Genomic DNA, 790,430 nt, shown 5'->3' with positions numbered 1-790,430 from the left:
CCCCAACCCACCATTGGTTTTTGGTTAACTTGGTGGCACCCCCCTTTATCGTGCCGGGGGGGGGCGGGCGCGCGGGGTGGTGCCCCGCGGGCCCCCCGTCCGCCCGCGCGCCGGATGTCAGCCGCTGAACCCGGCCACGTTCTCCTTCGTGACCACCTTCACCGGCACCTTCACGGTCTTCTCGACCTTCTTGCCCTGAAGCGCCTTGAGCGCGTTGTCCACCGCGATCCTGCCCAGCTGGGACGGCTGCTGCGCCACGGACGCGTACAGCGTGCCGTTCTTGACGGCGGCCAGTCCGTCCGGGGTGCCGTCGAAGCCGACGACCTGCACCGACTTGCCTGCCTTGGAGCCCAGCGCCTTGATCGCGCCGAGCGCCATCTCGTCGTTGGCGGCGATGACCCCCTGGACGTCCGGGTGCGCCTGGAGCAGGTTCGACATCACGTCGAGGCCCTTGGTGCGGTCGAAGTCGGCGGGCTGCTGGGCCAGCACCTGGATGCCGGGGTAGGCCTTCAGACCCTTGGCGAAACCTTCCGCCCGCTCCCGCGCCGCGGAGGTGCCCGCCTGGCCCTGGAGGATCACGATCTTGCCGGTGCCGCCCAGCTTCTCGGCGACCGTTTTGGCCGCCAGCTCACCGCCGGCCACGTTGTCGGAGGCGACCAGCGCGTCCACCGTGGCCTTGTTGACGCCCCGGTCGACCGCGATCACCGGGATCTTCGCCTTGTCGGCGGCCTTCACCGAGTTGCTCGCCGCGTCCGAGTCGACCGGGTTGACGATGATCGAGTCGAGTCCGGAACTGGTGAAGTTCTGGAGCTGGTTGGCCTGCTGCGAGGCGTCGTTCTGCGCGTCGGTGACCGTCAGGTCCACGCCCAGCTTCTTCGCCTCGGCCTTCGCGCCCGACTGGATCTGCACGAAGAACGGGTTGTTGAGCGTGGACAGCGCCAGGCCGACCTTCGGATTCGCGCTCGACGGGTTGCCGCCGTGCAGGAAGGAGGTCGCGCCCACGATCGCCACGGTGACCACGGCCGCGAGACCGTACGTCGCCGCCTGCCGGCCCTTGCCGCCGCCGCTGCCCGTCCCGGCCACCGTCGGGGTCGCCCCCGCCTTGCGGCGCACCGTGTCGAGGAGCACCGCCAGCGCGATGACGACACCGATGACGACCTGCTGCCAGAACGCGGAGACGGACAGCAGGTTCAGACCGTTGCGCAGCACCGCCAGGATCAGTGCGCCGATCAGCGTGCCCGAGGCCTTGCCCGTGCCGCCGGCGAGGGAGGCGCCGCCGATGACGACCGCGGCGATCGCGTCCAGCTCGTAGCCGTCGGCGGCCTGCGGCTGCGCCGAGGACAGCCGGGAGGCGAGCACGACGCCCGCCGCGGCCGCGAACACACCGGACAGCGCGTAGATCGCCAGCTTCTGCTTCTTCACCCGCAGACCGGAGAGGCGCGCCGCCTCCTCGTTGCCGCCGATGGCGTACATCGAACGGCCGATGTACGTCCGGCCGAGCACGAACGCGGCGATCAGCCCCATCACGACCATCACGAGCACCGGCACCGGCAGCCAGCCGCCGAGCGTGTCGCCGAGGTGCGAGACCGAGTCGGGGAAGGCGATCGGCGAGCCCTCGGAGATGACCAGCGACAGACCGCGCGCCACCGACAGCATCGCGAGCGTCGCGATGAACGGCGGCAGCTTGCCGTAGGCGATGAGGAAACCGTTCACCAGACCGGCCGCGATGCCGGTCGCGACGGCCAGGACCACCGCGAGCACCACCGGCACACCGTGCTGTGTGGCGCTCCAGGCCAGCACGGTGGCCGACAGGGCGGCCACCGAGCCGACCGACAGGTCGATGCCCGCCGAGACGATCACGAAGGTCACGCCGAAGGCGAGAATGGCGGTCACGGCCGCCTGGACACCCACGTTGAGCAGGTTGTCCGTGGTCAGGAAGTCACCCGACAGCGCCGACATGGCGATGACGAGGACGATCAGCGCGGTCAGCGCGCCGTTGTCGAGGAGCAGACGGCGGACCGCCGCGGCGCCACCGGCGCCCGCCCCGCTCTTGAGCGTCTCAGCGGCCACGGCCGGCCTCCAGTTCTTCGGTTTCGTCGTTTTCGTCGATGTCGTCATGTGCGGGGGTGGTGCCGACGGCGAGCGCCATGACGGAGTCCTGGGTCGCCTGGTCGGCGGACAGCTCGCCGGCGATCCGGCCCTGGGCCATCACCAGCACCCGGTCGCTCATGCCGAGCACCTCGGGCAGATCGCTGGAGATCATCAGGACGGCGGCGCCGGCGGCCGTCAGCTCGTTGACGAGCTGGTAGATCTCGACCTTCGCGCCGACGTCGATCCCGCGCGTCGGCTCGTCGAGGATCAGCACCTTGGTGTCGGCCAGCAGCCACTTGCCGATGACGACCTTCTGCTGGTTGCCGCCGGAGAGCGTGCGCACCTGCTGGCCGAGGCCCGCCATCCGCACGCCCAGCTGACGGGCGATCCGCTCCGCCGACGCGTGCTGGCTCTTCAGATCCACCAGCCCGCCCCGGGTCGCGGCCCGCATGGTCACGAGCCCGAGGTTCTCCTCGACCGACTGGTCGAGCACCAGCCCCTGGCCCTTGCGGTCCTCCGGCACCAGCCCGATACCGGCCGCCATCGCGGCGTTCACGTCGTACCGGGGGAGCGGCGCGCCGCCGACCCGCACGGCTCCGCGGTCGTACGGGTCGGCCCCGAAGACCGCCCGGACGACCTCGGTACGACCGGCGCCCACGAGCCCGGCGACACCGACGACCTCACCGGCGCGGACCTCGAAGCTGACGTCGTGGAAGACGCCGTCCCGCGTGAGGCCCTCGACGGACAGCAGCGCGGCGCCCGTCTCGGCGCGCTCCCTGGGGTACTGCTGCTCGATGGAGCGGCCCACCATGAGCCGCACCAGCTCGTCCTCGGGCGTGTCGGCCGGGACCTGCCCGACGCTCCTGCCGTCCCTGATGACCGTGACCCGGTCGCCGAGGGCGGCGATCTCCTCCAGGTGGTGCGTGATGAAGACGATGCCGACGCCGTCCTCGCGCAGCCTGCGCACGATGGCGAAGAGCTTCTCGACCTCCTCGGAGGTCAGCACGGCGGTCGGCTCGTCCATGATCAGCACACGCGCGTCCAGGCTGAGCGCCTTGGCGATCTCGACCATCTGAAGGCGGGCGATGCCGAGTTCACGCACGCGCGTGCGGGGCGAGACGTTGACTCCCACCCGTTCCAGCAGGGCGGCCGCCTCGGTCTCCATCCGCTTCCGGTCGATCATCCCGAAGCGGCGTGGCTGCCGCCCCAGGAAGATGTTCTCGGCGACGCTGAGATCGGGAACGAGGTTGAACTCCTGGTAGATGGTGGCGATCCCGAGGCGCTCGGAGTCCTGCGCGCCGTGGATGCGCACCTCCTCGCCGCCGGCCAGGATCCGCCCGGCGTCGGGCCGGTAGGCGCCGGAGAGCATCTTGATGAGGGTGCTCTTGCCCGCGCCGTTCTCACCGAGCAGCACATGCACCTCGCCCCGGCGCAGGTCGAAGTCGACGCTGTCGAGCGCGACCACCCCGGGGAAGGTCTTGCGTATGCCTTCGATGCGCAGCAACTCGTCCGCGTTGCTCACGTCTGGCTCCTGTTCATTGCGGGGGACGGCTCCGGAGAGGCGGGGAACTCCTCGGGAGCGGGCGGCTCCGGGTGGGCGGGCTCGCCGCACGAACGGCGGACGACGAGCCGGGCCGGGAGGGTGACGGACTGCGGGGGCCGTCCCTCGATGCGGTCGACCAGCGCCCGCACGGCGGCCCGTCCCAGTTCGCCCGTGGGCTGGGCGATCGCGGTGATCGGCGGATCGGTGTGCACGAACCAGCGGATGTCGTCGAACGCGGCCAGCGCGATGTCCCGCGGAACCCGCAGGCCGCGCGCGCGTACGGCGTCCAGGGCGCCCAGTGCCATGAGGTTGTCGGCGGCGAACACGACCTCGGGCGGCTCGGGCAGGTCGAGGAAGCCCTCGGTGACCCGGCGGCCGCTCTCGGCCTGGAAGTCGCCCTGCCCTATGTAGGCGTCCGGGAGGGGGAGCCCGTACTCGGCCATGGCGGCCCGGAAGGCCTCGACGCGCTCGCTGCCGGTGGTGGTGGCGGCGGGGCCCGCGATGATGGCGAGCCTGCGGTGCCCCAGCCCGTGCAGATGCGCGACGAGGTCCCGCACGGCCGCGCGTCCGTCCGACCGGACCACCGGCACGTCGACGCCCGGGATCCACCGGTCGACGAACACCATCGGCGTCCCCGCGCGCGCGGCGTCGAGGATCAGCGGCGAGCCGCCGTCGGTCGGGGAGACGAGCAGGCCGTCGATCCGGCGGTCCAGCAGGGTCCGCACATGGTGGTCCTGGAGGTCGGGCCGCTCGTCGGCGTTGCCGATGATGACGCTGTAGCCGAGCGCGCGGGCCTCCTCCTCGACGGAGCGGGCCAGCTCGGTGAAGTACGGGTTGAGCACGTCGCTGATGACCAGGCCGAGGGTGCGGGTCTGGTCGGTGCGCAGCGAACGGGCGACGGCGTTCGGGCGGTAGCCCAGCGCCTCGACGGCGGCCAGCACGCGGGTGCGTGCGTCCTCGCTGACCGACGGATGGTCGTTCAGGACGCGCGAGACCGTGGCGACGGAGACCCCCGCCTCGGCCGCGACGTCCTTGATGCTCGCCATCGCCGCGCCACCTCCTTGTGGACTCGGTTCATGAGACGTCGAGGTCGTGGAATCGATTACATCGACGTGTAGGAAGGATTGGAATCGATTACACGGGGGTTAATCAAGCCCTCGGCCGCATCCCGAGACCGGATCGTGATGAACGGCGCGACAGCCGCCCCGGCGGACGGCTCGGCGGACGGCACGGCCCCCGGCCGGCGGCACGGCCCCCGGCGGGCGGCCGGGATCGTCCCGCGGGGTCTGTCGGTGCCGGGCGGTAACGTCGGATCATGACCGATCAGGCGGGGGCCGCCCAGGCGGGAGAGCGGCGCACGGCGACGCTGGAAGGCGTGCTCGAGCGCATCACGTACGCGAACGAGGAGAACGGCTACACGGTCGCCCGTGTCGACACCGGCAGAGGCGGCGGCGACCTCCTCACGGTCGTCGGCGCGCTGCTCGGCGCCCAGGTCGGCGAGTCCCTGCGCATGGAGGGCCGCTGGGGCTCCCACCCGCAGTACGGCAAGCAGTTCACGGTCGAGAACTACACCACCGTGCTGCCCGCCACCGTCCAGGGCATCCGCCGCTACCTCGGCTCCGGGCTGGTCAAGGGCATCGGCCCGGTCTTCGCCGACCGCATCACCCGGCACTTCGGCATGGACACCCTGAAGATCATCGAGGAGGAGCCGAAGCGGCTCGTCGAAGTGCCCGGTCTCGGCCCGAAACGCACGAAGAAGATCGCCGACGCCTGGGAGGAGCAGAAGGCGATCAAGGAGGTCATGCTCTTCCTGCAGACCGTCGAGGTGTCCACCTCCATCGCGGTCCGCATCTACAAGAAGTACGGCGACGCCTCCATCTCCGTCGTGAAGAACCAGCCCTACCGGCTCGCGTCCGACGTCTGGGGCATCGGCTTCCTCACCGCCGACAAGATCGCCCGGTCCGTCGGCATCCCGCACGACAGCCCGGAGCGCGTCAAGGCGGGCCTCCAGTACGCGCTGTCCCAGGCCACCGACCAGGGCCACTGCTACCTCCCCGAGGAACGGCTGATCGCCGACGCGGTGAAGCTGCTCCAGGTCGACACCGGCCTGGTCATCGAGTGCCTCGCCGAACTCGCGGCGCCGCCTCGGGAGGGCGAGGAGCCCGGGGTCGTCCGCGAGAAGGTCCCGGCGGCCGACGGCGGGGAGCCCGTCACCGCCGTCTACCTGGTCCCCTTCCACCGCGCCGAACTCTCCCTCTCCGCGCAGCTGTTGCGCCTGCTGCGCACCGAGGACGACCGGATGCCGGCCTTCCGTGACGTGGCCTGGGACAAGGCGCTGGCCTGGCTGCGGACCCGCACCGGGGCGGAACTCGCGCCCGAGCAGGAGGCGGCCGTCCGGCTCGCGCTGACCGAGAAGGTCGCGGTGCTCACCGGCGGCCCCGGCTGCGGCAAGTCCTTCACCGTCCGCTCGATCGTGGAACTGGCCCGCGCCAGAAAGGCGAAGGTCGTGCTGGCCGCCCCCACCGGCCGCGCCGCCAAGCGCCTGGCCGAGCTGACCGGCGCCGAGGCGTCCACCGTCCACCGGCTGCTGGAGCTCAAGCCCGGCGGTGACGCGGCCTACGACCGGGACCGCCCGCTGGAGGCCGACCTGGTGGTGGTCGACGAGGCGTCGATGCTGGACCTGCTCCTCGCCAACAAGCTGGTCAAGGCCGTGCCCCCGGGCGCCCACCTGCTCTTCGTGGGCGATGTCGACCAGTTGCCCAGCGTCGGCGCGGGCGAGGTGCTGCGCGACCTGCTGGCCGACGGCGGCCCGGTGCCCGCCGTGCGCCTCACGCGCGTGTTCCGCCAGGCCCAGCAGTCCGGCGTGGTGACCAACGCGCACCGGATCAACGCCGGACAGCACCCGGTCACCGACGGCATGAAGGACTTCTTCCTCTTCGTCGAGGACGACACGGAGGAGGCCGGCCGCCTCACGGTGGACGTGGCCGCCCGGCGCATCCCGGCGAAGTTCGGCCTGGACCCGCGCCGGGACGTGCAGGTGCTCGCCCCCATGCACCGCGGTCCGGCCGGCGCCGGCGCCCTCAACGGCCTGCTCCAGCAGGCCGTCACCCCCGGCCGCCCCGACGTGCCCGAGAAGCGCTTCGGCGGCCGGGTCTTCCGTGTCGGCGACAAGGTCACCCAGATCCGCAACAATTACGACAAGGGGAAGAACGGTGTCTTCAACGGCACCGTGGGCGTGGTGACCTCGCTCGATCCGGTCGACCAGCGCCTCACGGTGCTGACCGACGAGGACGAGGAGGTTCCGTACGAGTTCGACGAACTGGACGAACTGGCCCACGCGTACGCGGTCACCATTCACCGCTCGCAGGGGAGTGAATATCCCGCAGTGGTGATCCCCGTCACCACGGGGGCATGGATGATGCTGCAGCGGAACCTCTTGTATACGGCCGTGACGCGCGCCAAGAAGCTGGTCGTCCTCGTCGGCTCCCGCAAGGCGATCGGTCAGGCGGTGCGCACGGTCTCCGCGGGCCGCCGCTGCACGGCCCTGGACTTCCGGCTGGCAGGCCGCTGACGGCCCGTTCGTGCGAGATCATCGGGCCGTCGGAAAAAATGATCGATCAAATGAGTCGTGAAGGTCACAGAGCACTTCCCCCAGCGTGACGAAGGCGGCAGGATGAGCTGGTTGGCGGCACTGAGTGCCGCCGATAAGCCCAATGGTCGACCCCGAGTGCACTCTCGTGCGCCAAATGGGGGATGGTTAGAGACAGTCAGGGCAACCTCGAAGAAGAGGCACAACGTCGGTGAGGGATGACGTGAGCGAGCACACCAACAACGCTGTAGTACTGCGGTTCGGCGATGGCGAGTACACCTACCCGGTGATCGACAGCACCGTCGGCGACAAGGGCTTCGACATCGGGAAGCTCCGCGCCCAGACCGGTCTGGTGACCCTGGACAGCGGCTACGGCAACACCGCCGCCTATAAATCCGCCATCACCTACCTTGACGGCGAGCAGGGCATCCTCCGGTACCGCGGCTACCCGATCGAGCAGCTGGCCGAGCGGTCGACCTTCCTCGAGGTCGCCTACCTGTTGATCAACGGTGAGCTGCCGACCGTCGACGAGCTGTCCGTCTTCAAGAGCGACATCACCCAGCACACGCTGCTGCACGAGGACGTCAAGAACTTCTACCGCGGCTTCCCGCGTGACGCCCACCCGATGGCCATGCTGTCCTCGGTGGTCTCCGCGCTGTCCACGTTCTACCAGGACAGCCACAACCCGTTCGACGAGAAGCAGCGCAACCTCTCCACGATCCGGCTGCTCGCCAAGCTCCCGACGATCGCGGCGTACGCCTACAAGAAGTCGATCGGTCACCCGTTCGTCTACCCGCGCAACGACCTCGGCTACGTCGAGAACTTCCTGCGCATGACGTTCTCGGTGCCGGCGCAGGAGTACGAGCTCGACCCGGTCGTCGTCTCCGCCCTCGACAAGCTGCTGATCCTGCACGCGGATCACGAGCAGAACTGTTCGACGTCCACGGTCCGCCTGGTCGGCTCCTCGCAGGCGAACATGTTCGCCTCCATCTCGGCCGGCATCTCCGCCCTGTGGGGCCCGCTGCACGGCGGCGCCAACCAGTCCGTGCTGGAGATGCTCGAGGGCATCCAGGCCAACGGCGGCGACGTCGACTCCTTCATCCGCAAGGTGAAGAACAAGGAGGACGGCGTCCGCCTGATGGGCTTCGGCCACCGGGTGTATAAGTCCTTCGACCCGCGCGCGAAGATCATCAAGGCCGCGGCGCACGACGTCCTCTCGGCCCTCGGCAAGTCCGACGAGCTGTTGGACATCGCGCTGAAGCTGGAGGAGCACGCGCTCTCGGACGACTACTTCGTCTCGCGCAACCTCTACCCGAACGTCGACTTCTACACCGGCCTGATCTACCGGGCCATGGGCTTCCCGACCGAGATGTTCACGGTCCTGTTCGCCCTGGGCCGCCTCCCGGGCTGGATCGCCCAGTGGCACGAGATGATCAAGGAGCCCGGCTCCCGCATCGGCCGCCCGCGCCAGATCTACACGGGTGTCGTCGAGCGCGACTTCGTCCCCGTCGAGGAGCGCTGACACCTGCCGGTGGGGGCGCCGCTCGATCGGGCGCCCCGTCGCTGGTGAATGTTCCTGACTGCCCGGGACCGATGTCGGTGTCCCGGGCAGTGGTGTGTGCGTCGTCCCGGGCGGCGGTGTGTGCGGAGTCCCTCGCGTCCTTGTGCGCCGGGCATGCGGAAGGCGCCCCGGCGCCGGTCCCCCCACGGGCCGACGACCAGGGCGCCTTCCCATGTCCCGGTGCGGATTCCCCCCACGGGATCCGGCCGGGCGTTGTGAGAACAGCGCCTGAATTCGCTGTTTCGTAACCATCTTCGGTTGTTGAACCCGCGGTTGAGCAGAACGAGCAGAACTCGCCCCACCTCACCGTGTGCGATCTGCCGGGACAGCGCACGCTGGGAGGGCCGCTCAAAGCTTCCCGGTGTACGTGCCCCGGCAACGCATCTCTGAGGAAGTCCCCCAAGACATCCCCAGACGTCAGGTCACGCCCCCCAAGACGCTTCCTGACATCGTCAACTTAGACCTTCGAAGCCCTTCGATGGTTACGTTCACATCACTGTGATCTGTGTCTCTTGCATATGTCCGTTAGATGCGCAAGAGACCGGATACAGCGATCGGGGCCCATGCGTAAGGATGATGCGCGAGCCTTGTGAAGAGCTTATGTGAGGCTCGGGCAGGACTCCAGGGGTCTCGCTGATCGGCGACGACCTACTCGGCGGTATTACTTGAAAGCCCGCAACCTCAGGCTGTTCGTCACGACGAACACCGACGAGAACGCCATCGCGGCCCCCGCGATCATCGGGTTCAGCAGCCCGGCGGCGGCCAGCGGCAGCGCGGCGACGTTGTAGCCGAAGGCCCACACGAGGTTGCCCTTGATCGTCGTCAGGGTCCGCCGGGACAGCCGGATGGCGTCCGCGGCCACCCGCAGATCGCCCCGCACCAGCGTCAGGTCGCTCGCCTCGATCGCCGCGTCCGTGCCGGTCCCCATGGCCAGCCCCAGATCGGCGGTGGCGAGGGCGGCGGCGTCGTTCACGCCGTCCCCGACCATGGCGACGACCCGTCCCTCGGCCTGCAGTCGCCGGACGACGTCGACCTTGTCCTCGGGCAGCACCTCGGCGATCACCCGGTCGATCCCGACCGCTTCCGCCACCGCCTCCGCGACCGGCCGGTTGTCCCCGGTCAGCAGCACCGGGGTGAGCCCCAGGGCCCGCAGGTCCCGCACGGCCTCGGCGCTGGTCTCCTTGACCGCGTCCGCGACCGCGAGCACCCCGCGCGCCACGCCGTCCCACCCCACGACGACGGCCGTGCGGCCGCCCCGCTCGGCGTCCTCCTTCGCGCGGGCCACCTCGTCCGGAACCGTGTCGAAGAGGCGCCCCACGGCCACCTCACGGCCCTCCACCCGTCCGCGCACCCCGCGCCCGGGCACGTTCTCGAACCGCTCGGCCGCCGGCAGCTCCCCGACCCGCTCCTCGGCGCCCGCCGCCACCGCCCGGGCGACCGGGTGCTCGGAGGCGTGCTCCAGGGCGCCCGCGAGCCGCAGCAGCTGCCGCTCGTCGGTGCCGTCGGCGACGTACACGTCCTGCAGGCTCATCCGGCCGGTGGTGACGGTCCCGGTCTTGTCGAGCACGACGGTGTCGACGCGCCGCGTGGACTCCAGGACCTCGGGGCCTTTGATCAGGATGCCGAGCTGGGCGCCGCGCCCGGTGCCGACCATGAGCGCGGTCGGCGTGGCGAGCCCGAGCGCGCACGGGCAGGCGATGATCAGGACCGCGACGGCCGCCGTGAACGCGGCGACCGTGTCGCCCGTCGCGCCGAGCCAGCCGCCGAAGGTGGCGACCGCGATCAGCAGCACCGCCGGCACGAAGACCCCGGAGATCCGGTCGGCCAGCCGCTGCACCTCGGCCTTGCCGGTCTGCGCGGCCTCGACCAGCTGCGCCATCCGCGCGAGCCGGGTGTCCGCGCCGATCCGGGTGGCCTCGACGACGAGACGGCCGCCGGCGTTCACGGTCGCGCCGGTGACGGCGTCGCCGGGTCCGACGTCCACCGGGACCGACTCGCCGGTCAGCATCGAGGCGTCCACGGCGGACGTGCCCTCCACGACCGTCCCGTCGGTGGCGACCTTCTCCCCGGGCCGTACGACGAACCGGTCCCCGACGGCCAGCAGATCGACCGGGATCCGCACCTCCCGGCCGTCCCGCAGCACGGCCACGTCCTTCGCGCCGAGCTCCATGAGCGCCCGCAGCGCCGCCCCCGCGCGCCGCTTGGAGCGCGCCTCCAGGTAGCGGCCGAGCAGGATGAACGCGGTGACTCCGGCGGCGACCTCCAGATAGATCGTGGAGGCGCCGTCCGTACGGGACACGGTGAGCTCGAAGGGGTGCCGCATGCCGGGCATGCCCGCGTCACCGAAGAACAGCGCCCACAGCGACCAGCCGAGCGCGGCCAGCGTGCCGACCGAGACCAGCGTGTCCATGGTGGCCGCGCCGTGCCGCAGGTTCGTCCAGGCCGCCCGGTGCAGCGGATCGCCGCCCCAGACGACCACCGGCGCGGCGAGCGTCAGCGAGAGCCACTGCCAGTTGTCGAACTGCAGCGACGGGATCATCGCGAGCAGGACGACGGGGGCGGCGAGCAGCACCGAGACGAGGAGCCGGTGACGCAGGCTCGCGAGCTCGGGGTCCCCGGGGGCGTCCTGGGGGACCGGCTCCGGCACGGGCGCCGGTTCCTCGGCGGTGTACCCGGTCTTCACCACGGTCGCGATCAGGTCGGCGACGTCGGTCCCGGCCGGATAGCTGACCTTCGCCTTCTCGGTCGCGTAGTTGACGGTCGCGACGACCCCGTCCATGCGGTTGAGCTTCTTCTCGACGCGGGCCGCGCAGGAGGCGCAGGTCATCCCGCCGATCAGCAGTTCGACCTCGGCGGTCGGCGCGTGCGGTTCGGTTATCGGCGTTTCCGCGGTGGTGCTGGTCATGTCCGTGCTCCAGGAAGCGGACCGGGCCGTACGGAACCAGTATCAGCTGGTCGGCACGGCCCGGTGGGTGGAGGAGGGGTGTCGAGGGGAGGTGACCGGGTGCGCGGGCCTCAGACCCGGCCGACCAGCTCGAAGCCCGCCTCGTCGACGGCGGCCCGGACGGCCTCCTCGTCGAGCGCGGCGGCGGAGACGACCGTGACCTCACCGGTCGAGGCGACGGCCTTCACGGAGGTGACGCCGGCGAGCTCGGAGAGTTCGCCGGAGACGGCTCCCTCGCAGTGGCCGCAGCTCATGCCGCTCACCTTGTAGACGGTCGTGACGGAGCCCGGGGTGTCGGTTTGCGCGGTCATGTCGTTCTCCTCGTGGAGGCAGGTGGGGCGGTGGGGGCCGTGAGAGGTCTCCCGTCACCGCACACTATACCCCTAGGGGGTATGAATCAAAGAAAAGGCGGCCCGCCGCGCGCACGGCCGTGCGGTGATGTGCCGGAGGGGTGCGGCTCGCCGGAAGGGCGGGACTACCCGGCCGTGACGGTGCCGGTGACGGTGCCGGTGCCGGTGCCGGTGTCGCGGCGGCCCGGTCGATCGCCCACCAGCGGCTCCAGGTAGCGGATCAGCACGTGCTTCAGCTCCCGCACGTACGCGTCGCGCTCGGCGCCTTCATGGCCCAGGACCAGCTCCAGGCCCGCCTTGTACAGCCCCAGGCACATGTGTGCGGTACGGGTGAGGTCGGCGGGGGGAGTCTCCGGCAGCAGGGAGGAGAGCAGGCCCTCGATGCGGGCGAGCAGGGTGGCGTGCAGCGCGTCGTGCTCCTCGGCCATGCGGCCGGGGATGTCGGGGCCGTGCATCAGGGCGAAGAACACCGGGTGGTCGCAGTTGAAGGCGATGAACCGGTCCACGGCCGCGCCGACGGCCTCCTCCAGCGGGGTCGCGGGGTCGACCGGGGCGAGCGCCTCGCCGAAGGTGTCGCGCATCTCGTGCATGAGGCGGTCGCCCAGCTCGATCGCGATCGCTTCCTTGTTCGGGAAGAACTGGTAGAGCGTGCCCGGCGAGACACCCGCCTCGCGGGCGATGGCGTTGGTGCTCGCCGCCGTGTAGCCGCTCGTGCAGAAGACGCTGGCCGCGGCCTCGAGCAGCTGCGCGATACGCCGCTCGCCGCGCGCCTGGCGGCGGCGCGGCTGTTCCTTCTCCTGGCTCTCGGCCACGCGTTTTCCCCAGCTTTCCCGGACCTGATTGACAAACGCGAGTGGTCGCTCGCATTCTGGAGACCAGAAACGCGAGCGCTCTCTCGTGTTTGCCATTTTACGGTTCTCACGACTGCTTGCAGGGTGAAGGGGACACCGCACGATGACCGAAGTCAACAGCCCACCCCGTCCCGGAGGCTGGACCCGCTTCGTGACCGCCCGGCCCGGGCTTTCGCTGCTCGCGGCCCTGGTGCTCACCGTGCTCGCCGTGCTGGCCGGCAGCGGGGTCGCCGAGCGCCTGGGCAGCGGCGGCTGGGAGGATCCGGCCGCGCAGTCCACCTACGCGACCAAGGCCCTGGAGCGTGAGTTCCCCGGCTCCCAGCCCAATCTGCTGCTGCTGGTCGACGCGGGAGAGGCCTCCGTCGACGAACCGGCGGTCGTCGCCGAGGCGAACCGGCTCACCGCGAGCCTGGCCGCGGAGAAGGGCGTCGTCGGCGTCGGCTCCTACTGGCGGGCCGGTGCGCCGGAAGCGGCCTCCGCCCTGCGCGCGCAGGACGGCCACGAGGCGCTGATAGCCGCCCGCATCACGGGCGACGAGAAGGCGATGGGGGAGACCCTCGACCGCATCGCCCCCGTCCTGCGCGGCACGCACGGGCCGGTCGAGGTGAGGATCGGCGGCGGCGTCGCCGTGCGGCACGAGATGCAGACCGTCATCCAGGAGGACCTCACCCGCGCCGAGGTGATCGCCCTGCCGATCACCCTGGTGCTGCTGGTGATGGTCTTCGGCAGCGCGGTCGCCGCCCTGCTGCCGCTCGGCATCGGCATCGTCGCGATCCTCGGCACCAACGCCGTGCTCAGCGGTCTGACGCGGTTCACCGACGTCTCCGTCTTCGCGATGAACCTCACCACGGCACTGGGCCTCGGCCTCGCCATCGACTACGCCCTGTTCATCGTCCGCCGCTTCCGCGAGGAACTCGCGGCCGGCGCCGACCCGTCGACGGCCATCGGCACCACCCTGCGCACCGCCGGCCGGACGGTCCTGTTCTCCGCGCTCACGGTCGCGGTGTCGCTGGCGGCGATGCTCCTCTTCCCGCAGTACTTCCTGCGCTCCTTCGCCTACGCCGGCATGGCCGTGGTCCTGCTGGCCGCCGCGGCCGCCCTGATCCTGCTCCCGGCGGCGCTGATCCTGCTGGGCGACCGGGTCAACTCCTGGGATCTGCGCCGTCTGTTCCGCCGGGGCCGGCCCGCGGCGGCCTCCGTCGAGGAGGGCGGCCGGGTCTGGGGCCGCACGGCGAACCTGGTGATGCGCCGCGCCCCCTTCTTCGCCCTGGCCACCACGGCCGTCCTCGTCCTGCTCGGACTGCCCTTCCTGGGCGTGAAGTTCGGCACGGCGGACGACCGCCAGCTGCCCTCCTCGGCCGAGTCCCACGTCGTGCAGCAGCACCTCAGGGACGGCTTCCCGGGCAGTCCCGGCGGCGGCCTCGAGGTCCTCGCCGAGGGCAGGGCGACCCCGGCCCAGTACGCCGCCTACAAGGAGCGGGTGGCCGCCCTGCCGGAAGTGGCCCGGGTGGACGGCCCGGCGGTGCACGGCGACTCGGCGTACTTCACGGTGCAGCCCGAGGGCGAGGCCGTCGGCGACGCGGCCCAGGACCTGGTGGGCGACCTGCGCGCCACCGCCGCCCCCTTCGAGACCAGCGTGACCGGCACGGCGGCCGTCCTGGTCGACTCCCAGCACGCGATCGGCGACCGGCTGCCCTGGGCGGCGGCCTTCATAGCCGTCGTCACCCTGCTCCTGGTCTTCCTGCTGACCGGCAGTGTGCTGATCCCGCTCCAGGCGGTGCTGCTCAACGCGCTCAGCCTGACGGCGATGTTCGGCGCGGTGGTGTGGGTCTTCCAGGACGGCCATCTCTCCGGCCTGCTCGGCTTCACCAGCCCCGGATCCATCGAGACCACCCTCCCGGTCCTGATGTTCTGCGTGGCCTTCGGCCTCTCGATGGACTACGGCGTGTTCCTGCTCTCCCGCATCAAGGAGGAGTACGACCGCACCGGCGACCACGAAGGTGCGGTCGCTCTGGGCGTGCGGCGCACCGGAGGCCTGATCACCGCGGCGGCGGTCATCCTGGCGGTGGTCATGGTCGCGATCGGCACCTCGCGTGTCACCAACACCAAGATGCTCGGCCTGGGCATCGCCCTGGCGGTCCTGATGGACGCGATGGTGGTGCGCAGCCTCCTGGTCCCGGCCGTCATGCGCCTCACCGGCAGGGCCACCTGGTGGGCGCCGGCGCCGCTGCGCGGGTTCCACCGGCGGTTCGGCCTGAGCGAGGGTGAATCCACGGTGCGGGCACCGGCCCCCGTGCCCGACGGACCGGCGCCCGACGGCCCCGCGTCCCACCAGCCCGTGTCCGACGGACCCGGCCGGGACAAGGTCGACGCGCGCGGTTAGCGTTCGCGCAGGCCCACGGCGGACAGAGCGCCGTGGGTCTGCGCGGGCCACCATGGGTCTGCGCAGGGCGAGGGCGAGGGTGAGGGCACATGCGGGCTGTGGTGTTCGAGCGGTACGGGGGACCGGCCGAGGTACGGGAACTGCCCGACCCGCGACCGGCCCCCCACGGCGTGACCGTGCGCGTCGAGGCCACCGGTCTGTGCCGCAGCGACTGGCACGGCTGGATGGGCCACGACCCGGACATCACCCTGCCCCACGTGCCCGGCCATGAACTCGCCGGCGTCGTGCGGGAGGTCGGCGCCCGGGTCACCAGGTGGAAGGAGGGCGACCGGGTCACCGTCCCCTTCGTGTGCGGCTGCGGCAGCTGCCCGTCCTGCGCGGCCGGCGACCACCAGGTGTGCGAGCGGCAGACGCAGCCAGGATTCACGCACTGGGGCTCCTTCGCCCAGTTCGTGGCCCTGGACCACGCCGACGTGAACCTGGTCGCGATCCCTGGTGACCTGTCGTACGCCACCGCCGCCTCCCTCGGCTGCCGGTTCGCCACGGCGTTCCGGGCCGTGGTGCAGCAGGGCCGGGTCGCGGCGGGGGAGTGGGTGGCGGTGCACGGCTGCGGAGGCGTGGGCCTCTCGGCCGTGATGATCGCGGCGGCGAGCGGGGCCCGGGTGGTGGCGGTGGACGTCTCCCCGAAGGCCCTGGCCCTGGCGCGGAGGTTCGGCGCGGCCGCGTGCGTCGACGGACGGGAGGCGCCGGACACCGCGGCGGCGGTGCGCGAGCTGACCGGGGGAGGCGCCCACCTCTCTCTCGACGCGCTCGGTTCTCCCGGCACCTGCGCCGCCTCGGTGAACGGGCTGCGCCGTCGCGGCCGGCACGTCCAGGTCGGTCTGCTCCCCTCGGCGGACGGCACGACGCCTGTCCCGCTGGCCCGCGCCATCGCCCTGGAGCTGGAGATCCTGGGCAGTCACGGCATGGCCGCGCACACCTACCCGGCGATGCTGGAGCTGGTCCGGACGGGGGTGCTGCGTCCCGACCTGCTGGTGACGTCGACGATCACGCTGGACGAGACCCCGGCCGCCCTGTCCGCGCTGGGCACCGCGCCGGGCGCGGGGGTGACGGTCATCGATCCGTGGGCCCGAGCGCGGCCCACTCCCGGTCCAGCATCGCCATGAGCACCTCGTCCACCCACACCCCGTTCCGCAGCGCGGCCTCCCGCCGCACCCCCTCGACCACGAACCCGACCTTCTCGTAGACGCGGCGGGCCCGCTCGTTGTCGCCGTACAGCTCCAGCTGGACGCGGTGCAGGCCCAGTTGTCCGAAGCCGTGGCCGACGATGAGCCGGGTCGCCTCGGTGCCGAGCCCGCGGTCGCGGCCCCGGGGGCCGATCAGCGTGCGGAAGGTGCAGCTGCGGGAGTCCGGATCCCACTCGTGCAGGACCACCTCTCCCACCAGTTCGCCGGTGTCCCGGTCGGTGACGGCGAGGTCCAGCCGGTCGGGCTGCCCGGCACGGGAGCCGTACCACGCGCGCACCCGCTCCCGGGTGAGGTCGCTGTTCGGCGGGAAGGTGAAGCGGACGACCTCGGGGTCGCCGATGATCTCCCACATGGTGTCGGCGTCGGCCTCGGTGAAGGGCCGCAGCACGGTCTTCGCGCCCCGGAGCAGGGGCTTGTCGGTGAAGTTCACCCGGAGCACTGTGCCCCACGCGTCCGTGAGGGCACAGCCGGTTTTTCCCGCCGGGGTCAGTCCAGTGCGCGTCCCCGGTTGCCCGGCCGGGAGGCCGCCCAGGCGCGCACGGTGTCGGCGTACCAGAAGGGTTTGCCGCCCTCGACGTGGTCGGGCGGGGGCAGCAGCCCGTGTTTGCGGTAGGACCGCACGGTGTCCGGCTGCACCTTGATGTGCGCCGCGATCTCCTTGTAGGACCAGAGCCTTCGGTCGGTCATGAGCTGCACCTCCCTGCGCGCGCGGGGGTCGGCGGCCGGGAGGCCGCCCGGGGGGAGCCCGGCGCTGCGCTGGCGATCACCAAGCCTGTGCCCCGCCAACGGCCCTCGGTGACTTTCCGGATGCGGCTGTCGACGTCGTGTGACGCGAAACCCGCGTACACGCGACATGTGTGACAGAAAAGGGGAGTTTGTGACACAGGTGAAGCAAAGAAACGCACGAGGCCCATGAGAGAGGCGCGTTGACAAATGCCCCGAGGTCACCGACGGGCCGCCGACAGGAGACGGGCCGGGCCCGCTGCGACAGGCCCGACCCGTTCCCGCTCCCCGTCATCCCCCCGGCCGACCGGAAACGACCGAAGGGCCCGGAACACTCGAAGCATCCGGAACGGTCGGAAATCCGCCGGATCAACCGGCGGACCCCCAGCCTGTATTCAGCCAATGCGGTGGGTCTTGGAAAAATGCGCACCCGGTCCGGGCCGGTCGTCCCCGCGGGCCGGAAGGACCAGGCTCGTCACCTCCCCGCTCAGCCGGTCCGCCGCCGGCGACACCTGCGCCGGAAGACGCCTGGCCTGGGTGAACTCCCTCGGTGTGCACCCCGTCATCGCCTTGAACTCGCCGCTGAGATGCGCCTGGTCGTAGTAGCCGCACAGGGCCGCGGTCTCGGCCGCGCTCCGTCCCTCCGCCAGCAGCCGACGGGCCCGTTGCAGCCGCAGTACACGGGCCGCCGCCTTGGGGCCGAGCCCGATCTGCTCCCGGAACCGGTTCTCCAGGTGCCGTACGCTCCAGCCGACCTCCTCGGCCAGCCGGGGCACCGGTATCGCGCCGCCCGTGCGCACGAGCAGCGACCAGGCTCGCGCGACCCGCTCCGAACCCGGCGTGCCGGTCTCCCGCCACCGGGTGAGGACCTCGTCGAGCAGCGCGAAGCGCTCCGTCCAGCCGGGGGACGCGGCCAGCGCGGCGGCGAGTTCACCGAGCGGTGACCCCAGGGAGTGCGGCAGCTCGTCGGGATCGACCGTGCGGTTCACGAGCTCGTGCTGGGGCGTGCCGAAGAGGCCGAACGCGGCCCAGGGCGCCATGAGCACCTCGATGCCCGAAAACCGCCCGCCGTGCTCCCCGACGGCGGGCGTGGTGGTGGGCCCGCAGTACACGGACACCAGGACGTCCGGCGTCCGTCCCGCCCGGGAGATCCGTACGGGCTGCTCGAACCCCAGCAGCAGGGTCGAGGCTCCGATGGGCGCTTCGAGCCGCCGCCGGGGCCGGTGCATGGCGAGCCGGATCCCGCGGTAGCCCAGCACTCCCGGCCGCAGCCGCGGATGGGGTGCGGCGACGGCGAACTCCCATGCCCCGCCGGGCCCTTCGCCGGATCGGGTGCGTACGGCGCTGCCAGCCATGGGCACTCATGGTGCTACGACCGCGGCGACGCCGTTAAGGGGGCGGGGGGCTTTATCGCCGTGCGGCTCCGCCGCGGGGGCGAGACGGGCGCACGCGACCCGCACCCGCGCGGACCTGTGCGGACCCCTGCGGTCCGCACCCGGTGCGCGGCCCGCCGCGTTCCCGACCGGCTACGCCCCGCAGGAGCGAAGGAACGCCCGCGTGCGCTGTGCGATGGGCAGCGGCGCGTCCGGATCGCACGGGTACATGTCCTGCTCGACGATCGCGAACAGGTCGACGTCCAGCTTCTGCGCGGCCTCCAGCACCGGCCCCAGCGCGGGCACGCCGGTGGGCGGCTCGCACATCACGCCCCGTGCGACGGCCGGCCCGAACGGCACCTGGTCGGCCCGCACGTCCGCCAGGATCTCCGGGTCGACCTGCTTGAGGTGCAGGTACCCGATCCGCTCGCCGTAGGTCTCGATCAGCTTGACGCTGTCGCCGCCGCAGTACGCGTAGTGCCCGGTGTCCAGGCACAGCGACACCAGGTCGGAGTCGGTGCCGTCCAGGAAGCGGACCACGTTCTCCTCGCTGTCGATGTGGGTGTCGGCGTGCGGGTGGACGACGATCTGCAGGCCGTACCGCTCCCGCACCTCCTTGCCGAGCCGCTCGGTCAGCGAGGTGAGGTTGCGCCACTGCTCGGGAGTGAGGGTGTCCGGCTCCAGTACGACGCCGGTCTTGTCGTCCCGCCAGAAGGACGGGATGACGACCAGGTGCCTGGCGCCCATCGCCTGGGCGAGCACCGCGTTGTCCGCGACATGCGCCCAGGTCTTCTCCCAGACGGCCTCGCCGTGGTGCAGGCCGGTGAAGACCGTGCCCGCCGACACCTTCAGGCCGCGCCGGGCCGTCTCCTCGGTGAGGACGGCGGGATCGGTCGGCAGATAGCCGTAGGGGCCGAGCTCGATCCATTCGTAGCCGGACTGCGCGACCTCGTCGAGGAAGCGCTGCCAGGGGACCTGGGCGGGATCGTCCGGGAACCAGACGCCCCAGCTGTCGGGGGCGGATCCGACACGGATGCGGGAAACACCGGAAACTGGTGACTGAGGTGACAACGACGTCATGGGCGTCAGCGTGCTGTCTCGCCGAAGGGGGTGTCAAGGGCTGGTCCGAATGTCTGGACAAAACATTGACAGGGCCCGCCGCGCGGGGCTACAAAGCCGTGAGAGCCGATACGGGGACGTGCCGGGGACGTGCCACGAGCGGTCTCACGGGGACGAGCCGATACGAAGGGAACTCGATGGCGTACGACCTGATCACCATGGGGCGGATAGGGGTGGACCTCTATCCGCTACAGACGGGCGTCCCCCTCCCGCAGGTCACGTCCTTCGGGAAGTTCCTCGGGGGATCGGCGACCAACGTCGCGGTCGCCGCCGCCCGCCTCGGCCGCGCGACGGCGGTGATCTCCCGCACCGGTGACGACCCCTTCGGCACGTATCTGCACGAGGCCCTGCGCGGCTTCGGCGTCGACGACCGCTGGGTCACCGCCGTCCCCGGGCGGCCGACGCCCGTCACCTTCTGCGAGGTCTTCCCGCCGGACGACTTCCCGCTGTACTTCTACCGGCAGCCCAAGGCGCCGGACCTGGAGATCGACGCCCACGAGCTCGACCTCGACGCCGTCCGCGAGACCCGGATTTTCTGGGTCACCGGGACCGGCCTGAGCGAGGAGCCCAGCCGCACGGCGACCCTCGCCGCCCTGTCGCACCGGGCCAGGGCCGGCACCACGGTCTTCGACCTCGACTGGCGCCCGATGTTCTGGAGCCACCCCGACACCGCCCGCCCCTTCTACGCCGAGGCCCTGAAGCACACCACCGTCGCCGTGGGCAACCTCGACGAGGTGGAGGTCGCCACCGGAGTGCGCGAACCCCGGGCGGCGGCACAGGCGCTGCTGGACGCCGGCGTCGAACTCGCGGTGGTCAAGCAGGGCCCCAAGGGCGTCCTCGCCGTCAACAGCAAGGGCGAGTCCGCCGAGGTCCCGCCGCTGCCGGTGAACGTCCTGAACGGCCTCGGCGCCGGAGACGCCTTCGGCGGCTCCCTCTGCCACGGTCTGCTCGCGGGCTGGGACCTGGAGAAGATCATGCGTCACGCCAACGCCGCGGGCGCCATCGTGGCCTCCCGGCTGGAGTGCTCCTCCGCGATGCCGACACCGGACGAAGTGGAAGCGGCGCTCGAGGCGGGGGCCGTCCTGTGACGACCGTCGACATCTCCGAACTCGTGCGCCTGCGCGCGCGGCACCCCGAGGCGATCGCCGAGGCGGCCGCCCGCCGCCGGCGCCGGCCGCTGCTGGGCGACTCCGGCCGTCTGATGATCGTCGCCGCCGACCACCCGGCCCGCGGCGCGCTCGGCGTCGGCGCCGACCGGCTGGCCATGGCCAACCGGGCCGGACTGCTCGAGCGGCTGTGCCTGGCCCTCTCCCGGCCCGGCGTCGACGGCGTCCTCGCGACCGCCGACATCCTGGACGACCTGCTCCTCCTCGGCGCCCTCGACGGCAAGGTCGTCATGGGCTCGCTGAACCGCGGCGGCCTCCAGGGGTCCGTCTTCGAGCTCGACGACCGTTTCACCGGTCACCGTCCCGAGGACATCGAGCGGCTGGACTTCGACGCGGGCAAGCTGCTCGTGCGCATCGACTACGACGACCCGGGCTCGCTCATCACCCTGGAGTCCACGGCCCGCGCCGTCGACGACATGGCCGCCCGCAGACTCCCCCTCTTCGTCGAGCCGTTCATCAGCCGCCGCACCCCGGACGGCAAGGTGCGCAACGACCTCTCCGCCGAGGCCGTCACCAAGTCGATCGCCATCGCCTCGGGCCTCGGCGGCACCTCGGCCTACACCTGGCTGAAGCTCCCCGTCACCGACAATCCCGACGACATGGCCGAGGTCATGCAGACGTCCACGCTGCCGGCCGTCCTGCTGGGCGGCGAGGTCGGCGATGACCAGGACGGCGCGTACGAGAAATGGCGCGGTGCGCTCCAGCTCCCCACCGTCCGGGGCCTGGTGGTCGGCCGTTCGCTGCTCTATCCGGCGGACGGGGACGTCGCCGCCGCCGTGGACACCGCCGTAGGACTGCTGTGAGGGCCGCATGACACACACCGAGCCGCACCACGACCTGTACCTCCCGCACGGCACCACGGCCGGCGCCGACTACACCCTCGACATCGACCCCGAGCGAGCCGGCTGGGGGTACTGCGCCCTGCGGATCGTCGAGCTGGAGCCGGGCGCCACGCACGTGTTCACCACGGGTGACAGCGAGTGGATCGTGCTTCCGCTGGAAGGCGGAGGTACCGTGCAAACAGCCGATGAAGAGTTCCAACTCCTGGGCAGGGAGAGCGTGTTCGCGTCGGTCACCGACTTCGCGTACGTTCCCCGTGACGCCCGGGTCCAGATCGCCTCCGGCGCGGGAGGCCGCTTCGCCCTGGCAGGAGCGAAGTGCGAGCGACAACTCCCCGCCCGCTACGGCCCCGCGCCGGAGGTCCCCGTCGAGGAACGCGGCAGCGGCAACTGCGCCCGTCTGGTGCGCAACTTCGCCTCCGCCGACGCCTTCGACTGCGACAGGCTGATCGCCGTCGAGGTGATCACCCCCGGCGGCAACTGGTCCTCGTACCCGCCGCACAAGCACGACGAGCACCGGCCGGGCGAGGAGGCCGAACTCGAGGAGATCTACTACTTCGAGATCGACGGCCCGAACGGGTTCGGCTATCAGCGCGTATCCCCTTCGCGCGAAGGCGGATCCGACGTCCTCGCGGAGGTCCGCTCCGGCGACGCCGTGCTCGTCCCCGACGGCTGGCACGGCCCGGCCGTCGCCCAGCCCGGCCACGCCATGTACTACCTGAACGTCATGGCGGGCCCGGGCGAGACCCGGGAGTGGCGGATCTGCTTCCACCCGGACCACGTAGACAGCACAGGGGGTTACCGATGACGGCGCAGACCTCGACGACGAGGCTGACGGTCGCCCAGGCACTCGTCCGCTTCCTCGCCGCCCAGTACACCGAGCGTGACGGCGTACGGCAGCGGCTGATCGGCGCGACCTGGGGCATCTTCGGCCACGGCAACGTCGCGGGCCTCGGCCAGGCGCTGGTCGAGTACGGCGACGACATGCCGTTCCACCAGGGCCGCAACGAGCAGTCCATGGTCCACGCGGCCGTCGGCTACGCCCGCCAGTCGAACCGCCTGTCCACCCACGCGGTGACGACGTCGATCGGCCCCGGCGCGACCAACCTGGTCACCGGCGCCGCCCTGGCGACCGTCAACCACCTGCCGGTCCTTCTGCTGCCCGGCGACATCTTCGCGACCCGCGTCGCCGACCCGGTGCTCCAGCAGCTCGAAGTCCCGTACGCCGGTGATGTGTCGGTCAACGACAGCCTGCGCCCGGTGTCGCGGTACTTCGACCGCGTCACCCGCCCCGAGGCCCTGATCCCGGCGGCCCTCCAGGCGATGCGCGTGCTCACCGACCCGGTGGAGACGGGCGCGGTCACCCTCGCGCTGCCCCAGGACGTCCAGGCCGAGGCGTACGACTGGCCCGACGCGTTCTTCGCCGAGCGCACCTGGGTCGTCCGCCGTCCGGGCGCCGACCCGACCGAACTCGCCGAGGCGGTCCGCGCGATCCGTGCCGCCCGCCGTCCGCTGATCGTCGCCGGCGGCGGCGTCCACCACAGCCGCGCCGAGGAGGCGCTCGCCGAGTTCGCCGCGAGCACCGGCATTCCCGTCGCCTCCACCCAGGCCGGCAAGGGCTCGCTGCGCTACGACCACCCCCAGGACGTGGGTGGCGTGGGCCACACCGGCACGGCGACGGCGGACGAACTCGCCCGCACCGCCGACCTGGTGATCGGCGTCGGCACCCGCTACACCGACTTCACCACCGCCTCGAACACGCTGTTCGCGGCCGACGGCGTCCGCTTCCTCAACCTCAACATCGCGCCCTACGACGGCCACAAGCTCGCCGGTCTGCCGCTCGTGGCGGACGCCCGCAGCGGCCTCGGCGAGCTGACCGCGGCCCTCCAGACGCACGACCACCGGGTGACGGACGCCTATGTCACCGAGTACGCGGAGGACAAGGAGCGCTGGGAGCAGCGCGTCGACGCCTGCTACGAGGCCGAGGAGCCGGACGTACGGCCGACGCAGCCGCAGGTGCTGGGCGCGCTGGACGCCCTCGCGGACGAGTCGGACGTGATCATCAACGCGGCCGGTTCGCTCCCCGGTGACCTGCACAAACTCTGGCGGGCACGCTCCCGGGACCAGTACCACCTGGAGTACGGCTACTCCTGCATGGGGTACGAGATCCCGGCCGCGATCGGCGTGAAGCTGGCCGCCCCCGAGCGCAACGTCTGGGCCCTGGTCGGCGACGGCACCTATCTGATGATGCCGACGGAGATCGTGACGGCCGTGCAGGAGGGGATCGCGATCAAGATCCTCCTCGTGCAGAACCACGGCTACGCCTCGATCGGCGGTCTGTCGGAGTCGGTGGGCGGCGAGCGGTTCGGCACCGCGTACCGCTACACCGCGGACGACGGCACCTTCACCGGCGCCCCGCTGCCCGTCGACCTGGCCGCCAACGTGGCCAGCCTCGGCATGCGCGTGCTGCGCGCGAAGACCGTGCGCGAGCTGCGCGAGGCCCTCGCCGAGGCGCGGCGCGCCGACACTCCCACATGTGTCTACGTCGAGACGGAAACGGCCGACACTGTGTCGGGCCCGCCGCCCGCGCAGGCCTGGTGGGATGTACCTGTGGCCGAGACCGCGACCCGACCGTCCGCGGTGAAGGCACGTGAGCTGTACGAACGGCACGTCTCTACCCGACGCCGCCATCTGTGAAGGAGCACTCGGTCATGACGAAGATCGTCAACCACTGGATCGGCGGCAAGACCGTCGAAGGCGCGTCGGGTACGTACGGGCCGGTCACCGACCCGGCGACCGGCGCCGTCACCACGAAGGTCGCGTTCGCGACCGTCGACGAGGTCGACGCCGCGGTGGCCGCCGCGAAGGACGCCTACGCCACCTGGGGCGCGTCCTCGCTGGCCAAGCGGACCACGATCCTGTTCAAGTTCCGGGCGCTGCTGGACGCGCACCGGGACGAGATCGCGGAGCTGATCACCGCCGAGCACGGCAAGGTGCACAGCGACGCGCTGGGCGAGGTCGCGCGCGGCCTGGAGATCGTGGACCTGGCGTGCGGGATCACCGTGCAGCTGAAGGGCGAGCTGTCGACCGAGGTGGCCTCCCGCGTCGACGTGTCGTCGATCCGGCAGCCGCTGGGCGTCGTCGCGGGCATCACGCCGTTCAACTTCCCGGCGATGGTCCCGATGTGGATGTTCCCGATCGCCATCGCGACCGGCAACACCTTCGTGCTGAAGCCGTCCGAGAAGGACCCGTCGGCGGCCCTGAAGCTGGCCGAGCTGCTGGCGGAGGCCGGGCTGCCGGACGGCGTGTTCAACGTCGTGCACGGCGACAAGGTCGCGGTGGACCGCCTGCTGGAGCACCCGGACGTCAAGGCCGTGTCCTTCGTGGGCTCGACCCCGATCGCCCGCTACATCCACACCACGGCCTCGGCGAACGGCAAGCGCGTCCAGGCCCTGGGCGGCGCCAAGAACCACATGCTGGTGCTGCCGGACGCCGACCTCGACGCGGCGGCGGACGCGGCCGTCTCGGCGGCCTACGGCTCGGCGGGCGAGCGCTGCATGGCGATCTCCGCGGTCGTGGCCGTCGGCGCGATCGGCGACGAGCTGGTGCAGAAGATCCGCGAGCGCGCCGAGAAGATCAAGATCGGTCCCGGCAACGACCCCGCCTCCGAGATGGGCCCGCTCATCACGAAGGTCCACCGCGACAAGGTGGCGTCGTACGTGACGGGCGCGGCGGCCGAGGGCGCGGAGGTCGTCCTGGACGGCTCCGGCTACACGGTCGAGGGCTTCGAGGACGGTCACTGGATCGGCATCTCGCTGCTCGACAAGGTCCCGACGACCGCGAAGGCCTACCAGGACGAGATCTTCGGCCCGGTGCTGTGCGTGCTCCGCGTGGACACCTACGACGAGGGCGTGGCCCTCATCAACGGCTCGCCGTTCGGCAACGGCACGGCGATCTTCACCCGGGACGGCGGCGCGGCCCGTCGCTTCCAGCTGGAGATCGAGGCCGGCATGGTCGGCGTGAACGTCCCGATCCCGGTCCCCGTGGGCTACCACAGCTTCGGCGGCTGGAAGGACTCGCTCTTCGGCGACCACCACATCTACGGCAACGACGGCACCCACTTCTACACCCGCGGCAAGGTCGTCACGACCCGCTGGCCGGACCCGGCCGACGGCCCGGGCGGCGTGGACCTGGGCTTCCCGCGCAACCACTGATCACCGAGGTCCGGCCGCGCCCTGTCCCGCGCGCGAGGGGACAGGGCGCGGCCGGGTCACAGCGCCGCGCCGGCTTCCGCGATCGCCTCGGTGAGGTCGCCGGTCTGCGCGGCCGGCGGGGCCTTGACCTCGGCCGTCCGGCCGAACTTCTCGAAGTCCATGGTGACCTTCATGACGCCGATCTCCTGGATCATGCGGACCGGCAGGTCCTTGTCTCCCACCCAGACATCCATGGTGATCGAGGTCGCGCCGCCGGTCAGCGAGCCGAAGAGGTTGTCCTCGTTGCCGTAGGCCTCCTTGTACCTGCCCATGCCCTTCCGGTCGACGACGGCCCGGTAATGGGTCGTGGCCTCGCCGTTCACCGACTCCGGACCGAGGTCCTCCACGTCGTCGGCGTACTTCAGGCCCTTCATCGACGCCGACGGGCTGCCGGCGCTGCCGCTGAGGGCCTGCGCGCCCTTCCGGCCGAAGACGGCCGAGCCGTCGATCTTCATCCACTCCTTGCCCTCGAGCGGGCCCGTGGACTGCGGGTCGACGTCGTAGTAGTAGGCGCCGTCCACGAAGAGCATGCGCATCTTCGGGTCGTCCTGCAGCTGCTGCATCTGCGCGGCCGCGGTGTCCATCAGGACGTCGAACGCGAACCCGTCGCCCCAGGAGTAGGTGCCGTCCATGGCGACCGGGGCGCCGGCGCCCATGGAGGTGGTCATCCGCACCTCCGCCGAGCCGACCTGCTCGGTCCGGTCGGTCGCCCTGCCGAGCGCCGCCATGATCGCGTCGGCGCCGTCCACGGCCTCGGCCGTCCCCTCGGCCGCCCGGGTGCCGCACCCGGCCGTCGCGATCAGCGCCACCGCCGTGACCGCCGTCCAGACGGCCGTGTACTTCAGCTGCATCGAGTCCCCACCCTGTGCCTCGTCTGTGATCCCCGACCTGACGGGACACCCTGACACGTCCGCATGCCGAACGTCGCCTCACTTTTTTGCCGCCCGCCCTGCGGTTCCCGCACACCCCAAGCGGGCCGAACAGGCCCACCGGAACTGTCATATCCGTGATTCGGAGCCGCGCCGTGCAACGGATTCCGTAGGTGAACACCTATTGACGCACCGGTTTCCGTCGGGATTCCATGCAGCCGCCGGGAGCGGACGAACGACGTACGCCCAAAGCCGCCGGAGGCGATAGCGCTCCCGCCTCACCCCCGCCGCACGAGTCGATCGGAACCGCCGCATGACCGACACGCTCCCTCCCGTCGAGACCGCCCTCCCCCAGGCGCCCGACGGTCCCCAGCAGCTCAAGCGCTCCATCGGAGTCGTCGGCGGCACTCTGCTCACCCTCTCCTGCGTCACCCCCGCCTCCACCCTCTTCGTCGTCGTCCCGGACCTGTTCGGCTCGCTCGGCACCGCGACCGCCCTCACGATCGCGATCGGCTCGCTGCTCTGTATCGCCGTGGCGTTCTGCTACTCGGAGCTGGGCACCCTCATCCCCAGCGCGGGCGGCGAGTACGCCATGGTGTCGACGCTGGCCGGGCGGCTCGCCGGCTGGCTGGTCTTCGTCCTCTCCCTGCTCGTCGTCATGATCGTCCCGCCGGTGATCGCGATGGGCACCGCCGACTACCTGGCCCCGGTCGTCCATCTCGACCCCTCGTTCGCGGGCGCCGCCGTCATGATCCTGGCCACCCTCGCCGGACTGCTCGACCTGCGCGCCAACGCCTGGATCACCGGCGTCTTCCTGGTCCTGGAGGTCATCGCCGCGGCCGTCGTCGCGGTGCTGGGCTTCGCCCACGGCCACCGCGGCGCGGGCAGCCTCGTCTCGATGCAGGTCGCCGGCGCCGACGGCCACACCGACACCGTCACCGCCATGCTGGTCGTCTCCGGCCTCGCCATCGCCCTCTTCGTCACCCAGGGCTTCTCGACCGCGGTCTACCTCTCCGAGGAGCTGGAGCACCCGCGCCGCAACGTCGCCCGCACGGTCCTCGCCACCCTCGCCATCTCCTCCGTGATCATCCTGGTCCCGGTCGTCGCCATCACCTTCGGCGCCTCCGACCTCACCGAACTCAGCGGCGGCGACATCGGCGCCATGGTCACCGCCTGGTCCAACTCGGCCGTCGGCACCTTCGTCAGCCTCTGCGTGGCGCTCGCGATCATCAACGCCGGCATCGTGATGGTCATCCAGAACTCCCGCGTCCTGTTCGCCTCCGCCCGCGACAAGGCCTGGCCCCGGCCGGTCAACGACGTCTTCGCCAAGCTCGGCCGGTTCGGGTCCCCCTGGGTCGCCACCCTCGCCGTCGGCATCCCGGGCGCGCTGCTCTGCTTCGTGAACCTGGACACCCTGTACGGCGTCACCGGCGTCTCCGTGACCGGCATGTACCTGCTCGTCGCGGTCGCCGCGCTGCTCTCCCGCCGCGGCCGGCACAAGCACACCCACGCCTGGCGCATGCCCCTGTGGCCGGTGCTGCCGGTCCTGCTGATCGTCGTCCTCGGCTACATCCTCACCCAGCAGGAGACGGCCTACCTCGTGTGGACCGGCGGCATCACCGCCGCCGCCACCCTCTACTGGGCCCTCTACCTGCGCCCCCGCCGCGACACCCGCTGGCTGGTGTCGATCCCGGACGACGCGCAGGCCTGACGTGTACCGCGGCCGGTGTACGCCGGTCCCGCCCCGTACGCCCCCAGGAGGGCGGCCACATCGGTCCACGGTCGACAACTCCCCGACAGGTCGACCCCGTACCGTTGAAGCATGGATCTTCGACTGCCCGGTCTGCGAGGACCACGGCGGCCGCGACGGATCGTCTCCGCCGTGGCCGCCGTGGTCGTACTCGCCGGTGCCGGTACCTGGACGGCCGTCGCCTCCGACGACGACACGCCCGCGGTGCACCACGCCGACCGGGTCATGGCGGTGGACGGCGTACGCCTGGACACCTCCTACTTCACCTCCGGCGCGGCCGGCCGCCGCCCCGCCGTGCTCCTCGGACACGGCTTCGGCGGCAGCAAGGACGACATGCGCGGGCAGGCCGAGGAACTGGCCCGCGACGGATACGCGGTGCTCACCTGGTCCGCGCGCGGCTTCGGCAAGTCGACCGGCAAGATCGGGCTGAACGACCCGAAGGGCGAGGTCGCCGACGTCTCCCGGCTGATCGACTGGCTCGCGCAACAGCCGCAGGTGCAGCTCGACAGGGCCGGCGACCCCCGGGTCGGCGTGGCCGGCGCCTCCTACGGCGGCGCGATCTCCCTCCTCGCCGCGGGCCACGACGACCGTGTCGACGCCATCGCCCCCGCGATCACCTACTGGAACCTCGCGGACGCCCTCTTCCCCGACGGCGTGTTCAAGAAGTTGTGGGCCGGCATCTTCTTCAACACGGGCGGCGGCTCCGCCCGCTTCGAACCCGCGCTGGCCGCGATGTACGACCGCGTCGCCGAGTCCGGCGCCCCCGACACCGCCGCCCGCGAGCTCCTGGAGCAGCGCTCGCCGTCCGCCGTCGCCGACCGCATCAAGGTCCCCACCCTCCTCGTTCAGGGTCAGACCGACTCCCTCTTCACCCTCGCCCAGTCCGACGCGGCCGAGAAGGCGATCCGCGCCAACGGCGCCCCCGTGGACGTCGACTGGATCGCGGGCGGCCACGACGGCGGCGACATGGAGGGCGCCCGGGTCCGGGCTCGCGTCCATTCCTGGTTCGACCGCTATCTCAAGGACGACAAGGCGGCCGACACCGGGCCCGCCTTCCGCGTCACCCGCACCGGAGGGGTCGACTCCACCGACGGCGCCGCCCGGCTCAGGGGCGCGAGCGCGGACGGCTACCCGGGCCTGGAGAACGCCGAGCGGGCGTTTCCCCTCACCGGCCGCCGCGCGGAGCAGTCCTTCGCCAACCCGCCCGGCGCCAGCCCGCCCGCCGTCTCGGCCCTGCCCGGCCTCGGCGGCGGAGGCCTCTCCCAGCTCTCCTCCCTCGGCGTCGGCGTCTCCCTCGACTTCCCCGGCCAGCACGCCGCCTTCGACTCCGCCCCGGTCACCGGCGACCTGCGCGTCACCGGCTCCCCGACGGTCACCGTCCGGGTGAAGTCGACCTCCGGCACCGCCGTCCTCTTCGCCAAGGTCTACGACGTCAGCGGCGGCGGCAGCCAGGTGCTGCCCTCCCAGCTCGTCACCCCGGTCCGCGTCGAGGGCGCCAAGGCCGGCAAGGACGTCACGATCACGCTCCCGGCGATCGACCACAAGGTCGAGGAGGGCCACCGGCTGCGCCTGGTCCTCGCCTCCACCGACCTCGGTTACGCCTCCCCGATGGCCCCGGCGACGTACACGGTCTCCCTGAAGGGCGACCTGAAGGTCCCGACCGCCCCCGCGGTGACGACGGCGGCCGCCCCGCTCCCGTCCTGGGTCTGGTGGCTGCCCCTGGCGGGCGCGGCGATCGCGCTGGCCCTGCTGCTGACGGCCCGCCGCCGCACCGCGGGCCCCGCCCCCGACCCCGCGCTCGCCGAGGTCCCGCTCCAGATCACCGACCTGAGCAAGAAGTACGCCAACGGCGACCGCTACAGCGTCCGCGACCTGTCCTTCCGCGTCGAGAAGGGCCAGGTCCTCGGACTCCTCGGCCCGAACGGCGCGGGCAAGACGACGACTCTGCGCATGCTGATGGGCCTGATCAGCCCCGACGGCGGCGAGATCCGGGTCTTCGGCCACGCCATCCGCCCCGGCGCGCCCGTCCTCTCCCGCGTCGGTTCCTTCGTCGAGGGCGCCGGCTTCCTCCCGCACCTGTCCGGCCGGGAGAACCTGGAGCTGTACTGGCGGGCCACCGGCCGCCCCGCCGGGGACGCCCACCTGGAGGAGGCCCTGGAGATCGCCGGCCTCGGCGACGCCCTCGCCCGCGCGGTGCGCACGTACTCGCAGGGCATGCGCCAGCGCCTGGCCATCGCCCAGGCCATGCTCGGCCTCCCGGACCTGCTCATCCTCGACGAGCCGACCAATGGCCTCGACCCGCCGCAGATCCGCGAGATGCGCGAGGTGATGATCCGGTACGCGGCCGCCGGCCGCACGGTCATCGTCTCCAGCCACCTCCTGTCCGAGGTCGAGCAGTCCTGCACGCACCTCGTGGTCATGGACCGGGGCAGGCTGGTCCAGGCGGGGCCGGTCGCCGAGATCGTCGGCTCCGGCGACACCCTCCTCGTGGGCACCGCCACCCCCGTGGAGGAGCCGGTCGTGGAGAAGATCGCCGCCCTGCCGGGGGTGGCCTCCGCGGTCCCGACGGCCGAGGGCCTGCTGGTCCGCCTGGACGCCGACGGCAGCGCCCGGCGCCTGGTCGCCGAACTCGTCCGGCTCGACGTGCCCGTCCAGGCGATCGGCCCGCACCGCCGCCTGGAGGACGCCTTCCTCACCCTGATCGGAGGTTCCGCATGAGCACGCTCACCGAGGTCGCCTCCGGCTACCAGGCGGGCCGGACCCTGCCGCTGCGCGTCGAGCTGGTCCGCCAGCTCAAGCGCCGCCGCACGCTGGTCATGGGCGGCATCCTCGCCGTCCTGCCGTTCGTGCTGCTCATCGCCTTCGCGATCGGCGGCGAGCCCGGCGGCCGCAACGAACAGGTCACCCTGATGGACACGGCGACGGCGTCCGGCGCCAACTTCGCCGCCGTCAACCTGTTCGTGTCCGCGGGCTTCCTCCTGGTCATCCCGGTCGCCCTGTTCTGCGGGGACACCGTCGCCTCCGAGGCCGGCTGGTCCTCGCTGCGCTACCTCCTGGCCGCCCCCGTGCCCCGGGCCCGCCTGCTGTGGTCCAAGCTCGTCGTCGGCCTCGGCCTCAGCCTGGCCGCGATGGTCCTGCTGCCGGTCGTCGCCCTGGCCGTAGGCTCCGCGGCCTACGGCTGGGGCCCCCTGGAGCTGCCCACGGGCGGCGCGCTCGACCCGGGCACCGCGGCCCAGCGCCTGGTGATCGTGGTCGGGTACGTCTTCGTCTCCCAACTGGTGACCGCGGGGCTCGCGTTCTGGCTCTCGACGAAGACCGACGCCCCGCTCGGCGCGGTCGGCGGCGCGGTCGGCCTGACCATCGTCGGCAACGTCCTGGACGCCGTGACCGCCCTCGGCGACTGGCGCGACTTCCTGCCCGCGCACTGGCAGTTCGCCTGGGCCGACGCCGTCCAGCCCACCCCGGAGTGGTCCGGCATGATCCAGGGCACCGCCGTCTCCGTGACCTACGCGCTGGTCCTGTTCGCCCTGGCCTTCCGCGGTTTCGCGCGCAAGGACGTCGTGTCCTAGGGCGCCGGAGGATGACGTCGCCGACGCCTGTGTTCCCCCCTGAGCAGCCCGGGGGCGCCCGCTGCCGGGCGCTCCCGGCCTGGGCGAACTCCGGGAATCCGGCGGGACGTCGGCCGACGGGACCGGGGACGAGGACGTCCGCGACCCGGTCGGCGCGATCAGCGACACGAGCCGACTCGACCTCTGGCGCAGAACCTTACGCGTGAGTAAGTTGCTCACCCGGCACGTGCAGCCGCACCGCGACCGGGGAGCCGTCATGGGCGTACGCAAGGATCTGAAGCGGGCGAGGAAACGCGCCGACCTGGCCTCCCGCACCCGGGTCGACGTGCTCAGGGACGACACCGGCGCCGTACGGGAGGCCCGCACCGCGCCCCTGGTGGCGCCGCCCGCCACGGGCAGCACGGCCGACCTGCCCTTCACCAACGCGGCCGAGGCCCCCGAGGCCGTGGTGCTGCGCCGCCGGAGGTCCGACGGCTGGCACCCGGTCACCGCGGCCGCGTTCGCCGCCGAGGTCACCGCGACCGCCAAGGGCCTGATCGCGCACGGCCTCGCACCGGGCGGCCGGGTCGCCGTCATGTCCCGCACCCGGTACGAGTGGACCCTCCTGGACTTCGCGATCTGGGCGGCCGGCGGCCTGACCGTCCCGATCTACGCCACCTCCTCGGCCGAGCAGGTCGACTGGATCGTCCGGGACTCGGGCGCCACCCTGATCGTCGTCGAGAACGCCGACAACGCCCGCACGGCGACGACCGGCACGGCACACCACCCGCTGCCCCCGCGCGTCCTCGCACTCGACGCGGGCGCGGTCGCCGCACTGGACGCCCTCGGCCGCGACCTCCCCGACGAGGAGGTGACCAAGCGCCGGGCCGCCCTCACCCCCGACACCACCGCGACCCTCTGCTACACCTCCGGCACCACCGGCCGCCCCAAGGGCTGCGTCCTCACCCATGCCAACCTGCACGCCGAGGCGGCCAACACCCTCGAACTGCTGCACCCGATCTTCAAGGAGGTCACCGGCCAGACCGCCTCCACCCTCCTCTTCCTCCCGCTCGCCCACATCATGGGCCGCACCCTGGCGATCGCCTGTCTGATGGCCCGCATCGAGACCGGCCACTTCCCGAGCGTCAAGCCCGACGAACTCCGCCCGGCCCTCAAGGAGTTCCGGCCCACCTTCCTGGTCGGCGTCCCCTATCTCTTCGAGCGCATCCACGACACCGGCCGCGCCACCGCCGAGAAGATCGGCCGCGCCGCCTCCTTCGACCGCGCCGAACGCATCGCCGTCCGCTTCGCGCAGGCGTACCTCGACAAGTTCCTCGACGAAGGCACAGGCACAGGCGCAGACACAGGCGCAGACACAGGCGCGGGTGGGGGCGGGGGTGGCGACGAAGGCGAAGGCGGGGTCAGGCGGAAGGCCAAGGGCCCCGGACCCGGCCTGTACGCCGCCTGGGCCCTCTACGACCTGCTGGTCTACCGCCGCATCCGCCGGGAGCTCGGCGGCCGCCTGCGCTACGCCATCAGCGGCGGTTCCCCCCTCGACCGCACCCTCGGCCTCTTCTTCTACGCGGCCGGCATCATCGTCTACGAGGGCTACGGCCTGACCGAGACCACCGCCGCCGCCACCCTCGTCCCGCCCCTGAGGCCCCGGCCCGGCACCGTCGGTCAGCCCGTCCCCGGCACGGCCGTCCGGATCGCCGACGACGGCGAGGTCCTGATCGCGGGCGCGGTGGTCTTCGACTCCTACTGGAACGACCCGGCGGCCACCGCCGAGGTCCGCACCGACGGCTGGTTCGCCACCGGCGACCTCGGCGCCCTCGACGACGACGGCTACCTCACCATCACCGGCCGCAAGAAGGACATCCTCGTCACCTCCGGCGGCAAGAACGTCTCCCCGGCGGTCCTGGAGGACCGGCTGCGCAGCCGCACCCCGGTCGGCCAGTGCCTGGTCGTCGGCGACAACCGCCCCTTCGTCGCCGCCCTCGTCACCCTCGACCCCGACGCGCTCGCCCACTGGCGGACCGTACGCGGGCTCCCCGCGGACACCCCGCTCACCGAGACACTGCGCGACCCCCGCCTGCGCGCGGACGTCCAAGGGGCCGTCGACTACGCCAACGAGGCCGTCTCCCGCGCCGAGTCGATCCGCGCCTTCACCCTGGTCGAGGGCGAGTTCACCGAGGCCAACGGGCTGCTCACGCCCTCCCTGAAGGTCAGACGGCACGCGGCCACGGCACGGTACGCCGAGGAGATCGAGGCCCTGTACGGCGCGTGACACCGCGGGCGCCGCCGCCGGGGCACACGAAGCGGCGGGCCACCGGAGAACCGGTGACCCGCCGTCGCGGTACGTCGGGCTGCGGCTCAGCCGTTGCCCGCGCCGTTGCCGGCCAGGACCGAGATGTCGTCCAGGATGTGCGACAGCGGCTCGTCGCCCTTGGCCTGGGTGCTGTTCTCGACGCACTGCTGGTTCTGCGGGGCGGACAGGATCGGGATGTCCTGGACGCCGATGTTCAGAGCCGCGATGAGCGACTGGGCGTTGATCTTCGCCGGCAGGCCGATGCAGGGCTTGTTCAGCGAACCCTGGACCAGCGAGAGCTGCGGGCTCTGGTGGCCGAAGGTGGCCGAGTTGCCGAACTCCGACGAGGCGCCGTTGCCGCTGGCGGAGGTGGTGCCGCTGTCGTCACCGATGGCGAGGGCCTGCGGGGCGCTCATCGCCGCAAGACCGGCGACGGAGGCGGCCAGGGCCGCGGTCGCCCACAGCTTCTTCATGTTCGTTCCCTTCGAAAACGCGGGCTCCGGGGGAGGAGCTGCGTGATCAACAACGGCATGGAACCGTCCGGGGTTGCGCCCTGTGCCCCGATCGGCGCAGCGCATCGGGCATGAGGGCCGTGCGCCCCTCAGTGGCACGCGTACGCGCTCCCCCGCACCGGAACCGTCTTGCCGAGGATGTCCGGCGGGTCCTTCGGCTTCGGCTGCGCGCCCCGCTCGATCAGCGGCCGGTCGTCGCGCACCTTCGCGAAGAGCGCGTCGCTCTCCTCCGGGTCCCACGCCAGGGCCGCGCCGATGCCCAGCCGGGCCGGGGCGAAGCCCGCGATCGGCACGGTCGTGAACTCCGTCGCCGCGTCCGGCAGCCGGTGCAGGGCGGCGGCCAGTTCGACGAGTTCGCCGGGCTGGAACCCCTGACGGCCGGACCCGAGCAGCATCTCCGCCAGGTGCGTCATGCGCCGCGGACGGGTGAGCAGCTTGCGTTCCCGCATCTCGCGCCAGGCCTGGACGAGGAAGCGCTGCTGACGCTGGATGCGGCCGAGGTCGGCGCTGCCGTCGACATGGCGTGAACGGACGTACTGCAGCGCCTGCCCGCCACCGAGCCGGTGCTTGCCGGGCTTGAGGTCGAGTCTGGTCGCGGAGTCCTTGAGCCGCCGCGGCGTGCACACCTCGACGCCGCCGACCTCGTCCACGCTGTTCATGAAGCGCCGGAAGTCCACCTGGAGGAACCGGTCGATGTTCACCTTGGCCATCGACTCCACGGTCCGGATCATGAGCTCCGGACCGCCCTCCTGGTAGGCGGCGTTGAGCTTCGCCGGATGCGGCGGGCGTTCCCTGGCGCCGGGCTTCTCCCGGTACGGCGGGATCTCCGCGGCGGAGTCACGGGGCATGCCGATCACGCTGACCCGGTCCCGCTGCGCCGAGACGTGGATCAGCATCAGGACGTCCGAGCAGCCGCAGGGCTTTCCACCGGCGTGGAACGTCTGCTTCTGGGCAGCGGTGAGGGTGTCCCGTTCGTCGGTGCCCATCAGCAGGATGTTCAGCCCGCGCGGGGCGTGTTCCCGGGCGGGGAGGCCCGGGAATCCGGGCATGGAGGGCAGGGCGGAACTGCCGAGCAGCGCGCCCGTGGCGGCCAGGACGATTCCGGGAATCGCCAGGCGGCGTGGCCGAAGGTTTCTCTTCATCGTCACGTGCCGCACGCTAGAACAGCGGGCCGCCGATGATCCGACGGCCCGCTGTCCTGGTGGAGAAACCACTCCGGGGCTCAGGAAAAGAACCCGTTCAGCGTGGGCTCAGTGGTTGGCCGCGCCGTTGCCCGAGAGGGCCGAGATGTCGTCCAGGATGTGCGACAGCGGCTCGTCGCCCTTCGCCTGGGTGGAGTTCTCGACGCACTGCTGGTTCTGCGGGGCGGACAGGATCGGGATGTCCTGGACGCCGACGTTCACCAGGGCGAGGATCGACTGGGCGTTGAGCTTCGCCGGCAGGCCGATGCAGGGCTTGTTGAAGGAGCCCTGGATGAGCGCCATCTGGGGGCTCATGTTGCCGAACGTGGCCGAGTTGCCGAACGACTGGCTGGCGCCGTTGCCGCTGGCGGAGGTGGTGCCGCTGTCGTTGCCGATGGCGAGAGCCGGGGCAGCCGCGGCGGCGGAGACGCCGACCACGGAAGCGGCGACCGCGGCGGTGGCGAGTACCTTCTTGATCACTTGTGAGTCCCTTCGGTGAGAAGCCCCGTCCACCGGAGCGTTCGGATTAACTTCACCTGACCTGTTTGGTTGCTCGGATTCACTCCGATGGCCTATCGGGCCGAACTCCGGACGCCGGGACGTGAAAAACCGATCGGGTGACTGACCGCAACCAAATCCGGCGCTTCCTGTTGGATCGGTGGCAGGCACATGGTCCTGACCACGAGTCAGGGCACGGAAAGGAATCGCGAAATGCTCAAGAAGGCAATGGCCGCGGCGGCGGTCGCCGCTTCCGTCGTCGGTATGTCCGCGGCGGTCGCCCCTCAGGCGCTTGCCATCGGGGACGACGCCGGCACCACCTCCGCCAGCGGCAACGGCGCGCACGAGGCGTTCGGCAACTCGGTGACCAAGGGCGACATGAGCCCCCAGGCCAGCCTGGTCCAGGGCACCGCCAACAAGCTCTGCGTGGGCCTGCCGGTCAAGGCCGACGTGCAGTCCGTCCTCGCCGTCATCGCCAACGTCGGCGTCCAGGACATCCCCGTCCTGTCGGCCCCGCAGAACCAGCAGTGCGCCGAGAACTCCACCCAGGCGAAGGGCGACGAGCCGCTGTCGCACATCCTGGACGACATCTCGGCCCTCTCGGGCAACGGCGCGGCCAACCACTGACGTCCCCGGCACCGCCCGCCGGGCGGCCCGTTCCGTTCGCGGCGGGCCGCCCGGCTCCGGCATTTTTTTCCGGCTGATTGCCCGTCATTCCTTTCGCGTCTTTGGTGAATCGTTTCCTCTCCGGTGGGCCGTTCGTGCTAATTACCCGAGGGTGTTCGAGTGAATTCCTGTGCGACGCGCGTTTCTTGGTTTCCTCGACCGTCTATCTCTCGTTTGCAGCTTGCGGGTCATGGTGCGAGCCGTTCCAGTTGCGCTCGCTCGGTTTCGACCGTCATCTGGGCATGACCGCAGAGAAGGGAAAGTCATGAAGAAGAGCGCTGCTGTTGTCGCGGGTCTGATCCTGGCCCTCGGCGGGGCCGCCCCCGCGTTCGCCGACGCCGGTGCCAACGGTGCGGCCATCGGCTCGCCGGGCGTCCTGTCGGGCAACGTCGTCCAGGTCCCGATCCACATCCCGATCAACCTGTGCGGCAACTCGGTCAACGTCATCGCCGCGCTGAACCCGACCGGCGGCAACGTCTGCGTCAACGACTGACGCGACCCCAGCCGTACCGCTGGATCGAGGCCGGCTTTGGACGCACTCCTGTGGTCCAGGGCCGGCTTTTCCCACTTCTACCAGCAGGAAGACCACGAGATTGCGACAGACCCTGAGCAGGGGAATGGTCGCGGCCGCCGCCGCGACGGGCCTTCTGTCCCTGTGCGCGGGCGCCACCGCCTTCGCCGACTCGACAGCCCAAGGAGCGGCCAAGGGTTCGCCCGGGGTCCTGTCGGGCAACGCCGTCCAGGCCCCGTTGCACGTACCGGTGAACGCCTGCGGCAACTCGATCGACGTCGTCGCCGCGCTCGACCCGGCGTTCGGCAACGCCTGTGCCGGCCTCTCGGACACGCACGGGGACCGCTCCCACGCCGCACCGCGCGATGCCGCCGACACCCGCGACACCGATTCCGGTCACGGGGACTCGGGCTACGGGGACGCCGGTCACGGCGATTCCGGCCATGAAGACTCCGGTTACGGGGACTCCGGTTACGGAGACTCCGCCGGTCACGGTGTTTCCGGCTACGGGGACTCGGGCTACGGGGACTCCGGTTACGGCGATTCCGGCTACGGAGGCTCCGGCCACGAGGACCACGGCCCCGGGGACGACTGCGGGGGCTACGGCGACACCTGCGGCGGAGGCGGTCACACGACCCCGCCCCCCGGAGGGGGTCACACCACTCCACCGGGCGGTGGTCACACCTCTCCGCCTCCGCACGGGGGTGGGAGCACCCCGCCTGGCGGGGGTCACACCTCTCCGCCTCCGCACGGGGGTGGAAGTACTCCGCCTGGCGGGGGTCACACCTCTCCGCCTCCGCACGGGGGTGGGAGCACTCCGCCTGGCGGGGGTCACACGACTCCGCCTCCGCACGGGGGTGGGAGCACTCCGCCCGGTGGGGGTCACACCTCTCCGCCTCCGCACGGGGGTGGGAGCACCCCGCCTGGCGGTGGTCACACCTCTCCGCCTCCGCACGGGGGTGGGAGCACTCCGCCCGGTGGGGGTCACACCTCTCCGCCTCCGCACGGGGGTCACTCCACCCCGCCTCCGCAGGGCGGCGGTGGCGGTGGCGGTGGTCAGCCTCCGCACGGCGGGCACACCACGCCTCCGGAGGGCGGCGGTGAGCACAGCTCGCCCCCGGAGCTGTCGCACACCGGCAGCGACCACGCAGCCCTGCTGGCCGCCTCCGGCGTCAGCGCGGCGCTCATCGCGGGCGGCGCCGTCCTGTACCGGCGAGGCCGGACCGCGTCCCGCAGGTGACGCACCGGGTGCCGGACGTCCTCGCGTCCGGCACCCGCGCCCTGCCTGTCCCGGCCTGGCTGTCCCGGCCCCGTCTGCCCGGGCCCGTCCGGCTCAGCGCCCCACGGTCTCCGGCGCTCCGTACCGGTCCGGCGCCGGGATCGACCCGCTCGGCCCGCCCAGGTGCAGCCGCCGCCGTACACCTCGTACGAGGGTCCCCGCCGTGAAGGTCGCGCCGTACACGAAGCGCATGGCCGGGCCGAAGCCGGCCGCCGTCACCAGACCGGCCAGGAACAGGCCGGGGTGGGACGACTCGAAGTCCCGGCCCACCCCGGGGGAGCCGCCGGGCACGGTGGCCAGCGCCCCGCGCAGTTCGCCGGAGAGCAGCCCGAGCCGGTCACGGGTCGCCTTGAAGCCGGTGGCCGCGATCACGTGCTCGGTCTCGAAGGGCTCCGCTCCGGCCACCTCCAGCCGCACCCCGCCCGGCACCGCTCGTGCCGCGGTCACCTCGTGGTCGAGGCGCACCCGCACGGAACCCTCCACCCGGTCGCGCACCCACCACGCGCCGGCCGGCCCGAGCGCCGTCGCCGCGATGCGCGCCCTGGTCGGTTCCGGGAGCCGTCGGTAGAGGCCGGGGCGTTCGGCGTAGAACCAGTTGCGCCAGCCGCAGCCGAGCCCGCTCTGCGGGGAGCGCAGCGACTGCCACCACGGGCGCTCCCAGGGCGGCGGCACATCGTTCCAGCGCAGCCGTTCGGCGCGGGCCAACACCCTTACCCGGGAACCCTGTTCGGCGAGCAGGGCGGCCGTCTCCAGGGCCGCCTGGCCGCCGCCGATCACCGTGACGTCCCGGCCGCGGAAGCGGTCCAGGTCACCGTGGTGGCTGCTGTGCGAGACCAGGTCGGGGGAGAGCCCGCGCAGGGCGGCCGGGATCTCGACGAACGGCATGACGCCCACGGCGAGGGCGACCGTCCGGGCCCGCACGGTCTCGCCGTCCGCGGTGACCGCCTCGAAGCCGCCCGGCCGGGACATGATCCGGGTCACCGTGCGCTCGTCGACCTCGGGGACGGCGTTGTGCGCGAACCACAGCCCGTACCGCGCGAACATCTCGACCGGGATCGGCTCCCCGTGCCGGGCCGTGACGCCCTCGGTCGCGCAGTACGCGTCGAGCCGCCAGCGGCCCGCCGGGTCGGAGAGGTTGGAGGCCCACGGCTCGGATTTCAGGAACATCCCGCCCGGCATGTTGTCGCGCCAGGAGGCCATCGGCCGGCCGAAGACGCGCAGCTTCAGCCCGGCGGCCGCGGCGTGCGCCGCGATGGACAGGCCGTACGGGCCCGCCCCCACCACCAGCAGGTCGTCCATCAGCAGCTGCTCGCTTTCTCGTCGTCGATCGGTGCGGCGGGGGCGGACGCACCCGGCGGCGGCTCGGTCAGGTCCGTCCGGGACGGCGTCGGCGGTGTCGCCTGGCGGACCACGCGGGGCCGGACCCCGGCCGCGCCCGAGGCGCCGGCCCGGCGCAGCCGGCCGAGCAGCCGACGGGCGACATGGGTGCCCCACAAGCCCCACATGGCCCGGCCGGGAGCGGTGTCGTCGCCCGCGTGCCAGGCCAGCTCGCGGCCGCGGCGGGCCGGTCGCAGCGCGGCCAGCGGCGCGTAGTTCTCCACGACGAACGCCCGGCCCGGCAGCGGCACGCCGGCCGGCAGCGGGCGGTGGGTCAGATCGAGGTGCTGGGCGCGGACGACGTCGAGTCCGGCGCCGTCGGCGAAGAGCCGGAACTGGGCGCCGGGGCGCGGGTTGAAGTCGAGCAGGTGGTAGTCGCCGGTCGTGCCGCAGCGGCGGAAGTCGAGGTCGAAGATGCCCCGGTAGCCGAGTTCGTCGGTGAGCCGCTGGGCCAGCGTCCGCACCTGCGGGTTCTCGGTCCACTCGCCCACCGCAGTGAGCCCCGCGCCGCGTGGCCAGGCGCACAGCTTGCGGCCCGGGCCGCCGCCGCCGACCGCGCCGGAGCGGTCGGCGTACCCGTGGAAGAACCAGTCGCGGTCCGGGCCCGCCGGCAGGAAGGCCTGGAGCAGGAGTTGGCTGCCGGCCTCGGGGGTGCGCAGGTACAGGTCGCGCGCCTCCTGGGTGGAGCGCACCACGACCGTGCTGCGCAGTCCCGAGTCGGCGGGCAGCAGCCAGGGGCGGCTCCACTTGGCCACGACCGGCAGGCCGAGCCGCCAGGCGGCGGAGGCGGCCTGCGCCGCGCTGTCCGGGATCACGGTGAGCGGGTGCGGCACGTCCGCCGCCGCGCACAGCCTGGTCAGTTCCGCCTTGTCGGCGACCTGTTCGGGCACCGGGCCGGGCTGTTGCGGGAGCAGGTAGGCGGGCGCCAGTTCCTCGCGCAGGCGGCTCACCGCGACCGCGCCCGCGTCGTCCATCGGGATGAGCACGGCGGGCCGTTCGACCCGGGCCGCCACTCTCAGCAGGGTGGCGGCGATGTCGGCGTGGGTCGCGCCGGGCGGCGGCGGCGGATGCAACTGGCGTACGAAACGGGACTTGCGTACGGGACTTCCCGCGGAGTCGGCGACCACGTGCACGTCGATTCCGGCTCTGCCGAGCGAGCGCACGGCTCCCAGCGTTCCGTGATGAAAGGGATTCCGGTCGATCCGCAGAAGGACGGCGGGGACGCGGGTGTCGAGCAGCGACTCGGGCATTTTTTCCGGGTCCTTCCGTTCAGTTCACCGGTATGGGCGATCGAGACACTCGAAAGCCGTAACGGCGGTGGCGTCATTCCTTTTCGTGTGACTTTCATATGACTGAGTGTCAGTAACACGCGGTCCGTGCGCGTTACGTGAGAGTGGAGAAAGGAGCAGGCATGGCCCCACAGCAGCGGCGTGCGCGGTCCCGGCGGCTTGCCGTCGTCGCGGCGGCGGTCGCGGCGTCGGCCGCCCTGGCGTCCGGACCTGGATTCGCCGCGGGTGCGGGGGTGGTGCGGGTAGCCGATCCTCCCGCTCCCACCCCCACCGTCCCGACGGCCGCGGCGACCCTTCCCGCACCCGCCGAGCCCGACCCGGCCGTCCCCGCCCCGAGCGCGACACCGGCGGCGCCGGCGACCCCGGGGGTCCCGGTGCCCGCCGTGCCGCAGGTGATCCCGTCGGAGACCGCCACCCCGTCCGCCCCGCCCGTGAAGAGCACGCCCGCCTTCGGCGCCTACCTCGACTACGGCGCCCGGGGAGTGGCCCGGATCGCCGAGCTCAGCGAGTGGCTGGGGGGCGCGGAGCTGCGCGTGGGCCACACCTACCTGCCGGGCGACCGGTGGCAGAACATCGAGGGCCCGCCCGGCTTCCTCGACGTGTGGGCGGACTGGAGGCTGGAGAAGGACGACCGCATGCTCGTCCTCAACGTGCCCATGATGGAACGCAACGAGGAGGGGGTGTCCGACGAGGAGGTGCGCGGGCTGCTGCGGCAGGGTGCGGCAGGGGAGTTCGATCACCACTTCAGGGCTCTCGCCGAGCGGCTGGTCGCGCTGAAGGTGCCGGACACGGTGATCGTGCTCGGCTGGGAGATGAACGGCATCACGTACACCCATCGGTGCGGGCCGGACCCGGAGGCCTGGAAGAAGTACTGGAACAGGATCGTCTCCACCATGCGCTCGGTGCCGGGCCAGGAATTCAGGTTCGACTTCACGCCGACCCGCGGCAAGGACGCCGTTCCGTGGACCGAGTGCTATCCGGGGGACGACACGGTCGACATCATCGGAATGGACTCCTACGATCAGCCGACCGGCCTGTCCTTCGACGAGCAGGTGAAAGAACCCTACGGGCTCCAGGCGCACGTGGACTTCGCCAAAAGCCATGGCAAGCCCATTTCCTATCCCGAATGGGGACTCTTCCGCAACGGTGACAACGCCGAATACATGCGGCGCATGCTCGCCTGGATGGACGAGCACGAACCGCTGTACAACACGGTGACCGACTACTGCCCGCACGGTGTCTGGCAGTGCGGGCAGAACCCGCAGTCGTCCGCCGTCTACCGCTCGTTGCTGTCCGGCCGCACCGACGAGCCGAGCACGGCCCCGACGACTCCGGCGCCCTCCGTCGAACCGTCCGCGGAGCCGTCGTCGCCGGCACCGTCGACGGATCCCACCACCGAGCCGCCCGCCGAACCCACGGTGAACTGCACTCCGATGGACCTGGGCGACTGGGTCGAGTACTGGATCGGCGGCAAGCTGTGCTTCCGGCTGGACTGGTGGTCGGACGACGACTGATCCGCGGTGCGGTGGCGGCAGGCCCGCGTCAGGACCTGCCGCCACCGTCACGCTCCCTCCGCTGCTCCAGCCGGAGCAGCAACTCCTTGCCCCGCCGTCGCGCGGCCACGTCGCACACGACCGCCGACAGCAGCGGCGCGGTGCGCCGACGGGCCAGCAGCAGCCGCTGGTTGACGACGGGTTCGGGCCGCCAGTGGTGCTTGTAGGGCTCGTTGCCGCGCAGCAGACTGAGCGCGGCACGGCCGCCGTTGCGGGAGTGCTCGGCGCACGCGTCGAGCAGCATCACCGCCACGTCCGCCTTGCGTTCGCGCAGCCGCGGATGGGCGCCGTAGAGATAGCCACCGGCCAGCCGCCGCGACAGCAGGGTCAGATCGACGGCCACCACGTCGTCGTCCAGCCGGAACTCGGTCACCACCGCGTCCCCGGAGCGCACCATCGGGCCGACCGACCGCACCAGGTGCTCGCAGAACCGCTCCCGCAGGTGCTCGCCCGTCACCTTCCGCCCCTGCCACTGCAACTGGTGCAGTTCCAGCAGCCGGTGCAGCGCCGAGTCGACCTCCTCCGGGCACACGACCTGACGCTCGACGCCCAGCGCGGTCAGCTTGCGCAGCTTGGCGCGCACCCGCTGGGCCTTCGCCGACGGCAGCCGGGCCACCAGCTCGTCCATGGGAACGGCCGGCAGCTCCAGGCACACCGAGTCGCCCACCCGCCGCCGGGGGCCGCGCCAGCGCTCGTAGACCTGCTCCACGGCGCTGCCGGGACGCACCTCGCGGAAATCGATCAGCGCGGTGCGGGCGGCCGCCGCGAGCCCCTCGGTGAGCGCGGCGACGGCGTCTTCGCCGCGTTCGTCGTCGACGAGGACGTCCCCGTAGTCGGAGATCGCCCCACCGAGCGGCACGAGCGCCGGCAGCGGTCGGCGTACGGCCATCAGCGGTGCCGCGGCGACGAGTTCGGCGCCGTCGCGGACCAGCAGCAGACGCAGCCGGCCGCGCCTGCCGTACGAGAGCCACCACGAGTGGAGCCAGGCGTGGCTCTGGAACGGGGTGGCGCTCGCGCACCGCTGGTACAGCCGGCCCCAGGCCGGGGCGAGCGCGGCGAAGGCCTGCTCGTCGGTGACGAGTTCGGTCGTGAACGTCGGTTTCACAGCGCTCCGTGGGCGTCGGCGGCGAAGGCCGGGCCGGGGACGGCGGCGGGGCGCGCGGCCTCGTCCTCCCGGCCCCGCTTCGGCCGCACCAGCAGCAGCAGACCGCCGAGCAGACCGCCCGCGCTCGCCCCCACCAGGCCCGTCACCACCGGGGACACCGAGGAGGGGCCGGTCGGCCGGACCGCGCGGGCGAACTGCTGGAGTTCGACGTTGGTGGCCGCCCGGGAGCTCTTGGCGTGCTGGGTCAGCGAGCGGGAGACCGCGTTGGCCATGTCGGCGGCCAGGTCCGGCCGGGAGGAGGTCGCGGTGATCGAGACCATCGGCGCGTCCGGCGAGGTCGCCGTCTGCACGCTCTGCTGGAGCGTCCTCACCGGCACGCCGGCCCACACCTGGGCGTCCCCGAGCACCGCCAGCTGCGTGGCGACCCTGCCGTAGGCCTGCGCGAAGCCGAGCGCGGACGCCGGGTCGGACTTCTCGGTGGGGACGGCGACGACATAGGCGGTGGCCGTGTACGCGGGCGGCTTGAGGGCGCCGTACGTGCCGCCGAGCAGTCCGCCGGCGACGGCGCCGACCGCGAGCAGGGACCAGGGCGGGAGCGCCTTGGCGCGGCGCAGGGCGGCGGGGCGGCGGGGGTTCTCGGTCATGGGGAACTGACTCCCTGGGGTGTCGGGGTGGCGGGGGAGAGCAGGGCTGGTCCGGAAACGGTGGCCGCGTACACGTCCATGAGCTGGGCGGCGCTGCGGGTGATGTCGTAGTGGAGGGCGGCCTCGGCGGCGGTGCGCGGGCCGGGGGGCCGGGCGCGGGCCTCGGCCACCGCGCGGACGAACGCCTCGGCGCCGCCGCTCACCCTGCGGGCCCCCGCCGCCCCGGCGGGCAGCTGCTCGATCGCGGGGCAGGAGGCGTAGAGCACGGGCAGGCCGCAGGCCAGCGCCTCGACCACGGCCAGACCGAACGTCTCCTCGGGGGAGGGGGAGACGAACAGGTCCATGGCGCTGGTGAGGGACGGCAGGTCGGGGCCGGGGGTGCCGTCGGGGACACAGGGGCGTTCGCCGGTGAACAGGACCCGGTCGGCGACCCCCGCCTCGTGCGCCGTGCGCCGCAGCACGTTCTCCTCGGGGCCGCCGCCCACCAGCAGCAGCCAGTGGTCGGCGGGGAGCCGGGCGAGGGCGTGGAGGAGGACGTCGAAGCGTTTGCCCGCCGCGAGCCGCCCGACGCCGCCGAGGACATAGGCGTGGTCGGGCAGGCCGAGGCGGCGGCGGGTGTGCCGGCGGGCGTCCGGGTCGAAGCGGAAGCGGGCCAGGTCGATGCCGTTGGGGACGACCTCGATCCGGGGGGCGGGGACCCCCCAGCCGCGCAGCCGTTCGGCGACCGCGGGGGAGACGGCGACCGTCGTGCGGCCCAGCCGCTCGCTGGCCAGGTAGAGCGCGCGGACCCCGGAGGTCAGTCTCCGCCCCTCCATCTGCGAGTCGCCCAGGGAGTGTTCGGTGGCGACGACCGCGCGGACCCCGGCGAGCCGCGCGGCCGGCCGGCCGTAGACGCAGGCCCGGTAGAGGTGGGTGTGGACGAGGTCGTAGCCGCCGGAGCGGATGATCCGGACCAGGCGGGGCAGCGCCGCCAGGTCACGGTTGCCGGCCATGCCGAGGTGGACGACCCGGACCCCGTCGCTCACCAGTCCGTCGGCCACCGTCCCCGGGTTCGTCAGCGTCACCACCTCGCACTCGACCGGCAGGTGCCGCAGCAGCAGCCGCAGCTGCTGCTCGGCGCCGCCGACGCCGAGCCCCGTGATGATGTGCAGCGCTTTCACCGCAGCCCCTCGACGGGTCGCCGGCGCAGCCGGTGCAGCCGGTACTTCAGATGCATGCGGACGAAGTTGTCGCCCTGCCCGATGTGCAGGCGCGGCAGGGCGTGCAGTCCGTTCAACGGACCGGGGTCGATCGCGCAGGCGTAGGAGTAACCGGCTTCGCGCACGGCATCCATGGCCCGCCGGTCGATCGTCCCGTACGGGTAGCAGAAGCCCTCGACCTCGGTGCCGAGCAAGGCGCTGAGGACCGCGCGGCTCTCGGCGGTCTCCGTCTTGAGGGTGAGGTCGTCGGCCTTGGTCAGGTCGACGTGGGTGAGGCCGTGCGAGCCGATCTCGACGCCCTCGTAGGCCGCCCGGCAGATGCCGTCGGCGGTCAGCAGCGGCTTGCGCGGGCCCAGCGGGTCCCAGGCGTTGTCGCCGCCGAACCGCCCGGGCAGCACGAACAGGGTGGCCGTGCAGCGGTGGCGGCGCAGCACGGGCAGCGCCTCGGTGAGGAAGTCGGCGTACCCGTCGTCGAAGGTGAGACCGACCAGGTTGCGGCCCTCGCCGCGGGCCCGGGCGGCGAGCAGTTTCGCCATGGAGACACCGCGCAGCCCCTGCCGGCGCAGCCACATCAGCTGCTTCTCCAGCCGCTCGGGGGTGACGGTGATGCGGTACGGATCCTCGGAGCAGTCCCCCACGGAGTGGTACATCGCCACCCACGGGACGGGAGTGCGTCTGCTGTGGTCAGGAGCGGACATGGGAGAACCTTCGGGTCGCGGAACGTACGGAACGGAGCGCTGAGGCGATGCCCCGGGAGCCCAGGGCACGGCCGAGCAGCAGGAAGACGACGGTCACGGTGAGCCCCCCGGCGGCCAGGCCGGACAGGGGGTCGGCGAACCGGCCGGCGGCGAAGGAGCCCGCCAGGGTGGCCACGAGGGCCGCCCGCACCGGCCGGCTCAGCTCGCGCAGCACGCCCCGGACCTCGACCGGAACACTGCGCGGCCCCATCCCGGCCAGCAGGACGAGGGCGGTGACGGTGATGCCGATCGCGTTGGCGGCGGCGATCCCGTACACGCCCCAGGCACCGACGCTCAGCGCGCCGATCCAGGAGGTCACGACGATCCCGGAGGCCATCGCGCCGACCGGGTACCAGGAGCCGCGGCCGGCCGAGAAGTACGAGCGGACCAGCACGCCCACCAGGGTCTGGCCGAGCAGCCCGAGCGCGTACACCCGCATCACGCCCGCGGTCGCCGCCGTGTCCTGAGCGGTGAACGCGCCCCGCTGGAACAGGACTTCGATGATCTGCGGCGCGCAGGCCAGCACGGCGGCGGTGCCCAGCAGCACGACGCAGGCGGCCAGCGCCAGATCCCGCTCCACCCGGGTGCGGGCCCGCTCGGTGTCGCCCTCGGCCAGCGCCCGCGCGACCACCGGGAAGGTGACCGTGCACACCATCACCGACAGGATCATCGGCATCTGCGCGACCTTCTGCGCGTAGTTCAGGTGCGAGATCGCCCCGGCCGGCAGCTGCGAGGCGAGGAAGCGCTCGATGAGGACCTGGGACTGCCGGCACAGCGCGAACAGGAGCACGGTCGTCAGGAGCAGGGTGTCGAGCGGCCGGGGCACCTCCTGCGCGGCGGACTCCTCGGCCGCCCCGCGTTTCCGCAGCTGTCCGAGCAGGGACGGCAGCTGGACGAGGACCATCAGCAGCCCGCCGACCGCGACCCCGGCCGCCGCCGAGCGCACCCCCCAGCGCCCCCCGAGCACGAACATCCCGGTGATGATGCCGACGTTGTAGGCCACGTAGATCGCCGCGGGCGCCGCGTACCGCCGGTGCGCGCGCAGGGCGGCGCTGCAGTACCCGGCGAGCCCGAAGCTCACCGCGCAGGTGGCGGTGAGCCGGGTGCAGTCGACGGCGAGCGCGGGATCGGGCAGGCCCGGGGCGAGGACCGCGACCAGCTGCGGGGCCAGGCCGATAAACAGCGCGCCGACCGCGACGAAGGCCAGCGACAGACGGGGCAGCGTGCCGGCGACCAGGGCGCGGACGGGGTCGCCGGGGGCGCCCTGGGAGCGGCGGGCCAGCGCCATGCTGAACGCCGGGATCAGGGCGAACGCGAGCCCGTCCTCGATGAGGAGCGTCGCCGCGAACTCGGGCACCGTCCACGCGACCAGGAAGGCGTCGGTGTCGCTGCCCGCGCCGAACAGCCGGGCCAGCGCCTGGTCCCGCACCAGCCCGAGCAGAGCCCCGGCGACGGAGAGGACGGCGGTGACGAGCGTCGCCCTGGCGAGGAACCGACCGGAGGCCGGGGGGAGTTCGCCGCCCTCCCGGCCGCCGTCCGCCCTCCCGCCGGCGGCGGTCGCCGGGGCGGTCGCCTCGGCGGCCTCGTCGGCCGTCTCCCCGGACCGGGCGGCGGACCGCGCCGGCGGCACGGAAGCGGGGCCGTCCGTGCGCGGCGTCCGGGGAGGGGTGACCGTCATCGGGCGAGCGCCTCCTCGCGGCCACCGGCGCCGACCAGCGCCCACCAGGCCACGGCCCCGAAGACGACGGCGGTCAGCACGGTCGACGGACCGCCGATGTCGGCGTACGCGAAGTCGACCAGCTGCCAGATCAGCAGGCCGCAGGCGACGAGCGCGCAGTCGAGGCCGGGTCCGGAGCACCGGACCCGGAACCAGCCGCGCAGCCCGCACGCCAGCATCGCCAGCCAGCCGCCCGCGAGGGCGAGCAGCCCGATCAGGCCCTGCTCGCTGAGGATCAGCAGGTACATGTTGTGCGGGGAGAGCAGCGGCTGCTTGACGAATCCGCCGCCCGCGCCGTCGGTGTCGCTGCCGGAGGACAGCGCGAGCGAGGCGTGGCCGTCGCGGTGCTCGGGGAAGCCTTTCAGCCCGACACCGGTCAGCGGCTGGTCGCGCCACATGCCGACGGCGGCCGCCCACATCGTGTACCGGTCGGTGACCGACTGGTCGGGCGCGTCCCTGACCTGCGTGATGCTGTTGACCCGCTCCTGGAGCATCGCCGAGCCGAATCCGAAGCCGCCCACCAGGATCACCCCGGCCGCGGCCGCCACCGCGCCCACCTTCAGCGCCCGCCGCGGCCCGGCGAGCGCCAGCTGGACCGCGCAGGTCAGCACGGTCGCGATCCAGGCGCCCCGGCTGAAGGAGAGCGCCAGCGGCACCAGCAGCGCGAGCGCCGAGCAGGCGGCGATCACCCGCTGCCGTACCGGCGTCCGGCCCAGCGCCAGCCCGACGGCGCAGATCAGACCGAACGCCACGACGGTCGCCATGCCCATCACGTCCTGCGGCCCGAAGGTGCCGACCGCCCGGATGTTCTCGCCCTGGTAGGAGGCGCCGGTCCCGGTGACGAACTGGTGGACGCCGACCGCCCCCTGCCACCCCGCGAGCCCCACGAACGACCAGGCCAGCACCCGGAAGTCGGCCCGGTCGCGGACGAGGAGGACGACGGCCGCCGGGACGAGCACGAAGATCTGGAGGTAGCGGCCCAGACCGGACAGCCCCGCCCCCGGCGACGACGCGCCCATCGCGGCGAGCGAGAGCCCGACCACCGGCAGCCCGAGGACCAGGGCGGCCGTGCGCGACAGCGGGCGCCGCCGCTGCCGCAGCAGCCTGACCGCGCAGAACAGCACGACCAGCGCGGACAGCGCGTCGGCCGGTCCGGCGCCGCCCTCGCCGCCGGGGCCGACCGGCAGGCCGAGCAGGGCGACCACGGCGACCACGGGCAGGACCGGCGACAGCGTCCGGGCGCGGGGCAGGGGCAGGGCGAGGGTCATCGGCGGTTCAGCTCCCGGTCGGTCGCACGAGGGCGGCCGCGGTGCGCAGCAGGATGCACACGTCCTGCCACAGCGACCAGTTGTCGATGTACGCGTTGTCGAAGCGGGCCCGGTCCTCGATCGAGGTGTCGCCGCGCAGCCCCTGCACCTGGGCGAGACCGGTGATGCCGGTCTGCATCCGGTGGCGGGCCGCGTAGCCGGGATAGGTCTGACTGAACTGACCGACGAAATAGGGGCGTTCCGGGCGAGGTCCGACCAGGCTCATGTCGCCGCACAGGACGTTCCACAGCTGGAGCAGCTCGTCCAGCGAGGTCTGGCGCAGGAAGCGGCAGAAGCGGCTCATCTCCCGCTCGCCCGCCACGCTCCACCGGGTCGCGGCCTCGTGCTCGTCGACCGGGCGGTGGGTGCGGAACTTCAGCAGCGTGAAGGGCCGGCCGTCCTTGCCGATGCGCTCCTGCCGGAACACGACGCCGGGCCCGTCGGTCAGTCGCAGCACCGCCGCGCACACCAGCAGCAACGGGCTCAGCAGCAGGAGCAGGGCCCCGGAGACCGCGATGTCCAGCAGCCGCTTGCCGAGGCTGCCCCGGCGCCGGGCGGCCATGTCGAGCCGCCGGCAGGAGAACCCGGCGAGCTGTTCGCGGCTCGCGTACGACGGGGTGTCGGCGTCGACCTCCCACACCGTGCAGCCCGACTCGGCGAGCGCCCGCAGCAGCGGGCCCTGCACGGTACGCACGGCGGGGTGGACGCACAGCACGTCCCGGACGCCGTTCTGGATGAGGGCCCGCTGCACCTCCTGACCCGTGGTCAGCACCGGCAGCCCGTCGGCGCCGTCCGGCCGCTCCGCCACGATGCCCACCGGCTGCACCCCGGACCTGGGGTGCCGCAGCACGGCGGCGGCCACCCGCTGCGCGGTCGCGGCGGGGCCGATGACGAGCGCGGCGTGCGGGTGGCGCAGCAGGGCCCGGCGGTGCCGCAGATGCACCAGGGCGCGGCCCGCGCAGCAGGCCGCGGCCTGCGCCGCGCACCCGAGGACCAGGGTGCGGACCGACAGCGCGTGGGCCGGGTTCCAGGCCGCCACGAGCGTGCCGAGCGCCAGCCAGGCCACCGCGATCCGGCCGCAGACGGAGGGCAGTTCGTCCAGCACCCCCACCACCGGGCGCGGCCGCTGCGGACGCAGCACTATGGTCGCCGCCACCAGCAGGGCGAACAGCAGGGGGCGTCGCTGCGCCCCGGTCAGCGCCAGCGCGCCCACGAGTGTGGCGAGGCCGTCGGTGAGCAGCAGCGGCAGCGGCGACGCGGGGCGCGCGGGGGGCCGCCGGGTGGGGAACCGGAATCCCGCTCCGCTCTCCCGTCGCGGAATGACCGAGACGGGCGAGTACCCGGGCTGCGCGCCGGGAGAGGGGACGGTGCTTTCCGCAGTCACGAGTGGATGGACTCCCTGCACTCGGTGGGCGCGACGCGCGCCCGTGGGGTGGTCGTGAGCAGTTCGCGGTACACGTCCGCGACCGCCCCGGCCGTGCGCCACACGTCGTGCGTGGTCAGGACGTGTCGGCGTCCCTGGTGGCCGAGCGACTCGCGCAGCAGCGGGTCGAGCAGCAGTCCGGCGACGGCGTCGGCCAGCGCCGCCGGGTTCTCGGCGGGCACCAGACAGCGGGACGTGAGCGCGGTCGGCAGGCTCTCCCGGGCGCCGTCCACGTCGGTCACCACCACGGGCCGCCCGCAGGCCAGCGCCTCCAGCGGGGCCAGGGCCATGCCCTCCCAGCGCGAGGGCAGCACGACCAGGTCGGCGGCCTGGTACCAGGGCGCGGCATCGGTGACGGCCCCGGCGAACAGCACCGACTCCGGCGCCCGGGCCCGCAGCCGCTCCCCGTCCGGGCCGTCGCCGACCAGGACCAGCCGGGCGCCGGGCGCCGCGCGCGCGATGTCCGGCCACGCCGACAGCAGGACGTCCTGCCCCTTCTGCCGGCACAGCCGCCCCACGCACACCACCAGCGGGGCGGCCGGGTCGAGTCCGGGCAGGAGTGAGGCCCGCACGGTGTCGACGGAGGCCGGGTGGAAGCGTTCGGGATCGATGCCGTTGGGGATGACGCTGACCCGCCCGCCGATCCGGGCGCGCAGACCGGTGGCGCGTTCCGCCTCGCTGACGCACACCAGCCGGTCCGCCCAACGGGCGGCGAACCGCTCCCACTTGAGCGCCATCGCCGCGGTGGTGCCGCCGACCGCCTCGAAGGACCAGGCGTGCGGCTGGAACACGGTCGGGATCCGCCCGCGCACCGCGAGCCGCCCGGCCAGCCCGGCCTTCGCGCTGTGCGCGTGCACCAGATCGGGGCGTACCTCGTCGAGCAGGCGTACGAGCCGTCGTACCTCACCGGGGAGCGAGGGTCCCGGCGACCGGCCGGCCGCCCAGTGCCGCACATCCGCACCCAGGGACCGCAGGTCCCCGGCGAGCCGGCCGGCCGGGCAGGCCACGGTGACGTGGAGGCCGTCCGCGAGCTGGGCCCGCGTCAGATCCGTCACGACCCGGGCGACCCCGCCGTCCACGGGCTGGGTGAGATGCAGGACCCGCGGTCTGGCGTCGGGTTCTGGCTGGTGCATTGCGCGGTTTCCTCGCTCACGGTGGCGCTCGGGACGGGCGGGAACGCGCCTACTGCTTCTTCCGTGTGTCGACGGCGACGAAGAGCGCCCCGGCCCACGCCGCGTCCCGGTGGGAAACGAGCCGGACGGCCAGCTGGTCACCGCCGTCCCGCAAACCGCCGCTCAGATCGAACACGTCGGAGTCGTAACCGAGGGTGTTGACGTACGCCGGTACACGCGCCGCCGGAGCCTCCCCCGGCTCGCTGATCGTGGAATTCAACACATCGTCAGATGGGTTGACCGGGTCCGTGAGCGGGGTGGCGGGCCGGCCACCGGTGGAGAACATGAGCGAATCACCCGTTCGGCCGCGGTCGCCGTCGTACGCGACGAGTCCGGCCCGGCCGCCCGCGCCCCGCGGAACGGCGAGCCCGCGCAGCCGGATCTCCTTGCCCGCGGGGGAGTTCATGGTGTCGAAGCCGTCCCACAAGGACAGGTGGCGCAGCGGCTCCTTCGGGTTCTCGTACGCCACGACCATCGTCCAGCCGCCCCACGCGCCGGCCGCCGAACGGCCCATGGCCACATTGATCTGGGCGACCGTGTACAGGCCCCGGCCGCTCGAGCGCACCAAGTCGGTGACGTCCGCGGAGGCCTGGAAGGCGTCGGCGCCCTGGGCCACCCGGTGGCCCACGACCGTGTCCGCGAGCACCGCCTTGTACGCGCCGCCGGGCTCGGCGATCAGCACCCGCCCGTTGTCCTTCGGCGGCTTCTGCTCGCCGACGCGCAGGTTGCCGCCCCAGTACAGCCGCGCGTAGGACACCCGTGCGCCCTGCGGGAGCCGGACTTCGGCGCGGGAGGAGTTGTAGGTGTTCGGGTCGCGGTCCACGTCGACGTAGAACATGTCGAAGGCGTTGTTGACGGCCGCCCCGCCCCGCCGCACCGCGGGACAGGCGGGCGCCGCCTTGCCGGTGGGCGTGGTGGTGGTGCGGCAGCTGATGGCCGCGTTGGCCGCGCGGACGAACCCGCCGTGCTGTGTCGCGTGGTAGCGCTGCCCGAAGGCGAGTCGCTCCGCCTCCGCGGCGGGCGGCGCGCCGGCCGCCCGGGCGGCGCCGGGTGCCCAGAGGGCGGTGAGGGCGAGTACGCCGACTGTCGCGCGGCGTAGCAGCGGACCCAGGGAATTGCGCATGACCGGCGGTGCCCTTTCGTGCGATTTGCTTGCTATAGGCGTGCGTCGGATGGGGCGCAACTCTAGCCGCTGTACGGATTAATCCGTCGAAACCGGACAAGTGTGTCGGAATGGTGAAGTCCAGCTCCGGTGACATCACTCATTTGGCGGCACAACCCCGGCGGATCCCGCGCGTTGACTTCAGCGCCGGGCATCCCCGCCCGGGTGTTTGTGTCAAAACCCCAAGGAGCACCTCTCCATGTCGCGTATCGCGAAGGGCCTGGTCCTGACCTCCGTTGCCGCCGCGGCCGTCGCCGGCGCCTCCGGCATCGCCGCCGCCGACAGTGGCGCGAACGGCGTCGCCGAGCACTCCCCGGGCGTGCTGTCGGGCAACGTCGTGCAGGTTCCCGTGCACATCCCGGTCAACGTCTGCGGCAACACGATCAACGTGATCGGCCTGCTGAACCCGGCGTTCGGCAACACCTGCATCAACGACTGACGTCTTCTCCCTTCCGGGGTCACGACGCGTCATTCGCCGAACGGCCGCCCTCCCGCCAGGAGGGCGGCCGTTCGCGTTGCCGCAGGCCTCGCGGGGGCTTGCCCCGAATGGGGGGACGCCGCCCCGACACGCTCGGTGAGGCTTGACATGCCCTCTCACCAGGGGTGATGCGGATGAGCTGGGCGAACGATCGTCACACACTGCGATCGATCGGTTGCGGAGGGCGACGGGCGTTCGCACGGTGGGGACGAGACCCGACGCAATCGAAAGGAATTCCCATGCGTGGTCTGCCCGTACGGCGTATCGCTTCCACCGCACTGTGCGCCTCCCTCGCCCTCGGCATCGCCGCCCCCGCCGCCATGGCGGCCGACGGAGCCGCTGCCCGTGAGCGCAACGTCGCGGCGTCGAAGACGCCCGTCGCCGGCACCGACGCGCTGCTCGTCCAGGCCCAGGGCCTCGGCGAGCTCGGCACTGTCCTCACCCCGGTAGCCAATCTGCTCAACACCGTCCTCAAGGCCGACAACGGTCAACTCACCGCTGAACAGGCGACCGCGCTCGGTGACGCGGTCAAGGCCGCCGTCGCCAAGATCACGGCGGCGGCCCCGGCGGCCCCGGCCACTCCGGCGACTCCGGCCACTCCGGCCGACCCCGAGGCGGAGACGCCGGCCAAGCCGGCCGACCCGGCCGCCGAGGTCCCGGCGAAGCCCGCCGTGCCGGCCGCTCCGGCCGCCGAGGTTCCGGCGAAGCCCGCCGTGCCGGCCGCTCCGGCCGCCGAGGTTCCGGCGAAGCCCGCGGTTCCCGCCGACCCGGCCGCCGAGGTTCCGGCGAAGCCCGCCGTGCCCGCCGACCCGGCCGTCGTGCTGCCCGCGAAGCCCGCCGACCCGGCCGCCGCGCTGCCGGCCAAGCCCGTGCTCAGCAAGGGCGGTGACGACGCCAAGGCCAAGGCCGCCGCCGACCCGGTCTCCGACGCCGTCGCCGCGCTGGACAAGGCGGTCGCCGCCCTGCTCGCGGCCGCGACGTCCCTCGACGTCAGCCAGGTCGTCCCGGCGGTGAACGGCGTGGTGTCCGGCCTGCTCGACCTGCTCAGCGCGACGCTGGCCGGGGCCGGTCTGACCCTGCCCGCCCTGCCCGCCGAGGCGCCGGCGGCGGCGGTGCCCGCCCAGCCCGCCGACTGACGGCCGCTTCCCGTTTCCGCACCCCGGCGTTGCGCCGGGGTGCGGAAATTTCTGCGCACAGGGTTTCCGCCCCCGACGGGGCTCGTTAGGCACGACGTCAGAATTTCGCTGGTGACCCGGGTCGCCGATTTGCCGCGCGGCCGATGCGTCGCGTGGGCCGAGTCGCCGAGTCGTCGAGTCGCCGAAGAAAGGAATCCGATGAAGTCCCTGAAGGCTGCCGCTGTCGTTGCCGGATCCCTGGTCCTCGCCGGTGCCGCCGCGCCCGCGTTCGCGACCCCCGCCGACCTCACGCCCACCAGCCTCAACGGAGCCGTGGACACCCTCACCAGGGGGCCCATCACCCTGGAGGACGCGATGCCGGTCCAGCACCAGTCGGACGCGCTCGACACCGAGAACAAGGACTCCGTGCTCAGCACCGTCAAGGGCGCGACGGCTGCCCTCAACACCCACAACCCGCTCCTCGGCGGGCTGCCGCTCCAGGGCTGAGCGGCCGTCGCCGAAAGGGCCGGTGCCGTCGCCGACGGGACCGGCCCTCGGCGCTGTTCGAGCCGGGTCGAGCGGCGCGTCCCTCGTTCGTGTGGAGCAGGGAACCGGCGTCATCCGGTCGGGTGAGAACACGTCAGACCGTCCCCGACCCGCCGATATGGTCGCGCGGTGACCTCAACCCCAAGCGCAACCCGCCCCTTCCGCGTGGCCGACCTGGGCACCCTCGTCGTGATGCCGTGGAGCGGCGAGGCCCCCGACGGCAGCGACATGCCCTACCTCCTGGCCTACTCCCTCGGTGACACCGAGGAGGGCCCCGAGGGGACCGCCGCCGCCGTCGCGCGTCTGCTCACCGACAACGGCATGCCGGTCGGCGGGGACGTCGTCGACGGCACCGAGCGGCCCAGCCTGCTGTTCACCCTGCTCGTCGAGTCCGGTGCCGCCGTCCTGAACATGCCGAGCCTGAACGCCCAGTGCCTGCCGCCGCCGGAGTGGCTCGCGGCCGTCGAGCAGCGCGGCTACGCGTACCTCGTCCTCACCACCCGCGCCTGGCCCGAGGCCATCCCCGGCCGGGCCGTCACGCCCGAGGAACTCGCCGCCTTCGCGGGTGCCCCCGAGACCCTGACGGCCGCGGCGCACATCGTCCTGCCCGCTCGCCGGCTGCGCGGCTGATGCGACGGCCGCACCCGGCGCCCGCGGGCGGCGGCCGCGCGTACGCCCTGCTCCTCGTCCTCACGGGTGCGGCCGGACTGCTGGCCGCCTGGGTCATCACCCTCGACAAGTTCAAGCTGCTGGAGGACCCCGGCTTCACCCCCGGCTGCAGCCTGAACCCGGTCGTCTCCTGCGGCAGCGTCATGACGAGCGACCAGGCCTCGGCGTTCGGATTCCCCAACCCGATGCTGGGCCTGGTCGCCTACGGGATCGTCGTGTGCGTCGGAGTCAGCCTGCTGGCCGGTGCCGTCTTCCCGCGCTGGTACTGGCTGACCTTCACCGGCGGCTGTCTCTTCGGCGTCGGGTTCGTGTCCTGGCTGCAGTTCGAGTCCCTGTACCGGATCAACGCGCTCTGTCTGTGGTGCTGTCTGGCCTGGGTCGCCACGATCCTCATGTTCTGGTACGCCGTCTCGTTCGACGTACGCCACGCGTTCCTGCCCGCTCCGGCCGGAGTGCGGGACTTCCTCGCCGAATTCGCCTGGGTGCCGCCGCTGCTGCACATCGGGGTGATCGGCATGCTGATCCTGACCCGGTGGTGGGACTTCTGGACGAGCTGACCGTCCGTCCGCCGCGCCGACGCGCTCCTCCGGTCATCGGGCATTAGCACTATTACGGCAGTCGGGGGAATTGTGAACTGATGCCGTTTTCCGGCTCGTTACCCGGTACGGACGCAACGCCCCCGAACTCCTCCGAAAGGTCCCGTACCCCAGATGAAGTCGACCACCCGAGGAACCCTCGCCGCAGTCATCACGTGCGTGGCGGCCGCCGCCGGCGCCGCCGCCTCCGTGACCCCCGCCGCCGCGATCGGCACGGTGCCCGTTCCCGTACCGCTCGACGGCGTCGAGAAGTCCCTCAACGTGGAACTGCCCACGATCGGCGGCGAGATCCCCCTGCCGACGCCGGGCGCCCCCGAGGGGCCGCGTTTCGTCGAGGGCCGGCTCATCCCGGAGCGGGTCGTTCCGCAGCTGCCCGTCGCCGCGGGCCTGCCCGGTGTGGGGCTGCGCGCGCCCCTGCCGGAGGTCCTGGGCAAGGACTTCAACCACCTCGGCCTCGACGCCCCCGCCTCCGACCTGCGCACGCTGAGCCCGGGCCTGGCCCTGGACGCCCCGCTGACCGCGCCCAACCCCGACCGCTTCGGCCTGCCGGACCTGCAGCTGCCCCAGGCGGGAGTGCTCACCCCGGTGCTCCAGGCGGTGCCCGGCGCGGACCTCGGCGTCGGCGAGGGCCTCTAGCCTCCGACGGGCGAACCCCACGCGCACCACGGGCCCGGACACCGTCGTCCGGGCCCGTCGGCGTGCCCGTCACCGTGTCCGGATCCGGTGCTCCGGCGGACCGTTCGGGCGGCGGGCGGTGACCAGGAGGGCCGCCGGTCGGTTACCCCCGTGGGAACCGCTACGGAAGGCCGCCGCAGAGACCGGCCGACCCGCCGCGGCGACCCGCCACAGAAACCCGCTACGGACAGCCGCACCGGATCAGCGAGCCGGGGCCGGCGCACCGGACGAGGAGCACATCATGGTCGTCAGCGTCGACGGAGTACCCGTGACCGCGGTGCCGGTGGGCACGGGCAGACCCGGCACGGCGCACGGCGCACGACGACGGGACCTGCTGCGCGGGCTGCTGGGCGCCGCCGCGGCCCTGGCGACCGTCCCGGTCGTCTCCGCCTCCCGGCCCTCGCGCCCGGCGGACGGCGGCCTCGCGGACTCCTTCGACGAGACCTACCGGGGCCGGCGCCTGCACGGCGTCCTCGCCTCGACGGGACGCACGGCCGCGTCGGACGTCCGCTGGGACATCACGGTCGACGGCCGCCCCCTGCACCTCATGCGCCGCGCCGACGGCACCTGGCTGAGCATGGTCGACCACTACAGCTCGTACGCGACCCCGCTCGAGGCGGCCCGTGCCGCCGTCGACGGACTCGGCCCGGGGGAACGGCTGCGCGCGGCGGATCCAGCACACCATCACCCGCACATGGGGGGACACCATGGCCTACATCCGTAAGGACGTCAGCACACTCACCGGTGCCGAACGGCGGCGCTTCGTGAAGGCGCTGCTAGAGATCAAACGGAGGGGCGAGTACGACGAGTTCGTCCGCAGGCACATCGACTACTACGTCTCCGACGGCGACGGCGGTCTGCGGACGGCCCACATGGCGCCCTCGTTCCTGCCCTGGCACCGCCGGTTCCTGCTGGACCTCGAACAGGCACTGCGCCGGGTCGACTCCTCGGTGACGGTGCCCTACTGGGACTGGACGCGCGACCGCACCACGACCGCCGCGCCCTGGACCGCCGACCTCCTCGGCGGCAACGGACGGCGCTCCGACCGCCGGGTGACGACCGGGCCGTTCGCCTACGCCACCGGCGACTGGACCATCAAGGAGAACGTGACCGACGGGGAGTTCCTCACCCGGGACCTCGGCCGGGCCGCCGACCCGATCGGCCTGCCCACCCGCACCGACGTGGAGGCGGCGCTCCAGGACCCCGTCTACGACACCGAGCCTTGGGACTCGACGGTCACCCGGGGCTTCCGCAACAGGCTGGAGGGGTGGGGCAGGGGTTCGGGCAGCGTCGCCTGGCGCAACCACAACCGGGTGCACCGGTGGGTCGGCGGGGTCATGCTCGGCGGCGCCTCGGTCAACGACCCCGTCTTCTGGCTGCACCACGCCTTCGTCGACCTGCTGTGGACCCGCTGGCAGAACAGGCACCGCGACCACCGGTACCTGCCCGCCGAACCGCCGGGGCCGACCAGCCGTCAGTACCGCCGGGTCGTCGCGCGGCACGAGAAGCTGCCCCCGTGGGACGTGACCCCGGACCAGCTGGAGGACGCGTCCCGGATCTACCGGTACGCGTGAGCGGCTCCACCGGTGCGCGTGGGCGGCTCGCTGTGAGTCCGGCGAGGTGAGCACGGCACGGCGAGCCCGGCGCGGTCGGCCGCCCGCGGACAGGGGGAGAGCCCCGGCGCTCGAGGTGCCGGGGCTCTCCTGGTGGTACGTACGCGGGGTACGACCGGGGGTACGTCCAGAACGTCCAGGACGTGCGGGGTGAAGCTCAGCCGCCGTAGCCGCCGTGCTTGTCACCGTGCTTGTTGTCGTGGTGCTTGTCGCCACCCTTGTCGTGGTCGCTGACGTTGGCGCACGTGTTGCCGAACGCCGGGTTCAGCAGACCGATGACGCTGATGCTGTTGCCGCAGACGTTGACCGGGATGTGGACCGGAACCTGGACGACGTTGCCCGACAGGACACCCGGCGAACCCACGGCCGCGCCCTGCGCACCCGCGTCCGCCATGGCCAGGCCGGCTCCGCTGACCACCACGGCGCTGGTGCCGAGGGCAACAGCGGCCACCTTCGCGATGCGAGACATCACGTTCTCCTTAGGGAATCGGTTCGTGCGGTGGCAGGGGGCGCCGCCGCACTCCCCGTTCAACGCCGCCACCGTGGGCGGGTCACGGTGCGTTCGGACGGATCACCCTTTTTGAACAGGAGGGTCGTACAGTCGGGTGGCTAGTGCGACTGGAGATGTGCCGCCACGAAGTCGGTCAGGGTGGCGATGGACTGGAGGCTGTCCAGACTCAGGTCCAGCGCGGCCACATCGACGCCGTACCGCTGGTCGACCCTGCCCAGCAGGGTCACGCCGGCCAGTGAGGTGAGGCCGATCTCCGGGCCGAACAGGTCGGTGTCGGCGGGGAGTTCCGCGACCGCCGCCTCGTCCAGGCGGGCCGCCTCGGCGATCAGTGAACGCAGTTCCCGTTCCACCGCGGCCCGCTCTTGGATGTCCGTCACGCTTCGGCGTCCTCTCGGTCGATCACATGCAGCCACGCGGGTGCCGAGGGCAGGTCGCCCTCGAGCGTCCTGCCCAGGACCGCCGAATCGGCGGCGGTGGCGGGACCGGCGCCCGTGCCGGTGGCGGGGTCGGTGTCGGTGGCGGGGTCGGTGTCGGTGTCGGTGTCGTCCGTGCGGCGCAGGCCCGCCTGGCGGAGCAGGATGCGCATCTCCAGGTTGGCGTCCGTGGGGCGCAGGGTCACCCGGAACTCCTCGGCGCCGGCCGCGCGGGCCCCCTCCATCAGCCGGAACAGGAAGGCCGCCGCCGCGCCGCGGCCCGCCACCCGGCAGGACAGGGCGAGCAGCGGGACGGACCAGGTGGCGGGGGCGCCCCGGCCGGTGTCCGCGCGGTCCACGAGGGCGGCGCCGATGATGCCGTACTCGCCGAAACGGTCCGTCATGCGGGCGGTGTACAGCTCGTACCCGTCCGAGGAGGCCAGCTCGCGCAGGCGGTCGGGGGTGAGCCCGGAGGAGTTCAGCCGGTGGGTGCGGGCGGCGAGCTCCAGCGCGCGCGGGACCTCGTCGGCCGTGGCCGCGCCGACGGTGAGCCGCATGTCGCACCAGCGCAGGAACTCCTCGCGCGAGCCCTCGAAGCGTTCGCCCTCGGCCCTGCGGGTCTCCTCCGTGCGGTAGCGGCGCACGCGTTCGCGGGACTCGGCGGTGACCTCCCGGCCCTCGAACGCGGCCAGCAGCGTGGGCACGTCCTCGGGCGCGAGGGTGCGGACCCCGGGCAGGAGCGCCTCGACCTCGGCGCGCTCGTACGGGGAGTCGTCGACCAGGACCAGGGCGTCCACCGCGATGCCGAGGTCCTTCGCGATCCTGCGCAGCGACTCGCTCTTGTCCTGCCAGGACACCTGCGGGGCCAGGAAACGCGCCCGCACCTCCGGAACCGCGTCCAGCCGGTCGAGCACCGAGGGCGCGCTGCGGCTCGCGATGCTGCTGAGCACCCCGCGGGCCGCCAGCGCGTCGATCGCGGCGAGCGCCTCGGGGCGGGGCGTGGGCAGGTCGTCGGTGGCCGACTCGACGGCGATCTCGTCCCACAGGGTGCCGTCGAGATCCCATACGACGCACTTCACGCCGTCGGGATCGAAGCCGTCCGCGCCGCTCATCGGGAGCCCTCGCCCTCCGGGAGGAACAGCTTCATCGACAGGCTGGTGGGGTCGAAGCCGAACTTGCGGTACACCGTGCGCATCGGGACGTTGCCCACGTGCACGCGGCCGACGACCTCGGTGATGCCCTGGGCCAGGCAGAACTCCAGGCCCGCGGTGAGGAGCAGTTCGGCGACGTCGCTGCGCTGGTCCACCGGGGACACCGCCAGGGAACGGAAGTTGGCGTACCGGTCGCCGGTCATGGCGTTCTGGTTGATGCTCACCCAGCACCAGCCGACGGGCTCCTCGCCGGGGGCGTCGGCGACGATCATGCCCGCCTTCGACTTCTCCATGGCACGGCCGAGGCGGGACGCCCACCGCGCGGGATCGTCGATGGCGTCCTCGCCGAAGGAGACCCGGGCGATCTCGGCCTCGAACCTTCCGATGGCCGGCAGATCGCGCTCGTCCGCCTGGCGGGTGACGTACGGCCGGGCCCGTTCGACGAGGGCGGCACGGTCCTGCTCGGTCGGCGGGCGCCAGCCGTGGGCCCGCCCGACGGGAGCGGCAGAAGCCGGTGCCGACGCCGGTGCCGGGGTCTCGGCGGGCGCCGGAGCCTGCTGGGGAGGCGCCGCCTGCTGGGCCGGAACCGGGGGCTGCTGGACCTGGGCCGGGGCCTGCTCGGCCGGGGTCGCCGCATCGTCCGCGGGGACCAGCCGGCCGGGGCGGAAGGGGCCCTTGCCGCACTGGGGGCAGCCTTGCTCGCGCAGCGCGGCGACGGCGGTCCAGCGGGCGCCGGGCCCGACGCGGAGCCGGGCGTCGCACGCCACGCACGTGTACTCGCGCTGCCGGGTCCGCTTGTCGCCGGTGTAGAGCGGACCGCTGAACTCGCCCGCGTGGGACGGGGCCGTCGAGGTGGTCGTCAGCAGGTGCTGGAAGAAGCCGACACCGCCGAGGATGCCGCTGCCCTCGTACTCGTTGAAGTTGCGGACGAAGCCGTGGGTGACCAGGCCGAGCCCCATGATCTCCCGCTGCACCTCCAGCATCTCGTCCGGGCTCTTGCCGCCGAAGGAGAAGAAGACACTGTGCGCGGGGCCGGGCCGCAACCCCTCCACGGCACGGGAGAGGAACAGGCGGGCGCCCTCGGGGGTGTACGGCGGGTCCGTCATGGCCACGTCGTGCTGCTCGTGGAGCTCGGCGGGCAGCGGCAGGCGCAGGTCGTGCCGGACGGTCTCGATGCGGGTGCCGAGGCCCGCCGACACCTTCTGGATGTAGTCGAGGATCTCCGGGGAGATGTCGACGACGGTCACCTTCTCGACGATCGGACCGCCGAGCACGTCGCCCACCACGGCGACGGCGAGGGACACCAGGTCGTCGTCGCCGATCAGCAGCAGGGAGCCGCCGGGCAGCGCGCCCGCCGTGAGCAGCGCGAGCACCCGGCGCACCTTGGTCTCGGCCGTGCAGTGCGACTGGTCGATCGCCATGTCGGCGGCCGGACCCGACTCCATGAGGGCACGCAGCCGCCCCACGGCCTCGTCCAGCACGTCGGGGATCACGAGCTCGCGCCCGTCGCACGTGGTGCAGGTGGCGTCGAGCGACAGGTCCATGCCGAGCTGGGCGACGAGGTCCAGCCCGGCCTCGGTCAGCCGGGACGGACGCTGGGTGGTGACGAATCCCCGGCGGCGCAGTTCGTTCCCCAGGGCGGCCACGATCGGGACGGGCAGCCCGGTCGCACGGCTGAGGTCCTTCGTGGAGGCGGGCGCCAGACGGCGCAGCGCACGCAGGACGGACCGAACTCCGGGCGGGCCCTCCTGGAGCCGGACGGCTTCCGCGACTTCCGTGAGCACGGAATCCGCGGTGGTGCTCCGAGGGTGCCGACGAGCGTTCGTCACAATGCTGCTCCAGGCAAGCTGATTGATGGATTCCGGGACCTATCGAGTATACGGGCTGGTACGCAGGCCCCCGGACCCGCACGGACCATGGGGAAACAGCGGGGAAATGATGAGGAATTTGCGCGGGCGAGAGGAAACCCCGCGCCGACGGCGCAATTGCGCGCAGGGGTCTCCGCAGGAGTCTCCGCGGAGACCTCGCGAAGGTCGCCGAGCAGATCTCCGCACGCCCCTCGGCGCGAGTCCCTGCGCGGATTTCCTCACGGGTTTGTGTGCAGATTTCCGCAGGGAATTATCGCCACTTTTCTCCCGCCCCCCTGCCCGCTGTTCCCTCCGGCATTCACGGGAAGGTTAGAAAACGGTTCACGGAAGGGGGGTGCCGGGTTTTCGGGTGAATCGCCCGGGGTCCCGCCGCTCCCCTTGACGCGGTGCACGCGCGAGCCCCGGAGCGCCCCGGATGCTACGCTGGGCACCATCGAGTGCCGCTTACCGGCCTCGCAACCTTCCCCTTTGGCCGCGCGGACCAGCGCAGATCTATGTGAAAGGAGACGGGGGCAGCGGTTCGTCACCCCCGGTTCCCCATGACCAACTCCGCCAACCTCGCCACCGAGGGTATAAACGTCGACGATCTGTGCTCTTATGCCGTCGATGTATGGGTGAGCGACCACAGCATCCTGACCGACGAGGAGCGCCTCCTCCAGGTGCTGCGCACGGCCGCCGAAAAGGGAAACGCCACGGTTCTCGGTGAGGCGTCGCACGTTTTCCCGAACGGTGCCGTCACCGCGATTCTCCTGCTTTCCGCGTCGCACCTCAGTATTCACACCTGGCCCGAATTCAGCCTGGCCAACGTCGACCTGCTCGCTTATGGCCGACTGAACGGCGAGCGGATGATGCAGAGCGTCGAGGTCGGCCTTTCGCCGACGCGGATCAACGTGACGCGCATGCTGCGCGCGGTCCACTGACCCGGTTCGACCGCTTCCAGCAGTTCGTGCCGGACTGCTTTCCGGACCTGCCCGCGGCAGGTCTCACAACCACCCCGACAGGGACTCGACGAAAGCGTCGAACCGGTCCCGGTGGATCGCGTGCGGTGCGTCGGGCACCGTACGCACCTCGAAACCGCGCCGCACCAGTTCCGCCCGCATCTCCGCGCTGACGAGCATGCTCGGGTCCGAGGCCTGGACGAGAGAAGGCACCAGCGCCTTCTCCGGCGTGTGGTCGAGGTGCCGGTGGGAGGACAGCGCGAGCGCCGTCTTCTCGTCCCACCGGTCGAGGGCCTCCCGCTCGGCCGCGGCGCGCCTCTCGATCCGCTCGTCCGGGTCCCCTTCCCGCGGTGGGCGGGAGAGGGCGGCGAGAGCCCGGGACGAGCGCTTGAAGAGCGTGAAGAGGGCCGGGTCGAGGGATCCGTGGGCGCCGGAGAGCTGCCAGGCCGGTTCCGAGTAGACGGCGCGGGCGGGTTGCAGCTCCGCCACCGCGAGAGCCAGGGCCAGCGCGCCCAGCGAGTGGCCCAGCGCCACTTCCGGGGCGTGCGGCAGCGTGTCGAGCAGATCCTCGGCGAAGTACCGGGGCTCGTACTCCCCGCGCGCGCTGACCCCGTGCCCGCGCAGGTCCACGGCGAGGACGCGATAGTCCCGCCCGGTCAGGACCGGGACCAGCTCGTGCCACGTGCGGTGGTCGGACATGATGCCGTGGACGAGGACGGCGACGCGCTCGCCCGTTCCCCACTCCTGTGTGTGCAGTCGCATGCGGCTGCCCCTCGTGTGGTGTGGTGTGAGCAGGAGTGTAGTGGCGTGAGCTGATCATGGAACCAGGACGAGGCGCTGTGACAGGACCCCGGGCGCAGGTGTGGTGGGCCCGTCTGGACGACGCCCGGACGGGTCTGCGGACCCTCCTCGACCCCGTGGAACGCGTCCGGTACGAGGCGACCGTCGACCCCGCGGGCAGGGGGCGGTTCCTGGTCGGCTGCGCCCTGAGCCGCCTGGTCCTCGGCGAACTGCTCGGCCTGCCCCCGGCGGACGTCCCCCTGCGCCGCGTGTGCCCCCGCTGCGGCGGGCCGCACGGCAAGGTCCACCTCGCACTGCCGCCGGACGGCCCGTCGGGCGCCCCGGCGGCCTACGACTTCTCCGTCACCCACAGCGGCGCGCTCGTCGGCGTGGCCGTCTGCCGGGGCGGGCAGGTGGGCCTCGACGTCGAGGAGTCCCACGCCGACCTGGACGTCGACTCCGCCGCCCGTGTCGCCCTGTCGGACCCCGAACTCACCGCCCTCCAGGCCCGCCCGCCGGCCGAACGGCAGCCCGCCTTCCTCCGCACCTGGACGCGCAAGGAAGCGGTACTCAAAGCGCTCGGCGTGGGTCTCGCGGTGCCGCTGCGCGAGTTGGAGGTGTCCGGACCGGAACACCCTCCGACCGTGCTCACCTGGCCCGCCCGACTCCCCGCCCGACCCCGCGTGAACATGGCGGACCTGGCCGTCGACGGCACACACCCCGCAGCGGTGGCGGTGACGATCCCCGGGGCGGGGGAGGCGGCGGGGGCTGAGGCGACGGCGGGGGCGAGAGCGGGGACGGTGGCGGGAGCGGGGACGGTGGCGGGAGAGTCCGGCGGGCTGCGGGTCGCCGTGCACGACGGCTCGGAGAGACTGGCGGCGTACGACCGCTGACCGCGGGACCGCTGACCATGGGGCCGCTGACCACGGCCGCTGACCGCGGGGCCGCTGCCCGTGCGGCCGCTGCCCGTGCGCCGCCGGACCCCTCCCGATCCGGCGGCTTTCTACCGCGACCTCTGCGCCATGCACGCCATCCGCGCCTGCCACCTGCGTCCCTCTGCGTTCTCGGCATGGCCGAGGAACAGGCCAGAAGGCCAGAAGGCCAGAAGGCCAGAAAGCCAGAAGGCCAGAAAGCCAGAAAGCCAGAAGGCCGGACGTCCCGGGCGGAGCCATTGGAGCGGAACCTCAACGGAAGAGCCCTCCCACGGGGGCGGCGGAGACTCGCGCCTCCGACACGCATGCGGCAGAAGGGCGGACGACGCGTGTCGGCTGAAGCCACCCGCCTGGGGTATCCGCCTGAACATGCTTGCTCTGATCGCCTACCGCTCGTACCACGGCGCAACGACCGTGTGGGCCTTCGTCGTTGCCATCCTCATCGTGCTGGTGGCCGGTTGGTACATCCGACGCCGAAGGTAGTCGCGGATGTACGACAACCGGCACACGCGCCTCACGACCCGGCTCGACGACGGATCCCACACGCCCAGGTGGCCGAAGGTCCCGGGAACAGCGTGCCGGTGCTGCAGGCCGCCTACGGACGGTGTGTCGAAGGACAGCCGCCTGACTTGAATGAGCGCTTGGCGGCCGTGGGGGATCTTCCCGAGCCGACCGACGCGGGCTGAGGCCTCTCGCCGAAAACTTCGACACGTATGCGACACGACCACCCGCGAAACCCCGGTGACAGCCGGACAGCCCCGGCACTTCCCCATGATCATCGGGGGAGTGTCCGGGGCTTCGCCGTGTTGCATGAAACGTGCTCTGAACAGCAAAAATGCCCTCCCGAAGGGAGGGCGGAGACTTGCGCCCCCGGCAGGACTCGAACCTGCGGCCAAGCGCTTAGAAGGCGCCTGCTCTATCCACTGAGCTACGGGGGCCGGGTGTGGTGGCCTCGTACGTGCTGCCCGGGTGTGGGCTGATCCGTGACGTTGCCGGGGACAAGGATAGGGCTCCCGGTTCCTTGTCCCGGTTGCTTCGCCTCCGTGGCTCAATGTGGAGGTTCAGTGAAGCGGTCCTGATAATCGCAGGCAGGTGCGAATCGTGCATCGCTTTTCGCGTCCCGGGCCACGGGTGTTGTGCACTCGTTATGCCTGCGCTGTGCCTCTGTCCCAGTCGTACCTTCCGTCCCTTGTGTCCTATCGGCGCGCAGACATGCCTATATGCTTCATAAATCCCCTAAAATTGGGCATTCTTCGCATGTGGTGACCTTGGACGTACGGCCTCAGCTGCTCGACGCACTTTCCGCCCTGCGCGACCGTGTCGCCGCCGCACGCTTCCCGCTTCCCCTGGCGGGGGCGCCACGCGCGCGTGCCAATCGCGACGAACTGCTCGCCCAGCTCGACGATTATCTGGTGCCCCGGCTCAAGCAGCCCGACGCGCCGATGCTGGTCGTCGTGGGCGGCTCCACCGGCGCCGGGAAGTCGACCCTCGTCAACTCCCTGGTGGGCCGGCGCGTCAGCGAGGCGGGCGTGTTGCGGCCGACGACACGGACCCCGGTGCTCGTGTGCCATCCGGAGGACCATCACTGGTTCAGCGGCATGCGGGTGTTGCCGCGGCTCACGCGCGTGTGGGCGCCCCACCGGGAGCCCACGGACGACCTGTTGCTGCCCGGCGAGGACGGCAGACACGTGCTGCGGATCGAGACCGCCGACACCCTCCCGCCGGGCCTCGCCCTGCTGGACGCGCCCGACATCGACTCCCTCGTGGCCGACAACCGCGTGCTCGCCGCCGAACTGATCTGCGCCGCCGACGTCTGGGTGATGGTCACGACCGCCGCCCGCTACGCCGACGCCGTGCCCTGGCATCTGCTCCGCACGGCCAAGGAGTACAACGCCATGCTCGTGACGGTCCTGGACCGCGTACCCCACCAGGTCGTCTCCGAGGTGTCCCGGCAGTACGGCGCGCTGCTCACCAAGGCCGGGCTGGGCGACGTACCGCGCTTCACGGTGCCCGAACTGCCCGAGTCCGCCTGGGGCGGTGGGCTGCTCCCCGCCACCGCCGTGGCCCCGTTGCGGAACTGGCTCGTCCACCACGTCCAGGACCCCGGCTCCCGCAGGTACGCGCTGGCCCGCACCGCCCAGGGTGTCCTCGACTCCCTCAAGTCCCGGATGCCCGAACTGGCGGGCGCCGCCGCCTCGCAGTACGCCGCCGCCCTGCGCCTCACCTCGGCCGTCGACGCGGCGTACGACAGCGAGTACACGCGTGTGCGGGGCCGTCTGCAGAGCGGCGCCGTGCTCGCCGGCGACGCGCTCAAGCGCTGGCGGGCCTTCCCGCTGGACTGCACCGCCGGTGAACTGCTCGACGCGCTGGTGGAAAGCCTGGGCGCGCTCCTGCTGTGCGCCGTCACCGCCGCCGACGAGCGTGTCGACGACGCCTGGCGGCGCGAACCGGCCTCGGACGCGCCCGAACTGACGGACCAGGAGGCCGCGCCGGAGAGCACCGAGCACCGGATCGGGCTGGCCGTACGACGCTGGCGGCGCGAGCTGGAGGAGTACGCCGAGGACGAGGTGCGCGGCCTCGAACGCGGTGTCGCGCCCGATCCCGAGTCGGTCGCCGCCCTCGTCGCCACCGCCCTGCTGGGCGGCCGCAGGGCGCGCTCGGCCGGCGAGGGGCTCGCCGAGCGGATCGGCGCCCACGGGGCGCTGCGGCTGCGCGACCGCGCCGGACGGCTGCTCACCGAACACCTCGACCGTGTGCTGCACACCGAACGCGAGCGGCGTCTCGCGCCCCTCGACGGGCTCGAAGTCCACCCCGAACCCCAGGCCGAACTCATCGCCGCGCTGTCCGTACTTCAGAAGGAGAGGTGACCGGTGACCGCCGTCACTGACCAGGACCACACGGACAACGACCAGACCGACAACGATCACAGCAACGGCAGCAACAACAACAGCAGCAACAGCAGCAACGACAGTAACGGCAGCAGCAACAGCAGTAGCGGCAAGAGCGGTGACAGCAGCGGGGGCGGCGGTGCTCCGGAGCGGACGGAGCACGGCAGCACGCGGGCGGGGGAGAACCCGGAAGCCGGGGAGCAGGCACAGAGCCGGGCGCAGGCACGGAGCCGGGCCCAGGCACAGAGCCAGTCGCAGGCCCGGGACCGCGGGGACGCGGAGGACGGCGGTACGGCTGAGAAGTCCGCGACGGTCCCGACGAAGGAGGCGGCCGGTGGGCAGAAGGCGGCCGTCCACACGCGTGTGCCCGACGCCGACGGGATCACCGGTCCCCGCACGGAACACGGCACGGACCCGGGTTCGACCTCAGGGACGGGACCGGGGGCCGAAGCAGGCGGGGACGCGGGCGCGGACCCGGGCGCGGACTCCGCCGGGGCCTGGGACGACGGGCTCATCGCGCGGCGCGTGAGTGAGGCCTCCGCCGCCGAGCAGGCGGCCCTCATGGAGACCCGGATCGGCGGGGGCGGTGGGAACGCCCTGCCCTCGACCCCGCTCACCTACGACGGGCCCCTGAGGTCCCGGCTCGAGGCGCTGCGTGAACTCGTGGGGCTCTCCCGCACCCGGCTCGACAGCCGGACGCTCGCCGAGGCGGGCCGGGTGCTCGACGAGGCGGCGGCCCGGCGCAGGCTCTCCGGCCAGCACACGGTCGTCGCCATCGCGGGCGCCACCGGAAGTGGCAAGTCGCAGCTGTTCAACGCCCTCGCCGGAGTGAACATCTCCGAGACGGGCGTACGCCGCCCGACCACCTCCGCGCCCATCGCGTGCAGTTGGAGCGACGGCGCGTCGACCCTCATCGACCGGCTGGGCATCCCGGGCCGGCTGCGCAGGCGGCCGGTGCAGAGCCAGGACGCGGAGGCGCAGTTGCGCGGGCTCGTCCTGATCGACCTGCCCGACCACGACTCGGCGGCCGTGCAGCACCGCGAGCAGGTCGACCGCGTTCTCGCGCTCGTCGACGCCGTCATCTGGGTCGTCGACCCCGAGAAGTACGCCGACGCCATCCTCCACGAGCGCTACCTGCGGCCCATGGCGGGCCACGCGGAGATCATGTTCATCGTCCTCAACCAGGTCGACCGGCTGCCCGGCGAGGCCGCCGAGCTGGTCCTGGACGACCTGCGACGCCTGCTGGACGAGGACGGCGTCGCCCTCGGCGAGTACGGCGAACCGGGCGCCACCGTGCTCGCCCTGTCCGCGCTCACCGGCGACGGCATCGGGGAACTGCGCGAAGTGCTGGGCCAGTTCGTCACGGAGCGCGGCGCCGCCGCCCGGCGGATCGCCGCCGATGTGGACGCCGCCGCGTGGCGGCTGCGGCCCGTCTACGCGACGGGGCGGCGCACCGGGCTCAGCGAGGAGGCGCGGGACGAATTCGCGGACCGCCTGGCGGACGCCGTGGGCGCCACCGCCGCGGGCGAGGCCGCCGAACGCGCCTGGCTGCGCAACGCGGGCCGGGCCTGCGGGACGCCGTGGCTGCGGCTGTGGCGGTGGCAGCAGGACCGGCGCGACCCTCCCACCGGACGGCTGCCGGTCCGTGCCCAGGCCGACGAGGAGGCCACCGCACGGCAACGCGTCGAGCAGGCGGTGCGCACGGTCTCCGAGCGGGCCTCGGCGGGCCTGCCCCTGCCGTGGGCGCAGGCCGTGCGGGAGGCGGCCGTCCGCGGCGCCCAGGGGCTGCCCGAGGCGCTGGACGAGCTGGCGGCGCGGGCCGGGCTGCCGCCGGGGCGGCCGCCGCGGCCGGGCTGGTGGCCGGTGGCCGTGCTGGCGCAGGCGTGCATGACCCTGCTCCAGGTGGTCGGCGGGCTGTGGCTGCTCGGTCAGATCGTCGGGGTGATGGCGCCGAACCTGGGCGTTCCGGTGCTGCTGATGGTCACGGGCATCATCGGCGGTCCGCTCGTCGAGTGGAGCTGCCGACTGGCGGCACGGGGACCGGCCAGGCGGTACGGGCAGGACGCCGAACGCCGCTTGCGGGAGGCGGCGGCCGGGTGCGGCCGGGCCCGCGTGCTGGATCCCGTCGCCGCGGAACTGCTGCGGTATCGGGAGGTCAGGGAGCAGTACGGGCGGGTGACGGGGGTGGGGGCGCCCGCGAGGTAGGCGCGGTGGTGGGTGATCGACGAGAGGAAGGGCGTGGATCACTCGTCCGGGTGGTGGAGTTTTCCACAGGCGGTGGGTCGTCCACAGCGCTCGGCGGGCCCGGTCCGACGGAGGCAGTCTGGCTTCACGGTGATCGCGACGGATGCGGTCGCCGGGAGGACGGTGACGGGACGCGGTGAAGGCCCGCGGCCGTCACGGCGGACGCAGCCGTGCGGGACGGGCCCGTACGTGTATCCGGGCGGGGCGACCGTCCGGTGAGGAGGGGTTCACGATGAACGAGACGATGGTCTGCGCGGTCGGCAACGTGGCGACGCAGCCGGTCTACCGGGACCTGGCGGGGGGCGCGTCGGCGAGGTTCCGGCTGGCGGTGACCTCGCGCTACTGGGACCGCGAGAAGGGTGCCTGGACCGACGGGCACACCAACTTCTTCACCGTGTGGGCCAACCGGCAACTGGCCGCCAACGCCGCGGCCTCGCTGAACCTCGGCGATCCGGTGATCGTGCACGGCAGGCTGAGGGTGCGTACGGAGTCGCGCGAGGGACAGCAGAGCCGGACGTCGGCGGATCTCGACGCCGTGGCGATCGGGCACGACATCTCGCGGGGCACCTCCGCCTTCCGGCGGTCGGGCCGGCCCGAGCCGATCGCCGTCGGCGCGCAGGCCCGGCCCGAGCCAGACTGGGAGACACCGGCCACCGATGCCACCGAGCCGGAACCCGACACCCCGCAGAACCGGCACCGCGAGCCGGTGGCGGTGACGTGATCCGGTGACGACGACGGTGACGTGACCGGTGGACGGTGACGCGAGCGGTGGACGGTGACCTGATCTGAAGGCCGGGGCAGGGCGGCGGGGTGCGCGCGGCGGGGAGCGGGGTGCGGTGGCGTGCGACCAGGTGGTGACGGACCGTCAACATCCCGCCGCGACGGCGTCCACCGGGCCGTGGCTCGCGGGCGCCCGCAGCGCAGGCAATCAAGGGGATTTGTCGACAAGCCGGACTTCGGGACGATCTTGGGGATAACGATTACGAGTCGGATCGGCCATCCGATGAGATGACCGGGAAGCCTGGTGCGCGACCTCTCTAGGATGCCGGACGTGGCTCAAGGGGCTTCTGATTCTGCTGGTGGGACCCGTACCCCCCACATCAACGGGTCCTGCTCGAAGGGGAATTGCGTGATTTGTTCGTTCTCCGCGCCGGTCGTGCGCGGTCGGGGGGCGGTCCGCCTCGCCGCGGCGGCGTTGGCGTCCGGCCTCTTCGCCGTCGGCGTGATCGCCGGTGCGGGCACGGCCGCGGCCGCCGAGGTGACGCACAGTCAGGGCGGAGCCACCGCGACGATAGGCGGCCTCAAGACCTTCGGCACCGCGGTGATCCACGCCGACGGCGGCGACCAAGAAGTCTCGGCCGGGCTGTTCGAGATGTCCGTCGAGGGCGGCGGCACCCTGCAGACCTACTGCGTCGACCTCTACAACCCCACGCAGAGAGACGCCAAGTACCAGGAGACACCCTGGAGCGGCACCTCGCTGGGCGCCAACAAGGACGCGGGCCGGATCAGTTGGATCCTTCAGCACTCCTACCCGCAGGTGAACGACCTGGCCTCGCTCGCGGACAAGGCCGGCATCGACGGCGGTCTCACCGAGCAGGACGCGGCCACCGGTACCCAGGTGGCCATCTGGCGCTACTCGGACGGCGCGGACGTCGACGCCGTCGACCCGCAGGCCGAGCGGCTCGCTGACTACCTCCAGAAGGCCGCCCGCACCGTGGCGGAGCCCGAGGCCTCGCTCACCCTCGAGGCGCCCGCCGTCTCCGGTCACCCCGGCGAACTCCTCGGTCCGGTGACCGTGCGGACCAACGCGAGCGGCGTGACGGTGACGCCTCCGCTGGACGCCGCCACCAGTGGCGTACGCATCGTCGGCAAGGACGGCAAGGTGGTCACGTCCGTGACGGACGGCAGCGAGCTGTTCTTCGACGTGCCCGCCGACGCGGCCGACGGCTCGGCCGAGCTGACCGTCCAGGGCTCGACCACCGTCCCGGTGGGCCGTGCCTTCACCTCCGAGAGCCGCAGCCAGACCCAGATCCTGGCCGGCTCCAGCGAGTCGACGGTGTCGGCGACGGCGAGCGCGACCTGGGCGAAGCTGGGCGCCGTTCCGGCACTGTCCGCGGCCAAGAACTGCGCGAAGACCGGAGTGGACATCACGGCCGCCAACCAGGGCGACCAGGACTTCACCTTCGAGCTGATGGGCACCGAGTACAGCATCCCGGCCGGTGCGTCCCGGACGGTGACGATCCCGCTCCAGGAGGACCAGGCCTACGCCTTCACGATCAACGGCCCGCAAGGCGTCGAGAGCCGCTTCACCGGCGTCCTGGACTGCCGGACCCAGGCCGACGAGGCCGCCGGCCTGACCACCCAGACCCTCAGTGAACCGAGCCCGGCCACCGTGGGCGGCACCTCCGGCGCCGACGACACCAACCTCGCCGCGACGGGCGGCACCAGCGCCACGCCCCTCATCGCCGGAACCGCCATCGGCCTGGTGGTCATCGGCGGCGCTGCCCTCCTGCTCGTGGGCCGCAAGGAGAACGCATCCCGTCACTGACCCGAGAGCAGCGGCGGTACACCGAGGTGCCGGCAGGCGGGGATCGCCTGCCGGGAACCTCCCGCCGACGTGGAGGGCCGCTGGGTTCCCCGGTGGCGTGCCGGACCGTAGGCCGTGGTCGCCGTGGTCGCCGTGGTCGCCGTGGTCGCCGTGGCCCGGTGTCAGGGAGTGCCGTATGACCGGCGATCCCCCGGCCTGCCCCGAGTGCGGGCAGATCATGCGGTCCGGCGGTCTGGTGCTCTCGAAGCGGGAGGAAGACGACCGGCGGGTCTGCCGTGCGCTGTGGAGGTGCGCCGGTCGGCACGTCTGGTGGAAGTGGGCCGACCTGCCGGACGCACCGCTGGAGGCCTGCCCCGTGCCGACGCTGTTCCGCTGAGATCGACGGGTGCGAACGGCAGCAGCCGACGGCGGAGGACGGCTCCGGACGACTCCCGCCTCCGCGTCCACCGGCTCGCGAACAGGCTGCTCATCTCGGCATCTCGTCGTCTCGGCGTGACGGCGTGACGGTGCCGAGCCATTCGGTGATCGCGGAGAAGTCCGCGTCGGTGAGACCCCGGGCCGGGTCCACGCGCTGGAGCAGGGACGGCCCGGGATGCTGGGCGGCCACCCAGAGCCGGTCCATGGAACTGATCTCGTCGTCGACCCAGATGAAGGGCCGGCGGCCGGCGTACCCGACGAGGTGGCGGGTCTTCCAGTGCAGACCGCGCGGACCCGGCTCGGTGTCCCCGGTGGCGTCCTGCCGATCCGCCACCGGCAGGTTCGGGAGCCCGATCCGTGGGGCGACCACCTCGTTCGCCTTCTCCATCCAGGTCGTGGCCCATACGAGGTCGCAGCCCAGGGCCAGGAGGCGCGCCCCGATCCCGGGGTCGAGCCGCTCCAGCAGCGGGTTTCCCTCACCGGCGGGCGCCGGGGCGTGGGCGGCGGCCTGCGGGTGGTCGGGCAGCGTCCCGAACGGGATGAGTGGACCGTCGACGTCGAGGAAGAGGAGCGGGCGCTGCGCTGCGTTTGCCACAGCCGCACGGTAGCTCGCCGGCGACAGGTAAGTGGAGCGGCGTCCCGGGCCGCGTCGTCCCGGCGCTGTCCGGGGGTCCCCACGCGGTTGCTCGGCGGCGACCGACAGCGATCGGGCGACCACGGTCGTCCTGGCGAAAGCCCAGCTCACAGGTCCCCGGCCGAATGGGTTAACACCCAGGGCTGGACCTCAGGCAAGATGGGGTGTATCTGCCCACCTGCCCACTGCCAGATCTCAAGCTGCCGGACGGTTTCTCTTGGCTGAGTACATCTACACCATGCGCAAGACGCGCAAGGCACACGGCGACAAAGTCATCCTCGACGACGTCACCCTGAGCTTCCTGCCCGGCGCGAAGATCGGTGTGGTCGGGCCGAACGGTGCCGGTAAGTCCACCGTTCTCAAGATCATGGCGGGGCTCGAGCAGCCCTCCAACGGTGACGCGTTCCTGTCGCCCGGATACAGCGTCGGGATGCTGCTCCAGGAGCCGCCGCTCGACGAGTCCAAGACCGTTCTGGAGAACGTGCAGGACGGCGCGGCCGAGATCATGGGCAAGCTCAAGCGCTTCAACGAGGTCGCCGAGCTGATGGCGACCGATTACTCCGACGCGCTGCTGGACGAGATGGGCAAGCTCCAGGAGGACCTGGACCACGCCAACGCATGGGACCTGGACACCCAGCTCGAGCAGGCCATGGACGCCCTGGGCTGCCCGCCCGGCGACTGGCCCGTCACCAACCTCTCCGGTGGTGAGCGCCGCCGCGTCGCGCTGTGCAAGCTGCTGCTCGAGGCCCCCGACCTGCTGCTGCTCGACGAGCCCACCAACCACCTGGACGCCGAGTCCGTCCAGTGGCTGGAGCAGCACCTCGCGAAGTACCCCGGCACCGTCGTCGCCGTCACCCACGACCGGTACTTCCTGGACAACGTCGCCGAGTGGATCCTGGAGCTCGACCGCGGTCGCGCCCACCCCTACGAGGGCAACTACTCCACCTACCTCGACACCAAGGCGAGCCGCCTCAAGGTCGAGGGCCAGAAGGACGCCAAGCGTGCGAAGCGTCTGAAGGAAGAGCTCGAGTGGGTGCGGTCCAACGCCAAGGGGCGTCAGGCCAAGTCCAAGGCGCGTCTCGCCCGGTACGAGGAGATGGCGGCCGAGGCCGACAAGATGCGGAAGCTGGACTTCGAGGAGATCCAGATCCCGCCGGGCCCGCGCCTGGGCTCCATCGTCGTCGAGGTCAACAACCTCTCCAAGGCCTTCGGCGAGAAGGTGCTCATCGACGACCTCAGCTTCACGCTGCCGCGCAACGGCATCGTCGGCATCATCGGCCCGAACGGCGCCGGCAAGACCACCCTCTTCAAGATGATCCAGGGTCTCGAGGAGCCGGACTCCGGGTCCATCAAGGTCGGCGAGACCGTCAAGATCTCGTACGTCGACCAGAGCCGCGAGAACATCGACCCGAAGAAGTCGCTGTGGGCCGTGGTCTCCGACGAGCTCGACTACATCAACGTCGGGCAGGTGGAGATGCCGTCCCGCGCGTACGTCTCCGCGTTCGGCTTCAAGGGCCCCGACCAGCAGAAGCCGGCCGGTGTGCTCTCCGGTGGTGAGCGCAACCGCCTCAACCTCGCGCTCACCCTCAAGCAGGGCGGCAACCTGCTCCTCCTCGACGAGCCGACCAACGACCTCGACGTCGAGACGCTGTCCTCCCTGGAGAACGCGCTGCTGGAGTTCCCGGGTGCGGCCGTGGTCGTCTCCCACGACCGGTGGTTCCTCGACCGGGTCGCCACGCACATCCTCGCCTACGAGGGCGAGTCCAAGTGGTTCTGGTTCGAGGGCAACTTCGAGTCGTACGAGAAGAACAAGATCGAGCGTCTGGGCGCGGACGCCGCGCGTCCGCACCGTGCCACCTACAAGAAGCTGACCCGGGGCTGATCGATCTTGCGGCACATCTACCGCTGCCCACTGCGCTGGGCGGACATGGACGCGTACGGCCACGTCAACAACGTGGTCTTCCTCCGCTATCTGGAGGAAGCCCGTATCGACTTCCTGTTCCGCCCGGAGAAGGACTTCAAGCAGGGGTCCGTGGTGGCGCGCCACGAGATCGACTACAAGCGGCAGCTCGTCCACCGGCACTCCCCGGTCGACATCGAACTGTGGATCACTCAGATCAGGGCCGCTTCCTTCACCATCGCCTACGAGGTGAAGGACGGTGACCAGGTCTATGTCACCGCCTCCACGGTGATCGTGCCGTTCGACTTCGAGGCGCAGCGGCCGCGCCGGCTCACCGCCGAGGAGCGTGAGTTCCTCGCCGAGTACCGGGACGACGACGAGGAGGCCGTCGCCGCATGACGGTGCTCCACCTCGCCGACGAGGGGGAGGCGGCGGACGTCGCGGCCTTCCTCTCCCGGCTGCTCCACTACGACCGTGGAGCGGCCGTGCGGCTCCAGGCGGCCGGCACCGCGCTGGCCGTCTTCGGCCGGCCGCCCTCCTTCGAGGTGCTCGCGATCCGCGCGGTGCGGCTGGCCAAGCCGTACGAGAACGGCCTCGACGTCACGCTGGACGTGACCGTGTCGGCGGGGGAGTTGCTGGAGTCCGTCGACGAGAGCGCCGCGACGGCCGGCGTGCCCGCGGCCGTGACCGGCCCGCCGTGGGCCGGTGTGCTGCCGCCGCGCGGTGGCTGGCGGCCGGAGGCGGGGCTGCCCGCCGCGGACGCGCTGCGCGCGATGGTCGGCGCGGCCGTCGCCGAATTCCGTTCCCGCACCGAGGAGTTGTCGGCCGAGCTGCGGACGCGGGCCGAACTCGACCGGATCGGCCGGGAGATCTGGTCCCGTACGGTCGGGGACACCGGACTTCCCGTGCGCGCCGTGCACGCGGCGCAGTCGCTCGGATTCCTGCGGCCCTCGACGGGTTCGGAGGAGCTGAAACTGGTCTCCTTCGGCGCGTGGCTGCGGCTGCGCACCCCGTACGGGTCGATCGCCGTACGGCGGGCCGGGCGGCTGGGGATGCTCGACGTCAGCGTGCGCTGACGCTCGTCCGTCCGCCCCGACGCCGGGTCGCGTCCCGCCCGCGTCGGGCGGTTCCCGGCGCACCCGCGCTCCGGACCCCCGCCGGATACCGGCACGTTCCCGCTCCGCACCCGCCTGGCCCCCGGTGTGCTCCGCGTGTGCCTCCGTCAGGCCGCCGACGGTCCGCGTCCTCCCGCCCGCCGTGCCCCTGAGGTGGAGGCCCTCACGGCCCCGCCGTGCCCCTCGGGGTCGGGCCCCGTTGTGCCCCTGACGGTCCATGTCCTCGGACCCCGCCATGCCCCTGAGGGCCGGGGCCCTCACGCCCCGCCGTGCCCGCGGCTGTCCATGTCCTCAGCCCCGCCGTGCCCTCGGACGCCCCAGCTCGTACCGGATGCCTCCAGCTCGTACCCGGGATGCCTCCGGCTCGTACCCGGACGCAACGGCTCGCCTTCGTCGGGGCTCCTGCCGGCCGCCGTCCGGCCTCGGCCGGTGGGCATCGGTTCCCCGCTTCCCGGGGCCCGTCCCTGAGAGCCGCCTGCCGCCGCCTGCCGTCGTCCGCCCTCCGCCGTGACTACTCCGGGGTGTTCACCATCGACGCCGCCGCGTACGTCAGGTAGTTCCACAGGGTGTGCTCGTGTTCCTCGGACAGGCCGAGCTCGTCGACCGCGACCCGCATGTGCTTCAGCCAGGCGTCGTGCGCCGCCCGGTCCACGACGAACGGGGCGTGCCGCATGCGCAGACGCGGGTGGCCGCGGTGCTCGCTGTAGGTCGTGGGGCCGCCCCAGTACTGCATGAGGAACAGCGCGAAACGCTCCTCGGCCGGACCCAGGTCCTCCTCCGGGTACATGGGCCGCAGGATCGGGTCCTCGGCGACTCCCTCGTAGAAACGGTGGACCAGCCGGCGGAAGGTCTCCTCCCCACCGACCTGCTCGTAGAAGGTCTGCTCCTGAAGCGTGCCGCGCCGAATCTCTTTCACGCCTCCCATGGTCTCAGACCGGGAGACGGAGGACTCGAGGCTTAGGACCGCCCCCGTTCGGCCCCTCCCAGCGGCTCGCTTCCCGGGGCCGCGCACCGCACAGTGGAGTCATGAGCGCGGACGCACTCGACAAAGAGCTGACAGGCTTGGCCGCATCGGCGCGGGCCGCGCTGCTGCGCGAGATCGAGGCGAGCGGGGCCTTCGGCGCGGATCCGCGCTGGGCGGCGGCCTTCGCTGCGGTCCCGCGCCACCTCTTCGTGCCGTACTACTACGTCGGCGGGCCCGGCGGCTACGAACGGCGCTGGGGCGGGAGCCCCGACCCGCGGACCCGGGAGCGCTGGGTGCGGGGCGCGTACGAGGACGTCCCGCTGGCCACCAGGCTGCGCGACGGCGTGCTGATCTCCTCCAGCAGCCAGCCCTCGCTGATGGCGCTGATGCTGGCCGAGCTGCGGGTCGAGGACGGCGACCGGGTGCTGGAGATCGGCGCGGGCACCGGGTACAACGCGGCGCTGCTGTCGTACCGGCTGGGCGACGGGAACGTCACCACCGTCGACCTGGATCCGGAGATCACCGAGTCCGCCCGCAGGCATCTCGAGGAGGCCGGGTACCGGCCGACGGTCGTCACCGGCGACGGGGCGCGCGGGGTGCCGGAACGCGCCCCCTTCGACCGGATCGTCGCGACCTGCACGCTGGCGTCGATCCCGCGCGCCTGGCTCGCCCAGTGCGCTCCCGGAGCCCTGATCCTGGCGCCGCTGGCCACCGGGCTGATCGCGCTGACCGTGCGGGACGCCGGACACGCCGAGGGACGTTTCCTGGAGACCCCGGCCTACTTCGTGCCGCTGCGCGGGTCGGACCGGCCCGAGCCGGAACAGGCGGCACTCGCCGGGGTGCCGCACCGGGCCAGGGAGAGCGACCTGTTCCGCTTTCTGCTGGCGCTGACCCGGGGCACCCTCGACCCGCAGGAGGCCGCCGCCCTGTGGGAGCGCGAGGGCATGCCGGGGCGGGAGCGGTACGGCATCACGGTCGGCGCCGAGCACGCGTGGGCGTGGCTCGACGAACCGGAGGGGCCTTACGCGTGGCCCCTGCCGGGTTCGTCGGGCCAGGGTCTCGTCGAGGTCTAGCCGCGGCGGATCGTGAGCGTCGTCCAGGCGCCGACGTGCACCTGGTCGCCGTCCTGGAGCGGCACCGGGACGAACGGCTGGATCGGTTCTTCCGAGCCGTTGACCGTGGTGCCGTTCGTCGAGTTCTGGTCGACGACCGCCCAGCTGCCGTCGGGCTGCTGCACCAGCACCGCGTGCTGGTGCGAGACGCCCGGGTCCTCCGGCGGCACCGACAGGTCCAGGTCGGGGGTCTCGCCGGTGGAGTGGCGCCGACGGCCGATGGTGAACTGGTTGCCGGTGAGCGTGCGCTGCTGCTCGGGCGAGTACGCGGGCAGGTTGAGCCCCGCGGCCTCCGGGCCCGAGCGGTGCATCATCGCCATGAAGTACGCGCGGTCCGGGCCGATGGTCACCGACCAGGTGGCGGGCTGCTGCTGGTAGCCGGGGTTGGGCGGGGGCGGGGCCTGGGTGGCGCCGGGCTGCGGGTAGCCGTAGCCACCGCCCTGAGCCTGGCCCGGGCCGCCGGGACCGCCGGGGCCACCGGGTGCGCCCTGGCCGGGGCCGCCGGTGTTCGACGGCGGGGAGATCACCCAGTCGTCGTCGGCGCCGCCGAAGGGCCCGCCGCCGGGCTGACCCTGGGGACGGCCCGTCTCCTGCGGGTAGCCGGGCGGAGCCGTCGGACCGGGCTGCTGGAAGGCCTGCGGAGCCCCGGGGCCGCCCTGGTTCCTGGGGTCGCCCTGGTTCCTGGGGTCGTTCTGGTTGCCGCCGAAGCCGCCCTGGCCCGGTATGCCGGGACCAGCCGTGGGCGTGGGCCCGGGCGGCGGCGGAACCGGTCGCGAGGGGTCGGCGCCGAAGGCGGACGGGCCGCCGGGGCCGGGCTGACCCGGGGGACGGCCGCCGGGACCGGACGGCTCGCGCCCGAAGGGGGCACCGCCGGGACCGCCCGGACCGCCGGGTTCGCGGCCGAAGGGGTCGGAGGCCTGTCCGGTCTGCTCACGTCGGTAGGGGTCCGCGGGCGGACCCGCCGGGTCGCGCCGGAAGGGATCGCCGGGGGGACGGCCGCCGGGGCCGGACGGCTCGCGCCCGAAGGGGTCGCCGCCCTGGCCGGAGGGATCCCGTCCGAAGGCGCCCGGAGGCGGACCACCGGCAGGACCGCCCGGACCGCCCTGTCCGCCGGGCCTGCCCTGACCGCCGGGACCCGACGGTTCGCCGCCGAACGGCGGGATCGGCTCGGCGGGGCGGTTCACCTGGGACGGACGGGAGCTCTGGTAGTCGAACGCGTCGCTGCCCCCGTAGGAGGGGGGCGGCGGCTGGAAACGCCCGCCGGGGCCACCAGGACCGCCGGGACCCCCCGGGCCGCCCGGACCCGCGCCGGGGCCCGGCGCCGGGGGGCGCGGGGCGGCCGGGGTGTACGAGGTGGCCGTGTTGGTCAGGAAGTTCCACCGGCACTCCTCGCAGAACGGCGCGCCGCCCTCACGGGGCGTGCGGCACTGCGGGCAGAGCTCGGGCTCGTGGTCCGGCACGGCGGACGGGTGCCGTCCGCCGGGACCGGCGCCCTGGCCGGGCGGGGGCGGCGGGAAGCCGTAGCCGCCGCCGGGCGGCGGGGGAGGGGGAGGTACGGCACCGGCCATGCGGTGACCGCAGACCTCGCACCAGTCGTCGGAACCCGACTGGTGTCCGTTCGGGCAGGTCGGCATGTCGGCGCGTCCCCCTCTCTCCTTCGGTGTCCCAAAAAGCGCGTTCAGGTCACTTCTTTACACGAACAGTCTTTGTGGACCGGGTCTCGAGCGTCATCTCGTCGGCGTCCGTGACCTTCGCCTTCAGTCGCACAGTACCTGTCGTGGCATCGACCACGTCCACCACCTTCGCAAGCAGTTTCGCAGTATCACCGTTCCCCGAGGCGCTCGCGAGCTGAACGGCCCGGCCCAGTTTGGCCGTTGCTCCATCCATATCGCCCGCTTTGCGAAGGTCCAGCCCTTGTTGGATGACCTGGGCCAGTTCGGCCTGGCCGGTGTAGTGCGCGACCTGAGGGTTGATCGAGGTGGAGGCGGACATGTCGTCGGTCCACACGGCCCGGACGAGACCCTGCGCGCCGAGGTTCTGGACCGTTCCTCCCCCGCTCACGGCTCCGCTCGCGCCGGGGGCGCCCCCGGGCTGCGGGATCACCAGGGAGACCCGGGCGGCGAGCATCTCCTGGCCGATGTTCGCGGCCGGGACCTCGACGCACACGTGGTAGTCGCGGGACTCGTCGCCCCAGGACCCGGTGGGGTAGTCGCCCGCGCGGGGGCCCGCCTCGGTGCGGCGTCCGGTCAGTTCCTCGACCGTCGGCGCGACCTGCTTGACGAACTTGATGGCGGTGCCGACCGGGGTCCACAGCCGCAGCGAGACGTCCGCGACCTCCTTGCCCATCGCCGTCTCCATCATCTGCGTGAAGTCGGCGGCGAGACCGGCCGGATCGGCGACGATGTCGGCGGTGCCGAGCAGGGCGGAGGCGATCCCTGTGACTTCTTTCACTTCCCAGTCGGTGCCCACGCCGCGGGCGTCACAGGTGAAACGTCCGGCGCAGTCGTCGAGGGCGGCTCTGAGCTCCTGGGGCGACTCGTGCTCGTTGCGGCCGTCGGTGAGCAGGATGCCGTGCCGGATGGCGACGTCGGCCGTCGACAGCAGCCGGTCGGCCAGCCGCAGCCAGGTGCCGATCGCCGTGCCGCCGCCCGCGCTCAGCCGGCGCAGCGCCTGCTTGGCCTGCTCGCGGGTGGTCGCGTCGGCGACCGCGAGCCGGCCCCCGCCCGGGTAGACCTCCTTGGCGACGTGGGTGCCGCCGATCACCGAGAAGTGCACGCCGTCGCACAGGGTGTCGATGGCCGCGGCGGTGGCGTCGCGGGCGTTGCGCATCTTGGTCGGCGGGTAGTCCATCGAGCCGGAACAGTCCACCATGATCGCCACGGCGGCGGACGGGCCCTGGCTCGGCGAGTACAGGTGCGGCGCGGCCGCGGCGCTGCCCACCGTGCCGCCGCCGGTCGCGGTCACCGTGACGATCGCGTTGACCTCGCGGCCGCCCTCCGGCAGGTACTCGTTCTGATAGACGTCCACCGAGAACTGCGGCACGTTCGACTTCGAGAAATTGGCCATGCCTACTCAAATCCCCCTCGGAAACCCCACGTTCGCGGGGCGATGTCTGAACACGGACCGGTCCCCACCGGTCCGTACAAGTGCTTCCCCGTGCTTCCGTGCTTCCCCGTGCTTCCCGTGTTCTCCGGTGTTCTCCGGTTTCTTCCTGTTGTGCGGCCTCCTCAGGCCGATCCTGCCCCCTGCGCGGGGGCGGGGAACGGCACGACGGCCACTGTTACGTTGTCGTGGCCCCCGCCGTCCAGGGCGTGGCCGACCAGGACGCGCGCGCTGTGCAGCGGCCGGGCGCAGGCGTCCGGCGGGAGGACCTCGGCCATCTCCTCGGCCGCCTCGGCGTAGTTCCACAGGCCGTCCGTGCACACCACCACGACACCGGGCCGGTCCGGCTTGAAGGAGGCGGTGTGCGGCTCCAGTTCGTAGGCGTCGGCGCCGAGCCAGCCGGTGATCGCGTGGGCGCGCTCGTCGGCGTAGGCCTCGGCCTCGCTCATCAGGCCCGCGGCGACCATCTGCGCGGCCCACGAGTCGTCCTCGGTGAGCCGGGCCGGGGGTGAACTGCGGTCGGCCGGGACCCAGTAGGCGCGGCTGTCGCCGACCCAGCCGACGACGAGCAGCCCCGGTGTGACGACCGACCCGACGAGGGTGCAGGCCGGAGCGTTCTGGTGCGGGGCCTGTTCACGGGCCGTGGCGGGCTCGTCGGCCAGCGCGTCGACCGCGTGCGAGGCGGCGACGATCGCCTCGTGCATGGCCTGCTGCGGGTGAACGCCCTGCGGGAGGGCGGCCAGCAGTGACTCGGTGGCCGTCCGGGACGCGGCGAGGGAGGCGTCGTCGGGGCGGGTCGCGGAGGACACGCCGTCGCAGACGATCGCCACCAGCGCGGGCGAGCCGTCGGGCAGGGCGGTGCGGCCGAGGCCGAAGGCGTCCTCGTTGCGGTGGTGGCGCAGACCGCGGTCGCTGACGGCGGCCAGGGGGCCCGACTCCAGCTCCATGTGGTCGCGTTCGCGCGGCTGGGCGTGGCCGCAGTTCTCGCAGTACCCGTCGTCGTCGACCCGGCCCGCCCGGCAGGCCACGCACACCTTGGCGGTCTCGGCCACCACGGCGGCCTCGGCGGCCACCCGGGGATCCGGCGCCTGGAGGGCGTACTCGTCGGGCTCCGAGGGCCGGTCGAACCGGACCCCGGACACACCGGCGCCCGGGGCGCCCCCGGGATCCCCGGCAGCGGGGGAGGCGGCGGGACCCGAGGGGGGCGGCGCGCCGGGAGCCGGCGGCTGCGGCGCTCCGGGACCGGGCGGCTGCGGGGCGGCGGGCGCGTGCGGTGCAGGTGCCGGTGCCGCGGAACCCGGCGGCACCGGTGCGCCCGCATGCGGCGGCACCGGTGCACCCTGGGCCGACCGGGGCGGCGGTGCCGCGGCGGCGACACCGTGGAAACCGGCATCGCCGGAACCGGCACCGCTCACACCTGCACCGCTCACACCGGCGCCGTTCGGGGCGACGCCGCTCCTTCCGGCACCCGGCACGGCCGTACCGCTCACCGTCGGGCCCGCGGGCCCGGCCGCGGCCGGCGCGGGAGCCGGCTGGGCCGAGCCGTTCATCGTGAGCGTCGGATGGTCCTCCGGACGCGGCGGCACGGCGGACAGGTCGTATCCGCACGCACCGCAGAAACGGTCACCCGCGTCGAGCGGCTCCGCGCAGCTCGGACACGTCGGCAGGGCGGCCTGCCGGGGCATCTGGGACATCAACTACACCCACGTCCGGGGGCGGTAACGATTGGCACGTTCCACCAGGTCGATCCTTTCCTCGCCGCCGGTCGCCAGCCGGGCCAGCGTGCGGTACGAGCGCTCCAGGCCGAAGCGCAGCCCCCGCTCGTCCAGTTCGCTGCCGAGCAGCACCCGGGCGGCCGAGCCCGCGCCCTGGCCACCGGAGAGTATCCAGTCGAGGGCGCAGCCGAGGACTTCCGTGGACAACTGCTCGCGCCGCGTCGGATCCAGACCGTACGCGTCCAGCGCCTCGACCTGGGCCGCGGCGGCGGTGAGGTCCTCCAGGAAGGGTACGTCGGAGGCGAGGGCGGTCCGCTCCCGGAGCCGGGCCCGCACGGCCGCCACCCGGGCCGCCGTGTAGTGGATGGAGGACTCCGGCACCGATTCCAGCGTCCGCACGGCACTTCGGCGGTCCCCGGCCGCGAGCTGCACACGGGCCAGGCCGAACGCGGAACTCACGTAGCTCGGGTCGGTCGACCACACCAGGCGGTAGTACTCGGCGGCGTTGTCCAGCTGCCCCAGCACCTCCGCGCACAGGCCGAGCGCCAGCTTGGGCGAGGGTTCGCCCGGGAAGGCGTCGTAGATCGCGTCGAAGGCGAGCGCGGCGCCCTCGTGGTCGCCGGTGACCAGCGAGGTCACGCCCCGGTACCAGACCACCCGCCAGTCGTCGGGCCGTTCGCCCTCGAGTTTGTGCAGGGACGAGAGGGCGGCCTGGTGGTCGCCGTTCTCCAGCCAGGCGCGGATCTGCCGCAGCCGGGTCTCGACCGACGGCGCCGGCGCGGCCGCGAGAGCCGTGATCAGCTCGCCGGGCGCGGACGCCAGCAGGCCCGCGAGGAAACCGGCGTTGGGGTCCGTGGCGTCGACGTGCGGGACGGGCAGCGCGAGCGCGGCGGCGGGCGCGGGGACGGTCCTCACGAGGCCGGCGGCGACAGGGCCCGGGGCCACCGTGCTGCCGGCGCCTCCGGCGACGAGCGGCGCGACACCCCCGGCGCCCGGCGGCCCGGATCCGCCGGCGAAGGCGGGAGCGGGGCCGGACAGCGCGGGGGCCGCGCCGGCGAAGGCGGGAGCGGGGCTCGGCAGGGCGGGCGCGGTGCCGCCGGATGCCGCGGAACCGCGGGTGAGGGCCGGAGCGGCGCCCGAACCGCCGAACAGGCGCGACGACTTGACGGCGACCCGCGCCCCCAGCCGTGACACCTCGCCGGTCGGCTTCGGGAACAGCTCGGTGTCCGTGACCTTGACCTCGGGCCCGAACAGGGTCGACAGCGCGGGCCGGGCCCGGCCGCTCTGCAGCGAGACGACCTCGCGCAGCACACCCGTCAGCTGCTCGGCCATCTCCTGCGCGGAGGCGAACCTGCGGGCCGGGTCGGGGTCGGTGGCGCGGACCAGCAGCCGGTAGAACGACTCGTACTGGCGGAAGACCTCGATGTTGTCGGGATCGGGCAGCGAGTCGACGAAGACCGTCGTGTAGCCCTGGAAGTCGAAGGTCAGGACGGCGAGCGTACGGCCCACCGTGTACAGGTCGGACGCGACCGACGGCCCGACCTCGGCGACCTCCGGACCCTGGTAGCCGACCGTGCCGTAGATGGCCGACTCGTCGTCGTCCATGCGACGGACCGCGCCCATGTCGATCAGCTTGAGCTGGTCCTCGGTCTGGATCGCGTTGTCGACCTTGAAGTCGCAGTACAGCAGGTTGCGGCTGTGCAGATGGCCGAGCGCCTCGAGCGCCTCGATGCCGTACGCGCACGCCTGCTCCACCGGGAGCGGGTCCCGCTTGCCCTGCGGGGTGCGGCGGTCGTTGGCGATCTCCTTGAGGGACTTGCCGCCGACGTACTCCATGACGATGTAGCCGTCGAGCGAACCGGTCCGCTGGTCGAGGTGTTCGACGAAGTTGTAGATCCGCACGATGTTGGCGTGCTCGATCTCGGCGAGGAAGCGCCGCTCGGAGATCGCCGCGGCCATCGCGTCCTGGTCACCGGTGTCCAGGAGGCCCTTGAGCACCACCCACCGGTCGGAGACCGCGCGGTCGACCGCCAGGTAGACCCAGCCGAGCCCGCCGTGCGCCAGACAGCCCACGACCTCGTACTGGCCGTGCACGACGTCGCCGGCCTTCAGCTTCGGCACGAAGGAGTACGGATGGCCGCACTTGGTGCAGAAGCCCTCCGTGCGGCCCTCCCGCTCGCCGCGCGAACGCCCCACCGGCGCGCCGCAGTCGGAGCGCGAGCAGAACCGCTTGCGCTCGGGTACCTCGGGGTTCTCCTGCACCATCCCGCGCGGGTCGGGTCTCGGCACCTGCGGCACCGTGACCAGGCCGGCGCCGAGCCGGGCCCGCCCGGAGGAGCCCGCGGTCGAGCCGGAGCTGCGCACGGACACCGAACGGCCCGTCGAGCTGCCCGAGAGCGACCGGGACAGCCGCCCGGACACCGAGCGGCGCGACTTCGACGACTGCGACGACGTCCGCGTACTGCGCGCGCTGCGCCCGCTGGAGCGCGAACCGGAGCTGCCCGCCGAGCCCTTGCCGCCCCCGGTCACCCCGGTCGGCGGGGAGACCACCAGGCCTCCCCCGGAGCCGGTGCCCCCGGCCGAGACGACCGGCGCCAGACCGCAGGTGTCGCAGTACAGCTCGCCGCCGCCCACGTCCTCGTACGACCCCTCGCAGCCCGGCCGCTGACACGCCTGCCCTGCCTGACTCATGGCTACTGCTCCCCCCTACGGTCCTGAGGTCCGCCCTGCTCCGGCACGCGCGGCGCCGTGAGCAGTTCGGCGGCCGCCTGCTGATAGCGCAGGACGGCCTGTCCGGCGACGCGCAGATCACAGGGCGCGCTCCAGAGCATGCGGCGCGCCGCGTCGTAGCGCTCGATGAGGAACGGGTCCTCGGCTAGCCCGTGCCGGGCGACCTTGGCCTTGTACGCGTCGAGACGGCCGCGCAGCTCCGCGCGGACCGCCAGCGGCTGGGTGACCGCGGTCAACGACTCGCGGGCCCGCAGCAGTTCGTCCTCGGCCTTCTGCTCCAGGGACTCCAGGAGCGGGGACAGGCGGTGCCACTGGGCGTGCCTGCGGTACTCGGCGGCCGTCGCGAGCTGCTCCTGGAGGGCGGTCGGCGGACCGCTGACCACCGGCACCTCGGTCGCGGCGATCTTCGCGAGCACCTCGCCGCGCGCGGTGCGCGCCTCGGCGAGCGTCCGGTCGGCCCGGCTGAGGATGTCCCGCAGCTTCACCAGCCGCTGCTCGGCGTCCTGGCGGACCGTCAGCACGGCGTCGATCTCCCGGCGCACGTCCTCCAGGGCGCGCGCCTCACGGTCGTACACCGTGGTGTCCGGACGGCCGCCGCCGGGCGCCGAACTGCCCTGCGCGCGGACCCAGAAGGCCAGCGGGTCCGACACCACCTGCTCGCGCAGCGAGGTCAGGGTGCGGGTGATGCGCTCCAGGTCGTCGCCCGCCGGGTGCTCGCCCGGGCGGACGCCGACGGAGTGGGCGAGACGGCGGGTGCGCTGGAGCTCGGCGGCCAGTAAATCTATCCGGGCGGGCAGCGCCGACCACACCGCGTCGGCGGTCACGACCACGTCGAGCGAGGACGCGTACAGCTCGTTCATCCGGTCGACGAGGGTGGTGAGCGAGAAGCTGTGGCTGAGCCTGCCCGCGCCGTGCAGCGTGGGCGCCTCGGCGGCGGCGGCCGCGGTGCCGGCGGCGGAGCCCGCCACCGTGACCGACTCGCCGCGCAGCAGCTCCGTCAGCTCCGCCAGGTCCTCACGGCTGGACCAGCGGCGGCGCGAGCGGATGTCGCGGGCGCCGCGCAGCGCGTCCGTGTACGCGTCGAAGTAGGTCCACAGCAGCGTGATCGACGCCTCCGCGGACGCCCAGCGCTCCTGGGTGACGCCGGTGAGTTCGGCGCCTTCGAGGAGTCGGCGGCCCGCGTGGTCCTGGAGGGCGAGGAGGGAGGTCTCGATCGCCTCGTGCTCCGCGCCGAGCCGCGCCAGCGCACGGTCGACCTCGTCCCGGTCCATCACCGGCCCGGGGGGTCCCGTGACGCCCATCGATCACCTCTCGCTGCTGTGTCGGTCTCTCGGTTCTGTCCGCCGCCTGCCCTGCCGCCCTGCGCCCGTCCCGCCGTCCTGCCCGCCGGTCCGTCAGCTCGTGCTCAGGTACTGCGGGGCGGGCGGCCTCGACTTCGTCGCGTCACTGCCCAGTGTCGCCGACAGCCACGTGTCGTACGACGCCTGCCAGCCGTTCGCGCGGTACTCCACCAGGATCTGGTTGACCCGGCGTACCAGATCGGTGGCCTTCTTCTCCATGGCCACGCCGTAGTACTCGGTCGTGAACGGAGCGCCCTTCAGTTCGACCGTGGGGTCCTGGGCGGCCTGACTGGCCGCGAGCGCGCCGTCGGTGACCACCGCGTCGACCTCGCCGAGCTGCAACCGCACCAGGCAGTCGAGCTGGTTGGGAACGGGGGCGGCGATCACGACGCTGGCGGGGATCCGGCCGGCCTTCTTGTCGTCGACCAGCTGGGCGTTGGCCGTCGAGCCGGTCGCGGTGCAGACCTTCTGCCGCGCGAGCGTGTCGTCGTAGCCCTTGATCGTCGAGGACTTGGGCGCGAGGACCTGCTGTCCCGTCTTGAAGTAGGGCGCGGAGAACGCGACGTCGTCGAGGCGGGTACAGGAGATCGTCATGGTGCGCACGACCATGTCGACCCGGCCCTCCTGGATGGCCGGGATGCGCTGATTGGTCGGGATGGCCTTGAACTGGACCGCGTTCGGGTCGCCGAGGATGTCCTGGGCGATCCGGTGGACCAGGTCGATGTCGAAGCCCTCCAGTTCCGCGCCCGTGTTGTTGGGGTCGCGGTAGCCCCAGCGGTAGCTGTTCTGGTCGACGCCGACGATCAGCTTGCGCTTCTCGCCCTGCCGGGCCTTGATGGCGGCGATCGTCGGACCGTCCGCGCTCGACGGCGTCGGCGTCCGCTTCTCCGGGTCGGTGCAGTCGGCGTCGGCCGCCTGGGCGCCCGCGGCGACGCCCTGCCCGGCCCGGCCGGCGCTTCCGTCGCCGGGCGACCGGGTCGTCCACGGCAGCAGCATGACGCAGGCCAGCGCGAGAGCGCACAGGGCCGCCATGGCCCCCACCCCGCCCCAGCCCTTCAGGCCGGCCCGCACCCGTCGCACACGCATGGTCACGCCCCCTTCCACCGGAACGCCTCCTTCAGCCGGTTCGCCCCCGCCCACCCACACGCTCCTGCCCCTCGGCAGACGCCTGTTCACCGATCCGCCCCTGTTCACCGGCACACGCCTGTTCACCGGTACTCCGACAGCCTGCGGCCGATGCCGACGACCGCGCCCGCGGCGCCCAGCACGGCGAGCACGGCGGCGCCGATCGGCAGGCCGGTCATCGCGCCGAGGCCGTCCCCGGCCGCCTGCCGGAACTCGGCCTGCTCGTGCGTGAGCGCGTCCGCGAGGTTCTTGTCGACGTTGTCGAAGCACGCGCCGGTCGCGTCCTCGCCGCCGATCACCAGGGCCAGCGCCTGCTCGTAGTTGCCGTTGTCGTCCTGCGCGCGGGCCGCGGTGTGGCGCTTCTTCCACTCCGCCATGTTGCTCTCGGCCGACGTGACCGGCTTCTCGCCCGCCTGGTCGTCGGCGAGCTTCGCCGCCAGGGCGAGGCCCTTGCCGAGGGTGTCGATCTCGGTGCTGAAGTCGTGGTCGTACTTGTCGAGCGTGACCTCTTCGCCGTCGGCGGCCACCTTCACCGTCTCGGCGCCGCGCGCGACCAGCGTCAGGTTCTCGTTGCCGCGCGCCTTGAGGGAGGCGATCCGGGCGTCGTGCAGGACGTTCAGCGAGCGGACGCCGTGGTCGTAGGAGTCGTCGAGACCCGCGCGGGCCACGCTGTGGCCGACGACGAGCCAGAGCAGGACGACCGTGGTGGTGGCCGTCGCCGCGACCAGGCCGTGGTTCAGGACCCGGTTCGTACGGCGGTAGTTGCGGTGCTGGGCCCAGGCGAGACCGGCCAGCGCGAGGACGCCCAGGGCGATCGCCGCCCAGGGGTAGGGGGTGGCGTCGCCGTAGTCGTCCCGGAGGCGCTGGTTCTCCTTCGTGTAGAGATCCTGGGCCGCGGGGAGCATCTCGCCCTGCATCTTCTGGTTGGCGTACCGCAGATAGGCGCCGCCGACCGGGAAGCCCTGCCGGTTGTACGTCCGCGCGCGCTCGACCAGGCCCTTGTACTCGGGCAGCAGCTTGTTCAGCTCGGTGATGAACGCCGTCGAGGGCGAGTCGGGGTCGGCGTTGTTGGCCGCCGTGACGAGCTTGGAGGCGGCCTCGTCGATGTCCTTCTCGTAGCGCGACCGGGACTCCGCCGTCTCCTGGCCCCCCGCCAGGAACCCGCTGGAGGCGGCCGTGTTGGCGTCGGCCAGCGCGCGGTAGATGTCGGCCGCGGCCGTGCTGAGCGGCTGGCTCTTGTGCAGCACGTCGTCGGCGGCGGCCGCCCGGTCGGTCGTCTGCCAGGCCGTCACGGCGCCGAAGGCGAGCACGAGAAGGGCGAGGAAGGCGCCGATGATGCGGAGCCGGCCCGGTTCCGTGGTCGCGGCGGCGCGCGCCTTGTCGACGCCCTCGGCGAAGGCCGTACGGCGCCTCGGCGGTGGCGCCGCGGCCGAAGCGGGTGGTGCCATGGTGCTGCTCGGTGCCGGGTCTGCCACGTTGTTGACCTCCCCCATGGTCATCTGCCGCCGCCAGTATCGCTGGCGGGACCGGCCTTGCGCACCGGCCTTCACTGGATCTTGATCAGATCGCAGTCACCCCTGTCCATGAATACGCGTCGGGTGGGTGTTCGGTTCCTTCGTGGCGACCCGTGTTGTGTCCGGCCGCGTCCAGGGACGTCCGCGGCCGCTCACCCCGCGTCGAAGTGCGCACGCACCCTTCGCTGCACGTCGGCGTCCGCCCCCAGCCGGTCCAGGCCCAGCAGCGCGGCCCCCAGCACCGGGCGCTCCCGGACGACGCTCGCCACCGCCTTCGGCGCCCGCGCGGCCAGCAGCTCCCGTATCCCGTCGTCCAGCAACTCTTGGCCGGCGGTGAGAACGCCTCCCCCCAGAAGCACCGGTGTCTCCTCCTCCAGAAGGTCCAGCCGGGTCAGGGCCACCGTCGCCATGGCCACCACCTCCCGTGCCAGCCGGTCGACGATCGTGCGCGCCACCGGGTCCCCGTCCCGCGCCGTCCCGAAGAGGACCGGGGTCAGTTCGTGGCGGCGGGACGGGGCGATGTGCTCCAGGTGCAGGGCCTCGATGAGGGCGTACATGGACGGCAGACCGAAGTGGGACGGCAGCGCCTCGGCGAGGGCCGTCGGTCCTCCCCGGCCGTCCTCGGCCCTCGCCGCGTGCCACATCGCCTCCTCGGCCAGGCCCCAGCCGCCGCCCCAGTCGCCGGAGAGACGGCCGAGCGCGGGGAAGCGGGCGGTCCGGCCGTCGGGGCGCATGCCGACGCAGTTGATGCCCGCGCCGCAGACGACGGCCACCCCCCGGGGCTCGGCCACGCCCGCCCGGAGGATGGCGAACGTGTCGTTGCGGACGTCCACGGAGGCCCCCCACGCGCGCGTGTCCAGGGCCGCCGCCAGCTGCTCCTCCTCGACCGGCAGGTCGGCGTTGGCCAGACAGGCCGAGACATGGACCGCCGAGCCGACGCCGGCCGCCGTGTACGCGCGCGTGACGGTGTCGGCCAGGGCGTCCACCGCCGCCGTCACGCCCACGGCCGGCGGGCGGAAGCCGTCGCCGCGGGCCGTGGCGAGGACCGTCCCGTCCGCCGCCACGACCGCCACGTCCGTCTTGCTGTTGCCCGCGTCGATGGCGAGCACGCTTGCCGTCAGGCCCACGCGAGATGCTCCCGGTTGTGTGCGATCAGCTGGTCGGTCAGCTGCTCGGCGTACTCGTACTGGCCGACCAGGGGGTGGGACAGCAGGGCCTTGAAGACCCGGTCGCGGCCGCCGTGCAGGGCCGCCTGGAGGGCCAGGTCCTCGTACGCCGTCACGCTCGCCGTCAGGCCCGCGTGGAGCGGGTCGAGGGGCGGCACCGGGAGCGGGGACGGACCCTTGGGGCCCACCGCCGCCTGCACCTCGACGACCGCGTCGTCCGGCAGGAAGGGCAGCGTGCCGTTGTTGAGGGTGTTCACCACCTGGTAGGGGCTGCCGGAGCCGGCCAGCAGCGCTGCCGCCAGGTCCACCGCGGCCTCCGAGTAGTAGGCGCCGCCGCGCTTCGCCAGCAGCTCCGGCTTCTCGTCCAGGGCCGGGTCCGCGTACAGCGACAGCAACCGGCGTTCCATCGCCGCCACTTCCGCCGCCCTCGACGGTTTCGTGCGCAGTTCCCGTACGACCTCGTCGTGGGCGTAGTAGTAGCGCAGGTAGTAGGAGGGGATCGTGCCCAGCCGGTCCAGGAGTACGCGCGGCAGGCGCAGATCGGCGGCGATCGTGTCGGCGTGGGCGGCCAGCAGGCCCGGCAGCACGTCCTCGCCCTCGGGGCCGCCCAGCCGTACCCCGGTCTCCCAGGTGAGGTGGTTGAGGCCCACGTGGTCCAGGTGGACGTCGGCCGGGGCGACGTCGAGCAGGGCGGCGAACTTCCGCTGGAGGCCGATCGCCACGTTGCACAGGCCCACCGCCTTGTGGCCGGCCCGGAGCAGGGCGCGGGTGACGATGCCGACCGGGTTGGTGAAGTCGATGATCCAGGCCCGCGGGTTGGTCCGGCGGACCCGTTCGGCGATGTCCAGGACCACGGGGACGGTCCGCAGGGCCTTCGCGAGGCCGCCCGCCCCCGTCGTCTCCTGTCCGACGCAGCCGCACTCCAGCGGCCAGGTCTCGTCCTGCTCGCGGGCCGCCTGGCCGCCGACGCGGAGCTGGAGCAGCACGGCGTCGGCGCCCTCGACGGCCGCGTCCAGGTCGGACGTCGTCACGATGCGGCCCGGGTGGTCCTGCCGGGCGAAGATGCGTTGCGCCAGGCCGCCGACGAGCTCCAGGCGGTCGGCCGCCGGGTCGACGAGGACCAGTTCCTCCACGGGGAGGGTGTCCCGCAGCCGGGCGAAGCCGTCGACGAGTTCGGGTGTGTAGGTCGAGCCGCCGCCGACCACGGTGAGTTTCATGGCGTGTTAACCCTTTACTCCGGTGAGGGTGACCCCTTCGACGAACGCCTTCTGGGCGAAGAAGAACACGAGGATCACGGGGGCCATGACCAGCACGGTGGCCGCCATGGTGAGGTTCCAGTCGGTGTGGTGCGCGCCCTTGAAGGACTCCAGGGCGTAGGAGAGGGTCCACGCGTCCGGATTTTCGGAGGCGTAGATCTGCGGTCCGAAGTAGTCGTTCCAGGCGGCGAAGAACTGGAAGAGGGCGACGGCGGCGATGCCGGGCTTCGCCATCGGCAGGACGACCTTCAGCAGGGTGCGCAGATCGCCGCAGCCGTCCACCTTCGCCGCGTCCAGGTACTCGTTCGGGATGGTCAGCAGGAACTGGCGCAGCAGGAAGATCGAGAACGCGTCGCCGAACGCCAGCGGGATGATCAACGGCCACAGGGTGCCCGACAGGTCCAGCTGCTTCGCCCAGAACAGGTACATCGGGATGACGACCACCTGCGGGGGCAGCATCATCATCGAGATCACCAGCATGAGCGTCAGATTGCGGCCCCGGAAGCGGAACTTGGCCAGCGCGTAGGCCACGGGGACGGAGGAGACGACGGTGAGGACCGTGCCCAGTCCGGCGTAGATCAGGGTGTTCCGCCACCACGTGAGGAAGCCCGGGGTGTCGAAGACCCGCTGGTAGTTGGCCCATTCCCAGGTGTGCGGGATCAGGTCCCGGCTGAGTGCCTGCGAGTCGCTCATCAGGGACGTCAGGAACACGAACACGAAGGGGAGGGTGAAGAAGAGGGCCGCGGCCACGCCGAGGGAGTGGATCGCGATCCACTCCAGCAGTGCCTTGCGGCGGGCGGTGCGCTCGGCGGGGGAGGAGGGGGTCCGCAACTCCGCCGGGCGGTCCAGTACTTGGGTCATACGGTCAGTCACCTGCCTGGATGAGACCGCCCCGGCGCCGCATCAACAGCGCGGTGAACGCCATCGACAGGGCGAACAGGACCAGGGCCACGACACAGGCGGAGCCGTAGTCGAAGCGCTGGAAGCCGAGGTTGTAGACGAGTTGGGGAAGGGTGAGCGTGGAGTGCTCCGGATAGCCGGGCTCGAACATGGTGCCCGCGCCCTGGATCACACCCGAGGCGACCTTTCCGGCGACCAGGGGCTGTGTGTAGTACTGCATCGCCCCGATGACGCCCGTGACGGCGGCGAACATGATGATCGGCGAGATGTTCGGCAGCGTGACGTACCGGAACCGCTGCCACGGCGTCGCGCCGTCCAGTTCGGCCGCCTCGTACTGCTCCTTCGGCACGTCGAGCAGCGCGGCCATGAAGATGACCATCAGGTCGCCGATGCCCCACAGGGCCAGCACGGTGAGGGCCGGCTTGGACCAGTCCGGGTCGTTGAACCAGGCCGGCGCCGGGATGCCGACCGTCTCCAGGATCGAGTTGACCGGGCCGGTGCCGGGGTTGAGGAGGAAGGCGAAGGCCATGGTGGCCGCCACCGGCGGGGCCAGGTAGGGCAGGTAGAAGAGGGTGCGGAAGACGCCGGTACCGGTCTTGATCTTCGTGATGAGCATGCCGATCCCGAGTCCGGACAGGACGCGCAGCGACACCATGATCACGACGAGCCAGAGCGTGTTGCGCAGGGCCGGCCAGAAGAACGGGTAGTGCGCGAAGACGTACGTCCAGTTCTTCGTGCCGCTCCACGTCGGCGGCCTGAAGCCGTCGTAGTGCATGAACGAGAAGTAGACCGTCGAGATCATCGGGTACGCGAAGAAGACCGCGAAGCCGATCAGCCAGGGGGAGAGGAAGGCGAGGGTGCGCAGCGCCGAGCGCCGGTGCTTCGCCCTCAACGTGTGGGTGTTCATGGCTACTTCGCCTGCGCGATGTCCGTGTCGATCTGCGCCGCCGCCTTCTCCAGTCCGGCCTTCAGGTCGGTGACCTTGCCGCTCTCGTAGTCGTAGCCGAGCTGCTGCACGGTGGTGAGGTAGACGCCGCCGTTGACCGACGCGGGGGAGGTGGTCGAGTTCGGGTTCGCGGCGATGTCGAGGAATGTCTTGAAACGAGCGTCGTACTTCAGGTCAGGGGACTTCAGGGCCGCCAGGGTGGACGGCACGTTGTGGATGGCGTTGGAGAAGGCGACGACCGCGTCCGTGTCGGTGGTCATGTACTTCACCAGCTCCCAGGCCGCGTTCTGCTTCTTGCTGGTGGCGGCGATGCCGGCGATGGTGCCGGTGATGTAGCCCTTGCCGTACTGGGCCGCCTGGTCGTCCGGGACGGGCAGCGGGGCGACGCCGATCTCGAAGTCCGGCTCGGCCTCCAGGGCCATGCCGAGGCGCCACTCGCCGTCCAGCTGCATGGCGACCTGGCCGGTCTGGAAGGGGTGCTTGGGGCCCCATTCGTCGCCGAGCGTGGAGCGGAAGGTCTCCAGCTTCTTGAAGCCGCCGAGCTCGTCGACGAGCTTCTTCTGGAGCGTGAAGGCGGAGGCGACGGCCGGGTCCGTGGCGATGGTCGACTTGCCGGCCGTGTCGAAGTACGTCGGGGAGAACTGGCCGAGGTAGTGCTCGGTGGTCGTCTCCCAGCCGTGGTAGTTCGGCATGAAGCCGAGCTGCTTGAACGTGTTCCCCTGGGCGATCGTCAGCTTCTTGGCGTCGGCCTCGAACTCGGACCAGGTCTTCGGGGGAGCGGTGATGCCCGCCTTCCGGAACGCCGTCTTGTTGTAGTAGAGGCCGTACGCGTCGCCCAGCAGCGGGACGGCGCAGCGGTTGCCGTCGAACTGGGTGTACTCGTTCATGGCCTTCGGGAAGGTCGTGGACGGGTCGATGTCCGCCTTCTCGAAGAAGGGGTTGAGGTCGACGAGGGCGCCCGACGAGCAGAACTTGCCGACGTTGTTGGTGGTGAACGACGAGATCACGTCCGGCGCCTTGGAGCCGCCCGCGCGCAGCGCCTGGTTGATCTTGTCGTCGGTCATGTTGCCGACGACGTTCACATGGATGTGGGGGTGCGTCTTCTCGAAACCCGCGATCAGCGATTTCACGGCCTTCACCTCGTTGGGCGCGCTCCACGCGTGCCAGAAGGTGAGGGTCGTCTCCTTGGACGCGTCGTCGTCGGAACCGGCGGCGGACTGGCCGGTACAGGCGGTGCTGCTCAGCAGGAGGGCCGTGGAGGCGGTGAGGGCGAAAGCCGCCTTTCGGACGACTACGGGTATGCGTGTGGGCATGGCGGAGCCTTCCAGGGACAGGGCAGGGTGAAGGGACTGCGATGAGGTGAGGTGAGGTGCAGGGGGGTGGAGCGGGACGGAACGGGTGAGGTGAGGACCTGGGGGAGGGGTGGAGGTGCGGCTAGCGCGAGGTGTCGAAGACCTCGTCGCGGGTGGCCGACAGTGCGCTCTCCAACGCGCCGCGCAGCACGGGCTGTTCGGTGACGTCGCCCATGACCAGCTTCGGCCGGGACGCGGCCAGCTCCTCCAGCTCGTCCTGGACGAGGGCGCGCAGCACCTCGCCGCCGGCGGTCAGGGAGGCGCCGCTGAGGACGACGAGTTCGGGGTCGAGCACGGAGACCAGCGAGGCGAGACCGGTCGCGAGCCGGGTCGCGTACGTCTGGAGCAGCTGCCGGTGCGGGGCGGTGTCCTCGGCGGCGGCCCGCTCGACGAGCACGGCGGCGACGCCGGCGTACGGCCCGGACGGGATGTCGCCGATGCCGAGTTCCCGGGCCAGCCGGGGGACGGCCTGTGAGCCCGCCAGCTCCTGGAAGCCGCCGCTGTTGGCCTTGGTCACCTGCCGGACCAGGGGCGCGCCCGGAACCGGCAGGAAGCCGACCTCCCCGGCGCCGCCGGTCCAGCCGCGGTGCAGCCGGCCGCCGAGGACGAGGGCGGCGCCGAGACCGCCCTCGTTCCACAGCAGGACGAAGTCCTCGTGGCCGCGCGCCGCGCCGAGGCGCTGCTCGGCGACGGCGGCGAGGTTGACGTCGTTCTCGTACTCGACCGGCATGGGCAGGGCCGCGGCGAGATCGTCGAGCAGCGCGGGGGAGTGCCAGCCGGGCAGATGGGAGGCGTAGCGCAGACGGCCGGTGGTGGGGTCGAAGGCGCCCGGGGTGGCGACGACCAGCCGTCGCACCTCGTCCCGGGTGAGGCCCGCGGCCTTGACCGCGCCGTCGAGCGCGTCGGTGACCTGGCGCACGACGGCGTCGGTGGTCTTCCGGCCGGGCGTGGGCACCTCGAACGTGCCCACGGTCCGGCCGGTGGCGTCGGCGACGGCGGCCAGGACGCGCTCCGGGGTGACGTCGAGCCCCGCTGCGTACGCGGCGGCCGGGTTGACCTCGTACAGCTGGGCGTTGGGGCCGGGTCGCCCCTCGGTGGTGCCGGTCGCGAGCACCAGCCCCGCCGCCTCCAGGCGGGCCAGCAGTTGGGAGGCGGTGGGCTTCGACAGGCCGGTGAGCTTGCCGATGCGCGTCCGGGACAGGGGGCCGTGCGCCAGCAGGAGGTCGAGGGCGGCGCGGTCGTTCATGGCGCGCAGGACGCGCGGGGTGCCCGGCGTACCGGCGGTTCCTGCCATGGGTGCGACACCTGCCTTTCTGGACTGCCCAGCTTCTCAAGTCCGCCGGACGCACGTCCACATCCGGTCACTGTTAGGAAAGTTTCCTATCGGCTGGCAGGAACGTAGACCCGTCACGAAGGGGACGTCAAGGAGTGAATGGGGAAACGCCCCCGAGGCAACAGAGTCGTTATGTCGGGGGCGGAAAGGGCGGCGGGCCCGTGAGACGCCGGAAGGCCGTGCCCGGGGCCGCGGGCCGGCCGTGCACGGAAACACGGGAAAAGGCCGTGCCCGGAAACGCGGGGAGGCCGCACCCGGAGCCTTCCGGGTGCGGCCTCCCCGCGTACGGGCTACTTCGCCGGGGTCGTCGGCCGGGGCTGCGCGATCGGCGTCGCCGCCGCCGACTGGGGCGAGTCCGCGTTGGCGAACACCGAAGGAGCCGCGACCGTGGCCGTCGGGTCTGCCGGGTCCTCCGTGACGGGGGCGGTCGCGCCGCCCACGATGCGGATGTCGGCCGCGTCGAAGGCCCGCTTGACACGCCAGCGCAGCTCCCGCTCGACGGCCAGGGCCTTGCCGGGCATCGTCTTCGCGGAGACGCGGACGACCATCGAGTCCAGCAGGACGCTGTCCAGGCCGAGCACCTCGATCGGGCTCCACAGGAGCTCGTTCCAGGGCTCTTCCTTGCTCATCTTCTCGGCGACCTCGTCCAGGGTGGCCTTGACCAGGTCGAGGTCCTCGGAAGCCTTGACGGTCACGTCGACGCCGGCCGTCGCCCAGCCCTGCGAGAGGTTGCCGATCCGCTTCACCTCGCCGTTGCGGACGTACCAGATCTCACCGTTGGCGCCGCGCAGCTTCGTCACGCGCAGTCCCACCTCGATGACCTCGCCGGTGGCCACGCCCGCGTCGATCTGGTCGCCGACGCCGTACTGGTCCTCCAGGATCATGAACACGCCGGAGAGGAAGTCCGTCACCAGGTTGCGCGCGCCGAAACCGATCGCCACACCCGCGACACCGGCGGAGGCCAGCAGCGGGGCCAGGTTGATCTCGAAGGTGCCCAGCACCATCAGGGCCGCGGTGCCGAGGATCAGGAAACTCGCCACCGAACGCAGCACCGAGCCGATCGCCTGCGAGCGCTGGCGCCGCCGCTCGTTGTTGACCAGCAGCCCGCCCAGCGCCGTGCCGTCCACCGACGAGACGGTGCGGTTCATCCGGTCGATCAGCTTGGTGATCGCCCGCTGCACCACCACTCTCAGCACCACCGCGATCACCAGGATCAGCAGCACGCGCAGACCGATCGCCAGCCAGGTCGACCAGTTCTGCTCGACCCAGCTGGCCGCGTTCGTCGCGCTCTCCTGGGCGTCCTGGAGGGACGGGACGGTCACCGCGGTCGGCGACTCCGAGGGAGTCGGCGACGGTGACACGTCGGCGGCCAGTAGGACGGCGGGCAAGGACACGGCAGGTACCTCCAGGTGCTGCACTGCTCCATTCGGTGCGGCGGTCGAGGGCGACACGCGCTGCGAGGTCACGGAAAGGTCACCGGACGGGCAGAACCACCACACTAACGGGGCATTGTGTGTGGTCCGGCGGGTTCCGTGAAGGAGAGACCGTCCTCACCTGCGCGTGAACCGGCCATGATCCGGGGGAGACAACAGGGTGTGGTCGAAAACACTCCCAGCCCGTTACCGGGACATGGTGGCGCGTCCACCAGCCAAGAGGGGAGACTGACCACAGATCGTCCCGGCGCGAGCCACGCGCCGCCGACGCCCAAGGAGGCATCCGTGCCGCATGTCCTGGTCCTCAACGCGTCGTACGAGCCGCTCGGCGTCGTACCGCTCCGCCGCGCGCTCGTCCTCGTCCTGGAGAACAAGGCGATCTCCCTCGAGGAATCCGGCGCCTTCCTGCACAGCGCGACTGTCACTGTCCCCGCACCCAGCGTGGTCCGGCTCAAGCGATTCGTCCGGGTTCCCTATCGGGGGCCCGTTCCTCTGACCCGTCGGGCGCTCTTCGCCCGCGACGGGGGCCGGTGCATGTACTGCGGTGGCGTCGCAACCAGCGTCGACCACGTCATCCCGCGCAGTCGCGGAGGCAAACACGTGTGGGACAACGTCGTGGCGTCCTGCCGTCGCTGCAACCACGTCAAGGCCGACCGGCACCTCGTCGAGATCGGCTGGCGGCTGCGCCACAAACCCGCTCCCCCTTCCGGACTCGCCTGGCGCATCATCGGCACCGGGCACAGGGACCCGCGCTGGCTGCCGTACTTGCAGCCGTACGGCGCGGACGACGCTCTGGCCCGGATCGACGGCATCTCCGCCTGACGGTCCGGGTCTTCGTAGGGCGAGACCGCGCCCCCGCACCGCGTCACAACGGCCTCCGAGCCGGGCGCGACCGGCTCCGGAGGCCCCTGCACCCGGAGCCGTATCGCCGTGCCTGACGGGACAGGCGTGACGTGCCCGGCGGGACAGGCGTGACGTGCGTGGCGTGAGGCGATGCGCGTGGCGTGCGGCGACGTGCGGGGGTCCGGCACCGGGCCCGAGCGGTGCCGGACCGGTGGAGGGCGGTCCGGTGGAGGGCGGTCCGGGCGCGGCCGGTCTGGTGGGCGGGGTGCGGGCCGCGGCAGGATGACGCCGTGCCCACGAAGTCGGACAAGATCGAGCTGAGCGACCAGGAACTCCGGGAGATCGCGGGTTACGCGGCCGAGTGCGCCCGCAGAACGCTGCCGATCTTCGAACGGAGCCTTCCCGCGGACCCGCGCCCCCGCGAGGCCGTCGCGGCGGCGGACGCCTTCGCCGGGGGTGGCCGGCGCACCGGCGCCCTGCGGCAGAGCGCGTGGGCCGCCTTCCGGGCGGCCCGGGAAGCCGAGGCCGTCCTGCCCGCCGCGGCCGACGCGGCGCGGGCGGCGAGCCACGCGGCCGCCGCCGCGTATCTGCATCCCCTGGCGGACGCGCACCAGGTCAAGCACATTCTCGGCGCGGCGGCCCACGCGGCCCGAGCGGAGGAGCTGGCGGCGCAGGAGCCGGCAGCGCAGGGCCCCCTGCCCGGCGCTGCGGGAACGCCCGCCGCCGTGGGGCCGCCGGCCACGGGCTCCGCGGGCCCGCCCGGCACCGAGGCGGTCCCCCTCACCGGGGGGAGCGCTGTCGCCGCGCGGGCTCTGGAGCGGGCTTGCCGGGACGCGCCGGCGGCGGTGGCCGCGGTGCTCGGCCGGCTGCCGGCCGCGCCTCCCGGCGGTGGACGCGTGGGAGAGCTCATGCGCGATCTCGACGCCGCTCTGCGCGCTGCGGACGGTCGAGACGACTGACGACGGCCCCGGGTGGCCGGAGGGCGGCTGCGGGCGGTCCTGGGCGTGCCGGAGGGCGGCGCGGGGCGGCTCGGGGCGGCGCAGTGCGGTGCGGGGTGGCCGCGTGGTCGAAGGTGCTGGCGGAGGGTGCCCGGTGGCGGTGCGGGGTGGGCGGCTGCGGGCGGTCCTGGGTGGGCGTGGCCGGGAGGGGCGGAGGGTGCCCGGTGGCGGAGGGCTGGTGAGGGTGGTGCGGGGTGGCCGAGGCGCGGTCGATGGTTTCGGCGCGCCGGTCCGTCGTGTCGGCGCGGGGTTCGGGAGGGGGTGGCGGCGTGTAATGACGTGAGGACGTCTGTCCCCGCGTCCGCTGGGTAGGGCTGGGGTATCCGATGCCGTACTGACGAGGAGGCCACCGTGATCGCACCGGCCCGCTCCAAACGCCTGGCGGAGCCCTCCGCCGCCACCCCCGCCGAGCTCGCGGACCCCTACCTCTGCGCCTTCAGCGCCGAGGGCGCCTGCGCCGAAGCTCCGCTGACCAGCGAACCTCCGTTGCCCGACGCCGAGCCCCTGACCAGCGAGCCGCCGCTCGCCGCCGTCGCGGACTCCGACTCCACGAGGCCCTAGATGACCGTGCCCCCCGGAGAGGAGCTCGCCCGGCTCGCCGCCCTGCACGGCGTCGCCACCTCCTACCAACCCTCCCCGGACCGCACGGTCACGGCCTCGGCCGGCGCCGTCACCCGCGCCCTGGCCGCCCTCGGCGTCGACGCGGGCACCCCCGAGGCCGTACGCGCCGCGCTCGCCGCCCGGGAACGGGAGCTGCGCGAGCGGCTGCTGCCGCCGACGGTGGTGTGCTGGCGCGGAAGCCCCTGCGAGGCGCTCGCCGCCCTCCCCGAGGGCACCGTTCTGCGGGTGGAGACCGAGCAGGGCGAGCGCCGCGACTCCGTCGATCGGCTCCCGCTCGGGGTGCATCAGCTGACGGTCACCGCCCCCGACGGGCGGACCGGCCGCGCCCATCTCGTCGTCGCCCCGCCCCGTCTGCCCACGCCCGCCGAACGCTCGTACGGACTCCTCGTCCAGCTGTACTCCCTCCTCTCCCGGCGTTCCTGGGGCATGGGCGACCTCGGTGACCTCGGCGAGCTGACCTCCTGGGCGGGGCGAGCGCTCGGCGCCGGGTTCGTGCAGGTCAACCCCTTGCACGCGGCCGTGCCCGGCACCCCGACGGACCCCTCCCCGTACCGGCCCTCCTCGCGCCGCTTCCCGGACCCGGTGCACCTGCGGGTCGAGGACGTTCCCGAGTTCGCGTACCTCCGGGACGACGGGGCCCCACGCTCCGCGCTGCTGGACCGCGCCGGGCGACTGCGCGAAGCCGTCCTGGACAAGGGGGAGTTGATCGACCGGGACGCCGTGTGGGAGCTGAAGCGGGAGGCGCTCGAGCTGGTCGCCCGGGTACCGCTCGGACCCGGCCGACGCGCCGCCTACTGCGACTTCCTCGCCGAGCAGGGCCAGGCGCTGGAGGACCACGCCACCTGGTGCGCCCTCGCCGAGGTGCACGGGTCGCAGTGGCGGCAGTGGCCGGCCGGGCTCCAAGACCCGCGCTCCGCCGAGACCACCCGGGCCCGCGGCGAGCTGATGGACCGCGTCGACTTCCACTCCCGCCTCGCCTGGCTCACCGATGCCCAGCTCAGAGCCGCCCAGCGCGCCGCGCGCGAGGCGGGCATGCCGGTGGGGATCGTGCACGACCTGGCGGTCGGCGTGCATCCCGAGGGCGCCGACGCGTGGGCGCAGCAGGAGTACTTCGCCGCCGGCATGTCGGTGGGCGCGCCGCCGGACGCCTTCAACGCGCGGGGCCAGGACTGGGGCCTGCCGCCCTGGCGCCCGGACCGGCTGGCCGCCTCCGGCTACGCCCCCTACCGACGGCTCCTCAAGGCCCTCTTCCGGTACGCGGGCGCCCTGCGCATCGACCACGTCATGGGCCTGTTCCGCCTCTGGTGGGTACCGCAGGGCGAGCCGCCGACCGAGGGCGCCTACGTCCGCTACGACGCCGAGGCCATGCTCGCCGTCCTGGTGCTGGAGGCCTCCCGGGCCGGTTCGGTGGTGATCGGCGAGGACCTCGGCACCGTCGAGCCGGGCGTGCGCGAGACGCTGCGCGAACGGGGGGTGCTCGGCACGTCCGTGCTGTGGTTCGAACGGGACTGGGAAGGCGACGGGCGTCCCCTGCTTCCCGACCGCTGGCGTGACGACTGTCTGGCCACCGCCACCACGCACGACCTGCCGTCCACGGCCGCCCGGCTCACCGGCGAGCACGTCGAACTCCGGGACCGGCTGGGCCTGTCGACCCGTCCGGTGGAGGAGGAACGGGCGGAGGCGGCCCACGACACGGGGGAGTGGCTGGCCCTGCTCAACCGGCTCGGCCTCCTGGCCGGCACCGGCGGCGGCAGCGACCTCTCCTCGGAGGAGGCCGAGGTCCAGGCCGTCCACCGCTTCCTGCTGCGCACCCCCGCCCGCATGATCGGCGTCTGGCTCCCGGACGGCGTCGGCGACCGCCGCCCGCAGAACCTCCCCGGCACCTGGGACCAGTACCCGAACTGGCGGCTGCCGATCGCGGACGCGACGGGCCGCCCGGTGACCCTGGAGGAACTGGCGGCCTCACCGAGGCTGCGGGCGCTGACCGAGGTACTGCGCGAGGACGACGGCCCGACCGGGGCGGCCCCGGCCACAGTGGCCCCGGTCGGAGTGGCCCCGGTCGGGGAGTCCGAGCGGAGGTTCGAGGGCGGGTTCGAGTCAGAAGACGGGCCGAAGCCCGAGCCGGGCCCTTGAGCCGGAGCTTGAGCGGGAGTCCGGGCCGGAGCTGCACGGAAGGCCGAGCCGGAATCTTGAGCGGGAGTCCGGGCCGGAGCTGCACGGAAGGCCGAGCCGGAATCTTGAGCGGGAGTCCGGGCCGGAGCCGCGCGGAAGGCCGAGCCGGGAGCCGGAGCGGAAGTCCGAACGGGGCCTGAGTGGGGGCAGCGTGGGGAGCGTCGGCCGGGGCTCGGGGACTTCCGGCCGGAGCTCGGGGCTCGGGGCTCGGTGCTTCGGGCCAGAGCTGGGGCCGGAGTCCGAGCAGGAGTCCGGCGGTGAGGGCGGCGGGGCGGGCCGGGCCGCACGGAGTCCGACGCGAGGTGGGGGACGTGTGGGACGCGAGCGCCTAGAGGGGTGTGGCGGAGCCGCGACGGGGTGCGGACGGGGGTGCGGCGGCGGCAGCCCCGGGACGGTCGCCCGCCCGCCCCGCGCCTCATACGGCACCCCGGGCGCGCGCTCTCCGACACCGTTCGCTAACTTGGGCACCGTGGACAAGAAGAACGCCCTGCGCGCCGGCGCCCTGGCTGCCGGTACGACGCTGATGATGCTGCTCATGTCGTCCCCCGCGCTCGCGCTGACCCGCGACGACGGTGACGACCCCGGCTCGGGTCTGAGCGTCGGCGAGACGCTGGGCCTCTACGTGGTGGCCCCGATCGCTATCTTCGCGCTGATCGCCGGCCTGGTGTGGGTCCTGGACAAGTCGAAGGACAGGGGCGACACCACCAGCTCCAACATCACCGTCAGGGGCCAGGCGAAGGCCAAGGCCTAGCTCGTCGGCCCCCTCTGACTCCCGGCCCGGATGCGGGCCCGAGGGCGTCGGTTCCCGTCACGTACGCGCATGCCGTACGCGGAAGGAACCGACGCCCTCGACGCGTTTCCGACCCCGCCCTGCCTCGCCTCGCCCTGCCTCGCCCCGCCCGGCCGAACGCTCCCGACTCAGCTCCTCGGTGTCTCCGTCGTCAGCAGCAAATCCCTCAGCAGGTCGGCCAGTTGGTCGGCCCGCTCGGCGTCCAGGGCGGCGGTCAGAGCCTCCGTCTGGGCGGCGAGACCCGCGCCGACCGCCCGGTCGACCAGGTCGAGGCCCTTCTCGGTCAGCGTCACCTGCAGGCCCCGTCGGTCGTGCGGGTCGGGGGCGCGGCGCAGCAGCGCGGCCCGTTCGAGTTTGTCGAGGCGGCCGGTCATGCCGCCGGTGGTGAGCATGAGCGTCGCCGACAGCTCGCGGGGCGAGAGGGTGTAGGGCTCGCCGGAGCGCCGCAGGGTGGCGAGCACGTCGAATTCACCCCGTCCGATGCCGAGTGCCGCGTACGCCTTCTCCAGCCGGTCGCCCATCGCGCGCGCGAGCCGGGAGATCCGGCCGAAGACCTCCATGGCGCCGGTGTCGAGGTCGGGCCGGACCGCCGCCCACTGCTCGATGATCGCGTCGACGGGGTCTTTGCGCGGGGGCTGCGGGCTGCTCATGGGACGAGTATCCCCCGGTTCCGGTCACCCGCGAGAAAGTGGCTCAACACTAAGCCGCTCGATGCCAAGTTGATGAACGCAAAGCTACTTGACGCTAAGTCGCTTAGCGCTAAGCTAGTTGCATGAAGAGGCCCACGACCGTCCTGATCACCGCCCTCGCCCCGGTCTCCTGGGGCACCACCTACGCCGTCACCACGGAGTTCCTCCCGGCCGACCGGCCGCTGTTCACCGGTCTGATGCGGGCCCTGCCCGCCGGGCTGCTGTTGCTCGCCCTCGGCCGGGTCCTGCCGCGCGGTGTCTGGTGGGGGAAGGCCGCGATACTCGGCGCCCTGAACATCGGCGCCTTCTTCCCGCTCCTCTTCCTGTCCGCCTACCGGCTCCCGGGCGGCATGGCGGCGGTCGTCGGCTCGGTCGGACCGCTGTTCGTCGTCGGTCTCTCGGCGCTGCTGCTGGGGCAGCGGCCGACCGTCCGGACCGTGGTGGCCGGGATCGTGGCCGCGTTCGGCGTCAGTCTGGTGGTGCTGAAGGCGGCCGGGGCGCTGGACCCGCTCGGCGTCCTCGCGGCGCTCGCCTCCACCGCCTCGATGTCGGCCGGCACGGTCCTCACCAAGCGGTGGGGCCGCCCGGACGGCGTAGGCCCGCTCGCCCTGGCCGGCTGGCAGCTCACCGCGGGCGGCCTGCTCATCGCCCCGCTCGCCTTCCTCGTCGAGGGCGCCCCGCCGGCCCTGGACGGCCGCGCGGTCGGCGGCTACCTCTACCTCGCCCTGGCGAACACGGCGGTCTCGTACTGGCTCTGGTTCCGCGGCATCGGCCGGCTCACCGCCACCCAGGTCACCTTCCTGGGCCCGCTCTCCCCGCTGACCGCGGCCGTCGTCGGCTGGGCCGCCCTCGGCCAGGCGCTGACGCCGCTCCAGCTGGCGGGCATGGCGCTGGCGTTCGGCGCGACGGTGGCGGGCCAGCTGAGGGCCGGCGGGACGGTCGTACGCACGTTCGGGCCCGCCGTCGGGGGGAAGACTCGCGAGGACCGGGACCGGGACCGGGACCGAGACCGGGACGGGGACGGCGGCCGGGAGACGGACCGGGACCGGGACCGGCCGGACGCGAGGGGGCCGGCGCTCCGGGGGTGAGCGCCGCGCGGCCCGGTTATAGCGCCGCGCGGCCCGGGCATGGCGGAGGGCGCCCGACGAGACATCGGGCGCCCTCCGTCGCGTAGGGGCTGCCAGGCAGGCAGGGACTACTGTGCGTCGGCCGCCTGGGCCTTCAGCGCGCGCTCGACGCCCGCGCGGGCCTCGGAGACCAGGCGGCGCAGGGCCGCGTTCGGCTCGGCCGAGGCCAGCCAGGCGTCCGTCTTGTCCAGGGTCTCCCGGGAGACCTGGACCGCCGGGTAGAGGCCGACCGCGATCTGCTGGGCGATCTCGTGCGAACGGGAGTCCCAGATGCCCTTGACGACCTCGAAGTACCGGTCCGTGTACGGCGCGAGCAGCTCACGCTGGTCGGTCTGGACGAAGCCGCCGATGACCGCCTCCTGCACGGCGTTCGGGAGCTCGTCGGAGTCCACGACCGACGCCCACGCCTCCTCCTTGGCCTCCGCGGTCGGCCGGGCGGCCCGCGCGGTCGCCGCGTGCCGCTCACCCGCGGCCGTCTTGTCCCGCTCGTACTCGGCGGCGATGTCCGCCTCGTCGAAGGTCCCCACGGCCACCAGCCGCTGCACGAACGCCCAGCGCAGCTCGGTGTCCACGGCCAGGCCCTCGATGGTCTGGCCCCCGTCGAGCAGCGACTCCAGGAGGTCGATCTGCTCCGGCGTGCGGGCGGTCGCCGCGAACGCGCGCGCCCACGCCAGCTGGTGGTCGCTGCCCGCGGCCGAGGACCGCAGATGCGCCAGCGTGGCGTCCGTCCAGCGGGTCAGCAGGGCCTCGCGGGCGGCCGGGGCGGCGTACAGGTCGATGGCCAGCTTGACCTGGCGGTGCAGCGACTGGACCACCCCGATGTCGGACTCCTTGCCGATGCCGGACAGCACCAGGGACAGGTAGTCGCGGGTGGGCAGCTCGCCGTCCCGGGTCATGTCCCAGGCGGACGCCCAGCACAGGGCGCGCGGCAGGGACGACTCGAAGTCGCCGAGGTGCTCGGTGACGAAGGCGAGCGACTGCTCGTCGAGGCGGACCTTGGCGTACGACAGGTCGTCGTCGTTGAGCAGGACGACGTTCGGACGGCGCTTGCCCACCAGCTGCGGCACGGCCGTCAGCTCGCCGTCGATGTCCAGCTCCACGCGCTCGTCCCGCACCAGCTTGCCGCTGTCGTCGTCGAGTTCGTACAGGCCGACGGCGATGCGGTGCGGGCGCAGGGTCGGCTCGCCCTTGGCGCCGGCCGGGAGCGCCGGGGCCTCCTGGCGGATCGCGAAGGACGTGATGACCCCGTCGGCGTCCGTCTCGATCTCGGGACGGAGGATGTTGATGCCGGCGGTCTGGAGCCACTTCTGCGACCAGGTGCCGAGGTCGCGGCCGGAGGTCTCCTCCAGCGCGCCGAGCAGGTCGGACAGGCGCGTGTTGCCGAACGCGTGCCGCTTGAAGTAGGCCTGCACGCCCGCGAAGAACTCGTCCATGCCGACGTACGCCACGAGCTGCTTCAGGACGGACGCGCCCTTGGCGTAGGTGATGCCGTCGAAGTTGACGAGGACGTCGTCCAGGTCGCGGATCTCGGCCATGATCGGGTGCGTGGACGGCAGCTGGTCCTGCCGGTACGCCCAGGTCTTCATGGAGTTGGCGAACGTGGTCCACGAGTGCGGCCAGCGCGACTGCGGGTAGTACGCCTGGCACGCGATGGAGGTGTACGTGGCGAACGACTCGTTCAGCCACAGGTCGTTCCACCACTCCATGGTGACCAGGTCGCCGAACCACATGTGGGCCAGCTCGTGCAGGATCGTCTCCGCCCGCAGCTCGTAGGCCGCGTCGGTGACCTTCGAGCGGAACACGTACTGGTCCCGGATGGTGACCGCGCCCGCGTTCTCCATCGCGCCCGCGTTGAACTCCGGCACGAACAGCTGGTCGTACTTCTTGAACGGGTACGCGTAGTCGAACTTCTCCTGGAACCAGTCGAAGCCCTGCCGCGTGACCTCGAAGATCGCGTCCGAGTCGAGGTACTCGGCGAGGGAGGGCCGGCAGTAGATGCCGAGGGGCACCGACTGGCCGTCCTTCTCGTACACGCTGTGGACGCTGTGGTACGGCCCGACGATGAGCGCGGTGATGTAGCTGGAGATGCGCGGGGTCGGCTCGAAGGCCCAGACGTCGTCCTTGGGCTCGGGCGTCGGGGAGTTGGAGATGACCGTCCAGCCGGTCGGCGCCTTCACGGTGAACCGGAAGGTGGCCTTGAGGTCCGGCTGCTCGAAGGACGCGAAGACGCGGCGGGCGTCCGGCACCTCGAACTGCGTGTACAGGTAGGCCTGCTCGTCCACCGGGTCGACGAACCGGTGCAGACCCTCGCCGGTGTTGGTGTACGCGCAGTCCGCGACGACCCGCAGGACGTTGCGGCCCTCCAGCAGGCCCGGCAGCGCGATCCTGGAGTCCTTGAAGAGAGCGGCCGGGTCGAGCGTGTCCCCGTTCAGCGTGATCTCGTGGACGGCCGGGGCCACCAGGTCGATGAAGGACTCCGCGTCCCTCTCCGCGACGTCGAAGCGCACCGTCGTGACGGACCGGTAGGTCCCTCCCTCTTGCGCGCCGGAGAGGTCCAGATCGATCTCGTACGAGTCAACGGTGAGCAGCTTCGCCCGCTGCTGCGCCTCTTCGCGAGTCAGGTTTGTGCCAGGCACGCGGTCATCTCCTCGGATATGTGTCGGTTGCGCCATCCTTCCACGGGACACCTGCCCGAGGCGACGACCTTATGGGCGGTCAGGCGCCACCCGGGACGACCAGGACCCGCGCCGGTCGCGCGGCGAGGGTTCCGGTGGCCGGGCCGGGCGTCCGTGCGACGCCCGGCGTCCGCGGACCGCCGGGATCGCTCCCGAGCGTGACGTCCGGAAGTCGCCAGCCCGGGCGGGCGGGTGCCCTCAGGGTGGACGTATGACCTTCACAGCGAACGATGTGACCTACGTGCCCCGGGCCATCCCGTCCGGCACGCTCGACGGGCTCCGGGTCGTCGACGACGCCGGACGCGGGACGGAGCCGTTCACCGACGAGGAGGGCGGGGCGATCCTGCGGTGCTGTCTGCGGCGCAGTGCCGCGGGGGAGCGGATCGCGCTCGTCTCGTACGCGCCGCTGCGCCGCTGGGCGGCCGGGGCGGGGGTCGACCCCGGGGCCTACGACGAGCAGGGGCCCGTGTTCGTCCACGCCGGCGGCTGCGCGGGGTTCGCCGGGGACGGGCTGCCCTTCGCCCGGGCGCACCGCGCCGTGCGGCGGTACTCCGCCGATGGCCGCATCCTGGGCGGCGCGCTCGCCGGTGTCGGCGGGCTCGACGCCGCCTTCCGTGACGCGTTCGACGACCCGGACGTGGCGTTCGTGCACGTCCGGGCCGTCGAGTACGGCTGCTTCCTCTACGAGGTCAGGCGGACCTGAGCTCGGCCGCCACCAGCTCCGCGATCTGCACCGCGTTCAGCGCCGCGCCCTTGCGGAGGTTGTCGTTGGAGATGAACAGGGCGAGACCGTGCTCCACGGTCTCGTCCTCGCGGATGCGGCCCACGAACGACGGGTCCTTGCCGGCCGCCTGGAGCGGGGTCGGGATGTCGCTGAGGGCCACGCCCGGGGCGCCGCCCAGCAGCTCCGTCGCGCGCTCGGCGCTGATCGGGCGGGCGAAACGGGCGTTGACCTGGAGAGAATGGCCGGAGAAGACCGGGACGCGCACACAGGTGCCGGAGACCTTCAGCCCGGGGATCTCCAGGATCTTGCGGGACTCGTTGCGGAGCTTCTGCTCCTCGTCGGTCTCGTTCAGGCCGTCCTCGACGATCGAGCCCGCGAGCGGGATCACGTTGAAGGCGATGGGGCGCTTGTAGACCTGCGGCTCCGGGTAGTCGACCGCGTCGCCGTCGTGGGTCAGCCGGTCCGCGTCGGGCCCGACCTTCTGCGCCTGCCCGTGCAGCTCCGCCACGCCCGCGAGGCCCGAACCGGACACCGCCTGGTACGTCGCGACGACCAGCGCCTCCAGCCCCGCCTCCGCGTGCAGCGGCTTCAGGACCGGCATCGCGGCCATCGTCGTGCAGTTCGGGTTGGCGATGATGCCCTTGGGGCGGTCCACGATCGCGTGCGGATTCACCTCGGAGACGACCAGCGGCACCTCGGGGTCCTTGCGCCACGCCGACGAGTTGTCGATCACGACCGGGCCCTGCGCGGCGACCTTCTCGGCCAGCGCCCGCGAGGTCGCGCCACCGGCGGAGAACAGGACGATGTCGAGGCCCGCGTAGTCGGCCGTCGCCGCGTCCTCCACCGTCACGCCGTCCAGGACCGTCCCCGCCGAACGGGCCGAGGCGAACAGGCGCAGCTCCGTGACCGGGAAGTCACGCTCCTTGAGGATCCTGCGCATGACCGTGCCGACCTGACCGGTGGCTCCGACGATTCCGACCCTCACGGCGACTCCTTGCTCTGTTCACGGCTCTTTACGGACTTTTCCATCATGCGGCCGACCCCGGCCCACCTGTCCAATTCTTTGCCCACCATGCCCGAGGACTGGGACGCCCGCCGGTGTGACGTACGCCTCGCGAGGATTGCGCACGCGCGTGCCGAACGTTTTCGCGCGCCACGGCGTCGTAGAGGAAACGCGGTAGGGAGGGGTGGCTGTGCTGCGCAGAAAGGCCCGGCGCGCCCAGGGGGACGGGGCCGGACAGGGCGACGACCCGCTGGACGCGGCGCAGGAGCGCCGGGTGCGGGCGGTGCTCGCGCTGGGCGGGGTGCCGCAGGCGGACCTGCCGGACGGGGTGCAGCAGGTCCGCCTGCGGCTCCTGGAGCGCGCGGCGAAGGGGTACGAGACGCCGCGTGACGTCTCGGCGTGGGCGGCGGTCGTCGCCTCCAACCTCGCCATGGACTGGCACCGCGCCAAGCGCCGCCAGGAGCGGCTGGGGGAGCGGCTGGCCTCGCTGCGCCAGCATGAGCACCCGTCGGGCGAGGACACCAGCGTGCTCTCCCTCGCCGTCGCGCAGGGGCTGGACGACCTGCCCGACGCCCAGCGCCAGGTTCTCGTCCTGCGTTTCTACGCCGACCTGCCGGTGCGTTCGATAGCCCAGGAGCTGGGCGTCCCGGAGGGCACGGTCAAGAGCCGCCTGCACACGGCGGTCCGGGCCCTGCGCGCCCGCCTGCACGAAGACGAGGTGGTGTGACGTGCCCGCCCGGCCCGCTCACGGAAACGAACCGCACGACGACGACCGGAACGATCAGCACAGCCGGAACGATCACGAGGGCCGCGACGATCATGAGGGCCGGGACGCGCAGGAAGGCTACGACGGTATGGACGCCTTGATGGCCGCCGTTCTCGACGTGCCCCTCTCCGGCCTCTCCGAGGAAGCCCGCGCAGATCCCGCCTACCGGGCCGCCCACCGCTCGGCGACCGCCGACGTGGCGCTCCTGCGCGAGCAGCTCGGCGTGCTCGCGGACGTCCTGACGGAATCGGGAGCGGAGCCGAAGGGGGCGTCGGAGGAGGCGTCGGAGCCGGTGGGCGCGCGGGCCCGGGTTCCGGCCGTCGTCCCGGTGCGGCGGCCGCGTCCGGCGCGCGGGGTGCGGCCCCTCGCCCTGCGGTTCGCCGGCGTGGCCGCCGCCGGCGCGCTGGTGCTCGGCGGCGGATGGGTGGCCCTCCAGGTCGGCCAGGTGGCCGGCATCGAGTCGAGCAAGAGCGCGGACAGCGGGGCCGCGTCCGACGAGAAGGCCGGCGCGTCGGCCGGCGGCGCGTCCGGCCTCCTCGGCGACCCCGGTTATCTGGCCTGCGCCCGGCTCGTCGTCGAGGGGGACGTCACCGCCGTCGGCCGGGCGGCGGGCAGCACCCGGGAGCGGGTCACCCTGCACGTCACCCGCGCCTACCGGCCGGCCGGGAGCGGGCCCGAGGTCGACTTCCTGATGGAGGCGGACATGGATCCGCTGCTGCGCGAGGGCGACCACGTCCTGGTCGCCCTGTCGAAGGGATCCGACACCCCGGACGTCTGGGCGGTCGGCGAGCCCGACATCGCCCCCGAGCGCGAGGCGCTCGCCCGGGCCCTGCCCGAGGCGGAGGGCGCCGCCTGCGAGTAGGCGGGGCACGCCGTGACACGGCGAAGGGCGGGCGCCCGGATGGACGCCCGCCCCTGTCGACCGCTGCCGGTCGGCTGTCACCGCCTGACCGCTGCCGGTCGGCTGTCACTGCCCGACCGCCGCCGGTCGCCCGCTGCCGGACGACCGGTGCGACCGGTTCCTGTTACGGCGTGACCTTCTCGATGGCCACGTTGCCGGTGCCCGCGACGGTGCCCCGCGCGTTCACCAGCTGGACCTGGCCGAAGAAGGCCCGGCCCTCGGGCGCGGCGGCCGCGGCGGTGACGGTCGCGGAGACCGACGCCGAGGCGCCCGTGCCGAGCTTCACCGGCGTCGACTCGTCGACGGTGACGGTGCCGAGCGAGGACGAGAAGAACACGTCCAGGTAGTCGTACGCCGTGGTGCCGGCCGGGACCGAGTAGCCCGCGACCTCGATGGTGTACGTGCCGGCGGCGGGCGACGGGATGGAGACCGCCTCCTCCGAGTCGCCGTCGGCCTGCTGGGCGACCTGGTTGCCGGCCGCGTCGAAGACCGTCAGGTCCAGGTCGGCGGAGGCGTCGGAGACGTTGCCGATGGAGACGTCCAGCGACTTGGCGCCCGCCGGGACCTCGACCGTGGTGGTCTCGGTCGCGCCGTTCGCGATGGTCGGGCGGGCCGACTTGGACGAGCCGAGCGGGCCGCCGGCCAGCTTGCCGTCGATGGCGGCGAAGTTGTTCGTGACCTTCCAGGAGACGGGGGCCGGGGTACCGACCTTCGCCTCGGGGACGGTCACGGTCGCCGGGTCGAAGACCGCGCCGTAGACGGTGGCGTCCAGCTTGTACGGGTTGTCGAGCAGCGGCGACGTGCGGCGCGACTCGACCTCGATCTCCCAGACCCCGGGCTGCGGGTCCTGGTACGAACGGGCGTCGGGCTTGCAGCCGTTGCCGTCGAGGTAGTTGTTGTAGCAGTAGATCGTGGAGCTGTCCTCGACCGCGACGCCGTACGGGTGGATCGAGATGAAGCGGGTCTGGCTCTTGTCCTTCAGTCCGCCGATCGCGACCTCGAACGCCTTGGCGCCCTCCGGCACGGTCAGGAAGTAGGACTGCGAGCTGTTGCGCTGCACGGAGTTCGACGCGTGGAAGGTGTACTTCACCGGCGTCGAGACCACGACCGTATTGAGGATCTGCTTGTCGACGCCCTCGGTCCTCGGGTCGTCGACCTCCAGGATCGCGCTGGCGATGCCCGCGGCCCTCGGCTGCGCCTGGATCTTGACGGTCACCGGCTTGTTCAGCGGCAGCTTCACCTCGTCCGAGCCGAGGATCCGGAAGGTGCCGGCCGCGTTGTTGGCGAGGTGCAGCTCGTGGCGGATCGCCTTGTCGGCGCCGGACGTACGGGTGACGGTGACGTCGTACGTCTTCTTCTGACCGGCCTTCAGGCCGCCCTCGCGGTCGTAGATGCCGGTGCCGAAGCCCGGCGTCTTCAGCGCGGAGTCGAGCGCGGTGTCGACCGGCGCCTTCACGGCGTAGTCGTGGGCGGTGGCGCCCTTCCTGATGGACTTCCAGGCGTCCACGATGTTGATGGCGCCCGCGCCCTCCTCGTACGCCTGCAGACCCTTGATGTGGTCGGCGGTCGAGGTCAGCGCCGTGCGCAGGATCGCCGGGGTGAGCGCGACCTTCTGCTGCTTGGCGGCCGAGATCAGCAGCGCCGAGGCGCCCGCGGCCTGCGGGGAGGCCATCGAGGTGCCCTGGAGCATGGAGTAGCCGGCCGGCAGCGGGTAGCCCGCCTCGGCGACCGGGGAACCCTCGAGCCAGGTCTGCGTGGTGTTGATCGCGGCGCCCGGGGCGACGAGCGTCGGCGTGAAGCCGCCGTCCTCACGCGGTCCGCGCGAGGAGAAGGGCAGCAGCGCGTACTTCTTCGTCACCTGCGAGCCGTAGTTGGCGGCCCAGGTCTCCTTGGAGATGGCCGCGCCGACCGAGATCACCTTGTCGGCCAGACCGGGGTCGCCGATGGTGTTGGCGCCGGGGCCCTCGTTGCCGGCCGAGATGACCAGCTGGACGCCGTAGGTGTCGATGAGGCGCGTGTACAGCTCGGCGCGCGCGTTGTTGCCGTCGTTCAGGCCCGGCAGACCGCCGATCGACATGTTGACGATGTCGACGCCGCGGTTGGCGACCAGGTCGATCATGCCCTCGGTGAGGGCGACGTTGGTGCAGCCCGGGCCGAAGACGCAGGCGCGGGAGGAGACGATCTTCGCGCCGGGCGCGGCGCCGTTCATCTTGCCGCCGAACAGCCCGTTCGCGGCGGTGATGCCGGCGACGTGCGTGCCGTGCTCGCTGGCGATGAGACCGATGTTGGCGAAGTCGGCCTTCTTGCCGACCCAGTCGCCGCCGTACGGGTCCATCGGCACGTCCTTGCGGATCTGCACGACGAACGGCTGCCGCTCGGCGACGTCGGTCGCCGGGTTGTCGGTGCCGAAGTACCCGATCTGGTAGCCGTCCTTGTACGGCTTCATCGCGGTGTCGTCGGTGAAGTCGCCGTTGTTGTTCACGTCGACGGTGACCGTGCCGGCCGCCGCGTCGTACAGGACGCCCCACACGTCGGTGGTGTCGCCGTCGCGGTTGACGTCGCCCTTGGCGTCACCGCCCGCGGTGGCGGACTCCCGGAAGAGGTTGACCTGGTACGAGCCGGCCTTCGACGTCCAGGTCCGGCCGCCGAAGGTGAAGCTGGGCCCGGACACGGAGGTCGTCATCGCCCGCCAGGAGGCGTCGCCGTCGATGATCGGGTCGGTCGCCGTCACCCAGTCGACGATCTTGCGCTCGCCGGTGGTGGTCTTCTGCAGCGCGGGGTGCGCCAGGTCCACGCCGGAGTCGAGGACGCCGATGGTGACTCCGCGGCCGTCCGCCTTCGGGTTCTTCTTCACGAAGTCGACGGCGCCCGTCTCGAAGGACGGGTTGTACGGGTTCGTGGCGGGGGTGTTCTTGTTCGGCGCGGCGTAGGTCTTCGTCTTCGCGGCGGACGCGGCGCCCTTCGCGGTGTCCGCGCTCGGCGTCGGGTCGTCGAGGACGATGTCCTGCCGCAGGTCGATGGCGTGCACCGAGGACAGCTTGACCGCGGCGGCGATCGCCGAGTCGGCCTTGCCCGTCGGGACGGTGGCGCGGACGTAGCCGACCTTGTCGTAGGACTGGCCCACGGAGCCGCCCTTGACCGCGTCCAGCTCCTTGGCGACCTGCTCGGTCTGGCCGGGGGCGGTCGCGACCATCAGCGTGACGTTCTTGTCGCCGGCGGCCTTGGCCTCGGCGAGGAGGTCGGCGTCGTCGGAGCCGAGCTTGTCGTGGGCGGACTTCGCGCCCGGGTCGGCCGTGGCCGGGGTCTGGCCGGCGTCGGCCGAGAAGGCCATGGGTATCGGCCCGGCCGCGGACAGCGCGGCCACCAGGCCCGCGGCCACGGCTATCCGGGCCGCACGTCTTGCGCCGGATATCGGTTCACGCTGGGGGGTGAGGGTCATCGGCATCCCTTGTAGGTAAAGGAACGAGCACCACGTGACCAGGCCGTTCCTGCCTGATCACGGTCGTCCGGAATGCGGTCCCGGATGACCGCAAAGCTTTACCTAAGGGACAGCTGTTTGGGGAGAGTTGACCGAATCGATATGGATGTATGGGGAAAACCCTCTACGAGCCCCCTGTGTGTCGCCTGTCCGCCGATTGTGCGGATCCCGGTCAGGCGTCCTTGGCGCGGGCGTAGTGCCGGGAGGCCTTCGCGCGGTTGCCGCAGGCCGCCATGGAGCACCAGCGGCGGGTGCCGTTGCGCGAGGTGTCGAAGAAGTGCAGTACGCAGGCCTCGTGCGCACAGGAGCGGATCCGGTCGGGGGCGGTGGAGAGCAACTCCAGGTAGTTCCGGGCGGCCAGCCAGCCGGGCCCCCAGGCCTCGTCCCTGAACTCGGGCCGCTCGCCCGGCCCTTCGGCGGTGAGCGTGGGCCGGATCCGTCCGTGTCCGAGCACGGTGTCGACGCCGAGGGTGTCCGCGGGGCTGTCCACCGCGGCCCCGAGCGCGTCGCGCGCCCGGAGCGTGTGGCGCAGGGTCGCCGCGTCGGCCGCGAACCGCTCGTCCAGCCCGTTCGCGGCGAGCCACACGGCGAGCCCGTCCGTGTCGCGCAGCAGATCCTGTACGGCGCCCTCCCGCACCCACCGTGTGTTGAGCAGGTCGAGCGCGAGGGGCTCGCCGGTGAGGGGGCGGGGGTCGGGCGAGGCGGCGGGCATCGGGGCTCCTTCGGTGCTAACCACTCAAGAGTACGTGACCGGTTGACCTGGCCGAGTTTAACCTCTAAATTAAGTGTGAGAGGTTAGATTCGCGGGCCCGTCCGAGGGGACCGCGGGAGCCGAGGAGGCCGAGCGACCCATGGACGTCTACCACTCCGGCTCGCGTGCGGTGCAGGACCGCGTCGGGGTCCGCGATCTCGCCGACCACATGGGCCGGGCGGTGGGTGAGGGCGTCAGGCCGGTCGTCGCCGCCTTCCTGGAACTCCAGCCGCTGCTGGTGCTGGGCGCCGCGGACCCGGTCGGCGGCCGGGTGTGGGCGTCGGCGGTCACGGGCGTCCCGGGCTTCGTCCGGGCCACCGGGCCCCGCCGGATCTCGGTCGCCACCGGCGCCTCGCACGCGCCCGGCGGCGCGGGCGGGCTCCCGTCGGCCGACCCCCTCGCGGCGGCGACGGCCACCCCGGGCACCCCCGTCGGCACCCTCGCCCTCGACCCGCGCACCCGCCGCCGCGTGCGACTGAACGGTCGGCTGCTGCCCACCCCGCGCGGCTTCGCCGTCGAGACCGACCGGGTGTTCGCCAACTGCCCCAAGTACATCCAGCGCAGGGAGTCCTTCGAGACGGTCGACCGCACGCCCGGGGACCCGCTCCGGGGCGCCGAACTCGACCCGGAACAGCGGGCGTTCGTCGCATGCGCCGACACCTTCTTCCTCGCCACCGTCCGGCCCGGAGGCACCGGCGCCGAAGCCGGGCACCGCGGCGGCGGCCCCGGCTTCGTGCACGTCACCTCGCCGCGCACGCTCACCTGGCGCGACCACCCCGGCAACTCCATGTTCCTCAGCCTGGGCAACCTCGCCGCCGACCCCCGCGCCGGCCTGCTCCTCCTCGACTGGACGACGGGCCGCACCCTGCAGCTCACGGGGGAGGCGCGCACCCGGTTCGCCCCCGACGGGGAACGCACGGTCCTCTTCACCGTCGCGGAGACGGTCGACACCCCCGCCGCTCTCCCGCTGCGCTGGTCCGCGCCGGAATACTCCCCTGCGAACCCGGACCCGACCGGCTAACGTCCCCCCATGCGCCAGAAGTTGAGGGTGGCGGCCTATGCCGTCTGCGTCCGTGACGGACAGCTCCTGCTCGCCCGCTCGCCGGCCGCCGACGGCACCCCCGAGTGGGTGCTGCCCGGCGGTGGCATGGAGCACGGCGAGGACCCCCTCGACACCGTCGTGCGCGAACTGGACGAGGAGACCGGCTACCGCGTCGAGGTGACCGGCCTGCTCGGCATCGACTCCTTCCGCCACACCTTCCGGCGTGGCGTCCTGCGCCGCCCCGTGGACCACCACGGCGTCCGGATCGTCTACGAGGGCCGGGTCGTCGGAGGCGAACTGCGCAACGAGGTCGACGGCTCCACCGACCTGGCCGCCTGGCACGACCTGACCGCGGTGCCCGGCCTCGCCCGGGTCCGGCTGGTCGACGTCGCGCTGAAGCTGTGGCAGGAACGTCCGCTGGACGGCAGGGCGTCCGTGCCCCCGCCGGCCGTCCCCGGGGCGTGATCCGGCGCCGCGCGCGTCCCGTGCGCCCGCCGTGACGCGCACGCCGTCGTCCTCCGCCGCGCCACCCGCACGAGCGGCTCCGCCGCCCGCCCCGGCCTGCGCGCGCGGGGCCCCGATCGTCCGGGCGCTCGCGCGGACCGGCCGGAGTGTCACCTCTTCGCAGAGCGTCCGAGGGCCGCGTCGCGGGCGGGAGCGGGGGCGGGACGCCCTCCCGTGCGGCGTCGCGTCGCCGCCCGCAGCCACGGAGCCGACTGCGCGACGCCCCAGGCGGCTTCCACGCCGAGGAACGGCCACAGCGCCCCCGGCACGCCCTGCGCCAGCGCGTACGCCATCCAGGCCGTGAACAGGGCACGGGCCACGCCGTCGAGCAGCCCGTGCACCGCCAGCGGCCCGGTCAGGCGCAGAACGGCCCAGACGATCACGACCGACCCCATCAGGTGGGCGAACAGGGTCTGGACCGGTTCGGTCTGCGGGAACGCGCCCAGCCCCCACGCCCGGCTCCACGCCGACAGCACGCCGCGCAGACCCTGGGCTTCACGCTCGCGGAGATCGCCCGGCACGGCGAGGAACTGCGCGCGGCCCCCGACTCCGCCGCCGCCCTCTCCGCCCTCTTCGAGGAGAAGATCCAGGTCGTCGACGCCCGCATGGCCGAACTCGCCGCCCTGCGCGCCGAGCTCGCCGACCGCGTCGGCACCGGCTGTCCGCTGCGCAGGGCGTGACGGCATGAGGAGGGGCCGCCGGATGCGACCCGGCGGCCCCTCCTCTCCCCTCCTGGCTCCGCCCCGTCGCGTCCCTAACGGGGCAGCACCACGACATACGCGGCCGGGTCCCGGTCGCCCGACGCCATCAGCGCCGTGCGGACCACCGCGGCCTGCTGCTCCATCGCGTTCCTCAGCTTCTTCGGGGTGATGTGGACGACCGTGATGCCGAGCCGCTCCAGATGCTCCCGCTTGCGGGCGTACTCCGACCAGAGGGCGTCCTCGTCCTGCCGGGGCGCCCGGGTGTCCAGTTCGACCGCCACCGCCTGCTCCGGCCAGTACGCGTCCAGGCCTCCCAGGTGGGGACCGCCCGGCAGGCGCAGGTCCACGTTCCACACCGGGTCGGGCAGGCCGTGGTCGCGCACCATCGCGTACAGCCGCTCCTCCGCGATCGCGCGTCCCTCCGCGAGCAGCGAGTCCACCGCGTCCACCACGTGCGGCCGGCTCAGCAACTTGGCGTGGTTCAACTCCCTCACCACCGCCGCCGGTTCGCAGTGCCCCCCGCGCACCGCCTCCGACAGCAGCCGCCGTACCACCCTCGCGTCCGTCAGCTGGGCCACGGCGTCGGCGAGCGCGCGGGGCACCGGCGCCACCGGGACTCCCGTGGCCTGCTCGGGAGCCGGCAGACTGCCCGTGCGGACGACGTGGGCGCAGCCCGTCGAGCGCAGCCGGCGCAGCCGCGGGACCAGGACGTCGATGTGCTCCAGGGACATGAGCGGGGGAGCGGACGAGATCCCGTGCAGGGTCAGGGCCGCCAGCCCGGTGATCATCGCCTCCTTGTACACCGGTCGGTGCGGGTCGCCGGCGTCCGGCTGGGCCGGTACCGCGGGCGGCGGCGTCGCGGTGTCCCGGCCCGCGTACATCAGCACCGCGTGCAGCCGCTCCTCGCTGGTCGGCGGGCCCGGGTGGAGCAGGTACACGCCGGGGAGGAGCTGCTGCCAGGGGCCGCCGGGCCGGCACTGCTCGTTCGCGTCGGCCACCGCGACGCCTTGCGAGCGGAGCCGGCCCGCCGTCGTGACACGGCGCTGTACGTCCGACAGGTGACGGACGGGGCGGGGGGACGCCGAGGGGGTTTGGGGGAGGGGGGTGTTGTGGTGGTTCATGCAACGGGGATTCCGCGCCCGCGCTGTCTCCTAACCGCTGTTACACGCCCGTCGACAAATCCGGACAAGCTCGTCCTAAAGGACGGGTGTTCGGATGCCGATGGGGCGCCGAAAACCCCTGGTCCCGCAGGGGGGCTCCAGGGGTTACGGGTCGGATTGCCTGAATTCCGTAACGGTGACCCTCAGCGGAATTCATGGCCAAAGCTCAGGCCGAAGCCCGTGGTCGAAGCTCCGTCGTCGAGCGCATGTCCGGAGCGCGCGTGACCGAAGCGCGTGACCGGAGCGCTCAGTCGGTTCCGGCCGCCGAGCCGGCCTCCTGCGCCCGCAGCGACCGGGCCAGGTCGTCGCGCGCCTCCAGCACCAGCCGGCGCAGCGCCGGCGCCGCCGACTCGTGCGCCGCGAGCCACGCGTCGGTCGCCTCCAGCGTCCGGGGGGAGTCCTGGAGCGACGGGAACAGCCCCTTGACGACGGTCATGGCGATCTGGATCGACCGCTCGGCCCAGATCCGCTCGATCGACGTGAAGTACTTCTCCGCGTACGGCACGAGCAGCTCCCGCTGCGAGGGCTGGGCGAAGCCCGCGATCGTCGCCTCCACCAGCGCGTTGGACAGCGCGTCCGACTCCACCAGCTGGGCCCACGCCTGCGCCTTGACCGCCTCCGACGGGCGGGCCGCGAGGCAGCGGACCTGGTGCCGCTTGCCGGACGCCGTGTCGTCACGGGCCAGTTCGGCCGTCAGCGCCTTCTCGTCGGCGTGTCCGTGCGCGACCAGCGGCTCCACGAAGGCCCAGCGCAGCTCCTGGTCCACCTCCAGGCCGTCGATCTCCGCCGTGCCGTCCAGCAGGCCCTGGAGCAGCTCGAAGTCGGAGCCGGAGGAGGCCACCGCCGCGAAGAAGCGCGCCCAGGCCAGCTGGTGCTCGCTGCCCGGCTCGGCCGCCCGCAGATTCCGCAGCGCGGTGCCGGCCAGCAGTTCCTCGCCCGTCCGTCGCCAGGACCGCGGCGCGTAGTGGACCAGTGCCGACTCCGCCCACGCGTGCAGCATCTGCAGGACGCCGATGTCGGACTCGTGATGCCCGAACCGCGTCACCAGGCCCACGAAGTCGGCCGCGGGCAGCAGGGCGTCCCGGGTCAGGTTCCACAGTGCCGACCAGCACAGGGCACGGGCCAGCGGGTCGGTCATCGAGCCCAGGTGCTCGCGCAGCGTGGCCAGCGAGGTCTCGTCGAAGCGGATCTTGCAGTACGTCAGGTCGTCGTCGTTGACGAGCACCAGCTCCGGGGCCTCGGCGCCCGCCAGCTCCGTCACGACCGTACGCGGACCGTCGACGTCCGTCTCGGCGCGCGCGTACCGCACGAGACGGCCGTCCTCGCGGCGGTACAGGCCGATCGCCACCCGGTGCGGCCGCAGTTCGGGGTACGCCTCGGCGGCCTCCTGGACCACCGCCAGCTCGTCGATCCGCCCCTGTGGGTCCAGCAGCACCTGGGGGGTCAGCGCGTTCACGCCCGCCGTCTGGAGCCAGGACCGGGCCCAGCCGCCCATGTCGCGGCCGCTGGTCTCGGCGAGCACCGACAGCAGGTCCCCGAGGCGCGTGTTGCCGTACGCGTGCCGCTTGAAGTAGCGCCGTGCGCCCTCGAGGAACGCGTCCTGGCCGACGTACGCCACCAGTTGCTTCAGGACGGAGGCGCCCTTGGCGTACGTGATGCCGTCGAAGTTCAGCTTCGCGTCCTGGAGGTCGCGGATGTCGGCCGTGATCGGGTGGGTGGAGGGGAGCTGGTCCGCCCGGTAGGCCCACGCCTTGCGGCGGTTGGCGAAGGTGATCCAGGCGTCGGTGAAGCGTGTCGCGCCGACGTTCGCGAACGTGCCCATGAAGTCGGCGAAGGACTCCTTCAGCCACAGGTCGTCCCACCACACCATGGTGACCAGGTCGCCGAACCACATGTGCGCCATCTCGTGCAGGATGACGTTCGCCCGCGCCTCGTACGACGCCTGCGTCACCTTGCCCCGGAAGATGTACTCCTCGCGGAAGGTCACCAGACCCGGGTTCTCCATCGCGCCGAGGTTGTACTCGGGCACGAACGCCTGGTCGTACTTGCCGAACGGGTACGGGTAGTCGAAGTGGTCGTGGAAGAAGTCCAGGCCCTGCTTGGTGACGAGGAAGACGTCCGCGGAGTCGAAGTGGGGCGCCAGGCCCTTGCGGCACATCGCGCCGAGGGGGATCTCCAGCGTCGTACCGTCACCCAGGTCGCGCGTGTACGTGTCCGTCACGTAGTGGTACGGGCCCGCCACGACGCAGGTGATGTACGTCGAGATCGGCTTCGTCTCCGCGAAGCGCCACACCCCGTCGACGCGCTCGCCGGCGCCGTTGCTCCACACCACCCACTCCTCGGGCGCCCGCACCTCGAAGCGGAACGGCGCCTTGAGGTCGGGCTGCTCGAAGCCCGCGAAGACCCGGCGTGCGTCGGCCGGCTCGTACTGGGTGTACAGGTACACCTCGCCGTCCTCCGGGTCGACGAAGCGGTGCAGGCCTTCGCCGGTGCGCGAGTAGGCGCACCGGGCGTCGACGACCAGCTCGTTCTCCGCGGCCAGGTCCTCCAGCAGGATCCGGGCGCCGTCGAAGACCTCGCCGGGGTCGAGGTCGCGGCCGTTGAGGGAGACGGACGTCACACTCGGCGCGATCAGGTCGACGAAGGTCGACGCGCCGGGCTCGCTGCTGCGGAAGCGGATCGTGGTGACCGAGCGGAAGGTGCGCGGCTCGTCCCCGGTCCGGTCGCCGGTCGCCGACCGGATGTCGAGGGACACGTCGTACCCGTCGACGGACAGCAGGGCGGCCCGCTCCCGGGCCTCGTCGCGGGACAGGTTCTCACCGGGCACGGCGGTACTCCCTCAGTGCGTTGGACAGGGGCTTTCGGACAGGAGTGATCCTGCCATGCGCCCCTGACGCGGGGCAGCAGGGAATGTGCGGCACGGACGGCGGGTTGAGGGACGGAAAGGCTTATCCCATGAGGATCTCTTGAGGAGAGACATGTCGGAGAAGACCCCCGTCGACTTCTGGTTCGACCCGTCGTGCCCGTGGGCCTGGATGACGTCGCGCTGGGTGCTGGAAGTGGAGAAGGTCCGTGACATCGAGGTCCGCTGGCATCTGATGAGCCTCGCCGTCCTCAACGAGGACAGGCTGGAGGAGCTGCCCGAGCAGTACCGGGAGTTCCTCGAGACGAAGGCGTGGCGGCCGGTCCGCGTGGTGGCCGCCGCCGAGCAGAAGCACGGCGCGGACGTCCTCGGCCCGCTCTACACGGCGCTCGGCACCCGGTTCCACAACAACGGCGAGGGCCCCACCGCGGAGGCCATCGCGGCCGCGCTCGCCGACGTCGGCCTGCCCGCCGACCTCATCGACTACGCCGATCAGAAGGACTTCGAGTTCGACGCCGAACTGCGCGCCTCCCACAAGGAGGGCATCGAGAAGGTCGGCCAGGACGTCGGCACTCCGGTCATCGCGGTGCCCGGCCCCGACGGCGAGCAGATCGCCTTCTTCGGTCCCGTGGTCACCCCCGCGCCCAAGGGCGAGGAAGCCGCCCGTCTGTGGGACGGCACCCTCGCCGTCGCCTCGGTCCCCGGCTTCTACGAGCTCAAGCGCTCCCGGACCAAGGGCCCGGACTTCAGCAACCTGTGACGGCGGTGGCGCCCCCGCGCGTCGCTCACGGGGCTGCCATGGATCCCATGACGCAGAGCGGTGCCTCGGTACCGCACTCGGCCCGCACACCGGGAACGCAAGCAGGGGCGGCGCTCAGGCGGCCGTCTGCGGGGGTGTGCGGAACTCGTCCGGCAGATCGAAGCCGGACCTCCAGTTGAAGTAGGACTGCACCCGCACACAGCCCTCGCGGGTGCAGCGCCGGTACTTGTCGAGCTCCGCCCGGTGCACCGGCACCAGCGTCTGCGCCAGGGCGAAGGCCCGCTCGGCGCCGCGCAGGTGCCGGAAGTGCTGTTCGGTGTCCCCGCAGTTGGGGCAACGCCTCTTCGGAAGACCCATGCGGGCCACTGTCGCCCGGAACACCGTCCCTGCGGAAGCCCCCGGCCAGGGGGTACGGGAACGGCCCCGCGAGTCAGGTCCTCGCGGGGCCGTTCCTTCCTTCCGCCCGCCGCCGTGAAGGGTGAGAAGACGATCACGAGGCAGGACGCTTCACCGCTGCCTCAGGGGGCGAGCAGCAGCACATCCGCGCGGGACTTCGCGGCTTCGAGGCGCCGGGCCACGTCCTGCCAGTTCACGACGGCCCACATCGCCTCGATGAAGTCGACCTTCTGGTTCCGGTACTGGAGGTAGAAGGCGTGCTCCCAGGCGTCGAAGACGAGGATCGGCACGGACCCCTGGCCGACGTTGCCCTGGTGGTCGTAGACCTGCTCGACGATCAGCCGGCCGCTGAGCGGCTCGTACGCGAGGACGCCCCAGCCCGAGCCCTGCGTCGTCGCGGACGCCTTGGTCAGCTGCGCCTTGAAGGCGGCGAACGAGCCGAAGGACTCGGTGATCGCGTCCGCGAGGTCGCCGACACCGTCCGCCGCGAGGGGCTCACCGCCGCCGTCGCCGGTCATGTTGGCCCAGTAGATGCTGTGCAGGATGTGGCCGGAGAGATGGAAGGCGAGGTTCTTCTCCAGGCCGCCCAGCGCCGCCCACTGCTCCTTGTCCCGCGCCTCCGCCAGCTGCTCCAGGGTGTCGTTGGCGCCCTTCACATAGGCCGCGTGGTGCTTGTCGTGGTGCAGCTCGATGATCTCCGGGCTGATCACGGGGGCGAGCGCGGAGTAGTCGTAGGGCAGTTCGGGCAGCGTGTAGACGGGCATGGCGGGATCCCCTCGAACCTCTTATTGCAAGTGACTTGCAAGTGCAGGCTAGCAACAAGAGGGGGGTTCCGGGCAAGAACGACGGCGTGGCGGCAACGAGAAGGCCCCCACGTGCCGTGCACGTGGGGGCCTGCGGGCCACCGTCGGACGGGCGCCGGGGGCGCCGGCGGAAGGCGGGTCAGCCCGTGGCCCGCCGCCGCTGCCAGGCGTACCCGACGGCCGCCAGGAACGCCGTCATCCCGCCCGACCAGTACAGTTGCATCCGCGTGTCCGGCTCCCGCGCCATCAGGACGAGGATCGCCGCCATCCCCGCCAGCGCGACCCAGGTGAGCACCGGGAACGCCCACATCCGGACGACCAGCCGCTCGGGCGCCTCGCGCTCCAGACGGCCGCGCAGCCGCAGCTGGGAGAGGGTGATGAAGATCCAGACGACCAGGATCACCGCGCCGATCATGTTCAGCAGCCAGGGGAACACGTCGTCCGGCCGCCAGTAGCTGAGCAGCACGCAGCCGAAGCCGAAGACACAGGAGACGAGCACCGCGACCCGGGGCGCGCCGCCCGACACCCGGCCCAGCGCCCGCGGGCCGTGGCCCCGCTCCACCAGCGAGTACGCGATGCGCGAGGAGCCGTAGACGTTGGCGTTCATGGCGCTGAGCAGCGCGGCCAGCACCACCATGTTCATGACCTGGCCGGCCCCGGGGATGCCGAGGTGGTCGAGAGCGGCGACGTAGGGGCCCTTCTCGACGACCGCCTTCGCGTCCCAGGGGACGAGGGTGACGATGACGGCCATGGAGCCGACGTAGAACAGCGCGATGCGCCACATCGCCGTACGGACCGCGCTCGCCACGCCCCGGACCGGGTTCTCCGACTCGGCGGCGGCGATCGTGACCGTCTCCAGGCCGCCGTACGCGAAGACGGAGGCGAGCAGACCGACGACCAGGCCCTCGCTCCCGTGCGGGAAGAGCTCGCCCAGATGGGCGGTCCCCGGGGAGTCCGTGCCCGGCAGCACACCGGCCACGGCCAGCACGCCCAGCACCAGGAACAGGGTGATCGCGCCGACCTTCAGGGCCGCGAACCAGAACTCGAACTCGCCGAAGTTCTTCACGGCGGCCAGGTTCGCCCCGCAGAACAGGAGCATGAACAGCGCCACCCAGGCCCACTCGGGCGTGCCCGGCAGCCAGCCCGTGACGATCTTCGCGGCGCCGATGCCCTCCAGGCCGACGGCCGTGCACAGCAGGACCCAGAAGGCCCACCCCACGGTGAAGCCCGCCCAGGGGCCGAAGGCCCGTTCGGCGTGCGCCGAGAACGAGCCCGAGGAGGGGTGGGCGGCCGACATCTCGCCCAGCATCCGCATCACCAGCATCACGAGCAGGCCGGAGAGGGCGTAGGCGAGGACGATCGACGGGCCGGCGGCGGCGATCCCCGCGCCCGAGCCGACGAAGAGACCGGCGCCGATGACGCCGCCGAGGGCGATCATCGACAGATGGCGCTGTTTGAGGCCGTGGGACAGGGTGACGTCCGGCTCCGGCGGAGTCCCGACGGTGGTGCTGCTGGGCATGGGCGCGGTTCGTCCAATGCGTGAGATGGGCAAAAACGCCCACAGTCTGGGCAGCCCCGCCGCGCCGGCGGAGGGGCTGCCCAGCATCCGGACGGACCGGATACGCGCTGTCGCTAGGCCGCTACGGACGTGTAGTGCGCTGCGTCGCCCTCGATCGAGTAGCTCTCCTTGCCGTCGATGCCGACCGGGATGTCACCCGCGACCGTCACCCGGTGCAGGCGGCGGGGCCGGCCGTCGTAGTTGTCGACCGCGTAGTGCTGGGTGATGCGGTTGTCGAACAGGACCAGCTGGTTCTCCGACCAGCGGTGGCGCAGGATGTTCTCCGGCCGGGTGACGTACGACTGGAGCAGGTCGAGGATCTTGCGGGACTCGGCCGGCGACAGGCCCACGATGCGCCGGGCGAACCCGCCGATGAACAGGCCGCGCTCGCCGGTCAGCGGGTGCACGCGGACCACCGGGTGGACCGTGCGGTACTTGATCGAGGTGAACTGGGCGCGCGCGGCCGCCTGTTCCTCGTCGACCGTCTCCTCCGGCACCGCGTAGTCGTAGTCGTTGGTGTGCTCGGCCCACAGGGTGTCGGCGAGCTGCCTCAGCGGCTCCGGCAGCTGGCGGTAGGCCGCAGCCGAGCTGGTGATCAGGGTCTCGCCGCCGTACGGCGGGAGGACCAGGCTGCGCAGGGTGCTGGCCTGCGGCGGGTTCAGGACGAACGTGACGTCCGTGTGCCAGTGGTTGGCGGCGCGGCCGCGCTCGCTGTCGACCGGCAGCACGTTCGGGGCCCCGTCGACGGCCGGCACGGTCGGGTGGGCGGTGGTGAGGTCGCCGAAGTGGCGGACGAACGCCTGCTGGCCCGCGTCGTCCAGGTCCACGTCGTCGAAGACCAGGGCCTTGTGGACGTTGAGCGCCTCGCGCAGGGCCGCGTAGGTCTCCTCGTCGAGGGGCTTCGCGAGGTCGACGCCCGAGACCTGGGCGCCGATGTGCGCGGTGACCTTGCGGATCTCGATGCTCATGGGAGGTTCCTTTCGGACGGGGTCAGACGAGGGCGGGTGCGGGCGGGCTCACGTGCTGGTTGGCGGGGCGCGGGAGGCCGTACCTCTCGCGCAGGGTCGTGCGCGGGCCGTACTCGGTGCGCAGCAGGCCGCGGGCGCGCAGGATCGGCACGACGTGGTCGACGAAGGCGTCCAGGCCGGAGGGCAGGACCGCGGGCATGATGTTGAACCCGTCGGCGGCGCCCTGGGTGAACCAGCTCTCGATCGCGTCGGCGACCTGCTCGGGCGTGCCCGCGAAGGTGAGGTGCCCGCGCCCGCCGCCCAGCCGCCCGATCAGCTGCCGCACGGTGAGGCGCTCGCGCCGGGCCAGCTCCACCACGAGGGTGTAGCGGCTCCTGGCGCCCTCGATCGCGCTCTCCGGCGGCAGATCGGCGGGCAGTTCCGCGTCCAGGTCCAGGGCGCCCGGCTCCAGCTGGAGCAGCTGTTCCAGCCGCTGGACCCCGTGCGTGTGCACGATGTGGTCCTCCAGGACCTGTTCGTTCGCGCGCGCCTCGGCCTCCGTCGAGCCGATCACCGGGACGATGCCGGGCAGCACCTTGAGGTGCTCGGGGTCCCGGCCCGCCGCCCGGGTACGGGACTTGAGGTCGGCGTAGAAGGCCTGGGCGTCGGCCAGCGTCTGCTGCGCGGTGAACACCGCCTCCGCGTAGCGGGCCGCGAACGCCTTGCCGTCCTCGCTCGACCCGGCCTGCACCAGCAGCGGGTAACCCTGGGGCGAACGCGGGACGTTGAGGGCGCCCTCGACGCTGAAGTACGTTCCCCGGTGCCGGGGCGGGTGGACCTTGGCGTCGTCGCCCCAGACGCCGGCCGCCTTGTCGGCGACGATCGCGTCGTCCTCCCAGCTGTCCCAGAGCTTCAGGGCCACGTCGAGGAACTCGCCGGCGCGGGCGTAGCGCTCGGCGTGCGCGGGCTCGGCGTCCAGCCCGAAGTTGCGGGCGGCCTCGGCCCCGGCGGTGGTGACGATGTTCCAGCCCGCCCGGCCGCCGCTGATGATGTCGAGCGAGGCGAACTTACGGGCCAGGTTGTACGGGGAGTTGTAGGAGGTGGACGCGGTGGCGATGAGGCCGATGTGCCGGGTGGCCGTCGCCAGCGCGGTGAGCAGCGTGAGCGGCTCCAGGGCGCCGGCCGGGCGCTGGGCGATGGTGCCCCACAGCTGCGGGCCGTCGGCGAGGAACAGGGAGTCGAAGGTGCCGCGTTCGGCGATCCGGGCCAGGTGGACGTAGTGGTCCAGCTCCACGTGGGCGTACGGGTCGCTCTCCGGGAGCCGCCAGGACGCCTCGTGGTGTCCGGTGTTCATCAGGAACGCGTTCAGGTGGAGCTGTCGTCCGGGGTCGGCCGTGGTCACTTGTGGTCCTCCGTGACGCCCAGGGCCGCGAGCAGCCGTTCGCGGTACTCGCCGAGCAGCGGGTCCCGGTACGAGCGCGGGTGCGGGCGGTCGATGGTCAGGTCGAGGCCGATACGGCCGTGGTCGAGGACGAGGACCCGGTCGGCGAGCACGATCGCCTCGTCCACGTCGTGGGTGACGAGCAGCACGGAAGGCCGGTGGCGCTCCCAGAGCTCGCGCAGCAGGGTGTGCATCTTGATCCGCGTGAGGGCGTCCAGCGCCCCGAACGGCTCGTCTGCGAGGAGGAGTTCGGGCTCGCGGACCAGTGAGCGGGCCAGGGCGGCGCGCTGCGCCTCACCGCCGGACAGCTCGTTGGGCCAGGCCCGCTCGCGGCCTTTCAGCCCCACCTCGGCGAGGGCCGCGCGGCCCTTCCGCTCGGCCTCCTTGCCGTCGAGCCCCAGCAGCACGTTGTCCAGCACCCGCCGCCAGGGCAGCAGCCGGGAGTCCTGGAAGACCACCGACACCCGCTCCGGAGCGGTGAGCCGTCCGCTGCCGACGACCTCGTGGTCGAGGTGGGCGACCGCCCGCAGCAGGGTGCTCTTGCCGGACCCGCTGTGTCCGAGCAGCGCCACGAACTGGCCGGCGGGGATGTCCAGGTCGATGCCGTCGAGAACGGTGCGGTCCTCGAACGACCGTGTCAGGCCGCGCAGTCGGACTGCGGCGGCACGGGTCAGCTGCTCAGTGTGCGGCGCCACGACAGCACCCTCCGTTCGATGAGACGGACCGCGGCGTCGGAGAGGAGACCGAAGACGCCGTAGATGAGGAGGCCGACGAGGATGACGTCCGACTGGCCGTAGTTCTGGGCCTGGAACATCATGTAGCCGAGACCGCTGGTGGCGTTGATCTGCTCCAGGACCACCAGTCCCAGCCAGGAGCCGGTCACCCCGAGCCGGAGTCCCACGAAGAATCCGGGCAGGGCGCCGGGGATCACGATCTGCCGGATGAACTGGACCTTCGACAGGCCCTGCACCTCGGCGAGTTCGACGAACCGGTGGTCGATGCCGGACAGCGCGGCATGCGTGTTGAGGTAGATCGGGATGTAGACGACGATGGCGATGATCGCGATCTTGAAGGTCTCGCCGATGCCCAGCCACAGGATGAACAGCGGGATCAGGCCGAGGGTCGGGATCGCGCGGTTGAGCTGCACGGTCCCGTCGATCAGGGCCTCGCCGGTCCGGGTCAGTCCCGAGGCCAGCGCGAGCGTCACCCCGGCGGTCAGGCCGATCGCGAAGCCGTAGGCGGCGCGCTCCAGCGAGGTGAGGACGTCGGTGGTCAGCGTCCCGTCGGTCCACAGGTTCACGCCGGTCTCCAGCACCGTCCAGGGTGCGGGGACGGCCCCGGTGTCCAGCCGCCCGGCGGCCGAGGCGGCGGCCCACAGGACGATGAGCAGCAGGGGCCCGACGAGCCGGGAGGCGGGCCACGGTCTGCCGGGGGAGAGCCCACGGCGCCGTGGGCGGCGGCGGCCCTGGCCGGCGTCGTCGGCGGCGACGGCGACGGCGCGGGCTTCGGCCGCGGTCGCGCCGGTGACTCCGGTCGCGCCGGCGGGTGTGCCGGGGGCGGTGGGCGTGTTCGTGCCGGGGCCGGTCTTCGTGCCGGTGTTCGTGCCGGCGCTGGTGGTCATGGCGGTCACCTCCGGTACTGGGCTGCCACGGACTTGGCGGCGATGCCCTCGAAGCGGTGGTCGAACAGCGAGGAGACGTCGAACTTCTTCACGAAGCCGCCCTCCGCGAGGAGGTCCGCGGTCTCCTGCTCCCACGCGACGGCCTCGTCCCAGCTCGGCGGGAAGAGCGGCTTGTTGGCGAGCGCCGTGATCGACCTGGCCTGGTCGAGGGTGAGGTTCTGCGTCTTGACGTAGAACTCCTCGTTCCAGACGTCCGGGTTCTCGTAGCTCCACACCAGGCCCTGCGCCCACTGCGGGATGAACGCGGCGACGGCCGCGGCCTTCGCCTTGTCGTTCAGCACGGACACCGGCGCCCACAGCAGGCTGAGCAGGTCGACGACGTCCGTGGTGATGACGCGGGCGCCCTTGGACTCGTACTGCTTGAGGTAGGCGGGCGACTGGGAGTTGCCGAGCGGGGCGATGTCCACCTGGCCCGACTGCAGGGCGGTGAGGAACTGGTTGCTGGTCAGCGGGACCAGGTTCACGTCGTCGTACTTCAGACCGGCCTTCTTCAGCGCCCGCAGCAGGACGACGCCCTGCGCCTGCCCCTGGGAGAACGCCAGCTTCTTTCCCCGGAAGTCGTCGACGGACTCGATGTCGCTGCCCGGCTTGGTGGCGAAGACGTAGTTCGGCTTGCGTGTGATGTTGATCGCGACGATTTTCGCGTCGAATCCCTGGTAATGCGCCTGGATCGGCGGAATACCCGCGTTGTTGGCGACGTCCAGCGACTTCGCGCGGAACGCGTTGATGACATCGGGACCCGCCCCGATGTTCAGCCAGCTCGACACCGTGAAGGGCAGTTCGGGCAGCTTCGCCAGCTTCAGCTGCAACTGCTGCGCACCCTGGAAGGAGGCGATCTTCAGGCTCGTGCCGGCGGGCACCTTGTCGGCGAGCGGGGCCGTGGAGGCGCCCTCACCGCGGGTGGCGGCACTGCTCTCGGCGCAGCCGCTGAGCCCGGCGACACCGGCGGCGGCGCCCAGCAGCGAGGCGAGGAAGAGACGCCGGTCGACACCGGACGTACGGGAAACAGGCACGGGAGAACCCCCAGGGAAAACGGAGACAAGGCAGGCGTGAGCCGGCGGAGGAAAGCGGGCGTGGCAGCGGCCGTAAGGGGACTGTGGAAATCAAGCGAATGCGCAGGAAGTCCGCAAGAAGCCCGCAAGGAATCTGCAACAAGACCGAAACGAATCCTGCGACTGAAGGCAGGAGAAGGACGCGCTCCCGGCGCGCCGGGGCGTCAGCAACAGAAAGTGCGACAGCTCATGAGAAAGATGTTCCTGTCCACGCGTGGGGCCTGTCAACATTCGGAGTTTCTGAATTAACTCGGCTCGGGCGGGACGCCCGGAGCACGCCAGGACGAGGCCAGCGGATCCCGGTAGAGCACGTCCAGCGCCACCGCCCCGCCCGCCACGGCCAGCACCGAGTCGGGAAAGCTGCTCGGCGAGACGGCGGCGGAGCGCCCCGCCCCGACCTCGTCCCGCAGCGCGGCGAGGCAGTCCTCCCGGAACAGCACGCCCACCTCGGTGACGACGACCCGCTCCGGATTGAGCACGTCCAGCAGCAGTCCGGCCGCCCGGCCCACCATCCGCGCCCGCTCCCGCAACAGCCGTACGGCCACCGGGTTCCCGGCGTCGGCCGCGGCGACCACGTGCATCGGGTTCACCCCGTCGACGACCCCGGCCCGCCGGGCCCGCCGGCACAACGTCCGCTCGCTCAGCTCCACCTGGAGGCAGCCGACCCGGCCGCACGCACAGGGCTCGGTGCCGCCGGCCAGCGGCAGGTGCGCGATGGAGCCCGCCTGCGAACGCGGCCCGTGGTGCACCTCGTCGTTCGTGGCGAACGCCGCGTCGACCACGTTCCCGACGAACAGGTGCAGCACGCTCCGGCTGCCGCGCGCCTGTCCGAACAGCCGCTCCGCGTTGACCAGCGCCCGTGCGTGTCCGTCCACCTGGACCGGCAGCCCGGTGTGCGCGCGGACCGTGTCCCGCACCGGCACGTCCCGCCAGTCCAGCAGCGGATGCTCGACGACGGTCCCCGAATCGCGGTCCACCCAGCCGCCCACGGCGACCCCCACCCCGAGGACCCGGCAGCCCGGGGCCTCCTCCAGCAGCGCGCCGAGTCCGTCGGCGGCCCGCGCCAGCACCTCGGCCGGTTCCGGGCGGCCACGATGCTTCAACTCCCGCCGCGCCACCACCCGGCCGCGCAGATCCAGCAGCGAGACGGTCGTGTACGGGACCGCCACATGCACCCCGCCCACGACGAACCGCGAGTCGTCCAGATCCACGGGAACGTGCGGGCGGCCCACCCCGTTGCTGCGCCGGGGCGCAGCCGCCTCCCGGATCAGCCCGAGCCCGGTGAGCCGGGCACAGTGGTCGGTGACGGAGGCGGGGGACAGCCCGGTGAGCCGGGCGATGGTGGAGCGCGCGACCGGCCCGTGCTCCAGCACGGACCGCAGGATCACACTGGCGCTGGTACGCCGCCGGTCGCTGTCGGCGACCCGGGTGACGGGAGAGACGGCGGCGGGAGGAGCCGCGGTACGGGGCATGGGGAACTTCCTCGGAAGTCGGGAGCCGGTCCGACACTGCGCCGTCTGTGGAGCGCGGCGCGCCGGATGATCGGCTCCGCCCGCCTCACACCGGAGGGCGACAGGCGGCCGCGCCCACGCGTCGCAGGTCGACATGGCGACGCGACGAGAAGTTCAGGGCCTGGGCCTGGGCAACCATGGCTCGAAGCTAGCAAAGGGGGCCGGCCCTGCCCAGATGGCGACCGACGGGCGAGACGGCCGCCGTTCGATTGGCGAAACCCTACAGAGACCGCCCGGTCGCCCGCGTATCCCGAACCACTCCACCTCCGTGACCAGGGTCACCTCGTACCGCGTGTAACCCCCACTCTTTGTCAGGAGCCCACCAACCTGCCGTTCGACCGTTTGTCGACCGCTGACGGTGATCGCCTCGCCCCCCCTGGGATAGCGTCGCCGTGTCCCGTCCGTCCCGATCTCGCGGAGTCCCCATGAGCACCGCCGCCGTCACCCCCGCTCGTCCCGGAAAGGTCCTCGCCGACCTTCTTCCCGCCTCCCGTGTCCGGGACATCGCGCTCGTGCTCGGCGGTGCCGCGCTCACCGGCCTCGCGGCCCAGATCGCGGTTCCCGTCCCCGGCTCCCCGGTCCCGGTGACCGGCCAGACCTTCGCCGCGCTGCTCGTCGGCACCACCCTCGGCGCCCGCCGCGGAGTGTCCTCCCTCGCCGTCTACGCGCTGGCCGGCCTCGCCGGTGTGCCGTGGTTCGCGGGCGGCGCCTCCGGCATCTCCGTCTCCTTCGGCTACATCCTCGGCATGATCCTCGCGACCGCCGCCGTGGGGGCCCTGGCCCGCCGGGGAGCCGACCGCTCCGTGCTGCGCACGGCGGGCACGATGCTGCTGGGCGAGGCGATCATCTACCTCGTCGGCGTCCCGTACCTGGCCTACGCGGCCGACATGTCCGCCTCCGCCGCGCTGGCGGCCGGCTTCACGCCGTTCCTGATCGGCGACGCCGTCAAGGCGGCTCTGGCGATGGGCCTGCTCCCGACGGCCTGGAAGCTCGTCAAGGAGTGACCGCGCTCGACCGCTGACGAAGGGGTCCGCCGGGTGTGTCGCGTGCTGCGACCCGACCCGGCGGACCCCTTTCGCGTGGGCCTGCTCAGCTCGCCCGCCGCTCCGGCCGCCGCTGGGACCACCACAGCCCGGCCGCGCCCGCCGCCAGCAGGGCACCGCCGGCCGCGCCGAGCGGCAACACGTCCCGTCCGACGCCGGTCTTGGGCAGCTCCTCGCCGCCGGGACCCACGGGCGTGTTGTCGGTGCCGAGCAGCAGCGGGGTGGCGGGCGCGTTCGGCGACGGGTTCGTCGTGCCGAAGGGCACCGGGCCCTGCTGCCAGAACGTCTTCTTCCCGTCGGCGGTCTGGACGGGCAGACAGATCTTCCCGGTCTTGCTCAGGTCGAAGGTCGCGTCGACGGCGTACGACTTCGACGCCCCCGCCGCGAGATTGTCGATGGGGCAGGAGAAACCGCTGTTCGATCCTTCCGGGAGATCCTTCTTCGCGATGGCGTCACAGCCCTGGACGCCCTTGACCGCGAGGCCGTCGAAACCGACGACCAAAAGCCTTATCCGTCCGCTGTCCTTGGTCCCCTCGTTCTTCACGGTGGCGGTGATCGCCGTTTTCCTGGAACTGTTGTCGACCGAGATCCGCTCCGGCAGTGTCGTCGTCGTCCTCACGCCCGCGGGCGCTTCGTCCACGGGCTTTCCCCCCTTGCTGCTTCCGGGACCCTGATCGTCCGCCCCGGCGGGGAAGGAAAGGATCAACACCGCCGAGAAAGATGCCACGACCAGCGATCCGGCGACGGTCGTCGCACGACGAGAACTCATGTTCGCCCCCCTTGGCTGCGCCTGAATTCGCAGTACTGGAAGAGGTACCACAAGATTTCTCCACACTATGCTGGTAAGGCAGTAAGTGTGACTATTGTGTTCCGGGGCCGGGCAATGGAGGGGGTGCGGCGGATTGCCGGGAAATGCGGGAAACCCAGAGAATCCGGGGAACGCAGAGAATCCGGGGAATGCAGGTAATTCGGGGAGTGGCGGTTTCTCCGGGTTGCTGGTGACGGGGCGCTACCGGCTGGTCGAGAGTATCGGCCAGGGGGGAATGGGGCGCGTGTGGCGAGCCACCGACGAGGTGCTCGACCGGCAGGTCGCGGTGAAGGAGATGCGCATCGACGGCCTCGACACGGAGGACACCCGCACCCGCCGCGAACGCACCCTGCGCGAGGCCAGGGCCACCGCCCGCATCGACCACCCCAACGTCGTGCGCGTCTACGACGTCGTCGACGAGGGCGAACGCCTCTGGATCGTCATGGAGTTGGTGTCCGGCCGCTCGCTGGAACGGATCATGGCCGAGGAAGGCCCACTGGGCCCGCGCGAGACCGCCCGGATCGGCCTGGGCCTGGTCACGGCACTGCGCCAGGTCCACGCGAGGGGGGTGCTGCACCGCGACATCAAGCCGGGCAACGTCCTGGTGGAAGACGCGGGGAGGACGGAGGGCGCGGGGAATGCGGGCGTCCGGGGGCGTGCGGGGGCCCGGGGGAGTACAGAGGACTGGGGGAGCGCGCGGGGCCGGGGACGCGTGGGCGACGGGGAGAGGGGAGTCCGGCGGATCGTCCTCACCGACTTCGGCATCGCCGCGATCCAGGACACGAAGGCGCTGACCATGGTCGGCATGCTGGTCGGCTCCCCCGACTACATGGCCCCCGAGCGCATCTCGGGCCACCCGCAGGGCCCGCCCTCCGATGTGTGGTCCCTGGGCGCGACGCTCTGTGCCGCCCTGGCCGGCCACTCCCCGTTCTCCCGGGACACCACCCTGGCGACCCTGCACGCGGTCCTCTACGAGGAGCCCCGACTTCCCCCCGACGCGGGCCCGTTGTACGACGTCCTCGCCGCCCTCCTGGCGAAGGAACCGTCAGCCCGCCCCACCCTCACCGACCTGGAATCCGCCCTGGAGGACATAGCCTTCCCGCCGCCCACGCCCACGCCCACGCCCACGCCCACGCTGATGGTGACCAGGGGAGAGGGGAGTACGAGGGCCGAGACGGCCGGCGCGACCGACGGAATCGGATCGACGGACGGGACAGACGGGACAGACGGGACGGGCGGGACCGGCGGAGCCGAGGAGCCGGCAGGGGAGGCGCCGGACGCTGACGAGGTCGGCGGTGTGGAGGGGATCGGGCGGACCGAGGGGTTCGGCCACGTCGAGGGCGTCGAGGGCGTCGAGGGCATCGAGGTTGTCGAGGGGGCCAGGGACGCGACAGGCGACCGGGGTTCCGGACCGCTCCCTGCCACGGGGGCGTCGCCGCTCCTGGAATCGCCGACCCGGGTACTCCTGAACCCCGTCGAGGCGCCCCATCCGCCCGGCCCTCCGGATCCCGCCGGCGCTGCGGCCGCTGCCTCGGCCGGCACTCCTGTCGCCGCGGATGCCGACGCCGCTGCCGCCGCGGATGCCGCCGCTGCCGACGTGCCTGCCGCCGCCTCCGCACACGTCTCGGCCGAGACCTCCGCCGCCCCCTCCACCGCGGCCTCCAGCGAAGCGGCCTCGGAGATGCGCTCGGAGTCGGGATCCGAGCCTCCGTCCCCCGTCCCGCCGGGAACCCCGGCCCCGCGCTCCGGAGTCTCGCTGGCCCGGTCCCGCGCGGTGACCGAGCGCACCCCGGCCCCGCCTCCGCACCGGTCGCAGACCCGTCGGGCGGGTCTGCCCCTCGGCGGTGAGCTGCCCGGTCCCGTCGTCCCGGCCACTTCCGCCGACGGCGGGCCCCGGTCACGCGGGGACGCCGGACGCCGTCCGGGGAGCGCGGGGCGCGCGGGCGGGCGGACGGGTCGGCGTACCGGCGTGGTCGCCGCCGTCGGTGTCGTCGTCGTGGCCACGGTGCTCGCGATCGTGCTCGCGTCGGCCTCCGGCTCGCACGACGGCGGCGACCAGGCGGGCGGCTCCTCGCCACGGCCGTCCCCGGTCACCGGCTCCGCCTCCGGCCCGAGCCCCTCGGTGTCGTCCACCGTCGAAGGGACGTTCAGGCCCCAGAGTCTGCCCCCGGGCGCGCACCAGGAGGCCGGAGGCTTCGCGTGGGCGACGCCCGCAGGCTGGCGCCGGGACGTGAAGACGGGAGCGGAGGTGCACTACACCTCACCGGACGGCAGCCAGGAGCTCGTCGCCAAGTCCTCCCTGGCCCGCGGCGACCTGATGGACACCTGGCGGACCTCGGAACGGAACGCCCACCAGGGGCGGGACTACAGCAAGATCCGCCTGGAGGAGACGACGTTCCGAGGGAGGCCCGCGGTCGTGTGGGAGTACACCTTCACGCTCCAGGGCACCGCGTGGCACGCCCGGCTGCTGGGCTTCGACGACAGCGGGAAGTCGTACCAGATCAACACCTGGTACCGGCCCGGGGTCGAGGCGGCGGCCCTGAAGACGTACGAGAAGGTCAAGGACAGCTTCACCGTGATGTGACGGCGAGGTGCGGGAGGAGACCCGGGACAGGGGCGGACCGGGAAAGGGGGAGCCCAGGAAGAGGAGGAGACCCGGAAAAGGGGGCCCGCCGGAGCGGACCCCCTTCAGCTGCCTTCGGCTGCCCGCGGGCGGAGCTACTCCACTTCGCGGCCGGGCGTGGCCGAGTCGGTGACGGTGGCCGTCGAAGCCTCGGCCGCACCGGCCTTGGCCCGGGCCCTGTTCTTGACGCCCTCCTTCAGGAAGGCGACGGCGACCACGAGGGCGGCGACGAGCAGCGACAGCAGCACGGTCGTCCGCCCGCTGCTCTCCCCCTCGGTGTCGGTCAGCATGTAGCCGAGCACGAAGACGATGAGCGCGGCCGTCGCCCAGGTCAGATACGGGTACAGCCACATCCTCACGACCAGCTTCTCCGGCGACTCGGCCTGGATGATCTTCCGCATCCGCAGCTGCGAGAAGCAGATCACCAGCCAGACGAACAGGGCCACGGCGCCGCTGGAGTTCACGAGGAAGAGGAACACGGAGTCCGGGAACTTGTAGTTGAAGAAGACGGCGACGAACCCGAACGTCACCGAGGCGACGATCGCCGCGAGCGGAACACCGCGACCGGTCGTCCGGGCGAAGGCCTTCGGCGCGTCACCCCGCTCGCCGAGCGAGAAGGCCATGCGGGAGGCCGTGTAGAGCCCGGAGTTGAGACAGGACAGCACCGACGTCAGCACGATGAAGTTCATGATCTGACCGGCGTGCGCGATCCCGAGGGAGTCGAGGGCGGCCACGTACGAGCCCTGCTCCTTGATGGACGCGTCGTCCCAGGGCAGGAGCGTGACGACGACGAAGATCGAGCCGAGGTAGAAGACGCCGATCCGCCAGATGATGCTGTTCGTGGACTTCGTCACGGCGCGCTGCGGGTTCTCGGACTCGCCGGCCGCGAGGGTGGCGATCTCACTGCCCATGAAGGAGAACACGACGAGCAGCACACCGGTGAGGATGGCGCCGGGGCCGTTGGGCAGGAAGCCGCCGTGGCCGGTGAGGTTGCCGAGGCCCGCCTTGTCGCTGTCGACGCCGGGCAGCACGCCGAAGACGGCGAGCCCGCCGACGATGATGAAGGCGCCGATCGCGACGACCTTGATGCCGGCGAACCAGAACTCGAACTCGCCGTAGGAGCCGACGGAGACGAGGTTGGTGGCGGTCAGCACCACCATCACGATGAGCGCCCACCCCCACTGCGGTACGCCGGGCATCCACCCTTCGAGGATCTTGGCCCCGGCGGTGGCCTCCACCGCGAGCACGACGACCCAGAAGAACCAGTACAGCCAGCCGATGGAGAAGCCGGCCCAGCGGCCGAGCGCCCGGTCGGCGTGGGCGGAGAACGAACCGGAGGTCGGATTGGCCGCGGACATCTCGCCGAGCATCCGCATCACCAGCACCACGAGCGTGCCGACGAGGGCGTAGGACAGCAGAATGCCCGGCCCCGCGGTGGCGATACCGGAACTGGAACCGACGAACAATCCGGCTCCGATGACGCCGCCGATGGCGATCATCGAGAGATGCCGGTTCTTGAGCCCTGCCTGAAGTCCGGATCCGGATCCGCTTCCGGGATCTCCGGAACCTCCGGGGCCGCGGTCGGCCTTGGTGAGGGTCGGCTGCGAAGTCATGAGGATGGTTTTCCTTTGCGCCGCGTGAGGGGAATCAGCTGCTTCGTGCGTGGGGGCGTACGAGCCGGTCCAGTGAATCCGAGGTGAATGAATTCGGGAACCTTTGATTCCAGATCGTTACTTGAGGTTCTCCTGAGCTTCTATGGGATTGCCCAGGGATTTCGGACGCGGCACCCGGCGCTGCTACCCCGCAACACCCATGTCACACTCATCCCATGCGCGTGTATCTCGGCTCGGACCATGCCGGCTTCGAACTCAAGAACCACCTCGTCGAATGGCTCAAGGCGGCGGGTCACGACCCGGTCGACTGCGGACCCCACATCTACGACGCCCAGGACGACTACCCGCCCTTCTGCCTCCGCGCCGCGGAGCGGACCGCCGCGGACCCCGGGTCCCTCGGCGTCGTGATCGGCGGCTCCGGCAACGGCGAGCAGATCGCGGCGAACAAGGTGAAGGGCGTCCGTGCCGCCCTGGCCTGGAGCGAGGAGACCGCGTCCCTCGGCCGCCAGCACAACAACGCCAACGTCGTCGCCGTCGGCTCCCGCATGCACACCCAGGACGAGGCGACGAAGTTCGTCGAGACCTTCCTCGCCACCCCGTTCTCCGAGGACGAGCGTCACATCCGCCGCATCGACATGCTCACGGCGTACGAGACCACGGGCGACCTCCCGGCGATCCCGGCACACCACCCGCAGCAGTAGCCGGCGGGCGGAGCCCCCGTGGGGTGTGGCCTCTCACCCGGCCGGGTCGGGTGAGAGGGCGGGAAAGAGAAGGAGACACCGGTGCCGGAAGGGCACACGATCCACCGACTGGCGCAGGACTACGCCCGGTTCGCCGGCGGTCCCGTCCGAGTGACCAGCCCCCAGGGCAAGTTCACCGACGCCGCCGACCTCCTCACCGGCACCTGCCTCACCCGCACCGAGGCCCACGGCAAACACCTCTTCCTCGGCTTCACCGGCGACCGGTGGATCCACATCCACCTGGGCCTGTTCGGCAAGGTCGGCTTCGGCCCGGCCCCGGCGCCCCCGGCCACGGACACCGTCCGTCTCCGCCTCGCCGACGCCACCTCCTACGTGGACCTGCGCGGTCCCACCACCTGCGCCCTGATCACGGGCGAGGAGAAGCGGGCGATACACGCCCGGCTCGGCGCCGATCCGCTCCGCGCGGACGCCGATCCCCGGGCCGCGTACGCCCGCGTCTCCCGCAGCCGTACGACGATCGCCGCCCTGCTCATGGACCAGAAGATCATCGCCGGTGTCGGCAACGTCTACCGGGCCGAGGTCCTCTTCCGGCACGGCATCGACCCGTACCGCGCGGGCAGGGACATCACCCCGGCCGAGTGGGACGCGATCTGGGCCGACCTGGTCGCCCTGATGCGCGAGGGCGTCCGCAACAACCGCATCGACACCGTCCGCCCGCAGCACACTCCCGAGGCGATGGGCCGCCCGCCGCGCGTCGACGACCACGGCGGCGAGGTGTACGTCTACCGCCGTACCCACCAGCCCTGCCACCTCTGCGGCGACGCCGTCCGCACCGCCGACCTCGCCGCCCGCAACCTGTTCTGGTGCCCGACCTGCCAGAAGAACTGACCGCGCGGACCCGTCAGAACCCGTGCGGCAGCCAAGGGGCGGTGGCCGCCCCGAATCCCACCGCGGCCTCCGTCAGCGCCCCCTGCCGCAGCTCGCGCACCCGTCCGGCCCCGGCCAGCGAGGCCAGGCTTACGCCTCCGAGATACGCCGCTCCCAACTCCCTTACGGACAGGGCGAGATCGGCGGCGTCGGAGGTACGCGCGCACACCGCGCCCTTGGCGTCCCCCGACAGCCGCCAACGCCCCGAGTTCCAGGGGCAGAAGGCGTCCTCGACCTCCAGCACCACGTCCACCGGCGCCTGGTAGGTCCGCGCCTCGAGCGCCGCGCCCACGTCCACCGGGCGCACGTACAACGAGTCCCGCACCCGCAGCTCGCACCGCCGGATGTCGGAGACGAGGTGCTGCCACGCCTCGTCCGTCGGCCGCCCCCGCACCTTCAGCGAGGTCGTCAGGTCGATCCCGAACAGGAACCGCCACAGCGCCGCCTCCGACACCGGATCGACCCCCGCCAGATCCTGGAGCAGCACCTGCCCGTTGTGCCCGCTGTCCCGCCACTCGGGCCGGACCCGGAAGCGGACGTACCCGGTGACCTCCCCGTCCCGCTCGGCGAGCACGCACTGCAGCGGCGACGCCCCGCCCCGCTCGCTCGCCGGGTCGAGCAGCCCCAGCCGCTCCCAACCCGGCCGGCGCGCCAGCATCCCGGCCCGGGCGGGCACGGTCCGCTCGTACACCGCCTCGCACACCTCGAGCTGCGCGCCGGCGTCGGCGTACCGCAGCCGTACGTCGTCCGTGCCGTCCGGGACGGACAGCCGTACCCGGGTGGTGTCGATCTCGGCGTGCAGCCCGAAGGTCGCCGCGGCGTACCCGAATCGTCCGTAGATGGCCGGTTCGGAGGCGGTGAGGATCGCCAGCGGCTCGCCCCACGCCCGCACATCGTCCAGCTGCCGCCGCATCATCGACGTCAGCACACCGCGCCGCCGGTGGGTCGCGCTCACGCCGACCATCGTCACGCCCGCCGCCGGAACCGAGGCCCCGCCCGGCACGGTCAGCCGGAAGTCGTACGCCCCCGCCGTGGCCACGCACCGGCCGTCGTCCCACACGCCCAGGGAGCGTTCGTACGTGGTGAGCGCCCTGAAAAGCTCCCGTTCCTCGGTCGACTCCCCGATTCCGCCGAAGGCACGGAGCAGGGTGTCGTACCACTCGTCCCATTCGTCCTGGCGGAGCACTCGTGGTTCCTGCGACTCCCGCATCTCCCGCACCTTCCGCTTTTCCCGGCGCCCGGCCGCGGAAGAGGTCGCACGGCCCGTCGCCTCTCTCGTCATGCACTCATCCCTAGCAGTCCGATGCGGGACGAGCCAGCCAATTTCTCCCTCCTCGGGGCGCGAGCGCTTTCCGTGAAGTTCACTGTGAAGTTGAGCCTCTGAGGGGGGACAAGTGGGACCTCCCGTGCCAAGCGGCGGGTTCGATGGATAGGGTCCCGAACTAATGGCAGCAGGACGACAGCGGCGCGCGGAAGCCGAGACGTTGACGGCCCGGTTGAAGCACTTGATGCACCGGGTCCGCACCGGCGTGCGCAGAAGCGCCGTGGACTACTTCCGGGGCGACGGTTCGGACTGGATCGCACTGGCTTTCCTGCTGCTCACCGTCCCGCTGATCGCCGTCACCACACTCGCCAACTCGGTGTGGTGCTCACCGGCCGCCCTCGTCCTGCCGATCGTCGCCGGCGGCCTGCTGCTGCGCCCGTCGAGCCTGCTCGGCCTGTACGCGGCGGCGGCCACCGCCCTCATCGTGGAGTCGGTGCAACTGGGCCCGTACACGGAGGGCCCGTCCAGAGTCACCCCGGGCGTGGTCCTGGTCGTCGCAGCATGCGGTTTCTTCGGACTGCTCATCGCCCAGTTCCGCAGCCGGGTCGGCGTGCCCTGGCGGCGCGGTGGCACCATGCTCTTCGACCTGCGCGAACGCATCCGGGTGCAGAGCAAGCTGCCCAGCCTGCCGCACGGCTGGCACCGCGAGATGGCGCTGCGCCCCGCGGGGGGCCAGTCGTTCTCCGGCGACTTCGTCGTCGCGGCCCGGACGAACGGCGGCCGCACCATGGAGGTCGTCCTCACGGACGTCTCCGGCAAGGGCATGGACGCCGGTTCGCGAGCGCTGCTCCTGTCGGGCGCGTTCGGCGGCCTGCTCGGCTCGCTGCCGCCGCACGCCTTCCTCCCGGCCGCCAACGGCTATCTGCTCCGCCAGGACTGGGACGAGGGCTTCGCGACCTCGATCCACCTGGTGCTCGACCTCGACTCCGGCGACTACGAGCTCTACTCGGCCGGCCATCCGCCGGGCCTCCAGCTCAGCGCGGGCAGCGGCCGCTGGGAGGAGAAGGCCGCCGAAGGCCCCCTCCTCGGGGTGTACGACGGCGCCCAGTTCGACCCGGTGAAAGGCTCGCTGCGCCCCGGCGACGTGCTGATGCTCTTCACCGACGGCCTGGTGGAGACCTCCGACCGGGACATCGTCGAGGGCATCGACCGGCTCACCGGCGAAGCCGACCGGTACGTGGCCGGCGGCTTCCAGGGCGCCGCCTGGCACCTGATCGAGGCGGTGGCGAAGGACGTCAACGACGACCGCGCCCTGCTGCTGGTCTGCCGCGAGGGCCCCACGTCCCAGACGGCTCCCCTGGCCTGAGCCCTCGCCACGGCGCTGCCGCACAGCTCTCCCGAACCGTCCCGAGCCACGCCGGGGCGCCCGGCACTCCCGAGGGGGGACCACCCACGATGCTCACCCTGTCCGAGGTCGAGAGCCTCGCCCGCGCCGCCCACCAGGGGCAGACCGACAAGGCGGGACGGCCCTACGCCGAGCACCTCCAGGCGGTCGCCGAGGGCGTACGCGCGCGGGGCGGCGACGACGAGCAGATCGCGGCCGCCTGGCTGCACGACGCCGTCGAGGACGACGCCCTGTCCGCGACCTGGCTGGACGGGGCGGCGCTGAGCGACCGTACGAAGGCCGTGGTCCTGGCGGTGACCAAACGGGCGGGGGAGACGCCGGAGGCCTACGCGGGGCGCATCCTGGCCACGCCCGGCGCGCTGCTGGTGAAGGAGGCGGACCTGGCGCACAACGCGGACCCGGCGCGGCTCGCGGTCCTGGACGCGCCCACCCGGACGCGACTGACCGAGAAGTACGCGCGGATGCGCGCACTCCTCGGCCTCACCGAACGGCCGGACGAGGGCGTCTAGCCCGCGGCGTCCGCCCGCCGCTCCCGCACGTCGGACTGCGGTCCCCGCGCGGCCTGCCGGCCCTTCTCGTGCTTCTCCCGCTCGCGGGCCAGCTCGGCGGCGTCCCGCTTGAAGGCCCAGTCCATCCTCGGCTCCACGACGAACCGCAGCGCCCTCCGGACGGGTCCGGTGCACAGCAGGGTGACGGCCGCGGCCGCGGCGACGGTGGCGGCGATCTCCCCGAGCGGGCGGTGCAGCGCCGGGTGGTCGAACCAGCCGCGGTAGTCGGCGGTCTTGAGCAGCAGGCCGTGTGTCAGATAGCCGTAGAGCGTGCCCGCGCCGAGCGCCGTGAACCACATCGTGCGCCCCGGCACCCAGGACAGGAAGCAGGCGGTCAGCAGCAGGGAGCAGCCGAACAGGGCGAGTTGCATGACGGGGCCGACCCACCACGGGACGCCCAGCTCCTGCGCGGAGTTGCGGTGGTAGAGCCAACCGCTGTTCATCCGTGGCACCGCCCACCAGGCGAAGGCCAGCGCGAAGGCGAACACCGGCACCGCCGCGATCCGGACCGAGCGCCGGCGCACCAGCGCGAAGTGCTCCTGCTTCAGGTTCAGCCCCAGCACGAAGAACGGCAGGAACTGCAGGACGCGCGGGAGGTCCAGATCACCACCGATGCCGGGGGTGGCGGACGCCAGCATGGCGATGCCCAGCGCGACCGGCACCGGATGACGGACCAGCTTCCAGACGGGGGTGGTCAGCCGCCAGATGAACAGGGCGCACAGGAACCAGGTCAGGTAGTAGGGGTCGAGCAGGCTGATGTCCTGGGGAGCGCCGTCGACGTAGGTCTTGAGGAGCGGGTAGGCGGTCTCGAAGACGACGTACGGCACGACGATGCCCGTCACCAGCCGCTTGATCTTGCCGGGGCTCGCGTCGAAACTGCGGGAGAAGAAGCCGGAGATGAGGATGAACGCCGGCATGTGGAACGTGTAGACCACCACGTAGGCCGCCGTGAGCACCCGGCTGTCGCCCTTCAGCGGCTCCCAGGCGTGCCCCATGGCCACCAGCACGATCGCCAGGTACTTCGCGTTGTCGAAGAACGCGTCACGCTTCGCGGCGGGCCGCGGGGACGGCCGGCCGTCGGATCTGTCCCTGGACGGGTCGTGCTGATCGTTCTGGTTCTGGGCCGAGCGGGGACTCGGAACGAGAGACGAGGCGGCGGGGAACATTTGAGGCACCCTACGTCGCGCGCGCGTATTCGTAAAACGCCCCAGGTCATTCCTTGTTATTGCCCTGGGGATTGCCCACCGCATTGGCCCGTGGGGTGATGGCCGCCGTTCACATACGACCTCGATGTCACGATTCATCCCGACTAAAAGGTGCATAACGCCGGTTGTGTATCCGTGGTTGACGTGGTCGTGGCCATAATTCGAATTCCCTGCGCGGGCGTTGTGTGGACTCGGCAACGAACTGTCCCAATTCCCGTACGGGCACCCGCTCGAATTGCTGTGCGGCCACCTCCCGGGCGGACCGGTCCGGGCGATGATGTGTCACGGGCCGCATAGGGAGGCCCTGTTGGTGGCACGATGGTGTCGGGAGTGCGGACCGACCAAGGGTGTGTGATCAGTTGTGGCCATCTCACTGTCAGTGGTGCTGCTGTTGGCGATCATCCTGGTGGTGCTCATCCGGGGAGGGTCGATCAAGGCGGGGCCGGCGATAGTCGCGATCCTGTTCGGCTTCTTCCTCGCCTCGACCGGCATGGCCCCGTCGATCAACCGCTTCCTCGACTCCCTCGCGGACACCATCAACTCGATCAGCTTCTGAGGCCCGCCCCCGCGTGTCCGGGCGCCGGCCCGAACACCCCGAACACGACGAGGGCCGGGTCGGAGAAGTGATCTCCGACCCGGCCCGGGCCGTACAGAGCGGGCGACGGGAATCGAACCCGCGTAGCTAGTTTGGAAGACTAGTGCTCTACCATTGAGCTACGCCCGCACGCAAGGCGCCGCAGGTCAGCGACCGCGGCACTTCAGGCATCGTAGCGGGTCGACGCCCTGCCGCGCACACCCCGTTTCCCGGGTCCGTCGCGGCGCGCCCCGAGGGTCGGCAAAAGCGGCGGTCAGGCGGCCTGCGGGCATGTACCCTACGTGACGCACCAGACGGGGTGTGGCGCAGCTTGGTAGCGCGTCCGCTTTGGGAGCGGAAGGCCGTGGGTTCAAATCCCGCCACCCCGACCAATGATCGACCGACGACCGGCCGTGTGCCGCCGTGCGGGCCACCGAACCGGCCGGTACGGCCGTCACCGGCCACCGACCCGGCCATCGGTGACCACCGAACGGCCATCACCGGCCGTCACCGGCCATCTGCGCGGTCACCTCGCTTGATCGCCTTTGGGGCGTGTCGTCGCTGCCGTTACTATGCAAGCTGCACGCCCGTATGCCTCATCCTCTGGTTGGTCCTCCGGGCGGCGAATCCGCGGGAGCCGGTCTGGCTCCTGCAGAAACCAAGAAGTCAGCCCCCAAGGAGACCGAACCGTGAAGAGCGCCGTGGAGACCCTGAACCCGACTCGGGTTCGGCTCAGCATCGAGGTGCCCTTCGAGGAGCTCAAGGACAGCCTCGACGCGGCGTACAAGAAGATCAACCAGCAGGTCACGGTGAAGGGCTTCCGCAAGGGCAAGATCCCCGCCCGGGTGATCGACCAGCGCTTCGGCCGTGGCGCCGTGCTGGAGGAGGCCGTCAACGACGCGCTGCCGAAGTTCTACACGGAGGCGGTCAACGAGGCCGAGATCGACGTCCTCGGCCAGCCCGAGGTCGACATCACGGAGCTGAAGGACGGCGAGACGCTGAACTTCACCGCCGAGGTCGACATCCGTCCCTCCCTCGAGCTCCCCGAGGACTTCTCCTCCATCGAGGTCGAGGTCGACGCCGTGGAGGTGTCCGAGGAGGACATCGACAAGGCGGTCGAGCAGCTCCGTGAGCGCTTCGCCTCGACCTCCCCGGTCGAGCGCGCCGCCGAGGACGGCGACGTCGTGACCGTCGACCTGGAGGCCAAGGTCGACGGCGAGGTCCTCGAGGACGGCGTCGCCAGCGGCGTCTCCTACACCATCGGCTCGGGTGAGCTGCTGGAAGGCATCGACGACGCCGTGAAGGGCCTGGAGGCCGGTGGCGAGGCCACCTTCACCTCCGAGCTCAAGGGCGGCTCGGCGGCCGGCAAGGAGGCCGAGGTCACCGTCAAGGTCACCCAGGTCGCCGCCCGCGAGCTCCCCGAGCTGGACGACGAGTTCGCGCAGCTCGCCTCCGAGTTCGACACCCTCGAGGAGCTCAAGGCGGACAGCCGCAAGCGCCTCGAGAACACCAAGCAGTACGACCAGGCCACGCAGGCCCAGGAGCGCGTCCTGGAGAAGCTGCTGGAGCTCGTCGAGGTGCCCGTCCCCGAGAAGCTGCTCGAGGACGAGGTCAACACCCGCAAGCACAACCTGGAGCACCACCAGCTCGGCCAGATGGGCCTCGACCTCGACAAGTACCTGGAGATCCAGGGCAAGACCGCCGAGGAGTTCGACACCGAGACCCGTGAGGCCGCGGTCAAGGGCATCAAGACCCAGTTCGTGCTCGACGAGCTCGTCAAGCGCGAGAAGCTGAACGTCAACCAGGAGGAGCTCACCGAGCACCTCATGCGCCGTGCCGCCTCCTCCGGCATGTCCCCCGACCAGTTCGCCCAGGCGGTCGTCGAGGGCGGCCAGGTTCCGCTCCTGGTCGGCGAGGTCGCCCGCGGCAAGGCTCTGGCCACGGTCGTCGAGTCCGCCACGGTGAAGGACACCAACGGCGAGGTCATCGACCTGGACGACGAGGAAGAGGCCAAGGAAGGCGCCGCCGAGGCGGCCGCCTCCGAGGAGAACACCGAGGCCTGAGCTGCCTCGCGTCACCTCTGACGCAGACATGAGGGGCCCCGGGGCGGTATGCGCTCCGGGGCCCCTTCTGTCGTGAGCCGTGGAAGCAGCGGGAGCGGCGGTGGCCGCAGGCTTCGCAGGATTCACGGAAGCCGCATGATGCGCGGGATTCGCGGGAGCCGCAGGGCCGCCGCCCGGGGGGAGGGGCCGGTGTGCGGACCGGGACGCGGGCGGGTTGCGGGCCGCCCGCTCCGCGCGGCGGCCCGGGGCGCGCGGGCGCGGTCGTCGCGGTGCGGAGGGGACGATCCCGTCACAGGGCGGGAGCGCCCGCGGACGGTCCGCTGCCGCCCGCGGACGGGACCCCCGCGTCTACGCCCCCGGCGAACACTCTCCTCTCCGGGATTCCCCGAAGGGACCCGCGCGTTAGGGTCCATGAGTACGAGGGCAGGGGAGTCTCCGTTGCCCCCGGCAGTACACGTGAGACGGCCCGGCGCCGTCGTAAGACGAGCAGGTGGATACGTGACGAATCTGATGCCCTCCGCCGCCGGCGAGCCTTCCATCGGTGGTGGCCTCGGCGACCAGGTCTACAACCGGCTGCTCGGCGAGCGGATCATCTTCCTCGGCCAGCCGGTCGACGACGACATTGCCAACAAGATCACCGCACAGCTGCTGCTCCTTGCCGCCGATCCGGACAAGGACATCTACCTCTACATCAACAGCCCCGGCGGTTCGATCACGGCCGGCATGGCGATCTACGACACGATGCAGTTCATCAAGAACGACGTGGTGACCATCGCCATGGGTCTCGCGGCCTCCATGGGCCAGTTCCTGCTCAGCGCGGGCACACCCGGCAAGCGCTTCGCGCTGCCGAACGCCGAGATCCTGATCCACCAGCCCTCCGCGGGTCTGGCGGGTTCGGCCTCCGACATCAAGATCCACGCCGAGCGGCTGCTGCACACCAAGAAGCGCATGGCCGAGCTGACCTCCCAGCACACCGGTCAGACGGTCGAGCAGGTCACCCGCGACTCGGACCGCGACCGCTGGTTCGACGCCTTCGAGGCCAAGGAGTACGGCCTCATCGACGACGTCATCCCGACCGCGGCCGGCATGCCGGGCGGCGGCGGTACCGGGGCGGCCTAGGACCACTGACGGCACCAGGGCCGCGCAGGGCGCTCCGCGGAGCCCCTGCCCCCTGGGCCCCTGAGCCCCTCCGGAGTCCTCGGGAGTCCCCGGACCTCCGCGGAGTCCCGAAAGCCCTCGAAGGCCCGAGGAGTTCCGAAGGCCCCGGGAGCACCTGAGGCCCCGGAGTCCCGGAGTCTCTCGGAGCGTCCGGGACGTTCGAGGGGCTCGTCGGACTCCCGGACCTCCGGGGAAGCCGCCTCGGCGGCCCCCGAAGCTCCAGGAGTTCCGAGGAGGCCCCTGGGGAGCCCTCCGAGCCCCTCGGGATCCCGCGAGGCCTCCCGGGTCACAGCGGGCCCCGGAAGCCGTCAGTGCCCCACCCAGCCCCTTCAGCTCACCGCCTCAGTCCTCTTTCCAGGAGACACCGTGAACGACTTCCCCGGCAGCGGCATCTACGCCCGCACCGAGGCCGAATACACCGGCCCTCGTGCCGAATCCCGCTACGTCATCCCGCGCTTCGTCGAGCGCACCTCGCAGGGCGTCCGTGAGTACGACCCGTACGCGAAGCTCTTCGAGGAGCGCGTGATCTTCCTCGGCGTGCAGATCGACGACGCCTCCGCCAACGACGTCATGGCGCAGCTGCTGTGCCTGGAGTCGATGGACCCGGACCGCGACATCTCGGTCTACATCAACAGCCCGGGCGGCTCCTTCACGGCGCTGACCGCGATCTACGACACGATGCAGTTCGTGAAGCCCGACATCCAGACGGTCTGCATGGGTCAGGCGGCCTCCGCCGCGGCGATCCTGCTGGCCGCCGGTACGCCGGGCAAGCGCATGGCGCTGCCGAACGCGCGCGTGCTGATCCACCAGCCGTACAGCGAGACGGGCCGCGGTCAGGTCTCCGACCTGGAGATCGCCGCCAACGAGATCCTCCGGATGCGCGGGCAGCTCGAGGACATGCTGGCCAAGCACTCGACCACGCCGATCGAGAAGATCCGCGAGGACATCGAGCGCGACAAGATCCTCACGGCCGAGGACGCGCTGGCGTACGGACTGATCGACCAGATCATCTCCACTCGCAAGCTGAACAACAACTCGCTCGTTTGACGCACGGGGTCGTCCCGTTCGGGCCCCCCTCGGGGCGGTGTGACAGGGTCCACGTCACAGTGAACCGTGCCAAGGGGGGCCCGAACGGGGGGCCAGGCAAGGTACCGTCGGAATAAGGCAGCACCAGGAGCCGCTGGATTCGTAAGCGTCCAGTCGTCTCCCAGGCGAAGGGGAAGCACACCGTGGCACGCATCGGTGACGGCGGCGATCTGCTCAAGTGCTCGTTCTGCGGCAAGAGCCAGAAGCAGGTCAAGAAGCTCATCGCAGGGCCCGGTGTGTACATCTGCGACGAGTGCATCGATCTCTGCAACGAGATCATCGAGGAAGAACTCGCGGAGACGAGCGAGGTCCGCTGGGAGGAACTCCCGAAGCCGCGCGAGATCTACGAGTTCCTCGAGGGCTACGTGGTGGGCCAGGAGCCCGCCAAGAAGGCCCTCTCGGTAGCGGTGTACAACCACTACAAGCGCGTCCAGGCCGGTGAGAACGGCGGCGGCCAAAGCCGCGAGGACGCCATCGAGTTGGCCAAGTCCAACATCCTCCTGCTCGGCCCCACCGGCTCGGGCAAGACGCTCCTGGCTCAGACCCTGGCGCGCATGCTGAACGTCCCGTTCGCGATCGCCGACGCCACGGCGCTGACCGAGGCGGGGTACGTCGGCGAGGACGTCGAGAACATCCTCCTGAAGCTGATCCAGGCCGCGGACTACGACGTCAAGAAGGCCGAGACCGGGATCATCTACATCGATGAGATCGACAAGGTCGCCCGCAAGAGCGAGAACCCGTCGATCACCCGTGACGTGTCGGGCGAGGGCGTGCAGCAGGCCCTGCTGAAGATCCTGGAGGGCACCACCGCCTCGGTCCCCCCGCAGGGCGGCCGCAAGCACCCGCACCAGGAGTTCATCCAGATCGACACGACGAACGTGCTGTTCATCGTGGGCGGCGCCTTCTCGGGCCTGGAGAAGATCATCGAGACCCGGGCCGGCGCCAAGGGCATCGGCTTCGGCGCGACGATCCGCTCCAAGCGCGAGCTGGAGTCGAAGGACCAGTTCGAGGCCGTCATGCCGGAGGACCTGGTCAAGTTCGGCATGATCCCGGAGTTCATCGGCCGTCTCCCGGTCATCACCTCGGTCCACAACCTGGACCGCGAGGCGCTCCTGCAGATCCTGATCGAGCCGCGCAACGCGTTGGTGAAGCAGTACCAGCGCCTCTTCGAACTCGACGGTGTGGAGCTGGACTTCGAGCGGGAGGCCCTGGAGGCCATCGCCGACCAGGCCATCCTCCGCCAGACCGGCGCCCGCGGCCTGCGCGCCATCATGGAGGAAGTCCTCCAGGCGGTCATGTACGAGGTCCCGTCCCGCAAGGACGTGGCCCGCGTGGTCATCACGGCGGACGTGGTCCTCTCCAACGTCAACCCGACCCTGATCCCCCGCGACGCGCGCGGCGGCCGGGGCCCGGGCGAGCAGAAGACGGCGTAGGCGCGGCACAGACCGAAGCGGGCGCCCGGTGGATCTCCACCGGGCGCCCGCTCGTCTTTTCCTGCCGCGCCGACTACCAGTGCTGGTTGGTTCCCACAGGCGTCACGCAGAGCTGGAGCACGGCGTCGCCTTCGAACACGGCCACTTGCGTCCAGGCTTGCCTGACACCTGCCGAGTCTGTGAGGTTCGTTCCCCAGCTCTGCGAGTTGCCGGCACCGGCGGAAAGACGGTGCCACGCCCAGTAGGCGTTCGAGCCGTCGCTCCGCCGGGTGACGAGCCGGACCCCCACGCTGTGCCCGTCCGACTTCCTGTCAGTGACGAACAGGGTCATCGGGTCCAACTTCGTCCGGCTTGCGTAGTTCCACCGGCCTCCGCCACTCGCCCCGGCAATGGCGACGTTGGCGCTGAAGCAGGAGTTCTCGTAGGTGGCGGCCGCCGCAGGAGTGGCCGCGACGGGTATCGCCAGCGATGCCACGGATGCCGCGACCACTAAGGAGTAAAGGTTACGCACAGCGCCCTCTTTTCACCCGTTGAATGACATGGTCACGTTAGTAACCCGCCGTGATGCTCGGGTGATCCTGCGTGGACTGTGGTGCGCGTCACCTCGGTGCGCGGTGATGCGGCACCTTGACCGCGGCGGGCGCGCTGCCCCCGAGGCGGATCTCCCCCAGGGGTGTGCCGTCCTCAGATCTTGACGCGGGCTTCCTTGCGGACGCCTGCCGCGATCGTTGCCGATTCATCCAGGGAGTACGTCTTGGCGCCGGCGGTCGGCTCGACCACACCCATGGTGCTGTAGTCCGCCCAGATGCACATGTAGGTCTTCTGGGTCTTCTTGGTGACCTCGTTCGTGCTTTCGGCCTGCTGGCACTTCATCACGGCGCCGTCGAGTCCGTCGGGAGTCACCGACTCGGCGTCGCCGATCAGCTTCACTTCGTCGTCCGACCCCGACTTCATCTGGGCGAGGGTGATGTCGAGGGCCTGCTCGGGGTCCTTGACCGTGCCGTAGACGCCGAAGAACGTGACGTTCTCGGCGGTCTCCGTCTTCGCGAGCTCGCTCGGGTCGGTGGTGTCGATGGACGTCAGGTCGATGGTGGAGTAGATGGCGCCGATGGAAGTGGCGTTGCTGACTCCCGCCTTGGCGAGGTCCTTCTCGTCGCTCGCGCTCGCCTTCTCCTCCTTGGAGTCGCCCATCCGCTTGTACTTGCTCGACAGCAGCGAGGCCGGAGCCGTGAGCTTGTGGGCGCCGTCGTCCTCCAGGCCCGCGCCGCCGCCTCCGCCGATCACGAAGTACGCGCCCACGCCGATCGCCGCGACGACCGCGACCGCGCCGAGGATGATGCCCGCCTTCTTGCCGCCGCCGCTCGGCGCCGGGGGCTGGGGCACGCCGTACTGCGGCTGCTGGCCGTAAGGAGGCTGGCCGTAGGGCGCCTGCTGGCCGTAGGGCGGGGTCGGGGGCTGACCGCCCTGCGGGGGCTGGCCCGGGTAGCCGTAGCCGGGCTGGGGGGCCGGGGGCTGCTGGGGGTAGCCGTAGCCGGGCTGCGGGGCCTGCGGCGGCTGGCCGTACGGGCCGGGCTGGCCGTACGGTCCGGGCTGCTGGGGCTGGCCGCCGTACGGGCCCGGCTGGTTGTGACTCATTTCTGGGTTCCCCTCCAGATGCTTATGTGATTTTCACATCCTGGCCCAGAGCCCACGCCGGTACGGCGGCGGGGGCCCCACCGTTACAGAGGAAACACGTTTCGGGACGGTGCCGTGACACCCCTAAACTGGGCCCGTGACCGACAACGCTCAGCAGCAGCCATCAGCGCCCCACACCGAACTGCCGACCCAGTACGCGCCGGCCGACGTAGAGGGGCCGCTGTACGAGCGCTGGGTAGAGCGGGGCTACTTCGAGGCCGACGCGAAGAGCGAGAAGCCTCCGTACACCGTCGTCATCCCGCCGCCGAACGTCACGGGCAGCCTGCACCTCGGGCACGCCTTCGAGCACACCCTCATCGACGCCCTCACCCGCCGCAAGCGCATGCAGGGTCACGAGACGCTGTGGCAGCCCGGCATGGACCACGCCGGCATCGCCACGCAGAACGTCGTCGAGCGGGAGCTGGGCAAGGAGGGCAAGTCCCGGCACGACCTCGGCCGTGAGGCGTTCGTCGAGCGCGTCTGGCAGTGGAAGGGCGAGTCCGGCGGCCAGATCAGCGGCCAGATGCGCCGCCTCGGGGACGGCGTCGCGTGGTCGCGTGAGCGCTTCACCATGGACGAGGGCCTGTCCCAGGCCGTCCAGACCATCTTCAAGCGGCTCTACGACGACGAGCTCATCTACCGCGCCGAGCGGATCATCAACTGGTGTCCCCGCTGCCTGACCGCGATCTCCGACATCGAGGTCGAGTACCAGGACGACGACGGCGAGCTCGTCTCCATGAAGTACGGCGAGGGGGACGAGACCATCGTCGTCGCCACCACCCGCGCCGAGACGATGCTCGGCGACACCGCGGTCGCCGTCCACCCCGACGACGAGCGCTACAAGCACCTGGTCGGCAAGCAGATCCGCCTGCCGCTGACCGACCGCTCCATCCCGGTCGTCGCCGACACGCACGTCGACCCGGAGTTCGGCACGGGCGCGGTCAAGGTGACCCCGGCCCACGACCCGAACGACTTCGAGATCGGCCAGCGCCACGACCTGCCGTCCCTCACCGTCATGGACGAGCACGCCGTCATCACCGCCCACGGCCCCTTCCAGGGCCTGGACCGGCTCGAGGCCCGCTCCGCCATCGTCGCCGCGCTGCGCGCCGAGGGCCGGATCGTCGCCGAGAAGCGGCCGTACGCCCACTCCGTCGGCCACTGCTCGCGCTGCAAGACCACCATCGAGCCGCGCCTGTCCATGCAGTGGTGGGTCAAGGTCGGCCCGCTGGCCAAGGCGGCCGGCGACGCCGTCCGGGACGGCCGGGTCAAGATCCACCCCCAGGAGATGGAGAAGCGCTACTTCGACTGGGTCGACAACCTCCACGACTGGTGCATCTCGCGGCAGTTGTGGTGGGGGCACCGCATCCCGGTCTGGTACGGGCCGAACGGCGAGGTCGTCTGCGTCGGACCCGACGACGAGGCGCCGACCGGCGAGGGCTGGCGTCAGGACACCGACGTCCTCGACACCTGGTTCTCCTCCGGCCTGTGGCCGTTCTCCACGCTCGGCTGGCCCGAACAGACCGAGTCGCTCGCGAAGTTCTATCCGAACTCCGTCCTGGTCACCGGCTACGACATCCTCTTCTTCTGGGTCGCCCGGATGATGATGTTCGGCCTGTACGCGATGGACGGCACCCCGCCGTTCCACACCATCGCCCTGCACGGCATGGTCCGCGACCAGTTCGGCAAGAAGATGTCGAAGTCCTTCGGGAACGCGGTCAACCCGCTGGACTGGATGGACAAGTACGGCTCCGACGCGCTCCGGTTCACCCTGGCCCGCGGCGCCAACCCCGGCGTCGACGTCCCGATCGGCGAGGACTGGGTCCAGGGCTCCCGCAACTTCGCCAACAAGATCTGGAACGCGACGCGCTTCGCGCTGATGAACGGCGCCACGGTCGACGGCCCGCTGCCGGACGCCGCGCAGATGTCGGCGACCGACCGCTGGATCCTCTCCCGTCTCAACTCCGTCGTCGCCGAAGTGGACGCGCTCTACGAGGACTTCCAGTTCGCGAAGCTCTCCGACGCGCTGTTCCACTTCGCCTGGGACGAGGTCTTCGACTGGTACGTCGAGCTGTCCAAGACGACGTTCATGGCCGGCGGCGAGCCCGCGAAGGTCTCCGGCCGTGTCCTCGGCGAGGTCCTCGACGTCACCCTCAGGCTGCTGCACCCGGTCGTCCCGTTCGTCACCGAGACGCTGTGGACCACGCTCACCGGCGGCGAGTCCGTCGTCATCGCCGAGTGGCCCACGGACAGCGGCTTCCGGGACGCGGCGGCCGAGAAGGAGATCGAGAGCCTCCAGTCGGTGATCACCGAGGTCCGCCGCTTCCGTGCCGACCAGGGACTCCAGCCCGGCCAGCGGGTCCCCGCCCGGCTGACGCTCGACGGCACGGCGCTCGCGCCCCACGAGAGCGCCATCCGCCAGCTCCTCCGCCTCCAGCCGGAGGGCGACGCCTTCTCGGCGACGGCGACCCTGCCGGTCGCGGGCGCCACGGTCGCGCTGGACCTGTCCGGCACGATCGACCTGGTCGCGGAGCGCAAGCGCCTGGCGAAGGACCTAGCGGCCGCCGAGAAGGAGAAGGCCCAGGCCGAGGCCAAGCTCGGCAACGAGGCGTTCCTGGCGAAGGCCCCGGACAACGTGGTGGACAAGATCCGCGGCCGCCTCGCCAAGGCGGACGAGGACATCGCCCGCATCCGGACCCAGCTGGAGCGCCTGCCGCAGGCCTAGGCCTCGCAGGCTTGGACACCGCAGGGCGCCATGACGACGAAGGCCCCCGGGACCGAAACGGTTCCCGGGGGCCTTCGCCCACGTCTGTCACCGGCCGTCCGTAGACTGGCCCCGTGAGCGAGCTCCCCCCGAACGGCAACCAAGACGACCTGCCCGACCCCCTCGATCCCTTCGACGAGATCATCGCGGAGGAGACCGACCGCGACCCCGATCTCGCGGTCATCGAAGCCGGCAGCCGCACCCTGCGCACCCAGGGCGGCGCCCCGCAGGCCGACGTGCCCACGCGTCCCGAGGACCCCGAGGTCGACAAGGCCCTGCGCGAGGTCGAGGCGGAGCTGGCCACCCGCTGGGGCGAGACCAAGCTGGAGCCGTCGGTGGACCGCATCGCCGCGCTGATGGACGTGCTGGGGGACCCGCAGCGGTCGTATCCCTCGATCCACATCACCGGGACCAACGGCAAGACGTCCACCGCCCGCATGGTCGAGGCCCTGCTCGGCGCCTTCGACCTGCGCACCGGCCGGTACACCTCCCCGCACGTGCAGTCGATCACCGAGCGGATCAGCCTGGACGGCGCGCCCATCTCCGCCGAGCGGTTCATCGAGACGTACGAGGACGTCAAGCCGTACATCGAGATGGTCGACGGCATGCAGGAGTACCGGCTGTCCTTCTTCGAGGTGCTCACCGGCATGGCGTACGCCGCCTTCTCGGACGCGCCGGTCGACGTCGCCGTCGTCGAGGTGGGGATGGGCGGCTCGTGGGACGCGACCAACGTGATCGACGGTGACGTCGCCGTGGTGACGCCCATCGACCTGGACCACACGGACCGGCTCGGGGAGACGACCGCCGAGATCGCCGCCGAGAAGGGCGGGATCATCAAGCAGGACGCCACCGTCATCCTGGCCCAGCAGCCCGTCGACGCGGCCCAGGTGCTGCTGAAGAAGGCCGTCGAGGTCGACGCCACCGTGGCCCGGGAGGGCCTGGAGTTCGGCGTCGTCGCCCGCCAGGTCGCCGTCGGCGGACAGATGGTCACCCTGCGCGGCCTGGGCGGCGAGTACCCCGAGGTGTACCTGCCCCTGCACGGCCCCTACCAGGCGCACAACGCGGCGGTCGCGCTCGCCGCCGTCGAGGCGTTCTTCGGCGTCGGCTCCCAGCGCCCCGAGCCGCTCGACATCGACACGGTCCGCAAGGCCTTCGCGGCCGTCTCCTCGCCGGGCCGCCTCGAAGTCGTACGGCGCTCTCCGACCGTGGTCCTCGACGCCGCCCACAACCCGGCCGGCGCGCGCGCCACCGCCGAGGCCGTCGGCGAGGCCTTCGACTTCAGCCGGCTGATCGGCGTGGTCGGGGCCAGCGGCGACAAGAACGTACGGGGGCTGCTGGAGGCCTTCGAGCCGATCTTCGCGGAGGTCGTCGTCACCCAGAACTCCACCCACCGCGCGATGGACGCCGACGAGCTGGCCGCGATCGCCGTCGAGGTGTTCGGGGACGACCGCGTCCAGGTCGAGCCGAGGCTGCCCGACGCTCTGGAGGCGGCGGTCACACTCGCCGAGGAGGAGGGCGAGTTCGCGGGCGGCGCGGTGCTGGTCACCGGTTCCGTCATCACGGTCGGCGAGGCCCGGCTGCTCCTCGGAAAGGGCTGAGGTCCCCACCATGCGTACGCTCTGCTCCTCGACCCTGATCGGCGAGTTCTTCGTCATCGGCTTCGCCGGTCTGGTCGCCATGAAGGACGCCGACCTGTCCACCGCCACGGTGTGGACGGTGTGCGGCATCGCCATGTTCCTCAGCGTCCTGCTGTGCGGCATGGTCACCCGGCCCGGGGGCGTCGCCCTCGGCTGGGCGCTCCAGATCGCCCTCGTCGCGTCCGGCTTCTTCGTCCCGATCATGTTCTTCCTGGGGGTGCTCTTCGGGGCCCTGTGGTGGGCGTCCGTGCACTTCGGGCGCAAGGTCGACGAGGCGAAGGCGCGCTTCGCCGCACAGGCCGAGGCGGCCTCCGCGGATACCGCTGACGCTGCGTGACAGGCGCCCGGACACGCCCTGTAACCTCATCCCACCGCACACACCGGCAGTAGAAGGAGTCACCTCGTGAGCCAGCGCACCCTCGTCCTGCTCAAGCCCGACGCCGTCCGTCGTGGCCTGACCGGCGAGATCATCAGCCGTATCGAGCGCAAGGCCGGCTGGCAGATCACCGCGCTGGAACTGCGGACCCTGGACCAGGACACGCTGGAGCAGCACTACGGCGAGCACAAGGGCAAGCCCTTCTACGAGCCGCTGGTGGAGTTCATGGCCTCCGGTCCGGTCGTGGCGCTGATCGTCGAGGGCGACCGGGTCATCGAGGGTGTGCGCGCGCTCGCCGGTCCGACCGACCCGATCGCCGCGGCACCCGGCTCCATCCGCGGCGACTACGGTGTGATCGTCCGGGAGAACCTGATCCACGCCTCCGACTCCGAGGAGTCCGCCGAGCGCGAGGTGAAGATCTTCTTCCCCGGCCGCGCCTGATCCGGCGTCCGGCGGAGCGGCTGAAGGCGGCGATCGAGGGAACGTGAGCCCCCGAACGCCCGTCTCCGGAAGCGAACCCTCACAGCATCTGCAAACAATGGCGGAGACCGCTCCGCAGTGTTCGTGCAGGCGCGTTTACGATGGAAGCCTTCACGTCACAGCACCCACCTCGCCGACCTGAAAAGCCCTCAAAGCTCATGGAAGGCCAGTCGAATCCTGATGGGGAACTCAATGTCGTTCATCGGCCGTGACATGGCTGTCGACCTCGGGACCGCCAACACGCTGGTGTACGTCAGGGGTCGCGGGATCGTACTCAACGAGCCGTCCGTCGTCGCGATCAACACCAACACCGGTGGCATCCTCGCGGTCGGCGCCGAAGCGAAGAAGATGATCGGGCGCACGCCCGGCAACATCGTTGCCGTGCGTCCGCTGAAGGACGGCGTGATCGCCGACTTCGAGATCACCGAGCGGATGCTCCGCTACTTCATCCTGAAGATCCACAAGCGGCGGTATCTGGCTCGTCCGCGGGTCGTCGTCTGTGTGCCCTCGGGCATCACGGGCGTCGAGCGCCGCGCCGTCATCGAGGCGTCGACCCAGGCCGGCGCCCGTCAGGTGCACATCATCGAGGAGCCCATGGCCGCGGCCATCGGCTCCGGCCTGCCGGTCCACGAGGCCACGGGCAACATGGTGGTGGACATCGGCGGCGGCACCACGGAGGTCGCGGTCATCTCGCTCGGCGGCATCGTCACGGCCCAGTCCATCCGCGTCGCGGGCGATGAACTGGACAACGCGATCATCCAGCACATCAAGAAGGAGTACAGCCTCCTCCTCGGTGAGCGGACGGCCGAACAGATCAAGATCACGATCGGTTCCGCCTACGACCTCGACGACGACCAGCACACCGAAATCCGCGGCCGGGACCTCGTGTCCGGGCTGCCCAAGACCGTCGTCATCTCGGCCGCCGAGGTGCGCAAGGCGATCGAGGAACCGGTCAACGCGATCGTCGACGCGGTGAAGACCACCCTGGACAAGTGCCCGCCGGAGCTGTCCGGCGACATCATGGACCGAGGAATCGTTCTGACCGGCGGCGGAGCCCTGCTGCGCGGTCTGGACGAGCGGCTGCGCCGGGAGACCGGCATGCCCATCCACATCGCCGAGGACCCGCTGGACAGCGTGGCGCTCGGCTCCGGGAAGTGCGTCGAGGAGTTCGAGGCGCTCCAGCAGGTCCTGGACGCCGCGCCCCGCAGATGACGTAACGCTTCGATTCCGCCGTACGGGATGATCTCCTCTCGTGCGGCGGATCGTTGATATTCAGGCATAAGCTCCCACAAAGCGCCCTTGGTCATCTTGGCCCGGGGCTACCCCAATTCCAGATCCTGCTTCCTGATTCCTGTTCTTGGTTTTTTCTCGAGGAAGGGCACGGCCGCCGCACGTGAGGGACACACGAGAGAGCCGGCTGCTCCTGGTGCTGCTGATCGCCGTAGCGTTCGCGCTGATCACGGTGGACATCCGGGGTGGGGAGGATTCCCCGGTCGACGGCGCCCGGCAGGCCGCGGCCGCGGCCTTCGGTCCGATCGAGAACGGCGTGTCGTCGGCGGTGGACCCCGTCGGCAACGCCGTCTCCGCCGTCCGGGACTCCGGTGAGCGCCATGACCGGCTCACCGACCTGGAGAAGGAGAACGCGGCCCTCAAGGCGAAGCTCGGCAGCGACGACCGCAACCGCAGCCGGCTGGCGCAGCTCGACAAGATGCTGAAGATCGCCGGCACGGGCCAGTACGGCATCAAGGGCGCCGAGGTCATCGCGATAGGAGCGGCCCAGGGCTTCTCCTGGACCATCACCATCGACGTCGGCGCGAACGACGGCGTCAGGCGCGACATGACGGTCCTCAACGGCGACGGCCTGGTGGGCCGGGTCACCACCGTCGGCCCCGACACCGCGACCGTGCTCCTGGCCAGCGACCCCGACTTCACCGTCGGCACCCGGATGGAGGCGTCCGACGAGCTCGGCTTCGCCTCCGGACAGGGCGACCGGCCGCTGCGCGTGGAACTGCTCAACGGCAAGGCCGAGGTGAAGAAGGGCGACCGGCTGGTCACCTTCGGCTCGCAGGCCGACAAGCCCTTCGTACCCGGCGTCCCCGTCGGCGTCGTCTCCCGCGTCGACCCCTCCGGCGGCGACCTCACCCGCACCCTCTACGTCACGCCGTACGTCAGCTTCACCAAGCTCGACATCGTGGGTGTGGTCGTCGAGGCTCCGAAGAAGGATCCGCGCGACACCGTGCTCCCCTCGAAGCCCAAACCGGTCCCCACGCCGACGGTGACCGTGACGGTCACTCCGAACGCGAACGCACCCGTAGACGGCCAGCAGCAGTAGGAGCTGACAACCCCCATGCGCGTCAACCGGATCCTGCTCTCCGTCCCGCTGATCGTCGTCGCCCTGGTGATCCAGGTGAGCGTCCTCGCCCGCCTCCACCTCCCCGGCGCCGTCCCGGACCTCCTCCTGCTCACCGTGCTGGGCCTCGCCATGGTCTACGGCCATGTCGGCGGCGCCCTCATCGGCTTCGGCGCCGGTCTGCTCGCCGACCTCGCGCCGCCCGCCGACCACGCCGCCGGGCGCTACGCCCTGGTGCTGTGCGTGATCGGCTACCTCGCCGGGCTCATCAAGCCCGAGAGCGGGCAGATCAAGTCGGCCACCGGCCCGATGGTCGTGGTCGTCGGCGCCGCGATCGGCTCCACCCTGCTGTACGCCGGGGTGGGCGCCCTCGTCGGTGACACCGCCGCCCGTCATGTCGGCCTCACCGGACTGCTGTTCACGGCCGGCCTGTACGACCTGCTGCTGGCCCCGTTCGTCGTCCCCGCGGTCATGTTCCTGGCGCGCCGCGCCGACAACGACCCCCTCGCGGAGACCAATTCCGCCGCGAAGAGCCCGGACATCTCGTCCGGCTGGCTGTCCTCCGGGACGGGGCTGCGGATCGGCGGACAGCGCAACGGGCTGAAGCTCAAGGCGGCCCGCTCGCGCGGGGCGCGCGCCGGCCGTATCAAGGGGGTCAAGCGGCTGTGAGCGCGGGCGCCCGGGCGCGGATCGCGCCAGTCGAAGGATCACCCGAACGGGGAGCTTCCGGCGGAACGAGCCCTCACCGGCTGATCGTTCATCATTCGTCAGCGCGCACCTGTTCGCGCGCCGACTCCGCGTGCGGAGAGGGGGAGGCACCGCAGTGACCAACATTCCCGAGACCGGTCGGACCCCACGGGTCCAGATCAGGCTCGTCGTGATCCAGATCCTCGTCCTCTCCCTGCTCGGCACCCTCGGCGGCCGGCTGTGGTACCTCCAGATCCGGGAGGGCGCGGAGTACGCCAAGGAGGCCTCCGGCAACCACGTCCAGCAGGTCGTCGAACCCGCCGTGCGCGGCTCGATCCTGGACGCGCGCGGAGTGGCCCTCGCCGACAACGAGACACGGCTCGTGGTCTCCGCCTCCCGCACCGACCTGCTGAAGCAGAAGGACGACGGCAAGGCGGTCCTGGCCAAGCTCGCGGGCGTCCTCGGCATGAGCGCCGAGGAGGTGGCGCAGAAGGTCCGGCTGTGCGACGCGAAGACGCCCCAGCCCTGCTGGAACGGCTCGCCCTACCAGCCGATCCCGATCACCGACGAGGCCACCCCCAAGCAGGCCCTCCAGATCCGCGAGCGGGCCGAGGACTTCCCCGGCATCACCGCCGAGCCCGAGGCCATGCGCCGCTACGCGGCCCCCGGGAACGCCAACACCGCCCAGGTCCTCGGCTACCTCTCCCCGGTCACGGACGCCGAGATCACCAAGGCCCAGGACACCGACTCGCCCTACCTGCGCTCCGACCAGGTCGGCCGCAGCGGCCTGGAGCGCCAGTACGACAAGGAACTGCGCGGCAAGGCCGGCGTCACCCGCTACGAGGTGGACAACCTCGGCCGTGTCATCGGCCAGGCCGAGGCCGACGCGGCCCAGCCCGGCTCCAACCTCGTCACCAGCATCGACGCCCGCGTGCAGCGGGTCGCCGAGTACGAGCTGAACAACGCGATGAAGATCGCCCGCACCCAGTTCGACAAGATCACCGGCGAGAACTACAAGGCCGACTCCGGAGCGGTCGTGGTGATGGAGGCCAAGACCGGCCGGGTCGTCGCCATGGCGTCGGCCCCGGCCTACGACCCCAACGTCTGGGTCGGCGGCATCTCCGCCAAGGACTACAAGAAGCTCACCGGGAAGAACTCGGACTACCCGCTGCTCAACCGGGCCATACAGGGTCAGTCCGCGCCCGGTTCGACCTTCAAGGTGGTCTCGACGGCCGCCGCGGTCGAGGCGGGCTACGAGTGGGACGGCGGCTACCCCTGCACCAGCTCGTACTCGGTGGGCGGCCAGGTCTTCAAGAACTTCGAGGGGGAGAGCTTCGGCCCCATCTCGCTCGGCCGGGCCCTGGAGGTCTCCTGCGACACCGTCTTCTACGGTCTCGCGGACCGGGAGTGGAAGAAGGACGGCGGCATCAACCCGGCGAAGGGCCAGCCGAAGGACTACTTCTACAAGGCGGCCCACCAGTTCGGTCTCGGCAAGGAGACCGGCATCGACCTGCCCAACGAGGTCACCGGCCGCGTCCCGGACCGTCAGTGGAAGGAGTCCTACTGGAAGGCCAACAAGGACTCCTGGTGCAAGTACGGCAAGAAGGACGGCAGTTACGTCGAGAAGATCGCGTACGAGAACTGCCTCGAAGGCAACAAGATGCGCGAGGGTGACTCGATCAACTACTCCATCGGTCAGGGTGACACCCTCGTCACCCCGATCCAGGAGGCCGTGATCTACGGGGCGCTGGCCAACGGCGGCACGATGTACACCCCGACCATCGGCAAGGCGATCGTCAGCGCCGACGGCAAGACGGTCGAGGAGATCAAGCCCAAGGTCCAGGGCAAGCTGCCGGTCGACAAGGCGACGATCAAGGGCATGGACGCCGCGCTGGAGGGCGTGGTCACGCGGGGTACCGCCGCCTGGAAGTTCGGCGGCTGGCCGCAGGAGGAGATCCCGCTGCACGCCAAGACCGGTACCGCGGAGGTCTACGGCAAGCAGACGACGTCCTGGCTCGCCACGTACAGCAAGGACTACACGGTCGTCATGACGATCGCTCAGGCCGGTACCGGTTCGGGCGCCTCGGGTGAGGCCGTGCGGCACATCTACAACGCGATGTACGGCGTCGCCGACGACGGCAAGATCGACAAGAAGAACGCCCTGCTGCCCACTCCGCAGACCACCCTTCCGAAGATCCAGGTGGACGGCACGATCAAGGCCCCGAAGGTCTCCAAGGACCCGGCGAAGGAGCAGCGCGCCAGCCAGGAGGGCGCGCCGAAGCCGGGCGAGACGCAGCCGGCGGCCACCGCGCAGCAGAACACCAGCACCAACCGCGACACCCGCAGGCGACGGCGGAAGAGGGGAAGCCGGAGGATGTGCACATGACCGGCGCGAACGGTTTCTCCGTCTCCGGATACGGGCCCGAGCGGGCCGGCTGGACCCGGGTCTTCGCCCGGGACTCGCTGGCCCGGCGGCTGGACTGGCCGATACTGATGTCGGCCATCGCCCTGTCGCTGATCGGCTCGCTCCTCGTCTACTCGGCGACCCGCAACCGCACCGAGATCAACCAGGGCGACCCGTACTACTTCTTCGTCCGGCACCTGATGAACACCGGCATCGGGATCTGCCTGATGATCGGCACGATCTGGCTGGGCCACCGCACGCTGCGCAACGCGGTACCGGTCCTCTACGGGCTCTCGCTCATGGGGATCCTGGCGGTGCTGACGCCGCTGGGCTCGACGGTCAACGGCGCGCACTCCTGGATCGTGGTCGGCGGCGGCTTCTCGCTCCAGCCGTCGGAGTTCGTGAAGATCACGATCATCCTGGGCATGGCGATGCTGCTCGCGGCCCGGGTCGACGCGGGCGACAAGCTCTACCCCGACCACCGCACGGTGCTGCAGTCCCTCGGGCTCGCGGCCGTCCCCATGCTGATCGTGATGCTGATGCCCGACCTCGGGTCGGTCATGGTCATGGTGATGATCGTGCTGGGTGTGCTGCTGGCCTCCGGCGCCTCCAACCGCTGGGTCTTCGGGCTGATCGGGGCGGGTGCGGCCGGCGCGATCGCTGTCTGGCAGCTGCACATCCTGGACGACTACCAGATCGCCCGTTTCGCCGCCTTCGCCAACCCCAGCCTCGATCCCGCGGGCGTCGGCTACAACACCAACCAGGCGCGCATCGCCATCGGCTCCGGCGGCCTCACCGGCGCGGGGCTGTTCCACGGCTCGCAGACGACGGGGCAGTTCGTCCCGGAGCAGCAGACGGACTTCGTCTTCACCGTCGCGGGCGAGGAACTGGGCTTCATGGGCGCGGGCCTGATCATCGTCCTGCTCGGGGTCATCCTCTGGCGTGCCAGCCGCATAGCGCGTGAGACCACGGAGTTGTACGGCACGATCGTCGCCGCGGGCATCGTCGCCTGGTTCGCCTTCCAGTCCTTCGAGAACATCGGGATGACCCTGGGGATCATGCCGGTGACGGGTCTGCCGCTGCCGTTCGTCTCCTACGGCGGCACGTCGATGTTCGCCGTCTGGGTGGCGCTGGGCCTGCTGCAGTCCATCCGGGTGCAGCGGCCCATGTCGGCGTGAGCGGCACGAGAGGGCGTCAGACCTTCTGTTTTGCCCTGGTCGGGTCGTGATTCGGGTCCTGCGTGCACTGCCGCTCGGGCCCGACTCCGACTAGGTTCGATTCATGACGGAGACGAAACGCGAGATCGAGCGCAAGTACGAATCCGATGAGAGCGGGCTGCCCGACCTGACCGGTGTCGCCGGGGTCGCGTCCGTCCTCGACAAGGGCGTCACCGAGCTGGACGCGACCTACTACGACACCTCCGACCTGCGTCTGGCCTCGGCCTCGATCACCCTGCGCCGGCGCACCGGGGGATCCGACGCCGGCTGGCACCTGAAACTGCCGGTGGCGCCCGGCATCCGGGACGAGATCAGGGCCCCTCTCTCCGACACCGTGCCCGACGAACTCGCCGGGCTGGTCCGCTCCCGCGTCCGTGAGGGACAGCTGGTGCCCGTGGTGCGGCTGCGCTCCAGCCGGGACGTCCGCGAACTCGTCGACGCCCGGGGCCGGCTGCTCGCCGAGGCGAGTGTGGACGCCGTACGCGCGGACCGGCAGTTCGGCGGCGAGGGCAGCGCGCAGTGGACCGAGATCGAGGTGGAGCTGGCCGACGGCGGCGATCCGGTGCTGCTCGACAAGGTCGAGAAGCGGCTGCGCAAGGCGGGCGTACGGCCGTCGAAGTCCGCGTCCAAGCTGGAGCGGGCGCTGGCGGAGACGCAGGGCGGGCATCCGCGGCCGCGGGACGAGGGCCCCGCCGAGCCCGTCACCGCCGGCGATCACGTCCTGGCGTACATCCGGGCCCAGCGGGACGCCGTCGTCGAGCTGGACCCGGCCGTGCGCCGGGACGTCGAGGAGTCGATCCACGACATGCGGGTCGCCACCCGCCGGCTGCGCAGCACGTTCCGTTCCTTCCACAAGGTCCTCGACCGGCAGGTCACCGACCCGATCGGCGCCGAACTGAAGTGGCTGGCCGGGGAACTGGGCGTGGGCCGCGACCACGAGGTGCTGGCCGAACGGCTGGAAGCGGCCCTCGGCGACCTGCCGTCCGCTCTCGTCTCCGGGCCGATCCACGACCGGTTGAGCACCTGGGCCAAGGCCGGGGAGCACGGCTCCCGCCGCCGGCTGCTCGGCGTGCTCGACTCCCCGCGCTACCTGACGCTCCTCGACAGCCTGGACGCCGTGGTCAGCGACCCGCCGACCCTCCGGGCGGCCGGCAAGAAGCCGGACAAGGTGCTCGCCAAGGCCGTGCGCAAGGACTTCGAGAAGGTGTCCGCGCTGGTCGACAAGGCCATGGCACAGGAGCCGGGTGTCGACCGCGACCTCGCGCTGCACGAGGCCCGCAAGAAGGCCAAGCGGACGCGCTACGCGGCCGAGACGGCCGGTCCGGCCCTGGGCGGCACGGCCAAGTCCCTGGTCAAGTCCATGAAGTCGCTCCAGAGCCTGCTCGGCGACCACCAGGACAGCGTGATGGCCCGCACCACCCTGCGGGAGCTGTCCGCGGTGGCGCACGCGGCGGGGGAGAGCTCCTTCACGTACGGCGTGCTGTACGCCCGCGAGGAGCGGCGCGCGGAGCGGGTGGAGGAGGCCCTGCCGGCGGAGTGGAAGAAGACCAGGGCCTCGATGGAGGTCTAGCACCGGGGGCCGCGGGGACGGGGGAGTCCTCCGAGCGGGTTACGCTTGATGGTCACCCCTGTCCCCCGTCAGCTCACGAAGGTAATGCCGCGATGTCTGTCGAGTCGGTCTTCCCGCAGCTAGAAGCCTTGCTCCCGCATGTGCAGAAGCCGATCCAGTACGTGGGCGGCGAGCTCAACTCCACCGTCAAGCCCTGGGAGTCCTGCGACGTCCGCTGGGCGCTCATGTACCCGGACGCGTACGAGGTCGGGCTGCCCAACCAGGGCGTCATGATCCTCTACGAGGTGCTGAACGAGCAGGAGGGGGTCCTGGCCGAGCGCACGTACAGCGTGTGGCCGGACCTGGAGGCGCTGATGCGGGAGCACGCGGTGCCGCAGTTCACCGTGGACGGCCACCGTCCGGTGAAGGCCTTCGACGTGTTCGGACTGTCCTTCTCCACGGAGCTGGGCTACACGAACATGCTCACGGCGCTGGACCTCGCCGGGATCCCGCTGGAGTCCAAGGACCGCGGTCTCGACGACCCGATCGTGCTGGCGGGCGGCCACGCGGCCTTCAACCCCGAGCCGATCGCCGACTTCATCGACGCGGCGGTCATCGGTGACGGCGAGCAGGCCGTGCTGGACATGACGAAGATCATCCGCGAGTGGAAGGCGGAGGGCCGGCCGGGTGGCCGCGACGAGGTCCTCTTCCGGCTCGCGAAGACGGGCGCGGTGTACATCCCGCGCTTCTACGACGTGGAGTACCTGCCGGACGGCCGGATCGCGCGTGTGGTGCCGAACAGGTCGGGCGTTCCGTGGCGCGTGTCCAAGCACACGGTCATGGACCTCGACGAGTGGCCCTACCCCAAGCAGCCGCTGGTCCCGCTCGCGGAGACGGTGCACGAGCGCATGTCGGTCGAGATCTTCCGCGGCTGCACCCGCGGCTGCCGCTTCTGCCAGGCCGGCATGATCACCCGCCCGGTGCGCGAGCGGTCGATCACCGGTATCGGCGACATGGTCGAGAAGGGCCTGAAGGCGACCGGCTTCGAGGAGGTCGGCCTGCTGTCGCTGTCGAGCGCCGACCACAGCGAGATCGGCGAGGTCGCGAAGGGCCTCGCGGACCGCTACGAAGAGGACAAGATCGGCCTGTCCCTTCCCTCCACCCGCGTGGACGCCTTCAACGTGGACCTGGCGAACGAGCTGACCCGCAACGGCCGCCGGTCCGGCCTGACCTTCGCCCCCGAGGGCGGCTCGGAGCGCATGCGCAAGGTCATCAACAAGATGGTCTCCGAAGAGGACCTGATCCGGACGGTCTCCACCGCGTACGGCAACGGCTGGCGCCAGGTGAAGCTGTACTTCATGTGCGGTCTGCCGACGGAGACGGACGAGGACGTCCTGCAGATCGCCGACATGGCGATGAAGGTGATCGCCGAGGGCCGCAAGGTCTCCGGCCAGAACGACATCCGCTGCACGGTGTCGATCGGCGGGTTCGTGCCGAAGCCGCACACGCCGTTCCAGTGGGCGCCGCAGCTCTCCGCCGAGGAGACCGACGCGCGCCTGACGAAGCTCCGCGACAAGATCCGGGGCGACAAGAAGTACGGCCGCTCCATCGGCTTCCGCTACCACGACGGCAAGCCGGGCATCGTCGAGGGCCTCCTCTCGCGCGGCGACCGCCGTATCGGTGCCGTCATCCGGGCCGTCTACGAGGACGGCGGCCGCTTCGACGGCTGGCGCGAGCACTTCTCCTACGACCGCTGGATGGCCTGCGCCGACAAGACGCTGCCCGCCTTCGGCGTCGACGTCGACTGGTACACGACACGGGAGAAGTCCTACGAGGAGGTCCTGCCCTGGGACCACCTGGACTCGGGCCTCGACAAGGACTGGCTCTGGGAGGACTGGCAGGACGCCCTCGACGAGACCGAGGTCGAGGACTGCCGCTGGACGCCCTGCTTCGACTGCGGGGTCTGCCCGGCGATGGACACCCACATCCAGATCGGCCCGACCGGCAAGAAGCTGCTGCCGTTGACCGTGAAGCAGCCGGCGGGGACCGCACACACGCACTGAGCCCGTCACCGAGTGGGTCCCCCTCCCGACGGGAAGGGGGACCGGGGCTGCGTGCCGCGCTGCCGCCGTCGGCTTCCGAGGCGACGGTTGTTGTTGCAGGTCCTGGGTGTACCGGTGGGGCCTGCTGTTCGTGCAGGTCCTGGATCTACCGGTGGGGCCTGCTGTTCGAGTTCTGCATCTGCGCCTACTGAGCCGGCGACCGTCCGGCCGCCGTCCGGGCTTGCGACGCGCTGCCGGCGATGCCGGACCTGCCCGACGCCGTCCGCGGCCAGACCCGGACCCACCGCGAGTTCCCCGCACCCCACGTCCGGGCCGTTCCCCGGCCTGCCCGGCACGCCGTCCGAAGGCCACCCGGGCAGGCAAGACGGCGCGACCGCGGAAGAAGCGGTCCTGACGCACCCTCAACAACGCATCCACCGCGGTGGTTGTAGCGTCTACGTCGATATGGACCTGGAGAAACCGCCCGCAGGGCCGCCCGCGACACCGTCGGCGCAGCCGCCCGCGCGGGCGCCCGAGGGGTGCCTCGTCGTGGCGGTCCGGCTGCCCGTACGCATCGTCGTGCTCGTCCTCGTCGTGCCGGTCCGGATGGTGTGGGACGCGCTCGTCGTCGTGGGGCGCTTCCTCCGGGACGCGGTCCTGCGGCCGCTGGGGCGCGCCCTGCTGTGGCTCGGGAACGCCCTGTTCGTCCTGCCGCTGATCGGGTTGTGGCGGTACATCGTCGTCCCGGTGGTCAAGGCGCTCGGCCGGCTCGTCGAGATGCTGCTCGTGGTGCCGGTGGTGTGGGCCTACCGGCACGTCCTGACGCCGCTCGGGCACGGCGTCGCGTGGCTCGCGCGCGGGATCGGGACCGGGCTGGCGTGGGTGTACGCGCGCGTGCTGACGCCGGTCGGCCACGCGGTCGGCCGGCTGTTCAAGGGGATCGGGGCGGTGCTCGCCGCCGTCGGCGTCGGCGCGTACACCGCCGTGGCCTGGCTGGTGCGCCACCTCGTCGTCCTGCCGGCCGGCTGGGTCCACCGGTGGATCCTCGCGCCGGCCGGCCGGGCGATCGCCTGGTGCGCACAAGGGGTGTGGCGGCTTCTGACGTTGCTCGCCACCGGGACCGGCCTCGTCCTGTACTGGACCGCCCGGATCCTGGTCGTGCTGCCCGCGCTCGCGCTCCGGCGCTGGGTGCTCGCCCCCGTCGGCCGGTTCCTGGCGGTCGTGGCGCGTGAGGTGGGGGAGGCACTCGGGCACGCCTGGCGGATCGCCGGACGGATCTCGCGGGCCGTCGGACGGTTTCTCGGCACCCTCTTCCGGTGGATCTTCGTGGAGCCCGTGCGCTGGGTCTACCGGACCGTCCTCACGCCGGTCGGACATGTCGTCCGGGACGCCGTGCTGCGTCCCGCCGCCCGCGCGGCGCGCAGCGTGGGCCGGACCGCCCGGCAGACCCTGGCCGCCGCCCGGGAGACCGCCCGCCAGGCCCGCGCGGACGTGCGCCGGATGCTTTTCGGGGAGTCGCGCGAGCCGGAGGCGGTCCACCGGCGGGAACCATCCGGGGCGGAGGCACGTACTCTTGGTAGGAGTACGACCGCTCTCACGAAGGACTGAACGACACTGGGCAAGCGACAGCCCGAAGGCCCGCCGCCCGCACCCGCGGTGCAGCGCATCCGACTGCGCTACACCAAGCGCGGCCGCCTCCGGTTCACCAGCCACCGTGACTTCCAGCGCGCCTTCGAGCGTGCTCTGCGCCGTGCCGAGGTGCCGATGGCGTACTCGGCGGGGTTCACGCCGCATCCGAAGGTGTCGTACGCCAATGCCGCACCCACCGGCACGGGCAGTGAGGCGGAGTATCTGGAGATCGCGCTCACCGCGGCGCGTGACCCGGAGAAGCTGAGAATCCTCCTCGACGAGTCGCTGCCCACCGGGCTCGACATCGTCGACGCGGTAGAGGCCCGGACCTCGGGGCTCGCCGACCGGCTGACGGCCTCCGTGTGGGAGCTGCGGCTGGACGGAGTGGACCCGGCCGACGCCGAACGTGCGGTGGCGGCCTTCAACAAGGCCGATGCCGTCGAGGTCCAGCGCATGGCCAAGAACGGCGTCCGGACCTTCGACGCCCGTGCCGCCGTCGTACAACTCGAGACCCACAGTGAAACTGCTGATAGGCCGACGGACCAGGCCTGTGCGATACTGCGCCTGGTTGTTCGGCACGTGACGCCTGCCGTACGACCCGACGACGTCCTGTCCGGTCTTCGCGCCGTGGCCGACCTGGCGCCGCCGGTCCCCGCTGCGGTGACCAGGCTGGCGCAGGGGCTGTTCGATGAAGAGACCGGCACGGTGACCGACCCGCTCGCGCCCGACCGCGAGGCAGCTCAGGCCCCCACAACGGCCGAACCCGCTGCCGCCGCGAAGGCGCCCGCGTAGGGAAGGTTCCGCGAAGGGACGGACGTCGTAGCGCCGCCCTCGTACTCGGGAGCCACCTGGGTCGGGCGGCAACCGACCAGAAGACTTTCGCCAGGCCGTACGCATTCGGCGTACGGAACCGGCGAGACAGGACACAGAGAGCTCCCGTGCGGCGCCCGCGCCCCGGACGGCGGCACCGCGCATCGCGCGAGCCGCGGACGTCAACGGCGATCGATCCCTCGAGATCGACGCCGGACCAGGCGCGGCGCCCGGGAGCCTGACGGGAGAAACGCCCGCATGCTCGAGCCAACCGAATCCGCAGAGTCCGCACCGGACTCCGAAGCGAACACCCCCAGCGACACCCTGCCGCCGCGTCGTCGGCGCCGTGCCGCGTCCCGACCGGCGGGCCCGCCGGCCGCCGGCGCCGACACCTCGGCCGAGATCACCACGCCGGCCATACCGGCCGTGGAGTCCGCCGAGCAGTTGGCGGAGGAGGACCTCGAGGACGAGGTCACCGAGGTCACCGAGGCCGTTCAGGCCGACGCCAGGGCCGACGAGCCCGCCGAGGCCGCCCCGCGCACCCGGCGCCGGGCCACCCGCCGCGCCTCCGCGCCCGCCGGGGCTCCGGCCGCCGCCGAGGCCGCCGAGACCGTGCTGCCCGTGGCCGCCGAGGTGAGCGCCCCCGCCGTGCAGGAAGCCGCTGCCGAGGAGGCCGCCGCCGAGGACGCCGCTCCTCGTCGCCGCCGCCGGGCCACGCGTCGCGTGTCCACGCCGTCCGAGGCTCCGGCCGAGGTCGTCGAGGCCGCCGTCGAGCCCGAGCCCGTCGCGCCGCCGGTCGAGGAGGCGCCCGCCGAGGCCGCGCCCCGCACGCGGCGCCGGGCCACCCGTCGGGCGACCGCGCCCGCCGGTGCGCCGGAGGCCGAGGCGCCCGCCGTCGCCGGGACCGAGACGCCCGCCGCCGAGGCCGCGGCTCCGGAGGCCGCCGAAGAGACGCCCGCCGAGCCCGCTCCCCGGACGCGCCGTCGCGCCACCCGCCGGGTGACCGCGCCCGCCGAGGCCGAGGCTCCCGAGCCGGCCGTCGCCGCCGCCCCCGCCGAGGAGGCAGAGGCTCCCGAGGCGCCCGCCGCTCCCGCCGAGGCCGCGCCCGCCGCCGAGACCGCCCAGGCTTCCCCGGCCCCCCAGGCCGACGAGGACGCCGGTCCCCGTCGTGGTGGCCGTCGTCGTGTGGTCCGTCGGGCCGCCGGCGGCTTCTCCGCGCCCTCGCAGGAGAGCACCGACTCCGACGCGCCGCGTCGTCCGGCCCGCCCCGCGGTCGCCGTCTTCCAGGCGCCCGTGTTCGCCGAGCCGCAGTTCCAGACCCCGCAGCGGGCCGCGGCCGAGGCCGCCGCCGCCGGGGCCGAGGTCCCGGAGGCCGAGGAGCCCGAGGAGACCGAGGTCGCTCAGGAGGCTCCGGAGGAGCCGACCGGGTCGCGCCGTCGCCGTCGTCGCCGGGCCACCGGTCTCGGCGACGAGGCCGAGGCCGTCCGGACCGCCGCTCCCGCCGCTCCCGCAGCGCCCGCCGCGACCCCGGTCGCGGAAGAGCCGGAGACCGAGCCGGACGAGGCCGACGAGGCCGAGGACGCCGCCGACAGCGACGACGAGACCGAGGAGACCGGGTCGCGCCGCCGTCGCCGTCGTGGCGGCCGTCGCCGTCGTCGTGGCGATGCCGCCGACGGCGAGGGTGACTCCGGCGAGGCCGAGTCCGACGAGTTCGCCGCCGAGCAGGCCGCGCAGGACGCCGAGGACACCGCCGAGCAGGAGGACGAGGACGCGGAGGACGCCGAGGAGGAGGCCGGTGGTTCCACCGCGGGCAGCCGCCGTCGCCGTCGCCGGCGACGGCGTGCCGGTGACTCCTCTCCTGACGCCGAGCAGAGCGACGGGGACCCGGAGCGCACGGTCGTCAAGGTCCGTGAGCCGCGCAAGCCTTCCGAGCCGTCCGACGAGGTGCAGTCCATCAAGGGCTCGACCCGTCTCGAGGCCAAGAAGCAGCGCCGCCGGGAAGGCCGTGAGCAGGGCCGCCGGCGGGTGCCGATCATCACCGAGGCCGAGTTCCTGGCCCGCCGCGAGGCCGTCGAGCGCGTGATGGTCGTCCGCCAGAGCGGCGAGCGCACCCAGATCGGCGTCCTGGAAGACAACGTGCTCGTCGAGCACTACGTCAACAAGGAGCAGGCCACCTCCTACGTCGGCAACGTGTACCTGGGCAAGGTGCAGAACGTGCTGCCGTCGATGGAGGCCGCCTTCATCGACATCGGCAAGGGCCGCAACGCCGTCCTGTACGCCGGAGAGGTGAACTTCGAGGCGCTCGGCATGGCCAACGGGCCGCGCCGCATCGAGGCCGCCCTCAAGTCGGGCCAGTCGGTCCTCGTCCAGGTGACGAAGGACCCGATCGGTCACAAGGGCGCCCGCCTGACCAGCCAGGTCTCGCTCCCCGGCCGCTACCTGGTGTACGTGCCCGAGGGCTCGATGACCGGCATCAGCCGCAAGCTGCCCGACACCGAGCGGGCCCGGCTGAAGACCATCCTCAAGAAGATCGTCCCCGAGGACGCGGGCGTCATCGTGCGCACCGCCGCCGAGGGCGCGAGCGAGGACGAGCTGCGCCGCGACGTCGAGCGACTGCAGGGCCAGTGGGAGGACATCCAGAAGAAGGCGAAGAACGGCGGCAACGCCCCGACGCTGCTGTACGGCGAGCCGGACATGACCGTCCGGGTCGTGCGCGACATCTTCAACGAGGACTTCTCCAAGGTCATCGTCAGCGGTGACGAGGCCTGGTCGACCATCCACGGGTACGTCTCGCACGTCGCGCCCGACCTGGCCGACCGCCTGTCCCGGTGGACCTCCGAGGTCGACGTCTTCGCCACGTACCGGATCGACGAGCAGCTCGCCAAGGCGCTGGACCGCAAGGTCTGGCTGCCCAGCGGCGGTTCGCTGGTGATCGACCGGACCGAGGCGATGGTCGTCGTCGACGTCAACACCGGCAAGTTCACCGGTCAGGGCGGCAACCTCGAGGAGACGGTCACCAGGAACAACCTGGAGGCGGCCGAGGAGATCGTGCGCCAGCTGCGGCTGCGCGACCTCGGCGGCATCATCGTGATCGACTTCATCGACATGGTGCTGGAGTCCAACCGGGACCTGGTGCTGCGGCGCCTGCTGGAGTGCCTGGGCCGCGACCGCACGAAGCACCAGGTCGCTGAGGTGACCTCGCTGGGGCTCGTGCAGATGACCCGCAAGCGGGTCGGCCAGGGGCTGCTGGAGTCGTTCTCCGAGACCTGTGTGCACTGCAACGGGCGCGGCGTCATCGTCCACATGGAGCAGCCGGCCGCGGCCGGTGGCGGCGGCAAGCGCAAGAAGCGCGGCCGCGGTGGCGACGGGCAGGGCCACGACCACGAGCACGACACGGTGACGGCCGACGTCGCCGAGTCGCTCGCGGGCGCCGGGCAGGAGACGGAGAGCGAGGCCGAGGTCGCCGCCGAGGTGGCCGAGCCGGTCGCGCTCGCGGCCCCCGAGTTCGCGCCGGACGAGGAGCTGTACAGCAGCATCGCAGAGGCGGAGGCCTCCGCCTCGCGTGGCCGCGGCCGTCGTCGGGCGAGCCGTCGGGCGTCCGCTCCGGCGGGTGCGCCGAGGGGCGGCGCGTCGCGCAGGTCGGGCGACTACGAGCCGAGTGCCGTCCAGGCGCCGGCCGAGGAGATCGCCGAGGCGCCCACCGCGCAGGAGGTCACCGCCGAGGCGGAGGCCGAGCGCCCGGTGCAGCCGGCCGAGGCGGTCACCGCGGGCGCCGAGCCGGTCGCCGTCGAGGACCCGGTCGTCGAGGCTCCCGTGGTCGAGGCCCCGGTGGCCGAGGCCCCGGCCGTCGAGGCTCCGGTCGTCGACGAGGCCGCGCCCAAGGGCCGCACCCGTCGTCGCGCCACCCGCAAGGTGTCCGCGCCGGCCGGTTCGCCCGCCGGGGCGGAGGCCGCCGTGCTGACGGTCGCCGAGCCGTCGGTCGCACCGGCCCCGGCCGCCGAGGTCGCTCCGGTGGAGCAGCCCGAGGCGGAGCAGGTCGCCGAGCCCGTCGCCGAGAGCGCGGCCCCGGCCCGCCCGCGGCGCCGTGCCGTGCGCAAGGCCACCGCGCCGACCGCGTCCGAGGAGACGGCCGTCGTGGTCGTGCCGTCGGTCGTGGAGAGCGTCGCCGAGGAGACCGAGGCGCCCGCCGAGGAGGCGGAGGCCGCTCCGGCGAAGAAGGCGGCCGCGCGCAAGACGGCGAAGAAGGCCACGGCGAAGAAGGCCGCCACCAAGAAGACGGCGGCGGTGAAGAAGACGGCCGCGAAGAAGACCGTCGCCAAGAAGACGACGGCGAAGAAGGCCGCGAAGACGGCGTCGAAGACGACGGCGGCGGCCCAGCAGGGTCAGCCGACCGTCTCGGCCTCCACGGAGGAGTGACTCCGGCTTCTGCCGAGGGCACCCGGATCCGGCTGATCCCGGCGGATCGGGCCTGATGTCGGCCGAGCCTGTCCGACCGCCACGCGGGCACCCGGTATCCTCCGGGTGCCCGCGTCGCATTGTGTTCGGCAGCGAGTTACTCTGTGTCCCGCTTGTGATGGAGCGCACGCTCTGCGTGAGTTTCACTGTGGTAACCCTGGGGAAAATCGCTGTCCGCGTGCTGGTAACGTGCACTGTGGTCCCGGTGGCCAAAGACATGCACACCGTGACCCCGGCCGATGAGCACATCCGGTCTTCCAACCGGACACGGCTGACTTCCCGCAAGGAGCCCTCAGGGGGGCGGGGTCCTGTGTACAACCCGTCCGCCCGCTCACAGGCATCGGCGGACAACCAGGGATGCGGCCGTGCTGAGCATCGACACGGTCTCTTCCCGACCATGCAAGACGTGGTGCGGCTTAGAGGTCGCCGTAGAGGAGGGGATGTCGATGACCGACGCCCGTGAGTTCATACCGGCCGCCAAACCCGTGATCGGCGAGGAGGAGATCGAGGCCGCGGTGCGCGTGCTGCGCAGCGGCATGGTCGTCCAGGGGCCCGAGGTGGCCGCCTTCGAGGAGGAGTTCTCGGAGCTCGTCGACGGGCGTCACTGCGTCGCGGTCAACTCCGGTACCTCCGCGCTGCACCTTTCGCTCCTCGCCCTCGGTCTCGGTCCGGGCGACGAGGTCATCGTGCCGTCGTTCTCCTTCGCCGCGTCCGCCAACGCGGTACGGCTGGTCGGCGCCGACGTGGTCTTCGCCGACATCGACCCGGACACGTACTGCCTGGACCCGGCCGCGGTCGAGGCCGCGCTGTCGCCCCGCACCGCCGCGATCATGCCGGTCCACCTGTACGGGCACCCGGCCGCCATGGACAAGATCATGGCGATCGCCGAGCAGCACGGGCTCGCCGTGATCGAGGACGCCTGCCAGGCCCACGCGGCCGCACTGCACGGCACCCCGGTCGGAGCCTTCGGCGCCGCGGGCACCTTCAGCTTCTACCCGACGAAGAACATGCACAGCCTCGAGGGCGGCATGATCTCCACCGGTGACGCGGAGACCGCCCGCACCCTGCGCCTGCTGCGCAACCAGGGCATGGAGAAGCGCTACGCCAACGAGATCGTCGGCGCCAACGTGCGCATGACGGACGTGTCCGCCGCCATCGGCCGCGTCCAGCGCGGCAAGCTGACCGGCTGGACCGAGCAGCGCATCGCCAACGCCGCGTACCTCACCGAGCACATCACCGCGCCGAACGTGGTCACGCCGAAGGTCGCCGAGGGCGCCCGGCACATCTACCACCAGTACACGGTGCGCGTCCTGGGTGACCGCGACGCCGCCATGGCCAGGCTGACCGAGGCCGGCATCGGCAACGCGGTGTACTACCCGACTCCCATCCACCGGCTGAAGCCGTACTGGGAGCCGGACCAGAAGGCGGGCCGCGACTGGGACCTGCCCGAGACGGACCGCGCGGCCGCCCAGGTCGTGTCGCTGCCCGTGCACCCGGCCCTGTCCGCCCAGGATCTTGAGCGCATCGTCACCGCCGTCAATGCTCTGGGGGAGCAACTGTGAGTACCGGGAAGTCGCTGCGAGCGGGACTCGTCGGCCTCGGTTCCATGGGGCGTCACCACGCCCGCGTCCTGTCGGGTCTGGAGGGCGTCGACCTCGTCGGCGTCGTCGACCCGATGGGCGACAAGTTCGGCGCCGCCCAGGGCGTGCCGATCCTGAACACCGTCGAGGAGCTCATCGCGCTCGGCGTGGACTACGCCGTCGTGGCCTGCCCCACCGCCCTGCACGAGCCGGTCGGCCTGGCGCTCGCCGAGGCCGGCGTGTGCGCGCTGGTCGAGAAGCCGGTCGCCGACACCGTCGAGGGCGCCCGTCGTCTCGTCGAGGCGTTCGAGTCGCGCGGTCTGGTGGCCGGCGTCGGTCACATCGAGCGCTGCAACCCGGCGCTCATGTCGCTGCGCGCCCGGCTGGAGGCCGGTGAGCTCGGTGACGTCTACCAGGTCGTCACCCGCCGCCAGGGCCCCTTCCCGCACCGCATCGCGGACGTCGGCGTCGTCAAGGACCTCGCCACGCACGACATCGACCTCACCGGCTGGGTGACCGGACGCCAGTACGTGTCCATCGCCGCGCACACCGTCTCCAAGAGCGGCCGTGAGCACGAGGACATGGTCTCCGCGGTGGGGCGTCTGGACGACGGCACCATGGTCAACCACCTGGTGAACTGGCTGAGCCCGCTCAAGGAGCGGTTCACCTCGGTCACCGGTGAGCGCGGCTGCTTCATCGCCGACACCCTCACCGCCGACCTGACGTTCCACTCCAACGCCGCCGTGACCACCGAGTGGGAGGCCCTGCGGGCGTTCCGCGGGGTGTCCGAGGGCGACATGATCCGGTACGCCATCCCGAAGCGCGAGCCGCTGCTCGTCGAGCACGAGCTGTTCCGGGACGCGGTGCTCGGCAAGCAGGCCGACATCTGCACCCTGCGCCAGGGCATGCGCACCGTCGAGGTGGCGGCCGCGGTCCTCGAGTCGGCGACCAGCAACCGCAGTGTGTCCCTTCAGCCGGAGGACCTGGCCGCAGATGGCAGCTGAGCATCACACATCGGGGGAACGGTGCGTGCTCGGCAGGACTCCTATGTTCTGTGAGACTTTCCCCGCAGGACCCAGCCGGCCATCGGCTGTCGGAGACCAGGAGCCGGAGAATGAGTGCTGCGCCTGACGTCAGCGTCGTCGTTGCCGTCTACAACACGATGCCGTACCTGACGGAGTGCCTGAACTCGCTCGTCGGGCAGAGCATCGGCCGCGAGCGCCTGGAGATCATCGCTGTCGACGACGGTTCGACCGACGACAGCGGCACCGAGCTGGACCGGTTCGCGGCGCTGTACCCGGACACCGTCAAGGTGCTCCACCAGCCGAACTCCGGTGGCCCCGCCGCGCCCAGCAACCGGGCGCTGGAGGTGGCCACCGGCCGGTACGTGTACTTCATCGGCTCCGACGACTACCTCGGCGAGGAAGCGCTGGAGCGGATGGTGGCCTGCGCCGACAAGCACGGCTCCGACGTCGTGGTGGGCAAGATGGTCGGCACCAACGGCCGTTACGTGCACCAGGCGCTGTACAAGGAGAGCGACCCGGACGTCAGCCTGTACCACTCCGCGCTGCCCTTCACGCTGGCCAACACCAAGCTGTTCCGCCGGGACCTGGTCGAGAAGTACAAGCTGCGCTTCCCCGAGCACCTGCCCGTGGGCAGCGACCAGCCGTTCACCATCGAGGCGTGCGTGCGCGCCAAGAAGATCTCGGTGGTGGCCGACTACACCTGCTACTACGCGGTCAAGCGCGGTGACGCCAGCAACATCACCTACCGTGCCGACCACCTGGCGCGGCTGCGGGCCGCCGCCGAGATCATGGACTTCACGGCCGGTCTGGTCGAGGCGGGACCGGAGCGGGACGCGCTGCTGCGCCGGCACTTCACCTGGGAGCTCGCCAAGCTCGTCCAGGACGACTTCCCCGGCCTCGACCGCGAGCTCCGGCGGCAGATCTGCGCGGGCATCGCGCGGCTCGCCGACGTCTACTTCACCGACGGCATCCGCGACGCGATGGACGTCAAGCGCCGGGTGCGCATAGCCCTGGCCCGGGCGGGCGCGATCGACGAGCTGGCCGAGGCGATCAGCTCGGAGAAGAAGCACGGGGCGCCGCCGTTCGTCGTCGAGGGCGAGCGCGCCTACGCCCGGTACGCCGGTTTCCGCGACCCGCGCATCGGCCTGGCCGACCGGGTCTACGAGCTGGTCGGGGAGTCGGTGCCGGGCCGCCTCGCGCAGGGCACCGAACTGCTGGCCTCCGCCTGGGAGCAGCAGGGCGAGGCGCTCACGTACACGCTGTCCGTGCGGGTGCCGGTGCTCGGCGACGTCGACGGCGCGGTGGTGCGGCTCGCCGACAAGGCCATGCCCAAGTCGGCGGACAAGCCCGGCGCGCGCCGGCTGAAGGCGGGCCACGTCCTGCCGGCACCGGTGGGCGAGTTCACGTTCGAGCCGTCCGAGGACGGCGCGGCCACCGTGCTGCACGCCCGGATCCCGCTGACGTACGTCACCGCGAAGCGGGGCGTGCGGGTATACCTGGACGTGGCCGGTTCGACGTACGAGATCCCCGTTCGGGGCAAGGATCTGCCCATGCCGCTGGCGCGCCAGTGGGGCCGGGAGGGGGACCCCTACCGGGCGTCGGCCGTGGTGAACGACAAGGGGCGTGTCGTGATCGACACGGCCCGGATGTACCCGCCGAAGACCGCGGTGCTCCGCCAGGGGCTGGGGCGGCTCGTGCGGAAACTGAAGTCCGGGGCCGGCCGTCTGAAGCGGGCCGTCGGCACCAAGAAGTCCAAGCCGACCGGCTCCAAGAAGCCGACCGGTTCCAAAAGGAAGTAGCGACCCTCCATGAACATCTGTGTAGTAGCACTCGGCAAGATCGGCCTGCCGCTGGCCGTGCAGTTCGCCTCCAAGGGCCACCGGGTCATCGGCGCGGACGTCAACGAGAAGGTCGTCGAGCTGGTCAACGCCGGCGTCGAGCCGTTCCCCGGCGAGCACGACCTCGATGTCAAGATGAAGCAGGCCGTCGACGCCGGGCTGCTGACCGCGACCACGGACACCGCGTCCGCCGTCGCCGCGTCCGAGGCCGTGGTCGTCGTCGTCCCGCTGTTCGTGGACGCCGAGGGCACCCCGGACTTCGGCTGGATGGACTCGGCGACCAAGGCGATCGCCCAGGGCCTCAAGCCCGGCACGCTCGTCAGCTACGAGACCACGCTGCCGGTCGGCACCACCCGCACCCGCTGGGCGCCGATGCTGGCCGAGGGCTCGGGGCTGACCGCGGGCGAGGACTTCCACCTGGTGTTCTCGCCGGAGCGGGTGCTGACCGGCCGGGTCTTCGCCGACCTGCGCCGCTACCCCAAGCTGGTCGGTGGCATCGACGAGGCGTCGAGCGCCCGTGGTGTGGAGTTCTACGAGCAGGTCCTGGACTTCGACGAGCGCGCCGACCTGCCCCGCCCGAACGGCGTGTGGGACCTGGGCACCGCCGAGGCCTCCGAGCTGGCCAAGCTCGCCGAGACGACCTACCGGGACGTCAACATCGGCCTGGCGAACCAGTTCGCGCGCTTCGCCGACAGCAACGGCATCGACGTCAAGAAGGTCATCGAGGCCTGCAACTCGCAGCCCTACAGCCACATCCACCAGCCGGGCATCGCCGTCGGCGGTCACTGCATCCCGATCTACCCGCGGATGTACCTGTGGAACGACCCGGCCGCGACCGTCGTGCGCTCCGCCCGTGAGGCGAACGCCGCGATGCCCGAGTACGCCGTCGACCTGCTGGCCGCCGCCTACGGAGACCTGACCGGCGTGAACGTGCTGGTGCTGGGCGCCGCCTACCGCGGTGGCGTGAAGGAGACCGCCTTCTCCGGCGTCTTCCCGACCGTCGAGGCCCTCAAGGCGCGGGGCGCGGTGCCCTTCGTCTCGGACCCGATGTACACGGACGAGGAGCTCGCCGCCCACGGCCTCACCCCGCACGCGGGCGAGAAGGTCACCGCGGCGATCCTCCAGGCCGACCACGCCGAGTACCGCACGCTGACCCCGGCCGATCTGCCGGACGTCACCGTCCTGGTCGACGGTCGCCGCACGACGGACCCGGAGGCCTGGAAGGGCGTCCGCCGCGTGGTCATCGGCGGCTGACGCTCGTACGCGAACAACCTCGTGGCCCCGTCCCGTATCCGGGGCGGGGCCCTGGTGCAGGAAGGTTTTACCATGTCCTGGCTGATCACGGGCGGCGCCGGTTTCATCGGCTCGCATGTCGTGAAGGCGATGACGGACGCCGGTGAGCGGGTCGTCGTCCTCGACGACCTGAGCACGGGCCGGGCCGAGCGGCTCCCGGACGGTGTGGTGCTGGAGGTCGGCACGGTGCTCGACGGCGACGTCGTCGAGCGGGTGCTGCGCGAGCACGGCATCACCGGCATCGTGCACATCGCGGGCAAGAAGCAGGTGGGCGAGTCCGTGGACCGGCCGCTGTACTACTACCGCGAGAACGTCGAGGGCATGCGGGTCCTGCTGGACGCGGCGGTCGCCGCGGGAGTCGGCCGGTTCCTGTTCTCCTCGTCCGCCGCCGTGTACGGCATGCCCGACGTCGACCTCGTCACCGAGAAGACGCCCTGCGCGCCGATCAACCCCTACGGCGAGACCAAGCTCGCCGGCGAGTGGCTGGTCGGGGCGGTCGGCGCACGGCACCGGATGGCGACCGCCTCGCTGCGCTACTTCAACGTGGCGGGCGCGGCCACGCCCGAGCTGGGCGACGACGGCGTCTACAACCTCGTCCCGATGGTCTTCGAGCGGCTCGAGGCGGGTGAGGCGCCGCGGATCTTCGGCGACGACTATCCGACGCCCGACGGCACCTGCGTCCGTGACTACATCCACGTCGAGGACATCGCCGCCGCGCATGTCGCGGCCGCCCGCCGGCTGGCCGCCGATCCCGAGGCCCGGCTGGTCCTCAACATCGGCCGCGGCGAGGGCGTCTCGGTCGCCGAGATGATCGGCGTCATCCAGGACGTGACCGGTCGCGCGGAGATCGGGCCCGACGTGTCCGCCCGCCGCCCGGGCGACCCGGCCCGGGTCGTGGCCTCCGCCGACCTCATCCACCAGGAGCTCGGCTGGAGCGCGCAGCGCGGCGTGCGGGAGATGGTGGAGTCGGCGTGGGCGGGGTGGCGTCTGCGGCACCCGTAGCGCGCAGGACTCCGGCGCTCGAGCGAGCGCCGGAGTCTGCGACGCCGCGTGCGGAGTCCGCGACACGACATGGGCGCTGAAGCCCGCGTCACGAGCGCTGGAGTCCGCGACCCGCGTGCCGGAACCTGCGGCACGAGCGGTGCGGAAGCCCGCGGCACGAGCGCTGGAGTCCGCGACCCGCGTGCCGGAACCTGCGGCACGAGCGGTGCGGAAGCCCGCGGCACGCGTGCGCGGGGCCGCGACATGGGTGAGGGCCCCCGGGGACATTCCCGGGGGCCCTCACCCATGCGGCGCCCTCGCTCCTGGGACCGGGGCGCCGGCCGCGTTCTCAGCCGGCCCGGTCCGCTTCGAGGATCAGCTTCTCGAAGTGCTTCTGCACCACGGGCCAGTCCCACACGGTCAGCGCGTGCTCGGTGGCGAGCTCGCCCGCCGCGCGCCAGGACTCCTCCGTGGCCGTGATCTTCAGGATCCGCTCGGCCGCCTCGGCGGGGGAGGCCACGACCCAGCCCTCGGGATAAAGGGTGCGGGCGCTGTTGGGCTTGCCCGCGTAGAACGGCCAGTCACGGGCTACGGGGACGGCGCCGCTGGCCGCGCCCTCCATCAGGCCGACGTGGCAGCCCTCCCGCACGGAGGAGCTGATGATCGTGCCGATCTCGACGAGCTTGGACGGGACGTCGTCCGTCGGGCCGAGCCGGACCACCGCGCCGGACTCCTCCAGCGGGGCCAGGAGCTCCTCGAACTCGGCCAGGTAGTCCTTGGTGGCCTGGCTGGTCTTCGGGTCCATGTCGCCGCCGACCAGGAGCAGCCGGTAGCGCTCGTCGTGCCTGCGGACCCGCTCCAGGACGTCCAGGGCCCACTTCGGGTCCTTGGCGACCTGGCTGATGCCGACCAGACCGAGGTTGAAGCGGGCCTCGGCCGGCTTCGCGCGGTTGAAGCCCGACAGGTCCATCGCGTTGTCGATGAGGTGGAACCGCGGGGCCTGCTCGCCGCGCAGCGTCGGCACGAGCGAGGCGGTCAGGTCCTTCACGTGCGGGGCGACGAAGACGAGGTCGTCGACCCGGGAGAAGTCCGTCATGTGCGGCCAGCGCGTGAACGCCTCGTAGCTGTGCAGGCGCACGATGATCCGGGTGTCGCCCGGGTCGATCGTGGTGAGCATGGCGGCCGGACCGGCCGCCCACTCCAGGAACACGGTGTCGGCCCAGTCGAGGTGCGGGCGCATCAGGCGCTCCACCTCTTCCTGATAGTCGCTCGTGTCGCCCGCCAGCCGGTCCTTGAGCATGCGCGGGGCCGCCCAGGAGATCCGCTTCAGGTGCTTGTTCGACGCCAGGTCGAGGAAGCGCAGCTCGACGCCGGGGTGGTCGGCGAAGTGCTCCTTGATCAGATGCAGGAAGTTGTCGTTGGCGCTCGTCGTCACCAGCAGCCGCAGCGGGCGGTCGGTGGGTGCGGGCGCGGCGGGCACCTTGCGGCCGCGGGGGCGGCTCAGTGCCTGGAACGCCTTGGAGCGGTGCAGCGGGGCGACGAAGCCCTCGGCGTCCTTCGCCAGCGGCGACGACAACTGGTCGATGTGCAGCACCCGGTGGAAGTGCAGGAACAGGGTGCGGTTGAGCGCCTCGGCGGCGTCGTCGGTCCGGCCCTCGGCGAAGAGCGCGTCGGCGTTCGCGAGCTGGGCCGCGACCGCCTTGCCGAGGAAGCGGGGGCTGATGCCCTTCTTCAGCTCCTGCATGACGCCCTCGTTGTAGAGGTCCGCGCGCAGCTGGAGGTCCGGGATCTTCGAGGCCGCGTCCGCGAGGGTGAGCGCGGCGCCGCTGGTGCGGCCCGCCCACTGCATGCCCTCGGCGACGTACCGCGAGGTCGCGGCGCGCACCTTTATGGGCATGCCGGGCGCGGTCACGGCCGAGCGCCACAGCCGGGCGCCGACGCCGGAACGCATCACGGGCCGCGGGGTCACGGTGCGCACGAGCTGCGCGGGCAGCCGGTCGACCGAGCGCTTCACATCACGGGCGACGGCGCTCAGCGGCGGCAGGACCGTGGAGTGACGGGCCGGCGCGCCGCCCTGTGCCTTCAGTTCCTCGACGGCCTTCAGCGCGGGCGCCAGCCCGAACTTGGCCGCCGCGGTGCGGTTGTACTCGGCGAGCCGCCAGACCGTGTACACGGCGGCCACGTCCAGGGCGACGAGCACGTCGGCCTGGCGGGCGTGGGAGCGCAGCCACGAGTCGCCGCGCACCTGCGTCCAGTTGCGCAGGCCGCGCGGGGCCTTGCCGAGGCGGCGGCGCACGGCCTGGCTGCGGTGCTTGAGGGTGCGCGGCAGCTGGTGGGCGCCGGCCAGCTCGACCTGGGCGAGTTCCTCCGGGACGCCCTCGGCCTCCAGGTGGAACATGCCCGCCAGGTGCACGCGGGCGCCCTGGGCGTTGAACTTGCGCACCGTGTCGGCGAGCACGCCGAAATTCGGCCTGACGGACGCCACGAGCAGGACTTCGGTCACTTGGCGAGCTCCTCGACAAGGTTCTTGACGGCGACGGACATCAGCGCCTCACGAGTGAACTGGTCGGCGTGGGCCATCGCGTCGGCATGCTCCTCGTCGGTGGTCTCCACCGCCATGTGCGCGGCCTTGATGAAGGACTCGGTCAGGCCGGCCTCGTCGATACCGGGGGCGCCGGTCCACAGCGGGTGGCCCCGCAGCACGTTCGAGGCGTCGTGCTCGACGGCGTGCGCCGACACGATCGGCAGGCCGGTCGCCATGTACTCGTACACCTTGCCCGAGGTGACGAACCGGCCGCCGATGAGAATCAGCACCATGGCGTCCCAGCCGGCGTAGATCGAGGAGACCTCGGCCTTGGCGGCGGGACCGCCGAAGACGACGCCGTCGGCCTCCGCCTCCTTGAACACCTCGGCGTGCCGGTTGGCACCGCGGGTGGCGCCGTTGCCGAGGTGGCCGCGCAGCTCGAAGCGCGCGTTCGCCAGCAGTGGCTCCTTGGCGCGGGCGGCGCGCCAGGCGTTGAGCACCGTCTCCAGGTGCGGGACGGTGAAGTTGACCGTGCCGAGGTAGCCGAAGACGAGACCCGCCTCGGCGTCGGGGTTGTGCGCCCGGCCCGGCGAGCTGTCCGCGTCGTAGCCGTTGCGGACGACGTGCACCCGGTCGGCGAAGTCGGGGTAGCGCCGCCGGTAGTGCTCGGCGATGGGGTCGTTGACGACCCACAGCGACACCGCGTGGTCCAGGATCTTCTGCTCCCAGCGGCCCTCGGCGGAGTCGCGGGCGAAGGCCTCGACACCGTCGATGACGTCGATGGACCAGCCGTCGCGGAAGTCCACCGCGTACGGGACCTTGGAGTCCTCCCACAGCTTCCAGGCCGCGGCGAGGTTCACGTACGGCACGCAGCTGGCGAGCAGCAGGTCCGCCGGGTGCTCCCGGTGGATGCGCAGCACGGCCTGCTCGAGGTCCTCGCGCCACTCGCCGAAGTTCGGCTCGGGGAAGTTCTCGGTCTGGCGCTTGCGGAGCTTGGCGACCCAGCCGTTGGGGTCGAGGGCGCGCGCCTCGTCGAAGCGGCGGATGTCGGTCTCGAGATCCTCGCGCGACAGGGGCAGCTCGACGATCTTCACCCGGGGGTCGACCTGGTCCAGCAGGGAGAGGTCGATGCCCGAGTCGAGTTCCCAGGACTCCCGGGCGATGTTGACGACCGTGACGTCCCAGCCGGCCTTGACGAACTGGTTGGCCGTCTCGCGCATCCGGTACGTGGAGCTCTTGGCGGCCGGGGGGAACCCGATGGCGAGATAGATGACGTGCGGTCGCTTGCCTTCCGCAGGCGGCCCGGACGGGGGAGACGATGACATAGCGGTTGACGCTAGCACGCTGACATGCGCGGACTGTGGGTCACATGTGGCCGTCCGCAGGCGGACGGCCACGTTCCCCCGTTCCGATCCACATGTCAGGCGGGCCGGCTGCCCCCCTTCCATTCCTCCATGAGACGGACGACGTTGTGCGCCGCGCGGCCGTCGCCGTACGGGATGCCGGGGTCGGCGGTCGGCACGGCACGGGTCACGGTCTCGGCCCATTCCTGGGGCGACAGCGTGTGCGGGTCGGGAACAAGGACGTTCCAGCCTGTGTCGACGGTTTCCACCCACTCGGTCTCCGGGCGGATCGTGGTGCAGATGCGCTCCAGCAGGAACGCCTCCTTCTGCAGACCGCCGGAGTCCGTCACCACACCGACGGAGGCCAGCACGGCGGCGACCAGGCTCGCGTACGGCAGCGGGCGGCCGACGTGCAGGTTGCCCTGAGCCAGCTCGATGCCGTGCTCGTGGGCGCGGGAGACGAGCCGCGGGTGGGCGGCGAGCGCGACCGGCACCGGCAGCTTGGCGAGCGAGTCGACGATCGCGGCGAGCCGCTCGGGGTCGTCGGTGTTGTCCGGGCGGTGCAGGGTCGCCAGCAGGAAGGGCTGCGTCGGGTCGATGCCCTCGGGCAGCTCCGGCGCCGGGAACTCACCGGCGCGGACCTGGTCGCGGATGCGCAGGCAGATGTCGACCATCACGTCGCCGGCCAGCCGGGCGCGGTCGGCGAGGCCCTCGTTCGCGAGGTGGCGCATGGCCTCCTCGGTGGGCGCGAGGAGCAGGTCTGCGCTGTGGTCGGTGAGGACGCGGTTGTGCTCCTCCGGCATCCGCCGGTTGAAGGAGCGCAGGCCCGCCTCCAGGTGCGCCACGGGCAGGTGCATCTTCACGGCCGACAGCGCGCCGGCGATGGTGGAGTTGGTGTCGCCGTAGACGAGGACCCAGTCCGGCTGCTCACGGTCGAGGACCGGGTCGAGCGCGGAGAGGACGGCGCCGGTCTGCACGCCGTGGCTGCCGGAGCCGACCCCGAGGTGGACGTCGGGGTCCGGGATGCCGAGTCCGGAGAAGAAGACGTCCGAGAGGTCGGCGTCGTAGTGCTGCCCGGTGTGCACGATGACGTGCTCGTGCTCGGTTTCCGCGAAGGCGGCCGCGATGGGGGCGAGCTTCACCAACTGGGGACGGGCGCCGACGATGCTGATGACTTTCACAGAGCACTCTTCTTCTGGGGGCGGGCATGTGGGGAGGGCGAGCAAAGGAAATGGTAGGCAAAGGGTTGGACGCGCCGGATCCGCAGTGGGTTGCCCTGCCGGGCGCGCGTGTCCAACCGTGTCCTGTCCGTGTCCGTCCAAGCCGTGGTCAGAACACGGCTTCACCACTTCGGTTCACTCGCATAACGATTCCGTGAACCTTGCGTCTACGGGTGCGTAAATCGGGTCAACGCGGACGGCTGTCACGCGGTGCGCTCGACCAGCGTCCCGTCTTTCTCGTCGTAGCGGGCGCCCGTCTGCGGGCACTCCCAGATTCCCGGCTCCCCGTCCCGCTCCACCAGCCGGACGCCGGCCCGGCCGACCCAGCCGACCTGACGGGCGGGGACGCCCACGACCAGCGCGAAGTCCGGCACGTCCTTGGTGACGACGGCGCCCGCGGCGACCATCGCCCAGCGGCCGATGGTGAGCGGTGCGACACAGACCGCGCGCGCCCCGATGGACGCCCCGTCGGCGATGCGCACGCCGACGGCCTCCCAGTCGCCGCCGCGCTTCTGCTTGCCCTCGGGGTCCACGGAACGCGGGTTGTGGTCGTTGGTGAGGACGACCGCGGGGCCGATGAAGACGCCGTCGCCGAGCTCGGCCGGCTCGTAGACCAGCGCGTAGTTCTGGAGCTTGCAGTTGTCGCCCATGCGGACACCGGAACCGACGTACGCCCCGCGGCCGACCACGCAGCCCTCGCCGAGCCGCGCGCCCTCCCGGATCTGGGCGAGGTCCCACACGCTGCTCCCGGCGCCGATCTCGGCACCCGCGTCGACCTGGGCGCTGGGCTGGACCCTGTAGTTCACTTCTCCGCCTTCCGGTGTCTGGCTACGCGTGGCGAGCATACGGGCAGGGGCCGCACCTCCGACGAGGGCGGCCCCTGCCCGCACGAGCGCGTCCGCTCAGTGTCCGTCGGTGGTGACCTGGTTGGCCGGAATCCAGTACCCGGCGAGTTCCTCCGAGGTGATCCGCACCATCGACCGTCCGTTCACGATCGCCCTGCGGTCGAACTGGAGGGTGTGCGGCGAGGAGTACTTCAGCGTCTTGAGCGTGCCGGCCACGCCGTTGGTGCCGAAGTCGATCGCCTCGGCGGTGGCGTTCGCGGCGATCGTGAGTGTGCGGGGCACCTTGTAGGTGACGGTGATGTGCTCACCGCGCAGGAACGCCTTCGGGTAGGCCTCCCCGATCCAGTAGCCCTTGTACGCTCCGGCGCTGATCCGGTACCAGACGCCCGCGCCCTGGATACGTCGGCGCATGTCGATCGGCGCCTGGGTGGCCCGGGCGAACACGACCTTCTTCGAGCTGAGGATCTTGTCCGCCTTGGCCTTGACCCAGCTGCCGTCGGCCTTGGTGTCCAGCTTGTAGAGGGTGTGCGTGCCGGCGGCGATGGCGATCACCGAGCCGGTCTTCACGCCCGGCGGGACGTCCTCGATCAGCATGTCCAGCTGGTGGGCGAAGACCGAGCTGTTCGTCTGCCAGTTCAGCTGCTGCCAGAGCGTGATGTGGTGGTGGTGATAGGTGTTCGCCGGGATCCGGTGCGTCTGGCAGTAGTACGAGAACCAGCGCGGGTTGCGCAGCAGGGTGAAGTACCGGGCCATCGTGGTGCACGCGCCGTCGTACAGCTGGGCGGCGAGCTCGTTCCCGGTCAGCCGGTAGTAGTCCCACACGCCGAACATGGCGAAGATCATGCCGTTGTACGTGTAGTCGCCCGTGCCGGCCGTCTTGAACGGGTACTCCTGGATCCAGAGGTAGCCCGCCTTGTCCTTGTTCACCACCCACGGGTTCGTGTTGTCGGCGCGCAGCAGTGAGGCGAAGGCGCCGTCGGCGGCCGTCCGGTACAGGGCCCGCTCGTCCGCGCTGAGCCCGTCCTCCAGGGCGGCGAGCTGGGCGAAGAGGCTGATCGCCTCGCCCTGGGCCATGCCGGAGTACCAGGGAGCCTTGTAGACGACGCCGCTGTGCTCGGCGTGGGTGAAGTCGAAGGGGTAGGGGAAGTACCAGGCGCCGCGGGTCTCGACCCGCTTGGCGATGAGCCGGTCGGCCTGGGCCTTGGCGCGCTGGAGGAACACGGCCTTGCGGGTGGGGTCGGTCTCGACGCGGTAGCTGGTGATGCAGCCGAGGCCGAACTGGATCTGCCCCACGGGGTGGTCGTAGGACTTCCCGTCGGACGTGTACTTCATGTACACACCATCGGCGTTCAGGTGGTAGTCGCCCGAGGAGAGGTTGACGTTGGCCCAGGTGGTGGCCCGGTTGCGCCACGGCCGCATGGCCTCCGGCAGGTCGGGGGCGATCTGGTAGCCGGCCTTCTGGAACTCGAACGGCAGGGTGGTCGGGACGTCCGTCTCGGTCGGCGTGCCGCCCGTGTACGGGATGCGCGTGCCGGCGCTCGGCTCGCTGACGCTGCCGCCCTCCAGCGGGTCCGGCAGCTCGGGCACGGGCAGGGGCTCCCCGCCTGTTCCGGACGGCAGGCTCAGCGCGATCGACCGCGGCATGTTGGCGAACGGGTCGGGCGGCGTGGGCGACTCGAAGACGCCGGTGGCCATCGCCGTGACGGCCCCGCCTCCCACGACCGCCACTCCCGCGGCACCGCCCCCGGCCAGCCGTATGAACCGTCTCCGGCCGATTTCGGCACGCCTCTTTCCAGCCATAACTCTGGTCCCCCCCAAGGGCGTTGATCGGCGGCGATCAACGGATGATCTTGTTTTGACAAGTGAGTGTGGATCGTATGTGAAAGCTGTGGGATTTCGTGATGGTCGGGAGAAGTTCAGTCGAAGGGGGTGCAGGGGGGGTCCGGGCATACCGGCGCGTTGCGGTACTTATGGCAACCTGCGAGGGGAGCCTGTGACGAAACCGTGATCCGTCCGGAGGGTTGAAGCCGGGTGCCGTCCCGGTTTGACCCCTCAAGCCGGGCCCCGTAGCCTTGACCCTCGGCGTGTCGGCTGACATGCCACATCCCCGTAAACCCTCTTCCTCCCGGGTGCCGGTTACCTCGGTGGTCGGGAGAGGCCGTCCGTGTTCGTTCCCGGGTGGCTGGACTGCGGGGATGCCGTCCCAGAGCGAGAGAGTGAGATCCGCGTGTACGCCATCGTGCGCAGCGGTGGTCGCCAGCACAAGGTTGCTGTCGGCGACATCGTTGAGGTTGACAAGATTTCCACTGCCAAGGTTGGCGACACGGTCGAGCTCTCGACCCTGCTCGTTGTCGACGGCGACGCTGTGACCAGCGACCCGTGGGTGCTGGCCGGCATCAAGGTCCAGGCCGAGGTCGTGGACCACCACAAGGGCGTCAAGATCGACATCCTTCGCTACAAGAACAAGACCGGCTACCGCCGTCGTCAGGGCCACCGCCAGCAGTACACGGCGATCAAGGTCACTGAGATCCCCGCGGCTGCGAAGTAAGGGACTGAGGAGACATGGCACACAAGAAGGGCGCATCGTCCACCCGGAACGGTCGCGACTCCAATGCCCAGCGGCTCGGCGTGAAGCGCTTCGGCGGTCAGGTCGTCAACGCGGGTGAGATCCTGGTCCGCCAGCGCGGCACGCACTTCCACCCCGGTGCGGGCGTCGGCCGTGGCGGCGACGACACGCTGTTCGCGCTGAACGCCGGTGCGGTGGAGTTCGGTACCCACCGTGGCCGCAAGGTCGTGAACATCGTTCCGGTCGCCTGATCGGAAACTTTCGCGAGGCGGACCTCACTTCCCGTGTGGGAAGGCGGGTCCGCCTTTCGCGTGTTAGGCAGTAAGAAACCCGAACGTTTTCGCAGTGCTGGAGGCACCTACCATGACCACCTTCGTGGACCGCGTCGAACTCCATGTCGCCGCGGGTAACGGAGGCCACGGCTGTGCCTCCGTCCACCGTGAGAAGTTCAAGCCGCTCGGTGGCCCCGACGGCGGCAACGGCGGCCGTGGCGGCGATGTGATCCTGGTCGTCGACCAGTCGGTCACCACGCTCCTCGACTATCACCACAAGCCCCACCGCAGCGCCACCAACGGCAAGCCCGGCGAGGGCGGCAACCGCTCCGGCAAGGACGGCCAGGACCTGATCCTGCCGGTCCCGGACGGCACCGTGATCCAGGACAAGGCCGGCAACGTGCTGGCGGACCTCGTGGGCCACGGCACCTCGTTCGTCGCCGCCCAGGGCGGCCGCGGCGGCCTCGGCAACGCGGCGCTGGCCTCGGCCCGCCGCAAGGCCCCCGGCTTCGCGCTGCTCGGCGAGCCCGGCGACCTCCAGGACATCGTCCTGGAGCTGAAGACGGTCGCGGACGTGGCCCTCGTCGGCTACCCGAGCGCGGGCAAGTCGTCGCTGATCTCCGTCCTGTCGGCCGCCAAGCCGAAGATCGCGGACTACCCGTTCACGACCCTGGTCCCGAACCTGGGCGTGGTGACGGCCGGCTCCACGGTCTACACGATCGCCGACGTGCCGGGCCTGATCCCGGGCGCCAGTCAGGGCAAGGGCCTGGGCCTGGAGTTCCTGCGCCACGTCGAGCGGTGCAGCGTCCTGGTGCACGTGCTGGACACCGCGACCCTGGAGTCCGAGCGCGACCCGCTCTCCGACCTCGACATCATCGAGGAGGAGCTCAAGCAGTACGGCGGGCTCGGCAACCGGCCGCGGCTCGTGGTGCTGAACAAGATCGACGTACCGGACGGCAAGGACCTCGCCGAGATGGTCCGCCCGGACCTGGAGGCGCGCGGCTACCGCGTCTTCGAGGTGTCCGCGGTCGCCCACATGGGCCTCAAGGAGCTGTCCTTCGCCATCGCCGAGATGGTGGCCGCCGCGCGCGCGGCCAAGCCCAAGGAGGAGGCGACCCGTATCGTCATCCGTCCGAAGGCGGTCGACGACACCGGCTTCACCGTCACGCTGGAGGAGGACGGCCTCTTCCGCGTCCGCGGCGAGAAGCCCGAACGCTGGGTGCGGCAGACCGACTTCAACAACGACGAGGCCGTCGGCTACCTCGCCGACCGGCTCAACCGCCTCGGCGTGGAGGCCGCGCTGATGAAGGCGGGCGCCCGCGGCGGCGACGGCGTCGCCATCGGCCCCGAGGACAACGCGGTCGTCTTCGACTGGGAGCCGTCGGTGACGGCCGGCGCCGAGATGCTCGGCCGACGGGGCGAGGACCACCGCTTCGAGGAACCGCGTCCCGCGACCCAGCGCCGCCGGGACAAGCAGGCCGAACGCGACGAGGCGACCCAGGAGTTCGAGGGCTTCGAACCCTTCTAGCCGCTCCGGGCCCTCCGGCCCGTCCGAGAGACCCGTGGTGACCGGCCTTCCGCCGGCCGCCACGGGTCTCTCGCTGTCTCCCTGGCGGAGATCGATCTGCCGGCGGGTCCAGGGACGCAGGGGTACTACGACGCCCGGGACGGACACCAGGCCGAACGCAACGCCCCCTGGAGGAGTTCGCCCCGGTCCGCGACCCGGTGGTGCTCAGCGGCGACCGGCCCCTGACCATGATCAGCGACCTGAGGAAGGACGGCGCCGACCCCGGCTCCGCCGTCGTCGGCGCCGAGTTCGTCGGCACCTCGATCTCCGGCAACGGCGACCAGGACCTGGCCGCCTTCCATGCCCGGTGGACCGGCTGAAGGCCGGCAACCCGCACGGGAGGCAGATCGTGGGTGTGCGAAGCCGGCCGGGAAAGGCGCTGAGCGCAGCCCGGGACTCATCCGCGGCCCAGGGTCCTCTCACCGTCCCCTAAGGAACCTCTCTTACCGTCCCTTGACCATGGAGACGGACTGTACGCACCCCACGGACTGTACGAGTGACGGCGCCTCGGCGGGACCCGTCCCGCTGCCCGCCGGCACCCGGCTGCTGCACATAGGGCCGCACAAGACCGGGACCACCTCGATCCAGGGCGCCCTCTTCGCGGCGAAGGAGAAGCTGCCGGCGTACGGCGTCGCGTACCCGGCGCAGAGCAGACACCCCATGCAGGCCGTGCTCGCGGCCTGCTCCCGCACCGGGATGATCGGCGACACCGCGCCCACCGAACGGCACTGGACGCGGCTCGTGGACCAGGTGCACGCCACCGGCCGCAGCACCGCCGTCATCAGCAGCGAGTTCTTCGCCGACGCCCCGGACGACGCGACCGCCGGCCGGATCGTCGAGCAGCTCGGCGGGGAGCCGGTGCGGGTGCTGGTCACCCTGCGTCCGCTGGTGCGGATCATGCCCTCGCAGTGGCAGCAGTACGTGCAGAACGGCCTGCGCATGGGCTACGAGGACTGGCTGGAGCACATGCTCCGCAAGGCCCCCTACGAGAAGCCCAACCCCAGCTTCTGGCGCCGGCACCGGCACGACCGGCTGGTCGAGCGGTGGGTACGGGTGGTCGGGGCCGACCGGGTCACCGTCGTCGTGGTGGACGACCGGGACCGGGGCGGGCTCATGCGCGCCTTCGAGGGACTGCTCGGGCTGCCCGCGAATCTCCTGCAGCCCGTTCCGGACACGGCGAATCGCTCTCTCACCCTCGCCGAGACCGAAATGCTGCGCAGTCTCAACAAGGAATTCCGCGGTAATGGCCTCCCCGACGAGCTCTATTCCCTGCTGGTTCGTAACGGCGCGGTCATGCATATGAAGAACACGTGCAGTCCCACCTCACAGGACGTGAGGATCTCCACACCCGACTGGGCCGTCCGGGCGGCCGCCGGGATCGGCGCCGAGATGGCCGGCCGGATCGCGGCGACGGGCGTGCGGGTGATCGGCGACCCGGCCCTGTTGTCCGCCCTGCCCGAGCCCGCCGGACAGGAGCCGGGGGAGGCCCGGATCGCTCCCGAGGTGGCCGCTCAGGCCTTGTACGGGGCGCTCGCCGCGGTGGCCTCGGCGCCCGGCCGGGGCACGGCGCGCGCGGTGCACCAGACCTCGTCCAGGGAACTCGTACGGGTCCTCGGGCGCCGCTGCGTCGAGCGGTTGCGGCGGCACTGACGCCGCCGCGCGCCGGGCGTGGCCGTGTCACTCCGTCACTCTCGGCAATGACATACTCGTTGTGGAGTAACTCACAGGATTTCCAGGGACCATCCATGGGAAGCCGCGCCGGTGACGAATCAATCACCGGCAACGCAAGGTGAATGCCGGGTTGCGGGCACATTTGCAGCGAACGGCGCTCACCTTGCATCGCGGTTACCGCAAGTGGGACCATTTCCCCGTTCCCTGTCGCCCCAAGGTAGGTCCTCTGTGTCCCAGCACATAGCCAAGCCCCGTACCACCGCAGTGATCCTGGCCGGTGGCACCGGCCAGCGGGTGGGTCTGTCGATCCCCAAGCAGCTGCTGAAGATCGCCGGCAAGGCAGTCATCGAGCACACCCTGACCACCTTCGAGAAGGCCGACTCCGTCGACGAGATCATCGTGCTGATGGCGCCGGGCTATGTGCCGGACATCGAGAAGATCGTGGCCAAGGCCGGTTTCAAGAAGGTCCGGAAGATCATCGAGGGCGGCTCCACGCGGAACGAGACCACCGAGCGCGCCATCGCGGCCCTGGGCGAGGGGCTGGCCGACGGCGAGGACCTCAACGTCCTCTTCCACGACGCCGTGCGCCCCCTGCTCTCGCAGCGGGTCATCGACGACTGCGTCACGGCGCTGGAGCGCTACCAGGCGGTCGACGTCGCCATCCCGTCCGCGGACACCATCATCGTCACGCGCACCCACGGCGAGGACGGCGAGTTCATCACCGAGATCCCGGACCGCTCCCGGCTGCGCCGTGGCCAGACCCCGCAGGCGTTCAAGCTGTCCACCATCCGCCGGGCCTACGAGGTGGCGGCGGGCGACCCCAACTTCCAGGCCACCGACGACTGCACCGTCGTGCTGCGCTACCTGCCCGACGTGCCGATCCACGTCGTGGCGGGTGACGAGTACAACATGAAGGTGACCCAGCCCGTCGACGTCTTCATCGCCGACAAGCTCTTCCAGCTGGCCTCCTCCGCCACCCCCGAGCAGAACGGCGAGGAGGTCTACCGCGAGCTCCTCACCGGCAAGACGGTGGTCGTCTTCGGCGGCTCGTACGGCATCGGCAAGGACATCGCCGAGCTCGCCGGGTCCTACGGCGCCACGGTCTACGCCCTCGGCCGCTCCACCACCGGCACGCACGTGGAGAACCCCGAGGAGGTCGACGACGCCCTGTCGAAGGCCTACAGCGAGACCGGCCGCATCGACTACGTCGTCAACACGGCGGGTGTGCTGCGCATCGGCAAGCTGGCCGAGACCGACAACGCGACCATCGAGGAAGCGCTGAAAGTCAACTACCTGGCACCGGTGCAGATCGCACGTTCGGCGTACAAGTACCTGGCGGAGACGAAGGGCCAGCTGCTGCTCTACACCTCCAGCAGTTACACCCGGGGCCGCGCCGAGTACAGCCTGTACTCCTCGACCAAGGCGGCCATGGTGAACCTCACCCAGGCCCTCTCCGACGAGTGGGCCGGAGACGGCATCCGGGTGAATTGCGTCAACCCGGAGCGCACGGCCACGCCCATGCGCACCAAGGCTTTCGGGCAGGAGCCCTCGGGCACGCTGCTCTCCTCCGAGGCCGTCGCCCGGACCTCGCTCGACGTGCTGCTCTCCGAGCTCACCGGGCACGTCATCGACGTCCGCCAGCAGGACCCGACCGCGGCCGCCGGCCGGGCGTCGGGCTTCGAGCAGGCCCTGGCCGGAGTGCTCGACCGACAGGATGGCATGGCATAATCCAGCGGAAATAGCCATCGATTTTTCAGGCCTCTGTGACTCTCTGTTTACGGAGAATTCACAGAGGCCTGACCCGTAAAAATCCCGAAACCTTCACAAAGGATTTTCCGGACTTTTAGTACCTATGACCGGCCCCCTCCCAGAGCAGGTTTCTCCGTGATATCCACCGCTATTCGCGTAGCCCGGGTGGGCAGCGCGGCCGAACTGGCCGCGGCGGTCCTCATGATGCTGGGTTATCCCGGCCTCATGGCGGCCGCGCTCGTTCCGAGCGCCCCCGCCTTCGCCGTCGCGGCCGCCGTGACGTACCTGGCGGACCTCTATCTCCACCGCAAAGGCAGCCGCCTCATCGCCCTCCTGAGCAAGGTGCGGGCCGGTCTGTCCACGCGGTTCCTCGTCCGCGAACTGTTGCTGATCCTGCTGCTGGCGAGACTCGACCTCTCCCGGGAGCCGGTCTTCTACGCGGCGATCGCGTGCTTCACGGTGTTCTTCGGACTCCAGGCCCCGCACGGCGCGCTGGTCACCCTGATCGGCAAGCGCCGTCAGATGCCGGTCGTGACCAGGAACGTCGATCTGGCCTCCAGGCTGCGCATCCCGGACGCCCCGCCGCGCCGCCTGCTGAACCGCGCCACCGTGAAGATGCTCCACCTCGACCTCGCGGCCGTCGTGGGTCTCCTCGTCTGCGCGCTCACCGACTCCGAGGCCGCGGGCTTCGCCGGCATCGGCGTCACCCTGGGCCTGGGCGCGCTGTACGTGCTGGCGCTGGTGCCGTACCTGCGGGCGAAGCGGCTGCCGCCGAAGGCCGACAAGGTGCTCGGCACGGTCAGCGCCTGGCTGCGCGAGTACCGGCCGCAGACGGTGCTGTACTTCTCCGGCTCCGACGACTCCGCCTACCAGGTCAACATGTGGCTGGAGACCATGGAGCAGATGGAGTCCCGGCCCCTGGTCATCCTGCGTGAGCGCACCGTCCTGGAGAAGATGGCGCCCACGTCGGTCCCTGTCGTCTGCGTGCCCGGGGGGGTGCACCTGATGAACATGGACCTGTCCATGGTGCGGGTCGCGTTGTACTGCGCGAACGTCGGCAAGAACATCCACCTGCTGCGGGTCCCGACCATGAAGCACGTCTTCATCGGCCACGGCGACAGCGACAAGCTCGCCAGCGTCAACCCGTTCAGCAAGGTCTACGACGAGGTGTGGACCGCCGGCCGCGCGGGACGCGACCGCTACGCCATCGCCGACGTCGGCATCCGCGACGAGGACATCGTGGAGGTCGGCCGTCCGCAGCTGGCGCCCATCAGGACCGCGGAGGGCACCCCCACGGGTCGTATCCCGACGGTGCTGTACGCGCCCACCTGGGAGGGCTGGGACGACAACCCGGGCAACACCTCGCTCCTGCTGGCCGGCGAGAACATCGTGAAGAAGCTGGTCGCGGCCGATCCCCCGGTCCGTGTCCTGTACAAGCCGCACCCCTTCACCGGCACCCGCAGCGCCAAGGCGGGCACCGCGCACCGGCGGATCACCGCCCTGATCAAGAAGGCCGCCGCCCAGCGCGCGAGCGACCCACGCTTCACCGCGGACCCGGCGGCCGAGGCCAAGGCCAAGGCGGAGCTGACCCGCCTCAAGGCCCGGCTGGACGGACTCTCGCTCGCGTTCGACGAGCGCGCCGACGAGGCCGTGACGAGCCGTGACGGCATCGTCGACGTCCGCAAGCACGAGGAGGCCGCCCGGCTGCGCGCCGAGTGGAACGAGGCCTACTGGCGCTCCTTCCCCTCCTTCGAGCACCGGGTCATCGTCGGCGCCGAGCCCCGCCTCTACGACTGCTTCAACGCCTCCGAGGCGATGGTCTCGGACATCTCCAGCGTGGTCTCCGACTTCATCGCGAGCGGCAAGCCGTATGCGGTCGCGGACTCCGCCGAGCTGGGCGCCGAGGAGTTCAGGCGGCAGAACACCGCCGTGCGCGCGGCGGTGATCCTCAGCAACAGCGCCGTCGAGCTGGACCAGCTGCTGGACGCGGTCCGCGACCCGGCCGCCGATCCGCTGGCCAAGGACCGCAAGGAGCTCAAGGAGTACCTGCTCGGACCCGACGAGCCCACCTCGCTCGAACAGTTCGACACCGCGGTCACCGACCTCGCGCTGAAGGCGGAGGCCCGCAACGTCGGGCAGGAGTCGCACGCCGTCTCGGCGGACGACGCGGTCGGCGCCGCGCCGGACGACGCGACCGAACTGCCCAAGGATTCCAAGGGTGTTACGGCCGGCTGACGCCCGTATTTCCTGAGGCCGGGCCCCCGGAGGGTACTCTCCGGGGGCCCGGCCTCCGTTGCGTTCTGTGATGTGGGACACGTGCCGAAACCCAGGCAACCCGCCCCGTTCATCCATCGTCTACCGGGTATCCAAAGTGTTCCTACGGGGGGACCGGTGCGTGATGAGAGGGAAAAGTGACCACTGCGCAGCCTGACGTCACGGTGGTCATCGGGGCGTACGAAGCGATGCCGTACCTGGTCGAGTGCCTGGCGTCGGTCGAGGCGCAGACCCTGGACGCGGCGCGCCTGGAGGTCATCGCCGTGGACGACGGTTCCCGGGACGGCACGGGGGAGTACCTGGAGGAGTTCGCGGCCCGCGTGCCCCTGTCCGTGACCGTGATCCGCCAGGAGAACTCCGGCGGCCCCAGCGGCCCGCGCAACGTCGGCCTCGCCAAGGCCACCGGACGCTACGTCTTCTTCCTCGACGCCGACGACCGGCTCGGCGCCGAGGCCCTGGAGCGCATGGTGGCCATGGCCGACCGCAACGGCACGGACGTGGTCCTCGGCCGGGTCGAGGGCATCAACCGCAAGCCGCCGAGGTCGATGTGGGGCGAGACCCTCGACCGCACCGACGTCTACTCGTCCAACATCAAGTTCACCCTCAGCGCGCAGAAGCTGTTCCGCCGGGAGTTCCTGGAGCGCCACGGCATGCGCTTCGACGAGTCGCTGTGGACGGGCGAGGACGCCCTGTTCACGATGGAGGCCTATCTGCGGGCCGACGGCGTCTCCGTGGTCGCCGACTACACCTGCTACTACCTGGTGGGCCGCACCGACGGCAAGCATGTGACGAAGAGCGGGAGCTACACCCTGCGCTTCGACTCCGCGCGCGCCCTGATGGGCCTGCTGGAGCGGCTGGTCCCGCCCGGCGCCAAGCGGGACGTGCTCATGGTCCGCCCCTTCCTCGTCACCGTGCTGCCGCAGTTCGGGCCCGTCTTCCTCAGGAACGACGAGGAGATCCGGCGCACCAAGATGGAGCTGGCCAAGCCGCTGATGGACGCCTACTGGAACGAGGGCGTGGCCCAGCGGCTCCGGGTCCACGAGCGGCTGCGCCTCGAGCTGGTGGCCCGTCAGCGCCCCGAACTCCTCGTGGACGTCCTGGAGTTCATCCAGGCCAAGAGCGAGCCGGCCCCGGTCCTGAAGAAGCGCAACACCCAGCTCTACCTGGCCTACCCGCACTACGGCTCCCGCACGGCCGGGCTGCCCGACCGCATCTACCTGGCCGAGCCCCGCGAGGCGAGGGAGTACCCCGGCTGGCGCAAGGACCCGACCGAGACCTTCCTGCGCGGCGTCACCCGCAAGGTCCGCCGCAGGGTCCGTCGCCTGCGGCGCTCCATGAGGCCGGGCGGCACGGCGGCCGTGTGAGCCCGCGCGGTTCCGCCCGGCCGGTCCGGCGGGGCCGCTACTTGCCCGGCTTGAGCGCGCGGCGCAGCGGGCCGCCCACCGCGCGCTTGGCGCGGCGGTAGATCGACGGGGCGGGGATGACCGAGGCGGCCTTGGCCGCGGCCTTCGCGCCGGGCCGGCTCTTCGCCAGGTCGCGCTTCAGCTGGGCGTTGACGGAGTCCAGCTCGGTGATGCGCTGCTGGAGCCAGCCGAAGCGGCCGGCCAGTGAGGCGAGGTCGGCGTCGTTCCAGGGGCGGACGCCCGGCGGGAAGGACAGGGAGCGCAGCTTCTTCTCGAAGGCCACGCCGCCGTCGCCGTGGGTGAAGGTGTTCGGCAGCCCGTTCTTGTCCAGGAACGCGGTGAACCGGTCGAAGCGCTCCTTGTGGTTGCCGGTGAGCCCGCTGAAGTCGGCCTCCTCGTAGAGGTCGGCCGGGTCGAGGTCCGCGGGCACCTCGCTGAGCAGGCGGTGCGGTATCTCGAAGTAGCGGCACAGTTCCAGCGTGCGGGAGTCGAAGGCCAGCACGGTCGCGGGGGTGCCCGCCAGCAGCGCCGCGATATTTCCGTGGATGCGTGAGCCGAACGAGTAGTCGAAGTCCCGCAGGTCGTCGATCCAGGTGATCGGGTCGATGTAGACCCGGGCCTTGTCCTCCCGGTACATCGGGTGGTCCGGGTGGGTCGGCATCTCGGTGATCCGGCCGGCCGGGGAGTTCACGTCCCGCCAGTGCAGCTGCTTGGCGTCGGTGAGGTTCTGGCCTATGTAGCGCAAATTCGGGTAGCGCTGGTGCGTACGGGTGATGACCTTGTGCAGACCGCCGCCGCGCACCGCGGTGTGCGAACCGTTGACGCCGATCCGCGACTCCGCCGTCAGGCTCGGCGTCTTCTTCTCGACGGGCAGCCGGTCACCGTGCATGAACATCGACGGGCAGCCGATGACCTCGACGTCCCGGAAGCCCATGTCGTTGAGGTACTGCTCGGTGAACTCGCCCCGCACGCCTATGGTGGCGCTGTGCTCCAGCACCGCCGCGCAGAAGGCGCGCACGCTGGCCTCCATGGGCTTCAGCCGCGCCGGGTCGTACGTCACGCCGGTCTGGGCGCCGACGCCCATGACCACGACCGGGATCTTCAGCTTCCCTATGAGCCTGGTGAGCCGCTGCAGCGGCTGCTCGAAGGTCGGCCGGAAGGCGTTGGCGAGGGGCACGACGAAGGCGTCGTACTCCTCGTTGATCCGGGCCGCGGCGCTCACGTCCGTGCGCATGCCGTTCGAGACGACCTCGGAGTCCGGCGTGGTGAGGATCTTGTGGGCGGCATCACTGAAGATCAGGTTGCCGGAGTTGGTGGCGATGACGTCGCGGTGGAGGGCTTCCTCGACGGGGACGACGTCGAAGGGGCTCTTCCCCGATCTCAGGAGTATGCGCTTCACAGGGCGAACTGTAGGTGACACAAACTTCAAAATAAATTTGTGCTCTCTTCAAATTGGATGGGGAACCCGTACAACCTTTTTGCCGTACGCAAAGCGTGAGCGAACGGTTACGTTCGCGCACTGTCCGTGTTCTTCCCGCGCACTGTCCGTGCACTGTCCGCGCAGTGAAACCCCCGCGCGGCCTCCGCCCCTGTTCGCGTAGATTGCCAGGCGGGCAGCCGTCGACCTACGCGAGGAGCGAAGAGCAAGGTGGCAGGGGCAAGGCAGGCCGTGAGCGAGGCCCGCAGGATCGTCGTCAAGGTCGGCTCCTCGTCGCTGACCACCGCCTCCGGCGGGATCGACGCCGACCGGGTCGACGCCCTCGTCGACGTCCTCGCCAAGAGCCGCAGCGGCGGCGAGAAGGAGATCGTGCTCGTCTCCTCGGGCGCCATCGCCGCCGGCCTGGCCCCGCTGGGCCTGCGCCGCCGGCCCCGGGACCTCGCCCGGCAGCAGGCCGCCGCGAGCGTCGGCCAGGGACTGCTCGTCGCCCGCTACACCGCCTCCTTCGCCCGCTACGGCGTCCGCGTCGGCCAGGTGCTGCTGACCAGCGACGACATGAGCCGCCGGGCCCACCACCGCAACGCCTCCCGCACCCTCGACAAGCTCCTCGCGATGGGCGCGTTCCCGATCGTCAACGAGAACGACACCGTCGCCACCGACGAGATCCGCTTCGGCGACAACGACCGGCTCGCCGCCCTCGTCGCCCACCTCGTCCACGCCGACCTGCTGGTCCTGCTGTCCGACGTCGACGGCGTCTACGACGGCGACCCGGGCAGGCCCGGCACCTCGCGGATCGCCGAGGTGCGGGGCCCCGCGGACCTCGCGCACGTCGAGATCGGCAGCGCCGGCAAGGCGGGCGTCGGCACCGGCGGCATGGTCACCAAGGTCGAGGCCGCCCGGATCGCCGCCGCCGCCGGCATCCCCGTGGTCCTCACCAGCGCCGTCCACGCGGCCGACGCCGTCACGGGCGGCGACACCGGCACCTACTTCCACTCCACCGGCAAGCGTTCCGCCGACCGGCTGCTGTGGCTCCAGCACGCCTCCACCCCGCAGGGCTCGCTGACGCTGGACGACGGGGCGGTGCGCGCGGTCGTCGAGCGGCGCAGCTCGCTGCTGCCGGCCGGGATCGCCGCCGTCGAGGGCGAGTTCAGCGCGGGCGACCCCGTCGAACTACGGGACGCCCGGGGGCGCGCGGTGGCCCGCGGCCTCGTCAACTTCGACGCCAAGGAGATCCCCCAGCTGCTCGGGCGGTCGACCAGGGAACTGGCCCGTGAGCTGGGCGCGGAGTACGAACGCGAGGTCATCCACCGGGACGACCTGGTGATCCTGCACCCGTAAACCCGCTCGAACGGCCCGTACCGGTGGGGGACGTTCCGTGAAACCGCCCCGCGGAGCCGTGCGGCCTGCTCAACTTTGTTCCAGGGACAGATTCCGCACGAGCGCTGCGTAAAGGAGGCCGTCGTGAGACGAGTGCGCCCTGGGGTGGCAGCGACCCGTGGGAGTACCGGCGAAACCGGTTCGGCGGCGCCGCGTGCGGCCGGTCCGGCGTCGTCACGCACCGCGGCCCCGGCGCCCTCGCGCGCGCCGGGCGAGGAGCGCGCCCTGACCAGTGTGGCGGCGGGCGACCGGTACCTGGCCCAGGAGAGCGCCGAGTCGAAGGGCGGGCAGCCCGCGGACCTCCCCCGGCTGTGGCACGTCACCCTCAGCGTGTCCGGCGAGGAGGCCCCGCTGAAGGAGGTCAGGCGAGCCCTCGAACAGCTCGCCCACGACCATCCCTTCCTCCTGACCAGCAGATACGCGGGCGACCACGCCGAGATCCGGTACTGGGAGGAGGCCCGCGACCTGCATGACGCGGCCGCCGTCGCCCTGCGGCTGTGGGGTGAGCACCGCCAGACCGCCGGGCTGCCGCCCTGGGAGATCGTCGGCCTGGAGGTCATCGACCGCCAGACCTACCACCAGCGCATCGCGGCGGGCTACGGACCGGCCCCGGCGACCCCGGTCGGCGTCCACCCGTACTGACGCGCCGGCCGGCCCCCGAGGTGTCCCCACGGCACATCTCGGGGTGTGGAACGCACGGTGGACCGGCCCGCGCGGCGCACTACCCTTCCCTTATGACCACGCTCTCGCCGTACGACTCCATGTCCCCGGTCACCCGCGCCGCCTACCGCGCCAAGGCGGCCGCCGCCGACCTCGCGCCGCTGCCCAGGGCCGCCAAGGACGACGCGCTGCTCGCCATCGCGGACGCGCTGGAGGTCCGCACGAGCGAGATCGTCGAGGCCAACGCCAAGGACATCGCCAAGGCCCGGGAGGCGGGCACCAGCGAGGCGATCGTGGACCGGCTGACCCTCACCCCGGAGCGGGTGCGGGCCATCGCCTCGGACGTCCGGGACGTCGTCGCGCTGCCCGACCCGGTCGGCGAGGTCGTCCGCGGCTCCACCCTCCCCAACGGCATCGACCTGCGCCAGGTCCGCGTCCCGCTCGGCGTCGTCGGCATCATCTACGAGGCCCGCCCGAACGTCACCGTGGACGCCGCCGCCCTCTGCCTGAAGGCCGGCAACGCGGTCCTGCTGCGCGGCTCCTCCTCCGCCTACGAGTCGAACACCGCCCTCGTCCGGGTGATCCGCGACGCCGTCGGCGGGGCCGGGCTGCCCGCCGACGCCGTGCAGCTCGTGCCCGGCGAGGGCCGCGACAGCGTGCGCGAGCTGATGCGGGCCCGCGGCCTGGTCGACGTCCTCATCCCGCGCGGCGGCGCCTCGCTCATCCGGACCGTCGTCACGGAGTCCACCGTCCCGGTCATCGAGACCGGCACCGGCAACTGCCACGTCTACGTCGACGCCCACGCCGACCTCGACATGGCGATCGACATCCTGATCAACTCCAAGGCGCACCGGGTCAGCGTCTGCAACGCCGCCGAGACCCTCCTGGTGCACCAGGACATCGCCCCCGCCTTCCTGCCGCGCGCCCTCGACGCCCTCGCGGAGGCGGGCGTGACCGTGCACGCCGACGAGCGCGTGCTGGCCTACGCCGAGGACTCCAAGGCGACCGTGGTCGAGGCCACGCCCGAGGACTGGGAGACCGAGTACCTCTCCTACGACATCGCCGCCGCCGTCGTCGACTCGCTGGACCGGGCCGTCGAGCACATCCGGCTGTGGACCTCCGGCCACACCGAGGCCATCGTCACCACCTCGCAGCAGGCCGCCCGCCGCTTCACCCAGTTGGTGGACTCCACCACGGTGGCCGTGAACGCCTCCACCCGCTTCACCGACGGCGGCCAGTTCGGCTTCGGCGCGGAGATCGGCATCTCCACCCAGAAGCTGCACGCCCGGGGCCCGATGGGCCTCCCGGAGCTGACCAGCACCAAGTACATCGTCACGGGCGACGGGCACGTCCGGCGCTGAACCGCCCGCCGGGGGCGTCGCGAGAGGTGTCTCACCCGGCGGATGAATTTCCCTACCGACTGCCCAAATTGACCCCCCAGGTCTACTCTGGACATGTGCCGGAGGACGTGGGGGGTACGCCGTTCGCTGACGGCTGGGAGCCCGACGACGACCACGACCGCGGGGTGTCGGACGAAGAGTTCGCCTCCGTGGTCTTCGACGAGGCGTTCGTCAGGGCGGCCGTGGTGCACGAGCCGACCGCCGTGGAGCGCCTCCTGGCCGCCGCGGAGGCGAGAGCCGAGGCCTCCGAGGCCGAGGCCCGCCGGGCCCGCTCCAGAGGCGACCGCTACGACGACGCCTACGGTTCCGACGGACCCGGCGATTTCGGCCATGATCCCGATCTGGACGATCTGGACGACGCCGACCACCCCGAAGCGTGGGAACGCCGCCACGGCGCCGCCGGGGCCTACGGCAGACAGGTCCGCTGGCATCGCCCCGTCGCCTGGATGCTGGCCCTCGTCATGGGCGTCGGCATGGTCGCGCTGGCCTTCGCCGCCGTGTACCGGGGCGCCTCGTCGAGCAGCCGGGACCAGCTGCCCTCGCCCGCCACGACCGGACTCGAACAGGGGAGCGTGCCGCCTCCCTCGGCGTCCGCCGATCACTCCCGGCCACCCGTCTCCGCGGTTCCTCGCACACCCTGAACGGTTGTCAGAAGTTGTGGCACGGCGGGGCGTTTACCCGGGGTCCGCGCGACCTACTCTGAAAGTATGGCCGGGCCTGGAGACCCACCGGAGGGGACACCCGAGGGCACTCCCGGAGGTGGAGAGGACGAATACCGATCCGTCGTCTTCGACGAATCGTTCGTCCGCGCTGCCCGCATCCAGGAGTACTCGGCGCAGGAGCGCATGGCCGACCACGCGCCCGCCGTCCGCCGCCGGCCGCCCCGGCGCCGGGGTCTCTCGCGGCAGGCGCTGATCCTGGTCATGCTGATCGCCGTCGCCTTCGGGACGGCCGTCTACATGGGCGTACGCAACCCCTACCAGAGCACCGTGGCCCGCCGGTCCGTCGAGCCCCTGCGGATGACCGTCATCCCGCTCTCCCCGCAGGGCGTCGTGCCCGGCGCGGCCGACCCCGAGGTGCTGTTCGCGCACAGTCCCGCCGCGCAGTTCCGGGTCGGCGCCGAGGGCATTCCGCTGCCCGCCTCCCGGCGCACCGCGCACTTCTCCGACAGCCAGGTGGTCAGCGCCCTGACCTCGGCCAAGGAGTACATCGTGCACTCCTCGCTCTACCCGGAGGTGCTCACCCGGCAGCAGGTGCGGCCCGTGCGGGCCCTGATCGCCGCCGAGCAGCTCGACCAGTTCGACGAGAGCTTCGGTCACCCGGCCGCCGACGGCCGGCACGCGCCGACCGGCTGGCTGGTCCGCTTCGACCCCGCCGAGGCCCAGCTGGCCGACAGCAACATCCGCGTCCAGGGCACGCTCCAGGCCGCCGAGACCGACTCCGCGACCCTCGAGGTGACCGCGGACCACACCTTCGTGTACGCGCTGCGGCCGGCCGGCGCGGGCGCCGACACCTCGGCCTCCCTCTTCACCGTCCGCCGGGAGCTGCACTTCCGCTTCGACCGCGACGACCTGCGCACCCACCAGGTCCAGCTGATCGTGTCCTACGTGCAGGCCGGCCCGCTGTCCTGCGGCGAGGACTCCACGAACCACCTGCGTCCGCTGCTGGCCGGCCAGACCGCGAAGACGGGCGGCCCGGCCGGCACGGACCCGTACGCGACGGGCGGCGCGACGGCCCTGTGCGGTTCCCTCGCGACGAGCGCGCAGCCCAAGGTGTGAATCCTCCGCTCGGCGCCGCGCCCCGGATCAGCTGCCGGCGCGCGGAGGCGTGTCCGCGGGTCCCTCCGGGCCGTCCGCTCCGTCCGAGCCGTTCCTCGGCGGCCCGTCCTGCGACGGGGCCTGGCCCGTGAACCCCCCGAAGCCGCGCCGCACCCGGCCGCCCAGGTCGCCGGCCCCGCCCGCGATGTCGCTGACCAGCTTCATCAGCGGGTCCTTGGAGCTCTTGACGCTCGTCGCGTAGTGGCTCGCGGACTCGCGGAAGGAGTCCGTCACCGAGGTGTCCTTGTCCTCGGTGCGCCGGGGGTAGTGGCCGTCCATGATCCGCTGGTGGTCGCGGGACTCGGCCCACTTCTTCAGCTCGGCCGCCCGCACCGTGGTGAAGGGGTGCGTGCGCGGCAGCACGTTGAGGATCTTCAGCACGGAGTCGCGCAGGTCGCCGCCGGCCTCGTACTCCTCGGCCTGCTTCAGGAAGGCGTCCACGTTCATCTCGTGCAGGTGGTTACCGCCGGCGATCTTCATCAGGCCGCGCATGGAGGCCTTCAGGTCCTGGCCGACGAGGAGACCCGCCCGGTCGGCGGAGAGTTCCGACTTGCGGAACCACTCACGCAGCGCCGTGACGATCGCCATGATCGCGAGGTTGCCCAGCGGGATCCACGCGATCCGGATGGCGAGGCTCGTCAGGAACAGCAGAATCGTGCGGTACACGGCGTGACCGGACAGGGCGTGGCCCACCTCGTGGCCGACGACCGCGCGCATCTCCTCCTCGTCGAGCAGCTCGACGAGGCCGGTGGTGACCACGATGATCGGCTCGTCCAGGCCGATGCACATCGCGTTGGGCTGGGGGTCCTGGGTGACGTACATCGGCGGGACCTTCTCCAGGTCCAGGATGTAACAGGCGTCCCGCAGCATGTCGTTGAGGTGCGCGAACTGCTGGTCGGAGACGCGCACCGAGTCGGAGAGGAACAACAGCCGCAGGCTGCGCTCGGGCAGCAGCCCGCTGAGCGCCTTGAACACGGTGTCGAAGCCGCTCAGCTTGCGCAGCGCCACCAGGGCGGAGCGGTCGGCCGGGTGCTCGTACGCGCGGGAGGAGATTCCCGGGAAGCGCCTGCGCTGCCTGCTCGGCACGTTCTCCCGGCCGGCGCCGTTCTGCTCGTGGCCGTCGTCGGACATGTCTTCCCCCATGTGCGTCTGTGTGGCCGCTACCTGCTGTGTGGCCTCTGCCTGACCCTTTACGGACCCTTGTGCGGCCCTTTGCGCCCCCGAAGCGGATCCCAGCGTAGGCGGAGTTACCGTGGACGGGCACTACACCGAAGGAGTCCCGCCCCATGGAGCACCACCCCGCAGCCGCCTGGCTCACCGAGGCCGCCGGCGCCGCCGAGCAGCAGGGGGCGGGGAATCTGCTCCGCGTCGTGCTGGTCGTGATGATCCTGGGCTGTGTGCTCACCGCGTGGTTCCTGCTGCGGGGGTACAAGCGGAAGGACGACTGAGCCGCCGGGAAGGTTCCCGATGGCGGAGTCGGCGTGATCGCCGCGCGGGCGCCCGCTTACCATGGGCCGACATCTTTATCCCGCCCTCCCCCACTCTCGACTCCGCTCGAGCGGGGGGACCTCCATCGGATAGGTCCTGCCGAAGATGAGCCTTCACAGCACCGCTGCCCAGCTGGTCACCCTCGCCGCCGAGGGCGAGGAGCACGGTGGCAACCACGAGAGCCTGAGCCCGCTGGTCACCGGCGGCAGCGCTTTCCTCATCCTGCTGCTCCTGCTGTGGATCACCACCCGCTTCAACCGCGACCGCTGAGACACGACGTGTTCACCGACGGGCAGTCCGGCATAGCGGGGCGCTCCGGGCATCCGCCGGCCGGGGCCCGGGAACCGGGCCGGTAGGGTCTGCACGCATGGGAGAGCAGGACATGCCTACCGGCCCGTCGAACCCGGGCAGGCGCCGTCTCGGCGTCATGGGCGGGACGTTCGATCCGATCCACCACGGACACCTCGTGGCGGCCAGTGAGGTCGCCGCGCAGTTCCGCCTGGACGAGGTCGTGTTCGTCCCGACCGGCCAGCCGTGGCAGAAGAGCCACCGCAGTGTCTCCCCGGCCGAGGACCGCTACCTGATGACGGTCATCGCGACCGCCGAGAACCCGCAGTTCTCGGTGAGCCGTATCGACATCGACCGCGGCGGCCCCACGTACACCGTGGACACGCTGCGCGACCTCAGGGCCCTCAACCCCGAGAGCGACCTGTTCTTCATCACCGGCGCCGACGCCCTGGGCCAGATCCTGACCTGGCGGGACAGCGAGGAGCTGTTCTCTCTCTCGCACTTCATCGGCGTCACCCGGCCGGGACACAAGCTCATGGATCCCGGTCTGCCCGAAGGCGGCGTCTCGCTCGTCGAGGTGCCCGCGCTCGCCATCTCCTCCACAGACTGCCGTGCGAGAGTCGCCAAGGGCGACCCCGTCTGGTATCTGGTGCCGGACGGAGTCGTGCGCTACATCGACAAGCGCGAGCTGTACCGCGGCGAGTGAGCCGAGAGGGGTACCGGTGAACGACCGATACGACGCGGGGTACGGAGGCGACCCGTACGAACTCGTCGGCTACGACGAGTTCGGGCAGCCCGTCTACCGGCAGGTCCCGGCGCAGCAGGTGCCGCAGCAGTCCTACGACCCGTACGGGCAGCAGACGCAGCAGACGCAGCAGGGGCAGCAGCCCCAGGGGCAGGGGCAGCAGGGGTACGGCTATGCCCCCTACGCTCCCGGCGGGCAGCAGCAGACGCCTGCCTATGACCCGTACGACACCGGTCAGCAGCCGTCCACGCCCGCCTACGACCCGTACGACACGGGCCGTCAGGCCCCCGTCGCCTACGACCCCTACGGCACCGCGCCCCAGGCCCCGTACGACCCCTACGGGCAGACCGCCACCAGCGGACAGCAGCCCCGGGCCGAACAGCCCCGGGCCGCCGAGCAGACCGCCTACATCCCTCAGCAGGGCCGTCCGGTCGAGACCGGGGCGGAGGCCGGGGCGGAGGCCGGGGCCGGCGCCGGCCCGGACGCCGACGGACGATCCGCCGCGGGCGCGGCCGGGAGCGGCGCGTCCGGAGCTCCCGGACGACCCCAACGGGACTACGAGACCGAGCAGTTCGCGTTCGTGGAGGAGCCCGACGGCGACTCCGAGGACGTCATCGACTGGCTGAACTTCACCGAGAACCGCACCGAGCGCCGTGAGGAGGCCAAGCGCCGCGCCCGCAGCCGTCTCGTCGCCCTCGCGGTGGTCCTGGCGCTGGTCGCGGTCGGCGGGGTGGGCTACCTCTGGTACGCCGGGAAGCTGCCCGGCCTGTCGTCGTCCTCGGACTCCGGCACCGGCGCCACGACCGCCGCCGCCGCGCAGAAGCGGGACGTGGTCGTCGTCCACCTGCACAACACCACCGGCGGCGGCACCTCCACGGTGCTCCTCGTCGACAACACCACCACCCAGCAGGCCGCCACGGTCCTGCTGCCCAACTCGCTCGTCGTCACGACCGAGGACGGCACCACGACGACCCTCGCCAAGTCCGTCGACGACGACGGCTCGGCCGGCACGCGCGACGCGCTGAACACCGTCCTCGGCACCGACATCGAGGGCACCTGGCGGCTCGACACGCCCTACCTCCAGAACCTCGTCGACCTCGTCGGCAACATCGACGTCGACACCGACGTCAGCGTGCCCGACCCGGCCGCCAAGAAGGGCGGGGCGCCCCTCGTCACCAAGGGCGAGAACCAGACCCTCAGCGGCAAGATGGCCGTCGCCTACGCCACCTACCGCGCCACGGGCGAGGCCCAGAACGCCCAACTGGAGCGGTTCGGCCAGGTCATGCAGGGAGTGCTGCGCAAGGTGTCGTCCGACGCGGAGGGCGCCACCGTCACCGTCCAGACCCTCGCGCAGATCCTCGACCCCTCGCTGACCGACAAGGACCTCGGCACCTTCCTGGCCAAGCTCGCGGACCTCGCCAAGGGCGGCGACTACAAGACCGCGCTGCTCCCCGTGCAGACCGACGGCACCCTCAACGCCGAAGCCAGCGCGAGCGTCGTCAAGGACGTCCTCGGCGGCGCCGCGAAGAGCCCCGACAAGGACGCGGCCGTCAGCGTCTCCGTGCAGAACGCCAGCGGCACCAAGTCCGACACCGAGGACGCGCGCGTGGTGCTCCTCAACGGCGGCTTCACCTTCCTGGAGGCCGGCACCCCGTCGGACACGAAGGCCACCTCCCAGGTGCTCTACGCGGACCCCGCCGGCAAGGAGAACGCCACCGAGGTCGCCAAGACCCTCGGGCTGGACACCGACGCGGTGAAGAAGGGCACGGTCCCCGCGAACGCCGACATCGCGGTCGTCCTGGGCGAGGACTACCAGCCCTCCTCGGCCGGGTCGGCCGGCTGAGCGCACACGCGGGGGCCGGACCGATCGGCCCCCGCGCGGGTGATCCCTGCCATACGTGGGGTGGCGTCGGCGGACCGTGAGACCCTTGGGGGACAAGTGTCCGCCGACGGAAAGCCACGTAGTGACCGCCACCGACCGCTCCATCGAGCTCATCCAGACCGCCGCCCAGGCGGCTGCCGACAAGCTCGCGCACGACATCATCGCGTACGACGTCAGCGACGTGCTGTCGATCACGGACGCCTTCCTGCTGGCCTCCGCGCCCAACGACCGCCAGGTCAAGTCGATCGTCGACGAGATCGAGGAGCGCCTGCAGAAGGAGCTCGGCGCCAAGCCCGTGCGCCGCGAGGGCGACCGCGACGCCCGCTGGATCCTGCTCGACTACGTCGACATCGTCGTCCATGTGCAGCACAGCGAGGAGCGCGTCTTCTACGCTCTGGAGCGGCTCTGGAAGGACTGCCCCGAGCTGGAGCTGCCCGACGACGCCAAGGCGACCCGCGGCAAGGCCCAGGAGCACGCCAAGCTGCAGGCCGAGGCCGAGGAGGACGACACCGCCGGATTCGGGGACCTGCGGTGAGCGCCGCCGCGGAGCCGGCCGCCGAGCGCCGGCCGGGCCGTGGCCGCCGGGTCATCCTGTGGCGGCACGGCCAGACCGCCTGGAACGTGGAGCGCCGCTTCCAGGGCACGACGGACGTGGAGCTGACCGAGACCGGCGTGGCCCAGGCCCGCCGTGCCGCCCGGCTGCTCGCCTCCCTCCAGCCCGACGCGATCGTCTCCTCGGACCTGTCACGGGCCGCGAACACGGCCGCCGAACTCGTCGCCCTCACCGGCCTCGAGGTGACCCACGACGAGGCCCTGCGCGAGACGTACGCGGGCCTCTGGCAGGGTCTGACGCACGACGAGATCATCGCCGGCCACGGCGACGAGTACGCCGCGTGGAAGCGCGGTGAGCCGGTGCGTCGAGGCGGCGGCGAACTGGAGACGGAGGTCGCCGACCGCGCCGCTCCCGTGGTGCTGCGGCACGCCGAGAAGCTGCCCGAGGACGGCACGCTCGTCGTCGTCAGCCACGGCGGCACCATCCGCACCACCATCGGCCGGCTCCTCGGCCTGGACGCCCATCACTGGGAGGCCCTGGGCGGTCTCTCCAACTGCTGCTGGTCCGTCCTCGGCGAGGGCGCTCGGGGCTGGCGCCTGCTCGAGCACAACGCCGGCACCCTGCCCGAGCCGGTGCTCGGCGACGACGACTGAGGGCCGTGCGGCCGCCGGGACCCGGATTTCACTTTCCGGCAGGTCGCAGGCTAAAGTTCTTCTTGTTCGCCCCGCCGAGCGGGAAGAACGCAAGGGGCTATAGCTCAGTTGGTAGAGCGCCTGCATGGCATGCAGGAGGTCAGGAGTTCAATTCTCCTTAGCTCCACAGATCACCTGGTCTGTCGGTCGACACTCTGTTGAGTTGTCAAAGATCGGCAGTGACCGGTCGAGATCTGTTCACGAAGATCCCGTCCCCTCAGGGGGCGGGATTTTTCGTCGTCCCGGTCCGCAGCAGGGCCGCTCGGCGCTCCGTCTCCTCGTCGTCCGGCGTGTACACGACGATCCGGCATTCCGGCATCCCGTTGATGGACAGGGACATCGACGTCATCCGCAGCTCGCCCACCGCCTCGTGCCGGAAGACCTTCACGCGTCGGCCGGGCTCCGCCACGTCACCCGACGCCCACAGCCGCGTGAACAGCGGGCTGGCCTGTGACAGCCGTCGTATGAAGTCCTCCCAGGCGGGCTCACCGGCGTGCAGCCCGTACGACGCCCGCAGGGTCGCCACCATCACCGGCAGCTCCTTGTCCCGGAACAGCAGCGGGCAGTCCTGCTCCCGGACCGTGAACAGGCGCCACAGCGCGTTGTTCGGCCCCGGCACACAGGCGTCCACCGGCGAGATGAACAGGTCGTGATAGACCGCGTTGGTCGCCAGGATGTCGTAGCGCGAGTTGTAGACCACCGCCGGGCGGGGCGCCAGGGCGTCGATGATGCCCTGGATCTCCGGGCCCACGCTCTGCACCAGGGCCTCCGGCACGTGCGTGCACGGCACCTCCGCCAGGTGGTACAGATGCTCCCGCTCCGGCGGATCGAGCCGCAGGGTGCGCGCCACGGCGTCCAGCACCTGTGCGGAGGCGTTGATCGGCCGGCCCTGCTCCAGCCAGGTGTACCAGGTCACGCCCACGCCCGAGAGCTGCGCGACCTCCTCGCGCCGCAGTCCCGGAGTGCGGCGCCGCAGCCCCGGTGGCATCCCCACGTCGCCCGGTGTCACCCGGGCCCGCCGACTGCGCAGGAAGGCGGCAAGCTCGGGCCGGCGCCGGTGCGACGACCCCGGCGCGGGCCCCGGCGCGGACCTTGGCGCCGGTCCCGGTTCTGCCCTCGTGTCCGTGCCTGTTCGCGTCCCCATCGTCACGTCCCCCATGGTCGGTCCCCCGCCCGTCCCCTGCCAGGTGCCGTCAGTACCAGCATCAGCGGGCTCTCGGCACCCGTACCGGATCCTCGTCACGCTCGACGGCATGACGACGACACCCCGGACGGGCCCGGTCCCCGCGCCTGTTCCACCCGCTCCAAGTCCTGCTGCCAGTAAAGACCCTGGCACTGACAATCGGCCCCGGCGGCTGCTGGCGGTCGTGCTCGCAGCCCAGTTCATGGCACTGCTCGACGTCTTCATCGTGAACGTCGCGGCCCCCACGATCGGTTCCGACCTGAACGCCTCCGGCGCGGACCTCCAACTGGTGGTCGCCGGATACGCCATCACGTACTCGGTGCTGCTGATCACCGGCGCCCGCCTCGGCGACCGGTTCGGACACGGCCGTGTCCACCTCGTCGGGCTGGCCCTCTTCACGGCCGCCTCGCTGGCCTGCGGGCTGGCCCAGGGCACTACCGAACTGATCGTGTTCCGGCTGCTGCAGGGCGCCGGGTCGGCGGTGATGATCCCGCAGGTGCTCAGCCTGATCCAGCGCACGTTCACCGGCGAGGCCCGGGTGCGGGCGCTGGGCGTCTACTCGGCCGTCCTCGCCGTCGGCGCGGCCGCCGGGCAGGTGGTGGGCGGCGTTCTGGTCGCCGCCGATCTGCTGGGCACCGGCTGGCGTCCGGTGTTCCTCGTGAACGTGCCGGTGGGCCTGGTCCTGCTGATCGTCGGCAGGCGCGTCCTGCCCCGCGACGGGGGAGCGGGGCAGGACGCGCGGGGAGCAGAGGCGCGCGCGGGGGCGCGCGGGATGGACTGGCCCGGGCTCGTGCTTCTGGGCGCCGCCGTCTCGCTGATCACGGTGCCGCTCGTGCTCGGGCAGGAGAAGGACTGGCCGCTGTGGTCCTGGCTGTCGCTGGGCGCCGGCGCGCTCGCGCTGGTGGTGTTCCGCGGCTTCGAGGCCCGGCTCGCCCGGCGGGGCGGCGCGCCGCTGATCGCGCCCCGTGTGCTGCGTCACCCCGGCATGGGCCTCGCCGTCCTGCGCGTCCTGGCCGTCATGGCGGTCAACGGGGGATTCCTGTTCGTGCTGACCCTGCACGTCCAGGGCGGCCTCGGCTACAGCGCGCTGCGCGCCGGGCTCACCTTCGCGCCGACCGCGGTGGTCTTCGGGCTGGTCGGACTGACCTGGCGCCGCTGGCCCGCGACCTGGCAACGGTCCCTGGCCCCGGCCGGGTTCACGCTCACCGCGCTGTCCGTGCTGGGCGTGGGGCTGGCCTTCCGGGGCGGCGACCACGGCGGCGGCTGGCTGTACGCGGCGTACGCCGGCGTGGGCGTCGGACTCGCCCTCGCCTTCAGCCCGACGCTCACCGGGGCGCTGGCGGCGGTGCGGCCCGAGGACGCGGCGGACGCCAGCGGCGTGCTCGCCACGGTCACCCAGCTCGGCCAGCTGATCGGTGTCGCGGTCTTCGGCACACTGTTCTTCGAGCGGCTTGAGTCACTTGGGGCCCCAGAGGCGTATACCTCTTCGGAAGCGCTTCTCACATGCATGTTCGCGCTCGCTACGACAGCTGCCCTGGGTGCCGTGTCCGGACTGGTACTGAGGCGTCGCTGACCGTATTGGCCCGGCCGTGGCAGAATCAAACGGCCGGAAGGGAGCGCGGCCCGACGGGAGGGAGTAGCGATGCCTGCGAGCATCCTCGGAGAGGTCGGTCACCTCTCCGAAGCGGCGGTGACACCGGACAAGGCCACCCGGCTCAGCTGCCCCTCCTGTGGTTCCGGTCATGTGGCCCAGGTTCTCGGTGACAACGGCGGGATTTCCTACGTGTGCACGGCCTGCGGCCACAGCTGGAGCTGATCGATGGGTGCACACAGGCGGAAGTGCGACTGGTGCGGCAGCGGCACCCCGATCGTCCGCGACATGGAGCCGGTCAACCCCGACTACCAGTACTGGTGCGAGGAATGCGCACGAGCGCTGATCATAAAAGGCGACCCCATCGAGACGTACCGTGAGCTGGAGGGCGAGCCGATCTACGGACGGCTCCTCGAGGAGCACTGCACGCTCAAGCGGTTCTATTCGTTCGTCACCGCTTGACCCGCATACCGGTTGAAACCGGACAGGACGGAAACGATTTGGTGGTCCACGCCCCGGGCCGGTAATGTTGGCGTCGCCGCCGGGGAAACCGGGCGACACGGTCGGTAGGCGGCTTCGCCGCCCCGCCACGAGGGGCTATAGCTCAGTTGGTAGAGCGCCTGCATGGCATGCAGGAGGTCAGGAGTTCAATTCTCCTTAGCTCCACAGCAGATCTCGCCGGATCGCATGCGATCCGGCGAGATCTTTTTGCGTTCGGACCGCGTTCCGGCATTCCCGCTTCGGACATTCCGTCAGGACCGACGGGTCGGGGCCGCCTGCTTCCAGGCGGCCCCTCGTCGGCTGTCTCTGTCGTCTGTCTCTGTGCCCGTGTGTCCGGCTCCGGGTGCTCGGCCGTCGGCTCGGCGATCAGCGGCCGAGGGCGCGGCGGCCGCGGCCCTGGGAGAGGACCGGGAGGTTGCGGGCGGGCGCCTGCGGGCGGGTGTCCTCCTCGATGCGCAGGGCGAGCGCCGGGCAGCGGCGTACCGCGCGCAGCGCCTTCGCCTCCGCGTTCTGCGGCACCTTCGCCTGTGCCACCGTCGGGAAGCCGTCGGCGCCCAGTTGGAAGACCTCCGGGAGGATGTCGGCGCACAGGCCGTGGCCGCGGCACAGCGTCCAGTCGACGAAGATCTTCTGGCGGCTCGAGCCGCTCTCCTCCGGCGCGATGCCGCTCGTGATGGCCGCGGGCGCCATGCCGGCCTCGAAGAGCGGCAGAACGCCTTCCACGGGGCGTCCGCAGCCGTTGCCGAGAACATGGGCGGCCAGGTCGTCGGTGAACGCCTTGATGGTCGACTCGAGGAACATCGCGGAGCCGTCCGGGTGCGAGCACGCGCCGCGCCGCTTGACGTTCTTGGCGACCTGCTTGAGCGCCTCGAGGGCGGCCGGGCCGCCGCCGTTGATGATGTCCTCCATGCCGCGCGCGGCGGCCGGCAGGCCGAGGTAGCAGGGACCGCACTGGCCCGCGCTCTCGTCGGCCAGCCACTGGGCCACGCGCAGCGACTCGCCCAGCGGGCAGGTCTCCTGGCTGATCGGCAGGATCGCGCCGGCGCCGAGCGCCCCGCCCACCGCGTCGAGTGAGTTGCGGGAGACGATCGCCTCGTTGACCGTCGCCGCGTCGATCCACTTGCCGTGGTACCCGCCGGTCAGCACGCCCTGGGGCACCGGCGGGGCCCCGGCGAGCTGAAGGACGTAGCGCAGCGGCACGCCCGTGGGCACCTCGATCACCATCGGGCGGGCGACCGCGCCGGAGACCGTCAGCATGACGGTGCCCGGCTCGTCGTAGAGGCCGGTGTTGCCGTAGCGCTCCGGGCCGATGCGGGCGGCGATGGCCAGCTGGGCGAAGGTCTCGGCGTTGGAGAGCAGGGTCGGGGCGCCGCCGACGCCGTTCTGCGAGGCGCTGACCTTGCGGCCGGGCGGGATGGGCGGGCCGCCGTCGATGGAGCGGATCAGTGACGCGGCGGCGCCGGTCACCATGCGGATCGGGTTGCGCTGGACGAACGCCTTCAGCACCGATCTGCGGCCGTTGCTGAGGCCGCGTTCGGCGAGTGCGGCCTCCATGGAGCGCTGGGTCGATTCGCGGGTGACCCCCACCACGAGCGTGCGGGCGCCCAGCGCCTCGGCTACCAGCAGCGCGCCGTCCAGGATGAGGTGCGGGGCACGGTTGATGAGCACCGTGTCCTTGCGGCAGGCCGGTTCGTCCTCACTGCCGTTGACGACGACGACCGGCCGTACGCCGCGCTTGATCGCCGCCTCGGCGACCGAGCGCAGCTTCTTGTGGAAGGGGAAGCCCGCGCCGCCGCGGCCCTTCAGATTGATGTTCTCGGAGAGCTTCGCGAGTGCCTCTCCGCCCAGGGGTTCGAGCGGCCCGTGCACCTTCAGGTGCATGGGGAGATCGAGTCGTTCGACAAGGTCGAAGCCAGACGTGAGCTGCGGAAGTCCGACCACGCGGACTTCTGGGACGTCGGGCAGGGCCTCGTTCACCTATAGCCTCCGGAAGGCGTGTTCCAAGGTTCGCCCGAACCCGGTGCGTCGAAGGACGCGCCGGGTGATGGTTCATTGGCGGGACCGCTGTTGTACGTGTCGTTCTGGTTGTACGTCCCGAAAGGGGCGTTCGTCTCACCGGTGTTGTACACGTCACGTCCGCCGTACCCGGCGGTGCCCGAATTGTCATAGACCGGGATGTTGAATCCCGTGTCCTGGAGCGGGTCGTAGGCCGACGGGGGCGCCTCGCCGACCGGCGGCGGGGACGGGACCGGCCAGGTGCCCGAGGTGCTGCCGCCGCTGTCGACCCGGGGGATTGCCTCGGTGGCCTGGATGTCGAACGGCAGGTTCATCCGCGCCGTCTGGTCGGCCGCGTAGGGCTGCTGCTGGCCCCGCTGCGCTGTGTTGACGGCGCGATAGGCGGCCGCGAAACCGTTCGCGGGCTCCGGGGCGGCGGCCGCGGGCGTGTCGTACAGCGGTGACGACGGCGGGGACATCCGCGTGGAGCTCATCGTGTCGGTCCGCGACGAGCGGCCCGAGCGGCCTTCGTAGCCGGGGAGCGCGGAGGATCCGGTCTCGCTCACACGCGCGCGTGAAGCGTCCAGACCGTCCATGGCGGAGCGGTCCTGCGTGCCCAGGATCGCGGCGACCCGGTCGGCGACCTTGCGCTTGAACGGGCGCGGCGCGGCACGCAGGGCGAGGGCGGCCATGACGCCGGCCAGGCACAGCTCGTAGGACACCATGAAGAACGGCTTGGCCGCGCGCCCTGCGAACAGGCCGTGGATCAGGGCCGCGCACAGCGCCGGGTAGGCCAGCATGTGCATCGCGCGCCAGCGGGCGGCCACCTCGGCGGGTGCGGAGAACCGGTTGCGCAGGGCGCCGGTGATGCCGACGAAGATCATGAGCAGGGCGGCCAGGGAGCCGAGGCCGATCAGTCCCGCGCTGCCCTTGACGCCCAGGCTGAACGGGATCAGCGCGGCGATCAGGACCGTGTGTTGCAGCACCAGCTTGACCGAGATGTGCACGACGAGGAAGGCGATGGAACCCACGGCGGTCACGCGGTGGATGCCCTGCGCGATGATCCGCTGACGCGTGTTGAGGATGAGCCGGTCCTGGGCGACGAGGCCCCAGATGACCGAGCAGGTGAGGCACACCAGTGACAGCACTCCCGCACCGAAGTTGAGGAATGCCTGGAACTGGTCGCCGCCGACCAGCACGACCACGGGTATGAGGACCAGGACGACAGCTGTCGCCACCCCATAGGCCGACCTGCCGGGCTTGGGGAGCGAGCTGTTACGAGGACGAGGGTTCATGGGGGCAACTCCGAGCAGTTTCGGGAAAGCGGTCCCGCTGCCGAACTCTAAGTGGCTCCATACCGATGGGTACGAGGTTTGAGTTATTGCGCTGTTATCAAACGACAATGTGGCTGTTGTGATGTCCCTTAGCTACTGTTACGCGAAGTAACCCTTGATCTTGGTTCAGTTCCGGCCTCGCCATTCTGGTCGCAGCAACGTTGTCGCGACCATGCATACGTACGAGCGTCGCGGCTTGCTCAAGGCCTGCGGTACCCTAACGCCATGCGTGCTGTACGCCTTCTGCTTAGCGAGCCGCGCTGATCAGTCCCGACCGCCGGTGAACGGACGGTTCGGAATCGGCGCGGCGTCCCCTCCTGTGCGAGGGGATTTTTCGTTTCCTGGACGACACGCCGCTGGCAGAGACGATCGATGGAGCTTTGAGGACCATGAGCGAGACGAACCCCGCTGCCGCCGCTGCACCGGCGGAGGCCGCGCCGCACCGCTACACGGCTGCCATGGCCGCCGAGATCGAGGCACGCTGGCAGGACTTCTGGGACGCCGAGGGTACGTACGCCGCACCGAACCCGAAGGGCGACCTGGCCGGTGACCCCGAGCTGGTGGCCCGGCCCAAGAAGTTCATCATGGACATGTTCCCGTATCCCTCCGGTGCGGGCCTGCACGTCGGCCACCCGCTGGGCTACATCGCGACCGACGTCTTCGCGCGCTTCCAGCGCATGACCGGCCACAACGTCCTGCACACCCTGGGCTTCGACGCCTTCGGGCTCCCCGCCGAGCAGCACGCCGTGCAGACGGGCGAGCACCCTCGGATCACCACCGAAGCCGCCATCAACAACATGAAGTCCCAGCTGCGCCGGCTGGGTCTGGGCCACGACAAGCGCCGCTCGTTCGCCACGATCGACCCGGACTACTACAAGTGGACCCAGTGGATCTTCCTGCAGATCTTCAACTCCTGGTACGACGACGAGGCGGACAAGGCCCGCCCGATCGCCGAACTGGTCGCCCAGTTCGAGTCCGGTGAGCGCGGTGTACCCGGACACACGCGCGCGTGGAACGAGCTGACCGCCGCCGAGCGCGCCGACGTCCTGAGCGAGTACCGCCTGGCCTACGCCTCCGACGCCCCGGTCAACTGGTGCCCCGGTCTGGGCACCGTGCTGGCCAACGAGGAGGTCACCGCCGACGGCCGTTCCGAGCGCGGCAACTTCCCCGTCTTCAAGGCCAAGCTGCGCCAGTGGAACATGCGCATCACCGCCTACGCCGACCGCCTGCTGGACGACCTGGACGCGCTGGACTGGCCCGAGGCCATCAAGCTCCAGCAGCGCAACTGGATCGGCCGCTCCGAGGGCGCCCGCGTCGACTTCCCCGTGGACGGCGAGCGCATCACGGTCTTCACCACGCGCCCTGACACCCTGTTCGGCGCGACCTACATGGTCCTGGCGCCCGAGCACCCGCTGGTCGACAAGTTCACCCCGGACAGCTGGCCCGAGGGCACGCACGACGTCTGGACCGGCGGCCACGCGACCCCGGCCGAGGCGGTCGCCGCGTACCGTGCCCAGGCCGCGTCGAAGTCCGACGTCGAGCGCCAGGCCGAGGCCAAGGACAAGACCGGCGTCTTCACCGGCGTGTACGCGACCAACCCGGTCAACGGCGAGCAGGTCCCGGTCTTCATCGCCGACTACGTGCTGATGGGCTACGGCACCGGCGCGATCATGGCCGTACCGGCGGGCGACCAGCGCGACTTCGAGTTCGCGCGCGCCTTCGAGCTGCCGATCCGCTGCGTCGTCGAGCCGACCGACGGCCGCGGCACCGACACGTCGACCTGGGAGAACGCCTTCGGGTCGTACGAGGCGAAGATCATCGCCTCGTCCAACGAGGAGATCTCGCTGGACGGCCTGGGCGTCGTCGACGCCAAGGCCCGCATCACCGAGTGGCTGGCCCGCAAGGGCATCGGTGAGGGCACCGTCAACTTCCGCCTGCGCGACTGGCTGTTCAGCCGCCAGCGCTACTGGGGCGAGCCCTTCCCGATCGTCTACGACGAGGACGGCGTCGCCCACTCGCTGCCCGAGTCGATGCTGCCGCTGGAGCTGCCGGAGGTCGAGGACTACTCGCCGCGCACCTTCGACCCGGACGACGGGAACACCTCCCCGGAGACCCCGCTGTCGCGCAACGAGGACTGGGTGAACGTCACCCTGGACCTGGGCGACGGCAACGGTCCCCGCAGGTACCGCCGCGAGACCAACACCATGCCCAACTGGGCCGGTTCCTGCTGGTACGAGCTGCGCTACCTGGACCCGCACAACAGCGAGAAGCTGGTCGACCCGGAGATCGAGCAGTACTGGATGGGCCCCCGCGAGGGTCAGCCGCACGGCGGTGTCGACCTGTACGTGGGCGGCGCCGAGCACGCCGTGCTGCACCTGCTGTACGCGCGCTTCTGGTCCAAGGTTCTGTTCGACCTGGGGCACGTCTCCTCCGCGGAGCCGTTCCACAAGCTGTTCAACCAGGGCATGATCCAGGCCTACGTCTACCGCGACAGCCGCGGCTTCCCGGTGCCGGCCGCCGAGGTGGAGGAGCGCGACGGCGCGTACTACCACCAGGGCGAGAAGGTCAGCCGCCTGCTGGGCAAGATGGGCAAGTCCCTGAAGAACGCGGTCACTCCGGACGAGATCTGCGCCGAGTACGGCGCCGACACCCTGCGCCTGTACGAGATGGCCATGGGCCCGCTGGACGTGTCGCGGCCGTGGGACACGCGCGCGGTGGTGGGTCAGTACCGGCTGCTGCAGCGGCTGTGGCGCAACGTCGTCGACGAGAACACCGGCGAGCTGAGCGTCGTCGACGTCGAGGACGCCGACATCGACGAGGACACCCTGCGTGCCCTGCACAAGGCGATCGACGGCGTGCGCCAGGACCTGGAGGGCCTGCGCTTCAACACCGCCATCGCCAAGATCACCGAGCTGAACAACCACCTGACCAAGGCGGGCGGCGCGGTCCCGCGTTCGGTGGCCGAGGCTCTGGTGCTGCTGGTCGCCCCGCTGGCCCCGCACATCTCCGAGGAGCTGTGGCGCCGGCTGGGCCACACCGACTCGGTCGTCCACCGGGACCTGCCGGTCGCCGACCCCGCGTACGTGGTGGACGAGAGCGTCACCTGCGTCGTGCAGATCAAGGGCAAGGTCAAGGCACGCCTGGAAGTGTCCCCGGCGATCTCCGACGAGGAGCTGGAGAAGCTGGCGCTGGCCGACGAGGGCGTCGTGAAGGCGCTGGGCGGCGCCGGTATCCGCAAGGTCATCGTGCGCGCGCCGAAGCTGGTGAACATCGTTCCCGCGTGAGCGCGAGCTCCGACCGGGAAAAGGGGAGCCTGGACGCGGGGGCGGTGCGCGAGAGCGGGCCGCCCCGCCAGGACGATCATCGCCGGGCGGTGCGCGAGAGCGGGCCGCCCCGCCAGGACGATCATCGCCGGGCTGTGCGCGAGAGCGGGCCGGGAGCAAGGCGGGGCCGGTGCCGGGAGCCCGGCGCCGGGGACCGGCGGGCAGGGCTCCGGGTAGTCCCCTACGGGCAGGTTCGGGGTTCTGGTGGAACTCCGGGCCTGCCCGTCTCGTTTACCGTGTGAAGTGCGGCGTGCCCCGTGCGGCGCCGAATGTGTCCTGGCAGGCCGGAGGAGGAGCTCGTGGAAGCAGTGATCGCAGTAATCGCCCTGCTCTTCGTGCTCTTCGTGGTGCTCGGCGCCTACGCCACGGTGAAGGTGATCGGAGCAGCCAAGAGGGGCGTCGACCGCACGATCGACCAGGCCCGGCGCACGGTCGAGGACCACACCCTGCGGGCCAAGTCCTTCACCCAGTTCGGACCGGCGGGCGAGATCGCCCAGTTGAGGCTCAAGCTGCGCACGTCGATGCGGGCCACCCAGGAAGCGCTGCACGCGGGCGTCGCCGACGACGAATCCCTCAAGGAGTCCCTCGCCCTGTTCCACAGGCTCAGCGCGCATGGACACGAACTGGACGGCGAGCTCAAGCGCCTGGAGTCCGAACCGGACCGGGCGACGCTCTCCGCGCGGCTGCCCTCGCTGAGGGAGCGCACCGAGCGTGTCACGGGATCGGCGGACGCGCTGCGCTGGGCGGCCCGCGACCGGGCCCGCCGCTTCGCGGACGACGAGCTCGACTCCCTCAGCGCCCAGATCGACGTCGAGGCCGGTGCCCTGCGGCACTGGACCACGACGGACCCCTCCGCGCAGACGACGCCGCCACCGTGGCCCGAGGCGCCGGCCGCCGACAGCGCGGCGGCGGGGCAGACCTGGCCGGAGGCGCCCGGCGCGACACCCGGCGCGCGCACCGCTCCGGAGCCGGACCGCCCCGCGATCACCCCACCGGGACCGCGCCCCGTCCACCCGTGGCAGAAGAAGCCGCGCCCCGAGAGCACCACCTGAGGCCGGGACCGGATTCCCGCCCTCCGGACCCCCGGTCCGGTGAGCGAGGAGGCTCCGGATCGGGTGCCGTTCGACGCGGTACTTGATTCGGTCAAGGGCGGTCCAGCTGCGAGGGGCCGGGCTGCCGCAGGGAGGCTACGCCAGGTAACCTCCAGGTCATGTCCCGCCATGTCGCGATCGTCACGGATTCAACGGCCTACTTGCCGCAGCGGACGATGGAGCGTCACGGCATCACCTCGGTGCCCCTGACCGTCGTCCTCGGCGACCAGGCTCTCGAAGAGGGCAACGAGATCTCCACGCGCTCCCTCGCCCAGGCCCTGCAGAAGCGACGTTCCGTCACCACCTCGCGTCCCGGTCCTCAGCTCTTCGCGGAGACGTATCGCAGGATCGCCGAGTCCGGTGCCACCGGCATCGTCTCCCTCCACCTCTCCGCCGAACTGTCGGGCACCTACGACGCGGCGGTCGTCGCGGCGCGTGAGGCCCCGGTGCCGGTGCGGGTGGTGGACACCGGCATGGTCGCGATGGCGCTCGGCTTCTGCGCGCTCGCGGCCGCGGAGGTCGCCGAGGCGGGCGGCACGGTCGACGAGGCGGTCACCGCGGCGGAGAAACGGGCCGCCGGCACCTCCGCCTACTTCTACGTCGACACCCTGGACTACCTGCGCCGCGGCGGCCGGATCGGCGCCGCCCAGGCCCTGTTGGGCTCCGCACTCGCGGTGAAGCCGCTGCTCCGGCTGAGCGGGGGGCGCATCGACCTCCTGGAGAAGGTACGCACGGCGTCGAAGGCGATCGCCCGCCTGGAGGAACTCGGGGCCGACCGTGCGGGCAGCGCACCGGTCGACATCGCCGTGCACCATCTCGCCGCTCCCGACCGGGCGGCCGCGCTCGCCGACCGGCTGCGCTCCCGCGTCCCCGGACTCGTAGATCTGCACGTCAGCGAGGTCGGCGCGGTGATCGGGGCGCACACCGGGCCGGGGCTGCTGGGGGTCGTGGTCTCGCCGCGCTGAAGGCTCGGCTCACTCGTGCGAGTGGCGGAGTTATCCACAACCGTGCGGTCATCCACGGAAATTGATCAAGATCATCGCGGTGGGGCGAAGTGTCCGATCCTCGTCGCATGGCACTTCGATCACGTCCACGCAGCCCGCACGCGACCAGCGGCCCCGGCCGGCGCCCCGGCTCCGACGGCCGCTCCCACCGCCTCCGTCCACCTGGTGGCGGCCGAACCGGACACCGGCACGCCTCGGCGGAGGAGATCCACCGCCGGGCGAAGGCACTGTTCGCCGAACGGCGGCCGGAAGAGGGGGAGATGGGGATCGGGCCGCCGGGTGAGGGCGGTGGGGGTGGCGGGCAGGGCGGACGCAGCGAACACATCGGACGCGGCGGGACTGCTGTCCGTGTGGGTGCGTCGGGTGCGTCGGGTGGGCTGGAGGCTGCGGGTGCGCTGGAGGCGGCAGGTGCGGAGGGGGCCGCAGGAGCGGTGGTTGCGGTGGGGGCGCCGGTTGCCCCGGGGGTGCTGAAGAGGTCCGGGGCGTTGTGGGGAGGCGCGCCCGGCAGGGAGGGCGCCGAGCACGCCCCTTTCGGCACGGGCGCCGATGCCGATGTGGGTGCAGGCACCGGCACTGACACCGACGTCAACGTCAAGGGCGACGGCGGTGAGAGGAGTGAGGCGAGTGCGAGTGCTCCTCGTGTCGCCGGGCGCTGGCAGGAGCGGGCGGGGCTGGCTCTGCGGGAGCGGATGCCCGTGTGGCTGCTGACGCGTTGCGGCCTGGAACGACGGAGTGTGCTGGCGCTCTCGGTACTGCTCGTCGTGGCCGCCGCCTTCGCCCTGCAGCACTTCTGGGTCGGCCGTGCTCAGCCGGTGCGGGCGCCGGAGGTGGTGCGGGCCGCCGCGCCCTACGCGGCCGGGGAGCCGAACTCGGCTACCGGGCCTGCCCCTTTCGCAGGCTTGCCGGGCCCCGGGAGCACCCCCGCGGCCGAGATCGTGGTGGACGTCAGCGGCAAGGTGCGGAAGCCCGGCATCCACCGCCTCCCGGCTGGTTCACGGGTGGTCGACGCACTGGGCGCGGCAGGTGGTGTGCGACCGGGCACCGACACCGACGGTCTCAACCGCGCGCGTTTCCTCGTGGACGGGGAGCAGGTCGTCGTCGGCGGCCCGCCCGCACCGGCCGGGGCCGCCGGGTCGGGGGCCGGGCCGGGGGCGGGGGCGGCGGCGGGTTCCACCGGGGCCGGCCTGGGCGCCGGGCCTCCGGTTCCCGTCTCCCTCAACACAGGCACCGTGGACCAGTTCGACACGCTGCCGGGCGTCGGCCCCGTGCTGGCGCAGCACATCATCGACTACCGGGCGCAGCACGGCGGTTTCCGGTCGGTGGACGAACTGCGCGAGGTCAACGGCATCGGCGAGCGACGTTTCGCCGATCTACGGAACCTCGTGCGGCCATGAGGCGCGAAGTCACGGAGTCCGTCGGTATCGGGGCCGGATCCGGCCCGGCTGCCCGCCAAGCCGTGCACGCGGCCTCCGGCAAGCGGCTGGGCGACGCCCACCCGCGCCAGGAAGGACCGGTGGATCTGCGGCTCGTTCCGCCCGCGCTGGCGGCTTGGGCGACGGCCGCGCTGACGTTGCACGCGCCGACGGAGGTGGTGAGTGGAGTCGTCGCCGTCTGCCTACTGGCCGCCGGCGCTCTCCTGGTCGTGAGGCGGCGCGCGGCGGGGCGTGGCGCGGGTCCTGGCGCCGGGGCCACCACCGGTCGCCGCGGGTGGCCCCGGGTCACCGTCGCCGCCTCGTTGCTCTGCGTGGGCGCGGCTGCCGCGTCGGCCGGGCTGCACGGGGCCGATCTGCGCCGGGGGCCGGTGCCGGTGCTGGCCCGGGAATACGCGACCGTCACCGCCGAGGTCGAGATCACCTCCGACCCACGACTCACCCGGCCCCGGGTCAGAGGGGACCACGTGACCCCGGACGCCGTTCTGATCGACGCCGAGGTGCGCAGGGTCGAGGGGGCGACCAGAGGGGCGGCGGCGACGCGGACCCCGGTACTGATGGTGGTGGACATGGGCTCGCGTCGGCGCGGGGGCCGGACACGGGCGCATCCCGGGAGCGGCGAGTCACCGGGCCGCGAGGCATCGGGCCGCGGGACACCGGGCCCTCAGGTGGCGGACCACCGGGCGACGGGTCGGTCCGGGGCGCGGTCCGAGGTGCGGTCCGGGGCGTCCTGGCTGGGGCTGTTGCCGTCCACCCGGGTGCGGGTGACCGGGCGGCTGGTGCCCGCGCTGGCCGGCGGGGACCGGTTCGCGGCCGTGCTGCGGGTGCGGGCGCGAGCGGTGCCGTCGGTCGTGCGGGAACCGTCGGGCACGCAGCGGTCGGCGGGGCGGCTGCGGGCGGGGCTGCGGGAGGCCACCGACGGACTTCCGGCTGACGCGAGGGCACTGCTGCCGGGGCTGGTCGTCGGGGACACCTCGCGGATCACGCCCGAGCTGGACGAGGCGTTCAAGGCGACGGATCTGACCCACACGCTCGCCGTCTCCGGGAGCAACCTCACGATCATCCTCGCCCTGCTGCTCGGCCCGCCGGGGCTGGCACAGCACGTCGAGCGCCGGGGTCTGGCACCTCGCCTCGGCGTCCCCCTCCGGGCGACCGCGCTGCTCGGCGGAGCGCTGACCCTCGGCTTCGTGGTGGTGTGCCGACCCGACCCGAGCGTGCTGCGCGCCGCGGCCTGCGGAGCGATCGTGCTGCTCGCGCTGGCGACCGGCCGCCGTCGGTCCCTGCTCCCGGCGCTGGCGACCGCGGTGCTGCTGTTGGTGCTGTACGACCCGTGGCTGGCCCGGAGTTACGGGTTCCTGCTGTCGGTCCTCGCCACCGGGGCCCTGCTGACGCTGGCGCCGCGCTGGAGTGCCGCGTTGCGACGGCGCCGGGTGCCCCCGCGGCTCGCCGAGGCGCTGGCGGCCGCGGGAGCCGCGCAGGCGCTGTGCGCGCCGGTCGTGGCCGTGCTGTCGGCGCGGGTGAGTCTGGTCGCGGTGCCCTGCAACCTCCTGGTGGAGCTCGCGGTCGCGCCGGCGACGGTGCTGGGCTTCGCGACGCTGGCGACAGCTCCTCTGGCGATGCCGGTGGCCGAGGCGCTGGCGTGGTGCGCGAGTTGGCCGGCCGGATGGATCGCGGATGTGGCGCGGACCGGGGCGGCGCAGCCCGGCGGGGGAATGGACTGGCCGGGGAGCTGGGCCGGAGCGTTCCTGCTCGCCCTGGCGACGGGCGGGATGGTGCTGCTCGGGCGGCGGCTGTCGCGGTATCCCTGGCTGTGCGCGGTCTGCGGGGCGCTGCTTCTGCTCGCGGTGATGCAACCGCCGCCGCTGACCCGGGTGCTCACGGGATGGCCGCCACCGGGGTGGCGGCTCGCGATGTGCGATGTGGGCCAGGGGGACGCGACCGTCCTGGCGGCGGGCGCGGGCGTCGGCGTGGTGGTCGACGCCGGGCCGGACCCGGTACCGGTCGACCGGTGTCTGCGCAAGCTCGGGATCACCCGCGTGCCGCTCGTCGTGCTGACCCACTTCCACGCGGATCACGTCGCCGGGCTGCCCGGGGTGCTGCGGGGCCGGGAGGTGGGGGCGATCGAGACGACGGGGTTCGAGGAGCCGGGGGACCAGGTGGAGTTCGTCCGGCGGGAGGCGAGGGCGAGGCACGTGCCGGTGGTGCGGGCCTCGGCCGGGGAGCGGCGGCGGCTCGGTGCCCTCGACTGGGAGGTGCTGTGGCCGCCCCCGCACCCGGCGCCGAGCCCGGAAGGACCCAACGACGCGAGCGTGACGCTGCTCGTGCGGGTGGCAGGGCTGCGGATGCTGCTCCTCGGCGACCTCGAACCCCCGGCCCAGCAGGCGTTGTTGCGCTCACCGGCGGCGCTGCTGGTGCGAGGGGTGGACGTGCTCAAGGTGGCCCACCATGGCTCGGCCTACCAGGACCCCGACCTCATACGGACCGTGGCGCCGCGACTGGCGTTGATCTCGTGCGGCGCGGACAACCCGTACGGGCACCCCGCGCCCAGCACGGTCGCGGCGTTGCGCGCGGGAGGGGCGGCCGTGCTGCGGACGGACCGGGACGGGGCGCTGGCGGTCGCGACAGGCACCGGAGGAGAGCTGCGGGTGGCGCGTGACTGAGAGACGTGACTGGGAGAAGGGGGAGGGAGCGGGACTGGGAGGGGAGAGCGGGACCGGGAGAGGCGAGGGCCTCGACCGACGAGGGTGACCGTCCGGAGGGCGTCGGCGTGACCGTCGGGGCAGCTGGTGCGGTGGCCGGGGGAGCTGTCCGCCGAGCGTGTCGGAAAATGGGGCGGTGAGTGATGTGAGACATGTGCTGGTGCTGCCCGATCGCGATGCCGCGGAGGAGGTGGCGCAGGCGCTCGGGGACCGGTTCGGGGTACGCGAGGAGCCGAGGGTCGTCCGGGACGCGTTGGCCGGGGAGGACGACGCGGAGGACGCGCAGTGGCTCGTGCTGCTGCGGGACGAGGAGGAAAGCCTCGACGCGGGGGCGCTGGACGAGTTCGCGGGGGAGTGGGAGGGCTGGCGGGAGGAGCCGTGACGATGAGCCGCCGGCCGCCGGCCGCCGGCGGTCGCCAGCGGCCGTGAGCTCTCGTCGGCGTCCTCGGCGGCCCGGGCCCTCGATCGGCGGGACCATCCGTCCCGGCACCGGCACCGGCTACGGCACGGCACCGGCTACGGCACGGCACCGGCAACGGCACGGCACCGGCTACGGCTACGTCCCTGCTACGGCAGCGGTCTGCAGTCGTCGTCGAGGGCGGCGGGGCTGGTCGGCGGGGGTCGGGTTGTCGGTGGCTCGTGGGATGCTTTCGGGGATGGCCAGGAAGACTGCGAATGACGATCCCCTCGCCCCGGTGACGCTTGCCGTGGGCCAGGAGGACCTCCTGCTCGACCGTGCCGTGCAGGAGGTGGTGGCCGCCGCCAAGGCCGCCGACGCCGACACGGACGTGCGCGACCTGACCTCGGACCAGGTGCAGCCCGGCACGCTCGCCGAGCTGACCAGCCCCTCGCTCTTCGCCGAGCGCAAGGTCGTGGTCGTGCGCAACGCGCACGATCTGTCCGCCGACACGGTCAAGGACGTCAAGGCGTATCTGGGGTCGCCCGCCGAGGAGATCACGCTGGTGCTGCTGCACGCCGGCGGAATCAAGGGCAAGGGGCTGCTCGACGCCGCGCGCAAGGCGGGGGCGCGGGAGGTGGCCTGTCCGAAGATGACCAAGCCGGCGGATCGGCTGGCGTTCGTGCGGCAGGAGTTCCGGGTCACCGGTCGGTCGGCCACACCGGAGGCGTGCCAGGCGCTCGTCGACGCCATCGGCAGCGATCTGCGCGAGCTGGCCTCGGCCGTGTCCCAGCTGGTCGCCGATGTCGAGGGGACCATCGACGACGCCGTCGTCGGGCGGTACTACACCGGGCGGGCCGAGGCCTCCAGCTTCACCGTCGCCGACCGGGCGGTGGAGGGGCGGGCCGCCGAGGCGCTGGAGGCGCTGCGCTGGTCGCTGGCCACCGGGGTCGCGCCGGTGCTGATCACCAGTGCGCTGGCCCAGGGAGTGCGGGCCATCGGCAAGCTGTCCTCGGCGCGGGGAGGACGGCCGGCCGATCTCGCGCGGGAGTTGGGCATGCCGCCCTGGAAGATCGACCGGGTCCGCCAGCAGATGAGAGGCTGGACGCCGGACGGGGTGTCCGTAGCGCTGCGGGCCGTCGCCGAGGCGGACGCGGGAGTGAAGGGCGGCGGTGACGACCCGGAGTACGCCCTGGAGAAGGCCGTCGTGGCGATCGCGCGGGCGGCGCGGTCCGGGGGACGCGGGTAGCGGTGCGTCATCCCCGGGTGTCACCGGGGTGATCCGCCGGGTGTCACCGGGGCCATTCGCCGGGCGGTACCGCGGTGATTTGCTGGGCGAGGCCGGGTGATCCGCCAGGTGTCACCGGGGTAGGTCACCCCGCGCCCCGGGGTGATCCGCCGGGCGACATCCACCGAGGTGATCCAGTGGCCTTTGCCCTGCCGGGGAGGAGAATCGGGGGTACCAGCCGAACATCGCCGGCGCATGCGAAAGGTGGGGATCGACATGGCTGAACACCCGCACGCGGCACTCGTCCGGAAGGGATACGAGGCCTTCACCCGCGGAGACATGGACACCCTGCGCGGCATGATGACGGGGGACTGTACGCACCACGTGCCCGGTTCCCACATGCTCTCCGGGGACTTCAAGGGCCTCGACGCGGTCATGGACATGTACGACAGGCTGTTCGCGGAGACGGGCGGCTCGTTGCGCGTCGATCTGCGCACCGTACTCGTCGACGACCGGGGGCACGCCGTCTCCCTGCACCGGATCGCCGCCGAGCGCAACGGCAAGCACATGGACGACGACGGGGGCATCGTCTTCCGGATCGTCGGGGACAAGATCAGCGATCTCGACGAGTGCGTCGGGGACATCGACATGAGCAACGACTTCTGGTCCTGACCGGCCCGGTCACCCCTGTCCGCCCGGACCCCGGGCCCCGGGGCGGACCCCCGTCACCCCTGCTGGTCCTGGACTGGGCTCCCGGAGACGCTCCCCCCTCACCCCTGTCCGCCCGGACTCCGGCCCCCCGGGGACTCCCCGGTCACCCCTGTCCGCCCGGATCCCGGCCCCCCGGGGACTCCCCGGTCACCCCTGTCCGCCCGAACCGGGCCCCGGGGGACGCGCCCCCGGCAGGCCGAAGACCGTAGACGGCCCACGGAAGACGGCCGACCGACGTCGGCCCACCGAAGACGGCAGGCCGAAGGCCCCCGTGCCCGCCCTGGGGAAGGGCGAGGCGCGGGGGCCTTCGGGTCAGGCGTGAAGCTGTCGGATCGCGCCCGCGTGGCGAACGCAGGCCGCGCGCGATCCTCGGGGTGCCGGTCGGGGGCGGATGAGAGAGGGCCCGCCCTGGTCCTTCCGGCGATCAGATCTGGGAGATTCAGCCCTTGAGGGTCGCGACCTTGGAAGCGAGCGCCGACTTCTTGTTGGCGGCCTGGTTCTTGTGGATGACGCCCTTCGAGACGGCCTTGTCGAGCTGACGCGCGGCAGCGCGCTGGTACTCGGTGGCCTTCTCGACGTCACCCGCGGCAGCAGCCTCACGGGCCTTGCGGATCGCGGTCTTCAGGGAGGACTTGACGGCCTTGTTGCGCAGCCGAGCCTTCTCGTTGGTCTTGATCCGCTTGATCTGGGACTTGATGTTCGCCACGAATGAGCCTTTTCAGGTTCAGGCACGGGCCCCTACGGGTCCCGTACCGATGAGTTTCCGAGATACCCCGGAGTTCCCGAGAAGTGCTGTCCGGGAAGTTCTCCGAGGAGACGTGCCTCATGCTGAGAGGGCAGGAGACACAGCTGCCCAGGCTACCAGTGGCTCCCCGACTGGCCCAAACCGGTCCCCGGTCGCCACCCGTGGGACGATAGAGCCTACGTATCGATCCGACCCGAGGCACAAGGCGCCTCAAGAGACAGGACCCTGCGTGCCCGCGACCCCTAACAATGTGCCCGAGCCGAGCCGTACCGACCCGGCTCTGATCCGCAATTTCTGCATCATCGCGCACATCGACCACGGCAAGTCCACGCTCGCCGACCGCATGCTCCAGCTGACCGGAGTGGTCGATCAGCGGCAGATGCGTGCCCAGTACCTCGACCGCATGGACATCGAGCGCGAGCGCGGCATCACGATCAAGTCCCAGGCGGTCCGCCTGCCCTGGGCCCCGACCGAGGACCCGGGCAAGACCCACATCCTCAACATGATCGACACCCCGGGGCACGTGGACTTCACGTACGAGGTGTCCCGGTCGCTGGCCGCCTGTGAGGGCACCGTCCTCCTGGTCGACGCCGCCCAGGGCATCGAGGCCCAGACTCTCGCCAACCTCTACCTGGCGATGGAGAACGACCTCAAGATCATCCCCGTACTGAACAAGATCGACCTGCCGGCCGCCCAGCCCGAGAAGTTCTCCGAGGAGCTCGCCAACCTCATCGGTTGCGACCCGGAGGACGTGCTCAAGGTCTCCGCCAAGACCGGTCTGGGCGTCGAGGCGCTGCTGGACCGCGTCGTGGCCGACGTCCCCGCTCCGGTCGGCATCCAGGACGCCCCCGCGCGCGCCATGATCTTCGACTCGGTGTACGACTCCTACCGCGGTGTCGTCACGTACGTGCGTGTCATCGACGGTCAGCTCAACAAGCGTGAGCGGATCCGCATGATGTCCACCGGCGCGACGCACGAGCTGCTGGAGATCGGCGTCTCGGCTCCGGAGATGAAGTCGGCCGACGGCCTCGGTGTCGGTGAGGTCGGCTATCTGATCACCGGTGTGAAGGACGTCCGCCAGTCCAAGGTCGGTGACACGATCACCACCCTGCACAAGGGGGCGACCGAGGCGCTCGGCGGTTACAAGGACCCGAAGCCGATGGTCTTCTCGGGTCTGTATCCGCTGGACGGCTCCGACTACCCCGAGCTGCGCGACGCCCTCGACAAGCTCCAGCTCAACGACGCCGCGCTGGTGTACGAGCCGGAGACGTCCGCCGCCCTCGGCTTCGGTTTCCGCGTCGGCTTCCTGGGTCTGCTGCACCTCGACGTGATCCGCGAGCGGCTGGAGCGCGAGTTCGGGCTCGACCTCATCGCCACCGCGCCCAACGTGGTCTACCGCGTGGTCATGGAGGACGGCTCCGAGCACACGGTCACCAACCCGAGCGAGTTCCCCGAGGGGAAGATCGACAACGTGTACGAGCCCGTCGTACGCGCCACGATCCTCGCGCCCTCCGAGTTCATCGGCTCGATCATGGAGCTGTGCCAGACCCGGCGCGGCACCCTGCTCGGCATGGACTACCTCTCCGAGGACCGGGTCGAGATCCGCTACACGCTCCCGCTCGCGGAGATCGTCTTCGACTTCTTCGACCAGCTGAAGTCCAAGACGCGCGGCTACGCCTCCCTGGACTACGAGCCCACCGGCGAGCAGGCCTCCAGCCTGGTCAAGGTCGACATCCTGCTGCACGGCGACAAGGTGGACGCCTTCTCGGCGGTCACCCACAAGGACGCGGCGTACGCGTACGGCGTGCGGCTCGTCGCCAAGCTGCGCGAGCTCATCCCGCGGCAGGCCTTCGAGGTGCCCATCCAGGCGGCCATCGGCTCCCGGGTCATCGCCCGCGAGACCATCCGCGCCATCCGCAAGGACGTCCTCGCCAAGTGCTACGGCGGTGACATCTCCCGTAAGCGGAAGCTGCTGGAGAAGCAGAAGGAGGGCAAGAAGCGGATGAAGATGGTGGGTTCCGTGGAGGTTCCGCAGGAGGCCTTCATCGCCGTCCTGAGCAGTGACGACAACGCGGGATCGGGCAAGGGCAAGAAATAGCCACGATCCACGCCGGTTTCCAGGGCCCGTCGCGCGACAGCGCGGCGGGCCCTGTGGCTGTATTCAGGAGAAAGTGACTGCCCGGAGCCCCTTACGTGCTGGCCAGTCGCCCTCTACTCTGTCCCTGCTCGGTAGTTACTCGTGAGTTAAACAACAGCCGCCGTCAACAACCGCCGCTGTCAGCAACCGCCGCGTCGAACGACGCCGGCAATGAGCCAGCCGCATCGTCGCGGGCCCGGAGGATGTCGTGAGCGACACACAGACACTGATCGAGAACCGTCCGCCGTCCGTCGCGGGCCTCTTCCTGGAGCGCGTGGCCGCCACGCCCGACGCCGAGGCATACCGCTATCCGGTACCGGCCGCGGCCGGTGAGGGCCCCGACGACTGGAAGTCGCTGAGCTGGGGGCAGGCCGCCGAACGGGTCTACGCGATCGCGGCCGGCCTGATCGAGCTGGGCGTGCGGGCCGAGGAGCGCGTCGCGCTCGCCGCCTCGACGCGGCTCGAGTGGATCCTCGCCGACCTCGGCATCATGTGCGCCGGGGCCGCGACGACCACCGTCTACCCGCAGACCAACGCCGACGAGTCCGCGTTCATCCTCGCGGACTCCGAGTCCAAGGTGCTGATCGCCGAGGACGCGGCCCAGCTCGCCAAGGCGGTCGAGAAGCGCGCCGAGCTGCCCGCCCTCACCCATGTGGTCGTGATCGACCCGGCCGGCGTCGAGACCGCCGACTGGATCCTCACCCTCGACGAGCTGGAGAAGCGCGGCGCCGCCCGGCTGGAGAAGGAACCCGAGCTGATCAAGGAGCGGGTCGGCGCGATCACCAAGGACCAGCTCGCCACCCTGATCTACACCTCCGGCACCACCGGCCGGCCCAAGGGCGTCCGCCTGCCGCACGACAACTGGTCGTACATGGCGAAGGCGATCGCCGCGACGGGCCTGGTCGGCCCCGACGACGTGCAGTACCTGTGGCTGCCGCTCGCGCACGTCTTCGGCAAGGTCCTCACCTCCGGCCAGATCGAGGTCGGGCACGTCACCGCCGTCGACGGCCGCGTGGACAAGATCATCGAGAACCTGCCGGTCGTCCGGCCGACGTACATGGCCGCCGTGCCGCGCATCTTCGAGAAGGTCTACAACGGGGTCGCCGCCAAGGCCCGTGCGGGCGGCGGGGCCAAGTTCAAGATCTTCCAGTGGGCCGCCGAGGTCTCCCGCGAGTACGCCAAGGCCGCCCAGGACAACTTCCGGCGCACCGGCACCGCCGCCGTCCCCTTCGGACTCGGCGCCAAGCACAAGGTCGCCGACGCGCTCGTCTACGCCAAGATCCGCGAGGCCTTCGGCGGCAACCTGCGCGCGTGCGTCTCCGGGTCGGCGGCGCTCGCGCCGGAGATCGGCTACTTCTTCGCCGGCGCCGGCATCCACATCCTCGAGGGCTACGGCCTGACGGAGTCCTCCGCGGCGTCCTTCGTCAACCCCGGTGAGGCCTACCGCACCGGCACGGTCGGCAAGCCGCTGCCCGGCACGGAGGTGCGGATCGCCGACGACGGCGAGATCCTGCTGCGCGGCCCCGGCATCATGGAGGGCTACCACGGCCTCCCCGAGAAGACCGCCGAGGTCCTGGAGGCCGACGGCTGGTTCCACACCGGTGACATCGGCGAGCTGTCGCCCGACGGGTACCTGCGCATCACCGACCGCAAGAAGGACCTCATCAAGACGTCCGGCGGCAAGTACATCGCGCCCGCCGAGGTCGAGGGACAGTTCAAGGCGGTGTGCCCGTACGTCTCCAACATCCTCGTGCACGGCGCCGACCGGAACTTCTGCACGGCGCTCATCGCCCTCGACGAGGTGTCGCTCCTCGACTGGGCGAAGGACAACGGGCTGGCCGGAAAGCCGTACGCGGAGGTCGTCGCGGCGCCCGTCACCGTGGAGCTCATCGACGGCTACGTCAAGCAGCTCAACGAGGGGCTCCAGCGCTGGCAGACGATCAAGAAGTTCCGGCTGCTGCCCCGGGACCTGGACGTCGAGCACGGTGAGATCACGCCCAGCCTGAAGCTGAAGCGGCCCGTCGTGGAGCGGGAGTACAAGCACCTCATCGACGAGATGTACGCCGGGTCGCGCGAGGCGTAGCGCGGGCGCGCACGGCGCGGGACACAGCGCGGCGGCGCGCGCCCGGGGCGGAGTCCGAATGCTCGGATTCCGCCCCTCAAGCGTGCGTCATCGGACACACGCGGACACACGCGGAGCACGGTTCTCGCCCAGGAGCGCCCACTTCGGTAACCCAGCGCTCACGGCCGGGACCGGTCTGTCACCCTGTGGGCATCCGACCGTCCGGGGAGCTGCGCATGGGGGCCATTCCGACGCAACGGGAGACCGCGTCCCGTGCCCATGGCGCGCCCGCGCCCCCGAGCACGCAGGCGATCACGCTTCCGCACGCCCGCGCGACCCTGGCCGGCGGCCCCCTCGCGCCCGGCGCCGCCCGTCGGCTGGTGCGCGCCGCGCTCGCGGAGTGGGCGGGTCTCGGCCTGCTCGGCGCGAAGGAGGCGGGTGCGGCCGGGGAGACCGGTGACGCCGGCGACCGCGCTGACCCCGGCGAGCGCCTCGCGGAGGACACCACGCTCGTCGTCAGCGAGCTCGTCACGAACGCCGTCGTGCACGCCGGCACCGACGTCGAGCTGACGTGCCGGCTGGAGGACGCTCCCGACCACCTCGAACGCCCCGCTGTCCCCGGCGGCTGCCGCGCGGTCGTCGTCGAGGTCTCCGACCACCACCCCTCCCGCGCCCCGCGCGACGGCACCGCCGAGCCGTCCTACGGGACGCCCGAGTACGGCCGCGGCCTGCGCCTGGTCGCCGCGCTCGCCGACGCCTGGGGGGTGACGTACCGCAGGGGCACGAAGACGGTCTGGGCCCGGCTGCTGCCGACGGCCGCCGGGTCCCCCGACGCCGACCTCCCCGGCCCCGGCGAGCAGCCGCGTTCCGGCCGCGAGCACGACGTCCCCGGCCGCGCGGGACACCTCGGCTGCTTCCGTCCCGCCGGTCTCACCGCCCACCCCGACCGCCCGCGCGACGCCGGTCCGGGTCTGCTCGAAGCCCTGGCCCCGGTCCCGCGGCCGGTCGGGTCGCGGGACCGGGACTGGCTCAACCGCGGCGCCCTCTCCTTCCTCGCCGAGGCGTCCGATCTGCTCGCCGGGCAGCTCGACGAGGACCTGGTGGCCGCGCTGACCGGCCAGCTGCTCGTGCCGCGGCTCGCCGACTGGTGCGCGGTGTGGCTGGAGGACGAGGTGAGCGGGCGCGGAGAGTGGGCGGGCGGGCCCGGGCCCCGGCTGGCCCGGGTCTGGCACGGCTGCGAGAGCCGCGTGGAGGAGCTGCGCCGGGCCCTGGAGAAGGATCCGCCGCCGTGTCCGCCCGACGGCGGCCCCCGCTCCGGGCCGGAGCCCTTCCCCTGGCCCGGCGCGGCGCTCGGTCCGCACGGCACCGCCCTCGCCTACCGGCTGATCGCCGGCGGGCGGCCGCTCGGCACCCTGGTCATCGGGCAGGCCGGACTGCCGGCCTTCGCCGACGAGGTCACCGGGCTCGTCGAGGACCTCGGCCGCCGGGTGGCGCTCGCCATCGGAGCGGCCCGCCAGTACGCCCGTCAGGCCACCATCAGCGCCGTCCTGCAGCGCGGGCTGCTGCCCGGCGCGGTCGCCGAGATCCCCGGGGTGCGCAGCGCACTCGTCTACGAGCCGCGCGAGCAGGGCGGCCCGAGCGGCGACTTCTACGACCTGTTCCCGGCGGGCGACGGACGCTGGTGCTTCGCGGTCGGTGATGTGCAGGGCAAGGGGCCCGAGGCGGCCGTCGTCATCGGCCTGGCCCGGCCCTGGCTTCGGCTGCTGGCCCGCGAGGGCTACGGCGTGGCCGACGTCCTGGACCGGCTCAACCAGCTCCTCCTCGACGACGCGACCGAGGCGGCCGACGCCGCCGCCCGCGCCTTCGTCGGCCCCGCCGGGCCCGGTGACGGCCCGCAGACCCGGTTCCTGTCGCTCCTCTACGGCGAACTGGCCCCCTTCGAGGGAGGGGTCCGCTGCACCCTCGCCTCCGCCGGGCACCCGCTGCCGCTGCTGCTCGGGCCGGACGGCTCGGTCGCCACGGGCGGGCGCCCGCAGACCCTGCTCGGGGTGATCGAGGACGTCACGTACACCAGCGACAGCCTGGAGCTGCGTCCCGGCGACAGTCTGCTGTGCGTCACCGACGGCGTCACGGAACGGCGGTCGGGCCTGCGGCAGTTCGACGACGAGGACGGTCTCGCCGTCGCGCTGGCGGGCTGCGTGGGACTCGACGCGGAACTGATCGCGGAGCGGATCCGGCGACTGGTCCACGAGTTCGGCGACCAGCCGCCGGAGGACGACCTGGCGCTCCTGGTGCTTCAGGCGGAGTAGCGGGCTCGGCGCCCGCTCCCCCGGAGGCGTGGCGGCGAGGGCCGTGGAGGCGTGGCGGGGCGGCGAGAACCGTGGTGTTGCGAGGGGCGGGGGAGACCGGGTGTTCCGGCGTGCGGATGTATCGTCCGGTTCGTGCCGAAGGCGAAGAATGCCGTGACCGGAGTGCCCACCCGCCGACGTGTGCTGATCGCCGGTGCGGGACTCGGACTGACCGTGACCGCCTGTACGCGTGACGCCGGTCCGCCCGAGGACGCCCGCGGGCCCGGCTTCCACGGTCTGCGCCAGGCCGGGGTGACGACCCCGCGGCAGGCCACCGCGCTGCTCCTGGCGTACGACCTCGATCCCGCGCTGCGCGGCGCGGCGGGCGCGCGGGCGCTGAAGGCGGTGCTCGGCACCTGGACGCACGCCCTCGCCGAGACGCTGGGGTCGGACGGTTCGCGCGCCGCCCGCCTCACCGCGACCCTCGGCATCGGCCCCGCCCTCCCCGCGCGCCTCGGCCTGCGGGCCCCGGCGGCCCTGCGGGACCTGCCCGCCTTCACCGGTGACCGGCTCGACCCCGACCGCTGCGGCGGCGACCTGCTGGTGCAGCTGTGCGCCGACACCACGGACGTCACCGAGGCGATCGCCGCGACCCTGACCCGGCTGGCCGGGGAGGCCCTGTACCCGCGCTGGCGGCAGGACGGCTTCCTGCCCCCGTCCTCCGACGGCACCACTACCCCGCGCGACCTGCTGGGCTTCGAGGACGGGACCGCCAACCCGACCCCCGAGGAGTGCGAACGCTGGGTGTGGTCGGGCAACGCCACCTGCCTCGTCGTACGACGGGTCCATCTGCGCCTGGAGGACTTCGCACGGCTCCCCGTGCACCGCCAGGAGGAGATCATCGGCCGCAGCCGTTCCACCGGCGGGCCGCCGGACGCCGGCCGGGACGGCCGTTCCCCGGCCGGTGGTCCCGAGGGGTCCGCCCCGCCGCGTTCCCACGTCCGGGCCGTCAGCCCCCGTCTCGACTCGGGAGCCCGGATGCTGCGCCGCGGCTACTCCTACGCGGACGGCCCCACCGACCAGGGACTGCTGTTCCTCGCCTTCATGCGGGACCCCGCGCTCTTCGCGCGCGTGCAGCGCCGGATGGCGGCTCAGGACGAGCTGAGCGGGTTCGCCGAGGCCCGGGGTTCGGCGGTGGCGTACATCCTGCCGGGCGCGCGACCGGGACGACCGCTGGGCGCGGAGCTGCTGGACTGACGCCCACCGGCGTCCGGCATCCGGCATCCGGCGTCCGGCGCCCGCCTTCCCGGGCCTGACCGCCTTCCCGCCTTCCCGCGCTTGCTGCCCGGCTTGCTGTGCGAGGGGGCGCCGGGCCGTCCGGACGGGGGCCGGTGGGTGTGCGGGACAATGGGTGGCATGCCTTCCGCACTTCCCGACGGTGAGCCGGTCCCCGACGACGGCGCGCTCCCCGCGCACGCGCTCGCCGGCGCCGCCGACCGCCCCCTCGGGTTCTATCTGCACGTCCCGTACTGCGCGACCCGCTGCGGCTACTGCGACTTCAACACCTACACCGCCACCGAGCTGCGCGGCACCGGCGGAGTGCTCGCCTCCCGCGAGAACTACGCCGACACCCTGATCGACGAGGTCCGGCTGGCCCGCAAGGTCCTCGGCGACGACCCGCGCGAGGTCCGCACGGTCTTCGTCGGCGGCGGCACGCCGACCCTGCTGCCCGCCTCCGACCTGGTGCGGATGCTGGGCGCGATCCGTGACGAGTTCGGGCTGGCGGCGGACGCGGAGGTGACGACCGAGGCGAACCCGGAGTCCGTCGACCCCGCCTACCTGGCCACTCTCCGCCAGGGCGGCTTCAACCGGATCTCGTTCGGCATGCAGAGCGCCCGGCAGCACGTGCTGAAGGTCCTCGACCGCACGCACACCCCCGGCCGGCCCGAGCAGTGCGTGGCGGAGGCCCGGGCGGCGGGCTTCGACCACGTCAACCTGGACCTGATCTACGGCACGCCGGGCGAGTCGGACGACGACTGGCGTGCCTCGCTGGACGCCGCTCTGGGCGCCGGCCCCGACCATGTCTCGGCGTACGCCCTGATCGTCGAGGAGGGCACGCAGCTCGCCCGCCGGATCCGCCGGGGCGAGGTCCCGATGACCGACGACGACGTCCACGCCGACCGGTATCTGATCGCCGAGGAGACCTTCGCCGCGGCGGGCTTCGCGTGGTACGAGGTGTCGAACTGGGCCACCTCCGAGGCGGCCCGCTGCCTGCACAACGAGCTGTACTGGCGCGGCGCCGACTGGTGGGGCGCGGGCCCGGGAGCCCACTCGCACGTGGGCGGCGTCCGCTGGTGGAACGTGAAGCACCCCGGTGCGTACGCCGCGGCGCTGGCGGCCGGACGGTCGCCGGGGGCCGGGCGGGAGCTGCTGCCGGCCGAGGACCGCCGGGTGGAGCGGATCCTGCTGGAGCTGCGGCTGCGGGAGGGCGTGCCGCTGGACCTGTTGCGGCCGGACGGGCTCGCGGCGTCGCGGCGGGCCCTGGCGGACGGACTGCTCGACAGCGGCCCCTACGACGCGGGGCGTGCCGTGCTCACCCTGCGCGGGCGGCTGCTGGCGGACGCGGTGGTGCGGGACCTGGTGGACTGACCCCCGGAGCCCGGAGCCCGGAGCCCGGAGCCCGGAGCCCGGAGCCCGGAGCCCGCGCTTCCGTCCGCGCCCCGCGCCGGTCCGAGCCCCCGTTTTCGTCCCCGCCCCGTGCCTCAGGACACCGTCACGAAGTCGATCAGTTCCTCGACGCGGCCCAGCAGTTCCGGTTCGAGGTCCTTGTAGGAGCCCACCCGCTTCAGGATCGCCTGCCAGACCGCCCCGGTGTTCTCCGGCCAGCCCAGGGCCCGGCACACGCCCGTCTTCCAGTCCTGGCCGTGCGGCACCCGGGGCCAGGCCTCGATCCCCACGGCCGACGGCTTCACGGCCTCCCAGATGTCGATGTACGGGTGGCCGACGACCAGGGCGTGCTCGCTCGTGACCGAGCGGGCGATGCGCCACTCCTTCGTGCCGGGGAGGAGGTGGTCCACCAGGACGCCCAGCCTGGCGTCGGGTCCCGGCGCGAACTCGGCGACGATCGCCGGCAGGTCGTCCACGCCCTCCAGGTACTCCACGACCACGCCCTCGACGCGCAGGTCGTCGCCCCACACCTTCTCGACCAGCTCGGCGTCGTGCCGGCCCTCGACGTAGATGCGGCCGGCACGGGCGACCCGCGCGCGTGCGCCCGGGACGGCGACCGAACCGGATGCGGTACGGGTGGGGCGTGCGGGCGAGGACGACGCGGGCCGCACGAGGGTCACGACCCTGCCCTCCAGCAGGAAGCCGCGCGGCTCCAGCGGGAACACCCGGTGCTTGCCGAAGCGGTCCTCCAGGGTCACCGTGCCCGCCTCGCAGCGGATCACCGCCCCGCAGAACCCGCTGCCGGGCTCCTCCACCACCAGCCCGGCCTCCGCCGGGACCTCGGGGACCGGCTTCGGCCGCTTCCAGGGAGGGGTCAGGTCGGCGGAGTACTGGCGCATTCGGATGACGATAGGAGAAGCCCCGGGCCGAGGGGCACACGATCAGCGCGACACGCCGAAACGGGCCGCCAGCGCGTCGCGTTGCGCCCGGACGAAGGCCGCGTCCACCACCGCCCCGTGACCGGGCACGTACAGCGCGTCCTCGCCGCCGAGGTCGAGGAGGCGGTCGAGGGCGGCGGGCCAGTGGGACGGCACGGCATCGGGGCCCGCCTGGGGCTCGCCGGACTCCTCGACCAGGTCCCCGCAGAACACCGTCTCGGGGGAGCCGGGCACACCGGGGCCGCCGGGTGTGCCGGGGACCAGGACCGCCAGATCATGGGCGGTGTGACCGGGGCCGACGTTCGCCAGCAGGACCTGCCGGCCGCCGCCCAGGTCGAGGGTCCACTCGCCGGAGACGAGGTGCCGGGGCCGGACGAGCGTGTCCGCGGCCTCCGTGGCCGCCGCCTCGTCGAGACCGTTGCGCACCGCGTCCGCCCGCAGCTCCTCGGCCGGGACGGTGTCCATCCCCACGGCGGCGAAGACCTCCGCGCCCGCGAACGCCGCCGCCCCGAACACATGATCGAAGTGGGGGTGGGTGAGCGCGAGATGAGTCACACGGGAACCGGTCAGCTCCCCGGCCCGGGCCCGCAGCAGCGCCCCTTCGGCCAGGCTCGATCCCGCGTCCACCATCAGTACCGCGCCCGCCCCGACGACCAGCCCCGCCGTGCAGTCCCAGCCCGGCAGCCGTACCCGCCCCACCCCGGCCGCGACCCGCTCCCACCCCAGCTCTTCCCAAGTCACCGTCATACCGCGACGCTAGCCCTACGACGCTGCGCCGGGGGCCGACCTTGCCCCGGGTGTACCCCACAGCCGTACACTGGGCCGGGGAACGCTGGCACTCGGATGTGAAGAGTGCCAGACGAGGCGCCCGGAGGACCGGGGACGACTGGTGGAGGTGTGCGCGCGATGCTGAGTGAACGCAGGCTCCAGGTGCTGCGCGCCATCGTCCAGGACTACGTCGGCACCGAGGAGCCCGTGGGGTCGAAGGCGCTCACCGAGCGGCACAGCCTCGGCGTGTCCCCGGCGACGGTCCGCAACGACATGGCCGCCCTGGAGGACGAGGGGTACATCGCCCAGCCGCACACCAGTGCCGGGCGGATCCCCACGGACAAGGGCTACCGGCTGTTCGTCGACAAGCTGGCCGGCGTCAAGCCGATGACCGGTCCCGAGCGGCGGGCCATCCAGAACTTCCTCGACGGCGCCGTCGACCTCGACGACGTCGTGGCCCGGACCGTGCGGCTGCTCGCGCAGCTCACCCGGCAGGTCGCCGTGGTGCAGTACCCGTCCCTGACCCGCTCGACCGTGCGGCACGTGGAGCTTCTCTCGCTCGCGCCCGCACGCCTGATGCTCGTGCTGATCACGGACACCGGGCGGGTCGAGCAGCGGATGGTGGACTGCCCCGCGCCCTTCGGGGAGGCCTCGCTGGCGGATCTGCGCGCGCGGCTCAACAGCCGGGTCGCGGGCCGCCGGTTCGCGGACGTGCCGCATCTGGTGGAGGATCTGCCGGACGCCTTCGAGACCGAGGACCGCGGCACGGTCACGACGGTGCTCTCCACCCTGCTGGAGACGCTCGTCGAGGAGAACGAGGAGCGGCTGATGATCGGCGGTACCGCCAATCTCACCCGCTTCGGACATGACTTTCCCCTCACCATCCGGCCCGTCCTGGAGGCGCTGGAGGAGCAGGTCGTGCTCCTCAAGCTCCTTGGCGAGGCGGGGGATTCGGGCATGACCGTACGCATCGGTCACGAGAACGCCTATGAGGGGCTCAACTCCACTTCGGTGGTGTCGGTCGGCTACGGTTCGGGCGGCGAGGCAGTCGCCAAGCTGGGCGTGGTCGGACCGACCCGCATGGATTACCCGGGAACGATGGGAGCGGTACGAGCGGTGGCACGGTACGTCGGACAGATCCTGGCGGAGTCGTAGGTGGCCACGGACTACTACGCCGTTCTCGGCGTGCGCCGCGATGCGTCGCAGGAAGAGATCAAGAAGGCCTTCCGGCGGCTCGCACGCGAGCTGCACCCGGACGTCAACCCGGACCCGAAGACCCAGGAGCGGTTCAAGGAGATCAACGCCGCCTACGAGGTGTTGTCGGACCCGCAGAAGAAGCAGGTCTACGACCTCGGCGGCGACCCGCTGTCGCAGTCGGGCGGCGGGGCCGCGGGCGGCTTCGGCGCCGGCGGCTTCGGGAACTTCTCGGACATCATGGACGCGTTCTTCGGAACCGCGTCGCAGCGCGGTCCGCGCTCGCGCACCCGGCGCGGCCAGGACGCGATGATCCGGCTGGAGATCGACCTCGAGGAGGCGGCCTTCGGCACGACCAAGGACCTCCAGGTCGACACGGCGATCGTCTGCACGACGTGCAGTGGCGAGGGCGCGGCCCCCGGCACCAGCGCGCAGACGTGTGACATGTGCCGCGGCCGCGGCGAGGTGTCGCAGGTGACGCGGTCCTTCCTCGGACAGGTCATGACCTCGCGGCCGTGCCCGCAGTGCCAGGGCTTCGGCACCGTCGTGCCGACCCCGTGCCCGGAGTGCGCGGGCGACGGGCGCGTGCGCTCGCGCCGGACGCTGACGGTGAAGATCCCGGCCGGTGTCGACAACGGCACCCGGATCCAGCTCGCGGGCGAGGGCGAGGTCGGCCCCGGCGGCGGCCCCGCCGGCGACCTGTACGTGGAGATCCACGAGCTGCCGCACGCGCAGTTCCAGCGCCGCGGCGACGACCTGCACTGCACGGTGACGCTGCCGATGACGGCGGCGGCGCTCGGCACCAAGGTCCCGCTGGAGACGCTCGACGGGCTGGAGGAGGTCGACATCCGGCCCGGTACCCAGTCCGGCCAGTCGATCCCGCTGCACGGCCGGGGTGTCACGCATCTGCGGGGCGGCGGGCGCGGCGACCTCATCGTGCACGTCGAGGTGCAGACGCCGAGCAAGCTCGACCCCGAGCAGGAGCGGGTGCTGCGGGAGCTGGCCAAGCTGCGCGGCGAGGAGCGGCCCACCGGGCAGTTCCAGCCCGGTCAGCAGGGGCTGTTCTCCCGGCTGAAGGACGCGTTCAACGGACGGTGACGGTAGCTGTGCGGGGGCGGTCCGCCCCCGCCGCTCCGTCCCTTCCCGCCCCGTGCGCTGCGCCGCCGGACCCCTTCTCCGGCCCCGCGAGGGGCTCGTCCCCGGACGCCGGACGGGCTCCGAGCGGTGGCACGTGCCAATGGGAAGGGTCGATTCGGACTTGTTCGGAGGACGTGACAACATGCCGTCATGTCCTCCGCACTGACCGATCTCTTCCCGTATCCGATCGTGCAGGCCCCCATGGCGGGCGGTGTTTCCCTCCCGCGCCTCGCGGCCGCCGTGTGCGAGGCCGGCGGGCTCGGATTCCTGGCGGCCGGGTACAAGACGGCCGACGGCCTGTACCAGGAGATCAAGCAGCTGCGGAGCCTCACCGCCCGTCCCTTCGGCGTGAACCTGTTCATGCCGCAGCCGGAGTACGCGGAGAGGGGCGCCGTCGAGGTCTACGCCCACCAGCTGGCCGGTGAGGCCGCCTGGTACGAGACCGAACTGGGCGACCCCGAGAGCGGCCGCGACGACGGCTACGACGCCAAGCTCGCCGTGCTGCTGGACAACCCGGTGGCGGTGGTCTCGTTCCACTTCGGCATCCCGAGCACCGAGGTGCTGGACTCCCTGCGGCGCGCGGGGACCTTCACCCTGGTCACGGCGACCACCGCGGAGGAGGCCCGCGCGGTGGAGCGGGCCGGCGCGGACGCGGTGATCGTGCAGGGGGTGGAGGCGGGCGGCCACCAGGGCACCCACCGGGACAACCCGGAGAACGACCGCTCGGGCATCGGGCTGCTCGCGCTGATCGCCCAGGTCCGCGAGGCGGTGAACCTGCCGATCGTCGCCGCGGGCGGGATCATGCGCGGCAGTCAGATCGCCGCGGTCCTCGCGGCCGGTGCGAGCGCGGCCCAGCTGGGCACCGCGTTCCTCGTCACGCCCGAGTCCGGCGCGCACGCCGTGCACAAGCAGGCGCTGACCAACCCCCTCTTCGTACGCACCGAGCTGACCCGCGCCTTCTCCGGCCGCCCGGCCCGCGGTCTGGTCAACCGCTTCCTGCGCGAGCACGGCCCGTACGCGCCCGCCGCCTACCCGGAGGTCCACCACCTCACCTCGCCGCTGCGCAAGGCGGCCGCCAAGGCGGGCGACGCGCAGGGCATGGCGCTGTGGGCCGGACAGGGCCACCGGCTGGCCCGCGAACTGCCCGCCGGGCAGCTGGTGGAGGTCCTGGTGTCCGAACTCCTCCAGGCGCGGACAGCGTTGTCCGACTTCCCGGCCGGTGACGGCGGTGCCGCGTGACGGCGCCCGTCTTCGTCGTCGACGAACTCCCGCCCTCCCGCTCCGAGTTCGTGCTGGACGGGCCCGAGGGCCGGCACGCCGTGTCCGTGAAGCGGCTGCGGACCGGCGAGGACGTCGTCCTCACCGACGGCGCCGGACGCTGGGCGCCGGGCGAGGTCGTCGCCGCCGAGGGCAAGGACCGGCTGGTGGTGAGCCTCGGGGAGGTGGTCGAGGAGCCCGCCGAGGCGCCCCGGATCACCGTCGTCCAGGCGCTGCCGAAGGGCGACCGGGGCGAGCTGGCCGTCGAGACGATGACCGAGACCGGCGTCGACGCGATCGTGCCGTGGGCGGCCGCGCGCTGCATCACCCAGTGGAAGGGCGAGCGCGGGGCCAAGGCGCTCGCCAAGTGGCGGGCCACCGCCCGCGAGGCCGGCAAGCAGTCCCGCCGGGTCCGCTTCCCCGAGATCGCCGACCCGTCGACGTCCCGGCAGGTGGCGGAGATCCTCGCCCGCGCCGACTTCGCCGCCGTCCTGCACGAGGACCGCGACTACGGCAGCGAGCCCCTCGCCACCGCCGCGCTGCCCGCCACGGGCGAGATAGTGCTCGTCGTGGGCCCCGAAGGGGGCGTCTCACCGGACGAGTTGGCGCTCTTCGCGCAGGCGGGCGCGAAGGCGTACCGGCTCGGGCGGAGCGTCCTGCGCACCTCGACCGCCGGCACGGCGGCCGCGTCCCTGATCCTGGGCAGGACCGGTCGCTGGTCCTGACCCCGCCCGCCCCTCCCGGGAGGACATCGTGGAATTCGTCCAGGTAAGGCTGCTGGTCACCGACTTCGCCGCCTGCTACCGCTTCTACGCCGACGTCCTCGGCCTCAAGCCGCAGTCCGGGGCGGAGCGGGGACCGTACGAGAAGTTCTCTCCCGCGACCGGTTCGACGGGCATCGCCATCCAGGACCGGGCGATGATGGCGGAGGTGCTCGGCGAACTGGGCCACCCGGCGAACGGCCACCGCTCCCTGGTGGCGTTGCGCGTCGACGACCTCGACGCCCTGTGCGAGCGGATCGTTTCCCGCGGCGCCAGGTTGCTCCACGGCCCCGCTCCGATGGCCGACCGGATGCGGGTGGCCCATCTCAAGGACCCGGAGGGCAATCTGGTGGAGCTGCAGGAGTGGCAGCTGCTGCGCGGCTGAGCGCGACGGCGGTGAACAGCTCCCAGCCGTCCAGCTCGCCGTCCAGCGGCAGCAGTCCCCGCTCGACGGCTTCGTCGACGAAGGCGCGCACCACCGCGGGTTCGTGCAGATTGAGGTGATGGCGGCGGTCGCCCACCCCGCCGCTGTGCGTGTAGGCGCCGCCGCCCGAGTAGCGCCCCTCGCCGTCCCGGAAGACGATGCGGGTGCGTCTGCCGTCCCGGTGGAGCGTGAGGATCTCCCGGCAGGGCTGTCCGTCCCCGTGGAGATGACGGACCGTCCACACATACGTGGTCGTCTCGTCGACGACGAGGGTCCTGCGGCGGCGCTTGTCGCTCATGCGTCCACGGTAGGGGCCGCCCGGATGTGACCGCATACGGGCTACCGCACCGCCCGCGCGAGTGGCACGCTGCCGTCCATGGGGGCACTGAGGCGTATTCGGCTTCTCCCGTTGGCGGCCGTGGTGGCGGTGGGCGCCGTGGCGTGCGAGCCGGGCGGGCTGAGCAGCATGTCCGTGGCGTACACCACCGACGAGGCCGCGACGGCCGAGATCCAGCGGCGGGACGTGGACGTGCGCTGGCTGACCTGCACGGCTCGGTACGAGGACCAGGAGAAGGCGGGGACCGTCGCCTCCGTGGACTGCCGGGGGAAGACCGCCGACGGGCGGGACATCACGGTCGAGGGGCAGGTCGCGCGGGCGGTCGACGGGGCCTGTGTGCGCGGCGATCTCACCGCCGTCGTCGGCAAGAAGCAGCTGTTCCGGGTGAGCGGGCTGGGCGACTGCGCGTCCGCGACGCCGTCGCCGGTCGCGCCGTCGGGTTCCGACCGGCCCGGCGGCCGGCCCACGGTCACCGTCACCGTCACCGTCACCGAGACCGTGCGCGGGGACGGGGGCGGGGGCGGCGGGAAGTGATCGAAACCGCTGACCTGCGGTCGCGCCGTTGCATACATTGATCGGGTGACACAGTCCGCGACGCCTGCCGCATACCTCCGATACCCCCATCTGCACGGCGAGTCGGTGGCCTTCACCGCCGAGGACGACGTGTGGCTGGCCCCCCTCGACGGCGGCCGCGCCTGGCGGGTCAGCGCCGACAACGTGCCGGTCACCCTGCCGCGCATCTCGCCCGACGGCACCACCGTGGCCTGGACCTCCGCCCGCGACGGCGCCCCCGAGGTGCACATCGCCCCCGTCGACGGCGGCCCGTCGACCCGGCTGACGTACTGGGGGAGCGGGCAGACCCGGGTGCGCGGCTGGACCCCGGACGGCCGGGTCCTCGCCGTCAGCACCCACGACCAGGCGACCCTGCGCCGCAGCTGGGCCCGCGCCGTCCCGGTCGACGGCGGACCGGCGACGACCCTGCCGTACGGGCCGGTCGGCACGGTCGCGTACGGCCCGCACACCGTGGTGCTGTCCGCGCCGATGGGGCGCGAGGCCGCCCACTGGAAGCGCTACCGGGGCGGCACGGCGGGCAAGTTGTGGATCGACCGGGACGGGGACGGGGAGTTCGCCCGGCTGCACGAGGAGCTCGACGGCAACATCGAGTACCCGGTCTGGGCCGGGGACCGGCTCGCGTTCCTCTCCGACCACGAGGGGACCGCGGCGCTGTACTCGTCCCTCGCCGACGGCTCCGACCTGCGGCGGCACACCCCGCTCGACGGTTTCTACGCCCGGCACGCGGCCGGTGACGGCACTCGAGTCGTGTACATGTCCGCAGGCGAGCTGTGGCTGCTCGACGACCTGGACGGCGCCGAGCCGCGCCGCCTCGACGTCCGGCTCGGCGGGCAGCGCGCCGACCGCCGCCCGTACCCGGTGGCCGCCTCCCGGTGGCTGGGCGGGGCCGCGCCGGACCACACCGCGCGGGGCAGCGCCGTCGAGGTGCGCGGCGCCGTGCACTGGGTGACCCACCGCTCCGGACCCGCCCGCGCGCTCGCCGCCGAACCCGGCGTCCGGGCCCGGCTGCCGCGCACCTTCCGCGCGGAGGGCGAGGAGTGGGTCGTGTGGGTGACGGACGCCGAGGGCGAGGACGCGCTGGAGTTCGCCCCGGCCACCGGGACGGCCCCCGGCGCCACACCGCGCCGCCTCGCGGTCGGACGGCTCGGCCGGGTCCTGGAGCTCGCCGTCACGCCCGACGGCAGCCGGGCCGCCGTCGCCGCGCACGACGGGCGGCTGCTGCTCGTCGAGCGGGAGACCGGCGAGGTCCGCGAGGTCGACAGCAGCCCCGACGGCGAGGTGTCCGACCTGGTCTTCTCGCCCGACTCGGCCTGGCTGGCCTGGTCGCATCCCGGGCCGCGCCCGCTCAGCCAGCTGAAGCTCGCCAACGTCACCGACCTGTCGGTCACCGAGGCGACCCCGCTGCGCTTCCGGGACTACGCGCCCGCCTTCACCCTCGACGGCAGACACCTCGCGTTCCTCTCCGCGCGCGCCTTCGACCCGGTCTACGACGAGCACGTCTTCGACCTCTCCTTCGTGGCCGGGGCCCGCCCGCACCTCATCACCCTCGCGGCGACGACCCCGTCCCCCTTCGGCCCGCAGCGGCACGGCAGGCCGTTCGAGGCCCCCGACAAGGACGAGACACCCGACAGCGAGGGCACCCCGGCCACCCGCATCGACCTGGAGGGACTCGCCGACCGGATAGTCCCCTTCCCGGTGGAGGCCGGCCGGTACTCCGGGCTCGCCGCGGCCAAGGACGGCGTGCTGTGGCTGCGGCACCCGGTGCGCGGTGTGCTCGGCGCCTCCCGCGCCACCCCGGACGACCCCGACCCGCACACCGAGCTGGAGCGCTACGACCTCGCCCAGCAGCGTGTCGAGCACCTCGCCGCCGACGCCGACGGCTTCGAGGTCAGCGGCGACGGCAAGCGGCTGCTGCTGTGGACCGACGGCAAGCTCAAGGTCGTCCCGAGCGACCGGCGCGCCTCCGGCGACGAGGACGGCGACAGCAACATCACCGTCGACCTCGGCCGGATCCGCCGCACCGTCGACCCGTCCGCCGAGTGGCGGCAGATGTACGACGAGACCGGCCGGATCATGCGGGACAACTTCTGGCGGCCCGACCTGGGCGGCGTCGACTGGGACGGTGTCCTGGACCGCTACCGGCCCGTGCTGGAACGGGTCGCCACCCACGACGACCTCGTCGACCTGCTGTGGGAGGTGCACGGCGAACTCGGCACCTCGCACGCCTACGTCATGCCGCGCGGCGGCCACGGCGGCGCCCGCCAGGGCCTGCTGGGCGCCGACATCTCCCGTCACCCGGACGGCAGTTGGCGCATCGACCGGGTGCTGCCCTCGGAGACCTCCGACCCCGACGCGCGCTCCCCGCTCGCCGCACCCGGCGTCGCGGTGCGGGCCGGTGACGCCGTCGTCGCCGTCGGCGGGCAGCCGGTGGATCCGGTCACCGGGCCCGGACCGCTGCTCGTCGGCACCGCGGGCAGGGCCGTCGAGCTGACGATCTCGCCGTCCGGCGGGGGCGAGCCGCGGCACGCCGTCGTCGTCCCCGTCGCGGACGAGGAGGCGCTGCGCTACCACGCGTGGGTCTCGGACCGGCGGGCGTACGTGCACGAGGCCTCCGACGGCCGGCTCGGGTATCTGCACGTGCCCGACATGCAGGCGCCCGGCTGGGCCCAGATCCACCGTGACCTGCGGATCGAGGTCGCGCGCGAGGGGCTGATCGTGGACGTCCGGGAGAACCGGGGCGGCCACACCTCGCAGCTGGTCGTCGAGAAGCTCGCCCGGCGCATCGTCGGCTGGGACCTGCCCCGGGGGATGCGGGCGTCCAGCTATCCGGAGGACGCGCCCCGGGGGCCCGTCGTCGCCGTCGCCAACGAGTTCTCCGGGTCCGACGGGGACATCGTCAACGCGGCGATCAAGGCGCTCGGGATCGGGCCCGTGGTCGGCACCCGCACGTGGGGCGGCACGATCGGCATCGACAGCCGGTACCGGCTGGTCGACGGGACGCTCGTCACGCAGCCCAAGTACGCGTTCTGGCTGGACGGGTACGGGTGGGGAGTGGAGAACCACGGCGTCGACCCGGACGTCGAGGTGGTCTGCGCTCCTCAGGACCATGCGGCCGGGCGGGACGTCCAGCTCGACGAGGCGGTCTCGCTGGCGCTGGCCGCTCTGCGGGAGACCCCGGCGAAGACGCCTCCGCCGCTCCCGGAGGCATAGCCCGCCCGGCGTCGTCGTGACCGCCCCCGGGGGCCACCCCCCCCGGGGGGCCCCGCTGCGGCCCGACCCGGCCCGTCCCCAAGCGCCGGACGGGCCGGAGCGGTTCACCCGGCTACCATGCCCCCGTACCGATCAACCGTCTGAGGAGGAACCCGCATGGCAGGGGAACCGCAGGACGACTGTCTGTTCTGCAAGATCGTCGCGGGCACCATCCCGGCGACGATCGTGCGGGAGACCGAGACGACCATCGCCTTCCGGGACATCAACCCGCAGGCGCCCACCCACGTCCTGGTGATCCCGAAGGCGCACTACCGGGACGCCGCCGCCCTGGCCTCCGGCGCGCCGGAGCTCGCCGCCGACGTGCTGCGCGAGACGCAGGCGGTCGCCGACGAGGACAAGCTGGAGAGCTACCGGGTCGTCTTCAACACCGGCGCCGGCGCCGGCCAGACCGTCTGGCACGCCCACGCGCACGTCCTCGGTGGCCGCGGCCTGCACTGGCCTCCCGGGTAGGCGCCGTGTCCGTCCGTGAACTGGTGGTCCTCGGCACCGCGAGCCAGGTCCCGACCCGGCACCGCAACCACAACGGCTATCTGCTGCGCTGGGACGGCGAGGGCGTCCTCTTCGACCCGGGCGAGGGCACCCAGCGCCAGATGCTGCGCGCCGGGGTCGCCGCGCACGACCTCAACCGGATCTGCGTCACGCACTTCCACGGCGACCACTCCCTCGGCCTCGCCGGTGTCATCCAGCGCATCAACCTGGACCAGGTCCCGCACCCGGTCACCGCGCACTACCCGCGCTCGGGGCAGCGCTTCTTCGACCGGCTGCGCTACTCGACCGCCTACCGCGAGACCGTCGGCATCACCGAGGCCCCGGTCGACACCGACGGGGTCCTCGCCACCGCCGCGTCCTACCGGCTCGAAGCGGCCAGGCTCTCCCACCCCGTCGAGTCCTACGGCTACCGGGTCGTCGAGCCCGACGGCCGCCGCATGCTGCCCGAGCGGCTGGCCGCGCACGGCATCACGGGGCCGGACGTCGGCCGGATCCAGCGGGAGGGTTCGATCGGCGGGGTGTCGCTGGACGACGTCAGCGAGGTGCGGACCGGACAGCGGTTCGCGTTCGTCATGGACACCCGGCTGTGCGACGGGGTGCACGCGCTCGCCGACGGCGCCGACCTGCTCGTCATCGAGTCGACCTTCCTCGACGAGGACGAGCGGCTCGCCACCGATCACGGTCATCTGACCGCCGGTCAGGCCGCGCGGGTCGCGCGCGACGCCGGGGTGCGGCACCTGGTCCTCACGCACTTCAGTCAGCGCTACTCCGAGCCGGACGAGTTCGAGCGGCAGGCGCGGGCCGCCGGGTTCGAGGGCGAGCTGACGGTGGCGCACGACCTCCTGCGAGTGCCGGTTCCGAAACGGCGGTAAAACGGTCGTACGATGCTTTGATGCCCCTCCCCAAAGCTGAACTTCACCTGCACATCGAAGGAACCCTGGAGCCTGAGCTGGCTTTCGAGCTGGCCGCCCGCAACGGGGTCGCACTGCCGTACGCCGACACGGACGAACTCCGCGAGGCGTACCGGTTCGAGGATCTCCAGTCCTTCCTGAACCTGTACTACGAGCTCATGGCGGTCCTGCGCACCGAGCGCGACTTCGAGGATCTCGCGAACGCCTATCTCGCGCGGGCCGCCGCGCAGGGTGTGCGGCACGCGGAGATCTTCTTCGACCCGCAGGCCCACCTCGCCCGCGGCGTCGGCCTGGGCACGGTCGTGGAGGGGCTGTGGCGCGCGCTGGGCCGCAGCGAGGCCGAGCACGGCGTCTCGACCCGGCTCATCCTGTGCTTCCTGCGCGACGAGTCCGCCGAGTCGGCGCTGAAGACCCTGGAGGCGGCGCGGCCCCACCTCGACCGGATCACCGGGGTCGGGCTCGACTCCGCCGAGGTCGGGCATCCGCCGGCCAAGTTCCGCGAGGTGTACGAGGCGGCGGCCGCTCTCGGCCTGCGGCGGGTCGCGCACGCCGGTGAGGAGGGGCCGCCGGAGTACATCACCGAGGCCCTGGACGTGCTCGGCGTGGAGCGCGTCGACCACGGGCTCCGGTGTATGGAGGACCCGGCCCTCGTCGAGCGGCTGGTGCGCGAGCGGATCCCGCTCACGCTGTGCCCGCTGTCCAACGTGCGGCTGCGGACCGTCGACGTCCTCGCCGACCACCCGCTGCCCGCCATGCTCGACGCCGGGCTGCTGTGCACGGTGAACTCCGACGACCCGGCCTACTTCGGCGGGTACGCCGGCGACAACTTCGACGCCGTGGGCGCCGCCCTGGGCCTGGGCGAGGAGCGGCTGCGCGAGCTGGCCCGCAACTCCTTCGTCGCCTCCTTCCTGGAGGACGACGAGGAGCGGCGGGCCCGGTACCTCGCGGAGGTCGACGCCTACACGTTCTAGGCCGGTCCCGGTCACGCCCGGCGGGCGGGCGCGGCGCGTGCCGGACGGCGGGCCACGACGCCCCGGCCGGGCGGTCTCAGCCGGATCCCGGCGCGGCGCCGGCCGGCCGGGGTCCGGCCGTGCCGTACGCGTCCCGGACGGGGGGCGCCGAGCCCTCCACCGCGATCTCCACCACCTGCGGCTCCGGGGCGCCGCCCCGCCGTCGCACCGAGCCCGCGACCCGCGGGCCGCCTGCGGCGCGCAGGGCAACGGCGGTCATCGGCACCGCGACGACGAGCAGCCCGGCCCCGAGCACCAGCCCCATCGCCGGGAACCCGGCCCACGCCGACAGCACGCTCCCGGTCAGCGGCCCCGCCGCCGTGCCCAGCGAGCCCGCCGATCCGACGAGCACCGCCCAGCGGCCGCGCGGGTCGAGCGAGGCGGCCAGTCCGATCAGGTACGACAGCACGATCGGGTAGAGCGTGTTCCAGGCGATCTCCCCGGCCGCGAAGCTCACCGGCCCGGTCGCGGAGGCGCTGGCGACGACACAGCCGGCGATCAGCACGGTCCCGGCGCCGATGGGCACCGCCCGCCCGAGCCGGGCCCCGAGCGCCCCCGCGCCCAGCACGCCCGTGAGCCCGGCCCCCAGCGCCACCGCGAAGACGACGCCGACGCCGGCCTCGGTGAGGTGCGCCTGGGTCAGGCCGATGCGTCCGCTGACGCCCCAGAGCGCGTTCTGGACCAGCGACCAGCAGGGCATGGCGGCGGCCAGGACGAGTCCGGCCCGCAGCCGGGGCAGCCGCGGCCGGTCCTCGTGGCGGCTTTGGACGGGAGCCGTCCCGCCCGGCAGACGGCCCGTCAGCGGCCACACCGCGAGGGCGGTCAGGGCGATCGCGGCCAGCGGCTGTCCGTGTCCCGCGCCCAGGTGCGGCACCGTCAGATACACCGCGCCCGCGAGCGCGGAGACCCCGAGCAGTCCCGCCGTGGAGACGCGGTGCGGGTCGGGACACGCGGCGATCCGAGTGGCGGCGACCGTGGTGACGGCGCCGGAACCGAGGCCGCCGAGGACCGCGCCCGCGACGACGGCGGGCACGTCACCGGCGAGGGCCGCGCCGCCGTAGCCGAGCACGGCGAGGGTCAGTCCGACCCGGGCGAGGGTCCGGGCCCCGACGCGCTCCACGCGGGAGGCGAGCAGGAACCCGGTGGCGGCCGAACCGAGCAGCAGCGCACTGCCGACGGCTCCGGCCTCGGTGGCGGACAGCGGCAGCCCGGCGTCCAGCCGGCCGACCACCGTCGGCAGCAGATAGGGGGCGAGGTACCCGGCCGTGAACAGGGCGACGACGGGCCAGGGCAGGGTGGTGCGGGGGGCGGGCACGGGCGTTCCAGGGCATGCGGAAGGGACGGCTCGGAGGAGGCCGGAGGAGGGGTGGGGCGCCGACCGTCGACGGACAGGAACGCGCGGGCAATTTGTATCAAGCGCGCGAGGGGAGATGAAGGGCAGGGTGAGTGATGTGGATCACTTTGCGTTTGGGGCGCGGAAGACCGGGTAACGGCGGGCGCTAACGCCAGTCGGCGGCGCCGCCGGAACCCGGCGCCGTCGCCTCGATCTTGGCCCTGATCTCGCGCATCACCGCGATGATCCGTTCCTCGTGCTCCGGCGTCAGCCGGGCCACCGGCACCGAGCAGCTGATCGCGTCCTGCGCGGGGGTGTCGTAGCGCAGCGCGAACCCGAACCCGACGATGCCGAGCACGCCCTCCTCGCGGTCCACGGAGTACCCGCGCGCCCGCACCTGGGCGAGGTCGTCGAGCAGGGCCCGGCGGCTCGTGCGGGTGTGCGGGGTGAACGCCTCGTACGGCCCCTCGGGCAGCTCGCCGTCCGGCCGTTGCGCGAGCAGCGCCTTGCCGAGCGCGCCGACGTGCGCCGGGAGCCGCCGCCCGACCCTGCTGATCGTGCGCAGGTACTCGTGCGACTCGCGCGTCGCCAGATACGCCACGCCGCGGCCGTCCAGCCGGCCCAGGTGGATCGTCTCGCCCAGCGCCTCGGACGCCTCGTCGAGGTAGGGGCGCACCAGCCGCACGCGCGGGTCGGAGTCGAGGTAGCTCGTGCCGGTCAGCAGGGCGTGGATGCCGATGCCGTAGAGGGAGCCGGTCACGTCCGTGCGCACCCAGCCCCGGCTGATCAGGGTCTGGAGCAGCGCGTACATCGAGCTGCGCGGTACGCCCAGCTCGTCCGCGAGCTCCTGCAGCCGCGCCGGCCGGTCGCCGCGCGCCGCGAGCAGTTCCAGCAGCTCGACCGTGCGTGCCGCGGACTTCACCTCGCGGACGCCGCCTGTCTCCGACATGTGCCGATCGTAAGGGTGTGCGGCTCGGGGAGCGCACGCCCATTGACGGTCGGCGTTCGCGTATCTAACCTCCATCTTCATACGTAGATGACGTCTACATAGGGAGATGACAAGGGTGAGCCTCGACAGGGAAACGGTCCGACGCCTGCGGGACGGCATGACGCGGGGGGTGCTGTCGTTCCCGCTCACGAGCTTCCACGAGGACGGCTCCCTCGACCCCGACGGCTTCCGCGCGCATGTCGCGGCCCAGATCGCCACCGCGCCGGGCGCCCTCTTCCCCGCCTGCGGGACCGGAGAGTTCTTCTCCCTGGACGAGGACGAGTACCGGCAGGTGGTCACGATCGCCGTCGAGGAGGCGGCCGGCCGCCTGCCCGTCGTCGCCGGGGTCGGCTACGGCTGGGCCCAGGCCGCCCGGTTCGCGCGCCTCGCGGAGGAGGCCGGCGCCGACGCCCTCCTCGTCCTGCCGCACTACCTCGTCGCCGCCCCGCAGGACGGCCTCGTCGCCCAGCTGGAGCAGCTCGCCGCCCGCACCCGGCTGCCCCTCATCGCCTACCAGCGCGGCCAGGTCACCTTCACCGCCGCCTCGCTGCGACGCGTCGCCGCCGTCCCCGGTGTCATCGGCCTCAAGGACGGCCACAGCGACCTCGACCGCCTCCAGCGGCTCACCCTCGCCGCCCCCGACGGCTTCCTCTTCTTCAACGGCGCCGCCACCGCCGAGATCCAGGCCCGGGCCTACGCCACCGTGGGCGTCCCCGCCTACTCCTCCGCCGTCCACGCCTTCGCCCCGGAGATCGCGAACGCCTTCTTCGCCGCGCTGCGCGACGGCGACGACAAGACGGTGGACCGGCTGCTGCGCGAGTTCTACGTCCCGCTCGTCGAACTGCGCGACCGGGTGCCGGGATACGCCGTGTCCCTGGTGAAGGCGGCGGCCCGGCTGCGCGGGCGTCCCGTCGGCCCGGTCCGCGCCCCGCTCACCGATCCCTCGCCCACCGATCTCGCCGACCTCAGGGACCTCCTGAGCGCCGGTCTCGACCTCGTAGGAGCCGCGCTGTGAACCTCACGATCACCGACGTCCGCCTGACCCCGATCCTGGTCGCCGACCCGCCGCTGCTCAACACCCAGGGCGTGCACCAGCCGTACACGCCCCGGCTGATCGTGGAGGTCGAGACGGCGGACGGGGTCACCGGCGTCGGCGAGACGTACGGCGACACCAAGTACCTGGAGCTGGCCCGCCCCTTCGCCCAGAAGCTCCGCGGCCGCCCGGTGAGCGACCTGAACGGCCTGTTCACCCTCGCCGACGAGGTGGCCGTCGACAGCTCCCGGATCTCCGGCCAGGTCGACGTCGGCGGGCTGCGCGGCGTCCAGACCGCCGACAAGCTGCGGCTGTCCGTCGTCTCCGCGTTCGAGGTCGCCTGCCTCGACGCCCTCGGCAAGGCGCTCGGCCTGCCCGTGCACACGCTGCTCGGCGGCAAGGTGCGCGACGCGGTCGAATACAGCGCCTACCTCTTCTACAAGTGGGCCGGCCACCCCGAGGGCGTGCCCGCGGAGAAGGACGACTGGGGCGCCGCCGTCGACCCGGCCGGCGTGGTCGAGCAGGCCCGGCGCTTCAAGGAGCGCTACGGCTTCACCTCCTTCAAGCTCAAGGGCGGCGTCTTCCCGCCGGACGAGGAGATCGCCGCCGTCCGGGCGCTGGCCGAGGCGTTCCCCGGCCACCCGCTGCGCCTCGACCCCAACGGCGCCTGGTCCGTGCAGACCTCGCTGAGGGTCGCCGACGAGATCGGCGGCATCCTCGAATACCTGGAGGACCCGGCTCTCGGCACCCCGGCCATGGCCGAGGTGGCCGCGAAGACCGACGTGCCGCTCGCCACCAACATGTGCGTGACCACGTTCGCCGAGATCAAGGAGGCGTTCACCCGGGACGCCGTCCAGGTCGTCCTCTCCGATCACCACTACTGGGGCGGACTGCGCAACACCCGGCAACTCGCCGATATCTGCCGGACGTTCGGCGTCGGCATCTCCATGCACTCCAACACCCACCTGGGCATCTCGCTGGCCGCCATGACCCATGTGGCGTCCACCGTGCCCCACCTCCACCACGCCTGCGACTCCCACTACCCCTGGCAGTCGGAGGACGTCCTCACCGAACGCCTCACCTTCGAGGACGGCCGGGTCACCGTGCCGGACGCGCCCGGCCTCGGCGTCGAACTCGACCGCGACCGGCTCCGGTTCCTGCACCGGCGCTGGCTCGACGACGACGGTGCCCTGCGCGAGCGCGACGACGCGGCGGCCATGCGCCTGGCCGACCCCGACTGGGTCACCCCGGCCGTCCCCCGCTGGTGACCCGCCGCCGGCGGCCCCGCGCCGGCACCTCCCCTTCCCCTGCCCACGACCGGAGCCGCTCGTGTCAGCAGCAGTCCCCGAAGCCCTCTCCCCGGCGGTCCGGTCCGCCCTCCGCAAGATCTTCCGCAGAGTGGTCCCGCTCTTCTTCGTGATGTTCGTCGCGAACTGCATGGACCGCGTCAACCTGGGCTTCGCCCAGGGGCGGCGGACCCGCCGGTGGACGTGGCGTGGCCGGAAGGCGCCGCCCGCGAGCGCGAGCGCGAGGGCGACGGCGCGGCCTGTCGCCTCCGCACCCTCCGCACCCTTCCGTACCTGCCGCGGGCCGACGCGCCGTGGCGCCCGGTGCGCGTGTGACGGACCGCGTGTTGTCGGTGGCGTGGTGCACACTGGCCAGATCGGCACCACGTCAGGGAGCGCACCGTGACCGCGTCCAACGCGTCCACCGGAGAGGGACACCAGCACCAGACCGGCAAGGCCGGCCGGCTCGGCCGGTCCGCCCGGGTGGACCCGCTGGCGGCCCGGCGCGCCTCCGACGACCCACCGTGGGACGTCTATCTCACCGGCACCGTCTTCCTCGACATCATCTTCACCGGGCTCGACTCCGCCCCGGTGCGCGGGACCGAGTCCTGGGCGCGCGGAATGGGCTCGAGTCCCGGCGGCGTCGCCAACATGGCCACCGCACTCGCCCGGCTCGGCCTGCGCACCTCCCTCGCCGCGGCCTTCGGGGACGACCACTACGGCGAGTACTGCTGGGACGCCCTCGAACAGGGCGAGGGCATCGACCTCAGCGCCTCGCGCTCCGTCCCCGGCTGGCACTCGCCGGTCACCGTCTCCATGGCCTACGAGGGCGAGCGGACGATGGTCTCCCACGGCCACGAACCGCCCGTCGAGGCCCTGCTGACGCAGGAAGGGGCGCCCGAGCACCCGCCGCACGCCCGCGCCGCCGTCGCCTCCCTCACCCCCGGCAGGAGCGCTCCCTGGATCGAGCGGGCCGCCGGCCGCGGCACCCGCGTCTTCGCCGACGTCGGCTGGGACGACACGGGCGCCTGGGACCTGGCCGGCCTCACCGACCTGGCGCACTGCGAGGCCTTCCTGCCGAACGCGGAGGAGGCCATGCGCTACACCGGCGCCGCCTGTCCCCGCGCCGCCGCCCACGCCCTCACCGAGCACGTACCGCTCGCGGTCGTGACCCTCGGTGCGGAGGGCGCCTACGCCGTGGACCGGCGCACCGGCGAGTCCGCCGAGGTCCCGGCCATCGCCGTCGAGGCCCTCGACCCCACCGGCGCGGGGGACGTCTTCGTGGCCGGCTTCGTCACCGGCACGCTGGCCGACTGGCCGCTCGCCGACCGCCTCGCCTTCGCCGGCCTCACCGCGGCCCTCTCGGTGCAGGAGTTCGGCGGCTCGCTCTCCGCCCCCGGCTGGGCCGAGATCGCTGCCTGGTGGCGCAGGGTCCAGTCGGTCGACGGACAGGACCCCGAGGCGCTGCTGCGGTACGCCTTCCTGGACACCCTGCTGCCGACGCTGCTCCCGACGGGGGCGGAGGCCACCCCGTGGCCGCTGCGCAGAGCGGTGCCGACGATCGGTTTCGGCCGCTCGGCGTAGCCGCCGGACGCGGCCGCCGGCACCGCGCCGACCGCCTCGCCGGACCCGGAAAAGCCCTACGGCGTTGTCAGTGCCCTGGCGTACCCTTGAACTCGCCAGGCCGCCCTCGTGGCAGGCGAGACGCATCCGGGAGGACGTAGAGGCCTTCGGGCCGGCCTATGACTCAGACACCCACAGCTCACACGCCCGCGCAGGGCAAGGCGAGAGCACAGTTCACCGTTCCCGCCCAGCACCCCATGGTGACGGTGCTGGGATCCGGAGACTCCCTCCTGCGCGTGATAGAGACGGCCTTCCCGGCGGCTGACATCCATGTCCGGGGCAATGAGATCAGCGCGGTCGGCGACCCACGGGAAGTCGCTCTCGTCCAGCGCCTGTTCGACGAGATGATGCTGGTGCTCCGCACCGGACAGCCGATGACGGAGGACGCAGTGGAACGCTCGATCGCCATGCTGCGGGCGAGTGAGAACGGGACGAACGACGGCCAGGAGACCCCGGCCGAGGTTCTGACGCAGAACATCCTGTCCTCGCGCGGCCGCACCATCAGACCCAAGACCCTCAACCAGAAGCGGTACGTCGACGCGATCGACAAGCACACGATCGTCTTCGGCATCGGCCCGGCCGGTACCGGCAAGACCTACCTGGCCATGGCCAAGGCGGTCCAGGCCCTCCAGTCCAAGCAGGTCAACCGCATCATCCTGACCCGCCCGGCGGTCGAGGCGGGGGAGCGGCTCGGCTTCCTCCCGGGCACGCTGTACGAGAAGATCGACCCCTACCTGCGCCCGCTGTACGACGCGCTGCACGACATGCTGGACCCGGACTCGATCCCGAAGCTGATGGCCTCGGGGACGATCGAGGTCGCGCCCCTCGCCTACATGCGGGGACGGACGCTCAACGACGCCTTCATCATCCTGGACGAGGCCCAGAACACGAGCCCCGAGCAGATGAAGATGTTCCTCACCCGGCTCGGCTTCGACTCGAAGATCGTGATCACGGGTGACGTGACCCAGGTGGACCTGCCGAACGGCACGAAGTCGGGTCTGCGTCAGGTCCAGGACATCCTGGAGGGGCTCGACGACGTCCACTTCTCCCGCCTGTCGTCCCAGGACGTCGTCCGGCACAAGCTGGTCGGCCGTATCGTCGACGCGTACGAGAAGTACGACAGCCACAACGGTACGGAGAACGGCACCCACAAGGGCGGCCGTAACAAGCGGAAGTAGACGAACCAGCACCATGTCGATCGACGTCAACAACGAGTCCGGAACCGAGGTCGACGAGCAGGCGATCCTCGACATCGCCCGCTACGCGCTCGCGCGGATGCGCATCCACCCGCTCTCCGAGCTCTCGGTGATCGTCGTGGACACCGACGCCATGGAGCAACTGCACGTCCAGTGGATGGACCTGCCGGGGCCGACGGACGTCATGTCCTTCCCGATGGACGAGCTGCGTCCGCCGTCGAAGGACGACGACGAGCCCCCGCAGGGCCTCCTCGGCGACATCGTGCTGTGCCCCGAGGTCGCCGCCCGGCAGGGCACCGAGGCGCCGACGCGGCACTCCATGGACGAGGAGCTCCAACTGCTCACCGTCCACGGGGTGCTGCACCTGCTGGGGTACGACCACGAGGAACCCGACGAGAAGGCCGAGATGTTCGGTCTGCAGGCCGCCATCGTCGACGGCTGGCGCGCGGAGAAGGGCCTGACCGGCCCGTCCCCGGCCCCGACCGTCTCATGACCCCCACCCTCGTCGCCGGCGCGATCGCCCTGGTCGTCGTCGCCTGGCTCGCCGCCTGCGCGGAGGCGGGCCTCGCGCGCGTCTCCAGCTTCCGCGCCGAGGAGGCCGTGCGCTCCGGGCGGCGCGGCAGCGCCAAGCTCGCGCAGATCGCCTCCGACCCCACCCGCTATCTGAACGTGGCGCTGCTGGTCCGCGTCGCCTGCGAGATGGCGGCCGCCGCCCTGGTCACCTACGCCTGCCTCCAGGAGATCGACGGCACGACGCCGGCCCTGTTCGCGGCGATCGGCGTGATGGTGCTCGTCTCGTACGTCGCCGTGGGCGTCTCGCCGCGCACCATCGGCCGCCAGCACCCGCTGAACACCGCGACGGCGGCCGCGTACGTGCTGCTGCCGCTGGCGCGGATCATGGGCCCGATCCCCTCGCTCCTGATCCTCATCGGCAACGCGCTGACGCCCGGCAAGGGCTTCCGCCGGGGCCCCTTCGCCTCCGAGGCGGAACTGCGCGCGCTGGTCGACCTCGCCGAGAAGGAGTCCCTGATCGAGGACGACGAGCGCCGCATGGTGCACTCCGTCTTCGAACTCGGCGACACCCTCGTGCGCGAGGTCATGGTCCCGCGGACCGACCTCGTCGTCATCGAGCGGTACAAGACCATCCGGCAGGCGCTGACCCTCGCCCTGCGTTCCGGTTTCTCCCGCATACCGGTGACCGGGGAGAACGAGGACGACATCGTCGGCATCGTGTATCTGAAGGACCTGGTCCGCAAGACGCACATCAACCGCGACGCCGAGGGCGAGCTGGTGTCCACGGCGATGCGGCCCGCCGCCTTCGTCCCCGACACCAAGAACGCCGGTGACCTGCTGCGCGAGATGCAGCAGGACCGCAACCACGTCGCCGTCGTCATCGACGAGTACGGCGGCACGGCCGGCATCGTCACCATCGAGGACATCCTCGAGGAGATCGTCGGCGAGATCACCGACGAGTACGACCGGGAACTCCCGCCGGTGGAGGAACTCGGGGACGACCGTCACCGGGTCACCGCCCGCCTCGACATCACCGACCTCGGCGAGCTGTACGGCCTCGAGGAGTACGACGACGAGGACGTGGAGACCGTCGGCGGGCTGCTCGCCAAGGCGCTGGGCCGGGTGCCCATCGCCGGGGCGTCGAGCGTGGTCGACCTGCCGGACGGGCGCGCGCTGCGCCTGACGGCGGAGGCCGCGGCCGGCCGCCGGAACAAGATCGTCACGGTGCTGGTGGAGCCGGTGGAAGCGGCGGACCGTCCGGAGGACGAGCCGAAACCCGAATGACGGGGCCGCGCCGCCGGGTGACGCGTCGACCGAGCGGCGCATCGACGGCACGGCCGAGCGACGTGTCGACGGAGCCACGGAGTCAAGGAGTGACGGAGTGACACCTCAGCAACTGCGCGCCTTGTGCCTCTCCTTCAACGCGGCGGTGGAGGACTTCCCCTTCCGGCCGGAGGTCTCGGTCTTCAAGGTAGGCGGCAAGCTGTTCGCCCTGACGTCCCTGGACGCGCGGCCCCTGACGGTCAACCTCAAGTGCGACCCGGACGACGCGGTGCGGCTGCGCGGGGAGTACGAGGGCCTGATCGTCCCCGGGTGGCACATGAACAAGCGGCACTGGAACACGGTGACGGTCGACGGAGGGCTCCCGGACCGGCTGGTCCGGGAACTCGTCGAGGACTCCTACGACCTGGTGGTCGCCGGGCTGCCGCGGGCCGAGCGGCTGCGGCTCGACCGGCCCTGAGGCCGTCCGTCGGCCGAGCAGCCCGAGCCCGATCAGAGCGGCGGCCGGCAGGACGACGGCCGCGTCCGCGGCGACGCCGTCCGGACGCCCGGCAGCAGGTCGTCCGGACGGTGTCGCCAGGACGGTCACGGCGCCGGCGATGAGGGTCACGATCACGTCGGGGGCGGGCGAAGCCCCGGTCGGCCGCCGGCCCGGCCCGGCGCGTCGGGGGCGGGGGAGCCGGGGGAGTCGTCGGCGGGGGAGCCGGGGACGGTCGTTCCGGTGGGGTCGATCGCCATGGGTAGGGCTTCCGGCCATCGGACCTCACGTGGAGCCGCCCCTCCTGGTGGTGGCGGCACCACCCGTCACGCGGGCGCGCAGGGCGGACGCGGTGAGCGGATCGGTTCTTCGTATGCTCGGGGCATGACCGACAGCAACGCGCTCGACCCCGAGGACCGCAAGATCGTCACCCTGGCCCGCTCCGCGCGGGCCCGCAACGGTGTGCCCGAGGGGGCCGCCGTGCGGGACGAGACGGGACGCACGTATGTGGCGGGGACGGTGGATCTTCCGTCGCTGCGGTTGAGCGCGCTCCGGACAGCGGTGGCGATGGCGGTGGCCTCGGGCGCGGGGTCCCTGGAGGCGGCCGCGGTGGTGACCGCGGCGGAGACGGCCGACGAGGCCGATCTGGCCGCCGTGCGGGATCTCGGCGGGGCGGCGACCCCGGTGCTGGTGGCCTCGCCGGACGGGACCGTCCGGCTCACCGTCTCCGCGGGCTGACGGCGGCCGGAAGCAGGTCACCGGGGGCCGCGCGGAGGTAGGCCGGAATTCAACCTTGCCGGTCTCGCTTCGCTCGCGCATCAATGGAACCGCAAGTTCCGACGGACCGTCAGATCTGAACACCGGATCCCACCCCGGGCAGGGTGTCCGCACCCATCCCTCCCGCGGTGGTCCGTCGGCATCTCCCGTCCATCCACCCCCCACATGGATTCCCGTACTCGGGAAGGGAGCGGATCCCATGAGAGGCAAGCGAATCGGATCAGGTGCGGCAATGCTGGCCGGGGCCCTCGCGGTCACCGGACTGGCCCTCGCGCCCTCGGCTGCCGCCGTCACCCCGCTGACGGCGAACGTCACCGCCAGCTGCGGTCTCTTCGGAGGCGGCGCGGCCACCCTCACGGCCACCCAGACGGGCACGGCCGCCACCCTCAAGCTGACGTCCACCGCGATCACCACGCCGATCGCGATCGGCGCGAACAGCATCAGTTCCACGCTCACGATGGCGAACTCGACCGGTTCGGCGCGGGTCTTCTCCGGCACGGTGAACCCCGCCATGCCGGCCGGCTCCACGATCACGGTCGGCCCGCTCAACGGGACCGTGGCCTCCGGTGACAGCCTGGACTTCTACGGCGGCTCCCTGAAGATGGTCGTCTTCGGGATCACCGTCACCTGTACGACGAGCGCGGCGCAGACGCCGGGCCCGTTCGTGTTCAGCTGATAGCGGTCGGAAACAGAGCCGACGGGCCGTCGGCTTCCCGGCCGCGCCAGGAAGCTGACGGTCCATCAGTTCACCGCGTGATGTCCATTGACTTCTCACGCGATCCGCATCTCAATGCCCCCTGTCGGCGCAGAAGAGCCGCTGCGCCCGCACCCTGGAGGAGGGGGCAACATGGGTTCACCCCGAAGTTCCGGAAGCACCCGAGGTTCCCGAAGACGGCGCTGGGCGTCGCTGCTCGGGGCGACCGCGCTCGCGGTCACCGCCGGCGGGGCGCTGGCGGCCCCGGCCGGCGCCGCGGTCGACGTGGCCTACCCCACGCACTGCATCCCGCCGGCCATCGCGGGCCTCCCGCCGATCGACGGCACCACCACCGCGAAGATCACGGTGAACGACACCGGCCCCGCCGTCGGCGACACCGTCACCGTCACGTACACGGTGGTCACGCCCGCCGCGAGCAACCCCACCGACCTGGCCCTGCCGGCCGACATCATGACGCCGACGGGCAAGGTCACCCTGGGCGGCGCGCAGACCGGCAGCGTCACGGTCACGGGGCCGAAGAAGAACGACCCGGTGCCCGGCAAGGGGGCCTTCCCGTCGTTCTCGATGACCGGCACGTTCACGGTCACCGCGCCCGGCGCGATCACCCTCTCGCCCGGCGACTACAACATCCACACCAGCTACATCCTGGAGCTGGACACCCCCTGCACGGTGACCGACCCGCCCGCCCCGGTGTCGGAGACCGTCACCGCCGCCGACAACCCACCGGCCAACACCCGTGCGATCTCGCTGGGTGCGGCCTCCGGCAGTCCGGGCGCGGCCGTCGCCGTCACCGGCAGCGGCTTCACCCCGGGCGCGACCGTCACGCTGGCCGGGCGTTCCGCGTCCGCCCAGACCGCGGACACGGCGACCGTGACCGCGGACGCGCAGGGCGGCATCTCCGGCTCGCTCGTCGTCAGCGACCTCACCACGACCGGTGTCGTCGCGTACGAGGGCGGCGCGTGGAGTTCGGACCTCGGCGCGGGACCGGTCGCGTACGTCGTCATCGACGACCAGCCCGTGCCCGAGGGCAGCCAGAAGGTGACCACCACCGTCCGGGCGGGCACGCTGTCGATGTCCCAGGCCGGGGACGCCGTCCAGCTGTCCGCGGTCGACTTCGGCCAGGGCGGGGCCTCGACCGGCGCGCTCCGGACCGTGACCGTGAAGGACTTCCGCGGCGGACCCGCGGGCTGGTCCCTGACCGGCAAGGTGACCGACTTCAGCGGCCCCGGCGCCAAGATCGACGCCGGCAAGCTGAGCTGGACGCCCGCGTGCACCACCAAGGCGGGCAGCCCGAGCACCTGTCAGGCCGGTTCGGCGGGCACGGTCGGCGCCTCGGGGGCGACCCTGGCGTCCACACCCGACGGCACGGCCACCGGCGGCGAGTTCACCGCCGACGCCGGACTCTCCCTCGACGTACCGTCGTTCACGCCTCCGGGCAGCTACGCCGGCGTCCTGACCCTCACGCTCACCTGAGCGTACGCACCACGTCCACCGGTGGCCGGGCGCCCGCCACGGGTCCGCACCCGCCCGTCCACCCAGCGCCGCAACCGTGTCGTCGAAGTCCGTCCACCCGAGCCCGTCCGTCGAAGCACGTCCGTCGAAGCACGTCCGTCGAAGCACGTCCGTCGAAGCACGTCCGTCGAAGCACGTTCGCCGGGGCCCGCGACCCGGGGGCCCGTCCGCTGGGGGGTCCGCACCCATGCGCAAGCCGTACGTCGTCCTCCTCCTCCTGCCGCTGCTGCTGTTCCTGACGCCGTTGGCCCCCGCCCGCGCCGCCGACAACGGCAGCTGGTCGGTCTACCCCGTCTCCTCGGTCGTCGCCGCGCGGCCCTACTTCTACGTCTCCGCGGATCCCGGCCGGACGATCGAGGACAAGGTCGTCGTCGCCAACAAGACGGACGAGCCGCTCACCTTCCGGCTGTACGCGGCCGACGCCTACAACACCGCGCGCGACGGCGGGTTCGCCGTGAAGTCGCTCGGAGAGAAGATGCGCGGCGTGGGCGCGTGGGCCGAGCTGCCGAAGGACCGGGTCACCGTGCCCGGCCGCGCCACGGTCACCGTGCCGTTCACCGTCCGGGTGCCCGAGGGCGCCGAGCCCGGCGACCACCCCGGGGCGATCGTCGCCCTCGACGAACGGGTGGAGCAGGGCGGCGGCGGGGTCGCGCTGGGCGTCCAGCGGGCCGTCGGCGCCCGGATCTACCTCCAGGTCGGCGGGCCCACGCTGCCCGCGCTCGCCGTCGAGAACGTCCGGATCGGGCACGACCAGTCCTTGATCCCCGGCCTCGGCGACAGCACGGCGACGATCTCCTACACCCTGCACAACACCGGCAACGTCACCCTCGCGCCGAAGGTGGAGCTGAAGGCGAGCGGCCTGTTCGGCCGCACCCTCCTGACCCGGGACCTGCAGAAGCTCCCCTCCCAGCTGCTGCCGGGCCAGCGTGTCCGCCTCACCGAACGCTGGCGCGACGCCCCCCGGTTCGACTGGACCGACGTCACGCTGACGGCGACCGCCAAAGGCACGGAGGAGTCGGCGACAGCGTCCTTCGTGGCGGTGCCGTGGCTGGTGACGGCCTTGCTGGCGGCCGGGGCCGGAGCCGGCGCCTGGCTGCTGATCAGACGCCGGCGAACGCGCGCCGAAGGGGCGCGGGGAACTGCGCGACAAGCCCTCACGGACCCGCGGCCGAAACTCGGCCGAACCGCCGGAGGTTAAAGCGCGTCGGGTCCCCGCTCGCCCGTCCGCACCCGCACGACCGTCTCGACCGGCAGCGCCCACACCTTGCCGTCACCGATCTTCCCGGTGTGCGCGGCACGCACGATCGCGTCGATCACGGCCTCGGACTCCGCGTCCTCGACGACGACCTCGATGCGCACCTTGGGCACCAGGTCCACCTGGTACTCGGCACCCCGGTACACCTCGGTGTGGCCGCGCTGCCGGCCGTAGCCGCTGGCCTCGGTCACGGTCAGGCCGTGCACGCCGAGCTCCTGCAGGGCCGTCTTGACCTCGTCGAGGCGGTACGGCTTGACGATCGCGGTGATGAGCTTCATTCCTGTGGCTTGACCTTCTGGGCGGAGAGGAGGGGGTGCGAGCCGACCGGGGCGCCGTGGCCCAGGACGCCGTGATCGTATGCCGTCTCGGCGTGCACCGTAAGGTCCAGGCCGGCGTGCTCATGGTCCTCGTGCGCGCGCAGGCCGATCGCCTTGTCGAGCACCTTGGCGATGCCGTACGTGACGGTGAAGGCGTACGCCCCCACGACCGCCACGGCGACCAGTTGCCTGCCGAGCTGGGCGAGCCCGCCGCCGTAGAGGAGGCCCTCGGCGCCGCCGGTCATGGTGTCCACCGCGAAGACGCCGATGAGGAGCGTGCCGATGATCCCGCCGACCAGATGGACCCCGACCACGTCGAGGGAGTCGTCGAAGTCCAGCTTGAACTTCCAGCTCACGGCGTAGGAACAGACGACACCGGCGGCGAGGCCGACGACCAGGGCGCCGAGCAGGGAGACCGAGCCGCACGAGGGCGTGATGGCCACCAGGCCCGCGACCGCGCCGGACGCCGCGCCCAGCGTCGTCGGGTGCCCGTCGCGCCGCTGCTCGACGAGGAGCCAGCCGAGCAGGCCGGTGCAGCCGGCGGCGAGGGTGTTGAGGAAGGCGGCGGCCGCCAGACCGTTCGCGCCCAGGGCGGAGCCCGCGTTGAAGCCGAACCAGCCGAACCAGAGCAGCCCCGCTCCCATCATCACCATGGGGAGGTTGTGCGGCCGCATCGCGTCCTTCTTGAAGCCCAGTCGCGGACCCAGGACCAGGCACAACGCCAGACCCGAGGCACCCGAGGCGATCTCGACGGGAAGACCGCCGGCGAAGTCGAGGGCGCCGAGCCGGTCGAGGATCCAGCCACCGGGGCCCCACACCCAGTGCGCGACGGGAACGTATACGAGGAGTGCCCAGACGGGCACGAAGACCAGCCACGCGCCGAACTTCGCCCGGTCCGCGATCGCGCCGCTGATCAGGGCGGCCGTGATGATCGCGAAGGTGAGCTGGAAGGTGGCGAACAGCAGGGTGGGCACCGTGCCCTGCACGCTGTCCGGGCCGAGGCCCGCCATCCCGGCGTGCTCCAGCCCGCCGATCAGCCCGCCCCCGGCGTCCTCGCCGAACGCGAGCGAGTAACCGGCCGTCAGCCACACCACCGTGACCAGCGCGATCGAGACGAAGCTCATCATGAGCATGTTGAGGACGCTCTTCGTGCGGACCATGCCGCCGTAGAAGAGGGCCAGGCCCGGCGTCATCAGCAGGACGAGGGCGGTGGCGGCGAGCAGCCAGGCGGTGTCGCCGGTGTTCGCGTGGACGGCGGCCAGAGTCACGGGAGTCTCCAACGATGCGGGGGCTCGTCAGAGGTTCACCGCTTCCGGTTTCCGGTCGCGTACAGGTGTGTTTCCGTGACGTTTCGTTGCGTGGAGGTTTCCGGGAGCTCACGCCGGAGGGCCCTGCCGCTCGTGTGTGCGGCGGGGCTTCGTGGATCAGGGAGAATGGGGGCCATGAGCGTTCGTAACCTGTCATCCGAGCAGTCGGCCGAGGCCCCCCACCGCGCCGGCTTCGCCTGCTTCGTGGGCCGTCCCAACGCGGGCAAGTCCACCCTCACGAACGCTCTGGTCGGGAAGAAGGTGGCGATCACCTCCAACCGTCCCCAGACCACCCGGCACACGGTCCGGGGCATCGTGCACCGCCCCGACGCCCAGCTGATCCTGGTCGACACGCCGGGCCTGCACAAGCCGCGCACCCTGCTCGGCGAGCGGCTCAACGACGTCGTGCGCGCCACCTGGGCCGAGGTCGACGTCATCGGCTTCTGCCTGCCGGCCAACGAGAAGCTGGGCCCCGGCGACCGCTTCATCGCCAAGGAGCTGGCCGGGATCAAGCGGACCCCGAAGGTCGCCGTCGTGACCAAGACCGACCTCGTGGACTCCAAGGCGCTCGCCGAGCAGCTCATCGCGATCGACCAGCTCGGCAAGGAGCTCGGGTTCGAGTGGGCGGAGATCGTGCCGGTCTCGGCGGTCGGCGACCAGCAGGTCGGCCTGCTGGCGGACCTGCTCGCCCCGATGCTCCCGGAGAGCCCGCCGCTCTACCCCGAGGGCGACCTGACGGACGAGCCCGAGCAGGTGATGGTCGCCGAGCTGATCCGCGAGGCGGCGCTGGAGGGCGTCCGCGACGAGCTCCCGCACTCCATCGCGGTGGTCGTCGAGGAGATGCTCCCGCGCGAGGACCGTCCGGCGGAGAAGCCGCTGCTCGACATCCACGCGAACATCTACATCGAGCGCCCCAGCCAGAAGGGCATCATCATCGGCCCCAAGGGCAAGCGCCTGAAGGACGTCGGCATCAAGTCCCGCAAGCAGATCGAGGCCCTCCTCGGCACGCCGGTCTTCCTCGACCTGCACGTGAAGGTCGCGAAGGACTGGCAGCGCGACCCGAAGCAGCTGCGCAAGCTGGGGTTCTAGCCCGCCCGGCGCGAGGGAGTTCCCGGCGGCGACATGTCCTGGAGTCCCACCACCCGCAGCAGCCGGAGCCGCTCGTAGGCCTCCGTGCCCGGGCGGGCCGTGTGGATGACCAGGAGCTGGTGGTGCTCGTGGCTGAGGAGGACCTCGCAGTCCAGTTCCAGCAGGCCGACCAGCGGGTGCAGGAAGCGCTTCGTCGCCCGGTGCCGCAGGGACACCTCGTGCTCGTCCCACAGGCGGGCGAACTCCTCGCTGGCCGAGCGGAGTTCGGCGACCAGCGCGGCCGGTTCGGGGTCGTCGGGGCGGGCTGCGGTCACCGCGCGCAGGTTGGCCACGTGGGCGCGGGCGTGCTCTTGCCGGTCCTCCTCCGGGAACAGGAGCCGGGCCTGCGGGTCCAGGAAGTAGAGCCGGAGCAGGTTGCGCTCGCGCCGGGGGCGCGACATCACGTCCTGGGTCAGCGCCCTGCCCATCGCGTTCTGGGCCAGGACCTCGCCGCAGTCGGTCACCACCTGCGCCGGTGTGTCGTGCAGACGGTCCAGGATCAGCAGCAGACCGGGCGGGACGTGCGCCGACGCCGTCTCGCGGCGCGGCGGCTCCTCGCCGGCCAGGTGGAACAGGTGGTCGCGCTCGTCGGCGGTGAGGCGCAGGGCGCGGGCCAGCGCCGTCAGCATCTGGCGGGACGGACGCGGGCCGCGGCGCTGTTCCAGACGCGTGTAGTAGTCGACCGACATACCCGCGAGCTGGGCCACCTCCTCGCGGCGCAGACCGGGCGTACGGCGGCGGGCCCCGGTCGTCAGACCCACGTCCGACGGGGTCAGACGGGCGCGGCCGCGGCGCAGGAAGTCGGCGAGTTCGGTTCGGTTCACCCCTCCAGGCTGCGGCAGGCCGCCCCGGGTATCCAGGGACTGCCGATCCCCTGATCGGCAGGTCTCTCCCGGTCGTCCCGGCTCCGACCCAGGCTGGTGGCACCGGACCAAAGGGAGTGGATGACGATGTTGACACTGGTGACGGGTACGACGGGACAGGTCGGCCGGCGCTTCGTGCCGAGGCTGCTGGCGCAGGCCCGTGCGGGGGAGAGGGTGCGGGTCCTGGTGCGCGACGCGGCGCGGGGGGAGCGGTTCGCGGAGCTGGGCGCCGAGGTCGTGGTCGGGGACCTGCGGGACACGGAGGCGCTCGGCAAGGCGGTCGCCGGGGTGGACGCGGTCGTGAACGTCGCCGCGTCCTTCCGCGGAGTGCCGGACGAGGAGGCGTGGGCCGTCAACCGGGACGCGGCGGTGGAGCTGGGGCGCGCCGCGCTGGCCTCCGGTGTGCGGCGTTTCGTGCAGGTCAGCACGGGGCTGGTGTACGGCCTCGGGCGGGGCCGCCCGCTGGTCGAGGACGACGAGGTCCGTCCCGGCGGCGGCGCGATGTGGGGCGCCTACCCCGAGGCGAAGGGGGTGGCCGAGCGGGAGCTGTTCGCGCTGGACGGCCTGGACGTGCGCGTCGGCCGCCTCGCCTTCGTCTACGGCGAGGGCGATCCGCACCTCGCCCAGTCGCTGATGTGGGCCGGCACGTGGGCGGCGACCCAGCGGCTGCAGATGGTCCATCACGTGGACGTCGCCCAAGGGCTGCTGCGCCTCCTGCACGCGCCGGGCATCGCCGGCCGCGCCTACAACATCGCCGACGACGCCCCGGTGACGGCCGTCGAACTGCACCAGCTCAACGGGGTCGAGGTGCCCGCCGGGCTCTACGAGCGCACCGACCCCGACCCGTTCTTCCAGCTGACCTCCACCGAACGCATCCGCCGCGAACTCGGCTACCGCCCGCTGTACCCCAGCGTCTGGACGGCCCGGGACGCCGGAGCCCTCTGACGGCCGGGCCGGCCCCCGACGCTCAGTCCACGCCCCTGATCCGGCCCACCAGCACCGCCCCCGCCAGCCCGACCGCGGCGGCCACCAGGTACAGCACCCGGTAGCCGCCCAGGTAGGTGACGATCGGCGCGGCGAGGGCGGGGGCCGCGACCTGGGGCAGGGCGTTCGCGACGTTGATGACGCCCAGGTCCTTGCCCCGGTCCCCGGCTTTCGGCAGCACGTCCGTCATCAGCGCGAAGTCGACCGACGTGAAGACGCCGAAGCCGACGCCCAGCACCGCGGCCGCGACGATCGCGCCCGGCCAGGTCTGCCAGACCGCCAGCCCCGCCGTCGCCACCGCCATCAGCACGCCCGACCAGATCACGAACGGCTTGCGCCGGCCGGTCCGGTCCGACCAGACGCCCCCGACGACCACCGTGGCGAGCAGCGTCAGCCCGTTCACCGCCGTCAGGATCAGCACGCCCTGCTCGGGGTCGGAGTGGTGCAGGCGGTCGCGCAGGTAGTACAGGAGGTACAGCAGCACCAGCGCGTTGCTCAGGTTCATCAGGAAGCGGGTCAGCCACGCCCAGCCCAGGTCGGGGTAGGTGCGCGGGCTCAGCCGGAAACCGGCCGCGAAACCCCGCCAGGACCACGCCGGCCGGTCCTCCCGCGCCAGCCGCAGATCCTCGTACCGCAGCACGTACGGCAGCACGCCCAGCGTGGTGAACACCGCGCAGGCCACATATCCCGCGCCGACGCCCCCGGCGACCGTCGCGAGCCCGGTGCCGCCGACCACGCCGAGGATCTGCGCGGCGCCCAACCAGCCGCCCACCGAGCCCCTTTGGAGCCGGGGCACCCGGTCGGGGACGGCGGCCGTGACCGCCGCGAAGGCCGCGTTCAGGGTCAGCTGGACCAGGCACCAGCCCGCGGCCATGGTCCAGACGCCGTCCGCTCCCGCGAGCAGCAGGAGCGAGAGGGCGCCGCCCGCGGTCCCCGCCACGATCCACGGCGTACGGCGGCCCCGGCGGGAGGTCGTACGGTCCGACAGCGCGCCGAAGACGGGGTTGGCGGCCAGGGACACCACCGCGCCCACGCCCGTCACCCAGGCCAGCATGGTCTCCTTCGACATGCCCGAGCCGGGCGCGAAGTCCTCGGCCTGGGAGGCCAGCAGGATCTGCAGGGGGCCGTACCAGCCCACCCAGATCGCTCCGTTGGCGAGGGACAGGGCCGAGGTCCAGCCCCGGCCGACCCGCTCGACGGGCTCGGCCAGCGCGGCGACCGGGGCCCTGTCGGCCGTCGTCATCCCTGCGCCCGCAGGACGTCCCGCAGCCAGGCGTACGACGCCTTCGGGGTCCGGGCCTGGGTGGCGAAGTCCACGTGGACCAGGCCGAAGCGGCGCTCGTATCCCTCGGCCCACTCGAAGTTGTCCAGCAGTGACCACACGAAGTAGCCGCGCACGTCGACGCCCGCCTCCACGGCCCGGTGCAGGGCGCGGAGATGACCGTCCAGGTAGGCGATGCGCTCCTGGTCGTCGACGCCCTCGTAGCTGCACCCGTTCTCCGTGATGACGATCGGGGGGAGCCGGTCGCCGTAACGGTCGCGGAAGGTGGTGAGGAGTTCCGTCAGGCCCTCCGGGACGACCGGCCAGCCGAAGTCCGTCACCGGGACGCCCTCTATCTGCTGCACGGTGAAGGGCAGTTCGGCCGGCATGCGGATGCCGCCGAACTCGATCTCCGTGCCCTGCGGGGCGCCCACCTTCGTCGGGGCGTAGTAGTTGATCCCGTACCAGTCGAGCGGCTCCGAGATCACCTTCAGGTCGGCCTGCACGTCCCCCGGCATCAACTCGCCGATCCCCTCGGGGTATTCGCCCAGCAGCACGGGCTCCGCGAAGAGCCGGTTCAGCAGGAGGTCGTAGAAGGCGGCCGCTTCGAGGTCGGCGGGTTCGCGGGAGGCCGGCCAGGTAGGGCCGTGCGAGTTGGCGATGCCGATGTCCGCGGCGCCGGCCGCGCGCAGCGCCTGGACGGCGAGGCCGTGGCCCAGCAGCTGGTGGTGGGCGGCCGGCAGCGCGTCGAACAGCAGCTGTCTGCCCGGCGCGTGGGTGCCGAGGGCGTGCCCCAGCAGGGTGTGCTCGGCGGGCTCGTTGACGGTGATCCACTTCTGCACGCGGTCACCGAGGCGCGCGGCCACCACCGCCGTGTACTCGGCGAAACGCGCCGCCGTGTCCCGCTCCAGCCAGTCGAGCCGGGCCGGCAGGTCCCAGTGGAAGAGGGTGGGCACCGGCCGGACGCCGGCCGCGCACAGCTCGTCGACGAGCCGGTCGTAGAAGTCGAGACCGCCGGGCGCGTTCACCCTCGGCCACGAGATCGAGAAGCGGTAGGCGTCGACGCCCAGACCGGACAGCAGCGCCACGTCCTCGGGGTAGCGGTGGTAGTGGTCGCAGGCCACCGCCGCCGTGGAGCCGTCCTTCACCCGGCCCGGCTCGGCGGTGAAGGTGTCCCAGACCGAGGGCTCGCGCGTGTCCGCCGCGCCCTCGATCTGATGCGCGGACGTGGACACGCCCCACAGGAAGTCTGCCGGAAACCGGGGCATCGGGTTCGCCGCGTCGCGCGGATCGTTCGCCATGGGCGGGATCATCCTTACCGCTGGGTAAGGAAGTCAACGGCCCCGCGCGAAACGGCACTTGTCCCCGCCCCGCACACCCCCCGCGAGCCCCCTCAGGCCCCTTCCTTCAGCACCCGCGAGATCAGCTCGCGCTGGTCCTCCGTCAGCCGGGGATCGGCCGCGTACACCGTCCTGCCGTCGACGGTGATCTCGTAGCTGAAGCCGTCCGGGACGCCGACCGAGGGCACGCCCCGGCCGGCGGCGACCGCCCGCTCGGCCAGGGCGTGCCACTCGGGGGCGTCGGGCCGTCCCGAGGTGTCCACCTCGGCACGGCGCTCGATGCCCGCGAATCCGCCCGTGCGACTCACCTGAATACGCATGGGTCCCTGTCTATTACGGACTCAGAGAATCCGCACCCCCACCTGCTCCCACGCCTTCTCCACGGCCTGGAGCTCCTCCCCGCCGCTGCCGAAGCGCTCGCGCGCGGCCCGCACCGTCAGCTTGGCGAAGTCGGTGAAGAAGGCACGCTCGGAGAGCTCGCCGCCGGTCAGGACGTCGTACCAGATCTGACCGGCCTTCTCCCAGGCGTAGCCGCCGAGGGCGGTGGCGGCCAGGTAGAACGCGTGGTTGGGGATGCCGGAGTTGATGTGGACGCCGCCGTTGTCGCGGCCGGTGCGGACGTACTCGTCCATCGTCGCGGGCTGCGGGTCCTTGCCGAGGACGTCGTCGTCGTACGCGGTGCCCGGCGCCTTCATGGAGCGCAGCGCGGTGCCGGTGACGCCAGGGGCGAGCAGGCCCGCGCCGATCAGCCAGTCGGCCTCGGCGGCGGTCTGGCCGAGCGAGTACTGCTTGATGAGCGAGCCGAACACGTCGGACATCGACTCGTTGAGGGCGCCCGGCTGGCCGTTGTAGGTCAGGTTCGCCGTGTACTGCGTGACGCCGTGGGTGAGTTCGTGCCCGATGACGTCGATGCAGCTGGTGAAGTCGACGAAGATCTCGCCGTCGCCGTCGCCGAACACCATCTGCTCGCCGTTCCAGAAGGCGTTGTTGTAGCCCTCGTCGTAGTGCACGGTGGCGTCGAGGGCCAGGCCGTCGCCGTCGATCGAGTGGCGCCGGTAGGCCTTCAGGAACAGGTCGAAGGTGGCGCCGAGCCCGGAGTAGGCGCGGTTGACGGTCGCGTCCGGACCCGGGTCCTCGCCCTCGGCGCGGACCCGGGTGCCCGGCAGGGAGGTGCCGTGCCCGGCGTCGTAGACGGTGCGCAGCGGCTGGTCGGACGGCGCCTTGGCCGCCGGGGCGGCCAGCAGGCCGTACTCGGTGCTCACCTGGCGCAGTGCGCGCAGCTCGCTGTCGCGCAGGATGGTGCGCCGGGCCGGACCGGAGAGAGCGGGGTTGTCGTTGCGCGCCAGCCGGTCGAGGACGTGGGGCGGTACGACGGTGCAGAAGACGGGCTCGAAGCCCCCGTGAGTCGTCATGTCCGGCACCTTTGCACTGCGTGACGCACCTGTCACCACCGGCAACCATGATTGGTGAAATACGGTGACAAAGGTGCCTGCTCCACGGGCTCGGATGCTATGACGACGCCACGGAGAGTGGCGTGGCGCACGTTCTGCACCTTTTTCTCCGGTTCCTCCCGTCGGTCCCGCATACTGGAACGAACCCGCGCGACGGAAGCGGCTCCGCTAGGCTGCGGAGCACTATGCGTTTCGGGCTGCTTCTCCTTAGCTGCCGCGGCGAGGGCCTGTAGTCGAGGCCGACTCCCTCCCCGCGGTGCTTGGTGTTGCGCGTCGGCCGTCCTTCCGTCCGGACACTCTCCGGTCCTCCTGAGGAGCCACCGCATCATGGCGAACCGCCAGCAGCCCAGCCACATGCCGATCCACAAGTACGGACAGTACGACCAGGTCGACATCCCCGACCGCACCTGGCCCGACAAGCGGATCACCGTCGCCCCCCGCTGGCTCTCCACCGACCTGCGTGACGGCAACCAGGCCCTGATCGACCCCATGTCGCCCGAGCGCAAGCGCCGGATGTTCGACCAGCTGGTCAAGATGGGCTACAAGGAGATCGAGGTCGGCTTCCCCGCCTCCGGCCAGACCGACTTCGACTTCGTGCGCTCGATCGTCGAGGAAGAGGGCGCGATCCCGGACGACGTGACGATCTCCGTGCTGACCCAGGCCCGCGAGGACCTGATCGAGCGGACCGTGGAGTCGCTGAAGGGCGCCAAGCGGGCGACCGTCCACCTGTACAACGCCACGGCCCCCGTGTTCCGGCGGGTCGTCTTCCGCGGCTCCAAGGACGACATCAAGCAGATCGCCGTCGACGGCACCCGTCTGGTCGTCGAGTACGCGGAGAAGCTGCTGGGCCCCGAGACCGAGTTCGGCTACCAGTACAGCCCCGAGATCTTCACCGACACCGAGCTGGACTTCGCCCTGGAGGTCTGCGAGGCGGTCATGGACGTCTGGCAGCCCGGTCCGGGCCGCGAGATCATCCTGAACCTGCCGGCCACCGTCGAGCGCTCCACGCCGTCCACCCACGCAGACCGCTTCGAGTGGATGAGCCGCAACCTCTCGCGCCGCGAGCACGTCTGCGTCTCCGTCCACCCGCACAACGACCGCGGCACGGCGGTCGCCGCCGCCGAGCTGGCGCTGATGGCCGGCGCCGACCGCGTCGAGGGCTGCCTGTTCGGCCAGGGCGAGCGCACCGGCAACGTCGACCTGGTCACCCTGGGCATGAACCTGTTCTCCCAGGGCGTCGACCCGCAGATCGACTTCTCCGACATCGACGAGATCCGTCGCACGTGGGAGTACTGCAACCAGATGGAGGTCCACCCGCGCCACCCGTACGTGGGCGACCTGGTCTACACGTCCTTCTCCGGCTCCCACCAGGACGCCATCAAGAAGGGCTTCGACGCGATGGAGGCCGACGCGGCCGCCAGGGGCGTCACCGTCGACGACATCGAGTGGGCGGTCCCGTACCTGCCGATCGACCCGAAGGACGTCGGCCGCTCCTACGAGGCGGTCATCCGCGTCAACTCGCAGTCCGGCAAGGGCGGCATCGCCTACGTCCTCAAGAACGACCACAAGCTGGACCTGCCCCGCCGGATGCAGATCGAGTTCTCCAAGCTCATCCAGGCGAAGACGGACGCCGAGGGCGGCGAGGTCACCGGCGGCGCCATCTGGGCCGTCTTCCAGGACGAGTACCTGCCGAACCCGGAGAACCCCTGGGGCCGCATCCAGGTCCGCACGGGCCAGTCCACGACCGACACCGACGGCGTCGACACCCTGACCGTCGAGGCCACGGTCGACGGCGAGGACACCGTCCTGACCGGCTCCGGCAACGGTCCGATCTCGGCCTTCTTCAACGCCCTGGAGTCCGTCGGCATCGACGTACGCCTGCTGGACTACCAGGAGCACACGATGAGCGAGGGCGCCTCCGCGCAGGCCGCCTCCTACATCGAATGCGCGATCGGCGACAAGGTTCTGTGGGGGATCGGCATCGACGCGAACACGACGCGTGCCTCGCTGAAGGCGGTCGTCTCCGCCGTCAACCGCGCGGCCCGCTGACCGGCCTGACCGGGACTTTCGGGGCCCTGACCGCTGTATACGGCGGTCGGGGCCCCGTCGCTTATCGGCCATCGCCTCGTGGAGGTCACGGGAAGGTCTCGTCCTGGGTGCTGACTACACCTCATGGATGTGGCTAACATCACGGAGGCGTGCGGCGATGTTGCCGCGCGGTTACGGAGGTGCGACGTGCTGCCAGGACGGGGACGAGACGGCCGTGTCACCGGGCTTGCCCGCATCCTGGGCACCCGCACCGCGTGGACGCCCGCGGGTGACGGCGAGTTCTTCTGCCCGGGCTGCGGAGGCGACCGCAACTACCAGCGGCTGACCGGCCACCGGCGCTTCACCCTCCTCGGCATGCCGGTCGTGCCACGCGGCGAGACCGGCCCCGTCGTCGAGTGCGCGGCCTGCCGCCGCCACTTCGGCACCGACGTCCTCGACCACCCCACCACCATCCGCTTCTCGGCGATGCTCCGCGACGCCGTCCACACCGTCGCCCTCGCGGTCCTGTCCGCGGGCGGCACCTGCTCCCGTACGTCCCTGGAGACGGCGGCGGGCGCGGTGCGCGCGGCCGGCTTCACCGACTGCACGGAGGAACAGCTCGCCGCGCTCGTCGCCGCCCTCGCCTCCGACACCGGCCAGAACCACGGCGAGGCGTACGGTCCCGGCCTGGCCATAGAGCTTCACGAGGCGCTCGACCCGCTCGCCCCGCACCTCGCCGCGGTCGGCCGCGAATCGATCCTGCTCCAGGGCGCCCGCATCGCCCTCGCGGACGGCCCGTACACCCCGGCCGAGCGAGAGGTCCTCACCACCGTGGGCGCGGCCCTGACGATCCGCGCCGAGGACGTGACCCGCCTGCTCGTCGCGGCCCGGACGCCGTCCTGATACTCCCCAGGGAGTAGTCCCCCCGCCCGGCCACCCCCGGCAGTACGCCCGAACTCGCCCTCGCGCGCGACGTTCCGCCCCCCGCGCACCGGAAGTCTGGAGAGCGCAACCGGACAGCCGTGCCGAAGGGAGGGCCCGTTTCATGGGGGCCGGAGAATTCATGGGGGCCGGGAGGGCGAAGGCCCGGCGCAGCGCCATCCCCTGGGTGGTGCTCGCACTGTGGGTGGGCGTGCTCGCGCTCGCCTCGCCGTTCGCCGCCAAGCTCGCCGACGTACAGCACGACCGGGTCACCGACTACCTGCCGGCGAGCGCCGACTCGACCCGGGTCGCGAGGCTCCAGGAGCAGTTGCCCGGCGGGGAGAGCACCGAACTGGTGCTGGTCTACCACCGCGACGGCGGGCTCACCGCCGCCGACCGGACGACGGCGCGCGAGCAGGTCGCCCGGGTGGCCGGGGACCACGTCCTGACCGGGACCCCGCGAGGCGTCCCGTCCGCCGACGGCGCCACGCTCATGTACCCGGTCGCCACCAACGAGCCCGGCACCGACGAGAAGAAGCGGGACGCCTTCGTCGAGGACGTGCGCGAGCTCGCGCACAGCGAGGGCGGGCTGACCGTCGAGGTGGGCGGGACGGGGGCGCTGGCCACCGACGCGGGCAAGGTCTACGAGTCGCTCGGCGGGCCGCTGCTGTACACCACCGTCGGTGTCGTCGCCGTCCTGCTGATCCTCATCTACCGCAGCCCGGTGCTGTGGCTGGTGCCGCTCGCCGCGGCCGGGATCGCCGACTACCTGTCCATGGGGGTCGCCTACGGCCTCAACCAGGCCTTCGGCACCACCGTGTCGGGGCAGAGCTCCGGCATCATGACCATCCTCGTCTTCGGCGCGGGGACGGACTACGCACTGCTGCTCGTCTCCCGCTACCGGGAGGAACTGCGGCGCGTGGAGCGGCCGTACGACGCCATGCGGGCCGCGCTGCGCGGCTGCGGCCCCGCCGTGCTGGCCTCCTCCGGCACCGTCGCCGCCGGACTGCTGTGCCTGCTCGCCGCCGACCTCAACTCCAACCGGGGCATGGGACCGCTGGGCACGGTCGGCGTGCTGTGCGCGCTCGTCACCATGCTGACCCTGCTGCCCGCGCTCCTCGTCCTGCTGGGCCGCCGGGTGTTCTGGCCGCTGGTGCCGGCCTACGGCAGCACGCCCAAGGTCCGCCGGTCGCTGTTCGCCGCGATGGGCAGCTCGGCCGGCCGGCGTCCGCGGACCGTCCTCGCGGCCGGCGCCGTCCTGCTCGGCGCCCTCGCGCTGGGCGCGCTGAACCTGCCCGGCGCGGTCAAGCAGCAGGACTCGTTCGTCGACCGGCCCGAGTCGGTCGCCGCCATGCGGACCCTGGCCGAGGCCTTCCCGGAACAGTCCGCCCAGCCCATCGACGTGCTGACCCCGACCGGCCGGGCCGAGGCCGCCCTCGCCGCGATCCGGGACACGGACGGCGTCGCCGACGCGCGCCGGGGCCGCACCGCGGACGGCTGGACGGAGATCGCGGTGACCGCCGCCGCGCCGCCGCAGTCCGCGGCCGAGACGGCGACCATCGAGGCCCTGCGGGACCGGCTGGCCGGCTCCTGGGTCGGCGGGCCGAGCGCCCAGCAGATCGACCTGGTGGACACCAACGCCCGCGACCGGCTGATCGTCGTGCCGCTGGTCCTGGTCTCCGTGCTGCTGATCCTGATCGCGCTGCTGCGCTCGCTCGTCGCGCCGCTGATGCTCGTCGCCGCGGTGGTCGCGGTGTGGGGCGCCGCGCTCGGCCTCGGCGGGCTGGTGTTCGGGCCGGTGTTCGGCTTCGCGGGCACCGATCCGGGGCTGGGGCTGCTCTCCTTCGTGTTCCTGGTCGCCCTCGGCGTCGACTACGGCATCTTCCTCATGCACCGGATGCGGGAGGAGTCGACGCGCGGCGCCGAACCCGTCGCCGCGGCGCTGACCGCGCTGCGCACGACCGGCGGCGTCATCGCGTCCGCCGGCCTCGTCCTCGCCGCGACCTTCGCCGTGCTGACGAACATGGGGCTGGTCCCGCTCGTCGAGCTGGGCTTCGTGATCGCGGTGGGGGTGCTGCTGGACACCTTCCTCGTCCGCACCTACCTCGTGACCAGCGCGAGCGTGGCCATGGGACGCAAGGTCTGGTGGCCGGGGCGGCTGTCGCGGGCGCCGGGGACCGCGCCGGGACGACCCGGGCAGCCGGGCCGGCCGGAGCGGCAGACGGAACCGGTGTGAACCCCGCACGGACCGGCGGGGCGCCCCTCCTCTCCCGGAGGGGCGCCCCCGTGCCGCAGGATGAACCCGTGCAGGAGACCACGACAGCGGCGCGACCCCGCCGGGGCGAGCGGATCATGGCGGCGATCAACCGCGACCCGCGCACCGCCCCGCACGGCACCCGCAACGACGTCCTGCTGTCCGTGGCGACGGCCGCGCTCGCCGCGCTCCTCGCGCTGATCGGCGGCGACGCCGGCCGGCCCGACGCGCTCGGCTGGGCGCTGTTGCTCTCCGCGAACGTGCCCCTCGTGTGGCGGCGCCGCCACAGCGTGCCGGTCCTGCTCGCGGTGGCGGCCTGCGTCGTCCCGTACCACGCCCTCGACTACCACCACGCCCCGCCGGTCCCCGCGACCCTGGTGGCGCTCTACACGGTGGCGGCGACCGGCACCGTGCGCCGGACGCTGATCACCGGGGGCGCCGTCCTCGGCCCTACCCTCATCGTCAACGCCCTCACCGACCCCGGCCGGGCGCTGGAGTTCCTGCGGATCTCGGGCTGGATCATCGCCGTCCTCTTCTGCGGCATCGACGTCCGCTACTACCGGCGGTACGTCGCCGCCATCGTCGAGCGGGCCGAGCGCGCGGAGCGCACCCGGGAGGAGGAGGCCCGCCGCCGGGTCGCCGAGGAACGCCTGCGCATCGCCCGTGACCTGCACGACCTGCTCGCGCACACCATCACCCTGATCGGCGTGCAGACCTCCGTCGCCGCGCACGTCCTGGCCGCCGACCCCGACCGCCTGGACCGCGCGGCCGTCGCCAAGGCCCTCGACGACATCGCCGGGACCTGCCGCAGCGCGCGCGGCGAACTCCGCACGACGCTGGAGGTGTTGCGCGACCTCGGCGCTCCGGACGCGCGGGGTTCGCTCCCCGGCCTGCACGGTCTGCCCGACCTCGCGGAGACGGCCCGTGCGGCCGGCGCCCGGGTCGAGCTGACGGTACGGTCCGGGGAGGTGCCGCCCGCGGTCGGCGCGGCCGCCTACCGGATCGTCCAGGAGGCGCTGACCAACGCGGTGCGCCACGGCGGCCGGGACGGCGGCCCCGACGACCCGGCGGCGGGGGTCGGGGTGCGGGTCAGCGTGTACGAGGAGCAGGACGCGCTGCGGCTCAGCATCACCGACGACGGAGCGGGCGCGGACACGGGGGGAGACGGCGTGGGGAAGGGCGGCCGCGCGGCGGGCGGCGGGGGAGCGCCCGGTTTCGGGATCGTCGGGATGCGGGAGCGGGCGCGCAGCGTCGGCGGCTCGCTGGCGGCCGGACCGCGCGACGACGGCAGGGGCTTCGAGGTGAGCGCCGTACTGCCGCACGGGAAGGACCGATGAAGCCGCTCAGAGTGCTGCTCGCCGACGACCAGACCCTCGTGCGCGAGGCGTTCGCGATGCTCGTCGGGTCGGCCCCGGACATGCGGGTGGTCGGGCAGGCCGGCACCGGCCGGGAGGCGGTGGCGCTGGCCCGCGGCGAACGCCCCGACCTCGTGGTGATGGACCTCCGCATGCCCGACCTCGACGGCATCGAGGCGACCCGGCTGATCGCCGCCGACGAGGATCTGGCCGGGGTGCGCGTCCTCGTCCTGACCACGTACGACACCGACGAGAACATCGTCGAGGCGCTGCGCGCGGGGGCGGCCGGGTTCCTGGTGAAGGACACCCGGCCCGCCGACCTGCTCGACGGCATCCGCACGGTCGCCGCGGGCGAGGCGCTGCTGTCGCCGGGGCCCACCGCGCGGCTGATCGCCCAGTTCCTGCGCGGACCCTCGGGGCCGCCCACGGCGGGCGGTCCCGAGTGCCTCTCCGAACGGGAGCGCGAGGTGCTGGCCCTGGTCGCCCGCGGCCTGACCAACACCGGGATCGCCGAGGAGCTGGGCCTCAGCCCGCTCACCGCGAAGACCCACGTCAGCCGGATCATGGGCAAGCTGGGCGCGCGGGACCGGGCCCAACTGGTCATCGTGGCGTACGAGTCGGGGCTGGTGACCCCCGCGCCGGGCGAGCCCTGACGGAGTCCGGCTAGGGCAGCGCGCGCTGGTACGTTCCGTCCTCGTCGGAGTCGTAGACCAGCTTGCCGGAGTCGTCGTAGCCCTTGATGTGCGGGGCGAGCGTGACCTGCTGCTCCAGCAGACCGGCGGCGGCGAACCAGCCGTGGTCCAGGGCCGCGGTCACGGGGGCGCCGTCGCCGTAGGAGACGGTCACCGCGGCCACCGACGCCTCGACGGCGCCGACGACCCCCCACCGGAAGGGCAGTTTCCAGTGGCCCTTGTCGGTGTACGACTGCTGGTAGAGCTGCTCGCCGTTGGCGTCGACCACGACCGGGCCCGCGCCCGGCGCCCCGGCGTCGATCGCGCCGGTGCTGATGCCCGAGGCCGCACCGTCCTTGACGGAACAGATCACCCACCGGCCCGCGGACCGCTCCTGCACGGCGGTGACGTGGACGCCGTCGCCGGGTGAGTTGGAGTCTCCGGTGCTCCTGATCGCCAGGATGATCCGGTAGTCCCCGGCCTCGCCCAGGTCCGCGGCGCTCCCGGGCGGCCCGCTCTCGGCGGCCAGGCACTTCTTCAGCCCGTCCGCCGCCTGCGCGAAGGTGATCCCGTCGAGCAACTGCCCGTCGGTGGCCGGCTGCGCGGGCCCGCCCGCCGTGCCGCCCGGTGTCGCGGACGGGCTCCCGGCCGCGCTGTGCGGGGCGTAGGCCGACGGCCCCGGCGCCGCCGTGTCCGCGCCCCGCTCCCCGAGCCCCCCGGCCACGGCGTACGCCCCCAGCGGCAAGACGCCCAGCGTCAGCAGCGCCGCCCCGGTCACCGCCACGCGCCGCCGCCGCTCGGCCAGTCCACGCCGCCGGATCGCCGGATACGGCGCCGAGGAGGGCTGGATGGTGTACGCGTCCTCGGCGAGCAATGCACGCATCCGCTCCTCGAACCCGGAGTCCTCCCGCTCCGCCTGCTTCCCCGCGCCGTTCACCTGCCGCCTCCCTGACCCTGGATCTGGACCTGCCCCTGACCGCGCCCCTGCGCCGGCACCCGGCCCCGCTCACCGGACACCGCCCGGTCGGCGGCCAGTCCCGGGTGCAGACGCAGCTTCGCGAGTCCTTTGGACGCCTGGCTCTTGACCGTGCCGGGCGAGCAGCCGAGCACGTCGGCCACCTCCGCCTCGGACAGGTCCTCCCAGTACCTCAGCACCACCACCGCCCGCTGCTTCGGCGGCAGCTGGGCCAGTCCGGCCAGCAGCGAGCCGCGCTCCTCCACCCGCCCCGCGCCCTCGTCGCGCCCCGCCCGCTCGGGCGGCGCCGCGGTCAGCGCCTCGGCGACCCGCCGCTTGCGGAACCGGTCACTGTTGCAGCTGACCAGCATCCGCCGCACGTACGCCTCCGGGTTGTCGCTGCGCGAGATCCGCCGCCACGACCGGTACGCCTTGGCCAGCGCGGTCTGCGTCAGGTCCTCGGCGTGGTGGACGTCCCCCGTGAGCAGATACGCGGTCCGCACGAGCCGGGACCACCGGGCTCTGACGAACTCCTGGAACCGGTCTTCTTGTTCGGCCTGCATCAAGCACCCTCCTCGCCCTCCAGACCACCGGTTGCGCCGAATCGGTTGCCCGTCCCCCGTGACCGGGTTCGAATGGGGTGATGAGCGACGACGCGTGGGCCTGGCGTGAGGGTGACCCCGGGGTGCTCGCGCTGCCGTCCGGCCGCCTGGTCCGCGGCCGCGGCCTGCGCCGCCCGCTCGACCCCGAGGCCCCCGTGCCCGCGTACGGCGTCTACCTGCTCGGCGCGCGGCCCCCGCGGCAGCCCTGGGAGTCATGCTGGCTCCGCTGGCCCGACTTCCGCCTCCCGGGCGACCGCGCGCAGGCCCGCGCCACCCTCACCGAGGCGTGGCGGCGCGCGGCCGGCGAGCGGGTGGAGATCGCCTGCTCCGGCGGCCGCGGCCGCACCGGGACGGCCCTGGCCTGCCTGGCGGTCCTGGACGGCGTACCGCCGGCCGAGGCGGTGGACTACGTCCGCCGGCACTACGACCGGCGCGCGGTGGAGACGCCCTGGCAGCGCGGGTACGTGCGGCGGTTCGGGGAGTTCACAGGGTGAGCGTCATGAGGAGACGGTCCTCACCGGGGCCGAAGTAGTCGGCGCGGGGCCCGCCGGGGTCCGGGACGAAGCCCAGGGAGTCGTACAGCGCGATGGCCGAGTCGTTGCGCGGCTCCACGGAGAGCCGGACGGAGTGGGCGCCCTTCGCCCGTAACTGGCCGAGCAGTTTCGTCATCAGCCGCCGGCCGAAACCCTTTCCGCGCAGCCCGGGGGTGATGGCGAGGCTGAGCACCCAGCTCTGCGCGTCGTTCGGCGAGGTCGCGAGGACGTATCCGTAGAGGTCCGTGCCGTCGTCCACGACGTAGACGAGATCGGTGCAGGCGGCGAGAAGTTGGCGCAGGACGAAGTAGGGGTAGGGACCGTGGGGGAACGCATCGGCGTCGAGGCGCACGATATGGGGGAGATCCTCCTCCGTGACCGCTCTGATCCGTAAGGGTCTTTCTCCGGACATCTGGCTCATTGTCGAACCGGTGCCCGACGGAAAACGATCTCCGGGAAGAGGAGTCATACCGTCCCCTTGTGAATTGTCGACAAATCGAATTGAAGCCAGTGCGATTTGCGTACCTGATCTCCATCATTGCTCCGTGCACCCACTCCTTCAAGACCCATGCGTCCTGCTACGCTGAATCATGACCTCGGTACCGTCCGCCGCTGACCAAAAGCTGAATGGTGACGTGCTCTGGGACGACTTCGATCCCGGCGTGTACATCAGCCACAATTACCTCGAGATGCAGGCCGTGGACGAGGAGATCCTCTCCCATGTGCGCGATCACTTCAGTGATCACTTCCGAGGTCGCGGTCGGGTGGCTTCCGGTATCGACGTCGGCGCGGGACCCAATCTCTATCCGGCCCTCGCCATGCTGCCCTGGTGCGACCGGATCACGCTTCTGGAGCGGTCCGCCCGGAATCTGGAGTACCTCCGGGAGCAGTGTCCCGGCTATGCCCCCCACTGGGATCAGTTCTGGAACGTCCTGTGCAAGGACGAGGCATATGCCACGCTCGGCGTGGAGCCCCGGGTCCGCTTCAAGGAGGCCGTCCAGCAGCCCGAGCCGGGCAGTCTCTTCGATCTCTGCGCCGACACCCGCCGCTGGGACCTCGGCACGATGTTCTTCGTCGCCGAGTCCATCACCACCTCGCTCGCCGAGTTCCGGCGAGGGGTGGGATGTTTCATGAGCGTCCTGAATTCCGGAGCTCCTTTTGCGGCCGCCTTCATGGAACACTCCGAAGGGTATCGGGTCGGCGCCCAAAAATTTCCCGCCCGCGATATCGACGAAACCGAGGTCCGGGCGGTTCTCAGTGCTTACGCGGACGACGTGGACATTCATCGCACGGCCAATCCGCAGCAGCTTGTGCGGGATGGATACACCGGTATGATCCTGGCCTGCGGGCAACGTAAAGAGCGGCACGACGAATGAGCGGTCGGAGTTCTTTTACACGGTGACGGGCCTGTGCGAGGGGAATGGGCATGCAGATCAAGCCGAGACAGAATCTGCTCGAGGTGTGGCAGGCCATCGCCCGCCATTCTTTCGACAACGGGGAATGGCAATGGGGTGAGTGGGGCGGTCGCAGCAGCGTCGCCGACGCGGAGCGACTGCTCTGCCTTCTGTACCCCGCCACCGAAATCGAGCCGTTCCGCCTGGACGACCCCGACACCACCCAGCTGGACGTCGAGCGGGCCCTCAGGAGCGCGGGGGACTCCAGCGAGATTCCCATGAACCTCCTGGAGATCCTCGGCGACTTCATGGAGAACCACCGCGGCGAGGAGAGCCCCACCTTCGCAGGCGGCTACTACTTCGCCCCGGAGAACCCCGAGCACGAACTCTCCAAGGAGCAGGAGGAAGTGGGAGTCGTCGACTCCTACTCCATGTCGATCACCCTCTGCCTGGCCACCCTCGGCTTCCTGAAGGTGTACCGGGGCAAGACCCAGCGGGCCAGCACCCTCGCCCGCATCGACCGGCTGAAAGAGGCGACCAGCGCCCGTCTGACGGCGGCCATGGTGAGCCTGCTGCGCTCCTTCACCGTCAACGTCGTCGACATCGCCTCCGACCAGGGGCAGGCCCTCGCCCGGCTGCTCGGCCGCGGCCGGCTGTCCGACCGCCAGGTCCTGCAGCGCTTCCAGGAGCGGTTCAAGTCGCTGCGCGCCCTCATCAGCGAGAGCGTCACCCTCGGTCTGGACACCGATGTCGCCGATCAGCTCCGCAACGAGAACCGGCTGTTCGAGTGCGGCTGGGCCTGGAGCCTGGTGAAGGGCGCCCCCGAGGTCGAGGTGGAGGCGCAGACCGCCCAGGACATCGGCAAGCAGCCCCAGGGCGTGGCCCACGCCGTGCCCTACCTGTACTTCACCGTCGTCGCCCTCGACGGCATCCCCGACCTGTCCTCCGAGCGCACCCTGGTCCTCGGTCTGCTCACCGCCGAACAGCAGAAGCTCGCCGACGCGCTGCGGCTGCGCTGGGAGATCACCCAGCAGTACTGGTCGGGCATCGCCCGCTTCGACGGCGCCACCTGGCCGCTGGAGGAGATCCCCTGGCGCACCACGCTCCAGCAGCTGGAGTCCGAGTACTTCTCGCTGTCCGTGGCCTCGATCCTCGTCCACGACCTGGTGCGCCGCCGTGCCACCGACGACGACCTCACCCGCACCGTCGCGGTCATGGAACGCCTCGCCGAACGCGGCCGCATCACCAGCCGCACGGCCCGTGACGACCCGGCGATCGGCCTGCACAACCCCGGAGTCACCCTTCCGCTGCTGGGCAGCGAGGACATCGGCCCGGCCATGAAGTGGACCATGGGCGACTTCTCCGCGCAGCTGCTCAAGCGGACCGTCCAACTGTGCGCGCTGTCCCGCAACATCGGCTCGCAGGACCGTCTGCTCACCCTCGCCGAGAACATCCTCGACCACCTGTGGGCGCGGCGCGTCAGCGACGGCGAGGGCGTCGGCCTGTGGGACAACGTGCACGCGGTGTACCCCGAATCACCCGTGCGCACCGGGCCGTTGTCCTGGAGCATCACCGAGCGCGTCACCGAGTGCATGGTCGCCGCGCACGCCCTCTACGCCCAGGACCCGATCCGCAGCCCCGAGATGACCACCCTCGCCCAGGCGGCGCTCAGCGAGGCCGCCCACCTGTTCGGCAAGGAGCAGCTGGAGCAGCCCGCCCCGGCCCCCAAGAGCCCCCAGGGAGAAGAGATCAAGGGCATCGAGGCCGACCTGCGGCGCGCCCGTCAGCTCGTCGACAAGCAGCCCGGCACCGCGCACGCGCTCGCCCTCGGCGTCCTCGCCCGGCTCTACGCCCTGGCCCGCGCCCGGGGCGCCGACGCCCGGGGGGTGTGAGGGTGCTCGTCTTCGCCGCCTCCGACAAGGGAGGCACCGGCCGCTCCGTCACCAGCGCCAACCTCGCGTATCACCGCGCGCTGGACGGGGACGACGTCTGCTACCTGGACTTCGACTTCGGCTCGCCCACCGCCGCCGCCGTGTTCGACCTGCCCGACGTCCTCTCCGAGGCCGAGGGGCGGGGCCTGCACTCGTACCTGAAGGGCAAGACGGGCGAGCCGCTGCGGGTCGACGTCTGGGCGCGCACCGAACACCCCGTCCTGCGCGGCAGGCCCGGCGGCTCCGGGCGGCTGGTCCTGCTGCCCGGCGACCGCACGGCCGGTGAATTCGTCACCGACGAGGAGAACCTGCACCGCTGTGTGGATCTCGTCCTCCGGCTGAAACGCGAATTCGACGTCATCATCATCGACCTCAGCGCCGGACGCAGTTATGCGATGGACCTGGCCCTCGCCGCGACGTCGCCCCGGGGCGGACTGGGCCGCCTCAAGAACCGCTGGCTCGTCTATCACCGCTGGACCCGCCAGCACGTCATGGCGGCGGCCGAACTCGTATTCGGGAAACAGGGGATAGTGCAGGCGGGAACGGCCATCGGACACGACCCGGAGGCCCTGGGCGGCGCCATCCGGTTCGTGCGCGCCGCGGTGCCCGATCTGGAGTCGCCGTTGTGGTCCCAGGTGTCGCCCGCGCAGTACGCGTGGATGCGGCAGTGCGACAAGGAACTCGAGGAACTCGCGGCCGGCCGGGGCATCGGCAGAACCAGGGTGCTGGCGTCCATTCCGCTGGAACCCGTCCTCCAGTGGCAGGAACGCCTCATCACCGACGAGGACGTCCACGACCGCCGGATCGCCAACAACGAGACCTGGCAGGCCATGGGGGATCTCGCGCAGCGGCTGACCGACGACAAGTTCTGGGGGCAGTTGTGAACGGGCCGGGCACCGCATTCCGGGAGAGCAGCGCCGACCCGCGCACCGAATCCGTGCCCTTCTCTCATCTCTCCCTGGAATTAGGCCACTTGTACATGGAGGACTTCGCCGAGGGAGCCGCCCGGCTGCGTCGGCACTTCGCCGGTGTACGGCCTTGGGTGGACGCCGCGCGGGCCGGTCTCGGCCCGCTGCCGCCGGGCCGCCGGCCCCGGATCAGCACCTGCTTCCTGATCGACGACTACTTCTCCCGGCTGTCCACCCCTGCCGAGCTGATCCCGCCCCTGCTGGCGGCGGCGGCCGAGGCCGGGCTGACCATCGACTACCTGGCCCGCGAGTCCGGCTGCGCGGGCCCCGCCCTCGGCCCCGGCGGCTCCCCCCGTCGCGACCGCGCCGAACTGGCCGAGTCCGTCCTGCACCGGCTGGTGGAATCGCCGCCGCCCGGCAGCAACGGCTTCCGCCCGCCCGTCGGCCGCACCGGCTGGCTCACCAACGGCCGCCGCGCCCCCTCCCAGCGGACCTCGGCCGCCCTGGACTCCACCGGCGTCTGGCAGCCGCCGAGCGAGACCGAGGCGCGCGGCCACTCCGTGTTCGTGGACGTCGAACTGTGGAACGGCCCCGAGGACGCGCGCACCTGGTCCTGTGCCTTCCTGGCCTCCGTCTGGCAGCTGGTCCGGCTCGGGCTGCTGCGGGACAACGGCGCGGCCGTGCTCACCCCCACCCGGTGGCAGGGCGCCGAGTTCCCCGCCGAGTGGGACGCGCTGCCGCCCGTCCTCCAGCTCAACCCGGCCGCGACGCCCTTCACCGCCTACGCCACGTGCAGCGTCCTGCCGACCCGGTTCCTGCCCGTCGAGCACGCCGTACGCGTCATCCTCGACCAGGTCCACGTCGAGGCCGGGGCGCTCCAGCAGGTCGCCGCGCGGTCCGTCGGCGAGGGCGTGACGGTGCCCCCGGGGATCGTGGACCGCATGTCCTACGTGTTCCCGCCGGGGTTGTGACATGAGCGGCCTGGGCACGCCCTCCGGACCCGTCCTCGCCTGCGGTGAGGTGCGGACCTGTCTGCTGCCCCACCGCAGGGCGGTCGACGAGCGGACCGCCGTCGGGCTGCTGCGGCTGCGCGCCGACGAACCCGTGCGGACCTCCCGGCGCCCCAACCGGCACGCCCTCTCCCCGGACGTCCTCACCGGCGTCGACTGCCGGCTGCCCACCGCCACCGGGGCCAAGGTCCGCGCGGTCGGCACCGTGGCGGCGCACGCGGGGCTCGTCGAGGGCCGCGTCCTGCAGTCGACGGCGTACTTCGCCGCCCCGGAGACCGGGCCCGACCGGCGCCGGCCCTGGGGGTACTACCTGGTCCGGCCCGGTTTCCTGGTCCCGGTCGGCAGGCTGCCCGAGAAGTCCGTCACGGAGGGCTTCCTGACCGGACACCAGCAGGACCGGCTGGACATCGGGTCGATCGCCGAGAGCCTGCTGGCGAGGATCTCGCGCCGGCACGACCTCCTGGACCACGACGCTCCGCTCACCACGACCGACACCAGCCTGCGCTGGACCGCGTCGCCGGCCGACGACGGCGAGCCCGCGTCCGCGCTCTTCACCGAGCTCGGATCCGGCCTGCGGATCGTCGAACTGCGGCTGCCGCGAGGGACCACGCCCGTGGCGGCGGCCACGCTCTGCGAGGACCTCGCCCTGCACGACTGGCTGCTGACCACCGTGGGCGACAAGCTCGACGGCCTGCCGCCCGGCTCCGAGAACCAGGCGGCCGCGATGAAGGTGCTGCGTCCGCTCGTCGATCATCTGCTGCACCTGTGGATGCCCCAGGCGCGCCTGGACCGGGCCCTGAGCCCGCCCTGGGAGGAGCTGGAGCGGCACCCGGGGTTCAGCAGGCAGTGGAACACCATGGCACAGCGCATCAGGGACCAGCTGGCACTGCAGAACCTCGTCCGGGGCGAGGTGCCCGCCCTGTCCTGACGGCAACACGACACCTGTTCGCGCAGCATCCCGACGGGGGGAGACAGAGAGATGCATGCACCGACGAACCCGAACTTCCGGAGCGACCGGATCCGGGACGGCGAGGGCGCCCGGCATGTGACGCAGAAGATCCTCATCACGGTGGTGGCCGGTGGCGTCGTCTACCTGCTCACCAATGTCGTCGGACCGTCCGAGGAGGACGGCCCGTGGCAGCTCGTGCTGTCCGTGCTGTGCGGCGGCATCGTGCTGATCGTGCAGTTCCTGGCGTCCTTCGTGAGCCAGCTGGGCGAGCTCAGGGACTCGGTGGACAAGCGGTTCGCCGACATAGGCGAGGCGACGAAGCTGTTCACCGAGGTGGAGAGGCTGCGCGGCGACGGGGTGCCCCGGCTCGCCGAGCACGCCACCAAGGTCGTGTCCATGGGGCCGGACATCCTGCGCGAGTTCGCGCATTCGGAGATCGACCGGCTCGCCGCGCAGATGGAGGACTTCACCAACCTCAGCGCCGAGTGCGCGGGCGAGAACCACGACTGGCTCCTGACCCTCACCAAATGCGCGCGGACGAGCATCGACGCGATCAGCACCACCGTCGTCGACGACGGGTTCTGGAACACCGAGCCGGCGGGACGCTACCTGACCGCCCAGCGCGAGGCGATCCTGGAACGGCGCCTCACGGTCCGGCGCCTGTTCATCGTGAAACGGCCCGAGGAGCTGGCCGCCCTCGAACCGATCTGCGCGGAGCAGCGGGAGATGGGCATCCAAGTCCAGGTGGTGGCCCTGGAGGAGCTCCCGCTGTACCTGCGCCGCGGCAAGATGATCGACTGCATCGTCTTCGACGGGGTGCTGTCCTACGAGATCCACGCGGACCAGCTGAGCGTGAACACCTCGACGACGGTGAACGCCCGGGCCGACGAGGTCCAGCCCCTGATCCGGCGCTTCGACCAGCTGTGGGAGGCCGCCGCCCCGGGCACCTCGCCGAACGGCCTCCCCGACAGCGTCCGGCTGCGGCCGGACGGGTCCTAGCCCAGCGTCCGCGCCAGCAGCCGCGCCGTCTCCACGATCAGTTCGTGGTCGTAGGCCGCGTCCCGGGCCGGCTTCGTGAGCTGGACCACCAGGACGACGGGGGCGCCGTCCGGGGTCCAGGCGACGCCCGCGTCGTTGTTCGCGCCGTACCAGCCGCCGCCCGTCTTGTCGGCGAGCGTCCAGGTCGGGGGGAGTCCGGCTCGGAAGCGGTTGGCGCTGGTGACGGTGCCGAGCATCCACTCGGTCAGCCGCCGGCGGTCGGCCGGGTCCAGCACGCCGGAGAGGAGCAGCCGGGCGTAGGTGCGGCCGATCGCGTGCGGGCTGGTGGTGTCCGTGACCCGGTCCGGTTCGGCCGAGTTGAGCTCCGGCTCCCAGCGGTCGAGGCGGGTCACCCGGTCGCCGACGGAGCGGGCGAAGCGGGTGACCGCGGTGGGGCCGCCCAGCTCGCGCAGGAGCAGATTGCCCGCCGTGTTGTCGCTGCGCTGGATGGCCGCGACGGACAACTCGGCGATCGTCATGCCGTCGGCCACATGCTCCTGGGTGACGGGGGAGTTCTCCACCACGTCCGCCGCCGTCCAGTACAGCCGGCGGTCCAGCGTGCCCTCGGGCAGGTCCCGCAGGACGGCCGCCACCGCCAGGGGCTTGAACAGGGAGCAGACCGGGAAGCGCTCGTCGGCGCGGTAGCGGACCGACCGCCCCGTGCGGACGTTGTGCCCGAACACGCCGAGCCGGGCGCCGTGTCGGGCCTCGAGGTCGCGCAGGCGGGCGGTGACGGGGTCGGTGGCGGCCCCGGCGGGGCCCGCGGCGAGCAGGACGGCCGCGGAGGCCGCGCCGGCCGTCAGCAGGGTCCGGCGGGAGGGACTGGGGGAAAGGCGCGAGCTCGAGATCGTTCTCTCCGTCCGTCGAGGATCATGGTCTCCTCTGGCACGGACGTCCCCGCGCGCTCGTCGGTTGCACCGCCCCGCTCACGCGTACCGCCCGGAGGATCATGGCGGGCGGGCACGCCGCTCCTTCGGCGTAGGCGAGAATGGGCGCATGAGCCTGTTCCGCGACGACGGCATCGTGGCCCGCACCCGGCAGCCGGGTGCGGCGGACCGCGGCCTGCCGCACCCCCGGCAGGCCGTCCCCGGCGGTGCCCGATGAGTCTCTTCCGGGACGACGGCATCGTCCTGCGGACCCAGAAGCTCGGCGAGGCCGACCGCATCATCACGCTGCTGACCCGCGGGCACGGCCGGGTGCGGGCCGTGGCGCGGGGGGTGCGCCGGACGAAGTCCAAGTTCGGAGCGCGCCTCGAACCCTTCTCCCACGTCGACGTGCAGTTCTTCGCGCGGGGCAGCAGCGAACTGGTCGGCCGCGGGCTGCCGCTGTGCACACAGAGCGAGATCATCGCTCCCTACGGTGGCGGGATCGTGACCGACTACGCCCGCTACACCGCCGGGACGGCCATGCTGGAGACCGCCGAGCGGTTCACCGACCACGAGGGCGAACCGGCCGTCCAGCAGTACCTGCTGCTCGTCGGCGCGCTGCGCACCCTGGCCCGCGGCGAACACGCCCCGCACCTCGTCCTCGACGCGTTCCTGCTGCGGTCGCTGGCCGTCAACGGATACGCCCCCAGCTTCGGCGACTGCGCCAAGTGCGGAATGCCGGGACCCAACCGGTTCTTCTCCGTCGCGGCGGGCGGCTCCGTCTGCGTCGACTGCCGGGTGGCCGGCAGCGTCGTACCCTCGCCGCAGACCCTGGTCCTGCTGGGCGCGCTGCTCACGGGAGACTGGGAGACGGCGGACGCGTGCGAGGCGCGGTACGTCCGGGAGGGCAGCGGGCTGGTGTCCGCCTATCTGCACTGGCACCTGGAGCGCGGGCTGCGCTCACTCAGGTACGTAGAGAAATAAGCAAGCGAAAGTCAGAGGAGACGAGAGGCACATGGTCGTACGCGGGTTCCTGGGGCGGCAGCGTCGTGAGTACCGGACGCCGGAGCCGCACCCGTCCGGCGCGCGCCCGCCGAAGCTCCCGGGCGAGCTGGTCCCCGAGCACGTGGCGATCGTCATGGACGGCAACGGCCGCTGGGCGAAGGAGCGCGGGCTGCCGCGCACCGAGGGCCACAAGGTCGGCGCCGAGCAGGTCCTCGACGTGCTGCAGGGCGCGGTCGAGATGGGCGTGCGCAACATCTCCCTGTACGCCTTCTCCACCGAGAACTGGAAGCGCTCGCCCGACGAGGTCCGCTTCCTGATGAACTTCAACCGCGACTTCATCCGCAAGACCCGCGACCAGCTCGACGAGCTCGGCATCCGGGTGCGCTGGGTGGGCCGGATGCCCAAGCTGTGGAAGTCGGTCGCCAAGGAGCTCCAGGTCGCCCAGGAGCAGACCAAGGACAACGACCGCCTCACCCTGTACTTCTGCATGAACTACGGCGGCCGGGCGGAGATCGCGGACGCGGCGCAGGCGCTCGCCGAGGACGTGAAGGCGGGCCGCCTCGACCCGTCGAAGGTCACCGAGAAGACCCTCGCGAAGTACCTGTACTACCCGGACATGCCGGACGTCGACCTGTTCCTGCGGCCGAGCGGCGAGCAGCGCACCTCCAACTACCTGCTCTGGCAGAGCGCGTACGCGGAGCTGGTCTTCCAGGACGTCCTGTGGCCCGACTTCGACCGCCGCGACCTGTGGCGGGCGTGCGTCGAGTTCGCGTCCCGGGACCGCCGTTTCGGCGGCGCGGTCACGAACGAGGAACTCCTGGCCATGGAGGGGAAGACTCCGGACCCGGAGGCCACCTCCTAGCCTCCCTGCGTTCACCCGGCCCGTCGACGCTGCGGGAGACCAGTCCGTCCCGGTCTCCCGCTCGCTGAAACGGCCCGCACATGAACCGCGTCACCCCCGTCCTCGCCACCGCCCTCGGCGCGCTGGTGCTCGCCGCCCTGCCCGCCCGGGCCGCCGACACCGGCGGCTCCGGCGCACACCTCGCGCACCGCGAGAGCTACGGCACGAAGGCCACCTACGAGCCCGGGCAGAGCGCCCGCTCCTACCAGCGGCCGCCGGCCGGCTTCACGCCCGTCCTCACGGAGAGCGTCTCCCGGCACGGTTCGCGTTCCGCCTCCGACGGCGAGGACGCCGACCTGATCCTCGCGCTCTGGGACAAGGCCGAGGCGGCAGGCCAACTCACCCGGAAGGGCCGGGAGTTCGGCCCGAAGGTGCGCGCCCTCCAGGCCGCCATGGCGAAGATCGGCTACGGCAACCTGAGCGGCCGCGGCAAGGAGGAGATCCAGGACACGGCCGTCCGCACGGCCGAGCGCCTGCCGTCGCTCTTCGCCCGGATCGCGCGCGACGGCGAGAAGATCGACGTCGTCAGCTCCGGGCAGGTCCGGGCCACCGACAGCGCCGACCTGTACGCGGGCGCCCTCGCCGAGGCCGACCCGGCCCTCGCGCCGCTGATCGGCGCGACCCGCACCGACAAGGACCTGCTCTACTTCCACAAGGCCGACGGCGGCGCCGCCTACCGGGACTACCTCGCGAACGACCGGCGGCTCGCGGACACCCTGGCGAAGATCACCGACCGGCCGAGGACCCACCAGGCCGCGGACAGCGTCCTGCGGCGCCTCTTCCAGGACGCGTTCGTCGCGCGGCTCAGCAGCGCCGACCGCGTCGCCGCGGCCCGGGCCGTCTACAACCTGTACGCCATCGCCCCCGCGATGAGCGAGGAGAGCCCGGGCGGCGAGGGCTGGGGAATGCAGCGGTACCTCTCCACCGCCGACGCCGCCTGGTTCGGGTACCTGAGCGACGCCGAGGACTTCTACGAGAAGGGCCCCGGCTTCGCCGACAGCGACATCACCTACAAGATGGCCGACGTCCTGCTCGACGACTTCTTCCGCAAGGCGGAGGCCGAGCGGTCCGGCACCGGCACCCTGGGCGCCGAACTCCGCTTCACCCACGCCGAGGAGATCATCCCGCTGGCCGCCCTGCTGGGTCTGCCCGGCAGCACGGAGCCGGTCACCGCGGCCCGCCCGTACACGTACGCCTCGAACCCCTGGCGGGGCGCGTCGGTGGCGCCGCTGGCCTCGAACATCCAGTGGGACGTCTACGAGAAGAACGGCCGGTTCCTGGTCCGCATGCTCTACAACGAGCAGGAGACGTCCTTCAAGGCCGCCTGCACCCCGATCGCCCAGGGCAGCACGTTCTACGACCTCGACGAACTGGAGCGCTGCTTCGGCCGCGGCTGAGCTTCACGGCCGACGAGCGGGCCGCACCCCACGCGGCCGGGCGTTTCGGCGCAGGCCGCATCGATCCAGCCTGTCCGGCGATCGAGGACGAGGCCCGTTCAGGGCCGACGGCGGGGGTCCGGGGGCGCGGTCACCGGGGTCCGGTCACCCCGCCCGCCGCGCAACCGCTCAGCCGCCGGAGGCGCCCGCGCAGTCGGAGCAGGTGCCGAAGATCTCCACCGTGTGGGCCACGTTGACGTAGCCGTGTTCCGCGGCGATGGCCTCGGCCCACTTCTCCACCGCCGGGCCCTCCACCTCCACGGCCTTGCCGCAGACGCGGCAGACGAGGTGGTGGTGGTGCTCGCCGGTGGAGCACCGGCGGTACACCGACTCGCCGTCCGAGGTGCGCAGGACGTCGACCTCGCCCGCGTCGGCGAGGGACTGGAGGGTGCGGTAGACCGTGGTCAGGCCCACCGAGTCGCCCTTGTGCTTGAGCATGTCGTGCAGATCCTGGGCGCTGCGGAACTCGTCGACCTCGTCGAGCGCCGCCGCCACGGCGGCACGCTGCCGGGTGGAACGGCCCTTCACGGGCGGTCCAGCGGTTGTCACCGTTGCCTCCTCACGTCTGCGGCTTGCCGGGCCATTGTGCCAGCACCGGCTGTGCACGGTCAGACGCCGACCTCGTCCCCCGCCGCCCGGGTGGCCGGAATCGCGCACTCCGCCGGATCGCCGGCGGGGTGCGCCGCCGCCAGCGCGCGGGCGCGGCGGCGGGCCAGCGGCGCGGCCACCACGCTCAGCGCGATGAACGCGCCGATGGTCAGCAGCACGATCGTCGCACCGGGCGGGACGTCCTGGTAGTAGGAGGTGACCGTGCCGCCGGTGGTCACCGTCACGCCGATCGCCACCGCGATCGCGAAGGTGGCGGCGAAGCTGCGGCTGAGCTGCTGGGCCGCGGCCACCGGGACCACCATTAGGGCCGACACCAGCAGCAGGCCCACCACCCGCATCGCCACCGTCACGGTGACCGCCGCCGTGATCGCCGTCAGCAGGTTCAGCGCGCGCACCGGCAGGCCGGTCACCCGGGCGAACTCCTCGTCCAGGCTGACCGCGAAGAGCTGGCGGCGCAGGCCCAGGGTGACGGCGACCACGAAGGCCGCGAGCAGGCAGATCGCCGTGACGTCCGACTCGGAGACGGTCGACAGGGATCCGAACAGGTACGACGTCAGGTTGGCGTTCGAGCCGCCCGGCGCGAGGTTGATGAACATCACGCCGCCGGCCATGCCGCCGTAGAAGAGCATGGCGAGGGCGATGTCGCCGCGGGTCCTGCCGTACCAGCGGATCAGTTCCATGGTCACCGCGCCCGCGACCGAGACGGCGGTGGCCATCCACACCGGGGACCAGGACAGCAGGAAGCCCAGGCCGACGCCGGTCATCGCGACATGGCCGATGCCGTCGCCCATGAGGGCCTGGCGGCGCTGGACGAGGTAGATGCCGACGGCGGGGGCCGTGATGCCGACCAGGACGGCGGCCAGCAGCGCCCGCTGCATGAAGGCGTAGTTCAGGAAGTCCATCAGCTCAGCAGTCCCGTGCGGATCGGTTCGGCGCCCGCGGGTGCGTGCGGGTGTACGTGGTCGTGGCCGGGCAGGGCGTGCTGGCCGACGGCTCGCGGGGGCGGGCCGTCGTGCTGCACGCAGCCGTCGCGCAGGACGACCGCCCGGTCGATCAGGGGCTCCAGGGGGCCCAGTTCGTGCAGCACGAGCAGGACCGTCGTGCCGGCGGCGACCTGGTCCCGCAGGGTCCGCGCCAGGACCTCCTGGCTGGCCAGGTCGACGCCCGCCATCGGCTCGTCCATGATCAGCAGTTCGGGTCCGGCGGCCAGCGCGCGGGCGATGAGCACACGCTGGTGCTGACCGCCGGAGAGGGCGTCGACGTTGTCCCCGGCCCTGTCGGCCATGCCCACGAGGTCCAGGGCACGCCGGACGGCCTCCCGGTCGGCCTTGCGGAAGACGCCGAAGCGGGTGCGGGAGAGCCGGCCCGAGGAGACGACCTCCGTCACCGTGGCCGGGACCCCGCCGGCGGCCGTCGTGCGCTGCGGGACGTAGCCGATCCGCGCCCAGTCGCGGAACCGGCGCCGCGGGGTGCCGAACAGCTCGACCTCACCGGCGCTGACCGGGACCTGTCCGATCACGGTGCGGACGGCGGTCGACTTGCCCGAGCCGTTGGCGCCGAGCAGGGCGACGACCTCACCGCGCCGCACGGTGAGGTCGATGCCGCGCAGGACCGGGCGCGAACCCAGCTCCGCGCGGACACCGCGCAGGGAGATGACGGACTCCGACGGGACGGACTCCGACGGGACGGACTCCGTCGGGACGGTCTCGGCCTTCGTGCCGGTGACGCTCGCGTCCATGACGCCCTCCGTAGAGATCACTTCGTTCCCAGGGCTGTCTTCAGCGCCTCGAGGTTCGCTTCCTGGACCGCGAAGTAGTCCGTGCCCCGGGACTTCTTCGTGATGCCCTCGATCGGGTCGAGGACGTCGGTCCTGAGGTTCGCGTCGGAGGCGATGGTCTTCGCGGTCTTGTCGCTGACGAGCGTCTCGTAGAACACGGTCGTGACGCCGTCGGCCTCGGCCATCTTCTCAAGCTCCTTGACGCGGGCGGCGCTGGGCTCCGACTCGGGGTCGAGGCCGTTGATGGCCTCCTCGGTCAGGCCGTAGCGCTCGGCGAGGTAGCCGAAGGCGGCGTGGGTGGTGAGGAAGACCTTGGTCTTCGTGTTCGCCAGCCCGTCCTCGAACCGGGTGTTCAGCGCGTCGAGCTTCTTCACGAGGGTCGCGGTGTTCGCCTGGTAGGCGGCCGCGTGGTCCGGGTCGGCCTTCTCGAAGGCCTTGCCGACGCCCTCGGCGACCTCGGCGTAGCGCACCGGGTCGAGCCAGATGTGCGGGTCGAGGCCGGACGACTCCTCGTCCTCGTGGTCGTCGTGCTCGGCCGCGTGGCCGCCGACCTCGTTGCCGTGCTTCTCCAGCGTGGTGAGGGAGGCGGCGTCGATCTTCGTCTTGATCTCGGACTGGGCCACCGCGTCGTCGACGGAGGGCTGCAGGTCCTTGAGGTAGAGCACCGCGTCGGACTCCTGGAGCGCGGCGGTCTGCTTGGCGCTGATCTCCAGGTCGTGCGGCTCCTGGCCGGGCTCGGTCAGGCTGGTGACGTTCACGTGGTCCCCGCCTATCTGCTCGGCGAGGAAGGCCATCGGGTAGAACGACGCGACGACGTCGAACTTGTCCGTGTTGGCCGCGGCCGCGCTGTCGGAGGAGCAGGCGGAGAGGGTGGCGAGGCCGAGGGCGGTGGCCGCCGCGACCGCGGTGCCGGATATGAGTCGTCGTCGTACGTTCATGACACTCATTTTCAACAAATATGGAAACCGTTGTCAACAAGGCCTGGTAACGGCTGGGTAAGGGTCTGGGTAGGGATCCGATTTGGTCGAGGGGGAGTCCCCGCCGGTACCCTGAAGTCTTCTCTGGAAGCATCTCGCTTCGTCGCCCGTCGTCGTTATGAAGAGAGCACCGTGGCCGCCGACAAGATCGACACCATCGTCAGCCTGAGCAAGCGCCGTGGCTTCGTATTCCCGTGCAGTGAGATCTACGGCGGCCAGAAGGCCGCCTGGGACTACGGACCGCTGGGTGTCGAGCTCAAGGAGAACCTGAAGCGCCAGTGGTGGCGCTACATGGTGACGTCGCGCGAGGACGTGGTCGGCATCGACTCGTCCGTCATCCTGGCCCCCGAGGTCTGGGTGGCATCCGGTCACGTCGCCACGTTCTCCGACCCGCTGACCGAGTGCACCTCCTGCCACAAGCGGTTCCGTGCGGACCACCTGGAGGAGGCGTACGAGGCCAAGCACCACCGCGCGCCGGAGAACGGCCTGGCGGACGTGAACTGCCCCAACTGCGGCAACAAGGGCCAGTTCACCGAGCCCAAGCAGTTCTCGGGTCTGCTCTCCACCCACCTCGGCCCCACGCAGGACACCGGCTCCATCGCCTACCTGCGCCCCGAGACCGCCCAGGGCATCTTCACCAACTTCGCCCAGGTGCAGACCACTTCGCGCCGCAAGCCGCCGTTCGGCATCGCGCAGATGGGCAAGTCCTTCCGCAACGAGATCACGCCCGGCAACTTCATCTTCCGCACCCGCGAGTTCGAGCAGATGGAGATGGAGTTCTTCGTCAAGCCGGGCGAGGACGAGAAGTGGCAGGAGTACTGGATGGAGCAGCGCTGGAACTGGTACACCGGCCTGGGCCTGCGCGAGGAGAACATGCGGTGGTACGACCACCCGAAGGAGAAGCTCTCCCACTACTCGAAGCGCACCGCTGACATCGAGTACCGCTTCCAGTTCGGCGGCAACGAGTGGGGCGAGCTGGAGGGCGTCGCCAACCGGACCGACTTCGACCTCTCCGCGCACGCCAAGGCCTCCGGCCAGGACCTCTCCTACTTCGACCAGGAGGCCCAGGAGCGCTGGACCCCCTATGTCATCGAGCCCGCGGCCGGTGTCGGCCGCGCGATGCTGGCCTTCCTCCTCGACGCCTACATCGAGGACGAGGCGCCGAACGCCAAGGGCAAGCTGGAGAAGCGCACCGTCCTGCGCCTCGACCACCGTCTGGCCCCGGTGAAGGTCGCGGTCCTGCCGCTGTCCCGCAACCCGGAGCTGTCGCCCAAGGCCAAGGGCCTCGCCGCCGCGCTGCGTCAGAACTGGAACATCGAGTTCGACGACGCCGGCGCCATCGGCCGCCGCTACCGCCGCCAGGACGAGATTGGCACGCCGTACTGCGTGACCGTCGACTTCGACACCCTGGACGACAACGCGGTCACCGTCCGCGAGCGTGACTCGATGAAGCAGGAGCGGGTGTCCCTCGACCAGATCGAGAGCTACCTCGCCGGCCGCCTGATCGGCTGCTGACCTCGCGTTCCTTCCCCACCGCCTGACGAGTGCCGGGCCCCTTCCGAGGGGCCCGGCACTCGTCGTTCGCGGGGTTCCCGCCGCTGACGGCCGCGCAGCAGCACGTGCGCGACCCCGCCCGAGGGGTGCCGGCGTTCGCCGTGGGGCCTCGGGGCCACTTCGTCCGTGCCTACAGGTCGACGTCCACGGAGAGCGCGGCGTGGTCGGAGGCCGCGGTGCCCTTCGAGGTCACCGTGTCGAACGACTTGATGTCTTTCGCGAAGATGCCGCGGGTCTCCAGCCCGACGTGCTGGACCGTCGGCCACAGCTCGGGGGAGAGCAGCAGATAGTCGAGCTTGTCCCGCTCGCTCTTGCACTCCCCGTGGGTGCCGGGCAGTCCGCGGTAGGCGCGGTGGCTCATCACGTCACGCAGTCCGGTGTCCCGCAGGACCGAGGCCGCGGCGCTGTCCGGCTCGTCGTTGAGGTCCCCGGCGACGACGACGTGCGGGGTGCGCTCCAGCGCGGCCCGGTAGATCTCCGCGACCCGCGTCGCCTGGGCCAGGCGGAGATCGGGATTGTCCTGGAACTTGCTCTTCAGGTGGTTGCCGAGGAGCACCAGCGGCGTCCCGTTGAGCTGGATCTCGAACTCCGGGCAGTCGCGGCTGAAGAGGCGCAGGTCGGGGCGTTCGGGGTCGGTGTCGAAGAGGTGGGACCGCACGGACGTGACGGGGTGCCGGCTCAGGATCCCGATGTCGATGCCCCGGGGGTCGTTGCCGTCGATCAGCAGCGCGTAGGGGTACGGCCGCCGGCCGAGTGCTCCGGCCAGCACCTGCGTGTTGAAGCGCTCCAGGGTGAGCCGGTCCTCGACCTCCACGGTGAGCAGGATGTCGGCGTCCACCTCCGAGACCACCCGGCCGGTGTTGCGCACCACGTTCAGCTCGAAGGACTCCTGCCCCAGTTCGGCCCAACCGGCCCACGCGGAACGACCCTTGGCCGTGACCTCGATGCGGGGTCGTCTTCCGGGCTCCGGCGGCTTGAACAGTCCGGAGTCCTTGCCCGGGCGGGACTGGTTGACGTAGATCGGCGGTGGGTTCTCCGGGTCGATCTCGTAGGCCCGGTGCTTCTCGATGAGCCCGGCGATCTTCGTCTTGTCGTCGTCGGTGTACACCGGCAGGTCGAGGAGGGCGACCAGAGTGGCGAAGTCGTCGAGGATCTCCTCGCGCGCGGCCGGGTCCTCGATGCGGAAGGCCGTGGGCCGGCGGAAGAGGTTCTCCATGTTGAAGGTGGCGATGCGGATGCTCATGGCAGCCTCCATGGCGGCGCGGAGGGCCGCTCGGCCGGCGGCAGGCGCCGCCGAGGTGACTGCGCACCGACATCTCTCATTGTCCTCGGTGTGCACGGCCCGTCGAGCGGGCGGCCGGTGAACGACAGTCATGGGATGACGGACGACAGATGACAGCTGACAGCTGACAGATGTTGAAATCTGTCAGCTGTCATGCCAGGCTGGCGGGCATGACGATGCGAACCCGTTCCCTCGGCACCACCGGTCCCCAGGTCTCCGCCCTCGGCCTCGGCTGCATGGGCATGTCCGCGCTCTACGGCGAGGCGGACCGGACCGAGGGGATCGCGACGATCCACGCCGCCCTCGAGGCCGGCGTGACCCTGCTGGACACCGGCGACTTCTACGGCATGGGCCACAACGAGCTGCTGATCGGCGAAGCGCTGCGCTCCGCACCCGCGGCCCGCCGCGAACAGGCCCAGGTGAGCGTGAAGTTCGGCGCGCTGCGCGACCCGGACGGCGGCTGGAGCGGCTACGACGGCCGTCCGGCGGCCGTGAAGAACTTCGCCGCCTACTCCCTCCAGCGGCTGGGCGTCGACCACATCGACGTCTACCGCATCGCCCGGCTCGACCCCGACGTGCCGATCGAGGAGACGGTCGGCGCGATCGCCGAGCTGGTCGAGAAGGGGCACGTCCGGCACATCGGCCTCAGCGAGGTCGGCGCCGACACCATCCGCAGGGCCGCCGCCACCGCCCCGATCGCCGACCTCCAGATCGAGTACGCGCTGATCTCACGCGGCATCGAGAGGTCGATCCTGCCCGTCACCCGGGAGCTGGGGATCTCCATCACGGCGTACGGCGTGCTGTCGCGCGGCCTGATCTCGGGGCACTTCACCGCCGACCGCAAGCTCGCGGCCGACGACTTCCGGGCCTATTCGCCCCGTTTCCAGGGCGACAACCTCCAGCACAACCTGAACCTGGTGGAGGCCCTGCGGAAGATCGCCGAGCAGAAGGGCGTCTCCGTCGCGCAGATCGCGATCGCCTGGGTGCTCGCCCAGGGCGAGGACATCGTGCCGCTGGTCGGCGCCCGGACCAGGGAGCGGCTGGCGGAGTCGCTCGGCGCGCTGGACGTCGTCCTGGAGGCCGCCGACCTCGCCGCGATCGAGGACGCCGTCCCGGCCGGCGCGGCCGCCGGCGACCGCTACTCGGCCGCCGCGATGGCCCACCTCGACAGCGAGCGCTGACCCGCACTCCGGGTACGGTCTGAACATGTCACCGACCACCGAGACCCTGACCGCCGAGCGCATCCTCGAGGCGACCGAGGAGGTGCTGCGCCGCCACGGCCCGGCCAAGGCCACGGTGGTCGACGTGGCCCGCGCGCTCGGCGTCAGCCACGGCAGCGTCTACCGGCACTTCCGGACGAAGGCGGCGCTGCGCGAGGCGGTCACGAAGCGGTGGCTGGACCGTACGTCCGAGACCCTCTCCGCCATCACCGACGACGGCGCGCGCGCCCCGGAGACCCGGCTGCGCGACTGGCTCGCGGCCCTCTTCGAGGCCAAACGGCGCAAGGCGGGCGACGACCCCGAGCTGTTCGCCACCTACATGGTGCTGACCGGGGAGGCCGGCCAGGTGGTGGGCGAACACCTCGCCGACCTGACCGGCCAGCTCACCCGGATCATCGAGGCGGGCGTGGCGTCCGGCGACTTCGCCGCCCCCGATCCGAGGACCACCGCGGCAGCCGTCTTCCAGGCCACCGGGCGCTTCCACGACCCGGGCTACCACCGGGTGTGGGAGCGGCCCGGGGCCCAGGAGGACTTCACGGCGCTGGTGGATCTGCTGATGCGCGGGCTGCGGAGGGCCGTCTGATGTCGCCGACGATCCGCCGGGCCGTGATCCCCGCCGCCGGGCTGGGCTCCCGGCTGCTGCCCCTGACGAAGGCGATCCCGAAGGAGATGCTCCCGGTCGGCGACAAGCCGGTGATCGAGCACACCGTGCGCGAGCTGGTGGACTCCGGCATCACCGACATCACGATCGTCGTCTCCGGCGGCAAGAGCCTGATCCAGGACCACTTCCGCCCGAACCCGGCCCTCGTCGAGCAGCTCCGCGCCGACGGCAAGACGGCCTACGCGGACGCGGTCGAGGAGGTGGCCGAGCTGGCCCGCAGGGGCCACATCACCTACCTCGACCAGCACGGCCCGTACGGCAACGGCACCCCGGTGCTGAACGCCGCCCGCTCCTTCGGGGACGAGCCGGTCCTCGTGCTCTGGCCCGACGACGTCTTCGTCGCCGAGACCCCCCGCGCCCAGCAGCTGATCCGGGCCTACGAGCAGACCGGCTGCCCGGTGCTGGCCCTGCTGCCGATGGACCCCGCCGACTCCCAGCGCTACGGCGTCCCCGTCGTCAAGGAGGACCTCGGCGACGGGACCCTGCGCATCACCGGCCTGGTCGAGAAACCCGACCCCGCGCGGGCGCCGTCGTCGTACGCGGCCATCGGCGGCTACGTCATCACCCCCGGCATCATCGACGAGCTGCGCGAGCAGACCCGCCGCTGGTACGAGCACCGGACCGGGGAGATCTACCTGACCGACGCCATCAACGCCTACGCCCGCGGCCGCGCGGTGTACGGCCAGGTCATCCAGGGCCGCTGGTACGACACCGGCAACCCGGCCGACTACCTCGTCGCCCAGCTGGCCCACGCCCTGGCCCACCCCGAGTACGGGCCGGCGCTGCGGGGCCTGGTCAAGGACCTGGACGCCCGGGGCGACCGGGCGCCTCACGCCCGCTGACCAGCGCTCGACGCGGCACGACCCAGCCCGGCGTCCAGGTCCCGGCGTCGCCCTGACCGGCGCCCGTGGCATCGAGGTGGGCGCGCAGGGTGGCCAGCGCCGGATGGGGGTTGTCGCGGCGCCACAGGAGCGAGTGCGGGTAGACGGGCGTCGGGTCGGTCACCGGGATCAGGCGCAGGCCGTGGCCGTCGGGCCAGACGAGGCGGGTCCGCCCGCCCATGAAGGTGGCCAGGGCCGGGGTGTCGGCGATGGTGTCGAGGAGCGCGTCGGAGCCGAAGTTGGGGCCGGTCGCCTCGATGGTGAGGCCGAACTCGGCGACGAGGTCGTCGTAGTAGGCGGTCCACTCGGTCCCGGGGGCGAGGCCGGGCATCCAGATCCGGTGCCCGGCGAGCCGGGCGAGGGGCACCGACCGGGCGCCCGCCAGCGCGTGGGCGGGGCCGGTGAGGAGCCGGAGCGGCTCGTCGAGCACCCGGACGGACTCGATGTCCTCGGGCAGCGGCCGGCCGGGCGCGGCGACGGCGCGGAAGGACGCGTCGATCGCACCGGAGCGGATGGCGGCGACGGCCGCCTCGATGTCGAACAGCATCACCACGTCGAGGTCGATCTCGGGGTGTGCGCGGTGGAAGCCGCGCATGAGGCCGGTCGCCGCGCTCCGTGAGGTGATCACGTCGACGCGCAGCGGACGGCGGCCCGCGCGCACGGACGTGACCGCGCGCTCGCCGACGCGCAGCAGCTCGCGGGCGTGCGGCAGGAACGCCTGCCCGTCGATGGTGAGTTCGGCGCCGCGCGGGGTGCGGGTGAACAACCGCACGCCGAGGTCGCGCTCCAGCGCGGCGATGCGCTTGGAGACGGCCTGCTGGGTGACCGCCAGCTCGGCGGCCGCCTCCTGGAACTGTCCCGCTTCCGCGGCGGCGACGAAGGTCCGGACGGTGTCGAGGTCCATGCCGACACCTTAGGGACACAACCACGGGTTGTGGCCGGGCGGCCCTCCGGTTGTTTGATCGCTGGGTGCGGTGCTCGCTTTGATGCTTCCGGACGCGGATCGGTTGTGCGGGCGAGTGGCGAGGGGTGGCGGTCATGAGGAGCGGGCACCGGCCAGGGCCGCCGCCCGGGCACGGGTCGGGGCGCCGGTCCGGGCATCGGCCGGGGCGCCGGTCCGGGCATCGGCCGGGGCGGCCGTTCGGGTGGCTCTGGGGGGCGTACGGGACCAGCGCGCTCGGCACCTGGCTCGCCTTCGGCGCGTTCCCCCTGATCGCCGTCCAGGTGCTCCACGCCGGGCCGGCCGAGGTCGCCGCGCTCTCCTCCGCGGGCGCTGCGGTGGGCGCGGTCGTGGCGGTGCCGCTCGGTCCGTGGGTGGAGTTCCGCCGCAAGCGGCCGGTGCTCATCACGATGGACCTGGTGCGGTGCGCGGCGCTGCTGACGATCCCCGTGGCGTTCGCGCTCGGCGTCCTCACCTTCCTGCAGCTCCTGCTGCTCTCGGTGGTCGTCGCGGCGGCCGACATCACCTTCCGCGCCGCCTCCGGCGCGTATCTGAAGACCCTGCTGCCGCCCGAGGACCTGCTCGTCGCCAACGCCCGCCTCGAGTCCACGGCCTGGACGACCACGATCATCGGACCCCCGCTCGGCGGCGCGGCGATCGGGCTCCTCGGCCCGGTGGCGACGGTGGTGGCCGACGCGGTCAGCTACCTGCTGTCGGCCCTGGGCCTGCGCGCGATACGCGGAGACGAGCCGCCGGCCGGGCGCCGGGAGGCCTCGCGCATGCGGGCCGCCGACCTGCTCGACGGGTGGCGGTACATCCTCGCCGACGCGACGCTGCGCCCCCTGTTCTTCAACACCGCCCTGTTCAACGGCCTGGTGATGGCCGCCCAGCCGCTGCTGGCCGTCCTGATGATCGGCCCGCTCGGGTTCGCTCCGTGGCAGTACGGCCTCGCCTTCGGCGCGCCCGCGATCGGCGGGCTGCTCGGGTCGCGGCTGGCCCGGCCGCTCGTCACCCGGTTCGGCCGGTACCGGGTCCTGGTCGGGTCGGGGGCGCTGCGCGCGGTCTGGCCCGTCGGCCTGGCCTTCCTCGGACCGGGCGCGGGCGGGCTGCTGCTGGTGACGGGCGTCGAGCTCGGGCTCATCTTCTGCTGCGGGGTCTTCAATCCCGTGTACGCCACCCACCGCCTGGAGCGCACCGCGCCCGACCGGGTCGCCCGCACCCTGTCCGCCTGGGGGGTGACGACCAAGGCGTCGACCGCGCTCCTGACGGCCGGCTGGGGCGTGCTGGGCGGCCTGCTCGGCCCGCGCACGGCCATCGGCCTGGCCGGCGTCCTCCTGCTCGCCACCCCGCTCCTGCTGCCCCGCCGCACGGCGGCGCGCCTCCCCGCGCCGGAGCCCGATCCGGAGCCGGAGCAAGAACCCGGACCGCAGCAGGAACCCAGGCCGCAGCCGCAGGAACCCGAGCCGGAGCCGGACCGCGCGTGACGGGCCGTGTCCGGGAGTCCATGGGCGGCCGGAAGTCACCGCGGCTCGCGGCCCTCCGAGGGATCCACCGTCGCCTGATGCGCCTCGGCGAGGTGTTCCTCGGCCTTCAGCCAGGGCAGGAACTGCGCCCCCTTGCGCCAGCCGCAGGTGTCGCATCTGATCGTGCGCTGCACTCCCGCGCGCCGCACTCTGACGACATGCTCCCGCCCGTGCTGGTCCCAGCGGCTCACCTTGCTCGTGTTGATCTCCAGCATCACGCCTCCCGAAATCTCGGCCAGCAAGGAGTGTGCAGCAATACCAACATCAACAGGAGCTTCGCCCGGTCGAGTTGACCGAGCCGTTCCCGAGCCCGGTCCGGGTTGCCCGGGTCACCCCACCCTGCGCGGCAGCCGCAGGCTGAGCAGACCCGTCACGACGACCCCGCCCAACTGCACGGCCAGCGTGGTGACCAGGGCGTCCCGCATGCCCATCCCCGGGACCAGGGACAGGAACAGGGTGCCGAGCGTGGCCACGCCCAGTGCCAGCGAGGCCTGTTGGGTGGTCACCATCACGCCGCTGCCGACACCCGCGCGGGCGGGCGGCACCTCGGACATCACGATCCGCATGACGACGGGCAGTTGGAGCGCCTGCCCCGCACCGGCGACCGCCGCGCCCGGCAGCAGCGCGACCAAGCCGACGTCCGGCCAGTCGGCGCGTACCGCCAGCAGGATGAGGACGACACCCAGGCCCTGGACCACCGAGCCCGCCGTGACCACCCGGGCCCCGAACCGCGTCACCAGCCGCGGCCCGGCCAGCGAGACGAGGAAGAACGCCAGGGCCATCGGCGCGAGCGCGAGACCGGCCGCCACCGGACCCAGACCCGCCCCGCTCTGGAGCGCCACGGCGATGACGAACATGAAGCCGCTGAAGCCGATCGAGAACGGCACCATGAGCGTCAGACCGCGCCGCAGCGGGGTGAGCGCGAACAGACTCGGCGGCACCAGCGGGGTGCGGCCCTGCCGGTCGGCCCGCCGCTCCACCGCGACGAACGCGCCCGTCACCAGCGGGAACGCGGCCAGCGACAGCCACGTCCACAGCGGCCAGCCCGCCGCCCGGCCCTCGGTGAGCGGGGCGAGCAGTGTCAGCAGGGCGGCGGCCAGGAGCACGGTGCCGGGTCCGTCCACGGGCTCGGGACGCCGCGAACGCGTCTCCGGGACGGTACGGACGGCGAGGAGGAGCCCGACGACCACGACGGGGACGTTCACCAGGAACACGGACCGCCAGCCGCTGCCGGCGAGGTCCGCGGCGACGAGCACGCCGCCCAGGATCTGGCCCGCGACCATGGCCAGGCCGGCGGTCGCGCCGTACAGGCTCATCGCCTTGGCGCGACGCGGCCCCTCGGTGGACGACTGGATGGTGGCGAGCACCTGCGGGACCATCGCGGCGGCCGACGCGCCCTGCGCGACCCGCGCCGCGACCAGCGACCACGCGTCGGGCGCGAGCCCGCAGGCCAGCGAGGTCAGGCCGAAGGCGGCCATACCGCCCAGGAAGAGCCGGCGCCGGCCGAACAGGTCGCCCAGCCGTCCGCCCGGCACGAGCAGGACGGCGTACGCGAGCCCGTACCCGGCGACGACGAGTTCGAGGACGGACGCGTTCGCGGCGAGATCCCGGCCCATGGTGGGCAGGGCGACGTTGACGATGAAGAAGTCGATCAGGGGGAGTGCCGCGCCGATCAGCACGGTGAACAGCCCGAGCGAGCCGAGCGCGCGGGGCGCCGGGACCGTCCGTGCGGCGGCCGGGGTGGTGAGGGTTTCAGTCACGCCCCCGAGCCTGCGCCGCCGCCCAGACGGGTACCAGATTCTTCTTATCCTGGTAGAAGGACTACCTGGCAACAGGGTCCGGGCGGCCGCACGCTGGAGGCATGACGACGATGGCCGAGGAAGCACGTGCGCGCGAGAGCCGGGGAACCCGCGAGGTCCAGGGGAGCCGCGAGGCGCCCGAGGACGGCAGGTCGCGCGGATCCGGCGGCTCGGAGATCCGGCGCCACGAGCTGGCCGCCTTCCTGCGCAGCCGCCGCGAGCGGATCACGCCCGAGCAGGTGGGCCTCCCGCGGGGAGCGCGCCGCCGCACGCCGGGGCTGCGCCGCGAGGAGGTCGCCCATCTTTCGGCGGTGGGCGTCACCTGGTACACCTGGCTCGAACAGTCCCGGGACATCCAGGTCTCGGTCCAGGTGCTCGACGCCCTCGCCCGCACCCTGCTGCTCGACCCGAGCGAACGGGCCCACCTCTTCCAGCTGGCCGCCGCGACCGACCCGACGCCCGCCTCGTCGTGCACCGGGATCACCGACGCCGTACGCAAGGTGCTCGACCAGCTCGACCCGCTGCCCGCCTGCGTCCAGAACAGCCGCTACGACATCCTGGCCTACAACCGCACCTACGCCCATCTGCTCTGCGACCTCGACGCGATCCCGCCCGAGGACCGCAACTGCATGATCCTCGTCCACACCCATCCGCAGTGGCGCGAGTCGGTCGTCCACCTCGACGAGACCATGCGCCTGATGGCGGCGAAGCTCCGCGCCTCCATGGCCGGCCATCTCACCGAGCCCGCCTGGAAGATGCTGGTCAAGCGGCTCCAGACGGAGTCCCCGGAGTTCCGCGAGAACTGGGAGCGCTACGAGGTCGTCGCGACCCGCAGCAAGACCAAGCAGTTCCGCAACCCGCACGTCGGCCTTCTCGACCTCACCCACACCGACCTCTGGCTGAGCCCGGAACTCGGGGCGCGCCTGGTGACGTACGCGCCGGCGGACGAGGTGGCGCGGCAGCGGCTGGAGCAGCTCCACGCGTTCGCGCGGGCGGCCACCGCCGAGGGCGCGGAGCCCGCCGGGACCGTCGCGAGCGCCGGAATCGCCGGAAGCGCCGGAACCGCCGGAAGCGCCGGGGTCAGGCGCTGAGGCTCGCGGCCTCCCGGACCTCGGGCGAATCCAGTCGCCGCGCGGTCAGTTCCGCCGTCCGCCGGGCCCAGGGCCCGGTGGTCACGGCGCCCAGGGCGAGGACGACGACACCGCAGCCGGCGAGGATCCACCAGCCGGGGACGGCGGCGGAGACGAAGGTGTCGCGGTACGCCGAGCTGGTCACGCCCGCCGCCAGGACCGCGCCGATCACCGCGACGCCCAGCGTCTGCCCCAGCTGGCGGCTGGTGGAGGCGACCGCCGCCGCGACCCCCGCCTGACCGCGCGGCATGCCCGACACCGCCGTGTTCGTGATCGGCGCGTTCACGAACCCGAAGCCCACGCCGAACAGCATGTACCCGAGGAACAGCGTCACGTCGGACGTCTCCGCCTCGAAGACGGCGAACAGCAGCCCGCTCGTCGTGATCGCGGCGCCCGAGATCAGCAGCGGCAGCCGCGGCCCCCGGCTGCCGACCAGCCGCCCGGACAGCGGGGCGCACAGGAACATCGGCACCGCCATGGGCAGCATCCACAGCCCGGCGTGCAGGGCGTCCAGGCCCCGGACGTTCTGGAGGTACAGCGTGGACAGGAACAGGAAGCCGCCCAGCGCGGCGAACGCGCTGACCGCGACCACGGTCGCCCCGCTGAACGGGACCGACCGGAAGAAACGCAGGTCGACGAGGGGTTCCTCGCGCCGGGGCTCGTACCGGAGCAGGCCGATCAGCGCGGCCAGCGCCACCGCGGCGAAGGGCACGCTGGTCGCCGCGCCCGCCTCCGGCGCCTCGATGATCGCGTAGGTGAGGGGACCGAACAGGGCGATGACGAGCAGCTGGCCGACCGGGTCGGGGCGGCGGGCCTTAGGCGCGCGGGACTCGGGGACGTACCGCAGGGTCGCCAGCAGGGCGACCAGGCCGATCGGCAGGTTCAGCCAGAAGATCGACCGCCAGCCGACGGACTCCACCAGGAGCCCGCCCAGCAGCGGGCCCGCGGCCATCGAGATGCCCACGACCGCGCCCCACACGCCGATCGCCCGGGCCCGCTCGCGCGGGTCGGTGAAGGTGTTGGTGATGATCGACATGGCGACCGGGTTCAGCATCGAGCCGCCGACCGCCTGCACCGTCCGGGCCGCGATCAGCAGTTCCAGGTTCGGGGCGAGCGAGCACAGCAGCGAGCCGAACGTGAACACGACCAGCCCGGCCATGAAGACCTTCTTGCGGCCGATCCGGTCGGCGGTCGACCCCGCGAGCATCAGCAGCACGGCCAGCACGAGCGTGTAGGCGTCGATCGTCCACTGGAGGCCGGCGGTGGAGGCGTGCAGGTCGCTCTGCATGGCGGGCAGCGCGACATTGAGAACGGTGACGTCGAGACTGACGATCAGCAGGCTCATGCAGCAGATCGCGAGAACGAGAAAACGTCGGCGAGAACTGAGCTCGGGCATGCGGACCATCGTACGCCGATATCAATAGTGCGCCTAACTAATGGTCGGTACATGCTCTGCGGTGGCATCGGGAGCGGACCCGCGGGTGGGCACGCGCGCGGGGGCGGGGCGCGGGCAGGTGCGCCGCACGGGGGTGCGGGCAGGGGCGGGCGTGGGTGCGGATGCGGATGCGGGTGGGGGCGGGTGCCGGAACCCGCGGCCGGGCATGCCGCGGGATGCGTGACAATGGGTGGATGCCCACGACCGCGCCCACGAAGAACACGACCCTCCGGGTCGGCCCGCACGCCGTCACCCCGCCGGTCGTGCTGGCCCCCATGGCCGGGATCACCAACGCTCCCTTCCGGACCCTGTGCCGGGAGTTCAGCGGCGGCAAGGGTCTGTTCGTCAGCGAGATGATCACGACCAGGGCGCTGGTCGAGCGCAACGAGAAGACCATGCAGCTGATCCACTTCGACGCGACGGAGAAGCCGCGTTCGATCCAGCTGTACGGCGTCGACCCGGCCACCGTCGGCAAGGCCGTCCGCATGATCGCGGAAGAGGGCCTCGCCGACCACATCGACCTGAACTTCGGCTGCCCGGTCCCCAAGGTGACCCGCAAGGGCGGCGGCTCCGCGCTCCCCTTCAAGCGCCCCCTGCTGCGCGCGATCCTGCGGGAGGCGGTGAGCGGGGCCGGCGACCTCCCGGTGACGATGAAGATGCGCAAGGGCATCGACGACGACCACATCACCTACCTCGACGCCGGCCGGATCGCCGTCGAGGAGGGCGTCACCGCGATCGCGCTGCACGGGCGCACCGCCGCGCAGCACTACGGCGGCACCGCCGACTGGGGCGCCATCGCCCGGCTCAAGGAGCACGTGCCGGAGATCCCCGTCCTCGGCAACGGCGACATCTGGTCGGCGGACGACGCGCTGCGGATGGTCCGCGAGACCGGGTGCGACGGCGTGGTCGTCGGCCGCGGATGCCTCGGCCGGCCGTGGCTGTTCGGCGACCTGGTCGCCGCGTTCGAGGGCCGCGAGGAATACGCCCGGCCGACGCTCCGCGAGGTCGCGGCCGTCATGGTCCGGCACGCCACCCTGCTCGGCGAGTGGATCGGCGACGAGCCGCGCGGGGTCATCGACTTCCGCAAGCACGTCGCCTGGTATCTGAAGGGCTTCGCGGTCGGCTCCGAGATGCGCAAGCGGCTCGCCGTCACCTCGACGCTCGCCGAACTCCGGGCCGGTCTGGACGAGCTGGACCTCGACCAGCCCTGGCCCACCGGCGCGGACGGCCCCCGGGGCCGCACGTCCGGCAACAACAGGGTCGTGCTGCCGGACGGCTGGCTGAAGGACCCGTACGACTGCGCGGGCATCGGCGAGGACGCGGAACTGGACACCTCGGGCGGCTGACGCACCGCCGGGCGCTCAGCCCGTCGACGGGTGCGGGGTCGAGCCGTACGCCTTCAGGAACCTGTCGCGGAAGGAGCTCATCTTCCACACCGGGGCGTCGTGGGCCGGCTTGAGGCCGTCCGTCCAGTCCCAGGCGGCGATCTTGTCGAGGACCTTCGGGTCCTTGGCGACGATCGAGACCGGCACGTCCCGGCTGGCGTTGTTCCCGCTCACCCGGCTGATGGGCTGGTGGTCGCCGAGGAATACCAGGACGGTGTCCTCGGTGCCGTAGCGCTCCAGCCACTGGGTGAGCGCGGTCACCGAATACTGGACGGACCTGCCGTACTCCCGCTTGGACCTGTCGGAGTCGGCGATGACGTCGGACGCCTTCTCGCCGTCCGCCTCGATGCCCTCGAACACCGAGCCGTCGCCGAGCTCGTCCCAGCCGACCATCTTCGGGATCGGCGCCCAGGGCTGGTGGCTGGAGGTCAGGATGATCTCCGACATCAGCGGCTTGTCGCGGTCGGTGCGGCCGTGCTCCAGCCGCTGGAACGCCTCCAGCGCGTACTGGTCGGGCATGGTCGACCAGCTGAACTTCGGCCCCTGGTAGCCCATCTGGAAGGCGTTGTAGACCTTGTCCAGGCCGTAGAACTTCTGCTCGGGCCAGCCCTTCTGCACGCCCGGCATGATGCCGACCGTGTCCCAGGCGCCGGTCTTCTGGAACGCCTTGGTCAGGGACAGGTGGTCGCTGGCCATCACGGTGCGGTACCGCTGCTGGGTGTCGACCCACAGCCCGGACAGGGTGGTGGAGTGGCCGAGCCAGCTGCTGCCGCCGTAGGTCGCCGAGGTCAGCCAGCCGCTCTTCGCGCTGAACCCGGCCTTCGCCAGGGCGGCGGTGCTGGCGTCGAGCGTCGCGTCGACGCCCGGCGCCATGCCCGGATCCTCGATGGCGCTGCGGCCGTAGCTCTCGATGAAGGTGAAGATCACATCCTTGCCGCGCAGATCCGGCACGAGCTGGGCGGCCGGGGTGGCCCCGAACGTGTCGCTGCGGGCCACCTTCCCGAACTCCGCCTCGTCCCGGAGGGTCTCCCGCACCCGCCTGGCCTCGGACGCGAGCGAGTGCACGACGCTGTCGGAGGCGACCGGCTGCCCGGCGTACTGCAGACCGAGGACGGAGCAGGTGATCCAGACGGTGCCCGCGATCAACGTGCCCCGGGTCGCCCGCCGGGTGTCGCGCATCAGCAGGCCGCTCAGCCGGACCGTCGCGAGCGCCATGACGGCCAGGAGCAGCACGACGAGCACGACGAGCCCGATCGACGCGGCCAGCGCGACGGTCCCGCCCATCGAGTCCGCCACGTACGACTGCGCGTCGTCCAGCAGGATCCAGTCCAGGACCAGGTCGAAGTCACGGCCCAGGTACTCCACGAACTGCATGTCGAGCACGTTCAGGATGGTCAGCGCGCCGAGGGCCGCGCCGGCCAGCGCCGCCAGCGCCACCCGGGGCCGACGCGGCAGCGCCAGCAGCACGGCCGCGCCGATGATCGCCTCACCCGGCAGCCGCACGAACCGGCTCGGATGCAGCGCGAAGAGACGATTCGGCAGCGACAACGCCCCGAACACGAGCACCAGCGAGACGACGGTCGCCACCCACCACACCACCCGAGCGGCCCGAGGATGCCGCCCCCGCCATCCCCGCCAGTACGAAACCCGCGCCCTGAACCCCCGGGGCTGGGCGCCGGTCGGCTGAGCGTCGGTGGCGTCGGTGGCGTCGGTGGCGTCGGTGGCGTCGGTGGTTGCGGTCGTTTCGGTGACCTCGGTGACCTCGGTGACCTCGGTGGGCTCACCGGCTTCGGCTTCGGCTGCTTCGGAGGCTATGGCGGGCGCGGCGACCTCATCGGCTTGGGCGGCCGCTCCGGCCGCTCCGGCCTCTCCAGCCTCTTCGGTTCGGGTGGCTTCCTCGGCCTCTTCGGCCTCTTCGGTCGATTCGGCTTGGCCGGTCACGGGGGCCTCTGTGATTCCTCCGGCCTCTTCGGCCTCGGTGGTCTCTCCGGCCTCGGTGGTCTCGCCGGTTCTGTCGGGCTCGCCCTCGGCGGCCGGGCTCTCCGTCGACGGGGCTGCCGTCGACGGAGGGTGCGGCCGGTCCGTCGCCTCGGGCGTCGGGGTGTCGTCCTCGGGGTCGTGCGGTGGGGGCAGCTGGGATGAGCGAGTGGTGACAGGCACCCGAGGGTCCTTCCGTACGAAGCCCGGCGGTTCGGGGGATCCGGCAGGGAGCCGGATCCGCCACAGTTTCGTACGGGCCGCCTCCGGCCCGCGTTCAGCCCGCCTCGGCCAGCGCTCGGCAAACAGCGCGCAAACGGCACGCCAACCGGCCCGCTACGCGCCCCCGACCGCCGTGAGCAGCGCCAACGGGGCCGCCGCCGAACGGGACTCCCGTACGCACGCGTGCGGGTACGGTACCGGCTCCGCGTGGGTGTCACGGCCGTAGCCCGCGAGCACCTCGGGGAGGCGGTGCCCGGTCGCCGTCGCGGCGTCGACCAGCGCATGGGCGACCGTACGGGCCTCGTCGTGCAGGCCGTAGCGGGCGAGGCCCAGCGTGATCAGCGCGTTGTCGTGCGGCCAGACCGATCCGCGGTGGTAGGAGAGCGGGTGGTACGCCGGCTGTCCGGACGCCAGGGTGCGTACGCCCCAGCCGGAGAAGAAGTCCGGTTCGAGCAGCCGCCGGCCGACGACCTCGCCGTACTCCTTGTCCAGCAGGCCCGACCAGAGCAGATGCCCCGCGTCCGAGGCGAGCGCGTCGACCTGGCGGCCCTCCCCGTCCAGGGCGAGCGCCGGGAAGGAACGCTCCGGCATCCAGAAGTCCCGCTGGAACCGGTCGCGCAGGTCGGCGGCCGCCTGTTCCAGCAGGGCCGCGTACTTCTCGTCCTCCCACACCGTGCGCGCCACCCACGCCGTGCGGCGCAGCGCGTCGTACGCGTAGCCCTGGGCCCCCGCCGCCATCACCGCTCCGGTCGCGCGGGTGCCGTCCGCGGAGCAGATGGCGCCGGGGGAGTCCTTCCAGTTCTGGTTGGCCAGACCGCCCTGGTCGGCCCGGTACACCAGGTAGCCGCGGGAAGTGAGGCCGCCGTGGTCCAGCATCCAGCCGACCGCCGCGCGGGCGTGCGGCTCCAGCCTGCGGGCCAGCGCCATGTCACGGGTCTGCTCGACATAGGCGCCGAGCAGGACGAGGAACAGCGGGGTCGCGTCGACCGAGCCGTAGTAGCGGCCGTACGGGACCTGCTCGAAGTGCGCGAGTTCGCCGTGCCGCACCTCGTGCACGATCTTGCCGGGCTGGGACACCGTCCGCGGGCCGGTCTCGGTGGCCTGGGCCGCGGCGAGCGCGAGCAGCGTGGCGGCGGCCGGACGGGGCCGGTAGGGCAGCGCGAACAGCGAGGTGAGCAGGGCGTCACGGCCCAGCAGGGTCAGGAACCAGGGAGCGCCCGCCGCCGGGACGCGCAGCTCCTCGCCGTCCGGCCCGGTCGCCTGTACCTGGAGCGAGGCGAGGTCCGCGAGACCACGCGCACAGGCCGCGGCCAGCTCGGGCCAGCCGGTCGGGAAGGCCACGCCCTCCACGAACTCGCCCTCCTGCGCAAGAAGTTGGCCGGTGACCGCGGCCGGTGAGCGAGGCACCCGCAGCGCCCGCTTCTCGCCGTGCGGCCGGGCCATCACCCGCAGGGTCAGCTCGGCGGAGCCGTGCGGCTCGAGCTCCAGCTTCCACACCAGGCGGCGGGCGCCGGTGCCGGTCTCCTCGACGCCGTCCGGCACGGGCTCGGCCGTCACCGTCGTACAGGATGTCCACTCGCCGCGCCGGTAGGTGAACTCCACACCGTCGTCGAGGATCTGGCGGCGGCGGACGACGCCGGTCTTGGCGTACGTGCGGTGGTCGGAGCGCAGCTCGAACTGGTCGGTGAAGTCGGCGTCGGCGGTGACCGCGAGGCGGACCGTCGTCGGCACCGGACGGTTGCTGACGACCCGCAGCGACTCCACGAACGAGCTGTCGCCGACGGCCTGTTCACGGAACAGCGTGCAGGACGGCGGCTCGTTGCGGCCGCCGCGCGGGACGAGCACGCACCGCGTGGTGTCCCCCTCCGCGACCGGCGAGAGCACCTCCGGCACGGCGCCGTCGACCGTCAGCTGCCAGCGGCTGAGATGCCTGGCGTCCCGGACGAATAACCCTTCGGGGGATCCCGCGGCCACCCCGGAGCCCCGTACGCCGCTGATGTCCCCGCGGTCGCCCACGGCGGCGAACGTCCCGCCGTACACGAGCAGATGATGCCGGTCCGTCATCCCCGGTCCCCTCCCTTGAGAGCCGTGTTACCCGTGCCGGCCGGGATTCCCGGTCCGGCCATGACACCCGTGCCTGACGTGGTGTCGTCGTGCAGCAGGTCGAGCGTGAGCGCGGCGGTCCAGCTGAAGCCGGTCGCGCCGCAGGCCTCGCCGGTGTACGGGTCGACGTACTCCGCGAAGTCGGAGGTGTCCGCGACGTCCAGCACGGCCCGGCGCAGCGCGTCCGCCCCGGCCTGCTCGCCGTGCAGCCTGAGACCCCGCTCGAGCAGCCAGCTCGTGTTGAACCAGGCGGGGCCGCGCCAGTAGCGGTGCGGGTCGAAGGCCTCGCCGAGCAGGTCGTAGCTGGGCGCGAGCCGTGTGGTGACGCCCAGGCCGAAGTGCGGGCCGCGCAGGGTGCGCACGAGAGCGGCGGCCACCTCGCGCGGCAGGCCGGGCAGCAGCAGGGGGACGAGCCCGGACACACCGCGCTCCGGGACGAGGGCGCCGGTGAGCGGCCGCCGGCCCGGGTCAGGGTCCCCGCCGCGCAGATCACGGCAGAAGAACATGCCCTCCGCCGGGTCCCACAGCCGCTCGACGAGCGCCGCCGTGAGCCGCTCCGCGCGCGCGTGCCGGGCCGTGCCGGTCGCGCCCAGCTCGTACGCGATGCGCGCGAGGGCGTGCTCGGAGGCGATGAGCAGCGCGTTGAAGGCCGGATCCTCGACGGCGAACTCCGCGCCCCCGCTCCCGCCGTTCCCGCTCCCGTCGTTCCTGTTCCCGCCGTTCCCGTTCCCGCCGTTCCCGCTCCCGCCGTTCCCGTTCCCGCCGTCCCGGAGGCGGCCTTCGCGGTAGCCGCCGTTCCGCACTCCGCCGTCGCGGTAGCCGCCGTCCCGGTATGTCGTGGCGAGCCGTACGTAGCGCCCGTAGTCGAGGTCCGTCGGACGGTCCTCGGGCGCGCCGTGGTCGAGGTCGGCGCGCCGGAACGAGCGGGCCGGGGCCGGGACGACCCGGGAGAGCGGCGCGTCCCAGCTCGGCGCGTTGTCCATGCCCTGCTCCCACGGGTGGACGACGGACACCAGCCCGCCCCCGCCCAGGTCGCGCCGGTGCAGCAGATAGCGGTGCCAGGCGGCCAGCCGGGGGTACACCCGGGTGAGGAAACCGCGGGCGCGGGAGAGTCCCGGGTCGGCGCAGTGCACCAGCCAGGCCGCGAGCGCGTGCACCGGTGGCTGCACGATGCCGGAGGTCTGTACGGTGCGCGGGGCGCCCGCAGCGCGCCCCGCGGTCGAGGAGCGCCAGAAGTCCGGGCTCGGGAAGTACGCGTCGAGCGGTACGGAGGGGTTGAACACGATGTGCGGGATGCGCCCGTCGCCCCACTGGGCGTCCAGCAGCGTCTCCAGCTCCGTCTGCGCCCGGCGCGGCGAGACGTGCCGCAGGCCGATGGCGATGAAGGCCGAGTCCCAGGACCACTGGTGCGGGTACAGACCGGGTGAGGGAACTGTTGACGAGCCCGTCCAGTTGCCCGCCAGCACGTTCGCCGCCCTGCGGCGCAGCGCCGCGAGGTGCGGAGTTCCGGGCGCCGGGGCCCCGAGGTGCGGTGGACGCGGCGGAACCGCCGGATCGTATGCAACGGCGTACTCCGCCGGGCGGGCGATGAGCTGGGCGGTGCGATCCACTCGGGGCTCCCCGAAGACGACAAGGCCGACCGGTTCGGCACTGGCTACCATAGGGTTACGTCTATTTAACACGCAAAACTCAATATGTAATGCAGGCTTGAGAAACACAAGGGGGTGCGCATGACGGGACGAGGTCAGGCCAGCGCCGGAGATCTGCTCGAACTGGTGCGCAGGGGGCGGGCGACGACACGTGGTGCCCTCCAGCAGGCCACCGGCCTCTCCCGCGCCACCGTCGGCCAGCGTCTGGACCGCCTCTTCCGCGCCGGCTGGCTGCGCGAGGGGGCCGGCGGGCCGGTCGACTCCCCGCTGGGCGGCCGTCCCTCGATCACCCTGGAGTTCGACGACGCCCACGCCGTCGTCCTGGCCGCGGACCTGGACACGCGGCACGCGCGGGCGGCCGTGCTGACGCTGACCGGGGAGATCCTGGCCGAGCACGGCGGCACGCTGGTCATCGAGGACGGGCCGGACGCGGTGCTCGGCGAGCTGGGCGGCTGGTTCGCCGAGCTGCTGGAGAAGGCGGGCCACCGGCCGGACGAGGTGTGCGGCATCGGACTCGCGGTGCCCGGCCCGGTCGACAGCAAGACCGGCCGGGTCGTCCAGCCGCCGATCATGCCCGGATGGGACGGCTACGACATAAGGGGCCGCCTGTCGCGAGCCTTCACCGAACGGACGGCGGGCGGGACCGCGGCCGGCTACGCGGGCGCGACGGCGGTCCCCGTCCTCGTCGACAACGACGCGAACCTCATGGCGTACGGCGAACAGCGCACCGGATACGCCGACTGCTCGGCCTTCGTGCTGGTCAAGGTGTCCACCGGCATAGGCGCGGGGGTCGTGGTCGACGGGTCGATCTTCCGCGGCATCGACGGCGGCGCCGGCGACATCGGGCACATCAGGGTGGGCGCGGAGGCGCTGTGCCGCTGCGGCTCCTACGGCTGTCTCGCGGCGGTCGCCAGCGGTGGCGCCGTGGCGCGCAGGCTGGCGGAGTCGGGGGTTCCGGCGTCCTCGGGCTCAGATGTGCGCGACCTGCTCGCGGCCGGCCACCCGGAGGCGGCCGCACTGGCCCGCGAGGCGGGCCGCCGCGTCGGGGACGTCCTGGCGACCGTCGTGACACTGCTCAACCCCGGGGTTCTGATGATCGCCGGAGATCTGGCCGGAACCGCCTTCCTGACGGGCGTGCGCGAGTTGCTCTACCAGCGCGCGCTGCCCCGCTCCACGGCCCGACTGGACGTGGTCACCTCGCGGCTGGGTGAGCGGGCGGGCCTGGTGGGAGCGGGTGCGCTGGTCGTGGAGCACCTGTATGCGCCGGACCGGGCCGAGGAGCGGTTGCTGGCGCTCGGGGTGTGAGGGACGCTCGTGTGACGGGACTGCCGGGTCCACCCCGGAAGGCTCGTGTGACGAGCAGGTTTCCATTCCTGGGCGGGTCTCCGCGCGCGTCCGCATCGTGAAATCGGGGCGCCCGCACCGGGCCGATTCCAGCGTGATTCTCGCCACCCCTGAGGGGGGCAGTGCTCAGATGAGCGATTCAAGAGCGACTGCACTTCTCCAAGGGGTGGCACTGAGTGCCACCCCTTGATCGTTCATCGATCGAAATCAATCGCGCCGCTCGCTGCTCATCTGAGCGTAATATGGGGCATGTGAGGGGCGGTCGGAAGGTGCTTGCGTTCAAGAAGTGAAAACATCGACAGCCACGCGCTTGCCAAGCCTTGACTTTCGATCCGCTGGCGGACTGTTGGTTACGGGCACATGACGCGCGAGTGGACGTACCCAGGAGCCTTCGATCTGGGTATGTTCCTGGCCGTCAGGGCAGCCACCGCGTCCTCGAGGAGTCGAGACCCGTGTCGGAAAACAAAGATCTCCAGGTAGCCGAGCAGGCCGCGACCGTTGAGGGCGTGAAGTTCGTCTACGACTTCACCGAGGGCAACAAGGACCTCAAGGACCTCCTCGGCGGCAAGGGCGCGAACCTCGCCGAGATGACCAACCTGGGACTTCCGGTCCCTCCCGGCTTCACCATCACCACCGAGGCCTGCAAGGTCTACCTCGACAGCGGCGAGGAGCCGGCGGCACTGCGTGACGAGGTGAGTGCGCACCTCGACGCGCTGGAGCAGCGCATGGGCAAGAAGCTCGGCCAGGCCGACGACCCGCTGCTGGTCTCCGTCCGCTCCGGCGCCAAGTTCTCGATGCCCGGCATGATGGACACGGTCCTCAACATCGGCCTCTCCGACAAGTCGGTCCAGGGCCTCGCCAAGCAGGCCGGCGACGACCGCTTCGCCTGGGACTCCTACCGCCGCCTGATCCAGATGTTCGGCAAGACGGTCCTCGGCGTCGACGGCGAGCTCTTCGAGGACGCGCTGGAGGCCGCGAAGACCGCCAAGAAGGTCACGGTCGACACCGAGCTGGAGGCCGCGGACCTCAAGAAGCTGGTCACCCGGTTCAAGAAGATCGTCAAGACCGAGGCAGGCCGCGACTTCCCGCAGGACCCGCGCGAGCAGATGGACCTCGCCATCCACGCGGTCTTCGACTCCTGGAACACCGACCGCGCCAAGCTCTACCGCCGCCAGGAGCGCATCCCCGGCGACCTGGGCACGGCCGTCAACGTCTGCTCGATGGTCTTCGGCAACCTGGGCCCCGACTCCGGCACCGGCGTCGCGTTCACCCGCGACCCCGCCTCCGGCCACCAGGGCGTCTACGGCGACTACCTCCAGAACGCCCAGGGCGAGGACGTGGTGGCGGGCATCCGCAACACCGTCCCGCTCGCCGAGCTGGAGTCGATCGACAAGAAATCGTACGACCAGCTGATGCAGATCATGGAGACGCTGGAGAACCACTACAAGGACCTCTGCGACATCGAGTTCACCATCGAGCGCGGTCAGCTGTGGATGCTCCAGACCCGCGTCGGCAAGCGCACGGCGGGCGCGGCCTTCCGCATCGCCACCCAGCTCGTCGACCAGGGCCTGATCGACGAGGCCGAGGCGCTCCAGCGGGTCACCGGCGCCCAGCTCGCCCAGCTGATGTTCCCGCGCTTCGACGACGAGGCCAAGGTCCAGCAGGTCGGCCGGGGCATCGCGGCGTCGCCGGGCGCGGCGGTCGGCAAGGCGGTCTTCGACTCGTACACCGCCGTCAAGTGGTCCCGCTCGGGCGAGAAGGTCATCCTGGTCCGCCGTGAGACCAACCCCGACGACCTGGACGGCATGATCGCGGCCGAGGGCATCCTGACCTCGCGGGGCGGCAAGACCTCCCACGCGGCCGTGGTCGCCCGCGGCATGGGCAAGACCTGTGTCTGCGGCGCCGAGGAGCTCGAGGTCGACACCAAGCGCCGCCGGATGACGGTGCCGGGCGGTCACGTCGTCGAGGAAGGCGACCTGATCTCCATCGACGGTTCGAGCGGCAAGGTCTACCTGGGCGAGGTCCCGGTCGTCCCGTCCCCCGTCGTGGAGTACTTCGAGGGCCGCATGCACGCGGGCGCCAACGACGCCGACGAGCTGGTCGAGGCCGTGCACCGCATCATGGCGTTCGCCGACAGGAAGCGCCGTCTCCGGGTCCGGGCCAACGCGGACAACGCCGAGGACGCGCTGCGCGCCCGCCGCTTCGGCGCCCAGGGCATCGGCCTGTGCCGCACGGAGCACATGTTCCTCGGCGACCGCCGCGAGCTGGTCGAGCGCCTGATCCTCGCGGACACCGAGGACGAGCGCGAGGAGTCCCTCAAGGCGCTCCTGCCCCTGCAGAAGCAGGACTTCGTGGAGCTGTTCTCGGCGATGGACGGCCTCCCGGTCACGGTCCGTCTCCTGGACCCGCCGCTGCACGAGTTCCTGCCCGACATCACCGAACTGTCGGTCCGCGTGGCCCTGGCGGAGTCCCGTCAGGAGCCCCACGAGAACGAACTCCGGCTCCTCCAGGCCGTCCACCGCCTGCACGAGCAGAACCCGATGCTGGGCCTGCGCGGCGTACGCCTCGGTCTGGTCATCCCCGGCCTGTTCACCATGCAGGTACGGGCGATCGCCGAGGCCGCGGCCGAGCGCAGGACGGCGAAGGGCGACCCGCGCGCGGAGATCATGATCCCGCTCGTCGGCACGGTCCAGGAGCTGGAGATCGTCCGCGAGGAGGCCGACCAGGTCATCGCGGAGGTGGAGGCCGCCACCGGCGTCCAGCTGAAGCTCTCGATCGGCACGATGATCGAGCTGCCGCGCGCCGCGCTGACCGCCGGTCAGATCGCCGAGGCCGCACAGTTCTTCTCCTTCGGCACCAACGACCTGACCCAGACGGTGTGGGGCTTCAGCCGCGACGACGTCGAGGCCTCGTTCTTCACGGCCTACTTGGAGAAGGGCATCTTCGGGGTCAGCCCGTTCGAGACGATCGACCGGGACGGCGTGGGTTCCCTGGTGAAGCTGGCGGTCGAGGCCGGCCGCGCCACCCGCCCCGACCTGAAGCTCGGCGTCTGCGGCGAGCACGGCGGCGACCCGGAGTCCGTCCACTTCTTCCACGAGGTGGGACTCGACTACGTCTCCTGCTCGCCGTTCCGGATCCCGGTGGCCCGACTGGAAGCGGGCCGGGCGGCCTCGCAGTCGACGGGCAGCGACCACCGCTGACCGAGCGTGGGGCGATCGGCGGCGTGCACCGCTGACCCCCTTCAGCCCCGGAGCCGCCGCCGGTCCCCGACCCTCACCGATCGGCTACGGCTCCGGCGCACCAAGGAGGACGGCACCCTGTGCGGGGGTGCCGTCCTCTTGCGTGGGGGCGGCCTCCGGACGCGCACACCCGGGCGGCCGCCCGACCCACCACTCCGCCGACCGGCCACTGCTCAGTCCGGTGACTGTGTTTCTGCGGTGCTGTGGCTGGAAGTCGATCGCCTGATGTGATGGTGGGTTGGCGACTAAAGGTTTCGCCTCGTAAGTGATCCGTTACCTTCTGTTACCTGCGGAGGCTGTCGAGCCTTCGGCTTCGGGAAGGTGCGGGATGAAGAAGGCATTGGCTGGCGTGATGGCGGCGGCGGCGTTTCTGATGGGAGCCGGGACGGCGCTGGGCGCTGCCGACTGGCGCGACATGCCGAATCTGCATTCGTCGGGAGTTCGCTTTCTAGAGGGTGAGTATCGCTTTAATCCGGCAGGTCGGAATCACGGCGCCTTCGAGTGGAAAGGTGGCCTGAAGGACGCTAGCGCACGAGACGGCCACAACGTGTACATGCTTGTACGCGTCGAGAGCCACGGATGGGCGCGATACAACGGAAAGCAGGGGAAGACCGTTTCCCTGCACCACTCGAACTGGGATGGCGCTCAGCGTTACACCGACGATGCAGAGATCAAGGCCTGTCGTGACCGCGGCAGTCTGCATCCGGACAACTGCTCGCACACCAGGAAGTTCTCCAGCGGTCGCTGAGAACACTCTGTACTCCAGAGCTCAGATGTGCGCATCTGGGCTCCCTCTCGCCATAGGGGAGCGTCATCAATAAGCCAGAAGTCTTGTCCGCCACAGATGTAGATCTCTTCTACGGTGATACGGCTGCTGTCCGGAATGCTGAGATCATCCTTCGCCGTGGGGAAGTTGCGGCGATCACCGGACAGAGCGGCTCCGGAAAGTCCTCATTGCTGTACTGCCTCGCCGGGGTCCTGCCGGTGGCGCGCGGTGCAGTCCGTTTTGATGGGCGTATCCTCGGCGAACTTGACGACGAAGAGCTCAGCGCAATGCGCCGTGAGCGTTTCGGATTCGTTTTTCAGTACGGCGAACTCCTCCCGGAGTTGACCGTGGAGGAGAACACCGCTCTGCCGCTGCGTCTGGCTGGGCAGCGCAAGTCTGAGGCGTTGACCGCAGCCGGGGAAGTCCTCGGCCGCTTGGGTCTAGCCGACCTGCGTCAGCGACGGCCATCACAGGTGTCTGGGGGCCAGAGCCAACGTGTAGCGGTCGCCCGAGCGTTGGTTCATCGGCCCGCAGTGGTATTTGCCGACGAGCCGACGGGATCGCTGGATAGTGCCAACGCCACAGCTGTGCTGAAGGAATTCCTCTCCCTCGCGCGGTCCCAAGGCACCGCCGTTGTGCTCGTCACGCACGATGCCCAGGTGGCCTCCCGGGCCGACAGTCAATATGTGATGCGCGATGGTGTGCTTTCGGCCTTGGCGCGGGAGGCAAAATGAAGGAAATTTTCCTAGGGCTGCGGCTGTTGTTGGGTAGTGGGCGGGGAAACCGGGTGCGCTTTCTCCTAATGGCGGGCGGCAGCGCCGTTGGCGTCTGCTGCCTGGCCATGGTGCTTGCGATTCCCGGGATCCTGGCAGCCCAGGACGGTCGCAAGGCGGCACGTTCGGCGGATTGCTGTGCCGGTGAAAGCCCATCGCGGGTGATGGCAAAAATGGCGCCTCTTGAACTCAGCCTGACGGACCCGTACGGCTCTCGGCCGATGACTCGCATCTTCCATGCACCAGGTGCCTTTGCGATCGATCCTCCGCCGGGGCTATCCGGGTTGCCAGCTCCCGGCGAAGTGTTCGTGTCGCCTCAGCTGCGCGAAGAGCTGGAGAAGGAGCCGGGTCTCTCCCAGTTGGTGCCCGGCCGGGTGCAGGGACTTATTGGCGCTCAAGGGTTGGCTCACCCGGACGAGCTGTACGCCTATATCGGAGTTCCCCGGGACCATCTCAAGAACGGGAATCCTGTTACGTTCTACGGGTGGTCCTATACGAACGATGAAACGGTCGAGCCTTCTACACTGGAAATCGTGCGGTTTACACTTTCTGGTGTCGTTCTGCTTCCGTTGGTGGTCTATCTGACTGTGTGCGCGCGGCTATCGGCCGCAGCTCGTGCACGACGGCTTGCGGCACTTCGGCTGATCGGTTTGAGCAAACAGGGTGTCCAGCGCGTCAATGCGGCTGAGACGGTGGCTGCGGCGCTGTTGGGGGCGGTGCTCGGGCTCGGCATCTACGCGTTGGTCAACCAGCTAATTTCGCACGTTGGGCTTCCTGGATTCCGGTGGTATCCGGCCGACGGATTGCTGTCACTTACGGCCACCCTCGTCTGCCTGATTGGTTGCCCTGCGCTTGCATGGTTCGCAGGAGCGGTCGGAGCCCGGAAGGCTGCGATGAACCCATTGGCTGTGAGACGCAGTGCGGTTGAGAAACCACCAGCCAAGTGGGGGCTGTTGCCGCTCCTTCCAGGATTGGGTGTTGTCACCGGGTACTGTGTGGCCGGTGCCACGGGGCATGTGCCCCGGGATACCGCGCTCTCATCAATCCTCATGCCGCTCGCCGTTGTACTCATCGGTGTCGGCCTGGTCCTGTCGCTCCCGATTATCTCGCGGACTCTGGCCCGGAAGGTGGCGCGTGCGAGCCCGTCCCTGTCTCTCGGGCTGGCCATGAGGCGTAACGAGGTAGAACCGGGCGGTGCCCTGCGTGTCGCGACCGGTCTAGTGCTTCTTGTTTACGCGGCGTCGCTCGCGCAAGGCGTACTCATCGAGCTGGACCAGGTTTCCAAGAACACGTCACCTATTCAGTCGTACTCGCTGTCTCTGGACGGCGTCAGTCAAGCTCGGCAGCGAGCGTTCGAGACTGTGACGGGCGTCCGTGGCCATGGCGTGGTTGCGAGTTCGTGGAGGGACCAGGACGCCGAGTTCCCGCCGGTGATCCAGGCCGTGATTGCCACCTGCAGTCAACTTCGTGGGATGGTTCCTGACATCGGACGATGCGTGGATGGGCGGCCTTTTCGGGCAGTTAATCCTCAAGAAACTTACGACGAGGACAGCAAGCCTGGTGCGAGCTTCCCGTTCCATCTCAGAAATGAGAGTGGCGCGAAGCACGTAATGATGGTTCAAGTGCCGAAGCAACAGGTGATTTTCGGTGATGAATCAGGACTCTCGACCTTGAGTAGTGGCGATGTCGTACTCCCACCGTCCTTTCTGCCAGAAGGGTTTCGACCTGAGGGGGCCAGCCTCACCCTGACGAGCAGTTCAGCACCCCAAACCGTTCGTGCCGTCCTTGACAACCTCGGCGGTGTTGACCCGACTGCCAGTGTGATGACACCTGGTCTGGTGGTCGATGCCCTGGAGCAGATCACCGTCGTCAAGACGATCCTTGCCATGGGTATGGTGCTCGGCCTCGTCATCGGTGTCGCCGCTTACCTTGTGGCTGCAACTGACCGCGCGGTCGAACGTCGGCCTCAGGTGACCGCCCTGTCTCTGTTGGGTGCCAGGCCTCGAACGTTGCGGGCTATGCAGGTGGCGCAAGTGGTGCTGCCGCTGGCGGTGGGCCTCGTGTTGGCGGTCGTGACCGGGAAGGCCGCCGAGTCCAGTTACCTGGTCACCGGTGGTGGCGAGGTCTTCTGGGACGGAGCTGGGGTGCCGTTGCTGTTGGCCTGCGCCCTGGGGGTCGTGGTGCTCGCCGCCGTCGGGTCCCTGCCCCTGATCGGGCGGCGGATCGATCCGGAGTTGATTCGGCGTGACTGAGGGGTGTCGGTGAGTGAAGAAGGTGGGGCGGCATCCTGGGTGGGGGTGTCGCCCTTCGGCGGGCGTAGCCGCGGATGTCGAGGGCGGTGGCGCGTGGAAGCCGGCCGCTGGTGACGGCAGGGGTGTTCGCCGGGTGTCCGCCGCTGTCGGGCCGGGCCTCGTGAGTGACGGGTGACTGGCGAGTGCGTGCGGGGCGGTCGTGTCCTCGGGCGCTATTCGCAGGCGACGCCGTCGCCGTCGCGGTCCAGATGGCGTCCGTAGCCCGGGTCGCCCACGCGGACCGGGGCGGCGCCGGCGGCGCGGGCGGCCGAGCAGTTGGCGTAGTAGACGCTTCCGGAGTCGGCCGAGTCGTCGGACCGGGCGGAGTCGTCGGCGGTGCCGGAACCGTTGTCGTCCGTCGCCGCCTTCGCCGTGACCGTCTTGGTCACCTTCACCGTCTCCGTCGCCGTGGCGGTGACCGTGCCCGCCGGTTCGGGGACGGCCGTCTCCGTCGTCGTGGCGGTCACGGTGACCGTGGGGCCCGGGGCGGCGGAGGCCGGCTCGGCGTCGTCCGTCCTGTCGCCGTCGGCTCCGCCGATGCCCGCGCCGATGAAGAGGGCCAGGGCGAGCGCGGGCAGCACGTACCGCTTCCTGGCCCACCGGGGGGCAGGGTTCCGGGTGGGTGCGGTGGTGTACGGGTTGGTCATCTGCGTCCCCCGGGCTGTGGTGTGAGGGGACGACGGTATGGCCGTTTTCCGTGCGGTGTGAGAGGTGTGGCCGTTCTGTGACCTTCTGTGCGCGTCGGAGCGGGGCGGCACCCGTAGGGGTCGAGGGCCGCCCCGCTCCGGTGGGCCGGGCGTCGTACCGGATCGCCACCGCCACCGCCACCGCCACGGCCACGGCCACGGCCACCGCCACGGCCACCGCCACCGCCACGGCCACGGCCACCGCCACCGCCACGGCCACCGCCACGGCCACGGCCACCGCCACGGCCACGGCCACCGCCACGGCCACGGCCGTGGCGCTTCGGCTTTGGCTTCGGCGGCGAGTGACGAGCCGCCGCCCGACCGCGTTCCTCCCGCCGCTGTCTGGTTCCCGGGCGTCCCGCAGGGTCCGCCCGGGGTCTCCTACGTCCGGAAGGGGCCCTTCACCTCGTAGGTGATCCCGCCCGACGAACTGCCGCTGGTGCCGCGCTGGCTGGAGAAGTACAGGCGGGTGCCGTCCGGGGAGAAGGCCGGGCCCGTGATCTCGGAACCCGACTGGCCGTCGACGCGCAGGAACGGCGCGACCACGTCGTCGGGGGTGATGAGGCAGATGTCCATCGTGCCGCCGTCCTCCGCCACGAACAGGTCGCCGGAGGCGGAGCCCGTGACGTTGTCGACCCCGGTGAGGGGAGCCGTGCCGGACGTCACCAGCGAGTCGTCGTAGGCGAGCTCGATCGTCTGGGCGGCGGCGTTGTACTGCCAGACCCGGTTGTCGCCCTTCGTCGTGAACCAGCAGGTGTCGTCGGCGTAGTGGCAGCCCTCGCCGCCGTTGAAGTGCTTGGCGCCCGCGACCTGGTTGCGGGTGGCGGTGGCGCCGGACGGGTCGGGCACCGGGGACCAGGTCACGGGGCCGCTCGTGGCCGTGCCGGCCACCAGGACCTCCAGGGTCCCCGAGGACAGGTCGCCCCAGCTCGTCGGCCGGAAACGGTAGAAGCAGCCGTCGGTCACGTCCTCGGTCAGGTAGATCACCTTGCGGACCGGGTCGGCGGCCGCCGCCTCGTGCTTGAAGCGGCCCATGGCGTCCCGGCGGACCGCCGCCTTCGTGCCCCAGGGGTCGGTCTCGTAGACGTACCCGCGGTCGACCTCCTCGCAGGACAGCCAGGTGTTCCACGGGGTCCTGCCGCCCGCGCAGTTCTGGCGCGTGGAGGAGAGGATGCGGTACGCGGCCGTGATCGTCCCCGCCGCCGAGAATTTCACCGCGCTCGCGCCGCCCGACGGGTTGATCTCCGAGTTGGAGACGTAGATCCAGCCCGTGCCGTCGGCGTAACAGGCGCCGCCGTCCGGGGCGTTGTGCCAGGTGTACGACGTCCCGGACACCGTCTGGCCGGAGCGGGCGATCACCCGGCTGGTGAAGCCGCTCGGGAGCCGGATGCCGTTGGCGTCGGCCGCGCCGAGTGCCCCGTAGGGGCCCGTGCCCGGCTGGGCCGGGGCGGCGTAGGCGGCGCCGCGCCAGAGGGTTCCGCCGAGCACGGCGGACGAGCCGCCGATCGCGGCCGCACGCAGGAAGGTACGACGTTCCACGCTCACTCCCGGGGGTGGTGTGGTGAACCGGCCCGTACGCCGGTCCCGGCGACGGGGTCGTTCAGGGGTCGTGCGCTGCCGAACGCTAGAAGCGCAGGGTAGCCATGTCGTGGACACGTCGTAACGGGGAGATGCGGGGTGGATGACCGGGAGCGCCGTAGGCTGCCCGCACACTGCGGAGGGAGTACGGCCATGTCCGGCTGGAGCGCGCACGACATTCCCGACCAGAGCGGTCGCACCGCCGTCGTCACCGGGGCCAACAGCGGGCTCGGGTACGTCACCGCGCGCGAGCTCGCCCGCAAGGGGGCACGGGTGGTGCTCGCCTGCCGGAGCGAGACGCGGGGGCGCGATGCCGTCCGCCGGCTGCTCGAGGAGGTGCCGGGGGCGGAGGCGGAGGTGCGGCGGCTCGATCTCGGGGACCTCGCCTCGGTACGGGAGTTCGCCGACGCCCTGCCGTACGACCGGCTCGACCTGCTCGTCAACAACGCGGGCGTGATGGCGATGCCGTACGGCACCACCGCCGACGGGTTCGAGACGCAGTTCGGCGTGAACCACCTCGGGCACTTCGCCCTCACGGGGCTGCTGCTGCCCGCGCTGCTCACCACCCGGGACCGGCCGGCGGGGGCGGCGCGGATCGTGACCGTCTCCAGCATGGCCCACCTGCTCGGCAACATCGACCCGGACGATCTCAACTCCGAGCGCAAGTACCGTCGTTGGATTGCGTACGGGCGCACGAAGACTGCCAACCTGCTCTTCACGCACGAGCTGGCGCGCCGACTCGCGGCGGCCGGGGCCGAGGTCGTCGCGGCGGCCGCGCATCCGGGGTACGCGTCCACCAACCTCCAGACGGCGGGACCGCGCGCGGAGGGGCGCGCGGTCGCCGAGCGGCTGATGGCGCTCGGCAACCGCGTCTTCGCCCAGCCCGCCGGGGCCGGCGCGCTGCCCACCCTGTACGCGGCGACCGCGCCCGGTGTCCGCCCGGACTCGTTCACCGGGCCGTCCCTCGCGATGTGGCGCGGTGCGCCCGCGCCGTCGCGGCGGGCGCCCTGGACCCTGGACGACCGGGCGGGGGAGCGGCTGTGGGCCGCCTCCGAGCAGCTGACCGGCGTGTCCTACGAGGCCCTCGAGGGCTGAGCCCCTGCCGCCCTTCGCCGCCCGTCCCCGGCGGCGGTCGCGTCACGCCTGGCCTCGGGCGAACCCGGAGGCACGGTCGTCCGCCCACCCCCCGGAGTACGCCCGCGGGTATCCCTCCGCGTACTCCGGGGCGTACTCCTCCGCGTACTCCGGGGCGTACTCCTGCGGGTACACCGGGGCGTACTCCTGCGCGTACCGCTGCGCGAAGTCCTCCGGCATCGGCGTGGTGTCCAGGTAGAACCACTCGGCGGTGGGGCCGGGAGCGGCCCCCGGGACGGCCGCGGAGCCGGTGGCGGGAGTGGAGTCCGTGCGCGGCGCGGAGGCGGGCGCGGGGGGCGTCCGGCGGCGGCGCGGCAGTGGGGCGGAGGGGCGGGTGCCGTCGGACGGCGGTCCGGCCGCCCTCTCCGTGGCCGCGTCTTCCGTGGCTGCCCTCGACGCGGCCGTCCCCTCCGCGGGCGGTCGTTTCGCCGGGCCCGGCATCAGCAGCTCCACCCGCAGGCCCTTGCCGCGCTGCTGGGCGGTGAACTCCTCCACCTGGCTGCGGCAGGCGTGGTCGAGGTGGGTCACGCCGGTGAGGTCGAGCCGGATCCGGGGCCTGCCGGCCTCGGCGGCGGCCTCCAGGGCCTCGATGACCTGGGGCAGCCGCAGGAAGGTCGCGTTGCCCGCCATCACCACCTTCGCGGTGTCGTCCTCGATGTGCTGCCGGATGACCGTCCGGGACATCCGCAGCGCCGCCAGCACGATGCCCGCCGCGAGGCCGATCAGGACGCCCTCCAGAAGTGCCGTCGCCACGATGGCCAGGGTGGTGAGCGTCATGACGGCGAACTCGCCCCGGTCCTGCCGCCACATCTTCGGGAACTCGTCGGGGGCGAAGAGCTTCCAGCCGCTGTGCACGAGCACGCCCGCCAGGACGGAGACCGGGATCAGGGCCAGCACCTGGGGGAGCAGCAGCGCGAACGCCAGCAGCCACAGGCCGTGCAGCGTGCGGGAGAGCCGGGTCCTGGCGCCCGCCTGGACGTTCGCGGAACTGCGCGCCACCACCGCCGTGACGGGCAGGGCGCCCAGGAGTCCCGCGAGCGTGTTGCCGGCGCCCTGGGCGATCAGCTCGGGGTTGTAGCGGGTGCGCGGACCGTCGTGCATACGGTCCACCGCGGCCGCCGTGAACAGCGACTCCGCCGAGGCGATCACGGTGAAGGTGAGGATCGCGGTGATGATCCCGGCGTCCGCCAGTCCCGCGAACTGCTCCGCTCCCGGCACGTCGACGGCGGCCGGCAGATTGCCCACCTGGAGCGTCTTGACGTCTACGCCCGGCAACGCGGCGACCGCGATGCCCATGCCGACCGCGACCAGGGCCGCCGGCGCCTTCCTCACCGGCCCCGGGGCCTTCTTCCACAGGAAGCTCAGGACGATCGTGACGATGCCCAGCCCCGCGGCGATCATCGCCTGCGGGTCGGCGACCGTGTCCCCGAGCAGGCCGGGGATGCCGGCCATGTTCTCCAGCGGGGTGCCGGGGGCCTTCGCGTCCGCCGCCGGGTAGGCCTGGCTGAACATCAGCGGCAGGCCGATGCCCGCGAGCATGCCCTGGACGACGGCCAGGGAGACGGCCTGGAAGAACCGGCCCAGTCTCACCAGGCCGAGGACGATCTGGAGGAGGCCCGAGAAGAGCACGATCACGCCGAGCATGGCGACGCCGTACTCCAGCACGGTCTCCGCGACCAGCGCGGCGAGACCGGCGGCCGGGCCGCTCACCTGGAGCGTGCTGCCGCGCGCCGCGCCCACCACCAGGCCGCCGATGACGCCCGAGATGATGCCCAGCTCGGGGGAGACGCCCGAGGCGACGGCCACGCCGATGCACAGCGGGAGCGCGACCAGGAAGACGACCAGGGACGCGGTGATCTCGGTGGCCAGGTCACCCTTCGGCACAACCGCTCTCAGAGCGGCCCTCGCGGTGTCCCTCGCCGCCGCCGTGGCCGTGTCCTTCGCGGCGCGCTGTGCAGCGCTCCTCGTGCCACCCTTCACGGCGCCCCTCGCGGTGGCGTCCCGCGCGGTCGTTGCTGCGGCTGCGGCTGCCGGGGCCGGTGGCTGTGCTGGTGCAGCCGTCCGTGCGGGTGGGCGTGTCGGCGGCGGCGGGGACAGGGGCCGGGGCGGTTGCGCGGGCGGCCGGGGCGGCCGACCGGTCAGGCCGGCCGCCTCCCTGAACGTGCGGCCCCTTCCGTCACTGTCCGAGGAGCTCCAGTCCGCGCCCGATCCCCGGTACGCGCCCCATCCCCGGTCCGCTCCTGCTGCCCCGACCCCGCCCGCTCCCCGGTCCGTGCCCGTGCTCCAGCCGCCGGTCGTGTCCCAGTCGCCGCCCGTGTCCCGGCCGGTGCTCGTGTCCCGGTCCGTGCCCGTGGCGGTGTCCGTGCCCCGCGTGCGGGCGTGCCTGGCGTGTGCGCCGCTCATGCCGCGTGCACCCGGAACCGGCCGTCCTCGTCCAGTTCGTGCACCTGACCGGTGTGCACCTCGTAGTACCAGCCGTGCAGGCGCAGTCGCCCGGCGTCGAGGCGTCGCTGCGTGGCGGGGTGACTCCGCAGCACGGCAAGCTGGTTGACGACGTTCAGCTGGGCGACGTCCGGCATCGACGGGTCCTCGACGTCGCCGTCGAGCACGGGGGCCAGCCGGGGGCGGGCCAGCTGGAGCCAGGCGTCCACACCGGGAAGGGCGGACAGGTCGTCGCCGGACTTGAGGGCGCCCATCGCGCCGCAGTGGGAGTGGCCGCACACCACGATGTCCTGAACGCCGAGCACCTCCAGTGCGTACTCGATGGTGGCAGCCTCGCCGGAGGCGCCCTGCCGGTCGTGCGGCGGAACGATATTGCCCGCGTTTCGCAGCTCGAATATCTCACCGGGCCGCGCGCCCGTGATCAGTGCGGGTATCACCCGCGAGTCCGAGCAGGTGATGAACAATGCCTCGGGATATTGACCCTCGGCCAGTCGCCGGTATTCGCCGCTCTCGAAATCGACCCGTCGTGTGAACGAGCGGGCTCGGTCCAGCAGTTCCTTCACGGATCCTCCCAGGTCAGAGCTGGTCGGAATGGGGGTCCGACCAGTTCCTCATCACCGTAGGGGAGCCAATGCCAGGTGAAGGTTAGAGGAACACTAAACCGCCGACAAGAAGGGGATATTTTTCGTCCGGAGTTGAGCCGCTGCTCACATTGTCCGGGGGATTCGAGGTGTTTTCCTGACCGTTCTTGTAGCGTGACGGAGCCACGGAACACGTGAATTCGGCGCAAGGGGAGACGGGAACGCATGGGTGTACGAGTCCTGCTCATCGAGGACGACCGGACGATCGCCGAACCGCTCGTCGAGGGTCTCGGGAACTTCGGGCTGTCGGTGCGTCATGTCGCAACCGGGGACGAGGGGTTGAGGGGGCCGTACGGCGATGTCGTCCTGCTCGACCTCGGGTTGCCCGACATCGACGGCATCGACGTCTGCCGCGGCATCCGGCAGACCTCCGACGTCCCCATCATCATCCTCAGCGCCCGCGGGGAGGAGGCCGATCGGGTGCTGGGCCTGGAGCTGGGCGCCGACGACTACCTGGCCAAGCCGTTCAGCATGCGTGAGCTCGTGGCGCGGGTGCGCGCGGTGACCCGCCGGACGCACCGGGGGCTGGCCGAAAGCGAGTTCACGGGACAGGAGCCGGTCGGCGGGGAGTCCTTCGCGCCGGCAGCCCCCGCCGCCCCTCCTCTCGCCGCCCCTCCTCTCGCCGCCCCTCCCCTCGCGGCCCCTGCCGTCACCGCCCCGGCCCCCGGCGCAGCCGCCGGTCCCCTGGTCGTCGACCGGCGCACCCGGCAGGTGTGGGTGGGGGAGGAGACGGTGACCCTGACGCCCAAGGAGTTCGAGCTGCTCGCGCTGCTCACCGAGGATCCGGGGGCCGTGTACTCCCGCCAGCAGATCCTCGACCGGGTGTGGGACCCGCACTACCAGGGGCCGACGAAGACGCTGGACGTCCATGTGGCCACCCTGCGCCGGAAGCTGGGAAACTCCGCGTGGATCCAGACGCTGCGCGGAGTGGGTTTCCGGCTGGCGGTGCACACCACCTCCCCGAGCGCGGGACAGCCGTACGAACCACCGGCCTCCGCACCTCCGGCCCCCGCACCTCCCGCCTACGCACCACCGGCCTACGAACCCTCGGCCCACGAAACTCCGGCATACCAAACCTCGGCCTACGCGCAGCCCGTCCACGAGCCGCACGCCTACGACTCGGCGGCCTATCGATGACCCGTCGGCTGCTGCTCAGCTATCTCACGCTCGCCGTTCTGGTCCTGCTCTGCCTGGAGATCCCGCTGGGCTTCGTGTACTCGCGCGGTGAGCGGGAGCGGGTGACCAACGCGGCGAAGGACGAGGCGGAGTCGGTCTCGGCGTTCGCCTCGCTGTCCATCGCGGCGGGCCGGGCCGCGCAGGACCTGCCCGAGCGGGCCGCGCACTGCGCCGAACGCATCGGCGGCAAGGTGCTGATCGTCGACGGAAGCGGCAGCCTGCTGGCCTCCTCGCATCCGCTCACCGAACGGGAGGAGGGCGGCCTCGCCTCCTGGCCGGGCATCGCCGCCGCCCTGCGCGGTACCGAGACGGCCGACGTGCGCACCTCCACCATCGGCGGTGTGCAGTACCTCGCGGTGGCGACCCCGGTACGGCACGGCGTCGAGGAACAGGGCGCCGTCCGGATCACCGTGCCGACCCGGACGGTGTCGGAACGCGTCCACCACGTCTGGCTGCTGCTGGCCCTCGGCGGACTGGCGGCGCTCACCGCGGTGGCCGCGCTCGGGTTCGTCATCGCCCGCTGGACCGGCCGCCCGATCCGTGAACTGGAGCACGCCACAAAGGAGTTGGCCATGGGCGGCACCGCCGTTCCGGTGGCGATCACCAAGGGGCCGCCGGAGGTCCGCAGCCTCGCCGCGACCTTCAACCGGACGGCCGCCCGGCTGGAACACCTGCTGGCCTCCCAGCGGGCCTTCGCCGGTGAGGCCTCGCACCAGCTGAAGACCCCGCTCGCGGCGCTGCGGCTGCGGCTGGAGAACCTGGAGCACGACATCGCCCTGAACGCGCGGGGCTCGCTCACCGCCGCGCTGACCGAGACCGACCGGCTGGCCCGGATGGTCGAGGGGCTGCTCGCGATGGCCCGGCTGGACGAGAGCGCCGTGGAACGGGAGCCGGTCGACCTGGGCCGGGTGTGCGCGGAGCGGCACCGGGCGTGGACGCCGCTGTTCGAGCGGCACGGCGTCCGGCTGGCGCTGGCGGGGGACTACGCGGGCGAGGTGCTGGCGCTGCCCGGGGCCGTGGAGCAGATCCTCGACAACCTGCTCTCCAACGCCCTGCGCGTGGCGCCCCCGGGCTCCACGGTCTCCGTCGACCCGCGCTACCACCCGCCCCACGAGCGCCGCTTCCCGCACCGTCACCCGCACCGGCATCCGCACCGTCCGGCCGGCCCGGGCCGGGTCGAGCTGCACGTCATGGACGAGGGCCCCGGGATGACCGAGGAGCAGCGCCGCCGGGCCTTCGACCGCTTCTGGCGCGCGCCGGACGCACCCAAGGGCGGCACCGGTCTGGGCCTCGCCCTGGTGCAGCGCCTCGCCCACGCGAGCGGAGGCGAGGTGGTCCTGCGTCCCGCGCCGCGCGGCGGCCTCGACGCGGTGGTCCGGCTCCCGGCGGCACCGGGCCGACCCGGGAGCACCGGGAGCACCGGCGGCACGGTGAGTGCCGACGGCCCCGGCGGCGGTGCGGGCCCCGGCGGTGGTGCGGGCACCGGCGTCCGGAGCCGACGTCCGGCCGGACGCCTGCCCTCCACGGCGCCGGGCCGGCGGCAGACGGCGGGCGAGGGTCAGGCGGTGCGCACCCGATAGGTGGCGATGCGCACCGTGTCGTCGTCCAGGCACTCCCCGCTCATGAGGTCGAAACGCTGCTTGAGCAGCGGGGAGGCGACGAACGAGCGGCCCTCGTGGGTACCGGTCAGGCCGCGGGACAGGACGGCCGCGCCGCCGAACGGGTCGCGGTTGTCGACGGCGTACAGCTCACCCGCCCGGTCCCGGAACAGGGCGACCTGGCGGCCGTCGGGCAGCAGGGCGGCCACGCCCCGGCCGGGGATCAGCAGGCTGAGGTCGCAGACCGTGAACCACTGGTCCTCAAGCTGCAGTTGGACCTTGAGGTCGGTCGTCTCGGGTGCCAGGGTCATCGCTGGGCGCTCCCTTCCAGGGGACGGTGGCCGATGGAGAGCAACGGCAGGTCGGGCTTGATCTGGTCGCGCTCCGGGACGAAGCCGACGACCGGGTCGGGAGTGTCGGGCGCGTTGACGAACGACACGAACCGGGCGAGCTTCTCGGGGTCGTTGATGGTGGTCGCCCACTCGTCGGCGTAGTGCGCGACGTGGTCGGTCATCAGGGACTCCAGCTCCTCGCAGATGCCGAGCGAGTCCTCCACCACCACGTCCCGCACGTGGTCCAGGCCGCCGGGGATCCGGTCCAGCCAGGTCGAGGTGCGCTCCAGGCGGTCGGCGGTGCGGATGTAGAACATCAGGAACCGGTCGATGAGGCGGACCAGTTCGGTGTCGTCGAGGTCCTGGGCGAGCAGGTCGGCGTGGCGCGGGGTGGCGCCGCCGTTGCCGCCGACGTAGAGGTTCCAGCCGTTGGAGGTGGCGATGATGCCGAAGTCCTTCGACTGGGCCTCGGCGCACTCGCGGGCGCAGCCCGACACCGCCGACTTGAGCTTGTGCGGGGAGCGCAGCCCCCGGTAGCGCAGCTCCAGGTCGATCGCCATGCGGACGGAGTCCTGGACGCCGTAGCGGCACCAGGTCTGGCCGACGCAGGACTTCACCGTGCGCAGCGACTTGCCGTAGGCGTGGCCGGACTCGAAGCCCGCGTCCACCAACCGGGTCCAGATCAGCGGGAGCTGCTCGACGCGGGCGCCGAACATGTCGATCCGCTGGCCGCCGGTGATCTTCGTGTAGAGGCCGAAGTCGCGGGCGATCTCACCGATCACGATCAGCCCCTCGGGGGTGATCTCGCCGCCGGGGATGCGGGGGACGACCGAGTAGGAGCCGTTCTTCTGGAGGTTGGCGAGGAAGTGGTCGTTGCTGTCCTGCAGGGCCGCCTGCTCGCCGTCCAGGACATAGCCGCTCGCGCCGATCGTCGGGGCGAGGGAGGCGATGATCGAGCCGACGGCCGGCTTGCAGACCTCGCAGCCGTCGCCGCCCCGGGCGCCGTCGCGGCCGTAGCGGTCGAGGAGGTCCTGGTAGGTGTTGATGCGCAGCGCCAGGACGATCTCGTACAGCTCCTCGCGGGTCTGCGAGAAGCAGCCGCACAGGCCCTTGTCGACCTCGACGCCGCTCGCCTCCAGCTCGGCTGTGACCAGCTGGCCGAGCACCTTGACGCAACTGCCGCAGCCGGTACCGGCCTTGGTGCACTTCTTCACCTCGGGCACGGTCGTGCAGGAGTGCTCCGTCACCGCGCCCCGGATCGTGCCCTTCGACACGTTGTGGCAGGAGCAGACGATCGCCTCGTCCGGCAGCGCGGACGGGCCGAGCTGGACGGACTCCCCGGCGCCGGCCGGCAGGACCAGCGACTCGGGGGAGACGGGCGGCACGGACCCGGTGAAGGCGCGCAGGGTGCCGTACGCCTCCGCGTCGCCGACCAGGATGCCGCCGAGGAGTGTGCCGTCGCGGCCGATGACCAGCTTCTTGTACAGGCCCGAGCGGGAGTCGGAGTAGACGACGTCGAGGCAGTCCTCGGTCGCGCCGTGCGCGTCACCGAAGGAGGCGACGTCCACGCCGAGCAGCTTCAGCTTGGTGGAGAGGTCGGCGCCGGTGAAGGACAGCTGCTCGGACTCGTCGGCGGCGATGGTCGCGGCCACCGTGATGGCCTGCTCGTAACCGGGGGCCACCAGGCCGTACACCCGGCCGTCGGCGGCCAGCGCGCACTCGCCGATCGCGAACACGTGCGGGTCGTCCACCGTGCGGCACTGCTCGTCGACGGCGATGCCGCCGCGCTCGCCGACCGTCAGGCCGGATTCGCGGGCCAGCTGGTCACGGGGCCGGACACCGGCGCTGAACACCACCAGGTCGGTGGCGAGTTCGGAGCCGTCGGACAGCTTCATCCCGGTGACCGCGCCGTCCTCGCCGACGACGATCTCCTGGGTGCCCACGCCGGTGTGGACGCTCAGGCCCATGTCCTCGATGGTGCGCAGCAGGGCCGCGCCGCCGCCGTCGTCGACCTGGACGGGCATCAGCCGGGGCGCGAACTCCACGATGTGGGAGGTGAGTCCGAGACCCTTGAGCGCGCCCGCGGCTTCCAGGCCCAGCAGCCCGCCGCCCACCACCGCGCCGGTCGTGGCACGCGACTTGGCGTACGCCTCGATCGCGAGGAGGTCCTCGATCGTGCGGTAGACGAAGCAGCCCTCGGCGTCCTTGTTCGGGACGGGCGGCACGAAGGGGTAGGAGCCGGTGGCCAGGACGAGGATGTCGTAGTCGACCACCAGTCCCGAGCGGGCCGTCACCTTGCGGGCCTCGCGGTCGATGGTCTCCGCGGGGTCGCCGACGTACAGCTCGATCCCGTGGTCGGCGATGAACGCCGGGTCCGTCATGGACAGTTCCTCGGGCGTCCGGCCCGAGAAGTACGAGGTGAGCTGCACGCGGTCGTACGCGGCACGCGGCTCCTCGCACAGCACGACCACGCGGTGCGTGGCGGTCAGGCCGCGCTCGGCGAGCGCTTCGAGGAAGCGCTGGCCGACCATGCCGTGGCCGACGAGCACGATCGTGGGGGTGCCCCCGGGGGTGGCGGTCATTAGGAGCCTCCATCGTTGGTGAGCAGGTGGAGCAGGGGGCCGCCGTCGGAGGGGAGCGGCTCTGCTCCCTCCCAGGCGCGCGCCAGCGCGCCGACGGTGCCGAGTTCGCCGACGAGGACCCCGCCGACCAGGCGGTCGTCGCGGACGACGACCTTGCGGTAGGTGCCGCGGGTGGCGTCGGCGAGCTGCACGACGTCGTCGCCGGGGCGCGGTTCCGTCTCGCCGAACGCGGCGAGGTCGAAGGCGCTGTGTCCGGTGAGGGTGAGCCGGGTGAGGGCGCGGGTGCCGGCGTACCGGGAGCCCGTGTCCCCGGCGAGCGCCTCGGCGAGGACGTCCGCCTGTTCCAGCGCGGGCGCGGCCAGCCCGTACACGGTCCCGTCGTGCTGCGCGCAGTCGCCGACGGCCCGGATGCACGGGTCGGACGTGCGGAGTGCGTCGTCGACCAGGATTCCCTTGTGCACGGCGAGCCCCGCCGCCTTGGCGAGTCCGGCGCGCGGGGAGACCCCGCAGGCCAGCACCACCAGGTCGGCGTCGAGGGCGTATCCGTCGGCCATCTCCACCGAGCGGACGGCCCCGCCGACGCAGCGCACGTCGCGGACCCGGCACTCGGTGTGGACCTCGACGCCCAGGTCCCTCAGATGCCGGTGCACCAGCCTGGACGCGTTCGGGTCGAGCTGGCGCTCCATGAGCCGCTCGGCCTGCTGGGCGAGGACGACCTGGGCGCCGCGTACCGCGAGCGCACGGGCCGCGGAGACCCCGAGGAGCCCGCCGCCGATGACGACCGCCCGCACGCCCGGCCGCACCGCCTTCGACAGACCGAGGCAGTCGTCCATGGTGCGGAAGGCGTGGACGCCCTCCGGCAGGACGTGGTCGGGGGTGAACAGACCGCGCAGGGGCGGCAGCACCGGGTTGGACCCGGTGGCCAGGACCAGGGTGTCGTATGCGATCTCCGAGCCGTCCGCGCAGGCCACGGTCCGCCGGTCGCGGTCGATGCCGGTGACCCGGCCCCTGACCAGTCCGGCGGGCGCGGGCAGCGCGATCACCTCGGGGGCGTACCGGCCGGCCAGCACCTCGGCGAGCAGGACCCGGTTGTAGGGCCGGTGCTCCTCCTCGCCGATCAGCAGCGCGGGCGTGCCCAGCTCGCCGAGCCGGCGGGCGAGTCGTACGCCCGCGAGGCCGGCGCCGATCACCACCACACGCGAATTCGAGGTCATGTCCAGGAGCGTGCGTTGCCGACGTTACCCGACCGCATCACCGTTGTTTCCCGCGAGGAACGCTGCCCTCAGCGGAGCGGGGAGGGGGGTGTGAGGGTGACGCCCCGCGCCCCCGGCACGACCTCACACCTCCGTCGCGTAGACGTGCTCGTACCAGTCGCTGCCGCCGTTCGCCGGGTCGTGTCCCGGGTCCTGCCTCCACTCGCTCCTGTCCACCTTGAAGCTCGCGCCCGGCATGAGCAGGACCTCCGCCTCGCTGCCCTGGTACTGGTGGAAGGGGTCGATGTCACGGCCGTACTTCCCGGTGAGCGTCAGCTCCAGCAGGATCCGGTGCGTCTTCGTGCCCGAGACCCGCTGGTTGCGCATGAACCCCAGTCCCACGTCCTCCTGTCTGCTGGTGCTGTCGAAGGAGCTGGTGAAGACGGAGCCGGGCCGGTAGTTCAGCGCGGCCTGCTTGCCGAGGCGGTACACCGACTCGTCCCCGCCGAGGTTCCAGTCGCCGCGGTAGACCGTGCCGGTGACGGGAGGCAGCCGGTGCAGCGCCTCCATCGTCATGTCGGCGTGCGCCTTGAGCTCCTCGAAGAGCGCGGGGGCGAGGGCCTCGATCCGCGCGTCGATGACGGCCATCGCCGCCTCCTTGGCCACCGGGTCCGCGCCCCGGGCGGCCGCGAGCTGCGGCGCGATCACCGGATCCTCGTCGAGGGTGGGCACCTTCTCCTGCTGGTGGCTGTTCTGGGCGGCCCAGCTGAGCTGGCTCTTGATCTGCCGCAACGAGACGGCCTCGGCGCCGGCGGTGGCCATGCCGACGGTGCCGTACGGCGCGTACCCCTCGGGCAGCAGCCGGCTGCGCACCACCGAGTTGATCATCTGGTGCGCGCCGCCGGTGTACGCCATCAGCGCGGTCGCGTGGGCGGGCTTGAACTTCTGCGCGACGGCCTCGGTGGAGGCGCCGTTGTTGTCCGCCTTCCACTGGGCCATGCGCGGCGTGGGCGCGGTGTCGCCCGCCACGAAGGCGTTGTACTTGCCCGGCACCTGGGCCGCCGCGCTCTGGCCGGGTTCCATGAAGCCGCTCGTCGCGGGGGCGACAGTACGGGGCTTGTTGGCCTCGGCGAGGTACATCAGCTCGTGCGGGAACTGTCCGTCGACGCAGACGTTCTGCCGCAGCTCCTCCTCCGTGAAGGGCGCGATCTTCTGGTACATGAGCGCCGCGCCCTTGCCCGCCCGGCTCGCGGACTCGCCGGGACCCTTGACCCCGGCCGCCCAGGAACCGCGCAGGATCTCGTACAGCGAGTGGTCCCAGGACGGCAGCATCCAGCCCATCACGGCCATCCGGTAGTCGAACACGTCCACCCCGGAGACCTTGATCCACTGGAAGGTCTTGAGCATCCGGGTCGTGGTCCCGGACATGCCGGCGACGACCGGGATGCCGCGCGCCGCGTTCGCCTTCGGCCAGGCCTCGTTCTGCTGGATCTCCCAGTAGGCCGTGCCCTCGTTCCAGGGCAGCTTGTCGTCCGGACCGGACTTGCCGACGAACGCCAGCTCGCGCGCGCTGAGCGGGGCGCCCCGGTCCGCGTAGTCGCGGGGCGTCTTGCGCTTGGCCTCCTTGTCGGACTCGCTCCGCTCCTTGCGCGGCCCCTGACTGTTGATCATTTCGAGGGTGTCGCCGGCGAAGGACTCCGGGTCCGACTGCCACAGCAGGTTGCCCAGCGCGTACGGGTCCTTCTCGTAGTTGTAGCCCTTGCCCGCGAGGTTCGCCGCGGCCCACAGGGGAGGCCGGGACCAGCCGTTGAGGAACGCGGAGTGCTTCTTCAGCTCCTCCTCGTCCATGCCGAGCGTCGACGCGAGCTGCGGCTTGGGCCCGATGATGCCGTTGAGGACGTCCTTGAGGGAGAGTTCGGCTCCCTTGTTGTAGTACGCGGCGTTGTAGACGGCCGTGATCAGCTCACGGACGTTGCCGTCCCGGGAGAAGAAGTCCTTGATCTGCTCGGTGGTCATCCCCTCGCCCACCTGCCCGGCGCTCGTCCTGTCGTTCTTGAAGAACGACTTGTTGGCGAGTGCCGTGTCCTTGTGCTCCGAGCGGGCGTAGGCGATGAGCAGCTGCTTGAGCCGCTCCACGGTCTTGCGGGCCGCGGCGAGCGCCCGGGGATGCCCGAAGGAGTACGCGCCCAGCCGCTTCTCGAACTCCTCGGCCGCCGCCTGCCAGCCCGTCTTCGCGTAGTACTGGGCGTGGTCGAAGGGCGCCTCGCCGTCGCCGAAGCGCTGTACCGCGATGTCCCCGCCGGCGCGGGCGGGAGCGGCCGCCGTGCGCTGCACGGGCGGCGCCCCGGTGGGCGCGGGACCGGCCAGGACGCGGCGGGCGTTCTCCTCCGCCGCGCGTTCGAAGCGGTCGGAGGGGTCCGACACGCTGAGCCCCGAACCGTTGTCGGTACCCGCGACCGGCCCCTGGCGCTGCTGGATGACGTGCGTCAGCTCATGGGCAAGGGTGTGCCGGTCCGCTCCGCCCGCGCCGATGACGACATGGCTGCCGGAGGTGTAGGCGCGGGCCCCCACCTCGGCCGCCGAGCGCTGGGCGGTCGGACCGGTGTGCAGCCGCACGTCGGAGAAGTCGGCGCCCAGCCGCGCCTCCATCTCCGTGCGGACCGTCCCGTCCAGCGGCTGCCCGGCGGTGCGCAGCACGTCCGGCACGGACGAACGCTGCACGGGTCCGGACTCCTCGTGCCCGCAGGAGGGCCCGTGCGCGTGGCGCTGCACGGGGGTGGGGCCGGGGTGACCGCAGGAGGGCCCGTGCGTGTGTCGCTGGGCCTGCCGCTGCTGTTCCAGTGCCTGGACGACGGCCGCGTTGCCGGCCGTGCGCTGCAACGCCAGCAACCGGCCCGCGGAGAGCGCGCCCACGGGCCCGGCCGGTCCGGCGGACACGGTCGGCGCGGCGGCGTCCGACGAGCGCGTCGTGGCGGGTGTCGTCCGGGCGGGACGGGCGGCGGTGTCCTGCTGTTCCTGAGAACGCATGCTCCGATCATCTGCCAATTCCCCTCTGTTGGCGGCGAGTTAACCAATCCGCGACAAGCCCGAAGCATCCCGCCGGGCAGTCCGGGCCGCCCGGGCCGCCCGGAAGGGAGCCCGGGAGCCCGGGCGTGCGGGGAGGCCGGGGCATGCGAGGGGCCGGGCGTGCGGGGAGGCCGGGGCATGCGAGGGGCCGGGCGTGCGGGGAGGCCGGGCATGCGAGGGGGCAGGTGTGCGGGGAGGCCGGGCATGCGAGGGGGCAGGTGCGGGAGGGGGCAGCGCGACGAGGTCAGGTGCCCGACGAGGTCAGGTGCGCGAGGAGGTCAGGTGCGCGAAAACGACGACGTTTCCCTGATAGCCGGTCGCCTTCGTGTATCCCCCGCCACAGGTGATCACCCGCAGCTCCGGCCTGCTCGCCGCCCCGTACACCTTCTCGTCGGGGAAGTCCCGTGCCTGGTAGACCTCGACGGCGTCCACGGTGAACACGGCGACGCTTCCGTCGCGCCGGTCCACCTCGATCGCGCTGCCCTTGCGCAGGGCGCCCAGGTCGTAGAAGACGGCGGGACCGTCGGCGTTGTCCACATGGCCGGCGACGATCGCGGTGCCCCGCTCGCCGGGGGTGGTGCCGGCCTCGTACCAGCCGGCCAGGTTCTTCTTCTCGGCGGGCGGGACGTTGAGGCTGCCGGACGGGGTGAGGGCGAGGCCCGTCAGCGGGGCGTCCACCCGGATCGCGGGGATGCGGACGCGGTCGGGCGGGGAGGGCGGCAGCGCCGGGGCGGAAGGGGCCCGTAGGTCCGAGCCGGCCGAGTGGGCCTGGGCCGCGGACGGCTGCGGCGGGGCGTGTGTCTCGGTGCCGCTGTGCAGCAGCCAGGCGCCGCCGCCGAGCGCGATCACGGTGACGGCCGCTATGACGGTGTTGCCGACCCTGCGCATCCCAGGACCCTTCTCCGTGGTTCTTCGGGTGGACGCCTTCCGTGGATCTCCTGGTCGGTCGGGTGGGAACCCCGTTCCCCCTCCGGGCCGCGAGGGGCGTCGGACCCGGAGGGGGAGGGGACATGCGGTACCGGCGGACGGACAGCGGAGGGTGTCCGTCAGATCCCGTCGCCTCTCGCCCGGCGATGCAGGAGCCAGGTACCGCCCGCGGCGGCGACGGCGAGAGCCGCCACACCGGCCGCGGTCTGTACGGGGTCGGGGCCCAGTGCGCCGCCGACCCCCGTCTTCACACTTCCCCGCGGATGCACCGGCTGCCGGTCGGAGGCCAGCACGACCACCAGGTCCCCGGTGACGCGCCGCCCGCCCGCGGCGCACTCCGCGACGATCTCGTACGTGCCCGGCTGCGCGCTCGGCGGCACCCGGAACTGTCCGATCGCCTCGCCCTTGTGCGCGCTGGGCGCGAGCGGGAAGCGACCGGCGCCCACGGCCCCGGCGTCGCCCGTCGCCGCTCCGCCGTCGCCGCACGCCGCCGTGTTCACGGAGACCTGCCCGCCCGGCACCGCGGTGGAGGGGAACACCTCCAGACTTCCGGCACGGGTACCGGCGTCGACGGCGCCAACGGGCGCGGCGAACCCGGCCGTGGCGATGACGGCGAGGGCGGTACCGGCCAGCACATGCGCGGCACGACGTGCGGTACGACGGGCGGTGCGTCGCATCGGTGCTCCTTCGAGCTCTTCGAGTCTCCCTGCCCTTCCGAGGTAAGTCGCAGCACGCCGAGCGCGCTTCCTGAGGGAGCGTCAGGAATGGGATGAATGGGTGTCGGACGGGCGCGCGGGAGAGTGGCCCGTGCCAGGGTTTCACCAGGTCACCGGCGTACGGAGGGCTCGGCTCGGAAAAGCGCCCGCGGGGCGGGTGAACGGGTGACCGCCGAGGGGCGAGCAACCGCCGGGACGGGACGGCGCCGGGCGCGGGGCGGCCCGACGGCTCGCGAGGGGACGCGCCCTCCGGCTCGCACGGCGACAGGCGCTCCGGCTCCCACGGCGACAGGCTCCACGGCTCGCGTGGAGGCAGGCCCCACGGCTCGCGTGGAGGCAGGCCCCACGGCTCGCGTGGAGGCAGGCCCCACGGCTCGCGTGGAGGCAGGCCCCACGGCTCGCGTGGGGACAGGCTTCACGGCTTCCGCCCGAGGGCCCGGCGACGCGGGCGCGGGCGGACCGGCGGCTCACGCCCGGGCGGGGGTCAGTGCCGGGTGTGCCAGTCCCCGCTCGCGATGAGTTCGCCCCGGGCCCGCAGACGGTCGGCTACGGCGGGCGCGGCGACGTACACCCAGGCGCGCACGGCGGGGACCCGGCCTGCGCGGACCGCGCCGTCCGCCTCCCCGTCGCCGCCCGCCTCCGCGCCTCCACCTCCCCCTCGGCCTCCGCTCCCGCCTCCACGCCCCTCCCCGCTCCGGGCGCCGCTCCGGGGCCCGCTCCCGCCCCCGGCTCCAGGTCCGCCCCCGGTCATCGTCACCTCGCGCGCGACCCGCTCGTACAGGTTGCGCGGGTCGCCCGGCACGTACTCCTCCAGCCGGTCGAGCTCGGCGAGCAGCCGCGCGTACGCCCGCGGGTGCGGCGTGACGAGTTCGCCGGCCACCGACGCGCCCGTTGCGTCCCCCGGCTCCTCCACCGCGTAGGGATAGCCGGGCCCCCGGTAGAGCACCGCTCCCGCCAGCCGGGCCGGTTCCTCGCGGAGGGTGCGACCGCGCAGGAGGAGGTCGTGGTTGACCTCGCCGGGACGGAGGGTGCCGTAGACGAAGAAGGGGAGTTCCGGGGCGCTCACGGAAACGATTCTCTCCCCTCACCGCCCTCTCACCGGTCCATCGCGCATGCGCTATGGACATGACATGTCATGCCCTCTTAAATGCCAGGACGACATCAGCGCCACCTCCACAGGCCACCCACAGGCCACCCCCACACGCGCCCCCCACGGCGCCTTCTCGAGGAGACCGAAGACACTGATGAGTCGGATACGGCAGCACGTCCGAGGTTCCCGTCTCGCCACCGCCGGTATCGCCGCCACCACGGCCACGCTCCTGGCCGCCGTACTCTCCCCGGTCGCCGACGCGGCCGACAGACCGACCCGGGCGACGGCGCTCGACAACGCCGCGGCGGTCCTCGCCGACCACGCGGCGAGCCTCGGCCTCACCTCCGTGCAGGGCACCTCCGTGCGGGACGTGATCGTCGACAAGGACGGCACCCAGCACGTCCGCTACGACCGCACCTACCGCCAACTGCCTGTGCTGGGCGGTGACTTCGTCGTCCACCTGGCGCCCGACGGCGCGTACCGCAGCGCGAACCGGGCGACGCGGGCGCCGATCTCGCTGGCGAGCATCACCCCGAAGGTGTCCGCTCCGCAGGCCGCCGACATCGCCGTGAACGCGCTGCGCGCGGCCAACCTCGGCGAGACGCTGAAGCAGGTGAAGGCCAAGCCGCGGCTGGTCGTCGACGCACTGCACGGCACCCTGAAGCTGGCCTGGCGGACGGACGTCGTCGCCCTGGACACGCTCGGCAACCCGGTCGCCCGCGCGGTGCTGACCGACGCCCGCACCGGCGCCCGGATCGACGCCTGGGACACCATCGAGACCGCCTCGGGCGACGGCAAGTCCCTGTACGGGGGCACGGTCCCGCTGCAGACGACCCTCTCGGGATCGACGTACCAGCTCAAGGACCCGACCCGCGGCAACACGTACACCGGCGACGCGGCCAACAAGACCGACCTGTGCATCTTCGGCATCTGCATCAGCCGCGCCCCCGCGACCCTCTTCACGGACGCCGACAACCACTGGGGCACCGGCACCACGGCGGACCGCTCCACGGCGGCCGTCGACGCCCAGTACGGCACCGACGTGACCTGGGACTACTACAAGAACGTGCACGGCCGCAACGGCATCGGCAACGACGGCAAGGGCTCCTACAACCGCGTCCACTACGGCAACAGCTACAACAACGCCTTCTGGGACGACAGTTGCTTCTGCATGACCTACGGCGACGGTGACGGGACCCAGCTGGGTCCGCTGGTCGCCCTGGACGTGGCGGGCCATGAGATGTCCCACGGCGTGACCTCCAAGACCGCCAAGCTGACCTACTCCGGCGAGTCGGGCGGCCTGAACGAGGCCACGTCCGACATCTTCGGCAGCCTGGTCGAGTTCTACGCCGGGAACTCCTCCGACGCCGGTGACTACCTCATCGGTGAGAAGATCGTCCGCTCCGGCTTCGGCCGGGACGCCCTGCGGTACATGGACAAGCCGAGCAAGGACGGCAACTCCGCGGACTACTGGAGCAGTTCGGTCGGCAACCTGGACGTCCACTACTCGTCCGGCGTCGCCAACCACTTCGCCTACCTCCTCGCGGAGGGCAGCGGCACGAAGACCGTCAACGGCGTCACCTACAACTCCCCGACGTACAACGGCTCGACGGTCACCGGCATCGGCCGCGACAAGCTCGGCGCGATCTGGTACCGGGCGCTGACCGTCTACATGACGTCCTCGACGAACTACGCGGCGGCGAGGACAGCCACCCTGAACGCGGCCCGCGACCTCTACGGCACGGGCTCCACGGAGTACAACGCGGTCGCGGCGGCCTGGACCGCGGTCAACGTGAACTGACCCGACATCAACGGTGTGACGCGGCCGCCTCGATCCCGGGCCCCGGGACCGGGACGGCCGTCGCGCGCTCAGTCGCGGGCGACCACGTACGAGCCCGGAGCCCACCGAACCGGATCGACGACCGGACCTGCTGCCCCGTACCCGTGGGTCAGTCGCCCGAGTGGCCCCAGAAGTAGATCTCCTGGGGGGCGTCCTCGTCGTCGTGGAGTACCGCGCATCGTCCGATCCACCGGGACCGTGGGAAGACGTCGAAGTCCGTGACGTGGGCGCGGGTCAGTTCGTCGGTGCCCAGCCGCTCCCGCGCTTCCTCGGCCGTCACGGGTGCCACGGTGCTGTAGTCCGGGGATTCGCCGGGCCCCACGACGTGGAAGACGTCCAGGATCGAGTGGGTGCCGGTCTCCTGGACCAACTCGTCCTCCCACAGCTCCTCCAGGGACTGCGGGCGAGGTTCCCGCTCCGCCTCGGGTCGCCAGTCGCCGCCGTTGACCCAGTAGTAGTCCCCGGCGTCGAACACCTCACGGCGCAGCCGCTGCAGCGCAGCGTTCAAGTCCTCCTGATACGGCACGTAGTAGTCCCACTCCGAAGCCCCCATCAGCCGTCGCCTCCGTTCCGCTGGTCCGGTCCGTTCGTCCGGGACGGCGGAAGCCAGCAGCCGGGTCTGACATCCACGCCCTGAGCTGAGGGCCGGGGGGCGGAGCGGCCGTGGTTCGGTCGGCTCGCCCGCCGCATTCCGAACCCGGTCGCCGGCCCCGGAAAGGCGCCGGGTGAGCCTGCGGCCATCGAGGATCTCCCCGCAGTGACGCGCCGACACGGTCGATCGCCGGGCCGCGCCTCACGCCGGGGCGTCCACAATGCCCCCGTGGACGAAGAGACCGTGCGGGATCAGGCGGACCTGATCCCCCTCATGCTGCAGCATCTGCACGCCCCGCTCGTCGGGGAGTCGTACGTGCGCGGGGTGCTGCCCGCTCCCGGCGGCGTCGATGCCGTACGGGTCGCCGTCGGGCCCGTGGACGCCGTGGACACAGGGGAGTTGACGCTGTACGAGTTTCCGCTCCTCGTCGGCGGCGACCCTGTGACCGCCTATGACGTCATCGGGATGCTGCGCACCCTGTGCGGGGCGGGCGGCCGATCGCCGGACGGGAGCCGCACGGCCGTGAGGGGGATGCCGCTCGTCCCCGTGGACCCGGCGGTCGTGCCGCGGGCCGACGAGAGCGCGGCCGACCGGGGGCTCCGGCTGGTGCGCACCCTGGCCCGGGCCACGTGCTTCGACGAGACCCACGCGACGGATCCCCTCCTGCACGGCTTCCTCTTCCTGGACCAGGACCGGGTGCGCCTGTACTTCCGGGCCGACGGGCTCCCCGGGGTGACCGCCGCCGACGTCCGGACGACCGGGGCGCTCACGGCGCTGATCGCGGCGCTCCCTTCGCTGCTCCTCGGGGAGGTCGAGCGGATGGCGGCGGACGACGGGGATCCGCAGTGCGCCCGGGTCCTGGACCTCACCTACTGGTGAGGAACTCACTTCCCCATGGCCGGATCCACCCGCTACGCTCCCCCCGCGCGCATCCGGCGCGACCAGGCGGTACCGGGGGGTACCGGGGGTAATGGGGGTTGTGGGGGACATGGCCGAGATGGTTGCCGCGCCCGAGAAGGGCCCGAACGCATGGGCTCAGGCCATCGCGGCGCTGGTGGTGGTCGGGGCGCTCGGAGGCGGGCTCTACGTGATCCAGAAGAACGACGCGGCGGCCGCCGACAAACCGGCGGTCTGCACCGTCGACGACGAGGACGAGAAGGCGGCCGAGGAGGCGAAGGCGGCGCAGCGCATCTCCGGGACGCAGCTGTGCACGGCGCTGAACCGCGCGGACCTGCCGGCGCTTCTCGGCACGCCGCAGGAGCACGCGCTGACGGCCTACGGCAGCGACGGCGCGGTCAAGATGGCGAGCGGCACCGAGATCCCCAGCCCGGAGGGCACCGTCCAGCTGGACACGTACACCGTGAAGCTCTCGCGGTCCTACGACGACCTCCCGATCGCCGGGATGGAGGGCCTGCTGAACGAAGCGGAGTCCAGGACGGTCCTCGGCCACCCCGCGGTGCTCTACTCCAGCCAGACGATCGCCTTCAGCTTCGACCTCGGCGGCGGCAAGTCCGACGCCGGTCCCGGCGGCATCGCCCGCGCCCTGGTCGTCGCCCCGGACACCAAGGACGGCGGCGGTTCCTACGAGCTCGCCATCTGGCGCCAGGACGACGTGCGACCGGACGACGCCGCCCTGTCGAGCATCGCGCAGAAGGTCCTGCCGGCCCTCCCGGGCTGGACGTCCGCCGGCTGACGGAGCCCCCGGCCGGCGCCCGGACGGCCGCCGCCGGGCACGACCATCTGGCCGGCGGCTACGCGGACGCCGCCGCGACGGACGCCGATTCCGTCGCGCTGTGCGACGGGACGTTCCGGTACCGCCTGGCGGTCGTCCCGGACGGCCTCGCCCCGCGCCTGTCCGGCCGACCCGGCCGGTCGACCTGCCGGCGGCCGGTCACCCGGCGATCTCCACCCGGACCGCGCACACCTTGAACTCCGGCATGCGCGAGGTGGGGTCCAGCGCCGGGTTGGTCAGCGTGTTGGCGCGGCCCTCGCCCGGCCAGTGGAACGGCATGAAGACGGTGTCGGGGCGGATCCCGGTGGTGATCCGGGCCGGTGCCACCGCCCGTCCGCGTCGCGACACCACGGCCAGCGGGTCGCCCTCGGACGCTCCGAGGCGTGCCGCCAGCCGTGGGTGCAGCTCCACGAACGGTCCGGGCGCGGCGGCGTTCAGCTCGTCCACGCGGCGGGTCTGGGCGCCGGACTGGTACTGCGACACGACCCGCCCGGTGGTGAGCAGGACGGGGTAGTCGTCGTCCGGTTCCTCGGCGTTGGGCCGGTGCGAGACCGGCACGAAGCGCGCCCGTCCGTCCTCCGTGGCGAACCGGTCGAGGAAGAGCCGGGGCGTACCGGAATGCCGACGCCCCTGCTCGCCTCCCGCGACGGCTCCCTGCTCGCCTCCCGCGACGGCTCCCCGGGCGCCTTCTCCGGTCCGCGTCTCCGCTTCCGTGTCGGCACCCGACCCGGCCTCCGCTGCGACCCGAGCCTCCGAGTCCGCCTGCGTCGCCGCCCCCGTCCCCGTCCCCGCCCCCGTCCCCGGCTCCGGTTCTGCCGGGCAGGGCCAGAACACGCCGGCTCCGCTCTGTTCCCTCAGACGGGCGTAGCTGATGCCGGAGTAGTCCGCGACGCCGCCCGCGCTGGCCCGGCGGAGTTCCTCGAAGACCTCCTCGGGGTCGGTCGGGAAGCCCTTCTCGACGCCCAGCCGTGCCGCCAGCTCGTGCAGGACCTCCAGATCGCTCCGTACCCCTTCCGGGGCGGTGATCGCCCGGCGGCGCAGCAGGACCCTTCCCTCCAGGCTGGTCGTCGTCCCCGTCTCCTCGGCCCACTGGGTGACCGGCAGGACGACGTCCGCGAGGGCCGCCGTCTCGGACAGGACGACATCGCAGACGGCGAGGAACTCCAGGGACTTGATGCGCTCCTCGATGTGCGCGGCGTGCGGCGCCGAGACCACCGGGTTCGACCCCATCAGCAGCAGCGACCGGACGTCGGATCCCAGCGCGTCCAGCAGCTCGTACGCGCTGCGGCCCGGGCCGGGCAGCGAGTCCGGGTCCACGCCCCACACCTCGGCGACGTGCCGCCGGGCGGCCGGGTCGTCCAGCTTGCGGTAGCCGGGCAGCTGGTCGGCCTTCTGGCCGTGCTCGCGGCCGCCCTGTCCGTTGCCCTGCCCGGTCAGACAGCCGTAGCCGCTGAGCGGTCGCCCGGCCCGCCCCGTCGCGAGGCACAGGTTGATCCACGCGCCGACCGTGTCGGTGCCCTTGGACTGCTGCTCGGGCCCGCGCGCGGTCAGCACCATCGCGGCCTCGGGTTCGCAGAACAGCCGCACGGTCTCGCGAAGTTGTGGAACGGACACCCCCGTGATCCGTTCCACGTACTCCGGCCAGTGGGCCATGGCGGCCGCTCGCGCGTCCTCCCAGCCCGTGGTCCGCTCCCGCACGTACTCCTCGTCGACCCGTCCCTCGGCGACGATCAGGTGCAGCAGACCCAGCGCCAGCGCGAGATCCGTGCCCGGGCGGGGCGCGAGGTGCAGGTCGGCCTGTTCGGCGGTCTTCGTGCGGCGCGGGTCGATCACGATCAGCGTGCCGCCGTTCTCGCGCAGTTCGTGGAAGAACCGCAGCGCGGGCGGCATGGTCTCCGCGAGGTTGGATCCGACCAGGATCACGCACCCCGTCCTCGGGATGTCCTCCAGCGGGAACGGGAGCCCGCGGTCGAGCCCGAACGCCTTGATGCCGGCCGCCGCCGCGGACGACATGCAGAAACGGCCGTTGTAGTCGATCTGCGAGGTGCCGAGCACGACCCGCGCGAACTTGCCGAGCGTGTACGCCTTCTCGTTCGTCAGCCCGCCTCCGCCGAACACGCCGAGCGCGTCGGCCCCGTGCTCGGCGCGCACCCGGGCGAACTCCCCGGCGATCCGGTCCAGCGCCTCCTCCCAGGTGGCCGGCACGAGCGCGTCGCCGGACCGCACCAACGGGGAGGTCAGCCGCACGCGGGAGGAGAGCACCGCGGGCGCCGTACGGCCCTTGCCGCACAGCGCGCCCCGGTTCACCGGGAAGTCCGTGCGCTCGACCACCTCGACGCCCCCCGTGGGCAGGGGCGACAGGGCCATCCCGCACTGCAGGGCGCAGTACGGGCAGTGGGTGGGCGTCGAAGTGGTCGGCATACGCCCCAGCGTGCTTCGGCCGTGTTACGCGCCGTGCGGTCTCCTGTTACGGCGGTGTGGTGGTGCCCTCCCCGCCGGACGGCGCCCACCGTGAGGCGCCCGCGAAGGGCACCCGGCGTGCGGCGCCCACCGCGGGCCGCCCGCCGGGAGGCGCCCGTCAGGAGGCGTCGGCGAGGGCCCGCGTCACTCCCGGTTCCTTCGGCCCGAGGAACCTCGGGTCCGGCTCGAACACCGCGTCCAGGGCCGCCTTGCCGGCCGCGAGAACCTCCCGGGCGCCCCCGTAGTACCAGGTCACGTCGTGCTTGGCGGCGACCCCGACCCCGTACGAGTCCACCCCCGCCGCCTCGCACAGGGCGACCGCCCGCCGGATGTGGAAGTCCTGGCTGATCAGCACGGCCCGGTCGACGCCGAAGATCTTCTTCGCGCGGACGCAGGAGTCCCAGGTGTCGAAACCGGCGTAGTCGCTGACGATCCGCGAGGCCGGCACCCCGTGGCCGGTCAGATAGGTGCGCATGGCGTCGGGCTCGTCGTAGTCCTCGCGGCTGTTGTCCCCGGTCACCAGCACGACCTCGATACGGCCCGCCCGGTACAGCTCGGCCGCCGCGTCCAGCCGGTGCGCGAGATACGGCGAGGGCTCGCCGTCCCACAGGCCCGCGCCGAACACGACGGCGACCTCGGTGCGCGGCGCGTCGGCGGTCGTACCGAGCCGGTCGGCCGTGGACACGTACAGCCAGGTGGCCGGCAGCAGCGCGAGCACGCACCCGGCCATCACGGCCTGCACCAGCCGCCGCCGACCGGCTCGGGTGCGCGGCAGCCGCGGTCGACGGATGTGCATATGGTGTTCCCCCCAGGTCGAACAGGTCGAAAGCCCCTTCGGCCCCAGAAGACGCAGCCGGCGGTGATCCGGTTCGTTCCCCGGGTGCGAGCCGCATCTCACATCGCGCCCAGGCCCGGCGTGAACTACCGGAAAACACTCGTGACGGTCAGGCAACGGGGGTGCAACCTGGTGCCGTCAGGATCTGTTCATGAAGGCGTCGCCCGCTCAGTACGACGAGTCCGAAGTCCACCTCGACAGTACGGCGCACATCATGAACCGGATCAGCTCCCAGCTCGCCAGCCAGCTCAGCCTCGTCCAGCTCGACGGCCGCCGGCGTCCCGGCCCGCCCGCGCTGGTCGTCGTCGCCCACGGCAGCCGCGACCCGCGCGCCCTGAGCACCGTCCGCACGCTCCTGGACCGCGTCCGCGAACAGCGCCCCGGTCTGGCGGTGCACCTCGGCCACATCGAGCTCAACGAGCCGCTGCTGTCGGACACCCTCGCCGACCTCGACGCCCGGGGCACGGAGGACGCCGTCCTGGTGCCGCTCCTCCTGGCCCGCGGCTATCACGTCCGGCGGGACATCCCCGAGACGGCGGCGAAGGCGCGGGTGCACACGCGCGTGGCCGCGCCGCTCGGCCCGCACCCGTTCCTCGTGGAGACCCTGTACACCCGCCTGGTCGAGGCGGGCTGGCGCACGGACATGACGCAGGAGGAACGCCGCACGAGCGCGGTCGTCCTCGCGGCGGCGGGCTCCCGCGACCCCGACTCGGCCGTCGACACCCGCCGTACGGCCCGTCTCCTGGCGCGCCGGCTCGGCGTCCCGGTGGTCCCCGCGTACGCCACCACGACGACCCCGACCGTCCCGACGGCGCTCCGGGCCCTGGCCGCGCGGGGCCGTGACCGGGTGGCGGTCGCCTCCTACTTCACGGCGCCCGGCCGCTTCGCGACCGAGTCCGCGCAGGCGGCACCCTGGATCGCGTCCGCCCCGCTGGGCACCCACCCGGCGATGGCGAGCCTGCTCCTGCACCGCTACGACCAGGCCCGGGCGACCCCGGCGAGCGCGGCCCCCGAACTCGCGTCGGCCTGAGACCGGCCTGAGCCCCGCCCGGGTGCGGCCCGCGCCCGGCGGGTCCCGCCGCCCGGCCGAGCAGGGGCCCGGGCACCACCGACGTGTCGGACCCGACAGCCGGTCGGACGCCCGGTGCCGCCCGATTGTCGGCCCCGCCGCTTACTGTCGAGACATGGAAGGCACCGCACACCTCGACACCGCCTATGACCCGACGTCAGTCGCCCGCTGGGCCCCCGAGCCGGACAAACGCCCCGGCCGGACCGCCTTCCAACGAGACCGCGCCCGCGTCCTGCACTCCTCCGCCCTGAGAAGGCTCTCCGGCAAGACCCAGGTGGTCACCCCGGGCACCCGCACCGACGCCTGGGACGCCACCCCGCGCACCCGCCTCACCCACTCCCTGGAGTGCGCCCAGGTGGGCCGCGAGCTCGGCGCCGCCCTCGGCTGCGACCCCGATCTGGTCGAGGCGGCCTGTCTCTCCCACGACCTCGGGCACCCCCCGTTCGGTCACAACGGCGAACAGGCGCTGAACGAGTTCGCGCGCGACTGCGGCGGCTTCGAGGGCAACGCCCAGTCGCTGCGGCTCCTCACCCGCATCGAACCCAAGCGCTTCACCGCCGAGGGCTCCGTCGGCCTCAACCTCACCCGGGCCGCCCTCGACGCCGCCACCAAGTACCCCTGGCCCCGGGGCGGCCGTCCCCTCGACCCGGCGTCCGTCAAGTTCGGCGTCTACGAGGACGACAGGCCCGTCTTCGACTGGGTGCGCGAAACGGCCCCCGGCACGCGCACGTGCTTCGAGGCGCAGGTCATGGACTGGGCCGACGACGTGGCCTACTCGGTGCACGACGTGGAGGACGGCCTGCACGCCGGGCACATCGACCCCAACTGCCTGCACGCGGAACCGGAACGCCGGGAGATCTTCCGGGTCGCCGTCGGCCGGTACGTCCCCGCCGGCACGGATCCGGCCGAACTAGCCGCCGCGCTCGACCGTCTCCAGGACCAGGACTGGTGGCCGCACGGCTACGACGGCACGGCGGCCGCCCAGGCCCGCCTGAAGGACGCCACCAGCCAGCTCATCGGCCGCTTCTGCCTGGCCGCCGAGGGCGCCACCCGCGCCCGGTACGGCACCGGCCGTCTCACCCGGTACGGCGCCGAACTCGTGGTGCCCGAAGAGGCCCGCCTGGAGTGCGCGGTCCTCAAGGCGGTCGCCGACCGGTACGTCATGCAGCGCGCCGAACAGGAAGTCCTGCGCGCCGACCAGCGCGTCGTCATCAGCGAGCTCGCCGAGGCGCTCACCGCCCGCGCTCCGGACGGCCTCGACCCCCAGTTCCGCGCGCTGTTCGACCAGGCGCCCGACGACCGCGCCCGCAAGCGGGTCGTCGTCGACCAGATCGCGTCCCTCACCGACGCCTCCGCCCGCTCGCTCCACGGCCGTCTGACGGAGCGGACGAGATCCTGACAAGTGCGGACCGGGTGCGCCCGAACGGGCCCGGAACGTGACCCGACGTGCCCTGATCGGGCACGTCCCCCTTCCCCCATCACCCTGCGTGCGGGACGCTCGCATATGGCGGCACGCACAGTGTTATCCGGGGGACCACCCCCCGGATCCCCGGTAGGAGGCATCACGTGGTCGACGCGGATCAGACATTTGTCATCGTCGGAGGAGGCCTGGCAGGCGCCAAGGCGGCCGAGACGCTGAGGGCGGAGGGCTTCACCGGCCGCGTGATACTGATCTGCGACGAACGCGACCACCCCTACGAGCGGCCGCCGCTCTCCAAGGGCTTCCTGCTCGGCAAGGAGACGCGGGAGAGCGTCTTCGTGCACGAGCCCGCCTGGTACGCGCAGAACGACATCGAGCTGCACCTCGGCCAGACCGTCGACGCGATCGACCGCACCGCGAAGACGGTCCGCTTCGGCGACGACGGCACGCTCGTCCACTACGACAAGCTGCTCCTCGTCACCGGCGCGGAACCCCGTCGGCTGGACGTCCCCGGCACCGACCTCGCGGGCGTCCACCATCTGCGCCGACTGGCGCACGCCGAGCGCCTCAAGGGCGTCCTGACCGCCCTCGGCCGTGACAACGGGCACATCGTGATCGCCGGCGGCGGCTGGATCGGCCTGGAGATCGCGGCGGCGGCCCGGGAGTACGGCGCCGAGGTCACCGTCGTCGAACCGGAGCCCACCCCGCTGCACGGCGTCCTCGGCCCGGAGCTCGGCAGCGTCTTCGCCGACCTGCACCGCGAGCACGGCGTCCGCTTCCACTTCGGCGCCCGGCTCACCGAGATCGTCGGCCAGGACGGCATGGTGCTCGCCGTGCGCACCGACGACGGCGAGGAACACCCGGCGCACGACGTCCTCGCGGCGATCGGCGCGGCCCCGCGCACGGGCCTCGCGGAGGCGGCGGGCCTCACCCTCGCCGACCGCGCGCACGGCGGCGGGATCGCGGTCGACGCCCGGCTGCGCACCTCCGACCCCGACATCCACGCGGCCGGCGACGTCGCCTCCTTCCCGCACGGGCTCTTCGACACCCGGCTGCGCGTCGAGCACTGGGCCAACGCCCTGAACGGCGGCCCGGCGGCCGCCCGCGCGATGCTCGGCCAGGACGTCACCTACGACCGCGTGCCCTACTTCTTCTCCGACCAGTACGACCTGGGCATGGAGTACAGCGGCTGGGCCCCGCCGGGGACCTACGACGAGGTGGTGATCCGCGGTGACGCGGGCAAGCGGGAATTCATCGCGTTCTGGCTGAAGGAGGGCCGCCTCCTGGCCGGGATGAACGTGAACGTGTGGGACGTCACAGAACCGATCCAGAAGCTGATCCGCTCGCGCGAGCGGGTCGACACGGAGGCACTGGCCGACCCCCGGGTGCCGCTGGACGGCCTCGGCGCGTAGACCGGGTTCCGGACGCCCCCCGGGCCGCGTCCGGCCGTCGCGGGCCGGGTGCGGCCGGTCGCGCCCCCGCGTCCGGCCGCACCCGGCACTGCCGCGCGGACGGCCCCGGGCGCCTCGCAGGCCTCACGGCCCGCCGGAGATGTCGGCGCGCCCCCGTAGAATCACCTCGTGGCAGGACGGATCAACGACGAGGACGTGAAGGCGGTACGGGACGCGGTCCCGATCGACGCCGTGGTGTCCGAGTACCTCCAGCTGCGCAACGCGGGCGGCGGCAACCTCAAGGGCCTCTGCCCCTTCCACGACGAGAAGTCGCCGTCCTTCCAGGTCAGCCCGAGCAAGGGACTGTTCCACTGCTTCGGCTGCCAGGAGGGCGGCGACACCATCTCGTTCGTGATGAAGGTCGACCACCTCACCTTCTCCGAGGTGGTCGAGCGGCTCGCCGCCCAGGCCGGCATCACCCTGCGCTACGAGGAGGGCGGCTACAACCCCGCCCACCAGCGCGGCGAACGCATCCGGCTGGTCGAGGCGCACAAGATCGCCGCCGAGTGGTACGCGGAACAGCTCGCCACCGGGGCCGAGGCCGACACCGGCCGGATCTTCCTCGCCGAGCGCGGCTTCGACCAGGCCGCGGCCGTCCACTTCGGCGTCGGCTACAGCCCCCAGGGCTGGGACCACCTCACCCGCTATCTGCGCGGCAAGGGCTTCACCGACAAGGAGCTGATCCTCTCCGGGCTGTCCCAGGAGGGCCGCCGCGGGCCCATCGACCGCTTCCGTGGCCGGCTGATGTGGCCCATCCGCGACATCGGCGGCGAGGTCGTCGGCTTCGGCGCCCGCAAGCTCTACGAAGCCGACAACGGGCCCAAGTACCTCAACACGCCCGACACGGCGATCTACCGGAAGTCCCAGGTCCTCTACGGCATCGACCTCGCGAAGAAGGACATCGCCAAGTCCAGCCGCGCGGTCGTCGTCGAGGGCTACACCGACGTCATGGCCTGCCACCTGGCCGGGGTCACCACCGCCATCGCGACCTGCGGCACGGCCTTCGGCGGCGACCACATCAAGATCCTCCGCCGGCTCCTCATGGACAACGGCAGCGCCCGGGTCATCTTCACCTTCGACGGCGACGCGGCCGGCCAGAAGGCGGCCCTGCGCGCCTTCGAGGACGACCAGAAGTTCGCCGCCGAGACGTACATCGCCATCGCGCCGGACAACATGGACCCCTGCGACCTGCGCCTGGCGAAGGGCGACGAGGCGGTCGCCGACCTGGTCGAACCCCGCACCCCGCTCTTCGAGTTCGCGCTCCGCCAGATCCTCGTCCGCTACGACCTCGACACCCCCGCGGGCCGCGCCGCCGCCCTCGACGAGGCCGCGCCCATCGTGGCCCGCATCAAGAACAGCGGCGCGCAGCACGAGGTCGCCGTCCAGCTGGCCGGCATGCTCGGCATCCTGGACACCCAGTTCGTCGTCAAGAGGGTCGCCCAGCTGGCCCGTTGGGCCCGCGACCGGGGCGGCAAGGGCCCGGCGCCGGCCCGCGGCCCGCAAGCGTACGAGTCCGCCTCCCGGCCCGCCGCCGGCGGCCCCGCCCTCAACCTCCGCAACGCCGTCTACGCCACCGAACGCGAGCTGCTCAAGCTCGCGCTCCAGCGCCCCGAACTGGTCTCCCCGGCCTTCGACGCGTACGGGATCGACGAGTTCACCGCCGCCCCGTACGCCGCCGTACGCCAGGCGATCCAGGACGCGGGCGGCGCCGAGTACGGCGTCAAGGACGGACAGGAGTACCTCGTCCGGGTCCGGGAGGCCGCGCCCGACGACGCGGTCCGCGCGATGGTGACGGAGCTCGCGGTCGAGGCGATCATGCGTCGCACGGTCGACGAGAACTACGCGGGGGAGCAGTTGGTGACGGTGCGTCGCAGGGCCGTCGCCCGCAGGCTCACCGATCTCCAGGGCACGCTGACCCGGCTCGGCCACACGGACCCGGCCCAGTCGGCCGCCGTCCAGAACGAGATGATGATCCTGACCAGGTACGACAGGGCGTTGCAGCACGAGGGCCCGTCCGCTCTCTGAGCCGCCGCCCCGCGGCAGGGTAACCCGCGGTCACGGACCGGACTCAAAAAGTCGCCGCACGCCCCTCGTGGCGGCTGTGTGTCGTACTCCACACTGGGGGCGGTGCCTGAGTCCTCGGAGCGCGGCCGATCCCGGACGGACGCGGCGTGGCCGCCGACTCCGCCCCGAAGTACCGCTGCTGCTCACGTCAGCAGCGATCATCCTGGAGGTCGCCCCCGTGCAGACCCAGACCCTGACCCAGACCGTCAGCAGTGCCGAGAGTACGGCCGGTACCACCGGCGCCGGTCCGGCCGACGGCACGGAACCGGACGCCGAGACCGACGTCCTGGCCGCCGTCCCGCCGCAGCACCGCGCCGCGCACCACCCCGAGACCCACCCCGGGACGCACCCGGAAACGCACCCGGAGACGCAGGCCGAGACCGAGACCGAGCCCGAGACCGAGCCGCCCGTCGAGGCGCTGGAGGAGGCGCCCGAGGACGCCCCCGAGCTCGTCGCGCCGCCCCGCGTCCGGGCCGCCGACAGCGGCCGCCCCTCCTCGGACCTGTTCCGCCAGTATCTGCGCGAGATCGGCCGCATCCCGCTGCTCACCGCGGCCGAGGAGGTCGAGCTGGCCCGGTCCGTGGAGGCCGGCCTGTTCGCCGAGGAGAAGCTGAGCGGCGCGACCGACCTGGACAGCCGACTGGCCCTCGACCTCGACCGGCTGGTCGTCATGGGCCGCATGGCCAAGCGCCGGCTGATCGAGGCCAACCTGCGGCTCGTGGTCTCCGTCGCCAAACGGTACGTCGGGCGCGGGCTCACCATGCTCGACCTCGTCCAGGAGGGCAACCTCGGTCTGATCCGGGCGGTCGAGAAGTTCGACTACGCCCGCGGCTACAAGTTCTCCACCTACGCCACCTGGTGGATCCGCCAGGCCATGTCCCGCGCGCTGGCCGACCAGGCCCGCACCATCCGCGTCCCGGTCCACGTCGTCGAACTCATCAACCGGGTCGTCCGCGTCCAGCGCCGGATGCTCCAGGAGCGCGGCTACGAGCCGACCCCGGAAGAGGTCGCCGCCCAGCTCGACCTGCTGCCGGAACGCGTCGGCGAGGTCCTGCGGCTGGCCCAGGAGCCGGTCTCGCTGCACGCCCCGGTCGGCGAGGAGGACGACGTGGCCCTCGGCGACCTCATCGAGGACGGCGACGCGGCCAGCCCCGTGGAGTCGGCGGCCTTCCTGCTGCTGCGCGAGCACCTGGAGGCCGTGCTCTCCACCCTCGGCGAACGCGAACGGAAGGTCGTCCAGCTGCGCTACGGACTGGCGGACGGACGCCCGCGCACACTGGAGGAGATCGGCCGCATCTTCGGCGTGACGCGCGAGCGGATCCGGCAGATCGAGTCGAAGACCCTCAACAAACTCCGCGACCACGCCTTCGCGGACCAGCTGAGGGGCTATCTCGACTGAGCGGAGCCGCTCGCCGTCCCCCGTGCGAGCCCGTCCCCCGTGCGAGCCGCCCCCCCGTGCGAGCGGCCCCCGTTGATCCCGGAGAAGCCCCGGAGACGTCCCGGGGACGCCTCCGGGAAGGGACCGTCAGTCGACCTCGGCCAGCGCCTGCGCGAACTGGGCCTGGTACAGCCGCGCGTAGGCCCCGTCCGCCGCCAGCAGGTCGCCGTGCGCGCCCTGCTCGACGATCGAGCCGTTCTCCATCACCAGGATCGTGTCGGCGTCCCGGATGGTCGACAGCCGATGCGCGATCACGAACGACGTACGGCCGTGCGCGAGCTTCGCCATCGCCTTCTGGATCAGCACCTCGGTGCGGGTGTCGACGGAGCTGGTCGCCTCGTCGAGCACCAGGATCGTCGGATCGGACAGGAACGCCCGCGCGATGGTGATCAGCTGCTTCTCACCCGCGCTGACCCCGCTGCCCTCGTCGTCGATCACCGTGTCGTAGCCGTCGGGAAGGGTACGGACGAACCGGTCGGCGTGCGCGGCCCGCGCCGCCTCCTCGATCTCGCCGCGGGTGACCTCGCCCGACGCCCCGTACGCGATGTTCTCCGCGATGGTGCCGCCGAACAGCCAGGTGTCCTGGAGCACCATGCCGATGCCGGCGCGCAGTTCGTCCCGGGACATCGACGCTATGTCGACGCCGTCGAGGGTGATGCGCCCGCCGGAGACGTCGTAGAACCGCATGAGCAGGTTCACCAACGTCGTCTTGCCGGCGCCCGTCGGGCCCACGATGGCGACCGTGTGGCCGGGCTCCACCGTCAGGGACAGGTCCTCGATCAGCGGCCTCTCCGGGTCGTACCGGAAGGACACGCCCTCCAGCGCCACCCGCCCGCGCAGCTCCGCGGGCCGCTCGGCCGCCACCGGGTCCGCCTCCTGCTCCTCCGCGTCCAGGAGTTCGAAGACCCGCTCGGCCGAGGCGACGCCGGACTGCACCAGGTTCGCCATCGACGCGACCTGCGTCAGCGGCATCGAGAACTGGCGCGAGTACTGGATGAACGCCTGCACGTCACCGATGGACAGGGACCCCGAAGCGACGCGCAGTCCGCCGACCACCGCCACCAGGACGTAGTTGATGTTCGACACGAACATCATCAGCGGCTGCATGACGCCGCTGTTGAACTGCGCCTTGAAACCCGCCTCGTACAGGGCGTCGTTCTGCTCGGCGAACTGCTGCGCCGACTCCTCCTGGCGGCCGAACACCTTCACCAGCGTGTGGCCGGTGTACATCTCCTCGATGTGGGCGTTGAGCTTGCCGGTGGAGCGCCACTGCTGCACGAAGTGCGGCTGCGACCGCTTGCCCACCCGGGTGGCGACGAAGAACGACAGCGGCACGGTCACCAGCGCGACCAGCGCCAGGATCCACGACACCCAGAACATCATCGCCAGCACGCCGATGATGGTCAGCAGCGAGTTGATCAGCTGGCCCATCGACTGCTGGAGCGTCTGCCCGATGTTGTCGATGTCGTTGGTCGCGCGGGACAGCACCTCGCCGCGCTGACGCTTGTCGAAGTACGACAGCGGCAGCCGCGACAGCTTCGTCTGCACGTCCTCGCGCATCCGGAACATGGTGCGGTTGACGGACTTGTTGACCAGCCGCGTCGCCACCGCCATCAGCAGACCGGCGATCAGGAACACGCCGAGCGCGAAGAGCAGGACCTCGCCGACCGCGCCGAAGTCGATGCCCTTGCCGGGCGTGAAGTCGGTGCTCCTGAGCATGTCGGCGACCTTGCCCTCGCCGCGCTCCCGCATCGAGTCGAGGACCTGCTCCTTGCTCGCCCCGGCCGGCATCTGCCGTCCGACGATGCCCGCGAAGACCAGGTCGGTGGCCTTGCCGAGGATCTTCGGCCCCACCACGCTCAGGCCGACGCTCAGCACCACGCAGAACAGCATCCCGTACAGGGTGAACCGCTCCGGCTTGAACTGGGCGAGCAGTCTCCTGCCGGACCCCTTGAAGTCCAGCGAGTGACTGTCGGGCCCGGTGCCGGCCATCATGCGTCCCATGGGCCCGGCCATCAGGCAGCCTCCGCTTCCGTGAGCTGGGAGAGCACGATCTCCCGATAGGTCTCGTTGTCCGCCATCAGTTCGCGGTGGGTGCCCGTGCCGACGACCAGACCCTCGTCGAGGACGATGATCCGGTCGGCGTCGCGGATGGTGGCCACCCGCTGGGCGACGATGACGACGGTCGCCTCGGCGGTCTCCCGTCCGAGCGCCGCCCGCAGCGCCGCGTCCGTGGCGTAGTCGAGGGCGGAGAAGGAGTCGTCGAAGAGGTAGATCTCCGGCCGCTGCACGAGCGTCCGGGCGATCGCGAGCCGCTGCCGCTGACCACCGGAGACGTTCGTCCCGCCCTGCGCGATGGGGGAGTCGAGGCCGTTCTCCAGCTTGCTCACGAAGTCCTTGGCCTGCGCCACCTCCAGCGCGTGCCACAGCTCCTCGTCCGTGGCGTCCGGATTGCCGTAGCGCAGGTTGGTGGCGACGGTGCCGGCGAACAGGTACGGCTTCTGCGGCACGAGTCCGACGGTCTTCGCCAGCAGCACCGGGTCGACCTCGGCGACGGCCACCCCGTCGACGAGCACCTCGCCCTCGGTGGCGTCGAACAGCCGGGGCACCAGCCCGAGCAGCGTGGACTTGCCGCTGCCGGTGGAGCCGATCACGGCCGTCGTCTCACCCGGCCGCGCCACCAGCTCCACGGACTTCAGGACGGGCTCCTCGGCGCCGGGGTAGCGGAATCCGGCGCCCCGGATCTCCAGGTGGCCGTGCCGGCGCAGCTCGGTGACGGGAGCCACCGGCGGCACCACGGACGACGAGGTGTCCAGCACCTCCTGGATGCGCTCGGCGCACACCTCCGCGCGCGGCACCATCATGAACATGAAGGTGGCCATCATCACGGACATGACGATCTGCATGAGGTAGGCGAGGAAGGCGGTCAGATCACCGATCTGCATCCCGCCGCTGTCGATCCGGTGGGCGCCGAACCACACCACGGCGATCGACGACAGGTTCACCGTGGTCATGACCACGGGGAACATCAGCGCGAGCAGGTTGCCGGTCCTCAGCGACGTGTCGGTGAGGTCGCTGTTGGCCTTGCGGAAGCGCTGCTGCTCGTACTCGTCGCGGACGAAGGCGCGGATGACCCGGTTGCCGGTGATCTGCTCGCGCAGCACCCGGTTCACGGTGTCCAGCTTCACCTGCATGGACCGGAACAGCGGCCGCAGCCGGCGCACGATCAGCGTCACGCACAGGCCCAGCACCGGCACCACGGCGACGAGCACCGCGGACAGCGGCACGTCCAGGCCGAGCGCCAGCACGATCCCGCCCACGCACATGATGGGCGCCGACACCATCAGCGTGAACGTCATCAGGGCCAGCATCTGGATCTGCTGGACGTCGTTCGTCGTCCGGGTGATCAGCGAGGGGGCGCCGAACTGGCCGACCTCGCGGGCGGAGTAGGACTGCACCCGGTCGAAGACGGCCGCCCGCACGTCCCGGCCGAGCGCGGCGGCGGTCCTGGCGCCGTAGTACACGGCGCCGATGTTGCACACGACCTGCGCCAGCGAGATGCCGATCATCACGCCGCCGAAGGACAGGATGTATCCGGTGTCTCCCTCGACGACGCCGTTGTCGATGATGTGCGCGTTCAGGGTGGGCAGGTAGAGGGTGGCGCAGGTCTGGAGGAACTGCAGCGCCACGAGCAGGGCGATGGGTTTCTTGTAGGGCCTGAGATAGGACCGTAGTAGTCGTATGAGCACGCTACGTCTCTCGGAGTCGGCGGGGAGGGGCATTGGTTGCCCCTGGCCCCTATCGTTGAACACTCCACCGGCGTTACCTCAACTGATTAAGCTGAGAGCAGTGCTTTTACGGCCGTCCGCGCGAGCCGGACGCACAGGTGTCCACCCGACGCGCCCCCCGCACCCGCCGCGCCCCTCACGCACCACGCGCCCCCGCCCTCGGAACGCCCCCGGCGACGACCGGCTGCCGTTACGTCCGGTCGTCGCCCTGCCCGGCTGCCGCCTCTCCGCTCCCGTCTCCGTCCGCGCCGCCTATCCGCGGAACGCCCCCGGATGGGTCTGCTCGCGCACCGACACGAACTGCTGCCGCACCGCCTGTCCGACGGCCAGCTCCTCACCCGGGTCGAGCACCTGCGCGGCCGCCCCCTGCCAGGCCGGCGGGGTCCGCGGGTCGAGCGTGCCCTGCGACGCTCCGAGCGCCCACGCGGCCTGCCGGGCCGCCCCGATCGCCGCGTAGTCCGCCGGCTGCGGCACGACGACCTGCGCGCCGAACAGCGCGGGCGCCGCCGTCTGCACGGCCGGCAGCTCGGCCGCCGCGCCGAGCAGGAAGATCCGCCGCACCTCCACGCCCCGCCCGCGCAGCACGTCGAGCGCGTCCGCGAGCCCGCACAGCATGCCCTCGAAGGCGGCCCGCGCGAAGTGCTCGGGCTTCATGGACTCGCGGCGCAGACCCGCCAGCGTCCCGGCCGTGTGCGGCAGGTTCGGCGTCCGCTCACCCTCCAGATAGGGCAGCATGACCAGCCCGTGCGACCCCGGCGTCGACTTCATCGCCAGGTCCGACAGCGCCTCCAGATCCGCCGCCCCGATCAGCTCGGCGGCCCCGCGCAGGGTCCGTACGGCGTTCAGGGTCGTGACGACCGGCAGATGCATGCCCGTCGCGTCGGCCAGCGAGGTGATCATCCCGCTCTGGTCGACGAGCGCCTCGTGGTGCACCGCCATCACGGACCCGGAGGCGCCGAGCGAGACGACCGCGTCCCCGTGTCCGATTCCCAGCCCCAGGGCCGCGGCCATGGTCTCGCCGGTCCCGGCGGAGATCAGCAGCCCTTCCGGCGTCGTACCGGCGGCTTCGGACGGTCCGATCACCTCCGGGAGCATGGCCTGGTGACCGAGCGCCAGCTCGACGAGATCCGGCCGGTAACCGCCGGTGGCCGCGGACCAGTACCCGGTGCCGGAGGCCCCGCCGCGATCGGTGGTCCTGCGTACGGGCCGCCCGAGGAGCTGCCACACCAGCCAGTCGTGGGCCTGGAGCAGTACGGCGGTCCGGGCGGCGGCGTCCGGTTCGTTCTTCGCCAGCCAGCGCAGCTTGGTCACCGGCTGGGCGGCCTGCGGGACACACCCCACCGCCTGCGCCCACGCCTCGCGCCCGCCGACCGCGTCGATCAGATCGGCCGCCGCGACCTGCGCCCGCTTGTCCCCGCCGACCATCGCGGGGCGCACGGTGTTGCCCTGCGCGTCCAGCGGCACGACGGCGTTCTGCTGCGCGGACACGCCGATGGCCTGCACACCTTCGAGCAGCCCCCCGCCCGCGGCCTCGCCCAGGGACAGCAGCCAGGCCTGCGGATCGACGTCGGAGGGCCGCCCTCCCGCACTCTCGGCGCCTTCCATCGGATGCGGCGCATACCCCTGCCGGAGCACGGCTCCGGTGTCCGCGTCGCAGACGACGATACGAGTGAAATCGGGTGAACTGTCCAACCCGGCGACTATCCCCATGGCGAAAATTCTGCCGCACGCGCCGCTCTGGTTGGGCCGCGGAGACCGCAGGGGTGCCCCGCTGCCGTCGAACGAGGGGCGTTGTCGCTGGTCCAGCCCCCGCGAGGCAGCCGCATATGTCACAACGGCGCGGCGCCGGGACGACTCGCCCGGCGCCGCGAAGGAGCCCCGTTAGGTGTTGCTGGTGCCCCAGTCGTCCCCGCTCGCGCCGTTGCTGTTGCGGTCACGCAGGGAGCGCACCCGGCCCGCCACCGACTCGGGCATCCGGTCGCCGACCTTGTCGCTGACCGCGTGGTACGCCTTGCCCGCGTACTGGCGCCCCTGCTGCGCGGCGGTCTCGGCGGTGTTGCGCACGGCGGGGTTCTGGGCGACCTGCCGCGCGGACTTCTTCAACTGCTCGTAGCGCTCGCGCCCGGCTCGCGTGCCCAGTACGTAACCCAGACCCAGCCCGACGACGAACGTGAGCTTGTAGCGCATGACGGCCATCCTCTCCTTGCGTAGTCCCTGGCACGACATGGGCGCCGGGGGGAACCGATTGGCGGAGCACCCCCCTGCTTGCGCTAATGTATGTGTCGCAGCGAGCGAGCGCTTCCTGGCGAATACCCAGGTGAGTACGTTCGATGCAAAACGAGGCATTCCCCTGTAGCTCAATTGGCAGAGCAGCCGGCTGTTAACCGGCAGGTTACTGGTTCGAGTCCAGTCGGGGGAGCTCGGTCCTCCGTAGCTCAATTGGCAGAGCAGCCGGCTGTTAACCGGCAGGTTACTGGTTCGAGTCCAGTCGGGGGAGCATCGTGAACGAGGACCCCATGGGGGTCCTTTTTCATGTCGGCGGGAACCGTGCAGGCCAGGGGTGTTGTCCCCATGGTCGTGCAAGGTCGGCCAGCCGAAGCGTGAGATCGTATGAGCGGCTATGCTGCGGCAGACGGCGCGCACACATGTACGCGACACGCCGCTATGGGGCGGTAGCTCAGCCGGTTAGAGCAGCGGACTCATAATCCGTCGGCCGTGGGTTCGAGTCCCACCCGCCCCACCACATACCTGTTGGGCAGGAACGTTCTCACCTGCCGAAACGGCCGGCGTCGTTGCTCTGGCGCCCGACGCGCCGAGCGCCCGAGATTCGCCGGCTCGCCCCTTATCCGCCCGAAGCGTCGACGGCCCCCGGCCCCGCGACGACGGCACCCTTCCCGTCTTCCTCGGGGACCCCCTCGACACCCCCCCGCACCCGCTCCGCACGGTCGGTGACGGGGTGTCTGCGACGGTTGTCAAGGTGCTTGCCGAAGGTGTGGACGCCAGGACCCGGGAACCATCCGGTCCTTCGGTCCGGCCGTGGCGGAGATCCAGGACATCCGGTCCGGTCGGGTCACAGCGGTCACTGCTGCGGCCGCCGGGATCGACGCCCTCGTGGCCCGCGTCCCCGGCCTCCCGGAGGCCTCGGTCTCAGACGGCCGGACGCGGGTCGCGCACCCGCAGCCTGTGGGCGAGGCGGCCGAGCAGGACGGCGTTGAACAGCCCGGCCAGGGCCGTGCCGACGGCGAAGACCAGGGGGCTGAGCCAGGTGAGCGAGGAGTACTGCGCGGGCGCCGACACCAGGAAGGCGAGCAGGCTGACCGGCGCCGTGGCCATGAGCGGCCAGATCCCGGCGAACCCCGGGTCCGGCAGCACGTACGCGGCATAGAGGAAGAACCCCACCGCCGCGGCGACCACGGCGAGGTACGCCCGCGCGAGCCAGTTGTCCACCGCCGGCGCCAGCAGGGCCGGCACCCGCCCGGACCGGGGGCGCTCCGCGGGGGCCGGGACCGGGGGAAGGGGCGCACGGTCGCCGGCCGTCGCGGATCTCGCCGTGAGGGCGCCGAGCACCGCGGCGTTCACGAGCGCGCACAGCAGCAGCCACCCGGCCCAGAAACCGACGGCCGCCGCCCCGGCCGCCCCGCCGCCCTCGATGCCGGGACCGAAGGGCAGGAGCACGCTCAGGAAGGAGAGGGGCGCGGTGAGCATCAGGGGGGCCGCGGCGATGCCGCTGTCCGGGAACAGGAACATGACCGCGACGGAGGCGGTGACCAGGCCCAGGTAGCCCCGGGCCGGCCAGTTGTCCGTGGCGAGCGCGAGGAGGCGGCGCAGGCGCGGGAGGCGCGGGAGGCGGGGAGAGCGCGAGGCGTCGGTCATCGTGGATCCTTCGGGTCGGTCCGGGTCGGTGATCTCCACGATGGGGCAGGGCGCGCGTTCGGGGTTGAGTACGGGTACTCAACTCCGCCTGGGGGTTCACTGCGTCGCGCGCACGGTCGGCCCGGTGGACGCCGTGCTCTCGCGGAGGATCAGGGCCGTGCCGACGAACGTCGGAGCGGGGGGCCGGTAGTCCTTCTCCAGTTGGCCGCGCAGCAGGTGGAAGGCGTCGCGGCCCAGCCCCCGGAAGTCCATCCGGACGGTGGTGAGGGCCGGGGTGACGAACTCCGCGTGCGGCGCGTCGTCGAAGCCGATCACGCTGACCTCTCCCGGCACCGACCGCCCGGCGTGGTGCAGGGCGCGCAGCACGCCCAGCGCCAGGTCGTCGCTGCCGCACAGGATCGCCGTCACGCCCGGGTCGTGGGCGAGTCGCCGCCCCTCCTCGTAGCCGACCCGCGCCTCCCAGCCCTTGCCGCCGTGGGGTTCGGGCGGGGTGACGCCGGCCGCCTCCAGGGCCGTGCGCCAGCCCTGCGCGCGCGGCCCCTCCGAGCGCCGGGGGCCCGTCGACGTCGGGATCGCGACGTAGTGGACGGTCCGGTGCCCGAGCTCCAGCAGATGCGCGGTGGCGGCGCGGGCCGCCTCGCGGTCGTCGGCCCACACGGCCGGGCGGGGAGGGGTCCGGCCGCGGGCGGGCGCCTCGACGACCGCGGCGCACGGCACGTGCTCCGGGATCCGGTCCAGCGCCGAGGCGCCGAGCCGGTCGAAGCCGATGACCATCAGTCCGCCCCCGTCGGCCGCCGCCGAGGAGAGGACACGGTCCAGGTCGTCCTCCGGCGTCAGCAGCCTCACGCCCGGCGAGCAGCCCGCGGCACGGGCCGCTTCCTCCAGGCCCTGGAGGGTGGCCGCGTAACCGTGGAGGGTGGTGTTCGACGTCAGGACGGTGACCGACCGCGTGACGCCACTGGCCAGCGCGAACGCCGTGGCGTTGCGTCGGAAGCCCAGTGCCGCGACGGCCGCCTCGACCCGCTCGCGGGTCTCCTCGCGCACGTTCGGGTGGCTGTTGATGACCCTGGAGACGGTCTGGTACGAGACTCCCGCGGCCCGCGCGACGTCCCGGATGCTCGCGGCCTTGCGCGGCTCCGGCCCGGGGCCAGAGGGGCTGCCGGAACTCGTGTGACCGGTCACATCCATCTCGCGATCGTCGGTGGCCATCAGGCCGGAGGACAACACCGTACGGGGTCGCCGGGTCCGTCAAGCGCGGTGCGGAGGCCGCGACTTGGACGGCGGGCGCTGTCAGAGCGAGACGCTAGGGTCCCACTGGTCGCGTCACCTCCCTTGGGTGACAACGTTGTTGACTGCCTATCAGGAGCTGAACGCCATGACCTTGAACGCCACCTTCGCCGACTTCTCCGTCGATCCCTTCCGGCTGTCCAACGCCGTCGTCAGGCACGACCGCGCCGGGTTCGGGGGCTCCCACCTGACGCTGGACGCGGGCGGGACGGTGACGCTGGACTTCGAGGTGGCGGACCCGGAGGACATTCCCGAGGTGACGCTCACCGTCACGGCTCTGGTCTCCCGGCTCGGCTCCGCCCCCGGCCACGCCCCGATCGACGTCCTGCTCCAGGGCGAGGCGCTGGCCGAGGGCCTCACCGTGCCCGGCGGTGGAGACCTTCCGCAGGACAACGTGTTCGCCGTGCCGGCGCTCCTGCTGAAGCCGGGGACCAACACCCTGGAGATACGCGTCGCGGCCGAGGCGCGCAGCACGCTGCGGCTCTACCGGATCACGCTGGACTCCGTCGACGAGCGGGGCCGCTCGGAGCGCGCGCTCGCGGCGGAGGCCGCCCGCAACTCGGTCTTCGCCTACCGGACGGAGATCCGCGCCGCGCACGACTCCTCGTCCACGCCCTGGCAGGAGGCCCCGCGACTGGTGTTCCACGTCGATCGGGACGAGCACGCGCTGCCCGCACAGCTCGGCTGGCGCGGCGAGGACGGGGCCGAATCGGCCATCAGCTTCCAGTCGAACATGTCGGACTTCCACGGCAGCCACCGCGCCGCCGACGGCACGGTCTACGAGTACCGCGGCCGTCTCACCGGCGGCTGGGTCTTCCCGGAGGGGCTCGAGGAGACCTCGGCGTCCGGGCTGCACCGGTTCCGCACGGAGGAGGGATACGGCGGCGGCTGGCACCGCTCCCCCGAACTGCGGCTGCTGGTGGACGACGGCGGGGCCCCCGTGGAGCGGGTGACCTGGCGTGACCAGCGAGGCAACTCCGGCGTGGCGATGATCCGGACCGAGTCGCCGGACGCCGGGGCCGACGAGGTCCAGGTGACCGACGTCGAGGCGAGCGACGAGTTCGAGGAAGTGGGGGAGACGGCGGACAACCTGCTGAACGGCTCCCGGACCAAGTGGCTGGCGAACGACGACACCGCCCGGCTCCACTTCACCCTGGCCCGCCCCGCCGCCGTCACCTCGTACGCCCTGCGGTCGGCGAACGACTGCCCCGACCGCGACCCGCGGGACTGGACCCTTCACGGCTCGTCCGACGGCCGGACCTGGACCCCCCTGGACTCCCGCACCGGGGAGACCTTCAGCGGCCGCTTCGAGACCAGGGAGTTCCGCCTCCGCGTCCCCGCCTCGGCGCACCGCCGCTACCGCCACTACCGCCTCGACATCACCCGCAACTCCGGCGCGACCCAGACCCAGCTGGCCCGGGTGCGCTTCGCCGAAGGCGCGACCTCGGGGGTGGCGTTCACCGGTTACTACCAGCGCTGGAACGAGGGCCCCATCGGCTATCGCGGCACGCAGGCCCCCGCCTCCGGATCCGCGTCCGCGTCCCTCGCCGTCCCCGCGCCGCTTCTGGCCGAGGACCTGGAGGCGGCCGTCCGGTCCCTGACCGACACGGCCCAGACCCTGGCCGCCCTGGCCGCCCGCCTCCGCGACGCCTGAGCGAGACACCGCCGGTCCGGCCGGTCCCGTTGCCGCGCCGGTCCCGTCGGCCGTGCCGGTCAGCGCAGGGCGGTGGTCCACTCCAGCTGGCGGGTCAGTTCCTCGTCGGGCCGGGCCGGGGACGGGGCCCCGGGGCCGCGGGGCGGCGGGGTGTGGACCCCGCGGGAGATGTTGCCGCTGACGGTCGTGTTGTGTTCCACGCGGGGGCGGCGGAGCGTCTCGTAGTGGGCGAGCGCGGACTCGGTGTCCGGGGCGTCGCGCAGGCACTTGGCGAGGATCACGGCGTCCTCCAGGGCCATGGAGGCGCCCTGTCCGGTGGCGGGGGAGGCCGCGTGGGCCGCGTCGCCGACGAGCAGGGTGCGGCCGGAGCGCCAGGGCGTGCCGTTGGGCATCTCGGTGGCGTTCGTGACCAGGACGGGGGCGGTGGTGGCCGCGACGATGTCCGCGGCCGGTGTGGCGTCCTCGCGCAGCAGCGGAATCAGCAGGTCACGCCATCGGGTGGGAGTGGCGTGCGCGATCTCGTCGGCGGTCAGGGGGTGGTCGGCGTCGACCCGGGCGAACCAGTACGTCTCCCCGTCCGGTGACCTCGTGTGGCCGAAGGCGGCCGCGCTGCCGCGGATCATCGTGATGCAGGCCGCCTCGTCCTCCCCGGCCGCCGACCAGCGGGTGGCACAGCCGTAGAACACACGCTGTCCCGCGTATCGGGGCCGTGCGTCGGGGGCGGTGAGCCGGCGGACCGTGGAGTTCAGGCCGTCCGCGCCGATCAGCAGGTCGCCCGTGGCCGTGCTGCCGTCGGTGAAGTGCGCGGTGACGCCCGCGGCGCCGCTCTCGACGGAGGCGAGCCGGGCGCCGTGGACGACCGCGACGCCCCGGCGGACGGCCTCCGCCTGGAGCGCCGCGTTGAGCTCACCGCGGCGCAGGCACCGGTACCGCAGCCGGGGGTCGTCGGCCTCGCCGAGCGGGGCGCGGGCCACCTCGCCGCCCCCGGCGTCCACCAGCCGCAGGGTGGTCAGCGGGAAGCCGACCGCGGTGACCGCGGAGGTCGCGTCGAGCTGCGCGAGGGCCCGCAGGCCGTTGCCGGCGAGGGTGAGGAACGCGCCGATGTCCTCGGCGGAGTCGGGATGCGCCTCGTACACGGCGACCTCCTGCCCCGCCTTGTCCAGCGCCAGAGCCGCCGCCGTGCCGGCGACCCCGCCGCCGATGACCAGTAGGCGCGCCATGCCTCACCCCGCCGTTCCGCTCGCGGACGCACGGCCCCGTCGTCGTGCGTCACCCACGGTGCAACGCCCGGACGGCGGCCCGGAGTTCCGCCCGGCGGCCGTCGGGCCGGTCCGGGCCGCTTCTTCACCCGTTCAGCGTCCGAGAGCCGTCAGCACCGCTTCGAGCTGGCCCAACGGCTCGGGGCCGACGACGCGCAGGACGACGGTGTCGGCGCCGGAGTCCCGCAGGGCGTGCAGGGCGGCGACGGCCCGCGCGGGGGTGCCCGAGACGGTGAACACCTCGTCCTGCGGGCGGCCCAGCCAGGCGCCGTGGCCCTCGGTGTGCGGGTGCAGGATCCGCGCGACCTCCTCGGGGTCGTCGCCCACGCAGGCGAAGGACAGCACGGTCAGCGTGTGGTCGGGCCCGGCCCCGCCCTTGGCGGTGAGGGCCCGGGTGTTCTCCAGGTCCCGCGGTCCGTGCCCCTCGGCGATCAGGGTGCCGTCCGCTACCCGGCCGGACAGTTCGAGGGAGCGGGGCCGGACCACACCCGCCACCACCGGTGGCACCTGGGCCGGCGGATGCACCAACTGCACGCCGTCAAGCCGGACTTCGCGTCCTTCGAGGTCCACCCGCTCGCCGCGCAGCAGCGCGCGCACGGACGTGACCGTCTCCTCCAGGAGCGCCAGCGGCGACCGGGGCGCGACCCCGACCGACTCCATCCACTCCCGCACCCCGTGCCCGATCCCGGCCACCAGCCGCCCGGGGAACACCCGTGCCAGTGTGGCCAGTTCCATCGCCAGCAGCGCCGGACTGCGCAGCGGCGCCGGTGTGATCCCGATGCCCACCCGCAGCCGCTCGGTCGCCCCCAGCGCGACGGCCGCCGCCGAGACCCCGCCGTTCCAGCCGAGGTCCTCGACCACCCACAGGTCGTCCACCCCGAGCGCCTCGGCCCGCCGCGCGAACGCGGGCAACTCCTCGGGAGCCCAGTCGCGGTCGTACAGGACACCGACCCGTACGTTCGTCACGTTCGTCATCCCCGGAACCTACGGCGTGGACGGCGGACGATCAACGGTGTGTCCGGGCCTGCGCCACCCCCCGGCCGGCCCGGCCCGCCCCGCTCGTCCAGGGCGTTGTCAGTGGTGGCGGGCAGGATGGGCAGCATGACAACCCCCGGTGCAGTGATTGTGGACGCCGTCGCCTACGCGCAGGCGATCGAGGACGCGGTGAAGGCGTCGGCCGCCTACTACGCGGGTGGCACTTCGGTGCTGGACGACGACGCCTACGACCGGCTGGTGCGCGCCATCGCCGCGTGGGAGGACGAGCACCCCGGGCAGGTGCTGCCCGACTCGCCGACCGGCAAGGTGGCCGGCGGGGCGGTCGAGGGCGACGTCCCGCACACGAGGGCGATGCTCAGCCTGGACAACGTGTTCTCCGCGGAGGAGTTCACCGCGTGGACCGCCTCGCTCGCCCGGCGCGTCGGCCACGAGGTCACCCGGTTCAGCGTCGAGCCGAAGCTGGACGGCCTGGCGATCGCGGCCCGCTACACCGACGGCCGCCTGACGCGGCTGATCACCCGGGGCGACGGGACGGCCGGGGAGGACGTCTCACACGCGATCGGCACCGTCGAGGGGCTGCCGGAGGAGCTCGCGGAGCCCGTCACCGTCGAGGTGCGCGGCGAGGTCCTGATGACGACCGCCCAGTTCGAGCACGCCAACGAGGTACGCACCGCGCACGGCGGCGCGCCCTTCGCCAACCCGCGCAACGCCGCCGCGGGCACCCTGCGCGCCAGGGAACGCGCCTACACCGTGCCGATGACCTTCTTCGGCTACGGACTGCTGCCGCTGGACGCCACCGGACCGGCGCTGGCCGAGCTGCTGGAGGAGAGCGCGCACAGCGACCTCATGACCCGGGCCGGCGACTACGGAGTGAACACCACCGCGACCACGGCCGTGCCCGGCGTCACCGCGGGCACCGTCGAGGAGGTCCTGGCCCGGGTGGCCGAGATCGCCGCGCTGCGCGCCTCGCTGCCGTTCGGGATCGACGGGATCGTCGTCAAGGCCGACCTCGCCGCCGACCAGCGCGCCGCCGGCTCGGGCTCCCGCGCCCCGCGCTGGGCGACCGCCTACAAACTCCCCGCCGTCGAGAAGATCACCCGGCTGCTGGCGGTGGAGTGGAACGTGGGGCGCACCGGCATCATCGCCCCCCGCGCCGTCCTGGAACCGGTGCGGATCGACGGCTCCACCATCACGTACGCCACCCTGCACAACGCGGCCGACATCACCCGCCGCGACCTGCGTCTCGGCGACCACGTGATGGTCCACCGGGCCGGAGACGTCATCCCGCGCGTCGAGGCGCCCGTGGCCCATCTGCGCACCGGCGACGAACAGCCCATCGTCTTCCCCGAGGTGTGCCCGCGCTGCGGCTCGGGCATCGACACCGGCGAGCAGCGCTGGCGCTGCGTCAACGGCCGCGACTGCCACCTCGTCGCCTCCCTCTCCTATGCCGCAGGCCGCGACCAGCTCGACATCGAGGGCCTCGGCCACACCCGGGTCGTCCAACTCGTCGAGGCCGGACTGGTCACCGATCTCGCGGGCCTGTTCGCCCTGACCCGTGAGCAGCTCCTCGGGCTGGAGCGGATGGGGGAGACCAGCACCGACAACCTCCTCGCCGCGCTCGCCGCGGCCAAGAGACAGCCGCTGTCCCGGGTCCTGTGCGCCCTCGGCGTCCGCGGCACCGGCCGCTCCATGTCCCGCCGGATCGCACGCCACTTCGCGACCATGGACCTGCTGCGCGCCGCCGACGCCGAGGCGATCCAGCAGGTCGAGGGCATCGGCACCGAGAAGGCCCCGTCCATCGTCGCCGAGCTGGCCGAACTCGCCCCGCTCATCGACAGACTCGTCGCCGCCGGGGTGAACATGACCGAGCCCGGCGCGACCCCGCCCGCACCCGCGGCGCCCGACGCGGCCGGCGGTGAGGGCGCGGACGAGGACGAGGACGAGGACGAGGACGCGCGGGCCGTCGCCGCCGGGCCGCTGGCCGGGATGACCGTGGTCGTGACCGGCGCGATGACCGGAACGCTGGAGAAGCTCAGCCGCAACCAGATGAACGAGCTGATCGAGCGTGCCGGGGGCCGCTCGTCCTCCAGCGTCTCCAAGAAGACCAGCCTGGTCGTCGCCGGGGAGGGCGCCGGATCCAAGCGGACCAAGGCCGAGACCCTCGGGGTCCGGCTCGCCGCGCCCGACGAGTTCGCCGCTCTGGTCGCCGACTACGTCGACGCGGCGCCGGAGCGCGTCGGGGAGCCGTCGGCATAGTGGCTCCGGGTGGTCCGAGCGGTCCCGGCGGTCCGAGCGGTCCCGGCGGTCCGAGCGCTCCGGGCTGTCCGAGCGCTCCGGGCGGGGAACCCGTCACCGGGCCGGCCGTCAGGTCGGCCGGCCCGGTGACGGTGACCGGTCGGGCCCGGGCGCGGCGGGGGCCGCCGCCGGGACCCGGTCACGGGCGAGGCGCGTGCCCGGACGCGCGCGAGCGCCTCAGCCCTCGACGGGCTTGCCGCGGCCCCAGGCCCAGGCGAGGCGGTCGGCGCCCGACTGGTTGGTGGTGGCCAGCCAGGGGCGGGCGGTGCTGCCGGTGAGGGTCTGCACCGAGTACGTGTCGCCGGTGCGCAGCCCCGGCCAGTACACGGAGCCCATCCTCAGCTCGCGGAAGGTGTCGGTGACGGCCTGCACGTAGTTGACGAAGTTGTCGTCCGGGGTCTTCACGTCGTAGTTCAGGCCGGTCGTCATCGGGGCGCCGAACTCGTCCGCGACGGTCCGGTTCGCGCAGTCGCCGATGCGCACCTTCAGGTCGGCCACCCACTGGTCGTAGGTCGCGTAGTCCTTCCAGAACCCGTAGTGGTGCAGGGAGAGATACGTGCCCTTCAGGCGCGGGTCGGCGCAGACCGAGGTGACGTGGTCGTTGTAGCCGGCGCCGCTGACGAACACCCGGTCGCGCGGGACCTTCGCGTACGTCGACAGCCACGTGGCCGCGATGTCGGCCCACTCGGTGTCGGTGTAGCCGTGCGGCTCGTTCATCGGCTCGAAGTAGACGTGCTCGTCGTTCTTGTACGCCTTGACGACGGTGTCCCACATCGGCCAGTAGGCGGCCGTGTCGTCGATGAACCCGTCCTTGCGGGCGCCGGTGCCCTCCCAGTAGGAGACGATGACCTTGAAGCCCTGGTCGGAGGCCGCGTCGACGACCCCGCGGTAGGACTTCCAGTACGCGCTGTCGACCGTGTACGGGTTGATGGGCAGCCGCACGGTGTTGGCGCCGAGGTTCGCGCGGAACGCCGCGATGATCCGGGTCGCCTTCGCGTAGGTCTGCCGGTAGGTGTCCGTGGTCGACAGGCCGGACAGCTGAAGGAGGTCGTCGGCGAAGTTGTCGCGCGGGTCGGCCCAGTTCACGCCCTTGAACTGCGTCGTGCCGGTGGCCGGCGCGGCTCCGGTGGAGGAGGCGGCGGCGGGGCTGCCGGCCAGGGTCGTGCCGGTGACGGCGGCGACGGCGACCGCGACGAGGGCGGCGCGCAGGCGGGGCGAACGGGAGGCTCTGGTGGGGGTCTTGCGCATGACGTGCCCTTTCAGGAGAGGCGGCTCGGCGCTGGGGGACGCGCGGGCTGGGCGGCGGCCGCCACGCGATGTTTGCGTAAACATCACGCCCCGGGGGTGGCAGATGTTTACGTAAACATGGCGGCGCCGGAATCGTGGCACCCGGCGATGTGATCGTCAAGGTTTCGGGCGCGTAACGCCCGTTGCCCGATGGGCGGGTGGGGCGGATGCGGCCGGTGGCGGGGCGGACCGCCGGTCGCCGCCGCGAGGGGCGGCCCGCACCTGTGCCGACCGCGCCCGGGCCCCGCGGGCGAGCGTGGCGGCCGGGTCCCGCCGCCCGCTTTCCGCGTCCGGCCGGGCGGTCGCGCCGGACCCCTTCCCGCAGGTGTGAAATCGCGTCATGAATTCCTGTGGCGCACCGGCGTGGCGCGGCCCTTCCGAGGGTGATTTCCGTTGGGCTTCCGGGCGGGAATGCCATGGTGGCCCACCTGGCGGAAAAGGACCGCCCGGACGCCTCCGTTTGTGAATTCCGTTGGCTTTGGAACAAGCTTCGTGGAAGTATCCGGGAAGATCAATTAAATGGCACCGAGAAGGGAATCAGCTGTGCCTTTCAAGCCGTCCCGTCCGGCCGTCGTCGCGGCGTCCACGCTGTCCGTCCTCATGCTGACAACGGTCGGCGTGCACGCGGAAGAGCCTGCTCAGGCAGGCGCGGCGCCCGACATCTCCGTCACCCGAGTGATGCGGCACCTCGACGCGCTCCAGCGGATCTCCGACGCGAACAACGGAAACCGAGCCCACGGCACGGCCGGTTATCAGGCCTCCGTGGACTATGTGAAGAAAAAGCTGGACGCCGCCGGATTCACCACCTCGCTCCAGGAATTCGAGTTCGGTGGAAAGAAGAGCTGGAATCTTATCGCCGACTGGCCCAGGGGTGGCCGGTCCGGGAATGTCCTCATGATCGGGGCGCATCTCGACTCGGTGGAGACGAGCCCCGGAATCAATGACAACGGCTCCAGCGTCGCCGCGATCCTGGAGACCGCGCTCACGGTGTCCGCGAAGCACGTCACCCCTTCCCAGCACCTCCGGTTCGGCTTCTGGGGCACGGAGGAGGAGACCTACATCGGCTCCACGCACTACGTGAACACCCTGCCGGCGGCCGAACTGTCCAAGATCACCGCCTATCTGAACTTCGACATGATCGGCTCACCGAACCCCGGGTACTTCGTCTACGACCAGAGCCCCGAGGTCGCCCGGCACTTCGACGGGTACTTCGCCGCCAAGGGCATCCCCACCGAGCCCGCGACCGCCCTCAACGGCCGCAGCGACCACGAGCCGTTCCTGGCCAAGGGCGTCCCGGTGGGCGGGATCTTCACCGGATCCGCCGAGATCAAGACCCCGGAGCAGGCCGCGAAGTGGGGCGGCACCGCAGGCGAGGCCATGGACAAGTGCTACCACCAGGCCTGCGACACCCCCGCCAACATCGACAGGCGGGCCCTGGACGTCAACAGCGACGCCGTCGCCTCGATGGTGTGGAAGCTGGGCGTGCGCGGCTAGGACCCGTGCGGCCGCCGAGGGGGCGGGACATCCGGCGCCTGCCGGGTGTCCCGCCCCCTCGGCTCTCAGGCCCGTCGGCGCTCCCGGGGGCGGACGGCCAGCCGGGCCAGCCGCTCCCGGTCGACCTTGCCCGTCGGGCCGACCGGCAGGGCCGGCAGGACGAGCACGTGCTCCGGCAGCATGTAGCTGGGCAGGCTCTGCGCGAGATGCCGGCGGACGAACCCGCCGCGCGGCAGCGGGTCCTGGCCTCCCACGGCCACGGCCGCCACGATCTGCGGGCCCTCGTCGCCCCGCAGCGTGGTGACCGCGCAGTCCACCACCCCCGGCACCTGCCGCAGGGCGGCCAGCACCTCGCCCAGCTCGATCCGGTAGCCGCGCACCTTGACCTGGTCGTCCCGGCGGCCCCGGAACTCCAGGTTGCCGTCGGCCATCCACCGGGCCCGGTCGCCCGTGGCGTACATGGACTCGTCCGCCAGGCCGCTCACCGTGTCGGCCGTGAACTTGGCGGCCGTCAGCTCCGGATCGCCGACATAACCGTCGGCCACGACCACGCCCGCGATGTGGAGATCGCCCTCGACACCGATCGGGCACGGCTTCCGGTCGCCGTCCAGGACGTAGTAGCGGGCGTTCTGGATCGGCTTGCCGTACGGGACGCTCGTCCAGGCCGGGTCGATCTCGCCGACGTCGAAGTGGTTGGACCAGATCGTCGCCTCGGTCGCGCCGCCCAGCGCCACGACATGGGCCCGCGGGAATCGGGCCCGGACCCGGCCGGGCAGGGCCAGCGGCACCCAGTCGCCGCTGAGGAAGACCAGCCGCAGGCTCGGCACCGGGTCGGCGGCCGCCCCGCCAGACCCGCCCGCCCCACCCGTCTCGTCCGGCACACCCGTCTCGTCCCTCACACCCGTCTCGTCCGGTCCACCCGTCCCGTCGGATCCAGCCGGTCCGTCCGGTCCGTCGGCGAAGGACATCACCATGCCGAGCGCGGCGGGCGCCGAGTCCCAGAAGGTGATCGGCTCGCGCAGCATGATGTCCAGCAGCCGCTCGCCGTCGGACAGTTCGGCGGCCGGGACGACGCGCAGACTGGCGCCCGCCGCGAGCACGCCGAGCAGGTCGTAGACGGACAGGTCGAAGGTGAGCGCGGTGACCCACAGCAGACAGTCGTCCGGACCCACGGCGTAGGTCTCGTTCACCCACTGGATGACGTTGACGGCACTGCGGTGGCGCACCGACACGCCCTTCGGCACGCCGGTGGAGCCCGAGGTGAAGATGACGTACGCGGTGTCGTCGGCGCCGGGACCGGCCGGCAGCGGCAGCGCCCGTGCCTCCTCGACGTCGCTCCAGGTGCTGATCACCGGCGTGTGCGGGGCGGCCGTGTCGGGCGGCGCCAGGCGCAGGACGACGTCGTACCGGTCCCGCAGGACCGGTGGCCAGTCCTCCCCGTCGCGCCGGTGGACCTCCGCCCGGACCGGCAGGCCCAGTTGGGCGGAGAGTCGCCCGAACCACTCGGCGGGGACCCGCAGATGACCGGAGTCGTCGCCCTCGCCCGGCTCCGCGAGGTCGGCGAGGACCACCGCCCCGCCCGGTGCCAGGGCGCCCACGGCGTCCCGCAGCACGCAGCGCAGGTACTCGAACCCGGGGAAGAACTGGGCGACGCTCGCGAGCAGGACGACGTCCGCGCTCGCCGGGGCCAGCACCTGGCCGAGGTCGGCGGCCGCGGCCCGCACGAACCGCGCCCCCTCGCCGGCCTCCCGCCCCGCCCGCTCCAGCGCGACGGCCGACACGTCGACGCCCGTGTAACCGGCCACCCGGTCCCGCAGCGCCCCCGCGATCAGACCGGCGCCGCAGCCCACCTCGACGACCCGGGGCCGCGCCGCCGCAGGAGCCGCCGACAGCACCAGGTCGCGCACGTGCGCGACGTAGGTGTCGATCTGCGCGGCGGAGATCGAGTCGCCGGGGTTCCGGTTGAAGCCGGAGGCCCGGCCCAGGTCCTCGTCCTCGGCGACGGCGTCCCACAGCAGGCCCACCGCCTCCGTGTCCAGCGGGTCCGGGGCCGCGGCCCGCAGATCCGTGCAGACCAGCCGCACGCCGGAGCCCGCGAGCTGCCCGGCCTCCTCCGCTCGGCGCGCCAGCGCATGGCCGGTGACGAGCCATGCGATGCCCGACTGGCGGAGCGGCGCCGCGATCCTGGAGGCCGGCCAGCGCGCGTCCAGCGGCACATAGGCGGCGCCGGTGCGCAGCACGCCGACGACCGCCAGCACGCTGTCCCACGAGTTCTCGTGCAGGATGCCGACGAACGCGCCCCGGCCCACCCCGTGACCGGCGAGGAAACGGGCGAGCAGGCCCGAGTCGGCCCACAGTTCGCCGTACGTCCTGACCTCCCCCTCGCCGAGGCGGACGGCGGGAGCGTCGGGGGACTCCCGCACGCGCCGCTCGATCAGGTCGATCATGCTCGCCCGGTCCTCGAACGGCCGTGCCGTGTCGTTCCACTCGGCCGGCGGCACCTCCCAGGAATCCGTCGACAGCTCCGTCGACGGCTCCGCCGAGCGCTCCCTCGACCGCTGTGCCGGTTGCCCGGACGGCTGGTCTGCCATCTGCTCTGCCCTCCTTCAGCGGTTCACGGATGCGCGGACGGAGGTCAGATCACCCGGCCGTACTTCGGGTTGTCGCGGTGGATGACCCGCTCGCGGATGCGCAGTTCACCCTCCTCGCGCACCATCAGGTCCTCGACGCTGGAGGACGAGAAGAAGTGCACCTCGTCCAGCGTGTTCGTCTGGGTCACCAGCGAGTAGTAGGTGACGCGCAGGCCGTCGCCCTCGGTCTCCTCGATCAGGAAGTGGTCGAACCAGTGCCGGGTGACCAGCCCCTCGTACATCGGGAGCATGCTCTTCATCTTGGCGCGCATCGCCTCGCGGCCCTCCACCTTCTCGCCGCGGTGCGGGTGGGCGACCGAGCCGTCCTCGGTGAAGGTCGCGGTGAAACGCTCGATGTCCAGGTCGTCCAGGACGCGCATCTGGCGGGCGTAGAAGTTCTTGACCTCGACGTAGAGGTCGGCGGTGACGGACATGCGTGCTCCTCGGTAAGGGAAACGGAAACCGGTGGGTGGTCGGTGGGCCGGCGTCAGCGCGCCGGGGCTTCCTCGAGGACGAGGAAGGCGTTGGTGCCGCCCACGCCGGCCGACATCAGGCCGGCCTTGCGCGGGCGGCCGTTCGTGGGCCAGGGGCGGCCTTCGGGGAGGATGCCGAAGCGCTCGCCGCGCCCGGTGAACTCCTCGATGGGGAACTCGGTGTTCGGGGTCGCGGGCAGGAAGCCGCGGTCGATCGCGAGGCACGTCTTGATCAGGGCCGCCATCCCGGCGGCGGTGTCGCAGTGGCCGACGGAGGCCTTCACCGAGCCGACCGCCACCGGCGGCCCGTCGGCGCCGAGCCCCTCGATCAGCGCGGTCGCCTCGATCTGGTCGTTCAGCGGGATGCCGACGCCGTGCGTCTCGACGTAGTCGACGTCGGCCCCGGTCAGCCCCGCCGCCTCCAGAGCCCGGCGCACCGCGCGGACCTTGCCGTCGACGCCGGGGATGACGAAACCGGGCTTGGCCCGCCCGTCGTTGGTGACGGCGCCGCCCCGGACGACGGCGTAGACCGGATCGCCGTCGCGCAGGGCGTCGTCCAGCCTGCGCAGCAGGACGGCCCCGGAGCCGTCGCCGGGCACCACACCGTTGTGCCGGCGGTCGAAGGGGCGCACGATGCCCTCGGTGGAGTAGATGCTGCGCGGGGAGCGCAGGTAGGAGCCGTCGGCGTCCTCCTGGATCGCCACCGCGCCGGCCAGCGCGTAGTCGCAGGCGTGCGCCCGCAGGCTCTGGCAGGCGAGCTGGACGGCCACCGTGGAGGTGGCGCACGCCGAGTCCAGCATCAGCGACTCGCCCCACAGGTCCTGGAGATAGGAGAAGTAGGGCCCGGCGAACGTCGGGTCGACGTGCACCACGTCGTCGAAGGCGGCCCGCGGCACGTGCTTGGTGCGGGCGCAGCCGGCGTAGACCGCGGTCCGGTCGGCGATCGCCGACAGCCTGAGCCCGGCGTCCTCCGCCGCCTGCCACAGCGACTCCTGGAGGATGCCGTGCTGCGGGTCCAGGCCCTCGACGCCGACGAGCGTGTGGTCGTACGCGCCCCGGTGCGGGGCGAGCCCCCACGAGTGGACCCGCAGCCGGTCCTCGCCCAGGTCCTCCACGACCGGGACCGGCTCCCGCCGGAAGCAGTCCCGGCCCGCCACGAGGTTGTCCCAGAACGCCCCGACGTCGGGCGCCTCGGCGAAGCGTCCGCCGACGCCGATGACGGCCACCGGGGCCGAATGCTTGGCGAGTTCCGACATGCCTGTCCTCCCGTCAGCCGAAAGTGAGCGCGATCTTGACGACGTCGTCCTGCCGGTGGTGCGCGAGGTCGAAGGCGTCGGCGATGTTCTTGATGTCGAAGGTGTGGGTGATGTGGTCGTCGACCCGGATCGAGCCGTCACCGATCAGCTCCAGCGCGGTCCGGAAGGAGGGCAGCCCGGGTTCCAGCTGGGCGCCGCCGACCGCGGTGATCAACTGAGCCTGCCGGACGAAGAGATGGGCGTACGGGATGCGCATGTCGTAGTCCTCGGGCATGCCGAAGAAGCCCAGCCGGCCGTGCTGTCCGACCATCCGCATCGCGTGCTCGCGCGCTCCGTCGGTGCCGGCCGCCTCGACGACCAGGTCGGCGCCCTTGCCGCCGGTCGCCTCCATGACGACCTCCTCGGCGCTCTGCCCGGGCACGTGCACGGTCGCGTCCGCGCCCAGGGAACGGGCCACCGCCAGCCGTCCCGGCTCCAGGTCGACGGCGACGACCTTCTCGAACCCGCGGTGCTTGAGCAGCTGCTGGAACAGCAGTCCCGCCGAGCCGACGCCGACGACGGCGGCCGTCGATCCCTCCGGCACCGGCTCCGGCCAGAACCGCTTCAGCGCGAAGACGACGGTCCCGAGCTGCTGCGCCATCAGCTGGACGGTCGGCGCCCCGGTGCCCTTCACCGGCAGCAGGAACCGGTCGGCGATGGTCTGGTAGCGGGCGAACGACGCCATGTAGGCGTGGTTGGGCACGGTGAGCACCAGGTCGCCCGGCGAGAAGCGGGCCGACCGGCTCTCGACGACCTCCCCGACGCCCTCGTGCCCCGGGTAGCCCGCCGGGCAGGGGTAGGGGTGGTCGCGCATGTCCCGGAAGAAGGGGGACTCGGCGCGCACCCGGTGCACATCGCTGCCGCAGATGGCGGCCACGGTGTTGCGGACGAGGACCTCGCCCTCGGCCGGCTCCCGGAAGGCGACCTCCGCCACCTCCAGACGCCCGGGTTCGACGAGAACGGCGGCTTCGCCACGTACGTGCGACATGCGGACCTTCCTTAGGAATGTGCGGGGAGCGCGGACGCGGAAGACGCCCACGACAGGGGGTGGCCGGGCAGCCGCAGCCGGCGCGCCGGGCCGGCCGGCGTCAGCCGCACCTCGGCGCCCTGGCACCACAGCGCCGCGAGAGCCGACAGCAGGGCCCGCTCGTCGGGCTCCACCGCCTCGACGTCGAGGACGGCCACCTCGCCGAGCCGGTCACAGGCGGCCCGGAGCAGCTTGGCCGGTTCGGCCTCGGCCGACAGGTGCTGTTCCTGCGGCGCGGGCCCGTCGGGGAGCAGCGGACCCAGCGCGGTGGACCACAGCAGGGCGGGACGGCGGGGCACGGGAACGCGCGCCGAGGTCCCGTCGGCGGCCAGCCGCACGCCTTCCCCGGGCGTGAGCGCGCCGCTCACCACCGCGGCCGCGAACCGTCCCGTTCCCCCGCCGTACACGGCCGCCGGGGTCACGCCCCGCTCGGCGAACCGACCGGCCAGCCGCAGCTGACGGTCGAGCGCTTCGGCGGCCCGGCCGGCGCCGTCCGGCGGTCCGTCCGCGAAGGCGAACACCACGGCCGGGGGAGAACCGGGGACGGCGGGCGGCGCGGTGTGCGGGGCGCGCAGCGCGCGCACCGCCTCGGCCAGGTCGGACGCCACGACGGCGCACCGGTGAGCGAAATGGTGACGCCCGACGTCCAGCGTGTGGGCCACGTCCGCCAGTGTCAGGCCGGGGTTCGCCTCCAGGTGGGCGGCCAGCCGTTCGCGGGCCACGGCCAAGGCGTCCGCGGTGGCCGCCGAGAGGGCGACGATCCGCGGACCGGACGGCGACACCGGCGTCCGCGCGCCGGTCCGCCGGGGTGTGACGGCGGACGGGGTGCGAGTGGCGTCGGCGGGGGCCGGGGCAGCGACCGCGGCCGTGGTCGTGGGCGTGGTCGCCGCGATCAGGCGGGCCTGGTCGTGCACCGTGACATGGCGCAGCAGGTCGATGACCGGGACGTCGGCGCCGGTCGTCAGCCGCAGCTGCTCGCGCAGCTTCACCAGCAGCAGCGAATGCCCGCCGGCGTCGAAGAAGTTGCGGTCGGGCCCGAACCCGTCGTGCTCCAGCACCGCCCGCCAGGCGGCCCGCACACCTTCCGCCACGGAGGCCACGGAGGCCACGGAGGTCAGGGAAGGCGCGCCGGTCGCGGAAGGCGCGGAGGGCGGTTCCGGCGCCCGGGTCGCGGTGGAGGCCGGCGCGGGGTCGGGACGGGCGGACCGGGTCGCCCGCTCCGGGTCCGGCAGCCGACGCCGGTCGATCTTGCCGGTCGGGGTCAGCGGCAGCTCTGCGACCAGCACCAGGTGGCTGGGCACGGCGAAGGCGGGCAGCCGCAGTCTGGCGTGCCGGCCGAGCTCGTCGGCGTCCGTCCCGGGCGCGGCCACCGCGTAGGCGACGATCTCCTTCTCGCCGCGCCCGTTGACGCGCGTCGTGACGAAGACCGACCCGACGGCCGGATGCGCGTCCAGCACCGCCTCCACCTCGCCGAGTTCGACGCGCTGGCTGCGGATCTTCACCTGGTTGTCGTTGCGGCCGATGAACTCCAGCAGCCCGTCGGGGCGCCAGCGCACCCGGTCGCCGGTCCGGTAGAGCCGGGTCGTGCCGTCGGTGACGAACCTGTCCGCCGTCATGCCGGGCGCGTTGAGGTAACCGTCGGCCAACCCCGCCCCGCCGAGCAGGAGTTCACCGGGGACCCCGCGCGGCGCCGGACGGGTGCCGCCTTCCTGCACCACCCGTACCTCGGTGCCCGGCACCGGGCGGCCGATGGGCACCGTCCTGGCGTTCGGCGCCAGGTCGGTGATCGGGAACCAGGTCGAGGTGAAGGAGTTCTCGGTGGGCCCGTAGCTGTGCAGCAGGACGCCGGGACGGGACCAGCGCAGCGCACGGCGCATGTGCCGCACGGAGATCAGCTCACCGCCGAAGTACACCCGCCGCAGCGACTGGAGCAGGTCCGGGGCGTCCTCGATGATCCGGTTGAGCAGCGGTGTCGTCACGAGCAGCGTGCTCACCCCGCGCTCGCGGACCACCGTGCGCATCTCGCGGGGACTGAGCACCAGGTGCTTGTCGAGGACGACCAGTTGCGCGCCGTGTGCGAGGGCGCCCCAGATCTCGTAGCTGGCGCCGTCGAAGTTGAGCGGGCACAGCTGCGCGACGACGTCGGTCTCGTCCAGCGGGAGGAAGTCGGGCCGTTCGAAGAGCCGGGCCAGCCCGCGGTGCGGCAGGACGACCCCCTTGGGCCGGCCGGTGGTGCCGGACGTGTAGAGGACGCAGAGGGTCGCGCCGTCGTCGTACGCGATCTCGGGGGCGGACCGGCCGCGGGCCCGCGCGAGCGCCTCGGCGACCGGTACGGCGGTGTCCTGCGGCACGTCGAGGGCCTGTCCGCAGTCCGGGTCGACGACGAGGACCGCGGGACGGGCGTCGTCCACGATCAGCTGGAGCTGGGCCTGCGGATAGGCGGGGTCGAGCGGGAGGTACGCGGCCCCGGCCAGGACGGAGGCCAGCCAGAACACCGGGGTCTCGACGCCGGGGGAGAGCAGCAGCGCCACGGTGTCGCCGGGGCCGACACCCCGGTCGCGCAGCCAGCCCGCCACCTCGCCCGCGCGGACGGCGAGTTCGCCGTAGTCGAGGGTGCGCTCGCCGTGGCGTACGGCGACCGCGTCCGGGCGGGCGGCGGCGTGCCGCAGGACCAGCCCGGCGATGTCCGGCGCCGGTGACGCGACGGGCGCGCCGTGCGCGGAGACCTCGGACAGGCCCGGGTCGCAGGCGGCGAGCAGGTCGCCGCAGGGGCTGTCCGGGGCGGCCACCGCGCGGGCCAGCAGCTCGCGCAGCTCCTCGGCGAAGAGTGCGGCGGTGGCGGGGAGGTAGCGGGCGGTGTCGTAGTAGACGCACAGCCGGGTGCCGGCCGCGCTCTCCAGCACGTTGACCGAGAACTCGTACTTCGTCGTCTCGTCCGGGTGGTCGAAGCGGCGGACGGTCACCCCCGCGGCCTGCCACTCGTCCTCGTAGGCGGGGGTGTACATGAACACCGTCCGCTCCACGCCCGGTCCGTTCGCCTGCGCGCTGCGGATCTCCCGCAGCCGCCGCACCGGGAGATGGGCGTGTTCCATCGCGTCGAGCATCTGCTCGCGCAGCCGGGCCGCCACGTCCAGGAAGCTGTCGTCGAGGGAGACCCGGTCCCGCATCGGCAGCGCCCGGCTGAACAGGTCGACCCGCTCGGCGTCGGCGTACCGGCGGCCGGCGAAGACCATGCCGAAGGTGCCCTCGGCCTCCCCGGCCCACGCGTGCAGCAGCACCGACCAGGCGGCGAGCAGCACGACGGCCGGGGAGCCGCGTTCGGCGGCGGCCAGCGCGTGGACGCCCGCGTGCACCTCGGCGGGCAGGAGCAGCTCCACCCGGCCGGAGGGACCGGGGAAACCGTCCTCCGGCACCAGGTCGTGCGGCGGTGCGAGGGAGGCGGGCGCGTCCCGCAGGACGGAGGTCCAGTACTTCTCGGCGTCGGCGTCGGCGTCGGCGTCGATATCGGGTTCGGCGTCGATATCGGGGTCCGTGTCGGCGTGCGCGTCGGTACCGGGGTCGTCACCGGAGCCGGTGCCGGGGGCTGCGAGGGGGCCGCCGCGGACGGCGGTCCCGGCGCCCACGGCGGCAACGGCGTCAGCAGCGGCCGCACCCGCACCCGCATCCGCAGCCGCAGCCGCTCCGGCACCCGCCCCGCTCTCGGCGCCGAGGCCGGCCCGGACGTCCGCCCGGACGCCGGACGTGCGCGGAGCCGCGTCCTTGCCGCCCGTCGTGCGGGAGCGGTACGCCGTCACCAGGTCCTCGGCGAGGATCCGGCTGGACCAGCCGTCGGAGACGATGTGGTGCATCGTGACGGCGAGCAGCGCGCCGCCCTCCCCGGTCAGCAGCGTCGCCCGCAGCAGCGGCGCGGTGGCCAGGTCGAAGGGCGCCCGGCCGGCGACGACCGCGCGGGCGAGGGCCCGCGCACGGTCGTATCCGCCCGGGAGCCGTTCGGTGACGAACGCCATCGGCGGGTCGGTCTCGGCGGTGCGCCACAGTTCGCCGCCCTCGGTGACGAAGGCGCGGCGCAGGGCCGGGTGGGCGGTCAGCACGTCGCCGAGCGCGGCGCGCAGCGCCGGCACGTCGACGGTCGGGGTGAACTCCAGGTCGACGGTGACGTTGTAGCGGTCGGACTCCGGCTCGCGCTGGCAGGCGAGCCAGACGTCCAACTGCTCGGACGAGGCCGGTTCCCTCACTGCGGCACCGCCAGGTGCTCGCCGGCGGCGCCCGTGCGCAGGGTGCGCACCAGGTTGGCCACCGTGCGCACCGAGTGGAAGTGGAGCGGGGTGAACTCGGCGTCCGTGATGGCCACGCCGAAGCGCTGCTCGCACTGGGCGCGCAGTTCCACGAAGCCGAGGGAGTCCAGGCCCAGCACGTCCTGGAGGCCGTCGTCGTCCCCGATGCGTTCGGTGGGCACGTCCAGGAAGAGGTCCTCGACGAGGATCTCCTTGAGGGTCGCTTCCAGGGTGTCGTCGAGTGCCTCGCCCGAACCGGCTGTCCTGCCCGTGCCGACGGTCTCGCCCGAACCGGCTGTCATGACGTTTCTCCCTTGCGGTAGGTGGATCGGTGCGGTGCGGGAATCTCCGCCCGGAGCTCCCGCTCCGCGGCCCTGCGCGCCAGTTCGGTCAGCGCGGGTACGGCCACGTGATGCTCCCGGGCACGGCGCAGCACCGGCTCGGTGAGCGCGGCGAGTTCGGTCGGCCGGACCCCGGCGGCGACGTCCCGGTGCAGGGAGGTGTCGGTCCGGCCCGGCAGGGTGTCCAGGGTGTGCAGCAGGTTCCGCTCGTCGACGGCGACGGTGTCCGCCGCGGCCAGGGCACAGGCCTCCCGGGCGGCGTCGTGCAGCAGGGCGGAGAGCTCCGGCCGTCGGCGGACGATGCCGAGGGGACCGTCGGCCGCGGTGGTGGCCAGCGCCAACGGCAGCAGGAGGACCAGCTTGCGCCAGAGGACGTGCGCCGGGTCCCGCTCCGGGGTGCAGCCGAGACCCGCGTCGGCGAGGACCTCGGCGAGCCCGCCCAGCCGTCGGCCGCCGGAGCCCCCGTCGGGCAGGTCCGCGGCGCGGTCCGCCTCGGTTGCCGCGAGGCTGACCTCCGCGTACAGGGAGTTCCAGGTGACCCGGCCGGGCGCGGTGCGTTCCGCCTCGATGAGGATCGCGCCGACGAGCTGGCGGGAGCCGAACCGGGTCCGCAGCGCTCGCGGATGGTCGAGTCCGTTGAGCAGCGGGACGACCGCGTCCGGGGTCAGCCGTGGGGCGACCCGGGCCAGGGCGGCGTCCAGCGCGGGCGCCTTCACGGTCACCCACAGGGCGTCGACCGGCTCGTCGAGCCGCTCCACCGCGCGTGCCTCCACGGCGAGGTCGCCGTGCAGTCTGCTGTGGACGTCGATCGCGCCGCGGTAGCGGGCTCGTGAGGACTCCCGCATCACCAGCACGACCTCGTGGCCCGCGCGGGCCAGCGCCGCCCCGAGGGCGAGCCCGACTCCCCCGGCGCCCAGAATCGCATGCCTCAACACGCTTCCTCGATGCATCTCGTGACGAATGCCGCTGCCCGCACAGCGGTGCGCGCACAGGTGTGCGCTGTGCGGCGGGCAGCGGTGGACAGCACCGTGTGAATGACGGAGAAAGGCCGGCTACGGCCTTCGAAAGACCAGGCGGTCACGGGTCAGGTGATCGCCCGGTCCAAGGATCATCGGAGTTCGAAAAGGACTCTGACGGAATAGGGAACCGGTTGGTCGACCGGTTCTTTCTCCCCCGTTGCGGCGTACATCATTCCCCCTGTCACGCCGGTTGACGTCGGCCTCGAACGCAACCCTTGAAATACTGCGTTCACAATCGACTCATCGACCGTAGAGGTGCCGAGTTTCGGCCGTCAACCCGCTTTTCGGCCAACCGGATGGCCGATGCACGTGAATGTCGCGGCGGGTTTACACCCACGGTCGAAGCGTTGGCCAGGGGTGATCCGGCGCAGGCTGGCCGACATTCGACCCTTGACTGGCTCGATGGCCGCTGCCTACTCTCCGATATCGGCGATCTGTCGCCAGGGTGAGCAATCACCGCAGGGACCGAACCGGTCTGACCTACCGGTGGAGCGTCCGTTTCTACGGGGGAAAACAATTGAAGTCAGACTCGGCCACGCCCATGTGCGGGCCCGTTTTACGGCTGCTCCGCATCCGGGGTGATCGACCGTGATCCTTCATGACACGGGGGAATTCCTTTGAGCGACGACGGCGTGAAAACACGTCCGGATCCGTATGCCGGGCGATCTTCCGGCCAACCTTGCGGACCGACGTCCGCACCGCCTTCCCGGCCGGCTTCCGAGCCATCCGTGACACCGTCCGCGCAGGCCATGGAGGACCAGGTCAGAGCGGCGTGGATCGAGGTGCTGGGGCATGACGACTTCGATGACGACACCCCCTTCCTCGAGGCGGGCGGTCACTCACTGAAAGCCACTCAGGTGCTCATGCGACTGCGCCGGCGGCTCGGCGTCCGGCTGCCCAACCGGCTGTTCTTCGACCACCCCACCGTGCGGGAACTGGCGGTGGCGGTGGAACGCGTCGCCGCCACCTCGCCCCGCGTGTGACCGGTCGCCGGCGATTCGGGCGTCGGCATCGAATCAACGTCGGCTCGACCGGAGCTCGGCATTCGACCGAAACAAGGAAGGCACTTCTCGTGACTGCTCCCCTTTCCCGTGACGGCCTCCAAGAGTTAGGTGAAAGCGTTTTCCGTCCCGCCGAATGGCAGGGCGCCGCGAACACTCCGCTCGATGCCGACACCGCGTTCAACGGGTTCATCTCCACCCATGTCGTTTTCGCCCTGGAGCAATTGGGGTTGTTCGCCTGGTTCGACGAGGCCGACCGGCTCGATCCGCGCGAGTACTGCTGGCGCCGTCAGCTGGACGAAAGCGTTTTCCGCCAGTTGTTGTCGGCGGCGGCGGCCTTCGGTTATCTCGACGTCGGCGACGAAGTGGTGACGCCCACCCCGGCCTGGAGTGAACTCCGCCGGAAAATAGGCTTCTTCACCTGGGGCGTGGGCGGATACCACGACGTTTTCGCCAACGCCGCGTCCATCGCGCGAGGAGAACGCGCCTTCGGCAAGGACGTGTTGCGCGACGAGGCCATGGTGGCGCTCGGCTCCGCCCAGGCCGACATGGCGCTGATGCGGAACCTGCTCGACGAACAGATCGCCGCCCTCGACTTCTCGGTCCTCGCCGACCTCGGCAGCGGGATCAGCGAGCGCGTGTGCCGTCTCGTCAAGTCCCGCCCCGGCGCCCGCGGTCTGGGCCTGGACATCAGCGCCTCGGCCACCGCGCTGGCGGCCGGCACGGTCGAGCGCCACGAGCTGGCCGACCGCGTCCAGCCGATCTGCGCCGACGTCCTCGACGTCCTCTTCCGGGGCCGCCGCATCGAGGGCGCCGACCAGGTGGACGTCGCGATGAGCTTCATGTTCCTGCACGACCTGCTGGTCGACCCCACCACCCGGACCGACGTCATCCCGGCGCTGCGCAAGGCGTTCCCCCGCGCGCACACCTTCCTGCTCGCCGACACCACCGTCCGGCCGCGCGGGGAGAAGGACACGCTGCCCGTCTTCTCCAGCGGCTTCGAGCTCGCCCACGCGCTGATGGGCGTCCCGATCTACACGCGCGAGGAGTACGAGAACCTCTTCCACGAGGGCGGGTTGCACCTGCGCCGGACGGTTCCCTTCGGCGCCCCGCACACCTACCTGTTCGTCCTGGAGGCCCAGTGATGAGCGAACGAGGTCCCGCCGACCCCGAGATCGTGGAGGATCTGCCCATCCCCCTCGCCGTGGCCGGGCACCACCAGCCCGCACCCTTCTATCTCACCGCGGACATGTTCGGCGGCCTGCCCGTGCAGCTCGCCGGCGGGGAACTGAGCACCCTGGTCGGCAAGCCCGTCGCCGCGCCGCACACCCACCCGGTCGACGAGCTGTACCTGCTGGTCTCACCGAACAAGGGCGGCGCCCGCATCGAGGTCCGGCTCGACGGCAGACGGCACGAACTGCTCTCCCCGGCCGTCATGCGGATCCCGGCCGGCAGCGAACACTGCTTCCTGACCCTGGAGGCGGAGGTCGGCAGCTACTGCTTCGGCGTCCTCCTCGGGAACGACCTGTGACCCCGGCCGCGGGGCAGCCGGCGAACCCGGTCGCGGGAGAGCCGGCGGCCTCTGCGGGACAGCCGGTCCTTCCGGCCGGGACGACGGTCCCGGCCGGCGCGGGGCCGGTCCCGGCCGGGGGGCGAGCGCCCGTCGTCGGCCGGGCGTTCAACGCGAGCGTCCCCGGAGCCGACGACCTGGTCCGGCTGCACCTCAGCGAGAGTCCGCACGGCGCCTGCAAGGCGGCCGTGCGGGCGGCCGAACGCGAACTGGCGCGGGTCAACGTCTATCCGGACCCCGAGCGGGGGGAGCTGGTGCGGGCGCTCGCCGCACACTGGGACGTCGGCCCGGAGCACATCGCCGTCGCCAACGGCAGTGACGAACTCGTCCTGGCCACCGCCCTCACCCTCGGCGACCGGAGCCTTCCCGGGCTCGTCACCGACGGCACGTTCCCCGGCTACCGGACCTGTCTGGAGCTCGTCGGACGCGGCTGCACCGCCGTGGCGCCGGTCGGCACCGCCGTCGACGCCGACGGGTTCGCCGCGCTGCTGCCCGGGCACGGCATCGGCTACCTGTGCAACCCGCACAACCCCAGCGGCGCGGCCCTGACCCGGCGGGAACTGGCCGCGCTGACCGACGCCTCCCACCGCAGCGGGGTCCCGCTGGTGTGCGACGAGGCGTACATGGAGTTCGCCGACCCGGACACCCCGCAGACCCGCGATCTGCAGGACGGGGACGCGCCGGTCGTCGCCCTGCGCACCTTCTCCAAGGCCTACGGCCTGGCCGCGCTGCGCGTCGGCTACGCCGTGGGCCGGCCCGATCTGATCGCCGGGCTGCGGGCGACCCTGCGCGCCCTGCCCTTCAGCGTGAACCGGCTCGCCCAGGCGGCCGCGACCGCCGCCCTCGGCGACCGGGACTTCGTCGACGGGGTACGCCGGTCCACCGCCGAACGGCGGCACTGGTTCGTCGGCGAGCTGGACCGGCGGGGGCGCGCCCATCTGCCCTCCGTGACCAACTTCGTCGCCGTCGCGGCCCAGGACTGCGCCCGCGCGCAGGATCGTCTCGCCGCCGATTTCGGCATTCTCGTTCGCAATGCGGGACTGTTCGGATTCCCCGGATACCTCCGCACGTCGCTCGGCGAACAAAAGGACCTCCTGCGGTTCCTCGACGCCCTCGACGAGATCGAAGAATCTTCCTGAATTCCCACCGGAACGCCCGGCGAAACGACCGACCGAACGAGAACGACTGGAGGCTTTTGGTGTTCCGCCAAGACCCGTTGAACACGATCCTCGCGCTGGGCTCCGGGTTCACCCCCACCGCCGTGCGGGTGACCGCGACCCTGCGCCTGCCCGACCTGGTCGAGCAGGGGCACCGGACCGCCGCCGCCCTGGCCGCCGAGACCGGCACCGACGAGCAGTCCCTGGGCCGCGTCCTGCACTACGTCAGTCTCCTCGGCCTCTTCGAGGAGACGACCGACGGCGCGTCGCGGCAGCGGACCTACGCGCTCACCGACGTGGGCCGGGTGCTGCTCGGCGACCACCCGAGCAATCTGCGCCGCTGGCTGGACTACGAGGACCCCAGCCGCCCCATGGAGGCCCGCTTCGAACCGGCCGTCGGCCGGCTGATGGACGCCGTGCGCACCGGGCTGCCGGTCTACGAGCAGGCGCACGGGCGGCCCTTCTGGAAGGACCTGGAGGCGCACCCCGACATCGAGAAGTCCTTCAACACGGGCATCGCCCGGATCGCGGACCGGCTCGTGCCGGAACTGGCCCGGATCTACGACTGGGCGTCGGTGGGGCACGTCGTGGACGTCGGCGGCGGCAACGGCTCCCTGCTGCTGAGGCTGCTCACCGAGCACCCGGCGCTGCGCGGCACGCTGCTGGAGCTGCCGAGCGTCATCGACGAGGCCACCGGGGTCACCGCCCCGGTGTCGGACCGCTGCGCGCTGGTCGCGGGCAGCTTCTTCGAGCCGGTGCCGGCCGGCGGCGACGTCTACCTGATCGCCAACACCCTGCACAACTGGAGCGACCGGGACGCCGCCCGCATCCTCGGCCGCTGCTCGGCCGCGCTCGCCCCCGGCGGGCGGGTCGTGGTCGTCGAGCGGCTGCTGGACAGCGGCAAGGACCCCGTGATGGCGAGCTACGCCGACCTGCTGATGCTGGTCCTGCTGGGCGGCCGTGAACGCAGCATGGAGGACCTGCGCGAGCTCGGGGCCGGCGTCGGGCTCACCCTGACGGACGCCAGGAAGTTCGAGCTGCCCGGTCACTGGCTGGTCGAGTACACCAAAGAGGAGACCCGGTGAAGCGCTCGCTGAACCCGGACGAGCCCAACGCCCTGCTCTCCTACGACTTCGACCGGGGCAGCAACTACGAGAACGTCCTGCATCTCACCGACGCCCTCGGCGCACTGGTCCCGGAAAGCGAGACCGAACACCCCGACCAGCGGTTCTTCCAGGTCACCCACCTCATCACCGAGTACGCCTGGGTCCAGGTGCACTACGAACTGCGCCGGGCCATCGGACACCTGGACCAGGACCGCCACCACCAGGCGGTCCGCATGTTCGACCGGGCCACCGGGCTCAGCGAGGTCACCGTCCAGGCGGTGCGGCTGCTCACGGACCACCTGCCGCAGCACAGCCTGCTGATGATGCGCAACGCGCTCCCCGAGGACGCCACCGGTCTGGACTCGCCCGGCTACCGCAACCTGCGGCGGGTGGCCCGTCCGGTCTGGAAGGCCTACGAGCAGGCGGTGGAGCGCGCCGGGCTGTCCCTGCAGGACGTGATCGCCCAGCAGGACGACGGCTACGACGGCCCGCGCTCCGCCGGGTCGCAGGCGCTGGCCCTGGTGCGGGAGGCGATGCTGCGGCTGGACGGCAGTGTCCTCGGCTGGAAGCAGCACCACTTGATCATGGTCTGGTCGCAACTGGGCGGCCAGCCCGGACTGCGCAAGGGCAACGAGGAGGGCGACGACGAGCCGGAGCTGCCGCAGAGCCTGGGCGGCCGGTCCCTGGCGACGCTGGAGGCCCGCTCGCAGCTGGCGCTGTTCCCGGACCTGTGGCGGGCGGCGGAGGACGCCTACTGGCTGCTCGGCACCCGGCACGACGCCGACGCCCCGGTGCGCGGCGGCGGGAACGGCTGCCCGGTGCAGCACTGACACCGCTGCCCGGCCCGGAATCCCCCCTCCGGCCACCGCGCAGCGAGCGAGCGGGCCGCCGACCGTACGGGTCAGCGGCCCGCTCGCTGCTGCGCGGCGAGGTCGAGAAGCCGGGCCGCGACCTCCTCGAAGCGTTCATGGAGGAAGAAGTGGCCGCCGGCGAAGGCCTCCCCGACGTGCGTGCGCCGGGTGTAGGGGCGCCAGTCGGCCATCACCTCGGGCGGGGTGTCCGCGTCGCCGTCGCCGTACCAGGCGAAGAGATCGCTCGGGAGCGGCCGCGGCCCGGGGTCGGGGCGGTGGCCGGCGAGCAGCGCGAGATCGCCGCGGATCACCGGCACGAACTGGTGCCGCATCGGTGAGCGGTGCACCTGCGCCGGGATCCGGCCGTTCTCCGCGAGCGCGTCGAGCAGGGCGTCGTCGCCCAGGCCGAGCAGCGGGCCGTAGGAGGAGGCGCCGAGGAGATGCGGCGGCCGGGCGGCGGCGACCACGACGAACTCGGGCGCGGGGCGGCCCAGGGCGTGCAGGGCGAGGGCCGTCTCGTAGGCGAGCAGGCCGCCCATGCTGTGCCCGAGCAGCGCGTACCGGCCGGACGGGTCCAGGCGCAGGGCGAGGTCGGCGGCGGCCGCCCGCAGGGTCGCCGCCCGCGGCTCACGGGAGCGCAGGCCCTTGCCCGCGATCTCCAGCGGCCGGGCGCGCAGCCCGGCCGGCAGCTCGCGCCGCCAGCGCACGAAACTGCGCGCGGAGCCGCCGGCGTGCGGCACGCAGTACAGGGTGAGCGGCTCCGGGCCCGTCACTTGTGGTGCTCGCCCGCGCGCAGCGACCGGATCCGGACCGTCAGCGGCAGCTCGTTGCGGGTCAGCAGGGACCGCAGATGCCGCCGCATCTCGGCCTCGGACGGCGGTACGGCGTCGTCGACGAAGACGTCGAGCTCGAGGACGGCGGAGTCGTCGTCCACGACGGCGATCCTGGTCGCGGCGCGGACCACCCCGGGCAGCGACTCGGCCGCCCGGCGCACGGTCGCCGTCGACACCTTCTCGCCGCGCACCATCGCGAAGTCCGACGAGCGGCCGTGCACGTACACGTACCCGTCGTCGTCGACGTGTCCGATGTCGCCGGTGGCCAGCAGGCCGGGCTCGATCAGATCACCGCGCTTGGACGGGGCGGGTTCGCCGACCCGCTTGCGGTAGACGGTGTCGGAGCGCACGAGCAGCTCCCGCTCCCCGGTGTCGGTGGGCCGGGTGAGCACCTCGACGCCGTCCAGGGGCAGCCCCACCGAGCCGTGCCGGTGCGGGGGTTCCCGGTGGGCGGCGAGGGTGGAGACCCGCGGGCCGGCCTCGGTCAGCCCGTAGGTGATGTACAGGCCCAGTTCGGGGTTGAGTTTCAGCAGGCGGGAGACGTACGACGGGTCGAGGGCCTGGCCGCCCACGCTCAGCGTGCGCAGCGGCGCGGGCAGTTCGCCGCCCGCGGTGACGACGGACTTGACCAGGCTCGGGGTGAGCGAGGAGAGGGTGACGCCCCGGCCGGCGACCGTGGCCAGGTAGTCGGCCACCGAGAACGGCGGTCCGGCCATGACCAGCCGCGAGCCGTGCACGAGGCCGCCGAGGACCTGGGCGACCAGCGCGTAGGAGTAGTAGACGGGCAGGCTGACCAGGGCGGTGTCGCCGGCGCGCTGGCCGAGGGAACGGCCGTGGCGGCGGGCGTTGCGCAGCAGGGCGTCGAGGCCGTGCAGACATCCGGTGGCCATGCCGGAGGTGCCGGAACTCATCAGGATCACGTGGCCCGGCCCGTGGTGCAGATACGGCCGGCCGGTGAAGAGGCCGAGGTCCGCGCCGCCGGTGCGGGTGACGTCGGTGACGCCGTACGCGTCGGCCCTGATGGCCGCCCTGACCAGCGCGCAGGCGCCCAGTTCGCGGGCCACCTCGCGGACCCGGGACACCGGGGTGGACGGGGAGAGCAGCACGGGGGTGTGGCCGGCGAGGGCGACGGCGAAGAAGAAGCGCAGCGCCCGGATGCCGTTCGGCAGCGCGATGACGACGACGGCGCCGGGCGGGGCCGGCAGTGCCGCGAACCGGTCGATCAGGGCCGGGAGCCCGGCCGGGCCGCCCGGGTCCTCGGTACGGGAGAGCTCCTCGACGCGGCCCAGGAAGTCGCCGACGGCGGTGGCGTCGAGGAGCGCGTCGACCGGTGCCAGTGAGGTCGCGCCCGCCGACGCCGCGCCCGCCGACGTCGTGTTCGGTGAGCTCGTGGCCCGTGGCGTGGTGGCCCGTGGCGTGGTGGTCCGTGGGGTGGTGTTCTGCGAGGTCATGTGCTCCGGAGCCTCCGCGTGGGCGCCGGCCCACTGACGACCAGGCAGTGCGCCCGGTGTTTGCCTTCGTCGTCGACTTCGTGGGTGACGACCAGGACGTGCGCGGCGCTCGGCGGGTCGCCGAGCAGCCAGTCGCCGCACAGCGCTCTGGCGAGCGGCACGGCCGGGGTCAGGGGCATGGGCAGCATCGACACCGGCCCGTGGAAGCCGAACGCCGAGCAGACGACGCCGACGAGCGAGCCCGCTCCGGCGCCCGCGAACCGCATCGGGGAGACCCGGCCGCCGGGGACGGACCCGGCGAGCGCGCGCAGGGTCCGGCGGGTGGCCTCCTCGCTCACCCCGACGACCCCGACCGCCTCGGGACGGCTCGGCGCGGCGTCGCCGCAGTTCTCCAGCGCGGCCGCCACGGTCTCGGCCATCAGCCAGGCCACGGGGTCGGCGTACACCCCGGGGACGCGGCGCCCGGCCGTGGCCGGGTCGTCGGTCTCGACCAGGGCGCCACCGGTGATCACGGCCCCCGCGGGGCACCACTGCGCCGGGTTCACGCGGCGCCCCCGACCGGGGTCCGCGGCTCGGCCGCCAGCAGCAGACAGGTGTTGAAGCCGCCGAAGCCGAGAGTGAGGCTGATGCCGAGGGAGCCGGTGAACTCCCGGGGGCCGTCCGCGGCCAGCGGCAGCGACAGCTCCGGCATGACGGTGCGGGTGTGCGGGAGCGGCGGCACGGTGCCGTGCCGCAGGGCGAGGAGCAGGGCGATGGCCTCCAGGGCGCCGGTGGCCCCCAGGGTGTGGCCGAGGGCCGGTTTGGTGGCGAACACGACCGCCTCCGACTTCGGGCCGAAGACGGTGGCGTAGCAGGCCGCCTCCGCCGTGTCGTTGGCGCGGGTGCCGGTCCCGTGGGCGTTGATCACCGCGATGTCCCCGGCGTCGGCCCCGGCCCGGGCCAGGGCGCGCCGGACGGCGAGGACCGCGCCCGCGCCGGTCTCGTCCGGTGCGGTCGGCCCGGTGCCGTCGTTGGACGCGCCCCAGCCGCGCAGCTCGCCCAGGATCCGGGCGCCGCGTGCCGTGGCCGCGGCCCTGGTCTCCAGCAGCAGGAAGCCGGCGCCCTCACCGAAGAGGGTGCCGTCGCGGTCGGTGTCGAAGGGGCGGACGGCGCCGGACGCGGCGAGGGTGCCGAGCGCCCGGTGGCCGAGGAGCTTGCCCTCGGTGAGCAGGTCGATGCCGCCGCACAGACAGCGTTCCGCCTCGCCGCCGGTGAGCAGGGCCGCGCCGGCCAGGACGGCGTCGGCGCCGGAGGAGCAGGCGGTGCTCACCGACGCGGACCGGCCCACCCCCAGCCGTGCGGCGACGGCGGCCGTCAGGGTGTGCGGCGAGATCCCGGCCGCGTCGTCCAGGTGCGGGCCGAGGCTGCTGCCGAGCACCAGGACGTCGACGTCCCCGGCCGGGCAGTCTGCGTCGCGCAGGGCGGCGGACGCGGTGGCCACGGCGAGCGAGACCTGCCGCTCGGACGGAGGTCCGGCAGGCTCGCCGGCGGTCAGGAGGGCGGTGGGCGGACGGCCGTCACCCGCCGACTCCCGGATGCCGACGCGGCCGCGTGTCAGGTGCTGCCACACCTCGTCGAGACCGTCACCGAGTGCCGTGGTCCAGCCCATTCCGGTGATGCACACGGTCCGATCGCGGTCGGCTCTGCGGAAACCCCCCAATTAAATCCCCCCGGTGTTCCGATAAACGCTCTGAGCGAGGCTCGGCGTGACCCGTGCAACCGCGATTTGCCGATCGAAATTCTATTTGCATACAGCAATCGTATTTTAACGAAGGAGTTCAGGGGTGGCAAGGGACGCAGGTCGCGCTCGCTCACACCGGCGCCTGCCATGTCACGGTCGTCCCGTCGTTCTCGGCGCCCCCGTCGTCGTGCACCGTCAGCCGTACGCCCGCCCGGCCGTCGGGGAGGACGGCGGTCGCGTCGATCGCCACCTCGATGCGGGAGACCCCCGGGCGGCCGCACGCGGCGGCCAGCGCCCGGCGCAGGGCGGTGAGGAGATGCCCGGCGGTCCGCTCCGGGATCCGGCTCTCCACCGCCCCGTCGAACCGGGTGGACGGCCGGAAGCCGACGAGGGCGGCCGCGCCCGCCGTCTCGCGCAGCACCCGGCCGCGGAAGGTCGTCGGCGCCTCGGCGGGCGGCTGCTGGAGCGCGAAGATCGTCGTACGGACCTCCTGGATGGTCGACTCCAGTTCGTCCACCGCTCGGCCGAGGGTCTCGTCGACCTGCCGGTCCGTCTCCCGCGCGGTCCCGCGCCGGGCCGCCTGGAGCATCATCCCGGTGGCGAACAGCCGTTGGACGACGAGGTCGTGCAGGTCACGGGCGATGCGGTCGCGGTCCTCGAAGACGGCGAGCCGCTCGCGGCGGTGCCGGGCGTCGGCGAGGACCAGGGCGACGGCGGCCTGCGAGGCGAACTGGACGGCGAGCAGCTTCTCGACCTCGGTGTACGGGGGGTCGCCGCGCCGGCGGGGGAGGGCGAGGGTGCCGATGAGCTGTCCGTCGGCCTGCAGCGGCAGCATCATGCTGGGTCCGAAGCGGTGCCGGACATGGGTCGTCATCCGCGGGTCGCTCGCCGAGTCGTCGATGAACACCGGCTCGCCGCCCAGCAGTTGGACGAGGACCGGACTGCCCGGCCGGATGGCGGCCCCGACGATGCCACCGCTGTCGTCGGGGCCGTCGGGGCCGTCGGGGCCGTCGGGGCCGTCGGGGCCGTCGGGGCCGTCGGGGTCACGGGGGTCGCCGAGGTCGCCTGCCGTGTCGGCGTCGCCGGCGGTGGCGGCGATGACGATCTCCATGCCGCCGTCCTCGGTGCGCTGGAGGACGACGCCCGCGGCGGCGTCGGCGAGGCGGCGGGCCCGTTCGGCGACCGTCAGCAGTGCGTCGGCGGCGCCCTCGCCGGTGAGCAGCGCGGTGGTGACGGCGGCGGCGCCCTCGATCCAGCGCTCGCGCAAGCGGGCCGCCTCGTACCGGCGGGCGTTGCCGATCGCGAGACCGGCCTGGGCGGCGAGGACGTGCAGGAGCCGGACGTCCTCGGCGGTGAACTCCCGGCCGTCGCCCTCCTTCCCGGCCAGGTGGAGGTGGCCGAACGGCTCGCCGTCCACGTCGATCGGCAGCTCCAGCGCACCCGGCCCGGGCGGGACGTCCGGGGCCGTGGACGGACCGGCGGTGTGGATGCAGGTGGGGCCCTCGCGGCCCGGTTCGGTCGTGGTGAGGGTCGCGTACCGGGCGCCGGTCAGCTCGGCGGCGGCGTCCACGACGCGCCGCAGGGTGGCGGGCAGTTCGAGCTCCGCATCGGCGCCGAGCACCGCGCGCGGCAGGGGCGGCAGGCCGGTCACGGTGGCCGGTCCCCGGGCTCAGGCGCCCAGCGGGTCCAGCGTCAGCGGCTCGATCTTGCCCTCCAGCATGGCGCCCAGGCCCTGAGCGGCGCAGATGTCGGGCCGTTCCGCGATGTGCACCGGCATCCCCGTGGCCTGACGCAGCATCTGGTCGAAGCCCGGCAGCAGCGCGGACCCGCCGACCATCATGATCCCGCGGTCGGCGAGGTCGGCGACCAGGTCGGGCGGGCACTCGCGCAGCACCCTGCCGATGCCGTCGAGCACGGCGGTCAGCGGGGTCTCGATGGCGTCCCGCACGGCCGCGGTGTCGACCTGCACGGAACGGGCGAGGCCGGTGGCGACGTCCCGTCCGTGGATCTCGGTGGACGCGGGGCCCTGCGGGGTGAGGCCGTTGCCGGAGAGCGCGACCTGCAGGGGCCGGACGGACTGGCTGGGCAGCATCAACTCGTGCTCGTGGCGCAGGTGCTGGACGATCGCGTGGTCCACGGCCTCACCGCCCACCGGGATCCGCTCGGCGGTCACGATCGAGCCGAGGGAGAGGACGGCGACCTGGGTGGCGGCCGCCCCGCAGACCATGATCATGGTCGCCTCGGGGCGTTCGACGGGCAGTCCGCAGCCGACGGCGGCCGCGATCAGGGTGTCGACGAGTTCCACACGCCGGGCGCCGAGGCCCACCAGGGTCTCGATCGCGGCGCGCTGGGCGAGCGGGTCGGCGTCGTGCGGGGTGCAGGCGGCGGCGCGCAGGAACGGCTTGCGGCGCAGCTGGCGGCGGATCTTGTCGCCGAGCAGATGACGCAGCATGCGCTGCGCCATCTCGATGTCGACGACCGTGCCGCCGGAGACCGGGCGCACGACACGGATGTAGTGCGGGGTGCGCCCGGTCATCTTCTCGGCGAACTCGCCGACCGCGATCAGCGCGCCGGTGCGGGTGTTCACCGCGGCGGCGGACGGCTGGTCGACGACGAGCCCGGCCCCCTTCACGTACACCCGCGTCCGCGCCGCTCCCAGGTCGACGGCGAAGTGGCAGCGGCGCAGCTGCTCCAGACTGGCGGTCATGGCAGGTCCTCCCGAGAGCGCAGACCGTGGGGGCTCGCCGGGCCGGCGGGCCTCTCGTGCGGGGGCCGCCGGGCGGTCGGCCTCCTTCGCATACTGCGGGGGCCGGAAGGGGGCCGCCCTTTCTGGTGGGCCGGGCGAGGCGCGCCCGAATGGGGGTTTTGTCTCACCTGTCCAAAGTAAGTATGAAATACAGTCAGGTCGGGGAGGCGCGCGGCCGGATCAGCCGAAGATGCCCTGCCCCGGGACGAGGATCCCCCGCGGGTCGTACCGCCGCTTCGCGGACGCCAGTGCCGGCCAGGCCGGGCCGAAGTGGGCGCGCCAGTCGGCGGGCGTGAGGGGGATGCTGCCGACCGGGTAGTGGGTGCCGCCGGCCGCGGCGGTCGCCTCGTACGCGGCGCGGTTGGTCGCGAGGAGGCGCCCGACGGCGGCGGTGTCGTCCGGCGGGGCGGCGCTCAGCACGTCGAAGAGGTACGACACGGCCTCGTCGGAGGTGCGCAGCAGCGGGGCGGTGAGGCGGTCGCCGCGCAGCGGGTAGAACAGGACGACGGCCCCGGGGCCCGCGTCGGCCGGGGTGATCCCGCCCAGGATCCGCGCGCCGAGGGCCGCGGCGGAGGTGCCGGGCAGCATGAGGTTGAGCCACGGATGGGCGTACGTCCAGATGCCGGCCGCCTTCATGGCGGCGATGACGGGGGCCAGCCGGTCGAGGAAGGCGTAGTAGGGCTGGTCGGTGGCCGTCACGCTCGCCGGGGCGTGGCGCAGACCGCGCAGCAGCGCCGTGTCGTCCGGCGCGGGTCCCACCGGCGGGCCGTAGGCCACCGCCTCCAGGACGTAGACCCCGAACGCCCCGGTGGCGTCCGCGTGGACCTGTCCCTCGACATGGTCGAAACGGCCGTCCTCCACCAGGAGACGCTGGTCGGCGAGGAAGACCGCCAGGTCGTCGTAGGTCAGCCGGTAGCTCCGGACGGTTCCGGGCGCGGGGACCAGGCGCAGGGTGGCCTCGACGACGACGGCGCACTGGCCGAGGCCGGCCAGCACGGCGTGGAAGAGGTCGGCGCGCCGGGACGGGGAGCAGCGCACCAGCTCGCCGGCCCCGGTGACGACCCGCAGCTCGGTCACATTGTCGACCTGGGCACCGTACCGGTGGGCCTGGCCGCCCAGGCCGCCCACCGACAGGGTGCCGCCGACGGAGAGCTCGAGGTAGTCGGTGAACACGGGCGGGGTGAGGCCGTGCGCGAGCGTGGCCCGGGCGACCGCGCTCCAGCGGGCGCCCGCGCCGACGGTGACGGTGGTGCTGTCGGGTCCCACCGGGCCGATGTCCGCGAGGGTCGCGGTCTCCACGACCAGGCCGCTCTCCACCTGCGCCTGGCCGAACGGGGCATGTCCCTGGCCGCGCGGCGCGACCGGCAGGCAGTGGTCGTTGCAGAACCGGACCATGGTGACGACGTCACGGACCGAGCCCGGGCGCAGGACCGCCGAGGGCCGCCGGTGCACGATGTGTCCGTAGTCGTCGGCCGCCGCGGTGAGCGCGCCGTCGTCCGTGACGAGCGCGCCGTCCAGCCGGGGAATCCTGGCCAGTTCCGTGACGGCCCCGGAGTCCTGCCCGGCCGTGGTCGCGGCCCAGCTCCGGGCGCCGGGATCGAAGCCGGTCACCGCGGCTGAGGTGACCGTGAGTCCGCGCAGGATCGTACGTCTTGACGGTGTGCCGGACATGCGTTTTCCCCCTCGGAATCTTCATGAACTGCTCAAATCCTCGTCAGGGTAGGGTAGTTGGACCCACACCGTGCCGCTTTTCGCCGGTACGGACGCCCCTGGCGGTGCATCGCCCGGTTCGGCGGGCTACAGCGCGCGGGCCGCTTCCAGCACCGGGGTGAGGGAGGTGACCACCGCGTCGCAGCCCGCCCCGAGCAGGGCCTGCTCGACGGTGGGATTGCGCGCGAGCCCGACGAAGCGCAGACCCGCCGCCCGGGCGGCGGCGAGCTCGGCGAGGGTGGAGCCGATGAGGAGACCGGCGGCGGGCGCGGCCTGCGGCCGCAGGGCGTGCAGCAGACGGGAGGGGTTCGGCGTGAGCCGGCCGAGGTCGTCGTCGCGGCCGTGGACGCCGGCCGACAGCGGGAGCCGGTAGGGCTCCAGACAGCGGTGGACGGCCGCTTCGCAGACGTCCGTGGCCACCCCGACCCGGCGCCCGGTGTCGTGCAGGGTGCGGACGAGGACCACCGAGTGGTGCGTCCTGGGCGCGTCCGGCACGGCGTCCAGCTCCAGTCGGTCGAGGCGTTTGCGCAGCACCGGGCCCAGCCGGTCCTGGGCGAAGGCCCGCAGCACGTCCAGCGGGTGCACGAACAGTTCCCGGCCGGCGGCGCCCGGGTCGCCCGTGGGGCGGCCCGCCAGGGCGTCCTCGGGGTCGCGGTGCTCGGCGACGATCCGGAGCAGGTCGAGAGCGGCCGCCCGCGCGGTGGTCGCCGTGAACAGCCGGGTCAGCGGGCCGTCGAAGCCGAACAGCACGGTCTCGGCGTCGGCGAGCAGGTCCTGGAGCGAGCGCGCGGAGCCGTCGGCCGGCCGGCGTACCTCGGGGGGCGGCGCCCAGTCCGGCGCGAGCGTTACCGCGCAGGTCACCGCCACACCCGGCACCGGCCACCTGCCGAGCTGGGAGTTGACGGCCCGCTGCGCGCCCGCCGCCCGGCGGACGGAGTGGTGGCGGGTGATGCGTGAGCCTGCCTCCCGCACATGCGCCAGCAGCCGCTCGGGTACGCCCGGGGACTCCGCCCGCACGAACGCCACCGGGTCGTCGACCCGCCAGGTCAGCTCGACGGCGGCGGTGAAGACGCCCTTTCCGGAGCCGGGCAGGGAGATCCGGTCGACCGCGTGCCGAGGCGTCAGGTCGACCTCGTAGTACGTCGCCGGACGCGGCGGACGGCCCTGGTAGGGCAGGACCGGGTCGAGAAGGGCGAGCGGACTGTCGGGACCGGTGTGCACGATCGCGGTGCGGCCCGGCGCGGGGACGCCCAGCTGGCGCAGGTCCCGGGTGAGGAAGGGCCCGCGCACCGGCTCCCGGACGTCGTCCCGGTCGACGGCCCCGCCTCCCGCGCCCTCCTCCGGCGGCAGCGGGCAGTACCAGGCGAGCGGCGGTGCGTCCGCGGCGTCGCCGAACAGGGGCCGGAAGCGGTGCGGTCCGGATGCGGCGGAGCTGTCGGCGAAGGCGGCGTACAGGGCCGGGGGGACGGTGAGGAGCACGGGGGCGGCGCCGTGCGGGGGCGCCGGAGTCTCGGGCCCGTCCTGGAACGTCACCCGCAGCGGCGGCCGTCCGGACGCTTCGGCGAGCGGGCCGGGGAGCCCGCGCAGGGCGGCGGCGAGCACCGGCAGGAGAAACGCCTCGGGCTGGATCCGGACGACGTACCCGTTCGGCCGGACGTGCACCTCGTACTGCTGGGGCGTGAGATCGCCGCGGGCGAGGACTTCGTGGACGACGTATTCGAGCGTGATGCGCGTCTCGGGGCGGGCGGTGAGATCGGTGGCGGTCTCGAAGAGCAGACAGGACTGCACACCCGCCCCGGCATCCGACGCCGCACGGCCCTGCGCCCCGGTCTCCGACGCCCCATCTCTCCGCGCCCCGGCTTCCGGACGCACGGTCATGGCCGGTCCGGCTTGCGGGTGCGTGGGGTCCGGGTGCGCGGACTCCGGTGGTCCGGCTGCCGCCGTTTCGGGCCACGGCGCTCCGGCCGCCGCCGGTCCGGCCTCCAGCCGTTCCGCCGCCGGCTGCCTGGCCTCCAGGCGCTTGCGGTCCAGGTCCCCGACCCGCCCTGGCTCCGGCCGCCCTGGCTCCGGCCGCCCTGGCTCCGGCCGCCCTGGCTCCCGGGGGTCGGGTGCCGCCCGGTCGGTCCGCGGGTGGCGTTCGGCGGGTGGGGAGGGCGGCGGGGCGGCGGTCGGTTCTGGGTGGCGGGGGGCGGGGGCCTCGACGTGTCCGCCCAGCCGGCGTACCGTCTCCGCGCTCACCGTCGCGAACGCACCGGCCGTGCCGTCGGCCGTGCCCGCCTCCGCGCGGAACCCGCCCGTCGCCAGGCCCGCGCGTTCGTCGATCAACCCGCCGATCCGGTCCAGGAGTTCGCGGGTGCGGCCGCGGGTCGTGCGCGGCAGGGTGCGCAGCAGCAGGTCGCGTACGCCGGGGCGGAAGTCGTACGAGCCGGGCGGACCGGGGACGGTGGTCAGCAGGCCGCTGAGGATCACCTCGGCCAGGTGCTGCGGGCGCGGGTCGCGGTTCACGGCACGTTGGACGAGGCGCATCACCGGGACCGAGGGGACGGCCAGGGCCAGGTGGCCGGCCAGCCGGAACGCCTCCCGGGACGCGGTGGCCCGGAAGCGCAGCACGAGGTCCTGGGCGGACAGGGCGGCCGGGTCGGCGGCCTCCGGCCCGGCGGTCCCGGGCGGGAGGGGCGCCGGGGGCAGCCAGGCCACCGCACCCGGGGTGCGCGCGCCGCCCGGACTCGCCACCAGCGCCGCCCAGTGGGCGAGCCAGGGCGCGCCCGGCTCCAGGACGGGGAGCGGGAGGGCCGCGCCGGGCCGGGGCGCGGTCTCCGGGTCGTACGGGGAGAAGGCGAGCGCGGACAGCGGGGCCGCCCGGGTCGCGGCGAAGAGCAGACCCGGCTCGGCGGGGAGGGCCGTCGTGGCCCACAGATGCTCCGGGAGCGGCTGTACGACGGCCAGCGGCATCCGGGTCGCCCAGTGCCGCAGGGTCCGGTACCAGCGCTCGCCCGCCGGGCCGGGGCGCCACTGCGGGCCCATGCAGTCGCTCACGATCAGGGTGACCGTCCGGCCGTCCGCCGGGTGGGGAACCCGACGGGCCTCGCCGTCGGGCGTCGCCGGGTACGGGGTGACCGCGCGGAAGACGCCCGACTGGGCCAGGACGGTGTGCAGTTCACGGACCAGGGGCCGCCAGACCGGCATCGTCGGGCCGGTGTCGTGGACGAGGTTGAGCCGCAGCCAGCGCTCGCGCGCGGGTCGCAGCACGGGCAGCCAGACGTCCGGGTGGGCGCCCAGCCGTGCGATGCGGTCGGTCGTCGCCCGCTCGTCGAGGAGGCGGGCCCGCGCCGAGGGCACCGTGCGCTTCAGCGGGCGCAGGGCGCGCTGGAGGGCGAGGGGGTGCGGGAGCATCGGAGGCGCGGGCGCGAGGACGGGACGGCTTCCGGCGCCGCCGTCGGCGGACCCGCCGCCGGTTCCGGCTGGGGGCGAGGGGAGGCGGAGGGGGACCCGGTCGGCGGGACCGACGGGCGCGGACCGCGGCCCCGCGCCCCCCGCCGCGGGGCCGGCCAGGGCGTCGGCGGGCGTGCCGTCGGTGTCGCGGTCGGGCGAAGCGTCCGAAGCGTCCGAAGCGGCCGAAGCGGCCGAGGAGTCCGACGGGTCCTGTGCGGGCGGCGGCTCCTCCGGGCCGCTCGACAGTCCGGCGAGCCAGAGCAGTTCGGCCAGCTCGCGAGGGGTGGGCGCGGTGTCCGCCGCGGCCGTCAGCAGCGCGGTCAGCCGGTCCAGTGCGGACATCCCACCCCCCGGCGCCGCCTCAGAAGCCATCGCCGTCCGCCGTGGCGCCGAGGTACGGCATCAGCCGCTCCGCCAGTGCGTCGCGGGAGTCGGCGTCCAGACCGGCGACGCCGGTGAGGTAGAGCGCGTTCAGCAGCTGGTCGGTGGCGAGTTCGCCGTCGGCGGCGCGGGTCAGGAAGCGGTCGATGAGGTGTTCCGCCTCGCCCGGCGGGGTGTCGAGGTGGGCCCGGACGATCTCGGTGAGCTGTTCGCGGCCGGGGCGGCGCAGCTTCAGGCGGACGCACCGGCGCAGGAAGGCGGGCGGGAACTCGCGCTCGCCGTTGCTGGTCAGGACGACGAACGGGAAGGCGCGGCAGCGGACCCGGCCCCGGGTGACGGTGACCGGCTCGCCCGATCCGTCCGCCAGGACCCCGGCGGTGACGTCCTCGGCGGAGTGCCGGGCCGCGCGCATGAGTTCGGGGATCTCGTACTGGCCCTCCTCCAGGACGTTCAGCAGGTCGTTCGGCAGGTCGAGGTCGCTCTTGTCGATCTCGTCGACGAGGAGCGCGCGCGGGCGTTCGTAGGGCAGCAGGGCCGTGCCGAGGGGGCCGAGGCGCAGATGGTCCTCGACGCCGCCCCCGGCGTCCCCGCCCCGCTCGCGCCAGGCCGCCTGCCGGGCGGCGTACAGCCGGGACAGCGGGTCGTACTGGTAGAGGCCGTCGGCCAGCGTGGAGCGGCTGGTGATGTTCCAGCGCAGCACCGGGCCGAGCCCCAGCTCACGCGCCACCGCGTACGCCAGGGAGGACTTGCCGGTGCCGGGCGGACCGGTGACCAGCAGCGGACGGCGCAGCACCAGGGCCGCGTTGACGAGTTCGACGCTCTCCGGGGTGGCGACGTACGAGCGGGCGCGGTGGACGCGGTCGGGGGAGACGGCGGCCTCGTCGTCGGCGTCCCGGGGCGGCGGCACGACGGGTTCGCCGTCGAACGCCCGCCAGGGCGGTGGCGCGGGCAGCCGGTCGATGCCGTCGTGCGGCTCGCTGTTCCCGGTGTAGACGGACCAGTGCGGCATGGTTCTCCGAAACTCTGGTGTGACTCGTGGGGCTCGTACGGCTCATGGCTCGGTGGTGGGGGAGGGCGCGGCTCAGGTCACGGGGGAGCCGGGGTGGCCGGCCGCTTCGCCGTGCGGGTCGGCGAAGAGGCGCGGGTCGTCCCACAGCAGCTGGATGTCGTGCGCCCAGTGGCCGTCCTCCGCGTCGGCCTCCTCGCGCAGCGCCAGTACCCGGCGCGGGAGTTCGGCGGGCGACACGCCGGACACGCAGGTGTCGAGCTCGTCCAGGAAGGTCTTGCCCGCGCAGCCGTCCCCGCCGGCGCAGGACGCGTCCGGACCCCCCGCGCAGCCCACGCGGGACCAGACGACGATCGGGGCGGGCGCGGTGAGCGAGGTGTCGAAGTGCGGGCGGGTGTGGGACGCGGCCGGGGCGGTCGCGAAGCCGGCGAGACAGGCGTCGTCCCGGCGCAGCCGCACCCGGAGCCGGCGGGGTTCCTCGGGGCTGCCGCACTCGACGCGGTGCACCCGCGCGCCGGGCGCCGCGTCCAGCCGGTTCCACACCCGGGTCAGCTGGTGCCGGACGCCCGCCCTGCGGCGCGCCTGGTCGGTGACGACGAGCGGGTACACACAGCCGAGCGGGGTGTCGTCGTCGGGCGCGCTCGCCCAGCGGTCGACGGGCAGGTCGATCCAGTCGCGGGGGAGCGCGAACGCCAGCAACTCGTCGCAGCCGGGCGTCAGATAGCGGAAGGCGGCCTCGATCCGGTCCTGCACGAAGGCGCGCAGCCCGGCCTGCGGGACGGTGCCGGAGGCGACCGGATGCCGGCGGCCCCCGCTGTACGCGGACACCTCGACGCGGACGTGTCCGTCGCCCGCGCCGCTGTGCTGGAGGTCGACGAGGATGGGCGACCAGTCGGGTGCGGCGGCCGGCTCGGCGGCCGGTGCGACGGGCGCCCGGAACAGGGTCTCCACATGGGCGGTGAAGCGGGCGACGGTGGCCGCCGCGTCGGCGCCGTCGACCTCGCACAGCACGAACAGGGCCGCCGACCACAGCGAGTCGAACCCCTCCTCGGGCGCGTCCGGGTCCAGCGGGCCGCGGGCGGACTCGTAGAGCCGCACCCGCCGCCCCGGATCGCCGTCCAAGCCGTCGCGCACGGCGCGTTCGACCAGTGCGCGCAGCCGGGCGCGGTCGGCGGTGCGGTGGTCGGAGGTGGGGACCAGGCCCTCCAGATCGGGCCAGTAGCGGGCCATGACCTCGGTGGGCATCATCCGCCCGTTGTGCACGCCCCGGTCGCCGGCGGCCGCGGTGACCATGCCGACGACCTCACCGGTGTCGGCGAGGGTGACGGCGGCGCCGCTGAACCCGGGGGCGAGCGGCTGGCCGCCGGGCTGCCAGGCCTCCAGCTGGATCCACTCGCGGTTGAGCAACTGCGTCGCCGTGATGCGGTATTCGGCGAGGGTGCCCTCGTCGAAGCCGACCGGGAAGCCGTAGACGACGAGCTTGCGGGGCCGGTCGGGCCGCCCGTCGTGGGCGGCGTCCACGGGGGCCAGCGCGGCCGGGGCGATCAGGACCTCGTGCGCCAGCTCCAGCACGGCCAGGTCGCCGAGGTCGGTGACGCCGCCGCCCCAGCCGCCGTCGGCGATCACCCGGGCCGGTACGGCGGGGGAGCCGGGGCGTTCGGTGAAGGTCACCGTCAGGGCGTCCGGGTCGGCCTGCGCCACGACGTGGGCGCAGGTCAGCACCCGGCGCGGGGTGACGAGGAAACCCGCGCCCGCCACCCGGCCCGCGCTCTCGACCCGGGCGTGCCATTCGGCGCTGTTCATGCGACGGGAGAGGAGGGCGACCAGGTCAGCCGCACGACGAGGTGGCCCTCGGCCGTGCCCTTGGCGATGATCGCGCCGGCCTCCGCCGACAGCTTCACGCCGAACTCGATCTCCACCCCGTCGGGCCGTAACGTCCCGTCGCGGAACACCCGCAGCGCGGACTCGGCCGCCGCCCGCACGCCGTCCAGGGCGCCCTCGAAGGTGCGGGCCGCCTGGACCGTCCCGTCACGGGCCACCAGCCGGGAGCCGGGCCGCCCCTCCGTGACCGCCTCGACGGCGACCACGGCGCCGTCGTCGGTCCTGAACTCCACCAGTCCGTCCACGGTGCCCCCGTAACCCCTTACCTGTGTGGTCCTGCGGCTGTGCGCGCATCCATTGTCACGGACGGTACTGGAGATTGTCCTGCGTTCCGTCCGCCTGCGTGATCCGGATCACCCCCAGTTCCGCCAAGTCCTGTGGCCGGATGCGGAGTTGGTCGGCCGTCGCCGCCACCTCCCGCGGTGAGCGCTTGAGGATCGCCGCCGCCGACTCCGGTGCGATGACGGAGAAGTAGCTGTCCGGGGTGGCCCAGGTGCGGCCGGGCGCGGCCAGGGCCAGCGCGCCGCCGGAGCCGCCCTCGCCGATGACCAGGGTGGTGATCGGCGTGCGGGCGGTGGCGACCACGCCGAACAGCTCCGCGATCGCCGCGCCGGCCCCCTGCCGTTCGGCCTCGGCGTCGTTGGCCGCGCCCGGGGTGTCCACCAGGGTCAGCACCGGGATGCCGAGCCGGTCCGCGAGGCGGATCAGCCGGGCGGCCGTGCGGTAGCCGGCGGGCCGGGTGGCCGCCCCGGTCTGGGCGGCGTAGGCGACCGTCCGGCCCCGGTGGAGGCCGAAGCCGCACAGCATCCCGTCCGGGTCGACGCCGCCGCACCGGTCCCCGGAGATCGCGAGCCGGTGGGTGAAGTAGGCGTCCAGATAGGCCCCCGCGCGGGGCCGCTCCGGTGCGCGGGCCCGCCGCACCGCGTCCATCCCGCTCCGCGGCAGGCCCCTGGCGCCGAGGGCGGCGGGAACGGGCGCCGCGGCACGAACCGGCCCCGGCGGTACGGGTGTTCCGGGTGTTCCGGGTGTTCCGGTGGCTCCCTCGGGTGCGGGTGCAGCGTCGGGTCCGGGTGTTCCGTGGGGTGCGGGTGCAGCGTCGGAACCCGGGGTGCCGCCGGTCAGCAGCCGCAGCCACCGGCCCAGCACCTCTCGGAGCTCCGCCGGGGGCACCACCGCGTCCGCCGCGCCCGCCGCGACCTGCGCCCCGGCCGTGTAGGCGGCCGGGTCGGCGTCCGGCGGCCGGACCCGCGAGCCCGCGAAGCCCACCTGGGCGTCCGGCAGCGCGAGCACCACGTCGGCGCCCGCGCCCAGGGTGGCCCAGCCGCCGCCGGTCGTCGGGTCCCGCAGGACGGCGATCTGCGGCAGCCCGGCCTCCCGGGTGAGCGCCGACTGCCGTGCCACCCGCTGGAGTTGGGTGAGGGCGAGCATGCCCTCCTGCATCCGGCTGCCGCCCGTGGCGACCAGCGGCACGACCGGCAGCCGGTGTGCACGGGCGTAGATGTAGGCCGCCGCCAGCCGGTCGCCGGTCCGCTCGCCCAGCGAGCCGCCCAGGAAGCCGAACTCGAAGGCGACGAGCACCGCCCGGGTGCCCCCGACGCTCCCCGTTCCGCAGACCACCGACTCCGACTCACCGGTGCGCCGGGCGGCGCGCTCGCGCGAGGCGTCGTAGCCGGGCCAGCCGAGGGGCCCGTCGGGGCCGGACGCCCGCTCCCCGCCGGGCGGCGGGTCGGGGAACCGGACGAAGTCGTCGCAGACGAGGGCGACCACCTCGCGCGCGCTCGCCCGCTCCGCCGTCATGAGGGCAGCGCCCGCTTCATGATCTTCCCCATGTCGTTGCGGGGCAGCGCGTCGAGGTAGCGCACCACCCGGGGCCGCTTGTGCGGCGCCAGCCGACGGGCCACGTGGTCGGCCAACTCGCCCTCGGGCGGGAGGGCTCCGGGGTCCGTCGGCACGATCCACGCGACGATCCGCTCCCCGAGGTCCGCGTCCGGCTCCCCGGTGACGGCGGCCTCGCGCACCCCGGGATGTTCCAGCAGCGCGTTCTCGATCTCACCGGCCCCGATCTTGTAGCCGCCGCTCTTGATGAGGTCGGTCGCCTTGCGCCCGACGATCCGGACATAGCCGTCGGGGTCGCGCACGGCCACGTCGCCCGTGCGGAACCAGCCGTCGGAGGTGAAGGCGGCGGCGGTCGCGTCGGGCCGGTTGAGGTACTCGGTGAACAGGTTCGGCCCGCGCACCTGGATCTCCCCGACGCTCTCCCCGTCGTACGCCTCGACGGCCGACCCGTCCTCGTCCACCAGCCGCAGCTCCACGCCGGGCAGCGGCACCCCGACGGTCCCCGCCCGCGCCTCCCCGTCCGCCCGGACGCTGGTGTTCATCAGTGTCTCCGTCATCCCGTACCGCTCGATCACCCGCCGCCCGGTCGCGGCCGCGATCCGCTCGTGGTCGTGGACGGGCAGCGCGGCCGAACCGGACACCAGCAGCCGCGCACCCGCGAGCGCCTTGGCCAGTCCGGGGTCGTCGGGCAGCGCCTCGGCCACGCGGTGGTACATGGTCGGCACCCCGAAGAGCATGGTCGCCCCGGTGCTCAGCTCCCGCGTCACCCCCTCCGTGCCGAACCGCCCGAGGTGCCGTACCGATCCGCCGCGCCGCAGCGGGCCGAGGATCCCCAGCACCAGCCCGTGCACGTGGAAGAGCGGCAGCCCGTGCACGAGGACGTCCTCCCCGGTCCACTGCCAGGCGTCGGCGAGCGCGTCCAGGGTCGTGGCGATCGCCCGGCGCGGGATCACCGCGCCCTTGGGCGGCCCGGTGGTGCCGGAGGTGTAGACGACGAGGGCCGGGTCCTCGTCACCCGCGGGCACGGCGACCGGCGCCCCGGCGGCCGGTGCGCCGGTTTCGGCCGCCACCTCGACGTCGATCCGTTCGAGCCCGCGCAGCGCGGCGGGCAGTGCGTCGCCGGGGGCCGCCAGCACCACCGCCGGCGCGCTGTCGCCCAGAATGTGCCCGAGCTCCTTGTCACCCGACTTCGGGTTCAGCGGCACGGCCGCCACCCCGGCGAGCAGCGCGCCCACCACCGCGACGGCGGTCTCCAGCGACGGGGTCGCCCACACGGCGACCCTCCCCTCCTCCCGCACCCGCGCACCGACGGCGCCGGCCGCCGAGGCGAGCTGCGCGTACGTCAGGGAACGCTCGCCGAACCGCAGGGCCGGCCGCCCGGACGGCTCGTCCGTCAGGGCCGGGAAGAGAGAGGACACGGATCGGGCTCCTTGGGTGGCTGCGGGACATGACAGACCCGTTCATACCCCACGCACCCGGCACTCACCTGTCAGGCCGCCGTCTCGACCCCGTCCGCGACGGCGCAGCCGACGCTGTCCGGCCCGCCGGCGCCGTTCGGAGGGCGCGGGCGTCCTCGTCGCGGACCACGGCCGAGAGGCCGTCGGCGCACAGGAGGCAGCGGTCGCCGGGGCGGGCGTCGTGCAGCATGCCTCCGCTCGTCCCGGTCCCCCGTCGTCTCCTCGTTGCCGTCACCGATGCCGGGGCCTGCCCGAAGGGGAAGGGGGAAGGCCGAACGCGTTGTCCCGGTCGCGGGGGCGGCCGTTAGCCTGCGAGGGACATGACACAGACGTACGGATGTACAGACGTACGAGAACGGAGTCCCGCCGTGCCCCGAGTCGCCCTCGCCACCTACGACCCCCGGCCGGAGCCGAGCAAGGACCGCGACCTTCCCGGGCTGCGCGCGGCGCTGGAGGCGGCCGGGGCCGAGGCGCACGCCGTGTGCTGGGACGACGCCGACGCCGACTGGGCCTCGTACGACCTCGTCGTCCTCCGCTCGACCTGGGACTACAGCTGGCGTGCCGCCGAGTTCACGGCCTGGGCGGAGCGGTGCGGCAAGGTGACGCGGCTGGCCAACCCGGCCTCCGTCGTGCGCTGGAACACCGACAAGCGGTACATCGGGGAGCTCGCGGCGGCCGGCGTGCCCACGGTCCCCACCCGCTATCTCGCCCCGGGCGACGCCGACGCCCCCGCCGGGCTGCCCGGCGACCACGAGTACGTCGTCAAGCCCACCTCCGGGGCCGGCGCCCGTTACGCGGCCCGCTACACGCCCGACCGGCACGAGGAGGCCGTACGGCACCTCGCGCGGATGCACGCCGAAGGGCTGACGGCGATGGTGCAGCCGTACATGCGCGGCATCGACACCGGCGGCGAGCGGGCCCTGCAGTTCTTCGGCGGGCGTCTGCTGCACGCCAGCCGCAAGCGCGCCGTGCTGGCCCCCGGCACCGCCTTCGACGCGGACAAGGTGGCCCACCCCGGACTGGAGCCCTGGACCCCGACGCCCGCCGAGGTCGCCGTCGCCGAACGCGCGCTGGCCGCCGTGCCCGACGCGCCGGAGCTGCTCTACGCCCGGGTCGACCTCGTGGACGGCGACGACGGGGAGCCGCGGGTGATGGAGCTGGAACTGGTCGAGCCGAACCTGTTCCTGTTCCTGCACCCGGAGTCGGTGCCGGCCGTCGTGGCGGCGATCCTGGCGGCGGCCGCCACCCCCTGACGACGACCACCACCCCCCGGTCCGGCGCCCGCGCGCCGCTACTCCCGGATCCCCGTCCGCTGCAGCAGCCCCCAGGTGAACTCGGCGACGACCTCCCGCCGCACGCCCCACCCGTCCGGGGCCGTGAACGCCAGTCCCCAGCGGGTGGGGGCGCTGCCCTCCAGCGGACGGGCCGGGGCGAAGGCGTGCGCGGCCTCGTCGACCGTGCAGGACCATGGGGTGAGGTCCTCGATGCTCGTCAGGCGCGGCGGCGCGACTCCCGGGGCGCGGACCAGCCACTCGTTCCAGACGCCGCCGTTCGGCGCGAGGAGCACCTCGAAGCGCAGCTCGGGCCAGAGGGGCAGCGGCCAGAGCCAGGCCTCGCAGTCGAGGTCCCCGACGCGGCGGGGCGTCCGGGACTCCGGTTCGCCGAGGACCGATCGGTAGCGGGCCAGCGCGCCCCGGGCGTGCGGGGAGTGGAGCATCGCCTGCCAGCGTTTGTTGGCCTCCCGCATCTGTGCGAGGGAGACGCCCAGCGCATGGCGGGCGTCCTCCACCAGGTCCGGGTTGTGGTCGGCCATGCGGCGCAGCAGGACCTGCTGGAAGTCGAGCACCGTGAAGGAGCCGGTAAGGCGTTTCTGGGTCGGCATGCTCCCCATCCTGGCCCAACCGGGGCCCCGTCCCGGGCCACTGTGCGTTTCCCGACCATTGCCCGGCGCAACGCCGTATGACAGCCTGTGTTCGTCATGCCGATCGCCTGTTGAAATCTCGAACACAGGCACTGAGACGACTACCTAAGGGAGGGGGCCGGTTGTGGGACGCCTCGTACCTGCCGTGACCCGAGCTCTCGACATTCTCGAGCTCTTCCTCGACGGGGACGGTTCGCTCTCCGCCCCCGACATCGTGCGCAAGCTCCAGCTTCCGCGCACCACCGTGCACGAGTTGGTGACCACGCTCTCGGCGCGGTCGTACATCGTGGCCGTACCGGGACAGCCCGGACGTTACCGCCTCGGCGTGCGTCCGTACCAGCTCGGCAGCCGCTACGCCGAGCAGCTCGACCTCGCCGCCGAGGGTCAGCAGGTCGCGCGCTCCGTCGCTGAGACGTGTGACGAGACGGTCCACGTGGCGATCCTGGAGGGCACCGACGTCATCTACATCGCCAAGGTCGACTCCACGCACGCGGTCCGGATGGTGTCGGCCGCCGGCCGCCGTCTCCCGGCCCACTGCACCTCCGTCGGCAAGATGCTGCTGGCCTCGCTCCCCGAGCCGGAGCTCAGCGCGCGCATCCCCGACGACGCCGACCTCATCCGGATGACCCCGAACAGCATCACCGAGCCCGGGGCCCTGCGCGAGGCCCTGGCGGAGATCCGGGATCGGGGCGTCGCGGTGGAGAGCCGCGAGTCCAACCCGGACGTCAGCTGCGTGGCGGCGCCGGTGCGCGACCGCACGGGCCAGGTCGTCGCCGCCCTGTCCATCTCGGTCCCGATGATCCGCTGGAGCGACGAGCGCCGCGTGGAACTGGAGCAGCTCGCCGCGAAGGGCGCCGCCGAGCTGTCCGAGCTGCTGGGCTACCGGAGCGTGGGATGACGACCTCGTACGAGGTGGCCGTGCGCGCCGAGGCGGTCCTCGGCGAGGGGCCGACCTGGGACCCGGTCACCGGCCGGCTGCTCTGGCTCGACATTCTCGGCTCCCGCCTGCACGGCTACGACCCCGTGACCGGCCGCCGCACGGTCCGGGTGACCGACCAGCACGTGGGCGCGGCCAAGCCCCGCGCCGGGGGCGGTCTGGTCCTCAACCTCCGGGACGGCGTGGGCCTGCTCGACCCGGACGGCGGCTTTCGCTGGCTGCGCCACGAGCCGGTCCCCGGCCGCCGCGCCAACGACGCCGCCGTGGCGCCCGACGGCTCCCTCTGGGCCGGCACCATGCGCTACGACGAGGCCCCGGGCGGCGGCACCCTGACCCGGGTCACCGGCGACGGCGCGGCCGAGCGGGTCCTCGACGACGTGGCGGTCAGCAACGGCACGGGCTGGAGCCCGGACGGGACGCGGATGTACTACATCGACTCGCCGACGCGCCGGGTCGACGTCTTCGCGTACGCGGCGGACGGGCGGGTGGGCGACCGCCGCGCCTTCGTCGAGATCGAGGACGGCGCGGGATTCCCCGACGGCCTCACCGTGGACGCCGACGGCTGCGTGTGGGTGGCGCTGTGGGACGGGGGAGCGGTACGCCGCTACACCCCGGAGGGCGCCCTGGACCGGGTGCTCACCCTCCCGACGCCGAGGGTCACGGCCTGCGCGTTCGGCGGCGCCGACCTGACCGACCTGTACATCACCACCGCCCGGGTGGGCCTGGAGTCGCCGCACCCGGTGGCCGGATCACTGCTGGTGGTGCCGGACGCCGGAAAGGGCCTGCCCCAACCGGCGTTCGCGGGCTGAACCCGGCCCCCGGCGGGCGAACGGGGGCCGCGCGGACGACGGGACGGGCGAGCGGCGGGACGAACGCGGGCGGTCCGTACGGCGGTCCGCCCGGCGGGACTACTGCAGTCCCGCCCGCTTCAGCTCGTCCCCGGTCAGCGGCGGGCCCGTCAGCGCCGGTTTCCACGGGCCCAGCGCGGCCGCCAGCAGGACCGAGGGAGCCAGCAGCACCTCGGGCCCCCGCTCCAGCGACGTCACGTCCGTCACCCGGCGGGCGATCCGGCCGTTGCCGGTGGCCGTGAGCATCAGGCGGCCGACGTACGCGGCCACGAGCCGGTCGCGCAGGGTCGGCCCGTCCTCCGTCGCGCCCGGGCAGAACACGTCCTGGCCCACCGCCAGGTCCCACGCGGTGCTCACGGGCCCGGCCACCGCCTTCTGCACCCGCCGGGACAGCCCGGCCGAGCCCCATCCCCGGCGGCGCACCACGTCCCGCAGCGTCACCGCGCTCTGGGCGGCGACGGCCAGACCGTGGCCGTACAGCGGGTTGTAGGCGGCGAGCGCGTCCCCGACGACGGTGAAGTTCTCCGGCCAGGCCGCCATCCGCTCGTAGAAGTGGCGGCGGTTGACGGTGGCCCGGGTGTACGCCACGTCGGACACCGGCTCGGCCCGCTCCAGGAGCTCGCCGATGACGGGGTGGCGCAGTTCCTCGCGGGCGAAGCGGACGAAGTCGTCGCCGTCGGTGGAGGGTTCGCCGCCCCGGGTGCCGTTGAGGGTGACGATCCAGTGCCCGTCCTCGATGGGCAGCAGGAACCCCGCCCGCCCCGGCCCCGCGGCACGCGGATCCGGCTGCACGTTGACGATCGGGTACCCGGACCTGGCCTGCTCCGGCGCGCGGTAGAGGCGACTGGCGTACGCCAGCCCGGAGTCCACCTCCCGCCGTTCCGCCGCGGGCAGCCCGAGCTCGGTCAGCCACCGCCCGGCCCGCGACCCGCGCCCGGTCGCGTCGACGACCAGCCCGGCCGCCACCACCCACTCGCCGTCCACCGCCTCCGCCGCGGCTTCCGGCGCCAGCCCCTCCCGGGCTCTCACCCGCACCCCCGTGACCGCCTCCGCGTCGCCCGCCAGCCCCAGCACCTCGACGCCGGAGAGCAGTTCGACCCGGTCGTCCGCGAGGACCCGGGCCCGCAGTGTCGCGTCCAGGAGGTCGCGGCCGGCCAGGATCACGTGGTGCGACTCGGGCCACCGCCGGAACCAGCCGCGTGCGCCCATGACGACCATGTCCGTGGTCACCGGCGCCCGTCGCGCCCCGGCGGCGAGGAGCGCCTCGGTGGCGCCCGGCAGCAGGTCCTCCACCGCCCGCACCCCGCCCGACCAGAGCATGTGGGCGTGGCGGGCCTGGGGCAGGCCCTTGCGCGGGGCGGGACCGTCGGGCAGCACGTCCCGCTCGACCACGACGACCCGGTCGGCGAGGCCGGCCAGGGCGCGTGCCGCGAGCATGCCCGCATGGGATCCCCCCAGGACTACGGCGGTTCTGGCGGGGTGGGAGGGTTCACTCATGCGTGGACATGCTCTCTGCCGGGGCGGCCGCGCGGGCGCGGACCGCCTGGATGTCGACGGGGTGGCGAAGGACGCGGGACACGGCCTGGATCTCCCGCAGGAGGTAGGTGGTGTCCGGCCGGGAGGACCCGGACGGGTCGGCCGAGGCGACGGGGGAGGCGGTGGAGGCGGGGGAGCCGGTGGAGGCGGCCGCCGGGGGCTCCGGACGGCGCAGCGCGCGGGTCCGGGCCTCGACCGCGTCCAGGAGCGACACGGCGGCGGCGAGGGCCTGCGCCCGGCCGCGCTCGAAGCCGAGGGCGACGCCCGCGTCGTAGGACCGCGCGCGCAGGTCGTCGTCGAGGTACCGGGCGAGCTGGAGCAGCGCGTCGCGGATGAACGTCTCGCGCCGGATCAGCCGCAGTTCCGGCGTGGCGCGCAGGTCGAAGGGCTCGCGGGCGCCGGTGACGCTCCGCATCAGCCGGGACAGGGGACGCAGGCTCCGGTGCCTGCGGCGGATCCGCCACCGCTCCTGGAGGTACTGGCCGGCGTGCGGGACGATGAAGCCGATCGCGACCAGGGTGGCGGCGATGCAGGCGGCCGACGGCGCGATGTTGGTGTTCAGCCAGTCCAGGTCGTGCCCGGTCCAGCGGGCCCCGACCGCCGTCAGCTTGGCCGCGCTGAACAGCAGGTTCGTGACATAGCCGGCTCCCAGGAAGCGGAGCCCCCAGCGCAGCCAGGCGTCGAGGCCCTCGGTGCGGCTCCAGTTCCAGACGAGCCGGGCGGTGACCGAGCAGGCCACCGTGTGCGCGAGCAGGTAGAGCAGGATCTCCTCGCGCATGAAGGGCGTGTTGGCGTAGTAGGTGTCCAGGTCCCGGATCTGTTCCACGGGGACGTCGGCGAGCGCGAAGAGCACCCACAGCGCGACGACCACCCCCGCGTAGACGGAGACCACCCAGCGGGTCGCCCGCCGGGTCTGCGCCGAGCGCTCGGTACGGCCGTTGCGCCAGGCGATGATCAGCAGCAGCCAGGACGCGGAGAGCGCGGTGAGCAGCGAATACACCCAGGGCGCCGCGATGTTCGGCACGCCGGTGACCCGGTTGGTCCAGGCGATGGTCTTGGGGGCCGCGAAGACGAACACGGCGCAGGCGAAGACCAGCAGGCCGCCGACGGCGCGCAGCAGCGGGTCCCGCCAGAGCTTGAGGATGCTGGGCAGTTTGATGGCGAGGGCCGCGCCCAGGACCACGGTGGGCAGCCAGAAGGAGACGTACAGCCCCTGGCTCACCGCGCCGTCCCCCTGCGCCCGCGGTAGCCCAGGGTCCGCTGGACCGCGGCCGTCTCCCCGCCCGGCCCGGCGGCGGCCGGCCCCGGGTCGGACAGATAGCGCCGGAAGCGGGCCGCGAGACGGTGACCGAAGTCGTCGGCCTCGGCCTCGTCGTCCTCCCGGGATCCGTTGCGGGCGGCCACGGTCAGGGCGAGGGAGTCCCAGCCGGACCGGCCGGCCAGCACACCGGCGGCCACCGTGCCGACGCCGTGGTGATGCCGGTGACCGGCGTGCAGATGCCACAACTCATGGCCGAGTATCACGAGTTGCTGCACGTCCTCGGCCCGCTCCTCGACGATGACCAGGTCGAAGTCCTGGAACTCCACCCACAGGCCGGTCACCTCGATCTCGTCGGGGAACCGCTCGAACCGCACCTCGACGGGGCGTCCGCCGCGGCGCGCGGACATCTCCTCGCACAGGGCCCGGCAGACGTCCCGCACACCGGCGGGCCGGGCGGGGCGCGCCCGCAGCGCGGCGGAGAGATCGCCGGTCAGCTCGCGCATGGCCGGTCCGGTCCTCGCGCGCCGCAGCGCCGAGCCGATCCGGGCCGCCCTCCCGCGCGCGCCCGCGATGTCCATCCGCTCCCCCTTCTCCACCGCCGGACGGCAGCCCGTTCGAGCCTACGCGGCCGGTTGTGCCCCCGTCACGGGAACTTTTCACGGGGGCCGCCCGAGCCTGCGGATAGAAAGCGCTGTCATCGATCCCGTCAAAACCATTGACGTGCCGACGTATCGATTTTACGGTCCCGTTCGAAGTTACGAGCAGAATTCGAAATCTCGAACCGGCTGAACGACAGGGGCAAGGTATGGGACAACCTGGCCTGAACCGCAGGCAACTCCTCGCCGCCGCGGGCGGGTTGGCGGTGGCGGGCAGTCTGGGCTTCGCCGCCCTCGGCACGGGGGCCGACGCGCTCGCCGCCGGGGCCCGCACCCGGGTCCGTTACTGGAACCTCTTCCAGGGCGGCGACGGAGCCAACCAGGTCGCGATGGTGGACGCCTTCCGCGACGCGCACCCGGACATCGCCGTGAAGGACTCCACCCTCGCCTGGGGCGGCCCCTACTACACCAAGCTCGCCATGGCCGCCGCCGGCAACCGCGCCCCCGACCTCGGGGTCATGCACCAGGGCCGCATCCCCGGCTTCGCGCCCGGCCGCCTCCTGGACCCCTGGGACGTGGACCTCCTCGCCCGGCACGGCGTGCGCGAGGCCGACTTCAACCCGGTGCTCTGGCAGCGCGGCATCGTCGACGGCCGGCTGTACGCGCTGCCGCTGGACATCCACGTCCAGCTGAACTTCTACCGCAAGGACGTCTGCGACAAGGCGGGACTCCTCGACACCGCGGGCCGCCTCCCCGCCGCCGGCTCCCCCGAGGAGTGGTTCGACATCCTGAAGACGGCCAGGGGGCAGCTGAAGAAGGGGCAGCAGACGCTCGGCCTGCACGCCAACGACCAGAACTTCTGCTGGTGGTTCTTCGTCGCCTTCTACCAGCAGCTCGGCGGCACCTACTTCGACGACGACCACACGACCGTCACCTTCGACACCGACAAGGCCACCCAGGTCCTGGAGTTCCTCCGCAAGCACGTCACCGACGGCTACGTCACCGTCGGCGAAGCGGACGGCGAGGCGTTCCTGGCCGGCTCGCCCTTCACCTGGGAGGGCAACTGGTCGGTGCCGTACTTCAACGGCGAGAAGGTCGAGTACGGCGCCCAGCCGCTGCCCCCCGTCTTCGGCAGGGCCGCCACCCACGCCGAGTCGCACTCCTTCGTCCTGCCCCACCGGGCCGGCCGCGGCGGGGACGCCGACGAGGGCGCCTACCGGCTCGCCGCCTACATGGTCACCCACGCCACCACCTGGGCCAACGGCGGCCATGTGCCCGCCTATCTGCCCACCTTCGAGGACCCGGCGTATCTGCGACTGGCCCCCCAGAGCGAGTACTCACGCCCCGCCATGGACCACCAGGCCAACGAGCCCCATATCTGGTTCGCCGGCTCCACCGGCGTCCTCGCCCAGCGCGTCGGCCCGATCGTGGCCTCCTCCAACCTGGGCTCCGCCGCCCCGGACGCGGCGGCCCGCCGTATGAAGTCCGCGCTGGCGCAACTGCTGGCGATGAAGAACCCGATGGACGGCCGCACCGCAGCCCAGGAGCTGAAGGGAGCCGGTGCATGAGCACGCTCGCGCACGCCGGGACACTGCCGCCGCGCACCGCGGTCGCCGCCGACTCCGCCCGCGCCCGCTGGGGCCGCCGCTTCCAGCACGGCGGCTGGTTCGTGGCCCCGTTCTTCGTCCTGTACGGCCTGTTCGTCGTGCTGCCGGTCGTCCGCGGCCTCTACCTCAGCTTCACCGACGCCAACATCTCCGGCGACCACACCGGCTTCGTCGGCCTCGACAACTACCGCGAGGCGCTGAAGGACGACCTGGTCTGGGACTCCCTCTGGCACAGCGTCCAGTTCACGCTCTACGTCGTCCCCGTGATCGCCGTCGTGGCCCTGCTGATGGCGCTGATCGCCCACCACACCGTGCACTTCACATGGCTGTGGCGGCTGTGCTTCTTCGCGCCCTTCCTGCTTCCCTCGGCGGTCATCGGCAACCTGTGGTGGTGGCTGTTCCAGCCCACCAACGGCATGGTCAACCACGTCCTGGGCCTGGACACCCCGTGGCTCACCCAGAAGTCCACGGCGATGCTCGCGGTCGTCGTCGCGACCGTGTGGTGGACGGTCGGCTTCTCCTTCCTCCTCTACCTGGCCGCCCTCCAGAACATTCCCCACCACCTCTACGAGGCGGCCGAGCTGGACGGGGCGAACGCGTTCCGGCGGATGCTGCACATCACCGTGCCCAACCTGCGCAACATCACCGGCCTGGTCCTCGCCCTGCAGGTCCTCGCCTCGCTCCAGGTCTTCGACCAGGCCGTGGTGATGTACCAGTTCGGCCCCGGGCCGGAGGAATCGACCCGCACCTTCGTGCAGTACACGCTCGAACAGGGCTTCACCAGCTACCGCGTGGGCTACGCCTCCGCGATCTCCTTCATCCTCTTCATCATCGTCGCGGCCGTCGCCCTCGGGCGGATGTGGCTGCTGCGCAACCGCGAGGAGGCCGCGGCCCGATGACGACGCCGACCGCACCGACCCCACCGCCCACGCCCCCGGCTGCCGCGCTGCGCAAGCCGCGCGGCACCTGGACCCCGGCCCAGATCGCCCTCACGCTGGTGGCAGCGGCCCTCTCCCTGGTCTGGCTGGCCCCGCTCGCCTGGGCGCTGTCGACGTCCCTCAAGACCCCCACCGAGTCGGTCACGTCCCCGCACTGGATCCCGCAGGACGTCACCGCGGAGTCCTGGAAGGCGGTGATCGAGGCCGGGAACATCCCCAACTGGTTCGTGAACTCCGTCGTCGTGTCCGTCTGCGTCACCTTCGTCGTCCTCGCGGTCGCCTCGCTCGCGGGGTACGGCTTCGCGCGCACGGAGTTCCGCGGCAAGTCGGCGCTCATGGCGCTGACGATGGCGGGCCTGATGTTCTCCCCGGCGATCCTCGGCGTCCCGCTCTTCACCACGGTCCAGTCGCTCGGCATGGTGGACACCTACTGGGGCATGATCCTTCCGCAGTGCGCGCCTGCCGCGATGGTCTACATCCTCTACAAGTTCTTCCAGTCCCTGCCGAAGGAACTGGAGGAGGCGGCCTTCATCGACGGCGCGGGCCGCTGGCGGATCTTCTTCACGATCGTCCTGCCCCTGTCGAAGCCCTCCCTCTCGGCGGTCGGCATCTTCACCTTCATCGCCTCCTGGAACAACTTCCTGTGGCCCTACATGGTGACCAACAACCCCGACCTGATGACCATGCCGAACGGCATCGCCACCGTGCAGAACGCCTTCGGCATCGTCTGGCCCCAGCTCATGGCCGGCGGACTGCTGGCCGGCCTGCCGCTGATCGTCGTGTTCGTCTTCTTCCAGAGCCAGATCGTGCGGGGCGTGGCCCACACGGGTCTGGCGGGCCAGTAGCCGAGCCGACGGACAAGCACCCTCTCCTCGAAAGGCGTTCATGCGCACCGCACGTCTCACCCTCGACCCCGCCTTCACCATCGGCGAAGTCAACCCCCGTCTCTTCGGCAGCTTCGTGGAGCATCTGGGCCGGTGTGTCTACACCGGTATCTACGAGCCCGGCCACCCGTCCGCCGACGAGGCGGGGTTGCGGACCGACGTCCTGGACCTGGTCCGCGAACTCGGCGTCACCGCCGTCCGTTACCCGGGCGGCAACTTCGTCTCGGGCTACAAGTGGGAGGACTCGGTCGGCCCCGCCGAGGACCGCCCGCGCCGTCTCGACCTGGCCTGGCGCTCGACGGAGACCAACCGCTTCGGTCTCTCCGAGTACATCGCCTTCCTGCGCAAGATCGGCCCGCAGGCCGAGCCGATGATGGCGATCAACCTCGGCACCCGGGGGGTGGCCGAGGCCCTGGAGCTCCAGGAGTACGCCAACCACCCGTCCGGCACGGCGCTTTCGGACCTGCGGGCCGACCACGGTGACAAGGACCCCTTCGGCATCAAGGTCTGGTGTCTGGGCAACGAGATGGACGGCCCCTGGCAGACCGGCCACAAGACCGCCGGGGAGTACGGCCGTCTCGCCGCCGAGACCGCTCGTGCCATGCGCCAGATGGACCCGTCCGTGGAACTGGTCGCCTGCGGCTCCTCCAGCCAGTCCATGCCGACCTTCGCCGAGTGGGAGGCGACGGTCCTCGCGGAGACGTACGACCTGGTCGACCACATCTCCCTGCACGCCTACTACGAGCCGCAGGACGGCGACGTCGACTCGTTCCTGGCCTCGGCCGTGGACATGGAGTCGTTCATCGAGAACGTCGTCGCCACCTGCGACCACGTGGGCGCGAAGCTCAAGTCGAAGAAGAAGATCAACCTCTCCTTCGACGAGTGGAACGTCTGGTACATCTCGGGGTGGCACGCGATCGAGGACTCCGCCACACGGGACTGGGCCGAGGCCCCCCGGCTGCTGGAGGACAACTACAGCGTCATGGACGCGGTCGTCTTCGGCTCCCTCCTCATCGCGCTGCTGCGGCACGCCGACCGGGTGACGGTCGCCTGTCTCGCCCAGCTCGTCAACGTCATCGCGCCGATCCTCACCGAACCGGGCGGCCCGGCCTGGCGGCAGACGACGTTCTTCCCGTTCGCGCAGGCGTCGAAGCACGGCCGGGGCACGGTCCTCGACGTGCGGGTGGACTCGCCGACGTACACGACGGCCAAGTACGGCGAGGCGGACCTCCTGCACGCCACCGCCGTCCGGGCCGACGACGGCACGGTCACCGTGTTCGCCGTCAACCGCAGCCGCACCGAGGCGCTGCCCCTGCACATCGGGCTGACCGGCCTCGACCTGACCTCGGTCGTCGAACACAGTGTGCTGGCGGACGCCGACCCGGACGCCCGCAACACCCTCGCCGATCCCGAGCGGGTCGCCCCGCACCGGGCCGAGGGCACCGCCCTGACGGACGGCGCGCTGACGGCGACGCTGGAGCCGCTGTCGTGGAACGTGATCAGGCTGGCGTGACCGGAGGCGGCCGGACCCGGCCGCGCGCACGAGCGGGGCCGGCCCGGCCCGCCCGGCACCCGCCCTCGACGGCCGGCCGGGCGTCGGCCCACGGCCCGGTCGCTGCCCTGGCGGCCGGGCCCCGGGTGAACGCAGCTGTCGGTCGCGCGGGCGTGGCAGAAGCGGTGCGGCGCCGGGCGCCGGGGCACGCCCACCCGTGGCGGCCGTCGGCTGACGGCACAATGGGGCGCATGAGGATCTCGGCACGAGCGGACTACGCGGTGCGGGCGGTACTGGAGCTCGCCGTACGGCAGGGCGGCGACCCGGTGAAGGCCGAGTCGATCGCCGCCGTGCAGGACATTCCGCACAAGTTCCTCGAGGGGATCCTCGGCGACCTGCGGCGCGGTGGCATCGTCGACAGCCGGCGCGGCGGGGGCGGCGGCTACCGGCTGGCCCGCGACCCGGCGGCGATCACGGTCGCGGACGTGATCAGGGCGGTGGACGGCCCGATCGTGTCCGTACGCGGCGAACGCCCGACCGGCCTGACGTACACGGGCTCGGCGCAGCCCCTGCTCCCGCTCTGGATCGCGCTGCGGGCGAACGTGCGGCGGATCCTGGAGGGCGTCACCATCGCCGACATCGCGGCGGACGCGCTGCCGGGCCCGGTCCAGGCGCTCGCCGAGGAACCGGCGGCCTGGGAGAACCCGTAAGTCGCGGCCGCCGGCGGAGTTTTCCGATCCCGGGCGGCCGACGGGCGTCCCTCCAGTGCGAATTAGTACAGATCTCCGAATATCGGGTCTCGGAGAACCCTGGGCGCGCGCGATCGACCGCGTGACACGATCCTGGCCTGCCGGAGCGACATGGCGAAAAAGCGCGACTCCGGCTGCGCGAAAGGGGAGGGTCACATGGGCAGGTCGATCATGCGCAGGGCGCGGCTGTGGGCCGTGGGGACGATGATGGCGGCCGGGGTCGTCGGTCTCGCCGCGGCGCCCGCGAGCGCGTGGACCGGTGGGAACGTCTGGGTCAACCTGGGCAGTTGGAACTGTCCATCGGGCGGTTCGGTCGTGGGCGTGTACTGGGCGGTGGACGCGTACTCGAGCGGTCCGGCCGGCGGCGACTGGGGCGACAACGTCATCTATCCGCGGGTCCGGGTGGGGGCCGGCGCCTACAACACGCTCAGCTACCAGACCATGTGCAAGAAGTGGGGCTGGTACACCTACCGCGGGGTCGTGGGCCAGCGGTCCCTCACGCCCTACAAGTCGGGTCTGAGCTACACCTACTAGGGCACGGTCCGGGGCGGCGTGGCGACCGCGGCCCGCACGGGTACCGCGTGCGGACCGCGGCGACCGGCGCCGTCCCGGGCCGGGGTGATCAGGCGGAGTCGACGCCGACGGTGATCGTCGCCTTGTAGCCGCTGGACACGCTGGAGCCGAGGGCGGTCAGGGTGAGCAGGCCGGAGGCCGCGCCCCCGTCGTCGTGGATGCCGTCGTCGGCGAGGGCCGTCTCCCTGGTGGTGTTCGCGGAGTACGGCGAGGTGGCCTGGATCTCCTCGTTGACGTCCGGGTCGAAGAAGAGCCGGCCGGTGTGGACGACCTCGCCGCCGGTGTACGAGTCGTCGGTGAGCGTGCGGGGCCTGGGGATGCAACGGTCGACTGCCTTCCTTTCCACGCGAGTTCGGGCACCATGTCGCCGCCTGTGACGGGTGGCGGGCTCCGGTGCCGGCGAGCGGACGGGCGCGTACGTGCCCTCTTTTCCAGGTGCGGCCCGTCCGGGTCTGCGCCGTGGAGCCGGCCGGACCGGAGGGGCGACACCCCGCCCGTGTCGTGACCCGGAGCGACCGGGTGTGAACGGGCCGTGGTGAATGGCCGGAGTTCGGCCTGGGCGGGCCCCACGGCTCTCCCTACGATGCGATCGCCCCGGTTCTTCACAGCAACTCCATTGGTTCTGCACAGAGTTGCTGTGCCGCGCCGGGCGCGCATCCACCCCCCACCGATCCGAACGAAGGACAGAGACCATGGCAAGTGGGCTGCTCCTGGGCGGTGCGGTCGCCGCGCTCATCACCGCGGCGATACCCGCGAACAACTCGTCCCCCGTGTTCGACAACCCGCCTCCGGACAAGATCGTCATCGATGTGGCCACGGTGAACGGGTCCGGCTGTCCCGCGGGCACGGCGGCCGTCGCCGTCTCCGAGGACAACACCGCCTTCACCGTGACCTACAGCGACTACCTCGCCCAGGTCGGCGGGGGCTCCAACCCCACGGCGTTCCGCAAGAACTGCCAGCTCAACCTGGTCGTCCACGTCCCCTCGGGCTTCACGTACGCCATCGCCAAGGCGGACTACCGCGGCTACGCCTCGCTCCAGTCCGGGGCGACCGCCGTGCAGCGGGCCTCGTACTACTTCCAGGGCTCGTCGCAGACGGTGTTCAAGAACCACAACTTCAGCGGCTCCTACAACGACAGCTGGCAGGCGACCGACAGCACCGACTGGGCCCAACTGGTCTGGGCCCCCTGCGGAGTCCAGCGCAACTTCAACATCAACACCGAACTCCGGGTGAACGCGGGCACGTCGTCGCCGAGCAAGGTCAGCTTCATGACCATGGACTCGACCGACGGCGACCTCAGTACGATCTACCACATGGCCTGGCAGGTGTGCCCGGCCAAGTGAGCCGGTCCCGATCCCCGGGACACCCCGCCGCGTGGGCCGCGCACCCGGCCCGCGCGGTGCCGTCCCCGGTGGGCTCGCGGGCTCACCGGCCGGCGGACGGAGGGGGCGTGGGGGATGGGCGGCAGTCGCGGCGCGGTGGTCGTCGGAGGAGGCATCGGCGGGCTGGCCGCGGCGATCGGGCTGCGCCGGATCGGCTGGGACGTGACGGTCCTCGAACGCGCCCCGGCCTTCGCCGACGTGGGCGCGGGGATCTCCCTGCATGCCAACGGGATGCGGGCGCTGGACGCGCTCGGCGTCGGCGAGGCGATACGGGCCGCCGTCCGGCCGGCGTACACGGGCGGCACCCTCACCCCCGGCGGCCGCATGCTGTCCCGGATGGACGGCGCGGCGCTGGAGCGGCGGCTCGGGACGCCCGTCGTCGGCGTCCTCCGTGCCGATCTGCACCGCGTCCTGCGCGAGGCGCTGCCCGCCGGGTGCGTGCGGACCGGGGTGGAGGTGACCGGCGTCGGCGGCGCGGGCGACGGCGCCGATCTCGTCGTCGCGGCCGACGGTGTCGACAGCCGGCTGCGCGCCGAACTGTTCCCCCGGCACCCCGGAGCGGTCTACAGCGGCTCGACGGTCCTGCGCGCCGTCGTGGAGCAGCCGGTCCACGACCTGCCCGATCTGGAGCTGACCTGGGGCAGGGGCGCGGAGTTCGGGCACCTCCGCTTCGCCGACGGACGGGCCGAATGGCATGCGGTGCTCACCGCGCCGCCGGGTGTCAGACACACCGACCCCCTCGCCGAGATGCGCCGCCGCTTCCGGGGCTGGCACGATCCGATCCCCGCCCTGCTGGCCGCGACCCGGCCGCAGGACGTCCTGCACCACGACATCCACGAACTGGTCACCCCGCTCCCGTCGTTCACCGTCGGCCGGGTCGCGCTGCTCGGCGACGCCGCCCACGCCATGACCCCGAACCTCGGGCAGGGCGCCAGTCAGGCGCTGGAGGACGCGACCGTCCTGGCCTCCTGCCTCGCGACCGGACCCACCACCGCGGCCGCGCTGCGCCGCTACGACGCGGTCCGCCGCAGGCGCAGCCGGTCCGTGGCGCGCGCCGCCCGCCAGGCCGGCCGGATGGGACACCGGCTGACCCATCCCCTCGCCGTGGCCCTCCGCGACGGCGCCCTGTGGCTGGCACCCTCCGGAGCGACCCTGCGGGCCGCCCTCCGGCACGCCGACTGGACGCCACCGCCGCTGCGGTGACGCCCAGTCGAACAGGGGAGGGTCATGCCGTACGGGTCGTACGGGTACGGCGAGTAGTGCCGGTCGTACGGGTACTGCGGGTCGTACGGGGGGTGCGGGTCGTACGGGGGGTGCGGGGCGCCGTCGGGGTCAGTTCTCGACGCCGAGCGTCAGCGTTCCCGCGTACCCCGAGGACGTCGAGCTGCCCAGGGCCGTCAGGGTCAGCAGGCCCGAAGCGGCGCCTCCCTCGTCGTAGATGGAGTCCTGGGCGAGGGTGGTGCGGGTGACCGTGTTGGTCGAGTACGGAGAGACCTTCGCGACGGCCGTCGTGATCGTCTCGTTGAAGAAGAGCTGGCCGGTGTGGAGTTCCTGGCCGCCGGTGAAGGAGCCGTCCGAGGTCAGCGTGACGTTCGTGTGCACCTTGACGTGGATGTGGACGCAGCGGCCCCGGTACCAGCCGGGGTAGATCGTGGTGAGGGACGCGACGCCGGCGGAGTTCGTCAGGACGCCGCCGCGCAGGAAGGTGCCGTCGTCCGGCTCGCTGTGGCCGTTGTTGCCGACGAATCCGGAGTACTCGCCGAGGGCGTCGGCGTGCCAGATCTCCACGAGGGCGTTGGAGAGGGGCACGCAGGTGTCGTCGTCGACGACCGTGAGGGTCAGCTTCAGCGGGATGCCCGCCTTGCCCTCGGTGACGTCGGCGCGGACGTACTGTCCGTCGAGGTAGTAGGGGCCTTCGGTCATCTCCTTCGTGAGGGTGCAGACGGCCGCGGCGGCGACGGGGGCGGTGTCGGCGGCATCGGCTGTGGGGGCCTCGGTCGTGGCAGCGGCGCCTACGGCCAGGGCCGCTGCGGTCGCGCCCGAGGCGACGAGTACGGTACGGCGCGCTACGGAGGAGCGCGCATCTGAGGTGTCTGTCATGGGCACGACACCGTAGGAAGGGTTCCTGTCGGCAGGCTGTCAGTTCGGCAAAATGAGGCGCCGTCAAGCTACTTGCCGGGCAAGTGTCGACAGAAGGGGCGGGACCCTCTGGGGGTGGCGACCCGGCGTGCCGTTTCTCGAAGACTTTCGGGTGTGCGTGCGGGTCGTTGACGCGCAAGGGGTTCGATTCTACGGTCCCGTCCGACGACGCGACTGTTGTTCGACATCACGAATGTCACCCCCACTGAAGGAGCGTCCGCATGAGCCGCACCTCCCGCACGCCCCGCACGGCCGGTACACCCCGCACCTCCCGCGCGTCCGGTACACCCCGCGCGCCTCGCGCGTCCCGCACCTCCCGCAGGGCCGCGCTGCTCGCCCTCCCGGCGGCGGTCCTGCTCGCCCTGGTGCCGTCCATCGCGTCCGCGTACCCCAACCCCGGGACGGTCACCGGCTCCACCGTCGTGCACGACCCGACGATGATCCGCACCTCGGCCGGCCGCTACCTCCTCTACGCGACCGGCGGCGGCCTGTCCTACCGCACCTCCACCGACCGCATCGCGTTCGGCGCGGGCGCCGACGCCTTCTCCACGCGGCCGGCCTGGTGGTCCTCCTACGGCACCACCGAGGCCTGGGCGCCCGACATCTCCTACCAGGGCGGCAAGTACCTGATGTACTACGCCGTCTCCACCTTCGGATCCAACAAGTCCGCGATCGGACTGGCCGGTTCCCGTACCGGGCTCCCCGGCTCCTGGACCGACTACGGCACCGTCTACACCTCCACCACGTCCAGCGACTACAACGCCATCGACCCGAACCTCTTCGTGGACGACGACGGCAAGTGGTGGCTTTCGTTCGGGAGTTGGTGGACGGGGATCAAGATGATCCGCATCGATCCGTCCACCGGCAAGCAGCTCGCGTCCGACACCGCGCGGCGCTCGATCGCCGACCGCCCCACGGGGACCAAGGCCGTCGAGGCGCCGTACGTCGTCAAACGGAACGGCTTCTACTACCTCTTCGCCTCCTACGACACCTGCTGCGCCGGCACCTCCTCCACCTACAAGGTCAAGGTCGGCCGCGCCACCTCCGTCACCGGGCCGTACTACGACAAGAGCGGCGTCGCGATGACCGCCAACGGCGGCACGCCCGTCCTGGAGTCGCACGGCAGCGTCATCGGCCCCGGCGGCCAGTCGATCCTGCACGACACCGACGGCGACCTGATCGTCTACCACTACTACGACGGCAACGACAGCGGCACGCCCAAGCTCGGCATCAACCTCCTGAACTGGAGCAGCGGTTGGCCGGTCGCCTACTGACCCGCGGGCCGTGCCGCGTGGAACGCGCGACGCCCCGTGAGGCCATGGGCCCGACGGGGCGTCGTCGTGCGGGGCGGCTATCCGGCCTGTCCCATGCCCGCCGCGTTCGGCCAGCTCTGGGCGTTCGGCCAGCCGGTGGCCGCGGCCGGGGTGAGGCCGTTGGTGCCCCGGACCTGGGCGGCCGTGAGGCCGCCGCGGGCCGGGACGCCGGGCGGGGTCGGGCCCAGCGGCGGGGCGGCCGGAGCCATCGCGGGCGCCATCGCCGCGGGGGCCATGGCGGGCGCCATCGCGGCCGGGGCCATCGGCGGGGCCGCGGCCGGGACGGGGGTGGGAGCCGGCGCCGGGGCCGGGGCCTGCGCGGGCACGGACTGGGGGAAGACCTGTGCCGCGGCCGGCATCGGCATCCCGGCGCCGTCGGACGGCGTGGGCTGCGCCATCGCCGGGGCGGGCATCGCCATCGGGGCGCCGGCGGCCGGGGCGGCCGCGACCAGCCCCGGCATCGCGGCGCTCATGGCCTGAGCGGCGAGGCCCGGCATGCCGGCCCCGTTGGTGACCAGCCGGTCCACCGCCGGCGTGCCCGAGCTGTAGCTGGTCCCGTTGCTCAGCTCGGGCACGGCGGCTCCCCTCCTGGTCCCGTAGAGCACCTGTTCCAGGCCGGACACCAGGCGACGAACGTCCACCTGGGGGCGCACCACGAGCCGCAGGAAGCGGCTGGACGAACCGATCTTGTTACCGCACTCGCGGACCAGGATGCGGTGCTCGGCGAGCAGCCGGTCGCGGACCACGGTGCCCTCGGCGCCGACGGGAAGGCGCACGAAGAGGAAGTTCCCCTGGGAGGGGTAGACGGTCAGCCCGGGCAGCGCGCTGAGCTGACTCGCCATGTCGAGACGGTCCCGGCGCACCTGCATCAGGCTCTGCGCGTACTCGGGGCCGTGCTCCTTCAGCATGAACACCACGTACTCGGCGAAGGCGTTGAGGTTCCACTTCGGCAGCATCGAGCGGACCCGGCCGGCGAGCGAGGGGTTGGAGACCATGTAGCCGAACCGGATGCCGTGCAGACCGAAGTTCTTGCCGAGGCTGCGCAGCACGATGACGTTCGGCCGGATCATCGCCTCCTGCACGACGCTCGGTTCCTGCTCCGCGTCCGCGAACTCCAGGAAGGACTCGTCGATGACGATCAGGTCCAGGTCGGCCATCGCGTCCATGAACTGCACGAGCGCGTGCTTGTGCAGGAAGCCGCCGTCGGGGTTGTTCGGGTTGCAGATGACGGCGACCTTGGTGCCGCGGGTCCGGATGAACTCGGCGTACTGCGCGAGGTCCAGGGCGAAGCCGCTGGACTCCTGGAGCGGGAACATGTCGACCCGCTTGCCGGTCTCCATGGGCTGGTCGGTCCAGCGGCCGAAGGTGGGGACGGGGACGGCGAGGGACTCACGGACCAGCAGGTGGTCGATCCAGGTGATCAGCTCGGTCGAACCGTTGCCCATCGCCACCGCCTGCGGCGGGAGCTGGAGCAGGTTGCACAGTTCGGCCGTGATCGTGTCGGCGCCGCTCGGGTAGAAGGTGATGATGTCCCGCAGCCGCGCGGCCATGGTGTCCATCATGGCGGGGGTGGGGAAGTAGGGGTTGCAGGGGATGCAGAAGTCCACCGGGCCGACTCCCTCGCCGCCCTCTCGCGTCAGCGCCGCCATCGACGGACTGTGCGCCGCGGTGTTGCGGAACAACGAGGAGACGTTGTCGGCCATGGAACCTCCGTATGGGGCGGACCCGGCGGGGACGACCGGGCCCGTCGTCATTGGGTGGCCCGCGCGGGGGAGCGCGGGCCGCCCTTACATACGAAGGTGTGGGTGGCGCTGTTCAATCGCTGAGGAATCGGTGAGAACTTGTGGGCCACCTGTGAAGGTGCCGAGACCGCGGTGCCCGGCGCGCAGCGGAAAGGGCCCCGCCGTGCCCGGCGGGACCCTTCCTGACCTGCGCTGCGCCTGTGTTGCACCTGAGCTGCGGACCCTTCAGGGCCGCGGACGGGTCAGGAACCGGACTTGCGCTTGTTCCAGACGTCGAAGCCGACCGCGGCGAGCAGCGCCAGGCCCTTGATGACCTGCTGCCAGTCGCTGCCGACGCCGAGCAGGTTCATGCCGTTGTTCAGCACGCCGAGGACGAGACCGCCGATGATCGCGCCGAGGACGGTGCCGACGCCGCCGCTCATGGACGCGCCACCGATGAACGCCGAGGCGATCGCCTCCAGTTCGAAGTTCAGACCCGCCTTCGGACCGGCCGCGTTCAGCCGGGCCGCGACCACCAGACCCGCCAGGGCCGCGAGCGCGCCCATGTTCAGGAAGACGAGGAAGGTGACCTTCTTGTCCTTGACGCCGGACAGCTTCGCGGCCGGCAGGTTGCCGCCGATCGCGTAGATGTGACGGCCGAAGACGGCGTTGCGCATGACGTAGCCGTAGCCGACCACCAGCGCGCCCAGGACCAGCAGGATGATCGGCGCGCCCTTGTAGCTGGCGAGCAGCATCGTGACGGTGAGCACCGCGGCGACGATGGCGACGAGCTTCAGCAGGAACAGGTTGCGCGGCACGACGTCCAGCGAGAACTCCTGCTGGCGCTTGCGGTCGCGCACCTCCTGGAGGACCACCATGACGATCACGGCGAGGCCCAGCAGCAGGGTGATGTTGTGGTAGTTCGTGGTCGGTCCGACCTCCGGGAGGAAGCCGTTGCCCATCTTCTGCAGACCGTCCGGGAACGGACCGAGGGTCTGGCCCTCCAGGAAGATCTCCGTCATGCCGCGGAAGATCAGCATGCCGGCGAGGGTGACGATGAACGAGGGTATGCCGAGATACGCGATGAAGAAGCCCTGCACCGATCCCGCGACCGCGCCCACGATCAGGCACAGCACCACCGCGACGGGCCACGAGACGTCGTGCTGCACCGTCAGCACGGCCGCGAACGCGCCGATGAACGCCGTCAGTGAACCGACCGACAGGTCGATGTGGCCCGCGATGATCACCAGCATCATGCCGATCGCGAGGATCAGCACGTAGCTGTTCTGGAGGACCAGGTTGGAGACGTTGCGCGGCAGCAGCAGGTCGCCCTCGGTCCAGACGGCGAAGAGCGCGACGATCAGGCCGAGCGCGATCAGCATGCCGTACTGGCGCATGTTGCGGCGCAGGCCGTCGAGGACCAGCTGCACCAGGTTCGCGCCGCCTCCGCCGTCGCCCTTGCCCGGTGGTGCGGCCGCCGGCATCTTGTCGGTCACTTCGGTGCTCATCGCGTTACCTCTTTGTCCTTCGTCATCTGACGCATCAGCACTTCCTGCGTGGCCTCGGCCCGCGGGAACTCACCCGTGAGCCGCCCGGCGGCCATGGTGTAGATGCGGTCGCACATACCGAGCAGTTCGGGCAGCTCGGAGGAGATGAAGACGACCGCCTTGCCCTGGGCGGCCAGCTGGTCGATGACCGTGTAGATCTCGTACTTGGCGCCGACGTCGATACCGCGCGTGGGCTCGTCCAGGATCAGCACGTCCGGACCTGCGAAGATCCACTTGCTGAGGACGACCTTCTGCTGGTTGCCGCCGGACAGCTTGCCCACCGGCTCGAAGACGGTCGGCGCCTTGATGTTCATGGACTTGCGGTAGCCCTCGGAGACCTGCCGCTCCTCGTGCTCGTCGACGATCCCCCGCCGGGCCACCTTGCCCAGCGCGGTCAGCGAGATGTTGCGGTTGATCGTGTCGATGAGGTTGAGGCCGTAGTGCTTGCGGTCCTCCGTGACGTAGGCGATCCCGTGGTCGACCGCCTCCGCGACGGTCTTCGTGCGGATCTCCTTGCCGTCCTTGAGGACGGTGCCGCCCGCGTGCCGGCCGTAGGAGCGCCCGAAGACGCTCATCGCGAGCTCGGTGCGTCCGGCGCCCATCAGGCCCGCGATGCCGACGATCTCCCCGCGCCGCACATGGACCGACACGTCGTCGACGACCTTGCGCTGCTGGTCGATCGGGTGGTGCACGGTCCAGCCGCGGATCTCCAGGGCCGGGGCGGCGCCCGACTCCGCCTCGTGCGGGGTGCGCTCGGGGAAGCGGTTGTCCAGGTCGCGGCCGACCATGCCGCTGATGATCCGGTCCTCGGTCGTCTCCGCCGACTTCACGTCGAGCGTCTCGATGGACTGCCCGTCGCGAATGATCGTCACCGAGTCCGCGACCTTGCGGATCTCGTTGAGTTTGTGGGAGATGATGATCGAGGTGATGCCCTGGTTCTTCAACTCCAGGATGAGATCGAGGAGTTTGTCGCTGTCCTCGTCGTTGAGGGCCGCGGTCGGCTCATCCAGGATGAGCAGCTTCACCTTCTTCGAGAGCGCCTTCGCGATCTCCACGAGCTGCTGCTTGCCCACGCCGATGTCGGCGACGCGGGTCTCGGGGTGATCGCTCAGACCGACCCGGCGCAGCAGCTCGGAGGCGTGCCGCAGGGTGTCGTTCCAGTTGATCAGCCCGCGCGTGGCGTGCTCGTTGCCGAGGAAGATGTTCTCCGCCAGGGAGAGGTACGGCACCAGCGCCAGCTCCTGGTGGATGATGACGATGCCGCGCTGCTCACTGGCCCGGATGTCCTTGAAGGAGACGGTCTCTCCCTCGAACAGGATCTCGCCCTCGTACGTGCCGTGCGGATGGACGCCGGAGAGCACCTTCATCAGGGTGGACTTCCCGGCGCCGTTCTCACCGCAGATGGCATGGACCTCGCCCTGGCGGACGGTCAGAGTGACGTCCGACAGCGCCTTCACACCGGGAAAGGTCTTGACGATCGAGCGCATTTCCAGGACGGGTCCCGCCATGGTCGTGCCTTCCAATCCTTGAGGGTCGACGCTTACTTGAGCTGGTCGGCCGTGTAGTAGCCGCCCTCGACGAGGACCTTCTCGTAGTTGGTCTTGTCCACGCTCACCGGCTGGAGCAGGTAGGCGGGGACGACCTTGGTGCCGTTGTCGTACGTCTTGGTGTCGTTCGTCTCGGGCTTCTTGCCGTTGAGGACGTCGTCGACCATGGTCGTGGCGACCTTGGCCAGCTCACGGAGGTCCTTGTAGACGGTCTGGGTCTGGCCGCCCGCGATGATCGACTTCACCGAGGCCAGCTCGGCGTCCTGGCCGGTGAGGACCGGCAGCGGCTTGCTCGCGGAGCCGTAGTCGTCCGACTTCAGCGCCGACAGGATGCCGATGGAGATGCCGTCGTACGGCGAGAGGACCGCGTCGACCTTCTTGCTGCCGTACGACTTGGTGAGGATGTCGTCCATGCGCTTCTGCGCGGTCGCGCCGTCCCAGCGCAGGGTGGTGACCTGGGTGAGGCCGGTCTGGCCGGACTGGACGACGAGCTTCTTGCTGTCGATGTACGGCTGGAGCACGCTCATCGCGCCGTTGAAGAAGTACTTCGTGTTGTTGTCGTCGTTCGAGCCGGCGAACAGCTCGATGTTGAACGGGCCCTTGCCGGACTTCAGGCCGAGCTTGTCGACGATGTAGTTGGCCTGCAGCTCGCCGACCTTGGTGTTGTCGAAGGACGCGTAGTAGTCGACGTTCTTCGTGCCCAGGATCAGCCGGTCGTAGGAGATGACCGGGATCTTCGCGTCGGCGGCCTGCTGGAGCACGTTGTTGAGCGACTTGTTGTCGATCGCCGCGACGATCAGCGCCTTGACACCCTGCGTGATCAGGTTCTCGATCTGCGAGACCTGCTGGTCGGGGTCGTCCTCGCCGTAGACCAGCTTGGTCTTGTAGCCCTTGGCCTCGAGGTCCTTGACGACGTTGGCGCCGTCGGAGATCCAGCGCTCGGAGGACTTGGTCGGCATCGCGATACCGATGGTCCCGCCCTTGGCGCTGTCCGAGCCCTCGTCCTTGCTGCCGCCCTCGCCGCTCTGGCCGCAGGCGGACAGGGTCAGGGCGAGAGAGGCCGCTCCGGCTATGGCGGCGAGGGAGACTCTACGGTTGCGCATGATCATCATCCTTGATGTGTGTGCAGGGGTCGGTATCGCGGTGCGACGGCCGCTCCCGGAGCGACGCCGGGAAGAAGAGAAGTGAAGAAGCGGTGTGTGGGATTCTGCGCGCCTGTGTCGGCTTCTGTGAAGCGGGGTTTCCGGAACGTTATGACTGGATGTCAAACCGCTTCAGTTCACCCGGCAGGCGCGAGCCGAGCGGCGCCATGTCGCCGTCCGCGCCGTGACGTGCGAGAAGGTCGAGGGCGAGCCGGCCGCGCCGCACCCGTTCGCGGGCCGTGGAGAGGGTCAGGTCCCGCATGTGGTGGCCGTACGGGTAGATGCCCGGGGCCTTGGACAGGCCGAACTTGAGATAGAGCGGTGCGCCGCGCCGGATCAGCTCGGCGACCTCGTACATCCGGATGTACCCGCCGAGATCGTCGGGGGCCTCGATGTACATGTCCATGGGGGCGCCGGACACCCGGCGGATCTCGGTCAGGTGGTCCAGGGTGAGGTCACTGGGCACGTTGATCGAGTCGGCGCCGAGCTGCTCGTACACCGCGTACGCCGCGGGGTTCACGGGGCCGATGAGCGCCGACACCTTCAGCGTGGTGTCGGCCGGGATGAGGCCGGCGGCCCGGGCGCGGTGCAGCGTCCACAGCACGCCCTCGTCGGCGACGAGCAGGCACTTGACGCCCAGTTCCGTCGCCCGGACGGCGTCCTCGACGCACCCGGCGACGGCGTCGTGGCCGCGGGCGCGCAGCCCGCCGCCCCGGGAGTCGGTGCGGGTCGAGCCGCCGATGTCCCAGGTGCCGCGCGGCCCGGTGAAGAGGCAGAGCTCGATGTCGCGCTCGCCGGTGGCGTCGACCATCTCGGTGATCTCGGCGTCGGTCAGCATCCACACGCCGCTGCCCTGGCTGATCCGGTGGATCGGCACGTCGAGGCGCGAGGCCTCCTTGAGGATGACGGCCAGCGCTTCGGGACCCTCGCACGAAGGGACCTCGGTGCGCCAGCGGCCGCCACCCGGAAAGGTGTGGGCGGAGGTGTCGGCGGGGTCGAGGGCGGGCGCGCCCAGGCCGAGCGCGGTGAGCGCCTGCTCACCGGGTCGACGGGCTGCCGTGGCGGAAGCGTCGGTGGTCACATGCCGTCCTTCGTGTTCGATATTTCGGTCAAGGTTCGCGGCTCAGGTCGTGCGGGGTGACGGGTGTACGCCGGTACGGGGGCGGTCAGGTCGCCCCCGTACCGGCGCACGGTTCAGGGGCTCACGGCTTGAGCAGGACCTTGCCCACCGTCGGATCGCCCGATCCCACCAGGTCGATGGCCGCGGAGAACTCGGCGAGCGGCAGTTCGTGCGTGACCAGCGGCAGCGGGTCGAGCAGTCCGGCGCCGAACACCCGCACGGTGTGCGACCAGGCGTCCGGCGGCGCTCCGAAGACGGTGTGCACCTCCAGCTGTCGTACGACCAGGTCCGTCGGGTCGAGCCCGTCGGCGCCCGGCGCCGGGATACCGGTGAGGACCAGCCGGCCGCCCCGCCGGAGCAGGGCGGCGGCGGTCCGTGCGGCGGACGCGGACCCGGCCGTCTCGATGACGACGTCGAAGTCGTCCGGGAGTTCCTCGTCCCTGGTCCGGAAGTCGGTGGCCCCGAACTGCCGGGAGAGCGCCTCCCGGTCGTTCCGGGTGCCGACGACCAGCAGGTCGGCCGGCGATCCCGCCTTCAGGAACTGCACGGCGAACATGCCCAGCGTCCCGGTGCCGACGACGGCCACCTTCTCGCCCGGCAGCGCGTGCGCCTTGATCGCGGCGGCCGCGATGCAGGCGGCGGGTTCGAGCAGCGCGGCCGCCGTGAGGTCGGCGTCGTCCGCCAGGACGTGCAGCAGCCGGGCCGGGAGGGTGAGGGTGGCCGCCATGGCCCCCGGCTGGGTGAAGCCGGTCTCCTCGTACCCGTCCGAGCACAGCGTCGTCTCGCCCGCGTGACAGCGGTCGCAGACCTGGCAGTTGCGGAAGCCCTCGCCGACGACCTTGCGGCCGACGAGCGACGCGGGGACCCCGGCGCCGACCGCCTCGACCGTCCCGGACCACTCGTGGCCGGGGGTCAGCGGGTAGCGGACGTACCCCTCGGGGCGGTTGCCCTGGTACACCTCGCGGTCGCTGCCGCAGATGCCGGTGGCGTGGACGCGGACGAGCGCCTCGCCGGGTTCCGGCAGCCGTGGCTCGTGCGGGACGAGCCGGTGCTCGCCCGGAGCCTCGACGACGACGGCAGTGCTCACTTGTCGCTGCCCTTCGGCTTGCGCTGCTCCCAGCCCTCGGCCCAGAGGTCGAACCGGGCCTGCTGCTGCGGGAACTCGGCGGCGGCGTCCACGTCGAGCTCGACGCCGAGGCCGGGCTTGTCGGAGAGGTGGAAGTAGCCGTCGATCACCTCGGGCGCGCCCTTGACGACCTTCTTGATCTCCGCGTCCGCGAAGTCGTTGAAGTGCTCAAGGATCTTGAAGTTCGGGGAGGTGAACCCGACCTGGAGCGAGGCGGCGGTGAGGACCGGGCCGCCCACGTTGTGCGGGGCGACGAGGACGTAGTGCGCCTCGGCGGTGGCGGCCAGCTTCCTGGTCTCCCAGATGCCGCCGATGTGGCCGACGTCCGGCTGGATGATGTCCACGGCCTGGCTCTCGAAGAGCTCGCGGAACTCGATGCGGTCGTGGATGCGCTCACCGGTGGCGACGGGGATGTCGACCTTCGCGGCGACCTTCTCCAGGGCCTTCAGGTTCTCGGGCGGGCACGGCTCCTCCAGCCACGCGGGCTTGAAGGGCGCGAGCTCGTTCGCGAGCCGGACGGCGGTCGCGGGGGAGAAGCGGCCGTGCATCTCCAGCATCAGCTCGGCGTCCGGCCCGATGGCGTCGCGCACGGCCTCGATGAGGGAGACCGCGTACAGGGTCTCCTGGTGGTCCAGCTCGAAGTGCCCGGTGCCGAAGGGGTCGATCTTGAGCGCCTTGTAGCCGCGCTCCATGACCCCCTGAGCCGCCTTGTGGTAGGCCTCCGGGGTCCGCTCGGTGGTGTACCAGCCGTTGGCGTAGGCCTTGACCTTGTCGGTGACCTTGCCGCCGAGGAGCTGCCAGACGGGCACGCCGAGAGCCTTGCCCTTGATGTCCCAGCAGGCCATCTCGACGACGGCGATGCCGGACATCACGATCTCGCCGGCCCGCCCGTAGTCGCCGTACTTCATCCGGCGCACGAGGTCCTCGACAGCGAATGGGTCGGAGCCGAGAATGTGGTTGGCCTCGGCCTCCTTCAGGTAGCCGATCAGCGCATCGGTGTGACCCAGCATGCGAGTCTCTCCGACACCCGTGATGCCCTCGTCGGTGTGCACCTGTACGTAGGTCAGGTTGCGCCACGGCGTCCCGACCACGTGCGTGCTGATTCCGGTGATGCGCACGGAAGTTACCCTTCGGCTGTTCGAGATTTCGTCACATGTTCGAAATGCTGGGCAGACAGTAAGGATTGCGCGAGGCGAGTGTCAATGGGTCGAACAGGTAACGGTTTCGACAGTTTCGATACCCCTTTCGAAAGTCGGGCCTTGGCGGTGTGGGCCAGGTCACTCGGACTGTCGCGTCGGTATGGCCGGTTCCCACATAACTTTCACAGGCGAACCCGCGAACGTGCCTGTCCGGGAACTTAGTCTTCCCGCGTCATGGACTACTGCCACCCGTGCCGACGGCACCTCAACGGCGCCCTCGCCTGCCCGGGGTGCGGCGCACCTGCTCCACAGCTACGCGCGTATCCGCCCGGCACACCCGAGCCCGAGCCCGAACCGTACGCGCCGGACGCGGCGACACACCGGACGCCCGGCGACCCGGACGCGCACAGCGGTCCCGGCGACCCGGACGCGCGCGGCGGTCCCGGCGACCCGGACGCGCGCGGCGCGTACGGCGCCCCGGACGGGCGCGCTCAGGACGGAAGCGGCGCGCACGGCGACCTGGACGATCGCGACGGTGGCGACGATCGCGAGTTCCCCGAGGCCGAGGCCCTCGAAGACGAGGGCGGCGATCCGCGGGGCGGCCGGGCCGCGCGCCGCCGCGAGCGGGGCAGGGGTGGCCGGCGCGGTCCCCAGGGCGCGGCCGCCGTGCCGGAGGCGAGCCGCCGGGACCGCAAGGCCTCGGCCCACCGCAGGCGCCGCAAGCGCGTCGTGCTGATCACCGCCGGCTTCGTGCTCGCGGCCGGTGGCCTGAGTCTGGCCGAACTGGGCGTGGACGCACCGGGGTTCGGCTCCCCCGCCCGTCCGGCGGCCGCCGGGGGAGAGGCGTCCGAGGTCGACGGGTCGTCGTCGGGGCCGAGCACGTCCGCGCAGCCCCTGGACGACCGGACCGACACGGGCGACGGCAGGACCTCGGCCTCCCCGAGCCCCTCCGCCTCCCCGTCGGCGTCGGAGTCCGCGACGGACGAGTCGGCCACGCCGGGCCCGGACAAGGAGGCCCAGTCGGCCACCCTCCCGGGCTCCTCCGGGGCCACCTCCGGATCGACCCCGTCCGGCTCGGACCCGGGCCCGGACCCGACCCCGACCGCCGACCCGTCGGCGCCGCAGGAGTCCCCGGATCCGTCGCCCTCGCAGTCGTGCACACGCTTCCTGTGGTGGTGCTCGTAGGGCTCCTGCCGTGCGGACCACCGGCCGTCCGAGCCCTGGGCGATCGTCATGTGGGCCGTCCAGGGCGGCGCGCCCGACGCCCCGGCATGGCCGAAATCGCCCTGCGCCGAAGCGGGTTGGGCAGGTTCCGGCCGCGCGGCCCGTCGTCGGTCCGCCGCCCCCTGCATGGCCCCGGGCGGCGTTTCGGCCTCTGACCAGGAGCGATGTGCCGCTCCCCGCGAGCGCGTTATGGAACCGTGACGACCATCCCGTGCAGCCCCCTTGACCGCCGTGAATTGTTAGCGCTCACAATGACCTCCGCATTCACCAGTCGGCGACGACGTCAGCACGGGGAGGTACGAGCGGTCGTGTCCGCAACGTTCCCAACTGCCTTCCCCCTCGGCGCCGTCGGGCGTACCGGGATCCCGGAGTGAAGCCGGTGACGCGGAGCGCTCCGCCCACGCCGCAGGACTTACCGGACTTATCGGCAGACGAGCGTCAAGGAGGTGCGGCCGTGACACCCACCCGGCTCCGGCCGCCCACCATGGCCGACGTGGCTCGCCTGGCCGGCGTGTCCCACCAGACCGTGTCCCGCGTGCTGGGGGAGCACCCCAACGTGCGGGACGAGACACGGGCCAGGGTGCTGCGGGCGATCGAGGAGATGGGCTACCGCCGCAACTTCTCCGCACGGGCCCTGGCCACCCGGCGCACCCGGACGCTGGGCGTGGTCGCCTCGGACACCACCCTCTACGGGCCGGCCAGCACGCTGTTCGCGCTCGAGGAGGCGGCGCGCGCCGAGGGGTATCTCGTCTCGACGGTCAGCCTGCGCGAACTGACCATGGAGAAGCTCGCCGAAGCCCTGGACCACCTCAGCGAGGGCGGGGTCGAGGGAGTGGTCGCCATCGCCCCGCAGCGGTCGGCGGTGGAGGCCCTGGCCGAACTGCGGCATCCCTTCCCGGTGGTGGTCGTGGGCGGCGGGCCGGGCATGGACATCCCCCGGGTCGGTGTGGACCAGCACCTGGGGGCGCGGCTGGCGACCGGTCACCTGCTGGCCGCCGGCCACCGCACGGTCTGGCATCTCGCCGGACCCGAGGACTGGCAGGAGGCGGCCGACCGGGCCGCCGGCTGGCGGGCGACCCTCGAAGCGGCGGACGTCGAGCCCCCCATGATGCTGCGGGGGGACTGGAGTCCGCTGTCGGGCTACCGCGCGGGCCAGGAACTGGCCGGCTGGGTGGGCCGGGGGCTGACCGCCGTCTTCGTCGCCAACGACCAGATGGCGCTGGGGGTGTTGCGGGCCCTGCGGGAGGCGGGCGTGCGCACTCCCCAGGACGTCGCGGTGGTCGGCTTCGACGACATCCCGGAGGCGGAGTTCTTCGCTCCGCCGCTCACCACCGTCCGGCAGGACTTCGCGACGGTGGGCCAGCGAGGCATCGCGCTCCTCCTGGAGCAGATCGAGGGCCGGCCGGCCGCCGACCCGCCCCGGATCGCGGTCGAACCCCAACTCGTCGTACGCGCAAGCACGTTCCCCAGCGCCGCTCAGCCGGAGGGCGCACCCCTCTGACGGACCCCGTCACACCTCTGACCAGCAGTGTGACCGAAATGCCGAACAGTGATCGACAGGCTGGACGCAACGCGGCCGGTCCATCGAGTACCAGCAGGTCCATCCCCGGGCCGGCTCTTCAAAGGAGAAGAACATGCTCAGCAGAAGAAACTTCCTCACCGCGGCGGTCGGCGTGGCGGCGGCGGGTGGCCTGGCGGCCTGTGCCAAGGAGGACGACAGCGCCTCCGGCAGCTCCTCCGGGGACGGCGGCAAGGCGATCACGCTCGGCTTCTCCCAGGTCGGTTCGGAGAGCGGATGGCGCAGCGCCAACACGGACTCGGTGAAGGCGGCGGCCAAGGAGGCGGGCTACACCCTCAAGTTCTCCGACGCCCAGCAGAAGCAGGAGAACCAGATCTCCGCGATCCGCAGCTACATCACCCAGGGGGTCGACGTCATCGCCTTCTCGCCGGTGGTCGTCACCGGCTGGGACGCGGTGCTGAAGGAGGCCAAGGCCAAGAAGATCCCGGTGGTGCTCACCGACCGCTCCGTCGAGACCTCCGACGAGTCCCTGTACGTGACCCTGGTCGGCTCCGACTTCACCGACGAGGGCCGCCGCGCCGCCAAGATCCTCGAGAAGGTCATCGCGAAGGCCGGCCTCAAGGGCGCGGTGAAGATCGCCCAGCTGGAGGGCACCACCGGCGCCGCTCCGGCGATCGAGCGCGCCAAGGGCTTCAAGGAGGTCATGGACGCGAGCCACAAGGACGACTGGAAGGTCGTCGTCAGCCAGACCGGTGACTTCACCCGCGCCGGCGGCAAGCAGGTCATGGCCGCGTTCCTCCAGTCCAACCCGGACATCAACGTCCTCTTCGCGCACAACGACGACATGGCCATCGGCGCCATCCAGTCCATCGAGGCGGCCGGCAAGAAGCCCGGCAAGGACATCCTGATCGTCTCGATCGACGGCGTGAAGGACGGCTTCGTGGCCATGTCCGAGGGCAAGATCAACGCCATCGTCGAGTGCAACCCGCTGCTCGGCCCGCAGCTGATGGACGTCGTGAAGAAGGTCAAGAACGGCGAGACGGTCGAGCGCTGGATCAAGACCGAGGAGGGCGACTTCCTGCAGGACCAGGCCGCGGCCGCGCTCCCGAGCCGCAAGTACTGACCGACCGCCACGGCAGTGAGCCTCCGGCCGGCCGGGATCACGGCCGGCCGGGCCCTGCGGGACTGCGGCGGTCCGCTCGCACGAGGAGCGCCGCCGCCGTGACCGCGCCCCGAGAGGCCCGAGGCCACGGAGCCGCGGCCCGGCCGGCCCCTCGCGGGGCGGCAGCACGCTGACACGGAACGAATCCACCCACCGGGCACAGCCGGTGGCTCCCCTCGCTAGGAGAGGTATGGCAGAGCCGAGGCCCGTCCTGGAAATGACGGGCATAGTCAAGGAGTTTCCGGGGGTACGGGCTCTGTCGGACGTCGACTTCCGGCTCTTCCCCGGCGAGATCCACGCCCTGATGGGCGAGAACGGCGCGGGCAAGTCCACCCTCATCAAGGTGCTCACCGGGGTCCACTCCCTGGACGGCGGCACGATCACGCTGGACGGCGCGGCCGTGCGGATCGCCAGCCCGCTGGAGGCCCAGCAGGCCGGCATCAGCACCGTCTACCAGGAGGTCAACCTCTGCCCGAACCTGTCGGTGGCGGAGAACATCTTCATCGGGCGTGAACCGACCCGGCTGGGCCGCATCCGGTGGAAGGAGCTGCGCCGGCGGGCGGCGGAGCTGGTGGACCGGCTCGGCCTCGACATCGACGTCGACGCCCCGCTGTCCTCGTACCCGCTGGCCGTGCAGCAACTGGTCGCGATCGTCCGGTCGTTGGGCACCGGCGACGGCGACGGCGACGGCGCGGGACCCGCGACCAAGGTGCTGATCCTCGACGAGCCGACCTCCAGCCTCGACCGCGACGAGGTCCTCCAACTGTTCGCGCTGATGCGCCGGTTGAGGGAGGAAGGCGTCGCGATCCTGTTCGTCTCGCACTTCCTCGACCAGATCTACGAGGTCTGCGACCGGATGACCGTCCTGCGCAACGGCGCCCTGGTCGGCGAGCACATGGTGCGCGACCTCGACCAGGTCGGCCTCGTCCAGCTCATGCTCGGCAAGGCCATGGGCCAGCTGGACGAGCTCCACGAGCACCAGCTGCGCGCCCACGCGGGCGAGACCCTGCTCGCGGCGGACGGCCTCGGCCGGACCGGCGGCATCGCCCCGTTCGACCTGGAGATCAGGAAGGGCGAGGTGATCGGACTGGCCGGCCTGCTCGGATCGGGCCGGACCGAACTCGCCCGGCTGCTCTTCGGCGCCGACCAGCCGGACAGCGGCAAGGTCTCCATCGACGGCAGGCGGATCTCGATGAGCGCCCCGAACGACGCGATCGGCGCCGGCGTCGCCTTCTGCTCGGAGAACCGCAAGAGCGAGGGGCTGGTGCCCGACCTGACGGTCCGGGAGAACATCATCCTGGCCCTGCAGGCCGCGCGCGGCTGGACCCGGCCCGTCCCGGCCGCCCAGCGCGACGAACTCGTCGACCGGTACATCAAGGCGCTGGACATCCGTCCCGCCGACCCCGAGGCCAGGGTCGGCCGGCTCAGCGGCGGCAACCAGCAGAAGGTGCTGCTCGCCCGCTGGCTGATCACGCAGCCGAAGCTGCTGATCCTGGACGAGCCCACCCGCGGCATCGACATCGGAGCCAAGGCGGAGATCCAGAAGCTCGTCGTCTCGCTCTCCGAGGACGGGATGTCGGTGCTGTACATCGCGGCCGAGCTGGAGGAGGTACTCCGGCTCAGTCACACCATCGGAGTGCTGCGCGACCGCCGGCTGGTGGCGCAGATCGCCAACGGGCCCGAGATCACCACGAGCCGGATCCTGGAGACCATCGCGAGCGGAGAGCACCAGTGACCACCTCTTCCCGATGGCGAGCGCTGACCCACCACCACCTGTTCTGGCCGGTAGCGGTCCTGATCCTCCTGCTGCTCGTCAACGTTCCCTTCACGCCCGACTTCTTCTCGGTCAAGATGGCGGACGGCCACCTCTACGGCAGCCTCGTCTCGATCGTGCTGTTCGGATCGCCCCTCATCCTGGTGGCGGTCGGCATGACCCTCGTCATCGCCACCGGCGGCATCGACCTCTCCGTCGGCGCCGTGGTCGCCATCACCGGAGCGCTGGCCTGCTCCTACATCAGCGACCGGTCCGACCAGGACGCCCTGTCCGGGGTGCTGCTCGCGATGGGCCTGGGCCTGCTGGCCGCCGTCGTCTGCGGTCTGTGGAACGGCTTCCTGGTCGCCAGGATGGGCATCCAGCCGATCATCGCGACCCTGATCATCATGGTCGCCGGGCGCGGAGTCGCCCAGCTGATCACCGACGGCCAGATCATCACCATCAACAGCGAGCCGTACAAGCTGATCGGCGGCGGCTACTGGCTGACCCTGCCGTTCTCCATCTTCGTGGTGGCCGTGGTCGTCGCCGTCACCGTGGTGCTGACCCGCCGCACGGCCCTCGGCCTGCTGGTCGAGGCGGTCGGCGGCAACGCCGAGGCGAGCCGTCTGGTGGGCATCAGGTCCCGGCGCATCAAGATCATGGTGTACGCGTTCTGCGCGCTGTGCGCGGGCATCGCCGGCCTGATGATCAGCTCCAACACCTCGGCCGCGGACGGCAACAACGCCGGCCTGTGGATCGAGCTGGACGCGATCCTCGCCGTGGTGATCGGCGGCACCTCGCTCCTGGGCGGCCGGTTCTCCGTCGGCGGCACGGTGGTCGGCGCCCTCGTCATCCAGACCCTGACCACCACGATCTACACCATCGGCGTGCCCACCCAGACCAACCTGGTCTTCAAGGCCGCCGTCGTCATCGTCGTCTGTCTGCTCCAGTCCCCGAAGTTCCGCGCCAAGGTGTTCGGCGCCCGGTTCGGCGCCGGATCCGGCGCGAAGGGCGGCGGCAGGCCGGCCGCGGCTCCGGCGGACCCCGCCGCGGCGTCCGAGGCCGCCCCCAAGATGGAGGTGTCGTGATGAGCGCGACCACCCAGAGCCCCACGGCCTCCGGCAGCCGTACCCCGTCCAGGGCCGCCCGGCTGCTCGGCGACCGGCGGCTGCCGGTCGCGGTGACGGCCCTGCTCTTCCTGCTGATGTACGGCGTCGGCCTGAGCCGCTACCAGTTCTACGGGTTCGGCGAGCCGCAGGTCTTCCTGAACCTGTTCATCGACAACGGCTATCTGCTGGTCGCCGCGGTCGGAGTCACCTTCGTCATCCTGTCCGGCGGCATCGACCTGTCTGTCGGTTCGGTGATCGGCTTCACGACGATGTTCACGGCCTGGCTGGTGGAGCGGCAGGGACTGCCCCTGCCGCTGGTGATCCCCATGGCGCTGGGCGTGGGCGCGCTCGGCGGGTTCCTGATGGGCTATGTGATCCACAACTTCGAGATCCAGCCCTTCATCGTGACCCTCGCCGGGCTCTTCCTCTTCCGCGGTCTGTGCCTGGTCATCAGCAAGGAGTCGATCTCCATCGGCGACTCCTCGGTGAGCAGCATGGCCCAGGCGCAGGTGTCGCTGGGGATGGGCTTCCTGTCGATCGGCGCGATCGTCTCGCTGGTCGTCCTCGCCGTGGCGTTCTACGTGCTGCACTACAGCCGCTTCGGGCGCCGGGTGTACGCCATCGGCGGCAACGAGCAGTCGGCCATGCTGATGGGCCTCCCGCAGGGCGGCACGAAGATCGCCGTGTACACCGTGAGCGGGTTCTGCTCGGCGCTGGCCGGGCTGCTCTTCACCCTCTACATCCAGTCCGGCGACCCGCTGCACGCGACCGGCATGGAACTCGACGCGATCGCCGCGGTGGTCATCGGCGGCACGCTGCTGACGGGTGGCTCCGGCTATGTGCTGGGCACCCTGTTCGGCGTGCTGGTGCTGGGCCTGATCAAGAGCATCATCCAGTTCGAGGGCACCCTCAGCTCCTGGTGGACGAAGATCGCCACCGGTGTGCTGCTGTGCGCGTTCATCCTGGTCCAGCGCTTCATGACGACCCGCAAGAAGGCCTGAGGCGGCGTGACGGTCCCGGCCCCGGGGCCGGGACCGCCGGCAGGGCCGGGACCGTCCTCAGAGGGCCCCGGTCGGGCTCTCCGTCTTGAAGGTCGCCCACACCGTCTTGCCGACGGGGTGTTCGGTGATGCCCAGGTCGTCCGCCAGTTCCCGCGCCAGGAAGAGGCCCCGGCCCGAGCAGGCGTCCGGGGACGGCGGGCACGCGGGCACGGGGTGGTCGCCGGTGTCGCGGACGGCGAGACGGACCAGGGGGCCGTCGAGGGTGAGGGTCACGCAGTACTGCCTGCCGGGGGGCACTCCGTGCAGCAGGGCGTTCGTGGCGAGTTCCGAGACGCACAGCTCTATGTCGTCCAGCCGGTCGACACGGTCCCAGTCGCTCAGCACCTGGTGGACGAAGACCCGGGCGGCCCGCACGGACGCGCGCGAGCGGGGAAAACGACGTTGCCGTGACAGGGGCACGGGGGCACCTCCGGTGGTTCTGGGGCGTCCTGCGGCGAAACCTTACTGTTATTCGCGAAAGGTAACAAGGTGTCGATGGGTGGCTGAGGGTGGCAGAGGGTGGCGGTTGGCGGATGAGCCAGGTCGCCTACCGTGTAGGGCGGCAGGGTCGAAAGAACGGTCGGCCGTACAGGAGGAGTCGTGGGTGCGAGCGGATGGATCAGCACATCGTTGCCGTATCTGACGCCACGGGGCACCGGGCAGGGCGACGCCTGGGCCGCCGAGGCGGCGGCGCAGGGGCGGCGCGGCACCCAGCGCATCCTGCACGCCGGTGAGGTGCCCGCCCCCGCCGACGTGGCCGCGCTGCTGGGCGTCTCCGAGGGGGAGCCGGTCGTCGTGCGCCGGCGGCTGATCCTCCTCGACGAGGAGCCCAGCGAGCTGACCGACACGTACTACCCGTCGGCCATAGCGGCGGGCACCCGTCTCGCCGGGACCGCCAAGATCCCCGGCGGAGCCCTCACCCTGCTCGCCGAGCTCGGTCACGTCGGCGTCCTCGTGCGGGAGGACGTGACGGCCGGGATGCCGGACGAGGAGGAGCGCCGGGCCCTGCGGATCGCGTCCGAGGAACCGGTCCTGCGGCTCGTCCGGCTCACGCTGGACCACGCCGACCGGCCGATCCAGGCCGACCGTATGGTGATGCCTGCCCTACGGCAGAGGCTGCGCTACCAGATCAGGATCGGATGACCGTGCCCAAGGCAGACCCGGAAGCCGTCGACCGCCGATCCCTGCACGAGCGGATCGCGGCCGATCTGCGCGACGACATCATGAGCGGAGAGCTCGCCCCCGGCGCCAACCTGCCCACCACCGCCCGGCTGAAGGAACGCTTCGACGCGTCGAGCGCCACGGTCCAGAAGGCCCTGCAGCTCCTCAAGGAAGAGCGTCTGGTGGTCGGCAGGGCGGGCGCCGCCGTCACGGTCCGCGAGCACCGCCAGCGCACCGTCCGGCCCGCCGCGCTCATGCGGCCGGGCCGCCCCGGGGCGCCCTACCGCTGGCTCGCCGAGGCGGCCAAGCACGGCACCCACGCCCGCATACGGCTCCTGGACGTGGCCGAGAGGCGGCCGCCCGCCGACGTCCGCGCCGCCCTCGACCTCCCGGCGGACGGCACCGCTCTGCTCCGCGGCCAGATCCTCCTCGTCGACGACGAGCCCGCCGAACTCGTGGAGTCCTACTACCCGCTGGACATCGCGCTGGGGACGCCCCTGGCCGAGCGCCGCAGGATCAGGGGCGGCACCCCGGCCCTGCTCACCGAGCTCGGCCACCCGCCCCGGCGCAGCACGGACCGGGTCTCCGCCAGGGTCCCCACCCAGGCCCAGTACCAGGCCCTCCGCCTCACCGGCGGCATGCCGGTGCTGCGCACCCTGCGCGTGATCCACAGCGACGGCGACCGCCCCGTAGAGGTCACCGTGATGGTGAAGGCGGGCCATCTCTACGAACTGCAGTACGAGTTCACGGCGGAGGAGGCGGAAAGAGCGGAAGGGGCGGAGGGGGCGTGATCGTGCTCGTGCTCACGGGCTTCTCGTGCTCGTCCTCGGCGGCTGCGCCTGTGTCCGGTGGGCGGGCGCGAGGCGGCCCCCGCCGGGCGCGCGCCGTGGCGGCGGTGACCCTCGCGGCGGGCGGTGCGGCCCGCGGAGCGCTCCGCACGAGCGGAAAGCCCGGCTCGGACGACTGACCCCGGGACAAGCCCGACCGGGCCCGACCGGGCCTGCTGGGACGGACCGGGTCTGCCGGGCCCGACCGGGTCTGCCGCGCCTGCCTCATTCCGGCCCGCGGGGCCGCGGGATGGGGCCCCGGTGGGTCAGGAGGCGCCGGTCTCCGTGCTCAGCATGCGTTGCAGCAGCCCCCGCAGCGCCACCCGCTCCTCCTCCGCCAGCCCCGCCAGCGGCTCCCGCGCGAACCGCAGCGACTCGCGCAGCCCCTTGGCGATCTTCCGGCCCTCGGCCGTGGCCGCGGCCAGCTTCACCCGGCGGTCGGCCGGGTCGGGACGCCGTTCGACCAGACCGCGGGACTCCAGACGGTCGACGATGCCGGTCACGTTGGACGGCTCACACTTCAGTTTCTGTGCCAGCTTCCGCATCGGCAGCGGCTCCAGCGAGAGCAGGCTCAGCAGCCGGGCCTGCGCGCCGGTGAGCGCGTGACCTGCGGCGGCTTCCTCGTAGTCCTCGTAGTAGCGGGCCACGACCTCGCCGATCAGGCCGACGACCTCCAGGGTCAGCGCATCGGGGAGGGGGGCCGGATGTGAGGTGGACATGGATCCAGGGTACCCGTTACTTGACATCCTGAAATATTCAGGAGCATGGTTGTTTCAGGTAGTGAAGCATTTTGCGTACACAGGAAAGGCAGCCCCCATGACCGAGTCGGCCCTCCCCACCACCAGCCGCGAATGGCGTCTGCTCAGCCGCCCCGTCGGCTGGCCGAAGCCCGAGGACTTCGAGCTGGCCGAGGCGGAGATCCGGCAGCCCGGCCCGGGTGAGGTGCTGGTGCGCAACGCCTACGTCTCCGTCGACCCCTACATGCGCGGCCGGATGAGCGCGGCCAAGTCGTACGTCGCCCCCTTCGAGCTGGGCAAGGCCATGCAGGGCGGGGCGGTCGGCGAGGTCGTCGCCTCGGCCGCCGAGGGAGTCTCCGTCGGCGAGCACGTCCTGCACTTCGGCGGCTGGCGCGAGTACGCCACCTTCGACGCCAAGCAGGCCGTCAAGGTGGACCCCGAGGCCGCGCCCCTCTCCACCTACCTCGGCGTCCTCGGGATGACCGGTCTCACCGCCTACGCGGGCCTGCTGCGCACCGGCGCCTTCCAGCAGGGCGACTCCGTCTTCGTGTCGGGCGCGGCCGGCGCCGTCGGCAGCCAGGTCGGCCAGATCGCCAGGCTGAAGGGCGCCTCCCGGGTCATCGGCTCGGCCGGCTCCGACGAGAAGGTCAAGCTGCTCGTCGAGGAGTACGGCTTCGACGCCGCCTTCAACTACAAGAACGGCCCGGTCGCCGCGCAGCTCCGCGAGGCCGCTCCCGACGGTGTGGACGTCTACTTCGACAACGTCGGCGGCGACCACCTCGAAGCGGCCATCGGCTCGCTCAACGAGAAGGGCCGCATCGTCGTCTGCGGCATGATCTCCGTCTACAACAACACCGAGGCCGCTCCCGGCCCGAAGAACCTCGCCCGACTCATCGCGACCCGCGGCCGCATCGAGGGCTTCCTGGTCGGCGACCACTACGACCTCCAGCCGGAGTTCGTCCGCGAGGTCGGCGGCTGGGTCCGCTCCGGTGAGCTGAAGTACCGCGAGACCGTGGTCGAGGGCATCGAGAACAACCTGGAGGCGTTCCTCGGGGTCCTGCGCGGCGACAACACCGGAAAGATGATCGTCAAGCTCTGATCCCCGGTCCGTGACACCGTCCTGGCACCGGACTCCTGACGCCGGAAGTCCGCCGGTCGTCGCGTACGGCGAAGGCCGCATCCCCGGACGTGGGGTGCGGCCTTCGCGCGCGTCGGCTCCCGCGCCGGAGCTAGCCGGCGGCCAGGGCCGCCCGGTGCACCGCCGCCGCCAGCCGGTCGTTCTCCGGGGCGGACCCGCCCGGGAAGGCGCACCGGCGCCGCGTGTAGCCGTAGGCGAGCCCGCTGCGCGGATCCGCGAAGGCCTGGCAGCCGCCCGCGCCGCTGTGCCCGAACGCCCCGGCGCCGAGGAACGGGTGCCAGGTGTCGGCGGTCGCCTGGAAGCCCAGCCCGTACGACTTGTGCGAACGCGTCACCACGTCGTAGCCCACCGAGTGCAGCTGTCCGAACTCGGCCGCCGTGTCCTCCTTCAGCAGCGGCGCCTTCCCGCCGACCTCGCTGACCGCCGCCGCGTACAGCCCGGCCAGTCCGCGTGCCGAGGCCACCCCGCCCACCGAGGCCGGCCCCTTGGCCCGGATCAGGGGATCGTTCGGCAGGAGTTCCAGATCGGTCGGTTCGGCGGTGTGCCGGTTGAAGGCGACGGCGGCGAGCGTGTGCGGCCCGCCCGGCAGCGAGTCCAGCAGCGCCCGCTGTTCGACGGTGGGCGCCATCGGCTGCGCGGTGCGGAACCGCGGCTCGTGCGCCGCGGGCAGCCCCAGGAAGAAGTCCAGCCCGTACGGGACGCGCACCCGCTCCTCGTACACCTCCTGGAGCGTGCGGCCCGTGGCCCGGCGCACGACCTCGCCGGTGAGCGCCCCGATGACCAGCCCGTGGTAGCCGAAGGCGGTGCCCGGGCGCCAGAACGGCCGCTGGTCGGCCAGGCGTTCGGCGATCTGCCGGTCGTCGGCCAGCTCCCGGGGCGAGAACCCGGTGTCCGTGCCGACCACCCCGGCCCGGTGCGCGAGCAGCTCGCGCAGGGTCAGCGCGCCCTTGCCCTCGGCCGCGAACTCCGGCCAGTAGTAGGTGACTTTCCGGTCCAGCTCCAGGGTGCCCTCCTGGACCAGGAGCGCGACCACCAGGTGGGCGGCGCCCTTGGTGGACGAGTAGACGCCGTAGAGCGAGTCGGGCCCGGCGCCGTCGCCGGGCACCCACAGGTCGACCACCCGCCGACCGTGCACATGGGCGCACAACTGGCCCTCGTAGTCGGGCCGTTCCTCCGCCACGAACGCGGCGAACGCCTCCCGCACCGCTTCGAATCCGTCGGCGACCGTGCCGTGGATCTCCCTCGTCGGATCAGTCAATCGAGTCATCCGCTCTCCTCAACCAGCCCACTGCTCGCGTGTGCCGACAAGTCCTTCAGGCCCGGCCTCTCCCCATATCACGCCGTCGCACCGAAAAACCTGTCCGGACCTGCCGAGACCGTTGCCTCTGCAGATCGGTACGGCGAGGTGTACCCGTTCGACTCAACTGCGCCGAGCAGGTGTTGGTGTCACCGGTGCCCCGGATGGCCTACAGGGGCCGCCACGGGCGGGCCGCGCGGGGTCCGTCGCCCGCAGCCGTGAAATGTGCACGACCGATAGAGTGCGGCCATGCGCGATCTTGGGGTGGGGTTCACGTACCTCCTGAAAGGCCAGCGGTGGGTGGCCCGGCACGGCAAGCAGTACGGGTTCGGGCTCGTTCCCGGACTGATCACCCTTGTCCTCTACGCGGCGGCCCTGGTGGCGCTCGCGGTGTGGGGCGAGGACTTCGTCGGATGGTCGACACCGTTCGCCGACGACTGGACGAGCCCCTGGCGCGGACTGTTCCGCGGCTTCCTCGTCGTCGTGCTGTTCGCCCTCGGCCTGCTGCTCGCCGTTCTCACCTTCACCGCGGTCACCCTGCTCATCGGGCAGCCGTTCTACGAGAGCCTCTCCGAGAGGGTCGACCGGGACGTCTCGCCCGACGGCACGGCCCCCGAGTCCGGCCTGCCGCTCTGGCGCGAACTGTGGATCTCCGCCCGCGACAGCCTCCGCATCCTGTGCCGCGCGCTGCTGTGGGCGGTGCTGCTGTTCGCCCTAGGGTTCATCCCGGTCGTGGGCCAGACGGTGGTCCCGGTGATCGGCTTCTTCGTCACCGGCTTCTTCCTCACCCAGGAACTGGTCTCCGTCGCCCTCCAGCGCCGGGGCGTCGACCTGCGGGCCCGGCTCGCCCTGCTCCGCTCCCGCAAGACCCTCGTCTGGGGCTTCGGCACCCCCCTGGGGCTGGCGTTCCTGGTGCCGGTCGTCGCGGTGTTCCTGATGCCCGGCGCGGTCGCGGGTGCCACCCTGCTGGCCCGTGAACTGCTCGGCGAGGAGATCTCCGAGGGTGACGGCGCCGACGGGGCCGGCGCCCCGAAGGAGGAGAACGCCGCCTCATGACCGAGCTGCTCGCCGTCGCCCTCATCACCGTGCTGGCCGTCGTCGCCCCCGGCGCCGACTTCGCGATGATCGTCCGCAACAGCTACCTCTACGGCCGCCGTACCGGGCTGCTCGCGGCGACCGGGGTCGCCGCGGGCGTCCTCGTCCACGTCACGTACACGATGCTGGGCGTGGGCCTGCTGATCGCGTCGTCCACGGTCCTCTTCACCCTCATCAAGCTGACCGGCGCGGCGTACCTGATCTACATCGGCGTCCGCACCTTCCGCACCCGGGGCGAGGTCGAGGTCGATCTCACCGGCAAGACGGAGCTGACCCCGCTCGCGGCCCTGCGCGCGGGGTTCCTGACCAACGTCCTCAACCCGAAGACGACCCTCTTCGTCGTCTCCACGTTCTCCCAGGTCGTCAGCCCCGGCACGGCGCTCCGGCAGCAGCTCGGCTACGGCCTGTTCATGTCCCTGGCGCATCTGCTGTGGTTCGGCGTGGTCGCCGTCTTCTTCTCCCACGACCGCATGCGCACGCTGATGCTGCGCGGCCAGAAGGTCCTCAACAAGGTCATCGGCTCGGCCCTGGCGGGCCTGGGCGTCAGCCTGGCGCTGGCGCCCTCGCACTGACCCGGGCGCCGACGGCCGCGCGCGCCTATCGCCCGGCCGCCACGGCCACGGCCACGGCCAGGATCGCCCGTACCTGGGCGACGATGTCCAGCCGGTTGCGCACGAACTCCGGGTCGGTCACGTCCCGTGTGTTGCCCGCCGCGAACTGCAGGACCGGCGTGTGCACGTGCCCGCCGGGCAGGCTGTCGTGCAGTCCCAGCCGGTCGCGCAGCAGGGTGGCCCGGTAGGCGATCTCGTTGGAGAGGTAGTTCCCGCCGCCCCCGGCACGGGCGGTCGAGCCCGCCGTCGGCCCGTCCGGGCGTACGACGGGCTCGGTGGCGCCCGCCGGTATCTCGGTGACGCTCGTGTTGTCGTACACCGGGAACCGGCCCGTGTCCGCCGCCGCGATCGCCGCGTACGGCAGGGTCGTGGTCGTCCACTGCGGCTGTGCGGCGGGGTCGGCGACCGGGACCGTCTCGGTCCGGCCGATGTTGTCGTTGTCGGGGAAGCCGCCGCGCCAGGCCCCGTTGGTGCGCTCCACGTCGAAGCGGCCGACGCGGCCCTGGCTCACGGTGGCGAACAGATCGACGTGCGGCAGACACGGCCGCAGGGCGCGTTCGACGGTCCGGTCCGCGAAGTCCTGCCAGCGCACCGGGAACACCGCGGCCTCCACCCGCGCCGGCCCGTCCGCGGTCCGGATCACCGTGCCGTCGAGGGCCAGCGCGGTCGCCCCCGAGGGATTGGAGATCCGGATGTCCCGGTCCAGGGTGAACGGGTCGAAGCCGGTGACCAGCACGCGCTTGAGCCCCTCGGCGGGCCGGGGGAGGCGCAGGTCGGTCTGTCCGCGCGAGGTGCGCTCCAGGACGTCCAGCAGGGCCTTGCGCCGGCTGTCGGTGAGCGTGAAGCCGGGCTGCCAGGTGCGCACTTCGCTCGTCATGGCGAGCCGCGCCCAGTACAGCGGCCGGTCGTCGTCCCGGCTGAGGTCCCCGCCGGCGGGCCCGCGCCCCTGGACCCGGTCCACCGCCCGCCGCCACAGGGCCGCGCCCTCGCGGCTGACGACCTGACGGGCCCGGGCGTAGGAGTGCGAGGCCTCCAGCAGCCGGGCGAGACGCGGGCCGGGCGTGTCGAACCCGGACCGGGCGAGGATCTCCTGGGGCACGGCCTGCGTCAGACGCTGTTCCTCGACCGTGAGGCCGGGCGCCGCCGCGGTGGCGGTGGCCGCGGTGGGCAGGGCGAGTCCGGCCGACAGGGCCAGCGCGAGAACGCCGGCGCGAACGCGCGGGGTGCGCGCGGAGTTTGCGGGATGCACGGGGTGGAGGTCCTTCCGTCGCCGTGGGGGAGAGCGTGGGGTGGGACGGCGGAAGTATCCCGTGACGGGAGTGGTCTACGCCATGGTGCCGGGGATCGCCGTCGCCGCCTCCCGCAGCGCGGTGACGAACGCAGCCGCCGCCGGGGTGAGCGAACGTCCTTGTCCGGTCGCCGCGTAGACCGCCCGCGCCGGGGCGTCCTCGTCGAGCACCGGCAGCAGCACGACGTCCGGCCGTACGGACGAGGCGGCGAGGGCCGGCACCAGGGCGACGCCGAGCCCCGCGGCGACATAGCCCTGCTTGGCGGTCCACTCGGCGACGACGTGCGCCACCCGCGGCCGGAAACCCTCCCGCAGCGCCGCGTCGAGGAGGGTGCCCTCGGGCCGGGCGGAGCCGGACACCCAGTCGGCGTCGGCGAGTTCGCCCAGCCGCACCGGACCACCGCGTCCCGCGAGGCGGTGCCCTGCCGGGACGGCGACGTACAGGGACTCGTCCAGGAGATGACGCAGCGCGTACGGCTCCAGCGGCGCGCGGCCCGTCGTGGACACCACCGCCAGATCCAGGTGTCCGGCCTCCAGCCGCTCCAGCAGCGCCGGGGTGAGCCCCTCCTCCCTCGTGACCCGCACCCCCGGGCAGCGTTCCCGGAACGCTGCCAGCGCGCGGGGCACCAGCGCCGCGTCCGCCGTCGCGAACGCCCCGAACCGCAGCCGTCCGGCCGTGCCCTCCCGCAGCGCGGCCAGCTCGCGCCGCGCACCCTGCAGCGCCTCGGCGACGGACTCCGCGTACGGCACCAGCACCCGCCCGGCCTCCGTCAACCGCACCCCCCGGGGCAGCCGGTCGAAGAGCGGGTCGCCGCCCAACGCCGCCTCCAGCGAGGAGATCTGCCGGGACACCGCGGACTGGGTCCACCCCAGGGTCCGCGCGGCAACGGTGAACGAGCCGTGCCGGACGACCTCCAGGAACGCCCGCAGCCAGACGGAGGAGAGCTCGGGCGGGGCCATGCGATGCGCATCGGGCATGGCAGCCATGCTGGACATTCGCTTGTCGCATCGCAAGTCCCCTTCTAGCGTCGGGACATGGAGATCACCCTGGACAACCCCGCGGACGCACCCCAGCCCCTGAGCCCCTACTACTCCCAGGTCGCCCGCCTCCGACAGGCCGACGGCAGCGCCCTGCTGTTCGTCTCGGGGCAGATCGCCGAGGGCGACACACTCGCCGAGCAGAGCCGGGGCGTCTTCGAGACGATCGACGCCCTGCTGAGGGCGCACGGGGCGGGTCTGGCGGACATCGTCAACATCCGGACCTACCTCACGGACATCGACGGCCTCGCCGAATACGGCGCCGTACGCCAGGAGTTCCTCACCGGCACCCCGCCGACCAGCATGACCTTCGAGGTGTCCCGGCTGTTCCGCCCCGAGGCGCGGATCGAGGTCGAGGTGGTGGCGGCGGTCCCGGCGCCCTAGCCCGGCCCGCCGGCCTCCTCGCCCCTCGGTCGCGGGCGCGTTTCCGATTGGCCCGCGGGTCGCCGCGGGCAGGATGGAAGGGTCCGCGAACTTCAACGAGGAGGCGCCGCGATGGCGGAAGCGGAGACGGCCGTCGAGGCGGCCCTCGGCAGACTCGACCTGGACGCCAAGGCCCGGCTGCTGGCGGGTCAGGACACCTGGTCGCTGCCCGGGCTGCCGGAGATCGGCCTGGAGTCCCTCGTCATGTCCGACGGCCCGGTAGGCGTCCGGGGGGTGCGCTGGAGCGCCGACGACCCGTCCGTCGCGCTGCCCTCACCGACCGCCCTCGCGGCCACCTGGGACCCGGAACTCGCCCACCGCGCCGGCGTCCTGCTGGCCCAGGAGGCCCGCCGCAAGGGCGTCCACGTCCTGCTCGCCCCCACGGTCAACCTGCACCGCTCCCCGCTCGGCGGCCGGCACTTCGAGGCCTACAGCGAGGACCCCTGGCTGACGGGAGTGATCGGCGCGGCTTACGTGAACGGCGTCCAGTCGGGCGGCGTCGGCACCACCGTCAAGCACTTCGTCGCCAACGACGCCGAGACCGACCGCTTCACCGTGGACAACCTGGTCGGCGAACGCGCCCTGCGCGAGCTGTACCTGGCCCCGTTCGAGGCCATCGTCGAGAAGGCCCGCCCGTGGGGCGTCATGACCGCCTACAACGCGGTCAACGGCACGACGATGACCGAGCACCACCACCTCGTGAACGAGGTCCTGCGCGGCGCCTGGGGCTTCGACGGCGTCAACGTCTCCGACTGGGCGGCGGCCCGCGACACCGTGGGCGCGCTGCGCGGCGGCCTCGACCTCGCCATGCCCGGGCCGCGGACCGTCTACGGCGAGGCCCTCGCGCAGGCGGTGCGCGACGGCCGGCTCGCCGAGCGGGAGGTCGACGAGGCCGTGCGCCGCGTCCTGCGGCTGGCCGCCCGCGTCGGCGCCCTCGCGGACGTCGAACCGGCGGTCGTCCGGCCGCCCGCGCCCGTCGACGGCGAGGCCCTGGCCCGGGAGCTGGCCCGCCGTTCCTTCGTCCTGGCCCGCAACGAGGACGGCGCGCTGCCGCTCGGGCCCGGCACCGTCGCCCTCAGCGGCGCGGCCGCCCGCGACGCCCGGGTCCTCGGCGGCGGCTCCGCCACCGTCTTCCCGGCCCGCACGGTCTCCCCGCTCGACGGCCTCACCGCCGCGCTCCCCGCCGGCGCCCTCGGCTACGCCGTCGGCGCCGACCCCGCCACCGAACTCGCCGTCGCCGACCAGGGCTTCGTGCTGCGGGCGGTCTGCCGCGACGCCGCCGGAACCGTCATCGGCACCCGGTCCGCCCCGGACGGCCGGATCCAGTGGATGGGCACGGACCTCCCCGAGGGCGTCACCCACGACCGCGTCCACACGGTCGAACTGACCGGCGCCTTCACCCCGCGCGAGAGCGGCCCGCACACCTTCGGCATCAAGGGCACGGGCCCCTTCACCCTCACCGTCGCCGGGACGACGTACTACGACGACGTCCAGCTGCCCGCCGACGACACCGACCCCTTCGAGGCGTTCTTCGGCGCCCCGGTGCCCCGCGCCGAGGTCCGGCTGACGGCCGGCGAACCGGTCGACGTCTCCCTCACCCATGTGTTCTCGCTGCCCGAGGGCGTCCCCTTCAAGGCCATCGCCTTCGCCCTGGCCCACCAGGAACCGCGGCGCGACCCCGACGAGCTGATCGCCGAGGCGGCCGAGGCCGCGCGGGCCGCCGACACGGCCGTCGTCGTGGTCGCCACCACCGAACGCGTCGAGTCCGAGGGGTTCGACCGCAAGGACCTCCGCCTCCCCGGCCGGCAGGACGACCTGGTGCGCGCCGTCGCCGCCGCCAACCCGAACACCGTCGTGGTCGTCAACGCGGGCTCCCCGGTGGAGCTGCCGTGGCTCGACGACGTCGCGGCCGTCCTGCTCACCTGGTTCCCCGGCCAGGAGGGCGGAGCGGCCCTGGCGGACGTCCTGACGGGGGCCCACGAACCCGGCGGACGGCTCCCCACCACCTGGGGCTCCCTCGACGACGCCCCCGTCACCGAGGTCACCCCCACCGACGGCACGCTCTCCTACGCCGAGGGCGTCTTCATCGGCTACCGCGCCTGGGAGAAGGCGCACCGCACCCCGGTCCTGCCCTTCGGCCACGGCCTCGGCTACACCGACTGGACCTACGAGTCGGTCGGCGTCACGGGCTCCACGGTCACCGTGCGGATCCGCAACAGCGGGACGCGGCCGGGCCGCGAGGTGGTGCAGGTCTACCTCGCCCCCGCCGGGACGGCCCCGGCCCCCGAACGTCCGGCCCGCTGGCTGGCCGGCTTCGCCGGCGTCGAGGCGGGCCCGGGGGAGAGCGCCGAGGTCGCCGTGGAGATCCCGGACCGGGCCTTCGAGGTGTGGGACGAGGCGGACCACCGGTGGTCCTTTGTGAAAGGTTCGTACGAAATCCAGGTGGGCCGCTCGATCGCCGACCGCAGGATCACGGCGACGATTAACGTGTGAACCGGCGCTCGTCGCCCCACCGGCAGCCCCGGTCCGGGACCTGACCCCTGGACCGGGGCAACATCCCTCTTCCGCGTCCGCCCCGCCGGCCGCCCACGGCCCTACCGGACCGAGAAGCCGTACACCGTCTCCGACCGGTAGACGTCCCCCGGCCGCAGCTCGGTGCTCGGGAACTCCGGCCGGTTCGGCGAGTCCGGGAAGTGCTGGGTCTCCAGCGCGACGCCCTCGCCGGGCTCGAAGGGCTCGCCCAGGTGGTCCGCGGTGTACAGCTGGAGCCCCGGCTCCGTGGTCGCCACCGTCAGCACCCGCCCGGACGCCGGATCGTGCAGCTCGGCCACCTCGACCGGAGCGTCCGTGACGCCCTTGTCGAGCACGAAGTTGTGGTCGTAGCCGGAGCCGACCTTGCGGGCCGAACGGAAGTCGAAGCGGCCGTCCGCCACCGGTGCGAGCTCGCCCGTCGGGATCAGGTCCGCGTCCACCGGCGTGTACCGCGAGGCGGCCAGCCGCAGTTCGTGGCCGCCCGCGCCGCCGCTGCCCGGACCGCCCAGGCTGAAGTAGCTGTGGTTGGTCAGGTTCACCACCGTCGGCGCGTCCGTGACCGCCTCGTACACGAACCGCAGCGCCCCCGACGCGTCCAGCGTGTACGTCGCCGTGACCTCGAGGCGGCCCGGGAAGCCCTCCTCGCCGTGCGGCGCGACCCTGCTGAGCCGCAGCCCGTGCTCGACCGGCCGGACGTCCCACACCCGCTTGTCGAAGCCGCGCGAGCCGCCGTGCAGGGAGTTCGGCGCGTTGTTCGGCTCCAGCGCGTACGTCACGTCGTCCAGCGGGAAGCGGGCGTGCGCGATGCGGTTGGCGTACCGCCCGATCAGCGCGCCGAGGAAGGGCTCCGGGTGCGCGAGATAGCCCTCCAGGTCCGCGAACCCCAGCACCACGTTCGCCGCGCGCCCGTCCCGGTCCGGGACCTCGACGGACTGCACGATCCCGCCGTACGAAAGGACCCGCACCCGGGTGCCCGCCCGCTCCAGGGTCCAGCGGTGCACCTCAGTGCCGTCGGAAAGTGTTCCGAAGTGTTCGCTCATGAGCGAAACCCTAAATCACGAGACCTTCGCGGTGACCCCCTGATAGGCCAGCTCAGCGAGCCGCGCCTGGCCGTCCTTGCTCGGGTGGAACCAGTCCCAGTGGCTCAACTGGTCCGTGCCGAACCTGAAGTCGTACACCGCCCCGCCGTCGAACCGGCACCGCAGGTCCTTCGCGCAGACCTCCGCCAGCACCGTGTTGTAGTCCTCCACCCGCTTCTGCACGGTCTCCCGCCGCGCGGTCGCCGCCGCGTCCAGCGCGTCCGCGTCGCCCAGCATCGACGGGCACAGCCCCAGCTTCCACACCTGCTTGCCCAGCACGTTCGTCCGCCCCTGCGACCACAGCCGCTTCAGGTTCGGCACGCTCGTCACGTACACCTGCGTCTTCGGCAGCGCCCGGCGCAGCGTGCTCAGCGCGTCCTGGAACTCCGCGCGGAAGTCGGCCACCGACGTCATCGCCGCCGTCGACTCCCGGCACGCGTCGTTCGCCCCCGCCATCACCGTCACCAACTGCGGTTTCTCGGCCGCCGCCTGCGCCATCTGGGCCGGCACGTCCGCCATCCGCGCCCCGGTCGCCGCGTAGTTCCAGCTGTGCGTGGCCGCCTTCGCCGCGCCCAGCAGCCGGACGGCGAGGCTGTTCACCTCGGTGCTGCGGCCGGTCGCCCAGGACACCTCGGGGCAGTCCGCGAGCACCGTACACGCGTCGAAGCCGCGCGTGATGGAGTCGCCCACCGCCGCCACCGACGACGGACTGGAGTCCCACAACGGGGTCGGCGACGGCGAGGGCCGCGCCTCCCGGGACCGGGCGCCCGAGGACCCCTCGCCGTCGCCGCCCCCCAGCGCGTCACAGCCGGCCAGGCCCAGGACGGCCGCCGTCGTGCACGCGAGCACGGCGCGCGCGTGCCGGTTCCGTTTCCGCATCCGCTGGTGTTCCCCTCGCTCCTCGAACAACGCCCCCCTAGGACAACGCACGGGAGTTCCCGGCGAATCACACCCACAAGATGGAACGCCGCACGCCCGTACAGGCGTCCTGCCGAGTGAATGGAGGTGTTTCACGGCACTGGGACCGACGGTACGTCACACTCCTTGCGCCGCCGCACGGTAGCCTCGCCATCAACGCGGCTGCCTGCCACCGCAGCCATGCCGGCCTGCAAGACTGTCCCGCTCTGCCCGGAGGTCCCGGTGACGACACGTGGAGTTCTGTACGTGCACTCCGCGCCGCGCGCGCTGTGCCCGCACGTCGAGTGGGCCGTCGCCGGGGTGCTCGGCACGCGCGTCAACCTCGACTGGATCCGGCAGCCCGCCGCGCCCGGCACCTGGCGCTCGGAGTTCTCCTGGAAGGGCGAGGCCGGCACTGCCTCCAAGCTGGCCTCCGCGCTGCGCGGCTGGCACCTGCTGCGCTTCGAGGTCACCGCGGAGCCCTGCGCCACCGCCGAGGGCGAGCGCTACAGCTGCACGCCCGACCTGGGCATCTTCCACGCCGTCACCGGCATCCACGGCGACATCCTCATCCCCGAGGACCGGCTGCGGGCCGCCCTGCTGCGCAGCCGGCGCGGGGAGACGGACCTGGAGGCCGAACTCTCGAAGCTCCTCGGCAAGCCGTGGGACGACGAACTGGAACCGTTCAGATACGCGGGCGAGGGAGCCCCGGTGCGCTGGCTGCACCAGGTGGTCTGAGACCGCCGCGCGCGACCCGGACGACGTGAAGGGCCCCACCTCTCCAGGTGGGGCCCTTCACGTCGTTCACGGGCGGCTGCCCAGGGGCGCTTCTCAGACCGTGCGGAAGGCCAGCACCACGTTGTGCCCGCCGAACCCGAACGAGTCGTTCAGGGCGGCGATACGGCCCTCGACGGGCAGCTTGCGCGCCTCGCCCCGCACGATGTCCGCGTTGGCCTCGGCCTCGGGGTCGAGGTTCTCCACGTTGATGGTCGGCGGCGCGACCCGGTTGTACAGCGCGAGGACCGTGGCGACGGACTCCACGCCGCCCGCGCCGCCCAGCAGGTGGCCGGTCATCGACTTGGTCGCGGAGATCGCCATGTGGTCGGTGTCGTCACCGAACACCTTGCGCAGGGCCTTCAGTTCGGCCACGTCACCGGCCGGCGTCGAGGTGGCGTGCGCGTTGACGTGCACGATCTCCGCCGGGTCGAGGTCGGTGCTGTCCAGCAGGTTCTGCAGGGCGTGCGCGATGCCGCGGCCCTCGGGCTCCGGCTGCACGATGTCGTGGGCGTCGGAGGAGATGCCCTGGCCGACCGCCTCGGCGTACACCCGGGCGCCGCGCTGCGCGGCGTGCTCGGCGGACTCCAGGACGATCACGCCGGCGCCCTCGCCCATGACGAAACCGTCGCGGGCGACGTCGTAGGGACGCGAGGCGCCCTGCGGGTCGTCGTTGTTCTTGGACATCGCCATCATGTTGCCGAACGCGGCGATGGGCAGCGGGTGGATCGCCGCCTCCGTGCCGCCGGCGACCACGACGTCGGCGCGGCCCGTACGGATCATCTCGATGGCGTAGCCGATGGCCTCCGCGCCCGACGCGCACGCCGAGACCGGCGTGTGCACGCCCGCGCGGGCGCCCACGAGCAGACCCACGTTGGCGGACGGGCTGTTCGGCATCAGCATGGGCACGGTGTGCGGGGAGACGCGGCGGACGCCCTTCTCCTTGAGCACGTCGTACTGGTCGAGCAGGGTGGTGACGCCGCCGATGCCGGAGGCGATGACCGCGCCGAGCCGGTCGGGATCGACGTCGCCCTCGCTGCCGTCCTCACCGGCCTTGCCGGCGAAACCGGCGTCCTTCCAGGCTTCCTGGGCCGCGATCAGCGCGAACTGCGCCGAGCGGTCCAGCTTGCGGGCCTGCGGCCGCGGCAGGACCTCGAGAGGCTCCACCGCGACGCGGGCCGCGATACGGACGGCCTGCTCGGCCGCCCACTCATGCTCCAGGACCTTGACACCGGACTTGCCGGCGACCAGACCCTCCCAGGTAGAGGCTGCGTCGCCACCCAGCGGTGTGGTTGCGCCGATACCGGTGACGACCACGGTGCGATTGGTCGGGCTCACGGATTCTTTCTCCAACGTTGCGAGGATTCAGCGGCGCCACCGCCGGGTGGCGGGGCAGTTCAGCCCAGGGGGCCGATGGATCAGGCCTGGTTCTTGAGGATGTAGTTCGTCGCGTCGCCGACGGTCTTGAGGTTCTTGACGTCCTCGTCCGGGATCTTGACCTCGAAGCGCTCCTCGGCGGCGACGACGACCTCGACCATGGACAGCGAGTCGACGTCCAGGTCGTCGGTGAAGGACTTGTCCAGCTGGACGTCCTCAACCGGGATGCCGGCGATCTCGTTCACGATGTCGGCGAGACCGGCGACGATCTCTTCCTGAGTGGCGGCCATGTGGCGCTCCTTCTTTGATATTCCACAGGGTGTGGCATGGGGTGTGTCCCGCGCCGGAACGGATGATCCGGCACGGAGTGCCTAGGGGAGGGTAACGACAGTGGCGGCGTAGACGAGACCCGCCCCGAATCCGATGACGAGCGCGGTGTCGCCGCTCTTCGCCTCGCCGGTCGCCAGGAGCCGCTCCATGGCGAGCGGGATCGAGGCGGCCGAGGTGTTGCCGGTGGTGCGCACGTCACGGGCGACCATGACGGACTCCGGCAGCTTGAGAGTCTTCACCATCGAGTCGATGATCCGCTCGTTGGCCTGGTGCGGGATGAAGACGTCGAGTTCCTCGGCGGTGATGCCGGCGGCGTCCAGCGCCTCCTTGGCGACCTTCGCCATCTCGAAGACGGCCCAGCGGAAGACCGCCTGGCCCTCCTGCGTGATCGCCGGGAACTTGACGTTGCCCTTGCTGTCGAGCGGGAGCCTGGAGACGTCGCCGACCTGGAACTCGTTCCACGGCACCGTCTGTTTGATCGTCTCCGACTTGTCGCCCTCGGATCCCCACACGGTGGGGCCGATGTGCGGCTCGTCGGACGGGCCGACCACGACCGCGCCCGCGCCGTCGCCGAACAGGAAGGCCGTCGCGCGGTCCTCCAGGTCGGTCAGGTCGGACAGCCGCTCGACGCCGATCACGAGGACGTACTGCGCGGAGCCCTCGACGATCATGCCCTTGGCGAGCGTGAGGCCGTAGCCGAAGCCCGCGCAGCCGGCCGAGATGTCGAAGGCCGCGGCCTTGTCCGTGCCGAGCTTGTCGGCGATCTCGGTGGCGATGGCCGGCGTCTGCTTGAAGTGCGAGACGGTCGACACGACCACCGCGCCGATCTGCTGGGCGGTGATCCCGGCGTCGGCGATGGCCTTGCCCGACGCCTCCACCGACATGGCGGCGACGGTCTCCTCGTCGTTCGCCCAGTGCCGGGTCTCGATGCCGGAGCGGGAGCGGATCCACTCGTCGGACGAGTCGATCGTCTCGAGGATCACCTCGTTCGGCACGACACGGACGGGCCGGTAGCCGCCGACCCCGAGGATCCGCGCGTACGGGGAGCCCTTGCTGGGCTTGATCTTCGCCATCAGGGCTCCTCAGGCGACGCCGTGCTCGGCGATGAGCTCGCGAGCGGCGTCGAGGTCGTCGGGGGTCTTCAGCGCCAGCGTCTTCACACCGGGCAGGGCGCGCTTCGCGAGGCCGACCAGGGTGCCGCCGGGGGAGACCTCGATCAGCGCGGTCGCGCCGAGCTCCTTGAAGGTCTCCATGCACAGGTCCCAGCGGACCGGGTTGGCGACCTGGCCGACCAGCCGCTCCAGGATCTCGGCGCCGGTGGCGACGGACTGCCCGTCGCGGTTGGAGACGTAACGGACCTTGGGGTCGGCCGGGGTGAGCTCCACGGCGGCCTTGGCGAGGGTCTCGACGGCCGGGGCCATGTGGCGCGTGTGGAAGGCGCCGGCGACCTTCAGCGGGACGACCTTGCGGACGCCCTCGGGCTTGTCCTCGTTCAGCGCGGCGAGCTGCTCCAGCGTGCCCGCGGCGACGATCTGGCCCGCGCCGTTGATGTTGGCCGGGGTCAGCCCCAGCTTCTCCAGGTGCGCTACGGAGACCTCGGGGTCGCCGCCGAGCAGCGCGGACATGCCGGTCTCGGTGATCGCGGCGGCCGCGGCCATGGCCAGGCCGCGCTTGCGGACGAGGGTCAGCGCGGCGGTGTCGTCGAGGACACCGGCGAAGGTGGCCGCGGTGATCTCGCCGACGCTGTGGCCGGCGACGGCGCCGGGCGCGAGGTCGCCGAGTGCCGCGGCGGACAGGATTCCGGCGGCCACCAGCAGCGGCTGGGCCACCGAGGTGTCACGGATCTCGTCCGCGTCGGCCTGGGTGCCGTAGTGGGCGAGGTCCAGGCCGATGACGTCCGACCACGCGGCGACGCGGGCGGCGGCACCGGGGAGTTCGAGCCAGGGGGTCAGGAAGCCGGGCGTCTGGGCGCCCTGGCCGGGAGCGACGAGTACGAGCACTCTCACACTCTCTCTTGTGGACGGCCGAAGCCGCCCGTGGGGACTGGGACGAAGAACGGCAGGGGGTTTTGTGGAGCCCCGACAAAAGCCTAGGTCTGGGGATCGCCGTCGACCAGGCGCCCCAGGATCAGCGCGATCCGGAGCGTGAACGCGGAGCGTACATCGGAGGGTGACCAGCCGGTGACGTCAGTCACACGTCGAAGCCGGTAGCGCACGGTGTTCGGATGAACGAAGAGCATCCGCGCGGCCCCTTCGAGGCTGGACGCCTGTTCGAGATAGACGGCGAGCGTCTCCAGGAGCGCGGAGCCGGCCTCCTCGAGCGGTCTGTAGATCTCCTCCACCAACTGCTCGCGCGCGCCGGGATCACCGGCGATCGCGCGTTCCGGCAGCAGATCGTCCGCCAGGACCGGACGGGGTGCGTCCTGCCAGGCGGAACCGGCCTTGAGCCCGGCCGCGGCGGCCTGTGCGGACCGGGTCGCGGCGAGCAGATCGGGAACGACGGGTCCGGCCACCACGGGTCCCGCGGCGAACGGCCCGATCAGGGACCTGGCGACGGCGAGCGGGTTGTCGCTGCCACCGGCGATCACTACCAGCCGGGAGCCGAGCACCCCGGTGAGGACCTGGAGCTTGGCGTGTCGCGCGGCCCGCCGGATCGCCTCGACGGTCAGCTCGGAGTCCCCGTCGGGCGCGGTCCCGAGGACCACGCACACATGCTCGGGCGCGTTCCACCCGAGGGCCGCGGCCCTGCTCACCGCGCCCTCGTCGGCCTCACCGCTGAGCACGGCGTTCACGACGAGCGACTCCAGCCGGGCGTCCCAGGCGCCGCGTGCCTCGGCGGCCTGGGCGTAGACCTGGGCGGTGGCGAAGGCGATCTCCCGGGCGTACACGAGGAGCGCCTCACGCAGCACGTTCTCGTCGCCGGGCGCCGCGACCTCGTCGATCGCGGACTCCATGACCTCGATGGTGGTGCGCACCATCTCGACGGTCTGGCGCAGGGTGATGGCCCGGGTCAGCTCACGCGGCGCGGTCCCGAACACATCCGTGGAGATGGCCTGCGGGGCGTCGGGACGCCGGAACCACTCGGTGAAGGCGGCGATGCCCGCCTGGGCGACCAACCCGATCCAGGAACGGTTCTCCGGGGGCATCGCCCGGTACCACGACAGTGTCTCGTCCATCCGCGCGATGGCCTGGGCGGCGAGACTTCCGGAGGACTTCTCCAGCCGCTTCAGCGTCGCGGGGTGGGGGTGGACGGCGTGCGCCGCGGGATCGGGGTGACTGGTTTCGGGTTCGGGCACGGGACAAGACTGCCTTATCGGGACGGGGGAGTGCGCCGCCGGGTCGCGGGAGGGCCGGCCATGCGCCCGCCGCACGGTCCCGCACGGACGGCGGCGGGTCTACCGTGGACGGGTGATGGACGTACGGCGCGCCGACGCGCGCTACCGAGGCGGGGACCCGGCCGCCGGGATCGACACCCGGCACGCTTTCTCCTTCGGCCCCCACTACGACCCCGGCAACCTCCGCTTCGGTCCGCTGATCGCCTGCAACGAGGAGCGCCTCGCGCCCGGCGCCGGCTTCGACGAGCATCCCCACAGCCACACCGAGATCGTGACCTGGGTGGTCGAGGGCGAGCTCACGCACCGCGACTCCACCGGTCACGAGAGCGTGGTCCGCCCCGGGGACGTGCAGCGGCTCAGCTCCGCGGGCGGCGTGCGGCACGTGGAGCGCAACGACGCCGACGTGCCGCTGGCCTTCGTCCAGATGTGGCTGGCCCCCTTCGACCCCGGCGGCGAGCCGTCCTACGAGACGGTGCGCGGCATCGCCGACTCCACCCCGTACGCCGTGCCGGAGGCGGGCGCGATGCTGCACGTGCGGCGGCTGGGCGCGGGGGAGCGCACGGCGGTGCCGGACGGGCCGCAGGTCTACGTCCACGTCGTCCGCGGCGCGGCCCGCCTGGACGGCGAGGAGCTGGCGCCGGGGGACGCGGCACGCATCACGGACGCGAAGGACGCGGAGGCGGTCGGCGTGACCGACGCGGAGCTGCTGATCTGGGTGTTCAGCCCGGCAGGCCCGTAGCCCCGGCCCGCACCTCGGCCAGCACCGCGTCGGTGAACACGGGCCACGCCTCGACCGCCCACGGCCCGAACGCCCGGTCCGTCAGGGCGACCCCGGCGACGCCCGCCCCGGGGTCCACCCACAGGAACGTCCCGGACTGCCCGAAGTGCCCGAAGGTGCGCGGCGAGGACGAACTCCCCGTCCAGTGCGGCGACTTGGAGTCGCGGATCTCGAAGCCGAGCCCCCAGTCGTTGGGGTTCTGGTGCCCGTAGCCCGGCAGCACGCCCTTCGTCCCCGGGTACTGCACGGTCATCGCCGCCGCCACCGTCCGCGGGTCCAGCAGCCGGGGCGCCTGCACCTCCGCCGCGAACCGCAGCAGGTCCTCGACCGTGGAGACGCCGTCCTTCGCCGGGGAGCCCTCCAGGGAGGTGCCGGTCATCCCCAGCGGCTCCAGCACCGCCTGCCGCAGATACTCCGCGAACGGGATCTCCGTCGCCTTCGCCAGGTGGTCGCCGAGCTGCTCGAACCCGGCGTTGGAGTACAGCCGCCGCTCCCCGGGAGGCGCCGTCACCCGGTGCTCGTCGAAGGCCAGTCCGGAGGTGTGCGCGAGGAGATGGCGGACCGTGGCGCCGGGCGGGCCGGCCGGTTCGTCCAGCTCGATCGCGCCCTCCTCGTACGCGACGAGGGCGGCGTACGCGGCGAGCGGCTTGGTGACCGAGGCGAGCGGGAAGCGCCGACCGACCGGGCCGTGGGTCCCCAGGACCGTGCCGTCGGCCCGCACGACACCCGCCGAGGCGGAGGGAACCGGCCAGTTCTCGATCGATTCGAGGCTCTTGAGCGACATGCCGTCGAGCCTATGCGGCTCGGAGCAGCAGCTCCATCAAGGGGTCCGGCTTCGGCTCGAAGCCCAGCGAGGCGCAGAGCGGAGCCGCGTCGGCGGACGCGGTGAGGTGGACCTGCACGACGCCCCGCGACCGGAACCACTCCGGCAGCGCGTCCCTGCCCGCGCGCGCCTACCCGCGGCGGCGCGCGTCCGGGTCGGTGGCGACGCTGAAGACGAAGCCGATGACACCCCGCGGGTTGCCGGCCCGGCCGATCCGGTGCTCGATCGTCCCGACGACCGGCGCCCCCGGCGCCCCCGGCGCCCCCGGCCGTTCCGGGTGATCCACGACGAAGGCCCGGAGGTCCCGTCGGGTTCGGCGAGCCGCTCCCGCAGGGCGGGCAGGGACTCGGCGTGCCGGCCGGTGGAGGCGCCCACCGGAGGAATCGAGTCGATCATCACTTGGCGCAGCCGCAGCCCTTCGGCGGCGTCCTCGGGCAGGGCACGGCGCACAAGGCTCATGCCTCGCACGCCAGTCAGCGTGATCCGGCCGCTTCCCCCCGTCTTCTTACCGATTCCGCTTGCTTGGAGCGCACTCCAAGGCCATAGCGTGGAGGACATGACGGTGTTGCAGACCACGCCCGTGACCATCGAGCAAACCCCGAACCCCCCGGACGTCTGCTCCGCGCCACCCCCGCGGCACCCCCGTCCGGACGGGCAGGACAGCTACACGATCAGCGAGGTCGTCGCCTTCACCGGCCTCACCGCCCACACCCTGCGCTGGTACGAGCGGATCGGGCTGATGTCCCACATCGACCGCTCGCACACCGGCCAGCGTCGCTACAGCAACCGTGACCTGGACTGGCTCGACCTCGTCGGGAAGCTGCGGCTGACCGGCATGCCGGTCGCCGACATGGTGCGGTACGCCGAGCTGGTGCGGGCGGGCGAGGACACGTTCCGTGAGCGGTACGAGCTGCTGGAGGCGACGCGGCGGGACGTCCGGGCCCGGATCGCCGAACTCCAGGACACCCTCGCCGTGCTCGACCGCAAGATCGATTTCTATGCGGACGCCACCGGCGTCCAGTACGACGAAGCGGAAAGGACCGCCCGATGACCGACCCCAGGATCCCGACGGCACGACTCGGCGGGCGAGGCCCCGAGATCGGCGTCCAGGGCCTCGGCTGCATGGGCATGAGCTTCGCCTACGGTCCCACGGACGCGAGGGAGTCCCGGGCCACGCTGGAGCGCGCCCTGGAGCTCGGCGTCACGATGTACGACACGGCGGACGCGTACGGCGCGGGTGAGAACGAGAGGTTCCTCTCCCCGTTCTTCAAGGCCCACCGCGACGAGGTCGTGATCGCGACCAAGTTCGCCCTGGCGGTTCCGCCGGACGACCCGACCCGGCGGATCATCCGCAACGACGCGCCGTACATCCGCCGGTCCGTCGAGGCGAGCCTGGCGCGGCTGGACGTCGACGTCATCGACCTCTACTACATGCACCGCCGCGATGTGAACGTGCCGATCGAGGACACCGTCGGCGTCATGGCCGAACTGGTGCGCGAGGGCAAGGTCAAGCAGCTGGGCCTGAGCGAGGTGACGGCCGCCGAACTGCGCGCGGCCCAGGAGGTGCACCCCATCGCCGCGGTGCAGTCGGAGTGGTCGCTGTTCAGCCGCGACATCGAGGCCCAGGTGGTCCCGGCCGCCCGTGAGCTGGGCGTGACCCTGGTCGCGTACTCCCCGCTCGGCCGGGGCTTCCTCACCGGCTCCTTCGCCGACGCCGAACAGGACCTCACCGCCGACGACTTCCGCCGTCAGCAGCCCCGCTTCACCGGCGACAACGCCGCCGCCAACGGGGCCCTCCTGGACCCGGTCCGCGCGGTCGCGCGGGCCCACGGGGCGACGCCCGGTCAGATCGCCCTGGCCTGGGTCCAGCAGCAGTCCCGGGTCCACGGCCTGTCCGTGGTCCCGATCCCGGGCACCCGCAAGCCCAGCCGGGTGGAGGAGAACACGGCGGCGACGGCCGTCGAACTGTCGCCGCAGGAGCTGGCGTTGCTGGAGCCCATCGCGGACAAGGTGGCGGGCGACCGCTACACGGACATGACGTTCACCTCCGCCGGACGCGAGTGAGGGCCGGGGCCTCGCCCCTTCCCGCCCGGGCCGCCCGGGGTCGCGGTGCGTGACCTCGGCGGGTCCGAAGGACCGGCGGGGCGCGGGAGAGGCCCTACAGCTCGGCCAGCAACTCGGCCTTCTTGGCGGAGAACTCCTCGTCGGTGACCAGCCCGGCCAGGTGCAGCTCCCCGAGGTGCCGGATCCGCTCGGCGATGTCGGCGGGGTCCCGGCGCGGCGCGACCGCGGCCGGGACGGCCGCCGCCTGGACCGCGGACGCGCCTCCGCGTCCGCGGACCGCCGCGAGGACCGCCGCCGCGAACGGCAGGGACTCGTGCACCGGCCCGTACCCCAGCCCGAAGACCACGGTCGCCGGATCCTGGTCGGCCGGCACCGCGGCGGCCTCGCCGCGCAGCAGCCGCAGATGCCCCTCGAACACCTCGGGCGAGCGCCACTCGACGCCGCTCAGCGCGGACACGGCGAAACTCTGGTCGCCGGCCTTCCACTTCGCCGACGAGGCGCCCGTCCAGAACCACCGGAACCGCACGGTGCGGCCGTCGAACGAGGCCTTCCCGTCGTACGCCTTGAACGACAGCGGGGCCTCGGGCGCGTCCACGAGGAACCGTTCCGCCGGCCCCGAGTCGGTCAACCGCGCCCGCAGTTCGTCGGCGTAGTACTCGGCCAGCGTCTCCCGTTGGGCGGGCAGCACCAGCCGGTACGGGTCGCACCCTTCCTTGAGCTGTCCCGCGGCCGCCTCCATCAGCGGATCGGCCCCGGGCCTCGGCTCCGCCCGGAGCACGACGGTCCCGCGCTTGCCGGCGGTCAGGGTCACCCGACCGATGGCCGCCAGCGGAATCCGGCGCTCGCCCAGTGCCGACAGCAGCTTGGGCGTGCGCAGCCCCCGTTCGTAGCGGATGAGGACGGAGTCGGAATCGAACTCCCAGGCGGCATGAAATCCGGCCAGTACGTCACCCATGCGGCTCATCGTATGCGGGACACCCATTCTTCGTCCCCTCCCCGCGCGCGCCGCAATTCCTGCGTCTCTACGCGCGTCCGGCCTCTGTCGTATCGGACAAACCCGCCGTGCAGGCGGCATCATCGTGGGCGCACTCCACCGAGCGGTACGCGCCGGTGCCGATCTCGGCGAAGTTGCGCAGGCTGTCCGTACCCGGTTCGAAGTAGCCGCCGTGGCCCTCGGCCTCCCGCGCCGACAGCACCCGCGCGCCGAACCCCCGCGCCATCGGGTCCTCGCCGTGCCCGAGGCCGCCGACCTCCAGGTGCGGCACGTCCTGCACCCAGTCGTCGGCGTCCCGCATCGCCCACACCCGGGCGTCGGTGTCCAGCTGGGACGCGTTCTCCACCCGCATCCCGGGGCTGCCGGCCACCGCGATGTCGGCCACCCGGTCCGGCATGTCGTGCGCGGCCACCCCGCACACCACCGATCCGTAGCTGTGGCAGAACATCGAGACGGGCGCGCTGCCCGGCAGGGCGGTCAGCAGGGCGTTCAGCCGGACGGCGCCGCTCTCGGCGCGCATCGCGGTGGCCGAGTCGATGCCGAGCCCGTCGGGGGAGGTGTAGTCCGCCCAGGCGATCACGGCCGTGCGCGTCGACGGGCTCGCCTCGCGCTCGGCCGCGTAGAGGGCCTGGGCCATGCCGACCGGCGCCGAGTACTTGCGGTTCGTGCGCTGGAAGGTGAGCAGGTCGGTGTCGACGCCGGGGACGACGACGGAGATCCGCTCGGCCCGGTCCAGGCTGCCGAACACCTCGGCGACCCGGCCGGAGCCCTCCGGATCGAAGGCGAGGATCTGCCGGCCGGCGGTGCTCATCGACTCGTAGCGGTGCATGCGCCGGCCGGCCAGCTGCTGCCCCGAGGGCGTGAGCCGGTTGTCGTGCATGCGGGTGCGCTCGAGCCGCGCCTGCTGGAGCAGCGCCACCCGGTTGGCGCGATAGCGCAGCTCGGCGGGGGCGCCGTTCATGTTGCCCACCGCGAGCGGGTAGTCGCGCACGAGCGCGGTGCGCTGCGCGGCGGTCAGCGAGGCGAAGAAGCGGGCGAGCCGGGCGGGCGCGGAGCCGGGGTCCGGCAGCTCGTGCCCGGCCAGCCGGCCGTGCTCCCACTCCGAGCGCGAGGTCTGGAGGGCGGTGGTCTCCCGCTGGTGGCGCAGGGCCGTCCAGCCGGTGGTCGCCAGCATCACGAACACGACGGCCAGCGCGGCCAGGGCGCGCCAGACGTTGAGTTGCGGGGAGGTGTCGAAGGAAGTCACTGAAAGGACACACTAGGAGAACGGGAGGGTCTCGGGTGACCCAAGTGACGGGGATCACGTTTCAGCGGGCATGGCAAGGGTCATAAAGGCTTTTACGCCTCTATGTCCGCCAGGCCCAGGGTATGTCCGTCAGGTCGCGCGCCAGTCCCCCAGCAGCGCCGGACCCACCTCGTCGAGATACTGGGACGTGAGCGCGCGGATCCGGTCCAGGCTGAAGTCGGCGCCCGTGGACCACTGCCGTTCCGTCACCCGCATCACCCCGCTGAACACCGCCACCGCGAGCCGCGGCCGCGGATCGGCGTCCGGGTCGAGCCCCTCGCGGGCGGCGATCACCCGCGCCAGGTCCTCCTCCACCTCCGCCGAGCGCCGCAGATGCGCGGCGAGCAGCACCGGCGTCGACTCGATCACCCGGTACATGCGCAGATACAGCTCCACGGGTACGACGGACTCGACGACCTCGTTGATCGAGTACCAGCCGGCCAGCACCGCCTGGCGCAGCGCCTCCAGCGGCGGCTCGTGCGGCGGACGCGCGCGCACCGCCTCGACGAACCGCTCCACCGTCATCTCCACCAGGGCCAGCGCGGCCTCGTCCTTGCCGGCGAAGTAGCGGAAGAAGGTGCGCTGGGAGACGTCGACGGCGGCGGCGATCTCGTCGACGGTGGTCCGCTCGTACCCCTGCGAGGTGAACAGCTCCACCGCGGCGCGCAGCAACGCGTCCCGGGTGCGCTGCTTCTTGCGCTCACGCAGAGTTTCCATGATGTGTCAGTTACCGACTTATGAACTCGTTTGTCAATTGTCAGCGGCTGTCACTAACCTCGAACGCATGACCAGTCAGACCACCATCGACGCGACGGGACCGGGCGGCAAAGCGCCGGCGGACCCGTCGGACGGGCAGCCCGCCAAGGGGCTGCGCGGCCACCCGTGGTTCACCCTCATCACCGTCGCCGTCGGCGTCATGATGGTGGCCCTCGACGGCACCATCGTGGCCATCGCCAACCCGGCCATCGCCAGCGACCTGGGCGCCACCTTCGCCGAGGTCCAGTGGATCACCAACGCCTACTTCCTCGCCCTCGCGGTCTCCCTGATCACCGCGGGCAAGCTCGGTGACCGCTTCGGCCACCGGCAGACGTTCCTGATAGGCGTCGTCGGCTTCGCGGCCGCCTCCGGCGCGATCGGCCTGTCCGACAGCATCGGCCTGGTCGTCACCTTCCGCGTCTTCCAGGGTCTGTTCGGCGCCCTGCTGATGCCGGCCGCGCTGGGCCTGCTGCGCGCGACCTTCCCGGCCGAGAAGCTCAACATGGCCATCGGCCTGTGGGGCATGGTCATCGGCGCGTCCACGGCCGGCGGCCCGATCCTCGGCGGCGTCCTCGTCGAGCACGTCAACTGGCAGTCGGTGTTCTTCATCAACGTGCCGGTCGGCGCCCTCGCCCTGGTCCTGGGCGTGCTGATCCTGCGCGACCACCGCGCCGAGAACGCCCCGCGCTCCTTCGACCTCCTCGGCATCGCCCTCCTCTCGGGCGCGATGTTCTGCCTGGTCTGGGCCCTGATCAAGGCGCCGACCTGGGGCTGGGCCGACGGCATGACCTGGGCCTTCCTCGTCGGCTCCGCGGTGCTCTTCGCGGCCTTCGCCTACTGGGAGACGAAGGTCGCGGAGCCGCTCGTCCCGCTGGCGCTGTTCCGCTCGGTCCCGCTGTCGGCGGGTGTGGTCCTGATGGTCCTGATGGCGATCGCCTTCATGGGCGGCCTGTTCTTCGTGACGTTCTACCTCCAGAACGTGCACGGCATGAGCCCGATCGACGCGGGTCTGCACCTGCTCCCGCTGACCGGCATGATGATCGTCGGCTCCCCGCTCGCGGGCGCGGCGATCACCAAGCTGGGCCCGCGCATCCCGCTGGCGGGCGGCATGGCCGCCACCGCGATCGCCATGTACGGCATGTCCACGCTGGAGACGGACACCGGCAGCGGTCTCATGTCGATCTGGTTCGCCCTGCTGGGCTTCGGTCTCGCCCCGGTCATGGTCGGCGCGACGGAGGTCATCGTGGGCAACGCCCCCATGGAGCTGTCCGGCGTCGCGGGCGGACTCCAGCAGGCGGCCATGCAGATCGGCGGCAGCCTCGGCACGGCCGTGCTGGGCGCCGTGATGGCCTCCAAGGTGGACGGCGACCTGCCCGGCAACTGGAAGGGCGCCGGCCTGCCCGAGCTCACCCCGGCCCAGCTGGACCAGGCCTCCGAGGCGGTCCAGGTCGGTGTGGCGCCGGTGGCCGAGGGTACCCCCGGAGCGATCGCCGCGAAGATCACGGACGTCGCGCACGACACGTTCATCTCCGGGATGAGCCTCGCCTCCCTGGTGGCCGCCGGGGTCGCGGTCGTCGCCGTGTTCGTCGCGCTGCTCACCAAGCGGGGCGAGAACGCGGAGGCGGGCGCGGGCGTGGGTCACATCTGACGGAACTTCAACAAGTTTCCCCTATCAGGGTGACAACGCTAAAGGTTCCTCGCCTCCGGGGCGCGCCACAGGTCACAGTGGGTCAAGCCCTCCGGATGGGAGGGCGGCCAGGGCCGCGGCGCGCTGCCGGAGGGGGACAGCGCGCCGACTGCCCGGCAACTGCGGGGAATGTTCCGCGTGTCAGGGGTACCCGAAGAACAACACATCCCCGGAAATCAGGGAGTTGTTCGATGGCCGGCTTCGGAAACGGCACGCGCAGGTACCCCCGCTCACGTGGCCGCATGGGGTCACGGACCGGGCCGGATCGCGCGACGCTCGGCATCGTCGGCCTCGTCTGCGCGGTCGCCGGATTCTTCGCGCTGGGGATCGTCCTCGGCCCGGCGGCGATCGTCTGCGGCTGGTTGGCCATGGGCCGCAGCTGGGCGGGTTCCCGTCCGGTACCGGCCCTGGTCGCCGTCGTCCTCGGCGCGATCGACACCCTGCTCGCGATCGTCTGGCTGGCGGGAGCCACCGGTCCCGGCAGCGGCCTGCTGTAGAGCCGGCCGGCCCCGGCCTACCGGGACGGGTGGTGGGTCGGCACGGGCGTGGAAGCCGGGGGCAGCGCCCCGGCGGGCCCGTCCCGCAGCGCCGCCACCTCCGCCCGCAGCGCCCGCACCTCCTGCGTCAGGGCCAGGATCGCCTCCGTCTGGGCGCGTTCCTCGACGTCGTCCTTGTCGAACCGGGCGATGAACCACGCGGCGATGTTCGCGGTCACGACACCGAGGAGCGCGATCCCGGAGAGCATCAGCCCGACGGCGATGATCCGCCCCAGCCCGGTGGTCGGCGCGTGGTCCCCGTACCCCACGGTCGTCATGGTCGTGAACGACCACCACAACGCGTCACCCAGCGTGCGGATGTTCCCGTCCGGCGACTCCCGCTCCACCGAGAGCACGGCGAGCGAACCGAACATCAGCAGCCCGACGACCGCCCCCACCACATACGTCGTCATCCGGATCTGCGAGGCCATCCGCGCCCGCCGCCCCACCAGCAGCAGCGTCGAGACCAGCCGCAGCAGCTTGAGCTGCTGCGCCAGCGGCAGCACCACCGCGCACAGGTCCAGCCAGTGCGTGCGCACGAACCGCCACCGGTCGGACGCCAGCGCCAGGCGGACCACGTAGTCCGCGGCGAACGCCCCCCACACCACCCACTCGACCGCGGTGCAGACGGCGGTCAGCGTGCGGTCGGCCGAGGTGTCCACGATCGGCACGGCGTAGGCGACGGCGAACACCACCGCGAGGGCCAGCAACGGCCGCTGGGTCCAGAGCTCCCAACGGCTCTGCGCCGATTGTTCTTGCATGCCCGCATCGTAAAGAACGAGTAAGGGGTGGTGGAGCCCTCTGCTGCTCCACCACCCCTGCGTGCGCCCCGGTGCTACGCGTCGCCTCCGGCCGCCCCGGGGTCGGCCGCCGAGACGTCCAGCAGCTGGTACCGGTCGACGGCCTGCTTCAGCAGCGACCGGTCGACCTTGCCCTCCTTGGCCAGCTCGGTCAGCACCCCCACGACGATCGACTGGGCGTCGATGTGGAAGAAGCGGCGGGCCGCTCCCCGGGTGTCCGCGAAGCCGAAGCCGTCCGCGCCCAGCGACTGGTACGTGCCCGGCACCCAGCGCGCGATCTGGTCGGGAACCGACCGCATCCAGTCCGAGACGGCCACGAACGGTCCCTCGGCCCCGGCCAGCTTGCGGGTCACGTACGGCACCCGCTGCTCCTCCTCCGGGTGCAGCAGGTTGTGCCGCTCGACCTCGACGGCCTCGCGCCGCAGCTCGTTCCAGGAGGTCGCGGACCAGACGTCCGCCTTGACGTTCCAGTCCTCGGCGAGGATCCTCTGCGCCTCGACGGCCCAGGGGACGGCCACGCCGGAGGCGAGGATCTGCGCCGGGATCGAACCCGAGGTGCCCGCGCTGAAGCGGTACACGCCCTTGAGGATGCCCTCGACGTCCACGCCGTCCGGCTCGGCCGGGTGCTGGATCGGCTCGTTGTAGACGGTCAGGTAGTAGAAGACGTCCTCACCGTGCGGGTGCTCGGCGGAACCGCCGTACATCCGGCGCAGACCGTCCCGCACGATGTGCGCGATCTCGAAACCGAAGGCCGGGTCGTAGGCGACGCAGCCGGGGTTCGTCGAGGCGAGCAGCTGCGAGTGGCCGTCCGCGTGCTGGAGGCCTTCACCGGTCAGGGTCGTACGCCCGGCGGTCGCGCCCAGTACGAAACCGCGCGCCAGCTGGTCCGACATCTGCCAGAACTGGTCGCCGGTGCGCTGGAAACCGAACATCGAGTAGAAGACGTACACCGGGATCAGCGGCTCGCCGTGCGTGGCGTACGCCGAGCCCGCCGCGATCAGGGACGCCGTGCAGCCGGCCTCCGAGATGCCGTCGTGCAGCATCTGCCCGGTCGGCGACTCCTTGTAGGCGAGCAGCAGATCCCGGTCCACCGCCTCGTACTGCTGGCCGAGCGGGTTGTAGATCTTCGCGCTCGGGAAGAAGGAGTCCATGCCGAACGTGCGGTACTCGTCCGGCGCGATCAGCACGAAGCGCTTGCCCAGCTCCTTGTCCCGCATGAGGTCCTTGAGGAGCCGCACAAAGGCCATGGTCGTCGCGATGGACTGCTGGCCGGAGCCCTTCTTCACACTCGCGTACGCCTTGTCGTCCGGCAGTGCGAGCGGCTTCGAGCGCACGACACGGGTCGGGACGTAACCGCCGAGGCCCTTGCGGCGGTCGTGCATGTACTGGATCTCCTCCGAGTTCCGGCCGGGGTGGAAGTACGGCGGGAGGCCGCCCTCCAGCTCCTTGTCGGAGATCGGCAGGTGCAGCCGGTCACGGAAGCCCTTGAGGTCGGAGACCGTCAGCTTCTTCATCTGGTGGGTGGCGTTGCGGCCCTCGAAGTTCGGCCCCAGCGTCCAGCCCTTGACCGTCTTGGCGAGGATGACCGTCGGCTGGCCGGTGTGCTCCACGGCCGCCTTGAACGCCGCGTAGATCTTGCGGTGGTCGTGACCGCCGCGGCCCAGGTGCAGGATCTGGTCGTCGGTCATGCCCTCGACCATGGCGCGCAGCCGCTGGTCGTCGCCGAAGAAGTGGTCGCGGATGTAGGCGCCGGACTCGGTGGCGTAGGTCTGGAACTGGCCGTCCGGCGTCGTGTTCATCCTGTTGACGAGGGTGCCGTCGCGGTCCTGGGCGAGCAGCGGGTCCCAGGAGCGGTCCCAGATCAGCTTGATCACGTTCCAGCCGGCGCCCCGGAAGACCGACTCCAGCTCCTGGATGACCTTGCCGTTGCCGCGAACCGGGCCGTCCAGCCGCTGGAGGTTGCAGTTGACGACGAAGGTCAGGTTGTCCAGGCCCTCACGCGCGGCGATGGTCAGCTGGCCGAGCGACTCCGGCTCGTCCATCTCGCCGTCGCCGAGGAACGCCCACACATGCGACTTCGACGTGTCGGCGATCCCGCGCGCGTGCATGTAGCGGTTCATCCGCGCCTGGTAGATCGCGCCGATCGGGCCGAGGCCCATCGACACGGTCGGGAACTCCCAGAAGTCCGGCATCAGGCGCGGGTGCGGGTACGAGGACAGCCCGTGCGGCGCCTTCGACTTCTCCTGGCGGAACGCGTCCAGGTTCTCCTCGCTCAGCCGGTCCAGCAGGAACGCGCGCGCGTAGATGCCCGGGGAGGCGTGCCCCTGGAAGAAGACCTGGTCGCCGCCGTCGCCCTCGTCCTTGCCGCGGAAGAAGTGGTTGAAGCCGACGTCGTAGAGGGACGCCGAGGAGGCGAAGGTGGCGATGTGCCCGCCCACCCCGATGCCCGGCCGCTGGGCCCTGGACACCATCACGGCCGCGTTCCAGCGGGTCGCGTTGAGGATCCGGCGCTCGATCTCCTCGTTGCCCGGGAAGAAGGGCTCGGCCCTGGTGGGGATGGTGTTGACGTAGTCCGTGCTGCGCATCTCGGGTACGGCCACGCGCTTCTCGCGGGCCCGTTCGATCAGCCGGAGCATCAGATAGCGGGCCCGCTCCCGGCCGCGCTCGTCGATCGCGGCGTCGAGGGAGTCGAGCCACTCCTGGGTTTCCTCGGGGTCGAAGTCAGGAACCTGACTCGGAAGGCCGCCAATGATGATCGGGTTGCGATCGGATCCGGAAGCCACGCTGTTCCTTACCTGTCAGAGGGCTGTGTGGGGCTGTGGGGGACGCTGTTTCTCGTTCGTGCCTCGCGGGTGCCTCGCGGGGCGTCCCGCTCACTCTCCAGTGCCTGCACCGCCCCCATCGTGTACCTAGGGGCCGCAAACGTCATCTCTACCCCGAGGTAACCGGCACTCGTTCGAATCTCGTACCCTTGGATGGTTCTCAAATGCGCAAACAGGGCAGATAGGTGTGGTGTACGTCACCATCCGTCCGAATCGTGTGCCTGCAGTTGCGTCGACACGGCCAGGATCGTCACCGTTTCGGCGGTCCGAACCGCCGGGTACTTGCGCGATCCGCCCCGCCCGTGTGGACTACGGCCAATGCTTCGCGCACGCGCGTGGCTGAGTTTCCCCCCACGCCCTGGACGGGCCCGGGGGCACCCCCATCCGAATCATGATCAGGAGGCAACCCGTGAGCGCGACCGCGGACCACGCGGAGGAGCGGACCAGCCCTGCCGTCAGGCTGGGTTTCCAGCCCGAGCAGGTGGTCCAGGAGATCGGCTACGACGACGACGTCGACCAGGAGCTCCGCGAGTCCATTGAGGAAGTCATCGGCAGCGATCTGGTGGACGAGGACTACGACGACGTCGCCGACGCCGTGGTGCTCTGGTTCCGCGACGATGACGGAGACCTGACGGATGCGCTGGTGGACGCCACCACGTACATCGAAGAAGGCGGGTCGATCCTCCTCCTGACGCCGAAGACCGGCCGTACGGGATACGTGGAGCCGAGCGACATCTCCGAAGCCTCGACGACTGCGGGTCTGTCGGCCAGCAAGAGCGTCAGCGTGGGCAAGGACTGGAGTGGCAGCCGGCTGGTGACGCCCAAGGCCGCGAAGTCCAAGAAGTGATGTCCAGGGAGTGACGTCCGAAGAAGTGATCTGAAGTGACGCCGGGCGGGCCGAGTCCTCGTGCTCTGCCCGTCCGGCGGCCTTCGGCGTTCGCTGCGTAGGGTGGACTCACCCAGACAGCCTCACCGAAGGGACAATCAGGCGATGGCGATCCAGGTCGGCGACAAGGCCCCCGACTTCGAGCTCAAGGACAACCACGGCCGCGCCGTGAAGCTCTCCGACTTCCACGGGAGCAAGAACGTCGTCCTGCTCTTCTATCCCTTCGCCTTCACCGGCGTGTGCACGGGCGAGCTGTGCGAGGTGCGCGACAACCTGCCCAGGTTCGCCGACCGGGACACCCAGGTGCTCGCCGTCTCGAACGACTCCATCCACACCCTGCGCGTCTTCGCCGAGCAGGAGGGCCTGGAATACCCGCTGCTCAGCGACTTCTGGCCGCACGGCGAGGTCAGCCGCGCCTACGGCGTCTTCGCCGAGGACAAGGGCTGCGCGGTGCGCGGCACCTTCGTCATCGACAAGCAGGGCCTGGTGCGCTGGACCGTCGTCAACGCGCTGCCGGACGCCCGCGACCTCGGGGAGTACGTCGCCGCGCTCGACACCCTGTGATTCTTCGGGTCCAGGGCCTGCGTGGGGCGGGAACCCGTCACTAGGATCGACTCGTTGATCCGATATCCGACGCACCAGGGGCTCCCCGCCCCAGGACACCAATGGAGGACTTGTGGGAGTCAGCCTCAGCAAGGGCGGCAACGTATCGCTGACCAAGGAGGCCCCGGGCCTGACCGCGGTCATCGTCGGTCTGGGGTGGGACGTCCGCACCACGACCGGCACCGACTTCGACCTGGACGCCAGCGCGCTGCTGCTGGACAGCTCCGGCAAGGTCGGCAGCGACGCCAACTTCGTCTTCTTCAACAACCTCAAGAGCCCCGACGGCTCCGTCGAGCACACCGGTGACAACACCACCGGTGAGGGCGAGGGCGACGACGAGGCGATCAAGGTCAACCTCGCCGGCGTCCCGGCCGACATCGAGAAGATCGTCTTCCCGGTGTCGATCTACGACGCGGAGAACCGGCAGCAGTCCTTCGGTCAGGTCCGCAACGCGTTCATCCGCGTCGTGAACCAGGCCGGCGGCGCCGAGATCGCCCGCTACGACCTCAGCGAGGACGCGTCGACCGAGACCGCGATGGTCTTCGGCGAGCTGTACCGGCACGGTGCGGAGTGGAAGTTCCGCGCCATCGGACAGGGCTACGCCTCGGGTCTGCGCGGTATCGCGCAGGACTTCGGCGTCAACGTCTGAGCCACCCGCAGGACCCGAAGGTCCGACCGTCCGGCGCCGCACCGTTTACGGGCGGCGCCGGACGCGCAGGACAACCCATGAGGAAGCACTGAGCACCACCTAGGGGAGGACCAGCAATCATGGGCGTCACGCTCGCCAAGGGAGGCAATGTCTCCCTGTCCAAGGCCGCGCCGAACCTCACTCAGGTGATGATCGGACTCGGCTGGGACGCGCGCTCCACCACCGGAGCCCCCTTCGACCTCGACGCCAGTGCGCTGCTGTGCAACAGCGGGCGGGTGATGGGGGACGAGTGGTTCGTCTTCTACAACCAGCTCAAGAGCCCGGACGGCTCGGTGGAGCACACCGGCGACAACCTGACCGGTGAGGGCGAGGGCGACGACGAGTCGCTCCTGGTGGACCTCTCCAAGGTGCCACCCCAGTGCGACAAGATCGTCTTCCCGGTCTCCATCCACATGGCCGACGAGCGGGGCCAGACCTTCGGCCAGGTCTCCAACGCCTTCATCCGGGTCGTCAACCAGGCCGACGGGCAGGAGCTCGCCCGCTACGACCTGAGCGAGGACGCCAGCACGGAGACCGCGATGATCTTCGGTGAGCTCTATCGCTACCAGGGCGAATGGAAGTTCAGGGCCGTGGGGCAGGGGTACGCGTCGGGGCTGCGGGGCATCGCTCTAGACTTCGGAGTCAACGTTTCGTAAAGCCGAGTACGGCGCGGGGGAGACCCGTACATACACGATTGGGTAGCCAGTGCTTCTGAAAACCTTCGGCTGGTCGTTCGCGGTCACCGCGCTCGGCCTGGTCGCAGCGGTCTTCTACGGGGGGTGGGAGGCCTTCGGCATCGTGGCGATCCTCTCCATCCTCGAGATCTCGCTGTCCTTCGACAATGCGGTGGTCAACGCCGGAATCCTGAAGAAGATGAGTGCCTTCTGGCAGAAAATCTTCCTCACGGTGGGTGTCCTCATCGCCGTCTTCGGCATGCGGCTGGTCTTCCCCGTCGTGATCGTCGCCATCAGCGCCAAGATCGGCCCGATCGACGCCGTCGATCTCGCGCTCAACGACAAGGACCAGTACCAGCAACTGGTCACCGACGCTCACCCGTCGATCGCCGCCTTCGGTGGCATGTTCCTGCTGATGATCTTCCTGGACTTCATCTTCGAGGACCGCGACATCCAGTGGCTGCGCTGGATCGAGCGGCCCCTGGCCAAGCTCGGCAAGGTCGACATGCTGTCGGTCTGCATCGCGCTGATCGTCCTGCTGATCAGCTCCTTCACCTTCGCCGCCCACGCCCACCAGCACGGCGGCGCGCACGCCGACAAGGCGGAGACGGTGCTGATCTCCGGCATCGCCGGTCTGATCACGTACATGGTCGTCGGCGGGCTCTCCGGCTACTTCGAGGACAAGCTCGAGGAAGAGGAGGAACGCGAGCACGAGGAGGAGGAAGAGGCCGCGCGCACCGGCAAGAAGCGGTCGCCCGTCGTCCTGGCCGGCCAGGCCGCGTTCTTCATGTTCCTGTACCTCGAGGTCCTCGACGCGTCCTTCTCCTTCGACGGCGTGATCGGCGCCTTCGCCATCACCAACGACATCGTGCTGATGGCGCTGGGTCTGGGCATCGGCGCGATGTACGTCCGTTCGCTGACCGTGTACCTGGTCCGCCAGGGCACCCTCGACGACTACGTCTACCTGGAGCACGGCGCCCACTACGCGATCGGCGCCCTCGCCGTGATCCTCATGGTCACCATCCAGTACCAGATCAACGAGGTCATCACCGGCCTCGTCGGTGTCGTCCTGATCGGGTGGTCCTTCTGGTCCTCCGTGCGCCGCAACCGCGCATTGGCGGCGGCCGAGGGAAAAGCACAGGGCTCGGACGAGAAGACTGAGGTCTCGTCCGGGGTGTGATCACCTTTCGAGCGAGGAACGCTCTGAGCGGGGCGGCCGGTGAGGGACGAGTCCTCCACCGGCCGCCCCGCCGGTTTTCATCAGTGGACGTGGGGGCGGGAATGGGCATCTTCGACGGGCTGCTGGGCAGCCGGGCCGCCGACTTCGACTCGGGCAACGCGGCCACCAACGCGATCGAACTGACCAAGCGGCACCATCAGGTCTCCCTGACCCGGCAGGGGGCCGCCACCGGCAACCTGCGCGTCAACCTGACCTGGCGGATGCGGACGTCCGACATCGGCGGACCGCAGCGGGAGAGCCTGCTGCGCCACCCCTTCAAGGCGCTGCGGCCGCCGGAGGTCGTCGGCCACAGCCAGAGCATGGTGAACGTCGACCTCGACCTCGGCTGCCTGTACGAGCTGGCCGACGGGACGAAGGGCGTCGTGCAGCCGCTGGGCGGCCTGCTGGGGGACGTGAACGCGGCTCCGTACGTGAAGCTCAGCGGGGACGACCGGTTCGGGTCGGCGTCCGGCGAGACGATGTACGTCAACCTCGACCACCGGGAGCAGATCAAGCGGCTGCTCGTCTTCGTCTACATCTACGACCAGACGCCGGCGTTCGACCGTACGCACGCGATCGTCACGCTGTACCCCAGCAACGGGCCGCGGATCGAGATAGGCCTCGACGAACGGCACCCGCAGGCCCGCTCCTGCGCGGTGGTGATGATCGAGAACGTGAAGGACGAGCTCATGGTGCGCCGCGAGGTGCGGTTCGTGTACGGCTTCCAGGCGGAGCTGGACCGGCTGTACGGCTGGGGCCTGCAATGGGGCCGGGGCTACAAGACGAAGGCCGAGAAGTAGCGCCCGGGTCCCCGGCGGCTCACCGCCCGACGAACTGGGGACCCTGCGGCGGGAGCCGGAAGGTGCCGTCCGGATAACCGTAGCCGTAGGTCGGCAGGCTGGCCGGGTAGCCGTACGCCGGCTGCGGCTGGGGGACGGCCGAGGCCGGCTGCTCGGGCGGCAGGGGCTGGGAGAGGCTGGGCGTCCGGGGGGCCGGTTCGGGGGCCGCCGACGCCTCCTCCGACTCGTCCACCGAGATGCCGAAGTCGGTGGCCAGGCCCTTGAGACCGTTGGAGTAGCCCTCGCCGAGGGCGCGGAACTTCCAGCCCTCGCCGCGCCGGTACAGCTCGCCGCAGATCAGCGCCGTCTCCTCGCCCGTCTCGGGGCGGATGTCGAACGTGGCCAGCGGCTCGCCGTCGGCCGCCGCGTCGTACAGCACGATGCTGAGGGAACGTACGCGGTCGAACGTCACGCCGTCCGCCGAAGCGACCAGCAGAATCTGGCCGACGCCGGACTCGACACCCGACAGATCCGTCTGGATGGTGTCCGTGAGGCCCTCGGCGACGCGCTTCTTGCCGAGCCGCCACACCTTCCCGGAAGGGTGCCGGGGCTGGTTGTAGAAGACGAAGTCCTCGTCGGAGCGCACACGGCCGTCGAGGCCGAGGAGCAGCGCCGAGGCGTCGACGTCCGGAACCCCCTGCCCGGGGGTCCAGCGCAGCACGGCGCGTACCGTGGTGGCTTCCAGCGGGACGTTCGACCCCTTCAGCATCGCGTGCGTCATGCGGTCATCCTGCCTTCTCGGGCCTGCTCACGACAACGCGGGGTACACGGCAAGTCTCATCCGCGAGTTACCTGAAATTCATGCCGGGTGGGAACCTCTGACACGGATCCCTACGTACTATTACCGGCCACCTCATACCGAATCCACAGGCTCACCTTGCACCACGGGGGAGATTTATGCGTCATTTCGGGCACCTCGCCCCTGAGGTGCGACAGCGCCTCTTCTACCGGGAGCCGTGCGTCTTCGACACGGACTCCCCGGCCAGGCTGCTCTCCGCGGCCCTGGGCGCCACGCTGTACAGCCCGGCCACCCGGCCCCGGCTGGCGGACGACATCGTCAAGCAGGCGGGGCGCGGCGTGGTGTCGATGGTGCTGTGCCTGGAGGACTCCATCGGCGACGAGGACGTCGAGGCCGGCGAGGAGAACCTGGTCCGGCAGTTCGCCGACCTGGCCCGGCGCCGGGACGCGGAGGGCACGGAGCTGCCGCTGCTCTTCATCCGGGTGCGGACGCCCGAGCAGATCCCCGACCTGGTCCGGCGGCTCGGGGCCACCGTGGAGCTGCTGAGCGGGTTCGTCTTCCCGAAGTTCACCGAGGAGCGGGGCATCCCCTTCCTGGAGGCGCTGGCGGGCGCCGAGACGGCGAGCGGGCGGCGGCTGTTCGGCATGCCCGTCCTGGAGACGCCCGAGCTGATGTACCGCGAGTCGCGGGTGGACGCCCTGGAGGGCATCGCCCGCGCCGTCGACAAGTACCGCAGCCGGGTCCTCGCGCTGCGCCTCGGCGTGACCGACTTCTGCTCCTCGTACGGGCTGCGCAGAGCGCCCGACATGACCGCGTACGACGTCCAGATCGTCGCCTCGGTGATCGCCGACGTGGTGAACATGCTGGGCCGGGCCGACGGCACCGGGTTCACGGTGACCGGGCCCGTGTGGGAGTACTTCCGGGTCCCCGAGCGCATGTTCAAGCCGATGTTGCGGCACAGTCCCTTCCTGGAGGGGCAGGCCGTCGAGCTGCGCGAGAGACTGATCGAGCACGCGATGGACGGGCTGCTGCGCGAGATCTCCCTGGATCACGCCAACGGCCTGCTGGGCAAGACCTGCATCCACCCTTCGCACGTGCCGGCCGTGCACGCGCTGTCCGTCGTCAGTCACGAGGAGTACAGCGACGCGGTGGACATCCTGCGGCCGGAACGCGGCGGCGGAGGTGTGCTGCGGTCGCAGTACACGAACAAGATGAACGAGGTGAAGCCGCACCGCGCCTGGGCCGAGCGCACCATGCTCCGCGCCGAGGTCTTCGGTGTCGCGCACGAGGACGTCAGCTTCGTCGACCTGCTCGCCGCCGGAATACCCGGCTGAAGAACCACCTCACTCACAAGGGACGCATGAACAACGCAGTGAACAACGGGGACGACGGGATCTGGTCCGGGACGTGGGTCGCCGAGCGGCTCGGTGTCGAGCTCGTGGGCGACGACGCGCTGACCGGGCTGCTGGGGCTGGCCCTGCGCCGCAACCCCAAGCGGGCGCACCTGCTGGTCTCCAACGTGCTGGGCAAGCACGTCCCGCAGTCGCCCTCCGTGGTGCACGGCCACGGGCTCGCCCTGGGCCGCCGGGTCCGTGAGCTGCTGGGCCCCGAGGAATCGGCCGAGGCGGTCGTCCTGGGCTACGCGGAGACCGCCACCGGCCTCGGCCACTCGGTCGCCGACGGCCTCGGCACCGCCCCCTATCTGCACTCCACCCGGCGCCCGGTCGCCGGGGTGGCCCAGGCGGGCGGCTTCGAGGAGTCCCACTCGCACGCGACCTCGCACCTGCTCCTGCCGGAGGACCCGGCGCTGCTGGTCGGGGACGGGCCGCTGGTCCTGGTCGACGACGAGTTCTCGACCGGCAACACCGTCCTGAACACCGTCCGGGCCCTGCACGAGCGCTATCCGAGGCGGCGGTACGTCGTCGTCGCCCTCGTCGACATGCGGTCGGCGGCGGACGCGGGCCGCCTGGACGACTTCGCGCGCGAGATCGGCGCCCGCGTCGACCTGGTCACCACCGCGACGGGGACGGTACGCCTGCCGGAGGGCGTGCTGGAGAAGGGCCAGGAACTGGTCGCCCGCCACGAGGCCGGGAGCGCCGCGGCGGCCGGCCGGTCGTCCGCGGCCTCCGGCGACGCCCGCCCGGACGAGGACCGCACCGGTCCGACGCGGCCCCCCGGCCGTACGACCCGCGTCGACCTGCACTGGCCTCGCGGCCTCCCCGACGGCGGCCGGCACGGGTTCACGCCCGGGCACCGGGCCCGGCTGGAGGCGGCCCTCCCCGCCATGGCCGCCCGCCTCGCCGAGGCGATACCCGAGGACGCCTCGCGCGTCCTCGTCCTCGGTTTCGAAGAGCTGATGTACGCGCCGCTCCGGCTGGCCCGTGAGCTGGAGCAGGTGGTGGCCGCCGAGGTGCGCAGCTCGACCACCACCCGCTCACCCGTCCTCGCGGTCGACGACCCGGGCTACGCGATACGCAGCCGCATCGTTTTCCCCGCGCACGACGACCCGGCCGACGGCCCCGGCGAGCGTTTTGCCTATAACGTCGCGGGCGGTGGGTTCGACGCCGTCGTCGCCGTCGTGGACTCCGTGGCCGACACCCGGGAGCTGCACGCTCCCGGCGGTCTGCTGTCCCAGCTCGCCGCGCACACCCCGCACGTCGTCCTCGCGGTCGTGCCGTCGTACGTCCCCGAGCCGCTGTACGCAGCCGCCTTGTCGGAAGAGAGACCCGCCATGCTGCCCGAGCCCCTCCGCGGCCCCGCCTTCTCCTCGTACCCGCCCGAGGAGGTCGGCTGGCTGCTCCAGGACCTCTCGGACGTGACGCTGGAGGCGCCGACCGAGGAGCGGGAGGAGGCCATCCAGAGCGGCGGCGCGCACTACGCCGAGTCGCTGCCCGTCGAGTACCAGCCCAGCGAGCAGTACCAGGAGCTGTTCCACGCGGCGCTGGAGACGTCCGCGGCGCGCATCGCGCAGGCCGTGGGCGTGGTCACGGAGACGGTGATCGCCGAGCGCTCCCCCCGGCCGGTGCTCGTCTCGCTCGCCCGGGCCGGCACCCCGGTCGGTGTGCTGATGCGCCGCTGGGCGCAGTTCCGGCACGGCCTCGACCTGCCGCACTACGCGGTGTCGATCGTGCGCGGCCGGGGCATCGACGCCAACGCCCTGCGCTGGCTGGCCGCCCACCACGACCCGCGTGACGTGGTCTTCGTCGACGGCTGGACCGGCAAGGGCGCGATCACCAGGGAACTGGCCGCGGCGATCGAGGAGTTCGAGGCGGGCGGCGGCGCGGCCGGCTTCGACGCGGAGATCGCGGTGCTGGCCGACCCGGGTTCGTGCGTGCGGACGTACGGCACCCGCGACGACTTCCTGATCCCGTCCGCCTGCCTCAACTCCACCGTCTCGGGGCTCATCTCGCGGACCGTGCTGCGGGCCGACCTGGTCGGGCCGGACGACTTCCACGGCGCGAAGTTCTACCGCGAACTCGCCGGCACCGACGTCTCGGTGGCCTTCCTGGACGCCGTCGCCGCCCGCTTCCCCGAGGTCGCCGACGCGGTCGGCGACGCGGTGAAGGAGCTGCTGGCCAGTGACCGCACGCCGAGCTGGGAGGGCTGGGCCGCGGTCGAGCGGATCAGCGAGGAGTACGGCATCCACGACGTGAACCTGGTCAAGCCCGGGGTCGGCGAGACCACCCGGGTGCTGCTGCGGCGGGTGCCGTGGAAGATCCTGGCGCGGGCCGGGGCGGGCGCCGACCTCGACCACGTCCGGCTGCTCGCCGGACAGCGCGGGGTGCCCGTCGAGGAGGTCGACGACCTGCCGTACACCTGCGTGGGGCTGATCCACCCGCAGTTCACCCGGGGCGCGACCGGCGCCGACGGCAAGGCGGTGACGGTCTGATGCCGGTTCTGGTGGCGAGCGATCTCGACCGTACGCTCATCTACTCGGCGGCCGCCCTGGCGCTGACCATGCCGGACGCGCGGGCGCCGCGGCTGCTCTGCGTGGAGGTGCACGAGGCCAGGCCGCTGTCGTTCATGACGGAGACGTCGGCACAGCTGCTGACCGACCTCGGCGACCGGGCCGTGTTCGTGCCGACGACCACGCGGACGCGCAAGCAGTACCAGCGCATCAACCTGCCGGGCCCCGCGCCGAAGTACGCGATCTGCGCGAACGGCGGCCATCTGCTGGTCGACGGCGCGACGGACCAGGACTGGCACGCGGGCGTGCTGGCCCGGCTGGCCGAGGAGTGCGCGCCGCTGGCCGAGGTGGAGGAGTACCTGGCCAAGACGGCCGACCCGTTGTGGCTGCGCAAGCAGCGGGTGGCCGAGGACCTGTTCGCCTATCTCGTCGTGGAGCGCGAGCTGCTGCCCGAGGAGTGGGTGAAGGAGCTCGCGGTCTGGGCGGAGAACCGCGGCTGGACGGTGTCGCTCCAGGGCCGCAAGATCTACGCCGTGCCGAAGCCGCTGACCAAGAGCGCGGCCGTGCGCGAGGTGGCCCGCCGCACCGGCGCCGATCTGACGCTGGCGGCGGGCGACTCGCTGCTCGACGCCGATCTGCTGCTGGCCGCCGACCGGGGCTGGCGCCCCGGGCACGGCGAGCTGGCCGACGCCGCCTGGACGGCCCCGGCGATCACCGCCCTGCCCGAGCGGGGCGTGCTGGCCGGGGAGCGCATCCTGCGGGAGTTCCTGAAGAACTCCTGAGGAATCCGGCGGACGGCATCAGCCGCAGCAACCGCCGCCGCAGCATCCACCGCCGCCTCCGCCGCCCGCTCCGGGCGCGGGGGCGGCGGACTTCGTGCCGCCCACGGCCACCGTGGAGAGCAATTTCACGGTGTCGTCGTGGCCCGCGGGGCAGTCGGCGGGGTCGGCGGACTGCGCCATCGGGCGGCTCAGTTCGAAGGTGTCGCCGCAGGTCCGGCAGCGGTACTCATAGCGAGGCATGGCGTCAGACTAAGCCCCTATGCTCGGAGGTGGTGTCAGCAGTTCCGGCTCTGTTCACTTCTGTCGATTTCTTCTGTGGAGAATTTGCGAAGAGCGCTGGTAATTTGAGAGCGCCGCGTTGAACTCCAAGGTCGGGAGGGTTCAAGGTTTGCGGCCGCGTCAACGGCAACCATGTCAGGCCCTCGTCAGTCTGTACGTCTGCCTGCGAGCAATACGGAGTGCGGAGGGAGACGCGTCGTGACTCAGGCGGGGCAGGGGGAGGAGCCCCAGGAGCCGGATGCCACCATGCAGTTGAAGGTCCCTGCCTCCTTCCAGGCGGACGAGACCATGCAGCTGCGGGTATCGGATATTCCGGCTGTGCCGGACATGTCCGAGGGTGGGAGCGAAGACGGAGGGAAACAGCGTTCGTCAAAGAATCGACGAAAAGCGCCTCGCCCTTCCCTTTTTGTCCGAATTACTTCTTTTCTGGGCCCCCGACTCGCCCCCCTTGTCGCCGTACTGGCCCCCTATGTGGCTCGTGTCACGCCCTACGCCCGCAAACTGCGCCCGCAGTACCCGCGCCCGGGCCGCACCGACTGGCGGCGCTGGATACCCTCCTGGCGGCAGTGGCTCGGTGGCGTCCTGACGTCCATAGGCCTGAGCAGCATGCTCCTGGTCGTCGCCTACGCGGCCACCGACATCCCGGACAACATCAACTCGTACGCCACCCAGCAGGACAACGTGTACTTCTGGGCCGACGGGACCCCGATGGCCCGCACCGGCTGGGTGCAGCGGCAGGCGATGCCGCTGAAGGACATCCCCGAGGATGTCCGCTGGGCGGTGCTGGCCGCCGAGAACGCCAGCTTCTACAGCGACCCCGGCATCTCCTTCAAGGGCATAAGCCGCGCCCTGTTCCGCACCCTCGGCCAGGGCGACACCCAGGGTGGCTCCACGATCACCCAGCAGTACGTCAAGAACGTCTACCTGAACCAGAACCAGACGGTCAGCCGCAAATTCACCGAGGCCATGATCGCCCTCAAGCTCGACAACCAGATGAGCAAGGACGACATCCTCGAGGGCTACCTCAACACCAGCTGGTTCGGCCGCGGCACCTACGGCATCCAGCGCGCCGCCCAGGCCTACTACGGCAAGGACGTCGGCGAACTCAACGCCAGCGAGGCCGCCTTCCTCGCCTCTCTGCTCAAGGGCGCGGGCCTGTACGACCCGACCCTGAACTCGGCCAACCGCGCCCGGGCCGTGGAGCGCTGGTCGTGGACCCTGGACCGGATGGTCGACATCGGCAAGCTGTCGAAGACCGAGCGCGCCAAGTACACGAAATTCCCCGAGCCGCTCAAGTCCAACCCGCTGTACGACACCGGTGAGCAGAGCGACTACCTGGTGGAGCTCGCCTCCCAGTACGCCAAGAAGGCCGGGAAGATCTCCGACAAGGACTTCGACCTCGGCGGCTACCAGATCTACACGACCTTCGACAAGAAGCGCGAGACCCAGCTCACCGACGCCGTCACCAAGGCCCGCAAGGACGCCCTGAAGGACGACCCCGAGAACGCGAAGACCGCCCACTACGGCGCCTCCTCGGTGGCCTCCGACGGGCGGATCCTCGCCGTCTACGGCGGCCCCGACCACCGTACGCAGGGCTACAACGAGTCCAACGCCACCACCGTCTCGGCCGGCAGCGCGTTCCTGCCCTTCGTGTACGCCGCCGGCCTGGAGAACGGCATCCACAAGACCCGCGACGGGGACACCACGCCGGTCACCGGGGAGACGCTGTACGACGGCGACGACAAGGTGCCGGTGAAGACGCCCGAGGGGCCCTACTGGGACCGCAGCGGCAAGGTGGTGGCCGCGAAGAACGACGACGGCGAGTCGTACGGGCAGATCTCCCTGCACCGCGCGATGGAGCTGTCGGTGAACACGCCCTTCATGCAGCTCGGCATGGACACCGGCCTCGACGTGGTGCGCAGCACCGCCGAGAAGTCCGGGCTGCTCTCCTCCAGCATCGGGGCGCAGGTGCCCGCGCTGTCGATGGGCAGCTCCACGCCCAGCGCGATCCGCATGGCGAGCGGCTACTCGACCTTCGCGGCGGGCGGCAAGCACACCGAGCCGTACTCGGTGCGCCTGATCACCAAGAACGGCACCAAGGTCGTCCTGGACACCCCGGCCACCGAACGCGCCTTCGGCGCCGACGTGGCCGAGGAGGTCAACTCCGCGCTCGCGGACTCCTTCCGCACCGCCCACCCGGACGACGTGCCCGCCTCGCAGCAGGGGACCGCCCGCACCGGCTCGCTCGGCCGGGTGGCCGGCAAGGCCGGCACCACCCAGGACGACACCGCGGCCTGGTACGTCGGCACGGCCAAGGCCGTGTCCACGGCGGTCGTCGTCTACCGCATCGACCTCGGCAAGAGCCTCCAACCGCTCCCACTGAAGGGCATCGCCGGCACGACCGACGACAGCGTTCCCTACGGCATCTGGTCAGGTGCCATGAGCCCGCTCGGCTGACCACCGACACGGGCACCCGCGTCCCCGAAATCCGGAGAATGATCCGCACATGAAGTCACCGTCGGGCCGCCGCCGCAAGGCTCCGGCAACGCGCCACCCCGCCACCACGCATCCGGGGTTCCTGACGCTGGCGGCGCTTCTCGTCGTCGCGTCCCTGGTGGCCGGCTACCTGGTGCTCAACCGCACGACGAACACCGCGCCGACCGCGTCCTCGGGGGACGACAGGAAGGCGTCGGCGGGGGCCACCAAGGAGCCGGAGTGGGACGGCAAGACGCATGTCCTGGGGGACGGTTCGACCTCGTACACCGGACCGCAGAAAGGGCAGTTGAAAGCGGTTCCGCTCAAGCCCGGCGAGAAGCCGCCCCAGTTCGTGGTCTTCTCCTGGGACGGCGCGCTCATGGGCGACGACGGCCTCTTCGAGCACTACCGGAAGATGGCCGAGGAGTACAACGCGCACATGACCTTCTTCCTCACCGGCATCTACCTGCTGCCCAAGAGCAAGAAGGACCTCTACTCCCCGCCCCAGCACCCCAAGGGCACGGCGGCCATCAGCTTCCCCACCGACGAGCACATCCGCACCACGCTGGAGCAGCTCGGCGAGGCCTGGAAGGAGGGGAACGAGATCGGCACCCACTTCAACGGCCACTTCTGCGGCGCCAAGGGCGGCGCCGACTGGAGCGTCGACGAGTGGAAGAGCGAGATCGACCAGTTCTACTCCTTCGCGGAGAACTGGAAGACCAACACCGGCTACAAGGACATGGACCCGCTGCCCTTCGACTTCAAGAAGGCCGTCGTCGGCGGCCGCGCGCCCTGCCTGGAGGGCCAGGCCAACCTGCTGAAGGCCGCCAAGAGCTACGGCTGGCGCTACGACGCCAGCTCCACCGGTGACTTCCAGATCTGGCCGACGAAGAAGAACGGCATCTGGGACTTCCCGCTGCAGCTGCTCCCCTACGACGGCGGCAAGTACCAGGGCCTGTCGATGGACTTCAACTTCCTCTACAACCAGTCCGACGGCGAGGTGGAGGGCGATCCGGCCCAGTACCCGACGTGGGAGCAGCAGACCGTCGACGCCTACATGGCGGGCTTCAACCGCGTGTACTACGGCAGCCGGGCGCCCCTGTTCATCGGCAACCACTTCGAGGAGTGGAACGGCGGCATCTACATGAAGTCCGTCGACCAGGTCATCGAGAACGTGTGCACCAAGAAGGACGTCAAGTGCGTGTCCTTCCAGGAGTTGGCGGACTGGATGGACGTGCAGACACCGGCGACGCTCGAGCGGCTGCGCACCCTGGATCCGGCGCAGAATCCCGACTGGTCGACGGTCGTGAAGTAACCAAACCTCAACCGCGCCCCTCTTCACAACGGCCACACACACCATGCAAAGATGCCCTTCCCGGCATCCCTCCGCCGGGGCAAGAGGGGAAACATCCGTGAAGTCAAGGAAATTGAGAGCGACCCGCCGCCGCGTCGCGATACTCGGGGCAGCCGCCACCTCCGTCGTCGCCGGAGTGGCCCTGCTGCCCAACTGGTCCGCCGGTGCCGCCGTCGTCGACGACCCCAAGGTGGACGCCCGGACCAAGGCCACTTTCCAGCGGCTGGCGGACGCGGTCTTCACCGACCGCACCGACGCCCTGGTCGCCGGCAAGCAGGGCGACCGGACGAAGCCGCTGACCGACGGCTTCTCCGGTGAGGTCAAGCTGTCCTCCGGCACGGCGCGCACCGAGGACGCCGCCCTGTCCACCCTGGGCGACCGCAAGGACAAGCTCGCGAAGGCCGGCGAGAAGTACAGCAAGGCCAGCACCACCGTCACCCTGAACGCCACGCGGGTGACCGGCCGCACCGCCAAGGCCGCGGTCACCGAGAGCACGACGCTGACCTATGAGAAGGTCCGCGGCAACGAGCCGAAGAGCACCGGCTTCGAGGCCCACCACGAGCTGACGTTCAAGGCCGACCGGCAGGGCAACTGGCAGCTGACGGACATCCGCGACACCGACCAGGGCGGTCTCGCGGTGAACGCGCTCACCAAGCCCACCTCGGTCAAGGCGGCCACGACGGCCGACGACACCATGCCGAACGCCCCGCGCGCCGCGACCACCCGCAACCCGGTCGCCGTCCCGAAGACCGGCACCGCCTATGACTACAAGGCGATGGCGACCTACGCCGAGAAGTACTGGAACGTCTACAACAAGGACTACCCGGACTACAACGGCCACGGCGCCGGCGGCGACTGCACCAACTTCGTCAGCCAGTCGCTGAAGGCGGGCGGCTGGAAGCACGTCCCCGGCTACGTGTACGACTACACCAGGTGGTTCGGCAACGCCGACATCCAGTCGGACTCGTTCGTCGGCGTCAATGAGTGGTCCTGGTTCGCCCAGAACTCCAAGCGGACCACCGCGCTCGCCAACGTCTACCAGCTCGAGGTCGGCGACGTCCTCCAGATGGACTTCGACCGCGACGGGTCCAAGGACCACACGATGATCGTCACCGCCAAGAGCGGCGGCGTGCCGTACGTGACCTACCACTCGAACAACACCCTGCGCAGGTCGGTGGCGAGCCTCGTCTCGTCGTACCCGACGGCGTACTTCTACGCGTACCGCACCTGATCCGGCCGGCCCGTCACGCCTCGGGGTGGCGGGCCCGCCAGTACGGGTTGTCGTGCGGCAGGGCGGACCCCACCCTGCCGTACATCCCGAAGACGAGCAGCAGGATCCCGATCACGAAGCTGAGCATGCAGTTCTGGATCCTGAAGGCCAGGAAGTTGTAGTCCGTCTCCAGCAGGGCCATGTTCAGGAAGCCGCTGATGACGAACAGGGCGCCGAGGGTCATGTTGAGCGTGGACGCGAAGTTCCCTCCGATCACCATGCCCACGAGCAGCAGCAGCCCGACGCCGACCGACAGCCAGCTGAGCGCCCCGTTGGTGTTGAGGCTCCAGACCTCGTCCCCGCCGGTGTCGAAGAAACCGATGTTGTCGAGGATGCCGAAGATCCCGAACACGATCAGACCCAGGCCCATCAGCCCGGCGCCGATCCGGTAGACCAGGTTCAGGCGGTGGTCGACCGGCAGATGCTCGTCGAACCTGATCCGCCGCCTGGACCGGCCGTGCAGTGCGTGTGTGGCCATCTCCGCCTCCCTGAGGGTGGATGCGCCGATGGAGGCCGTACGTACCTTCAATATCCGCCCGCCGGCCGTCCGGGGCAATGTCAGTGCCCCGTACCGCGCTCCTCACGGATCCCGGCCACCACGTCCGCCACCGCCCGCCGGACGGCCTCCGTCTCGGTCAGGAAGTGCCAGTAGTCGGGGTGCCGGCCCTCCAGCGTGGCGATCGCCCGCTCCAGCCGGGCCACCGAGTCGTCCAGCGGGCGCGCGTGCCGGGGATCGGGCGTGTTGCGCCCCGCCATCGCCAGCCGCTGGGCGTCGCGGATCGCGAACCTGGTCCGGTCGATCTCCGCCTGCGGGTCCTTCTGCACGGCGTTCAGCCGGGTCAGCCGGTCACCGGCGGCCGAGACCGCCTCGTCCGTGCTGTTCAGCAGGGCGCGCACGGTCGACAGCAGCGCGGTGGCGTCCGGCCAGCGCTGCGCGTCCCGCGCGCCGCGCGCCTCCTCGAGCTTCGCCTCGGCCTGCCGGACGTGCTCCCCGGCCTGGTCGGGCACATGCTGGAGGTCCTGCCAGCAGGCGGCCGAGAACCGCCGCCGCAGCTCGCTCAGGATCGGCTCCACCTGCCCCGAGCGGGTCGTCAGCGCCTGGGCGCGGGTGCGCAGCGAGACGAGCCGGTGGTCGATCTCGGCGGCCCGCTCCGGCAGCCGCTCCGCCTCCGCCCGGACCGCCTCGGCCTCCCGCGCCACCCGCTCCGCCCGCTCCAGCGTGTGCGGCACGCCGTGCTGTCCCGCGCCCTGGTTCAGCTTCGTCAGCTCGGGCGCCAGCGCCGCCAGCCGGGCCGCCAGATCGTCCGCCCGCAGCCCGCTCTCGCGCACCGCGTCCAGCGCGTTCGAGGCGGCCAGCAGCGCCTGCCGGGCGCGTTCCACGGCGGGCGCGAGGCGGGCCAGCTGGGTCTCGGCCTTGCCGAGCAGCGGGCCCAGCCCGTCGGCGAACCGGTCCAGCTCCTGCTTGACGCGGCCCAGCTCGTCCTTCGCGCGGGTCAGCTCGGCGCGCGCCTGGGTGGCCGCCGAGGCCTCCAGGTCGTCCCGGTCGAGGTCATGGGCGTCGACGGCGTCGATGTACTGGTGGCTGGCCTCGTCGATCCGCCTGCCGACGGCCTCGAAGTCGGAGACGGCGCGGCGGGCGGCCGGCGAGTCGTCCACGGCCCTGATCGTCTCGATCGAGATCCGCAGGTCGCGCTGGGCGGTGTCCAGCTCGTAGAAGGCGGCGGCGGCCGCGTCCTTGGCGGCCTGGGCCTCGGCTCGCTGTCCTTCCGCCCGGCCGCCGAACCAGCGCCGGGTGCCGCCGCCGGCGAACGCGGCGGGCAGCGCGAGGGCGACCACGAGGGGGAGTGCGACGAGGGCGAGGGTGTCGCGGAGCGCGTGGCGCCCCGGGACCGCGGCGGGTCCCGGCGACGCGGGGAGCCCGGGGTGCGCACGGCGGCGCCGTGCGCGCGGCACCAACGGCGAATACGGCTGCGCTGGTGTCGCCGTCACATCCTTCTCCCGTGCTGTGATCAACCCTGCCCGGTGTCATTCTCCCACCGGTTAAGGACGAACACACGGGTCCGTTAGTTCGCGTTCCTGACGGTGACTTTGCCGTCGGCGGTGCGTGCGCTGACCACGTGCGCGCTGGACTCGTCGCGCGGCACGGACACGTCCACCCCGCCGTCGCCGGTCTCCGCGGTCACCCGGTAGGTCCCCTCGGGCAGCGTGATCGTCACCGAACCGTCCTGGCTGACGGACTCCACCCGGTCCGGCAGGGCGGCCAGGGTGAGGTGGACCGAGCCGTCCTCGGTACGGGTGTCCACCGTGCGCGAGGAGACCTCGGCGCGTACGGAACCGTCCTCGGTGCGCAGGTCCAGCGGCCCGCTGGAGTCGGTGACCTGCACGGAGCCGTCCTCGGCGTGCACGCTCAGGGCGTCCCGGAAGCCCCGGGCCCGCACGCTGCCGTCGTCGTCCTCGACCTTCACCGCGATGCCCCGGGGCACCTCGATCCGGTGCTTGGCGGAGCAGTCGGCGACCAGGCCGGAGCAGCGCAGGCGCAGCGTCAGCCGGTCGTCCTTCATCGACCAGGTCACCTTGGGCTCCTTGCGGACGGTGACGGACCCCTGGAACCAGCGCGTGACGTCGACCCGGCCCGCCTCGGCCGTGTCCGACGCGACGATCTCGAGCGCCGAGTCGTCGGAGTCGACGGTGAGCGTGCGGCCCTGGAGGGCGAACGACCGGTGGTCGGGATGCTCGTCGTCGGCGGCCGAGGCGCCGCAGGCGGTCGTCCCGGCGGCCAGGGCCACGACGGCCGCGGCGCCGAGGACCGCGCGGACCGGAAGTGACGTACGTGCCATGGTGATCTCCCCCTGGGCTGCTTGGCGTTGCCCTGACGACACTAGGGAGCCACCGGCCGCCGGGGGATCCGGCACACTCCCGGATCCGGGGTGGGGCTAACCCCCGGATACGGGTTTGCCGGGCACTGCCCCGGGCAATGTAGGCTGTCGACTCGTCCAGGGTGCGTAGCTCAGGGGTAGAGCGCCTGCCTTACAAGCAGGATGTCGGCGGTTCGAAACCGTCCGCGCCCACCAGGATGGAACAGCAGGTCAGTGACATGACGACGGCCCCCGGAGCAATCCGGGGGCCGTCGTCATTGTCCGGAGGCCCGCATCCCGGAGGCCCACACCTGCCGTATCCGGCCTCGAGGTGCCGAGACGGGTGGCCCGTCGTCAGTCCCAGCCGCCCAGGAGGGCGGCGTTGGCCTGGGCGCTGCAGATGTTGTAGCCGCCGGACGCGTGGGCCTTCTCGGTGTGGCCCTCGACCGTGACCGAGCAGTTGATGTCTCCCGAGCCCTGGAGCTGGGCCGTCACGTCGTAGTACAGCGCGTCGTCGTCCAGGGGCAGGGTGGCCTCGAACCTGCCGTTCTCGAACGTGCCCTTGCGGTTGTCGCTGTCCGAGCCGTAGGTGATGTCGAGCGGGCCCAGCGTGCCGGCGGGGGCGGTGCCCCACACCTTGAACGTGACGACCTTCTTCTCCGGCTTCTTCGGCTTCTCGCTCCGGCCGGTGTCGCCCGCCTCGCCGGCGCCCGTGGGCTCCTCGCTCCTCGGTGAGGAGGCCGCCGAGGCCGGGTCGGTGGAACCGCCGGACTCGTCGCCGCTGCCGCCCGAGTCGGTGATCGCGGCCACGACGGCGATCAGGAGGAGCAGGCCGATGACACCGGCGCAGCCGAACCCGACGAACCTTCCGACGCTGCGCTTCCCTGGGGGCTGCGGGCCGCCTCGGCCGGGCTGCTGCGGCTGGTGCTGTGGATACTGCTCGCTCACGTGCTCCCCCGGGGGATCGTCGCTGTCTTGCTTCTGTGCGACTGGCGACGGGGGTGCGCGGTTGCGGCGAAACCGGAAAGGTCACCTGATCGTGTGAGATAAGGGATCTTTCGCAGGTCGCCGCAGGCTAGCCGCCGTCCCCCGGTGGGGTCTCGTGGGCGTGTTTGAGGCTCATGCGGGCCGCCACCCGGTCCGGTGTCGCGACCTCCGACCAGAAGCGGTGGCAGGTCACGAACACCGCGAGTTCGTGCTCCCGCCGCCGGAGCTTCTCCACCTCGGCCTGCTCGTCGGCCGTCCAGCCGGGGGACGCGGGGCGTTCGGTCTTGCGCCAGCCGGCGTCGTCGCTGAAGCCGTCCAGGGGCTCGACCGACCAGGGGAGCCGCTTCAGCAGGGCCGACAGCTCGGCCCTGACCTGATGCAGCTCCTCCTGACCGGCGCGCAGGTCGCTGGGAAAGTCATAGGTCGTAGCCACGCGGCAATGGTACGCCTGTTCGAATTTGGGAGGCGAGCTCCTCAGGGGTGTTCGTGTGAACGTACGTTCGATTGGGTCTCAGGTGTCCGACCGGCTCCCGTTCGAGGACGGCCGGGCCCGGCCGGCCGGTGCCGTCCGGGCCGGCGTCGAGACGGTGGCCGGACGCGACACCGCTCGGGGACCTCATCCGGCGCGCGGCGGAACGGCGCAGGCCGCGGTGGCGCCGGGCAGCCGGTGGCGGTTGCGCGACACCCAGCGGTAGACCACGCGCGCGCAGCCCCGGACGCCGGGCAGCCGGAGGGCGGCGGAGAGCGCGCGCCAGGCGGCGGACGGCGAGGTGCCGAGCCAGCGGGCCAGTGCGTCGGCCCCGCCCGCGAGGACCGTGTCGCCGCGCAGCAGCAGCACCTCCCGGTCCAGCCGGTCGAGATGCGGCGCGGTCGACTCCGCGGGCAGGAACTGCCACGGAACCGCTTGCACTGCCGGTGCGGCGAGGGCGCGGATGCGGTCGACCGACGTCTGGCAGAAGCCGCAGTCCCCGTCGTAGGCGAGTACCGGGGGCACGGAGCGCGGGCCGTGCGGTGCGGGGCTGATCACTGGTCTCCCTCCCGCCCCCACCCATGGCGGGGGCGCTGACTGGTCCTCTCCGCAGCCTCGCACGACGGCGGCCGGCCGCGGGTGTCGGACCCTGGTCCTAGGGTGACGCGCATGGACGAGACCGTGAGGGAACGGGTGCTGCTGGTGCCCTGGTCGGAGGGTGACTTCTGGCTGCTGCGACGGGCCAACAGCCCCGCGATGACGGAACATCTGGGCGGGCCGGAGAGCGAGGAGAAGCTCGCCGACCGGCATCGGCGCTATGTGCAGCCGTTCGCCGGGCTCATGTACCGGGTCACGCTCGCGGACACCGGGGAGAGCGTCGGTTCGATCGGGTACTGGGAGCGGGAGTGGCGGGGCGGGCTGCGCTGGGAGACGGGCTGGGGGATCCTGCCCGAGTTCCAGGGCAGGGGGCTCGCCGCGACGGCGGCCCGGGCGCTGGTCGACGTCCTGCGGGAGCGGGCCGGGCACGGCGGCCACCCGGCCCTGCACGCGTTCCCCAAGGTGGACAACGCCGCGTCCAACGGGGTCTGCCGCAAGGCCGGGTTCACCCTGCTCGGGCAGGTCGACCTCGAGTATCCGAAGGGGAACCCGATCCGTTCCAACGACTGGTACGTCGACCTGCGCGCCCGCCCGCAGGACCCGCCGCCCGGACACCGGCACGGCTGACGGCCCGCTCGCGCCTGCCGCCGCTAGCGGGTGGCGTCCGCCAGCTCCCGCACCAGGCGTGCGGCCACCGGGACCGGGACCCCGTGCCGCTCGGCCGCGCGCAGCAACCCCCCGCCGATCGCGTCGAGTTCGAGGGGCCGCCCCGCCTCGGCGTCACGCTGCATGGAGGACTTCGTGCCGGGGGCGAAGGAGTCGTAGCGGGCGAGTGCCCCGGCCGGGTCGGCGGGCGCCCCGCAGGCGCGGCTGACGGCCGCGGTCTCCTCGACCAGGGCGGTCAGTTCCCCGCGGTGCCGGGTGCGGACCTCGCCCAGCGGCAGACCGTACCGGGCGGTGAGCAGGGCGAGGGGGGCGAGGAAGGCCATCTTCGCCCACAGGGCGGCCGTCTCGTCCGGCAGGACGCGGACGGTCGGGCCGGCCGCCTCCAGCACGCGCGCGAGCGCGTCGAGGCGCGGGCGCGGCACGGCGTCACCGGCCAGGTCGATCTCCGCGAAGCCGCTGCCGTGCTCGATCACGCCCGGCGCGACCCGGGTCGACTCGACCCGGACGACGGCCGGGGCGACCCGGTCCGCGCCGTACCGGGCGCGCAGGACCGCCGGGTGCTCGACGCCGTTCAGGAACGGCACGACGAGGGTGTCCTCGCCGAGGGCCGGGGCCGGGACACGGGCCAGGGCCGCGTCGAGAGCGGTGTGCTTGACGGTGATCAGCACCGCGTCGACGGGCGCGCGCAGCAAGGTGTCCGCCGCGACCGGCACGGTGAAGTCGCCGAAGGGGGCGCTGCGGACGCGGATGCCGTCGGCGCGCAGGGCCGCCGCGGTCTCCTCGCCCGCCAGGCAGGTCACCCGGTGGCCGGCGCGGGACAGGAGGCCCGCGAGCAGGCCCCCCACTCCGCCGGGGCCGAGGACGGCGACGCTGAGCATGTCCTTGGTCATGTGCTGTTGTCCCTCTCGTCGGTCGGCCCCGCGGGTGCGGTGGCCGCCTCGGAGGTGATCATGGCACGAAGGCGGGGTGCCGGGGGAGACTGGGAGACATGTGCCGGAGCATCAAGACGCTGCGTCCCCCCGCCCTGCCCGAGAAGGCGACGGAGGACGATGTGCGCGCCGCAGCCCTGCAGTACGTCCGCAAGGTGTCCGGTTTCCGGGCGCCGGCCGAGCACAACCGGGAGGTGTTCGAGCGAGCGGTCGAGGTCATCGCCGCGGCCACGGCGGAGTTGCTCGACGGGCTGGAGGTGCGCGGGGCCGGCCGGGGCGCGGCGGCGCGCACGTAGGTCCGCGCCGGGCTCCTACGCCGCCGGCTGCCGTCGCATGACGTAGGCGGCGGCGGCCCCCGCGCCGAACAGCGCGAGCACCGAGACCCCCGTCGCCAGCCACGTGGTGCCCAGCCAGTGCGCGCCGAAGTAGCCGAGGGCGGCGCTGTAGCCCGCCCAGGAGAGGCCGGCCAGGGCGGACCAGGGGAGGAACTCGCGGGGGCGGCGGTGGGCGGCGCCCGCGATGAGGGAGACGACGGAGCGGCCGGCGGGCGCGAAGCGCGCCAGCACGACCAGGGGGCCGCCGCCCCGGGCCAGCGCCTCGCCGAGACGTTCCTGCGCGGTGGTCAGCCGCCGGGAGCGGGAGATCGCCCGGTCCAGGCGCTCACCGCCGCGCCAGGCCAGCCGGTAGGCCACCAGGTCGCCCAGCACCGAGGCGGTCGCCGCGGAGAGGATCAGGACCATGATGTCCGGTACGTCGTGCGGCACTTGGCCGGTCGCCGCGCCCGAACCCGCCGCCGCGGCGGTCGCCGCCGTGATGACGAGCACGCCGCTGGGCAGCACCGGCAGGAACACGTCGAGGAGGACCGACAGGCCCACCACCGCGTAGATCCATGGGCTGCCGAGCAGGACCCCCACGCTTTCGAACACCACTGACTCCCCGTGTCTCCCCCGTGACGGCCGACCGTGCCGCTGTGTCGCGGGGGAGCGGCAGGTGCGGCCAATGACAGCCATACAGCGTACGCCCGGGGTGTGACAGCAGTTTCACGGGGGGCTCATGTGTTCGGTGCAGTACGTTCACCGGCGCCGTGCGCCGGGTGCTGAGCCGCGGTCACCCGGGCTTCCGAGGCCCGGGTGACCGCGGCGCGCGGTGCCGTGGAGCGGGGTCGGTCAGGCGGAAACCGCGGCCTCCCGCGCCGCGGGCTCCCGCTCGGTGGCCGGGCGGCCGGCGAACAGGCGGTCCAGGCCGAGGGCGCCGGAGCCGGTGAACACCAGCAGCAGGAAGGCCCAGCAGAACATCGCGGAGGCCTCGCCGCCGTTCTGGATCGGCCACAGGGCGCTCTGCTGGTGCACGTCGAAGTAGGCGTAGGCCATGGAGCCCGAGGCCAGGAACGCGGCGGCCCGGGTGCCGAGGCCGAGCAGCACCAGGCTGCCGCAGACCAGCTGGATCACGGCCGCGTACCAGCCGGGCCAGGCGCCGGCGTCGAGCGTGCCGCCGTCGGTGCCCGCGGCGCCGCCGAGGACGCCGAAGAGCGAGGCCGCGCCGTGGCAGGCGAAGAGGAGACCCACGACGACGCGGAAGAGGCCGATGGCGTACGGCTGTGCGGTGTTGAGGCGAGCGGACATGGTGGGGGGTGCTCCTTCGGTGTCGGTCCGACCGGTGCCGAGGGGGAGGGACCGGCCGGTGGGGACGGCGGTACCGAACGAGCGACCCACGTTAGGCGCAGCTAATCGATGCTTGCAAGTTCAACTTCTAGCCACGGCGAGGGCTCGCTCCGAGGCTCCGCGCGGGGTTCCGTTTGCGGTTCCGTTCCGGGTTCCACCTGCGGTTCCGACGGGGGTCCGGCCTCCCCGGCCGCCGTGCGCAGAGCGGCTCTCGCCACCGCGTCCGCATCTGAGAGAGTGACCGAATCCACCCCTGGACGGGCGCCTGCCGCGGTGACCCAGTGCACCCCCTCCGTGGGCACTCCGAAGGCCAACCGCCGTGCGTGAGGCCTGCCTTGACGGTCTATCAGGTGATAAGGGCGCGGGGTCACGTCCAGACCCCCGGTCACATAGCCGTCCACCGTGTGGGGACGGCACTGCCCGGTCCGCAGCAGCCGCGCCAGCAGGCCGTCGGCGGTGCGTCGCACATCCGGTTCCGGAAGCCGCGCCTCGACGAGCGTCGTCACCCGGACCGCCGACCCCGGCACCTCCGGCGCGTGCGCCCGCCAGGCCCCGTCCTCCTCCCGCACCTCCAGCCGGGGCCCGAGGACGTCCACCACCCCCGCCTCCACCAGGGCGGCCAGTTCCTCGACCCGGCGGCGCGGCGGGCCGATGGACAGGAAGGCGTTGAGCGGGGTGTACCAGCGGTCCAGGTGGTCCCGGCGGGAGGCGCCGGTCAGCCCCGCGTGGTCGACGATCAGCCGCAGTTCGTTGCGCAGGTCGCGCAGGACGTCCAGGGCGGCCTTCGCGGGCCCGTCCACATTGCCCCGGGCGGCGTCCTCCGCGTCCCTGCGCAGATACCCGAGCAGCCAGTCCCGCCACTGCCCCGGGTCCGCGAACCGCCGTCCCGCGTAAGGCCGGGAGATCCGGTCCCAGCTCCAGCGGTCGGCCCGGGGTATCTGGAACCCGTCGAGGACCGCCGCCTCCTGGGCGTCGCGGTGCGGGACGGCCGAGAACTCCCGCACGAAGGCCGCTTCGGAGCCGGGCCGGGCCGGCTCCCGCAGCAGGGCCGCGTAGTAGACCGTCTCCACCTCCTTCGCCACCAACGGCCATATCTCGGCCAGGAAGTCGGGCGCCTCGCCGGAGTCCGCGCGCTTGCGGAAGCCCGCGATCACCTCCGGCGTCAGCACGAGCGGCCGGTGACGGCCGTACGGTCCCTTGGCGTTGTCGCCGCGTGCCTGGTACGGGATGCCGCGCCGGGAGCCGGCGTACAGACGCGGCTCGTGACCGGACGGCAGGTAGCGCAGGGCCGTGCGTCCGGCGCCGTCCCTCGCTCCGGGGCCCGTGCGGGCGGGGACGAAGCGGCCGCCCCGGCCGGTGGTCAGCAGGGCCAGGTGGTCGAAGAAGTTCAGGCCGAGACCGCGCAGCAGCACCGGTTCACCGGCTCCGAGCGCGGTGAGGTCGACGTCGGCCGGGTTGGCGGGCGGGACGTGCCGCAGGCCGTGCCGCCGCGCGTGGGCGGCGTGCCGTCGCAGCGCGGTGTCGGCGACCACCGGCAGGTGCCCCTGGGCGAGGACGACGGCGGACAGGCCGAACAGGATCCGGCCGTCGTCCAGGGTGAGGACCTGGCGGCCGTCGGCGGCGTCGTCGAGCCGGACCGCGCGGGCCGCGTGCGTCTCGACGCGCACCGAAGGCGGGGCCTGGCGCACGGTCCGGGCGAACACCCACTCCAGATAGCGGCCGTAGTGCGCGCGGGTCGGGTACTCGTCCGGGCCCAGTTCCCCGGCCGCCCACGCGTGCAGACTCGGACCCGGGCGGATCGGGCCCGCGCAGTCCACGCTCTCGTCGGTGAACAACGTCACCTGCGAGGCCACGGTGTTCATCAGCAGCTCCCGCGACTGCGCGGTGCGCCAGACGCGGCCCGGCCCCGGCGGGGCGGGGTCGACGACGTGGACCGTCAGTCGCGCGCCGGGCGGAAGCAGGTCGGGCGCGGAGGCGCAGAGGCGTTCCAGGACGCTGGTGCCGCGCGGTCCGGCGCCGACGAGGGCGACGGAAAGGGTGACCGCCGGTGTCGCGTTCGCGTCCGGCGTGGGCTCTGCGACGCCGGCGTGGTCTGCGTTCACTGAGGGCAAGAGGGTGACTCCCGGGCGTGTGGGGCGCGATGGAGCGGACCGTCCACCGGACCGCGGTGGAAGCGGACGGTCCGCATCATCATGCCGTCGGCCGTCACGGAAGCCAACGCGGGCCCCGGGAGCCCCGATTGTCACGGCTCAGGGAGTCAGGTCGGACTCCCGCAGCGTCGCGAGCGACCCGTCGCCCTGCGCCTGCTCCAGCCGCAGCCGGGCCGAACGCCCGCGCAAGGTGAGGAACATGAGCTGGTTGCCGAACCAGGGCCCGCCCTTCTTGCGCCAGCCGACGGGCGGCCGGGGGCACCGGCCGTGCCGACGCAGACGGCGGCCGAGCGCCCGGGCCACGGCGCTCCAGCCGAAGCGGAAGCCCACCCGGATCGACCGGGGCACGGAGTTGTGCACGGGGGAGCAGGTGAGCTGGAGCACCCGCGCGTCGGGGCCGTCGCCCTCGTGCCAGTACGGCTCGGCCACATACGCGTGGTGCACGTCCCCGGAGAGCACGAGCACGCTCGCCGGCGCCCCCGCCCCGCTCCCCGTCTCGGCGATCAGCGCGGCCAGCTCGGCGAAGGAGTCGGGGAAGGCCGCCCAGTGCTCCAGATCCGCCCCCCGCCGCACCTTCTCCCCGAGGCGGGCCCAGCGCGCCCCGCGCTCGCCCCGGCACAGCGCCGCGTCCCACTCCTCGGCATCGTGCACCAGGTGCGGCAGCAGCCAGGGCAGCGAGGTGCCGATCAGGAGGTGGTCGTAGGAGCCGGGACCGTCGAGGGTCTGCTCGCGCAGCCAGGTCCACTCGCCCGGGTGGAGCATCGAGCGCCCGCCCTCGTCGAGGACCCGCGCCGCCCTGCTGTCGACCATCAGCAGCCGCACGCGCCCGAAGTCGCGCCGGTAGCTCCACCGCGCGGACGCCGGGTCCGCGTCGGCGCGGCACGCGAAGGCGCGCAGCGCGTCGGTGCCGTCGGCGGCCTCGCGTACGGCGGCGAAGAGCGGGTCGGTGGCCAGCTCGGCCGGGGAGAGATTGCCGAGGTGCTGGTGCACCCAGTACGACATCAGGCCGCTCAGCAGCCGCTCGCGCCACCAGGGGGTGGCCCGCATGTCGGCCAGCCAGGAGGCGGACGTGTTCCAGTCGTCGATGACGTCATGGTCGTCGAAGACCATGCAGCTGGGCACGGTGGACAGCAGCCAGCGCACCTCGGGGTCCAGCCAGGACTCGTAGTAGAGCCAGGTGTACTCCTCGTAGTCCGCGATCTCGGCGCCCGGCGCGTCGTCGAGGCCGCGGCGGGCGGCGATCCGCTCCCGGGTCGCGTCGGAGACCTCGTCGGCGTAGACTTGGTCGCCGATCAGCAGCAGGACGTCGGGCCGTTCGGCCGCCGGATCGGCGGCGAGACGCGCCGCCAGGCTGTCCAGCGCGTCGGGCCCGACGGGGTCGTGTCCGCCGGCCGGGGGCGCCGCCCAGCGGCAGGAGCCGAAGGCCACCCGGACCTCGTCGCCGCCCTCACCGCCGGCGCCGACCGCGGCCGGGGTGCGGATCTCCGAGGGCGGGAAGCCGGAGTCGGGCAGCGGCCACACACGGGTGCCGTCCAGGAACACCTCGTATCCGGTGGCCGTGCCCGCCGTCAGGCCCGTCACCTCGACGAGGGCGTAGTGGTGGCCCGCCACCTGGAAGGTGCGGGCGGTGCCGCCCGCGCCGTCCGTACAGCGCACCTCGGTCTCACACGGTCGGCTCGACTCGATCCATACGGTCGCCGTCGAGCCGTCGGCGTACCTCAGCAGTGGTCCCAGCCGCAGTTCGGCCACGCGATCGCCCTCCTCCGTCGCCCCGTACGGTACGGAACGACGGAGGAGAGTGGGGAGATCCCTGCGGTCACGAGTCGATCAGCAGCTCGCCAGGTAGCTGGTGAGCGCGCTCTTCTCGGCGGAGTCGACCGACAGACCGTAGTAGTACTTCACCTGCACCCACGCGCGGACGTAGGTGCAGCGGTACGAGGTGACCGACGGCATCCACTCGGCCGGGTCCTGGTCGCCCTTGGACTGGTTCACGTTGTCCGTGACGGCGATGAGCTGCGGGCGGGTCAGGTCGTTGGCGAAGGCCTGGCGCTGGGCGGTCGTCCAGGCGTCGGCGCCGGAGTCCCAGGCCTCGGCCAGCGGCACCATGTGGTCGATGTCCACGTCGGAGGCGGCGGTCCAGGTGGCCCCGTCGTAGGGGGAGAACCAGCTGCCGCTGGTGGCGGCGCAGGCGGAGCTGACGACGACGTTCGTGCCGTCCCGCTTGAGGACCGTCTCCCGGGTGTTGCAGGTGCCGGAGATGGTGATCCAGTGCGGGAAGAGGTCGCGGTCGTACCCGGTGCGGTCCTCGGCCGCCACGGTGAGCGAGGCCAGGTAGGTGCGGGCGGTGGCGGCGCTGACCGGGGTGGGGAGGGCGGCGGAGGCGGTCGGGGAGTTGAGCAGCCCGACCGAGGCTATGAGGCCGGTGAGGGCGGCGAGTATGCTCAGCCGTCCACGCGCGTAGAACTTCGACATGCGAACTCCATGGGGGAGGCGGGGTGTTGAGCGCGAGCGTGGGAATGCTCGCGGCCGCACGTTGCGGGGAGATGTGCGCCCGGTGAGAAGTTAGTGACGTGTGCATGACACGACAAGGTTTATGGCAGAACGATCTCGTACACTGGGGAGCGCAGAAGGGGAGTAGCTCTTCGCCGGACCGTCGACATACTGCTCAGCTCGTCTGAGCCGGCGCCCGGAGGCGGACCCGTCACGCGGGTCGGCCAGCGAGACCTTCGGCAAGCAGTGCACATCCCTGCCCCACGGCAGGGATGACCGATGTGCTGCCGTGCCGAGGTGTCTTCATCGCGAAGTGTCAGGACTCTCGGCGGGGCGGCTCCCGACCGATTGAGGAACCTTGATCAGCATCACCGTGACGGCGCTCGTCTTCGGCGTCGTCTTCCTGGCCGAGCTGCCGGACAAGACCGCGCTCGCCGGCCTCGTCCTCGGCACCCGCTACCGCGCCTCGTACGTCTTCGCCGGGGTCGCCGCCGCCTTCGCGCTGCATGTCGCGCTGGCCGTCGCGGCGGGCAGCGTGCTGACCCTGCTCCCGCAGCAGCTCGTGCACGCGCTGACCGGCGTCCTGTTCCTGGGCGGCGCGGCGGTGCTGCTGCTGAAGAAGGACGAGGGCGAGGAGGAGATCCGGCGGCCGGAGAACCAGTCCTTCTGGAAGGTCGCGGGCGCGGGCTTCATGCTGATCCTCGTCGCCGAGTTCGGCGATCTCACCCAGATCATGACGGCGAACCTCGCCGCCCGCTACGACGACCCGCTCTCCGTCGGGCTGGGTGCGGTGCTGGCGCTGTGGGCGGTGGCCGGACTCGGCATCGTCGGTGGAAAGGCCCTGATGAAGCGGGTGCCGCTGAAGCTGATCACGCGGATCGCCGCGCTGCTGATGCTGGCCCTCGGGGTGTGGAGCCTGTGGGAGGCGATCGCCGGCTGAGGCCGGGGCCGAGCTGAACGGCGGGTGAACGATTCCCGGCCTTCCGCGGCCGGGGTGGCGGTGGACCCGCATTGTTTTGTACCGTAGAGAAACAAAGTGGCTCCCGCTCGTTTTCCCTGACCGGCGGGCGGGGCCGCCTTGTCTCTTCCTACCTGGAGCTGCTGATGCCGGTCCTGACCGCCCGCGCCCTCCTGCTCGACATGGACGGCACCCTCGTGAACTCCGACGCCGTCGTGGAGCGGATCTGGCGGCGCTGGGCCGACGCGCACGGACTCGACGGCGACGAGGTCATGAAGGTCGTCCACGGCCGCCAGGGGCACGCCTCGATGGCCGTGCTGCTGCCCGGCAGGCCGGTGCACCTGAACCACGAGGACAACGCGCGGATGCTGGCGGAGGAGACCGCCGACATGGACGGCGTCGTGCCGGTGCCCGGCGCGCCGGAGTTCCTCGCCTCCCTGCGCGAGGTCCCGCACGCGCTGGTCACCTCGGCGGACGTCGCGCTCTCGACGGCCCGGATGGCCGCGGCCGGACTGGCGCTCCCGGACGTGCGCGTCACCGCCGAGTCGGTGGGCGCGAGCAAGCCGGACCCCGAGGGCTTCCTCAAGGGCGCGGCCGAGCTGGGGATCGCCCCGGCCGACTGCGTGGTGTTCGAGGACTCCGGGGCGGGCATCGAGGCCGGTCGGGCCGCCGGGATGCGGGTCGTGGGCGTGGGGCCGCGAGCGGCCGCGCACGGACCCGACGTCCTGGTCCGTGACCTGCGGCAGGTGCGGGTGGAGACGGACGGGTCCGGAGTGCGCCTCCACGTGGCGTGAGGCACCGCGGGGCCGTGGAACCGTGGCCCGGCGGAGCTGGGGCGCCATGGAGCTGTGGCGGGGTGGGACGGTGGTGCGTCGGCGCTGTGCCGCCGTGCGGCTGTGGTGTCGTGGGTCCGGGGTGTCATGGGCCCGGGGTGCTGTGGGCCCGGGGTGCGGTGGGTCCGGGGTGTTGTGGGCCCGGGGTGTCGTGGGTCCGGGGTGTCGTGGGTCCGGGGTGCGGTGGGTCCGGGGTGCGGTGGGCCGGGGGTCAGGGTTCTGTCGTTTCCGACTCCAGGCGGGCCCGGGTCAGCGGTCCGTAGACGCCCATGCCGTCTCCCGTCGTGCCTCGCGACCACTGGTAGTTGCGCAGGGCGTCCTCGACCTCGCCGGTGAACGTGCCGTCGGCCTCGCCGTTGTAGAGGAACAGCTGGCGCAGCCGCAGCTGGAGCTCGGTCACCTCGGCGCCCTTGTCGCCGCGCCGCAGGACGGCCGCCTCGCCGGAGTCGTCCTCGTCGTCCGTCCCGTCGCCGGGCGCCAGGGAGCCGGTCACGCGGGCGGTCGGCGTGGCCTGTCCGGCGTCCGCGGACGGGGACGGGGAGGGTGAGGCGCTCGACTCCGAGGCGGAGGGCGACGGGCTCTCGCTCTCGGAGGGCGACGGCGAAGCCTCGGAGGCCGACGGGGACGCGGAGCGGCTCGGCGACGCCGATGCCGAGGCCGCGCTGGTCGAGGCGTCCGGCACGGCCGCGCGCACGTCCTCGGGGGTGGCCCCGTCCCGCGTCGGCTTCTCGTAGGTGAACAGGCCGGAGGCGAATCCCGCCGCGGCGACCACGGCCACCGCGGCGGCGCTCGTCGCGATCAGCAGCGCGCGGCGACGGCGCGGGCGGTGCGGTTCCTCGTCGTCCGGGTGCGCGGCGCCGACGTCCGCCGCCTCGAACAGGCTCAGGTCGGTCGTGCTGGGACCGGACGGGGACGACGCCAGGGGTGTGGGCAGCGCCGCCGTCGCGTCCGGCGCCGGGTCCTCGGGGTGCACGGTGCGCAGCGGCATCGTCGCGTCGGCGGGGGCCGCCGGGGTGGCCGCGACCGTCGGCAGCGGCACGGTCACGTCGGCCGCGCCCGTGGAACCGCCCGCCCCGCCCCCGGACGGGGCAGTGGACTCGCCCCCGCCCTCGGTGCCGAGCTCGACGTAGGGCCGTATCCGCAGCGGATCGAAGTCCTCCGCGGCGGCCGCCTCCGTCGTGCGCGTGTCGCGCTGTGCCTCGGAGGCGCGCCGGGCGCAGGCGCACGACGGGGTGTTGTCGAGCGCGCGGAGCGCTCCGCACTCCGGGCACGGCAGTCCCTGCTGCCCCGAGCGCCCCTGGTGCCCCGTCGGATCGATCACGTGTTCGTCCCTCCCCATTCAAACTCCAGAGATTATGCAGATCCTTCACACGCCCCGCCGCCCGCGACCCCCGGAATGCCGCATTCCGTCAGGGCGCAAGAGGACTACAAGAGGCCATAACGGGTCACACCGATCACGATGGAGGGGGTCACCAGAGCCTCGGGAGGCATCCATGGTCTTGGACGCGCACAGCAGGGCGGCGGATCCCCGTGCGGAACACGTGTCCGGAAACGTTCTCGTCTCCATCGGCGCCCTCCTGCTCGGCATGCTGCTCGCCGCCCTGGACCAGACGATCGTGTCGACCGCCCTGCCCACGATCGTCAGCGACCTCGGTGGTATGGAGCACCTGTCCTGGGTGGTCACCGCGTATCTGCTGGCGTCGACGGCGGCGACCCCGCTCTGGGGCAAACTCGGTGACCAGTACGGGCGCAAGAAGCTGTTCCAGACCGCGATCGTCATCTTCCTGATCGGTTCGGCGCTGTGCGGAATGGCGCAAAACATGCCGCAGTTGATCGGTTTCCGCGCGCTCCAGGGACTGGGCGGCGGCGGCCTGATGGTGCTGTCGATGGCGATCGTCGGCGACCTCGTCCCGCCGCGCGACCGCGGTCGCTACCAGGGCCTGTTCGGCGCGGTGTTCGGCGCCACGAGCGTCCTCGGCCCGCTGCTGGGCGGCCTGTTCACCGAGCACCTGAGCTGGCGCTGGGTGTTCTACGTCAACCTGCCCGTCGGCGTCGTCGCCCTCGCCGTCATCGCGACCGCGCTGCGCATCCCGCGCAAGTCGACGAAGCACGTCATCGACTACCTCGGCACCTTCCTCATCGCCGCGGTCGCCACCAGCCTGGTCCTGGTGGCCTCGCTCGGCGGCACCACCTGGGACTGGGACTCGCCGCAGATCGTCGGCCTCGCGCTGCTCGGCGTGCTGCTGGCCGTGGCGTTCGTGGCCGTGGAACGGCGGGCCGCCGAACCGGTGCTCCCCCTGAAACTGTTCCGCATCCGCACCTTCACCCTCTCCGCGGTGATCAGCTTCATCGTCGGCTTCGCCATGTTCGGCGCGATGACGTACCTGCCGACCTTCCTCCAGGTGGTGCAGGGCGTCTCGCCGACCCTGTCCGGCGTGCACATGCTGCCGATGGTGGCGGGCCTGCTGCTGGCGTCCACCGCCTCCGGGCAGATCGTCAGCCGCACCGGCCGCTGGAAGGTGTTCCCGATCGCCGGCACCGGTGTCACCACACTCGGCCTGCTCCTCCTGCACCGGCTCGACGAGCACAGCTCCACGGGCGCGATGAGCGCCTGCTTCTTCGTGTTCGGCCTCGGACTCGGCCTGGTCATGCAGGTGCTGGTGCTGATCGTGCAGAACGCCGTCGCGTACGAGGACCTCGGCGTCGCCACCTCCGGCGCGACCTTCTTCCGCTCCATCGGCGCCTCCTTCGGCGTCGCGATCTTCGGCACGATCTTCGCCGGCCGCCTCGGCGACAAGCTCACGGAGGCCTTCCGCGGCCAGCAGCTCCCGTCCGGGCTGTCGGTGGACGGTCTCGAATCCGACCCGCGCGGCATCGCCGGGCTGCCGTCGACCCTGCGGCCGCAGGCCCTGGACGCGTACGCGTCCGCCATCACCGACGTCTTCCTGTACGCCGCCCCCGTCGCCCTGGTCGGCTTCGTCCTGGCCTGGTTCCTCAAGGAGGACCCGCTGCGCGCCTCGGTCACCGCGCCCGACGTGACCGAGACCCTCGCCAGCAACCCGGTGGAGCGGTCCTCGTACGACGAGGTGTGCCGGGCGCTGTCCGTCCTCGGCACCCGCGAGGGCCGCCGCGAGATCTACCGGGAGATCACCGCCCGGGCCGGCGAGGACCTCCTTCCGGCGTCGAGCTGGCTGCTGCTGCGGATCAAGCGGTACGGCAGCGTCGAGCCGAGCGTGCTCGCCGAGCACAACTCCGTCCCGCTGCCGGTGGTCATCGAGGCCGTCCGCCAGATCGAGGGGCGCGGGCTCGCCGTACGGGCGGGGCTCGACATGACGCTGACCGACGAGGGGCGCGAGGTCGCCGGCCGGCTCGCGCGGGTCCGTGAGGAGTCGCTGGCCGAGCTGCTCGGCGACTGGTGGGGCCCGGACCGGCCCACCGACCTGGTCCAGCTCGTCAGGGAACTGAACAGCGAGCTGTGCGGATCGGACCGGGAACAGCCGTACGGCGGACGGGTGATGCCCGACCACCGCCTCACCTGAGGTCCGGGGTGAGCGACTTGCCGAACCAGTGCTCGGCGTACGGGTCGGCGTTGTGCGGTTCGGTCTCCGCGTAGCCCAGCCGGGCGTACAGGGCACGGGCCTCGACGAGGTCGCCGCGGGTGTCGAGGATCATCCGGGTGGCGCCCAGCGCGCGGGCGGCGTCCTCGGCGGCCCGCACGAGGAGCGCCGCGCCGCCCCGGCCGCGCAGCTCCGCCCGGACGAAGACCCGGGTGAGCTCGGCGGTGTCGGCGGCCCGCAGCCGCACCCCCGCGGTGCCGGCCGGGTCCCCGCCGTACCGTCCGACGAGCAACTGCCCTCCCGGCGGGGCGAGTTCCGCGCCGTCGCCGTCGGCGATCGCGCGCTCCAGCTCGGCCGGATCGGTCCTGCGCCCCTCGTGCAGCAGGTAGTAACGGTCGCTGACCTCGGTGTAGTACGCCCGCCAGAGGGCGCGCGCGGCCGGCGCGTCGAAGGGTTCGGCGGTGATGGTCCAGGTCGGCGACGTCGTCATGGGGACATTGTCCGGAGGCGGCCCGGCGCGCCCGCAACCGGTTTTGCGCGGGCGTCCCCGTCTCCCGGGAACGGCGCGGGCCGTTTGGGAGGCGGAGTCGGGGCAACCCGATGCGTGAACCGGCCCGTGGGGCCGACACATCGGAAGGCAAGGCATGTCCACAGGAGTGATCATCGCTCTGATCGTGATCGTGGCGGCCATCGTCGCCGTCGCGGCCGTCATGGCCGTGCGGGCCCGCGGCTCGCACGGCGGACACGGTCTGAAGCGTCGCTTCGGGCCCGAGTACGACCGGGCCGTGGCCCGGCACAACGGCGACGTCAAGGCCGCCGAGCGCGAGCTCGACGCCCTCGTGGAGCGGCACGGCGGGCTGCGCGAGCGCCCGCTGGAGCCCGCGGAGCGGGAGAGGTTCGAGGCCCGCTGGACGGCCGCGCAGGAGCGGTTCGTCGACTCGCCGCGGGAGGCGGTCACCGAGGCCGACCGGCTGCTCGCGGAAGTGGCCGGCGCCCGGGGCTTCCCGGCCGGCGACCAGTACGAGGAGCAGCTGGCCGCGCTCTCCGTCCACCACGCCCACCACGTCCACGGCTACCGCCGCGTCCACCGGGTCGCCCGTGTGCGTGCCGACGGCGTCGGCACGCACGACGCGAGCGCGACCGGCACGTCCGGCGCACCCGGCACCGAGGACATGCGAGCCGCCATGGTCGAGGCGCGCGCCCTCTTCGACGACCTCGTCGGCGCGACCCCCCACGACGCAGGCCGCAACCGCGCGCAGCAGCGCGTGACCCAGGACAGCTCCCGCTCCGGCCACCACCTGCCGCGGGGCTTCCACCGTCACCAGACGAAGGAGGGCTGACCGGCATGCCGGACCTGACACCGAACAAGACCCCGGGCACGACGCGGAACACCGCACCGAACGGGACCCCGAACCCGACGACGGACACGACGCGTGACCCGGACGCGATACCGGACCCGGTCACGGGCCCGATCGCGGACCCGATCACGAGCGGGACTGCGGAGCACCGCCGACCGGCGGGCGACCGGGCCCGTGCGACGAAGCGCGGCGACACCGTACGGGCCGCCGACACCGCACGGCCCGCCGAGGCCGCGCGCACCGGCGACACCGTACGGACCGGCGAGGCCGCCTCGCCGGGTACGACCGCTCTGCCGGGGGAGGCCGTCCTGCCGGGGGAGAGGGGACGGACGTCGGCGGAGCCGCGCGGCACGACAGCCGTGGACGAGCCGACGCCGCTCGGCTCCGGCCTCGGCACGGGCGCCCCGTCGACCGGCCGGGCGGCCGGCGCCGGCCGCGACGCGGGCCCGCTCAGCGCCTCCGGTGAAGGGGCGACGCCCCGGCACCGGGACGCGGGCGCGGTGGACACCGTCACGGGCCGGGAACCGACGGCGACCGCCGGCGAGCACGGCGGTCACGGGGCGTCCCTCCTGCCGGACGACGAATGCGACCGGATCGCCTCGCGCATGCGGCACGCGGTCGTCGGGTTCGTCGACGGCCCGCGCGACGCCGTCGCGGAGGCCGACAAGGTGCTGGAGGAACTCGCCGCCCAGTTCACGGACGCCGTGGACCGGCGACGCCGGACCCTGCGCGGGACCTGGCAGTCGGGCGAGGGCGGCAAGGACCGCTCCGCGACGGCCGCGACGGCCACCGACACCGAGCAGCTCCGGCTGGCCCTGCGGGACTACCGCGAACTGACCGAGCGGCTGCTACACCTCTGAGCCCTCGGACCCTTCGGCCCCCGCGGCCGACCCGCCTGCCGCCGCCCGGCGCTCCCGCCACTCCCGTACGACCGCTTCGACGTCGTACGGCTTCATGCCCAGCGGGGGGCCGGGCGGCGGCTTGAACATCATGTCGCGCAGCCTGACGTTGACGTCCGTGACGATCTTCCGGACGAGACGTTCCGAGGGCGCCGCGTACGCCGCCGCGAGCGCGTCCTCCGCCTCCTTGCGCAGGGCGAGCGTCGGGGGCAGCACGGAAAGGCCCTCACGGGCCATCTTGCGCCTGATCCACCACAGTTCGTCGTACGTGGTGTCCGTACCGGCCGGCAACGGCTTTCCCGCGCCCGTCAGTTGGTCGAACTCGCCGCGCCGCTGAGCGTCACGGATCTGCTTGTCGACCCAGGACTCGAACGGGACACCCGGTGGCTTTCGCTCGGTCATGCGTCCATTGTGCCGGACGCGGTGGGGCCGGGCGATTTATCATGCGGCCGCTGTACAAGCACACTTAGGACCCACGACGCCGACAGGCATGTCGAAGACACCTCAAGGGGAGCGCACGTGCTCGAACTCACCATGGCCACCGTCTCCGGGACGGAAGAGGGCGCCACGGCCGGCATGCTGATGGCCGACTCGCCCAGCGACCCGGGTGCCGTGCTCCGGGTGGGCCGGGACAAGTCCGTGTGCCGCCTCGCGACCCCCGAGGACTGGCTGTTCGTCTCCCGGGTGCACCTGGAGTTCCTCTGCGGCCCCGAGGGCACCTGGCAGGTCTCGTGGCTGCGCGGGTCGCAGGACGAGCCGTCCTCCGAGGTGCGGCTGGTGAGCGGCGGGTACGCGCAGCCGCTCGCCTACGGCGGGACCATGCCGCTGGCCCGCGGCGGCTCCGGCGAGATCATCGTCCTCGACCGCACCGGGCCGCGCAGCGTCAACGTGGGCTTCTATCACGAGGCGTGACGGCAGCCGGGCGGGGGCGGCGCGGCCCCTGTCCGCGGGCGGGCCTCAGGCCAGCACGCGGGCCAGGGCGAAGCCGTCGTAGCCCTTCGTCCCCACCGTCTGGATGGCCGTGCCGCTCAGCCTCGGGTGCGAGCCGATCAGTTCGATCGCGGCGCGGGTGCCGACCACGTCTCCCGCGTCGCTGTCCGCGTCCGCGACCCGGCCGCCCCGTACGACGTTGTCGACGACGATCAGGCTGCCCGCGCTCGTGAGCTTCAGCGCCCACTCCAGGTAACGGGCGTTGTTGACCTTGTCGGCGTCGATGAAGACCAGGTCGAACGGCGGCGGGTTCTCGTCGGCCAGCAGCGGCAGCGACTCCAGGGCCGCCCCGACCCGCACCTCGACCAGCTTGTCCAGACCCGCGCGGGCGATGTTGCGGGTGGCGACCTCCGCGTGCCGGGGGCTGTACTCCAGCGAGATCAGCCGGCCGTCGGCCGGGAGCGCGCGGGCCAGCCAGATCGTGCTGTAACCGCCGAGCGTGCCGATCTCCAGGACCGTCCGGGCCCCCTGGATCTCGGCGAGCAGCTGGAGCAGCTTGCCCTGGTTCGCCGTGACGTTGACGTGCGGCAGCTCGGCGGCCTCGCTGTCGCGCAGCGCGGCCGCCGTCACCTCGTCGTCGGGGGCCAGGCGGTCCGTGAAGTAGGCCTCGACGGCGTCCCAGGCCTGCGACTCGCTCATGCGCTCTGCCTCTCGTGTACCTGACATATCCGGCGGTATGTCTCGTCAGGAATGCTAAGTCGCGCCCCACGGATCCCTGGCCGGGGCTTTCAGCCGTTCGGCGCAGGGGGCGCGGAAGGAGGCGCGAACGAGGCGGAAGGCTCGTCAGGGGGCGCGGGGGGCGTGGGCGGCGTGGGACGAGAGGGGCGCACGGAAGGCATCGGGGGCGTGCGGGGCGTGCGGGGTGCCGCGGACGGCTTCGGCGGCACGGAAGCGGGTGCGCGGCCGGGCGCGGCCGAGGAGTCGGGAGCGGCGACGGGCGGGGGAGGGGCGGCGGGGACGGGCGGCCGCGCGGGCCGCGGGGGAGCGCCCCGCGGGGACGGCGGCAGCGGGGGTACGGCAGGCGCGCCGGACGCCGAGGGGACGACGGGCGCCGGCACCCGGCCCGAGGCGTGGCGCGGGCGGGGAAGGGTCGCCCGGCGGGCCCGGCCCCAGCGGACGCCCAGCACGACCGCGACCGTGTTCAGGACGGCCAGTGCGCCCACCACCGTCAGCAGCCACACCGGGATCCCGGCCAGCGCGAGCAGCCGGTCCTCGTAGATCACCTGCCGGTACGCGGTGTCCGCCGGCGCCCGGCGCAGCTCATGGTCCCCGGAGATCTCCGAGGGCCGCGGGAACTCCTGGGCGACGGCCGTCAGGAACGGTGTGCCCTTCGCCAGCGCGGCCAGCGGCCCCGTCGCCTCGCCGAGCGGCCCGGCGAACGTCACCCGGGGCCGTTCGCCGCCGATCCGCGAGGCCGGTTCCATGCGGTGCGCGGCGAGGACGTACAGGCCCAGCGACTGCGGGGTCGCCGCCAGCCGGGACAACCGCATCGGATAGACGAGGGTGTCCGCGGCGAAGGTGAGGCGCAGCGGCTCGAGCTCGCCGCGCAGCGCGGTCCCGCTGCTCTCGGGGGTCAGCCGGACCGCCACGTACTCCCAGCGCCGGTCGACGTACGGCTGGAGCGCGCTCTCCAGGCGGCCCGGAAGGGTGAAGTCGTTGGCGCGCAGCCAGTCGTCGAGGTCCCCCGGGTCGCTGGCGGTCAGCCGGGCCACGTCGAACGGTCCGAGCCGCTCGCGTCCGATCACCCCGACCCCCGGCCCCGCCCCGGGCGGCGGCGGGACCGCCGTGTCGTCGCCCGTGGTCAGCGGCCAGTCGCCGTCCTGCGGCCAGAAGTGCCGGCGCGCGCGGTGCACCGGGGCGGTCGCCGCGGCCAGCTGGTCGAACAGCTCCGGATCGCCGAGCCCGACCGTCGCCCGGTGCGGCACGGGCATGATCCAGGCCGCCCGGTCGGCGTCCCCGTCGACCGTCAGCCGCATCACGATCTGTTCCTGCGCGCCGTCCCAGCGCACGACGGAGACCTCCCGGCCGACCACGACCTGCCGCTGGTCGCCCGGGACCAGCGCACCGCAGCCGCAGGCGTAGGCCGGTGCGACGAGCGAACCGAGCTGGATCGCCAGCAGCGCCAGGAGCACGGCCGTGATCCGCCCGCGTGACCGTGCCCGCCGCGCCGCCTCGCGTCCCCGCAGGAAACCTGCCATGCCTCGTGTCCCCTCCAGCACTCTCCGTACCCGCCAGCGCGCATTGTGGTGGCAACGACGGTACGGCTGAAGCCCTCGTTCCGTTCGTGGCCTGATCCAAATCCCGCCCGCTGAAGGCCCCCTGACCGTCCGGCATCCGACGCCGTGTCCCGGCCCGCGCCCCGTCTCGCATCCCGGCCCGTGGAAACGGCGGGGCCCCGGGAGCACTATCGTCTTCCGGACAAAAGGAGAGCGGACGTCAGGTGAAGTAGGGGTGGCCTGCGTCTCTGTCCGGGGGCGGTGCGAGTTTCGTAGGGTGCGAGAGGAAACTTCGCGCACGGGACGTGGGACGGACGCGGCGGGAGGCCGACGAGGCGTGGCGAATGCGGAGCACAGCGGGCGGCCGGCGGAGGCCTTCGGGGCTACGGCGGTCGACACGGCGAGGACACGTCTGCGCGCGGCCCGCCTCGGGTTCTGGCTGCTGGCGGCGGTCCTCGCGGTACGCCAGGTGGCCGTCGTCCTCGGCACCCCGCGCGGAGAACGGCTCACGGACCTGGAGACCTGGGTCGGACCGAACGGCGTGCTGCACGTCAACGGCTCGCTCTACGACTCCACCCGCTTCACGGGCACCCCCTTCGGCGGGCTCGTCCTCAAGCCCCTCACCCGGGCCGCCGAACAGGCCCTCGGCTGGGGCTGGACCTTCGGCACCCTGCTGCTGGTCGCCGCCCTCGGCCTGGTCGTGGCGCGTGCGCTGCCCCAGCCGGTCAGCAGACGGACGGCCCTGCTCGCCGCGCCCGTCGCGATCAGCCTGCTGATGCTGTCGCTGCCGGTGCGCAACACGCTCTGGCTCGGCCAGACCAGCATCATCCCGGTGCTGCTGGTCCTGCTCGGCTGCTTCGTCGTACGGGACGGGCGGGCCGCCGGCGCCCTGATCGGCGTGGCGGCGGCCCTCCAGCCCACGGTCCTGCTCTTCGCCGCGCTGCTGTGGTTCACCGGCCGCCGTCGCGCCGCGGCCGCCGCCGGCGTCTCCTTCGCCGCCGTCACCGCGCTCGCCTGGGCGGCGATGCCGCACGACTCGTACACCTACTGGGTGCACCACATGGCGGGCGTCGGACTCGGCGGCGAGGCCGACGCGCTCGCCAACCAGTCCCTGCACGGCGCCCTGCTCCGCCTCGGCCTCTCCGGCCCGCCGGAGATCGGCTTGTTCCTGTCGCTCGGCGCGGCCGTCGCCGTGCTGGGCGTCCGCCGGGCGGTCCGCTGTGCCCGCGACGGCCAGCTGCTGCTGGCGGTGGCCCTGACGGGCTGCGCGGCGATCGTCGTCTCGCCCACGACCTGGCAGCACCAGCTGCTGTGGGTCCTGCTCGCGGTCGTCGGCCGGGTCGGCAAGCGCGCCTCCGACCGCTATGTGTGGCCGGTGGCGGTGATCCTGGTGATGACCCTTCCGGCCAAGATGATGCTGCCGAACATGGCGGTCCTGTACCCGCTGCGGGACAACGCCGTGCTGCTGGCGGCGGTCGCGGCGGCCACCGTCGTCCCGTTCCTGCCGCGCACCTCCCCGTACTACCGCGAGCCCATCCCCACGGAGTACGCGCGCCCGGTCCCCACGCGCTGGAAGCACGTACCGCTGCTGCCCTTCCTCAAGCGGGTCCTGACCCGCCCCAACCTGCTCCTCGAACTCCTGCTGATCCGCGTGACGTACGCGGCCTACCAGCAGGTCCGGCTGGCGGCGACCGGCGGCTCGAACTCGGCGGGCCGGGTACGGGCGGAGAACCACGGACAGCAGATCCTCGACCTCGAACGCTTCCTGCACATCGACATCGAGCACTGGGCCAACCACGCGGTGGTGAAGGTCGCGTGGCTGCGGGACTTCTTCGACTTCTACTACGAGTCCTTCCACTTCGTGGTGCCGCTGTCAGTCCTCGCTCTTCTGTACTGGCGCCGCCCGGTCGACTACCGCTGGGCCCGCGCCTCCCTGGGCTTCGCGACCCTGCTCGCCCTGGTCGGTTTCTGGCTCTACCCGCTGGCCCCGCCCCGTCTGATGCCGGACCTCGGCGTCATCGACACGGTCCACGGCGTCCAGGACTTCTCCCAGCCGGACTACGGGACGCTGACGGCCCTGACGAACCAGTACGCGGCCATGCCGTCCCTGCACTTCGGCTGGTCCCTGTGGTGCGGGCTGGTCATCGCGATCGTCGCCCCGAAGTGGTGGATGAAGGCGCTGGGCCTGCTCCACCCGTTCTTCACGGTGTCGGCGATCGTGGCGACGGGCAACCACTGGGTGCTGGACGCGGTCGGCGGCGCGCTGGTGGTGGGCGGCGGCTTCGGCCTGTCGTACCTGTTCATGGGTCCGCGGGCGCGGCCGGCCGCGGCCACGGCGGTGACGGCGGCCGAACCGGCGCCGGCCGAGAAGGAGCCGTCGCCGAGCGGTTGACCACGGCTCGCTCCTCCCGGCCGCTCACTCCTCGTCGGCGCCCTCGGCCAGCCGTTCCTGGAGCAGTGCGTGCCGGAACTGGTAGACGGGGCCCGTCGCCCGCAGCAGATTGCGGCGCCGGGCGTCCTCCAGGAACCGCATCAGCCGGACGGGGGTGCCCTCCCGGTGATGGAGCTGCAGGGCGGCGAGGGCGGTGGCGACGGCGAGATTGCCGGCCACCGAGGTGGCGCCGGTCCACAGGAAGGCGGTCAGCGCGAACTCCGCTCCCCGCAGCCAGGACGTCGACCAGGCCACCATGGGGCCGATGTACAGCGCGAGGGCGAAGCCGGTGAGCAGCCCCAGGAAGAGGCGCAGCCCCAGGTGGTGCCGCCACACGTCACGAGGGCTCACCGACCGGGTGTCCACGACCGGCGGCCGGGCGAAGCCCTCACGCACCTTGTCGTAGCGTCCCGTCCCCACCGACAGGAAGGGAGCGCGGGCGAGGATGTCGTAGCCCCGACCCGTGGCCAGCACCTCGCCGAAACCCATGGGCAGCGTCACCAGATACCAGAACCAGTGCGGCGGCGGGTCGTCGACCAGCAGCGGGACCAGCAGGACGAGCGCCGTGCCCACGAACAGCCACTGCGCGACGCCCGACCCGACCGTCTCGCGGGTGAAGATGTCGCGCCGGCCGGCGCTCGACAGCGGCTGCGGGACGCTCAGCTCCGTGATCCGGCGGGCCACGGCGTAGCCGCCCCCGATCGCGCCGAGGGAAGCGGTCACCCCGACCAGGAGGGTCGGGTAGAGGCTCAGGGCCATGAGCACGCCGGGCGTCCCGCACACCACCGTGGCGAAGATCCACACGGCGAGCGTCCGGGGCCGGTGGCGCGTCCAGCCCGGTATGTGCCACCACCGCAGGTCACGGGAGTTCTCCCGGGTGAGGCGCCGGGCGATGTGGCGGAGCGTGCGTTCGGCGGTCTCGGGGGAGTAGCGCGGACGGGGGTGTCCGGGGCGCCGGGTGTAGGCGGCCGCGACCGCGTGATCGAGGAGGTGGTTCTCGATGGCCGCCGGGGTGGGAAAGCGCGCGGTGTCGAGCAGTTCGTCGACGGGGTCGTCGTCGCCGTAGACGTCGCGGAGCAGGGCCACGGCGAGCGGACCGGCGAGCGCGGCGGCGAGGGGTCCCGCGGCGAGGGGGCCCGCGGTGTGCGGTGCTGCGGTGTGCGGTCCGGTCTCGGTGAGCAGCCGCCCGGTGAGCTCCTGCCAGGCGGGCGACGGGGTCGAGGGCAGCCGGTTCAGCAGATACCCGGCGGCGTCGGCGGGCCGGACCGGCTGGATCTCCACCGCGAGGGCGCCGCCCAGCCGGGCCTTCTTCGCCGTGAGCACGGCCTCCCTGGCCCGCGAGACGAGCACCAGCCGGAAGGGTGCCGTCTCCAGCGCGCTGACCATGGCCCCGCGCAGCCTGCCGGTGACCTCGTCGAGGCCGTCGAGGAAGAGCGAGACGCGTCCCTGTTCCAGCAGCTGCCGGGCGCGGGCGCGCCCGGCCCGGCCGTGGAAGAGCGTGTACTCGCGGCAGAGCCGGTCCGCGGCCCAGTCGACGGCGGTGTCCTCACCGGGGTTCCAGCCGTCGAGGGACAGCAGCACGGGCACCGGTACCCGGGCCCGGTCGGCGGGCGCGGCCCGCGCGGCGCGATGGACGAGCGCGTCGAGGAGCAGCAGCACGGCGGCGGCGGTCTTGCCGGCGGCCGGCGCCCCGACGAGCAGCAGCCGCCCCGACGCCAACCCGCCGTAGACGGAGTGCAGTTCGGACAGCCCGCCGCCGTCACGGAGCTGCTCCCGGGTGGCCGGACCGAGCCCCGGCACCGGCGCGAACCGCGCCCGCCCCGCTCCCTCCCCGGTCGCCCCGACGACCCGCCCCGCCACCTTCCGCTCACTCACCCGCCACCGCACGGGCAGCGGCGCCGGTTCGAGCAGCCGCCGCAACCCGGCCTCCTCCTGCCACTGCGCGCCGACGACCCGGGCGAACTCGTCGGCGGTCGCGTCGAGGGGGTCGGCCGGGGCGGCGACGGGGGCGATGGGGGTGATCGGGGCGGTAGCGGCGAGGGGCGCGGGGGGCGCGGCGGAGGTGATGTGGTGATGGATGTACTGCGTGTTGTGGTCGCCGACCTGGAGGGCGGTGGGCCCGTGGAAGGCATTGCGGGAGAATGCGCCTCTGCCACCGGCGTCTCCGGCGCGGAAGTCCTCGCCGCCGGAGTCTCCGGCGCGGGCGTCTCCGGTGCCCGGGTCTCCGCCGCCGGGCTCCCGGTCGCCGGGCTGGAGGTCACGGGTGTTTGCGTGGCCGGGCTCCCGGTCGCCGGGCTCACGGTCGCGGGGCGGCAACTCGCCTCTGTCGGGAACGGGTTCCGGGTGGGGTTCGGTCATCTGCCGGACCCGAAATGGTTCTCCTGCCGGTTGTGATCGCCGGTCTGGACGGCGGTGGGCCCGTGGAAGGTGTTCCCGCTGACGACGCCACGGGACGGCCCGCCCTCGGTACCGAACTCCTTGCTGAGCTGCACGAGTTGCTCGACGAGCCGGGCTCGCTCGTCGTCCGCGAGGGTGTCGAGCAGCGAGGCGAACTCCCCTTGCCACAGCACCGCGTGCACCGCCCGCACCCGTTCCCGGTCGCTGTCGTCTGCGGCGTCGAGCACGGCCGCGGTCCGGTCGAGCCGGTCCAGCGCCGCGCGCTCGGCGTCGGCGTCCCCCCGTCCGACGAGCCGGGCGCACCGCACCCGGAACCACGCCCAGCCGTCCGCCCCGGCCGACTGCACGACGGCCATTCCCCCACCGGCCGCGGCCGCGGTCAACGCCTCGCTCAGCATGTTTCCGTCCCCTCCCCCTGGCCCCCGGCCCGCTGACTGCGCGCACGGGACAAAACGCATGGTACAGACGGTAGTTGGGGGTGATGGGGCGTTCCGATCGCCGGGAGGAGAGAATCACGCAATGGTCAGGAGGACGAGGGTGGGCGACACGAGGGCGTGGCTGACGCGGCGGACGCCGGTCCACTGGCTGACGCTCTCGGCGCTGTCGTGCGTGGGGCTGTTCCTCACGTGGTTCTGGGGAGCGTGGTCGGGCGGCCTGGACGTGGCGGAGACCTGCACGCTCCTCAAGGGCCAGAAGTTCGACGACGCCTACCGCACGGAGCACTGGCGCGAGCCGTCGCGGCTCTTCCCCCTGCACAACAAGTGCAACGCCTCGTACGACCTGGTGCCGTTCTGGATCAACCCGACGCTGGTCCTGCTGGCGCTCCTCGCCGTGGGCAGCCTGGTCGCGGCGGTCTGGACGACCGTCGTCCGGCTGCGTCGGTTCTGGCAGGGACGGCGGCCGACCTCGGCGCTCTGAGCCGGTGACGGCGACGGCCGCCCCGGCTCACCGAACGCTCACGTCGGCGGACGGGCGTGCGGGTGCGGAGGGCCGCCGGTGCCCTACGAGGCCGCGCAGCCGGCGCTCCGCGGGGCGTTCGACGCAGTGATAGGCCACGGCGGCGAGGGCGAGACTGACGACCAGCACTTCCGCCCAGAACACGAGCGTCTCACCGCCGGGCGCGGGCCTGCCCCACTCGAACACGGCCACCCTGATCACGATCTCGTGCAGGAGATACCAGGCGAACGACCAGTGCCCCAGCCGGATCATCCACGTCCCGCCCAGCCCCGTCCGGCGCCCGTCGAGGTCGGCACGGGCGGCGGCGCAGATCAGGGCCGCGAAGAACGGCGCGGAGAGCAACTGGGAGGCGGAGTAGGGGCTGTACCAGACGGCGTCCGGCACCGCGCCCGACCACGGGATCAGCACCAGATGCCAGCCGACGACGAGCCCGACGGCCACCGGCAGCGACACGGGCGGCCGCCAACCGCGCTGGAGCGCGAGCCCCGCCGCCACGCCGAGCACGAACTGCGCGGAGCGGGTCAGCGGCAGATAGTCGAGCGCCCAGGTACGAGTGGTCGGCGACGCCCCGGACAGGGCGGGCCACAGCAGCAGCGCGGCGAGGGTGGCCCCGGCCGCCGTCCACCCCCACACCCTGGCTCGCCGCCGGGCGAGCACGGCCAGCAGCACGGGAAAGGCCAGATAGAACCAGGCCTCGTCACTGAGCGACCAGGCGGCGGGATTACCCCCGGTGAAGATGACGGGCTGCGGGAACCACGCGTGCACGAGCAGCAAGGTCGCGCCCACCGCCTCGGCCGACACGGCCCGGTCCATGAGCGCCCACCACACCCCGACGGACGCGCCGACGCTGACCGCGAGCAACGGCCAGATCCGCGCGAACCGCCGCCACAGGAACACCCGCGCGGACACGCCCGCGCCGTCGTAGGTCCAGGCGAGCACGACCCCCGACAACACGAAGAAGAACGTGACCCCGCTCCGCCCGTACCAGACCACATCACTGACCCCCGGCACGGTCCCCACCTGCCGGGACAGGTGATAGAGCACGACCAGCGACGCGGCCCAGAACCGCAGCCCGGTGAGCGAGGGCAGGCGGTCACGGGTCATCGCGGGGGTGGGGGACAAGGGGGGTCCTCGGTCGTCGAAAACCGCGACTCTAACATCGCCGTTCGACGGCATCACAAGGGCACTCGACCGGCACCGGCGCCGCTCTGGCCGGCCTTCGGGATCTACCCGTGGACCGGGAGAACCGCACGCTCGAGAACTTCCTGATGCGTGGAGGGCCTGGGTGGGTGCTGTGCCTGGATGGCGCGCAACCCGCCGTGAGGCGGTCCCGGAGCAGCCCGACTGGCATCTCCTGGCCGCCCTGGTCATGGCGGCGCGAAGAGACGAATGAGTCACGGTGGCACTCGCTGTTCCATCGCCGTCACAGGGGATTGCTGCCCTGAGTGCGGGAGTTTCCGTACTCGAACCACACCGTCTTTCCGCCCCCGGGTGTCGGCGACACTCCCCACTTGTCGACCAGCGCGTCCAGGAGCAGCAGACCCCGGCCGCCTTCCGACTCCGGGTCCGACTTCGCCGGGGTCGGGAGCAGCCGGCCGTAGGCGTCCGTCACCTCTGCCCTTACTCCCGTCTGCTGCTTCAGCAGGAGCACCGTGCAGTGGCTGCCCGGGACGTGACGGATCACGTTCGCGATCAGTTCTGTCAGGGCCAACTCCACTGTGTCCGACAGGTGTTGCCGCTCCCAGTTCTCCAGGTGCATGCGGGCGATCCGGCGGATGTGGCGCGCCGAGTGCTCGCCGACCGTCAGGGTCATGCGGTACTGCGTGGAGACGGGGGAGGCGTAGATCGAGGGGAAGTATCCGTTCACGGTACGAGGGTGAACCGCGGCAACTACTCTGGGCTATGGATCGAATACAACCCGTTGTGTTGTGGTGTCGTGGGAGGGCCTGCGTGACCCATGTCAATGTTCTCGACCCGGGAGCTTCGCCGCTCGACTACTACGGGTTCGAGCTTCGGCGTTTGCGGGAGGCGGCTGGGCTTACGCAGAAGCAGCTCGGGGACATCCTCAATTACACCGGGTCGCTGGTGGGGCAGGTCGAGACCGCCCGGAAGGTGCCTACCGTCGAGTTCAGTGAGAGGGTCGATGCCGCTCTCGGAACCGGGGGTCTCTTTTCGCGGCTGGTGGAGCTCGTGCTGCGTTCTCAACTTCCTTCCTGGTTCCAGCAGGTGGGGGAGCTGGAGGCGCGTGCTGTCGAGATCTGTTCATTCCAGACCCACATGATCCTCGGCCTCCTTCAGACCGGCGCGTATGCGCGTGCGGTGCTCGGCGCGCTCGATCGGACCAACCTCGACGACCGCACTGCGGTGCGCATGGCTCGCCAGCGCATCTTCGAGAGGAAGGAGCCGCCGGTCTTCTGGGCGGTACTCAGTGAGGCTGCGCTACATCAGGAGATCGGCGGCCGGGACGTCATGCGCGGCCAACTGGCGCACCTGTTGTCCTTCGAGGACGACCCCCGCGTCAACATCCAGATCCTGCCCTTCACGGCCGGAGTGCACCTGGGGCTTCAAGGCTCGTTCGACGTCTACCGCTTCAACGGCGACCCGACCATTGTCTACACCGAGGGGTACGGCAGCGGGCATCCCACCGCCAACCCGGACACGGTCAAGGACTGTTCGCTCCGTTACGATCACCTTCGGGCCGCTGCCCTTTCCCTCGGGGACTCGGCGGAGCTGATCCGGCGTGTAATGGAGGAGCGTTATGGAGCTCAACTGGCGTAAGTCCAGCTACAGCGGTGATCAGGGCGGACAGTGCGTCGAGATCGCCCAGACTCCCGCCACCATCGCCATCCGTGACTCCAAGACCCCGGCGGGCCCGATCCTCACCATCGAGCCCGCCGTGTTCTCGACCTTCCTCGCCTGGACCGGCGGTGGCGCTACAGGCGCTGAATGATCGTGCCCGTCGCCAGTGCGCCGCCCGCGCACATGGTGATCAGGGCGAACTCCTTGTCCGTGCGTTCCAGTTCGTGCAGGGCCGTGGTGATGAGGCGGGCGCCCGTCGCGCCGACGGGGTGGCCGAGGGCTATCGCTCCGCCGTTGACGTTGACCTTGGACAGGTCCGCGTCGAAGATCTGCGCCCAGCTCAACACCACGGAGGCGAAAGCCTCGTTGATCTCGACGAGGTCGATGTCCCTCAGGGACATGCCCGCCTTGCCGAGGACGGCGCGGGTCGCGTCGATCGGGCCGTCCAGGTGGAAGTGCGGGTTGGCGCCCACCAGGGCCTGGGCGACGATCCTCGCCCTCGGCTTCAGCTTCAGGGCGCGGGCCATCCGCTTCGACGCCCACATGATCGCCGCCGCGCCGTCGCTGATCTGCGAGGAGTTGCCGGCCGTGTGGATCGCCGTCGGCATGACCGGTTTCAGGCGGGACAGAGCGTCGAGCGAGGTGTCGCGCAGGCCCTCGTCGCGGTCGACCAGGCGCCACATGCCCTGGCCCGCCGCCTGCTCGTCCTCCGTCGTCGGGACCTGGACGGCGAACGTCTCGCGTTTGAAGCGTTCCTCCGACCAGGCCGTCGCCGCCCGTTCCTGGGAGAGGAGACCCAGGGCGTCCACGTCCGACCGGCTCAAGCCCCGGTTGCGCGCGATGCGTTCGGCCGCCTCGAACTGGTTGGGGAGGTCGACGTTCCACTCGTCCGGGAAGGGTTTGCCGGGGCCGTGCTTCGAGCCCGAGCCGAGGGGGACGCGGGACATCGCCTCGACTCCGCAGCTGATGCCCACGTCGATCACGCCCGCCGCGATCATGTTCGCCGTCATGTGGCTCGCCTGCTGCGAGGAGCCGCACTGGCAGTCGACGGTCGTCGCGGCCGTCTCGTACGGGAGGCCCACGGTCAGCCAGGCGGTGCGGGCGGGGTTCATGGACTGTTCACCGGCGTGGGTCACCGTGCCGCCGACGATTTGCTCGACCGCGTCGGCGGGGATGCCGGTGCGGCCGAGTAGTTCGCGGTAGGTCTCGCCCAGGAGATAGGCGGGGTGCAGGTTGGCCAGCGCGCCGCCGCGCTTGCCGATGGGGGTGCGGACTGCTTCCACGATCACGGGTTCGGCGGCCATGGGTGCGGATCCCTTCGGAACTAGTACGTGTTCTAGTTCTCTGCTGTGTGCAGTCTGCTGACGTGATGTGCGTCACCGCAAGGGTCTTGCAGGCTCAAGGGTCCTGAACTACCTTCACCGCATCTATTTCTGATGAACCGTCAGATCGCGTCGTCAGATGGCTGGAGCCGCCGATGCCCTGTCCAGCGCTTCCCGACGGGTTCGACTTCACCGATCCCGACCTGCTGCAACACCATGTGCCGCTGCCGGAGTTCGCCGAATTGCGCGGTGCCGAACCGGTCCGCTGGATCCCTCAGACGGGCAATGTCGCCGGCTTCCAGGACGAGGGGTACTGGGCGGTGACCCGCCACGCGGATGTGAAGTACGTGTCCACCCACCCCGAGCTCTTCTCCTCCTACCTCAACACCGCGATCATCCGGTTCAACGAGCACATCGAACGGGATTCGATCGACGCCCAGCGGTTCATCCTGCTCAACATGGATCCGCCGGAACACACGCGCGTGCGGCAGATCGTGCAGCGCGGGTTCACGCCCCGGGCCATCCGGGCGCTGGAGGAGCGGCTGCGCAACCGGGCCACGGCGATCGTGGACCGGGCCCGCGCGCGGGACGGCTCCTTCGACTTCGTCACGTCCATCGCCTCGGAGCTGCCCCTCCAGGCCATCGCCGAGCTGATCGGCGTACCCCAGGACGACCGCTCGAAGATCTTCGACTGGTCCAACAAGATGATCGGGTACGACGATCCCGAGTTCGCCATCACCGCCGAGGTCGGGGCGCAGTCCGCCGCCGAGATCCTCGCGTACGCCATGAACATGGCCGCCGAGCGGAAGCAGTGCCCCGCCCACGACATCGTCTCGACGCTCGTGGCGGCCGAGAACGAGGGCAATCTCAACTCCGACGAGTTCGGCTTCTTCGTGCTGATGCTGGCCGTGGCCGGGAACGAGACGACCCGGAACGCCACCACGCACGGGATGCACGCCTTCCTCACCCATCCCGAGCAGTGGGAGCTGTACAAGCGGGAGCGGCCCGGCACCGCCGCCGAGGAGATCGTGCGCTGGGCCACGCCGGTCATCGCCTTCCAGCGGACCGCCACCCAGGACACCGAGCTGGGCGGCAAGCTGATCAGGAAAGGGGACCGGGTCGGGTTGTTCTACTCCTCCGCCAACCGCGACCCCGAGGTGTTCGAGCGGCCCGACGAGTTCGACGTCACCCGGGATCCGAATCCGCACCTCGGCTTCGGGGGCGGCGGGCCCCACTTCTGTCTCGGGAAGTCACTCGCCGTGCTCGAGATCAACCTCATCTTCAACGCCATCGCCGATGCCCTGCCCGACCTGAGGCTCGTGGGGGACCCGCGCCGGCTGCGGTCCGCCTGGATCAACGGGGTGAAGGAACTCCGGGTCAGCGCGGGGTGACGTGCGGCGGCCGGGAGCCGAGCCTTCGCGCTCCCGGCCTGCTTCCGGCCTTCGCCTTCTACTCCCGCCCGGACGCCGTCACCGCCAGTGCTCCCACGACCACCGCCGCGACCAGCAGCGGGACGGCGATGCCGTAGCGGAGGACCAGCCAGGCGCCGAGCGTCGCGCCGACGACCATGGCGATCACCGACGCCGTGCGCCGCGGGGAGTGGGTGCCCGCGCCGCCGCCCGCCCGGGAGTCCGAGGCCAGGCCGGTGAGGGTCATCGTCAGGACGGTGGTCGTGAGGTCGGCCACGCCGAGCTTGCGTACGGTCGCGTTGCGCAGGCCCATCGCGAACGCGGTCAGCGCGATGACCGAGTAGACGGTGACGGGGGCGTGGTCCGGGGCGGCGAAGGCCACCGCGGCCGAGACGGCCACCAGGGCCGCCTCCGCCGCCAGCGTCATCCTCGTCCACCTGCGGCGGGAGCCGGCCCCCAGGCGGCGGGACGTCCGGCCGCCGACGGCCGCGCCCACCAGGAAGCAGGCCAGCGAGGTCGCCGTGTGCGGGACGGAGAAGCCCGGGGCGCCGGCCGCCGCGAAGCCCAGCACGACGACGTTGCCGGTCATGTTGGCGGTGAAGACATGGCCGAGACCCAGGTAGCTGACCGCGTCGATCAGGCCGCTGACCACCGTCAGGGCGAGCAGCACGGGGACCAGGGGGACGCCCCGTGCTTCGGCGTCCTGGGCGGGCTCGGTCGTCATCGGGCCAGTGGATCACGCGAGGGTGAGAAATCGCGAAGGTGAGAAACGCCGAAGGCGGCGGCCCCGGGGATCGGGGGCCGCCGCCTTCGACGGTACGGGGGCGCTTGTCCAGCGCTGTGGCGTGGCTCAGTACCAGCCGTTGGCCTGCCAGAAGTTCCACGCGCCGACCGGGCTGCCGTAGCGGGAGTTCATGTAGTCCAGACCCCACTTGATCTGGGTCTTGGCGTTGCTCTTCCAGTCGGAGCCGGCCGAGGCCATCTTGGAGCCCGGAAGGGCCTGGACGAGACCGTAGGCGCCGGAGGAGGCGTTCTTGGCGGTGACGTTCCAGCCGCTCTCGTGCTTCACGATGTTGGAGAAGGCCTTGTACTGAGCCGCGTCCGGGATCATCTTGTGCGCGATCGCCTGGGCCTGGGAGGCGGAGGAGGTCGTCGCGGCGTGCGCGGGGGCGGCGGACAGCGCCATACCCGCGGTGGCGGCGGCCACGGCGATGCCGGTGAGGGCCTTCTTCGGGGAAGCGATGCGACGGATGACGGAGACGGACACGGAGAACCTTTTTTCTTCGGGGACGTTGGCGGTCGCTTGCATGCCGGAGTCACGCGGTGCGTGGCCGCACCGTGTGGTTGCGGTGGGTGGCTGCATGCCGTGGTGCCGAGGCCCTGTGGGCTCGTCGGCACCCTGCGACGTCATCCAGAGAAACAGGATCGAGCGCCGTCCGCAAAGACCCCTTTTGCTAGTTGTGGTCGTATTCGGGGGGTCGGCGTCCCGTGTGAGCTGGCTCTCAATGCCCAGGTCAGAGGCCCTAATGGCATGGGCATGGCGTCCGTTATGTCCGACTAGGTCGGGTAGTAGGTGATGTGGGTCATGTGGGGTGGTTCACCGGTCAACGGCCCTACGGGACCTTCCGCGGGGCCTCGAATGTGACCGCGGTCTCGAAGGCGGCGCGCCGGGTGGCTCTGCGTAGCGCCCTGAGCACCGCCGGGCCGAGGGTGAGGGTCAGCAGGACCGTGACCACCGCCCGGCCCAGGTCCCAGCCCAGCGAGGTCGCCACGCAGTACGCGGCGAACCGGGCCAGATTCGCGGGCACCGTCCCGTCCGGGTCGAAGGCGACGCCCGAGGCCAACGCCCCCATGAAGGGCCACCCGGCCATGTTCATCGCCGTGCCGTACGCGAAGGCGGCCACGAAGCCGTAGGCCGCGAGGAGGGCCAGTTCGGCACGGCCGCGAAGCCGGTCGCCGCCCGGCAGCAGGCCCGCGCCCATCGTGAACCAGCCCATCGCCAGCATCTGGAACGGCATCCACGGCCCCACCCCGCCCGTCAGCAGCGCGGACGCGAACATCGTCACCGAGCCGAGGACGAAGCCGAAGCCCGGTCCGAGGACCCGGCCGCTCAGCACCATCAGGAAGAACATCGGCTCGATGCCCGCCGTCCCCGCGCCGATCGGGCGCAGGGCCGCGCCCGTCGCCGCCAGCACGCCCAGCATCGCCACCGCCTTCGCGCCGAGCCCCGACTCCGAGATCGTCGCCGTCACGACCGCGACCAGCAGCACCAGCAGGCCCGCGAACAGCCAGGGGGCGTCCTGGGCGTGCGCGTTCAGCGCGGAGCCGGGCGGGGCGAGGAAGGGCCAGCCGAACGCGGCCACGCCCACCGCGCCGACCAGCGCCAGCGCGGCGAGCGAACGGGGGCCCAGGTGTACCGGGCGCCGCCTGGGCGTCGTCATCGCAGCTCCTCCCGCGCGGCGGCGCGCGAGGCCCCGCCGACTGACTCGCCGTCTGCCTCGCCCCCTGATCCGTCCACCGCCGCGCGCACCTGCGCGACCGTGAGCCACTTCTGCGGGGCCAGGATCTTCGTCACCTGCGGAGCGAAGGAGGGGGAGGAGACCACCACCTCCGCCGTCGGGCCGTCGGCGATCACCTCGCCCTCCGCGAGCAGGACCACCCGGTGGGCCAGTTCCGCGGCCAGTTCCACGTCGTGGGTGGCCAGGACGATCGCGTGGCCGGCGGCGGCGAGCCCGCGCAGGACGGCGACCAGGCGCGCCTTCGCCGCGTAGTCCAGGCCGCGGGTCGGCTCGTCCAGGAGGAGCAGGGGCGGACGTGCGGTGAGGACGACCGCCAGCGCCAGGGTGAGGCGCTGGCCCTCGGAGAGGTCGCGAGGGTGGACGTCGTCCGCGATGCCGGGAAGGAGGTCCGAGACCAGGGCCCGGCAGGTGCCGGGTTCCGCCCCCGCGTCCCGGTCGGCGGCCGCGCACTCGGCGGCGACGGTGTCGGCGTACAGCAGGTCGCGCGGCTCCTGCGGGACCAGACCGGCCCGGCGGACAAGGTCCCGGGGGGCGGTGCGGTGCGGCACGAGACCGCCCACGCGGACCGTCCCCGCCGACGGCTCGACCAGGCCGACGAAGGTGTTGAGCAGCGTCGACTTCCCGGCGCCGTTGCGGCCCATGAGGGCGATGGTCTCGCCGGGCGTGACGGTGAGATCCACGTCGAACAGCGCCTGGACGCGGGCCCGGCGCACGGAGAGGGAGCGGGCCTCGGCGGGGGAGGGGGAGGAGGTGAGGGAGGCGTGGGAGGCGGAGGCCACGCGGCGAGCGCGGCGGAAGCGACGGCGGACCGCAGGCTCGGCGAGGGGCTCGGCCGGGAGCCCGGTCGGGGCCGCCGGGGGCGTGTCCACCTGCCGGGGGGCATCCCGCCCTTCGAGGCGTTCGCGCAGGTCGCCGGCGCGTCGGCGGGCGTCCCGGACGGTCAGCGGGAGCGGGGACCAGCCCGCCAGCCGGCCCAGGCCCACCACCGGCGGGAACACCGGGGACACGGCCATCATGTCCGCCGGGCTGCCCAGCAGCGGGGCCGCGCCCGGGGCGGGCAGCAGGGCGACCTGGTCGGCGTACTGGAGGACGCGCTCCAGGCGGTGCTCCGCCAGCAGCACCGTCGTGCCGAGGTCGTGGACGAGGCGGAGGAGGACGGCGAGGACCTCCTCGGCGGCCGCCGGGTCGAGCGCGGAGGTCGGCTCGTCCAGGACGAGGACGCGCGGGTGCGGGGTGAGGACCGAGCCGATCGCGACCCGCTGCTGCTGGCCGCCGGAGAGCGTGGCGATCGGGCGGTCGCGCAGGGCGGCCAGCCCGAGCAGGTCCAGGGTCTCCTCGACACGGCGGCGCATCACCGCCGGCGACAGGCCCAACGACTCCATGCCGTAGGCCAGTTCCTCCTCGACGGTGTCCGTCACGAAGTGCGAGAGGGGATCCTGCCCCACCGTCCCCACTGCGTCGGCGAGTTCGCGCGGCTTGTGGGTGCGGGTGTCGCGGCCGGCGACCGTGACGCGGCCGCGCAGGGTGCCGCCGGTGAAGTGCGGGACCAGGCCGGAGACCGTGCCGAGGAGCGTCGACTTGCCCACGCCCGACGGGCCCGCCAGGAGCACGAGTTCGCCCTCGGGGACGGTGAAGTCGACGTGCCGGACGGTCGGTTCGGTGGCGCCGTCGTACGTCACGGAGACGTTCTCGAAGCGGATCACGACGGCTCCTCGGTGTCTGCTGGATCGGGCGGAGGGCTCTCGGGGGCGAGGAAGGCGGGGAGCAGGCCGACGAGCGCGCCCGCCGCCGGCCACAGCGGCAGGGCGGGGGCGGTCAGCGGGACCACACCGGGGTGCAGTGCGGCCGGGTCGGCGGACGCGGCCAGGGTGAGGAGGGCAGCGACCGCGACGCCGGAGGCGGCGGTCAGCCAGGCCCGCGGGGTCCAGCGGTCCGGACGGTAGCGGGTGCGCGGGGAGCGGCGGCCGCCCAGCCGCAGCCCGGCGAGGGCCGCGACGACACCGCCGGCCAGCACCGGGAGGCCGTAGGCGCCGCCCGCCGCGGTGAGCAGGCCGTACGTTCCCGCGCAGACGCCGAGCAGACCGCCGAGGGTGAGGGCGGCGGTCGTCCGGCGGACCGGGGCGGGGACGTCGGCGGTACGGCCGTAACCGCGGGCGTCCATCGCCGCGGCGAGGGCGACCGAGCGTTCCAGGGCGCCCTCCAGGACCGGCAGGCCCACCTGGAGCAGGCCGCGCAGACCCCTGTCGGGGCGGCCCCGGAGGCGGCGGGCGGCGCGCAGCCGGTGGACGTCCGCGATGAGGTTCGGGGCGAAGGTGAGGGCCACGACCACCGCCACCCCCGTCTCGTACAGGGCGCCGGGGAGCGTCTTGAGGAGACGGGAGGGGCTGGCCAGCGCGTTGGCGGCGCCCACGCAGACCAGCAGGGTCGCCAGCTTCAGACCGTCGTAGAACGCGAAGAGCAGCCCCTCGGCCGTGACCGCGCCGCCGAGCCGGATGCCCTGCGCCCAGTGCGGGAGCGGGACTTCGGGAAGCGTGACGAGCACGTGCGTGCCCGGGATCGGGGAGCCCAGGGCGACGGCGAAGCCGAGGCGGACGACGAGAACGGCGAGGGCGAGCTTGAGGAACGCGGAGTAGGAACGCGACCAGGGGGTGTCGGGGCGGCACGTCGTGACGACGTAGGCGGACACGGTGAGGAGGAGCCCGAGGAGGAGCGGGTTGGTGGTGCGGGTGGCGGCGGTGCCGAGCCCGAGGGCCCACAGCCACCAGGCGGCGGGGTGGAGCGGGGCGCGCCGCGTGCGGGGGCGGCCGTCAGCCATCCCTGCGGGATCCTCGCCGCCTGGCCTGCCGGACCGCCGCCGCGCCCAGCACCGCCACCGCCGCCGCGCCCGCGTACAGACCCACGGACGGCCCGCCGTCCTCCTGCTCCGCCGCTTCCCTCGCCGCTTCCTCCGAGGCTTCCGGCTTCGCGGCGGACGTCGGCTCGTCCGTCCCCGGCGCCTGCCCGGACACCTGCTCGCCGCAGCCCGTCCCGGGGTACCCCGCGATCGCGCACAGCAGGGCGTTCGTGTCGTACCGCAGAGGCTCGGCGACCGAGGCCAGGGCCTCGGCCGTCGTCGCGTCGGGGGAGACCCGGGCGCAGGCCGTGCGCGGTGACGGCGGGGTCTCGCCGCCCGGCGCGTCGGCCGCCGTGCCGAAGTCGATGACCAGGGCCACCCGCTTGGCGTCCTCCCGCGCGGGCGTCTTCGCGCAGATCGTCGCGAAGGAGGCCGCGCCGCGCGGCGTCGACGCGTCCTGGGAGTCCGCGCTCACCGCGAACCGGAAGCCCTGGACGTCGCCGTCGGAGGGGCGGGCGGTGGACGGGCCCTGGGTGGCGTACGTCCAGCCGTCGCCGGAGCGGTCCCAGAAGGACCAGTAGCGGTAGCCGGCGGCCTGGGCCGACTGCGCCGCGCCGGTCAGCGACAGCAGCAGCGCGGCCAGGACGAGGGCGGCGCACCGGCGCGTCACGGCTGCCGCTTCCCGCCACGGCCGCTGATCAGGAAGCCGATGCCGATACCGGCGACGAGGAAGACGCCGACGGTCCACCAGACGCCGTAACCGGAGTCCGAGTCGTCTTTCTTGTCGGCGTCGGCGTCGGCGGCCTGACCGGTGGCCTTCGCCGCGGCCTGCGGGGTCGGACCCGTCGCGCCGAGCTGCGCGACGAGGTCGGCGCCGCCGAACCGGCGGGGGTCGGCGCCCATGGCGTGGGCCGCGAAGATCAGCTGGGCGTAGGCGGCGGGGCCGCTCTGCTTCGCCCAGGCCGCGGAGCTCTGCTCCAGCCAGGCGAGGGGCTTCTTCGCCTGCGCGGTCGCGCCCTGCGCCGCGAGGGCGACGACGGCGTCGGCGGTGTTGCCGTAGTCGGGCTGGTCCTCGGCGCCGGGGAGGGCGGACTTCAGGTAGCCGCTGTCGCGGACCGCGGCGGCGAGGTGGGCCGCGCCGTTGCGGGCGAGCCCGTTCGGGGCGTCCGGGGTGGCGGAGGCGCAGGCGGGGGCTGCCGACGTCCGGCCGGCCGTCGTCACGAACCCCTTGCCGAGGGCGCCTAGCACGCCCGCCGCCGTCGCGTCCGCGTTGGCCGCGAGGCCGCCCTTCTTGTCCGGCTGGTACGCGAACGCGCCGCCGTCGGCCTTGCCGCAGGGGAGGGAGAGCGCGGCGAGAGCGTCGTACGGCGACTTGCCGGCCTTCGTCACCTGCGCGGGCTGCTGTCCGGCCGCCGCCAGCGCGCCCGTCACGACGGACGTCGAGTTCGCGTCGCTCGCGCCGCCGGGGGTGTAGCCCCAGCCGCCGTCGGCGTTCTGGACCGACTTCAGCCAGGTGACCGCCTTGTCGGTCTCGGCCTGGTGTCCGCCCAGTGCGGCCAGCGCCTGGACGGCCGCCGCCGTGCTGTTGGTGTCCACCATCAGCTTGGCGTCGCACGCCTTGGCGGTGTCCGCGCGGAACGCCGCGAAGGCGCCGGTCGCGCACTGCTGCCCGGTCAGCCAGGCCACGGCCCGGTCGGCGGGGGTGACGCCCGTGGTCCGCTGCGCGAGCAGGGCCAGGGACTGGCGCCAGACGCCGTCGTACGTCGGGTCGGTGGTGCCGTACAGCCCGTCGGGTATCGCCACCGACGGGGTGGGGGACGGGGCGGCGACGGCGGGGACGGCGGCACCCAGCACGACGGTGGCGGCGGCCAGAGCGGCGGCGCTGCGGCGGATGTTCATGATCGGCGGGTGCCTCTCCCGGTCGGGGAGGTCACGCAGCCGGGCAGCACGGGACATCCCGGCGGCTCGGCTCCGTATACCTCGACGGTGCCGTGCGACGGCGGGCCTGCCGACGCACGTGAGCCGGTCACGGCCCCGTACCGGGCGATCCGGCTTGCCTCCGCGCCGACTTGGACGGCTCGGGCGGCTCACGGTTGCGGGTCAGCGCCGGAATTGCACCGGCTTCCCCCTGTACGGGCGTGATGACGACGCGGCCACTCTACCGGCAGGTAGCGGAGCGCCTGAGGGGCGGCTGTGAAAGCGCCCCCCGACGGGGCGGGAAGCCCCCGATATGTTCGGACCATGACCAATACGGGGACAGCACCTGGCGGCCTCCCGGCCACGGCGCCGGCCGGGCCGGCGGGCGGGGAATCGGCCGGGCCGGCGGGCGGCGGGGTGTCAGGAGCGCTGCCGGGCGTGCCGTCGGGCCGGGAGTCGGCCGGGCCGGCGGGCGGGGGGCCGGGAGCGACGGCAGCAGGACTGCCGAGCGGGACGCAGGTGGGGCTGCCGGGCGTGCCGTCGGGCGGGGAATCGGCCGGGCCGGCGGGCGGGGGGCCGGGCGAGGTGCCGGTGGGGCTGCCGGGCAGGCTGCTCGGCTCGGGTCGCACGGCCGACGTGTACGAGATCGACGAGGCGTGGGTACTGCGCCGCGACCGGGAGGGGCGGGAGGACTCGGCCGCCCTCGCGGCGGTGATGACACACGTGCGCCGGCACGGCTACCCCGCACCCGCCGTACGCCCCACCGGCGCACGCGCCGACCTGGTCATGGAGCGGTTGCACGGTCCGACGATGCTCCAGGCGTTCGCGGCGGGGACGCTGGACGCCGAGGCGGCGGGGGCCGCCCTCGCCGGGCTGCTGCGCGAGCTGCACGCCCTGCCGGGACGGGTCTCGTCCGGTGCGAGCCTCCTGCACCTGGACCTCCACCCGGACAACGTGATCCTCACGCCCGACGGCCCTCGCGTCATCGACTGGGCCAACGCGGAGGAAGGCCACCCCGGGCTGGACTGGGGTACGTCCGCGGTGATCCTCGCCCAGGTCGCCGTCTCCTCCCAGCCGGTCGCCGACCCGGCCCGGGCGATGCTGGCCGCGTTGCTCGCCGACCCGTCCGACCTCACCGAGGAGGGTCTGGCGGAGGCCCTGCGGCGGCGGGCGGCCAACCCGACGATGAGCCGCGAAGAGACGGAACTCCTCCGCCCGGCGGCCGACTTGATCAGGTCGACGGCGGGCCGCTGACCGGGCCGCCCGCCAGACCGTCTCCGGCCGCTCCCGGGTGCCGTCCTCGGTGAACACCCCGGCCGCCGGGGCGGGTCCGCCGGGATCCAGCCGGTGGACGAAGCCGACGACGAGGCGCTCCCAGGCGCGTTCGGCGAGCAGCCGCTGCAAGGGGTTCATGAGGGCGTCGGCATCAAGGGCCCCGCCGCCGCGAGCGCCTCACATCACCGGGTACGTCACCGGTCACACCGCCATGTACGTCACCGGGTCGCTCCCGGTCACCGCCTCCGCGCGGCCCTGCTTCACCAGCCGCCGCAGATGGGCCTCGGCCTCCGACACCGCGATGTTCCTTGATCCGTACGGGATCTGCGGCCAGGGGCGGTTCCACTCCATGCGTTCCGCTAGCTGCCAGGGGGTGAGCGGGGCGGCGAGGAGGGCGAGGAGTCCGGTGAGACGGTCCTCGTGGTGGGCGAGCAACTCCCGGACCCGGGAAGGCGCGTCGGTGAAGGCGTACTGGTGGGCGGGGAGGATCTCCGCAGGGGCGAGCCGGCCGACGCGTTCGAGGGAGTCGAGGTAGTCGCCGAGCGGGTCGGTGACGGTGGCGTCGTCGGGGTCCTCGTACAGGCCGATGTGCGGGGTGATCTCCGGCAGCAGGTGGTCACCGGAGAACAGGCGTCCGTGGCCCGGGAGTTGTGCGGGATGCTCCTCCTCCAGGTGGAGACAGACATGGCCGGGGGTGTGGCCGGGCGTCCAGATCGCGCGCAGGCGGCGGCAGGGCAGGTCGAGGAACTCGCCGGGGACGATCTCGCGGTCGGGGAGGGCGGGCGCCAGGCCGGGGAAGGGACGGCGACGGGCGGGCGGCGTGCGGAGCGGCGCGATGTGCTCCTCGGGGGCGCCGGCGGCGGTGAGCTTCGCCGCCATGTACGTGTACCAGCGCTCGGGACGCGTCTCACGGGTCCGCCGCACGATGGAGGCGTCGGCCGCGTGCATCGCCAGCCACGCCCCGGAGGCCTCCCGCACCTGGCCGGACAGGCCGTGGTGGTCGGGGTGGTGGTGGGTGATGACGACGCCGTACAGCTCCGTGACGGACGTGCCGCACGCCGTGAGTCCGGCGGCCAGCGCCTCCCAGGACGCCGGGTCGTCCCAGCCGGTGTCGATCAGGACCGGCCCGCGATCGGTGTCGACGACGTACACCAGGGTGTGCCCCAGCGGGTTGTCCGGGATGGGCACCCGCATCGATCGGACACCGCCGCCATGGTCGTACGTGGTGGGTTCGCCCTGACTGCTCTTCATCTGCCCTCCGTCACACGGCCATTGCCCACTATAACTAGAACTGGTATCAGTTTCTGAAACACCGTCAGAAACGTAGACGAAGGCAGTGGCCATGGCCGAGCTCGTGGAACACGGACAGCTGTTCATCGGCGGGGAACTGACCGACCCCCTGGGCAAGGACGTCATCGAGGTGGTCTCGCCGCACACCGAGCAGGTCATCGGGCGGGTGCCGCACGCGTCGGCCGCGGATGTGGACCGGGCGGTCGACGCGGCGCGGCGGGCCTTCGACGAGGGGCCCTGGCCCCGGTTGTCGCTCGACGAGCGGATCGCCGTCGTCACCCGCATCAAGGACGGCATCGCGATGCGGCACGAGGAGATCGCCCGGGTGATCTCCTCCGAGAACGGCTCCCCGTACTCCTGGAGCGTCCTCGCGCAGGCCCTCGGCGCGATGATGGTGTGGGACGCCGCGATCACCGTCGCGCGCGGCTTCACCTACGAGGAGCGGCGTGACGGCGTGCTCGGGAAGATCCTCGTGCGGCGCGAGCCCGTCGGGGTGGTCGCGGCCGTCGTCCCCTGGAACGTCCCGCAGTTCGTCGCCGCGGCCAAGCTCGCGCCCGCGCTGCTCACCGGCTGCACGGTGGTGCTGAAGCCGTCGCCGGAGTCGCCGCTGGACGCGTATCTGCTGGCCGAGATCGCGCGGGAGGCGGGGCTGCCGGAGGGGGTGTTGTCGATCCTGCCGGCGGACCGCGAGGTGAGCGAGTACCTGGTCGGGCATCCGGGCGTGGACAAGGTGTCGTTCACCGGCTCGGTCGCGGCCGGCCGGCGGGTCATGGAGGTGGCGTCGAGGAACCTGACGCGCGTGACGCTGGAGCTCGGCGGCAAGTCGGCGGCGGTCGTCCTGCCGGACGCGGACATCGCCACGTCCGTCCCGGGGATCGTCTCGGCCGCGTGGATGAACAACGGGCAGGCCTGTGTGGCCCAGACCCGCATCCTCCTGCCGCGCTCGCGCTACGACGAGTTCGCGGACGCCTTCGCCGCGGCGGCGGCCGCGCTGGTCGTCGGCGACCCGCTGGACCCGGCGACCCAGGTCGGGCCGCTGGTGGCGCAGCGCCAGCAGCGCCGCAACCTCGACTACATCCGGATCGGGCAGGAGGAGGGCGCGAAGATCCTCACCGGTGGCGGACGTCCGCCGGGCCTGGACCGCGGCTGGTACGTGGAGCCGACCCTGTTCGGCGACGTCGACAACTCCATGCGGATCGCCCGCGAGGAGATCTTCGGGCCGGTGATCTGCCTGCTGCCCTACGGCGACGAGTCCGAGGCGCTGAAGATCGCGAACGACTCCGACTACGGGCTCAGCGGCAGCGTGTGGACGGCCGACGTCGAGCACGGCATCGAGGTCGCCCGGCAGGTCCGTACCGGGACGTACTCGGTGAACACCTTCAGCCTCGACATGCTCGGACCGTTCGGCGGCTACAAGAACTCCGGCCTGGGGCGGGAGTTCGGCCCGGAGGGCTTCGGTGAGTACCTCGAGCACAAGATGATCCACCTGCCGGCGGGATGGGAGGGCTGACGGGCCATGGGGGATCGGTGGCACGTCGAGGTGGACCGGTCCCTGTGCATCGGGTCCGCCCAGTGCATCCATCACGCGCCGGACGGCTTCCGGCTCGACACCGCGCGCCAGTCCCGTCCGGCCGACCCGGACACGGACGCCAACGAGCGGGTGCTGGAGGCGGCGGAGAGCTGCCCGGTGGAGGCGATCATGATCACGCTGGTGGGCAGCGGGGAGGCGGTGTTCCCGCCGGAGGAGTGAGGAAATCCGTCGACAGGGTATTGCGTCTTGTTTCAGGCGTTCTATCCTGGTAATGGCCTACGAGGCGAATGAGGGGGTTCGACCGGAGTAGCCGACTTCTGCGTGACGCGAAGGCATCCGCTGAGGCCGACGTCGACGGACGGACCGAGGGACCTGAGGGTCGCGGGACAGGACCTGACGGAAACCCTCGTCGTCTCGTAGGTCCTTTCGCGCGGGCTGTCCGCCCGCCGCCTGCCTCCTCGTGCGGCCTGTCCGCCCGCCCGCCATCCCCGCGCGGACTGCCCGCGTCGCCTACTCGGGTGTCCGGGGGTCCGTCACGTCGATCAGCCGGCACACCGTCTCGATGTCTATCCGGACCTGGGCGATGGACGCGCGCCCCGACAGCCACGTGATGAGGGCCGAGTGCCAGGTGTGCTCGATGACGCGGACCGCCGAGAGCTGCTCCGGGGTGGGGTCCGTCAGGCCCATCGAGTCCAGGATGATCGCCGTCGTCTGACGGGAGACCTGGTCGACCTCCGGCGAGACGCTGCGGTCGGCGAACGTCAGCGCGCGGACCATCGCGTCCGCCAGGTGCGGCTCGCGCTGGAGGGCGCGGAAGGCGCGCATCAGGGTCTCCGCGACGCGGTCCGCCGCCCGGTCGCCCGTCGGGGGCTTCTTCCGCAGCGTGCCGTGCATGTGCTCCAGCTGGTCCTGCATCGTGGCGACCAGCAGGTGCACCTTGGAGGGGAAGTAGCGGTAGAGCGTGCCCAGGGCGACCTGCGAGGACTCCGCGACCTCCCGCATCTGCACCGCGTCGAACCCGCCCCGGCTGGCCAACTGCGCGCTCGCGTGCAGGATGCGGCGGCGCCGGGCCTCCTGCCGCTCGGTGAGCGGGGAGGGGGCAGGGTGCTGAGTGCTGGCTTCCGCAGACATGGGTCCCGTTCCGTGACAGTCGGTGAGGCTCAGTGGGCGCACAGCTCGACGGGGCGGTCGGCCGTGGCGTGAATCACCTGATCCACTGCTCACAGCTCTCCTACCTGCCGGTAGATTCAGAGCCTCCCGAACGATCAAGTCTGAAACTTGTTCTAGATTAGCGTCCCGTCGTAGTCTCGCGGGACAATGCAGGCAGAAGGGGGCCCGGAGTGACCGCTGAGGCCAGTCAGGCAGGGCCCCGGCACGACCTCGCCGCCGACGGCGGGCGACCGCTCGACATCGCGCTCCTCACGTACAAGGGGAACCCGTTCTGCGGGGGTCAGGGTGTCTACGTACGGCATCTCTCGCGCGAACTCGCCCGTCTCGGCCACCGCGTCGAGGTGATCGGCTCCCAGCCCTATCCGGTGCTGGACCCGGGCCACGACGACCGCCTGTCCCTCACCGAGCTGCCGAGCCTTGACCTCTACCGTCAGCCGGATCCCTTCCGCACCCCGAAGCGCGGCGAGTACCGCGACTGGGTCGACGCGCTCGAGGTCGCGACGATGTGGACCGGCGGCTTCCCCGAGCCGCTCACCTTCTCGCTGCGGGCCCGCCGCCATCTCCGCGCGCGCAGCGGCGCGTTCGACATCGTGCACGACAACCAGACCCTGGGTTACGGGCTGCTGGGCGATGTCGGCGCGCCTCTCGTCACCACCATCCACCACCCCATCACCGTGGACCGGCAGTTGGAGCTGGACGCGGCCGAGGGGCGGCGGCGCCGGTACTCCGTGCGCCGCTGGTACGCGTTCACCCGGATGCAGAAGCGCGTCGCGCGCCGGCTGCCGTCCGTGCTCACCGTCTCCGGCACCTCCCGCCAGGAGATCATCGACCACCTCGGCGTCCGCGACGACCGCATCCACGTCGTCCACATCGGCGCCGACACCGACCTGTTCTCGCCCGACCCCGCGGTGGCCGTCGTGCCCGGCCGGATCGTGACGACGTCCAGCGCGGACGTCCCGCTGAAGGGCCTGGTCTTCCTGGTCGAGGCGCTGGCCAAGGTGCGCACCGAGCATCCGCACGCCCACCTCGTCGTCGTCGGCAAGCGCCCGCAGGAGGGGCCGGTCGCCCAGGCGATCGAGCGGTACGGCCTCGAAGGCGCCGTCGAGTTCGTCAAGGGCATCTCCGACGCCGAACTGGTCGACCTGGTCCGCTCGGCGGAGGTCGCCTGCGTGCCGTCGCTGTACGAGGGCTTCTCCCTGCCGGCCGCCGAGGCGATGGCCACCGGCACCCCGCTGCTCGCCACGACCGGCGGGGCGATCCCCGAGGTCGCCGGGCGCGACGGCGAGACCTGCCTGGCCGTGCCGCCGGGCGACTCGGGAGCACTGGCCACCGGACTCGGACGGCTGCTGGGCGACCCGGAGCTGCGGGCCCGGCTCGGTACGGCCGGACGGCGGCGGGTGCTCGAGCGGTTCACCTGGGCGCGGGCCGCCGAGGGGACCGTGGCCCGGTACCGCGAGGCGATAGCCGACCGCGGTCGCCCACGGGTCGCCGAGGCTTCCGCGGCTCTCGCCGCCCCCGAGCCCGTCGAGTCCGTCGGTGCCGGGGCCGGTGCCGACATCGACGCCGTATCCGAAGCATCCGATCGCGATCGCGAAAGCAGGGCCACGTGCTGACCGTCGACTTCTCCCGGTTCCCGCTCGCCCCGGGCGACCGAGTCCTGGACCTCGGCTGCGGTGCCGGCCGGCACGCCTTCGAGTGTTACCGGCGCGGCGCGCAGGTCGTGGCCCTCGACCAGAACGCCGAGGAGATCCGCGAGGTCGCCAAGTGGTTCGCGGCGATGAAGGAGGCCGGCGAGGCACCCGAGGGAGCCACCGCGACGGCCATGGAGGGCGACGCCCTCGCCCTGCCCTTCCCCGACGAGTCCTTCGACGTCGTGATCATCTCCGAGGTCATGGAGCACATCCCGGACGACAAGGGCGTCCTCGCGGAGATGGTGCGGGTGCTCAAGCCGGGCGGCCGGATCGCCATCACCGTCCCGCGCTACGGCCCCGAGAAGGTCTGCTGGACCCTCTCCGACGCCTACCACGAGGTCGAGGGCGGCCACATCCGCATCTACCGGGCGGACGAGCTGCTCGCGAAGATCCGCGAGGCCGGCCTGAAGCCGTACGGCACCCACCACGCCCACGCGCTGCACTCGCCGTACTGGTGGCTGAAGTGCGCCTTCGGCGTCGACAACGACAAGGCGCTGCCGGTGCGGGCGTACCACAAGCTGCTGGTCTGGGACATCATGAAGAAGCCGCTCGCCACCCGGGTCGCCGAGCAGGCGCTGAACCCGCTCATCGGCAAGAGCTTCGTGGCGTACGCGACCAAGCCGCACCTGCCGCGCCTGTCCGGTCAGGCGGCGGACGCCGGGCAGGCCGCGAAGGCCGGGCGGACGGACAAGGCCGGTCGGGCCGCGAAGACCGGGGCGGACGCCACGTGACCACGCCCCGGACAGAACACCTCGTCCTGCCCGGGGTCCTCACCGCCGAGCAGGCCGCCGCGACCGTCACCGGCATCCTCGCCGTGCAGCGTGAGGACGGCGCGATCCCGTGGTTCCGGGGCCACCACCTCGACCCGTGGGACCACACCGAGGCCGCGATGGCCCTGGACGCGGCGGGCGAGCACGAGGCCGCCGAGCGGGCGTACAACTGGCTGGCCCGGCACCAGAACGACGACGGTTCCTGGTTCGCCGCGTACGCGGACGGCGCCTTCGACGACGTCACCGACCGGGGGCGGGAGACGAACTTCGTCGCCTACATCGCCGTGGGCGTCTGGCACCACTACCTGTCCACCGGTGACGACACCTTCCTGGACCGCATGTGGCCGGCCGTCTACGCGGCCGTCGAGTACGTGCTGCGGCTCCAGCAGCCCGGCGGGCAGATCGGCTGGCGGCGCGACGACGACGGCACCCCGACCGCCGACGCGCTGCTCACCGGCTCCTCGTCCGTGCACCAGGCGCTGCGCTGCGCGCTGGCGATCGCCGAGCAGCGCGAAGAGCCGCAGCCGGACTGGGAGTTGGCGGTGGGCGCGCTGCGGCACGCCATCCGGCGCCACCCCGAGCGGTTCCTCGACAAGGACCGCTACTCGATGGACTGGTACTACCCCGTGCTGGGCGGCGCGTTGACCGGCACGGAGGCCAAGTCCCGCATCGAGGCCGACTGGGAGCGGTTCGTGGTCCCGGGGCTCGGCGTGCGCTGTGTCGTCCCCAACCCGTGGGTCACGGGCGGCGAGTCGGCCGAACTCGCCCTGGCCCTGTGGGTGATGGGCGAGTCCGACCGGGCTCTGGAGATCCTTCAGTCGATCCAGCATCTGCGCGACGCGGAGTCGGGCCTGTACTGGACGGGGTTCGTGTTCGAGGACGAGGCGATCTGGCCCCGGGAGCTGACCACCTGGACCGCGGGGTCGCTGCTGCTCGCCGTGGCGGCCCTCGGTGGCCACGAGGCCACCTGCGCCGTGTTCGGCGGGGAGCAACTGCCGTCCGGCCTGGAGGCGGACTGCTGCGCTTGACGCGTCCCCGGGGCGGGTCGCAGGACCCGTCCCGGGACCCGCCCCGGGATCCGCGTCAGTGGCGGTGGACCCGGTTGGCGATCGCGTGGCCGATGAACAGGTAGACGACCGCTGCCAGGCCGTACCCTGCCACCACCCGCGCCCACGCCTCGTCGAACGTGAACAGGTCACGTGACCAGCCGGCCAGCCAGTTGGCCGCGTCATGCACGAACTGGACCAGGTCGTTGCCCCGGTTGGCGTCCAGCAGGTACATGAGGATCCACAGCCCGAGGATGACGGCCATGACGTCCGCGACCACCGCTATGACCGTTCCGGCGGAGTTGGAACCACTGCGATATCGAGACATGACTTCCGTCTGGCCCCGGAATCCCGGTTGAAACGTGGAGTGTTCGCTCTCCGTGCGCCCGTGGCTATGAGTTGAGCTCCGCCAGCACCCGCAGGGTCGTCCGGTCCGGGGCGACCACCAGCAGGTCCGTCACCGGCCCCTTGCGCCAGGACTCCAGCCGCTCCGCGACCCGTTGACGCGGGCCGACCAGCGAGATCTCGTCGGCGAAGGCGTCCGGGACGGCCAGCACCGCCTCCTCGCGCCGCCCGGCCAGGAAGAGCTCCTGGACGCGCCGGGCCTCCTCCTCGTATCCCATGCGGGCCATCAGGTCGGCGTGGAAGTTGCGGGTCGCGTGCCCCATGCCGCCGATGTAGAAGCCGAGCATGGTCTTCACGGGGAGCAGCCCCTCGGCGACGTCGTCACAGATCCGTGCCTGGGCGAGGGGCGCGACCCGGAAGCCCGGGGGCAGTTCCGCCACCGCCGGGCCGTACGCGTCCGGCCGGTCCGGCGACCAGTACAGCGGCAGCCACCCGTCCGCGATGCGGATCGTCTGGGCCACGTTGCGCGGGCCCTCCGCGCCCAGCATCACCGGCAGGTCGGGGCGCAGGGGGTGGGTGATGGACCTGAGCGGTCTGCCGAGGCCGGTCGCGTCCGGGCCGCGGTAGGGGTGGGAGTGGAAGCGGCCGTCCAGTTCCACCGGCGCCCGGCGGCGCAGCACCTGGCGTACCACGTCCACGTACTCCCGGGTCGCGGTCAGGGGGGACGCCGGGAACGGCCGGCCGTACCAGCCCTCCACCACCTGGGGTCCGGACAGGCCGAGCCCCAGCGTCATCCGGCCGCCGGAGAGGTGGTCCAGGGTCAGGGCGTGCATCGCGGTCGTCGTGGGGGAGCGGGCCGCCATCTGCGCCACCGCCGTGCCCAGTCCGATCGTCGACGTGCGGGCGGCGATCCAGGTGAGAGCGGTGAAGGCGTCCGAGCCCCAGGACTCCGCCGTCCACACGGAGTCGTACCCGAGCCGTTCCGCCTCGCGCGCCAGATCCACATGGTCGGGGGAGGGGCCGCGGCCCCAGTAGCCGAGCGCCAGACCTAGCCGCATGTACGTCTCCTGACGGTGTGTCAGACAAGGGGGACCGCGACTGTACGACAACGGCCCCCCGCCCGGAAGGGCGAGGGGCCGTGCGCGGAGCGGTGCGGGAGCCGGGGCTCAGCCGCGCTGGATGCCGGAGGCGTCCCGCAGGACGCCGCGGCGGCCGTCCTGGGTCTGGGCGATCAGGCCCTGGGAGCCCTGCTCGACCGCGAGGTACCAGGTGCCCGGCGCCAGTTCGGCGATCGGCATGGGCGCGCCGTCCTCCGCGTACAGCGGACGCGGCACCGGCACGGCGAACCAGAACGGGGAGAAGTCCCCGCCCGACGGCTGCGCCGGACCCGGCTGGGCGCCGAACGGCGGCTGACCCGGCTGGCCCTGCTGCGGCGGGCCGCCGAACGCCGACGGCTGCTGCGGGGCGCCCGGGTAGCCGTAACCGGCGGGCGGCTGCGCGCCGTACGGCTGCGGGGCGGCCGGCCTCGGCGCCGGGACGAGCGCGGCCTGGAGGGCGGGCACCAGCGGGGTGGCGATCGCGCCTGCGGCCAGCAGCAGCGCGGCGATCAGGCCCAGGATCAGACCGGCGCCCGTGTCGATCTCGGTGCTGCCGAAGGTGTCGCTGAACGCGCCCAGCGGGTCGACGATCGTCCAGAACGCCGTCCACGCGGCGAAGACCGTCAGCGCGACGCCGAACTGCCCCAGGTCGAGGCCGACCACCTTGCGCGGCTGAGGCAGCGCGCGGGAGACGACGATCAGGGCGGCACCGATGATTCCGCCGAGATACATGCTCATTACGAGGCCGAGGTTGTCCCAGGCGTTCGGGACATCACTGCCGGAGCCGTCGAACGTGTCCAGGAACGACGCGATGAACAGCAATACCGCTGCTCCGATCACCACGCCGTCGCCTCGAGTGAGGGAGCGGATATTCACTTCAGGTCCTTCGTCAGTCGTCTCGTCATCGGTACACGCATACACATGTCGGTAGAGGCGTCGCTGTCACCATGTCGCCGTCAGGCCCCTGTGTGAAGCGCGGGGGTGGCCCCTCATCGTAGGGACGACACTATCGTCACCACGATCGCGCTGTCCGCCGGGATGAGCGCCCTGATCACTACCCGCGCAGGAAACTCACGATTCCCTCAGAGATCCCCTGCGCCGCCTTCTGCCGCCAGGCGCCACTGGTCAGCAGCGCCGCGTCCTTGGTATCGCGCATGTTGCCGCACTCGATGAACACCTTGGGAACCGTTGACAGATTGAGACCGCCCAGGTCCTCACGCGTGACGAGACCGGTGCCGTCGCCGACGTAGTTGGACGGTGAAGTGCCCGTCGCCCGGGTGAAGTCGCCCGCGATGAGCTTCCCGAGGTCCTTCGACGGGCCGACGATCGCACGGGTGTCGGCCACGCCCTCGTGCACCGCGCCCGGCAGGATCACGTGGAAGCCGCGCTGCCCGGCCCCGGCGCCGTCGGCGTGGACCGAGACGACCGCGTCGGCGTGCGCCGCGTTCCCGATCCGGGCACGCTCGTCGATACAGGGGCCGTACGGCCGGTCCCCGTCCTGCGTCAGCCGCACGGTGGCGCCCTGCTCCTGGAGCAGCGTGCGCAGCCGGTGGGCCACGTCCAGCGTGAACTCCGCCTCGCTGTAACCGGAGTTCGTGGACGTGCCCGTGGTGTCGCACTCCTTCCGGTGGGTGCCGATGTCCACCTTGCTGTTGATGTCGGCGGTGTGCCGGTAGTTGGTGGGGTTGTGGCCGGGGTCGATGACGACGACCTTGCCCTGGAGCGAGGCCGCGCCGGAACCGGCCGGGGCGGAGGCGGTGCTCGTACCGACGCCCGTCTTCCCGTCGCCGTCCGCGCCGTGCCCGCCGTCCGCGGGGGAGCTCAGCACGCTCGGCGCCGCCCCGGCGCCGGGGCCGCTCGTCCCGCCGCTCCCGGTCCCGCCCAGCGCCTCGTACGCCAGCCAGCCCAGCAGCGCCCCGGGCACGAGCGCGGCGAGGGCCACGGTCACCGGGCGGCGCAGCGGCGAGCGGCGCGGCCGCGAGGGGCCGAAGGGATCCGACGGTGCTGAGGGATCGGAGGGATCGAAGGGACCGGGGTTCGAGCCTGCGTACGACACGCCTGCCACCCTAACGGCCACCCCGACGAGGACTCAGCGGGACGACGCCGGACGGATGACGGACGGATGGGGGACGAAAGACGGACGGGAGGCGGGGGAGGCGGTGGGATGGAGCGGTGGGATCTCCGGGGTGCGGGCGGTGCCGTCGGTTTCCGGGAGGGGCGTCGGGGCGTGATGGTCTCGACCGGGTCGGTCGCGCCGCTCGCGCCGGGATCGCGATCCACGGAGCGGGGGGGAGAGGAGGGTGGTCGAAGCGGGCCGTCGGTGGTTCAGGAGGCGGTGAAGTCGGCCAGGTGGTCGGCGGCCCAGGCGGTGAACGGGCGGGCGGGGTGGCCGGTGAGCTCCTCGACGGTGCGGGTGAGGGAGACGGGCCTGCCGTCCGTGGACGCCCACCACGCGAGGAGGGCGTCGGCGTAGACGGCGGGGATGTGCCCGTCGGTCTGCTTCTTCCACTCGTCCGCGGTGACGTGCTCGACCGTGATGGCGCGGCCGGTGACGGCGGCGAGCCGGTCGATCTGCTCGGTGAACGTCAGCGACTCGGGTCCGGTGAGGGTGAACCGGCCGCCGCGGTGCCGCGGGTCGGTGAGGACCGCGTGGGCGGCCTCGGCCAGGTCGTTCTCGTGGACGGGGTCGGTGTGGGCGCCGGGGAAGGGCAGGCTGACGGGCCTTCCGGACCGGACGGACCAGGCCCAGGACGCGGCGTTGGAGGCGAAGGAGCCGGGCCGCAGGAGGGTGGTGGTGATCGGGGAGGCGAGCAGCGCCCGCTCCACGGCCAGATGGGAGCCGGCCAGGGGGTCGTCCTCCGGCGCGGCGTCGAGCACGCCCAGCACGCTCGAGCTGGACAGCAGCACGACGTGGGTGACGCCCGCGTGGTGGGCGTGGTCGGCGAACTCGGTGACGTGGTCGGGGGTGGCGTAGAGGAAGACGGAGGTGACGCCGGTCAGGGCGGCGGGGAAGGTCGCCGGGTCGGTGAGGTCCAGGGCGACGGCCTCGACGCCGGACGGCGGGGTGAGGTCCGCGGGGGCGGCGGAGCCGACCCGCACGGGTATGCCGTCGGCGTGCAGGAGGGCGAGCAGCCGGGTGGCGACCGCGCCGCGGCCTCCGGTGATCAGGATCATGACGGTTCCTTTCCTTGTTCTCGGGCACTCGGCGCGAACGACGTTCGTGGCGAACGGTGTTCGTGCAGCTGTGGCCGCGACACTAGGGAACGAACAGTGTTCGTGTCAAACATTGTTCGTCACGGTCGGCGTTCGTGGCGACCGGCGTTCGTGACCGTTACCCTCTCCCCGTGACCCCCGAGCCGATCAGCCGCCGCGCGCGGCCCGCCAAGGCCCCCCTCAGCCGCGAGGCGATCGTGCGGGCCGGGCTGGCCATCCTCGACCGCGACGGGCTGGACGCGCTGACCATGCGGCGCGTCGCCAAGGAGCTCGACACCGGACCGGCCTCGCTCTACGTGTATGTCGCCAACCGCGACGACCTGATGGCCGCGATGCTCGACGAGGCGCTCGCCCGGGTCCCGCTCACCGCGCAGGGCACCTGGCGCGAGCAGTTGCACGCGCTGGTCGCGGCCACCGTGGAGGCCATGAGCCGGCACGAGGGGCTGGCCGCCGTCGCCCTCGGCGCGATCCCCACCGGGGCCAACGCCCTGCTCGTCCTCGACCGCATGCTCGCGCTGCTCAAGCAGGGCGGCCTGGACGACGTCACCGCCGCCTGGGCCGTCGACCTGCTGCATCTCCACAGCGCCGCGGCCGCCGCCGAACAGAGCGCCTATCTCACCAAGGGGGGCAAGGAGGACGCCGTGGTGGCCGACGCCGACCGTCACTACGCCGCCCTGCCCGCCGACCGCTACCCGATGCTCACCGCGCTGCGGGCGGCCCTGTTCTCGCCCGGCGACCGCGACACCTGGGCCCTGGACGTGCTGCTCAACGGCATCCTCCAGACCCCCGCCCGCTGACCCGCCGCCCGCCTCTCGCGCGACCCGCCGACTGTCCCCCCCGCTGCCGGGCTGCCCGCAGCCCCGCCGCCCGCCCCTGCTCCCGGGCAGCCCCGCCCGCCGGGGCCGGCTCCGCCCGCCGACGGGCTGTCGCCCGCCGGGGCCGGCTCCGCCCGCCGACGGGCTGTCGCCCGCCGGGGCCGGGCCGTCCTCCGGGCGCTTCTTCAAGAGAAGATAAAGAAATCGTTAGTACGCCAAAGCATCGGAATAGTTGCCCATGCATACAGGTTCAGCTCCCATGTAATCCCCGAACGACCCCCGAACGACCGCCCCGGAGGCCCCACCTCATGACGCACACGACGACCGGCAGGCCCACCCGCGAAGCGAGCGGAGCCGTGGTCCCGGTGCTCGCCTTCGCGGGCATCGTGGTCGCGGTGATGCAGACCCTGCTCGTCCCGGTCATCAAGGACCTGCCCCAGCTGCTGGGCACCGCGCCCAGCAACGCCACCTGGGTCCTGACCTCGACACTGCTGTCGGGCGCCGTGGCCACCCCGATCATGGGCCGCCTGGGCGACCTCTACGGCAAGCGGCGCATGCTCATCGCCAGCCTCGCCGTCATGGTCGTCGGCGCCCTGGTCAGCGCCCTCACCAGCGACCTGATCACGATGATCGTCGGCCGCACCCTCCAGGGCTTCGCGATGGGCGCGATCCCGCTCGGCATCGGCCTGATGCGGGACATGCTGCCGCGCGAGAAGCTCGGCTCGGCGATGGCCCTGATGAGCTCCTCGATCGGCGTCGGCGGCGGCCTCGCCCTGCCGCTCGCGGCCCTGATCGCCCAGCACGCCGACTGGCACGCCCTGTTCTACGGCGCCGCCGGCCTCGGCGCGCTCGCCATCGCCCTCACGCTCCTCGTCGTCCCCGAGTCCCCGGCGCGCGCCGAGGGCACCTTCGACGTCGTCGGCGCGATCGGCCTCTCCACCGGCCTGGTGCTCTTCCTGCTCCCGATCACCAAGGGCAGCGACTGGGGCTGGACCTCCGGCACCACCCTCGGCCTCTTCGGCGCCGCGGCCGTCGTCCTCGTCCTGTGGGGCGTGATGGAGCTGCGGCTGAAGGCCCCGCTCGTCGACCTGCGCACCACGGCCCGGCCGGCCGTCCTCTTCACCAACCTGGCCTCGATCATGGTCGGCGTCTCGTTCTACGTCGTCTCCCTGGTCCTGCCGCAGCTGCTCCAGCTGCCGAAGGCCACCGGCTACGGCCTCGGCCAGTCGATGGTCGTCGCCGGTCTGCTCGTCGCGCCGCTCGGCCTGACGATGATGTTCACCGCGCCCGTCTACGCCAAGCTGTCCGCCAAGTACGGCCCCAAGTTCACCCTGATCCTCGGCATGCTGATCATCGCGATCGGCTACGGCGCCGGCCTCGGCCTGATGAGCGCCGCCTGGCAGAGCCTCGTGATCGCCGTCGTCCTCGGCGCCGGTATCGGCCTCGCGTACTCCTCCCTGCCCGCGCTGATCGTCGGCGCGGTCCCGGCCTCGGAGACCGGCGCGGCCAACGGCCTCAACACCCTGATGCGGTCCATCGGCACCTCGGTGTCCAGCGCCGTCATCGGCATGGTGCTGGCCAACACCGCGAACGACGTCGGCGGCGTCGCCGTACCGACCATGCACGGCTTCCGCGTCTCCTTCCTGATCGCCACCGGCGCCGTCGCGGTCGGCCTGCTCCTCGCCCTCTTCCTGCCGAGGCAGCCCCGCCCCTCGGCCGTGCCGCAGCTGCGCGCCAGCAGCGAGGAGGAAGCCAACCTCAAGCACGCCGAGGAGGTCCTGCGCGGCTTCCGCGGCCGGGTCCTGGACGCCGACGGCGCCCCGGTCGCCCGCGCCAAGGTCACGCTCATCGACCGCCGCGGCCGCCAGGCCGGCGCCACCCTGTCGCAGGAGGACGGCAGTTACGCCCTCGCCGTCCCGGCCCGGGGCGCCTACGTCCTCGCCGCCAAGGCCACCGGCCACGGCCCGCTGGCGAGTTCCGCGACCCACGCGGGCGACGAGCGTCCGGTCGACCTGGACCTGGCCCTGCCGGGCGAGACGGTCGACGCCTGACCCCGCCGGACCCGGCCCCGTCCGGTCCGCGCGCCTCCCGGCCCGTCGTTTCCGCACCCCCTGTCGCCCCGGCGGCGGGGGGTGCGGCAGCATGGGCGGCCGTACGCACCGACGACCCACGCGTACGCGCCACCGCCCGTACGGCACGCACCACCGCCCACCCGCACGCACACCGGAGGACCCCCATGCCCGCGGCACCCAAGCCCGACATCCTGGCCGCGTTCGAGGCGGCGAAGGGGTTCATGCCGGTCGACGAGGGACTCGCGCTGTACGCGGCCGCCGTCGAGGCAGGGGCGCTCGGCCTGCCGCTGCTCGAGGTCGGCACCTACTGCGGGCGCTCCACGATCCTGCTCGCGGACGCCGCCCGGCAGGCCGGGGTCAGCGCGCTCACGCTCGACCACCACCGCGGCAGCGAGGAGCAGCAGCCGGGCTGGGACTACCACGACCCGGAGACCGTCGACCCCGAGGTCGGCCTGATGGACACCCTGCCCGCCTTCCGCCGGACCCTGCACCGCGCGGGCCTGGAGGAGCACGTGGTCGCCCTGGTCGGCCGCTCGCCGCGCATCGCCGCGTTCTGGAACTCCCCCCTCGGCCTGGTCTTCGTCGACGGCGGCCACACCGACGAGCACGCCACCTCCGACTACGAGGGCTGGGCGCCGCATGTCGCCGAGGGCGGACTCCTCGTCATCCACGACGTGTTCCCCGACCCGGTCGACGAGTTCACCGGCCAGGCCCCCTACCGCGTCTACCTGCGCGCCCTGGACTCCGGCGCCTTCACCGAGGTCTCGGGCACCGGCTCGCTGCGGGTGCTGCGGCGGACGGGCACGGGCATCTAGGACGCGTCGGCACGGGCGGGGCGTGCGGGCTCACGGCCGGGGGGCCGTCCTCCGGCGCCGCCGCCGGTACGCCGCCGCCAGGCCGACGACGGCCAGCCCGCCCGCGATCCACGCCCAGGGGTGTCCGGAGAGGACGCGGTAGGGCGGGGCGGGTGACGCGTCGAGCGGGATGACGGCGAGGTCGTTGGCCGGGGTGCGGTCGAACGGGTTGTACGTGCGGATGGAGCCCTTCGCGCCCGGGACCTGCCGGTCGATGCGGATGTGGAAGTCGATCGCGGTCGTGCCGCCCTCGTGCCGGACCTCGTAGAACCGGTCGTAGCCGATCTCGCAGACGAAGGCGCCCCCCGGCTTCCCGGGCCGCTCGCACGCCCACGTCCCGCCGTCGTCCTCGAAGGTGAACGGGATCGAGGTGACCGTGGTGCCCTCCGGCGGGACCACCTCGAAACGGCCCCGCTCCTCGTCGCCCTGTATCCGGCCGGGCCCGAGGTCCTCCAGCCCGAGCCGTACCTTCACCGTGTCGCCGACCCGCCCCCGCACGGTCGCGGTGACCGGACGGTAGTCGGCCTGCACGGTGGTGGTGATCGCGACCCTGCCCTGAGTGTCGTCGAAGCCCCGGGCCGCCGTGCGGACCAGGGTGAGCGGGGAGCCGGCGCCGCGCACGGTGTGGTCGGCGGGACGGTTCGCGGGCGACGACCAGGTGTAGGTCACCTCGCCGGTCAGGGCCCCGGGCGGCGTGACCGTGTAGACCAGCGGCGCGCTGGTCCGGTAGGCGGCGCCGGCCGCGGCCTTCGTCGGGAAGGCGCACCAGGCGGAGGTGGGCGCGGGGCCCGCGTAGAAGCAGTTGCTGTGCAGCGCGGTCAGCGTCACCCCCTCCGACGCGTCGACCTGGAGGGCGACGCCCTGCCCGGTGGGGAAACGGGTGTTGTTGGCGAACCGGGCCGTCACGTTCGCGGACTCGCCCGGCGCCAGCCCGCTCACGCCCTTCTCCTGTCCCGGCGCGGACAGCGTCGGCCCGCCGACGGTCATCCGGGTGCTGCCGGTGATGGTGGGCGCGTTGTCGGCGGTCGCGGTGTAGGTCACCGTCCCGCTGTCGCCCGGCTCGACGCCGTCCACCCCGAGGAGGGTGAGGGGCGTGTAGCTCTCGCCGTCGCCGTTCTGCAGGGTGCCGTAGTCGCAGGTGTAGACCGCGCCCCGGACCGTGCAGGCCTCCTTGTCGCCGAGCCGGGCGACGCCCTCGAGGCCCGACGCGTCCACGACCACCCGGACGTTGCGGGCCGGTTCGCCGCTCTCGCTCGCCTCGACGTGGACCGGGACGGCGAAGCTGTCGTTCGGGGCGGCCCCGGCCCCTTGGTCGGCGTTGTACATGACGAAGCTCTCGGCGGTCTCGAACCGGATCACGACCTGCTCGGAGCCGTCGGCCGCGGCGGGCGCCACCGCCGTGGCGAAGAGTGCCGCGACACTCGCCGCCGACGCGGCCGTACGCCTGAGGAGCCGTATCGGTAAGGACATGCGGGCACTATGCCAGCGGCGGTCCCGACCTCTACAGCCAGCCCTGCTGCCGAGCCTCCCGCATCGCCTCCATGCGGTTGCGGGTCCCCGTCTTCCCGATGGCGGAGGACAGGTAGTTGCGGACCGTGGACTCCGAGAGGTGCAGCCTGGCCGCGATGTCGGAGACGGCCGCGCCGTCCACGGAGGCCTTCAGGACGTCGCGCTCGCGGGCGGTGAGCGGATTCGGGCCGGCGCTCAGCGCGGCCGCGGCCAGCGCCGGGTCCACGACCGTCTCGCCGGCCAGCACCCGGCGGATCGCCGCCGCCAGCTCCTCCACCGGGCCGTCCTTGACGAGGAACCCCGCGGCCCCGGCCTCCATGGCCCGGCGCAGATAGCCCGGCCGGCCGAACGTGGTCAGGATCAGCACCCGGCAGCCGGGCGCCTGGTCGCGCAGCTCGGCGGCCGCCTCCAGCCCGCTGATGCCGGGGAGTTCGATGTCGAGGAGCGCGACGTCAGGCCGGTGCAGAAGCGCCGCGTCCACGATCGCGTCCCCCGTGCCCACCTGCGCGACGACCTCGATGTCGGTCTCCAGCCCGAGCAGCAGGGCCAACGCCCCGCGCATCATGCCCTGGTCCTCCGCGAGCAGCACCCTGATGCAACGGGTGGGGCGGTGGTCCTGGGGCATCTCGTTCACGGGCCAACCCGGCATCTCGGTCACGGCCCCAGGTTAGGCCCGACGGCCACGGACGGCACGGTGTCCGCGGGGTGCGCGGCGGTGGCCGACTGCGGTGCGGCGGCGGGGGCCCGTGTCCTGTGGGGTTCGCCGGTGCCGGTGCCGGTGCCGGTGCCGGTGTCGCTGTCGCTGTCGCTGTCGGTTCTCGTCCCGGCCGTGGCCTCGGCATCGCTCCCGGTGGTCGTCCGTACGGGGGTTCCGGCGCCGGTGGCCGTCCCGGCGGTGGGTGCGGTGCCGGTGGTCGTCCCGGCGGTGGTTCCGCTGTCGGTCCGCGTCCCGGTGAGGGTGTCCGGGGAGGCGTCCGGCCGGGACATCGGGAGTTCCAGCGGCAGTTCCGCCGTGACCGTGAAGCCGCCGTGCGGTCCCGGGCCCGCCGTCAGGGTGCCGCCCGCCGCCGCCAGCCGCTCGCGCAGGCCGGTGAGGCCGGTGCCGCCGCCCGGCGCGCAGCCGCCGTCGCCGCATGCGTGGTGGTCCCCTCCGCCGTCCCCGTCGCGCCTGTCGCCGCCGTCGTCCGTCACCGTCAGCCGGACCCGTTCCGGGGTGCCCGACACGGTGATCCCGCAGTGGCTCGCGTCGCTGTGCCGGACGACGTTGGTGACCGCCTCGCGCACCACCCAGCCGAGCAGGGCCGAGGTCTTCGCGTCCGGCGGCGGCCCCGACCGGCTCACCGACGGTTCGACGCCCGCCGCCGTGAGGGCCGAGCGGGCCCGGTCCAGTTCGCCCGCCAGGCTGCTCTCGCGGTACCCGGTGACCGCCTCGCGGATCTCGGTCAGCGCCTGACGGCCCACCGCCTCGATGTCGGTGACCTGGGAGAGGGCCGCCTCCATGTCGCGCGGCGCCAGCCGCCGGGCGGCCTCCGATTTCACCACGATCACCGACAGGGTGTGGCCGAGCAGGTCGTGCAGATCGCGGGAGAAGCGCAGCCGCTCCTCCTCCACCGCCCGGCGGGCGAGTTCCTCGCGGGCGGCGCGCAGCTCCCGTACGGCCTCGGAGAGGGAGAGGATCGCGGCCGTCACCATCGTGGAGATCCAGGTGGCGTAGGCGATGGTGAGGCCCTCCCAGCCGTCCCGGGCGCAGGCGACCGCGCCCGCCAGGACGGCGACCCCGGTACCGATGCTCCGCAGCTGCGGGCCCCGCAGCACCGCGCCCGTCGCCAGGCCGAACAGGGGGAGGAAGAGCAGCCAGCTGCCGCCGTAGCCGAGGGCGAGTCCGCAGGTCACGAGGCCCAGCAGCGCCAGCGCCACCCGCGTGGAGGTCGCGTCGCGGGTCTGCTTCACGAAGGCGCGGAAAGCGACGTAGATGTAGAGCGAGTTGAACGTCAGCAGGCCCAGGCCGCCGATCCACGGGTCCGCTTCGCCCTGGAAGAGGTTGGAGAACGCGCCCATCCCCATCAGCAGCCACGGCAGCAGGGAGAAGCCGCTGGCCGGCGGACCGGGGTCCTCGGGGACCTGTCCGGCCGGGCGGGCGCCGCGGTACTCGGCCTTGCAGCGCTCCTTCTCCGCTCTCCCGTGCCGCCGGCGCTCCGACGCCGTACGGAACGCCGAGCGCCAGGCGTCCCTGCGCCCGTCCGCTGCGCGGCGTCGGTCCTCGAATGACCTGGTCATGTGTCCGTCCCCCGTTCCCGCGTGCTCCACGGTGATGTGCCTGTCCTCGACGCTACGTTTCCGGGCCCGCTCGCGGCAGTGCCGGATGTACGCGGTCGGGCAGGACAAATGTCATCGACAGCTGTTTCTGACATGCCGTCAGGTGTCTTCACAACTTTCGGGGCCTGGGCTATACAGGGGGTCGCCGCACTGGAACGCGTTCTAGATCCGTTCTGGGCAGGGCGGGTTCCGCGGCCCCGTGACGGCCTCGGTGCGGCCGATCGGTGCGGACGGCCGTGCCGAGGTCTTGGAACGATGCGATCGATCCTGTCGATCCGAGCGATCAGGAGCTCCATGCCCATCGACGCAGCCAAGGCGCTCGCCGCCGAACCCCGGACCGGCGAGATCACCTGGGACCGCCGGGACGTCCAGCTGTACCACCTCGGCATCGGCGCGGGCGTCCCGGCCACCGACCCCGACGAACTGCGCTACACGCTGGAGTCCCGGCTGCACGTCCTGCCGAGCTTCGCCACCGTCGCGGGCTCCGGCTCGCCCGGCGTGATCAGCGGACTGTCCATGCCCGGCGTCGAGGTCGACCTCGCCCGGGTCCTGCACGGCGGCCAGCGCCTGGAGCTCCACCGTTCCATCCCGGTGACCGGCCGGGCCACCGCCACCGGACGCATCGCCGCCGTGTACGACAAGGGCAAGGCCGCCGTCCTCGTCATGCGCACCGAGGTCGCCGACGCGGACGGGCCGCTGTGGACCAACGACGCCCAGATCTTCGTCCGGGGAGAAGGCGGCTGGGGCGGCGACCGGGGGCCCTCCGCGCGGCTCGACCCGCCCGCCGGTGAGCCCGACAAGGTGGTCGAACGGGCCGTCCGCGAGGACCAGGCCCTCCTCTACCGCCTCTCCGGCGACTACAACCCGCTCCACGCCGACCCGGAGTTCGCGAAACTCGCCGGCTTCGACCGGCCCATCCTGCACGGCCTGTGCACCTACGGCATCACCCTCAAGGCGGTCGTCGACACACTGCTCGACGGCGACGTGGGCCGGGTGCGCCGCTACGCCACGCGCTTCGCCGGGGTGGTGTTCCCGGGGGAGACCCTGCGCATCCGCATGTGGCGCGGGGAAGGCGCGGTCCGGGTGGCCGTGAGCGCGGTGGAACGGGACGACGCGCCCGCCCTCGCCGACACGATCGTCGAACACTCCTGAACGACCCGGACCGCCCGGGCCGACTGAGCCACCCGGCCACCTGAGCCACCCGGGTTACCCGCACCACCCGGCCACCTGGGCCACCCGCACCACCCGCACCCGAACCACCCCCAGCAGCAGCTGAATTCACCTCCAGAACCGTCCAGCATCCGAGGGGACCCCGAGGGGAGCCGCACCATGCGCGCAGCCGTACTGCACGAGATCGGCCAGGACAAGCTGGAGGTCCTCGACGACGTCGAGGCGGTGGGATTCGGCCCCGGACGGGTCAGGATCCGGGTGCGGGCCACGGGCCTGTGCCACTCGGACCTGTCCGCGATGGGCGGGGTGCTCCCGCAGCCCGCGCCCTTCGTGCCGGGCCACGAGGGTGCGGGCGAGGTCCTGGAGGTGGGCGAGGGCGTCACCCGGGTGAAGCCGGGAGACCGGGTCGTCGTCTGCTGGCTGCCGGCGTGCGGGGCGTGTCCCGCCTGCAAGCGCGGCCAGACCGAACTGTGCCTGGCCGGGTTCATGAACGCGGGCACCCCCAACTTCCGCCGCCCCGGCGGAGACGTCTTCGGCTTCGCCGGCACCGGAACCTTCGCCGAGGAGGTCGTCGTCGACGCGGGCTGCGCGGTCCCCATCCCCGACGACGTCCCCTTCGACATCGCCGCGCTCATCGGCTGCGGAGTGACCACCGGCCTCGGCGCCGCCCTCAACACGGCCGACGTGGAGGCCGGTTCGTCGGTCGCCGTCATCGGCTGCGGTGGCGTCGGGATCTCCGCCGTCCAGGGAGCGCGGCTCAAGGGCGCCGCCGAGATCGTCGCCGTCGACCCGGTCGCCTCGCGCCGGGAGGCAGCCCTGGAGTTCGGCGCCACGAAGGCCGTCTCGCCGGACGAGCTGCCCGGAGCGAAGCAACTGGTCACGGGAGGCGAGGGGTTCGACTACGTCTTCGAGGTCGTCGGCCGCTCCGCCACCGCGCGCACCGCGTACGACAACACCCGGCGCGGCGGCACCCTCGTCGTCGTCGGCGCGGGCGCCATGGACGACTTCCTCCAGCTCAACATGTTCGAGCTGTTCTTCGACGAGAAGCGGATCCTGCCCTCGATGTACGGCGGCGGGGACGTCCTGAGCTCCTACGAGCGGACGATCTCCCTGTGGCGGGCCGGCCGGATCGACCTGGCGAGCCTGATCACCCACCGCGTGCCGCTCACCGAGATCAACGAGGCGCTGGACCAGATGCGCACCGGTGCCGCGCTCCGCACGTGCATAGAGATCTGAGGAGGAGCATCCGGATGGCACTGCCACTCGAGGGGCTGGCCGCGATCGTCACCGGCGCGGGACGCGGCCTCGGCCGCGCCGAGGCGCTGGAGCTCGCCCGACTGGGCGCGGCCGTCGTCGTCAACGACTACGGCCGCCCCGGCCGGGACGGATCGGGCGAGGCGTCGGCCGGTCCCGCCGAGGAGGTGACGCGGGAGATCCGGTCGGCCGGCGGCACCGCCCTCGCCCACACCGGGGACGTCGCCGACTTCGAACAGGCGCGTGCGCTGGTCGACTTGGCGGTCGGCGAGTTCGGCAGACTCGACGTGCTCGTCAACAACGCGGGCATCCTGCGCGACCGCATGGTCTTCTCGATGGCCGAGGACGAGTGGGACACGGTGATCCGGGTCCATCTCAAGGGACACTTCAACACGACCCGCTTCGCCGCCGCCCACTGGCGCGACCGGTCCAAGGCGGCGGGCGGACCGGTGTACGGGCGGATCGTGAACACCTCCTCGGAGGCGTTCCTCGCGGGCTCGGCCGGACAGCCCAACTACGCGGCGGCCAAAGGGGGAATCGTCGGGCTGACGACCTCCACGGCGCTCGCCCTCGCCAAGTACGGGGTGACGGCCAACGCCATCTGCCCGCGCGCCCGCACCCGGATGACGGAGGACGTCTTCGCCGGGTTCGCACAGCCCGACGAGGGCGCCCTGGACCCGCTCGCGCCCGAGCATGTGGCCCCGCTGGTGGGCTACTTGGCCTCACCGGCCGCCGCCGGGATCAACGGCCAGCTGCTCGTCGCGCACGGCGGCATGGTCGCCGTCGTCGAACGCCCCCGGGTGCGGGCGAAGTTCGACAGCAAGGAGGACGTGTTCTCCTACGAGGAGCTGGACGCCGTCCTCGGCGCGCACTTCGCGGACCGGCCCCGGGGCGAGACCTTCGCCGCGGCGGAGGTGCTGGGACTCCGGCGAGGGCAGGAATAGCGCAGGAGTCACCCAGGGACAGGCGCAGCCCGCAGAGGCGGAGGCTGGTGCTGGGCTGGGCTGGGCAGGGAAGATGAGCAGGAGCCCCGACAGGAGTCGGGATGCGTGAAGGGGCTCCGGTCGTCCTCGGACGAGCGGAGCCCCTTCGGCGTGCGGCGTACCGTCAGACAGTCGCCTCGGCCCTGTCCTGGGCCCAACCGTCGGCCCAGCTGTCGGCCTTGTTCTCGGCCGGCTTGCGGTGTCGGCCGTGCGGGGCCGAGTCACCGTCGTGGGACGAGACCGGGCCACGGTGTCGGCCGTGTCCGGCCGTCTCCTGGGAGTCGGCGGCCAGCGGCTGCCTCGTGCTTGTGTCGCTCATCGGAAGAATTCACCCCGTCAACATGATCTTTCTTTACAGCCGGGCGATTTTATCCGGCCCACCGAGGGGCTGATCCAGGCGGCCACGCCAACCGCTGCTACTTCGTTACAAGTCGGCCGAGGGGGGCTTGCTGAAGGGGGACCGGACGGGCGACGGCGGGCGCCGGGCGTGCCGGTCCGTCGAGCGGTGGGGCCGCTTCGGACGGCGTCGACGACGGTGCAGGCGAAGGCGGAGCGGTGAGCGGTGCCGTCAGCGGCGCCACCCCGCACGGCTCCGCCTCCGTGGCGTACGGAAGCCGGAGCACGCCGTCCGGCGTCCATACTCCACTGCCCGCCAACCACCCTTCAGGCGCGGGAAGTTGATGCAGTCGGCGGTCGGCCGGACGCCATACGCCCACCCAGGTGGCGAAGGGGCTGTCGATGCGGAGCGCCACCGCGCAGGCCTCGGGCAGGAGTGCTTGGCCCGGCTGGCTCGCGAAGGGGGTGAGAGCGAGGTCCGGCGGATGCAGCGACTCCGGGAAGCGGACCGGCAGCGTGCTGCCGAGGACCCCCCAGCCCAGGCGCGCCTCGCCCGGCGAGGGCGCGTCCGAGCGGATGAGCAGCAGCCCGCTGTCGGGGTCGGCGAGCAGCAGGCGGTCGTCGCTGTCGGCGGCGATCTGCAGCAGGGGCGACACCTCGCCGCCGCGCTCCAGGTCCACGACGATCGTCTTGGTGCGGCCGCCGACCTCCCGGTCCAGTGCGAGCATGCGGCCCGTCCGGTCCAGCCAGACGCCGCCCGAGCAGCGGCCGGGGATCTCGGCGAGGTACTCGGGGCCGAAGGCGCCGCCCGCGACCAGCCACACAGTCGTCGTGCGGAGGCCGACGGCGAGGGCGTACGCGCGTTCGCCGCACGGCGCCGGGGGGAGCAGGCGCAGCCGGGTGCCCTCGTCCGGGCACTCGACCGCGCCGAGCGGCAGCTCGCCCGTGCCGGGACCGGTCGGATACAGCAGCGAGAACGCGTGCCGTCCCTCGATCGGCCGCCGGATCAGGACCCGGCCGTCGGCCATCGGCTGAACCTCGGTGCCGGGTTCCTCCGGCTGGTTGCCGGGCAGCGGCACGGCGTACGGTTCGGGGCCGTCCAGGGTCCAGCGCTCGGGGAACCAGGAGTCCCCGGCCCGGGCGAGCCGCGCGGCGTAGGCGCCCCCCGCGGTGATCACGCAGTCGGCCTCGCTGCCCCGGCCCACGTCGTCCATGTCCCCGCCCCCGCCCGCACGGCGAAGCACGTCCATGTCCCCGCCCCCGCCCGCACGACGAAGCATGTCCATGTCCCCGCCCCCGCCCGCACGACGAAGCACGTCCACGTCGCCGACCCGGCCCGTACGGCCGGTCGCGGTCAGGTGACCGGCCTCGCCCTCACGGCCGGTCGTGGGCACGCGGTCCCGGCCCTCTGCGCCGCCGGGGGTGAACCCACGGTCTTCCGCGAGTTCAGGGTCTTCCGCGACTCCATGGTCGTCCGCGAACCCGCGGTCCTCAGTGAACCCGCGGTCTTCCGTGAACCCGCGGTCTTCCGTGAACCCGCGGTCTGCTGTGAACCCGCGGTCCTCAGTGAACCCGCGGTCTGCTGTGAACCCGCGGTCCTCCCTGAACTCACGGCCCTCAGCGAGCCCACGGTCCTCAGCGAGCCCACGGCCCTCAGTGAACCCACGGCCCTCAGCGAGCCCACCGTCCTCAGTGAACCCACGGTCCTCAACGAACCCACCGTCCTCAGGAGCTCCAGCGACCTCCGTGTCCGCACGGTCCTCAGGGGGCGCGTGGCCCGCCGGGATCGCCGGGACGGGCGGGAGCACGTGCTCCGCCATGAGCGTGCGGCTCAGGTGGAGCCCCGCGTGTTCCTCCGCGGGCCCCTCCGCCTCCGGCGGGGGCTCGGCGGCGCCGTCCTCGGGGTCCTTCCCGTCCGCAGCGGTGGGCTCGATCGCACAGGCCGGCATCGTCATCGTTCGGTCACCTCCGGCGACGAAGCTAGTTTTCGTACGCGCGGACGTGGGACCGCCGGGCGGCCTTCTTCCCTCATAAGAGTGGTGCAGAAGCGATTCGCCTGAGGGTGATGGGAGGCCTGTGCATCGATCGGCCGCTCACCCCCGGCCGGCCGCCGCGGTGGCCGGGACGGCGTCGGCGGCACCGGTACAGGCCGGTGAGACGGCCAGGTAGCCTTTCCTCGTGCCCCGTCTGTCTGAAGTCATCGCCGCGCTGGACAACCTGTGGCCCGCCGAGCGGGCCGAGTCCTGGGACGCGGTCGGCACGGTCGTGGGCGACCCCGAGCAGGAGGTCTCCCGGGTTCTGTTCGCCGTCGATCCCGTCCAGGAGATCGTCGAGGAGGCGGTGAAGCTCGGCGCCGGTCTGCTCGTCACCCACCATCCGCTGTATCTGCGCGGGACGACGACCGTGGCGGCCTCCACCTTCAAGGGCCGCGTCGTGCACACCCTCATCAAGAACGACATCGCCCTGCACGTCGCGCACACCAACGCCGACACCGCCGATCCCGGTGTGAGCGACGCCCTCGCCGGCGCGCTCGACCTGCGGGTCGTACGCCCGCTCGTGCCGGATCCGAGCGACCCCGAGGGGCGGCGCGGCCTCGGACGCGTCTGCGAGCTCGACCACCCGCTCACCGTCCGCGAGCTCGCCGCCCGTGCCGCCGAGCGGCTGCCCGCCACGGCGCAGGGCATCCGGGTGGCGGGGGACCCGGAGGCGCCGGTGCGGACCGTCGCGGTCAGCGGCGGCTCCGGCGACAGCCTGTTCGACCATGTCCGCGCGGCCGGCGTCGACGCCTTCCTCACCGCTGACCTGCGCCACCACCCGGCGTCGGAGTTCATCGCGGACCGCGCCCACGGCGCCCACACACCTCTCGCGCTGCTCGACGCGGCGCACTGGGCCACCGAGTGGCCCTGGTGCGAGCTGGCGGCCACCCAGCTCGACGAGATCTCCGACCGGCGGGGATGGGGCCTCCGGGTCCACGTCTCCCGTACGGTCACCGACCCCTGGACGGCCCACGCGGCGTCCAACACCACCTCTAGCTCAATGGGAGCCCCCAACTGAACGCCGCGCCCGCCGACCAGATCCGACTTCTCGACGTCCAGGCCCTCGACGCCCGCCTCCAGCAGCTCGCCCACAAGCGGAGGTCGCTGCCGGAGCACGCCGAGATCGAGTCGCTGAACAAGGACCTCACGCAGCTGCGCGACCTCCTCGTCGCGGCGCAGACCGAGGAGAGCGACACCGCCCGCGAGCAGACCAAGGCCGAGCAGGACGTCGACCAGGTCCGTCAGCGTGCCGCCCGTGACCAGCAGCGGCTCGACTCCGGGGCCGTCACCTCCCCCAAGGACCTGGAGAACCTCCAGAGGGAGATCGTCTCCCTCGCCAAGCGCCAGGGCGACCTCGAGGACATCGTCCTGGAGGTCATGGAGCGCCGCGAGAGCGCTCAGGAGCGGGCCGCCGAGCTGACCGAGCGGGTCGGTTCCGTCCAGGGCAAGATCGACGACGCCCTCGCGCGCCGGGACGCGGCTCTGGAGAGCTTCGACGGCGAATCCGCCGGGATCGCCAAGGAGCGCGAGGTCATCGCGGCCACCGTGCCCGCCGACCTCCTCAAGCTCTACGAGAAGCTGCGCGAGCAGCAGGGCGGCGTCGGCGCGGCCAAGCTCTACCAGCGGACCTGCCAGGGCTGCCGCCAGGAGCTCGCCATCACCGAGCTGGCCGAGATCCGCAAGGCCCCGTCCGACACGGTCGTCCGGTGCGAGAACTGCCGTCGCATCCTCGTGCGCACGTCCGAGTCCGGCCTGTAGCCGCCTTCGGTGACGAGCGACCGGGGCCCGGCCGCCGGTTGCCGCCGTCGGCGTCCTCGCCGGCCGGCGCGCCGGTGATCGGACGTCGGTCATCGGAAGTCGGTCGGCGGGAAGTCGATCGCCGTGAAGTCGGTGATCGGGTGGTCGGCGCTCGGTCATCGGTGGTCGGGCCCGGATTCGATAAGGGGCGTACGTCGTGCGGGAGTTCATCGTCGAGGCTGACGGCGGGTCGCGGGGCAACCCGGGGCCCGCGGGCTACGGCAGCGTGGTGATCGACGCGGCGACGGGGGAGACGCTCGTCGAGCGGGCCGAGTACATCGGCGTCGCCACGAACAACGTGGCCGAGTACCGGGGACTGGTCGCCGGTCTGCGTGCCGCGCGTGAGCTCGACCCGACGGCCACGGTGCGCGTGCGCATGGACTCCAAGCTGGTCGTCGAGCAGATGTCGGGCCGCTGGAAGATCAAGCATCCCGACATGAAGCCGCTGGCCGCCGAGGCGGCCCGGATCCTGCCGCCCGGGCAGGTCACCTACGAGTGGATGCCGCGCGAGCGGAACAAGCACGCCGACCGCCTGGCGAACGAGGCGATGGACGCGGGCAAGCGCGGCGAGCAGTGGGACGCCGGGGCGTCGCGGGCCGAGTTCGACGCCCGTGCCTCCGCGACCCCGGCCGCACCCGAGCCGTCCGGCCCGCCCGGCGACGCCGCGGCGGGCGCGGCGAAGGCCCGCGAGGCCCTGACCCGGTCCCGCCCGCCCGCCGACACGACCGCGGCCACGACCGCGGAAACCGCTCAGGCGCAGGCGCAGCGGCGGGAGCAGGGACAGGAACTGGGGCAGGGACAGGAACTGGGGCGGGAGCAGGGGCAGGAGCAGGCGAAGGCGACGAAGACCGACGCCGATCTCCGTGCCGCCCGCACGGTCGCCACCCCGTCTCCGGCCGCCGCCGCGGTGTCGGCCCCTTCCGCAGGCTCCCCGGCCGCCTCAGCCACCGTCTCGGCCTCCGCGTCCGCCACCCCCGCCGCCACGCCCTCCGTCGGCTGGGGGGCGCCGCCCGATCTCGGGGCGCCCGCCACCTTCGTGCTGTTGCGGCACGGCGAGACACCGCTCACGCCGCAGAAGCGGTTCTCCGGCAGCGGGGGGACCGATCCCTCCCTCTCGGACGTCGGACGGGAACAGGCCGAGCGGGTCGCCGCCGCCCTCGCCCGGCGCGGGACCGTCCAGCACATCCTCGCCTCCCCGCTCGCCCGCACCCGTGAGACGGCCGGGGCCGTGGCCGCCCGCCTCGGCCTCCAGGTCACCGTCGAGGACGGACTGACCGAGACCGACTTCGGCGCCTGGGAGGGGCTGACCTTCGGCGAGGTCCGCGAGCGCCACCCCGACGACCTGAACGCCTGGCTGGCCGACCCGGAGGCCGAGCCGACCGGCGGCGGCGAGAGTTTCGCGGCGACCGCCACCCGGATCGCGGCGACCCGGGACCGGCTGGTCGCGGAGTACGCGGGCCGCACGGTCCTGCTGGTCACCCATGTGACCCCGATCAAGACGCTGGTACGGCTCGCCCTGGGAGCCCCGCCCGAGTCGCTGTTCCGCATGGAACTGTCGGCGGCCTCGCTGTCGGCGGTGGCCTACTACGCGGACGGCAACGCCAGCGTGCGGCTGTTCAACGACACGTCCCACCTGCGGACCTGAGCAGCGAGGCGGTTCGCGCGAGCCCCTCGATCCGCGACCAGTCCCGCGCCGCGACCACGTCCGCCGGGACCATCCAACTGCCGCCCACGCAGCCCACGTTGGGCAGCGAGAGGTACTCCGGCGCGTTGTCCGGGCCGATCCCGCCGGTCGGGCAGAACCGGGCCTGGGGGAGTGGTCCCGCCAGGGACCTGAGGTAGGCCGTGCCGCCCGCCGCCTGCGCCGGGAAGAACTTCATCTCGCGCACCCCGCGTTCCAGCAGGGCCACGACCTCCGACGTGGTCGACACCCCGGGCAGGAAGGGCAGCCGGGACGCCCGCATCGCCGTCAGCAGGGCGTCCGTCCAGCCCGGGCTCACCAGGAACCGCGCGCCGGCCGCCCCGCACGCCGTGACCTGCTCCGGCGTGATCACGGTCCCGGCCCCGACGACCGCGTCCGGGACCGACCCGGAGATCTCCCGGATCGCGTCGAGCGCGGCCGGCGTCCGCAGGGTCACCTCGATCGCGGGCAGCCCGCCCGCCACCAGCGCCCGCGCCAGCGGTACGGCGTCGGCGGCGTCCTCGACGACCACCACGGGCACGACCGGTGCCAGATCCAGTACCGAGGCAGCCGAGGAGGAGGGCAGGGGTGAGGTCATGCGCCTCATCCTGCCCCCGGTGTGCAACACGCGCAAAGGGCATTGCGCATGTTGCAACGAGGCGGAGAGTGGTGCGTCAGTGCACCTCGTCCACCAGCACATCCAGGGTCCAGGCGGTCGTCCCGGCCTTCGCCTTCGCGGGCGCCTTCTCCTCCACCACGTATCCGAGGTCCCGCAGCGCCTCCACCAGCTCGGCGGGACCCGCCGGCGCGATCCCGGCCGTGAGCAGACTCCGCACGATCCGCCCCTTGGTCGCCTTGTTGAAGTGGCTGACGACCTTCCGGGTCGGCGCGTGCAGCACCCGCACGCTCGCCGTCCGTCCCGCGACCTCACCCTTCGGCTTCCAGGGCGCCGCGTACGCCGCCGACCGCAGGTCCAGCACCAGCCCCGCCCCGGCCGCCTCGGGCAGCACGGACGCCATCGGCGCCCGCCAGTACGCGCCCAGCGCCCCCAGCCCGGGCAGCTTCACGCCCATCGAACAGCGGTAGGAGGGGATCCGGTCCGTCACCCGGACGGCGCCCCACAGCCCCGAGAACACGAGAAGCGACCGGCCGGCACGACGCTTGGCCGCCGCGTCGAGGGAGGCCAGACCGAGGGCGTCGTACAGGACGCCCGTGTAGATCTCCCCGGCGGGCCGGGCTCCCGCCGTGCGCAGCTCCGTGTTCTTCGCGACCTCGCCGCGCAGCCCCTCGCTCAGCCCGAGCACCGCGCGCGCCTTGTCCTCGTCGGCCGCGCACAGCTCGACCAGCTCGTCGAGGACGGCCTCGCGGGCCGCGCCGAGCCCAGGCAGGGAGAGCGTCTCCGGCTTGAGCGGGGCGCCGCGTCCGGAGGACGCCTTGCCTTCGGAGGGCGGCAGCAGGACAAGCACGGGACATCTCCTTCAATAGAGCTCTGCTGCGACAGCGTACGGCGTAGCGCGGGACGGCCCGGCCGAGGTCGGCACCCGCCCCTCCGCTCGCCGGTCCGCTCCCCCGGCACCCGTCCGGCACCGCTCCCGCACCCGTCCGGCACCGGTCCGGCGGCATGAACCGGGAGCCGGAGGTGTTCCACCCCTGGAGGCTCGGACAGGGGTCGCAGGGCGGGGCGCACGGGGGTGGCGAATGAGTCGTGAACAGGCGCTGTGGACCAGAGCGCGGCTGGGGCGCTGCGGCCCGCCCCTGGACCTGCTCACCGCGCGCTTCGACCGGCACGTCTACGCCCCGCACGCCCATGAGGAGTTCACCGTCGGCGTCTGCGTGGGCGGCTCGGAGATCATCGACTACCGCGGCGGCCACATCCGTACCGGTCCCGGCTCCATCGTCGTGCTGGCCCCCGGCGAGACGCACACCGGCGGCCCGGGCAACGACACCGACGGCTACGCCTACCGCGCCCTGTACGCGGGCCCCGCCCTTCTCACCGAGGGCACCCGCGGCGGTGTGCCGCACTTCCGTGAGCCCCTGCTCGACGACCCGGAACTGGCCGCCGCCCTGCGCCGGACGCACACCGAACTGGCCGCCTGCCCCGACCCGCTGGAGGCCGAGTCCCGCTTCCCGTGGCTGCTGACGGCCCTCGCCCGACGCCATTCCACGGCCCGCCCGGTGTGCGACGCGATCCCCGGCGCCGAACACCTCACCCGCGCCGTCCGGACCCGGCTCGCCGACGAACTCCTCGCCCCGCCCTCCCTGGCCGACCTCGCGGCCGACCTGGGACTCTCCCGCTACCAGCTCCTGCGCGCCTTCCGCACGACGACCGGCATGCCGCCGTACGCCTGGCTGGCCCAGTACCGGGTGGCGCGGGCGCGGGGCCTGCTGGAGTCCGGGCTGCGTCCCGCGGAGGTGGCAGGCCTGGTCGGCTTCGCGGACCAGGCCCACCTCACCCGCTGGTTCCGCCGCGTGCTCGGCGTGACCCCGGCGGCGTACCGCAACAGCGTTCAAGACACCTGACCGGGGCCCGGCCGACACTCCCCGTATGACTGCACGCGGCTGGTTCCTGTTCTCCCTGATGGGAGTGGTCTGGGGCATCCCCTACCTGATGATCAAAGTGGCGGTGGAGGACCTCTCCCCGTCCATGGTCGTGTTCACCCGGTGCGCGCTGGGCGCGGCCCTCCTGCTCCCCTTCGCGCTCCGGCAACGGGGCCTGACCCGGACGGTACGGACGCACTGGAAGCCCATGCTGGCCTTCGCGGTCATCGAGATCATCGGCCCCTGGTTCACCCTCACCGACGCGGAACGCCACCTGTCGAGCTCCACGGCGGGCCTGCTGATCGCCGGCGTGCCGATCGTCGGCGTGACGCTGTCCCGCTTCTTCGGCGACACGGAGACGCTGGGCGTGCGGCGGGTGACGGGCCTGGCGCTGGGCCTCGCCGGGGTCGGCGTCCTCACCGTCCCGCACCTGACGGGCGGCGACGCCCTTTCCCTGGCCGAGGTCCTGCTGACGGTCCTCGGCTACGCGACGGCCCCGCTGATAGCCGCCCGCCACCTCAAGGACGTCCCGTCGCTCCACCTCACGGCCCCCTGCCTGGCGCTGGCGGCCCTGGTCTACGCGCCGGCCGCGGCCGCGACCCGGCCCGGTGAGATGCCCGCCCCGTCCGTGCTGGCGGCCCTCGCGGGCCTGGGCGTCGTCTGCACGGCGGTCGCCTTCGTCGCCTTCATGGAGCTGATCAAGGAGGCGGGTCCCACCCGCGCCACGGTCATCACGTACGTCAACCCGGCCGTCGCGGTGGCGGCGGGCGCCCTGTTCCTCGGCGAACCCCTGACGGCGACGATCGTGGCCGCCTTCACCCTGATCCTCGCGGGCTCGGTCCTCGCGACGGCCTCGGGCCCGAAGAGCGACGCACGCCCGGTAGCATGGTCGACACGGCAGACGAGCCGGGCGGACGGCCGCGTGGAGCCCCTCACGGGACTTCCCGAGGAACGTCCGGGCTCCACAGGGCAAGGTGGTGGCTAACGGCCACCCGGGGTGACCCGCGGGACAGTGCCACAGAAAACAGACCGCCGGGGACCTCGGTCCTCGGTAAGGGTGAAACGGTGGTGTAAGAGACCACCAGTGCCCAGGGTGACCTGGGCAGCTAGGTAAACCCCACCTGGAGCAAGGTCAAAAGGAGCGCCGTAACAAGCGCTCTGCGCGGACGTTCGAGGGCTGCCCGCCCGAGTCCGCGGGTAGACCGCACGAGGCCGGCGGCAACGCCGGCCCTAGATGGATGGCCGTCTCCCCGGCCGCCGCGAGGCGACCGGGCGACAGAACCCGGCGTACAGCCCGACTCGTCTGCCGCTCCCTGCGGCTCCCCCTCGCCAGGGCCTCCGCGCGGTGAACCGCTCGGCCACGGCCTCCTGGGCTGACCGCCCACGGCCCGGCGCACTCCCGCGACCACGCCCGGCAGCGGCGCCGGAAGGATCCACCACCACGGCATGGCTCTCCGCACCGAGGGCACCAGCCGCAGCACCGCCGCGGTTCCGTCTGCGGCGACGGTGAGGACGCACGACAGAACGATTCCGGCGTACGCGTCGTCGTCCCGGCGACCGGCGGAGCCAGCCGCTCGCCGCGCGCCTCACGACACCCCCTTCTCCTGGTACTGCCCTAGGTACCGGAACGCGCCCCCCGTCGCCCGGAACAGGAACATCGCGTCGTGGTTGTAGCCGTAACCCTGCTCGTACTTCACCTTCCGGGTGATGCCGGAGTACGTCACCTCCAGCATCCGGCGGGCGATCGCGCCCCGTTCCGTGACCGGCGAGCCGTTCTTGGTGCAGGCCTCGGCCAGGAACATCACGGCGTCGTAGGCCTCCGCCGCGTACCAGCCGGGGGCGGTGCCGTACCGGGCGCGGTAGGCCTTGGTGAAGGCGCGGGCCGAGGGGCGGGCCGTCGGGTCGGTGAAGGAGGTGGCGAGGACCCAGCCGGTCGCGGCGGCGCCGGCCGAGGTGAGGAACCGCGGGGCGAGGGCGCGTTCCGTCGCCATGCGGGTGCCGGTGAACCGGGCGGTCCGCAGGGCCGAGGCGAAACCGGCCGCCCGGGCCGCGTCGCCGGTGAAGACGACCGCGTCGGCGCGGGCGGACATCGCCTCGGCGGCCAGCGAGGCGTAGTCGATCGTCCCGGCGGCGACCCGGGTCACCGTGACGTCGCGGTCGTCCTGCCGCAGCGCCTTGTCCGTCTGGTCGCACAGGTTCCACGCGAAGTCGCCCTGCGCCTGGTCGTCCACCAGGAACGGCCTGCGGGCGTCGGCGTGGAGGCTGAGGTAGCGGACACAGGGGGTGGCGAGGTACCCGTGCGCGACGCGCAGCGCCGCATGCGAGTGGAAGGTGTTCATGTCGATCGTCGAATTCTGGGTGTCCGCGCCCACCGAGACGGACACGACGGGCATCACCGCCCTGGTGTACGTCACATCGGACGCGAGGAAGCAGGCGTCGGTGGTGGGTCCCAGCACGGCGAGGACGTCGGGGTCCTTCGTCAGCCGGACGGCCAGCTCGGCGGACCGTTTCGTGTCACCGCCGTCGTCGTGCGGGCGCAGTGCGAGCCGGAACGGGTGGGCGCCCTTGGCGTTGAGCTGGTCGACGGCCAGGCGGGCCCCGCTGAGCTGGGCGATTCCGAGCTCCTTGTGGGCCCCGGTCAGATCGCCGTGGAACGCGACGACCAGCGCGGGGCGCGAACCGCCGGTCCCGGACGTTCCGGATGCTCCCTGCTTCGGCCGGTTGCTCCACCACCAGGCCCCGGCACCGCCCGCGGCCAGGACCCCGGCCGTCGAACCGAGGCGCAGGAAACCGCGGCGTCCGAGGGCGGGGGTGCGGAGCGGGGCCGCCGTGACGGCCGTCAGCGTCGCGGCCTCCGGTGACACCGAGTCGGCTGTACCCGCCCTACCCGCCCTGCCCGCCGTGCTCGCGGGCACCTGGGTCGGCTCGATCGTGCCGATGGTGAGCACGGCCGCGGACCGGTCGTTGATCAGCCGGGTGACCTGCGCGGGCAGCCAGCCCGACCGTCCGGCGGAACCGGTTTCCGTGCCGTTCCCGAGCTCTTCGCGCAGTCGGGCGAGGCTCGGGCGGCCGGGCGGATCCTTGTGCAGGCAGGCTCTCAGGACGGGTGCCAGATCCTCCGGGAGCGCCGCCGGATCCGGCTCCTCGTAGACCGTGCGCAGCAGCATGCCGGCCGCTCCGCCGCCGCCGAACGGCCGCACCCCCGTCCCGGCGTACGCGAGGACGCAGCCCAGTGAGAACACGTCGCTGGGCGGGCCGATCTCGCCGCCCCGGGCCCGCGCCTGCTCGGGCGACAGGAAACCGGGCGAGCCGACGATGACGCCGCTGGAGGTCAGCGCGGTGGCCTCCGGCGCGCGGGCGATGCCGAAGTCGATGAGCCGTGGCCCGTCCGGGGCCAGCAGGACGTTGCCCGGCTTCACGTCGCGGTGCACGAGACCGGCGCCGTGCACCGCTTCGAGCGCCTCGGCGAGGCGTCCGCCCAGCACCCGCACGGAAGCGGGCGACAGGGGTCCGAAGGTGTCCACCGTCTCGGTGAGCGAGGGCCCCGGCACGTACGAGGTCGCCAGCCACGGCGTCTCCGCGTCGGCGTCCGCGTCCAGCAGCGGGACCACCCACGGGCTGCGCACCTGCCGGGCGGCCTCGATCTCACGGCGGAAACGGGTCCGGAAACCGTTCTCCTCGGCGTACGAGGACCGTACCGTCTTCACCGCGGCGATCGCTCCGCCCGGCGCCCGGCCCAGGAAGACCACGCCCATGCCCCCGGCGCCCAGCCGCCGCAGCAGACGGTACCGGCCGATCCGGGACGGGTCGCCGGTGCGCAACGGCTCCATCAGACGGTGATCGGCGCGGGACCGCCGTACACGAAGTCGCCCTGCTCGACGCGCCAGAGGAAGCCGCCGGTGCCGTCGATGACCATCATGCCGGTCTCCTGGAAGGCGAACGCCTTCGTGATGCCCTGGTACTTCCCCTTGCGCACGGCCGCCAGCAGGTTCTCCCGGGTGCGGCTCTTCGCCGGCAGCCCCGCCAGGGCCTTCAGCAGCATGCCGGTCACGTCGTAGGCCTCCGCCGCGTACCGGGGCGGCGCCTCCTTGAAGTGCTCGCGGTAGGCGGCGGCGAACTTCTTCGCCTCGGGCTTGACGGCGGCGTCGATGACCGGCGCCACCATCACCCAGCCCTCGGCCGCCTCCTGAGCCTCCGTCAGGAACCGGCCGTCGAGCAGCGCAGGGCCGGACACCCGCGCACCCTGGAAGGCGCGTTCGCGCAACGTGGCGGCGATCAGCGCCCCCCGGTCGGGCAGTCCGGCGAAGAAGACGGAGTCGGCGCCGGCGGAGAGCACCGTGTCCACCGCGCCGCCGAAGTCGCGGCGCATCGCGCCGACCACCTCGGGTACGGACGCCTGGCCGACGCTGTTGAACGTGTTGCTGAGGGAACTGCTCAGGTCCGTCCCGTAGTTGCCGGCCGGGCGGTCGACGACGATGCCGACCTTGCGCGAGCGCGCGGTGCCCCGCAGGTAGTTGCTGACGTAGAAGGACAGCACCGCGTCGGGCAGCCGTGCGTGCAGGTACGAGCGGAAGCCCTGGATGGAGAGGGCGGTCGTGCCGGGGGACACGGCGACGACCGGCACCAGCCCCGCGTCGTATTTCGCGAGCGAGGCCTGCCCGGTGGCGTCGGTGGTCGGGCCGACCACGGCGATGACCGCCGGATCGTCCGTGAGCTCCGCGGCGAGCCGGGCCGCCGCCGCCGGGTCGCCCCCGTCGTCGACGGCCTTGACCTTGACGGTGAACGGGGCGGCGCCGCGCGCGTTGAACTCCGCGACGGCCAGCCGCAGTCCGCGCTCCTGGGCCCGGCCCGTCTCCGCGTGCGGGCCGCTGAGGTCACCGTGCAGCGCGACGGTGTGCACCGGGCGGCGCGAGGACGCGGCGGCGGCCGGGCTGCCGCCGCCCGAGCCGCCGTCCCGCGCGGCCGCCCACCAGGCCCCGCCCCCGCCCGCAGCCAGCGCCGCCGCCCCGCCGGCGAGCAGCAGGAAGCGGCGCCGGCCGACCGGGCGAGAGTCCCGCGGCTCCGGTGACCCGGACGTCTCACGCATGTCCGCCTCCGAGGACCCGGAGGTCCCGTCCGTGCCCCGCTCCGCCGCGCCGGAGGTCCCGTGGGTGTCGGGACCGGGTGATCCGGGACCGGACGGCGGGTCGGACGGCGCCAGCGTGTGCTCGATGTCCGGGAGCGCGAGCGCGGCCGCCGAACGTTCGGCGATCAGCCGGGTGACCGGCTCGGGCAGCCACTCGGACGCGGCGTCGTCCTGTACCCCGCCGTCCCTCGCCCCGCCGTCCGGCGCGGCGCCGTCGGCCGACAGCTCCCGTGCCAGGTCACCGGCCTCCGGGCGACGGGCCGGATCCTTCTCCAGGCAGCGGCCCAGCACGTCGAGGAGTCCCGCGGGCACCCCGTCGAGGTCCGCCGGATCATGCACCGCCCGGTACAGCAGGGCGTCGACCGCGCCGCCGCCGAACGGCGCCCGCCCGGTCGCCGCGTACGCCAGGACGCACCCGAGGGAGAACACGTCGCTCGCCGGACCGATGCCGTCCCCGCCGCGCCCCTCGGCCTGCTCGGGCGACAGATAGCCGGGCGTGCCGACGACCATCCCGGTCGCCGTGAGCGTCCGGTCCTCCGGTGCCCGGGCGATGCCGAAGTCGATGAGCCGCGGCCCGTCATGGGCGATCAGCACATTGCCCGGCTTCAGGTCCCGGTGCACCAGACCGGCCCGGTGCACCTCGCCCAGCGCCTCGGCCAGCCGGGCGCCGAGCACCCGCAGCCCGCGCTCGGTGAGAGGCCCGTACGCGGCCACCGCCTCGCCCAGCGAAGGGCCGGGCACGAACGCGGTCGCCAGCCACGGCGCGCCGGCGTCCGGGTCGGCGTCCACCAGCCGTACCGCCCAGGGACTGTCGACCCGCCGGGCGACCTCGACCTCGCGGCGGAACCGCTCCTTGAAGCCCGGTTCCTCGGCGTATTCGGCGAGCAGCACCTTCAGCGCCACCAGGGCGCCCCCCGGCGTGCGCGCCAGATACACCACGCCCATGCCTCCGGCGCCGAGCCGGCCGAGCAGTCGGTGGTCCGCGATACGCGAGGGATCGGACGAACGCAACGGCTCCATCAGCTGTCTCCTCCGAGCTCGAACTGCACGCTGTTGAGCATCGTGACGTTGGCGTTCGACGCGTACTTGTTCAACTGGTCGTCCGTGTAGCCCTGGCCGCCCTTGACCGACACCGCCAGGGTCACCGTGCCGAGCCGGGTGACGTACCAGCGGTAGGCCTGCTCGCTGTTCCCGGTGAGATAGGAACCGATTTCGACGACCTGGTCGTCGGCGTAGTTGTTGCTGCCCTGGCCGTACGGAGTGGCGGCCGACATGAGTTTCGTGATCCGTTCGTCGGTACGCACCTGCTGCTCCCGGCAGCGCAGCGGCTCCTCCAGCGTGGCGGCCAGCCGCTCGTCGGCGTCGAGCACCGTGGCGTGCACGGTGACGGCCGCCGTCACCTTGAGCTCGCCCTTGCCCGCGCCGGCGGGGATCTCGCTGTAGCGGGACAGGGAGGCCAGAACACCCGCCGTGAGGGGGCGCCGCTCCCACCGGCACTGCTCGTCGAGCACGGCGACGGTGCCGGGGGTGCTCGCGGCCGGCTGCTGGGCCCGGAAGCCCGCGCCCCACGCCTGTGGCTTCAGCGCGACCGCCGACGCCAGCGCCTCGGCCTGCGCCTTCGTGCGGGGCACCCGGGCCGGGTCCGCCTGGAACGGCGACAGCGACGTCGAGCCGCCGCCCGTCGCGGACGCCGACGGAGAGCCGGACGCGGCCGACGCCCCCGACGTCGCCGAAGGACTGGGGTCGGCCGCCTTGTCGTCGTCCCCGGAACCGCAGCCGCCGAGTATGAGCGCGGCCCCGGTCATCGCAGCCGTCGCCCGCCACCGCCAAGCAGCCCTGCGGCCACCGGTGTTGTCGTCCATCCCCGCCCCCTCCGCCTACGGCCCCCGCCTCGCGTGCGGTGATCGTACAGAGGGACGCGAGGGGTGGTCGGGCGGTTCGCGGAAGAGGGGGCGGGCGCACTCGGCGCACGCCTGCCCCGTTCTCACCCGTGCGCCCCACCGGCCACTCCGCCGCACGCGCTCCCCAGAGACCGCTGCGCCACCCACGCCAGATGCCCGGCGAACACCCGCTCCGTCTCCGGGGTGAGCGTGCGCAGCGCCACCAGCGCCGTGATGGCCACGTCGCACAGTTCGCCCTGGACGTCCTCCCACGTGTGGGTGACGCCCTTGCGGGGGTTCTGGCCGGTCGCGCCGATGACCGCCTGGGCGACCTCGCCGACCTCCTCCGACAGCTTCAGCACCCGCAGCAGGAGGCCTTCGCGACCGCCGTGCGCCGCGTCGGCGTCCAGCCAGGACCACAGGGCGTCGACGGTGGCCCAGAGAGCGGGAGGACCGGCGGATTCGGTGGGCCCGGTGGCCGGGGGCTGAATGTCCATCAGCGCATCCTGCCAGGCCATGTCCGCCCCCGGGGCCGTGTCCGGCAGCGGCACCCTGCCCCCGGGCGTCGCCTTGCCCCTGGGGGGGGCTCACTCCTCGAACAGCGCCTCCTGCTCCCCTTCCTCCCGCCTGCGCAGCCGCTTGTTGCGCATGCCGATGACCACCGTGGTGACCGCCGCCGTCACGCCGAGGGCCGCCGGGACCATCCAGCGGCGGTCGACCGTGTGGCCGAGGAGGTGGTCGAGGGAGAGGCGGCCCGGGCCGGTGATGGCGAGGCCCGCGGCGGCCAGGCCCAGGGAGGCCGCGTGCTCGTAGCCGCCGCTCTGCGCGAAGAAGCCGTTGGGGACGTGCACCGCGGAGGCGCCCGCCATCGCGCCGGCCGCCGCCGCGCCCGCCGCCGGGGTGGCCAGGCCCAGCGCCAGCAGCGTGCCGCCGCCGGTCTCCGCCAGGCCCGCCGCCGTCGCACTGGCCTTGCCGGGGGCGTAGCCGACGGACTCCATGAACTGGCCGGTCCCCTCCAGGCCGTGTCCGCCGAACCAGCCGAACAGCTTCTGCGCGCCGTGGGCCGCCAGCACTCCGCCGGTGCCGAGCCGGAGCAGCAGCAGTCCCAGATCACGACGGTCGTAACAGGTCACGGTGACTCCCTGAGCAGAGAACGGCGGACATCGGAGAACAGGAACAGAGCAGGAACAGAACAGAAACAGCCCCCTCCGCGTCTCCACCGTCGCACCACTCACACCCGTACGGCCCGTCCTGGGCGCCGTTCGGGTGGCGGGGCCCGGAGCGCGGTGTGAGGGTGGCCGGTATGGCGATCCAGATCGACAGACTCAGCGACCCGGCCGTGCGGGCCTTCGTCGCCGCCGTCAACGCCCATGACGAAGAGGCGTTCCGCAGCCTGCTCACCCCCGACGCGACCATGGCGGACGACGGTTCCGACCGTGACCTCGCCCAGTGGGCCGACCGGGAGATCTTCTCCTCCCACGGCCACATGGACGTCACCAAGGAGTCGGCCGGCGGGCGCGCCCTCATCGCCGACTACCGCAACGACACCTGGGGCGAGATGCGCACCAGGTGGAGTTTCGTCGTCGAGGACGACGGCCGGATCTCCCGGTTCGAGACCGGTCAGGCGTAGGCGCGGACAGCCGCGCGAGCGACCGGCCGACGGCCCGGGCGGAAACGGCCGAGGGGCCGTTCACCGCCGGGCAGGCGGTCAACGGCCCCTCGGGCTGCGGTGGTTCACCAGGAGCGGGCGGTCGCCTGTTCCGTCAGGGTGAGCCGACCCGCCTTGATGGTGGCCAGGCGCGGGGCCCGGCGGGCGATCGACGAGTCGTGGGTGACCATGATGAACGTCAGCCCGTACTCGTGCCACAGCCCTTCGAGGACCTCCATGATCTCGTCGCGCATGCCCTCGTCGAGGTTGCCGGTGGGCTCGTCGGCGAGCAGCACCTTCGGCTTCTTGACCAGCGCGCGGGCGATCGCCACGCGCTGCTGCTGACCGCCGGAGAGTTCCGCCGGGGCGTGGGTGAGGCGCTCGCCGAGGCCGACCGAGCGCAGGGCCTCCGCCGCGCGCTCGCGCCGCTCCGCGGGCTTCACGCCGAGCGGCACGAGCGCCGTCTCGACGTTCTCCTGCGCGGTCAGCGTCGGGATGAGGTTGAACGACTGGAAGATGATGCCGATCTTCTCGGCGCGCAGCCGGGTCAGCTTCGCCTCGCTGATGCGCGCGAGGTCGACGCCGTCCAGTTCGACGCTGCCCTCGGACGGCCGGTCGAGGCCGCCGATCATCTGGAGCAGGGTCGACTTGCCGCCGCCCGTGGGGCCCTGGATGACGAGCTGGTCGCCGTCCGCGATCGTGAGGTCGATGCCGCGCAGCGCCTCGACCGTCTCCTTGCCGCGCGTGTAGCGCTTGGTGACGCCGGTGAGGTTGTACATGGGATCTCCGGGTTCTCCGTGTTCTCCGTGAAGAAGGTGACGACTGGTGCGGGCGCGGGTCAGGAGACGCTGCGCAGGGCGTCCGCGGGGCGCATCCGTGAGGCGCGCCAGCCGCCCATCGCGCCGGCGATCAGGCCGCCGGCGACCGCCAGGCCCACCGCGAGCGCGATCGTGGTGACGGAGACGGGGGCCGAGAGGGCGATCTCCATCGTGTTCGACGCGGACTGCTGACCGGGGCCGCCGCCGCCCGGGCCGCCGCCCATGCCGCCACCGCCGCCGGTGCTGCCCAGCTCGGCGGTCAGCTTCGGGCTGATCGCGGTCACCGTGTACGCGGCCGCCAGGCCCAGGGCGATGCCGAGGGCGCCGCCGAGGAGACCGTTGACCATGGACTCGCCGACGACCTGCCGGGTCACCCGGCGGCTCGGCCAGCCGAGTGCCTTCAGGGTGCCGAACTCGCGCACCCGGCGGGACACGGCCGAGGAGGTGAGCAGCGCGGCCACCAGGAACGCGGCGACGAGGACGGCGATCGACAGCCACTTGCCGACGCTGGTCGCCAGGTCGGAAGCGGTGGAGAGGGAACCGGACACGGTCTCCGCGAGGTCGGCGGAGGTCGTCACGGTCGTGCCGGAGATGTTCTTCTGGATCGTCGCCTTGACGGTGTCGATCTGCTGGGAGTCGGTCGCCTTGACGTAGATCGTGGTGACCTGGTCCGCCGCGTCGGCGAGGGTCTGCGCCTGCTTCAGCGGCAGGTAGACGTCCGTGGTGGAGTCGCTGCTGTCGGGGGTGGCGATGCCGATGATCTTGTACTTGGTGCTGGAGATCGTCAGCGTCGAACCGACCTTGTACGACTTCTCCTTGGCGTACGACTTGCTGACGACGGCGACCTTCGCGTTCGTCTGCGCCGCGGTGAACGTCACGCCCGAGGTGATCTTCGAGCTCGCCAGCGGGCCGAGGTCCTGGTCGGTGACGTCGACGCCGGCCACGGAGTACGAGTTGACGTCGAAGGAGGCGCCGCCGCCCTGGACCTGCGGGGCCGCGGTGGACCCGCCGCTGCCGCCGGGGCCGCCCTGGCCGCCGTTGCCGCCGGTTCCGCTGGAGCTCTGGGCCTTGCCCTGGGTGAAGGAGCCGTCCACCTTGGTGACGTTCAGGGTGAGGGCGCCGACCGCGGCCGCCACGCCCTTCTGACCGGCGACCTGCGTGACGAGCGCGGCCTTCAGGGCCTGGCCGCCCTGCGTCGAGACCCGGTCCGAGCTCTGTTCCGTGTCGTCGTCCTCGCCCTTCGCGTCGAACTCGAATCTGGGGCCGCCGGAACTGTTGGCCGAGGGCGCCGTGCGGGCTTTGGTCACGGTCATGTCGGTGCCGAGGCCGTACAGCGACTGGAGGACCTTGTCCTGAGCCTGTGTCATGCCGGCCGACACCGAGTTGACGGTGATGACCAGCGCGATTCCGAGCGCCAGACCCAGTGCGATGACCAGGGCGGCCTTCTTGCGCCGGCCCAGTTCACGCTTGAGATAGATGCCAAACATCCCGTTCCCTAAAGGTTCTTGGCGCCCGCTGTGGGCGCGGCCACAACCTAGGGAGAAACCTTTGAGTCGTCCTGAGTAAAGGATGTGTAAGAACTGAGAATGCGGGGCCCCGGATCAGAATTTCTTGAGACAGCTGATTCCTAGGCTGTGGAGGGGCTTTTCCCAGGTGACGGCGGTTGGCTGAGGATTTCCATTTTCCCCGAATCTCCTTGTACGGTCCGCCGGTGCACGCATTCTCGCGCCCGTCCCCGCGCCTGTCCCGGCGCTCCCTGCTGGCCCTCGGGGCCACCGCCGCGCTGACCGCAGCACCGCTCGACGCGACACCGGCCGCGGCCGCGTCCGACGTGGTGGTCGGCGGCGCACGGCTCGTCGCCGACGGTGTCCAGGTGAACGGGGGCGGGGCCCTGCCGAAGAAGCTCACCGCCCGGGCCTGGCTGCTCGCCGACCAGGACAGCGGCGAGGTGCTCGCCTCCTATCGCGCGCATCTGCGGGTCGCGCCCGCCTCCACGCTGAAGATGCTGTTCGCGGACACCCTGCTGGGCAGGTTCGCGCGCACGGAGCGCTATCGGGTGACCGACGCGGACCTGGCCGGCATCCCGTCCGGCTCCAGCCTGGTCGGCGTCAAGGCCGGGATCACCTACACCGTCGAGCAGTTGTGGCAGGGCGTGTTCCTGCGCTCGGGCAACGACGCCGTGCAGGTGCTCGCCCGGATGAACGGCGGGGTCGCCAAGACGGTCGCCGAGATGCAGGCGAGAGCCGTCGACCTCCAGGCGCTGGACACCCATGTCGTGAGCCCCGACGGCTACGACCACGAGGGCCAGCTGTCCTCCGCCTACGACCTCGCCCTCTTCGCCCGGCACGGCCTGCGCGACGCCGACTTCCGCGCCTACTGCGGCACCAGGGCCGCCCGGTTCCCGGCCGGGGGCGGGAAGACCTTCCGGATCGAGAACACCGACCGGCTGTTGTCGGGCACGTACGGGGTGACGCCGTACCCGGGCATGATCGGCGTGAAGAACGGCTTCACCAGCAACGCCGGCAACACCTTCACCGGGGCCGCGACCCGGGCGGGGCGCACCCTCGTCGTCACCGTGCTGCATCCGAGGAGCGGCCACAACGCCGTCTACGAGGAGACCGCCGCGCTGCTCGACTGGGGCTTCGCGCAAGGGAGTTCGGCGCGCGCGGTGGGCACGCTGGTCGAGGCGTTGAGCGAGGGCGGGACCAGGGCGGGCGGCTCGTCCGCGGGGAAGGCGCCGCGGGCCGGGGCGCAGGCCTCGCCGGCGGAGGGCGCGGGCCCGGACGGCTGGGGCGCGCTCGGCGGGGCCGCGGGAGCGGTGGCGCTGCTGGCGGGCGGGGCGTACACGCTGCGCCGGCGTCGACGCCGTGCGGGCGAGGAGCGGACGACGAGCTGATGGTGGGGCAGCCGTCCCACGGTGCCGGTGCGTACCTCGCGGTCCCGGCGAGGTCCACCCCCACCCGGCGCCCTGGGACGGCTGCCCTCCCCCCCCTCGGTGTGGCCTGTGGTCGCCCGGGGCGGCGGAACTGTCGTGCTTCAAGTGTGAAGTTCCCGTGGAGAAGATTTGAGCATAAGTCCGCTACCGGCCGCAATGGTGCGGACGGGGAAACTCCGCTTGTGCAAGTTGAGGAGTTGACGACCTGCGGGCGATCGACACACCGCCCGCGGACCGTCCGCTGCGCGCGTCCTCAGCCCCGTCCCACGTACGGCATCGCCGTCGCCAGCACCGTCGCGAACTGCACGTTCGCCTCCAGCGGCAGTTCCGCCATGTGCCGCACCGTGCGCGCCACGTCGGCGACGTCCATCACCGGTTCCGGCGCGGTCTCACCGTTCGCCTGCAGCGCGCCGGTCCGCATCCGCGCCGTCATATCGGTGGCCGCGTTGCCGATGTCGATCTGACCGACCGCGATGCCGTGGGCCCGGCCGTCCAGCGAAAGGGACTTCGTCAGGCCGGTGAGGGCGTGCTTGGTCGCCGTGTAGGGCGCCGACAGGGGGCGGGGCGTGTGCGCCGAGACGGACCCGTTGTTGATGATCCGCCCGCCCCGGGGATCCTGCTCCTTCATCTGCCGGTACGCCCCCTGCGCACACAGGAACGCGCCGTTGAGGTTGGTGTCGACCACGTGCCGCCAGGCGTCGTAGGGGAGTTCCTCGAACGGCACGCCGCCGGGCCCGAACGTGCCGGCGTTGTTGAACAGCAGGTCCAGCCGCCCGAAGCGGTCGCGCACGGCGTCGAAGAGGGCCGCCACCTCCTCCGGGCGTGAGACGTCCGTCCGTACGGTGAGACTCGGCGCCTCGGGCGCCAGCGCGGCCGTCGCCTCCAGGGTCTCCACGCGCCGGCCGGCCAGCGCCACCGCCCAGCCCGCGCGCAGCAGTTCCACGGACACCGCCCGCCCGATCCCGGAACCGGCGCCGGTGACGATCGCGATCTTCGTCCCTCCGGCGGATCGGCCGGCGTCCCGGGGGATCCGGGCATCCTGGGCGGTCTCCGTGTTCTCGGCGGTTCCGGCGGTTCCGGCGGTCCCGGCGCCCCAGGGGCTCTTCGCGGTGTTCTCGGTGTTCTCGGTGTTCTGGGTGTTCTCGGCGTTCATGGGCCCGCAGCGTACGTGAGCTCGGCGCCTGGGTTCCGGCATGCGGACCGCACGCGTCCGACATCTGACTGTTGTGTACGCGCCAACCCTGCGACGCTCCCGAGCCGTCTCCGCCCACTGCAATGCCTTCTGCCGCCATTCTCAGGGGAGGACCGGAATGACACCCGCAGCCCAGCACTCCCAGCACGACCCCGAACTCCGCGCCACCGCCCGGCACGTGGGGCGCCGCCGCTTCCTCACCGGCACCGCGGCCGCCGCCGCGCTCGCCTTCACGGTGAACCTGCCCGCCGCCGGGACCGCGGCCGCCGCCGAACTCGACCCGGCGCGGCTCTCCGAGGACCCCTTCACCCTCGGCGTCGCCTCCGGTGACCCGCTGCCCGGCTCCGTCCTCCTGTGGACCCGCCTCGCGCCCGCCCCGTACCAGGCGGACGGCGGACTGCCCGCCGAGCGGATCGGCGTGCACTGGGAACTGGCCCGCGACGAGACCTTCCGCCGGCCCGTCAGACGCGGCACCGCCGTCGCGCACCCGGAGTTCGGCCACAGCGTGCACGTCCAGGTCGACGGTCTCGAGAACGACCGCGTGTACTACTACCGCTTCAAGGCGGGTGCCTGGATCAGCCGCACCGGCCGCACCCGCACCGCCCCGGCCCCCGGCGCGCGGGCGTCCGCCCTCACCGTCGGCGTGGTCTCCTGCCAGCGCTACGACCAGGGCTGGTTCACCGCCTACAAGCACCTCGCCGAGGACGACGTGGACTTCGTCCTGCACCTCGGCGACTACCTCTACGAGTACGCCGTCAGCGGGGTCGGAGGCGCCCGCGCCTACCCGGCCGGGACCGTGCCCGCCGTCTACGGCCACGAGATGGTGACGCTGGACGACTACCGCCTCAAGTACGCGCTGTACAAGTCCGACCCCGACCTGCTGGCCGCGCACGCCGCCCACCCGTTCGTCGTCACCTGGGACGACCACGAGACCGAGAACAACTACGCGGGCGCGGTGTCGGAGAACGACGACCCCGCCGAGGAGTTCCTCATCCGCCGGGCCGCCGCCTACCGCGCCTACTGGGAGAACCAGCCGCTGCGCCGCCCGCAGCTCCCCGACGGCCCCGACCTCAGGCTCTACCGGCGCCTGCACTGGGGCGGGCTCGCCCAGTTCGACGTCCTCGACACCCGCCAGTACCGCTCCGACCAGGCGTACGGCGACGGCTGGCGGCTCCCCGGGCCCGAGTCGGAGGACCCCGCCCGCACCCTGACCGGCGCCTCCCAGGAGCGGTGGCTGATCGACGGCTGGCACCGCTCGCGCGCCCTGTGGAACGTGGTGCCGCAGCAGGTCACCTTCGCCCGGCGGTACAACTCCACCGCCGTGCCGTCCCAGGTCTCCATGGACTCCTGGGACGGCTACCCGGCCTCCCGCGAGCGGATCCTGACCGGAGCACAGGCCGCCGGCGTCGAGAACCTGATGGTCCTCACCGGCGACGTCCACGTGCACTACGGCTTCGACATCAAGCGGGACTTCGACGACCAGGCCTCCAGGACGCTCGGCACGGAGATCGTCACCACGTCGATCTCCAGCGGCGGCAACGGCTCGGCCGAACCCGCCAACTGGGCCGCCTTCATGGCCGCCAATCCGCACCTGAAGTTCTACAACGGCCTGCGCGGCTACGCGACCGTCTCGCTGGGACGCGACCTCGCCCGCGCCGACTTCAAGACCGTTCCGTACGTCACCACGCAGGGCGCCCCCCTCACCACGGCCGCCTCCTTCGTGACGGAGGTCGGCGACCAGGGGCTCAAGCCCGCCTAGACCGTGGCCGCGGACCCGCCCCGGGCGATCCGGGCCCCGGCGCTCACGGGGCCGGCGGCCAGGCGTCGCCCCAGTCGGCGTCCCGGGCCGCCCGGTACAGCTCGCCGTGCTTCTTCGTCACCGTCGTACGGCTCAGCCGCTCCTCGGCCTCGCACAGGTCGAGGAGCACCTGGCCCTTGCGGATCTGCGGCCGCCGGACCACCCGCGAGGGGACGGGGGAGACGGGGAAGCGGGCGGCCGCGACATAGCTGAACTTCTCGTCCTCGTAGGGCAGCGAGCCGCCCTTGACCTGCCGGTGCAGGGAGGAGCGGCTGACCCGCGCCGAGAAGTGGCACCAGTCCGTGCCGGGCACGATCGGACAGGCCGCGCTGTGCGGGCAGGGCGCGGCGACCCGGAACCCGGCGGCGATCAGCCGGTCGCGGGCCTCGATCACCCGGGCGTAACCGTCCGGTGTGCCCGGTTCGACGATCACCACGGCCTGCGCGGCCGACGCGGCGGCGTCCAGCAGCACGGCCCGGTCGGGTGCGGCCAGCTCGTTGAGCACGTAGGAGACGGTGACCAGGTCCGTGGGCTCCAGGGCGAGGGCCGTGCCGATCCGCGCGCGCTGCCAGCGGGCGTCGCGCAGCGCCGGGTTCGCGGCGGCCACCTCGCGGCCGAGGGCCAGGGCGGGCTCCGCCCAGTCGAGCACGGTCACCGGGCGCGTGCCCTCCCAGGTGGAACTCACCGCCCAGGTCGCCGCCCCCGTGCCGCCGCCGACGTCCGTATGACCGGCCGGCGACCACCCCGGCACGGCGTCCGCGAACGCCTCCAGCGCCGACCGCACCGCCTCGAAGGTCGCCGGCATCCGGTACGCGGCGTACGCGACCACGTCCGCCCGGTCGCGCAGGATGGGCGCGTCGGTGGGGGTGGCGCCCCGGTAGTTGGCGATGAGCCGCTCGACGGCCTGTGCGGCCTGCTTGGGCGGCAGCCCGTCGAGCAGGTCCGTCAGGGCGCCGCGGAGGGTCTCGGAAACGGATACGGAGACGTTCACCCCCGGATTTTCTCAGGTCCGGGCCGCCGCCCTCACCGCACCACCCGCACGGCCCCGCCCTCGCCGCACCACCCGCACGGCCCCGCCCTCGCCGCACCACCCGCACGGCCCCGCCCTCGCCGCACCACCCGCACGGCCCCGCCCCGACCGGCCCCGGCGCGCGCACCGCGCACCCTCACCGCACCGCCATCGCCATCCGGGTCCCCACCAGGGCCCGCGGCCCGCTGTCCGGCGCCCGTCGCCTCGGATGCACCGTGTTGGCCAGCAGCACCACGAACGTGTCCGTCGCCGGATCCAGCACCAGCGAGGTCCCGGTGAACCCCGTGTGCCCCGCCGCGCCCTCGCCCGCCAGCTCGCCCATGAACCACGGCTGATCCACCGCGAAGCCCAGCCCCGGCGGGCTGAGCAGCAGCTCCACGAAGTCGGGACCGAGGATGCGGGCGGGACCGTAGGAACCGCCCGCCAGCAGGGTGCGGCAGAACACCGCGAGATCGCGGCCCGTGGAGAACAGCCCCGCGTGACCGGCCACCCCGCCCAGCGCCCAGGCGTTCTCGTCGTGCACCACGCCCCGCAGCATCCCGCGGTCCGCCTTGGCCCACGGCCGCCGCTGGTCCTCGGTCGCCGCCGCACCGGGGCACGGGCCGAAGTCGGTCGAGGTCATGCCCAGCGGACGGGTGATCCCGTCCCGCACGAGGACGTCGAGGGTGCGGCCGGTGAGCCGCTCCAGGAGCTGCTGGAGCACCAGCATGTTCAGGTCCGAGTACAGGTACGCGCCCGGTGCGCCGACCGGCGTCTCCGCGCGTAGCAGCGCCCACCGCCGGGCGTCGTCCGCGCAGTCGTACAGGGGCAGCTCGGGGCGCAGCCCGGAGGTGTGGGTGAGGAGCTGGCGGACGGTGACGCCGTGCGCGGCGGCCCCGTGGAAGTCGGGCAGATAGGCGCCCACCCGGGCGTCGATGCCGAGGGTGCCGCGCTCGATCTGCTGCACCGCCGCCACCGAGGTGAACAGCTTGGTGAGGGACGCGAGGTCGAACGGGGTGTCGACGGTCATCGGGATCCGCGCCCCGGGCGGGAGCTCCACCCCCGCGTCGGCCGCCGGGTCGTACGCCGCGTACCGCACCGCCCAGCCCACCGCCTCCCGCACGGCGATCACCGGGCCGCGCCCGGCGACCACGACGGCGCCCGCCGCCCAGGGCCGGTCGCCCGTGGTGAGGTCCACGACGTCACGGACGAGGAGTCGCGTCTCCGCCGGGTCGAGCCCGGCCCGTTCCGGTGTGTCGACGCGCAGTCTCGGTGCGCTCAGTTCACTGCTCCTTCCGCGCCCGCCTTGGTCCAGGGACGGCACATTCCCACGAAGCAGGCCGATGCCACCAGTGCGGCGGCCGACTGGACGACGGCCATCGGGACGGCCGTGCGCTCGCCGGCGATCCCCACCAGCGGGGAGGCGATCGCGCCGATGAGGAAGGAGGACGTGCCGAGAAGCGCCGAGGCGGAACCGGCGGAGTGCCGTATCCGCGTCAGGGCGAGGGTCTGCGCGTTGGGCAGCGTGACGCCCATCGCGGACATCAGGACGAACAGCGCGGCGGCCACCGGCGCCAGCCCCACCTCGCCGAAGACGCCCGTCGTCATGAGCAGCAGGGCGACCGAGGCCAGCACGACCACCGAGAGCCCGACGGCCAGGACCCGGTCCAGCCGGACCCGGCCCACCAGCACCCTGCCGTTGAGCTGGCCGATCAGCACGAGCCCGACCGAGTTCACGCCGAACAGCAGGCCGAACGTCTGCGGGGAGGCGCCGTAGATCTCCTGGACCACGAACGGCGAGGCGCTGATGTACGCGAACAGCGCGGCGAAGGAGAAGCCGCCCGTGAGCATGTAGCCGGTGAAGGGCAGATCGCCGAGGAGCCGGCGCATCGAGCGCAGGGCCTCGCCGACCCCGCCCGCGTGCCGCCCGGCGGCGGGCAGTGTCTCCGGCAGCCGGGTCCACACCAGCACGGCCAGCAGCAGTCCCACCGCCGTCAGGAGGACGAACACGCCCCGCCAGTCCGTCGCCCGCAGGATCTGCGCGCCGATCAGCGGCGCCACGACCGGGGCGACCCCGGAGATCAGCATCAGGGTGGAGAAGAACCGGGCCATCGCCACGCCGTCGTACAGATCGCGCACGACGGCCCGCGCGATCACGATCCCGGCGGCGCCCGCGAGCCCCTGCACCAGCCGGCAGGCGACCAGCAGCCCGACGGTGGGCGCCAGCGCGCACAGGGCGGTCGCCAGGACGTAGACGACGAGTCCGGCCAGCAGCGGGCGCCTGCGCCCCCACCGGTCGCTCATCGGGCCGACCACCAGCTGCCCCAGGGCCATACCGGCCAGGCACGCGGTCAGCGTGAGCTGCACCGTCGCGGCCGGCGCGTGCAGCGAGCGGGTCACCTCCGGCAGCGCCGGGAGGTACATGTCCATCGAGAGCGGGGGAGTGGCGGTCAGCCCGCCCAGGACGAGGGTGACGAGCAGCCCCGTCCGGCGCCGGGCGGACGGCGTCGGCCCCGCTCCCTCGCCCGTTCCCGTGCTCGTGCCCCGGTCCGTCACGGCCTTCGGCGCCGCGTCAGGTATGGCCCCGCCCTCCGGCATCCGGCCGCCCCTCCCTCTCCGACATCAGTGCCGCCTATGCTCTCAGCTCGAACACACTGCTGGGACGGCACGAGGGCGGGGCAGGGTATGACGACGGACACGGTGCGGTGGGGCGTCCTGGCGACCGGCGGGATCGCCGCCGCGTTCACGGCGGACCTGATCGACCTGCCCGACGCGGAGGTCGTCGCGGTCGCCTCCCGCAGCGAGGTCTCCGCGAAGGCGTTCGCCGAGCGGTTCGGCATACCCCGGGCCTACGGCGACTGGGCCGCGCTCGCCGCCGACGAGGACATCGATGTCGTCTACGTCGCCACCCCGCACGCCGCCCACCGCGCCGCCGCCGGACTCTGCCTGGAGGCCGGGCGGAACGTGCTGTGCGAGAAGGCGTTCACGCTGAACCTGCGCGAGGCCGAGGAACTGGTCGCGCTGGCCCGGGAGCACGACCGCTTCCTCATGGAAGCCATGTGGATGTACTGCAACCCGGTGATCCGCCGCCTCAAGGCGCTCGTCGACGACGGCGCGATCGGCGAGATCCGCACCGTGCAGGCCGACTTCGGCCTCGAAGGCCCCTTCCCGCCCTCGCACCGGCTGCGCGACCCCGCCCAGGGCGGCGGCGCCCTCCTCGACCTGGGCGTCTACCCGGTCTCCTTCGCCCACCTCCTGCTCGGCGCGCCCTCGGGCATCGCCGCCCAGGCGGTCCTGTCCGCCGAGGGCGTCGACCTCCAGACGGCCCTGGCCCTGTCCTGGGACTCCGGCGCGCTCGCCGCCCTGCACTGCTCCCTGACCGGCGGCACGGGCACCACCGCCTCCGTCACCGGCTCGCGCGGCCGGATCGACATCCCGTCCGGCTTCTTCCACCCCGACCGTCTCGTCCTGCACCGGGACGGGCGCGACCCCGAGGAGTTCGCCGCCGACCCGGCCGACGGCCCCCGCACGACGTTCCGGCACGAGGCCCGTGAGGTCATGCGCGCCCTGCGGGCCGGGGAGACCGAGTCGCCGCTGGTCCCGCTCGACGGCAGCCTCGCGGTCATGCGGACCCTCGACACGGTCCGCGAGCGGATCGGCGTGCGCTACCCCGGCGAGGACACGTGACCGCTCGCGAGACGTCCCGTCTCACCGGCTTGGTACCGTCGACCCATGGTCACCCAGTCCGGTAAGCCGGCCCCCGACACCACCCGCCGCAGCGAGCGGTCCCGGCGCGCCATCTACGACGCCGCGCTCGCCCTCGTCGCGGAGACCGGCTACGCGAAGACCACGATCGAGGGCATCGCCGCCCGCGCGGGCGTCGGCAAGCAGACCATCTACCGCTGGTGGGGGTCGAAGGCCGACGTCCTGCTGGAGGCCTTCCTCGACCTCAGCGAGGAGGCGGCCCGCGGCGCGGGGGCCTCGCAGGAGCAGCCGTACGTCATCCCCGACACCGGCGACCTGGCCGCCGACATCAAGGCCGTCCTGCGCGCCACCGTCGACCAGCTCACGGACCCCAGGTTCGAGGCGCCCTCCCGCGCCCTGGCCGCCGAGGGCGTGGTCAACGAGCAGGTCGGCCGCGAGTTCACGGCCAAGCTGATGGAACCGTCCATCCAGCTGTACGTCGACCGCCTGCGCGCCGCCCAGCGGGCCGGGCAGGTCCGCGCCGACCTCGACCCGCGGATCGCCCTGGAGTTCTTCATCTCCCCGCTGGCCCAGCGCTGGCTCCAGCGCACCGGCCCGATCTCCTACGCGTACACCGACGCCCTCGTCGACTACGCGCTGCACGGTCTCGCGCCCCGGTGAGCCTGCCGACATAGGTCACTCTGGGCCCACCCGTCCCACCTGCCCCGATTCACGGCTACGGCCCCCCGATGCGCAGGATGGTGGGACCATGAGGCATGCTGGCGGCACCACGGCGAGCGAGGGGACAGATGAGCGCGGAGTTCGACGGCCGGACCGGCCTGTGGGGCAAGATCTCGGAGTGGCTGCGCCCGAGCGGCCCGACGGAGGCCGCCGACGACGGCGACCGCGAGGCCCTGCTGCTGGCCGCCGCCGGAGCGGGGCTCCCGCTCGCGCCCGCCGCGCACCCGGCCCCCGGCTACGGCTGCTCCTGCGACCGCGTCGGCTGTCCGACCCCCGCCCGGCACCCGGTGTCCTTCGCCTGGCAGACGCAGTCCACCACCGACCGCGCCCAGATCGAGCGCTGGGCCCGCCACCAGCCGCAGGCCAACTTCATCACCGCCACCGGCATGACGCACGACGTGCTCGACGTGCCGCTGGAGGCGGGCCGCCAGGCCCTGGAGCGGCTGCTCGACTCCGGCGTCGAGGTCGGCCCGGTCGCCGAGAGCGACGACGGCCGCATGCTCTTCTTCACCCTCACCCGCGGCACCCCCGAGGACGAGGACGAGTGGTGGCCGTGCGAGCTGGACTGCCACCCCGAGACCATGGACGAGCACCCCGGCCTGCGCTGGCACTGCCGCGGCTCCTACGTCCTGGTGCCGCCCGCCCGGCTCCCCGGCGACGAGGGCCGTCGCGTGCACTGGCTGCGCGGTCCCGAGCACGCGCTGCCGGACCCGCTGACCCTCCTGGAGACGCTCACGGACGCGTGCGCGCGCCACGCGGGCCAGGAGTCCGACCACGCGGGCACGGCCTGGCCCTCGCGCCACTAGCCGGGTGCGGGACGGGCCTCCCGCGATCACGGCCCAGGCGCGGAACCGACCGGCCGAACCGCCGCCCGGTCCCCTCGCCGCGACGGTGACGCCACCCGGCGCGCTCAGGCTCCCTTGGCCGCCGTCAGGCCTTCCAGCCGGCTGAGAATCGACACCTTGCCGTTCCCCGAGCCCTTCGCGGGGGCCAGAGCGACGTCGTTGGCGACGAACTCCATCGTCAGCGACTGCTTGATCTCACCGGTCGTCAGCGCGGCCACGTTCTTGTTCGGGGCGGGCACGGCGGCGCCCGCCGCGGCCGTCTGCTTCATGTAGTGGTGCGTGGTGAAGAAGACCAGCGCCCCGCCGTCCGCGGTGCGCAGTGCCAGCGGCGCGTAGTCGCCGCCGGTCAGCGGCTCGTCGATGTACTGCGTGGCCAGGCCCGGCTTGGTGGCGTTCTTCGCCCGGGTCGCGCGCAGCGCGGTGGTGTGCGCGCCGTCCGCGAAGGCGCCCTTGCCGCTCTGCAGGTACGCCGCGTAGTCCTTGCTCAAGTCCTCGGGCGCGACCGCCAGTTCGGCGGAGTCGGCGGACACGGCCTCGGCATGGCCGTCCTTGCCCGACTGCTCGAAGCGCGGGATCGAGCCCGGGGCCACCAGCGTCAGATAGGTCGCCTGCCACGGCTCCGCCCGCTCGCCCCGGGTGAACACCATCAACCAGCGCGCGTCGCCGCCCTTGTTGCCCTTCGCGTCGGCGACGAACCAGCGCGGCCAGCCCGCCTTCTCGACGATCGTGTACTTCACGTCCGACAGCACCAGCGGCGTGTGCTGCGGGTTGCCGTCCGGGTTGTTGACGCGGCCCGCCTTCAGCCGCGCCTCGTCGATGATCCCGAGGGGGCCGGTGGTGCGGTCGGCGTCCAGCGAACTGTCGTACGCCGCGTCGGCCTTGTTGTAGGCGGCCGTGAACTGCTCGACGGCCTTCACGGCCTCCGCCTTCGTGGCCGCGGGGAGCAGTTCGAGCTCCCCGTGGACCACCACGCAGCCGCTCGCGGTGAGCGAGACGGCGGTGAGCGACGCCGCTACGAGTGCGTACCGGTCACGTGCGCGGAGCGTTCGACTGCGCGGAACCCCGGTCGTCAGGCTGCGTTCCCTGCTCATCAGGCGACTTCACCTTCCCCTTCCCGGAGGCGAACCCTACCGGGGCGAGGAACAGCGCGAGCGTCGGGACCAGGTACAGCAGCCACACCGTGACCTGGAGAACCGTCGGATCGGGCTGGAAGTTGAACACGCCCTTCAGCAGCGTGCCGTACCAGCTGTCCGGCGGGAGCGTGCCGCTGATGTCGAAGGCCAGGTCGCTCAGGCCCGGGACCAGGTCGGCCTCCTGGAGGTCGTGGACGCCGTACGCCAGCACGCCCGCGGCCACCACGACCAGCATGCCGCCGGTCCAGGTGAAGAACTTCGCGAGGTTGATCTTCAGGGCTCCGCGGTAGAACAGCCAGCCCAGCAGGACGGCGGTCGCGAGCCCCAGGGCCACGCCGATCAGCGGACGCGGGGTGCCGTCGCCGGCCGCGTGCACCGACGCCCAGACGAACAGGGCCGTCTCCAGGCCCTCCCGGCCGACCGCGAGGAAGGCGGTGGCGACCAGCGCGCCGGTGCCCATCGCGAGGGCCGCGTCCAGCTTGCCGTGCAGCTCCGACTTCAGATGCCGGGCGGTGCGCCGCATCCAGAACACCATCCACGTCACCAGGCCGACCGCGAGGATCGACAGGGAGCCGCCGAGCGCCTCCTGCGCCTGGAACGTCAGTTCCTGGGAGCCGAATTCGAGGACGCAGCCGAAGCCGAGCGCGAGCGCGACGGCGACGCCGATGCCGATCCAGATGGGTTTGAGGGCGTCCCTGCGGTCCGTCTTCACCAGGTAGGCGATCAGGATGCAGACGACGAGACTGGCCTCCAGGCCCTCGCGCAGTCCGATCAGATAGTTGGAGAACACGGGCTACGCCTCCTTGGAGAACAGCGTCCGGCCCCACCAGTCGTCCTTGTCGCGGACGCCCGGCGGGACGGCGAAAACGGCCGAACCCACGTGCTGGATGTATTCGTTGAGGGCGTCGGTCGCGAGGTTGCGCTGGACGCGGACGAACCCCTCGCGCACATCGCGCTGGTAGGCGAGGAAGAACAGACCGGCCTCGAGCCGGCCGAGGCCGTCGGTGCCGTCGGTGAAGGAGTAGCCGCGGCGCAGGATCGTCGCCCCGTGGTTGGAGTCCGGGTGCGCGAGCCGTACGTGCGCGTCGGGCTTCATCGCCTTCAGGAACGGCTCGTCGCGCTCCTTCGCCTTGCCGACCGGCGCGCCCTCGCCCTTGTCGCGGCCGAAGATGTCCTCCTGCTCCTGCAGCGAGGTGCGGTCCCAGGTCTCGATGTGCATCCGGATCCGGCGCGCGACGAGATAGGAGCCGCCCACCATCCAGTCGGGGCCGTCCTTCTCGCCGACCCACACGAACTTCTTCAGCCGGTCGGTCTCGGTGCCCGCGATGTTGCGGGTGCCGTCCTTGAAGCCCATCAGGTTGCGCGGGGTCTGCGCGTCGGGCGTCGTGGACGAGGTCTTCCCGAAGCCCAGCTGCGACCAGCGGATGACGACCTTGCCCATGCCGATCCGGGCCAGGTTGCGGATCGCGTGCACGGCGACCTGCGGATCGTCCGCGCAGGCCTGGATGCACAGGTCACCGTTGCTGCGGGCCGCGTCGAGCGCGTCCCCGGCGAAGGTGGGCAGCTCGATCAGCGCGTCGGGCCGCCGGTCGGCGAGGCCGAGCTTGCCGAACAGCGAGGGCCCGAAGCCGACCGTCAGGGTCAGCCGGGACGGCTTGAGCCCCAGGGCCTCGCCGGTGTCGTCCGGGGGCGCCTCGGCCAGACCGCCGTACGCGCCCTCGCCGACCGCCTTCCCGGCCGTCATCCGGCGGGCCGCCTCCGTCCAGTCCTTCAGGAGCTGGACGAACTCGGCGCGGTCCGTGGTCTTCACGTCGAACGCGGCGAAGTGCAGCCGGTCCTGCACGGGCGTCGCGATGCCCGCCTGGTTCGCGCCGTGGAAGCCGACCGCGCCGCCCACTTCGGCGGCCGCCGGGTCGACGTCGTCGCCGGTGCGGGTCATCGCGACCGCGCCGCCGGCCGCGGCGGCGCCGAGCGCGAGGCCCGCACCGCCCCAGCCGATCAGCGATCGCCTGGACGGCACGCTGCCCTGAGTCTCGGTCATGTCCTGGCCCCTCGATTACTTCGCGACGGCGGCGGCGAGCTTGGACAGCGGCTCGGCGAGCGCGTTGACCGCGTCGGACAGCTCCTTGCGGTCGGCGGCGCCGACCTTGTCGTACGCGGTGAAGGCGTACGACGACGTGTTCGGGCGGTACTTGTCCAGCAGCGTGTTCAGCGCGGCGAACTGCTTGTCCAGCTCGGTGACCAGGGCCGCGTCGTTCTCCTGGGCGACCGGCTTGAGCAGCTCGTAGGACTTCTGGGCGCCCTCGACGTTGGCCTTGAAGTCGACGAGGTCGGTGTGCGAGTAGCGCTCCTCCTCGCCGGTGACCTTGCCGGTGGCGACCTCGTCGAGGAGTTCCTTGGCGCCGTTGGCCATGGAGGTCGGGGTGATCTCGGCCTTGCCGACCCGCTGCTGCCAGTCGGTCAGGTCGGTGGTGAGCTGGTCGGCGAGGGTCTTCTCGGCGGCGGTGATCTTCTTGTCCTGCCAGAGGGCCTTCTCCAGCCGGTGCCAGCCGGTCCAGGTCTGGCCGGCCTCCAGGCCGTCCGCGCGGACGTCGACCTTCGGGTCGATGTCGCCGAAGGACTCCGCGACCGGCTCGGTGCGCTCCCAGCCGATGCGGGAGGGCGCGTAGGCCGCCTTGGCCGCCTCGAGGTCGCCGGCCTTGACCGCCTTCACGAAGGTCGCGACGAGCGGCAGCGTGGCGTCGGCCTGCTCCTGCGCGTACTCGCGGTAGGCGGCGACGGCCTTGTCCAGGCGCGGGTCACGCTTGGCGACCGAGCCGCCGGTGACCTTGAGGTCCTGGCGGATGCCGGTGCCCTTCATGCCGGGCTTGCAGGCGATCTGGTAGTCACCGGCCTTCACCTCGGCGGTGACCCGCTGCTTGGTGCCGGGGCCGATGTTCTCCCGCTCGCTGACGATCCGGTCGTCGGGGAAGAGGATGTAGACCTCGGTGACCTTGGAGCCCTTGTTCTCGATCGCGAGTTCGACGTGTCCGGCGGATATCTCCTTCTTGGAGGTCACGCACTTGGCGTCGGTGGCGGTCACGGTGATGACCCGGTCACCGTCTTTCGCGTCGCTCTTGGAGGTGCAGCCGGTGACGGCGGTCAGTGCGGTCACGGCGGTGACGGCGGTGACGACGGACAGTCTGGCGGCTCGCATTCGGGCTCCCAGCGATGGCTGAATAAGGGCGTGACCCGGCTCACAGGGTTGGTGAGCCTCGCCTAACTTATCCAAGGCTTACCTGCGTAATACCCGTCCGTGCAGTGATTCACCTCTCATAGACGCCGTATGAGCACGAGCGGATCACGGTGACTCAAAACGGACCCCAAGAGATGGTCAAAGATGATTCAAAGATTCCGCTTGGGGGCGACGGTGCCGCTCTGGTGTCCCGGGCGCGGAAGCGGCTCACCCGCCGGTCGCGGACGTCCAGAAGCGGCCACCGGGTGCCCCTCGCCTCCGGCGAACCCTGCGCCGAGCCCCGCCCGGCGCACAGGGTCACGGCCCGGGCGCGCACCCTCACCACCGAGCCCCTCGCCGAGCCACCTGACGCCCTCACCTCAGGAGCGCGGGGACCGCGCGAGGGGCCACGGCCGACCGCCACGCGTGCGACGGCCGAGGGCCGGGCCGGGCAGGGGCGGCCCGCCGCAGGGGTGCGGGGGCCGCGCGACCCGCCGCCCGCCGTCCGGCGGTGCTTCAATTCCCCGGTGACTGATTACGACGTGCTCCGCGTCTTCTGCGCGCCGAACGGCGGCTACGGCAATGAACTGGGCGTGGTCCGCGAAGGTTCGGTCCTGCCGGACCGCGAGGACCGGCAGGACCTCGCGGCGAAACTCGGCTTCGGCGAGACGGTGTTCGTCGACGACCCCGAGCGCGGGATCATCGACGTCTACACGCCCACCCGGCGCCTGTCCTTCGCGGACCACTCGTGCGTGGGCGTCGCCTGGCTGCTCGACGTGCCGGAACTCGTCACGCCCGCCGGCGCCGTCGGCACCCGCCTGGACGGAGAGTTCACCTGGATAGAGGCCCGCGCGGAGTGGGCCCCGCCGTGCGTGTTCCACCGCTACGCCACCGCCGCCGAGGTCGACGACCTGCCCGTGCCGCCGGCCGGTGACTGGATCTACGCCTGGGCCTGGGAGGACGAGCCGGCCGGCCGGATCCGCGCCCGTGGCTTCCCGGGCCGCGGCGACGGCGTCGACGAGATCGAGGCGACGGGCGCCCCGGCCCTGCTGCTGACCGAGCGGCTCGGCCGCGCCCTGAACATCACCCAGGGCGCGGGTTCGCAGATCCTGACGGCCCCGCAGCCGTACGGCTGGGTGGAGATCGGCGGACGGGTGTTCCTGGAGCGCTGAACCATACGGCCGGTCGCGGCTTTCCGCGGAGTTCTCCGCGGCCGTACGGGTGGTCTGGCGTGTGCGGAGAGCGACGAACGGGGACCTCTGGGCGTGACATTCGAGCCCCGTGAGAGGAACGCCATGCGTATCCGTTCAGTTCTGGCCGCAACCGTCCTGGGTATCGCCCTCGCCGCCACCGGCGCGACGACCGCCACCGCCGACGAGGGTCCCCGCCAGCACCACGAGGAGCCGCGCGAGCACCACTTCGGCGGGGACGAGGGCGTGTGCAGCCCGTACATCGGCGCGGTCGACACGGTTTCGGCCGACATCTTCTGGGCCGGCAAGCACTGCGACCGCTTCTGATCCGACGCCGGGCCCCCTCGCCGTACGGCGAGGGGGCCCGATCCGTCCGCTCCGGCCCGCGCGGCCGGCTCACGCCGAGAGCGGGAACTCCTCGCCCAGGGCCCGGAAGACGTCCGTGTTCAGCGCGAAGGCGCGCTTGCACTCGCTCACGATCCGCTGCTTCTCCAGGTCGTCCGCGCGCACCCCGTCCAGCAGTTCCCGGTACTCCCGCTTGAACGCCGCCGGGTTGCCGATCTCCTCGAAGACGTAGAAGCGGACGCCGTCGCCCTTGCGCTCGAAGCCCCAGGTCCGCTCCGCCTTGTCCCGGATGATCTGCCCGCCGGAGAGGTCGCCCAGGTAGCGCGTGTAGTGGTGGGCGATGTACCCGGCCGGCCAGCGATCGGCGCACTCCCGCACCCGCGCCGCGTACGCCTCGGTCGCCGGCAGGGCCGACAGCCCCGAACGCCACCCGGCGCCCCGCAGATGGGCCAGGTCCCGCTCCAGCGCCGGCAGCCGGAACAGCTCGGGCCGGACGAAGGGCCCGGCCACCGGGTCCGAGGCCAGCCGCCCGGCGCCGGCCTCCAGCGCCGCGTAGACGAACCAGAGCTGCTCGGTGTACCGCGCGTACGCCTCGACGCCGAGCCTGCCGCCGAGAAGGTCACTCATGAACGTCGAGGTCTCGGCCTCCACGTGCTGCTCGTGGGAGGCCGTGCGAATGAGGGTCGAGAACGAGTCCATGCCCGCATCCTTTAAGGTAAGGCTTACCTAAGTCAATGGGTTTGCCGACGCCTTGTCGGTAAAAGCGTACAAGAAAAGGCCCGCCCCCAGCAGGGGACGGGCCTTCGGCCGCGCTACGGCAGCGTGAGGATCTCCGCCCCCGTCTCCGTCACCACCAGCGTGTGCTCGAACTGGGCCGTCCGCCTGCGGTCCTTGGTCACCACGGTCCAGCCGTCCTCCCACATGTCGTACTCGTGGGTGCCGAGGGTCAGCATCGGCTCGATCGTGAACGTCATGCCGGGCCGGATGACGGTCGTCGCGTGCGGGCTGTCGTAATGCGGGACGATCAGCCCGGAGTGGAACGACGAGTTGATCCCGTGCCCGGTGAAGTCGCGCACCACGCCGTACCCGAAGCGCTTGGCGTACGACTCGATGACCCGCCCGATGATGTTGATCTGCCGGCCCGGCCGGACCGCCTTGATCGCCCGCTCGAGGGACTCCCGGGTCCGCTCCACCAGCAGCCGCGACTCCTCGTCGACGTCCCCGACCAGGTAGGTGGCGTTGTTGTCGCCGTGCACCCCGCCGATGTACGCCGTCACGTCGAGGTTGACGATGTCGCCGTCGCGCAGGACCGTCGAGTCCGGGATGCCGTGGCAGATGACCTCGTTGACGCTCGTGCACAGCGACTTGGGGAAGCCCCGGTAGCCCAGCGTCGACGGATAGGCGCCGTGGTCGCACATGTACTCGTGCGCCACCCGGTCCAGTTCGTCGGTGGTGACTCCCGGGGAGATCAGTTTCGCCGCCTCCGCCATCGCCTGCGCGGCGATCCGGCCGGCCCGGCGCATCGCCTCGATCGTCTCGGGCGTCTGCACCTCCGGACCGGTGTAGGGCGTCGGCGCGGGCTTGCCGACGTACTCGGGGCGGCGGATGTTTCCGGGCACCGAACGGATGGGGGACAGCTCCCCGGGGACGAGCAGCGACTGGCCAGACATGCCGGTGAGTCTAACGAGCGGACATGGGGGAACATGACGATGGCGAGAGGAGCCGTCATGCCCCTGTTCAAGAAGTCGACCACCGGCAAGCCGGGCGAGTGGTTCTACTGCCTGGAGCACAAGAAGGTCGAGGAGGGGCCGGAATGCCCGGCCAAGGACCGGTTCGGCCCGTACACCACCCGTGCGGAAGCCGAGCACGCGATGCAGACCGCCCGCGAGCGCAACCTCCAGTGGGAGAACGACCCCAAGTGGCACGACGCCCCGGCGGCCGGCGCCCGGGACGACGACTGATCAACCGGTGATCAATCGCTGATCACCCGGTCGACGGAACGTCGGCCACCGGTGCGGCTGCCGACCGTCGGGCGCGCAGCCGCGCCGCGTGTTCGTCGGTGCGCGCGTCGTACGTCATCAGGCTCGGCAGGCACAGCGCCAGCAGTCCCACCGCGCCCACGCACAGCGCCCCGCCCGACCAGACCGAGGTCCGCACCCCCAGCCAGGCCGCCAGACCGCCGCTGCGCACCTGGCCGACCGTCGGCCCCACCGAGTAGGACAGCAGCTCGATCCCGGCGAGCCGCCCGCGCAGCTCGTCCGGGATCGTCTGGTTCCACATGACCCCGCGGAAGATGCCGCTGACCATGTCGAAGCCGCCCGCCAGGGCGAGGCAGAGCAGCACCAGCCAGACGTTCCCGGCGAGTCCGGCGGCGGCGATCGCCCCGCCCCACAGCGCGGCCGACAGCACCACCATCCGTCCGTGCCGGTGCACCCGGGAGGTCCAGCCGCTGGTCAGGCTCACCAGCAGCGCGCCCGCCGGCACCGACGCGTACATCAGGCCCAGCGACCACTCGGCGTCCAGTTCGTCGGCGAGGAACGGCAGCACGGCGAGCGGCATGGCGAGGAACATCGCCGCGAGGTCGACGGCGTAGGTGCCCAGGAGCTCCTTGCGGCCCCAGGCGTACCGGGCGCCCTCGGCGATGGCCCGGAGGGACGGCTTCGCCGCCTCGTGCGCGGCGGGAGAGGCGGCGATGCGGACGACGAGCGCGACCGAGACCACGAAGGTGAGGAGGTCGGCCGCGTAGGCCCAGCCCAGGCCCGCGTACGCGACGACGACACCGGCGAGGGCCGGTCCCGCGACCCCGCCCACGGTCCACCGCAGCGAGTTCAGCGCGGCCGCCGCGGGCAGGTGCTCATGGGCGACGATCCGCGGCCACAGCGAGTCCAGCGCGGGCCGCTGGACGGAGACGAGCGCGGAGGAGAGCGCGGCGACGAGGTACAACGGCCACACCGCCGGATCCGGCAGCAGCGCGTTGACCAGCAGCACCGCGCTGAGCAGCCCCTGCCCGGCCTCCGTCCGGACGATGAGCTTCCGCTTGTCCCACGCGTCCGCGAGGGCCCCGCCGTACAGGCCGAACACCAGGAGCGGCACCAGCTCCACGGCCCCGATCGCGCCGACCGCCGCGGCCGATCGGGTCAGCTCCTTCAACTGCACCGGCAGCGCCACGAAGGTCAGGAAGCTCCCGAAGGTCGACACCGTGCCCGACACCCAGAGCCGCCGGAAGTCCCGCGAGGCCCGCCAGGGGGCGAGGTCGGGGAGCAGGGACCGCCGACCGGAGGGAGCGGGACGCGCGGCGGCGGGGACATCGTCATCGGTCACGAGGGGCCATGCTCGGCCGGGAGCGGAGCGAGGGGCAACCGCTTTTCGGCGGGACCGGTAGGGCAGGCGGGCAGGAGGGCAGGTGGGCGGACCGGCAGGCGGGCGGGCTGGTCACCAGGGGGGAGGCGGCGGCGCGGTCAGCCGTTCGGCCAGGTGGGAGAGCCGGTCGGCGAACCGCCGGCGCCCTCGCGCCGGGGGCAGCGTCTCGCCGGCGGCCGCGCTCACCAGGTGCTGCACGGTGTCCAGGTCCAGCTCGGAGCCGTCCGGGACGGCCAGCGTCTCGTGGGCCAGGGCCGTCAGCTCCCCCTCGCCGGGACCGAGCGACAGGATCACGACGCCGGCCCGCCGGGCGTCCGACACCCGCTCCAGCAGCGGCGCGTCCCCCGACGGCGACGCCACCAGCAGCGTCTCGCCCCGCCGGGCCGCCTCGATCCGGCCCAGGCCGACGGCGAGATGCGCCGGGTCGGAAGGACGCGCGGCATGCCGTACGAGGGTCGGGGCCAGCTCCGGCGTGCCCGACCACGCGGCCTCGTCCACCAGATGCGCCGCGAGGTGCCAGGGCTCGTAGGCCGCCGTGCCCGCCAGCAGCAGTCCGCCGCCGTGCGAGACCACCGACCCGCGCAGCACCCCGGCGAACCTGCGGGTGGCCCCCAGCCACTCGGTCCCGGCGAGCACCTCGCGCAGCAGCGCGACCCGTACGGCGTCCATGCCGCCGCATCGTGCCGCAACCGGCAGCCGGCCGCCCGGGGTTCGCCCCTCGTTCACCCGACTTGACGAAGGGCCGCCGCACCCGCCCACGTAAAGTCGGCCCATGACCTCTACCGACAGTGCACAGAACGCCGCCGCTGCCGCCCCGGCGAAGGCTCCCGCCAAGGACCCGTGGGACCTTCCCGACGTGTCAGGACTGGTCGTCGGCGTGCTCGGGGGGACCGGCCCGCAGGGCAAGGGTCTCGCCTACCGGCTCGCCAAGGCCGGCCAGAAGGTGATCATCGGTTCGCGTGCCGCCGACCGTGCCCGGACCGCCGCCGAGGAGCTCGGGCACGGTGTCGAGGGCGCCGACAACGCCGAGACCGCGCGCCGCAGCGACATCGTGATCGTCGCCGTGCCGTGGGAGGGCCACGGCAAGACCCTGGAGTCCCTGCGCGAGGAACTGGCCGGGAAGCTGGTCGTCGACTGCGTCAACCCGCTCGGCTTCGACAAGAAGGGCGCCTACGCGCTGAAGCCGGAGGAGGGCAGCGCCGCCGAACAGGCCGCCGCCCTGCTGCCGGACTCGCGTGTCGCCGCCGCCTTCCACCACCTCTCGGCGGTTCTCCTCCAGGACCCCGGGATCGACGAGATCGACACCGACGTGATGGTGCTGGGCGAGGAGCGGGCCGACGTCGAGCTCGTCCAGGCGCTGGCCGGCCGGATCCCCGGCATGCGGGGCGTCTTCGCCGGGCGGCTGCGCAACGCCCACCAGGTGGAGTCCCTGGTCGCCAACCTGATCTCCGTCAACCGCCGCTACAAGGCCCACGCCGGGCTGCGCGTCACGGACGTGTGAGCGCATGGGGGACACTGGTCGGAGCAGCCCAGCAGTGTCCCCCCGACAGGAGAAACCGGACCCATGCCCCGCCTCGCCCTCTACACCCTCGTCGTCTGCGTACTCGCCGTGGCCGCGGCGGTCGTCTCCTTCGTCCAGGGCAGTTTCCTGGGCGTCGTGTGGGTGCTGCTCGCGGGCCTGTCCTCGAACATGACCTGGTACTACGTGAAGCGGGAGAAGGTGCGCAGGGCCGCGGGGGCCGACGTCAGCGGCTGACCGAGCAGAACTCGTTCGTGCCCTGCCAGAAGCGGTACAGCGACTGGCCGCAGTACGTCTCGAAGTCGCCGATCCCGAGACCGCGCAGCACGGCGTCGACCATGTCGAAGAAGACCCCGTTGACCGCCGGCACCCACAGCAGCGCGAACACGAACAGCAGGCCGAACGGCGCGAACGGCTCCACCTGCCGCTTGACGTCGTACGACAGCCAGGGCTCGATCACCCCGTAGCCGTCCAGACCGGGCACCGGAAGGAAGTTCAGGATCGCCGCCGTGACCTGGAGCAGGGCGAGGAAGGCGAGCGCGAACCGGAAGTCGGCCGGCACGCCGTCCAGCGCGTCCAGCCAGAACGGCGCCGTGCACACCACCGCGAACAGCACGTTCGTCAGCGGACCGGCCGCCGAGATCAGGCTGTGCCGCCACCGCCCCTGGATCCGCCCGCGCTCGATGAAGACCGCACCGCCCGGCAGACCGATGCCGCCCATGATCACGAAGAGGACCGGCAGCACCACGCTGAGCAGGGCGTGCGTGTACTTGAGCGGGTTGAGCGTGAGGTACCCCTTCGCGCCGACCGAGATGTCACCGCTGTGCAGGGCGGTGCGCGCGTGCGCGTACTCGTGCAGACACAGGGAGACGATCCAGGCGGCCGTCACGAACAGGAACACCGCCACGCCCGGCTGCTCGGCGAACCCCGTCCAGGTCGCCCAGCCGGTGACCGCCGTCACGGCCAGGATCCCGAGGAAGACGGGACTGATCCGCCGCTCGGCACTGCGGGTGGTGGCGGTCGTCATGGGGCCCCCTGGGCTCGTACGCGTGTGTGGAACTGCCCGACCGTACCCGGCCCGGGCATACCGGGAAAACGTTCCGCGGCCGGCCCCCGGTTCCTGGGACGCGAAAGGTGCGGGCGACCGGGTCGCGCCACCCCGCCGGAACCCCGTGACCGAGCTCGATCCCACCGGAGAGAATGGACCCCGTGCGCTACCGCATCCTCGGCACCACCCAGGCACTCCGTCCGGACGGCGTCCCCGTCGCCGTCGGCGGAGCGCGGCTGCGCGCCCTGCTGGCCGTGCTGGCGTTGCGGGCCGGCCGGAGCGTCCCCGCCGGGCTGCTGGTGGAGGAGGTGTGGGCCGGTGACCCGCCCGCCGACGCGCCGGGCGCGCTGCAGGCGCTGGTCGGCCGGCTGCGCCGGGCCCTCGGGGCGGCCGCGATCGACTCCGCGGAGGGCGGCTACCGGCTGGCCGCCGCCCCGGACGACGTCGACCTGCACCGCTTCGAGCGGCTGACCGCCGACGGCATCCGCGCGCTTTTTGACGCGGACCCCGCCAAGGCGGCCGCCGTCCTCGACGACGCCCTCGCCCTGTGGCAGGGCCCGGCCCTCGCCGACCTGCCCGACCGCGCCGCCGAGGCGGCCCGCTGGGAGGCCCGCCGCCTCGACGCGCTGCGCGCCCGGCACACCGCTGCGATCGCCCTCGGCCAGGCCGAGCGCGCACTGCCCGAGCTCACGGCCCTGTGCGACGCCCACCCGCTGGACGAACCGCTCCAGGCGCTGCGGCTGCGCGCCCTGCGCGAGGCGGGCCGCACCGCGCAGGCGCTGGCCGCGTACGACGAGGTCCGCCGGCTCCTGGCGGACCGCCTCGGCGCCGATCCCGGCCCCGAACTGCGCGCCCTTTACACGGAGTTGCTCACTCCCGGTGATCCGGCGGCACCCGCCGACCGGCTGAACGGTCATCCGGTGGACGGTGACCCGGGAAGGCCCGGCGAGCCGTCCCGTGCCGTCGGCCTCGCCGGCCCGAGCGCGGCCTCGACGGCCGCCGCCGCGCCGCCCCGGCCGCTGGGCAACCTCCGCGCCCGCCTCACCTCCTTCGTCGGCCGGGAGGCCGACATCGCGGCCATCCGGGGGGATCTCGCGAGCGCGCGGCTCGTCACCCTGCTCGGGCCCGGCGGGGCCGGCAAGACCCGGCTGTCGCAGGAGGCCGCCGAGACCGTGCGGGACATCGCGCGCGACGGCGTCTGGCTGGCCGAGCTCGCGCCCGTCGCCGACCCCGACGCCGTGCCGCAGGCCGTCCTCACGGCCGTGGGAGCCCGCGAGACCGTGCTGTACGGCGCCGGCGCCGAGGAGATGCGGGTCGCCGCCGAACGCCACGACGACCCCCTGGAGCGGCTGGTCGAGCACTGCGCCCGACGCCGCATGCTGATCGTCCTCGACAACTGCGAGCACGTGGTCGGGGCCGCCGCCCGGCTCGTCGAGGAACTGCTGGCGCGCTGCCCCGAGGTGACGGTCCTGGCCACCAGCCGTGAGCCGCTGGGGGTGCCCGGGGAGGTGCTGCGCCCGCTGGCTCCGCTGCCGGAGCGGGTGGCGCTGCGGCTGCTCGCCGACCGGGGCGCGGCCGCCCGGCCCGGATTCCGGCCGGACGCCGACGAGGAGACCGCGGCGGCCTGCGCGGAGATCTGCCGACGGCTCGACGGCCTGCCGCTCGCCATCGAGCTCGCCGCCGCCCGGCTGCGCATGCTGACGCCCCGCCAGATCGCCGACCGGCTCGACGACCGCTTCCGGCTCCTGACCTCCGGCAGCCGGACCGTCCTGCCCCGCCAGCAGACCCTGCGGGCCGTCGTCGACTGGTCCTGGGACCTGCTCGACGAGGACGAACGCGACGTCCTGGCACGCCTGTCGGTCTTCGCCCGCGGCTGCGACCTGGCCGCCGTCGAGGCGGTGTGCGGCCCGGCCGCCCGTGCCCCCCGCGCCGGCCACGCCCCCGCCGGGGGCCGCGGCCTCCCGGGGGTTGTCGACTCCCGCGACGGCCACGACCGTCATGAGGGCCACGCCTCCCCTGAGGGGCCGGGCCCCCGCGGGGCGGACGACCGACGGGACGGTCCCGACCGCCGTGACGTGCGCGGCTCCCACGAGGCCGGCGCCGTCGGCGGGGCGCCCGGCGTGCGTGACGTGGCCGACGAGGGCCGGTCCGCGCTCGACCTGCTCTCCTCACTGGTCGACAAGTCGCTCGTCGTCGCCGCTCCGGACCCCCGCGGCGACATGCGCTACCGGCTGCTGGAGACCGTCGCGGAGTACGCGGGCGAGCGACTGGACGAGTCGGGGCGGCGGCCGGCGGCCGAGCGCGCGCATCTCACGTACTACCGCGAACTCGCCCGCACCACCGAGCCGTTGCTGCGAGGCCCCGGTCAGCGGGACGCCATCGACCGCTTCCAGCTGGAGTACGAGAACCTGCGCACCGCGCTGGGCCGCGCCGTCGCGGCGCGTGACGAGCAGGAGGCGCTCTGCCTGACCCTGTCCCTCGTCTGGTACTGGCAGATGCGCGACCTGCGCATCGAGGCCCGCGCCTGGTGCGTCGAGACGATGGCCCTGAGCCCCGACCCGTTCGCCGAACCGCTGCGCCGGGCCGCGCCGGTGTGGAAGTCCTGCATCGACGCCCCGCCACCGATGACCGGCGAGGTCCTCGCGGAGGCCCGACGCGGGGTCCACCTGGCCCATCTGGCCTGCATGGACACCGAGATGGAGGCCTGGCACACCGCGACCTCGCAGGCCAAGCTGCGGCTGATCGCCGACACCTACGAGCCCGGCCTGCCGCAGACCTGCCGCGCCCCCGGCCTGCTCTGGTTCTTCGCCGTGGTGATGGCCGGCGCCCCGGACCGCATCCGCGCCATCATCGACGCCAACGTCGACACCTGCCGCCGGACGCCCGGCTACGACTGGGAGCTGGCCTCCTGCCTCCAGCTGCGCGCCAACATCCTCGCCAACCGCGCCGACTGGGCGGGCAGCGCGTTCCGTGACGCGGCCGAGGCCCTGGAGATCTTCCAGCGCCTGGGCGACGCCTGGGGCACCGCCGAGGCCCTCTCCGCCCGCGCCGAGGCCCATGAACGCCTGGGCGCGTACCGGGAGGCCGCCGCCGACTACGAGGGCGCCATCGAGCAGGCCGAACGGCTCGGCGCCCGCTCCCAGTCCGCGGTCCTCGCCGCCCGGCTCGGCAGCGTGCTGCTGGAGGCGGGCGACGAGGAGCGGGGCGAACGCCTGCTGCGCGAGGTGATCACCGGCGAGGAGCGCGCGGTCAACGAGGCCATGCACATCGCCCGCCTCTTCCTCGCCGGCTGGCTGGCCGCCATCGGCCGGCGCGCCGAGGCCCGCGAGCAACTGCACCTGCTGCGCCAGGAGTTCAACTTCGGCCACTTCGCCGTCTTCCACTCCTTCATCCTGGGGGCCGAGGCCTGGCTGGACGCGATCGACGGCCGGTCCGCGCAGGCCCTGACCGGCATCCGGGCCGCGCTGGAACGGGCCATGGATCCGCTGTCCGTGGCCATCGCCCCGCAGATGCGCTCCTTCTACCTCTTCATCGCCGCGACCGCCCTCGTCGGCGTCGACGGCGGCAGCCGCGCAGCGGACGCCGCCCGCTGCCTGGGCGCCGCCGACACCCTGCTGCCCCCGCGTCACGTGCCCCCGCGGGTGGAGCGCGAGGCGCGCGACCTGGCCATGAACCGGACGCGCGACGCGCTCGGCGACGGGCCGTTCGAGAGCGCGTACGCCGAGGGCGGTGGCCTCTCCTACGAGGAGGCCACCGCCCTGGTGTGAAGCGTCCCGACGCGTCCTGCCGCCCTGTGCGCGGCGCCCGGGTCAGGTCTTCGTGCGGAACTTGTGGATCGCGACCGGCGCCATCACCGCGGTGAGCCCTATCGACCAGGCCAGCGTCACCCACAGCCCGTGCGCGACCGGCCCGCCGACCATCAGTCCGCGCGCCGCGTCCGCGAGCGAGGACAGCGGGTTGTACTCGGTGAAGTTCTGCAGCCAGCCCGGCATCGACTGCGTGGGGGCGAAGATCGACGAGCCGAACTGCAGCGGCATCAGCACCAGGAAGCCCATCGCCTGCACGGACTGCGCGCTCTTCATCACCACGCCGAGGGTGAGGAACACCCACATCAGCGCCGAACCGAACACCGTGGCCAGCCCGACGGCGGCGAACAGACCGGGCCAGTGGGTGATGTCGAAGCCCACCAGCACCGCCACCACCATGAGGATCACGCACGCGACCAGCATGCGCATGAGCTCCACGACGATCTTGGCGAAGAGCACCGAACCCCGTCCGATGGGCAGCGACCGGAAGCGGTCCATGACCCCGGAGTTGAAGTCCGTGTTGAAGCCGGTGCCCACGCCCTGGGCCATGTTCATCCCCATCATGGCGAGCAGCCCGGGGATGACGTACTGCACGTACGCCTCCTGGCCGCCGCCCAGCGACTGCCCGATCGAGCCGCCGAAGACGTAGACGAACAGCAGGGTGAAGATCACCGGGAAGAGGACCGCGTCGAACATCGACTCCGGGTCCTGCCGGATCCACAGCAGGTTGCGGCGGATGAGCGCGCCGGTGTGCCGGAGGTGGCTGCGCACCGGGATGCGCGCGTCGGTCGTCGGGCTGATGTCGATCGTGGCCGCGCTCATACGGCGACCTCCTCGCGGGTCTCGGTGGGCCGGGCGTCCTGGGGCGCGCTCGCGCGGTGGCCGGTGAGGGACAGGAAGACCTCGTCCAGGCTGGGCAGTTCGGTGGTGAGGGAGGTGAGCGTGATGCCGCGCGCGCTGACCGCGCCGATCACGGCGGTCAGCTGCTCGTCGCTGAGCACCGGCACCAGGACGGAACCGCGCTCGGCGTCCACGACGGTGGTGGCGAGCCCGGTGATGCCGAGTTCGTCGAGCCAGCCCGCCAGCGGCCGCAGCTGGAGCGGATCGGCGGGCCGTACCCGCAGCGTCCGGCCGCCGACGCGGGCCTTCAGCTCCTCGATGCCGCCGCCGGCGATGACCTTGCCCCGGTCGACGACGGTCAGCTCGGAGGCGAGCTGCTCGGCCTCCTCCATGTACTGGGTGGTCAGCAGCACGGTGACCCCGTCCCCGACCATCGCCTTGACCTCGGTCCACACCTCGTTGCGGGTGCGCGGGTCGAGCCCGGTGGTCGGCTCGTCCAGGAACAGCACCTGCGGCCGGCCGATCATCGACGCGGCGAGGTCGAGGCGGCGCCGCATGCCGCCGGAGTACGTGCTCGCGGGCCGCTTGGCGGCGTCCGTCAGCGAGAACCGCTCCAGCAGCTCGTCGGCGCGGGCACGTGCGTCCTTGCGGGACAGGTCGAGCAGCCGTCCGATGAGGTACAGGTTCTCCCACCCGGGGAGCTTCTCGTCCACGGAGGCGTACTGCCCGGTGAGCCCGATCACCCGGCGCAGCTGCCGGGGCTGGTGGGCGACGTCGTAGCCGGCGACGGTCGCCCGCCCGCTGTCGGCGGCCAGCAGGGTGGACAGGATCCGCACGAGGGTCGTCTTCCCGGCGCCGTTCGGCCCGAGCACCCCCATCACGGTCCCGGCCCGTACGTCGAGGTCCACTCCGTCCAGCGCCTTGGTCTCGCCGTAGTGCTTGACCAACCCCCGAACGGTGACGGCGCTCTCCGCGCCGCCGGGGTTCTTGTCGATTCGCGTCATGACGGGAACTCTGCCGACCCCCACCGACAAACCACCGACAGGACGCCGACAGCGCCGACATCCTCCCGACAGCCACCGGGCGCACATGAGCGCAGCCCGCCGACGGGGGAAGATCGGCGGGCTGCGGTGGTGCGGAAATGGCTCAGTGGACGCTGTGCTCGTCCAGCGGGAACGTTCCGCCGACGACGTCCTCGGCGAAGGCCTTCGCCGCGTCGCCCATGACCTGACGCAGGTTCGCGTACTGCTTGACGAACTTCGGCACCCGCCCGCCGGTCAGCCCGAGCATGTCGGTCCACACCAGCACCTGGGCGTCCGTCTCCGGCCCGGCGCCGATGCCGACGGTCGGGATGTGCAGCACCCGGGTGACCTCGGCGGCCAGCTCGGCCGGAACCAGCTCCAGCACCACCGCGAACGCGCCGGCGTCCTGCACGGCCTTCGCGTCCCGAAGCAGCTGCTGGGCCGCCTCCTCGCCGCGCCCCTGCACGCGGTAACCCATCGCGTTCACGGACTGCGGGGTCAGGCCGATGTGCGCCATGACCGGGATGCCGGACTCGACGAGGAGCTCGATCTGGCGGTGCGAGCGCTCACCGCCCTCCAGCTTCACGGCCCCGACCCCGGCCTCCTTCACCAGCCGGGTCGCCGAGCGCAGCGCCTGCACCGGTCCCTCCTGGTAGGAGCCGAAGGGCAGGTCGCCGACGATCAGCGCACGGCTGGTGCCCCGTACGACGGCCGCCGACAGCACGGTCATCTCGTCGAGGGTGACGGGCACCGTCGTCTCGTACCCGAGGTGGCAGTTGCCCGCCGAGTCGCCCACCAGCATCACGGGGATCCCGGCCTCGTCGAAGACGGAGGCGGTCATGGCGTCGTAGGCCGTGAGCATGGGCCACTTCTCGCCCCGCTCCTTGGCGAGGGCGATGTCGCGGACGGTGATACGGCGTGTGCCCTTGCCTCCGTACAGCGCCTTGCTGCCGTCGGGGGCATTCGTGGGGGCAGCCGAAAGCTGCGTCATTGCAACGGCTCCTTATGTCATCTCGAGGCGCCCTCACGGCGTCCCCGGACCACCACCCATGGTGGCACTTCGTGCCAGGGAGGGCCAGAGCACCCCCTGTGGGTAAAGCCTCAGTAAGAAAAACGGTAAGAGGAATCGATACGAGACGGTCTCGTATCGGAAGTGCCCTACGCTCGACGGCATGACTACTCCTGCCGTCCCCACCGCTCCGCGCATACCGGAGGCGGTGCACCGGCGTCGTTGGGCGATCCTCGGTGTCCTGATGCTGAGCCTGCTGATCGTGGTGCTCGACAACTCGATCCTGAACGTCGCGATCAAGACGATCTCGACGCCCGCCCCGACCGGCCTCGGCGCCACCCAGAGCGAGCTGGAGTGGGCGATCAACTCCTACACGCTCGTCTTCGCGGGGCTGCTGTTCACCGCCGGTCTCCTCGGTGACCGGCTCGGCCGCAAGAAGGTCCTGCTCGGCGGACTCGCCGTCTTCGGGATCGGCTCCGCGCTCGCCGCGGAGTCCGGCTCGCCCGCCCAGCTCATCGCCTTCCGTGCGCTGATGGCCGTCGGCGCGGCCTTCGTCATGCCCGCGACCCTCGCCGTCCTGATGAACGTCTTCGAACGCGAGGAGCAGCCCAAGGCGATCGGCATCTGGGCGGGCGGTGTCGGACTCGCCATCGCCATCGGCCCCATCACCGGCGGTCTGCTCCTCGACCACTTCTGGTGGGGTTCGGTCTTCCTCATCAACGTGCCGATCGTGCTGATCGCGTTCGTTCTGATGCTGTGGCTGGTGCCGGAGTCGCGCGACCCGAACCCGGGCCGTGTCGACCTCGTCGGCGTCGTCCTGTCGGTCGTCGGCCTTGTCCTGCTCGTCTACGGCATCATCAAGGGCGGCGAGCTGGCCGACTTCACCGACCCGACCGTGCTGGCGACCATAGCGGCAGGTCTGCTCGTCCTCGTCGCGTTCGTGGTGTTCGAGAAGCGCAGCGACCATCCGTCCGTCGACATGGACTACTTCAAGAACAAGGTGTTCTCGGCCGCGATGGCCGTCATCACGCTGGTCTTCTTCGCGCTGATGGGCGTCACCTTCTTCTCCGTCTTCTACACCCAGAGCGTGCGCGGCTACTCGCCGCTGCAGTCCGGCCTGCTGCTGCTCCCGCTGGCCGCCGCCCAGCTGATCTTCGCGCCGCGCGCCCGGCTGGTCGTCGACCGCTTCGGGGTCCGGGCCACGACCACCGCGGCGATGATCGTGCTGGCGGCGACCCTGGTCGCCTTCGCGACGCTGGACGCCGACACCCCGATCTGGCTCCTGGAGATCGTCTTCTTCTGCATGGGCGCCGGCATGGCGCACGTCATGACCCCCACCAGCGTGGTCATCATGCAGGCGCTGCCCCGCGAGAAGGCCGGTTCGGCCTCCGCGCTCAGCAACACCTTCCGCCAGCTCGGCGGCGCGCTCGGCATCGCCGTGCTCGGCTCGGTGCTGTCGGCGTCGTACCGCAGCGGCATCGAGGGGCACCTCGGCACCCTGCCGGCGGCGCTGCGCGACACCGCGGGCGAATCCATCGAGGCGACGCTCGGCATCGCCGCGAAGCTCGGCGACCAGGGCAGGGTGCTGGTCACCCCCGCCAACGACGCCTTCCTGCACGCCATGCACGTCACCGCCCTGTGCGGGGCCGGGGTCGCGGCGGTGGGCGCGGTCGTGGTGGCCGTGTTCCTGCCGGGCAGGCCGAAGCCCACGCCGAAGGGCGCGGCGGAGGAGGGGGAGTTGGCGCGGACGAAGCCGTAGGGGGAGGCGGCCGGGGCGGCCGGGAACTGCCGCCCCGCCCGCCCCTTGGGCGAGAATTCCCCCCACCGCGACGAAAGGATCGAACACGTGAGCCTCGCCGACAGGGGGACCACCGTCACGGGGGCCGACGTGAGCGGGGAGCAGCCCGCCCGGGGGCGCCCCCGCAGCGAGGCCGTCGAACGGGCCATCCTCGAGGGCACGATGAAGCTGCTGGAGGACGGCGTCTCGCTCGCCGAGATCTCCATCGAGCGCATCGCCCGGACCGCGGGCGTCGGCAAGGCGGCCATCTACCGCCGGTGGAGCGGCAAGGAGGAGCTCTTCGTCGACGTGCTGCGCGCCGCCGAACCGCAGGACCCCGAGCTCCCCGGCACCTCCATGCGCGACGACCTGGTCGTGCTCCTCGAGGCGCTGCGCCGCAGGGGCCTCGCCAACCGTTCCTCGGCGATCCTGCACAACGTCCACGCCCAGATGAAGAGCAGCCCGAAGATCTGGGCGGCGTACCACAACACGGCGATAGAACCCCGGCGCAGGATGGCCGTCGAGGTCCTGCGCCGGGGTCAGGAGAACGGCGAACTGCGCGCCGATCTGGATGTGGAACTGGTGAACGACATCTTCGTGGGCCCCATGCTCGTCCGCGCGATCATGCGCCCTGACGCCGACCTCCCGGAGGAACTCCCCGCGCGCATCGTCGACACGCTGCTCGCCGGGCTACGCCCCGTCAGTTCCGCGCCCCGGCAGCCCTAATGTGCGCGTTTCGTCACAGACCGGGCCCCATGGCCCGGGGACGGAACCCGAAAGACCGCGTCGGTCGTCCTCGTGCCCGTACGGCCGTCACGGGACGGCGAGATCGAAGCCGATCATCCCCTAGGGTCGTACCCGGGGGAACGGACGGTGTGCAAGGCAGGCAGTGAGGCGACGGTATGGCGCAGCAGGCGTACATGACGGAGACGGACGACAACGGAGGCTCGGGTCCCGAGCCTCGGGGAATTCGGCTCCGGCGCCTGATCGGCACCCTGCTCGGCCGGATCCGCGCGGGCTGGCGCGGCGATCCGCGCGTCTGGCGGCGGGGTCTGGTCCTGACCGGCTTCGCGCTGCTGTTCTCCCTGGTGATGGGGCTGCACTCACGCATCCCCAACCGCTACGGCAACCTCGGCAGCCTCACGGAGACGTTCCTGCCCTGGATCGGCCTGTTCGTGCTGGTGCTGCTGGTGCTGGCACTGGTGCGCAAGTCGGCGACCGCGCTGATCGCCGTCGTCCTGCCGGCCGTGGTCTGGCTGAACCTCTTCGGCGGACTCCTCGTCGACCGGACCGGCAGCGGCGGGGACCTCACCGTCGCCACCCACAACGTCAACGCCGACAACCCGGACCCGTCCGGCACCGCCCGTGACGTGGCCGCGTCCGAGGCGGACGTGCTGGCCCTGGAGGAGCTGACCGCCACGGCGGTGCCGGTGTACGAGAAGGCGCTGGCGGCGACGTACAAGTACCACTCGGTGCAGGGCACGGTCGGTCTGTGGAGCAGGTACCCGCTGAGCGCGGTGAAGCCCGTCGACATCAAGCTGGGCTGGACGCGCGCGATGCGGGCGACGGTCGCGACGCCGGAGGGGGAGGTCGCCGTCTACGTGGCCCACCTCCCGTCCGTGCGGGTGAAACTCCAGGCCGGGTTCACCGCCCGCCAGCGCGACAAGAGCGCGGACGCGCTGGGCGAGGCGATCGCCGACGAGAAGCTGACCCGGGTGGTCCTGCTCGGCGACCTCAACGGCACCATGAACGACCGCTCGCTGAACGCCGTGACCTCCCAGATGCGCTCCACGCAGGGCGCGGCGGGCAGCGGTTTCGGCTTCAGCTGGCCCGCGTCGTTCCCGATGGCGCGGATCGACCAGATCATGGTGAAGGGCGTCGAGCCGGTCACCTCCTGGACGCTGCCGCAGACGGGCAGCGACCATCTGCCGGTGGCCGCGCGGGTGAAGGTCACCACACCCTGACCAGGGCGTCGCTCGCCGGAATAGCGGGCCGGGGAGACTTTGTTCCGTACTTGAACATACGACCCGTATGCTGAACGGAACCCCTCTCCCTGAAAGGCGTGTCCCTCATGCCCCTGGCCCTGCTCGCCCTGGCCGTGGGTGCCTTCGGAATCGGCACCACGGAGTTCGTGATGATGGGCCTGCTGCCCGATGTCGCGGACGACCTGCATGTCGCGATCCCGACGGCCGGACACCTGGTCTCGGCCTACGCGCTCGGCGTGGTCATCGGCGCGCCGCTGCTGGCCGCGGTCACGGCCCGGATGTCCCGCCGGACCGTCCTGATCTCCCTGATGGGCCTGTTCGTCGTGGGCAACGCCCTGTCGGCGTTCGCCCCCGGGTACGACTCGCTGCTGGCCGCCCGCTTCCTCAGCGGTCTCCCGCACGGCGCCTTCTTCGGCGTCGGCGCGGTGGTGGCCACCAACCTGGTCGCCCCGGAGCGCAAGGCCCGCTCGGTGTCGCTGATGTTCCTCGGCCTGACCGTCGCCAACATCGCGGGCGTCCCCGTCGCCACCCTCATGGGACAGCAGCTCGGCTGGCGCGCGACCTTCCTCGGTGTCAGCGTGATCGGCCTGGCGGCGATCGCCTCGCTGGCCCTGCTGATCCCGCGCGACCACGCGCAGGCGCCCGCCGTGGGGCTGCGCCGCGAGCTGGCGGCCCTGCGGTCGCTGCCGGTGTGGCTGGCCCTCGGCACGACGGTGGCCGGCTTCGGCGCCCTGTTCTCCGCCTACAGCTACATCACCCCGATGCTGACGGACTCCGCCGGCTACGGCGACTCCAGCGTGACGCTGCTGCTCGCCCTGTTCGGCGTCGGCGCGACGATCGGCAACCTGCTGGGCGGGCGTCTCGCCGACCACGCGATGCGCCCCACCCTGTTCGGCGGCCTGACCTCCCTGGTGGTCGTCCTGGCCTTCTTCCCGCTGCTGATGACGACGGCGTGGGGCGGTGCGCTCGCCGTGGTCCTGCTGGGCGTGGCGGCGTTCGTGACGGGCTCGCCGCTCAACCTGATGGTGATGGAGAAGGCGGCCGCGGGCCCGTCGCTGGCCTCCTCCGCCAACCAGGCCGCCTTCAACATGGCCAACGCGGGCGGCGCCTGGCTCGGCGGCCTGGCCCTCACGGCCGGCCTCGGTGTGACCTCGCCCGCGCTGGCGGGAGCGGCACTGGCCGCCCTGGGCCTGGCCGTGGCGGGCGCCGCGGCCGCGGTCGACGCGCGCCGCGCCCCGCGGACGGCCGGCCGCGAGCGCGTCGTCGCGACGCATGTGCCGCGGACGGCCGAGGCGGGCGTGCGCCACTGACGCCCTCCGGCGGGCGGGGCCGCTCCCGGTGACCCGGGACGCCGGGGGACGGCGTCTCAGGGTTCCGGGTGGGCCAGACGGCCGAGCAGGGCCGTCGCGTCGGCGACGGACACCGGCCGGAAGAACCGCGCGTCGGCCTGCTCGACCGCGGCGATGGCGCGCGGCGCCAGGTCGGCGCCCGCCTCGGTGACGCGCAGCCGTTTGGCGCGGGTGTCGGCCGGGTCCACCTCGCGCTCGACGAGCCCCTTGTGCTCCAGCGTGCGCAGCACCTGGGACGTCATCTTGACGTCGGTGCCGGCCTGGCGGGCCAGCGTCAGCTGGTTGGGGTGCTCACCCTGCGCGTTGAACCACCAGGTGCAGGCCAGCAGCACGAACTGCACATGGGTGAGGTCCAGAGGGGCCAGGGCCGCGGCGATGTCGCGCTGCCAGCGCAGCGTGGCGTGCCACAGCAGGAATCCGGGGCTCTCGCCGGGGCTCAGCGGCATCAGCGCAGAGCCAGCCCGGCCAGCGCGGCCATCGTCTCGGGCCAGTCCGCGGTGATGCCCGGGCCGATCTGCGGGCCCATCTCGTCCGCGCCGGTGCCGGTGATCTCCATCCGGTACACCACCCGGGTCCGGCTCCGGTCGAGGCGGTCGATCCGGTGGCTGGTGCGCAGCAGCAGGTCCCCGAAGCGGGCCTCGTCGACGAACCGCTCGCCTTCGACGGCCTCGGCGACGCGCAGCACGATCGGGTCGTCCCCGGGCGGCGTCATGGTGATCTGCGCGCCCTCCGCGAACGGGCCGTCGATCTCGATCTTCTCGATCTCCGCGTTCCAGGTGCCCCAGGTCGGCACGTCGGCCCACAGAGCCCAGATCGCCTCGGGCGTGGCGCCGGTCTCGATGCTGTGCTCGTACTCCCACATGCGGGCCTCCTCGACCAGATGATGTGTCCATAGATTATCTGCGCGCAGAGTAAATGTCGAGAGCGCGGCGCAGGCCGTGTCGGTCCGCAGCCCCGCGGAGGGCGTACGGGTGTCGGCGGGGCGTTCTGCGGAAGTCGGCGGAGCGGCCGGTTCGGGTGTCGGCGGGCCGCCGATCGGGGCGGTGACGGCCGTATGCGGTGCTGGGACCCGGTGGTGGGGGGTGTCCGGTGGGGGGCGTCCGTCTGCCGGCCGTGCCGGAGGTCGCGGAGGACCGTTCCGCTGCGGGATGCCGGCCCCGATGCTCACCCCGCCGTCGCGGCGCCCGCCGCCGAGGGCCGCGGGCAGCGCTTCGAGGAGCGAGTCGGCCCCGGCGACGGGCCCGCGCCCGATGGGACCGCCCGAAGACTCCGGACGATCCCGGACCCGGCCGCACCGCGGCCGCCGTTCCGCACGATCACCTCAGGGGCGCCGCGCCACGCCGGAGGTGCCGCGCACCCCGGTCGCGACCGGCCTCGGCGCCCCGGAGGGCGGCCGTCACACCGATTCGCGCCAGCCGTTCGTGATCGGCAGACGGCGGTCCTTGCCGAAGCCCTTCGCCGAGATCTTCGTGCCCGGCGGGTACTGGCGCCGCTTGTACTCGGCGGTGTCCACCATGCGGAGGGTCTTGACGACCAGCTCACGGTCGTAGCCCGCCGCGACGATCGCGTCCGCGCCCTGGTCCCGGTCGACGTACAGCTCGAGGATCGCGTCCAGCACGGGGTAGTCCGGGAGCGAGTCGGTGTCGACCTGCCCGGGGCGCAGCTCCGCGCTCGGCGGCTTGGTGATCGAGTTCTCGGGGATCGGCGGCGTCTGGCCCCGCTCCGCCGCGGCGCGGTTGCGCCACTCCGCGAGCCGGAAGATCCACGTCTTGTAGACGTCCTTGATGGGGCCGTACGCCCCGACCGAGTCGCCGTACAGGGTCGAATAGCCGACCGCCAGCTCCGACTTGTTGCCGGGGGCGAGGACGATGTGGCCCTCCTGGTTGGAGACGGCCATCAGCAGGGTGCCGCGCAGCCGCGACTGGAGGTTCTCCTCCGCCAGACCCGTCAGGCCGAGCGAGCCCATGTACGCGTCGAACATCGGCTCGATCGGGACCGTGCGGAAGTTCAGACCCGTCCGGCGCGCCAGCTCCGCCGCGTCGCCCTTCGAGTGCTCGGAGGAGTACTTCGACGGCATGGACACGCCGTACACGTTCTCCGCTCCGACCGCGTCGCACGCGATCGCCGCGACGAGCGCCGAGTCGATGCCGCCCGACAGCCCGATGAGCACCGACCGGAAGCCGTTCTTCGCGACGTACGCGCGCAGGCCCACGACCAGCGCCGAGTAGACCTCCTCGGCGTCGTCCAGCCGCTCCGCGTACCCGCCGCTCAGCTCGGGCTCGTACGCCGGGACCGGGTCCTGCGACACCACGACGCGGTCGATGCGCAGCCCGTCGTCCACGACGCCCGTCGGCGCGTCGGCCGAGGCCGCGGGCAGTTCGAGGTCCAGGACCACGCAGCCCTCGGAGAACTGCGGCGCCCGTGCCACGACCTCGCCGTCGCGGTCGACGACGATCGAGTCGCCGTCGAAGACCAGCTCGTCCTGCCCGCCGGTCATCGCGAGGTAGGCGGTGGTGCAGCCGGCCTCCTGGGCCCGCTTGCGGACCAGCTCCAGACGGGTGTCGTCCTTGTCGCGCTCGTAGGGGGAGGCGTTGATGGAGAGCAGCAGACCGGCCTCGGCGGAGCGTGCCGCGGGGACCCGGCCGCCGTCCTGCCAGAGGTCCTCGCAGATCGCGAGGGCCACGTCGATCCCGCGCACCCGCAGCACCGGCATGGTGTCGCCCGGCACGAAGTAGCGGAACTCGTCGAAGACGCCGTAGTTGGGCAGGTGGTGCTTGGCGAAGGTCAGGACCACCTCACCGCCGTGCAGCACCGCCGCCGCGTTGCGCGGCGAGCCGGGCGGCCGGCCGAACTTCGGCCGGTCGCTCTCGGACCGGTCGAGGTAGCCGACGACCACCGGCAGTTCGCCGAAGCCCTCGTCGGCGAGACGGACGGCGAGTTCGCGCAGGGCGGTGCGGGAGGCCTCGACGAAGGAGGAGCGCAGGGCGAGGTCCTCGACGGGATACCCGGTCAGCGCCATCTCCGGGAACGCGACGAGATGCGCTCCCTGCTCGGCGGAGTGCCGGGTCCAGCGGAGGATCGTTTCGGTGTTGCCGACGAGGTCGCCGACGCGCGAGTCGATCTGGTTCAGAGCGAGACGAAGTTGAGGCACGCGCATCAGTGTAATCGTCAATGCGACGCGATGGGGGGCGCGGGGTGTCGGATACCCCACGCCCCCTCGGGTGCGACCCGTCCGCGACGGTGTGCGGCGCGGCGGTGTGCGACCGACTCAGCGCCGGCGGTACGACTCCACGTAACCCTTCGCGGGCGTGCCCACGCCGGTGACGTCGTCGTAGCCCTTCACGGCGGACAGCGAGCTGTCCTTGCCGAGGCTGCGCACGGAGGTCAGCAGCCCGTCCGCCGCGTCGTAGCCGTTGGCGAAGTCGACGCGCGCGACCGCGAGCCCGGACCCGGTCGGGTTGTCCGTGACGTCGTGGTAGACCCGCGAGCCGTACCGGGAGTAGATCGACGGGTTGGCGAAGCCGATCGCCCTGCCGCCGCGCGCCTCCTGGCCCAGGGCCTGCACGGCCGCGATGACCGGCGCGGCCAGCGAGGTGCCGCCGATGCGGTACTCGCTGTACTGCTCGGTCCCGTCCGGGAAGGTCTGGGTCTGGCCGACCCGGAAGCCCGTGTTCGGGTCGGCGATCGCCGAGATGTCCGGGACGACGCGGTTGCCGGCGGCGCTGTTGGCCGTCGCGAGCGCCTTCGGGACGACGCCCTTCTGGTAGTACGGCTCGGCGACGGTCCTGCTGGTGCCGCCGCCCGCGCCCGAGGTGAACGCGCCCGGGAAGTCCGTCCAGCTCTTGCCGTCGGCCGACAGCGAGGCCTTGTCGGTGCCCCAGCCCGTCTCCCACAGGTACGTGTCGTTCCTGCCGACCGCCAGCGACGTGCCGCCGACCGCCGTCACCCACGCGGAGTCGGCCGGGGTGTCGACCTGCTTCGTGCCGGTGTCGGCGACCTCGTCGCCGTTGTCGCCGGACGAGAAGTAGAAACCGATTCCCTCGACCGCGCCGAACTGGAAGACCTGGTCGTAGGCGGCCGCGAGGTCCGGCGTCTGGTTGGCCTCGATGTCGCCCCACGAGTTGGAGACGATGTCGGCCAGATGGTTGTCGACGATCTTGCTGAGCGAGTCGAGCAGATCGTCGTCGTAGCAGGACGCGGCGCCCACGTACGTGACGTCCGCGGCCGGCGCGACCGCGTGCACGGCCTCGACGTCGAGGGTCTCCTCGCCGTACCAGCCGGCCGCCCCGCACTCCTCGGTCCGGGTGTAGCCCGAGGGCAGGACCTGGGTCAGCTGCCCGGTCTTCCAGCGCGCGTCGCCGTGCGCCTTCGCGTAGGTGGCCGCGTCGTAGGCGATCGTCGGCGAGGCGTACGCGTCGGTGATGGCGATGCGCACCCCCTTGCCGGTGTAGCCGCCCGCGCCGTACGCGGCCCGCAGCTGCTTGCCGGTGTACCCCTGCACGGCGTACGGGATCTTCTTGCCGTAGGCCGAGGGAAGGGTGCTCGCGGTGGTGGAGCCGTAGTACGAGGAGAACGGCCCGGAGTTCTTGAACACCGCGTCCGGCGGCGGGAGCTGGTCCTTGGACGCGGCCTTGTGCGGTGCGTTGTCCAGGCCGGTGACGGTCAGGACGGCGCCGTCCAGGCTCGCGGGAGCCGAGGCCGACTTCGACGGCGCGCGGTAGGTCCTGCCCCCCTTGCTGTAGTTGTGCAGCTGGGTGCCGAACGCCTTCTCGACGGCGGCGACTTCGCCGCTGACCGACACGTAGTGCCGGGTCGTGCCGGTGACCTTCAGACCGGCCGCCGTCAGCCACGACCTGACCGCCGCCACCTGGACCCCGGTCGCGCCGAAGCGGGCCTGGGACTGCTGGGCGGAGAGGTACGTGCCGTAGGCGGGCGAGGCGGGGTCGGACACGGCCTTCGCGTACGCGGCGAGGCCGGCGGCGTCACGTCCCGCCAGGTAGACGCGGGCGGAGACCTGGGCGCTGTCCGAGGTCGAGCCCTTGTCCGCCTTGGCCGTGGCCCACGCGGGCCTGGTCCCGGCCAGTGTGTCGCGGGCCGGGCCGTCCGCGGCGTGCGCGGCGGGTATGCCGAGCGCGAGCGCACCGGCGATCATGGGCAGTGTCGCCGCCATGCTCGCTCCGGCGCGCAGCGCGGCGCGGTTGGATCTCATAGGACCCCCTGTATGTGGTTCGACGCGAGTGGATCACTCGGCGTGTCGGCCACTCTGGCGATGAACCGTTCATGCCAGGGGAATGCGCATACCAAGAAGCGTCCAAGTGACCGCTTGCTGACCGGATTTGACGGATACGTCCGTGAAATCGAGGGAAAACCCTAGGGGTTGGCGCGGGGGAGGGCCGACTACGGCTTGGCCCCTCGGGCTTCGAGCATGTCCGTCATCAGGGCGATCTCCGACTGCTGCGCCTCGACCATGCCCTGCGCGAGCCGCTTCTCCACCCCGACCGCGCACTTGTCCACACAGCCCTCGGCCATGTGGATACCGCCCTGGTGGTGCGCGGTCATCAGTTGCAGGAAGAACACCTCGGCCGCCTTGCCGTTCAGCGTCCCGAGCTTCTTCAGCTCGGTGTTGGTCGCCATGCCCGGCATCAGCGCGCCGTCCTCGCCGTCGGCCATGTCGGCCATGCCCATCCAGCTCATCGGCGCCTTCGACGACACCTTCGGCAGTCCCCACAGATCGAGCCAGCCCAGCAGCATGCCGCGCTGGTTCGCCTGCGTCTGCGCGATGTCGTAGGCGAGCCGCCGCACGTCCTCGTCGGCCGTCCGGTCCCGCACGATGTACGACATCTCGACGGCCTGCTGGTGGTGCACCGCCATGTCCCGGGCGAACCCGGCGTCGGCGGAGCCGGCGGCGGGCGCCGCGGTGTCCGCCGCGCCGTCCCCGGCGACGGAGTAGGTGACGGCCCCGGCGGCGACGAGCACTCCGGCCACGGCCACCGCCACTCCGGCGTACCTCACTGCGGCAGACCACCCGTACAGGCGGCGCCCGGCTCGGGAGTCTGCTCGCCCTGCACGAACTTCTCGAAGAACGCGTCCACGTTCGCGTCGCCGGCGCTCGTCACCGTGCGCTGGTGACCCCACGCGGTGAGCATGATCGGGTCGGCCTGGGCGTCGTCCGGGCTCATGAACGTGTAGGGCGTCTTCTTGACCTTGGCGGCGAGGGCGTCGACGTCGGCCTTGCTCGCCTTGCTGGTGTACGTCACCCAGACCGCGCCGTGCTCCAGCGAGTGCACGGCGTTCATGTTGTCGAGGGCCTTGGTGTAGACGTCGCCGTTGCAGTTCATCCAGACCTGGTGGTGATCCCCGCCGACGGGCGGCTCGGTCGGGTACTTCACGGTCTTGGTGACGTGGGTGCGCCCGAGTGTGCCCTTCCACGTCCTGACCCCGTCCGAACCGGTGACGAAGCGGCCCGAGGCCGCCTTGCCGTCGGCGGCGGTGTCCTTGTCGTCCCCGGACTGCGACTTCACGACGAACACGCCACCGGCGACCAGCGCGACCACGGCGACGACACTGCCGCCGATCACCAGCAGCCGGTTGCGCCGCTCCCGGCCCTGTTCGGCCCGCCGCATCTCCTCTATGCGCGCCTTGCGCGCCGCGCTGCCGGTCTTTTCGGCGGAACCCATGAGGCCTGTCCTTCTGGGGAAAGGGGCGGGACGGTCGGGGTGCTCGGGGTGTGCGAGTCCGCTGATCGTAATGGGGAGACGGGGAAAGTCGTAGACCGGTCACGGCCAAGAGAGGAAGGCGGCCGGCGGGAGGTAATTTGAACGGGAGATACGCATTATCTACGCTTCCTCTCATGAGGCTGCTGCGATCCACCGACCTGGCACTGCGCGTCCTCATGCGACTCGCGGTGGCGGGCGACACCCCGGAGGCCACCCCGACGACCCGTGACGTGGCGGCCGCCATGGAGGTTCCCTACACCCACGCGGCCAAGGTCGTGGCGGAGCTGCAGCACATGGGGCTGCTGGAGGCCCGTCGCGGCAGGGGCGGCGGCCTGGCCCTCACCGACCGGGGCCGCGCCGCCTCCGTCGGGACGGTGGTCCGCGCCTTCGAGGGGGACGGCGACGTCGTCGACTGCGAGGGCGCCACTCCCTGCCCCCTGGCCTCGGCCTGCCGACTGCGCGGCGCCCTGCGCCGGGCCCAGGAGGCGTTCTTCGCGTCCCTGGACCCGATCACGGTCGCGGACATCGTGGCGGAACCGACGGGACCGCTGCTGCTGGGGATCTCGGGACCGGCCTGACCCCACCGGCGTCGCCGTGGCGGGGGATCCCTGCTCCGACCCGCCGACGCGAGCCACCGATTCCGGGTCCCGTCCGCCCCGCCCGTCCCGTCCTTCACGCTTTCCCCCGGCAATGCGGTTGTCGCCGCGTCGCCGGGCCGGATTGGATGGCCCGATGGAACGCATCGAAGCAGAGCTGTTCACCGACGGTGGCAACAACGCCGTAGTCCGCCTGCCCGGCCGACGTTTCCCCGGGGTGCTGGTGCAGGGCGACTCCCTGCACATCCTCCGCACCGACATGGCCGAGCTGGTGGAGGCGTGCGACCGCGGTGACCTGGGCGACGCCCGCGACACCGCCGGGCTCCTCCTGACCGGCCTCGACGCCCTGTTGGAGCGCTACGCCGCCGCGCTGGCCGCGCACGAGATACCGCGGCCGTACTGAGCCGGCCCGCCCGTGCCGTGCCCCGGCCGCGGTCCGGCCGCGCCCCCGCGTCCTCAGTCCGGTCGTCACGCGGAGCCCGTCGCGCGCCTGGGGCTGAGCCGGACCGGGCGGAGCGGGGGGCGAGGGGCCGGCTGAGGGGCGGGCGGGGGCGGCTCAGGCTCGGGCCAGCCACAGGTCCGGGCCGAACACCTCGTAGTGCACGTCCGCCGGGGCGACCCCCTTCTCGATCAGCTGCGCCCGCACCGCCCGCATGAACGGCAGCGGACCGCACAGGTACGCGCGCGTGCCCGGCGGGACGGGGACGTCCGTGAGGTCGGCCAGCCCGGTCCGGGCGTGCGCCGGGGCCTCCCGCTCGTACCAGAGGTGTACGGAGGCGTCCGGCAGCTTCGCCGCGTAGGCCTCGTGGTCGACGCGCAGGGCGTGGTCCGCGGGGGAGCGGTCGGCGTGGACGACCGTGACCGGCGCGTCGTGGCCGGCGGCGGCGAGGTGGGCCAGCATCGCCACGATCGGGGTGACGCCGATTCCGGCCGAGGCGAGGAGCAGCGGGGTCCCCGCGGCGTCGTCGAGGACCAGGTCGCCGTACGGCTCGGAGAGCTCCAGCACGCTGCCCTCCCGCACGCGCGCGTGGAGGTGGTTCGATACCTCGCCCTGCGGTGTCGTCGCCCCGCCGGGCACCCGCTTGACGCTGATCCGGCGCACGGCGGCCCCCGGTGCGCCGGAGAGGCTGTACTGCCGTATCTGGCGTGCTCCGTCGGGCAGTTGCGCGCGGACGGACACGTACTGGCCCGCGCGGAAGTCCCGCACCGGCGCGCCGTCGACCGGGCGCAGACCGAAGGTGACGACGTCCTCGGTCTCCCGGACGCGTTCCACGACCTCCCACGCGCGCCACGCGTCGCCCCCGCTCTCCTCGCAGAGGCGGCGCTCGATCGCGATCAGCGCGTTCGCCATCAGCCAGTAGACCTCGTCCCAGGCGGCGGCGACCTCGGGGGTGACCGCCTCGCCCAGGACGTCGGCGATGGCGGCGAAGAGGTGCTCGTGGACGACCTCGTACTGCTCGGGCGCGATGCCGAGGGACGCGTGCTTGTGGGCGATACGGGTGAGCATCGCGTCCGGACGGTCCTGCGGACGGTCCTGCGGAGGGTTGCCGGTCCGGACGAGTCGCGTGGCGAAGGCGGCTATGGACCCCGCCAGCGCCTGGCGCTGGGTGCCCGCCGCCTGGTTGCCGCGGTTGAACAGGTCCCGCAGGAGCTCGGGATGCGCCGCGAAGAGGCCGGCGTAGAAGCGCTCGGTGATCTCGCCGATGGCCGCTCCCACGGCGGGGAGGGTGGCGCGGACGGTGGCGGCGGACTGTTCGGACAGCATCGGGGCTCCTCGGGGCTCACTCGGTGTTCTGCTGTCCGGCACGCTAGTTAAACTTGCATCTGAGATGCAAATTAAATGGCCGCGGGGGTACTGAGGGGGGTGGGGCATTACGGATGACGGTGCGAGCAGGCAAGATGGGCAGCAGAGCAGCACGCCCGCCGTGCGTGCGGCAGTACATCTGCCGGACGGGAGGCGTTCAGACCCGGGTCGCCGAGGCGATCATGGTCGGCAACGCGCATGAAATGGTGTTGTGGTGTGATGCTCGGGTGCCCGACCGCCTCTCCGTGGGACGGGAGACAGGCGGCCTGACCAGCAAGGATGGGGAAGCGGAAGATGGACAAGCAGCAGGAGTTCGTGCTCCGGACGTTGGAGGAGCGCGACATCCGGTTCGTACGGCTGTGGTTCACGGACGTGCTGGGCTTCCTCAAGTCCGTCGCCGTGGCCCCGGCCGAGCTCGAACAGGCCTTCGACGAGGGCATCGGCTTCGACGGCTCCGCGATCGAGGGCTTCGCCCGGGTCTACGAGTCCGACATGATCGCCAAGCCGGATCCGTCCACCTTCCAGGTGCTGCCCTGGCGCGCGGAGGCCCCCGGTACCGCCCGCATGTTCTGCGACATCCTGATGCCGGACGGCTCACCGTCCTTCGCGGACCCGCGGTACGTGCTGAAGCGCGCCCTGGCACGCGCCTCCGACCTGGGTTTCACCTTCTACACGCACCCCGAGATCGAGTTCTTCCTGCTGAAGAACAAGCCGACCGACGGCTCGCGCCCCACCCCGGCCGACAACTCCGGCTACTTCGACCACACCCCGCAGAACGTGGGCATGGACTTCCGCCGCCAGGCGATCACCATGCTCGAGTCGATGGGCATCTCGGTCGAGTTCTCCCACCACGAGGGCGCCCCCGGCCAGCAGGAGATCGACCTGCGCTACGCCGACGCGCTCTCCACGGCCGACAACATCATGACGTTCCGCCTGGTCATGAAGCAGGTCGCGCTGGAGCAGGGGGTCCAGGCGACCTTCATGCCGAAGCCGTTCTCCGAGCACCCCGGCAGCGGCATGCACACGCACCTCTCCCTCTTCGAGGGCGACCGCAACGCGTTCTACGAGTCGGGGGCGGAGTACCAGCTCTCCAAGGTCGGCCGGTCCTTCATCGCCGGTCTGCTGAAGCACGCCGCCGAGATCGCCGCCGTCACCAACCAGTGGGTCAACTCCTACAAGCGCATCTGGGGCGGCTCCGAGCGCACGGCCGGCGCGGGCGGCGAGGCGCCGTCGTACATCTGCTGGGGCCACAACAACCGCTCCGCGCTCGTCCGCGTGCCGATGTACAAGCCCGGCAAGACGGGCTCCGCGCGCATCGAGGTCCGCTCCCTCGACTCCGGCACCAACCCGTACCTGGCCTACGCCATGCTCCTCGCCGCCGGACTCAAGGGCGTCGAGGAGGGCTACGAGCTTCCGCCGGGCGCCGAGGACGACGTCTGGGCCCTGTCCGACGCCGAGCGCCGCGCGATGGGCATCGAGCCCCTCCCGCAGAACCTCGGCGAGGCCCTGAGCCTGATGGAGCGCAGCGACCTCGTCGCCGAGACCCTCGGCGAGCACGTCTTCGACTTCTTCCTGCGCAACAAGAAGGCGGAGTGGGAGGAGTACCGCTCCGAGGTCACCGCCTTCGAACTGCGGAAGAACCTGCCGGTGCTGTAGGCGCGGCCGGGGGCGGGTGTCCCGCCACGACGACACGAGGGGCCGACGGTCGTGGACCGCCGGCCCCGGCGCGTGCTGCGGGTTGCGGGCCGCACCGGCCTGCCGGCTCCCGGCACCGGCCCCCCGGACTGCCCCCGCCTCGCCGGGAGCCTTACCGGGCCGTCAGGTTCGCCAGGACCTGGTGCAGGGGTTCCGTCTCCCTGCGGCGGTACTCCTGGATCGCCCAGCCGTTGCCGTCGGGGTCCTTGAAGTACATGAAGGTCGCTCCGTCCTGCGGGGCGAACTGCTGGGGTTCGGTGACGTCCAGGCCGCGGGCGGTCAGTTCCTCGTACGCGGCCTTCGCGTCCGTCACGCAGAGCTGCATGCCGTGGTAGGTGCCCGGCTGCGGGGTGCCCGTCGGTACCTGGAGGCCGTCGACCAGGGCGATCGAACAGCCGGAGCCGGGCGGGGTGAGCTGGACGATGCGCACGCCCTCCATGACCTCGCCGTCGAGATCGACGTGGAAGCCGACCTTGTCGCGGTAGAACTCCTTGGCCCGGTCCACGTCGGACACCGGCAGCAGGATCACCTCTAGGGTCATGTCCATGGCTTGACTCCCTTGTCGCGGCCGTCGCTCTGTGCGGAACCGAAGGCTTACGGAACCGCGGTCCTGCGGATCCGCGGTCCGACCGATCCGGAAGCCCGCAGAACCCAGATGTCCGCAGGACCCGAGGCTCCGCAGAACCCGGGGCCCCGCGGAACCCGAAGTACCACAGAACCGGAAACCGGGCCGGGGCGCCACCGAAAAGCGCGGGTTACGCTCAGGTGCGTACGACCTTGATCCGAGGGAGGGCCGGGGATGATGGCGCCGGGGCGCAGGAGCAGCACCTTCACACGGCTGCTGCGGCACGGCTTCACCGACCCGTCCGCCGCCGAGCGGCTCCTGGACGGGCCCGAGCTGTCGCCGGTGCGCAACGACCCCTTTCTGCTGGAGGCCCTCGGCGCCACCGCCGACCCCGACCTCGCCCTGCACGGTCTCGTCCGGCTGCTGGAGGCCCAGCCCGGGCCCACCGCCCGACGGGAGCTGCTCGACACGCTGATAGCGGCCAAACCGCTGCGCGACCGACTGCTGGGCGTGCTGGGGGCGTCCGCCGCCCTCGCCGACCACCTCGCCCGGCATCCGCGGGACTGGGAGGCGCTCGTCACGTACGAGCCGCGGGATCTGCATCCCGGGGTGGAGGAGTTCGAGCGGGGCCTGGCCGAGGCGACGGATCCGGTGTCGCTGCGCGTCGCCTACCGGCGCTGCCTGCTCTCCATCGCGGCGCGTGACGTGTGCGGGACGACGGATCTCGCCGAGACCGCCGCCGAGCTCGCCGATCTCGCCACCGCCACGCTGCGGGCCGCCCTGGGCCTCGCCCGGGCCGCCGCGCCCGACGACGCCGCGTTGTGCCGGCTCGCCGTCATCGCGATGGGCAAGTGCGGCGGACACGAGCTGAACTACGTGTCCGACGTCGACGTGATCTTCGTGGGGGAGGCCGCCGACGGGGCCGACGAGGGCAAGGCGCTGCGGGCCGCCGCCAAACTGGCCGCGCACCTGATGCGGATCTGCTCCGAGACCACCGTCGAGGGGTCCATCTGGCCCGTCGACGCCAACCTGCGGCCCGAGGGGCGCAACGGGCCGCTGGTGCGGACGCTGTCCAGTCATCTGGCCTACTACCAGCGCTGGGCCAAGACATGGGAGTTCCAGGCCCTGCTGAAGGCGCGCCCGGTGGCCGGTGACCTGGCGCTCGGGGCCGAGTACGTCGCCGCGGTCGAGCCCCTGGTGTGGCAGGCCGCCGAGCGGGAGAACTTCGTCGTCGACGTGCAGAAGATGCGGCGGCGGGTCGTCGAGAACATCCCGGTCGCCGAGGTCGACCGGGAACTGAAGCTCGGTCCCGGGGGGCTGCGGGACGTCGAGTTCGCCGTGCAGCTGCTGCAGCTGGTGCACGGACGGGCCGACGCGTCGTTGCGGAGCGGCACCACGCTCGACGCGCTCCACGCGCTCGCCGCGGGCGGGTACGTCGGACGGGCCGACGCCGAGCAACTGGACGTCGCGTACCGGTTCCTGCGGTCCATGGAGCACCGGATCCAGCTCTACCGGCTGCGGCGCACGCATCTGGTCCCCGAGGACGAGACCGACCTGCGGCGGCTGGGCCGCTCCCTCGGACTGCGCACCGACCCGGTCGCCGAACTCGGCCAGGAGTGGCGGCGGCACGCCGCCGTGGTGCGTCGGCTGCACGAGAAGCTGTTCTACCGGCCGCTGCTCGACGCCGTCGCCCAACTCGCCCCCGGCGAGACCCGGTTGAGCCCGAAGGCGGCCCGGGAGCGGCTGGTCGCGCTCGGGTACGCCGACCCCGCGTCGGCGCTGCGTCACCTGGAGGCGCTGGCCTCCGGCGTCACCCGCAAGGCGGCCATCCAGCGCACCCTGCTGCCGGTCCTGCTCGGCTGGTTCGCGGACTCCGCCGATCCGGACGCGGGCCTGCTCAACTTCCGCAAGGTGTCGGACGCGCTCGGCAAGACGCCCTGGTATCTGCGGTTGCTGCGGGACGAGGGCGCCGCCGCGGAGAACCTCGCCCGGGTGTTGTCCGCCGGACGGCTCGCCCCCGATCTGCTGATGCGGGCGCCGGAGGCGGTGGCGCTGCTCGGCGACGGGGACGGCGGGGGCCTCGCGCCGCGCGGGCGGGCGCATCTGGAGCAGGAGATACTCGCCGCGGTGCGACGGGCCGACGGGGTGGTGCAGGCGGTCACCGCGGCGCGCGGTGTGCGGCGGCGCGAGCTGTTCCGCACGTCCGCCGCCGACATCGTCGCCTCCTACGGCACGGAGGCGCAGCCGGTCGAGGCGGACCAAGGCGCCCTGGTGGACCTGGTGGGCGGGGCCGTGTCGGACATCACGGCCGCCACGCTGGCCGGCACGCTGCGCGCGGTCGTGCGGGAAGGCTGGGGGGACACGCTTCCGACGTCCTTCACCGTCATCGGCATGGGCCGCTTCGGCGGTCATGAACTGGGCTACGGTTCCGACGCCGACGTCCTGTTCGTGCACGAGCCCCGGGACGGCGTCGACGAGCGCGAGGCCGCGGAGGCCGCGAACAAGGTCGTCTCCGAGATGCGCCGGCTGCTCCAGATCTCCAGTGCCGATCCGCCGCTGCTCATCGACGCCGACCTCCGTCCGGAGGGCAAGTCCGGTCCGCTCGTGCGGACGTTGAAGTCGTACGAGGCCTATTACCGCCGCTGGTCGCTGGGTTGGGAGTCGCAGGCGCTGCTGCGTGCCGAAGTCGTCGCGGGCGACGAGGAGTTGGGGCGGCGGTTCATCGAGCTGATCGACCCCCTGCGCTATCCGGCGGACGGGCTCGGCGAGGAGGCCGTGCGGGAGATCCGGCGGCTCAAGGCCCGTATGGAGTCGGAGCGGTTGCCCCGGGGCGCCGATCCGAAGCTGCACACCAAGCTCGGGCCGGGCGGCCTGTCCGACGTCGAGTGGACCGTGCAGCTGGCCCAGATGCGGCACGGTTCGACGCATCCGGGCCTGCGGACCACCCGCACCCGGGAGGCCCTCGCCGCCGCGCGCGACGCAGGGCTCATCCCGGGCGAGGACGCGACGACGCTGGACGAGGCGTGGGTGCTGGCGACCCGGGTGCGCAACGCCGTGATGCTGGTGCGCGGCCGGGCCGGGGACACCTTCCCCTCCGACCCCCGTGAACTGGTCGCCGTGGGGCGGTACCTGGGGTACGGGCCCGGACGGGTGGGGGACATGCTCGACGACTACCGGCGGACCGCGCGCCTGGCCCGGGGCGTCGTGGACGAGCTGTTCTACGGCGGCTAGGACCGCTGGACGAGGGGCCGAGCCGCACCGTCGCGCCGCGCGTCCACCGGTCCGCTCGCGCGGGACGCCGTGTTCCGCCGGGTCAACCCCACGCCGACCAGCACCACCGCCATGCCCGCGAGCACGCGGGCGCCCGTCTGCTCGCCCAGGACCGCCGCGCCGAGCGCCACCGACACGACCGGGAGCAGGTAGCCGACCGTCGCCGCCGCGGTGGGGCCCTCGTCGGCGATCAGGCGGTAGTTGAGGTAGAAGGTCAGGCCCGTCCCGAGGACGCCCAGCGCGGCGACGGCGAGCAGGGCGGTGGCGTCCGCGCGGAAGGGGCCGGCCGCGGGCAGGGCCAGGGTGCTCCATCCCGTGGCCGCGAGGAGCTGGGCCGCCGACATGGCCATGGGCGACTCCGAGGCCGTCAGGTGCCGGGCCATGTAGGCGAAGGCCACCGCGTAGCTCGCCGCGGCGCCCAGCAGGTACAGGGCGGGCAGGCTGAGCAGGCCCTCGTGGCGCCAGGGGGCGAAGATCAGGACGGTGCCGGCGAACCCCAGGACCAGGCCGGCCACGCGCACGGGGTGCAGGGCCCGTTCCATGCCCAGGCCGACGCCGATGAGGAGCGACCACAGGGGGGTGGTGGCGTTGAGGACGCCCGCGATGCCCGAGTCGAGGTGCTGCTCGCCCAGGGCGAAGAGGGCGAAGGGCAGCGCGTTGCAGAACAGGGCGGCCACGGCGAGGTGACCCCAGGTGGTCCGGGACCGGGGGAGGCGCCCGCCCGCCCGGCGGGCCAGGAGCAGCAGGACGGCCGTGCCCAGGGCGCACCGGGCGATGGTGATCTGGGCGGGCGTCAGGCCGTGGGTCAGGGCCAGCTTGATCCAGAGGAAGCCGGAGCCCCAGAAGAGGGCGAGCGCGGCCATGCGGAGCGTCGAGGCGAGGGGCATGTCCCTACGGTCGCCGAACCCGACCTGTGAGGACAAGTGAAATGTTCTGGACTGTTCGTTAAGCTGTTCTGCATGCTTGATGTGCGGCGGATGCAGGTGTTGCGGGCGGTCGTCGGCAACGGGTCGGTGACGGGGGCCGCGGCCGTGCTGGGGTACACCCCGTCGGCCGTCAGTCAGCAGGTCGCCGCCCTGGAGAGGGAGGCGGGGACCGCGTTGCTGGAGCGGGCCGGGCGGGGTGTGCGGCCCACGGCCGCCGGACTGCTGCTCACCCAGTACGCGGACGCCATCGGCCGCCAGGTCGCCGAGGCCGAGACGGCGCTGGCCGACCTGCTCGCCGGGCGGACCGGCCGGCTGGGCGTGCGGTACTTCGCCACCGCCGGGGCCGGACTGGTGGCGCCCGCCGTGGCTCGGCTGCGGGAGGCGCACCCCGGCGTCCGGATCGAGCTGAGGCTGACGGCCGGTCCCGAGGACCCGCTGGCGGAGGTGCGGGAGGGACGCGCCGATCTGGCGTTGGTGGTGCGCGGGGAGGGCCGGCAGGGCACCGGCGTACGGCTGCTGCACCTGCTCGACGATCCCTATCTCGCCGTCCTGCCGCGCGGGCACCGGCTCGCCGGGCGGCGCGGTGTGCGGCTGGAGGAGCTGGCCGAGGAGACGTTCGTGGGCAGCGAGTGGCCGGGGCCCTGTCTCGACGCTCAGCTCGAGGCGTGCGCGGCGGCCGGGTTCCGGCCCCGGTTCGCGGTGCAGAGCGAGGACTACGTGACCGCCCAGGGGTTCGTCGCCGCCGGTCTGGGGGTGAGCCTCGTGCCCCGGCTGGGGCTCGGCAGCCGGCATCCGGGGGTCGTCGTGCGGGAGGTGCGGGACCCGGTGCCGGTGCGGGTCATCCAGGCGGTGGTCCGCGAGACGGCGCCGCCGCAGCCCGCGCTGGACGCGTTCATCGACGCGCTGAAGGCGGCCGCGGAAGCGCCGTGAACTCGCGCGGGCCCGGGCCGTGCCGCGCGGCGCCCTTCGGCGGTGGCGCGGGGCGGCTCCCCGGCCGTGGCGCGCGGCGCCCTTCGGTCGTGCCGTGCGCGGCCCCACCGTGGCGCGGGGTGCCTCCCCGGTGTGGCGCGGGGTGCCTCCCCGGCTGTGCTGCGGGGCGGCTCCCCGGCCGTGGCGTGCGGCGCCCTTCGGTCGTGCCGGGCGCGCCCCCACCGTGGCGCGGGGTGCCTCCCCGGCTGTGCTGCAAGGCGCCTCCCCGGCCGTGCCGTGCGCGCCCGCCGGGCTACGCGGAGCCGTCCACGCGCGGGGTCCTCGCGTGGTTCATGAGCCCCGTCGACCCGGTCGCCGCTCCGGCGGACGAGGTGGCCGGGGCGCCGGTGCGGCGCACCGTGGCCGGGGGACACGTGGTGCGCCGGGGAGAGGGCTGAGCGGGAAACCGTGACGCCGGCGCCGGGTGCGGCGTCCGTGCCGAGCGGCGGCGTCGAGCGGCTTCGTGCGTCAGGCCTTCGTGGGGAGCAGGGGCCTGCCCTGCCCCCTCGGGGGCACCCGTCGCGGCAGGGAGTACGGCAGGGTCCCGTACCAGACGCCGGCCACCGCGAAGCCGAAGGCCAGGCAGAGGACGCCGCCCACGGCGTCCAGCCAGAAGTGGTTGGCCGTCGCGACGATCACCACCAGGGTCGCCGTCGGGTACAGCAGTCCCAGGATGCGCACCCAGGGCAGCCTGGCCAGCGCGAAGACGGTCAGACCGCACCACACGGCCCAGCCGATGTGCATGGACGGCATCGCCGCGTACTGGTTCGACATGTGCTTGAGGTCGCCGGACGCCATCGAACCCCAGGTCTGGTGGACCATCACGGTGTCGACGAAGTCACCGCGCGGCATCAGCCGCGGCGGCGCCAGCGGATACAGGTAGTAGCCCACCAGGGCCACGGCCGTGGTGGCGAAGAGCACCAGGCGCGTCGCCGCGTAGCGTCCCGGGTGGCTGCGGTAGAGCCAGACCAGCACGGCCAGCGTGACGACGAAGTGCAGGGTCGCGTAGTAGTAGTTCATGCCCACGATGAGCCAGGTCACCGAGTTCACGGCGTGGTTGACCGACTCCTCCACGGCGATGCCGAGACTGTGCTCCGCGCGCCAGATCCAGTCCGTGTTGCGCAGCGCCTCGGCGCGTTGCTCCGGAACCGCGTTGCGCACCAGCGAGTAGGTCCAGTAACTCACCGCGATGAGCAGGATCTCGAACCAGAGGCGGGGGCGGCGGGGGCTGCGCAGCCGGTCGAGGCGGCGTGGGCGGGGCGCGGCCGTGACGGGGTCCGGAAGGGCCTGGCCACGGCCTTCCAATGGCGTCACAGTCGGTTCACCCATGGACATAAAGTCTGCCAGAAAAGACCTCTTGGCCCGATCATCCCCCGGTCGGGTTCGGCCCGCACTTCCTACGACGGGCGGACCGCTTCGCCTACTGCCGGCGTACGGGGCAGAACCCGGACGTCTCCGCCCTACGGACGATTCCGGTCCCCGGGGGCCGAAGCGGTCGAACCGCGGACCACCAGTTCCGGCATGAACACGAACTCGCTGTGGGGCGCCGGAGTTCCGCCGATCTCCTCGAGGAGCGTGCGGACGGCGGCCTGTCCCATCGCGGGGACCGGCTTGCGGACGGTCGTGAGGGGCGGGTCGGTGAAGGCGATCAGCGGGGAGTCGTCGAAGCCGACCACCGAGATGTCCTGGGGCACCGCGAGGCCGCGCTGCCTGGCCGCCCGTATCGCGCCCAGCGCCATCATGTCGCTGGCGCAGACGATCGCCGTACAGCCCCGGTCGATCAGGGCCGTCGTCGCCGCCTGGCCGCCCTCCAGGGTGTAGAGGGAGTGCTGGACCAGGTCCTTCTCGATCGTCTCGGGGTCGAGGCCCAGCTGTTCCTGGACCGCCCGGACGAAGCCCTCGATCTTGCGCTGGACCGGCACGAACCGCTTGGGGCCGAGCGCCAGTCCCACCCGGGTGTGGCCGAGCGAGACGAGGTGGGTGACCGCCAGGGTCATCGCCGCCCGGTCGTCGGGGGAGATGAACGGCGCCTGGACCTTCGGGGAGAAGCCGTCGACCAGCACGAAGGGGACGCCCTGCGCCCGCAGCTGCTCGTAGCGCTGCATGTCGGCCGTGGTGTCCGCGTGCAGGCCCGACACGTAGATGATGCCCGCGACCCCGCGGTCGACCAGCATCTCGGTCAGCTCGTCCTCCGTGGAGCCGCCCGGTGTCTGGGTGGCGAGGACCGGGGTGTAGCCCTGGCGGGTCAGCGCCTGGCCGATGACCTGGGCCAGGGCCGGGAATATCGGGTTCTCCAGCTCCGGCGTGATGAGACCGACCAGACCCGCGCTGCGCTGGCGCAAGCGGACGGGGCGCTCGTAGCCCAGGACGTCCAGAGCGGCGAGCACGGATTGGCGGGTGGTGGCGGCGACACCGGGCTTGCCGTTGAGAACGCGGCTGACGGTCGCTTCGCTCACCCCCGCCTGCGCAGCGATGTCGGCAAGCCGTGTGGTCACAGGGGTGGACTGTACCGGTCGGGTGCTGACTTGCACACCGATCGGACGCCGTGGGCGACCTGGTGAACGGCCCGCGGGCTGCTGCGTCATCGCGCTCCCTCATGAAAGTGATGGCAAGAGCTTGCAGAGTCTTGCACAGCGGCCCTGTCTCCCGCCGTGAGGCCCCGCAGCCATGACAACTACGGTCTCACAGCGGTCGACGGAAGGTCACGCACGGATCACGCGCGGATAACTTCGGTGATGTCTTGCACTTTTTTTCTGCAAGGTCTTTCGTGCCGCTTACATCGCTGTTACGTTCACGTCGCCCGACGGCAGCAACGGCGCGGTCGGAGTCGGCAGGACAGCGGACGGGACCGCTTCCTGTAGCTAAACGGGCTCTCACCCTCAAGGAGAAACTCATGCGGCGTGGCATAGCGGCCACCGCGCTGGTGGCGTCTTTCGCCCTCGCGGCGACGGCCTGCGGCGGGGACGACAGCGGCAGCGACAACTCGTCCGGGCCGGTCACCATCACCTGGTGGGACACCTCCAACGCCACCAATGAGGCGCCGACGTACCAGGCCCTGGTCAAGCAGTTCGAGGCCGCCAACAAGGACGTCAAGGTCAAGTACGTCAACGTGCCCTTCGACCAGGCGCAGAACAAGTTCGACACGGCCGCCGGCGCCTCCGGCGCCCCGGACGTGCTGCGCTCCGAGGTCGGCTGGACCCCCGCCTTCGCCAAGAAGGGCTTCTTCCTGCCGCTGGACGGCACGGAGGCCCTCAAGGACCAGGCCAAGTTCAAGTCGAACCTGATCGAGCAGGCCAAGTACGAGGGCAAGACGTACGGCGTGCCGATCGTCACGGACACGCTCGCGCTGGTCTACAACAAGGCGCTCTTCACCAAGGCCGGCATCACCGAGGCCCCCAAGACCTGGGACGACCTGAAGACGGCCGCCGCCACCATCAAGGCCAAGACCGGCGTCGACGGCTACTGGGGCTCCACCCAGGCCTACTACGCCCAGTCCTTCCTGTACGGCGAGGGCACCGACACCGTCGACGCCGACGCCAAGAAGATCACCGTCAACTCCCCGGCCGCCCAGAAGGCGTACGGCACCTGGCTGGGCCTCTTCGACGGCAAGGGCCTGCACAAGGCGGACACCACCGCCGACGCGTACGCCCACATCCAGGACGCGTTCGTCAACGGCAAGGTCGCCGCGATCGTCCAGGGCCCGTGGGAGATCACGAACTTCTACAAGGGCAGCGCCTTCACGGACAAGAACAACCTCGGCATCGCCACCGTCCCGGCCGGTTCCGCCGGCAAGGCGGGCGCCCCGACCGGCGGCCACAACCTCTCGGTCTACGCCGGCTCGGACAAGGCCCACCAGGCCGCCGCGCTGAAGTTCGTCAACTTCATGACCTCCGCCGCCAGCCAGGCGACGATCGCCCAGAAGAACTCCACGCTGCCGACCCGCGACGACGCCTACACGGACGCCGTCAAGGCCGACCCGGGCATCGCCGGCTACCAGACGGTCCTGTCCGCCGCCCAGCCGCGCCCGGCGCTGCCGGAGTACAGCTCCCTCTGGGGCCCGCTCGACACCGAACTGCCCAAGATCGCGGGCGGCAAGGAGACCCTCGACAAGGGCCTGAGCACCGCTGAGACCGCCATCGCCAAGCTGGTGCCGGACTTCAGCAAGTGAGCCCGAGTGGCCGCCGGATCTCCCGCACCTGGGGGGAGAGATCCGGCGGCCACCGGCCTGTGAGCCGTACCACCCCGTCGAAGATCCAGCGTGAAGATCCAGAAGGTGTCGAATCATGACAGTCGCCATCGACCGCGCGACCGGCAAGCGCCGCGGTGACCGTGAGCCGAAGCCCGGGCCGGCCGGGCGCCTGAGGCGCGGCTACCAGAAGCACTGGTACGCGTACGCCATGATCGCCCCGGTGGCGGTCGTCCTCGGTGTGCTCGTGCTGTACCCCCTGGTGTACGGCCTGTACCTGACGCTCACCGACGCCAACAGCCTGAACACGGCGCGCACGATCGGCGTCAACCACATCGACGCCACCTACAAGTTCATCGGCCTCGACAACTACGCCGACATCCTCTGGGGCCCGACGGCCTACGACCGCTTCTGGTCGCACTTCATCTGGACGATCGTCTGGACGGCGGCCTGTGTCGCTCTTCACTACGGCATCGGACTGGGCCTCGCGCTCCTGCTCAACCAGAAGCTGCGCGGGCGGACCCTGTACCGGCTGATCCTGGTGCTGCCGTGGGCGGTGCCCACCTTCGTCACCGTGTTCGGCTGGCGGTTCATGCTCGCCGACGGCGGCATCATCAACTCCGCGCTGGACGCCTTGCATCTGCCCTCGCCCCTGTGGCTCGAGGACAGCTTCTGGCAGCGGTTCGCCGCGATCATGGTCAACACCTGGTGCGGTGTGCCGTTCATGATGATCTCGCTGCTCGGCGGCCTCCAGGCCATCGACGGCTCCCTGTACGAGGCGGCCGAGATGGACGGCGCCAGCGCCTGGCAGCGCTTCCGGTACGTCACCCTGCCCGGCCTGCGGTCCGTCAGCTCGACCGTCGTCCTGCTGGGCATCATCTGGACCTTCAACCAGTTCGCCGTGATCTTCCTGCTGTTCGGCAACACCGCCCCCGACGCGCAGATCCTCGTCACCTGGGCGTACTACCTCGGCTTCGGACAGCAGCCGCGTGACTTCGCCCAGTCCGCCGCCTACGGCATCCTGCTGCTGGCCATCCTGATCGTCTTCACGTCGTTCTACCGCCGCTGGCTGAACCGCAACGAGCAGCAGCTCGCGATCTGAGGCAGGAGTCCCCATGAGTAGCACCACCGCCGAGACCTCCGCCCCCGTGAGCGAGCAGCGCGCCAAGACCCCGGGCCGGGCCCGGCGCCGCGGCGAGAACAGCCTGGCCGGCTCCCTCGCCTCGCACGGCGTCCTGCTCGTCGCGAGCGTCATCGCGCTCTTCCCGATCGCGTGGCTGGTCTATCTGTCCCTCGGCCCGGACACGGACGACTATCTGCACCCGGGCGGCATCTGGGACAAGATGACGTTCGACAACTACACGTTCGTCCTCCAGCACACCCAGTTCTTCGACTGGCTGAAGAGCTCGCTCGTCGTCACGCTGGGCACCACGGCCATCGGCGTGCTCATCGCCGCCACCACCGGCTACGCCGTCTCCCGGATGCGCTTCCCCGGCTACAAGAAGTTCATGTGGGTCCTGCTGGTCACCCAGATGTTCCCGGTCGCGGTGCTGATGGTGCCGATGTACCAGATCCTCTCGGACCTCCAGCTCATCGACAACTACTTCGGTCTGATCCTCGTCTACTGCACGACGGTCATCCCGTACAGCGCCTGGCTGCTCAAGGGGTACTTCGACACCATCCCCTTCGAGATCGACGAGGCGGGACGCGTGGACGGGCTCACCCCGTTCGGCACCTTCTTCCGGCTGATCCTGCCGCTCGCCAAGCCCGGTCTCGCGGTGGCCGCGTTCTACAACTTCCTCACCGCCTTCAGCGAGGTCGCCTTCGCGTCGACGTTCATGCTGAGCGACGACAAGTACACCCTCGCCGTCGGTCTGCAGTCCTTCGTCAGCGAGCACGACGCCCAGCGCAACCTCATGGCCGCCACGGCGGTGCTGATCGCGATACCCGCCGCCGTGTTCTTCTACCTCGTGCAGAAGAACCTGGTGACCGGACTCACCGCGGGCGGAACGAAGGGCTGAAGCCCTGCGAGACTCCGTGCGCCGTCAGGCGCGCGGGTGGCGGCCGCGGTGTCCATCCGACCCCGCCGGCACCGCGGCCGCCTCATCCAACCGTCTCATCGACTCGCCTCGACCACTCGCCCTCGAATACCGAAGCGAGCCCCAACACTCCATGTCAACAGCCCCGTTACGTACCAAGGACGCCATGAGCCAGCAGCCCGCAGCCCCGGCCCCCACCCCCACCTCGGCTGTCGCCACCGTCGCCAAGCGCCGTGACTGGTGGCGGGACGCGGTGATCTACCAGGTGTACCCGCGCAGCTTCGCCGACAGCAACGGCGACGGCATGGGCGACCTGGAAGGCGTACGCTCCCGTCTCCCGTACCTGCGCGACCTCGGTGTGGACGCCGTGTGGCTCAGCCCCTTCTACGCCTCCCCGCAGGCAGACGCCGGTTACGACGTCGCCGACTACCGCGCGGTCGACCCCATGTTCGGCAACCTCCTCGACGCCGACGCGCTCATCCGGGACGCCCGTGAAGTGGGCCTGCGGATCATCGTCGACCTGGTCCCGAACCACTCCTCCGACCAGCACGAGTGGTTCAAGCGGGCACTGCGGGAAGGCCCCGGCTCCCCCCTCCGGGACCGCTACCACTTCCGGCCCGGCAAGGGCGCGAACGGCGAACTCCCGCCCAACGACTGGGAGTCCATCTTCGGCGGCCCCGCCTGGACCCGGGTCACCGAGCCGGACGGCGCCCCCGGCGAGTGGTACCTGCACCTCTTCGCCCCCGAGCAGCCCGACTTCAACTGGGAGCACCCGGCGGTCGGGGACGAGTTCCGTTCCGTCCTGCGCTTCTGGCTGGACATGGGCGTCGACGGCTTCCGCATCGACGTGGCCCACGGCCTGGTCAAGGCGGCGGGTCTCCCGGACCTCGGCGCCCACGACCAACTCAAGCTGCTGGGCAACGATGTCATGCCGTTCTTCGACCAGGACGGCGTCCACGAGATCTACCGCCAGTGGCGTCTCATCCTCGACGAGTACTCGGGCGAGCGCATCTTCGTCGCCGAGGCCTGGACCCCGACCGTCGAGCGCACCGCCAACTACGTCCGTCCCGACGAGCTCCACCAGGCCTTCAACTTCCAGTACCTGGGCACCGAGTGGGACGCCGAGCAGCTGCGCGAGGTCGTCGACCGCACCCTGGAGGCGATGCGCCCGGTCGGCGCCCCCGCCACCTGGGTGCTGTCCAACCACGACGTGACACGGCACGCCACCCGCTTCGCCAACCCGCCCGGCCTCGGCACCCAGATCCGCACGGCGGGCGACCGCGAGGTCGGGCTGCGGCGGGCGCGGGCCGCCACGCTGCTGATGCTGGCTCTCCCCGGCTCGGCGTACGTCTACCAGGGCGAGGAGCTCGGCCTCCCGGACGTCGTCGACCTGCCCGACGAGGTGCGCCAGGACCCGGCGTACTTCCGCGGCGCCGGCCAGGACGGCTTCCGTGACGGCTGCCGGGTCCCGATCCCGTGGACGCGCGAGGGCTCGTCCTACGGTTTCGGCGACGGCGGCAGCTGGCTGCCGCAGCCGTCCGGCTGGGGCGAGTTGAGCGTGGAGGCCCAGCAGGGCGTGCCCGGCTCGACGCTGGAGCTGTACCGCTCGGCCCTCGGGATCCGCCGCTCGCGGCCCGACCTGGGCGCGGGCGACTCGGTGGAGTGGCTGAAGGCCCCGGCGGGCGTACTGGCCTTCCGCCGCGGGGAGTTCGTGTGCGTGGCGAACACCACGGGGGAGTCGGTGACGACCGCGGCGCACGGGCGGGTGCTGCTCGCCAGCGGTGAGGTGACCGAGACGGACTCCGGCGAGGCGAAGCTCCCGGCGGACACGACGGTGTGGTTCACGACGGTCTGACGACCTCCCAGGAATTTCTTGCATCAACTTCGCACGGCCCGCTGCCTTTTCAGGCAGCGGGCCTTTACCATCTCCGTCACCGCAAGATTGCTGACGTGTTTCAGCAAGCGCCTTCAACGGAGAAGGACTTCCCCACATGGCAAGCAGCAGACCCCTTTCGGGCGCCCTCGCCCTGGCCGCCGCGGCCGCCGTCATGGCCCCTACAGCCGTGTCCGCCGCCCCGCCCGGCACCAAGGACGTCACCGCCGTCCTCTTCGAATGGAACTTCGCCTCGGTCGCCAAGGAGTGCACCAACACCCTCGGCCCGGCCGGTTACGGCTACGTCCAGGTCTCCCCGCCCGCCGAGCACATACAGGGCTCGCAGTGGTGGACGTCGTACCAGCCCGTCAGTTACAAGATCGCGGGCCGGCTCGGCGACCGTGCCGCGTTCCAGAGCATGGTGAACACCTGTCACGCGGCCGGTGTGAAGGTCGTCGTCGACACCGTCGTCAACCACATGTCCGCGGGCAGCGGCACCGGCACCGGCGGCTCGTCGTACACGAAGTACGGCTACCCGGGCCTGTACTCCTCGTACGACTTCGACGACTGCACGTCCCAGATCACCAACTACGCGGACCGCTGGAACGTCCAGCACTGCGAGCTGGTCGGCCTCGCCGACCTGGACACCGGCGAGGAGTACGTCCGCAAGACCGTCGCCGGGTACATGAACGACCTGCTCACCCTCGGCGTCGACGGCTTCCGCATCGACGCCGCCAAGCACATCGACACCGCGGACCTCGCCAACATCAAGTCGCGGCTGACGAACCCGGGCGTGTACTGGAAGCAGGAGGTCATCTACGGCAGCGGAGAGGCCGTCCAGCCGACCGAGTACACCGGCAACGGGGACGTCCAGGAGTTCCGTTACGCCTACGACCTCAAGCGGGTCTTCAACAACGAGAACCTCGCGTACCTGAAGAACTACGGCGAGGGCTGGGGGTACCTGAGCAACTCCGCCGCCGGGGTGTTCGTCGACAACCACGACACCGAGCGCAACGGATCGACCCTCACCTACAAGGACGGCGCGAAGTACACGCTCGCCAACGTCTTCATGCTCGCGTATCCGTACGGCGCGCCGGACGTCAACTCCGGTTACGAGTGGTCGGACGCGGACACGGGGCCGCCCGCCGGGGGCGCGGTGAGCGCCTGCTGGCAGAACGGCTGGAAGTGCCAGCACGCCTGGCCGGAGATCATGCGCATGGTGGCGTTCCGCAACGCCACGCGCGGTGCGGCGATGACCGACTGGTGGGACAACGGGGGCGACGCGATCGCCTTCGGGCGCGGCAGCAAGGGGTACGTGGCGATCAACCACGAGAGCGGTTCCCTCAGCCGGACGTACCAGACGTCCCTCGCCGCCGGCACCTACTGCAACGTGCAGAACAACACGACGGTGACCGTGAACGGTTCGGGCCAGTTCACGGCGACCCTCGGCGCCGACACCGCACTGGCGATCTACGCGGGCAAGTCGAGCTGCTGAGTTCGCTCCCCGGCCGTCACCGGCGGCCCCGACCCGCTCCCGCGGCGGCCGGGGCCGCTCTCGCGCTGCTCCAGGACCCGGCGGGCGGGGCGACCCGCACCGTACCGCAGCCGCCCGGGCAGGGCACGTCCGTGGGCACGGACGCGCCCTGCCCGGGCGGCGACACGGGGTGCGCGTGGGGTGATGGCGAGGAGACCGTCAAGGGTCCGGTGAAAGTTCTTTCCGTCGGTTGCAAGACTCTTGCTGTAAACCTTTCGTGAGCGATACGGTCACGCGGGCGCCCGGCGACGAAGCCGTCCCGCGGCGTTGGGGTCGGACCCAAGAGAGCCGTAATCGCAAGGAGTTCCCGCCTGTGATACCGAGATGGCCGGCGCCCCTGACGCGCCGCACCGCGCCACCTGCCCGACGGATCGCGGCCGTCGCCGTGACCGCGCTGGCCGCCGCCCTCGTGCAGCCCCTCGCGGCGCACGCGGACAGCCCGCCCCCGCCGCCGTCCGACGCGAAACTGGCCGCCGCGCCCGCCCGCCACGACGCCACCCGTGAGCAGTTCTACTTCGTCATGCCGGACCGCTTCGCCAACGGCAGCACCGCCAACGACGAGGGCGGACTGACCGGCTCACGCCTCGCCACGGGTTACGACCCCACCGACAAGGGCTTCTACCAGGGCGGCGACCTCAAGGGCCTGACCCAGCGGCTCGACTACATCAAGGGCCTCGGCACCACGTCCATCTGGATGGCGCCGATCTTCAAGAACCGGCCCGTGCAGGGCACCGGCGCCAACGCCTCGGCCGGCTACCACGGTTACTGGATCACCGACTTCACCCAGGTCGACCCGCACTTCGGCACCAACAAAAACCTGGAGACCCTCATCGCCAAGGCGCACGCCAAGGGCATGAAGGTCTTCTTCGACGTCATCACCAACCACACCGCCGACGTCGTCGACTACGAGGAGAAGTCCTACGGCTACCTGTCCAAGGGCGCGTTCCCGTACCTGACGAAGGACGGCGTGCCCTTCGACGACGCCGACTACGCGGACGGCGGCACGAAGTTCCCGGCCGTCGACGCCGACTCCTTCCCGCGCACCCCGACGGTCGCCGCCGGGCAGAAGAACGCCAAGGTCCCGTCCTGGCTCAACGACCCGGCGATGTACCACAACCGCGGCGACTCGACCTATGCCGGTGAGTCGACCACGTACGGCGACTTCTCCGGGCTCGACGACCTGTGGACCGAGCGGCCCGAGGTCGTCGCCGGGATGGAGAAGATCTACCAGCGCTGGGTGCGGGACTTCGGGATCGACGGCTTCCGGATCGACACCGTGAAGCACGTGAACATGGAGTTCTGGACCCAGTGGGCGACGGCCCTCGACGCCTACGCGGCCCAGCAGGGCCGGGACGACTTCTTCATGTTCGGCGAGGTCTACTCCGCCGACACCTCGGTCACGTCCCCGTACGTCACCCAGGGCCGCCTCGACGCCACGCTCGACTTCCCCTTCCAGGAGGCGGCCCGCCAGTACGCCTCCCAGGGCGGCAGCGCGCGGAAGCTCGCCTCGGTCTTCGCCGACGACTACAAGTACACGACCGACAAGGCCAACGCCTACGAGCAGGTCACCTTCCTCGGCAACCACGACATGGGCCGCATCGGGTACTTCCTGAACCAGGACAACCCCGGGGCCTCCGACGCCGAACTCCTCGCCAAGGACGAGCTCGCCAACGAGCTGATGTTCCTCAGCCGCGGCAACCCGGTGGTCTACTACGGCGACGAGCAGGGCTTCACCGGCTCGGGCGGCGACAAGGACGCCCGCCAGACCATGTTCGCCTCGCGCACCGCCGACTACCTCGACGACGACGAGATCGGCACCGACCGCACCCACGCGAGCGACGCCTACGACACCGGCGCCCCGCTGTACCGGCAGATCAGCGCCCTGTCCCAGCTGCGCAAGGCGAACCCGGCCCTCACCGACGGCGTCCAGACCGAGCGCTACGCGGCCGACGGCCCCGGCGTCTACGCCTTCTCCCGCAACGGCACCGGCAAGGACACGACCGAGTACGTCGTCGCCTTCAACAACGCCGGCACGGCGCAGGAGGCGACCTTCGCCACGGGTTCCGCGAACACCGCGTTCCATGGCATCTACGGCACCGGGAAGACGGTGACCGCCGGCGCCGACAAGAAGATCACCGTCACCGTTCCCGCGGGTTCCGCCGTCGTCCTCAAGGCCGCTCGCAAGCCGTCCGCGCCCACCGCCGGGCCGACCGTCACCCTGCGGGCCCCGGCCGCCGGCGCGACCGGCACCGTCGAGCTGAACGCCGACGTGCAGGGCGGCGCGCTCGACCGGGTCGTCTTCGCCGCCCAGACGGGCAACGGCAAGTGGCAGACCCTCGGCTCCGCCGACCACGCCCCCTACCGGGTCACGCAGACCCTCGACGCCGCCGTCCCCGCCGGAACGGCGCTGCGCTACAAGGCGGTCGTCGTCGACTCGGCCGGGCGCACGGCGAGCGCCACCGCGGCCTCCGTCACCGGCACCCCGCCCGCCCCGGAGACCCCCACCGCCTCCTCCCGCGACTACGCGATCGTCCACTACAAGCGCACCGACGGCGACTACGCCGACTGGGGCCTGTACGCCTGGGGCGACCTGGCCGACGGCGAGTCGACCACCTGGCCGGACAGCCACCCCTTCGTCGGCCGGGACGCCTACGGGGCGTTCGCCTACGTCAAGCTGAAGCCGGGCGCCTCGTCCGTCGGGTTCCTGGTCATCGACGAGCAGGGCGGCAAGGACGTCTCCGCCGACCGCACGATCGACGTCACGAAGACCGGCGAGGTCTGGATCGAGCAGGGCAAGGAGGACGTCCTCACGAAGAAGCCCGAGTACCCCGCGCAGGACACCGCCAAGGCCGTCCTGCACTACCACCGCGCCGACGGCGACTACAGCGGCTGGGGCCTGCACACCTGGACCGGGGCCGCGAACCCCACCGAGTGGTCGAACCCGCTGAAGCCGGTCACCACCGACGCGTACGGCGCGGTCTTCGAGGTGCCGCTCACCGCCGGCGCCACCAGCCTCAGTTACATCCTGCACAAGGGCGACGAGAAGGATCTCCCGACCGATCAGTCGCTGGACCTCACCGCCGACGGGCACGAGGTGTGGCTGCTGGGCGGGCAGGAGAAGTACCTGCTCCCGCAGCCGGCCGGCTCCGCGGCGGCCCTCGACCTGAGCACCTCCAAGGCGGTCTGGATCGACCGGAACACCGTCGCCTGGAACGGTTCCGAGGCGGCCGCCTCGACCCAGCTGCTGTACAGCGCGAAGGGTTCGATCGCGGTCGCCGACGGCACGCTCACCGGCGCCGCGCGGTGGCTGCGGCTGACGAGAACGACCCTCACCGACGCCCAGAAGGCCGCGTACCCGCACCTCAAGGCCTCCACCGCCTGGTCCGTCGACCCGCGCGACCGGGACCGGGTGCGCGCCGCGCTGAGCGGGCAGGTCGTCGCCTCCCAACGGGCCGTGAACGGCGCGGTGCTGGCGGCCACGGGCGTGCAGACCGCGGGCGTGCTGGACGACCTGTACCCCGGGGCGACCAAGGCGCGGCTCGGTCCGACCTTCCGTGACGGCCGGCCCACCCTGGCCGTCTGGGCGCCGACGGCGCAGCAGGTCGCCCTGGAGCTCGACGGCTCCACCGTGAAGATGCGGCGCGACGACGCCACCGGCGTCTGGTCCGTCACCGGGCCCGGATCCTGGAAGAACAAGCCCTACCGGTACGTCGTGACCGTGTGGGCGCCCAGCGTCGGCAAGGTCGTCACCAACAAGGTCACCGACCCCTACTCGGTCGCCCTGACCACCGATTCCGCGCGCAGTCTCGTCGTCGATCTCGACGACAAGGCCCTCGCCCCCGGCGGCTGGTCCACGCTCGCCAAGCCGAAGGCCGTCCCGCTGAAGGACGCCCAGATCCAGGAGCTGCACGTCCGGGACTTCTCCGTCGCGGACACGACCGTGCCCGCCCGGGACCGGGGCACCTACCTGGCCTTCACGGACCGGGACAGCGACGGTTCGAAGCATCTGCGGGAGCTGGCGGCGGCGGGCACGTCGTACGTCCACCTGCTGCCCGTCTTCGACATCGCGACCATCGCCGAGGACAAGGCCGCGCAGTCGACCCCCGGCTGCGACCTCGCCTCCTACCCGGCCGACTCCGACAAGCAGCAGGAGTGCGTGGCCGCGACCGCCGCGAAGGACGCCTACAACTGGGGGTACGACCCGTACCACTACACGGTCCCCGAGGGCTCCTACGCGGACGACCCGGACGGGACCGCCCGGACCGTCGAGTTCCGCAAGATGGTGAAGGCACTGAACCAGGACGGCCTCAGGGTCGTCATGGACGTCGTCTACAACCACACGGCCGCGAGCGGCCAGGCGGCGACCAGCGTCCTCGACCGGATCGTCCCCGGCTACTACCAGCGGCTGCTCGCCGACGGCTCGGTGGCGAACAGCACCTGCTGCGCGAACACCGCGACCGAGAACGCGATGATGGGCAAGCTGGTCGTCGACTCGATCGTCACCTGGGCCAAGGAGTACAAGGTCGACGGCTTCCGCTTCGACCTGATGGGACACCACCCCAAGGCCAACATCCTGGCGGTGCGCAAGGCGCTGGACGCGCTGACCCCCGCCAAGGACGGCGTCGACGGCAAGAAGATCATCCTCTACGGCGAGGGCTGGAACTTCGGAGAGGTCGCCGACGACGCCCGGTTCGTCCAGGCCACGCAGAAGAACATGGCGGGAACGGGCATCGCGACCTTCTCCGACCGGGCGCGCGACGCCGTGCGCGGCGGCGGGCCGTTCGACGCGGACCCGGGCGTCCAGGGCTTCGCGTCCGGGCTCTACACCGACCCCAACTCCTCCACGGGCAACGGCACACCGGCCGAGCAGAAGGCCCGGCTGCTGCACTACCAGGACCTGATCAAGGTCGGGCTGAGCGGCAACCTCGCCGCCTACCGCTTCACGGACACCGACGGCAAGCAGGTCACCGGCGCCGAGGTCGACTACAACGGCGCCCCGGCGGGCTACGCGAAGGCGCCCGGCGACGCCCTCGCCTATGTCGACGCGCACGACAACGAGTCGCTGTTCGACGCGCTGGCGTACAAGCTGCCCAAGGGCACCTCGGCGGCCGACCGGGCCCGGATGCAGGTGCTCGCCATGGCCACCGCCGCGCTCTCCCAGGGGCCCGCGCTGTCCCAGGCGGGCACGGACCTGCTGCGCTCCAAGTCCCTGGACCGCAACTCCTACGACAGCGGGGACTGGTTCAACGCGATCCACTGGAACTGCGCCGCCGGCAACGGCTTCGGCCGGGGATTGCCGCCGGCTCCCGACAACGCCTCCAAGTGGCCTTATGCCAAGCCCCTGTTGACCTCCGTGGGGGTGGGCTGCCCGCAGATCACCGCGGCCTCCGCCGCCTACCGGGATCTGCTCGGCATCCGCACCACCGAGAAGGCGTTCTCGCTCGGGACCGCCGCCCAGGTGCAGTCGGCGCTCTCCTTCCCGCTCTCCGGGAAGGAGGAGACACCCGGGGTGATCACCATGGAACTCGGTGACCTCGTCGTCGTGTTCAACGCGACGCCGACCGCGCGGAAGCAGACCGTCGACACGCTCGCCGGGACGGGATACCGCCTGCACCCGCTGCAGGCGGCGGGGTCGGACCCCACCGTCAGGACCGCGTCGTACGACGCGCAGTCCGGCACGTTCGCCGTGCCGGGCCGTACCGTCGCGGTGTTCTCCCGGACGACCCCCTAGACAGGGGCATTACCTTGGTGGAGCAGACCTGAAGCCGGTCTGCTCCACCGGTTGAGTCCGAGGGTCGGCAGATGGACGTCAACGACAGACGGACAGCCACGACCGTGCTGGTCGTGGACCGTACGGCGGCCGGCCGGTTCGCCCTCGGCGCGGTGCTGCGCCGCGCCGGCCACCAGGTCGTCGCGGTCGGCACCGGCCACGAGGCCCTCGTCGAACTGGACGTGCGGCGGCGCAGGGGCGCGCTGCCGGACGTCGCCCTCGTCGACGTGGAGCTGCCCGACATGAGCGGCTTCGAGCTGTGCCGCCGGCTCAAGGCCCGGCCGCACATGGCCGGGCTGCCCGTCGTGCACTTCTCGGCCGGCGACGTGGCCCCGGGCGACCGCGGTCAGGGACTGGACGCGGGCGGCGAGGCCCACCTGGCGATGCCCGCCGAGCCCGAGGAGATCGACGCCGTGGTCCGGGCGGCCGTACGGGCCGCGCGGCTGCGGGCCGACGACCGGGCGGCGGCCCGGCGGCTGTCCCTGCTGTCGGAGGCGATCGTCGGCATCCAGGCGGCGCGCTCCCCCCAGGAACTCGCCGACGCGGCCGCCGAGGGTGCCGCGCGGATCACCGGCTCGCCCGCCGCCGCCTTCGTCCTCGGCCCGGACGACGTGCTGCACCGCGGCACCTCCCGCAGCCGCACCTCGCTCGCGCTGCCGGACCAGGAGGCCCACCAGGCCGTCGTCGCGACGCTGCGGCGGCTCACCCACGGCCAGGCGGGTGTGCGGATCACCACGGTCCCCGCGCCGCTGTGGCCCGCCGGGTTCTTCCGGCCCGGGGTGCCGCACGACGCCCGGCTGGTGCTGCTCCCCACCCAGGACGGCAGGTCCTCGGTGTGTCTGGCCGTCCCCACCCGGGGAGCCCGCCGGGTGGATCCCGAGACCGAGTCCCGGCTGGCCCGGCTCGCCCAGGCCACCGCGCTCGCCGCCGAGCCCCTGCTGATGTACCAGGCCGAGCGGCACGTCGCGCTCACCCTCCAGCACAGCTTCCTGCCCCGGCCGCAGCGGCTGCCCGAGCTGCCCGGCGTCGACGTCGCCGTCCGCTACGTGCCCGCGTCCCGGGAGGCGGAGATCGGCGGCGACTTCTACGCCGCCCTGCGCACCGGGGGAGGGGTGCTGGCCGCGGTGGGCGACGTCGTCGGGCACTCGCTCGAGGCGGCCACCGTCATGGTCGAGATCCGGCACGCGCTGCGCGCCTACTGCGTCGACGAGAGCGACCCGGCGGTGCTCGCCGAGCGCCTCGACCGGATGCTCCGGCTCTACCACCCCGAGGTCACGGCGACGGTCTGTCTGGTCCTGATCGACCCCGGAACAGGGCGCACGAGCATCGCCAACGCGGGGCACATCCCGCCGCTGATCGTCCGGGACGACGGCGGCGCCGACTACGCCAAGGCGGCCGGCCCGCTGCTCGGCCCGGGCCTGCCCCACCCGCCGCCCACCGAACTGTTCCTCGAGCCCACCGACCGGCTCCTCATGGTCACCGACGGTCTGATCGAGACCCGGGGCACCGACCTCGCGGTCTCGATGGAGCAGCTCCGCGCGGCGGCCATCGGCGCCATGCCGGGTCTGGACGCGCTGTGCGACACCCTCCTGACCAGCTTCGGACACGAGCGGGAGGACGACATCGCCATGCTGGCCCTGCGGCTGAAGAATTAGGCTGGGCGTTGTTTGCCCTGGAACAGGAGTGCCCATGCCGCAGATCACCGTCGACTACTCGACCACGATGGCGTCCGCCTTCGACCGGAGCGGGTTCGCGCGGGCCTTGCACACCTCGGTCGTCGAGATCGCGGCCGCCAAGCCGGAAGCCTGCAAGACCCTGTTCCGTCCGGCCGAGTTCACCGCGTTCGGCTACGACGACCCCGAGGAGGCTGGGCACGCCGTCGTCCACGTCACGCTGGGGCTCCTGGCCGGCCGCACCGACGAGACGAAGACGAAGCTGACCGAGGCCGTGCTGGAGCTGCTGCGCGAGCACGTGACGCAGGACGGTTTCGTGCTCCACGCCTCGGCCGAGGTGCGCGACCTCGACCCGTCCTACCGCAAGTACGAGGGCTAGGGCCTGTCTGACCATTCCCGTCTGCCCCGGGCGACGACGGGAATGGTCAGACAGGCCCTGGGGCGGGCAGGGCGCACACGTCGCCCCGGGCGGACGGGACCGATTCCGGGCGGTCCCGGCGGCCCGTCCCGGGGGCCGGTCTCAGGAGGCGAGAGCGATGAGCCGGGTGACCAGGTCGCCGAACGGCCCGTCGGCAGGCTCGCCGCCGAGCACGGGGCGCAGCAGGGCGCGCAGCTCGTCGTCGTGGGCCGCGCTGACGGCCGTCAAGGCGGCGAAGTCCTGCACGAGCTGGACCTCCAGCTCCTCGCGCGGGATGCGCCGCCCGTCCAGCCAGATCAGCGCGGTCGACTCGGCGAGAGAGATCCAGGAGCGGACGATCAGCTCCAGCCGCGGGGGCGCGTCGGCGACCCCCAGGTGCGACAGGATCTGCTCGTAGGCGTTCTGGCGTACGGAGTCGATGAGGGCGTTCGTGGTCGAGGAGCCGACCGCCGGGCCGCCGCGCATGAGGGCGGAGAATCCCGGGCCGTGCGCGTCCACGAAGTCGAAGTAGCGGCGCATCACACGGAGCAGCCGGGAGCCGAGCGGTCCTTCGTGCGGCTCCGCGAACCGGCCCGCCAGATCCTCCGAGGCCCGCTTCAACGCGGCCTCGTACAGGCTGAGTTTGCCGGGGAAGTAGTGGTAGACGAGGGGGCGCGAGATACCCGCGGCCGCGGCTATCTCGTCGATGGAGACCTCGTCGGGCGAGCGCTGGGCGAACAGTTCGAGGGCGACGCCGATCAACTGCTGCCGACGCTCCTCGACTCCCATTCTGCGACGGACCCCGGTAGTCATACGAACACCTTACCGATCGGATCCGGCCCGGAATGGACCGGACCGGCGCAGACGTTCACCCGATCCGTCACCAAAACGGTCACTTGTCCGGTCACATGTCAGTCATTCCCGGCCGCTCCCCTTGCCCGCCGCGCGCCCGGTCCTTCGTGCCTCCTCCGCGCGGGCCCGCCGGGTGCCGGGCCGGTCGCGGGGCCGCGCACCGGATCACATGTCCAGCACCAGCCGTTCGCCGCGCGCCCGCGAGACGCAGATCAGCATCGAGTCGCCGCGCTCCGCGTCCGTGAGCAGTTCGTCCCGGTGCTCCACCTCCCCGGCGAGCACCCGCTGTTGGCAGGTCCCGCAGAATCCCTGCTCGCACGAGTAGAGGGTGTCCGGCAGAGCGGCGCGGACGGCGGCCAGCACCGTCGAGTCCGCCGCGACCGTCACCACCCGCCCGGTGCGCCTGAGTTCGACCTCGAAGGCGTCGCCGTCCCGGACGGTACGCGCCGCGAACCGCTCGAGCCGTACGTGCGGCGCCCGTTCCGCCACCGCCGCCATGAGCCCCTCCGGGCCGCAGCAGTAGACGGCCGCCCCCTCGGGCAGATCCCCGAGCGCCGCGTCGAGATCGGGCCGTCCCTCCGTCACCGTCACCCGGTCGCGGTCCTCCCCGGCGAGCTGCGCGACCTCCGCCAGGAACGGCATCGAGGCCCGTGTCCGGCCGGCGTAGAGCAGCCGCCACTCGGCGCCCTCGGGGAGGGCCCGCAGCATGGGCAGGAGGGGCGTGATGCCGATGCCCCCGGCGACGAAGACGTACGAGGGCGCCTCGACGAGCGGGAAGCGGTTCCGGGGCCCGCGCACCTCGACCTCCATCCCCTCCCGCAGCTGCTCGTGCACCTCGCGCGAGCCGCCCCGCCCGTCCGTGACGAGCCGCGCGGCGACGGTGTAGGCGGAGGCGTCCGCCGGGTCCCCGCACAGCGAGTACTGCCGTACCAGCCCCGAGGGCAGCACGAGGTCGAGGTGGGCTCCCGGCTCCCAGCGCGGCAGCTCGCGTCCTTCGAGCCGCAGCAGGACCACACCCTCGGCGGCCTCCCGCCGTTCGGCGACCAGGAGCCGCAGCGCCCGTGACCGGGGCCGGCCGGAGACCGGTTCCGCCAGTGCGGGCATGGGCCACAGGGGTGAGACCCTGATCCGGCGGCGCAGCGCCCGCCGGACGAGCAGCGCCGCGCCCGCGACGGCCACGGCGGCCAGCGGCTTCGGCATCACGACGCCCTCTCTTCCGCGGCGAGCGCGGCCAGCGCGGCGGGGGAGGAGGCGAGATAGGCGACCGCCTGCTCGGTGGAGCCCTCCTGCGAGGGGTGGTAGGCGCGGCTCAGATAGCGCGGCACCGACCGCAGCAGGTCGCCGGTCGCGGGCAGCGTGCCCCGTCTGCCGCGGACGTAGAAGTCCTTGAAGGAGGCGCGCCCGTCGACCAGGGTCGGGTCGTTCTCCATGAAGAAGCGGATCCCGCGCTGCCACAGGAACACCAGCGCCGCGAACGCCGTCGCCCAGGTCCGCACCCGCCGCCGGTAACCGCCGTCGATGTGGGTGAAGAGGTCGAAGGCGACGGACCGGTGCTCGACCTCCTCGGCCCCGTGCCAGCGCAGCAGGTCCAGCATGGTCGGGTCGGCGCCCCGCCGGTCGAGCTCCTCGGCGTTCAGCACCCAGTCGCCGAGGAACGCGGTGTAGTGCTCGATGGCCGCGATCAGCGCCACCCGTTCCCTCAGCCACCAGCGCCGGGGCCGCCCGGGCGGCAGGGTCCGGTCGCCGAGCAGCTTCTCGAAGAACCAGTCGATCTGCGCGGTGTACGGCGTCGGGTCGAGCCCCTGCTCGCGCAGATGCGGTAGCACCTCGTCGTGGGCCTGGGAGTGCATCGCCTCCTGCCCGATGAACCCGATGACGTCCTCGCGCAGCCGCTCGTCCCGGATGTACGGCAGGACCTGCCGGTAGACGTGCACGAACCAGCGCTCACCGGCCGGCAGCAGCAGATGCAGCACGTTGATGGTGTGCGTGGCGAACGGGTCCCCCGGCACCCAGTGCAGCGGGGTGTCCTCCCAGGAGAAGGACACCTTGCGCGCCTTGAGCGTGACCCGCTCGTCCGGCAGCCCCTCAGGCTTGTTAGACATGATGTCAATGTACTGACGGGTAGGGCGGTGGTGAACCCCTGTGCGACAACTCGCCCGCACGACGTGCCCACCCGGCTCGTCCGCCCGGCGGGTCCGGCCGGACCCCCGGCCGGGTCAGCGCAGTCCGCTGATCGCCCGCCCGTCCTTCAGCCGGCCCTCCAGGCCGGCCTGCGCGCCCTGTTTCGTCGGCACCGCCAGCAGGTTGCCCTGGCCGGACCCGGTCACCCCGCCCGTCGCCCGGATGGACGCCGTCGCCTTGTCGCCGGCCGCGAGGAGATACCAGTCGCCGCCCTTCGACTTCCACAGCACCCCGGCGAGCACATGCGGATCGCGCGGCCCGCACGCCGGCACGTCCCCGGCCTTCGCCACGGCCGCCCCGAACAGCCCGCCCGGCGTGTGGAACTGGGCCAGCACCCGGCTGCCGTCGCCCCGCCAGGTCTCGGCCCGCGTGCACACCCAGGTCGCCGCCCCGCTCGCGTCGGGCAGCTGCTGCCGGGTGTAGCCCCAGGCGTTGACCGTCCGCACGCCCTGTCCGCGGGCGTCGGCCAGCGAGCAGGCGAACGGCGCCCAGGTCCGCAGCGCCGCCGCGCCGCTCGCCGCCCGGGGAGCCGACGGGCGCCCCGCGGTCAGGCGGGCGGGGACGAGTTCGCCGAGGTCGCTGAGGAGCTGAGTGCCGGAGGCGTCCGTCAGCTGGAGCACGTTCCAGGTCGTGCACGTGCCGGTGTGAGTGGCCGGGCTGGCCAGCGGCGAGGTGATCCCGTCGGTCAGCGTCAGGTCCATCACCCCGGCGCCCGGCTTCGACAGGTCCCGCTCGCCGGCCTTCGTCACCCAGGGCGCCGTCAGATAGCGCACGTTGCCGTCCGCCCGGCCCAGCACCAGCGCGCCCGCCTCGGTGCCGGTCGCGCCGTCGACCCGGGCGAAGTCGAGGGCCGCCCCGGCGGTGCCGTCCTTCGGCTCGGCGTAGCGGGCGATGCGCAGGCCGTCGTAGAGGATCGCCACGCGCGCGTTGTCGACCTCGCCCGCGTACAGGAGCTGGGGCGGACCCGCGGGGCCGCCGAGCGGGGTGTCCGGGGTGGCCGAGACGCGCACGGCCTTCCCGGGGCGGGCCCAGACGGCGAGGGCGCGGCGCAGCAGCGCGCTGTCCCGGGTGAGGGGGCCGCGCGCGGGCCAGACGGAGAAGTCCGTGCGCGCGGAGGTCTTCCAGGCGGCTGGGGACACCTTCACCAGCCGCCCGGGGTCGAGAGCGGCCTCGGCGGCCGGGTTCTGCGCGTACGGCGGGGCCGCCGCGCCGTCGGGTCCCCAGCCGCCGCCGGGCAGCGCGACCAGGGTGCCGCACACGGCGAGCGCGGCCGCGGCGGCCAGCGCGGCCCTGGTGTGCCGGCGGCGGCGCATCAGATCGGTGGGCCGGGCCTGGAGCGAGCAGGCGTCGAACTCGGGGGAGTCGAGCAGCGCGTACTGGGCGGCGGGGATCCGGCCGGCCGCGCGCAGGGCCGCCGTCACCCCGGCGTCCGGGACGCCGGCCCCGGTCAGCACCTCGCGGACGTCGTCGTCGGTCAGCCGCTCCAGACCGCGCAGCACGTAGGCGGCCCGGGCCGGACCCGACAGGGTGGCCAGACGCTGGTCCAGGGCGAGTTCGTCGGCGCCGCCGGAGCGCGGGAACAGCCGCAGGCCCCACACCTGGGGGAGCAGCGGCGGGAACTGTGCGCGCCTGGGCCGGGCCCAGAGCCTCAGCGGCAGCCCCGCCTCCAGCGCCGTGCGCACCACCTGGCGGCGGATGTAGGCGTACCCCGGGTCGCCGTCGCGGCCGTCCCCCGCGCCCCCGTTCTGGGCCGGGATGACGGGGGTCGAGGCGCTGCCGCGCGGCAGGGCGCGCTGGGCGAGGGCGTGGGCGGTCAGGACGCGCCGGCCGCGGCCGAGGCCGGGGGGAAGCACCAGGTAGGCGAGCCGGACGAGCCGCGGGTAGTGCTCGACGAGCGCGGCCTCGGCCTGCTCGACGTCGACGGTCCGGTCGGCGGTGGATCCGGGTGCGGGGCGCGGGGCGACATCCTGTGACTGCACGTCCAGCAGAACGAGCGAGCCGGTGGATGGTCACCCCGGGCGGTCAGCCCTCCAGGAGTTCCTTCGCGTAGTCGGCCATCGACCGCTGGTAGCGCGGCAGATGGGGGGCCAGGGCGCCGAGCACCAGGGACAGGCCCTCGCGGTCGCGGCCGAGGCTCGACAGGCACAGGGCCAGACAGCCGCGTACGGCGTCGTCCAACTCGTCCGAAGAGGCGTCCAGTTCGGGGGTGAGCAGCGCGACGCCCTCCTCCGCCTGTCCGATGTTGCGGAGGGAGCTGGCGAGTTGGATCTTGGCTCGTCTCGCCTTGTAGCCGCTCAGCTCGCCGAGCCCGCGCGCGAGCGCGTCCCGGTACAGCGGGACGGCCCGGTCCGAGTGGCCGGTCGAGTCCCAGGCGCAGGCCCGCTCGAACGGGCCCAGCGGACTGTCCGCGGGGAGTTCGGCGACCAGCTTGTCGATCACGGCCCGGAACTCGGCCGCCCGCTCCTGCGGGTACGCGTCGAAGGCGGCCCAGGCGGCGGTCACGCGATCTTCCCAGTCGTGGTTCACCGGAACACTCTCGCACGGGTGTCCCCACCGGGCCCGGGTATTTTGAGCGCACCGCGCGTGGGAGCCGTATCCAGGGCGAGGCTCTTGCAGGGAGGAACGGATGAAGATGACCCGACCGATGCTCGCGGTGGCCGCCGCCGCGGCGGCGCTGGTGCTGACGGGCTGCGGTTCCGACGGGGCCGAGGAGACCGTCCCGGTGACGGCGACCGGCAGCCTGGAGCACCTGGCGTCCGAGGTGAAGTGCACGCCCGACATGCAGACCGACGCCGACGAGCTCCGTCAGGCCCTCTGCAAGAACGACGACGGCAAGTTCATCCTGCTCACCTTCGCCACCGACCGCGGTCAGCGCGAGTGGATCAACGGCGCCAAGGACTACGGCGGCCACTACCTGGTCGGCCGCAAGTGGGTGGCCGTGGGTGAGGAGACCAGCACCGTCACGGCGCTGCGGGAGACGCTCGGCGGCGACATCGAGGAGGGCACGGACCACTCCGCGCACGGGTCGGGCGAGCCGTCCGAGGGCGCTTCGCACTCCGGTCACTGACCGGACTCGCGCCCGTCGCGCGCCCCGCGCGCCCCGGGGCACACCAGAAGGCCGGCGGTGAGGAATCCTCACCGCCGGCCTTCTCGTCGGCTTCACCGTCCGGTCCTGCCGTCCGGTTCCGCCGGGTGGTTCTGTCGGGCGGTTCTACCGGGTGGCCCGCTCAGCGGGTCACTTGCACCTCTTGCCGGTGTTGATGCAGTTGACCATCTTGTTCATCAGGTTCGTCGAGAAGAAGTTGATGAAGTCGTTGTGGTCGGTGATCGGCTTGTGCAGGTTCTCCGGGAAGCTGTCCACCGCGTACGGCTGGACGACCGTCCCGTTCTGGAGCTTCGGGGCCGGAACGTTGTAGACCAGCCGGACCTGGAGCTGGGGGATCGCCTTGAAGCCGTTGGCGCAGGTGCCGTCCGCCTGGACGAAGGCCACGTGCGTGCGGTGGTTGGCGCTGTCGATGTTCTGACCGTCCCAGCAGCTCTGGAAGTTGGTCGTCCGCACCACCTGGCTGCCCTGCGGGCAGATCGGGTACTGCGTCTCCAGCTGCACCTTGTTCTCGAAGCCGGTGCAGCTCCAGTTCACGTTCGCGTTGGCGTTGCCGTTGACGAAGGCCTTGGCGTCACCGGTGATGATGCGCAGGGCGGTCGGCATCGCGACGACCTTGCCCCGCTTGTTGCCGACGAACTTGATCTGCGCCTGGGCGGGCTGGAGGATCTTGCCGACGTTGCCTTCCTTGCCACCGCCGTCGTTGTTCTGGTCGAAGTCCTGCGAGCCGTCCTGGACCCGCAGCACCGGCCAGAAGTACGAGGACTTGTCGCCCTGGTTCTGGCAGCTGGTGCCGGCTCCCGCCAGCTCCTGGTCGCTCGCGAACGCGTCGTTGTTCTGGTTGCCGACGTAGTCGTGCAGGTGGTGCGCGCCGTTGGTGACACCGGGGGCGACGATCACGTTGTCCGTGTTGTGGTTGTCGTTGCCGTTGGTACCGCAGCTCGAGGTGAAGGTGCCCCGGGAGCCGCCGTTGCCGTTGGCCTTGAGGCCGTTCGCGCCGACGCCCAGCTGCGCGTTGGCCTGGACCTTCGTGATGTCGACGAAGTCCGCGGCGACCGGGCCGTTGCCGCCCTGGCCGTTCTGCGCCTGACCGGCATTGCCGTTGTTCTGCTGGCCACCGTTGTTCTGCTGGCCGCCGTTGTTGTTCTGCTGACCGCCGGTGTTCTGCTGGCCGCCGTTGTTCTGGCCGTTGCCCGCCTGGCCGGCGTTGGTGTTCGCCGACTGCGTGGTGCAGGCCGCCAACTGGCTCAGCGCGCTGTTGAACTGACCGCCGGAACGCTGGATGTTGATCCGGATCCGGTCGATCGTGGCGGCGCGCTTCTCCTTGAGGGGGCCGGTGATCGCGTTCTGCACGAAGCTGGCGTCGTTCGTCTGGGCCCGGCGCGTGGAGGCGAGCCGGGTGTAGGCCTCGGTGATCTGCTTGTCGAGGTTGGCCAGCTCGGTCGCGACGCCCTGTTTCGCACCGTTGGGTACGTTCGTCAGCTTCTGCCCCACATCCGGGCAGGAGATGGTGGCGACCTGGGCGGCCGCCGTGGCGGCCTTGGTCGAGTTCTGGCCCGAGTTCGACTCGTGCGCCGAAGCGTAGAAGTTCGCCCAGATCAGCCCGCCCCCGCCGAGCGCTAGGGCCGCCGATGCTGCCACGGCCTTCGTGGCCATCGACGAACGGCGTTTACGTATGTTGCGTCCCATGGAACTCCTCTGACTTCCTTGCGGGGCAGCATCGAGGCGCCCGACAGGAGTGAAGCTGAAGCTGCCCCCTCCTTTACGCACGTCGCCTCGGCAGTGTTCAGCCCGCTCAGAAATTGATGAGGGTTCCGTACGACAAAACAACCCCAACACCCTCACAAAACACAGGAGTTGTAGGGGTCAGCGATCCCGGTCCAGAAAGGCCAGCACCGCCAGTACCCTGCGGTTGTCGTCGTCCGAGACCTCCAAACCCAGCTTCACGAAAATGTTCGCGGTGTGCTTGGCGACCGCCCGCTCGGTGACCACGAGTTTGCCCGCGATCGCCGCGTTCGACCGGCCCTGCGCCATCAGCTCCATCACCTCCCGCTCGCGTGGGGTGAGCCGGTCCACGGGCCCCTGTCCGTCGCCCGAGCGCCGGGCCAGCAGCTGCTGGATCACCTGCGGGTCCATCGCCGTGCCGCCGGCGGCGACCCGCCGTACGGCGTCCACGAACTGTTCCGCGTCGAACACCCGGTCCTTCAGCAGGTAGCCGATCCCGCCGGTGCCGTCGGCGAGCAGCTCGCGCGCGTACAGCTGCTCGACGTGCTGGGAGAGGACGAGCACCGGCAGCCCGGGCCTTCTGCGGCGCGCCCGGAGCGCGCACTGGAGACCCTCGTCGGTGTGCGTGGGCGGGAGCCGGACGTCGACCACGGCGACGTCCGGCTCCAGTTCGGCGAGCGCCCGCTCCAGTTCGGGCCCGCTCTCGACGGCGGCGGCGATCTCGAAGTCGTAGGCCTCCAGCAGCCGGACGAGACCGTCCCGCAGCAGGAAGAGGTCCTCGGCTAGGACAACACGCAAGGGATCTCCATGGTCACCATGGTGGGACCGCCGGCGGGAGAGCTGACGGCCAGGACGCCGTCGAATGTACCCAGTCGCCGCTCGACGCCGGCGAGTCCCGAGCCGGCCCCGATCGCCGCGCCGCCATCGCCGTCGTCGGTGACCGAGATCCGCAGCCGGCCCGAGCCGTGGTGGAGGTCCACCCAGATCCGGCCGGCGCCGGAGTGCTTGACCGCGTTGGTGAGCACCTCGCTCACCGCGAAGTAGGCCGCCGACTCCACGGGCGCGTCCACACGACCGCCCTCGATCTCGACGTTCACCTCGGTGGTGACCGGCAGCCGCAGGGCCAACGCCCGCACGGCGTCGCCGAGTCCACGCTCGGCCAGGACCGGCGGGTGGATGCCGCGCACCAGGTCGCGCAGCTCGGAGAGCGCCTCGGCGGAGGACCGACGGGCCTGCGCGAGCAGCGCCTTGGCCTTCTCCGGGTCCTTGTCGACGAGCATCTCGACGGTGCCGAGATCCATGCCCATCGCCACCAGCCGGGCCTGGGCGCCGTCGTGCAGATCCCGCTCGATGCGGCGCAGTTCGGCGGCCGAGGTGTCCACGGCGTCCCGCCGGGTCTCCGTCAGTACCCGTACCCGCTCCGCCAGTTCGGCCTGGCTGGGGGTCAGCAGGGTCTTGGTGAGGAGGAAGTGGACCCGCAGGGCGCTCTCGGTGTACCGGTGGGCGACGACGAGGAGGACGGCGCCCAGGGCGGCGGCGCCGAACGCGGACGTCTGGTCGGTGACCGGCACGAATCCGTACCAGTAGGCGGCGCCGGACGTCTCGACGTACGCCCGCCACAGCCCGGCCGGCAGCGCCAGCCCTTCCAGGGGGTAGAAGAACAGGACGGCGGGCAGCAGGGCGGTCGCGAACCCGGCCGGCATGTCCACCAGGAGCCACCGCAGGTCCCGCCAGGTCGCCGGGTCGCGCAGCAGCGCGTAGGTGAGGCGGAACGGGTTGGCGGTCTCGGGGGCCGGCCGGTACGCCGACGGGATGTGCACCCCGCCCCACCGTTCGGCGAGCGCCCGCCGCCACCCGGCGTAGGCGCGCACCCCCTTCACCACCCAGGGCGTGGCGAGGGCCCCGACGCCGATCGGTATCAGCGCCATCGACACGAGGGAGAGGCAGAAGCCCAGGATGCTCAGCGGCAGCGACCCGACGGCCAGCGCGAGCCCCCGCCCGGCGGCGAGGACCGTCCCCCGCAGCCTCGAACCGCCGTCGCCGCTCTTCGTGTTGGTGTTCATGGCATCAGTCTGGCCGAGCCGCGGAGCGGTGGTCACTGGCCCGACGCCCCCGGTCAGGGGGTGGTGCCAGGTACACCTCCGGGGGCGGGCCCGTCGGCGTCCGCCGCGAGCACCTTCGCCTCCACTTCCGGGTCGAGACCCTTGCGGGTCCGGTCCGGACGCTGGGGGGCCGTGCCGCCGATCGACGTGAGCCAGTGCCAGGTGTCGGCGACGGTCTCCCCGACGGGACGGCAGGACAGCCCCGCCGCCACCGCCCGTGAGACGTCGGCCGCGTGCAGGGCGTCGTGCATGTCGGTGCCCGGCGGCACCCACACGGGCAGTTCGGTCCACGGCTCGATGCCCGCGTCGAGGATGATCTCCGGCGCCGTCCACCGAAGTTCGGCGTTCGAGCCGGTGGCCCGCACGCACGCCTCCAGCAACTCGCCCATCGTCGCGTGGCCCTGCGGGCTGATCAGGTTGTACGGCCCGCTCAGCTCCCGCCCGACCGCGCCGAGGATCCACTCGGCGAGATCGCGGACGTCCACGTACTGCAGGGGCAGCCCGCTCGGGCCGGGCGCGAGGACCGGGCCGCCGCGGGCGATCCGGGTCAGCCACCAGGGCAGCCGTCCGACGTTCTCGTACGGGCCGAGGATCAGCCCGGCCCGTACGAGGACGGAGGCGTCCGCGCCGAAGGCGTCGAGAACGGCCAGCTCGCCACCCCGCTTGTCGCGGGCGTAGTCGCTCTGTCCGGCGTCCGGCGTGGCCCCCTCGACGACCGGCGCGTCCTCGGCGTACCCGGCGGGCGGGGCCCAGGTGTACACCGAGCAGCTGGACACGTACACGTACCGGCGGACGCGGCCCCGCAGCAGCCGCGCCGACTCGTGCACCGCGCGGGGCGCCGCCGACCAGGTGTCGACGACGGCGTCCCAGTCGCCCTCGGCCAGCGCGTCGAGACCGCCGGGCGCGGTGCGGTCACCGGTCAGCGACCGGGTGCCGGGGGCGGACGCCTGCCGCCCCCGGTTGAAGACCGTCACGTCCCAGCCGCGCCCGAGGGCCGCCTCGACGACGGCCCGCCCCACGAACTCCGTCCCACCCAGCACCAGAAGTCTCATACCGGTGACTCTGCCCGCTGCGGACGCGGTGGGGAACCGTCCTCTGCCGTCGGCAGAGGAAGCGGTTCAGTGGCCGGTCGGCGGGTTGTACTTGTAGCCGACCCGGCGCACCGTCTGGATCGACTGGCGGTGCCGCGCGCCCAGCTTGCGGCGCAGCCGGGCGATGTGCACGTCGACCGTACGGCCGTCGCCCACGTGCCCGTAGCCCCACACCGTGGTGACGAGCTGGTCGCGGGTGTGCACCCGGTTCGGGTGGGCGACCAGATGCGCGAGCAGCTCGAACTCCAGGTAGGTGAGGTCGAGTTGCTGTCCGTCCACGGCCGCCGTGCGCTGCACGGGGTCGATCCGGACGAGCGGACGCCCGGCGCCCTCGGGCTCGGCGGCCTCCTCGGCCGCCGGCCGGTCCGGCACCGCCACGGGCAGGAACGGCGGCTGCCGGTCGGCCGGGACGAGCACCAGGTAGCCGACCATCGGCGGCTGGCCCGGCAGGGTGGGCAGGGTGTGCGCAGGAGCGGGCAGCCAGGTCGCGCCCGGCGGCAGGAAGTCGGCGACGTCCACCACCTCGTCCCGGTCGACGGCCCGCAGTCGATGGCGGGCGGTGCCGTTCGGGGTGGCGGCGGTGAGGCTGGGAGCGGAGGAGAGGGAACGGGTGTTCGCCATGAGAGGTCAGCTCTTTCGCGCGAGAAGTTCGTCGGAGAGGACGACGGCCGCGATGCGTGGTCGGGCTCGTCGAGGACGTACGTCGTGCGCGCTGGCCGAAGGCCGGGGTGTACGGCTTTAGAGGGCCGGCGCGTTCATCGCGCGGCAACACACCCGGTCGAAGTCATGGTGCTGACGGGAAGGCCAGAAGGGCTCGAGGTCGTGGCGACCCGTAGCGGTGCACTTCTGGAAGCTGGCCATGGGCCCATTGAAGCAGACACCTGCCCGTAACAGGAGCCTCCTCTCACAGCTTGGACGGTTCCTGGCGTGAAGTCGGCGTCACCCGAGCACGCGTGCCGTCCGGAGGAGCGTGCGGACGGCGGTCCGCAGCACGTCGTCCGGATGCGCGGCGTCGCCGTACAGCAGGTCCTTCACGACCCGCCGCGGCGTCTCGGCGCCGCGGCGCAGCGGCTCCACGGCGAAGCGGGGGAGGAGCCCCATCTCCGTGAGGGTCACCACCGGATGGGGCGGGCCCGGGGAGAACCTCCGCCACGCGAGCGCCTCTTGGGCCAGCGGATCCACGGTGTCGTCGGTCCTGCCCGTGATGCGCCAGACGGCCAGCGCGGCGGTGGCCCGGGCGCCGGACGGGATCCGCGGGGCGAGAAGCGGCTCGACGAGCGGCAGCAGCGGTGCGGCGGCGGGGCCGAGCCGGCCCGCGAGGTTCGTCGCCCAGGAGGAGGCCGAGGCGGTCAGTTCCCGGCGCAGGAAGGACAGCGCCGGTCCGGGGTCCCCGGCGACCGGCCAGAGCGCCACCGCGGCCTCCGCCGAGACCGAGGAGTGGACGCCCTCCCGCACACAGGTCCGCAGCGCCCGTTCGCCCACGTCACCCGCCGCACGCCCCAGCCCGGCCAGCACCGCCACCGCGACGGACGGGTAGCCGGTGCCGTGCCGGGTCAGCAGCCCGGCCAGCTCCTCGACGACGTCCGCCGCCACCTCGGGATAACGCGTCAGCACCTTGACCGACTCCGCGTGACCGTCCCCCGGCCGCCGGGCCACCGCCCGCGCCACGGGCGCCGCCGCGGCCCCGAACTCCCCGGTCACCGCCCGCACGGCGCGGACGGTGTCGTACGCGCCGGGCGCTTCCGCGAGCACGCGCAGCGCCTCCTCGACCGCCACCTCCGCCGGTACGCGCGCCCGGGCCAGCGCGGTGACCGCCCCGGCCCGCACCGCCGGGCTGTCGTCGGCGAGGTAGGGCAGCACCCGCTCCCGCACGCGCGCGTGCAGTTCCGGCGGCAGCGCGCAGGTCAACTGCGCCAGCCGGTACAGCTGCCAGGGCTCGCCCTCCGTCTCGCGCAGCGCCCACGGCAGCACGTCGGGCTCGCGGTCCCGCCAGTGCTCGGTGATCGCGAAAGCGAGCGGCATCCCCTGGGCGAGGGCGCGCAGCGCGGCCTCCGGGTCCTCCAGCAGCCGCTCGGTGAACGGCCGGTAGCGTCCCGGCCACAACGAGGTCTCCGGTTCCTCGGGCAGCTCGGGCGCGGCCGCGCAGGCCCGCGCGCAGGCGTCCACCAGCGGGTGCGGCAGCGGCGGTTCGGTGGTGCGCAGCAGGTCCTCGGCGGCGGCGAGCGCGACCCGGGGCTCCGGGTCGCTCAGCAGACCCCGCCGCCAGGCGCCGTCGCCCGGATCGAGCAGTCCGAGCGCCGTCACGACCCGGGCGCGCACCAGCGGGTCGTCCTCCTCGGCGAGCCGGTCCCGCAGCAGGGGCACCGGCACCGGGTCGGTCTCCCGGCCGCAGGCGGCGATCAGCAGCACCGCCGACTCGCGCACCCCCGGGTCGGCGTCGCGCGCGAAGGGGAGCAGCGACGGCATCGCCTCCGCCACCGCCCGGCGGACCCGCTGCCGCTCGTCCGGGTACCCGGCCCAGTTCGCGAGGTTCGCCAGCAGCCTGAGCAGGTCGGCCCGGAGGCCGGCCCCGTGCAGGGCGAGCCGGATCAGACGCGGCACCACGGGCGCGGTGCGGATCTCCTCCCGGAAGCACAGGCGGGAGTGCAGCCGGTCCATCGCCCGCTCGCGCACGGCTCCGTCGGCGGACTCCAGCTCCCGCAGCAGCCCGGGTACGTCCGTCGAGCCGTACGCGCGGTCGAAACCCGCCCGGTCTCTCTCCGTCGCCATGGGAGCGCAGGATATGCGGAAGGGGCGCCCGCCGAGTCGGCGGGCGCCCCTTCACGAGAGCGGCGGAGCGGATCAGACCTGGCCGGCCTTCTCCAGCGCCGAGCAGCAGGTGTCGACGATCAGACGCGTCACCAGGTACGGGTCGACGTTCGCGTTCGGACGGCGGTCCTCGATGTAGCCCTTGCCGTCCTTCTCGACCTGCCACGGGATGCGGACCGACGCGCCGCGGTTGGAGACGCCGTAGGAGTACTCGTTCCACGGGGCGGTCTCGTGCAGACCCGTCAGACGGTCGTCGATGCCCGCGCCGTAGTGCTTGACGTGGTCGAGCGGCTTCGAGCCCTCACCGAGCGACTCGCACGCGGTGATGATCGCATCGTAGCCCTCGCGCATCGCCTTCGTGGAGAAGTTGGTGTGCGCGCCGGCGCCGTTCCAGTCGCCCTTGACCGGCTTGGGGTCGAGGGTCGCGGCGATGCCGAAGTCCTCGGCGGTGCGGTAGAGCAGCCAGCGGGCCACCCACAGGTGGTCGGAGACCTCGAGCGGGGAGACCGGGCCGACCTGGAACTCCCACTGGCCGGGCATGACCTCGGCGTTGATACCGGAGATCGCGAGACCGGCGGCGAGGCAGTTCTCCAGGTGCGCCTCGACGACCTCACGGCCGAAGATCTCGTCCGCGCCGACACCGCAGTAGTAGCCGCCCTGCGGGGCCGGGAAGCCGCCCTTGGGGAAGCCGAGCGGGTAACCGTCCTGGAAGAACGTGTACTCCTGCTCGATGCCGAAGATCGGCTCCTGCGCGGCGAACTTCTCGGCGACCTCGGTGAGCGCGGCACGCGTGTTGGACTCGTGCGGCGTCATGTCGATGTTGAGGACCTCGCACAGGACGAGGATGTCGTCGCCGCCGCGGATCGGGTCGGGGCAGGTGAAGACCGGCTTGAGGACACGGTCCGAGGAGTGGCCCTCGGCCTGGTTCGTGGAGGACCCGTCGAAGCCCCAGATCCCCAGCGCGTCGAGACCGGCGGGCTCGCCCGCGATGATCTTCGTCTTGGAACGGAGCTTCGCCGTCGGCTGGGTGCCGTCGATCCAGATGTACTCAGCCTTGAAGGTCACGGGCCACTTCCTTCGGGGTGTGTCTGACGCACGTGCGGGTGCTGCGGCGCTGCGGCACTGGGGCGCCGCCTGTTTGCCCGGCAGCTTGTCAACAGGCGATTTCCCGATCATTGCTCGAATGTGAACCCCGTGTTACCTGGTGGTTCTGTGGTGCGGCTCACGGTGTGAGCCGCGGTTTCGCGGTTCGGCGGCCCGTCCGGGACGGACACCCGCGGGCCCGCACCCGCGCGACCGGAACGCGCCGGTCCTGCCGCTCGTGGCCGCGAGCGGCAGGACCGGTGACCCGTGCGCCCTGACGGGACGCGACGGAGGGCGCCGCCGGTTCACCGAGGTGACCGGCGGCCCGGCCTCACCCCACCTTCTCGATCACGGCCCGGCGGATCAGGAACTTGCCGGGCTCCCGGACCAGTTCGAAGGCCGCGTTGTTGAGCAGGACGCAACTGCCGGAGACCGAGGTCACCTCGACGGTCGTGGACTTGTTGTTGTCCAGGTTGGTGACCTTCAGCTTGGTCCCCGCCGGGAACTGGTTACTCGACGCGGCCGGGGCACCGCCCTCGCCGGAGAGCGTCACCGTGGAACCGTTGCAGACCTGCTGGCCGGAGGCGGCACCGCCGCCGTTTCCCGCGTTGCCCGCGTTCCCGGCCGGGGCGGAGGCCGCCGGCGCGGAGGCGGCCGGAGCCGAAGCCGCGGGAGCGGAGGCGCCGGGCTGGGTCGCCTGGGAGTCCTGAGCCGACTCCCCAACGACGCAGCCGGACGCCTGCTGCTGGACCTTGATCTGCGCGATGACGGCCTCGCGGTTGGCGATCCGGGCCGCCGACTGCGCGTCCGGGTTCGTCTTCTGGCCCTCGATGAACTTCTCGTTGTTGCCGAGAGCCGTGGCCAGCCCCGCGCAGACGGTCGAGTCCCCGGCGGACAGCGTTCTGGCGTTCTCCGGGCCCTGCGAGGCGTTCGACGTGGCCGCCATGGCGAAGGCTCCGGCGCCCGCCACCGCCGCGGCGCTGACGAGCAGCGCGATCTTCTTCTTCGGGCCGAGAGTTCTCCTGCGCGACATGCGCGCCTCCTGAGGGGTAGGGGAGCGTACGCCGCTATGTACGAGATACCGAACGAGGTGACTCAGCGGTTACAGGAGTCAATCGAAGTGGCGTGCGTCACAGGCGAGTCGGGGTGGGTCGGGGCGCGGGGCCGGAGTCAGTTCCGCCCCTCCTCGTACGCCGTCACCGTGTCGTCGGCGCGCTGCAGCAACCCCTCGGTCCGGGCCGCGAGTTCGGCCGGGCCGGACCCGTCGGCGTCGCCCCGCCGTCCGGTCGCGAACACCACCGACCGGACGGTCACCGCCCGCCGGGAGACCTCGGCCGCGCTCTGCGGGACCGTCGGCAGGCCGGCCTCCGCAGGCGGATCCAGCGGGTACGCCTGATACGTCACCGGGTCCGCCGAGGCCGTCGTGAACACCCGCCAGGCGTCCTCCACCCGCTCGAAGCTCAGCACGGTGACCGTCACCTGCGAGCGCCGTCCGGTGTCCGTGAACAGGGCCGCCGTCGACCGGGAGCACCCCGCGCCCTGTCCGGCCAGCCGCGCGAGCCCGGGCGACACGCCCCGCGCGCAGTCGACGGTGGTCGAGAGGTCGACGCGGGCGTACCGGGAGCCGTCCTGCAGCCGGACGCCCGTCGAGGGGAACGCCTGCTCGGGCCGGACGACCGGACGGGCGAGCAGGGAGGCGAGCGCGCTCGCGGAGCGGGAGGGCGGCCCGGCGGCCCCTGAGGGGACCGCCGCGGGACCCGGGACGGTCCTGGACGCCGTCGCCGCCGTCGCCGGGGGAGCGGACACGGTCCGGGGGCCGTCCTCCTCGTCCGCGCTCAGCACGGTGCCGGCGGCGACCGCGGCGACGGCGGCGACGAGGGCCGCGCAGGACCCGACGGCCGCCGAACGCCGGGTCCGCCGACGCCGTCGTATTCGCCCCTGCCCGGGAGGGGACCCGGGCCCTTGATCACCGAAGGTCATGGCGGCGGAGGGTAGCAGTGCCCGGGCGCGCCGCCCCCTCGCCGGGGGCGGATCGTCGACGGTCCGGCCAGGGTCCGTGCCGGCGCGCGATGTGACGGCTCGTCGGCCGGCCGGCGCCTCTAGCGCGACAGCGCGTCCCGTACGGCCTCGTCGCTGCGGGCCACCAGGGCGGTGCCGTCGTCCGCCGTGACGATGGGGCGCTGGATGAGCCGGGGGTGCGCGGCGAGCGCGGTGATCCAGCGGCCGCGGGTGCTCGCGTCCCGCGCCCAGTCCTTCAGGCCGAGCTCCGCCGCCTCGGCCTCCTGGGGGCGGGTGATGTCCCAGGGTTCCAGTCCGAGGCGATCGAGCACGGCCGCGATCTCGTCCTCGCTCGGCACGTCCTCCAGATAGCGGCGGACGGTGTAGTCGGCGCCCTCGGCGTCGAGGAGGGTGAGGGCGCTGCGGCACTTGGAACAGGCGGGGTTGATCCAGATCTCCATGCGGCACACGGTAGCGGTCCGAGGCCGCGAAAACCCTTGTGATCAGGGGCGATTGTCAGTGGTGGGCAGTAGAATAGAAGCAGTGTTCGAGGGTTCGCCGGAGGTTCCGGACCGGGCCCTGACCGCGACAGGAGGATGCCTGTGCCCGCTGCCGCACTGAAGCCGAAGCCGTTGCCGACCCAGTCCACCGCGAAGCGCTCCGTCCAGCTGGATCTGCCCTATGTGCCCGTCGAGAAGCGGCCGTTGCCGCCCGGGCGGCCGCGCGAGTGGTACGTCACGCACAACCGTCGCCTGAAGGCCATGCGCCTCGCCATCGCCCTGCTCGACCTGGGCGTGTATATGCCGAACCAGGCCCGCAACGAGAAGATCCGCAGCACGGCGGAGCTGATCGGCGTTCACGCGCCGTCGGACACGACGTGCCACATGGTGCGGGCCCTGCTGCGGTACTCACGGTGAACCGGGCGCCGGGCGCCGTTCCCGCCGACGGCGCCCGGCGTCGGCGTCCGGTGCCGGCGTCCGGTGCCGGCGTCCGGCCGACGGGGCGGAGGCGGCGAGCGGGACGCCGACGGGACCGGGGACGGACACCGCGACCGGGAGCGGACGGTGTCCGGGAGTCACTTCACCAGGTCCTTCTCCACCGGCGTGCGGAACCTCGGGGTCACCCGGGTCGCCCCGAGCCACGACTCCAACCGGGCCGCCTCCGCCGCGATCGCCGCCTCGGCCTCGCGGCCCATGCCCCTGCCGTCGTCGGCCAGGATCCGCCACACGATCTCGCCGTCGGCCCGCTGGGCCCAACCCCCCACCACCCGGCCGTTCCACCACACCGTCGGGCCCACGTTCCCGCTGTAGTCGAACAGGCCCGGGCGCAGCTCCGGGGCCAGATACCAGTCCCGGCCCTGCCAGCCCATGGCCGTCGGGTCGAGGCCGGGCAGCAGCGCCGCCCACGGCTCGGGCGCGGGCACGGCGTCCACGTCGTCCTCGACGACGTACCCCGTCCCCTCGTCCAGCGCCACCGCCCGCGCCCCGATCGCCGTCAGCGCGCGGCGGACGTCCGTCACCTTCCACCCCGTCCACCACTTCAGATCGGCCTCGGTGGCCGGGCCGCACGCCGTCAGCCAGTGCCGCAGCAGCTCCGACTGGGCCTGCTCCAAAGGCAGTTCGGCGTGCTCGGGAGCGAGGGCCCAGCGGAACTGGCTCGACGTCCAGGAGCCCAGCGGGCGGCCCCGGACCACCTTGCCCTCGACGCCCAGCACCCTCAGCAGCCGCGTCACGACGGTGTGGACGCCCTCGTAGGGCTTGCCCGCCGCGTACACGAACTGCTCCCGCAGACGCGGCTCCTCGCGGGCCAGCTCGGCCGCGGTCGCCTGGCCGAGCCGCCCCAGGGCGGCCAGCGCCGACTCCTCGACCTCCTTCAGCCAGGCCGCGTCCGGAGCACCGGCCTTCGCCATGTCCTTCACCAGCGAGGCCCGCTCCCGCGCGGCGACCGCGAGGCCGGTCGAGGCGTGCACGACCGCCGTCGACTCCGTCGGGAAAACGAACACGGTGTGCCGCATGCCGTGCATCCGGACGAGCGTCCGGTCCGTGTACAGCGCCCGGTCGGTCTCCGCCGCCGTCGCCGCCGGGTCGGCGAGGCGGGCGCCGACCGCCAGGTACACCGTCGCCGGGTCCGAGCCGTGCAGGGCGAGCAGCGCGTCGGCCACCGCCTCGGGCGTCGCGACCCGCGCCTGCGGGGCGAGGCGGTGGCGCAGGGCCAGCCGCGCCCGCCGCTCGGCCACACCGATGTACCGCAGCCCGTCGCCCATAACCGGCCTCCACCCCTCGTCGTCCAGCCGCCGTCCGGCACTCGTCCCTGCCCGCCATCCTTCCCGACACCACTGACAATCGGCCTCGGCCATCGGCCTCCGAGCGCCGTGACGCCCGACGGCACGGGGGCCATGGGTGCGCGCCGGGGCCGACGGGAGCGTCGGGTGTCACCCGTTCGACGTACCCGGCATGCGGACGACCCCCACCCGGCCTTCACTGCGAACAGGGGACCGGGAAGTGCCGTGGACCGGGAGGCGGATGTGGTGCGAAGGCGACGCGGATGACCACCCCCACCGACCGTGCCCGGCGCGGCCGGGACGCCCGCAAGCGCGTCGCCCGTTCCGCCCACGCCCTCTGGCTCCCGTCCGTCGACCGGCCCGACCCCGTCGCCGTGCTGGAGCGGCAGGGCCGGGACCGGCTCCCCGAGCTGCTGCCGATCCGGTACGGGCGGATGGCCGCCTCGCCCTTCGCCTTCCTGCGCGGCGCCGCCGCCCTCATGGCCGCCGACCTGGCGGCGCAGCCGCACACCGGGCTGACGGTGCAGCTGTGCGGCGACGCCCATCTGCTCAACTTCGGGCTGTACGCCTCCCCGGAGCGGGGGCTGGTCTTCGACCTCAACGACTTCGACGAGACGTTCCCCGGGCCCTTCGAGTGGGACGTCAAACGGCTCGCCGCCTCCGTCGCGGTGGCCGCCCGGGAGAACGGCCACCCCGAGCCGAGGGTGCACCGCGCCGCCCTGGAGGCCGCGGCCGCCTACCGCACCGCCGTACGCCGGCTGTCCCGGCTCGACGAGCTGGCGGTCTGGTACGAGCGCGTCGACGCCGGACAGCTGCTGCCCCTGCTGCGCTCCGCCCGGCGCCGCGCACGCGCCGGGGGCAGTCTCACCCGCGCCCGCCGCCGCACCAGCCTGCAGTCCCTCGACAAGCTCACGGAGGTCGTCGACGGCCGCCGCCGCATCATCCACGACCCACCGCTGATCGAACCCGCCGGCGCCTCCGACGGCGCCGCCCTGCGCAAGATCTTCAGCGACTACCGCTCGACCCTCACCGAGGAGCGCCGGCTGCTGCTGGACCGCTACCGCTTCGTCGACGCCGCCCGCAAGGCCGTCGGCGTGGGCAGTGTCGGCACCCGGTGCTTCATCGTGCTGCTCGCCGGGCGCGACACCGACGACCCGCTGTTCCTCCAGATCAAGGAGGCCCGCGCGTCCGTCCTGGAGGAGCACCTGCCGAGCGGCCCGTATCTCCATCCCGGCCACCGGGTCGTCGCCGGGCAACGGCTCCTCCAGGCCGCCGGGGACGTCTTCCTGGGCTGGATGACCGGGCCGCAGAGCCGCGCCTTCTACTGGCGTCAGCTGCGCGACCTGAAGAGCTCCGCCGGCGTCGCCGGGATGTCCCCGGCCGAGCTCGCGGCGTACGCCCGGCTGTGCGGCACCACCCTGGCCCGCGCCCACGCCCGCTCCGGCGACCGCATCGCCATCGCCGGCTACCTCGGCGGCGCCGACACCTTCGAGCGCGCCGTCGCCGACTTCGCCGTGGACTACGCCGACCGGACCGCCGCCGACCACGCGATCCTGGGCGCGGCGGTCGCGGCCGGAGTGGTGAGCGCGGCGCCGGGCGTCTGAGGGCCGCGGGCCGCCCGGCTTCTCGCGCGCGGGCAGGCGCCGGGCACGCCGTCACCCGGTCGGACGCCGGTCAGGAAGGGGTGGCCGTCCACCCGGGTGCGTCCGGGCCGGCCAGCACGGCGGCCACGAAGGCGCGCCGGTCGTCGGCGTGGTCCTGGAACCACAGGCCCAGCCGGTGTCCCGCGGCGGGCAGTTCGAACCTCGTGTAACGGGCGCGGGTGGCGAGCGCGTCCTGGACCGCCTCGGTGACCTGCGGCGGGATCACCGTGTCCGTGCCCGGCACGGCGAGCACCGCCCGGCCCTCGTACGCGCGCAGCACGTCGAGCGCGGGCGCCTCCCGCCAGCTGCCGGGCCTGCGGATGATCGCGCTGAACTCCCCGTCCCCCTCGCCGAAGGGGAGGTCCCACGCCCGGGCCGCGTACACCGCGGGCGCGCACAGCCCGAGAGCGGCCACCCGGTCCCGGTAGAACGCGGCCAGGTCGGCCACCGTCTGCCCGCTCATGCTGAACCCGACGAGCACCAGCGGGCCGTCGGGCGGGACGCAGGCGCCGATGACGGAGACCGCCTGCTCGAAGCGCCGACGCAGGCTCGACTCCCGCAGCGCGCCGCTGCTTTCGCCGTGGCCGGAGAAGTCGAGGGCGAGGGCGCGGCAGCCGTGCCGGGTGAACTCGTGGGCCAGCGGCAGGAGCCGCTCCTTGCTGCCGTTGCCGGCGCCGTGCAGCAGAACGGCGGTGACCGGTCCCGGACCACCGCCGTGCACCCCGCTGAGCCGCTCACCGCCGTACTCGTGCGTGAAGGGGGACAGTGCGCTCATGGGGCCCATTCACTCACGGACGGGTCGCGCGTTCACTCGTGGGCGGGTTCCGCCCGGGCCGCCTTGATCGCCTCGCGGAGGTGGTCCTCCTCGGCCTTGCTCAGCGAGGTCTGCACCAACTGGCCGCCGAACGGCGCGATCTCCGGGATCACCTTGTCCCCGGCGGCGTGCTTCACCAGGACGAACAGGGCCGCGGCGCCCGGGCGCAGGTTCTGGCCGAGGTCCTTCATGAAGGTGTCGTTGATGCCCGTGTCCGTGAACGCGCCCCCGGCCGCACCGGCGGCCGCGCCCACCGCCGCGCCGAGCAGCGGCGCCAGGAAGAGCAGCCCGATCACCCCGCCCCACACCGCTCCGCCGGCCGCGCCCACCGCCGTGTGGTTCACCGCCTGGTGCAGCTTGATCCCGCCGTCGTCGCGCCGCTCGACGACCACCGCGTCCTCCAGCTCGACCAGATGCTGCTTCGACAGCTCGAACAGCTTCTCGCGCACCTGGTTGGCGGTGGCGAGGTCGTCATGGGCGACGACGAAGAGATTGCTCATCCGGGCACCCCTCATGGCGGTCGATTGCCTGTCGAGTCCGTTTCGCCCGACTCCAGGGCCGCGGAAAAGGAGGTGCACGTTGAGTGACGGACTCCCTACGCTGAAGGCGTCACCCCACCCCCCTCGTCACGTTCGGTCACCCGTCCTCGCCCAGGAAGGAGGCACACCATGGGCACCGTCGTACTCTCCGGGGCCGTCGTCCTGGTGGTCCTGGGATTCGGGAACCCGCTCTACTGGCTCGCCGCGGCCGGCCTGCTGTTCCTGTACGTGCGGTACGGGCTCGACACGTCCTCGTCGTCCGGGCCCGGGCCCGCGCCGAGCGCGGGAACCGCCCCGACGTCGTACAAGGCGTACCGCGACCGCCGCGACAGGCAGGCCAAGTGGGAGCGCCGCTACCGTCGCGAGCGTCCCCTGGAGTCCCGCCGTCAGGAGCGCGAGCGCAGCAGGTAGACCGCCCGCAGGCGGGCCGGCCGGTCAGCCGGTCCGCCGGCCGGCCCGCCTGCCGCTGATCCGGTCCGCAGGTCCGCCGGTCCGCCTAGAGCCCGGGGGCTCCCCACACGGGGAACCAGCGGCTCAGGTCCTGCTCGATCCGCAGGTCGCCCGAGAGGGCGGCCTGCACCTGCAACTCCAGTGTCCCGTCGCGCCGCTGTCCCGGACCGGGCAGCGGCGCGAACGGGTAGAACGAACCCCGCTTGTACAGGTACACGAGCGCCAGCCGGCGGGTGTCCGGCCCCTCCGTCCCGCCCCGCCGGTCCTCGAAACCGGCGAGGGAGCACAGCAGTTGCGGCCCGAAGCCGTTGACCTCCATCGCGCTGTTGACCGCGTGCAGATCGTTGACCAGGAGCGCCAGTTGCCCGGGAGTGCGCTGCGAGACCAGCCAGGAGTAGCCGTAGTCGTCCCGCACGAGCCGTACCGGGGGACCGGTGCGCTCGGTGTCCGCGTCGAGGAGCGCCTGCACCTCGCGGTGCGTCTGCTCGAAGACCGAGCCCTCGACGGTCGCGAAGCACACGGCACCCTGCCCGGTCGGGGTGAACCCGGTCGCCGCCTCCAGCGTGACGGCCGCCGAAGGCAGCGCGAACAGCCGGTCCAGATCGGGCACGACCGGCTTGGTCCGGCCGAGCAGGATGTCCAGCAGCCCCATGATCAGCCCGCCCTGCCCGGAGCGGCCGCCTCGCCCAGCTCGACGGAGATCCGGCCCAGCTGTTCGAGCCGCTGTTCCAGGCTGGGGTGGGTCGAGAAGAGCCCCGCCACACCGGGCTCGGCGCCCAGCGCCGGGGTGAAGTAGAAGGCGTTGAAGGCCTGGACCGTCCGCAGGTCCTTCGTGGGGATACGGGCCAGGTCGCCGGAGACCTTGGTCAGCGCCGACGCCAGCGCCGAGGGGCGGCCGGTCAGCTGCGCCGCCGCCCGGTCCGCCGCCAGCTCCCGGTACCGGGACAGGGCCCGGATGAGCACGAAACTGATCGCGTACACGGCCGCCGAGACACCCATCACGGCCGCGAAGACGACCGCGGCGTTCTGGTCCCTGCGCGCGCCGCCGAACACCTGCGAGTAGAACGCGAACCGCACGACCAGCCCCGCGATCACCCCCAGGAACGACGCGACCGTGATCACCGCCACGTCCTTGTGCGCCACATGCGACAGCTCGTGCGCGAGCACGCCCTCCAGCTCGGCCGGCTCCAGCCGCCCCAGCAGCCCGGTCGTCACGCAGACCACCGCGTGATCGGGATTGCGTCCGGTCGCGAACGCGTTCGGCATGCCCATCTCCGAGACGGCGACGACCGGCTTCGGCATGTCCGCGATCGCGCACAGCCGGTCGATCACGGCATGCAGCTCGGGATACTCCTCGCGTTCCACGACCCGCCCCCGCATCGCGAACAGCGCGACCCGGTCGGAGAACCAGTACTGCGCGCCCAGCATCGCCACCGCGACGACCGCGACCAGCACCCATGACTTCAGCAACACGATCAACGCGGCGACGAACGCCACGTACAACAGTCCGAGCAGGAACAACGTGACCGTCATCCGCACGGTCAGCTGCCGGTCGCTCCGGAAACGGCTCTGCATCTGCATCACCCCGCAGTCAGGCACTCGTCCCCCTGCCAGTGTGCACCGCCCCACCCCCATGAGCGGTCCCCGAACGTGCCTAGGCGGAGCAAAGGCTCCTCCGGACGCCGGTCTCGCGCACCGGGCGCGGTTCCGGCCCGGCGTCAGAGGCGCCCGGCCCGGGTAGCCCGCCGCCGCAGCTCCTCGTCGGGATCGTCCCGGAACGCCGTCAGGGCACGCTGCTCCGCCGCGCCGCCCCGCTCCATAGCAGCCGGAACGCGGCGATCCGCACGTGCCGGGGGCGCCCGGCGCCGAGCCGTTCGACGAGCCACTCCCCGGGCAGCAGCTCCGCCGACGGCAGCACCGCCGCGGTCGCCTCCCGCACCACGCCCGGCGCCGGATCGTCGAGCATCGGCGACAGCCGACGGGCGTCGGCCACGTCCAGCACACGCAGCCCGGCCACGGCCCGCGCCCGCACGCCCGCGGCCGGATGCCGGACCAGCGACCACAGCACCTCGGCGTCACCGCGCTCCCCGCACTCCGCGAGCCCGGCGACGGCGCCGGGCGCCGGAGCGGAACCGGCGGGCCCGGCGGGACCGCTCCGCTGCGCGCACCGCTCCCGGTACCAGGGCAGCGGATCGCCCCCGTGCTGCCGTACGACATACCGTGCGCAGGCCCGCACGAGCTCCGCCCGGTCGGCCAGGAACTCCGTGGCCTGCTCCGGCCGCCCGGCCCGCCGCAACGCGGTCACCCCGGCGGCACGGACCCGCGGGTTGCGCGCGGCGAGCAGCGGTCGGAGCACGTCGTCGGGCTCCGCGTCCGGCATGGCGACCAGGGCGGCGTCCGCGCAGAGGTTCTGGACGACGACGTCGTCCTCCCGCGCGGCCACGCGGGCCAGCTCGCCGGCGGAGAAGCGGCCCTCCTCGACGGCGAGCCGATACGCGTACCGCCGTACGGCGCGATCGGAGTCGGTGTACAGCGCCGTGAGGACCTCGGGGGGCGCCTCGCGCAGCAGTCGGCCGGCCAGGCCGACGGCGAACGCGCCCCGCCCCCGATGCCCGACGCGCAGGATCAGGGGCAGCAGGGCCACGGCCCGCACGGCGTCGAGAACTTCGCCCAACAGCAGGCGGGCCTGCTCCCGTACGGGTTCCGCCCAGTCCGCGCACCGCACGACCAGCAGCGGCAGCAGGTCGGGGTGTCCGCCGAGCCGCCACAGTGCCGCCGCCCGGATCCGGCCGTCCCGGTGGCACAGCGCGAGGGCGAGATGCGACTCACTGAGAGGCCGGCCGGCGTGCAGGGCGGTGGTCAGCGTGCGCCCGGCCCCGTACCGCTCCCACTCCGGCAGGTAGTACGCCCCCCGGTGGCTCGGTCGGGCACCCACGTCCAGCGCCGTCCAGGCGGCCGGAACACCGCGGTCGAGCGCCTCCCGCAGGGGCACCCCCCGGGCGAGCCGTACCGCCGCCGCCGATCCGCTCCCGATGTCCTCCTGGACCCCGCGCACCTCAGTACTGCGCCCGGAACCGGGTGTACCCCAGCAGCAGGATCACCGCGGCCACGCAGCCCAGGACGAGCGCCGTCGATACCCAGGACGAGCGGGGCGAGGCCACCCGGTCCGGGTCGGCGCGGAACGGCACCGGGCCGGGCGGGTTCTCCTTCCACCGGGCGGCCAGCATCCGGGCTCGCGCGGAGGGTTCCTTGTGTACCGCGGCGTCCGCCCATCTGAGGTCGAACTCCCGCTCCGCATCGTCCTGTTCGGACATTCCCGTATCTCCCCCGTCACCTCTGTCGAGGTCTCCCGTCGAACAGCAGTGCCAGAAACCATACGACGACGCCCCCGTCCCCGAGAAACGGGAACGGGGGCGTCGGCACAGCCCGGAGAAGCGACGACTGCGGCCCTGCCGGCTCACGGGCCCACGGGCCCGGGGCCGATCACACGTCGAAGTACAGCTCGAACTCGTGCGGGTGCGGGCGCAGCTGCAGCGGGGCGATCTCGTGCGTGCGCTTGTAGTCGATCCACGTCTCGATCAGGTCGGGCGTGAAGACGTCACCGGCGAGCAGGAACTCGTGGTCGGACTCGAGGCGGTCCAGGACGGCCGGGAGCGAGGTCGGGACCTGCGCGACGCCCGCGTGCTCCTCGGGGGCCAGCTCGTAGAGGTCCTTGTCGATCGGCTCGGCCGGCTCGATCTTGTTCTTGATGCCGTCCAGGCCCGCGAGCAGCAGGGCGGAGAACGCCAGGTACGGGTTGCCGGAGGCGTCGGGCGCGCGGAACTCGACGCGCTTGGCCTTCGGGTTGGAGCCCGTGATCGGGATACGCATGGCCGCGGAGCGGTTGCGCTGCGAGTACACCAGGTTGACCGGGGCCTCGAAGCCCGGGACCAGACGGTGGTACGAGTTCACCGTCGGGTTGGTGAAGGCCAGCAGCGACGGGGCGTGCTTGAGGATGCCGCCGATGTAGTAGCGGGCCATGTCCGACAGGCCCGCGTAGCCGGCCTCGTCGTAGAACAGCGGGGAACCGCCGGTCCACAGCGACTGGTGGACGTGCATGCCCGAGCCGTTGTCACCGAAGATCGGCTTCGGCATGAAGGTCGCGGTCTTGCCGTTGCGCCAGGCGACGTTCTTCACGATGTACTTGAAGAGCTGAAGGTCGTCGGCCGCGGCGAGCAGCGTGTTGAACTTGTAGTTGATCTCGGCCTGGCCGGCGGTGCCCACCTCGTGGTGCTGACGCTCGACCTGGAGGCCGGACGCGGCCAGCTCCAGGGAGATCTCCGCACGCAGGTCGGCGAAGTGGTCCACCGGCGGGGTCGGGAAGTAGCCGCCCTTGTAGCGGACCTTGTAACCGCGGTTGTCCTCGAGCGCGCCGGTGTTCCAGGCGCCGGCCTCGGAGTCGATGTGGTAGAAGGACTCGTTCGCGGAGGTCTGGAAGCGCACGCTGTCGAAGACGTAGAACTCGGCCTCGGGGCCGAAGTACGCGGTGTCGGCGATACCGGTCGACGCCAGGTACGCCTCGGCCTTCTTCGCCACGTTGCGCGGGTCACGGGAGTACTGCTCGCCCGTGATCGGGTCGTGGATGAAGAAGTTGATGTTCAGCGTCTTGTCACGGCGGAAGGGGTCCACACGCGAGGTCGACAGGTCGGCGCGCAGCGCCATGTCGGACTCGTGGATGGCCTGGAAACCGCGGATCGACGAGCCGTCGAAGGCGAGCTCCTCGTCCGGGTCGAACGCCTCGACGGGCAGCGTGAAGTGCTGCATGACGCCCGGCAGGTCGCAGAAGCGGACGTCGACGAACTTGACGTCCTCGTCCGCGATGAACTTCTTGGCCTCGTCGGCGTTCTGGAACATCCAGCTCCTCCTACTCCCGGCCGTCGAGCCGGGGTGGTAGTTCGTTCGTGCGGCCAGTGCGGTGGCACACGCTGACATCGACCCTAGGGACGGGTGATTTCTCGGGCGTGACCCATTTGTTTCGCACAAGTTAACCGGACCCTGCCCGGTGTACCCCACCTGTCCGTATCGCGAAACGGGCGCAGTACCGTGGTCGGGTGGACAACAGGGATGCAATCGGATCGTGGCTCTCGGGCCCGCGCGCGGCCGCCGAGGAAGCCGGTGTCGACTTCGGATACAGGGGCGAGCAGCTCGGTCTGCCCGAGCACGGGCCGGGCTCGATCGCCCGGCCCGGAAGGCGGCTCGGTGCGCTGGCCGTGGACTGGGGATTCGGCGTCTTGATCGCATACAGCTTGATCACGGACGGCTACAGCCCGGCCACCAGCAACTGGGCGCTGCTCGTCTTCTTCGTCCTGAGCGTCCTGACGGTCGGTACGGTCGGCTCCACCCCGGGCAAGCGCCTGTTCGGCCTGCGTGTGGTGTCCGTCGAGACCGGCGCGGTCAGTCCGCTGCGTGCCGTGGCGCGCACGATCCTGCTCTGCCTGGCCGTCCCGGCCCTGATCTGGGACCGCGACGGCCGCGGCCTGCACGACCGCCTGGCCCGCACGGTGGAAGTCCGGATCTGAGCGTCCGGGACGATCCACGGCCGGCAGAACAGGAACGGCAGTCCACGGCCGGCAGTCCGCGACCGGCAGTCCAGGGACGACAGTCCGCTGTCCAGGGTGCGCGGTCCGTGATGCGAGGCGAAGTGCGCGGTCCGTGGTCGCCGACCCGTGACCCGCACCCCCCGGCCGTCGGCCCCTGCCCGCCGACGCGACCGGCGGCTTCGGTACGGCGACGAGCGGCGTGCACGACGAAGGGGCGCCCGGAGTGATCCGGGCGCCCCTTCGTGACGTGGGGAGGGTGCTTCAGCGGGCCTTGCCGCCGCCCTTCGGCAGGCGCATGCCCTTCGGCATCGGGCCCTTCGGCAGCGGCATGTTGCTCATCAGGTCGCCCATGGCGCGCAGCCGGTCGTTGGTGGCGGTCACCTGCGGGCCGGCCAGGACCCGCGGGTACTTCAGCAGGGTGGTGCGCAGCTTCTTCAGCTCGACCTGGCCCTCGCCCGTACCGACGATCACATCGTGCACCGGCACGTCCGCGACGATGCGGTTCATCTTCTTCTTCTCGGCGGCCAGCAGGCTCTTCACCCGGTTCGGGTTGCCCTCGGCGACCAGGACGATGCCGGCCTTGCCGACGGCCCGGTGCACCACGTCCTGGCTGCGGTTCATCGCCACCGCGGGGGTGGTCGTCCAGCCCCGGCCGATGTTGTCGAGGACGGCCGCGGCGGCGCCCGGCTGGCCTTCCATCTGGCCGAAGGCGGCCCGCTCGGCCCGGCGTCCGAAGACGATCGCCGTCGCGAGGAAGGCGAGCAGGAAGCCCAGGATGCCCAGGTAGACCGGGTGGTCGATCAGGAAGCCGATCGCGAGAAAGACGCCGAACGTGATGAGGAAGACACCCGCAAGGACAAAACCGATCGTCTTGTCGGCCTTGTGGGTCATCTTGAACGTCAGGGCGATCTGCTTCAGTCGCCCGGGGTTAGCGGCGTCCGCCGCGCTGTCACTTCTCGCCATGCCGCAAAGTCTACGTGGCCCCGGAAGCGCCTACGACGGCAGGAGGGGAGGTGTGGGGAGGGTGTGGGGAGCGGGTGGGTCAGGGGCGGGCGATGGTGACCGCTTCGAGGACGCGCTGCGCCTCGACCCGGTCCTTGGCGCGACGACGGTCCTCCAGCACGGAGTTCCAGGCGTTGCGACGCGCGGTGCGCTGGCCGCTGCTCATGAGCAGCGATTCGACGGCGCGCAGTGCGGTGCTGAAGGTCGGGATCGCGGTGGCGCGAACGGGCGCGGCCTGCATGGCGGGTGTCCCCCTCGGACGGCTTCGGGTACGGGGATGTCTGGTGCACGTGATGTGACACCAGCGTCACTGATTGGTGTTACCAGGGCGTGACCGACCGGTCAAACACGAATGAAGCCTGGATGCGCAGGGCCGAAACGCTGACGCGACCCCGGCGTACGCCCTCATCTGCGAGGACGGCCGGGGCCGCGTCGAATCGGTCACTACTGGCCGGTAGCATCTTGTGCGGGAATTCACACAGTCGGCCTGCGTCCGTACGGAGCAAGGAAGCTGACGTGGTGTCAGACGGCCTGCGAGGCGATGTACGCGCCGCGCTTCTCGACGGCCATCTGGTACAGGCGCCCGGCACGGTAGGAGGACCGTACCAGCGGGCCCGACATCACGCCGGAGAAGCCGATCTGCTCGGCCTCCTCCTTCAGCTCCACGAACTCGTGCGGCTTGACCCAGCGCTCCACCGGGTGGTGACGCACGGAGGGCCGCAGGTACTGCGTGATGGTGACCAGCTCACAGCCCGCGTCGTGCAGCTGCCGGAGTGCCTCGCCGACCTCCTCGCGGGTCTCGCCCATGCCGAGGATCAGGTTCGACTTGGTGACGAGGCCGTGGTCGCGGGCCGCCGTGATGACGTCCAGCGAACGCTCGTAGCGGAAGCCGGGCCGGATCCGCTTGAAGATCCGCGGGACGGTCTCGACGTTGTGCGCGAAGACCTCGGGCCGCGAGGAGAAGACCTCGGCCAGCTGCTCCGGAACGGCGTTGAAGTCGGGGGCGAGCAGCTCGACCTTCGTCCGCCCGGCCTCCCGTTCGGCGGTCTGCGCGTGGATCTGCCGGACCGTCTCGGCGTACAGCCAGGCCCCGCCGTCGGCCAGGTCGTCGCGCGCGACGCCGGTGATGGTGGCGTAGTTCAGGTCCATCGTGACGACGGACTCGCCGACGCGCCGCGGCTCGTCCCGGTCCAGCGCCTCGGGCTTGCCGGTGTCGATCTGGCAGAAGTCGCAGCGCCGGGTGCACTGGTCGCCGCCGATCAGGAAGGTGGCCTCGCGGTCTTCCCAGCATTCGTAGATGTTGGGACAGCCGGCTTCCTGGCACACGGTGTGCAGCCCCTCGCTCTTCACGAGGTTCTGCATCTTGGTGTACTCGGGACCCATTTTCGCCCGGGTCTTGATCCACTCGGGCTTGCGCTCGATGGGGGTCTGGCTGTTGCGGACCTCCAGGCGCAGCATCTTGCGTCCGTCGGGTGCGACTGCGGACACGTCGGCTCCCTGCCTGTCTGCGTAGACTTTCGATTCTTCGGCGCACACCAGGGTACGCCCGTGTTTGCCGGGTCCTGCTGTGAGGCCAGCCTCAGAGCCTGGGGCCGGTTCCCTCGGTCAGACGGTCGCCTTCTCGATCTCCCGCGGCTTCGGCTCCGCGGTCTCGAGGACGTCCCTCAGGTGCCGCTCCACCACCGGGAGCACCTCGTCGATCGTGACGTCCCGGCCCAGCTCGTTCGCCAGCGAGGCGACCCCCGCGTCCCGGATCCCGCACGGGATGATCCGGTCGAACCACTGGTTGTCCGGGTTCACGTTGAGCGCGAAGCCGTGCATCGTGACGCCCTTGGCGACCCGGATCCCGATCGCCGCGATCTTGCGGTCCTCGCGCCGCTGGCCCGCGTTCGAGGGGGCGTACTCCGGGCCGTTCAGCCGCGGATCGAACTCCTCGTCGGTGAGCCGGGGGTCGAAGTCCAGCGACAGTCCGCCGAGCGAGGGGCGCTGCTCGACCGGATCGCCGAGCACCCAGACGCCGCTGCGGCCCTCGACCCGGCAGGTCTCGAGGCCGAACTCCGCGCACGCCCGGATCAGGGCCTCCTCCAGGCGCCGCACATGGGCGACGACGTCCACCGGCCGCGGCAGCTTCAGGATCGGATAGCCCACCAGCTGTCCCGGCCCGTGCCAGGTGATCTTGCCGCCGCGGTCCACGTCCACGACCGGGGTGCCGTCCAGGGGGCGCTCGTCGTCGGCGGTGCGCCGGCCTGCGGTGTACACCGGGGGGTGCTCCAGGAGCAGCACGGTGTCCGGGATCTCGTCGGTGAACCGCGCCGCGTGCACGCGGCGTTGCTCCTCCCACGCCTCCCGGTACTCGACGGCGTCCCCGCCGAACCCCATCCGGACGAACCGCAGCTCGCTCACGGCAAGCGCCTCCCTGGAAAGTCGTCAGGCGCGTCGGGCGCCCAAGCCACTGTACGTCCGCGCGTCCCGCGTCAGCCTCGGGGTCAATCCTCACACGATCGGATGAATGAACGTCGATATGTGCGACCGGCTGCTTACGCTCCGCTACATTCGCGCCGTTCACGAGGCCAAAAGGGCTGCTCACAGCAGCAGGCACTTCATCCGGGCACGTCAAAGGCCCGGGAGGCAGGAGACCGCACCGCAGATGACGGAACGACCCGCGCAGCGCACTCCCAACCGCCAGCTCGCCGCGCTCATCGCAGAAGCGGGCTTCTCCAACGCGGGACTGGCCCGTCGCGTCGATCAGCTCGGCCTCGAACACGGGCTGGATCTCAGATACGACAAGACGTCCGTCACCCGGTGGCTGCGCGGGCAGCAGCCCCGGGGCACCACCCCCGCGCTCATCGCCGAGGTCTTCACCCGGCGCCTGGGCCGTCGCCTCACGGCCCAGGACCTCGGCCTGGACGCCTGCGCCCCCGTCTACGCGGGCCTGGAGTTCGCCGGAACCCCCGAGGAGGCCATCGACATCGTCGGCGGACTGTGGCGCAAGGACTCCGGCAGCCACGCCGAGCTCCGCAAGATCGCCTTCACCCCGGCGGGGCTCGTCGTGCCGAGCCGTGACTGGCTGATCGGGCGGGCCGACGAGAAGGTCGCCCGCAGCGAGCCGCCCGCCCGGGTGCCCGTCCAGGGCCGTGCGGCGCCCCGGTCCGCCGTGCCCCAGCAGCCCGCCTCCGCGCCGCCCGGCGTGGCTCCGCCCCAGGTGCTGCCGGGTCCCGCGGCCGTCCCCCGGCAGCGCGGCCAGGGCGGTGAGCGGGGCCTCGGCCAGCGGGTCACGGGAGGCGACATCTCCGCGCTCCGCTCGGTCGGCGAGCTCTTCCGCAGCCTCGACGACCGGTACGGCGGCGGTCACGCCCGCCAGGCCCTCGTGCGCTACCTGGAGCACGAGTGCGAGCCGATGCTGCGCGGCGCCTACGGGGAGCAGACCGGCCGCCGCCTGTTCGGCGCGGCCGCCGACCTGACCCGGCTCGCGGGCTGGACCTCCTTCGACATCGCCGCGCACGGCCTGGCCCAGCGCTACTTCGTCCAGGCCCTGCGGCTCTCCCAGGCGGCCGCGGACCGGGCGTACGGCTCCTTCGTCCTCGTCACCATGAGCCGCCAGGCCGTCTATCTCGGCCACGGGCGCGAGGCCGTGCAGCTCGCGCGGGTGGCCCAGCAGGGGGTCGGCACGGGCGCCCCGGCCGTCGTGCAGGCGCTGCTGCACGCGGCGGAGGCGCGCGGGCACGGGGTGCTCGGCGAGGTGCGCGCCTCGACCGCCGCGCTGGTCCGGGCCGAACGCGCGCTGGAGGCGGCCAAGTCAGGCGACGAGGTGCCGCACTGGGCGCGCTTCTTCGACGAGGCGCAGCTCGCCGACGAGTTCGGCCACTGCCACCGCGACCTCCAGCAGTTCCGGGCGGCCGCGCAGCACGCCGAGCGCTCCTTGCAGCTGCGCCCCGCCGCGCACGCCCGCAGCCGGCTGTTCTGCCGGGTCGTCCTCGCCTCCGCCCGGCTCGGGCTGGGCGAGCTCGACCAGGCGTGCCAGCTGGCCGCGGAGGCCGCCGGGCAGGCGGCGGAGATGCGGTCCGTCCGCGCGCTGGAGTACGTCAGGGACTTCGAGCGCCGGCTGGAGCCGTACAAGGACGCGGCCCCGGCCCGCACCTACCGCGACAAGGTCGCGGCCCTGGCCTGACCCCCGCCCCGGGGGCTCCACCCGGGCCCCGGCCCTGTGCCCACCGCTCCACCCGCCCCGGCGGAGGGAGCGCCGCCGCTCGGGCACGTCGGCCCGACCGGCGTCCGGGCGGCGGGCGGGCAGGAGGCCCCTCCGGGGCCGACGGGGTCCGGGCCTGGGCCCCGGGGGCGGGACGGTCACGCGGCCGCCCGCTCCTGACGGGCCGTCGGGCGCGGATCGGCCAGGTGCAGCGAACCGGCGCCGCCCAGGTCGGAGACGATCGCCGCCGCGGCCCGGTGCGCCGAGTGCAGCGCGCCCTGCACGGTGCTGGTGTCCCGGTGGTCGCCGCACACGTACAGGCCCGCCAGGAGCCGTACCGCCCGTCGCAGGTCGTGCGGCGCCCGCATGGCCGGCACGGCCTCGGCGGTGTGGTGCACGGCCAGCGTCTCCCAGCGCGCGGTCGAGGTGCCGTACAGCCGGGACAGATGCATGCGTACGGCCGTGTCGACGCCCGGCGGCGGTGTGCCGAGGACCGTGGACGAGATCAGCGCGCGTCCCGCGGGCGCGCGGGCGGGGTCCACCCGGCTGACCACGGCCGTGTGCGCGACCGGCCCGCCCCGGTCGGCGTCGAGCAGCAGCGACGCGCCGGTCGCGGGCGGTTCGTCCGTCGTGTGGTGGACGACCGTCACCGGATGGAAGTCGGGCACCCGCAGCCCGGGCAGCAGCTCCGCCGCGGTGCGCGCGTCGGTGGCGACCAGCACGGCGCGGCAGCGGAACTCGCCGTGCTCGGCGGTGGTCACCGAGGTCGTGGAGACCGAGGTGACCCGTACCCCGGTGTGCACGGTGCCCGGCGGCAGCGTCCGCGCGAGCAGCTCGGGCAGCACCTCGGCCCCGCCCTCCGGCAGCGACAGCCGGCCGGCCGCGAAGGCGCGCAGCGCGAGGTCCGCGCACCGGCTGGAGGTGGTGAGGTCGGGGTCGCACAGCAGCGCGGCGAGCAGCGGACGCAGGAAGCCGTCGATCGTGCGGGCGGGCAGCCCGCGGGACGCGAGGGCCTGGGCGGCCGGTGCCTCCGGGCGGCGCATCAGCCGTTCGGCGGGGACGGCCGCGAGCCGGGTGAGCGCGGCGCCCAGCCGCGCCTGGTCCACGGCGGTGCCCAGTGGCGCGCCCGCCCGGACCCGGGGTGGCGGCGCCGGTCGCGCCGGTGCGGCGGGGGAGCCGCCGGCGCGCGCCCTGGGCGGCGCGCCGGGCCGGGGAACGCTCGCGAGGGCGCGTACGGCGTGCAGTGCGCCCCTTGCGCTCCCCGCGCCCGCCTGTGCGCCCGCGCGGTGATGGCGTCCGTCGCTGTGCAGCAGGACCCCCGGCGCGAACGGACGCAGGACGAGCGCGTCCAGCCCCGGTGTCAGGTCCAGTTCCGGATACGCCGTGGACAGCAGCTGCCCGATGCGGTCGAGCCGGAAGCCGTCGACCTTCTCCGTCGACATGCGGCCGCCCACGTAGGGAGCGGCCTCCAGGACTGCGGTCGTTACTCCTGCGCTGGCCAGCCGGTGCGCGGCGGAGAGACCGGCGACTCCGGCTCCCACCACGACGACGTCTGCCTGGTACGCGGGCTCAAGCACGTGCCCCTCCTCGAGGTTGCGCGGCCGGTGGAGACGTCATGCCCCCAACAGCCGTCTTGGATACCCGAGTTCGGGTCGAGGTTAGGGCCGTGATCGGTCAGGAACAGTCGCGCATGGACAGGGCACGGTCGCACGGCGGTCGCATACGGTCACGCGAAGGATCAGGCTGCCCGGATGGCGTCCTCGATCCCGGGGAACGCGAAGGTGAACCCGGACTCCAGCAGCCGCTTCGGCACCACCCGCGCGCTCCCCAGCACGTCCCCGGCCATCTCGCCCAGCACCGAGCGCAGTACCGGCGCGGGCACCGCGAACAGCGTCGGCCGGTGCAGCACCCGCCCCATCGCCTCGGTGATCTCCCGGTTGGTCAGCGGCTCGGGCGCGGTCAGGTTGAACGGTCCCGACAGATCGTCCCGGTCGAGCAGATGCCGGATCGCCGCCACCTCGTCGTGCAGGGCGATGTACGACCAGTACTGCCGGCCGTCGCCCATCCGCCCGCCGAGCCCGGCCGTGAAGAGGGGGAACAGCTTGCCCCAGGCCCCGCCGCCGCGCGCCACGACCAGCCCGGTCCGGGTGAAGACGGTACGCACGCCCGCCTCCTGCGCGGGGGCCGCGGCCGCCTCCCACTCCACGCACAGCTCCGGCAGGAATCCGCCCCCCGCGGGCGAGTCCTCGTCCACCACCCGCTCGCCCGTCTCGCCGTACAGGCCCATCGCGCTGCCGTTCACGAAGACCCGCGGCCGTTCGTCGAGCGACGCGACCGCCTTCGCCAGCGCCGTCGTGCCGTGCACCCGGCTGTCGTGGATCCGCTTCTTGTACGCCTCGCTCCAGCGCTTGTCGCCGACGCCCGCCCCGGCCAGGTTGACCACGGCGTCGCACCCGGCCAGCCCGGCCGCGTCGACCCGCCCCGCTTCGGGGTCCCAGCGCACCTCGTCCGCGCTCCGGGGCGCGTGGCGCACGAGGCGCACCACCCGATGCCCGTCCGCCGTCAGGGAACGCACCAGGGCACTGCCGATCAGGCCGGAGGCGCCGGCCACCGCGATTCGCTCAGGTTCCATGCGGCCATCCTGCCCCGTGGCCGGAGAAAACCCCGGGCTGCCCGCCGTCTCCCCGCCATAGGGTGACGGCCATGCCCGAACCTTCCGCACCCCGCATCCGCGCCGCTCGGCCCGAGGACGCCGAGGCGCTGGCCCTCGTCGACCGTCTGACCTGGTCCCCTCTGCACGCGGTCATGCCCGAGCCGGAGCCTCCGTACCGCCCCTTCTTCGACGAGCGCCATCGCGCCGAGAACCATCTGGTCGCCGAACTGGACGGCCGTGTCGTCGGTTACGTCCGCCTCGGCCTGCCCACGTCGCTCGCGTGCAACGCGCACGTGCGCCAGATACAGGGCCTCGCCGTCCTCGACGAGGGGCGCGGCCGGGGCGTCGGACGGGCGCTGGTCCGCGCCGCCGTCGAGGAGGCCCGCGGCCAGGGAGCCCGCCGGATCACCCTGCGCGTCCTCGGCCACAACACCCCGGCCCGCAGGCTCTACGCGTCCGAGGGCTTCGTGGTGGAGGGCGTCCTGCCGGAGGAGTTCCTGCTGGGCGGGGAGTACGTGGACGACGTGTTCATGGGGCGTGCGTTGTAGCGCGCGGTCGCGGAGCACCGGGCCGCGGCGCCCTGCCGGAGCGCGGCGCGGGGCTCAGGAGGTCGTCGGCTCGCCCGTGTCCACCGGCGCCGTCGCCTTCGCCGCCCGCTCGGCGTCGCCGGCCACCTCGGCCGCCGTGAGCACGTACCCCGTCTCGTCGTCGGAGGTGGAGCGGGCGAAGACGACGCCGTAGACCCGGCCCTCGGTGGTCAGCAGCGGGCCCCCGGAGTTGCCGGGGCGGACGGTGGAGCGGATCGAGTAGATCTCCCGGGTGACGATCTCGTCGTTGTAGATGTTCCGGCCGGTGGCCTTCACCCGGTTCGCGACCGTCGCCGCCTGGAGGTTCAGGTCCCCGTCCTGCGGATAGCCGGCGACGACCGCCGAGTCCCCGCGCGAGGCGTCGTCGTCGAAACTCAGGACCGGTGCCCTGAGGTCCGGCACGTAGAGCACGGCCACGTCCTTGTCCGGGTCGAAGAGCACCACGCGCGCGTCGTACGACCGGCCCACACCGCCGATCCGCACGGTCGGGTCGTCGATGCCCGCCACCACGTGCGCGTTGGTCATCACGTGCTCGCTCGCGTAGACGAAGCCGCTGCCCTCGCGGCCCTGGTCGCCCGTGACGCCCTCGATCTTCACCGTGCTCCGCTCGGCCGCCCCGGTCGCGCTCGGCGTGACGTCGTCGCCGGTGGGCTTGGCCACCTCGGCCGTCGACTCGTTCTCGAACGGGTTGAAGACCTGCGGGAAGCCCGCCTGGGTCAGCGCCGAGGTGGCCCGCGAGAACCAGGTGGGCGTGGTGTCCGGCATGGCCTCCTGCACCGCTCCCAGCAGCCGGGAGTCCCGTATCGACGACGTGACCACCGGGGACGAGGACGCGCCCAGCACGCTCGCCGCCACCCACGCCACGATGAGCACCGCCACCGCGTTCGCCGCCGCCCCGCCGACCCCGTCGGCCACCCGCAGCGGACCGCGGTCCAGCTCCCGCCGCAGCCGCAGCGCCAGCCGGCCCGCCAGCTCGTGCCCGGCCACCGCGGGGAGCAGGACGGTGACCACCGCCGTCACCGTCGCCGCCGTGGTCCCCGGTGTCACCAGGTCCATCAGCCACGGCAGCACCCACACGCCGACGACCGCGCCGCCCACGAACCCGGCGAGCGAGACACAGCCGGCCACCAGTCCGCGCCGGTAGCCGGATCCGGCGTAGGCCAGGATCACCAGCACCAGCAGGATGTCGAGCAGGTCCACGCGGCCGCCTTTCTGTCGGAACCCCTGGTCGGTGAGTACGTGCGGGAAGGGCCCAGTGATCAGCTACCCATCGACACGCGCGCGTGACCGACCCGACCGGCCACGCGTGCGTGTCACCCCGAAAACGCCGTGGACCGGGACGATGGTTCCACCAGGTGGCACAGCACACATCGCGGACGGACCGGAACCGGCCGACAGTGGGTTCATGTGTGCCCTCCGACCGGTGTCCGCGCCGGGAACGCGAGGACGGCGCCCGGCGCGGACACCGGGCCCGCTCCTCGTGCTCCTGGGCTGCCTGCCCGGGCTCGCCGCCATGGCCGCCCTGGGATTGTGCGCCGGCGGCGTCGACCACGCCGCCACGGCCGCGTCGGGCAGCCGCCCGCCCGCCGCCCGGCCCGCCGCCGTCCACCCCGCGGTCCGGCCGCCCGTCGTGCCCCGCTCCGTCTGGCTGGACGACCTCGCCCGGCACGCGCAGCCGCCCCCGCGCTACGACGACAAGGTCGTCGCCGTCTTCGTGCATCACACCGACTCGCCCAACGGCTACGCCTGCGCCGACGCGCCCCGCATCATCCGCTACCTGTACGCGGGCCAGACCGGCGCCCGTGACTGGGACGACATCGGCTACAACTTCCTCGTCGACCGCTGCGGCACGATCTACGAGGGCCGCGCGGGCGGCGTCGACCGGCCCGTCACCGGCGCCCACACCCAGGGCTTCAACCACCGCACGGCCGGCATCGCCGCCCTGGGCACCTTCACCGCCGGGGTGCCGGTGCCGCAGGCGATGGTCGACGCGATCGCCGCCCTGGCCGCCTGGAAGCTCGGTCTCTCCGGCGTCGACCCGCGCGCGAAGGTCCGGCTCACCTCCAGCAACAGCCGCAGCCGGTACGCCGCGGGGGCCACCGCCACCCTCCCCGCGCTGGCCGGCCACAAGGACGGCTACATGACGAGCTGCCCCGGCGCCGCCCTCGCCGCGCGGCTGCCGGAGATCCGTGAGGCGGCGGCCCGGCTCCAGGGCAGACCGGCCGGCCCGCCCGCCCGGAGTCTCACAGGAGCGCCTTAGGCGGCGTTCAGGGTTCTCCCATTCCCGCGTCCTACGGTCATGCACGACAGGAACAGACCGGAGGCGGGGATCATGAACAGCAGTCGTAACCGGTCCGCGGGGAACTCGGGACACGCGGGCCACCCGGGGAGCACGGCACGTCAGGCGGGCGGGGAGAGCGCCGGAGCCGCGGGCGACGCGGCCGGCGCGGAGCAGAGCCCGCCATGGGCCAAGGCCGCCCGCAGCCCCTGGACCGTGCTGTGCGCCGTCGCCGCGGTCGTCCTGGGCCCGGCGGCGACCACCGCCTCCGCCCTGGAGCAGGCCAACAAGGCGCCGCTGCACCACGCGGTGCGGGTCGATCAGTCGCAGGCGTACATCCCGGCGGACAGCACCCGCCGCAAGCTCGCGGTGTGACCGCCGGGCCTCACTCCTTGAAGCGCTGCCACAGCCGGGGATACCGCTCGGCCAGCGCGGCCTCGTTCTCGAACGCGACCGGCGTGCCCTCGGGCTCGGCGGGCGCGGGCGGAATGCCCAGGTCCGGGGCGACGGTCCCGGTGAGCTGCTCGTAGGCCTCGTCGGCCGCGTAGCCGAGTTCCTCGCCGTCCCCGTCGATCTCCTCGTCGAAATCGTCCAGCAGATCGGCGAGCGAGTCCGGGTCGCCGTGCAGGGCGCCCTCGAAGACCTCGCGGCCCTGTCCGATCAGCCAGCACCGGAAGAAGTCGAAGGCGTCGTCGCTGGCCCCGTCCAGCAGCAGCCAGGCGGCGCCCCACAGGTCCCAGCGGTACGCCCGGTTGTAGCGGGACTCGAAGTGCCGGGCGAAGTCGAGCACGGAATCCGGGTCCAGCCGGACCAGCCGCTCCACGAGCTGGTCGGCCTGCTCCTCGGGATCGCCCTGCGCGGCCTCGCGGGAGGCGTCCACCAGCTCCCAGAACTCCGTCTCGTCCATCACGCGTCCAGCATCGTGCCTCGCAGTGCGCCACGCACCCGGAGTGCCCGGGATCGAGGCGGGATCCTCACTTTTCCCGACGCCCGTAGAGCTCGGTCAGCCGTACCGCGTCCGCGGCGAACCGGTCCCGCAGCGAGGCCGGGGCGAGCACCTCGGCCTCCGGCCCCAGCGCCGTGAGCTGCGTGTGCGCGACCTCCTCCGACTCGGCGCGCAGGGTGATTGTCACCCGTCCCGTCCCGTCCGGCTCCGGCGCGTCCGCCAGCGCGTCCCGGGCGGCCACCGGATCCACGGCGTACGGCAGGTTGCGCACCCCCGTGCCGGAGAGCCGCAGGACCACCTCGGTCCGCAGGATCGACCGGGCGAACCGCTCGGCCTGCTCGTCCCAGAACCCGGGCAGATCGAAGTCCTCAACTCGGCTGAAACGATCCTTCAGGACGTCGACACCGACGAACCGGTCGATGCGGTAGGTCCGGAACGCCCCCGCCCCCGCCCCCTCGCCCGCCCCCGCTCCTGCTCCCGCCGGGTCGCCCGTGCCCGTTCCCGGCTCGGCGCCCGTGCCCGTTCCCGGCTCGGTCCCGCCGACCCGGGCGCACAGGTACCAGACCCCCGCCTTGAGCACGAGCCCGTACGGCTCCAGCTCCCGCGTCACCTCGTTCTCCCCGCGCCGGTAGCGGGCGCTCACGCACCGGTCGTCCCACACGGCGTCCGCGATCACCGGCAGCAGGGCGGGCGCCGCCGGCTCCCGGAACCAGGCGGGCGCGTCCAGATGGAAACGCTGCGCCGCCGTGCGCGGGGCGTCGCGCAGGGAGGGCAGCAGAGCCGCCGACACCTTGAGCCGCGCGGCCGACGCGATGTCCTCCAGCCCCATCTCCCGCAGCGCCCCCGGCACCCCGCTCAGGAACAGCGCCTCGGCCTCACCGCGTCCCAGCCCCGTCAGCCGCGTCCGGTAGCCCCCGACGAGCCGGTAACCGCCCGCCCGCCCGCGCTCCGCGTACACCGGCACGCCCGCCTCGGACAGCGCCTGCGCGTCCCGGGTGACGGTCCGCTCCGACACCTCCAGTTCCCTGGCCAGTTCGGACGCGGTCATGGTGGGACGGGACTGGAGCAGGAGCACCATCTTGATGAGGCGGGCAGCACGCATGGGGACCATGATGCCGGGGCCCGCCGACAGCGAAGGGGGGTACGGCGCCCGCCGTACCCCCCTTCGTCGAACCGTGACCTACAGGCCGTAGCGCTCGCGCGCTTCCTTCACCGCGGTCGCCTTGACCTCGCCGCGGCGGGCGAGCTGCGCCAGGGCCGCGACGACGATCGACTCGGCGTCGACGCCGAAGTGGCGGCGGGCCGCCTCACGGGTGTCGGAGAGGCCGAAGCCGTCCGCGCCCAGCGAGGACCAGTCCTGCTCGACCCACTGCGCGATCTGGTCCGGGACCTGGCGCATGTAGTCGGAGACCGCGAGGACCGGGCCCTCGGCGCCCTGGAGGGCCCGACGGACGTAGGGCTGGCGCTCCTCGCCGCGCAGCAGGGCCGCGTCGGCCTCCAGCGCGTCGCGGCGCAGCTCGGTCCAGGAGGTCGCGGACCACACGTCGGAGGCCACACCCCACTCCTCGGCGAGCAGCCGCTGGGCCTTCAGGACCCAGTGGATCGCCGTGCCGGAGCCCAGGAGCTGGATGCGCGGGGCGTTGGCCGCCGCCACGTCCACACCCGCCGACTCGGCCGTGTTGAAGCGGTACAGGCCCTTGAGGATGCCCTCGTCCAGACCGGGGACGGACGGCTTGGCCGGCTGCGGCATCGGCTCGTTGTAGACGGTCAGGTAGTAGAAGACATTCGGGTCCTCGCCCGGGGCCGCCTCGCCGTACATCCGGCGCAGACCGTCCTTGACGATCGTCGCGATCTCGTAGGCGAACGCCGGGTCGTAGCTGAGGGCGGCCGGGTTGGTCGCGGCGATGACCGGGGAGTGACCGTCGGCGTGCTGGAGGCCCTCGCCCGTCAGGGTCGTACGGCCGGCCGTGGCGCCGACGAGGAAGCCGCGGCCCAGCTGGTCGCCGAGCTGCCACATCTGGTCGGCCGTGCGCTGCCAGCCGAACATCGAGTAGAAGATGTAGAACGGGATCATCGCCTCACCGTGCGTGGAGTACGCGGTGGACGCGGCGATGAAGTCGGCCATCGAACCGGCCTCGGTGATCCCCTCGTTGAGGATCTGGCCGTTCTTGGCCTCCTTGTAGTACATCAGCTGGTCGCGGTCGACCGGCTCGTACGTCTGGCCCTTGGGGGAGTAGATCCCGAGCGACGGGAACAGGCTCTCCATGCCGAACGTGCGCGCCTCGTCCGGGACGATCGGCACCCAGCGCCTGCCGGTCTCCTTGTCGCGGACCAGGTCCTTGATCAGCCGGACGAACGCCATGGTGGTGGCCACGTTCTGGGAGCCGGAGCCCTTGTCGAACGAGGCGAACGCCTTGTCGGCGGGGGCCGGCAGCGGGGCCAGGGCGTGCGTACGGCGGGCCGGGGCCGGGCCGCCGAGGGCCGCGCGGCGCTCCTGGAGGTAGCGGACCTCGGGGGAGTCGGCGCCCGGGTGGCCGTAGGGGACCACGCCGTCGACGAACTGCGCGTCCGGGATCGGCAGCTCCAGCAGGTCGCGCATCGCCTTGAACTCGTCCACCGAGAGCTTCTTCATCTGGTGGTTGGCGTTCTTCGACGCGAAGCCCTCGCCGAGGGTGTGGCCCTTGACCGTCTGGGCCAGGATGACCGTCGGGGCGCCCTTGAACTCCACCGCCGCCTTGTAGGCCGCGAACACCTTGCGCGCCTCGTGACCACCGCGGGAGAGGTGGAAACACTCGAGGATCTTGTCGTCGCTCAGCAGCTTCGCCAGCTCGACGAGCGCCGGGTCCTTGCCGAAGAAGTCCTCGCGGATGTAGGCGGCGCCACGCGTCTGGTACGTCTGCACCTGGGCGTCCGGTACCTCGCGCAGCCGGCGGACCAGCGCGCCCGTGGTGTCGAGCTGGAACAGCTCGTCCCAGGCGGAGCCCCACAGCGACTTGACGACGTTCCAGCCCGCGCCGCGGAACTGGGCCTCCAGCTCCTGCACGATCTTGAAGTTCGCGCGGACCGGGCCGTCGAGGCGCTGGAGGTTGCAGTTGATGACGAAGGTCAGGTTGTCGAGACCCTCACGGGAGGCGAGGGCGAGTGCCGCCGTCGACTCGGGCTCGTCCATCTCGCCGTCACCGAGGAACGCCCATACGTGGGACGCGGAGACGTCCTTGATGCCGCGGTGGGTGAGGTAGCGGTTGAAGCGCGCCTGGTAGATGGCGGAGAGCGGGCCGAGACCCATCGACACCGTCGGGAACTCCCAAAGCCAGGGCAGCCGGCGCGGGTGCGGGTACGACGGGAGACCGTCGCCGCCCGACTCCTGGCGGAAGTTGTCGAGGTGCCGCTCGGTCAGCCGGCCGTCGAGGAAGGCGCGGGCGTAGATGCCGGGGGAGGCGTGGCCCTGGATGTAGAGCTGGTCGCCCGAGCCGTCGGCCTCCTTGCCCTGGAAGAAGTGGTTGAAGCCGGTCTCGTAGAGCCAGGCGGCGGACGCGAAGGTGGCGATGTGGCCGCCGACGCCGTGTTTGCTGCCCCGGGTCACCATCGCGGCCGCGTTCCAGCGGTTCCACGCGGTGATCTTCCGCTCCATCTCCTCGTCACCGGGCACGGACGGCTCGGCGGCGGTGGGGATGGTGTTGACGTAGTCCGTCTCGAGCAGCTTGGGCAGCGCGATGCCGTTGCCCTCGGCACGCTCCAGCGTGCGGCGCATCAGGTATGCGGCACGGTGCGGCCCGGCCGCCTTGGCGACCGCGTCCAGGGAGGCCTGCCATTCGGCGGTCTCCTCCGGGTCCCGGTCGGGGAGCTGGTCGAGCGCGCTCGGCTGGATGGCCTGGGGGTCGGTCATGTCGCCGCCTTCCTCAGTCGAAGGGGGTTCCCTGTGAGGGTGTTCCTGGGGGTGCCCTTGGTCTTTGGCAGGACAGGGCGTGGGCTCCGGCGCGATGCCATGGGTGGCTCCGTCCGCGGCCCGTCGGCGACTGTAACCCCCTGATCGATGATCGATCAAAGGGTTGAAGGTCAAAACCTCTCGATTGCGAGAAAGTAGGCACGGGGTGCCTTTCGGGCAGGCACCCCGTGCCGCGTCGAAGCGGGGTTTTCGCAGGTCGGAGCCCACGTATGAGCGCGTGTACGCTCCACTGAACGAGGGCGGGTCCTACGCCCGGGGAGCACACCCGAGGACATGCGCCTTCACCAGCTCGGCGATCCTCGGGTCCCGCCGCCGGAACGCCTGGACGAGCTCCTCGTGCTCCTCCGCGTACGACTGCTGCACGGTCCCCAGCCAGCGGATCGACAGCGCCGTGAACACCTCGATGCCGAGGCCCTCCCAGGTGTGCAGCAGCACCGAGTTGCCGGCCGCCCGCACCAGCTCCCGGTGGAAACCGACGGTGTGCCGCACCTGGGCCGTGCCGTCCGCGTCGCGGTCCGCCTCGTACAGCGCGGCGACATGCGGTTCGAGGGCCGAGCAGTCCTCCGCGAGCCGCTGGGCGGCCAGCTCCGCCGCGATCGCCTCCAGGCCCGCCCGGACGGGGTAGCTCTCCTCCAGATCGGCCGCCGTGAGGTTGCGCACCCGCACGCCCTTGTTCGGCGCGGACTCGATCAACCGCAGCGACTCCAGCTCGCGCAGCGCCTCCCGCACCGGCGTCTGGCTGACCTCCAGCTCGGTCGCGATCCTGCGCTCCACGATCCGCTCGCCCGGCTTCCAGCGCCCGCTGACGATCCCCTCCACGATGTGCTCGCGGATCTGTTCGCGCAGCGAGTGGACGACGGGCGCGGTCATGAGGGCTCCTTTGAGGAGGGGCCGCACGGGCCCCCGGGGGCGTTTGACGTTTAGACAATACGGCCGGGGGCCCGCCGAGGAGAGGCGCACGGGGGCGCTTTCAAGCAGGTGAGACGAGACTTACACGTCCACGCGGGGATCGGTTGTGAAGACCGTTACCGGACACGCGCCGCCCGCGGGCGCGCCCGGAACCGGCAGACGGAAGCCCCCGCCCGGAAAGTTCCGGACGGGGGCACCCGCTGTCGAGCCCTGGGGATCAGAGGCCGAGTTCGACCTCGAACTCGCCGGCCTCCAGGATCGCCTTGACCGCGGTCAGGTAACGGGCCGCGTCGGCGCCGTCGACCAGACGGTGGTCGTAGGACAGGGTCAGGTACGTCATGTCGCGGACGCCGATGACCGTACCCTCCTCCGTCTCGATGACGGCCGGACGCTTGACCGTGGCGCCGATGCCGAGGATCGCGACCTGGTTCGGCGGCACGATGATCGTGTCGAACAGCGCGCCGCGCGAGCCGGTGTTGCTGATGGTGAAGGTCGCGCCGGACAGCTCGTCCGGGGTGATCTTGTTCGCGCGGACCTTGCCCGCCAGGTCGGCCGTGGCCTTGGCGATGCCGGCGATGTTCAGGTCGCCCGCGTGCTTGATGACCGGGGTCATCAGGCCCTTCTCCGAGTCCACCGCGATACCGATGCTCTCGGTGTCGAAGTAGGTGATCGTGCCCTCGTCCACGTTGATCCGGGCGTTGACGGCCGGGTGGGCCTTCAGCGCCTGGGCCGCCGCCTTCACGAAGAACGGCATCGGGGAGAGCTTGACGCCCTCGCGCGCCGCGAAGGAGTCCTTCGCCTGCGCGCGGAGCTTCATCAGCCGGGTGATGTCGACCTCGACGACCGAGGACAGCTGCGCCTGCTCGTGCAGCGCCTTGACCATGTTGTCGCCGATGACCTTGCGGATGCGGGGCATCTTGACGGTCTGGCCACGCAGCGGGGAGACCTCGAGCGCCGGGGCCTTCTTCGCGGCGCTCGCGGCCGGGGCGGCGGCCGGAGCCGGAGCCGCGGCGGCGGCCTTCGCTGCCTCGGCGGCGGCGAGGACGTCCTGCTTGCGGACACGGCCGCCGACGCCGGTGCCCTTGACGGCGGCTAGGTCGACACCGTTCTCGGCGGCGAGCTTGCGCACCAGCGGGGTCACGTAGGCGCCGTCGTCACCCGCGGGAGCGGCGGGCGCGGGGGCGGCCGGGGTGACCGGAGCCGGGGCGGCCGGCGCGGCCGGCGCGGGGGCCGGGGCGGCCGGGGCGGCCGGGGCCGGGGCGGCGGCAGCCGGAGCCGGGGCAGCCGGGGCCGGAGCGGGGGCGGCCGGAGCCGGGGCAGCCGGGGCCGGAGCGGCCGGGGCAGCGGCGGCGGGCGCCGGGGCGGCGGGGGCCTCGGCGGCGGCCGGAGCCGGGGCGGCGGGGGCCTCGGCGGCGGCCGGAGCCGCGCCCGGGGCGCCGATGACGGCGAGCTTGGCGCCGACCTCGGCGGTCTCGTCCTCGCCGACGGTGATCTCGAGCAGCACACCGGAGACGGGCGCCGGGATCTCGGTGTCGACCTTGTCGGTCGAGACCTCGAGCAGCGGCTCGTCCTCCGTGACCTCCTCGCCGACCTGCTTCAGCCAGCGGGTGACGGTGCCCTCGGTGACGGACTCGCCGAGCGCGGGCAGGACGACGTCCGTGCCCTCGGCGGAGCCGCCGCCGGTGGCGGCCTCGGCGGTGGGAGCGGGGGCCGGGGCAGCCTGCTCGGTGGACGGCGCGGCAGCGGCCGGCTCCGGTGCGGGCTCGGCGGCCGGCTCGGCGGCCGGAGCAGGCGCGGCGGCGGGAGCGCCGGTGCCGTCGTCGATGACGGCGAGCTCGGCGCCGACCTCGACCGTCTCGTCCTCGGCGACCTTGATGGAGGCCAGGATGCCGGCGGCGGGGGAGGGGATCTCGGTGTCGACCTTGTCGGTCGAGACCTCGAGCAGGGGCTCGTCGGCCTCGACGCGCTCACCCTCGGCCTTCAGCCAGCGGGTGACAGTGCCCTCGGTGACGCTCTCGCCGAGCGCCGGAAGGGTTACGGAAACCGCCATGGTTTCGGTTGCTCCTTACGAATTGCGGAAGTCTGTGTCGTCGCGGAGTCGCTTCGTCGACCGAGGGTCAGTCGTGCGAGTGCAGCGGCTTGCCCGCCAGGGCCAGGTGGGCCTCGCCGAGCGCCTCGTTCTGCGTCGGGTGGGCGTGGATGAGCTGCGCGACCTCGGCGGGCAGCGCCTCCCAGTTGTAGATCAGCTGGGCTTCGCCGACCTGCTCGCCCATGCGGTCGCCGACCATGTGGACGCCGACCACGGCGCCGTCCTTCACCTGGACGAGCTTGATCTCGCCCGCGGTGTTGAGGATCTTGCTCTTGCCGTTGCCCGCGAGGTTGTACTTCAGAGCGACGACCTTGTCCGCACCGTAGATCTCCTTGGCCTTGGCCTCGGTGATGCCCACGGAGGCGACCTCGGGGTGGCAGTACGTCACCCGGGGGACACCGTCGTAGTCGATCGGGACGACCTTCTGACCGGCCAGGCGCTCCGCGACCAGCATGCCCTCGGCGAAGCCGACGTGCGCGAGCTGGAGCGTCGGGACCAGGTCGCCGACGGCGGAGATGGTCGGGACGTTGGTGCGCATGTACTCGTCGACCAGGACGTAGCCGCGGTCCATGGCGACGCCCTGCTCCTCGTAGCCGAGACCGGCGGAGACGGGCCCGCGGCCGACCGCGACCAGCAGGACCTCGGCCTCGAACTCCTTGCCGTCGGCCAGCGTGACCTTGACGCCGTCCGCGGTGTACTCGGCCTTCGAGAAGAAGGTGCCCAGGTTGAACTTGATGCCGCGCTTGCGGAACGCGCGCTCAAGAAGCTTGGAGGAGTTCTCGTCCTCGACCGGGACGAGGTGCTTCAGACCCTCGATCACCGTCACGTCGGAGCCGAACGACTTCCACGCCGAGGCGAACTCGACGCCGATGACGCCGCCGCCCAGGATGATCGCGGACTTCGGCACGCGGTCCAGGACGAGGGCGTGGTCCGAGGAGATGATCCGGTCGCCGTCGATCTCCAGGCCCGGCAGCGACTTCGGCACGGAGCCGGTCGCGAGCAGCACGTGGCGGCCCTGGACGCGACGGCCGCCCACGTCGACGGAGGTCGGGGAGGACAGGCGGCCCTCACCCTCGATGTACGTGACCTTGCGGGAGGCGATCAGCCCCTGAAGGCCCTTGTACAGACCGGAGATGACACCGTCCTTGTACTTGTGGACGGCGGGGACGTCGATGCCCTCGAAGGTGGCCTTGACGCCGAACTGCTCGCTCTCGCGGGCCTGGTCGGCGATCTCGCCGGCGTGCAGCAGGGCCTTGGTGGGGATGCAACCCCGGTGCAGGCAGGTGCCGCCGACCTTGTCCTTCTCGATCAGGGCGACGTCCAGGCCCAGCTGCGCCCCGCGCAGGGCCGCGGCGTAACCGCCACTACCACCGCCGAGGATCACTAGGTCGAAAACGGTGCTGGCGTCGTTCGCCACGTCACGTCCTCCATGCATGTGCGCCGTGCGCCGGTCGTCGCTGACCGCCGGCGGCTGGTGTCCGGCCGCTCTTTCTTCGGCCCTGTGGTGGGGGCCCTGTCCTGCCGAGGCCCATCTTCGCACTTGCGGGAGACGAACGAGACGCGGGGCCGGGGTGTGAGACACCCCACGCTCACATGTGACAGGGGGGACCGGCCCCGCCCGGGGCGCGGGGAACCGCGCGACCGGCCACATTCGGCCCGCGCCCGCCAAGACGACGGACGGGCCCGAGTGACCAGGCGCACAGTCCCCGCTCACCGCGTGGGGGAGCGTCAGCCCAGGTCGCCGGCGGCGGTCAGCTCGGCCAGCCGCACCAGCGTGCGCACGGCCGTCCCGGTGCCGCCCTTGGGCGTGTACCCGAAGGGGCCGCCCTCGTTGAACGCCGGCCCGGCGATGTCCAGGTGCGCCCAGGTGATCCCCTCGCCCACGAACTCGCGCAGGAAGAGACCGGCCACCAGCCCGCCGCCCATCCGCTCGCCCATGTTGGCGATGTCCGCGACGCTGGAGTCCATGCCCTTGCGCAGGTGCTCCGGCAGCGGCATCGGCCACGCCGGCTCGCCGACCTCCTCGGCGGCCTCGTGCAGCGCCGAGCGGAACGCGTCGTCGTTCGCCATGATCCCGAACGTGCGGCTGCCCAGCGCCAGCATCATCGCGCCGGTCAGGGTCGCGACGTCGACGATCGCGTCCGGCTTCTCCGCGGAGGCCGCCCACAGCGCGTCCGCGAGGACCAGCCGGCCCTCGGCGTCCGTGTTGAGCACCTCGACGGTCTTGCCGCTGTACATGCGCAGCACGTCACCCGGGCGGGTGGCGGAGCCGGACGGCATGTTCTCGGCCAGTGCCAGCCACCCGGTGACGTTCACCTCGAGCCCGAGGCGCGCGGCGGCGACGACCGCGGCGAAGACCGCCGCCGCGCCGCTCATGTCGCACTTCATCGTCTCGTTGTGCCCGGCCGGCTTCAGCGAGATGCCGCCCGAGTCGTAGGTGATGCCCTTGCCGACGAAGGCGAGGGTCTTCTTGGCCTTGGAGGAGGTGTAGGACAGCTTCACCAGGCGCGGGGCCGAGACCGAGCCGGAGCCGACGCCCAGGATGCCGCCGTAGCCGCCCTTGGCGAGGGCCTTCTCGTCGAGCACCTGCACCTTGATGCCGTGCTCCTTGGCCGCCGTCTGGGCGAGAGCGGCGAACGCCTGCGGGTCCAGGTCGTTCGGCGGCATGTTGATCAGGTCGCGGGCGCGGTTGAGCTCCTCGCCGACGGCGGCGGCACGCTGCAGCGCGGCCTTGTGGGCGGCGTCGCGCGGCTTCCCGCCGAGCAGGGCGGCCTCGGCGAGCGGCGCCTTGCCGTTCTTGGCCTTGGCGTCGTCGCCGCCGTGCTTGTACGCGTCGAAGGAGTACGCGCCGAGCACCACGCCCTCGCCGATCGCGCCGATGTCGGCGGCGTCGGTCACCGGCAGGGCGAAGGCGGCCTTCTTGGTGCCGGTGAGGGTGCGGGCGGCCGTTCCGGCGGCCTTGCGCAGCGCCTCGGGGTCGAAGCCGGCGTCCTTCTCGGGCTCCTGGCCGAGCCCCACCGCGAGCACCAGCGGTGCCTTGAAACCGGCCGGGGCGGGGAGCTTGGTCAGCTCGCCCTCGGCCCCGGAGGCGCCGAGGGTCTCCAGGATGGCGGCGAGCCTGCCGTCGTAGGCCTTGTCGACGGCTTCGGCGCCTGGGGCAACGATCGGGCCTTTCGCGCCCTTGGCGACACCGATCACGATCGCGTCGGCCCGGAGGCCGGGCGCCGCGGCGGTGCTGAGAGTGAGAGCAGTCACGGTGGTGAAATCTCGCTTCCGATGTGGAGTTGCGGTGGCCGGAGTGTGTGGGTCGACCGGGCCCGACAGCCGACCCTAGATCCGGGTCATGGGTGCGGTCGTATCCGGGGTCTGCCTCACCGGCGCGGCGAACCGGCGCGGCGGAATCCCGGACTGAGCGTACGCGTGCGCGTGCGGTCGCTCATGCACGCGCGTGTTCACCTGTCGGTGGCGTCGTAGCCACGTCCCGATCCTCGCATTCCATGAGCCGGGTCACACCCTTCGGGTCGGGGTGGGGCGACGGCGGCCGGGAGACATGGGCGATCATCGTCGGATACGTCGCCGAGATCCTGGAGCCGCCCGGTGAGACGCCCGATCGCGCTGCTGCCCCTGTTCGCCCTGCTGCTGGCGGGCTGCGCCTTCGCGTCGGACGGCGGCGGGGACGACCGGCCGGACGACGGGGCGGGCGCGGGGCCGGCGGACGCCGGGATCTGGCGGCCGGCCCCCGGCCTCGACTGGCAGTGGCAGCTGAGCGGCCGTCTGGACACCGGCGTCGACGTACCGGTCTACGACATCGACGGCTTCGACCACACCGCGGCCACGGTGGCCGGACTGCACGACGACGGCCGCAAGGTCATCTGCTACCTCTCCACCGGCGCCTGGGAGGACTGGCGGCCCGACGCGGCGGAGTTCCCCCGGTCCGTGATCGGCAAGGGCAACGGCTGGGAGGGCGAACGCTGGCTCGACATCCGCGCGTTGGACGTCCTGGAGCCCCTGATGGCGGCCCGTCTCGACATGTGCCGCGAGAAGGGCTTCGACGCGGTCGAGCCGGACAACATGGACGGCTACAAGAACACCACCGGCTTCCCGGTCGAGGCCGCCGACCAGCTCCGCTACAACCGCCTCATCGCCGAACTCGCCCACGACCGGGGCATGTCGGTCGGACTGAAGAACGACCTCGACCAGATCCCCGACCTCGTCGACGACTTCGACTTCGCGGTCAACGAACAGTGCGCCGAGTACGACGAGTGCGCGGACCTGACCCCCTTCATCGAGGCGGGCAAGGCCGTCTTCCACGTGGAGTACGAACTCCCCACGAGCGCGTTCTGCGCCGACTCCCGGCGGCTGCGCCTGAGTTCACTGCTGAAGAAGTACGAGCTGGGGGTGTGGCGGGAGGCCTGCTAGCCGGTCAGCCGCCCAGGCAGAACACCACGAGGGCGGTGGTCGCCGCCGTCTCCGCCAGGCCGCCGAAGACATCCCCGGTGACCCCGCCGAAGCGCCGCGCGCAGTGCCGCAGCAGCAGTTCGGCGGCGGCGAGGGCGGCGAGGACCGCGAGCGCCGGCCGGACGGCGTCGAACGGCGCGAACCGGGCGCCCGGCCCATGGTTCCCGATCAGGGCCACGACGCCGCCCTCGTACGGTCCGCACCAGGCTCCCGCGAGCGCCGCCGCCAGCGTGACGGCGACGACGACGAGCACCGCGCCCCGCACCGGGACCACTCCGGCGACCGCCGCCCCGAGCCCCTCCGGCCGGGCGGCCGGCACCCCGGCGCGGGCCGCCAGGGTCAGCGCGAGCCGGGCGGCGGCCGCCGAGACGACGGCGGCCACCGCGCCCAGCGCCCATGAGGTCCCGTACAGCTGCGTCAGCGCGGCGACCTGGGCGAGCAGCACGAGGACGAGCGTGAGCACGCCGAACGGACCGATGTCGGACTGCTTCATGATCCGCAGCGCGTCCTCGGCGGCCTTGCCGCTGCCGAGCCCGTCCGCGGTGTCGGCCAGCCCGTCGAGGTGCAGCCCGCGGGTGAGGACGGCGGGCACGGCGGCGGAGGCGACCGCCGCGAGCAGCGGGCCCGCGCCCAGGTACAGCAGCAGCAGGCCGAGCCCGGCCGCGCAGCCGCCGACGACCAGCCCGACCACGGGCGCGTTGAGCATGCCCCCGCGCGCGGCCTCCCGGTCCCAGCGGGTCACCCGGACCGGCAGCGCGGTGAGGGTGCCGAAGGCGAAGCGGAGGCCGTCGAAGGGCGAGGTCGTGGACACGGCGGCAGAGTAGCCCGGACGCCCCGTCCACGAGGCGGCCCACCCCCCGCCCCGGGAGACTGGGGACATGGGCCAGTGGGTGCAGCGCAACATCGTCGAACCGGGCAAGATCCCGCTGCTCCTCGCCCTGACCGCGTTCGTCCTCACCTTCCTGATCACCCGGGTCATCACGCGCCTCATCCGGGCGGGCCGGGGGCCCTTCGGCAACATCAGCTCGGGCGGGGTGCACATCCACCACGTGGTGCCCGGCGTCGTCCTGACCGTCGCGGGCGGCTTCGGCGCGGTGGCGAGCGGCCGGCACGGCTTCGGGGCGGGCGCCTTCGCGGTGGTCTTCGGCATCGGCACCGGCCTGGTCCTCGACGAGTTCGCGCTGATCCTGCATCTCGACGACGTGTACTGGACGGAGGCGGGCCGCAAGAGCGTGGAGGCCGTGGTCCTGACGGCGGCGCTGGGCGGACTGCTGCTGGTGGGCTTCTCGCCGTTCGGCGTCAACGACATGAGCCAGGACGAGCTCCAGGACCGGGGCAGCGTCATCTCGACCGTCGTGCTCAACTTCGCGTTCTCCCTGGCCGTGCTGAGCAAGGGCAAGGCCAAGATGGCCGTGTTCAGCGTCTTCATCCCGTTCCTGGGCCTGGTGGGCCTGGTCCGGGTGGCCCGGCCCGGCTCGCCGTGGGCCCGCCGGTTCTACCGGCGGCGGCCGAAGGCCCGGGCGAAGGCGGTGCTGCGGGCCTACCGGCACGACCGCCGCTGGGCCGGGCCGCGCCGGGTGGTGGGGGACTGGCTGGGCGGGAAGACGACCGCGGAGCTCGCTCAGTCGGAGGAGCGGAACTGAGGCGCCCGGTCCGCGCCGGGCGCGTGGACCGTACGGCGGCTGCGCGGCTTCGTGGCCGGTCGCGCCCCGCGGCGCGGCCGCGGACCGGCGCCGCCCCGCGTCGCCCGGCGCGGCCGGGCGCCGGACTCGTCGCGCGGCCGCCGGGCGGGCCGCCCGGGCCCCCTGGTCCGCCGGCGGACGTCCGCCACCGCGCACAGCACCAGCACCGCCGCGATCGCCGCCAGATGCTCCTTGCCCGCCAGGTTGTCCTTCAGCAGGACCTCCGCCACCATCGCGACGATCACCGCCCCCGCCGTCACGTACGCGCGGTAGCGCCAGCCCAGGAACACCGCGAGGCCGACCACGGCCGCCGACGGGCCGGTGTCCACGATCCGGGCGTCGGCGGCGGGCAGGCCGAGCGGGCCGCCGGGGCCGAGGGCGATGCCCACGCGCGCGTACAGCGTGCCCGCGAGCGTGGCGGCGTAGGCGATGACGAGGGTCCGCCACCAGCCCAGGCAGAGCTCCGCGATCCCGAACACCAGCAGGATCTGCGCGAGGGCGCCCCACACCGGCAGGTCCAGCGCGGGCACGAACAGGGACAGCGGGGTGCGCAGCAGGGCGAGCCCGAGCGGGTTCTCGGCCCGTACCGCTCCGAGGGCCTGGACCGGACCGTAGCCCCACGCCTGGTTCTGCACGACCTGGGTCACCGACGTCAGGCACACCGCCCCGAGGGTCATCGGGACCGCCCGCCACCGCCGCCGCACCAGGGGCGCGCGCACGGCCTCGTGGAGGGGTCCCCATTCGGCGCGGGCCCAGCGGGCGACCGCTCTCACCGGTGGGTCTCCAGCCGCCCGCGGCGCAGCCACCTCGGCAGCCCGGGCGCCTCCAGGAACCCCTCCGCGCGGGCCGACGCGAGGCCGATGCGGGGCAGGTCGGCGCTCTTCTCGAAGAGCAGGAAGCGGGGCTCCCAGATCGGCCGGTACTTGGCGTTGGCGCGGTACAGCGACTCGATCTGCCACCAGCGGGAGAAGAAGCAGAGCAGCGAGCGCCACAGCCGCAGCACCGGTCCGGCGCCGAGCCGCGCGCCCCTTTCGAAGACCGACCGGAACACGGCGAAGTTCAGCGAGATCTGCGTGATCCGGATCGCCCGGTCGCCCTGCTCGTCCCGGTCGTCACCGTGGCCCCGGTCGTCCCGGTCGTCCCGGTGGCCCCGGTCGTCCTGCTGGGCGTGCCGGAGCAGTTCGATGACCATGAACTCCATCAGCCCGTTGTCGCAGTCCCGGTCCCGCCGCATCAGGTCGAGGGACAGCCCGTGCGGTCCCCAGGGCACGAAGGAGAGCAGGGCCCGCAGCTCACCCCGGGCGTCCGAGCACTCCAGCATCACGCAGCGGCCGTCCTCCGGATCCCCGAGCCGCCCCAGCGCCATGCTGAACCCGCGCTCGGTGGCGCCGTCGCGCCAGTCGTCGGCCCGCCGGAGCAGGGACGCCATCTCGTCGGCCGGGATGTCCTCGTGCCGTCGTACGCGCACCGTGTACCCGGCCCGCCGGACCCGGTTGACGGCCTGCCGGACGGTCCGCATGGCCCGCCCCTCCAGGGTGAACTCGGCGACCTCGACGAGGGCTTCGTCGCCGAGTTCCAGGGCGTCCAGTCCGTGCCGGGCGTACACGGTCCCGGCCTCCTCGCTCGCGCCCATCACCGCCGGGATCCATCCGTGCGCCCGCGCCTCGGCGAGCCACGGCGCGATCGCTCCCGGCCAGGCCTCCGGATCCCCGATCGGGTCACCGGACGCCAGCGACACCCCGCCGAGGACGCGGTAGGCGACCGCCGCCTTCCCGGTCGGCGACCAGCACACGCTCTTCTCCCGCCGCAGCGCGAAGTAGCCGAGCGAGTCCCGCTCGCCGTGCCGGTCGAGGAGCTCCCGCAGCCGTTTCTCGTCGTCCTCGGTGAGCGGGTCGACGGCCCGCCGGGAGCGGAAGGCGGCGTACAGGACGGCGAGGACGAGCGCCGTGCTCAGCATGTTGACGCTCACGTCGACCCAGGTGGGCGGGGCGATCCCGGGGACGCGGTACTCGTCGGCGGCCACGGAGACCAGCCGCAGGGTGCCGTAGCGCCAGCGTTCGAGGAAGGTCGAGGAGGTGGCCGCCCGGTCGGTCACCGTCACCAGCAGCGCGGCCAGCAGCGAGGCGCCCAGCAGCCCGCCGGCGCCGACGGCCGCGGCGAGCCTCGGATTGGACCGGTCGCCCTTCGCGTAGAACTCCCGCCGCCCGGCGAGCAGGGCCAGGACGAAGACGGCGGTCAGCGCGAGCGAGACCCAGTTCTGCGGGTGGCGCCGGATCTCCGGGAACGCCATGGCGAGCGTGAACAGCCCCAGGAACGCCCCGCTCAGGCCGAGGTTGAGGATCCACGCGGCCCGTTTGCGCCGCCGCATGGTGACGGCCAGGAAGGCGGTGAAGACCCCGGAGGCGAAGCCGGCCGTCAGCAGGTACGGCGTGAACAGGTTCTCCTGGTTGTGCCGCCGCACGTCCTGCCCCAGGGAGACCCACACCGCACTGAGGAAGTTGACGAACGCGACGGCACGCAGGTACCAGACGGCGAAGGCGGCGGCGCCCCGGGTGTTGCCCATGAGCGGTGATCATATGGGTGCACTTCGGGGAATCCGCTCTTTTGGCGCCGCCTGTCCCTTTGGGGCGCTTCGTTACTCCGTTTCCTGCTTCTCCGTCAGCTGTCCGCCGGCGGCCGCGGATGCCTCGGCAGCGGCGGCTTCCGGGGCCTGAGGCTGCTCGGGCTCCGCGGAGTCCGCGGACACCTCGGACTTGTCGGACTCCTCGGACTCGACCGGCTCCTGGGACTTGTCGGGCTCCTGGGGCTTCTCGGGGAGTTCCGCCGCCAGTGCGGCGGCGGCCTGGACCAGCGGGAGCGCGAGCAGGGACCCGGCGCCCTCGCCGACCTTCACGCCCTGGTCCAGCAGCGGTTCCAGGGCCATCCGGTCGAGCGCCTTCGCCTGTCCCGGCTCCCCGCTCTTGTGCGCGGCCAGCCACCAGTCCGGCGCCCGGAACGCGACCCGCTGCCCGACGAGCGCGCAGGCGGCCGCCACCACGCCGTCCAGCACGACCGGCAATTTCCTTACCGCGCACTGGAGCAGAAAACCCGTCATGGCGGCGAGGTCGGCCCCGCCCACCGTCGCCAGCAGCTGCAACTGCTCCCCGAGCACCGGCCGCGCCCGCCTGAGCGCGTCCCGGACGGCCGCGCACTTGCGCATCCACGCCAGGTCGTCGATCGCCTCGCCGCCCCGCCCGGTCACCACGGACGCGTCGGTCCCGCACAGCGCGGCCACCAGCGCCCCCGCGGCCGTCGTCCCGCCGACGCTGACGTCGCCGAGCACGACCAGGTCCGTGCCGGAGTCGGCCTCCTCGTCCGCGACGGCCACACCCGCCCGGAAGGCCGCCTCGGCCTCTTCGAGCGTGAGCGCGTCCTCGATGTCGATACGCCCGCTGCCGCGCCGCACCCGGTACCGCACGACGTCCTCGGGGAACGCCGCCGGATCGCAGTCCAGCGCCATGTCCACGACGCGCACGGGCACGCCGAGGCGGCGGGCGAGCACGGAGACCGGACGGCCGCCCTCGAGGACCTCGCGCACCAACTCCGAGGCGCTGCCCGCGGGTCGGGCGGACACGCCGAGCTCGGCGACGCCGTGGTCGCCCGCGAACAGCACCACCCGCGGCCGCTCGACCGGCCGTACGGGCGACGAGCCCTGTGCCGCCGCCAGCCACTCACCCAGTTCGTCCAGACGCCCCAGTGACCCGGGCGGCACGATCTGACGTTCCCGGCGCGCCTCCGCGTCGCGGCGCACCCCGCCGTCGGGGCGCTCGATCAGATCGGTGAAGTCGTCGAGATTAAGCGAGCTCATTCGCCGAACAGTACCGGCACCGATCGAACAGTTCCGCGCCACATCGCCACCACACCCGCGTGACGTCATTGCGCCCAAGATCGGTATCCCATACGTTCCGTTTTGCCGCTAATTGTCGTCCGCTCTCGATCGCCCTCCCCGGAGCCGCTCATGCCCCCCAGGCCCGTCCACGAGCCGCGCCGCGACGACTGCCCCTGGTGCGGCTCGAAGCGCCTGCGCACCCGGCTGCGCGCACCGGACCTGCGCCACCGCAGGCCGGGCACCTTCGTGGTCGACGAGTGCCGGGACTGCGCGCACGCCTTCCAGAACCCGCGCCTCACCCCGGAGGGGCTGGCGCTGTACGGCGACGAGGCCGGGGAGCGGCCCGGCCACGGGCACCTCAGGGCGACGGCCCGGGCGATGCTGCCCTTCCCGGAGCCGGAGAGCTGGCTGGACGTGGGCACGGGGGACGCGGCCTTCCCGGCGGCGGCGAGGGAACTCTTCGCCTACACGGCGTTCGACGGGGTGGACCCGACCCCCCGGGTGCAGCGGGCGCGAGCGGCGGGCCGGCTCGACGAGGCCCACCTGGGCCCGCTGACGGCGCCGGAGGTCCTGGCCCGTCTGCGCGGCCGCTACGACGTGGTCAGCATGCTCCACCACCTCGAACACACCCGGGACCCGCGGCGGGAACTCGCGGCGGCGCTGACGGCCCTGCGCCCGGGCGGCCATCTCCTCGTCCAGCTCCCCGACCCGGCCAGCGCGTCCGCGGCCGTGCTGGGCAAGTGGTGGCACGCCTACGACCAGCCCCGCCACCTCCACCTGATCCCGCCGGCCAACCTCCGGGCCGAACTCGAGGCCCAGGGCTGCGAGATCGTCGTGACGGACCGCCGGACACCGCACGCCCCGCACGACCTGGCGACAGCCGCCTCGCTCTACCTCAACCGGACCCGGCTGCGCCGGACGGCCGGGCCGCTGACCGCCCTGGCCGCCGTGCTCGACCACCTGCTGGCCCCGGCCCTGCGCCGCACCCGCTTCTCGAACGCCTACCAGGTCATCGCGCGCAGGAACTGACCGTCAGGCGCCGGCCGACGGTCCCCGCAGCACCAGTGCCTGGCCCGCCACCACCAGGACCACCTCCTCGCACTCGGCGGCGACGGCCGCGTTCAGCCGCCCCAGCTCGTCCCGGTACCGCCGGCCCGACGCGGTGGCCGGCACGATCCCCGACCCCACCTCGTTGGAGACCAGCACGACGGTCCGGCGGGCCGAGCGCACCGCCTCCGCGAGCTCCACCACCCGTGCGCGCAGGGCCCGTTCGCCGCCGTCGGCCCACTGGGCGTCGTCCCACGCCCCGACGGAGTCCATGACGTCCGTCAGCCACAGCGACAGACAGTCGATCAGCAGCGGGGCGCCGTCCTGCGCCAGCAGCGGCACGAGGTCACAGGTCTCCACGGTCCGCCACGAACCCGGCCGCCGGTCGCGGTGCGCCGAGACCCGGGACGCCCACTCGGTGTCGCCGCCCCGGGTCCCGCCGGTGGCGACGTACAGCACGTCCGGGAAGGACTCCAGCCGCCGCTCCGCCTCCACCGACTTCCCCGACCGGGCCCCGCCCAGCACCAGCGTCCGCCGCGACACGTCCGGCACGTCCTCGTAGACCCCCACGATCAGGGTCGAGCCGTCCGGCACCGCCCGCGCCCCGGCCGCCGCGAGCCGCCGCCGCAACTCCGCGCCCGGCGGCACCTCATGGTCCAGGTGGACGGCCACCACGTCGGTCGTCGGCCCCACCGCGCCCACCGCCCGCAGCTTCGCCAGCGCGTCCGGGCGTCCCACCAGATCCGCCAGGACCATGTCGTACCGCTCGGCGGACTCCGATCCCTCCTCCAGACCGGCCGGAGCGCCCCCGGGCGGCAGATACAGCAGCCGCTGCCCGTCCGGGCCGGTCACCGCGTACCCGGTGCCGGGCGCGTCCATCGCCACCGCCCGCACCCGATGCCCCGTCAGCAGCGTCGACTCCTGTCCGTCCGGCACCCGGCCGGGCTGCGGCAGCCCGGCCGGCACCTCCACCGGGGGCCCGTCGTGCGGATGCGTCAGCAGCACCTGCCGCACCCCGCCCAGCGAACGCCCGGCCCGCGCGGCCGCGAACGCCGCACCCGGCGTCAGATCGAGCAGCAGGGCCCCGTCGACGAGCAGCGCGGTGGCCGCCCGCGCCTCCTCCCCGAGCGAGGTCGCGCACACGGCGCAGGAGCAGTCGGGGCGGGGCAGGCCCGCGGGGGCACCGGTACCGAGCAGAGTGACTTCCACGGAGCTGATTTTCGCGCGTCTGACCAGCTCTTGCGCATCCGGCTAGGCTGCACAGCAGAAGCCGGACCAAGATCCGGCTTCTGCTCTGCACGTGGTCACAGCTGGGAGGCGTACATGGCGGCATGGACGTGGCGGTTCGAGAAGGCCGACGGGACGGAGGTCCAACCAGCGGTACAGCCCGAGGAGTTCACCACGCAGGGGGACGCCGAGTCCTGGATCGGGGAAGTGTGGAAGGACCTCCTCGAAGGCGGCGCGGACCAGGTGCGGCTCTTCGAGGACTCCGCCGAGATCTACGGCCCGATGAGCCTGCACGCGAACGAGGCGTAGCCCTCCGTCGGGGTGGTCGCCGCACGGCCACCCCGGCCCTCGCTCACCCGGACGAGTGAAGAACGCCGGTCCGGCTCAGCCGCGCACCCCGCACAGGTGCAGCAGCGCCGCCACCTGGCGGTAGGGGTCGGTCCGCCCGGCCCGCTCCTCGGCGGACAGCAGGTTCTCCCGCTGCCGCGGGTCCTGCGGGATCTCCGCCCCGTCCGCCGCCGTGTCCGTGAAGACCCGCACGCCGTACCAGGCCTGGAGCGGCGCCCCGATGCCGGCCAGCGCGTCGGTCAGCGTCGCCAGCCGGTCCGCCCGGACGTCGAGCCCGAGCCGGTTGCGGTAGGCGGCGGTGTCGAAGGCGCCGAGCGCCCCCGCCCAGTCGCCGGACAGCCCCGGCCGCATGGCCAGCGCGTCCGCGTTGCGCACGAGCAGCGACAGCAGCCCGCCCGGGGCCAGCATCCGCGCCAGCCCCGCGAGCAGCGCGTCCGGCTCCTCGACGTACATGAGCACGCCGTGGCACAGCACCACGTCGAAACTGCCGGGCAGGAAGTGCACCCCGGTGTCCCGGCCGTCGCCCTCGATGATCCGCATCCGCTCCCGGATGCCCTCGGGCTCGCCGCACAGGGCGTCCCGGGCCGCGGCGATCATCGTCGCGTCCCGCTCGAGCCCGGTCACCTGGTGTCCGAGCCGGGCCAGCCGCAGCGCCTGCGTGCCCTGGCCCATCCCCACGTCCAGCACCCGGAGCCGCTGCCCGACCGGGTAGCGGCCCGTTATCTGCTCGTCGAGCTGCCGGGCCACCAGCTCTTGTCGTACGACGTCACGCAGCCCGCCCAGCCTGTTCAGCCAGGCCTCGGCCGCCCCCCCGGAGAAAGCCGCAGTGCTCAGGGCCGTGCTCCGCGCTTGACCTGCGGCTTGGGCAGCCGGAGCCGACGCATCTGCAGGGAGCGCATCAGCGCGTACGCCACCGCGCCCCGCCGGTTCTGGTCGGGGAAGCGCTCGGCGAGCTGCTTGCGCAGCCGGAAGCCCGTCACGAACGAGTCCAGCACGATCAGCACGATCACGACGAGCCACAGGAGCAGCGCGATGGTCTGCAGCGAGCCCACCCGCACCATGCTCAGCACGAGGATGACCACGGCCATCGGCAGGAAGAACTCCGCCACGTTGAACCGGGAGTCGATGAACTCGCGCGCGAACTTGCGGACGGGGCCCTTGTCGCGGACCGGCAGATAGCGCTCGTCCCCGCCGGCCAGCGCCTGGCGCTGCCTGTCCAGCTGGGCGCGGCGCTCGTCGCGCTGGCGCTTGGCGGCGTCCTTGCGGGACATCGAGGTGTTGGCGACGCTGCGGCGCTGGGACTGGGCCTCACTGCGCTTGGGCGTGGGCCTGCCCTTCTTGGCCTGCGGGTCGCGGGGCTGCATGGAGTCGGTCACCACGGCCTTGTCGGCGGGGGCCTTCTCTTCCTTGGCACGGCTACGGAACACAAAACCCAAGGGTAAGCGCTCGCGGGCATGGACCCCAGCCCGGAGGGGAACGATCCGGCAACACCAGTCGTCTGTAGAGGGGACAGACCGGGACAGGTGCGGGAAAGAGGGGGCGCAGGGTGACCGATCGCTCACCCTGAAGGTCACCTACTCCCTACGCCGGAGCAAGGTGCCGGTCAGTCGTCCTTGGGGATGAGCGCATCCGTCCCCGAACAGTGCGTCAATGGATGCAGGGCCCGTACTGTGGGTTCTGTCGCAGAGCTGGAGCTGGACGTCAGAAGGGGGCGCGCGAAGCCCATGAGCGGTGTCATGAAGCGTATGGGGATGATCTTCCGCGCGAAGGCGAACAAGGCCCTTGACCGGGCCGAGGACCCGCGCGAAACCCTCGACTACTCGTACCAGAAGCAGCTGGAGCTCCTGCAGAAGGTCCGCCGCGGCGTCGCCGACGTCGCGACCTCGCGCAAGCGCCTGGAACTCCAGCTGAACCAGCTGCAGTCGCAGTCCTCCAAGCTGGAGGACCAGGGCCGCAAGGCGCTCGCGCTCGGCCGTGAGGACCTCGCCCGCGAGGCGCTCTCCCGCCGCGCGGCCCTCCAGCAGCAGGTCACCGACCTCGAGACGCAGCACTCCACGCTCCAGGGCGAGGAGGAGAAGCTCACCCTCGCGGCCCAGCGCCTCCAGGCCAAGGTGGACGCCTTCCGTACGAAGAAGGAGACCATCAAGGCCACCTACACCGCGGCCCAGGCCCAGACCCGCATCGGGGAGGCCTTCTCCGGCATCTCCGAGGAGATGGGCGACGTCGGCCTGGCCATTCAGCGCGCCGAGGACAAGACCGCCCAGCTCCAGGCCCGCGCGGGCGCCCTCGACGAGCTCATGGCGTCCGGCGCCCTGGACGACCCGACGGGCATCGCGAAGGACGACCTCCAGGCCGAGCTGGACCGGCTCTCCGGTGGTACGGATGTAGAGCTGGAACTGCAGCGCATGAAGGCCGAACTCGCCGGCGGCACCTCTCAGGCCATTGGCTCTGGAGGAGGCAGCCCGTCCGGCCAGCAGGCCATCGAAGGTGGCACGAGCCAGTCGCAGTCCCAGCAGCAGCCGCAGGACACCCCGCGCTTCGACAAGCAGTAGCCCGGCGCCGGGGACCGGAGCCGAGGAGGGCGCATGATCGTACGGATCATGGGGGAGGGCCAGTGGCGACTGGCCGACTCCCATCTCGTCGAACTGAACACGCTGGACGACGAGCTGCTCGCGGAGATGGAGAGCGGCGACGAGGACGGCTTCCACCGCACCCTCGGCGCCCTCCTGGACGCCGTCCGACGCCTCGGCGAACCCCTGCCGGACGAGGCGCTGGAGCCGTCGGAACTGATCCTCCCGGCCCCGGACGCGAGTCTGGCGGAGGTCCGGGAGATGCTGAGCGACGACGGGCTGATCCCGGGCTGACTCCACCCCGGCCGGCTCCTCGGCGAGGGCGGTGCCTCGTCGGGACGGCGGGGTCGGCGCCTCTTACGGGGTCGGCGCCTCTTCAGGACGGCGGGGGCCGGGGACGGCGATCCGCCGCGCCGGTCCCGGAGCGCCGCCCGTCCGGCGATCGAGGACGAGGCCCCCGCGGGGCCGACGACGGGGTCCCGGGGCGCCAGCCCCCCAGCTACGGCGAGGAAAGCGACGGCGACGCAGAAGTGACCCTCCTTTCCCGGGCCGAGTGCCGGCTCAAGGCGCACCCCCTCGCCCTGGACGCGGGCCTGGCCGCGGGCGTGCTGCTCTGCATGCTGGCGGGTTCCTTCGTCGACCCGCACGGCGAGCACGGCGTCAGCTGGAGCATCCGCAGCCCCGACCCGCTCAGCCTGCTGCTGATGACCCTCTCCGCCGTCGCCCTCGTCTTCCGCCGCAGCGCCCCCATGACGGTCCTCGCCCTGACCGGCGCCGCCTCCGTGACCGAATCCGTCACCGGCGACCCCCGGGCCCCCGTGGCCATGTCCGCCGTGATCGCCCTCTTCACCGTCGCCGCCACCACCGACCGCCCCACCACCGTGCGGGCCGGACTGCTCACCATGACGATCCTCACCGGCACGGCCATGCTCGCCGGACCGCTTCCCTGGTACGCCCAGGAGAACCTGGGGATCCTCGCCTGGACCGGTATCGGCGCCACCGCGGGCGACGCGGTCCGCAGCCGCCGGGCCGTCGTCCAGGCCATCCGGGACCGCGCCGAGCGCGCGGAGCGCACCCGGGAGGAGGAGGCCCGCCGCCGGGTCGCCGAGGAGCGCCTGCGCATCGCCCGTGACCTGCACGACGTCGTCGCCCACCACATCGCCCTGGTCAACGTCCAGGCCGGGGTCGCCGCGCACGTCATGGACAAGCGGCCCGACCAGGCCAAGGAGGCCCTCGCGCACGTCCGCGAGGCCAGCCGGTCCGCGCTCAACGAACTGCGGGCCACCGTCGGCCTGCTGCGCCAGTCCGGCGACCCCGAGGCCCCCACCGAGCCCGCGCCCGGCCTGGACCGGCTCGACGAGCTGGCCGGCACCTTCCGCAGCGCCGGCCTCAAGGTCGAGGTGGCCAGGACCGACCACGGCACCACGCTCCCCGCGGCCGTCGACCTGGCCGCCTACCGGGTCATCCAGGAAGCCCTCACCAACGTCCAGAAGCACGCGGGTCCCGCGGCGAAGGCCGAGGTCAGCGTCGTACGCGTAGGGCCCAACATCGAGGTCACGGTCCTCGACAACGGGCAGCCGGAGGACGGGCCCCCGGCGGCCGGCGGCGGCCACGGGCTGCTCGGCATGCGGGAGCGGGTCACCGCCTTGCGCGGCACCCTCACCACCGGTCCCCGCTACGGGGGCGGTTTCCGCGTCCATGCGATCCTGCCGGTCAAGACCCGCACGGCCACCACGGGGGAGAGCGCATGACCATCCGTGTCCTGCTCGCCGACGACCAGGCGCTGCTGCGCAGCGCGTTCCGCGTGCTCGTCGACTCGGAGTCCGACATGGAGGTGGTCGGCGAGGCGTCCGACGGCGCCGAGGCGGTCCGGCTGGCCAAGGAGCAGCGCGCCGACGTCGTCCTGATGGACATCCGCATGCCCGGCACGGACGGTCTCGCCGCGACCCGGCTGATCAGCGCCGATCCGTCCCTCGCGCACGTCAGGGTGGTCATCCTGACGACGTTCGAGGTCGACGACTACGTGGTGCAGTCGCTGCGGGCCGGCGCCTCCGGCTTCCTCGGCAAGGGCAGCGAGCCGGAGGAGCTGCTGAGCGCCATACGGGTCGCCGCCGGCGGGGAGGCACTGCTCTCGCCGACCGCCACCAAGGGCCTGATCGCGCGCTTCCTGGCGCAGGGCGGCGCGGCGGACGACGGCGACCCGGCCCGCTCCGCCCGGCTGGACGCCCTCACCGTGCGCGAGCGCGAGGTCCTCGTCCAGGTCGCGGGCGGCCACTCCAACGACGAGATCGCCGAGCGCCTGGAGGTCAGCCCGCTCACCGTGAAGACGCACGTCAACCGGGCCATGGCCAAGCTGGGCGCGCGCGACCGGGCCCAGCTCGTGGTGATCGCGTACGAGTCGGGACTGGTACGTCCGAGGGTGGACTGAGCCCGGTCCCGCCGTACTGCGCCCGGAGTAGGCGCGGGATAAGCAACTGGACCTGGAGCGTACGGATCGCCCCACCGGTATGGCTCAGGGTGAAGAGGCCACACGTGCCCCACGTGAGACAGGTGCACCACGTGTCACACGTGTCACGCACCCGTCATGCCTGGCACCGCTTCTGCCGCTCACAGAGACGAGACCCGTACCCATGTCCTGGCTGTCCCGCTTCAGCCTCGCGCAACGGGCCCTGATAGGCCTCATGTCCATCGTCGCGATCGCCTTCGGCGCGATCGCGATCCCGCAACTGAAACAGCAGCTCCTGCCCACCATCGAACTCCCGATGGTCTCCGTCCTCGCGCCCTACCAGGGCGCCTCCCCGGACGTCGTCGAGAAGCAGGTCGTCGAGCCGATCGAGGACAACCTCGAAGGGGTCGACGGCATCACCGGCGTCACCTCCACGGCGAGCGAGGGCAACGCCGTGATCGTGGCGTCGTTCGACTACGGCAACGACACCGAGCAGCTCGTCGCCGATGTCCAGCAGGCCGTGAACCGGGCCCGCGTCCGCCTCCCCGACGCCGTGGACCCGCAGGTCGTCGCCGGTTCCACCGACGACATGCCGACCGTCGTCCTCGCCGTCACCTCCGACCGCGACCAGCAGGCGCTCGCCGACCAGCTCGACCGCGGCGTCGTCCCGGCGCTGCGCGACATCGACGGCGTCGGCCAGGTCACCGTCACCGGCGTCCGGGACCTGCAGGTCTCCGTCACCCCGGACGACGCGAAGCTGGCGAAGGCCGGGCTGACCACGCAGTCCCTCGCCCAGGCGCTCCAGGCGGGCGGCGCGACCGTCCCGGCCGGCTCCTTCGACGAGGCGGGCAGCAACCGCACCGTCCGGGTCGGCGGCGGCTACACGTCCGTCGCGCAGATCGAGGACCTGCGGATCCCGGGACTCGCCGGCGGGAAGCCGGTCCGCCTCGGTGACGTGGCCGCGGTGCGGCAGGAGGAGGCCCCGGCCGACTCCCTCACCCGCACCGACGGCAAGCCCAGCCTCGCCGTGATGGTCACCATGGACCACGACGGCAGCGCGGTCGCGATCTCCGACGCCGTCGACGCCATGCTGGCCGACCTGCGCCGGGACCTCGGCTCGGGCGCGACGATCACCGTCGTCAGCGACAGCGGTCCGGCCGTCGCGAAGGCCATCGAGGGCCTGACCACGGAAGGCGCCCTCGGTCTGCTCTTCGCCGTCCTCGTCATCCTGGTCTTCCTGGCGTCGATCCGCTCGACGCTGGTGACGGCGGTCAGCATCCCGCTCTCCGTGGTGCTGGCGCTGATCGTCCTGTGGACGCGGGACCTCTCGCTGAACATGCTGACGCTGGGCGCGCTGACCATCGCGATCGGCCGGGTCGTCGACGACTCGATCGTCGTCCTGGAGAACATCAAGCGCCACCTCGGCTACGGCGAGGAGCGGCAGGCCGCGATCATCACGGCGGTGCGCGAGGTGGCCGGCGCGGTCACCTCCTCCACCCTCACCACCGTCGCCGTGTTCCTGCCCATCGGCCTGGTCGGCGGCATGGTGGGCGCCCTGTTCGGCGCGTTCTCCCTCACCGTGACGGCGGCCCTGCTGGCCTCCCTGCTGGTCTCGCTGACGGTCGTCCCCGTCCTGTCGTACTGGTTCCTGCGCGCTCCCAAGGGCACCCCCGAGGACGCCGAGGAAGCCCGTCGCGCGGCCGAGGAGAAGGAGGCGAAGAGCCGCCTCCAGCGCCTCTACGTCCCCGTCCTGCGCTTCGCCACCCGGCGCCGCCTCACCAGCGTGGCGATCGCGGGCGTCGTCCTGATCGTCACCTTCGCCATGGCGCCCCTGCTGAAGACCAACTTCTTCGACCAGGGCGAGCAGCAGGTCCTGACGGTCAAGCAGGAGCTGAAGCCGGGCGCGAGCCTGGCCGCGACCGACGCCCAGGCGAAGAAGGTCGAGCGACTGCTCGCCGGCACCGAGGGCGTGAAGGACTACCAGGTCACCGTCGGCTCCTCCGGCTTCATGGCCGCCTTCGGCGGCGGCACCGACACCAACCAGGCCTCCTACCAGGTGATGCTCGAGGACTCCGCGTCCTACCAGGACGTCCAGAAGCGGGTCGAGGACGGGCTGAAGAAGCTCGACGGCATCGGCACGACCACCGTCGCCGCCGGTGACGGCTTCGGCAGCCAGGACCTGAGCGTCGTCGTGAAGGCGGCCGACGCGGAGGTGCTGCGCACGGCCGCCGAGCAGGTCCGCGAGGCCGTGGCCGGCCTCGACGACGTCACGGACGTGACCAGCGACCTCTCGCAGAGCGTGCCGCGCATCTCGGTCAAGGCGAACGCCGAGGCCGCCGCGGCCGGCTTCGACGACCGGACGCTGGGCGCGGCCGTCGCGCAGGCGGTCCGCGGGACGACGGCCGCGACGGCGGTCCTGGACGACACCGAACGCGATGTCGTCATCACCCCCGCGAAGCCCGCCGCGACGCTCGCCCAGCTCGAGGACCTGCGCCTGGGCGCGGTGAAGCTCGGTGACATCGCCACCGTGGAACTGGTCGACGGCCCGGTCTCGATGACCCGCATCGACGGCAGGCGGGCGGCCACCGTCACCGCGAAGCCGACCGGCGACAACACCGGCGCGGTGAGCGCCGACCTCACCTCGAAGCTCGACGCGCTGAAGCTCCCGGCGGGCGCCACGGCCGAGATCGGCGGGGTCTCGCAGGACCAGGACGACGCGTTCAAGAACCTCGCCCTGGCGATGCTCGCGGCGATCGCGATCGTCTTCATGCTGCTGGTGGCGACCTTCCGGTCCCTGGTCCAGCCGCTGATCCTGCTGGTCTCCATCCCCTTCGCGGCGACCGGCGCGATCGGCCTGCTGCTCATCACCGGCACCCCGATGGGCGTCCCGGCGATGATCGGCATGCTGATGCTCATCGGCATCGTGGTGACCAACGCGATCGTCCTCATCGACCTCGTCAACCAGTACCGCAAGCAGGGGTACGGCGTCGTCGAGGCCGTGGTCGAGGGCGGCCGGCACCGGCTGCGCCCCATCCTCATGACGGCGCTGGCGACCATCTTCGCCCTGCTCCCGATGGCCCTCGGCGTCACCGGCGAGGGCGGCTTCATCGCCCAGCCGCTGGCGGTGGTCGTGATCGGCGGCCTGATCACCTCGACCCTGCTCACCCTGCTGCTCGTCCCGACGCTGTACGCGATGCTCGAACTCCGCAAGGAGCGCCGGGCGGCGAAGCGCGCCGCGAAGCGGCGACCGGCCCGAGCCGACAGGACCCCGGAACCGGCCGGGGTCTGACACCGCCGCGCCGAACTCCCTTCCCCCGTACGGGTTACCTATCCTGTGAGCACGCACAGCACGCGCTGCTCGACGGGGGAAGGGGACCGGGGCGTTGCCACTGCACAAGGACGACCCGAAGGCGCTCGGCGGATACCGCATCGTCGACCGGATCGGATCCGGCGGCATGGGCGTCGTCTATCTGGGCCGGTCCCGTTCGGGGCGTGAGGTCGCCGTCAAGGTGGTGCACGCCCAGTACGCGGAGAACAAGGTCTTCCGGGCCCGGTTCCGGCAGGAGATCGACGCCGTCCGCAAGGTGAGCGGCGCCTTCACCGCCCCGGTCGTGGACGCCGACGCGGAGGCCGTACGGCCCTGGATGGCCACCCAGTACGTGCCCGGACCCGCGCTCTCCGACCGGATCCGGGGCACCGGCCCGCTGAAGGGGGCGGAGCTGCGCCGGCTGGCCCTCGGGCTGGTGGAGGCACTGCGGGACATCCACCGGGCCGGGGTCGTCCACCGCGACCTCAAGCCCTCCAACGTGCTGATGGCCGGGGACGGACCCCGGGTCATCGACTTCGGCATCTCCCGGGCCGCCGAGAACCAGACCCTCACCGAGACCGGCCACGCGATCGGCACCCCGCCCTTCATGTCACCGGAGCAGTTCAAGGACGCCCGGTCGGTCGGCCCCGCCTCGGACGTCTTCTCCCTCGGCGCGCTGCTGGTGTTCGCCGCGACCGGCCGCGGCCCCTTCGACGCGGACAGCCCCTACCTGACGGCGTGGCGGGTGATGCACGAGGAACCGAAGGTGGACACGGTCGCCGAACCGCTGCGCGCGGTGCTGACCCGCTGCCTGGCCAAGGACGCCGACGACCGGCCCGGACTGGACGAGCTGGCCGGGGAGTTCGCCCTGGCGCTGCCCGAACCCGCGGCGGACGACATGGAGACGGTGACCCTGCGGCTGCCGCCCGCGCCGGCGGCGGACGAGGAACCGGAACCCGCCGTCGCCGCGCCCCGCCCGGGCCGGCGCTCCCGGCTGCGCCGGTGGCCGGTCCTGGCGGGGGTGGCGGGTGTCCTGGCCGTGGCGGTCACCGGCTACTTCCTCTTCGACCCGTTCCGGCGCGGGGACGAGGACGCGGCGTCCGGCGCCACCGCCCCGAGCACCTCCCGCTGGGATCCCCTGCCCGCCGGCTGGAAGCCGTGGCGGACCTCGGTCTACGGGTCCGCGCTCTCCGGCGTGACCCGGCCGATGAACGGCGACGGGAGTTCGTACGGCACCACGCTGTCCTGCGCGACGGGCGAGGACGCCCTGTACTGCGGGGGCAACGGGGTCCTGCCCGTCCGCGTCGACGGGACCACCGGCCGGCTCGCCTGGCGCGCGGATTCCGTGCCCTCGGGAGTGCCGCGGGAGGAGTACGACAGCACGGTCCTCGGGGAGCACGACGGTGTGCTGCTGGTCGGACAGTCGGTCGTGAGCAGCACCGGCGACGACACGGTGATCAAGGTCGTGGCCCTCGATTCGGACACCGGTGAGCGGCTCTGGTCGCGTCCCATGGACAGCCGGGCCGTCCAGCCCGCCGTGGTCGGTGATCTGCTGCTGACCCCGGACGGCAAGCGCGTGACGGCCCGCGACCCGCGCGACGGAACCGCCCGCTGGACCACGGACCTGCCCGCGGGGCCGACCTATTCCTGTGAGTTCCACGACATCGGCGGCCTCCCCTACGCGGGCTGCGGCGACGCGGGCTCACCGTCGCGCACCGTGTTCTACGCCGTTGACCCGGCCGACGGCACGACCCGGAAGGTGAGCGTGCCGGACGGCGACCTGGACCATGTCGGTGACGTCGACGGCGACCTGGTCTTCCTGGCGTTCAGCGGACGGGACGAGCCGATGTCCGGGGACGCGACGTACACCGAGGTCCTGCTGATCGACCCGGACACGGGGGCCGTACGGCGGAAGAACCTGCCGAGCAGCCCACGGGGCCAGGCCGCGGTGATCGGCGGCGTGCTCTGTTTCGCCGCCTCCAGCGGCCTCGTGACCGCGCACGACCCCGGGACGGGCAAGCGGCTGTGGGCCACCTCGACCACTCTTCAGCAGCCCGGCAGGCCCGTCCCCGACGCGCGGGGCCGCACCCTGTTCGCGGCCAGCGCCTCCGGGCGGGTGGCCGCGCTCGACACGGCGACGGGACGGCTGCTGTGGGAGTCCCCGGCGCGGGCCGAGCAGGTCTTCCCGACGAGTTTCCACACGGCGCGGGTGTTCCGCGACGAGGGCGCCCTGGTGGTGCTCGCCCCCGACGGCACGGTCTTCACGCTGGACCCGGCCCACCCCGACCGGGCGCCGCTGCCGGGGTGACCCGGCCTCACGGCGCCCGGTCGGGGTGGGGCCGGGGCGGCACGGTTACGGCAGCGCCAGCATGCGCTCGAGGGCCAGCTTCGCGAACTTCTCGGTCTCCCGGTCGACCTCGATCCGGTTGACCAGCTTGCCCTCGGCGAGGGACTCCAGGGTCCAGACCAGGTGGGGGAGGTCGATCCGGTTCATCGTCGAGCAGAAGCAGACCGTCTTGTCGAGGAAGACGATCTCCTTGCCCTCGGGCGCGAAACGGTTCGCCAGCCGGCGCACCAGGTTCAGCTCCGTGCCGATGGCCCACTTCGAGCCGGCCGGGGCCGCCTCCAGCGCCTTGATGATGTACTCGGTGGAGCCGACGTAGTCCGCCGCGGCCACGACCTCGTGCCGGCACTCGGGGTGCACGAGCACGTTCACGCCGGGGATCCGGGCGCGGACGTCCTCGACCGACTCCAGGCTGAAGCGGCCGTGCACCGAGCAGTGGCCCCGCCACAGGATCATCTTCGCGTCCCGCAACTGCTCGGCGGTCAGCCCGCCGTTCGGCTTGTGCGGGTTGTACAGGACGCAGTCCTCCAGGGAGAGACCCATGTCCCGCACGGCGGTGTTGCGGCCGAGGTGCTGGTCGGGCAGGAACAGCACCTTCTCGCCCTGCTCGAAGGCCCACTCCAGGGCCCGCTGGGCGTTGGACGACGTGCAGATCGTGCCGCCGTGCTTGCCCGTGAACGCCTTGATGTCGGCGGACGAGTTCATGTACGAGACGGGCACGACCTGCTCGGCTATGCCGGCCTCGGTCAGCACGTCCCAGCACTCGGCGACCTGCTCGGCGGTGGCCATGTCGGCCATCGAGCACCCGGCGGCGAGGTCGGGGAGGACCACCTTCTGGTCGTCGGACGTCAGGATGTCCGCGGACTCGGCCATGAAGTGCACACCGCAGAACACGATGTACTCGGCCTCCGGGCGGGCGGCCGCGTCCTTGGCCAGCTTGAAGGAGTCGCCCGTGACGTCGGCGAACTGGATCACCTCGTCGCGCTGGTAGTGGTGGCCGAGCACGAAGACCTTGTCACCGAGCTTCTCCTTGGCGGCCCGGGCGCGCTCGACCAGGTCTGGGTCGGAGGGCGAGGGCAGGTCGCCGGGGCACTCGACGCCCCGCTCGCTCTTCGGGTCGGCCTCACGGCCGAGCAGCAACAGGGCGAGCGGAGACGGCTGTACGTCGAGCTCCGTGGTCTGGGCGGTGGTCACGGCACGCACCCTTTCTACTTTTCGTCGATCTGACGTTATCTATCATAACCCGCTTCACGTCACTTTGACGATGGTCATCGCGTCGATGTGACGTGAATCCCGCGCCCCGGCCGGCGCCGCTCCGGAGGCCGCTGTCCGCCGCACCGCGCGTGTGCCACCATGAAAGGCAAGAAGAGGAAAGAAGTGGAAACACGGCTCCTCGGCCCGGAATGAATCCGGGGCCCCGACGGTTGGAAACGTCGGCAAGCAGTCTCCGTACAACCCGGGAGAGATGTAGATGTCCGTATCGGACGAGAAGACCACTGTCAGCGACGGCATCCTCCTGTCCGACGCCGCCGCGGCGAAGGTCAAGGCCCTGCTCGACCAGGAAGGCCGCGAGGACCTGGCGCTGCGCGTCGCCGTTCAGCCCGGCGGCTGCTCCGGCCTGCGCTACCAGCTCTTCTTCGACGAGCGTTCGCTCGACGGTGACGTGGTGAAGGACTTCGACGGCGTCAAGGTCGTCACCGACCGCATGAGCGCCCCGTACCTGGGCGGCGCCTCCATCGACTTCGTCGACACCATCGAGAAGCAGGGCTTCACGATCGACAACCCGAACGCGACGGGCTCCTGCGCCTGCGGCGACTCCTTCAGCTAGGTCGCCCGTTCGCCCCGCTGAACGCCACGAAGGCGGCGGCCCCCTCCGAGGGGGCCGCCGCCTTCGCGTCGGCGCCGCGTGGACCGCGCGGCGCTACTGTGCGTCCGGCAGCCGCGCGCCCGCCTTCTCCAGCGGGATCGCGGCGCCGTCCGAGCCGACGACCTTCCGGCTGCCCAGCGACGCGTCCAGGTGCACCGTCCGGTGGTACACCTTGGCGATCAGGATGCAGACCTTGTCCTTCCAGGGCGTCTCGGTCACGGTGACCTTCACCTCGGCGCCGCTCTCGGCCGCCGTGGGCTCGTAGTCGCCGCACACCCCTCCGGTGAAGCTCACGACCAGGTCGTCGCCCTCGGCGGTGTAGCCGTCCACCTGCACGTCCCGCGTCCCCGAGGAGGCGCTCGGCGTCGGCGTGGGGGCGGCGGCGGACTTCAGATACGCCGGTTCGACGGCCGGCTGCGTCACCGTGTAGCCGCCCGCGACCCCCGAGGCCCGCACGTCGAACAGCCAGGACGGCACGAGCACCTGCCGTCCGCCCGAGGTGTGCGGGGCGAGTCCGAGCACCGCGTTCTCGACGGTCGCCGTCTGCCCCTGGGGAGCCGTCGTGGACGAACCGCACGGGCTCTCCAGCCGGTCCTTCAGCGGCACCGGACTGGCACAGCCGCCGATGCCCATCCGGTGGTCGGCGCCCGGCGCCGCGTTCAGCGCGTCCAGCGCCTCCCGCGCGCTCAGCAAGGGGTACGTGTCGCCCTTGACCGGCGTCTCCAGCTGCCCGTTCCCGGCGACCACCGCGCCCTGGGCGTCGACGCTGATCCCGGTGGCCCACCCGTAGGTGGGCAGCTCCCCGAGGACGGGGTCGGCGTTGACCACCCGCTGGCTGCCCATGACCTGACTCGCGTCCACCTGGGCGCCGCCCTGCCCGAGCGCCTTCAGGACCGGCGCCGCCGCCTTCTTCGCGGCCGCCTCGCTCGGCGGGGCGGCGGACGCGTCCGGGGGAGTCGCGGCGCACTTGTCGGAGCCGGCCGTGCAGTTGTCGGTGCCCGGCGTGAACCGGGTGAACGTCCACATCCCCGGCGCCTGCCGGTTCACCCGCAGCACCGGACCCGAGCCGTCGTTCCCGGCGCCGACCTTCCAGGCCTCCCCGTCGACGACCGGCGTCCCCTCGGCCCCCAGCGCCTTCGCCAGCCGGGCCACCTCGTCCTTCGTCACCTCGCCCTTCGCCCAGTACACGGGCGCGGAGCCGGGACCGTCGGGAAGGGGGCCGGCGGCCGTGTAGGTCACCCCGTAGGGGTTCGGCTCACCGGGTGCGATGCCGTTCGTACCGCCCTCGGGGGTGCCCGTACCGGTACCCGTACCCCCTGGGTGGTCGTCCAGGAGGAGCGCCCCGGGCGTGGCGTCCGCCGACGGCGACCCGGAGCCGGCGGCCCCACCGGAGCCGCCGATCGCGTGGGAGGTCAGATAGGCCCCGCCCGCGCCCACCAGCAGCACGGCGGCCGCGACGGAGGCGATGAGGACGGGGGAGCGGCGCCGCGGACCGGCCGGAGGCGCGTCGTGGCCCCCCGGCCCGACGACGTGCTCGTCCGCGTCGGAGTCACGATCGCCTGCCGCCCCCGAGGCGGCAGCCTCACGGCCGACGCCGGTGCCGGTGTCGCCGGTGACTGTGCCGGTGTCCGGAGCGCCGGTGTCCGTGTCAGCGGCGGCGCCGGTGTCCGGAATGTCGGCGTCCGTGGGGGAGTCGGCCTCGAAGGCGGCAGGGGTACCGGCCTCGGCCCCTGAGCGGAGGTGAGCGTCCGGAGGACCGGCCTCGGCGCCCGGGGCGCCGGACTCCTCCACCGGGCCGTCCTCGGCCCGCGCCTGCCGGGCGTCGGTCTTCCGGAGGTCGGCCTTCCGGGCCTGTGTCTCCTCGGCCTCGGCCGTCCCCGCACCCGCCTCCGCAGCCGTCTCCTCCGGCTCGCGCGCGGCGTCGTCGTCTTCGGGTCGCTCGGTGTTCACCGCATCGCTCCTTCGGCTGCCCTGCTGTCGTACCCCACATCCCCCTTACGGGGGACGGCGATGGGACGCGACGGGGGAGCGCACGGTTCCCTCCCGAGCGCCCTGCGAAGGAAATCGAGGGATTACCCCTAGTTGCCGTAGTCCGGCATCGCCTCCAGGAGCCGCGCCGATGCCGCCGGAACGGTCACGCCGAGGATGAGTGACGGCGAGACCGGACGGGAAGCGATCTTCTCCGGGGCCGCCCAGTGCCGGGCCATCCGGGCGCCGTCGCCCCGCAGCGACGCCAGGTCGCCGTCGAGGTCGGCCGGAGCGGGGGCGTGGACCTTGAGGTTCGTCATAGCCGAACCGTATGCACGACGGAGCCCGCGAAGAAAGATCTACTATCGGGTAGTTTCGGCTGCTTCAGTGGCGCGGACCGACCGGGTAGCGTGAACTGTCAATCCCCCTCCCCTCAGGAGAGTCCACGCCGTGCGCATCGCAGTCACCGGCTCCATCGCCACCGACCACCTCATGACGTTCCCCGGCCGCTTCGCCGACCAGCTCGTCGCGGACCAGCTGCACACGGTCTCGCTCTCCTTCCTGGTCGACAACCTGGACGTGCGCCGGGGCGGCGTGGGCGCGAACATCGCCTTCGGCATGGGCCAGCTGGGGACCGACCCGATCCTGGTCGGCGCCGCGGGCGCGGACTTCGACGAGTACCGGGCCTGGCTCGACCGGCACGGCGTCGACACCGGGTCGGTCCGCATCTCCGAGACCCTGCACACGGCCCGCTTCGTGTGCACCACCGACGCCGACCACAACCAGATCGGCTCCTTCTACACCGGCGCGATGAGCGAGGCCCGCCTCATCGAGCTGAAGACCGTCGCCGACCGCGTGGGCGGCCTGGACCTGGTCCTGATCGGCGCCGACGACCCGGAGGCGATGCTCCGCCACACGGAGGAGTGCCGTACCCGCTCCATCCCCTTCGCGGCCGACTTCTCCCAGCAGATCGCCCGGATGAACGGCGACGAGATCCGGATACTGCTGGAGGGCGCGACGTACCTGTTCTCCAACGAGTACGAGAAGGGCCTCATCGAGTCCAAGACGGGCTGGTCGGACGCCGAGATCCTCTCCAAGGTCGGCCATCGCGTCACCACCCTCGGCTCGCGCGGTGTGCGGATCGAGCAGGCCGGCGAGGACCCGATCGAGGTCGGCTGCCCGGAGGAGGAGGCCAAGGTCGAGCCCACGGGCGTCGGCGACGCCTTCCGTGCCGGCTTCCTCTCCGGCCTGGCCTGGGGCGTCTCCCACGAGCGGGCCGCGCAGATCGGCTGCATGCTCGCCACCCTCGTGATCGAGACGGTCGGCACCCAGGAGTACCAGCTGCGCCGCGCCCACTTCATGGACCGCTTCACCAAGGCCTACGGCGACGAGGCCGCCACCGAGGTCCGCAAGCACCTGGCCTGATTCAGGACAGCCGGCGGACCACATAGGCCGAGCCCCGGTCCGCCGGCTCCTCCCCGACGTACTCCTGCTCCCGCATCTCGCACCAGGCGGGAATGTCCAGCCGGGCCGCCTCGTCGTCGGACAGCACCCGCACCGTGCCCCCCACCGGCACCTCCCCGATGACCTTCGCCAGCTCGATGACGGGGATCGGGCACCGTTTGCCCAGCGCGTCCACGACGAGCTCGTCACCGCGCACCGCGGCGCCGCTCGCCGGAGCGGGCGCCCCGAGCTTCTCCCGCACCCCCGCCACCGCCCCCGGCAGGACGGCGAGGAACCGCTCGACGTCCTCCTCGGCGGCCCCGGCCGGCAGCGAGACCCGCACGTTCCCCTCACTGAGCACCCCCATCGCCCTCAGCACGTGGCTGGGCGTCAGCGTGCTGCTGGTGCAGGACGACCCGGAGGACACGGAGAACCCCTCCCGGTCCAACTCGTGCAGCAGCGTCTCCCCGTCGACGTAGAGACAGGAGAAGGTGACGATCCCCGGCAGCCGCCGCAGCGGGTCCCCGACCACCTCCACATCGGGTACGGCGTCCGCCACTCTGGCCCGGATCCGCGCCGTCAGCGCCCGCAGCCGCGCCGCCTCGGCCGCCGCCTCCGCCCGCACCGCACGCAGCGAGGCCGCCGCGGCCACGATCGCCGGAAGGTTCTCGAACCCGGCCGCCCGGCCCGACTCCCGCTCGTCCACCGGCCCTTGGGCGGCGAACCGCACGCCCTTGCGCACCGCGAGGAGCCCCACCCCGGACGGCCCGCCCCACTTGTGCGCGCTCGCCGCCAGCAGCGACCACGGCCCCTCCACCGGCCCCCAGCCGAGCGACTGCGCCGCGTCCACCAGCAGCGGCACCCCCGTCTCCCGGCAGAGCTCGGCCACGGCCGCCACCGGCTGCTCGGTGCCGACCTCGTGGTTGGCCGACTGGAGACAGGCGAGCGCGCTGTCCGGGCGCAGGGCATCGGCGTACGACTCGACGGCGACCGCGCCGGTCCGGGCCACCGGGACCCGGGTCACCGTCCCGCCCTCCGCCTCGAACGCCTCGGCCGAATGGAGTACCGAGGAGTGTTCGACGGCTGACACGATCAGGTGACGTCCGATCCGCCGACGCCCGGCCAGCGCGCCCGCGATCCCGGTGTGGACGGCCCGCGTTCCCGAAGAGGCGAAGACCAGTTCGTCCGGTCGGCACCCCACCGCCTCGGCGGCCGCCTCCCGGGCGGCGTCGAGCAGCATCCGCGCCCGCCGCCCCTCCCGGTACAGGCGCGCGGGATCGGCCCACCCCTCGTCGAGAGAGGCCAACAGCGCCTGGCGGGCGACGGGGTGCAGGGGAGCGGCCGAGGCGGCGTCGAAGTAGGACACGCCTCCACCGTAGAACGTGGGCCGGCCGTCCGGCGGGGCGGGGAACTGCGCGAACGGCCCCCACCTGCCCGCAGTCGCCACACAACCCGCATTGACGACCTATTAGGCGCCCGTCCCCACCCCTTCGGGGTGACCCGCGGCGCGTATGCCACCCTCCCCGCGAACCCCCGGAGGGCGTCGGCTAGGGTTTGGTCCGCATAAACATCCAAACCCCTGCCCGACGCAGGGCGGCGACCGACCCGCGAGAAGGCAGGCCGCAGCCAACCGCGCGGGCGAGACTCTCGGGAAGGCGCTACGTGAGTCCCAACGGCTCCGACCGCTCGCCGCGGCGCCCGATGCGGCGGAAGCTGCTCCAGGCAATGACCGCGGGCCTGGTCCTGGCGACCGCCACCGGTTGCACATACAAGGACTTCCCCCGCCTTGGTATGCCCACCCCGGTCACAGAAGAGGCTCCGCGGATCCTCTCCCTGTGGCAGGGATCCTGGGCAGCCGCGCTGGCCACCGGCGTGCTGGTGTGGGGCCTGATCCTGTGGAGTGCTTTCTTCCACCGGCGCAGCCGCACAAAGGTCGAAGTTCCTCCGCAGACCCGGTACAACATGCCCATCGAGGCGCTGTACACGGTGGTTCCGATCATCATCGTCTCGGTGCTGTTCTACTTCACGGCCCGTGACGAGTCGAAGCTGCTCAGCCTCGACAAGAAGCCCGACGTCACGGTGAACGTGGTCGGCTTCCAGTGGAGCTGGTGCTTCAACTACATCGAGAACGTCGACGGTTCCGACGGGGACGCGAAGACCGACAAGAACCTGGCCGCGATCCCGGACCGGTTCAAGACGGACTTCCCCGACAACGCCGGCGGCGTCTACACCTGCGGTACTCCCGGTGAGCGGAACCCGCAGACCAACAACCCCGGCCCGACCCTCTGGCTCCCTGAGGGCAAGACGGTCCGGTTCGTCCTCACCTCGCGTGACGTCATCCACTCCTTCTGGGTGGTGCCGTTCCTGATGAAGCAGGACGTCATCCCGGGCCACACCAACTCCTTCCAGGTGACTCCCAACAAGGAGGGCACCTACCTGGGCAAGTGCGCCGAGCTCTGCGGCGTCGACCACTCCCGGATGCTCTTCAACGTGAAGGTCGTCTCCCAGGAGCGCTACGAGCAGCACCTCAAGGACCTCGTGAAGAAGGGGCAGACCGGTTACGTTCCCGCGGGCATCGAGCAGACGAGCCACGAGAAGAACCGGGAGACGAACAACCTGTGAGCATCCTCAACGAACCCCAGGGTGCCTCCGCAGCTGAGGACGCGTACGAGAACGAGCTGCCGGTCAGGCGCAAGCAGCCCGGCAACGTCGTGGTGAAGTGGCTGACGACCACCGACCACAAGACCATCGGTACGTTGTACCTGGTCACGTCGTTCGCGTTCTTCTGCATCGGTGGCGTCATGGCGCTCCTCATGCGCGCCGAGCTCGCCCGTCCGGGCCTGCAGATCATGTCGAACGAGCAGTTCAACCAAGCGTTCACGATGCACGGCACGATCATGCTGCTGATGTTCGCGACGCCGCTGTTCGCCGGCTTCACGAACTGGATCATGCCGCTCCAGATCGGCGCGCCGGACGTGGCCTTCCCGCGGCTGAACATGTTCGCCTACTGGCTGTACCTGTTCGGCTCGCTCATCGCCGTCGCCGGTTTCCTCACCCCGCAGGGTGCGGCCGACTTCGGCTGGTTCGCCTACGCCCCGCTGTCGGACGCGGTCCGCAGCCCGGGCATCGGCGCCGACATGTGGATCATGGGTCTGGCCTTCTCCGGCTTCGGCACGATCCTCGGCTCGGTCAACTTCATCACCACGATCATCTGCATGCGCGCGCCCGGCATGACGATGTTCCGGATGCCGATCTTCACGTGGAACGTCCTGCTGACCGGTGTCCTGGTCCTGCTGGCCTTCCCGGTCCTCGCGGCCGCGCTGTTCGCCCTGGAGGCGGACCGCAAGTTCGGCGCCCATGTCTTCGACGCGGCCAACGGCGGCGCGTTGCTGTGGCAGCACCTCTTCTGGTTCTTCGGCCATCCAGAGGTGTACATCATCGCCTTGCCGTTCTTCGGCATCATTTCCGAAGTGATCCCGGTGTTCTCCCGCAAGCCGATGTTCGGCTACATGGGCCTGATCGCCGCGACCATCTCGATCGCCGGTCTCTCCGTGACGGTGTGGGCGCACCACATGTACGTCACCGGCGGGGTGCTGCTGCCGTTCTTCTCCTTCATGACGTTCCTCATCGCCGTGCCCACGGGCGTGAAGTTCTTCAACTGGATCGGAACGATGTGGAAGGGCTCGCTGTCCTTCGAGACACCGATGCTCTGGGCGACGGGCTTCCTCATCACCTTCACCTTCGGCGGTCTGACCGGCGTCATCCTGGCCTCGCCGCCGATGGACTTCCACGTGTCGGACTCGTACTTCGTGGTGGCGCACTTCCACTACGTCGTCTTCGGCACCGTCGTCTTCGCGATGTTCTCCGGCTTCCACTTCTGGTGGCCGAAGTTCACCGGCAAGATGCTCGACGAGCGCCTGGGCAAGATCACCTTCTGGACGCTGTTCGTCGGCTTCCACGGCACCTTCCTGGTCCAGCACTGGCTGGGCGCCGAGGGCATGCCGCGCCGGTACGCCGACTACCTGGCGGCCGACGGGTTCACCGCCCTGAACACGATCTCGACGATCAGCTCCTTCATCCTCGGCCTGTCCGTCCTGCCGTTCTTCTACAACGTGTGGAAGACCGCCAAGTACGGCAAGCCGGTCGGCGTCGACGACCCGTGGGGCTACGGCCGCTCCCTGGAGTGGGCCACCTCCTGCCCGCCGCCGCGCCACAACTTCCTCACCCTGCCGCGGATCCGCAGCGAATCCCCGGCGTTCGACCTGCACCACCCCGAGATCGCCGCGCTCGAGCAGCTGGAGCACGCCGGCCACGGTGCCAGTGCCATCTCGGGCAGCAAGGAGGCCGGCAAGTGAAGATCCAGGGCAAGATGTTCGTCTGGCTGAGCGTCTTCGTCCTCGTCATGGCGATCGTCTATGGCGTGTGGTCGAAGGAGCCGGCCGGTACCACGGCCCTCTTCCTGGCCTTCGGCCTGTGCATCATGATCGGCTTCTACCTGGGCTTCACCGCCCGGCGGGTCGACGCGGGCGCGCAGGACAACAAGGAGGCGGACGTCGCGGACGACGCCGGCGAGCTGGGCTTCTTCAGCCCGCACAGCTGGCAGCCGCTGTCGCTGGGCATCGGCGGCGCCCTGGCCTTCCTGGGGGTCGCCGTGGGCTGGTGGCTGCTGTACTTCTCGCTGCCGCTGATCCTCATCGGTCTGTGGGGCTGGGTCTTCGAGTACTACCGCGGTGAGAACCGCACCCAGTAGCACGCGCCGGACACAGGCTGAGCCCGGACACTCCGTCAGGAGGGTCCGGGCTCACGCTTTTGCCGCAACGGTGATCCTCCGTCCGTGTCACTCAGCGCGCCGCGCCCGACGCGGCTCCCTAGCGTGAAGCCATGAGCCACGAACCCCGCCCTCGCACCGTCGCGGGCTGCACCCTGCTGGTGATCGCCCTGGGCGCGGTCGCAAGCGCCTGCGGCTCCGACGGCAACCCGCTCTCCGCGCGCCCCTACGACGCGACGGACCAGATCTCCTTCGGAAACCTCGGCGGCGACGGGAAGAAGTCCGACCCGGACAAGCCCCTCGAGGTCACCGCGGAGGACGACGACCGCATCACCGACGTCACCGCCGTGGACGGCACAGGCCGCTACGTGGCGGGTGAACTCGCCGCCGACGGCAGCCGCTGGCACAGCACCGAACCGCTGGCCGCCAACGCCCACTACACGGTCCGCGTGAGCACCGAGGACGACGACGGCGCCCCCGGCCGCCGGGTGCTCACCTTCGACACCGGCAAGCCCACCTCGAAGAAGCGCCTGGGGGTCGAGTTCGGCCCCGAGGCGGGGGAGTACGGCGTCGGCCAGCCCATCACCGCCAAGCTGGACCAGCCCGTCAAGGACCCCGCCCAGCGGGCCGTCGTCGAACGCGCCCTCAAGGTCGACTCGACACCGTCCGTGCAGGGCGGCTGGCACTGGGTGGACGACAAGGAACTCCACTACCGGCCCCAGGAGTACTGGCCGGCCCACGCCAGCCTCCGGGTGCACAGCAACCTGGACGGCATCAAGATCAGCGACCGGCTGTGGGGCGGCCCCACCAAGGACCTCAAGCTCACGATCGGTGACCGGGTGATCGCCGTCACGGACGCGTCGTCGCACTCCATGACGGTCTTCAAGAACAACGAGGAGATCAACCAGATCCCCGTCACCACGGGCAAGCCGGGCTTCGAGACCCGCAACGGCGTCAAGGTCGTCCTGGGCAAGGAGTACTTCGTACGGATGCGCGGCACCACCGTCGGCATCGCGGAGGGCTCCTCGGAGTCCTACGACCTGCCCGTGTACTACGCGACCCGCGTCACCTGGAGCGGCGAGTACGTCCACGCGGCCCCCTGGTCCGTGGGTTCGCAGGGGTACGCGAACGTCAGCCACGGCTGCACCGGCATGAGCACGTCCAACGCCGAGTGGTTCTTCGACAACATCCGCCAGGGTGACGTCGTCCAGGTCGTCAACAGTTACGGCGACACGATGGAGACCTTCGGCAACGGCTTCGGCGACTGGAACCTGGACTGGAAGAAGTGGACCAAGGGCAGCGCGCTGACCGGCGGCGGGCAGAAGGCGGAGCAGGACACGTCGAGACTGCGGCCCGCCGCGGTGTAGGCGGTGCGGGGGGCCCGGGGACCCCCACGCCCCCGTACGGCGCTAGGCGCTCTGCTGAAGGCTCTTGCGCCGCAGCAGGGAGGCCAGGGCCGAAGCGAACTCCACGGGCTCCACAGGCAGCGTCACAGCCGCGTCAGCGCGGCTCCAGGTGGCGAGCCAGGCGTCCTGGGGCCGACCGATCAGCAGCAGCACCGGCGGGCACCGGAACACCTCGTCCTTGATCTGCCGGCACAGTCCCATGCCCCCCATGGGCGTGGCCTCGCCGTCCAGGACGACGGCGTCGACGCCGCCCCTGTCCAGCTCCCGCACCACCGCCGCAGGCGTCGCGCACTCCAGGAACTCCACCACGGGGGCGTCCGGCGCGGGCCTGCGCCCGGTCGCGAGCCGGACCTGCTCGCGGGTGTGGGAGTCGTCGCTGTAGACCAGCACCGTGGCGGTCGCCTGCATGCTTCCTCCGTGACATCAGCGTCGTACGGACAGAACCGATGCCGCGGATGCTACTCCCTTGCACACGTCGTCAACACCGCTTGGAACACCACTTCGATGGGCCATACGGGCACTACACACGGTGCGAACACTCCGAACGGCACCCCCCGGAGTGAGGGCGGGATAAGGGACCGACATAATGTCGGTCGTGGCGACAGCAACGACAGTAGAAACCGGGCACGCGCACCCGTCGGTCAATCGGCCGAACCTCACCAGTGTCGGAACCATCATCTGGCTGAGTTCCGAGCTGATGTTCTTCGCGGCCCTCTTCGCGATGTACTTCACCCTGCGATCGGTGACGGGTCCTGATCACTGGAAGGAAATGGCCGAGGCCCTGAACTTCCCGTTCTCGGCCACCAACACCACGATCCTGGTGCTCTCCTCGCTCACCTGCCAGCTCGGCGTCTTCGCCGCCGAGCGCGGTGACGTGAAGAAGCTCAGGATGTGGTTCATCGTCACCTTCATCATGGGTGCGATCTTCATCGGCGGTCAGATCTTCGAGTACACGGAGCTGGTGAAGAAGGACGGGCTCTCGCTCTCCTCCGACCCGTACGGCTCGGTGTTCTACCTGACCACCGGCTTCCACGGCATGCACGTGACGGGCGGCCTCATCGCCTTCCTGTTCGTCCTCGGACGCACCTACGCGGCCAAGAGGTTCACCCACGAGCAGGCGACCGCGGCCATCGTCGTGTCCTACTACTGGCACTTCGTCGATGTCGTCTGGATCGGCCTCTTCGCCACGATCTACATGATCAAGTAGCCGGGCACGCTCGCTCCCGCACATCCCAAGCATCGACGCAGAAGATCCTGACACCGGGGTAATCCGTGAAAAAGCTCTCCGCACGACGACGCCATCCGCTGGCGGCGCTCGTCGTCCTACTCCTCGCGCTGGCGGCTACCGGGGGGCTGTACGCCGCGTTCGCGCCCGCGAGCAAGGCGCAGGCAGACGACACCGCCCAGTCCCTCGCCATCGACGAGGGCAAGAAGCTCTACGCCGTTGGCTGCGCAAGCTGCCACGGCACCGGCGGTCAGGGGACCTCCGACGGCCCGAGCCTGGTCGGCGTGGGTGCCGCGGCCGTCGACTTCCAGGTCGGCACCGGGCGTATGCCCGCGGCCACCTCCCAGGGCGCCCAGGTGCCCTCGAAGAAGGTCATCTACACGCAGGCCGAGATCGACCAGCTCGCCGCGTTCATCTCCTCCCTGGGCGCCGGCCCGTCCGTCCCGACCGACGCCGAGTACGGCCCGGAGGGCGCGGACATCGCCAAGGGTGGCGAGCTGTTCCGCACCAACTGCGCGCAGTGCCACAACTTCACCGGCAAGGGCGGTGCCCTCACCAAGGGCAAGTACGCCCCGACCCTCGAGGGCGTGGACCCGAAGCACATCTACGAGGCCATGCAGACCGGCCCGCAGAACATGCCTTCCTTCCCCGACACCACCCTGTCGGAGCAGAACAAGAAGGACATCATCGCGTACCTGCACGCGGTCAACAGCGACGAGACCAACAACCCCGGTGGTCTGGAGCTGGGCGGCCTCGGGCCGGTCAGTGAGGGCCTGTTCGCCTGGATCTTCGGTCTCGGTGCCCTGATCGCGGTCGCCGTCTGGGTCGCCGCTCGGACCGCAAAGGCCAAGAAGTCATGAGTAGCCAAGACATTCCAGAAGAGAACCTGCCCGCTGAGCAGGGCCACGCACACGGCAGCGCCGTAGGCGTCGCGGACGAGCAGAACCCGTTCGCGGACCCGGGGCTTCCGCCTCACGAGCACCGCATCCAGGACATCGACGAGCGGGCCGCCAAGCGGTCCGAGCGTGCGGTCGCCTTCCTGTTCACGCTGTCGATGCTCGCGACGGTCGGCTTCATCGCCTCGTACGTGGCGATCCCCGCCGACAAGTCGATCTTCGTGTTCCCGATCGGCCACCTCAGCGCGCTGAACTTCGCGCTGGGTCTGACCCTGGGCACGGCGCTGTTCACCATCGGCGCCGGCGCGGTCCACTGGGCCCGCACCCTGATGTCCGACGTGGAGGTCGCCGACGAGCGGCACGCGATCGCCGCGCCCCCCGAGGTCCGTGCGAAGGTCCACGCGGACTTCAAGCAGGGCGCCAAGGAGTCCGCGCTCGGCCGTCGCAAGCTGATCCGCAACACGATGCTCGGCGCGCTCACCCTGGTGCCGCTGTCCGGCGTCGTGCTGCTGCGCGACCTCGGCCCGCTGCCCGAGGACAAGCTGCGTCACACGCTCTGGTCCAAGGGCAAGCTGCTCGTCAACATGAACACGAACGAGCCGCTGCGTCCCGCGGACGTCGCCGTCGGTTCGCTCACCTTCGCCAAGCCCGAGGGCCTGGAGGAGCACGACGAGGACTTCCAGAACGAGATCGCCAAGGCGGCCCTGATGATCGTCCGGCTCCAGCCGGACAACATCAAGGACAAGCAGGAACTCGACTGGTCCTACCAGGGCATCGTGGCGTACTCGAAGATCTGCACCCACGTCGGTTGCCCGATCTCGCTGTACGAGCAGCAGACGCACCACGTGCTGTGCCCCTGCCACCAGTCCACCTTCGACCTCTCCGACGGTGCCCGAGTGATCTTCGGCCCCGCCGGCCACGCCCTGCCGCAGCTGCGCATCGGTGTGAACGACGAGGGCTATCTCGAGGCGCTCGGCGACTTCGAAGAGCCCGTCGGTCCTGCTTTCTGGGAGCGCGGATGAGCACGACAGAGAACACCGAGAGCAACGAGTCCCGCGAGCGCGGGAAGGCTCCGGCCGGCGAGCGGATCGCCGACTGGGCCGACGGCCGGCTGGGGATCTACTCCCTCGCCAAGGCCAACATGCGCAAGATCTTCCCCGACCACTGGTCGTTCATGCTGGGTGAGATCTGCCTCTACAGCTTCATCATCATCATCCTCACGGGTGTGTACCTGACGCTGTTCTTCCACCCGTCGATGAACGAGGTGGAGTACCACGGCAGCTACGTCCCGCTGCAGGGACAGCTGATGTCCGAGGCGTTCAGCTCGACCCTGCACATCTCCTTCGACGTGCGCGGCGGTCTGCTCATCCGGCAGATCCACCACTGGGCGGCGCTGATCTTCCTCGCCGGCATGTTCGTGCACATGATGCGCGTGTTCTTCACGGGCGCGTTCCGCAAGCCGCGTGAGGTCAACTGGCTGTTCGGCTTCCTGCTGTTCGTCCTCGGCATGTTCACCGGTTTCACCGGTTACTCGCTGCCGGACGACCTGCTGTCCGGCACCGGTGTCCGCTTCACCCAGGGCGCGATCCTGTCCACGCCGATCGTCGGCACGTACATCTCGATGTTCCTGTTCGGCGGGGAGTTCCCGGGCCACGACTTCGTGGCGCGGTTCTACTCGATCCACATCCTGCTGCTGCCGGGCATCATGCTCGGTCTGGTGGTCGGCCACCTGATCCTGGTCTTCTACCACAAGCACACGCAGTTCGCGGGCCCCGGAAAGAGCAACAAGAACGTCGTCGGCATGCCGCTGCTGCCGGTGTACATGGCCAAGGCCGGAGGCTTCTTCTTCCTGGTCTTCGGCGTGATCGCGGTCGTCGCGGCCATCGCGCAGATCAACCCGATCTGGGCCATGGGCCCCTACCGTCCGGACCAGGTGTCCACCGGCGCCCAGCCCGACTGGTACATGGGCTTCGCCGAGGGCCTGATCCGCTTCATGCCGGGCTGGGAGATCAACATCTGGGGCCACACCCTGGTCCTGGGCGTGTTCATCCCGCTGCTCCTGTTCGGCGTGCTGCTCGCGATCCTCGCGCTCTACCCCTTCATCGAGTCGTGGGTCACGGGCGACAAGCGCGAGCACCACATCCTGGACCGGCCGCGCAACGCCCCGACGCGCACCGCGCTGGGCGTCGCCTGGGTCACGATGTACATGATCATGCTGGTCGGCGGTGGCAACGACCTGTGGGCCACCCACCTCCACCTGTCGATCAACGCGATCACCTGGTTCGTCCGGATCTTCTTCATCGCCGGACCGGTCATCGCGTACATCGTCACCAAGCGGATCTGCCTCGGCCTCCAGCGCCGGGACCGGGACAAGGTGCTGCACGGTCGCGAGACCGGCACCATCAAGCGCCTGCCGCACGGTGAGTTCATCGAGATCCACGAGCCGCTCAGCCAGGAGCAGCTGCACACCCTCACGGCGCACGAGCAGTACGAGCCGGCCGCGATCGGCGCCGCCGTCGACGAGAACGGCGTCGAGCGCAAGGTGAAGGGCAAGGAGAAGCTCCGCGCCAAGATCAGCGGTGCGTACTTCGGTGAGGACCAGCAGATTCCGAAGCCCACCGTGGAGGAGTACAAGGAGATCACGAGCGGCCACGGCCACCACTGATCGCTGAGGCGTCGCCACGCCACAGGAAAGGGCCCCGTCCGGTCTTCGGACGGGGCCCTTTGCCGTGCCCACCGGCTGGATAGGGTGGGGTGCACCTCGTTACGAGGCGCACGACGCACACGACGACACACAGGAGCGGCTATGAGCGCTGTGACCCCCGCTGGAGGCGACACCGCGGCGGGCCGTTCCTGGCCCGAGGTGCTGAACGGCCTGCTGTACGGTCGCGACCAGGACGCCGACGCCACGTTCTGGGCGCTGGACCGGATCATGCGCGGGGAGGCGACCGACGCGCAGATCGCCGGTTTCGTGGTGGCGCTGCGGGCCAAGGGCGAGACCGTCGCGGAGATCAACGGGCTCGTCCGGGCGATGTACGAGCACGCCAACCTGATCGAGGTGCCCGGCCCGACCGTCGACATCGTCGGCACGGGCGGCGACGGCGCGAAGACGGTCAACATCTCCACGATGTCGGCGATCGTCGTGGCCGGCTCGGGCGCCACGGTCGTCAAGCACGGCAACCGGGCCGCGTCCTCCGCGTCCGGCGCCTCCGACGTCCTGGAGAAGCTCGGCGTCAATCTGGAGCTGACCCCGCGGCGGGTGGCCGAGGTGGCCCAGGAGGCCGGGATCACCTTCTGCTTCGCCATCAAGTTCCACCCGGCGCTGCGTCATGTGGGCGCCGCCCGGGGCCAGTTGGGCATCCGCACGGTGTTCAACGTGCTCGGCCCGCTCACCAACCCCGCCAAGGTGCGGGCCCAGGCGGTCGGGGTCGCGGACCCGCGGATGGCGCCGGTCGTCGCGGGCGTCTTCGCCGAGCGCGGCAACTCGTCCCTGGTCTTCCGGGGCGACGACGGTCTCGACGAGCTGACCACGACGGCCACCTCCCACGTGTGGGTCGTCCGCGACGGCAAGGTCACCGAGGAGACCTTCGACCCGCGGGACGTCGGGCTCGACCTGGTCCCGGTGGAGGCGCTGCGCGGCGGTGACCCGTCGTACAACGCGGAGGTCGCCCGCCGCCTGCTGGAGGGCGAGAAGGGCCCGGTGCGGGACGCCGTGCTGCTGAACTCGGCGGCGGCCCTCGTGGCCCTGGAGCCGGGCTCCGGGACCCTCGCCGAGCAACTGCGCCTCGGCATGGACAAGGCGGCCGCGTCGATCGACTCGGGGGCGGCCAAGCGGGCGCTGGACCGCTGGGTCGCGGCGACCAACGCGTAGCGCCGCACGGCCGATGGCCGTCCCGCGATCCGGACACGGGTTGCGGGACGGCGATCACTTCACGTACGTTCCTGTGTCAGGTCATGAGTGACAGTCATGAGGCCCCGGCCGACTGTCCGGCAACCCTCCGTCCGTGGCGGGGTGCCCCGGGTGAAGACCAGGCCGTAGGCAGCGAGGTCTACGGCAAGCGCGGACCCCTCGCACTCGTCTGAGTGAGTACCGCCAGGGGTCCTGGTCGTTCGAGGGAGCCTTCCGTGAGCAAGCGAATGCGATAGGGCGTAGAGCCCCGCCTCCGCATACCCCTTTCACCTTCCTCCGTGCTCGAGCCCTGTCCGCTCGCACGGCGGTTCCCCCTTGCCTCACACGGGAGTTCGCCATGTCCGTCTCCACCGCTGCCACCGCCCGTACGGTTTGTGCCCCGCTGCCCGTTCTGGGCCGGGATGTCACGGTCCCGCTCGTGACGGGCGGCGAGGTCACCTACGCGGCGCTCGACTACGCGGCCAGCGCCCCCGCCCTCCAGCGCGTCTGGGACGACGTGGCGGCCTACGCCCCGTACTACGGCAGCGTCCACCGCGGCGCCGGCTACCTCTCGCAGCTGTCCACGGACCTCTTCGAGAACGCCCGCAGGACGGTGGCCGAGTTCCTGGACTGCCGCTCCGACGACCAGCTGGTCTTCACCCGCTCGACGACGGACTCCCTCAACCTGCTGGCGCGCGCCCTGCCCGCCGACTGCCAGGTCTTCGTCTTCGAGACCGAGCACCACGCCTCGCTGCTGCCCTGGCAGGACGCCCGGGTCACGTACCTGAACGCGCCGCGCACCCCGGGCCAGGCCGTCGGGACGCTGGAGCGGGCCCTCGCCGAGCGCGACCCGCACGGTCCGGCCCTGGTCTGCGTCACCGGCGCCTCGAACGTCACCGGCGAGCTGTGGCCGGTACGCGAGCTGGCGGCCGCCGCGCACGCGCACGGCGCCCGGATCGTCCTGGACGCCGCCCAGCTGGCCCCGCACCACCCGGTCTCCGTGCGGGAGCTCGACGTCGACTGGGTGGCCTTCTCCGGTCACAAGCTGTACGCGCCCTTCGGCGCCGGCGTGCTGGCCGGCCGCGCCGACTGGCTGGCGGCGGCCGATCCCTACCTCGCGGGCGGCGGCGCCAGCCGCAAGGTCACCCGGCGCGAGGACGGGGGAGTGGACGTGGAGTGGCACGAGAGCGCCGCCCGCCACGAGGCCGGCTCCCCGAACGTGATCGGCGCCTACTCCATCGCCTCGGCCTGCAAGGCCCTCACCGAGGCGGGCTTCGACGACCTGGTCGCCCGGGAGGAGTACCTGATCGGGAGGGTCCGGGCCGGACTGGCCGAGGTCCCGCAGGTCAGGGTGCTGTCCCTGTTCGGCGACGACGCCCCGCGGGTCGGCGTGATCTCCTTCGTCGTCGAGGGCTGGAACAGCTCCCACTTCGCCGCCGCCCTGTCCGCCGAGTACGGCATCGGGGTCCGTGACGGCCTCTTCTGCGCCCACCCGCTGGTGCGCACCCTGCTGGGCAGCGACCCCCAGACCCAGGGCGAGTGCGGCGCACCCGAGGCGGCGCCCGGCGAGAAGTCCCTCAACGCGATCCGGGTGAGCTTCGGCGCGGGAACCCCGGACGAGCACGTGGAGCGCTTCGTGAACGCGGTGCGCGAACTGGTGAGCGAGGGCGCCCGGTGGCAGTACCGGACGGAAGACGGCCGCTGCGTGCCCGCGGTGTGAGCGACGGTCCGCCGGAGGCGGTGTTCAGCCGGTCAGGAGTCCAGCCCGATCGCGAACGCCGCCTCCAGGTCGTGCTGCGAATAGGTGCGGAAGGCGACGTGTGTGTCCGTGCCCTCGACCCCGGGGATCTTGCTGATGCTGCCCGGGATGACCTCCGCCAGGTCCTCGTGCTCCTTCACCCGCACCATGGCGATCAGGTCGTACGTCCCGGTGACCGAGAAGACCTCGCTGACGGAGTCCAGCGAAGCGATCCGCTCCGCGATCTCGGGAATCCGGTCCACGCTGGTCTTGATGAGGACGATCGCGGTGATCACGGCTGGTTCTCTCCCTCGGGAGCCGGAGCTGGGGCGGGCTTCACTCTACGCGCCCGCCCGTCTCCCGCCGCTGCCCTTCCGGGGCCTCCCGTCCGGCCCTTCCCGACGCCGAAACGGGCCCACGCGTAGAGGAGCCCCAGGCCGAAGCCCACCAGGTGCGCCAGATAGGCCACCCCAGGCCCCTGGGGGGCCCGCCCCGCCGCGACCCACTGGAGGGCCGCCCAGAAGGGCAGCACGACCCACGCGGGGAAGCGCAGCGGCAGGAAGAACAGGAACGGCAGGAGACTGGTCACCCGCGCCCGTGGGAACAGACAGAGAAAGGCGCCGAGCACCGCGGAGATCGCCCCGGAGGCGCCGACCAGGGACTGCGAGGACTCGGCGTTGGCGGCCGCATAGCCCAGCAGGGCCAGACAGCCGCAGCCCAGGTAGAAGAGCGTGAACTCGACGCGGCCCATCCGGCCCTCGGTCATCGTCCCGAAGACGTAGAGGAAGAGCATGTTGCCCAGGAGATGCACCCAGCTTCCGTGGACGAACAGGGCCGTGGCCGGGGTCAGGGCGGCCCGTGGCGTGCCCTCGAAGAGCTCGCCGGGCACCACGCCCCAGCGCCGGAAGTAGGCGCGCTGCGCGGCCAGCAGCTCGTCGCCGGAGCCGTACACCGGGTTGAAGCCCGAGGCGGGCCCGATCAGGAAGATCAGGCAGCACAGGGCGATCAGTGCGTAGGTCACCGGCGCCGGGCGGTCGCGGACCACCCTGCCGACCGTCCCGTTCCAGTTGCCGCTCACGAGAACAAAGCATGACGTAACCGGACGCAGTCGCCCGGACCGCCTCGCCGCCGCGGACGGATGGGCGGCGAGTACCCGCCAGGCCGTAGGGTTACGAGCCATACACGCGGGGGAGCCTCCGGCCCGACCCCGGCAACTGGAAGCACGACACCAGAAGGATGTGGAAAGCCACGATGACGGTTCCCCTGCCGACCGCCACGACGCGGTGGCGCTGCACGCTCTGCGGCAACCTCACGCGGTTCGACGTGACGCGCTCGTCGAAGGTCGTCGAGTACGTGCACCTCGATCTCGCGGGCGAGCCGAAGGTCGAGGAGCGCGAGGTGGTCAGTGAGACCATCGAGTCGGTGCGGTGCCGCTGGTGCAACGCCGTGGACCAGGTGGAACTCGTGGATCGGCCCGGCGCCGGCTCCTGACGGGAGGCGGCCCCGCACAGGTATTGGGGTGTGACGGATGGTGGAGAGCGCAGGCGGGGGGCCGGGCGACGGCGCCGCCGAGATGCTCGACCGTCCGCTGCCGGACGGCGTGCGGCGCAGGGTCGTGCAGATCGTCTCCGACGGCTTCGGCGGGCTGACCATCGGCGAACTGCCCGCCCAGTTGCGGCAGTACGCCCGGTTCGCGCCGAACCGGCGGGCGAAGTTCGCGGGCAACGCGATGGCGGCCGCGCTGGAGACCGATCCGCTCTTCCGGCAGCGCATCGCCGAGAAGTTCAGAGAGGCCCAGCCGGAACTCGCCGGCGCTCTCGACTCCGGCTCGCCGACCCCGGCCGCGGACCCGCACGAAGTGGCGGCCGCGGCCTATGTGCTGCGGCCCACCGGCTGGGTGAAGCTGGTCACCGCGGCCGGCGAGGAAGCCCTGCGGGCGGACGCCGAGCGGGCCGGCGAGGAGAGCCGGGCCGAACTGGAGCGGCTGCGCGAGGAGCTCGACCGCGCCCGTGAGCAGTCCCGGGCGGGCGTCGAGGGGCTGCGTGCCGAACTGGACGCCGCGAAGAAGGAAGCGGAATCGCTGCACCGCAAGCTGCGTTCGGCCCTCAGCGACGTCAAGCGGGGCGAGGCCGCGCTGCGCAAGGTGCGGGCCGAACTGGAGGGCGTACGCGCCGAGGGGCAGGCCCAGGTGTCCGCCGCGGAGAGCGAGTCCCGGCGGCTGAAGGGGCGGCTCGCGGAGGTGGAGGCCGCGCTGGAGGCCACCCGGCGGGCGGCGCGCGAGGGGCGCAGCGTCGAGGACATGCGGGTGCGGCTGCTGCTGGACACGGTGCTCGACGCGGCCCAGGGGCTGCGGCGGGAGCTGGCGCTGCCGCCGGTGTCGGTGCGTCCGGCGGAGACCGTCGACGCGGTCGAACCGGGACGGATGACCCCGAAGGACATCGCCACGCGTGCTCTGTCGGAGAACGATCCGGCCATTCTCGACCAGTTGCTCGCGCTGCCCCAGGCCCATCTCGTGGTCGACGGCTACAACGTCACCAAGACCGGCTATCCGCAGATGCCGCTGGAGAAGCAGCGGCTCAGGCTCCTCGGCCAGCTCTCCCAGCTCGCCGCGCAGACCGGCGCCGAGGTCACCTGTGTCTTCGACGGGGCCGAACTGGCCGCTCCGGTGCTGCTCGCGCCGCCGCGCGGGGTGCGGGTGCTGTTCTCCAAGCCGGGTGTCACGGCCGACGAGCTGATCCGTCAGCTGGTGCGGGCCGAGCCGCCGGGCCGTCCGGTCATCGTCGCCTCGACCGACCGTGAGGTGGCCGACGGGATCGCCAAGGCGGGTGCCCGACCGGTGGCTTCCGCGGTACTTCTGAAGCGACTGTCCTGAAGGTCGAAGTTCCAGGTTTATTGCCCGAATTGGCGGGATCGTCACGCAACGTAGCGTCAATCGAGCATGACTGCACGTGAGTTGATTGAAAAAACTGCGTTGCGTGATGGGATTTTTTCTCCTGAGGATTTGAACTGATCACGGCGAGGTCACTAAGGTCAGGGCTCGCATCTCCAAACGGGTGATCACTCAAAAGAAGGAGCCCGTCTCCGTGGCGTCCCACCGTCGACCGAAGCAGCCCAGTCGCACGCGCGTGACCGTGCTGACCACCGCAGCCGCCGCTGCCGTCGTGCTGAGCTCCCAGGCCGCCAACGCGGCGCCCGCCGAGAAGCTCACCAAGGACGAGGTCAAGACCAAGGTCGACAAGCTCTACGAAGAGGCGGAGCAGGCCACCGAGAAGTACAACGGGGCCCAGGAGAAGCAGGAGAAGCTCCAGAAGGAGATCTCCACCATCCAGGACAACGTGGCCCGGGGGCAGTCGGAGCTCAACGAGCTGCGCGACTCCATGGGACTGGCCGCGGCCGCCCAGTACCGCACCGGGTCGATCGACTCCTCCGTGCAGCTGCTCCTGTCCTCGGACCCGGACGACTTCCTGGACAAGGCGTCCACCGCCGACCAGCTGAGCGCCCAGCAGGTCGAGGCGCTGAAGAAGATCCAGGAGAAGCAGCGCGAGCTCGCCCAGGAGCGCAGCGAGGCCTCCACCAAGCTCAAGGACCTCGCCTCCACCCGCACCGAACTGGGCAAGAAGAAGAAGGAAGTCCAGGCCAAGCTCGCCGAGGCGCGCAAGCTCCTCAACACGCTGACGGCCAAGGAGCAGGCGGCCCTCGCGGCCGCCGACGCCCGCGCCAGCCGTGACGCCGGCGACCGCGTGGACCTCGGCGACGCCCCGACCGGCTCCGGCCGGGCCATGGCCGCCTTCCAGGCCGCCCAGAGCCAGCTCGGCAAGCCCTACGTCTACGGTGCCACCGGCACCGCCTCGTACGACTGCTCGGGCCTGACCTCCTGGGCCTACGCCCAGGCCGGCGTCTCCATCCCGCGGACCTCGCAGGCCCAGGCCAACGCCGGGACGCGCATCTACTCCCAGAGCGCCCTCAAGGTCGGCGACCTGGTCATCTTCTACGGCGACCTGCACCACGTCGGTTTCTACGCGGGCAACGGCCAGGTGCTGCACGCCCCGCGCTCCGGCACCGTCGTGCGCTACGAGTCGATCAACAACATGCCCTTCCAGTTCGGCGTCCGGATCTGATCCGTCCCGAGATCGGGACACCACGCCCGCCCGAACGGGCGAATCACGACAACGAGAAGTGACCCCACGCCCCGCCGGTGACCTGCGTCAGCGGCGGGGCGTCACTGTGCGTTGCCGCCGAGGTCTTTGGCCGACCCCCCACCGCGGGGCTACTGTCTGCCGCGTTTCCCTGTCCGTCAGCGGAAGGAGCGCGGCATCCCGTGGGGTCCCATCGCCGCCTTGCACAGTCCGGGTTCGACCGGGGCGCCGGCAGCGCCCTGAGCGTGCTGTCCGCCGCGGCCGCAGCGCTCGGCGCCGTGGCCGCCGTACCGGCCACGGCCGCTCCGCACGACGACACCCGGGCCGAGGTGGACCGTCTCTACGAGGAGGCCGAGAAGGCCACCGAGGCCTACAACACGGCCGACGAGCGCGCCGGCACCCTGCGCGCGCAGGTCGGCGTGGCCCAGGACCACATCGCCCGGCAGCAGGAGCGCATCAACGGCCTGCGCGAGGAGCTCGGCTCGCTGGCCGGGGCCCAGTACCGCTCCGGCGGCCTCGACCCCTCGCTCGCGCTGCTGTTCTCCGACGACCCGGAGGACTACCTCGCCAAGGCGTCCGTCCTCGACCGGATCACCGCCCACCAGGCCGGCGAGCTGCGGGAACTCCAGGGCGCCCTGCGGGAGCTCACCCAGGAGCGCGCCGAGGCCGCGGGCAAGCTCGCCGAACTGGAGAAGAGCCGCGCGGCCGTGGTGCGGCACAAACGGACCGTGGAGCAGAAGCTCGCCGAGGCGCGGCGGCTGCTGAACTCCCTGCCCTCCGCCGAACGCGCCGCCTTCGACCGGGCCTCCCGCTCGGGCCGCGACGCCATGCCCGGCCTCTCGGGCTCCGTGCCCGCCTCCGGCCGCGCGGGCGCCGCCGTGGCCGCCGTGCGCTCCGCACTCGGCAAGCCGTACGTCTGGGGCGCCAACGGGCCCACCGGGTTCGACTGTTCCGGCCTCATGCAGTGGTCGTACGCGCAGGCCGGGATCTCGCTGCCGCGCACCTCGCAGGCCCAGGCGCACGCGGGCCGGCGGGTGCCGCTCTCGCAGGCCAGGCCCGGCGACATCGTCACCTACCGCTCCGACGCCAGCCATGTCGGCATGTACGTCGGCAACGGCCAGGTCATCCACGCCCCCTACCCGGGCGCGCCGGTGCGCTACGACCCGGTCGGGATGATGCCGGTCTCGTCCGTCACCCGGCCCTGAGCGGAGCCCGCGCCGGGCGGCGGCCGTACGATCGGGAGGATGGCTGGTCGAGGGCGGGCGCGCGGACCCGGGGTCCTGGGGCTCTGTCTGCTGCTCGTCTCGCTCCTCGGCTGTCTGGTCGGCTGCGGCGGACGGACCGCGGCGGACCACGCGAAGGCCGACGTGCAGCGGGTCCTCGACCGGCGGGCCGCCGCGGTCCTCGACCACGACCGGGGCGCCTACGCGGCCACCGGCGCGGCCACCGGGTACGCGGCGGTGCGGGCCGTCCCCCTGGCGGCCTGGTCGTACCGCGTGACGGCGCTCCGGCGCAGCGGGGACAGCGCCACCGCCGACGCCGAACTGAGCTACCGCGTCGACGGCTACGACAAGGCGCCGGTGACCACCGCCCGCGTCCTGCGCCTGGCCCGTGACGGGGCCGGCCGGTGGTCGGTGGTCTCGGAGAAGCCGGCGACGAAGGCCGGCGAGCAGCTGTGGGACCAGGGGACGGTGAGCGTCGTACGGGGCACGCACAGTCTCGTGCTGGGGGTCGGCCAGTCCGACGCGCGGCTGCGGTCCTTCGCCGACCTGGCCGACGACGCCGTCCCGGAGGTCTCGGCGGCCTGGGGCACCGACTGGGCGGGGCACCTCGTCGTCCTCGTGCCGAAGTCGCTGGAGGGCATGGCGGGGCTGCTCGGCTCGCCCGCCTCCTCCTACCGCGGGATCGCCGCGGTCACCACGGGCGAGACGGGCGGCGGCGCCAGGACGCCCGCCGACCGGATCATCGTCAACCCGGACGCGTACGGCATGCTCGGCCGGGTCGGCCGGCAGGTGGTCCTCACCCATGAGGCCACGCATGTCGCCACCCGCGCCCACACCAACGCGGCCACCCCGCTGTGGCTGTCCGAGGGGTACGCCGACTGGGTGGGCTACCGCACCACCGGCCGCACTCCCGCCGAGGTCGCCCCGGAGCTCCAGCAGACCGTCACGGACGGCGGTGCCCCGGCGGAGCTGCCCGCCGACGCCGACTTCGGCTTCTCCGGTGACGCCGGCCGGCTGGCCCGGGCGTACGAGGGCGGCTGGCTGGCCTGCCGGATGATCGCCGAGCGGTGGGGCGAGGCGCGGCTGGACGCGTTCTACCGGGCCGTGGGGGAGCACGGGAAGCGGCCGGGGGCGGTGGAGGGCGCGCTGGAGAGCGTGCTCGGCACCTCCCTCGCGGAGTTCACCGCGGACTGGCAGGGCTATCTGAAGGCTCAGCTGGTCTGAGGAGCCCGTGCGGGCGGAGAGGACCCGGGGACGGTGCCGCGGCGGGCGTGGCCCCGGTGTCAGGGCGAGACCGCGGGCGCGTCGGCGCGGGCGGTGTGACCGGCCCGACCGGCCTGAGGGGCCGGGGCGTCCGGGGCGGTCCTGGGCGTCGTCGAACGCCACAGCCGGACGGCCGCGGTGAGCGCGGCGGCCACCAGCAGACCGTTGCGCAGGAACAGCAGGGCGAGGCCGAGCGGGGTGCTCGCGACGACGTCCGCGAACCGGACGGGGAACTCCAGCACCGTCACGAAGGACGCGGCCAGGACCAGGACGGCGGGCAGGGCCATGCGGCCGGCGCGGAAGCACAGGCACACCGCCGCGAGACCGATCAGCCATACGAGGTACTGCGGGCTGATCACCCGGCTGGTGACGGTGAACAGCAGGACCGCCGTGAACGCCGCCTCCGCGAGCGTCTGCGGCGCGAAGCGCCTCGCCGTCAGCCGCCACAGCAGCAGCCAGCCGAACGCGAGCGCCGACAGCCCCAGGGCCACGTCGCTCACCACGCCGACGTACGGGCCGAGGAACTCCAGGGAGCCGTAGTGCAGCAGCACCTGCCCCTGCCAGCCGAACTGCCGGGCCACGTGCAGGGCGAGCGCGCCCAGCGACTCCACCTCGGTGCCCCGGTCGCGCTGGAAGGTCAGGAAGGCGAAGGCGCCGGGCATGGCCAGGGCGAACAGTGCGGCCAGCGCGCCGGCGGTCACCGCCGCCGCGCCCCAGGCCCGTCTGCGCACGGCCCCCGTCAGCAGCAGCACGGGCCACACCTTCAGCAGCACCGCGAGACCGGTCAGCGCGCCCATCACCCGGGGCCGCCGGGCGCCGGCGACCAGCGCGCCGACCGCGACCGCCGTCACCATCACGTCGTAGCGGGAGTAGACGGTCGGACCGAGCAGCGGCACGCCCGCCACCCATGTCCAGGCGCCGCGCAGCGACCGGCCGGGGCGCAGTCCCGCGTTCAGCAGCAGCACGAGGACGGCCAGGTCGGCGAGGAAGGCCAGGACGAAGAAGGCCGACGCGTAGTCGAGGAAGGGCAGCAGGCCGGGGGAGAGGATCGCGAGGGCGGCGCCGGGCGGGTACTGCCAGGTGACGTCGGCGGCCGGGAACGTGCCGCCGCCCAGCACCTCGTACCAGCCCTGGTAGGTGACGGAGACGTCACTGGTGACGTCCGGGCCGGGGAAGAGGAACACCTTGAAGACGAAGAGCAGCAGGGCGAGCCGGGTCACGCCCCAGGTCGTCAGCAGGCAGGTCAGGGGCCGCCTCGCAGCCGTCGCGTCCATGGCGCACATGATCTCCCCGCGGGCTGTGAAGCGCGGCCGGACGCGGCTGTGAAGGACGTTTGGATAAGGTCGGCTGCGATGCACAAGACCCTGATCGTGACGAACGACTTCCCGCCCCGCCCGGGCGGCATCCAGGCGTTCCTGCACAACATGGCGCTCCGGCTCGACCCCGACCGTCTCGTCGTCTACGCGTCCACCTGGAAGCGTTCCCGCGAGGGCGTCGAGGCGACGGCAGCCTTCGACGCCGAACAGCCCTTCACCGTCGTACGGGACTCCACGACGATGCTGCTGCCGACCCCGGGGGCGACCCGCCGGGCCGTCGGGCTGCTGAAGGAGCACCAGTGCACGTCGGTGTGGTTCGGGGCGGCCGCGCCGCTCGGGCTGATGGCGCCGGCGCTGCGCCGGGCGGGCGCCGAGCGGCTGGTCGCCACCACCCACGGCCACGAGGCCGGATGGGCGCAGCTGCCCGCCGCCCGGCAGCTCCTCGGCCGGATCGGCGAGAGCACGGACACGATCACCTACCTCGGCGAGTACACCCGCTCGCGGATCGCGACCGCGCTGAGCGCCGGCGCGGCCGGGCGGATGGTGCAGCTGCCGCCGGGCGTCGACGAGAAGACCTTCCATCCGGGGTCGGGCGGCGAGGAGGTGCGGGCGCGGCTCGGGCTGACCGACCGGCCGGTGGTCGTGTGCGTCTCGCGGCTCGTGCCGCGCAAGGGCCAGGACACGCTGATCCTCGCCATGCCGCGGATCCTGGCCGCCGAGCCGGAGGCGGTCCTGCTGATCGTCGGGGGCGGTCCGTACGAGAAGGATCTGCGCAGGCTCGCCCACGAGCGCGGGGTGGCGCACGCCGTGCGCTTCACCGGGGCGGTGCCCTGGTCGGAGCTGCCCGCCCACTACGGCGCCGGGGACGTGTTCGCGATGCCGTGCCGGACGCGGCGCGGCGGACTCGACGTCGAGGGGCTCGGGATCGTGTATCTGGAGGCGTCGGCGACCGGGCTGCCGGTCGTCGCAGGGGACTCGGGCGGGGCGCCCGACGCGGTGCTCGACGGGGAGACGGGGTGGGTCGTGCGGGGCGGTTCCCCGGCCGAGGCCGCCGAGCGCGTCGTCGCCCTGCTCGGGGACGCGGAGCTGCGTCGCCGGATGGGGGAGCGGGGCCGCGCCTGGGTGGAGGAGAGGTGGCGTTGGGACCTGCTGGCGGAGAGGCTGAAGACGCTGCTCTAGCTGTCTCCCGCCGCGCTCCGGCCGCCTTCCTCCGCGCCCGGGCGGAGGCGGAGGAACCGTCGACGCCGCCCGCGTGAGGGGGCACGGAGACGGCGTCGGGCGAGGGGCGGGCGGCGGACCGCCGGTTCGGTCGGCTGCCCGTCGGTGACGGGTGACGGGTGACGGGTGACCGGCGGCCGGGCGGCCGGGCGTCGGCGGGCAGCCCTCGCGCCGGACGCACGAGGGCGCGGGTCCCCGTGGGGACACCGCGCCATGACGCTCCGTCAGGACGCTGGCCCCCGTGGGGAAGCCTTGTCATGACGCTCCGTCAGGAAATGTCCCGTCAGGAAACACTCCGTCAGGAAACCGTGCGGAGGGGCTACTTGGCGTAGATCGCCTCGATCTCGCCCGCGTAGTCCTTCGCCACGACATTGCGCTTGAGCTTCAGCGACGGCGTGAGGTGGCCCGAGTCCTCCGTGAACTGGGCGGAGAGGATACGGAACTTCCGCACCGATTCCGCCTTCGAGACGGCGGAGTTGCCGTCGTCGATCGCCGACTGGATGGCGGCCTGGAGGTCGGCGTCCTCGCGCAGCGACGCGGCGGTCGAGCCCGCCGGCTTGCCGTGGTCCAAGGCCCAGCGGCCCAGGAACTCCTCGTCGATGGTGACCAGCGCGCCCACGAACGGCCGTCCGTCGCCCACCACCATGCACTCCGCGACCAGCGCGTGCGCCCGGATCCGGTCCTCGATCACGGCCGGCGCGACGTTCTTGCCGCCCGCCGTGACGATGATCTCCTTCTTGCGTCCGGTGATCCGGAGGTAGCCGTCCTCGTCGAGGGTGCCGATGTCACCGGTGTGGAACCAGCCGTCGGCCAGCGCCTCGGCGGTCGCGCCCGGGTTGTTCCAGTACTCCTTGAACAGGTGCTCGCCGTGCAGCAGCACCTCCCCGTCGTCCGCGATCCGCACGACCGACCCCGGCAGCGGCTGCCCGACCGTGCCGATCTTCTGCCGGTCCCAGGGGTTGAAGGCGGTGGCGGCGCAGGACTCCGTCAGGCCGTAGCCCTCCAGGACGGTGAAGCCGATGCCGCGGAAGAAGTGACCGAGACGCTCGCCCAGCGGGGCGCCGCCGGAGATCGCGTACTCGCCCTTCCCGCCGAGGACCGCGCGCAGCTTGCCGTAGACCAGCCTGTCGAAGACCTTGTGCTTGATCCTCAGCTTCAGCGGCGGCCCCGCCGGGAGCTCCAGCGCCTTGCTGTAGGCGATCGCGGTGTCCGCCGCCATGTCGAAGATCGCGCCCTTGCCGTCCGCCTGCGCCTTGGCGCGCGCCGAGTTGTAGACCTTCTCGAAGACCCGCGGCACGCCCAGGATGAGCGTCGGGCGGAAGGCCGCCAGCTCGTCGGTGAGGTTCTTGATGTCCGGGACGGTGCCCAGTTTGATCGGCGCCATCATCGGGGCGATCTGCACGAGCCGGCCGAAGACGTGCGCGAGCGGGAGGAAGAGCAGCACGCTGCACTCGCCCGTACGGAACAGCGGCCGCAGCCGCTCCACGACGTTCCCGCACTCGGCGAAGAAGCTGCGGTGGGTCAGCACGCAGCCCTTGGGGCGGCCGGTCGTGCCGGAGGTGTACACGATCGTCGCCGGGTCGTCGGCCCTGGCCTGCGAGCTGCGCTCCTCGACGACCTCGTCGGAGACGTCCCTGCCGAGCCGCCCGAGCTCCTCGACACCCCCCGCGTCGATCTGCCAGACGTGCTTCAGCGCCGGCAGCGATTCGCGCACCGACTCCACGGCGGCCGTGTGGGCGTCCAGTTCGACGACGACGGCGGTCGCGCCCGAGTCGGAGAGGATCCACTGGACCTGCTCCGGGGAGCTGGTCTCGTACACCGGCACGGTGACCGCGCCCGCGCACCAGATCGCGAAGTCGAGCAGCGTCCACTCGTAGCGGGTGCGCGACATCAGCCCGACCCGGTCGCCGGGCTGGACGCCGGAGGCGATGAGGCCCTTGGCAGCGGCGTGCACCTCGGCCAGGAAGGCCGTGGCCGTCACGTCCTGCCAGGCGCCGTCCACCTTGCGGGCGATGACGGCGACGTCGGGATGCTGCGCGGCGTTTCTGCGGACGATGTCGGTCAGATTGCCGTCCGCAGGGACCTCGTACAAAGCCGGAAGGCTGAACTCGCGCAAGACTGCTGCTCCTCATAGGGCGCCGGCGCCACGACGTTGTGTGCTGCGACGATGCGGTCCAAGGCTCGGGACTGTGCTCGGGACCTCGGTGGATCTCGATGGTTGAAATCCTGAGCACGACTGGACTGCCCGGACGTTACCCGTCGGTATGGCTTCTTCGACAGGGGGGTCCGGCGAGATGTTCGCTGCGTCACACAGATTGGTGTTTCCCGGCCGACAGTAGTCCACCGCTTTACTGACTGGCCAGTAACCGGTATCCCGCTCGACACTGTTCACGTATGCCGCACACGCCTACCCTTGATCGACATGGCATCCACACCGCCCGGAAACCGCCGGACACGCATCCACGTGGTCAGCGACGTGCACGGCAACGCGCGCGACCTGGCCCGGGCCGGAGAGGGCGCGGACGCACTGATCTGTCTGGGCGATCTGGTCCTGTTCCTGGACTACGCCGACCACTCCCGCGGGATCTTCCCCGACCTCTTCGGGGTGGAGAACGCCGACCGCATCGTCGAACTGCGCACCGCCCGCCGCTTCGAGGAGGCCCGTGAACTCGGCGCCCGGCTGTGGGGCGGCATCGGCGGCGACCGGGCGGCGCTGATCGAGAAGGCCGTCCGCAAGCAGTACGCCGAGCTGTTCGCGGCGTTCCCGACCCCGACGTACGCCACCTACGGCAATGTCGACATGCCGCGGCTGTGGCCCGAGTTCGCCGGGCCCGGCACCACCGTCCTGGACGGGGAGCGGGTGGAGATCGGCGGCCGGGTCTTCGGCTTCGTGGGCGGCGGCCTGAAGACCCCCATGCGCACGCCGTACGAGATCAGCGACGAGGAGTACGCGGCGAAGATCGAGGCCGTGGGCGAGGTGGACGTGCTGTGCACCCACATCCCTCCGGAGGTGCCGGAACTCGTCTACGACACCGTGGCCCGCCGCTTCGAGCGGGGCAGCCGCGCGCTGCTGGACGCCATCCGCCGCACCCGGCCCCGCTACGCGCTCTTCGGCCACGTCCACCAGCCGCTCGCCCGCCGGATGCGGGTCGGCGCGACCGAGTGCGTGAACGTGGGGCACTTCGCGGGCAGCGGGAAGCCGTGGGCGCTGGAGTGGTGAGCGCGCGCCGGCCCGGCGTCGTCCGGACGGCGTCCTGACTCCGGGTGAAGGCGGCAGGTCGGGCGCGCGGTAGCCTTCACGCTGCACACACGTGCGCGGCGGCTGGCGCACGGTGTCCTCTTCTCTACCTTTACCGGCCCGCATCTGGAGGAGCCACGGCGATGGCGGAACACACCAGCTCGAGCATCACGATCGAGGCGGCACCGGCTGAGGTCATGGCGGTGATCGCCGACTTCGCCCGCTACCCGGACTGGACCGGAGAGGTGAAGCAGGCGGAGGTCCTCGGAACGGACGCGCAGGGCCGCGCCGAGCAGGTCCGCCTGGTCATGGACGCCGGCGCCATCAAGGACGACCAGGTCCTCGGTTACACCTGGACCGGCGAGCACGAGGTGTCCTGGACGCTGGTGAAGTCCCAGATGCTGCGCCAGCTCGACGGCTCCTACCTCCTCGAGCCGGCCGGCCCGGGCGCCACCGAGGTCACCTACCGGCTGACCGTGGACGTCAAGATCCCCATGCTGGGCATGATCAAGCGCAAGGCCGAGAAGGTCATCATCGACCGCGCGCTGGCCGGCCTGAAGAAGCGGGTGGAGTCGGGCGAGGCCGGCTTCGAGGCGCCCGAGAAGTAGCGCCGGCCGCGCGGCCCGCGAGCCGGCGGGCCCGAAAGCGGCGTGCGCGGGCGCGGTGCGGAGGTCGGGGGGCTGCTCCGACCTCCGTTACGGTTCACCCTCATGCGCACCATCCTGATCACCGGCCCTGGCGGCAGCGGACGCACGACGGTGGCGGCCGCCACCGCACTGCGCGCCGCGGCGGACGGCACCCGCACCCTCGTCCTCAGCGCCGACCGCACCGACACCCTCGGCGCGGCGCTCGGCGTGCGGACCGGCGCGAGCCCCGTCCCGGTCGCCCCGCGCCTCACCGCCTGGCGCCCCGACGCCACCGCGGGCTTCCGGGACGACCTCGCCGGCTTCCAGGACCGCGCCTCCACCGTCCTCGACCTGCTCGGCGCGTCCCGGCTCGACCCGGAAGAGGTCACCCCCCTCCCCGGCGCCGAGGAGCTGACCCTGCTGCGCGCGCTGCGGGACGCCGCCCTCGCCGACGGCGGTGAGCTGCACGAACTCCTCGTCGTCGACCTGCCGCCGGTCCCGCAGGCCCTCGCCCTGCTGGCCCTCCCGGAGGAACTGCGCCGCTACCTGCGCCGACTGCTCCCGCCGGAACGACAGGCCGCCCGCGCCCTGCGCCCGATGCTGGGCCGGCTCGCCGGGGTGCCGATGCCCGCCGAGTGGCTCTACGAGACGACCGCCCGCTGGGACATGGAGCTGGCCGCCGTCGAGGCCGTCCTCGCCGACCCCGGCACCGCCGTACGCCTGGTCGCCGAGCCGGGACCGGCCGGGGCCGACGCCGTCCGCGACGCCCGGCTCGGCCTCGCCCTGCGCGCCCTGCCCGTCGAGTCGCTCGTCGCCAATCGGGTCCTGCCGGAGGCGGCCGACGAAGGCCTGCTCGGCCGGCTCGTCACCCAGCAGCGCAAGGCCCTGGGGGAGTGGGGCGAGGCGGCCCGTCCCGTCGCCCACCTCGGGTACGACCCCCGCGGCGCCGACGACCTCGCCGCGCTCGCGGTGCCCGCCGTCAACCCGGCGACCTCCCCGGTCGAGTGGCCCGTGGCCGACCGGCTCGCCCAGGACGGCGTGCTCGTCTGGCACCTTCCGCTGCCCGGCGCCATACGCGACGAGCTCGACCTCATCCGGCGCGGCGACGAACTCGTCGTCACCGCCGGACCGTTCCGGCGTATCGTCGCGCTGCCCTCGGTGCTGCGCCGCTGCACCGTCGACGGCGCGGCGCTGCGCGACGGCGAGCTGTGCGTGCGGTTCGCGCCGGATCCCGGGCTCTGGCCGCGGACCCCCTGAACGACGTTCCGCCGTTCGGGTAACGTCGTAGGGACGAGCCGTCATCAGGCGTCGTCGACCAGGAGCCATCAGGAGTCCGTCATGAGCGAAGAGCGCCCCACGCCCGACGCCGCCGGGGAGCCCGCCGGGGCGAAGGGCTTCGACGAGCGGCCCCGCGCGACCGACGCCGACGCCTGGGCCACCGCCGCCGCCGAGGACCTCGCGGCGGAGAAGGCGCGCCGCCGCGTCCAGGACGACCGGCCGCCGGGCTCGGCCGCAGAGGAGCTGCGCAAGCTGGTCGACGCCGTCGGGGACAAGCTGTCCTCGCTGCAGTCCCCGCTGTTCGGGGCGGTCGCGGGACCGGCCGCCCAGCAGGTGGTCCGCCAGGTCGTCCAGCAGGCCAAGGCCGCCGTGGAGCCCGTCATCGAGCGCAACCCGGACGTCTTCGACCACCTCGCGGCCGCCGGCTCCGAACTCCTCGCGGCCTACCGTTCCGCCGTCCAGAACCAGGAACAGCGCTGGACGGCGGGGGCGAACGACCCGCGGACCACCCCCCGCGAGCAAGGCCGCGACGGCGACGACACCGGTCCCGGCCAGCGCATCGACTTGGACTGAAGCCCTCCGGGGGCAGGGCCTCGGGTACGGTTGGCCGTAGCGGGGCTCGACCGAAACTGAGGGATTCATGGGACTCACCATCGGCGTCGACATCGGCGGCACGAAGATCGCGGCCGGCGTGGTCGACGAGGAAGGCAACATCCTCTCGACCCACAAGGTGCCGACCCCGGGCACGCCCGAGGGCATCGTGGACGCCATCGCCTCGGCCGTGGAGGGCGCGCGCGCCGGACACGACATCGTCGGTGTGGGCATCGGCGCCGCCGGCTATGTCAACCGCCAGCGCTCGACGGTCTACTTCGCGCCCAACATCGACTGGCGCCAGGAGCCGCTGAAGGACGAGGTCGAGGCCCGCGTGGGTCTCCCCGTCGTGGTGGAGAACGACGCCAACGCCGCGGCGTGGGGCGAGTACAAGTTCGGCGCGGGCAAGGGCCACCGCAACGTCATCTGCATCACCCTCGGCACCGGCCTCGGCGGCGGCATCATCATCGGCAACAAGCTGCGCCGCGGTCACTTCGGCGTCGCCGCCGAGTTCGGCCACATCCGCATGGTGCCGGACGGCCTGCTGTGCGGCTGCGGCTCGCAGGGCTGCTGGGAGCAGTACGCCTCCGGCCGTGCCCTCGTGCGCTACGCCAAGCAGCGCGCCAACGCGACCCCCGAGAACGCCGAGATCCTGCTGTCGCTGGGCGACGGCAACCCCGACGGCATCGAGGGCAAGCACATCTCCATGGCCGCCCGCCAGGGCGACCCGGTCGCGGTGGACTCCTACCGCGAGCTCGCCCGCTGGGCCGGCGCGGGTCTCGCCGACCTCGCCTCGCTCTTCGACCCCTCCGCCTTCATCGTCGGCGGCGGCCTCTCCGACGAGGGCGAGCTGGTCCTCGACCCGATCCGCAAGTCGTACAAGCGCTGGCTGGTCGGCGGCAACTGGCGCCCGGTGGCCGATGTCATCGCGGCCCAGCTGGGCAACAAGGCGGGCCTGGTGGGTGCGGCGGACCTGGCGAGGGAACCCGACCCGATCATGTAGTCGTACGGCGCATCGCCGCATGTCGCGTCAACACGGGGGCCGCTCGCGGCCCCCGTTCGCTTTTCCGGACGTAGGGGACGCGGCGGCGTATCTTGATCGCTATGCCGACGACCTCGCCGCTACCCAACTCCCGCACCGAGCCCGACGGTTCGGCCGTCATCCGGGTCCTCAGCTACAACATCCGCTCGATGCGGGACGACACCGGGGCCCTGGCCCGGGTCATCGCCGCCTGCGCCCCCGACCTGACCCTCGTCCAGGAGGCCCCCCGCTTCTTCCGCTGGCGCAAGAGACTCGCCCGCCTCGCGGCCGCCTCCGGCCAGGTGATCCTCACCGGCGGCGGCACGGCGGCCGGTCCGGCCGTGCTGTGCTCGCTGCGGGCGACCGTGGAGCGCACCGAGGACGTCCTGCTGCCGCTGACGCCCGGCGAGCACCGCAGGGGTCTCGCCACCGCCGTGGTCCGCTTCGCCGGCGCCCGGCTGGGCGTGGCCGCCTGCCACCTCGGCCTGACGGCCGCCGAGCGCTACGAGCAGGCGGGCCTGCTGCTCGACCGGCTCGCCGGGATGGGGGTGGAGCACGCGGTCGCGGGCGGCGACATCAACGAGAGCCCGGGCGGCCGCTCCTTCGGTCGCCTGGCCACCGCGCTCCAGGACTGCCGCACCGCCGCGCCCTGGGGCGCCGAGGACAGCTTCCCGGCCACCGGGCCGGACCGCCGGATCGACGGGATCTTCGCGACCAAGGGTGTGGAGGTGCTGGGCTGCGGGGTGCCGACCGGGCTGCCCGGAGTCACCGAGAGCGACTTGAGGGCGGCCACGGACCACCTTCCGGTCCTCGCCGCCCTCAGGATCCCCGCGGAACGCGCCGGCGCCTAGACGACCGCGCCCCGCCCGGGGTCCCCGTCCTCCTCGTCGTCCGTGCGCATCCGCATCACCAGGGTGGCGAAGCCGCCGAGGAAACCGCCGATGCCGACGGTCGACAGCCACCAGGTCATCTCCCAGCCCAGCAGCACCGCGAGCAGGAGCAGCAGCGGCCCGCCGAGCACCCCGAGCCAGGCGAACTTGGCCGTGGTGTCGGCGGCGGGCAGCGGCGGCGGCTCCGGCGGGACGAAGTGACCCTCGTCGTCCCCGTCGGCGTCCTCCTCCGCGGGCTCGGGCGCCGTGTAGTCGCGCGGGCCGACACCGGGCGCGAAGGCGATCGAGCTGCCCAGCGGCTTGGCCGGTTCCTTCTCCTCGCCGGGCTCCGCGGCGAGATCCTCGGCGGAGTCCTTCGCGGGCTCCTGGCCGGATTCCGCCCCTGACTCCTCGTCGTTCGTCCCGACCTCGAGCAGCGCCAGGTCCTCGACCGACTTGAACGGCTTGGAGCCCGGCGGGTCCGCCGGTTCCTCGCCGTATCCCGCGACGATCGCCGCCCACGCGGCGGCCTCGTCGAAGGGCACGCTCTGCTCCTCCGGCGCGCGGCCCTCCCGGCCCTCCGGGCCGTCCCGCTCGTCCCGGTTCTCCCGGTCCTCACGGTCGGAGTCGTGCTCAGCCACCTACGGCCGTCCCTTCCTTGCCGACACTGGGCGCGATCCGGGCGATGAACGCGTAGCTCTCCTCGAAGATCCGGTCCGCATCGTGGTCCAACGTTGCCACGTGGTAGCTCTGTTCCAGCAGGATCTCGGTCACGTCGGCCGACGACACCCGGCCGAGCACCCGGGCCGAGTCGGCGGCCGGAACGACATGGTCCTGGACACTGTGCAGAAGCAGCAGCGGCTGGGTGACCTGCGGCAGTTCACCGTCGATCTTCCGCAGGAAGGCGCGCAGGGAGTGCGCCGAGTGCAGCGGCACCCGGTCGTACCCGCTCTCCAGCACCCCCTCCTTCGCGATGTCGCTGGTGATCCCCTTCGTCGTCCGGACGAGATGGCGGGCCACCGGAAGGGCGTACGCGGACAGGCCGTGCACCTTGTTCGCCGGGTTGACGACGATGACGCCCTCCACCCCCGTCCCGTGCTTCGCGGCGAGCCGCAGGGCCAGCGCGCCGCCCATCGACAGGCCGGCCACGAACACCCGGGAGCACCGGTCGCGCAGGGCGCGCAGCTCGCGGTCCACCTCCGCGTACCAGTCCGGCCAGCCGGTCAGCGCCATGTCCTCCCAGCGCGTGCCGTGTCCGGGCAGCAGCGGCAGCGAGACGGTCAGGCCCTGCCCGGCCAGGTACCGCGCCCAGGGGCGCAGCGACTGCGGGGAACCGGTGAAGCCGTGACAGAGGAGCACCCCGACCTCTCCGCCCTCATGGCGGTACGGCTCGGCTCCAGGAAGGACCGGCACCTTCGGTCTCCTGTCTTCGTCTGTTCTTCGTGGGAGGGACGTCTGCTTCACCGTACGCGACCGTACTGACACCGACCAGGGCCGTCGGAGCCTTTGCGGCCACTCCGGGTTAAGGTCTGTGCGACACAATCAGGAGGCACTCGCTTGTTGTACGGCGCGATGAAGGTCGCAATCGGGGGACCGCTGAAGGTCACCTTCAGGCCCTGGGTGGAAGGCCTCGAGAACATTCCCGCCGAGGGCCCCGCGATCCTGGCGAGCAACCACCTGTCCTTCTCGGACTCGTTCTTCCTGCCCGCGGTCCTCGACCGCAAGGTGACCTTCATCGCGAAGGCGGAGTACTTCACCACGCCCGGTGTGAAGGGCCGGCTGACGGCGGCCTTCTTCAAGGGCGTCGGCCAGCTCCCGGTGGACCGCTCCGGCGGTCGCGGGGCGGGCGAGGCGGCGATCCGGAGCGGTATAGACGTGCTCGAGCGGGGCGAGCTGTTCGGCATCTACCCGGAGGGCACGCGGTCGCCGGACGGCCGGCTCTACCGCGGCAAGCCGGGCGGTCTCGCACGCGTGGCGCTCGCCACCGGCGCGCCCGTGATCCCGGTCGCGATGATCGACACCGAGAAGATCCAGCCGCCCGGGAAGGTGCTGCCGAAGGTCATGCGGCCCGGCATCCGCATCGGCAAGCCGCTGGACTTCGCCCGCTACCAGGGCATGGACCACGACCGCTTCGTGCTGCGCGCCGTGACCGACGAGGTCATGTACGAGATCATGAAGCTCTCCGGCCAGGAGTACGTCGACATCTACGCGACCGCCGCCAAGCGGCAGATCACGGAGGCGGCGAAGGCCGAGAAGGAGGCGGAGAAGGCCGCGAAGGCGGCGCTCGCGCAGGCCGAGAAGGACCAGGCGAAGAAGGAGAAAGAGCAGTAGGAGAGCGGGCGGCGTCGGTAGTTTCGGCAGTCCGGCGAGTCAGCAGTGAGCAGTCAGCGGTCAGCAGTTCAGCAGTCGGCAGTGCATGAGTCGGGGCCCGGGGGCGGGGGACGGATGGCCAGGCGCGAGAGAGTCATGAGGATGTCGGTGGAGCTGCCGCTGTGGCGTGCGCTCGCCGGCTACCGGGTGCTCACCATGCTGTACGCGGTGGGGTTCTTCGCCACCGCCTACGACGGGTTCGCCCGGCCCTGGGTCGCCGTCGGCTACTACTGCGTCCTGTTCGTCTGGACCGTGGCCACCCTGCCCAACGTCGCGAGCGCGGCGAGCTGCACCAAGCCCTTCCTCGCCGCCGACCTCACCATCGCGCTCACCGGCATCCTGCTCACCACCGTGGCCGACGCCCACGAGCGCATCCAGTCGGGCGGCCCGACGCTGCCGTCGATATGGACCGCCGGCTCCGTCCTGGCGTTCGCCATCAAGGGCGGCTGGCGCTGGGCGGCGTTCGCGTCCACGGCCGTCGCGGTCGCCAACCTGGTCGAGCGCGGCACCCCGGCCCGCGACACCATCCACAACGTGGTCCTCGTCTGGGTCGCCTCCATCGCCATCGGCTACGTCGTCGAGGTCGCCCGCGCCTCCGAACGCACCCTGGCCCGCGCGCTGGAGATCGAGGCCGCGACCCGGGAGCGGGAGCGGCTCGCCCGGGACATCCACGACGGCGTGCTCCAGGTGCTGGCCATGGTGCAGCGGCGCGGGGCGGTGCTCGGCGGTGAGGCGGCCGAACTGGGCCGGATGGCCGGGGAGCAGGAGGTCGCGCTGCGCACCCTGGTCGCCGGCGGCCTCGTACCCCCCTCGCGGGTGTCGCAGGACGCGGCCGACGGGGCCGTCGTGCGGGTGGTGGAGGAGCAGCCGGTGGAGCAGACCGGTCCGGTGGACCTGCGCTCGCTGCTCGCCCCCTTCGCCGCCGCCCGCGTCAACCTCGCCGAGCCGGGCGCCCCGGTGCTGCTGCCCGCGCCCGCCGCGAAGGAGCTGGCCGCCGCGGTCGGGGCCGCCCTGGACAACGTACGCAGACACGCCGGGGAGGACGCCCGGGCCTGGATCCTGGTGGAGGACGAGCCCGACGAGGTGATCATCACCGTGCGGGACGACGGGCCCGGCATCCCCGAGGGGCGGCTCGCCCAGGCCGAGGGCGAGGGGCGGCTCGGCGTCGCCCAGTCGATCCGGGGCCGGCTGCGTGACCTCGGCGGGAGCGCCGAGCTGATCTCCACCCCGGGGCAGGGCACGGAGGTCGAACTGACGGTGCCGAAGGAGAAGAACGTGCGGCGGGGGAAGGCGGAACAGCGATGAGCGGTCAGCAGGATCCGATCAGGGTCATGGTGGTGGACGACCACCCCATGTGGCGTGACGCCGTCGCCCGGGACCTCGCCGAGGCGGGCCTCGACGTGGTCGCCACCGCGGGCGACGGGGAGCAGGCGGTGCGCCGGGCCAAGGCCACCACGCCCGATGTGCTGGTGCTGGACCTGAACCTGCCGGCCAAGCCCGGCGTCCAGGTCTGCAAGGAGGTCGTCGCCGCGAACCCGGCCCTGCGGGTCCTGGTGCTGTCGGCCAGCGGTGAGCACGCCGACGTGCTGGAGGCGGTGAAGTCCGGCGCGACCGGCTACCTGCTGAAGTCGGCGTCCACGGAGGAACTGCTGGACGCGGTGCGCCGCACGGCCGTCGGCGACCCGGTGTTCACCCCGGGCCTGGCCGGACTGGTCCTCGGCGAGTACCGCCGGCTGGCCTCCGACCCCGGCCCCGCCACGGGAGGCGGCGACGAACCGAACGCGCCCCGGCTGACCGACCGGGAGACGGAGGTGCTCCGGCTGGTCGCCAAGGGCCTGAGCTACAAGCAGATCGCCGAACGTCTCGTCATCTCCCACCGCACGGTCCAGAACCATGTGCAGAACACCCTCGGCAAGCTCCAGTTGCACAACCGGGTGGAACTGGTCCGGTACGCGATAGAGCGCGGCCTCGACGACGAGTGAGGGCGCCACGGCCGATTCCCGGGTGATTCAACGGAATTGGGCCCGTCGAGGCATATCTGTGTGACCTGGATCACGATTACCGTGTCCCTTCGTCGGCCAACCGCGGCGAAGGGACACTTCCATGCGCGTCGGAGTACTGACCGGGGGCGGGGACTGCCCCGGCCTCAACGCCGTCATCCGGGCGGTCGTCCGCAAGGGCGTCCAGGAGTACGGCCACGAGTTCGTCGGATTCCGCGACGGCTGGCGGGGCCCCCTGGAAGGGAGGTCGATCCGCCTCGACATCCCCGCCGTACGCGGCATCCTGCCCCGCGGCGGCACGATCCTCGGCTCCTCGCGGACCAACCCCCTCAAGGAGGAGGACGGCATCCGCCGGATCAAGGACACCCTCACCCGGCAGAAGGTCGGCGCCCTCATCACCATCGGCGGCGAGGACACGCTCGGGGTGGCGGCCCGTCTCTCGGACGAGTTCGAGGTGCCCTGCGTGGGCGTCCCGAAGACCATCGACAACGACCTGTCCGCCACCGACTACACCTTCGGCTTCGACACCGCCGTGGGCATCGCGACCGAGGCCATCGACCGGCTGCACACCACCGCCGAGTCCCATATGCGTGTCCTCGTCGTCGAGGTGATGGGCCGCCACGCCGGGTGGATCGCCCTGCACTCGGGCCTGGCCGGCGGGGCCAACGTCATCCTCATCCCCGAGCAGCGCTTCGACATCGACCAGGTCTGCGCCTGGGTGACCTCCCGCTTCCGGGCGTCGTACGCCCCGATCGTGGTCGTCGCCGAGGGCGCGATGCCCAAGGACGGTGACGTGGTGCTGAAGGACGGTTCGCTGGACTCCTTCGGGCACGTGCGGCTGTCCGGCGTCGGGGAATGGCTCGCCAAGGAGATCGAGCGGCGGACCGGGAAGGAGGCCCGCACCACGGTCCTCGGACACGTCCAGCGCGGCGGCACCCCGAGCGCCTTCGACCGCTGGCTCGCGACCCGCTTCGGTCTGCACGCCGTCGACGCCGTCCACGAGGGCGACTTCGGCACGATGGTCGCCCTGCGCGGCACGGACATCGTCCGCGTACCCATAGCCGAGGCCACCGCGCGACTGAAGACGGTGGACCCGGCGCTGTACACGGAGGCCGGCGTGTTCTTCGGCTGACGGACCGCTAGCGGGCCGGCCGCGGCTCGGCGCACACCCGGGCCATCAGCTCCCGCACCACGCGGGCCCCGTTCAGGGTCAGCACCGACTCCGGATGGAACTGGACCCCGGCGAGCGCGTTCAGGGGCGCGCCCTCGGCGCGCAGCGGCCCGCGCAACGCGTGCACCTCGCCGTTCGCGGCCCGGCTCACCTCCACCCCGAGCGCCGTCAGCTCCCGCAGCGCCGCCTCGTCGCACAGCGCCACGAAGCTGTTGTAGAACCCGACGGTCTCCGACCGTCCGAACAGGTCCACGGTCGTCTGCGCCCCCTGGTACGGCACCTCCTTGCGGACGATGTCCAGCCCCAGCTCCGCCGCGATCAGCTCGTGCCCGAGGCAGACCCCGAGGACGCCGTGCCGGTGCTCCCGGACCACCCGCGCGGTCAGCTCCCGCAGCGACCGCATCTTCGGGTCGGCCAGGTCGGACGGGTCGCCGGGGCCGGGGCCCAGCACGACGGGCCCCGCGTGCGCGAGCACCGACTCCGTCAGCCCGGGCGCGTCGTAGCGCAGGACGCTCACCTCGAGCCCGCTCGACCGCAGCACGTGCGCGAGCATCGCGGTGAAGGTGTCCTCGCCGTCGACGACGAGCGCGTGCCCGGTCAGCTCCTGCGTCCGCTCCTGCATCCGCAGCCAGAACGGCGCCAGCGAGGCCCGGCGCGCGTCCAGCGCCGCCCGCACCCGGGGGTCGTCGGCCGGCCGGGGCCGCGCGCCGACCGTCCCCGGGCCGCCCGGCCGGACACCGAGCGCGGCCAGCACGCCCGCCGCCTTCGCGTGCGTCTCCGCGACCTCGCCCGCCGGATCCGACCCGCGGACGAGCGTGGCGCCCACCGGTACCCGCAGGCGCCCGGCCGCGTCGATGTCGGCGGTGCGGATCAGGATGGGGGAGTCGAGGGTCTGCGCCCCGCCCGCGTCCCGGCCCAGCAGTGCCAGTGCGCCGGCGTAGTAACCCCGCGCGACGCCGTCCGGCCCGAGCGGCTCGTACCGCTCGATGACCCGGCAGGCGTTCTGCACCGGCGAGCCGGTGACGGTCGCCGCGAACATGGTCTCCTTCAGCACCTCCCGCACATCCAGCGAGGACCTGCCGCGCAGTTCGTACTCCGTGTGCGCGAGATGCGCCATCTCCTTCAGCCGGGGTCCGATCACCACCCCGCCCATGTCGCCGACGGTGCACATCATCTTGAGCTCCTCGTCGACGACCATCGACAGCTCCTCGATCTCCTTGCCGTCGGCGAGGAAGTCCAGCAGGCCCTCCGGCGTCGGACCCTCCGCCGGATACCGGTACGTCCCGCTGATCGGGTTCATCACGACCGTGCCGCCGGACATCCGCACGTGCACCTCGGGGCTGGCCCCCACCAGCGTCCGGTCCCCGGTGTGCACGACGAACGTCCAGTACGCGCCCCGCTCGCCTTCGAGGAGCCGTCGGAAGAGGGCCAGCGCGTCGGCCCGGCCGAACCCGGGGATCCGCCCCCGGTACGTCCGCCGGATCACGAAGTTGGCGCCCTCGCCGCGGCCGATCTCGTCCCGCAGCACCCGCCCGACGATCTCCGCGTACTCCTCGTCGGCCACGTCGAAGCCGCCGTCCTCGACCCGCACCTCCCGCGCCGGGAGCCGGTCGAGGGCCTCCGCCAGCGGCAGGACGTGCCGCTCCTGCGGAACCAGCGCCGCCAGCGGGGTGCCGTCGTCGCGGACGTCGAAGCCGCGCTCGCGGATCTGCCGGAAGGGGACGAGCGCCAGGCCCTCCTCGGGCAGGTCGGCGAGCCGGTCGTACGTGCCGACCGGGCCGATCAGCACCTCCACCGTGTCGGCGTCATGGCCGGGAGCGCGGCGGCGGAGCAGGGCGAACGGGCGGTCGTCGTGGATCAGCCGAGCCAGGTCCATGGGTTCCTCTTCCGTCGATCTCGATCGATGTCGGTATCGGGTGAGGAACGGCCCCGGAAACGCCGAAGGCCGCCCCTCGGGCGGCCTTCGCGAAGTCTTGCGTACGCGCAGTTCAGTGGGCCGCCGGATGAGCGGTCCACCACCAGTTCTGGGTCGAAAGCGCGAACATGCGACGCACCTTACCCCACGCGCACCTGAGCACAGGTGCGTCTCACCTGTCGAGCCGGGCGAAAACGACTCGACACGACCCCGTAATGTTGAGGGCGTGACCGTGAACGCTAAGACCAGCGCGAGCGCTGGCAACACCTGGCGAGACCTGCCCGCGGCGCAGCAGCCCGAGTACCCCGACACCGAGGCTCTGCGCGCAGTGATCGCGGACCTCGAGTCGTATCCGCCGCTCGTCTTCGCGGGCGAGTGCGACCAGCTGCGCGCCCGGATGGCGGCCGTCGCCAAGGGAGAGGCGTTCCTTCTCCAGGGCGGCGACTGCGCCGAGGCGTTCGACGGGGTGTCCGCCGATCAGATCCGCAACAAGCTCAAGACGCTGCTCCAGATGGGCGCCGTGCTCACGTACGCGGCCTCGGTGCCGGTCGTCAAGGTCGGCCGGATCGCCGGCCAGTACTCCAAGCCGCGCTCCAAGAGCACCGAGACCCGCGACGGCGTGACCCTGCCGACGTACCGGGGCGACTCGGTCAACGGCTTCGACTTCGACGAGGCGTCCCGCGTCCCGGACCCCGAGCGCCTGAAGCGGATGTACAACGCGTCCGCCTCCACGCTCAACCTGGTGCGCGCCTTCACCACCGGCGGCTACGCCGACCTGCGCCAGGTGCACGCCTGGAACCAGGACTTCGTGAAGCAGTCCCCGTCCGGTCAGCGCTACGAGCAGCTCGCTCGTGAGATCGACCAGGCGCTGAACTTCATGCACGCCTGCGGGGCCGACCCGGAGGAGTTCAAGACCGTCGAGTTCTTCTCCTCGCACGAGGCGCTGCTGCTCGACTACGAGTCCGCCCTGACCAGGGTCGACTCCCGCACCGGGCGGCTGTACGACGTCTCGGCGCACATGGTGTGGATCGGTGAGCGCACCCGCCAGCTGGACCACGCGCACATCGAGTTCGCCTCGAAGATCCGCAACCCGATCGGCATCAAGCTCGGCCCGACGACCACGGCCGAGGAGGCGCTGCAGTACATCGAGCGCCTCGACCCCGACCGTGAGCCCGGCCGGCTGACCTTCATCGTCCGCATGGGCGCCGACAAGGTCCGCGACAAGCTGCCCGAGCTGGTCGAGAAGGTCAGCGCCTCGGGCGCGACCGTCGCCTGGATCACCGACCCGATGCACGGCAACACCTACGAGGCGGCCTCGGGTCACAAGACCCGCCGGTTCGACGACGTGCTCGACGAGGTCAAGGGCTTCTTCGAGGTCCACAAGGCCCTCGGCACCCACCCGGGCGGCATCCACGTGGAGCTGACCGGCGACGACGTCACGGAGTGCGTGGGCGGCGGCGACGAGATCTTCGTCGACGACCTGCACCAGCGCTACGAGACGGCCTGCGACCCCCGCCTGAACCGCAGCCAGTCCCTGGACCTGGCCTTCCTCGTGGCGGAGATGTACCGGGACCAGTGACCTTCCGGTCATGAAGATGGGGCGCGGATCACATACGATCCGCGCCCCACTCCACTTTTGTGGCCACCGGCGGCCGGGTAAGGTTAGGTTAGCCTTATTGATCTCGGCAGGAGGTGAACCCGCGTGTTCGTATGCAGCTGCTTCGGTGTGACCGAGGCGCAGGTCCAGCAGCACGCGGACAACGGAGCCTGCACCCCCCGCCAGATAGCCTCCGCCTGCAAGGCGGGCACGGACTGCGGGTCGTGCGTCCGGCGCATCCAGGCGATCCTCGGCCGGGGCGCCTGCCGGCGCCCGGACCTGGCCGACCAGGGCAGGCCGGTCCTCGCCCGGGTCGAGGAGTTCGAAGACCTCGGCGAAGCCGCCTAGGCAGAGGGCCTCAGCTCTCCGGCTGCTCGATCAGCTGCGCGAGGTACAGCGCCTCACCGAGCTTCTCCACCAGTTCGAGCTGGGTGTCGAGGTAGTCGATGTGGTGCTCCTCGTCCTCGAGGATCGACTCGAAGATGTTGGCGGACGTGATGTCGCCCTTCTCGCGCATCACCTTGATCCCGCGCCTCAGCCGGTCGATCGCCTCGACCTCGACCTGACGGTCGGCCTCGAACATCTCCTTGACCGTCTGCCCGACCCGTACGTGGAAGAGCCGCTGGTAGTTCGGCAGCCCGTCCAGGAACAGGATCCGGTCGGTGAGCACCTCGGCGTGCTTCATCTCGTCGAACGACTCGTGCCGGGTGTACTTGGCGAGCTTCGTCCAGCCGAAGTTCTCCTGCATCTTGGCGTGGAGGAAGTACTGGTTGATCGCCGTGAGCTCGCCGGTGAGCTGCTCGTTGAGGAACTCGATGACCTCGGGGTCGCCCTGCATCGCAGAGGCTCCTTCCGCATGGGGAATCGGGGTGAGGAACGGGGAGGCTGCCGCCGAATGATTGCACCGGCGGGGAAGATCGTCCAGTAAGTGCGCACTTAGTAAGTTAGTGCATGCTTAGTAGCAGATGCCCGATTCGGGATATGCCCGGTCATGGCTGGTCATGTGCACCGTCCAGGGTCTGTCAGGATGGAGTCATGGGTCAGCCGGTGGAGCGCGAATCTGGAGAAGAAGCAGTGTCCGAGCTTCCGCCGGGGCAGCGACTCCAGCGGGGATGGCCCGTCACGCACTACGGCCCGGTGCCCAAGTTCCGGCCCGAGCGCTGGGAGTTCAGGGTCTTCGGCGCCACCGCCGACGGTGAGAAGCGCTGCTGGAACCACGAGGAGTTCACGGCCCTTCCGTACACGTCCGTCGTGGCCGATCTGCACTGCGTGACGAAGTTCAGCATGCTGGGCGCCGAGTGGGGCGGGATCCCGGCCCGCACCATCCTGGAGAGCGCCCCGCCCGCTCCGAACGTCACCCATGTGATGGTGTGGGCCGAGTACGGCTTCAGCTCGAACCTGCGCCTGTCCGACTTCGCCGCCGAGCGCACCATCTTCGCCACCCACAAGGACGGCGAGCTGCTCACCGCCGAGCACGGCTTCCCGCTGCGGCTGGTCGTTCCGCACCTCTACGCCTGGAAGGGCCCCAAGTGGGTCCGCGGCGTCGAGTACATGACCGCCGACCGCCGCGGCTTCTGGGAGGAGCGCGGCTACCACAACGTCGGCGACCCCTGGCGGGAACAGCGCTACTCGTACCAGGAGGGACCGGGCGACGGCCCGGAACTCTGAGCCCCCCGGGAGCCTGATCCCCGCGCGGACCCGATCCCCGCGGGGTCCTGATCCCCCCGGTACGGCGGCGTCAGCCGTCGCGGAGCTTCTTCAGGCGCTCCACGTCCGCCGCGTGCCCTTCCTTGCCGCCGGGCGTCTCGATGATCAGCGGCACGCCGGCGGTGGCCGGGTGGGTCATCAGCGCCCGGAACGGGTCCTCGCCGATGTGCCCCGCGCCGATGTTCTCGTGCCGGTCCTTGTGCGCGCCGACCACGTCCTTGGAGTCGTTGGCGTGGATCAGCTTCAGCCGCCCCTCGCCGACCGTCTCCACGAGCAGATCGAGGGTCTGGTGCATGCCGGCCGGGCCGGTCAGGTCGTGCCCGGCCGCGAAGATGTGACAGGTGTCGAGGCAGACGCCCAGCTTGGGATGGGCGTCCAGCGCCTCGAAGTACGGCCCGAAGTCCCAGGTCCGGGAGCAGAGCGAGGCGCCCTGGCCTGCGGTGGACTCGAGCAGCAGGAACGGGTCGTCGTCGTGGGTCAGCTCGTCCAGCAGCGGCAGCAGGTACTCCCGCACCTGCTTCAGCGCCACGGACCGGTCCCGCCCGCCCGTCGCGCTCCCGGTGTGGACGACCACGCCCAGCGCGCCGATCTCCCGCCCGCGGCGCAGTGAGTGGCGCATCGACTCCACCGACCTCTCGGCGGTCGCCTCGGTGTGCGAGCCGAAGTTGATCAGGTACGGCGCGTGGACGTACGCGGGGACCGACCGTGCCGCGCACGCCTCCCGGAAGGCCTCGTCCTGTCGCGGGTTGCCGACCGGAGTGGCCCAGCCGCGCGGGTTGGCGACGAAGACCTGGACCGTCTCGGCGCCGAGGTCCTGCGCGTACGACATGCCCACGTCGTGCAGACCGCCGGCCACGGGGACGTGGCCGCCGACCGGGTTGCGGGAGGGGAGAGGGGCTCGAGAACTCACCCGTTCAGGGTGTCATGCCCCGCACACCGCTCCGGCACCCGCCCGGTCAGCGGATGGTGATCGTGATCGTCGATCCCTTGGGCGCCGTGTCGCCGCCGTCCACGGACTGGCTCTTCACGGTGTCGCCGAAGAGCCCGAGCAGCCCCCGGTCCTCCTCGACCTTGAAGCCGGACTGCTCCAGGAGCGACGTGGCGTCGTCGACGCTCGCGCCGACCACGTCCGGGACCTCGACCATCTCCGGCCCCTTGGACAGCGTCAGGGTCACCGTGTCGCCCTCGGCGGCCTCGCTGCCCTCCTCCGGGGTCTGCGTCGCGACCAGGCCCTTGTCGAACTCGGAGGTGACCTGCTCGGTGGCGATCTTCACCTTCAGACCGGCCTCCTCCAGCTCGGCCTTGGCGTCGTCCACGCTGTCGCCGGTGACGTCCGGGATGTCGACCGGGCTGCCCTTGCTGACCACGATCGCGATCGCGGCGCCGGCGCGGCGCTTCGCGCCCGCCTCCGGGTCGGTGCTGATCACGAAGCCCTTGATGACGTCCTCGCTGAACTCCTGGGTGACCAGGCCCGGCTCCAGGCCGTCCGACTTCAGCAGCTCCTCGGCCTTGTCCAGCCGGGAGCCCGCCACGTCCGGCACCTTCACGATCTCCGGGCCGTCGGAGACGGTGAGCGTCACGGAGTCGTGCTTGCGGATCCGGGCGCCCGGATCGGGGTCGGTGTCCATCACGGTGCCGCGCTTCACGGTGTCGCTGTGCTGGTGGCGCACCTTGCCGACCTCGAGGCCGGCGGCCTCCAGCCGGGTCCTGGCCTCCGCCTCCTTCTGCGTCAGCACCGCGGGGACCTTGGTGAACTGACCGGAGTTGATGTACCAGACACCGGCGCCCACGCCGAACACCAGCAGGACGGCGGCGACCAGCGCGAGCACCCCGCGCCGGGGCCGTGCGGAACGGCGCCGGGGCGGCAGGGGCGGCCCGCTCTGGAAGCGCGAGGTGCGGTGCAGCGGATCCTCGCCGTCGTCGGCGTCGTCGTCGACGGGCAGCGGACGGGGCACGGTGAGCGAGCGCGGGATCACGCTCGTGCGGTCCTCGGCGTTGTCGTGTCCGGCGGAGACCGCCTGCGGCGGCATCGCGTCCAGCTGCTCCTCGGTGAGCGGAGCGCGCGCCTCCCGTGCCTGCCCGAGCAGCGCCACGGCGTCGTACGGCCGGACCTCGGGGGTGCGGGCGGTGGCCGACGCCACCAGCTCGTCCAGCTCGTACGGCATCCCGGGGACGAGGGCGGACGGCGGCGGGACGTCCTCGTGGAGGTGCTTGTAGAGCACGATCGCGGGGGAGTCGCCGTCGTGGGGTTTCTCACCGGTGAGCATCTCGTAGAGCACCACCCCGCACGCGTACACGTCGACGCGGGGGTCGGCGGCGCCCGGCTGCTCGATCTGCTCGGGGGCGAGATAGGCGACCGTGCCGAGCACGGCCCCCGTGGTGCTGGTCACCGTGTCGACGGACCGCACCAGACCGAAGTCCGCGACCTTGACCCGCCCGTCGTCCCCTATCAGCACGTTCTCGGGCTTCATGTCCCGGTGCACGAACCCGGCCCGGTGCGCGGCGCCGAGCGCGGCCAGCACGGGCTCCAGGATGTCGAGCGCGGCTCGCGGCTGGAGCGCGCCGCGCTCCCGCAGCACGTCACGCAGCGTGCAGCCGGCGATGTACTCCATGGCCAGATAGACGTACGACCCGTCGGCGCCCTGATCGAACACCTGGACGACATTCGGGTGCGCGAGCCGGGCGACCGACTTCGCCTCCCGGATGAACCGATCGACGAACGCCCCGTCGGCGGCGAGCGCCGGGTGCATCACCTTGAGCGCGAGCACGCGGTCCAGGCGGGTGTCCACGGCCCGGTAGACCGTGGCCATCCCGCCGACCGCGATCCGCGCCTCTACGCGATACCGGCCGTCGAGCAGTTGCCCGACCAGAGGGTCCTGAAGGGTCGTGTCCACGCAGGTGAGTCTACGAGCCGCCGCTGACACCTCCGCCGGTTCCGCCGGGATCGCAGCGCGACTGGAGCCGACCTGTGACGCAACCCACGGGTCCCGCGACCCCCGTATCCGAAGACCGGACGGTAGCCGCGCGGGCGGTCAGAACGCCGGGCGCTCGGGGTCCAGCACGGCCCGGCCCTCCACCGGCGAGGACGCCTGCGCGAAGTACCGGGGCGGCATCCGTCCGGCCAGCCGGGCCAGCCTTCCCGCCTCGACGCCGGCCCGCATGGCCGACGCCATCCGCTCGGGCTCCCTCGCCCGCGTCACCGCCGACGCCAGCATCACCCCCGCACACCCCAGCTCCATCGCCAGTGCCACGTCCGACGCGGTGCCCGCGCCCGCGTCCAGGATCACCGGCACGCGCGCGTGCTCGACGATCAGCTGGAAGTTGTGCGGGTTGCGGATGCCCAGACCGGAGCCGATCGGCGAGCCCAGCGGCATCACCGCCGCGCAGCCCACGTCCTCCAGCTTCCGGGCCAGGACCGGATCGTCGTTCGTGTACGGCAGCACCGTGAAGCCGTCGTCCACCAGCGTCTCCGCCGCCTCCAGCAGCTCGATCGGGTCCGGCAGCAGGGTGCGCTCGTCGGCGATGACCTCCAGCTTGATCAGATCGGTGCCCAGCGCCTCCCGCGCCAGCCGGGCGGTCAGCACGGCCTCCCCGGCGGTGAAACAGCCCGCCGTGTTCGGCAGCACCCGGATGCCGAGCCGCTCCAGCACCGACAGCACGGAACCGTGCACCGAGGGGTCCACCCGGCGCATCGCGACCGTGGTCAGCTCGGTCCCGGACGCCACCAGCGCCCGCTCCAGCACGTCCAGGCTGGGCGCACCCCCCGTGCCCATGATCAGCCGGGACGAGAAGGACCTGCCGCCGAGGACGAAGGGATCGTCGGCCATGGCTCAGCCCCCCTGCACCGCGGTGAGCACTTCCACCCGGTCACCGTCGCGCAGTGCCGTGGACGGCCACTGCGCGCGCGGGACGACGGTCTCGTTGAGCGCGGCGGCCACCCCGGAGGGCGCCGGCGTCAGGGACCGTACGACGCTGTCGAGGGCCGTGCCGGCGGCGAACTCGCGCCGCTCCCCGTTCACCGAGACGTGCACGTGGGCGTCCACCCGGACGTGCCGCGGGCCGTCGTCCCGGGTGTTCTCCTGCGTGTTCCCCTGGGCGTTCATGCGGGCTGCTCCGAGAGTGCGGCGGCGCCGAAGCGCCGGGGTGTGAAGGGGCGGGCCTCGTCCGGGAGCTCCCCGGTGGCCAGGGCGTGCGCCATCGCGTCACCCGTCACCGGCGTCAGCAGCACGCCGTTGCGGTAGTGGCCGGTGGCCAGCAGCAGCCCGGCGAGGTCCGTCGGCCCGAGCAGCGGCGCGTTGTCCGGGGAGCCGGGCCGCAGCCCCGCGCGCGTCTCCGTGAGCGGCAGCTCGGTGATCCCCGGGACCAGCTCATGGGCGTCGCGCAGCAACTCGTACACGCCCCCCGCCGTCACCGTGGTGTCCCAGCCCAGCTCCTCGCTGGTCGCGCCGACGACCAGCTCGCCGTTCTCCCGGGGGACGAGGTAGACCTGGCTGCCGCGCACCACGGCCCGCACGGTCCGGCTCAGGAACGGGGCGTACCGCGGCGGCACGGCCAGCCGCAGCACCTGGCCCTTCACCGGCCGCACGGGAGGCAGGACGTCCTGCGGCACCCCCGCGAGCCGTCCGCTCAGGCTGCCGCCCGCGAGCACCACCTGCCCCGCCTCCAGGGCCGTGCCGTCCGCCGTGACGGCCCCGGTGGCGCGCCCGCCCGCGACCGACAGCCGCTCGGCCCGCGCCCGGTGGAAGACCACCCCGGCCCGCTCGCACGCGGCCACCAGCGCCCCGGTCAGCCGCCGCGGGTCGATCTGGTGGTCGCCGTCGACCCGCAGCCCGCCCCGCACCCCCGGTGCCAGCAGCGGCTCCAGACGCCGGCACTCGCGCCCGGACAGCCACTCCGACTCCAGCCCCGACTGCTGCTGAAGGGCGTGCAGTTCCCGCAGATGGGCGCGGTCGTCGGAGTCCAGCGCGACCGCGAGCGTGCCGCAGCGCCGGTAGCCCAGATCGTGCCCGGTCAGCTCCGTCAGCTCGGCCGCGAAGTCCGGATAGCGGCGGGCGGAGGCCAGGTTGAGGCCGAGCAGGGTCTGCTCGCCGTGGTGCAGTTCCGTGACGGCGGCCAGCATCCCGGCCGCCACCTGGGCGGCCCCGCCGCCCGGTGCCGGGTCGAGGACCGCCGTGGCGAAGCCCCGCTGCGCGGCCCGCCAGGCCGTGACCAGGCCGATGATCCCGCCCCCGATGACGAGGACGTCTGACGTACGTGAAGACGACATGGGCGTCCAGCCCCTCCCTTCGCCGGCATGACCCGGATCAGGTTCGACGGTCGGAGGCCGCCAGCCTCCCTCTCAGCCCGGTGCGTCCGGACTCCCGCGTGTGCTCTACGTTGGCCACCCTAGCCCGTGCTCCGGCGCCTCTGTAAGGGAGCCTTTCGTCATGCCCCGCTCGTTGGACGGCCTCGTCCTCGCGCCCGTCGCCGACCAGGCCCCGGGCCAGGTCGGCACCCGCACCCGCTTCACGTACCACGAACGCGGCGGCGCGATCTGGGCGGAGTACGCCGGCGGCGACGTCGTACGCGGGCATCTGGTGGGTACCCGCGAAGGAGACCGGCTCGACTTCCGGTACGTACAGCTCAAGCACGACGGGACGACGTCCTCGGGGCGCTGCGTCTCGACGGTCGTGGAGCTCGCGGACGGACGGGTGCGGCTCGAGGAGAGCTGGGCGTGGGAGTCGCAGGAGGGCAGCGGCACCAGCGTTGTGGAGCAGGTCACGACGCACGACGGCTGACTGACGTTTCGTCAGCCGCCTAAGGTGATCAGGTGAGCGAGCAGAGGCAGGAACAGGGCGGCCCGGCCGGACGGCGCGTGGTGGTCGTCGGCGCGGGCATGGCCGGGGTGCAGACGGCCGTGGCGCTGCGGGAACAGGGCTTCGACGGCACGGTGACGCTGATCGGAGCGGAGCCCCACCAGCCCTACGACCGGCCCCCGCTGTCCAAGGCCGTCCTGCTCGGCAACGCCGAGGGCTCCGCCTTCGACGTCGACTTCGAGGGCCTCGGCATCGAGCTGGTGCTCGGCCGCGAGGTCGACGGCCTGCGCCCCGCCGACCACGAGCTGGACACCGAGGCCGGACCCGTCCCCTACGACGTGCTGGTCCTCGCCACCGGCGCCGAACCGATCCGGCTGCCCGGCGCCGAGGGCGTGCCCGGCGTGCATCTGCTGCGCACCCTGGACGACGCCGAGCGGCTGCGGCCCGTGCTCGCCCGGCAGCACGACGTCGTGGTCGTCGGCGCCGGCTGGATCGGCGCCGAGTTCGCCACGGCCGCGCGCGAGGCCGGCTGCGCGGTCACCGTGGTCGAGGCCGCCGACCGGCCGCTGGCCGGGGCGCTGCCCGCCGAGGTCGCCGCCCCCATGGCCGCCTGGTACGCCGACAGCGGCGTCGATCTGCGCACCCGCGCGCGCGTGGAGCGCGTCGAGCCCGGTGCGGTCGTCCTGGACGACGGCACCCGGCTGCCCGCCGGCGCCGTCGTCGTGGGCATCGGCGCCCGCCCCGCCACCGCCTGGCTGGCCGGCTCCGGCGTCACGCTCGGCGCCCACGGCGAGGTCGTGGCCGACGCCCAGCTGCGGACCTCGGTGCCCGATGTGTACGCGGTCGGCGACTGCGCCTCCTTCCCCTCGGGCCGGTACGGCGAGCGACTCCTCGTGCACCACTGGGACAACGCCCTCCAGGGACCGCGCACGGTCGCGGCGAACATCGTCGGCGCCGCCACCGACGAACCCCTGGCCGTCTACGACCCGGTCCCGTACTTCTGGTCCGAGCAGTTCGGCCGCTTCGTCCAGTACGCCGGACACCATGCCGACGCCGACCGCGTCCTGTGGCGCGGCGACCCGGCGGGACCGGCCTGGTCGGTGTGCTGGCTGCGCGACGACCGGCTGGTCGCCCTGCTGGCCGTGGGCCGGGCGCGCGACCTCGCCCAGGGAAAGCGGCTGATCCAGGCGGGCACACCCATGAACCCACGGCTCCTCGCGGACCCGGCGAGGCCCCTGAAGGCCGCGACGGCGGCGGTCTGACCGCCTGGTCGGACCGGCCCGGTTTCCGACTGTCAGCGGCAGATGGCAGGCTTGTTCCCGTGACCGAGATTGACGCAAAGACCGATGCTCTCGTCCCCGCCTGGCTCACCGTGCCCGACATCGCGGACATGATGGATGTCGACGTGATCCGCGTCCGGCAGCTGATCAAGGACGGCCAGCTCATCGCCGTGCGCCGAGGCGAGAACCGCGCGCTGCACATCCCCGCCGCCTTCATCGACGGGGACAAGGTGGTCAAGGGCCTGGTCGGGACCCTGACCCTGCTGCGGGACGACGGCTTCACGGACGAAGAGATGCTCGAGTGGCTCTTCACCCCCGACCCGAGCCTGCCCGGCACCCCCGCGCAGGCCCTGAGCGAGAATCGCGGCACGGAGGTGAAGCGCCGCGCCCAGGCGCTCGCCGTCTGACCCGCGCAGCCGAACCGACACACCCGGCGTACGGGGGCGCCCGCTCCCGTACGCCATCGCCCCGGGGGGACTTTCCCATGCCTGACACCGCCCGTACCGGCCTGGCCGACGCCCGGCTGTACCTCTGCACGGACGCGCGCACCCGCCAGGGCGACCTCCCGGAGTTCCTGGACGCGGTCCTGGCGGGCGGCGTCGACATCGTCCAGTTGCGCGACAAGGGCGTCGAGGCGGCCGAGGAGCTGGAGCACCTCGAGGTGTTCGCCGACGCCTGCGCGCGGCACGGCAGGCTGCTCGCCGTCAACGACCGCGCGGACGTCGCGCACGCGGCGGCGGCCGGCGTGCTCCACCTCGGACAGGGCGACCTGCCGGTCCCCGCGGCCCGCGCGATCCTGGGCGAGGACGTGCTCATCGGCCGCTCCACGCACACGGAGGCGGAAGCCGAGGCGGCTGCCGTCCAGGAGGGCGTCGACTACTTCTGCACCGGCCCCTGCTGGCCCACCCCGACCAAGCCCGGCCGGCCAGCCCCCGGCCTCGGCCTGGTCCGGCACACGGCCGCCCTCGGCACCGGCCGGCCCTGGTTCGCCATCGGCGGCATCGACCTCGGCAACCTGGACGAGGTACTGGCGGCGGGCGCCCGCCGGGTCGTCGTCGTCCGGGCGATCACGGAGGCGGACGACCCGGGTGCCGCGGCGGCGGAGTTCGCGAAGCGGCTCCGCGAGGCGTGAATCGGCTCCGCGAGACGTGATCCCGCCGTCCCGGCCGGTCGTGCGGAGGCGGCCGGGGAATCTGGTACGGCTGTCCAAGGGGTGGACAACAAGTCGACAAAGCGGGCAAATTTCCCGCATCGGGTTGGGGGACCGCCCACCCCTGACTAACCTGCGGGTATGGCCCTCGGAACCGCATCCACCAGGACGGACCGCGCGCGTACCGTGCGCGACATCCTGGCGACCGGCAAGAAGACGTACTCGTTCGAGTTCTACGCGCCGAAGACGCCCAAGGGTGAGCGAAGCCTGTGGAACGCGCTGCGCCGGGTCGAGGCCGTCGCCCCCGACTTCGTCTCGGTGACGTACGGCGCCGGCGGCTCCACCCGGGCGACCACGGTCAAGGAGACCCAGCAGATCGTCGTCGACACCACCCTCACGCCGGTCGCGCACCTCACCGCCGTGGACCACTCCATCGCCGAGCTGCGCAACATCATCGGCCAGTACGCCGACGCCGGGATCCGCAACATGCTCGCCGTGCGCGGCGATCCGCCCGGCGACCCCATGGGCTCGTGGGTACCGCACCCCCAGGGCCTGACGTACGCCGCCGAACTCGTCCGGCTCATCAAGGAGTCGGGCGACTTCTGCGTGGGCGTCGCCGCCTTCCCCGAGATGCACCCGCGCTCCGAGGACTGGGACACGGACGTCGCGCACTTCGTGGACAAGTGCCGGGCCGGCGCCGACTACGCCATCACGCAGATGTTCTTCGAGCCCGAGTCGTATCTGCGGCTGCGCGACCGCGTCGAGGCGGCCGGTTGTGTGACTCCGGTCATTCCCGAGGTCCTGCCGGTGACGAGTGTGAAGATGCTGGAGAGCCTGCCCAAGCTCAGCAACGCGCACTTCCCCGCCGCCCTGAAAGAGCGGATCCTCACAGCCAAAGACGATCCGGCCGCTGTACGCTCCATTGGCATCGACTTCGCCACGGAGTTCTGCGCACGGCTGCTGGCCGAGGGAGTGCCCGGACTGCACTTCATCACGCTCAACAACTCCACGGCGACGCTGGAAATCTACGAGAACCTGGGCCTGCACCATCCCCCGCAGGCCTAGACCGGCCGCTTGCACATACGACACACTGCGTAGCGGCCACTGGGAGAGGGGCGTACATGGGCTGGACGGTCCTCTACATCGCGTTCGGCATTGTCGCGCTGTGGCTGCTCGGCGAGGTTCTGCTGCAGTACAAGGCGCGGCTGCGCTGGCGGCTGCTGGCCTTCGTCGGCTTCCTCGGCGTCGTCATCGGTGTCCTGATCCCGTCGGTCGTCGTCATCGCGCTGGGCGCCGCCGCCTTCGCGGTCGGCCAGACCTACGTGACGCTGTCGTTCCGGCGCGGCTTCGCCGAGGGCTGGGCCTTCCGGCGCGGGGACGCCGAAGCGGAGGGTGAGGAAGGGACCACCGCCAAGCGTCGCCGCGGCAAGGCCGAACGCAAGGACCCGACGCTCGAGGTCTCCGGTCTGGAGGCCGGCGAGGCCGCCTTCGGCTCCGACCCGCGCTACGGCGCCGACGACACGGCGTTCGGCCAGGAAGGCAACGCCTTCGGCGACAAGAGCGCCTTCGGCGACGACGAGTACGACCGCGACGACGTCTTCACGCCCGCGGCCCGCGGCACGGATCCCTCCGCCGCCGAGACCACGTCCGTGTACGAGCCGCAGCCCCTGCCCGACGACACCGGCTCCTACGGCATATACAGCGACACCGCCTACGCGGCCAACGGCCAGGCCCAGTCGCAGGATCAGCCCCAGGACCAGTACGCGACGGCGGCCCAGGGCGCGGACCAGAACTACGGCTACGACACGTACGCCGGGTACCACCAGCAGCAGTACGGCTACGACGCCACCGGTGAGCAGCAGTACGCGGCCTACTCCGACCCGTACATCGGCACCCAGACCTACGGCGGCGGCTCCTACGACGCCGGCTACGGCCAGCAGCAGTACGGGCAACAGGGCTACGGCCAGGACCAGTACGGCGCCGGCGGCTACGGGGAGACCCCGGCCGGCGGCGTCTGGGTGCCGCAGCAGCGCAACACCGACGACCCGCTGGGCGGCGGCGAACTCCCGCCCGAGCAGCAGCAGTACCCGTACCAGGGCGACGGCCGGCAGCAGGGCACCGGCTACGACGAGCAGTACCGGTTCTGACGGCCGCTTCGCCGCGGGCGTGCCTCCCGCCACAGGCACCGGGAACCTCGGTGGCTCACTGCGAGCCGCGGAACTGCGGTCCCTCCACGATCAGTCCGGACACCAGCGCGCCCGACATGCCCGCGTGCGGCAGTCCGCCGCCCGGGTGCGACCAGCCGCCGACCGTGAACAGCCCTTGCAGGCGCGTGGAGTTGGCGGGATGCAGCAGTCGCCCCCCGGCCGCGGCCAGTGCCGGCGCCGGGACCGCCCCGCCCGCCGCGCCCGTCTCCCGCGCGATGTCGGCGGGGGTGCGCACCTCTCGCCACAGGACGCGGTCGCGCAGACCGGGGACGGCCCGCTCGGCGGCGGCGACCAGCGCGTCCACGTGTGCGTCGTCGATCTCCGCGCCCGCCGGGACCACCGCACCGAGCGTGATCGCCTCGTGGCCGCCGTCCGGGACCAGGGCCGGGTCGTCGGGCCGCAGGACCGTCACCGTGGGCCGCGCGGGCACCGACGGCGTCACGCCGAAGAGGCTCTCCAGCTCGCCGTCACGGTCCGCGGAATGCACCACCGTCCGGTGCGCGGTCCCCTCCGGCCGGGCGCCCCGCAGCGCGAGCAGCACGGTCAGCCGGCTCGGCAGGCCCTGCTGAGGGGCGACCTCGCCGTCCGCGCGGGCGGGCAGACCGGCCGCGCCGCCGGGAGCGACCACGAAGTCCGCCTCCCGCACCTCGCCGCCGGCGAGTTCCACGCCCGCCGCGCGGCCGTCCTTCTCCAGGATCCGGGTGACCTCGGCGCCGAAGACGAACTCCACCCGGCGGGCCAGACACCGCTCGTGGACCGCGCGGGCCAGCTCCCGCATCCCCCCGCGCACGTACCAGGTGCCGAAGGCGTGCTCCATGTACGGCAGCACGGCCGCGCTCGCCGGGGCGACCCGTGGATCCAGGCCGTACGCGAGCGCGTGGCCGTCGAGCAGCGCGGCGAGCCGGGGGTCACGGAGCTCCCAGGCGCCGATCTCGGCGAGAGTGCCCGCCCGGCGGGTGCGCAGCAGGCGCTTGTGCGGGACCGCCGGGTAGGGCTCGCGGTCGGCCAGCACCGACCAGTCGTCCCACAGGGGCTCCTCCAGGAGCGGACGCCGGGTGCGGTCCCAGGCCTCCCGGGCCCGGACCAGGAAGTCGCCCCAGCGCTGCCCGGCCGGCGCCCCGAGCGCCCCGTCCAGCGCCGCGACGACCCCCGCGCGCGAGGCGTTCGGCAGGGCCACCTCGGTGCCGTCCGCGAAGACGTGCCGTGCGGACGGATCGACCTGGACCAGCTCGACGCAGGCCTCCAGCGGCTCCTTGCCGGTCTTGACGAAGAGGTCGCGGTAGACGGCGGGGAGGGGCAGCAGGCCGGGACCGGTGTCGAAGCCGAACCCGTCCCGCTCGAAGCGGCGCACCGCACCGCCGTACGTCTGCGTCCGCTCGTACACCGTCACCCGGTGGCCCGCGACGGCCAGCCGGGCGGCCGCCGCCAGCGCGCCCATCCCGGCGCCGATCACCGCAATCCCTGCCATGCCCGCGACTTTATCGGCCGCCACCGACAGTCACGCCGTCAGCCCGGCGGAGGCGGCCACGGGAGCCGGGCGAGCCGGCGTTCCTCCCGCCGCTGCGACCTGCGCCGCAGGAACCTGCGGATCCGGGAGACGAGGAGGTAGAGGACCGCCAGACCGGCCACCAGCAGCGCGCCCGCGATGATCGCGGCCGCTTCCGGGTGGAAGATCGCGAACGTCACGACGCCGGCGACCCCGAGATCCTCGGCGAGGCTCACGAGCACGTTGCTGAACGGCTCGGGCGAGGAGTTCACCGCCATCCGGGTGCCGGCCTTGACGGCGTGGCTGGCCAGCGCCGTCGAACCGCCGAGCAGGCCGGCCGCCGCGTCGGAGAGCGAGCCGCTCTGTCCGGCGAGCACCGCGCCGATCCAGGCTCCCGCCGCGGGCCGGACGACCGTGTGCACGGTGTCCCACGCGGAGTCCACGTACGGGATCTTGTCGGCGACCGCCTCGCACAGGAAGAGCAGGCCGGCGGCGAAGAGCACCTCGGGGCGCTGGAGCGTCTCGGGGACGTCCTCGCTCAGCCCGGTGGCGCCGAACACGCCGAGCAGCAGCACCACCGCGTACGCGTTGATGCCGCTGGCCCAGCCGCTGGTGAACACAAGGGGGAGTACGGACACGGACGCGATCGTAACCAGTCGGCCGCGCGGCGTCCTGGGGATGAGTGCGCAGAGCTGAGTACGCGTACCCAGGGGGTGAGTTGAGTACGCGCGCGGATGGGGGCGGACCTGCGCGAACGAGAGAGTGGGGGCACGGAAAGAGGCGCGGCTCCGGCACCGGCGACACGGGGCGCCGGAACGGAGCGGCCCTCGATCCGCTCCTTCCGCCGGCCTGTTCGGCGGGAGTGAGACGCGGGGGGCACCCGGGGGAACGACCGCACGGGGGAACAAGGGGGAACCCGAGGGGGAACAACGGGGGAGGGACGGGGGAACGGGGGAGCACGAGGAAGCGCCGGTCCGCGGCGGCCCACGGGGGACGTGGCCACCGAGGACCGGCGCTTTCGTGTGTCCACGCGCGCGTGGTGCGGTTCAGCGCCGCGTCACGCGCGCGTGGGGCTACCGGTGGCCGCTCACCCGTCCCTGGAGCAGCCGGGACAGCGCCGAGTGGACGTCGTCCAGGGACCGCTCCGGCTGGAAGGCCTGCCAGTCCAGCGCCGCCACCAGCACCATGCCCACCAGGGCGGCCGCCGTCAGCTGGACGTCGATCTCGTCGCTGAACTCGCCGTTCTCGACGCCCTCGCGCAGCACCCCCTCGACGACCGCCACCGCCTCCTGCCGGACCACCATGAGGGTGGACTGCCAGGCCCGGTTGGTGCGCCACAGCTCGGCCACGTAGAGCTGGGTGAAGGACGGGTAGCGGTCGATGAAGACCAGGCCCGCGCGGACCATCGCGTCCAGGGCGTCGACCTTGCTGCCGCCGTCCCGCGCGGTGCGCTCGGCCGCCTCCCGCAGCGAGGCGGTGAGGAGGCCCACGCCGTGCCTCAGCAGCTCCTCGAAGAGGACCGACTTGCTCGCGAAGTTGTAGTAGACCGTGCCTTTGGCGACACCGGCCCGTTCGGCGATCTCGTCCACTGTCGTCGCGGAGAAGCCCTGCTCGGCGATGAGCGTGACGGCTGCCTCGTAGAGCTTCTGCCGGGTGGCCTCGCGGCGGGTGCTGCCGCCCGGGGTGGTGCTGCTTTCCATGGTCCTGATTGTCACAGGAACCCGGCCTGCCGGACGCCCGATCCTCACAGGCTCAGCTCCGGGTGCAGCCGGTCCAGGGTCCACACCTGGCGGCGGCGCGCCGACAGGGCGGTCAGCGCGAGGGCGCCCACGGTGAAGGCGACGAGCACCACGCACGCGTGCCACACCGGGGTCAGGCCGCCGCCCGTGATGAGCCGCCTGAGCGCGTCGACGACGTGACTCATCGGCAGGTAGGGGTGGATCGCGTTGAAGAAGCCGGGGCTGGTCTGCACCGGATAGGTGCCGCCCGCCGACGTCAACTGCAGCATGAGCAGGGCGAGTACGAGGATCCGGCCCGCCGCCCCGAAGCGCGCGTTGAGCCACTGCACGAGGGCCGCGAAGCACGCCGTCACCAGGAAGAGGAAGCCCACCGTGCCGGCCGCCCGTGTCATCTCCAGGCCGATCGCCCAGTGCAGCACGGCCATCAGGGCCGTCGTCTGGAGCACCCCGATGGCGACCACCGGGAGCCAGCCCGCCAGCGCGATCCGCCATGCCGGGGCGCCCGCGGCGAGCGCGCGCCGGTTCATGGGCGCGATCAGCATGTACGCCACCATCGCGCCGACCCACAGCGACAGCGGGATGAAGTAGGGAGCGAAGCCGGTGCCGTAGTTGGGCGCCTTGTGCAGGTCCTTGGAGGCGAGCTGCACGGGATCGGCCATGACGGCGGTGCGGGCGTCGCGCTGCTGCGCGTCGTAGTCGGGGATCTGCTCGGCGCCGTCGTGCAGGCCGTCGGCGAGCTTTCCGGAGCCGTCGGAGAGCTTGAAGATGCCGCCGTTGAGGTCCTGCGCGCCCGTCTCGAGCTTGGTGACGCCCGCGTCGAGGTCGACCGACCCCGTCTTGGCCGTGCCGATCCCGGTGTGCAGCTTCTTGGCGCCCTTGGCCACCTTCGCGGCGCCCGTGTTGAGCGCGTTGACCTCGGTCACGGCGTCGTCGAGGTCCTCGGAGAGGTGCGGGGCGCTGTCGGCGAGCGACTGCGCCTGCTTCTGGAGGGCGGCGAGGTTCGTGCGGAGCGTCTTCAGGTCGCCGTCCTGGTCGGCGATCAGCGTGTTGAGATCGTCGGCGACCGTCGCCACGTCGGCGGCCGCGTCCTTGGCCTTCTTCAGGTCGGCGCACGCGGGGTCGGGCAGCACCGGCGTCTCGCAGCGCGCCTTGTGCACGGCGGCGAGGGTGTCCGAGGCGGTGTGGGCGCCCTCGGCGGCGGTGGGCGCCAGCTTGACCAGGGTGGCGAGGTTGTCGCGGATCACCTTGGCCGAGTCGGCGACCAGTTGGGCGGTGTCCCCGATGGTCTTCTCGTTGTCCTCGACGAAGGGCCCCAGTGAGTCGGCGACCCCGTTGACCTTGTCGGCGAGCGTCTGGGTGCCGTCCGCGACCTTCTGCGAACCGTCTTCGAGGTCGTCGGCGCCCTTGTCGAGCTTCTTCAGGCCCTTCGCCAGCTTGCCGCTGCCGTCCTTGGCGTCGCTCAGCCCGTCGGCGAGGTCCTTGGAGCCCTTCTCGGCCTTGCCGATGCCGCCGGTGAGGTCGTCGGCCCCGTCGGCGGCCTTCGCGGTCGCTCCGTGGATGTCGGAGAACGAGACGAAGATCTTGTCCAGGAAGGACCGCGAGGTCTTCGTGGACGCGGCCGTGCGCACCTCGCTGAAGACGGTGCGCGAGATCTGCCCGACGATGTAGTTGTTGGCGTCGTTCGTGCGCACCTGGAGGGAGCTCGTCTCGGGAGCATCGCCCGCACTGGAGGCGATCCGCCCGCTGAAGTCGGCCGGCATCGTCAGCGACAGGTAGTACCTGCCGTCCTCCACGCCCGCGCGTGCCTCGGCGGCGCTCACCTCGTGCCAGTCGAAGACCTCGCTGTCGCGCAGCCCCTGGGTGATGTCGTCCCCGGCGTTGATCCTCTTGCCGTCGGCGGTGGCGCCCTTGTCGTCGTTCACGAGCGCCACCGGAATGCGGTCGAGGCGGCCGTACGGGTCCCAGAAGGACCACAGGTACAGCGCCCCGTACAGCAGGGGCAGCAACAGGAGTGCGACGAGGGCGGCCCGGGGCAGCTTGCCCCGGCCGAAGCGCCGCAGCTCAAGCGCGGCCAGTCTCGGCGATCGCATCCGTCTTCTCCTCTTCCTGCTCGGTCCCGGTGGGCTCGGTGGGCTCGGTGTGCTCGGTGTGATCGGTGTGATCGGTGGACTCGTCGGGTTCGTCGGACTCCTTGGCCCCGTCGGACCCCTTGGCCCCGTCGGACTCGTGCGACCCGGTGGACTCGCCCGGCTTCCGGGCCGGTTCGACGGCGTGCTCGGCAGCGGCGTCGGCGGCTTCCTCGCCACCGCGGGCCTCGACGGCGTCCTCCCGGGCAGGGGCCTCGACGTCGCCCTTCCGGTCGGGGGCCTCTACGGCGTCCTGCCGGGCGAGCGGGACGGCCGCCGGGCCCGTGGAGACCGCGACCGTGCCCTCGGGGGCCTCGCCGCACACCGCGAGGACGGTCGTCCCCGCGTCGGCGAGGGACCTGAGCAGCGCCCAGACGTCCTCCCGCTCGGCGTCCGTCAGCTTCAGGTCGACGTCGTCGACACCGAGCAGCCCGGGGCGTCCGATGAGCGCCAGCGCCACGGACAGCCGCAGCGCCTCGATGCGCTCCAGGTCGCGGACGGCGGTCCGCGCCCCCTTGGGCAGGGTCTCCCGGTCCAGCCCGGCGGCGGTGAGGGCGGTGTCGATCCGCAGCCCCACGTCGACCGCCCGCTCCCCCCGCGGTCGCAGCAACTCGCGTACCGGGGCGCCGAACCGCCTTTCCAGCAGCGCCCGTTCACGCAGGTGCTCGCCGACGGTCAGGGCCGGGTCGAGGTCCGTCACACCGGCGACGTGCGCGAGCGCGCTGACCCGCCGCACCGCCCCCAGGTGCTTCGGCAGCCGTGCCCCGCCCACGGCCGCCGTCCCCTCGGTGGCTTTCATCCGCCCGGTGAGCGCGAGCAGCAGGCTGGTCCGGCCGGAGCCCGACGGTCCCTCGACGGCGATCAGCGAGCCCGGCTCCGCATCGATGTCGATGCCCCGGAACGCCCATCCCCGAGGGCCTCGGAGCCCGAAACCGTCGGCGGTGACACCGACTCCGTCCACAGGTCCCCCTGATTGACATGTTTTTGAACTGACTGGTCAGTGCAAAAACTAGCCCGAACCTTCGATCGAAGCAAAAGCCCAGGTCAGAACGGATTGTCAGTGCCATACCCGACGATGGGCACATACGGCAACCCGTATCGGGCGCGCCGTCACACAGACGACAGGAGGTTCGTCATGGCCACCTACCACGCAGCCGCCGCAAACCGGCGCCGCGCCGCCGGCCCTGCCCCCTCACTGAACGGCCCCGCGAGCGACGTGCACCCCGTGCTGCGGCGCACCACGGCCCCGCCCGCCGCCCTCGACCTGCTCGCCCAGGCCCGCGCCGGGCTGGACGAGGCGGCCGTCCTCGAAACCCCCAACGAGCGCTACGCCACGGCACATCTGGCGGCCCTGCGCACCGCGGCGGCCGTGCTCGCCGCCCGGGGCCGCCCCGATCCCTCCCCCCGCCGCCGGGCCCGCATCCGGAGCGCCTGGGAAGTGCTCCCCGAGATAGCGCCCGAACTCACCGAGTGGAGCGCGCTGTTCGCCTCCGGGGCCCGGCGCCGCGCCCGGGCCGAGGCGGGCATCCAAGGCGCGGCCACCCGCCGGGACGCCGACGACCTGATACGCGACGTGGCGATGTTCCTCCGCCTCGTCGAACGCATGCTGGTGCTCCAGCCGGTCCTTCCGCAGCCACGCCAGGAGGGGGACGACCCGGACGGCTCCGGCACGGGGCGCGACCTGCCGGACGCGGGCTGACCCCCGCCGCCGCCGGGGCACACGGCCGTGACCGGGCGAAGGCGCCGGAGGCAATAGGGTGGAAGGCGCCTGAAGCCTTCCCTCCGCCCGCCCCGCCCGCTCACCGGACCGGGTCGGACCGGGCCGGGAAGGCAGCCCGTTCGCTCCGCCGCGCAAGAGGCGGTGCCGCGCCGAGGAGTCAACTGCCGTGTCGGACCCGATGCGCCCGCCCGTCTCCCACCACAGCCCGCACGCGACGCCGCCGCGCTCCGAGCCTCCGCGCCCCCGCGCGGCTCTCCGTACGGCCGTGGTCTGGGAGGTCCTCCAGGAGGCCCTCGAACGCCGGGTCAAGGCGACCGGGCGTGAGTCGCTCGACGTCCTCGACACCGGCGGCGGCAGCGGGAACTTCGCGGTGCCCGTCGCCCTGCTCGGACACCGGGTCACCGTCGTCGACCCCAGCCCCAACGCGCTCTTCGCCCTGGAGCGCCGCACGGCCGAGGCCGGGGTCGCCGACCGCGTGAAGGGCGTCCAGGGCGACGCCCACGGCCTCTTCGACGTGGTCGGTCGCGGAGGCTACGACGCGGTCCTGTGCCACGGCGTGCTGGAGTACGTGGACGACCCGGCCGAGGGGGTCCGCAACGTGGTGGCCGCGCTGCGCCCCGGGGGCGTCCTCAGCCTGCTCGCCGCCGGCCTCGGCGGAGCCGTGCTCGCGCGCGCCCTCGCCGGCCGCTTCAAGGAGGCCCGGCAGGCCCTCACCGACCCGGACGGCCGCTGGGGCGAGGGCGACCCCGTGCCGCGCCGCTTCACGGCCGAGCAGCTCACCGCGCTGGTCGAGGGCGCGGGCCTGCGGGTCGGCTCGGTGCACGGCGTGCGCGTCTTCGCCGACCTCGTCCCCGGTGTGCTCGTGGACACCGAGCCCGGCGCCCTGGAAGCCCTGCTGAAGCTCGAGGAGGCCGCCGCCGAACTCGCCGCCTTCCACGCCGTGGCGACCCAGCTTCATGTGCTGGGCGAGACGCGGGGGGCCGACGAGACCTGAGCGCCCCCTGGGGCGCACCGCTGATCAGGGGCTCGGCCGCGCATGGAGTACGCCACAGGCCCCCCGTTCGGGCGGAGTGCGCCGTATGATCGAGGGAGACCGCCCGGCATGACGGGTCGGCTCCTGGGGAATGCAAACCTCAGCGGCCGGGACGTCCATGGCGGGCTCCGGTTGGCCAATTGGCGTAGAGGGGCGGGTTTCACGGGGGCGATTCCCTGCCTATCCTGAAGGGACCCCCCGGGTCGCCCCGGCGACTGCACGATGAGGAGGACTCCGTGCCGCTCTCGGAGCACGAGCAGCGCATGCTCGAGCAGATGGAGCGAGCGCTGTACGCCGAAGATCCCAAGTTCGCGTCGGCGCTCGAGGGAAGCGGGCTGCGTACGTACACCCGGCGGCGGGTCTACCAGGCGGTCGCAGGCTTCCTCGTGGGTATCGCGCTCCTCATGGCCGGTATGGTCGCCAAGCAGGTCTGGCTGAGCGTGGTGGGCTTCCTCGTCATGCTGGGCTGCGCGGTTCTCGCCGTGACCGGCTGGCGCAAGGCGCCCAAGCCGGGCGAGCAGGCCGCAGCGGGAGCCGCAGCCCCGGGCACCCCGCACGGCCGTGGTCAGGGCCGGCAGAAGCGCTCCATGATGGACCGGATCGAGCAGCGCTGGCAGCGCCGCCGTGACGAGCAGGGCGGTCACTGAGACCGCAGCACCACCCCGAAGCGCAGAAATGTCGAGGGGGGGGGCCCCCCCCCGGGGGGGGGGGCCCCCCGCGGTTTGGCGGGGGCGGGCGCGGCCCCCCCCCCCCCCCGGGGGGGGGGGGACCCCGGCCCCCCGCCCCCGGCCCCGCCGGGGCCGCGGG

General features: G+C 72.3%; 670 protein-coding genes, 9 tRNA genes, 1 other RNA gene, 6 pseudogenes and 3 riboswitches. Of the genes and pseudogenes, 353 read left to right on the top strand and 333 right to left on the bottom strand.

What is annotated here, in order from left to right; translation table 11 throughout:
• Window positions 1-117: 117 nt before the first annotated feature.
• Genes J2X68_RS03425 through J2X68_RS03415 form a run of 3 tightly spaced genes read right to left on the bottom strand, consistent with a single transcriptional unit; the run spans window position 118 to window position 4,680 of the window.
• Window positions 118-2,070 (bottom strand): substrate-binding domain-containing protein, encoded by a 1,953-nt coding sequence (locus J2X68_RS03425; protein WP_310430881.1) that lies wholly within the window; start codon window positions 2,068-2,070, stop codon window positions 118-120.
• Window positions 2,060-3,613, bottom strand: a complete 1,554-nt coding sequence (locus tag J2X68_RS03420; protein ID WP_310430880.1) for a sugar ABC transporter ATP-binding protein — start codon at window positions 3,611-3,613, stop codon at window positions 2,060-2,062. Before J2X68_RS03420 ends, J2X68_RS03425 begins: the two co-directional genes overlap by 11 nt.
• The gene (locus tag J2X68_RS03415) at window positions 3,610-4,680 is read right to left on the bottom strand and encodes a LacI family DNA-binding transcriptional regulator (protein ID WP_310430879.1); all 1,071 of its coding nucleotides are present in this window, start codon (window positions 4,678-4,680) and stop codon (window positions 3,610-3,612) included. The genes J2X68_RS03420 and J2X68_RS03415 overlap by 4 nt, the downstream gene beginning before the upstream one ends.
• Before the next feature lie 269 nt (window positions 4,681-4,949).
• Here J2X68_RS03415 and J2X68_RS03410 point away from each other — a divergent pair, with 269 nt between their 5' ends.
• A complete protein-coding gene (locus tag J2X68_RS03410; protein WP_310430878.1) occupies window positions 4,950-7,205 on the top strand; it encodes an ATP-dependent RecD-like DNA helicase in 2,256 nt (751 codons plus the stop codon).
• A gap of 241 nt (window positions 7,206-7,446) precedes the next feature.
• A complete protein-coding gene (locus J2X68_RS03405) occupies window positions 7,447-8,745 on the top strand; it encodes a citrate synthase (protein ID WP_020131734.1) in 1,299 nt (432 codons plus the stop codon).
• A gap of 700 nt (window positions 8,746-9,445) precedes the next feature.
• Here J2X68_RS03405 and J2X68_RS03400 read toward each other — a convergent pair.
• From J2X68_RS03400 to J2X68_RS03390, 3 genes are all read right to left on the bottom strand, one after another.
• Entirely contained in the window at window positions 9,446-11,689 is a 2,244-nt protein-coding gene (locus J2X68_RS03400; protein WP_310430877.1) for a heavy metal translocating P-type ATPase, read from the bottom strand.
• Window positions 11,690-11,799: 110 nt separating this feature from the next.
• Window positions 11,800-12,039: a cation transporter gene (locus J2X68_RS03395; RefSeq protein WP_310430876.1), complete on the bottom strand. Its 240-nt coding sequence runs from the start codon at window positions 12,037-12,039 to the stop codon at window positions 11,800-11,802.
• A 164-nt stretch (window positions 12,040-12,203) separates the two neighbouring features.
• A complete protein-coding gene (locus tag J2X68_RS03390) occupies window positions 12,204-12,890 on the bottom strand; it encodes a TetR family transcriptional regulator (protein WP_310430875.1) in 687 nt (228 codons plus the stop codon).
• Window positions 12,891-13,032: 142 nt separating this feature from the next.
• Here J2X68_RS03390 and J2X68_RS03385 point away from each other — a divergent pair, with 142 nt between their 5' ends.
• Both J2X68_RS03385 and J2X68_RS03380 read left to right on the top strand, forming a co-directional pair.
• Window positions 13,033-15,312: an MMPL family transporter gene (locus J2X68_RS03385; protein ID WP_310430874.1), complete on the top strand. Its 2,280-nt coding sequence runs from the start codon at window positions 13,033-13,035 to the stop codon at window positions 15,310-15,312.
• Window positions 15,313-15,401: 89 nt separating this feature from the next.
• Window positions 15,402-16,478 carry a zinc-dependent alcohol dehydrogenase family protein gene (locus tag J2X68_RS03380; RefSeq protein ID WP_310430873.1) on the top strand — a complete coding sequence of 359 codons (1,077 nt, stop codon included), beginning with the start codon at window positions 15,402-15,404 and terminating at the stop codon, window positions 16,476-16,478.
• Here J2X68_RS03380 and J2X68_RS03375 read toward each other — a convergent pair.
• The 4 genes from J2X68_RS03375 to J2X68_RS03360 all read right to left on the bottom strand — a co-directional run bounded on the left by J2X68_RS03375 (window position 16,426) and on the right by J2X68_RS03360 (window position 19,735).
• Complete coding sequence (locus J2X68_RS03375; protein ID WP_310430872.1) at window positions 16,426-16,989, bottom strand: GNAT family protein; 564 nt, start codon at window positions 16,987-16,989, stop codon at window positions 16,426-16,428. The genes J2X68_RS03380 and J2X68_RS03375 overlap by 53 nt on opposite strands.
• A 56-nt stretch (window positions 16,990-17,045) precedes the next feature.
• A complete protein-coding gene (locus tag J2X68_RS03370) occupies window positions 17,046-17,246 on the bottom strand; it encodes a MerR family transcriptional regulator (RefSeq protein WP_310430871.1) in 201 nt (66 codons plus the stop codon).
• A 431-nt stretch (window positions 17,247-17,677) separates the two neighbouring features.
• Entirely contained in the window at window positions 17,678-18,637 is a 960-nt protein-coding gene (locus J2X68_RS03365) for a helix-turn-helix domain-containing protein (RefSeq protein WP_399039206.1), read from the bottom strand.
• 171 nt (window positions 18,638-18,808) lie between these two features.
• Window positions 18,809-19,735 carry a sugar phosphate isomerase/epimerase gene (locus tag J2X68_RS03360; protein WP_310430870.1) on the bottom strand — a complete coding sequence of 309 codons (927 nt, stop codon included), beginning with the start codon at window positions 19,733-19,735 and terminating at the stop codon, window positions 18,809-18,811.
• 176 nt (window positions 19,736-19,911) lie between these two features.
• On the opposite strand from J2X68_RS03360, the gene iolC reads away from it, so the two are divergent.
• From iolC to mmsA (J2X68_RS03335), 5 genes are read left to right on the top strand one after another with little or no spacing between them, the layout of a single operon-like run.
• Window positions 19,912-20,862: a 5-dehydro-2-deoxygluconokinase gene (gene iolC, locus J2X68_RS03355; protein WP_310430869.1), complete on the top strand. Its 951-nt coding sequence runs from the start codon at window positions 19,912-19,914 to the stop codon at window positions 20,860-20,862.
• Window positions 20,859-21,743, top strand: a complete 885-nt coding sequence (locus tag J2X68_RS03350) for a deoxyribose-phosphate aldolase (protein ID WP_310430868.1) — start codon at window positions 20,859-20,861, stop codon at window positions 21,741-21,743. The genes iolC and J2X68_RS03350 overlap by 4 nt, the downstream gene beginning before the upstream one ends.
• 7 nt (window positions 21,744-21,750) lie before the next feature.
• Window positions 21,751-22,587, top strand: coding sequence for a 5-deoxy-glucuronate isomerase (gene iolB, locus J2X68_RS03345; protein ID WP_310430867.1), 837 nt, complete (start codon window positions 21,751-21,753; stop codon window positions 22,585-22,587).
• The gene (gene iolD / locus J2X68_RS03340) at window positions 22,584-24,476 is read left to right on the top strand and encodes a 3D-(3,5/4)-trihydroxycyclohexane-1,2-dione acylhydrolase (decyclizing) (protein WP_310430866.1); all 1,893 of its coding nucleotides are present in this window, start codon (window positions 22,584-22,586) and stop codon (window positions 24,474-24,476) included. The genes iolB and iolD overlap by 4 nt, the downstream gene beginning before the upstream one ends.
• Window positions 24,477-24,490: 14 nt before the next feature.
• Complete coding sequence (mmsA, locus tag J2X68_RS03335) at window positions 24,491-25,993, top strand: CoA-acylating methylmalonate-semialdehyde dehydrogenase (protein ID WP_310430865.1); 1,503 nt, start codon at window positions 24,491-24,493, stop codon at window positions 25,991-25,993.
• Window positions 25,994-26,049: 56 nt separating this feature from the next.
• Here the strand turns inward: mmsA (J2X68_RS03335) and J2X68_RS03330 are convergent, their stop codons facing one another.
• On the bottom strand, window positions 26,050-26,883 hold the full coding sequence (locus tag J2X68_RS03330) for a hypothetical protein (protein WP_310430864.1): 834 nt from the start codon (window positions 26,881-26,883) through the stop codon (window positions 26,050-26,052).
• 331 nt (window positions 26,884-27,214) lie between these two features.
• Between J2X68_RS03330 and J2X68_RS03325 the strand changes: the two genes are divergently transcribed.
• From J2X68_RS03325 to J2X68_RS03310, 4 genes are all read left to right on the top strand, one after another.
• The gene (locus J2X68_RS03325) at window positions 27,215-28,612 is read left to right on the top strand and encodes an APC family permease (protein ID WP_310430863.1); all 1,398 of its coding nucleotides are present in this window, start codon (window positions 27,215-27,217) and stop codon (window positions 28,610-28,612) included.
• Between the two features lie 111 nt (window positions 28,613-28,723).
• Complete coding sequence (locus J2X68_RS03320; RefSeq protein WP_310430862.1) at window positions 28,724-31,369, top strand: CocE/NonD family hydrolase; 2,646 nt, start codon at window positions 28,724-28,726, stop codon at window positions 31,367-31,369.
• The gene (locus J2X68_RS03315; RefSeq protein ID WP_310430861.1) at window positions 31,366-32,220 is read left to right on the top strand and encodes an ABC transporter permease; all 855 of its coding nucleotides are present in this window, start codon (window positions 31,366-31,368) and stop codon (window positions 32,218-32,220) included. Before J2X68_RS03320 ends, J2X68_RS03315 begins: the two co-directional genes overlap by 4 nt.
• Before the next feature lie 256 nt (window positions 32,221-32,476).
• Window positions 32,477-34,486 carry an AMP-dependent synthetase/ligase gene (locus J2X68_RS03310; protein WP_310430913.1) on the top strand — a complete coding sequence of 670 codons (2,010 nt, stop codon included), beginning with the start codon at window positions 32,477-32,479 and terminating at the stop codon, window positions 34,484-34,486.
• An 86-nt stretch (window positions 34,487-34,572) separates the two neighbouring features.
• Here J2X68_RS03310 and J2X68_RS03305 read toward each other — a convergent pair whose 3' ends face one another.
• The 3 genes from J2X68_RS03305 to J2X68_RS03295 form a co-directional block, all read right to left on the bottom strand.
• Window positions 34,573-34,980: a rodlin gene (locus tag J2X68_RS03305; protein WP_310430860.1), complete on the bottom strand. Its 408-nt coding sequence runs from the start codon at window positions 34,978-34,980 to the stop codon at window positions 34,573-34,575.
• Between the two features lie 128 nt (window positions 34,981-35,108).
• A complete protein-coding gene (locus J2X68_RS03300) occupies window positions 35,109-36,161 on the bottom strand; it encodes an LCP family protein (RefSeq protein ID WP_310430912.1) in 1,053 nt (350 codons plus the stop codon).
• 108 nt (window positions 36,162-36,269) lie between these two features.
• Window positions 36,270-36,680 carry a rodlin gene (locus tag J2X68_RS03295; protein ID WP_093778734.1) on the bottom strand — a complete coding sequence of 137 codons (411 nt, stop codon included), beginning with the start codon at window positions 36,678-36,680 and terminating at the stop codon, window positions 36,270-36,272.
• A gap of 231 nt (window positions 36,681-36,911) precedes the next feature.
• On the opposite strand from J2X68_RS03295, the gene J2X68_RS03290 reads away from it, so the two are divergent.
• The 3 genes from J2X68_RS03290 to J2X68_RS03280 all read left to right on the top strand — a co-directional run bounded on the left by J2X68_RS03290 (window position 36,912) and on the right by J2X68_RS03280 (window position 39,115).
• Window positions 36,912-37,325 (top strand): rodlin, encoded by a 414-nt coding sequence (locus J2X68_RS03290; protein WP_310430859.1) that lies wholly within the window; start codon window positions 36,912-36,914, stop codon window positions 37,323-37,325.
• 304 nt (window positions 37,326-37,629) lie between these two features.
• Window positions 37,630-37,857, top strand: coding sequence for a chaplin (locus J2X68_RS03285; RefSeq protein WP_310430858.1), 228 nt, complete (start codon window positions 37,630-37,632; stop codon window positions 37,855-37,857).
• Between the two features lie 124 nt (window positions 37,858-37,981).
• A complete protein-coding gene (locus J2X68_RS03280) occupies window positions 37,982-39,115 on the top strand; it encodes a chaplin (protein ID WP_310430911.1) in 1,134 nt (377 codons plus the stop codon).
• Between the two features lie 93 nt (window positions 39,116-39,208).
• On the opposite strand, the gene J2X68_RS03275 is transcribed toward J2X68_RS03280, so the two are convergent.
• Together J2X68_RS03275 and J2X68_RS03270 are read right to left on the bottom strand one after the other, a co-directional pair.
• Window positions 39,209-40,453, bottom strand: coding sequence for an NAD(P)-binding domain-containing protein (locus tag J2X68_RS03275; protein WP_310430857.1), 1,245 nt, complete (start codon window positions 40,451-40,453; stop codon window positions 39,209-39,211).
• The gene (locus J2X68_RS03270; protein WP_310430856.1) at window positions 40,453-41,781 is read right to left on the bottom strand and encodes an ATP-grasp domain-containing protein; all 1,329 of its coding nucleotides are present in this window, start codon (window positions 41,779-41,781) and stop codon (window positions 40,453-40,455) included. The genes J2X68_RS03275 and J2X68_RS03270 overlap by 1 nt, the downstream gene beginning before the upstream one ends.
• A 161-nt stretch (window positions 41,782-41,942) precedes the next feature.
• Here J2X68_RS03270 and J2X68_RS03265 point away from each other — a divergent pair, with 161 nt between their 5' ends.
• Window positions 41,943-43,334 carry a glycosyl hydrolase gene (locus J2X68_RS03265; RefSeq protein ID WP_310430855.1) on the top strand — a complete coding sequence of 464 codons (1,392 nt, stop codon included), beginning with the start codon at window positions 41,943-41,945 and terminating at the stop codon, window positions 43,332-43,334.
• Window positions 43,335-43,362: 28 nt separating this feature from the next.
• Here J2X68_RS03265 and J2X68_RS03260 read toward each other — a convergent pair whose 3' ends face one another.
• Genes J2X68_RS03260 through J2X68_RS03220 form a run of 9 tightly spaced genes read right to left on the bottom strand, consistent with a single transcriptional unit; the run spans window position 43,363 to window position 53,800 of the window.
• Window positions 43,363-44,478, bottom strand: coding sequence for a GNAT family N-acetyltransferase (locus J2X68_RS03260; RefSeq protein WP_310430854.1), 1,116 nt, complete (start codon window positions 44,476-44,478; stop codon window positions 43,363-43,365).
• On the bottom strand, window positions 44,475-45,122 hold the full coding sequence (locus J2X68_RS03255) for a lipopolysaccharide biosynthesis protein (RefSeq protein WP_310430853.1): 648 nt from the start codon (window positions 45,120-45,122) through the stop codon (window positions 44,475-44,477). The genes J2X68_RS03260 and J2X68_RS03255 overlap by 4 nt, the downstream gene beginning before the upstream one ends.
• Complete coding sequence (locus tag J2X68_RS03250; protein WP_310430852.1) at window positions 45,119-46,282, bottom strand: glycosyltransferase; 1,164 nt, start codon at window positions 46,280-46,282, stop codon at window positions 45,119-45,121. Before J2X68_RS03250 ends, J2X68_RS03255 begins: the two co-directional genes overlap by 4 nt.
• On the bottom strand, window positions 46,279-47,019 hold the full coding sequence (locus J2X68_RS03245; protein ID WP_310430851.1) for a polysaccharide deacetylase family protein: 741 nt from the start codon (window positions 47,017-47,019) through the stop codon (window positions 46,279-46,281). The genes J2X68_RS03250 and J2X68_RS03245 overlap by 4 nt, the downstream gene beginning before the upstream one ends.
• A complete protein-coding gene (murJ, locus tag J2X68_RS03240; RefSeq protein WP_310430850.1) occupies window positions 47,006-48,736 on the bottom strand; it encodes a lipid II flippase MurJ in 1,731 nt (576 codons plus the stop codon). The genes J2X68_RS03245 and murJ overlap by 14 nt, the downstream gene beginning before the upstream one ends.
• Window positions 48,733-50,043: an O-antigen ligase family protein gene (locus J2X68_RS03235; protein ID WP_310430849.1), complete on the bottom strand. Its 1,311-nt coding sequence runs from the start codon at window positions 50,041-50,043 to the stop codon at window positions 48,733-48,735. The genes murJ and J2X68_RS03235 overlap by 4 nt, the downstream gene beginning before the upstream one ends.
• A 7-nt stretch (window positions 50,044-50,050) precedes the next feature.
• On the bottom strand, window positions 50,051-51,466 hold the full coding sequence (locus J2X68_RS03230; RefSeq protein WP_310430848.1) for an exopolysaccharide biosynthesis polyprenyl glycosylphosphotransferase: 1,416 nt from the start codon (window positions 51,464-51,466) through the stop codon (window positions 50,051-50,053).
• Window positions 51,463-52,638: a glycosyltransferase gene (locus J2X68_RS03225; protein ID WP_310430847.1), complete on the bottom strand. Its 1,176-nt coding sequence runs from the start codon at window positions 52,636-52,638 to the stop codon at window positions 51,463-51,465. Before J2X68_RS03225 ends, J2X68_RS03230 begins: the two co-directional genes overlap by 4 nt.
• 49 nt (window positions 52,639-52,687) lie before the next feature.
• Window positions 52,688-53,800 (bottom strand): DUF3344 domain-containing protein, encoded by a 1,113-nt coding sequence (locus J2X68_RS03220; protein WP_310430846.1) that lies wholly within the window; start codon window positions 53,798-53,800, stop codon window positions 52,688-52,690.
• 238 nt (window positions 53,801-54,038) lie between these two features.
• On the opposite strand from J2X68_RS03220, the gene chpG reads away from it, so the two are divergent.
• The 8 genes from chpG (at window position 54,039) to J2X68_RS03180 (ending at window position 59,492) form a co-directional block, all read left to right on the top strand.
• Entirely contained in the window at window positions 54,039-54,278 is a 240-nt protein-coding gene (chpG, locus tag J2X68_RS03215) for a chaplin ChpG (protein ID WP_020132935.1), read from the top strand.
• 278 nt (window positions 54,279-54,556) lie between these two features.
• Window positions 54,557-55,453, top strand: coding sequence for a hypothetical protein (locus J2X68_RS03210; protein WP_310430845.1), 897 nt, complete (start codon window positions 54,557-54,559; stop codon window positions 55,451-55,453).
• A 198-nt stretch (window positions 55,454-55,651) separates the two neighbouring features.
• Window positions 55,652-55,939 (top strand): hypothetical protein, encoded by a 288-nt coding sequence (locus J2X68_RS03205; RefSeq protein WP_310430844.1) that lies wholly within the window; start codon window positions 55,652-55,654, stop codon window positions 55,937-55,939.
• Window positions 55,940-56,107: 168 nt separating this feature from the next.
• Window positions 56,108-56,608 carry a DUF5949 family protein gene (locus J2X68_RS03200; RefSeq protein ID WP_310430843.1) on the top strand — a complete coding sequence of 167 codons (501 nt, stop codon included), beginning with the start codon at window positions 56,108-56,110 and terminating at the stop codon, window positions 56,606-56,608.
• Window positions 56,608-57,204 (top strand): vitamin K epoxide reductase family protein, encoded by a 597-nt coding sequence (locus J2X68_RS03195; RefSeq protein ID WP_310430842.1) that lies wholly within the window; start codon window positions 56,608-56,610, stop codon window positions 57,202-57,204. Before J2X68_RS03200 ends, J2X68_RS03195 begins: the two co-directional genes overlap by 1 nt.
• Before the next feature lie 153 nt (window positions 57,205-57,357).
• On the top strand, window positions 57,358-57,879 hold the full coding sequence (locus tag J2X68_RS03190; RefSeq protein ID WP_310430841.1) for a hypothetical protein: 522 nt from the start codon (window positions 57,358-57,360) through the stop codon (window positions 57,877-57,879).
• 280 nt (window positions 57,880-58,159) lie between these two features.
• Window positions 58,160-58,642 carry a tyrosinase family oxidase copper chaperone gene (locus J2X68_RS03185; protein ID WP_310430840.1) on the top strand — a complete coding sequence of 161 codons (483 nt, stop codon included), beginning with the start codon at window positions 58,160-58,162 and terminating at the stop codon, window positions 58,640-58,642.
• Complete coding sequence (locus tag J2X68_RS03180) at window positions 58,626-59,492, top strand: tyrosinase family protein (protein ID WP_310430839.1); 867 nt, start codon at window positions 58,626-58,628, stop codon at window positions 59,490-59,492. Before J2X68_RS03185 ends, J2X68_RS03180 begins: the two co-directional genes overlap by 17 nt.
• Window positions 59,493-59,688: 196 nt before the next feature.
• Here the strand turns inward: J2X68_RS03180 and J2X68_RS03175 are convergent, their stop codons facing one another.
• The 4 genes from J2X68_RS03175 to J2X68_RS03160 form a co-directional block, all read right to left on the bottom strand.
• Complete coding sequence (locus tag J2X68_RS03175) at window positions 59,689-60,000, bottom strand: chaplin (RefSeq protein ID WP_310430838.1); 312 nt, start codon at window positions 59,998-60,000, stop codon at window positions 59,689-59,691.
• A gap of 140 nt (window positions 60,001-60,140) precedes the next feature.
• A complete protein-coding gene (locus J2X68_RS03170; protein WP_310430837.1) occupies window positions 60,141-60,419 on the bottom strand; it encodes a phosphopantetheine-binding protein in 279 nt (92 codons plus the stop codon).
• Window positions 60,416-61,567: an HAD-IIIC family phosphatase gene (locus J2X68_RS03165; protein WP_310430836.1), complete on the bottom strand. Its 1,152-nt coding sequence runs from the start codon at window positions 61,565-61,567 to the stop codon at window positions 60,416-60,418. Before J2X68_RS03165 ends, J2X68_RS03170 begins: the two co-directional genes overlap by 4 nt.
• The gene (locus tag J2X68_RS03160; RefSeq protein WP_310430835.1) at window positions 61,564-63,390 is read right to left on the bottom strand and encodes a GNAT family N-acetyltransferase; all 1,827 of its coding nucleotides are present in this window, start codon (window positions 63,388-63,390) and stop codon (window positions 61,564-61,566) included. Before J2X68_RS03160 ends, J2X68_RS03165 begins: the two co-directional genes overlap by 4 nt.
• Window positions 63,391-64,013: 623 nt before the next feature.
• On the opposite strand from J2X68_RS03160, the gene J2X68_RS03155 reads away from it, so the two are divergent.
• Complete coding sequence (locus tag J2X68_RS03155; protein ID WP_020132946.1) at window positions 64,014-64,394, top strand: S-adenosylmethionine decarboxylase family protein; 381 nt, start codon at window positions 64,014-64,016, stop codon at window positions 64,392-64,394.
• Between the two features lie 63 nt (window positions 64,395-64,457).
• On the opposite strand, the gene J2X68_RS03150 is transcribed toward J2X68_RS03155, so the two are convergent.
• Window positions 64,458-65,174, bottom strand: coding sequence for an alpha/beta hydrolase (locus J2X68_RS03150; protein WP_310430834.1), 717 nt, complete (start codon window positions 65,172-65,174; stop codon window positions 64,458-64,460).
• 77 nt (window positions 65,175-65,251) lie between these two features.
• Between J2X68_RS03150 and J2X68_RS03145 the strand changes: the two genes are divergently transcribed.
• On the top strand, window positions 65,252-66,085 hold the full coding sequence (locus tag J2X68_RS03145) for a 4'-phosphopantetheinyl transferase superfamily protein (protein ID WP_310430833.1): 834 nt from the start codon (window positions 65,252-65,254) through the stop codon (window positions 66,083-66,085).
• A gap of 904 nt (window positions 66,086-66,989) precedes the next feature.
• Here the strand turns inward: J2X68_RS03145 and J2X68_RS03140 are convergent.
• A tRNA-Arg gene (locus J2X68_RS03140) sits at window positions 66,990-67,062 on the bottom strand.
• Window positions 67,063-67,383: 321 nt separating this feature from the next.
• Between J2X68_RS03140 and J2X68_RS03135 the strand changes: the two genes are divergently transcribed.
• The 5 genes from J2X68_RS03135 to J2X68_RS03115 all read left to right on the top strand — a co-directional run bounded on the left by J2X68_RS03135 (window position 67,384) and on the right by J2X68_RS03115 (window position 74,180).
• On the top strand, window positions 67,384-68,991 hold the full coding sequence (locus tag J2X68_RS03135; RefSeq protein WP_310430832.1) for a dynamin family protein: 1,608 nt from the start codon (window positions 67,384-67,386) through the stop codon (window positions 68,989-68,991).
• A 3-nt stretch (window positions 68,992-68,994) separates the two neighbouring features.
• Window positions 68,995-71,217, top strand: coding sequence for a YfjP family GTPase (locus J2X68_RS03130; RefSeq protein ID WP_310430831.1), 2,223 nt, complete (start codon window positions 68,995-68,997; stop codon window positions 71,215-71,217).
• 271 nt (window positions 71,218-71,488) lie between these two features.
• Window positions 71,489-71,977 (top strand): single-stranded DNA-binding protein, encoded by a 489-nt coding sequence (locus tag J2X68_RS03125; protein ID WP_310430830.1) that lies wholly within the window; start codon window positions 71,489-71,491, stop codon window positions 71,975-71,977.
• Between the two features lie 408 nt (window positions 71,978-72,385).
• Window positions 72,386-73,804: a Cys-Gln thioester bond-forming surface protein gene (locus tag J2X68_RS03120; RefSeq protein WP_310430829.1), complete on the top strand. Its 1,419-nt coding sequence runs from the start codon at window positions 72,386-72,388 to the stop codon at window positions 73,802-73,804.
• Between the two features lie 175 nt (window positions 73,805-73,979).
• Complete coding sequence (locus J2X68_RS03115; RefSeq protein ID WP_310430828.1) at window positions 73,980-74,180, top strand: dehydrogenase; 201 nt, start codon at window positions 73,980-73,982, stop codon at window positions 74,178-74,180.
• Window positions 74,181-74,270: 90 nt separating this feature from the next.
• Here the strand turns inward: J2X68_RS03115 and J2X68_RS03110 are convergent, their stop codons facing one another.
• The gene (locus J2X68_RS03110) at window positions 74,271-74,816 is read right to left on the bottom strand and encodes an HAD domain-containing protein (RefSeq protein WP_310430827.1); all 546 of its coding nucleotides are present in this window, start codon (window positions 74,814-74,816) and stop codon (window positions 74,271-74,273) included.
• A gap of 256 nt (window positions 74,817-75,072) precedes the next feature.
• On the opposite strand from J2X68_RS03110, the gene ettA reads away from it, so the two are divergent.
• The 3 genes from ettA to J2X68_RS03095 are packed head-to-tail and all read left to right on the top strand — an operon-like array spanning window position 75,073 to window position 77,831.
• Window positions 75,073-76,737 (top strand): energy-dependent translational throttle protein EttA, encoded by a 1,665-nt coding sequence (gene ettA, locus J2X68_RS03105; protein ID WP_310430826.1) that lies wholly within the window; start codon window positions 75,073-75,075, stop codon window positions 76,735-76,737.
• A gap of 6 nt (window positions 76,738-76,743) precedes the next feature.
• On the top strand, window positions 76,744-77,154 hold the full coding sequence (locus tag J2X68_RS03100; protein ID WP_310430825.1) for a thioesterase family protein: 411 nt from the start codon (window positions 76,744-76,746) through the stop codon (window positions 77,152-77,154).
• A complete protein-coding gene (locus tag J2X68_RS03095; protein WP_310430824.1) occupies window positions 77,151-77,831 on the top strand; it encodes a hypothetical protein in 681 nt (226 codons plus the stop codon). The genes J2X68_RS03100 and J2X68_RS03095 overlap by 4 nt, the downstream gene beginning before the upstream one ends.
• Before the next feature lie 550 nt (window positions 77,832-78,381).
• Here the strand turns inward: J2X68_RS03095 and J2X68_RS03090 are convergent.
• The gene (locus J2X68_RS03090; protein WP_057600162.1) at window positions 78,382-78,795 is read right to left on the bottom strand and encodes a globin; all 414 of its coding nucleotides are present in this window, start codon (window positions 78,793-78,795) and stop codon (window positions 78,382-78,384) included.
• A gap of 101 nt (window positions 78,796-78,896) precedes the next feature.
• Here J2X68_RS03090 and J2X68_RS03085 point away from each other — a divergent pair, with 101 nt between their 5' ends.
• Window positions 78,897-79,907 carry a methyltransferase domain-containing protein gene (locus J2X68_RS03085; protein ID WP_310430823.1) on the top strand — a complete coding sequence of 337 codons (1,011 nt, stop codon included), beginning with the start codon at window positions 78,897-78,899 and terminating at the stop codon, window positions 79,905-79,907.
• On the opposite strand, the gene J2X68_RS03080 is transcribed toward J2X68_RS03085, so the two are convergent.
• The 14 genes from J2X68_RS03080 to J2X68_RS03015 all read right to left on the bottom strand — a co-directional run bounded on the left by J2X68_RS03080 (window position 79,904) and on the right by J2X68_RS03015 (window position 99,819).
• Window positions 79,904-81,580 (bottom strand): FHA domain-containing protein, encoded by a 1,677-nt coding sequence (locus J2X68_RS03080; protein ID WP_310430822.1) that lies wholly within the window; start codon window positions 81,578-81,580, stop codon window positions 79,904-79,906. The genes J2X68_RS03085 and J2X68_RS03080 overlap by 4 nt on opposite strands.
• A gap of 49 nt (window positions 81,581-81,629) precedes the next feature.
• Complete coding sequence (locus J2X68_RS03075; RefSeq protein WP_310430821.1) at window positions 81,630-83,012, bottom strand: VWA domain-containing protein; 1,383 nt, start codon at window positions 83,010-83,012, stop codon at window positions 81,630-81,632.
• A 161-nt stretch (window positions 83,013-83,173) separates the two neighbouring features.
• A complete protein-coding gene (locus J2X68_RS03070; RefSeq protein WP_310430820.1) occupies window positions 83,174-84,742 on the bottom strand; it encodes a protein phosphatase 2C domain-containing protein in 1,569 nt (522 codons plus the stop codon).
• Between the two features lie 3 nt (window positions 84,743-84,745).
• Window positions 84,746-87,454 (bottom strand): tetratricopeptide repeat protein, encoded by a 2,709-nt coding sequence (locus J2X68_RS03065; protein ID WP_310430819.1) that lies wholly within the window; start codon window positions 87,452-87,454, stop codon window positions 84,746-84,748.
• A 2-nt stretch (window positions 87,455-87,456) separates the two neighbouring features.
• Window positions 87,457-88,794 carry a hypothetical protein gene (locus J2X68_RS03060; RefSeq protein WP_310430818.1) on the bottom strand — a complete coding sequence of 446 codons (1,338 nt, stop codon included), beginning with the start codon at window positions 88,792-88,794 and terminating at the stop codon, window positions 87,457-87,459.
• A gap of 93 nt (window positions 88,795-88,887) precedes the next feature.
• The gene (locus tag J2X68_RS03055; protein ID WP_310430910.1) at window positions 88,888-89,919 is read right to left on the bottom strand and encodes a glutamate ABC transporter substrate-binding protein; all 1,032 of its coding nucleotides are present in this window, start codon (window positions 89,917-89,919) and stop codon (window positions 88,888-88,890) included.
• Window positions 89,920-90,041: 122 nt separating this feature from the next.
• Entirely contained in the window at window positions 90,042-91,406 is a 1,365-nt protein-coding gene (locus tag J2X68_RS03050) for a hypothetical protein (RefSeq protein ID WP_310430817.1), read from the bottom strand.
• 218 nt (window positions 91,407-91,624) lie between these two features.
• The gene (locus tag J2X68_RS03045) at window positions 91,625-92,599 is read right to left on the bottom strand and encodes a BadF/BadG/BcrA/BcrD ATPase family protein (RefSeq protein WP_310430816.1); all 975 of its coding nucleotides are present in this window, start codon (window positions 92,597-92,599) and stop codon (window positions 91,625-91,627) included.
• The gene (locus J2X68_RS03040; RefSeq protein WP_310430815.1) at window positions 92,590-93,855 is read right to left on the bottom strand and encodes a 6-phospho-beta-glucosidase; all 1,266 of its coding nucleotides are present in this window, start codon (window positions 93,853-93,855) and stop codon (window positions 92,590-92,592) included. Before J2X68_RS03040 ends, J2X68_RS03045 begins: the two co-directional genes overlap by 10 nt.
• Window positions 93,856-93,861: 6 nt before the next feature.
• The gene (locus J2X68_RS03035; RefSeq protein ID WP_310430814.1) at window positions 93,862-94,755 is read right to left on the bottom strand and encodes a carbohydrate ABC transporter permease; all 894 of its coding nucleotides are present in this window, start codon (window positions 94,753-94,755) and stop codon (window positions 93,862-93,864) included.
• A gap of 4 nt (window positions 94,756-94,759) precedes the next feature.
• Window positions 94,760-95,701, bottom strand: coding sequence for a sugar ABC transporter permease (locus J2X68_RS03030; protein ID WP_310430813.1), 942 nt, complete (start codon window positions 95,699-95,701; stop codon window positions 94,760-94,762).
• 2 nt (window positions 95,702-95,703) lie between these two features.
• Window positions 95,704-97,053 carry an ABC transporter substrate-binding protein gene (locus tag J2X68_RS03025; RefSeq protein ID WP_310430812.1) on the bottom strand — a complete coding sequence of 450 codons (1,350 nt, stop codon included), beginning with the start codon at window positions 97,051-97,053 and terminating at the stop codon, window positions 95,704-95,706.
• Window positions 97,054-97,174: 121 nt separating this feature from the next.
• A complete protein-coding gene (locus J2X68_RS03020) occupies window positions 97,175-98,386 on the bottom strand; it encodes an ROK family transcriptional regulator (protein WP_310430811.1) in 1,212 nt (403 codons plus the stop codon).
• A 329-nt stretch (window positions 98,387-98,715) separates the two neighbouring features.
• Window positions 98,716-99,819 carry a mechanosensitive ion channel family protein gene (locus J2X68_RS03015; protein WP_310430810.1) on the bottom strand — a complete coding sequence of 368 codons (1,104 nt, stop codon included), beginning with the start codon at window positions 99,817-99,819 and terminating at the stop codon, window positions 98,716-98,718.
• Between the two features lie 324 nt (window positions 99,820-100,143).
• Here J2X68_RS03015 and J2X68_RS03010 point away from each other — a divergent pair, with 324 nt between their 5' ends.
• The 5 genes from J2X68_RS03010 to J2X68_RS02990 all read left to right on the top strand — a co-directional run bounded on the left by J2X68_RS03010 (window position 100,144) and on the right by J2X68_RS02990 (window position 105,243).
• Window positions 100,144-100,680 carry an HNH endonuclease gene (locus J2X68_RS03010; protein WP_057600138.1) on the top strand — a complete coding sequence of 179 codons (537 nt, stop codon included), beginning with the start codon at window positions 100,144-100,146 and terminating at the stop codon, window positions 100,678-100,680.
• A gap of 311 nt (window positions 100,681-100,991) precedes the next feature.
• Window positions 100,992-101,660, top strand: coding sequence for a putative immunity protein (locus J2X68_RS03005; protein ID WP_310430809.1), 669 nt, complete (start codon window positions 100,992-100,994; stop codon window positions 101,658-101,660).
• Window positions 101,661-102,077: 417 nt separating this feature from the next.
• Window positions 102,078-102,260 (top strand): hypothetical protein, encoded by a 183-nt coding sequence (locus J2X68_RS03000; protein ID WP_310430909.1) that lies wholly within the window; start codon window positions 102,078-102,080, stop codon window positions 102,258-102,260.
• On the top strand, window positions 102,261-104,453 hold the full coding sequence (gene malQ, locus J2X68_RS02995; protein WP_310430808.1) for a 4-alpha-glucanotransferase: 2,193 nt from the start codon (window positions 102,261-102,263) through the stop codon (window positions 104,451-104,453).
• 508 nt (window positions 104,454-104,961) lie between these two features.
• The gene (locus tag J2X68_RS02990; RefSeq protein ID WP_310430807.1) at window positions 104,962-105,243 is read left to right on the top strand and encodes a hypothetical protein; all 282 of its coding nucleotides are present in this window, start codon (window positions 104,962-104,964) and stop codon (window positions 105,241-105,243) included.
• A 167-nt stretch (window positions 105,244-105,410) separates the two neighbouring features.
• On the opposite strand, the gene J2X68_RS02985 is transcribed toward J2X68_RS02990, so the two are convergent.
• The gene (locus J2X68_RS02985; RefSeq protein WP_310430806.1) at window positions 105,411-105,932 is read right to left on the bottom strand and encodes a MarR family transcriptional regulator; all 522 of its coding nucleotides are present in this window, start codon (window positions 105,930-105,932) and stop codon (window positions 105,411-105,413) included.
• A 122-nt stretch (window positions 105,933-106,054) separates the two neighbouring features.
• Between J2X68_RS02985 and J2X68_RS02980 the strand changes: the two genes are divergently transcribed.
• Window positions 106,055-107,059, top strand: a complete 1,005-nt coding sequence (locus J2X68_RS02980; RefSeq protein WP_310430805.1) for an EamA family transporter — start codon at window positions 106,055-106,057, stop codon at window positions 107,057-107,059.
• Between the two features lie 107 nt (window positions 107,060-107,166).
• On the opposite strand, the gene pepN (J2X68_RS02975) is transcribed toward J2X68_RS02980, so the two are convergent.
• Window positions 107,167-109,734 carry an aminopeptidase N gene (gene pepN / locus J2X68_RS02975; protein WP_310430804.1) on the bottom strand — a complete coding sequence of 856 codons (2,568 nt, stop codon included), beginning with the start codon at window positions 109,732-109,734 and terminating at the stop codon, window positions 107,167-107,169.
• A 250-nt stretch (window positions 109,735-109,984) separates the two neighbouring features.
• Here pepN (J2X68_RS02975) and J2X68_RS02970 point away from each other — a divergent pair, with 250 nt between their 5' ends.
• The gene (locus tag J2X68_RS02970; protein WP_310430803.1) at window positions 109,985-110,476 is read left to right on the top strand and encodes a DUF1203 domain-containing protein; all 492 of its coding nucleotides are present in this window, start codon (window positions 109,985-109,987) and stop codon (window positions 110,474-110,476) included.
• On the opposite strand, the gene J2X68_RS02965 is transcribed toward J2X68_RS02970, so the two are convergent.
• Window positions 110,463-111,482, bottom strand: coding sequence for an aspartate-semialdehyde dehydrogenase (locus J2X68_RS02965; protein ID WP_310430802.1), 1,020 nt, complete (start codon window positions 111,480-111,482; stop codon window positions 110,463-110,465). The genes J2X68_RS02970 and J2X68_RS02965 overlap by 14 nt on opposite strands.
• Window positions 111,483-111,684: 202 nt before the next feature.
• Between J2X68_RS02965 and J2X68_RS02960 the strand changes: the two genes are divergently transcribed.
• Together J2X68_RS02960 and J2X68_RS02955 are read left to right on the top strand one after the other, a co-directional pair.
• Entirely contained in the window at window positions 111,685-112,227 is a 543-nt protein-coding gene (locus J2X68_RS02960) for a sigma-70 family RNA polymerase sigma factor (RefSeq protein ID WP_171397279.1), read from the top strand.
• A 127-nt stretch (window positions 112,228-112,354) separates the two neighbouring features.
• Window positions 112,355-113,128 (top strand): hypothetical protein, encoded by a 774-nt coding sequence (locus J2X68_RS02955; protein ID WP_310430801.1) that lies wholly within the window; start codon window positions 112,355-112,357, stop codon window positions 113,126-113,128.
• A 163-nt stretch (window positions 113,129-113,291) separates the two neighbouring features.
• On the opposite strand, the gene J2X68_RS02950 is transcribed toward J2X68_RS02955, so the two are convergent.
• Both J2X68_RS02950 and J2X68_RS02945 read right to left on the bottom strand, forming a co-directional pair.
• On the bottom strand, window positions 113,292-116,606 hold the full coding sequence (locus J2X68_RS02950) for a S8 family serine peptidase (protein WP_310430800.1): 3,315 nt from the start codon (window positions 116,604-116,606) through the stop codon (window positions 113,292-113,294).
• A gap of 211 nt (window positions 116,607-116,817) precedes the next feature.
• On the bottom strand, window positions 116,818-117,357 hold the full coding sequence (locus J2X68_RS02945) for a CGNR zinc finger domain-containing protein (protein ID WP_310430799.1): 540 nt from the start codon (window positions 117,355-117,357) through the stop codon (window positions 116,818-116,820).
• A gap of 139 nt (window positions 117,358-117,496) precedes the next feature.
• Here J2X68_RS02945 and J2X68_RS02940 point away from each other — a divergent pair, with 139 nt between their 5' ends.
• Both J2X68_RS02940 and J2X68_RS02935 read left to right on the top strand, forming a co-directional pair.
• Entirely contained in the window at window positions 117,497-118,417 is a 921-nt protein-coding gene (locus J2X68_RS02940; RefSeq protein ID WP_310430798.1) for a pyridoxamine 5'-phosphate oxidase family protein, read from the top strand.
• Window positions 118,418-118,426: 9 nt separating this feature from the next.
• Window positions 118,427-118,903: an NUDIX hydrolase gene (locus tag J2X68_RS02935; RefSeq protein WP_310430797.1), complete on the top strand. Its 477-nt coding sequence runs from the start codon at window positions 118,427-118,429 to the stop codon at window positions 118,901-118,903.
• Between the two features lie 149 nt (window positions 118,904-119,052).
• Here the strand turns inward: J2X68_RS02935 and J2X68_RS02930 are convergent, their stop codons facing one another.
• Window positions 119,053-119,337: a hypothetical protein gene (locus J2X68_RS02930; RefSeq protein WP_399039205.1), complete on the bottom strand. Its 285-nt coding sequence runs from the start codon at window positions 119,335-119,337 to the stop codon at window positions 119,053-119,055.
• Between the two features lie 84 nt (window positions 119,338-119,421).
• Here J2X68_RS02930 and J2X68_RS02925 point away from each other — a divergent pair.
• Window positions 119,422-119,622: pseudogene (locus J2X68_RS02925) on the top strand (MerR family DNA-binding protein); the annotation flags it as partial.
• A gap of 74 nt (window positions 119,623-119,696) precedes the next feature.
• On the opposite strand, the gene J2X68_RS02920 reads toward J2X68_RS02925, so the two are convergent.
• Together J2X68_RS02920 and pepN (J2X68_RS02915) are read right to left on the bottom strand one after the other, a co-directional pair.
• Window positions 119,697-120,764 (bottom strand): hypothetical protein, encoded by a 1,068-nt coding sequence (locus J2X68_RS02920; protein ID WP_310430796.1) that lies wholly within the window; start codon window positions 120,762-120,764, stop codon window positions 119,697-119,699.
• 286 nt (window positions 120,765-121,050) lie between these two features.
• Entirely contained in the window at window positions 121,051-123,630 is a 2,580-nt protein-coding gene (gene pepN / locus J2X68_RS02915; RefSeq protein ID WP_310430795.1) for an aminopeptidase N, read from the bottom strand.
• A 151-nt stretch (window positions 123,631-123,781) separates the two neighbouring features.
• On the opposite strand from pepN (J2X68_RS02915), the gene J2X68_RS02910 reads away from it, so the two are divergent.
• Window positions 123,782-124,426, top strand: a complete 645-nt coding sequence (locus tag J2X68_RS02910; RefSeq protein WP_310430794.1) for a DsbA family protein — start codon at window positions 123,782-123,784, stop codon at window positions 124,424-124,426.
• A gap of 114 nt (window positions 124,427-124,540) precedes the next feature.
• On the opposite strand, the gene J2X68_RS02905 is transcribed toward J2X68_RS02910, so the two are convergent.
• The 9 genes from J2X68_RS02905 to J2X68_RS02865 form a co-directional block, all read right to left on the bottom strand.
• Entirely contained in the window at window positions 124,541-124,783 is a 243-nt protein-coding gene (locus J2X68_RS02905) for a hypothetical protein (protein ID WP_310430793.1), read from the bottom strand.
• A gap of 161 nt (window positions 124,784-124,944) precedes the next feature.
• Window positions 124,945-125,586, bottom strand: a complete 642-nt coding sequence (locus J2X68_RS02900) for a superoxide dismutase (RefSeq protein ID WP_310430792.1) — start codon at window positions 125,584-125,586, stop codon at window positions 124,945-124,947.
• A 178-nt stretch (window positions 125,587-125,764) separates the two neighbouring features.
• Window positions 125,765-127,144: an amino acid permease gene (locus J2X68_RS02895; protein ID WP_310430791.1), complete on the bottom strand. Its 1,380-nt coding sequence runs from the start codon at window positions 127,142-127,144 to the stop codon at window positions 125,765-125,767.
• A gap of 113 nt (window positions 127,145-127,257) precedes the next feature.
• Entirely contained in the window at window positions 127,258-128,151 is an 894-nt protein-coding gene (locus tag J2X68_RS02890) for a TauD/TfdA family dioxygenase (RefSeq protein ID WP_310430790.1), read from the bottom strand.
• 22 nt (window positions 128,152-128,173) lie between these two features.
• Window positions 128,174-129,532, bottom strand: a complete 1,359-nt coding sequence (locus tag J2X68_RS02885) for an LLM class flavin-dependent oxidoreductase (RefSeq protein ID WP_310430789.1) — start codon at window positions 129,530-129,532, stop codon at window positions 128,174-128,176.
• Window positions 129,529-130,266 carry an ABC transporter ATP-binding protein gene (locus J2X68_RS02880; RefSeq protein ID WP_310430788.1) on the bottom strand — a complete coding sequence of 246 codons (738 nt, stop codon included), beginning with the start codon at window positions 130,264-130,266 and terminating at the stop codon, window positions 129,529-129,531. Before J2X68_RS02880 ends, J2X68_RS02885 begins: the two co-directional genes overlap by 4 nt.
• Window positions 130,242-131,192, bottom strand: coding sequence for an ABC transporter permease (locus tag J2X68_RS02875; RefSeq protein WP_310430787.1), 951 nt, complete (start codon window positions 131,190-131,192; stop codon window positions 130,242-130,244). The genes J2X68_RS02880 and J2X68_RS02875 overlap by 25 nt, the downstream gene beginning before the upstream one ends.
• Before the next feature lie 5 nt (window positions 131,193-131,197).
• On the bottom strand, window positions 131,198-132,265 hold the full coding sequence (locus J2X68_RS02870; protein ID WP_310430786.1) for an ABC transporter substrate-binding protein: 1,068 nt from the start codon (window positions 132,263-132,265) through the stop codon (window positions 131,198-131,200).
• A gap of 284 nt (window positions 132,266-132,549) precedes the next feature.
• Window positions 132,550-133,776 carry an ROK family transcriptional regulator gene (locus tag J2X68_RS02865; RefSeq protein WP_310430785.1) on the bottom strand — a complete coding sequence of 409 codons (1,227 nt, stop codon included), beginning with the start codon at window positions 133,774-133,776 and terminating at the stop codon, window positions 132,550-132,552.
• Window positions 133,777-134,240: 464 nt separating this feature from the next.
• Between J2X68_RS02865 and J2X68_RS02860 the strand changes: the two genes are divergently transcribed.
• Window positions 134,241-134,819, top strand: a complete 579-nt coding sequence (locus tag J2X68_RS02860; protein ID WP_310430784.1) for a biotin transporter BioY — start codon at window positions 134,241-134,243, stop codon at window positions 134,817-134,819.
• Between the two features lie 85 nt (window positions 134,820-134,904).
• Here the strand turns inward: J2X68_RS02860 and J2X68_RS02855 are convergent, their stop codons facing one another.
• Window positions 134,905-135,627: an LPXTG cell wall anchor domain-containing protein gene (locus J2X68_RS02855; RefSeq protein WP_310430783.1), complete on the bottom strand. Its 723-nt coding sequence runs from the start codon at window positions 135,625-135,627 to the stop codon at window positions 134,905-134,907.
• A gap of 274 nt (window positions 135,628-135,901) precedes the next feature.
• Here J2X68_RS02855 and J2X68_RS02850 point away from each other — a divergent pair, with 274 nt between their 5' ends.
• Window positions 135,902-138,250 carry a serine/threonine-protein kinase gene (locus J2X68_RS02850; protein WP_399039204.1) on the top strand — a complete coding sequence of 783 codons (2,349 nt, stop codon included), beginning with the start codon at window positions 135,902-135,904 and terminating at the stop codon, window positions 138,248-138,250.
• Window positions 138,251-138,384: 134 nt separating this feature from the next.
• On the opposite strand, the gene J2X68_RS02845 is transcribed toward J2X68_RS02850, so the two are convergent.
• Window positions 138,385-139,902 (bottom strand): amino acid permease, encoded by a 1,518-nt coding sequence (locus J2X68_RS02845; protein WP_310430782.1) that lies wholly within the window; start codon window positions 139,900-139,902, stop codon window positions 138,385-138,387.
• A 215-nt stretch (window positions 139,903-140,117) separates the two neighbouring features.
• On the opposite strand from J2X68_RS02845, the gene J2X68_RS02840 reads away from it, so the two are divergent.
• Both J2X68_RS02840 and J2X68_RS02835 read left to right on the top strand, forming a co-directional pair.
• Entirely contained in the window at window positions 140,118-140,603 is a 486-nt protein-coding gene (locus tag J2X68_RS02840; protein WP_310430781.1) for a ribose-5-phosphate isomerase, read from the top strand.
• An 81-nt stretch (window positions 140,604-140,684) separates the two neighbouring features.
• Complete coding sequence (locus J2X68_RS02835; protein WP_310430780.1) at window positions 140,685-141,491, top strand: DNA-formamidopyrimidine glycosylase family protein; 807 nt, start codon at window positions 140,685-140,687, stop codon at window positions 141,489-141,491.
• Between the two features lie 13 nt (window positions 141,492-141,504).
• Here the strand turns inward: J2X68_RS02835 and J2X68_RS02830 are convergent, their stop codons facing one another.
• On the bottom strand, window positions 141,505-142,740 hold the full coding sequence (locus J2X68_RS02830; RefSeq protein ID WP_310430779.1) for a GNAT family N-acetyltransferase: 1,236 nt from the start codon (window positions 142,738-142,740) through the stop codon (window positions 141,505-141,507).
• 235 nt (window positions 142,741-142,975) lie between these two features.
• Here J2X68_RS02830 and J2X68_RS02825 point away from each other — a divergent pair, with 235 nt between their 5' ends.
• Together J2X68_RS02825 and J2X68_RS02820 are read left to right on the top strand one after the other, a co-directional pair.
• The gene (locus tag J2X68_RS02825; RefSeq protein ID WP_310430778.1) at window positions 142,976-144,160 is read left to right on the top strand and encodes a PP2C family protein-serine/threonine phosphatase; all 1,185 of its coding nucleotides are present in this window, start codon (window positions 142,976-142,978) and stop codon (window positions 144,158-144,160) included.
• Between the two features lie 89 nt (window positions 144,161-144,249).
• Entirely contained in the window at window positions 144,250-144,708 is a 459-nt protein-coding gene (locus J2X68_RS02820; RefSeq protein ID WP_310430777.1) for an HD domain-containing protein, read from the top strand.
• Here J2X68_RS02820 and J2X68_RS02815 read toward each other — a convergent pair.
• The gene (locus tag J2X68_RS02815) at window positions 144,705-145,913 is read right to left on the bottom strand and encodes an acyltransferase family protein (protein WP_310430776.1); all 1,209 of its coding nucleotides are present in this window, start codon (window positions 145,911-145,913) and stop codon (window positions 144,705-144,707) included. The genes J2X68_RS02820 and J2X68_RS02815 overlap by 4 nt on opposite strands.
• A gap of 400 nt (window positions 145,914-146,313) precedes the next feature.
• On the opposite strand from J2X68_RS02815, the gene J2X68_RS02810 reads away from it, so the two are divergent.
• Window positions 146,314-146,508, top strand: a complete 195-nt coding sequence (locus J2X68_RS02810; RefSeq protein WP_030779494.1) for a hypothetical protein — start codon at window positions 146,314-146,316, stop codon at window positions 146,506-146,508.
• Between the two features lie 97 nt (window positions 146,509-146,605).
• On the opposite strand, the gene J2X68_RS02805 is transcribed toward J2X68_RS02810, so the two are convergent.
• Window positions 146,606-146,676 (bottom strand) — tRNA-Gly (locus tag J2X68_RS02805).
• A gap of 165 nt (window positions 146,677-146,841) precedes the next feature.
• Between J2X68_RS02805 and J2X68_RS02800 the strand changes: the two genes are divergently transcribed.
• The 5 genes from J2X68_RS02800 (at window position 146,842) to clpX (ending at window position 152,266) form a co-directional block, all read left to right on the top strand.
• Window positions 146,842-146,918: transfer RNA gene (locus J2X68_RS02800), tRNA-Pro, on the top strand.
• Between the two features lie 297 nt (window positions 146,919-147,215).
• Window positions 147,216-148,589, top strand: coding sequence for a trigger factor (gene tig, locus J2X68_RS02795; protein ID WP_310430775.1), 1,374 nt, complete (start codon window positions 147,216-147,218; stop codon window positions 148,587-148,589).
• 510 nt (window positions 148,590-149,099) lie between these two features.
• Complete coding sequence (locus J2X68_RS02790; protein WP_057574659.1) at window positions 149,100-149,708, top strand: ATP-dependent Clp protease proteolytic subunit; 609 nt, start codon at window positions 149,100-149,102, stop codon at window positions 149,706-149,708.
• Window positions 149,709-150,113: 405 nt separating this feature from the next.
• Entirely contained in the window at window positions 150,114-150,794 is a 681-nt protein-coding gene (locus tag J2X68_RS02785; RefSeq protein WP_310430774.1) for an ATP-dependent Clp protease proteolytic subunit, read from the top strand.
• A gap of 182 nt (window positions 150,795-150,976) precedes the next feature.
• Complete coding sequence (clpX, locus tag J2X68_RS02780) at window positions 150,977-152,266, top strand: ATP-dependent Clp protease ATP-binding subunit ClpX (RefSeq protein ID WP_020127826.1); 1,290 nt, start codon at window positions 150,977-150,979, stop codon at window positions 152,264-152,266.
• 73 nt (window positions 152,267-152,339) lie between these two features.
• Here the strand turns inward: clpX and J2X68_RS02775 are convergent, their stop codons facing one another.
• Window positions 152,340-152,777, bottom strand: a complete 438-nt coding sequence (locus tag J2X68_RS02775) for a hypothetical protein (protein ID WP_310430773.1) — start codon at window positions 152,775-152,777, stop codon at window positions 152,340-152,342.
• A 173-nt stretch (window positions 152,778-152,950) separates the two neighbouring features.
• Complete coding sequence (locus J2X68_RS02770; RefSeq protein ID WP_310430772.1) at window positions 152,951-153,901, bottom strand: hypothetical protein; 951 nt, start codon at window positions 153,899-153,901, stop codon at window positions 152,951-152,953.
• A gap of 136 nt (window positions 153,902-154,037) precedes the next feature.
• Here J2X68_RS02770 and J2X68_RS02765 point away from each other — a divergent pair, with 136 nt between their 5' ends.
• The 19 genes from J2X68_RS02765 (at window position 154,038) to galE (ending at window position 183,075) form a co-directional block, all read left to right on the top strand.
• The gene (locus J2X68_RS02765) at window positions 154,038-156,662 is read left to right on the top strand and encodes a valine--tRNA ligase (protein WP_310430771.1); all 2,625 of its coding nucleotides are present in this window, start codon (window positions 154,038-154,040) and stop codon (window positions 156,660-156,662) included.
• Between the two features lie 113 nt (window positions 156,663-156,775).
• The gene (locus J2X68_RS02760) at window positions 156,776-158,299 is read left to right on the top strand and encodes a folylpolyglutamate synthase/dihydrofolate synthase family protein (RefSeq protein ID WP_310430770.1); all 1,524 of its coding nucleotides are present in this window, start codon (window positions 156,776-156,778) and stop codon (window positions 158,297-158,299) included.
• Window positions 158,300-158,309: 10 nt separating this feature from the next.
• Entirely contained in the window at window positions 158,310-158,675 is a 366-nt protein-coding gene (locus tag J2X68_RS02755) for a DUF4233 domain-containing protein (RefSeq protein ID WP_310430769.1), read from the top strand.
• Window positions 158,676-158,741: 66 nt separating this feature from the next.
• On the top strand, window positions 158,742-159,155 hold the full coding sequence (ndk, locus tag J2X68_RS02750) for a nucleoside-diphosphate kinase (protein ID WP_054244926.1): 414 nt from the start codon (window positions 158,742-158,744) through the stop codon (window positions 159,153-159,155).
• A gap of 231 nt (window positions 159,156-159,386) precedes the next feature.
• On the top strand, window positions 159,387-160,406 hold the full coding sequence (locus J2X68_RS02745) for a rod shape-determining protein (RefSeq protein WP_020127820.1): 1,020 nt from the start codon (window positions 159,387-159,389) through the stop codon (window positions 160,404-160,406).
• A 181-nt stretch (window positions 160,407-160,587) separates the two neighbouring features.
• Window positions 160,588-161,526 (top strand): rod shape-determining protein MreC, encoded by a 939-nt coding sequence (gene mreC, locus J2X68_RS02740; RefSeq protein ID WP_310430768.1) that lies wholly within the window; start codon window positions 160,588-160,590, stop codon window positions 161,524-161,526.
• A gap of 15 nt (window positions 161,527-161,541) precedes the next feature.
• On the top strand, window positions 161,542-162,213 hold the full coding sequence (mreD, locus tag J2X68_RS02735; RefSeq protein ID WP_310430767.1) for a rod shape-determining protein MreD: 672 nt from the start codon (window positions 161,542-161,544) through the stop codon (window positions 162,211-162,213).
• A 154-nt stretch (window positions 162,214-162,367) separates the two neighbouring features.
• Window positions 162,368-164,617, top strand: a complete 2,250-nt coding sequence (gene mrdA / locus J2X68_RS02730; protein WP_310430766.1) for a penicillin-binding protein 2 — start codon at window positions 162,368-162,370, stop codon at window positions 164,615-164,617.
• Window positions 164,614-165,813, top strand: coding sequence for a rod shape-determining protein RodA (rodA, locus tag J2X68_RS02725; protein WP_310430765.1), 1,200 nt, complete (start codon window positions 164,614-164,616; stop codon window positions 165,811-165,813). The genes mrdA and rodA overlap by 4 nt, the downstream gene beginning before the upstream one ends.
• A gap of 103 nt (window positions 165,814-165,916) precedes the next feature.
• A complete protein-coding gene (locus J2X68_RS02720; protein ID WP_310430764.1) occupies window positions 165,917-167,422 on the top strand; it encodes a CYTH and CHAD domain-containing protein in 1,506 nt (501 codons plus the stop codon).
• Window positions 167,423-167,514: 92 nt separating this feature from the next.
• Window positions 167,515-169,464: a TIGR03960 family B12-binding radical SAM protein gene (locus J2X68_RS02715; RefSeq protein WP_310430763.1), complete on the top strand. Its 1,950-nt coding sequence runs from the start codon at window positions 167,515-167,517 to the stop codon at window positions 169,462-169,464.
• Window positions 169,465-169,908: 444 nt separating this feature from the next.
• On the top strand, window positions 169,909-171,051 hold the full coding sequence (locus J2X68_RS02710; protein WP_310430762.1) for a hypothetical protein: 1,143 nt from the start codon (window positions 169,909-169,911) through the stop codon (window positions 171,049-171,051).
• Window positions 171,052-171,099: 48 nt separating this feature from the next.
• Window positions 171,100-171,864, top strand: coding sequence for a TIGR03936 family radical SAM-associated protein (locus J2X68_RS02705; RefSeq protein ID WP_310430761.1), 765 nt, complete (start codon window positions 171,100-171,102; stop codon window positions 171,862-171,864).
• Window positions 171,865-172,140: 276 nt separating this feature from the next.
• On the top strand, window positions 172,141-176,298 hold the full coding sequence (locus J2X68_RS02700) for an Rne/Rng family ribonuclease (protein ID WP_310430760.1): 4,158 nt from the start codon (window positions 172,141-172,143) through the stop codon (window positions 176,296-176,298).
• Window positions 176,299-176,783: 485 nt separating this feature from the next.
• Window positions 176,784-177,899 carry a DegT/DnrJ/EryC1/StrS family aminotransferase gene (locus J2X68_RS02695; protein ID WP_399039203.1) on the top strand — a complete coding sequence of 372 codons (1,116 nt, stop codon included), beginning with the start codon at window positions 176,784-176,786 and terminating at the stop codon, window positions 177,897-177,899.
• Window positions 177,896-178,921, top strand: coding sequence for a Gfo/Idh/MocA family oxidoreductase (locus J2X68_RS02690; protein ID WP_310430758.1), 1,026 nt, complete (start codon window positions 177,896-177,898; stop codon window positions 178,919-178,921). Before J2X68_RS02695 ends, J2X68_RS02690 begins: the two co-directional genes overlap by 4 nt.
• 110 nt (window positions 178,922-179,031) lie before the next feature.
• Complete coding sequence (locus tag J2X68_RS02685) at window positions 179,032-180,741, top strand: glycosyltransferase (protein ID WP_310430757.1); 1,710 nt, start codon at window positions 179,032-179,034, stop codon at window positions 180,739-180,741.
• A 9-nt stretch (window positions 180,742-180,750) separates the two neighbouring features.
• A complete protein-coding gene (locus tag J2X68_RS02680) occupies window positions 180,751-182,034 on the top strand; it encodes a nucleotide sugar dehydrogenase (RefSeq protein ID WP_310430756.1) in 1,284 nt (427 codons plus the stop codon).
• A gap of 72 nt (window positions 182,035-182,106) precedes the next feature.
• A complete protein-coding gene (gene galE, locus J2X68_RS02675) occupies window positions 182,107-183,075 on the top strand; it encodes a UDP-glucose 4-epimerase GalE (protein ID WP_310430755.1) in 969 nt (322 codons plus the stop codon).
• A 328-nt stretch (window positions 183,076-183,403) separates the two neighbouring features.
• On the opposite strand, the gene J2X68_RS02670 is transcribed toward galE, so the two are convergent.
• The 5 genes from J2X68_RS02670 to J2X68_RS02650 all read right to left on the bottom strand — a co-directional run bounded on the left by J2X68_RS02670 (window position 183,404) and on the right by J2X68_RS02650 (window position 190,714).
• Window positions 183,404-185,557 (bottom strand): glycosyltransferase, encoded by a 2,154-nt coding sequence (locus J2X68_RS02670; RefSeq protein WP_310430754.1) that lies wholly within the window; start codon window positions 185,555-185,557, stop codon window positions 183,404-183,406.
• Window positions 185,554-186,798: a glycosyltransferase gene (locus J2X68_RS02665; protein WP_310430907.1), complete on the bottom strand. Its 1,245-nt coding sequence runs from the start codon at window positions 186,796-186,798 to the stop codon at window positions 185,554-185,556. The genes J2X68_RS02670 and J2X68_RS02665 overlap by 4 nt, the downstream gene beginning before the upstream one ends.
• 200 nt (window positions 186,799-186,998) lie before the next feature.
• A complete protein-coding gene (wecB, locus tag J2X68_RS02660; RefSeq protein WP_310430753.1) occupies window positions 186,999-188,102 on the bottom strand; it encodes a non-hydrolyzing UDP-N-acetylglucosamine 2-epimerase in 1,104 nt (367 codons plus the stop codon).
• A 242-nt stretch (window positions 188,103-188,344) separates the two neighbouring features.
• Entirely contained in the window at window positions 188,345-188,947 is a 603-nt protein-coding gene (locus J2X68_RS02655; protein ID WP_310430752.1) for an acyltransferase, read from the bottom strand.
• A gap of 96 nt (window positions 188,948-189,043) precedes the next feature.
• On the bottom strand, window positions 189,044-190,714 hold the full coding sequence (locus tag J2X68_RS02650; protein ID WP_310430751.1) for a D-glucuronyl C5-epimerase family protein: 1,671 nt from the start codon (window positions 190,712-190,714) through the stop codon (window positions 189,044-189,046).
• Window positions 190,715-191,213: 499 nt separating this feature from the next.
• On the opposite strand from J2X68_RS02650, the gene rplU reads away from it, so the two are divergent.
• The 8 genes and pseudogenes from rplU (at window position 191,214) to J2X68_RS02610 (ending at window position 200,449) form a co-directional block, all read left to right on the top strand.
• On the top strand, window positions 191,214-191,534 hold the full coding sequence (gene rplU / locus J2X68_RS02645) for a 50S ribosomal protein L21 (RefSeq protein WP_007381993.1): 321 nt from the start codon (window positions 191,214-191,216) through the stop codon (window positions 191,532-191,534).
• A 14-nt stretch (window positions 191,535-191,548) separates the two neighbouring features.
• A complete protein-coding gene (rpmA, locus tag J2X68_RS02640; protein WP_007381992.1) occupies window positions 191,549-191,803 on the top strand; it encodes a 50S ribosomal protein L27 in 255 nt (84 codons plus the stop codon).
• Between the two features lie 112 nt (window positions 191,804-191,915).
• Complete coding sequence (gene obgE, locus J2X68_RS02635) at window positions 191,916-193,352, top strand: GTPase ObgE (protein WP_310430750.1); 1,437 nt, start codon at window positions 191,916-191,918, stop codon at window positions 193,350-193,352.
• 54 nt (window positions 193,353-193,406) lie between these two features.
• A pseudogene (locus J2X68_RS02630) lies at window positions 193,407-193,740 on the top strand (alkaline phosphatase D family protein); the annotation flags it as partial.
• A 110-nt stretch (window positions 193,741-193,850) separates the two neighbouring features.
• Window positions 193,851-195,041 (top strand): hypothetical protein, encoded by a 1,191-nt coding sequence (locus tag J2X68_RS02625; RefSeq protein WP_310430749.1) that lies wholly within the window; start codon window positions 193,851-193,853, stop codon window positions 195,039-195,041.
• A gap of 249 nt (window positions 195,042-195,290) precedes the next feature.
• Entirely contained in the window at window positions 195,291-196,790 is a 1,500-nt protein-coding gene (locus J2X68_RS02620) for a bifunctional cytidylyltransferase/SDR family oxidoreductase (RefSeq protein ID WP_310430748.1), read from the top strand.
• 186 nt (window positions 196,791-196,976) lie between these two features.
• Entirely contained in the window at window positions 196,977-199,046 is a 2,070-nt protein-coding gene (locus tag J2X68_RS02615) for a hypothetical protein (RefSeq protein ID WP_310430747.1), read from the top strand.
• A gap of 176 nt (window positions 199,047-199,222) precedes the next feature.
• Window positions 199,223-200,449, top strand: coding sequence for a glycosyltransferase family 2 protein (locus J2X68_RS02610; RefSeq protein ID WP_310430746.1), 1,227 nt, complete (start codon window positions 199,223-199,225; stop codon window positions 200,447-200,449).
• Between the two features lie 37 nt (window positions 200,450-200,486).
• On the opposite strand, the gene J2X68_RS02605 is transcribed toward J2X68_RS02610, so the two are convergent.
• On the bottom strand, window positions 200,487-201,887 hold the full coding sequence (locus J2X68_RS02605; protein ID WP_310430745.1) for a polysaccharide pyruvyl transferase family protein: 1,401 nt from the start codon (window positions 201,885-201,887) through the stop codon (window positions 200,487-200,489).
• 249 nt (window positions 201,888-202,136) lie between these two features.
• Between J2X68_RS02605 and proB the strand changes: the two genes are divergently transcribed.
• The 5 genes from proB (at window position 202,137) to J2X68_RS02580 (ending at window position 207,141) form a co-directional block, all read left to right on the top strand.
• On the top strand, window positions 202,137-203,264 hold the full coding sequence (proB, locus tag J2X68_RS02600) for a glutamate 5-kinase (protein ID WP_310430744.1): 1,128 nt from the start codon (window positions 202,137-202,139) through the stop codon (window positions 203,262-203,264).
• Window positions 203,265-203,387: 123 nt separating this feature from the next.
• Window positions 203,388-203,945: a hypothetical protein gene (locus J2X68_RS02595; protein ID WP_310430743.1), complete on the top strand. Its 558-nt coding sequence runs from the start codon at window positions 203,388-203,390 to the stop codon at window positions 203,943-203,945.
• Window positions 203,946-204,037: 92 nt separating this feature from the next.
• On the top strand, window positions 204,038-205,324 hold the full coding sequence (locus J2X68_RS02590; RefSeq protein WP_310430742.1) for a glutamate-5-semialdehyde dehydrogenase: 1,287 nt from the start codon (window positions 204,038-204,040) through the stop codon (window positions 205,322-205,324).
• A 68-nt stretch (window positions 205,325-205,392) separates the two neighbouring features.
• Entirely contained in the window at window positions 205,393-206,004 is a 612-nt protein-coding gene (locus J2X68_RS02585; RefSeq protein WP_310430741.1) for a hypothetical protein, read from the top strand.
• Between the two features lie 66 nt (window positions 206,005-206,070).
• Entirely contained in the window at window positions 206,071-207,141 is a 1,071-nt protein-coding gene (locus J2X68_RS02580; RefSeq protein ID WP_310430740.1) for a hypothetical protein, read from the top strand.
• A gap of 27 nt (window positions 207,142-207,168) precedes the next feature.
• Here J2X68_RS02580 and J2X68_RS02575 read toward each other — a convergent pair whose 3' ends face one another.
• Window positions 207,169-208,311, bottom strand: coding sequence for a M48 family metallopeptidase (locus J2X68_RS02575; RefSeq protein ID WP_310430906.1), 1,143 nt, complete (start codon window positions 208,309-208,311; stop codon window positions 207,169-207,171).
• A gap of 155 nt (window positions 208,312-208,466) precedes the next feature.
• Here J2X68_RS02575 and J2X68_RS02570 point away from each other — a divergent pair, with 155 nt between their 5' ends.
• The 7 genes from J2X68_RS02570 (at window position 208,467) to J2X68_RS02540 (ending at window position 212,955) form a co-directional block, all read left to right on the top strand.
• Window positions 208,467-208,628, top strand: coding sequence for a hypothetical protein (locus J2X68_RS02570; RefSeq protein ID WP_310430739.1), 162 nt, complete (start codon window positions 208,467-208,469; stop codon window positions 208,626-208,628).
• A 145-nt stretch (window positions 208,629-208,773) separates the two neighbouring features.
• Entirely contained in the window at window positions 208,774-208,938 is a 165-nt protein-coding gene (locus J2X68_RS02565) for a hypothetical protein (protein ID WP_310430738.1), read from the top strand.
• Between the two features lie 97 nt (window positions 208,939-209,035).
• Complete coding sequence (gene nadD, locus J2X68_RS02560) at window positions 209,036-209,662, top strand: nicotinate-nucleotide adenylyltransferase (protein ID WP_310430737.1); 627 nt, start codon at window positions 209,036-209,038, stop codon at window positions 209,660-209,662.
• Window positions 209,663-209,678: 16 nt separating this feature from the next.
• A complete protein-coding gene (locus tag J2X68_RS02555) occupies window positions 209,679-211,544 on the top strand; it encodes an LCP family protein (RefSeq protein WP_310430736.1) in 1,866 nt (621 codons plus the stop codon).
• A 121-nt stretch (window positions 211,545-211,665) separates the two neighbouring features.
• A complete protein-coding gene (gene rsfS, locus J2X68_RS02550; protein ID WP_310430735.1) occupies window positions 211,666-212,118 on the top strand; it encodes a ribosome silencing factor in 453 nt (150 codons plus the stop codon).
• Window positions 212,115-212,789, top strand: a complete 675-nt coding sequence (locus tag J2X68_RS02545) for a histidine phosphatase family protein (RefSeq protein ID WP_310430734.1) — start codon at window positions 212,115-212,117, stop codon at window positions 212,787-212,789. The genes rsfS and J2X68_RS02545 overlap by 4 nt, the downstream gene beginning before the upstream one ends.
• Window positions 212,790-212,882: 93 nt before the next feature.
• Window positions 212,883-212,955: transfer RNA gene (locus J2X68_RS02540), tRNA-Ala, on the top strand.
• Window positions 212,956-213,045: 90 nt separating this feature from the next.
• Here the strand turns inward: J2X68_RS02540 and J2X68_RS02535 are convergent.
• A complete protein-coding gene (locus tag J2X68_RS02535; RefSeq protein WP_399039210.1) occupies window positions 213,046-213,816 on the bottom strand; it encodes a helix-turn-helix transcriptional regulator in 771 nt (256 codons plus the stop codon).
• Between the two features lie 379 nt (window positions 213,817-214,195).
• Between J2X68_RS02535 and J2X68_RS02530 the strand changes: the two genes are divergently transcribed.
• The 4 genes from J2X68_RS02530 to J2X68_RS02515 all read left to right on the top strand — a co-directional run bounded on the left by J2X68_RS02530 (window position 214,196) and on the right by J2X68_RS02515 (window position 216,268).
• A complete protein-coding gene (locus J2X68_RS02530; RefSeq protein ID WP_310430732.1) occupies window positions 214,196-215,584 on the top strand; it encodes an MFS transporter in 1,389 nt (462 codons plus the stop codon).
• Window positions 215,585-215,653: 69 nt separating this feature from the next.
• Window positions 215,654-215,827 (top strand): hypothetical protein, encoded by a 174-nt coding sequence (locus J2X68_RS02525; RefSeq protein ID WP_107085374.1) that lies wholly within the window; start codon window positions 215,654-215,656, stop codon window positions 215,825-215,827.
• A gap of 3 nt (window positions 215,828-215,830) precedes the next feature.
• Window positions 215,831-216,064, top strand: coding sequence for a hypothetical protein (locus J2X68_RS02520; RefSeq protein ID WP_003976229.1), 234 nt, complete (start codon window positions 215,831-215,833; stop codon window positions 216,062-216,064).
• 131 nt (window positions 216,065-216,195) lie between these two features.
• Window positions 216,196-216,268, top strand: a tRNA-Ala gene (locus J2X68_RS02515).
• Between the two features lie 201 nt (window positions 216,269-216,469).
• Here J2X68_RS02515 and J2X68_RS02510 read toward each other — a convergent pair.
• Both J2X68_RS02510 and J2X68_RS02505 read right to left on the bottom strand, forming a co-directional pair.
• Entirely contained in the window at window positions 216,470-218,080 is a 1,611-nt protein-coding gene (locus tag J2X68_RS02510) for an NADH-ubiquinone oxidoreductase-F iron-sulfur binding region domain-containing protein (RefSeq protein WP_310430731.1), read from the bottom strand.
• Window positions 218,077-219,393 (bottom strand): ferric reductase-like transmembrane domain-containing protein, encoded by a 1,317-nt coding sequence (locus J2X68_RS02505; protein WP_310430730.1) that lies wholly within the window; start codon window positions 219,391-219,393, stop codon window positions 218,077-218,079. Before J2X68_RS02505 ends, J2X68_RS02510 begins: the two co-directional genes overlap by 4 nt.
• Before the next feature lie 428 nt (window positions 219,394-219,821).
• Here J2X68_RS02505 and leuS point away from each other — a divergent pair, with 428 nt between their 5' ends.
• From leuS to J2X68_RS02465, 8 genes are all read left to right on the top strand, one after another.
• On the top strand, window positions 219,822-222,716 hold the full coding sequence (gene leuS, locus J2X68_RS02500; protein ID WP_310430729.1) for a leucine--tRNA ligase: 2,895 nt from the start codon (window positions 219,822-219,824) through the stop codon (window positions 222,714-222,716).
• Window positions 222,717-223,054: 338 nt separating this feature from the next.
• Window positions 223,055-223,807: a hypothetical protein gene (locus J2X68_RS02495; protein ID WP_310430728.1), complete on the top strand. Its 753-nt coding sequence runs from the start codon at window positions 223,055-223,057 to the stop codon at window positions 223,805-223,807.
• A 158-nt stretch (window positions 223,808-223,965) separates the two neighbouring features.
• A complete protein-coding gene (locus J2X68_RS02490) occupies window positions 223,966-224,811 on the top strand; it encodes a DegV family protein (protein ID WP_310430727.1) in 846 nt (281 codons plus the stop codon).
• Window positions 224,812-225,110: 299 nt separating this feature from the next.
• Window positions 225,111-226,244 carry a helix-hairpin-helix domain-containing protein gene (locus tag J2X68_RS02485; protein WP_399039209.1) on the top strand — a complete coding sequence of 378 codons (1,134 nt, stop codon included), beginning with the start codon at window positions 225,111-225,113 and terminating at the stop codon, window positions 226,242-226,244.
• On the top strand, window positions 226,241-228,940 hold the full coding sequence (locus tag J2X68_RS02480; RefSeq protein ID WP_310430725.1) for a ComEC/Rec2 family competence protein: 2,700 nt from the start codon (window positions 226,241-226,243) through the stop codon (window positions 228,938-228,940). The genes J2X68_RS02485 and J2X68_RS02480 overlap by 4 nt, the downstream gene beginning before the upstream one ends.
• Window positions 228,941-229,115: 175 nt before the next feature.
• Window positions 229,116-229,361, top strand: coding sequence for a hypothetical protein (locus J2X68_RS02475; RefSeq protein ID WP_310430724.1), 246 nt, complete (start codon window positions 229,116-229,118; stop codon window positions 229,359-229,361).
• A 274-nt stretch (window positions 229,362-229,635) separates the two neighbouring features.
• The gene (gene holA, locus J2X68_RS02470; protein WP_310430723.1) at window positions 229,636-230,625 is read left to right on the top strand and encodes a DNA polymerase III subunit delta; all 990 of its coding nucleotides are present in this window, start codon (window positions 229,636-229,638) and stop codon (window positions 230,623-230,625) included.
• Window positions 230,626-230,880: 255 nt separating this feature from the next.
• On the top strand, window positions 230,881-231,276 hold the full coding sequence (locus J2X68_RS02465; RefSeq protein ID WP_310430722.1) for a nuclear transport factor 2 family protein: 396 nt from the start codon (window positions 230,881-230,883) through the stop codon (window positions 231,274-231,276).
• Between the two features lie 478 nt (window positions 231,277-231,754).
• On the opposite strand, the gene rpsT is transcribed toward J2X68_RS02465, so the two are convergent.
• Window positions 231,755-232,021, bottom strand: coding sequence for a 30S ribosomal protein S20 (gene rpsT / locus J2X68_RS02460; RefSeq protein ID WP_053750780.1), 267 nt, complete (start codon window positions 232,019-232,021; stop codon window positions 231,755-231,757).
• Window positions 232,022-232,173: 152 nt separating this feature from the next.
• Window positions 232,174-232,233, bottom strand: a pseudogene (locus J2X68_RS40240) (hypothetical protein); the annotation flags it as partial.
• A gap of 56 nt (window positions 232,234-232,289) precedes the next feature.
• On the opposite strand from J2X68_RS40240, the gene lepA reads away from it, so the two are divergent.
• The 5 genes from lepA (at window position 232,290) to hemW (ending at window position 241,196) form a co-directional block, all read left to right on the top strand.
• The gene (gene lepA / locus J2X68_RS02455) at window positions 232,290-234,158 is read left to right on the top strand and encodes a translation elongation factor 4 (RefSeq protein WP_310430721.1); all 1,869 of its coding nucleotides are present in this window, start codon (window positions 232,290-232,292) and stop codon (window positions 234,156-234,158) included.
• A 247-nt stretch (window positions 234,159-234,405) separates the two neighbouring features.
• Window positions 234,406-236,280, top strand: a complete 1,875-nt coding sequence (locus tag J2X68_RS02450; RefSeq protein ID WP_310430720.1) for an AMP-dependent synthetase/ligase — start codon at window positions 234,406-234,408, stop codon at window positions 236,278-236,280.
• Window positions 236,281-236,495: 215 nt separating this feature from the next.
• Complete coding sequence (locus J2X68_RS02445; protein WP_310430719.1) at window positions 236,496-238,568, top strand: SpoIIE family protein phosphatase; 2,073 nt, start codon at window positions 236,496-236,498, stop codon at window positions 238,566-238,568.
• 132 nt (window positions 238,569-238,700) lie between these two features.
• Window positions 238,701-239,804 (top strand): Dyp-type peroxidase, encoded by a 1,104-nt coding sequence (locus J2X68_RS02440; protein WP_310430718.1) that lies wholly within the window; start codon window positions 238,701-238,703, stop codon window positions 239,802-239,804.
• A gap of 159 nt (window positions 239,805-239,963) precedes the next feature.
• Window positions 239,964-241,196, top strand: coding sequence for a radical SAM family heme chaperone HemW (gene hemW / locus J2X68_RS02435; RefSeq protein ID WP_310430717.1), 1,233 nt, complete (start codon window positions 239,964-239,966; stop codon window positions 241,194-241,196).
• A gap of 113 nt (window positions 241,197-241,309) precedes the next feature.
• Here hemW and J2X68_RS02430 read toward each other — a convergent pair whose 3' ends face one another.
• Together J2X68_RS02430 and J2X68_RS02425 are read right to left on the bottom strand one after the other, a co-directional pair.
• On the bottom strand, window positions 241,310-242,113 hold the full coding sequence (locus J2X68_RS02430; RefSeq protein ID WP_310430716.1) for a DUF3097 domain-containing protein: 804 nt from the start codon (window positions 242,111-242,113) through the stop codon (window positions 241,310-241,312).
• A 42-nt stretch (window positions 242,114-242,155) separates the two neighbouring features.
• Window positions 242,156-242,899 (bottom strand): MBL fold metallo-hydrolase, encoded by a 744-nt coding sequence (locus tag J2X68_RS02425; protein ID WP_310430715.1) that lies wholly within the window; start codon window positions 242,897-242,899, stop codon window positions 242,156-242,158.
• A gap of 159 nt (window positions 242,900-243,058) precedes the next feature.
• Between J2X68_RS02425 and hrcA the strand changes: the two genes are divergently transcribed.
• From hrcA to J2X68_RS02400, 5 genes are all read left to right on the top strand, one after another.
• Entirely contained in the window at window positions 243,059-244,075 is a 1,017-nt protein-coding gene (hrcA, locus tag J2X68_RS02420; RefSeq protein WP_020127761.1) for a heat-inducible transcriptional repressor HrcA, read from the top strand.
• Window positions 244,076-245,212, top strand: a complete 1,137-nt coding sequence (gene dnaJ / locus J2X68_RS02415; protein ID WP_310430714.1) for a molecular chaperone DnaJ — start codon at window positions 244,076-244,078, stop codon at window positions 245,210-245,212. It abuts the gene before it with no gap.
• A 189-nt stretch (window positions 245,213-245,401) separates the two neighbouring features.
• Window positions 245,402-246,490, top strand: a complete 1,089-nt coding sequence (locus J2X68_RS02410; protein ID WP_310430713.1) for a nitronate monooxygenase — start codon at window positions 245,402-245,404, stop codon at window positions 246,488-246,490.
• Window positions 246,487-247,233, top strand: a complete 747-nt coding sequence (locus J2X68_RS02405; protein WP_310430712.1) for a 16S rRNA (uracil(1498)-N(3))-methyltransferase — start codon at window positions 246,487-246,489, stop codon at window positions 247,231-247,233. The genes J2X68_RS02410 and J2X68_RS02405 overlap by 4 nt, the downstream gene beginning before the upstream one ends.
• A gap of 28 nt (window positions 247,234-247,261) precedes the next feature.
• On the top strand, window positions 247,262-247,654 hold the full coding sequence (locus J2X68_RS02400) for a VOC family protein (protein WP_310430711.1): 393 nt from the start codon (window positions 247,262-247,264) through the stop codon (window positions 247,652-247,654).
• Here the strand turns inward: J2X68_RS02400 and J2X68_RS02395 are convergent.
• Window positions 247,596-247,991, bottom strand: coding sequence for a hypothetical protein (locus tag J2X68_RS02395; RefSeq protein WP_310430710.1), 396 nt, complete (start codon window positions 247,989-247,991; stop codon window positions 247,596-247,598). The two genes, J2X68_RS02400 and J2X68_RS02395, sit on opposite strands and share 59 nt — an antisense overlap.
• A gap of 78 nt (window positions 247,992-248,069) precedes the next feature.
• Here J2X68_RS02395 and J2X68_RS02390 point away from each other — a divergent pair, with 78 nt between their 5' ends.
• The 5 genes from J2X68_RS02390 (at window position 248,070) to J2X68_RS02370 (ending at window position 254,244) form a co-directional block, all read left to right on the top strand.
• Complete coding sequence (locus J2X68_RS02390) at window positions 248,070-248,564, top strand: hypothetical protein (protein ID WP_310430709.1); 495 nt, start codon at window positions 248,070-248,072, stop codon at window positions 248,562-248,564.
• Between the two features lie 45 nt (window positions 248,565-248,609).
• The gene (locus J2X68_RS02385; RefSeq protein WP_310430708.1) at window positions 248,610-251,813 is read left to right on the top strand and encodes a S41 family peptidase; all 3,204 of its coding nucleotides are present in this window, start codon (window positions 248,610-248,612) and stop codon (window positions 251,811-251,813) included.
• 156 nt (window positions 251,814-251,969) lie between these two features.
• Complete coding sequence (locus J2X68_RS02380; RefSeq protein ID WP_310430707.1) at window positions 251,970-252,323, top strand: histidine triad nucleotide-binding protein; 354 nt, start codon at window positions 251,970-251,972, stop codon at window positions 252,321-252,323.
• A gap of 5 nt (window positions 252,324-252,328) precedes the next feature.
• Complete coding sequence (locus J2X68_RS02375; protein ID WP_310430706.1) at window positions 252,329-253,234, top strand: ribonuclease Z; 906 nt, start codon at window positions 252,329-252,331, stop codon at window positions 253,232-253,234.
• Window positions 253,235-253,254: 20 nt separating this feature from the next.
• Window positions 253,255-254,244 (top strand): adenosine deaminase, encoded by a 990-nt coding sequence (locus J2X68_RS02370; protein WP_310430705.1) that lies wholly within the window; start codon window positions 253,255-253,257, stop codon window positions 254,242-254,244.
• Between the two features lie 76 nt (window positions 254,245-254,320).
• Here J2X68_RS02370 and J2X68_RS02365 read toward each other — a convergent pair whose 3' ends face one another.
• Window positions 254,321-255,598: an MFS transporter gene (locus tag J2X68_RS02365; protein WP_310430704.1), complete on the bottom strand. Its 1,278-nt coding sequence runs from the start codon at window positions 255,596-255,598 to the stop codon at window positions 254,321-254,323.
• A gap of 184 nt (window positions 255,599-255,782) precedes the next feature.
• A complete protein-coding gene (locus tag J2X68_RS02360; protein WP_310430703.1) occupies window positions 255,783-256,565 on the bottom strand; it encodes an IclR family transcriptional regulator in 783 nt (260 codons plus the stop codon).
• A gap of 115 nt (window positions 256,566-256,680) precedes the next feature.
• On the opposite strand from J2X68_RS02360, the gene J2X68_RS02355 reads away from it, so the two are divergent.
• From J2X68_RS02355 to J2X68_RS02305, 11 genes are all read left to right on the top strand, one after another.
• Window positions 256,681-257,619 (top strand): 5-dehydro-4-deoxyglucarate dehydratase, encoded by a 939-nt coding sequence (locus J2X68_RS02355; protein WP_399039202.1) that lies wholly within the window; start codon window positions 256,681-256,683, stop codon window positions 257,617-257,619.
• Window positions 257,616-258,905: a glucarate dehydratase family protein gene (locus J2X68_RS02350; RefSeq protein WP_310430701.1), complete on the top strand. Its 1,290-nt coding sequence runs from the start codon at window positions 257,616-257,618 to the stop codon at window positions 258,903-258,905. The genes J2X68_RS02355 and J2X68_RS02350 overlap by 4 nt, the downstream gene beginning before the upstream one ends.
• Window positions 258,906-259,325: 420 nt before the next feature.
• On the top strand, window positions 259,326-260,507 hold the full coding sequence (locus J2X68_RS02345; RefSeq protein ID WP_310430700.1) for a PfkB family carbohydrate kinase: 1,182 nt from the start codon (window positions 259,326-259,328) through the stop codon (window positions 260,505-260,507).
• Between the two features lie 158 nt (window positions 260,508-260,665).
• Window positions 260,666-261,724, top strand: a complete 1,059-nt coding sequence (locus J2X68_RS02340; protein ID WP_310430699.1) for a PhoH family protein — start codon at window positions 260,666-260,668, stop codon at window positions 261,722-261,724.
• A gap of 13 nt (window positions 261,725-261,737) precedes the next feature.
• Window positions 261,738-262,235 carry an rRNA maturation RNase YbeY gene (gene ybeY / locus J2X68_RS02335; protein ID WP_310430698.1) on the top strand — a complete coding sequence of 166 codons (498 nt, stop codon included), beginning with the start codon at window positions 261,738-261,740 and terminating at the stop codon, window positions 262,233-262,235.
• Entirely contained in the window at window positions 262,232-263,539 is a 1,308-nt protein-coding gene (locus J2X68_RS02330; protein WP_310430697.1) for a hemolysin family protein, read from the top strand. The genes ybeY and J2X68_RS02330 overlap by 4 nt, the downstream gene beginning before the upstream one ends.
• Window positions 263,540-263,636: 97 nt before the next feature.
• Window positions 263,637-263,996 (top strand): MmcQ/YjbR family DNA-binding protein, encoded by a 360-nt coding sequence (locus J2X68_RS02325; RefSeq protein ID WP_310430696.1) that lies wholly within the window; start codon window positions 263,637-263,639, stop codon window positions 263,994-263,996.
• Window positions 263,997-264,398: 402 nt separating this feature from the next.
• Window positions 264,399-264,752, top strand: a complete 354-nt coding sequence (locus tag J2X68_RS02320; RefSeq protein WP_310430695.1) for a cytidine deaminase — start codon at window positions 264,399-264,401, stop codon at window positions 264,750-264,752.
• A gap of 238 nt (window positions 264,753-264,990) precedes the next feature.
• The gene (locus tag J2X68_RS02315) at window positions 264,991-265,467 is read left to right on the top strand and encodes a hypothetical protein (protein WP_310430694.1); all 477 of its coding nucleotides are present in this window, start codon (window positions 264,991-264,993) and stop codon (window positions 265,465-265,467) included.
• A 171-nt stretch (window positions 265,468-265,638) separates the two neighbouring features.
• A complete protein-coding gene (locus J2X68_RS02310; RefSeq protein WP_310430693.1) occupies window positions 265,639-266,979 on the top strand; it encodes a beta-xylosidase in 1,341 nt (446 codons plus the stop codon).
• A 226-nt stretch (window positions 266,980-267,205) separates the two neighbouring features.
• Window positions 267,206-268,216 (top strand): WxL protein peptidoglycan domain-containing protein, encoded by a 1,011-nt coding sequence (locus J2X68_RS02305; RefSeq protein WP_310430692.1) that lies wholly within the window; start codon window positions 267,206-267,208, stop codon window positions 268,214-268,216.
• On the opposite strand, the gene J2X68_RS02300 is transcribed toward J2X68_RS02305, so the two are convergent.
• Together J2X68_RS02300 and J2X68_RS02295 are read right to left on the bottom strand one after the other, a co-directional pair.
• Complete coding sequence (locus tag J2X68_RS02300; RefSeq protein WP_057574732.1) at window positions 268,213-268,551, bottom strand: P-II family nitrogen regulator; 339 nt, start codon at window positions 268,549-268,551, stop codon at window positions 268,213-268,215. The genes J2X68_RS02305 and J2X68_RS02300 overlap by 4 nt on opposite strands.
• A complete protein-coding gene (locus J2X68_RS02295; protein WP_310430691.1) occupies window positions 268,548-269,858 on the bottom strand; it encodes an ammonium transporter in 1,311 nt (436 codons plus the stop codon). The genes J2X68_RS02300 and J2X68_RS02295 overlap by 4 nt, the downstream gene beginning before the upstream one ends.
• A 165-nt stretch (window positions 269,859-270,023) precedes the next feature.
• Here J2X68_RS02295 and era point away from each other — a divergent pair, with 165 nt between their 5' ends.
• Window positions 270,024-270,986, top strand: a complete 963-nt coding sequence (gene era / locus J2X68_RS02290; protein WP_310430690.1) for a GTPase Era — start codon at window positions 270,024-270,026, stop codon at window positions 270,984-270,986.
• Here era and J2X68_RS02285 read toward each other — a convergent pair.
• Window positions 270,983-271,849, bottom strand: coding sequence for a helix-turn-helix transcriptional regulator (locus tag J2X68_RS02285; RefSeq protein ID WP_310430689.1), 867 nt, complete (start codon window positions 271,847-271,849; stop codon window positions 270,983-270,985). The genes era and J2X68_RS02285 overlap by 4 nt on opposite strands.
• Window positions 271,850-271,975: 126 nt before the next feature.
• On the opposite strand from J2X68_RS02285, the gene J2X68_RS02280 reads away from it, so the two are divergent.
• Entirely contained in the window at window positions 271,976-272,833 is an 858-nt protein-coding gene (locus tag J2X68_RS02280; protein WP_310430905.1) for an NAD-dependent epimerase/dehydratase family protein, read from the top strand.
• Between the two features lie 22 nt (window positions 272,834-272,855).
• Here J2X68_RS02280 and J2X68_RS02275 read toward each other — a convergent pair whose 3' ends face one another.
• The 4 genes from J2X68_RS02275 to J2X68_RS02260 form a co-directional block, all read right to left on the bottom strand.
• Window positions 272,856-274,115, bottom strand: a complete 1,260-nt coding sequence (locus J2X68_RS02275; protein WP_310430688.1) for an MFS transporter — start codon at window positions 274,113-274,115, stop codon at window positions 272,856-272,858.
• A complete protein-coding gene (locus tag J2X68_RS02270) occupies window positions 274,112-275,434 on the bottom strand; it encodes a GH1 family beta-glucosidase (protein WP_310430687.1) in 1,323 nt (440 codons plus the stop codon). Before J2X68_RS02270 ends, J2X68_RS02275 begins: the two co-directional genes overlap by 4 nt.
• A 92-nt stretch (window positions 275,435-275,526) precedes the next feature.
• Window positions 275,527-275,793, bottom strand: a complete 267-nt coding sequence (locus J2X68_RS02265; RefSeq protein WP_310430686.1) for a protealysin inhibitor emfourin — start codon at window positions 275,791-275,793, stop codon at window positions 275,527-275,529.
• A gap of 21 nt (window positions 275,794-275,814) precedes the next feature.
• Window positions 275,815-276,885 (bottom strand): M4 family metallopeptidase, encoded by a 1,071-nt coding sequence (locus J2X68_RS02260; RefSeq protein ID WP_310430685.1) that lies wholly within the window; start codon window positions 276,883-276,885, stop codon window positions 275,815-275,817.
• A gap of 366 nt (window positions 276,886-277,251) precedes the next feature.
• Here J2X68_RS02260 and leuA point away from each other — a divergent pair, with 366 nt between their 5' ends.
• The 5 genes from leuA to J2X68_RS02235 all read left to right on the top strand — a co-directional run bounded on the left by leuA (window position 277,252) and on the right by J2X68_RS02235 (window position 284,135).
• Window positions 277,252-278,973 carry a 2-isopropylmalate synthase gene (leuA, locus tag J2X68_RS02255; protein ID WP_310430684.1) on the top strand — a complete coding sequence of 574 codons (1,722 nt, stop codon included), beginning with the start codon at window positions 277,252-277,254 and terminating at the stop codon, window positions 278,971-278,973.
• Between the two features lie 186 nt (window positions 278,974-279,159).
• A complete protein-coding gene (locus tag J2X68_RS02250) occupies window positions 279,160-279,855 on the top strand; it encodes a TerB family tellurite resistance protein (RefSeq protein WP_310430683.1) in 696 nt (231 codons plus the stop codon).
• Between the two features lie 160 nt (window positions 279,856-280,015).
• Window positions 280,016-282,109, top strand: a complete 2,094-nt coding sequence (locus tag J2X68_RS02245; protein ID WP_310430904.1) for an MMPL family transporter — start codon at window positions 280,016-280,018, stop codon at window positions 282,107-282,109.
• 68 nt (window positions 282,110-282,177) lie between these two features.
• The gene (locus J2X68_RS02240; RefSeq protein WP_399039201.1) at window positions 282,178-283,464 is read left to right on the top strand and encodes a sensor histidine kinase; all 1,287 of its coding nucleotides are present in this window, start codon (window positions 282,178-282,180) and stop codon (window positions 283,462-283,464) included.
• Window positions 283,461-284,135, top strand: a complete 675-nt coding sequence (locus J2X68_RS02235; RefSeq protein WP_310430682.1) for a response regulator transcription factor — start codon at window positions 283,461-283,463, stop codon at window positions 284,133-284,135. The genes J2X68_RS02240 and J2X68_RS02235 overlap by 4 nt, the downstream gene beginning before the upstream one ends.
• 10 nt (window positions 284,136-284,145) lie before the next feature.
• Here J2X68_RS02235 and J2X68_RS02230 read toward each other — a convergent pair whose 3' ends face one another.
• Window positions 284,146-285,090 carry a hypothetical protein gene (locus J2X68_RS02230; protein WP_310430681.1) on the bottom strand — a complete coding sequence of 315 codons (945 nt, stop codon included), beginning with the start codon at window positions 285,088-285,090 and terminating at the stop codon, window positions 284,146-284,148.
• On the bottom strand, window positions 285,087-285,671 hold the full coding sequence (locus J2X68_RS02225; protein WP_310430680.1) for a SigE family RNA polymerase sigma factor: 585 nt from the start codon (window positions 285,669-285,671) through the stop codon (window positions 285,087-285,089). Before J2X68_RS02225 ends, J2X68_RS02230 begins: the two co-directional genes overlap by 4 nt.
• Window positions 285,672-285,751: 80 nt before the next feature.
• Here J2X68_RS02225 and J2X68_RS02220 point away from each other — a divergent pair, with 80 nt between their 5' ends.
• Entirely contained in the window at window positions 285,752-286,204 is a 453-nt protein-coding gene (locus tag J2X68_RS02220; RefSeq protein WP_310430679.1) for a protein phosphatase, read from the top strand.
• Here J2X68_RS02220 and J2X68_RS02215 read toward each other — a convergent pair.
• Complete coding sequence (locus J2X68_RS02215; RefSeq protein WP_310430678.1) at window positions 286,194-286,655, bottom strand: N-acetyltransferase; 462 nt, start codon at window positions 286,653-286,655, stop codon at window positions 286,194-286,196. The two genes, J2X68_RS02220 and J2X68_RS02215, sit on opposite strands and share 11 nt — an antisense overlap.
• A gap of 178 nt (window positions 286,656-286,833) precedes the next feature.
• Between J2X68_RS02215 and J2X68_RS02210 the strand changes: the two genes are divergently transcribed.
• Genes J2X68_RS02210 through J2X68_RS02185 form a run of 6 tightly spaced genes read left to right on the top strand, consistent with a single transcriptional unit; the run spans window position 286,834 to window position 293,434 of the window.
• Window positions 286,834-287,619 (top strand): SCO2525 family SAM-dependent methyltransferase, encoded by a 786-nt coding sequence (locus J2X68_RS02210; protein WP_310430677.1) that lies wholly within the window; start codon window positions 286,834-286,836, stop codon window positions 287,617-287,619.
• A 50-nt stretch (window positions 287,620-287,669) separates the two neighbouring features.
• Window positions 287,670-289,529: an SCO2524 family protein gene (locus tag J2X68_RS02205; protein ID WP_310430676.1), complete on the top strand. Its 1,860-nt coding sequence runs from the start codon at window positions 287,670-287,672 to the stop codon at window positions 289,527-289,529.
• A 2-nt stretch (window positions 289,530-289,531) separates the two neighbouring features.
• Window positions 289,532-290,452 carry an SCO2523 family variant P-loop protein gene (locus J2X68_RS02200; RefSeq protein ID WP_310430675.1) on the top strand — a complete coding sequence of 307 codons (921 nt, stop codon included), beginning with the start codon at window positions 289,532-289,534 and terminating at the stop codon, window positions 290,450-290,452.
• On the top strand, window positions 290,449-291,447 hold the full coding sequence (locus J2X68_RS02195; RefSeq protein ID WP_310430674.1) for an SCO2522 family protein: 999 nt from the start codon (window positions 290,449-290,451) through the stop codon (window positions 291,445-291,447). Before J2X68_RS02200 ends, J2X68_RS02195 begins: the two co-directional genes overlap by 4 nt.
• Window position 291,448: 1 nt before the next feature.
• On the top strand, window positions 291,449-292,414 hold the full coding sequence (locus tag J2X68_RS02190) for an SCO2521 family protein (protein ID WP_310430673.1): 966 nt from the start codon (window positions 291,449-291,451) through the stop codon (window positions 292,412-292,414).
• Between the two features lie 51 nt (window positions 292,415-292,465).
• Entirely contained in the window at window positions 292,466-293,434 is a 969-nt protein-coding gene (locus tag J2X68_RS02185) for a hypothetical protein (RefSeq protein WP_310430672.1), read from the top strand.
• Here the strand turns inward: J2X68_RS02185 and bla are convergent.
• Window positions 293,431-294,321 carry a class A beta-lactamase gene (gene bla / locus J2X68_RS02180; protein WP_310430902.1) on the bottom strand — a complete coding sequence of 297 codons (891 nt, stop codon included), beginning with the start codon at window positions 294,319-294,321 and terminating at the stop codon, window positions 293,431-293,433. The two genes, J2X68_RS02185 and bla, sit on opposite strands and share 4 nt — an antisense overlap.
• A gap of 252 nt (window positions 294,322-294,573) precedes the next feature.
• On the opposite strand from bla, the gene recO reads away from it, so the two are divergent.
• From recO to J2X68_RS02165, 3 genes are all read left to right on the top strand, one after another.
• The gene (recO, locus tag J2X68_RS02175; RefSeq protein WP_020127703.1) at window positions 294,574-295,323 is read left to right on the top strand and encodes a DNA repair protein RecO; all 750 of its coding nucleotides are present in this window, start codon (window positions 294,574-294,576) and stop codon (window positions 295,321-295,323) included.
• A gap of 31 nt (window positions 295,324-295,354) precedes the next feature.
• Window positions 295,355-296,206, top strand: a complete 852-nt coding sequence (locus J2X68_RS02170) for an isoprenyl transferase (protein ID WP_310430671.1) — start codon at window positions 295,355-295,357, stop codon at window positions 296,204-296,206.
• An 80-nt stretch (window positions 296,207-296,286) separates the two neighbouring features.
• Entirely contained in the window at window positions 296,287-297,642 is a 1,356-nt protein-coding gene (locus tag J2X68_RS02165) for a histidine-type phosphatase (protein ID WP_310430670.1), read from the top strand.
• Between the two features lie 168 nt (window positions 297,643-297,810).
• On the opposite strand, the gene J2X68_RS02160 is transcribed toward J2X68_RS02165, so the two are convergent.
• Genes J2X68_RS02160 through J2X68_RS02145 form a run of 4 tightly spaced genes read right to left on the bottom strand, consistent with a single transcriptional unit; the run spans window position 297,811 to window position 301,005 of the window.
• A complete protein-coding gene (locus tag J2X68_RS02160; RefSeq protein WP_028806487.1) occupies window positions 297,811-298,230 on the bottom strand; it encodes a Fur family transcriptional regulator in 420 nt (139 codons plus the stop codon).
• Between the two features lie 59 nt (window positions 298,231-298,289).
• A complete protein-coding gene (locus J2X68_RS02155) occupies window positions 298,290-299,192 on the bottom strand; it encodes a metal ABC transporter permease (RefSeq protein ID WP_310430669.1) in 903 nt (300 codons plus the stop codon).
• On the bottom strand, window positions 299,192-300,028 hold the full coding sequence (locus tag J2X68_RS02150) for a metal ABC transporter ATP-binding protein (RefSeq protein WP_310430668.1): 837 nt from the start codon (window positions 300,026-300,028) through the stop codon (window positions 299,192-299,194). Before J2X68_RS02150 ends, J2X68_RS02155 begins: the two co-directional genes overlap by 1 nt.
• Before the next feature lie 17 nt (window positions 300,029-300,045).
• Window positions 300,046-301,005 carry a metal ABC transporter solute-binding protein, Zn/Mn family gene (locus J2X68_RS02145; RefSeq protein WP_310430667.1) on the bottom strand — a complete coding sequence of 320 codons (960 nt, stop codon included), beginning with the start codon at window positions 301,003-301,005 and terminating at the stop codon, window positions 300,046-300,048.
• A 171-nt stretch (window positions 301,006-301,176) separates the two neighbouring features.
• Between J2X68_RS02145 and J2X68_RS02140 the strand changes: the two genes are divergently transcribed.
• Window positions 301,177-302,559, top strand: a complete 1,383-nt coding sequence (locus J2X68_RS02140) for a glycine--tRNA ligase (RefSeq protein ID WP_310430666.1) — start codon at window positions 301,177-301,179, stop codon at window positions 302,557-302,559.
• A gap of 169 nt (window positions 302,560-302,728) precedes the next feature.
• Here J2X68_RS02140 and J2X68_RS02135 read toward each other — a convergent pair whose 3' ends face one another.
• Complete coding sequence (locus J2X68_RS02135) at window positions 302,729-303,841, bottom strand: endonuclease/exonuclease/phosphatase family protein (protein ID WP_310430665.1); 1,113 nt, start codon at window positions 303,839-303,841, stop codon at window positions 302,729-302,731.
• A gap of 209 nt (window positions 303,842-304,050) precedes the next feature.
• Between J2X68_RS02135 and J2X68_RS02130 the strand changes: the two genes are divergently transcribed.
• Genes J2X68_RS02130 through J2X68_RS02120 form a run of 3 tightly spaced genes read left to right on the top strand, consistent with a single transcriptional unit; the run spans window position 304,051 to window position 306,603 of the window.
• Window positions 304,051-305,061, top strand: coding sequence for an aldo/keto reductase (locus J2X68_RS02130; RefSeq protein ID WP_310430664.1), 1,011 nt, complete (start codon window positions 304,051-304,053; stop codon window positions 305,059-305,061).
• A gap of 25 nt (window positions 305,062-305,086) precedes the next feature.
• Window positions 305,087-305,683 carry a TetR family transcriptional regulator gene (locus J2X68_RS02125; RefSeq protein ID WP_310430663.1) on the top strand — a complete coding sequence of 199 codons (597 nt, stop codon included), beginning with the start codon at window positions 305,087-305,089 and terminating at the stop codon, window positions 305,681-305,683.
• The gene (locus J2X68_RS02120; protein ID WP_310430662.1) at window positions 305,683-306,603 is read left to right on the top strand and encodes a UTP--glucose-1-phosphate uridylyltransferase; all 921 of its coding nucleotides are present in this window, start codon (window positions 305,683-305,685) and stop codon (window positions 306,601-306,603) included. Before J2X68_RS02125 ends, J2X68_RS02120 begins: the two co-directional genes overlap by 1 nt.
• Here J2X68_RS02120 and J2X68_RS02115 read toward each other — a convergent pair.
• On the bottom strand, window positions 306,557-307,546 hold the full coding sequence (locus J2X68_RS02115) for a LysR family transcriptional regulator (RefSeq protein ID WP_310430661.1): 990 nt from the start codon (window positions 307,544-307,546) through the stop codon (window positions 306,557-306,559). The two genes, J2X68_RS02120 and J2X68_RS02115, sit on opposite strands and share 47 nt — an antisense overlap.
• A 134-nt stretch (window positions 307,547-307,680) precedes the next feature.
• On the opposite strand from J2X68_RS02115, the gene J2X68_RS02110 reads away from it, so the two are divergent.
• A complete protein-coding gene (locus tag J2X68_RS02110; RefSeq protein WP_310430660.1) occupies window positions 307,681-309,066 on the top strand; it encodes an MFS transporter in 1,386 nt (461 codons plus the stop codon).
• Window positions 309,067-309,101: 35 nt separating this feature from the next.
• On the opposite strand, the gene J2X68_RS02105 is transcribed toward J2X68_RS02110, so the two are convergent.
• A complete protein-coding gene (locus J2X68_RS02105; RefSeq protein ID WP_020132980.1) occupies window positions 309,102-309,320 on the bottom strand; it encodes a hypothetical protein in 219 nt (72 codons plus the stop codon).
• A gap of 114 nt (window positions 309,321-309,434) precedes the next feature.
• Window positions 309,435-310,865: an MFS transporter gene (locus J2X68_RS02100; protein WP_310430659.1), complete on the bottom strand. Its 1,431-nt coding sequence runs from the start codon at window positions 310,863-310,865 to the stop codon at window positions 309,435-309,437.
• Window positions 310,866-310,966: 101 nt separating this feature from the next.
• On the opposite strand from J2X68_RS02100, the gene J2X68_RS02095 reads away from it, so the two are divergent.
• Window positions 310,967-311,995, top strand: coding sequence for a helix-turn-helix transcriptional regulator (locus J2X68_RS02095; RefSeq protein ID WP_310430658.1), 1,029 nt, complete (start codon window positions 310,967-310,969; stop codon window positions 311,993-311,995).
• Here J2X68_RS02095 and J2X68_RS02090 read toward each other — a convergent pair.
• Complete coding sequence (locus tag J2X68_RS02090) at window positions 311,985-313,430, bottom strand: MFS transporter (protein WP_310430657.1); 1,446 nt, start codon at window positions 313,428-313,430, stop codon at window positions 311,985-311,987. The two genes, J2X68_RS02095 and J2X68_RS02090, sit on opposite strands and share 11 nt — an antisense overlap.
• A 233-nt stretch (window positions 313,431-313,663) precedes the next feature.
• Here J2X68_RS02090 and dusB point away from each other — a divergent pair, with 233 nt between their 5' ends.
• Window positions 313,664-314,815 carry a tRNA dihydrouridine synthase DusB gene (gene dusB / locus J2X68_RS02085; RefSeq protein WP_310430656.1) on the top strand — a complete coding sequence of 384 codons (1,152 nt, stop codon included), beginning with the start codon at window positions 313,664-313,666 and terminating at the stop codon, window positions 314,813-314,815.
• Between the two features lie 15 nt (window positions 314,816-314,830).
• Here dusB and J2X68_RS02080 read toward each other — a convergent pair whose 3' ends face one another.
• The 3 genes from J2X68_RS02080 to J2X68_RS02070 all read right to left on the bottom strand — a co-directional run bounded on the left by J2X68_RS02080 (window position 314,831) and on the right by J2X68_RS02070 (window position 320,766).
• On the bottom strand, window positions 314,831-316,669 hold the full coding sequence (locus J2X68_RS02080; RefSeq protein WP_399039208.1) for a CDP-alcohol phosphatidyltransferase: 1,839 nt from the start codon (window positions 316,667-316,669) through the stop codon (window positions 314,831-314,833).
• Between the two features lie 498 nt (window positions 316,670-317,167).
• On the bottom strand, window positions 317,168-319,117 hold the full coding sequence (locus tag J2X68_RS02075) for a glycogen debranching N-terminal domain-containing protein (protein ID WP_310430654.1): 1,950 nt from the start codon (window positions 319,115-319,117) through the stop codon (window positions 317,168-317,170).
• Entirely contained in the window at window positions 319,114-320,766 is a 1,653-nt protein-coding gene (locus J2X68_RS02070) for an MGH1-like glycoside hydrolase domain-containing protein (RefSeq protein ID WP_310430653.1), read from the bottom strand. Before J2X68_RS02070 ends, J2X68_RS02075 begins: the two co-directional genes overlap by 4 nt.
• A 120-nt stretch (window positions 320,767-320,886) precedes the next feature.
• Between J2X68_RS02070 and J2X68_RS02065 the strand changes: the two genes are divergently transcribed.
• The 5 genes from J2X68_RS02065 to J2X68_RS02045 all read left to right on the top strand — a co-directional run bounded on the left by J2X68_RS02065 (window position 320,887) and on the right by J2X68_RS02045 (window position 329,179).
• Entirely contained in the window at window positions 320,887-322,110 is a 1,224-nt protein-coding gene (locus tag J2X68_RS02065; RefSeq protein ID WP_310430652.1) for an ROK family protein, read from the top strand.
• Between the two features lie 491 nt (window positions 322,111-322,601).
• Window positions 322,602-325,349 (top strand): pyruvate, phosphate dikinase, encoded by a 2,748-nt coding sequence (ppdK, locus tag J2X68_RS02060; RefSeq protein ID WP_310430651.1) that lies wholly within the window; start codon window positions 322,602-322,604, stop codon window positions 325,347-325,349.
• Between the two features lie 367 nt (window positions 325,350-325,716).
• Window positions 325,717-326,136 carry a hypothetical protein gene (locus J2X68_RS02055; protein ID WP_310430650.1) on the top strand — a complete coding sequence of 140 codons (420 nt, stop codon included), beginning with the start codon at window positions 325,717-325,719 and terminating at the stop codon, window positions 326,134-326,136.
• An 83-nt stretch (window positions 326,137-326,219) separates the two neighbouring features.
• Entirely contained in the window at window positions 326,220-326,888 is a 669-nt protein-coding gene (locus J2X68_RS02050) for an ABC transporter ATP-binding protein (protein WP_310430649.1), read from the top strand.
• The gene (locus J2X68_RS02045; protein ID WP_310430648.1) at window positions 326,885-329,179 is read left to right on the top strand and encodes an FtsX-like permease family protein; all 2,295 of its coding nucleotides are present in this window, start codon (window positions 326,885-326,887) and stop codon (window positions 329,177-329,179) included. The genes J2X68_RS02050 and J2X68_RS02045 overlap by 4 nt, the downstream gene beginning before the upstream one ends.
• A gap of 212 nt (window positions 329,180-329,391) precedes the next feature.
• Here J2X68_RS02045 and J2X68_RS02040 read toward each other — a convergent pair whose 3' ends face one another.
• Together J2X68_RS02040 and J2X68_RS02035 are read right to left on the bottom strand one after the other, a co-directional pair.
• The gene (locus tag J2X68_RS02040) at window positions 329,392-329,865 is read right to left on the bottom strand and encodes an excalibur calcium-binding domain-containing protein (RefSeq protein ID WP_310430647.1); all 474 of its coding nucleotides are present in this window, start codon (window positions 329,863-329,865) and stop codon (window positions 329,392-329,394) included.
• A 420-nt stretch (window positions 329,866-330,285) separates the two neighbouring features.
• Window positions 330,286-331,443 (bottom strand): alkaline phosphatase PhoX, encoded by a 1,158-nt coding sequence (locus J2X68_RS02035; protein WP_310430646.1) that lies wholly within the window; start codon window positions 331,441-331,443, stop codon window positions 330,286-330,288.
• A gap of 192 nt (window positions 331,444-331,635) precedes the next feature.
• Here J2X68_RS02035 and J2X68_RS02030 point away from each other — a divergent pair, with 192 nt between their 5' ends.
• On the top strand, window positions 331,636-332,577 hold the full coding sequence (locus tag J2X68_RS02030) for an oxidoreductase (RefSeq protein ID WP_310430645.1): 942 nt from the start codon (window positions 331,636-331,638) through the stop codon (window positions 332,575-332,577).
• 42 nt (window positions 332,578-332,619) lie between these two features.
• On the opposite strand, the gene J2X68_RS02025 is transcribed toward J2X68_RS02030, so the two are convergent.
• Both J2X68_RS02025 and J2X68_RS02020 read right to left on the bottom strand, forming a co-directional pair.
• A complete protein-coding gene (locus J2X68_RS02025) occupies window positions 332,620-334,512 on the bottom strand; it encodes a SulP family inorganic anion transporter (protein WP_310430901.1) in 1,893 nt (630 codons plus the stop codon).
• 503 nt (window positions 334,513-335,015) lie between these two features.
• Window positions 335,016-335,621 carry a carbonic anhydrase gene (locus J2X68_RS02020; RefSeq protein ID WP_310430644.1) on the bottom strand — a complete coding sequence of 202 codons (606 nt, stop codon included), beginning with the start codon at window positions 335,619-335,621 and terminating at the stop codon, window positions 335,016-335,018.
• Window positions 335,622-335,864: 243 nt separating this feature from the next.
• Between J2X68_RS02020 and J2X68_RS02015 the strand changes: the two genes are divergently transcribed.
• Together J2X68_RS02015 and J2X68_RS02010 are read left to right on the top strand one after the other, a co-directional pair.
• Window positions 335,865-336,836: a response regulator transcription factor gene (locus tag J2X68_RS02015; RefSeq protein ID WP_310430643.1), complete on the top strand. Its 972-nt coding sequence runs from the start codon at window positions 335,865-335,867 to the stop codon at window positions 336,834-336,836.
• Window positions 336,833-338,455, top strand: coding sequence for a HAMP domain-containing sensor histidine kinase (locus tag J2X68_RS02010; protein ID WP_310430642.1), 1,623 nt, complete (start codon window positions 336,833-336,835; stop codon window positions 338,453-338,455). Before J2X68_RS02015 ends, J2X68_RS02010 begins: the two co-directional genes overlap by 4 nt.
• Here J2X68_RS02010 and nirD read toward each other — a convergent pair.
• From nirD to J2X68_RS01975, 7 genes are all read right to left on the bottom strand, one after another.
• A complete protein-coding gene (nirD, locus tag J2X68_RS02005) occupies window positions 338,434-338,784 on the bottom strand; it encodes a nitrite reductase small subunit NirD (RefSeq protein ID WP_310430641.1) in 351 nt (116 codons plus the stop codon). The two genes, J2X68_RS02010 and nirD, sit on opposite strands and share 22 nt — an antisense overlap.
• Window positions 338,781-341,387: a nitrite reductase large subunit NirB gene (nirB, locus tag J2X68_RS02000; protein ID WP_310430640.1), complete on the bottom strand. Its 2,607-nt coding sequence runs from the start codon at window positions 341,385-341,387 to the stop codon at window positions 338,781-338,783. The genes nirD and nirB overlap by 4 nt, the downstream gene beginning before the upstream one ends.
• The gene (locus J2X68_RS01995; protein WP_310430639.1) at window positions 341,387-342,601 is read right to left on the bottom strand and encodes an FAD-dependent oxidoreductase; all 1,215 of its coding nucleotides are present in this window, start codon (window positions 342,599-342,601) and stop codon (window positions 341,387-341,389) included. Before J2X68_RS01995 ends, nirB begins: the two co-directional genes overlap by 1 nt.
• 123 nt (window positions 342,602-342,724) lie before the next feature.
• Window positions 342,725-345,607: a DUF4157 domain-containing protein gene (locus tag J2X68_RS01990; RefSeq protein WP_310430638.1), complete on the bottom strand. Its 2,883-nt coding sequence runs from the start codon at window positions 345,605-345,607 to the stop codon at window positions 342,725-342,727.
• Window positions 345,608-345,907: 300 nt separating this feature from the next.
• On the bottom strand, window positions 345,908-346,534 hold the full coding sequence (locus tag J2X68_RS01985; protein WP_310430637.1) for a class F sortase: 627 nt from the start codon (window positions 346,532-346,534) through the stop codon (window positions 345,908-345,910).
• A 158-nt stretch (window positions 346,535-346,692) separates the two neighbouring features.
• The gene (locus J2X68_RS01980) at window positions 346,693-347,250 is read right to left on the bottom strand and encodes a hypothetical protein (protein WP_310430636.1); all 558 of its coding nucleotides are present in this window, start codon (window positions 347,248-347,250) and stop codon (window positions 346,693-346,695) included.
• A 523-nt stretch (window positions 347,251-347,773) separates the two neighbouring features.
• A complete protein-coding gene (locus tag J2X68_RS01975; protein ID WP_310430635.1) occupies window positions 347,774-348,355 on the bottom strand; it encodes a gamma-glutamylcyclotransferase family protein in 582 nt (193 codons plus the stop codon).
• Window positions 348,356-348,533: 178 nt separating this feature from the next.
• Here J2X68_RS01975 and J2X68_RS01970 point away from each other — a divergent pair, with 178 nt between their 5' ends.
• Complete coding sequence (locus tag J2X68_RS01970; RefSeq protein ID WP_310430634.1) at window positions 348,534-350,180, top strand: M4 family metallopeptidase; 1,647 nt, start codon at window positions 348,534-348,536, stop codon at window positions 350,178-350,180.
• Between the two features lie 148 nt (window positions 350,181-350,328).
• On the opposite strand, the gene J2X68_RS01965 is transcribed toward J2X68_RS01970, so the two are convergent.
• Entirely contained in the window at window positions 350,329-350,772 is a 444-nt protein-coding gene (locus J2X68_RS01965; RefSeq protein WP_310430633.1) for a hypothetical protein, read from the bottom strand.
• 267 nt (window positions 350,773-351,039) lie between these two features.
• Here J2X68_RS01965 and J2X68_RS01960 point away from each other — a divergent pair, with 267 nt between their 5' ends.
• The gene (locus tag J2X68_RS01960) at window positions 351,040-351,690 is read left to right on the top strand and encodes a hypothetical protein (protein WP_310430632.1); all 651 of its coding nucleotides are present in this window, start codon (window positions 351,040-351,042) and stop codon (window positions 351,688-351,690) included.
• Between the two features lie 109 nt (window positions 351,691-351,799).
• The gene (locus tag J2X68_RS01955) at window positions 351,800-352,504 is read left to right on the top strand and encodes a DUF6215 domain-containing protein (protein WP_310430631.1); all 705 of its coding nucleotides are present in this window, start codon (window positions 351,800-351,802) and stop codon (window positions 352,502-352,504) included.
• Between the two features lie 198 nt (window positions 352,505-352,702).
• Here J2X68_RS01955 and J2X68_RS01950 read toward each other — a convergent pair whose 3' ends face one another.
• Both J2X68_RS01950 and J2X68_RS01945 read right to left on the bottom strand, forming a co-directional pair.
• Window positions 352,703-354,964, bottom strand: a complete 2,262-nt coding sequence (locus J2X68_RS01950; RefSeq protein ID WP_310430630.1) for a molybdopterin oxidoreductase family protein — start codon at window positions 354,962-354,964, stop codon at window positions 352,703-352,705.
• A gap of 157 nt (window positions 354,965-355,121) precedes the next feature.
• Entirely contained in the window at window positions 355,122-355,799 is a 678-nt protein-coding gene (locus J2X68_RS01945) for an ElyC/SanA/YdcF family protein (protein WP_310430629.1), read from the bottom strand.
• A 190-nt stretch (window positions 355,800-355,989) separates the two neighbouring features.
• Here J2X68_RS01945 and J2X68_RS01940 point away from each other — a divergent pair, with 190 nt between their 5' ends.
• From J2X68_RS01940 to J2X68_RS01920, 5 genes are all read left to right on the top strand, one after another.
• Entirely contained in the window at window positions 355,990-356,868 is an 879-nt protein-coding gene (locus J2X68_RS01940) for a sirohydrochlorin chelatase (protein WP_310430628.1), read from the top strand.
• A gap of 154 nt (window positions 356,869-357,022) precedes the next feature.
• The gene (locus J2X68_RS01935; protein WP_310430627.1) at window positions 357,023-358,306 is read left to right on the top strand and encodes a deoxyguanosinetriphosphate triphosphohydrolase; all 1,284 of its coding nucleotides are present in this window, start codon (window positions 357,023-357,025) and stop codon (window positions 358,304-358,306) included.
• 167 nt (window positions 358,307-358,473) lie between these two features.
• Window positions 358,474-359,739 carry an FAD-dependent oxidoreductase gene (locus J2X68_RS01930; RefSeq protein ID WP_310430626.1) on the top strand — a complete coding sequence of 422 codons (1,266 nt, stop codon included), beginning with the start codon at window positions 358,474-358,476 and terminating at the stop codon, window positions 359,737-359,739.
• 168 nt (window positions 359,740-359,907) lie between these two features.
• Complete coding sequence (gene dnaG / locus J2X68_RS01925) at window positions 359,908-361,803, top strand: DNA primase (protein WP_310430625.1); 1,896 nt, start codon at window positions 359,908-359,910, stop codon at window positions 361,801-361,803.
• Between the two features lie 175 nt (window positions 361,804-361,978).
• Window positions 361,979-363,241 carry an RNA polymerase sigma factor gene (locus J2X68_RS01920; RefSeq protein WP_310430900.1) on the top strand — a complete coding sequence of 421 codons (1,263 nt, stop codon included), beginning with the start codon at window positions 361,979-361,981 and terminating at the stop codon, window positions 363,239-363,241.
• A gap of 126 nt (window positions 363,242-363,367) precedes the next feature.
• Here J2X68_RS01920 and J2X68_RS01915 read toward each other — a convergent pair whose 3' ends face one another.
• The 4 genes from J2X68_RS01915 to J2X68_RS01900 form a co-directional block, all read right to left on the bottom strand.
• Window positions 363,368-365,296 (bottom strand): ABC transporter ATP-binding protein, encoded by a 1,929-nt coding sequence (locus J2X68_RS01915; RefSeq protein ID WP_310430624.1) that lies wholly within the window; start codon window positions 365,294-365,296, stop codon window positions 363,368-363,370.
• A complete protein-coding gene (locus J2X68_RS01910; protein ID WP_310430899.1) occupies window positions 365,296-367,029 on the bottom strand; it encodes an ABC transporter ATP-binding protein in 1,734 nt (577 codons plus the stop codon). Before J2X68_RS01910 ends, J2X68_RS01915 begins: the two co-directional genes overlap by 1 nt.
• Before the next feature lie 291 nt (window positions 367,030-367,320).
• Window positions 367,321-368,778, bottom strand: coding sequence for an FGGY family carbohydrate kinase (locus J2X68_RS01905; protein WP_310430623.1), 1,458 nt, complete (start codon window positions 368,776-368,778; stop codon window positions 367,321-367,323).
• A 171-nt stretch (window positions 368,779-368,949) separates the two neighbouring features.
• Window positions 368,950-369,255, bottom strand: coding sequence for a YtxH domain-containing protein (locus J2X68_RS01900; RefSeq protein WP_310430622.1), 306 nt, complete (start codon window positions 369,253-369,255; stop codon window positions 368,950-368,952).
• 159 nt (window positions 369,256-369,414) lie between these two features.
• Between J2X68_RS01900 and J2X68_RS01895 the strand changes: the two genes are divergently transcribed.
• From J2X68_RS01895 to J2X68_RS01885, 3 genes are all read left to right on the top strand, one after another.
• Window positions 369,415-369,487 (top strand) — tRNA-Asn (locus J2X68_RS01895).
• A 5-nt stretch (window positions 369,488-369,492) separates the two neighbouring features.
• Window positions 369,493-369,565, top strand: a tRNA-Asn gene (locus J2X68_RS01890).
• A gap of 169 nt (window positions 369,566-369,734) precedes the next feature.
• Window positions 369,735-369,811, top strand: a tRNA-Ile gene (locus J2X68_RS01885).
• Between the two features lie 404 nt (window positions 369,812-370,215).
• On the opposite strand, the gene J2X68_RS01880 is transcribed toward J2X68_RS01885, so the two are convergent.
• Both J2X68_RS01880 and J2X68_RS01875 read right to left on the bottom strand, forming a co-directional pair.
• Window positions 370,216-370,941, bottom strand: a complete 726-nt coding sequence (locus J2X68_RS01880; protein WP_310430621.1) for an SCO4225 family membrane protein — start codon at window positions 370,939-370,941, stop codon at window positions 370,216-370,218.
• A 96-nt stretch (window positions 370,942-371,037) separates the two neighbouring features.
• Window positions 371,038-372,150 carry a LacI family DNA-binding transcriptional regulator gene (locus tag J2X68_RS01875; protein ID WP_310430620.1) on the bottom strand — a complete coding sequence of 371 codons (1,113 nt, stop codon included), beginning with the start codon at window positions 372,148-372,150 and terminating at the stop codon, window positions 371,038-371,040.
• Between the two features lie 166 nt (window positions 372,151-372,316).
• Between J2X68_RS01875 and J2X68_RS01870 the strand changes: the two genes are divergently transcribed.
• Complete coding sequence (locus tag J2X68_RS01870; protein WP_310430619.1) at window positions 372,317-373,882, top strand: discoidin domain-containing protein; 1,566 nt, start codon at window positions 372,317-372,319, stop codon at window positions 373,880-373,882.
• Window positions 373,883-373,941: 59 nt separating this feature from the next.
• On the opposite strand, the gene J2X68_RS01865 is transcribed toward J2X68_RS01870, so the two are convergent.
• Together J2X68_RS01865 and J2X68_RS01860 are read right to left on the bottom strand one after the other, a co-directional pair.
• Complete coding sequence (locus J2X68_RS01865; protein ID WP_310430618.1) at window positions 373,942-375,102, bottom strand: FAD-dependent monooxygenase; 1,161 nt, start codon at window positions 375,100-375,102, stop codon at window positions 373,942-373,944.
• Window positions 375,103-375,234: 132 nt separating this feature from the next.
• Window positions 375,235-376,107, bottom strand: coding sequence for an LLM class flavin-dependent oxidoreductase (locus J2X68_RS01860; protein WP_310430898.1), 873 nt, complete (start codon window positions 376,105-376,107; stop codon window positions 375,235-375,237).
• 126 nt (window positions 376,108-376,233) lie between these two features.
• On the opposite strand from J2X68_RS01860, the gene ligA reads away from it, so the two are divergent.
• Entirely contained in the window at window positions 376,234-378,393 is a 2,160-nt protein-coding gene (gene ligA / locus J2X68_RS01855) for an NAD-dependent DNA ligase LigA (RefSeq protein WP_310430617.1), read from the top strand.
• Window positions 378,394-378,609: 216 nt separating this feature from the next.
• On the opposite strand, the gene J2X68_RS01850 is transcribed toward ligA, so the two are convergent.
• Window positions 378,610-379,680, bottom strand: coding sequence for a cellulase family glycosylhydrolase (locus J2X68_RS01850; protein ID WP_310430616.1), 1,071 nt, complete (start codon window positions 379,678-379,680; stop codon window positions 378,610-378,612).
• Between the two features lie 582 nt (window positions 379,681-380,262).
• Between J2X68_RS01850 and J2X68_RS01845 the strand changes: the two genes are divergently transcribed.
• The gene (locus J2X68_RS01845) at window positions 380,263-381,213 is read left to right on the top strand and encodes a M28 family metallopeptidase (RefSeq protein ID WP_310430615.1); all 951 of its coding nucleotides are present in this window, start codon (window positions 380,263-380,265) and stop codon (window positions 381,211-381,213) included.
• A gap of 65 nt (window positions 381,214-381,278) precedes the next feature.
• Here the strand turns inward: J2X68_RS01845 and J2X68_RS01840 are convergent, their stop codons facing one another.
• Genes J2X68_RS01840 through J2X68_RS01810 form a run of 7 tightly spaced genes read right to left on the bottom strand, consistent with a single transcriptional unit; the run spans window position 381,279 to window position 392,185 of the window.
• Complete coding sequence (locus tag J2X68_RS01840) at window positions 381,279-383,804, bottom strand: AMP-binding protein (protein WP_310430614.1); 2,526 nt, start codon at window positions 383,802-383,804, stop codon at window positions 381,279-381,281.
• Between the two features lie 44 nt (window positions 383,805-383,848).
• The gene (locus J2X68_RS01835; RefSeq protein WP_310430613.1) at window positions 383,849-384,277 is read right to left on the bottom strand and encodes a nuclear transport factor 2 family protein; all 429 of its coding nucleotides are present in this window, start codon (window positions 384,275-384,277) and stop codon (window positions 383,849-383,851) included.
• A 53-nt stretch (window positions 384,278-384,330) separates the two neighbouring features.
• Complete coding sequence (locus J2X68_RS01830) at window positions 384,331-385,572, bottom strand: polyketide synthase (protein ID WP_310430612.1); 1,242 nt, start codon at window positions 385,570-385,572, stop codon at window positions 384,331-384,333.
• Between the two features lie 13 nt (window positions 385,573-385,585).
• On the bottom strand, window positions 385,586-386,599 hold the full coding sequence (locus J2X68_RS01825) for a zinc-binding dehydrogenase (RefSeq protein ID WP_310430611.1): 1,014 nt from the start codon (window positions 386,597-386,599) through the stop codon (window positions 385,586-385,588).
• Between the two features lie 11 nt (window positions 386,600-386,610).
• A complete protein-coding gene (locus J2X68_RS01820) occupies window positions 386,611-390,873 on the bottom strand; it encodes an amino acid adenylation domain-containing protein (RefSeq protein ID WP_310430610.1) in 4,263 nt (1,420 codons plus the stop codon).
• The gene (locus J2X68_RS01815) at window positions 390,870-391,214 is read right to left on the bottom strand and encodes an acyl carrier protein (protein WP_310430609.1); all 345 of its coding nucleotides are present in this window, start codon (window positions 391,212-391,214) and stop codon (window positions 390,870-390,872) included. The genes J2X68_RS01820 and J2X68_RS01815 overlap by 4 nt, the downstream gene beginning before the upstream one ends.
• Complete coding sequence (locus tag J2X68_RS01810) at window positions 391,211-392,185, bottom strand: 2-dehydropantoate 2-reductase (RefSeq protein ID WP_310430608.1); 975 nt, start codon at window positions 392,183-392,185, stop codon at window positions 391,211-391,213. Before J2X68_RS01810 ends, J2X68_RS01815 begins: the two co-directional genes overlap by 4 nt.
• Before the next feature lie 815 nt (window positions 392,186-393,000).
• Between J2X68_RS01810 and J2X68_RS01805 the strand changes: the two genes are divergently transcribed.
• The 6 genes from J2X68_RS01805 (at window position 393,001) to J2X68_RS01780 (ending at window position 397,936) form a co-directional block, all read left to right on the top strand.
• Window positions 393,001-393,255: an acyl carrier protein gene (locus tag J2X68_RS01805; RefSeq protein WP_310430607.1), complete on the top strand. Its 255-nt coding sequence runs from the start codon at window positions 393,001-393,003 to the stop codon at window positions 393,253-393,255.
• 89 nt (window positions 393,256-393,344) lie between these two features.
• Complete coding sequence (locus J2X68_RS01800) at window positions 393,345-394,418, top strand: SAM-dependent methyltransferase (protein WP_310430606.1); 1,074 nt, start codon at window positions 393,345-393,347, stop codon at window positions 394,416-394,418.
• On the top strand, window positions 394,418-394,804 hold the full coding sequence (locus J2X68_RS01795; protein WP_310430605.1) for a cupin domain-containing protein: 387 nt from the start codon (window positions 394,418-394,420) through the stop codon (window positions 394,802-394,804). Before J2X68_RS01800 ends, J2X68_RS01795 begins: the two co-directional genes overlap by 1 nt.
• Window positions 394,801-395,982: a histidinol-phosphate transaminase gene (locus tag J2X68_RS01790; RefSeq protein WP_310430604.1), complete on the top strand. Its 1,182-nt coding sequence runs from the start codon at window positions 394,801-394,803 to the stop codon at window positions 395,980-395,982. Before J2X68_RS01795 ends, J2X68_RS01790 begins: the two co-directional genes overlap by 4 nt.
• Window positions 395,983-396,041: 59 nt before the next feature.
• Window positions 396,042-397,085, top strand: coding sequence for a methyltransferase (locus J2X68_RS01785; RefSeq protein ID WP_310430603.1), 1,044 nt, complete (start codon window positions 396,042-396,044; stop codon window positions 397,083-397,085).
• Window positions 397,082-397,936, top strand: a complete 855-nt coding sequence (locus J2X68_RS01780) for a hypothetical protein (RefSeq protein WP_310430602.1) — start codon at window positions 397,082-397,084, stop codon at window positions 397,934-397,936. Before J2X68_RS01785 ends, J2X68_RS01780 begins: the two co-directional genes overlap by 4 nt.
• Window positions 397,937-398,007: 71 nt before the next feature.
• Here the strand turns inward: J2X68_RS01780 and J2X68_RS01775 are convergent, their stop codons facing one another.
• The 13 genes from J2X68_RS01775 to J2X68_RS01715 form a co-directional block, all read right to left on the bottom strand.
• Window positions 398,008-398,730 carry an alpha/beta fold hydrolase gene (locus J2X68_RS01775; RefSeq protein WP_310430601.1) on the bottom strand — a complete coding sequence of 241 codons (723 nt, stop codon included), beginning with the start codon at window positions 398,728-398,730 and terminating at the stop codon, window positions 398,008-398,010.
• The gene (locus J2X68_RS01770) at window positions 398,727-400,241 is read right to left on the bottom strand and encodes a class I adenylate-forming enzyme family protein (protein ID WP_310430600.1); all 1,515 of its coding nucleotides are present in this window, start codon (window positions 400,239-400,241) and stop codon (window positions 398,727-398,729) included. Before J2X68_RS01770 ends, J2X68_RS01775 begins: the two co-directional genes overlap by 4 nt.
• Window positions 400,238-400,786: a hypothetical protein gene (locus J2X68_RS01765; protein ID WP_310430599.1), complete on the bottom strand. Its 549-nt coding sequence runs from the start codon at window positions 400,784-400,786 to the stop codon at window positions 400,238-400,240. The genes J2X68_RS01770 and J2X68_RS01765 overlap by 4 nt, the downstream gene beginning before the upstream one ends.
• Complete coding sequence (locus J2X68_RS01760; protein WP_310430598.1) at window positions 400,783-401,904, bottom strand: beta-ketoacyl synthase N-terminal-like domain-containing protein; 1,122 nt, start codon at window positions 401,902-401,904, stop codon at window positions 400,783-400,785. Before J2X68_RS01760 ends, J2X68_RS01765 begins: the two co-directional genes overlap by 4 nt.
• A 187-nt stretch (window positions 401,905-402,091) precedes the next feature.
• On the bottom strand, window positions 402,092-403,612 hold the full coding sequence (locus tag J2X68_RS01755; RefSeq protein WP_310430597.1) for a GAF domain-containing protein: 1,521 nt from the start codon (window positions 403,610-403,612) through the stop codon (window positions 402,092-402,094).
• Window positions 403,613-403,630: 18 nt separating this feature from the next.
• On the bottom strand, window positions 403,631-404,668 hold the full coding sequence (locus J2X68_RS01750) for a rod shape-determining protein (RefSeq protein WP_054238174.1): 1,038 nt from the start codon (window positions 404,666-404,668) through the stop codon (window positions 403,631-403,633).
• A 219-nt stretch (window positions 404,669-404,887) separates the two neighbouring features.
• Window positions 404,888-406,378 (bottom strand): FAD-binding protein, encoded by a 1,491-nt coding sequence (locus J2X68_RS01745; protein ID WP_310430596.1) that lies wholly within the window; start codon window positions 406,376-406,378, stop codon window positions 404,888-404,890.
• A 126-nt stretch (window positions 406,379-406,504) separates the two neighbouring features.
• Window positions 406,505-410,191, bottom strand: a complete 3,687-nt coding sequence (locus J2X68_RS01740) for an SAV_2336 N-terminal domain-related protein (protein ID WP_310430595.1) — start codon at window positions 410,189-410,191, stop codon at window positions 406,505-406,507.
• A 19-nt stretch (window positions 410,192-410,210) separates the two neighbouring features.
• A complete protein-coding gene (locus J2X68_RS01735; RefSeq protein WP_310430594.1) occupies window positions 410,211-411,239 on the bottom strand; it encodes a MoxR family ATPase in 1,029 nt (342 codons plus the stop codon).
• 72 nt (window positions 411,240-411,311) lie between these two features.
• The gene (locus J2X68_RS01730) at window positions 411,312-413,039 is read right to left on the bottom strand and encodes a trypsin-like peptidase domain-containing protein (protein ID WP_310430593.1); all 1,728 of its coding nucleotides are present in this window, start codon (window positions 413,037-413,039) and stop codon (window positions 411,312-411,314) included.
• Entirely contained in the window at window positions 413,036-413,362 is a 327-nt protein-coding gene (locus J2X68_RS01725) for a CU044_2847 family protein (RefSeq protein WP_310430592.1), read from the bottom strand. Before J2X68_RS01725 ends, J2X68_RS01730 begins: the two co-directional genes overlap by 4 nt.
• A gap of 55 nt (window positions 413,363-413,417) precedes the next feature.
• Window positions 413,418-414,914, bottom strand: a complete 1,497-nt coding sequence (locus J2X68_RS01720; RefSeq protein ID WP_310430591.1) for a carboxyl transferase domain-containing protein — start codon at window positions 414,912-414,914, stop codon at window positions 413,418-413,420.
• Window positions 414,911-416,371 carry an acyl-CoA synthetase gene (locus J2X68_RS01715; protein ID WP_310430590.1) on the bottom strand — a complete coding sequence of 487 codons (1,461 nt, stop codon included), beginning with the start codon at window positions 416,369-416,371 and terminating at the stop codon, window positions 414,911-414,913. The genes J2X68_RS01720 and J2X68_RS01715 overlap by 4 nt, the downstream gene beginning before the upstream one ends.
• Before the next feature lie 407 nt (window positions 416,372-416,778).
• Here J2X68_RS01715 and J2X68_RS01710 point away from each other — a divergent pair, with 407 nt between their 5' ends.
• Entirely contained in the window at window positions 416,779-417,663 is an 885-nt protein-coding gene (locus J2X68_RS01710; RefSeq protein WP_310430589.1) for a hypothetical protein, read from the top strand.
• Window positions 417,664-417,701: 38 nt separating this feature from the next.
• On the opposite strand, the gene J2X68_RS01705 is transcribed toward J2X68_RS01710, so the two are convergent.
• Complete coding sequence (locus tag J2X68_RS01705) at window positions 417,702-418,292, bottom strand: hypothetical protein (protein ID WP_310430588.1); 591 nt, start codon at window positions 418,290-418,292, stop codon at window positions 417,702-417,704.
• Window positions 418,293-418,455: 163 nt separating this feature from the next.
• On the opposite strand from J2X68_RS01705, the gene J2X68_RS01700 reads away from it, so the two are divergent.
• On the top strand, window positions 418,456-419,229 hold the full coding sequence (locus tag J2X68_RS01700) for an IclR family transcriptional regulator (protein WP_310430587.1): 774 nt from the start codon (window positions 418,456-418,458) through the stop codon (window positions 419,227-419,229).
• Window positions 419,226-420,077 (top strand): SMP-30/gluconolactonase/LRE family protein, encoded by an 852-nt coding sequence (locus J2X68_RS01695; RefSeq protein WP_310430586.1) that lies wholly within the window; start codon window positions 419,226-419,228, stop codon window positions 420,075-420,077. The genes J2X68_RS01700 and J2X68_RS01695 overlap by 4 nt, the downstream gene beginning before the upstream one ends.
• A gap of 99 nt (window positions 420,078-420,176) precedes the next feature.
• Here J2X68_RS01695 and J2X68_RS01690 read toward each other — a convergent pair whose 3' ends face one another.
• From J2X68_RS01690 to J2X68_RS01680, 3 genes are read right to left on the bottom strand one after another with little or no spacing between them, the layout of a single operon-like run.
• Window positions 420,177-421,553, bottom strand: coding sequence for a pyridine nucleotide-disulfide oxidoreductase (locus tag J2X68_RS01690; protein ID WP_310430585.1), 1,377 nt, complete (start codon window positions 421,551-421,553; stop codon window positions 420,177-420,179).
• Window positions 421,554-421,605: 52 nt separating this feature from the next.
• Window positions 421,606-422,874, bottom strand: a complete 1,269-nt coding sequence (locus J2X68_RS01685; RefSeq protein ID WP_310430584.1) for an MAB_1171c family putative transporter — start codon at window positions 422,872-422,874, stop codon at window positions 421,606-421,608.
• Window positions 422,871-423,491 (bottom strand): toxin-antitoxin system, toxin component family protein, encoded by a 621-nt coding sequence (locus J2X68_RS01680; protein WP_310430897.1) that lies wholly within the window; start codon window positions 423,489-423,491, stop codon window positions 422,871-422,873. Before J2X68_RS01680 ends, J2X68_RS01685 begins: the two co-directional genes overlap by 4 nt.
• 227 nt (window positions 423,492-423,718) lie before the next feature.
• Here J2X68_RS01680 and J2X68_RS01675 point away from each other — a divergent pair, with 227 nt between their 5' ends.
• The 6 genes from J2X68_RS01675 (at window position 423,719) to J2X68_RS01650 (ending at window position 429,713) form a co-directional block, all read left to right on the top strand.
• On the top strand, window positions 423,719-425,077 hold the full coding sequence (locus J2X68_RS01675) for an extracellular solute-binding protein (protein ID WP_310430583.1): 1,359 nt from the start codon (window positions 423,719-423,721) through the stop codon (window positions 425,075-425,077).
• Complete coding sequence (locus tag J2X68_RS01670) at window positions 425,074-426,015, top strand: sugar ABC transporter permease (protein ID WP_310430582.1); 942 nt, start codon at window positions 425,074-425,076, stop codon at window positions 426,013-426,015. The genes J2X68_RS01675 and J2X68_RS01670 overlap by 4 nt, the downstream gene beginning before the upstream one ends.
• Window positions 426,012-426,899 carry a carbohydrate ABC transporter permease gene (locus tag J2X68_RS01665; protein ID WP_310430581.1) on the top strand — a complete coding sequence of 296 codons (888 nt, stop codon included), beginning with the start codon at window positions 426,012-426,014 and terminating at the stop codon, window positions 426,897-426,899. The genes J2X68_RS01670 and J2X68_RS01665 overlap by 4 nt, the downstream gene beginning before the upstream one ends.
• A 40-nt stretch (window positions 426,900-426,939) precedes the next feature.
• The gene (locus J2X68_RS01660; RefSeq protein ID WP_310430580.1) at window positions 426,940-428,451 is read left to right on the top strand and encodes an alpha-N-arabinofuranosidase; all 1,512 of its coding nucleotides are present in this window, start codon (window positions 426,940-426,942) and stop codon (window positions 428,449-428,451) included.
• Window positions 428,452-428,681: 230 nt separating this feature from the next.
• Entirely contained in the window at window positions 428,682-429,140 is a 459-nt protein-coding gene (locus J2X68_RS01655; protein WP_054238157.1) for an Rrf2 family transcriptional regulator, read from the top strand.
• A 195-nt stretch (window positions 429,141-429,335) separates the two neighbouring features.
• On the top strand, window positions 429,336-429,713 hold the full coding sequence (locus J2X68_RS01650; RefSeq protein WP_310430579.1) for a hypothetical protein: 378 nt from the start codon (window positions 429,336-429,338) through the stop codon (window positions 429,711-429,713).
• An 88-nt stretch (window positions 429,714-429,801) separates the two neighbouring features.
• Here the strand turns inward: J2X68_RS01650 and J2X68_RS01645 are convergent.
• Window positions 429,802-430,056 (bottom strand): annotated as a pseudogene (locus J2X68_RS01645) (protocatechuate dioxygenase); the annotation flags it as partial.
• 388 nt (window positions 430,057-430,444) lie between these two features.
• On the opposite strand from J2X68_RS01645, the gene J2X68_RS01640 reads away from it, so the two are divergent.
• The gene (locus J2X68_RS01640; RefSeq protein ID WP_310430578.1) at window positions 430,445-431,095 is read left to right on the top strand and encodes a DUF4360 domain-containing protein; all 651 of its coding nucleotides are present in this window, start codon (window positions 430,445-430,447) and stop codon (window positions 431,093-431,095) included.
• Between the two features lie 114 nt (window positions 431,096-431,209).
• Window positions 431,210-432,337, top strand: coding sequence for an FAD-dependent monooxygenase (locus J2X68_RS01635; protein WP_310430577.1), 1,128 nt, complete (start codon window positions 431,210-431,212; stop codon window positions 432,335-432,337).
• Between the two features lie 129 nt (window positions 432,338-432,466).
• Here J2X68_RS01635 and J2X68_RS01630 read toward each other — a convergent pair whose 3' ends face one another.
• Window positions 432,467-433,234, bottom strand: coding sequence for an intradiol ring-cleavage dioxygenase (locus J2X68_RS01630; protein WP_310430576.1), 768 nt, complete (start codon window positions 433,232-433,234; stop codon window positions 432,467-432,469).
• 260 nt (window positions 433,235-433,494) lie between these two features.
• On the opposite strand from J2X68_RS01630, the gene J2X68_RS01625 reads away from it, so the two are divergent.
• Window positions 433,495-434,547 carry an arabinan endo-1,5-alpha-L-arabinosidase gene (locus J2X68_RS01625; protein ID WP_310430575.1) on the top strand — a complete coding sequence of 351 codons (1,053 nt, stop codon included), beginning with the start codon at window positions 433,495-433,497 and terminating at the stop codon, window positions 434,545-434,547.
• Between the two features lie 77 nt (window positions 434,548-434,624).
• On the opposite strand, the gene J2X68_RS01620 is transcribed toward J2X68_RS01625, so the two are convergent.
• The 7 genes from J2X68_RS01620 to J2X68_RS01590 all read right to left on the bottom strand — a co-directional run bounded on the left by J2X68_RS01620 (window position 434,625) and on the right by J2X68_RS01590 (window position 443,907).
• A complete protein-coding gene (locus J2X68_RS01620) occupies window positions 434,625-436,289 on the bottom strand; it encodes a histidinol-phosphate transaminase (protein WP_310430574.1) in 1,665 nt (554 codons plus the stop codon).
• 281 nt (window positions 436,290-436,570) lie between these two features.
• Complete coding sequence (gene mmsB / locus J2X68_RS01615; protein WP_310430573.1) at window positions 436,571-437,815, bottom strand: multiple monosaccharide ABC transporter permease; 1,245 nt, start codon at window positions 437,813-437,815, stop codon at window positions 436,571-436,573.
• Window positions 437,812-439,362 (bottom strand): multiple monosaccharide ABC transporter ATP-binding protein, encoded by a 1,551-nt coding sequence (gene mmsA, locus J2X68_RS01610; protein WP_310430572.1) that lies wholly within the window; start codon window positions 439,360-439,362, stop codon window positions 437,812-437,814. The genes mmsB and mmsA (J2X68_RS01610) overlap by 4 nt, the downstream gene beginning before the upstream one ends.
• A 32-nt stretch (window positions 439,363-439,394) precedes the next feature.
• Window positions 439,395-440,504: a multiple monosaccharide ABC transporter substrate-binding protein gene (chvE, locus tag J2X68_RS01605; RefSeq protein WP_310430571.1), complete on the bottom strand. Its 1,110-nt coding sequence runs from the start codon at window positions 440,502-440,504 to the stop codon at window positions 439,395-439,397.
• Between the two features lie 148 nt (window positions 440,505-440,652).
• Complete coding sequence (locus J2X68_RS01600) at window positions 440,653-441,624, bottom strand: hypothetical protein (RefSeq protein WP_310430570.1); 972 nt, start codon at window positions 441,622-441,624, stop codon at window positions 440,653-440,655.
• Between the two features lie 121 nt (window positions 441,625-441,745).
• Window positions 441,746-442,750 (bottom strand): alcohol dehydrogenase catalytic domain-containing protein, encoded by a 1,005-nt coding sequence (locus J2X68_RS01595; RefSeq protein ID WP_310430569.1) that lies wholly within the window; start codon window positions 442,748-442,750, stop codon window positions 441,746-441,748.
• Complete coding sequence (locus J2X68_RS01590; protein WP_310430568.1) at window positions 442,747-443,907, bottom strand: mandelate racemase/muconate lactonizing enzyme family protein; 1,161 nt, start codon at window positions 443,905-443,907, stop codon at window positions 442,747-442,749. Before J2X68_RS01590 ends, J2X68_RS01595 begins: the two co-directional genes overlap by 4 nt.
• Before the next feature lie 255 nt (window positions 443,908-444,162).
• Between J2X68_RS01590 and J2X68_RS01585 the strand changes: the two genes are divergently transcribed.
• The 6 genes from J2X68_RS01585 (at window position 444,163) to yjfF (ending at window position 451,696) form a co-directional block, all read left to right on the top strand.
• Window positions 444,163-445,113 (top strand): hypothetical protein, encoded by a 951-nt coding sequence (locus tag J2X68_RS01585; protein WP_310430567.1) that lies wholly within the window; start codon window positions 444,163-444,165, stop codon window positions 445,111-445,113.
• 493 nt (window positions 445,114-445,606) lie between these two features.
• Window positions 445,607-446,653 (top strand): LacI family DNA-binding transcriptional regulator, encoded by a 1,047-nt coding sequence (locus J2X68_RS01580; protein WP_310430566.1) that lies wholly within the window; start codon window positions 445,607-445,609, stop codon window positions 446,651-446,653.
• A 133-nt stretch (window positions 446,654-446,786) separates the two neighbouring features.
• Window positions 446,787-447,794 carry an ABC transporter substrate-binding protein gene (locus J2X68_RS01575; protein WP_310430565.1) on the top strand — a complete coding sequence of 336 codons (1,008 nt, stop codon included), beginning with the start codon at window positions 446,787-446,789 and terminating at the stop codon, window positions 447,792-447,794.
• 229 nt (window positions 447,795-448,023) lie between these two features.
• A complete protein-coding gene (locus J2X68_RS01570; protein ID WP_310430564.1) occupies window positions 448,024-449,568 on the top strand; it encodes a sugar ABC transporter ATP-binding protein in 1,545 nt (514 codons plus the stop codon).
• Window positions 449,565-450,674 (top strand): ABC transporter permease, encoded by a 1,110-nt coding sequence (locus tag J2X68_RS01565; RefSeq protein WP_310430563.1) that lies wholly within the window; start codon window positions 449,565-449,567, stop codon window positions 450,672-450,674. The genes J2X68_RS01570 and J2X68_RS01565 overlap by 4 nt, the downstream gene beginning before the upstream one ends.
• Entirely contained in the window at window positions 450,674-451,696 is a 1,023-nt protein-coding gene (yjfF, locus tag J2X68_RS01560) for a galactofuranose ABC transporter, permease protein YjfF (RefSeq protein WP_310430562.1), read from the top strand. The genes J2X68_RS01565 and yjfF overlap by 1 nt, the downstream gene beginning before the upstream one ends.
• A 57-nt stretch (window positions 451,697-451,753) precedes the next feature.
• On the opposite strand, the gene J2X68_RS01555 is transcribed toward yjfF, so the two are convergent.
• Window positions 451,754-452,155 (bottom strand): ATP-binding protein, encoded by a 402-nt coding sequence (locus J2X68_RS01555; protein WP_310430561.1) that lies wholly within the window; start codon window positions 452,153-452,155, stop codon window positions 451,754-451,756.
• Between the two features lie 180 nt (window positions 452,156-452,335).
• On the opposite strand from J2X68_RS01555, the gene J2X68_RS01550 reads away from it, so the two are divergent.
• Both J2X68_RS01550 and J2X68_RS01545 read left to right on the top strand, forming a co-directional pair.
• On the top strand, window positions 452,336-452,878 hold the full coding sequence (locus J2X68_RS01550; RefSeq protein WP_310430560.1) for a UTRA domain-containing protein: 543 nt from the start codon (window positions 452,336-452,338) through the stop codon (window positions 452,876-452,878).
• Window positions 452,875-453,687, top strand: coding sequence for a GntR family transcriptional regulator (locus J2X68_RS01545; RefSeq protein WP_310430559.1), 813 nt, complete (start codon window positions 452,875-452,877; stop codon window positions 453,685-453,687). Before J2X68_RS01550 ends, J2X68_RS01545 begins: the two co-directional genes overlap by 4 nt.
• Before the next feature lie 302 nt (window positions 453,688-453,989).
• On the opposite strand, the gene J2X68_RS01540 is transcribed toward J2X68_RS01545, so the two are convergent.
• Window positions 453,990-454,442: a MarR family transcriptional regulator gene (locus J2X68_RS01540; protein WP_310430558.1), complete on the bottom strand. Its 453-nt coding sequence runs from the start codon at window positions 454,440-454,442 to the stop codon at window positions 453,990-453,992.
• Window positions 454,443-454,539: 97 nt separating this feature from the next.
• Here J2X68_RS01540 and J2X68_RS01535 point away from each other — a divergent pair, with 97 nt between their 5' ends.
• Window positions 454,540-455,559 carry an NADP-dependent oxidoreductase gene (locus J2X68_RS01535; RefSeq protein ID WP_310430557.1) on the top strand — a complete coding sequence of 340 codons (1,020 nt, stop codon included), beginning with the start codon at window positions 454,540-454,542 and terminating at the stop codon, window positions 455,557-455,559.
• A 130-nt stretch (window positions 455,560-455,689) separates the two neighbouring features.
• Here J2X68_RS01535 and J2X68_RS01530 read toward each other — a convergent pair whose 3' ends face one another.
• Window positions 455,690-456,865, bottom strand: a complete 1,176-nt coding sequence (locus J2X68_RS01530) for a serine hydrolase domain-containing protein (protein ID WP_310430556.1) — start codon at window positions 456,863-456,865, stop codon at window positions 455,690-455,692.
• A gap of 279 nt (window positions 456,866-457,144) precedes the next feature.
• Between J2X68_RS01530 and J2X68_RS01525 the strand changes: the two genes are divergently transcribed.
• The gene (locus J2X68_RS01525) at window positions 457,145-457,951 is read left to right on the top strand and encodes an EI24 domain-containing protein (protein ID WP_310430555.1); all 807 of its coding nucleotides are present in this window, start codon (window positions 457,145-457,147) and stop codon (window positions 457,949-457,951) included.
• Window positions 457,948-458,562, top strand: coding sequence for a LysE family transporter (locus J2X68_RS01520; RefSeq protein ID WP_310430554.1), 615 nt, complete (start codon window positions 457,948-457,950; stop codon window positions 458,560-458,562). The genes J2X68_RS01525 and J2X68_RS01520 overlap by 4 nt, the downstream gene beginning before the upstream one ends.
• 25 nt (window positions 458,563-458,587) lie before the next feature.
• On the opposite strand, the gene J2X68_RS01515 is transcribed toward J2X68_RS01520, so the two are convergent.
• Both J2X68_RS01515 and J2X68_RS01510 read right to left on the bottom strand, forming a co-directional pair.
• On the bottom strand, window positions 458,588-459,850 hold the full coding sequence (locus tag J2X68_RS01515; RefSeq protein WP_310430553.1) for a pyroglutamyl peptidase: 1,263 nt from the start codon (window positions 459,848-459,850) through the stop codon (window positions 458,588-458,590).
• Window positions 459,851-459,925: 75 nt separating this feature from the next.
• Complete coding sequence (locus J2X68_RS01510) at window positions 459,926-460,876, bottom strand: LysR family transcriptional regulator (RefSeq protein ID WP_399039200.1); 951 nt, start codon at window positions 460,874-460,876, stop codon at window positions 459,926-459,928.
• 48 nt (window positions 460,877-460,924) lie between these two features.
• On the opposite strand from J2X68_RS01510, the gene J2X68_RS01505 reads away from it, so the two are divergent.
• On the top strand, window positions 460,925-461,311 hold the full coding sequence (locus J2X68_RS01505) for a RidA family protein (RefSeq protein WP_310430551.1): 387 nt from the start codon (window positions 460,925-460,927) through the stop codon (window positions 461,309-461,311).
• Between the two features lie 111 nt (window positions 461,312-461,422).
• Complete coding sequence (locus J2X68_RS01500; protein ID WP_310430550.1) at window positions 461,423-463,843, top strand: glycoside hydrolase family 3 C-terminal domain-containing protein; 2,421 nt, start codon at window positions 461,423-461,425, stop codon at window positions 463,841-463,843.
• 101 nt (window positions 463,844-463,944) lie between these two features.
• On the opposite strand, the gene J2X68_RS01495 is transcribed toward J2X68_RS01500, so the two are convergent.
• Together J2X68_RS01495 and J2X68_RS01490 are read right to left on the bottom strand one after the other, a co-directional pair.
• On the bottom strand, window positions 463,945-464,922 hold the full coding sequence (locus J2X68_RS01495) for an aldose epimerase family protein (RefSeq protein WP_310430549.1): 978 nt from the start codon (window positions 464,920-464,922) through the stop codon (window positions 463,945-463,947).
• 15 nt (window positions 464,923-464,937) lie between these two features.
• Window positions 464,938-465,840, bottom strand: a complete 903-nt coding sequence (locus J2X68_RS01490) for an SGNH/GDSL hydrolase family protein (RefSeq protein WP_310430548.1) — start codon at window positions 465,838-465,840, stop codon at window positions 464,938-464,940.
• A 261-nt stretch (window positions 465,841-466,101) separates the two neighbouring features.
• Here J2X68_RS01490 and J2X68_RS01485 point away from each other — a divergent pair, with 261 nt between their 5' ends.
• Window positions 466,102-466,596: a DUF3145 domain-containing protein gene (locus J2X68_RS01485; protein WP_310430547.1), complete on the top strand. Its 495-nt coding sequence runs from the start codon at window positions 466,102-466,104 to the stop codon at window positions 466,594-466,596.
• 93 nt (window positions 466,597-466,689) lie between these two features.
• On the opposite strand, the gene fabF is transcribed toward J2X68_RS01485, so the two are convergent.
• The 5 genes from fabF to J2X68_RS01460 all read right to left on the bottom strand — a co-directional run bounded on the left by fabF (window position 466,690) and on the right by J2X68_RS01460 (window position 471,634).
• Window positions 466,690-467,970 carry a beta-ketoacyl-ACP synthase II gene (gene fabF, locus J2X68_RS01480; protein WP_310430546.1) on the bottom strand — a complete coding sequence of 427 codons (1,281 nt, stop codon included), beginning with the start codon at window positions 467,968-467,970 and terminating at the stop codon, window positions 466,690-466,692.
• An 80-nt stretch (window positions 467,971-468,050) separates the two neighbouring features.
• The gene (locus tag J2X68_RS01475; protein ID WP_020126931.1) at window positions 468,051-468,299 is read right to left on the bottom strand and encodes an acyl carrier protein; all 249 of its coding nucleotides are present in this window, start codon (window positions 468,297-468,299) and stop codon (window positions 468,051-468,053) included.
• 81 nt (window positions 468,300-468,380) lie between these two features.
• Window positions 468,381-469,412, bottom strand: coding sequence for a ketoacyl-ACP synthase III (locus tag J2X68_RS01470; RefSeq protein WP_310430545.1), 1,032 nt, complete (start codon window positions 469,410-469,412; stop codon window positions 468,381-468,383).
• A gap of 9 nt (window positions 469,413-469,421) precedes the next feature.
• Entirely contained in the window at window positions 469,422-470,339 is a 918-nt protein-coding gene (locus J2X68_RS01465; RefSeq protein ID WP_310430896.1) for an ACP S-malonyltransferase, read from the bottom strand.
• Between the two features lie 89 nt (window positions 470,340-470,428).
• A complete protein-coding gene (locus J2X68_RS01460; protein ID WP_189917345.1) occupies window positions 470,429-471,634 on the bottom strand; it encodes a CdaR family transcriptional regulator in 1,206 nt (401 codons plus the stop codon).
• 115 nt (window positions 471,635-471,749) lie between these two features.
• Between J2X68_RS01460 and J2X68_RS01455 the strand changes: the two genes are divergently transcribed.
• Window positions 471,750-472,412 (top strand): pirin family protein, encoded by a 663-nt coding sequence (locus J2X68_RS01455; RefSeq protein WP_310430895.1) that lies wholly within the window; start codon window positions 471,750-471,752, stop codon window positions 472,410-472,412.
• Here the strand turns inward: J2X68_RS01455 and J2X68_RS01450 are convergent.
• The gene (locus J2X68_RS01450; protein ID WP_310430544.1) at window positions 472,393-473,235 is read right to left on the bottom strand and encodes a serine hydrolase domain-containing protein; all 843 of its coding nucleotides are present in this window, start codon (window positions 473,233-473,235) and stop codon (window positions 472,393-472,395) included. The genes J2X68_RS01455 and J2X68_RS01450 overlap by 20 nt on opposite strands.
• Before the next feature lie 10 nt (window positions 473,236-473,245).
• A pseudogene (locus tag J2X68_RS01445) lies at window positions 473,246-473,733 on the bottom strand (GNAT family N-acetyltransferase).
• A 97-nt stretch (window positions 473,734-473,830) separates the two neighbouring features.
• Here J2X68_RS01445 and J2X68_RS01440 point away from each other — a divergent pair.
• Both J2X68_RS01440 and J2X68_RS01435 read left to right on the top strand, forming a co-directional pair.
• A complete protein-coding gene (locus tag J2X68_RS01440) occupies window positions 473,831-474,325 on the top strand; it encodes a MerR family transcriptional regulator (RefSeq protein WP_310430543.1) in 495 nt (164 codons plus the stop codon).
• Window positions 474,322-475,338: an aldo/keto reductase gene (locus J2X68_RS01435; protein ID WP_310430542.1), complete on the top strand. Its 1,017-nt coding sequence runs from the start codon at window positions 474,322-474,324 to the stop codon at window positions 475,336-475,338. The genes J2X68_RS01440 and J2X68_RS01435 overlap by 4 nt, the downstream gene beginning before the upstream one ends.
• A gap of 94 nt (window positions 475,339-475,432) precedes the next feature.
• Here the strand turns inward: J2X68_RS01435 and J2X68_RS01430 are convergent, their stop codons facing one another.
• From J2X68_RS01430 to J2X68_RS01420, 3 genes are all read right to left on the bottom strand, one after another.
• A complete protein-coding gene (locus tag J2X68_RS01430; protein ID WP_310430894.1) occupies window positions 475,433-476,302 on the bottom strand; it encodes a DUF4429 domain-containing protein in 870 nt (289 codons plus the stop codon).
• A 58-nt stretch (window positions 476,303-476,360) separates the two neighbouring features.
• Window positions 476,361-477,578 carry an alpha/beta hydrolase gene (locus J2X68_RS01425; RefSeq protein ID WP_310430541.1) on the bottom strand — a complete coding sequence of 406 codons (1,218 nt, stop codon included), beginning with the start codon at window positions 477,576-477,578 and terminating at the stop codon, window positions 476,361-476,363.
• Window positions 477,579-477,707: 129 nt separating this feature from the next.
• A complete protein-coding gene (locus tag J2X68_RS01420) occupies window positions 477,708-478,334 on the bottom strand; it encodes a TetR family transcriptional regulator (RefSeq protein ID WP_310430540.1) in 627 nt (208 codons plus the stop codon).
• Between the two features lie 67 nt (window positions 478,335-478,401).
• On the opposite strand from J2X68_RS01420, the gene J2X68_RS01415 reads away from it, so the two are divergent.
• The gene (locus J2X68_RS01415; protein ID WP_310430539.1) at window positions 478,402-480,021 is read left to right on the top strand and encodes an MFS transporter; all 1,620 of its coding nucleotides are present in this window, start codon (window positions 478,402-478,404) and stop codon (window positions 480,019-480,021) included.
• A 230-nt stretch (window positions 480,022-480,251) separates the two neighbouring features.
• The gene (locus J2X68_RS01410) at window positions 480,252-480,557 is read left to right on the top strand and encodes a small hydrophobic protein (protein ID WP_310430538.1); all 306 of its coding nucleotides are present in this window, start codon (window positions 480,252-480,254) and stop codon (window positions 480,555-480,557) included.
• Between the two features lie 17 nt (window positions 480,558-480,574).
• Here the strand turns inward: J2X68_RS01410 and J2X68_RS01405 are convergent, their stop codons facing one another.
• Window positions 480,575-481,357, bottom strand: coding sequence for a potassium channel family protein (locus J2X68_RS01405; RefSeq protein ID WP_310430537.1), 783 nt, complete (start codon window positions 481,355-481,357; stop codon window positions 480,575-480,577).
• A gap of 74 nt (window positions 481,358-481,431) precedes the next feature.
• Window positions 481,432-484,179, bottom strand: a complete 2,748-nt coding sequence (aceE, locus tag J2X68_RS01400; protein ID WP_310430536.1) for a pyruvate dehydrogenase (acetyl-transferring), homodimeric type — start codon at window positions 484,177-484,179, stop codon at window positions 481,432-481,434.
• Window positions 484,180-484,627: 448 nt separating this feature from the next.
• Here aceE (J2X68_RS01400) and J2X68_RS01395 point away from each other — a divergent pair, with 448 nt between their 5' ends.
• The 6 genes from J2X68_RS01395 (at window position 484,628) to J2X68_RS01370 (ending at window position 489,088) form a co-directional block, all read left to right on the top strand.
• Complete coding sequence (locus tag J2X68_RS01395) at window positions 484,628-485,065, top strand: DUF3052 domain-containing protein (RefSeq protein WP_020126915.1); 438 nt, start codon at window positions 484,628-484,630, stop codon at window positions 485,063-485,065.
• A 144-nt stretch (window positions 485,066-485,209) separates the two neighbouring features.
• Window positions 485,210-485,668, top strand: coding sequence for a peroxiredoxin (locus J2X68_RS01390; protein ID WP_310430535.1), 459 nt, complete (start codon window positions 485,210-485,212; stop codon window positions 485,666-485,668).
• 112 nt (window positions 485,669-485,780) lie between these two features.
• Window positions 485,781-486,356, top strand: coding sequence for a calcium homeostasis/redox stress adaptation protein (locus tag J2X68_RS01385; RefSeq protein ID WP_020126913.1), 576 nt, complete (start codon window positions 485,781-485,783; stop codon window positions 486,354-486,356).
• A 119-nt stretch (window positions 486,357-486,475) separates the two neighbouring features.
• On the top strand, window positions 486,476-487,051 hold the full coding sequence (locus J2X68_RS01380; RefSeq protein ID WP_020126912.1) for a TerD family protein: 576 nt from the start codon (window positions 486,476-486,478) through the stop codon (window positions 487,049-487,051).
• A gap of 49 nt (window positions 487,052-487,100) precedes the next feature.
• A complete protein-coding gene (locus J2X68_RS01375; RefSeq protein ID WP_310430534.1) occupies window positions 487,101-488,249 on the top strand; it encodes a DUF475 domain-containing protein in 1,149 nt (382 codons plus the stop codon).
• A gap of 101 nt (window positions 488,250-488,350) precedes the next feature.
• Complete coding sequence (locus J2X68_RS01370) at window positions 488,351-489,088, top strand: Tellurium resistance (protein WP_310430533.1); 738 nt, start codon at window positions 488,351-488,353, stop codon at window positions 489,086-489,088.
• Window positions 489,089-489,107: 19 nt separating this feature from the next.
• Here J2X68_RS01370 and J2X68_RS01365 read toward each other — a convergent pair whose 3' ends face one another.
• Entirely contained in the window at window positions 489,108-489,848 is a 741-nt protein-coding gene (locus J2X68_RS01365; protein ID WP_310430532.1) for a TerD family protein, read from the bottom strand.
• A 176-nt stretch (window positions 489,849-490,024) separates the two neighbouring features.
• Between J2X68_RS01365 and J2X68_RS01360 the strand changes: the two genes are divergently transcribed.
• From J2X68_RS01360 to J2X68_RS01350, 3 genes are read left to right on the top strand one after another with little or no spacing between them, the layout of a single operon-like run.
• Entirely contained in the window at window positions 490,025-491,200 is a 1,176-nt protein-coding gene (locus J2X68_RS01360; RefSeq protein ID WP_310430531.1) for an HpcH/HpaI aldolase/citrate lyase family protein, read from the top strand.
• 26 nt (window positions 491,201-491,226) lie between these two features.
• Window positions 491,227-493,755, top strand: a complete 2,529-nt coding sequence (locus tag J2X68_RS01355) for a phosphoribosyltransferase (RefSeq protein ID WP_310430530.1) — start codon at window positions 491,227-491,229, stop codon at window positions 493,753-493,755.
• Window positions 493,755-494,555, top strand: a complete 801-nt coding sequence (locus J2X68_RS01350) for an HAD family hydrolase (protein ID WP_310430529.1) — start codon at window positions 493,755-493,757, stop codon at window positions 494,553-494,555. Before J2X68_RS01355 ends, J2X68_RS01350 begins: the two co-directional genes overlap by 1 nt.
• An 18-nt stretch (window positions 494,556-494,573) precedes the next feature.
• Here the strand turns inward: J2X68_RS01350 and J2X68_RS01345 are convergent, their stop codons facing one another.
• Window positions 494,574-494,795 carry a zinc ribbon domain-containing protein gene (locus J2X68_RS01345; protein ID WP_310430528.1) on the bottom strand — a complete coding sequence of 74 codons (222 nt, stop codon included), beginning with the start codon at window positions 494,793-494,795 and terminating at the stop codon, window positions 494,574-494,576.
• 285 nt (window positions 494,796-495,080) lie between these two features.
• Here J2X68_RS01345 and J2X68_RS01340 point away from each other — a divergent pair, with 285 nt between their 5' ends.
• From J2X68_RS01340 to J2X68_RS01330, 3 genes are all read left to right on the top strand, one after another.
• The gene (locus J2X68_RS01340) at window positions 495,081-497,291 is read left to right on the top strand and encodes a transglycosylase domain-containing protein (RefSeq protein ID WP_310430893.1); all 2,211 of its coding nucleotides are present in this window, start codon (window positions 495,081-495,083) and stop codon (window positions 497,289-497,291) included.
• A 49-nt stretch (window positions 497,292-497,340) separates the two neighbouring features.
• On the top strand, window positions 497,341-498,624 hold the full coding sequence (locus tag J2X68_RS01335; RefSeq protein ID WP_310430527.1) for a hypothetical protein: 1,284 nt from the start codon (window positions 497,341-497,343) through the stop codon (window positions 498,622-498,624).
• A gap of 97 nt (window positions 498,625-498,721) precedes the next feature.
• Window positions 498,722-499,894, top strand: coding sequence for an amidase domain-containing protein (locus J2X68_RS01330; protein WP_310430526.1), 1,173 nt, complete (start codon window positions 498,722-498,724; stop codon window positions 499,892-499,894).
• A gap of 13 nt (window positions 499,895-499,907) precedes the next feature.
• Here the strand turns inward: J2X68_RS01330 and J2X68_RS01325 are convergent, their stop codons facing one another.
• The 3 genes from J2X68_RS01325 to J2X68_RS01315 all read right to left on the bottom strand — a co-directional run bounded on the left by J2X68_RS01325 (window position 499,908) and on the right by J2X68_RS01315 (window position 502,770).
• Window positions 499,908-500,411: a DUF4383 domain-containing protein gene (locus tag J2X68_RS01325; RefSeq protein WP_310430525.1), complete on the bottom strand. Its 504-nt coding sequence runs from the start codon at window positions 500,409-500,411 to the stop codon at window positions 499,908-499,910.
• Between the two features lie 80 nt (window positions 500,412-500,491).
• The gene (locus tag J2X68_RS01320; protein WP_310430524.1) at window positions 500,492-501,922 is read right to left on the bottom strand and encodes a hypothetical protein; all 1,431 of its coding nucleotides are present in this window, start codon (window positions 501,920-501,922) and stop codon (window positions 500,492-500,494) included.
• Between the two features lie 74 nt (window positions 501,923-501,996).
• Window positions 501,997-502,770 carry a DUF4097 family beta strand repeat-containing protein gene (locus tag J2X68_RS01315; RefSeq protein ID WP_310430523.1) on the bottom strand — a complete coding sequence of 258 codons (774 nt, stop codon included), beginning with the start codon at window positions 502,768-502,770 and terminating at the stop codon, window positions 501,997-501,999.
• Window positions 502,771-502,929: 159 nt separating this feature from the next.
• Here J2X68_RS01315 and J2X68_RS01310 point away from each other — a divergent pair.
• A tRNA-Val gene (locus tag J2X68_RS01310) sits at window positions 502,930-503,004 on the top strand.
• Window positions 503,005-503,142: 138 nt separating this feature from the next.
• On the opposite strand, the gene J2X68_RS01305 is transcribed toward J2X68_RS01310, so the two are convergent.
• The 3 genes from J2X68_RS01305 to J2X68_RS01295 all read right to left on the bottom strand — a co-directional run bounded on the left by J2X68_RS01305 (window position 503,143) and on the right by J2X68_RS01295 (window position 504,802).
• Window positions 503,143-503,736, bottom strand: coding sequence for a hypothetical protein (locus J2X68_RS01305; RefSeq protein ID WP_310430522.1), 594 nt, complete (start codon window positions 503,734-503,736; stop codon window positions 503,143-503,145).
• Between the two features lie 127 nt (window positions 503,737-503,863).
• The gene (locus J2X68_RS01300; RefSeq protein ID WP_310430521.1) at window positions 503,864-504,208 is read right to left on the bottom strand and encodes a hypothetical protein; all 345 of its coding nucleotides are present in this window, start codon (window positions 504,206-504,208) and stop codon (window positions 503,864-503,866) included.
• Between the two features lie 183 nt (window positions 504,209-504,391).
• The gene (locus J2X68_RS01295) at window positions 504,392-504,802 is read right to left on the bottom strand and encodes a DUF393 domain-containing protein (RefSeq protein WP_310430520.1); all 411 of its coding nucleotides are present in this window, start codon (window positions 504,800-504,802) and stop codon (window positions 504,392-504,394) included.
• 111 nt (window positions 504,803-504,913) lie between these two features.
• Between J2X68_RS01295 and J2X68_RS01290 the strand changes: the two genes are divergently transcribed.
• Window positions 504,914-505,468, top strand: coding sequence for a GNAT family N-acetyltransferase (locus tag J2X68_RS01290; protein ID WP_310430519.1), 555 nt, complete (start codon window positions 504,914-504,916; stop codon window positions 505,466-505,468).
• 23 nt (window positions 505,469-505,491) lie between these two features.
• Here the strand turns inward: J2X68_RS01290 and J2X68_RS01285 are convergent, their stop codons facing one another.
• Window positions 505,492-506,397, bottom strand: coding sequence for a 2-dehydropantoate 2-reductase (locus tag J2X68_RS01285; protein WP_310430518.1), 906 nt, complete (start codon window positions 506,395-506,397; stop codon window positions 505,492-505,494).
• Between the two features lie 98 nt (window positions 506,398-506,495).
• Here J2X68_RS01285 and J2X68_RS01280 point away from each other — a divergent pair, with 98 nt between their 5' ends.
• Window positions 506,496-506,732, top strand: coding sequence for a DUF2277 domain-containing protein (locus J2X68_RS01280; protein ID WP_310430517.1), 237 nt, complete (start codon window positions 506,496-506,498; stop codon window positions 506,730-506,732).
• 15 nt (window positions 506,733-506,747) lie between these two features.
• Here the strand turns inward: J2X68_RS01280 and J2X68_RS01275 are convergent, their stop codons facing one another.
• The 5 genes from J2X68_RS01275 to J2X68_RS01255 all read right to left on the bottom strand — a co-directional run bounded on the left by J2X68_RS01275 (window position 506,748) and on the right by J2X68_RS01255 (window position 512,719).
• A complete protein-coding gene (locus J2X68_RS01275) occupies window positions 506,748-507,362 on the bottom strand; it encodes a VTT domain-containing protein (protein WP_310430516.1) in 615 nt (204 codons plus the stop codon).
• 240 nt (window positions 507,363-507,602) lie between these two features.
• Window positions 507,603-508,058 (bottom strand): DoxX family protein, encoded by a 456-nt coding sequence (locus tag J2X68_RS01270; protein ID WP_310430515.1) that lies wholly within the window; start codon window positions 508,056-508,058, stop codon window positions 507,603-507,605.
• Between the two features lie 101 nt (window positions 508,059-508,159).
• Window positions 508,160-510,199, bottom strand: a complete 2,040-nt coding sequence (locus J2X68_RS01265; RefSeq protein ID WP_310430514.1) for an FAD/NAD(P)-binding protein — start codon at window positions 510,197-510,199, stop codon at window positions 508,160-508,162.
• A 147-nt stretch (window positions 510,200-510,346) separates the two neighbouring features.
• Window positions 510,347-511,996, bottom strand: a complete 1,650-nt coding sequence (locus J2X68_RS01260) for an alkaline phosphatase D family protein (protein WP_310430513.1) — start codon at window positions 511,994-511,996, stop codon at window positions 510,347-510,349.
• A gap of 78 nt (window positions 511,997-512,074) precedes the next feature.
• Entirely contained in the window at window positions 512,075-512,719 is a 645-nt protein-coding gene (locus J2X68_RS01255; protein WP_310430512.1) for an HNH endonuclease family protein, read from the bottom strand.
• A 376-nt stretch (window positions 512,720-513,095) separates the two neighbouring features.
• On the opposite strand from J2X68_RS01255, the gene J2X68_RS01250 reads away from it, so the two are divergent.
• Both J2X68_RS01250 and J2X68_RS01245 read left to right on the top strand, forming a co-directional pair.
• Window positions 513,096-513,677: a TMEM165/GDT1 family protein gene (locus J2X68_RS01250; protein ID WP_310430511.1), complete on the top strand. Its 582-nt coding sequence runs from the start codon at window positions 513,096-513,098 to the stop codon at window positions 513,675-513,677.
• 164 nt (window positions 513,678-513,841) lie between these two features.
• Entirely contained in the window at window positions 513,842-514,489 is a 648-nt protein-coding gene (locus J2X68_RS01245) for an HAD family hydrolase (protein WP_310430510.1), read from the top strand.
• Between the two features lie 250 nt (window positions 514,490-514,739).
• Here J2X68_RS01245 and J2X68_RS01240 read toward each other — a convergent pair whose 3' ends face one another.
• Complete coding sequence (locus J2X68_RS01240) at window positions 514,740-515,849, bottom strand: peptidoglycan-binding protein (protein ID WP_310430509.1); 1,110 nt, start codon at window positions 515,847-515,849, stop codon at window positions 514,740-514,742.
• Window positions 515,850-516,021: 172 nt separating this feature from the next.
• On the opposite strand from J2X68_RS01240, the gene J2X68_RS01235 reads away from it, so the two are divergent.
• Window positions 516,022-518,067: an MFS transporter gene (locus J2X68_RS01235; protein WP_310430508.1), complete on the top strand. Its 2,046-nt coding sequence runs from the start codon at window positions 516,022-516,024 to the stop codon at window positions 518,065-518,067.
• Here the strand turns inward: J2X68_RS01235 and J2X68_RS01230 are convergent.
• Window positions 518,060-518,575 (bottom strand): GNAT family N-acetyltransferase, encoded by a 516-nt coding sequence (locus J2X68_RS01230; protein ID WP_310430507.1) that lies wholly within the window; start codon window positions 518,573-518,575, stop codon window positions 518,060-518,062. The genes J2X68_RS01235 and J2X68_RS01230 overlap by 8 nt on opposite strands.
• A gap of 154 nt (window positions 518,576-518,729) precedes the next feature.
• Between J2X68_RS01230 and J2X68_RS01225 the strand changes: the two genes are divergently transcribed.
• Together J2X68_RS01225 and J2X68_RS01220 are read left to right on the top strand one after the other, a co-directional pair.
• The gene (locus J2X68_RS01225) at window positions 518,730-519,425 is read left to right on the top strand and encodes a hypothetical protein (protein ID WP_310430506.1); all 696 of its coding nucleotides are present in this window, start codon (window positions 518,730-518,732) and stop codon (window positions 519,423-519,425) included.
• A 5-nt stretch (window positions 519,426-519,430) separates the two neighbouring features.
• Window positions 519,431-520,303: a hypothetical protein gene (locus J2X68_RS01220; RefSeq protein ID WP_310430505.1), complete on the top strand. Its 873-nt coding sequence runs from the start codon at window positions 519,431-519,433 to the stop codon at window positions 520,301-520,303.
• Here J2X68_RS01220 and J2X68_RS01215 read toward each other — a convergent pair.
• Window positions 520,292-520,744, bottom strand: coding sequence for a DUF1992 domain-containing protein (locus J2X68_RS01215; RefSeq protein WP_310430504.1), 453 nt, complete (start codon window positions 520,742-520,744; stop codon window positions 520,292-520,294). The two genes, J2X68_RS01220 and J2X68_RS01215, sit on opposite strands and share 12 nt — an antisense overlap.
• 117 nt (window positions 520,745-520,861) lie before the next feature.
• On the opposite strand from J2X68_RS01215, the gene J2X68_RS01210 reads away from it, so the two are divergent.
• Complete coding sequence (locus tag J2X68_RS01210; RefSeq protein ID WP_310430503.1) at window positions 520,862-521,254, top strand: hypothetical protein; 393 nt, start codon at window positions 520,862-520,864, stop codon at window positions 521,252-521,254.
• 45 nt (window positions 521,255-521,299) lie between these two features.
• Here the strand turns inward: J2X68_RS01210 and J2X68_RS01205 are convergent, their stop codons facing one another.
• A complete protein-coding gene (locus tag J2X68_RS01205; protein ID WP_310430502.1) occupies window positions 521,300-521,971 on the bottom strand; it encodes an O-methyltransferase in 672 nt (223 codons plus the stop codon).
• 89 nt (window positions 521,972-522,060) lie between these two features.
• Window positions 522,061-523,530, bottom strand: coding sequence for a DUF2330 domain-containing protein (locus tag J2X68_RS01200; protein ID WP_310430501.1), 1,470 nt, complete (start codon window positions 523,528-523,530; stop codon window positions 522,061-522,063).
• 355 nt (window positions 523,531-523,885) lie between these two features.
• On the opposite strand from J2X68_RS01200, the gene J2X68_RS01195 reads away from it, so the two are divergent.
• The gene (locus J2X68_RS01195) at window positions 523,886-525,940 is read left to right on the top strand and encodes a bifunctional glycosyltransferase 87/phosphatase PAP2 family protein (protein ID WP_310430500.1); all 2,055 of its coding nucleotides are present in this window, start codon (window positions 523,886-523,888) and stop codon (window positions 525,938-525,940) included.
• 24 nt (window positions 525,941-525,964) lie between these two features.
• On the opposite strand, the gene J2X68_RS01190 is transcribed toward J2X68_RS01195, so the two are convergent.
• Window positions 525,965-528,337 carry a hypothetical protein gene (locus J2X68_RS01190; RefSeq protein ID WP_310430499.1) on the bottom strand — a complete coding sequence of 791 codons (2,373 nt, stop codon included), beginning with the start codon at window positions 528,335-528,337 and terminating at the stop codon, window positions 525,965-525,967.
• Window positions 528,334-528,774: a hypothetical protein gene (locus J2X68_RS01185; RefSeq protein WP_310430498.1), complete on the bottom strand. Its 441-nt coding sequence runs from the start codon at window positions 528,772-528,774 to the stop codon at window positions 528,334-528,336. The genes J2X68_RS01190 and J2X68_RS01185 overlap by 4 nt, the downstream gene beginning before the upstream one ends.
• Before the next feature lie 139 nt (window positions 528,775-528,913).
• On the opposite strand from J2X68_RS01185, the gene J2X68_RS01180 reads away from it, so the two are divergent.
• Window positions 528,914-529,294 carry a hypothetical protein gene (locus J2X68_RS01180; protein ID WP_310430497.1) on the top strand — a complete coding sequence of 127 codons (381 nt, stop codon included), beginning with the start codon at window positions 528,914-528,916 and terminating at the stop codon, window positions 529,292-529,294.
• A gap of 27 nt (window positions 529,295-529,321) precedes the next feature.
• Here the strand turns inward: J2X68_RS01180 and J2X68_RS01175 are convergent, their stop codons facing one another.
• Both J2X68_RS01175 and J2X68_RS01170 read right to left on the bottom strand, forming a co-directional pair.
• Entirely contained in the window at window positions 529,322-530,455 is a 1,134-nt protein-coding gene (locus J2X68_RS01175; RefSeq protein ID WP_310430496.1) for an acyltransferase, read from the bottom strand.
• 301 nt (window positions 530,456-530,756) lie between these two features.
• Window positions 530,757-531,200 (bottom strand): ATP-binding protein, encoded by a 444-nt coding sequence (locus tag J2X68_RS01170; protein WP_310430495.1) that lies wholly within the window; start codon window positions 531,198-531,200, stop codon window positions 530,757-530,759.
• Between the two features lie 83 nt (window positions 531,201-531,283).
• On the opposite strand from J2X68_RS01170, the gene J2X68_RS01165 reads away from it, so the two are divergent.
• Together J2X68_RS01165 and J2X68_RS01160 are read left to right on the top strand one after the other, a co-directional pair.
• On the top strand, window positions 531,284-532,111 hold the full coding sequence (locus tag J2X68_RS01165) for a helix-turn-helix transcriptional regulator (RefSeq protein ID WP_310430494.1): 828 nt from the start codon (window positions 531,284-531,286) through the stop codon (window positions 532,109-532,111).
• On the top strand, window positions 532,092-532,283 hold the full coding sequence (locus J2X68_RS01160) for a DUF397 domain-containing protein (protein WP_310430493.1): 192 nt from the start codon (window positions 532,092-532,094) through the stop codon (window positions 532,281-532,283). Before J2X68_RS01165 ends, J2X68_RS01160 begins: the two co-directional genes overlap by 20 nt.
• On the opposite strand, the gene J2X68_RS01155 is transcribed toward J2X68_RS01160, so the two are convergent.
• Complete coding sequence (locus tag J2X68_RS01155; RefSeq protein WP_310430492.1) at window positions 532,267-533,436, bottom strand: steroid 3-ketoacyl-CoA thiolase; 1,170 nt, start codon at window positions 533,434-533,436, stop codon at window positions 532,267-532,269. The two genes, J2X68_RS01160 and J2X68_RS01155, sit on opposite strands and share 17 nt — an antisense overlap.
• A 173-nt stretch (window positions 533,437-533,609) precedes the next feature.
• Here J2X68_RS01155 and J2X68_RS01150 point away from each other — a divergent pair, with 173 nt between their 5' ends.
• The gene (locus tag J2X68_RS01150) at window positions 533,610-534,845 is read left to right on the top strand and encodes a cytochrome P450 (RefSeq protein WP_310430491.1); all 1,236 of its coding nucleotides are present in this window, start codon (window positions 533,610-533,612) and stop codon (window positions 534,843-534,845) included.
• A gap of 58 nt (window positions 534,846-534,903) precedes the next feature.
• Here J2X68_RS01150 and J2X68_RS01145 read toward each other — a convergent pair whose 3' ends face one another.
• The 7 genes from J2X68_RS01145 to J2X68_RS01115 all read right to left on the bottom strand — a co-directional run bounded on the left by J2X68_RS01145 (window position 534,904) and on the right by J2X68_RS01115 (window position 542,114).
• Window positions 534,904-535,587, bottom strand: a complete 684-nt coding sequence (locus J2X68_RS01145) for a YoaK family protein (protein ID WP_310430490.1) — start codon at window positions 535,585-535,587, stop codon at window positions 534,904-534,906.
• 126 nt (window positions 535,588-535,713) lie between these two features.
• Window positions 535,714-536,130, bottom strand: a complete 417-nt coding sequence (locus tag J2X68_RS01140) for a transglycosylase SLT domain-containing protein (RefSeq protein ID WP_310430489.1) — start codon at window positions 536,128-536,130, stop codon at window positions 535,714-535,716.
• 346 nt (window positions 536,131-536,476) lie between these two features.
• Complete coding sequence (locus J2X68_RS01135; protein ID WP_310430488.1) at window positions 536,477-537,304, bottom strand: ECF transporter S component; 828 nt, start codon at window positions 537,302-537,304, stop codon at window positions 536,477-536,479.
• Window positions 537,301-539,085, bottom strand: a complete 1,785-nt coding sequence (locus tag J2X68_RS01130; protein WP_310430487.1) for an ATP-binding cassette domain-containing protein — start codon at window positions 539,083-539,085, stop codon at window positions 537,301-537,303. Before J2X68_RS01130 ends, J2X68_RS01135 begins: the two co-directional genes overlap by 4 nt.
• Complete coding sequence (locus J2X68_RS01125; RefSeq protein ID WP_310430486.1) at window positions 539,082-540,197, bottom strand: energy-coupling factor transporter transmembrane component T; 1,116 nt, start codon at window positions 540,195-540,197, stop codon at window positions 539,082-539,084. Before J2X68_RS01125 ends, J2X68_RS01130 begins: the two co-directional genes overlap by 4 nt.
• Window positions 540,190-540,885: an SCO2322 family protein gene (locus tag J2X68_RS01120; protein ID WP_310430485.1), complete on the bottom strand. Its 696-nt coding sequence runs from the start codon at window positions 540,883-540,885 to the stop codon at window positions 540,190-540,192. Before J2X68_RS01120 ends, J2X68_RS01125 begins: the two co-directional genes overlap by 8 nt.
• Complete coding sequence (locus J2X68_RS01115; RefSeq protein ID WP_310430892.1) at window positions 540,882-542,114, bottom strand: prenyltransferase/squalene oxidase repeat-containing protein; 1,233 nt, start codon at window positions 542,112-542,114, stop codon at window positions 540,882-540,884. Before J2X68_RS01115 ends, J2X68_RS01120 begins: the two co-directional genes overlap by 4 nt.
• Before the next feature lie 142 nt (window positions 542,115-542,256).
• Window positions 542,257-542,345: riboswitch (cobalamin riboswitch) on the bottom strand.
• 372 nt (window positions 542,346-542,717) lie between these two features.
• Between J2X68_RS01115 and J2X68_RS01110 the strand changes: the two genes are divergently transcribed.
• Window positions 542,718-543,386 carry a phosphotransferase gene (locus J2X68_RS01110; RefSeq protein WP_310430891.1) on the top strand — a complete coding sequence of 223 codons (669 nt, stop codon included), beginning with the start codon at window positions 542,718-542,720 and terminating at the stop codon, window positions 543,384-543,386.
• A gap of 222 nt (window positions 543,387-543,608) precedes the next feature.
• On the opposite strand, the gene J2X68_RS01105 is transcribed toward J2X68_RS01110, so the two are convergent.
• A complete protein-coding gene (locus tag J2X68_RS01105; protein WP_310430484.1) occupies window positions 543,609-544,658 on the bottom strand; it encodes an MBL fold metallo-hydrolase in 1,050 nt (349 codons plus the stop codon).
• Between the two features lie 91 nt (window positions 544,659-544,749).
• Between J2X68_RS01105 and J2X68_RS01100 the strand changes: the two genes are divergently transcribed.
• A complete protein-coding gene (locus J2X68_RS01100; protein ID WP_310430483.1) occupies window positions 544,750-546,207 on the top strand; it encodes an aldehyde dehydrogenase in 1,458 nt (485 codons plus the stop codon).
• Window positions 546,208-546,213: 6 nt separating this feature from the next.
• Window positions 546,214-546,447: a ferredoxin gene (locus J2X68_RS01095; protein WP_310430482.1), complete on the top strand. Its 234-nt coding sequence runs from the start codon at window positions 546,214-546,216 to the stop codon at window positions 546,445-546,447.
• Window positions 546,448-546,738: 291 nt separating this feature from the next.
• Here J2X68_RS01095 and J2X68_RS01090 read toward each other — a convergent pair whose 3' ends face one another.
• The gene (locus J2X68_RS01090; RefSeq protein WP_310430481.1) at window positions 546,739-547,359 is read right to left on the bottom strand and encodes a TetR family transcriptional regulator; all 621 of its coding nucleotides are present in this window, start codon (window positions 547,357-547,359) and stop codon (window positions 546,739-546,741) included.
• A gap of 209 nt (window positions 547,360-547,568) precedes the next feature.
• Between J2X68_RS01090 and J2X68_RS01085 the strand changes: the two genes are divergently transcribed.
• From J2X68_RS01085 to J2X68_RS01075, 3 genes are read left to right on the top strand one after another with little or no spacing between them, the layout of a single operon-like run.
• Window positions 547,569-549,011: a glycosyltransferase family 4 protein gene (locus J2X68_RS01085; protein WP_310430480.1), complete on the top strand. Its 1,443-nt coding sequence runs from the start codon at window positions 547,569-547,571 to the stop codon at window positions 549,009-549,011.
• Entirely contained in the window at window positions 549,005-549,820 is an 816-nt protein-coding gene (locus J2X68_RS01080; RefSeq protein WP_310430479.1) for a methyltransferase domain-containing protein, read from the top strand. The genes J2X68_RS01085 and J2X68_RS01080 overlap by 7 nt, the downstream gene beginning before the upstream one ends.
• On the top strand, window positions 549,817-550,887 hold the full coding sequence (locus tag J2X68_RS01075) for a terpene cyclase/mutase family protein (RefSeq protein ID WP_310430478.1): 1,071 nt from the start codon (window positions 549,817-549,819) through the stop codon (window positions 550,885-550,887). Before J2X68_RS01080 ends, J2X68_RS01075 begins: the two co-directional genes overlap by 4 nt.
• Before the next feature lie 55 nt (window positions 550,888-550,942).
• Here J2X68_RS01075 and J2X68_RS01070 read toward each other — a convergent pair whose 3' ends face one another.
• The 5 genes from J2X68_RS01070 to J2X68_RS01050 form a co-directional block, all read right to left on the bottom strand.
• Window positions 550,943-551,233, bottom strand: coding sequence for a hypothetical protein (locus J2X68_RS01070; protein ID WP_054238057.1), 291 nt, complete (start codon window positions 551,231-551,233; stop codon window positions 550,943-550,945).
• A gap of 64 nt (window positions 551,234-551,297) precedes the next feature.
• On the bottom strand, window positions 551,298-552,308 hold the full coding sequence (locus J2X68_RS01065; protein ID WP_310430477.1) for an LLM class F420-dependent oxidoreductase: 1,011 nt from the start codon (window positions 552,306-552,308) through the stop codon (window positions 551,298-551,300).
• A 108-nt stretch (window positions 552,309-552,416) separates the two neighbouring features.
• Complete coding sequence (locus J2X68_RS01060) at window positions 552,417-553,223, bottom strand: DUF5336 domain-containing protein (protein WP_310430476.1); 807 nt, start codon at window positions 553,221-553,223, stop codon at window positions 552,417-552,419.
• Window positions 553,224-553,401: 178 nt separating this feature from the next.
• Entirely contained in the window at window positions 553,402-554,403 is a 1,002-nt protein-coding gene (locus J2X68_RS01055) for an N-acetylmuramoyl-L-alanine amidase (protein WP_399039199.1), read from the bottom strand.
• Window positions 554,404-554,672: 269 nt separating this feature from the next.
• Complete coding sequence (locus J2X68_RS01050; RefSeq protein ID WP_310430475.1) at window positions 554,673-555,521, bottom strand: NAD(P)H-binding protein; 849 nt, start codon at window positions 555,519-555,521, stop codon at window positions 554,673-554,675.
• A 170-nt stretch (window positions 555,522-555,691) separates the two neighbouring features.
• Here J2X68_RS01050 and J2X68_RS01045 point away from each other — a divergent pair, with 170 nt between their 5' ends.
• The 3 genes from J2X68_RS01045 (at window position 555,692) to J2X68_RS01035 (ending at window position 559,262) form a co-directional block, all read left to right on the top strand.
• Window positions 555,692-556,357 carry a TetR/AcrR family transcriptional regulator C-terminal domain-containing protein gene (locus J2X68_RS01045; RefSeq protein WP_310430474.1) on the top strand — a complete coding sequence of 222 codons (666 nt, stop codon included), beginning with the start codon at window positions 555,692-555,694 and terminating at the stop codon, window positions 556,355-556,357.
• Window positions 556,358-556,683: 326 nt separating this feature from the next.
• Window positions 556,684-558,426 (top strand): MFS transporter, encoded by a 1,743-nt coding sequence (locus J2X68_RS01040; protein ID WP_310430473.1) that lies wholly within the window; start codon window positions 556,684-556,686, stop codon window positions 558,424-558,426.
• 185 nt (window positions 558,427-558,611) lie between these two features.
• A complete protein-coding gene (locus J2X68_RS01035; protein ID WP_310430472.1) occupies window positions 558,612-559,262 on the top strand; it encodes a class I SAM-dependent methyltransferase in 651 nt (216 codons plus the stop codon).
• A gap of 30 nt (window positions 559,263-559,292) precedes the next feature.
• On the opposite strand, the gene J2X68_RS01030 is transcribed toward J2X68_RS01035, so the two are convergent.
• From J2X68_RS01030 to J2X68_RS01020, 3 genes are read right to left on the bottom strand one after another with little or no spacing between them, the layout of a single operon-like run.
• A complete protein-coding gene (locus J2X68_RS01030) occupies window positions 559,293-560,771 on the bottom strand; it encodes a hypothetical protein (protein WP_310430471.1) in 1,479 nt (492 codons plus the stop codon).
• Between the two features lie 31 nt (window positions 560,772-560,802).
• Window positions 560,803-561,435: a response regulator transcription factor gene (locus J2X68_RS01025; RefSeq protein ID WP_310430889.1), complete on the bottom strand. Its 633-nt coding sequence runs from the start codon at window positions 561,433-561,435 to the stop codon at window positions 560,803-560,805.
• Window positions 561,436-561,464: 29 nt separating this feature from the next.
• On the bottom strand, window positions 561,465-563,087 hold the full coding sequence (locus tag J2X68_RS01020; protein WP_310430470.1) for a histidine kinase: 1,623 nt from the start codon (window positions 563,085-563,087) through the stop codon (window positions 561,465-561,467).
• A 333-nt stretch (window positions 563,088-563,420) separates the two neighbouring features.
• Between J2X68_RS01020 and J2X68_RS01015 the strand changes: the two genes are divergently transcribed.
• The 3 genes from J2X68_RS01015 to J2X68_RS01005 all read left to right on the top strand — a co-directional run bounded on the left by J2X68_RS01015 (window position 563,421) and on the right by J2X68_RS01005 (window position 566,494).
• The gene (locus J2X68_RS01015) at window positions 563,421-564,278 is read left to right on the top strand and encodes a MaoC/PaaZ C-terminal domain-containing protein (RefSeq protein ID WP_310430469.1); all 858 of its coding nucleotides are present in this window, start codon (window positions 563,421-563,423) and stop codon (window positions 564,276-564,278) included.
• Between the two features lie 177 nt (window positions 564,279-564,455).
• Window positions 564,456-565,532, top strand: coding sequence for a Zn-dependent alcohol dehydrogenase (locus J2X68_RS01010; protein WP_310430468.1), 1,077 nt, complete (start codon window positions 564,456-564,458; stop codon window positions 565,530-565,532).
• 14 nt (window positions 565,533-565,546) lie between these two features.
• Window positions 565,547-566,494 carry a 3-oxoacyl-ACP reductase gene (locus J2X68_RS01005; protein WP_310430467.1) on the top strand — a complete coding sequence of 316 codons (948 nt, stop codon included), beginning with the start codon at window positions 565,547-565,549 and terminating at the stop codon, window positions 566,492-566,494.
• A 163-nt stretch (window positions 566,495-566,657) separates the two neighbouring features.
• Here the strand turns inward: J2X68_RS01005 and J2X68_RS01000 are convergent, their stop codons facing one another.
• The gene (locus J2X68_RS01000) at window positions 566,658-566,852 is read right to left on the bottom strand and encodes a hypothetical protein (protein ID WP_310430466.1); all 195 of its coding nucleotides are present in this window, start codon (window positions 566,850-566,852) and stop codon (window positions 566,658-566,660) included.
• 97 nt (window positions 566,853-566,949) lie between these two features.
• Window positions 566,950-568,083 (bottom strand): hypothetical protein, encoded by a 1,134-nt coding sequence (locus J2X68_RS00995; RefSeq protein ID WP_310430888.1) that lies wholly within the window; start codon window positions 568,081-568,083, stop codon window positions 566,950-566,952.
• Between the two features lie 964 nt (window positions 568,084-569,047).
• Between J2X68_RS00995 and J2X68_RS00990 the strand changes: the two genes are divergently transcribed.
• The 3 genes from J2X68_RS00990 (at window position 569,048) to J2X68_RS00980 (ending at window position 572,347) form a co-directional block, all read left to right on the top strand.
• Complete coding sequence (locus tag J2X68_RS00990; RefSeq protein WP_310430465.1) at window positions 569,048-569,923, top strand: Nif3-like dinuclear metal center hexameric protein; 876 nt, start codon at window positions 569,048-569,050, stop codon at window positions 569,921-569,923.
• Window positions 569,920-570,663, top strand: coding sequence for a C4-type zinc ribbon domain-containing protein (locus J2X68_RS00985; protein WP_310430887.1), 744 nt, complete (start codon window positions 569,920-569,922; stop codon window positions 570,661-570,663). Before J2X68_RS00990 ends, J2X68_RS00985 begins: the two co-directional genes overlap by 4 nt.
• A 196-nt stretch (window positions 570,664-570,859) precedes the next feature.
• A complete protein-coding gene (locus J2X68_RS00980; protein ID WP_310430464.1) occupies window positions 570,860-572,347 on the top strand; it encodes a bifunctional RNase H/acid phosphatase in 1,488 nt (495 codons plus the stop codon).
• Here the strand turns inward: J2X68_RS00980 and eda are convergent.
• The gene (gene eda, locus J2X68_RS00975) at window positions 572,319-572,981 is read right to left on the bottom strand and encodes a bifunctional 4-hydroxy-2-oxoglutarate aldolase/2-dehydro-3-deoxy-phosphogluconate aldolase (RefSeq protein WP_310430463.1); all 663 of its coding nucleotides are present in this window, start codon (window positions 572,979-572,981) and stop codon (window positions 572,319-572,321) included. The two genes, J2X68_RS00980 and eda, sit on opposite strands and share 29 nt — an antisense overlap.
• A gap of 76 nt (window positions 572,982-573,057) precedes the next feature.
• A complete protein-coding gene (yaaA, locus tag J2X68_RS00970; protein ID WP_310430462.1) occupies window positions 573,058-573,849 on the bottom strand; it encodes a peroxide stress protein YaaA in 792 nt (263 codons plus the stop codon).
• Between the two features lie 232 nt (window positions 573,850-574,081).
• On the opposite strand from yaaA, the gene J2X68_RS00965 reads away from it, so the two are divergent.
• The 3 genes and pseudogenes from J2X68_RS00965 to rnpB all read left to right on the top strand — a co-directional run bounded on the left by J2X68_RS00965 (window position 574,082) and on the right by rnpB (window position 576,227).
• On the top strand, window positions 574,082-574,903 hold the full coding sequence (locus J2X68_RS00965) for an AraC family transcriptional regulator (RefSeq protein ID WP_310430461.1): 822 nt from the start codon (window positions 574,082-574,084) through the stop codon (window positions 574,901-574,903).
• Window positions 574,904-574,928: 25 nt separating this feature from the next.
• Window positions 574,929-575,708: pseudogene (locus tag J2X68_RS40235) on the top strand (DMT family transporter); the annotation flags it as partial.
• Window positions 575,709-575,823: 115 nt separating this feature from the next.
• Window positions 575,824-576,227, top strand: an RNA gene (rnpB, locus tag J2X68_RS00950) — RNase P RNA component class A.
• Between the two features lie 280 nt (window positions 576,228-576,507).
• Here rnpB and J2X68_RS00945 read toward each other — a convergent pair.
• The 5 genes from J2X68_RS00945 to J2X68_RS00925 all read right to left on the bottom strand — a co-directional run bounded on the left by J2X68_RS00945 (window position 576,508) and on the right by J2X68_RS00925 (window position 583,059).
• The gene (locus J2X68_RS00945) at window positions 576,508-578,751 is read right to left on the bottom strand and encodes a bifunctional serine/threonine-protein kinase/ABC transporter substrate-binding protein (protein ID WP_310430458.1); all 2,244 of its coding nucleotides are present in this window, start codon (window positions 578,749-578,751) and stop codon (window positions 576,508-576,510) included.
• Window positions 578,751-581,066 (bottom strand): bifunctional serine/threonine-protein kinase/ABC transporter substrate-binding protein, encoded by a 2,316-nt coding sequence (locus J2X68_RS00940; protein WP_310430457.1) that lies wholly within the window; start codon window positions 581,064-581,066, stop codon window positions 578,751-578,753. Before J2X68_RS00940 ends, J2X68_RS00945 begins: the two co-directional genes overlap by 1 nt.
• Window positions 581,066-581,908, bottom strand: a complete 843-nt coding sequence (locus tag J2X68_RS00935) for a hypothetical protein (protein WP_310430456.1) — start codon at window positions 581,906-581,908, stop codon at window positions 581,066-581,068. Before J2X68_RS00935 ends, J2X68_RS00940 begins: the two co-directional genes overlap by 1 nt.
• Before the next feature lie 122 nt (window positions 581,909-582,030).
• On the bottom strand, window positions 582,031-582,423 hold the full coding sequence (locus J2X68_RS00930) for a MazG-like family protein (RefSeq protein WP_310430455.1): 393 nt from the start codon (window positions 582,421-582,423) through the stop codon (window positions 582,031-582,033).
• Between the two features lie 90 nt (window positions 582,424-582,513).
• Window positions 582,514-583,059, bottom strand: a complete 546-nt coding sequence (locus tag J2X68_RS00925; protein ID WP_310430454.1) for a DoxX family membrane protein — start codon at window positions 583,057-583,059, stop codon at window positions 582,514-582,516.
• A gap of 170 nt (window positions 583,060-583,229) precedes the next feature.
• On the opposite strand from J2X68_RS00925, the gene J2X68_RS00920 reads away from it, so the two are divergent.
• Complete coding sequence (locus J2X68_RS00920; protein WP_057599741.1) at window positions 583,230-583,556, top strand: nuclear transport factor 2 family protein; 327 nt, start codon at window positions 583,230-583,232, stop codon at window positions 583,554-583,556.
• Window positions 583,557-583,660: 104 nt separating this feature from the next.
• On the opposite strand, the gene J2X68_RS00915 is transcribed toward J2X68_RS00920, so the two are convergent.
• Complete coding sequence (locus J2X68_RS00915) at window positions 583,661-584,353, bottom strand: ABC transporter ATP-binding protein (protein WP_062647765.1); 693 nt, start codon at window positions 584,351-584,353, stop codon at window positions 583,661-583,663.
• A 59-nt stretch (window positions 584,354-584,412) separates the two neighbouring features.
• Window positions 584,413-585,879: an ABC transporter permease gene (locus J2X68_RS00910; RefSeq protein ID WP_310430453.1), complete on the bottom strand. Its 1,467-nt coding sequence runs from the start codon at window positions 585,877-585,879 to the stop codon at window positions 584,413-584,415.
• Between the two features lie 224 nt (window positions 585,880-586,103).
• Here J2X68_RS00910 and J2X68_RS00905 point away from each other — a divergent pair, with 224 nt between their 5' ends.
• The gene (locus J2X68_RS00905; protein WP_310430452.1) at window positions 586,104-587,288 is read left to right on the top strand and encodes a serine hydrolase; all 1,185 of its coding nucleotides are present in this window, start codon (window positions 586,104-586,106) and stop codon (window positions 587,286-587,288) included.
• A 292-nt stretch (window positions 587,289-587,580) separates the two neighbouring features.
• On the opposite strand, the gene J2X68_RS00900 is transcribed toward J2X68_RS00905, so the two are convergent.
• The gene (locus J2X68_RS00900; RefSeq protein ID WP_310430451.1) at window positions 587,581-588,480 is read right to left on the bottom strand and encodes an SDR family oxidoreductase; all 900 of its coding nucleotides are present in this window, start codon (window positions 588,478-588,480) and stop codon (window positions 587,581-587,583) included.
• A 157-nt stretch (window positions 588,481-588,637) separates the two neighbouring features.
• On the opposite strand from J2X68_RS00900, the gene J2X68_RS00895 reads away from it, so the two are divergent.
• Complete coding sequence (locus J2X68_RS00895; RefSeq protein WP_310430450.1) at window positions 588,638-590,278, top strand: alkaline phosphatase D family protein; 1,641 nt, start codon at window positions 588,638-588,640, stop codon at window positions 590,276-590,278.
• A 43-nt stretch (window positions 590,279-590,321) separates the two neighbouring features.
• On the opposite strand, the gene J2X68_RS00890 is transcribed toward J2X68_RS00895, so the two are convergent.
• From J2X68_RS00890 to J2X68_RS00880, 3 genes are all read right to left on the bottom strand, one after another.
• Window positions 590,322-591,308 (bottom strand): small ribosomal subunit Rsm22 family protein, encoded by a 987-nt coding sequence (locus J2X68_RS00890; protein WP_310430449.1) that lies wholly within the window; start codon window positions 591,306-591,308, stop codon window positions 590,322-590,324.
• Window positions 591,309-591,483: 175 nt separating this feature from the next.
• Window positions 591,484-592,650: a serine hydrolase domain-containing protein gene (locus J2X68_RS00885; protein ID WP_310430448.1), complete on the bottom strand. Its 1,167-nt coding sequence runs from the start codon at window positions 592,648-592,650 to the stop codon at window positions 591,484-591,486.
• Complete coding sequence (locus J2X68_RS00880; RefSeq protein ID WP_310430447.1) at window positions 592,605-593,924, bottom strand: multidrug effflux MFS transporter; 1,320 nt, start codon at window positions 593,922-593,924, stop codon at window positions 592,605-592,607. The genes J2X68_RS00885 and J2X68_RS00880 overlap by 46 nt, the downstream gene beginning before the upstream one ends.
• Window positions 593,925-594,011: 87 nt before the next feature.
• Here J2X68_RS00880 and J2X68_RS00875 point away from each other — a divergent pair, with 87 nt between their 5' ends.
• The 3 genes from J2X68_RS00875 (at window position 594,012) to J2X68_RS00865 (ending at window position 596,557) form a co-directional block, all read left to right on the top strand.
• On the top strand, window positions 594,012-595,013 hold the full coding sequence (locus J2X68_RS00875) for a Gfo/Idh/MocA family oxidoreductase (protein WP_310430446.1): 1,002 nt from the start codon (window positions 594,012-594,014) through the stop codon (window positions 595,011-595,013).
• Between the two features lie 45 nt (window positions 595,014-595,058).
• Window positions 595,059-595,691 carry a TetR/AcrR family transcriptional regulator gene (locus J2X68_RS00870; protein WP_310430445.1) on the top strand — a complete coding sequence of 211 codons (633 nt, stop codon included), beginning with the start codon at window positions 595,059-595,061 and terminating at the stop codon, window positions 595,689-595,691.
• Between the two features lie 128 nt (window positions 595,692-595,819).
• Window positions 595,820-596,557, top strand: coding sequence for a bifunctional DNA primase/polymerase (locus tag J2X68_RS00865; RefSeq protein WP_310430444.1), 738 nt, complete (start codon window positions 595,820-595,822; stop codon window positions 596,555-596,557).
• Window positions 596,558-596,661: 104 nt separating this feature from the next.
• Here J2X68_RS00865 and J2X68_RS00860 read toward each other — a convergent pair whose 3' ends face one another.
• Genes J2X68_RS00860 through efeO form a run of 4 tightly spaced genes read right to left on the bottom strand, consistent with a single transcriptional unit; the run spans window position 596,662 to window position 600,925 of the window.
• A complete protein-coding gene (locus J2X68_RS00860) occupies window positions 596,662-597,687 on the bottom strand; it encodes a hypothetical protein (protein WP_310430443.1) in 1,026 nt (341 codons plus the stop codon).
• Window positions 597,626-598,519: an iron uptake transporter permease EfeU gene (efeU, locus tag J2X68_RS00855; RefSeq protein ID WP_310430442.1), complete on the bottom strand. Its 894-nt coding sequence runs from the start codon at window positions 598,517-598,519 to the stop codon at window positions 597,626-597,628. The genes J2X68_RS00860 and efeU overlap by 62 nt, the downstream gene beginning before the upstream one ends.
• A 3-nt stretch (window positions 598,520-598,522) precedes the next feature.
• Window positions 598,523-599,770, bottom strand: a complete 1,248-nt coding sequence (gene efeB / locus J2X68_RS00850) for an iron uptake transporter deferrochelatase/peroxidase subunit (protein WP_310430441.1) — start codon at window positions 599,768-599,770, stop codon at window positions 598,523-598,525.
• A 15-nt stretch (window positions 599,771-599,785) separates the two neighbouring features.
• The gene (efeO, locus tag J2X68_RS00845) at window positions 599,786-600,925 is read right to left on the bottom strand and encodes an iron uptake system protein EfeO (protein ID WP_310430440.1); all 1,140 of its coding nucleotides are present in this window, start codon (window positions 600,923-600,925) and stop codon (window positions 599,786-599,788) included.
• A 545-nt stretch (window positions 600,926-601,470) separates the two neighbouring features.
• Between efeO and J2X68_RS00840 the strand changes: the two genes are divergently transcribed.
• Together J2X68_RS00840 and J2X68_RS00835 are read left to right on the top strand one after the other, a co-directional pair.
• A complete protein-coding gene (locus J2X68_RS00840) occupies window positions 601,471-602,115 on the top strand; it encodes a PhzF family phenazine biosynthesis protein (protein WP_057599727.1) in 645 nt (214 codons plus the stop codon).
• Between the two features lie 123 nt (window positions 602,116-602,238).
• Window positions 602,239-602,460, top strand: a complete 222-nt coding sequence (locus J2X68_RS00835; protein ID WP_310430439.1) for a hypothetical protein — start codon at window positions 602,239-602,241, stop codon at window positions 602,458-602,460.
• Between the two features lie 69 nt (window positions 602,461-602,529).
• Here J2X68_RS00835 and J2X68_RS00830 read toward each other — a convergent pair whose 3' ends face one another.
• Together J2X68_RS00830 and map are read right to left on the bottom strand one after the other, a co-directional pair.
• Complete coding sequence (locus J2X68_RS00830) at window positions 602,530-603,177, bottom strand: biliverdin-producing heme oxygenase (RefSeq protein WP_310430438.1); 648 nt, start codon at window positions 603,175-603,177, stop codon at window positions 602,530-602,532.
• Window positions 603,178-603,290: 113 nt separating this feature from the next.
• On the bottom strand, window positions 603,291-604,148 hold the full coding sequence (gene map / locus J2X68_RS00825) for a type I methionyl aminopeptidase (RefSeq protein WP_310430437.1): 858 nt from the start codon (window positions 604,146-604,148) through the stop codon (window positions 603,291-603,293).
• Between the two features lie 57 nt (window positions 604,149-604,205).
• Between map and J2X68_RS00820 the strand changes: the two genes are divergently transcribed.
• Window positions 604,206-604,439: a hypothetical protein gene (locus J2X68_RS00820; protein ID WP_310430436.1), complete on the top strand. Its 234-nt coding sequence runs from the start codon at window positions 604,206-604,208 to the stop codon at window positions 604,437-604,439.
• 22 nt (window positions 604,440-604,461) lie between these two features.
• On the opposite strand, the gene J2X68_RS00815 is transcribed toward J2X68_RS00820, so the two are convergent.
• A complete protein-coding gene (locus tag J2X68_RS00815; protein ID WP_310430435.1) occupies window positions 604,462-605,799 on the bottom strand; it encodes an MFS transporter in 1,338 nt (445 codons plus the stop codon).
• Between the two features lie 111 nt (window positions 605,800-605,910).
• Entirely contained in the window at window positions 605,911-606,507 is a 597-nt protein-coding gene (locus J2X68_RS00810; protein ID WP_310430434.1) for a hypothetical protein, read from the bottom strand.
• A 103-nt stretch (window positions 606,508-606,610) separates the two neighbouring features.
• Between J2X68_RS00810 and npdG the strand changes: the two genes are divergently transcribed.
• Window positions 606,611-607,339 carry an NADPH-dependent F420 reductase gene (gene npdG / locus J2X68_RS00805; RefSeq protein WP_310430433.1) on the top strand — a complete coding sequence of 243 codons (729 nt, stop codon included), beginning with the start codon at window positions 606,611-606,613 and terminating at the stop codon, window positions 607,337-607,339.
• A gap of 63 nt (window positions 607,340-607,402) precedes the next feature.
• A complete protein-coding gene (locus tag J2X68_RS00800) occupies window positions 607,403-607,594 on the top strand; it encodes a hypothetical protein (protein ID WP_310430432.1) in 192 nt (63 codons plus the stop codon).
• On the opposite strand, the gene J2X68_RS00795 is transcribed toward J2X68_RS00800, so the two are convergent.
• The gene (locus J2X68_RS00795) at window positions 607,584-608,384 is read right to left on the bottom strand and encodes a site-2 protease family protein (protein ID WP_310430431.1); all 801 of its coding nucleotides are present in this window, start codon (window positions 608,382-608,384) and stop codon (window positions 607,584-607,586) included. The genes J2X68_RS00800 and J2X68_RS00795 overlap by 11 nt on opposite strands.
• Window positions 608,385-608,557: 173 nt before the next feature.
• On the opposite strand from J2X68_RS00795, the gene J2X68_RS00790 reads away from it, so the two are divergent.
• Entirely contained in the window at window positions 608,558-612,172 is a 3,615-nt protein-coding gene (locus tag J2X68_RS00790; protein WP_399039198.1) for an AfsR/SARP family transcriptional regulator, read from the top strand.
• Window positions 612,173-612,214: 42 nt separating this feature from the next.
• Here J2X68_RS00790 and J2X68_RS00785 read toward each other — a convergent pair whose 3' ends face one another.
• From J2X68_RS00785 to panB, 3 genes are all read right to left on the bottom strand, one after another.
• On the bottom strand, window positions 612,215-613,033 hold the full coding sequence (locus J2X68_RS00785; RefSeq protein WP_310430429.1) for an ABC transporter permease: 819 nt from the start codon (window positions 613,031-613,033) through the stop codon (window positions 612,215-612,217).
• The gene (locus J2X68_RS00780; protein ID WP_310430428.1) at window positions 613,030-614,055 is read right to left on the bottom strand and encodes an ATP-binding cassette domain-containing protein; all 1,026 of its coding nucleotides are present in this window, start codon (window positions 614,053-614,055) and stop codon (window positions 613,030-613,032) included. Before J2X68_RS00780 ends, J2X68_RS00785 begins: the two co-directional genes overlap by 4 nt.
• A 142-nt stretch (window positions 614,056-614,197) precedes the next feature.
• Window positions 614,198-615,064, bottom strand: a complete 867-nt coding sequence (gene panB, locus J2X68_RS00775; RefSeq protein ID WP_310430427.1) for a 3-methyl-2-oxobutanoate hydroxymethyltransferase — start codon at window positions 615,062-615,064, stop codon at window positions 614,198-614,200.
• Window positions 615,065-615,245: 181 nt separating this feature from the next.
• Between panB and J2X68_RS00770 the strand changes: the two genes are divergently transcribed.
• The 4 genes from J2X68_RS00770 to J2X68_RS00755 all read left to right on the top strand — a co-directional run bounded on the left by J2X68_RS00770 (window position 615,246) and on the right by J2X68_RS00755 (window position 620,154).
• Window positions 615,246-616,841 carry an MFS transporter gene (locus J2X68_RS00770; RefSeq protein ID WP_310430426.1) on the top strand — a complete coding sequence of 532 codons (1,596 nt, stop codon included), beginning with the start codon at window positions 615,246-615,248 and terminating at the stop codon, window positions 616,839-616,841.
• A gap of 87 nt (window positions 616,842-616,928) precedes the next feature.
• Window positions 616,929-617,585 carry a TetR/AcrR family transcriptional regulator gene (locus J2X68_RS00765; protein WP_399039197.1) on the top strand — a complete coding sequence of 219 codons (657 nt, stop codon included), beginning with the start codon at window positions 616,929-616,931 and terminating at the stop codon, window positions 617,583-617,585.
• 176 nt (window positions 617,586-617,761) lie between these two features.
• Window positions 617,762-618,823, top strand: a complete 1,062-nt coding sequence (locus tag J2X68_RS00760; protein ID WP_310430425.1) for an endonuclease/exonuclease/phosphatase family protein — start codon at window positions 617,762-617,764, stop codon at window positions 618,821-618,823.
• Between the two features lie 107 nt (window positions 618,824-618,930).
• Window positions 618,931-620,154 carry an MFS transporter gene (locus tag J2X68_RS00755; RefSeq protein WP_310430885.1) on the top strand — a complete coding sequence of 408 codons (1,224 nt, stop codon included), beginning with the start codon at window positions 618,931-618,933 and terminating at the stop codon, window positions 620,152-620,154.
• Window positions 620,155-620,210: 56 nt separating this feature from the next.
• Here J2X68_RS00755 and J2X68_RS00750 read toward each other — a convergent pair whose 3' ends face one another.
• The 6 genes from J2X68_RS00750 to J2X68_RS00725 form a co-directional block, all read right to left on the bottom strand.
• Complete coding sequence (locus J2X68_RS00750) at window positions 620,211-620,639, bottom strand: MarR family transcriptional regulator (RefSeq protein WP_310430424.1); 429 nt, start codon at window positions 620,637-620,639, stop codon at window positions 620,211-620,213.
• On the bottom strand, window positions 620,639-621,055 hold the full coding sequence (locus tag J2X68_RS00745; RefSeq protein WP_310430423.1) for an SRPBCC family protein: 417 nt from the start codon (window positions 621,053-621,055) through the stop codon (window positions 620,639-620,641). Before J2X68_RS00745 ends, J2X68_RS00750 begins: the two co-directional genes overlap by 1 nt.
• A 534-nt stretch (window positions 621,056-621,589) precedes the next feature.
• Window positions 621,590-623,344 (bottom strand): NAD+ synthase, encoded by a 1,755-nt coding sequence (locus tag J2X68_RS00740; protein WP_310430422.1) that lies wholly within the window; start codon window positions 623,342-623,344, stop codon window positions 621,590-621,592.
• Between the two features lie 117 nt (window positions 623,345-623,461).
• Window positions 623,462-625,402 carry a S53 family peptidase gene (locus J2X68_RS00735; RefSeq protein ID WP_310430421.1) on the bottom strand — a complete coding sequence of 647 codons (1,941 nt, stop codon included), beginning with the start codon at window positions 625,400-625,402 and terminating at the stop codon, window positions 623,462-623,464.
• A 188-nt stretch (window positions 625,403-625,590) separates the two neighbouring features.
• Window positions 625,591-626,205, bottom strand: coding sequence for a DUF305 domain-containing protein (locus tag J2X68_RS00730; protein ID WP_310430420.1), 615 nt, complete (start codon window positions 626,203-626,205; stop codon window positions 625,591-625,593).
• Complete coding sequence (locus J2X68_RS00725) at window positions 626,202-626,870, bottom strand: DUF3105 domain-containing protein (RefSeq protein ID WP_310430419.1); 669 nt, start codon at window positions 626,868-626,870, stop codon at window positions 626,202-626,204. The genes J2X68_RS00730 and J2X68_RS00725 overlap by 4 nt, the downstream gene beginning before the upstream one ends.
• 173 nt (window positions 626,871-627,043) lie before the next feature.
• Here J2X68_RS00725 and J2X68_RS00720 point away from each other — a divergent pair, with 173 nt between their 5' ends.
• The gene (locus tag J2X68_RS00720) at window positions 627,044-627,487 is read left to right on the top strand and encodes an Rrf2 family transcriptional regulator (protein WP_310430418.1); all 444 of its coding nucleotides are present in this window, start codon (window positions 627,044-627,046) and stop codon (window positions 627,485-627,487) included.
• Between the two features lie 154 nt (window positions 627,488-627,641).
• On the top strand, window positions 627,642-627,908 hold the full coding sequence (locus tag J2X68_RS00715; RefSeq protein WP_310430417.1) for a DUF6959 family protein: 267 nt from the start codon (window positions 627,642-627,644) through the stop codon (window positions 627,906-627,908).
• Window positions 627,909-628,061: 153 nt separating this feature from the next.
• Here J2X68_RS00715 and J2X68_RS00710 read toward each other — a convergent pair whose 3' ends face one another.
• Window positions 628,062-629,270 (bottom strand): globin domain-containing protein, encoded by a 1,209-nt coding sequence (locus J2X68_RS00710; protein ID WP_310430416.1) that lies wholly within the window; start codon window positions 629,268-629,270, stop codon window positions 628,062-628,064.
• 333 nt (window positions 629,271-629,603) lie between these two features.
• Between J2X68_RS00710 and J2X68_RS00705 the strand changes: the two genes are divergently transcribed.
• Complete coding sequence (locus tag J2X68_RS00705; protein ID WP_142263893.1) at window positions 629,604-630,965, top strand: glutamine synthetase family protein; 1,362 nt, start codon at window positions 629,604-629,606, stop codon at window positions 630,963-630,965.
• Between the two features lie 151 nt (window positions 630,966-631,116).
• Here J2X68_RS00705 and J2X68_RS00700 read toward each other — a convergent pair whose 3' ends face one another.
• Entirely contained in the window at window positions 631,117-631,551 is a 435-nt protein-coding gene (locus tag J2X68_RS00700) for a VOC family protein (RefSeq protein ID WP_310430415.1), read from the bottom strand.
• Between the two features lie 252 nt (window positions 631,552-631,803).
• On the opposite strand from J2X68_RS00700, the gene J2X68_RS00695 reads away from it, so the two are divergent.
• A complete protein-coding gene (locus J2X68_RS00695) occupies window positions 631,804-634,800 on the top strand; it encodes a bifunctional [glutamine synthetase] adenylyltransferase/[glutamine synthetase]-adenylyl-L-tyrosine phosphorylase (RefSeq protein WP_310430414.1) in 2,997 nt (998 codons plus the stop codon).
• On the opposite strand, the gene J2X68_RS00690 is transcribed toward J2X68_RS00695, so the two are convergent.
• Window positions 634,797-635,726 carry a DMT family transporter gene (locus tag J2X68_RS00690; RefSeq protein WP_310430413.1) on the bottom strand — a complete coding sequence of 310 codons (930 nt, stop codon included), beginning with the start codon at window positions 635,724-635,726 and terminating at the stop codon, window positions 634,797-634,799. The genes J2X68_RS00695 and J2X68_RS00690 overlap by 4 nt on opposite strands.
• 72 nt (window positions 635,727-635,798) lie before the next feature.
• Here J2X68_RS00690 and J2X68_RS00685 point away from each other — a divergent pair, with 72 nt between their 5' ends.
• Window positions 635,799-636,695 carry a LysR family transcriptional regulator gene (locus tag J2X68_RS00685; RefSeq protein WP_310430412.1) on the top strand — a complete coding sequence of 299 codons (897 nt, stop codon included), beginning with the start codon at window positions 635,799-635,801 and terminating at the stop codon, window positions 636,693-636,695.
• Between the two features lie 507 nt (window positions 636,696-637,202).
• On the opposite strand, the gene J2X68_RS00680 is transcribed toward J2X68_RS00685, so the two are convergent.
• Window positions 637,203-638,063, bottom strand: coding sequence for a phosphatase PAP2 family protein (locus J2X68_RS00680; RefSeq protein WP_310430411.1), 861 nt, complete (start codon window positions 638,061-638,063; stop codon window positions 637,203-637,205).
• 131 nt (window positions 638,064-638,194) lie between these two features.
• Window positions 638,195-639,229, bottom strand: a complete 1,035-nt coding sequence (locus tag J2X68_RS00675) for a LacI family DNA-binding transcriptional regulator (protein WP_057599686.1) — start codon at window positions 639,227-639,229, stop codon at window positions 638,195-638,197.
• Window positions 639,230-639,627: 398 nt separating this feature from the next.
• Between J2X68_RS00675 and J2X68_RS00670 the strand changes: the two genes are divergently transcribed.
• The 8 genes from J2X68_RS00670 (at window position 639,628) to J2X68_RS00635 (ending at window position 654,188) form a co-directional block, all read left to right on the top strand.
• The gene (locus tag J2X68_RS00670) at window positions 639,628-640,902 is read left to right on the top strand and encodes an extracellular solute-binding protein (RefSeq protein ID WP_310430410.1); all 1,275 of its coding nucleotides are present in this window, start codon (window positions 639,628-639,630) and stop codon (window positions 640,900-640,902) included.
• Window positions 640,903-641,017: 115 nt separating this feature from the next.
• Complete coding sequence (locus tag J2X68_RS00665; protein ID WP_310430409.1) at window positions 641,018-642,022, top strand: sugar ABC transporter permease; 1,005 nt, start codon at window positions 641,018-641,020, stop codon at window positions 642,020-642,022.
• 13 nt (window positions 642,023-642,035) lie between these two features.
• Window positions 642,036-642,941: a sugar ABC transporter permease gene (locus J2X68_RS00660; protein ID WP_310430408.1), complete on the top strand. Its 906-nt coding sequence runs from the start codon at window positions 642,036-642,038 to the stop codon at window positions 642,939-642,941.
• A 184-nt stretch (window positions 642,942-643,125) separates the two neighbouring features.
• Window positions 643,126-644,814 carry a glycoside hydrolase family 13 protein gene (locus tag J2X68_RS00655; RefSeq protein WP_310430407.1) on the top strand — a complete coding sequence of 563 codons (1,689 nt, stop codon included), beginning with the start codon at window positions 643,126-643,128 and terminating at the stop codon, window positions 644,812-644,814.
• 136 nt (window positions 644,815-644,950) lie between these two features.
• Entirely contained in the window at window positions 644,951-646,327 is a 1,377-nt protein-coding gene (locus J2X68_RS00650) for an alpha-amylase family protein (RefSeq protein ID WP_310430406.1), read from the top strand.
• A gap of 352 nt (window positions 646,328-646,679) precedes the next feature.
• Window positions 646,680-652,097, top strand: coding sequence for a pullulanase-type alpha-1,6-glucosidase (pulA, locus tag J2X68_RS00645; RefSeq protein ID WP_310430405.1), 5,418 nt, complete (start codon window positions 646,680-646,682; stop codon window positions 652,095-652,097).
• Between the two features lie 71 nt (window positions 652,098-652,168).
• On the top strand, window positions 652,169-653,791 hold the full coding sequence (locus J2X68_RS00640; RefSeq protein WP_310430404.1) for a fused response regulator/phosphatase: 1,623 nt from the start codon (window positions 652,169-652,171) through the stop codon (window positions 653,789-653,791).
• Between the two features lie 34 nt (window positions 653,792-653,825).
• Window positions 653,826-654,188 (top strand): isomerase, encoded by a 363-nt coding sequence (locus J2X68_RS00635; protein WP_310430403.1) that lies wholly within the window; start codon window positions 653,826-653,828, stop codon window positions 654,186-654,188.
• A 141-nt stretch (window positions 654,189-654,329) separates the two neighbouring features.
• On the opposite strand, the gene J2X68_RS00630 is transcribed toward J2X68_RS00635, so the two are convergent.
• The 5 genes from J2X68_RS00630 to J2X68_RS00610 all read right to left on the bottom strand — a co-directional run bounded on the left by J2X68_RS00630 (window position 654,330) and on the right by J2X68_RS00610 (window position 659,765).
• On the bottom strand, window positions 654,330-655,019 hold the full coding sequence (locus tag J2X68_RS00630) for a TetR/AcrR family transcriptional regulator (protein ID WP_310430402.1): 690 nt from the start codon (window positions 655,017-655,019) through the stop codon (window positions 654,330-654,332).
• Window positions 655,020-655,223: 204 nt separating this feature from the next.
• Window positions 655,224-656,258 (bottom strand): PDR/VanB family oxidoreductase, encoded by a 1,035-nt coding sequence (locus tag J2X68_RS00625; protein WP_310430401.1) that lies wholly within the window; start codon window positions 656,256-656,258, stop codon window positions 655,224-655,226.
• On the bottom strand, window positions 656,258-657,160 hold the full coding sequence (locus J2X68_RS00620; protein WP_310430400.1) for a metal-dependent hydrolase: 903 nt from the start codon (window positions 657,158-657,160) through the stop codon (window positions 656,258-656,260). The genes J2X68_RS00625 and J2X68_RS00620 overlap by 1 nt, the downstream gene beginning before the upstream one ends.
• Before the next feature lie 114 nt (window positions 657,161-657,274).
• Window positions 657,275-659,218, bottom strand: a complete 1,944-nt coding sequence (locus J2X68_RS00615) for a hypothetical protein (RefSeq protein WP_310430399.1) — start codon at window positions 659,216-659,218, stop codon at window positions 657,275-657,277.
• 43 nt (window positions 659,219-659,261) lie between these two features.
• Window positions 659,262-659,765: a tetratricopeptide repeat protein gene (locus J2X68_RS00610; protein WP_310430398.1), complete on the bottom strand. Its 504-nt coding sequence runs from the start codon at window positions 659,763-659,765 to the stop codon at window positions 659,262-659,264.
• A gap of 100 nt (window positions 659,766-659,865) precedes the next feature.
• On the opposite strand from J2X68_RS00610, the gene J2X68_RS00605 reads away from it, so the two are divergent.
• The gene (locus tag J2X68_RS00605) at window positions 659,866-660,306 is read left to right on the top strand and encodes a hypothetical protein (protein WP_310430397.1); all 441 of its coding nucleotides are present in this window, start codon (window positions 659,866-659,868) and stop codon (window positions 660,304-660,306) included.
• Window positions 660,307-660,474: 168 nt separating this feature from the next.
• Here J2X68_RS00605 and J2X68_RS00600 read toward each other — a convergent pair whose 3' ends face one another.
• From J2X68_RS00600 to J2X68_RS00555, 10 genes are all read right to left on the bottom strand, one after another.
• Window positions 660,475-662,031, bottom strand: a complete 1,557-nt coding sequence (locus J2X68_RS00600) for a DUF1996 domain-containing protein (protein ID WP_310430396.1) — start codon at window positions 662,029-662,031, stop codon at window positions 660,475-660,477.
• A 177-nt stretch (window positions 662,032-662,208) separates the two neighbouring features.
• Complete coding sequence (locus tag J2X68_RS00595) at window positions 662,209-662,865, bottom strand: response regulator transcription factor (protein ID WP_310430395.1); 657 nt, start codon at window positions 662,863-662,865, stop codon at window positions 662,209-662,211.
• Entirely contained in the window at window positions 662,850-664,130 is a 1,281-nt protein-coding gene (locus J2X68_RS00590; protein ID WP_310430394.1) for a sensor domain-containing protein, read from the bottom strand. The genes J2X68_RS00595 and J2X68_RS00590 overlap by 16 nt, the downstream gene beginning before the upstream one ends.
• Window positions 664,131-664,183: 53 nt before the next feature.
• Window positions 664,184-665,221: an SDR family oxidoreductase gene (locus tag J2X68_RS00585; protein ID WP_310430393.1), complete on the bottom strand. Its 1,038-nt coding sequence runs from the start codon at window positions 665,219-665,221 to the stop codon at window positions 664,184-664,186.
• A gap of 66 nt (window positions 665,222-665,287) precedes the next feature.
• Window positions 665,288-665,881: a winged helix-turn-helix domain-containing protein gene (locus tag J2X68_RS00580; RefSeq protein ID WP_310430392.1), complete on the bottom strand. Its 594-nt coding sequence runs from the start codon at window positions 665,879-665,881 to the stop codon at window positions 665,288-665,290.
• A gap of 318 nt (window positions 665,882-666,199) precedes the next feature.
• The gene (locus tag J2X68_RS00575) at window positions 666,200-668,029 is read right to left on the bottom strand and encodes a HEAT repeat domain-containing protein (protein ID WP_310430391.1); all 1,830 of its coding nucleotides are present in this window, start codon (window positions 668,027-668,029) and stop codon (window positions 666,200-666,202) included.
• A 72-nt stretch (window positions 668,030-668,101) separates the two neighbouring features.
• Window positions 668,102-669,133 (bottom strand): glutamine synthetase, encoded by a 1,032-nt coding sequence (gene glnII / locus J2X68_RS00570; RefSeq protein ID WP_310430390.1) that lies wholly within the window; start codon window positions 669,131-669,133, stop codon window positions 668,102-668,104.
• A gap of 349 nt (window positions 669,134-669,482) precedes the next feature.
• Window positions 669,483-670,184, bottom strand: coding sequence for a hypothetical protein (locus tag J2X68_RS00565; RefSeq protein ID WP_310430389.1), 702 nt, complete (start codon window positions 670,182-670,184; stop codon window positions 669,483-669,485).
• Window positions 670,185-670,321: 137 nt separating this feature from the next.
• Window positions 670,322-671,131 (bottom strand): hypothetical protein, encoded by an 810-nt coding sequence (locus J2X68_RS00560; RefSeq protein WP_310430388.1) that lies wholly within the window; start codon window positions 671,129-671,131, stop codon window positions 670,322-670,324.
• Between the two features lie 119 nt (window positions 671,132-671,250).
• Entirely contained in the window at window positions 671,251-671,610 is a 360-nt protein-coding gene (locus J2X68_RS00555) for an arsenate reductase family protein (protein ID WP_310430387.1), read from the bottom strand.
• Window positions 671,611-671,751: 141 nt separating this feature from the next.
• Here J2X68_RS00555 and J2X68_RS00550 point away from each other — a divergent pair, with 141 nt between their 5' ends.
• On the top strand, window positions 671,752-672,066 hold the full coding sequence (locus J2X68_RS00550; protein ID WP_189917020.1) for a hypothetical protein: 315 nt from the start codon (window positions 671,752-671,754) through the stop codon (window positions 672,064-672,066).
• 158 nt (window positions 672,067-672,224) lie between these two features.
• On the opposite strand, the gene J2X68_RS00545 is transcribed toward J2X68_RS00550, so the two are convergent.
• Complete coding sequence (locus tag J2X68_RS00545; protein WP_310430386.1) at window positions 672,225-673,412, bottom strand: winged helix DNA-binding domain-containing protein; 1,188 nt, start codon at window positions 673,410-673,412, stop codon at window positions 672,225-672,227.
• Between the two features lie 281 nt (window positions 673,413-673,693).
• Here J2X68_RS00545 and J2X68_RS00540 point away from each other — a divergent pair, with 281 nt between their 5' ends.
• Window positions 673,694-675,034 (top strand): DUF2252 domain-containing protein, encoded by a 1,341-nt coding sequence (locus J2X68_RS00540; RefSeq protein WP_310430385.1) that lies wholly within the window; start codon window positions 673,694-673,696, stop codon window positions 675,032-675,034.
• A gap of 70 nt (window positions 675,035-675,104) precedes the next feature.
• On the opposite strand, the gene J2X68_RS00535 is transcribed toward J2X68_RS00540, so the two are convergent.
• Window positions 675,105-675,848 (bottom strand): alpha/beta fold hydrolase, encoded by a 744-nt coding sequence (locus J2X68_RS00535; RefSeq protein WP_310430384.1) that lies wholly within the window; start codon window positions 675,846-675,848, stop codon window positions 675,105-675,107.
• Between the two features lie 32 nt (window positions 675,849-675,880).
• Window positions 675,881-676,387 carry a DUF1269 domain-containing protein gene (locus J2X68_RS00530; RefSeq protein ID WP_310430383.1) on the bottom strand — a complete coding sequence of 169 codons (507 nt, stop codon included), beginning with the start codon at window positions 676,385-676,387 and terminating at the stop codon, window positions 675,881-675,883.
• A 168-nt stretch (window positions 676,388-676,555) separates the two neighbouring features.
• On the opposite strand from J2X68_RS00530, the gene J2X68_RS00525 reads away from it, so the two are divergent.
• A complete protein-coding gene (locus J2X68_RS00525; protein WP_310430382.1) occupies window positions 676,556-676,837 on the top strand; it encodes a hypothetical protein in 282 nt (93 codons plus the stop codon).
• An 85-nt stretch (window positions 676,838-676,922) separates the two neighbouring features.
• On the opposite strand, the gene J2X68_RS00520 is transcribed toward J2X68_RS00525, so the two are convergent.
• From J2X68_RS00520 to glnA, 5 genes are all read right to left on the bottom strand, one after another.
• On the bottom strand, window positions 676,923-677,528 hold the full coding sequence (locus J2X68_RS00520) for a PspA-associated protein PspAB (RefSeq protein WP_310430381.1): 606 nt from the start codon (window positions 677,526-677,528) through the stop codon (window positions 676,923-676,925).
• A 2-nt stretch (window positions 677,529-677,530) separates the two neighbouring features.
• On the bottom strand, window positions 677,531-678,451 hold the full coding sequence (gene htpX / locus J2X68_RS00515) for a zinc metalloprotease HtpX (protein ID WP_310430380.1): 921 nt from the start codon (window positions 678,449-678,451) through the stop codon (window positions 677,531-677,533).
• 208 nt (window positions 678,452-678,659) lie between these two features.
• Window positions 678,660-679,931 carry a hypothetical protein gene (locus J2X68_RS00510; RefSeq protein ID WP_310430379.1) on the bottom strand — a complete coding sequence of 424 codons (1,272 nt, stop codon included), beginning with the start codon at window positions 679,929-679,931 and terminating at the stop codon, window positions 678,660-678,662.
• 1 nt (window position 679,932) lies between these two features.
• Window positions 679,933-680,190 (bottom strand): hypothetical protein, encoded by a 258-nt coding sequence (locus tag J2X68_RS00505; RefSeq protein ID WP_310430378.1) that lies wholly within the window; start codon window positions 680,188-680,190, stop codon window positions 679,933-679,935.
• 169 nt (window positions 680,191-680,359) lie between these two features.
• Window positions 680,360-681,769 carry a type I glutamate--ammonia ligase gene (gene glnA, locus J2X68_RS00500; RefSeq protein WP_190148013.1) on the bottom strand — a complete coding sequence of 470 codons (1,410 nt, stop codon included), beginning with the start codon at window positions 681,767-681,769 and terminating at the stop codon, window positions 680,360-680,362.
• A gap of 197 nt (window positions 681,770-681,966) precedes the next feature.
• Here glnA and J2X68_RS00495 point away from each other — a divergent pair, with 197 nt between their 5' ends.
• Window positions 681,967-682,434 (top strand): RDD family protein, encoded by a 468-nt coding sequence (locus J2X68_RS00495; protein WP_310430377.1) that lies wholly within the window; start codon window positions 681,967-681,969, stop codon window positions 682,432-682,434.
• A 282-nt stretch (window positions 682,435-682,716) separates the two neighbouring features.
• On the opposite strand, the gene J2X68_RS00490 is transcribed toward J2X68_RS00495, so the two are convergent.
• The 4 genes from J2X68_RS00490 to lipB all read right to left on the bottom strand — a co-directional run bounded on the left by J2X68_RS00490 (window position 682,717) and on the right by lipB (window position 685,860).
• Window positions 682,717-683,418 (bottom strand): DUF4191 domain-containing protein, encoded by a 702-nt coding sequence (locus J2X68_RS00490; protein WP_057599652.1) that lies wholly within the window; start codon window positions 683,416-683,418, stop codon window positions 682,717-682,719.
• A gap of 79 nt (window positions 683,419-683,497) precedes the next feature.
• Window positions 683,498-683,698, bottom strand: a complete 201-nt coding sequence (locus J2X68_RS00485; protein ID WP_310430376.1) for a hypothetical protein — start codon at window positions 683,696-683,698, stop codon at window positions 683,498-683,500.
• A 281-nt stretch (window positions 683,699-683,979) separates the two neighbouring features.
• Entirely contained in the window at window positions 683,980-684,945 is a 966-nt protein-coding gene (gene lipA, locus J2X68_RS00480; RefSeq protein WP_310430375.1) for a lipoyl synthase, read from the bottom strand.
• 117 nt (window positions 684,946-685,062) lie between these two features.
• Complete coding sequence (gene lipB / locus J2X68_RS00475; RefSeq protein WP_310430374.1) at window positions 685,063-685,860, bottom strand: lipoyl(octanoyl) transferase LipB; 798 nt, start codon at window positions 685,858-685,860, stop codon at window positions 685,063-685,065.
• Between the two features lie 244 nt (window positions 685,861-686,104).
• Here lipB and J2X68_RS00470 point away from each other — a divergent pair, with 244 nt between their 5' ends.
• Window positions 686,105-687,625, top strand: coding sequence for a regulator (locus J2X68_RS00470; protein WP_310430373.1), 1,521 nt, complete (start codon window positions 686,105-686,107; stop codon window positions 687,623-687,625).
• Between the two features lie 176 nt (window positions 687,626-687,801).
• On the opposite strand, the gene J2X68_RS00465 is transcribed toward J2X68_RS00470, so the two are convergent.
• Window positions 687,802-689,220, bottom strand: coding sequence for an NAD(P)/FAD-dependent oxidoreductase (locus J2X68_RS00465; RefSeq protein WP_310430372.1), 1,419 nt, complete (start codon window positions 689,218-689,220; stop codon window positions 687,802-687,804).
• A 161-nt stretch (window positions 689,221-689,381) separates the two neighbouring features.
• Window positions 689,382-690,275, bottom strand: coding sequence for a TIGR01777 family oxidoreductase (locus J2X68_RS00460; protein WP_310430371.1), 894 nt, complete (start codon window positions 690,273-690,275; stop codon window positions 689,382-689,384).
• A 71-nt stretch (window positions 690,276-690,346) separates the two neighbouring features.
• On the opposite strand from J2X68_RS00460, the gene J2X68_RS00455 reads away from it, so the two are divergent.
• Window positions 690,347-690,844 (top strand): GNAT family N-acetyltransferase, encoded by a 498-nt coding sequence (locus J2X68_RS00455; RefSeq protein ID WP_310430370.1) that lies wholly within the window; start codon window positions 690,347-690,349, stop codon window positions 690,842-690,844.
• A 54-nt stretch (window positions 690,845-690,898) separates the two neighbouring features.
• Here J2X68_RS00455 and J2X68_RS00450 read toward each other — a convergent pair whose 3' ends face one another.
• Window positions 690,899-692,083: a MarP family serine protease gene (locus tag J2X68_RS00450; protein WP_310430369.1), complete on the bottom strand. Its 1,185-nt coding sequence runs from the start codon at window positions 692,081-692,083 to the stop codon at window positions 690,899-690,901.
• A 280-nt stretch (window positions 692,084-692,363) separates the two neighbouring features.
• On the opposite strand from J2X68_RS00450, the gene J2X68_RS00445 reads away from it, so the two are divergent.
• Entirely contained in the window at window positions 692,364-693,143 is a 780-nt protein-coding gene (locus J2X68_RS00445) for a peptidoglycan recognition protein (RefSeq protein ID WP_399039207.1), read from the top strand.
• Window positions 693,144-693,215: 72 nt separating this feature from the next.
• Window positions 693,216-693,536 (top strand): hypothetical protein, encoded by a 321-nt coding sequence (locus J2X68_RS00440; RefSeq protein WP_310430915.1) that lies wholly within the window; start codon window positions 693,216-693,218, stop codon window positions 693,534-693,536.
• A gap of 10 nt (window positions 693,537-693,546) precedes the next feature.
• On the opposite strand, the gene J2X68_RS00435 is transcribed toward J2X68_RS00440, so the two are convergent.
• The 7 genes from J2X68_RS00435 to J2X68_RS00405 all read right to left on the bottom strand — a co-directional run bounded on the left by J2X68_RS00435 (window position 693,547) and on the right by J2X68_RS00405 (window position 704,306).
• Window positions 693,547-694,068: a DUF4240 domain-containing protein gene (locus tag J2X68_RS00435; RefSeq protein ID WP_310430883.1), complete on the bottom strand. Its 522-nt coding sequence runs from the start codon at window positions 694,066-694,068 to the stop codon at window positions 693,547-693,549.
• 67 nt (window positions 694,069-694,135) lie between these two features.
• Window positions 694,136-695,209 (bottom strand): WYL domain-containing protein, encoded by a 1,074-nt coding sequence (locus tag J2X68_RS00430; RefSeq protein ID WP_310430368.1) that lies wholly within the window; start codon window positions 695,207-695,209, stop codon window positions 694,136-694,138.
• A gap of 78 nt (window positions 695,210-695,287) precedes the next feature.
• Window positions 695,288-697,993: a pyruvate dehydrogenase (acetyl-transferring), homodimeric type gene (gene aceE, locus J2X68_RS00425; RefSeq protein ID WP_310430367.1), complete on the bottom strand. Its 2,706-nt coding sequence runs from the start codon at window positions 697,991-697,993 to the stop codon at window positions 695,288-695,290.
• Between the two features lie 306 nt (window positions 697,994-698,299).
• Window positions 698,300-698,923, bottom strand: a complete 624-nt coding sequence (locus tag J2X68_RS00420) for a GntR family transcriptional regulator (RefSeq protein WP_062647583.1) — start codon at window positions 698,921-698,923, stop codon at window positions 698,300-698,302.
• A gap of 256 nt (window positions 698,924-699,179) precedes the next feature.
• The gene (sucB, locus tag J2X68_RS00415; protein ID WP_310430366.1) at window positions 699,180-701,012 is read right to left on the bottom strand and encodes a 2-oxoglutarate dehydrogenase, E2 component, dihydrolipoamide succinyltransferase; all 1,833 of its coding nucleotides are present in this window, start codon (window positions 701,010-701,012) and stop codon (window positions 699,180-699,182) included.
• Between the two features lie 67 nt (window positions 701,013-701,079).
• On the bottom strand, window positions 701,080-702,468 hold the full coding sequence (lpdA, locus tag J2X68_RS00410; protein ID WP_310430365.1) for a dihydrolipoyl dehydrogenase: 1,389 nt from the start codon (window positions 702,466-702,468) through the stop codon (window positions 701,080-701,082).
• A gap of 311 nt (window positions 702,469-702,779) precedes the next feature.
• A complete protein-coding gene (locus tag J2X68_RS00405; RefSeq protein ID WP_310430364.1) occupies window positions 702,780-704,306 on the bottom strand; it encodes a leucyl aminopeptidase in 1,527 nt (508 codons plus the stop codon).
• 342 nt (window positions 704,307-704,648) lie between these two features.
• Between J2X68_RS00405 and J2X68_RS00400 the strand changes: the two genes are divergently transcribed.
• Window positions 704,649-705,470, top strand: a complete 822-nt coding sequence (locus tag J2X68_RS00400; protein WP_310430363.1) for an endo alpha-1,4 polygalactosaminidase — start codon at window positions 704,649-704,651, stop codon at window positions 705,468-705,470.
• Window positions 705,471-705,474: 4 nt separating this feature from the next.
• Here the strand turns inward: J2X68_RS00400 and J2X68_RS00395 are convergent, their stop codons facing one another.
• Window positions 705,475-706,320 carry an adenosylcobinamide-GDP ribazoletransferase gene (locus tag J2X68_RS00395; protein ID WP_310430362.1) on the bottom strand — a complete coding sequence of 282 codons (846 nt, stop codon included), beginning with the start codon at window positions 706,318-706,320 and terminating at the stop codon, window positions 705,475-705,477.
• 67 nt (window positions 706,321-706,387) lie between these two features.
• Here J2X68_RS00395 and J2X68_RS00390 point away from each other — a divergent pair, with 67 nt between their 5' ends.
• A complete protein-coding gene (locus tag J2X68_RS00390) occupies window positions 706,388-707,152 on the top strand; it encodes a hypothetical protein (RefSeq protein ID WP_310430361.1) in 765 nt (254 codons plus the stop codon).
• On the opposite strand, the gene J2X68_RS00385 is transcribed toward J2X68_RS00390, so the two are convergent.
• From J2X68_RS00385 to cobT, 3 genes are all read right to left on the bottom strand, one after another.
• Window positions 707,131-707,964: a hypothetical protein gene (locus J2X68_RS00385; RefSeq protein WP_310430360.1), complete on the bottom strand. Its 834-nt coding sequence runs from the start codon at window positions 707,962-707,964 to the stop codon at window positions 707,131-707,133. The two genes, J2X68_RS00390 and J2X68_RS00385, sit on opposite strands and share 22 nt — an antisense overlap.
• Complete coding sequence (locus tag J2X68_RS00380; RefSeq protein ID WP_310430359.1) at window positions 707,961-709,754, bottom strand: phosphatidylglycerol lysyltransferase domain-containing protein; 1,794 nt, start codon at window positions 709,752-709,754, stop codon at window positions 707,961-707,963. Before J2X68_RS00380 ends, J2X68_RS00385 begins: the two co-directional genes overlap by 4 nt.
• Window positions 709,755-709,826: 72 nt before the next feature.
• Complete coding sequence (gene cobT, locus J2X68_RS00375; RefSeq protein WP_310430358.1) at window positions 709,827-711,038, bottom strand: nicotinate-nucleotide--dimethylbenzimidazole phosphoribosyltransferase; 1,212 nt, start codon at window positions 711,036-711,038, stop codon at window positions 709,827-709,829.
• A 150-nt stretch (window positions 711,039-711,188) separates the two neighbouring features.
• Between cobT and J2X68_RS00370 the strand changes: the two genes are divergently transcribed.
• Entirely contained in the window at window positions 711,189-712,088 is a 900-nt protein-coding gene (locus J2X68_RS00370) for a class I SAM-dependent methyltransferase (protein ID WP_310430357.1), read from the top strand.
• A 3-nt stretch (window positions 712,089-712,091) separates the two neighbouring features.
• On the opposite strand, the gene J2X68_RS00365 is transcribed toward J2X68_RS00370, so the two are convergent.
• Window positions 712,092-713,315: a bifunctional adenosylcobinamide kinase/adenosylcobinamide-phosphate guanylyltransferase gene (locus J2X68_RS00365; RefSeq protein ID WP_310430356.1), complete on the bottom strand. Its 1,224-nt coding sequence runs from the start codon at window positions 713,313-713,315 to the stop codon at window positions 712,092-712,094.
• A 114-nt stretch (window positions 713,316-713,429) separates the two neighbouring features.
• On the opposite strand from J2X68_RS00365, the gene J2X68_RS00360 reads away from it, so the two are divergent.
• Complete coding sequence (locus J2X68_RS00360; protein ID WP_020130018.1) at window positions 713,430-713,642, top strand: hypothetical protein; 213 nt, start codon at window positions 713,430-713,432, stop codon at window positions 713,640-713,642.
• 75 nt (window positions 713,643-713,717) lie between these two features.
• Here J2X68_RS00360 and J2X68_RS00355 read toward each other — a convergent pair whose 3' ends face one another.
• Window positions 713,718-714,428 carry a methyltransferase domain-containing protein gene (locus J2X68_RS00355; protein ID WP_310430355.1) on the bottom strand — a complete coding sequence of 237 codons (711 nt, stop codon included), beginning with the start codon at window positions 714,426-714,428 and terminating at the stop codon, window positions 713,718-713,720.
• Between the two features lie 83 nt (window positions 714,429-714,511).
• Window positions 714,512-715,108 carry a DUF3043 domain-containing protein gene (locus tag J2X68_RS00350; RefSeq protein WP_310430354.1) on the bottom strand — a complete coding sequence of 199 codons (597 nt, stop codon included), beginning with the start codon at window positions 715,106-715,108 and terminating at the stop codon, window positions 714,512-714,514.
• A gap of 297 nt (window positions 715,109-715,405) precedes the next feature.
• Between J2X68_RS00350 and J2X68_RS00345 the strand changes: the two genes are divergently transcribed.
• The 6 genes from J2X68_RS00345 (at window position 715,406) to J2X68_RS00320 (ending at window position 724,312) form a co-directional block, all read left to right on the top strand.
• Entirely contained in the window at window positions 715,406-716,233 is an 828-nt protein-coding gene (locus J2X68_RS00345; protein ID WP_310430353.1) for a PspA/IM30 family protein, read from the top strand.
• Between the two features lie 33 nt (window positions 716,234-716,266).
• Entirely contained in the window at window positions 716,267-716,545 is a 279-nt protein-coding gene (locus J2X68_RS00340) for a PspA-associated protein PspAA (RefSeq protein WP_310430352.1), read from the top strand.
• 236 nt (window positions 716,546-716,781) lie between these two features.
• Window positions 716,782-718,002, top strand: a complete 1,221-nt coding sequence (locus J2X68_RS00335) for a histidine kinase (protein WP_310430351.1) — start codon at window positions 716,782-716,784, stop codon at window positions 718,000-718,002.
• Complete coding sequence (locus J2X68_RS00330; protein WP_310430350.1) at window positions 717,999-718,679, top strand: response regulator transcription factor; 681 nt, start codon at window positions 717,999-718,001, stop codon at window positions 718,677-718,679. The genes J2X68_RS00335 and J2X68_RS00330 overlap by 4 nt, the downstream gene beginning before the upstream one ends.
• Before the next feature lie 202 nt (window positions 718,680-718,881).
• Window positions 718,882-721,986: an efflux RND transporter permease subunit gene (locus tag J2X68_RS00325; protein WP_310430349.1), complete on the top strand. Its 3,105-nt coding sequence runs from the start codon at window positions 718,882-718,884 to the stop codon at window positions 721,984-721,986.
• Window positions 721,987-722,080: 94 nt separating this feature from the next.
• On the top strand, window positions 722,081-724,312 hold the full coding sequence (locus J2X68_RS00320; protein ID WP_310430348.1) for a serine/threonine-protein kinase: 2,232 nt from the start codon (window positions 722,081-722,083) through the stop codon (window positions 724,310-724,312).
• Window positions 724,313-724,357: 45 nt separating this feature from the next.
• On the opposite strand, the gene nadA is transcribed toward J2X68_RS00320, so the two are convergent.
• Window positions 724,358-725,542, bottom strand: coding sequence for a quinolinate synthase NadA (gene nadA / locus J2X68_RS00315; RefSeq protein ID WP_310430347.1), 1,185 nt, complete (start codon window positions 725,540-725,542; stop codon window positions 724,358-724,360).
• Window positions 725,543-725,819: 277 nt separating this feature from the next.
• On the opposite strand from nadA, the gene J2X68_RS00310 reads away from it, so the two are divergent.
• Window positions 725,820-726,176 (top strand): iron-sulfur cluster assembly accessory protein, encoded by a 357-nt coding sequence (locus J2X68_RS00310; protein ID WP_015033024.1) that lies wholly within the window; start codon window positions 725,820-725,822, stop codon window positions 726,174-726,176.
• Between the two features lie 93 nt (window positions 726,177-726,269).
• On the opposite strand, the gene J2X68_RS00305 is transcribed toward J2X68_RS00310, so the two are convergent.
• Both J2X68_RS00305 and J2X68_RS00300 read right to left on the bottom strand, forming a co-directional pair.
• Window positions 726,270-728,165, bottom strand: coding sequence for a hypothetical protein (locus tag J2X68_RS00305; protein ID WP_310430346.1), 1,896 nt, complete (start codon window positions 728,163-728,165; stop codon window positions 726,270-726,272).
• 128 nt (window positions 728,166-728,293) lie between these two features.
• Window positions 728,294-728,503 (bottom strand): hypothetical protein, encoded by a 210-nt coding sequence (locus tag J2X68_RS00300; protein ID WP_310430345.1) that lies wholly within the window; start codon window positions 728,501-728,503, stop codon window positions 728,294-728,296.
• 130 nt (window positions 728,504-728,633) lie between these two features.
• On the opposite strand from J2X68_RS00300, the gene J2X68_RS00295 reads away from it, so the two are divergent.
• Window positions 728,634-729,608, top strand: coding sequence for a carbohydrate kinase family protein (locus J2X68_RS00295; RefSeq protein WP_310430344.1), 975 nt, complete (start codon window positions 728,634-728,636; stop codon window positions 729,606-729,608).
• Window position 729,609: 1 nt separating this feature from the next.
• Here J2X68_RS00295 and J2X68_RS00290 read toward each other — a convergent pair whose 3' ends face one another.
• Entirely contained in the window at window positions 729,610-730,992 is a 1,383-nt protein-coding gene (locus tag J2X68_RS00290; RefSeq protein WP_310430343.1) for an aminotransferase class V-fold PLP-dependent enzyme, read from the bottom strand.
• 296 nt (window positions 730,993-731,288) lie between these two features.
• Here J2X68_RS00290 and coxB point away from each other — a divergent pair, with 296 nt between their 5' ends.
• The 4 genes from coxB (at window position 731,289) to J2X68_RS00270 (ending at window position 735,761) form a co-directional block, all read left to right on the top strand.
• Complete coding sequence (gene coxB, locus J2X68_RS00285) at window positions 731,289-732,248, top strand: cytochrome c oxidase subunit II (RefSeq protein WP_310430342.1); 960 nt, start codon at window positions 731,289-731,291, stop codon at window positions 732,246-732,248.
• Window positions 732,245-733,981 carry a cytochrome c oxidase subunit I gene (gene ctaD, locus J2X68_RS00280; protein ID WP_310430341.1) on the top strand — a complete coding sequence of 579 codons (1,737 nt, stop codon included), beginning with the start codon at window positions 732,245-732,247 and terminating at the stop codon, window positions 733,979-733,981. The genes coxB and ctaD overlap by 4 nt, the downstream gene beginning before the upstream one ends.
• On the top strand, window positions 733,978-734,376 hold the full coding sequence (locus J2X68_RS00275) for a cytochrome c oxidase subunit 4 (RefSeq protein ID WP_062647531.1): 399 nt from the start codon (window positions 733,978-733,980) through the stop codon (window positions 734,374-734,376). The genes ctaD and J2X68_RS00275 overlap by 4 nt, the downstream gene beginning before the upstream one ends.
• A gap of 131 nt (window positions 734,377-734,507) precedes the next feature.
• Window positions 734,508-735,761, top strand: coding sequence for an Ig-like domain-containing protein (locus J2X68_RS00270; RefSeq protein ID WP_310430340.1), 1,254 nt, complete (start codon window positions 734,508-734,510; stop codon window positions 735,759-735,761).
• A 42-nt stretch (window positions 735,762-735,803) separates the two neighbouring features.
• On the opposite strand, the gene J2X68_RS00265 is transcribed toward J2X68_RS00270, so the two are convergent.
• The gene (locus J2X68_RS00265) at window positions 735,804-736,208 is read right to left on the bottom strand and encodes a hypothetical protein (RefSeq protein ID WP_310430339.1); all 405 of its coding nucleotides are present in this window, start codon (window positions 736,206-736,208) and stop codon (window positions 735,804-735,806) included.
• 178 nt (window positions 736,209-736,386) lie between these two features.
• Between J2X68_RS00265 and J2X68_RS00260 the strand changes: the two genes are divergently transcribed.
• The 6 genes from J2X68_RS00260 to J2X68_RS00235 all read left to right on the top strand — a co-directional run bounded on the left by J2X68_RS00260 (window position 736,387) and on the right by J2X68_RS00235 (window position 743,530).
• Window positions 736,387-737,007 (top strand): heme-copper oxidase subunit III, encoded by a 621-nt coding sequence (locus tag J2X68_RS00260; RefSeq protein ID WP_020129998.1) that lies wholly within the window; start codon window positions 736,387-736,389, stop codon window positions 737,005-737,007.
• A gap of 65 nt (window positions 737,008-737,072) precedes the next feature.
• Window positions 737,073-737,885: a c-type cytochrome gene (locus tag J2X68_RS00255; RefSeq protein WP_020129997.1), complete on the top strand. Its 813-nt coding sequence runs from the start codon at window positions 737,073-737,075 to the stop codon at window positions 737,883-737,885.
• Complete coding sequence (locus J2X68_RS00250) at window positions 737,882-738,943, top strand: Rieske 2Fe-2S domain-containing protein (protein ID WP_310430338.1); 1,062 nt, start codon at window positions 737,882-737,884, stop codon at window positions 738,941-738,943. The genes J2X68_RS00255 and J2X68_RS00250 overlap by 4 nt, the downstream gene beginning before the upstream one ends.
• On the top strand, window positions 738,940-740,586 hold the full coding sequence (locus tag J2X68_RS00245) for a cytochrome bc complex cytochrome b subunit (protein WP_310430337.1): 1,647 nt from the start codon (window positions 738,940-738,942) through the stop codon (window positions 740,584-740,586). The genes J2X68_RS00250 and J2X68_RS00245 overlap by 4 nt, the downstream gene beginning before the upstream one ends.
• Before the next feature lie 141 nt (window positions 740,587-740,727).
• Window positions 740,728-741,792 carry an anthranilate phosphoribosyltransferase gene (gene trpD / locus J2X68_RS00240; RefSeq protein WP_310430336.1) on the top strand — a complete coding sequence of 355 codons (1,065 nt, stop codon included), beginning with the start codon at window positions 740,728-740,730 and terminating at the stop codon, window positions 741,790-741,792.
• A gap of 79 nt (window positions 741,793-741,871) precedes the next feature.
• Window positions 741,872-741,988: riboswitch (SAM riboswitch) on the top strand.
• Window positions 741,989-742,168: 180 nt separating this feature from the next.
• On the top strand, window positions 742,169-743,530 hold the full coding sequence (locus J2X68_RS00235; protein WP_310430335.1) for an aminotransferase class V-fold PLP-dependent enzyme: 1,362 nt from the start codon (window positions 742,169-742,171) through the stop codon (window positions 743,528-743,530).
• 32 nt (window positions 743,531-743,562) lie between these two features.
• Here J2X68_RS00235 and J2X68_RS00230 read toward each other — a convergent pair whose 3' ends face one another.
• Window positions 743,563-743,844 (bottom strand): Lrp/AsnC family transcriptional regulator, encoded by a 282-nt coding sequence (locus J2X68_RS00230; RefSeq protein ID WP_020129992.1) that lies wholly within the window; start codon window positions 743,842-743,844, stop codon window positions 743,563-743,565.
• Entirely contained in the window at window positions 743,841-744,626 is a 786-nt protein-coding gene (locus J2X68_RS00225) for a rhomboid family intramembrane serine protease (protein ID WP_310430334.1), read from the bottom strand. Before J2X68_RS00225 ends, J2X68_RS00230 begins: the two co-directional genes overlap by 4 nt.
• 173 nt (window positions 744,627-744,799) lie before the next feature.
• On the opposite strand from J2X68_RS00225, the gene J2X68_RS00220 reads away from it, so the two are divergent.
• From J2X68_RS00220 to J2X68_RS00200, 5 genes are all read left to right on the top strand, one after another.
• Window positions 744,800-745,039: a hypothetical protein gene (locus J2X68_RS00220; protein WP_055541554.1), complete on the top strand. Its 240-nt coding sequence runs from the start codon at window positions 744,800-744,802 to the stop codon at window positions 745,037-745,039.
• A gap of 37 nt (window positions 745,040-745,076) precedes the next feature.
• A complete protein-coding gene (locus J2X68_RS00215) occupies window positions 745,077-746,420 on the top strand; it encodes an NYN domain-containing protein (RefSeq protein WP_310430333.1) in 1,344 nt (447 codons plus the stop codon).
• Window positions 746,421-746,631: 211 nt separating this feature from the next.
• Window positions 746,632-747,666 carry an NlpC/P60 family protein gene (locus J2X68_RS00210; RefSeq protein ID WP_310430332.1) on the top strand — a complete coding sequence of 345 codons (1,035 nt, stop codon included), beginning with the start codon at window positions 746,632-746,634 and terminating at the stop codon, window positions 747,664-747,666.
• A 200-nt stretch (window positions 747,667-747,866) separates the two neighbouring features.
• The gene (locus J2X68_RS00205; RefSeq protein WP_310430331.1) at window positions 747,867-748,889 is read left to right on the top strand and encodes an NlpC/P60 family protein; all 1,023 of its coding nucleotides are present in this window, start codon (window positions 747,867-747,869) and stop codon (window positions 748,887-748,889) included.
• A 39-nt stretch (window positions 748,890-748,928) separates the two neighbouring features.
• The gene (locus tag J2X68_RS00200; RefSeq protein WP_310430330.1) at window positions 748,929-750,131 is read left to right on the top strand and encodes a hypothetical protein; all 1,203 of its coding nucleotides are present in this window, start codon (window positions 748,929-748,931) and stop codon (window positions 750,129-750,131) included.
• Window positions 750,132-750,190: 59 nt separating this feature from the next.
• Here J2X68_RS00200 and J2X68_RS00195 read toward each other — a convergent pair whose 3' ends face one another.
• On the bottom strand, window positions 750,191-751,444 hold the full coding sequence (locus J2X68_RS00195) for a glycosyltransferase family 87 protein (RefSeq protein WP_310430329.1): 1,254 nt from the start codon (window positions 751,442-751,444) through the stop codon (window positions 750,191-750,193).
• A 78-nt stretch (window positions 751,445-751,522) separates the two neighbouring features.
• On the opposite strand from J2X68_RS00195, the gene J2X68_RS00190 reads away from it, so the two are divergent.
• Window positions 751,523-752,665 carry a glycosyltransferase family 4 protein gene (locus tag J2X68_RS00190; RefSeq protein WP_310430328.1) on the top strand — a complete coding sequence of 381 codons (1,143 nt, stop codon included), beginning with the start codon at window positions 751,523-751,525 and terminating at the stop codon, window positions 752,663-752,665.
• 358 nt (window positions 752,666-753,023) lie between these two features.
• Here J2X68_RS00190 and J2X68_RS00185 read toward each other — a convergent pair whose 3' ends face one another.
• Complete coding sequence (locus J2X68_RS00185) at window positions 753,024-754,820, bottom strand: AMP-binding protein (RefSeq protein WP_310430327.1); 1,797 nt, start codon at window positions 754,818-754,820, stop codon at window positions 753,024-753,026.
• A 348-nt stretch (window positions 754,821-755,168) separates the two neighbouring features.
• Here J2X68_RS00185 and J2X68_RS00180 point away from each other — a divergent pair, with 348 nt between their 5' ends.
• From J2X68_RS00180 to J2X68_RS00155, 6 genes are all read left to right on the top strand, one after another.
• The gene (locus J2X68_RS00180; protein WP_310430882.1) at window positions 755,169-755,924 is read left to right on the top strand and encodes a metallophosphoesterase; all 756 of its coding nucleotides are present in this window, start codon (window positions 755,169-755,171) and stop codon (window positions 755,922-755,924) included.
• A gap of 161 nt (window positions 755,925-756,085) precedes the next feature.
• Complete coding sequence (locus J2X68_RS00175; protein ID WP_310430326.1) at window positions 756,086-756,550, top strand: SRPBCC family protein; 465 nt, start codon at window positions 756,086-756,088, stop codon at window positions 756,548-756,550.
• 102 nt (window positions 756,551-756,652) lie between these two features.
• Complete coding sequence (locus J2X68_RS00170; RefSeq protein ID WP_310430325.1) at window positions 756,653-757,825, top strand: ArsA-related P-loop ATPase; 1,173 nt, start codon at window positions 756,653-756,655, stop codon at window positions 757,823-757,825.
• Between the two features lie 81 nt (window positions 757,826-757,906).
• Window positions 757,907-758,419: a DUF5304 domain-containing protein gene (locus tag J2X68_RS00165; protein WP_310430324.1), complete on the top strand. Its 513-nt coding sequence runs from the start codon at window positions 757,907-757,909 to the stop codon at window positions 758,417-758,419.
• A 67-nt stretch (window positions 758,420-758,486) separates the two neighbouring features.
• Window positions 758,487-759,440, top strand: a complete 954-nt coding sequence (locus J2X68_RS00160; RefSeq protein ID WP_020129975.1) for an ROK family glucokinase — start codon at window positions 758,487-758,489, stop codon at window positions 759,438-759,440.
• Window positions 759,441-759,541: 101 nt separating this feature from the next.
• On the top strand, window positions 759,542-760,309 hold the full coding sequence (locus J2X68_RS00155; protein ID WP_310430323.1) for an endonuclease/exonuclease/phosphatase family protein: 768 nt from the start codon (window positions 759,542-759,544) through the stop codon (window positions 760,307-760,309).
• Here J2X68_RS00155 and J2X68_RS00150 read toward each other — a convergent pair.
• Together J2X68_RS00150 and J2X68_RS00145 are read right to left on the bottom strand one after the other, a co-directional pair.
• Window positions 760,306-760,968, bottom strand: a complete 663-nt coding sequence (locus J2X68_RS00150; RefSeq protein ID WP_310430322.1) for a hypothetical protein — start codon at window positions 760,966-760,968, stop codon at window positions 760,306-760,308. The genes J2X68_RS00155 and J2X68_RS00150 overlap by 4 nt on opposite strands.
• On the bottom strand, window positions 760,961-761,740 hold the full coding sequence (locus tag J2X68_RS00145) for an alpha/beta fold hydrolase (protein ID WP_310430321.1): 780 nt from the start codon (window positions 761,738-761,740) through the stop codon (window positions 760,961-760,963). Before J2X68_RS00145 ends, J2X68_RS00150 begins: the two co-directional genes overlap by 8 nt.
• Before the next feature lie 159 nt (window positions 761,741-761,899).
• Here J2X68_RS00145 and J2X68_RS00140 point away from each other — a divergent pair, with 159 nt between their 5' ends.
• From J2X68_RS00140 to J2X68_RS00125, 4 genes are all read left to right on the top strand, one after another.
• Entirely contained in the window at window positions 761,900-762,658 is a 759-nt protein-coding gene (locus J2X68_RS00140; protein ID WP_310430320.1) for a lysophospholipid acyltransferase family protein, read from the top strand.
• A gap of 114 nt (window positions 762,659-762,772) precedes the next feature.
• A complete protein-coding gene (gene macS, locus J2X68_RS00135; RefSeq protein WP_310430319.1) occupies window positions 762,773-764,002 on the top strand; it encodes a MacS family sensor histidine kinase in 1,230 nt (409 codons plus the stop codon).
• Window positions 763,999-764,679 (top strand): response regulator transcription factor, encoded by a 681-nt coding sequence (locus tag J2X68_RS00130; protein WP_310430318.1) that lies wholly within the window; start codon window positions 763,999-764,001, stop codon window positions 764,677-764,679. Before macS ends, J2X68_RS00130 begins: the two co-directional genes overlap by 4 nt.
• Window positions 764,680-764,800: 121 nt before the next feature.
• On the top strand, window positions 764,801-765,829 hold the full coding sequence (locus J2X68_RS00125; protein WP_310430317.1) for a 6-phosphofructokinase: 1,029 nt from the start codon (window positions 764,801-764,803) through the stop codon (window positions 765,827-765,829).
• Window positions 765,830-765,836: 7 nt separating this feature from the next.
• On the opposite strand, the gene J2X68_RS00120 is transcribed toward J2X68_RS00125, so the two are convergent.
• The gene (locus J2X68_RS00120; RefSeq protein WP_310430316.1) at window positions 765,837-767,744 is read right to left on the bottom strand and encodes an anthranilate synthase family protein; all 1,908 of its coding nucleotides are present in this window, start codon (window positions 767,742-767,744) and stop codon (window positions 765,837-765,839) included.
• Window positions 767,745-767,856: 112 nt separating this feature from the next.
• Window positions 767,857-767,913, bottom strand: a complete 57-nt coding sequence (locus J2X68_RS40230; RefSeq protein ID WP_078912442.1) for a trp operon leader peptide — start codon at window positions 767,911-767,913, stop codon at window positions 767,857-767,859.
• 96 nt (window positions 767,914-768,009) lie between these two features.
• Here J2X68_RS40230 and J2X68_RS00115 point away from each other — a divergent pair, with 96 nt between their 5' ends.
• Entirely contained in the window at window positions 768,010-769,362 is a 1,353-nt protein-coding gene (locus J2X68_RS00115) for a class II 3-deoxy-7-phosphoheptulonate synthase (protein WP_310430315.1), read from the top strand.
• A 123-nt stretch (window positions 769,363-769,485) separates the two neighbouring features.
• The gene (locus J2X68_RS00110; RefSeq protein ID WP_310430314.1) at window positions 769,486-769,728 is read left to right on the top strand and encodes a (2Fe-2S)-binding protein; all 243 of its coding nucleotides are present in this window, start codon (window positions 769,486-769,488) and stop codon (window positions 769,726-769,728) included.
• Window positions 769,729-769,738: 10 nt separating this feature from the next.
• Here J2X68_RS00110 and bfr read toward each other — a convergent pair whose 3' ends face one another.
• Complete coding sequence (bfr, locus tag J2X68_RS00105; protein ID WP_310430313.1) at window positions 769,739-770,218, bottom strand: bacterioferritin; 480 nt, start codon at window positions 770,216-770,218, stop codon at window positions 769,739-769,741.
• A gap of 197 nt (window positions 770,219-770,415) precedes the next feature.
• Between bfr and J2X68_RS00100 the strand changes: the two genes are divergently transcribed.
• Entirely contained in the window at window positions 770,416-771,048 is a 633-nt protein-coding gene (locus tag J2X68_RS00100; RefSeq protein WP_310430312.1) for a sulfite oxidase-like oxidoreductase, read from the top strand.
• Window positions 771,049-771,118: 70 nt separating this feature from the next.
• Here J2X68_RS00100 and J2X68_RS00095 read toward each other — a convergent pair whose 3' ends face one another.
• From J2X68_RS00095 to thiO, 5 genes are all read right to left on the bottom strand, one after another.
• Window positions 771,119-771,997, bottom strand: a complete 879-nt coding sequence (locus J2X68_RS00095; protein WP_310430311.1) for a deoxyribonuclease IV — start codon at window positions 771,995-771,997, stop codon at window positions 771,119-771,121.
• Between the two features lie 46 nt (window positions 771,998-772,043).
• Window positions 772,044-773,981, bottom strand: coding sequence for a Stk1 family PASTA domain-containing Ser/Thr kinase (gene pknB / locus J2X68_RS00090; RefSeq protein WP_310430310.1), 1,938 nt, complete (start codon window positions 773,979-773,981; stop codon window positions 772,044-772,046).
• Between the two features lie 138 nt (window positions 773,982-774,119).
• Complete coding sequence (locus J2X68_RS00085; protein ID WP_310430309.1) at window positions 774,120-774,914, bottom strand: thiazole synthase; 795 nt, start codon at window positions 774,912-774,914, stop codon at window positions 774,120-774,122.
• Window positions 774,915-774,917: 3 nt separating this feature from the next.
• Complete coding sequence (gene thiS, locus J2X68_RS00080) at window positions 774,918-775,118, bottom strand: sulfur carrier protein ThiS (RefSeq protein WP_054243057.1); 201 nt, start codon at window positions 775,116-775,118, stop codon at window positions 774,918-774,920.
• Between the two features lie 68 nt (window positions 775,119-775,186).
• Window positions 775,187-776,353 (bottom strand): glycine oxidase ThiO, encoded by a 1,167-nt coding sequence (thiO, locus tag J2X68_RS00075; RefSeq protein WP_310430308.1) that lies wholly within the window; start codon window positions 776,351-776,353, stop codon window positions 775,187-775,189.
• Window positions 776,351-776,461: riboswitch (TPP riboswitch) on the bottom strand. (Overlaps the previous gene by 3 nt.)
• Window positions 776,462-776,513: 52 nt before the next feature.
• On the opposite strand from thiO, the gene J2X68_RS00070 reads away from it, so the two are divergent.
• The 6 genes from J2X68_RS00070 (at window position 776,514) to J2X68_RS00045 (ending at window position 781,459) form a co-directional block, all read left to right on the top strand.
• Window positions 776,514-776,864 (top strand): hypothetical protein, encoded by a 351-nt coding sequence (locus J2X68_RS00070; protein WP_310430307.1) that lies wholly within the window; start codon window positions 776,514-776,516, stop codon window positions 776,862-776,864.
• A 32-nt stretch (window positions 776,865-776,896) separates the two neighbouring features.
• Window positions 776,897-778,144 carry an FAD-dependent oxidoreductase gene (locus tag J2X68_RS00065; RefSeq protein WP_310430306.1) on the top strand — a complete coding sequence of 416 codons (1,248 nt, stop codon included), beginning with the start codon at window positions 776,897-776,899 and terminating at the stop codon, window positions 778,142-778,144.
• A 59-nt stretch (window positions 778,145-778,203) separates the two neighbouring features.
• Window positions 778,204-778,569, top strand: a complete 366-nt coding sequence (locus J2X68_RS00060; RefSeq protein WP_310430305.1) for an Rv2175c family DNA-binding protein — start codon at window positions 778,204-778,206, stop codon at window positions 778,567-778,569.
• A 77-nt stretch (window positions 778,570-778,646) separates the two neighbouring features.
• Window positions 778,647-779,294 carry a thiamine phosphate synthase gene (thiE, locus tag J2X68_RS00055; RefSeq protein WP_310430304.1) on the top strand — a complete coding sequence of 216 codons (648 nt, stop codon included), beginning with the start codon at window positions 778,647-778,649 and terminating at the stop codon, window positions 779,292-779,294.
• A 159-nt stretch (window positions 779,295-779,453) separates the two neighbouring features.
• On the top strand, window positions 779,454-780,377 hold the full coding sequence (gene metF / locus J2X68_RS00050; protein ID WP_310430303.1) for a methylenetetrahydrofolate reductase [NAD(P)H]: 924 nt from the start codon (window positions 779,454-779,456) through the stop codon (window positions 780,375-780,377).
• A 56-nt stretch (window positions 780,378-780,433) separates the two neighbouring features.
• On the top strand, window positions 780,434-781,459 hold the full coding sequence (locus J2X68_RS00045) for a hypothetical protein (RefSeq protein ID WP_310430302.1): 1,026 nt from the start codon (window positions 780,434-780,436) through the stop codon (window positions 781,457-781,459).
• A 55-nt stretch (window positions 781,460-781,514) separates the two neighbouring features.
• On the opposite strand, the gene J2X68_RS00040 is transcribed toward J2X68_RS00045, so the two are convergent.
• The 5 genes from J2X68_RS00040 to J2X68_RS00020 all read right to left on the bottom strand — a co-directional run bounded on the left by J2X68_RS00040 (window position 781,515) and on the right by J2X68_RS00020 (window position 787,831).
• Window positions 781,515-782,987: an NAD(P)/FAD-dependent oxidoreductase gene (locus tag J2X68_RS00040; RefSeq protein WP_310430301.1), complete on the bottom strand. Its 1,473-nt coding sequence runs from the start codon at window positions 782,985-782,987 to the stop codon at window positions 781,515-781,517.
• 38 nt (window positions 782,988-783,025) lie between these two features.
• Complete coding sequence (locus J2X68_RS00035) at window positions 783,026-783,643, bottom strand: DUF4126 domain-containing protein (RefSeq protein ID WP_310430300.1); 618 nt, start codon at window positions 783,641-783,643, stop codon at window positions 783,026-783,028.
• Window positions 783,644-784,078: 435 nt separating this feature from the next.
• The gene (locus tag J2X68_RS00030; protein WP_267020381.1) at window positions 784,079-784,705 is read right to left on the bottom strand and encodes a TetR/AcrR family transcriptional regulator; all 627 of its coding nucleotides are present in this window, start codon (window positions 784,703-784,705) and stop codon (window positions 784,079-784,081) included.
• Between the two features lie 44 nt (window positions 784,706-784,749).
• The gene (locus J2X68_RS00025; RefSeq protein ID WP_310430299.1) at window positions 784,750-786,834 is read right to left on the bottom strand and encodes a YhgE/Pip domain-containing protein; all 2,085 of its coding nucleotides are present in this window, start codon (window positions 786,832-786,834) and stop codon (window positions 784,750-784,752) included.
• On the bottom strand, window positions 786,806-787,831 hold the full coding sequence (locus J2X68_RS00020) for an ATP-binding cassette domain-containing protein (protein ID WP_310430298.1): 1,026 nt from the start codon (window positions 787,829-787,831) through the stop codon (window positions 786,806-786,808). The genes J2X68_RS00025 and J2X68_RS00020 overlap by 29 nt, the downstream gene beginning before the upstream one ends.
• A gap of 174 nt (window positions 787,832-788,005) precedes the next feature.
• On the opposite strand from J2X68_RS00020, the gene J2X68_RS00015 reads away from it, so the two are divergent.
• The 3 genes from J2X68_RS00015 (at window position 788,006) to J2X68_RS00005 (ending at window position 790,270) form a co-directional block, all read left to right on the top strand.
• Window positions 788,006-788,569, top strand: coding sequence for an SAV_6107 family HEPN domain-containing protein (locus tag J2X68_RS00015; RefSeq protein ID WP_310430297.1), 564 nt, complete (start codon window positions 788,006-788,008; stop codon window positions 788,567-788,569).
• A 187-nt stretch (window positions 788,570-788,756) separates the two neighbouring features.
• Window positions 788,757-789,584, top strand: coding sequence for a methyltransferase (locus J2X68_RS00010; protein ID WP_310430296.1), 828 nt, complete (start codon window positions 788,757-788,759; stop codon window positions 789,582-789,584).
• Between the two features lie 275 nt (window positions 789,585-789,859).
• Window positions 789,860-790,270 carry a DUF3040 domain-containing protein gene (locus J2X68_RS00005; protein WP_310430295.1) on the top strand — a complete coding sequence of 137 codons (411 nt, stop codon included), beginning with the start codon at window positions 789,860-789,862 and terminating at the stop codon, window positions 790,268-790,270.
• Window positions 790,271-790,430 lie beyond the last annotated feature (160 nt).

The organism is Streptomyces sp. 3330, assembly GCF_031456635.1.
Classification (GTDB): Bacteria; Actinomycetota; Actinomycetes; order Streptomycetales; family Streptomycetaceae; genus Streptomyces.
This window is presented reverse-complemented; position numbering and strand designations above follow the sequence as displayed.

Coding starts and splice junctions, on each gene's coding strand:
- J2X68_RS03415 (WP_310430879.1), bottom strand. CDS start 4,680: ATGGCGAGCATCAAGGACGTCGCGGCCGAGGCGGGGGTCTCCGTCGCC.
- J2X68_RS03410 (WP_310430878.1), top strand. CDS start 4,950: ATGACCGATCAGGCGGGGGCCGCCCAGGCGGGAGAGCGGCGCACGGCG.
- J2X68_RS03400 (WP_310430877.1), bottom strand. CDS start 11,689: ATGACCAGCACCACCGCGGAAACGCCGATAACCGAACCGCACGCGCCG.
- J2X68_RS03395 (WP_310430876.1), bottom strand. CDS start 12,039: ATGACCGCGCAAACCGACACCCCGGGCTCCGTCACGACCGTCTACAAG.
- J2X68_RS03385 (WP_310430874.1), top strand. CDS start 13,033: ATGACCGAAGTCAACAGCCCACCCCGTCCCGGAGGCTGGACCCGCTTC.
- J2X68_RS03380 (WP_310430873.1), top strand. CDS start 15,402: ATGCGGGCTGTGGTGTTCGAGCGGTACGGGGGACCGGCCGAGGTACGG.
- J2X68_RS03370 (WP_310430871.1), bottom strand. CDS start 17,246: ATGACCGACCGAAGGCTCTGGTCCTACAAGGAGATCGCGGCGCACATC.
- J2X68_RS03365 (WP_399039206.1), bottom strand. CDS start 18,637: ATGGCTGGCAGCGCCGTACGCACCCGATCCGGCGAAGGGCCCGGCGGG.
- J2X68_RS03360 (WP_310430870.1), bottom strand. CDS start 19,735: ATGACGTCGTTGTCACCTCAGTCACCAGTTTCCGGTGTTTCCCGCATC.
- iolC (WP_310430869.1), top strand. CDS start 19,912: ATGGCGTACGACCTGATCACCATGGGGCGGATAGGGGTGGACCTCTAT.
- iolB (WP_310430867.1), top strand. CDS start 21,751: ATGACACACACCGAGCCGCACCACGACCTGTACCTCCCGCACGGCACC.
- iolD (WP_310430866.1), top strand. CDS start 22,584: ATGACGGCGCAGACCTCGACGACGAGGCTGACGGTCGCCCAGGCACTC.
- mmsA (WP_310430865.1), top strand. CDS start 24,491: ATGACGAAGATCGTCAACCACTGGATCGGCGGCAAGACCGTCGAAGGC.
- J2X68_RS03330 (WP_310430864.1), bottom strand. CDS start 26,883: ATGCAGCTGAAGTACACGGCCGTCTGGACGGCGGTCACGGCGGTGGCG.
- J2X68_RS03325 (WP_310430863.1), top strand. CDS start 27,215: ATGACCGACACGCTCCCTCCCGTCGAGACCGCCCTCCCCCAGGCGCCC.
- J2X68_RS03320 (WP_310430862.1), top strand. CDS start 28,724: ATGGATCTTCGACTGCCCGGTCTGCGAGGACCACGGCGGCCGCGACGG.
- J2X68_RS03315 (WP_310430861.1), top strand. CDS start 31,366: ATGAGCACGCTCACCGAGGTCGCCTCCGGCTACCAGGCGGGCCGGACC.
- J2X68_RS03310 (WP_310430913.1), top strand. CDS start 32,477: ATGGGCGTACGCAAGGATCTGAAGCGGGCGAGGAAACGCGCCGACCTG.
- J2X68_RS03305 (WP_310430860.1), bottom strand. CDS start 34,980: ATGAAGAAGCTGTGGGCGACCGCGGCCCTGGCCGCCTCCGTCGCCGGT.
- J2X68_RS03300 (WP_310430912.1), bottom strand. CDS start 36,161: ATGAAGAGAAACCTTCGGCCACGCCGCCTGGCGATTCCCGGAATCGTC.
- J2X68_RS03290 (WP_310430859.1), top strand. CDS start 36,912: ATGCTCAAGAAGGCAATGGCCGCGGCGGCGGTCGCCGCTTCCGTCGTC.
- J2X68_RS03285 (WP_310430858.1), top strand. CDS start 37,630: ATGAAGAAGAGCGCTGCTGTTGTCGCGGGTCTGATCCTGGCCCTCGGC.
- J2X68_RS03280 (WP_310430911.1), top strand. CDS start 37,982: ATGGTCGCGGCCGCCGCCGCGACGGGCCTTCTGTCCCTGTGCGCGGGC.
- J2X68_RS03275 (WP_310430857.1), bottom strand. CDS start 40,453: ATGGACGACCTGCTGGTGGTGGGGGCGGGCCCGTACGGCCTGTCCATC.
- J2X68_RS03270 (WP_310430856.1), bottom strand. CDS start 41,781: ATGCCCGAGTCGCTGCTCGACACCCGCGTCCCCGCCGTCCTTCTGCGG.
- J2X68_RS03265 (WP_310430855.1), top strand. CDS start 41,943: ATGGCCCCACAGCAGCGGCGTGCGCGGTCCCGGCGGCTTGCCGTCGTC.
- J2X68_RS03255 (WP_310430853.1), bottom strand. CDS start 45,122: ATGACCGAGAACCCCCGCCGCCCCGCCGCCCTGCGCCGCGCCAAGGCG.
- J2X68_RS03245 (WP_310430851.1), bottom strand. CDS start 47,019: ATGTCCGCTCCTGACCACAGCAGACGCACTCCCGTCCCGTGGGTGGCG.
- murJ (WP_310430850.1), bottom strand. CDS start 48,736: ATGACGGTCACCCCTCCCCGGACGCCGCGCACGGACGGCCCCGCTTCC.
- J2X68_RS03235 (WP_310430849.1), bottom strand. CDS start 50,043: ATGACCCTCGCCCTGCCCCTGCCCCGCGCCCGGACGCTGTCGCCGGTC.
- J2X68_RS03225 (WP_310430847.1), bottom strand. CDS start 52,638: ATGCACCAGCCAGAACCCGACGCCAGACCGCGGGTCCTGCATCTCACC.
- J2X68_RS03220 (WP_310430846.1), bottom strand. CDS start 53,800: ATGCGCAATTCCCTGGGTCCGCTGCTACGCCGCGCGACAGTCGGCGTA.
- chpG (WP_020132935.1), top strand. CDS start 54,039: ATGTCGCGTATCGCGAAGGGCCTGGTCCTGACCTCCGTTGCCGCCGCG.
- J2X68_RS03210 (WP_310430845.1), top strand. CDS start 54,557: ATGCGTGGTCTGCCCGTACGGCGTATCGCTTCCACCGCACTGTGCGCC.
- J2X68_RS03205 (WP_310430844.1), top strand. CDS start 55,652: ATGAAGTCCCTGAAGGCTGCCGCTGTCGTTGCCGGATCCCTGGTCCTC.
- J2X68_RS03195 (WP_310430842.1), top strand. CDS start 56,608: ATGCGACGGCCGCACCCGGCGCCCGCGGGCGGCGGCCGCGCGTACGCC.
- J2X68_RS03190 (WP_310430841.1), top strand. CDS start 57,358: ATGAAGTCGACCACCCGAGGAACCCTCGCCGCAGTCATCACGTGCGTG.
- J2X68_RS03185 (WP_310430840.1), top strand. CDS start 58,160: ATGGTCGTCAGCGTCGACGGAGTACCCGTGACCGCGGTGCCGGTGGGC.
- J2X68_RS03180 (WP_310430839.1), top strand. CDS start 58,626: ATGGCCTACATCCGTAAGGACGTCAGCACACTCACCGGTGCCGAACGG.
- J2X68_RS03175 (WP_310430838.1), bottom strand. CDS start 60,000: ATGTCTCGCATCGCGAAGGTGGCCGCTGTTGCCCTCGGCACCAGCGCC.
- J2X68_RS03165 (WP_310430836.1), bottom strand. CDS start 61,567: ATGAGCGGCGCGGACGGCTTCGATCCCGACGGCGTGAAGTGCGTCGTA.
- J2X68_RS03155 (WP_020132946.1), top strand. CDS start 64,014: ATGACCAACTCCGCCAACCTCGCCACCGAGGGTATAAACGTCGACGAT.
- J2X68_RS03150 (WP_310430834.1), bottom strand. CDS start 65,174: ATGCGACTGCACACACAGGAGTGGGGAACGGGCGAGCGCGTCGCCGTC.
- J2X68_RS03125 (WP_310430830.1), top strand. CDS start 71,489: ATGAACGAGACGATGGTCTGCGCGGTCGGCAACGTGGCGACGCAGCCG.
- J2X68_RS03115 (WP_310430828.1), top strand. CDS start 73,980: ATGACCGGCGATCCCCCGGCCTGCCCCGAGTGCGGGCAGATCATGCGG.
- J2X68_RS03095 (WP_310430824.1), top strand. CDS start 77,151: ATGACGGTGCTCCACCTCGCCGACGAGGGGGAGGCGGCGGACGTCGCG.
- J2X68_RS03090 (WP_057600162.1), bottom strand. CDS start 78,795: ATGGGAGGCGTGAAAGAGATTCGGCGCGGCACGCTTCAGGAGCAGACC.
- J2X68_RS03085 (WP_310430823.1), top strand. CDS start 78,897: ATGAGCGCGGACGCACTCGACAAAGAGCTGACAGGCTTGGCCGCATCG.
- J2X68_RS03080 (WP_310430822.1), bottom strand. CDS start 81,580: ATGCCGACCTGCCCGAACGGACACCAGTCGGGTTCCGACGACTGGTGC.
- J2X68_RS03075 (WP_310430821.1), bottom strand. CDS start 83,012: ATGGCCAATTTCTCGAAGTCGAACGTGCCGCAGTTCTCGGTGGACGTC.
- J2X68_RS03070 (WP_310430820.1), bottom strand. CDS start 84,742: ATGTCCCAGATGCCCCGGCAGGCCGCCCTGCCGACGTGTCCGAGCTGC.
- J2X68_RS03065 (WP_310430819.1), bottom strand. CDS start 87,454: ATGAGTCAGGCAGGGCAGGCGTGTCAGCGGCCGGGCTGCGAGGGGTCG.
- J2X68_RS03060 (WP_310430818.1), bottom strand. CDS start 88,794: ATGGGCGTCACGGGACCCCCCGGGCCGGTGATGGACCGGGACGAGGTC.
- J2X68_RS03055 (WP_310430910.1), bottom strand. CDS start 89,919: ATGCGTGTGCGACGGGTGCGGGCCGGCCTGAAGGGCTGGGGCGGGGTG.
- J2X68_RS03050 (WP_310430817.1), bottom strand. CDS start 91,406: ATGGCACCACCCGCTTCGGCCGCGGCGCCACCGCCGAGGCGCCGTACG.
- J2X68_RS03040 (WP_310430815.1), bottom strand. CDS start 93,855: ATGAAACTCACCGTGGTCGGCGGCGGCTCGACCTACACACCCGAACTC.
- J2X68_RS03035 (WP_310430814.1), bottom strand. CDS start 94,755: ATGACCCAAGTACTGGACCGCCCGGCGGAGTTGCGGACCCCCTCCTCC.
- J2X68_RS03030 (WP_310430813.1), bottom strand. CDS start 95,701: ATGAACACCCACACGTTGAGGGCGAAGCACCGGCGCTCGGCGCTGCGC.
- J2X68_RS03025 (WP_310430812.1), bottom strand. CDS start 97,053: ATGCCCACACGCATACCCGTAGTCGTCCGAAAGGCGGCTTTCGCCCTC.
- J2X68_RS03020 (WP_310430811.1), bottom strand. CDS start 98,386: ATGGCAGGAACCGCCGGTACGCCGGGCACCCCGCGCGTCCTGCGCGCC.
- malQ (WP_310430808.1), top strand. CDS start 102,261: ATGACCGTGCCCCCCGGAGAGGAGCTCGCCCGGCTCGCCGCCCTGCAC.
- J2X68_RS02985 (WP_310430806.1), bottom strand. CDS start 105,932: ATGAGCAGCCCGCAGCCCCCGCGCAAAGACCCCGTCGACGCGATCATC.
- J2X68_RS02980 (WP_310430805.1), top strand. CDS start 106,055: ATGAAGAGGCCCACGACCGTCCTGATCACCGCCCTCGCCCCGGTCTCC.
- J2X68_RS02970 (WP_310430803.1), top strand. CDS start 109,985: ATGACCTTCACAGCGAACGATGTGACCTACGTGCCCCGGGCCATCCCG.
- J2X68_RS02955 (WP_310430801.1), top strand. CDS start 112,355: ATGGACGCCTTGATGGCCGCCGTTCTCGACGTGCCCCTCTCCGGCCTC.
- J2X68_RS02950 (WP_310430800.1), bottom strand. CDS start 116,606: ATGACCCTCACCCCCCAGCGTGAACCGATATCCGGCGCAAGACGTGCG.
- J2X68_RS02945 (WP_310430799.1), bottom strand. CDS start 117,357: ATGCCCGCCGCCTCGCCCGACCCCCGCCCCCTCACCGGCGAGCCCCTC.
- J2X68_RS02940 (WP_310430798.1), top strand. CDS start 117,497: ATGGACGTCTACCACTCCGGCTCGCGTGCGGTGCAGGACCGCGTCGGG.
- J2X68_RS02935 (WP_310430797.1), top strand. CDS start 118,427: ATGCGCCAGAAGTTGAGGGTGGCGGCCTATGCCGTCTGCGTCCGTGAC.
- J2X68_RS02930 (WP_399039205.1), bottom strand. CDS start 119,337: ATGGGGTCGGTCGTGATCGTCTGGGCCGTTCTGCGCCTGACCGGGCCG.
- J2X68_RS02920 (WP_310430796.1), bottom strand. CDS start 120,764: ATGAACCACCACAACACCCCCCTCCCCCAAACCCCCTCGGCGTCCCCC.
- J2X68_RS02910 (WP_310430794.1), top strand. CDS start 123,782: ATGTCGGAGAAGACCCCCGTCGACTTCTGGTTCGACCCGTCGTGCCCG.
- J2X68_RS02905 (WP_310430793.1), bottom strand. CDS start 124,783: ATGGGTCTTCCGAAGAGGCGTTGCCCCAACTGCGGGGACACCGAACAG.
- J2X68_RS02900 (WP_310430792.1), bottom strand. CDS start 125,586: ATGCCCGTCTACACGCTGCCCGAACTGCCCTACGACTACTCCGCGCTC.
- J2X68_RS02895 (WP_310430791.1), bottom strand. CDS start 127,144: ATGCCCAGCAGCACCACCGTCGGGACTCCGCCGGAGCCGGACGTCACC.
- J2X68_RS02890 (WP_310430790.1), bottom strand. CDS start 128,151: ATGAGCATCGAGATCCGCAAGGTCACCGCGCACATCGGCGCCCAGGTC.
- J2X68_RS02875 (WP_310430787.1), bottom strand. CDS start 131,192: ATGACCACCAGCGCCGGCACGAACACCGGCACGAAGACCGGCCCCGGC.
- J2X68_RS02865 (WP_310430785.1), bottom strand. CDS start 133,776: ATGCCCCGTACCGCGGCTCCTCCCGCCGCCGTCTCTCCCGTCACCCGG.
- J2X68_RS02860 (WP_310430784.1), top strand. CDS start 134,241: ATGAGCACCGCCGCCGTCACCCCCGCTCGTCCCGGAAAGGTCCTCGCC.
- J2X68_RS02855 (WP_310430783.1), bottom strand. CDS start 135,627: ATGAGTTCTCGTCGTGCGACGACCGTCGCCGGATCGCTGGTCGTGGCA.
- J2X68_RS02850 (WP_399039204.1), top strand. CDS start 135,902: ATGGGGCGCGTGTGGCGAGCCACCGACGAGGTGCTCGACCGGCAGGTC.
- J2X68_RS02845 (WP_310430782.1), bottom strand. CDS start 139,902: ATGACTTCGCAGCCGACCCTCACCAAGGCCGACCGCGGCCCCGGAGGT.
- J2X68_RS02840 (WP_310430781.1), top strand. CDS start 140,118: ATGCGCGTGTATCTCGGCTCGGACCATGCCGGCTTCGAACTCAAGAAC.
- J2X68_RS02830 (WP_310430779.1), bottom strand. CDS start 142,740: ATGCGGGAGTCGCAGGAACCACGAGTGCTCCGCCAGGACGAATGGGAC.
- J2X68_RS02825 (WP_310430778.1), top strand. CDS start 142,976: ATGGCAGCAGGACGACAGCGGCGCGCGGAAGCCGAGACGTTGACGGCC.
- J2X68_RS02820 (WP_310430777.1), top strand. CDS start 144,250: ATGCTCACCCTGTCCGAGGTCGAGAGCCTCGCCCGCGCCGCCCACCAG.
- J2X68_RS02815 (WP_310430776.1), bottom strand. CDS start 145,913: ATGTTCCCCGCCGCCTCGTCTCTCGTTCCGAGTCCCCGCTCGGCCCAG.
- J2X68_RS02790 (WP_057574659.1), top strand. CDS start 149,100: ATGCCCTCCGCCGCCGGCGAGCCTTCCATCGGTGGTGGCCTCGGCGAC.
- J2X68_RS02770 (WP_310430772.1), bottom strand. CDS start 153,901: ATGAGTCACAACCAGCCGGGCCCGTACGGCGGCCAGCCCCAGCAGCCC.
- J2X68_RS02755 (WP_310430769.1), top strand. CDS start 158,310: ATGCGTACGCTCTGCTCCTCGACCCTGATCGGCGAGTTCTTCGTCATC.
- J2X68_RS02745 (WP_020127820.1), top strand. CDS start 159,387: ATGTCGTTCATCGGCCGTGACATGGCTGTCGACCTCGGGACCGCCAAC.
- mreD (WP_310430767.1), top strand. CDS start 161,542: ATGCGCGTCAACCGGATCCTGCTCTCCGTCCCGCTGATCGTCGTCGCC.
- rodA (WP_310430765.1), top strand. CDS start 164,614: ATGACCGGCGCGAACGGTTTCTCCGTCTCCGGATACGGGCCCGAGCGG.
- J2X68_RS02720 (WP_310430764.1), top strand. CDS start 165,917: ATGACGGAGACGAAACGCGAGATCGAGCGCAAGTACGAATCCGATGAG.
- J2X68_RS02715 (WP_310430763.1), top strand. CDS start 167,515: ATGTCTGTCGAGTCGGTCTTCCCGCAGCTAGAAGCCTTGCTCCCGCAT.
- J2X68_RS02710 (WP_310430762.1), top strand. CDS start 169,909: ATGGACCTGGAGAAACCGCCCGCAGGGCCGCCCGCGACACCGTCGGCG.
- J2X68_RS02700 (WP_310430760.1), top strand. CDS start 172,141: ATGCTCGAGCCAACCGAATCCGCAGAGTCCGCACCGGACTCCGAAGCG.
- J2X68_RS02695 (WP_399039203.1), top strand. CDS start 176,784: ATGACCGACGCCCGTGAGTTCATACCGGCCGCCAAACCCGTGATCGGC.
- J2X68_RS02685 (WP_310430757.1), top strand. CDS start 179,032: ATGAGTGCTGCGCCTGACGTCAGCGTCGTCGTTGCCGTCTACAACACG.
- J2X68_RS02680 (WP_310430756.1), top strand. CDS start 180,751: ATGAACATCTGTGTAGTAGCACTCGGCAAGATCGGCCTGCCGCTGGCC.
- galE (WP_310430755.1), top strand. CDS start 182,107: ATGTCCTGGCTGATCACGGGCGGCGCCGGTTTCATCGGCTCGCATGTC.
- J2X68_RS02665 (WP_310430907.1), bottom strand. CDS start 186,798: ATGCGCGAGACGGCCAACCAGTTCGTCAAGGCCGGCTGGGACGTCACG.
- rpmA (WP_007381992.1), top strand. CDS start 191,549: ATGGCACACAAGAAGGGCGCATCGTCCACCCGGAACGGTCGCGACTCC.
- obgE (WP_310430750.1), top strand. CDS start 191,916: ATGACCACCTTCGTGGACCGCGTCGAACTCCATGTCGCCGCGGGTAAC.
- J2X68_RS02625 (WP_310430749.1), top strand. CDS start 193,851: ATGGAGACGGACTGTACGCACCCCACGGACTGTACGAGTGACGGCGCC.
- J2X68_RS02590 (WP_310430742.1), top strand. CDS start 204,038: ATGACCACGCTCTCGCCGTACGACTCCATGTCCCCGGTCACCCGCGCC.
- J2X68_RS02580 (WP_310430740.1), top strand. CDS start 206,071: ATGGCCGGGCCTGGAGACCCACCGGAGGGGACACCCGAGGGCACTCCC.
- J2X68_RS02575 (WP_310430906.1), bottom strand. CDS start 208,311: ATGTCCGACGACGGCCACGAGCAGAACGGCGCCGGCCGGGAGAACGTG.
- J2X68_RS02570 (WP_310430739.1), top strand. CDS start 208,467: ATGGAGCACCACCCCGCAGCCGCCTGGCTCACCGAGGCCGCCGGCGCC.
- J2X68_RS02565 (WP_310430738.1), top strand. CDS start 208,774: ATGAGCCTTCACAGCACCGCTGCCCAGCTGGTCACCCTCGCCGCCGAG.
- nadD (WP_310430737.1), top strand. CDS start 209,036: ATGGGAGAGCAGGACATGCCTACCGGCCCGTCGAACCCGGGCAGGCGC.
- J2X68_RS02535 (WP_399039210.1), bottom strand. CDS start 213,816: ATGCCACCGGGGCTGCGGCGCCGCACTCCGGGACTGCGGCGCGAGGAG.
- J2X68_RS02525 (WP_107085374.1), top strand. CDS start 215,654: ATGCCTGCGAGCATCCTCGGAGAGGTCGGTCACCTCTCCGAAGCGGCG.
- J2X68_RS02520 (WP_003976229.1), top strand. CDS start 215,831: ATGGGTGCACACAGGCGGAAGTGCGACTGGTGCGGCAGCGGCACCCCG.
- J2X68_RS02505 (WP_310430730.1), bottom strand. CDS start 219,393: ATGAACCCTCGTCCTCGTAACAGCTCGCTCCCCAAGCCCGGCAGGTCG.
- leuS (WP_310430729.1), top strand. CDS start 219,822: ATGAGCGAGACGAACCCCGCTGCCGCCGCTGCACCGGCGGAGGCCGCG.
- J2X68_RS02490 (WP_310430727.1), top strand. CDS start 223,966: ATGTCCCGCCATGTCGCGATCGTCACGGATTCAACGGCCTACTTGCCG.
- J2X68_RS02485 (WP_399039209.1), top strand. CDS start 225,111: ATGGGGATCGGGCCGCCGGGTGAGGGCGGTGGGGGTGGCGGGCAGGGC.
- J2X68_RS02480 (WP_310430725.1), top strand. CDS start 226,241: ATGAGGCGCGAAGTCACGGAGTCCGTCGGTATCGGGGCCGGATCCGGC.
- holA (WP_310430723.1), top strand. CDS start 229,636: ATGGCCAGGAAGACTGCGAATGACGATCCCCTCGCCCCGGTGACGCTT.
- J2X68_RS02465 (WP_310430722.1), top strand. CDS start 230,881: ATGGCTGAACACCCGCACGCGGCACTCGTCCGGAAGGGATACGAGGCC.
- J2X68_RS02445 (WP_310430719.1), top strand. CDS start 236,496: ATGGGGGCCATTCCGACGCAACGGGAGACCGCGTCCCGTGCCCATGGC.
- hemW (WP_310430717.1), top strand. CDS start 239,964: ATGCCTTCCGCACTTCCCGACGGTGAGCCGGTCCCCGACGACGGCGCG.
- J2X68_RS02430 (WP_310430716.1), bottom strand. CDS start 242,113: ATGCGCCAGTACTCCGCCGACCTGACCCCTCCCTGGAAGCGGCCGAAG.
- J2X68_RS02425 (WP_310430715.1), bottom strand. CDS start 242,899: ATGACGGTGACTTGGGAAGAGCTGGGGTGGGAGCGGGTCGCGGCCGGG.
- hrcA (WP_020127761.1), top strand. CDS start 243,059: ATGCTGAGTGAACGCAGGCTCCAGGTGCTGCGCGCCATCGTCCAGGAC.
- J2X68_RS02410 (WP_310430713.1), top strand. CDS start 245,402: ATGTCCTCCGCACTGACCGATCTCTTCCCGTATCCGATCGTGCAGGCC.
- J2X68_RS02395 (WP_310430710.1), bottom strand. CDS start 247,991: ATGAGCGACAAGCGCCGCCGCAGGACCCTCGTCGTCGACGAGACGACC.
- J2X68_RS02390 (WP_310430709.1), top strand. CDS start 248,070: ATGGGGGCACTGAGGCGTATTCGGCTTCTCCCGTTGGCGGCCGTGGTG.
- J2X68_RS02380 (WP_310430707.1), top strand. CDS start 251,970: ATGGCAGGGGAACCGCAGGACGACTGTCTGTTCTGCAAGATCGTCGCG.
- J2X68_RS02370 (WP_310430705.1), top strand. CDS start 253,255: ATGCCCCTCCCCAAAGCTGAACTTCACCTGCACATCGAAGGAACCCTG.
- J2X68_RS02360 (WP_310430703.1), bottom strand. CDS start 256,565: ATGTCGGAGACAGGCGGCGTCCGCGAGGTGAAGTCCGCGGCACGCACG.
- J2X68_RS02340 (WP_310430699.1), top strand. CDS start 260,666: ATGACTCAGACACCCACAGCTCACACGCCCGCGCAGGGCAAGGCGAGA.
- ybeY (WP_310430698.1), top strand. CDS start 261,738: ATGTCGATCGACGTCAACAACGAGTCCGGAACCGAGGTCGACGAGCAG.
- J2X68_RS02330 (WP_310430697.1), top strand. CDS start 262,232: ATGACCCCCACCCTCGTCGCCGGCGCGATCGCCCTGGTCGTCGTCGCC.
- J2X68_RS02320 (WP_310430695.1), top strand. CDS start 264,399: ATGACCGACAGCAACGCGCTCGACCCCGAGGACCGCAAGATCGTCACC.
- J2X68_RS02315 (WP_310430694.1), top strand. CDS start 264,991: ATGAGAGGCAAGCGAATCGGATCAGGTGCGGCAATGCTGGCCGGGGCC.
- J2X68_RS02310 (WP_310430693.1), top strand. CDS start 265,639: ATGGGTTCACCCCGAAGTTCCGGAAGCACCCGAGGTTCCCGAAGACGG.
- J2X68_RS02305 (WP_310430692.1), top strand. CDS start 267,206: ATGCGCAAGCCGTACGTCGTCCTCCTCCTCCTGCCGCTGCTGCTGTTC.
- J2X68_RS02300 (WP_057574732.1), bottom strand. CDS start 268,551: ATGAAGCTCATCACCGCGATCGTCAAGCCGTACCGCCTCGACGAGGTC.
- era (WP_310430690.1), top strand. CDS start 270,024: ATGGGGGCCATGAGCGTTCGTAACCTGTCATCCGAGCAGTCGGCCGAG.
- J2X68_RS02280 (WP_310430905.1), top strand. CDS start 271,976: ATGTTGACACTGGTGACGGGTACGACGGGACAGGTCGGCCGGCGCTTC.
- J2X68_RS02275 (WP_310430688.1), bottom strand. CDS start 274,115: ATGACGACGGCCGACAGGGCCCCGGTCGCCGCGCTGGCCGAGCCCGTC.
- J2X68_RS02270 (WP_310430687.1), bottom strand. CDS start 275,434: ATGGCGAACGATCCGCGCGACGCGGCGAACCCGATGCCCCGGTTTCCG.
- J2X68_RS02265 (WP_310430686.1), bottom strand. CDS start 275,793: ATGCGTATTCAGGTGAGTCGCACGGGCGGATTCGCGGGCATCGAGCGC.
- J2X68_RS02260 (WP_310430685.1), bottom strand. CDS start 276,885: ATGACGACTCACGGGGGCTTCGAGCCCGTCTTCTGCACCGTCGTACCG.
- leuA (WP_310430684.1), top strand. CDS start 277,252: ATGGCGAACCGCCAGCAGCCCAGCCACATGCCGATCCACAAGTACGGA.
- J2X68_RS02245 (WP_310430904.1), top strand. CDS start 280,016: ATGGGGGCCGGGAGGGCGAAGGCCCGGCGCAGCGCCATCCCCTGGGTG.
- J2X68_RS02235 (WP_310430682.1), top strand. CDS start 283,461: ATGAAGCCGCTCAGAGTGCTGCTCGCCGACGACCAGACCCTCGTGCGC.
- J2X68_RS02225 (WP_310430680.1), bottom strand. CDS start 285,671: ATGCAGGCCGAACAAGAAGACCGGTTCCAGGAGTTCGTCAGAGCCCGG.
- J2X68_RS02220 (WP_310430679.1), top strand. CDS start 285,752: ATGAGCGACGACGCGTGGGCCTGGCGTGAGGGTGACCCCGGGGTGCTC.
- J2X68_RS02215 (WP_310430678.1), bottom strand. CDS start 286,655: ATGTCCGGAGAAAGACCCTTACGGATCAGAGCGGTCACGGAGGAGGAT.
- J2X68_RS02210 (WP_310430677.1), top strand. CDS start 286,834: ATGACCTCGGTACCGTCCGCCGCTGACCAAAAGCTGAATGGTGACGTG.
- J2X68_RS02205 (WP_310430676.1), top strand. CDS start 287,670: ATGCAGATCAAGCCGAGACAGAATCTGCTCGAGGTGTGGCAGGCCATC.
- J2X68_RS02190 (WP_310430673.1), top strand. CDS start 291,449: ATGAGCGGCCTGGGCACGCCCTCCGGACCCGTCCTCGCCTGCGGTGAG.
- J2X68_RS02185 (WP_310430672.1), top strand. CDS start 292,466: ATGCATGCACCGACGAACCCGAACTTCCGGAGCGACCGGATCCGGGAC.
- recO (WP_020127703.1), top strand. CDS start 294,574: ATGAGTCTCTTCCGGGACGACGGCATCGTCCTGCGGACCCAGAAGCTC.
- J2X68_RS02170 (WP_310430671.1), top strand. CDS start 295,355: ATGGTCGTACGCGGGTTCCTGGGGCGGCAGCGTCGTGAGTACCGGACG.
- J2X68_RS02165 (WP_310430670.1), top strand. CDS start 296,287: ATGAACCGCGTCACCCCCGTCCTCGCCACCGCCCTCGGCGCGCTGGTG.
- J2X68_RS02155 (WP_310430669.1), bottom strand. CDS start 299,192: ATGGACTTCCTGAACTACGCCTTCATGCAGCGGGCGCTGCTGGCCGCC.
- J2X68_RS02150 (WP_310430668.1), bottom strand. CDS start 300,028: ATGGACGCGAGCGTCACCGGCACGAAGGCCGAGACCGTCCCGACGGAG.
- J2X68_RS02145 (WP_310430667.1), bottom strand. CDS start 301,005: ATGAACGTACGACGACGACTCATATCCGGCACCGCGGTCGCGGCGGCC.
- J2X68_RS02135 (WP_310430665.1), bottom strand. CDS start 303,841: ATGAGCATCCGCATCGCCACCTTCAACATGGAGAACCTCTTCCGCCGG.
- J2X68_RS02130 (WP_310430664.1), top strand. CDS start 304,051: ATGACGATGCGAACCCGTTCCCTCGGCACCACCGGTCCCCAGGTCTCC.
- J2X68_RS02125 (WP_310430663.1), top strand. CDS start 305,087: ATGTCACCGACCACCGAGACCCTGACCGCCGAGCGCATCCTCGAGGCG.
- J2X68_RS02120 (WP_310430662.1), top strand. CDS start 305,683: ATGTCGCCGACGATCCGCCGGGCCGTGATCCCCGCCGCCGGGCTGGGC.
- J2X68_RS02115 (WP_310430661.1), bottom strand. CDS start 307,546: ATGGACCTCGACACCGTCCGGACCTTCGTCGCCGCCGCGGAAGCGGGA.
- J2X68_RS02110 (WP_310430660.1), top strand. CDS start 307,681: ATGAGGAGCGGGCACCGGCCAGGGCCGCCGCCCGGGCACGGGTCGGGG.
- J2X68_RS02105 (WP_020132980.1), bottom strand. CDS start 309,320: ATGCTGGAGATCAACACGAGCAAGGTGAGCCGCTGGGACCAGCACGGG.
- J2X68_RS02095 (WP_310430658.1), top strand. CDS start 310,967: ATGACGACGATGGCCGAGGAAGCACGTGCGCGCGAGAGCCGGGGAACC.
- J2X68_RS02090 (WP_310430657.1), bottom strand. CDS start 313,430: ATGCCCGAGCTCAGTTCTCGCCGACGTTTTCTCGTTCTCGCGATCTGC.
- dusB (WP_310430656.1), top strand. CDS start 313,664: ATGCCCACGACCGCGCCCACGAAGAACACGACCCTCCGGGTCGGCCCG.
- J2X68_RS02075 (WP_310430654.1), bottom strand. CDS start 319,117: ATGACGGACCGGCATCATCTGCTCGTGTACGGCGGGACGTTCGCCGCC.
- J2X68_RS02065 (WP_310430652.1), top strand. CDS start 320,887: ATGACGGGACGAGGTCAGGCCAGCGCCGGAGATCTGCTCGAACTGGTG.
- J2X68_RS02055 (WP_310430650.1), top strand. CDS start 325,717: ATGAAGAAGGCATTGGCTGGCGTGATGGCGGCGGCGGCGTTTCTGATG.
- J2X68_RS02045 (WP_310430648.1), top strand. CDS start 326,885: ATGAAGGAAATTTTCCTAGGGCTGCGGCTGTTGTTGGGTAGTGGGCGG.
- J2X68_RS02040 (WP_310430647.1), bottom strand. CDS start 329,865: ATGACCAACCCGTACACCACCGCACCCACCCGGAACCCTGCCCCCCGG.
- J2X68_RS02030 (WP_310430645.1), top strand. CDS start 331,636: ATGTCCGGCTGGAGCGCGCACGACATTCCCGACCAGAGCGGTCGCACC.
- J2X68_RS02015 (WP_310430643.1), top strand. CDS start 335,865: ATGGGTGTACGAGTCCTGCTCATCGAGGACGACCGGACGATCGCCGAA.
- J2X68_RS02010 (WP_310430642.1), top strand. CDS start 336,833: ATGACCCGTCGGCTGCTGCTCAGCTATCTCACGCTCGCCGTTCTGGTC.
- nirD (WP_310430641.1), bottom strand. CDS start 338,784: ATGACCCTGGCACCCGAGACGACCGACCTCAAGGTCCAACTGCAGCTT.
- nirB (WP_310430640.1), bottom strand. CDS start 341,387: ATGACCGCCACCCCCGGGGGCACCCCCACGATCGTGCTCGTCGGCCAC.
- J2X68_RS01995 (WP_310430639.1), bottom strand. CDS start 342,601: ATGACCTCGAATTCGCGTGTGGTGGTGATCGGCGCCGGCCTCGCGGGC.
- J2X68_RS01990 (WP_310430638.1), bottom strand. CDS start 345,607: ATGCGTTCTCAGGAACAGCAGGACACCGCCGCCCGTCCCGCCCGGACG.
- J2X68_RS01985 (WP_310430637.1), bottom strand. CDS start 346,534: ATGCGCAGGGTCGGCAACACCGTCATAGCGGCCGTCACCGTGATCGCG.
- J2X68_RS01980 (WP_310430636.1), bottom strand. CDS start 347,250: ATGCGACGCACCGCCCGTCGTACCGCACGTCGTGCCGCGCATGTGCTG.
- J2X68_RS01970 (WP_310430634.1), top strand. CDS start 348,534: ATGAGTCGGATACGGCAGCACGTCCGAGGTTCCCGTCTCGCCACCGCC.
- J2X68_RS01965 (WP_310430633.1), bottom strand. CDS start 350,772: ATGGGGGCTTCGGAGTGGGACTACTACGTGCCGTATCAGGAGGACTTG.
- J2X68_RS01955 (WP_310430631.1), top strand. CDS start 351,800: ATGGCCGAGATGGTTGCCGCGCCCGAGAAGGGCCCGAACGCATGGGCT.
- J2X68_RS01950 (WP_310430630.1), bottom strand. CDS start 354,964: ATGCCGACCACTTCGACGCCCACCCACTGCCCGTACTGCGCCCTGCAG.
- J2X68_RS01945 (WP_310430629.1), bottom strand. CDS start 355,799: ATGCACATCCGTCGACCGCGGCTGCCGCGCACCCGAGCCGGTCGGCGG.
- J2X68_RS01940 (WP_310430628.1), top strand. CDS start 355,990: ATGAAGGCGTCGCCCGCTCAGTACGACGAGTCCGAAGTCCACCTCGAC.
- J2X68_RS01935 (WP_310430627.1), top strand. CDS start 357,023: ATGGAAGGCACCGCACACCTCGACACCGCCTATGACCCGACGTCAGTC.
- J2X68_RS01915 (WP_310430624.1), bottom strand. CDS start 365,296: ATGGCCGGGCCCATGGGACGCATGATGGCCGGCACCGGGCCCGACAGT.
- J2X68_RS01905 (WP_310430623.1), bottom strand. CDS start 368,778: ATGGGGATAGTCGCCGGGTTGGACAGTTCACCCGATTTCACTCGTATC.
- J2X68_RS01900 (WP_310430622.1), bottom strand. CDS start 369,255: ATGCGCTACAAGCTCACGTTCGTCGTCGGGCTGGGTCTGGGTTACGTA.
- J2X68_RS01880 (WP_310430621.1), bottom strand. CDS start 370,941: ATGACCGACGCCTCGCGCTCTCCCCGCCTCCCGCGCCTCCCGCGCCTG.
- J2X68_RS01875 (WP_310430620.1), bottom strand. CDS start 372,150: ATGGCCACCGACGATCGCGAGATGGATGTGACCGGTCACACGAGTTCC.
- J2X68_RS01870 (WP_310430619.1), top strand. CDS start 372,317: ATGACCTTGAACGCCACCTTCGCCGACTTCTCCGTCGATCCCTTCCGG.
- J2X68_RS01865 (WP_310430618.1), bottom strand. CDS start 375,102: ATGGCGCGCCTACTGGTCATCGGCGGCGGGGTCGCCGGCACGGCGGCG.
- ligA (WP_310430617.1), top strand. CDS start 376,234: ATGGGCAGCATGACAACCCCCGGTGCAGTGATTGTGGACGCCGTCGCC.
- J2X68_RS01850 (WP_310430616.1), bottom strand. CDS start 379,680: ATGCGCAAGACCCCCACCAGAGCCTCCCGTTCGCCCCGCCTGCGCGCC.
- J2X68_RS01840 (WP_310430614.1), bottom strand. CDS start 383,804: ATGGCAGACCAGCCGTCCGGGCAACCGGCACAGCGGTCGAGGGAGCGC.
- J2X68_RS01835 (WP_310430613.1), bottom strand. CDS start 384,277: ATGTCCGTCACCGCCGACCTCTACGTCGAGGTCAAGAACTTCTACGCC.
- J2X68_RS01830 (WP_310430612.1), bottom strand. CDS start 385,572: ATGTCGGAACTCGCCAAGCATTCGGCCCCGGTGGCCGTCATCGGCGTC.
- J2X68_RS01825 (WP_310430611.1), bottom strand. CDS start 386,599: ATGTCGCACGTACGTGGCGAAGCCGCCGTTCTCGTCGAACCCGGGCGT.
- J2X68_RS01815 (WP_310430609.1), bottom strand. CDS start 391,214: ATGACAGCCGGTTCGGGCGAGACCGTCGGCACGGGCAGGACAGCCGGT.
- J2X68_RS01795 (WP_310430605.1), top strand. CDS start 394,418: ATGAGCGAACGAGGTCCCGCCGACCCCGAGATCGTGGAGGATCTGCCC.
- J2X68_RS01770 (WP_310430600.1), bottom strand. CDS start 400,241: ATGACCTCGCAGAACACCACCCCACGGACCACCACGCCACGGGCCACC.
- J2X68_RS01750 (WP_054238174.1), bottom strand. CDS start 404,668: ATGACCGCCAGTCTGGAGCAGCTGCGCCGCTGCCACTTCGCCGTCGAC.
- J2X68_RS01745 (WP_310430596.1), bottom strand. CDS start 406,378: ATGTCCGGCACACCGTCAAGACGTACGATCCTGCGCGGACTCACGGTC.
- J2X68_RS01740 (WP_310430595.1), bottom strand. CDS start 410,191: ATGTCCGCACTGGACCGGCTGACCGCGCTGCTGACGGCCGCGGCGGAC.
- J2X68_RS01735 (WP_310430594.1), bottom strand. CDS start 411,239: ATGCCGCACTGGTCCGTCTACACCGGGAACAGCGAGCCGCACGACGGC.
- J2X68_RS01730 (WP_310430593.1), bottom strand. CDS start 413,039: ATGAACAGCGCCGAATGGCACGCCCGGGTCGAGAGCGCGGGCCGGGTG.
- J2X68_RS01720 (WP_310430591.1), bottom strand. CDS start 414,914: ATGACGGCGGAGCGGGCGAGCGCGCGCGAGGTGGTCGCCCTCGTCTGC.
- J2X68_RS01705 (WP_310430588.1), bottom strand. CDS start 418,292: ATGCCGACCCAGAAACGCCTTACCGGCTCCTTCACGGTGCTCGACTTC.
- J2X68_RS01695 (WP_310430586.1), top strand. CDS start 419,226: ATGACGACCTCGTACGAGGTGGCCGTGCGCGCCGAGGCGGTCCTCGGC.
- J2X68_RS01690 (WP_310430585.1), bottom strand. CDS start 421,553: ATGCTCGCGGCACGCGCCCTGGCCGGCCTCGCCGACCGGGTCGTCGTG.
- J2X68_RS01680 (WP_310430897.1), bottom strand. CDS start 423,491: ATGGACATCGCGGGCGCGCGCGGGAGGGCGGCCCGGATCGGCTCGGCG.
- J2X68_RS01675 (WP_310430583.1), top strand. CDS start 423,719: ATGGGACAACCTGGCCTGAACCGCAGGCAACTCCTCGCCGCCGCGGGC.
- J2X68_RS01670 (WP_310430582.1), top strand. CDS start 425,074: ATGAGCACGCTCGCGCACGCCGGGACACTGCCGCCGCGCACCGCGGTC.
- J2X68_RS01665 (WP_310430581.1), top strand. CDS start 426,012: ATGACGACGCCGACCGCACCGACCCCACCGCCCACGCCCCCGGCTGCC.
- J2X68_RS01660 (WP_310430580.1), top strand. CDS start 426,940: ATGCGCACCGCACGTCTCACCCTCGACCCCGCCTTCACCATCGGCGAA.
- J2X68_RS01655 (WP_054238157.1), top strand. CDS start 428,682: ATGAGGATCTCGGCACGAGCGGACTACGCGGTGCGGGCGGTACTGGAG.
- J2X68_RS01650 (WP_310430579.1), top strand. CDS start 429,336: ATGGGCAGGTCGATCATGCGCAGGGCGCGGCTGTGGGCCGTGGGGACG.
- J2X68_RS01640 (WP_310430578.1), top strand. CDS start 430,445: ATGGCAAGTGGGCTGCTCCTGGGCGGTGCGGTCGCCGCGCTCATCACC.
- J2X68_RS01635 (WP_310430577.1), top strand. CDS start 431,210: ATGGGCGGCAGTCGCGGCGCGGTGGTCGTCGGAGGAGGCATCGGCGGG.
- J2X68_RS01630 (WP_310430576.1), bottom strand. CDS start 433,234: ATGACAGACACCTCAGATGCGCGCTCCTCCGTAGCGCGCCGTACCGTA.
- J2X68_RS01625 (WP_310430575.1), top strand. CDS start 433,495: ATGAGCCGCACCTCCCGCACGCCCCGCACGGCCGGTACACCCCGCACC.
- J2X68_RS01620 (WP_310430574.1), bottom strand. CDS start 436,289: ATGGCCGACAACGTCTCCTCGTTGTTCCGCAACACCGCGGCGCACAGT.
- mmsB (WP_310430573.1), bottom strand. CDS start 437,815: ATGAGCACCGAAGTGACCGACAAGATGCCGGCGGCCGCACCACCGGGC.
- mmsA (WP_310430572.1), bottom strand. CDS start 439,362: ATGGCGGGACCCGTCCTGGAAATGCGCTCGATCGTCAAGACCTTTCCC.
- chvE (WP_310430571.1), bottom strand. CDS start 440,504: ATGCGCAACCGTAGAGTCTCCCTCGCCGCCATAGCCGGAGCGGCCTCT.
- J2X68_RS01585 (WP_310430567.1), top strand. CDS start 444,163: ATGGACTACTGCCACCCGTGCCGACGGCACCTCAACGGCGCCCTCGCC.
- J2X68_RS01575 (WP_310430565.1), top strand. CDS start 446,787: ATGCTCAGCAGAAGAAACTTCCTCACCGCGGCGGTCGGCGTGGCGGCG.
- J2X68_RS01570 (WP_310430564.1), top strand. CDS start 448,024: ATGGCAGAGCCGAGGCCCGTCCTGGAAATGACGGGCATAGTCAAGGAG.
- yjfF (WP_310430562.1), top strand. CDS start 450,674: ATGAGCGCGACCACCCAGAGCCCCACGGCCTCCGGCAGCCGTACCCCG.
- J2X68_RS01545 (WP_310430559.1), top strand. CDS start 452,875: ATGACCGTGCCCAAGGCAGACCCGGAAGCCGTCGACCGCCGATCCCTG.
- J2X68_RS01540 (WP_310430558.1), bottom strand. CDS start 454,442: ATGTCCACCTCACATCCGGCCCCCCTCCCCGATGCGCTGACCCTGGAG.
- J2X68_RS01535 (WP_310430557.1), top strand. CDS start 454,540: ATGACCGAGTCGGCCCTCCCCACCACCAGCCGCGAATGGCGTCTGCTC.
- J2X68_RS01530 (WP_310430556.1), bottom strand. CDS start 456,865: ATGACTCGATTGACTGATCCGACGAGGGAGATCCACGGCACGGTCGCC.
- J2X68_RS01525 (WP_310430555.1), top strand. CDS start 457,145: ATGCGCGATCTTGGGGTGGGGTTCACGTACCTCCTGAAAGGCCAGCGG.
- J2X68_RS01520 (WP_310430554.1), top strand. CDS start 457,948: ATGACCGAGCTGCTCGCCGTCGCCCTCATCACCGTGCTGGCCGTCGTC.
- J2X68_RS01510 (WP_399039200.1), bottom strand. CDS start 460,876: ATGGCTGCCATGCCCGATGCGCATCGCATGGCCCCGCCCGAGCTCTCC.
- J2X68_RS01505 (WP_310430551.1), top strand. CDS start 460,925: ATGGAGATCACCCTGGACAACCCCGCGGACGCACCCCAGCCCCTGAGC.
- J2X68_RS01500 (WP_310430550.1), top strand. CDS start 461,423: ATGGCGGAAGCGGAGACGGCCGTCGAGGCGGCCCTCGGCAGACTCGAC.
- J2X68_RS01495 (WP_310430549.1), bottom strand. CDS start 464,922: ATGAGCGAACACTTCGGAACACTTTCCGACGGCACTGAGGTGCACCGC.
- J2X68_RS01490 (WP_310430548.1), bottom strand. CDS start 465,840: ATGCGGAAACGGAACCGGCACGCGCGCGCCGTGCTCGCGTGCACGACG.
- J2X68_RS01475 (WP_020126931.1), bottom strand. CDS start 468,299: ATGGCCGCCACTCAGGAAGAGATCGTCGCCGGTCTCGCCGACATCGTG.
- J2X68_RS01470 (WP_310430545.1), bottom strand. CDS start 469,412: ATGGCGAAGATCAAGCCCAGCAAGGGCTCCCCGTACGCGCGGATCCTC.
- J2X68_RS01455 (WP_310430895.1), top strand. CDS start 471,750: ATGGACGTACGGCGCGCCGACGCGCGCTACCGAGGCGGGGACCCGGCC.
- J2X68_RS01450 (WP_310430544.1), bottom strand. CDS start 473,235: ATGTCGCTCAAGAGCCTCGAATCGATCGAGAACTGGCCGGTTCCCTCC.
- J2X68_RS01440 (WP_310430543.1), top strand. CDS start 473,831: ATGACGGTGTTGCAGACCACGCCCGTGACCATCGAGCAAACCCCGAAC.
- J2X68_RS01435 (WP_310430542.1), top strand. CDS start 474,322: ATGACCGACCCCAGGATCCCGACGGCACGACTCGGCGGGCGAGGCCCC.
- J2X68_RS01430 (WP_310430894.1), bottom strand. CDS start 476,302: ATGAGCCGCATGGGTGACGTACTGGCCGGATTTCATGCCGCCTGGGAG.
- J2X68_RS01420 (WP_310430540.1), bottom strand. CDS start 478,334: ATGGAAACTCTGCGTGAGCGCAAGAAGCAGCGCACCCGGGACGCGTTG.
- J2X68_RS01415 (WP_310430539.1), top strand. CDS start 478,402: ATGACCAGTCAGACCACCATCGACGCGACGGGACCGGGCGGCAAAGCG.
- J2X68_RS01410 (WP_310430538.1), top strand. CDS start 480,252: ATGGCCGGCTTCGGAAACGGCACGCGCAGGTACCCCCGCTCACGTGGC.
- J2X68_RS01405 (WP_310430537.1), bottom strand. CDS start 481,357: ATGCAAGAACAATCGGCGCAGAGCCGTTGGGAGCTCTGGACCCAGCGG.
- J2X68_RS01390 (WP_310430535.1), top strand. CDS start 485,210: ATGGCGATCCAGGTCGGCGACAAGGCCCCCGACTTCGAGCTCAAGGAC.
- J2X68_RS01380 (WP_020126912.1), top strand. CDS start 486,476: ATGGGCGTCACGCTCGCCAAGGGAGGCAATGTCTCCCTGTCCAAGGCC.
- J2X68_RS01370 (WP_310430533.1), top strand. CDS start 488,351: ATGGGCATCTTCGACGGGCTGCTGGGCAGCCGGGCCGCCGACTTCGAC.
- J2X68_RS01365 (WP_310430532.1), bottom strand. CDS start 489,848: ATGACGCACGCGATGCTGAAGGGGTCGAACGTCCCGCTGGAAGCCACC.
- J2X68_RS01360 (WP_310430531.1), top strand. CDS start 490,025: ATGCGTCATTTCGGGCACCTCGCCCCTGAGGTGCGACAGCGCCTCTTC.
- J2X68_RS01355 (WP_310430530.1), top strand. CDS start 491,227: ATGAACAACGCAGTGAACAACGGGGACGACGGGATCTGGTCCGGGACG.
- J2X68_RS01350 (WP_310430529.1), top strand. CDS start 493,755: ATGCCGGTTCTGGTGGCGAGCGATCTCGACCGTACGCTCATCTACTCG.
- J2X68_RS01345 (WP_310430528.1), bottom strand. CDS start 494,795: ATGCCTCGCTATGAGTACCGCTGCCGGACCTGCGGCGACACCTTCGAA.
- J2X68_RS01340 (WP_310430893.1), top strand. CDS start 495,081: ATGCAGTTGAAGGTCCCTGCCTCCTTCCAGGCGGACGAGACCATGCAG.
- J2X68_RS01335 (WP_310430527.1), top strand. CDS start 497,341: ATGAAGTCACCGTCGGGCCGCCGCCGCAAGGCTCCGGCAACGCGCCAC.
- J2X68_RS01325 (WP_310430525.1), bottom strand. CDS start 500,411: ATGGCCACACACGCACTGCACGGCCGGTCCAGGCGGCGGATCAGGTTC.
- J2X68_RS01315 (WP_310430523.1), bottom strand. CDS start 502,770: ATGGCACGTACGTCACTTCCGGTCCGCGCGGTCCTCGGCGCCGCGGCC.
- J2X68_RS01290 (WP_310430519.1), top strand. CDS start 504,914: ATGGACGAGACCGTGAGGGAACGGGTGCTGCTGGTGCCCTGGTCGGAG.
- J2X68_RS01285 (WP_310430518.1), bottom strand. CDS start 506,397: ATGACCAAGGACATGCTCAGCGTCGCCGTCCTCGGCCCCGGCGGAGTG.
- J2X68_RS01280 (WP_310430517.1), top strand. CDS start 506,496: ATGTGCCGGAGCATCAAGACGCTGCGTCCCCCCGCCCTGCCCGAGAAG.
- J2X68_RS01270 (WP_310430515.1), bottom strand. CDS start 508,058: ATGTCCGCTCGCCTCAACACCGCACAGCCGTACGCCATCGGCCTCTTC.
- J2X68_RS01255 (WP_310430512.1), bottom strand. CDS start 512,719: ATGTCGAAGTTCTACGCGCGTGGACGGCTGAGCATACTCGCCGCCCTC.
- J2X68_RS01245 (WP_310430510.1), top strand. CDS start 513,842: ATGCCGGTCCTGACCGCCCGCGCCCTCCTGCTCGACATGGACGGCACC.
- J2X68_RS01235 (WP_310430508.1), top strand. CDS start 516,022: ATGGTCTTGGACGCGCACAGCAGGGCGGCGGATCCCCGTGCGGAACAC.
- J2X68_RS01230 (WP_310430507.1), bottom strand. CDS start 518,575: ATGACGACGTCGCCGACCTGGACCATCACCGCCGAACCCTTCGACGCG.
- J2X68_RS01225 (WP_310430506.1), top strand. CDS start 518,730: ATGTCCACAGGAGTGATCATCGCTCTGATCGTGATCGTGGCGGCCATC.
- J2X68_RS01220 (WP_310430505.1), top strand. CDS start 519,431: ATGCCGGACCTGACACCGAACAAGACCCCGGGCACGACGCGGAACACC.
- J2X68_RS01215 (WP_310430504.1), bottom strand. CDS start 520,744: ATGACCGAGCGAAAGCCACCGGGTGTCCCGTTCGAGTCCTGGGTCGAC.
- J2X68_RS01205 (WP_310430502.1), bottom strand. CDS start 521,971: ATGAGCGAGTCGCAGGCCTGGGACGCCGTCGAGGCCTACTTCACGGAC.
- J2X68_RS01200 (WP_310430501.1), bottom strand. CDS start 523,530: ATGGCAGGTTTCCTGCGGGGACGCGAGGCGGCGCGGCGGGCACGGTCA.
- J2X68_RS01190 (WP_310430499.1), bottom strand. CDS start 528,337: ATGACCGAACCCCACCCGGAACCCGTTCCCGACAGAGGCGAGTTGCCG.
- J2X68_RS01185 (WP_310430498.1), bottom strand. CDS start 528,774: ATGCTGAGCGAGGCGTTGACCGCGGCCGCGGCCGGTGGGGGAATGGCC.
- J2X68_RS01160 (WP_310430493.1), top strand. CDS start 532,092: ATGGAGCTCAACTGGCGTAAGTCCAGCTACAGCGGTGATCAGGGCGGA.
- J2X68_RS01155 (WP_310430492.1), bottom strand. CDS start 533,436: ATGGCCGCCGAACCCGTGATCGTGGAAGCAGTCCGCACCCCCATCGGC.
- J2X68_RS01150 (WP_310430491.1), top strand. CDS start 533,610: ATGCCCTGTCCAGCGCTTCCCGACGGGTTCGACTTCACCGATCCCGAC.
- J2X68_RS01145 (WP_310430490.1), bottom strand. CDS start 535,587: ATGACGACCGAGCCCGCCCAGGACGCCGAAGCACGGGGCGTCCCCCTG.
- J2X68_RS01135 (WP_310430488.1), bottom strand. CDS start 537,304: ATGACGACGCCCAGGCGGCGCCCGGTACACCTGGGCCCCCGTTCGCTC.
- J2X68_RS01125 (WP_310430486.1), bottom strand. CDS start 540,197: ATGGCTGACGGCCGCCCCCGCACGCGGCGCGCCCCGCTCCACCCCGCC.
- J2X68_RS01115 (WP_310430892.1), bottom strand. CDS start 542,114: ATGAACATCCGCCGCAGCGCCGCCGCTCTGGCCGCCGCCACCGTCGTG.
- J2X68_RS01105 (WP_310430484.1), bottom strand. CDS start 544,658: ATGAAGAGCAGTCAGGGCGAACCCACCACGTACGACCATGGCGGCGGT.
- J2X68_RS01100 (WP_310430483.1), top strand. CDS start 544,750: ATGGCCGAGCTCGTGGAACACGGACAGCTGTTCATCGGCGGGGAACTG.
- J2X68_RS01095 (WP_310430482.1), top strand. CDS start 546,214: ATGGGGGATCGGTGGCACGTCGAGGTGGACCGGTCCCTGTGCATCGGG.
- J2X68_RS01090 (WP_310430481.1), bottom strand. CDS start 547,359: ATGTCTGCGGAAGCCAGCACTCAGCACCCTGCCCCCTCCCCGCTCACC.
- J2X68_RS01070 (WP_054238057.1), bottom strand. CDS start 551,233: ATGTCTCGATATCGCAGTGGTTCCAACTCCGCCGGAACGGTCATAGCG.
- J2X68_RS01065 (WP_310430477.1), bottom strand. CDS start 552,308: ATGCGGCTAGGTCTGGCGCTCGGCTACTGGGGCCGCGGCCCCTCCCCC.
- J2X68_RS01050 (WP_310430475.1), bottom strand. CDS start 555,521: ATGATCCTGATCACCGGAGGCCGCGGCGCGGTCGCCACCCGGCTGCTC.
- J2X68_RS01040 (WP_310430473.1), top strand. CDS start 556,684: ATGACGCACACGACGACCGGCAGGCCCACCCGCGAAGCGAGCGGAGCC.
- J2X68_RS01035 (WP_310430472.1), top strand. CDS start 558,612: ATGCCCGCGGCACCCAAGCCCGACATCCTGGCCGCGTTCGAGGCGGCG.
- J2X68_RS01030 (WP_310430471.1), bottom strand. CDS start 560,771: ATGTCCTTACCGATACGGCTCCTCAGGCGTACGGCCGCGTCGGCGGCG.
- J2X68_RS01025 (WP_310430889.1), bottom strand. CDS start 561,435: ATGCCCCAGGACCACCGCCCCACCCGTTGCATCAGGGTGCTGCTCGCG.
- J2X68_RS01020 (WP_310430470.1), bottom strand. CDS start 563,087: ATGACCAGGTCATTCGAGGACCGACGCCGCGCAGCGGACGGGCGCAGG.
- J2X68_RS01015 (WP_310430469.1), top strand. CDS start 563,421: ATGCCCATCGACGCAGCCAAGGCGCTCGCCGCCGAACCCCGGACCGGC.
- J2X68_RS01010 (WP_310430468.1), top strand. CDS start 564,456: ATGCGCGCAGCCGTACTGCACGAGATCGGCCAGGACAAGCTGGAGGTC.
- J2X68_RS01005 (WP_310430467.1), top strand. CDS start 565,547: ATGGCACTGCCACTCGAGGGGCTGGCCGCGATCGTCACCGGCGCGGGA.
- J2X68_RS01000 (WP_310430466.1), bottom strand. CDS start 566,852: ATGAGCGACACAAGCACGAGGCAGCCGCTGGCCGCCGACTCCCAGGAG.
- J2X68_RS00995 (WP_310430888.1), bottom strand. CDS start 568,083: ATGGACGACGTGGGCCGGGGCAGCGAGGCCGACTGCGTGATCACCGCG.
- eda (WP_310430463.1), bottom strand. CDS start 572,981: ATGACCTCACCCCTGCCCTCCTCCTCGGCTGCCTCGGTACTGGATCTG.
- J2X68_RS00965 (WP_310430461.1), top strand. CDS start 574,082: ATGAGTCGTGAACAGGCGCTGTGGACCAGAGCGCGGCTGGGGCGCTGC.
- J2X68_RS00945 (WP_310430458.1), bottom strand. CDS start 578,751: ATGGAGCCGTTGCGCACCGGCGACCCGTCCCGGATCGGCCGGTACCGT.
- J2X68_RS00940 (WP_310430457.1), bottom strand. CDS start 581,066: ATGGAGCCGTTGCGTTCGTCCGATCCCTCGCGTATCGCGGACCACCGA.
- J2X68_RS00935 (WP_310430456.1), bottom strand. CDS start 581,908: ATGGACGACAACACCGGTGGCCGCAGGGCTGCTTGGCGGTGGCGGGCG.
- J2X68_RS00930 (WP_310430455.1), bottom strand. CDS start 582,423: ATGGACATTCAGCCCCCGGCCACCGGGCCCACCGAATCCGCCGGTCCT.
- J2X68_RS00920 (WP_057599741.1), top strand. CDS start 583,230: ATGGCGATCCAGATCGACAGACTCAGCGACCCGGCCGTGCGGGCCTTC.
- J2X68_RS00915 (WP_062647765.1), bottom strand. CDS start 584,353: ATGTACAACCTCACCGGCGTCACCAAGCGCTACACGCGCGGCAAGGAG.
- J2X68_RS00910 (WP_310430453.1), bottom strand. CDS start 585,879: ATGTTTGGCATCTATCTCAAGCGTGAACTGGGCCGGCGCAAGAAGGCC.
- J2X68_RS00900 (WP_310430451.1), bottom strand. CDS start 588,480: ATGAACGCCGAGAACACCCAGAACACCGAGAACACCGAGAACACCGCG.
- J2X68_RS00895 (WP_310430450.1), top strand. CDS start 588,638: ATGACACCCGCAGCCCAGCACTCCCAGCACGACCCCGAACTCCGCGCC.
- J2X68_RS00880 (WP_310430447.1), bottom strand. CDS start 593,924: ATGCCGGAGGGCGGGGCCATACCTGACGCGGCGCCGAAGGCCGTGACG.
- J2X68_RS00875 (WP_310430446.1), top strand. CDS start 594,012: ATGACGACGGACACGGTGCGGTGGGGCGTCCTGGCGACCGGCGGGATC.
- J2X68_RS00870 (WP_310430445.1), top strand. CDS start 595,059: ATGGTCACCCAGTCCGGTAAGCCGGCCCCCGACACCACCCGCCGCAGC.
- J2X68_RS00865 (WP_310430444.1), top strand. CDS start 595,820: ATGAGCGCGGAGTTCGACGGCCGGACCGGCCTGTGGGGCAAGATCTCG.
- J2X68_RS00860 (WP_310430443.1), bottom strand. CDS start 597,687: ATGAGCAGGGAACGCAGCCTGACGACCGGGGTTCCGCGCAGTCGAACG.
- efeB (WP_310430441.1), bottom strand. CDS start 599,770: ATGACCGAGACTCAGGGCAGCGTGCCGTCCAGGCGATCGCTGATCGGC.
- efeO (WP_310430440.1), bottom strand. CDS start 600,925: ATGCGAGCCGCCAGACTGTCCGTCGTCACCGCCGTCACCGCCGTGACC.
- J2X68_RS00835 (WP_310430439.1), top strand. CDS start 602,239: ATGCGTATCCGTTCAGTTCTGGCCGCAACCGTCCTGGGTATCGCCCTC.
- J2X68_RS00830 (WP_310430438.1), bottom strand. CDS start 603,177: ATGGACTCGTTCTCGACCCTCATTCGCACGGCCTCCCACGAGCAGCAC.
- map (WP_310430437.1), bottom strand. CDS start 604,148: ATGTCTGGCCAGTCGCTGCTCGTCCCCGGGGAGCTGTCCCCCATCCGT.
- J2X68_RS00820 (WP_310430436.1), top strand. CDS start 604,206: ATGCCCCTGTTCAAGAAGTCGACCACCGGCAAGCCGGGCGAGTGGTTC.
- J2X68_RS00810 (WP_310430434.1), bottom strand. CDS start 606,507: ATGGACGCCGTACGGGTCGCGCTGCTGCGCGAGGTGCTCGCCGGGACC.
- npdG (WP_310430433.1), top strand. CDS start 606,611: ATGACCTCTACCGACAGTGCACAGAACGCCGCCGCTGCCGCCCCGGCG.
- J2X68_RS00800 (WP_310430432.1), top strand. CDS start 607,403: ATGCCCCGCCTCGCCCTCTACACCCTCGTCGTCTGCGTACTCGCCGTG.
- J2X68_RS00795 (WP_310430431.1), bottom strand. CDS start 608,384: ATGACGACCGCCACCACCCGCAGTGCCGAGCGGCGGATCAGTCCCGTC.
- J2X68_RS00790 (WP_399039198.1), top strand. CDS start 608,558: ATGGACCCCGTGCGCTACCGCATCCTCGGCACCACCCAGGCACTCCGT.
- J2X68_RS00785 (WP_310430429.1), bottom strand. CDS start 613,033: ATGAGCGCGGCCACGATCGACATCAGCCCGACGACCGACGCGCGCATC.
- J2X68_RS00780 (WP_310430428.1), bottom strand. CDS start 614,055: ATGACGCGAATCGACAAGAACCCCGGCGGCGCGGAGAGCGCCGTCACC.
- panB (WP_310430427.1), bottom strand. CDS start 615,064: ATGACGCAGCTTTCGGCTGCCCCCACGAATGCCCCCGACGGCAGCAAG.
- J2X68_RS00770 (WP_310430426.1), top strand. CDS start 615,246: ATGACTACTCCTGCCGTCCCCACCGCTCCGCGCATACCGGAGGCGGTG.
- J2X68_RS00760 (WP_310430425.1), top strand. CDS start 617,762: ATGGCGCAGCAGGCGTACATGACGGAGACGGACGACAACGGAGGCTCG.
- J2X68_RS00755 (WP_310430885.1), top strand. CDS start 618,931: ATGCCCCTGGCCCTGCTCGCCCTGGCCGTGGGTGCCTTCGGAATCGGC.
- J2X68_RS00750 (WP_310430424.1), bottom strand. CDS start 620,639: ATGCCGCTGAGCCCCGGCGAGAGCCCCGGATTCCTGCTGTGGCACGCC.
- J2X68_RS00745 (WP_310430423.1), bottom strand. CDS start 621,055: ATGTGGGAGTACGAGCACAGCATCGAGACCGGCGCCACGCCCGAGGCG.
- J2X68_RS00735 (WP_310430421.1), bottom strand. CDS start 625,402: ATGAGATCCAACCGCGCCGCGCTGCGCGCCGGAGCGAGCATGGCGGCG.
- J2X68_RS00725 (WP_310430419.1), bottom strand. CDS start 626,870: ATGGGTTCCGCCGAAAAGACCGGCAGCGCGGCGCGCAAGGCGCGCATA.
- J2X68_RS00720 (WP_310430418.1), top strand. CDS start 627,044: ATGAGGCTGCTGCGATCCACCGACCTGGCACTGCGCGTCCTCATGCGA.
- J2X68_RS00715 (WP_310430417.1), top strand. CDS start 627,642: ATGGAACGCATCGAAGCAGAGCTGTTCACCGACGGTGGCAACAACGCC.
- J2X68_RS00710 (WP_310430416.1), bottom strand. CDS start 629,270: ATGCTGTCCGAACAGTCCGCCGCCACCGTCCGCGCCACCCTCCCCGCC.
- J2X68_RS00705 (WP_142263893.1), top strand. CDS start 629,604: ATGGACAAGCAGCAGGAGTTCGTGCTCCGGACGTTGGAGGAGCGCGAC.
- J2X68_RS00700 (WP_310430415.1), bottom strand. CDS start 631,551: ATGGACATGACCCTAGAGGTGATCCTGCTGCCGGTGTCCGACGTGGAC.
- J2X68_RS00695 (WP_310430414.1), top strand. CDS start 631,804: ATGATGGCGCCGGGGCGCAGGAGCAGCACCTTCACACGGCTGCTGCGG.
- J2X68_RS00690 (WP_310430413.1), bottom strand. CDS start 635,726: ATGCCCCTCGCCTCGACGCTCCGCATGGCCGCGCTCGCCCTCTTCTGG.
- J2X68_RS00685 (WP_310430412.1), top strand. CDS start 635,799: ATGCTTGATGTGCGGCGGATGCAGGTGTTGCGGGCGGTCGTCGGCAAC.
- J2X68_RS00680 (WP_310430411.1), bottom strand. CDS start 638,063: ATGGGTGAACCGACTGTGACGCCATTGGAAGGCCGTGGCCAGGCCCTT.
- J2X68_RS00670 (WP_310430410.1), top strand. CDS start 639,628: ATGCGGCGTGGCATAGCGGCCACCGCGCTGGTGGCGTCTTTCGCCCTC.
- J2X68_RS00665 (WP_310430409.1), top strand. CDS start 641,018: ATGACAGTCGCCATCGACCGCGCGACCGGCAAGCGCCGCGGTGACCGT.
- J2X68_RS00660 (WP_310430408.1), top strand. CDS start 642,036: ATGAGTAGCACCACCGCCGAGACCTCCGCCCCCGTGAGCGAGCAGCGC.
- J2X68_RS00655 (WP_310430407.1), top strand. CDS start 643,126: ATGAGCCAGCAGCCCGCAGCCCCGGCCCCCACCCCCACCTCGGCTGTC.
- J2X68_RS00650 (WP_310430406.1), top strand. CDS start 644,951: ATGGCAAGCAGCAGACCCCTTTCGGGCGCCCTCGCCCTGGCCGCCGCG.
- J2X68_RS00640 (WP_310430404.1), top strand. CDS start 652,169: ATGGACGTCAACGACAGACGGACAGCCACGACCGTGCTGGTCGTGGAC.
- J2X68_RS00635 (WP_310430403.1), top strand. CDS start 653,826: ATGCCGCAGATCACCGTCGACTACTCGACCACGATGGCGTCCGCCTTC.
- J2X68_RS00630 (WP_310430402.1), bottom strand. CDS start 655,019: ATGACTACCGGGGTCCGTCGCAGAATGGGAGTCGAGGAGCGTCGGCAG.
- J2X68_RS00625 (WP_310430401.1), bottom strand. CDS start 656,258: ATGCCGAAGCCGCTGGCCGCCGTGGCCGTCGCGGGCGCGGCGCTGCTC.
- J2X68_RS00620 (WP_310430400.1), bottom strand. CDS start 657,160: ATGTCTAACAAGCCTGAGGGGCTGCCGGACGAGCGGGTCACGCTCAAG.
- J2X68_RS00605 (WP_310430397.1), top strand. CDS start 659,866: ATGAAGATGACCCGACCGATGCTCGCGGTGGCCGCCGCCGCGGCGGCG.
- J2X68_RS00600 (WP_310430396.1), bottom strand. CDS start 662,031: ATGGGACGCAACATACGTAAACGCCGTTCGTCGATGGCCACGAAGGCC.
- J2X68_RS00590 (WP_310430394.1), bottom strand. CDS start 664,130: ATGAACACCAACACGAAGAGCGGCGACGGCGGTTCGAGGCTGCGGGGG.
- J2X68_RS00585 (WP_310430393.1), bottom strand. CDS start 665,221: ATGAGACTTCTGGTGCTGGGTGGGACGGAGTTCGTGGGGCGGGCCGTC.
- J2X68_RS00580 (WP_310430392.1), bottom strand. CDS start 665,881: ATGGCGAACACCCGTTCCCTCTCCTCCGCTCCCAGCCTCACCGCCGCC.
- J2X68_RS00575 (WP_310430391.1), bottom strand. CDS start 668,029: ATGGCGACGGAGAGAGACCGGGCGGGTTTCGACCGCGCGTACGGCTCG.
- J2X68_RS00565 (WP_310430389.1), bottom strand. CDS start 670,184: ATGTCGCGCAGGAGAACTCTCGGCCCGAAGAAGAAGATCGCGCTGCTC.
- J2X68_RS00560 (WP_310430388.1), bottom strand. CDS start 671,131: ATGACCTTCGGTGATCAAGGGCCCGGGTCCCCTCCCGGGCAGGGGCGA.
- J2X68_RS00555 (WP_310430387.1), bottom strand. CDS start 671,610: ATGGAGATCTGGATCAACCCCGCCTGTTCCAAGTGCCGCAGCGCCCTC.
- J2X68_RS00545 (WP_310430386.1), bottom strand. CDS start 673,412: ATGGGCGACGGGCTGCGGTACATCGGTGTGGCCGAGCGGCGGGCGCGG.
- J2X68_RS00540 (WP_310430385.1), top strand. CDS start 673,694: ATGACCACCCCCACCGACCGTGCCCGGCGCGGCCGGGACGCCCGCAAG.
- J2X68_RS00535 (WP_310430384.1), bottom strand. CDS start 675,848: ATGAGCGCACTGTCCCCCTTCACGCACGAGTACGGCGGTGAGCGGCTC.
- J2X68_RS00530 (WP_310430383.1), bottom strand. CDS start 676,387: ATGAGCAATCTCTTCGTCGTCGCCCATGACGACCTCGCCACCGCCAAC.
- J2X68_RS00525 (WP_310430382.1), top strand. CDS start 676,556: ATGGGCACCGTCGTACTCTCCGGGGCCGTCGTCCTGGTGGTCCTGGGA.
- J2X68_RS00520 (WP_310430381.1), bottom strand. CDS start 677,528: ATGGGGCTGCTGGACATCCTGCTCGGCCGGACCAAGCCGGTCGTGCCC.
- htpX (WP_310430380.1), bottom strand. CDS start 678,451: ATGCAGAGCCGTTTCCGGAGCGACCGGCAGCTGACCGTGCGGATGACG.
- J2X68_RS00505 (WP_310430378.1), bottom strand. CDS start 680,190: ATGTCCGAACAGGACGATGCGGAGCGGGAGTTCGACCTCAGATGGGCG.
- glnA (WP_190148013.1), bottom strand. CDS start 681,769: ATGTTCCAGAACGCCGACGAGGCCAAGAAGTTCATCGCGGACGAGGAC.
- J2X68_RS00490 (WP_057599652.1), bottom strand. CDS start 683,418: ATGGCGAGAAGTGACAGCGCGGCGGACGCCGCTAACCCCGGGCGACTG.
- J2X68_RS00485 (WP_310430376.1), bottom strand. CDS start 683,698: ATGCAGGCCGCGCCCGTTCGCGCCACCGCGATCCCGACCTTCAGCACC.
- J2X68_RS00470 (WP_310430373.1), top strand. CDS start 686,105: ATGACGGAACGACCCGCGCAGCGCACTCCCAACCGCCAGCTCGCCGCG.
- J2X68_RS00460 (WP_310430371.1), bottom strand. CDS start 690,275: ATGGAACCTGAGCGAATCGCGGTGGCCGGCGCCTCCGGCCTGATCGGC.
- J2X68_RS00455 (WP_310430370.1), top strand. CDS start 690,347: ATGCCCGAACCTTCCGCACCCCGCATCCGCGCCGCTCGGCCCGAGGAC.
- J2X68_RS00440 (WP_310430915.1), top strand. CDS start 693,216: ATGAACAGCAGTCGTAACCGGTCCGCGGGGAACTCGGGACACGCGGGC.
- J2X68_RS00435 (WP_310430883.1), bottom strand. CDS start 694,068: ATGGACGAGACGGAGTTCTGGGAGCTGGTGGACGCCTCCCGCGAGGCC.
- J2X68_RS00430 (WP_310430368.1), bottom strand. CDS start 695,209: ATGCGTGCTGCCCGCCTCATCAAGATGGTGCTCCTGCTCCAGTCCCGT.
- aceE (WP_310430367.1), bottom strand. CDS start 697,993: ATGACCGACCCCCAGGCCATCCAGCCGAGCGCGCTCGACCAGCTCCCC.
- J2X68_RS00420 (WP_062647583.1), bottom strand. CDS start 698,923: ATGACCGCGCCCGTCGTCCACTCGCTGCGCGAACAGATCCGCGAGCAC.
- sucB (WP_310430366.1), bottom strand. CDS start 701,012: ATGGCGGTTTCCGTAACCCTTCCGGCGCTCGGCGAGAGCGTCACCGAG.
- J2X68_RS00390 (WP_310430361.1), top strand. CDS start 706,388: ATGGGCCAGTGGGTGCAGCGCAACATCGTCGAACCGGGCAAGATCCCG.
- J2X68_RS00380 (WP_310430359.1), bottom strand. CDS start 709,754: ATGGGCAACACCCGGGGCGCCGCCGCCTTCGCCGTCTGGTACCTGCGT.
- cobT (WP_310430358.1), bottom strand. CDS start 711,038: ATGAGCTCGCTTAATCTCGACGACTTCACCGATCTGATCGAGCGCCCC.
- J2X68_RS00370 (WP_310430357.1), top strand. CDS start 711,189: ATGCCCCCCAGGCCCGTCCACGAGCCGCGCCGCGACGACTGCCCCTGG.
- J2X68_RS00360 (WP_020130018.1), top strand. CDS start 713,430: ATGGCGGCATGGACGTGGCGGTTCGAGAAGGCCGACGGGACGGAGGTC.
- J2X68_RS00345 (WP_310430353.1), top strand. CDS start 715,406: ATGAGCGGTGTCATGAAGCGTATGGGGATGATCTTCCGCGCGAAGGCG.
- J2X68_RS00340 (WP_310430352.1), top strand. CDS start 716,267: ATGATCGTACGGATCATGGGGGAGGGCCAGTGGCGACTGGCCGACTCC.
- J2X68_RS00330 (WP_310430350.1), top strand. CDS start 717,999: ATGACCATCCGTGTCCTGCTCGCCGACGACCAGGCGCTGCTGCGCAGC.
- J2X68_RS00325 (WP_310430349.1), top strand. CDS start 718,882: ATGTCCTGGCTGTCCCGCTTCAGCCTCGCGCAACGGGCCCTGATAGGC.
- J2X68_RS00310 (WP_015033024.1), top strand. CDS start 725,820: ATGTCCGTATCGGACGAGAAGACCACTGTCAGCGACGGCATCCTCCTG.
- J2X68_RS00300 (WP_310430345.1), bottom strand. CDS start 728,503: ATGACGAACCTCAAGGTCCACGCCCCCGCTCCGGCCGACCTCGACGGC.
- J2X68_RS00270 (WP_310430340.1), top strand. CDS start 734,508: ATGAGCCACGAACCCCGCCCTCGCACCGTCGCGGGCTGCACCCTGCTG.
- J2X68_RS00265 (WP_310430339.1), bottom strand. CDS start 736,208: ATGCAGGCGACCGCCACGGTGCTGGTCTACAGCGACGACTCCCACACC.
- J2X68_RS00260 (WP_020129998.1), top strand. CDS start 736,387: ATGTCGGTCGTGGCGACAGCAACGACAGTAGAAACCGGGCACGCGCAC.
- J2X68_RS00250 (WP_310430338.1), top strand. CDS start 737,882: ATGAGTAGCCAAGACATTCCAGAAGAGAACCTGCCCGCTGAGCAGGGC.
- J2X68_RS00245 (WP_310430337.1), top strand. CDS start 738,940: ATGAGCACGACAGAGAACACCGAGAGCAACGAGTCCCGCGAGCGCGGG.
- trpD (WP_310430336.1), top strand. CDS start 740,728: ATGAGCGCTGTGACCCCCGCTGGAGGCGACACCGCGGCGGGCCGTTCC.
- J2X68_RS00235 (WP_310430335.1), top strand. CDS start 742,169: ATGTCCGTCTCCACCGCTGCCACCGCCCGTACGGTTTGTGCCCCGCTG.
- J2X68_RS00220 (WP_055541554.1), top strand. CDS start 744,800: ATGACGGTTCCCCTGCCGACCGCCACGACGCGGTGGCGCTGCACGCTC.
- J2X68_RS00215 (WP_310430333.1), top strand. CDS start 745,077: ATGGTGGAGAGCGCAGGCGGGGGGCCGGGCGACGGCGCCGCCGAGATG.
- J2X68_RS00200 (WP_310430330.1), top strand. CDS start 748,929: ATGGCTGGTCGAGGGCGGGCGCGCGGACCCGGGGTCCTGGGGCTCTGT.
- J2X68_RS00195 (WP_310430329.1), bottom strand. CDS start 751,444: ATGGACGCGACGGCTGCGAGGCGGCCCCTGACCTGCCTGCTGACGACC.
- J2X68_RS00190 (WP_310430328.1), top strand. CDS start 751,523: ATGCACAAGACCCTGATCGTGACGAACGACTTCCCGCCCCGCCCGGGC.
- J2X68_RS00175 (WP_310430326.1), top strand. CDS start 756,086: ATGGCGGAACACACCAGCTCGAGCATCACGATCGAGGCGGCACCGGCT.
- J2X68_RS00170 (WP_310430325.1), top strand. CDS start 756,653: ATGCGCACCATCCTGATCACCGGCCCTGGCGGCAGCGGACGCACGACG.
- J2X68_RS00165 (WP_310430324.1), top strand. CDS start 757,907: ATGAGCGAAGAGCGCCCCACGCCCGACGCCGCCGGGGAGCCCGCCGGG.
- J2X68_RS00160 (WP_020129975.1), top strand. CDS start 758,487: ATGGGACTCACCATCGGCGTCGACATCGGCGGCACGAAGATCGCGGCC.
- J2X68_RS00155 (WP_310430323.1), top strand. CDS start 759,542: ATGCCGACGACCTCGCCGCTACCCAACTCCCGCACCGAGCCCGACGGT.
- J2X68_RS00140 (WP_310430320.1), top strand. CDS start 761,900: ATGAAGGTCGCAATCGGGGGACCGCTGAAGGTCACCTTCAGGCCCTGG.
- macS (WP_310430319.1), top strand. CDS start 762,773: ATGGCCAGGCGCGAGAGAGTCATGAGGATGTCGGTGGAGCTGCCGCTG.
- J2X68_RS00130 (WP_310430318.1), top strand. CDS start 763,999: ATGAGCGGTCAGCAGGATCCGATCAGGGTCATGGTGGTGGACGACCAC.
- J2X68_RS00125 (WP_310430317.1), top strand. CDS start 764,801: ATGCGCGTCGGAGTACTGACCGGGGGCGGGGACTGCCCCGGCCTCAAC.
- J2X68_RS00120 (WP_310430316.1), bottom strand. CDS start 767,744: ATGGACCTGGCTCGGCTGATCCACGACGACCGCCCGTTCGCCCTGCTC.
- bfr (WP_310430313.1), bottom strand. CDS start 770,218: ATGCAGGGCGACCCCGAGGTCATCGAGTTCCTCAACGAGCAGCTCACC.
- J2X68_RS00100 (WP_310430312.1), top strand. CDS start 770,416: ATGGGTCAGCCGGTGGAGCGCGAATCTGGAGAAGAAGCAGTGTCCGAG.
- J2X68_RS00085 (WP_310430309.1), bottom strand. CDS start 774,914: ATGGCCGACGATCCCTTCGTCCTCGGCGGCAGGTCCTTCTCGTCCCGG.
- thiO (WP_310430308.1), bottom strand. CDS start 776,353: ATGTCGTCTTCACGTACGTCAGACGTCCTCGTCATCGGGGGCGGGATC.
- J2X68_RS00070 (WP_310430307.1), top strand. CDS start 776,514: ATGCCCCGCTCGTTGGACGGCCTCGTCCTCGCGCCCGTCGCCGACCAG.
- thiE (WP_310430304.1), top strand. CDS start 778,647: ATGCCTGACACCGCCCGTACCGGCCTGGCCGACGCCCGGCTGTACCTC.
- metF (WP_310430303.1), top strand. CDS start 779,454: ATGGCCCTCGGAACCGCATCCACCAGGACGGACCGCGCGCGTACCGTG.
- J2X68_RS00045 (WP_310430302.1), top strand. CDS start 780,434: ATGGGCTGGACGGTCCTCTACATCGCGTTCGGCATTGTCGCGCTGTGG.
- J2X68_RS00040 (WP_310430301.1), bottom strand. CDS start 782,987: ATGGCAGGGATTGCGGTGATCGGCGCCGGGATGGGCGCGCTGGCGGCG.
- J2X68_RS00030 (WP_267020381.1), bottom strand. CDS start 784,705: ATGGAAAGCAGCACCACCCCGGGCGGCAGCACCCGCCGCGAGGCCACC.
- J2X68_RS00025 (WP_310430299.1), bottom strand. CDS start 786,834: ATGCGATCGCCGAGACTGGCCGCGCTTGAGCTGCGGCGCTTCGGCCGG.
- J2X68_RS00015 (WP_310430297.1), top strand. CDS start 788,006: ATGGCCACCTACCACGCAGCCGCCGCAAACCGGCGCCGCGCCGCCGGC.